Source organism: Bacillus sp. T-10(2022) (assembly GCF_056502895.1).
The window spans coordinates 1,796,259-2,719,004 of sequence record NZ_CP113518.1; the positions used below are offsets into that span (position 1 = coordinate 1,796,259).

The window sequence follows — 922,746 nt, forward strand, 5'->3', positions numbered from 1 at the left end:
GAAGGAAGATTCTCAAAAGAACAGGGGATCAATGGAATTCCGTCCGTATGTGAAGCTGTACATATTGCCCGGGATATCCTTCTTGCCGAAGCGGCGGACTGCCATTATCACGTGTGCCATATATCCACGAAGGAATCGGTAAGGACGGTAAGGGATGCAAAACGTGCAGGTATCCAAGTTACAGCCGAAGTTACACCGCATCACTTATTATTGTGTGAAGATGATATACCGGGACTTGATACGAATTATAAAATGAACCCGCCATTAAGGGGCCGTGAAGATCGCGACGCGTTGATTGAAGGATTGCTTGACGGAACCATCGATTTTATAGCAACAGACCATGCCCCGCATGCGGCAGAGGAAAAGGCGCAGGGGATGCAGCTGGCTCCTTTCGGAATAGTAGGATTGGAAACGGCCTTCCCGCTGCTTTACACCGAATTGGTTAAAAAGGGCGTCATAACATTAAAGCAATTGATCGATTTCATGACAATCAAACCATGTGAAAGTTTCTCCCTTCCTTATGGAGAGCTAAAGGAAGGTGCTACTGCGGATATCGTGCTCATCGATTTGGAAACGGAAAAAGAAATCAATGCTGAAGAGTTTGCTTCAAAAGGGAAAAATACACCTTTTAATGAAAAGAAATGTTATGGCTGGCCAGTCATGACGATTGCAGAAGGAAAAATAGCTTGGGAAAAAGGACGTGTTCAAGGATGAAAAGACAGCTAATTTTAGAAGATGGGACAGTATTCCTTGGGGAAGCATTCGGAGGGGACGTAGAAAAAATCGGTGAAGTCGTTTTTAACACAGGAATGACGGGGTACCAGGAGATTCTATCCGATCCATCGTATTGCGGTCAAATCGTTACACTTACGTATCCATTAATCGGGAACTACGGGATAAACCGGGATGACTTTGAATCCATCAATCCAGCCATAGCAGGATTCGTCGTTAAGGAAACAGCAGAACTTCCTTCCAACTGGCGAAACCAATTATCACTAGATGAATATCTGAAAATGAAGAACATACCTGGAATAAGCGGAATAGATACGAGAAAGCTGACAAGAATCATCAGGAAATCAGGTGCACTTAAAGGGGCGCTTTGCAATATCAATAAAGATGCAAATGAAGTGGTTTCCCAATTGAAAGCAACGGTGATTCCTTCTAATCAGGTAAAACAGGTTTCAACAAAAGCACCTTATTCCAGCCCGGGCAGAGGCCCGCGGGTAGTTCTTGTAGACTACGGTATGAAGCACGGGATTTTACGTGAGTTGACGAAGCGCGGCTGTGATGTCGTGGTTGTGCCTTATAACGTCACGGCCGAAGAAGTGATGCAATATCATCCGGATGGCGTGATGCTTTCAAACGGTCCTGGAGATCCGAAAAGTGTTCATGAGACGCTCGAAATGATCCGTACAATCCAAACGCAAGTGCCGTTATTCGGAATCTGTTTAGGACATCAATTATTCGCACTTGCAAACGGGGCGGATACGGCTAAATTAAAATTCGGCCATCGAGGTTCGAATCATCCGGTTAGGGACCTTCGTACCGGAAAGGTATCCATCACATCTCAAAATCATGGATATACAGTTGAAGAGCTTTCCATAGAAAGTACAGATCTTATTGTGACACATACAGCATTGAATGACGATACGATTGAAGGACTGCGCCATAAAAAGTATCCGGCTTTCACCGTACAATATCACCCGGAAGCATCACCAGGTCCGGAAGATGCCAACTACTTATTCAATGAATTCTTACAAATGATTGAAGCTGCAACCAACAAGGGGGAAAAAACATGCCAAAACGCACTGATATAAAAAGCATCCTAGTAATTGGTTCCGGTCCGATCGTCATCGGACAGGCCGCCGAGTTCGATTATGCAGGAACCCAAGCGTGTATAGCCTTAAAAGAAGAAGGTTATCGAGTGATCCTGATTAACTCTAACCCTGCTACAATCATGACAGACACTGAAATGGCTGACGCGGTTTATATCGAACCGATCACATTGGAATTTGTCAGCAAAATCATTCGTAAAGAGCGCCCGGATGCACTGTTACCTACCTTGGGCGGACAGACTGGCTTGAACATGGCCGTTGAGCTTGCCGAATCAGGAATCCTGGAGGAATGCAATGTCCAGATTCTTGGTACCAAACTTTCGGCTATCCAACAAGCGGAAGACCGTGACCTTTTCCGTACGCTAATGAACGATCTTGGGGAACCAGTGCCTGACAGCGACATTATTCATAACTTGGAAGAAGCTTATACATTCGTTGAACGAGTCGGCTATCCGGTCATTGTTCGTCCAGCCTTCACGCTTGGCGGAACAGGCGGTGGGATTTGTGATAACGAAGAGCAGCTTATCGAGATCGTTGAGGGTGGCCTGAAAAGCAGTCCGGTTCACCAATGTCTGCTTGAGAAGAGCATTGCCGGTTTCAAAGAAGTGGAATATGAAGTGATGCGTGATTCCAATGATAATGCAATAGTCGTTTGTAATATGGAAAACTTCGATCCTGTCGGTGTCCATACAGGCGATTCAATAGTTGCGGCACCAAGCCAAACATTAAGTGACAGAGAGTATCAAATGCTTCGAAATACGTCTTTGAAGATTATCCGCGCCTTGAAAATTGAAGGTGGATGTAATGTTCAGCTTGCGCTAGACCCAAACAGCTATCAATATTATGTCATTGAAGTGAACCCAAGGGTCAGCCGTTCTTCGGCACTTGCTTCAAAAGCTACTGGGTATCCAATTGCAAAGCTAGCAGCAAAGATAGCCGTTGGTTTGACGCTAGATGAAATGATGAACCCTGTCACAGGCAAAACCTATGCCAGCTTTGAACCGGCACTGGACTATGTCGTTACGAAAATTCCGCGCTGGCCTTTCGATAAGTTCGAAAGCGCCAACCGTAGACTTGGGACCCAAATGAAAGCGACCGGAGAAGTCATGGCAATTGGCCGTACATTCGAGGAATCCATCTTAAAAGCTGTCCGTTCCCTTGAAGCGGGTATATACCATCTTAACTTGAATGACGAGTTTGAGGATGAAAAAATAGAGAAACGGATCCGAAAAGCCGGAGATGAACGGTTATTCTATATCGGTGAAGCTATAAGAAGGGGCAAAACGATCGAAACCATTCATGAATGGAGCCAGATCGATTTATTCTTCTTGCATAAGTTGAAAAAGATAATCGACTTTGAAAAGCAGCTTAAAGAACATTCATTTGATTGTGAAGTATTGCAAAAGGCTAAAGAACTAGGGTTTTCTGACAAAACGATCGCGGAAATATGGGAAGTTCCCGAAATTGACGTCTATGAGTACCGGAAACAGCAAGGAATCATCCCTGTTTACAAAATGGTTGATACATGTGCTGCCGAATTCGAATCGGAAACACCGTATTTTTATGGGACATATGAAGATGAGAATGAATCCATCGTTACCGACAAGAAAAGTGTCATTGTTCTGGGATCAGGTCCAATTCGGATCGGGCAAGGAGTAGAGTTTGATTATGCGACCGTACATTCGGTATGGGCCATTAAAGAAGCGGGATATGAAGCGATCATCATCAACAACAATCCCGAAACAGTTTCGACGGATTTCAGTATCTCCGACAAACTTTATTTCGAACCATTGACTATTGAAGATGTCATGCATGTCATCGATTTGGAAAAACCGGAAGGGGTCATCGTCCAGTTTGGCGGACAGACAGCAATCAACCTTGCAGATGGACTAGTTGAAAGAGGAGTGAAAATCCTAGGTACTTCACTTGAAGACCTGGATAGGGCGGAAAATCGCAATAAATTTGAAAAAGCACTTAAGGATTTAGGCATTCCGCAGCCAAAGGGTAAAACCGCAACATCGGTTGATGAAGCGATCGTCATCGCTGAAGATATTGGTTACCCTGTTTTAGTAAGGCCATCGTATGTTCTCGGAGGAAGAGCGATGGAAATCGTCTATAAACAAGAAGAATTGCTGCATTACATGAAAAATGCCGTGAAAATAAATCCGGACCATCCTGTCCTGATAGACCGCTACTTAACGGGTAAGGAAATCGAAGTCGATGGTATTTCCGATGGTGAAACGGTCGTTATCCCTGGAATCATGGAGCATATCGAACGTGCCGGCGTCCATTCAGGTGATTCGATTGCAGTTTATCCGCCGCAAAATTTAACGGAAAAACAAAAAGAAGTAATCATCGACTATACGACCCGATTGGCAAAAGGATTGAATATAATTGGTCTTTTGAACATTCAATATGTCATCAGCAACGAAGAAGTGTATGTAATTGAAGTAAATCCACGTTCGAGCCGGACCGTTCCATTCTTAAGTAAAATTACGAATGTGCCGATGGCTAACTTAGCCACGAAGGTCATCTTGGGCCACACACTAGAAAGCCAAGGTTACAAATCTGGGTTAGTGCCAGAACAAACTGGGGTCTTTGTGAAAGTGCCGGTCTTCTCTTTTGCAAAATTAAGAGGCGTGGACATTTCTCTCGGACCTGAAATGAAATCGACTGGTGAAGTAATGGGGAAAGATAGCACCCTTGAAAAGGCTTTATATAAAGGATTGGTTGCTTCCGGCTTCAAAATTAAGGGGCATGGTTCGGTGTTATTGACGATATCGGATAAAGATAAGCAAGAAGCGCTACTTTTAGCAAGACGTTTCCACAATATCGGTTTCAAGCTGATAGCCACCAGCGGAACTGCGGCCCTATTGCAGCAATCGGGCATCCCGACTGCGATTGTCGGTAAAATTGGCGAAGAAGGTACAAACCTGCTGGATGTTATCCGGAACGGGGAAGCGCAATTTGTCATAAATACTTTGACAAAAGGCAAGCAGCCGGCCCGGGATGGTTTCAGAATCCGACGTGAATCGGTTGAAAATGGAGTGACATGCTTAACATCACTTGATACGGCAGAAGCTATTTTAAGAGTGATAGAATCCATGACCTTCTCGGCAGAAGCAATGGGAAAAACGGAAAAAAGTCGTGAGGTGAGCTATATATGATCAAGAAGGAACGAATGAAGGTGTTAAATCATAAGGAGCTGGCCCCATCCATCTTTGAACTTACTCTGCAAGGTGAATTAGTTTCAGAGATGAAGCAACCAGGCCAGTTTGTCCAGGTCAAGACTACAGAAGGCACTGAGCCATTGTTAAGACGCCCGATTTCAATTTCTTCTTACAACAGCAGTGAAAAACAGTTCACGATGATATACCGGGCTGAAGGGAAAGGAACGACGCTGTTATCACAGCGTAAAGAGGCGGAAGCGGTCGATATTCTTGGACCCCTTGGCAACGGATTTCCCGTTCATGAGGCCAAAAAGGGAGAAACGGCATTATTGGTTGGCGGCGGGATTGGTGTCCCGCCCCTGTATCAACTATCACAGATGTTGGTTGCGAAAGGTGTTAAGGTAATCCATGTATTGGGCTTCCAGACCAAGTCAGCCATCTTTTACGAAAAAGAATTCAGTGAATTAGGTGATACCCATATTGCCACGGTGGATGGTTCATATGGGACAAAAGGATTTGTTACGAGTGTAATAGACAACCTGGAGCAAGAGTTTGCAACGATCTTTTCCTGCGGGCCTACACCAATGTTAAGAGCGTTGGAAGCGGGCTATCGTGAGAAAAAGCTTTACCTGTCCCTCGAGGAAAGGATGGGCTGCGGCATCGGTGCATGCTTTGCCTGCGTGTGTCATACAGGGGATGATCCCACTGGTTTCAGTTATAAAAAGGTATGCAGCGATGGACCCGTGTTCCGGGCAGGAGAGGTGGTACTATGAGCAGGCTTTCAGTTGAATTACCAGGATTACATTTGAAAAACCCAGTCATGCCAGCATCTGGATGCTTTGGATTCGGCCGTGAATACAGTCAATTTTTCGACTTGGATATTCTTGGGGCGATCATGATCAAAGCGACCACTCCTGAGCCGAGGTTCGGTAACCCTACTCCGCGTGTTGCGGAAACCTCTTCGGGAATGTTGAACGCCATCGGTCTGCAGAATCCAGGTTTAGAAAAGGTCATCAGTGAAGAACTGGCCTGGCTAGGTGGGTATGATGTTCCCATCATCGCCAACGTTGCAGGTTCTCAAATAGCAGACTATGTAAAGGTTGCCAGGGAAATAAGCAAGGTCGGGAATGTAAAAGCACTTGAATTGAATATCTCTTGTCCGAATGTAAAAGAAGGAGGCATAGCTTTCGGTACGGTACCGGAAGTTGCCAAAGAAGTAACCAAGGCGGTCAAGGAAGTATCTTCCGTTCCTGTATATGTGAAGCTTTCACCGAATGTCAGTGATATTGTGGAAATGGCCAAAGCTGTAGAAGAAGGCGGGGCCGACGGGCTGACAATGATAAATACATTAGTCGGCATGCGGTTGGATTTAAAGACTGGTAAACCGATTCTTTCGAACAGAACGGGAGGTTTATCCGGTCCTGCAATAAAACCTGTTGCGCTCCGGATGATTTATGAGGTAAGCCAGCAAGTGTCGATTCCAATAATCGGAATGGGCGGTATCGCTACAGCGGAAGACGTCATTGAATTTTTCTATGCGGGTGCCAGTGCTGTTGCGGTGGGAACCGCGAACTTCGTGGATCCCTTTGTATGCCCGACCATCATTGAAGAATTACCGAAATTGTTGGATGAGCTGGGATTTGACCATATTTCAGAATGTACCGGAAGGAGCTGGAAGCAGAATGAAACAGTCACTAATTATCGCTCTTGATTTCCCTGACTTCATTCAAACGGAGAAATTCCTAAAACAGTTCCACTCGGAAAAACTGGCTGTAAAAGTGGGGATGGAATTATTTTATCAGAATGGACCATCAATAATCTCTTTCGTAAAAGAGCAAGGCCACGATGTGTTTTTGGACTTGAAGCTTCATGATATTCCGAATACGGTCAAAATGGCCATGACAGGATTGGCAACTTTAGGTGCCGACATGGTCAATGTACATGCGGCGGGTGGCCAAAAGATGATGGAAGCAGCCATCGAAGGCCTGGATAAGGGAACTTCCGCTGGTAAAAAGCGTCCATTATGCATAGGGGTTACCCAACTGACGAGCACGTCACAAGAACAAATGAATGTTGAGCAAAACATTGCCGGATCTCTGGAGGATTCGGTCCTCCATTATGCAAAACTTACTAAACAGGCAAGATTGGATGGCGTCGTCTGTTCCACCCATGAAGTAAAGAACATACATGAACGCATCGGTCATGAATTTTTAACGGTCACACCTGGAATCCGAAATGCAGGAGGACAGACGCATGATCAAAAGAGAATTGCCACGCCTGAACAGGCTAGGGAATTTGGAGCGGATGCCATCGTTGTAGGAAGAGCAATAACGGGGGCGGAAGATCCATTAAGGGCGTATTTGGATATGAAAGCAGCTTGGGAGGGAATATCATGTTAAATAATAAGATAGCTGAACATCTTTTGGAAATAAAAGCAGTGTACCTACAGCCGAATGACCCATTTACTTGGGCATCTGGAATTCAATCACCCATTTATTGTGACAACCGCTTAACCCTTTCATACCCAGAGGTTCGCAATGAAATAGCGGAAGGATTGAAAGGATTGATTGAACAGCACTTCCCTGAGGCTGAACTGATTGCAGGCACAGCAACTGCCGGCATTCCGCATGCAGCTTGGGTGAGTGAAAAATTAAATGCACCGATGTGCTATGTTCGATCCAAAGCCAAGGAGCACGGAAAGGGCAATCAAATCGAAGGCCGCGCCGTTCCAGGACAAAAAGTGGTGGTTGTGGAAGACTTGATTTCAACCGGCGGAAGTGTAATTACTGCTGTTAACGCGCTGAAGGAAGCAGGATGTGATGTTCTAGGAGTCGTTTCGATCTTTACTTATGAATTGGAAAAGGGAAAAGAAAAATTCGATGCTGAGGGCATTATTAACCATTCGTTGAGTGACTACTCGACTTTAATAAAAGTCGCTAATGAAAAAGGGTACATCACGGAAGATGAATTGGAAAAGCTAAAAAAATGGCGGGAGAATCCTGCTGATACAGCTTGGATTTCAGCATGAAAATAGAGGTGGCCCAATCACGGAGGATTGGGCCGCCTCTATTTTTTTACTCCTTTACCGCTTCCTTTAAGCGTATGACGGTATCGGCATCAGGTGTAATATATACGGTCTGCTGCTGCTCATAGATCACGAACCCGGGCTTGGAACCATTCGGTTTCTTAACATGGCGAACTTGTGTGAAGTCAACGGGCACTGAGCTCGATTGCTTAGCTTTACTGAAGAAAGCTGCTAATACGGCTGCCTCTTTTATCGTTTCTTCACTTGGCGCTTCATTTCGAATCACAACATGTGAGCCAGGTATATCTTTGGTATGAAGCCATATTTCATCACGGCGTGCAAACTTATTGGTTAGGTAATCATTTTGTTTATTATTCTTTCCGACAAAAATGAGATCTCCATCTGTAGCATAATATGTTTCAAGCTGCGGTTTTGCATTTGCAGGTTTTTTCATGCCTTTTTTCTTTTTTTGCCGAATGTATCCTTCTTCCTGAAGTTCTTCGCGAATCTCCTCTATATCTCTGGGTGACGCTGATTGAAGCTGCTGATGCAAGGCTTCAAAGTAGGCCAATTCCAATTTTGTTTTTTCGATTTGTTCCTGGACGACTCCAACTGCATTTTTGGACTTTTGGTATCTGGAGAAGTACTTTTGTGCATTATCTGATGGATTTTTTAATGGGTCAAGCGGGATGGTGACCATACTTTGATCTTCATCATAATAATTGACGACTTCTATTTCCTTCATGCCTTTTTTCATTTGATATAGATTAGCTGTAAGCAGCTCACCGAACAACTGATACTGTTCCCCGCGTTCCGTATCTTTTAATGTACGTTCGAGCTTCCCGATTTTTTTTGAGTTCTTTTCAATTTCATTCGTAATGAAACGTTCTACATCCTGGCTCTTTTGCTTAACCCGATCTCTTTCTGCCTTTCCGAAGTAATAGCGGTCGAGCATCTCGCTCAATGAAGAAAACGTACGTTGATTGCCAGTCAGGTGCTCTAGTGAAAGCATATAAAAAACTTCTTTATTTCCATCTTGTTTGATCGTGGCGGAATACTTCTGCTCCGAGATTTCCTGGATAATACTTAAAAATGCTGAAGGAAGGGTCGTGCTGTTGGCAAGTCCAGCCCGGTAGACGGCTTCCTTTGCAACTAATGGTGAAACTCCGGAAAAATGGGCAACAAGCTGTCGATCCAGCTTTCCTGCATTGAAGTCGATATTCTTCCTGATATCGTCCTCGGTAGCATCGAAGGGATTATTCTTTTCTTGTGCGGGTGGAGCCTTATATTCCTGGCCGGGCAATATCGCCCGATAACTGTTTACTGCATGTGAAACATGCTTAATGCTGTCCAAAATCATATTCCGTTCTTTATCGACTAAAACAATGTTGCTGTGACGCCCCATGATTTCGATGATTAACTGCTTTTGGGAGACATCACCAAGCTCATTGCGGCCCTTCACTTCAAAAATGATCATCCTATCAAGTTCATATTGATAAATATTTTCTATCGTGTAGCCTTCGAGGTGCTTCCTAAGAAGCATGCAGAACATGGGTGCTTCTTTGGGATTTTCATAGCTTTCCTCGGTCATTTGCACCCTCGAATAACTTGGGTGGGCTGACAATAAGAGCTTATGGTTCTTACCTCCAGCACGAATAACCAGTATTACTTCATTTTTATAAGGCTGATGTACCTTATTGATTCGTCCACCTTTTAATATAGAAGCGATTTCTTCCGTCATCGCTTTCGTAAATAATCCATCAAATGACATTCTATTTTTACTTCCTTTACATAAGATTTTCTAAGATACTCATTTTGCTAGGCGTTATCAGTGCATCAGGACTCCCCATTTTAGCTAATCACAAATTTAACCGAACTGGGTGAAAAGCTGAAGCTGCCGTTCGGGAATATTGAATGGATGCTATTTTTATAGGTTCCTGAGACTAATCCTAAATTTGACCATCCATCATGATTAGCTCTCGTTCATTCATTATATTATCCGCATCGTTCTTCTTTGCGCAATTCTGTTTAATTATAGCATTATTTTGGACGAGTCTGAATAATCATGGAAGAAGAGCAGGTTGTTTTATGTATCGGTAAGCAGGCAGGTGTTGGATGGGTAAAGCAAAAAGCGCCTGTTGAGATGTATACAGGAGCCTATTTCATTCTATTCAAAGGGATGTGTGATACTTGATGGAGTTCAAGGAAATGAATAATCAAGAAATGGAGAAAGCGCTTCAAACAAACGTTACACACGGTTTGGACGATGATGAAGTAAAGGACAGGCTGCGAAAGCATGGCTTTAACGAATTGAAGGAAGGAGAAAAACAGTCTGCCATTCTTTTATTCTTCGCCCAATTCAAAGATTTCATGGTCATAGTTTTACTTGCCGCGACATTGGTCTCCGGGATATTGGGTGAATATATCGATGCGATTGCCATCATGGCGATTGTTTTTTTGAATGGATTACTTGGTTTTTTTCAAGAACGGAAGGCAGAAAAATCCTTGGATGCCCTAAAGGAAATGGCCGCGCCGCAAGTTAACGTGCTTCGTGGGGGACAGTGGTTGAAAATCCCATCGAAAGAAGTCGTTGTGGGGGATATCCTGAAGTTTTCGAGCGGTGACCGAATTGGTGCCGATTTACGGATCGTCGACCATTCAAGCCTTGAAATAGAAGAGTCGGCACTTACTGGCGAGTCACTCCCGGCCGTTAAATGTTCCGATCCATTGATGAATGAAGTCGAAGGTATCGGTGATCAGGAAAATATGGCTTTTATGGGAACGATGGTGACAAGAGGAAATGGAGTCGGAATCGTAACCGCTACAGGTATGGATACGGCGATGGGCAAGATTGCGGATCTCCTGCAGACTGCAGAAACAAAAGAAACACCGCTACAGCGGAGGTTGGAGCAGCTAGGCAAAATTTTGATCGTCACGGCTTTAATATTAACTGTAATCGTGGTCCTGACTGGTGTCATTCAAGGGCATGACCTTTATACGATGTTTTTGGCCGGGGTATCATTGGCTGTTGCGGCGATTCCCGAAGGCTTGCCAGCCATTGTGACTGTAGCCTTGTCTTTAGGCGTTCAGCGAATGATCAAACAAAAAGCGATTGTCCGCAAACTTCCTGCCGTAGAAACGCTAGGCTGCGCAACGGTGATTTGCTCAGATAAGACAGGAACACTGACCCAAAACAAAATGACGGTGACGAAGGTTTGGAGTGGAGGGAAAACTTGGGATGTCAGCGGTACTGGTTATAAACCTGTCGGAGAGTTTTCTTTAGAGGGAGTTTCCGTTGCCCCGAGAAACCATAATGCATTGCTGCAAATAATTACATTTGGCATGCTCTGTAACAAGGCTGAGTTAAAGGAGAATGGTAAACAATATATTTTAGACGGTGATCCGACAGAAGGGGCGATGTTGGTTGCGGCAATGAAAGCGGGATTGACGAGGGAACACCTGTCTAAGAGGTTTACGATAGTCAAGGAGTTTCCGTTTGACTCGAGCCGCAAAATGATGAGTGTCATAGTGAAGGATGATAAAGATAATCATTTTGTAATCGCAAAAGGGGCCCCTGACGTATTGATCGCCCAGTCCGATACGATTCTTTGGGAAGGAAGGTCGGAAATATTAAATCGGGAGAGTAAGGAAAGGGTACAGCAGGACATGAATGAGCTTGCCTCGCAGGCACTTAGAATGATTGCTGTTGGTTATAAACCCCTTCCGAAAGGAACGATTTTGCTTCAAGAAACCGAAGCTGAGCGCAATTTGACTTTCATGGGACTGCAGGGCATGATCGATCCCCCGCGTCCGGAGGTGAAGCAGGCAGTTAAGGAATGCCGGGATGCCGGGATCAAAACTGTCATGATTACTGGCGACCATGTAATAACCGCAAAGGCAATAGCTAAAGAACTTGGTATTTTAAAAGGAAAAGACCGTGTACTTGAAGGACGGCAATTGGCGGACATGGATGTCGGGGAACTTGAGGAAGTTGTTGAAAGTGTTTCGGTATTTGCCCGCGTTTCCCCGGAACATAAGTTGAAAATCGTAAAAGCCTTGCAAAATAAAGGACATGTCGTTGCAATGACAGGGGATGGAGTCAATGATGCCCCTGCAATAAAATCAGCGGACATTGGTATATCCATGGGCATCACGGGTACTGATGTCGCGAAGGAAGCTTCTTCCTTGATATTGGTTGATGATAATTTTGCCACAATTAAATCGGCCATCAAAGAAGGCAGGAATATTTATGAAAACATCAGGAAGTTCATCCGTTATCTGCTTGCTTCCAATGTGGGGGAGATCTTGGTCATGTTTTTTGCGATGCTATGTGCCTTGCCTTTACCTTTGATACCAATCCAGATCTTATTCGTGAACCTTGTAACTGACGGACTGCCCGCGATGGCGTTGGGCCTGGATGCCGCCGAAGAAGATGTAATGAAAAGAAATCCAAGAAATGCCAATGAAGGTGTTTTTGGAAGAGGGCTTGGCTGGAAGATCATCTCACGCGGTTTTCTGATCGGGGTTTCTACATTGATCGCATTTTATGTTGTATATCGTGCAAATCCGGAAAACCTTGCTTATGCACAAACGATTGCTTTCGCTACCTTGGTACTGGCTCAGCTTATACATGTATTCGATTGCCGAAGTGAACGTTCGATCTTCTCGAGAAATCCATTCGGCAACCTTTATCTAGTGGGGGCGGTATTATCTTCCCTATTATTGATGGTAGCCGTCATGTATGTGCAGCCTTTACAAACAATCTTTCATACGGTACCGATTTCGGGAAGGGATTGGCTATTAGTAATAGGAATGGCATCCATTCCAACTTTTTTACTGGCTGGAACCTTTTTAGCAAGAAAAGCACAATGATATATGATATAATCTTTAAGGTGGTAGAGTCTTGCTCTATTGCCTTTTTATTTTTGTAGTATTTTATTTGTGAGCTAAAGTTTTCGTGCTGTAGCTAATATATAATGAATGTTAAAGGCTAAATTACTACATTATGTTTGATAGGATGTGGAACCATGGTTACCAGTATGACGGGCTATGGAAGAGAAGAAGCGGAAAACGAACAGGTCAAGGTTTTTGCTGAAATTAAGACCGTGAACCATCGTTTTTGTGAATATACGATTCGAATGCCGCGCCAGCTTTTGGTTTTGGAAGAAAAGGTGAAGAAGAAGGCGAATCAATACATAAGAAGGGGACGGGTGGAAATCTTCATTACAGTTGAAGGTGAGAGCCTGGTTTCCAAAAAGGTGAAGATCGATTGGGATCTTGCTGATCAGTATGTGGGATTGATGGAAGATGTCAAGGGAAAATACAATCTGGAAAGTTCCATTACATTACAGGATATGCTGCAACTTGAATCGATTTTCATAACCGAGGAAGTACCTGCGGTTCCTGCCGATTTGGAATCCCTGTTATTGAAGGCTGTCACGGGAGCATTGGAAAATCTGAAAAAAATGCGGAATCTGGAAGGTCAGGAACTGGCCTTGGACATGAAACGCCAGCTTGAAAAGTTTGGTGAGATTGTAGCAGGTGTCAAAATTCATGCACCTTCAGTCGTCGAAAAATATAAAGCCCGCTTGGAAATCAAACTGGCAGAGTTGACTGAAGGATTGATCGAAGACAGCCGCATTGTGACAGAAGCGGCCATTTTTGCTGATAAATGTGATATAAATGAAGAACTGACCAGACTCGATAGCCATGTACAGCAATTTTCAAGGACGCTTACCCATAGTGAACCAATTGGAAGGAAACTCGACTTCCTTGTCCAGGAAATGAATAGGGAAGTCAATACGATTGGATCAAAGGCAAATGATTCAGCCATTACCAAAGAAGTGGTGGAAATGAAAAGTCTGCTTGAAAAATTAAAGGAACAGGTTCAAAATATCGAGTAGTCGGTTTATGATGAACCTAACAAGGTGACAATAGATATGAATGGGGGACAAAAATGTCAATTAAGCTCATTAATATTGGTTTTGGGAATATCGTTTCCGCAAACCGGATCGTATCCATCGTGAGCCCTGAATCGGCTCCGATCAAAAGGATCATCCAAGATGCCCGGGACCGCGGATCCTTAATAGATGCTACATATGGTAGAAGGACTAGGGCCGTTATAATTACAGACAGCGACCATGTTATCTTATCTGCCGTTCAACCGGAAACGGTTGCCGCACGGCTTCAAGATAGAGATGACAGCGTAGAAGAGGGGTAACTGAAACAATATGAGAGAAAAAGGTTTATTAATCGTTTTGTCCGGTCCATCCGGCGTTGGTAAAGGAACTGTAAGAAAGGCGATTTTTTCTCAGCCAGGAACGGCATTCGAATATTCGATTTCGATGACCACACGGCTGCCTCGCCATGGTGAAGTGGACGGAGTGGACTATTTCTTCAAAAAACGCGAGGAATTCGAAGCACTGATCGAAGAAGGCAAATTGCTGGAATATGCTGAGTTCGTCGGTAATTATTATGGAACACCCGTGGATTATGTCCGTGAAACAATCGATTCCGGAAAAGATGTATTTCTGGAAATTGAAGTTCAAGGAGCTAAACAGGTCCGGGAGAAATTCCCTGAAGGACTTTTCATTTTCCTTGCTCCTCCGAGTTTGACCGAACTCGAAAGCCGCATCGTTACTCGCGGAACCGAGACGGAGGAAGCGATAAAAGGACGGATGAAAGTGGCCAAGGAAGAAATAGAACTTATGGATCTGTATGATTATGTTGTTGAAAATGATCATGTGGATGCCGCATGTGCTAGAATTAATGCAATTGTAATAGCCGAGCATTGCCGTCGGGAAAGAGTTGCTGTTCTATATAAAAAAATGTTGGAGGCGGAATAAATTATGTTATATCCATCAATTGATTCTCTATTACTTAAAATCGATTCAAAATACTCACTTGTATCAGTGGCAGCTAAGCGTGCCAGGGAAATGCAAATTAAAGATAATTGCCTCGTAACGAAACCGGTTTCCCATAAATCAGTAGGGCGTGCCCTTGAAGAGATTCATTCCGGTAAATTGACTTACGATAATTCTTACGAGGAAAACTAAAAGAACACATAGCTTGACCTATCGGGCCTGACACCCTAAAGCAAACAGGAGCGTTACATTTGGAAAGTGCTTCCTTCCTGCGGCCAAGGTGTCAGGCCTGTTTGTTTTGGTTTTAAAAAGTCCGGAAGTCATTGATGAAAGCAGGCAGAGATATGGAATGTTTAGGGAAATTCATATGGTATGCGCATTTCAAATGAAATTTTTTCGGTTTTCCGTCATAATTAGAAGAAAATAGAATGTATAGTTAGGGGAAATTTGCATGCTTATCGATAAAAAAGTACTTCTTTGTGTCACCGGCGGGATTGCTGTATATAAGGCTGCTGCCCTGACAAGTAAATTAACTCAGGAAGGTGCACATGTTAAAGTGATCATGAGTGAATCGGCACGTAAATTCGTGACGCCGCTCACCTTTCAAGCACTTTCGAGAAATGATGTGTATACAGATACTTTTGATGAGAAGGATTCATCAGTCATTGCCCACATCGACTTGGCTGATTGGGCTGATATCATCCTGTTGGCTCCAGCTACAGCCAATGTCATCGGAAAGGTAGCCAATGGAATCGCGGATGATATGATTACGACCACACTTCTGGCAACGGAAGCGCCTGTCTGGGTTGCGCCGGCAATGAACGTGCACATGTACGCCCACCCAGCGGTTCAAAAAAATATGGAGACACTTCGGTCGTTTGGATATCAATTCATTGAACCGGGTGAAGGGTATTTGGCCTGCGGTTATGTAGGGAAAGGGCGATTGGAGGAACCGGAAACAATCGTAGAACATCTTAATCGATATTTCGATGAACGCAAATCACACCAACAGCCTCTTAAAGGAAAGAAATATTTGATAACGGCAGGACCGACTCGTGAAGCAATCGATCCCGTGCGTTACATGACGAATCATTCCAGCGGCAAAATGGGCTATGCCCTAGCCGAAAAGGCAATCGAAATGGGCGCTGAGGTGACATTGATCACTGGCCCAGTGAATTTGACACCACCTTCCAATGCCAAAGTAATGCCAGTGGTATCAGCAGCAGATATGTATGATGCGGTATTCGATCAGTTCGATTCCAGTGACGTCGTAATCATGACAGCTGCAGTGGCGGACTATAAACCGAAGATTTATCATGCTCAAAAGATGAAAAAGCAGCCAGGGGAAAATGTGATTGAATTTGAACGGACAAAGGATATCCTCATGGAACTCGGTGAAAATAAAACCCATCAGTTCTTGGTAGGCTTTGCGGCTGAAACGAACAATGTTGAAGAATACGCAAGAGGGAAATTAGCCAAAAAGAATGCAGATATGATCGTTGCCAATAATGTTACCGCCCCAGGGGCAGGATTTGGAACGGATACGAACATCGTGACTATTTACGATAAAGATGGAAGTGCGACCGAACTTCCAAAAATGAGTAAAGCGGATATAGCTAAAAGCATCCTGGCAGAAGTATCTCGCATGCAAAAGGAATGATGTCATATGGATATAGCATCCGTCATCGTGGATGTACCTGCAAAACAAACAGATCGAGAATTCGACTATCGCATACCTGAAAAGTGGAACCAAGTCATCAAACCCGGAATGCGGGTCATCGTCCCATTCGGTCCAAGAATGGTTCAGGGATTCGTTACAGGCTTAAAAGCTAAAAGCGACTTTGCGAAATTACGCTATATAAAAGAACCAATGGATTTGGAGCCCATCCTTAATGATGAATTGCTTCAGCTTGGTGACTGGTTGACCAAAGAGGCGATGTGTTTTAAAATTTCAGCGCTACAGGCCATGCTTCCGGCAGCGATGAAAGCAAAGTATGAAAAAGTGATCAAAGTCGTTGAAGATAAAAAGGATCAGCTGCCTCCCTTCATTCAAAACCTTTTCGGTAAAAATGATTCAATATCTTGGAAAGACGTGATTGAAGGGGAGAACGCCTCCCTTTTCCAAAAGGAAATGCAAAATGGCAATCTTGAGCTCGTATATAATGTGAAAAACCGACTTAATAAGAAGACAGTCCGTGTCATAAAATCTTTGCTTTCCCCTAAGGAACTGAAAGAAATGGCATCAGCCATGTCAAGCAATGCAAAAAAACAACAGGAACTCCTTCAATACTTTATTGAACATCAAGAACCCATCCCGTTAAAAGAATTGCTTGAATTGATGAACACATCAAGCGGTACCGTCAAATCCCTAGTGTCAAAAGGGGCCTTGGCGGAAATGGATCAAGAAATATACCGTGATCCTTATGAAAACCGTGTGTTCGAAAAATCCACTCCCTTTACACTTACAGCTGAACAAGCAGCTGCATTGAAGCCCATCCACAAGAAAATACATCAAGATGAAAATGATGTCTTCCTTTTGTATGGTGTAACCGGCAGCGGGAAGACGGAAGTGTATCTACAGGCAATAGCCTCTGTCATTGAAAAAGGGAAGGAGGCCATCATGCTTGTACCTGAAATCTCCTTAACGCCACAGACGGTGAAGAGGTTTAAGGAACGATTTGGGGAGCAGGTAGCTGTCATGCATAGCGGTTTATCCGTAGGTGAAAAATATGATGAATGGCGGAAAATCCACCGTAAAGAAGTAAAAGTTGTGGTGGGCGCGCGTTCCGCCGTGTTTGCCCCTTTTGAAAACCTGGGGCTGGTCATCATTGATGAAGAGCATGAATCCAGTTATAAGCAAGAAGAAACGCCAAGGTACCACGCCAGGGACGTAGCCATTGAAAGAGCAAAATCATATGGGTGTCCGGTTATTCTTGGCAGCGCGACACCTACACTTGAATCTTTTGCGCGAGCCAAGAAAAATGTCTATAAATTATTGACACTTAGCCAGAGGATGAATAAAAATGCGTTGCCAGCAGTGGATATTGTAGATATGCGCGAAGAACTAAGAACAGGAAATCGTTCCATGTTTTCGGAGCTGCTCTTTACCAAGCTGAAAGACCGGCTTGAGAAGGGGGAGCAAACAGTTCTGATGCTAAATAAAAGGGGGCATTCTTCCTTTGTGATGTGCCGAAGCTGCGGATTGGTCATCAACTGCCCTAATTGTGACATTTCACTCACATATCATCGCTTTAATGATATAATGAAATGCCATTATTGCGGTTTTGAAGAGGGAATGCCTTCCGCTTGCCCTGAATGTGAAAGTGAACATATAAGGTTTTTCGGTACAGGCACTCAAAAGGTTGAAGAAGAGCTTGCGAAAATCCTCCCTGAAGCACGGGTCATACGGATGGATGTTGACACGACGAGTAAGAAGGGTTCACATGAGCGGTTGCTGAATGCCTTTGGTGAAGGGAAGGCCGATATATTGTTAGGCACCCAAATGATTGCCAAGGGCCTTGATTTTCCTAATATCACCCTTGTTGGAGTCCTTTCAGCTGATACGATGCTGCATCTGCCTGATTTCCGTTCTTCGGAAAAGACATTCCAGCTGCTGACACAGGTCAGCGGAAGGGCAGGACGTCATCAGCTTCCGGGAGAAGTGGTCATCCAAACCTATACACCTGAGCACTATAGCATCGAGCTTTCTGCCTTTCAGGATTATGATGCTTTTTATGAACGGGAGATGCTTCTAAGGAGGCAAAGTCATTACCCTCCCTATTATTATGTTGTCCTTATAACTGTTTCACATGAAGATTTAATGAAGACAGTGAGTGTTACTGAGAAAATCACGAATTATTTAGGCTCACGATTGAATCGGGATTCTATCGTACTAGGTCCGGTTGCTTCGCCCATTAGTCGAATCAACAATAGATATCGCTATCAATGTCTGATAAAATACAAACGAGAGCCGGACCTGAATCTGCATTTACGCACACTTTTGGAGCATTACCAAAAAGAAACCGCTCAGAATCAGCTGCAGATTTCAATAGATTTAAATCCACAGATCATGATGTAATTGTTTAAGAGATGGATGATTACCGCGAGCTGTTACAGCTTGCGTTTTTATATAATGAAGTGCTGTTTTTCATATCTAGGAGGTTACCTTTAATTTTGGCTATTTTACCGATTGTCTTGTTTCCTGAAAAAATTTTACAACAAAAATGCGATAAAGTAACAAGTTTTGATAAAAAGTTGGCAAAGCTGTTAAATAACATGTATGAAACGATGGTGGAGGCGGATGGCGTTGGACTTGCAGCACCTCAGGTTGGTGTGAAAAAGCAAGTGGCCGTCGTTGAAATAGAGGAAGGATCAGGTGCAATCGAACTGATTAATCCGGAAGTGCTGGAAATGGAAGGCGAACAGACAGGTGTTGAAGGATGCTTGAGCTTCCCGAGTTTATATGGCGAAGTAACGCGTCCATACCGTGTCAAAGTCCGGGCACAAGACCGAAAAGGATCTTTTTTCGAGATAGAAGCGGAAGATTTCCTTGCAAGGGCCCTTCAGCACGAAATCGATCATCTGCAAGGAGTTTTATTTACAAGTAAGGTTTCCCGGTATATTTCGGAAGAAGAGTTAGAAAGGTATGGAGAAGAATGACGAAAATAATATTTATGGGTACACCGGACTTTTCAGTGCCGGTATTGAGAAGAATCATTGATGAAGGGTATGATGTGATCGCTGTTGTCACACAGCCCGATCGTCCAGTAGGCCGCAAAAAGGTGCTAACGCCGCCTCCAGTTAAGGTCGAAGCCGAAAAGCATGGGATTCCCGTTTATCAGCCCGAAAAAATCCGTGAAAAAGAAGAACTTGAAAAGATCATCGCATTGAATGCTGACTTGGTGGTGACGGCGGCTTTCGGACAAATCCTTCCGAATGAATTGCTGGATGCCCCTAAGTACGGATGTATTAATGTACATGCCTCCCTGCTTCCAGAACTGCGTGGAGGGGCGCCCATTCATTATTCCATTTTACAGGGGAAAGAAAAGACTGGGATAACCATCATGTATATGGCGGAAAAATTGGATGCCGGTGATATATTGACTCAGGCGGAAGTTGCTATAGAGGAACAAGATAATGTCGGAACGCTGCATGATAAATTAAGCAAGATAGGGTCGGATTTACTTGCAGAGACACTTCCGAAACTTATTAATGAGGAGTTACAGCCGATCAAGCAGGATGAGGCTAAAGCGTCTTTTGCACCTAACATCAAGCGGTCAGAGGAAAGAATCGACTGGTCGAAATCAGGGGAAGACATCTATAACCATGTACGCGGCCTGAATCCTTGGCCTGTTGCTTATACAACCTTAGACGGGTCCATTTTGAAGATTTGGCAGGTAAAGAAACTTGAAGATGGCAATCAGGCTGTGCCGGGCACGGTCATTGATGTACAAAATGATGGTTTCATCGTTTCGACAGGCAATGAGACGGCAATACTGGTTACAGAACTGCAGCCTTCAGGAAAGAAAAAAATGCCGGCGAAAGATTACTTGCGCGGAGCCGGATCGTTCATTAAAGCAGGCATGAAGTTAGGAGAACAGAATGAAGCAAACTAAAAAGGGAGTACGTGAAATCGCTCTCGATATTTTGGAATCTGTGGAGAAAAACCAATCCTACAGTAACCTATTATTGAACAACTTGATTAAAAAGCACCAGTTATCCGTCGTGGACAGCGGTTTGCTTACAGAAATAAGCTACGGTACCATACAGCGTAAGATGACTTTGGATTATTATTTGAACCCATATATTAAACAACCTAAAAAAACGCAAAGCTGGGTCATCAATTTACTTAGGCTTTCCGTTTACCAAATGGTCTATTTAGATAAAGTGCCTGATCATGCAATCATTTTCGAGGCTGTCGAAATTTCCAAAAAACGCGGACACAAGGGTACATCTTCGATGGTCAATGGCGTGCTTCGCAACATCCAAAGGAATGGTGTTCCTTCTTTAGATGAAATTAAAGATGATCTGGAACGGCTTTCCATAGAAGTAAGTCATCCAATTTGGCTTGTAAAGCGCTGGGTAGAGCAATTTGGCTATGAAAAAACCAAGGAAATGTGTGAAATCAACTTAACTGCGCCATTACAGACGGGGCGGGTTAATTTAAAGAAGATTTCACGCCGTGAACTGATCAGCATATTAACGGAAGAAGGATATGATGTTGAAGCAAGTGAAGTCGTTCCCGAAGCAATTGTCAGCTATAAAGGGAATCTTGCTCATTCAGAAAGCTATAAGTTGGGTTATTTATCGATTCAGGACGAGAGTTCAATGCTTGTTGCCCATGCATTGGGTGCGAATGAAAATGATGCTGTACTCGATTGCTGTGCCGCACCTGGAGGGAAAACGACACATATCGCAGAAGGCTTGACCACTGGACAAGTATATGCGCTCGACCTTCATGAGCATAAGGTCAAGCTCATTAAAGAGCAGGCGGAGCGCCTAAAGCTCAGAAACAATATTAAGACAATGGCCCTTGATAGCAGAAAAGTGCAAGAACACTTCAATAAGGAAGGTTTTGACAGGGTCCTGATCGATGCACCATGTTCCGGGTTGGGAGTCATGCGCCGGAAGCCTGATGTAAAGTACACTAAAACAAAAGATGATATAATGAAACTCTCAAGTATACAAAAACAATTATTGGAATCGGCTGCCCCGCTTGTTAAGCAAGGCGGACGGTTAGTATATAGTACCTGTACGGTGGATAAAGAAGAAAATGACAAAGTCGCTGCAGCATTTTTGGAAAGCCACCCGGATTTTGAAAGCGATGCAACCTTGTCCGCAAGAATGCCTGAAAGCGTTCAGCCATTCATCGAGGGTCATACGCTGCAAGTTTTTCCGCAATATTTTAGCAGTGACGGATTCTTTATTGCGAGTTTTAGAAAGAAGGTGCTGTAATGGCAGAAATCACTAAATCATCTAGAGTAAGAAAAGATACGACACCAGAAAAACCGTCGATTTACTCATTGGAGCTACACCAAATTAAAGAATGGCTTGTTCAAAATGGAGAAAAGGCATTCCGGGCCGATCAAGTATATGACTGGCTTTATAAAAAACGTGTCTCCAGTTTTGAAGACATGTCCAACCTTTCGAAATCATTGCGGGATAAGCTGGAATCGCAATTCACCTTCACAACTTTGAAAACTTTGATTCAGCAAACGTCCAATGACGGAACGATGAAGTTTTTATTTGAACTCCAAGATGGTTATTCGATAGAAACGGTGCTTATGCGCCATGAATACGGAAACTCCATTTGCGTGACAACGCAGGTAGGATGTAGAATTGGCTGTACATTCTGTGCGTCGACATTAGGCGGTTTAAAGCGGAATCTTGAATCAGGGGAAATAGTTGCCCAGGTCGTAAAGGTTCAGCAAGCACTTGACGAATCGGAAGAACGTGTTAGTTCTGTCGTAATCATGGGTATAGGTGAACCGTTTGATAACTACGATAATATGATGTCATTCTTGAAGAATATAAACCATGAAAAGGGCTTGAACATCGGGGCACGTCATATTACCGTTTCCACAAGTGGAATCATTCCTAAGATTTATAAGTTTGCCGAAGAAAGCATGCAAATAAACTTTGCTGTTTCCCTTCATGCACCGAATACGGAATTGAGAAGTAAATTGATGCCGATCAATAAGGCCTACAAACTTCCAGACTTGATCGAAGCAATCAAGTACTATACAGAAAAAACAGGTCGCCGTGTAAGTTTTGAATATGGTCTATTCGGTGGCGAGAATGATACAGTGGAGCACGCTGAAGAATTAGCAACTTTAATAAAAGGGATAAAATGCCATGTTAACTTAATACCGGTTAACTATGTACCTGAACGCAACTATGTACGAACACCTCGGGACCAAATTTTTGAGTTTGAAAAAACATTGAAGAAGCGCGGCATTAATGTAACGATCCGAAGGGAACAAGGCAGTGATATTGACGCAGCCTGCGGCCAGCTTCGGGCCAAGGAGCGCAAAGAAGAGACGAGGTGACCCTATGAGGGCAATATTTAAGACAGACCGTGGAAAAGTCCGCCAGCATAATGAAGATAATGGCGGAATCTTTAAGAACTCGGAAGGCGTTCGCCTTGCCATCGTTGCAGATGGCATGGGCGGCCACCGTGCCGGGGATGTAGCCAGTGCAATGACGATAGACCTTCTGAAAAAGGGCTGGGAAGTATCAACCGGAATCGAAACGGCAAATGATGCCGAGGATTGGCTGAAGCAGCAAATCTTCTCGGTCAATCAGTTGCTTTTTGAACATGCAGAAGCGAATACGGAATGTAAAGGCATGGGGACCACCATTGTTGCAGCCATTTGCACCGACAAGTTTGCTACGATTGCCAACATCGGGGACAGCCGGTGTTATTTGTATAATGAGAGCGGTTTTAAGCAGGTCACGGAAGATCATTCACTCGTTAACGAATTGGTCCGTTCCGGGCAGATATCGAAGGAAGATGCCGAAAACCATCCACGGAAAAATGTTTTATTACGAGCCTTGGGGACAGAAATGCAAGTGGAAATGGACATTATGACGGTCATCTTCGAAGAAAATGATTTACTATTGCTTTGTTCGGATGGATTGACGAATAAAGTGAGTGAACAGGAACTGGAAGAAACGGTAACCAATGGACAGTCACTTGAAGAAAAGGCGAATTCATTAATAGATAAGGCCAATCACTACGGTGGGGAAGATAATATCACACTTGTACTTGTTCAATTTACTGAAGAAAGTGAAAGCAGGTGAATTGAATGTTGATTGGTAGAAGAATCAACGGCCGTTATAAACTGATCGAGATGGTCGGCGGCGGCGGTATGGCGAATGTTTACCTTGCAAGGGATATGATCTTAGATAGGGATGTCGCATTGAAAATCCTTCGCATGGACTTTAATAATGACGAGGAGTTCATCAAGCGCTTCAATCGGGAAGCCCAATCGGCAACCAGTTTGGCCCATCCCAATATCGTAAGCATTTATGATGTTGGTGAAGAAGATTCCATCTATTATATTGTAATGGAATACGTTGACGGGTTTACACTTAAGCAATACATACAAAAATATTATCCAATTCCAGTTGATGAAGCCTTGGATATCATGAGGCAAATCACGGCAGCGATTTCCCATGCCCATCATAATGGGATCATTCATCGTGATATCAAGCCACAGAACATTTTGATTGATAAAGAAGGAACCGTCAAGATTACGGACTTCGGCATTGCATTGGCACTAAGTGCAACAAACATCACGCAGACCAACGCAGTCTTGGGCTCGGTTCATTATTTATCTCCGGAACAGGCCAGAGGCGGTATGGCCAATAAGAAGTCGGACATTTATTCACTTGGCATCGTCATGTTTGAATTGTTGACGGGAAGATTGCCATTTTCGGGTGAATCAGCCGTGTCGATAGCTCTTAAACATTTACAATCGGAAACTCCGTCGCCAAAACGCTGGAACTCTGAAATACCACAGAGTGTGGAGAATATTATCTTGAAAGCGACAGCCAAAGATTCATATTACCGCTATGAGAGCGTAGACTCGATGGAAGATGACATACGGACGTCGCTTAATCCTGAGCGTTCAAATGAACTGCCTTTTGCCATTCCCGAAGATCATGATGCAACAAAAGCCATCCCCGTCATAACGGATGATCAGCTTTCCAGCGTCGATGAGACAATCATAAGGGGTCCTGAAAAAAATACTTTAGTTTATGCGGATGATGAGGAAAGTGATTCTGTAGCAGAGAGTAAATCGAAAAAGAAACAGAAGAAACAAAAGAAACAGAAAAAACAAAAAAACAAGTCGGAACATAAAGGTAAAAAACGAAAGAACATGCCTGCAATCCTGGTGACCACCTTTTTAGTTCTCGCCCTGCTTGCTGTTTTATCTGTCACTGTTTTACCTCCCCTCCTTGTCTCGAAGGAAGTGACGATCCCGGACCTTAAAGGGGAAGAATTGGATGATGCCATTACTGAATTGCTTGAATTGGATTTGAAAGTTGGAGAAACGATTGAGATTGAAGATGAAGAGGTGGAAGCTGGTCTTGTGATCAAAACCAACCCTAAGGAAGGTAAGACGGTCAAGGAAGGTGCAGTGATCGATATTTATCAAAGCATTGGTAAAGAGACGATTTCATTGTCCAGCTATGAAGGTCGAGACTACTCTGATGTTAAATCCCTGCTTGATAAAATGGGATTCAAAAACATAAGCGTTACCGAAAAATATGATGACAGTGCAGCCGGCACGATCATTGAACAATCGCCCTCGGGTGCCACTGAGGTCGTACCATCCGAAACGGAGCTCGAGTTAACGGTCAGTAAAGGGGCAGATCTCCTGAGCTTGAAGAACTTAACGGGGTTCAATAAAGCTGGCCTTGATGATTATTCCAGTGAAAGTGGAATAAAGATCGATGTCGAAGAAGAAATCTATGATGATTCCGTAGCGGAGGGGCTTGTCATTTCCCAGTCACCGGAACCTTCTACGAAGGTGGAAAAGGGCAGTACTGTGAAAGTGGTCATTTCAAAAGGGAAAGAAGAGATTCCTCCCAAGAGTGTAACGGAGGAAATCAAAATCGAGTATGATCCGGTTGAGCCAGGCAAAACGCAAAAAATACAAATTTTCATCGAGGATATCGACAATAGCATGACTGAGCCTCAAGAAACATTCTATATAAGGGAAGATGCGAAGAGAACGATCGAATTAATGGTTTCCCCGGATAAGAAAGCAGGATATAAAGTCATGCGGGACAATCAGGTCATCATTGACGAATCCGTCTCATATCCAGAATAAATTTAATAATTAGGAGTGTGGTTATGCCCGAAGGAAAAATTATCAAAGCACTAAGTGGATTTTATTATGTCCTTGATGGTGAAGAGGTCTATCAATGCCGTGGAAGGGGCCTGTTCAGGAAGAATAAGGTAACCCCGCTCGTGGGTGATTATGTTGTGTTTGAAGCGGAAAATAAAACGGACGGGACCGTGACCGAAATAAAACCGCGAAAGAATGAATTGATACGTCCGCAAATCTCGAATGTAGACCAGGCAATCCTTGTCTTTTCGGCAGTAGAACCTGATTTCAGTCCGGCATTGCTTGATCGATTCCTCGTACTGATTGAAGATAACGAAATCGAACCGATTATCGTCGTGACGAAACTGGACTTGGTTACAGCTGAAAACCAAAAGAAATTGTCTCAGTATATCAAGGACTATCAGAAACTTGGCTATACTGTACTGGAAACATCTTCTGTTACCGCTGGAGGAATTGAAGAACTAGTGCCGTATTTAGAAGGAAAAACCAGTGTATTTGCCGGGCAGTCAGGTGTTGGGAAATCGTCTTTGCTGAATGCAATCAATCCTGAATTGGCTTTAAAGACGGATGATATTTCTTCACACTTGGGACGTGGGAAGCATACCACCCGCCACGTTGAATTGATTCATATCGGCTCTGGACTTGTCGCGGATACTCCAGGGTTCAGTTCACTTGAATTCATGGAAATGGAAGCTGAACGGTTATCCTATTGCTTCCCGGAAATGCATAAGCATGGGGAAGACTGTAAATTCAGGGCCTGCCTGCACGATAAAGAACCAAAGTGTGCAGTGAAGGAAGCGGTTGATGCCGGGGAAATTCCACGTTATCGATATGAACATTATATGCAATTCTTAGAAGAAATCAGAGATAGAAAGCCGAGGTATTAAAATGGTTAAAATCGCACCATCCATTTTATCAGCTGACTTTGCAAAATTGGGAGAAGAAATTCTTGATGTGGAAAGGGGCGGAGCGGATTTAATCCATGTAGATGTCATGGATGGGCATTTCGTGCCGAATATAACGATAGGCTCGCTGATTGTCGATGCCATCCGTCCCATAACAAAGCTTCCGCTTGATGTTCATTTAATGATCGAACAACCAGATCGTTATATCGAGGCCTTCGCGAAAGCAGGAGCCGATTATATAACTGTACATGTAGAGGCATGCACACATTTGCATCGGACGATCCAATTGATTAAATCTTTTGGTGTAAAGGCAGGCGTGGTGCTTAATCCAGCCACTCCAGCTTCCTTGATCCAACCAATAATCGAAGATATTGACATGGTATTGTTGATGACGGTCAATCCTGGTTTTGGCGGACAAAAGTTCATTAAATCCGTTCTTCCCAAAATTGCCGAAGTGAAGGCGATGGCGGAAATGTATAATCAAAATCTGGAAATAGAGATTGATGGAGGAGTAAATGAAGAAACGGCTAAACTATGTATTGAACAAGGGGCGACAATCCTTGTGGCAGGCTCGGCAATATATAATCAAGAAGATCGAAACGCAGCGATTCAAAAGATTCGGGGAAAGTGATATAAGCCGACACTATCATATTCGTATGATGGTGATCGGCTTTTTTTATCAATCAAACATAGGAATCTTTAATATGAATATGTAAAGAAAAGGATGATTTCGATGATTATTAGTATTATGGCTGGAGGTCCGGAATGTTTTTGGCCGGATCTGACATCGTATAAGGAGAAGACTGACCTTTGGGTCGGGGTTGACAGGGGAGTATGGTCTTTGCTTGAAAAAGGTATCGAACCTAGATACGGTTTTGGGGATTTTGATTCAGTTTCGGAAGATGAATACAGGAAAATTGAGCAAAGGCTGGAACAAATCAATCTATATTCTTCGGAAAAGGATGAAACGGATTTAGAGATCGCTTTTAAATGGGCAATAGGGCAAAAGCCAAGTGAAATTCACATTCTGGGCGCAACAGGGGGAAGAATGGACCATTTTCTTGGGAATATCCAGCTGCTCCAAAAAGAAAGTGTCCTCCCTCATCATGGCGATATGGATATATACATAGTCGATCGGCAAAATATATTCACAGTAAAGACAGCAGGTTCATATGAGGTCACTGCTTTGAAAGATAAGAAATACTTGTCATTGCTCCCCGTAACGGCTGAAGTCACCGGCATTACACTTTCGGGTTTCAAATACCCGCTGGATGATGCAAGCTTGGAAATAGGTTCGACGCTTTGCATCAGCAATGAACTAATTTCCGAATCTGGGAATGTTTCATTTGAGAAAGGCATATTAATGGTGATAAGAAGCAGTGATTAAAATTCATGCTTAGAGCAGATTCGGATATAATTACGATCATCCTATATCCGCTTAAAAGCTTATGTTGTAATAGAAAAATTCCACTTCATCTTTAATTGTGGGATGCAAAGAGGAGGGGCATGATGAAATTTTATACGATTAAATTGCCAAAAGTTCTGGGCAGTTTGGTAAGGGCTATGCTCGGAGCGTTTAAAAAAGGCTGATACTTATCTCCATGACACCTCTCAAATTAAGGGAGGTGTTATTTTTTCGGTAAAAAGGGGCGGCCATCCATTAATGGGTGAAGGCTCCCTCCTTGATGCAGGAAAGACCTGATCAACGAATTGAAACCATCCCCATTAAATACCGGCCATTACAAGTAAAAAGGCATCCTAAGAGGATGCCGTAACATTATACGCGTTCTACTTTGCCCGATTTAAGAGCTCTTGCAGAAACGTATACACGTTTAGGTTTACCGTCAACTAAAATACGTACTTTTTGAAGGTTAGCGCCCCATGTACGCTTGCTAGCGTTCATTGCGTGAGAGCGGCTGTTACCAGAACGAGTTCTTCTTCCAGTGATTACACATTTACGTGCCATGTCAAATTCCCTCCTAACTACAACAAGCTTAAGTTTTTCGCAGTCGTCTTAAGTCTTTGTAAAATACTTTAATAATTTATCATACCTACCGTTAGAATGCAATACTTCAGTTAATTACTTTCAAGAAAAAAACCTTGACATACATACTTCAAAATTGAATTATATATAGTACCGTAAGACATTTACTTTTAAAACCATAGACATTATAGTAAAATGTCTTTAGTTGATTTGATTTTTGGGAGGGAAAAGAAAATGTCTATCGAATTACAAACGAAGTATGGACAAATTGATATCTCTAATGAGGTTATCGCTACTGTAGCAGGCGGCGCAGCCGTGGATTGCTACGGAATTATAGGAATGTCTTCCAAAAAACAATTTAAAGACGGCATTGCCGAAATTTTAAGAAAAGAAAACTTTACTAAGGGTGTAATTGTCCGTCAAGAAGAGGAAGAAGTTCATATCGATATGTATATTATCGTAAGTTATGGAACGAAAATCTCGGAAGTTGCACATAATGTGCAATCAAAGGTAAAGTACACCCTGGACAAAACTGTAGGATTAGCTGTTGATTCCGTCAACATTTTTGTACAGGGAGTTCGTGTGACGAACCCTTAAGTATAGGAGGAAAGTTTTGTGTCAATTACAAGTTTGAACGGAAAGCGCTTTGCAGAAATGATCATTCAAGGTGCCAACCATTTAGCGGCTAATGCCCAAATGGTTGATGCGTTGAATGTTTTCCCTGTTCCAGATGGGGATACAGGAACGAATATGAATTTATCGATGACTTCGGGTGCGAAGGAAGTGCAAAATAACGTCCAGGAACACATCGGGAAAGTGGGTGCGTCACTTTCAAGAGGACTGCTAATGGGCGCACGCGGCAATTCGGGAGTTATCCTTTCGCAACTGTTCCGCGGTTTTGCTAAAGCGATTGAACATAAATCGGAAATCAATAGTGAAGAATTTGCCCAAGCTTTTGAAGCGGGGGTTCAGACAGCTTATAAAGCCGTCATGAAACCTGTTGAAGGAACCATTTTAACGGTTGCAAAAGATGCAGCCAAGCAAGCGGTTTCATCAGCAGCAAATCATATAGACCTTATTCAGGTGATGGAAGAAATCGTTACGGAGGCCAATGCTTCTTTAAAACGCACACCGGATCTTCTTCCAGTCTTAAAAGAAGTGGGAGTCGTTGATAGCGGCGGGCAAGGGTTGGTGTTCGTTTATGAAGGTTTCCTTGCTGAGCTGAAAGGTGAGGCCCTTCCAGTCCGACCTGCAAATGGCCCAAGCATGGATGACATGATCAATGCCGAACATCACATGAATGTACAAGGGCATATGAACACGGAAGATATCGTGTATGGCTACTGCACGGAATTCATGGTCCGATTGGAAAGTGAAAAACTTGCCAATGAATCATTTGATGAAGAAAAATTCAGAAATGATTTAAGTGAATACGGAGATTCTTTATTAGTCATCTCAGATGATGAAGTCGTCAAGGTACATATTCACTCTGAACAGCCTGGCACGTGCCTGAATTATGGACAGCAATATGGTAGCTTAATAAAAATGAAAATCGATAATATGCGTGAACAGCATACTGCGATTGTAGGTCAGACGAATACACCGCTTCAAACTAAACCGTCCACCAAAGAGAAGTACGCTGTAGTGTCAGTGGCGATGGGTGCTGGCATCAGCGAATTATTCAAAAGCATCGGTGCTAAGTCCGTCATCGAAGGCGGACAAACGATGAATCCTAGCACGGAAGATATCGTTAAAGCTGTCGAAGAGGCATATGCAGATCATGTGATCATCTTGCCTAACAATAAAAATATCATCATGGCGGCCAATCAGGCTGCAGATGTACTTGGGGATCATGTGACTGTCATCCCAACGAAAACAGTACCACAGGGAATGGCTGCATTGCTGGCTTTCAACCCTTCAATTGATGCTGAAGAGAATAAAAAAGCGATGATCGAAGCCCTTTCGCATGTGAAAACGGGCCAGATTACTTATGCTGTCCGGGATACCAACATTGACGGTCTTGCAATCGAGACCGGGGACTTCATGGGAATTGCTGAAGGCACCATCAAAGTGAAGGATAAAGACATGACCCAAGCGGCAAAAGATCTTCTTTCCGATATGATTGACGAAGATTCAGAAATCCTTACCATTTTATATGGAGAAGATGCCACTGCTGAAAATGTCGAAAGTCTTGTTGCGTTTTGTAATGAGAATTACGAAGACGTTGAAGTTGAAGTGCATAATGGGAAACAACCTTTATATTCTTTCATTTTTTCAATTGAATAAGTAGAGAACCATGAAGATGAGGGAGACTTATTCGTCACAATGTTTGAGGATCCTGAAAAAAATAAAAGGCAATAAACTGCATATGTCATTAGGCTATGCAGTTTTATTTTTTATGAAAAGAAGGATTACGGACAGAGTAATTGTAATTACAATATATCAGCCTTTATTATTAAACTGACTCCCAGTGTATAGAAGGAGGAGCAAGTCATGAAATTTAGAAGTGTATTCGATATAATTGGTCCTGTTATGATCGGCCCCTCTAGTTCCCATACGGCAGGAGCTGCAAGGATCGGCAGGGTTGCCAGGAATTTATTCGACCGGGAACCAAAATGGGTCCATATTTCTTTTTACGGATCATTTGCCAAAACCTATAAAGGCCATGGAACGGATGTAGCCATTGTAGGAGGCTTACTTGATTTTGATACATTTGATGAGAGAATCAAAGAATCGCTGGAAATAGCCCGTAAAAAAAAGATGAAAATTACTTTTCGGGAAGAAGAAGCCGTACCGGAGCATCCCAATACAGCAAAAATAACGGTTGGTGATGATGATGGTGAACTGGAACTTGTCGGAATATCGATAGGCGGGGGAAAAATCGAAATCGTCGAACTGAACGGGTTTAAATTGAGGCTCTCCGGGCACAACCCTGCCATACTCGTCGTTCATGATGATCGATTTGGTGCCATCGCAAATGTTTCAAACATATTAGCCAAGCATCAAATCAATATTGGCCAGATGGAAGTCTCCCGAAAAGAAAAAGGGAAGATGGCCTTGATGACGATTGAAGTGGACCAAAACCTGGAGGATCACGTCATCGCTGAAATTACAGCACTCCCCAACATCACTCAAGTAGCGAGGATTGTGGATTGATAGGGCAATCGTCTCCACTTAGGAAGGAGAAGAAATCATGTTTCGAAATGTAGCGGAATTAGTAGAATTAGCTGAATCAAAGCAAAAGAAAATTTCAACGCTGATGATAGAACAGGAAATGGAAGTTACGGGAAAAAGCCGTGAAGAAATCATCCGCCAGATGGGGGTCAACCTGGATGTAATGGAACAGGCAGTTGAAAAAGGACTTCAAGGTGTCCGGTCCGTTTCCGGCCTGACGGGAGGGGATGCAGTCCTTCTTCAGACTTACATTAAATCAGGAAATTCCTTATCCGGTGAACTGCTGCTGGATGCGGTAAGCAAAGCGGTGGCAACAAACGAAGTGAACGCAGCCATGGGAACGATTTGTGCGACACCGACTGCCGGATCTGCCGGTGTTGTGCCTGGAACACTTTTTGCTTTGCAAAATAAATTAAAGCCGAATCGGGAACAGAAAATTGAGTTCCTATTTACAGCAGGGGCGTTTGGTTTTGTTGTAGCGAATAATGCTTCGATCTCTGGAGCCGCAGGGGGCTGTCAGGCTGAAGTCGGTTCTGCTTCGGGCATGGCGGCGGCAGCCATCGTTGAAATGGCAGGAGGGACACCTGCACAAAGTGCAGAAGCGATGGCAATCACATTAAAGAACATGCTTGGCCTTGTGTGTGACCCTGTTGCTGGGCTTGTGGAGGTGCCTTGTGTAAAGCGTAATGCCATGGGGGCAGCCAATGCTATGGTTGCCGCTGATATGGCGCTAGCGGGGATCACAAGCCGCATACCGTGTGATGAAGTGATTGATGCGATGTACAAAATCGGGCAAACGATGCCATCGGCTCTTAGGGAAACTGCACAAGGAGGTTTAGCGGCAACACCGACTGGACGGGAGTTGGAAGCCAAAATCTTTGGCTTGCCGCTGAATAAGAAGTGAACCCCGCTTTACAGGAACCCATAACAGCAGTAAAGGGCATTGGGGCCGAAACGGGGGCAGCTTTGGGGGAAATGGAGATCCATACCGTCGCGGATCTCCTTGAGCATCTCCCATATCGCTATGAAGATTACCGATTGAGGGATTTAGAAACGGTCGAGCATGATGAGCGGGTTACCATAGAAGGCAAAGTTCATACGGTGCCTACATTAGGATACTTCGGAAAGAAAAAATCCAGGCTTACGATTAAAGTGTTAACGGGGAGATATTTAATAAATGTGATTTTTTTTAACCAGCCATATCTGAAGCCGAAGCTTGCGATAGGCGAAACCGTAACGGTAACGGGAAAGTGGGATCGTCATCGCCAAACCATTACAGGCTCGGAATGCCACGTTGGCGATCGTAGCCGGGAGAAAGAGTTCGAACCGGTGTACTCAGTGAAGGGCAGCATTACTGTCAAAGGGCTCCGCCGCTTTATCTCCAATGCATTTTCTGAATATGGGGCCATGATAGAAGAAAATCTGCCCCCGCAATTATTGTCGGCATACAAACTGATGCCGCGTAACGACGCTCTTCGTACCATGCATTTCCCTCAATCGGCCAATGAGGTGAAAAAGGCTCGCCGCCGTTTTGTCTATGAAGAATTTTTATTGTTTCAACTTAAAATGCAGGCACTTCGTAAAGTGCAGCGGGAGCAGTCAAAAGGAATTGGCCAGGAGTTTGACATGGAGCAGCTGGAAGCCTTTGTAGGAACTCTCCCTTTTCCTTTGACGAACGCCCAGAATAGGGTCGTCGAGGAAATAATGAATGACATGAAATCTCCCTACAGGATGAATCGCCTGCTTCAAGGTGATGTCGGGTCTGGAAAAACGGTGGTTGCCGCCATATGCCTGAAGGCGACGATTACAGCAGGTTTCCAAGGTGCTCTAATGGTCCCGACGGAAATCTTGGCTGAGCAGCATACTCAATCGCTGAAGGCGATGTTGGAACCGAGTGGAGTGAAGGTCGCATTGTTGACAAGTTCGGTAAAAGGCAAAAAGCGCAAGGAACTATTGCAAATGCTGGAATCCGGCGAGCTAGATCTTTTGATAGGAACACATGCATTGATACAGGATGAAGTGAATTTTCGGAACCTGGGACTTGTCATAACGGACGAACAACATCGTTTCGGAGTGGAGCAGCGCCGGATCCTTCGTGAAAAGGGTACAAATCCAGATGTACTTTTCATGACGGCTACACCGATTCCGCGAACGCTTGCAATTACAGTGTTTGGGGAAATGGACGTCTCGACGATCGATGAAATGCCTGCCGGGCGTAAAGCGATAGAAACCTATTGGGCGAAACACCAAATGCTTGATCGGATCTTAACATTTGTCGAAAAGGAACTAAAGAAAGGGAGACAGGCTTACGTTATCTGTCCATTGATTGAGGAGTCGGAGAAACTCGATTCTTTACAGAATGTTCTCGATGTTCATGCAATGCTGACTCAATACTTTGCGAACAGGTACAAAGTGGGACTTATGCATGGCCGGCTGCCCGCGGATGAAAAAGACGAAGTGATGCAGCAGTTTAGTGCCAATGAAGCACAAATCCTTGTTTCCACGACGGTTGTCGAGGTTGGGGTGAATGTTCCAAATGCAACGGTAATGGTCATTTATGATGCGGAGCGCTTTGGGCTTTCACAGTTGCATCAGCTGCGCGGAAGGGTTGGACGGGGAAGCGATCAGTCCTTTTGCATCCTGCTGGCTGATCCGAAAACGGAAGTCGGCAAAGAACGGATGAAAATCATGACCGAGACAAACGATGGATTCGCCCTTTCCGAAAAAGATTTGGAACTACGCGGCCCCGGGGACTTCTTCGGTAAAAAACAAAGCGGCCTTCCCGAGTTCAAGGTAGCCGACATGGTCCATGATTACAGGACCCTGGAAGTTGCAAGGGAAGATGCTGCAAAATTGATTGCCTCCCAAAGCTTTTGGCATTCCCCTGAGTATGCACCGCTGCGGAACTATTTAGCGGGAACGGGAGTATTCACGGGAGAAAAGCTGGACTGAACTGAATAAAAAACCCAATAGCAGATTGTGAGATTTTACTCAATATCTTGCAATCTGTTTTTAAAATATATATACTACTATTAGTACCTAGTCATAATACTACGGATGGTGACCTTCAAATGCGAAGAAATAAGAAGGAACGCCAGCAATTATTAATCGAAACGATTAAACAGAATCCTTTTGTAACGGATGAGGAGCTGGCTGAAAAATATTCGGTGAGCGTCCAGACCATTAGGCTTGACCGTCTTGAATTATCGATACCGGAACTGCGTGAACGTATTAAAAGCGTGGCCGAGAAAAAATTCAGTGACGAAATCAGGGCATTGCCTTTGGATGAAATCATCGGGGAAGTAATTGATCTTAATTTAGATGACAATGCAATTTCGATTTTGGATATAAATAAGGAGCATGTCTTTAAGAGGAATGGAATTGCAAGGGGACATCACCTTTTTGCCCAAGCAAATTCATTGGCTGTAGCAGTCATAAATGATGAATTGGCATTAACTGCGAAAGCATCCATTTTATTTACTCGTTCTGTTAAGGAAAATGAAAGAGTGGTAGCTAAAGCTAGGGTTAAAAACGTGGACCACACCAACGATCGTTCCGTGGTGGAGGTTAGAAGCTACGTGGGTAATGAACTGGTTTTTAAAGGCGAGTTCGAAATGTATCGCTCTTAACTTGCTAGTAAAGGATGAAAGAAAATGAAGATAACGATAGATGCAATGGGTGGCGATAATGCTCCCAAGGCACAGGTTTTGGGAGCGATGAAAGCTGTCGAGACTTTTTCCGATGTGGAAATCACCTTGATAGGCAATGAATCGGAGATCAACCAATACTTAGCGAAACATGGCCGTATAAAGGTCATACATACTGATGAAAAAATATTAAGCACCGATGAACCTGTTCGTGCTGTTCGCCGCAAGAAAAGCGCCTCGATGGTATTGGCTGCACAGCAAGTGGCTGACGGAGAAGCGGATGCATGCATTTCTTCAGGCAATACGGGGGCGCTAATGGCTGCAGGCTTGTTTGTGGTCGGAAGGATAGAAGGCATTGAACGTCCGGCGTTGGCTCCAACCCTTCCGACAATCGATGGCAAAGGTTTTGTACTACTGGATGTAGGTGCGAACTCCGATGCGAAACCGGAGCATCTCCTTCAATTCGCCATAATGGGATCTGTTTATGCTCAAAAAGTGCGGGGAATCGAAAAGCCCCGTGTCGGATTACTTAATATCGGAACAGAAGAAAAAAAAGGGAATGAACTGACTAAGCATGCCTTTACATTACTGCAGCAATCATCGGAGATATCCTTTATAGGCAATGTAGAGGCAAGGGACCTCCTAAGCGGGCCGGCAGATGTTGTCGTGACGGACGGCTTCACGGGAAATATGGTGTTAAAGACGCTTGAAGGCACTGCTATGAGTGTATTTAAAATGGTGAAAACGGCCTTGATGAGCAACCTAAAGAGTAAGCTGGCTGCAGCAATGGTAAAGCCTGAACTAAAAGGCATAAAAAATAAAATGGATTACTCGGAGTATGGTGGTGCCGGCCTCTTCGGTTTGAAGGCCCCTGTCATTAAGGCTCATGGTTCTTCAGATGCGAATGCAGTCTATAATGCAATCCGCCAGACTCGCGATATGGTTGGAAATGACGTCATATCGACAATTGCGGAGACGATAGAAAAACAATAATAAATCAAAGAGGCAGGGGAGTAACATATGGGTAAAATTGCATTTGTCTTTCCAGGACAAGGATCACAATCAATAGGAATGGGGCATGGCTTATTTCAGGAAAACGAGCGTGCTCAGCAAATTTTTCGATCAGCAGATGAAAAACTTGATTTTCCACTTTCCGAATTGATCTTTAATGGCACACAACAAGAATTAACGGTGACTTATAATGCACAGCCTGCTTTATTGACCACGAGTTATGCTTTTGTCAAGGAACTGGAAGAAGCGGGGATCAAACCCGATTATACAGCCGGGCACAGCTTAGGCGAATATACCGCATTAGTGGCATCTGGCGCAATTTCTTTTGAAGATGCCGTATATACAGTGCGTAAACGTGGTGAATTCATGGAAGCTGCGGTACCGAATGGCCAAGGCTCTATGGCTGCGATATTGGGAATGGACCGTGAAGCTCTATCTGAAGTCACTTCTGAAATTACGGCCACTGGTGAATCCGTTCAATTGGCCAATATTAATTGTCCAGGGCAAATCGTCATTTCAGGCACCTCTGAAGGGGTTAAACTTGCAAGTGTAAAAGCCAAGGAAAATGGGGCTAAACGGGCTCTTCCTCTTGAAGTGAGTGGACCGTTCCATTCGGAATTAATGAAACCGGCAGCAGAAAAGTTACAGGGTGTCCTCGATGAAGTAAGCTTCAAACAGGCAGAAATTCCTGTCATTTCAAACGTAACTGCTAAGCCGATTACAGCACCTGCTGAAATTAAAGAAAAATTAATCGAACAGCTGTATTCACCGGTCCTTTGGGAAGACAGCGTGAAAAATCTGCTTGAATTGGGCGTGGATACGTTCATCGAGGTGGGCCCTGGGAAAGTATTGGGCGGTTTGATAAAGAAAATCGATCGTTCCGTTCAAATTCATTCGGTTTCCGATATAGATACTCTAACTAAAACAATTGAAACATTGAAGGGGGTACAAGCATGATCCTCGAAGGTAAAAAAGCACTTGTAACGGGAGCTTCACGAGGTATTGGCAGGGAAGTTGCATTGGAACTTGCCCGTCAGGGAGCAGACGTTGCCATCAACTATTCCGGCAGTGAAGCTAAAGCGAATGAAGTGGTTGAAGAAATCAAGGCATTGGGCCGTAAGGCATTCGCCGTCCAATGCGATGTTGCAAATAGTGAATCGGTGACAAGCATGATCAAAGAGGTCATCGAACAGTTTGACAGAGTGGATATCCTGGTTAATAATGCAGGTATCACACGTGATAACCTATTGATGCGTATGAAAGAAGATGAATGGGATTCTGTTATCAATACGAATCTTAAAGGCGTGTTCCTATGCACAAAGGCGGTTACAAGGCAAATGATGAAGCAGCGCAGCGGCAGGATCATCAATATGGCATCGATCGTCGGCGTCAGCGGAAATGCAGGGCAGGCTAATTATGTAGCGGCTAAAGCTGGCGTGATCGGTTTGACTAAAACCACGGCAAAGGAACTTGCTTCAAGAGGCATTACGGTCAATGCGATTGCCCCAGGTTTCATCTCTACGGATATGACTGGGGAATTGCCTGAAGACGTCCGAAAAGCCATGCTGGACCAAATTCCGCTTGCACGGTTCGGTGACCCTAAAGATATTGCTGCAGTGGCGTCTTTCCTCGCTTCCGATGCCAGCAAATATATGACTGGGCAAACACTTCATGTGGATGGCGGAATGGTCATGTAAGTTTTCTTTGATTTTTTTCGAAATTAATTTATAATGTCTTGAGGGGAGGTGAACACATTGGCAGATGTATTAGAAAGAGTAACTAAAATCGTTGTAGATCGTTTGAACGTAGAAGAATCAGAAGTAAAACTTGAAGCTTCTTTCAAAGAAGATCTTGGTGCCGATTCCCTGGATGTAGTTGAACTAGTCATGGAATTCGAAGACGAGTTTGATATGGAAATTTCGGACGATGACGCTGAAAAAATCGCCACAGTAGGTGATGCTGTGAATTACATACAAAGCACTATGTAATGAATTGTCATTTGACTAAAAGCTCCGTTTTTTAACGGGGCTTTCTCTTATTACTAAAGAAGTTTGATGCCGCGTCAGATATGGGAATGAGCATGTACGCGGGTAAGCACCGCCTGAATGGCAGCGGTCTTTTGCCATTAGTTTTCTTTAAGCGGATAATAATGTATGATGGTACATAGGAAAGCTTGACAGGAATTCCTGCCAGGTTTCTTTTTATATATTGGAAAAATATGCTTTTTGAACCGTTGTGGAGGGTTTTTTGTGATGCGTAGGAACGGAAATAATCGTAAACCATCAATCAAGGATAATAAATTTAAACAGTTGCAAGAAAATCTGGGTTTTCATTTTAAAGATGAAAATTTATTGAAACAAGCTTTTACACATTCATCTTATGTGAATGAGCATCGCCGTAAGCCTTATGAAGATAATGAAAGGCTTGAATTCTTGGGGGACGCTGTACTTGAACTGACCATCTCTAAATACTTATATCAAAAATATCCGATGATGAGCGAAGGTGAACTTACCAAACTGAGGGCAGCCATTGTATGTGAGCCTTCACTTGTTGCTTTTGCCAATAGTCTTTCTTACGGGGAATATGTATTGCTCGGAAAAGGGGAAGAAATGACAGGCGGAAGAGAACGCCCTGCCATGCTTGCGGATGTATTCGAAGCCTATATTGGTGCTTTGTACCTTGATCAAGGATTAGAGCCAGTGGTGCAGTTTTTGACTAATGTCGTGTTTCCGAAGATAGACGAGGGTGCTTTTTCTCATGTGATGGATTATAAGAGCCAGCTTCAGGAGCTGATCCAGCGTGATGCCATCGGTGTCCTGCAATATAAGATTTTACAGGAAAAAGGACCTGCTCATAATCGGGAGTTTGTTTCGACCGTCTCCTTGAATGGGGAAGAGCTGGGCTCTGGAATAGGAAAATCCAAAAAAGAAGCGGAGCAGCATGCTGCCGAGCATGCATTGATCGTTTTAAAAGAAAAAAAATCAACAAGATAGTTGAACAGTAGAGGGGGAAAGGTCATGTTCCTCAAACGTTTGGACGTTGTAGGATTTAAATCTTTCGCAGAGAAAATTTCGATTGATTTTGTACCTGGTGTCACGGCAGTGGTTGGACCAAACGGAAGCGGTAAAAGTAATGTGACCGATGCAGTCCGATGGGTACTTGGAGAGCAGTCTGCGAAATCACTGCGTGGAGCAAAAATGGAAGATATCATCTTTTCGGGAAGTGACACGAGGAAAGCGTTGAATTTTGCGGAAGTATCATTGACCCTTGATAACGAGACCAATTCCCTGCCAATTGACTTTCATGAAGTCAGTGTGACAAGACGTGTATATCGATCGGGAGAAAGTGAATTTTTCATTAATAATCAAGGTTGCCGTCTGAAAGACATCATAGACCTTTTCATGGATTCTGGTCTTGGGAGAGAAGCGTTTTCCATCATCAGCCAAGGGAAAGTGGAAGAAATCCTTAGCAGTAAGGCTGAAGAAAGACGAGTGATTTTTGAAGAAGCAGCCGGTGTCCTGAAGTATAAAACGAGAAAACGAAAAGCGGAATCGAAGCTGACGGAAACACAGGATAACTTAAACCGTGTCCATGATATCCTCCATGAATTGGAGGGGCAGGTGGAGCCGTTAAAAATTCAGTCTTCCCTCGCCAAGGAATTTTTGGCGAAGAAAGACGAGCTTGAGCAAATAGAAGTGGCTTTAACCGTTTTTGAAATAGAAGAACTTTATGAAAAATGGGAAAAACTTTCACAGGAACTTGAAAAACATAATGAAATGGAACAGCAAATGGCAGGACAGCTTCATGATAGGGAAGCGCATCTCAAAAAGCTAAGGGATAGTCTTGCGACGCTTGAGACATCGATCAATGGTCTTCAGGAAATTCTCCTGAATGCCAGCGAAGAACTTGAAAAGCTTGAAGGCCGTAAAGAAGTTTTGAAAGAACGGAAGAAAAATGCCGCCCAAAACAAGTCACAGCTGGAAAAAGCGATTGTGGAAGGTGAGGCTGCTGTCGAGCGTCTGTCTTTGCAAAAGGAAAGAGAAACGGAAATCCTGAATGCACTGAACTTGGAAGTGAAAGGGATTTCTGAAACCTTACATGAAAAACAAAAAAGCCTGGGCCTATTCAATAGTGATATCGAGGCGATGATCGAAGCGAAAAAGAGTGACTATATCGAGTGGTTGAACAAGCAGGCATCGGCTAAAAACGAAAAACAATACCTGCTCCAGCAGCTAACACAGCAGGAACATAAAAATGCTAAACTTGACATGGAAAATGAAAAGTTCTTAACCGAAAGAATGGATATCACTGCTAAAAAAGTGGAATATTCAAAGCTGATGGACAATATGACCAAGCAGCTTGAAGAGCATGTCACTTATTTCCGAAATCAGCAGAATAAATTGAATGCGGCAAAAGATACGTATCAAAAACAAGAAACCACCCTTTACAAGGCCTATCAATTCCTTCAACAGGCAAAATCACGTAAGGAACTGCTTGAAGAAATGGAAGATGATTATGCAGGCTTCTTTCAGGGTGTAAAAGAGGTTTTAAAAGCGAAAGAAACCCTTCCAGGCATTGAAGGGGCAGTTGCGGAATTGATTAAGGTTCCAAAGGAATATGAAACGGCCATCGAAACGGCTCTGGGCGGAGCGATGCAGCATGTTGTCGTGGAACGCGAAGAGCATGCACGGGAAGCCATTTCCTTCTTGAAGAAAAATAGGTATGGGCGTGCGACGTTCTTGCCTTTATCAGTCATAAAGGCAAGAGAGATATCAGCTAACCAATTATCGATGCTGAAGAGCCATTCAGCTTTTGTAGGGACTGGTTCCTCATTGATCCAATATGATGATAGGCATGCAGCGATTGCAGAAAACCTATTGGGAACCGTGATGATCACTACAGATTTAAAAGGTGCAAATGACCTGGCGAAAATGATGCAGCACCGTTTCCGCTTCGTAACACTTGAGGGGGATATCGTCAATCCAGGCGGTTCAATGACTGGCGGAGCCTTAAAGCAAAAAACGACCTCCCTGCTTTCAAGGAAAACGGAATTGGAAGAGCTCCAACAAAAACTTGCTGCCATGGAAGCTAAAACGAATCAGCTAGAAAAGCAAGTCAAACAGCTCAAAGTGGATGTGGGTGTTCAAGAGCAAACGCTTGAACAAACCAGAAAAACTGGAGAGAGACTTCGATTACAAGAACAAACCCTTAAGGGCGAACTCCGTGAAGTGGAGCTGCAGGAAAGAAATGTGAATGAGCGGCTGCATCTTTATGATTTGGATAAAAATTCATATTTAGAAGAACAACAGCAAAAAACAGCAAGACTTGAAGAGCTGGAAGAACTTTTGGACTCATGTAAATCGGAAATTGAAGGGCTTGACAGGTTGATTTCCGAAATGACCGAACAAAAGCAATCCCAACAATCCTCAAAAGAGAGCCTTGCTGAAGAAACGAATGAACTGAGGGTAATGCTTGCCTCTAAGCGTGGCCAGCTGCAAAACCAAAAAGAGAAGATGGAACGCATTGAATCGGATCTTTCAAAGGAAACAAGCAGGCTTGCCGAAAACAAAGATGATTTAGGGCTCCTGACCAATGAAATGACAGACAGTTCAAGCGGGGAAGAGTCACTGGAAGATATGGCTCAGCAGAAATTGCTCGACAAAAATGGGGCAATTGAAGGGATCACCATAAAAAAACAGGAAAAAAACGAGCTTCTAAAGGAAGTTGAATCGCTTGAACTGTCCTTGAAAGAAGAAAATCGACTTTATAGAGGCATTGTCGAAGTGATGAAGGATGAAGAAGTGAAATTAACTCGTCTGGATGTCGAACTGGAAAATCGTCTCGACCACTTGAGAGAAGAATATACCCTTTCCTTTGAAGGTGCTAAAGAACAGTATCCATTGATGATGCCTTCAGAAGAAGCTCAAAAAAGGGTGAAGCTCATCAAGCTTGCAATCGAGGAACTGGGGACGGTGAATCTAGGTGCAATTGATGAATACGCACGTGTAGCTGAACGCTATGAATTCCTTCTAAGTCAAAAGGAAGACCTTCAACAGGCGAAGGATACATTATTCCAAGTCATCGATGAAATGGATGATGAAATGAAGCGGCGCTTTGCGGATACCTTCTATTCGATCCGTGAAGAATTCGAACAAGTCTTCAAAGCTTTATTTGGCGGAGGCAGAGCCGAGCTGAAACTGACAAATCCGGATGATTTACTAAATACAGGGGTGGATATCATTGCACAGCCTCCCGGGAAAAAACTGCAAAATTTGAGCCTCTTATCGGGTGGGGAACGAGCATTGACAGCCATAGCCCTTTTATTCTCCATTCTAAAAGTGCGTCCGGTGCCTTTCTGTATCCTTGATGAAGTCGAGGCAGCGCTTGATGAGGCGAATGTTGTCCGGTTCAGTCAATTTTTAAGGAAGTTCAGCAGGGAAACGCAGTTCATCGTGATTACTCACCGCAAAGGCACGATGGAAGAAGCAGATGTCCTATATGGCATTACGATGCAGGAGTCAGGCGTCTCCAAACTTGTTTCCGTCCGGATGGAAGAATCAGAAAACTTTATTGAAGTTTAAAATTCATGAATTAGAGGAAGTGGGACAATGAGTTTTTTCAAAAAGCTAAAAGAGAAATTTACGACCCAGGAAGAAAAAGAAAAATCAGTTGAAGCAGAAGTATCCATTGGGGAAAAATTCAAGCAAGGTTTGACAAAGACAAGGAATTCCTTTACTGGAAGGGTTAATGAACTTGTTGCCCGTTATCGGAAAGTGGATGAGGACTTTTTTGAAGAACTTGAAGAAATCCTGATACAGGCTGATGTAGGCTTCGATACTGTGATGGAACTGATTGATCAATTGAAAAGGGAAGTCAAGCTTCGCAATATCTCTGATACGAGGGAAGTGCAGTCCGTCATTTCCGAAAAGCTAGTGGAAATCTACCAAGGTGATGATGAAGCGACTTCAAGCCTGAATATACAAGAAGAAGGTTTGACGGTCATTTTGTTTGTAGGGGTTAATGGGGTAGGGAAAACGACGACCATTGGTAAACTTGCCCATAAATTTAAAATGGAAGGTAAATCTGTCGTATTGGCTGCCGGGGATACCTTCCGTGCCGGTGCGATTGAACAGCTTGAGGTTTGGGGAGAGCGTGTCGGCGTCAGTGTAATCAAACAGGGTGAAGGCTCTGACCCTGCTGCGGTCATGTTCGACGCCATTCAGGCCGCCAAAGCACGAAAAGCGGATATCCTGATCTGTGACACTGCCGGTCGCTTACAGAATAAAGTGAACTTAATGAAGGAATTGGAAAAGGTGAAACGTGTAATTGAACGTGAAGTACCTGGTGCACCACACGAGGTGTTGCTTGCCCTTGACGCAACAACTGGACAAAATGCCCTCATTCAGGCCAAGACATTCAAGGAAGCGACCAATGTGTCCGGTATTGTTTTAACAAAGCTTGATGGCACCGCAAAAGGCGGAATTGTATTGGCAATTCGCAATGAATTGGCCATTCCCGTTAAATTTGTCGGGCTAGGTGAAAAGATGGACGATCTACAGGAATTCGATGCTGAGAAATATGTTTATGGCCTTTTTGCTGATATCATCGATAAAGAAGAGGTTTAAGAAAAATTGTAAGCCGGAAGAGATAATTCTCTTCTGGTTTTTTTACAGAGATAATTGAAGGAACAATTGCAGAAATGTCCAAAAAAGAGGCGGGAAAAGAAATAAATAATGCTTTGCAAACAAGTGGTAAGGAGTTTAACTTGACATCAAATAAACAAGGCTTTACAATATAAACTTGTAAAGGGTTTTCACTTAACAGCAGGGAGGCTTGCTAAGATGCTTGAAAAGACAACGCGGATTAATTATTTGTATGACTTTTACCAATCGTTGTTAACAGAGAAGCAGCAGAGCTATATGTCCCTCTACTATCTGGATGATTACTCTCTTGGCGAGATTGCCGATGAATACGAAGTCAGTAGGCAGGCAGTCTATGATAATATAAAAAGAACAGAAGCGATGCTTGAGGAATATGAAGCAAAGCTATTGTTATTTCAAAAATTTCAAGAGCGTAACCAGTGGATTGCGAATATGAAGGGACTCATAGAAAAGGAATCCTTTTCAAAAGAGAAGCTGCTAGACGCAATCACAACGCTTGAGAAGTTGGATTAGGAGGCGGCAATATGGCATTTGAAGGATTGGCCGACCGACTGCAGAGCACGATGCAAAAGATCCGTGGAAAAGGGAAAGTCAACGAAGCGGACGTTAAAGAAATGATGCGTGAAGTTCGATTGGCCCTGCTTGAAGCGGATGTTAACTTTAAAGTCGTGAAGGATTTTGTAAAACGTGTCAGTGAACGTTCGGTAGGTCAGGAAGTGCTGAAAAGCTTAACCCCCGGTCAACAGGTAATAAAGGTAGTCAAGGAAGAATTGACGGAGCTGATGGGCGGCGAACAAAGCAAGATCGCCGTTGCCTCGAAACCACCGACTGTCATCATGATGGTAGGTCTTCAAGGTGCAGGTAAAACGACGACCACCGGAAAGCTTGCCAATCTTCTAAGGAAAAAATACAACCGCAAGCCATTGCTCGTTGCGGCTGATATTTACCGTCCGGCGGCGATTAAGCAGCTTGAAACACTTGGCAAACAATTAAGCATGCCTGTTTTCTCCCTTGGGGACCAGGTCAGTCCTGTTGAAATTGCCAAACAGGCAATTGAAAAAGCTAAGGAAGAACATCATGATTATGTGTTGATTGATACCGCAGGCCGCCTTCATGTTGATGAAAACTTGATGGGCGAACTGAAGGATATCAAAGAGTTGACAAAACCAGATGAAATCTTCCTGGTTGTCGATGCGATGACCGGTCAGGATGCGGTCAATGTAGCCCAAAGCTTCAATGAACAGCTGGGCCTGACAGGAGCCGTATTAACGAAACTTGATGGGGATACACGTGGTGGTGCGGCACTTTCAATTCGTTCAGTCACCAACACGCCGATTAAATTCGTCGGTATGGGTGAAAAATTGGATGCACTTGAAGCGTTCCATCCAGAACGGATGGCGTCAAGGATCCTCGGCATGGGTGATGTATTGACCCTTATCGAAAAAGCACAGGCCAATGTAGATGAAGAAAAAGCGAAAGAATTAGAGAAAAAGATGCGTACAGCCACTTTTACCTTTGATGATTTCCTTGATCAGCTCGGTCAGGTGCGGAATATGGGACCGCTTGATGATATTCTGAAAATGATTCCCGGTGCGAATAAAATGAAAGGGATGGACAACCTTCAGATCGATGAAAAACAAATCGGTCATGTTGAAGCTATCATCCGATCAATGACAACGCATGAAAAGGAACATCCGGAAACCATGAATGCATCCCGCAAGAAACGGATTGCCAAAGGAAGCGGCAGATCGATTCAAGAAGTGAACCGTCTACTGAAGCAATTCGAAGAAATGAAAAAGATGATGAAACAGGTTACGAACATGCAAAAAGGAAAGAAAAAGGGATTCAAATTCCCGTTCATGTAAGGTTTATTTCAGCTCGGAACTAAGGTGAAATACGGGTCGAAGCCATGTATTTCAACACTTTTTTTACCTGTTAAGAAAAAAACCTTTACAAACATACAAGACATTTGATATTATACTATCTTGTGTGAAACTATTCGGAGGTGCTTATTTAAAATGGCAGTAAAAATTCGCTTAAAACGTATGGGAGCTAAAAAATCTCCTTTCTATCGTATTGTAGTTGCAGATTCTCGTTCACCACGTGACGGACGTTACATTGAAGTGGTAGGAACTTATAACCCGGTGGCTCAACCAGCAAAAGTTGATATCAACGAAGAGCTTGCTCTTAAATGGTTACAAGATGGAGCTAAACCATCTGATACAGTTCGTAACTTATTCTCAACACAAGGCATCATGGAAAAATTCCATGTTGCAAAAAACAGCAAGTAATCGACGGTAGTTGATGAAAGCACTGATTGAAACGATTGTTTCAGCACTTGTGGATTATCCGGAAGAGGTCATCGTGACCTCCAAGGAAGAATCCGACCGGATTGTTTATATCCTCTCCGTTCATAAAGAGGATATGGGCAAGGTGATCGGTAAACAAGGGCGTGTTGCTAAGGCGATTCGGACTGTGGTATATGCAGCAGGATCTTCACAGCAGAAGAAAATCTATTTGGAGATTTCCGAATAAGGAGGGTTAATACCCCTCCTTTTTTTGTACTTCAAGAAAGCTTAGATCCCAATTGATCAAATTCGGGCTTTAAACTTTACGCCTTTTAAGACGCATCTTTTACCGATTTACGTTATACTTAAGAGAATGACCCCCATTTCAAAAAGATTACCCCATCATACATATTTTTAGAAGGAAATACGAAATCATAGATAATAGGAGGTGCTGGAATGAAAATTCTCCAAAATGTAATCGTTAACCAAGTATTAACGGAATCCAGCAAGAATCAGCTCCTCGAGAAATACAAGTCAAAACGCCTTCAGCTTCAAAAAGAGAGTGAACAGCTTCGCTTTGAACTGAAAAAACTTGAAAAAACAAGAACTCTCCAACCTGCTAGTCTCCGTGCTCATTTCGAAAAAGAAATTAACCAGAGGCAAGAAAAAATTAAACTGCTTGAATTTCAAATGGAGCAGCTGGAGATCCTTCCCGCCGGAAGTGAATTGAAGGAAAGGGAAGTTCAAAGTATCATTGATGTGGAAATTGGGGCAGATTGGGACGAAATCATGGCAACGAAGACCATTGTCATTAAAGATGGAATCGTCTCGGAAATTCGTTAGAGGTGAAAGAATGGAAAAATGGTTTAATGTAGGTAAAATTGTCAACACACATGGTCTTTTAGGAGAAGTCCGTGTTATTTCTTCAACAGACTTTCCGGAAAAACGATACAAAGTGGGAAATACTCTGTATTTGTTTAGGGACACTGAGAAAAAACCTTTGCCGCTTGTCATCAGGTCGCATCGCACCCATAAAAACTTTAACCTATTGACGTTCGAGAACTATTATAACGTCGGACAAGTCGAGGCTTTTAAAAACGGGGTCCTTAAAGTCAAGGAAGCACAGCTTGGTAAATTGGACGAAGGTGAGTTCTACTTCCATGAAATCATCGGCTGTTCGGTATTTACGGATGAAGGCATGGAAGTTGGGGAGATCATTGAGGTTCTTACGCCTGGTGCAAATGATGTTTGGGTCATTAAGAAAGCTGGCAGTAAGGACATTCTGATTCCGTATATTGAACAAATTGTAAAAGAAGTGGATATATCCGCTAAAAAGGTCATCATTACACCGATGGAAGGACTTTTAGACTGATGAAAATCGATGTGCTTTCGCTTTTTCCAGAAATGTTCGAAGGGGTACTTGGCTCGTCAATCTTAAAAAAGGCAGCGGAAAAGCAGGCTGTCAGCTATAAGGTGACCAATTTCCGAGATTATGCAGATAATAAGCATTCGACGGTAGACGATTATCCGTATGGCGGCGGTGCCGGAATGGTATTGAAGGCACAGCCGATCTTTGATGCCGTGGAAGCTCTTAAAGGGCAAGCTGAGCTAACCCCAAGGGTAGTCCTGCTTTGTCCCCAGGGAGAGCGTTACACGCAGAAAAAAGCCGAAGAGTTAGCTGGAGAGGAACATCTCATTTTCATTTGCGGGCATTATGAAGGGTATGATGAGCGGATCCGGGAGCATGTCGTCACTGATGAAATATCGATAGGTGACTTTGTGCTTACAGGCGGGGAATTGGGAGCAATGGTCATTATTGACAGCGTTGTGCGCTTGCTGCCTGGCGTTCTTGGAAATGTTGACTCCCCGATTCTTGATTCCTATTCTTCTGGTTTGTTAGAGCATCCACATTATACTAGACCTGCAGATTTCCGGGGGATGAAAGTTCCCGATCCGCTAATATCCGGGAATCATAAAAAAATCGATGAATGGCGGATGAAGGAATCCCTGCGCAGAACTTGGATTCGACGTCCGGACTTGCTCGATAGTTATGAACTATCGGAAGTTGAAGAAAAATTATTGTCCGAGATTAAAAAAGAAGACTGATCTCTATTGCATCGACGTTTATAGTATGATAGGATATACCTTGTGACTTGGGCAAAATGCTCAGTCTTATAACGATGTTCCGCTGCAAACAATAAGTATTTGCAAGAGCGTCCAGGAGGAGTTGAAATCGATGCAAAATCTTATTAACGAAATCACAAAAGAACAACTTCGCTCAGATCTTCCATCATTCAGACCTGGTGACACAGTACGTGTACACGTAAAGGTTATTGAAGGAACTCGCGAACGTATCCAGTTGTTTGAAGGCGTTGTAATCAAACGTCGTGGCGGCGGAGTTAGTGAAACTTTCACAGTACGTAAGATTTCTTACGGCGTTGGAGTAGAACGTGCTTTCCCTGTTCACACACCAAAAATTGCGAAATTAGAAGTTATCCGTCACGGTAAAGTACGTCGTGCGAAACTTTATTACCTACGCGAACTTCGTGGTAAAAAAGCACGTATTAAAGAAATTCGTCGTTAATTCTTCGAATATCTTCATGCGGGTTTACCATGATCCACATAAGGTGAATAACCAAAGAGTATCATGCAAAAAGGGAGCTTGTTTATCAGGCTCCCTTTTTGCACTTTAAGAAACGATGAATACACTTACGGTGAAAACTATATAGAATCCTGCTCGCTATAGCGTCCGCAACATGTTAAAATAATTGTTGATATGCTTCAAAAAGGGTGGGTAAGGATGGCGAAAAAGAAAAATGAATTGTGGGAATGGACAAAGGCGGTCATAATCGCAGTTATAGCGGCGACGCTGATTCGTTATTTCCTGCTGGCTCCTATTGTTGTGGACGGTAATTCCATGATGCCGACATTAAAGGATACGGACCGCATGATCGTTAATAAAATCTCCTATTCGATTGGCGAACCGAAAAGATTCGACATTATCGTTTTCGAAGCTCCAGAAGGCAAGGATTACATAAAGCGTGTCATCGGATTGCCAGGGGAAAAAGTCGAATATAAAAATGATACTCTTTACGTGAATGGAAAAGCTTATGATGAGCCATACTTGGATGAATATAAAGAACAATTGATAGATGGCGGGGACTTGACGGAACCTTTTACATTAAGTGATGTCATAGAACAAGAAACGGTGCCTGAAGGCCACCTATTTGTCCTGGGGGATAATCGCCGTTTTAGTAAGGACAGCCGTCATAGCGGCGTAGGTGTCGTTCCTTACGATAAAGTGTTAGGAAAAACTAAATTAGTTTATTGGCCGATCGAAGACTTTCGATTGGCGGAATAGTAGGAAGGTGCATTCCATTGACAATACAGTGGTTCCCTGGCCATATGGCCAAAGCAAGACGGGAAGTAACAGAGAAATTAAAACTGATCGACATCATCTTTGAACTTGTGGATGCCCGGATACCGGCATCTTCACGAAACCCGATGATCGATGAAATCATTCAGCATAAACCAAGGGTCATCCTTTTGAATAAAGCTGATATGGCCGATCCGGTAAAAACGAATATGTGGCTTGAACATTATAAATCGCAGGGGAAAACGGCGATTGCCATTAACTCACAGGCGGGAAACGGTTTAAACCAGATTACTGCTGCTTCCAAAAAACTTTTAAAAGAGAAGTATGAGCGGATGGAATCAAGAGGAATAAAGCCGAGAGCGATCCGTGCCATGATAGTCGGCATTCCGAACGTGGGGAAATCGACCTTAATCAATCGACTTGCGAAAAAGAACATTGCCAAAACAGGGAATACGCCTGGCGTCACTAAAGCGCAGCAATGGATAAAAGTTGGCAAGGAATTGGAATTGCTCGACACGCCGGGGATTCTCTGGCCGAAATTCGAGGATCAAGAAGTAGGCTTGAAGCTTGCGTTGACAGGTGCGATTAAAGATACGATTTTAAACTTGCATGAAGTCTCATTATACGGCCTTCGCTTTTTGGAAAAAGAATATCCCGATAGGTTGAAATCCCGTTATAACCTGGATGTAATTCCGCAGGAAACGCTCGAATTGTTTGATGCTGTCGGAAAGTTCAGGGGCTGTTTAGCATCTGGGGGCTTCATCGATTATGACAAAACGGCAGAGTTGGTCGTACGTGAAATCCGTTCAGAAAAGATGGGTCCGCTTACGTTTGAGGTCCCTTTGGATGATGAAGAGAATGATATCCCCGAATAACATTAACATTGACCTGATTGTTGAAGACAATCAATGAAAAGGATTGATACGGAGCTGGAGTTGGATGTCGAAAAGGCTTACTCTTTTTGATGTCTCTTTTCCGCTCCGTATTTTCGTCTGAACTGTAGAAAGGGAGCAAGGCTGCCGATAATTAATATGATGGGTGATAAAGATGATAACTGAAATGAGCATTAAGGAAATCTCCTCAAAGTTAAAGACAATAAGAGAGCCCGAAGATTTATTTTTACAGAAATGCCGGGAGGACGGACGAAAGGGAGTAACCGACTTAGTAAGCAAATGGCAAAGAGCTTATGAAAAAGAACAACAGGTAAGGGATGCTTTCACGGAAATGACGGAGTTTGAACGTCAATTGCGAAAACAGGGGTTTTCCATTCTGGCTGGTATCGATGAAGTTGGAAGAGGACCTCTGGCAGGACCAGTTGTGACCAGTGCAGTAATCTTGCCTGAATCTTTTTATTTGCCAGGGCTTAATGATTCCAAAAAGATTCCAGAAGCAAAAAGGGAACTGTTTTATGAAATGATTTTTAAGGAAGCACTATCCATAGGTGTAGGTGTTGTACATAGTGAAGTAATTGATGAAATCAATATATATCAAGCTACGAAAAAGGCAATGGTGGCTGCATTGAACGATCTGTCGGAACTTCCTGATCATTTGTTGATCGATGCAATGGAACTGGATGTGCCGATTCCGCAGCTTTCGCTCATAAAGGGGGACGCAAGAAGCATTAGCATCTCTGCGGCATCCATAATAGCGAAAGTGACCCGTGATAGAATGATGAAGGATTATGGTGAGAAATATCCGGAATATGGTTTTGAAAAGCACATGGGTTACGGGACAAGCCAACATTTAGAAGCGCTCGACACGCACGGGCTTACACCTTGGCATAGAAGAAGTTTTGCACCAGTTAAGGAAATAGCTGCACGAACGAAGGATTAAGGGGGGATGAGTGATGCAATCCATAACAAGCGGTCAACCGTTATTTTCACCCATTGAAATAAAAGGAACTGCGAGTTGGAAAAACGGGCAAATCCTTTTCGGGAAGGTGAATAAGGTTTTTCCTAACCAAACGGCCGAGGTCCAGATTGGCCATCAAAAAATGATTGCCACTCTCGATATCCCGCTTCGAACAGGAGAAAAGCATTGGTTTCAAGTGCAGCACCCAATTAAGGGGGGGCTCGTGTTAAAAGCTTTAAATTCTCCCGATTTGAACGATTCCAGCATAAAGGGAACGGCTGCAAAATTAATCGCTCATCTCGGCATAACGCCCGATCCGTCCGCAACGAAGCTTGCCGAATATCTCCTGACAAATCGCCTCCCGATAACCAAGGAAACTTTTCAGCCCGCCATGCAATGGTTAAAAGCTGTTGATGCTGCAGAAGTCGGTCTGCCTGTAATAAAAACGATGTTCATTCAGCAACTGCCTTTTGTAAAAGATGTATTTGATGCTTTATTTACACAGTCCAAAGGTGAACCTTTCCATAAACTCCTCAGTGGCTTCAAGCAAAAGCTGGAGGATGGTGGGGCAGTAACGAGGACTGCCGTCAAGCTGATGGAAGTATTGAACTCCTTACATGTTGCTAAACAGCACCAGTTTCAACAAATCGGTTTGCAAAAACTAGTGACCACTTGGCTGGATTCCGATTCAAAGCCAGAAATGAAATCCGGTGCATTTTCCCTGCTTCAAAAGACGGGTTTCATACCAAAGGGAATGACGGAATCTGTCTTTCTGGAAAATTTAATTGATGGAGCTGAGATTAGGACAAGTATTGCTAAGAATTCAGCGGTTGATAAACTACACCAAGGATTGCAGCTGCTTTCCGAGGCAAAAAGCGGAGCATTTGCAAAAGTTGAAGAGATCGATACTGCTATTGATCGCATATTGAATGGTCATGAACATGTGGGGGCAAAACTGCCAAATGATATCCACTCGATGCCGAGAAAAAACATTACTGCAGAAAAACTTTCCTCTCTTGCCTTCCATTTACTCCAGAGTTCTTTTACCGAAGCAACAGCTAATAAGGCAGTAGGCGGAAAAATGGAAGTGAATGACCTAATAGGCTACTTGAATAAGGACACAGATCAAGTGGCTGAGTCGAAGGGTAAGGCGGCTGAATTATTGTTCCAGTCGCTTAATAGGCTTCCTGAGGCCCAATACACTAGGAATAATGAGAAGCTGGTCCTTTCACTTGTATTGGAAGCTGAGTTTCAAACAATCGATTTCACCGATGGACCTTCTGTTGCACATCAACTGAAAGAAATGACCAAGATCCTTGGTCTTCAGCTGGAACATGCACTCATTAATCTTTCTGGAGATGATGTGGCGGAGTTCCCGAAGGATTTGGAGACACTTAAACCGCTGCTGCTTAAATTGCTGAATGAACAAATGCCGGCATCTATGAAGGAGATGGCAGAACAAATCCTAAATCGGATTACTGCGCAACAGATCCTTTCACAGGAAAATGGACCGATTCAGAATTTACTCCTTACACTTCCACTCAATCTGGGACCTGCTCAAACGGATCTGACTTTACAATGGAGCGGAAGAAAGACAAAAGATGGAAAAATCGACCCGGATTACTGCCGTGTCCTATTTTATTTAGAATTGGAACGCCTTAAAGAGACGGTCATCGACATGCAGGTTCAAAACCGAATCATCAAAGTGACGGTCATCAATGGGAAAGGTGCGGTCCTTGAAGAGGCAGCCGGTCAATATCTTGACATCCTGAGGGAGAATCTCGAAAAAATGGATTACAGATTGTCAGGGGTTTCCTTTGTAAATCCCGTGAATGAAAAAGAGCGGGACCAAGGGGTGAAACCGATTCCTTTTTCAGAAGCCGGTTCGTATAGTGGAGTGGATATTCGAATATGATGAATGATAAACGAAAAGAAGCGATTGCCTTAAAGTATGATCAAAAGACATCTAAAGCGCCCGTCATATTGGCGAAGGGAAAAGGTAAAACGGCTGAAAATATTCTGGAAAAGGCGATGAAACTGGATATACCGGTCCAAAGGGACGAATCGCTAGCTGCACTTTTAGGTCAATTGGATATAAATCAAACGATTCCGGAAGAATTGTATGGAGCTGTTGCGGAGGTATTCGCATTCATTTACAAAGTTGACAAGGACATGAGTCGGTAGTTTCCTAATTTATCCAGGTTATATCACTAACTGGAATACTGTTGGTTTATGTAGAATACTAGGGAAATCACTGACGAATTTTCATTATATTAAAAAAATACTAAAGTATTTGCAAAAGGACAAGGCCATGGCTTTGTCCTTTTGCTTTTCTTTTGAATCAAGACAAGGATAATTGTAATTTATCAATGAATCGACCTCTGGTTTAATATATTGAAAAGGCTTTCATAGAGGCGTTTTTAGAAGATTTATAACTGTAATGACTTTTTTGAAAATAGATTTTCAGAACCAAAATATATGAATTTAATAAGAAAAAAACACAATGGTGAAGAAGGTTTTCTCCATTTTAAACATGGGTTTAGAAGTATATTATAATAATATTTTAAAAATTATGTGAAAGAAAATTATGCACGAAGGAGAATTTTGTTGTAATATGGTAGAGAAAACACGCATTAAATTTCAAAGTTGTTTTTTAGTAGATAAGGAGGATGGGAAATGAATATCCATGAGTATCAGGGGAAAGAGATATTGCGACAATACGGGGTATCCGTTCCAAATGGCCGGGTTGCCTTTACTGTTGATGAAGCAGTGGAAGCAGCGAAGGAGTTAGGTACGGAAGTTGTTGTCGTCAAAGCTCAAATTCATGCGGGTGGCCGCGGGAAAGCCGGCGGAGTCAAGGTAGCGAAGAATCTTGATGAAGCGCGTACATATGCAGAAGAGATTCTTGGCAAGACATTGGTGACCCATCAAACAGGTCCTGCAGGCAAGGAAGTTAAGCGTTTACTTATTGAAGAAGGCTGCGACATTACAAAAGAATATTATATCGGGCTGGTCCTTGACCGTGCTACGGACAGTGTCGTATTGATGGCTTCTGAAGAAGGCGGAACGGAAATTGAGGAAGTGGCTGAAAAGACACCAGAGAAAATTTTCAAAGAAGTAATCGATCCGGTTGTCGGCCTGACTGGTTTCCAGGCACGGAGGATTGCATTCAATATCAATATTCCGACTTCACTTATAAATAAAGCTTCCAAACTGATGGTTAACTTATATACAGCTTTCGTTGATAAAGATTGCTCAATCGCAGAAATCAACCCATTAGTGGTAACTGGCGACGGCGATGTAATGGCGCTTGATGCTAAATTGAACTTCGATGATAATGCGATTTACCGCCATAAAGACATCGCGGAGTACCGTGATTTGGATGAAGAGGATGCGAAAGAGATTGAAGCATCAAAACATGGCCTTAGTTACATATCGCTTGACGGAAATATCGGATGCATGGTTAATGGTGCCGGTCTTGCTATGGCGACGATGGACATCATTAAACATTATATGGGAGATCCGGCTAACTTCCTTGACGTTGGTGGCGGCGCCACTGAGGAAAAAGTGAAAGAGGCTTTCAAAATCATCCTATCCGATCAAAATGTTAAAGGCATCTTCGTTAATATCTTCGGAGGAATCATGAAATGTGACATCATCGCTACAGGCGTCGTGGCTGCTGCTAAAGAGCTTGGCCTGGATGTCCCTCTTGTTGTTCGTCTTGAAGGAACGAATGTGGACCTTGGCAAAAAGATTCTAAAAGAGTCAGGTTTAAATATTACGTCTGCTGAATCAATGGCAGATGGAGCACAAAAAATAGTATCACTTGTAGGATAATAGGCAGGGGGGAACATAATGAGCGTTTATATTAATAAAGATACGAAAGTGATCGTTCAGGGAATCACTGGTGCAACAGCATTATTTCATACAAAACAAATGTTGGAATACGGCACGAAAATCGTTGGAGGAGTCACTCCGGGTAAAGGTGGAACAGAAGTGGAAGGGGTACCTGTATTCAATACAGTTTCCGAAGCTGTCACTGAAACCGGCGCGAATGCATCTGTTATCTATGTACCGGCTCCATTTGCTGCCGATGCAATTCTAGAAGCCGTCGACGCAGAACTTGATCTTGTCATTTGTATCACGGAACATATTCCTGTCCTGGATATGGTCAAGGTTAAACGCTACATGGAAGGCAAAAAAACTCGCTTGATCGGACCGAACTGCCCAGGTGTCATTACTCCTGAAGAGTGTAAGATTGGTATCATGCCAGGGTATATCCACAAAAAAGGCCATGTAGGTGTAGTTTCACGTTCTGGAACTTTGACGTATGAAGCCGTTCACCAATTATCGCAAGCAGGCATTGGGCAATCTTCGGCTGTCGGCATCGGTGGAGATCCCGTTAACGGAACGGATTTCATTGATGTTTTGAAAGCGTTCAATGAAGATCCGGAAACACATGCGGTGATCATGATTGGGGAAATCGGTGGAACGGCAGAAGAAGAAGCAGCAATCTGGGTGAAGGAAAATATGACTAAGCCAGTTGTTGGTTTCATTGGTGGCCGTACGGCTCCAGCCGGTAAACGCATGGGTCATGCTGGTGCCATTATCTCAGGAGGAAAAGGGACTGCTGACGAGAAAATCCGCGTTATGAACGAATGTGGAATTAAAGTTGCCGAAACTCCATCCGTAATGGGTGAAACATTGATCTCCGTCTTGAAAGAAAAAGATATTTACGAACCTTGTAAAACACATTGATTCAAGCTTGGCCGACCTTTTTTTGGGTCGGCCTTTTTTTCCTCCACTTTCCTCGGGAGACACCAAGTGCATCACTATCAACCTACTTTTAAAAAATATCCGATTAGGGGCGTTTCCAATTGAATAAAAGAGAAAAGTTAATCCATCTCCATCATTGCCGCGGAGCAGGATGGAAAACAATCCAAATAATCATGTCCAAAGACCCGTCATTATCTTCCCTGTTCACGACGAATCACGCTGAATGGGCAAAAATGCTCCCTATCCCTTCAAATAAGCTCAACCTCTTTCTCAAAGATTTACATTCACTCAATACCATCGATAAACTTAAATTATACGAAGATAGCCAAATTCATTGTTTGACGATCTTCGATGATGAATACCCTTTTTTGCTGAAGCAAATATTCGATCCTCCGTGGGTTCTTTATTTTAAAGGCGTTAAGAGGCTTTTAACAAGGAAGAATACGCTAGGTGTTGTTGGAACGCGTAAGCCAACCTCGTATGGTCTGGAGGCCTTAAAAACGATTCTATTACCGCTTGTAAAGAAAAAGTTCGTGATCATAAGTGGAGTGGCGGCTGGAATCGATGCAGAGTCACATAAGATCACATTAAGCGAAGGCGGAGATACGATTGGGATTTTAGGAGGGGGGCTTATGCAAATATATCCAAAATTTAATGTCCCCCTTGCTGAAGAAATCATCAAAAAAGGCTTGCTTATATCTGAGACTCCACCGGAAATGAGGGCGGAACCTTGGATGTTTCCGCTTCGGAATCGAATCATCAGTGGATTATCACAGGGAGTATTCGTGGTCGAGGCAAAAGAAAGAAGCGGATCCCTTATTACGGCACAAGCTGCATTGGAACACGGCAGGGATGTGTTTGCACTTCCTGGTAATGTTACGAGCCCTGAATCGCTGGGGACCAATCAATTGATTTCTGATGGTGCCAAACTTGTTTTGAGTGCCAGGCAGATCGAGGAAGAGTTTTGAACAATATAATATAGAAGATAGACGGAGATTCAAACGGGAAAATAAAGAAAAAAAGGTGGTTTTTTAAAAGGATGGGTTGAATTATTAGACAAAAAGGTTGAAAATATTGTAAAACTGTTATAAGTTTTGCAAATGGCACCTCTTGTCAAAATACCTATAAATAAATGAATCAGCATGCTTTGAAAAGTAAAGAGGTGTTGACAAATGATTTTTGAATGATTAATAATAGTGAAGATTTATATTACCTCTTTGAGGAGGATTTATTGGATGTCAGAATACTTAGTGATTGTGGAATCGCCCGCAAAGGCGAAAACAATAGAACGTTACTTGGGAAAAAAATATAAAGTAAAGGCTTCCATGGGGCATGTACGCGATTTGCCTAAAAGTCAAATGGGTGTCGATGTTGAACATGAATATGAACCTAAATATATAACTATCCGCGGCAAAGGCCCGGTTTTAAAAGAATTGAAAACCGCTGCAAAAAAAGCGAAAAAAATCTATCTCGCGGCTGACCCCGACAGGGAAGGGGAAGCCATTGCTTGGCACTTGGCCCACAGTCTTGATGTTGACGTTAACTCAGATTGCCGCGTGGTATTCAATGAGATCACGAAAGAGGCTATCAAAGAATCATTTAAATCACCGAGGCCAATAAATATGAAATTGGTTGATGCCCAGCAGGCAAGAAGGGTCTTGGATCGTTTGGTCGGATACAATATAAGCCCGCTTTTGTGGAAAAAGGTGAAAAAAGGCTTAAGCGCGGGACGGGTCCAATCGGTTGCTGTACGGATGATCATTGACCGGGAGAAGGAGATCAAAGATTTTACCCCTGAAGAGTATTGGACAATCAAGGCTGATTTTGTAAAAGGAAAAGAACAGTTTGAAGGTTCCTTCTTCAGCATTGGCGGTGAGAAGAAGGAGTTGAATAACGAAGAGGACGTCAAAAAAGTGCTCGCTTCTTTAAATGGCGGCGAATTTACGATAGGAGCTGTGGCTAAAAAAGAAAGAAGGCGCAATCCAGCCGCTCCTTTTACGACTTCTTCCCTGCAACAGGAAGCGGCACGTAAATTGAATTTCCGTGCAAAGAAAACCATGATGCTTGCTCAACAGCTTTATGAGGGAATCGAGCTTGGCAAGGAAGGTACAGTCGGGTTAATCACTTATATGAGAACCGATTCGACCCGGATTTCCGATGTTGCGAAAGAGGAAGTCCATACCTTCATTCAAAATAATTATGGTAAAGATTATGTTCAGGTTGAACAGCGCAAAGAGAAAAAACAGACTAATGCCCAGGACGCCCATGAAGCGGTCAGGCCAACAAGCACATTACGTGAACCGGGTGTAGTCAAGGAATTCTTATCCAGAGATCAATTCCGTCTTTATAAATTGATTTGGGAACGATTCGTTTCTAGTCAAATGTCTTCGGCGGTCATGGATACGATGAGCATCGACCTGCATAACGGGGATGTCATCTTCAGGGCAAATGGTTCAAAAATTAAATTCCCAGGTTTCATGAAGGTATATGTTGAAGGGTCCGATGACTCGGTGGAAGAAAAGGAAAATGCACTTCCTGATGTGAAAAAAGGGGATCAATTCTTTTCAAAAGATATCGAGCCGAAGCAGCATTTCACACAGCCTCCGCCCCGATATACTGAAGCCCGTCTTGTCAAAACCCTAGAGGAACTGGGAATAGGCCGTCCTTCTACATATGCTCCTACCTTGGATACGATTCAAAAACGGGGCTATGTTACCTTGGATAATAAACGGTTCATACCGACAGAGCTTGGTGAGATCGTTCTTGAATTGATACGCGAATTCTTCCCGGATATTCTTGATGCAGAGTTCACTGCCAAGATGGAACAGGAATTCGACAGCGTCGAGGAAGGCAGTATCGAATGGATAAAGGTCATCGATGAATTTTATAAGGAATTTGCAGTTCATTTGGCTAAAGCCGAAGTCGAGATGGAGAAAATTGAAATCAAGGATGAACCTGCAGGTGAAGATTGCGTGGAATGCGGACATGGGATGGTCTTTAAGATGGGGCGTTATGGAAAGTTCATGGCATGCAGTAATTTCCCGGATTGCCGTAACACAAAGCCAATCGTTAAAGAAATCGGTGTTAAATGCCCAAAATGTAAAGAAGGAAACATCATTGAAAGGAAAAGTAAAAAACGCCGCATATTTTACGGGTGTGATACCTATCCTGGCTGTGACTTCATATCTTGGGATAAACCGCTGCCGCGGAGTTGTCCAAAATGTGAAGGTACACTTGTTGAGAAAAAACTCAAAAAAGGCGTCCAGGTACAGTGCATGGATTGTGATTTCAAAGAATTGCCCCAAGCATAGAAAAGGCCGTGAAATCGTTTACTATCATTGTGAACTATCGAAAAAACCTAAATATAAATTGACTCGGCATCTGCCGAGTTTCTTTATGTTCAGGTAAGTATGATATCATGATAGTATGTGGATTTACTTCCAAGAAGAAAATGGATAAAGCTTGAAACTTTTTTATTTAAGCCATGTGATGTAAAATTCAGTGGACAAGTACATTCCTTTAAAGATATAATTCCTATTTGTGTCCGTTATCCTTTTTAGAAGAAATGGATTGCAGGAAGAATGCCGGCTATCTGGCATATTCTTTAATTATCGTTTGCAGGAATGAGTATTTCGGGTATAAATACATAGATATCGTTAAAAATGAAATTTTTATGAAAGCAGTTTTAATGATAAATGATCCTGTCTTATCATATCTATACATGGAGGTTCGAAAAATGAAAGAAACAAAAGTAAGTGTAATCGGTGCTGGGCTTGCTGGAAGTGAAGCGGCGTGGCAGTTAGCTAAAAGAGGAATTAAAGTCGATCTATATGAAATGCGCCCTGTAAAACAAACGCCAGCCCATCATACCGATAAATTCGCTGAACTTGTTTGTTCCAATTCACTTCGGGCAAATACGTTAACAAATGCAGTTGGTGTATTAAAAGAAGAAATGCGTATTCTGGATTCGGTCATCATGTCCGCAGCAGATGCTTGTGCTGTACCGGCTGGCGGTGCTTTAGCTGTTGATCGTCATGAATTTGCCGGTCTTGTTACGGAAAGGGTCAAAAATCATCCGAATGTAACGGTCATCAATGAAGAAGTGACGGAAATCCCGGAAGGTCCTACCGTCATTGCAACCGGTCCGCTTACAAGTCAGTCACTATCTGACAGCTTAAAGCAAATCATGGATGAAGAATACTTGTACTTCTATGATGCTGCCGCACCAATTCTTGAAAAAGACAGCATCAACATGGATAAAGTATATTTGAAATCCCGCTATGATAAAGGCGAAGCAGCTTATCTGAACTGTCCGATGACGGAAGAAGAGTTTGACCGCTTTTATGAAGCATTGATTGCTGCTGAAACAGTTCCACTTAAAGAATTCGAAAAAGAAATCTTTTTTGAAGGCTGCATGCCAATTGAAGTGATGGCATCACGCGGGAAGAAAACGATGTTATTTGGTCCATTGAAGCCTGTTGGCTTAGAAGATCCAAAAACGGGAAAACGTCCTTTTGCTGTAGTTCAATTGCGTCAAGATGATGCGGCAGGAACACTTTACAATATTGTTGGTTTTCAGACACATTTGAAATGGGGGCCGCAAAAAGAAGTATTGCAGCTCATTCCTGGATTGGAAAATGCGGAAATTGTCCGTTATGGAGTTATGCATCGAAACACTTTCATAAACTCACCTAATGTTTTGAAGCCTACGTACCAATTCAAGAATCGGGATGATTTATTCTTTGCCGGTCAGATGACTGGCGTCGAAGGATATGTAGAATCGGCTGCATCGGGCTTGGTTGCAGGTATCAATGCTGCGAGGATCGTTCAAGGATCGGATCCTATCATTTTCCCAGCAGAAACGACGATGGGCAGCATGGCAAGGTACATAACTTCGACGAATGGCAAGAGCTTCCAGCCGATGAATGCAAACTTTGGATTGCTTCCAGACCTTGAAGTGAGAATCAAATCCAAAAAAGAGCGGAATGAAACACATGCTAAACGCGCTTTGGACACAATTCAGAACTTTGTGAAAAATTTGTAAAATATTTGCCTGCTGTTTTAAAGTATGATACTATTTATTAGCCTTTGCGAGGTGTTTCCATGATTAATCAAAAAAAGGCATTATCATCCTTCATCGAATATTTACAAATTGAAAAGAACAGTTCACATTACACCATTGAAAATTACAAACGTGATATTCACGAATTTTTTCTGTTCCTTAATGAACAGGGCATTGAGGACATCACGTCCGTTGAATATCTTGATGTCCGGTTATATTTAACGAATTTATATGAGAAAAAACTTTCTAAGCGCACTGTAGCAAGGAAAACTTCTTGTTTGCGGAGCCTTTATAAATTTTTACTACGTGAAGGTGATGTGAAGGATAATCCTTTTTCCCTTGCTTCTTTACCTAAAAAGGATCAAAGACTGCCACGTTTTCTTTATGAGAAGGAAATGGATCAGTTGTTTTCTTCTTTAAATAAAGATTCACCGATAGGAATAAGGAACAATGCCTTACTGGAATTATTGTATGCTACAGGCATTCGCGTAAGTGAATGTTGTGAGATTAAACTGCAGGATATCGACCTTTCCTTAGGGACGGTACTGATCCATGGAAAAGGAAAAAAAGATCGCTACGTTCCGGTTGGTAGATATGCACAGGAAGCGATAGATTTATACATACGTTCAGCCAGGATGGAATTGACTTCGTCTGACGCCAAGGCGCATGTTTATTTATTTGTTAATTTTCGTGGAGACCCTCTGACACCTAGGGGAGTTCGCTATATATTGAATGAATTGATTAAAAAGTCAGCCGCAGATGGAAGTCTTCATCCCCATATGCTAAGGCATTCGTTTGCTACACACCTATTGAATAATGGGGCGGACATTCGCACGGTTCAGGAATTGCTTGGTCATTCAAAAATTTCATCAACGCAAGTGTATACGCATGTTACAAAAGACCAATTGAAAAAAGTCTACAATGCATCACATCCGCGGCCTTAAATGTTGAAAGGGGACACTTTATGACAACGATATTTGCAGTGCATCATAAAGGTGAATGTGCCATGTCCGGTGATGGGCAGGTTACTTTAGGAAATTCAGTAGTGATGAAGCATACAGCGAGGAAAGTAAGAAAAATCTTTAATGGTAATGTCCTTGCAGGTTTTGCAGGTTCCGTTGCAGATGCTTTCACTTTATTTGAGATGTTCGAAGCTAAACTTGAAGAGTATAATGGCAATCTTCAGCGCGCTGCCGTCGAAATGGCAAAGCAATGGAGAAGTGACAATGTATTGAGGAAGCTGGAAGCCATGTTAGTCGTGATGGATAAGAAACATTTACTGCTCGTTTCTGGCACCGGGGAAGTAATTGAACCGGATGACGGGATTCTCGCCATAGGATCGGGAGGGAATTATGCATTGGCTGCCGGCAGGGCATTAATGCGGTTTTCCAGCGACCACCTATCGGCAAAGGAAATCGCTCAATCATCTTTACAAATTGCAGCGGAAATTTGTGTATTTACAAATACGAATATAATCGTGGAAGAGTTGTAAGGAGGAGCGCAAATGTCAAAAAAAGCTAATTTAACACCGAGGCAAATCGTTGAAAAACTGGATCAGTATATCGTAGGGCAGCGTGAGGCAAAACGGGCAGTGGCAGTGGCTCTTCGGAATCGCTACCGACGTTCCCTTCTCTCGGATCAACTTCGTGACGAAGTCGTTCCGAAGAATATATTAATGATTGGACCGACAGGCGTTGGGAAAACAGAAATAGCTCGGAGAATGGCTAAATTGGTAGGTGCTCCTTTTGTAAAAGTTGAAGCAACGAAATTTACGGAAGTCGGGTATGTCGGCCGGGATGTAGAGTCCATGGTCCGTGACTTGGTGGAGACTTCCGTCCGCCTCGTGAAGGAAGAAAAGATGGCCAGCGTAAAGGAACGGGCAGAGGAAAATGCAAATCGCCGTTTAATAGAGCTATTAGTGCCATCCACTAAAAAACAGAGTAATTTCAAGAATCCGCTTGAAGTCTTTTTTGGAGGCAATAACAATCAAGACGAACAGGACCCGGAAGAAAATTCCGAAGATTTAAGTTTGCAGGAAAAAAGAAAAATCGTCGCTGAAAAGCTGGCTAATGGTGAGTTGGAAAGTGAAATGATAACGGTCGAAGTGGAAGAACAGGCAGCTTCGATGTTTGATATGCTCCAAGGTTCGGGAATGGAACAAATGGGGATGAACATGCAGGACGCTTTAGGAAGCTTGATGCCGAAAAAAAGCAAGAAGCGCAAATTGAAAGTAAGCGAAGCGAGAACCGTTTTAACAAATGAAGAAGCGGCGAAATTGATTGATATGGATGAAGTCACTTCCGATGCAGTATACGGGGCTGAGCAAAATGGGATTATCTTTATTGATGAAATAGACAAAATTGCAAGTAAGCAATCTGGAAGTTCATCAGCGGATGTATCAAGAGAGGGTGTCCAAAGGGATATCCTGCCAATTGTTGAAGGTTCGACAGTAGTGACTAAATATGGGTCAGTTAAAACGGATCATGTCCTATTTATTGCTGCTGGGGCCTTTCATATGGCTAAGCCATCCGACCTTATCCCTGAATTACAAGGTAGATTCCCAATTCGTGTTGAATTGAACAAACTGACTGTAGACGACTTTGTACGGATTCTTCATGAACCGGATAATGCCTTGTTAAAACAATATGTTGCATTATTAGAAACTGAAGGTATAGAAATTGAATTTTCTGACGATGCTGTTCGTAAGATAGCTGAAGTGGCCTTCGAAGTAAATCAAAACACTGACAATATTGGTGCGAGAAGACTTCATACCATTTTGGAACGGTTGCTTGAAGACTTATCGTTTGAAGCTCCGGAAATAACGATGGAGAAGATTACAATTACCCCCCAATATGTCGAAGGTAAGCTTGGTTCTATCGCCCGGAACAAAGATTTAAGCCATTTTATCCTTTAATTAAGAAAGAATTGGGCAATGATTTGCCTAGGCAATGAAAATAAAATTACGGAAATACAACTTCATAGTTATTGTGAACCATGGTATTTTTAGGAGGAACAAATCAAATGAACTTATTAGCAAAAACAAGAAAAATCAATGCAATGCTCCAAAAAGCAGCAGGTAAAGCAGTTAACTTCAAGGAAATGGCAGAAAGTTTAAGTGAAGTTATCGAAGCGAATGTTTTCGTCGTCAGCCGCCGCGGGAAATTACTTGGCATAGCGGTAAGTCAGCAAATTGAAAACGAACGCATGTACAAAATGTTGGAAGATAAACAATTCCCAGAAGAGTACACAAAAAACCTTTTCAATATTCCCGAAACCTCTTCGAACCTTGATATCGAAAGCGAATATACTGCTTTCCCAGTCGAAAATAAAGAGCTTTTCGCAACTGGATTAACAACGATCGTACCGATTATGGGTGGGGGAGAACGTTTAGGAACATTGGTACTTGCCCGATTACAAGAAAAATTTCACGATGATGATTTAATTTTGGCTGAATATGGTGCGACTGTAGTCGGCATGGAAATCCTGCGTGAAAAATCAGAGGAGATAGAAGAAGAAGCTCGTAGTAAAGCTGTCGTTCAAATGGCAATTTCCTCGTTATCTTACAGCGAATTGGAAGCAATTGAGCACATCTTTGAGGAGCTTAAAGGTAATGAAGGTCTACTTGTAGCATCCAAAATTGCAGACCGTGTCGGCATCACCCGTTCCGTTATCGTAAATGCACTAAGGAAACTGGAAAGTGCAGGAGTCATTGAATCACGCTCTCTTGGAATGAAAGGTACTTATATCAAAGTATTGAACGATAAATTCCTACTTGAATTAGAGAAGCTTAAAAATAATTAACATACTAAAAAGGCAGTCCTTGAAAAAGGGCTGCCTTTTTTTGTGTGATATTTGGATCTGTTGCTGTTCTGGGACTAACAGGCAAATGCGGGTGTATGACAGGGGTAGAAAGGAAAAAGAGGTAATTCGGATTAAATGGAAATGTGAATATAGGCATGTTTTCTATTAGAAGCAGTAAAAATAGTTAAATTTTTCTTTAAAAGGGTAATTATATTATTATAACTGTCGATATGATGAAAAATGAATGATGATGTCACTTTTTGATTTTAAAAATCCTATTGATAAGGGGGTTCAGCCAGTTGGGGATTTTGTCGACTGGATCAGAGCTTTAAAAAACATCGTTTTTTTCAAAAAAAAGAAAAAATGCAGTAATCATTGTTACCTTAAGAATCCTTTATTTGAAAGGCTGAAATCAACTAAAATGAATAAAAAAAATTAAAGTAAATTTGAAAATTAGTTCTAAAGTATCAGGTATATGGATTTGTTTTTCGATATGATATATAAGCTAATAGCAGTAAAATTTGGTTAATATGTAGAATATCATAATAAAATGTAATATAACGTCATATTAATCCTGTAATTATACTAATAAAAACGACAAATTTGAGTGATTTGTGACATTTTTCGACGATAATAGGTCTAAAGTCTATGTATTGTTTATGGACATAGTAATAATGTTTCTTTAAAATTAAAACGTAAATGCGCTGGATTAATTTATTGACAAAGTCATTATCTGTTAATTATAGAAAGAGGTGATCGATATGGAATTATTTTCGAATACTTTTCAATCACTTGAAAATGCCCTTGATTATTCTAATGCCAAACAAAAAGTCATTTCACAGAACATAGCCAATTCGGATACGCCTAATTATAAAGCTAAAGAGGTCGACAAAACACAATCCTTTAAGGGAGAACTGGAATCTTCCCTGGAGTCATATCGTACCGATGAACGACATTTTACCTTCAAATCAGAGGGGAGTAATGCTTCTCACATCGTGACGCAGAAAAATGTCCGATATAACAATAATGGAAATAGCGTGGACGTTGATAAGGAAATGACGGACCTTGCTGCCAACCAGATTTATTATAATGCAGTAACCGACAGGCTTTCAGGTAAGTTTCAATCATTGCAGAATGTAATTAGAGGAGGTAAGTGATGGGAATCTTCCAAAGTATAAACATGACCGGATCTAGCCTGACGAGTCAAAGGGTAAGGATGGATGTAATCTCCGCTAATATGGCTAATGCCGATACTACCAGGGCGGAATATGACGCCGAATCAAAAACATGGAAGCCATACACAAGAAAATCGGTTGTGCTGCAAAGTAAGGAAAACGGCTTTTCGAGTTTCTTAAACGCAGCATCAGGAAAAACGAGCGAGGTAGGGAATGGAGTGAAGGTGACTGGAATAGTAAAAGATAAAACACCTTTTGAACTGGATTACAATCCCGAACATCCTGATGCCAATGAAGATGGTTATGTTGAAATGCCAAATGTCGACCCGCTTCGGGAAATGGTTGATTTAATGAGTGTCACACGCTCATACGAAGCGAATGTGACAGTTTTAAATGCATCAAAGGGAATGATGATGAAAGCTTTGGAAATCGGGAAATAAAAGTTTGAAAGGAGATTGTTGATATGGAAGGGATTTCTCTTTCTGCAGTGAACAATGCAAGTAATGTTCTGAATAAAGAGCAAAGCAAGACTAATACACCATACGAAGCACAGCAAGATTTTGCGTCGGTATTAAAAGAATCAATGAATAAAGTCAACGAAACACAAGTGGCATCTGACGATCTTACAACCAAATTGGTTAATGGGGAGGATGTTGAGCTTCATTCGGTGATGATAGCTTCACAAAAAGCCAGCGTTACCATGCAGGCTACATTAGAGGTTCGGAATAAGGTTGTGGAAGCCTACCAGGAAATGATGAGAATGAGTATATAGCATTCATTTTTTAACCTCATTATATAGAGAAAAATGACCAGGGGGAAAAGAAATCCCCCAATCATAAATTCATAGACTGACCGGGGGATTTAAATGAATGAAGTACTAGTGAACTTTAAAAACAAAATAACTGCTTACTGGACAAGCCGCAGTAAAAAACAAAAATTCATGATGATTGGTTCAGCGGCATTAATTATCATCATCATTACGGCAGTTTCAATTTTAACCACGCGTACTACGCTGGTGCCCTTATATTCCAACTTAACTCCTTCGGAAACGGGGAGCATTAAAGAAAATTTAGACAGTCAAGGGATTATGAATGAAGTTTCTGAAAATGGAACGACCATAAAAGTTCCAGAAGAAAAACTGGATTCACTTAAAGTGGAACTGGCAGCTGAAGGAATTCCGGAATCAGGCAGTATTGACTATTCCTTTTTTAGTCAAAGTGCCGGTATCGGAATGACTGAAAATGAATTCAATGTCATTAAACTTGACTCTATGCAAACGGAATTGGCCAGTTTAATAAAAAAGATTGATGGAGTAGAAGATGCCAGTGTTATGATCACTCTTCCTGATAAAGGAGTTTTTGTCAGTGATTCAGCTGGGGAAGCGTCAGCATCCATTGTATTGAATACGAAACCCGGTTATAAATTTGAAGAAAGTCAAATCAATTCCCTTTATCATCTGGTCTCAAAAAGTGTTCCGAATCTCCCTACAGATAATATCGTCATTATGAACCAAGAGTTTGAGTACTTCGATCTTGAAAATGAAAATTCTTCTTTCGCGTCCGCATTTGCAACCCAAAACGAAATAAAAAAAGAAATAGAACGCGATATTCAAAGACAGGTACAAAATATGCTTGGAACGTTAATGGGGAGAGACAAAGTGGTTGTTTCAGTCACGACAGACCTTGATTTCACTCAAGAAAATCGGGAAGAGAATTTAGTGGAACCGGTCGATGAAGAAAATATGGCTGGAATTGAGATTTCTGCGCAAAGGATCAATGAATCGTATAGCGGGGACGCAGCAGGTGCAGGAGGCGTTCCGCAAAGTGAGGATTCCTCAGATTCATTGGGATCGAGTTACGTTGAAGGCACAAACGGATCCGGTGATTATGAAAAAGTAGATGAAACGATAAATAGTGAAGTGAACCGAATCAAGAAAGAAATAGTCGAAAGCCCATATAAAGTCAAAGATTTAGGTATTCAGGTCATGGTCGAACCGCCCACAGCTGACGATCCGAATTCTTTATCTCAACAGAGTATGGATGATATTACACAAATCCTTGGTACGATAATCCGCACAACAATCGAGAAAAAAGCTGAAGGGGAAGAGCTGACGGACGAGGAGCTTAATAATAAAATTGCGATTTCCGTTCAGCCGTTTAATGGAAAAATGAAGTTGCAAAAAGATGAAACGAAACCTTCGTTACCAATATGGGCATACATCGTCGGCGGATTGCTAATACTTGCCATTATCATTCTCTTAATCTTATTCCTCCGTTCACGAAAGCAAACTGAAATGGAAGAGGAGTACGTGGTTGAAGAGGAAGAAGTCGTATTCGATGTTCCGGATCTGAACAAAGAGAAGGAAACGGAAGCATCTTTAAAAAGAAAACAACTGGAGAAGCTGGCAAAAGATAAGCCAGATGAATTTGCAAAATTATTAAGAAGCTGGATAGCAGAAGACTAGGAGGCTTAAGAAAATGACAGATAGAAAAAAAAAGGCCGGATTGACTGGCAAACAAAAAGCTGCCATCCTCCTTATTTCCTTAGGCCCGGATGTTTCTGCATCCGTTTATAAGCATCTTTCCGAAGAGGAAATTGAGAGATTGACCCTTGAAATTTCGGGAGTGAGGAAAGTGGACTCCCAAGATAAAGAGGAAATTCTGGAAGAATTCCATAATATTGCTTTGGCACAGGATTATATCTCCCAGGGCGGGATAGGATATGCCAAGCAGGTGCTTGAAAAGGCATTAGGTACTGATCAGGCAACCGCCATCATTAACCGTTTAACATCGTCCTTGCAGGTTCGTCCATTCGACTTTGCGAGAAAGGCAGATCCTGGACAGATTTTGAATTTCATTCAGAACGAGCATCCGCAGACCATTGCATTGATCTTGTCCTATCTTGATCCTACCCAGGCTGGACAAATATTGTCTGAGCTTCCGCAAGAGGTGCAGGCCGATATTGCAAGAAGGATTGCTTTAATGGATAGCACTTCTCCGGAAATCATCAATGAAGTGGAGCAAATACTCGAAAGGAAACTTTCAGCGACTGTAACCCAAGATTATACACAGACTGGTGGAGTGGAAGCCGTTGTAGATGTGTTGAATGGTGTTGACCGCTCAACGGAAAGAACGATCTTGGATGCACTTGAAATTCAAGATCCGGAGCTTGCTGAGGAAATCAAGAAACGAATGTTTGTTTTTGAAGATATCGTAACCCTTGATGGCAGAGCGATTCAGCGCGTTGTCAGGGAATCCGATAACGAAGATCTTAAACTTTCTCTTAAAGTGGCTAGTGATGAAGTGAAGGAAATCGTTTTCCGAAACATGTCAAAACGTATGGTTGAAACGTTCCAGGAAGAAATGGAATATATGGGGCCGGTACGTTTGCGTGATGTAGAAGAAGCACAATCAAGAATTGTTGCCGTCATTCGACGACTGGAGGAAACTGGAGACATCGTGATTGCCCGCGGCGGAGGGGATGATATCATTGTCTAGGATTATCAAATCCCAGCAGGCTAACCAGGAGAAAAGCAAAAAGATAGCGATAAAAGTTCGCCCTTTTGACTTTCTTCAAAATGGTGATGCAGATGAGCGAAAAAACCTTCATTATATTCAATCTGATGAATTTCTCAAAGATGCCAAACAGGAAGCGGAAACGTTATTGCTCGATGCTAAGCATAAAGCCCAAGCGATTGCTGCTGAAATCCAGCAAGACCGAGAACTATGGGAGAATCAAGAAAAAGCAATGTTTATCGAACAAGCTCAAAAAGAAGGGTATCAGCAGGGAGTCGAAGATGGGATCCAAAAGGGTTATAGCGAAATTGCCACGGAAATAGCTTTCGCAAAAGAAGTGGTGGAGTCCTCTAAAAAAGATTATCGGCACCATATCGAAACATCTGAAACCGTTATTTTGAATCTTGCCCTGAAGGTGGCAGAGAAAATTATCGGGCAACAGCTTGAAAAAGATGAAGAGTCTTTTTTATCCATAGTCAAAAGAGCCATCAAAGAAGTTAGGGATTACCGTGAAGTGCAATTGCATATCCATCCGATCCGATATCACTCGATTCTTTCTCATAAAGATGAGTTGATGGCAATCTTTCCGAAAGATACTGAGCTGTATATCTTTCCGGATGATGAACTTGAAGAAAGCAGCTGTATCATCGAATCCGAAAACGGAAGGATGGATGCGAGTGTCGGCAGTCAGCTGCAGGAAATAAAAGTGAAACTAACTGAATTGCTGGAAGGGGAATAAAGATGAAAACTAGAGACCTATTGCCCTTGGTTGATGAAGTTGATCCATTCAAACATTATGGACGGGTCAAACGTGTCGTGGGGTTAATGATAGAATCTCAAGGCCCTGAAAGCTCTGTAGGTGATGTTTGTTATATCCATACAGGCATACAAAAAAAGAAAAATCGAATCTTAGCCGAAGTGGTCGGTTTCCGTGATGAAATGGTTATTTTAATGCCTTTTACAGCAGTTAGTGATATTGCACCGGGCTGTATCGTGGAAGGAAGCGGACGGAGCCTTGAGATAAAGGTGGGAAGTGGACTTATTGGCAAAGTAGTCGATCCATTGGGACATCCTATTGATGACTCACTTCTTCCAAAAGGTCTGGCGACAATTTCTGTGGATCAAGATCCGCCGAATCCGATGAAACGACCTCCCATTAATGAACCGATAGATGTAGGAGTCCGGGTAATTGATAGTTTATTAACAGTTGGTAAAGGACAACGTGTTGGTATCTTTGCAGGAAGCGGCGTCGGGAAAAGCACGTTGCTTGGTATGGTAGCAAGGAATACGACGGCTGACTTAAACGTAATCGGTCTTATTGGAGAACGTGGCCGTGAAGTTCGTGAATTCATCGAGAAAGATCTTGGACCCGAAGGGCTGGCACGATCAATCGTTGTGGTGGCGACATCTGACCAGCCAGCGTTGATGAGGATAAAGGGTGCTTTGACGGCAACTGCCATCGCGGAATATTTTCGTGATAAGGGATTGAATGTGATGCTGATGATGGATTCGGTCACGAGGGTTGCGATGGCCCAGAGGGAAATTGGGCTTGCCATCGGGGAACCGCCGACGACCAAAGGGTATACCCCCTCCGTTTTCGCCATCCTGCCAAGGTTACTCGAAAGAACGGGAACAAATCAGCTCGGTACCATTACAGCTTTTTATACGGTACTCGTCGACGGTGATGATATGAATGAACCGATTGCTGATGCTGTCAGGGGAATTTTGGATGGTCACTTCATACTGGACCGAAACTTAGCCAATAAAGGACAGTTTCCAGCGCTCAATGTATTAAAGAGCATTAGTCGTGTCATGAACAATATAGTTGGTGACAAGCATAAAAACGCCGCGGAAAAAGTACGGGCAAGTTTATCAACCTATATGGAGTCGGAAGATTTGATTAATATAGGAGCTTATAAGAAGGGTTCTTCCAAACAAATTGATAACTCGATTACACGCTATCCGGAAATCATTTCATTTTTGAAGCAAGGAACCCATGAAAAAGCTACCAAAGATAATAGTATCAATGCCCTTGTCGAATTGATGGAGAAAGGTGATTAATAATGATTTATCAATATAAATTCGAGAAGATCCTGACCATCAAAGAAAAAGAAAAAACCGATGCACTAGCTAAATACAATGCTGCTTTAAAAAAATTTGAAGAAGTGGCAGAAAAGTTATATAAGCTTTTAAAGAAAAAGGAAGAGTTGCTTGAGTTTCAACAGGAAAAGCTGCGAAATGGATTATCCATACAGGAAATTCGTCATCATCAGTTATTTATGGACAACTTGGAAAAACTCTTAAACCACTGTCAACAGGAAGTCATTGAAGCGCGCTACAAGATGAATATTCAACGGGATATATTAATGGAAAGAAATATCGAGGTTAAAAAGTACGAGAAAATGAAAGAAAATGATTTTCTTAAATTCCTCGATGTCATTAAGGAAGCTGAGAACAAACAAATGGATGAAATATCAATCCGGCAATTCTTAAGCAAAGGCGTAAGGTGATGGAATGCGTAAAAAAGGTGAATCTAATGGATTGGAAGAATTGGAAGAAAGCAAGATAAGTAAGTTTCAATGGTTTCTTGTCATCTTCATTCCATTAATCTTTGCGGTAACTGTAGCGTTGATCGTTTTTACAGTAGCAGGGGTGAATGTAGTGGAAAAGGCAAAGGATATGTCTGCGAAAATACCCTTCATTGAATCGGATCAAAAGGATGAAGAGAAAGATAAACCAGCCAAGAGTGATGAGAAAGTTTCCATGAAGCTCGAAAAATTAGAAACCGAGATTGAAAACAAGGAAAAAGAGATAGACAAGCTTGAGAGCATCATCGATACACGTGACAAGGCCATTGAAAAGGCAGAAGCGGAAAAACAGCAGCTTCAAACAGAAATGAATCAACTTAAAGATAGTCAGAATAATAGTAAACAAGCGTTTAAAGATATAATCCGTACTTATGAAACGATGGCTCCCAAGAAGGCTGCACCCATCATTACCGAAATGAATGATGAAGATGCAGTGAAGATTCTCTCAAGTATGAAAGCAGCCACTTTAGCTAAGGTTTTGGAGCAAATGACAACGGCTGATGCTGCAAGGTTAACGAAGAAACTAACGGAACAAAGTTCTTAAGTGGAAAGAGTTAGGAGGTGAATATATGAATTCTGCCATTAATTCTTTACTTCCCTTGGCATCATTAAGTATAAAGGTACCAATTAAGCCAAATCAGCAATCTAATTCAGGGTTTGGGTCAGTCCTTCAATCAGCGATAGGGGCAGAACCTCCCATTCCATCGGATATAGGCGGCAACCCTGAAGGACGAATGTCTGAAATAAACGATTTGCTTGGTTTTTTGAAACTTGAAAGGTTAAGTGATACAGGGGAAGAGAGTGCAGCCGTTGCCCCTTCAGTAAACAAACAAGACAGCAGCCTTATTTTACAGGTCCTAAAAAATATAGTTGGAAATGATGAGGGTGCCCTTGATGATTTCTTTGCGAGCATCGAGGAACTGGATTTAGAACAAGAAGGTGAGGACTTCAGCCTGAATCCACAAAGTTTGTTATCAGCCAATGTCATGGAACTGTATACCACCCTGAAAAAAGTTACTGTATTGAGCGAAGAAGAATGGCATGACCTCCCATTATCTGGTGTGGTGAATCTTTTGAAACTGGTGAAAATTCAAGATCTTCTCTCGGAGAATAAGGATATGACACAAGATGAAGCGGCCATCCAGAAACAAATGAAACACCTGCTTGAAGGGATAACGGGGAAGCTGGAGAAATGGCTGTCCAATCAGTCAAAATCAAAAACAGAACCTGACCAATCCAACACTTTGGAGACAGGGCAAACTAAAGCAATAGAAACATTTAAAAGCGCATTCTCGCATTTATCTGGGAGTGACAAGGTAAATAAAGACGGAGCAGTCGCTAGCAGTGTGACTTTGCAAAGCCCGGATAGCGGTAAACATCAAGGGTCTGGTATGCCTTTTCTCATGACAAAGCTGGAGCAATTCGTCTTGGCGGCTCCCAAAGGTGAGCAAACTGTCAGTCAAGATGAATTTGTTAAGCAATTTGAAAATATTTTAAGTAAGGCGAACTTTAGCGGAACTAACGGTGTAAATAAACTGTTGATCAGATTGAATCCAGAACATTTAGGGTCCCTAAGAATCGAGCTGATTCAAAAAGATGGTATGCTGTCAGCCAAGATTCTGGCTACTACTGCCCAGGCCAAAGATATGCTGGAGAATCAGATTCATGGTTTAAAACAAGCGTTTAGCGGACAAAACATTCAAATTGAAAGAATTGAAATATCACAGGCCTTCAATGCTTTTAACTCTGAGAAATTCAGCCAGAAAGACGCGGATGAACATAATGAACAACAGGAGAGTAAGGAAGAAAGCAACGATGAGACGGAAAGCGAGTTTACGGGATCCCTTGCCGATGCTCTGTTAAATCTAGAAGTGTAGGTGAAAAAATGACGACCATCGATACATCACTATTATTATCAAAATCTCAAACTGAAAACAGAAAAACCGGGGATGCATTGGGAAAAGATGATTTCTTGAAATTGTTGCTTACCCAGCTTCAAAACCAAGATCCGTCAAGCCCGATGGACAATACCGAGTTCATCGCCCAAATGGCCACTTTTTCTTCTCTGGAACAGATGATGAATATGGGAGCCCAAATGGAAGAAATAATCGGGATCAATCAGCAAAATAGTTTAATGAACTATAACTCTTTTGTCGGAAAGGAAGTCACTTGGCACAAATTGGATGAAGGCGATGATGACCTTGCGATAGAAGAAGGAACAGGCATCGTTAAATCGATCCAATATAAGGGTGATGGCGTTTATTTTCTTTTAGAAGATGGCACAAAGCTTGAACCCGCAAATATTTCGGCAATGAAACAAACAAGTTCCACGTCGAATAGCTTGACGTCGGCAAGCGAATTAATAGGCAAGCGCGTTTCCTGGATGGATGAAAAAAATGGAGAGACATCAGCTGTCGTAATCTCGGTATCCATGAGTAATGGCAAACTGCAAATTGAAGTGGATGATGAAAACAACACCAAGTTATCATCAGAGCAATTGATAAAAATCGCTGAAGCCTAAGGGGCGGGAATATGAATAAACTTGGTTTTCAAGCAAATTCAGCTCAGCTGATGCCACAAACAAAATTACCGTTAAGGGCAGATGATCCAGCAAGGCTTTCAACAGCATTTTCAAGCTGCTGTCTCCACGAACGAAAAATCGACCATCAGTAAACATGCTCATTGCGGATGAATCAAAGGAGTATAGAAATAGCGTCACAAACCTGGGACAAAATAGCCCTTAAAACCAATGAGGCCAAAAACATGGGTGTAACCGAATCTCTTATCATTACAGAGAATGCGGCACTGATAGTAAGCACGAAAAACAATAAGGTCATCACAGTCATGGACAGGAAAGAAGCAACATCACAAATTTTCACGAACATCAATGGAACCATAATTTTAGATAAATAGGCTGGACCTGAAATAGGAAGCCTGGACTGTGGAATGACGAAAGCAGTCTTTATATGAAAGGGGAGCTTTTACATGCTACGTTCAATGTATTCGGGAATAAGCGGATTAAAAAACTTACAAACAAAACTGGATGTTATCGGTAATAACGTCGCCAATGTCAATACATATGGTTTCAAAAAAAGCCGTGTGACATTCAGCGATGCGATGAACCAAACGGTATCTGGTGCAAGTGCAGCAACAGCCAATAAAGGAGGAACCAATTCTAAACAAATTGGATTGGGCTCCACGATTGCTACAATCGATACGATCCATACACAGTCAAGCCTGCAAACCACCGGCCGCGATCTTGATTTAGGAATATCTGGTGATGGCTATTTCGTCGTCAAGCAAGGAGATTCACTTTCATATACACGTGCAGGAAACTTTTATCTGGATGATAATGGTACGCTTGTCAACGCGAATGGTTTGAAAGTGCAGGCTTACAAGGTTGATGAAAACGGGAAACGATCAAAAACGATTGGCGACGTTGCAGTTAACGTCAATGCGATTTTACCTGCCATTACCACCACTAAAATATCAGTAAGTGGAAATCTAGCTGCTGACGCAATTGATGGTACCGTATTTAGCCAGCAAATGAAAGTTGTGGATGAAAAGGGTAAAGAACAAACGGCAACTATCTATTTCCAAAAAAACGGTGATGATAAATGGGAGCTTTTTGATGAAGAACCTGCTGCCTTGGGGAATACATCAGCTACTAAACCAAAACCGTTCACTACGGTTAATTTCGACGCAAATGGTCAGATAGTGGCTGCTGATAAAACCCAGGCAGGTCAAACCATAAACATTTCAAGCGGCAAAGAGGATGACTCGGATACACAAGTTGATGAAAGCGTACAAAAAGTTAATTTGGATTTTGATTTCTCGAATCTTACTCAAGTTAAAGGTTCCACCACTGCTCTTGTCAATCCGAATGGTAATAAAGAAGGTAAACTGGAAAGCTTTAATATTGGTTCATCAGGGGAAATAAATGGCGTTTATTCCAACGGTCTGATCACTACTTTAGGCCAACTGGCCGTTGCCAAGTTTTCCAATGCATCTGGCTTGACGAAAACCGGTGGCAATACTTTTCAGGAATCAATAAATTCAGGTACTGCAAATATCAATATCGCAGGTGAGGGGCGCGGTGTGATTGCATCAGGTTCTTTGGAAATGTCCAATGTGGATTTATCCGAAGAGTTTACTGAAATGATCGTTGCTCAACGTGGTTTCCAATCGAATTCGAGGATCATCACGACGTCGGATGAGATTTTACAGGAATTGGTTAACTTAAAACGATAGGTTAAGGGAGGGAGGAGCCAGGTGCTTTTTGCCCTGGCTCCTAAATATCATTATCAAAGTCACAAGACTCAATGGAAAATGCTTTTATATCAATGCATTGTACATAGACACAGTCGAGTCATTGCCAGATACGACCATTACTTTTACAAATGGTAAGAAAATCGTTGTGCTAGAGAAGGAAGAGGAACTGGTTGAAGCTATTATACAATTTTATCGTACCGTTAATATTCTAGGTTTTCGTAAGGATGTGGAGGAAAGTTCATGAAAAAAAATCTATTGACCATAATGTTGATTATACTCGTGGCTATAACGCTTGTTGGTGTCATAGCGGTCGTGGTTGTGACAAAGTTATCTGATCCCACATCTGCCGAAGATAAACCTAGCATTGACGAAATTGTCAAATCATCAGTTGAGATTCCTGAAATTACTACGAATCTTGCCGGCAATGATTATATCAAAATCTCATTTATGGTCCAAACAGAAAATAAAAAAGCAAAAGAAGAGTTGGAAAAAAGAAATTTTCAAGTGAAAAATATCATCATTACCGAACTATCAGAAATGAAAGCGGAAGAGTTAACCGGTAAAAAAGGCAAGGAAAAGCTTCAAGAAGCGTTAAAGACTAGAATGAATGAATTAATGGAAGAAGGAAAAGTTGAAAAGGTTTATATAACCTCCTCGATTCTGCAATAAGAACATCCTTGCTTCATTAAATAAGAAGGAGAAGCTTTGGAGGTGAGTGTTAATGTCCGGGGAAATATTATCGCAAAATGAAATCGATGCTCTGTTATCGGCCATTTCCACAGGTGAAATGGATGCAGATGATTTAAAAAAAGAAGAAGTAGAAAAAAGAGTGAAAGTATACGACTTTAAAAGGGCGCTTAGGTTTTCAAAGGATCAAATCCGGAGTTTGACCAGGATACACGAGAACTTTGCAAGGCTGCTGACAACATACTTTTCTGCTCAGCTAAGAACATATGTCCAAATATCCGTTGCTTCGGCAGATCAAATACCATACGAAGAGTTTATCCGATCGATTCCTAAAATGACCATATTGAATGTTTTTGAGGTGCCGCCCTTGGATGGCCGAATCATTATTGAGGTCAACCCGAATATCGCTTATTCCATGATGGATCGTGTTTTGGGCGGGCGGGGCATAAGCGTGAATAAGGTGGATAGTTTAACGGAAATAGAAACGAAAATCATGTCGAATTTATTCGAGAAGGCTTTTGAAAATTTACAGGAGGCTTGGGGAACGATTGTTGAAATCGAACCGGTGATGACGGAGTTCGAGGTGAATCCACAATTTTTACAACTGGTTTCTCCCAACGATACTGTTGTGGTCATTTCCTTGAATACACAAATCGGCGAAACGAGCGGAATGATTAATGTTTGCATTCCTCACGTCGTATTGGAACCGATCATACCAAAGTTATCTGCTCATTATTGGATGGAAAATTCCCAAAAGGAAAAACTCCCAGAGGAAATCATGATTTTGGAAAAGCGTATCCGAAACGCAGATCTTCCCATTATTTCCGAACTTGGTTCCACAGACATCACCATCGAGGATTTTTTGCTGCTTGATGTTGGCGATGTCATCGATTTAAATAAGGCAATCGATGAACCTTTGACGATTACAATTGGAGGGATTCCAAAATACAGCGGGCAGCCAGGAAAAGTAGGAAAAAAACATGCTATCCAGATTCTTGATATTTTGAAAGGGGGAGACGAAGATGGTAAGTGATGGAATGCTTTCACAAGACGAGATAGATGCCCTTTTAAAAGGTACAAGTGATATAGAAGATGAGGTGGTCCCTCACTCGATTGACGATTATTTATCGATGATGGAGCTCGACGCCCTCGGTGAAATTGGTAATATCTCCTTCGGAAGTTCGGCCACTGCCCTATCCACTTTGTTGAATCAGAAAGTGGATATCACCACCCCGACGGTTACATTGATTGAAAGGGGACAGATCGGGGAAGAATTCCCGCATCCGTATGTAGCGATTCAAGTGCAATATACAGAAGGTTTTTCAGGTATAAATATGCTGGTCATCAAGCAGAGCGATGCTGCTATCATTGCGGATTTGATGCTAGGCGGAGATGGGGAGAATCCTTCTGACCTGCTTGGGGAAATTCAATTGAGTGCTGTCCAGGAAGCCATGAACCAAATGATGGGTTCTGCTGCGACATCCATGTCGACCATTTTCAGTAAAAAAGTGGATATTTCTCCACCTAGCATAGATTTACTTAACTTTTTAAATGGTGAAGGTGAAAATGCGATACCGGACGAGGATTTATTTGCAAAAATCTCATTCCGTCTCCGTGTCGGCAGCTTAATTGATTCCAGTATCATGCAATTGCTGCCGTTAGAGTTTGCTAAAGGGTTAGTTTCTGAATTATTAAATGGGACGAGCGAAAGCGATCCTGCCGAGATGAAAACGCAAAAAGCACTAAGTGATCCAGTAACAAACATTCCAACTCAGGAGCCGGCACCATTCCAGGACATCCGGTCTGATCGATCGGCAAATGAAACTTATGGACAAGGCGGTCACCAAACCCAACCTGCGAACCAAATGCCGAATGTACCACAACATTTTGGAGTTTCATCCGTACCAACAGGACATCCGGTAAATGTTCAGCCTGCCAGTTTCACCAGTTTTCAGCCTTATCAGCTTCAGGAGTCTGAAACGAAAAATCTCAGCATGCTGATGGATATCCCTTTGCAGGTGACTGTGGAGCTTGGAAGAACGAAACGCTCCGTCAAGGATATATTGGAGCTGTCCTCCGGTTCGATCATCGAATTGGATAAATTAGCGGGAGAGCCAGTTGATATCCTGGTAAACAGCCGTTTGATAGCAAAAGGCGAGGTAGTGGTGATTGATGAAAACTTTGGAGTACGTGTTACGGATATCATGAGTCAAAGTGACCGATTAAATAAAATAAGATAATTTGGGGGACGAAAATTATGGCTAATAGAATTTTAATTGTGGACGATGCAGCATTTATGAGAATGATGATTAAGGATATCCTTTCAAAAAATGGTTTTGAAATAGTCGGGGAAGCAGCAGATGGAGCCCAAGCAGTGGAAAAATATAAAGAAACTCATCCGGATCTTGTAACGATGGATATTACCATGCCTGAAATGGATGGAATTACAGCATTAAAGGAAATTAAAAAGGTAAATCCTCAAGCTAAGGTCATCATGTGTTCAGCGATGGGACAGCAAGCCATGGTCATTGATGCGATCCAGGCGGGTGCAAAAGACTTTATCGTGAAGCCATTCCAGGCGGACCGTGTTTTGGAAGCCATAAATAAAGCATTAAGTTAAGAGGGTGTCTTCATATTGTTTTTAATTAAAAAATGGCTTCAGGTCTCACTGATGATAGCAGTATTCTTCTCTGGGGCCATACAGGCCCATGCGGAAGATCTTGAAAAAACAGTAAAGGATGTTTATGAACAGCCAGATGATTTAAAGGTGGATAAAGGTGAATCAAAAGGCTCGAAATCTACCAAACAGACAACGAATCCTGATAAAGTGGGGATAACCGTTTGGGAGTTTCTGAGGATGATATTTGCCACGATTTTTGTAGTGGCCCTTCTATATATCCTATTAAAGTTCATCAATAAAAAAAGTAAATCGTATCAAAAGGCAAATTCAGTGGAGAATTTAGGCGGTACGGGCCTTGGCGCAAATCGTTCTGTCCAGCTTGTTAAAGTCGGCGGGAGAATATTGGTGATCGGGGTCGGTGAAAATATTCAGCTCTTGAAAGAAATAGATGATTCCGAGGAATATGAACAGCTTTTGAAAGATCACAACGATAAGATCGATCAAATGATCCAGCCAGGGGAACTTGCAATGAAGTTGAAAAATAAGTGGTTGAAGAAAAGCGGATCCGAAACCGCCAGTTTCACTGCAGAGTTCAAAAGCCAACTTGATCAATTGTCTGATAGCAGGAAAAAGCTGTTAAAGGAGCTTGATAGGAAAGGAAGAGACAATGAATGAATGAGTTCATGGAGTTTTTTAATAACAGTGATCCCGCTAATGTCTCTACTTCCGTCAAACTTGTTCTACTGATGACTGTCTTATCGCTGGCTCCAAGCATATTGATCTTGATGACCTGTTTTACAAGAATCATCATTGTCCTGAGCTTTGTGAGAACATCGCTAGCTACACAGCAGATGCCGCCGAATCAGGTGTTGATCGGCCTGGCACTTTTCATGACATTTTTCATAATGGCACCGACTTTTCAGGAAGTGAATGAAAAGGCATTAACCCCGTTATTTAATGAAGAGATAGATTTAGAAGAAGCATATGTACAGGCCTCGATACCATTTAAAGAATTCATGAGTGCCCATACAAGGCAGAAGGACCTTGAGCTATTCTTGGAATATGCCAAGGTGGATAAGCCTGAAACGATACAGGACATTCCCTTGACTGCCTTTGTACCAGCTTTTGCAATCAGTGAAATCAAAACAGCTTTTCAAATAGGTTTCATGATTTTCATTCCCTTTTTGGTTATTGATATGGTCATTGCAAGTGTCCTGATGTCGATGGGGATGATGATGTTGCCGCCAGTCATGATTTCCCTGCCATTTAAAATCCTCCTTTTCATTCTTGTTGACGGATGGTATTTAGTGGTGAAGTCTTTATTACAGAGTTTTTAAGCAGGTGAGAAAAAATGAGTGCAGATTTTGTTATTGATATAGCAGAAAAAGGAATTTATATGGTATTGATTATCGCTGGCCCATTGATGGTAATCGCTCTTATTGTAGGACTATTAGTAAGCATCTTTCAGGCGACTACACAGATTCAGGAACAAACCTTGGCATTTGTTCCGAAAATCGTCGCAGTCTTATTGGGACTCATTTTATTGGCTCCATGGATGTTGAGCCACCTATTATCATATGCAAATGAAATATTCGGTAATCTGAATCGATTTGTAGGGTAGGGCATGGAGGAATTATTTCCGCACTTTCCCGCCTTTTTATTAATTGTGGTCCGGGTCACTACATTTTTCGTGGCCATGCCGATTTTTTCGTACCGTTCAATACCGGTACAACATCGGGTCGGGCTTGGAATCTTCCTTGCCTGGATCATGTACTACACCATTGATGCTCCGGTTCTGGAATTGGATGTCACATTTTATTTATTGATCATGAAGGAAGCGCTTGTTGGCCTTTTCATTGGGTTTGCAGCGTATATGATTTTATCGGCCGTTCAAATCGCTGGCGGATTGATTGATTTTCAAATGGGTTTTTCAATAGCGAATGTCATCGATCCCCAAACCGGGGCACAAAGCCCGTTGATGGGACAATACCTTTACACAATCGCCTTATTATTCCTATTGAGTACTAATGGCCATCATTTGCTTTTGGATGGAATTTTTTATAGTTATCAGTTCATCCCGATTGACCAATTATTTGTACCATTCGGAGATCATGCGCTGATAGAATATTTGGCCAAAGCTTTCAGCAAAGCTTTCATGATTGCTTTTCAAATGTCCATACCTGTGGTGGGAAGTATTTTCTTAGTGGATGTCACGCTTGGGATACTTGCCAGGACAGTTCCTCAATTAAATGTGTTCGTTGTTGGGATTCCAGTGAAAATCATTGCCGGTTTAGTCGTTATCATACTGGTAATGGGGATGATGATGACGGTTGTCACCCAACTCTTCAATTTCTTGCTTTTGACCATGCGTCACCTAATGCAGTTGATTGGAGGCGTTTGATATGGAGTGGTATCAGCTGGATTTGCAGTTTTTCGCTGGTGAAAAGACCGAAAAGGCGACTCCCAAAAAACGTCAGGATTCGAAGAAAAAAGGTCAGGTGGCAAAGAGTCAGGATGTAAATACCTCTGTGAATTTAATTGCAGTGTTTTCAGTGTTATTGCTTATGGGACCGTACATGTATAATCATTTGCTCGGTCTTATGAAAGAATATCTGCAACATTTTACCTTGGCTGGATTCAGTGAGGAGAATATGCAAATTATCATGATAGAGGTTTTAAAGGAGATGGGCCTTATCCTAGGACCCGTTTTTGCAGCAGCGATAGTGGCTGGGATATTGGCTAATGTCATGCAAGTCGGGTTTTTGTTTTCGACTGAATCCATACAGTTCAAACTTGATAAATTGGATCCCATTAAAGGATTCAAACGTATTTTTTCAATGAGGGCCATTGTTGAATTATTGAAATCCATTCTTAAAATATCATTTGTTGGTTTTGTTGCCTTTTATGTACTATGGCAGCGCATGGACGAGATTATGATTTTATCACAGGTTTCTGTGGAAGAAGCGATGGCAACACTGGCGGATATTACGATTAAAGTAGGATTTTATGCTGCCGTGGCTTTATTGTTCATTGCTCTATTAGACTATTTGTATCAAAAATATGACTTTGAAAAAAACATCCGGATGTCCAAACAGGATATAAAGGATGAGTATAAAAATTCCGAAGGGGACCCGCTCATCAAATCCAAAATAAAGCAAAAGCAGAGGCAGATGGCCGCTCAGAGAATGATGCAGGAAATTCCCAATGCGGATGTCGTCATCACTAACCCGACGCATTTTGCTATTGCTTTAAAATATGATGAAGAAAAAGCTGAGGCTCCGTATGTAGTGGCAAAGGGCGTAGATTTTGTTGCCCAGAAAATTAAATTCATTGCCAAAGAAAACGATGTGACCATGGTGGAAAATCGGCCTTTGGCCAGGTCTTTATATGATCAAGCTGAATTAGGCCAGGCGATACCTGAAGAGTTCTTTAAGGCGGTCGCTGAAATTCTGGCCTTTGTATATAAAACCAAAGGTAAAGTGTAAAGAGTAATAGGGTAACCCGCTAGTTAGGAGAGAAAAAAACATGCGAGCAAGAGATTTAGTTGTTATATCGAGCGTCATCATGATCGTTGCCATGTTGGTCATTCCATTGCCAACATGGTTGTTAAGTATTTTACTCCTTTTAAATATCTCTCTTGCGTTGCTGGTTCTATTGACTACGATGAATATGAAAGAACCTCTCGAATTTTCGATCTTTCCTTCCTTGCTCCTTTTACTGACATTGTTCAGGCTGGGGTTGAATGTTTCGACGACTCGTGCCATTTTGACCTATGGTGATGCTGGGGGAGTTGTAGAAACCTTTGGATCGTTTGTAGTCGGCGGTAACGTGCTTGTAGGATTAGTTGTATTCATCATTTTGGTCATCATAAATTTCATCGTCATCACGAAAGGTTCCGAACGGGTCTCGGAGGTAGCGGCTAGGTTTACGCTGGATGCGATGCCGGGGAAACAGATGGCCATCGATGCAGATTTAAATGCTGGGATGATCTCGGAAAACGAAGCACGTGCCAGAAGGGAAAAAATTAGTAACGAAGCAGACTTTTATGGATCCATGGATGGGGCGAGTAAGTTTGTTAAAGGGGACGCCATAGCGGGCATCATCATTGTCATCATTAACTTGATTTTCGGTATGATCATTGGCGTCATGCAATTGGACATGAGCTTTGGAGAAGCAGCCGTCCATTTTTCCATGTTATCGGTTGGTGACGGTATCGTGAGTCAGGTACCAGCTTTATTGATTTCTACAGCTACGGGAATTGTCGTAACCCGGGCAGCCTCGAATGGAAACCTCGGAGCGGATATTGTTGAACAGTTATTTCAATTTCCAAAAATGCTTTACCTAACAGCAGCAACCATTTTCCTTTTAGGGTTATTCACTCCCATTTCCGACTTGTTCACCATTCCGATCGCTGCTTTATTAGTCGTTGGAGGGTATACAATTTCAAGGATACCGAAGCAGGACGAAAGTGAAATACAAGAAATGGAAGAAGTGCTGGAAACCGATGAAATGAAAAGTCCAGAAAGCGTCGTTAACCTTTTAAGTGTCGACCCGATCGAATTTGAGTTTGGATATGGATTGATTCCGCTTGCGGATGCCAATCAAGGGGGAGACCTACTGGACCGGGTTGTCATGATCCGCCGGCAGCTTGCAATTGAGTTGGGGCTCGTGATCCCTGTCGTCAGAATACGTGATAATATTCAGTTGAATCCTAATGAGTATCGGCTGAAGATTAAGGGAAGTGTCATGGCAAAGGGGGAATTGCTCCTAAATCATTTCTTGGCCATGAGTCCAGGGATGGAAGACGATTCAATAGAAGGAATCGATACGATAGAACCGTCTTTCGGTTTACCGGCCAAGTGGATTACGGATGATATGAAAGAACATGCCGAGATGCTGGGTTATACAGTTGTGGACCCGCCAAGTGTTGTATCCACCCACTTGACGGAAGTCATAAAGTCCAATGCGCAGGAATTATTGGGCAGGCAGGAAACGAAACAATTGATCGATCATCTCAACGAATCGTCACCTATACTAGTAGAGGAAGTCACTCCGAATCCCTTGTCTATAGGAGATGTCCAAAAGGTATTGGCAAAATTATTGAAGGAAAAAGTTTCGATAAGGAACTTACCGATCATTTTCGAAACGCTTGCTGATTATGGCAAGTTATCGACTGACACAGATTTGCTTACTGAATATGTAAGGCAGAATTTAGCCAGACAAATAACGAATTCTTTTATTTCGGATGAAAATAGAATTAAAGTCATAACATTATCGGGGAAAGTTGAAAAGACCATCGCGGATGGTGTACAGCAAACCGATCATGGCAATTTTTTATCATTGGATCCAACTATATCGCAATCCATATTGGAGGCAGTTGCAGCCAAATTGGAAGAGCTGACCCTAATGGATCACCAACCGATCTTACTCTGCTCTCCAGCAGTAAGGATGTATGCCCGGCAACTAACTGAACGTTATTTTCCTAATGTACCGATTCTTTCATACAATGAACTCGAATCGAATGTAGAAGTACAAAGTGTAGGGGTGGTGGATATCGATTGAAGGTAAAGAAATATTTGGCGCCATCAATGAACGAGGCAATGAAGCGAATAAGGGCGGAACTGGGCAGTGATGCAGTAATCTTAAGTTCCAAGGCTGTATATAATGGTGGTTTCTTAGGATTATTCAAAAAGAGGAATATTGAAGTCATTGCAGCCATAGACCCTGTGTCCCAGCCTATCCAAGCCGTAACCAAGCAAAAATCGAAGAAGTTGCCATCTAAGCTGGATATGGCAAGTCATGCCCCTGAACCTAATGAAGGGAATAGGGAAAGTGCAGACTTATTAAAAGAAATCGAAGGTTTGAAAGATATGATAAAGAGTTTGCATATCTATTCAACTGATAAAAAATATCCGGGGAGGCTGGAGAAAATCCACGAATACCTAACCGAGCAGGAAGTGGATATATCACTTCGGTCCCAAATCATGGATGAATTGCTTGAAAAATGGTTCGTTTTTAAACAGCAATCCACTGATGAAGAGGTTCAAGTTTGGTTGGAAGAAGCCATGCTCGGGATTTTGGAAAAGGTTGAAAACGGAAAACCCGGGCTGCAAAAAAAATATATTAATATTGTTGGCCCAACAGGTGTGGGAAAGACAACGACCTTGGCAAAAGTAGCTGCGGAAACCATGTTGAAGCATGATAAAAAAGTGGCTTTCATTACGACGGATACGTATAGGATTGCTGCAATAGATCAACTTAAGACGTATGCCAAGATTTTAAACGTTCCAATTGAAGTCGCTTATAATTTGGAAGACTTCAAAAGGGCTGCTGAACGCTTCTCCCATTATGATTTTGTTTTTATTGATACGGCCGGAAGGAATTTCCGTAACCCGCAATATGTCAAGGATCTCAATGAAATCATCCATTTTACAGATGAGATGGAAACCTATTTAGTATTGTCATTGACCTCTAAACAAAAGGATATGGAAGATATTTATCGACAGTTTGCTGCCATACCTATTAAACAGGTCATTTTTACAAAAGCGGACGAAACCTCCACTTTCGGGCAGATATTCAATTTTATACACACTCATAAATTAGGAGCCGCCTATATAACAGATGGACAGAATGTGCCAGACGATATTGAAATAGCTACATCATCACAGCTATTGAAAATGGCTATTGGGGCTAATAAATATGAAAGATCAAGCTGAGAATTTACGAAAAAGATTGGAAGCCCGCCAAAATCGATCAATGGCCAAAACGATTGCCGTTTTAAGCGGGAAAGGTGGAGTGGGAAAATCGAACTTTTCTTTGAATTTTTCGATTGCTTTATCCCAAAGAGGCAAAAAAGTACTGTTGTTCGACATGGATATCGGTATGGGGAATATTGATATTTTGATCGGGGAACAATCTCCCTGCAGCATTATTGATTTTTTTGAAAACGATTGTAGTTTGAAGGATATCATCATCACAGGGCCGGGAAACATTTCAATCATTACAGGTGGAACGGGGTTGACGAATCTCTTTTCACTTAATGAAGAAAAGTATACCCGGTTTAATGAGGAATTCAGTTTATTGTTGTCGAATTACGATTATATCTTATTTGATATGGGTGCAGGCATCACTCAGGATTCCATGAAATTCCTGTTATGTGTGGATGAATTAGTCGTTATCACGACGCCTGAACCCACTTCTATCATGGATGCATATTCCGCAATGAAATATATCCATTCGGTAAATAAAGAGACTCCATTGTTCCTGGTTTGCAATCGGGTTTTCACGAGTAAGGACGGCAAAGAAACGATTAAGCGCCTCCAAAATGCACTAGTGAAATTTTTGGGACTGGAAACTGTAGCTCTAGGGTACTTGCCAGATGATAGAACCGTACCCAATTCTGTTACCAAACAGATGCCCTTTCTCCTTTTCGATTCAGAAGCCGATGTATCCAAAGCCATTATGGACATTGCTTCGAGATATGCAAATCATTCATTTGGGGAAGAATTGACTTTGCAAAAAAGCCATTTCCTCCAAAATATGAAGAGATATTTTTTTGGAAAGTAGGTCTCCTTATATGAGTAAAGTAAAAGTGCTGATAGTGGACGATTCTGCGTTTATGAGAAAGTTAATTTCAGAGTTTTTAGCAGAAGATAGCAGGATGGAAGTCATCGGGACTGCCAGGAATGGAAGAGATGCCATAGACAAAATAAAGGCTTTAAAACCCGATGTCGTGACTTTGGATGTGGAAATGCCGATTATGGACGGATTGGAAGCATTAAGCCGGATCATGAATGAATGTCCAACTGCTGTAGTCATGTTATCAAGCACAACGAAAAAAGGAACGGAAAATACATTTGCCGCCATGAACAGTGGAGCCTTTGACTTTGTGGCTAAACCTTCGGGTGCCATTTCATTGGATTTACATAAAATCAAGAAAGAACTCCATGAAAAAGTTATGGCTGCCAGCAGGGCGAATGTTCACAAACTAGAAAAAAATGCGATGAATATTGAAAGAAGCCCATCCGTTTGGGGAAAATATAGTAAAATGGATTCAAAAGAATCGTCAGAAATTGAAAAAAATCAAAAAAAATGGTCCTATGGGCACAAAAAGATAATAGTCATCGGTACATCAACAGGAGGCCCAAGAGCTCTGCAGACCGTCTTGGCAGGTCTCCCGGAAGAAGTGGATGCTCCCATTCTCATTGTCCAGCATATGCCCCCCGGTTTCACAAAATCCTTGGCAACACGCCTGAATTCATTATGCAAGATTAAAGTGAAGGAAGCTGAAGAGGGGGAACTGATTCAAAAAGGTGTCGCCTATATTGCACCTGGAGGTTTTCACTTGAAAGTGAGGAAAGTCGGAATGAGCTGGGCAATCCTTTTGGATCAATCCGAATTGCGTAATGGACATCGCCCGTCGGTTGATGTGCTATTTGAATCGGTAAGTGAAATGAATGATTCTGCGAAAATAGCCGTTATCATGACCGGAATGGGGATGGACGGGGCGATGGGACTCATGAAGCTTAAACAGGAGGGTCCATTAAAAGCGATAGCCGAATCACAGGAGACATCAATCGTTTTTGGTATGCCTAAGGCGGCAATCAATACCAAGTTAATAGATAGCATAGAGGATGTAGAAAAAATAGCTAAAGCGATAATAAGCTATTGTTAACACGTGGAGGTGTGAGATTGTATGGATATGAATCAGTATTTAGAGGTTTTTATAGAAGAAAGTAAAGAACATCTTCAAACGTGCAGCGAACAGTTGCTGGTACTCGAAAAGAACCCGGAAGACCTCTCGATCGTAAACGAAATCTTTCGTTCCGCCCATACCTTAAAAGGGATGTCGGCGACTATGGGGTATGAGGATCTAACCAATTTAACTCATAAAATGGAGAATGTGTTGGATGCGATCCGAAATAGTCAAATCGCCCTCTCTTCAGAGTTATTTGATGTGATATTTTTAGCGGTTGATGATTTAGAAGCGATGGTCATGTCCATTGCTGAAGGTGGAGATGGAAAAAGAAATGTGGAGGAGGTTGTCCATCAGCTGGAAATGATTGAAAAAGGGGAGTCGCCCGTTTCTTCGACCATTGCAGAGATTGCAGCAGCTTCTGCCGTCCTTGAAAAAGAGGAAATGACTGCGGGAGAGTACGATGAATTTGAATGGACAGTGCTTCAGCAGTCCAAAGATCAAGGCTTCAACAGCTTTGAAATCTCGATAGGGTTGCGTGAGGACTGTCTTTTAAAAGCTGCCCGGGTGTTTATGGTTTTCGAGGTGCTTGAAAAGTCAGGTGAAGTAATCAAGTCACACCCGCCCGTCGAACTTTTGGAAGAAGAGCAATTCGATCAGCAATTTACGGTCACGATGGTAACAACAGAATCGAGTGATGAGATAAAGGAAAAAATCATGAAGGTTTCCGAAGTGGATCAAGTTGTGGTAAATGCCCTTGATCTTGAGGGCTTGAGGCATGCAGCCAATTCTATAGAGAATCAAGTTGCTGAAATACCGGAACAAGAGAAAAATAAAGCCGTGCTTCCAACTGATAATGATGATAAGAAAAAACAGGCACCCGTTAAGCCGGCATCAAGCAAGACCATTCGGGTGAACATTGAGCGGCTTGATATATTAATGAACCTATTCGAGGAACTTGTAATCGATAGAGGCAGACTTGACCAAATTTCCAGTGATTTGGATAATCAAGAATTACATGAAACAGTAGAAAGAATGTCCCGTATAACAAGTGATTTACAAACAATCGTTTTGAATATGCGGATGGTGCCCGTTGAAACTGTATTCAATCGTTTTCCTAAAATGGTTCGTCAATTGGCAAGGGATTTAAACAAGAAAGTCAATTTGGAAATCAACGGTGCCGAAACGGAACTTGACCGTACAGTCATTGATGAAATCGGTGATCCTCTCGTCCATTTATTAAGAAACGCCATGGATCATGGAATTGAAACACCTGAAGAACGTTTGGCGAAAGGAAAGAATGAAGAAGGTAAAATCCTGTTAAAAGCCTACCACAGCGGCAATCATGTTTTCATTGAAATCGAGGATGACGGTGCAGGAATCAATAAAGATCGAGTCTTGAACAAGGCGCTATCCAATGGGATATTAACCAAGGAAACTGCCGCCACCCTAACGGATAAGCAAATCTATGAATTGATATTCGCTTCTGGTTTCTCAACAGCCGAAACCATTTCAGATGTATCGGGGCGCGGTGTTGGACTGGATGTGGTAAAAAATACTATTGAGTCTCTCGGTGGATCTGTCACGATCGATTCCAAAGAGAATGAAGGATCCATCTTCCTTATTCAGCTTCCGCTTACATTGTCCATTATCTCTGTCATGCTGGTTGCAATCCAAAACGAAAAATATGCCATACCGCTTTCTTCGATAATAGAAACAGCAATCATAAAAAAAGCAGATATCTTGAATGCCCATAATCAACAGGTTATTGACTTCAGGGGAAAGATTCTGCCGCTTCTGTTCTTGAAAGATATATTTGAAGTGCCTATCAGTCAGGAAGAAGAAGAGTCCCTCTCTGTGGTCATTGTAAGAAAAGGCGATAAATTAGCCGGATTAGTCGTTGATTCATTCATCGGGCAGCTGGAAATCGTTCTGAAATCACTAGGTAATTATTTAAATAGCGCATTTGCAATATCGGGCGCAACGATTCTTGGTGATGGTCAAGTTGCTTTAATCATAGATTGCAACACATTGATTCATTGAATGATAGATAAATGGGGCAGGGGAATGGGTCGTTGGTTCACCCGTTTCGATTCAGGTTTTCGTTAAGACTGCACAACAATCATGAGTTTATTAAAAGGAGGGGAATAGATGTCGGAGGATATGAAAGTAATCGTATTTCAAATTAAGGATAAAGAATATGCACTTCCAGTTGATAAAGTCAGCGGTATCGAAAAGATTCTGCATATTACCAGAGTTCCAAAGGCTGTAAAGTTTGTTAAAGGAGTCATAAATCTAAGGGGTGTAATCACTCCAATTATTGATTTACGGGTGCGTTTTGGTTTCGAAGAGGTGGAATACGATGAATCAACAAGGATTATCATCGTCATTCTGGATGATATGGAAGTTGGGTTAATAGTGGACTCTGCCAATGATGTTTTGGATATTCCAGTGGAGAGTATCGAACCTCAGCCTGAAGTTGTGGGACATTTGGCTTCAGAATACATTAGCGGAGTGGCTAAAATTGAAAAGCGACTGCTCGTCCTAATCAATATGGAGAAGGCTCTAAGTCTGGAAATGACTGAAAATATGTTAAGAGAAGGATAATCATATGTCGTTCATTGAGAAAATCAACCCTTTTCAACTCGATATTTTGAAGGAAATCGGCAATATAGGTGCAGGGAACGCAGCAACTGCGCTTTCTGCCATCCTTAATAGGAAAATTGATATGAATGTTCCTAATGTCCGAATCGTTTCCTTTGATGAAATGATGGAAATGGCTGGCGGGGCCGATCACGTCGTTGCTAGCGTTTTCCTTAGAATAGAAGGTGATGCTTCAGGGAGTATGTTTTTTATCCTTTCGCTTCCTGTAGCCCAATACTTGATTCGTAAGATGACTGGTGATGAGACCTTTATGATGGAATCCGCACCCTATACTGAATTGGCGCTTTCTTGCCTTCAGGAATTAGGGAATATCTTATCGGGATCCTATCTCTCTTCCCTTTCTGATTTCACCCGATTGAATATCTATCCGTCCGTCCCATCATTGAGCATCGATATGGTAGGGGCAACGATCAGTTACGGATTATTGGAATTATCCATAGTAAGTGACGCAGCCATCGTCATTGATACTGTGCTTGAAAAAGACCAACTTTTCGCTGACTCCATTAATGGTCATTTCTTTTTATTACCTGATCCCGAATTTTTTGATATCATTTTTTCCGCTTTAGGAGTGTCACCTAATGACTGAATTGTTAAAGGTCCAGGTTGTTAAGGTTGGAATAGCGGATATGAATATAATAAAACCTCCCTATACAATTCGCACTTCCGGGTTGGGTTCGTGTGTTGGTGTTGTAATTTATGATGAGAAAAAAGAAATTGCAGGTTTGGCACATATTATGCTGCCTGACTCTTCATTAGCTAAATCGGGGCCGATCAACGTTGCCAAATTTGCAGATACGGCAATAAAGGAATTAGTGCAGCTCTTAGTAAAAGAAGGCGCAAGAATGCCATTCCTAAAAGCGAAGTTGGCTGGCGGAGCACAAATGTTTCAATTTGCATCCGGAGGGGATTTAATGAGAATAGGACCCCGGAATGTGGAAGCTGTCCGGAAAGAGTTATCTGACTTGCGCATTAGAGTCGTCGCTGAAGATGTTGGCGGGAATAGCGGAAGAACGATTGAATTCAAATTAAGTGATTGTTTGCTAAATATACGGACCGTTACAAAAGGGACTAAAAATATATAGAATCGGATTTGGCTTTTGAAAAGCCAAAAATATGACAGGTACACTTGCAATCGAATTATTATTGCATTTATGGCTTTAGGGGCCGTATTGATCACAAATCGTATAACAATGTTAGGAGGATGTCCAATGTCTCATCTGACCATCGAAGAAGAGCAGTTATGTTGGAAGAATTGGGTGGATCGCAGAGATCCGCTAGCCGGGGACATTTTGGTGAAGAAATACATACCTCTCGTATCGTATCATGTTCAACGTATTTCAGTAAGTCTTCCTAAAAATGTGAGCCGTGATGATATAAGGAGTTTAGGGATGATGGGGTTATTCGATGCCCTGGAACGTTTTGACACGAAGCGTGACCTGAAGTTTGACACATATGCATCATTTAGAATACGTGGTGCTATTTTAGATGGATTAAGAAAAGAGGATTGGCTTCCGCGGAGCGCAAGAGATAAAGCCAAGAAAATTGAAGCTGCAATAGAAAAGCTGGAGCAGCAATATATGAGGAACCTTTCGCCAAATGAGATTGCCGCTGAATTGAATATTCCGGAAGATGAAGTATATGCTGCATTAAATGAGAACTTCTTTGCCAATGTACTATCCATGGATGAAAATCCCCAAGAAGACGATAAAGAAAGCGCGAATTTTCATATTAAAGATGAAAAGGCGGATTTACCTGAGGAACATGTGTTAAGGGATGAACTGTATGTTGAATTAGCCAAAGTCATAGAAACCCTTAATGAAAAAGAACAGTTGGTTTTACAGCTTTTTTATAAAGAAGAACTAACATTGACCGAAATCGGGCAAGTGATGAGCCTATCTACATCACGGATATCCCAAATTCATTCAAAAGCGATATATAAATTAAGAAACACGATGCAAGATCAAAAAAATTAATCATGATATTTTATTGAAGAGGGCTACGGAGTCTGGGAAGCATAAAATCCCAATTGAACGAAGAAGGCCCCCTGCCAGCTTGAAGAATTGATACGGGTACCCGCATCAATAATGCTTCGAGATTACAGAATGTTCGAACTGTACTTAGCCAATAAGAGCAAAACAACAGATTGACTATTCCGGTTTATTAGGAGGCAACATGACAGCATTTTTTATATTTCTGTTGTTTGTATTAAACATATTCACCATTTTCGCCATCATCGTTTTATATCTTCGGCAAAATCGTTTAAGTAAGTTGGAAAAAGACCAAAAAGCCATCATTGGAGAAATGGAACAACTTTTGTCTGGTTATTTAATGGAGATGAAAGAGGATAACGAGGCGTTGGTAAAGGCATTCACCAATTCGGTGGCAATGGATCACGAGCATGGTCAAAAAGGACAAGTACATGGCTCGATCAAAGAAACAAAGGAAGATAAAGAAGAAAAACAAGAACAAAACACGCTGCTAGAGTATAAAGAGGGAAGCCGCGCAGCTGCTAAAAAGCAGGCGATCAATGCCTATAAAATTATGCCTGAAGAAAATGAGACCAATGCTTTACCAGTAAAAGTCAAGGACAAATTGGAGCTGTCACCGGCAGCCGCTTCCCCAAAAAAAGAGGTGAAGCCGGCTGGCATGGAATTTTCGGACATGCTGCAGGCTTCGTTAAATGAACGATCATTAAATGAAAAAGTGGATATGTTAGCGGATCAAGGACATTCAGTAGAGGAAATCGCCAAAAAGTTAGGTCGCGGTCAAACCGAGATTGAGCTATTACTAAAGTTTCGCATGAATAGATAAAGTTATCTCTTGATTGTGCAGAGCCATTATGATATATTATGAAATGGTGTTAATACACACGCCCCGTGATTCTTGCAGATGGTGCTGTTATGACAGTTTCTGTATGAAAATGATCGGTGCGGAGGAAAAACAAAACCATTTAGGAGGAACTAAAATGTCAGTCATTTCTATGAAACAATTGCTTGAAGCTGGTGTGCATTTCGGACACCAAACACGTCGCTGGAACCCAAAAATGAAGAAATATATCTTCACTGAGCGTAACGGCATCTACATCATCGACCTTCAAAAAACAGTTAAAAAGGTTGAAGAAGCTTATAACTTCGTGAAAGAACTAGCTGCTAACGGTGGTACTGTTCTTTTCGTCGGAACTAAAAAACAAGCTCAAGAATCTGTTAAAGAAGAAGCTATCCGTTCTGGTATGTACTATGTAAACCAACGTTGGTTAGGTGGAACTTTAACAAACTTTGAAACAATCCAAAAACGTATCGCTCGTCTTAAAGATATCGAAAAAATGGAAGAAAACGGAACTTTCGAAGTACTTCCTAAAAAAGAAGTTATCCAACTTAAAAAAGAATGGGATCGCTTAGAGAAATTCTTAGGCGGTATTAAAGATATGAAGACTCTTCCAGATGCGATCTTCGTTATCGACCCTCGCAAAGAGCGTATTGCTGTTGCGGAAGCACACAAATTACACATTCCACTTGTTGGTATCGTTGATACAAACTGTGATCCGGATGAAATCGATGTAGTTATTCCTGCGAATGACGATGCAATCCGTGCTGTTAAATTATTAACAGGTAAAATGGCAGATGCTATCTTAGAAGCTAAACAAGGCGAAGAAACAGCAACTGAAACAACTACTGCTTAATAAGTAAAAAAGGTTGCTTATTCAGTAAGAAAAAAGGTGATAAGAGGATAATGCCTTTTATCCCTTTTTTTTGCACTAAATAAGCATACATAAAATCACTGTACGTAATGTCTTTTTAAAAAGGTATGGGCGATTTTTCAGGGATGAAAATGTTCCGTCATATTGACTGGAAAAGTGGATGTTTTTTCAGTCAATATTGTCAAGTCACGTTATTTTCTTTGATGATAACAAGTATTTTTTGGCAATAATGGGTAAAGATTGAATAAACTGCATTTAATTTGAGGAGGATATATATTATGGCAATCACTGCACAATTAGTTAAAGAATTGCGTGAAAAAACTGGTGCCGGTATGATGGACTGTAAAAAGGCACTTGTACAAACAGAAGGCGATATGGAAAAGGCAATCGATTTCCTACGTGAAAAAGGAATTGCAAAAGCTGCTAATAAAGGCGACCGCATTGCTGCTGAAGGTCTAACTTCAATCGTTGTGGAAGGAAACCAAGCGGTTATCCTTGAAGTGAACTCAGAAACTGATTTCGTTGCTAAAAACGAAGGCTTCCAAACGCTTGTTAAAGAATTGGCTGGATTCCTTCTTGCTAACAAACCTGAAAGCGTTGAAGCAGCTCTTGAGCAAACAATGGAAAATGGAGCAAAAGTAGCAGATCATATCAATGCTGCAGTTGCTAAAATCGGAGAAAAATTAACTCTTCGCCGTTTCCAAGTCGTTTCTAAAACAGATAACGACGCATTTGGTGCATACCTTCACATGGGTGGACGCATCAGCGTACTATCAGTTCTTGAAGGTACAACTGACGAAGAGGCAGCTAAAGGCGTTTCAATGCATATCGCTGCAATCAACCCTAAATATATCTCTCGCGACCAAGTAGATGCTAGCGAATTAGAACGCGAACGCGAAGTTCTTACGCAACAAGCGCTTAATGAAGGCAAACCTGAAAAAATCGTTGCAAAAATGGTTGAAGGACGTATCAATAAATTCTACGAAGAAATCTGTGTTAACGAACAAGCTTTCGTTAAGAACCCAGATCAAAAAGTGGGACAATTCGTTGAATCAAAAGGCGGAAAAATCCTATCATTCGTTCGTTATGAAGTAGGGGAAGGTCTTGAAAAACGTCAAGAAAACTTTGCTGAAGAAGTAATGAACCAAGTTAAAAAAGACTAATTGTCAGATAATTAATAATAGGGAACACTCTGGTGTTCCCTATTTTTTGAAATGTCATGAATTTTTGGTAGAATTGCAAGAAAGCATGATGAACGAATGAAAAGATTACATAGTTGGAGGTTCTCATGAGTAACGCTAAATATAAACGTGTCGTTTTAAAACTAAGTGGCGAAGCATTAGCCGGTGAAGAAGGATTTGGAATTAACCCTGCAGTAATTAAATCTATTGCTGAACAAGTCAAGGAAGTGGCTGAGCTTGATGTGGAAGTGGCTGTTGTTGTCGGCGGCGGAAACATTTGGCGCGGGAAAATAGGCAGTGAAATGGGCATGGATCGTGCTAATGCCGATTATATGGGTATGCTGGCTACAGTCATGAACTCATTGGCATTACAAGACAGCCTTGATCAGCTTGGAATTGAAACGCGCGTGCAAACTTCCATTGAGATGAGGCAAGTCGCTGAGCCATACATTAGACGCCGTGCTATCAGGCATCTAGAGAAAAAGAGAGTGGTGATTTTTGCAGCTGGTACAGGTAATCCATACTTCTCAACGGATACCACTGCCGCCCTGCGTGCTGCTGAAATTGAAGCTGATGTCATCTTGATGGCGAAGAATAATGTGGATGGCGTATACAATGCAGATCCGGTTAAGGACAAAAATGCAGTGAAGTATGATAAACTTTCCTACCTTGATGTGATTAAAGAAGGGTTAGAAGTAATGGATTCAACTGCGTCCTCACTATGCATGGACAATGATATTCCATTGATCGTCTTCTCGATCATGGAAAAAGGTAATATTAAACGGGCCGTATTAGGCGAAACGCTTGGTACTATTGTAAGGGGGAAATAAAAGATGCCGAAACAAGTTATTTCAAATGCGAAAACGAAAATGGAAAAAGCCATTGGAGCGTATACACGTGAATTAGCAAGCATCCGTGCCGGAAGGGCAAATGCCTCATTGCTGGATAGAATCTCGATCGATTATTATGGATCGCCGACACCGGTTAATCAGGTGGCTGGTATTTCTGTCCCGGAAGCTAGACTGTTAGTCATTCAACCATATGATAAAACGGTTTTGGGTGAAATCGAAAAAGCGATCTTGAAATCAGACTTAGGCTTAAATCCTTCTAATGATGGATCGATTATCAGGATAGCCATCCCTGCCTTAACGGAAGAGCGCAGAAAAGAGCTTGTGAAAGTTGTTAAAAAAGAAGCGGAAGAAGCGAAAATTGCTGTCCGTAATGTGCGTCGCGATGCTAATGATGATTTGAAAAAGCTTGAAAAAAGTGGTGAAATCACTGAAGATGATTTACGTGGCTATGCTGATGACATCCAAAAGATGACAGATGGCAATATCACGAAAATCGATGAAATTACAAAAGATAAAGAAAAAGAAATTTTGGAAGTATAATTTCCATTGAAGAATTGATTAAATAAAGAGGGCCGAATCCATACTGGGTCATGTCTTGGTTCTAACATATAGGTGTGCTTAAAGGAGAAAACTGTTATAATAAGGTTTCTCCGATAATGATTACTCCTTGAGTTAGTATGTTGCATGCAAACGTTGGAGGTGGTCCTTTTTTTGCATTTTTCATGGTAATCATAACCGGTTTTAGAAAAAAAGAAGTAATGATTTCTCCCTTTCTAGCTTCTAATGAAGAAATAATTTTCATATTAATAATATGAGAACCAGTTTTTTTTTGATATTATAATATAGATTCTTTTTAAGCGGCAGAAAGCTTGATATACATAGTGCACGAAAACTTTGCCTTTGTAGAGAGATAAGTACAACCTGATGGGGGACTAACATATGTATTCACTTTGGAAGCGTTTCGTTAAAAAAGATGCTTCTTCCGATGTAACAAATAGGATTCAGCATATTAAACAGTTTGATGTTCCTCGGCATATCGCCATCATTATGGATGGGAACGGCCGTTGGGCCAAAAAGCGTGCTTTGCCACGTGTGGCGGGTCATCATGAAGGAATGAAAACCGTTCGTAGAATTACGAAAGTTGCCAATAAATTAGGGGTCAAAACTTTGACAGTCTATGCGTTTTCCACTGAAAATTGGAAACGTCCGAAAAGTGAAGTCGACTTTTTGATGAAGCTTCCCCAGGAATTTCTGGGAACATTTTTACCAGAGCTCATTTCAGAAAATGTAAGAGTGGAAACGATAGGGGACTTGTCACTCATTCCGTCACATACTCAAGGTGCCGTTAAACGGGCAATGGAAGACACGAAAGACAATGATGGGATGATTCTGAATTTTGCCCTGAACTATGGAAGCCGTGGGGAGATTGTATCTGCAGTGAATAGCATCATTCAAGATGCTAAGAATGGTATAATAAAGGAAAATGTAACTGAGGAAATGCTATCCAGTTACCTGATGACCAAACATTTGTCGGATCCGGATTTACTGATCCGTACAAGCGGTGAAATCCGTTTAAGTAATTTCATGCTTTGGCAGTCGGCTTATACTGAGCTGTGGTTTACTGAGGTGCTATGGCCGGATTTTAGTGAAGAGCATTTATTGCAGGCAGTTGAGGAGTATCAAAAACGTTCACGAAGATTCGGTGGCGTTTAATGTAGAAGGCGAGGAAAATGGAATAATGAAACAACGAATTATTACGGCGGTCGTAGTTGCCGCTATCTTCATTCCACTAGTGATTTTAGGGGGCACTCCCTTTTTACTGACGGTATATCTGTTAGGGTCAATTGGTTTGTATGAACTGATGAAAATGAAAAAGTTACGTGTACTGTCTTTTGAAGCAATGCTTTCCCACATATTATTGTGGGTGCTTTTATTGCCTAATGAGCATACCGCTTTTTTAGCAGAAATAAATTACGATAAAGTTCAAGTCTTCTTAATCGGAGTTTTGCTGCTGTTGCTTTATACAGTCGTTTCAAAAAACCGTTTTACTTTTGATGACGCAGGCTTTCTAGTGATTTCAATCTTATACTTGGGGATAGGCTTCTATTACCTATTTGAAACACGTGACTCATTGGAGTTGGGGCTGATCTATATCCTGCTTACCCTATTTACGATCTGGGCAACCGATTCCGGGGCTTACTTCATAGGTAAATCACTTGGTAAAAGAAAGCTATGGCCAGAAATAAGTCCAAATAAGACGGTGGAAGGATTTATCGGCGGGTTATTTTCCGCGATGATAGTGGGGGTACTATTTTACGCCTTCTCCAGCCTTGACTACACGTTATTACAATTATTAATGATTTCATTAATCATTGGGGTATTCGGCCAATTGGGCGATCTCGTCCAATCGGCGTATAAACGACATTATGGCGTTAAGGATTCAGGGACGCTTCTCCCGGGACATGGTGGCATTTTGGACAGGCTTGATAGCGTGATATTCATTTTACCGATTTTGCATTTATTGCACGTTTTATAATATAAATATACGCAAGTGTTATCTGAATTAGGAGATGAACAATTTGAAAAATATCAGCCTTTTGGGCGCGACAGGATCGATTGGTCAACAAACAGCGGATGTAGTAAGGTCCCATCCAGATCAATTCAAGATCGTGGCGCTTTCTGCTGGAAAGAATATAGAATTGGTCAGGACTTATATAAAAGAGTTTGAACCGAAACTGGTTTCAGTCCAGACGGAAGAAGATTATCATGTTTTGAAAAGTGAATTCTCCAGCCGCAAAGATATCGAGTTCATGTATGGGGATGAGGGTTTGACTGCTGTTGCCGTTTATGGTCAAGCGACGATATTGGTCAATGCTGTAATCGGAAGCGTGGGTCTTTATCCTACACTTCAAGCAATAAAGGCTAAAAAGGATATTGCGATCGCCAACAAGGAGACTTTGGTGACGGCAGGTCATTTGGTCATAAGTGAAGCAAAAAAAGCGGAGGTTAGATTGCTGCCGGTTGACAGTGAGCATTCCGCTATTTTTCAGGCATTGCAAGGTGAAAAGGAAAAAAATATAGAACGACTTGTCATTACTGCTTCAGGAGGCAGTTTTCGAGATCGGACCAGGGAAGAATTGAAGGGTGTAACGGTGGAAGAGGCACTGAACCATCCGAACTGGTCAATGGGAGCTAAAATCACGATCGATTCGGCATCAATGATGAATAAAGGATTGGAAGTAATTGAGGCCCACTGGCTATTCGATCTTCCCTACGATAAAATTGATGTATTGCTACATAAGGAGAGCATCATCCATTCCATGGTTGAGTTTCATGACTCCAGTGTGATAGCACAACTGGGGACACCGGATATGCGGGTGCCGATACAATATGCACTTACTTATCCAGACCGTATTCCGCTGGCAGGGCGCAAACGGCTTAACCTTGCTGAAGCAGGCAAGCTGCACTTTAGCGATATGGATTTCACCAGATATCCTTGTTTGCAATTCGCTTATAAAGCGGGTAAAATGGGCGGAACGATGACTACTGTGCTGAATGCCGCCAATGAAGCCGCAGTCTCTGCATTCTTATCTGGAAAGGTAACCTTCCTTGATATTGAAACATTGATTGAAAAAGCGCTGAATCAGCATTCCGTCATAGCCCTTCCAGATTTAGAAACGATTCAGGAAGTCGATCATATGACAAGGCAGTATATAGAATCTTTAGTGAAAGATAGGTGACCGGAACATGCAGACTTTAGAAACGATTATAGCGTTCATCATCATTTTTGGAGCTCTAGTATTTTTCCATGAGCTTGGGCACTTAGTGTTTGCAAAGCGAGCAGGAATTTTATGCCGTGAGTTCGCAATCGGTTTCGGGCCAAAAGTATTCACATATAAAAAGAAGGAAACCGTTTATACCATTCGATTGCTTCCTCTTGGCGGTTACGTGCGTATGGCTGGTGAAGACGCAGAGAATATAGAATTGAAGCCCGGCTATCGAGTGGGATTAATGTTTGATAATGAAGAGAATGTTACAAAAATAATTTTGAACAATAAAGATAAATATCCTGATATTCGTCTTGTGGAAGTTGAAGTGATCGACCTTGACCATAAACTGATCCTTACTGGATATGAAGAGGGAGAGGAAGAAACACTAAAAACGTTTGCCATTCATAAAGAAGCGGTGATCGTTGAAAATGGTGTAGAGAACCAGATTGCCCCTTTTGACCGGCAATTTGCCTCAAAGTCGCTTGGGCACCGTTTTCTAACGATTGTAGCTGGACCGGCAATGAATTTTGTTTTGGCTTTTGTCATTTTTGTGTTGATCGGCTTGTTTCAAGGAGTAGTGGTGGATGAAGCGAAACTTGGTGAGTTGACACCGGATGGTTCGGCTGTAAATGCCGGTTTAAAATCGGGGGATGTCATTCAATCCATAGAAGGAACGGAAGTCTCCACTTGGGGAGATGTTCAGGAAAGCATTCAAAAGAACCCTGGGCAAGAGATCGAGTTCGTCGTTGACAGGGACGGGAAAACATTAGAAGTTCCGGTTGTTCCGCAAGAAGTGGAGAGGGAAGGGAAGAAAATCGGGATTATCGGTGTCTACCCTCCGGTTGAAAAAGCACCGATTAAAGCTATACAATACGGTTTTACAGAAACGTATTTTTGGACAAAACAAATCTTCATCATCCTTGGTGACCTCGTAACGGGTGGGTTTACGATCGACAGTTTATCTGGTCCTGTAGGAATATATAAATCAACTGAGGAAGTGGCGAAACAAGGTTTATTCACGTTAATGAAATGGGCAGGGCTGCTCAGCATTAACCTGGGAATCATGAACCTGCTTCCACTACCGGCATTGGATGGAGGAAGGCTGTTATTCTTTGTGGTCGAATTTTTGAGAGGGAAACCGATCGATCGTCAAAAAGAAGGAATGGTCCACTTCATCGGCTTTGCTTTGCTGATGTTATTGATGATTGTCGTTACATGGAATGACATCCAGCGCTTCTTCCTGTAAGATATGTTTGGATAATGCAAAACAGGCCAGCAGATTTATCTGTTGGCCGTTTTCTTATCTGAAGGATTTCCTAGTTTTTTAACCGTTTTGGGGAAATTGTTTGTTTTCTAGGGAAATCGTAAGTATAATCGAGAATGAGTATATTAAATTAGCTTTTCTGAATAACGCGGAAAGTCTTTTTTGTATGAAATGACCGTATTAATGTTGCGGTATTAAATTTACCGTAGCTGTAAGTAATTTAAAGGAAATATTGAAGAGGTGCAGATATGAAACAAAGTATGACGTTGATCCCTACATTGAGGGAAGTGCCTGCAGATGCTGAAATCAAAAGCCATCAGCTGCTATTACGTGCAGGATTTATGAGACAAAACTCCAGCGGGGTTTATAGTTTTATGCCGCTTGGAAAAAAGGTGCTTCAAAAGGTTGAGGCGATCGTTCGGGAAGAGCTGGAAAATGCTGGTGCAGTAGAATTGTTGATGCCGGCTTTACAACAAGCCGAATTCTGGCAGGAATCTGGACGCTGGTATACCTATGGTCCAGAGTTGATGCGGCTTAAGGATCGCAACAACCGTGAATTTGCGCTTGGTGCCACACATGAAGAAGTGATAACCAGCTTAGTTCGTGATGAGGTGAAGTCCTATAAGCGTCTTCCATTGACGGTTTACCAAATCCAAACCAAATTCCGTGATGAAAAAAGACCGCGTTTCGGATTGCTGCGTGGACGTGAGTTCATCATGAAGGATGCTTATTCTTTCCATGCCAATCAAGAAAGCCTGGATGCTGTTTATAAAAATTTATATGCGGCATATTCGAATATATTTAGCCGTTGTGGGTTGAACTTCCGTGCCGTCATTGCCGATTCTGGGGCGATGGGTGGTAAGGATACACATGAATTCATGGTCCTGTCTGACATAGGGGAGGATACAATCGCATATTCGGATACTTCCGATTATGCAGCTAATATTGAAATGGCACCTGTGAGTGTAAACTATGAAAAAAGCTCCGAAGAACAAATTGCACTTGAAAAAATTCATACACCAGGCCAAAAATCGATTGATGAAGTTGCATCATTCTTGAATACTGATGCAGAGAAACTAATAAAATCGTTATTGTTTAAAGTGGATGAAAAGTATGTGCTTGTTTTGGTACGAGGAGATCATGAAGTCAATGATATCAAGCTAAAGAATTTCTATAACGCTTCAATCGTTGATTTGGTCGATCCAAATGAGACGAAGGAAGTCTTAGGATGTACAATTGGATCTCTTGGACCAATCAATGTCACTTCTGAAGTTGAAGTGATTGCGGATGTTGCCGTCGAAGCCATGGTTAATGGAGTTTGTGGTGCAAATGAGGAAGACCACCATTATGTGAACGTAAATCCCGCTCGTGATTTTAACGTGGCCAACTATATAGATCTACGTTTCATCCAAGAGGGTGACCCATCACCGGACGGAAACGGAAAAATTAAATTTGCCAAAGGGATTGAGGTAGGCCACGTATTCAAACTAGGAACTAAATATTCCGAAGCTATGAATGCAACATTCCTGGATGAGAATGGACGGTCGCAGCCTATGATCATGGGATGTTATGGTATTGGGGTTTCCCGTACACTTGCAGCTGTTGCTGAACAATTCAACGATGAAAAAGGGTTGGTCTGGCCAGAGAATTTAGCGCCATACCAAGTCCATTTGATTCCAATCAATATGAAGGATGAGTCTCAGGCTGCACTGGGAGAAGATTTATATAATGAGTTAAAGGCACAAGGCATGGAAGTTCTAATGGATGATCGTCAAGAACGTGCGGGCGTAAAATTCGCAGACTCTGACTTGATCGGTCTTCCTGTCAGGGTGACTGTTGGTAAAAAGGCATCCGACGGAATCGTCGAAGTGAAAATCCGTAAAACGGGTGAGGTTCTTGAAATTGAAAGAGCTGAACTAACTCAAAAGCTTCACGATATACTGGGGTAATTTAAAAATAGCGGAATTAGGCATCATTCAATTGGATGATGCCTTTCCTTTTCATGGATTTGGATACTAGTGAAACATTCATGATATGTTATAATAGCCTCTGATATCAAAACGAAAATGATAGTGAATAATATCTAAAGAGATAGTAGATAGGGGAGAGAGGGAATGGATCAAAATCCAAATAGCGGTAGAGAGAGATTTCAACTCTTGCTCCAGCAAATGGACTTGACTGAGGATGCCTTTGTGAATTATTTCATAGGTGCCGAAATTGATAAACTCTCAATCGAGAGGGAGTCCAAAACATGGCATTTTGCCTTTAATATACCTGCATTAATTCCTTGCAGTGTTCATACAAGACTTGCTACTCATCTAGCAAGTACGTTTTCCCATATTGCAAAGGTCACATTCAACTTGAATGTGGCCAATCCGCAAGTGACGGAACAATTGGTGAAAGAGTATTGGAAAAACTGCATTGGCGAGCTTGAAGGCATGTCTCCAGCACTGTTATCACTTCTAAATGAACAAGTGCCAACGGTGAATGGATATAAGCTTATCGTAAGCGCCCGAAATGATACGGAGGCTGGTCAGTTAAAACGAAAATACTCCGGCATCATTTCGAATATCTACCAAACATTCGGTTTTCCTCCGTTGACACTTGAAGCGGAAGTGAAGGAAACGGTTTCGAATCCTGATTACCAGAAGTTTTTAGAAGAGAAACAAAAGGAAGATGCAGAAAAGGGACTTGCCGCCCTAGTGGAAATGCAGAAGAAAGAATCGGAAAAAGGCGGCGACGATGGCGTCTACGAAGGACCGGTTAAAATTGGCTATACGATTAAAGAAGATGCGGATTTCCGCAGAATCGAACAAATTATCGATGAAGAGCGCAGGATTGCTATCGAAGGCTTCGTATTTGATGCAGAAGTGCGTGAGTTGCGAAGCGGACGAAGCCTGTTGACATTTAAAGTCACCGATTATACGAGCTCGATATTGGTCAAAATGTTTTCGCGTGATAAAGAAGATGCTGCCATACTTGCCCGAGTGAAAAAAGGGATGTGGGTACGTGCCCAAGGCAGCATCCAAAATGATACATTCGTACGTGACCTTGTAATGATCGCAAATGATATAAATGAAATTTCTAAACAAGGACGGCAGGATAAGGCCCCAGAAGGAGAAAAGCGTGTAGAACTGCATATGCATACCCCAATGAGCTCGATGGATGCAGTGACACCTACTTCAGCGCTTGTTGCCCAAGCTGCAAAGTGGGGGCATAAGGCTGTTGCCATTACAGATCATGCGGGAGCACAATCATTTCCTGAAGCTTATAGTGCCGGTAAAAAGAATGGTATCAAAATCCTTTATGGCGTCGAAGTGAATCTTGTAAATGATGGTGTACCCATCGTTTATAATGAGGCGCATATCGCTTTGGCAGATGCCACCTATGTTGTGTTTGACGTAGAGACGACGGGTCTGTCAGCCGTTTATGATACGATCATTGAATTTGCTGCAGTGAAAATCCGTGACGGTGACATCATAGATCGATTCGAGTCATTTGCTAATCCGCATCACCCACTATCCAATACGACGATAGAATTGACTGGAATTACTGATGATCTTGTAGAAAATGCTCCAGAAGTCTCGGAAGTGCTGGAAAAGTTCAAGGAATGGGCGGGCGATGCGATCCTGGTTGCCCACAACGCAGCCTTCGATATGGGGTTTTTGAATATAGGTTATAAAAACTTGGGTTATCCTAAAGCTTCCAATCCTGTGCTTGATACATTGGAACTTGCCCGTTTCTTATATCCGGAGTTTAAAAATCACCGGTTAAATACACTATGTAAAAAGTTCGATATTGATTTGACCCAGCATCATAGGGCCATTTATGACGCCGAAGCTACAGGTTACCTTATGCTGAAGATGCTGAAGGATGCGATGGAAAAGGAGATTACCCATCATGATCAACTTAATGACAATATGGGTAAAGGAAATGCTTATCAGCGTTCCCGACCGTCCCATTGTACGCTGATCGCGCAAACACAGGCTGGTTTAAAAAACCTTTTCAAATTAATTTCAATATCACACATCGATTATTTCTATCGTGTGCCCCGGTTACCGCGCTCACAACTTAAAAAGTATCGTGAAGGAATCTTGGTAGGATCGGGTTGCGATAAAGGGGAAGTTTTTGAAGGGATGATGCAGAAGGGTTTTGAGGAAGTCGTCGATATCGCCGAATTCTACGATTATCTTGAAATCCATCCGAAGGAAGTGTATCAGCATTTGATTGAGCTTGAATATGTACGGGATGATAAATCATTAGAAACGATCATCTCCAATATCGTCAAGCTTGGTGAAAAATTGGATAAGCCAGTCGTAGCTACGGGAAATGTGCATTATTTGGATCCGAATGATAAAATTTACCGTAAAATTCTCGTGAATTCACAAGGCGGCGCCAATCCGCTGAATCGTCATAAGCTTCCTGACGTACATTTTCGGACAACAGATGAAATGCTGCGGGAATTCTCCTTCCTCGGTTCCGAGAAAGCTAAAGAGGTCGTGGTGACCAACACGAATAAAATCGCTGATATGATTGATGAAATTAAGCCAATCAAGGATGAGTTATATACACCTAAAATTGAAGGTGCAGATGAAGAGATGCGTGAAATGAGTTATGGCATGGCAAGGAAGATTTATGGAGAGAACCTGCCGGAAATCGTGGAAGCCCGTCTTGAGAAAGAATTGAAAAGCATCATTGGCCACGGTTTTGCCGTTATTTATTTAATTTCTCACAAACTTGTTAAAAAATCATTGAATGATGGTTATCTAGTTGGTTCAAGGGGATCGGTTGGATCATCTTTCGTTGCCACCATGACTGAAATTACTGAGGTAAATCCACTTCCGCCGCATTATGTATGCCCGGAGTGCAAAAAATCCGAATTCTTCAATGACGGTTCTGTAGGTTCCGGATTTGACCTGCCCGATAAAGACTGTCCCGATTGCGGTATTGCTTATACAAAAGACGGGCATGATATCCCGTTTGAAACTTTCCTTGGGTTTAAAGGGGATAAGGTTCCCGATATCGACTTGAACTTCTCCGGTGAATATCAGCCGAAGGCCCATAACTATACGAAGGTCTTATTCGGAGAAGAATATGTATATCGTGCAGGGACGATTGGTACGGTCGCCGAAAAAACGGCTTATGGATATGTAAAGGGGTATTCCTCTGATAATAACATCCATATGCGTGGAGCCGAGACTGATCGCCTTGTTGCCGGATGTACTGGTGTGAAAAGGACGACAGGACAGCATCCGGGCGGAATCATCGTTGTTCCGGATTATATGGATATCTATGATTTCACACCTATTCAGTTCCCGGCGGATGACAGGAATTCCGAGTGGAAAACTACTCACTTTGATTTCCATTCCATTCATGATAATATTTTGAAACTTGATATACTTGGACACGATGATCCGACTGTAATCCGGATGCTTCAAGATTTAAGCGGCATCGATCCAAAGACCGTTCCTACCGATGATCCAGAAGTAATGAAAATATTCAGCAGCACTGAATCTTTAGGAGTTACCGAAGAACAGATCATGTGTAAAACGGGTACGCTTGGCATCCCGGAATTTGGTACGCGTTTTGTCCGGCAAATGCTTGAAGATACGAAACCTACGACATTTTCGGAGCTTGTTCAGATTTCGGGGCTTTCCCACGGTACGGATGTATGGCTGAGCAATGCACAGGAACTGATTCATAACCGGATATGTACACTAAGTGAGGTTATAGGCTGCCGGGATGATATTATGGTCTATCTGATTTATCAAGGTCTTGATCCTTCCCTAGCGTTTAAAATCATGGAATCTGTACGTAAAGGGAAAGGGCTCTCTGAGGAATTCGAAGAGGAAATGAGGAAAAATGAGGTACCGGAATGGTATATCGATTCATGTAAGAAGATTAAATACATGTTCCCGAAAGCCCATGCTGCAGCTTACGTCTTAATGGCTGTCCGGATTGCCTATTTTAAAGTCCATTTGCCTTTATTGTATTATGCAGCCTATTTCACAGTGCGTGCCGATGATTTTGAAATCGACGCCATGACACGGGGATCGCAGGCCATCAAATCAAAAATGGAAGAAATCATGGTAAAGGGATTGGATGCATCCACCAAGGAAAAGAATACATTGACGGTTCTCGAACTTGCTTTGGAAATGTGTGAACGCGGATATTCCTTCGCTAAAGTTGACTTGTACAAATCCAGTGCAGATCAATTCTTAATTGAAGGAAATACTTTGATACCGCCTTTCAATTCGATACCGGGTCTTGGGACGAATGCGGCGATCAATATTGTCAATGCGCGGAAAAATGGTGAATTCCTCTCCAAAGAAGACCTTCAACAACGGGGTAAGGTTTCGAAGACCATCCTTGAATACCTTGATAAACAAGGCTGTCTGGAGTCATTGCCTGAACAAAATCAGTTATCTTTATTTTAAATAGGGATCTGATTTCAAAAAGGAAGAAACAGACATGACATTTGCATAAATATCTTGATTATGGTATATTTTTATTGGAAATACTAAGAGGAACCAATGGCAAGAGTGGGGAAACCCACTCTTTCGTGTTGTATTGACCATTTAATTTTGAATCCGAAACCAAGCGCATACAACGCACGTATGGAGGAAACAAATGAGTAAAAAGGTAACGGAAGTCGTAGAGGAATTAGCATTACCAATTCTAGAAGAATTGCAGCTTGAATTAGTCGAAGTGGAGTATGTGAAGGAAGGTAAAAGCTGGTTCCTTCGAGTGTACATTGATAAAGAAACAGGCGTAGATATTGATGATTGCGGAAATGTGAGTGAAAAACTCAGTGAAAAGCTTGATGAGGTTGATCCGATTCCACAAAATTATTTTCTCGAAGTTTCATCACCCGGAGCAGAAAGGCCTCTGAAAAAAGAGAAGGATTTCCTTAATGCTATCGGTAAAAATGTTTACATAAAAACATACGAGCCCATTTTAGATGAAAAAGAATTCGAAGGAATCTTAACCAGTTTCGATGGTGAAGAAGTGACACTCGAAGTCACAATCAAGACAAGAAAGAAAACGATTGTCATACCATTCGAAAAGGTAGCCAAAGCAAGATTGGCGATTACCTTCTCTTAAGTCAGGCAAATCATTAATTTAAATATCCGTAAGGGGGATCACCATGGGCAATGAGTTATTGGATGCTCTCTATATTTTAGAAAACGAAAAAGGGATTTCCAGGGAGGTTTTGATCGACGCGATTGAATCTGCCCTTATATCGGCATACCGCCGTAACTTTAACCAAGCACAAAACGTACGTATCGACTTGAATCTTGGTAAAGGAACAATGCGTGTATTTGCCAGAAAAGACGTTGTTGACGAAGTGTTCGATTCACGTCTGGAAATTTCTGTTGAAGAAGCAAGAGCAATTGATCCCAACTATCAGTTAGAGGATATTGTCGAAATGGAAGTAACACCTAAGGATTTCGGCCGTATTGCTGCACAAACAGCAAAACAAGTCGTCACTCAAAGGGTGCGTGAAGCGGAACGGGGCATCATTTATGCCGAATTCATCGATCGTGAAGAGGATATCATGACTGGCATCGTTCAACGCCAGGATTCCCGTTTCATTTATGTGAGCCTAGGTAAAATCGAAGCTTTGCTCCCGGTGAATGAGCAAATGCCGAATGAACAGTATAAGCCACATGACCGCATTAAAGTTTTCATCACTAAAGTTGAAAAGACTTCCAAGGGCCCGCAAATTTTTGTATCCCGTTCACATCCTGGCCTTTTAAAACGTTTATTCGAAATCGAAGTGCCTGAAATTTTTGATGGAACAGTAGAAATTAAGTCAGTTGCCCGCGAAGCAGGCGACCGTTCAAAAATCTCCGTGCACTCCGATAACGAAGAAGTAGATCCGGTCGGTTCTTGTGTAGGCCAAAAAGGACAGCGTGTCCAGGCCATCGTCAATGAATTGAAAGGTGAAAAAATCGATATCGTTAAATGGTCGGAGAATCCGGTCATTTTCGTTGCGAATGCTTTAAGCCCTTCAAAAGTACTTGAAGTTATTGTTAAAGAAGAGGAAAAGGCTACGACTGTAATCGTTCCGGATTATCAACTTTCCCTGGCAATTGGTAAGCGTGGACAAAATGCCCGTTTAGCTGCCAAGCTTACAGGCTGGAAAATTGATATCAAGAGTGAAACGGAAGCCCGCGAAGCTGGTATTTATCCTGTGGAAGAACAGGAATTCCTTTTGAGCAGAGATAGTTATGTTACTGAAGAGGAAACAGATTTCGAAGAGGATAACGAGTAATTCGAGGTGAAAAAAGATGAATAGCCGAAAAAAAATCCCGATGCGTAAATGTGTGGCTACAGGCGAAATGAAGCCGAAGAAAGAACTCATTCGCATCGTTCGATCTAAAGAAGGGGAAGTCAGCCTGGATCCTACCGGAAAGAAATCTGGAAGGGGAGCTTATTTGACTCTTGATCGGGATGTTATCGAGCTGGCCAAAAAGAAAAATGTGCTGGCTAATCACCTTAGTACCCAAATCGATTCTTCCCTTTATGAACAATTGCTTGAATTAGTGAATAAGGAGAAAAACTAACACCATGACCCAACAACAACAATGGATGTCTCTATTAGGTTTGGCCAATCGAGCACGCAAGCTAATTTCGGGTGAAGAATTAGTGGTTAAAGAGATTAGAAGCGGTAATGCCAAAGTTGTTATTTTATCCGCGGACGCTTCAAAAAACACTGAAAAAAAAATATCTGATAAGTGCGCATTTTATCAGGTTCCTTTAAAAAGAGTCGAAAGCAGGTCATTGCTCGGCCATGCGATAGGCAAGGATGCTAGAGTTGCCGTCGCAGTTCTGGATGAAGGTTTTGCACAAAAACTCCGAACGCTGCTCGATTAAATTTTACGGGGGTGAACGTATGACAAAATTGCGTGTATATGAATATGCAAAACAAAAGAACGTTTCAAGCAAGGATGTAATAAATAAACTTAAAGAAATGAATATAGAGGTAACAAACCATATGACAGCATTAGACGATTCAACTGTAAATAAATTAAACGATTCAATCAAACCTAAAAACGAAGATAAAAGCCAAGAACCAAAAGCTAACGCTACGGTTGCGAAGTACGAAGCTGAAGCGGATGAAAAGAGCACAGTCAATAAAGAAAAACTGAAGAAGAAACCACCAGTTAAACCTGTAGGGACGAAAAAACCAACAGGTCAGTTCAACAAAGGTCGCAATAACAAGAATAAAAATAATAAACAAAGACAACAAGCGCCTCAGGCACCTGTAACAAAACGTAAAGAAAGGGAACTTCCAGAGAAAATTACGTTTTATGAGTCTTTGACGGTTATGGAGCTTGGAAAGAAACTTCACCGTGAACCTTCTGAAATCATTAAAAAGCTCTTTATGCTTGGAGTTATGGCAACAATCAACCAAACTTTGGAAAAAGATGCAATTGAATTGATTTGTGCGGAATACGGTGTAGTGGCCGAAGAAGAGATTCGTGTCGACCTAACAGACCTTGAATCACTTGTCACTGAGGATGCTTCTGAAGATTTGATCGAACGTCCGGCTGTCGTGACGATCATGGGTCACGTTGACCATGGTAAAACGACATTGCTTGATTCTATACGCCATACAAAAGTAACTGAAGGCGAAGCGGGCGGAATCACTCAGCATATCGGTGCTTATCAAGTTAAAGTTAATGATAAGAAAATAACATTCCTGGATACACCAGGCCATGCTGCGTTTACAACAATGCGTGCCCGCGGTGCACAAGTTACCGATATCACCATCCTTGTCGTCGCTGCGGATGATGGCGTTATGCCTCAAACGATTGAAGCGATCAACCATGCTAAAGCGGCTGAAGTTCCAATTATCGTCGCTGTCAATAAGATGGATAAAGAAGCTGCCAATCCGGACCGTGTCATGCAAGAATTGACAGAACACGGTTTAGTTTCTGAAGCATGGGGCGGAGACACGATCTTCGTACCAATTTCAGCTAAAAACGGTGAAGGAATCGACAGCTTGCTTGAAATGATTCTTCTTGTCAGTGAAGTGGAAGAGTATAAAGCTAATCCATCTCGTAAAGCAAATGGAACGGTCATCGAAGCACGTTTGGATAAAGGGCGCGGATCGGTTGCCACTTTGCTAGTTCAAAACGGAACGTTGAAAATCGGCGATCCGATTGTTATCGGTAATACATTCGGACGTGTTCGTGCTATGGTTAACGATCTTGGACGCCGTGTTAAGGATGCAGGTCCTTCAACACCGGTTGAAATCACTGGATTGAACGAAGTGCCACAGGCCGGCGATCGTTTCATCGTCTTTGAAGATGAGAAAACGGCCCGTCAAGTTGGGGAAGTGCGTGCACAAAGGCAACTTGCTTCACAACGTAATGAAAAATCCCGTGTAACCCTTGATACATTGTTCGAGCAAATGAAAGAAGGGGAAATTAAAGAATTGAACATCATTTTAAAGGCTGATGTTCAAGGTTCTGCGGAAGCAGTAGCCGCTTCCCTGAATAAAATAGAAGTGGAAGGCGCTAAAGTGAAAATCATACACACTGGCGTCGGTGCTATCACAGAGTCTGACATCATCCTTGCTACAGCTTCGAATGCAATCGTCATCGGTTTCAACGTCCGTCCTGACGTGAATGCGAAGCGTGCAGCTGAATCAGAAAATGTTGATGTCCGTCTTCACCGCATCATCTACAAAGCGATCGAAGAGATCGAGTCGGCTATGAAAGGGATGCTTGACCCTGAATTCGAAGAAAAAATTATCGGTCAGGCTGAAGTCCGTACGACTTTCAAAGTATCCAAGGTGGGTACGATTGCCGGTTCTTACGTTACAGAAGGAAAAATTACTCGTGACAGCGGAATTCGCTTGATTCGTCAAGGTGTCGTCATTTTCGAAGGTGAAATTGATGCATTGAAACGCTTTAAAGATGATGTAAAAGAAGTGGCAACGAACTATGAGTGCGGTATTACGATTAAAAATTACAACGACCTTAAAGAAGGCGATGTAATTGAAGCGTATGTTATGGAAGAGATTGAACGTAAATGATCGTTGGCTCTGTCCAATGTGAATGCATCATCCATGACACCCATTCTTTGAAAGAAAAACGGGCCGTGCTTCAGCGTGTCATGACACGGCTTAAGCAGAAGTTCAACATTTCTGTAGCAGAAACCGATTTTCAGGATTTATGGCAGCGGACTAAGATTACTATCGTTACCGTAACATCCTCGAGGAAGGCTACTGAACGGGAACTTCAAAATGCCCTTAAATTTCTAGATTCTTTTCCGGAACTAGAGCGAACAATAACAGATATAGACTGGCTTTAGGCTATTGAGGTGATATTATGAGCCTTCGTTCAAATCGTGTTGGCGAACAAATGAAAAAAGAGCTGAGTGAAATTATCGGCCGAAAAATTAAAGATCCAAGAATCGGATTTGTTACTGTGACGGATGTCGCGGTTACAGGCGATTTACAACAGGCAACAGTTTATATTTCCGTTTTGGGTGACCAGGAACAAAGGGAGAAAACCCTGCAAGGTCTAGCTAAGGCGAAAGGATTCATGCGTTCAGAAATTGGGCAGCGGATCCGCCTCCGCAAAACCCCTGAGCTGTTTTTTGAATTTGATGAATCGGTCGATTATGGTAATCGTATCGAGTCGTTGATTTCCCAAATCAATAAACCGGCTGAAAAAGACGAGGAATAAGCAAGCAGTAAAAGGAGGCCGACTCAATAAGTGCTTTGCACTTCTTGAAGTCGGTCTCTTTTTTTTGAAAAATGGATATGTAAAAAAACGATAAACACCTATCGGAATTGGAATTCATTTTGCTTTATGATAGTAATTTAGGGTGTTTTATAAATGATGAGGTGAAAGCGTGAACGGTATTCTTCCATTATGGAAACCCAAGGGATTGACATCCCATGATTGTGTTTTTAAATTAAGAAAGATCCTGAAGACAAAAAAGGTAGGGCACACAGGTACTCTAGATCCTGATGTAACAGGGGTTTTACCTATTTGTATTGGCAGGGCAACCAAGATAGCCGAATATTTGACAGAAGCCGGTAAAGCGTATGAAGGGGAAGTGACCCTTGGTTTTTCCACGACAACTGAAGACGCAAGCGGTGAAAAAGTGGAAGAGAAAAAGGTTGATCAAGTGATTCAGCGTAAACGGATTCTGGAAGTGCTGGAATCACTGACTGGAAAGATTGAACAGACGCCGCCAATGTATTCAGCAGTAAAGGTAAACGGGAAGAAGTTATATGAATATGCCCGTGCAGGGGTGGAAGTGGAGAGGCCGACAAGGGAGGTCACCATTTATGGTATTACCCTTCTCGATGATCGTTCTGAATTTAAAGGGGAAACCATTTCTTTTCGGTTTCGCGTCAAATGCAGCAAAGGAACGTATATTCGGACGCTTGCAGTCATGATGGGGGAAGAATTGGGTTTTCCTGCCCATATGTCAGACTTGACACGTATTGAATCAGCAGGTTTTAAGCAGGAGGATTGTTTCACATTTTCTGAAGTGGAAGACTTCATGGAAAGTGGACAAACGGATAAATTTTTGCTGCCTTTGGAACGGGGATTATTTCATTTGCCCAAATTTCAGATTAGTGATAAAGTAGCAAAGAAAGTACTTAACGGTGCGGTATTGGAACAAACAAAGGATGTTGTTGTTGATAAAGGGATGCCTTTTGTTATGGTCGACCCAGCAGATAAGGCCATTGCCATTTATCAAATACATCCGACAAAAGAGGGATTAATTAAACCTGTAAAAGTATTGGCACAAGAATTATAGACCGTTTTACCGCCGGAAAGAGGAGATTGAAAGGTGAAAGTGATCGCAATAGAGCATCCTCATCAATTTAATTCGGATGATTTTCCCGAGCTTGTAATGGCGCTTGGATTTTTTGATGGTATACATAAAGGTCATCAGATTGTTATTCAGACCGCCAAGCAAAAAGCCGATGAAATGAATCTTAAGTCAGCAGTAATGACATTTGACCCGCATCCTTCTGCAGTACTGGGTAGGAAAACGGAAAATATCCGCTATATCACTCCACTTGAAGATAAAGTGGATATCATAGAGTCGATGGAGATAGATTATTTATTCATTGTCCATTTCAGCAAGGAATTTGCTTCGGTACTGCCGGAACGGTTCGTTGACGAATACATTGCCGGGCTGAATGTCCGTCACGTAGTTGCAGGCTTTGATTATTCCTACGGTCGCTATGGTCAAGGATCGATGGATGATTTGCCTGTTTATGCACAGGGCAGATTTTCACAGACAGTCGTCGCAAAACAGACAATTGAAGATGAAAAGGTTAGCTCGACGAGAATCAGGGAAACTCTCGGTGATGGCAGCTTTACCGACTTCTATCATTTGGCTGGCCGCCGCTATTTAACGAAAGGTCATGTCGTTCACGGTGAAAAGCGGGGCAGTAAATTGGGTTTCCCCACCGCTAATATTGAAGTGGGTGATGATTATATTTTTCCTGCTGCCGGCGTATATGCCGTCAGGATCAAAATAAGCGGTAAATGGTATAAAGGGGTTTGCAATGTCGGCTACAAACCTACATTCCACGAAGAAAAACCTAAATATCCGACTGTAGAGGTTCATGCCTTGGAGTTCTCGGGTGATATTTATGGCAACCAGGTCTCGGTTGAATGGCATACAAGACTTCGGAGTGAGCAGAAATTTTCCGGACTTGAAGCATTGGTCGCTCAGATCGAAACGGATAAGCAAAATGCCATAGCCTATTTTGCAAAGCTTGAAGGATAAAAAGACAAGACTTGCAATTTTAATGAAAAACATGTATTCTATTGTATGTATGAAAATAACCATTGCTTGGCTAGTCGAGACTCCGACGCTGGCTCGGTAATAGGTGATTTTACAGAATTTTAGGAGGAATAATAACATGGCAATTACACAAGTACGCAAAAACGAACTTATCGCTGAGTTCAGAACTCACGATACTGACACTGGTTCTCCAGAAGTTCAAATCGCAGTATTAACAGAAGAAATCAACAACTTGAACGGTCACTTACGCACACACAAAAAAGACCACCATTCACGTCGCGGTCTTCTAAAAATGGTAGGTAAACGTCGTAATCTTTTAACTTACCTACGTAACAAAGACGTTACTCGTTACCGTACACTAATTAACAAATTAGGTCTACGTAGATAATTTTTTCAGGAAGGCGGGAAATTTCCCGCTTTTTTGATGTTAATCAAATGATTTGGACGTATTCTACTTAAGGCTGGGCCTTCGTCCTTGGGACTCGGCAGGAGCCGGGTCCTTTTCCATTTATAAATGATCGGGATATACATAATCAAATGAATGAAATTTTTATTCATTTTACTGTTAATGCTTGTTTTTTTCGTGCATAATAGGAATAGTTTGGTTTTAACTCGAGTTCAGTTACTTTTCACATATAAATGATTTATCCAATACAGGTTTAGGTAAACTAAGCCTCTAAGTGAAGATTCAGAGAGGGGTTTAATAAATGGGACAGGAAAAACATACGTATTCATTTGACTGGGCCGGCCGTAATGTAACGGTAGAGATAGGGCAATTGGCCAAACAAGCGAACGGGGCAGTATTAGTCCGTTATGGAGAAACTGCTGTATTAAGTACAGCAACGGCTTCGAAGGAACCTAGAAATGTCGACTTTTTCCCTTTGACAGTCAACTACGAAGAAAGACTTTATGCAGTCGGTAAAATTCCGGGAGGCTTCATTAAACGTGAAGGACGACCGAGTGAAAGGGCAATTCTTGCAAGCCGCTTGATTGACCGTCCAATCCGTCCGCTTTTCGCCGACGGCTTCAGGAATGATGTTCAGATCATCAGCATGGTCATGAGTGTCGATCAAGATTGTTCTACGGAAATGGCAGCTATGCTAGGTTCTTCACTTGCACTTTCAGTTTCCGATATTCCGTTCGAAGGTCCAATTGCCGGAGTTGTAGTGGGGAGGATCAATAATGAATTCATTATTAACCCTACTGTCGACCAACTAGCTGAAAGTGACATCAATCTGACGGTTGCCGGCACAAAAGATGCTATCAACATGGTTGAAGCCGGAGCAAATGAAGTACCAGAGGAAACGATGCTTGAAGCAATCATGTTTGGACATGATGAAATCAAGAAGATCATTGCATTCCAAGAGAAAATCGTTGCTGAAATCGGCAAGGAAAAAATGCAGGTCACTTTATATCAAGTGGATGCAGAACTGGAAGCAGAAGTGAAAGGCCTATGTGAAGCAGACTTGAACAAAGCTGTACAAGTTCAGGAAAAACATGCTCGTGAAGACGCGATCAAAGAAGTAAAAGATCGTGTATTGGGTCATTATGAGGAAGAAACTGATGAAGAGAAATTAAAGCAGATCAAAGAAATCCTGAATAAATTGGTCAAATCCGAAGTCCGCCGTTTAATCACGGAAGAAAAAGTGCGTCCGGATGGCCGTAATCCTGACGAAATCAGACCATTATCATCAGAAGTTACCATTCTGCCACGTACACATGGTTCCGGATTGTTCACACGCGGACAAACCCAAGCTCTATCCATCTGTACATTAGGTGCACTTGGTGATGTGCAGATTCTGGACGGACTTGGAACCGAAGAGTCAAAACGTTTTATGCACCACTATAACTTCCCGCATTTCAGTGTCGGTGAAACTGGCCCTATCCGTGGGGCAGGACGCCGTGAAATCGGTCATGGTGCACTTGGTGAAAGGGCATTGGAGCCTGTTATTCCAAACGATAAAGACTTCCCTTATACAATCAGGCTTGTTTCTGAAGTGCTTGAATCAAACGGTTCAACATCACAAGCAAGTATCTGTGCAAGCACTTTGGCAATGATGGATGCAGGTGTTCCATTGAAAGCTCCAGTTGCCGGTATTGCCATGGGTCTTGTCAAGTCAGGTGAGCACTATACAATCTTAACGGATATTCAAGGTATGGAAGACCATCTGGGAGACATGGACTTTAAAGTCGCAGGTACTTCAAAAGGTGTTACTGCCCTACAAATGGATATTAAGATTGAGGGTCTTTCAAGAGAGATTCTTGAAGAAGCTTTACTTCAAGCCAAACATGGCCGGATGCATATTTTGGAATCAATGATATCAACAATCAATCAACCGCGTGAGCAGCTATCCAAATATGCTCCAAAAATCGTTACAATGTCCATAAATCCGGATAAGATCCGTGATGTGATTGGACCGAGCGGAAAACATATCAACAAAATCATTGAAGAAACTGGCGTGAAAATCGACATCGAACAAGATGGAACGGTATTCATATCTTCTACTGATGAACCAATGATTCAAAAAGCGAAGAAAATCATTGAGGATATCGTACGTGAAGTCGTAGTGGGCGAACTATACTTAGGTAAAGTTAAACGTATCGAAAAGTTCGGTGCCTTCGTTGAAATCTTCAACGGTAAAGACGGTTTGGTACATATTTCTGAACTGGCTGAAGAAAGAGTCGGAAAAGTGGAAGATGTCGTTTCACTTGGCGATGAATTATTGGTCAAAGTTACTGAGATCGATAAGCAAGGAAGGGTAAACCTTTCCCGTAAAGCGGTCTTGAAAGAGCAAAAAGAGGCAGCCAACCCTACTCAATCGTAATGAATAATGTAAATCCGGCATGCAGTTCCTTGTGAATCTGCATGCTTTTTTTGTTTAAAAGTATGGGAATATCCATAGTGTGAATGGCGTTAAAAGGATGTCATGTTCTACCTTGTCCGTTTTCTTCATACATTTTGGTATGAAGGGGGCGTAAAAAATGAATAATAAATGGAAGCAGATAGTTGCGATAAGTGCCATTGCAGGTATATCATGGTTATTAGTGCAAAATCCATATACACAAATTTATTTGACCCAATTAACCGATGATTCAGTTGCATCAATGAAGCAAGAAGACGAGCTTCTTTTACAAATAAAAGAATCAACAAAAAAATATGAGATTGCACCACAGGATGCACGAATAGATTCTGTCTGGAAAACCGTTCCTGCATATAACGGCCTGAAGGTAAATATTGATGATTCGTATAAAGCCATGAAGAAGGAGGGCGTGTTCGATAAGGATAAGCTGGTGTTTCAGCAGGTTCCTGCAAAGATACATATGGAGGATCTGGATCCGGCTCCCATATACCGGGCCCATCCCGAAAAGCCAGTGGTATCATTTTTAATCAATGTGGCCTGGGGGAATGAATTCTTACAAGATATGTTGGCCGTGTTAAAAAAGAATAATGTCAAGGCCACATTTTTCCTTGAAGGTAATTGGACCAAGAAAAACCCAGATTTGGCCAAGATGATTAAGGGTGGCGGGCACGAAATTGGAAATCATTCTTATTCACATCCCGATATGAAAAACATATCCGCACAAGCTACACGTGAGGAAATTCGAAAAACGAACGAAGTCATTGAAGCTGTGACAGGTTTGAAAATGAAATGGTTCGCACCACCAAGTGGAAGCTATCGGGACGAAACGGTGAAAATAGCGGATTCTTTCGGTATGGAGACCGTCATGTGGAGTGTGGATACAATCGACTGGCAAAAGCCAAGCCCTGAAGTCCTTCAACAAAGAGTGCTTTCTAAGGTACACCCCGGAGCATTTATATTGATGCATCCGACGGAATCTACTGCAAAATCATTGGAAACGTTAATAATTGAAATAAAAAAGAAAGACTTAGATGTTGTTACCGTTTCGGAAGCAGTAGATGAAGAGCGATCGAATCCATAATGTATTGGTTACGATAGCAGCATAGAATGATTGGGAGGAATGTTAGTTGATTAAGAAATACACGTGTCAAAATGGAGTTCGAATTGTATTGGAAAATATTCCAACTGTACGCTCTGCAGCAATTGGAGTTTGGATCAAAACAGGTTCAAGAAATGAAACACCGGAATTGAATGGGGTTTCACATTTCTTGGAGCATATGTTCTTCAAAGGGACAACTACGAGAAATGCGCGTGAAATTGCCGAGTCATTCGATAGTATTGGCGGACAGGTGAATGCATTCACTTCAAAAGAGTATACATGCTATTATGCTAAAGTAATGGATAACCATGCAAGCTATGCGCTTGAAATCCTTGCTGATATGTTCTTCAACTCAACATTTGATGGGGAAGAATTGAAAAAAGAAAAAAATGTCGTCTACGAAGAAATCAAAATGTACGAAGACACACCAGATGACATTGTCCATGACCTCTTAAGCAAGGCGGTATATGAAAATCATCCCCTTGGCTATCCGATACTTGGCACGGAAAATACGCTTGAAACGTTCAATAGTGATACATTAAAAAAATACGTCCATGACATGTATACACCCGATAAAGTAGTTGTATCCATTGCTGGGAATGTAGATGAAAAAATGATTAAGGAAGTCGAAAGCTACTTTGGCTCGTATCAAGGAGGGGAAGATCGTCTTGAATTGGTCAAGCCTTCCTTCCATGAAAATAGGATCACCCGTAAAAAAGATACGGAACAAGCCCACTTATGCCTTGGTTACAAAGGGTTGGAAATTGGCAATGATAAAACATACAGCCTGATTACCTTGAATAATATTCTTGGAGGAAGCATGAGCAGCCGCCTATTCCAGGACGTCAGGGAGCAACGAGGCCTTGCCTATTCCGTTTATTCCTATCATTCCAGCTATCAAGATAGCGGTATGGTGACAGTATATGGGGGGACAGGCACAAATCAGCTTGACAGCCTGTATGAAACCATTCAGGAAACACTGGATACTTTAAAGAGGGATGGCATTACGGAAAAGGAATTACGGAATAGTAAAGAGCAACTTAAAGGCAGCTTGATGCTTAGCCTTGAAAGCACGAATAGCCGCATGAGCCGGAACGGAAAAAATGAGCTGATGTTGGGTGAGCACCGTTCCCTTGATGATATCATCATCAAGATTGACGCGGTGACGGAGGATACCGTCAATGAATTGGCAAACCAGATCTTTACGGAACATTCCTTGTCATTAGTGAGCCCGCTGGAAAACTGGGATAAATAATGACGAACAAGTCTGCACCTTCCTTTAATTAATGGGAGGTCAGGCTTTTTTTCTTTGAATGCAGGAGGGTCCAATGTTATGGACAATATTTGGACAAATGCCTTCTAAGTTTACCTTTTTCGGATATAGATTGAATAGAAGGCGAAAAAGGGGGAACCAAATTTGAGGTTGAGCGAATTGAGCGGTAAGGAAATAGTCGATGTGAATAGGGCGGAGAGATTAGGGATCCTTGGTCAGACCGATTTGGAAATAGATGAAACTGGACAAATTACCTCATTGATCATCCCATCTGTCAAATGGTTCGGTCTTTTAAGGAATGGCAGTGAAATAAGAGTTCCTTGGGAACATATAAAAAAAATCGGTGCGGATATGGTCATCATTGATTTCCAGGAAGGACTTTCACATAAAGACGGAGAGCATATGGACGGATGATCGCGCTCGTGTCAGGCTCCTTGAACTTCTCGGAATGCAAGCTCGAAAACGCCTTAGCTGGCAATAGCTATGGCGTTTTTTCTTTTCTTATCACCGTTTTTTAAGTGAAAACATAAGATGGCAGGGTAACTAGAGAATGTAGCAAAAACCGAATTGCTTCCTGAAGGAATTGTATATCATGAGGCAAGGAATGTTTAGGATCTTTTATATAAAGAAGGTGACGGTTTTAATGCTCACAGGCATGCAAATCGCTGTAATTGGTGGAGATGCGCGTCAGCTTGAAGTTGTCCGTAAACTGACGGAGCTTGATGCAAAGCTATTATTGGTAGGTTTTGAACAGCTCGACCATGCTTTTACCGGAGCGGTTAAGGAAAAAATGGAAGATATAAACTTCAAGGAATTAGATTCAGTTATTTTACCTGTCCGGGGCACGGATTCAGATGGGAAAGTAGAAACGATCTTTTCCAGTGAAGAGGTTGTTTTGACTGAAGAAATGATAAAAAATACCCCGGCACATTGCATTTTTTATGCAGGAATCAGTAACGACTACCTTAATGAGATATTCAAGAAAGTGGATCGCAAACTCGTTCTATTGTTCGAACGTGATGATGTGGCTATTTATAATTCGATTCCCACTGTTGAGGGTGCAATCATGATGGCCATTCAACATACGGATTTTACTATCCATGGATCGAATGTAGCCGTTCTCGGACTGGGAAGGGTCGGAATGAGTGTAGCCCGGTCATTCCATGCACTTGGAGCAAAAGTGAAGGTGGGGGCAAGAAAAAGCGAAGATATTGCGAGAATCAGTGAAATGGCATTAGCCCCTTTTCATTTAAATGAACTCGCTGCAGAAATGAAGGATGTTGATATATGTATCAATACGATTCCTTTTCCGATAATTACCGCAAAAGTTATAGCCAATATGCCCGTTCATACATTAATCATCGACCTTGCTTCAAAACCGGGGGGAACGGATTTTCGTTACGCTGAAAAAAGGGGAATTAAGGCGCTGTTGGCACCGAGCCTACCGGGTATAGTTGCCCCGAAAACAGCTGGTCAGATATTAGCGAATGCACTGGGACTATTGATTCAAGGCGAGTTCTTGAAAAGGAAGGGGAAAATGATATGAGTCTCAAAGGGAAACGTATTGGTTTCGGATTAACAGGATCACATTGCACATATGATGAAGTGTTTCCGGAAATAGAAAAACTTGTAAATGAAGGTGCGGAAGTCATTCCAATCGTAACATCGACTGTCCAAAACACGGAAACCCGTTTTGGAAAGGGAGAGGATTGGGTCGAAAGAATAGAAAAATTGACGGGGAACCATGTCGTTGATACAATCGTCAAAGCAGAGCCTTTAGGACCTAAGTTGCCACTTGATTGCATGGTGATCGCTCCTTTAACGGGTAACTCAATGAGTAAAATGGCAAATGCACTTACCGATTCGCCAGTACTTATGGCTGCAAAAGCGACGATGAGAAATCACCGTCCAGTCGTGGTCGCAATATCAACTAATGATGCACTTGGGTTAAATGGTGTCAATCTAATGAGGCTGATGGCAGCTAAAGATATTTATTTCGTTCCATATGGCCAGGATAATCCCAAAGGCAAACCAAGTTCCATGGTTGCAAGGATGAGCATGATAAGGGATACGATCATAGCGGCACTGGAAAGGGAACAGATTCAACCTGTCATCGTCGAAAGGTTCAAGGATGATTTAGTCTGAACAAGTATTTCTGCCTCAAACCAGCTTTCTAACGACTGACATATATGCATAAATTTGTAGGTTGAAGTTATAAAAAACCACTCCACTACCAGAATATTTTGTTAAAGTGCGACCCTTTGGAATGTTAATGTGTTAAAATAAATGATATTCTGAAAAAGAAGTAGTAAATCCAATAAATAACTAATTTAAGAGATAGAAAAGGAGTATGTATAAATGACTGAGACACAGGGATTGCGTATTGCAGTTGTGGGAGCAACTGGAGCAGTAGGACAACAAATGATTTCAACACTCGAACAGAGGGACTTACCGATTAAGAAAATCATCTTTTTATCATCGGCTCGTTCCGCAGGAATCAAACTTACGTTTAAGGGCGAAGAAATCGAAGTGCAGGAAGCAAAACCTGAAAGCTTTGAAGGCATCGATATAGCTTTATTCAGTGCTGGAGGAAGCGTGTCTAAGGAATTGGCTCCAGAAGCAGTGAAACGCGGTGCGATAGTAGTCGATAATACAAGCGCATTCCGCATGGATGAAAATGTGCCGCTAGTCGTTCCTGAAGTAAATGAGGAAGACTTGAAACAGCATAATGGGATCATTGCAAATCCGAATTGTTCAACTATCCAAATGGTTGTGGCATTGGAACCTATTCGCAAGACATACGGCTTATCAAAAATTGTTGTTTCTACCTATCAGGCTGTTTCGGGTGCAGGTGCAGCTGCGATAAATGAATTAAAGGAACAAGCTCGCGACTTGCTTGATGAAAAAGAAATAGATCCGAAAATTTTACCGGTAAAAGGGGACGAAAAGCATTATCAAATCGCATTTAACGTCATTCCCCAAATCGATAAATTCCAAGATAACGGGTACACGTTCGAAGAGATGAAAATGATTAATGAAACAAAGAAAATCATGCATATGCAAAACCTTCCAGTGGCTGCAACTTGCGTGAGGCTTCCTGTTGTAACAGGTCATTCGGAATCTGTATACATTGAAGTTGAAAAAGAAGGCATAGCGGCTTCTCAAATCAAAGATTTAATGAAAACGGCACCTGGAATAGTGTTAGAAGATGAACCGGAACAACAAGTTTACCCTACGCCTGCTTCATCCGTCGGCAAGAATGATGTATTCGTCGGTCGGATACGCAAAGATTTGGATGAAGATAAAGGCTTCCATTTATGGGTGGTTTCCGATAATCTATTAAAAGGAGCAGCTTGGAATTCCGTTCAAATTGCTGAGAGCCTTTTGAAATTAGGTTTGGTTACCGTTAAGTAAAAATTTTATTCTTAATGAACTCGACAGAAAATTAAATTCCAATAGGATAGAGAGTTTTTGTCAGCTTCCCGGATTGGGAAGCTGGCTTATATTTGGGGTGCATATTATGAAAATTATCGTCCAGAAATACGGTGGGACATCCGTTCGTGATGAGGAAAGCCGTTCATTCGCCAAGGGGCATATTGAAAATGCGATTAAAGAAGGCTATAAAGTGGTGGTTGTGGTTTCAGCAATGGGAAGAAAAGGCGATCCTTATGCAACGGATACCTTACTTTCCCTGGTAAATGGAGCGAAAGCCTGCCTTTCAAAACGAGAACAGGATTTACTTATGTCAGTAGGGGAAACGATATCATCAGTCGTATTTACGAACATGCTCTTGGAACATGGTATTGATGCGGTCGCATATACTGGAGCCCAAGCGGGATTCTTGACGAATACCGACTATTCAAGTGCGAAAATTATTGAAATGAAATGCGACCGTCTCATGAAAGAACTTGAGGTGAAGGATGTTGTCGTTGTAGCAGGTTTCCAGGGAGCGGCTAAAAACGGGGACATCACGACCATCGGCCGTGGTGGAAGTGATACATCAGCCGCAGCATTAGGTGCGGCTTTGCAAGCTGAACGGGTCGATATTTTTACGGATGTGGAAGGAATCATGACGGCAGATCCACGTATTGCCGACCAAGCTCGTCCATTGTCAATCGTTTCATATACGGAAGTTTGCAATATGGCATATCAAGGGGCGAAGGTCATTCATCCGAGAGCTGTTGAAATTGCGATGCAGGCGAAAGTCCCGATTCGGATAAGGTCAACTTACAGCGAAGGCTTGGGAACACTTGTTACAAGCATGAACAAGGGAAGCCAGGGCAGCGACATACGTGAAAGGCTCGTGACCGGGATTGCCCATGTACCAAAGATCACTCAAATCAAGGTCCGTGCGAAAAAAGATCAATATAATCTACAGGCAGAAGTTTTCAAAGCAATGGCCAATGCCTCCATTTCAGTGGACTTTATAAATATATATCCAAGTGGCGTAGTTTATACCGTTTCCGAGGAGATGACAGAACTTGCCCTCTCGATTTTGGCCGAGCTTGGTCATGAACCGGTCATTGAACGCAATTGTGCCAAGGTTTCAGTAGTCGGTGCAGGCATCAATGGAGTGCCAGGCGTTGCAGCGAAGATTGTCACAGCGCTTTCCGAAAAGGAAATTGCCATTCTCCAGTCAGCGGACAGCCATACGACAATTTGGGTACTCGTAAAAGAGGAAGATTTAATAGAAGCTGTTAATTCCCTGCACTATGCGTTTCAATTGCATGAAAGGGAAGTCCAATAATCAGGTTTTTTAATAAATAAAGGTTTTAAAAATTAAAGAGGTGTTAGATAATGATATTTGGTAGAGTATCAACCGCAATGGTCACCCCTTTCGATAGCAAGGGAAATGTTGATTTTCAAAAGACGACTTCATTGGTTAATTACTTAATAGCTAATGGAACAGATTCGCTTGTGCTTTCGGGAACGACAGGGGAGTCTCCAACTTTATCTTCGGAGGAGAAAATTGCATTATTGCGTCATGTTTCTAAGGTTGTTGAAAAACGTGTGCCCATCATCATGGGTACAGGAAGCAACAATACGTATGCGTCCATCGAGTTGACAAAAAAAGCGGAACAAAATGGCGCCGATGCGATAATGCTGGTTGCCCCGTATTATAGTAAAACCAATCAAGAAGGTCTGTACCAGCATTTTAAGGCTATTGCAGCTAGTACGATTCTCCCTGTTATGGTTTACAATATCCCTGGGCGCGCTTCGGTTAACATTGAACCGGAAACGATCATCCGCCTTTCAAAAATTCCTAATATCGTAGCCGTTAAGGAAGCGAGCGGGGATTTAAACGCTATGACCCAAATCATAGCAGGCACGGATGAAGATTTTGCATTATATAGTGGGGACGACGCTTTAACACTCCCAGTATTGGCGATTGGTGGTGTGGGTGTAGTCTCGGTTGCTTCACATATTGCAGGTAATGAGTTGCAGAAAATAGTGGAGGCCTTCATCAGCGGGAACTTGAAAGAGGCAGCCAGGCTGCATCAGGAACTGATACCGCTTATAAAAGGTTTGTTTGCAGCGCCAAGCCCTGCACCTGTCAAAACAGCGCTTCAGTTATATGGAATTGACGTTGGATCGGTGAGACTTCCAATCGTGCCGTTGACTGAGCAGGAGCGACTTGCATTAACCAAGGTATTAAAAAAATAAAAAGACAAAGAACAAGCTGATCGTTGAAGATTGGCTTGTTTTTACATAATGATGTATATGAATGGGATAACTTTCCGATTTCGGATGAAAATATTTAAATTTTTTTATGATCAATCGAGACTGGATAAAAGTACAAAGGATCTCTTACATAATAGGTTGTTTTATTGGATTAAATGAAAAAGTCCCTCTGAAAATGGTAAGTGTTGTCATGTTTTTTGAACATCGGTTATAATGAAATCATTGGGAAATTATGAACGGGATTTTTTAAGGAGGATATTCGATTGGGTAAAGATAAAAATAATGGAATAAAAGTGATTTCTCTTGGAGGACAAGGGGAACTTGGTAAAAATATGTACGTCGTTGAGGTGAACGAGGACATCTATCTTCTTGATGCAGGGTTAATGCTGCCAGAAGATGAAATGCTCGGAATCGATGCGGTTATCCCTGATATTACGTATTTGATGGATAATAAGGAACGTGTGCAGGGGATATTTATTTCCCATGGTCATGAAGACCATATGGGAGCGCTTGCTTATGTCTTGAAATATTTACCGGTCCCTGTTTATGGAACAAAGCTTACTCTTGCTTTAATCAAAACGAAATTAAAGGAAGATGGCTTTAACGGCAGGGCGACATTCACAGAAATCGATTCGGATTCTCTTTTAAGTTTCCCTCAAGCAGCCGTGTCTTTTTTCCGGACAAACCATAGTATTCCCGATTCCGTCGGAGTCGTGATCCACACTCGTGAAGGTGCAATCGTTTATACAGGGGATTTCAAATTCGATCAAGCAGCAACAGATCTATATAAACCGGAAATCGGTAAAATGGCCAGTATCGGTGAAGAAGGTGTCCTATGCTTGCTTTCGGATAGTACTGGAGCCGAGAGGCCAGGTTATACGACATCAGAAGCAGTTGTGGCCAAAGATATTACAGAGGTATTTCATGCTGCCTCCGGAAGGATCATTGTTGCGTGCTTCGCTTCGAATATCAACCGGATTCAACATGTTTTCAATGCAGCGGCAGCAAGTCGCAGAAAAGTGGCAGTTGTCGGGAAAAGCCTGCAACGCGTTTATGAAACAGCATTGAACCTCGGCTACTTAAAGGTCGAAGAAGAGCTGATAATCCCAATTAATGAAATAGGCCAGTATGACGACCGTGAAATCGTCGTGTTATCGACAGGTCATCAGGGCGAACCCATTGCGGCACTTCAAAAAATGGCAAAACAGACGCACAAGCAGGTAACGATCAAAAAGGGAGACACCGTTTTGATCAGTGCATCACCGCTACAGGGCGGTGAACTTATTTTATCCAAAACCGTCGATTTACTATACAGGGTAGGTGCTGAAGTGGTATCTGCTAATAAATATAAAGTGCACGTAACAGGGCATGGCAGCCAGGAAGAACTGAAAATGATGATCAATTTGATGAATCCTAAATTCCTCATCCCTGTACATGGGGAATACCGCCATTTATATGCCCATCAAAAAGTTGGGATTGCAGCGGGGATTAAGCGGGAAAACATCATCATTGCCGAAAAAGGTGATGTCATCGAACTTAAGGGCAATAAAATGGGCCTTTCCGGGAAAGTCTCTGCAGGAAATATCTTGATAGATGGCAGTGGTGTTGGAGATGTGGGTAATATCGTACTTCGTGATCGGCGCTTGTTATCCCAGGATGGCATTTTGATTGTAGTGGTCACGTTGAACCGTCAGGATAAAAGCATTGCAGCAGGCCCTGAAATCATTTCAAGGGGCTTCGTATATGTTCGCGAATCAGAGAAAATGATTGGCGAAGCAACTGAAATTGTAAGTGAAATCGTAAAGAAAAATGGGTCGCGCCAACCATTTGATTGGTCCACGCTGAAGCAGGAAATGCGTGATGCGTTAAACCAATTCTTCTATGAAAAAACGAAACGCCGTCCAATGATTTTACCGATCATCATGGAATATTAAGTAAGGAACCCCTGATTTAACAGTCAGGGGTTCTTTTTCTGTTTCAAACCTCTTATATCTTGAAGAATGAAGTCCGAGACTCGAGACATAATAAAGCTATAGGCTATAAGAGAAAGGGGTTGGCATAGTGGATAATGCACCATTACCAAATGAAAATGAAGGCAAGCAGGAAGGTAAGAATTCAACTTTAATCGAAAAGATCCAGCAGCTGGGGGCTACCAATGTTCCGCAACTATCTCAGGACTCAAAAATCCATTGTTTGACGATCATTGGACAAATTGAAGGACATATGCAGCTGCCGCCTCAAAATAAAACGACCAAATATGAACATGTTATTCCGCAAATTGTGGCAATTGAACAAAATCCCAATATAGAGGGACTGCTTGTCATATTAAATACAGTCGGAGGAGATGTCGAAGCGGGACTGGCAATCGCAGAAATGCTGGCTTCCCTATCAAAGCCATCCGTCTCGATTGTACTTGGGGGAGGGCACTCGATCGGTGTGCCGATTGCGGTTTCGTGTGACCATAGCTATATAGCAGAAACAGCAACGATGACGATTCATCCAATTCGTTTGACAGGGCTAGTCATTGGCGTGCCTCAAACCTTTGAATACTTGGATAAAATGCAGGAAAGAGTCATTAAATTTGTTACTCGCCACTCCAACGTTACGGAAGAAAGTTTTAAGGATTTAATGTTTGCCAAAGGAAACTTGACCCGTGATATCGGTACGAATGTTATCGGGGCCGAGGCAGTTGAAATCGGTATGATCGATGATGTAGGAGGAGTGGGCCAGGCAATGAGAAAACTAAATAGCTTCATGGAAGAAAGAAGGCCAAAAATTGCCGGGGAAGAGGAGGGGCTTCTGCAATGACGCTTTATACGATCGTTCCTGAAGAAATAATTTTCCCTCATCACCATGAGAAGACGGCAAATTTAATAGAAATGATCTACAATGGTGTCCATGTGATGGTTGAACTTGACGGTGGCCGTACGTTTCGCATTGACCGAATCGTCAGCACCGATCCTGAAGATTATATGAATGTACACATTCAGCCGGGAGCTGTCATAAATGTGTTCGAACATATGAACCATTAGTAAAAACGACTAACTGAGGTAAATTATGATATACTGGAATGAAAATCAGCAGCCGCTTGGCTGCTTTATTCATTATATGGGAAAAATGTCCGCCTTAAGAATGAATGGTACATATATCAAGGACAAGGTCATATTTATTTGGTATAATCAGTAGCGAACGTTTGTTTCGTGAAGGGAAATCATGTAGTGATGTTGAATAGGAAAGTTAGAATAGTTTCATGAAGAATCAGGTGATATTATGGCAAAGAAGAAACGCAGAAAAAAGAATAGTACAGAGAAGTTAAAACTAACGCTTAAATATGAATTGATTGGCCTCACTATAATAGGTTTGGCCATAATTGCCATTGCCAAGCTTGGAGCAGTGGGAAACGGGACGGTCTTTTTAATCCGCTTCTTCATGGGGGAATGGTATATCCTCTTTTTGTTGGGAGCAATTGCAGCTGGGTTCTATTTGATGATAAAGAGAGAGGTCCCGTACCTGTTGAAACGGCAATTGGTGGGGATGTACTTCCTTGTTGCGAGCATGCTCCTACTGAGTCATGTGACGCTGTTCAACATGCTTGCAGATGGAGGACCGTTCACGAAGCCCAGCGTCATTTCGAATACATGGGAACTATTCTGGATGGAAGTGACCGGCAAGGCCAGCACAAAGGACCTTGGGGGCGGTATGATTGGAGCGATATTATTTGCAGCCTCATACTTTTTATTCGACGAAGCTGGATCGAAAATCGTTTCATTCCTTTTTATCATTGTAGGTGCCGTCCTATTGACAGGGAAAACGTTAGGTGAAACCCTCGGGAAGTTTTTCATGGGTCTTGGCGGCTTTTTCAAAAAGCAATGGTCTGCATTCAGAGATGATATGAGGACGTGGAATGAAGACAAAAAAGAAAAGAAAAAGAATCCGGTTAAAAAGAAGAAACGGGAAAAAGACCCGGTGGAAGAAACGGATCAGCCCCTTCTTCAAGAAGAGGATACAGAGCAAATGGCGACGGAGCGGATTATTTCCAGCTTTGCTGATAAAGCCTATAGCGACGAAGACGAAATAATTCCGGTCGTCACGGAACCTGCAGCTGATAATAAAGAGGACCAGGATGATGCCGTCCCGCCTATGAATTTTACGGAAGTGGAGAATAAAGAATATCTTTTACCGCCTCTTTCTTTACTATTACAGCCCAAAAAAACGGATCAAAGCGGAGAATACCAATTGATCCATGAAAATGCGGCTAAGCTTGAGCGCACTTTTCATAGCTTTGGAGTGAAAGCGAGGGTCACTCAAGTTCATTTAGGCCCAGCCGTAACCAAATACGAAGTTCATCCGGACGTAGGGGTGAAGGTAAGTAAAATTGTCAGCCTATCCGATGACTTGGCCCTTGCACTTGCCGCAAAGGATATTAGGATCGAAGCCCCGATTCCCGGAAAATCGGCAATCGGGATAGAAGTGCCCAACTCGGAAGTGGCAATGGTGTCATTAAGGGAAGTTTTAGAGGCCAAGGAAGTTGACAAGCCTGACGCAAAACTGCAAATAGGCCTAGGGCGGAATATTTCCGGTGAAGCGGTTAAGGCGGAGCTCAATAAAATGCCGCATTTACTAGTGGCTGGTGCTACTGGCAGCGGGAAATCCGTTTGTATCAACGGGATTATCACGAGTATCCTGATGCGGGCAAAACCGCATGAAGTGAAAATGATGATGATCGATCCAAAAATGGTGGAGCTGAATGTCTATAATGGAATTCCCCACTTACTTGCACCTGTAGTGACAAATCCAAAGAAAGCTGCACAGGCTTTGCAAAAAGTGGTCAGTGAAATGGAAAGGCGCTATGAGCTATTTTCTCATTCCGGTACGCGTAATATTGAAGGCTACAATGATTATATTAACCGGTATAACATCGAAGAAGATGCCAAACAACCGCTCTTGCCTTATATCGTAGTCATTGTCGATGAGCTGGCGGATTTGATGATGGTCGCCTCAAATGATGTAGAGGATGCCATCACACGGCTTGCACAAATGGCACGTGCCGCGGGCATCCACTTGATAATTGCCACTCAGCGGCCATCCGTCGATGTAATTACAGGGGTCATTAAAGCGAACATCCCATCCCGGATTGCTTTTAGTGTCTCATCAATGACCGATTCGAGAACGATCCTCGACATGGGCGGAGCTGAAAAACTGTTAGGCCGGGGTGACATGCTCTTCCTGCCAGCAGGAGCTTCAAAACCGGTTCGCGTCCAAGGTGCCTTTTTATCCGACAATGAAGTCGAGGAAGTTGTCACATATGTCATTTCACAGCAAAAAGCACAATACAGCGAAGAGATGATACCCGATGAAATTTCAGAAACTTCAAATGGTGAAGTCGAAGATGATTTATATGGGGATGCCGTGTCCTTGATAGTAGAAATGCAGACTGCTTCGGTTTCCATGCTGCAGCGCCGTTTCCGGATTGGCTATACGCGGGCAGCGAGATTGATTGATGAAATGGAAGCGAGGGGAATTGTCGGTCCATATGAAGGCAGTAAACCACGAAATGTGTTGGTCACTAAAGATGAACAGGATGAAGCGCATTCATCATAGGTAAAAAAAACCGGGCAGCAGCCCGGTTTTTTAATTATTCATCGCCTCGTCTAAATGTTTAAGGCAGAAGTCGGTAATCATCGCTTCTTCATCTTCTTCTAAATCGAATTCGAGTGCGCCCTCATTACCTTTTTCAAAAATATCATATTTAATCAATTTTCCTACTTGCTCTTCCACTGCAAAAAGCACCCGGATATATAAACCATTTTCTGAAAAGAGCTCATCCTCTTCAGGCACTTCAATATCCAGGAACAACTCGTAACGTTCCCCGGACAAAATACCAAATGGATCATTCAATTTTTCGATCGTGTATTCTGTAATCTTTAACATCTTGTGTACATCCCTTCAAAGAAGATAAATCCTATTATACAGGAAAACAACATCTTGAACAGAGCTGCATTCATTTTGCATTTTCAAAAAAAATTTATCTGATTTAGGAGAATTATCGTGCAAATTCCGCGGCCTCATCTAGATTGAAAGACACAGGGAAGGGTAATTTCTCCTAAATTCTTTTAAAGTAAATAGTAAAACACTATTTATTTATGTCAAAAAAAATGTTATATTATTTTCGATTAGTAGGAATGATTCAACATCAGAGGTCTGATGTCTTAAGAAATTAGCTGGGGGAAACTGTATGTCAATAAAATCAGATAGTCGACATTTATATTTGCAGGTCATTGATTACCTGAAGCAGGATATTGAAGCTGGAGTCTATCAGGAAAATGAAAAATTCCCTTCAGAATTCGATCTTGCAAAAAAATTGGGAGTGAGTAGGGCGACACTTCGAGAAGCGCTGCGAATTTTAGAAGAAGAAAACATCATCATTCGCCGCCATGGAGTTGGGACTTTCGTCAATCCGAAACCTCGGTTCACTTCAGGTATCGAGCAATTAAAAAGTGTCACGAACATGATTGAAGAGGCAGGAATGAAACCGGGTACGATTTTCTTAAGCTCGACGGCCCAAGAACCTACAGAAGAGGATATACGCAGGTTTTCGTGTTCGACAGATGAACGCATCGTCATCATCGAACGAGTAAGGACTGCGAATGGGGAGCCAGTTGTCTACTGTATTGACAAAATTCCTGAATCTATACTATCAGAAAATTTTGACCGTAATGATGAGTCTCTTTTAGATATTTTGGAAAGAGATGCGCATCGAAAAATTACGCATGCCGTAGCAGAGATTGAGCCTATTGGATATCATGAGAAAGTTTCTCCTATCCTTAAATGCTCGCCAGAAGCCGCACTACTCGTTCTAAAGCAGATGCATCTGGATGATTGGGACCAGCCTATCCTGTATTCTGTAAACTACTTTAAAGCCAATATGTTCAGCTTTCATGTTCTTCGTAAACGTGTGTAGGTCTTGACTCTGCAGACGGGTGAATGCAAGCGTTTGTTTCGATTCCGAAAAAGTCGATCAAGCGGATGCAAAAAAAATTAACGAGAAGTGAAAACGCAAACATAAATGACTTTTCAGAACATTCCTGCTCAAAAAAACTAAGTAAAACTAGGGGGATAAAAATTGAAAAAGCGCAAATTAGGACTAGCTCTTTCACTTGTTCTTGCAGCCGGTACGCTACTAGGAGCATGTGGTAATTCAGAGAATGATGATAAAGAATCTTCAAATGGGAAAAACAAAGATAACTTCACTGTTGCAATGGTAACTGATACTGGCGGCGTGGATGACGAGTCGTTCAACCAATCCGCTTGGAAGGGCATTCAGGAATTCGGTAAGGATAATGGTCTGGAAAAAGGTAAGGATGGCTACAACTACCTGCAATCTAAATCTGATGCAGATTACGCTAAAAACCTGAATACGCTTGTACGTGAAGATTACCAACTAATCTATGGTATCGGTTTTCTTTTAGCCGAAGCTGTTGGTGAAGTGGCCGACCAACGTCCGGACTCACACTTTGCTATCGTTGATACAGTTGTAGATAAAAAGAATGTAGCCAGCATTAATTTTAAAGAGCAGCAAGGTTCATTCCTTGTAGGTGTAATTGCCGGTCTGCAAACGAAAACAAACAAGGTCGGTTTTATCGGCGGAGTTGAATCTGAATTAATCAAGAAATTCGAAGTTGGCTTTAAGGCTGGGGTTTTATCTGTAAATCCGGATGCGAAAGTTGAAGTTAAATATGCCGGAGATTTCAATAAAGCTGATATCGGTAAATCCACAGCAGGCTCCATGTATTCTTCAGGTATCGATATCATTTATCATGCTGCTGGCGGAACTGGAAAAGGTGTATTCACTGAAGCAGTCGAGCAAAAGCAAAAAGATCCTAAGAGAGAAATCTATGTTATCGGTGTAGATAGCGACCAAGCTAAATTAGGGGCAGTTCCTGGAACTGACGACAACATCACACTTACTTCCATGCTAAAACGTGTTGACGTGGCAGTTAAAGACCTTTCCGAAAAAGCGAAAGAAGGAAACTTCCCAGGCGGAAAAGTAATTGAGTACGGTATCGAAGAAAATGGTGTAGGCATTTCCGATACAAAAGATAATGTAACAGAAGAATCTTTAAAAGCGGTCGAAGAGTGGACAGAAAAAATTAAATCAGGTGAATTCGTAGTTCCGGGCACGGATGAAGAATTCAAAAAACTTGGTTTATAAGCTGTAATGCCAGAAAGAATAGGGAGGCGAATTGCCCTCTATTCTTTCTTTTCCCAATTGCTCTTTGCATCTGAAAAATATCGAATGAAAAACTATGATAGAATCGTAGTTTTTCATTTGGTTTTTTTAAAAAAATCAATAAGCTAGTAGAAGCAATTATATGATTTAAGAATATTTACACTCATTTTAGGAGTTGATAATACGTGGAATATGTAATTGAGATGCTTAATATCCGTAAGGAATTCCCCGGCATCGTCGCAAATGATAACGTTACCCTTCAGGTTAAAAAAGGGGAGATTCACGCATTATTAGGTGAAAATGGCGCGGGCAAATCCACTTTGATGAATGTCTTATTCGGCTTATACCAGCCTGAACAGGGAGAAATCCGTGTGAATGGCAAGCCAGTCAAGATTACCAGTCCTAACATTGCCAATGATTTAGGAATTGGGATGGTCCATCAGCATTTTATGCTCGTAGACCCCTTTACAGTAACAGAAAATATCATTTTAGGAAAAGAACCATCAAAAGCGGGTAAAATCGATTTAAAAGAAGCGAGCGAGGAAGTTAGGAAACTATCGGAACAATATCAGCTTCGTGTTGACCCCTATGCGAAAATTGCCGATATATCAATAGGGATGCAGCAGCGTGTCGAGATTCTTAAAACGCTATACCGTGGTGCGGAGATATTGATTTTTGATGAGCCGACCGCTGTATTGACTCCTCAAGAAATCAAGGAATTGATTTATATTATGAAAGCCCTTATCAAAGAGGGGAAATCCATCATTTTAATTACACACAAACTTAAGGAAATCATGGAGGTTTGTGACCGGGTAACGGTAATACGCAAAGGCCAAGGAATTGGTACAGTGAATGTCAACGAAACGAATCCTAACGAATTGGCCAGTTTAATGGTTGGTAGGGAAGTTCTGTTCAAGACGGAAAAAACGGCAGCTATTCCTTCGGATGTAGTTCTCGAGGTCCGGGAACTGGAAGTCAAGGATTCCCGGGGCGTTTCAGCTGTTCGGAACTTGGATTTAACTGTCCGTGCAGGAGAAATCGTCGGTATCGCCGGTGTGGATGGGAATGGACAATCCGAACTAATTGAAGCATTGGCTGGCCTAAGGAAGACAACCGCAGGTTCGATAAAGCTAAATGGAAAAGAAATCAGGAATCTGAAGCCGCGTAAAATCACTGAAGCAGGTGTCGGCCATATTCCAGAAGACAGACATAAGCATGGTTTGGTTCTTGATTACAGCATTGGGGAAAATATTGTCTTGCAAACCTATTATCAAAAGCCTTTTTCAAAAGCTGGTATCTTGAACTCAAAGAAAATTTTTGAAAAGGCCCGTTCACTGATCAAAAGTTACGATGTTCGCACTCCGAGTGAATATACCCCGGCAAGGGCGCTTTCTGGAGGGAATCAGCAAAAAGCGATCATTGGACGGGAAGTTGATAGGAACCCGGATTTATTGATAGCCGCACAGCCGACACGCGGGCTTGATGTCGGGGCGATCGAGTTTATCCATAAACGTCTGATTGAACAGCGTGATGCAGGAAAAGCGGTACTCCTCATATCATTTGAATTGGAAGAAATCATGAATGTGAGCGATAGAATTGCCGTTATATACGAAGGGGAAATCGTCGCAATAGTCGATCCGAAAGAAACGACTGAACAGGAGCTTGGCCTTCTTATGGCTGGCAGTAAACGGACGGTAGCAGGGGGAAAACAAAATGTCTAAGTATTTATCTAAATTAACGAGTCCGTTAATAGCAGTTATCCTCGGCTTAGTCGTTGGGGCCATAATCATGTTAGTAAGCGGCTATGATCCTGTTGCCGGCTATGGCTCCATGATAAATGGAATTATTGGGGATTCTTATTATGTAGGGGAATCCGTCAGGACAATCATCCCTTATATCCTTGCCGGTTTGGCAGTGGCTTTTGCTTTCCGTACGGGCCTATTCAATATCGGTGTAGAAGGGCAATTAATTGTAGGCTGGCTGGCGGCAGTTTGGGTCGGAATCGCTTTTGATCTACCAAGGATCATCCATTTGCCGTTTGCCATATTAGCTGGTGCAGCTGCAGGTGCCTTGTGGGCGTTTATCCCTGGTTATTTAAAAGCTAAGTTCCGTGTACATGAAGTAATCGTTTCGATCATGTTGAATTATACAGCTTTATATGTGACAAATTATTTAATTCGGAATGTAATGACTGACAAGCTGGATAAAACAGAAAGAGTTGCTGATACAGCATCACTGCGGTCTCCTTTTTTTGAAAGCATTACGGATTTTTCCCGGATGCATTGGGGAATAGTGGTAGCGATTATTTGCGTGATCATCATGTGGTTCCTTCTTGAAAGGACAAAAACCGGCTTTGAACTGAAAGCGGTAGGTTTCAATCAGCACGCGTCCGAATATGCAGGGATGAGTGTAAATAAGAACATCATACTTTCCATGGTTATTTCAGGTGCGTTTGCAGGGCTTGCGGGTGCGATGGAAGGCCTTGGAACTTTCGGTTATGCTGCAGTCAAAGGCGGGTTCACAGGTATGGGCTTTGATGGGATTGCAGTAGCCTTACTAGGAGCTAATACGGCTATTGGTGTAGTGCTGGCAGCCTTATTATTTGGGGGACTGAAAGCAGGGGCGTTAAATATGCCGCTAGAAACCGGCATACCTAGTGAAATTGTAGATATTGTCATAGCATTGATCATCTTCTTCGTCGCATCCAGTTATTTTATTCGTTGGATTGCCGCTCGATTTAAGAAAGGGGTGAAATAAGTGGATTTTTACCAAGTATTACAAATTATTATTCCATCTATGATTGCTCTAGCTGCACCACTTATTTTTACTTCGCTTGGAGGAGTGTTATCTGAACGGGCTGGTGTCATAAACATCGGTTTAGAAGGATTGATGGTCATCGGTGCCTTTACAGGGATCGTTTTTAACTTAATGTTTGCTGATGTTTTTGGGGAATGGACTCCTTGGCTTGCTGTGCTAGCGGCAATGGTTGCCGGCTTGCTGTTTTCCATTCTGCACGCCGTGGCATGCATTACATTCAGGGCGGACCAAACGGTTAGTGGGGTAGCCATCAACTTGTTGGCAGTGGGTCTGACCATGTTTTTGGTGAAGCTGATTTTTGACAAAGGTCAAACTGATAGAATAACGGAAACATTCCCAAGGATTGATGTTCCTTTACTAAGTGATATCCCATTTATAGGACCCATCTTTTTCGCGAATGGATATTATATCGTATATATAGCGATCCTTATATCCTTTGTCGTCTGGTATGTACTTTATAAAACACCTTTCGGGTTAAGGATCCGTGCAGTGGGTGAGCATCCCATGGCTGCTGATACGATGGGTGTCAATGTTACGAAAATCCGATATGCCGCTGTTTTATTATCAGGTGCTTTTGGAGGTATAGGCGGAGCGATATATGCTACCATCTTTTCGAATGAATTCAATCATGCGACAATTAATGGTCAAGGTTTCATGGCCATTGCCGCCATGATTTTTGGTAAATGGCACCCGGTCGGGGCAATGGGTGCAGCGTTATTCTTTGGTTTGGCTCAAAGTTTAAGTATCGTTGGCTCGAGCCTTCCCTTCTTCAAGGATATTCCTTCGGTTTACCTATTGATCGCTCCTTATGTTCTGACGATCATTGCATTAACTGGTTTCATTGGACGTGCAGATGCTCCTAAAGCATCCGGACAGCCATACATCAAAGGAAAAAGATAAGGTTTTAACCGGTCAGCAAACTATGCTGGCCGGTTTTTTCTTTTGAGATTGAGCCGTAGTGATCGTGAGCTGGTGAAAAACCAAAAAAAGTAGCTGTAACTTGCATGATTTTTCCTTTCACATGTATATTTTAAGTAGATGTTTAAAAGGGTTCCAATCTACAAACAATAAGCTAATAAAGGTGATTTATATAATGAGGAGGATTATTCATGTCTATTGCTTCCGAAACAATTACGGAAAAAAGCGGCTACAAGCTTCATGTGGTCCGGACGGATAAATATAAAACGAATACTCTCGTGCTCAAGATGAAAGCCCCGTTGACAAAAGAGGACGTTACATATCGTGCATTGCTGCCATATGTGTTACAAAGCAATACAAGTAAATATCCTACAACACCCGAGCTTCGATCTTATCTTGATGATTTATATGGAGCAGGGTTTTATGTCGATGTAGCTAAAAAAGGCGAATATCAAATCATAAGTTTTACGATCGATATCGTCAATGAAAAATTCCTTAGTGATTCAACCCCGCTTCTCGAAAAGGCTTTTGGGTTATTATCAGAGGTGATCTTTAATCCGAAGAAGAATGGCGAAGCCTTTGACTCTAAAACGGTTTCCAATGAAATCCGTTCTTTAAAACAGCGGATTCAATCCATTTCCGATGATAAAATGCGATATTCAGCTACACGCCTTGTAGAGGAAATGTGTAAAAACGAACCATATGCTTTAGAAGCGAGCGGTAATCTTCAAGACTTGGAAACGATGACTCCCGAGTCCCTTTTCGCCTATTACAAAAAAGTGCTGGCGGAGGATGAAATCGATTTATATGTAATCGGTGACATCGATCAATCGGAAGTGCAGGCTCTGGCTGACAAGTATGTTTCATTGCAAGAACGAGTGCCTGTGAGACTGCCAGGGAAGACGGGCAAGGTAGTGGAGAAGGAAAAAGAAATCATTGAGAATTCGGATGTGAAGCAAGGGAAATTGAATATCGGTTATCGAACCCAAGTTGCCTACGGTGATCCGGATTATTATGCACTTCAGCTTTTCAATGGGATTTTTGGTGGCTTTTCACATTCAAAACTTTTCATCAATGTCCGGGAGAAGGCCAGCCTTGCTTATTATGCAGCTTCGAGGCTCGAAAGTCATAAAGGTCTATTAATGGTCATGGCCGGCATTGAAAATGCCAACTACAAGCAGGCATTGGATATCATTCATGCGCAAATGAAGGAAATGAAGCAAGGGAACTTTTCCGAAGAAGAGCTGGCGCAGACAAAGGCGGTCGTTAAGAACCAACTCCTTGAAACCATTGACGTTTCGAGAGGACTTGTGGAAATTTTATATCATAATGTGGTTTCCGGGCAGGATATATCACTCGACGAGTGGTTTGCAAACACAGAGCGGACGACAAAGGAAGAAATCATTGCAGTTGGTCAAAAAATTCAGCTTGATACGATTTATTTCCTAACGGAAGAGGAGGTGCAAGGGTAATGGAAAAAATAGCATTCACTCAATTGAAAGAAGAACTTTTCCATGAAAAAATGGATAATGGCCTAGAAGTGTATATTCTTCCGAAAAGTGGCTTCAATAAATCATTTGCCACTTTCACGACGAATTATGGTTCGATCGACAACCATTTCAAACCTTTGAATGAAACGGAATTCACTAAAGTACCTGATGGAATTGCCCATTTTCTTGAACATAAGCTTTTTGAAAAGGAAGATGGAGATGTTTTTCAGCAATTTTCAAAGCAGGGAGCATCTGCAAATGCCTTTACTTCTTTCACCCGTACAGCTTATTTATTTTCCAGCACGTCCGATTTCGATAGGAATCTAACTACCTTAATCGACTTTGTCCAGGATCCTTACTTTTCGGAAAAGACGGTAGAGAAGGAAAAAGGAATCATTGGGCAGGAAATCAATATGTATGATGATAATTCGGACTGGCGATTATATTTCGGAACGATAGCCAATATGTATCATCAGCATCCCGTGAAAATCGATATCGCCGGTACTGTGGAATCCATTGCAGATATTACGAAGGATATGCTTTACGAATGTTATAATACGTTTTATCATCCTAGCAACATGCTCCTATTCGTGGTAGGACCGGTGGATGTCGAAAGCACCATGAAGCTGATTCGGGATAATCAAAATAATAAAGGATACAACGAACAACCTGAGGTGGAACGTAAGTTTGACCAAGAGCCGGAAATCGTTGCCAAGGATAAGGAAGTCTTAAGAATGAATGTCCAGACACCAAAAGTGATGCTGGGAATCAAGGCGACCAATGTCCATCAATCCGGTTTACAGCTTTTGAAAAGGGAATTGGCAACCAATATTTATCTGGAAATGCTGTTCGGCAAAAGTTCACCTTTGCATGAGGAGCTATATGAGGAAGGATTGATCGATCAAAGCTTCTCATATGATTATACACAGGAACAAGGTTTTGGATTTGCGTTAATTGGCGGGGACAGTGCCAAACCTGATGAGTTGACGGAGTCTTTATTTGGTATCCTGCATAAATCAAAAGCCGGAACCGGCCTGAATGAAGAAAGCCTGCAAAGGACAATCAAGAAAAAAATCGGTTCTTTCCTTCGTTCTCTGAATTCGCCGGAATATATAGCGAATCAATTCACCAGATATGCATTCAATGATATGAACTTGTTCGATGTTGTATCAGTATTGGAAAAACTAACGATCGAAGATATCAGGGAGGTCGCCAAGGACTTAATATCCGATGAACGGATGACAGTCTGTCAGGTACTTCCTAAATAATATAAAGGGGGCTCGAATGTGGGGAAACGTTTTGCCCTTATTACTGGAGCCAGTGGAGGGATCGGCCGGGAAATCGCTATAAAGCTCGCCGAGGAGAATTATTCACTTTATCTACATTATAACAGCAATGAAGAAGCGATACTTGAATTGATTGAAGAACTGAAGCCCCATCAAGTCGAACTTATTCCGGTTCAAGCGGATTTGGCTGCACCGGATGGATACAAGAAATTGGCGGAAAATATCTTTGCCCTCCATGCAATCGTCCTCAATAGTGGCAATAGCTATTATGGGCTAATATCAGACATGGATGAGAAAATCGTTAATGAAATGGTGCAGCTGCATGTAACGAGCCCTTTCCAATTAACAAAGGAACTGCTTCCAAAGCTTATGTACCAAGAACAGGCTGCCATCGTTGCGGTCACATCGATTTGGGGGCAGACAGGTGCATCCTGTGAAGTCTTATATTCAATGGTCAAGGGCAGTCAAAATGCTTTTATCAAAGCGCTTAGTAAAGAAGTCTCGCTTAATGGAATCCGGGTGAATGCTGTTGCCCCCGGTGCGATTTCCACTTCCATGCTCGAATCTTTCAGTGCAGAAGATCTGGAGATCATCAAAGGCGATATCCCGATGGGCAGGATGGGACATTCCAAAGAAGTCGCAGAGGCCGTATACTACTTGCTTTCCGACAAGTCATCCTATATAACCGGGCAAATTTTAGGCGTAAATGGCGGATGGTACACATGATTTTTTTTAAGACATGTATAATTTCCTCGGTTCCTTCACAAAATATCTATGTACTATTTTGAAGGAAAGGGTGACCATTCATGTCTGTACTGGACAATTGGGATCAATGGAAAAACTTCTTAGGCGACAGATTACATCAAGGTGAACAACAAGGTTTGTCAGGAAGCGCTGTTAACAACTTGGCTTACGAAATCGGTGATTACCTGGCTAACCAGGTTGAGCCCCAGAATGATCAAGAGAAAGTGCTTGCTGATCTTTGGTCGGTCGCAAGTGATGAAGAAAAACATGCCATGGCAAGTGTCATGGTCAAGTTAGTCGAGAACAATGGAACGAAGTAAAATATCAATCCAAAGGCCCTGTTATTAATTAACAGGGCCTTTTGGGTTTAAGTGGCTGACTATTTATCCTCTTATATAAAAATGAATATTTTTCTAGGGTTTTTCCTTTTAACTTATCACGAAATGCTATATTATAGAAGCTAGACAATTAATATTAAAGTGTTGAGACCTTGAAATTTACGATGGATAAGTTTTTTGCCCTGAGTAGGGTAAAAGCTTTTAGGCTTAAGGAGTGTTATCGTGGATAATAAAGAATGGTATTTTGAATATGAAATCCAAGTCAACCGTCCTGGTTTATTAGGGGATATTTCATCTCTTCTGGGTATGCTTTCCATTAATATCATCACCATTAACGGGGTCGATGAAGGCAGGCGTGGTTTACTTTTGTTGGCGAAAGACAGCCGTAATATAGAAAGATTCGAGTCAATCCTCCGTACGATGGATACGATAAAGGTCATTAAGCTGAGGGAACCTAAATTGCGTGATCGCCTCGCAGTCAGGCATGGACGTTATATTCAGCGCGATGCCGATGAGAAGAACACCTTTAGGTTTGTCCGTGATGAACTGGGCTTGCTTGTCGATTTCCTGGCCGAGCTGTTTAAACAGGAAGGTCATAAATTGATCGGGATACGGGGGATGCCTCGTGTCGGGAAAACTGAATCCATCGTAGCCTCGAGTGTATGTGCTAATAAGAGATGGTTGTTTGTGTCATCGACCCTTTTAAAGCAGACTATCCGCAGTCAGCTTATTGAGGATGAATATAATAATGATAATTTGTTCATTTTAGATGGAATTGTTTCCACTCGCCGTGCAAATGAGCGTCATTGGCAGTTGATTCGCGAAATAATGAGGCTTGATGCTGTCAAAGTAATCGAACATCCGGATGTTTTTGTCCAAAATACAGAGTATACCCTCGAAGACTTTGATTATATTATTGAATTGCGAAACAATCCTGAAGAAGAAATAACATATGAAGTTGTCGACCAAAAAGACCAGTTTTCAGGGTCCGATTTTGGTTCCTTTGACTTTTAAAATGGCAGGTGTTTTATTTGACTGAGTTAGGTAATCGATTAAAGGAAGCTAGGGAAGCCAAAGGCCTTAGCTTAGAAGATTTGCAGGAATTAACGAAGATTCAAAAGCGTTACCTTATAGGCATTGAAGAGGGAAATTACAGTATGATGCCTGGAAAGTTCTATGTACGGGCATTCATAAAGCAATATTGTGAAGCGGTCGGACTGGACCCAGAAGAGATTTTCGAACAATATAAGAGTGAAGTGCCATCAGTCTATAGCGAGGAATTGCCAGAACAGCTTTCAAGGGTCCAATCCCGGAAAACTTTACCGGCAGGAGATTCAAAGGTTGTGGAAATGTTACCGAAGATCCTGGCTGTCGTTTTAGTAATTGGTGCGGCCGTTTTGATATGGGTACTGGTATCGAATTATATGAGTAACCCAGATAATGATGATAAAAAGAACGCTAAAGAGAATGAAGCTGTGGGCTACAATAAAAGTGATGGGTTTAACGAAGAAAAAGAGAATGCAGACAAAAAACAGAATGAAGAAAAATCAGTGTCTGATAAGAAGAATGAAGATGATGAAGTTGTCAAAGATGAAGAGAAAGAGCAAAAACTTGCTGTTACAAGTTCCAGCGGTAAAAATAGTACGTATGAATTAAAAAATACCGATACCTTTAAATTAAAGGTGACATCAAAAGGCTCACCATGGGTCGGCATAAAAAATGGTGAAGGTAAATTACTATTCCAGGGCACAATCGACAAGGACAAAAGCCAGGAAATTGATTTCACCAATGAAAAAGAAGCTGTCATCAATATAGGCAGAGCATATGAAACTGAGATTTATGTGAATGATGAGAAGCTGGAGTATTCCATTTCACCGACTGAAGTGAATACGCAATTGGTTACGATACAATTTACGAAAGCCGAATAGTCATCTTATAGATGACTATTTTTGCTCTATATAATAGTAAGGCGGCTGGAAATGGATTTCCCGGCATATAAGATTGGATTTTGAGTTAAATTATACATAAAAGCGTATTTTAGATCTAAGACGCAGGCCCGAATGGCAGGCGTAAATTTTGGAGGTTAAAAGTTTTGAATCTGCCTAATAAGATTACAGTAGCAAGAATCTGTTTAATACCAGTATTTTTAATCATCATGCTCGTTCCTTTTTCATGGGGGACGCTGACTTGGGGAGAATACAGTTTGCCAGTGGCGCACTTAGCTGGAGCCATCCTCTTTATTATCGCTTCCACTACGGATTGGATCGATGGCCATTTTGCCAGAAAATATAATATGATTACTGATTTAGGGAAATTTTTAGATCCATTGGCTGATAAGCTTCTGGTTTCGGCTGCCTTAATCGTTTTGGTTGATCTAGATTTAATGTACGGTCAATCATGGATCGCCATCGTGATCATAAGTCGCGAGTTTGCAGTCACCGGATTGCGTTTGGTGCTAGCGGGTACAGGGGAAGTGGTTGCAGCGAACCAGCTTGGTAAAATTAAAACATGGGCACAAATTGTTTCCATTTCAGCTTTATTGCTGCATAACCTTCCATTTGCCCTCATTTCACTTCCATTTGCCAATATCGCATTATGGATTGCATTAATCTTTACAATCTGGTCTGGTTTGGATTATTTTATAAAAAACAAAGAAGTATTTGTTAATTCAAAGTAAAAACGAATGGTGGTTTTGAAAAGATGGATGCAGAAATCATTGCAGTGGGCTCAGAGCTTCTTTTAGGACAAATCAATAACACTAATGGAAGGTTCTTATCGCAGCAGTTTGCGGAAATGGGTATCAACGTTTTTTACCATACTGTCGTCGGGGATAACGACCGCCGTTTACAACAAGCTATAGAAATCGCTGAATCGAGGGCGAACTTGATTGTTTTTACCGGTGGACTCGGTCCTACCAAAGATGATTTAACGAAAGAAACGATTGCTCGCCATATAGGGAAAAAGCTCGTTTTTAATGATGAAGCTTTGCAATCCATTGAAGCTTACTTCCAAAAACGGGAACGGCCGATGACGGAAAACAACAAAAAACAGGCCCTTGTCTTAGAAGGCAGTGAAGTGTTGGCAAACGATCATGGCATGGCACCGGGAATGGTCTTGTCCAAATCCGGGATTACATATATGCTTCTCCCTGGTCCGCCAAGTGAAATGGAGCCGATGTTTTTAAGTTATGGTTATGAAAAGATCATGAATAAACTGGAAAAGCATGAACGGATCGATTCCAAGGTTCTTCGGTTCTACGGTATAGGTGAAGCCGAACTGGAAACGGTGATTGAAGATCTTCTTGTCAATCAAACGAATCCGACAATTGCTCCGCTGGCAGCCGAAGGGGAAGTGACGTTAAGGATCACCGCTAAAGACTCTTCTAAAGAAAAATGCGAAGAGCTTATTTTAGAAACGGAAAAAGAAATTCTTAGCAGGGTCGGTAAGTTCCATTATGGAAGTGATAATACTTCGCTAATAAAGGAACTTGTAAAAGAATTAACGGTCCGCAAGCTTTCAATTGCGGCAGCTGAAAGCTTGACCGGAGGGATGTTCCAAGAACAGCTGACAACCATTCCTGGCGCCGGTAAGGTCTTCAAAGGCGGAATTGTCTGCTATACGAATGATGCGAAGTCGAACGTCCTTGGCGTCAGCGATGATACCATATCTGAGCATGGGGTGGTCAGCGGTGAGTGTGCAATGGAAATGGCCTCTAATGTCCGGAGCAAGCTCAATGCGGATGTAGGCATAAGCTTTACGGGTGTTGCAGGTCCGGATGAACAAGAAGGCAAGCCTGTAGGGACAGTATTCATTGGCATTTCCTATCGGGATGGAAACACTCATTTCAAGGAGTTGAATCTTTCCGGAAGCAGGGCGCAAAACCGGATTCGGAGTGTGAAGTACGGCTGTCATTACCTATTAAGGGATTTATAAATGCTATAAGCAGAGCTTTTTCAGCTCTGCTTTTTATTTGGTTTTAGAAGTTTGTTTCTTGAAAAATAGGGAAAAAAAGAAAAAAGTTAATTCAATGAAAATGTTTTTTTCAGGGAGCAAGTGAAAGGAAATGGAGATTTCTTAAAGATAAAACGTTTTTTTACAGAGAATACCCCGAAAGAAAAAAACGAATGAATGTTCGACTTTTTGCTTGGCAAAATTGTAAAAAGAGTATATAGTAAAGATAGGTTTTGAGACAGGATGCAAACCTTGATCTCGAATAATTGCTAACGTAAGTACACCTTTAATCGGACAGCCGATTATTTGAATATAGAGGAGGAAATTGAGTGAGTGATCGTCAAGCGGCTTTAGATATGGCGTTAAAACAAATTGAAAAACAATTTGGTAAAGGTTCTATTATGAAACTTGGGGAACAGTCTGATCGTAGGATTTCAACGATTTCAAGCGGTTCTTTAGCATTGGACGTAGCATTGGGAGTGGGCGGATATCCAAGAGGCCGGGTCATTGAGATATATGGACCTGAAAGCTCCGGTAAAACGACTGTTGCATTACATGCTATTGCAGAAGTACAAAAGACTGGCGGCACGGCTGCATTCATTGATGCAGAGCATGCTTTAGATCCAGCATATTCAGAAAAACTTGGTGTGAATATCGATGACTTACTGCTTTCACAGCCTGATACGGGTGAACAGGCCTTGGAGATCGCTGAAGCATTAGTTCGAAGTGGAGCGGTGGATATCATTGTCATTGATTCGGTGGCAGCACTTGTTCCTAAAGCTGAAATCGAAGGCGAAATGGGAGATTCCCATATGGGTCTTCAAGCGCGGATGATGTCCCAGGCGCTTAGAAAACTGTCTGGTGCCATTAATAAATCAAATACCATTGCCATTTTCATTAACCAAGTCCGTGAAAAAATCGGTGTTATGTTTGGGAACCCTGAAACGACTCCGGGAGGCCGGGCATTGAAGTTCTATTCAACTGTTCGTCTGGAAGTGCGCCGTGCGGAACAATTAAAACAGGGTAATGAAATCGTCGGTAATAAAACGAAAATCAAAGTTGTTAAAAACAAGGTTGCTCCACCATTCCGTCAAGCGGAAGTTGACATCATGTATGGTCAAGGGATTTCCCAGGAAGGTGAAATCATCGATATGGGTGCAGATCTTGATATCGTCCTTAAAAGCGGTTCGTGGTATTCCTACAATGAAGAGCGTGTCGGACAAGGCCGCGAAAATGCGAAGCTGTTCTTGAAAGAAAATCAGGATATCGCTCAGGAAATTTCTCGGAAAATCAGAGATCACTATAATCTCGATGGAGAGCATGAATTACCGCCAGAAGAAAATGAACCAGAAGAGCATTTTGAATTGCTTGATTAATGGTATTTGGAAAAGGCCTAAGCTTGTTCGCTTAGGCCTTTTCTATATATTTTGAGAAAAGTGTGAAATTTTCAGCGGAATAAATGGCATTGAAAACAGATTTACAGACTTCTTCCATAAAGAATGCTGTACAATATGATGGTTGATATTAAGAAAACTTGAATAATCATTGATACATAAGGGACAAACGCTTGACAATAAAAATTCTCAACTATACAATTAATATGTATATTTTACAATTTTTCAAACTAAAATTTTGAAAATTAAGTGCTGTATATTGAATTTATGTGCAATGTACTTGCCGACAGTTCAACATTTTATGTAAAAAGTTCATAGCAAGGGGAGGTGAAACGATGGAACCCATGACAATCATCTTCACTTTGCTTGGCCTAATCGTCGGTGCAGTTGTTGGTTATTTTATTCACAAATCAAAATTTGAGAGTAAAATAGCAGGGGCAAAGGGCTCTGCTGAACACATCCTTGAGGATGCAAAACGTGAAGCGGAAGCACTTAAGAAAGAAGCCTTGTTGGAAGCAAAAGATGAAATTCATAAAGTTCGTGCCGATTCGGATCGGGAAGCCCGTGAAAGAAGGAACGAATTACAAAAACAAGAAAATCGGTTATTGCAAAGAGAAGAGAATCTGGACCGCAAGGATGAAACGTTAGACAAACGTGAAAGCCTTTTGGAGAAAAAAGAAGATTCTCTAAACCAAAGACAACAGCATATTGAAGAGATGGAAAGCAAAGTGGACGAGACGGTTCGTAAGCAGCAAACAGAGCTTGAACGTGTTTCCGGTTTAACTCGTGAAGAAGCTAAAGCAATCATTATAGACCGAATGGAAAACGAGCTAGCTCACGATGTAGCGCTTATGATTAAAGAAAGTGATACCCGTGCCAAAGAAGAAGCTGATAAAAAAGCAAAAGAAGTTCTTTCTCTTGCCATTCAGCGTTGTGCGGCTGATCATGTTGCAGAAACCACCGTTTCTGTAGTAAATCTTCCAAACGATGAAATGAAAGGACGGATAATCGGACGTGAAGGACGAAATATCCGGACGTTAGAAACGCTAACAGGTATTGACCTTATTATTGATGATACTCCTGAAGCTGTCATTTTATCTGGATTCGATCCAATTAGACGCGAAACGGCACGCTTGGCTCTTGAGAAACTTGTTCAGGACGGACGGATCCATCCGGCTCGCATTGAAGAAATGGTTGACAAAGCAAGACGTGAGGTAGATGAACATATTCGTGAAATTGGTGAACAAACGACTTTTGAAGTTGGAGTTCACGGTCTCCATCCAGATCTCATCAAAATTCTAGGACGTTTGAAGTTCCGTACCAGTTATGGGCAAAACGTACTTAAACATTCAATTGAAGTGGCCCAGCTTTCAGGTTTACTGGCCGCTGAACTTGGTGAGGATGAAGTTCTTGCCCGCCGTGCAGGTTTATTGCATGATATTGGGAAAGCGATTGATCATGAAGTGGAAGGCAGTCACGTTGAAATTGGCGTTGAATTAGCAACCAAATATAAAGAGCACCCAACTGTCATTAACAGCATCGCTTCACATCACGGCGATACGGAACCAACTTCCATCATTTCAGTGCTTGTGGCTGCCGCTGATGCATTATCAGCTGCAAGACCGGGAGCTAGAAGTGAAACGCTAGAAAATTACATTAGAAGACTTGAAAAGCTTGAGGAAATTTCCGAATCCTATGATGGAGTGGAAAAATCATTTGCGATTCAAGCCGGACGAGAAGTGCGGATTCTAGTGAAACCAGAACAAATTGATGATCTTTCGGCACATCGACTCGCACGTGATATCCGGAAAAGGATTGAAGAAGAGCTCGATTACCCTGGTCATATTAAAGTCACGGTCATCCGTGAAACAAGAGCAGTCGAATACGCTAAATAATCGTTAATGAAAGACGAAGTGGTGCAAACCACTTCGTTTTTTCTTTTTCGGATATTAATCGTTAAGCGTAATTCCTATAATTACCCCAAATTATGTTACAATACATACTTGAATAATTCATATAATTAGGTGAATCTAGAAAGGGTTTTACAATGAAATTGCTATTTATTGGAGATGTAGTGGGGTCTCCTGGTCGTGACATGATCCAAGAATACCTTCCTAAGTTAAAAGAAAAGTATCGTCCGCACATCACGGTAATCAATGGCGAGAATGCAGCAAGTGGCCGGGGAATTACAGAAAAGATTTACCGCAGTTTTTTAGAGTGGGGAGCGCAGGCGGTGACCATGGGAAATCATACATGGGATAATCGTGATATCTTCAATTTTATTGATGAAGCGAAATATCTCGTCCGTCCAGCGAACTTTCCAGACGGGGCACCTGGAGAAGGAATGAAATTTTTAAAATTGAACCAGTATGAAATAGCGGTCATCAATTTGCAAGCGAGAACATTCATGCCGGATTTGGATTGTCCGTTCAAAAAGGCTGAAGAACTCGTGGCAGAGGCTCAAAAAAAGACACCAATCATCTTTGTCGATTTTCATGGAGAAGCTACAAGTGAAAAGCAGGCTATGGGGTGGTTCCTGGATGGGAAGGTTACAGCCGTTGTTGGTACACACACACACGTCCAGACAGCCGATAACCGTATACTGCCTGGAGGCACCGCTTACATATCAGATGTAGGCATGACAGGACCATATGATGGCATCCTTGGTATGGGAAGAGATGCAGTCATTCAGCGGTTCCTAACTAGCCTTCCTGCTCGTTTCGAAGTGCCAAAAGAGGGGCGGACCCTATTAAGTGGGGTACTCCTTGAAATTGATGATAAAACTGGCAGAGCTAAAAAAATAGAAAGGATACTGATTAACGAGGATCACCCCTTTTATCATTGATTCGAACGGATGGACAGTCAAACTGGCCATCCGTTTTTCCATTCATTAATAAATGGTGGACAATCCCGGTTTTCTTTGTCATACAAGTTTTACTTGATGAATATAGTAGCAGTGGAAAGTGTTATAACTATTGAGCCAAGTTAGAATCGGCAGGGAAAACAAGGAGGACTAGGAATGGAAATATTAAAAGTTTCAGCAAAATCTAATCCTAATTCTGTAGCAGGCGCACTAGCGGGAGTGCTCAGGGAAAGAGGAGCAGCCGAAATTCAAGCAATCGGTGCAGGTGCGTTAAATCAAGCCGTCAAGGCAGTAGCAATCGCAAGAGGGTTTGTCGCACCTAGTGGAGTTGACTTGATTTGTATTCCTGCCTTTACAGATATACTTATTGATGGCGAAGAGCGAACGGCAATAAAACTAATCATTGAACCAAGATAATTCATGTTTGGATGCCCTGTTTGTCGGATGGCGAGCAGGCTCTTTTTTGTCGTGAAATCCAAATGACGAAAAATATATATCCCTTTATAATGGAATATAGAATCATAAAAAGACACAGGAAGGGGGATTACATTGGCTATTTTTGATGCCCATTGTGATGTACTGATGAAGATGTTCATCGATCCGGATATTTCTTTTGCGAATAGTGATAAGTTACATATAACAAAGCGGGGATTATTGGATGAAGGGGGAAAGGTCCAATGTTTTGCCATATATATTCCTGAAAAAGTCCACCCTGATATGAGATTTCAAGCGGCTTTGGCAATGGTGGATATTTTTCATGAAAAGATTTTATCAGAGCCGGAAATGAAATTTATAAAGACCAAGGCAGATATCGAATCTTTAAAAGAAAAGGAAATAGGTGCAATGCTAACTTTGGAGGGGTGCGATTGCATCGGGAATGATTTGTTGAAACTTAAAACCCTTATTCATCTTGGAGTTTCCTCCGTAGGTCTAACTTGGAATTACGCCAACTTGGTAGCGGATGGGGCATTAGAAACAAGAGGGGGCGGCTTGACAGGGTTTGGAACCGAGGTGGTCGCGCAATTGAATGAGAATTCGATTTGGTGCGATTTATCCCATTTATCCGAAGCGGGATTTTGGGACACCTTAAATTTGGCGAAATTCCCAATTGCTTCCCATTCGAATGCTTACCATCTTTGTCCGCATCCGCGAAATTTAAAAGACGGGCAGATAAAAGCCCTATTGCAGAAAAATGGGGTGATCGGCGTAACCTTTGTCCCGCAATTTCTGGCAAATGGTGAATCGGCTACGATAAAGGATATCCTGAAACATATTGAGCATATATGCAGTTTGGGAGGGGAAAGACAAATTGGATTAGGGTCTGACTTCGATGGAATCGATCAAATGGTAGAAAATTTAATGTCATATAATGATTATCATAACTTAATCAATGAACTGAACAGGCTTTATTCCAGTGAGTTTGTAAAAGGTCTCCTTTTTGATAATTTCACTCGTAATTTTCCGCTTGGAAAGGAAATATCTTAAGTGATTTTCAATTCTTACTATATAGATATGAATAAATATTCTGAAAATATAAAAAATAAAAGCAAAAAGGTTGCAATTTGATGATTTAACCGATAGAATTGAAAGCGTTTAGTACACCTTTCCTAAATTAGAACGATAATTTTACATAGTTGAATGTTCTGAAGAGAGGTGCGGTTAAATGCATTTATATACGAACGTCCTAAAGGAGTGTAAGACATGATCAATCAACTTTCATGGAAAGTTGGCGGACAACAAGGTGAAGGTATTGAAAGTACAGGAGAAATATTCTGTATTGCCCTCAATCGCTTAGGTTATTACTTGTATGGCTACCGTCATTTCTCATCCCGAATCAAGGGTGGACACACGAATAACAAAATTCGTGTAAGTACTACGGAAACTCGTGCTATCTCTGATGATTTAGACATCTTAGTTGCTTTTGACCAAGAAACAATTGACGTCAATTATAAAGAATTACATGAGGGTGGCATCATAATTGCAGATGCAAAATTCAAACCTGTCTGCCCAGAAGATACAAAGGCAGAATTATATATTGTTCCCTTTACGGAAATAGCAGCCGAATTAGGAACATCATTAATGAAAAATATGGTCGCCATCGGTGCGACATGTGCTGTTCTAGGAATGGAGATTTCCGTATTCAACGATGTGGTTGATGAAATATTCGGCCGTAAGGGTGAAGAAATCGTTAAGAAGAATATGGATGCCATTACTGCTGGCTATAAGGCAATGGAAGTGTTGCTTGGAGAAAAACTGGGCGCAATGGAGCTGGAAAAGGCAGACGGCCAAAAACGAATGTTCATGATTGGAAACGATGCTATCGCTTTAGGTGCAGTTGCAGGCGGTTGCCGCTTCATGGCAGCTTACCCGATTACTCCTGCCTCGGAAATTATGGAATACTTAATTAAAAAACTTCCTCAATTTGGCGGAACGGTCATCCAGACTGAAGATGAAATCGCGGCGGCTACAATGGCAATCGGTGCAAACTATGGCGGTGTACGTGCCATCACAGCTTCAGCTGGACCTGGACTTTCCTTGAAAATGGAAGCGATTGGTTTAGCGGGCATTACCGAAACGCCAATTGTCATCGTCGATACTCAACGTGGCGGTCCATCTACGGGACTTCCTACAAAACAGGAGCAATCCGATTTAATGGCCATGATTTATGGTACACATGGTGAAATACCTAAAATCGTCATGGCTCCGAGTACTGTTGAGGAAGCATTTTATGATACGGCGGAAGCATTCAACCTTGCAGAGGAATATCAATGTCCAGTTATCGTTCTATCCGACTTACAGCTATCATTAGGTAAACAAACGGTTCAGCCGCTTGATTACGGCAAAGTGGAGATAAGACGAGGGAAATTGGTGGACTTTGAAATTGAAGAGGCTGAAGACAAATCTTATTTCAAGCGTTATGAAGTAACGGAAGACGGAGTCTCACCGCGTGTGGTGCCTGGTATGAAAAATGGAATTCACCATGTTACTGGTGTTGAACATGATGAAACGGGCAGACCTTCCGAGACGGCTTTGAATCGTAAATTGCAAATGGATAAACGGATGCGTAAGCTGAATAATTTAACTAACACATTCCAAACACCAGTGTACAAAAACACACCGCATGAAGAAGCGGATTTATTAATTCTTGGCTTTAACTCAACACGCGGGACGATTGATGAAGCGATCGGCCGGTTAGAAACGGATGGAATGAAAGTGAATCATGCGCAAATCCGTTTGATTCATCCTTTCCCAGCTGATGAAGTCCTATCATTGGTGCAAAGTGCTAAGAAAGTAGTAGTTATTGAAAATAATGCGACTGGACAATTGGCTAATATCATCAAGATGAATGTCGGACATGTTAATAAAATTAAAAGCATCCTAAAATATGATGGCAACCCATTCCTCCCGCATGAAATTCACACACAATGCAAGGAGATGTTCGAATATGGCAACGTTTAAAGAGTTTCGGAATGATGTAAAACCTAACTGGTGTCCTGGCTGCGGAGATTTCTCCGTTCAGGCTGCCATGCAGCGTGCGGCAGCGAATGTGGGATTGGAGCCGGAGAACTTGGCTGTTGTTTCCGGTATCGGCTGTTCAGGCCGTATTTCCGGTTACATCAAGTCATATGGTTTCCACGGCATCCATGGCCGCTCACTGCCAATCGCCCAAGGAGTAAAAATGGCCAATCGTGAATTGACCGTTATAGCTTCAGGCGGTGACGGAGATGGTTTTGCGATCGGGATGGGACACACCATCCATGCGATCCGCCGTAATATCGACATTACGTATATTGTCATGGATAACCAAATATATGGATTGACAAAAGGCCAGACTTCTCCTAGGTCCGCTGCTGGATTTAAAACGAAATCCACTCCAGAAGGATCAATAGAACAGGCTGTTTCACCTATGGAATTAGCATTGTCAGCTGGCGCTACGTTTGTCGCCCAAAGCTTTTCCACAGACTTGAAAGACCTGACGGCGATCATTGAAGCAGGGATAAACCATAAAGGGTTCTCATTTATCAATGTTTTCTCTCCTTGCGTAACATACAATAAAATCAATACGTATGATTGGTTTAAACAAAACTTGACTAAATTGAACAGTATTGAAGGCTATGATACATCAAATAAAGAACAGGCCATGCAGACTTTGATGCAGCATGACAGCCTTGTGACAGGGATTATTTATCAAGACTCTTCGCGCCCTTCGTACCAGGAATTAGTGCCAGGGTATGCTGAAAAAGCGTTAAATAAATCAGATTTGACTCTTGATCAAGCGCACTTTGATAAGCTTGTTGCTGAATTTATGTAAAAGGTAAAAGGTTCACCCCTTAAGATGGGGTGAACCTTTTTTGTGATTAATTGGAAAGCTCAATTAGAGAGAATCACTATATTCTCTGAATTAGCTTACCACCAACCGTTATTGCATCCGCAGCCGAATGAGAAGAAATTGCAGCGATTCCTTCTGCGACAACAATTGTTGTTGTTGTTGTTATGATGGTGGTGATGATGGTGGTCGCAGTCCCGATCGCGGTCACGATCTCTATCGCGGTCGCGGTCCCGGTCCCGGTCCCGATCCCGATCCCGATCGCGGTCTCTATCGCGGTCACGTCTTTGACAGCCCCTCACAGCACGACAAAAATCGTCTGCGATTCTATCGTTATCGTTATTATCATGGTGGTGATTATTGTTACATGACATATAAGTCACTCCTTCAGTTAATTTGTTGTACAAGATATCTTATTCGAGAGCGGACAGGATGCTATAGAAACATGACCCATTTAATAAAAATGTACGAATTCCCCAGCCGGTACAAAAGCGTTTATGGTATTTTTTTATTTAGTTTTTCATATCTTTACATATTAAGGTAGATGAAATTAGCAGCCCTAGTTCAGGGGGAGTGTACATGTTGAGTGGGAAAATGAAAGCCGTCGTCAAACACCACCGAGGTTATGGGGCTCAATTACAAAATGTCGATATTCCGGAAATTCGTGATGACGAAGTATTGATTCGAGTGAAAATGACCTCGATATGTGGAACGGATATTCATATTTTTACCTGGGATGAATGGTCGCAGGGAAGAGTGAATCCACCATACGTATTTGGGCACGAATTTGCTGGGGAAGTAATGGAGATAGGAGCAAGTGTAAGCAATGTTTCGGTTGGTGATTGCGTATCTGCAGAAACACATATCGTTTGCGGCACATGCAGGCAGTGCTTAACCGGACAATTCCATATTTGTAAAAAAACAAACATTATCGGTGTCGATAAACAAGGATGCTTTGCAGAGTATATAGCTCTGCCCGCCAAAAATTTATGGAAAAATCCAAGTGATATGCCACTTGATATGGCTACCATACAAGAACCGATGGGCAATGCAGTCCATTCAGTGCTAGCTGGCGAGGTGCTGGGTAAAACGGTGGCAATAATTGGCTGTGGCCCAATCGGGCTGATGGCGATTGCTGTAGCAAAGGCAGCAGGTGCTGATAAAGTAATCGCTCTTGATATTAATGAATATCGACTTCAGCTGGCCCAAAAGATGGGTGCTACAGACCTCATTCATTCGATTAAACAGGATCCATTGAAAATCACGAAAAGCCTCACAAGTGCCGATGGGGTGGATGTCGTTTGCGAAATGAGCGGTAATCCGGCGGCTATCCAACAAGGGTTTAAGATGGCGACAAATGGTGGAAGAATATCAATTCTAAGTTTGCCTTCTAAGCCCGTCACCCTTAATATAACGGAGGATATAGTATTCAAGGGCCTTACTGTCCAAGGAATAACAGGAAGGAAGATGTTTTCAACCTGGCAACAGGTTTCAAGCCTGCTTGAAAGTGGCAAGGTTGATGTAAAACCAATGATTACCCACCGTTTTCCACTAAGCGATTTTGAAAAGGGATTTGGACTGATGATCAAAGGTCAGTGTGGTAAGGTGCTCCTGATACCTTAAGCATCTGAAAAGGTGGAAATTACAATGTCAGCATTTGAAAAATCTTGAAGAGGCTAATTTCGTCTTAGCCTCTTTTTTCATGTTCTTATTTCCCGTATTTGTGAAAAATTTCTTACAATTCAAGAAGCCATGACAGAATGATTGTTTCTTGCTGTTAAAAGCTTTATACTATAATAATGTGGATATATCACACTTAAAAGCAAATATTTACTGGTAATTCCTAAAAAGGAATCCGTATAAAACCATTAGAAGATAGGTCTTGAAATAGTTGGTGAAAGAAATAAACTAACTATTTTGAAAGGAGATTAACTATGAACGAGAAACAACGATTAGAATCACAACAAGTACAGGCTGAGAATCCAGCGGACAAAAAATCCGAAAAGGACTTCAGTAAGTACTTTCAAGCCGTTTATATTCCGCCTTCCTTAAAAGATGCGAAAAAGCGAGGAAAAGAAGAAGTAGAATATCATGATGACTTTGCCATTCCTGAAGGTTTCCGTGGAATGGGAGAAGGTAAAAAGTTTTACATTCGTACTTTTGGCTGTCAAATGAACGAACATGATACAGAAGTCATGGCGGGCATCTTTATGGCACTTGGTTATCAGCCGACAGACACGGTGGATGATGCTAACGTCATTTTACTTAACACTTGTGCGATTCGGGAAGGCGCAGAGAATAAAGTGTTCGGTGAATTGGGACATTTAAAATCATTGAAATTGGAAAAGCCGGATCTATTGCTTGGGGTTTGCGGTTGTATGTCACAAGAGGAGTCAGTTGTAAAGCGGATTCTAGAGAAGCACCATTTTGTAGATATGATTTTCGGAACGCATAATATCCACCGCCTGCCGCAAATTCTTAATGAAGCTTATCTTTCCAAGGAAATGGTCATTGAGGTTTGGTCTAAAGAAGGTGATGTAATCGAGAACCTTCCGAAAGTGCGTAAAGGAAAAACGAAGGCATGGGTCAATATCATGTATGGCTGCGATAAGTTTTGTACATACTGCATCGTACCGTACACAAGAGGGAAAGAAAGAAGCCGCAGGCCTGCAGATATCATACAGGAAGTCCGTCATTTAGCGGCACAGGGTTACAAGGAAATAACCCTGCTTGGACAGAATGTGAATGCTTATGGTAAAGATTTTACGGATATCGAATACCGTTTCGGTGATTTGATGGATGAAATCCGCAAAATCGATATTCCGCGTATTCGTTTTACGACAAGCCATCCACGTGATTTCGATGATCACTTGATTGAAGTATTGGCTAAGGGCGGTAATCTCGTTGACCATATCCATCTTCCAGTTCAATCGGGAAGTACGGAAACACTTAAAATCATGGCCCGTAAATATACACGTGAACAATATTTAGAGCTAGTAAAAAAAATCAAGGAAGCTATCCCAGGTGCATCGCTAACCACTGACATCATTGTAGGTTATCCGAATGAAACGGAAGAGCACTTTGAAGAAACGATGTCTTTATACCGTGAAGTTGGTTTCGATGCGGCATATACTTACATCTATTCACCACGTGAGGGAACACCGGCTGCGAAAATGCAGGATAATGTACCGATGGAAGTGAAAAAGGAACGTCTGCAGCGCTTGAACTCCCTTGTCAATGAAACGTGTGCATTGAAAATGAAGGAGTATGATGGGCAGATTGTTGAAGTGCTCGTTGAAGGCGAAAGCAAGAAGAATGCGGAAGTATTAGCAGGTTATACAACGAAAAATAAGCTCGTGAACTTCAAAGGACCAAAATCCGCTATTGGCCAAATCGTAAAAGTGAAAATCACCGGAACGAAAACATGGTCACTGAATGGGGATATGGTTGAAGAAGCAACGGCGATTGAGGTGGAGTAATATGACGAAATATACTAAAGATGACATTCTGAACAAAGCTGCCGAGCTTGCTGAAATGATCGCAAGCACGGAAGAAGTCGATTTCTTTAAACGGGCAGAAGCTCACATCAATGAAAACCAAAAAATCCGTGAAATGATCGCCAGCATCAAGAGCTTACAAAAACAGGCTGTAAACTTCCAGCATTACGGCAAAGAGAAAGCATACAGTCAAGTTCAGGCCAAAATCGATGCACTGGAAAAACAATTGGATGAACTTCCGATCGTGCAAGAATTCAAACAATCCCAAGTGGATGTAAATGACCTTTTACAAATGGTTTCATCACAGGTATCGAATAAGGTGACGGACCTGATTATTGAATCGACCGAAGGAGACGTCCTTCGCGGTGAGACAGGTTCAAAGGTACAAGCAGGCGGCGGAAGCTGTTCATGAATAAAAAAAAGCCCTTCTGATTTCAGAAGGGCTTTTTTTAGATTCAGAAATCCTTATACAGTGCCCATTCGTGACACATATCCCAAAACATGCGCATAAAATAACCTAGGTTTAAAACATTACAGCAGTTTTCAAACAATTAAAATTCTACGCACACTAGACTTTTACCACGCATAGGATGAATGGAAACTGTATGAGGAGGGTTCGCTAGCATGTCACAATATAGAGAGATAATTACTAAAGCGGTGGTGGCAAAAGGACGCAAATTCACAAAGTCCTCTCACACCATTTGCCCGGCTCATCATCCTTCTAGCATTCTAGGTTGTTGGATCATCAACCATAAATACGATGCAAAGAAAGTCGGCAAAAAGGTAGAAATTCACGGCAGCTACGAAATCAACGTCTGGTATTCCTATAACCAAAATTCGAAGACGGAAGTTGTAACTGAAAAAGTGCAATATACCGACGTTATTTCGCTGAAATACCGTGATCCCGATTGTCTTGATGACCATGAAATCGTTGCAAAAGCTGTCCAACAGCCGAATTGTTTAGAAGCTTGCATCTCCCCATGTGGACAAAAAATCATTGTCCATGTGGAAAGGGAATTCTTTGTGGAAGTCGTCGGCGAAACGAAAATTTGTGTCGCTGTAAGTCCAGATGGCCGCTGTGAGGATGACTGGGGCTCTGATTTCGATGATGAGGATTTCGAAGATTTAGATCCGGATTTCCTTGATGAATTCGAAGACGAATAGAATATAGAAATTAATACCGGATGACATTCCCTTCATCCGGTTTTATTTAATTTGAAGCGGGACAAGTCCCTTGCAGGCCTGGAAATGAGAAAAAAATAGGAATGAAATGTTACTATATCCCTGAGTATGGCTTGCAGATACAGCCAGCTACACTTTAAAGGATAATTGATTTACCATGCAATTTCGAATACAGGCAATGTTGCTTTCCCATATGTTATAATGAAGGACATAAATGTGTAATAGATTATAGTTTGGAAAGGTTTTGAAGGAATGGCTGGATATACTCCGATGATACAGCAATATTTAAAAATTAAGGCAGAGTATCAGGATGCCTTTTTATTTTTTCGTTTAGGCGATTTTTATGAAATGTTTTTTGACGATGCGCTGAATGCATCTCAAGAGCTCGAAATCACATTAACAAGCCGAGAAGGCGGTAGTGAAGAGCGAATTCCGATGTGCGGCATTCCGTATCACTCGGCTGCTAATTATATTGATATATTGATAGAAAAAGGTTTTAAAGTAGCTATTTGTGAACAAACCGAAGATCCGAAGCAAGCCAAAGGAGTTGTACGCAGGGAAGTTGTCCAGCTGATTACTCCGGGAACGAAAATGGATAGTAAGGGTCTTCGTGAAAAGGAAAATAATTATATTGCCACGATCACTTATTTCTCGGATGGTCAGTTTGGCTTTGGATACAATGATTTATCGACAGGGGAAAATAAGGTCACTCTAATTGAGAGTTTCGAGGAAGTTCTGAATGAATTTGCCATCCTTGGTGCGAGTGAAGTGGTCATTGCCGAGGATTTCAATGAAGAATGGAAAAAAAAGCTGCAAGAACGGGGCGCTGCCGCTCTATCCCTAGAGAATAATTTGGATCAAAGCGAGTCATTCGTTGCACTGCTTCATCTGTTAAAAGACCAGAAACTGGCGACAACGACTTCACGTTTATTGAATTATCTATACCGTACCCAAAAGCGCAGCCTGGATCATTTACAGCCAGTGCTTGCATATGAAACATCTCAATATATGAAAATTGATTATTATAGCAAACGTAATTTGGAATTAACTGAAACCATTCGTTCCAAAGGTAAAAAAGGCTCATTATTATGGCTGCTTGATGAAACGAAAACAGCCATGGGCGGAAGAATGTTGAAACAATGGATTGATAGACCGCTCATTAATAAAAAACAGATCGAGCGGAGACAAAGCCTTGTTGAAACCCTAAAAAATCAATACTTCGAACGGCAGGACTTACGTGAACGCCTGAAGGAAGTGTACGACTTGGAGCGACTTGCCGGAAGGGTGGCCTTCGGGAATGTAAACGCTCGGGACTTGATTCAACTGAAACGTTCATTGCAACAGGTGCCGATCATTCGTGAAATCGTTAAGTCAATGGCTTCAAATCACGATATTTCAATTCTAGCCGATAAATTGGATCCTTGCGAAGAAGTGACGGATTTGCTTGAAACGGCACTTGTAGAAAACCCTCCATTGTCCGTGAAGGAAGGAAATATCATTCAGGACGGTTTCCATAAGGAGCTGGATACATACAGGGATGCCAGCAGAAACGGGAAAACTTGGATTGCACAGCTTGAACGGGAAGAGCGGGAACGCACAGGAATCAAATCATTGAAAATCGGATATAATCGTGTTTTTGGCTATTATATTGAAGTCACACGAGCCAATTTGCATCTGCTTGAAGAAGGCCGTTATGAACGGAAGCAAACTTTAACGAATGCCGAACGTTATATCACACCTGAGTTGAAAGAGAAGGAAGCTTTGATTTTACAAGCAGAAGAAAAAAGCATCAGTTTGGAATATGACCTATTCCTCAATCTTCGTGAAGAGGTCAAAAGCTATATCCCGCGCTTACAGGATTTAGCGAAAGGTGTCAGTGAACTGGATGTCTTGCAGTGCTTTGCGACGATTAGCGAAGAACGCCATTATGTGAAGCCTGTCTTTTCTGATGATCGAAGAATCGTACTGAAGGAAGGCCGGCATCCAGTGGTCGAGAAAGTCCTTCAATCACAGGAGTATGTCCCTAATGACTGCTTCATGGATGGAGACCGGGAGTTACTCTTGATTACAGGGCCTAATATGTCGGGTAAAAGTACCTATATGCGTCAGATAGCGCTAACATCGATTTTAGCGCAAATTGGATGCTTCGTATCCGCAAGTATAGCTGAATTGCCTATTTTTGATAAGGTATTCACTAGGATCGGCGCGGCAGATGATTTGATTTCCGGTCAAAGTACATTCATGGTCGAGATGCTTGAAGCAAGAAATGCCATCATGAATGCGACAGAAAACAGTTTAATATTATTTGATGAGATAGGGCGGGGAACATCAACTTACGATGGGATGGCGCTTGCCCAGGCCATCATTGAATATATTCATGAGGAAATTGGGGCAAAAACTCTCTTTTCGACTCATTATCACGAATTGACAGTGCTGGCAGCGGAACTGCCAAAATTGAAAAATATCCATGTCAGTGCCATTGAGCAAAATGGAAATGTCGTTTTCCTTCATAAAATTAAAGAAGGTCCAGCAGATAAAAGCTATGGAATTCACGTGGCAAAGCTAGCTGATTTACCGGAGCAGTTAATAGATCGGGCGGCCGCAATTTTAGCGCAGCTGGAAAATGAAAATGGACTGGCAAAGGAGATGCCTGAACAGCCTGCTGCTTCTGTAAAAGCACCTATTGCTGAAGTAGCCCCGGTAACATCCGTCAATGAGGCACAGCTTTCCTTCTTTGGGGAAGAGGCTCCTAAAGGAAAAATGAATTCCTCGCCTAAGGAAAAAAAGGTGCTTGATGACATAAAATCACTGGATATTCTTGAAATGACGCCACTTGAGGCGATGAATACCCTTTATAAATTACAAAAGAAACTTAAATGAGATAATAAAGCGAGGCGATAAAAATGGGGAAAATCATACAGCTCGACGAGGCTTTATCTAATAAAATCGCAGCTGGCGAAGTTGTTGAACGCCCAGCCTCAGTCGTTAAGGAACTTGTGGAAAACGCAATAGATGCAAACAGTACCATTATAGAGATTGAATTGGTGGAGGCTGGACTTGGTTCCATTAGGATCGTGGATAATGGCGATGGGATTTTGGCTGATGACATAGAAGCGGCATTTAAACGTCACGCCACAAGTAAAATAAAAGATGAAAATGACCTCTTCCGAATCCGAACACTCGGCTTCCGCGGTGAAGCAATGCCCAGTATTGCTTCAGTTTCCCGTTTTGAAATGAAAAGCAGCACTGGCGAAGGTGTAGGAACGCGCATACTTCTTGAAGGCGGCATGGTTAAGGAACTTGAGGCTTCATCCAGCCGTAAAGGAACGGATATCCTTGTTTCCGACTTGTTTTACAATACTCCTGCAAGGTTGAAATATATGAAAACCATTCATACCGAGCTAGGAAATATTACGGATGTCGCTAACAGGCTCGCACTTTCGCACCCGGATGTTTCTATACGGTTAACACACAATGAGAAGCGTATTCTGCATACGAATGGTAACGGCGATGTCAGGCAGGTGCTAGCCGCAATTTATGGGACGAATATTGCCAAAAAGATGATTCCGGTTCAGGCAAGCTCATTGGACTTCAAATTATCCGGATATATCGTCATGCCCGAAGTCACACGGGCTTCAAGAAATTATATTTCAACCATGATAAACGGCCGCTTCATTAAAAACTATGCGCTCGTGAAAGCAATCCTGGATGGTTACCATACACTTCTACCAATTGGGCGTTTTCCAATTGCTTTGTTGAATATTGAAATGGACCCGATTCTTGTCGATGTCAATGTACATCCGTCCAAAATGGAGGTAAGGCTCAGTAAGGAACAGGAATTGTTCAGTCTTGTATCGGAAACGATCAAATCTTCGTTTAAAAAGATGTCTCTAATTCCAAGTGGATATACACCTGCAGCAAAGCCGGAACAGGTGAAAAGTGAGCAAACTACGCTGGAATTGGACCATGTTGTGGAAAGCGGCAAGCGGGTTCTTGAAGAAGCCAAGAAAGAAGCTTCACTCTTGAAGGATACCTTGATTCGTGAAAAGCAGGAACAAAAGAGTTATGTGGATCATAATGAAGATTTCGACTTTGAACCAGTAAAGGAAATAATCTATAGCAATGAACAGCAGCAAATGGAAGATGTCTATGTACCGGTCTTACAAGATGATGAAAGCAAACCATATTTCGAGTCAGCCGAAAAGTATACAACCTACACTGTCGAACAAGAGGAAGAAATCGAAGCGAATGAACCTGCTAACCGCATCCCTCCCATGTACCCGATTGGGCAAATGCATGGAACATATATTTTCGCCCAAAACGAAAAAGGTTTATATATCATAGACCAACATGCTGCCCAGGAACGGATCAAATACGAGTATTTTAAAGAGAAGGTCGGACGTGTTGAAAACGAGCTACAAGACATGCTGGTTCCCATCACCCTTGAATTTTCAACAGACCAATGTATCCGGATAAATGAATATCGGCATGAGTTGGAAAAAGTCGGCGTCTATTTAGAGGAGTTTGGCTACAACGCCTATATTGTCCGATCGCATCCACAATGGTTCCCTAAAGGAATTGAACAGGAAATACTTGAAGAAATGATTGAACAATTGCTCTCGATGAAAAAGGTCGACATCAAAAAATTGCGCGAAGAAGCAGCTATCATGATGAGCTGTAAAGCCTCCATAAAGGCAAACCGTCATCTGCGCAATGATGAAATCCAAGCACTGTTGGATGAACTAAGGCGGACAACCGATCCCTTCACATGCCCTCATGGAAGACCTATAATCATCTCGTATTCCATTTATGAAATGGAGAAAATGTTCAAGAGGATCATGTAATTAAAAGCAATGGAGGACCCTTATGTAATAGGGTCCTTCATTGCTTTTTTAGTTAAATGACCACATTTATTGGTCCAAGGACTTTTATCCTGGGGCTTTTGAAAAGTTTTCAGCTGAAGAGTCCTGTATATTATGTGTAACATGACTTTATGTATCTAGGTTTATAGAAACTTTTGAATGTCCTAATCTTTCTGATCCCACTTTAGCATTTTCTCCGATCTCCAACATTATAGTTGCATGTGTATGGCGTAAATCGTGAAATCGTCTGAGAACAAGCTGGGTAAACCAGTCATTAAAGAAATTTAAGAGTGAGCTAATGCCTGCTCTTTTTTATTAGAAGGGTATGTTAAGGATGTTGTTGATTTCCTTGATGAACTAACGGGGCAGGTTAGTTCATCAAGGAAATCAGGTGTTAAGTAGAGAATAAGGTAGCAATAAATATAAAATTAAATAACTGAGGCGAAAAGGATGGCTCATAATGGGATAGTTTTAGTAGTTAGTGTATCAATATTCAGAGATGATGAAGTCTTAATAATTAGAGAAAATAAACCAACTGCTATTGATAAGTGGAACTTTCCGAGTGGACGCATTGAATATGGTGAAGACATTCTCTATTCAGCTTGTAGGGAGGTAAAAGAGGAAACTGGCTTTGATGTAAAACTTAATGGTACAACGGGTGTATATAATTTTATCAGTAGTACAAACAATCAAGTTATTCTATTTCATTTTACTGGTGAGGTTAATGGTGGTTCATTAAATCTTGAAGAAGATGAAATTTTAGACAGTAGATGGATTAAGGTGAATGACCTTGTGAAATTTGATAATGAAGAACTACGTGAACCAAGGGTACTAAAGCAAATAATAGATAACTTATTAAAAGAGAGGGTACATTCAATTAGTATTTATAATGAACAACTAGATAAATAATTTTTATTAAGCTAACAGCTTCTTTATCAGAAGCTGATCAGCAGCTCCTTTTCTTATGGCACTAAAGGGGCAGCATTCCTGTATTAACTGAAATACTAAAAAGTTTGTGAAGAAATCTACTTAAACTAACGGGTGCTTTACTTCATTAAGAAATAGTAAAATGGAAGAGGTTTTGTATGAGAATTAATGAGAATGAGAAAAAGAATTTATGGAAATCTTTAATAAATAATGGGTTCTTGAGTGCCCTTTTTGTTATGTTAATAGGAATTATAGTTTTGATTTATGTACTAATCTAATTTACTTGTTCAACGTGTGGCTTTACTTCAATATAGAGTAAAGCCTTTTTCTTATTCAATGAGCAAATCTCTTCTATTAAACAAAACCAGCTAAGTTTGTGATTTAATACACTTAAACTAACGGGTGCGTTTCTTTAAAAAGGAATGCTCTTTTCGTATCCAATTAAAAGGAATTAAATGTTATTATTATATTAAAGATGGTTGCTCTTCTATTATAGGTGGAGAAAGCTTTAATACGATATATACTACAATATTAACTTTGGAGGCACACCACTGCAATAAGACTTATAACGAAATTAAGTTCTTGATATATCCCGTAAAGGACATATTATGAAACAGTGCTTTAATAAAGGAGTTGTATAAAATGAATGAAAATAAAGGTACAGAAATAAAACGCTTTTCAAAAGCAGAAAACATTCTACCTCAGATCAATAGTAAAACTAAGCTAGGCGACTTACGAAAAATCGCGAAGGACATTAAAAAAGATCACGAACTAGCTATGGAACTTTGGTCAACCGAAGAGTTTTTGCCCAGACTATTAGCAATCTTAATTATGGACAAAAAACTTCTTTCACAAGATGTGCTAAATAAGCTTGATAAGGATATGCAGACTCACACTTTTGATGAGCGAAATAACTTAATGGATTGGTTAATGGCTAATCAGCTCACCAAAGACAAGAAGAAAATTGCATTGATGGAGTCATGGGAAAATAGTCCTTCTGCTCTTCAAAGGCGAGCTTTCTGGTATTATCAAGGGCGATTGAGATGGACTGGACAAACACCGCCTGATAACACCGCATACTTGCTATCTGCATTAGAAGCTAATATTACGCAGGAAGTACCGGAAGTTCAATGGGCTATGAATTTCACCGCAGGCTGGATAGGCGTTTATGATGAAAAGAATCGTGCACGTTGTATTAAACTTGGTGAGAAAACAGGTCTTTACAAAGATGAAATAGTAGCAAAAGGATGTACTCCCAGCTATTTGCCGGAGTTCATTACAATTGAAGTTAACAAACGACATAATAATTAGTTATCTCTGAAAAATTTATTAGGGTTTAATGCAAAAAATAAAGGAATTCAAAGCCTCAATATGAAAATTGTAATAGGCTAGGACGATCAGAGCTGTCTTTTAGGCAGCTTTTTCTTTATGGAACTAACGGGGCTGTTCCAAAAATCGATAATTGATCGATTTTTGGAGCAGCCTCTTTTTTGTAACGGTAGTTATTTTATCTTTTCATTCTTACATAGGAAGAGTGCTATTTAAACTAGCGCTGGAGTTAGTACAAATAAAATATGATTTGTTTCATCACTCTTGTTCAAAAATCGATGTTTAATATTGGGTGGAATACGCACTACATCCCCTTCATCTAAAAAATATTCAGTGCCTTCCAATTCAACATACGATTGACCTTTCATGACTACAGCAATTTCTTCTTTGTCGTCGTGTGAATAGTGGCTTTCCGTAGTGATTGCGTGTGCATTTAAATCCATCATTAAGAGTTCGATACGTGCTTTCATGAAATCTGGCGTTAACACATCATAGACAATATGGTCGTTATTTTCACGATACACCTTCTTCCGATCTTTTTTTCTAGAAATGAGTGAATCGGTATCAATATCGTTAATGAAAAGCGTAAACAATGGTACATTTAATGCTTTTGCAATCAATTCTAGTACACTTAGCGAAGGGTTTGCTTGTCCTCTTTCAATTTGGCTAATAAGCGAAGTGCTGATTCCTGCATAATAGGCAAATTCACGAATTGTCATATCGTTTTTCTTACGATAACTTAATACTGTTTGACCAAGGCGATAATTAATCATGGTAAAGACTCCTTTCCACAATAATGTATATTTCATTCCTTTTGTGCTGACATACTGAACATAAGTAATTAGTACTTTCTTAAATTACATAAAAATTTTATACTTACGTTTGTACATTATATTATATAAATTTCAATATTATAAACAAGGAATCGGAGGATATAAAATTGCAATCATCAATTATTTCTTATGTAATTTTATTTTTTGGCGTATTTGCATTATCAACTTCAGCAATCTTTGTAAAGTTAGCAGATGCACCTGCGACAATCACGGCGTTCTATCGGCTGTTTTTTGCAACAATAATGCTTTTGCCATTTTTATTAATAAATAAAAGGAATCGACATGAATTATATTCATTGTCAAAAAAACAATGGGGACTCGGACTATTATCAGGCTTATTTTTAGCAGTTCATTATGTATTATGGTTTGAATCATTAAATTACACTTCTGTAGCAAGTTCGACGGTTATCGTTACATTGCAGCCACTTTTTTCGATGGTCGGTGGATATTTTCTATTTAAAGAGAGATTCAGTAAAGGTGCTGTAATAGGTTGTCTTGTAGCGATTGCCGGAAGTATTGTTATTGGATGGCAAGATTTTCAAATTAGTGGACAAGCTTTATTTGGTGATATACTAGCCTTTATTGCAGCGGGGGTTATTACAGCCTATTTCTTTGTAGGCCAGCATGTTCGTAAAAAGCTATCTCTTATTCCATATTCAGTTATCGGTTATGCCAGCAGTGCACTATTTTTGTGTATTTTTGCGTTCAGCCAGCAAACTTCTTTCGTTGATTATTCCACACAAACATGGTTGTCCTTTATTGGATTAGCGTTTATTGCAACGATATTAGGGCAAACGATTTTTAATTGGCTGTTGAAATGGCTAAGTACTTCAGTTATTTCAATGAGCATATTAGGAGAGACGATTGGAACCTGTATACTCGCTTATTTTATTTTGGATGAGGTTATTTCTTTACAACAAGGTATGGGTATCGCACTCATCTTAATCGGTTTAGCATTATTTTTACTACAGCAAAGAAATAACGAATAAATAATAGAGATTAATTGGCGGTACGAGAAAGAATAGATTTAATTGAAGAACATTTATAAGAAGAATATCTTTTAAAATGACTTCCTTGTTCAATTAAAGGCGCGATTCTTGAAGAAGTTTCGCTTTTCTTAATGAACTAACAGGGTGCGTTAGCTGAAGATCGGAGCTGCCTTTAAGGCAGCTTTTTCTTTATGCAACTATCGGGGCAGGATAGTTCAACAAGGGAAATGGTTATTTGTGGTAAAGTATAAAAGAATAGTTGTTTAATTTATAGGGGGTTGTTTTAAGTGCAAGAAAACAAAGAAACTCCTGAACGAAAAAGAGAGAGATTAAGACAAGAAGAATTAAAAAGAAATCCGACTGGTAGTTTGAATGATGCTTTTAATAAAGCAAACAGTGGCGGTCTTGCTGATTTAGTAGGAAGTTTAGGTTGGAAAGGTACGGGAATTCTCATTCTTGTAATCATTATTGGCTTTATTTTTGTATCACTTTTCTTCAAGTAACGGATGCGTTAGCTGAAGATCGGGGCTGTCTTTAAGGCAGCTCTTTTCTTATGGAACTAAAGGGGCAGGATAGTTCAATAAGAAAAGGGAATTTTTTCTTGAGGTATAAAGGCCGATTTTTGGTAAGATGTCTTTATGGAGAAGTGATATTACAATGAAAATTTTAAAAAATAGAATAAAGCCTTTGTTTATTCCAGCGTTACTTTTATGGATAACAGCAGGAATTATCCACTTTGTTTCCACCTTGCATTACGGTGTTTACAATGATTATCGGTCTATGGCATATATCTTCATAGTCATTGGATTGTCTTTAACATTAATTGAACGGTATTTACTAGAAAAGGCAACAAAAAAGGAACTAATTGGGCTAGGTTTGACATTTCTACTAATCATTTCATCTCAATTGTGGGTTATATATTTTTTGTAATTGAACAAACGGATGCTTTACCTCAATATCAGGAGCCAATTAGCTGCTCTTTTTTTTATGGACTAAAGAGGCAGAATAATTGAGGATGTATTTTAGAGGAATATAATTGGAGTAATTATGAAGATAAAAAGAGGATACAAAAGATGAAAAAGAAAGGCAAAGAAGGTTTTTTCAAAAGCATAATTAATGAAATTCGTGATTCCATCTTATCTGAATTGGTTTTTAACATCTTAACTCTTATTCCAAGAATGATAATTCGTTTAGTAAAGAGTTTATTTTAATTGATTAAGTCGAAAGTACTTCTTAATGAACTAACGGGTGCGTTAGCTGAAAGATCTGAGCTGTCTTTAAGGCAGCTTTTTCTTATGGTACTAACGGGGCAGGTTAGTTCATTAAAGAAATGTACATTGGCATATTTTCCTTACATAAGGAAGGATTTCTGTTAGGATGATTATCGGAACGTAATTATATGTTGAATATAGGAACGAGGATAATGTATGAATGAAACAAAAGAAGTTTTGCCATTAAGGAAATCTTATTGGAGTATTTTATCACTGGTTTGTGTTTTATTAGGAATTCTATTCTGGTTTATATTCTTTTTGGTTCCTAGTCAAAATATAGGTCTTGACAAAGGGTTTCCTATTTGGGCTTGGACTTTTATTATGAATCCAATTGGTATCATCTTGGCTAGGATAGGTTCAAAATACAATAATAAATTTTCTTTGTTTGGGATTGCAGGGAATCTATTTATGACATTTAGCATATTTTTTGCTTGGTATATTGGTTATCTAGTTGAATGGCTGTCCTCCCTTATTCATTAAAAATTTTCTAATTAGAGTTAAACCATAATGGTTTGGAAAAAACGTATAAAAGAAAGGCATTTTAAGCTAGGTGGGATTAGAGTGGTTAAAGACTTTTTTGGTTCTATATTTGCAACTATATTTGGTATTATCGCAACCTGGACTGGTTTGATCTATACGACTCGTTATCGGTTTGATAATAGAAAATTTTTTGAACACATCAAATATATAACGCCCTTACCTCTAACATTTAATTATTGGCTTCTTAAAGTTTTATTTATTTTTGGAGGATTAATGTGTGTTGTTTTGGGTCTATACGAAATTCTTTAAGGTATTCCTTAATGAACTAACGGGGGCGTTATCTGTAGATCGGTGCTGTCTTTAAGGCAGCTTTATGCAACTAACGGGGGACAGGTGATTTTAATACTTACTGTATGAATATAGCAGGAACTCTAAGTTATATTTTAGCAGGTAAATTGAATGAAATCCCTCAAGGTCAGATTGAAATGATACATCTTTCCTTCTTTGATTTATTTAAAAAGTATAGATTTTTTGAAGACAAAATAGGGAACTTTAACGATTTTTCACAAGAATATAAAAACTATGAAGAGACAAGGGAATTATTATTACAGTTGCTATGTAAATAAACATTCCTTATTAAGCTAAAGGGTGCGTTAGCTGAAGATCGAAGCTGTCTTTATGGCTGGAACTAACCGTGCGTTCGTATTATAAGGTTAGCCAGTTTTTACTGGTTGGCCTTTTTTAAATAGAACCGTTATATAAGTAGCCAGGGGAGGACGTACGGGTGCGTGGGGCTTGATCCCGTGAACTAAACTGTCCGCCCCCTACTTGTAGAAACAAGTTTGAGGCTGGTTGGGATGCAGATCTCACGTAGTGTTTTTTAATCTGCTGAATTCACTCGTATGCCGCAATGGCAGCTGTACAATCTGGATCCTTTTAAAAAATCTGAATTAGGAACAGGGGAGCTGCCACTTTGTATGAACTTTGTTTCCTTCGAATGTAAGTAAGCTTTGATAATAATGTTCAACTTCCAACACCTCAATGACACATTAAACGAAATTATTTTATTCTTCCTTATCGAAAATATAATCTAGGTTACCCCTCTATTTTATTAATTAGTTCCTCCTCTTCACTCAACAAATTTATAAATTTTTCTAAGGATGCAGGTACATACTTATCTTTTCGATAAATGAAAACTGTCCTAACTTTTCCATTCGGAATTGAGTGTTGTCGAATGATTCCTTCTTGTACCTGTTTTGAAACAACACTTTGCGGAAGCATACTTATACCTAGACCAGCTGCTACACAACCGATGATCCCATCTATAGTGCCAAATTCCATTATCTTATTGGGTATCATCTTCTCTTGTTGTAGCCATAGTTCAAACTTTTCCCGATAAGCACATCCTGCATGAAATACAAGCAGCGTCCTTGTTTGAATATCTTTGATAGAAGATATAGGAGGATGAACTGTATCTGTAATGAGCATTAGTTCTTCTTCGAATACTTCTTTCTGAATGAGATCTGGATGATTAATGGGTCCAGCCACAAATGCTCCATCAAGTTCATTCTGAAGGACTGCTTGAATATTTTGTTCAGTGGAGCCTGTTTTTAAAGTTAAATCAACCTCTGGAAAATCTTTGTGATACTTTGAAAACAAGACTGGTAAGCGAACTGCTGCGGTTGTTTCCATTGAACCAATAATTAACGGACCTCTGGGTGTTTGATCATCATTCATCATATTTTTGGTCTCTTCTATAAGATCGAATATTTTTTCTGTATATGTTAGCAACATGCTTCCTTTGTCAGTTAATGCAGTGCCACGATTATGTCTATAAAAAAGAGTTGTTTGAAGATCCGATTCCAACTGCTGTATTTTCATCGTGATATTTGACTGTGCATATTGAAGTTCTCTTGCTGCTTGAGAAATGCTTCCCATCTTAGCAACACTGTGGAAAATTTTTAATGAGTGCAAATCCAAAATAATCTCTCCTTAGTTGATATATCTTTTAGCCATCATTATGAGTGATACCAAATATCGATTTTAAGTATTATACCATATAGCAAAAAGAAGATATGCTTATAATATCCTACATTTCAGTTGGACACTCTAAAATCATTATTTATTTTGAGGGGAGATACAAGATGCCATTATTACGTTTTGATTTAGTAGAAGGAAGAAACGAAGAAACTTTAAAGAAATTATTGGATTCGGCTCACCATGCGATGGTGGAAGCTTTCCAAGTGCCTGAAAGTGATCGTTATCAAATAGTTCATCAGCACCCGCCGCATGAGCTAATAATCGAGGATACCGGACTGGGGTTTAAAAGAAGCAGAGACCTAGTAATCATTAGTATTGTAAGTAAAAAAAGAACTGTAAAACAGAAAGAAACCTTATACTCACTTCTTGCTCATAAACTTGAATCGGACTGTGGGATTTCTCCACAGGACTTGATGGTTTCTATAACAGAAAACAGCGATGCTGACTGGAGTTTTGGACGAGGGGAAGCACAGTTTCTAACAGGTTCATTATAGTTAATTGGAGGAGAATCTTTGAAGAATCAAACTTATCATTTTTTAATAGGGGGAATATTTTCTTTAATCATTGCTATGGGGATTGGAAGATTTGCATATACTCCCATTCTTCCTCTTATGCAAAAAGAACTTTCTTTATCAAATACAGCTGCTGGTTATATAGCAACCAGTAATTACGCAGGATATTTGCTTGGAGCAATTTTAGCAAGTGCCATTCCTTTTAAGAAGTATAGAACCATTTTGTTAAGAATAAGTCTAATCATCAGTATCTTAACCACTGCCCTAATGGGTCTCACATACTCTAATTCACTTTGGAATGGACTTCGCTTTCTATCAGGATTTGCCAGTGCTTTTGTATTGGTCTTAGCCTCCGGTATCGTGTTAGATAAACTTGCAACTATAAGAAAAACCAGTTGGTCGGGGATGTTTTATGGGGGAGTAGGTTTGGGAATCTTTTTATCAAGTCTAATGATTCCGAGTTTAAACCATTTATTTCGGTGGGAAGGAACATGGATAGGACTAGCTATTGTGAGTGGAATTCTTGCTATCTTTGTATGGATCTGGCTCGATGAAACCCCCAACGTCGTCGAGAAGAAAAATAAACGAGATATGATTGGAAAAGTGCCCCCCTCTAAATGGCTTATATGGTTGATTATTGCGTATGGTTTAGAAGGATTGGGTTACATTGTTACAGGAACGTTTATCGTATCTATCGCTGAAAAGACCTCATACTTTCATAATGGTGCCACCTTAGTTTGGATGATGGTGGGATTGGCTGCGATTCCGTCCTGTCTCATCTGGTCTTTACTAGCTAAAAAATGGGGATTCATTAAATCTTTAGTGCTTGCAATGGCTCTGCAATCCTTCGGTATTGCGATGCCAGCCTTTTGGATGTCAAAAACTAGTTTTGTCATTAGTGCTTTATTATTTGGAGCCACCTTTATGGGTATCACCAGCCTGGCTACAACATTGGGACGAGAAATGAATCCAGCTGATAGCAGTCGGACTATTGGCATTCTCTCTGCTATTTATGCTATTGGACAGTTGATAGGACCAGCCCTTGCTGGAGTCTTATCATCATTCACACATGATTTTAATGCTGCTTTTATTGGCGCAGCGTGTGTTGTCTTCTTTGGGGCAATTTTGCTTTCAAGTGGGATTCATTTCGAGAACAACCCTAACATAATAAATTCAATTATCCAATACAAAAAAACAGAAGAGAAATAATAGGGATTAAAATACAAAATCGGGGGAGTAATTGATGTTAAATAATGAAATGATGAAGCATTTGAAGATTAAGAATCCTATTATACAAGCTCCTATGGCTGGCGGGATCACCACTTCGAATTTAGTGGCCGAGGTATCCAATGCTGGGGGACTTGGAATGATTGGAGCAGGCTATCAGACACCAATACAATCAAGAGAGCAGATTAGAGAAATCAAGCAGTTAACGTCAAACCCTTTTGGCATCAATCTATTCGTGCCAAACGAGTTTAACGTAACGTCAGACGCAGTCCAATCAGCTAACCAGCTTTTACACACTGTTCGTAAGCAATTAAATTTAGAACAAACAGACAGCTTTGACATTCCTGAGTATAAAACAATTTTTGAAAGCTTTATTGAACAGGTTAAGGTTGTCATTGAAGAGAATGTATCTATTTGTTCCTTTACATTTGGTATTCCTCCCAAGGAAGTGATGGATGAATTAAAACAGCATAAAATCACTCTTATAGGAACAGCTACAACGGTTAGGGAAGCCGTTGAAAATGAAAAAGCAGGAATGGATATGGTTGTTATTCAGGGCAGTGAAGCTGGCGGGCACCGCGGGAACTTTATTGGTGGTCATCAGGAGAGCCTGGTAGGTTTAATGTCACTTATTCCGCAGGTTGTTGACAATGTAAGCATACCTGTTATTGCTGCGGGCGGAATTATGGATGGAAGAGGATTAATGGCTTCACTCTGCTTAGGAGCACAAGGTGTACAAATGGGTACAGCTTTCTTGACATGTATCGAAAGTGGAGCACATAAGGTACATAAAGAAGCCATTTTGAATGCTGATGAAGACCAGACAACCTTTACCCGCGCCTTTTCTGGTAAATGGGCAAGAGGTATTAAAAACAAATTTATTGCAGATATGTCGGATCATGAATTGCTTGTACCCGATTTTCCTGTTCAAAACCTATTAACTCAAGAAATTAGAAAAACGTGCAGTGGACAGAATAATCAAGACTTCATGTCACTCTGGTCTGGACAGAGCCCAAGATTAGCTAAAAATCAATCTGTTGTATCATTAATGAAAAATATTATTACAGAAGCAAAAAAAATAAATCTATTATGAGATGTTACGAGGTTAAAAGAATTCTGCTTTTCAAGCGGATCATGTAATTAAAAGCAATGGAGAACCCTTATTAAATAGGGTTCTCCATTGCTTTTTTAGTTAAATGACAACATTTATTGGTCCATACTCTTTTTTTCTAGAGCTCTTGAAAAGTTTTCAGTGGAGTCCTGTATATCATGAGTAACTGAGTTAGTTCCTCTTTATAAAGTTAAGTATTAACTTGTGTGAATACTTTATATCACTATTTATTTCACTATCTTCTACAGAGCCTAAAATACGCAACGCTTTTCTTATTATGATTTCATCAGTTACAAACTCATCGGTAATTAATTCAACTAAATTTTGAGAAGCGCTTTCTTGAATATATATATATGAGTTAGTTTCAAGGAACATAATCAGTGTAGATGCGAGTTCTGTCAAATCTTTATAACTACTTACCCATATGCTTATACGATCTAAAATGTCCTCAGTATCTATACTTTTACACAACTCTTTTGCACGTTCAACGGATAACTCATATCCACCAATGTATTTGGACAAATTCTTTAAAAGTCTTAAAGATAACGGAAATTTTGTTCTCTTCAGTGTCAATAAATGTTATTTCTGGTTCATCTTTATTTTTTCTATAATCTAATACAAGCCACGTGTGTTCATCTCCGGAGATTGTTACAAAATCTTTTTTTAAAATTCCCCATTCATTAAGAAGGTATTTTGTTTATAAATTCCTTCATTCTCTTTAAGTCCAAACAGAAAGTCTACAGCAATATAATCATCAGCGTAGGAATTTTTAAAACTCACTGGTAATGCCTTGTATTTTAAATATCCCCCATTTTGGATTTTTAATAGTTCAATATATTCTTTTGGGAGATTAATGTTTAAATTTATTTCAGCATCAAGGATATCTCCTGCTGTTAATTCATTTAGTTTATATTCATCAAAATCCATATCTTCGAATTCTTCAAAAATAGATTCCAAGAATCGCACTCTCCTTTATTGTTTTCACTTAAACATAATTTAAATAATACTAGCAGCGACGTTGCGAGATATGTTTAACAGACACTAGTCAAGACTTTTAAAAGGACCTATATGGGCATTTAGCTAGTAAATCTCAATCTATTACAAAAGTCCCGTTTGATAAATATGGTTTTCCGGAATTTAAGGAATATGCACAGGTAAGGTATAAGAGGAATATTCGAGATTTACTAAACCCAAGATAGGCATTGTAATATTAATTTAGCATTGGCAGCGGAAGTAAATCCATCATTAAAGTATGAAAAATAGGAAATAATCCTTAAGGGCTTTGTTTGGCACCATCATCAACAAAGAGGGCTAATGCAATTATTCGATAAGTCAATTTGAGCTATTAATAGCAAAATTTCTTATCCTAAGCTTTTTTAGTGAAATAAGTATCATCGATTAATAGCGAGAATAATTTATAAACTTGCTATTGAGATTTATAAAAACGAGAGTAATAAACTTTAAAAAGGGGTCTATAAAGAATCTGTTAAGTGAATTCCTAATAATAGTGAAGAACATTTTTCCCGCGTTAGTAATAGGCAACGTAAGTACAAAAAGTATCCAATCTAAATAATTCCATTAGATAAAAAAGATGGGAAATAAGTTGTGAAACATGGTAGAATTATAAAATGTGAGTAGAATGTCATAGGAGGAATGTATCAATGAAAAAATACTTAATGGTAGCAAGTGCATTATTTACCATTCTAAGTCTAATCCTGATTAACGGAGGCATGAACGTTTCAGCAAACGTTGGACTTGATTCAATGCAAGCAGCAAAGCCAATCAATGTAAATGCTGTTAACCATGCCATCCTTAATGGAAATGGAGATTATGAAGATTATTGGAAATTCACGTTGACTAAACCGGGACAAGTCACCTTTAACATGAATAACTATCCGGGATATGCATGGGAATTTGAAATCTTAGATGGTAGTGGAAATGAGTTTACAGGTGGAACAACTGATTACAGCAATAAAGCGATGGGTGTGTCGGCAAGGAAAGTAGGATTGCCTGCTGGTACTTATTACATACATATTGAAGATTATACTGATTCTATTAATAAAACATATTATTTTACTGTTAATTTTTCAGAAAATGCAAATGTGGAAAACGAATTCAACAACAGTTCGAGTGTAGCAAACCGAATTAATTTGAATACTCCTTATGTTGGTGAGATACAAAATTATAGCGATGAGGATTATTTTAGATTCACCCTCCCTGAAGATGGGGCAGTCACTCTCAATATGAGTCAAAAAGCTGATGTCGGATGGGAAGCGAGCATATTAAATAAAGAAGGGGAAGTGCTTAGTGAGCTGACGACTGAATATTCTTCAAACGTCACAAAACCGACAGAACGGTCGGTCGGGCTACCTAAAGGAGAGTATTTAATTCATATTGAAGATTATTTCGATTCAATTCACCAGCCCTATGCCTTTACCGTGAAGTTTGCAAAGTCAACTACCTATGAAAAAGAATTCAATAACAACGCCCAGCAGGCAAACAGTATTGGGTTGGGCAAAAACTATTACGGGCACCTCCAAAGTTACGGTGACGCCGATTATTTTACTTTTTTCCTATCAAAACCATCAAGTGTATCTCTAGAGGTGGGAAGGAAGCCATCTGTCAGTTGGAATATGAGCCTTTATAATTCAAACGGTGATGAAGTGGGATCGTTTCATACGAAGTATGACCAGTTTGCAAACGGTATAGAATCGAAGAGGTACTCTCTTCCGGCAGGGCGGTACTATATATCGGTGGACGATTATTCAGACGCTCTTAATTATAGATACCAACTGGCTGTAAAAGTCCCAACGCCGTCTATCAGCAGTAAGTCGGTACAAATAACAAATTATGTAGGCAAATCAGATAGCGTGAAAGTGAGTGCCCTGGCTAAAGGCGATGTAGTGAAGTTGTTCGATTCGAAAGGAAAGCTATTTGCTACATCTAAACCTGTTTCAGGTTCCTCTACAACTTTTAACATCAAACAATTAGGAAAAAATGCCGGCTTTATTTATGTGTCAAACATCCGGAGTGGTATGCTTGAGAGTTCAAGAGTAAAGGTATCGTTTAAAGCTGAACCGAAGACACCTAAGCCAAGCGTTTCCAACATTACGGTTAAGAATAATAAAGGAAAGTCAGATTCAGTAATAGTCAAAGGATTGAAAAAAAGCGATGTTGTAAAACTATATTCATCCTCCGGGAAGTATCTATCAAAAAAAACATCAACTTCTTCCTCTGCAACCATTACGGTTAAGCAGTTAGGTAAGGGCTCAGGATCAGTTTATGTAACCCTGACACGCCCTGGAATGAATGAAAGCGACAAAGTGAAAAAAACATTTAAAGCAGAATAGCATATTAGAAGAGTAGAGTGTATTATCAAAAAGGATTAGCGGCTTACAAAGCAAGGGGAGAAAATTTGGTATTAAAAATTTATATCATGGGGAATAAAGAAAAAGGGAGACACTCAAATAGGGAGTGTCTCTTTTTAGGCGATGAAGAAGATTGTTCAGAGCTGTATTCTTCATGAAATGTTAATGATATAAGGATATCGACTGAAAGCCTCTTAGGATACAAAGGGAATGGAGACAACCGCAAAAATGAAGTGAATAATCTGTTGCTGTATTAGGGAGAGCAATTTAGAATTTCTTATATTATAAGAAGAAACTCGATAGAATATATATAAAATGTATAATGACCAATTGTATCTAAGTGTGTATAGGAGTGATAATGCTCATAAACCATGCACCAAGATGTAAGTTATTGGAGTAAATGAATTCGGCTTTTTAAGCGGATTATGAAAAAAGCAATGGAGAACCCTAATGTAATAGGTTTCTCCATTGCTTTTTTCGATTTATAGACGTCATCCATGACATGAAGGGGGAAAGGCCTTGATCAGGGTAAACGGCTTCCCAACGTTATCTTCAATAATAATATGGGGGATTTGGCTGGTAATGATAATTGTATGCCGGGGCAGTATACATTTGATTACCATAGGAATTATTATATTGCGGATATTGCTGCATGTCTTCTTCGGCCGCTCGATGGCAGTTGGCTGGCGGACCGATGAATGTTGATGGCTGAACCGGTGCAATTGCTTTTTTCCATTGGTTTTCATCCATGCAATAAGTATGTGCCATAATATTTGCAGGCGTCAATTTCAAGATATCGGAACCGAGGATCACCTCAGGTGTTGGTGCATTAAAAATGGCGAGCAAATGAGTATTATCCGTATTAGCCACTTCATAATGCCACCAACCTTGTGGGACGTTGGCTACTTGACCGGGTTTAATGGGATAATTTTGTATTTGCTTTGTAAAAGGATTCAGTAATGAAACGGTTGCCGCTCCAGAAATGCAATACACGAGCTCTGCTGCATTTTGGTGATAATGCGGTTCTACGACATTGTCTGTACTAAGGTAAATATCTAATAATGAAACATTTTCGAGTGTGTTCAATTGTTTGATACCTAATACATTTATATAGTTTTGATTGTCTTTTTTCATTAAATTGCTTTTATTAATATCGAAAAAGTATTGTGTGGATGGTGAAGTATAGTCCATATAGGAGACCATGAATTTATCATTCCTTTTTTTAAGACTTGATTTTTCAGGATATGTTAGATCTCATTTTAATGTGCAATAACCCAGTGGGTTATTTGCCTATGGAGCTAATAAGGAGTATTGAAGATACTGTCATTGAATGAATGATAGGCAGTGACTTCGTGTAACGAATAGCCAAAAACCGATGGTTATTAGAATAATATTATTTTTATATATTTTAAAACCGAATCTACTAAACTGAATTTTTGATATAATCAAAATTTTGCTAAGCGTAATTTTCCCATTGCATGACTTTAAATTACAGTGATATAATGTTCTCTGTGATTTTAAAGTTTAACATAGGAAGTGGCTAAATTGTCGAACAATTCAAAAGAGAGTAAATTCGTCCCGTACGTCTCTGCATCTAAATCTCTACCGGAATTGACTGCAACTGCAATCATTCTAGGGATCATTCTTGCAATCGTATTCGGGGCGGCAAATGCATACTTAGGCCTACTTATTGGTTTAACTGTCTCTGCTTCAATACCCGCGGCGGTAATTTCAATGGCTATTTTAAGAGGGGTTTTTCGCAGGGATTCAATATTAGAAAACAATATTGTGCAAACGATGACCACGGCAGGTGAGGCTATTGGTGCCGGTGCTGTATTTACCATTCCAGCATTATTCATGTGGGACATGGACGTGAGTCAAGCATTCATCATTTTCGTTGTTTTAACTGGGGGATTTTTAGGGGTCTTCATGATGGTTCCCCTTCGCCAGCTTTTAATTGTAAGGGAACATGAAACATTACCTTATCCTGAAGGTACGGCATGTGCCGAGGTCCTGAAGTCAGGAGAAAAGGGTGGTACAAGCGCGAAACTAATCGGAGCCGGTTTGGTTATCGGCGGTGTGGTTAAAGGGCTTGGTGATGGGCTTAAGCTTTTCAAGACAGAGGTTGAAACAGGAATCACGAATTTTAAAAATGCGGTGGTTGGTCTTGATGCCTTTCCTTCCCTTTTGGGTGTAGGTTATATTATTGGACCTCGTGTTGCAGGACAAATGCTAGGTGGGGGTTTATTAGCCTGGGTTGTTCTAATACCGGCCATCAGCTTTTTTGGCGGAAGCAATGGAACAGCCATTTTCCCTTCTGATGTACCGATCGGTGAATTGGATGCATGGGGAATTTGGGATAATTATATACGCTACATTGGTGCTGGTGCCGTTGCAACTGGCGGATTGATCACATTGATCAAAACATTACCAATACTTTTCAGTTCAGTTTTCGATACCCTTAAAGGTGTAAAAGCCAATAAAGGGCAACTAAAATCAGGTTCGATCCGTACAGAACAAGACATACCGGCTAAATACGTTTGGCTGGGAACGATCATCGTTATTTTAATCATTGCTTTCACACCTATCACGGATGTAGGAATCATCGGTGCGATTGCAATTGCGATTTTTGGGTTTTTATTCGTGACAGTAGCTTCAAGGGTTGTTGGGATCGTCGGAAGTTCTTCTTCCCCAGTCTCAGGAATGACGATAGCCACACTATTGATTGTAGCGATTGTCTATAAAGCTACTGGTTTTACTGGTACGACGGGGATGGTAGCCGCTTTAACCGTCGCTGCGATCATTTGTACGGCACTTGCGGTTTCAGGTGATGTTTCTCAAGATCTAAAAACAGGATATATCGTCGGCGGAACACCATGGAAACAACAAGTTGCCATGATGATCGGTGTTGTTGCATCAGCTTCTGTCATTGGTTTTATCCTGGTTCTAATGGATAACGCATATACGATGGGATCTGCAGAACTGCCTGCACCTAAAGCGGCACTAATGAAAATACTTGCTGAAGGTGTTCTTGGAGGAGACTTACCTTGGACACTCATCTTTATCGGTGCGGCTATTTCGATCACATTAGAATTTTTCGGTCTAAATTCACTTGTTGTTGCTGTCGGCATATACTTGCCGGTTCATACTAGTGCCCCAATCATGATCGGTGGATTTATTCGTTTCTTCGTTGAGTTCTTCTCGAAAACAAAAGAAGCGCTTAAAGCACGGGTTGATAGAGGTGTATTATTTGCATCTGGTTTAATAGCGGGTGAATCATTGATTGGTGTACTTATTGCCATATTGATAGCAGCAGGTGTCCAAGTTCCGGCTGCGGCTAAATTAGCCAGCAATTTGCTACCTTTCCTACTATTCCTTGCTCTAGCTGGATTGCTATGGTTCGTATCCAGCAAAGGGAAAAAAGAAGATGCTTCGTAAACGCCAATCAAAAAAGAGGAACCTGTTAACCATGGTTCCCCTTTTGGAAAAACGCGTCACTATGGTACAAGAATCTTCGGAAGCAACTTTTTTAGTCATTCAAAGGACCAATTTTGTGGAACGAATTACAATTCGTTTCTTTAAACAACCATCAGTCCGTAAAATCAAGCTTGATAAGTTTGGGGCATATGCCATTAAACAGATGGAGTTCCAAAGAAATGTAAATCAGATTTCTGAAGCGATGAGTGAACATTTTGGAGAGGAAGCAGAACCAACCTTACCGAGGTTGATGAAATTCCTGGAAATTCTTGAGGTTCATGATTGGATCATATGGGATGATGAAGAAGAAAAATGAAAAAAAGCTGAAGCTCTTTTGGATGCTTCAGCTTTTTTCTGTTTTAAATTTGATAAAAATCAAAAATTTTCATAGTTTACGACATTCTAATAATCTGTATTTTTACGAAAATGAACTATGAGTATAATTATTTGTAATAACTTTATATACGTTGTATTCTTGTACTATTAGTCATGATTAATAAAACAAAAATATTCATATTATGAAGAGCAGGTGGGTTATTATGGGAAGAGTACAAGGTAAAGTAGCATTAGTGACAGGTGGAGCTTCAGGTATAGGCTTATCCATATCCACACTAATGGCTAAAGAAGGTGCAAAAGTCGTGATTGCTGATTTTAACGAAACAGGAGCGAAAGAAGCGGCTGAAAACATTAAAAAACAAGGTGGGGAAGCGGCTGGAGTATTCTTGGATGCTGGACAAGCTGATTCCATCCAGGCAGCAGTCGACTTTACCATTGAACAATATGGAACGGTTACGGTACTTGTTAATAATGTGGGTTTAACTAACCTGCATAAAGATCTGGATGTCGTGAATTTAGATTTGGAAGAATGGGACCGACTTATGGATGTGAATTTAAAAAGTGTGTTATTGGGAAGCAGGTTTGCAATTCCTCACATGATTAAAGCGGGAGGAGGTTCGATAATCAATACGGCCTCCATGGCTGGATTTACAGGTGACTCCGTACGATCTGCATATGGTGCGTCCAAAGCGGGGGTAGTGAATTTGACCCGTTATATCGCTGCACAGTATGGTAAAGATCATATTCGTTGTAATGGAGTGGCACCGGGCCTTATTTTAACTCCTGCAGCGAAAAATAATATGCCTCCTGCCGTACTCGATATTTTTGCCAAATTTAATGCATTGCCATATCATGGTGAAGCGGATGATATCGGTTATACCGTTCTATTCCTTGCATCTGATGAGTCCAAATTCATTACAGGTCAGACGATCCAAGTGGAAGGCGGTCATTATATGGCCAACCCAAGCATCTCTGATTTTAATGATTATGTAACTAAAGCAAAATCCAAATAATTGTCTGGACATTCCTACAACAAAACCTTACCCTGGATAAGATCAACCTTTCCGGGGTTTTTAGTTAGGAAGCCCTTTATTGAAAAACCATGAAGCAGGTGCATTAACAATGGAAGAAACGAATTATGACGAAATGCTGAACATCAAAACGGAAGGTGAACAAAAAAAATTCAATGATTCCTTGCATTATCACCGATACGAACCTACGCCTTACAGCGCATTAGAACATTTATTCAAAAAATATGCACTGAAAAGAAATGATCGCATTGTGGATTTTGGATGCGGTAAAGGCCGCTTGAATTTTTTCATCCATCATTTATATCAATCATCTGTGGTTGGCGTGGAGATGAATGAAAATTTCTATAAAGAAGCGATCGAGAATCTGAATGACTACGTGAAGAAAAGGAAAAACATCGATGGCAATATAGAATTCCACTGCTGTTTGGCGGAAGAATATGATATCGATACGAAAGACAATCGCTTTTATTTCTTTAACCCGTTTTCGGTACAGATCTTCATGAAAATCATCAATAACATATTGCTTTCCTTTGAAAAAGAACCGCGCCAAATCGAACTGATATTATTTTATGCTTCACAGGATTATATTTTTTTCCTCGAAAATCAAACCGCCTTCGAGCTGAAAGACGAGGTGATGTTACCTGGCCTGACAGAATCTAATCCTTCTGAAAAATTCGTCATATACCAATTGTTAATTTGAATGGATACTCGTTTTTTGGTGATAATCAAGCAAATATTAAAAGCACCCAAGCGATATTTCAATGATGCTTGGGTGCAATGAGTGAAGTCAATAAAGGTGCTTAATCTAAAGCATATTGTAAAATCCTTATTACTTTTTTTCTTTTTGCATGCTCCTATTCCATTTTTTATCTTTAGTTTTATGCTCTTCTATTTCTAAGGATGAATCACTTTGTTTGTGGGGAGCGAGGTTCTAGTTTATAGTTTGTAAGCCATAGTAAACATAAAAAAATTAATTCAAATGCATTGGTAACAGCCGAACTTTTTATGGGAATAGGGATGGCACTTCCAGCTATCATGACTATAACTCCTAAAAGCATCCAAATCCAACGTGTTCTTATAAATATGTAGATGCTAATCACCAATAATATAAAGGTTACAATAAGCACCATTAAAGGTGGGCCTGAAGATTCCTCACTAACATATCTTAAAATACCATACTCGTAGATTGGTACAAATGTCTTATGCATATTTTCAATAAATTCATAGATGATAAGCCCAGCTGTAATGAAAAGGAAAAAGTAGGGTGCTATCACTTTTTTTGTAAAAGGAATATGTATCCTTTTCGCCATTCCCCATCCAAACAAGATCAATGTGGGAGTGATAAATCCATGACTCCAGAAACGTAATGCATTTAATGACTCTAACAAAGGGCCATCGCCAATGAACTTTCCAGAGGCAATAATTAAGTTATCCACGATAAGCCCGAAAGTAACTAGAAGAAGAAAGCTTGAATACGAAAAGAGTTTACGGTCCTGTCGAAGTAACATCATTCCCATGATAAAAAGAATAATATAAATGATTGAATAACAAAAATATAAAATAGTATCCAACTAATTCACCCCCTATTTTGTTTTTTCCATACTATAAAAGAACAAAACATATCACAAGAAATAACTTTAAATAAAAGTGCCCTTTAAATATAATTTTAGTTTAATGTGAAATTCATATTCAGGAAAGATTGTAAATACCTATATCGGAGAATATAATGGGTAGGCTTTATATGTGGTTTTTATAAGTATCAAAGGTCTACATAAGAAACTTTATATTTAAACAAGAATGGAAGCATTGCATGAAAAATGCCCATAAATAGTGATATTACTCGGGCACAGATTGTGTAATAACTCCCAATGTGGACTTGACGAACTACGTGTCCGAAAAACTTGTAGCAATGATCGATAGCTGGCATCCAAACAAAGAAAGAGAAGATTCGTACAGCGTGGTTACACCCAATAAGGTGAGATATAGCACAGCAAGTAAATATGTGATAATCCAATCGAGACCAGCCTAAATATCCGTCTACATGAGGAGAATGTCATTAAATATTCAAAAGAGAAGGAAGTTAGATGTAAAGTTCGTTTTATATAGCCCATAAGGACAGGGTGAATGAAAAGCAATACTAGTAGCTGTGTGTGTTCGTAACATCACCTAGAAATAAATTTTAGGAACAGTGAGGTATAAAATGAAAAAAGTTATTAAATATATTCTCGTTAGTATAATTGCATTAATGATTATCGCTTTCGGCGGCTTTTACATATGGTCAGAACAAACATACAAACCATCAGATGAATTGTATGCGTTAGTTGGAAAGAGGAATATAACAAAGGAAAATGGGTTTGTCACATTTGAACCAACAAAAACTAAGAAAGTGGGCATTGTTCTGTATCCAGGTGCCAAGGTTGAGCCGGAAGCATACGGATATTATGCAAAAGAATTATCGAAAGAGGGATATACAGTCGTTATCCCAGATGTGAGGTTCAATTTCGCTTTGTTTGATAAAAATAAAGCGGTGGAAGCTAAAGATGCATATCCAGCTGTTGAGAAATGGTACGTTGCTGGACACTCGTTAGGAGGAGTAGCCGCCTCCGCATATGCTTATGAAAATCCAAAAGAGGTGGAAGGGATTATCCTCCTCGGTTCATATCCCAGTAACTCAAATGACTTTTCAAAAATGAAAGTTCCTATGCTATCGTTATATGCAGAACATGATGGGCTATCTACATTAGAGAAGATTGAGGAGACAAAGCACTTACTATCTAAAGAGGCAAACATGCATAAGATAGCAGGGGGAAACCACGGTCAATTTGGAGTATACGGAAAGCAAAAGGGAGATAATGAAGCGACTATCTCGGCTAAGAAACAACAAGAAGAAATGATAGTAGTCACAAAAAAATGGCTTAATCAGAATGGGGAGTAAGTAAAATTCAGCTTGAGCCATGAGAAAAAGGACCCGCTATTCTAAGATAATGTAGAAATGCCCTCAATGAATTAATTGGGGGCATTTTCATACTGAAGTTTATTTGGACTTGGAAACAATGAGCCAAAGGGATCCGGTATGCAGAAAAAGGGGGGATGTAGACTTAACGACAATTCCTTGAGGAAGGTGAAGTGAAATGCAGTAGCGGATTCCGATTTTCTCTTTTAATCTTGGTTTTGCCTCGATTTCATTCACGAACTTCAACTTATGCGATAGAAAAAGGCTTACTATTACTTAATTTACCGTGCCCTGTCCGCCGACTGTCTGCAAGGCCTCATCAATGCAAGCGGCTGTGGGGTGTCGGCTAGCCAGTTATTCGGCAGGAGTGTCGCAAATTTCTTCAATCCAATGAGGGATTTATCCATAAAAAGGTAAAGCGTAAAGGATAAAAAAGTCTCTTTTAAAATCATGGTTCGGTGTGAGAGCATACTGAATTAGAATCAAAGTGCCGTAGTACACAAAAAAAATGGCTGCCTTAATCAATAAGGCAGCCGTCTTATTTTTATATAATAATATTCAATAGTTCCGCTCGATGACAAAGTGTGCACGATCGCCTCTAAAGAGAGTTTTAGAGAATTCAATGACAGATCCGTCATTCTCATATGTGTAAGTTTCCAATGAAAAACAAGGTGAGCCGTTCGGTACGTCCAATTTGTCAGAAATGGAATCGTCGGCAAGTGAAAACTCCAAGTGTTCGACCGTTTTTTTTACTTTTAAATTGAATTGTGTCTCAAGTACTTTAAAGAGTGATTTTTCGCAGGCTTCGATATTAAGCCCGGGTGTTTTATACCAAGGGAGAAAAGCAATTTCATATTGAAGGGGGATGTCGTTTACGTAACGTATCCGTTCCAGTTTATTTACGGGGTCTCCAATATTTTGTTTGAAAAGCTTGGCAAGGGTAGCATTTGCTTCAATCACCTTTAAGCTAATGACCTTTGTAGAAGGGTTTTTTCCTTGCATCGTGACTTGCTCAGAAAACTTTTCAACCGTGCTTGAAAGAAATTGCTTCACTTTATTTTCCGAAACGAAAGTCCCTTTGCCCTGAACACGGTAGATGTAGCCTTCGACGTTCAATTGCTGTAAGGCCGTGCGAACTGTTGTCCTGCTTACTCCGTATATTTTACAAAATTCGGCCTCAGTCGGTAATTTTGTATTTGTTTGATATTCGCCATTTTTTATGAGATCGATAATCGATTCCTTAACTATGGAATGCAATGCCGCTTCTTTATTCATGGTCTCCACAGTGATTCCTCCTATGTTCATTCCCAATATATACATATAGATTATCTCGGATAAGTTCAATAATCAACTTTAATTCACAAATTTGTAGTAACAAATTAAAAATTGTGTTGATATTTTTTCAATTTGTAACTACAATGTATGTATGGAGGCAATAATACCCATTTCATTCCAAGGGAAGTGATAAAAAAGTAACATTGATTATTATAAAAATGCGATTTAGTCTTACTTAAAAATACTGAATAATCAATTATTAAAAAGGGGGGTAATTTCAATGAATATCTTATTATGTTGTTCTGCAGGGATGTCTACTAGTTTATTAGTTACCAAGATGGAGGAAAGTGCTAAAAAACAAGGGGTAGAGTGTCATATATGGGCGGTTGGTTCTACAGAAGTGAACAATGAAATAGATAAGGCCGATGTGATTTTATTAGGTCCACAGGTTAGATATCTTCTTTCCAAGCTACAGGAAGCGGGGAAAGAAAAGGGTATTCCAGTCGCAACCATCAATCCAATGTTCTATGGACTATGTAATGGTGAAGAAGTGCTAAAACAAGCCACTACTTTAATAAAAGGAGAATAAGGATATGATGACTTTTATTGATAAGTATATTATGCCTGGGGCGGTAAAGGTAGGAAATAACCGGCATTTGCTTGCAATCCGTGACGCATTGATTGGAATGATAGCGATTACAATGATCGGGTCATTCGCCGTCCTGTTTAATAATCTAGGGCAAGTCATCAAGCCTTACGGAAGAATGATGGAGGCCATCTTCGGTCCTGCATGGAATACGCTCGGCGGTGATATTTGGTTTGGAACCTTTGCATTCATGACGGTATTCGCTGTATTCGGCATCTCATATAAATTGGCGCGATCATACGGTGACGATGGTTTTGAAGCGATGCTGGTATCAGCAGCCTGTTTCTTCTTACTATTGCCTCAAATCGGAAATGTCACTTTAACCATCGATGATAAGGATGTTACTGGAGGGGCCTGGGGTTTTGTAAGCGTGAACTATTTTAATGCTACAGCCCTCTTTACAGGAATTGTCGTTGCCTTGATAGCCACTGAAATATTTGTGAGACTTTCCCGAGTGAAGTATTTAGTCATCAAGCTTCCTGATGGGGTACCTCCTGCGGTTGCCCGTTCATTTGCAAAGTTAGTGCCGGGTATGGCAACGATCTTTATCGCTGGTATATTCGGACTGCTATTCCGTAAAGCTACGGATGGGCAGGTATTGAATGACTGGTTGAGTAAAGTGATTGTATCTCCATTACAAAGTGCAGTAGATTCATTGCCATTCGCTATTTTACTAGTATTTCTTGTTCATTTATTATGGATGATCGGTTTGCATGGACCCAATATCCTTGGTGGGATAACGACACCGCTTTTTGAAAGTTCGGGAGTGAAAAATATCGATTTATATGCAAAAGGCGTCAAAGACATGGACCAATACGGGGTATTGGCTGGTTCTTTCCTGGATGCATTCGTTTATTTAGGCGGATCTGGTGCAACATTGGGCCTCATCATTGCAATGATCATTGCCGGCCGGAAACGGTATAAACAGATGATTGCACTCGGAGGGGCACCAGGAGTGTTCCAGATTAACGAACCCATTCTTTTCGGATTGCCTATCGTTCTGAATCCAATGTGGTTCATCCCATTTGTTCTCGGCCCGGTAATTACAACGGTGATCTCTTATATCGCGGTAAGCAGCGGAATGGTTTTCCCGATCGTCGCTAAGATTCCATGGGTTACCCCACCGATTGTGGGTGGATTTCTGGCCACGGGCGGACATGTATCTGGAGCGGTTTTGGCTGCAATCAATCTAGTAATTTCAACAGCTATTTATTTACCATTCGTTTATGCTCAAGTGAAGATAGACACCAAAAATGAAACAAAGCTTACAAAAGATTCAGAAACGCTAAGCGTTTAAGAAAGTAGTGATGAAAATGGAAAAAGAAGAATTATACCAACTATCCTTTCAATTGATTTTATATAGTGGGAATGCGAGAAGCTTTGCAATGGAAGCATTGCAGGAAGCAAAGAAAAAGAATTTTGATTCTGCCCGCGTGAAAATCGCCGAGGCGGAAACGGAATTACTGCAGGCCCATAAATACCAAACCCAATTAATCCATGCTGAAGCGGGCGGGGACCATTTTGATCTTCCCATCATCCTAGTGCATGCACAAGATCATTTAATGACGGCGATGACAGTAAAGGATCTTGCAATGGAAATGATCGATCTACGCGAAGAATTCTTACATGCAAATGTTGTGAAGGAGAGGACTGCCGAATGAGCAAGGGGCTGAAGGTTGTCACGATTGGCGGAGGATCGAGCTATACGCCAGAACTGATCGAAGGTTTCATCAAATATCATGAAGAACTTCCCGTGAGTGAAATTTGGCTCGTGGACATCGAAGCGGGAAAGGAAAAGCTTGAAATTGTCGGGAATTTGGCAAGAAGGATGATTGAAAAGGCCGGTGTGAATATTGATGTACACCTCACGCTAGATAGAAAGAAAGCGCTTAAAGGCGCTGATTATGTAACAACCCAGCTACGGGTTGGCCAGCTCGCTGCAAGGGCACTTGATGAAAAGATTCCATTGAAACATGGAGTGATCGGACAGGAGACGAATGGACCAGGCGGGCTTTTCAAGGCTTTTAGAACGATTCCCGTCATTCTGGATATTGCTCATGAAATGGAGGAATTATGTCCGGAAGCATGGCTGATTAACTTCACGAATCCTGCTGGAATGGTAACGGAAGCAGTTCTGCGTCACAGTAATATTTCCAAAATCATCGGACTTTGCAATGTGCCGATTGGTATGGAACGAGGTGTTGCGGATTTGATGGATGTAGAGCCATCAAGAGTCCGGATCGACTTTGCCGGCTTGAACCATATGGTTTACGGATTGGATGTATTCGTTGATGGCGAGAGTGTCAAAGATCAAATCATCAATTTAATTACGGATCCAGCTAAAGCTGTCACGATGAAGAATATCCATGCAATGGGCTGGGAGCCGGAATTCCTTAGAGCGTTAAACCTGTTTCCGTGTCCATACCACAACTACTATTACAAAACGGGAGATGTGCTGGCCCAAGAATTGAAGGATGCAGAAAAAGGGGAAACACGTGCAGAGGTCGTTCAAAGACTTGAAGCAGGTTTATTCGAGCTATACAAAGACCAGGATCTGGCTATCAAGCCGCCGCAGCTTGAAGAGCGCGGAGGTGCGTACTACAGCGATGCGGCTGTCCGGTTGATTTGCTCGATGCATACGGATAAGCGAGATATTCAAGCGGTAAATACGGTCAACCATGGTGCGATTGAAGGAATTCCTTACGGCTCGGCGATCGAAACCAGTTGCGTGATAACTAAGGATGGTCCTAAGCCGATCAATGTAGGAGAGCTTCCTGTCGCTGTCCGCGGATTAATCCAGCAAATCAAATCCTTTGAAAGGGTAGCCATCGAAGCTGCAATTTCGGGGGACTATGATACTGCGTTGCTTGCCATGACGATCAATCCACTCGTTCCAAGTGACCGGGTTGCAAAACTTATCTTAGACGAAATGCTGGAGGCACATAAAGATTATCTGCCGCAGTTTTTTGAAAAAAAGGAGTTGCAGGATAATTTATCATGATTGAAGTCCTTGTAAATGCAGATGATTTCGGGTTAACTAAAGCGGTGAATTATGGGATTTTGGATAGCCACAAATATGGAATTGTCAATTCGGCAACGATTATGATGAATGCGCAAGCAACGGAGCATGCGATTGAAATCGCAAAGAAGACACCGTCGTTGAAGGTAGGTATACACTTAGTGCTGACATGGGGGAAACCTTTGTTGAGTGATGTTCCGAGTTTGGTTGATGAATCTGGTTTCTTTAAGAAGCAAGGGTTGGTATATGGGGATCCTGCCGGTATTTCCTTGAGCGAATTGGAGAGGGAGTGGTCAGCACAAATCGAAAGATTCTTGGAATTTGGTCTATTCCCGACTCATTTTGACAGCCATCATCATGTACATGGGATCACAGCATTTCTACCGGTTATTAAAAAGCTGTCAGATAAATATGGATTGCCAGTGCGAAATGCCGGAAAGCACCTTACTGGGATTCAAACCGTTACAGATGTATTCCTGGATGATTTTTATGGAGAAATGGTGGTTGAAGATTACTTTCAAAACTTGAAGGGGAGGGTAATGGATGGGGCGAGCGTGGAGATAATGACTCATCCTGCTTATATGGATGAAGAATTGATGGAAGTCTCCTCATATAATCATAAACGCTTAAAAGAAACCCGGATCTTGACAAATGCAAAATTACCTGAGGGATTTTTCCTTAGATTCAGCATCAACCAGGTTAACATTTGATTTCGATAAATATAGCCCTTTAATTGCAAAAGAGGACCATTCATCCAAATGATGAATGGTCCTTTTAAATTCAATGAGTGCTTTATCTTAAAATTAATAAGCCAAGCTGAATAGGGCTTTGATGTGTGATAGATAGCGAACATTACTTGCTTCTTTCATCAATGTAGCCGGAAGGCCTTTAAGTGACGTGTTATTGGCCCCAACCGTTGCCACCGCATCCTTACGGCCAAGGCTCGCAAGTGTACCTGAGTTTACAGGTGAAAATGCTTCAAGTTTCTTGCCTTCAAAGGCTGCAAATAGGTTGTAACCAACAAGCTCACCCATTTGCCAAGCATTTTGAGCAGTAGGAGCGTATGGACGGCCGCCTTCTGGAGGGAAAGCAACGGCACTGTCCCCGACGACGAATACGTCTTTATGGGATTTGGATTGCAAGAACTCATTAACGGTTGCTTTGCCGCGGTCCACTTCAAGGCCTGATTCGCCTACGATAGGAAGGGCCGCAACTCCGCCTGTCCAAACAAGCGTATTGGCCGTTATCGTTTGTCCATCTTTCAATTCGATTTGATTGCCTTTAACACCCGTTACAGGCAGACCTGTCAAGAACTCAACGCCGCGTGCTTCCAAGCTTGTCATCGCACGTTCGATTAAGTGGTCAGGCAGGACCGGAAGGATTTTTGGACCAGCTTCCACAAGCTTGATTTTCAAGTCCTTGAAGTCCACTCCGAACTTTTTGGCGATTTTAGGGAAGTGATCCACGATTTCACCGATTAGCTCGACGCCCGTCAATCCGCCGCCGCCGATCACGATGGTTGCGTCCGCTTCATTATTTGTTTGTGCATATTCGCGAATGCGATCTTCGATATGTTTGTAGATCTTGTTTGCATCATTTACGGATTTCAAGACCATGCTGTTTTCCTCAAGTCCCGGAATGCCGAAGAATCCTGTTTGGCTTCCCAAAGCAACAACCAGGTTATCATAAGATAAAGTGGAACCATTGGCAAGTTTCACTTCTTTGTTATCGACTGAGAAAGACTCCACTTTGGAAATGACAAGGTCGATATCTTTTCCTTTGAAAAGCTTTTCCAACGGAATGGAAACGGCTTGTTCAGAAATGGATCCGCCTGCAAGACGGTGCAATTCGGTGATGATTTGGTGCGTTGGAAATTGGTTCACCACGGTAACCTGCACTTCATCTCTTTTGTAATATTCACGTACGGATAAGGCAGATAGCAATCCAGCGTATCCCGCACCTAAGATGACGATTTGTTTTGACATAGTTAATCCCCCGTTCTTACTGATTGAAAGTTTATCAAATTATTTTTGGTTTTTACGTTCTGAAGAGACTTCAAGAAAAGCTTGGGCGAAACGGAAAAGCTTTTGTGCTTGCGGGTCTTTCATCATTTTTAACAGACCAAAAAGACCGATCACATCAGTATTCTCTTCAGCACGATCCTTAGCTTCGATGGCATTTGCCGCAAGCCCTTTCACTGAATGGACTACAGGTGTAGCGATCTCCGAAATGGCGCTGACCGTATCATTTTTCAAAACATCATCAGTCGCAACCGATTGAGCGAAATCATAAGACTTTGTTAAAATATTCACTAACTCAGTCAGTTTTGGTAACTGCTCAACTAAAGTGTTCAATGATTCCTGAACCTCAGGCTTTAAAAGCTGATCTAGGATATCCAATTGTTCTTGGTTTGCAGAAATATTAAGTGTTTCATGTTCAGGTTTTGTGGCTACATCTACCATATCTAATTCCCCTTTAAACTTATTTATTTTGATTTATGTGTTTTCCGCCGATACTACTAATCATACGACTCTAATCTCTTAATTTCAAATATTTCTTTTGTGATACGAATATAATTTTTATAGTTATAAATAAAAGTTTTTAGGTGTGTTTCGAGATTTATCTTAATATTCCGAGAAAATATTAAGATTATTCTGATGATAATACTTTCTTTCTCATTTCCTATCTATAATGTCCATAATCTTTGAATATGCCATGCTTGAATGAGACCGAAGAATATTTTATCTGATTTAGGGTAAATAATATTATCGGAATTGGAGATGATGCCTTTGGTAGAACGCAGGACTTTAAAGATCCGTGGTGAGAATATTGAAATATCCTCTAAGTACAATGAAAAATATAGTAAATGGAATTGTACAGCTAAAATTCCCAATAGTTCCATCATTGCTTATTGTCGTGATAAGAATAAGCTACGTGCTGAGACAGTTTCTATGAGCAGGTTATTAATTACTTATGATGACTATAAAATTATCTGAGTTGTAAAAGGCGCCCAACCTTGAAGAGGAAGTGGGCGCCTTTTTTATAGAATAATATTTTTATCTGCGATATCGGGAATATATCTTCGAAAATGGAGATATATCATCGAAAACTCCTGATTTATCTACGAATTATTCGATTTATCGATTTTTCGACAAAAACTTCTTTTAAATAAGCTATTTTTTTATGAAAAGAAACGAAATTGTCAAAAAATATATCAGAAAATACTGAAAAGGATAGTAAAATTATGTTAATATATTTAAAAAAAGTATTATTTTCTAAATAATAATGAATAATTTATTTTTAAAGGATCTCCATAAATGGAGTGTAGGACCTGGCCATTTTATATGCAGCGAATAGCAAGTGAAATAGCCTAATAGAATAAGATTATCAATTAAATGGAAATGGAGTCGATACAATGGTTAATATTACTGGATATGGCAAAGCGACACAAGAAGCAGTGAATAATTTTCAGAAATTTGTGGGTTTTGAAATCCCTGCAGATTATCAACAATTTCTCCTTAAGCATAATGGCGGCACAACGGCGGTCCAAAACTGTAAGTTTTATGTAGATGGATTAGACACACTCGTTTGCTTAAATGTACTTTATGGATTAGAGCTTCAAGATAAAGAACTGGATTTACGGAAATGGCATGAAGAAAACAGAGATGACTTACATAAGAATTGCATTATAATAGGTAATGCTACATGTGCAGGTAAAATCTTGCTGATAAATAATGAAGAGGAAAAGGGAGTTTACTTCTGGGATCAGGGTTGGTATTCGGATCCATCAAGCCAGGATGAAAATATTTATAAAGTTGCATCGAGTTTTCAGTCCTTCATTGAGGGATTGAAAATCCCGGAGGAAATCTAATTTTATTGTAATCCCCTTGATTGGCTCATACCATTCAAGGTTTTTTATTGTCATGTTAATGAGGAGAAAAAGATGTATAAAATATTATTGGTTGAAGACGATTCCAAATAGCTGGAATCTTGGTCAATTACTTAAAAAGGTATGGGTATGAGGTTTTTGAAGTGAAGCAACTGGACCAAGTCTTTGCGGAGTTCCAAGAGATAAAGCCAGATTTGGTTTTATTGGATATTAATCTGCACTATTTTGATGGTTTCCATTGGTGCCGGCTAATAAGGACGGTTTCAAAGGTTCACATCATATTCATCTCTGCTAGGACAGATGAAATGAACCAAGTCATGGCCATTGAATATGGGGGAGATGATTATTTAACGAAACCGTTTCATTTGGAAATGGTACTGGCGAAAATAAAGAGTGTCCTACGTAGGGGAAAGAAAGAGCTTCCACCAAAGGATTTTAGATACGTTAAGCGTTTTGGGAGGAGTCTATCATGAACATCCGACTTCTCGCTAAGAGAAATATCCAAGGAAATGCACAACGTTATCTAGCTTATTTTTTCAGTATTGTCCTTTCGGTCTCAATCTTTTTTATTTATGCATCATTTATCTTTCATCCAGATGTGGTCCATGCGAATATCCCTGGGGGACAGTTAATTGGTAAGGGACTCATTGCAGCTGAAATAGTGATCATCATATTTTCAGTTTTCTTTATCGCTTATTCGAATGCTGCATTTATACAGCCGCGAAAAAAGAGTTTGGGGTGCTGACACTGCTTGGAATGTCCAAATCCCAATTAAGAAAACTGATTTACTTGGAGCAAACGATGGTTTCCCTCATACCTATCATTTTGATACTTTTTATCGGCTTGTTTGTCAGTTTATTATTCTTTATCGTCCAAGGAAGCATGATGTATCTGCGAGTTTTTACAAATTTAGAAGATAAAAAAATTCAAATTCACGCTCTTCATCGATTGGGCCTGACAAAAAAAGAAATACGGCAAATTTTAAGTGCGGAAATACGGATTCTCTTTTTCGCTCCTTTTCTGATAGGAATGATTCATGCCATAGTCGCCTACGTGGCATTAAGCAATTTATTGGGATCCAATTTGTTTGTCTATTCGGCCATCGTCATCGCAACTTATTTTCTTTTTCAACTACTCTATTATCAAGTAACTAAAAAGATGTATGAGCGGGCAGTCATCAATTCGATTAAATAAAAGCTATCATATGTAAATGGAATCAGGGGGATCAGGCTCTGATTCCATTTTTTTATTCAGGAGATCTTCTCATGGAAATGGCGTTTTCATTAATGAGAAGTTAGTTAATATGTACTATTGAAAGGGGATTGATCCGCTATTTTGCACAAATTATATGAATTATGGTGTGATTTTACAGATGAATCCTCTAGATTCTTGTAATATTTTCATATAAAGGGTAAAATTATTCATTTGAATCAAAAATATCGACTCCACATCATTAATTTTTTCCATTTTCACATATGTAATTATACTGATATAATTTTTTTATATGGAAATAAAATGATTTATTAGAAATGATTAATAGTTAAAGTGGTTTAGATTAAAATATAAAAAGTTAGATGATTAAAAAATAGTGGGTAAACTGTTAATTACTTGATTAATTATAGTATTATATGCCTGGGATTACAGAGAATATTAGATTTTTCTCTATTTCTTTGACACTTTATATAGTAAACTCAGAATAGGTTCGTTAACTTTTAGCTGCTAGAGATGAGGTAAGTTTAATCCTATGAAAAATAAAAAGTTAAGGGCATTTCTTTATTTGACCATTCTTTTATTGATTGTTTTCATTCTTCTTAATATGTTTTCAACATATTTAAGCATTAAAAATTCTGTACAAAAATCCGTTGCAAATCAAAACTTGGTAGCTGCTAGATCTATCGCCGACTCGATGGATAAGGAGGCCTATCAGCGTTTTCTTAATAACCAAGTAAAGAGCCGGGATTATAGGGATATAAAAGCTTACTTAGAGGATGCCCGTGAAAAAATAGGAGCATTATATGTTTATACCATCATGATTGATAATCCGCGAGTATCTAAAGCTATGATCACTGGATTTTCTAAAGATCATAAAGGGGATTTTCCTATTGGTGGTGTATGTACTGTTCCCCGGGAGCAGGTCAAACAGGCGTATGAAGGGAAAAGCTTCATTACCGGGATTCTAGAAGATCCGGAATATGGAGAGTATTTGACTGTGGGAGTGCCAATGAAAAATCAAGATGGCGACATTATTGGTTTTTTGGGCATTGATATGAGCGCAGAAGATATTAATGCAATTAACGGCAAGGTATTGAAAAGCAGCATTGCCATTCTTGTTTATAATGGTGGATTTGTTATCATGCTTCTGGTTACCTTTTTTGTCATTCAAAAATGGTATCAAAAGGAACTGACACGTGAAGTGGGGGATACGGAAGATACGTATCAATCGGAATTTCAATCGCTCATTGCTTCAGTCCGCTCATTAAGGCATGATTTTTCCAATCATATTCAGGTGATACATGGACTGCTTAAATTAGAGGAGAACGCAAAAGCACTCGAATACTTAACAGGTCTTTCAAAAGAAGTGCATTCGATTGAATCGATGAAATTGGATGTGAGTCATCCAGGCTTATCCGTCCTGTTAGAGACGAAAAGACTCTCGGCCCAGAATTATAACATCGATATTGAAATCGATGTATCACCCGAATCCTTCAATCGGGTCAAAACAACCGATTTGATAAAATTATTATCAAATGTTATCGACAATGCTATTGAGGCAACAATTGAATTGCCAGAGCAAGAACGCCGAATGAATATTGCATGCAATGCTGATGATGAAAAGTATACGTTTATGGTCACCAACACCGGACCAATGATTTCGGAATTAGATCTGGAGAATATATTCGCCAGTGGTTTTTCAACCAAAAAGGCACAAAAGGGCAAAGTTCGCGGACAAGGATTGTTCATCGTCAAAGACTTAGTGAACAGATATGATGGAGAGATTCATGTACAATCCTCGGAAAAAGAAACGATCGTTACGATGATCATACCCGTAAATGGAAAAATGGGCTAAATTGAAAATTGATAAAAAGGCATGATTCCTCAAATACAGGAGGAATCATGCCTTTTTTATGATTCAATTATCGGGATTAGAATCCAATGCTATCAGGAGAAGGGGATTCATTTTTCCCCAGTCCGCAAATGGAGCTATGAGCTTCAAATGCATTTTCGGTATTTTACACTCTGACTATCTAAGAGTTATAAAGATGAAAAGTTGAATAAAAGTACCTGAATTGGACATAATGGGTAGATGTTTAGCTGCTTTCTTCGAGATTATGATAAGATAGGGAAAAAATCAATTAAGGCAGTGAGATTGTGAAACAACAAAAAGGAAAACTTCTCGTGATCATTGGACCGACTGCTGTTGGGAAGACAAAGATGAGCATTGAGATGGCAAAGTTATTTAATGGTGAAATTATTAGCGGAGACTCCATGCAGGTTTATAAAGGGATGGATATTGGGACTGCAAAAATCAAGAAGGAAGAAACAGAAGGAATTCCTCATTATTTACTTGATATTAAAGACCCGGATGAACCATTTAGTGCGGCGGAGTTCCAGGAGCGAGCTAATGCTTGTATTGAGGATATCCAAAGCAGAGGTAAACTCCCCATTATCGTCGGTGGAACAGGATTATACATACAATCGGTCATTTATGATTATCAATTTTCGGAGGCGCCATCCGACCCTGTTTATAGGGAGGGACTCGAAAAACAGGTAAGGGAGTCAGGAATCGATCCAGTTTTTGAACAATTACGCAGCGTTGACCCGGAAAGCGCGAATCGAATTCATCCTAATAATGTAAGAAGGGTGATCAGGGCACTTGAGATTTTTCATTGTACCGGTAAAACGATGAGTGAACAACTGAATGAGCAGCCTACAGAATTGAAATATGATACGTGCATCATTGGGTTGACAATGGAACGTGAAAAGTTATATCAACGCATCGATCAACGTGTTGATGTCATGGTAGAAGAAGGGCTGATTTCTGAAGTGGAGTCATTTCATGAAAAAGGTTTGAGGGATTGCCAATCGATCCAGGCAATAGGCTATAAAGAAATCTATGATTATTTTGATGGAATGGCTTCATTGGATGAAGCGGTTGATACATTAAAGCAAAACTCCCGTCGTTATGCAAAAAGGCAATTGACCTGGTTTCGGAATAAAATGGATGTAAATTGGTTTGATATGACCGATCTCGATGGTTTTCCAAAAAAAATACATGAAATATCTGGATTTATAGCAGGAAAGCTTTTCAGTGAAGGCGAATACATAAATTTAGAGAGAAAAGAGGAGGACTAGTTCATGAAACAATCAGTAAATATTCAAGATCAGTTTCTTAATCAATTACGGAAAGATGGTACGTATGTGACGGTATTTTTATTAAACGGGTTCCAGATTAGAGGACAAGTGAAAGGGTTCGATAATTTTACCGTTTTATTTGAGTCGGAGGGCAAACAGCAATTAGTCTATAAACATGCGATCTCTACATTTGCTCCACAACGTAATGTTCAGATTGATTACGAAGTGAAGGAATAATCATATATATGTATGTAAAAAACAGGTTTAGCTTATAGCGACCTGTTTTTTTTTTGCATGCAATTCGCTGTTCTTTTTCAAAGAATCGATAATTTTACGTACCTGTTTTGAATATATATCAAGGGACGGATTATTTTCCGGGAAACCGCAGGAAATGACATTCCCCCATATAAATTGGTGAAAGGGAACGGAGATTGTCGTAACACATCCTCCAAGGAAAGAATTCTGTCAGAATAAGTCGCTTTTCAGGAAGGGAATACGGCTTAAATAATCGAATTTTCCGATGGTTTAGTTGTAACCATCATAAATCGAATGAAAATTTGTGGAATTAGAGTAAGGGTCCAAGATGGAGAGGTGAATGCATTGGAACAACCGATCCGTATGAAAAATAACGGGCAAATCAATATTGTGTTTAATGCGGAAAACAGAAAAGCTCTACAAAAGGAACTGCCGATAAAAGAAATTTTGGTGCAGGAAATCCCCCACCAGCATGTGGCATTGAAAGAGATTGAAGATGAGCTGAAATCGCTGGTCGGGATGGAAGAAATGAAAAAGATGATAAAAGAGATATATGCCTGGATCTACATCAATAAACAACGTGAGGCAAAAGGGCTGAAGACTGGCAGGCAAGCACTGCATATGATGTTTAAAGGAAATCCCGGAACGGGGAAAACAACGGTTGCACGTTTAATCGGTAAGTTGTTTCAAAAAATGAATGTACTATCGAAAGGGCATTTAATTGAAGCGGAGAGGGCAGATTTGGTCGGGGAATACATTGGTCATACTGCCCAAAAAACAAGGGATTTAATTAAAAAGGCCATTGGCGGGATCTTATTTATTGATGAAGCCTATTCCTTGGGAAGAGGAGGGGAAAAGGATTTTGGCAAAGAAGCCATAGATACCCTTGTCAAGCATATGGAGGATCGGCAGCACGAATTCATTTTGATCCTTGCTGGATATTCGAGGGAAATGGATTATTTCCTCAGCCTTAATCCCGGACTTCATTCCAGATTCCCGCTTGTTATTGATTTTCCGGATTATACTATTGAACAGTTAATGGAAATAGCCGATCGGATGCTGCAGGAAAAGGAATATCTAATGAATCGGGATGCCGAGAGGAAATTAAAAGAACATTTAATCATATTGCGTTCATTTCGGGGACCTATTTCATTTTCTAACGGACGTTATATCCGTAATGTACTTGAAAAGTCAATTAGGGCTCAGGCAATGCGGCTTTTATTGGAGGATTCATTTGAAAAATCCGATTTACTGACGCTTACCAGCCAAGATTTGGTTTTCGAGGATGATGAAAAAGAATGACATGGAAAAGCCCACCAAGATGGCGGGCTTTTCAAATTTATGTTTTAGGCACCCATTTTTTATTAGGAAGATGCCAATTGTTGGTGTAGGAAAGGACTCGCAATATCGTGATGACGGCAAAGAGCGAATAAAGCTGCCATGACTGGGATAATACACCACTGCCTAAAGCCAAGCCAGCAATGATGGCCCATACTACGTAGATTTCTTTTCTGAAGACCAATGGCTTTCTTCCGGCCAGTACGTCACGGAGTATTCCGCCGCCGCACCCGGTTAATGCAGCTGATACAATGATGGCGCTTATTGGATGATTAAGTTCCACGGCATACATCGCCCCTTGGATGGCAAAGGCTGAAAGGCCAATGGCATCACTGAAGTTTCCCCATCTATCCCAGTGCTTTGAAAGGTTAGTAGGAAAAACAAAAACGATGGTGATGGATACTAAAGCGATGACAAAATAGAAACTTTGATCCCATAACGCTGAAACGGGGACACCGATCAGCAGATTGCGGATTGCCCCACCGCCAAAGGCTGTAATTATTCCTAAAATATAAACTCCCAAAATATCATACTCTTCTTCCATGGCGATGATGGTCCCGCTAATAGCGAATGCAATCGTACCTATGAAGCTTAATACTTCCCATGTCATATGAATGTCCCTCTATGTCTTTTTGATTTTGATGGTAAAGCCAAATTTGATTTTAGCATGTTATCGGAATTTTTAAAACGGTTAAAAGCTACGTTTTTAGGAAATTTTTATATATTCAATTTTTTTGTTATGATTAACTGAAATCTATCCGAAGGTGGTGCATGTGATTTGGAAGAAGCAATAAAGGAAACGGCCGTTTTGATTGGGTGTCAAACAACTGAGACTAATGAACGTTTTGAATATTCACTTGATGAACTGGCTTCATTGGCGAAGACGGCGAATGGTGAGGTTTTAATGACCATCACCCAGAAAAGGGAAAGCGTCGATCCAGCTACATATATAGGAAAAGGAAAAGTGGAGGAACTTCGGAATCTGGAAGAGGAGCTTGAGCCGGATTTATTTATCTTTAATGATGAACTTTCCCCGAGCCAGATTCGGAACCTTTCGAAGCAATTGGAGGCAAGGATCATAGACCGGACGCAGCTAATATTGGATATATTCGCTCAGCGGGCGCGATCCAGGGAAGGGAAGCTGCAGGTCGAACTTGCTCAGCTCCAATATTTATTACCGCGTTTGGTCGGACAGGGGATGGCAATGTCCAGGCTGGGCGGCGGAATCGGCACCAGGGGACCAGGTGAGACGAAGCTGGAAAGCGACCGCCGCCACATTCGCGGGAAAATAGATGAAATCAAGCAACAATTAAGTGGCATAGTGAAGCATCGTGAACGTTATCGTGACAGAAGGAAACGTAATAAGACATTTCAAATAGCCCTTGTGGGATACACGAATGCAGGTAAATCAACACTGTTCAACCGTTTGACGGAGGCGGATTCTTACGAAGAGAACCAGTTATTCGCTACACTTGATCCCATGACACGAAAGGCGATTCTTCCTAGCGGATTTACCGTGCTGCTGACGGATACGGTTGGCTTCATTCAAGATTTGCCGACATCTTTAATTGCCGCATTCCGCTCGACCCTTGAAGAAGTGAAAGAAGCGGATCTATTGCTCCATGTGGTGGATTCGTCAAGTACAGATTACTTTAATCATCAGAAAACAGTGCAGGATTTGCTAAATGACTTAGATGTCCCTTCCATTCCACAGCTAACGTTGTATAATAAGAAAGATAAGGTTCACGCTGATTTTGTCAGGTCAGGCAGTCGTGCTTCATTAATGATCAGTGCCTATGAACAATCGGATCTGAATGAAATCATGGAAGAAATTGAAAAGTACGTGATTGAAGAAATGGTCCCGTATCATGTTTTCCTGCCATCGAGTGAGGGTAAACTATTATCACAGCTGAAAAATGAAACCATATTGCGCACTCTCTCCTTTAATGAAGAATCGGAAAGATATGAATGCAAAGGTTTTTGTCTAGCTGATCATCCAATAACCGGGCAGCTAGAGAAATATTCATTATAAAGGGGAATTTTGATGTATCAGCAGTTAACAAATGGAGAAGTGTTGAAAAACATTGCGCAGGAAGTGGAAGCAATGATTTCTCCATTACATAAGCAAGTGGACGAACGAATCGAAGAAAATCAATTTCGTGTATTACAAAGTTATCAAGCACATAAAGTGAGTGATTCCCATTTCATCCCGACTACAGGGTATGGATACGATGATATGGGCCGCGATACGCTGGAATTGATATACGCAGAGGTTTTTGGAGCGGAAGCTGGATTGGTGCGCCCCCAAATTATATCAGGCACACACGCCATCTCCACCGCTCTTTTTGGTATATTGCGCCCAGGGGATGAATTGTTATACATAACTGGAAAGCCTTATGATACTTTGGAAGAAATTGTCGGTATCCGGGGGTCGGGTATCGGATCTTTGCGTGATTTTCAAATCAGCTATAAGGCCGTTCCGTTAGCGGAAGCTGGAACCGTTGATTTTGAAGCCGTCAAACAAGCCATACAACCAAATACGAAAATGATCGGTATACAACGGTCAAAAGGGTATGCTACACGTCCTTCCTTTACGATCGATGAAATAAAGGAAATGATTTCCTTTGTTAAAGGCATTAACCCGGAAATCGTCGTGTTCGTGGACAATTGTTATGGAGAGTTTGTTGAGACACAAGAACCATGTCATGTCGGAGCGGATTTAATGGCTGGTTCACTCATTAAAAATCCTGGTGGCGGGATAGTGAAAACCGGTGGATACATTGTTGGTAAAAAGGACCTGGTTGAAGCTTGCTCATTTCGGTTAACATCACCAGGAATAGGGGCTGAAGCAGGTGCGTCGCTTTATAGTCTGCAGGAAATGTACCAGGGATTCTTCCTTGCACCGCATGTCGTGGGCCAAGCTGTTAAAGGAGCCATGTTCACAGCTGCCTTTTTAGAAAAACTCGGTATGAATACATCTCCTAAATGGGATACGAAGCGAACTGACTTGATTCAATCCGTCCAATTTGATGACCGGGATAAGATGGTTGCCTTCTGTCAGGCCATCCAATATGCATCACCAATAAATTCACATGTGACACCATATCCTGCCTATATGCCGGGGTATGAGGATGATGTAATCATGGCTGCGGGCACCTTTATTCAGGGGGCCAGCATTGAACTGACGGCAGATGGGCCGACAAGGGCTCCGTATGTTGCCTACGTTCAAGGCGGATTGACATACGCCCATGTTAAAATAGCTGTATTGACTGCTGTCAATGCGCTAATGGACAAAAAGCTGATTCAATTGTAAATGAAAATGATTAGGTAAGTCATGGGAATCCAGATACAATTGGATTCCAGTATAAAAAATAGTCAAAATATTTGAGTAGTAACAAATCATTTAATTTTTCTGAAAAAAACACGTCATAAAATGTAACATCATATTGACAAGTTTAATAACATGATATAAAATTACTTTAAGATAAACAAAAGGAGGATGCTAAGAATGAGCGGCAACAACATTCGGCGTTCGATGCCTCTTTTTTCCATCGGAATCGTCATGCAGTTAACTGAGTTGTCTGCACGCCAAATTCGGTATTACGAAGAGCATCAACTTATTACTCCTATGAGAACAGATGGAAATCGTCGGGTTTTTTCATTAAACGATATCGATCGACTGCTTGAGATTAAAGATTTAATCGAACAAGGAGTCAATCTGGCCGGCATTAAAAAGATTTTCACTGTAAAGGAACAGAATTTACCTAAAACTCAAGAATTAGAACAAGCGGAAAAAATAAGGCATGACCTTAGTGACGAGGAGCTTCGCAAGCTTCTGCGTGCCGAGCTTTTACAAGGAAGCAAGCATCGAACATCTCTAAGACAAGGGGATATGTCCCGTTTTTTCCAATAAAAAATATGATTTATGAATTATTAGGGGGAATAGAAATTGGCAAAGTTCACACGTGAAGACATCACTCGTTTAGCGAAAGAAGAAAATGTTAAGTACATTCGTTTACAGTTTACTGACATTTTAGGGACAATTAAAAACGTTGAAATCCCAGTCAGTCAATTAGAAAAAGCACTTGATAATAAAATGATGTTTGACGGATCTTCCATTGAAGGCTTCGTTCGTATCGAAGAGTCTGATATGTACCTATATCCTGATTTAAACACATGGGTTATCTTCCCTTGGACTTCCGAAAAAGGTAAAGTGGCACGTTTGATCTGTGATATTTACAATACGGATGGAACACCTTTTGATGGAGATCCACGTGCTAACCTAAAACGTGTTCTTGCAGAAGCAAGAGAAATGGGCTTCACAGATTTCAATCTTGGACCTGAACCTGAATTCTTCCTATTCAAACTGGATGCAGCAGGCGAGCCGACGCTGGAATTGAACGATAAAGGCGGATACTTTGACCTTGCACCTACTGACCTAGGAGAAAACTGCCGTCGTGATATCGTTCTTGAGCTTGAAGAAATGGGATTTGAAATCGAAGCATCCCACCATGAAGTAGCTCCAGGACAACATGAAATTGACTTTAAATATGCAGATGCCATCTCAGCTTGTGATAATATCCAAACATTTAAATTGGTTGTTAAAACGATTGCCCGCAAACATGGTTTACACGCGACATTCATGCCAAAACCATTGTTCGGTGTTAACGGATCTGGTATGCACTGTAACGTCTCTCTATTCAAAGGCAACGAAAACGCATTTTATGATAAAGAAGGTAAATTGGAATTAAGCAAAACAGCTGAGCAATTTATCGCAGGTATCATTAAGCATGCTCCAAGCTTCACTGCGGTAACAAACCCAACTGTTAACTCATACAAACGTCTAGTTCCTGGTTACGAAGCTCCTTGTTATGTTGCATGGTCCGCTAAAAACCGTAGTCCATTAATCCGTATCCCAGCTTCACGCGGAGTAAGTACTCGCGTTGAGGTACGTAGTGTCGATCCAGCAGCAAACCCATACTTGGCACTTGCAGTTCTACTAAAAGCTGGTCTTGACGGTATCAAGAACGACTTGACTCCTCCAGCTCCAGTTGACCGCAACATCTATGTTATGAATAAAGAAGAACGTGAAGAAGTAGGTATCGTTGATCTACCAGCTACTTTATATGCTGCATTGGAAACATTAAAATCTGATGAAGTAATCAAAGAAGCATTAGGCGAACACTTACTTGAACACTTCATCGAAGCAAAAGAAATCGAGTGGGATATGTTCCGCACACAAGTTCACCCATGGGAACGCGAACAATATATGTCAATGTATTAATATCTAAAACCCTTGGCACCTCTGGTGTCAGGGTTTTTTTATTTGGTGGGCAAATCTAAGTTACATAAATCAAATTGATATTTGCCCACCATTTGCCTGGGGTGGAGATTGGTCAGGTTTTAAGGATTTTCCTCACTTGGAGATGACAGGTGGCTTATCCTATTCACAGTTACATGCAGGCAAAAAACCTACTCTTAGCCTGAAATTCAAGCCGGATTCTGAAGGTTTTGTTACTGAGCCACCTAAAAAAGAGGGTGCTCTCAATGTTAGTAAGCATCCATCCAAGAACAAAGGAGATAGTATTGTCGTTTCTATTCAAAAGACATTGAAAAACAGATATGGATTTAATCTAATTGTGGACGGAATTCCAGGCCCTAAGACTAAATCAGCTCTTATCAAAGCTTTGCAAATAGAACTTAATAAGCAATTTAATAAAAAGTTAGTTGTTGACGGTATGTGGGGACCAAAGTCTAAGGCTGCAGTCGTTACTATTAAAAAAGGCGCAAAAGGGTACATGGATTCTAAAGAGTGCACTTTATATGGAAGGATTTAGCCCTGGTTCACTTGATTCTATCTTTGGAAAAAGTACCGAATCAGCTTTATATAAGCTCCAAAAGGCACGGGGGATATCTGCGGATAAGAAAGCAGGTAAAGATACTTTCAATGAATTGTTTACTGCATAACAAGAGGATGAATAAAAAGAAATTCCGTGGAGATTAATACTATACTATTTAAATTCTCCCAAGTGGTGATTCCTCCATATTTATTAAAAGCCCTTCTCGTAATGAGAGGGGCTTTTCGTTTTTCTAATAAAGTAAAAAACTATTAACGATAATTGTTATATTGGAGCTCCTATTTACTTCCTAGCTTCAAAAGCTTTTTTCCAATTTTACTAAGCATTTTCTTGTGTTCTTTAAAGCTTTTTTCTTTAGGGAAATATTTTGTCATTGTTTCATAATAGTTTTTTCCTGCATCCATTATCTCTTCGATAAATTCAATGCGATTTACTTTTGATTGATAATATACTTTATAAGGAGGCTCTTCATCGTATATTTTCCATTCTATTTGCTCATTATTGATTTTCATTTTTAATATTATTGGATCAATTCCTAATAAACGTTCACTTTCAGCCTCTTCAACAAGATTTCTAAGCGAAAATATAATTTCATCCCACAAATTTAATCCGTTTAATTCAAAACCAAGTAGTATATCATTTCCTTTTTTTATCACAATACAAGTTTGAATATATGAAGATTCTATTTCATCATTTTGTATTAACTCTTTTATTTTTTCTGAATCGTCCAATGGGATATAACATAATTCAGGATAATCTTTATAAATATTGCCGGAATAACCAGACTTTAATTTTTCTATTAAATAATTTTGAACCAACACTTCAGGTTTTGGTATATAAGTCTCAATTTTTAACATTAAATTAGTTCATCCTTTTTTAAGAAATTAGTCATAATCAACTGAATTCCATCCTTTTGGATATAGAGTAGTAACGGACCCTTTCTTTACAACTAACCGATATTTTTTATTTAAATAATAACCGTCTAATACAACATTTTCGTTCTTATTATATTTATCAATGATCTTTTTTTCATTCCCCTTGTAATTAGCTATTGTAATAATAATATTCTCTATATCACTCATTGTAAATTCACTTGGAAGCATAGTATTATAGGATTTACTCGCATACCCTATTCCGGTATAGTATTTCGGGTGATGTTTTGAAAGAATATGTTCCATGCCCCACGATTGAGTACCATGTTCTAAAACAAGCTTTCTCTTGTATCCTTCCAGTTTGAATTTACGAAGTTCTGAATTTTTACTTAGGGATACTCCATACTTTTTTTCAATAGCATTTTCTACTTCTACTTCTTTTTTCTTTGTATAAGATTTAACACCTTTCCATATAACTCTGGTAGCATTTATTAATATCTTCAGTTTTCCCAGCTGTTGATATCCACCATTAGTATTTTCACCATCAGTTTCAATTTTCTCTAACCCTGAAACATCATTATCAGTTAGTTCAGGGTGATCAACTGGAATTTCATCTACACTTTTCTCTATATCTTCTTTATACATTTGATCTTTAGGAATTTGAATATTAGTTTTATCTGAATAAGATGAAGAACTACCTAGTTCATTATATGTGCTAACTTTAAAAGAATAATTTGATTCAGTATTACTTTTATTTGCATTTTTATAAACAGGAGTAGGATCATTTGCTAATTCTGTTCCCAATCCATCATTGTGTAATTGAAATTTTCCTGCTTCTATTTCTTCAACAGTTGGCCAAATTCCTTTTTCTTTAGTCGACCAAGCAGTATCAGCCCCTACATCAAACTCTTGATAGTCCTTACCATTAAATATACTAACTTTATACCCATCTGCAAAAGGTACAGGTTCCCAATCTAATTCAACGAATCCACTTGAAGAGGTTAGCGTATGAGCGGTTGCTAAGGCAGAACCAGGTTGCTGAATAGGAAATGTTGCTCTTGCATGTTTCGATAACGGACTACTTCCTTTTGGAAAATCAGCTATTATACGGACATAGTATGAATAGTTATTACCATAGTCGCTATATTCACTATCTTCTTCATAAGCTCTTTTGTAAACTGGCGTTGGATCCCAGGCAAGTTCTGTTCCACCTGTCTCGTTATGTTTTAGGGTGTAATCTTCATTTTCTATTTGATTATCGTTAGTCCAAATACCTTTTCCTTTTGTAGACCATTTAGTCACATTACCTACATCGAAGGTTTTATATTCGAATCCATTAAATATAGCAACTTTATACCCGTTTGCTCCATATACTGGTTCCCATGATACATCTAAATACCCGATATTCGTTTCAAGTGAATGTGCTGTTACTTTTGGAGCTTCTAAATCAGGGTAGTGATATGTAATTGAGAGATTTGCCTCATTGGCGCTCTCTGCAGCAGTAATCTTTTTCCAATGGGTTTTCCCATTTCCGTTAGCATGTAATTTGAAACCAAAGTTATCCTTGGATCCATTTACCCATGATTGGATAGTGTTTTTTACATCAAACTTTGCCCATTCATCCCTTGCTACGGATGTACTTGTAATAGGACTTGACTTGGGTTTGTTATTCCATGTCAATTCATCAGCATACCATTTATCATCAACTCTATCTACCCATAATCCTGTTTTTTCAGATACATAATAAGCATGAGTTACATACGTAGATAACACTGCCTTATCTATTATTGCTCCTTAGTGATATCATTAGTGTAATCGTTGAGGATTAATAAAAGCCCTTACTCGCTTTGAGTAGGGGCTTATTTTGTTTTGGCCCTGTTAAAGGGTGCTGTTGATTTTAGAAGTAAGAGAATCTATTCATGAATAGAACAGGGATAATCTAAAGATTTTTTTATTATTTCCAATAACATTATTTTAACTGAGAAAGAAGTACTCTCGATAAGACAAGCGAGCATAGAGGATTGTAAGGATACAGTCTATTATCGGATAACAATATATGGTCTCATCATCTCATAATCCTCGTGCTCCAATATATGACAGTGCCAAACATACAATCCTGTATAGGGACCAAACTTCATGATAATTCGAGTTACTTGTTTAGGATTAGCTCTTACTGTATCCTTCCTTCCTCGTTCTTGTGGTTCGGGTGGCAACGCGGGACCCGTATAATGGATAATTCTCTCCTTGTTATACTTTTCTACATCGAAATCTCTCCGGTCTAATATTTGAAAATCAATTAAGTGGAGATGAATAGGGTGTGTATCCGTAGTTAAGTTAATTAGATACCATATTTCGGTTGATCCCAATTTTGGATTTTCTGTAATAGGAGCATCCCAAGTTTTATTATCTAATAACATGAATTCCCGTCCGTACTGATCCATATTATCATTTAAAGTTAAGTATCTTTCCTTTGAAGCCGACTGTTCAATTATCTTTGAAAAAGGCTCCATATACGATGGAATAACACTGGTATCAATACTTGTAAGAGGAAGAGAGACTCTAAATTCCATCACTATACCTACTGCACTTGCGGGATCTCCATCTGGAAAAGGGGCGGGGGCGTCATTTGTCACAATAATGTTCTTTCCTACAAGATTGGTAAAATCAATGATGACATCTGCTCTTTCTGCTGGAGCAAGTATGATTTCTTTGATCCCTATCGGATATTCCATTAATCCGCTATCCGTCCCGATTTGATAAATGAGTTGTCCTGAATCCAGCTTGATCCTATAAAAACGGGAGTTAGAACCATTTAACAGCCGAAATCGGTATTTTCGTGGTTCCACTTCTAAATAAGGCCATACTTTGCCATTAACCAGGATTGTGTCCCCAAAAAATTCAGGAACGATTGATGTTTCTAATCCCTTAATCGGTTTATCTTGCTGGTTTGGATAATAAAGAGCACCGTTTTTATGAAATGATCTGTCTTGGATAATAAGAGGGATTTCATAGTCACCGCTGGGTAAATTTAATAAACGTTCACGATTATCTCTTATGAGATAAAAACCTGCTAGTCCCGCATATACATTGAGTCTCGTAATCCCAAGTGCATGGTCATGATACCATTGAGTAACAGATTTCTGGTTATTATCATATTGATATACTTCCTTTTTAAAATAAGGTCCTACTCGTTCGAATCCTTTTGTAAACCAAGCCTCCGGGTAGCCATCGCTTTCCGGTTCAACACTAGCTCCATGAACATGTACTACCGTTCGTACTTCCGGTACATCCACATGGGCACCATGCACCGTATAGTCTACCGGAAAAAGATGTTTTTCTGGAAGATTGTTGATCCATTTAATAAAAACTTTTTCTCCGCTCTCTACTTCAATTGTAGGTCCTGGGTAGCTGCCTTCATAGCCCCATACAGTTGTATCATTTTGCTCACTATGGAGTGATTGTTTAAATTCTGTCATATTAACTTCATAATAAGTTTGAAGTTGATCTTTCCATCGAGGTTTTAAAATAGGTGGGATAGGAAGTTCATCTACAAATTTAGGGAGAAGCATATTTCCGCTCCATTCTGATCATAATTAACTACTTTCTAAGTTTATAAAAAATACAAGCTTTGTATGACAAATTTAAATTGAACTAACGGGGCAGGTAGTTGAATTAGGAAAATGGTTTTTTGTGGTAAAAAAATAATAAAAGGTAACTTTTACCTTTTTAGATTGTATTAAAAGAGTAGCAGGAAATAAAATTGTCCTTTGGGGGTGAAAAGGTGGATTATGGATTATTGGTTATTGGTTATTGGTTATTGGTTATTGGTATAGCTCTTTTACTTGTATCGTACTTAGTAGCGAAGAAAACAACATCACTGGCAAACACGAGAATAGTAGCCTTTTCAAGACTTTCATTCCTTACATCCCCAATCAATTGTATTTGTGATTATCAAAATTGATAACACAAAACAACAGTAGCACAAAACGACAAATAAATGTTAAAATATACTAAATGTTATAAGTATTTACATTTAGTATATTTATCCATTCGCTTTTCTATAATGCCCCAAGAGAAATAAAACAATAGAGTGATGCCTAAAATTATGAAACCAGCTTGTGTGATATACATAAAGTCCCACTCTTTAACTTCTTTCTCTTCCTGGCCATTAAAATCTTGAATTACATAGTTCGAAGTTTCATAGTCCATGAAAATGTAACAAATGATTCCTCCTATAATTACTCCACCTATTAAAGATAATATGAACTTTTTCAAAGTTGTGTCCTCCTGCCCTTTATCAAATATGAATTAAGGATGAGATTTACAATCCCAAAAGCAAGTGCTTCTCAACCAATTCTTTAAAAACTTCCAATTCGGCTTGCTTAAGTGAATTCCCTATTTGTACAATCTCACCCCCCAAGTTTTACCATATCATATAGAGTTCTCTTAAGAGGGCTTTAATACCTTCAAAGTTAGGACAGTTATTAGATACATTCCTGCAACTTTGAATATTCGATTAGCTGTTTAGGTGCTTTTTTTATACTGTCCGTAAAAGGGGCACAATTCATTAATCGAGAGGGGCTTTTTTATTTATGCTATATTCATCAAATTGAACTGAGTATACTCGGCTAGTTCTTTAAAATCAATCAAAAACTGAATCCTATGAATCCACCAGATGGTTGGTACGGGGAAACAAAGATAATTTACAAAACGATATTGCCGTCCATGCCACAACTAAAAATTACAACACCTATAGGTAAGAAGGTTGGCAAAAAGAATTGTGGCAAAGAATGCTTAGATCACATTTAAAGTGGATAAGGAACACAAACTGCGACATAAGGGTTTGCGTTTTGGAATGATAATTATCTCTTCGTTACACTCGTTTTACATCTTAGACATGTTACTTCTTCGTAATGCATGAATCTAATCTTTCTTAGGTCCCTTCTTGTTAACATAGGGAATACTTGGTATCTGGCTCCGCACTCAAAAGTATTTTTATCTTTAACTATGTGTCTATCTTCTGTACTAGGTAAATAAATAGTAGGAAAAATCATTTAAAACCCTCTTTTAATTATTATAAGCAAAATCAAAAAATATAAATGTGCAACCTTGCACCTTAACAAATGAATCATTGGTTTAGGCGATTTATACTTTGCCTAACCAGAATTTTATCATGCATAAAGAATTAAATAGGATTTTTATAAAAACTTAACAAATCATTTACGAAACGAAGATAAAACAGTAGAGGAATTATGAAAAGAATGTGGGTGAGAATCCTAAAAAACTAATTAATAGGCAGAGAGAAGGGGAGTGATACTGCCTATGTTTAAAAATGGACCTTCTCTCTAGATACATTATTTCATTTTACTAGAACTATATAAAAAACGTCTGGCGAAGCCTAAGAAAAAAGAAGAATTAAACCAGTTGGTAGATCTATGAGGAGGAAATAAAAAAACACCAAAAAGGTGCAGGTGCTCAGTTAAATATCTTTTTAAAGTAATGAATATTCATTATGTTAATAGCAATTCCGATTATCGTAAACATAATTATATCGATTAGATTAGTTTCATCCATAGAATGATAAGGAGCGAAAAGTTCAATATATGTATAGGCAATGATAAATAAAGGTATTGACCATACGAAGGTATGCAAGAATAGAGGAATCGTTAAGCTAAAGAATGGTAAGAAAAAATCTAAATCTTTTCTACTTCTCTTTTTATAAATAACGATTAACAGATAGATTGCAATTACATCAATAATTGATGTCAAAATTAAATCTATAACATCATATCCATTCATAGATGAAGGGTTATAAACTACAGGATATGAAAGTACTGAAAGAGTAACTATTACCCAGAAGAATATACGGTATCTTTTCTTTTGTTTGTTGGTTATTGTTCCTTCCTGTAAAGCTAGGACGAGTTTGTTAATATTCCAGATATACATTGTTGTCTCCTTATGTAGTACAGTATCAGACTAATTATAGGTTAGGATTTGCTGAAAAGCCATCTTTATCAAGATAGTAGGGGAGATCTAGGGTCTATTATGATTATGATAATTCATGGGTAAGCAGGCTCACAATAACAAATACAAGCCTGATAAGTTAAGAAGTTCTATAAGTCAATGGAACGGTTTACGACGTGAATTTAACGAGTTAAGACAGTAGGCATTAGAGAGGGACAACCATGAGTGCCAACAGTGTAAGCGTGAGGGCAAGGTGCAAGTGGACTCTAAGAAGGTCGAAGGAGAACGTAAGACTGTTGAACTGAACGTACATCATAAGTATGAGATTGAACACTATCCGAAGCTTGCATGGGTATTGGAAAATCTCGAAACGGTTTGCTTGACCTATCATAATAAGCTGCACAACCGAGTGTTTGGAGCGACAAAGCAGAAGAAATGGGATGATGAGAGGTGGTAAAAGAAAAAAAGTACGGATTATTTACAGTATTTTTTAATGACTTATTGAATCGCTTGTTCAAGTAATCTTACTTGAGGAATCATTGTCTTTTCGGATACCAGGTTGAAGAGTTTGAAAACAATATTCACTATGCGATGGAATATCATTTACCAATAAATTTTAAATTGCACAACGAGGGGAATCCACATGATCTGCACGGGTATTGTTTGTAGTTACATCCTGTCACGAAAGAGTTACGTATTCAGAGGGAAGATAGTACCTTTGAGAAAATTCGATTTGATGAGATTATTGGTGCAATCGTTGAGGATTAATATAATTAAAGCCCTTCTCTTAATTGAGTTGGGCTTTAAATAACTACTATAAAATGGTTATTTAAGAAACTTTTAAATATATACAAAGATCATCATAGGCGTTTTTTACTTCTTTAAATTTATTGTCTGAATGTTTATATACATCTGGATGATATCTTTTTGCTAAATTCTTATATTGTTTTTTTATAATTTCTATATCTCTAGTGTTTTTTGGTAAATCTAATATACTAAGAAGGTTTTCAATTTTATTTTCTGTATTTATTTTTCCGTAAGAATCTTTGTACTTATTAACTAAGTCTATTGCTATATTATTAAGTCTTTCGATTTCGGCCTGTAATCTATTTATATATTCACTATTTATCTCAAGGTTATAATTTGTGTAATCAACAATTACCTTTCTTTTTATCATCATGTTAAACGTTAACAAATCAAGGAGGAATTCAAGTACAGTATCTTGAAAAGGTTTATCGAAGTTTCGACTTTTTTGTTCATCAATAATATAATTAATTGTCCTGGCTATACTAATTTCTGAATTTTGATTTAATGAAGAAACAAATTCACCATTTCTGTCTATAACTTGCAACCTTTCGCCGTTTATCGAAAAATACTGCGGTAGGATTCTTCTATCAGTAGCTTTATATAAGTTAATTTCAATTATTCCGCTTGAATTTTTAAAGGTAAGCAAACCTTCACCAAAACCATAAAAATAACTGTTTTCACCAAGTTTATAACCAAACACTGGACCTCTAACGAATACATTCATCTCCTCAATATAAAATCCTGATTCAAATTCCCCATCTGGAGAAATGTGTTTATTACTTACAGCCCCATCTTGATTTTCCAGTCTATTGGAATCTGAGTCAGAAAACCATTTAAATAAAATAAAAATAACAATAATAAAAATAATAAATCCCATAAAGTACTACCTTCCTTAACTTAATTAAAATATATTTTCATTTTAATACTTTTTGTGGATATTTTCACCAAGTTTTTATAAAAAATAAGCTAAAAGTAATGGGTAGTATATCATATGTTGATGTGTGGTAAGTGATTTTTAATTTAAATCAGTGTGTAAGTGGAAAGCAATGTGTTTAGTTTCATTAAAATTACCTTTAAAAGAGGACAGCGAAATATCATTAGATTTGTCCTTTAGCTAAAAATAGAAAAACCGTCCTCAAATTTAAGAGAACGGAGTTTCTTTGTTTTGTTGTTTATTTAATTGGAACAGTAAAAGAAATGTCTTTAGTGTCAAAGGACTCCGGAATAACGAAGCGTGTTAGTAACCGAGAAAGGACATTAAATAATGATGATTATGGCATGAAATTACTGTCATTTCTTTTAAAGTACTAAATTAAATCATGATGATACAGTTCTGCCAGGGCCAATTTATTTTGCTTCTGGTATTTTTTATGGAACTGCTTTCAAGGGGATGAACCGGGGCATTTGGTTACTGTATGGCAGTTGAACTCTTCCTCTTCCTAATTTAATTATAGCATATAAAAAATGGTAAAAATAGACTATTTATTCTTATTTGCTACTGCTAAAATACAATAGACCTTTATTGAGATTTGTGGGAGGGGTATAGAATGGGTTCATTGGTTCTCGGTTTTCAGGAAATGGAAAAAACACAGCTATTGCTCGTTGGCGGAAAAGGATTAAATTTAGGGGAATTATCAAAAATTGAAGGAATACAAGTACCAGAAGGATTTTGTGTTACAACAGTGGGATATCAAAAAGCCATCGAACAAAACGAAACGTACCAAGCTTTGTTGGATCGACTGACAATGCTAAAAGTAGAAGATCGTGAACAAATTGGTGAAATCAGCAGGAAGATTCGACATATCATTATGGAAGTAGATATTCCTTCCGATGTTGTGAAAGCAGTTACTCACCATCTCTCCCAGTTTGGTGATGAGCATGCATATGCAGTGCGTTCCAGTGCGACTGCAGAAGATTTACCACATGCCTCTTTTGCTGGTCAACAAGACACCTATTTAAATATCATCGGCGTCGATGCCATCTTGCAGCATATCAGCAAATGCTGGGCTTCCCTATTTACGGATCGCGCTGTAATCTACCGTATGCAAAATGGATTTGACCACAGTCAAGTTTATTTATCCGTTATCGTTCAAAGGATGGTTTTCCCACAGGCTTCAGGGATTTTATTTACAGCTGATCCGATTACTTCTAACCGGAAGCTGCTATCAATAGATGCCAGTTTTGGTCTTGGAGAAGCACTTGTGTCTGGCTTGGTATCTGCCGATTGTTATAAAGTGCAGGAGGAGGATATCGTCGATAAGATGATAGCAACGAAGAAATTGGCTATCTATGGACGAAAAGAAGGCGGAACAGTGAAACAACAAATCGATCCGGATCAGCAAAAGAAACAAACACTTACTGATCAACAGATTTTACAACTGGCACGCATCGGAAGACAGATCGAAGCTTATTTTGGTAGCCCACAGGATATCGAATGGTGTTTGGTTGATGATACATTTTATATCGTCCAGAGTCGTCCAATCACTACTTTATACCCGATCCCTGTTGCGAATGATCAAGAAAATCACGTCTATGTATCTGTCGGTCATCAACAAATGATGACCGACCCCATGAAACCATTGGGATTGTCTTTTTTCCTGTTAACGACTCCTGCACCTATGCGTAAAGCTGGTGGAAGGCTATTTGTTGATGTCACACATATGCTGGCTTCACCTGACAGCAGAAAAATGTTATTAGATGCCATGGGACAACACGATCTGCTCATGAAAGACGCACTCTTTACCATAATAGAGCGAGGAGATTTCATAAAATCTTTACCAAATGTTAAGCAAGAACAGAGTTCCGGTAAAAGCAATAAAGGTGTGATGTCTGCGGATTCTAGGGCACAAATCGAAAACGACCCGACAATCGTTTCTGATTTGATTAAGAACAGTCAAACATCGATAGAAGAGTTAAAACAAAACATCCAAACGAAATCAGGGTCGGATTTATTTGATTTTATTCTGGAAGATATCCAGATATTAAAGAAGATTTTATTTGACCCACAAAGTTCAGCTGTGTTTATGGCTGCTATGGATGCTTCATCATGGATCAATGAAAATATGAACAAGTGGTTAGGTGAAAAAAACGCAGCAGATACGCTTTCTCAATCTGTACCAAACAATATTACTTCGGAAATGGGTCTGGCGCTATTGGATGTCGCAGATGTGATTCGTCCTTATCCGGAAGTCATTGATTATTTACAACATGTAAAAGATGATAACTTTTTGGATGAACTGGTTAAGTTTGATGGTGGACAAAAAACGCAAGAAGCTATCTATGATTATCTCGGCAAATACGGCATGCGATGTGCCGGAGAAATCGATATTACTAGAACTCGTTGGAGTGAAAAACCAATTACACTTGTCCCGTTGATTCTGGGTAACATCAAAAACTTTGAGCCTAATGCCAGCAATCGGAAATTTGAGCAAGGGCGACAGGAAGCTTTGATAAAAGAACAAGAGTTATTAGATCGATTGAAGCAATTACCGGATGGTGATCAAAAAGCCAAAGAAACAAAACGAATGATCGACCTGATACGGAATTTCATCGGTTATCGTGAATATCCAAAATATGGCATGGTTAATCGCTACTTCGTTTATAAGCAGGCTTTACTGAAAGAAGCCGATCAACTCGTACAAATAGGCGTCATTCATGAAAAAGAAGATATATACTATCTCACTTTTGAAGAACTTTACGAAGTTGTGCGCACAAAAAAACTGGATTACCAGATCATCAGCAAACGGAAAGACGAGTACAAATTATATGAAAAACTAACTCCACCGCGTGTGATCACGTCTGATGGTGAAATCATTATAGGTGAGTACAAACGAGAAAATCTCCCAGCCGAAGCTATTGTAGGTCTGCCTGTTTCTTCTGGTGTTATTGAGGGAAGAGCACGTGTCATCTTAAACATGGAAGAAGCTAATCTAGAAGATGGAGATATATTAGTCACTTCCTTTACTGACCCTAGCTGGACACCATTGTTCGTATCCATAAAAGGCTTAGTCACCGAAGTTGGCGGACTGATGACCCATGGAGCGGTTATCGCACGTGAATATGGCTTACCAGCAGTTGTTGGGGTGGAACATGCGACCGAACTGATAAAAGATGGGCAACGAATTCGAGTGCATGGGACAGAAGGGTATATCGAAATATTGTAATTGCTGAATACCTTACAGTATAAAGGATGTTATATTGAAATTCTTATCTTTGTTATAGAATAATCATTTTTATGTTCTCTAAGTCCGTTAAAATGCCAAAAATCCCTGTTTTTTGATCGAAATCAGGGATTTTTTCTATGTTAAATGATAGTAATTGATTTATAAACACTTCAATGGAGTAACACTTCATATGAGATGGATATCGTAAATTGTATGGAATCAGACTAACTGGAGTTGAATAAGAAACGTTTTAAAAAAACATACAAGGTGCTTATAATTTTAACTAGTGTGTTACTTTTTTGTTGAAAAACAGTTTAAATTTCTAAAATGGTTCAAACTACTATTATGTGACTTTAACTTGTTAAGTTTGCATGATACGGTTCCTTTGTCACGCAACCGTGCAGTTGCTTATGATTGACAAGCAACCGTAGAGTTGCTTATAATCGATATATGAATTGGGACAAAGACGCTATATTCAAAGCACTAGGCGATTCGACTCGTCGACTTATATTAGACGAACTATCCGAACGCAATGAGTTGACGCTGTATGAACTTACGGTACGTCTCATTATGAAGCACGACCTTTCCATTTCGAGACAGGCGATAGCTAAACATCTTTCTGCATTGGAAGATGCAGGGCTTGTAAATTCAAAACGAAAGGGAAAATATCGAGTACTTATGTTCAACAACGAACCACTTAAAAACTTGTTGAAAGGATGGATAGAGTAATCTTTTCGGAACAGGACTTCTGACGAATGTGGGTTGTTTTGCTTGCAGCCAGATTGTTAGCAGAACACCATACGTTGCAAATATCTAAGGAGGCAAAACATTATGAAAATCATTGTTACCAGTATATTCGTACAAGACCAAGACAAGGCACTGGAATTTTATTCAGAAAAGCTGGGATTTGAAAAAAAACAGGACGTTCCTATGGGGAAATTTAGGTGGATTACGCTTGTTTCTCCCGATGCTCATGACGGTACCGAGCTGTTACTCGAACCGAATGAGCACCCTGCCGCCAAGGAGTATCAAAAGAAGATATTTTCCGAAGGCATCCCAGCAACAATGTTTGGCGTGGCAGATATTAGTAAAGAGTACGAACGATTATTGGAAAACGGCGTGAAGTTTACTATGGAGCCGACAAAAATGGGCGAAGTCACAATAGCTGTCTTCGACGATTCATGCGGCAACCTTATTCAGATAATGCAGCAGTAACTTTATGATGAAATACAAGTAATTGGTATATGAGTTTAAAGCTTTTCTTGTTCAATTAAATTCAAGGGCCCGATTGTGGAACTAGAAGTAAAAGGGTGGTACAAATATGTACCACCCTTTCTTGGCGGGGTAATCTAAGAATTCAGAGCATACTATACAATATTGTGTATTTGACGTAATCTATCATATTGGTCAAAAGGTAACACAAAAGATAACTCGATGGATGTACGGGAATAGCCCAGCTTGATTTAGTAAAACAAAAAGGGCTCGAAGGAATTGTCCAGATGAAGGTTTAATTAAAAGGACGTTGAAGTAGTAATCAAACATAATGAAAAGTTATAGAGAAGGGGAACAAAAAATAATGAAATACGAATGGAGAAAACAAGAGAAGAATATATATATCCCAAAACAAAAATCTGAACTTGTAACAATTCCAGAACAGAAATTCTTTTCCATAAAGGGAAAAGGAAATCCAAATGAGCACGAATTCGCTGAAAAGATAGGTGTTCTTTATTCAGTGGCTTATGCAATCAGAATGATGCCGAAGCAAGGATACACTCCAGATGGATATTTTGAATATACCGTATATCCATTGGAAGGAATATGGGATTTAACAGAAGAGGGAAGAAAAAAAGATACTTTAAATAAAGATGAATTATTATATACGATCATGATTAGACAACCAGATTTTGTTACAAAAGAAGTAGTGGAGAGAGCATTTGAACATGTAGGAAACAAGAAACCACATCCATTCCTTAATGATGTAAAGTTCGGTACATTTCATGATGGATTATCTGTCCAAATGCTTCATGTAGGTCCATATGATGATGAACCTCAAAGTTTTAAATTAATGAATGAATTCATAAAAAATAATAATCTTGAAAGAACTTCATTACAACACAGAGAAATATATCTTTCAGATTTTAGAAAAGTCGAACCTGCTAAATTAAAAACTGTTTTGAGATATAAGGTTAAGCCAATAGAATAGAATAAACTCTTAGCTGTTAACATGCATTCATTATTTAATGTAGCAAAGATTGAAGGAGTGTACATAAAGTAAAAGGTGCATTATTTCCATAGGATGCAATAAAGTAGTCCTTAAAAATAAAGTGAACCTAAAAAGTTTTCCATAATCGGGTGTGATAGTATGGCTCATTAAATGAGGCTGTAAAAGAGGACCTAACAGCCCGCCTTATTTTACCTATTGAAAAACATTAACATCTATTATTTTCGGGTGCTTTTCTTTGCAGGGAATTGGTCCCTTTTGTCAAATTAATTAAACAAAGGGGATGAAAAAATGAATGATGATGAGAAAATCGGTATTTTATTGTCCAATATGACAAACGAATTAGTGTCGAGTAGAGTAAGGGTTAGAGCTATAGTAGAATTACTGGAAGAAAAAGGTCTAATAACCCGCGGAGAGTACGAAAACAGGTTTAAAAAAGTTTTTGAACGTGATGCAATTTCGTATAGAAATGATCTATTGAAAGAAGTCAAAATTGATGAATAAAAGGAGGAGGCATCCATTAATTTGGGTGTTTTTTTTGAGGTGAGAACGATGAACCATGATAAGAAAAATAACCGAAGCCAGTGAAACTAAGTCGTAGGATCTAAGAAGACCTAATGAATATGAAAGCTTTTACATATAAGAATTTTACAATACGAGATTTAAACCTAATGTGAAAAAAGAAAGAGCGTTAATCCTAATTTGATCAACACTCCCGATAGTTCAGTAACATTCATGTTATTTTTTTAGATTTGATTTCATTAATAATGAAATCTGTTGCTCATCCGTATTTGACATTTGTTCCAGTTGATCAACAATTAACTTTTGTCTTTGCAATGGATGATATTGACTTAACTTAGCTTTCCCTTCTATTTTGTTGATTTTTATTTTGAACCCTTGAATTCCTTTGTTCATACCAGCGAGAAACTCAGCATCTACATTATGCAAACTGTATGAGCTGTCAGGGGCTTCGTACTTCGATACCATATCATGTAGGGCGCTCATTAATTCATGTTCATCCTCTTGAAGTTCGACTTCTCCGTAAACATGGACGGTCACATAATTCCACGTTGGTACTGCATTTTTCTTCTCATACCAAGATGGAGAAATATAACAATGCGGTCCATGGAAAATAGCTAAGACGGTTTGATTTTTGATGTCTTTCCACTGAGAATTAGGACGGGCAAAATGTCCATATAAGCATGAATTATCCTCGTTCAATATTATTGGTAAATGAGTCGCGTAAGGCATTCCATTATGTTGAGAAAAAAGAGTCGCAAAACTATGTTCCTTCAATGTCAAAGGCAAGTGTTTCGTCTTTAATGTTAAATTGTGCAGGAATATACATTTTTTCTCCTCTCAGAATCTTTTCTTAGCATTAAATTAATAATTCACCTATAAAATAAGTCAATATTCATGACAACTTCTTCATCTAATACAATTCTATAAGCTATATTTCATACAGTTAGCTTTTCCCTGATACAGCTACTTTTTTTGTTACGGGAGCATTTTTGCCTATTATGACAGAAAAGACAACAATCACTGCTGTTACAAGAGTGAAAGATGTGATGGATTCATCTAGAAATACTGTTGCAAATAGAATCATCAAAAATGGTTGTAAGTATTGAATCTGACTAACCCTTGATATTCCGCCCACAGCCATTCCGCTATACCAAGCAACATATGCTAGAAATTGACTAACCACTGCGAGATAAATTAAACTAACCCAAGCTTGGATAGGGGCATGGAGCATTTCGGTTGTAAGGTTTAGTCCAACTGGAATAATGAAAAATGGAGCACCGATCATTATTGCCCAAGCAATCACTTGCCAGCTGCCTAATTCTTTTGCTAATTTCCCCCCTTCTGCGTAACTAAGTCCCAGTATGATCACTGCCGTTAATAAAGCTAAATCGGCAAATTGCAATTGACCGAATCCAAGATGAAGTGCATACATTATAACAGCTAAAGAGCCGATTATACTTGAAACCCAGAATTTGATTGAAGGGATTTCACCTGCTCTAAACATAGCAAATCCAGCTGTTGCTAACGGTAACAGTGCTACTTCTACAGCTCCATGAGAAACAGGCAAGGATTCCATTGCCCAAGAAGTGAGGAGAGGAAATCCTAAAACTGCACCAACAGCAACAATAAGTAGACTTTTGAATTGGCTTGGAGAAGGCAGTTTTTCCTTTCGAACGATCAATACCACAGCTACTAAAATAGCAGCAACAACCGTTCTTCCTAAACCGACGACCGTAGTCCCAAAATACTCTACAGCAATACTTGTAGCGGGGAGCGTTAAGCTAAAACAAATGACGCCTACTAATCCCAACAATAATCCTAATTTCTCCCTGGTTACTCCCTGCATCTTACCCAACCCCAATCTTTATATTTTGTATCACATCTGTACCATTGTTTATTTATCATAAAAAACAGTTTTGCTATAATTAACATACTATGAGTACATACAATAAAAATAAACCCATTTTTTACCCATCTGACCTGGTACAGTTTAAGGAGGATTAATTGATGAACTCAAAATATATTAAGATAATGGAAGAAATTAAGCTTCGACTAGCAGGTGGTTCGCTAAATGCAGGCAGTAAACTTCCTTCTGTTCGTCAGTTATCTGAGTATTTTTCATGCAGCAAGAATACGGTCATTAAAGCATACGACGAACTTGAAAAAGAGCATTTAATTTATTCTGTTCCTAAAAGCGGCTACTATGTTGTGAATGATTATCAAAAAGCGGCGGAAGAAAATGGGGTGATTGATTTTTTGTCTGCCGGTCCAGATAAAAATGTTATGCCTTATGTGGAATTTCAACATTGTATGAATCAAGCAATTGACCATTATAAGGAAGAGCTTTTTACATACTCTGATCAACAAGGGCTTTACCAACTGCGAGTGCAGTTGGTGAAATATTTGCAAAATTTACAGGTATTCACTCAACCGGAGAGATTAGTGGTTGTTTCTGGCTCGCAGCAAGCCCTCCATTTATTAGTTTCTATGCCATTTCCAAATGGGAAAAACAATATTCTAATTGAACAGCCTACTTATTTTGGATTCATTGAGTCGATCAATCTGCATCAAGCTACTACTTTTGGGATTGAATTATCAATGGAAGGGATTGATCTGGATCGACTGGAATACATTTTTCGAAATAATGATATAAAATTTTTCTATATTATCCCGAGATTTCACAATCCACTTGGACATAGTTACACGAATGGCGAAAAGAAAAAAATCGTTGAGTTAGCTGAAAAATACGATGTATATATAGTGGAGGATGATATTTTAGGAGACCTTGATCCAAATCCAAAATCAGATCCTTTATTTTCTTTTGATCCTTCTGGGAGAGTGATTTATATTAAAAGCCTTTCGAAAATTTTTCTCCCCGGGTTAAGGATTGGGACTGTCGTTCTTCCTGCATTAATGATTAACAATTTCTTGCGATATAAATTCAGTTCGGATTTTAACAGTTCAGCACTTTCTCAAGGTGCGCTAGAAATCTACTTAAAAAGCGGTATGTTTAATAGTCATCTCAAAAAAGTAAAAGAGGTATACCGAACTAAAATGCAAATCCTTCAAGAAGCATGTGAATTATTGCTGCCGGCTAATACTTCTTTTTCTAAACCGAATTCAGGATTCTATCTTTCCATCAGTTTGCCCGAGAATGTGAAAGCAAAACAGGTGGTTCATATGCTAAACGAGCAGCATATATATGTTGATGATGCCTCAAGGATGTTTTTAGCAGAATATAAAAAGGAAAATCTCGTTCGATTATGCATCTCTCAAGTGAACGAGAGTCAAATTAAACTAGGGGTAGAACGATTGGCTCACTGTATTGCTTTAATTGACAGAAGAAAAAATCATATTACTCCAAATAACTTTTTACTCATATAGTAATGGTAAGTTTTTATAGAGGGCAGTATCAGAGGATTATACGTTTTCTAAGCATATATCAAAACGGTTGATTATGTAACTTAGAATTTGAGCGATCATTCGAGACATATTTACTTACTTTCAAAAACTGTAAACTATCCTTTGATGTTCTTTTTGAAATAAACCTTTATGTACTCCCATATTACAAAAGGCAAGATAAAGGGTTAAAGCTGTTTTCTGTGAGGTCTTTGAGGTACCCTAATAAACCTGCAATAATATACTATATACCAATTGATTTTAAGATGTAATATATGGGTTACTTGAAAGGAGTTTTCCTCATGAATATTACATCTTTTTTAATTTACTGTTTTATTGTAACTTTTACACCAGGACCTACTAATATCGTGATATTATCCACAGTGCATAATATGGGGACAAAGAAGGCAATGGAATATACGTATGGAGCAACTATTGCTTTTGGTTTATTACTTGTTATTTCTGCTATGTTGAATACTATGCTAGTAACGATAATCCCCAAAATTTTAATTGTAATGCAGATAATCGGAAGCTTTTATATGTTCTATCTCGCTTATCAAATTTACAAAATGGATACATCAAAACCAACTGTAAACCAAACTGCCACTTTTATGTCAGGCTTCCTTATGCAGTTTTTAAATCCTAAGGTGGTTCTATTTACAATGACTGTAATTCCCAGCTTTATTATGCCACACTATACTGCAATGCCTGCAGTGACAATAAGTGTTGTTTCTATAACTATTGTAGGATTTTTAGCTTTTATTACATGGGTTCTTTTCGGTAAGCTCTTCAAGGAGTTTTTACAGAAGCATGAAAAGTTTGTTAATGCCGTGATGGCATTATCTTTAGCTTGTTCTGCTATAATGATTTGGTTGTAGATAAGGGGTGAATTAATTGGACAAATTTATCTATAAAAAATCTGCAGGTATTACGGCGTTGTCAGCCAGTATAACTGATTTTACGTATAAAAAGCACTCTCACAAGGAATATGCTATAGGTGTAACATTGCGTGGTATTCAACATTATAACTTGGATGGAAGTTTACAATTGTCATATCAAAATGGTGTTATGCTTTTTAATCCAGAACAGGCACATGACGGAATGGCACATGATGAGGCAGGTCTTGATTATGTTATGCTATATATTGAGCCACAATTGCTTTTAGAGGTTATTGAGAAAAAGGATTTAGTACGATTTTCAACTCCCATTGTGTATGATTATAGAATTGAACAAAGAATATTAAATCTTTCTAATGCTATTTTAAGTGATAAAGATGAGGCTTTGTGCAGTGAATTACTCTTATCCCTCGCAGATAGCCTTATTCAAACTAATCTTTCTACAGACTGTAAGAAAGATAACGCTTCAATTAGAAAAGCAAAGGATATGTTTCATACCAATTTAGACAATGTACTTAAACTTGACGAGATATGTAAAGAGCTTAATTTATCTAAATTCCAGTTTATCAGATTATTCAAGGCCCATACTGGAATTTCACCATACCAATACTTTCTTAACTGCAAGATAGAACGTGCAAAGCAGCTAATAGAAAAAAACGGAGATATTTATTCAGCTGTTGCTGATTGTGGTTTTGTTGATTTAACCCATTTAAATAAACATTTTAAAAGCGTATATGGAATAACGGCATTTGAATATATGTCACATTTAAAATGAGAAGGGATAAATTAAGACTGATTCTTTTACAATAAAATCTAAACATTACAGCATTTTTAATGGGGAGAATTTGCACATTAGACGTTACCACGGCTATCTATCCTGAAAAACTTCAAGTAATATAATGACGACAATCGTTTAAGTCTACACGATTAAATTAGGATAAAAATACAAGGGGGTATAAAGTTGTCTTTAAACGTAGGGGATATTATTAAATTTGAACGGACTTTCACTAAAGAGGATGTTGAATTGTTCACAAAAGTATCCTGGGATGAGGGGAATCACCATATTACTCCCGATGAACAGGGGAGACTTGTTATTCAAGGGTTGTTGACTGCTTGTTTACCAACAAAAGTTGGTGGAGAAAACAATGTACTGGCTCGTACTATGAATTTTGAGTTTGTTAAACCAGTTTTTACAGGAGATACAATAATATGTGAAGTAACGATCGAAAAGTTTGAAAAGAAAGATAATGGTAGAATATCTATATTGGCAACTTTCCTATGCGCAAATCAGAATGAGGAACAAGTATTAAGAGGAAGCTTTGCGGGAGTCATATTATAAACGTATATACTTAGCTGCTTAATTTTATTCTGATTATTGTTTTTGAACTGATTCTATAGCCTAGTAATTTTAAAGCATCCTGTCGAGGATGTTTTTTTATTGGAATAAATATACAATGGCAAAAACTGTGATGTTAATTCCTGTAGGATGACAATAAAGTTGCTCCAATTACTATAAAGTCATTTAATTTTTAATAAAGCTGTTTAAAAATTAGCTTGTTTATAAGTGGAGGTTCTGATATGATTGTTTGATAATTTTTTAAAGGGTTTAGAGAGGGTGAGTCAATTGACTAAAAACCTTAGACAATTGAAAAACGTTTCGGTGTTCCAAACGCTTCTAACTTAGAAAATAATTTAGAAGCGAGGAATAATTATATGAAAAATCAAAGAATCTTTAATAAATCATTTCTTTTTTTATTTATAAGCAACTTTTTAGTTTTTATTGGGTTTGAAATGTTGCTTCCTATTTTGCCTGCCTATTTGTTAAGCATGAATGCATCTTCCATTCAGGTTGGTCTAGTAACATCATTATTTACGATAGGTGCTGTTTTAATCAGGCCTTTTGTAGGTTACTATTTAATTGATAACCAGAGGAAAAGTCTAGCCATTTGTGCAAGTGCAGCCTTAATGATTATAACAATGCTGTATCCATTTCTTAATATTATATGGCTTCTTCTATTGTTACGAATTTTCCATGGTGCAGCGTGGGGAGTATCGACCACAGCTAATAGTACAATAGTAGTTGATTTAATTCCAAAGACAAGATTAGGAGAAGGAATAGGGTATTTTTCTATATCTACAACAGTCGGGGCTATCGTTGCACCAAGTATAGGTATCCTTATCTATGACTCTTTTTCCTTCGATATTTTAATTTGGTCATCAGTTGTACTGAGCCTATTGGCAGTAATTGCGCTTCAATTTGTATATTCACCTACCACTGTAAAGCGTGAGAAGAAGCCATTTCGCTTTTTGGATATGATTTTTGAAAAAGACGTATGGTTCCCAGCATTACTTACAGTTATTACAACACTTGGTTTTGGGGCTATCATTACATTTTTGGTTCTTTTTGGAAAACAAAGGGAAGTAGATCATATTTTTCTATTCTTCCTTATCAATGCAACTGTCTCAACTTTACTACGTCCGTTTACCGGAAAATGGTATGACAAAAAAGGACCTTGGTCTATTATCATTATGTCAGCTGTGTTAGGATTTTTTTCACTTGTTATCCTGTCGTATACGACAAATGATTCTCAACTTATCATTGCGGCGATTTTCTTTGGGGCAGGTTATGGAACTGTTATGCCATGTTTACAAACATGGACTGTTCAAAAGGTAAGTGAAGAAAAAAGAGGAGCAGCCAACGCAACCTTTTTTTCCAGTTTCGACGTAGGTGTTGGAGTTAGCGCATTTGTATTAGGTATTTTAGCTGAATGGATCAGTTTAGAGATGATCTTCAGGTTTGTTAGTCTAAGTTTTATTGTTGTTGCTGTTTTAGTCTATAAGGATTATTTAAATGAAAAGATAAGGCATAATAAATCGATCTAAAACAAATCCACCTCTATTTTAATAGAGGTGGATTTGTTTACTGGAAATACCAATTCTACTCGTACGTATATAAGGGATGTATAAAAAAAGCAGCTGATGACCTAGTCAGCAGGTCAAGTGTCAAAAATCAATAATTCTTTTTTAATTGACCGAATTTTCTTGCCAGTAGAAGTGCTTTGATTTTCGAATTCCACGCTGCAAAGCTATATCAAATTTCCCAGGTGCGAAGTTTGAGTTATAATAGTAAAAAACATCCGTCTATGTAGGATGGATGTCAGTAAGCTTCTTGATTAATACATAAAAAGGATTGGTGAATAAAAATGGCAATTGTTGATGTAACGGTTATTCCTGTCGGTACACAAACTCCAAGTGTTAGCAGCTATGTGGCAGATATTCAAAAAGTATTAAAGCAATATGAAGATAAGGGAGAAATCCGTTTTCAACTGACACCCATGAATACAATCATTGAAGGCGACCTGCCTAAATTGTTTGAAGTGATCCAAGCGATGCACGAAGTACCTTTTGAAAAAGGTCTTGCTAGAGTCTGTACGAATATCCGAATCGATGACCGTCGTGATAAAGAACGCAAGATGGAAGACAAAGTAAAGCGAGTGAAGGGCATGCTTGAGGAATAACAGCTTCTGCAGTAATAGGGTCTCGCAGTGAAATTAGTTCATAACTGTTTGGAACCATGGGAATCCTTAAGGAGACTTCATGCGGAAACTTTTTCCGTGTATTAAGCAATTATACAAACCAGTCCATGCGGCAAATCCTGGTCGCATGGACTTTTCTTATGGCAAAAATTATCCGAATACAGATATACCTCGATTTTCGTCTTTCGTCGATAAATTGCTTTTTTTCGGAGATATATCCTGCTTTTCGAAGATATATTGCTGTTTTCGGAGATATATCCTGCTTTTCGTCGATAAATTGCTTTTTTTCGGAGATATATCCCGATTTTAAATTAATGTCAATGTATTAATAGCTTTAAAGCCTTGGTATTACTGATTTATCAGTTACTAAGGCTTTATTTATTAAATAATGAAAGGGAGCCGATTGGCTGACTGCATTTCATAGATTTCCATATTCTATCTTGCATAATCCATGTATCATTTCACTTTTTTCTTGTAATTAGCATACTACCGTGTCCTCTTTACCGGCTGCAAAACTGCATAAGTTGAGGTAGTGAGTGTATATAATTTATAAACGTTCACCATAAAGTTCTTTTTCTTCAATTGGATGAAAAAGAGTGAATCCTTTTGAACAAAATACAAACCTTCTATCTATCTCGAATCCAGCCTTATTCAAAATTTCAACAGTTCCATGCGAACCTGTGCCAGCATACCCGCAACTACAACCTGATAGGTGCAGCTCATTTCCTTTTTTGTCTATAAGGATGAGATCGCTATCAAGCAAATTATTATCTTTATTAATTTCTTTAACAATTTTTGCGATTTTAAAACGATCAAAATGATCTTTAACTGCTTCGAATAACGCAATACTTTTATTGGTAACACCGCGGTTTTCACCGTAATCTTTTATGACGAATACTTCCCGCTCATATGACTTCTTATATAGTTTGTATTTATGGTAAGTGATGTCATTAATTTTACATATAAGTGGACTATTACTATCCAGTTTTTGATTAAACATTGCACCCCTCCTAAATAGTTAGTTTATTAAGTTTATTAGGAGAAAAAGAGATTAGTACCAAGAAGCTGTTAATAGGCAAATTTTTTTCATTTCTGATTCTCTTTTAATTGATAGGGATGAATCGGGATATCGAATGGAGCTGTTAGAGGGAAGTGGAAAAATGAAAAAAAACACCTAAAGGGTGCTTTCAGGTTGACAACAAAAGGAGGTTCGGAATCCTCCCACCCCGAACCAGGATTATAAAAGAAAAATTGATTATCGTTCATGTTCTTATATTGGATTAAACGAATGAAACCCTCACTAGATTGAAGAAATTTGAGAAACTCCTGCCGAACAACTGGCTAGCCGATACCCCACATACGTTTGGCAGACAGTCGGCGGAAAGGGAGCGGATTGCTGAAATCAGCTGGAACTTATTAAAAAAGAAAATTGTTCCTTCATGTAAAGGCATGACGAGTTTGTTAATATTCCAAATATAAATTTTTGTCTTTTTATGTAGTAGATTATCAGAATAATTATAGGGTAGGGTCCACTGAAAAGCATCTTAATTTAAAATCCCCTCATACTCATTACATCTTTTGAAGCATAAAAAATTTCGGAAAAGGGACACTTGTTCATGTGTGTCTCTTATCCGGGTATAATTCAAGCTAAATACTATAGCCCTTTTTTATTATCTTCAATGGAGTAGTTTTTTTGTTCACTTTGTTTTTTTTTCATATATTTTTTACCCCAATCCCCCATAATGTCCAGTACTGGGATAAAGCTTTTCCCTTGTGGTGTTAGCGAGTATTCTACTTTAGGAGGAACTTCTTTATACACCTCTCTGTGAACCATTCCGTCCTCTTCCAATTCTCTCAGTTGTCTTGTCAATATTCCTTTTGAAATGCCCGGTAACAACCTTTGAAGTTCGTTAAATCTTCTTGTTTGTCGACTTATATACCATAAAATAACAATTTTCCATCTTCCAGAAATTACATTTTGAGTAAGTGTCAAAGAGCATACTTCTCCTTGTTCTTCAGGAGGCGGTTCTCCTTGGAAATTAAATCGAGCCATTGATTGTATTTTCCCCTCTCTCTCATAATGGTCCTATTTTTGTGACTATGTCATAAAAAAATGCCTACTTTTATTATTGTGACCGTGGATATAGTATATACCTGTACTTAATAATTCAACAAGTTCACGTATATCTCTGGAAAATGAAGGGGGCTATATAAATAAACTCATTAAAAATTATTTTACTAAGATGATCAATACACAATTATTAAGGGTTATTGATGGAGAAATTATTTAGATTCTATTGTCGCCCTCTAATACGAAAAAATTAAAATCGGAGGAAAAACGATGAAAATATTAGTTACAGGTGCAACAGGGAAATTAGGGACAAAGGTTGTAGAAACGTTATTAAAAACTGTACCAGCGAGTCAATTAGCTGTTAGTGTACGAAATCCAGAGAAAGCAGAAGGATTACGAGCTCGCGGAGTAGAAGTTCGACACGGAGACTTTGATAAACCAGAAACATTAGATGCTGCTTTTTCAGGAATTGATCGGCTTTTAATAATATCTACGTTTGGGGATCATGAAACAATTATGAGACAGCATACGAATGCCTTAATTGCTGCTCAACATGCTCAAGTTAAATTTATTGCTTATACTAGTGTAACAAATGCAAGTCAAAGCAAATTTTTCCTCGCTCCACTACATCAAGCTAGAGAAGAAGCTATTTTGAAAACAGGTATTCCATACTCGTTTTTAAGGAACAATTGGTATTTGGAAAATGAAATCGGAAGCATACAAGGCGTGATGGCAGGAGCACCTTGGATAACATCAGCAGGAACAGGAAAAGCAGGCTGGGTACTTCGACAAGATTTAGCGGAGGCAGCATCAAATGTATTGACCGGAGAAGGACATGAAAATACAGTTTACGAACTTTCCGGTAAGCCAATGACTCAAGAGGAATTAACATCTGCCCTTGGAGATGTATTAGGGAAAGAAGTACCTCTACAGCATATCGATGATATTGCTTATGCGAACATGATGAAAGGTGCAGGGGTACCAGAAGCCTACCTCCCTATGCTTGTAAATACGCAAAAAGGTATTCGAAATGGTGGATTAGAGATTGAGAGCAACGATTTAGAAAAATTACTTGGTCACTCTTCTACACCAATAAATGAAGCTTTGAGTCAAATTGTCGATCAAATATCCCAAACAGGAGATTAAGTTTAATCAAAAACACCTCCTCATATGTAATGGAGGTTTCCTAACAATGGGAAAAATAAAGTATGCATCCTAATGAGTGTTGTAAGTTTATTAAACATCTCTAATACATTCTCCTGTATTTTTGAGGTTATTATAATTAAGATTTTTATAAGCGTACCATTCATTCCATCCATCATTCCAAGAATATTACGTGACCGTCTATCCATGGGTAGGCGGTTTTTTATGTTATTAGTAAAATAAGTGTGTGCCTAAACATCTTCTGTATGTTTTTATAAATCATTGAAAGGCACTCATTGTCTGGGTGCTTTTTCACTGTGTATTAAATGTGTAATTTAATTATTTTGGGGACAAGCACAAGCACAATTTAATAATTTCCATAATATAAAACAAAGCATGATATGGAGGTGAATTACATGGGACAAGAAAAAGAGGAAAAATATAATAGTAAGAAAGATAAATATTATAGTAATAAAGATAAAAATAATAGTAAGAAAGACCATAAGTCTAAAGAAGAAAAATGCTGTTTTAAATTGGAATATAGTTTTAAACTAGAGAAATGCAGTAATGAAGAGGATAATAAATGTTGTAAGAGTAAAGATAAAAATGGCAGCAAGAAAAAAGAAGATAAAAATGGCAGCAAGAATAAAGAAGATAAAAATGGCAGCAAGAATAAAGAAGATAAAAATGGCAGCAAGAAAAAAGAAGATAAAAATAACAGCAAGAAAAAAGAGGATAAAAAATGATGTTGTGATTGCAGTAAAAACAAGAAACAATTGCTAACACCATTAAGGGTTAGAACCCATTTCCTTGGAGCATCCATTCATTGGGTGCTCTTTCTTTTGGGAAAGTATCATACAAGGGTATGAGAGTTACTCATATGTATTCAGCTAAAAACATAATTTTGGTAAAATTTAAGTGAATCTATATGTTTTAGAAGAAGAGGGTTACCTCTTGAAACACATTCAGTTCCAGTTGACGGAAATCAGTTTTATTATAAAGGAAAGACATGGTGCAGAAGAATATGACAACCCCTCTTTGTCATACCCTTTATAAAAAGATAAGGGTGTGACAATTCTGAGTATGAAGAAAAACGACCAAATCGTTATTTATATAGTAAAAGGCTCAACAATTAAAAGGTTTTTAATCCTAGATCTAATTATTGGATCAGGAATTTTTTATGTGGTCAAATTCATTTCTTCAAGTATATTAATAGCGAGTGCGAGCAGTTTTATTGGAACAGAAGGAATTAAAAAGGCACCGAAAGTTCTAAAAAATGCAATTGGATTAATATCCTAAAGGTTATGAATTCCACGAAATGGAGCTTTGTTTAACAAGAAGAGAATACATATTATAAACGCCTGATATGTATTCTCCTTTTTATAATGATACAACGTTGGCGTTTCTACATATTTTTCCATACATTTGCATACTTCTTTTGATATTTTGCATCCTCTTCTTTTTCAACTAAATTCAGTGCGATTTGCTTTATTTCTTCATCTTTTATTTCATTAAATAAGTTCCTAAGTCCTTGAATAATATCAAAACGAATTAACGTGTAGTTTTTTTCATGAACGCAATTTAAATACCGATCAACAAGACTTTTTATTACCATTTCTTTTTGCTCAGCGCCAGCTAGACCTATTTTCCATATAGATTGTAGGCTATGCCTTGCGGTGACGAATTTTTTATCTTTTGCCACTTCCCAAACCAATGGGAAATCCGTTAGCATTCTTTTTTCAGGATCACTTTTCGCCAAACTGCAAAGAAATTGTGCAGCCCTTGATCTTCGGTGGTTATCAGAATGAGTTAAATCCTCCTTCAATTGGTTCCATACATCAAAGCCCAGGCCACCTCTTCTTTGGAAGAAGCAAGGATATGATTGTAGGCTTCGTATTGTAAGTCCTTATCTTGAGAAAGTAAATTTTCAAAAGAAGTTTGTATAGCACTATCCATTAGAAACACTCCTTCTTAAAATATGATAGGCAGCCTCTCATCACTGTTGTTCTGTCCCGAATAGCCAGCTAGTCCAATTATAATTATTTCAAATGAAAAATATACTTACAATAAGTTTTTTCGAGAGGCGGGCCAGTTTAAGCCGGCATAAAGCTCGCTTGGTGAAATATTTGAAGTTGAAAATATACCAATAACCTAATTTGGCTGTACTGAACGTATACATATATAATGATTCATTTTAATTAGGAGGAAATTATGACAAATCCACATAAAGTGAAACCCTATTTATTGACACGAAGTTTGCAGCCGGAAAATCAGGAGACACCGATTCATTTCATCAATAATGATAGCATGGAAAACCAATTATTTTATAGAAGGAACCACTTTTCTTATCCGACTCTTTCCTATTCAAACTATTGGCTCCCTATAAATGGGTTAGTATCCGCCCCTTTGCTACTGTCCATGCAAGACATTCTTCAATACCCATCAAAAACTTTGGAAGTTGTCCTGGAATGCTCGGGTGACAAGCGTAATCTCTTCGAACCTAAAATATTTGGAGAACAATGGGGAAAGGGAGCTATTAGCCAAGGTAGGTGGAAAGGTGTACCATTACAGACAATACTTGAATTATCTGGAATAGGGGAAGGGGCAAAAGAAGTTGTCGTGGAGGGTTATGATTATGGAAATAGGAAAGATCTAGATGAGATTTATACCTATACCAGGAGTTTGCCTATCGAGAAAGCACTGCATCCAGATACCATTATTGCATATGAATATAATAACCAGCCAATTCCTTTTAAACATGGTTATCCATTGAGGTTAATCGTTCCGCAGTGGTATGCAATGGCATCTGTTAAGTGGATAAAGCAGATAAGTGTTATTAATTCTACATTCAATGGGCCGTTTCAAACAAATGATTATGTGTATTATCCAAATAAATACAATAATGAAGGCGCATACCCAGTTACTACAATAAATATCAATTCGACTATCCAAAAACCGCTGGATATGGAAATTATAAATACTGGTAAGCATGCAATAAAAGGAATTGCATGGACAGGAAAAGGAGTAATTACAAAGATGGAAATTAGTCTTGATGGTGGCTATACATGGAGAAACGCCGATATATTACCTCATCAGAATATTGGTTATGGATGGGTTAGTTGGTCATACGAGTGGAATATATTAGAAAAAGGTGAGTACACGATTAAATCCAGAGCAACAGATTCATTTGGTCAAATTCAACCGAATTTTCCTTTTTGGAATAAAAAAGGTTATGGGTATAATGCCATTGATCAAATTAAGGTTAAGGTAGAATGACTATTAATTTATTTTTAGATAAAGTAACGGGAGAATAAATTATTGAAGAAGAATATAAGTGATCCAATCGATAGGAAAAAAATCAGCCGTGATTATCTTTGAAATTGGTTAAATCAATTTAGTTAATCGTAGAAAGTTACCAGGAACGTCGGACAAAGAGTCGCTCGCTTCCGTAGCAAGAAACTCCTTCAGTGGATATAGTGTTAAGAAAATGAGAAAAGTCGTTCCTGGATTTGGCCAAATAACGGTTTTGTGTTACAGAGAAACACCCTTCCAAAAGAGTTTAGGAGGGTTTTTTGGCATGGCCAATTTAGACTGAATAAGGGAATTGTCAGCCTATTTAGCAGGGTAGTTGAGATGCGCGTGAAAAGCAGTATAGAATTCTCAAGTCTCCAAATATTAAATTAAAGGAGGGCTGCGATATCGACACTTCGTAATTCATTTTTGGGGACTAAAATGCATTGAAAATACAGCAATAGTTATTTTAATAGGAGTGAACCTAATGAAGTTAACAAGAGTATTTTTTATAGCAGTATTTCTTTTTACTTATTTACACCTTCAAACTTACTCTTATGCAACAGAAATTAATGTTTCTGAAAAAAGTAGAGTTTTGTTAAAAGTTAAAGATACTAAAGGGATTAGTTATGATGTTTATTTTTTTGCTCCTAAAGAAACTAAAACAGACTATTACCTTTGCAGCACAGGCGATGAAGTATTTATAGGTAATTATAGTTTTCTAATTCAAAAACAAGGTGAAAAAGAAATAAAAACGACATCCATCATATTAAAGGATTATCCTTATAACCAAACCCAAAGAACTGTGTTTCCGATAATATCAAAATCTTATCCTGATATCGTGGTGGTTTCAAATCAATTAGACTGTAACACAAAGGCGGGCTATCTGTATTATGTTGATAATGAAAAAATAGTATCAGTAAAGAGTGCTTTGTCCTATACTTTACCGCCAAGGTTCAATGAGAAAAATGAGTTAGAAACAATGAGTTATTACAATATGGAAGATTTACCTTGGGTATTAAATACTTATGAATTGGATTTAAAGAGTAATTCATTGAAAATGATAGATAAAAAATCTTTGTCTTTTGAGGAAGGTCAGAAGATAAAAAATAAATGGCAATGAATTAATTCCTTGATGAACTACTGCTAAAACGCCAAAATAGGCGTTTTTTTATTTGAAAACATGCAACACATAAAACTTCCGATTACCATTTGAACAAAAAAAGGAGCATTATGTTCCTAATCTAATTTAAAAGGTGAGATGTGAGAATTCCACTTAGGAATTGAGTGTTCTGGGTTTTTAATCGGTCTATTCCGTTTTAGTCTCCAATTCACCATTAACTCGATATATCTTTCTAGGTCTTCCTTTAGCTGTCGGTGCTTATTCACCAATTATTTCGGCAATCTCTTGCTCGACTAAACCGTATATCGAAAAAAAATAAAAACTTGTAAATTTAAAAATGAGTTAATAATGGCGGGTTTTAAAATTCTCAATGTGAAAAGATATCTGCAGGTCTTTTGAGAAAAGATTGATTGAAACGGAACATACCATCACTAACATCCCCATAGTTAAGGGAAGTACATGGATAAAAGTGAATGAATTAAAAAATTATACTCTTGTCTATATAACCGTATTAATATTAATAATTCTTTTATCTGGAGACACAAGGGGAGGGGTTGTTGTAATCCCTCTTTTTGAAATCAATATATTAATAGGAAGAAATACGTCTAAATTACCCCGAACAGAGGGTAAATGCTTTTAAAAAGTTTGTTAGCAAAGTAAGTAAAATAGAAATTTTTCGCTATTGGAAAAAATAACTTCATTGTTAAATTATTGTTATTACCTTATAATTTTCTAGAAACATATGAAATGTTATGAATAGGAGAAAAGTATGAAAAAACTGTGGACGATTTTAGTTTCATTTTCGTTGTTAATTAGCTTATTCCCGCAATTAGCATCGGCATCACCAAGCAAAAATTTTGAGCAAGAACTTACAAAGTATTTAAAAGAGGTAAGCCTTGTAAGGGGTTTTGAAGTGACGAAGGATGATATTGAAACATCTCTTTCTTTTTACGATGAAAGTATTAAAAACTTTGAATCTATTGGTGATTTAAAAGAAGCCTTAGGCGAAGTCATTAAGGCAGATTTAAGTAATTTAGATGCCATTTATGAAGATTATAATCTGACTAATGAGAGCCTAATTAATCTATTACACGAAAATGGCGAAGAACTAGACGATTATATCTTTATCTGGGACTTAGATGAAGCTGTTTATTTCTATACAGAAGAGGGCGATTTTGAACGCGATCCAAACTTTGACAAAGAATTAGTCAATTATTTAGCCAAAGTTAGCAAGGAAAGAGGCTTCGAAGTAACAAAAGAAGATATCGAAGCGTCATTGGAACTTTATGATTTTAGCCTGGAAGAATTTGAATCTGTCGAAGAACTTAGCGAATTCTTGGGTGATGTCATAAAGGCAGATCTAAGCAACTTAGATTATTTTAATGAGAATTATGGATTAGATAAACAAGCCTTGCTTCAAATGTTGGAAGAAAATGGTGAAGACATTAACGATTATATATACATAGATAATCTTGAAGAAACTGTTTGGAACCTTACTGGTGGTGGGATAGATGGTGAGGTTGCAGAAGATCTGCTTCCCATTTTCGAGGAAGAACTCGGTTTGACGGAAGAGGAACTACAGCGGCTTGAAGAACACTTAATGTCTTTGGAAGAGCATCTTTCCAATCCGGAAACAGTCAAGCAACTAGAAGCATTGGGCAACCGCATGATGGCTTTCGAGGAATTCGATGTAGCAACCGAGCTTACAGCTGAACAGATAGCTGAAATGGCATCAATCTATGAAGAATTACTTTCAATCTTTAAGCTTAATGTATCCTATTCCCTTGTGAAAAGTGGCTCGGAATCACCTGTATCCCTTATGGATTTAATGAAATTGGAAGAATTGAAGGGTGCTAACCTGAAAATAGCGATATATAATACTGACGGAAAGTTCTTGGCTGATCTTTTAATAACAGGTGAAATGGTCGATTCTGACACTCTTACCAATGCAGGCGGGCAAATAAAGGAATCTGCAAAAGAGGTGCAAAAAACCATTGAAAAGGCACCAGTTGCTAAACCAGTAAAGCAAAAGATCAGTACTCATACAAATTCAGAAAATCAAACCGTAAAAGGGGCTAAACTGCCAAATACCGCTTCCGATTATTTGCCTAGCGCCCTTTTAGGACTATTTCTTGTCTTGTTCGGAAGCTTGATGTATCGAAAAATCAGGAAAGCTTAATATGAAACAATTAAAGAAAAAGCGTTTGCTTCTGCTTTCTTGTACAATTGCCATTATTTTATTTGGAATTTGGTTTTCCACATCCAATATGTATAAGTTTGCAAAAGGCTACTTTCTTTACAAGACTCATGCTCCAAGTAGCCAAGTAGATGAAACTGTACAGAAACCACCAAGTAATAAAACAACAAAGAAAGAGCTATATCCTGTCCGCCCTAAAACGGGTGAAGAAATCGGGGAACTGTATATACCCAAACTAAAAACAAAACTCCCTATTTTCCATGGCACAAACGAGGATGAATTGGAAAAAGGCGTTGGTCACTTTGCAGGAAGTGTGCTACCAGGTGAAAATGACAATTCCGTACTTTCCGGTCATAGAGATACGGTATTCCGTAAACTCGGGCAAGTTGGCGAAGGAGATTTGTTGATAGTAACAACATCGGCAGGAGAGTTCACATACAAAATCAAAAAAGTTCGAATTGTGGATGAGGATGATCGAACCGTGATCGTACCAAAACCACGGGCAACGCTAACCGTCAGTACCTGTTACCCCTTTGATTATATCGGGTCAGCACCTGAACGCTATATACTTGTCGCTTATTTGACTTCAAAAACAGTAAGTTAATCATCAAATTTCTAAAAACAAGAGTCCCAATAAGGAAAACCTATTGGGACTCTTTTAATTTCTATTTAGAAAAGAAAACGAAGGTGAAAGTCACTATAACCAAATGAAAAAACACCGATATCGGTGTTTTTTCATTGCTAATTTATTTATATTGTTACGCTATCCTTATTACTCACTGAAGCGGATTTTAATATTTTATGATAATAAATATAAGAGCCGGCTATCAAAATATATCCGATAATGAAAAGAAGCCATCCACTGGCAGGGTCCCCCACTGATATGCTTGAATACATAGCACCCGTCAAATCAAATACAAAACCTGCATAAGCCCATTCCTTGATTCTTGGAAAGCCTGGAATAAGTATAGCCACGACACCTAATAATTTGGCAATTCCAATGAAGGGTAGGAGGTAGGTGGGATAACCTAAATGATTAAATAAAGCGACTGCATCGGGAACAGACAGTATATCCGGAATAGAACCCAAAACCATTAGTGCCACTAAAAGTCCTGTGAAAATCCAATAAATAATTTTTGTTTTTTTCATCTATTCTCATTCCCTCCCTTAAATTACATTTTAATCATATTCCACTTTCCTTTTATTAATGCATTCTATAAAAAATTATTGAGATTCAACAGTAATATCACGAGTGCAGCATGAAATCACGAGTAAACGTACTGAAATCACGAGTAAATAGCCAAAATTCACGAGTAAACGGCGCGAAATCACGAGTAAAACAGCAAAACTCACGGGTAAACGTCGCGAAATCACGAATGCAGCACGAAATCACGAGTAAACGTACTGAAATCACGAGTAAATAGCCAAAATTCACGAGTAAACGTCGCAAACTCACGAGTAAAACAGTAAAATTCACGAGTAAACGGCGCGAAATCACGAATGCAGCACGAAATGACGAGTAAACGTATTGAAATCACGAGTAAACGGCGACTGTCTGCCAAGCCGCATCAAAGCAAGCGTCTCCGGGGACTCGGCTAGCCAGTTTTTTGGCAGGAGTGTTGCAAATTTCTTAAATCTAGTGAGGATTTCCTCCGTTTGATCTTTTACATCCTTAAGAGAGATTTGATCACAAAATCATGAATAAAGATTATCGTTTGCCCAATTATTCTAGTCTAAAAATCCATGCTTGAAGGTGATTTTGGAGTTTTCTTTAATGTAAAAGGCAGTGGCTGCTTTAACTAATGCCTTTTTGATGAAGGATTTAAAAAATATTCCATACCTTTTCTGCTTTTATCCCTGAAGTGTTGGTAAATATGTATTGCGAACAATGTATTTGACCCTTTTGCAGCTTTATCTTGTAAAAAAGTTTATTGATTTAAAAGAATTGAATAAAATGACGCATATCCCGACACAGGAAATCGGGATGAGGGAATACATTAACTTTAAGTCTTTCAATATAATAATTCCCGCAATTACTATGAGAGAATCAATGATAAAAATAATAATTCCAGGATTAGTTGCTGTGGTTTTAGAGATTAATAGTGCTAGTAAATCCACTCCACCGGGGCTAATATGTTGTCTCAGCATAAAACCGACACCAATCCCAATCGTCATTCCGCCGATAATGGCACTTGTTATGATCGGTAGATGAACCAAACCGTTTAGTGGTGTTAGCCAATCAATAATGGTTGAAGTAAAAGCTAACCCAAGGATGGCATTAAAGAAATAAGATTTATCGTATAGAAGAGATAGAAGGTATATGGGAATATTGATCATGATCATGGTATGTCCGACCTGGATTCCCCAAACATATTTGATTAACAAACTTATTCCAAATATCCCGCCATTTATTAGATGAATGGGAACGATAAACAGGTTAATACCAATTCCAATGCAAAAACTTGAAAAAAGCAGAGTAACAAACTTTTTCATTAATACATTCCCCTTGTACAAATCATTATCTTAAAATATATGAGAGGAATGTAAATATATACTCAGCATATGAAAGTACCGGAGCAATTTGTGAATTGCTGGCTTTGTTCTTAGAAGATTTTCTGAAGAGACATGGGATTACGCTGGATCAAAATTAACGCCGTCTCCTGGAGGCCATGAGGTAATTGGGGCCAAAAAAGAGACACTCATAAAAAGTGTCTCTTTTTTGGCATTTATATGTCTTCATGGGGCAAGTCAGTTTAATAATATAAGAATTTTTTCACCTTTGAAAATAGGTTGAATTTAGCCTTGATTATTCAAGGTGCTTTTTTTTGATAGGCGATTTGTAATGGTATCTTCTTGCGGTGATGTTTGCCGTATATAGAAGGCCAGTATGAATGCAACTATGGTCAATCCTGTTGCGATCATGAATGCATCATCCACTCCCATTACGCTGCCTTGTTTAATGGCCATCGTCATTTGTGATGTATTATCTGGTGATATATTCTTTTGAGATAAGATTTCCTGTACATGTTTCGTTCCCTGGTTTGTCATGATGGACACAAAGAACGCCATACCAACAGCGCCTGCTACCATTCTCAATGTATTGACCATTGCTGTACCATATTTATTTAGGCTAAGTGCCAATTCATTTAATCCAGCTGTGAAGATAGGCATCATCAGTATCGACATTCCGAACATTCTAATCGTATATACCCACACCACATAAGAATAGGACGTATCTGTTTCTAGCCGCGCTAAAAGATAGGTTGTAATGATAGTGATGGCAAGTCCGCTCACCGCAAGCCATCTTGCACCAAATCGATCAAAAAGCTTACCTGTAATAGGAGACATGATCCCCATTAAAATCCCGCCAGGCAATAGCATCAGACCAGATTCCATCGGAGTAAACCCACGGATATTCTGCATATAGATTGGCATGATGATCATTCCGGAGAACATACCCATAGTTGCGATGACGTTGATGATTGTCGTTAAAGTGAACATCCGATACCGAAAAATTCTAAATTCCAAAATAGGATGAGATACAGTGAATTGCCTCCAGACAAATAAAGCTAAACTGATTCCTCCAACTAGGAACATCGTCAGTACTTCAGGACTGCCCCAGCCCTTGGTGCCGCCTGTAGCAAATCCATATAGAACTCCGCCGAATCCGATAGTGGATAGAATTACACCCAGTTTATCGAGTTTAGGCCGGCTGGTTTTCCCTACTTTTTTAATGATGAAAATGGCAAAGATGAAGTCAAGCAGGGCGAATGGGAAAATGATGAAAAACAGAACCCGCCATGAATAGTTTTGGATAATCCACCCTGATAATGTCGGTCCTACAGCTGGGGCAAAATTCATCGCGATACCAAATATGCCCATTGCGAAACCGCGTCTGTTAGGCGGAAATAAAGTAAAAATTACATTTGTAATCAACGGGAACAAAATCCCCGCACCTGCAGCTTGAACCACACGTCCGATCAATAAGACGGAGAAGCTGGGGGCAATTCCACATAAAAAAGTTCCTAATGCAAAGAGTCCCATCGAAGCAAGATATAATTGTCTTGTATTGAATCGTTCCATTAAGAAAGCGGTAATCGGGATGACAATCCCATTGACCAATAAGAAGATTGTTGTAAGCCAATTAGCTGTTGCAGCTGATATGTCAAAATGAGTCATTAATTGAGGCAATGCGATATTGATTAAAGTCTGATTTAAGAAAGCGACTAGAGCACCAGCCAGCATCACCGCAAACATGGGGCCTGTACGAATTTTAGTGATGGCTGTTTTGTCGTGATTCATTATTATGGCACGTCCTTCCCGCTAGGAAGTACAAATTGTACTGCCAGCGATTTTTAAAAGTTATAGAAACTAATTCGTCTCACGAAGTATCAGTGTAAACCAACCTATATTTTTCAATAAAATATACCATTTAAGGAGATTCAACTCAATTTACGGCTTTTTTGAGATGTTTATTCTTTATTAACATTAACCACTCACTTGACAATATTTCAGGATACATTCTCTTGGAAATCCCCCAGGTTAACATCCATTCTACAGGTATATCATATTTCAAACAATAATCACCAATATAATACTTACAATGTACCAGAGAAATTTTTGCACTAGGTATAAATACTTTAACATTCTATCATTCGTATTCACTAATAAATAGTTAATTGATAAAAAGGTGTGATGAACAATAAAATCATGCATTTTCCGTATATTGAGAATTAATATTTTTTAAATATTCAAAATAATTATTGCAATCAATGTATTGGTTAATTATAATACAAAACATAACAAATAAAAAGTCGTTTTGAGGGGGTGAAAGAATTTAATATTGCAGGGATGAATATCACTTTTAGGCATTTCCCTTTTCATTATTTTTTGGATTGCATGGACAAACTTGAGATTAAAAGCATTGAATTATGGGGTGGGGAGCCTCATTTGTATGTTTATCGCAACATACTAGGAAATATAAGGAGTTTGAGAAGGGAAATTAAATCTTGTTTCACAAGAGGAATCATGGAAGTATGCAAGTGACTCAATCTTTCAATTAACCAAAGTAGCTGAGAAGGAAGGTTTGATGCTTAAAAGCCATCGTTACAAAGGAAGTTGTACTCTAGAAATTATGGGATCAAATTATTATCAAAATCCAAGTGATGCAATCATGAAATCTATTGAAAAAGTATGGGAATTGGGAATTTAATCATCTAATTTGGAGGAACTCTTTATGAGTAATGGCACACTTACACGAAAACTGGGTTTTTGGTCTGCTCTAGCAATTGCTGTTGGAACTACTATAGGATCGGGTATTTTTGTCTCATCTGGTGATGTTGCAAGGGCTGCGGGTACTCCTTCCATTTCTATTCTAGCCTGGATAATAGGCGGGGTGATTGCCATACCGCAAGTAATGGTTCTGGCCGAGTTATCGACAGCGTACCCCCAAAATGGAAGCGGTTACGTTTATTTGAATAAAGCTGGGTGGAGGCCTTTGGCATTTTTATATGGATGGGCCACTTTCTGGGCGTTGGATCCTCCATCCATATCGATTATGGCTTTAGCGATTGTTTCTTATTTAGCAACCTTTTTCCCATTTTTCTCAGGAGTTGCCGGGAAATTATTGGGTATTGCGATCATCCTGCTCATCACATCGATTCATTATCGAAGTGTGAAAGAAGGAGGTCTTTTCCAAGTCATTATCACGGCTATCAAGATCATTCCTTTCCTGATCGTCATTGTGCTGGGAATAATGTATATGAACCCTGAAAACTTTGCTTATACTCCAGAACCTGGTGCCCAAAAGTCAAGTTTAATAGGCGGTGTATCTGCAACCACATGGGCATATACGGGGATGGCTGCAATTTGTTTCATGGCTGGGGAGTTCAAAAATCCAGGGAAAATACTTCCCCGAGCTCTTATTAGTTCGGTATTCATCGTGTTGGCTCTATATACGCTGCTAGCCATTTGTGTCATCGGCTTGATGCCATTTGAAGAATTAATCAACTCCAATGCGGCTGTTTCCGAAGCTGTAAAATATATTCCGGGATTATCGGATATTGCATCATCATTTGTGGCCATTACGGCGATTATTGTTATCTTGGGTTCGCTAAGCTCTTGCATAATGTTTCAGCCCCGCCTTGAGTATGCAATGGCAAAGGACGGACTATTCTTTCAACGCTTTGCGAAGGTCCATCCTAAATATGAAACTCCAAGCTTCTCCATCATCGTTCAGGTTACGTATGCATGTATTCTTGTGTGCTTCAGTAATTTAACAGTGTTACTTGGCTATTTCACACTGATTCAATTGGTTATTAACATCATGGACTTTGCCGCTGTTTATAAATGTCGTAAAAGGGATGATTATAACCCAATCTATCGTATGCCAATGTGGAGATTAACGACGGTTTTAGCTATTCTTGGAGCATCATGGCTGGCTTGGGGAACTTTTACTTGGGCGCCTATTCAAGGAGTGATTGCAGCATTGATCGTCATCGCAACAGGTCTGCCGGTTTACTATTATTGGGAAAGGAAATATGGATCCAAGAAAAATAACGACAGCGATATCGTGGCTTAGCAGAATGTTAAGGGAAGTTGGGCCTTCTCTTGACAAACGCACTAAAATTTAAAATAAAACAATTGTACAAATTATTATGTTTAGATATAATACAAGACATAACAAATAAACAGAGATACAGGGAGGAAGATGTTGATGCTAAAGTTTGATGAAGAGTTATTTCTTAATCTTGTAGAAAAAGAGGGCCTTGCTTTTAGAGGCCAGATTGAAGAAATCGTAGATGGAATCACAAAAAGGGGCTACAGTAATATATTCCTGATCGGTGCTGGTGGCACGATAGCCATGATGTATCCTTATGAATACATTTTAAAATCAAATTCTACCATCGATGTCCATGCAGAAATTGCTGCTGAGTTCATGGTGATGAATCATAAGCATTTCAGCAAAGATTCAGTCTGTATTTTTACATCTGTATCCGGGACTACTCAAGAAACAGTTGCAGCGGCTGAATATTGTAAAGGAAAAGGCGCCACTACAATCGCTTTAGTTGCAGAGCCAAATACTCCGTTAACACAAATTGCGGATTACTGTATAACGACAGGTTCTGAAACGCACTCTTTTGATACTTTCTTTATGCTTTTGTACATGGTCGTCTTCCGTTTCATGCATAACAACAATGAATTCCCGCAATATGAACAATTCACGAAGGAGGTTTCTCTACTTCCGCGTGCAATTCTAGATGCCGTTAAATCTTTTGACAAAAAAGCAGAGGAATTTGCCATTACACATAAAGATACGGATTACCACATGATGGTCGGTTCTGGTAACCTATGGGGAAACACTTATTCATATGCAATGTGCATTTTAGAGGAAATGCAATGGATCCAGGCGAAATCCATCCACGCTGCAGAGTTTTTCCATGGTACGCTTGAACTTGTTGTTGAAGATACAAGTGTTATTTTACTAAAAGGAGAAGATGAAACTAGACCGCTGATGGACCGTGTAGAGAGATTTGTAGAAAATATCTCGAAAAATTTAACGGTTATTGATACCAAAAGCTTTGAAATGGAAGGTATCAGCGAAGAATTCAGAAAGCACTTTTCTGTTAGTATTAACTGGTCAGTATTAAGTCGAATCAGCGTTTACCTTGAGCGTGAAAGAAATCATCCATTAACACTTAGAAGATACTATCGCCAAATGGAATATTAAGATATGTGGAGCACTACTTAGTAGTGCTCATTTCTTAAGTTTAAAGAAAGCGGGGGAAAAAGATGAGAACGGTTTCAATCGGAGATAACTGTATGGATGTATATCAAAGGAAAGGGGAGGTCTATCCTGGCGGTAATTCTTTAAATGTGGCTGTCTATTTAAGAGGGTTAGGTGCTGAATCTGCTTATATTGGCTGGGTGGGCTCCGATCAATACAGTGAAAAAATGGTTAAAGCGATTCAGGAAAAAGGTGTTGATATTTCTCATCTTTCGCGGAAAGAAGGAAAAACAGCTGTTACTTTTGTTGAAATGGTAGGAAATGACCGCAGGTTTGGAGAATACGACGAAGGTGTCATGGAACATTTCTGTTTAACGACGGAAGAACTCCATTACATTCAAACATATCAGCTTATACATTCAGGGATTTGGGGACATGCGGATAAGTACTATTCCTTTTTTAAAGAAAAAGGTATGCTCACGTCTTTTGATTTCTCAGATCAGCTAGATCATGATCTGGTGAAGACTTTACCTCAGTTTGTTGATTATCCTTTTTTCTCTTATACGAAGGATGATGCTTTAATCCGCCAGTTTTTAAAGGATGTAAAAAGTCAAGGAGCTAAAATTGCGGTCGCCACTTTAGGTGAAAATGGTTCACTTGCCTATGATGGCATTCAATTTTATCAATGCGGTGTCGTTGAAGATAATGTGGTCGATACGATGGGGGCGGGGGATTCCTTCATTTCCGGTTTTATTTATGGAATATTGAAAGGCCAATCCATCGGCAATTGTTTAGAATTGGGCACTGAGTCTGCTGCGAAGACAATTAGATATTTCGGTGCGTGGTGACTGGGACTGGAAATAATGTATAATAGATAATAAATAATAAATAATAAATTTTGACGGATAAGGATGAATTTAATATGAATTTAAATCCTTCAACCCCCCAGCCATTATATATGCAAATAAGGCAAATGTTGAAGAATGATATTCAGAACGGTAAATACAAACCAGATGAACAGATCCCAACCGAAGCAGAGCTTTGTGAAACTTATAACGTTAGCCGCATTACCATACGAAAAGCAATAGAGGAATTGGTGAAGGAAGGAACACTGACACGTATTCCGCGCAGGGGTACCTTTGTTGCATCTAATAAGTTTCATAATGAGTTGTTATCCATAAGTGGATTCTCAGAGTTTAGTCATCAGCTTGGGAAGATACCGAATTCCCGGATTTTAAGAAGTGAGGTCATAACCGCCCCAAAAGATGTTGCAGGTCATCTCCTCATTGAAGAAGGAAGCCCCGTTCTCGAACTTGAGCGACTCATGTATGTAGATGAGCGTCCGCTTTTCTACGATACCGCTCATTATTCGTTACTTCGTTTTCCGGATTTAGAAAAGAAGATTGCAAGGGATGAATCAACTTATAAGATCCTTTTGGAAGATTACCATACAGAAATAGTCAGTAACGATAAAATTATAGACGTCATTGGTGCTACAAAAATCTATGCTAAATATTTAGAATGCGATATTGGCGCGAATTTATTTAGAATAGTGAAGATTGCTTTCGATGCAAACGACCAACCTGTACATCTCTCAACGTTCATGTGTGAAACCAACAAGGTCAATCTGACTGTTCATCGGGCAAAATAGGTCATGCCAATAATTTGGCATGACCTATTTAAATATCTAGTTTTGATTTTCCTCCTCCAAACTTTCTTCATTGATCATGGCATTTAAAATATCCTTACAATTAAAACATAAGATATTCTTGTTATCTAACAAAATACCGTTCAGAAAACCTGCCGTACAATACACATCACGTGCACAGCGAACACAAAAGCCAACTAGTTCATCCATTGATACATCCCCCTACTCAGGAAATGGTATATAGTTTGATGTTCTATTTTGCATAAAGATAAAGGCCAAAATCTTGCATAACGGAAGTGTGCCCCATTTGCCGTAACATGGTAGCTATATTGCCACGATGATATGATCCGTGAGTGACAACGTGTAATACCGATTCGGAAATGGTAGTTTCAAGCAAGCCGGCATAGGGGTTATCCACGACAATTACCTTTTCCATATCCTCTGTACTCAGAAGTGCTTTGTTTCTTTCGTATAGGTCTAAAAATATTTTTTTCATTTCCCCAATACTTTTCTTTTCCACGCCTTCTTTTAATTGATTAGAAGATGCCATTGCTTCATCCATACTTATACCTGAGATAATATCAAACCACGCGTAATCTGTGAGATAAATATGAGACAACACTTTTGATACCGACGAAAAACCAGTCTGAATTTCCTTATGGTAAATGTGTTCTGGAAGTTCATTTAACCGATCGATGATGACTCCATTTGCCCACGCGTGATAGTTATACATTTCTAATACTGGCTCAGGGTGATTCATTTAAAAAACCTCCATATACACTAGTTTTTTCGTATTGAACAATTTATGCAGGAAGAACAAAAAAATTCAGGTGTTTTCAAAAAAGTATTTGTTATAAATATGTAGTTCTCTTATATATAAAACAATTCCTCCTAATGATTCTATCGGTATGTGTGCTCATCGCGAAGGTACCATGTTTAAAAAAAGAGGTATTGAGATCATACAAACTGCTTAACATTCTGAGTATAAAAAATGAATTGTTAGTTGAGCACCACTTAATGGCATTTTTTCTTGCAGGAAAATAGCTCCTTATATCGAACTGATAGTAAAGGAGATGGTAATATGAATCTAAGGATCAAATATAGGCTTTATATCCATGTAGACGGAAAACTTATTCCAGAACAGTATGACCGATACGAGATACTAAACGTCAGAGAAGGTATAGATCCAAATGATACTAAGGATTACGAAGAGCTTATTAAAAAATTGAGTAAGTCGATTAATCGGCCTGTAAATGAATTTGAAATAAAAAACTATGAAACAATGTAATTGCATCCTTTTCGGGGATTGATCGAATGTTACGTATTCTAAAATTTTCTCCTTCAATAGAACGAAATTCATAAAATTTAAAAGTGAAAATAAATAAAGAAAACCTAAAATGAGCCTCCTCCTTATATTACCAGATGTAAATGTAAGGAGAGAGGAAATTTAAGATCTTGCTTCAGTAGGGGTAATGGTGATTGGAAAAAAGAAAATGGGTATAATTAATCAAGCAAAATCTTTGTCTTCAAAAAGCTATTAAAATTTGAAATACCGTGGTTTCAGCCCGATTTATCTATCCTTTCTAGTAGGTTTCTGCGCACGGTCAAAGGAAAAAATAAGGATTTTGATTATTTTGAAATAGACCACGATAGAATATGTGATGAATACAACATCCAGGCTATAGGAATTTCAGTCCAACTAAAATAACTCGATCAATACTTGGGCGTCCTACCTCTGAATACATATCTTTCACCAAATCATAAATGAAAGAGAAGTCAAATGCAGCCTCGATTTTACGAACCAAATGGTTCGGTGGCACCAGTTGATCTAACGTAATCATTTCAAGTTGATCTCGCTGAATAGAATATGTTTAGAAAGCATCCTCATCACCTCAAGTTTTAATAGTTCTATTTTAAAACAAAAAAGACTGTAGGCAAAAGGAGTTCTATCTAAAATTTTAAACATAGTTGATTGGAACGGAAGGTGCGAGACTCCTGCGGGAATAGCGAGTCCAAGGGAGACCCCACAGGCGCAAGTGCGCCGAGGAGGCTCCCGGACCGCCCGCGGAAAGCGAGTGCCTGAAGTGGAAATCAACGTCCAAATTTGTACAAACCAAAAAAGACTGTAGACAAACTCGATTTTCATCGAGTTTGTCTACAGTCTGAAACTCTCTTGTATCAAGAGAGTTTTTTTGCATGAAAAGTTATTTAGCTAACAGGGAGTTTTGTTAACGACGAGCTAAAAAGAGGCGGAAAAGGGTGATATGTTTGAATAAAATTTTTTCACATTCTCTTTTATAGACTGATTTACAAAATCTTAACATTTGGTTTATGTGGAATCAATGTTTTCTGATTATGATTAAACCGTAACAAACAGTAATAAACATTAAAAATTCCACACTAAATGGAGGCACTTTTTATGAATCGCACATTCAAGAAGAAATGTTATAAGTCTATTCAAGCTTTGATTTTAGGGGTGAGTGTACTGGGATTAGCTGCTTGTGGAGCTACTAATGAGGAGGCTGCTCCAGTGGTTAAGGATCCAAATTCGTTAACCTTGAAAGAAATTGAAACAAAGGCAAAAGAAGAGGGGACTATTAATAGTGTCGGTATGCCTGATTCATGGGCTAACTGGGGAGAAACTTGGAATGAAGTGATGAAAAATTATACATTGGAACACAATGATACAGATTTGTCCAGTGCCGAAGAGATTGCCAAAATGGAATCTGAAGGAGAGAGTGCAACAGCTGATATCGGCGATGTAGGGATTTCCTTTGGACCAATCGCGGAACAAAAAGAATTAACGATGCCATATAAAACTTCCTATTGGGACGAGGTACCTGACTGGGCAAAAGATGACAATGGAGATTGGGTTGTTGGCTACCAAGGAACGATTGCATTCTTTACTAATAAAGAATTAGTAGATAACCCGCCAAAATCTTGGGATGACATATTAAAAGGAGATTATAAAGTAACAGTTGGAGATGTTCAGCGTGGTACACAGAATCAAATGGCCGTACTTGCTGCCGCTATCGCTTACGGCGGTGATGAAACAAATCTCCAACCAGGAATTGACTTTTTTGCTAAGCTTGCCAAGCAAGGCCGCCTTAGCTTAACTGATGCCAAGCCGGCCAACATCGAAAAAGGGGAAGTGGAAGTTGCCCTTGTTTGGGATTTCAATGCTCTTGGTTACGCTGACCAAATTAACCGCGATCAATTTGACGTCACCATTCCAAGTGAAGGTTCAGTCGTAAGCGGCTACGCAACCATTATTAACAAATTTGCCAAGCATCCGCATGCTGCGATGGCGACTAGAGAATATATCTTAAGCGATGAAGGACAAATTAATTTAGCTAAAGGCTTTGCCCGACCAATTCGCGATGTAGAACTTCCGAAAGAAGTAGCTGAAAAAATGGTTCCAGAAGAACAGTACAAAAATGCAAAACCAATTGAAGATTACAAAGCTTGGGAAGAAACGGCTAAAAATTTACCGCAGATTTGGCAAGAAGAGGTGTTAGTCCATGTCAAATAAAGTAATAGCAATTGTTGTTGATGGTATGAGATACGATAAAGCATGCGAGACACTTGGATTTATTCAGCATTTAGTTGAAACGAACCAAGCGTCACTTTACAAAATTAAGTCGGAGCTTCCAAGTCTTTCCCGTCCAATATATGAAGTGTTGTTAACAGGAACGCCGGCTTCAATGAATGGGATTACGTCCAATCAAGCCATTCGTTTATCTACCGAGAAAAGTCTCTTTCATCTTACGAAAGAAAACGGGTTAAGAAACGGAGCAGTATCTTATTACTGGGTAAGCGAACTTTATAATCGTGCGCCATTCCATTTTATTGAAGACCGTGAGCAAGAAAATGAATCCAATCCAATTCAATACGGAAAATTTTATTGGGACGATGACTATCCAGACAGTCATGTGTTAATGGATGCAGAAGCTTTACGCAGAAAGTATGATCCTCACTTTTTATATATTCATCCGCTCGGTGTAGATGTAAAAGGGGAAATTTTCGGTTCGGAATCGAAAGAATATCGTGAACAAATCTTAAAAATGGGAAGCTTGTTGGCACAACTTTTACCAATTTGGATCAAAGAAGGTTACCACATTTTAATTACATCGGATCATGGCATGAGTGAATATGGCAACCATGGCGGCATAACTGATGGTGAACGTGATGTACCGCTCTTTATCATTAGTCCAAAAGTTGAGCCTGGCGTTTATGGTGAAGTGGTTCCGCAATTAGCTTTTGCACCGCTCGTTTGTGAACTTTTAAATATTGAGCCGTCCGATAAAATGATTTCATATCAATTTCCAGGTCTGAAAGGAAAAGTTACCCTTTAAAAAAGATACATCATCCAAAATAAAAATGAAGAATGAAGGTTGACTGGAATTGGTTTAACGAATGTACTGTTAGACCAATTCCCAAATTGTTAGAGAATATAGAGGAGCGAGAAGTCATGCGAAAAATAAAAAAACAAAAAGTTTACTTATTAGCTCTTTTACTGCCATTTATTATGTTTGTGATTGGATTTGAGATAGGACCATTAGTGGCAATGATTAAAAATAGTTTTTATGCAGATGATGGAATTCAAGTTACGATTGATCAATACTTAACCATATTCAAAAGTGAATTTTACTTACAAGCCATTAAAAATAGCCTGGTCATTTCCTTATTTTCTGCTGTAACTTCTGTGATTGTAGCAGTCATTGTAGCCTATTCGTTTACAAAGTTCTCACAAAAAATAAAAAATCGTTTACTGATGATTACCAATATGGCATCGAACTTTGAGGGGATTCCCCTTTCATTTTCATTTATTATTTTACTTGGAAACAATGGGTTGTTTACGTTGCTTTTTTCTAAGATTGGTGGGGATGTGTTTGCGGATTTTAATTTATATTCATGGACAGGCCTCATTCTTGTTTATATATATTTTCAAATTCCGCTTGCTATTATGCTCATCTACCCGTCTTATCAAGGAATAAAGAAACAATGGAAAGAAGCCTCTTCATTATTAGGAGGATCAACATTATCATTTTGGCTTCACATTGGGATTCCAGTTCTTTTACCTAGTATTGTAGGTACATTCAGTATTTTGTTTGCTAATTCGATGGGAGCTTACGCTACAGCCTATGCATTAGTAGGCAGCAACTATAACTTATTGTCATTGCAAATTGCCTCACTAGTTGCTAGTGACGTTGCATTAAAGCCGCAGCTAGGAAGTGCATTGGGAGTTCTTCTAGCAGCGACAATGATAGGGGCGATGTGGTTCAATGAACGAATGATGCGCCGCATTAGGAGGGATTTACGATGAAATCTTCATTGACTTTTCATAAAGTGATTGTTGGGTTACTAGTTATATATTTATTAATTCCGCTTGTAGGAACATTTTTATTCTCGATTGCCGGTAAATGGGATCATACCATTTTACCTGAGAGTTATACAATGAAATGGTACATTGAATTATTTCAAGATGAACGGTTTTTTGATGCCTTTCGACGAACGCTGTTTTTAATTGTCATGTCTGTAGGTCTTAGTGTTGTTATTATGCTTCCGACTATCTTTATCATCACGGTATATTTCAGTAAATGGGAAGGATTACTTCAAGCAGCAGCTATGCTTCCTTATGGAATTCCTCCCATTGTTGGAGCTGTTGGATTAATCAAGCTATATTCAGATGGACCGATTCAAATTGCCGGAACACCCTGGATTTTAATAGGTGCTTATTTCATAACGATTCTGCCATTTATGTATCAAGGTATTCGTAACAGTCTTCGTACACTTAATGCTGTGCAGCTTGTTGATGCAGCTGAATTACTCGGTGCTACAAAATTCCAGGCGTTTCGCACAGTGGTGTTTCCAAATATTATATCTGGTATTTTAGTGTCAACCTTATTATCAGTCGCTCTTTTATTTAGTGAGTTTGCTTTTGCCAATTTGCTTGTCGGGGGCCGATTTGAAACGCTTCAAATTTTTCTTGCCGACAAACTAAACAGCAGTGGTCACTTAACAAGTGCAATTGTTATTACTTATTATTCAATGATTTTACTTTTAACGGGGATTGTATTAAAACTTACGTTTAAAAACGAAAAAAATCCTGTCGGGTCAAATAAGAAGCGAATTCTTTCATTTTTTAAAAAACATAACTGTAATAAAAATACTGCTTTAGAAGGTGAAAAATAATGAGCTATGTAACCATCGATCAAGTGACTAAGGGGTATGAAAATCAAGTCGTTTTAAATGACATTTCTTTAACATTAAAAAAAGGAGAATTTGCTACACTTCTTGGGCAAAGCGGATGCGGAAAAAGTACATTATTACGTTCCATTGCAGGGCTTGAAGGTGTTGATGTAGGAAGAATCTTAATTGATGGAAAAGATATTACTAATTTATCACCGCGTCAGCGTGAAGTCGGTATGGTGTTTCAGTCTTATGCGCTTTTCCCGAATATGACCGTTTTTGACAATATCGCGTACGGCCTTAAAATGAAGAAGGTAAAAAATATTAAATCAAGAGTGAAAAAGATGATTGATATGGTTGATTTAATAGGAAAAGAAGAGTCTTATCCTCATCAGTTATCTGGCGGACAACAGCAGAGGGTTGCACTTGCCCGAGCGCTTGTCATGGAGCCAAAAGTACTGCTTCTGGATGAGCCGTTAAGCGCATTGGATGCTAAAATTAGAAAAAGTCTGCAAAAAGAATTAAAGAGAATACAGAAAGAATTAGATATTACAACTATTTTTGTTACTCATGATCAGGAAGAAGCAATGACGATGTCTGATAGAATTTTTGTCATGAATAAAGGAAAAGTTGTACAATCCGGTTCTCCATCAGAAATTTATACTTCTCCAGTCAATACATTTGTTGCAAAATTTATCGGAAATTATAATGTTTGTAATATGGAAGTTTTTCATAAACTTGTTCGCAGCACAGAATTAAAAGGGAATGAGGTCGCCATTCGTCCTGAAGTTTTACAATTAGTTTCTGTTGTTGAGGATAGCTTGGATTTACAAGAGAACTGGGGAATTAAAGGGTTTATTAAAGATATTACTATGACAGGGAATGTTTTAAGATATGAAGTAGAAACAGAGGAGTCCGCTTTCCTTGTAGACTATCTTCACCACCGAGGGAAAATGTTTGAGCAAGGAGCACGCGTTCAAATTCTTGTACCGAAGAAAGAATGCATTATTTTATAAATTATTAATGATCATGGGGGAAGAGATATGTCTGTTTTGCCAGAAGAAAGAAAGAATGAAATTTTAAAAGAACTTAACAAAATGGGAAAAGTAAAAGTTATAGAATTAGTTGATCAATTTAATGTTTCAGAGGAAACGATTCGACGCGATTTGATGATATTAGAGGAAAAGGGACTGTTAAAGAGGGTTTACGGTGGAGCGATTAAAACAGTCTTTGAATTTGAGGAGCCTCCATTTACACAGCGTACAACGGTGAATCAAGAAGCGAAAATCAAGGTTGGGAAAAAAGCAGTGGAACTCATTTCCAACGGAGATGTGATTGCCATTGATGTAGGTACAACCATGCTAGAATTTGCCCAGTGTATTGAAAATAAAAAGGACATTACGATTTTAACCAATTCTCTTCCTGTGTCGTCTGTGTTAACCGAATTGCTCAATCAAAATAAGTTTACAGGACAAATTCTATTACTGGGAGGACAAATTGATCCAAAGCATCAATCTATATGCGGGGGTCTCACTGAACAAATGTTAAATCAATTTAATATTGATAAAGCGTTCATTTCAGCTGGTGGTGTTTCCATTCAAAGTGGTGTTAGTAATTATCATTTACGTGAAACATTAGTTTCACGCAAGATGGTCGAGGTATCAAAGCAAGTTATATTGCTAACGGATTACTCTAAAATTGGTGTCGACACCTTTTGTAAAGTTTGTCCTCTAGAAAAAGTAGATGTGATTGTCTGCGAGCAACCATTTCCAGAGGAATGGAGAAATGATTCAAGATTAGAGGAAGTCAATTGGATTCAAGCATAGCCCATAAAAGGATATATCGAGATGGAAGAGGGAGTACTCTCTTTTGTATTTTGATTTTTATTGATAGCAGGTAAAAAAGCTAGAAAGAAAATTTAATAGATAGAATGAGAAAAGGAGCTATATAGCATGAGTTTCATTGCGATAGATTTAGACGGAACATTATTAAACGACCAGAATGAAATTAGTGAAGAAAATATAAAGGCGATTCAATATGCCCAAGATAGAGGCTTTGAAATAGTTATTTCAACAGGACGGGCTTATTTTGACGTTCAAACAATTTGTGAAAAAGCCGGGATTTCCCCATTTGTAATCGGGACAAATGGCGCAACCATTCATTCAAAAAGCGCAAAGTGCATTTCTTCTATTACGATAACAAAAGATCGTGTCGAATCTATTCTCCAATGGTTAGATGAACGGAATTATTATTACGAAGTGTTCACTGATAAAGCCATCTATACTCTTAAAAAGGGAAGAGAACATTTCCAAAATGAGATTAAAAGTTTGAAAAGCGCAGATTTGAATACAGATATGAAAGAATTAGTTGAAATAGCGGAAAGGCAATTTGACCAGTTTGGATATGTTTTAGTTGAAAACTATCATGATATCTTAATACAGGAGGAAGAATTCCATAACATTTTAGCATGTTCTTTTGATGAAAATAAATTAGAGGAAGCATGGAACCAATTCAAAAAGTTTGATGAGTTGATGGTCGTTTCATCTGCTGATCATAACATTGAAATTACTAGTAAAAGAGCTTCAAAAGGAATGGCCCTTGAAAAATTGGCTTTCTTGATGAATGGCTCATTAGATAAGGCTATGGCAATCGGTGACAGCAACAATGATTTATCCATGTTTCAGAAAGTTGGATACAGCGTAGCGATGGGAAATGCAAAAGATGTCATAAAAAATGCTTGTACAACGACAACCCTTAAAAATGATGAAAATGGGGTAGCTTATGCGATTTATCGATATATGGAGAACTTCGTGGTTCAAAAATAAGTGTCAATGCCAAAGGGGAGAGCGATAAAATGGCATGGATATATATCATAATGGCAGGACTTTTGGAAATTGTCTGGGTGATTGGTCTTAAATATTCACACGGATTCACCAAAATTATACCTAGTATATTTACGGTAGTTATTATAATCTTTAGTTTCTTTTTACTTTCAAAAGCTTTAAATTCAATACCCTTAGGAACTGGTTACGCCATTTTCACTGGATTGGGAACGGTGGGAACTGTAGTAACTGGGATGCTTTTTTTGGGTGAGACCATTAATCCACTGAAAGTATTTTTTATGGCTTTAATGATATTGGGGATGATTGGAATAAAAGTCCATCCAGCACAACCTAAACATTAAAGGAAATGAACTGATATAGGGGATGATTCAATGGCTTGGTTTTTTCTTATTATTGCCGGATTTGCCGAAATCGGTAGTGTTATAAGCCTGAAACGTGCAGACGGCTTTAAAAAATTGCTCCCCTCTGTAGCGTGTCTTTTTTTGGGGAGTTTAAGCTTTTATTTTCTATCCTTGTCATTAACTTCTCTTCCAGTGGGGACTGCCTATGCAATATGGACCAGTATCGGCTCTGTTGGAAGTGTTTTAGCAGGAATGATCTTCTTTAATGAACCTAGAAGCTTAAGATTAAACCTATTCATTATGTGTATCATTGCAGGGGCTATAGGCATCAAAATCACTTCTGGACATTAAACTAAAAAAAATGCCCTTTAATTTTAGACTAATAGTTGACTCCCATAAGGTGCGGGAGTCATTCTATTTAGGCTCCATTGGTAAAGAATTGTTTTCTTCCATATACACTTAAATTGATTAGTATAACTATTCAAAATTAACCAAAATGATATGTTAAGCGGACCGGTAGAAATAAGTTGTGCAACAGTTTCTATAGCCTGCTTAGTTGGATATGCTCCTTCTATGTTTGTATTTATTCTTTATGGAAGCATGTTAGGTCGATCACCAGCAATCAATGGGTTTATTATAAGCAGCTTAGTTAAAATCGCAAACAACAAGAAAAAAGAAACCAACAAAATTTCCAAGAAAACTTAATGCTTAATTAAAGGTGGGGAAAAAATGAAAATTGGATTAGAAACAGAAAGCTATCACTTGCAATTTATTACGGGTCGAATGGATATTTTCGGTTTTATCAGAAAAACAGCTGAATTGGGATTAGACGGAGTCATGATCAATATTGTTCCATGGCCAGGGTTGTCAGGATGGGGTACATTAGAATCATTTGAGCCGGAATATTTAGAGAAAGTAAGAAAAGAAATTCAAAAGTATGGATTTTTCGCTGAAATAGACACAAATGGAAGCGATCCGGAACATCTAAAAAAGGTCATTGAAGCAGCACATAGAATCGGAGCGGATGTGATTCGCACGTATACATGCTTAGGAGAGTATGATCCGGAAAGATTGAAAAAAGCACCAGGAGATATTAAACAAATTGTACCATTATTAGAGAAATACAGGATAAAACTAGCTGTGGAAAATCATGAGGAAGAATTAACAGATGAGGTTATCCAAATTATAAATGAAGTCAACAGCCCTTGGGTTAGCGCTCATTGTGATGTGGGCAACGGAATGATGGCATGGGAGGATCCGGTTGAAGCTGTAAGAAAATTAGCGCCATATGCATTCACAACCCATTTTAAAGATCATATTATCATTCATGACGGCGAGGATTATAGGGTATGTGGTGTACCAGTAGGGACAGGTAATATTGATACAGAAGAGTGTTTTAAAATACTGGTTGAGAAATCTACCCTAACTAGAATCAACGTTGAAATGTGTTTTCCATATGCCATCAATTTTAAGAGAGAGCTTGGTGCTGGCGGAGTCTTTGCGGTTGGAGAAGGAGCTTTCAAAGTTGAACAACCTCCTTATGATTTAAGTGTCATTAAACCATTGGATTACTATTATCCTCCAAAAGAACTTTTAGAACAAATGATTGAAGATCAAGAAAAAGGTACAGTACAATCGGTTAAGTATACCCTTGCCTTACGCGATAAATATTGCCGATAAATAATATGTTGAAGCAGGAGGATGCCTTATATTATCCCATAATCCAATGTTAGTTTTTCGAAATAGCTGATTGTTGTATAATTTTGTTCAAATAAAGATGTTATAAATTATTGCAGCAGTTCCAGCTGATACTTGCTATTGGGTTGATAGAGAGACTCTTTTGATTGCCAACATTACTGTCACTTTGCCACGAATTCCGACACACTGTTCTTTAATAAGTGTCGCATGTCTTGTTAAAGTAACGGATACGCAGTTCATTATGACTTTAACCAGCCCCTCTCGATTAAGAGAGGGGCTTTATCTTATTCTCAATACTTATGATGTTTCATCCTGCCGTGAATTTTTTTGTAAAAGATCACGGATTTCCTTTAAATATTGCTCGGATGCCGGTACCGCTTCCAATACCTCTTCCTCGTTCGCTTGTTTTTTTCTAATAAGAGAATTCGCTACCTTCATAAACATGAAAATCGCAAACGAAATGATCAAGAAATCAATCACAGCTTGGATAAATTCACCGTATTGAACTACTGCGTTTCCAACTGTAATCTTTAACGAAGAAAGATTGATCCCCCCTAATAAAATTCCTATTAGCGGTGTGATAATATTATTGACTAGTGATGAAACGATCTTCCCAAAAGCAGCACCCATTACTACAGCTATTGCAAGTTCGAGAACGTTTCCTTTGGTAATAAACTCCCTGAATTCCTTTATCATCGTAACTACACCTTTCTTTTTTCAATTGATAAAAGCATATCAGAAACATGGTGAAAATTGAATAGTGTAAGAGGCATCCATAATTCAAAAGATAGGACCATCCATCCGTTTAATCATTTGAATCCGTTAATATAATGCAATGGCGGCACTCCGATCAAAGGAGATAGAATGCAATTTTCCATTCGAAACCATTAAAGAGCCGTTATAATAGCAGGTCTTATTGTAGAATTATTTAAGAATGGTCAGGGAACAAAGCAAAAAAGTGATTTAAGGCAGAGCGGGGACGACTAAGGCGACAATTTTCAATGTCTAGAAGGCAGGTAAAGCCGTTCTCATCAACTTGAGGAAGGGGGTGAATATAAATGTATTATTTTGGCGATAATTATATTATTGTACTACCCCCTAAGTGGTACTCCTCCATTGTTAAAAGCCCTTCTCTTAATCGAGAGGGGTTTTTTTTGTGTTAATTTTTATATTCGGGATACTGTGCGGCACTCAAAAGGGAAGTGTGTATCGACCTTTTTGAAGATAAAGGAGGATTTTACGTTTCGTTTGAAGAATGTTTTGACGAATGGGGGTGGAATAATTGCGACATGAAATTGAACAGGATTTAACTAAAGAAGATATTTTTAGAATGATTGTTAAGCACCTTGATGTATTTCCATTGACTAGTGTAGAGGCAATCAGAGAAGTGATCAGAAGTTCATTAAATCAAAGAGGCTTGATAGGGGGGATAACCAAACAAACAGGAGCCGCTTCTTTAACATTTAACCGGAAAATATCAGACCAAGATATCCAATTCATAAATGACTGTATTTGTGATCTATTAAATAGCCGCATTATCCAACCTGGTATTAATGATGATAATCTGGATTTACCATGGATTTCTGTATCTGATAAAGAGAAACTTAAAACATTGGTGAACTCACTGTCTTAACTTTTTACATATAAAAGCCCTTCTCTAAATCGAGAGGGGCATATTTTAGGTTAGAATTTCTTTATCCGGTAATTTCAATTTTCTATATCCTTCATACTCAATTAATTGCATTTTAACCTGTAAGATGGGATTCAAACATATCAATAATTTCAAGGAAACGTTCGGCCTCACGGAAAACGTGATCAGCCAATAGTGGATGAATGATGCTCTTGATTTTGCATTCTTCGATTAAATCTCTGGCGGTTTTCTTAAAGTCTCGAAGTGATACTACGGAAACACGGTTCTGATCTAGAAATTGATCCAGAAGAGGGGCCGTCTGAGATTGCGGTTTCATGGACTCTAAGTCTACGGCTTGAAAGACTAATTGATCAAAATCATTACTAAAGTTTCGCGCCATATCCACCAGCTTTCTTTCCGATGGATCAAGGAGATGTCCAATGAATTTTGCATGATCCGCCATTATTCTTAAAAAGAAAACATTTTCCTTGATGATGGCATCTGCAAGTGGTTTCAATTTACCTTCATTTAATTCTATTAATCGTTTTCTAAAATAATTGGCTTCTCTGCTTGTATGGTCGACTAGAAGTGGGAAGTTGTTTGCACCAGGCAGTTTACAGGTGAGTATTAATCCTAATACCTTCCTTTTAAACAAAAATATGCCTGTGGCAGCTTGTTGCACCTCCGCGTTAAATCTCCTGATCTGTTCTGGATCAGCTTGATTTGTAAATGAATGGGATTGCTGTTCTATCCGTTCAAATATAAGATAAAACTGATTAGCTTCCTCAATTAGCTGTGTATCTTCACATCTAAAACCTAGTCTCAGAAATAACGAGTGTTCCTTCATTATTCTTGACCAAAAACGAATCTCATCTAAAGAGCGTTCAACAAACATTCCAGAGTTTTTCCTCATATTTTCCTGTGTGTTCTCACTCATAACTAAGCCCCCCTCTTAAAACATATCCATCATTCAATCTTATTAACAAGGGGGCATTAGTATTCTGCTCAATTTGTAAATCAAATCATTTACTAATATCTTTTTAGCACCTCAAACCAATTGGTTGATGGCCAAGGTGTGTAAAAAATTCCTGAATGATCGGAGACTGTACTTTATTAAATATTCAATAATACTTCGGCAGGACTCCATGGTAATATCTAAAAAACCCTTAGAGCTAATTCATTCTAAGGGTTATCATCCAGCACATTAAGTTACAGTTGATAATCATTTGTCACCAAGTTCGTTTATTTTTTTCGTAAGCGCATTAAACTTCTTATCGAGTTCTGGGTACGCTTTATCGTTTGGAGTCATAAAGCTAAGCTTTCCCAAAACTTCCTGTCTTTCTGTTTCAAGTGTTAATCGCAGTTCTTCCAAATCATCTCTTTTTGAGGATGATGGTTCATACAATTGTTTTTGTATGCGATTATTCGAAATGACAAGTTTGCTGCTTGTCGTTTTTTCGAGAAAATATCGATCATGCGAAACGACGATTAGCGTTCCAGTATACTGTGCTAAGGTTTCTTCAAGTTGTTCCCGTGAAGCTAAGTCCAGATGATTTGTCGGCTCATCCAAAATAAGCACATCTTTTTCTTCTAAGATATATTCCATTAACTTACATTTGACCCGTTCACCCATACTCATATTCTTCATAGGTTCTGTCCAATGAGACGCCGTGAAGCCTAAATGCTTCATTAAAGTTTGAACATTCCCTCTCGACTCGAATGTAACTTTATGAAAAAGCTGGGCGGGTGTTAATTCAAGTGGTAAATCAAATACTTCTTGCGTCAGATAGCCTATTTTTGCAGATGGTGAAATCCATACATCGCCCGCAAAAGTTTCATGTCCAACAATTATTTTTAATAATGTCGTCTTTCCGCTGCCGTTGGGGCCTATAATGGAAATCTTCTCACCATGCTGAATCGTGAAATTGACGTTTTCAAACAGTGTTCGCCCGCTATAAGTCTTAGTTAAATTCTTAACTTCCAAAAAACGTTTTCCCGTCTTGTTTTTTGTTTTAATTGAAAAGCGTACAGTATATTCTGATTCAACAGGTTCAGCTTTTGCTTTTTCAAGCTCTTTTTCAAGACGCTTTTGTTTAGATTTTACCTGTGCATCCATTCGCTTTGCTTTCACGCGATAGTATTCCTTAACTCCTTCCTTTTTCGTCGACTGAGAATGGGCTTTTTTTGACCAAGAATTGATTTCATTCATTTGTCCCTCGATCCGTTCAACCATTTTTTGCTGTTTTTCATACTCACGTTGTTGTGTAAGTCTTTTCTGTTTACGAACCTCCATATAACTAGAATAATTCCCTCTGTGCTCAATTAGCTTTTTATCTTCAATCGACCAAATTTTCGTTGCAACAGCATCCAAAAAATAACGATCGTGCGAAACAAAAATAATGGTACCTCTATAATATTTAAGTTGTTCATTGAGGAATCCTAAACTGGCCTCATCAAGATGGTTCGTCGGTTCATCTAATAGTAAAAGGTCTGCATCTTTAGAAAGTCCTTTTGCTAGCCGGGCTTTGAGTTTTTCTCCTCCGCTTAATTGTAGGAAGTCATGGCTTGGTACATGCATTTTATCCAGTAATTTAACTTCGGTAGGCGTCTTATCTTCTGAAGAATGCGACTCGACTTCTTGTTCAACCATAAAAACTTTCAAGTCTTGCTGCAGCCATTGGATTCGTCCATGTGCAGGCTCTAAATCATTGTTAATTAATTGCAGCAACGTAGATTTACCGGCACCATTTTTGCCAATGATACCGATGATTTCCCCTTGTTGAACACTAGCATTAACATTTTTAAAAATGTTATGGTCCAATATTTCAAAGCTGATATTGGTTAATTTTAATAGTTCTTTCATATAATTATCCCTCTCCTTAAAGGGAGAATAAAAAAAATCCTCCCAGTTCATATGGAAGGATTAGCCGTACCTGTACATTATCAAATAAGAGCTATTTTCATGATAGCTCTACAATTTATAGAAAATGGGCAGACTAATCCTATTTCGTATGATTTGAAATATGTGATTTCAAATTTTAAAAATAAGATTAGTTAATCATCGGCCACCCATCATCCCTTCTGATATTAATAAAATCAGTATAGCATAAAATAATCTTTGAAAACAAAAGGAAGCAGCATAATACTTTGCTTTCAATTTAAATTTAAGGCTGTTTTAACATACTTTGTTGCTATTTACCAAGTAGTGAGGTGTGGTTGATTTCCCCTCCAGATGCTCGCTTTCCGCGGGGCGGGCGGTGAGCCTCCTCGGCGTAAACGCCTGTGGGGTCTCACCTGTCCCGCTGCTCCTGCAGGAGTCTCGCACTTCCGCTCCAATCAACCTTAAATAGTTTCGTTTTAAAAACAACAATCTTTACTAAAAGAGCCAAATTTAAAGATTTATAATTGTTTTAACTCAATCAAATATCTTAATATAAGGTGGGCAGTGGGCAACGGGACTGCATTTATCACTATATGATGTTTTTATAAGGGATATGTTAAAATCATAAAACATTTACCCCCATAGGGTTGTATCCTTAAGGAGGACTTTAATATGGAATATATCAAGGGAATCGATGTTTCACATTGGCAAGGTGCTATAAATTGGGAGGAAGTTGCAAAGGCAGGCGTGAAGTTCGTGTTCATTAAAGCAACAGAGGGAACGAGTTATTCTAAGCTATCCTATTTCAAAGAAAATGCACCAAAAGCATTGGCAGCGGGATTGAAAGTCGGGGCCTATCACTATGCTAAGTTTGCAACTGTTGCAGAAGCAAAGGCTGAGGCTGTTTATTTTTTAGATTCAATCAGCTCTTTCGCTTTAAATTATCCTGTTGTTCTCGATCTTGAGGAAAATAAAAAAAAGGCAAATAAAAAAACGCTGACCGATGCCGCAATCGCATTTTTAGAAGCCATTGAAAAAGCTGGATACACGTCTATGCTGTATACTGGTAAATACTTTCTCGAAAATACTTTAGATGAATCAAGGTTGAAGAAATACGCATTGTGGATTGCCAGATATAACAGCACGTTGGGACGTAGCACAGATATATGGCAGCATTCTGATTCAGGTAAGGTAAGTGGGATCAGCACAAAGGTGGATTTGAATATAGCCTATAGGGATTTTACAAATACAATAAATACTTTTAGGACGCACAACTCCCGTGCATTTAAAACTGAAACAACCACAACTTATACAGTTACAAAAGGCGACACACTTAGCTTCATTGCAAAAAAACATAAAACAACGGTAAAATCTCTAGTTAGTCTTAACGGAATTAAAGACCCCGACAAAATTTATATCGGTCAAAAATTAAGGTTGAAATAAGTAAAGGCTCTTCTCATTACGAGAGGAGCTCAGTTTTTAATGGATATTCCTTAGATTTCTTTAAGTTCGTCAATGGCTACGTCTGATCTTTCCTCTAATGGGCCTCTTAGATGTACTGTAGCCGTTCTTCCATCTTCATTTAAATTATCAATCCATACTGAAGTGCCATTATACCTTACCTCAATGTCAGATGAAGAAGAAAGAATCTGTTTTACACGCTTAGCATCCATATAAATCCCTCCCTTAATTAGTCTACCTATTATTTGGGAAAACCATTGATTTTATTCATTTGTTTAATATTGCACTAGATCATATAAGGCGCAATGATGTTTAACGTTCCATCTTATCCGCCGTGCTATTTTTTAATTAAGCATATAATGTAAAGATGAGAATTCTTAATCTTAAAAATATTGAGTTTATCTGATAGAATGGATAGGATTGTAAATGAATTTTTGAGGTGATGAATTTGAAAAAACGCAGGCTTCTGGCAGCCTCCATTCGACTCTCTCCAATGTCACGGGCCATTGCTTGATAATACCAAACAACGGTTTTCATGACATTCTTATCAAAAGGAAGATTCTCTCCATTAAAAGGATGATGATCCAGACTGAAGGGGACAGCTATACACTTTACGGAAAAACAGGGCAGGGGACAAACATTGGCTGGTATGTTGGTTTTATTGAAACAAAGGGAAGTGACTATGTTTTTGTAACGAATATCTCCGGTACATCGGCTGAAGCTAGGGATATCACAAGGGACATTTTACAGAAATATCATTTAATGGCAGAATAGGTATGGAGTTGGTGATTGCCGAAGTGTGAAGATATAAATGCCAATGTGAACTAAGGCTAAGCAAAATGGAATATGTTATAGAGCTAATGGGACGTTAGGGTTGAATAAGGAAGTAGATAAGATGGGACAATATTGAGGAGAAAGTGTTGTTGGGTTTGAAGTCATATACGCATTCTTATACATGCTTTTAGGGGGGTATCATGGAACTATCGTTATTATTGGAATATGGCTGGGTGTTAATTATTCTAATTTTTTTAGAAGGTTTATTATCTGCAGATAATGCATTGGTGTTAGCCATCATGTCAAAGCATTTACCAAAAGAACAGCAAAAAAAAGCGATTAATATTGGGTTGCTTTTGGCTTTTATATTTAGAATTGGTGCAATCTTCATCATTTCGTACCTTTTCCACGTTTGGCAAGTTCAAGCAATCGGGGCTGCATATTTGATTTTCATCTCATTAAAGCATTTACTAAAAAGGGACCACGGTGACAAAGAAAAAAAAGGGAAAAGCTACCGTATGACAGTTGCGCAAATTGCATTAGCTGATATTGCATTTGCTATTGATTCCATTTTAGCTGCAGTCGCTCTTGTCATTGCCTTGCCAGATACACCAATGGGTGATATAGGAGGTATGGATGGGGCTAAATTCATTGTTATTTTATTAGGTGCAATTGCAGGTTTAATCGTCATCCGGTTTGCTGCAGGATACTTCGTTAAGATCCTGACGGAGCGGCCTAGCCTCGAAACGGCAGCCATGTTAATCGTTGGTTGGGTAGGGGTTAAGTTATTAATGCATACCCTTGCGCATCCAGCCGTGCACATTATCTCTCACGATTTTGTTGAAGGACCGATTTGGAATATAATCTTTTGGTCAGTCATGCTTCTTATTGCTATCGGCGGATGGTTTTTATCTGGAAAAACAGAGAAAAAAAGTGAAGTTGAATAAAGGATATTCTTTTGTAATAAATGAAAAATTCAAGAAGATCAAAGACCGAAAAAAATTTTTCGGTCTTTTTTTGGCCCTCTATATAGATTCGTTAATGACAAATCGTCATAAGCTGTTGATTGATTCAATTTTATTTCAATAGACCTAACCGAAACCCATAAACTACTGCCTGTGTACGGTTTTTAGCTTTAAACTTTGTCATTAAACTGCTTACATAATCTCTAACGGTATGCTCGCTTAATTGCAATAATTCGGCCATTTTTTTATTGTTATAGCCCTCCGCCAGCAAATTTAAAATCATGGATTCACGTTCCGTCAATTGTATGTCGGTACCAATTGATACCTCATCATCCTTTCTTGATAAATATAATCCGAGCCTTTTTCCGACCTGTTCAAGTAAAGTCAGTTCATCTATTGAATAATTGAATTCCTCCCCTAATTGATCAAAGGTCAGCCAGCCGAACACTTGCTGGTTATGAACAATCGGTACAAAAATGACAGATGAAAGATTAAATAGCTGTATATGTTCCTCTTTAATGTAAATATGGGGATTCTTAATAAATACCGGCTTTTTTGAATTGAATACCATGGATTGCCTGGAGCTGACGTGTCCCCTCATACTCTGAACTTTTGGCAGCTCGGATCCAATGGTGCCATGAAATTGATTGGACCAAGGAATATAAGCATAAAAAACACATCTTTTATAGTTAAAGAACTCCTCACATTTTTTTAGGATAAAAGCAAAATCCTTAAATCCTGCTGAGATAATTAAAAGTTCATCTAATTGGTCCAGTAGCTGCAGTCTTTTAAGTTCTGCATTCTCTTGTTTGGTTTTGGGATGTTGCTCTGGTTCGTCGCCCGTCCACTTGTTATAGCTATGGATGAGATGAGAGAAAATGGATAATAGGAACATAAGAATGGAAAGGGTTTGGGCATGTTTCAGGTTTACCATTAAGGTAACAATCGACTTTTCAAAGATTAATCGGAACATGCTGAAATGATTATCATTTAAAAGGGGTAAATGTAATTGTAGCCAAGAATCCAAGTGCTCTTCGTATGTGTCATTTATGTCGTCGATATTTGGAGCGGATAAAAATAGTAAAAATGATTCCAGTAATGTTTGTATCATCTTTCGTTCAGGTTCTAATATGAAGGGTTCTAGATTCAAATAAATATTGATATTTTCTTGAATCTGTTTGTTATGGCTTTTAATGAATAATATGAATTGCTGCAATGTTATTTCTTCATATGCATGAAAGGGATGAGCCATGTGAATTCCTTCTCCTTAAAACAAAATACCCTATAAAAAGGGGGGACTAACCATATTATTATACAGCAGTTTATAGGATAGTAATTCAAATTGTAAGGAGTAAAATAAAAAATGTATGAACACAGAATGAAGCTATTTGATGGCCAGTCTATTTCAATCAAGGATTTCAACAATGTAGTCAGCTTTTTGCTTGTATAAGAATGGTCGTCTATGGAGAACCCTAGGGATGGAGATTTCTGGTGTTTAAGGAATCTGTTGCGTAGAAAATAAGAAAAGGAGTCTGGTAATATGATGAGACTTGAAAACAAAGTGGCAATCGTAACAGGGGGAGCAAGCGGGATTGGAGCAAGCACGGCTCAATTATTTGCAGAAGAAGGAGCAAAGGTGGTCATTGCCGATTTTGCTGATCATGGACAGGCTGTGTCAGAAGAGTTAAATGGAAAAGGGTATGATACTCTTTTTGTTAAAACTGACGTGACGAATGAAAATGACGTAAAGAATATGATCGAAGAGACGGTTAATAAATATGGAAAACTGGATATCATGTTCGCAAACGCAGGAATTGCAAGAGACGGAAACATTCATGAGTTAAGCTATGAGCAATGGCAAAAAACAATTGATATTAATTTATCCGGTGTCTTCCTATCCGATAAATATGCGATAGAGCAAATGCAAAAACAAGCTACTGGCGGCGCCATTGTCAATACAGGTTCCATCCATAGCCATGCAGGGAAACCGGGGGTAACAGCCTATTCTGCTGCGAAAGGTGGGGTCAAACTATTAACACAAACGTTAGGTTCGACTTATGCGAAAGATGGCATTCGTGTCAATGCAGTTTGCCCTGGATATATAGATACTCCACTTATTGCCGAAGCACAAGGTGAAATAAGACAAGGTTTGATCGATTTACATCCAATCGGCCGTTTAGGCAGAGCGGAAGAAGTGGCGAAAGCCGTTCTCTTCCTTGCTAGTGACGATGCATCATTTGTTACAGGCACAAGTCTTATTGTTGACGGCGGATATACCGCAGTTTAAATTTTAAGGATTATTCGCTCTGTCTCTCAAACAGTCAAATTAGGTTTGAGGTGCCAATTAATAGAGCTTCTTCTGTAAGATGAGTGGTGTTCGTACACCCAAATCATACTGGAGGGCTCTTTTTTACATATAACGAAATATTCCCGGGAATACTAATAAAATTTCAAACGATACAAGCCTTTTATTTCGAGAATTTTAAGTTGAAAATCAATTTTTCGTAAAAATTAAAAATGGAAATGGGACATATGTCCTTTCTCTGCACTCCACTTCCGTATTTTAATTATAGAAGAATCTCATAGAGGAGGAGTCAGGGTGAAAGGGATCATATCTTCCATAATTGCAGGAGTGTTTATTTCATTGCAAGGAGTGTTTAATTCAAGAATGAGTGAGGAGTTAAGTGAGTGGCACACTACCGCGCTTGTACATCTCGTAGGATTTATTTTTTCTATCATTATTTATTTATTCGTCCGTGATGGAAGGGCGGAGGGGTTTCAGGAGGTTCCCATTTTATACCTGCTTGGAGGAATGCTCGGCGTCGTGATTGTGTTAGGAGAAATGACTGCGATCAATCAAATAGGCATGTCTTTCGCAATAGCAACCATTTTAATTGCACAGCTTATATGTGCTTTCATTATCGATACAAGGGGACTATTCGGAATGATCAAGATGAAGGTGTCGATTCAACAAGTTATTGGAATGGCTATGATGTTAATGGGTGTAGTCATATTTAAACTGTAAAAAGGTGATAGAACATTGAAAAAATTAAAAAATAGTTCAGGTCTCAATAAATATCTCGAACAATATGAGCTGAATATGATTTTTTCTGAAGAATTGAAGGAGAAAATATCTCTCTATCAATTCCATAATGGAGAAATTTTATGTTCAAAGGGTGAGGATATTCATTATATGTATTTTCTCGTAAAGGGAAAGGTGAAGATTTTTACAACTTCACCCGAAGGAAAATCGTTAATTGTTCGGTTTAAAACGCCATTGGCCCTTATTGGAGATGTGGAATATATAAAAGGGATGGAAGTACTCCATACAGTTGAGGCAGTCAGTGAAGGTTATGTAATCGGTATTCATTTTGATGATTTACGAACGATGGAAACGAACCGATATGAGTTTTTGCATTTTTTATTGGAGATTGTTACACAAAAGTTTTACACAGAATCCCATGCCGCAAGTTTGAACAGGCTCTACCCTGTCGAAGTACGTCTTGCAAGCTATCTGTTATCTCTTTCATCAGAAGGGAGCGGCTCCATGTTTCATAAAGAAATGAACACTTCGAATCTGACCGAAATAGCAGACCTCATAGGAACAAGCTATCGGCACTTAAATCGTGTCATCCATAAACTCTGTGGAGAAGGTATCATTCAAAGAAAAAAAGGAATTCTTTATATTAAAGATTTATCGCGGCTACGGGAAAGGGCGGAGGGCAATATATATGAATGAGTCAGGAGGCTGTATCTAATGCAAGGAATTATGTTTGCCGTAGTAGCTGGTGTCTTCATCAGTCTGCAAACGGTCCTTAACACTAGAGTTAGTGAAAAGGTAGGAGCTTGGGCAACAACCACGATTGTTCTCGGGCTTGGTTTCATCTCATCACTATTCATTTTTATTATCATGGATGATACGAACCTGTTAGCGATTGGGCACATAAACAAGCTGTATCTATTAAGTGGAGTCTTGGGAGTTGTGCTCGTCTATTGCATCATGCAGGCAATCCGGATCCTAGGACCGGCCTATGCCATATCAATTGTACTTGTCGCGCAACTGACGATGGCAGTTCTGATTGACACCTTAGGGTGGTTCGGATTTGAAAGAGCCCCGTTAACCCTAAATAAATTGATCGGGATCGGGATCATGATATCGGGAATCATCATGTTTAAGATGAAAAAGAACCTTGTCCAACAATTGAAAGAGAGTTTCTTTTTCAAATAAGCTCAGAATCAAAATAATATGGCACATAATTAGGATATATAAAATAATTATAGTACATTCAAAAAACCTCTCTTTTTAGGGACATATATATAAATGTGAAAAGAGGGGAAATGTCGTATTGGGATAAAGGTGGGAATTGTGCTGCCTAGTATATTTTGAGATGAAGTCCTATCAAATATGTGAAAGCTTAAAAGACTAGATTCCAGTTTTTTTTTAGGTTAAATAGCATTTATAGCTGAATAAAGCATCCTATATTTATTGCTATTATTAGAAAATATTGAAAATTATAAATTTAAATGTTTTAATGTAACTATGCCTTTTATACTGGTTCGGACGACGTGATGTTAACACCACTAGTGAAATGGGGTAAATCTATTGTTTCATTAAAGAAAGGATGTGTCATTTTAATCCTTATTGATTTGTAAATATTTGCCCTATCTATTCAGTATTTCCATCTGTCAGTTTGCCAAGTTAGTACTATGATGAAATGAAGTGGATTTAAAACCAAAAAAAGGGAGGGACTTTATTTTATGATAAAAATTGATCTTTTATTTAAAAATGCAAATGTGCTGACTCTAGATAACAGGAATCGTCGGGCTAGGTCAATTGCTGTTGCAGATGGGAAAATTGTCGGGATTTGGGATGAGTGTGAGCCACCTAAAAGTGCAGTGGAGATTACAGCAAGTACGGATGTTGTAGATTTAAAGGGATCCACCCTAATACCAGGCTTTATCGATACTCATAACCATATTTTAATGTATGGATTAACGATGGGACAGGTGAACTGCGGTACTCCGCCCAATCAATCCATAAAAGATATTTTAGAGGTAATTGGTGCAAAAGCAAAAGAAACTCCCGATGGCGAATGGATAAGGGGATATGGCTATGATGATACGCTTTTGTATGAAAAGCGCCATGTTACAAGGAGTGATTTAGATAAGGTTTCGCCAAATAACCCTGTAGTCATCACACACACTTCAGGGCACTTATCCGCAGTAAATTCGCTAACTTTGCAATGCGCAGGTTTGACTGATGATGTTTCAGATCCCCAGGGCGGATATTATGGACGGGATGAGAACGGAAGGCTGAATGGGGTAATCTATGAACCAGCGGCAATGGCACCAATAAATAATCACATACCCCAAATGACAATTAGGCAACAGGTTGACATGATAGGAAAGGCTTCAAAGGATTATGTCGCTCAAGGAATTACCACGAATACAGATGCTGCAGTTGGATTTAATAATTTGGAAGATTTAGAGGTTCATCTTAAAGCGGCTGAACAAAAAATTAATCCGATGCGAACGAGACTGATGATCATGCATCAGCAGCTTCGTGAAGGACAGCCATTCGGAGGTTATTCTCCAGCTCAACTGGACCTGGAACTCAGGGAAAGGTCTGGGGGACGGGTTAAATTAGATAGCGCAAAAATGTTTCAGGACGGCTCCATCCAAGGATTAACAGGGGCTTTACGTCTTCCATATTATCAAAATCAAGATGTATATGGAGATCTCATTCATCATCAGGAAGCATTTAATGAAGAAGTCTTAGACTTGCACAGACGAGGGTTTAGAATCACGACGCATGGAAACGGGGATCGAGCGATCGGCTCGATATTAGCGGCCTATGAATATGCTTTATCCAATAGCCCTCGTACAGAGCATCGTCATAGAATCGAACATGTCCAAACCGCAACCACCGAGGACATCATGAAGATGAGGGAACTTGATGTAGCCGGGTCCTTCTTCATCAATCATGTATATTATTGGGGGGACAGGCATAAACAAATTTTCCTGGGTCCGGAGCGTGGAAGGCGTATAAGTCCGTTAGCTGAAGCTGTTGCACACAATTTATTGTTCACCCTGCATTCCGATTGTCCAATTACCCCAATCTCACCCCTATTTTCCGTATGGGCTGCAGTTAATAGAATAACGAGAGAAGGTCATGTTTTAGGCCCAGAACAGCGCATTGATGTAGAAACAGCTTTAAAGTCGATGACTATTTTTGGCGCAAAACTAAATTTTGATGAGTCACGATCAGGCAGCATAGAAATTGGAAAACAAGCAGACTTTACCATTCTCGAGACTGACCCTACAGCTGTTCATCCAGAAGAAATTAGGGACATAGCAATTCTGGCCACCTTCATAGATGGAAACCCAGTATATGGACAAGAAAAGGTAAAGACTACTTAATTTCTTACCGGAAATTTACTGGTCTAATTATAAAAGAAAATCCTATATGTTTGACATAAAGGCACCGATTATCATTGAACACGCATCCTCGGCATTAGAGACTCCATGATCCTGTTTTCCTAGAGTTTATAAAATTGTGATGAAAATTTAAGCTAAACTAGGGGGCTATGCTAGTGAACAAATTAGCATTCGGTCAAAATCCAAAAATGATTTTGTTATTACTTTTTGCAGGTAATTTGTTCTCGGCACTGGATCGCTTTGTCATTAATTATGGGATTGTCCATATATCCGATGACCTCCAATTGAGCGCATCCTCCACAGGTCTGATATTAAGCGTCTTCTTTTTAGGATATGCAATTATGCAGATCCCCGGCGGTTGGATGGCCGATCGTTTCGGCGCTAGAATCGTGCTTATTGTCTCTGTCTTTAGTTTTACCATTTTTACCAGTCTAACAGGATTGGCATGGTCTTTTGTATCGTTGTTGGTCATTCGTTTTATGTTCGGATTGGGGGAAGGAAGTTTCTTTCCTGCTGGGGCCAAAATGATATCAGTGTCCATCGCGGAAGAAAAGCGATCCCGGGCAATGTCTTTGTTTCTTTCCGCACTCACTGTTGCGGGTGTCATTTCACCCATTCTAGCAGCCACTCTGCTTGTTAGTATCGGATGGAGGATGATGTTTGGCATTATTGGGATTTTCGGGTTTACGATTGGGTTACTATATTTGTTCTTATTAAAACCAAGAGTAGGGAGTCAGGGCCCGCGAGAAGTAGATTCCTTAACGGAAGTTCCTGTCAAGGGTTCTTTTATTAAGCTGTTTAAAACCCCCTTGGTCCTTAGTTTGATGGCTGCCTCGTTTGCATATGGTTTCATCAGCTGGGGAGTGATGTCATGGATGCCGACCTACTTGGTGCAGGAACGTGGCCTGAATTTAATTTCCATGGGTCTTTTACAGATGATCCCTGCAATAGCGTCGGTGGCTTTCTATATTATCGCCGGTTATGTACTGGATAAAGTGAAAGTTGGTCGGGAAAAATGGATAGGGGGCTTTAGTGGATTAGGTCTAGCATTATTCGTTTATCTCATGTTTCATGCAGAAACGGTAACGGGAGTTATCATCTATCAAACCATAATACCTATATTTTCCGCAGCTCTATCCACTATTATATTTAGTCTGCCGCTGAAGTATTTACCGGAAGCAATCGGAGGTTCTGCAGTTGGTGTGGTCAATTTAGGGATGCAAGTAGCTGGCTTCATTGCTCCTTTAACGATCGGTTTTGTCATAGACGCTTTCGATGGATCGTTTAATGGAGCTGTTTGGTTATTGGTTTCATTCGGAGTCGTTTGTTTTATCGCTTTTATGACCTTGAAATCGGGTAAGGAAAATTTCATGACTGAAAATCCACAAACAATTCCTGCTGTAAAATAGATCGATATAAAAGCAGGCAAAAGTGGGCGTTCGGATTTATAAAAGTTTGTTCGAAATGGTATATAGAGAGTAAAAAGTCTGCCAGCTACTATCTTGACAAGCCTGATGTTACTGAATTTCAGTTAACAAGGCTTTTTATTTTTTTATACGATATAATCAATAATATTATTCAAACAGTATGGCCTGGGTATTTTCCATGATTAAAATATACAATTTTTCCAATTTGCTGCAATTACTCTATTTGGTGGAGTGTTAAGTCCTATATCCAGGAAAATGGATGTACTAGTGGAGTCTGAAGGAGACACTGAAATCTAAGTTTTTATTAATGTATAACTTTGGTAAAATTAGTTTATAAAAATAATCAATGTTCTTAGGGAGGACACAAATGAAGGTGAAAAAAATACATCATGTAGCAATAATTTGTTCTGATTATGAAAAGTCAAAGAACTTCTATGTAAATATTTTAGGGTGTGATATCAAGAAGGAAACTTATCGGTCAGAAAGGAAATCGTATAAATTGGATCTAATCGTCGGAGGGGAATATCAGCTGGAATTGTTCTCATTTCCTGATAGCCCCCATCGTCCTAGTTATCCTGAAGCTAGGGGTCTCAGACATCTTGCTTTTGAAGTGGAAGATATTAATCAAGCGATTGAAGATTTAGAAAAAGAAAACATTCCAGTCGAACCTATCCGCGTTGATGAGTTAACAGGAAAAAGGTTTACTTTTTTTTGTGATCCGGATGATTTGCCTCTAGAGATATATGAAAAGTAGGAATTGCAAGCTTAGTAAGGTTGATAGGAGAGGTAAAACTTCAAGAATTGAGGTAAACTCTTTTTTAAAATTTGATTTGTATAGATGAATATGATGATTTAAAGAGGTTACTTATGCGAATTAAACATGAAGATTCCCTTTAATATGTCGATATTATATCTCCACTTGTATTCCATATTTCGATGAGAGCTGAAATAATCACCGGCTATAATATCTGTAGATTGGTCATTTAAATATGTCAGGAGATAAAAAAATGAATGTTTACAAATTTACAGTGTTGATACTTTTAACGACATTTTTGATGGGTTCTTCTTTTGCAGTAGTTAAAATTGGTCTACCTTATTCATCCCCATTATTATTAGCAGCATTACGCTTCACACTTGCCGGACTCATAATGGCGATGATCGTAATCTTTTTAAAAAGACCGCATCCAAACTCTAAAGGGGATTGGATAAAAATGCTTATTATCGGCACTTTTCAAACAGCCGGAGTTATGGGGTGCATTTTCCTGAGTTTACGCACGATTACAGCAAGTGAATCCTCAATTCTTACATTCACGAACCCGTTACTTGTTGTTGTATTCGGTACAATCTTTTCACAAACACGCTATAAACTATATCAATGGATTGGTGTTTTATTAGGATTAGTTGGAGTAATTATAACGATGGGAGCGCAACTTGAATTTAAGGTCGGTATTCTTTTCGGTATTCTTTCTTCTGTTTTCTGGGCCATTTCCACTTTATTGGCGAAAAAATGGGGAGCGATTTCCGATACATGGGTATTATCTGCCTATCAGATGCTTTTTGGCGGTTTACTGCTTTTACTTGGCAGCTTTATTCTTGAAAAACCATTTTTCATAATGAATGGCAATTCGTTGTTCATTTTATTATGGTTAAGTATCATGTCATCGATCGTTCAATTTGCTGTTTGGTATTACCTTTTACAAAAGAGTGATCCAGGAAAAACAAGTGCCTTTTTATTTTTGGCACCTTTCTTCGGTGTTTTATCAGGGTGGGCACTATTAGGCGAACCGATATACACTTCACTCCTAATTGGCGGACTGTTTATCATCATTGGCATCTATCTTGTAAATAGCAATTTCCAAAAGGAAAATAAATTCGTTAAAAGAGCTTTATAGTAATCGGATTGTTTGCTCTAAGCTGCTAAAGACAGAAATTCCCTCATGATGAAAAAGAAAGAGCCCTTTTCTTTTTCATCATGAGGGATTATTAAATTATACCTCTATACAAAAAACTTCTTTAAATCCTTCTTTCCCTTTAGGTGTTACTTTTACTGCGCGAATAGATGGAACACGGACTATCCAGCCTAAATCAAAAAAATGTGTAAGGAGCCCATTCCCTAAAGCTCCACCAAGATGATGGTGACGTTCACTCCAATCTAAACATGAGTGGGAAAATGAACGGCGTTTTCTTCTTAAATCAAGTAAATCGATGCCGAATTCAGAAAAAAAATGATTTCCTTTGGGCGTAACTGTAAACTCTCTCTCTTCTTTTTTCAAATATCCGGCCTTCAACATCGATTCAGTTAATTGGACTCCTAGTTTTCCTGCCAAATGATCATAACAGGTTCTGGCTTCCTGAAGCATTTTAACTTGGCTTGATTGTTTTAACGACCGAACTTGAGGAGGTGGGGAAATGGCAAGAAACGATTCTAAAATCTGCGCAATTTCTCCATTTGCTAGCTGATAGTAACGATGTCGCCCGTGTTTTTCAACTTTAACAAGGTTACCTTCCACTAATTTAGAAAGGTGAAAGCTGGCAGTTTGAGGTGTTATTACAGCCATCAATGCTAATTCACCTGCAGTATGAAAACGCCCATCCAGTAAACTAGCAAGTATTGTTGCACGTGACGTTTCTCCTAGGAGGGAGGCTATCTCCACCATATTTGGATTTATACTCACAATAGTTACCAACCTTTCTACCGATATTTTAGTTTAAATAAGCTGAACGCAAAGTAATTAACATCAAAAATAGGTAAACTTATACTTCTATTATACAGTACCGCTGCCCTCGTGATATTCGGTATGTTCACGATTGCTGCTTTAAAAATTTTTTAAGTCCAGGACATATTTAAAGAAAGCTTTATAAGAAATTAAAAAGTAAGTACAAGCAATAACTAAGAAATAATTAAACCGTTCCGCTTTAACAGGTACATTACCTGATAAAGAAACAGCCGAAATAATTGCTGAAGCTCTGAAAATTCTTTAAGGCTGGATATGCTCATTTTAGTATCTACAGGGCATTACTTCTCCCGTTATTCAATATCTGGAGGAACAAGGGATTCTATATTAAATACGATATTTCTTATCAGGCAAATAATACCTGTTTACGGAAGGTAAAAACATACGCAATCGATGCGAACCAGTTGTGTGTGCTGTATTACAAAGGTGAACCTCATAAAATTAGAGTAATTCAGCTTTTAGACCTTAGTAATTTGTTAAGACAACAGGAAATCATAACGAATATGCTTGTGGAAGCTAAACAGAAGAAAGACTGTCTATCCTTTGGATAAGCGTTTTTTAATGAAGTATATTCTTTATGAACTAGGCATACATTCTTACATGTTCACTAACAGTAAACGTTCCTTAATAGTCTTGGAATAAATACCGGTGAATAGTCCCTTTTGTCGAATTTAGTAGTCAAATAGGAGGGAATGAAGAGAATGAAAATATCAGACGTTGGATTTAAAGGTCAAGTTTTTGGATTTATAAAGTTCACACCTTTTGTGGAAAGGTTTTTATCTGGAGATTTATATATGAATAATTTTAAAAAGTATATTGATATAGAAAATGCTTCAGGAGAAAAAGGTGTAGGAGACAAATTTGAAGCAGCACATGTTTTTACGGAATTAACAATGAATTTCTTTACTCAAGATACCCATGAATTAATAATGTCGGGGCGAACTAAAAAAATGAATTTCAGAAAAAATATAAATGAAAAAAGGCCATTATATTCTATGTTTGCAATTGTTAGCGATATGTTAAAAGTGGTTAAGGAGGATGAAAAATATTACTATACCAAATTTGATTTACCTAATGAACAAATCGATAAAATGATCAGGGAGTTCGGAGATAGCTTAATTTTTGTTACCCCATCGCAATTTATTGACAGAATTACTAGAACACTCAATGAAAAAGGTTATGCTTACAGAGGGGGCTTGGTAAAATATGATGATTATAACATCAATTCCTCAGCTAGGATGAGCTCTTATAAAAATCAAGGGACTGATATTTATTTTTGGAAAGATAAATACTTTGAAAATCAATATGAATATCGCATAGTTCTTACAGATCAAGAAGTTGATGAAGCCTTAATTGTGAACATAGGTGATATTTCAGACATTAGTACTATTTTTAATGCAAATGAATTTTTCAGTGATAAATTTGAAATAAGATTACGAAAGAAAGGAAATCTAAGCATCCATTAAATTGGGTGCTTTTTATTTGCAGGAGGGAAAAAGAAAATATAGAGCTTTTTAAAGAATTAAATAGAAGAGTTAAAATACCCGCGAATACTAGGATTATCACTTATTATATTCAAAAGCCCAGCATGATTTTGCTACGTATCTCCATCTTTATATTTATAAAACCTACCCGTGGTAAAGACCTAATTATCTTCTGAACCAAACAGTTCAAACCAATACTAGTGAATTTAAATGAGTTTATTATAATTCTTGTTTTAGTAATTATTCAATAAAGAGAGCGCCGTTCAATAGAGTACAAAATTCAGTAAAACCACTCTGAATATGACGACTTTCTTCTATTTATTTGTAGGGTAAGTAAGTATTTAATGCCGACTTTATTGCATTTATTTTTAACAGCAAATTACTGGAAATCTGATGTAAATTCGTGTAATCTACAAAAGTATGTTTTTTCCAAATCGTAAAGGGGGACCATAATTGAGTTCAACAAATCGTAAACAGACAACAATTGTTGCTCTTTTGCTTGCGGGTACATTTATTGCGATCTTGAATCAAACATTAATGATTACCGCCATTCCTCCTGTAATGGAGGAGATGAATGTTACGGCAAATAGTGCACAGTGGCTAACAACCGTTTTTATGCTGGTTAATGGGATCATGATCCCTGTTAGCGCGTTTTTACTGGAGCGCTTTACCACCAGACAGCTTTTCCTTTCCGCGATGGGGATTTTTGCTATTGGTACATTGGTAGCGGGGCTAGCTCCAAATTTTGGAATGCTGCTGCTAGGACGGATGATTCAGTCGAGCGGAGCCGGAATTATGCTCCCGTTAATGCAGACAGTCTTCCTAATGATTTTCCCTGTTCATAAACGGGGTGCAGCCATGGGTCTGGTCGGGCTGGTCATTTCCTTTGCGCCGGCTATTGGGCCCGCTTTGTCGGGCTGGGTTACGGAAACCTACTCATGGAGGGTGTTATTCTTTATCATTCTTCCAATTGCTATTATTGATATCATAGTTGCGTTCTTCGCTTTAAAAAATGTAACAGAAGTTACACGGCCAAAAGTGGATGTGCTTTCGATTGTATTATCTTCCGTAGGTTTCGGTGGATTATTGTATGGATTTACAGCTGCTGGTAATTATGGCTGGACAGACGGGAGTACCATCATATCCCTAGGCATTGGAACAATTTCACTTGTATTGTTTATCAAAAGGCAATTGCGATTGAAGCATCCAATGTTGGAGTTCCGGGTGTTCACGTATTCATTATTCCCGATTGCTATCATTATTGGAGCCATTACCTTTATGGGTCTGATAGGTGCCGAAACGCTCATCCCGCTATTTATGCAAAACATGCGAGGATTTACTGCGTTTGAAGCTGGATTAGCGATACTCCCTGGAGCACTTATTACCGGAATAATGTCGCCGTTCATTGGACGTATTTTTGACCGGATTGGGGCCAGGTGGCTGGTTATTGGCGGATTACTCCTCATTACCGCGTCCTCCTTTACTTTTATGGATGTTGGTCCTTCGACAAGTTTTACATTTATTATGGTAATGTACAGTATTCGGATGTTCGGATTAGCCATGGTTATGATGCCTGTTTCAACGGCCGCCTTAAACCAGCTGCCTAAACGTTTAATCGCCCATGGTGCAGCAATGGATAATACGATGAAAATGATTGCCGCATCTGTAGGTACAGCAATACTTGTTACTGTGATGACATCAGCTACCGAAAATGCTCAGCAGCGTCCCGAGATAGTACATCCTGATATGTATGGCGCGCAAATCTCATTTATTGTCGTCGCTGTACTTTCGTTAATTAGCTTCCTCATTTCTTTTAAAATAAAGGATCAAAAATCAGCAGGAAAAGAGAAAGGAGAGAAGAATTAAATATTTTAATTCGATTTTTTTAAGCTAAATATTAGAACTCCATTTTTTAACTTGTTATGAACATTTTCCAACGCCGGCCCTGGTGGCATTCTCTCACATGTCCTATCATTCCTTCGTCATGCATATCGAAGGGATTCTAAAAAAGAGGGGGAACAAGTCATCCAGATGATTTGTTCTCCCTCTTTTATCATTTTCTTTATAAAAAGAAGAAAACAAACATGAATTAAATGTACGTGTTAAAATATCTTTTATTAAATCTGGACTATTTTTCAAATCCTTAATCTTTAAACCATTTTCGAAACTGGATCTTTTAAGAGCGCGCCAAAAATCACAAAAACCCCTCTGAATATGAAGATATTCTTCTGTATATACTCCCCAAACCACAAATGAATCGCATGGCGTTCTTTTTCAAAAACTTTCTCCAAATATATCTCTGAAGTGGAAAGCTGCTCATGGCCCATACTCTTCATAATCTGATAGACATCCTCTCCATTTAAGTGAGAAATGATGGCAAAAGCATCCCTAAAGGTATGAGGTCCTAAATAAATCCCTCCATTTATTTATATGAGATATAATTAGTATGAAATTATATTCTGAAAATTATAACAATATTGTATAATTCAAATGTTAAATCTTAATGATTATATAAGAGAAATTTATAATTACTTATTTAAGACAACATTCTATATTTTGATAGATATAGGAATTAAATAGTTAGATAAAAGGTGAAGAGACAAATGATGAATAAACTAAACCATTAAAAAACACGCAGACTGTATCTTATGAAATGGGGGAAACGGTTTATGTTCTTTTAACATGTACGGAAGAAGAAGACCCAGAGAGTTTTTACTACTTTAAACAATTTGAAAAAAAAGAAGGCGTGATTTTAGAAGTGATCGAACACCCACGTCTCCAATATCGTGAAAAATTTGGCCAGGCAGAAGCAGTCTTGGATCATGAGGAACTGACGAATGGGGACCAACGGGATGTTCCCATAACAGTAACGGATAATCAAGAAGGAAGGGAGGGGGATAAAGTGGAATGGTATACACAAAAAGAAGTAGCTGATTTATTAGCAGTATCCAAGGCAACGGTCTACCATTATGGAAAACAGAAGAAAATCATGAAAATCCTGGACCCACATCGATTACATAAAGAGGCCCGTTATGAAAAAGCGGAAGTGGATCGATTAGTCTATGAAAAGCAATCTTTACCTACTGGCATGAGTCCCAATGAGGTTGCAAAGAGATTGGGATTATCTGTACAAAGTGTTTATAAGTATATACAAGATGGTTCAATAAAAGCTAAGGCTGTCCCTTATGGTGATGAGAGGACGATCTATGTCATATCTGAAACAGCATATGAGGAAGCCGCGGAATTACTGAAGCCATCTGAATCCCAACGCCCAAAACGATTTGAGTATTATCATCCTAGTCAAGATATTGTCTTATTTCAAAAATTCCATTCAAGCAAGGTTCCTGAAGCACGTGTTATACGGAATAAGGACAATGAATGGGGTTTTTACTTACCCAATATTCAAAAATGGTTACCATTTGAAGAAGGGGTAAGGGAGTATCAGTTAATGCCGGTCTATTCCATTCATCAATCCACGTTGGAGAATAAAGGCTATGTAGAGTTAGAAGTTCCGAAGGATGCCATTGTCTTTTATCCATTCGTGGACTATTTATATGAAACATGGGGAATGGAAAACATACGATTGAGGGAACAGGATAACACGATCCTTCTCTTCATGAGGGCAGGGGAAAGACCATTAACGACAACGGGTTTCATTGCAGCTGATATCCTGCCATTTTTAATAAAAGGAGACATCTATAATGAAGAGGGCCACCTGATTTTTCGAAGTTCTTATCGAAAAACTAGTTTGGAATTACCTATTAATCTGTTAGTATAACAGAGTTAGCTGAACAAGAAGGAATCAGTATGAGTAAGTGGGTTGAGCAAAAATTATCATCACTGTTAAAGTGATTTTGATTGAAGAAAGAAGTTATTGGCTTAATTCTAATAACTATATATTATAGGAACTTAGGTATGTGGTAAATAAAACTAATCCTAAGAAGAAGATTTAAGAGATATGCAATAGGATATCTCTTAAAATAGTGTGTTGTTTCTAAAAGCTTCTAAATTAAATCGAATAAACCATAATCCATAAAATAAAAGTTAATTTCGCTGAGGAGCGAATCTCAGCATCAAAAATAAGAAATATAAAGGTAAGTATAAGATATATTACTAAGTTTTTAACATTTTTGTAAATAAAATATTATAACATGATATGATAATAGGGCTAGGTATATGGTTGTAAGATTATTGGGGGAGAAAGATAGTGACTGAAATTGAATTATTTGTAGAGTTAATAAAAGATGAAGAAGACCTAGATAAAATTATTAAAATATTTAAAGAAACGATACCAGGTACTAGAAATAAAAAAGTACCAATAGATCGAAAGAAACAACACATTAAAAATATATTTAAAGGGATGACACCAAGAATTATTAGAGATAGAAAAAAAGGCGGTGCAGACCCATTTTATCATTACATAGGACATTTTAAACTGGAAAATCCAGTCAAATGCACAGCAAGAGATTTCATGATTATGCAACACGAAAATTCTAATAGGGAGCCGGCTCATGTCCGGTTAGCACAATCAATCCTTTACTTTCCAGAGGAAACACGAAAGTTCATACCATTGATGGCAAATAATTTAAAAGAAGGAAAAGACCCTTTTGAATTAGGTTATCAATTTGAAGATGAGCAGGATTTAAAGCGTTTTATTAGAGAAATAAAAGCCTACTGTACTTCTGATAAATACATGAATATTTTTAATTCACTTTCTCATAATATCGAAAACGATTTTAATGATTTGGTGAAAAAATGTAAAAATAAGATAAAAAAACTCTCATTCTTAGAGTTTTATGTACAACAAGAGGAATTGTATCAAGAGCATTCTGTTTCTGTTGCGAATGCAGCATTTGTTCTCTCTCATCCTGAGGAAGATGCAGATATATTAAACGCACTAACCATTGAAGCTTTAATGGATTCCATGAAAAAGCTTGAAATGAAAGCATCAAAGAGAGAACAAGAATTGATTGATCAATTTGATAGTAGGGAAAATAAAGCAATTAGCTTAGATATAGCGGATCTAGAAAACTCTTATAAGGAATCAAAAGAAGCATTAAAAAAATCTAAAAAAGAGATTAAAAGTTTAAACATACTAAATGATGATAAAGATAAAGTCATAAGTACACTTTCAAAGAATATTATAGACTTGCAAAATGAAGTATCCTTAGTTTCTTCCCAAATATCTATTAAGGAAGAAGAATTAAAAAATCAATACGAAAAAAACGTATCATCGGAAGTAAAGAAACGTAAAGAATTAGAAGAACAAATCAAAACACTGCAACATGATTTACACTCACCTAAAAATAATCAAACTAATTTTGCCGTGATTTATACAATTCCTAATAAAATTGTTTCCTTACTTCATTCAGATGTGGTAACTGCTCATATTACTGAGAAGGACAATTTAGAATTGATATTCCAGTCAAAAGATATTCACACGGTTTATATACAAATGAATGGACTACCTACAAGAAAGTTTAACTTATTGAAAAGTAAAGCTAGAAGTCATACTAAAATACTGGAAACATTTGAACTGGGTAGTGCAAAGGAAATGATTGACTATATCGGCTATCTTAAAGTTAAAACAATAAAGGGAGCATAGCACATATGAGAAATTATACAGATGAAGTTTTAGAGGGAATAAAAAGTAATTACATCGTAGGGGTATTAGCAACAAAACAAGATGGCCCCTTTCCCCCACTAGGAGAAGATATGTCATCTCCTGTTACATATTCTGATAAATTAAATGGGGTAATCTTCTATATAAAACCTTTGAGTCCTGAGCCATTGGAGATGGAACGATTAAATGCGGAATCATTAAATATGAGTGAATATTATATAGGTGTTGATAGACACAGCCTGAAAAATCTTCCTCCGGAATATAAAAATCAAAATATTGACCAAAACGTTGATTATATAAAAAATCATTTAAATGGGAAAGTTGTACTTTTTAAACCGCAACTTACAATTGATGGTACAGGAAGAGCACATAAAAATATCGACGAAATTATAGTTGAGGAAGAAGATTTTACACCAGGCACAAGATTCCTTCCTGTTCCTAGCATAAATATGTCTCACCATGATTTTGAACAAGCGATAAAGAATGGTGAACCCATTAAACTTGAACAGTTAAATCACGCTATGCCGGCCCCTCTAGTTTTAATGTGTGATAATTATTTCTATGGAGGTTTACAATCATGGAAAAACTATTCAGGTTCTACAAATGAACGTGTACTTACTTCTCAGAAAGCTATTAAAAGAATTCATGTTGATGAAAGTGATTATCAAGATTTTATCGTTTCTGCTAGAGAGCACATTAAGTTCTTTGATGAAGATTACCTTACCCAAATTATTTCGCAAAAAATGGATGAAGAAGGAACTAGCTTGGCCGAATGGGAAAAAGAATGGTATCAAGATAAAAAGGTTCCTGAAGTTATCACTCAGCAGCATACTACAAACGAAGATATACCTGAATCAAAAGAACAATCGTTAAATATTGATGAAATTGATTTTATTAATGTCCTTGAAAAAAAAGCTGTAATTAAAAATCTTTTATATGCAAGGAACGATTTAATTAACTTTCATACATGTGTAAAATCAAGTGCTTTAACTATACTTTCTGGACAAAGTGGAATTGGTAAAACTAAACTTACAACACTATATGGAGAAGCATTAGGTTTAAGCATGGAAAATCAGACTATGTTAATTATGCCAATTAGTCCTGCCTATACTGAACCAGGGGACGTACTAGGATATTTAAACACAAGTACTGGGCTATATACTCCTTCTGAGACCGGATTAGTTGATTTTCTTAAGCATGCAGATGAAAACGAAAAACAAGTTCATTTGTTAATAATGGATGAGATGAACTTAAGCCAAATCGAGCACTGGTTTGCTCCATTTATCTCATTACTAGAATTAGAACCGCATGAAAGAAAATTAAGACTTTATAGTGATAAGTCTGTTTGCCATAATAAATCAGACTATAAAAGTACTATCAATATTCATGATAACATTATCTTTGTTGGTACAATGAATACGGATGAGACTACAAAAGATGTATCAGACCGTTTACTGGACAGGGCAAACGTAGTGGTATTAGATAAGCGGCCATTTTTAGATATTAGAAGACAATTAATGAGTAAGGTTGATACTGAAACAGATGTAAATGCAGAATTAGCATACGGCGAAGTATACCTAGATTGGAGAAGTAAGAATGATCCGTGGGATGCTTTTACTGAATCCGATTTAATGTTTTTTGATAAGCTGGATAATGCTATAAGTGATGTTGATCCTTTAAAAGGATTCTCTATACGTAGCCTAATAAGAATGGGCCATTACTTAAATAATATTCCCGAAACTTCTGAAGGAACATATGAAATAGAAAGAAACAGAGCTATTGATTTATTTATCAAACAAAGATTGCTAACTAAAATTAGAGGGCCCATTGATATATTCGAAGAGTTAATAGGTACCTGTAGGTCAACTGAAGATGCTGTTAATAACAGTATCCTTTACAAATTATTCAATAGTGAAGAGGCAAAGGTTATTAGTGATTTTAAATACACCATACAAGAATTGCGTAGAAAAGCTAGGGAGCTGTTAACTAATGGATATGCATCCTAAAGTAACATTTACCTTTAATAAAGGAATTAAGCCTTACTCTATTACAGTTCCTTTGACAACTTCTAATAAAATGATAGATACTGCTGTCGTAGTTAATGAATATCGGCAAATTAAGGTGAAATTAGAAACTGAGTATCCTGCTAAATTGCGAATAGAATCATACGAAAGTGATCAAGTCATTGAAGTACCTTCCGGGGAGGAAGTAATTATTATGAGGGAAAATTCTGATGACATGCTCGTGCCAGGACAATACCCCTTAGAAATTGAGACTCCTCAAGGGCTATATCAAGCTTTTTATACAATAAAGTCACCGCTTTTCCCAGAAGAATCTTTATTAAACCTAAGACTATATTTAGAAAATCTTTTAAGGGGCTTATCTTATGATCTTGTTAAAGAACGTAAGGGAATGAGTCAAAATACCATTGAATTAGACCCACATGATATTTTGGTATATAAGTTATTAAATGAACATTATAATGATATTAGGAATAATCTTGACTTAATAGCAAAGAATCCAATTACTGATCTAACAACTGCTTATAAAGAGCGTCAAGGCAGTCGTAGAATTGATTCTAGAAGTTTACGTTGGCTGTCTCGGAAAGGGATTTATAAGAACCATAATTTATATCTTCCTAACTATGTTTATGAAAAACATTCAACGTTGATCCTTAATAATATAGAAAACCAATGGATGAAGCATATTTCACATTTTATGTTGAGTACTCTAAGAAAACTAGATGCTCATATTACTGATAATATTAATGAAATAGTGATTCAAAAAGGTGAGAAAGAGGCAGAGCTTTCTGAAATCCAAAAGGGTATAGATACCGCATCATCAAAGCCATTTGGATTTGATAAACAATTGAGAAATTTCCAAACTAGGGCTGTTTCGGTCAATAATAAGATTATGGATTTAAATAATTTTATAGAGAAGCGATTGGAAATGAAGCTTAAAATTAGATATATGATGTCATCTTTTATTCGCTTTGAAGAACTTGAATGGTTGCGGGAAATACCATATCTAAAAAAGAAAAGATATTCGAAACGTTTACTTAAGGATCATCGATATAGTCAAGTAATAAACTTTTATAGAAAGTTATCAAAGGTGGAACATCGCACACCTTCTATAGTAGAAAAGGGTGTCCCATACAAAAAAACATGGCTTCTCTTTGAATATTATTGCTTGGGAATGGTAATTGATATATTTAGAGACAATGGCTATAGCTGGACCGATGGTTGGTTGGCTGATAAAGAGTTACCACAAGCTCACATAGGTGAATTAACATCGAATACCGTTTTACGCTTTGAAAAGGAGACCTCCGACCATTACATTGAGATTGCATATGATACTGACATTGAACAAACTAAACTAATAGATACATACAGCCGATATTTTAATGATTTTGACAGAAGACCTGACATAAGAATCACTATTTTTAAAAAGTCTGGTGAGATATATAGTAATAGAGCGGGATTGGTAATCGAAGCAAAATGTAGAAATCATAGGTATTTAATCAACAGTAATATAGATACTGATGTAATTTATCAATTAAGAGATTTTCTAAAACTTGACTTTTTTAATTCCTATAAAAAGGAAACTATTACACCAATAAACAATGTAATTGTATTATATCCACAACAAGAAGGAGTAAATCCTGTTTTAGAACATAAGTTACATCCAATAACTTTCTTGCAGATTCTTCCGAGTAACGGTAAAAGTCCAGGAGAAGAAAAACCTTTTGGATATGACAAGCTGAAGTCGTATATAAGTGACTTTTTATCACAGATTCAGGAAAGTGAGGCTTTATATTTATGAGTAAAGATAAAGAGAAAGAAATACAAAAAGTCCTACGCAGTAAATTTATGCAGGGACCAGGTTTTAAAATGAATTCCGAGTCTGATATAGGAATAAACCATTTCTCTGGTTCACGGACCTCAGCATTTTATGAGGTATGGAGTGAATCACAGATTTACCGTACTATAATCATGAAACCCTCCGAAGGATTATTTACTAATCAGTACGTAGGTAAAAATCACATATTGTTTCTACTTGTAGAGGGAGAAGAAAATGTAAAAGGTGGTTTTATATCAATTACAGGTATTATTAATGAAGAACTTAAACAAATTTTTCCTCAAATGAGTCCAGAACATCTTTTAGAATTAAGCCTATTATGGACAGATTATATAAAAAACCACTATCTTGGATTATAAATGAAGAAGGAAAAAGTCATTTGGGATTGGCCAAATGACTTTTATTTAATTTGGAGAATCAAATTATAAACAAAGTTGAGGAAGTGAACATACCAACTCAGTACTTTCTCCGCCTTTATCCTCCCAGAAGGAAGTGGGATTAATTCGCTAACGGGTGTTTTACTCTATTTATATAGGTTGTTGAAGCAACTTTGTTATGCAACTAAACCAGCTAATAATTTCGCACATACTTTTACGAACGTTTTGGTAGACTAAGAAATCTGCCGAAATGACCTTTCAAATATAATGGGCCGTTTCCTATTTCATCTCTATCTACGAAAATACTGAAATATTAGATTTATTCACAGGGCTTATAGAAGCAAAATTTCTTCTTCATTTACAAATTCATTATCTATAAAAAACTCTTTTACTTTTTGCTGATTGGCAGTATATATAATTAACACTAAGGATTTAATTGCTCGACTGCATGCTACATAAAATAATCTGTTTGTTTTATGTAAAGCTGTCTCCTTACCATGAGCTTCATTATCTATATCTGTTGCTGATTTCTCTTTTACACCAAATAATTTTTCATAGCTAAATAAACGACCTTTTGCACTGTAATCATCGATTATTACTTGAACATGATTGTATTCCAATCCTTTTGAACCTTGTTGTGTAATGATATCCGAAATTCCATCAATATATTTATAAAAACTTACTAACTCTGCAAAATCGACTTCGAAAGCAAATTTCCAACCAGTTTCTTCTTGAAAATTGTCTTTTAGCTTTGCTGGAACTTCAAATAATTTAGATTTAAGTACTGCTTCACATACATTCCCTACAGTTATGTCATCATTAAATGTTTCTAAAAGCTTTTGAAAATCAATTCCTATATCTCTCAATATTCTATAAGCATCGATATTTTTTTGATCTAATTCTTCAAATCTATGACTGTGGATTTTTAACAATCGATGTAAATTAAAATCATCGTTTGCTTTCCAAGCTAGATACACTGGAATAACTATTTGTTTAAAAAATGTGTGCTCTTTAGATTTTCCATCTATTGCTCTATCTGTATCTTTACTAGATTTAAATGCATCAAATAACTTTAAAAAGTTATTCCTTTCTGCTGCTAATCTATGTTCTAATACCAATTTATATGGATTATACTCACTGTCGATACTATTATTTAAAACTTGTGTCCTGATATTTACCAGTATATCCTCTTCAACCTTGTTTCTTGGTAATTCATGATTAACAAGGCATATTCGAAGTAACCCTTTATTTACTCTATCTTCATTACAAACTTCTTGTTCCAAATTATCAATATTTTTTCTGAGATTGTTTGTGAAATTTACTATATTTCCATAACTTCTCCAGTTCACTTTTTTTTCTGGCATTTCTAATCCAACTAATGACTGAATCAAATCGACTTTTCCATCAAAATAAACCCTTTGCATTATGTCTCCAAAGAGACCTAAACAAATTTTATTTTCTCTGTTCAATTTCAAAAAAGCGTCCAATACTTCTTTATTTGTATCCTGACACTCATCAATTAAAATAATCGGATACTTATGGCAAACAAGCTTCCTAAACAATTCATTTGCATCTAATAGATAACTGAATATTTTCAACACTTCTGAGTGAGTTAAAGATCCTTTTTCATTTAACGAACTTTCTGGGGAATAACTAAAAATCTGTTTCCCTTCAATTTCACTTCTTTTTAAATAAAGAGAATCCAATTTCGCTTTTTGAGGTCTTGTTAATTTTGCCTTCGCATTATAAGTCTCTATCTCTATATCACAAAAAAGGAGTAAGGCTTCTTTAATATTACGGTTATACCCTTTTATTAAATTCCATACATAACTATGAATTGTTGAAATATCAAACAATGTATTTTCAGGAGTTCGAGAAATTATTTCTTCACTAGCAACTTTTGTGTATGTTATAACGGCAATTTTTTTATTAGTTTTCTTTAAATAATCTCCGCTATTCTTAGTGGCATTCACTAGTAAAGTTACTAACGAACGTGTTTTACCTGCTCCTGCGCCAGCATTTAAAAAAAAGCTTTTTGGGTTAGTTAGTGATGCATATGATTCAAGCAAACCATCAATATGATCATCTGCTTTATTATACGGTTTCATATACTTCTTCCTCCTCCTCAGCTTTGCTAGTTTTTCCTTCTGATGTTAGCTGCTCATCTAACCATACTAATCCGTCTAAAATATACTTAGGGCATTTCAAAAAATTATCTTCGTCGAATTCATCAATAAACAATAAATCCAGAGCAAATTCAGATTTTACATTTTTTGAATTAACAAATTTAAATAATTGTTCGGCATGTTGAATATTAAAGTTACTTATATCTCCTAATCCATTAAATAGCGTATTTAGATTTAAAATAAGCTCACTGAATAGATTACTCTCTACATCTAAATCTCTAAACATTTCAAAGTTTTCAAGTGCTATCGCATCTTCGAACGTTCTTGCATAAACATTTTCACTATATTTTTCATATTGGTATGCTAAGCGGATAGGGTTATTTATTTTATCTTCTTGGCGCTTACTAATAAGTTGATTAATTAACTTATCATCTAAAATAGATTCGGAAACTCTTTTACTACTATATTTTTCATGTAACTTCCGTTCTTTCCGAGACTTCATAAACCAATTATTAATAGTAGCGTTAGACGATTTTAATTCTTCATCAATATTTATATGTGTCTTTGTACCATCCATTTTCACAGAATCTATATCTGTAATGATTAAGGTAGGTCGATTTATTAACTTTAAAAAAGGTAAAAACCTATTAGCATAAGCACCACCAACTTCTAAAATTGTTATATAACGACTAGTAAGACTACTAACATGATTTCTAATTAATTCTGGTAATAATATTCTTTCTGAAACCCCCTCTATTAAAATAATCGCATCAGCAAAAAATAAATCATGTTCATATAATTGTAAATACTTTTGTACAAATCTTTTATTAGACAAACCTTTTAGCTGCTCACCCTCATCATTAAAAGTAGCTATTGGATCTAAATTAACATCTCTCAAACTGATTACTTCAGAAGAAAAAACATCATCTTGCAATCTCCTATTAAAGTAAATCAATTCATCAATATTAGCCTTATAAGTAATATGACTTGAATGTGTGCTAATAAGTAATTGAGTAGCAAACGGAGCATCTATTTCTGTCTCTTCTTGAGACAATTTAATTAATTGATACGCTTTATCAATAAATACTTTTTGGGCTTGAGCATGTAAATGTGCTTCTGGCTCTTCGATTAATACAAGGTGTAATGGCTCTATAATTTTTTCATTTTCACCCCCAAAAGCTAATCGTTCTTGTTTGAAAATATTTAATTTAAAAAACATCGCAATTAAATTCTGATACCCTAGACCGTTATTATGCTCTGGTAAAAAATACTGCTCGTCATTAATCCCATCTTTATGTGTATTTAGCAATAGGCTTGCTTCTCCCTTAATAGAATCTGATAGATTTATTTGTGGACGAACAGTAATTGAAGGACTACCGAAACCAGGGTAACCTAAATCTCCCATCTTTTTTTGGATAGGTTTAATACTTTCTTCTAAATGCTGTTTAAAAACTTTTTTAGATTTTGTTACAGCATTTAGTATTGTAAAATCTTTCTCTGAATATTGATTAATTGGATTTAAATAATCACTATAATAATTAGAAAATAGTTTAGATAATTTTCTTGTATTATCTAAATTAACTTTTGTCCCATCAATAGTATCGCCTTCTTCATTTGAATCTATTAACCCTCTTTGTGCGCCAATTACATTAACTTTAACAATGTTTTTTAAAGGGTTTGTAGTTAAACTAGTAGATTCATCATAAATATCATCCCCCTCTATATCTGGATTAGAAATATAATATTTAATCGTGAAATATTTTTTAAATCTACTATCAGTAGCTAAAAAAGATTTGAAATTACTTGGCCAATGATCTTCTGCTATTTCGTCTAAATCATCTGATTGTACTTCATGACTTTCTAAAGTATGTTCTTTCCATTTATTCACTGAATATTGGAAGTTCTTATAGTCCTGTATTAATTTTTCGAAATCAGTGGGTTCATAAGTATATGTTACAGCTACTTTTTCACATTCTTTATTTAAATAAGGAATTAAAGATTTAACGTGATATAATTCTGTCTCATCTATCTTCAATGTCACTTTTAAAGTAGGGAGTAGTTGCATAATTCTATTATATAAATCTGCTAACTCTAATTCTTGCCCATCTTTATCAATTTTGGAATAATACAAAGTAAATAGATTGTCAAGTTGGCTCCAATTACCTATTGTTACATCATAAATATTAAAAGATTTTTTATCTGTTAAAAATTTTACTAAAATTTCGATAGCTGAAGTTTTTCCGCTATTATTAGGGCCGATAAATAAATTTTGCTTTTTAGATAAACAAACATTTACATCCTTCAATTTTTTATAATTTTTTATATTCAATTTTTCAATAAACATAATATATTCCCCTCCTTAGATATAATTTTATCATGGAAAATGATGGTTATGTGTGTATCTTTATAACTACTAAAAAATATATTAAGACCACGTTTTTAGTCATAGCTGATTCAGTGCTAGGAAAGCATCATCAATAATCTTGCGAAAGGCATCCAGTAGTCCTATTTCCGGTTTATGGATAAAAGAGAGTGAACGATTAAAAAGTACTCGTCAGAGAAGAAATTTGAGATTTACTTTTTGACATGAATAATATGAGTTCTTGCAAAACAGGCTCTTTTTTTTTCGTCCAGATTGGCCAATGAGTGGGACTATGAATTAAACTCTAATGTAAAGCCTAGTGATGTTCCTCCAAAAGGAAGACAACATGTATGGTGGAAATGCAAGAAAGGACACCCAAGTTATAAGGCTAAATTAGCATCTAGAACTAATGGAACAGGATGCCCATCTTGCAGAGGTGTGTTTTGAACGTTCATTATTAGGAAAAAGACCAGATCTAGTAGCCATGTGGGACAAAGAGAGAAATAGTTCTTTAACTCCAGATAAGGTACTTGCCGGAGAGGAAATTGACTGTGATTATGGTGGTGATGTAAATGGAGACTATGATTTAAGTAAAGCAAAAATCAAGGTCAACCCTGAAAAATATAAAGATAGAAATGGTCTTCCAATCAAAGGAAACTGACTTAAACAAAGAAGAACTAAAGTCTTATATTAAACGTATTTACTACGTACTACTCACCCGTGGAATAAATGGTTGTTATGTATATGCAACAAATCCGAACATGCTTACATATTTGAAGGAAATTGTGAAAATCAGTCGATAGTCATAAGAGTTAGCCGCCTTGAAAAAGGGGGTTACTAATATAAAAGAGCTAAATTAGGATTCTGTTCAATGAAAGGAGACTCTATGGGTGAAATAATTATTGAAATGTTTCCTGCTGACAATGGTGATTCATTTCTGGTTAGATGTAAAGGGGAAAGAACAAGCAATATATTGATAGATTTTGGTTACGAGGAAACTTACAGAGAGTTTATTAAGCCGAAGCTACTTGAGTTAAGTGAGAATGGTGAGAGGCTAGACTTGGTAGTGTTGACACATGTGGATGCAGACCATGTAGAGGGTGCCCAATTCTTTTTTGAAGAGAATGGGAATAATTCAAACCCCAATATCATTGAAGTAAAAGAGGTATGGCACAACAGTTATAGACACCTGGCTATCAGTGAAGGGACACAAAAACTATCTGATAAATTTGCGCGTAAAGTTTTGAGAAAAGCTAACTCCCTTCCAACGAAAAAAAATCAACGTGAGGAAACCAAAGTAAGTATTGAGCATGGTACTCGCATTGCTAGCCTTTTGTATAAATATCAGTACTCATGGAATGGGCTATTCGATGAACATGCTGTAACATCCGATAAGAACCCGATAGAATTAAGTGAGGATATCAAATTAACGGTATTAACACCCACTACGTTACAATTAGACAGATTAAGAGAACATTGGAGGACGGGATTAAAGAAGATTTTTCCGGACGTTCCTCTTGTTGAAGACCAAGTTCTTGATGATGCAATAGAATTTGTTTCTTATCTGTATCCAGACTTAGGTGTACCGAATTTATCTGAAAAAGTTTCTTCATCTAATGGCTTAGTACCTTTAGCGGAAGGAACCTTTAGAGAGGAAAGATCAGTAATCAATGCTAGTTCAATAACTTTTTGTCTTGATTATGGGGGGAAAAAAATACTTTTTCTTGCGGATAGCCAACCTTCTATAGTTAAAAAAGAGCTCGAAAGAATATTTAACAATGAAACATTTCCAATTTATTTTGATGCAATAAAAGTATCGCACCATGGAAGTAAGGCTAATACTAGCAAAGAATTATTAGATCTGATTTGTTCGGAGAAATACTTAATCTCAACTAATGGTAAGAAATATAGGCATCCTCATTTGGAGGCTTTGGCACGTTTAGTTGTAAGGGATAATAAGAGCACTAAGAAAAATATATTCTTTAATTATCAAACTGATGCTTCCTTAAAATTTTCTCAGGAAGAATGGGAGCGAGAATTTAATTATTCAGTTATTACAGGTGAAACAAATAAAAGCTCAATAATAGTTATTTAGGAGGATTCTGAATTGAGTGAGCAACTTACTAATGCAGTTGGAAAAATACATTGTGGACATAAGGATGGTTCCTTATTTCTAATTAGCCCCAATTTAGCTATTACAGCTTTTCATGTCGTAAATGAGGCTATGAGGTTCGGAAAAGAAATTGAAATTGATTTTCCTATAATAAACAATGATGAAGCTATTAATGCTAGGATCATTTACCCTGATTCTATTGAAAATACTAATATACCGGATATAGCATTGTTAGAACTCTCTAAGTCCGTAGAAATTAGTCATTTAAAATTGGCTAGTGTAAATTTTGATGCGGACATAGAGTGGACTTCGTTTGGTTATCCGATTACTAAAGAAGAGACGGGCCAGTTTTTCAAAGGAACGGTAGCGGGAACTCCAATAAAAAGTAGTCAGTATGATATCGACCTATTTTGTAATGTTCCCAACCTAACTGATACAAATTTTAGTGCAACAGGTGCATCTGGATCACCTATTATAATTGGTGATTATGTGGTGGGTGTATTAACCGATGTAATGCCAGGAGCAACAATTGGGATGGTGGACCTTAAAAATATTGAAACATTACTTATAGAACACAATATAAAAATACCGTTTCTAGGAGATCTAGGAAAATATCAACATGATATTAAAAGGCTTAGGGAATATACAAAAATGGTGGCTGATAATAACGCCGATTATTCGAGGCTATGGATTAATTATGAGGAAGTAAAAATAGAAAGAGAATGTGTAAACTTAATCCATGATGAGGCTGAAAAGGGATCATTATTAGTAATTGGTGAACCTGGTTCAGGTAAATCAGGAGCCTTACGTGATCTAGTGATAAATCTCATTGAGGAACAGCGCGATGTCCTTTTTCTAGATGTGGGACATATTAGCGCTGAAGGGATAGGTGCTCTTCGTAATGATTTAGGACTTTCACTTGATTTGAACCAAGTGCTTGAAAATTGGTTAGGAGAACAACCTGGGTACATAGTGATCGATGCATTAGATGCAGCGAGGTCAGAGAGATCCGCACAAGTTTTAAGAGCACTTATCTCACGTGTAAATCGAAATTCAGGAAGATGGCGAATAGTTGCTTCTGTTCGGAAGTTTGACCTTCGTCATGATAATGAACTTCGAAGGTTGTTTCATGGAGAAATAGTAACGGATTATCAAGATCCTGAGTTTGTTAATCTAAGACACATTCAAATTTCAGCATTTAGTCATGAAGAGATTTTGGAAATTTGTAAGTCAGCACCTATAATCGCTACTTTATTAAAGGAAACGGATGAAACAATGAAAAAGTTAATCCGTTTTCCTTTTAATTTAAGAATAATAGGTGAATTACTAGATGAGGGTATCGAGGGTGCTGAGTTAGTTCCAATACGAACACAGAGAGAATTACTTGATCGTTATTGGTCTTACAGGGTTATACGTAGGGATGGTCAACGTGATGCAAGAGAAATCCTACTAACCAATACAGTAAAAGAAATGGTAGCTACTAGAACTCTAAAGGTAGCACGCAACTTAGTCGTAGATGCTAATACTAGTAATGCATTACATGATTTATTAAGAACAAATGTATTAGTTGAATGGCAATCGTCAATCACAGGAAGGCCCTCTGGTTTAACTATTGCTTTTTCACACCATATTATATTTGATTTTGCTGTTTATCGACTTATGTTACAAGAGGATTCGGAAACAGTTGTAAATCTGCTATCAGAAAATCCAGAACTAGTTTTAGTGATTCGGCCTAGTCTTGTGCATCATTTTACTAATCTGTGGATAATCGAAGAATCACGTGCTTCTTTTTGGAATTTAGTTTTCCGACTAATAGAAGAAGGTGAGATCCCAGACGTTGCTAAACTTATTGGACCATCTTTAGCAGTAGAATTGGGGCATGACATTAATGACTTCAACGCTTTGTTTCAGAGAATAATCAATCAAGATATGAATTCACATGAAGTAGCAATAAAGACTTTAAGCCATCTAATTGGGGGATTTGCGATGGCAGAAATGGGCAGTGTGAGAAGTGAAGTTCTAGAACTATGGAGTGAAATAGTTGAACTATTGAGCCATTATATTACTCTATCAAAAGAAGTGTTGTATTCTGTTCGCCTTCTCTTAATAACTCTATGTGAAATGAAATGTGATTTTAGTTCTATTCAAATAAACAAAATTGGAATAGCGGCTAGGGGCCTCTTGGATGAAGTTTTTGAAAAAACAGAGCACGATTGGATGATTAATTCAATGATAACTTGTGTATGTAGAACATTTCCTAGTGACATAGATGAATCAGAAAGGTTGCTAAGAAGATTACTTGCCCCTGAAAGGATAAAAGAAAGAGGATATTTAGAACTACCAAGTATCGCAAGAGAACTTCCTATGTTGTATAAGCATTCACCTTCTATTGTAATGGATGTTTATTGCAGTGCATTTTTACACGAAGAAAGTAGTCAAGAAGCTACGTCTTTAGGTAGAAGTCAAATTCTCCCGTTACAATCAAATAGGCGTCAAGATTTTGAACATGCTTTATGGCAACTGTCAGAAGACTATCAAGATTTTCTTGAGGAGGTGCCTCATCATGCGGTACGTACTTTAATAGTTGTTATTGATAATTATGTATTGAGTAAGCATTCAAACCGTGTTTCTGAAAATGAATTATCCTTCGAATGTGGTGGACAAAAAGCAATCTATCGTCCTGACCTTAGCTATATCTGGGATACTGGAAGTTATCGTGATGATGATCATTTGAAAATGCTGGACTCTTTTCAAGAAAAAATGATTAAGCTTGGCAATAATGAAAGTCAAAAAGAGCTTCGGCAAAGTTTAATTAATTTATTAATAACTCATAATAAATCAGCGGTTATTTGGCGGCGCCTAATAATGTCAGGTATAAGTTGTCCCGAAACTTTAGGTATGGAAATTCGTGAATTAGCATGGATGAGCCCTATACTTGTTAATTCTGATACTTCTAAAGAGATAGGAGACTTTATTACAGCAATTTACCCTCTAATCTCCAAGGAGGAGCGGGAGAAAGTAGAGAATACCATATTGTCTTTCCCGAGCCTGAATCTATCGATTAACGAGGAGATGTTACAAAGAATAATAGGTGAATTAATAGGCTGCATTCCTCAAAGATTAATAGAAACGGACTTAGTAAAGCAGTTTATTGAAGAATATCAAAAAAAACAGGGGAAAATACCTCCTAATAATCCGTTACTGTATATGGGTGAATTGGAAGAGAGTGCCTATGATGGAAATGAATCGTTGAGGAGAAAAGGTGTAGATATAGATAAAGAACAAAATAAGCAGATTCAGAGCTTGAGAAAAAGTATTATGGAATTTATAGAGAGGAATTTAAGTTCTGGAATTACTGTTAAAGAAGTGGATGCGGCAATGCCAATTTTATTTTCAATGAAGTCTTCACTTGATATAGCGGAGCGAGAAGGCGTGGATTTACGGTTACAAGAACTTGCGTGGGACAGCTTAGCGGAGGCATGTTCGATTATTTCGAAACAAAAGGTATTGTTAACGAACCGTGAAATAGGAGAGTTTGTAAAAGAAGTAATTATTACATGTTCACACCATAGCAAGCCCGTTTTAAATCCTGGGGAAGAAGCAGAGTTTGAAAAAATAGTGAGTTGGGGGACGCCTGCTCCTAGGATCCAAGCTGCAATTGGTGTAATTGATTTTTCAAAATACGAAACCTATCTGGATAAAGAACTAAAGAGCACTATTAAGGACCTAATTACAGACTCTGTCCCAGCTGTTCGTTTCCACATAGTAAGTAGGTTAGTATCGTTACACGAAAATCATGAGGATTTTATGTGGGAGATAATAGAACTTGTTTCTCAAAATGAACTGAACAATTCAATATTAAAAGAATTTGTAGCATCATCTTTATATCCTTTAATAAATAATAATAAAGGGAAAGTAATGGATTTGTTAACAAACATTTATTATAGGGTAGAAGGTGAAGAAAAGGCAAAAGATTTGCGTAATACGTGTGTGACGACTTTTCTTAACGTTTATCTTTATAATGAAGATAAAATATCACGTGATATAATTTACAGTGTCATTAAAACTCCAATGGTTAATTTGAGCGAAAACCTACATCTAACGAAAATTATAAGAAAATTATTAGTGATAGGTTCTTTTGAAGAATCTAAGGAACACTATAACTCGATACGGAACAAATCTTGGAACTTATTAGAACAAATCGTAGTTAATTCATTAGAGGAATTTAACAAACTGCAGTCTACCTACAAAGAAAAAGGCGAATGGAATGAACTCGAGCAAATGCAAATAAGATCTATAACAAGCATTGCTGATAGTGCATGTAAACAAGTCTATTTTGCGTCTGGAGCACATGATGAGAAAAAAAATCAGGAAATAAGTGATTCTTCTGAAATGTTTCGTAAGCGCTTTATAGAAGAAGCAATCGTTGTTTTGGATTTGCTGAGTGAATTTGGAATTCCTCCGATTACGCATTATTTGTTAAAAACCTTAGAATTCTTTGTGCAGCTAGACCCTTCTGCAACCTTTAAGCGAATAGGCAATATAGTACTGTTAGGTGAAAAGGGTGGATATCAGTTTGAATCATTAGGGATAAGTTTAATTATCCAACTCATTGAACGCTACTTAGCGGAGTTTCGTTCTATTTTCATTGTAGATAGTGATAATAACCAAATTCTTTTGTCGATTTTAGATGTTTTTGTGAAAGCGGGTTGGCCTGAAGCACGAAGACTAACTTATCGACTGGATCAGTTATTTAGGTAATAATTAATATTGGAGACGACCTATAACTATTGTGAGAGAAGTGTACCGTATGTTAATAAGGATTTGATTAACCTTCCTTACAGATCACTATTCACGTGGAATAATAAGGGCTGCTATAAAGAGTAGCAGATAAGGTTTAGGATTCGTTATGAAGAAGATGCTATGTGTAGCATTCTTGCAGTCGGATTACTGTCGGCCTGTCAAGCACAGTCAACGGATACAGGTAAGACGGAACCAGATGCACAAGGTCTCGTACAAGTAAGGATGACGGTTGAAAGTGAGGAAATAAATACCTTTCTTAAACAATTACATGAGGAAGAAAAGGAAATCATCGAAGTTAAACCATTAGACCAAAAAGAACAAACAGGTTATGTAGATAGAGTCTACAATGTTATTTAGGAGGATAAACGATAGGAGGGGAATATTAAATGGTGAAAACAAAAGATAAGTTTTTGGGCATCCTGATTAAAGAATTAGTGGACTTGATGAAAAAACAAAAAGAATCCACCGAACGAAAATATAAAAGTGCGGCAGAAGCATTAATGGATAGTAGCAAATATTATCATAGTGAAATTGACCAAACAAAGAGAATCATAGAGTTATATTTGGGAGACCAATATAATGAAAATAAAATACAAGAACTAATCATTGCTGAATTATTATAGGGATGGAAAAGTTCAAATGTTTTTATTAATGGATTTGGAACGACCCATTGGCGGCGGAGGTCGGTTGCATTACTGGAAAGCATATACATAGGTATACCATTGATCTAAATGAGGCAGGGGTATTTTCATAAGAAATGGTATCGGCCATTTTAAACTCCGATTTTGATAGACGGACCTTCAGCATTCCCCAAACAGTTGTTGAGAAAATAACTGGGGTAGGGGTAGTAGCCACTGAAAAGGCCCAAGAAAAAAATTGGTGTATTCAAACCTTTGATTCTTCTTCCAATGTGTCTCAATAACCCTCACTTTTTCAAGGTGAGGGCTTTTTATATAATAAAAGGATTCTCCTTATTAGTTCTTGTCGATGTTTAAACCCTTGTATGTTATTTCACTAAAGGGTGCTATTGTGGAAAAAGAATGGTTCCTTTTTTACAATCGGTAGATTGTTGAAGCTGTGTAATAAAAGAATTTTATGGAGAGGATTTGTAATTGAAAGAAAAAGTATTATTTTTCTTGAGTCTTTATTTGTTAAGATTTAGTTAAGAAGTGATATCAAAAATGGTTTTTGCAAATTTATTTTTTGATGTAAATGGAAATTTTCAATGGGCTAGCATTGCAGCATTTGTCGCTTTTTTTGGTAGTATCATTAGTGCTTGGATTTCAGTACATAATACCAAAAAGTCGTTGAAAGGAAACGTGGTGTCTACAGCTAGAATAGAATGGATCCAAGAAGTGAGAAAGAAAAGTGTTGACTTTATTTCTGCTTGTTACTCACTATTTGAATTTATCAAATCCGATTCAACAACAATTGACGAAGAAGAATTATTCAAGTTGAAAAATGAAATTGAAAAAAATGGAACTTTATTGATCTTATATTTTGGTCCTGACTCAAAAAATAATGACTTTATTGTATATTTAGTTACCAATCTTCTTGGTAGGATAACATAAAGATAGTTATTATGACGATAATAAAATCCGTGAATTAATTGATCAGGTTAATGTATTAAAAGATTTTCTTAGAATCTACTATAAGGCTGAATAGAAAAGAGCTAATGGAGAAATTAAGGATATTAAAGTTCAATCTTATCTTGAAACGCAAGATTTATATAATACTATAATGGATATTTTTAACTCTGGTTTTGAGATGCATAGGGAATGGACTGAAAACTATTATTTTCAGTTATCCAAAAAGTACAAAGAAGAAAATTTATAATATGTTCATTAAATGTTATTCCAACAATCGGGTGAGATTCTTTTGAGAAAAACCAAAATACTTGCCTGAACTGAAGACTGGGGAAAATTATACAGTCAAGAAGGGAAGATATTAAAAGAAGTATTTAGAGATGAATTAGGATATTTTCCATATTGAAAGTACCTCTATACAACAATTGGTCACGCAAAGCCGATAAAAGATATTTAATTGTTGTAAAGGTATTGAAAACGTTGATTTATACAACAGTGAAATGTAGGCATTAGGGTATGGAAGGTAAGAATGGGGTGCTGGAAGAAGATATTTTCCAAAAGGTAAGGATAACAAAACACATCATCTACATATATTCCAAGTTGGAAGAACACAAAAAACTCATTTAGATTTCTAAAGAATACTTGATAAAGAACCCTAAAAAGTATGGAGTATTGAAAATAAACTTAGGAAAGCAGTTTCCTCTCGAACATCACAAGTATCAGGATGGATAGCAGCAGTTCGTTAATGAATTAGCCGATAAAGCTAAATAATGGGCGTCACGAAGAAGATTTTCTTATTAAAGTAACGGGGAGCATTAGTTGAACAAGCATAGGTTATTTTTGACCACAACGATATTTTTTCTAATTCCCACTAAAAAGAAAAAAAGCACGATATATCTTTATTAAATCATTTTATTCCTAGTTTCTATATATTTAAATTATAAATAATAGAACGTAATAAAAACGTCCATTTACATATCTGAAGGTTCCGTAACGATCGTTTATGACGGGCCCGTAAGATGGCTAGACCCACCGTTTAGCACTGGATACATTTTTAAGTTGATAATGTACAACAACGAGGTGGAGTATTTATTGAAATTCTTGCTTCAACTAAAGGGTGCGTTAGCTGAAGATCGGAGCTGTCTTTAAGACAGCTTTTTCTTTATGCAGCTATCGGGGCAGGTTAGTTGAAGAGTGCTCTCTGACCTTTATTCAACAACTGGGACAGATTGTGGGGGATTATTTTAGAAAATATTTTTGATAGGGTAATATAAATTAATGAACCAGATTTGAATAAAATTTCAACTTCTTTATTTTTAGGATTAATCAGGTTTTCAACTATTATTATGGTATTTATAGATTTAACAAAAAATAAAATTGAAGGTATTTGGAATAATTTGTCGAAATTGATTATGTGAATTTCTGTTTGAAGGAGAAGTTGTGATGAGTATTAATGTCCTTTTATTATTTAAAAAATACAAGCTTAATACTGATGCTATATCAACTAATAGAGGATTCCTATATCAGTATCTAAAAACCTTAAAAACATGGGTATGTGATGCAATAAATAATACAGAAAATGAAATTTTTTGTGAAACAGAAGATGATATAAAAGAAGTAAATTCTGATGTTAAAAGTTTAAAATTCACACAAGTAAAATGTTACTCTAGCAACTTAGGAACCCAAGACGAAGAGATTGTAAAAACCATCTACAATTTCTTTATTCTTTACAATCTCTACCCAGATTACAATGGTCAATTTCATTTTGAAACTAATACAAATATAAAAAGAAATGACGAAATACTTAAAGACTGGTATAAAGATCAAGAAAATATGAGTAAAGACCTTATTATTAAATGTAGATTTAGAGTTCAAGAAATTTTGAAAGGTATGACAGAGAAAAAAAAGAAAACAGAAATTCAGAAAATAGAAAAAAAGATTGCTGAGCTAGATCCTGATTTGCTCGAAGAAATAGACTCACTTAAAAAGGAAAAGGATACTGTAATCAAAGAATTTAAACCATTATTTGATCGAATTAACGAAGACCACTATCTAGAATCTTTTGTGAAAAGTATTAAGTGGAATTTTGAACAAGTAGAAGGAGAAGAAGCTGTCCGAATTATAAAACAGGAGTGTGTAGATAGTTTAAAAGGATATACAGATAAATATACTTATTTATTATTAACTCGATTGTTATCTGAAATATTTCTTCGTTCTTCAAATACTAAAGTTGATGTTAGAAAATTGAATAAAAGTTTACTTGACGAAATAATTAAAGAATCCGAACAAGAAATGTCGGATAAGAGTGATAAATTTATAACAGATTCTTTATACCAAATAACCGAAAAAATTGATGACCTTAAAGGTTTTGTTGGTGAAGGATTTCATTCTATGAAAGAAATGTTGGGTACAGCAATAACTAAACCACCAAGTTATGATTTTGAAAAAATGTTTAAGATGTATTTAATTAGGATTGAGTCTTTTCTCGAAAATAATATGACTCTACCTTTTCAATCTGAAATAGATAATGATTTGATAAATAACTCCTATTTTAATGATTTTTTTAAAAATCCAACTTGGAAAACAAAAATTACATATTAGTGAATTTGCAAGGGCTTACGGTGATAATAGCTTGGTAAGAGAGAAAGGAATTATTGATAAACTTTTGGAATTTAATGGTTTAGATATTTCCTACGACGAATATCGGACTAATATGCGTAAGAAGGTTAATTCAATATTGATGGAATTACCGGATAATAGAATTACAAAAGATTTTAAACCATCATTATTCCAGTTTTCGAAGGCTCGCTGTATTCACCAGTCATAATTTCTTTTTTTAGCTTATTCATTTCTTCTAAAGCTTCGCGCTTCGACTTAAAGCCACTTCGATAAATTTGTTTTCGTTTCCCAGTTCGCTCATCAATACCGGCATCAACGCAAAAGGCCCATACTTTACTTACTTTTTTAACTGACATTAAAAAACCTCCATGTTGAGATGGAGGTAGGGTGTGTTAAATAGTATAGGCATGGAACGTTATTTTCATGCAAGGTGTGGAGAATGCTGTATAATCTTTGTTCAACAATCGGGCCATATTGTTGGAAAACATCTTTTTCGTAAACTAGATATTTAAATTTAATTTAGGTGGGATAGTGAAATAAGGCCGGGCGGTTTAGAACAATCAATGCGGTCGTAGACAGGGTGGTTATATATGGAAGGGGATGCCGAATAAAGGCACAGAATGTCCACCTCTAGAAGGGGACAATATGACCATACTAGAGATTACAGAGATTACTTCAAAGATTACTACAAGAGAGAATATCCCTTTCTCTGAAATCATTTCTTATTTAAATAATACTTGGAGGAAATTATTTGTACATAGAAAATGCTTATTTCCTTTTTGGTATAATAGAACTATGTAGCTAGATTTCTTACATCATAATAAGGAGAACTAACATGATAAGAGGAGAAATTAAACATAAAATAAAAAAATTTGGACGGATATTTGGGCAGGCGGAATTACACAGCCTCTTATAGTGATTGAATTTACATACTTAATGTTTATCCGATCATTAGATGAAAAAGAAATAGAGAATGCGAGTCTTGAAATGATATAAAGGAAAAAAATAAATGAACAATTTAAAATGATACATAACGGATACTTTACTGATTACAATTATAAAACAGGTTTTTCATCACTGCCTCTTGGAACAGCATTCGGTATAGAAATAGAGTTATATTTTTTCGTAATTTCTCTCATAGATTAGACGAGATTATGGTAGCATTGGAGAAATTTCTGCAGTTACGGATATAGGTGAAAACTACATAATTTCAGTGCTAGACACCAATACAATTCAGAATAATTTGCGTGCCAGTCGCCTTAAATTAAATAAAAATGAAAATAGTAAGTTTATGATGTTTATATAATAATAAAGTAGGTGATCGAAATATATGTCATTAGTTTTGTGCTTTATGCACAATGAAAGAACTGCCCCCATAATTGACGGAATATGGGCCTTTCCTAACGAATTAAAGGAAAGGCTGAACGTCAATAAAAGAGCTTAGGAGGATAAATATGGTAAATTACAATTTAGAGCCAAGTGAATCAATTCTTATTCAGAGTACCGGTGTCCTTTGTGAAGGCGGCGGGCTTATAGCCGCATATACCGATGAACTTATTCTTACTAACATGAACATTATCCATGTTAGTAAGGGCATGTTTGGAAATACAAAAAGGGTGCAGAAATACCTACTCAATCAGGTGAAAATCATAAATGGCGAAGCACAGGCTATTATGGGAAAAAGTACAAATGGTATACCTGATCTTCAGATATATTTTGAAAATGGCCAGGTGGCTTTCAAATTTCAAAGCTCAGGGAAAAAAGAAATTGTGAAATATGTTAATGAAATTAGCAAGGTATTAATTGGGAAAGAGTCTTCGAGAAATTCAGTAGCAAATCAATTTGCAATTCCTGGAGCAGAAATTGTAACAGAAACGCTTAAAGATACTATAGATGTTTTTAAAGGAACATTCGGAATTAAATCCAAAATCAAAGCTGCGGATGAACCGGTAAAGGCTACAAAAAAATGTATCGGTTGTATGTCACCTCTTACTGGAACCAAAGGTCAAAGCATTCGCTGCAGATATTGTGATACAGACCAAATTTTATGATGAGAGAGGTTGATGACTATGGGAATTATAAAAGCACTTTCTGATTCGGTAGGAGGAGTATTTGCTGATCAGTGGAAAGAACTAATAACTGCTGGACATTTTGATGAACATACAGCTGTAGCACCAGGAATACTTAAAATGAATAACAACGGGCGTGGAGTCAATAAACATGGCTTAATGGATGTTATATCAAACGGCTCGAAAATATTTATTCCTGAAAATACAGCAGCCTTCATTTTTGACCAAGCCGGAATTGAAAATATAATCACAACTCCTGGCGTCTATGAATATCAAGATGGTGAGGAAAGCGTATTTAATGGAGAGGATATAGTAGCATCAATCTTTAAACAGGTTAAAGACAGAATCGGTTACGGTGGTATCTCTTCTTCGGAAAAGAGAATAGCATTTGTCAATTTACGTGAAATTCGTGATATTAAATTTGGAACACGTGGCCCTCAGGTCTATAATGATTTGTATTATGGTTGCGACCTCGAAATTTATGCATATGGTGGCTTCTCTATTAAAATTGTTGATCCTGAGAAGTTTATAAAAAACTTTGTGCCAGCTAACGTAATTAGCTATTCATTTGATGATTCAAAAGTGAGAGCCCAAGTTCTTTCAGAATTTGTACAATCATTTATCGTTGCATTGAATTCACTTTCAACTACATATAGGATTTCACAGTTGCCTTCACAGGCGGTTGAAATTTCAAAGAGAATATCTGAAGATTTATATAATGCTGGCACATGGAAAGACCGATTCGGTTTTGAACTTGTTAAGGTTGCAGTTGAAAATATAGAATTTTCACCAGAATCTAGAGAACTTGTTAACCAGTTCTCTTCTAACAAGATGAATATGAGAGCTTATGAAGATGTTTCACAGAGAGCATCCAATATTGCTGCACAGCAAAAAATTGCTCAGGGTATTCAAGATAATGGACTTGGGGCTGGCGGAGGTATGCTTTTTGGAATGAATATGGCCCAGAATATTGGACCTCAAGGGCAGCCTTCTTCAAATCCAAGTTCTTCAATGTCTTTCGACAAGCAGATCGAAACATTGAAAAAGCTAAAAGAACTAGTTGATATGGGTGTTTTAACACAGGAAGAGTTTGATGCTAAAAAGAAAGAAATCATGGGGCTGTAATAAAACGTCACAAAATCAGATTAATAAGTGGTATAACATGCAAAAGCCGGTCATATGAAGTGACCCAAAAAAGTTAGACACGGTTATTTCATTAGGCAACTTGTTGGGCATGATTCCGGTATTGTACGGGACTCATGCCTTTATATTTTTCCTTAATACGTTTGTTGTTATAGTACTCAATATATTTTTCAAGTTCTAGTTAAAAATGTTCCACACTCTTAAACTCTTTGAGATATAGAAACGCTGATTTCATAATGCCAAAGAAGTTCTCCATCACAGAGTTGTCATAACAGTTGCCTTTACGAGACATACTTTCCTTAATTCTTCTTTTTTGTAAAGCATCACGGTACGTTTTCATTTGATAATGCTCGCCTTGATCTGAATGCATTAGAAGTTGGTGGTCTTCTGGTAAGCGTTCTAATCGATCTGTTGAAGCCAGTAAAGGGCATCAAACAAATAACTGTTTACGATACCGCCACCCGGATAGGATTTTGTTTTGGAATTACACCTGACAAGGTATATATTCATCGGGGAGCCTATATCGGAGCAAGAAATTTGTTAGGACATAAAGCGGTAAGAGGACGTAGCTTCTTGTACATGCATGAGTTTCCAAAGGAATTGCATAGGCTTACTCCAATGCAAATTGAGGATTTCTTATGTATCTATAAAAACGATATTACAAGCGGAGGAAAGCCAAACCAATCCTGATTTAGTAAACTGCCAATCAGAACAGTGTGTTAAGGCTTGGTATTGGAACAGAATTTAAAAGGTACAAACAATCCAATAGAGGATTTTCTCATAAAATTATTAAAATTGTACTTCTAGAAACGAAATAGGCACATCATGATTGACCACTTACTGACCACTAAACGATTTAAGGAGATATTATCTGTTTTTCATTTATAGAAACGTTCCTAGATTTAGCCTGATTAATGGTATTGTGTAACAGAAAAAATCCATCCAAAAGGATTTTGGAGGGTTATTTGGCAGGGCCAAAATAGTATATCATAAGGAAAATGTAAATTTTAGAGAAAGATATTGACATCCAATTAGGAAATGAACCCAGAGGTTTTTTCTCTGAATGCGAATGGTCTAGACAATCGTATTCAGAGATCAAAATAAGGAGTAATTATACAATGAACAAGTATGAATATCTTGTGGAATGATACGTTTAAGATGTGTACTTTTTTGCACACTTTTATTCCGTCTCACTACATAAAGATTGCTTGTCATTTTGAGACGGATTATTTTGTGTACTATTAACTTCTTAAAATTTATCTCATGTAAACTAAAAACTTAAAATATAAAAAGTGTAATCTAGAGACTACCCTCCCCCATTTACGGATCAATCTTCAGAACTATCAGCTATTACAGCGCAGCCCTTATACTTATCTTAATGATATAGAGGATATGTTGCCATTTACTAAGTTTCAATTAGCTAAAAAATAGTATGAGTACGGTATTGCAATCAAGGATAATTTTTTCAAACACCTACCATTCCCTCGCATATATTGCAGTTCTTGTCAAAATAAAGCTAAAGAAACTTATGGTAATTCCGGTACTTATGTATTAGTATGTAAAAGTATTACATAGTTCTTAATAACGAATTTAGGGGGAGGAAACGTGTGTAATAAAGGTATTTTATCACTGGTTGCTGTAGGTCTATTTGCTTCTTCATTGTCTGTAGGTGTTGTGAAGGCCGAAGGAAACGAGAACGGATTGGCAAGGAAAGCTATTGAACGTCAAGTAAAAAAACCACTTGAAAAAGGTTTCGTTGATTCTAAAACATTTAAACAACTTGAAAAAGAAGTAAATGGTTCTCAACCGCAATCAGTTAAAGGTTCTAACAAAATGAGTAGAATGAGTAGTTCTTCCAGCGATGAATATATTTTTGAAACTGAATACAATGATGACTTTGACTCAGCAGACAGCGCATCATACGAAAAAGGAACAATCGGTCAATTGCTTCCTTTGAATGATGTGGATTTTCATAAAATAGATGTTCCTAGTAGTGGAGTTTTATTAGTGGCTGGATTATCTGACTCATATGTTATTGATCTAGTATTTGCGGCTGTGCAAAAAGAATTTGTTACAAATAGTAACTTAGAATATTTAGGTAGTGAATTTGAGGATGGTGTTGAAGTACAAGCGTACCAAGCTAAAAAAGGAACCTACTATGTGGGGGTTATAGACCAAGATAACGAATACATTGACGATAATACTGAATACGACATTTATGCTACCGCAACAGCATTTGTAGACAATGTTAACCCATCTAAGCCAACTGTTTATAAGGTCGACAATAATGACAAAGTTGTCACTGGTAAAGCAGAAGCTAATTCAACTATAACTGTTAAAAGTGGAAGTAAAGTGTTAGGCTCTACAAAAGCAACATCTAAAGGAACGTTCTCTGTTAAAATTGCAGCTCAAAAAGCAGGTACTAAACTGACAATTACAGCTAAAGATAGTGCAGGGAATGTGAGTTCAAGTGCAACGGTAACTGTTGTGGACGTTATTGCACCAAGTAAGCCAGCAGTAAATAAGGTTGACAATAATGATAAAGTTGTTACTGGTAAAGCAGAAGCTAATTCAACTATAACTGTTAAAAGTGGAAGTAAAGTGTTAGGCTCTGCAAAAGCAACATCTAAAGGAACGTTCTCTGTTAAAATTGCAGTTCAAAAAGCAGGTACTAAATTGACAAGCACAGCTAAAGATAGTGCAGGGAATGTGAGTTCAAGTACAACGGTAACTGTTGTAGATGTTATTGCACCAAGTAAGCCAACAGTTAATAAAGTAGATGACAATGATAAAGTTGTTACTGGTAAAGCAGAAGCTAATTCAACTGTAACTGTTAAAAGTGGAAGTAAAGTGTTAGGTTCTGCAAAAGCAAGTTCTAAGGGGAGCTACTCAGTCAAGATTAAAGCACAGAAAAAAGGAACTACACTTTCAATAACTTCAAAGGATAAAGCAGGGAATACTAGTTCAAAGGCAACTACTAAAGTTGTAAAACATTAAGTTCAATATAACAAAAAGGGAGCCTGGTGGTTCCCTTTTTTCATTTGGAAGGCCTTAGTGAGTCATAATAATACTTGTTAACACATCTTAATTTATCCCAATATGTAGAATGGTAGGTGTTTCTATAAGGGATAAGGGAGTACTATACCTAAAGAGAGTTACATGTTTTATATAATTGTTTGTCAAAATCAGAACCCATTCGTATTGAGGAAGAGGTACGAAAAGTGATTGAGGCCCTTATAAAACTACAGAGGCAAAGCTAGGCATGTCTTGTGAAGAAATTGTAAACATAGAGCCTAGAGTATCCCTCGCAAATGACGGCCAAAAAAAATTATCTATTTATATTTTAGGTTTCTAATTTATTGCCACTAAAAATGCTTTATCCGTTCTAGTCAGGTTAAATAATTCTTCCCGTGTACTAGCCATCAGGAACATCATCTAAATGGTCATCGATGTGAAGTAAAACAGAATCAGGACCGATGTTACCTTTGGGAAATCAAAGGCATTGGTATAGTGCAAGTACCCAGTGATGAAGAAGAAAATTGTATCTCAAGAGTTAAAGGGCACTCATGATTTTAAAAGAGTGTTTTTTTTGTGCTGTAATCTACCGAATTATCTAAATTTTCCAAAATTACAATTGACCCAAATGGGACAGCTGATTTAGAATTGATATGTATATGAAATTATGTTTTGTATATGAGACTTAATTGGAGGGGGAATATAGTTAGTTAGTGAATGAAGTGTTGAAAATATTTGATTTAGGGAGGTAAGTAATATGTTTAAGAATAAATTGGCGTTCGTTCTGCTTTGTTTGGTGTTAATAGTATCTGCATGCGGTTCAAGTGACGAAACTACTACAAAAAATAAGGGGAATTCAGGAGGAAAAGCCGTAAAACTTACTTTTACAGAACCTGCACGGTTGTTGTCGGTTGCCCCATTGTACGTAGCCATTGAGCAAGGATATTTTGAAGAGGAAGGAATTGAAGCTGAGATTGTGTCTGGTGGTGGAGGAGCACAAGTAATGGCTTCTGTATTATCAGGTGAAGCTCAGTTTGCGGTCTCAGGTCCTCGAAGTATGTTTACTCCTCTTGATAAAGGTGAAGAATTATTGGCGATTCAATCTTTAAATTCAGCGCTAACCTATCAAATTACTCTCTCTAAACAATATCAAAAGAAAAAGAATGTTTCTAAAGACTCATCATTTGAAGATAGAGTTGCTTCATTGAATGGCGCAACTATTGGTACAAACCTTGTCGGCGATTCTGGAGACGTATACACCCGGTATTTAATGCAATTGCATGGTGTTGATCCCGATACGCTTAAAACCGTCAAATTGGCAGGAGATGGATCGAAGATTGGCGGTATGCAGGAGGGGGTTGTTGACGGGGGGATAGCATCACCTCCGATGGGTTTACAAGCGGAAAGTAAAGATGTTGGTGAAATTGTAATCAATACAAGTGAAGAACCATTGTATGGGAATATGGTCTGGGAAGCTGTTTTTGCTAAAAAGGAATATTTAGAAGAAAATCACGAAACATCTTTGAAAGTAGTTCGGGCGATAGGGAAAGGTATGGAATTCACACGTAATAATCCAAGAGAGGCAGCCGAATCAATCGTTTCTTATTTTGATGGAATTGATGTTGATATTCTAGAGGAATCACTAATCGGAATGAAAAACACTTTTAAAGGCTATGGGGAAATGAATCAAGAAGCTTGGGATAATGCCCAGGATCCATTAGTTGAATTTGGCAAGTTGTCAGGGGTTTCTACTAAACAGGATACTACTGAAGATGTTATTTGGACAAATAGTTATATAGAAGAAGCTTTTAAAAAATAGTTAGATGGAAAGGAGATGATAGTCAAGATGGAAAATGCAAAAATTGAAAAGTTCAAATTGTCGACTCGTTTTTTGGATGTTACTTACGTAAACAATAAAACTGGTGCAGAAGTGATTGCCCTGCAGAATATAAATTTAAATATCAAAGATGGTGAATTTATATGTATTGTAGGGCCGAGCGGCTGTGGGAAAACCACTTTTTTAAATACAGTAGTTGGATTACTGAAGCCAAGTAAGGGAGAAATTCTATTAGATCAGCAAAAAATTGATGGTCCCGGCAAGGACAGGGCAATGGTTTTTCAAAACCCAAGTCTATTACCTTGGAGAACAGTTTTGGAAAATGTTCTCTTTGGAGTTGAACTGCAAAAGCAAGTAACCACAGAGAAAAAGAAAGAGGCCAAAGAATTTATTGAAATGGTCGGTTTAAAAGGTTATGAAAATCATTATCCCCACGAATTGTCAGGAGGGATGCAGCAAAGGGTAAACTTGGCTCGAGCATTAACGGTAAACCCGTCATTAATATTACTGGATGAACCATTTTCGGCATTAGACGCACAAACTAGGGAATTTATGCAAGGTGAGTTACTTAGAATATGGGATGAGACAAAAAAGACAAGTCTTTTTATTACACACCAAATTGATGAAGCGGTATTTTTAGCTGATAGAGTTTTTGTTTTTGGGGCAAGACCAGGACGTGTAGTGGAGGTTGTCGATGTTGATATACCTAGACCGAGAGATCTCCACGTGAAGCGCAGCCCTGAATTTTTAGAGTTTGTAGATCATATATGGTCCATTATTGAACAGGAGTCTTCAAAACAAGGTTTCGATAATAAAGAAAAATAATAAAGGGAAAGGAGAATAGTATGACGAAGGGTACGATTCAGCTTACACAATCAAAGCATAAGATACAAAAGGCGAAGAAAATGAAAAAAGAAAAGAAGTCATTTTTTATCAGTGTTGCCTCTGTTTTACTATTCCTGTTGCTTTGGGAAGTTGCTTCTCGAAATGAATGGATAAATCCATTGTTCATTAGCTCACCAATAGAAATTGCACAAGCTGCAGCTTTAATGGTCCAAGAAGTATCCTTTTGGGAAAATATGAAAGTAAGTGGTTACGAATTTATTGCAGGCTTTGTTTTAGCAATACTTATTGGAATTCCGCTTGGTGTGTTATCGGGCTGGAATTCTACCTTTAATGCAGTGGTTAACCCTTTCATTTCAGGATTATATGTAACACCTAAAGTCGCACTTTTACCAGTGATCATCATTGCATTCGGAATAGGACCTGCATCAAAAATTGTTATCGTATTTTTGATGGCCTTCTTTCCAATAGTGATGAGCGCTCAAAAAGCAATGTTAACATTAGATCAAAACTTAATAAAAGCAGCAAGAACATTTAGTGCAAGTGAATTTCAAATTTTTAAAACAATTGCTTTGCCTTCGACTGTACCATTCCTTTTAAACGGTATTCGCTTAGGTATTGGTCAAGGATTAATTGCTGTAGTTGTAGGTGAATTATTCGCTTCAACGGCTGGTATCGGATATCAATTGACAAGCAATGGTCAAAATCTCCAAACAGATCGCATGTTTGTTGGAGTGTTAGTCATTACGATTACGGGAATCATTCTTACTTCATTATTAGGGATTATTGAAAGACGCTTTTCATCTTGGAAACCAGAAAATAATTAATTAAATTTACACTTTAAACGTTATTTTTCAGTATTGCAGCACAAAACGGTTACAGTGTAAAAGCCTCAAGACAATATTTCAAGTAAGCTTAAATTTGGAAAAGGTAATTGTAAACAAGTTTGTAGACAAAAGGGTTTCTATCTGAATTTTTAAACAAAGTTGATTGGAACGGAAGGTACGAGACTCCTGCGGGAAAAGCGCGTCCAAGGGAGACCCCACAGGCGCCAAGAGCGCCGAGGAGGCTCCCGGACCGCCCGCGGAAAGCGAGTGCCTGGAGTGGAAATTAACGTTCAATTTTTACACTCACTCAAAAAAATATAGGCAATCTTAATATCGAGTTTGTCTCCAGTCTAAACAAAAGGTGCTTCCTATACGAAGCACCTTTTGTTTAGCATGCTTTTCTAACCTGATCAATCTTTAAATGAAGATTTCCTATCCAATCCCATATGGAATAGGTTTTCTTAACCGATGATTACATCTCGGTATGTACTCTTATTCGTATTTTACTGTTCCACTTCACAGTGAGATAGAAAATTTATTGAAGTTCTCCCGTATCCATGATACCTTCAGTTTATAGTGAATGGGTATGGGAGGAATGGGTTTTGAACACGAAGGCATTTATATTGGCATCAATTACAGTTATTATTTGGGGATCTACATTCGCTGCTATTCGTGCAAGTTTGCATGGCGGGTATTCAGCTGGCCATTTGGTACTTGTTCGTTATCTAATAGCATCAGGGATTTTTTTCCTTTATGCTCTATGGCCTGGGGTGAAATTTCGACTCCCGAAAAAAGCGGATTTGTTGAGGATATCGATCCTTGCATTTATTGGTATTAGTATTTACCATATTGGGGTGACATTCGGGGAACAAACTGTTTCGGCGGGAACGGCTGGAATGCTGATTGGTTCAGCACCTGTCTTCATAGCGATCATTGCTGCTTTCGTTTTAAAAGAACGCCTCGGCCTATTCGGATGGATTGGTTTAGGAATAGGGTTCACAGGAATCACCTTAATAACTTTAGGTACTGCAGGCCCTTCCCTGAATATTTCTGAAGGAGCCTTTTTAGTGCTGATGTCAGCTATTGCTTCTGCAGTGTTTTTTGTTTTCCAAAAGCCACTGTTCAGCCGTTATAATCCGATTGAATTGACAGCGTATTTCACATGGATCGGTACAATACCCTTTTTAATATTTATACCTGGGCTATTTCAAGAAATTCAACATGCAACGATGGAAGGTCATTTATCTGCCATTTTTGTTGGTATTTTCCCTGCGGCCATCGGTTATGTAACATGGGCAGTCGCATTATCATTAGGAAAAGCCAGTTCCGTTTCCAGTTTGTTATACCTTGAACCTGTGATTGCCATTTTCGTCGCTTGGGTTTGGCTGCGGGAAGTACCTAGTACTCTTTCGGTCATTGGCGGCGGAATTGCGATATTAGGGGTTCTTGTTGTTAATGGGTTCGGAAAGTATAAATCAGTGATGAAAAAAGCAGCATGATAGTTGTTTGAAAAATCGTAGCATTTTAAATTCATCGTGAAGAGTGAACTTTTATCCATCAACAAATAGTAGGACACCAAAAAAAGGAATTCACCCAGGTGATGAGGTCAATCAGATACACCTGGGGAATTGGATTTTTCCGCCTCTTTTAATTACCTGAAATTAAATCTTTTTTTAAAGTCCCAATCTAATTTAAATGAATTATTTTCACCTGTTAAAAATTTATAATCGATATAGGATTTTTCTTTTTTGGACATTTCGTCGACAAAAGGGGAATAGGTACGGAATAATAATACATTTTTCTTTTCATCAAATTCTACAAGTCTTAGCCAGCCATTTCCCCCTCGATAATTCGTTTGGTAATTGACCAGCATTTGAATGACATCATTTCCTGCTGAGTTTTGTTTTACCCGATGTGCTATTCCATAAAAATGTCCATTAACCGTCATGAACACTTGATTATGGTTCTTTACAAGTTCATCCCAAATCAGCCGGCCATTAGACGAATCGACGGCAATGGTTTTATCATCTTTAACTTTCGGAAAAATAATATCATGTGAGACGAGGATTGTCGGTTTATCTTTATGCCGTTCTAGAACTTTTTTTGACCATTCCAAGTCCTTATGCAGATTTTTCATATCCACTATTAAAACTAAGTATTCATAACTGCCTGCCTTAGCGATTGCATATGAGCTATACCCAGAGGGAGACGAACCCTTATAGTATTTTTTATTCATAAAACGCTGTGGCCCATAATGTGTTAAAAAAGGATCTCCGTCAGCATAGTCATGATTCCCAGCCGCCATCATATATGGAACTTCCTTTTTATCCAAATGGGAAATGGCTCTGAGTGAATTCTGCCATTGTTTTTCTGAATCACTATCGACAATGTCCCCAACAAATGTATTCATGATAATATTGTTCTTCTTGGTGTTATTGGAAATCCAGTTCATTTGGCTATTGAAAATCTCAGGATTTTGGCTTGAATATTTCTGGGTATCTGGAACGAAAAGGAAATTATAATTCTTCTTATTCGATAGAATGGGGAAGGATTTGTTTGATCCTTCAAAGGGTTCATCGTCACGAGCATCCTGTACAAGCCATTCTTTTTCAGTTAAAGCCTTATTAGCAATTCGTATTTGCTGGATATTCCCTTTGAATAGTGCATTAAACTTATTTCCCCACTCAGATGCTCCGATGTTCCAGCCTTTCCCTATAACTGCTGCAATACCGATTACTTTTTCCGATTTTCCGTAATCACTGACGCCATTCAAAGTCAGAGTCGTCGTGTTACCATCATTAACAACCGCCAAATGGTACCATTCATCAGCATTTAATGATCGAGACCAATTGCTTACATTATAATTTAAATTAGATGGATGGCTTGTCCAGTGGATTTTTTGATCACTGGATACAGTTAAAGCAGAAAGGATTTTCTTCTCGCCTTCCATTTTATTAAGATCTGCTGCCTGTCCTTGTCTAGAAAAAAGCCCCATGACATTCTTGGAATCGCTTGGCATCTTAAATACCGTTTCAATGGTAAAACCCTTATTGAAATTCTCCGAATTGATAGGTGCATCCTTTTTGGTCTTGAAATATCTTCCTGCAGGGGCATTTTCGTAATTAGCGAACTCCAAGCTATCAACTTCATCTTGAGCATAATAATCTTCTTCGGACCATTGAATCATATTTTTTAATTCGGGTGATGCAGGGTCTCCTATCGTCACTAACTCTAAATCATTTCCATGTTTGCTTGTATCTTCTATAATTAAATTACCTTTATCGATTGAACCGCTTTTAACATGTTGTTTTGTGAATTTCCAATTTGCCACGATATTGCTTCGTTTATTTTCAGCAATGGAATCAGCCGATTTGGCAATACCAGGAACAATCATACATAAGAGTGAGAGACCTATTAATGCTTTTTTCATTCTCATAAAACATTCACCCCATTACATTTTGATTAAGCGATATACATTTATCCTTTTTACTACCTGGATTAATTTTTAGCGTACTAAGCCAAGGTAGATTCCGTACAGCTGCAATATGGTATAGTTTGCTTATCTTCTCGTTAACTTATTAAGGATGAGTAAAAAAGTCTTACTCCTAAAAAAGACATTAGGAGATAAGACCTAAAGCGAACGATTTAACTTATTGAGATCAAGATATAGACCACAAAGAGATCAATACGACGAACAACGGAGATGTAGGATAAAAAAGCAGTGTGTTAGTATTAGGACAGTGATTCATCAAGAAAATGAGGTGAAAAAAATGGTGAGAAGGAGATAGTTGCCTCCTGTAATAGATGTGGTATGAATCTTAGGAGGCTATCTTGATAATAGGAGATGTTTGAATATGAAACAAAACAAATATGATGATGCAAATTTCTTTTCTGCGTATGAGCAGATGCCACGATCAGTCAAAGGACTTGAAGCTGCCGGAGAATGGCATGTATTAAAAGAGCTAATGCCAAATCTGCATAATAAGAGGGTACTTGATTTGGGCTGCGGTTTCGGCTGGCATTGCCGATTTGCCCGAGAGCAACATGCCAGTTCCGTCGTTGGTGTGGATATTTCTGACAATATGCTTCAAAGAGCACGTGAGAAAACGGATGACCCTTGTATTTCATATATTAAAATGCCAATTGAAGACATCGATTTTTCCGGCTCTGAATTTGATGTGGTTATCAGTTCATTGGCTTTTCATTACATTGAGTCATATGAGGCGATCTGCAAAAAGGTGCATGATTGTTTAAAGCCCGGAGGCACCTTTGTTTTCTCGGTTGAACATCCAATCTTTACTTCTCGCAACGAACAAGCCTGGTATGACGATGATCACGGAAATCATCTGCATTGGCCAGTTGACAACTATCAATCCGAAGGTGTGAGAGAAACAACCTTCTTAACCGAAGACGTAGTAAAGTATCATCGTACGATTTCAACATATATGAATGACTTAATTTGTGCTGGTTTCAGCATTAAAGCAGTAAAGGAACCGATGCCTTCTGATGAAATGTTAAAAAGTGTTCCTGAAATGAAAGATGAAAATCGAAGGCCCATGTTTTTAATCATTTCAGCAGTAAAGGAAACAAATAATTCTATTAATGAAGGAATCAAATAAACGAAAAAAAGGCGTTTCTACGAAAGTTGGGACGCCTTTTTATTTACTATCATAATTTTCTATACAATTAAGCGTTGAATATCGACTTTAAATAGGTAATGATTAAATAGTTAAATAAGAAAATGGGAGTTTGGAGGAGGGAAATTGGATGGAGAAGGTATTTCCGGTTATTGAAACCAAACGATTGATATTAAGGGAAGTAACACTGGAAGATGCGGGTGACATGTTCAAATATCTATCTGATACAGATGTGGTGAAGCCAATGGGGTTAGATCCATTTGAGACAGTAAATGATGTATGGGATGAAATTAAATGGTACGAATCTATATTCGAAAAAGGTTCGGGAATTAGATGGGGAATTACATTAAAAGATTCCGGTAAGGTTATAGGAAGTTGTGGTTTTCTGAATATGGTAACCAAACACCATCGTGCTGAAATTGGATATGAATTAAGTAAAGATCATTGGGGAATAGGCATTGCGAGTGAAGCATTGGAAGCCGTTGTTATGTATGGTTATCGCCACTTTCAGCTGGAAAGGATTGAAGCTTTAATTGAACCTGATAATCACTTATCCCAAAAACTAGTGGAAAAACATGGATTTAGAAGAGAAGGACTTCTTAGGCATTATGAATTTACCCGTGGCAAATTCGATGATTTATATATGTACTCACTCATAAAAGAGGATTTAGTGACCTTCTAATTCATTGTGAAGACCGCTTAAAAAGCGGTCTCTGTTTGTAGACAAAGTGGGTTTCGGAATGCTCGCATCACGAAGCTCTTTTACGATTTTACTGAGGGAATGATTACTAATTTTTAAGGGAATTTTAGCGGTCTCTTGCTGAAGACAAACTCAATAGAAAGCTAGTTTGACTTCAGTTTAAAAAACGTTCTACCCGCAAGCGTCTTTGGTATCTGCCAGTTACTCACCAGGAGTATGGTAAATTTCTTCAATTTAATAAGTGTTTCATAAAACAGTAAAAATCAATAATGGAAATTAGTCTTGAACATGGTTTGGGATGAACAGCCTAATGTAAAAAAATTCTAGTTGATTGGAATGGAAGGTACGAGACTCCTGCGGGAAAAGCGCGTCCAAGGGAGACCCCACAGGCGCAAAGAGCGCCGAGGAGGCTCCCGGACCGCCCGCGGAAAGCGAGTGCCTGGAATGTAAATCAACGTTCAAATTTACAAACCCTCAAAAAAGTAAAAGCGTCTTTTTTATAGCTGAAAATTCATAAATTTCAGTTTCCTTATTTGCTGGTATAATCTCTTTCAACCTTACAAATTCGTGTAGTGTATGACGAGTACCAATCTTTCATACCTTTTTCTTGTGCCTTTTTGTGAGCGGCATTTTCCTTCCAAAGCTTAATGGCATCCAAGGACTTCCAATAGGATACGGTAATTCCTAACCCGTTTTGATCTCTTACGCTTTCGACTCCTAAATAGCCATCTTGTTGAGCGGCAAGTTCATCCATGAATTCAGCGGTTGAATTATAGCTTGCGGCATCCTTATCGCTTCTTTGGGAAGTGAAAATACAAGCGTAATAGGGCGGTTCGGGAGTATTTGCAAAAAACATGAAATGATGCCTCCTTTTAACTTAATATTCAAAATAATATCATACCGGCAAGAACATGGATAGATGCCCGGTAAAGAGGTATTCAGCAAAGAAAACAAGGAGGTAAGAAGCAGTATATATCACTGACACGGAATTCTACGGAAGGGATTTTATTCTAATTCACGAATATATATTACTTTGACGGTTTTACAAAAAAAGGAGATGGTTTTGTGTGCGGGATTCGTTAGCAAACATATAGAAAGAGATGCAATTTTACCGAAACAACGCGATATTCTTTTGGAAAATGCATTAAAAGATTTATCGGCAGATCCTGATGTTTTGGCTATTTACATAGCCGGTTCATTAGCAAAAGGAAACGATGATAACTACTCGGATATAGATTTGCACACTATTGTTATTCCAAAACGTAAAGCAGATTTTTTAAAGGAAAAAAGGAATAGAGCCAATAACTGGGGAAATGTTTCATTTCACGAAGACTACAATCCTTCTTCACCGTATATCGTCACTCATTATAATACCTTTGTGAAAGTGGATAGCTGGTATCATGCACCTGAGGAAATTGTTCCCTCCATCTGGTTAAAAGAGGTAGAAGTCATCTATGATCCTTTTAATATAATGAGTCCTGTTATTAAGGAATCGGCAAAGAAAGTGTATAAACCTACACCGGATGAAGTTGAGCATTGGAGAGGAAAGCTGCTTGCTTTTGTCCATGAAACCTACAGGGCCGTTATGAGAAGAGAAATGTTATATGCACTATCCAATCTTGATAGGATACGGTGGCTGATTGTGTCTGGTTGGTATATGGAAATGGAACAACATATGGATGTCCCCTATGGAGCATGGACAAAAATCGAGGGCAATAGAAGTAAATTAGCTGGAAAGCAATTATCACTGTTGAAAAGTTGGGATTGTGGCCGCAATTCAAATGAAATCATTAAAACGTTGAGAAGTATGATCCCAGAATTCTTTAGACTAAATAAATACCTATGTACTCAAGTGGGTGTCGAAACAAATGAAGACCATATCAAAAGAATAATCGATATGGCTATCTGATACCATATGAGGCTAATGGAATAACGATCGTGTAAAATGTGTAATCTCTATTGGAGGGATGCTAAGTGGCAGAATTGGTATATCATGTAGCCGTTTCACTTGATAATTTCATTGCCGACCAAGCAATGTTGGAAGGGGATATCAATCATTCTTTTTTCTTATTTGAAGGAGATCATGTCCCGGACTTTTTATCCGATATCCAGCAATATGAAGCGGTGTTGATGGGAAGTAAAACATATGAATTTGGATTTCAATTCGGAGCTAAACCGGGTGAACCAGGTTATAAGGGTTTGAAACATTATATATTCTCGAGCTCCCTTCAGTTTGAATCGAATGAAGAGGTAGAACTTATCGAAGGAGATGCCGTTGCGTTTATAGAAAACCTCAAACATCAAAGTGACGGAAAGCTATGGCTTTGCGGGGGCGGAGAACTGGCTGGAACGTTATTAAAACATAAACTCATTGATCAATTGGTGCTGAAAGTGAATCCAGTCATAATCGGTGAAGGCATCCCTCTTTTTGGCAGCGTTAAGCCAAGTCTAAAATTGGATTTAGTTGAAATGAAACAATATTCAAACGGTGTGATTAAACCGACATATAATATTATTTATACTTAGGGCTGCGCTGGCGCAGCTTTTTTAATGCAAATCAATGAACAATAAAAGGTGAATTTTTCTTTATTGAAAATTCACAATGAAAATTAATTAGAAATTTATTATTAACATATATCCTTTCAATATAACTTGAAAGGAGTTTTCTATATGAGAAAAATGTTGAAAGTATCAAAGAATATATTTTTCACCTTCATTGCTATTATCTTATTTGTAGTATTAGCTGTTTTTATTTACCATAATTATCAAAAGGGCAAGGAATCATCATTAATTAGCGTAGGAACATCCGTTGATTTTAATAACAAAGAAATTAATGTATATACGGAAGGAAGCGGGGAGGATACATACGTTTTTATGTCCGGTTCCGGAATTGCTGCTCCCGTTTATGAATTGAAAGGATTATATAGTAAGTTTGCAAAAGAAAATAAGATTGCAGTCATTGAAAGAGCAGGATATGGATACAGTGATGTTTTTCATGATGATAGGGATATTGATGTAATATTGGAACAAAGCAGGAAATCGTTAATGGAAAGTGGGAATAAACCTCCTTATATTTTGGTTCCACACTCAGTTTCAGGTATTGAAGCTATTTACTGGGCACAAAAATACCCAAGCGAAGTAAAGGGAATTATTGCTTTGGATATTGGTCTACCGCACCAATATGTAACTCATAAAATGGGCATGGTTGATTCATTGACAGTAAGAGGAGTGAATATTTTAACGAAAATGGGTTTGCACCGTCTTGTTCCTTCTGCTGTTTATAATCCCGAAGTGATCCGGCAATCATTCTTGACTGACCATGAAAAAGAAATGTATAAAGCACTATCATATAAACAGTTTTTTAATGATGATATGGAGGAAGAGCTTTTGCAGAGTTACAATAATGGTGAAAAATCAGTTAATTTGCCGATTCCAAAAGAAACACCCATTTTATTTTTAGATGCGATTGCCGATGAAAATAAAAATTCGAAATATACCAAACAAAAAAATGAAGATTATGAGGAGTTTGCAGAGAAACTATTAAAAGCGGATGTAATAAAACTGAAAGGGACGCACAGCATTTATCTATACGTGCCAGATGAAATATATGATCTAGCCATGGAATTTATCAAATGAATATAGAAAGGCCCTGTTATGAAAAGATATAATATTTTAATTGTTGAAGATGATTTAATGATTGGTGATTTATTGAAAAAAATTTTGCAGCGCGAAGAGTATAATGTATGTTGGATGAAAGAAGGAAAAGATATTATCGATATAATCCATGAGATGGATTTAGTCATTATGGATGTTATGCTGCCAGGAGATGATGGCTATCAAATTACAAAGAAAGTAAAAAGTCTAGGATTGAATATTCCGGTTATTTTTCTATCCGCCCGAAATGATATGGATAGCAAACTACAAGGTTTGACAATTGGTGAGGATTATATGACTAAGCCTTTTGATCCCAGGGAGCTATTACTAAGAATGCAGAAATTGCTGGAAAATCAATATGGTACTTTCACGCAAATTAAACATTTATATATTGATGCCGAACATAAAAAGGTATTCAATAATGCCTTGCATAATGAAGTGGTTTTTACTGCGATAGAGCGTAAAATATTTTTCTATTTATATGAAAATAGGAATCGGATTTTAACGAAAGAACATTTCTTTGAATATTTATGGCAGCTCGAAGATAGGAATCAAAATATCATTAATGTGCATATAAAAAAAGTCAGAACAAAAATCAATGATAACACGGGAGAGATCATCCAAAATATATATGGAGAAGGGTATAGATTGAATACCTATATAAAGAAATGAAATTAAAGAAAAAATACCAGCTATTGTTATTTATTGCCGTTATTAGCGTGCCATTTATATTGCTGTTAATCAGTATCCTTATGTCACTAATTTATGATATGGCCTTTAAATCCAATAATAGTGACATTCCTTTTCATGAATCTTTTGCATATCCTACAATGCTGGGAGTATTTATTTTATCACTATTATTGTTAGCCTTCTTATTTTCCAAATCTATTAACTCGCTATTAAATAAAATAAATATATTGAATGAAACCATCAGGAATTTAGCCAGTGATGAGGAGATTCCGAATAAATTAGAGGTAAATAGCAATGATGAACTCGGAAAATTAACTGAATCGGTGAACTTACTAATTGAAAGAACGACCTATCGGGAATTGGAACTAAAGCAACAAGGAGAAATGAAAAAGGAACTCTTAAATAAATTAAGACATGACATCAATACACCTTTAACAGCAGTAAGATTACAATTATTCTATTTAGAAGGTCAATATTCGGATCAAGCTCCACTATTACAATCACTATATCAACAAATAAATTATATTTCCGAATTAACAAATGAGTATAATATTCAATCAATAGATACGCTTGATAATTCTTATATCTTAAATGACGAAGTGAATATGCACGATTTAATAGAAATGATGGTTAAAAAATGGGCCTATTTGTATAACATGCATGGTATTGAATTAATATATCATCCTTTAAATGGAGAGTTGGAATGGATGAGTAATGACTTGTGGCTCCAAAGGTTATTCGATAACGTTTTCCAAAATGTATTGAACCATTCGAAGGCTGATAAACTTGTGATAACCATTGAAAATAATGTGGTCAGTATCAAGGATAATGGAATTGGTTTCGATATCGGTAGTAGTAAGGGGCTTGGCTTAAAAATAATCGAGGATATAGCTAAGACACTTCATATAAAATATAATTTGCAATCAAATGAAAGCGGAACGTTATTTTGTTTTACTGTCGAAAATACGATATAGATCTCACTTGTTTCGTTATTTTGCGGGGATACATCCGGGGATTTTGTCAGGGACTCATCAATATCATTCTATTCAGATAGTTTGCCATATGCAACATAGTTATCTATCACTTACTTATATAAAGCGATACAAAAAGGTTGCTATAGACCCACCCATTTTTAAGTTGATATGATATTCAGGTACTTAATTGTGGGGGGAAGTTGAATGGAAGAACAAAAATATAATGACCTCAAATTAGGCGAACGTGGAGCAATCATTAGTATAATTGCTTATATTTGTCTATCAATCATGAAGCTGGCTATCGGATACATAAGCGACTCAGCGGCCTTGAAAGCGGATGGTTTGAATAACACGACTGATATTATTGCGTCCATTGCCGTACTGATCGGTTTAAGGCTAGCTCAAAGACCCCCCGATAAAGATCATGGTTATGGTCATTGGAAAAGTGAAACGATTGCATCGATGGTAGCATCATTTATCATGTTTGCTGTTGGTGTACAAGTATTGATAGATGCAGTTGGTTCCATGCTTAAAGGTGGAAAGGAATCACCTGACATTATTGCCGGGTATGTGGGTGTTTTATCAGCAATAGCCATGTATTTTGTATACCGATATAATAAAAAGCTTGCTATGAAAATTAACAGTAAAGCCGTTATGGCAGCTTCGAAAGATAATATTTCCGATGCTTGGGTAAGTATCGGAACAGCTATAGGGATTTTCGGCTCCCAATTAAACATGCCTTGGCTGGATCCCCTTACTGCAGTCATTGTTGGATTATTAATATGCAAAACAGCCTGGGATATATTCATTCAAGCCTCGCATGAACTTTCTGACGGATTTGATGAAAATAAAATTCATCTATATAAGGATGTAATTACAAATGTCGATGGAGTCAAGGGGATAAAAGAAATTAAAGGGAGAAATTACGGGAATAATGAAGTGATTGATGTTGTGATCCTTGTCAATTCTACCTTGGATATTAAAGAAGCACATGATATAGCGACACATGTAGAAAAAGTGATGATGAAAGATCATGGAGTGTATGATGTTCATGTCCATGTAGAGCCCAATTAATTTTCTCTTTTTATGAATTAACTAAAAAGGGGTATAAATCTGCTTTACAAACATATGAATAATATGCAATCATTAATTCATTACATTGGAAGGAATAGGTACCTTATACAATGAAGCAGTAATCTTATCAAATAAACAGTAAATCTAAATCAATTTCAATGGGTGTTATCGGTTAGATATTTTCAATGAAAATACGCGTCACTTTGTTTGCTTACTGGTTTAATCGGTAAGTTAAGTGATTTCACTTTTTCATTTGAACAAGAATCTTTTTAGATACCCATGTGAGATTTTTAATGATTATGTTTAGAGATGGGATACGTCTGTTCGTTTATAGGTACTAATTCATATACAACTACTTTTTCTGTTATCAAAGCAGATGAGGTATATTTGGTTTATGTATATTAATTTAGTAGCAGGCGATCTCTCTCTAGAAAAATGGAGGGGGATTTTTTTATGTTATTTTTAAAAGCGAATGATCTAAAGAAAAGCTACGGGACCCGTGAAGTTCTTTCCGTCGATACACTTCATCTTTACAGTCATGACCGTATTGGTTTGGTTGGCAGGAATGGAGAAGGTAAAACGACCCTGCTTTCTATACTTGCGGGAGTGAGGGAACCCGATTCCGGTCATATCGAGAGCTATGGAACAGTCAGCTATATCCCGCAAATAGAAGAAACTGAACAAGAAATAAGCGGTATATTAACGAGCATATGGAAACTGCCAGATGAAAATCAAGAAATCATAAGCGGCGGTGAACGTACTCGAAGAAAAATCGCCGCAGCTCTGTCTTCCAATGCGGATGTATTGATCGCGGATGAACCTACGAGTCATTTGGATATATCCGGAATTGAACAATTGGAAAAGGATTTAAAATCTTTTAATGGCGCTATTTTGCTTACTTCACATGATAAAGCATTCCTGAATCATCTGTGTACAACAATATGGGAAGTTGAGCAAGGCAAGGTAACTGTATATGAAGGGAATTACGAAGCTTATATCAAACAAAAGCAAGCAAAAACAGAAAAGGAAAATAAGCAATATGAAGAGTATACCCGTGAAAAGAACCGGTTGAAACAGGCTGCACAAAACCTCCAAGCTAAATCCGATTCAATTAGGAAAGCCCCTAAACGAATGGGTAATTCAGAAGCAAGGCTGCATAAACGGAGCTCCGGGAAACAGAAGGCGAAATTGAACCGTTCTGCCGAAGCGATCGAAACTCGGATCGAAAAATTAGCAAAAAAAGAAAAACCGAGGGAAGATCCTCCTATCATTTTTGATATTTCAGAATTTCCATCTTTGCATAGCAAAAGGGTCATTCGATTTAATGGCTGTTCCCTGAAAGTTGGCTCAAGGGTGCTGAAGCAACATATTTTTGGAGATGTCAAACTAGCTTGCAGACTCGCCATCAATGGTCAAAATGGTTCAGGAAAAACGACATTATTGAAAAAGATAGTGGAAAGGCACCCAGACTTATATGTCGCGAAGCCGGCAAAGATTGGATTTTTTGCACAACAACAAGAAAATTTGAATGAAATTAAAACGGTTCTTGAAAATATATTGGAGGACAGTCCCTACAATCAGGCTTTTATTCGGACGCTATTATCACGATTAGCTTTTAAAGGAAATGACGTTCACAAACAAGTATCACTTTTAAGCGGTGGGGAAAGAGTCAGGGCTTCCCTAGCTAAAGTTTTTTTGGGAAATTATAATGTACTGGTTTTGGATGAACCTACAAATTACCTGGACATTCATACTAAAGAGGCTTTAACCGAAGTGTTAAAAGCATATCCAGGAACCATCGTTTTTGTGACTCATGATCGTTCATTGATCCAATCGCTTGCAACGCATTCACTTTCATTTGAAGATGAACCTCCGAGAGTAAGTGCCATCAATCAGGAAGCAACAAAATTGTCCAAACGTAAGGATGATCATCAAGATAAACAGGCTGAACTTCTTATGATTGAAGTGCAAATCATCGAGACACTTGGGAAACTGTCCAGTGTTGTGAAGGAAGAGGAAAAGGAGGAATTGGATAGGGAATACCTTCAACTCTTGAACAAGAAAAAGGAACTTGAAGATTAAGTGCAAACCATAAAAGGCCCTTCTCAATCGAGAGGGGCCTTTTGATTGATAAAGAGCGGTCAAAGTAGAGAGAGTTATTTTACACTTAAAATACCAACAAAGTGGATTAGTGAAAATTAATGAAAAAAAAGATGACTAATGTTAAAATTAACCAAGTTTATGTAGAAGGGGTATTTACACCAATCAAAAAAGAATGCCAATTATTATAAGCATTCCTATGCATTCAGATTTTGCTGCTGTTGCTCTCGTTTTCCGGTTTCTTTATGATTGCGTATGCTAGGTATCCTAGGTATCCTATTAAGCCCATAAATAATCCGGTGCCGCCTACAATATAAATCATTGTAAACACTTTTCCTAATGTTGTCTGCGGTTCAAAACTGGGATGCCCAACCGTGCTAAGAGTAACAACACAGAAGTAAAGGGAATCAATCACAGTTAGACCTTCCTGCTTAACATAGAAAATCGTGCCGGAAAATAACATAACGAGGACCAAGACGAAAAGAACCTGGAAGTTCTTCAGTTTAAAAGCGGACCAGAGCGCTTTTAGAAAACGTTTCAAGGTGAGGATAAATGAAATCATTGGTAATCGAATTTCCTTTCGGTTCATTACATTTTAAGTAAAGTGAATGAGTAAATCCTGATATTCGAGCTTGATCAGTTAATCATTCTACTATACAGGAATTCAGTTTAGATTGACAAAGAAACCTGTTTATTTTGATCTGATTTGGACTAGAAGCGTTGGTAAACAATAGAAGGAGAAACTAAGTAAGAAGGGGGACAATCATGAAGCCACGTATTACTGTCATTACATTAGGTGTGGATGATTTGGAAAAATCGCTGGAATTCTATCGGGATGGCCTGGGATTTCAAACAGAAGGGATAGTGGGCAAGGAATTTGAGCATGGAGCCGTTGCCTTTTTCGACCTGCAAGAAGGCCTAAAGCTTGCCATATGGAGTCGCAGGGATATAGCTCATGAGGCCAAGGTTCCTTTGTCTCCGACAAGTCCTACTGAATTTACCCTTGGTCACAATGTAGGCAGTAAAGAGGAAGTGAATATTGTGTTGGAAAAAGCAAAAAAAGCTGGCGCAATCATAACCGATCCGGCACATGACACTTTCTGGGGAGGATACTCTGCACACTTTCAAGACCCTGATGGACACCTTTGGGAGGTCGTTTGGAACCCGCAGTGGGACATCACAGAATCATGAATGTGATCCATTTCAAGTTGATCTTGCTGAATAGAATCATGTTTTAGAAACATCACCTCAAGTTTTAATATTTCTAAAAGGACTCTAGGCAAAAGGATTCTATCTAAAGGTTAAAACAAAGTTGATTGGAACGGAAGGTACGAGACTCCTGCGGGAACAGCGTGTCTATGGGAGACCCCACAGGCGAAAGCCGAGGAGGCTCCCGGACCGCCCGCGGAAAGCGAGTGCCTGGAGTGGAAAGCAACGTCCAAATTGTACAAGCCATAAAAAACACTAGACAAACCCGATTTTCATCGAGTTTGCCTAAAGTATGAACAAGCACTTTACCTAGGGGTTAAGTGCTTGTTTTTTATTAATGAATTCTCTACTTTTTGCAATCATTTCTTTATTCTTTTCTATCGCTTCGTTATTACTGTATTTCACCTGATTAACGGTCTCATTGTCTTCCATGTATTCAAGCAGCAAGTCTACCGCTTTATCCATCAGTCTTTCGATGGGGATACCTCTTTCTTCAGCCAAATTAGCGAGTCTATTAGTCAAGTACGGATTGAGGGTAATGTTTATTGGTTTTCGCGTTTCAGAATTGATAGGCCGTTCCACCTTCAGTCTTTTAATCTATCATATACCTTTAATTGAGGGTAAACAAATTTAGTGTAGGGAAATGTATGTAGGCTTGTACAGAATTGGAAAGAAGCATTATTTAGGAGATAAATTCCTGAACGCATTAGTAAGTCTTGGTTTTAATATTTGGATAAATCTCAACTGGTTCTGTTGGCTTGAAATAAGGAAACAAATAGCGTTTTATGAACGTCGAAATAATGTCAATAGAAATGTTTAGTTGTACTTAAAAGACTTATTATTAGACATATATTTATTGCTTCCTGGGAGTTTCTTGATTTTGTTCCAGGCTTCAATCGCTTCTTCACGACTTTTCCCTTGATTATTAGGATCAGCAAAAAAATCACGAATAAATTTATTGTATTCAAATTGAGGAGCAATATTTTTCTTGTACGATGGGTCTTTCTTTCGCTCTTCTTCTTTATACCAAGCATCTACTACATCACGATATATTTTTCCGATGTTGTTTTTAAAATAGTTTTGGATATAGGTAGAAAAATGAAAATTAAGGAAGTATTGCGTACGGCCCTCCAATTAATATCAAAATAACATACTATCAAAAGGGGTGATAATATGACGAAAACGAAAGAGGATCTCTCTGAATAATCATTTCAATTAATTCTCCATAGCGGGAATGCCCGCAGCTGTGCAATGGAAGCCATCGCCTTGCAAAAACAAGGTAAATCAAGCGATGCCCAGGATAAATTAAAGGAAGCGGAACAAGAAATCGTTGCGGCACATAAAATCCAAACCGCATTGAATCAACAAGAAGTGAATGGTGAGAAATTCGAGATTCCAATGCTCTTGATCCATGCTCAGGATCACTTGATGACTTCCATGACAACAAAAGATTTAGCGATAGAAATCGTGGAATTACATGAGAAAACACAAAGGAACTAATAATATTCAAGAGGTTGCTGCGGCAGCCTTTTTCTTATGTTCATAACGTGTGAACTTGCACGAGAAGGCGGCGATATATTTCTTCATGAACCTAAGCTCAAAAAATATGGCATGAAAGGGTCACTCAAGATTAGGAATCTCCGAAATTTTAAATTATACTAAGGTTCATGGCAGCAGCAATTGATGCTGTAACAGATTAACGAAGGGTAGTCATGATAGAAAAACAAACAACTAATTAGCAAGCCCAATCATGTTATAAAAGGGGAGAAAAACATGCAAAGAGTCAATCTAACTGAAGATCTTAGTCTTTCACGCATTGTACACGGTATGTGGAGATTGGCAGATTGGAGATTTTCTACCGAGGAAATCCTATCTCTTATTGAACACGGAATGGATCGGGGCGTCACTACATATGATCACGCCGATATATATGGCAGTTATACGTGTGAGGAGATTTTTGGGAACGCACTTTCATTAAAGCCATCTTTACGCGATAAAATGGAGATTGTTACGAAATGTGGCATAGTTCTTAAATCAGAAAACCGTCCTTCCCATAAAAGTCACCATTATGACACTAGTAAAGCCCATATCATAAAGTCTGTTGATCAATCTCTTATGAATCTTAAAACGGATTATATTGATCTGTTACTTATTCATCGTCCGGATCCCCTGATGGACCCTGCGGAAACGGCTGAGGCGTTTAATCAATTAAAAGAATCAGGAAAGGTCCGTAACTTTGGAGTATCGAACTTCAAAAAACCGCAATGGGATATGCTTCAATCTTATCTAGAATATCCGCTTGTGACGAATCAGTTGGAGCTTTCTGCATATAATCTTGAAAACTTCGAAGACGGAACCATGAACTCATGTCAGGAAATGGGCGTGGCGCCAATGGCATGGTCACCGCTTGCAGGAGGAAGCATTTTTGAGGAGTCGAATGAAAAGGCTGTCCGCTTAAGAAAAACGTTAGAAATCGTGAAAGAAGAAATCGGTGCCAATGGAATAGATGAAGTGATGTATGCATGGCTGTTGAGACATCCCGCAAAAATCATTCCAATCGTTGGATCCGGTAAGAAAGAAAGACTGGACAGCGCCATTGATTCACTAAACCTAAGCATGGAAAAAGAGCAATGGTTTAACATTTTAACAAGCTCGATGGGACATGATATTCCCTAATAAACAGACCTTTGAACAAAAAGAATGGGACTTCCAAGAGGGGGTCTTTTCTTTTTGCGTGAAAAATCATTGGGAATCAACTCAGTTGTAGACGTTTAACCAAACCTCTCATGACATTTCTCCAAAAATTCCCCAAAGACCAATCTATCTAATCAAGCGAACGACAGGAACATCAATCTTTATCCCTTTTATGAATAAAACTTCAAATAACCCTCTTTTTTTTTAACCGAATTCCCACCAAAAATGTTCTACTGATATATTATTAAACGAACACATCCCCTCAAAAATCATTGTAAGTAATTAAATGAAATATGTCTTGTAAATGGCAAAACTTCAAAATCAAGGGTAAAGTCTACTCTATGAGTCATTCAATTTCTCCATTCGATAAAAATCCATGGGTAAACAAGTTTTATAAAGTAAAATTGTTAGTGAGAATAATTATACCTATTATGATGATGTTTTTTTAATATATGTTCAAAAATATAGTTCTTTATACCTACTAATCTTTTGGCCTATTCCTATTTTTCATGGGTCGAATTATACTTTCCTTAATTCCATTTGAGGAAAATTGTAGAATTATAGGAGGGTGCTAATGAAGGAGACAGAAGCAACCATATCTTAAATTGGAAAGTGCTCCCATGTATGTTGATTATTCATTTGTTAGCAGTCAATCACCAAAGACTGGTACATTGCAGCTGCCAATCAGGGTGTTGTTGTTCAATTTCTTCAAGATGAAACACAAACCACATAATTTTGTATTCGAACGACCATCCGACCAATTCCACTTTAAAACCTCATTCTTTTCCGAATGTACCTCAAAAAAGAATATTAACCAATATGCGTAGTCATGCTCCATGGTATGAATAAAAACCAGCTCAAGTAACTCGATTGATAAAAGATGTTCAAGTAATTCAATTTTACTCAAACAGTTATCGGGAGATGCTTTTTATTCGAAGTTCCAATAAACAGAAAAGGATAAAGGTTCATATTTACAAAGTAGCTATGATACCCATGTATACTTGATTATTCCTCCAAACCAATGATTCCAGTTCATGTCATCGTTTACAATGACACCAATTAAAAACAACAACTGTACCCAAAAAAGATACACATACAAAAGGTTATTTATCAGTCTCTAGTGATTTTGGAGATCATTATACCGACAACCTATACCGGTAAAAGAGGGACTTCAAATCATTGATTGAATTCCCGGTACCAATAGTATTCAAATAAATAAGAAATCATACGACATCACTAACGATACTTATGCAGCACCACCATAAATTAATGGGGGGAAATAAGATGAAGCTTAATAAAAGAAAGCTAAATAAATATAAATTGGTAGTATGGACATTGATTCTCGCACTGATTGTATCCATTATTCCGCCTTTTCAGGGAAGTGTCACTTTTGCAGAGAAGAACGAACCAATCAAAGATGTACATGAATTACAAGAGATGGATGAATTAAGGACGGAAAATTCTAAGACGTACCTTGATACTAAGACACGAGAATATGTGCTAGAGGAATATACAGAACCCATCCACTTTGAATAAGACAATAAATGGGAGGATATTAACAATGATATAGTCGCTGAAAAAGCTGAATCAGACGATGGGGATTTATCTGTTGGAAATAAAGCAAATGATTACAAGGTGAAGTTCTCTAAGAAAAGTAAGCAAAATCGAACGATACGATTAAAAATGCAAGATAAGCAGCTTGAATTCGGTTTAGTCGGTGTAAAGAAGGTAAAAGGTGTAGCTGAAGAAAATCGTATGACATATCCTCGTGTTTTTTCAAACGCTGATTTAGTTTTTCATGTCGATAATAATGCCGTAAAAGAAGAATTGGTTTTTGAGAGCAAGCCTGAAAATAATAAGTTCTCCTATGAGTTTAATTTGAAAAATCTACAAGCAAAAGAAGGCGATAATGGAGATATCATTTTTGAAGATAAAGACAAAAATGAATTTTTCGTTTTAACGAAGCCTTTTATGTATGATGCGGCCGAAAATATTTCACACGATGTTTCCATGAAGCTTCGTCAGGAGAAAGGGAAGACTTATGTCGATGTAGTCGCTGATGAAGGCTGGCTAAATTCAAAAGAACGGAAATACCCCATTGTCATTGATCCAACAGTTGGAATCCAAGATCACACCACTTCAGACACATTCATTTCATCCGCATATCCGAAAGTGAATTACTGGCTGGATCCTTCTCTTATCACAGGAAAACAAATATATTACGGAACAACTCGATCTTTAGTTAAATTTAATTTGAAAAATTTATTAAGCGGTGCAAAGATTACATCTGCAAATTTAAAATTAAGCTCACATTCTAACTTAAATGGATTCGATCATACAGCAAGTGTTGGGGTTTATCCCATTTCAAAGCCATGGGCTTCAGATTCAGCAACCTGGAGTAACCAGCCATCCATTGAATCGCAAGTATCAAACTTGAATGTGACAAAAGATAACGAGTATACATTCTTCATGACAAATCTTGTTAAAGAATGGTATAGCGGAAAAAAAGCGAACCATGGCATCATGCTGAAAAATGCAACTGAAACCGTAAATCGTAAAATGTTTCGTTCTAGTGATTACTCTGCAGATCCATTGAAAAAGCCTAAATTAACTGTCGTTTATACGATTGAACCCATTGGCGTTGAAAGTTTTTGGACCTCAGCGGACTCCAATGTCAATACGTATAACGGTAACTTTTATACACAGGAAACGGACTTTACGATTGATGGACGCGGCCTGCCTTTAACCGTGAATCGTACGTATAATAGCCGGTCCGACGAATCAGGTGTGTTTGGCTTTGGTTGGAGTTCGAATCTTGATCAAAAACTGATTTTTGCAGCGGATGACCTTGTCCTTTATCGCGATGAGGATGGCACGAATCATATCTTTTCAAAGAATGCATCTGGTGAGTATGATTCACCTGGAGGCGTTTATGTACAACTTGAGAAAAACACAAATGGAACATTTAAGCTCGTGGAAAAGGATGAATCTTTTACAACGTTTGATGCTTCAGGGAAAATGGTTAACGCAACGGATACGAATAATAATAAAACGACTTATGCCTATTCAGGGAATAAACTAGTATCTGTAACCGATCCATCCGGAAGAAAAATGACGATCAGTTATGGTTCCAACGGAAAGGTGAGTTCGATTGTAGATCCATCAAACCGAGAATATAAGTATACGTATGATGCAGCCAGTAACCTGACAGGGTATTCTGAAACGGATTCCAAACGAACCGTTACCCAAAATACCGGCTATGGTTATGGCGCAAATCATCAAATGACGTCCTATACGGATGAAAAAGGCAAGAAATTATCCATGACCTACAATGCTGAAAAACAGCTTGTAAAATATGAACAGCCAGTTACAATTGCCGGAGCTCTCCAAAAAGATTATTATACAATGTCCTATAATGGGTCAACTGGAGTCACCACGTTAACCGATTCAAGAGGTGTCAAAACAGCCTACACCCATAATGCTTACGGAAACGTGATAAAGTCTGTTTCAGATGTCGGCGGTCTTAATTATACGCGAACATTTAACTATGATGATCAAAATAACATTATTCAAGAAAAAGATGAAAATGCAAATAAATCGGGTTCCAATGCAACGTATGATTATGGCTATGATGATTCAGGGAATGTAACATCATTCAGCAATACATTAAATGAGCAAGAAAAAATTAAGTACGATGAAAACAATAATCCCATCGAATTTATTGATGCGAAAGGTAATGTATCAACCGAGGAATATGACAGTAACAATAACAATGTGGCGTCTACGGATGCAGCAACGAAATCTTCTGCTGTAAAGTATGATTCGAACGGGAATACCAAAGAGGAAACATCATCTTTAAGTATCGGTGAAAATCTCTTGAAAAATGGCAGTTTTGAAACAGATGCCAACAATGATAAATGGCCAGATAATTGGACAAAAATCGGTACAGCTACATTCACCTACGATTCAACTGGCATATCGATTCAAAAAGCTAATCTTGGCGTAAAGCAACTTAAAATTTCCAATCCAACCACAGCGGCAGCAGTCGAAAGTGGACGTATCCCTTATAATGCTCAAAAAAAGTATGTAATCAGTGGGTACATGAAAACGACCAATGCCAATTCCAATGCTAAATTAGTCATTACCGGCGGAAACGCAAGTGGTAAAATGACTCAAACCATTAGTAGTCCGATGCTTTCTGGGACAAGCAATGTAGAGCGGATGCACCTGGTCATTAACCCTGGTGACCTATCAAGTGATACTGAATCCTTCACCCTCAAGGCCTATGTCAATGCTGGTAAGGGAGACTTTTATTTTGATGGTTTACAAGTTGAAGAGGAGTATTATGGAGCCTTCAACTTAATTGATAACAGTAATTTTGAAATAACGGATAAGAATGGGGGTGCAGATGGCTGGTATTATCCGGGTACCTTAACATCTTCGGATGGAGTGGATGCAACAACAGCGTATACCGGAAAAAAGTCAATCAAATTAACGGGTAAGCGCGGGGTGGACAAGTTTGTTCGCCAGGAGGTTTCCGTAAACGGAAAAGCGGGACAAGAGCTTACGGTTTCAGGGTTTTCAAAGGCCACTTCTCCAACCGCTTCTGCGGGACCTTACCAAATGAATGTAGCGATTAATCATAAAGATGGCACGACACAATGGGTAAACGGATATTTTGACAGTAGTAAAACACATGATTGGCAGCATACTTCATTAAGATTCGTAACAGCGAAAGATTTCAAATCATTGACTGTGTACTACCAATATAAGGATCAGACGGGAACGGCTTGGTTTGATGCAGCTAAAGTGCAAATAGGTTCTATTCGAACCAAACAAGCTTATGATGCAAAAGGGAACTATGTCGTGAATAGTACCGACCCTGAAGGGAACACGGTATGGAAAACATATGATTCCATTGGAAATGTAACAGGGGAAACAACCGGCGGGGATACAAGGAAATATGAATACAATTCGAATGATAATTTAACGAAGGTTATTGATGAGAATGGCAGAACAACTACCTACGAATATGATAAAGCTGGCAATCATACAGCGACTATCAATGCGAATGGCAAAAAAAATCTGTCTGTCTACAATGAGAGAGATCATATTACATCGTTAACGGATGCGCTTGGACGACAAATAAAGTATGACTATGATTTAGTTGGAAACGAGACTAAAACAAGTTCACCAAATGGAAGTATAATCGAGCATTCCTATAATAATGTAAACCGAAAAACGTCAACTTCATTGAACGGTGTAAAGCGTTATGAATTCTCGTTTGATGCCAATGGCAACCAGCTAAGTGAAAAGGACCTCTTAACAGGAGTAACGACTAACTTCGTCTACGATGCAGACGACAAGCTAAAAGAGAAGAGTTATTCCAACGGAAGGAAAAACTCGTATACGTATGATAAAAACGGTAATGCCTTAACAAGCTCTTTTTCCTCTGGGTCTACAAATATAGCCGTTAATCGTAAGGTAGATAAAAACGATCAGATCACTAATATTTCTAGCGGGAATACATCCGCGTCCTTTACGTTTACAGAAAATGATCAACTTGCAGGATTGAAAAATAAAAACGGGACGTTCACTTTATATAATTATAATGGCGCTGATCAACTGACCCGCTTGGTAACAGCTAATGCAAGCGGCACGATCCTTGAATCTTTTGACTATACGTATGATGCAAAAGGAAACCGTTCATCAGAAAAGACGAAAGATGGCACAAGCCAATTCACTTACGATAAGAGTGGACAGCTTACCAAGGAAGTCCGTCCAAATGGAAACGTGATTGATTACACGTATGATGCAGTAGGAAATCGTCTGACGAAAAAAGTAACAAAGGGTTCAACCTTTACGACCCATACGTATACGTATGATGCGGCCAATCAGCTTGCCACGAATAACGGAGCTTCCGTTTCTCACGATAAAAACGGGAATCTTACAAGCGACGGAAAAAGAACATTCGTGTATGATGCTCAAGATCGTTTAATGGAAGTAAAAGAAGGGGCAACTAGTCTAGGAAAATACCAATATAACTCTGAAGGCCTAAGAACCAGCAAAACCATTGGCTCGACAGCCACTTATTACACTTATGATGAAAACAATAATGTGGTATTAGAAACCAATCAAAGTGGTGCAGTTCTCGCATCTTACGTCTATGACAACGCCAACCGCCCATTAACGATGACAAAGGCCGGGAAAACCTACACCTTTCATGCAAACGCCCATGGCGATATCACCTCAGTTACAGATGAAGCAGGAACGATCGTTGCAAGCTTCCAATACGACGCATGGGGCAACCATCTAAAAGAATCTGGCACCTTTGCCTCACAAGTTCCATTCCGTTACGCTGGATACCGTTATGATACTGAAACTAAGCTATACTATTTACAACAACGATACTATAATCCAGACTTAGGCAGGTTTCTAACCCTTGATCCAGAATTAGGGGATAAGGAAAACCCTATTACTCAGAATGGTTATAACTATGCAGATAATAATCCAGTAAATTTAGTAGATCCCAATGGAGAAAAGGCTTTGAAGCCAAAGAAGTTACCAAAGGAAAATTATAAGAAAGTAAAAATTAGTAGGCTTGAAATGCCTTATACTGGTGGAATACGTTCTGGATTTAATTTCTTTGGCAAGAATAGGATTACTAAAAAGCCGAATTTGAAAAAGCAAGGAAGAGAAGTTAGAGAGAAAAAAAGGGAGAAAGGTAATTTTAAATCCAATTCAAATAAAGATCCTGATAGAGCAATGAAAAAACATACTCCTTCTAAATCTCACCAAAAAAAGAAGCGAAAATAATATAATCTTTGAGCCTCATTAATCAAGAGGTTGCAGATATAAAAACTGCAACCTCTAATTTTGATATGCTTATCATTTATATTGAATATAAATTTAAATTTCCTTAAATAAGTTCTTTAATTTTATTAGTCTTTTTATACGAAAATAAAACGTTAAGTTTTAAAATTATAAAGGGCAAAGATAAAAAGTTGTAGTATAGATATTTGTTTCCCTATAATTATACAGTTATTTTAATTGAGAACAGAAGTGTATAAAAATTACTAGTTAATTAGTAGGGTGAATAAAGGATAGAAAAATAAGATAGTTCTTTAATAAATTTTATAAGGGATTGAGTATTAATGACTATAAATTGTTTACAATATCCGCGTTCTGGGATTAGAGTAAGATGTGAAAAAGGTATTAATCCAAGAGTTAGACGTTCATGTTTAAACTTTGCGGTTTGGTTACGTTCCAATATGGAGTTTCCTATAAGGCTAGTTGTTTACCTAAAGAAGGATTATCAAATTATTACTAGAGATACAAAAGAAACTGCGAGCGCTTCATTCTTTGCCCCATTTGATAAAACAGTTGAGCCTTATATTAGAATTGCAACTGGTGATTATGAAGAATTAGTTTCAGAAATTGGAGAAATTGATGCTTTATGGGCAATTTTACGCAGTATGGCACATGAGATAATCCATTATCAGCAATGGCTAGAAGATAAAGAAATGGATGAGAAGGAAGCAAAAAATGGAGGCGAACAATTATTAGCTGATTTTGCTGATTGTTTATAAACAAGTGTGCCCTCGATAAATAAGGAATAAGCTATGCTTGTAAAGTTTTAAGGCAAGGGTTTAATTCTTCTTATCCTAGCGGAGTTACATTAACATTTATTGCGGTTGTGAAGTAGCCTCTCGACAGGATACTATATTTCTTTTATGAAAGTGACAAGCAATTAAGTGGAATTGAATTAGAAGAGAAACCCTTTTGGAGAGTTTCCGGTTGATTTATTAAAAGAATTGCAGTTTTAAAAGAGGAAAGAAGAATCTCTTTTCCAGATATAGATAGTGATGAACTTCTGAATGTAGATTGGTCAGATGAAATAAAAGATAGTTATTTAGATTTTATAGAGAATTATTGGGAAAGGATTAATTTGAATCAACAAATGTTAAGGTATCCTAAAACTATCTAACTAGAAGTTTTTACTGAGGTCCTCTCTTTTATTCAAAAGGATAAAGAGGATTTTAACATTTCTATAGAGGATTTAGCTCTCTTGCATCAGATTGAAACGGACGAAGAAAATACAGATACGCTATGGGGTGATGTGAGCATTATCTACTTTGTTATGACAAAATAAGATCTAAGAAATAAAAACTTAAATCATGTATGGTTAAGTTTACAAAGTCAATAATGGTGCGGCTACAAGGCATAAAGTCGGAAAAGCGTGGATACAGGATCAATTGTAATTGGTGGGATGCTCAATGAATTGCAATAATATATACAAAGCCGCTGCAAATGGAAATATCTTTAAGTTAAAAACACTCCTTTCCTCGGGCTGTGATATTAATAAAGGTGATGAGGACAAATATACGGCACTTCATTGGGCGGTTCAAGAGGGGAAATTAGATGTAGTAAAATTTCTGTTGGAAAACGGAGCAAACATTAATTGTCAAGATGTAGAAAACTACACTCCTATTGAAATTGCATGTACTAAAGGGCATGTGGGAATCTTGAAACTTCTTATTGATAAGGGATGTAACTTGAGTTTAGATCGAGATGGATATACCCCTTTACACGCGTCCGCTGCAACAGGGAAATTAGAGATTACTAAAATATTGCTTGAAAGCGGTCTATCCATTAATAAGCAAGATCAAAATGGGACAGGGTATACACCATTGCACTGGGCTACTCAAGAAGGTTACAACGTCTATAGAATTGTTGGTTCAAAGCGGTGCAAATGTTAATGTGAAAGATGCAAATGGATTTACTGCATTATATATAGCTTCTAGCGAAGGCTACACAGATATTGTTAGTTTTTTAATTAACAATAATGCAAATATTGATATTACAGATGAAGGGTCTGTAACACCACTAATGATAGCTTGTATATACAATACCCCTGAAGTAGTGGAGGTATTAATAGAAAACGATGCAAGTATAGAGGCCAAAGATAACGAAGGAAGAACCCCGCTTTTTAACGCTGTCGTGCATGGAAATAAAGACATTGCAAAGACCTTACTAAAAAGTGGCTCTAATAGGAATGTGGTTGATTATTCAGGTGGAAATTTGCTAAATCTTTTATGAAACTTTAATTAAATGATAGATCAATCATATAAAATCAGGTAGAAAATGTTGTGTCTTAAAGAGGAAATTACCTTATACCATTAATCCTACAAGGAGAAAAGTATGAAGTATCCAAGAAGTGGGTTAAGGATTAGATGTGAAAAAGGAGTTCACCCTGAGGTACGAACTGTGTGTTTGAATTTTGGGAGATGGCTTCGAAAAAACATGGATTTTCCAATTCGAGTTGTTGTATATCTGAAGAGTGATTATCAAATTAAAAATCGTACAACAAAAGAGTATGTAACAGCTACCTTTTTTGCACCCTATGATAAAGATGTAGAACCTTATATACGTATTGCAACTGGAGATTATGATGAACTTATTCAAAATCGAGGAAAAGTCGATGCTCTTTATGATAAGTTAGATAGTATTGCGCATGAACTTATCCATTATCAGCAATGGATAAAAGATGAAAAAATGGATGAAAATGAGGCAGAAGAAAAAGGCATTAAGCTTGTGGATAGGTATTCTGAAAGTATAGAAACCATACTTGATTTTTAAATTATTAGAGGAGAATCGTTATGCTGATTGCATTTAGTATTTTTATTTATCTTTCGATTGCCTAGATTGTCTTGGCAAGCTACCTTAATTTATTGTTCGATCTTAAGAAGAACAAAAATGAATAGGTGATTTAATGTCTAGTATAGTGATTAGTACAGTGTTGGCGGTAATACTGATGATTCAAGTGATTAGGGATAAAGATTATATATGGTTGCTGTGTTTAGTACCTTTTGCGTGTTTAATAGTCCTCTCCCTAACAGATATTTTAGATTTCATCCCCAGTTGGGCTGTAAGTCTTACTTTTTATATAATTGGTATCCTGACCTTCTATTTATGTGCATATTATGGCTTAAAAAAACATAATAAAGAAAATGCGGACGATTCCTCTGATTGAAAGAGGAGAGGGGTACATGGACGTTCGTAAGAGCTCACTTTTGCGAACGTTTTTTCTACAATTGTTAATTTAGTAGCAACGTTGTGGCTTAAAGGGGAAATTACCCTGATCAAATTAATTCTAAAAGGAGAAAGTATGAAATATCCAAGAAGTGGGTTAAGGATTAGATGTGAAAAGGAGTTCACCCTGAGGTACGAACTGTGTGTTGGAATTTTGGGAGATGGCTTCGAAAAAACATGGATTTTCCAATTCGAGTTGTTGTATATCTGAAGAGTGATTATCAAATTAAAAATCGTACAACAAAAGAGTATGTAACAGCTACCTTTTTTGCACCCTATGATAAAGATGTAGAACCTTATATACGTATTGCAACTGGAGATTATGATGAACTTATTCAAAATCGAGGAAAAGTCGATGCTCTTTATGATAAGTTAGATAGTATTGCGCATGAACTTATCCATTAACGCAATGGATAAAAGATGAAAAAAAGGATGAAAATGAGGCTGAAGAAAAAGGCATTAAGCTTGTGGATAGGTATTCTGAAAGTATAGAAACCATACTTGATTTTTAAATTATTAGAGGAGAATCGTTTAAAGAGTACTAGTTCCAGGTGGAACAATGGTTATTTTCTAGGATATTTTTAAAATAAGGGATATATTAATTGCAGAAAAGCTGAAGTTGAAACAACAACGAATCTGCTTGCCAATCATATAAACCAATCAGTGCCCCCGCACTATTTTAGTCGTCGTGATTTTTGCTAAGATAATCATAGGGGGGGGGGATTATCTGACATGAATACTTCACAAAAAATAAACATAATTAAAGAGTTACTACAATATCAGGCACGGGATTCAAGTTTGGAAATTTTGGAATATTTAGAAGATGATGATTTAGCCGTTAAATTAACGGCTATCGAAGCATTGGGGGAGTTGCCCAATAGCGAATGTATTAAGTCGATTCCGAGGGAAATGACTGAAAATTCAGATGGGTAAATTTGTTATTATGCTCTGGAATCAATTAATGGATATAACGGAGAAGATGTTTTTGAAGCAATAGTGAGGAATTTAAATGATAGTGATGAATTGGTCAGTGGTAGAAGCCATAGGTGATCTAAATGAAGTAAAAGGATTAGAACATCTTTACGAAGCATTAACGGATAAAGAAGAAATTGTAAGGGGGTATGCGGCAGAAGGGATTGGTAAGTTCGAAAAAGCAGCATCTATACCGATCTTAGAAAAATATCTTAAATATGAAACAAGCAGCTTGTCAAAACTAGGTTTTTTTGTAGGATTGTATCTATTAGGTGAAAGAAAATATTTAAGATTAATGTTAGATTTACTTAAGGATCCCTCTTATAGAGTAAGATGCGCTGTTGCCAATAGCGTTGTGGACTTATTAAATCAAGAGAATGTATATCTAATCAAACAAAGCTTACTATTTGCTCTAAAGAACGAACAGACAAATGCAGCACGTTCTTCATTGCAAGGAGCACTTGAAGAAATAAACTCATAAATGAGCAGCGTTAGAAATGATCTGTCTAAACTATTTGACGAAGAAGAGGGACAGTAAATGTAACTTACTAGAAAAATAGTAACTTCTATACCTCAATTAAATGTTGCCTCTTAAGAAGAGGAAAAGAATGAACAGGTGATCCAATTGTCTATTATAGTGATTAGTACAGTGTTGGCGGTAATAATGATGATTAAAATGATTAGGGAAAAAGATTATATATGGTTACTGTGCTTAATACCTTTTGCGTGTTTAGTAGTATTCTCCCTTACAGATATTCTAGAATTCATCCCCAATTTGGCTGTAAGTATTTCTTTTTATATAATTTTTATCCTGACTATCAGTTTTTGTGGTTTTTATAGCGCAAAAAAAGATATTAAAGAAAATTCGGATGGTTCCTCTGATTAAATGAGGGTAGTTGTACATGGATGTTCGTAAGACCTCAATTTTACGAACATTTTTTATTTTTTGGTGATGCGATTATTGAATTTTCCCCGAAATTCCTGTCTTATTTAAAAGCAAAATCCCTGAAGCCTCTGGACAACTATTGAATTCTTATATATTTTTAGGGTTTCGCATATGCGGACAAAACCCTGTCAATCTTGTTGAACAGACGGAAATCTGAACTTTTGTCAGGAAAAGGGCGTGGCACCGATGGCATGGTCACCGCTTGCAGGAGGAAGCATTTTTGAGGAATCGAATGAAAAGGCTGCCCGCTTAAGAAAAACGTTAGAAATCGTAAAAGAAGAAATCGGGGCCAATGGAATAGATGAAGTGATGTATGCATGGCTGTTGAGACATCCAGCAAAAATCATGCCGATCGTTGGATCAGGTAAGAAAGAACGATTGGACAGCGCCATTGATTCACTAAACCTAAGCATGGAAAAAGAGCAATGGTTTAACATTTTAACCAGCTCGATGGGACATGATATTCCCTAATAAACAGACCTTTGAACAAAAGGAATGGGACTTCCAAAAAGGAGGGCCCATTCTTTTTTGCTTAAAAAATCATTGGGAATCAACTCAGTTGTAGACAGGGTATCGTGTAACCAAATCTCTCATGACATTTCTCCAAAACTTCAAGCAAAGACCAACCTATCAAATCAAGTGAACGACTGGAACATCACTTTTTACCCCTTTTATAAATCTTCTCCTTACATCACTTTTCGATTTGCCTTGTTCATTTCAATCAGTTTGGGCGGTGAGAATCAGTTTGAATCAGGCATGTCCGGTGAAAGAGCAGTGGGTACAGCGCAGGTGTCTTCTGAAGTCAAGCGATACGAGCCGTTAATCCGGAAATATGCGGAACAAAATAGGGTTGGGGAATATGTCGGACTTATTCTGGCCATGATCCAACAGGAATCAGGTGGATGTGAATTGGATGTGATGCAATCTTCCGAATCAATCGGGCTTCCACCAGGTGCTATCAATGCCAATAGCAGTGGTGGTACTTCTTATTCGTCCGTTGAAGAATGGAAAAACTTATATCCCTTCCTAGGTTTTAGACGGATCTAGAAACGGAGGTGAAGGCATGGAGCCAACCCAAAAGAAAAATTTCTTGTTTTTAATGATAGTATTCGTCTCGGCTTCTTTGGTCATCATGTATATTTTCTCTCTGCGGTCACAGCTGAATGAAGTCAGGAGCAACCAAGGCAACTATGAAGAGAGATTCAATCCCTATCCTCCATCCAAAACACGGATGCTTTAAAGGTGAATCACAAGTTTCTTGAAAGTTTTCACCTATCAAACCACTGCCGAACGATATAAAAAGTTTGAACCATTCATGACCGATCAAGGATTCAAAGAGACCCATCCTTCCGGGATGGAACTTCCGAATTCGAAAGAGTCCGTCCAATCATCCATGATAGGGCTAAGCCGCCAGTACATCGGTTATGCAACTATGTAGTCGGTTAGAGGCTTCGACGGGCGTACACATGAGCCAAGAGGGACTCAAACAACGCTTTAATCCAGCAGCTGTCGCATTTTTTCGAGAATTATTTACATCCCTTCTTACACAAAAGCTTTCCGCACACATGACGTCTACTTTCAATCCTAGCCTCACTACATAGATATCTTAAACTCTTTTATTTTTCTATATAATGTGCTGCGTGCAATTCCAAGTACAATTGATGCTTCGGAGACTGTTTTGGTTTCTCGTAAAGCTTGTTCAATCAGCTTTTTTTCATAGTTTTTCATTGTTTTAGCCTGATGATCTTTTCGTTGATAGTAGCCCATTAAAGATTGTGGCAAATGTATTTTTTCTATTGTAGAATATTTTCCTTTAGCAAGTAAAAAGGCCCGTTCCAAAACATTTTTTAATTCTCGGATATTGCCTGGCCAATGATATTGGATAAAAACTTGGAGTACTTCTTCACTGACATGAATAGGGCCTTCTCCATAGGAAGATACGAACTCTAGTAATAGTTCCTGACAAAGGTGTTCCATATCTTCTGACCGCTCTCTTAATGGTAGGAGTGTAATCGATAATACATTTAATCGATAAAATAAATCAGAGCGAAATGAACCGCTATAAGCAATTTCTTCCGAAAGGTTACGGTGAGTCGCCGCGATTATCCGGACATTTACCGCTCGCTCCCCAGTTTCCCCAAGCCGGACTATTTTTTTCGTTTCAAGTGCTCTTAATAGGACAACTTGCAGCTCGAGCGGCATATCACCAATTTCGTCTAAAAATAGGGTACCGTTATTAGCTGCTTCAAACTTACCAATCGCTCCCCCTTTTTTCGCACCTGTAAAAGCCCCGTCTGTAAAACCAAACAACTCACTAGCGATTAAGTCCTTCGGCAACAAACCCGCGTTTACAGGAATAAAAGGTCCATTTCTTCGGTCACTTTGTTCATGAATCGTCTGGGCAATCACATCTTTTCCCGTTCCTGTTTCTCCAAGAATAAGGACATTAGCAGATGATTGGGCAGCTATTCTCGCTACCTCCAGCTCTGTTTGGAAACCTTGACTTAATGTTTGAATACGACCGAATGAAAGAAATGGTTTCACATACCGAACATTCATTTTCTGTTTAAGCATATACAAATGTTGATGATTTGCTTCGTAATGATTGACGTTAAAAGAAAGGTACATAGATTGAAGCAGTTGTTTCGTAAGGGTTTGTCCTTGATAGAAACGAGTCATATCCGCTGCTTTTTTGCTCATATACAAAACAACATTCTCCTTAGATAACACTAAGATTGCTTCTTCACTGATTTGTCCCCAAGATTTTAGTACAACTTCACTCAAATCATCCGACTGACTATGCTTCACTTTAAATGGTCGCGGGGAAATATTCCGTTCTGAATCCCAGACAATCTCAAATTGCCCATCAGGCATACCTTTGCCAATTTTCACTTGGCGTGCCAGATGGCGATGATCTGTATCAACAACAATTTTCCCGCAGGCTGTGTCGAGTTCTTTTCCACTTAAATGATGAAAAATATCCCGGTGGTCTTCGCTCTTCATTTCGATAATACTTTCAATAATCATTTTTGTGCCTTGATATGTGTTAAACATCACCGAGGAGATAGCTCCTTTTTCTCCGGTGAAATGATGAAATTTGCTTATAAAGTCCATATTCAATTGATTAGAAATAGATTGAAAATAGCTAGCAGAACTATAGTGCCCTATGCCAAATTCGCTTCCCATTGCCGCGATTTCCGTTTCTTTTGTAATCGGGCTGAAAATAGGAATTTTCTTATGATTTAGTCCCATCCGCTCATAATCACGATAAAAAGGAATGATACTTTTCCCAACAAGTGTAGAAAAAATAGCATCTGGTTTTTTAAAAATAATATCTTCTAAAATATCATAAAATTTCTGTTGGCCGAAAGGTACATACCGCTCTCCAATAACTGCCCCATCCAATTCTTTTAAATACGTTTGAACTTGTTTATTTGTTTCCCGAGGATAGATATAGTCTGTACCTATGCAATAAACTCGCTTACCATAATGACTTGTTAAATAATCTAAAAGAGTATGAACTTGTTGATTCGGTACTTCTCCCGTATAAAAGACGTTTGGGTGACACTCTCTCCCTTCATATAAAGTTGGATAAACAAGCAGACAATCATATTTTTCAAGCACTGGCAAAACAGCTTTTCGACACGCAGATGTATAGCAACCGATAAAAATTTTCACTCCATCTTTAGCAAGAGCTTCTGCTTCCTGTGCGCTTTTGATTGGATCTGAACAAATATCACGTACGATTGCTTCAACTTCACATACACGGCTATCGCATTCATCAATCGCAAATTTTGCCGCTTCATACTGCCCCTTCTCTGTAATAGAAGTTGTTCCTGTTAAGGAAAATAACAATCCAACTTTAATCAACATATCTGCCCCATCCCCTTGTTTCATTTTGAGAAAGGCGTCTCAAAATCGGACAAGCCTTCTTTCTATCCATAATATAACAAATTTTACAATGTACCCAAATTACTTGTCCTATTTTAAAACAATCTTATAAATTGAAAAACTTGTCCTTTCAAGGTTTCGGTATTGGCACACAAATTGCATTTAAAAAGTATGAAAAGAAAGGGGGGGTCAATTGATAGGTCGCAGTTTAGATGTAGGTGTTTTCCATACCTAAAGCTTCACTCATAACAATTTAGTATTTCTATACTTAAAGTAAAAGGAGAGGATTAACAATGAAACTATCAATACGTGATATCTTGGAAAGTAAAGGAATATCTGCTACGGAGAATCACCTTCCTATTCTAAAAACACGCTGGCAAGCTATCGAAAACTTGAAAGCAGACTTAGACAACGCTGCATTAAACGATTATGATATTTCGCTTCGCAATATTCCTGGAGGTGATCACATTGAGTAAAGAACTTATTACTAAATCCGTTGAAGAGCTGGCCCCTTTAATTGCAAAAAGAGACGTATCTTCTCTCGAATTAACAAAAGCAGTATTAGATCATGCGGAATCTCTAAATGAAACAGTGAATGCATATATTAGCTTTACCCGTAAACAAGCTGAAGAAACGGCTCAGCAAGCTGATAACGAGATTGCATCAGGTAATTACCGCGGCATGTATCATGGCATTCCAATGGCCATTAAAGATAATCTATATTTTAAAAATGAAGTCACAACAATGGCTTCAAAAATTCATCAAGATTTCGTTCCAGATTTTGATGCCACAATTATTAGTAAGCTAAGAGAAGCCGGTGTTGTATTTACAGGAAAATTAAACATGCATGAATATGCCTGGGGAATTACGACAAATAACCCTTACTTTGGTGCTTGCCGTAACCCATGGGATCTAGAAAAAATCCCAGGAGGTTCAAGTGGTGGTTCGGGGGCTGCCATAGCGGCTGACATGTGTGTGGCAACACTCGGAACAGATACAGCAGGTTCAATCCGCATTCCTTCATCCGCGTGCGGGATTATAGGGTTAAAACCAACCCACGGCAGAGTAAGTAAATATGGTTGCTTCCCACTCTCATGGTCTCTTGACCATATCGGACCGATGACAAAAACGGTAAAAGATGCCGCCGGGCTACTTGAAATCATTGCAGGTTACGATAAAAACGATCCAACGTCTGTAAAAGCCCCGGTCGGTAATTATACAGAAAAATTAAATGGGGATGTGAAAAACCTTGTAATTGGCGTGAATGAAGAATATTTTTTCAAAAATGTGGACTATGAAGTAGAAAAACTAGTAAGAGCTGGTATTCAGTCTCTCGTCGATCAAGGAGCAAAAGTAGAAGAAGTGAGTATTCCTTCATTAAAATACGCGGAATATGCAGAAATGATTACGATTCTAACAGAAGCTGCGACGATTCATCATCCAAACCTTTTAAAACGTCCAGAAGACTTTGGAGCAGATATTCGTTTACTGTTTGAATTAGGGGAAATCCCTTCTGCGGTGGATTACCTTCAGGCCCAACAGTTAAGACGACAAATCAAGCTGGATTTTCAAAAAGCATTTGAAAAAGTAGATGTCTTAATAGCTCCAACACTGCCAATCATTGCACCAAATATCGGTGATGACTATGCCGACTTGAACGGGGCAAAGGTAGACCTAATTGATCATATCATCCGCTTTACTGGACCAGGGAACTTAACTGGCCTACCGGCACTTACTGTCCCATGTGGACTTAAAAATGGCATGCCTGTTGGATTACAAATCATGGGAGCGGCAATGAATGAAGAAACGGTGTTAAATGTCGGTTATGCCTTAGAAAAAACAAATCCTCTTCAAGGAAAAAAACCTGAATTAGTCAGCTCATTACAAAAATAATTCAAAGGGGCTTGCCCCAAAAAGTAAACAGATCCAGATTTACAGAAACCTTAATAAACGAACAAAAAGAAAAAGTGTGTTTTGCTCTTTTTTCAAAACACGCTTTTAATTTATTCCATTGAGTCATTAAGTCTCAAATGAGATGACAGGATTGACTAAATAATAGGGCACACCACGTTCAAAATCCACTTATTTTTATGCAATTTACAAGTTTTAGTAGCTAATAACGAATTACTTTCATTATTTTGTTAAACTTAAGATATTGAATTGGAGGTTAGAGGAAAATGAATGTAACTGAATTTCAACAATGAGTAAAGGATTATTATGAAAGTAAGGGCTGGTCTGAGTTAGACATTTTTATTCGTATTGGCTTTTTAGCAGAAGAAACGGGCGAAGTTGCACGAGCTATAAGAGCCCTTGAGATAGGTAGGAATAGGCCTGATGAAGTAAGAGGATCTTATGCGGAAAAAAACAGGAATTAACTGAAGAGTTAGGTGATGTATTAGGTAATTTAATTGTGATTGCAAACAAGTACAATATCCCTCTAGAAGAAGTGTTTCAGTCACATAAAAATAAACTGTCAGAACGTTATTATAATAATTAGATTATAGGCTTGTTTCAACAATAGGGCTAGATTGTTGAATAGGGAATTGGTATTTATAGAGGTTATTGTTGGCTTAATACCGAATTAAAAGGATAAAGGGAAGTATTTTTGATGGGAGTTAGTTTAATGAACATAAAAACAAAAAGGTTATTGATACGTGAATTTGAATTCAAGGATTGGAAAGCTGTATATGAGTATACATCAGATATTAATGTTATGAAGTATATACCAGAAGAGGTTTTTACTGAAGAAGATGCAAAAGAGTTTGTAAATAAAAACAAAGGTGATAAGGCTGAAAAATTTCCTGTAGTACTAATAGATAAAGATATTCTTATAGGGCACATTGTTTTTTATAAGTATTTTGGTAAGCATACTTATGAGATTGGATGGGTGTTTAATCCAAAATATCAAAATAGAGGGTATGCTTCTGAAGCAGCACAAGCTGTTTTGGAATATGGTTTTAAAGAAATGAACTTACATAGGATTATTGCTACGTGTCAACCTGAGAATATTCCATCATACCGAGTTATGGAAAAGATTGGAATGAGAAGAGAAGGCTTTTTCAAAAAATGTATTCCAAAAGGGAATGAATGGTGGGATGAATATTATTACGCTATTTTAGAGGAAGAGTGGAAATGAACTGTAAAGAATTTTTAAGTATTTACTCCTTCAACAAAAAGGCGCAAGAACAACGATATAGATGCAAAAAAAGTAGATAAAGAAATGAAGGAAACTGTTATATCCAACTCTACATTTCTTTTTGCTTTAATCAAAAATGTAGATTGGATTACATTCAAATTTCCAGACCAAGAATTCTCTGTAACAAAAGAGAAATTACAAGATTGGTACAACAATAAATTGGATGGGTTTGAAAATGAACAAGACTTAAAGAAACTGATACAGGAACACCTGAAGTCTGTGGACTTAGTTATCAGTTTTTTCACCAGTAAAAGCAAGAGTGCTCTGAATAAGAGCACTCTTATTTTTAGGGTATTATCAACAACTATCTTTAACAGAGCCTAGTCTTTAATAAATCAAAGGGCAGGTTTGTTTAACAACTAATTCATATCAAGCTGAATGTATTCTATTTGCTTTTTTAACGTGCCATTGTTGAAGTATTCTGGCTTAGGGTTCTTGATATAAATGCGTGTATTCAGCTTCAACCGCGAGATATAGTAAGCCTTTTTATTATGAATGGCTTGTAAGTCCCTAAATCGAAGTAACCAAGATCACGCAAACACAAATCGCCCACCTCAACGGTTTCAAGGCAGATGGTACCGTATGTTTTATCATTATTCTTACCTGGTCCAAGCTGCACGTTAAGAAATTGACCACTAAGTAAATCATATTCCAATTGGATTTTCACGCCTGCCGTATTACTACTCCTACCTGAACCTTGATAGTCAGTGGCGAAATGATAAGGCAGTGAAACACTGCCGCATCTAAAATACGGATACGATTGAAAGTAGAGATCATGTGTGCAGAAAGCGATTGATTTGAACAGAGTTTTTGTGTGAGAAGAGAAGTAAAGACTTCTCGAAGAAATGCGACAGCTGCTGAATTAAAGCGTTGATTCAGTCCTTCTGAGCTCATCAGTACCCCAGTGGAAGCTTCTAACTGACTGCACAATTGTGTATGATGTGCAAGCGATTGCTTGACTGAGCCATACGCAAAGGGCAATGGATACTTACTAGATCGCTGTACAAAGCCAACTTGTTTAGCGATGTCTTGTAGGACTACTGGAGATAAAAAGTATTGTAGCTCTTGTGCGAAAAGATTCAGTTCATTTGAAATGATAGGGGATTCATCAAAAACGCCATCCTTTCTCGTAAACTTCTTACGATAAGCATAGCGTTTTTTCATTTTGAGGGTATGATTTTAACTCGCATGATGGGCATGGGGTACCGCCAGGGCGAGACCCCATTTTTAGTAGTAATAAATTATATCTATAAATTCAAGCACCGTATCCAGATGATTGATAAAGGTATGCGGAAGGGAGCAGTCAAAGTGGATAGAGTCACCTTCCCGAAGCACATATTCCCCTGTAGTCAGCTGAATCGTCAATTCACCCCGAATCACAAAAATATATTCCTGAGTTTTAGGAGCGTGACCATCAGAGTTATGCTTACAATTAGGCTGTAACTCAACCTTAAATAATTCAAAACTACGGTTTGGATTGGTAGTGTAGTAACAGTAGGAGACAAAGGAATTCTTATTCTCGGACTGCTTCTTGCAGTCGCTCTTGCGGATGACAACGGCATCATCTATTGGAGAATCAATCAGCCGGGTATAAGGCACCTGCAGGCCGATGGCAATCTTCCAAATCGTGTTGATGGTTGGGTTAGATCCACCTTTCTCTATCTGAGAGAGCATTACCTTACTGATACCGGACAACTCTGATAACTGACCGAGACTAAGATTTCGCTCTGTTCTTAACCTCTTTAAATTTGCAGAAATTATATCATTTAAGTTCATAGAAATCCCCCTATTGAAAAATATAACGAACATTCGTATAATATAACTAACGTTAAATGTAATAAACGATCGTAAAATATATTTTATAAGATTTCCGTTTACTATAGCAAGTGAAAAGGCAGTTCGAAAGGAGAATCATTATAAATAAGGTAAGGATTCAATTTATTTTGTCAATGCTGATTCTAGGAAGCATTGGTTTGTTCGTTAGGAGCATTCCGTTCTCATCTGACCAGATTGCATTGGCAAGAGCTATATTGGGCTGTGAAGTCAACAGATCCTGCTCTCGTTCTTATTGGTACTGAATATATTAGGCGCGACATTATGGTAGAAGAAATCACAAATACATTCGGTCCTGAAAAGCTAGATGAGCTATGGAAAGCGCGAGAAGATTTAATTAATGTAATGACAGGAAAAAACAGCTTAGCATAAAGCTGTTTTTTTACCAATTTATAGTAGTTATAATAATAACGACTTAGGGAGAGATGTTAAATGTATGCCAAATTAAAGTTTGCCATCTCCATGGCCATATTCGGTTCAATCGGTCTATTTTCAGAAAAAACAGGTCTACACTCGATTGAACTAGTTTTTGTCCGTTGCCTCTGTGCAAGTATTCTTTTAGGAACAATTTTGGGGGGGAGTACATTAAAAACACAACAACCGAGGGAAATTCCTATTCCTCGTAGAGAGTATTTACTTGCCTTATTATGCGGTGTATTCCTTATCGTAAATTGGGTGTTTTTCTTCCGTTCATTAGAAGTAATGCCTATTACTGTGGCTGTATCCATTTATCATTTAGCACCCGTTATTGTACTTCTCTTAGGGTCTGTTATTTTTAAAGAAAAAATAACAAAAATGGGATTAGTCTTTTTCTTTATTTGCTTTATAGGGACATTGTTAGTTGGGGGTATTCATCAACATACAACTGTGGCTGGATTTTTATCCACCGGTGTTTTATGGGTGTTTGCAGCAGCATTCTTCTACGCTCTAACTTCTATTACTGGAAAGGGAATTCAAATGCTTAGTCCTTTGTTAACAACCGTTATTCAAACAAGTCTGGGTGTTTTATTATTGATGCCATTAGTGGATTGGTCAAACTTTATGCATCTTACCTTTGAAAACTGGTTCTATATCCTTGTTACAGGATTTATACACACAGGATTTGTGTTTTATTTATTTTTCAGTAGTTTACGTGAGTTAAAGGCACAAACAATTGCTATTTTAGTGTTTGTTGATCCGGTTATCGCGATTTTACTTGATGTGACTATTTTGCACTACCGACCTGATGTTTATCAGCTTCTCGGAATATTTCTAGTGTTTGTAGGGGTCAGTTATTCTCCCAAAAAAGAAAGAAGTTTAGAAAAGAGTATATCCATTCGCTCAAACTAATAGTGTAGTTTAAGATAGTAAATAATAATGATGAATCTTGAGGTGGTGAAATTCCTTGTGGTTGTAAGGGATTTCATTTTTTGTGTGTTCCAAGAATCGACATTATGTTAACTAAAAATAAATAGAGTATACATGAGATAAAATGAAAAATGATCTTAAAAAAGGGGGAATCACTGCCTATCAATCCAAGAAAAAAGGTCACCCCCAAAACGATAAAATGATCACCTTTGTTACAAGAAGGTCTAAAATTTCGTTTTGGGGGTGCTGCAAAATTTTAATTTGAGGGCTATGGGGTAACGTCAATATTTCGGATATTTTGTACGCTAATCAAATTTTGACATAGATATAGCCAAATACCTGTAAGTTCTATGGTTTTATGTTTATTTAAGGGTCTTAGTGAGTTAATTGGTATTCTATTTGAATCAAATTTATATTCTCCAAGAAAATTAATATGTTCCTACCCTATTATAAGTCAGGGTTACAGTAAAAAGGAAAGGTGAAAGATTGTTAAATCCGTTCCACCTTACTGAATTTGAATGTTTTTTAATAATTTATATGCCAAAATAGCTAAGTATAACTTTATGCCATTATCATAATTGTTTAGGTCTAATCCAGTTTTTTTCTGTATCTGTTCTAACCTGTATTTTAGTGTATGGCGATGAATATATAGCTCGCTTGCTGTTTCTTTAATACTTTGATTGAAAAAAAGATAAGCTTCAAGTGTAGTAATGAGGTCTATACCTTTTGAATCAAATAGATTTCCAAGGTATTTTTGGTAAAATTCTTCTAAATCTACCCCTGATTCTTTCATTTCAATGAGTAATTGATATAAGCCAAAATCGTTATAATGGACTATGGATTTTGGTTTAAATAGAATTTGGGAAAATCGTGCTGCTTGCTCAGATTCAGCAGCACTTTTGTGTAATTGATAAATGTCGGCAGTTGTTTTACCAATACCTATAGCTATTTGTTCATTTGATAATGTCGAATTCCAACTATTTAAGAGGGTCTCAGCTACCTCTAAAATATTTAATCCAGGTTTTGCTTCCACCAAAATAATGACACTATCGGATTTTATCCTCATGAGGTAGGGGATTTTTGACTTTCCCATGGTGTATTGAATAATTTCGGTTAACTCATTGTATTTTTCCTTGATTTCCTCCTCTTTCAATAATGGGAAATAAATGTATATGATACTTTGTGGATTTGAAAGGTCTACTCCTAGTTTACGTCCTCTCTCGATCATATCTTTATTATTTGGGATTATAGGATTTAATACTTCTTCTAGGAAGTCACTAGTGAGCCTCAATTGTGTCTCCTCTACTGCTTTCCTCCTCAAAAATTCAATGGCATATACAGTAGTGGCATGCTCAATTGCAATTGAATCCAATTCTTCCGATAACCTTTTTTCCTTTATAATGAGTAGACTTCCGTAGGTATTTTTATTAGCTATAATAGGTTGACTATTAATTTTGTAGTTATCCATTTGTTTTTCATATAGATTTTTTAAATTGTTAATATCAATAAAGTCATGTTTTATGTAGGAACTTATTATTTCATCTTTTGCTATAAGGATTACACTTGCATCAATTATTTCATGAAGGGTTTTTGTAATAGGATCAAATCCGTGTTGTTCTAATACAAGCCTTGTAAAATCCTGATGGATTCGTAGTGAATATTCAAATGTTTGGCTTTGTTTGTTAACAATTTGTACCAGTAGTTCTTTTGTAATCATAGAAAAGTTTATGTTTGCAGGAATTTCAATTAAAGGTAAGGCAAATTCGTCTGCGATGGTAATAAATGATTTGGGAATTTCCTTTAAATAAAATCCTGTATATATAGCTATTCCAGATAGTTTTCCGATGGATAAAAGCTTTTCAAATTCCTTACGTTTCTTCGTATTTTCTCCTAATCCGAATCCTGTTGTGATCAAAAACTCTCCATCTTGTAAACGATGGATATCTTCAATTACCTCCACAATAGTTACCCATTTGATCCAATTTTGTAACCCCTTTTTTCCAGCCTTTAATTTTGTTTGTTTCATAATAGGTAGTTGCAAAGCTTCATAAATCCGAATAGCCATAGATAGCCCCCCTAGTGATTAAACTTAGTTATCCTATCATCCATTATACGCGGTGTATAATGGAACATCTATTTTTTCATACGTTTGTCAAATTGTTATTTGTCAGAAATTTTAATAAAGTTTTAATATACTCTTATAATTCCGAGGGAGATGTAATGGATGAAGAAACGAGATTATTTAATTAAACCGGTATTAGGACAGCAATATCCAATAGCTGCATCTGCAAAAGGCATATATATATATGATCAGGGTGGTAAGAAATATATTGATGGGTCGTCTGGAGCTGTAACGGTAAGTATTGGACACGGTGTACAGGAGGTTATTAAAGAAACCCTTGCACAGGCAGAAAAAATTTCATTTTCTTATAGATCACAATTTACGAATGAACCGGCTGAAAAACTAGCAGAAAAATTGAGTCAATTGGCTCCAGGAGATCTTAATTGGTCATTCTTTGTAAATAGTGGATCAGAAGCGACGGAGACAGCGATGAAGATTGCTATACAATATTGGCAAGAAAAAGGACAACCACAAAAAGATCGCATTATATCTAGGTGGACTAGTTATCATGGCATTACAATGGGAGCATTATCCATGTCAGGACATGTATTAAGAAGACAGAGGTTTGCAGCAATGTTAGCTGATTATCCTTCAGTGTCCGCCCCATACACTTATCGTCGACCTGATAATTTAACTGAAGAAGAATGGGGTCTTCTTTGTGCTCAAGAACTTGAAACGGAGATTAGGCGTATTGGGGAAGAACGTGTTGCTGCATTTATTGCCGAGCCAATTATAGGTGCTTCTGGGGGGGCTATCACTCCACCAGCTAATTACTATCAAAAAATCAAGGAGATTTGTGAGCGTTGTAACGTCCTATTTATTGCAGATGAAGTAATGACCGGAATTGGACGTACTGGGAAGATGTTTGCAATAGAACATTGGGATGTTACTCCGGACCTTATCACTCTAGGAAAAGGAATGAGTTCAGGGTATACCCCAATGGCAGCTACTCTAGTCAGTGATAAAGTTATGGAACCTATATTAAATGGATCTAAGTCTATTATAGGAGGCCATACTTATAGTGCTAATCCTCAATCTGCAGCAGTTGCACTAAAGGTTATTACATACGTTGAGAAACATCAATTGGTAGAAAAGGCAGAAGAACAAGGTATATATCTTATGAGTAAATTGAAAACGCTTTTAAATTCTTGCGAAATGATTGGGGACGTAAGAGGAAAGGGCCTTTTAATTGGAATGGAGTTTGTAGCCGACCGTGAAAAGAAAAACCCTTATCCACCTGAATTAAATGTAACAAATAGGGTAATTAAACAAGCCTTTGAAAAAGGGTTACTTGTTTACCCAGCGTCAGGAGCTATTAATGGAATGGGGGATGCTATTATCATTTCGCCACCTTTGGTTATTACAAAAGATGAAATTGATAGTTTAGTAAATATTTTAGAAGAAGCAATTTCTGAAGTGCAATGTGAACTCAACATGGAGGGCAAGATCAATGCTACTGTCCAAGTCTAAACAAGGAAAGGTAAGTACTTTAGAGGCTGCCCTTCAAAGAATTTCTGACGGATGTTCCTTAATGTACGGAGGATTTGGTGGCATTGGTACTCCCCCTACCATTATAGAAGGGATATTAAATAAAGGATGTAAACATTTAAGTTTAATAGGTAATGACGCAGGTTTCCCGGACGTTGGGGTTGGGAGATTGGTTAGTTCAGGAAGGGTGAAGAAACTAATTACTTCTCATATTGGCTCCAACCCAATAGCCGGTCAATTAATGAACAAGGGGGAAATGGAAGTAACATTTTCTCCACAAGGAACGTTGATTGAACGTATTCGAGCCGGTGGTATGGGATTAGGTGGTATTTTATCCGATGTGGGATTAGCCACTGTTGCAGAGGAAGGAAAGACACATATTACTGTAAATGGACAGGAATATTTGATTGAAACAGCATTAACTGCTGAAGTATCTATAATCCATGCTTCAAAGGCTGATTATCTTGGAAATCTCGTATTTGAAAAAAGCGCACGTAATTTTAACCCTTTAGTTGCTATGGCGGGGGATTTTACGATAGTTGAAGCAGATGAGATTGTTCAAGTTGGTGAACTTGATCCAGAATCGATTATAACCCCTGGAATCTTTGTAGATATGGTAATTCCAAGTGAAGGAGTGAATTGGAAATGGGTTTGGGAGTAGAAGATCGCCATTGTATCGCTAAGCGCGCTGCCCAAGAAATAGAAAATGGAATGATTGTTAATCTAGGAATAGGCATTCCTACATTAATTGCTGATTATATCCCACCAGATATTTCTGTCCAATTCCATGCCGAAAATGGAGTGTTGGGCACTGGCCCGACACCCAAAAGGAGTGATATTAATCCTAATTTATGTAATGCCGGTGGTTATCCCTGTTCTGTGGTTCAAGGGGCTTCCTTTTTTGACAGTGCTACTGCATTTGGTATGATCCGGCGAGGCCGTTTAGATGTTACCATTTTAGGAGCCCTTGAAGTAAGCGAAGAAGGCGACCTGGCAAATTGGATTGTTCCTGGAAAACTTGTCCCTGGTATGGGTGGGGCCATGGAGTTGGCTCAAAAGTCTAAAAAGGTAATTGTACTGATGAACCATACAAATAAACAAGGTAAATCTAAAATACTGAAGGAATGTACACTACCACTTACAGCTAAAGGTTGTGTTAGTTTGATCATCACTGAAATGGCTGTGATCGAGGTAACGCCACAAGGATTAGAGTTAAAAGAAGTTATGGAACCTTACACAGTGGAAGATGTAATTAAACATACAGATGCACAATTGAAAGTACTTAAAATCACAGGAAAAGTTTAGGAGTGATTGAAATGGAAGATGCCGTAATCGTATCAGGAGTTCGTACTGGAGTGGGTGCATTTGGAAAGTCACTTAAAAGTGCTTCCGCCACTGAAATGGGAAGACAAATATTGGAGGGTTTAATGGGGAAGACCACTCTTACCAAAGCGGATGTAAATGAAGTAATATTTGGACATGGCTATGTACATGGGGGAGGATTGAATTCAGCTAGAATATCATCGCAATTAGCTGGATTCCCAACGAGTGTTCCAGGACATGTTGTAATCAAGGCATGTGGTTCAAGTTTAAAAGCAATTACTAACGCGGCCTTAACGATTAAGGCCGGTCAAGAAGAGGTGGTAATTGCAGGTGGGGTAGAGAATATGAGTCAGGTCCCATATTTAGTTAAAAATAGATGGGGAACAAAATTTGGGAACGTAGAAATGGAAGATGCCCTATTAACTGATGGTTTAATTTGCTCGTTGGAAAATGAACATATGGGAATGACGGCTGAACGCTTAACGCGAATTTACAGTATCTCCCGCGAGGAACAAGATAAATTTGCCTTTGATAGCCATAAAAAGGCAATTCAGGCTATTGAAAATCATTATTTTCAAGATGAAATTTTGCCTGTTCAGGTCCCCGGTACGAAAGAATCTTACCTTTTCAGGACAGATGAGTCTGTACGCTCGGATATTCTGCTAGATAAATTAAAAAATCTTCCACCTGTTTTTAATAAAGATGGGTCAATCACTGCTGGGAATGCGTGCCCTATGAACGATGGTGCAGCAGCAGTATTAATGATGTCAAAAAAGAAAGCTATACAAAAAGGTATAAAACCTTTGCTAAAAGTGAGAGCGTTTTCTAGTGCTGGTGTAGAACCAGGTATTATGGGGATTGGACCTGTTCCTGCAACAAAAAAGGCACTAGAGTTAGCCGGATTAACTTTAGATGATATTGGTTTGATTGAGCTTAATGAAGCCTTTGCTGCACAGGCATTAGCTGTTATTAAAGAACTAGAGTTAGACTATTCAAAAGTAAATGTTAATGGTGGAGCTATTGCGTTGGGGCATCCAGTTGGAGCAACTGGTGCTAAACTAACTGTTAGTCTAATGAATGAAATGTTACGTACCAAAACAAAGTATGGAATGGTGACGCTATGTATGGCTGGAGGAATGGGGCTTACCGTCATATATGAAAACCTAACACTATAACCACATTAAAGCGAGGTGAACTGTATTGCAATTAATCAAAGCACAAATTCAAACATGGTTAAAAGAGCATTATGAAGAAGGTACAGAATTATTACAACGACTTGTACAATCTCCTAGTATTTCTAAAAATGAGGCAAAAGCGCAATCAATAATCACTGAAGTATTGTCGACTATGGGGTTAAAGGTGGATGCCTGGGAGCCATGTGGAAAAGAATTAACCGAAAGTCCCTACTTTTGTTCGTCAAGGGATGATTTTACAGGAAGTCCTAATGTTGTAGGTGTTCTACCTGGAACAGGTGGTGGCCGTTCCATAATCTTAAACGGACATATTGATGTTGTCCCTGAAGGTGATCATGAACAATGGACAGATGATCCCTATAGTGGAGCTATTAAGGAAGGAAAAATGTATGGTCGTGGTGTTACGGATATGAAAGGTGGGCTAGTTTCATTTCTTTTAGCCTTACAAGCCATTCTACAACTCGATATTAAGCTTAGAGGCGACGTTATTTTTCAGAGTGTTATAGAAGAAGAGAGTGGTGGAACAGGGACTTTATCTACTATTCTAAAAGGCTATAAAGCTGATGCTGCACTAATCACTGAACCTACTAATATGAGAGTTTTCCCTAAACAGCAAGGATCCATGTGGTTTAGGATCTTTGTCAAAGGACGATCAGCCCACGGGGGAACACGATATGAGGGAGTAAGCGCTATTGATAAAGCAATGATACTAGTGGAGCAAATCAGGGCTTTGGAGTTTAACCGGAATCAACGTATTAATGATCCTTTATACGAGCAGACCCCTATCCCTATTCCTATTAATATCGGAGTTATTTCAGGAGGAAACTGGCCATCTTCAGTACCTGATTTGCTAAAAATAGAGGGAAGAATGGGTATAGCACCTAACGAGAAGATAGAAGATGCACAACATGAAATGGAGGAATGTTTACAACAACTATCAGTCCTAGACCCATGGTTTAAAGAAAATCCACCTGTCTTAGAATGGTTTGGTGCTCGATGGCTACCAGGGGAAATCGATCTTGAACATGATTTGATGAATACGTTAGTTCATCAATATAGAGAAACTACTGGTGAAGAACCCGTGATAGAGGCTTCTCCTTGGGGAACTGACGGGGGATTACTTACAGAAGTAGGGGAAATTCCAACGGTAGTTTTTGGACCAGGAACAACGGAAATGGCACACTTCCCAGATGAGTATATTGAATTGGATAAAGTTTTTAAATCTGCAGAAATTATTGCATTAACTATAATTCAGTGGTGTAGTATCAAGAACAATATCTGAATTAAAGGAAATGCCATAATTAGTACATGCATAAAACGGCTGATTTAATTTAGGAGGGTATTATGGCTGAATTAGATAATGAACAAGGTCTCAAAAGGGTAATGAAAAGTCGCCATTTATTTATGATTGCTTTAGGTGGTGTAATCGGTGCAGGATTTTTCAACGCTTCAGGTTTTACGATTAGTCAGGCAGGCCCTATAGGCGCAGTTTTAGCCTATATGATGGGCGGACTTATTATGTATTTAGTTATGCTATGCTTAGGGGAATTGACAGTGGAAATGCCAGTATCTGGATCTTTCCAAGCTTATGCGACTAAATACATTCATCCATCGACAGGTTTTACAGTTGGGTGGATTTATTGGATTGGGTGGTCTTCTACCGTAGCCTATGAAATTATCATTATAGGTTCACTGATGCAAAGATGGTTCCCTGATATTTCTCCATGGATCTGGTCGTTAATTGCAGGAATTGTACTATTTTCTGTTAATGCCCTTTCTGCACGCAGCTTTGCAGAAACAGAATTCTGGTTTGCGAGTATCAAGGTAATCGCTATAATCTCTTTTATCTTTATTGGGTTAGCCGTTATTTTTGGTATTGTACCAATTGAAGGTGAACCAGCAGCTCCTTATTTTACTCACTTAACAGAATTTGGCTTCTTTCCTAATGGAATATTTGCAGTAGTTATTGCTATGATGGCTGTTAATTATTCGTTAGGTGGTACGGAACTTATAGGAATTGCTTCTGGTGAAAGTGAAAATCCTGAGAAGACGATCCCTAAGGCTATAAACCAAACTGCTTACCGAATAATATTATTCTTTGTTTTGTCAATAATTATCGTTGTTTCTATAGTTCCTTGGCAACAAATCCAACCAGCTGCTAGCCCGTTTGTTACTGCACTAGATAACATCGGTATACCATATGCAGCCGATATTATGAATTTTGTAATTATTACCTCATTACTATCTGTTGCTAACTCTGGTCTTTATACTACAACTAGGATGTTATACTCTCTTTCTAGTTCTAAGATGGCACCAAGATCCTTTCAAAAGTTAACCCAAAAAGGTGTGCCTTTACTTGCTTTAACGGCTAGTATGGGAATCTCCTGTGTGTCCATTCTTGTTTCAAAAGTAGCGGCTGAAACTATTTATACCTGGATTCTTTCTGTAGCAGGAATGGCATCCATGTTGGCTTGGATGAGTATTGCGGCATCTCAGTATTTTTTCCGCAGACGATATGTAGCTGAAGGAGGAAAAGTTAGTGATCTAAAATTTCGGACCCCACTTTACCCTTTAGTTCCTATCTTGGCATTTGTCTTTAATCTAGTTGTATTAATAAGTTTAGTATTTGACGAAGGAACTAAATTGACTATTTATATTGGTGTTCCAGTAGCCATTGCTTTTCATTTGATATATATTTTATTTTTGCAAAAACGCGGAAAGAAAGATGTTGGGTCATCGGTTCAAGAGGATTATGAAAAGGTGCGCTTAATTAATAAAAGTTAAACATAAAAAGTGGTTCTGGTGCAAAAACTTCAAAACAATTGCAAACAATCTCTAAATCTTGGACATACTGATATTATTACTCTAAAAAAAAGGAGAATGATCAGTATGACGAATGAACATTTATTTAAGTGGAAGCACTATCAGCCGGAAATGATTATGTTAACGGTGAGATGGTACCTGCGGTACAGTTTGAGTTTTCGTGATTTGGTAGAAATGATGGATGAACGAGGTTTATCTATCGCTCACACAACCATTATGCGTAGGGTTCATCAATATGGACCTGAATTAAATGAAAGAGTACGGCGTCACCTCAAGCCAACAAATGACTCTTGGAGAGTCGATGAAACGTATGTGAAAGTAAAAGGTCAATGGATGTAGTTGTATCGTGCAGTCGATTCAGAAGGGAATACGATTGACTTTTATCTAAGTGAATCAAGAGATAAACAAGCAGCCAAGCGCTTTTTCAAGAAAGCCTTGGCTGCTTCTCATGTTTGTAAACCTCGTGTCATAACAGTGGACAAAAACCCAGCCTATCCCGTAGCGATTCAAGAGTTAAAAGAAGAGAAACGTTTGCATGAAGGCATACAAATAAGGCAAGTTAAATATCTCAATAATATGGAGGAACAGGATCATCGTTTTATAAAGAAGCGAGTTCGTTCGATGTTAGGATTGAAATCATTTCGTACAGCTACTTACATACTGAGTGGCATAGAAGCGATGCATATGATTAAAAAGAAGCAGGTTTACCAAGGGGGGAAGTCTGCCCAAAACCAAAAAGAATTCATCCATAAACTGCTTGGGTTAGCTTCATAAATTAGCAATTTAAAGGAAACGGACATTCTATGTTTCTAGCGAGTAATTTTTGCACCAGAACCAAAGAAAGTAATTAGGTGATTTAATGTTTATTATAGTGATTAGTACAGTGTTGGCGGTAATACTGATGATTCAAGCGATTAGGGTAAAAGATTATATATGGTTGTGTGTTTCATACCTATTGCGTGTTTAATAGTCCTCTCCCTTACAGATATTTTAGATTTATCCTCAGTAGGGCTGTAAGTCTTTCTTTTTATATAATTTTTATCCTGACCATCTTTTTATGTGGTTATTATAGCGCAAAAAAAGATATTAAAGAAAATTCGGATGGTTCCTCTGATTAAATGAGGGTAGGTTTACATTGGATTTTTCATTTTGACGTTTGTGAAAGGTCACTTTTACGAACTTTTTTTCTTTTTACTAGTTGATTTTGCTGATTCCTTTTAATTAGTTCATTATCTACTGACCTAATATGGATCTCACGGTTGTGTGTAGGGTAATTGCGTTATCTCCTTGTTATATGATAGGGGAAAATGCTATGGTTGAGTTGCATTTGCAAGTCCAATATATAGAAAAGAAGTGAATTAAATGGCCGAGCCTTTAAAGGATTTATATAATGAAACGTTCATTCGTGAATTCGGTGATAAAGTAAAGGGTGTCCATCCGTCCTTCTCAACTGAATCGTTTATAGGGGAAGTAATTGATGAGCATTGGGACGAGAGGAAGTTAAAAGAACGAATAAGGCACATTTCCATTACTCTTGGAAAGCATCTTCCAAGTGATTATCAAGAGGCTTTGGATATTTTGTATCGGCTTGATAAGGATTGTGAAGGGTTTAGATATTTATTTTTCCCGGATTTTGTAGAGGTACATGGATTGAATAAGAAAGATTGGCCGTTATCGCTAGATGCCTTGGAGCGTTTTACTGCAAGATCGTCTTCCGAATTTGCCATCCGTGCTTTTATTTTGCTTGATCCCGTTTTAATGATCGAGAAGATGAAGGAATGGACCAAGCATAATGATGAGCATGTCCGGAGGCTGGCAAGTGAGGGATGCAGGCCCAGGTTACCTTGGGGGCAAGCTTTACCAATGTTCAAAACCGATCCGGCACCAGTCTTGGAATTACTTGAAAACCTGAAAAACGACCCGTCCCTATATGTTCGTAAAAGTGTGGCAAATAACTTGAATGATATTGCAAGAGATAATCCGAATGTCGTCATAGAAACTGCCAAGCGTTGGCATGAAAGCGGAGAACCCAACACGATTTGGATTGTCCGACGGGGATGCAGGACCTTAGTTCGTCAAGCAGATCCTGAGGTCCTTTCATTATTTGGATACATGGATGTATTGAATAATCCGGGTATCATTACAAACGCATTTATTAGAAATGAACCAGACTCGATTTTCATTGGGGAAACGAGTGAACTTCATTTCGGGTTTCAAGTGCATGTGAAGAATATAGCGAAGCTTCGTATTGAGTATGCCATCGATTTTGTAAAAGCGAATCAGAAAACGTCTCGCAAAGTATTCCTACTGGCAGATAGGAATTTCACCGATGGAGAACAAGTCGAGAGAGTGAGAATCCACAATTGGAAGGACCTGACCACACGTCGTCATTACACGGGAATCCATCGAATCTCCCTTCTCGTAAACGGAGTGGAAGTTGCAGAAACGCATGTAAAACTAAATGATGGAAGATAAAGGTTAATGAAAAGTGTGGGAAATCATAATTTACAGGATATTCCACTGAAAAAATGAGGAACCTGAGAGTTCCTCGTTTTTAATTATTTCCTGATAGTGAAACGTAGTTACTTTTCATTCTTTCTCTCATAACACATTAAAAAGCAATCAAATCCAAAAAGTTGGATAGCTCCGATTGCTGCGCAAATTATTAATTAACAACGCCAGTAAAACGATTATCACAGCACCAGTTAAAACAGGCGTAAATAAATAACTCCAGCTATACTGGCCAAGCATAACTACAAGCGGGTCTGCCCCAGCTGGCGGGTGCGTCGTTTTTGTCAGCATCATCACCGCAATTGCTAATCCGACTGCCAAGCCGATGGCCCAAGGCTCATCGCCAAAAAAATGATAGGTAGCTAAACCTACGAATGTTGAAACGAAATGGCCGCCAATAATATTCCGTGGCTGTGATAATGGCGCGTTCCACAGACCGAACGCCAGGACACAGCTGGCACCAAAAGGAGCCATTAACCACATTGCTGATGTTATTTTTGTTAAAAGAATTAAAGCGAATATTGTTAAAAATCCCCCAATCAGTCCCGTTATTGCGTCCTTTACATTTATCTGTAAAGGGCTTCTTCCTTTTCCCTTCATCTTCGATAAATAACGAATATGAAAAAAGCGTTTTTCTTTAAGCCTGGCTACTGATATACGATCCAATATTACCCCTCCTTTTTTATATAATTAGACTTTACACGAAATAAACTAACCTGTCAAAACCATTTTTGGTGGTTAGTTTAAAAATCCATAAAAAAACCAACTTATATAATAAGTTGGAAAGACTGTAGCCAAAAGGGGTTTATCTATAAGTAAAAACAAAGCTGATTGGAGCGGGTGTTCGAGAAAAGCTCGTCCAGGGGAGGCACCAAAGGCGCCGAGGGCGGTCCGCCCGCGGAAAGCGAATCCCTGGAGGCAACGTTCAAATTGTCGAACCTAAAAAAACTGTTAGACAAACTTATTTAATAAGTTGGATATTCATTCATCATCAGATTTCCGGTGTTGAAATCGTGCTACTTTTTTTCTATTACCACATATTTTCATTGAACACCACTTGCGTCTCCCGCTTTCATCGATGAATAATAGTACGCAATCATCATTCGAGCATCGCTTTAGTGATGACAGCTTATTTTCTTCAATTAATTTTAAGGAGTCAAAGGCAATATAAGATTGCAGGATATCTTCCGCTTCTCCAACAGGTATGGGAACCAGTTTTTGATCACTTAGTTTATAAGTGAAAGGTGATTTTTCGATTTTTTTTTCTAAAAAGGCGATAAACTCATGAGGAATCGGATTCCCATCTGCTATTAACTCAAATTGTTTTCTTAAAATAGTACGCATTTGTAGAATGCCTACAAATACCTGCCCGATTCTCTCTTTAATTTTTGAGGATAACTGATTATCCAAATATGAGTTTTTCCCTTTTATTACAGTAAGCCAGTCCAGCACATCCCGTTCTGAAAGTAATAAGTCCTGCCGCTGACCACGACTGACCAGTTCTGTATTCACTAAATCCAGAGAAAGATTACCTGATATAAGTGGAAATTTATTGGTTTCAGACATAAGTTCATCTCCCATTTCCCTGCTGAAATCTAACCATAAAAATGTTAATTGAGGGGTTATATCATAATTATACCCTATTTCGGTATTTTTCAGCTACTCGTTATCTTGAGAGAAATTACGGGTTAACATGAATGTTTTCAAACATCCATATTTGCAATAACAGGATTGTATTTGAAAGTACATGATAATCAATCCTTTTAAAGTGAGGAAAAAAGTTATTGACAAAACCTGTACGTACAGGATAATATGAAAGCGTATACAGAACCTATACGTACAGGTTATAAAAACAACAATATTTTGCTTTCTAGGGAAAGGAAGTAGTGAAATGGGTAAATACACAGAACCAGCAACGGATTTGCTCCAACATGTCGGAGGGAAAGAAAATATTGCGACGGTTACGCATTGTGCAACAAGAATGCGTTTTGCGTTGAAAGATCCCGCCAAGGCGGACGTAACGAATATCGAATCGATTAAGCTTGTGAAAGGAACGTTTACACAAGCTGGCCAGTTTCAGGTCATAATCGGGAACGAAGTATCATCGTTTTATAATGAATTCGTTTCCATAGCTGGACTTCAGGAAGCGTCAAAAGAAGATGTGAAAAATGCGGCAAAACAGAACATGAGCTGGTTGCAGCGGATGATTGCACATCTTGCGGATATTTTCACCCCGCTGATTCCTGCCATAGTCGTTGGCGGACTCATTCTTGGATTCCGCAATATCATCGGGGATATTAAAATGTTCGATGACAGCACAAAGACCCTTGTGGATATTTCACAATTTTGGGGAGGGGTACACGCCTTCCTTTGGCTGATAGGTGAAGCAATTTTTCATTTTCTTCCTGTTGGGATTACATGGTCGATCTCGAAGAAAATGGGCACGACCCAAATTCTCGGCATCGTCCTTGGTTTGACCCTGGTTTCCCCACAGCTTCTTAATGCATATGCAGTGGCAAACACAAAGGCAAGTGATATACCTTTTTGGGATTTCGGTTTTGCCCAGGTCGATATGATCGGCTACCAGGCCCAAGTCATCCCAGCGATACTTGCAGGGTTCGTCTTGGCGTATTTAGAACGGTTCTTGAGAGATAGGGTGCACAATTCCATTTCCATGATCGTCGTTCCATTTTTCGCTTTACTTCCAACTGTAATCATTGCCCATACCATTTTGGGGCCTTTAGGCTGGAAAATTGGTTCTGTCATTTCTACGGTTGTATATTCCGGATTGACCTCATCAGTTGGCTGGCTATTTGCTGCCGTTTTCGGCTTTGCCTATGCACCGCTTGTCATCACAGGCCTGCATCACATGACAAACGCAATCGATCTTCAGCTTATGAGTGAACTTGGCGGTACGAACCTATGGCCGATGATCGCATTATCCAATATTGCGCAAGGTACGGCAGTGCTAGCAATGATTTACATCAACAGAAAAGACCAGGAGGAAAGACAGGTTTCCATTCCCGCCACGATTTCATGTTATCTAGGTGTAACCGAGCCAGCCATGTTCGGAATTAACCTGAAATATGGCTTTCCGTTCTTAGCGGGCATGATCGGTTCACTTTTCGCAGGTATCGTTTCAGTCGGATCTGGAGTAATGGCAAATTCCATCGGCGTTGGAGGGATCCCAGGTATCCTATCCATCAAGCCGCAGCATATGGGAATGTTTGCACTCGCGATGCTGGTTGCATTCGTTGTGCCATTCATTTTGACTATAGCATTCTCCAAGCGCCCTAATATGAACTTGAAAACAAGAACGAAAACAACGAAACTAAATGCTTAATAACGCGGAGGGAGAGCATTCTCCCTCTTTTTTTACCATACTGGCAAAAGATACATCAGGGTTAAGCAGGGGAGGAATTACAATGAAGGATTTTAAAAAAAGTACGATCTATCAAATTTATCCGAAGTCATTTAAGGACTCGAACGGTGACGGCATCGGGGACATAAATGGTGTGATAGAAAAACTTGATTATTTGAGTAAACTGGGAGTGGATTATATTTGGCTGACCCCTTTTTATCGTTCACCTCAAAATGATAATGGATATGATGTAGCGGATTATACATCCATTGATCCTGTTTTTGGGACGATGGATGATTTCGAAAGATTGGTGAAGGAAGCTAATTCGCGGGATATTCAAATCATGCTGGATATGGTATTCAACCATACATCAACAGAGCATGAATGGTTCCAAAAAGCACTGGCTGGAGAGAAAGAATATAAGGACTATTATATTTTCAAGAAATCGAAAAATGGGGAGCCCCCTACGAATTGGATTTCGAAATTCGGAGGCCCAGCATGGGAATATGTAGCGGAACATGATGAATACTACCTCCATTTGTTCGATCGGACACAAGCTGACCTTAATTGGGAAAATCCTAGAGTGAGGCAGGAAATCTTCAATGTAGTGAACTTCTGGCTGGATAAAGGTGTGAAAGGGTTCCGTTTGGATGTCATCAATCTTATTTCGAAACCTGACATATATGAAAATGACAAAGATGGAGATGGACGATGCTTTTATACAGACGGTCCCAAGATTCATAAATTTCTAAAAGAGATGAATGAAGAAACTTTCGGGAAGGATGAAGAGGTGATGACTGTAGGGGAAATGTCATCGACGACCATTGACCATTGCATCAAATATTCATCTCCAGTTGAAAAGGAGCTGTCCATGGTATTCAGTTTCCATCATCTAAAGGTGGATTATAAGGATGGGGAAAAGTGGTCACTTGCAGATTTTGACTTCAGGCAGTTAAAGGAGATCCTAAGCAGCTGGCAATATGGGATGCAAGAAGGAAATGGATGGAATGCCCTGTTCTGGTGTAACCATGACCAGCCGAGGATCGTATCCAGATTTGGGAATGATCAAGAGTATCACAAGGAATCGGCCAAGATGCTGGCAACAGCCATTCATATGCTTAGGGGAACCCCTTATATTTATCAAGGCGAGGAAATAGGGATGACCAACCCGAAATTCAATGATATTGGACAATATCGGGACGTGGAATCGATTAATTATTACAATATTTTAAAAGAGGCAGGCAAGGATGAAAAGGAAATAATCGAAATCCTTCAAGCTAAATCCCGCGATAACTCGCGAACTCCAATGCAGTGGGAAAATTCGGAGCATGCAGGCTTTACAAAAGGGACTCCATGGATTGCAGTGCCTGATAATGCCAAGGTTATCAATGCTGAACACGCACTGATGGATCAGGATTCCATTTTACATCATTACCAAAAACTTATATTCTTACGCAAGAAACATGATATCATTGCATATGGGGACTATCAGGAAATTCTTGGCGACCATGACCAATTGTTCGCCTATGTACGCAGTTATGATGACGAGAAACTTTTGGTCATCAATAACTTTTATGCAAAAGAAGCGTCCTTCGAAATTCCAAAGGATATAGACCTATCCGGATACAACTCAGAGCTCCTTCTCTCAAACTATATCGATTCGAAAGAACTTGCAGGTGATGTTATCCTTCGTCCCTATGAATCGGTTGTCTATTTGTTGAAAAAGGACGAGTAGCAGACTAAGAAAAATATATTGTGGTGATGAAATGAACAGCAAATACCTATCGTTATATAGTGATATCGTTTCAAAAATTGAAGAAGGAATCTTTCCGACAAATTCAAAGCTTCCTTCCGAAAGCAGCTTCATGGAAGAGTATGACATATCCAGGGATACTGTGAGAAAATCCTTACAGTTGCTTGAACAAAATGGATATATCCATAAAATCAAAGGCAAGGGTTCCTTTGTCTTGGATTTCAGCAAATTTAATTTTCCTGTAGCAGGGTTGATTTCCTATAAAGAAATGGTGGAAAAGTTGAATTTGCATTCCAAAACGATCATCCATAAGTTGGAGCTTGAGACCCCCGACACTAACATGGCCAAGCTTCTGGACTTAAATGATGATGGTGAAGTATGGAAGGTATTTCGGGTACGCCAAATCAATGGGAAGAAAATCATACTGGACAAAGACTATTTCAAAAGCGAATTCGTAACTAACCTGACCAAGGAAATTTGTGAGGATTCTATTTATGGATATATCGAAAAGGAACTCGGGCTCCAGATTGGTTTTTCCAACAAGGAAATTACCGTGGAGCCATGCAGCGAGGAAGATAAACAATTATTGGACATTGAAGACTTCGATATGGTGGCAGTTGTGAAAAGTACGGTCCATTTAATCGATGGAAGCTTGTTTCAATATAGCGAATCCAGGCATAGACCCGATAAATTCAAGTTCACGGACTTTGCACGAAGGACTTGGTGAAGGTTAAGGAAGAAATGAAATGAAGGACAGACTATTGAAAGTTCAGCTCCATTTAAAATGAGAGGCCGTGGCGGGCTTTGAAGACATTTTTATTTTTGAACGAGCGGGGAGAGGAGGAGAGTCAAACTTAGTTTGACTCTCCTTCTGCTTGTTTAGTGGTATGGGAAGCATTAAGTAAAACCACTCCGCCAATGATTAATACTAAGCCGCCTAATGTAGTAATACTAAATGGCTCATTCCATAATAGTACGCCAATCAATGCTGTTAAAGCTGTGCCTATACCTGCCCAAATGGCATATGCCAAGCTTAACGGGATTGTTTTAAGACATAAAGATAAGCTATAAAAGGCTATTCCAAATCCTATTATAACCCCAAATGAAGCGGATAAATGAGTGAAGCCTTCAGACAACTTAAGCATGGTCGTACCAAATACTTCGCTTATGATTGATATTCCTAAGGCTATGTATCCTTTCATATTATTACCTCCGATTACTAAATTGTTAAGAAGTGCCTCCGCTAGAGAGTTTCAAAACAACCACCCCTCCAATGATCAGGACTAAACCTAAAAATTTTTTCACGTTAAAGCTTTCTTTATAAACGATAACTCCCACTAAAGCAGTTAAAGCAGTGCCTATTCCTGACCAAATGGCATAAGCCGTTCCAAGCGGTATGGTTATTAATGATAACGATAGGCAATAAAAAGCCAAACCCATTCCGATTACCACACCAATGGAAGGGAATAACCTTTTAAACCCGTTTGATACTTTTAACATCGAACTGCCAAATACTTCACTTAGGATGGCTATTGCCAAAAATGCATAAGGATTCAAGATGGACTCCTCCTAAATATTGATTACTATTTTCAATCACTTCCCCCAAGAATCTTATCATCTAAAGGTCTCATATTAAACTAATACCACCTATAGTCAATTTCATATTTTCTGTCTTTGCATTTCACGCTCAATATTAATCTGAAAGTGATACAATAAGCGCTTCTTCGAATCTGATAGCAATATGTAAGAGGGTGAACAGGGATTTTTAGGGATTTTGTCGAATTATTCCTTTAACGATTATATTGGGGTGAACTTATTTCATGGAATTTATAATAAACAAAGAATGCTTCAATAAGGCGATTTCAGATGTCAGCCATGCCGTTTCCATAAAAACGCCTATACCCATTTTATCAGGAATAAAGATAGTGGCTAATGACGATTGCTTAACCCTTCTTGGTAGTAATTCCGATATTGTCATTGAAAAAACCATTCCTTTAACGATTGATGGTGTAAAGGAATTGGAGGTTCATGAAAAGGGCACGGTTGTTTTATCGGCAAAATATTTAAGTGAAATCGTTAAAAAATTATCTGATGTCATCCATGTTAAGGTGAATGAAAATCATTCAGTTACTATTAAATCAAATGAAATAGTAATGAATTTAAAGGGGTTACATTCTGGGGAATACCCAAATCTTCCACAAATAGATGGAGCTTGTTATTTTAATATCCCAAGTGCTGAATTATTGGAAATCATAAAACAGACTGCGTTTGCCGTTTCTAAAAGCGAGGCAAGACCTTCCCTGACAGGAGTCAATTTGTCAATCAAGGAAAACAAGCTTTCTTGTGTTGCAACAAATTCCCATCGTTTAGCGTTAAGAGAACTTCCATTGGAATCGAAGGTGAATGGGTCTTTCATCGTTCCAAGTAAAAGCCTTAATGAATTAACCAAGTTAATTAATGATGAAGCTGGTATCATACATATTTTCATTACAAAAAGTTATATCGTCTTTAAATCAAATAATATCTCACTTTTTTCAAGGCTGATTGAAGGTAATTATCCGAATGTATCAGGATTGCTGCCAAAAGATTCGAAAACGATCATCACCTTGGATACGAAAACACTGTTAAGGGGTATTGATAGGGCCTGCCTTTTTGCAAGTGAATGGAAAAATAACAATGTACATTTAGAAATTCTGGACAATAGTAAGCTAAAGATATCTTCTAACTCAACAGAAATGGGGAAAATTGAAGAAGCGCAAAGCATCAAGGAAATCAGAGGTGATGCGGGGTTAAGTATATCACTGGATGGAAGTTTTTTATTGGATGCCTTAAAAGCGATAAAGGAAAAAGAGGTAAAGCTAAGTTTTGGCGGTCCAATGAGACCTGTCTTAATTGAGCCAAGCGATAATCCCTCCTATCGTCATCTTATTTCACCAGTGAGAACATATTAAAGAACAAAGACTATAAAAAACGAATAACAGGGTGAACGGCAACAGCTGATTAATAAAAAAACAAGGATGGGTGTTATGGATAGTGGGGGAATGCCAAATGCATTCACCATGAAAAAGAGGCCCAGAAAAGTCTGGGCCCATATATTTATATAGATTGAAATAACGGTTTTCATTCTTGGTTTAAAGCAGGCAAATCAATTATATTTAAATAAATAAATAGTAATTCGGCAATATAGTTGCTTGAGCACTTTCGAAAAATCCTCTGTAAATACATAATTTATTTCAAAATATAACTCGATAGAATACATAATATAAATGTGATCCAACAATAGCTAAATACCCACAATTCGTTTTTCAGTGGGATTTATTAATAATACGGAATTACGTCCGGAATAAGCACTATAATGGGCAACTGTCAACCAATTATCACATGCCGTCATAGTCGTCATTGTTAACGATAAGATCTATATCAAATACATTGAAATCCACCATGATTTTCTGCAATTCCAGTGAAGTTGCTGATTTACCCGAGCCACTAATGCCAGTCATAATAAAAAGAGGGTAAGTCATGATCATCACCTTCCAGTATGTTAAGGAAATAGGTTACTAATATCCTAATGATATTTTCCACTCTATTTATTAGTATATTCAAACTGTTAATTCGCCTCTTTTTTTACCCAGAATGAAAAAAGAACTTTGCCTTCCTCTTTAGAAATGGGATTCTTCTTTACGGCTATTGACTGGCCTATATAAATAATTGTACTTTGAATATGGACATTACTGGTATATGGAAATTCACAGGATATAAACAGGGGGATAATTATGTATGTTAGTCAAACCAGGGATCATGAAGTAATTGCAAAATTAAATCGAAATGTTCACAATCTGCATGCAAAACTATATCCTAAGTATTTTAAGGAATATAATTATAGTGCAATGAAAGAATCTTTCAAAAGTTTGGTTGAAAATAACAGTTTTGTTTTTCTCGTTTTAAAAGAACATGAAGAACCGATCGGTTACGTATGGATTGAAATTAAAAACTATCCAGAAAGTGCTTTTAAAAATGCGTATAAATCAGTATACGTGCATCAGCTTAGTATCGTTGAAAATCAAACCAAAAAAGGTTACGGTAAAATACTAATGAATGAGGTCTATGAAATTGCCAAAAAGAATGATATAGAATTAATTGAACTGGATTATTGGTTTGAAAACAAAGCTGCAAAAGAGTTTTATCAAAAACAACACTTTAAAAAGTATAGGGAGTTTGCATTTAGACAGTTGTAAATCCTTTGACACTCATTATTCAAAGGATGGAGGAAGAAATTAATAAAAACCCCGAATTGGGGTTTTTTTAATTAATATCTTAACATTCTCCTTGAAAAACTAGGGGGTTGAGGAACTCCACAAATAAAGCTTTGGGAATAACACTCTTTCACGATACTTCGGGTATGCGGTATATATGTGTTGAAGTGTTTATTCACCGTAGTTGTATGTGTCGGGTGAAAAACCGGAATCACCGTGTTGATGACATTGGTTTTTACATATTGCTTTGCTGGGGAGATTTGAGGTGGATTATACTGAGTAGGCATTCTGTGAGGTGGGCAATATTGTCGTGGACATTGACCGCCTTTCGGATGCCCCCAGGGTTTATTATACATTTAAACACCTCCTGGATTTTTTTTTGAAAGTCATTATTAGTTTATGAAAATAAATGATAAAGGGACTAGTATAAATGCCTTTATCAAAAATATCCTGGGCATATCAGGTTTTTCACTCATTTAAAAAAAGCATTAATTTAAACGAATTCGGTTAATCGCTTGACGAACAAATGACTTGTGTCTTTTTCGCCAGTTATTTTCCATGCTCTTTTCCAAGCCCCATTCAGGAAATGTAGATAACCGTAATGCGGCAAATAATTGCCAGTAAGGTAAGTTTGTAAAATTCAGCTCAGGCATCAGGGTTTTATATTGATTGGTGAAGTCATTCATCGCTTGCATTCCAAAATGATATAAAATTTCAAGTTGACTATTGGCAAGGTCAGCCAAAGGGTCCCCTAAGCCTGAATCTTCCCAATCAATTATGGAAACTAGTTTATCCTCTTTCCATAATAGATTTCCTGGCCAATAATCACCATGAAGGATCACTTCCTTATTCATGGATGGTAAAGGCGTGAAATATTTTAATAAATCTCTAATCAAGCTCAGATTTAATGTTTCGTCCAGGATTACCCTATCGTTATTATTTAACATTTCGATATATGAATTTTCTAATTTTGGCATGAATGTTAAAGATAGATTTGCACAATCAACACGATGGATTTTTGCTAGATTGATTGCCGATTGTAGGATATGATCATTAAGATTTGAGGGTGTGAATTCTGACTTTCCCTCAATAAACTCGATAAGTATGCATGGCTTGGGAAAAATCTCGCACGATTGCTCTAGGTAATATGACATCGGTACAGGCAAACCTGCAGCTTTCAATATCCCTAAGAGCTTGTGTTCATCTGCTGCAACATTTGGATTCCGTTTTAGGTCATGATCACCATGCTGACGAACGATCATTTTCTTGATCCGCCCTGAAGGATGTAATACTTCAAGGCCTGTGACCTGTGCAGAAATTCCGCCTTTTAATTCCCATGCGCGAATTAGCTTGCTTCCTTGATTAAATTTTTGAACCAATTGTTCAAACTTACCATATTCATTCATCATACAGCTCTCCTTTAAAATTAAAGCTCTAGGATTAGTTTCCAGATAACTTCCGTGAAAATTAAAGCATTATGTTAGTACTTCAATAAATGAAACCAATAGCTTGTTACACACGTAGAGTAATCTAAACAAAGTGAGGTGCGCTGACATTGAAAATAGAAAAATATAAAGTGGAAACATCAAAAGGGACTTTACGATATAATATTAGTGGAAAAGGCAAACCAAATATAGTTTTGATTAACGGTGGTTCTGGACCGATAGAAGGTTGGATGAAAATACTACCGGCAATTTCAGAAACAGCATCTGTATTTTCATATAATCGCTTTGGTGTTGCTGGCAGCGATAAACCGAAGGAAAGCCAAGACGGGAAAAGTATTGTTAACACTTTACGTGAGGCATTAACAATCGTGGGGTTTGAACCTCCATACTTAATGGTCGGACATTCGCTAGGCGGCCTATATGCTAATTTATATGCCCGACTTTACCCAAATGATGTGGGGGGAATAGTTTTTTTAGAATCCAGTACAACGAAAGATATAAGCCTTGATGAATATCAAAGCAATGCCGTAAAAACCATTAATAAGATGTTCAAGGTGTTTGATTCCTTATCCTCGCATAAACAATTCAATGAAGTTAATTTTGTAAAAAAAACTGTGGATCAAATCCAACAAACTGATACATTTCCCGAAATACCTGTATTTGTCATTACTGGTGGACAAGAAAATCGAATGATGCCAGAGGAAATTCGAAAAAAACGACTTGAGAATCAATTGGAATTGCTTTCATTGTCAAGAAACAGCAAACACATTGTCGCAAAAAAAAGTGGGCATTTTCCGCAATTATCAGAACCAACTATAGTGATTGACTCAATCAAAGATTGTGCAGAACAATTAAATAAAACAAACCATAACTAAAAATAATCTATTACTTTATTTTTAGATGCCCAATAATTCCTGATAGAAAAGTATAAAAAAGGAAGAAGGCTTTTTGAAAAATTTACCGTCCATTTTTCGAATGTCATCATATAATGCCATGACACCTTTAGGGTGTATTTTTTTTGAACTGTAGCCGAGAGGATGAATTCTTTATTTTGAAATTTCTTTAATCAGATAGTTACGTGTACAAGCATTTATTGATACGTAACATAAGATTAATAGAGGTGATAGAAATGGTAAAAGTATTTATTGATCCCGGCCACGGCGGTACGGATCCAGGCTCGGTGGGGAATGGATTGAGAGAAAAGGATTTAACTTTATCCATTGCAACTCGAATCAAAGACATCTTATTAATAGAATATAATAACGTTTCTGTAAAAATGAGCAGGTCCCAAGATACGTACCCCTCTTTAAACGATAGGACGAATGCAGCGAACGCGTGGGGAGCCGATTTTTATCTCTCCATCCACATTAATGCCGGCGGTGGCACTGGGTATGAGGATTACGTTTATACGTCTACTAATCAGATTACGAAAACGTATCAAGATCATATTCATTCAGAGGTCATGAAGCTTATCAACATCCAAGACAGAGGACAAAAAACAGGAGATTTATATGTGCTCCGTGAAACGGACATGCCTGCACTCCTGACCGAAAATGGATTTATCGATAATGTCAATGACGCAGCCAAATTGAAAACGGCATCCTTTATCGAATCACTGGCTCGCGGACATGTAAACGGTTTAGTTAAATGCTTCAATCTTAAAAAGAAAAATACAGCTGTATACCACACAGTCGTTAGTGGTGACACCGTATACTCCTTAAGCATTGCTTATGGCAGTACGGTTCAGCAAATTAAAGATTGGAACGATCTTGACAGTCAGTACACCATTACAGTAAACCAGAAATTGCGGGTTAAATGAATAATTAATAGATGCCTGGTTAAATTATTTTTAACTTCCAGAAGCACACCACACACGAAGCCCTTCTCAAAAAGAGTTTGTCTACAGTTTTTTAGGGTTTGTACAATTTGAACCCCTGGACACGCTTTTCCCACAGGAGTCTCGCACACCCGCTCCAATCAAAATCAACTTGTTTTAACTTTTAGGTAGAACCTCTTTGTCTACAAACTCAGCCCTTCGCAAAAAGAGGGGCTTTTCCTTGTTCAGGAATATGCATGTAATAAAATAATCGTGTACATACTACTGTCCTATAAGTACTTGGAAAATAGCGGAGGAAGTGAAAGGGAAAAATAAAAAAATTGCACAGAAGGCAAAAGTGGAATTTGATATATACTCTCGGATTTTCCAGGAAACAAGCCTCTGACGGGATTCGAACCCGCACTCCTTTCGTAAGCATAGGCTAGGGGAGAACACGCTTCCCTACGGATTTTCACCGGCAGGAATTCCACCTGCCTCAGCGTATTTGCTTTTCGGTGCTTCTGAAACCCTTACCTTGCGACCCGGTGGCTACAAATGTTTTCCGGCGCTCTTCCCTTCTAGAGCTACAGAGGCAAATGCTTATCATCCCATTATAAGATTCTTATATGAGGTTGTGAACCGAATAATAAAAATATGATAATTTGATTGCCTAATACAGACAATTATATTCATTCTGTATGAAAGGGAAATTTACTGAAATAAGAATACTAGGAAGCTTATAGTTCCAAAAACATTCACTCAATGAAATAAGTAATCTGGGGAAAACGGATATAGGCTGACACAAATTTATATTTACATTTTGCAAAGACATATTTAAAGAACAATACTAAAAAGCACAAACCATGATGGCTTATACCTAATATGCATCAGTCAACAAAGGGAACTAAAGTAATATTCCGTAAAGAAACTCTAAGTTGATATTAATCGTATATTTTAATGGCTTGAACCACTTTTCCTAAAATTCGAACTCTATCATTTTTTAAGTTATAGGTTTTTTCTTCATAAAAAGGATCCGTGCTGCAGGGAGTGAGTGTGATGTTTTCTTCAGCGATATTCACTTTTTTGACCGTAGCATCGTGACCATTTACCAAGACCACTCCAATTTTTCCTTTATCAACGCAGGTTGTTTTTTCAACGAGAATCAAAGATCCGTCACTGAATTCTTTGTTCATGCTATTGCCATTCACTCTAAGGAAAAAATATTCTTTATTCGTTTTTAGCATCGAATTTAATGTCGGCATATAAGCTTCTATATATTCATTGGTAAAATTAGGCTCTCCAGCAGGAATATTGCCATAGACTCCAATTAATCTTACATTCTTTTCATTTAGAAATTCCATTCCAGGAGCATTTCTAACGCTAGGTGCTCCTTCAATGAGGTGGGATAGCGGTATTTCAAAGCATGCGGACATCATGCTCAATTTATCCATTAAAGGTTTATTCCGTCCGGATTCCCATGCTGATACTGCCGTTGGCGCCACCTTTAATATATTTGCCAAATCTTCTTGTGTCATTTTTCTTTCTTTTCTTAACATTTTAATCCGTTCACCAATGTGCATATTTCTTCACCTCTTACTTGAATATACACCATGAGTGAAAGTGAGTAAACTTAAAGTGCGTGAATTTTGCGAAAAATTGTTGGTAACTATACTTCAAGTGTGATATTATTTTTTTAGATAGGTGGTGACAAGATATGACAAACGTTAAGTTCACACTTAAACAAGCGAGGAAGTATAAAGGTTTAACACAAGAAGAAATGGCTAAAGTGCTGAAGATGGCCAAGAGAACTTACATTGACTATGAGCAATATAAGATTCCTTTGCGAATCGATAAGGCTTATTTGTTTGCTGAATGTGTAGGGTTCTCGATCGACGATATCATTTTTTTTGATCCCCACCTACACTTCAAATGTAGTTAAAGGATCAAGACTATCAAGCATTTCTTCACCAAAGTAACCATTCCTGGGGCAAGATTTAAGTAATGATCGAAAGAGGGTGAAAAAAAGGGGAAAGGAAAATCAGATAAACAAATTGTACAATCGGAAGAACGAGCATAGCCCTGATATCATTTATCCAGTTCTCATTGTGAAATACGTGTATGTGGGGTTGAGGGAAGGGCTTTAAGGAGTTAAAAATCCAAATAGACGATTGATACTGAGATCCCTATGAATGACAGCCAATTGCTGTGAAAGAGTTTTTTTCAACAATTTACTTAATGTATAGGATGGACTTCAAATCACCATGAATAGGAGCAATTGGACAGTGGCAAATTCGAAGAATAATATTTGGATGATCATAAAAAAGTCAAGCCCTATATCCTTTGCAGGAGAAGGGCTTATTCTCTTTTCCTTCGTGAACATAAAGCATTCGATACATGGATTTCCTCTATAAGGATAATTTAATAAATGGAAAATGACTGTATACATGAACGAATCGAAGGCAAACCATCATACTATATCTCCATTTTTTATGAATTCCTCTAGTTTTTTTCTCCCATCTTTATGAAGATAGCAGGTAATGGTATGCAAAAGTACAAATATATACTAATGAAAGCTATGAAAGGACTGGAAGGGGGCGTTGATAATAGGATGAGTTCGAAAAAATTCCACATGAAATTGGAGGAGATAACAATTGAAAAGGAATGTAATCAATTATGTCGTTTTTCTTGTCCTCATTCTAACCATATTGATTATGGCTAAGCCAGACATTTCCTCAGCAGGAAAATTAAAGCCTCCTTCCGAAAGTTTCAGTCCAGGGGATTGGTTTCTTGGAAGTATTCCTCCAAATCTTGATACAAAGAAACCACCGATCGTGTTTGTTCAAGGGAAAAACGGCAGTTCAACCAGCTGGTACGGTGAAACGGATTATCATGGTGTCAATGATATGTATACCAAAGCGTATGAAGCAGGCTACCAAACTGTTTTTGTTCAGCTTCATGATTCAGCTGGAAATGGATCAGTGAGCCAATATGCCAATGGAAGGCTTTTAGCTCAAATGCTTGCAGAAATCAGTAACCATTTCGGGGGCGAAAAAGTAAATATTATAGCTCACAGCAAAGGTGGCCCAGATACCCAAGCGGCTCTAGTGCACTATGGAGCACACCAATATGTTGGAAGGGTGATCACTTTAGCTTCCCCTCATCATGGTTCTCACCTAGCTGATTTGGCTTATAGCTGGTATGCGGGCTGGCTTGGTTCCCTATTAGGTCAAAAAGATGAGGGAACTTATTCTTTACAAGTTGGTGAAATGGCGGAATTTCGTTCTGTCACGGATAACCATGTTAATTCTCGTAAAAACATGTATTTCACTGTGGCAGGTATGAATAGAGGCCCGGTTCTTTCAGCCTTATCAATGGGTGGACAATATTTATCTTCATATGGGGAAAATGATGGTCTAGTAAATGTATGGAGTACAAAAATACCCTATGCAACACATTTATTTTCAGATCCCAACTTTGATCACGACAATATACGAGTTGGCTCAGCTGTATTTTCAAGAATTGAACCATATTTAAGAAGCACTTCCACCGCTGGGATCCCTGAATATAATGTCAATTATAAAGAACGGGTTGAAGATGATGTCATTACCACCGCACTCGCTCAAACCGTTCTGGGTGATGTCCTGAAACAAAATGTCTGGATCGAACAAAGCTTCCATGTAAATGAAGCAGCCCCAGGCAATATAAACATATATACAGCCTCAAATGATGTCGAGGTTGAATTGATTTCTCCATCCAATAAAAAGTATTCACCTTCCTTAAAGGTTCATTCAGCCAAAAATGAAACTTCCTTTTTTAATGGTGCAACCATCCACTCATTCAATAGAAACAACCTTGAAATTGGTGATTGGAAAGTGCGAATGAAGACTAAATCGCCAAAAGACGCCTACCTGTTCACAGCACAATTTAACGAAAAGAATCCCATTACATTAAGTATGGCCGGTAAAGTTAAGCAAAAAGATGCAAAATTTTTAATAAAGAACCCAATGAATGATAAAAAAAGGCCAATCAGCACAACATTTTCGGTTCATCTAATAGATGAAACCGGTAATGAAATTAGTGAAAAAAGCTCAATTAAGGCAATGGATACCGAAAATTTTACTGGCACCCTTCCAGAAGTACCTAAGTCAGGTGTTTATAATGTAACAATAGATGTCAAGGAAAAAAATGTGTATGGTACTGAAAGAACCCGGACGCTGATTCGTTCGGTCTATATTGAGAAATAGTGAAATGCCGTCTCTTCTTTGAGAATGTATCAGACTGTAGACAAATTCTAAGTTTGCCTACAGTCTTTTCTTTTAAAAAAGATCCAGTCGATTGCAGAAAATCCGCTTCCTTTCCGCCGACTGTATGCCAAGCCTGCTCGGCTAGTCAGGAGTGTAAAAAACATAAAGGATAACTTACTTTTCCCGACAAATTGATCAATTGAGAAGGGGTTTTTTGGATGTGTGTAATGGGATGTTAACATGGGTGTTAGTGTTTAATAAAAAGATTGCTGAATTGCAGCGAGAGATACCCTGTATAGGTTTAATCCGTCTTTTTATAGGATTCTCTATAAGACAAAATACCAGTTTTGAGTGCAGCATAATTGCCAATGTTTGCTTAGCCATAAAACCAGCCCATGAAAATTCCTGAAACCAAGTGATGACGATGACTGATGAAAATGGAAATGAACAAGTTTTGAAGGTTTTCAGTGTCCAACTTAAAAAGCCGTCAATCCATTTAATTATATGGATTGACGGCTTTTCCTGTTTGGTAGGGAAGTGGATAAATAATACGCGGAGCGATCCACTTCTAGGTAAGAAATCTATAATTAAAACAATTAGCCAGACATCGGAACCTTTTGTGCAGGACAAGCTGTAACCTTTTTCATAGATGAGAATACGATAAGAATGAAGATAAACAGTGAAAAATAAAGTAATGACCATTCGTGGGAGGTTCTAATGAGCAAGGAAACATTTATTAAGGAAATTGCTCCCTATGCCCAGAAAATTCAACAGGAGTTTAAAATATTACCTTCTGTTGTCATTGCACAAGCTTGTTTGGAGAGTGGATATGGGACAAGTTTATTAGCAAGCAAAGGAAAAAATATATTCGGTACAAAAGGTGAATTCAAGGGTGAGTCTGTCATTATTCAGACAATGGAATATGTCAATGGTGTGCCCGTTCAAGTATGGAACAAATTCAGAAAATACCCATCTTTGGAAGTAAGTCTTCGAGATCTTGCCAATTTATATGTAAAGGGGACTTCATGGAATAGAAGTCTTTATACAGCTGTCATTGGAGAAAAAGATTACAGAAAAGCACTCAAAGCAATATTCGATGCGGGGTACGCCTCGGATCCCAAATATATTGAAAAACTGGTGAACCTTATCGAAACAAGCGATTTAACAAAATATGATGCAAGCATTGAAGAGGTTTATCATATTGTCCAAAAAGGGGATACCGTCTCTGCGCTTGCAAAAGCATACGGTTCTACACAAGTGCAGATTCAACAGTGGAATGGCTTGGTCGATCTTAACCTCATTAAAGTGAACCAAAGATTACGAGTGAAGTGAATTTTAACTGGGAGCGGTAGTTAAAGCTCTCTTTTTTATTGTAATCAGATTGTTACTAAAGTAAATATTAGGCGATAGTATAACTTCCATCCGTAATAAAGGATGTTTAAATTCCCATGAAAACCTGATTCTATTAAAAAATATATCAATATCTACTCTTCCATATGCATATTGAGAGAATTCGGGACATAAATTAAACAAACAAAAAAAGCGCTGTTAGCGCTTTTAGTGTATTTGTCTATATAAGCCTATTACTTTTCCAAGTATCGAAACATCTCGTAAAATAATTGGTTCCATATTCGAGTTCTCAGGCTGAAGCCTTATGTAATCCGGTTCCTTAAAGAATCGTTTTACAGTGGCTTCATCATCTTCCGTCATTGCCACGACGATATCTCCATTATTGGCATTGCTTTGTTGTTTCACGATGACATAATCCCCATCATGAATTCCTGCTTCGATCATACTTTCACCCATGATTTCCAGCATGAATACATGGTCATCATGTGGAACCATGCTTTCGGGAAGCGGAAAGTATTCTTCTATGTTCTCAATGGCCGTTATCGGCATTCCCGCTGTTACTTTTCCAAGTAACGGCACGTTCACGACATTGACTTTGGGAATATTGTTCGCTTCCTCCAAATTCATTATTTCAATGGCCCTTGGCTTGGTTGGGTCACGTCTAATCAGGCCTTTGCTTTCCAGGCGTGATAAATGTCCGTGTACTGTTGAACTTGAAGCAAGTCCCACTGCTTCGCCAATCTCCCGTACGGAAGGTGGATACCCTTTTTGGCGGACCTCTTCTTTAATGAAATCAAGAATATCTTGCTGCCGTTTTGATAGTTTAGTCATTTGTGCACCTCTTCCCCAATGTTCTTTGCTACATTATAGCATGGCCCCCAACTCTATACAAACATAAGTTCGAATTTTGTTGTTGACTGAAACAAACGTTCGTATTATAATTTGACCATAACATACGAACGAACATTCGCTTTGGAGGGATATTTATGAAAAATTTATACAAAAATTATATTTATACGATTCTATTAGCGGGATCAGTATTCATCTTTTCAATTTTATTCTCTTGTACATTGAACAATGATCCAAAAAAGGATTTCCTTTCTATAGAAGTAAGTGAGGGTGATACCCTATGGGGAATTGCCGAAGAATATGAAGAAGCAAATTTGACAAAAAAAGAATTCATTGGTTGGATAGAAGAGCATAATGGAGTCAGGGCGGATTCAATTAAACCTGGTCAAGTCATCGTCATACCGGTTAAAGGGGAAGAACTTGTCCAGAATTTGGCCAGTGAGCAGTAAGTAGTGAAGGTAGGGTATTATGAAGGCGGTAATCTATTGTAGGGTAAGCACAGAAAAAGAGTCACAGGAAACATCATTGGCAAGGCAGGAAGATGAATTAGTCAAATTGGCAGAAAAGATGGATGTTGAAGTCATTTCCATAATAAAAGAGCAGGCAAGTGGTTATGAGTTGAATCGGGATGGCATTTTTGACATGCTCGAACTATTTAAAACTAAAGAAGCTGAAGTACTATTAATTCAGGATGAAACAAGGCTGGGAAGAGGGAATGCCAAAATAGCCCTTTTCCATGTCATCCTTAAAGAAGATGTGAAAATTTATACGCTCTCACATGACGGGGAGCTTGAGTTATCGGATTCGGATGCCATGGTCATCCAGATAGTCGGTATTGTAGAAGAATACCAAAGGAAACTACATAATCTTAAAATAAAGCGCGGGATGATAAGAGCCGTTGAAAAAGGGTACCGTCCTCAAAAAAACCTTCAGAATCAAAGGAATTCCACTGGAAGGGACCGTATGGAAATTCCTATTGAAGAAATTATTAAACTTCGGGCCAATGGATTGACATTTGCAGAAATCGCAGCCACTTTAAGGGGCTTTGGATACAATGTTTCCAAGGCTACTGTGAACAGGCGTTTTCTCGAACATCAACTGAATAAAAAGGAAAGTCAATCTTAGAACTTGTAATTTCGCTTTTTTTTTAATACCATGACAATATCCGGAGATTATGAAGGAGCGAAATTATGTTATCAAAAGAAAAAATAACCCGTATTAATGAACTTTCTAAAAAGGCAAAGACTGAAGGTTTGACGGAAGTTGAGGCGAAAGAGCAAACCCAATTGAGAAGTGAGTATTTGGAAACATTCAGAAAGTCCATGACCGATACGTTGGAGCATGTGAAAGTCGTTGATCCAGAAGGTAATGACGTCACTCCTCAAAAGATAAAAAATATAAAAGAAAAAAGAAACTTACATTAATGCTTGAATTCCTCTCATGGAACGAGGATCCTATTAGCATTTATGAGTAAAAAGGGAGTGCATGCATGTATGTATTCTCCTATTTAGTTTAATCTAAATAGGGGGCTTCTCTTATTTCTAGAAAATTTTAATATTGAGGCAGTAAATAGTGATTTTAGTTGTGATATTATGCTTGTCACTATAATATAAAGAGGTACATTACAGGAAGGGATGTTTTTACAATATGTTAGATAAATTAGATGCACTTTCTATCAATACGATTCGTACATTATCAATTGATGCAATTGAAAAGGCTAATTCCGGCCATCCAGGTATGCCAATGGGGGCAGCGCCGATGGCGTATAAACTATGGACCGAATATATGAACCATAACCCGAAAAATCCAGATTGGTTTAATAGAGATCGCTTTGTTCTTTCAGCTGGACATGGTTCTATGCTGTTATACAGCCTTCTTCATTTATCGGGCTACGGCTTATCTATCGATGATTTGAAAAGCTTCCGTCAATGGGGCAGTAAAACTCCAGGACATCCTGAATTCGGACATACGGCTGGTGTAGATGCAACTACCGGGCCGCTTGGACAAGGTATCGCAATGGCAGTCGGAATGGCAATGGCTGAACGTCACTTGGCAGAAAGCTATAACCGCGATTCTTATAATGTGGTCGATCATTATACATATAGCATTTGTGGAGATGGAGATTTAATGGAAGGTGTTTCTGCAGAAGCCGCTTCATTAGCTGGACATCTACAACTCGGAAGACTTGTTGTTTTATATGATTCTAATGATATTTCCCTTGACGGCGATTTAAGTCAATCATTTAGTGAAAGCGTAGCAGACCGGTTCAAATCTTATGGATGGCAATATATCCGCGTTGAGGATGGCAATGATCTTCAGGAAATTGCTAAAGCGATTGAAGAAGCGAAAACCGACGATGCACGCCCAACATTAATCGAAGTGAAAACGGTTATTGGTTACGGTTCACCAAACCGTTCAGGTAAATCCGCTGTTCACGGCGCTCCGCTTGGTGCAGATGAGCTTAAATTGACAAAAGAAGCATATAAATGGACATTCGAAGAGGACTTCCATGTTCCGGAAGAAGTGTATTCACACTTCAATGAAGCTGTTGTTGATGCTGGCGCTCAAAAAGAAGAAGCTTGGAATGAATTGTTCAAAAATTACAAAGAAGCACATCCTGAGTTAGCACAGCAATTGGAGCTGGCCATCAAAGGTGAACTGCCTGCTGAATGGGATCAGGAAATTCCGGTCTATGAAGAAGGTAAAACATTAGCTTCCCGTGCTTCAAGTGGGGAAGTGCTAAATGCGATTGCCAAACGGGTCCCTAGCTTCATTGGGGGTTCTGCGGATTTAGCCGGATCTAATAATACTGCCATCAAAGGTGAGACTGATCTATTACCTGGTAATTACAGCGGCCGTAATATATGGTTCGGTGTACGTGAATTCGCTATGGGTGCGGCTTTAAATGGAATGGCACTTCATGGTGGATTAAAAGTATACGGAGGAACATTCTTCGTATTCTCTGATTATCTACGTCCTGCCATTAGAATGGCAGCACTAATGGGACTGCCTGTAAACTATGTATTCACTCATGACAGCATTGCTGTAGGGGAAGACGGACCGACTCATGAGCCAATCGAACAATTGGCATCATTGCGTGCAATGCCTAACCTAGGGGTAATCCGTCCAGCTGATGGCAATGAAACGGCAGCAGCGTGGAAAGTGGCTATGGAGTCTACAAATAAACCAACTGCCCTTGTACTGACTCGTCAAGGATTGCCAACAATTAAAGACACTTCCGAAACTGCGTATGAAGGTGTTTCAAAAGGTGCTTACATCATCTCTGCTTCTAAGAAAGAAGTAGCCGATGCATTACTTCTTGCGACTGGTTCCGAAGTGAACTTGGCTGTGGAAGCACAGAAAGCTTTAGCGAACGAAGGAATTGATGTTTCTGTTATCAGCATGCCATCATGGGATCGATTTGAAACTCAATCTAAAGAATATAAACAAAGCGTAATCAATCCGGCAGTGAAGAAACGTCTAGCTATCGAAGTGGCTTCACCGTTTGGTTGGGATCGTTATGCAGGTGATGAGGGTGAAATATTGGCCATCAATCATTTCGGAGCTTCTGCACCAGGCGGCAAGATCATGGAGGAATTCGGTTTCACTGTAGAAAATGTAGTTGCTCGCGTTAAGGAAATGCTTAACTAATAGTAATGGAGAACTGACACCAACTAGTTTGGTGTCAGTTTTTTTATCAAAAACAATCCTGATTTATATTGCGTGCTCCTATTCTAAAGGGAAATCTTCCATTCGACAAAAAAAGAAGAAAATTTCTCCAGCAAACAACATATCTTTTTAGTTTGTCAATATATAATGAGAATAAATAAATTTCGTTTAAATGTGTCAGTTAAAGGGGAAAGTTATCAATAGTGGAAAATAGTGGAGAGGTACCTGGTGGTTAGTTGTTTTCGTGACCAAAATAGGAAAGCTAGGAGGCATTGGCTGATGAGAACCTATCAAATTTATTTAATCGAAGATGAATTTGCCCATCATTATTATGGAAGAGAAAAGCTATTTTTCAATTTGTTTTTGGAGTATATTCAAGCAAAGGGCAGACTGAAGAGTATTTTGCAAAAACAAATCGAATATGTCACCAAAACAGTCCCGATTATCCAGTTGCAGTTAGCTATTGAACAACGTTTGCAAAAAAAGATGAATTATTGGTCTCAAAATGGAAAATACTATTTAGAAAAAACAAACGGATCAAGTAAAGCCGTTTTAATCATTCAGCATGATTCCATTACTCTAAAAGCTGAAGGAGACTATGAAGCGGAGACGGCTTTCTTTGAAAGTATTCGAAAATATGAAGCGAGTTTTCTGGCCCTTGATTTTGAACATGAAAAATACGGTTGGTTAAAACCGATAAAAGAAAGAAAATTTGTCTAAATGGGGGACTTTTCAGTAGCGGGTATTGTATAATAACCTTTGGTCTAGTACACTGATGTTAGACAACACGAAGGAGGAAATAGTATGTGGGTTTACATTCTAGTTGGCGTACTGGCATTGATTGCTGGAGTAGTGCTGGGATTTTTCATCGCTCGTAAATACATGATGGATTACTTAAAGAAAAATCCGCCAATTAACGAACAGATGCTGAAAATGATGATGATGCAAATGGGTATGAAACCATCCCAAAAGAAAATTAATCAAATGATGAGCGCCATGAATAAACAACAAACAAAATAAGTTAGCATGAATCCTTGATATATCAATGTTCTTGGAAGATTGGATGCAAAATTTTATATAATATCGAAATGGTTGATCCATTTAGACTGAATCCTTCCACCGATTTTATATAAAATTTTGGTTTATCTTTCATTTTTGTTTCTTAAGCCACTTTTTCTGAATGAATGATTCAGTAAAGGTGGTTTTTGTTTTGGAATTGATAGATATAATTGAAGAGTATGATTATCATTGTTTAGCAAAAGGATTTACGAAGAAAACGATGATTAACAAGCGACAAGAGCTTAAACAAATGAGGATCCTTTAAGCAGCTTTTTGTGAGCTTTTGGCCTTTCAACTCACCTCATTGGATTTCCTGTTATATATTCCTCTTTTACACAACAATTTAAAAAAACTGAACCATCTTATGCATCGATATAATACTTGCAGCTTGTAAACCAGCCTTTTGTTTACTCCTAATATAAGCTTTTAAATCAAAGAGATACCATTATGATTGTCAAAGGGAAAGGAATAAGGAGAGGATAGTATTCATCAGTCCGGCTCTTAAAAAGGTACTGATCAAGTATGAAAGATATAGAAAGGAATATATCATGGATAAGGAAATAAAAGAAGATTGTTATTTCCTTAAAATTAGCACATGCAGATAAGATGGATGAAATGTTGACTTATATCCTAAGCAAGAAGATGGTGAATTATTAATGACCATCAATAGGCTGTTACTAGAAATGAAGATGATCAATGAAAACTTTACATATGGTAATTACAATCAGAATAAGGTCAGTAACTAAATGGATATTAAAGAAGCTTATATAGAAGAATTTTTCAACCTTACAAAACGTACATTCGTTAGACAGACTTGAACGTAAAATTATGATTAATTGGAATAAAGTTAAGACAGTGTGTATTGGAAAAGGTGATGTAACAGAAGAACATAGGCTAACTACCAAGGATGAAATTCAATTAATCATGCAAGTTGAAGATGAGGTAATGATTGAATTAGGTTGTGAGGATAAGCAGGATATAGTTAAGAAGGAAATGTGGAAATACAATAAGAAAGAAGTCAATAAGATTCTAACAGAGAAAGCTAACATTATTAGGAATGTAGGTAAACTTACACGAAATAGCCAATAAAGTTGTTTTCTAGCTCACTTTCCAAGTGCAGGAAAGTTCCTTGGATCAGAACGCTATGAAAAAAGATAATTTGCGTCCAAACTTCAACCTGGATTCCTATAGTATAGAACTATTAGAAAGAGAAGATTTAGTATTGAAGGCATCCGAGTAATCGGGTGTTTTGTATTTGGATGAACTTTATACATAGAAAAAGCACTTAACCTAAATGGTCGAGTGCTTTTTGAGTCTTATTTAATACTTCTTTATTCTTATTAATGAAAACTTTATTTCTTAATATCATTTCTTTATTATTAAGCTCATCAATCAGTTCGGTAGTATTGTCCAGTTTCTCTAGAAGTGAGACTATTGATGGCATTGCTAATAATTCATGGAAAGCTATGTTTGTTTTAGTAGATAAGATTTTTAGCTCAGTAAGTTGACGAGGAGATAAAAAAGACTCAAATGGTTGCCTTTCATTTATTTCCATGATTGTACCCTCCATATGATGATGAATTATTAAATTGTAATTTAATTATAAAATAGATAAGTTCAATAAATGTATTAATCATGTAAAGATTCGATGAATTGCAGAATAAAGGAGGGATTTGAGTAATTGGGTGTTTTTTAATTTTGCGAAAATACATAGTCGAAAGTATCACTTTCCCTAAGATACCTTATGGGAAAGATGATCAAATTGAATTAAATGCTAAATCCATAAACTAAGAGATAAGCTGAGAGAGATACCAAAACCATTCAACCCTAGGTCAAGTTACGATGCTCCTAAGATTTATAGAAACCTCAGTGAGAAAATGTTACTGAACTATTATTCGAATAAAACTTTATTTACCATGAAATATATTTTATATAGTGGTAAATTTAGACAGGGAAGATGTTAATGTATTATGGGTTTTAAAAAAGGTATGATTTCCATTATTTCTTTTGTTTTATTTGTAGGTATTGTATTTTCACCGATTTCTATCCAAACAAATCAATCGTCGGCATATGCTGCTACTACAATTGAAAAGGATAAAATTCTATCAGTATTAGAAGTTATACAAAATGGTATTGTTGAAGAAAATGATGAAATTAAGTTAAACTTAGATTATGCTAAAGAAAATGGTCTATCGACTGCTGAAGTTAACAATCTCCAACAGGCACTTATTGGAATTTCTTCAGATGATTTAAAAGAAATTGAAAGCGCAACAGCATCATTAGAGAACGAAATACTTAAACAAGACGATTTTATTCAAATAAACGAACTTTCAGCGTCAGCTATAGGTAGACATTCTCCACCGCCTTCAGGTTTCGAAAAGGCTTTAAAACTTGTATTTGGGGCTGTTGTTGGGATGACTGTTGCTACTTTAATAGTTCAAGACTTGTATAAATTAGGAGCTTATTCTGCTTGCCACAAATGGGGTAAAAAGAAACCTAAAGTTAAAAAGGCTTGTAAAGCACTAGGATACTGGTAAAATATCCGAAACTAAGGGGGAAACACATTGTTTGACATACCTGACTTTTCGAGAATAAAAATGCTGAAATTATCGTTACATTCTTTGCTTTTATGCATTTTATTAAGCTTAGTTGTTTAATTATCAACGATGTTTTTTCAATTATCGTTGATAAAAGAATTAATTTAAATTTATTTTTTATTCCAATAATCATGGTTTTTTGGGTTTTGATAGCAGTTAAAAAACCAACATACCAAAAATGATTTCTGGATAGGAGTCTGGGCACAATGCTCAGACTTTTTATATTTGTCTAAATAAGGGAGTGTTAACCGTGAATCAATTCATGCATGACATGACCCGTGACAGAAAGAGAGTCTAATTGAGTATTGGTGGTTATGGTTAATATAATTACTATTACAGCAATGTACGGATCGATAGTTAAGTGTAAGTAGGACTAAGAAGTTAAGGACATGATGAGTATGCAACTACTTAAGCTATGCAGTAAGAGTGGAGAACTAATGACTCAAGGTAATGGTGCTATGTGTGATGAGTGTAAGGATAAGGGGAAGGGTCGAATTTAAAAGGGGATATTTAAAATGACAACTCAAACAATTGAAATCAAAAAAATATTCGTATCAGTCGATAATGCTGCACAGTGGATTGTGTTAGAAGAAGAAATGCAAGCAGGGTTCAATTATCGACTTGCTTCAATTGAAGACCTTCATGATTACGTAGCTGGCACAGGTGAGATATTTACATACAACGTTGAAACTGCAGAAGGTGTTGCTAAATGGCATACTGAAGAATTTCACGAAGAGTCTCCAATGGATTACATCTGTAAATATCGGGTGATTAACTAATTAATAACAGATACCTTCCTTTTATTATAAGAGAAGAAAGATAAACCTAAAACTAGTAGTAGGAATAAAAAGTTATAGACAAAATTCAATTTAAAGGTATATTTTTCTCAACAGAACAAGTGAGCCTAAAGGGAACAAAAAATGTATCAGGGTTTTTCATGATGATGATGCAAATGGGTATGAAACCATCCCAAAAGAAAATTAATCAAATGATGAGCGCCATGAATAAACAACAAACAAAATAAGTTAGCAATTATAAGATAAGCAAATCATAACTACCTTGAAGAGTGAATCTTTCATCATAAATTTTCCTTGTTTTTGCTTTATCTTTCGTTACTAATCCGAAACTTCTTTCTCTGGTGGGAACTAAATCAGAGAGAGGGGTTTTTTGTGTTGGTAGGGGATAAGCAAGAGGGCAATCAGGGAGCATGAAAGGTTTCATATAGAGGAAATCTAGTTCATGAGACTTTCAAAACACAGGATTCATCAAATTCAGAAACTTACTATATTTCATGTATGGTTTCTGAATTTGAGTGCCTGGCCATTCAATTTTACATATAATACTTACGGTTTTAAGACGACTTTAATGCATCCGTCTGTCCTTGTATCGAATACTTGGTAACCATGTTTAGCTTGATCCAATGGTAGTACGTGGGTTACGACATCGCCGGGATCCACTTTTCCTTCGGATATGAGTTTATAGAGATATGGCATATAAGGAATAACAGGAGCTTGTCCGGTCTTAATATCCACGTTTCTTTGAAAAATATCTCCTAGCGGAAATCCGTTATAACGCCCACCGTAAACACCGGTAATTTGAATGGTTCCTGCTTTACGTACGGCTTGGGAAGCAATTACAAGACCACCCATGGCACCTCCGTGTAACTTAAGGCCTGTTGCAAGATATTCCATAGGCGTCATTTTACCGCTCATGCCCGAACAATCAATTACGATATCAGCTCCGCCTTTAGTTATTTCTTTGAGATATTCGCCAACGTTTTCATATTGTTCAAAATTAACCGTTTCAACTTTATTTGTCCTTTTTGCATGTTCTAAGCGATAGTTGAGATAATCGACGGCTATGACCCTTTTCGCTCCTTTAAACCAAGCGAATTTTTGAGCGAGTAATCCAACGGGACCACAGCCCAAAATGATGACTGTATCACCAGGTTTAACTCCTGCATGGTCTACACTCCAAAATGCAGTTGAAGCGGCATCGGCGAGTAATACCAATTTCTCATCTTCGACCTCACAGTCTTCTGGAATCTTAAAGGGAGTGAAATTCCCATAAGGAACCCGCATGTATTCCGCTTGTCCACCCGCATACCCACCTGTTGTTTCTGAATATCCAAAAAAGCCTCCCATTTCCCCATGAGGATTTGAATTATCGCACTGACTTGTAAGATCGTTGTCGCAATACCAGCAGCTTCCACAACTAACATTAAATGGGATGATTACACGATCTCCCTTTTTCAATTTATTTACACCCGGACCAACTTCCTCGACAACCCCCATTGGCTCATGGCCAATAACATAATCCGTTGGCATATTTGGAATCATTTGATGAATCAAGTGCAAATCCGAACCGCAAATGGCTGAAGTTGTAATTTTTACGATAATATCATCTGAATTTTTGATATGGGGATCCTTAACCTCTTTAACCTGCACGTTTTTACTGCCCTGGTAAGTTACGGCTTTCATAAAATTTCCTCCTCTATTTATTCGGCGTCGCAAACATACCGAGTCTATCTGTATCGTTAGGAAATAACTTCATCCCAGCGATGCTGACTGCCATATCAGCTGATTTCAGATCCAATTCAACTTGCTTTCCAACATCATTTGGATAGAGCCAGCCTTTACTTATCATTAAATCGGTTATTGCTGCATGTAAATCAATGGATTGCTCCATTTGCCGGTATAATGCTTTTCGCAATTCTGGACTTGCTGTTTCTGACAAAGCGATACCATACGTATGAATACCGCTTTTGACCGTCAGTAGGAAATCCAGGGCAAAAGAGGAATCTGCCATTTCAGGCATATGTTCAGCACCTTGGGGATCTAAAAAGTCCATTTCCATTAAAGCTCACCTCATTGTTTATAGTTTGTTCGGGCACCTTCGTAAAAAGTCTTTAGTTCATTAATGGCTACTATGGATTGTTGTACGTCCTTTTCCATTAATGCTTTCAAATCATTATCAAAACAAATTCCTTGCATCAATTTGGATTTCATTAAACATATTGTTTTAAAATTTATTATTTCATGCGTCTCCATGGTCTCGTGAAATGCGAGCTTTTCATTTTCCATTCACTCACCTCCTAAGTCTAGGTAACAAAAGTAATTTTCCCTATTCAACACTCAGGTATACAGAGGACTATATGTTGTTTTCCAATTGGTTTTAACCTTCTAAAAAAATGAAAAGGAATGAATAAGAGCTTTTGAACAACGAAAGATAAGTAAGTGATTGTTACTGAAAGGAGAGATACTTCTAGTGGAAAAGTTGGGACTGCATGAAACGTTAGAACTGCATGAAATATTGAATTTCAAAAGCCTTTGTCTATCAAAAGCTTCTACAATGAATGGGTTAGTCCAAGATACGGAATTAAAAAACATTCTTTTACAAGACATGAGCAACGGAAGAGAGCATATTCAAAAATTACAGGAAATCCTGGTAAACCAAGGCGAGGGAAGACAATGACTAACTTTTTGCAAAATATGGCGGGGATGGGTGGTATGACCGATCAGGTGATTGCTACTGACTTTCTGAATTCTGCCAAATCAGGAATAAGGAATACGGCTTTCGCCATAACAGAAACAGCTTCACCTGAATTGAGGGCTGCATTACGGGAACAGCTTAGGGTTGCTGTAGAAACACACGGGGTCATTAGTGATTATATGATCTCGAAAGGTTATTATCATCCCGGGGATATCAGTGAACAATCACAAGTGAATATAAGAGCGGCAAATACTGCAATTACCCTTTCGCAACAATAAGTAGTAACCAATTGTTGAAGATGGTCAATGAAGCCTCCTATCCTAAGTGGATAGGGGGAATTTCAATGCAATGAAAAAGTAATCAACAAAGTTTAGGACTCGGTTGAGTTTTTTGAGTTGACTTTATCAACTGTAAACATTAAAATTACAGTAATCTCCTTGAGGAGGATGCGAAAAGTGAATAGTGATTTTACAATAGCTGTGCATAGTTTGGTCTATTTAGCTTATCTACCAGATCATATGGCAAGCAGTGAGTCTATCGCAGAAAACGTTTGTACAAACTCGGCAAGGATTCGGAAAATGATGAGCTGCTTAAGAAAAAAGGGATTTGTTAAAACGAAAGAAGGTGTGGGCGGAGGCTATATTCTAGACTGTAATCCTGAAGAGGTAAGTTTGGCAGATATTTATATAACGGTCTCACATGGAACCTTGAAACCGAAATGGTGTACAGGTGATCCGGAGAAAAAATGTGTCATATCCTCCAATACCCAGGTAGTCATGGATCAAATATTCGATGAAGCAGAATTGTATTTTGAAAAATATTTGGAAGATATAACTCTCAGCACTTTTTTGGAAAAAATTAAACAATGTCCGTGATATTGATTTAGTTTTTTCTTTGCACAAAATGTATATTTTATTAATACAGTTAATAACTATAGTTTTAATATTAAATGAACATAAAAGGGGTGTTAAGGAAATGGTTGAAAACAATCTGTTCAAAAATGGGGATTGGGTACAGGGAAAATCAAGAGATGGAGAACTTATCCATGGTTTCGTTGAAAACGTGAGTGATAATCGTGAAATTGTTAAAGTGAATGTGGTGGAAAGTGACAATGAAAAAGCGGTTGGAAAATCGATTTGGATTCCAAGTAGATGGACTGAAAAGCTGCCGGATCTAGAAATCAGTAACGAAACACATCTTTTGGCTTTAATTGATTTGGCTTTACTTTCTAAAGATGAAACATGGTTCATGGAGTTATCCGGTAAATTGGAATCCATCAAAATCCATCCTAAAATGAATGCCAGGAAATCAGAGGCTTTTATCCCGGGAAATAGAATCGCAAATTTTGATTTAAAATAGATGGTGAGTAAAGACCATAAATATTTCGGATAATACAAGGAGGAAATGATCATGACAATAGAACATGTTACAGATGATAATTTTGCTAGTGAAATCAAGGAAGGTTTAGTATTGGTTGATTTTTGGGCACCGTGGTGCGGTCCGTGCAAAATGATTGCCCCAGTTCTTAATGAAATCGATGAGGAAATGGGTGATAAGGTTAAGATCGTAAAACTTAATGTGGATGAAAATTCAAATACGACAAGCGAATATGGAGTGATGGGAATTCCAGCGCTTATTCTATTCAAAGATGGAGAAAAGGTAGATCAAGCTATTGGCTTCCAGCCAAAAGAAGCCATTTCGGCATTAATCGAAAAGTATGCATGATATTTAAATTAGTTTGCGGATTTGATTTGATTTGATTTGATTTGATTTGATTTGATTTGATTTATTATACAAACCGGTGGGTTACAAAATGGAGGATTACTAAATGAATTCTAAATATACACCATTATTTGAATCGTTCAATTTAGGAAAGGGAATAGAATTGAAAAATCGATTGGTGATGGCGCCTATGACAAATTTCTCTTCTAATTCTGACGGTACCGTTACCGACGCAGAAGTTAATTATTATGAACGCCGGTCAAGCGGTGTCGGCATGGTTATAACGGCATGTACTTACGTGACGGCTAATGGCAAAGGTTTTCATGGGGAATTTGGCGGAGATCAGGATGAATTGATACCTAGTCTAAGTCGTTTGGCATCAGCGATTAAAGCGAAAGGGGCAAAGGCAATTCTCCAGATTTTTCATGGCGGCCGAGAGGTTCCACCGGAATTAGTAGATGGCGATGTTGTCAGTGCAAGCAATATACCGTCGGAAGGCGAAGGGAAAGCAGTTCCTCGTCCACTTTCTGAAAAGGAAATAGAATCGATCATTCTCGACTTTGGTGAAACCACCCGACGTGCCATTGAAGCGGGATTTGACGGAGTGGAAATTCACGGTGCTAATGGTTACTTGCTTCAGCAATTCTTTTCGCCTCATTCAAACCATCGTGAAGACAAGTGGGGCGGTTCTCTTGAAAAGCGCCTGACCTTTCCATTAGCGGTTGTGGATGAAGTGAAAAAGGCTGTTGCTGAACATGCCAAGGATCACTTCATCGTAGGATATCGTTTTTCACCGGAGGAGCCGGAAACACCAGGAATCACCATGGATGATACTCTAGCATTAATTGATGGACTTGTAACAAAGGATTTGGATTATCTTCATGTTTCATTAATGGATTTCTGGTCGAAAGCAAGACGGGGAGCCGACCTTGACCGACCTCGGATAGAAATTATAAAAGAACGTATCGGAGATCAAGTTCCCGTCATTGGAGTTGGTTCCATCTATACAGCGGATGATGCGATCAAAGCACTGCAATCCGGGATTCCGTTAATTGCATTAGGCCGTGAAATCATAATCGATCCTGAATGGGTACAAAAAGTGGAACAAGGCAGGGAAGCAGATATCGTGACAAAAATAAACAAAGATAATCAGCTGCAACTTGATATTCCAGATCCATTATGGCAAGCAATCATCCACTCTCCAGGATGGTTTCCAGGGGTAGAATAAAGTAAAAAATAAAAAATGCATTATACTTTTCAAAAAACCCCGGATAAGGAACACATATAAAAGTGTTCCTTATCCAGGGTTATTTATGTTTATAGAAGAGTCATTGAATAGAGTAAAGAATCTATATAGTTATTTTTAGATTGAATCCTTGAAAAGAAAGAATAATTGAGTGTTTTTTCCAACTGTTTATTTCTAAAGGCAATATAAAAAAGAGCACCCAATTCGAGTTATAGAAGAATATAATAATCATCGTTATCAATAGGGCTAAAGAAAAGGCCCTGGTACAATACCGGGACCACTTATTAGCTGCTTAGGCACTTTTTTTATTGCCCGTAAATAGGGGCACAGTTCATCTATACGACGAGGGCTTTATCTGTAAGTTTATTTTTTTGTCTTTTTCTCTCGTATTTTAGAGGGCAGATTAAATACAAAATGGTAACCAAAGTAGAAGTATATTAAAAAAAATAATGTATACTGCCATCCGGAAAACACTACATAGAATCTAATAAAAAAGTATACTAATCCAAGTAAAACGAAGTTTATTATTTCTAAATGATAAAATTTAATTTTAAACAATTAAAAGTTTATCCTTCCATTTCTAGGTTTATAATCGATTCCGTCAAGGTATATAGCTACCCTAGCTCCAATATCAAAATATACAATAGCATAGTTTATTGCATAAACAGCACTAACAGCAAGAGCAGGTGCTCCCCATGCAATTAATCGACTTTTAACTGTTTTAGTAAAAACTCTTGCTGCTTCTTTCTTCCCTTTCTTAACAATAAATGCTTTCACAGAACCAGCAGCTACGCCAAACACTGCCATGTCCAAAGCCACATTAATACCAACAGCAACTGTTTTATTTGATAAACTCAGGCCTAATCGCTTGCTCATCGCACTTATATTGCTTCCATTTTCAGAGTATAAATCAATTACAGCTTCTTTCACAATATCAGCTTCGCTTGGTGACATGACTGTTATATTCTCATCTAAGGATTCATTAAATACTTGAAGTTCTTCTGCCGACATCTCTTCTATGCTTGGAATATCTTCAAACATCGCTTCTTCTTCGGGAGTGATTTGCTCTATAACACCATTTTCATCGAAATCATATGTTAGTAATGAAGATATTGTAGCATAAGAGATTGGGCTTGCACCATTTTCGAAGATAGCAGTAACACGAACGTAATAGTAAGGACTTTTTGAATAATCGTACATACCATCGACTTCAAAAGCTTTTTTGTATAAAGAAGTTGGATCAATAGATAGTTCCATACCAGATCCATCTCTTAAGTAATCAATCATACCAGACTCTATATGTTTTGGAGTAGGGAACATTTTTTTGCCTTTAGTTGTCCATTCAGTTATATCACCGTTAACAGTAAAGTAGTGGTGTTTAGATCCGTTAAAGAGAAGAATTTGATATTTTTGAGCATTTGCTACAGGCTCCCACGATACATCTAGATAACCTGTACCGGTGCCATCATCGTAAGGGATTGCTTCAACAAAAGGCGATTCCATGCGTTCGTATTTTGTATTAATAGTTCTACGTTCAATAATATTAGGTGCGGGTTTTGGTGCAGACACAGGTTTGCTTAGTGAATCTTCAAAGACAGCTAAATCAATCATAGACTTGTTTACTTCTGCTTTTGGCTGCTTCGTAGGCAACATTGAGACAAAGAGGGTGAGTGCCAAACTGCATAATAAGACTTTTGCAACAATTTTTTTCAATGGTTTCTCCTCCGTTAATTGTTTGAAAGGTTTGGAATAACCTTCCTCTTAACAATAAACAAAAGAGAATTATAATAAATTTCTAAAATAAAATGGGTTATTTTGAAAATGAAACACTATTAATTTGTTAGGTCCTGCGACAGCCTAACAATCTACTTTCGTTTATTGAAGGAATTTGTATAGCCTTCAGGCCTATTTTCATTGAAGAGGGGTTTCCCTATGCGGGAATGTTGTAAAATATCCGGTAGATCTTCATTTTTCCAATCTGGATAAATTTCAATAATGGATAGAAGATAAGAAACTGTATGAGAAGACTCTGATAATAATTGATATGAACTTTTAGACTAGTACCTAGGGACAATAGTAAATGTACTTGATTTTAAGGGGAATCTTAAATGGAAAATCACTTGTTGGAAGTCTGATCCTAATGCATTCGTACCAAAGATTAGAATCTGGAGAAAATATGCTCTGGTTCTTTCTAAGGAAAAAGTAAAAACACGGAGTGGTTATAGCCAACTCCGTGTTTTTCATAATCATAATATAGGGATTATTAAACCAAATCTTCCTTAAAATAGAAAGGAATCAAGAGAGTAAGGTCCAGCTCCGGTTAGCGCAACGCCAATCGCCACTGCAAGAATGGCAAGATTATATTCATAACCGTTTTGAGTTGCCCAGTAGCCATTTGCTCCATGGACTTTAACGATCGCAACGAGCATTGTAAGTGCAATTAATATACCTGCAAAGGGTGTAAGGAGACCTAAAGCAAATAACGCTCCGCCAATAAGTTCAGATAGACCGGCAAATAGGGCCATGGTAATTCCTGGCTTCATCCCAATTGAATCAAACCAGCCTCCTGTACCTTTCAAGCCATGACCGCCAAACCACCCAAATAATTTTTGAGCTCCATGTCCAACAAACGATAACCCTATTACTATACGTATAACTAATAAACCAATACCAATCATTTATGATTCCTCCTGGAAATTTATTTTTATTTTAGATATCTTTAATTCGAGGTTTTCCTTTAAAAAAATATGAGGTATTATCTCGAATTAATTTATCTTTAATTAAAGATAATATTTTTTTAGTGATTTGTCAAACATAATTTTATCTCTTAAGGTTTATTTCAACAGGGCGGGTTTTGGAAAACAGGTGATCTTAGCCTGGAGCAAAACAATAAATCAGTAACATTCCTTTATCGTACTGTAGGTTAGCTTCAGCATGAATTTCATAAACGGATGCCCTCCTGCTACATCTTTCTTACTCGTGAATTTCACACTTTTACTCGTGAGTTTTGCTCATTTACTCGAGAATATTTCTGATTTACTCATGAGTTTGGCGCGTTTACTCGTAAATTCCACTTAACTCATGCGTTTTAGGCGTTTACTCGTGGGTTTTACGCAATTACTCGTGAATTTCACGCAATTACTCGTGAGTTTTACGCAATTACTCGTGAGTTTTAAACTTTTACTCGTGAATTCCGCGCAATTACTCGTATATTACTCAATTTTACTCATGAACAGTATATGAAATTCAATTTCAATTTTATTGTAGGTGCCGACCTGGAATTAAGGAATCGTTTAGGAACAGGCCGCTCATTTAAATAATGAACATTTGCAATATGATTGGTGTCCCTTTTATTGGGATATCAATCGTATTCAATTTAAGTTTTCCTTTTTCAACGGTGTAATTATCGTGGGGCTGCAATACGCCATTTATGAATAAATTCATATAGGATACTTTTGATGGATCCAGTATTACCTGATTTTCTATGTCAGTTATTCCGTCTTTTTCTTCATAAATCCGTTGGCAGCCATTTGCAATAGCATAAAATTCATAAGAAATGATTCTTTTTGGGATTCTCGTGCGAACTTCGTTGGGAGAGCACATAGGGAAAAACAACAAAGGTCTCGGGATTTCTGGATCCTCTTTAATGAATCGGCAATATTTACTGTTCATTTCTAAAACTCTCCCCTTTTCTTATCTCCTATACATTTTATAAAAAGTAAGGATTATCGTGAGGACCATTTTTGAAAATTGTCTATACAATTCCTTTCGCAAAGTCATAGCATGGAGAGAAGAGAGGTGAATATTTTGCCGTTAAAAATAATGAAGTTAGCGATTGCGGCTACCTCGGTGATTAATGTGAATCCACTGATCACGCGATTATTTTATGAGGCGACTGCCACATCGACTGGTCCAACCACGCTTTCAATTGATCCAGCAAGTTTTTTCTCGGATACTGGTGATCCTGCGACTGTACTGCCTGCATTAAGTGCGGAAAACAGTTCATATGAGGTGTTTATTAATGGGGTACTGCAAATGGAGGATTTAACAACATACACACCAGGTGCCACTGGGGTAGGAAGTCTTGTGATCACTGTTCCGGACGGTTCTTCCATCTTAGCTGGATCTCCTATTGTTCTTGTTGTGACAAACTATGCACCGACATCCGATGTTGATATTGCAACATGATTTCTATGCATTATTTTAAATGAAAAAACAGGAAAACAGGCAGTGCCCATAGCGCTTGCCTGTTTTTTAATATAGCAAAGGATATGCCTATGTATTCAAATTGAGAAAGAATGTAAAAAGGGGAGATTGACAGCAAAATAAATCATATAATAACATATGTGGTTATCAATGGGAGAGGTACTGGGTTAAAAATTTGTACCGGTTTTATAAAAAAGTTCATTATATTTATTTAATAATTGATCAAGTTGCTGGCTGTATTCAACGGCAACATGTGAGTTTAAACCATCTTTAGCGACAATCTTTATAAGTTCATTTCTCTTCAATTCAATCTGTTCGAGAAATTCATTCTTTTTAGCCATTATATTTCCTTTCTGGCCCCAACATATTTTCATGGTACCATTAATTTATGTGTTCGTTGTAAAATCTGTATGAATATAACAATTATATCGGCTTGGACTAATGAATTCAAATAAGTTATCTTATGGAAAATTAAACCGTCGCCCCATTCTGTTTTTAGGCAATTGGCTGTCATGAAATATTCACAGTTCCATAAATGTATTTTTTTATCTTATTTGTTACAATGTTTATAGGTTGACATACATAGGAGTGAGCTTATTTGAATGATATTAATATGTTTTTAGCATTTGGGGCGGGATTCCTGAGTTTTATTTCGCCATGCTGCTTACCGCTATATCCGGCCTTTTTATCTTATATCACTGGTATGAGTGTAGGTGAAATCAAATCCGAGAACGCCATGCTCCAAAGAAGAAGCATGCTGCATACCTTATTCTTCCTGCTTGGGTTTTCTCTGGTTTTTATTGCAATAGGTTTTAGCACATCATACCTAGGTTCTTTCTTCTCGGATTACAAAGAATTAATTCGTCAGATTGGCGCCATCCTGATTATCATTTTTGGTTTATTCATTGTAGGAATCTTTCAGCCGAGATCTTTGATGAAAGACAGCCGCTTTGAATTCAAGAACCGACCTAGCGGATATATAGGTTCCATTCTTATCGGACTTGCCTTTGCCGCTGGATGGACCCCTTGTGCAGGTCCGTTGTTAGGCGCTGTCATTTCACTGGGTGCAACTAATCCTAGTGCTGCCATGAGCTATATGACTGCCTATATTTTAGGATTTGCCATACCGTTTTTCATATTATCCTTCTTTGTCGGAAAATTGAAATGGATCAAAAAGTACAGCCAATACATCATGAAGATTGGCGGATATTTAATGATTGTAATGGGTGTGATTTTGTTTTTTGATTGGATGACCAAAATAATTGCAGTCCTGTCTAGACTATTCGGTGGCTTTACGGGTTTTTAGTCCATAATAAGTTATTTTTTCAATAATCTAGTTGGTTGCCTGCTATTAGGACTGAAGGTGTCAATTTCGTTGATTTTGGGGTCACTAAGCTGTCGGTATATCAAAATTAAATTCTGACCTAAGAAATTAAGAAGGAATTTCAGGCCGCAAAGGGTATAATATGCTCTCTGCTATAGGTGGTCAGCAAAAATATGGTTATCGAAGGCTATAGAAGCCGTGGTGCAAGATTTTATCTTCAAGCCTTTTGACGAGGGCGGGGCATTGGAAGCATCAAAAGGGAGCTTATTTAAGAACACCTCCTTGTTTATCTCAAATAGGTAATATATACTTTGTTTATAAATTGAAGTCATATATAATTTTTAATGGTACTTACCTATTTTTAGTTTAAAGGGATGGTTAATAGATGATATATATATCAACAGGTATAGCGATTGTGATGGCTATAGGTGTTTTCATATTACGTATGAAGGAAACGAAAAAACCAGTGAATGAAAAGAAAATCATCTTACCGCCGCTGTTTATGAGTACGGGTGCTTTAATGTTTATTTTCCCGATGTTCCGTGTTACTCGATACGAATTGCTGGAGGCTATTGTTGCAGGGATGTTATTTTCCATCTTATTGATTAAAACATCTAAATTTGAAGTAAGAGATGAAAAAATTTATATTCTGCGCTCTAAAGCGTTCATATTCATATTGATTGGGCTCATGGTGATTCGACTGGTGGCAAAACTGATGCTGGGGAGCACGATAGAAATCGGTGTATTGAGCGGAATGTTTTTCTTACTTGCTTTCGCGATGATCGTTCCGTGGAGAATTGCCATGCTTTACCAATATAAAAAAGTTAAAGCAGCCAGTTTCGGCGGAAGCAGTATGGTGTGATAATCTAAAAAACCTGAGTCGATATTCATGATGACTCGGGTTTTTCATTTGCCTGGAAACTTTTCATGAGTAAAAAAATATGCAAAAACCTAGTAATTTCATCCGGATTATATTATATTAGTATTATTATTTTATTTAAGGAGGAAACGGTACATGTTACAAATGATTGTGTTTGGGATTATTTGTGGTTTACTGCTGGGATTTGTGCTTCAAAGAGGCCGTTTCTGTGTTGTTGGTGCATATCGTGATTTGATTTTAGCTAAAGATGGACGGATGTTTTTGGCTACTTTTGTTGTAATAGCAATACAAAGTATTGGTGTTTATGCATTGAATGATACAGGAGTCATTCAGTTTGGAAATGATGGTTTTCCATGGTTGGGAACAATTGTGGGTGGCTTTATTTTTGGTATTGGTATGGTTCTGGCAGGGGGTTGTGCCACTGGAACATGGTATCGTGCCGGAGAGGGCATGATCGGAAGTTGGGTTGCCCTTTTTGGATATATGCTAGGGGCAGCAATGACGAAATATGGTGTATGGAAAGTGGCAGGGGATAATCTGTTATCTTATCGTACAAATGATACGTATATTCATGAAACGTTAAATGTTTCGCCTTGGGTGCTTGTGATTATTGTGACACTCTTGGTTGGCATATTGGTGATTCGTGAATTGAGAAAGCCGAAACTGCCAATTTTTAAAATGAAACCGAAAAAAACGGGATTGGCCCACATCTTATTCGAGAAACGTTGGCATCCTTTTGTTACAGCATTATTGGTGGGCCTTATTGCAATCATGGCATGGCCGCTAAGTGCAATGACAGGCCGAATGTTCGGACTTGGAATTACAGCGCCTTCCGCGAACATTTTAACTTTCCTTATAACCGGAGATGATGCGTTAATCGATTGGGGTACGTTTTTAGTATTGGGCATTTTCCTCGGTGCTTTCATTGCAGCCAAAGGGAGCGGGGAATTCCGTTGGCGTTTGCCTGATATGAAAACGTTACGTAACAATGCAATTGGCGGTGTAACCATGGGATTCGGCGCAAGTGTTGCCGGGGGATGTACAATCGGAAATGGTCTGGTGAACTCGGCGCTATTTGCTTGGCAAGGTTGGATCGCAATTGTCTTTTTCCTGCTGGGTACATGGGTAGCAACTTATTTCACGATTATCCGTAAGCAAAAGCAGACAGCAGCTGCATCCAAAGCGGCTTAAGAGACGAGCCGAAAATTTTTGATCAAGGAGTGGAATATAAATGGCAAAGGTATTGGAAACGACTGGGATGGTATGTCCATTCCCTTTAGTGGAAGCAAAAGAAGCGATAGTGGACATGGCAAAAGGAGAGGAATTGATCATTAATTTCGATTGCACACAAGCAACGGAGAGCATTCCGCGTTGGGCTGCTACTGAAGGTCATGAAATCACGGAGTTTGAGCAAATCGATGACGCTAAATGGCGAATAATCGTGAAAAAGGGAAAGTAAATTGATTGGAAAAAAACGTGCTCGGGTTTCCTGTGCACGTTTTTCTATTTTACAAGGTTGAATGATTGGCGCTGGAAGCTCCCAGTGATAACATGGCTTTAACCACTTTTTTTAAGGAGATGTTGATAATGGTAGACGAGGTCATTTTAAACGATGTTCCAATTCATGTTACTGATTTTCATGCTGAAAATGTAAAGGATTCTGAAGGTAAGGAAATGAGGAAAATCAGTTTCAATTTCAAGGTTACACATAATGAATATCATGATATTACAACACTGCTTTATCAAATGGTATTTGATATAAAGATACCACAGTCAAACGAGGAGTTTAGAGCAGAGATCTTTAACTATGCAACTTCGGTAACGAATCTATATGAAGAAAATGCGGTGGGGGATTTTTCGCTTGTCTTGCTGGAAGTGAACGGTCCAGAATGATTGCATTGCCAGTCTTGTAAAGATATGGGTTACTGTCTATAATAATAGTGACGATCATTCTATACATATGAGGTGGTACTTTGCTTAGCGGATGGTTTTTATGGTTTATTCTATTTTGGGTAGCCCTGTTAATTATATTGATGAGCATAGGTGGCTTTTTCATGTTTCGAAAGTTCCTGAAAAGATTTCCCAAAGAAGATGGGAAATCCGATATGGATTGGGAAGAATACTATTTGGAGCAAACAAAGCACTTATGGTCAAAGCAGCAAAAGGAATTACTAGAAGATTTAGTGAGCCCTGTGCCAGAACTTTTTCGTGATGTTGCACGTCATAAAATCGCAGGGAAAATCGGAGAGTTGGCGTTAAAGGAAAAAGCGGGCGATATTACGGAAGATTTAGTAATACGCGGCTATATCATTGCCACACCAAAACGTGACCATAAATTTTTACAAAAAAAATTAGCTGAAAGAAAGGTGAATATGGGTCCATATGAACACTTATTCAGCTAATGATGAAAAAAGCAGACTCTTTTGGAGTTTGCTTCAGTTTGTAGACAAAAGGGGTTCAGAATAAAAAAATTTCGAACCCCTTTTAAAATTCCCTTTGAAATTTTGACCAAAGGTTAAGAGATTTGGACTCTTCGAGCCACTAGGTTATGCTATTTTAGGACCTAGCCATGTCCACATGGCCATCTTCTTTAAATTAATGGCAGCGAAAGTAAGCATCGCTTGCATCGACAATTTTTTAAGTCCCCTTAAAGTAGTACAACGCATACCTTGCTTTTCTTTTGCATCCGCGAATACACACTTAATAGTCGCATGGAACGAATAGCGAAGGTATATTGAATGAATATCAGTTTAACTAAAATAACTGGGCATTACTTCGGCGTCTTACCTCTGAATACATATCTTTAACCAAGTCATGAATGAAAGTGAAGTCAATGGAAGCCTCAATTTTACGAACCAAATGGTTCGCCGGCACCAGTTGATCAAAAGTAATCATTTCAAGTTGATCTCGTTGAATAGAATGATGTTTCGAAAACATCCTCATCAGCTCAAGTTTTAATAGATTTATTTTAAAACAAAAAAGACTGTAGGCAAAAGGAGTTCTATTTAAATTTTTAAACATAGTTGATTGGAACGGAAGGTGCGAGACTCCTGCGGGAATAGCGAGTCTAAGGGAGACCCCACAGGCGCGAGTGCGCCGAGGAGGCTCCCGGACCGCCCGCGGAAAGCGAGTGCCCTACGTTCCAATCAACGTCAAAATTTGTACAAGCAAAAAAAATGTATACAAACTCGATTTTCATCGAGTTTGTATATAGTCAGAAGCAGACTCTTTTGGAGTTTGCTTTTTTTATTCTGAATAATTCAAAAGAATGGTGCGGTGTGGTAAAAATTAGAACGTCTGTACCCAAACCATGCTATTCGTAAAATTTTTGATATAATAATAGTAAGTAAAAATTAGGACGGAGTGAAACTATGAAATTTATCCATACGGCTGATTGGCATTTAGGGAAAATCGTTCACGGGGTACATATGACAGATGACCAAAGGCATGCGCTCTTGCAATTCATAGAAATTGTCGAAGAGGAAAAACCGGATGCGGTTGTGATCGCCGGTGATCTTTATGATCGTTCCGTTCCGCCGACTGAAGCGGTGGAGCTTCTTGATGAAATCCTTTATACGATTAATGTGAAAATGAATACACCGATCGTTGCGATATCGGGAAACCATGATTCTGCGGAAAGGCTTGCATTCGGTTCATCATGGTATCGTCATAGTCAGTTATACATTCATGGGAAATTGACAAAAACATGTGAGCCGGTTCGCATCAAAGGCGTGAACTTTTATTGTGTTCCATATGCAGAACCCGGGACGGTTCGCCATCTTTTTGAAGATGATAGTATCCATTCCCATCAAGAAGCGATGAAGCGGATAACCGGAACGATTGCTGAGAATTTCAATAAGGATGAGCCAAATGTCTTCGTAGGACATGCTTTTGTATTAGGCGGAAAAACGAGCGATTCGGAAAGGGTCTTGTCGGTAGGTGGTTCTGGCTGTGTTTCATCCGACTTATTCGATGCGTTTGATTATACGGCACTTGGGCATTTACATAGTCCAGACGCGATACGTCATCCTAAGGTGTTTTACTCTGGATCACTATTAAAATATTCTTTTTCCGAGGCCAAGCAGAATAAGTCGCTTTCCATCGTCGATATGCAAGAAGATGGAAGCTTTGATATACGCTATCGTTCTTTGGCACCCAAGTTCGATATGAGGGAAATATCCGGATCGATGGAAGAGTTGCTTGATCCCGATTTTTATCAATCGCAAAAAAGGGATGACTATTTAAAAATAACACTAAATGATGAAGGGGCACTCATCGATCCCATTAATCGCTTGCGCCAGATTTATCCGAACGTACTACATCTAGAACGTAAATGGGATTTGACCGACCTTAGGAGAAAAAATTCCTTCTCTTCAGTAAAAGATGAACGGAAATCGGAATTGGACCTGTTCGAGACGTTTTATCAAGAAATGACAGATCGGGCCTTTGATTCCAAAAAGCAGGATTTGATGGTTTCGGTAATTGAAGCTGTTAAGAAAGAGGAGGCTTTGAAATGAGACCGGATATTTTAACGATGCAGGCATTCGGACCATATGCAGGAAGGGAAACCATTGATTTTAATTCCCTTGGAGAACGGACCATGTTTGTTATTTCTGGAAAGACAGGCGCAGGGAAAACAACGATATTTGATGGGATTAGTTTTGCGATATATGGTAAAGCCAGCGGTGAAGATCGTAGCGGGCAAGATTTGCGAAGTCAGTTTGCCGAAGATGATATGTTGACGGAAGTCTCATTACAATTTACCCTGCGTGGAAAAACGTATTTGGTGACCCGGTCGCCGCAGCAGGAACGCAAGAAAAAAGCAGGTGAAGGAACAACAACGGTTGGAGCAAAGGCTGAATTATATGAGATATTGGCCGAAGGAAAAAAATTGCTGGGTGCAAATGTGCGAGAAGTTGAAGAAAAAATAAAAGTGCTGATTGGACTTGATGCGAATCAATTCCGGCAAATCCTGATGATTCCTCAGAATGAATTCCGAAAACTGTTAACTTCCGACAGCAAGGATAAGGAACAGATCCTTCAGAAATTATTTCATACTGAACTTTATAAACGAATAGAAGAAAAATTAAAAGAAGAGGCTTCCATCCTAAGAAAGCAAAGTGAAAAAAGTGCTCAACGAAGAATTGAATTAATGAAAAGCATCCAGCCTGGCAATCATGAAGAATTGCAGGCGCAATTACAAGGGGAAGAGCCTAATGAACAGCAGGTCTTGCCCTTGTTACGGGAAGTCATTTTGCAAGCAACAGAAAAAAATGAGTATATAAATAAACAAATACAGGAAAAGCAAAAAGCTCGTGATCAAGTAAATCAAGAACTTTCAAAAGCTGTCGATTTATTGAATCGATTTTCGGAAAAAGAAACACTGCGAAAAGAAAAGGAGGCTCTTGAAGCAAAGCTGCCAGAAATGGAACTAGTGAAAGTCCAAATAAAAATGGCACACAAAGCGGCATCGCTTGAAAAGCAGGAACAATACTATTTGCGTATCGGCAAACAAGTACAAGATGCTAATGCCGAACTTCAAAAGTTAAGTGAGCAGTCCGAGAAGTTACGGGCTGAGCGCATTGAGAAGCAGGATTCCTATGATAAGGAAATGTTGAAGGAAAATGAAAGAGAGCAGGCAGTCCGAACTGTTCATCAGCTTGAGCAGGTAAAAGAGGCTGTCATGACTTTTGCAAGCTTGAAAGCACAGGTTACTTTAGACGAAAAAGAGTGGCAAACGAGTAAAAGACTTCGTGAAAAAACTGTTTCGGAACATTTGTCGATTGAAGCGGAAGCAGAGAAAGTCGCTCAAGAAAAAACAGAAGCGGAAAAAGCCGCTGTCCTTTATCGTGATCAGGAAATTGAAGCAGAAAGAAATAATTCATCGTTATCGAAAATTAAAAAGCTTCAAGAAGTTCTTAATGAAATCACTAATACGAAACGGGTTCTGGATGAAAAGAATAATCGGTTCCATGAGTTACAAAGAATACAAACTCAGGAGAAGGAAAAACTGGAAACCCTGAATCGAAACTGGCGATCAGGACAAGCGGGTATGCTTGCCTCCATGCTGCACTCTGGAGAAAATTGTCCTGTTTGCGGTTCGCAAAGTCATCCAAAACCTGCGCAAATGCATGAGCATATGCCGACAGATTTGGAAATGAAAGAGCAAGAAAACAAACTGAAATCTGCGGAACAACAAAAAAGCCAAGCGGAAAGTGAATATTATCAAGCGAAATCCAAATATGATGCACTGGGAGAGTCTTCACAAGAAAAGCTTAGTGACTTACAAAATGACATGCCGGAGTTTAGGTTTGAGGATATTGAAGAGCATTTGACACAGTTTGTACAAAAAGGAAAAGTGCTGCAAGAGCAGCTAAAGGAATTGATGAGGAAAAAGTCTGTATTCAATGATCTGGAAAAAAGGTTGCTGGATTTAAAAGGCAAGTCAACCCAGCTAAAGGAGAATCTGACCTCTTTAGAAAGAAAAGAGGACGAAGGGAAAACCAGGTATATTGAAAACTCTACAAAACTAACAGGATTAACCGATTCCCTGCCAGACGGAATACGGACAGAGGAAGAATATAATGCTGCTTACCAAATGGCTGTAAAAACACAGAAACGCTTACAATCAGCCTTGGAAGATGCACAAAAAAACCTTCAACTGGTGAAGGAAAGAGAATCGGCCATCATTGCAAAAACAGAATCCTTAAGTGGAAATATAGAGGCTTTCAAGACAGAATTGAAAGAGGAGCGGGAAAAGTTAATTACGGAAATGTCCAATCAGGGCTTTTCCAATTATAAAGAATATACGGCAGCAAAAAAATCGGAAGCTGCTCTTGGAAATTTGGAAGACCAAGTTCAGCAGTATAATCAAAATTGGCAAAGTGTATTAAGTCTATTTCATGATTTGGAAATGAAATTAAAAGATGTGACCAAACCGGATCTTGAAGGATTGAGAAAAACTTTCGATTTCATAGATGGAGAATTGGAGTCTTTACGCCTAAATCAGAATGAATTGCAGGCTGAAAAACGGACTAACGAAGAAATCGATAGGAAATTGGCGCAAATCAAGGAAGAACAGAAAAGTTTGGATGAAAGATACAGTATCGTCGGTCATCTGTCTGAGATTTCCAAAGGTCAAAACTCCTTCAAAATAACTTTTGAACGTTATGTACTGGCAGCCTTTTTAGATGATATCCTAAAAGAAGCCAATTCAAGGCTGCTGAAAATGACCAGCGGCAGATATCAGTTATTGCGAAAGCTTGATCCTACACGCAGGAATATCCAGAGCGGTCTGGAGTTATCTGTGTATGATCAATATACAGGACAAGAGAGGCATGTCAAAACCCTTTCGGGAGGAGAGAGCTTTAAGGCCTCCCTTGCACTTGCCTTGGGTCTTGCGGATGTTGTCCAGCAGAATGCTGGCGGAATTTCACTTGAAACGATGTTCATCGATGAAGGTTTCGGTACGCTCGACCCTGAATCACTTGATCATGCAATTGAAGCATTAATGGATATACAAAGCACCGGGAGATTGGTCGGGATAATATCCCATGTCCCGGAATTGAAAGAAAGAATCGATGCCCAGCTTCAAGTCATTTCGACACAAAAAGGAAGTCGGACGTCCTTTTACTTTGCTGGTTAATCAAGAAAAAAGAATGGCTAAGGGGAGGTTCCCCAGGCCATTCTTTTTATTTTTAATGAACGGACTACTCAATGTTAATATCTTCAGCTGTTTTTCCGGGGGAGAACTTATGGATGCGAATCACCAAAATCGGATTCGAGAATTCAGCGGTAATTCTGCGTGAGCAAATCGAAAAGGGGAAAGGGATTTTTCTCTGTGTGGGCAGCTTATCTTCTTTTTTTTCAAGAAATGGCTTATGAGTATCGTCAACTATGATCGATAGCTCATTATCACTTAGGCATACTTTAATATCTTTCACATCATGATCTTCCAAAACCGCTTCCACCATATACTCATCGTCACTTTCGTATATATCAATTGAAAAAAGTTGATGATCCAACGCACAAGTTTCCGGATCCAGAAAAAAACTTTTTACCCATTCATCAAACTTTTCAACCTCATTCATTTGCGATCCATGTTGATTGTCTTGCATGTTGATACCCCCGGTTTTCCTTTGAGGTATTATATGTTGGAGCATGAAGAATGGTGATTGAAAAAGTGAAATTGATGATGATAAAAGATACCGGATAAAAATGAAAAAGCAACCAATGCAAAGGAACGATGGGTATGTGGGTATAAAAGGGAATCAAAAATTAGAAGGAATTCAATAAAAAAGTGATGACCAATTCTAAATTAGTTGGTCATTTGTTTATAAACAATCAAGTTGTCGATCATGTCATTAAAGTTAATACAATTAAAAATGTCATATTAAATGTATTTTTTAAATAATTCACCAAAAATAATTGCAACCCTGAAAATACCTTGGATCTGTTTCCTCTTAAGCAAACTTTGTTATAAATTCAGCAGAACCAAAACATTTCTGAATGGTCAACTCTTATATTTATGTTGCAATGAAATGGAAGATACTTGTTTCACTCAAGCTCTTATAAGGACCTATATCGGCCGGTTAATATATAAACAACTAGGTATATAAGTATAATGGGCCAAGCATAAATTACAAACTTTATTTGAAAGTCTATAAAGTTTGTCTCCGTAGAATCAACTAACATATATAGAGCTGAAATAACTGGTGGAATTAATACACTCGTAAGCAAAGTTTAAAAAAATATTACACTTGCCCACCCTTAGCTGGATGGGCTTTTCAAATTTTATAATACAGCATGGATAAGGTCTAAATCACGATTTGTGAGTAGTTATAATCTATAATATGGTAAAAACCTATTTTTTAATATCGTTAGAAAACCAATAAGAGCCTATTTAAATTCAAAAATGAATTATTGGCATTTTCGATGAATCCTCTACAGAAAGGCATTATATGCTAATAAAATTCATTAATGAATTGAATGTTATTGATACTAAGCGATTTTACACAAAAGTAGGACTTGGCATGCAAGTTGCATAATCATATAAGTATAAAACAAACATGCACGATATGAAATTCGTTTATGTGTGGAGGGATAATGGTGCGAAAAACGATAAATAAACCATGGGAGCAATGGTATGTTGAAAGAATGAAATCTATGAAGCTACCGGAAATATCCGTCTATTCACTGCTTGATATAACAGCAAGTAAGTTTCCACACCATACAGCCATCATTTATGAAGACCAGTCAATGGATTATAAGAATTTAAAATTGCAGGTAGACAAACTTGCTGGTAAATGGAGAGAAATGGGCTTTGTTAAAGGTGAACGGATTGGTCTGATGATGGCAAACCACCCTTATTTCATTATCAGTTATTACGCTGCCCAGGCACTAGGTCTGTTGGTAGTCCAAATTAATCCCATGTATAAACCGCGGGAACTATTGCAAATTTTAATAGACTCAAATACCAAGAATATTGTATTTGACCATACGGCCGCAGTTACAATCGAAGAAACGAAAGCGATATATGAATTTGATGTTTGCATTGATACGGAGAAAGATCAAAACGGGTCTTATTCCCTTCAAACGATGATTAAGACCGGTGACGCCATTAAGAAGCCCGAAATGATAAGCCCTCATGAAGATACTGCAGTCATCCAATATACTGGTGGCACCACTGGGAAGATGAAGGGTGTCATGCTCACTCACCATAATTTAACCTCCAATGTCGTGCAGAGCTTTGAAATGTATGGTGATTCCTTGAAACCTGGCGAAGAAATCGTTTTGGCAGCTACGCCCCTTTACCATGTTTATGCCATGACAAGTGCAATGAATCTCGGTATCTATATTGGAGCTGCCATCCTCTTATTTCCCAAATTCGAACTTGAAGATGTACTTGCAAAAATAAAAAAGCATCGTCCGACATTCTTTCCAGGAGTTCCAAAAATGTATAATGCATTTGTCAATCATCCTGGAATTGAAAATTATGGACTGAATTGTTTAAAAAGCTGTTCTTGTGGATCGGCGCCCCTGCCGGTTGAAGTAATTAAGCGATTTGAGGAGCTGACCGGTGCCAAAATCGGAGAGGGTTTCGGTTTGTCGGAGGCCTCACCTTCCACTCATCGTAATCCGCCTTTCGGAAAAAGGAAAATAGGAAGCATTGGCATCCCTTTTCCAGGCACGGACTGTATGATCATTGACGATGAAAATAATGAAGTGCCTAACACATGCGTCGGGGAGTTGCTCATAAAAGGCCCGCAAATCATGAAGGGTTATTGGAATAACGAAGCCGAAACCAAAAAGGCCCTACAGAATGACTGGCTATATACTGGCGATCTTGCTGTGATGGATGACGAAGGTTATTTCTATATCGTCGGCAGGAAAAAAGAAATGATCATCGTCGGCGGATTCAATATTTACCCCCAGGAGGTAGAAGGGGTTCTGTATGAACATCCGGCAGTTAAAGAGGCAGCTGTGGTGGGCATCCCCCATAAAGAAAAAGGTGAAATAGTGAAAGCATTCATCGTACCTAAAGAAAGCGCTTCCGTGGATCTTGAAGAAATAGAAGGATATTGTTATACCCAATTGACGCCTTATAAGGTACCAAAAGTATTTGAATTGAGAAAAGAACTTCCGCGAAATACAGTGGGTAAACTTTTAAAAAGATTGTTAGTTAAAGAGGAATTAGAAAAGGATTGAAAGAGGGGGAATATGGTTCCAACATCTAAGTTGAAGCTTACGTTGGAAGGCATGCCAGTTTGTGAACAAAAATAAAGAAGAGGAGGGATTCATATGCGGTGGGTTGTTCTCATTCTATTATTCTTTGGAGCCGTCATCAATTTTGCAGATAAATCGATCGTAGGTCTCGCAGCTGTTCCCATCATGAAGGAATTCAATCTTACCTATGCGGAGTGGGGTCTTGTTGGAAGCAGTTATTATTGGCTATACCCAGTAACAGGGATTTTTGGGGCAGCATGGGCTGATCGGCTGGGGGCTAAAAAAGTGCTTGGGTTCATCATGCTGACATGGACCGTTTTGCAATTCGGGGTCTTAGCCATCACTGCTCTTCCATTATTAATTCTATACAGGATTTTGCTGGGTGCATTCGAAGGGCCTTATAGCCCAATTGCTTACAGTCATGCCGATAAGTGGTTTCCGCCAAAACTGAAAGGCTTTGCCAATTCGGTAGTTGTTGGCGGAGGAACCGTTGGTGCGATGATCGTGGCACCGATCCTCGTTTCCTTAATTACGATATTCGGCTGGAAGGTTGCCTTTGCAGCACTTGGTGCAGCAAGCCTTGTTTGGTTCTTCCTCTTTCAATTTTTAACAAAGGAAAATCCGGTTGAAGTATACGAAAATGTACAAAAGAAAAAGAAACAAAAACTGGAAAAAATAAAAGTGAAAGACTTTTTGCTGCTATTGGCTTCACCTACTGCTTTGTTTACTACGCTCGCTTATTTTTCAACGTATATTTTAGTTGTTTGGTTTTCTGTTTGGCTCCCGATTTATTTAGTGGAAGCCGTAAAAATGTCTCCAGGTCAAATGGGAACCAGCGTTGCGATAATCGGAGTCGTTTCCGTATGTATTTATATGGGTGTTTCGATGGCTTCCGATCATTTATTCAAGAAGAACCAGAATTGGCGATCATCAAGGGTATTCGTCGTCGCGGGCGCCATGATTCTTGGTGCATTGTTCTTTTCCTCAATCATGGTATTTCAAAATCCAATCTGGGTGATAGTCGCCATGTGTTTAGCAAAGGGCCTTACATATGCCATCTTACCGATCGGACCAACGATCATGATCAATGAAATGCAGGAGCGGGGGGGATTGATGACTAGCATCTTAACATCATCAGGAAATCTAGCGGGAATTGTTGCGCCTCTATTAACTGGCTATATCATAAGTTTAGCTGGAGGAAATCAACTATTAGGTTATAACCTTTCGATATTGTTCATGGCAATCCTTGTCCTGGCTTTTGGCATCCTGTTTGCGATATTCGTTAAACCGGCCGGGAAACTTAAAAATAAAAGGTCTGATAACTTTGACCTTAAGTCCTCATAAGCAGGGTCGAACCTGCTAACATTCAATGAAACTAGTGAAGAGAAGGAATGCCTTCAAATAATGGTGTGAATATAAGGAAAAGGAGCGGATGGGAAATGAATAGAGATGCTGTCATAGTTTCTGCAGTTCGAACAGCAATTGGAAAGCAGGGAGGTGCACTTGCATCGGTTCCTGCCCATGTTTTTGGAGCAGAAGTGATGAAAGAAGCCTTGAAACGAGCGAATGTCGAACCTCGAATGATAGATGATGTAATCATGGGGAATGTGTTAAGCGGGGGTGGAAACATTGCCAGGTTAACTGCACTCGAAACTGGCCTCTCGATTCATCTTCCGGGACTGACTGTCGACCGTCAATGCGGCTCGGGAATAAATGCTGTCAACTTGGCTGCACAAGCAATCCGGGCTGGCGAAGGCGATGTCTATATCGCCGGTGGGGTCGAGAGCATGAGCAGGGCGCCATACTTGATGGACCGACCGGAAAAACCATACAGTTCAAAGCCACCGCAGTTCAGAAAGTCCCGGTTGTCCCCGAAAGCGATCGGCGATCCTCCGATGGGAATCACGGCTGAAAACTTAGCGGAAAAATATGAGGTCAGCAGGGAAGAACAAGATGAATTCGCTCTGCAAAGCCAAAAAAATATGGCCAGAGCCGTGGAAGAGGGCCGTTTCAATGAGCAAATTACGCCTATTTACATTCCCGTCAGAAAAGGTGACGATGTCGAATTTAAATTGGATGAACATCCACGACCGCAAATAACGAAAGAGGGGCTAGCCAAATTATCACCTGCTTTTTTAGAAGGCGGGTACGTGACTGCAGGCAATAGTTCGGGATTGAATGATGCCGCATCAGCATTGGTCATCATGTCGAGGGAAAAAGCGGTGGAATTGGGGATTAAGCCTTTAGCGACGATCAGGGCACAGGCCGTTGCAGGGGTAGATCCAAATTATATGGGAATAGGACCTGTTCCAGCTATAAGAAAGGTAATGGATAAATCAGGGCTTTTCTTAAATGAAATGGACATCATTGAAATTAATGAAGCATTCGCCGCTCAAGTCATTGCTTGCAATCGGGAGCTTGATATGAATCCCGCCAGAGTGAATGTGAACGGGGGAGCCATTGCACATGGACACCCACTTGGTGCGACGGGTGCCATCCTCATTACGAAAGCGGTTTATGAATTGAAGCGTTCTGCCGGAAGGTTTGCTCTTATTACGGCTTGCATTGGAGGCGGACAGGGAATTGCTACGATAATTGAACGTGAAGCTTGATTTTGTAAGTGTGTTTAGCCCGTTAAATGGTTAGAAAACACAGCATTCAGCTCTATATGCCCTATTAAGAAAACTTGTACAATGGCTGCTATACATGAACAGACCTAAGGAGGAAATAAACTCATGACAATCACTTTAACCAAGGAAATGCAGCAAATGAAGGAAATGATCCGTAATTTTGTTGAAAGGGAAGTGGAACCCTACGCCATACAAATTGAAGAAGAAGATGCCATCCCTGAGCATTTGGTGGAAAAAGCAAAAGACCTTGGCTTATTCGGGATAAGCATCCCCGAACAATACGGTGGAATTGGCTTAAATTCGGTGGGAAAGGCTACCGTATTAGAGCAGTTAGGAAGGACACATAATGGTTTCGTTTCATTAATAAGCGCTCACACCGGGATTGGAAGTACAGGTTTGGTTAAGCTTGCATCCGAACATTTGAAAAATAAATACTTGCCAGAAATGGCAGCAGGCACGAAAATTGGTGCCTTTGCTTTATCTGAACCCGGAGCGGGATCGGATGCAACCAATTTGGCAACAAGTGCAGAAAAGAAGGGTGATTACTGGGTGATGAACGGGACGAAACATTTCATCACGAATGGGCCGATTGCTGATGTTTATACAGTATTCGCTCTAACGGATAAAGATAAAGGGGCAAAGGGAGGGATTACAGCTTTTTTAGTAGAAAGAGATTTTCCTGGTTTGACTGTCGGCAAAAAGGACAAAAAAATGGGGTTGAGAGGATCATATACCTCACAGGTCATTTTTGAGGATTGTATCATACCCGAAGAAAATGTGATCGGCGAAGTGGGAATGGGATATATCTCTGCCCTTAAAATTTTAGCTGAAGGGCGGGTCGGATTGGCTGCAAGAGCAGTGGGGTCAAGTGGTAAATTAATTGAATTATCAGCCAAATATGCAAAAGAGCGCATTCAATTCGGTAAACCAATCGCAGACAACCAAGCGATTCAATGGATGCTTGCTGATATGGCAACCGAAACGGAAGCCGCAAGGGCATTGACGATGATGGCGGCACAAAAGATTGATGAAGGAAAAAAAGTGATCAAGGAAGCGTCTATGGCAAAACTGTTCGCTTCAGACGTTTTTAATCGGGTGGCGGATAAAGCGGTTCAAATTCATGGCGGAATGGGATATATGGCCGAATATCCAGTTGAACGTTTTTATCGGGATGCCCGCATAACGAAGATCTATGAAGGAACGAATGAAATCCAACGTTTAATCATTGCTAGGAATGTCTTGGAAGAGTGTTAAGTGTTTACTGTTTTATTCGGGCAGGTAATCTTTTGCCCAGGTATCCGGATTTTAAGGGGGAGGAACGAAATGGGTGAAGATATCGTGATCGTGAGTGCTGTACGAACACCAATTGGAAGGTACGGTGGTGCATTTAAAGAGATCAGTTCCGGTCATTTGGCGAGCATTGCCATTAAAGAAGCGATCAAGCGGGCGAATATTGCAGCTGAACAAGTGGATGAAGTCATTTTCGGGGAGGTTAGGCAGACGACCGAATCCTCGAATGTAGCGAGAGTTGCAGCACTGCGCTCAGGAATTCCCGATTCGGCACCGGCTTTTACGGTAAACCGCTTATGTGCATCCGGTATGCAGGCCATTACCTCAGCAGCGCAGCAAATAAGCTCAGGTCAAGCCAATATAGTCGTTGCCGGCGGTACGGAAAGCATGAGCCGCGCACCTCTTTATTTAAGAAGTGCCCGTTTTGGGGGAGACAGGACTAAGCTAGTGGATTCAAATACTGAAGCGGGACAGCAGCCTCAAGAAATTTATGGAAAAGGTTTGGGGATGGGAATCACCGCTGAAAATGTGGCACAGCGATACAACATTTCCAGAGAAGAACAAGATGCCTTTTCAGTGGAAAGTCAACGAAGAGCGGCGAAAGCGATAGAAGAAGGAAAGTTCAAAGATGAGATTGTTCCTGTTCAAGTTTCTGACAGGAAGAGTACGGTTACGATTGAAACGGATGAATATCCGCGCCCGGACACCACAATGGAAAAACTTGCAGGCTTAAAACCGTCATTCAGGGAAAACGGAACAGTCACTGCCGGTAATGCTTGTGGCCGTAATGACGGGGCAGCAGCATTGGTATTAATGAAAGCCAGTGAAGCGGAACGGTTGCAAGTACAGCCAATCGCAAAGATTGTCGATTGGGCGACTGCCGGAGTTTCTCCTGAAGTGATGGGAATTGGTCCAGTACCAGCAGTTGGAAAACTTATGGAGCGTACCGGAAAAAAAGTAGAAGATATTGGGCTTTTCGAATTAAATGAAGCGTTCGCTTCACAGGCGTTGGCAGTAATCAGAGATTTATCGCTAGATGAAAACAAGGTTAATGTAAATGGGGGAGCCATTGCACTTGGGCACCCAGTCGGATCGACGGGCGCCCGGATCGTGACAACGCTAATACATGAACTGATTCGCAGGAAAGAAAGATATGGCGTTGCTACACTTTGTGTTGGCGGCGGACAGGGAATGGCTATCATGATTGAAACGATATAGGTCAACGATAAAGGAGTGGAAACCCCATACGTTTCTGCTCCTTTCCATATATAAGTTGAATTGCGCAAAAGTGAGGGGGAGGAAGATTGCCTGTTGAAGTGGAGGATATTAGGAACCAATTCGAAAGTAGTGCATTCTTTTCACATATAGGGTTTGAAATCATTCGATTTGAAGAAGGGAATGTAACGATAAAGTTAAACGTTGAAGAACATTTACTTAATGTTAATGGAACACTGCACGGAGGCATTCATGCTACCATGCTGGATACCATTCTAGGAATGGTGACACGCTCCGTTACCAAATCTAAAGTCGTGACGACAAGTTTAACTGTACATTATTTAGCCAGCATATCGAGCGGGGAATTGTTTGCGGAAGCAAAAGTCCTTCAAAAAGGATATAAAATTGCCTTTACTGAAGGAGAAATAAAAGATACTGAAGGCAACATCATCGCAAAGGGCACAGGAATTTTTAAAATCATTCGTGATAAATGAGGCAAGGATATCAAGTCGGCTGACAAGTGACTATGCTCCATTTTAATAGAAAAGAATGAGGTGTGAAAAAATTGACTAGAGCTTGGCATGGATTTTATCCGAAAGAAACTCCTGCTGAAATTGACATTCCAACATTGTCATTATATGGACTCCTTGAACGTTCAGCCCAACTTTACCCAACCTGCAAAGCCGTAATAGATGGGGATCGGGAAATGACATATATGGAATTAAAGGATGCCTCAGATCGTTTTGCTGTGAATTTAGACAACCGTGGATTTCAAAAAGACGATCGTATAGCAATCATGCTGCCAAATTGTCTAGAATATATCATTGCCTATTATGCCATTCATCGTTTGGGAGGTATTGTCGTTCAAGTGAACCCGCTGTATCAGTCGGGTGAATTGGATTATATATTACGGGATTCAGAAGCCAATTGGTTCATTGGGCGTGAGGAACAGAGGGGAAAATTAGTGCTAACAAGTTTTTCTGATAGATTAACGTTCATATCTGCCGAGCAATTAATGGAAACTGGAACCGATTTATCAAGGAAAGATAAGGAACTTCCTGCCCTGGCTATCGACCCCAAGGAAGCTGTGGCTGTTCTTCAATATACAGGAGGGACTACAGGGAAATCAAAAGGGGTTATGCTCACGCACTATAATTTGATCTCGAATGTATTTCAAGACTTTGCCTTCACGGCAAATGCGCTACAACTCCAAAGGCCTGGCGAACGGATGCTTGGCTTGACCCCATTATTCCATGTGTTTGGTAATGGACGATTGAATAGTGCCATATATGCCGGATCAACTTATATCACATTAGAGAAATTTGAAATAAATAAGGTGGTAGATTTGATTCGAACACATCGGCCAACCATTTTTCCTGGTGTCCCGACCATGTATATTGCTTTACTGAATCACCCGGATATAACGGCTGACGATTTAAGCTGCTTTAAGTACTGCAGCTGTGGTTCTGCCCCGCTCCCGATAGAAATCATTCAACAGTTCGAAAAAAAATTACGGGTTACAATATTTGAAGGTTTTGGAATGTCGGAAACTTCACCCACTACACACCGCAATCCAGTCATAGGACAGAAAAAACCAGGAAGTATCGGAATTCCATACCCTAATACCGATGCTAAAATCGTCAATCTGAAAACAGGTATTGATGAATTGCCAGCAGGAGAAACAGGCGAACTGATCATTAAAGGTCCGCAAGTAATGAGGGGATATTGGAAAAATCCAGAGGCAACTTCAACAGCTTTGCGAGATGGATGGCTTTACACTGGGGATATCGCGACGATGGATGAAGACGGATATTTTTATATCGTAGGCAGGAAGAAAGATATGATCATTGCAAGCGGTTATAATGTTTATCCAATTGAAGTCGAGGATATTATTTATCAGCATCCAGCCGTAAAAGAGACATGTGTATATGGAGTACCGGATTCATACCGAGGGGAAACGGTAAAAGCGGTTATAGTCTTAAAAAGAGGAAAGTCAGTCTCGGAGCAGGAAATCAGGGAGTATTGCATGCAACGATTGGCCAGATATAAAGTGCCGCGAAGTTTTGAGTTCAGGGAGCAACTGCCAAAATCAGCTGTCGGGAAAATATTGCGTAGAATATTAATGGAGGAAGCAACGCAGAGCCCTACTGCCGGGGAGAGATAAGCATAACAGTTATCGTAAGGGAGCTCAGATGAAACCTTAAATAAGTGAAACCTTTTTTCGAGGTTCCCCTTATTTAGGGTTTATAGACTATAAAACTACTTTCCTTTTAGGGGAATATCAAATGAAGTCCCATCCACCAATAATTCATGAGACTCACCATCCGCTATATCATCGGTAGTGAATGAAAAGGAATCGAGCCGATCTAAGTTTGCCTCGGGATCAACCAATAAACCAATTGTGCCTTTTCTCAATTCTCCTGGTTGGTAATCTGAACGACTTACTTTTTTTGTCCCTATAAAAGTATCCCCCGAATGGATGAAATTTTTAGAAGGCACATCATATGTAAGATCATCATTGAAAGTAACATTTTCCATGCTGAAGAACTGAAGTTCCTTCGAGTCCTTATTTTCAACAGAATAAGTTATCTCTAGAAAAGAAACCTCTTCATCGATATCCGTTTTAGACAACGCCGCCTGTTGATCGATTTCCTCCATGGATAAATTCTCTTTATAATATATCGAATAGGCCTCTTCAAAACTCAATCCCGTATAGGCCTTGAGCTCCTCCTTTGTTTCATCTGTAAGTGATGATAATTGAATCCTGCGGATATCCTTGACTGTGATGACCATGGGTGCCAATTCAAATGACTCATTAATAGACTTCGTTTCTAGTAATGTGAATGTTCCCCAATTTTTTTGGTGAACCTTATCGCCGACTTTTTTTAGATGGATCCCGCCATATTCCTCTACCTCAGGAATTTTGGATTCCTTGGCTTCCGCATTTTTCCCTTTTTCAGTTTTATCGCTCTTGAAATAATTGAAGGCAATTACACTTAAACAAATAAGCAATAATCCAACTATTGCTGAAATGATCCAACTTTTACGAATACTTCATCACTCCTTGTCTTAAACCATTGATGTCAAAGAATAATATACCATTTTTTTTGCATATGGTGGGATTGGGTATCTGAAGAAATTAAAAGGCAGGAGCCCAGTAGATTTCCGGGTACATGTCCTTAAGGCTGCTTATTTAAATAAAATGTCTAACTTTTTGGGTTCACTGGGACGAGGTTACAAATCGTATGCCAGCTACCATTCAGTTAACTATAGTCCCCCCTTGTTCAGGACATTAATTTTGAACTAAAACAAGAAAAGGTACTCGGTCTCGTTGGGGAAAGTGGCAGTGGTAAAACCGTTACAAGTATGTCCATCTTACAGCTACTTGAATGGTTAGTTATTTTCCTATTAATATTTAATCTTAATAGAAAAAATCCTATTCAAAATTCAAGCAAATGGCCAACTGGATAAAGGGAGTTTTAAACTAACGGGGTTTATTTGAAGTGAATATAATGTACGAAGATATAGTATCCTCTAGTGGAAATGGAATGGAGAAAGACCAAATAAATAACTGACTGCTCAAAAAAACGTAATTCGGTCCATTAACAGACATTTACTTTTAATATTTTGATAGTTAAAGTTATAAACAATAATAAAAACTTACTATTCAGTATTATTTGAAAATAGGTGGAGGATGAATGAATACAAAAGTATTAGTTATAGGTCCTTTAGATTTAGTAGAACTAGTGTTTACCATCGGCCAATCGTACTCCGACATTACCATGTTCCCTGCACCGTACAAACATGAACAGGAAACAATAGATGTGATAAAAAAAAGAGTCGATGAGGCGGATGTTTTATTCTTTTTAGGCACCATCCCTTATCAAATAGCAAAGAATCAAAATATTACTAAGCCTATGGTTTTTATTCCTTCAACAGGTACATCTTTGTATCGTACTCTTTTTAAGATCATTACAGAAACCTCATTTAATCCAATTAAGGAACCGTTGAGGATTAGTATAGACACATTGCCAACTAGAGAAGTAAAAGAATGTTTGGAGGATTTAGAAATATATCCAGAAAAGCTGTTTCTGAAATCCGATCAAAAAGCAGATGAATTGGTTCATTTTCATTATGAACTATGGAAAAATAATCAAACTCAAGTGGCAGTTACATGTGTTAAATCCGTATACGAATCGTTAAAAGGGCTAGGGGTGCTAGTATTCAGGGTTGTCCCTACTATGTCTGCTATTCGAACTAGCCTGAATAATGTTCTTTTAGAAGGGAAGGCCCTGCTTCAAAGCGATACACAAATTGCAATTGGAATCCTGCATTTTAATAACTTGCTTTCTTCTTTAAAAAAGCCCATATCAGAATATGGAGAACAGCGAAAAAAGGCTGTACTGCAAAATCTTCTTATAGATTTTTGTGAAGAGGCCCAGGCTATTTTTGATTGGTCAGAACGAGATGAAGTGCGATTTATAACCACTCGGGGCGCCATTGAAAGGACTACCCATAAATATAAAAAAGCTCCGTTGTTAGATGAGATAGCCATGAAAATCGATGTAGAGACCACCATCGGAATAGGATTCGGACATACAGCAAACGAAGCGGAAGTGAGTGCTCGTAAAGCACTTATGAAAGCGAAAGTTAATAAACCGAGTTGCTTTGTGGTTGACATGGATGGAACTGTTTTTGGACCTGTTGGAAAAGATAGGAGATTGAAATATTCCTTGCGGAGTGATGATCCACATCTAATGAACTTAGCAAAAACAGCTGGACTCAGTATTGCAACCATAAACAAATTACTTTCCTTTTGTGAGTACTTTGGCAATAGATGCATCACAGCAAATGATCTTGCTAACGGACTAGGTTTAACCATTAGGAGCGCAAGGAGAATCCTGAATACCCTTGAAAATACGAATCTAGCTGTCATCGTAGGTGAGGAACAGCCCATACACCGGGGAAGACCCCGACAGCTGTATGAATTTCAATTTTCCAAGGAGTCAGTCAGATAGGATTTTTATTAGTCAATACGAGTGAAGAAAGGGGTAATTTTATGAGAATAGCAATCGGTCAGTTGGCCCATGAAACGAATACGTTTTCTCGAGTAAGAACGACAGTCGACTTATTTAAAGTCTGGGAATGGACCCAAGGAGAGGAACTTCTCGAAAGGCATACTGATGTATTAGATTATTTGGGTGGGATGATCAATCGGGGAGAAGAGTTGGGGATTGAAATTGTGCCGACCTTTGCAGCCATGGCCAATCCTTCAGGAACGATAACACAGGAAACGTTCCAAAAAGCAAAAAATCTATTAATATCTAGCATTATGAATTCTGGCAAACTGGATGGGATTTGTCTATTTCTTCATGGAGCAGGAGTAGCAGAAGGAATTGACGATATTGAAGGTGAAATTTTATCGGAATTAAGAAGCATTTTGGGATCAGAAATACCAATTGTAGTTGCTTTGGACCTGCATGGCAATATTACGGAAACCATGGTTAAAGAAGCTAATGTACTACTCGGCAATATAGATTACCCTCATACGGATTCCTATGAAAGGGGGACTGAAGCGATTGATTTAACTGCTCGCATCATTCAAGGGAAAGTAAACCCGGAAATGGCTCTAACGAAATTACCATTACTTATCCCTACTACAACCTCCTACTTTTCTCCGATTAAAGAAATCAATGAATGGTGCGAAGAATGGGAAAAGCATCCTGAGGTGCTTGATTGCACCTTATTTCACGGCTTTCCCTATTCAGATATCCCTCACGCAGGAGTTTCTGTAATTACCATTACGAATAATGAACCCTCTTTAGCACAAAAAATTTCAGATGATATAGCTGTTAGAATTTTTGAGAAGAAAGATGAATTTTTTCCTATATTACCGACACCAAAGAAAGCCATTTCATATGCTTTCTCCCGAACTGAAATGCCAATCATCATTAATGAAGCTTCTGATAACCCTGGTGCAGGTACACCAGGCGATGGGACCTTTTTATTGAAAGAAATGATTGAAGCAAACATTCCAAATAGCTGCTTTGGATTTATTTTTGATCCGGAAGTAGCAAAAATGGCCCATAAAGAAGGTGTGGGTTCCCTAATTCATGTTGAATTAGGTGGTAAAACAGATACATTACATGGTAACCCTCTAAAAATATCAGCTTATGTAAAAAGCCTTTCTGATGGCAAGTTTATTCAATCCTCACCGATGTGGAATGGAAGCAAAGTGAACTTGGGGAGAAGTGCAAGATTAACGGTTGGAAATGTGGATATCATTGTATGCTCTGTAAATTCACAGACGTTTGATGAACAAATTTTCCTCCTACATGGAATAGATGTTGAGAAATCAAGTATTGTTGGTTTGAAATCATCACACCATTTCCGGGCAGCCTTCATGCCTATTGCTAAAGAAATAATAACGGTTGACTCGCCAGGGTTAAGCAGTGCAAAGTTATCAACCTTTGATTACAAGAATATAACCAGACCGATTTACCCTTTTGATTCTATTTTGAATCATCTATTAGTCTAACTAACATAAAAAGGATGTGATCAAATGCTAGACGTGATAATAAAAAATGGAAGGGTTTATGATGGAACAGGGAACCCTTGGACTAAAACTGACATTGGAATAGAGGATGGGAGAATTACTATTATCGGGAATTTAAGCAGCGAACAGGCTGAGCAAATTATCGATGCCAATGGGTTGGCAGTTTCACCAGGATTTATTGATCCACATGTCCATTCCGATTTACTTTGCACCGTTCCGGAAGTTCATAAAATAAAGGCACTTCAGGGTGTGACTACAGAATTATTTGGACAGGATGGCATTTCTGTCGCTCCTGTATCAGAAGAAACAAAGCCGTTATGGCAAAAACAATTAAGTGGACTAAATGGCGATATTGGGGAGTGGCCATGGAATAGCATAGATGAATATTTTTCATTTCTAGAAAAGTCAAAAATAATAGGCAACGCAGCTTACCTGGTACCTCATGGCGCGGTTCGTTCCTTGGTCATGGGATTTGAGGATAGAGTGGCTACTAAACAGGAACTGGAAAAAATGCGTTTGCTGGTCGAGGAAGGAATGCGTATGGGAGCAGTAGGCTTGTCCTCAGGATTGGTATATCCCCCAAATGTTTTCTCCAATAAGGAAGAATTGATTGAAATATGTAAGGGTACCGCGAAATATGACGGCTGTTTCGTTGTCCATATTCGGAATGAAAGCATTCATTCTTTATCAGCTTTGGATGAAGTCATAGATGTTTCCAGACAATCCGGTGTAAGATTGCATATTTCCCATTTTAAGATAATCGGCCAGGGAAATAGGGATAAATTTAAGAAAGCACTGGACAAGATGAATGCCGCTAGACAGGAAGGTATTGAAATTACCTTTGATCAATATCCATATTCAGCCGCTTCAACCGTTTTTCATGCCATACTTCCACCTTGGATGCATTCAGGGGGAACGGAAGAAACGCTGATACGATTGAGTATTCCAGAAATCAGAAAAAGAATCTCAGATGAATTTAAAACAAACACAGAGTATGAAAATTGGGTTTTGAATTGTGGCTGGAAAAATATCATTATTACATCCGTTCAAACGGATTCTAATAAATGCTTAGAAGGTAAGAACATGATTGAAATTTCAGAAATTAGGCAACAATCCCCTGAAGATGCCGCATTTGATATTCTCATTGAGGAAAAAGGGAATGTAGCAATGGTTATTCATTGGGGCTTTGCGGAAGATGTTTTGCTGAGTATGTGTCATCCACTACAAGTGGTGGGATCGGATGGGATTTTTGGAGGTAAGCCGCATCCTCGATTATATGGGACATTTCCGAGAGTATTAGGCAAATATGTTAGGGAAGAAGGAGCTTTGACGCTTGAACAAGCGATTCGTCGAATGACAGGTGCTCCTGCGCAGTTAATGAGATTAAAGGATAGGGGGTTAATAAAAGAGGGATATCAGGCAGATATTGTTATATTTGATCCCGAAATAATTAAAGATCGAGCTACATTTGAAGAGCCGCTATTAGAGCCTGAGGGCATACATGTGGTTTATATAAATGGGAAATTAACCGTTTATCATGGGGAATACACAGGAGCACGAGATGGAAAGGTAATTAGAAGGTTCCAAAGTTCAAAAATAGATAAAGTGGCAACATTTAGGATCGATAGATAATCCCTATCAATTCGCCTATGGAAAGAAAAATGAAGGATTAGTAGAAAAGGGAGGAATAAGATGAAGCGTTACATTGGAGGGTCCCAAAATAAGCACTTTATATTATTTTTGCTGTTCGTTGGTTATCTGGTTGATTATTTGGATCGGATGGTCATGAGTGTGGCTGTTGTATCTATTAAGGAAGAATTTAATTTGGATGCTGCCGCTGTCGGGGCAATCTTGAGTAGCTTCTTCTTATCCTATGCTATCATGCAAATACCAGGAGGGTGGCTAACGGATAAACTGGGTTCCAGAAAAGTCTTAATATGGTCCATCATTGTTTGGTCTGTTTTTACAGTATTTACCGGTTTTGCCTGGTCTCTTATTTCGTTACTTGTTATACGTTTTCTCTTCGGGCTTGGTCAAGGAGGGTATCCTTCCGCTTCCCAAAAGGGGATTGCGGATTATTTTCCCCGAGAAGAAAGGCCAAAGGCTTCTGCTTACTTAATGTCATCCAATTACTTTGGGATGGCACTTGCCCCACTGGTGGCCGCGCCGATGATATTATTTATGGGCTGGAGAAACATGTTTTATGTAATCGGGTTGCTAGGAATATTGTTAACGATAGCTTTCTGGGTATATTTTAAACCAAAAGAAAGCACTGCTTCAAACAAAACATTAAAAGAGAATAGTGTTCCCATGAAGGAATTACTGATGAATTCTGGCTTGTGGAAAATAACTGTGATGTGGTTTGCTGCCGGAATAGTAAATTGGGGACTTTCTTCCTGGATTCCATCCTATTTGATGGAAGCTAGGGGGATGGATCTGTTGTCCATGGGTTTTTATGCAGCGTTACCGGGTATCTCAACTGGAGTTGCTATGTTGTTCAGCGGATGGCTTCTTGACAGGTTTTTTAATAACTTGGAAAAATATTATGCGGCATTTGGCATGCTTATGTCAGGGATATTCCTATATATGATGTTTACCTCGACTTCCATTGTAGCAGCTATGGTATATTTGAATCTTTGCATGGTCTTTAAAAGTTTTGCCTTTACAGTTGCTTTTGCTTTGCCGCATAAAATCATGTCTAAACAGGTTATCGGTTCCGCAATGGGAATAATTAATATGGGGGCACAGGCAGCAGGATTTATATCACCACTTGTCATGGGCTTTATCATTACACTAACAGGTTCTTACAACGGGGCTTTTTGGTTCTTAATCGCATGTTCCGCAATTTCAATCATCGCTGCGCTTTCCATTAAAAAGAATAATCATATGGAGCAATCAAAAGATGTAGACTTATTAGCATAACACTTGAAAAATTCTTCTTCATACTTATCAAAAAACAATATGAAAATTCAAAAGCCCCGGATAAACTACCCCGGGGTTTTTGAATTTATTTAAGAAGACTTCAAAAAATAAGCATTTTTATCTCACTCTATTCCTTCATTGGAATAAGTGTAGTGTTTTTTTCCAGGTCCTCAGCTACAGTACAAGCCGTTTAATAATAAAGTCATACTATATAATGAAGGGGAAATCTTGAAAAACTGAGAACATAATCGGTAATGGATCCATGGATGCTGGAAATGGTTTAGGAACGACAAATAGCATACCCATACCTATGAAAATTCTTGCCGTTCATGAAACTGCTGCAAAAATCTTTTCCTTATTATTGATTCTTCTATGTACTTGTTTTTTCATCCCTGGAAACCCATCTCTCTAGTAACAAATATTAAAAAAAAGGAGACGTTTAGGGAATGTTATGGCCTATTAACAATGGTGAGGCAAGGATACATCAGACGAATAAGAGTACAATGCTGTCCCGGCAAGAGATAAAAGCCATTGAGTCCTGGATATCTCAAATGGGGAAATTCCAATTTTATAAAACAGCTGGACAAAAAATGTCTTCTGCCAAAAAAACGCTAAGGTTCAAGTATAAAATCATTGGGCATGGATTTAACCGAGTTGTCTATGATTTAAATAATGGCTATATATTAAAAGTTGCATTTTCGGAAGTAGGATTACTAAGCAATGCAAATGAAGCTTATATATATAATAACTGTAATGAGAAAGTCAAAAAGTATTTTTGTCCGGTTAAGGAGCATGGGACGGGCTGGATTATCATGAAGAAGCTGGACACGAAAGTGCCGTTTGCAATCAATGAATATACGAAACTGATCAAGTTGGAATTAAAACTCCTGAAGTACGGGATTATCCCAATAGATTTACGATTGGATAATGTCGGATATAACGAGAATGATGAAATGGTCGTCATTGATTACGGTCTGTTCACCATGGATCTCAAAAGCCCTTTGCTGCGATGGTTAGTTTGATGATGGGGATACTTCAAGTAAATATATAATGGAGCTCACAATGAAGTAATTAGGCGAAGCGGTAAATCTTGTGAGCCGTTATTGATTTACCGAATTATCTAAATGAAAGAAGCATGTTACGAAGGGATTTTTTGTGCAACATGCTTTTTTTTCGGTTTAAAGGACCATAACTGATGACACGACACTTGCCACTTTTTTATCATTTTGAAATAAATCTGCAAGTACATAAGCTGTTTTTTTTCCAATTCGGTCTACTTTTGCTTCGACCTGTACGTCTCCTAATCTTACTGGCCGATGAAAGGTAGTATGTAAATCAATCGATGCGAAGGATTGTCCGATGCTTAATTTAGATGAGATCGCATAAGCCATTATAATATCTGCTGCAGAAGTGACAAATCCCCCCATTGCTACACCATTTCCGTTTATGAATTTTTCATCCACTTTCCATAGTCCCCTAGCAATTCCATCCTGTGCATGATTTGCTTCAATCTGCAACGTTAAATCACAATTCGGAGGCTGTTTCCCCTCCGTTATAACCTGCAAAAGTTCGTGTCCTTTAGATGATTCCCCCATTAAATAGCCCCCCTTGAATAAGTTGAAACTACTGAATATTCTAACATATATCTTAATGTCAATGAAGTTGTTAACTTTACAAATAAAGTAATTAGAGACCCGAACCAAGAAATGTAATTTGGTGGTGGATTTGATTTCCACTCCAGGCACTCGCTTTCCGCGGGCGGTCTGGGGAGCCTCCTCGGCTTGCGCCTGCGGGGTCTCTCCTAGACACGTTTTTCCCGTAGGAGTCTCGCACCTTCCGTTCCAATCAACGGGAACGTTTATTAAGAAAAAAATGTAGGCTAGCCTCATCACGAATTATTTTTAGACTGAATTATCCTTCAAGTTTTTTTACTGTAATAAATAATAGCTGTTTTCGCATACTTTGTTGCTATTTACTAAGTAGTGCGGTGTGGTTGATTTCCCCTCCAGATGCTCGCTTTCCGCGGGGCGGTCCCGGGAGCCTCCTCGGCTTGCGCCTGCGGGGTCTCCCTAGACGCGCTTTTCCCGCAGGAGTCTCGTACCTTCCGTTCCAATCACCTGGAATTTTTTTTTTTGAGGGTTTGTAAAATTAGAACGTTGATTTCCCCTCCAGGTACTCGCTTTCCGCGGGCGGTCTCGGGAGCCTCCTCGGCTTCCACCTGCGGGGTCTCCCCTAGACACGTTTTTCCCGCAGGAGTCTCGCACCTTCCGTTCCAATCAACGGGAACGTTTATTAAGAAAAAAATGTAGGCTAGCCTCATCACGAATTATTTTTAGACTGAATTATCCTTCAAGTTTTTTTACTGTAATAAATAATAGCTGTTTTCTTTGTTGCTATTTACTAAGTAGTGCGGTGTGGTTGATTTCCCCTCCAGATGCTCGCTTTCCGCGGGGCGGGCGGTGAGCCTCCTCGGCGTAAACGCCTGTGGGGTCTCACCTGTCCCGCTGCTCCCGCAGGAGTCTCGCACTTCCGCTCCAATCAACCTTAAATAGTTTCGTTTTAAAAACAACAATCTTTACGAAAAGAGCCTAAATAATAGATTGAAGAAATTTGCGACACTCCTGCCGAAAAACTGGCTAGCCTAGACCCCACAGACGCTTGCGTCGAGGAGGCTTGGCAGGCAGTCGGCAGAAAGGGAGCGGATTTCAGAAATCACAGGGAACGTCCATTAAGAAAAAACTCTAGGATAGTCTCTTCCCGAATTATTTTAAGACTGGATGATCCTTCAAGTTTTTTTACTATAAAACTTTATGGATTGAAGAAATTTGCGACACTCCTGCCGAAAAACTGGCTAGCCTAGACCCCACAGACGTTTGCGTCGAGGAGGCTTGGCAGGCAGTCGGCGGAAAGGGAGCGGATTTCAGAAATCACAGGGAACGTCCATTAAGAAAAAACTCTAGGATAGTCTCATCCCGAATTATTTTAAGACTGGATGATCCTTCAAGTTTTTTTACTATAATTCTTAATGGATTGAAGAAATTTGCGACACTCCTGCCGAAAAACTGGCTAGCCTAGACCCCGCAGACGCTTGCGTCGAGGAGGCTTGGCAGACAGTCGGCGGAAAGGGAGCGGATTTCTGAAATCAACGGGAATTTTTAAAAAACGGCAGGCAAAACGGTCTTTTATTTGGATTTGTCTACAGTCTGCTTTCTTAATAGTCATTTTTTTGCTTACTATCTGATAGGCAAATTGTTACTAGAATTTTGAAGTTAATAATTATCAAAAAAATCAAAAAATCATCTTCTTTTTCTAATTAAATTGTGATAGTGTATAAAACAAAGAAGTATTACCTTCATCATTTTGTTAAAAAGAAGTATTTGATTCACCAGAAAGGAGTGACATTGTGGAGAATCTACCATTTAAATTATTAGTGAAAGAAAGATTTGACCATCTATCGACAGGTCAAAAAAAGGTTGCCGCTTACCTGATTGAAAATTTGGATCAAGCTGCCTTTAAAACGGCTTTTCAAATTGGTCGGGAAGCGGAGGTCAGTGAAACGACGGTCATTCGGTTTTCCTATTCTTTAGGATTTGAAGGGTTTAGTAAAATGCAGGATAGAATTCAAAAACAGCTGCTGCACCAAAATCAAACGGATATATCCAATAGTGATTCCATTCTTAGCATTGATGACAAGCAAGATCCATTTACCAAAGTGATAGAAAACGAAGTTCATATTTTAAGGCATCTATTAGATCATACGAACGTTCAGGATATATGGAAAGCGGTCGATGTCCTGATACAGGCTGACCAAATATTAATTGCAGGGCATCGGATTTCCCATGCTGCTGCCTATTGGTTCTCCTATACGCTAAGTTCATTAAGGGAAAATGTAAGTTTATGTTCTCCAACAGGTGACTTCTATGAAAAGTTTTGTAATCTCACTAACAAGTCTGTGATAGTTGTTTTTTCCCTTCCAAGATATGCGAATGAAACATTAAAAGTTGCGGAGTGTGCAAAAGAACAAGGAGTTTGTTTAATTTCAGTTACAGACCGCCTCCTGTCACCTGTTGGCCGCATCTCTGATATTGCACTGACAACTGAAGAAAACGCAGAAACCGGAACGAATTCAATCGCTTCCGTCATTAGCTTATTGGACTTGGTTATTGCAGGCATACATCAAAAAGACGCAAAACGGATATATACCCACCAGCAAAAATTAGAAGGGCTATATTCAAGTTATGAAGTGTTTAATGAATGAGTTTAAATTCATGTAAAGGGGGAGGTGCATCATTATGAACCCGATTCAATATATTGATCAGCATCAAGAATTATTGTTAAAGTCCTATCATGACCTGCATTCCTTGGCTGAGCCAAGCTGGCAGGAGAAAAGGACGTCTAGCTATATTTTAAAATGTCTTAGGGAAGCGGGAATAACCGTAAAAACATTTCAGAGTCATTATGGAATCATTGCCGAGATTCCAGGCTTCTCAAAAAAGGTTGTGGCATTAAGGGCTGATATGGATGCGCTTGTTCAGGAAGTAGATGGAGTTGTAAAGGCAAATCATTCATGTGGACACGACGCACATAGCACAATGGTTTTATATACAGCATTGGCCATTGCCTCCAGCGGAATCCGGCCTAAACACACTCTCCGATTTATATTTCAGCCTGCGGAAGAAAAAGGGGAAGGCGCTCTTCAACTGATCAATGATGGCGCGTTGGAGAATGTTACATATTTATTCGGGATACATGTAAGACCCAGTACGGAAGTTCCTTATATGAAGGCTTCCCCCGTCATTGTCCATGGCTCAGCCGAAACAATAAGGGGAACAATCAAAGGCATTCAGGCCCATGCATCTCGTCCGCAAGATGGAATAAATGTAATCGAGGCAGCAGCTTTGCTTGTCCAAAAATTACAGCAGATTAATCTGGAAACCGAAACTCCTTATTCCATCAAAATGACTCAATTTGAAACAAACAACAAAGCATCAAACGTTATCCCGGAAACAGCTGTCTTTGCTATTGATGCCAGAGCGCAGTCAAATGATGTAATGAATGAACTGAATCGCTTAACGAAGGATGCTATTGACCAGACAATGGAACAAACTGAAACATCCATCTCCTGGTCTGCGGAAGAATATGTCCCCGCTGCGACCTTGCATGAAAAAGCGATAAAGCTGGCTGAGGCCGCAATAGAAGATATCCTCGGGGCGGAAAATGTCGTTCCGGTCTGTGTTTCTCAAGGAGGCGAGGATTTTCATTTTTATACAGCCAAAAATCCTGAATTAACAGCAACCATGATAGGGTTAGGCTGCGATCTAACGCCTGGTCTGCACCATCCGGATATGATGTTTAATTTAAAAGCACTTATCTATGGAACGAAGATTTTAATTAACACAGTAATGATGACGGCAGGAGAATAAAATTTTAAACAAAAAAATTAATGAAGGGGTGTTTTATGGAAAATACCGCACAAACATCACAAACCGGGGACCAAACAGCTGCTGAAGAAAAACAACTGGAGCGAAAACTCAAACCAAGGCATCTTTCCATGATCGCAATCGGCGGAACCATTGGAACAGGGCTATTTTTAGCAAGCGGTTCCATTATTCATACTGCGGGTCCTGGAGGAGCTGTAGCTGCCTATATAATTGCCGGAATCATGGTTTACTTCCTGATGACAAGCTTAGCCGAAATGGCTGCCCTTATTCCTATCACAGGCTCTTTTAGTACCTATACATCAAGGTTTGTCGATCCGGCATTGGGATTTGCGATCGGTTGGAACTATTGGTATAACAATGCAATCGTAGTCGCGTTGGAATTAGCAGCCTCCTCCCTTATTATGAAATATTGGCTGCCTTCTGTTCCGGGCATCATTTGGAGCGCATTATTTCTTGCACTCATATTTGGCCTGAATATTTTATCGGTAAAAGGATATGGAGAATCAGAATTCTGGTTTGCCATTATAAAGGTTTTGACGATTATCATCTTTATAGCAGTAGGGTTATTAATGATTGTAGGAATCATGGGAGGGGATGCCGTAGGTTTTGAAAATATCACCAAAGGGGAGGCACCGTTTAAGGGAGGCTTTTTATCCATTATAAGTGTCTTTATGGTGGTCGGGTTTGCCTTTCAAGGCACCGAGTTAGTAGGAATTGCAGCCGGCGAGAGTGAAAACCCGAGAAAAAATATACCAAAGGCCATTAAGCAAATCTTCTGGAGACTGCTCTTGTTTTATGTATTGGCAATAATCGTGATTGGATTTTTAATAAGCTATAATGATCCGCGTTTGTTAAGCTCGGATATTGAAGATATTGCGGTAAGTCCCTTTACGCTAGTTTTTCAAAACGCAGGGCTTGCCATCGCTGCCTCCGTTATGAATGTGGTCATTCTTACTTCCGTTCTTTCTGCGGGCAATTCGGCCATGTACGGGGCTTCTCGCGTGCTTTGGGTGCTGGCGAAAGAAGGCAAAGCCCCTTCGTTTCTAAAAAAAGTGAATTCAGGCGGCATTCCAGTGAATGCTGTGTACTTTTCTACCATCGTTGGGATGGCAGCTTTCCTGACCTCTTTTTTCGGTGAAGGTTCGATTTACAATTGGTTATTGAATGCTGCAGGATTATCCGGCTTTTTATCCTGGTTAGGAATTTCGATTACACATTATCGATTCCGGAAGGCATATATTGCACAAGGAAGAGATTTAAAAGATTTGCCTTATGTATCAAAATGGTACCCATTCGGTCCAATATTAGCGACATTTTTATGTGTTACGGCTATCCTGGGACAAAATTACTCTGCTTTTTTCGGCCCTGAGATTGACTGGTATGGAATTTTAATTTCTTATATCGGGCTTCCATTATTTTTACTGGCTTTTCTAGGTTATAAAATCGTAAAGAAAACAAAAATGACTCCATTGCAAGAGGCTGATTTCAGTAAAGTGGAATAATTTCTTTTGTTGAAAAATAAGAGAGTATTTCGTAAACATAAAGTATTTAAATGATAGCTCCAGTGCCTTGCACGATAAGCCGTCAGCTGTTGAACTTACTTGTCCATCTTATGTTGGGTCGATCAAGGCGCTTGTGCTTTTCATAGGAGGTTAACCATGACGAATACACATGAAATTGCAATTCGTTCTCTTCATCGAATTGAAGAGCTAGAGGAAGTAAGAAAGCTTGAATCCGCCATTTGGGGAGAAACCGACTCAATCCCTTCACACCAAACCATAACTGCTGTGAAAAACGGCGGTTTGGTTATAGGAGCTTATTGCGAGGAGAAGCTGATTGGATTTCAATATAGCTTTCCGGGATTCAATGGGCAATCAGCCTATCTTTGTTCACATATTCTGGGGATTGATGAGCAATATCGCAACAAAGGTATAGGGGAAAAGTTAAAGTCAGCACAACGTGAGGAGGCGATAAAGCTCGGCTATTCCCTTATTACCTGGACATACGATCCATTAGAAAGTGTTAATGGGTACTTAAATATAGCCAAGCTTGGCGGGGTATGTTCCACTTATATACCAAACTGCTATGGTGAAATGGAAGATCTTTTAAACAGCGGAATTCCTTCTGACCGCTTTCTTGTCGAATGGCATATTGGTAAAAAGGAGAAAACGGATTCTAGCGGACAGGGAATGCCGTTGGACTTTATGATAGAAAACTCGCTTATCCAATGGGATGCCATTGAAGAGGGAGTGCCTGTTCCTTCTTTCACTCTTCCGCTGCCTGAACAAGAATGTGATACAGCTTTTGTGGCCATTCCAAAGGACTTCCGAACAATAAGAGTCACAAACATTCAAGCGGCCAATGAATGGCGGATGAAAACGAGGGACATTTTTACCGATTTATTTCAGCAAGGATGGCAGGTAACAGATTTTATGAAGAATTCCATGAAGGAAATTCCCGTTCAGTTTTATGTGCTATCAAGGAAATAAGCAGGTTTATATGTAAATATGAATTAACAATAAGCTGCTGTCAGCAATTGAAAAAGACGGGGGTAAATAGTTTTATCCTCAAAAGGAGAATCTACTAGTGAAAATTAAACAAGTTATTTTAAGGCATCTGAAGCTTGACTTGCTTCACCCCTTTACTACTAGCTTTGGGACGGAATACAATCGCGATTTTATCCTTGTGGAAGCAAAAAGCGATGATGGCATTTCCGGTTGGGCTGAATCGGTTGCGATGCTCGACCCTCTGTATAATGAAGAGACCTTAAAAACAAACTGGCATATACTCGAAGATTATCTAATTCCAATTATCCTTAAAAATGAAATCAAGCATCCTGATGAAATTTCCGAAAAATATTTCACCCATATTCGCGGCAATTACATGGCAAAAGCCGCTTTAGAGGGTGCTGTTTGGGATCTGTATGCTAAAAAACAGGGTGCTTCTCTTTCAAATGTGTTAGGTGGAACAAAAAAGAAAATTGAAGTGGGGGTAAGCATCGGAATAAAGGATTCGATTGATTCGACCCTAGATATAATTGAAGCTCGACTCGGTGAAGGCTATAAACGCTTTAAACTAAAAATCAAACCGGGCTGGGATGTTGAATTAATAGACAAGGTCCGAAAAGTATATCCTGAAATCCCGCTCATGGCAGATGCAAATTCAGCTTATACCTTACAAGATATAGACCGGTTATCCGCCTTGGATGATTTTAATTTAATGATGATTGAACAGCCGCTTGCCTATAATGATATCATTGACCATGCAGATTTACAGTCAAGGTTAAAAACACCTATTTGCCTGGATGAAAGCATTCACTCATTAGAGGATGCAAGGAAAGCTATTAAATTGGGCAGCTGTAAAATTATTAATATCAAGATTGGCCGTGTCGGAGGTTTGACTGAATCCAGGAAAATCCATGATTTATGTCTTGAACATGAAATTCCGCTATGGTGTGGGGGTATGCTGGAATCAGGCATTGGAAGAGCTCATAATATTGCAATCACATCACTGCCAAACTTCACTCTTCCCGGCGATACCGCAGCTTCCTCCCTCTATTGGGCAGAAGATATTACCGACCCTGAAGTTACAGTGGAAAACGGAATAATCAGTATTCCAGAATTGCCCGGTATTGGCTTTGAACCAAGCATGGAAAAAATCAATAAGTATACTATACACAGTCAAACCTATCATTTAAGTTAGAATGTTGATAGAAACGGCTAGTGTAGTTACTTCCTGCAGCATCTATTTTCCTTACATAAAGGCATGATTCCCGAAAAAGGGAGCATGCCTTTTTTTTCTGCAATCCATTTGCCATTCAAAAAATATATTGTAATTCGACTTTCTGACATGTATTGAACTCCTTTATCCAAGTTTCGTATGAAGTGGTTTGCGTTATGAGATCTACTTTATCTAGGTATCCCACTTATTCGAGCCTTCTGGGACACTTTTTGTTTAGCAAGGACAAAACAGGACATCGGTCGGAAGGGAAATATTAATCTGAAGGGAAATAGTAAAGGTAGTTCGGATGTACAAAAAAAGAGGGAGATGGAGCTATGAAGAAATTACTTACTAGTTTGGCAGTATTGGCAATGGCCCTTGGGATATCTTTTTCTACCGCTTCAGCATCTGCTGGAGGTTTTCACCACCCCGAAAGCTGGGATAAGAATTCTATTTTGCGGAAGGACACTCATGGGGTGGAGGTCAGAAATATGCAGTATATCCTGAATGTCATGGGTTTTTATACGGATTCTGCAGTGGTTAACGTTGATGGTATCTTTGGACCAAAAACCGAAGCGGGAGTGAAGAAATACCAAAAAGAAAACAACTTGAAAGTGGATGGTGTGGTTGGCCCCCGGACGTGGGATAGCTTCTCGCAATATATTAAGAAGAATGGCAATGAAACATATGGAGCAGGCGGAAACATGGGACTCAGAATTAAATGGAAGTACGACAATTCCTCCTATACATCGGGCTCTAAAGCCTATATTTACGGTAATGGAGATACATTAAGCGACCAATACCGCTTGTATGCAAATTAAGATACAGGAAATTCCTTTCATATGAAAAACGTGTCCACAAATAGGCACGTTTTTATTTTTTGCTTTCACAAGTTGATTGTATTTGTAAGCTCCTGTTCCTTCTTGGTTATTGTGTGGTCTGATTTTTGATTCCCTTCTAAATAATATTCCTTCCAGAAGAATCAGTTTAAGTCCAAAAACATAAAAGCTGGTAATGATTACTGCTGACGATAGTGAAAAAATCCATAATCCTTTTGATTCATAGGAGGATTTTTTTATGCTCAATTTAAAATTTAATAATATTATTTAACTTTCTCACTTATTGCTTATTAATGAAGATGTAGATATGATCCATTTTTTCGATAGGCAGGGCCTTTAAAATCCATTCATTTTAAATGGAAAAATGGTAAAGTTAGAGGGGATTGAAGATTCTTTAGAATACTGACCCTCTCCAATCGGTTGTAGCTGCCGAATGGAAGGAGGGAAATTAATAAATTAATATATGATATAAGACTTAGAAAGAAATTTACAAAAAGTATTTGCAGAGGAGTAGCGCATATGGACAATTACTTATCAATCAGTGAAATGGCTTCCATTCACAGTATCTCAAGACAGACTCTCATTTATTACGATAAAATCGATCTATTTAAACCGGTACATATAGATGAACATGGTTATCGATATTATAGTGCAGTTCAGATTCCATTTCTAAGGGAAATTTGCTTTTTGAAGTCGATTGGCATCAAGCTGAATGATATTAAGGATCATATTGGAAACCGAAATTTAACCACTGCCATATCACTTTTGGAGTTTCATCAAGAATTCATAGAAAAAGAAATAAATGCCTTGATGAATACACGTACATTTATTCAACAAAGATTAATGAAATATTCAGAAGCCAAAAATATTAAAAGTGAATTGGATAAACCTATTATAGAAGAATTTCCTGAAAGGCATGTCTTATTTATGCCATTTGAAAATGAATTGTGCCGAGAAGAATTACATTTAACGCTGATGAAAGCTTGGAATGTATTAAGTAAACATGAGATGCTTCCGTCAGAGGGATTTGGCACGGTTATTTTAAAGGATAAGCTTGGAACGGATGATGTTTTCGAGGGTGCGGGAATATATACTGCATTACCTTTTATAGATCCTGATATGGATAACATGATGACGTTGCCTGCTGGGCAATATGCATGTGTGTATAAATATGGAATGCCATATAACATTCAGTTTTTAAATGAATTGGTTCAATGGATCAGTGAAAATCACTATACAATTATAGGGGACGTTGTGGACGCTTGCTTATTGGATACGACCTTTTACGAGAATGATAGTAGTGTTGATTTTTGTCAGCTGCAAATCCCTGTAGAGAAAATTACTTGAATTTTCAAATATCCATTGACTGTATAGTAGAAATACACTTTAGAATATCATTTGTAACCGATAACATTTAGGTTATTTGAATGACTATACATAGGATACTGATCACAAAGTGACAGGGGGATTTATTATGTCTGAAAAAATGAATAAAGTGAGAGATTTACGTTCTGCGCTGGAACTACTGAAGTCGATTCCAGGACAATTGATTGAAACGGATGAACCAGTCAATCCTCATGCTGAATTATCTGGGGTGTATCGTCATGTCGGTGCTGGCGGGACAGTGATGCGTCCAACAAAGATCGGACCTGCCATGGTTTTCAATCATGTTTTGGGACATGAAGATTCAAGCGTGGTGATCGGACTTTTAGCCAGCCGGGAAAGAGTCGGCCATATGCTGGATACAAAACCGGAGCGGCTCGGGTTCCTTTTAAATGAAGCTGTAAAAAATCCAATTGATCCAATCACCATTTCGAATGATAAAGCGAAAGCTCAAGAAGTGGTTCACTTTGCAGAAGATCCCGATTTCGATATCAGAAAATTAATACCTGCGCCTACGAATACAGAAGAAGATGCAGGCCCGTATATCACCATAGGAATGTGCTATGCCTCCGATTCAGAAACGGGTGAATCTGATATAACGATACATCGATTATGTTTACAAAGTAAAGATGAGATGTCCATGTATTTTGTTCCTGGCCGCCATTTAGAAGTTTTTCGTGAAAAGGCTGAAAAAGCAGGAAAACCGTTACCAATTTCCATTAGTATCGGTGTTGACCCTGCTATTGAAGTCGCTGCTTGTTTTGAAGCACCTACGACTCCCCTTGGCTTTAATGAGTTGAGTGTGGCAGGGGCGATCAGGAAAGAAGCGGTAGAATTGGTCCAATGCTTGACCATTGATGAAAAAGCAATCGCGAATGCTGAATATGTAATAGAAGGGGAATTGGTTCCCGGAGTGCGTGTTCGGGAAGATCAAAACACCAATACTGGAAAAGCAATGCCGGAATTCCCTGGTTATACAGGTTCAGCTGTTGCGGATCTGCCTCTAATCAAAGTGAAAGCCGTAACGCACCGAATCAATCCAATCATGCAAACAGTTATTGGTCCAAGTGAGGAGCATGTTAATATGGCTGGCATTCCAACTGAAGCAAGCATTCTGCAAATGGTGGAAAAGTCCATGCCAGGAAAATTATTGAATGTTTATGCCCATACTTCAGGAGGAGGTAAATACATGGCTGTTCTTCAATTCAAGAAAAGTCAGCCAAGTGATGAAGGGCGCCAAAGACAAGCTGCACTATTGGCATTCTCTGCCTTTTCTGAACTTAAGCATGTATTCATCGTGGATGAAGATGTGGATCCCTTCGATAGCAATGATGTTTTATGGGCGTTAAATACTCGTTACCAAGGTGATGTTGATACGGTTTTCATTCCTGGAGTGCGCTGTCACCCGTTAGATCCTACACAAGATCCCGCATACAGCCCTACCATTCAGGAAAAGGGGATTTCCTGTAAAACCATTTTTGACTGTACAGTACCATTTCATTTGAAAGATGAATTTAAAAGGTCCGAATTTAAAGAGGTGGATCCAAGTCGATTCGTTCCTGGATTTTCCAATGCATAAGTTTCTATAAAGTTTCGATTCAATGACTAATGTAAGGTGGGGAATTAATGAAAATCATTGTTGGAATAACAGGAGCGACTGGAGCCATTTTCGGAATTAGGATTCTTCAGATGCTTAAAAGCAGTGAAGTGGAGACCCATTTAATCATGTCCCCGTGGGCACATGCCACCATTCAACATGAAACATCATATTCTGTTAAAGACGTGGAGGGATTAGCTGATCATTCCTATTCTTACAAAGATCAAGCTGCAAGAATATCAAGTGGATCATACCGGGTTGATGGCATGATCGTAGCACCTTGCAGCATGAAAACACTAGCTTCCATTCGCATGGGACTAGCGGATAATTTACTAACGCGATCTGCTGACGTCATGTTGAAAGAAAGAAAAAAATTATTACTAATGACAAGAGAAACCCCTCTGAATACGATTCATTTGGAGAATATGACGGCGCTTTCCAAAATGGGGACCATTATATTCCCTCCGATGCCAGCCTTCTATAATCATCCTGAGAATGTTAACGATATCATTGATCATCTGGCTTATCGGGCGCTAGATCAATTTGAAATCGATGCTCACGGTGCGAAACGGTGGGACGGAATGAAATATCGCACCAAAATATAACAGATTACTAGGGAATTAAAGAAAAAGGTGAAAAAATGAATGGGATGGAAATGCCAGTAGAGGTATTCGACTTGTTAAATGGTAAAGAACTTGTCGACAAGCAGCATGAAGCCATGATGCTGTTGACGATAAGTGAAGAAGGCTGGCCTCATACAGCAATGATTAGCGTAGGTGAGATCGTAGCGGTAAGCAGGACCGAATTAAGGATTGGCTTATGGCCGAATACTTCGACTACAGCCAATGTCATTCGTACCCATAAAGCTACACTGGTTTTGTTTTGGAAAGGTAAAGCACAATATATTCGCCTATCAATAGTGGGATTAAAAGAGCTACCAAATGCCCAACACCAAAGAGAAAGGTTCTACGCCAAAATAGTGGATGCACGGGAGGATATGGCTAAGTATGCTGAAATAACCTCTGGAATTAAAATACAATTGAAAAACCCAAAAGAGGTTGTTGGACGATGGAGTGAGACCATAGAGGACCTCCTTCAATAAAATTCCCAGGTACCGACTTTAAGTTACTGAGAAATCAAAATTATCAAATTATAATTGTAAAAATCAGAACTTCATGTAAAATGGAATCATTACATGTATTTATACCTTGCCTATTCATTAACCATTAAAAAAAGCCCTTTTTTAATGAAAATTAATGAACTGACTGGCTATCTTAATTTCTCGATCAAGTTACCTTGATGGTGAAGTTAAGATAGCTTTTTTTATTAAATATGGAGGAGTGATACTATGGAAATGTATGTAAAGGAATTGGGGAATCATAGAATCCAAATTGCAGATTATCCTGGAACGAAAGGGCCAATTATCGCCATACATGGTTTAACGGGTAATCATAAGCAAATGCATTATTATGCAGAAATGTTAAAAGGCGAGTACAGAGTCATCTCGATTGACTTAAGAGGAAGGGGAAATAGTTCGAGGGCAGATGTGCAGTCTTCTCTTTTTAAACATGCAGAAGATGTAATTGAGTTAATTCAAGAATTAAAGATTAAAAATCCGATTTTGATAGGATATTCAATGGGAGCCTTCATCTCAAGCGTTGTAGCCAGCAAATTAACCTCGGTACAGGCCTTGATATTATTGGATGGTGCGGCCATTTCCTCTCAACAACAAAGGGACATCGTACAACCATCACTAGGCCGATTAAGTAAAGAATATGAATCTCAGGAAAGTTATATTGCAGAAATTAAGGAAATCTATAGCCGGTTGGGTATCAATTGGACGGATCACCTGCAAAGTGTGGCGGAGTATGAGGTTCATGAAGTGGATGGTCACTGGGAGAATAAATCATCAGAAGATAGCATTCTTAGGGATTTTGATAGTTTTTATTCTTTTGTCCCTAAAGAAGTTTGTAGACAAATTTCCTGTAAAACCTTATTGGTGTATGCCAGTGGGAAGATAGGGGAATTTCCTCCATTATTTTATGAAGAAGCCTATGCTGATACGAAGAAATATACGCCTGATATCGAAACGATCGTTTCTACATGTAATCACTATACAATGGTGTTTGAAAATAGAGTGGAAATTAACGAAGGAATAAAATCTTTTTTAAATCGAATTTGATTTTTTGCAGTTATTTTTAAAAAAGATATTGAAATTAACAGAAAATAGTGTAATATTAAGAATATATAATAAACTTAATTATTGCCTATTCATTAGCTATTAAAAAATAACCTTTTTTAATAACAACTAGTGAACAACTGGCTACCTTAAACACCTGCTGTCAATTATTGATAGTAATGTTTAGGGTAGCCATTTTTGTCGTGATAATGTAAACGCTTAATGAATTTGGGGGTTTTATGGTTGAAAATCATTGATTTAACATTGGAACTTTACGATGGTCTAGTTACAAATAATGATTTACCTGCAATTGGCATTAAAGATGAACCTCTTGAACAAAAGGGGAAATCTGATTCACTTCCTAAAGGATACCGTTCCAAGTTGATTTCTTTTTCTGACCATAGTGGGACACATGTCGATGTGCCTTCACATTACTTTGAAAACGGGGAGTCGGTTGAAAACATCAATCTGAAGAATATGTTTGGGGATGCCCTCATATTGGATGTAAGCATGTTAAAAGCGACACACGAACCTGTTACGAAAGCTTTACTTGAAGAGGCGGAACGCAGGCAGGGGGTGTACGTAGAAAAAAGCGATATCGTCCTCATCAGGACATGGGGGAAATCATGGGGGGAAGAAGGATTTTTTGAAGCGCAGGCCTTAGATGATAGTGTGGCCCAATGGTTTATTGAAAAGCAAATACATATTGTCGGGTTGGATTTGCCCAATGCCGATTTGAACCAGGATTCAGAAAGCGGAATTCATCAAAAATTACTGAACCATGATATATATATCGTTGAAAATCTAGTGAATCTTGAAAAACTGCCTAAGCATTCTCGCTTTCTTTTTTTCGGGATCCCTTTAAAACTAAAAAATGCAACAGCCTCACCTATAAGGGCACTATCGATACTTGATTCACAATTAATATAAAGAGGTGCAGACGAATGAGCGAGGGATTATTGTATTTCAAAGAAGTTTATGATGTGGTACCAGGCTGGGTGCAAAAAATGCACGATTATAGCCCAAATGCACTTGATCACTATACCAACTTACGCAGTAACATCATGCAAGAGGGAGCCTTGACGAGGAAGGAAAAAGATATATTACTGGTTGGCATGAATGCTGCGAGGTTGTATGAACGGAGTATGGTTTACCATACCAAAGGGGCAATCGATGGCGGGGCAACAATACCGGAACTGGTGGAATACCTAATTGTTCCTTACTTATATAACGGAACAGAAGCATTAAAAACAGGAATGAAGTCTTTGGAGTATGCTCTAACACTTAAAGGCATTCGATATCCCGAAATAAGTGGCGATCAAGGAACAGCAGAAGAAATCCTGCTTTATATGATTGAACTATTAGGGGATGAGGAGACGGGATTCGTCACGAATGTTTTGAAACTGGTTAAATCGGAAGACCAAAACTCCCTCAAAGATTATATATTAAGTGATTCAGTGGTTTCAAAAAGGCTAAAACATCTCCTGATGGCAGGAATATTCATTACAGAATTAAAAGGGGAACAGGTTGGGGAATGGATGGAGGCGGCAAGGTTAAATGGAGCTTCGGATGAACAATTAGCTGAAGTGGGACTTATTTGCTTATTGACTGCCGGAATACCTGCTTGGTTTGAGGCAAGTGATTCATTGATTGAAAATAAGTAACGTGAGATTGGTGGGGAAAACATGACGAAAGTACATCAAGATATAGAAGCAGCTTTATCTTGTGTGAAGAACGGTCATACATTAATGGTAGGTGGATTTGGCTTGATCGGTGCCCCTCTTACATTAATAGATGGTTTGGCCAAAAAGGATGTAGCAGGCTTGACAGTAATCAGTAACAATTTAGGCGAGAAAGGAAAAGGTCTGGGAGTTCTCCTAAGCCAGAAGAAAATAAAAAAGGCGATTGGTTCTTATTTTACAAGCAATCGTGAAATTGGGGAGTTCTACCAACGTGGTGAAATTGAATTAGAACTATTACCACAGGGGACATTAGCGGAATCCATTCGCGCTGGCGGTGCCGGCATAGGCGGTTACTATACGAAAACGAGTGTAGGGACCGATTTAGCTAAAGGAAAAGAAGAAAGGGAAATAAATGGGGATGCATATATTTTTGAACCTGCCATTAGAGCGAATGTAGCTTTGATCAGGGCATGGAAGGCTGATACACTTGGTAATCTTGTTTATTATAAAACGGCTCGAAACTTTAATCCGGTAATGGCAACAGCCGCAGATGTCGTAATTGCGGAAGTGGATGAGATAGTTGAACCTGGTGAACTCCCCCCAGAGGAGATTGTAACACCGCATCTATTCGTCGATGGAATTATTAAGGCAAAGAAAATCCTGACGAAGGAAGGTGTCAAAGGTTATGAGTGACAAAGAATTAATGCAAAATATGATAGCAAGACGCGCGGCAAAAGAATTGACGGGCCCTTGTATAGTAAACCTTGGAATCGGGATTCCGACCTTGGTTGCAAAATACATTGATGATGAAAATGTTTTTTTCCATACGGAAAATGGATTACTAGGGGTTGCAGAAGTTGATGAAGATGAAATCGATCCCAATTTAGTTAATGCAGGCAAGTTACCGGTAGGGGAATCGATTGGTGCATCATTCTTTAATAGTGCAGAATCGTTTGCAATGATCCGTGGAGGGCACATTGATGTTGCCATCTTGGGTGTTTTGCAGGTAGGTCAAACTGGGGAAATTGCAAATTGGGCGGTGCCTGGCAAGAATATCATGGGTGTTGGAGGAGCGATGGACCTGTTGGTTGGTGCCAAAAAAGTGATCGTGACCATGACACATACAAGTAAGGAAGGTAAAAGTAAAGTTTTAAAGAAATGCACCTACCCGATTACTTCCACAAGAAGCGTTGACTTGATCATCACCGAGTTGGCTGTCTTTGAAGTTATAGACAAACAGTTGAAATTGATTGAATTAATGCCAGGTATAACGATCGAAGAAGTAAGAGCAAAAACAGAAGCGGATTTTATCTATTAAATGTTAAAAAGGTGGATTAAATGAAAATACGTTCAGTAGATGTATACATTATTGATTTACCCACAATTCGTCCTCATCAGCTTGCCATGCATACGATCGTGGAACAAACGATCATTCTTGCCCGTGTCATGGATGAAGAGGGTACGGAAGGTTGGGCGGAAGTGGCGACAATAGGCGGGGCTTCATATGGTGAGGGGACGCCTGAGGCGATCAAAGTGAATATTGATACATATATCGCCCCGCTTATCATTGGTAAAAACCCCGTCCATTATGACAAAATCATGCATGAAGTTTCACTAAATGTTAGAGGAAATAATTTTGCGAAGGCTGTCGTTGAATCAGCCATGGTGGATTTAGTAGCCAGAAGGAGAAACATCCCTGCTTATGAATTATTCGGTGGACAAATTCATAAATCATTGCCGGTGGCATGGACTTTGGCAAGTGGGGATACGAGTAAAGATATCGAAGAAGCGAAAGAATCCTTACACCAAAAACGTCATAATATCTTTAAATTGAAAATTGGCAAAGGTAATCCATATAAGAATGTGGAGCATGTATTGAAAATTATTGAAGCCGTGGGAGATCAAGCACGCATTACGGTTGATGTTAATCAAGCATGGGATGAAACAACGGCTACGTATTGCATTGAAGCTTTAGAGGAAGGCGGGGTTTCCATGGTCGAACAGCCGCTGCCAGCTTGGGATAATGAAGGGATGGCAAGGTTGACCGAACGTTTTAAGGTCCCGATCATGGCTGATGAATCATTGAATTCATTACAAGATTCATTCCAAATAGCTAAACATAGGGCAGGTAATTCCTTCGCCTTGAAAATATGTAAACATGGCGGGATGACCCAAACGAAAAAGGTGGCTGCGATTGCCGAAGGTGTAGGCTTTGGTTTGTATGGCGGAACGATGATTGAATCATCATTGGGAACGGCCATTTGTGCACAACTTTATTCAACCATTCCAAAATTTGAATTCGGTACTGAATTATTTGGACCGTTACTTTTCAAAGAAAATATTACGCTAAACCAAATTAAATATGAGAATTTTGAAATAATCATCCCGGATGGGCCAGGATTTGGCATGGAGATAGATATGGAAAAAGTAAAACATTTTTCAAGAGGTCTTTAATTAATATAAACTGGAAAGTGGAATATGGAACACCCACTGGTTTATGCAAGTAATCTTGAGAGGATGTAGTTTTATATGGGACAGCCAACATTATTAATTACCGCCTATGCGAAGGCACCGCAAAATACGAGCATGTATGAAAATTATAAATACGCTGGGATGGTACTGGAAATTCACAAGGAAAGTCACATTATCATTAATGCAGAATTTACGTTTTTAACAACTTTGGCCCAGGATTTTTTTAAGCGAATGATAGTTGGTTTTGATTTTAGTAAAGATATTGATTCCTTAATAGAGAATATTAAAACGGACTTTTTAGCTCCATCGCAGCAGTCGGTGATTGTTGCCTTGAAAATAGCTCACCAAAGATATAAGGATAGTTTAGAAGAAAGAAATAAAAATAGCAGGAGGTAGAAAATTGAGCAATGTAGTTATTATAGACTCGGTTCGCACGGCTATTGGGAAATTAGGGGGAGCATTGGAAAATGTTCCTGCCGATTTCCTGGCAGCTGCTGTCCTTGATGAAGTTATCAAGAGAGCGGATATTCCTAAAGAGAGTATTGATGAAGTGATTATGGGACAAGCCAAACAAAGTTCAGATGCGTCAAATTTGGCAAGAGTTGCATTGCTCCGGGCAGGATTTCCTGTTGAAGTACCAGGTTATACCGTACACAGACAATGCGGATCCGGCATCCAGGCGATCAATTCTGCCAGTCAACAAATACAATGCGGGTTTGGAGATGTAATCATTGCAGGCGGAGCGGAATCAATGAGCACGGCCCCATACTATATGAGAAATATCCGTTTTGGGTTGAAATCAGGCAATGGACAGTTATTGGACCCGAATACGGAAAGCCAGCCAGGTTCACAGCCCGTTGAAGATTACGGAATGTTGACGATGGGAATGACTGCAGAAAATCTGGCTGAAAAATATTCCATTTCAAGAACTGAACAAGATGAATTTGCTTTAAGGAGCCAAGAAAGTGCAAAACGGGCAATTTCTACTGAAATATTTTCGAATGAGATCGTTCCCTATCAAATTAAAACGAAAAAAGGGTTAATGGAATTTAATGTGGATGAGCACCCAAGAGATACCAGTCTGGAAAAGTTGGCTAATTTAAAACCGGTTTTCAAGAAAAATGGAACGGTAACCGCTGGAAATAGTAGTGGAAGGAATGACGGTGCAGCCGCTCTGATACTAATGTCGGAAGAAGCAGCAAAAAGGCGTGGTAAAAAGCCAAAAGCAAGAGTGATTGCTCAAGCGGCAGCAGGCGTATCACCGAATTACATGGGGCTGGGGCCTGTCAACTCCACCTTGAAAGCGCTTCAAATATCAGGGCTGAAACTGAATGATATTGATTTAATAGAACTGAACGAAGCCTTTTCTGCACAAGCTTTGGCAGTAATCAAAGAATTGAAGCTTGATATGAATAAGGTGAATCCTAATGGCGGTGCCATTGCCATGGGACATCCAATAGGTGCCACTGGTGCAATTTTAGCAACCAAATTGATACATGAGTTAGAAAGAACCGGAAAAAGATATGGGCTAGTCACACTATGTATAGCAGGTGGATTAGGAATCAGTACCATCATTGAAAATCAACAAATATAAAAAACTTAAAAAATGGAGGAAATATTATGAAAAATCAAAAAGTAATCGACGTTTATAATGGATTGGTAGTTAAATTCAAGGAATTAGTTAGTGAATACGAAATTGATCATAATGACTATCAAGCTCTTGTTGATTGGATGGATCAATTAGGCAGGGCAGGGGAAATTCCGTTATTTATGGATGTTTTCTTTGAAACTCATGCCCTTCAAGAAATGTATAAAAGTGTAAAAGGAACTGAACCTACTATTCTAGGACCTTATTATATTGAAAATACGCCAGTCGTTCAAAATCCCGGAGTGTTGCCACAACGTGAAAATGAACAAGGTGACGTCCTTTACTTTTCAGGATCTGTTAAAGATGTTAATGGAAATCCGTTATCCAATACCAAAATCGATATGTGGCAGGCTGATACAAATGGTGAATACTCATACTTCGCTGAAGGAATCCCAGATGATAATTTACGTGGCGCTTTTTATACGGATGCGAATGGTAATTTTGAAATAAAAACAGTTGTACCTGGTAATTATTCAATTCCTACAGATGGACCTTCTGGTCAATTCTTAAAGTGGATTGATCATCATGCTTTTCGTCCAGCACATTTGCACCTATTATTCCAACCGGAAAATGGCGATAGATTAGTAACGCAAATATATTTTGAAGGCGATGAATATTTAGAAAATGATGTTGCACAAGGTGTTCGCGGAAGCTTAATTACAAAATTAGAAAAACATTCCGGTGCAGAAAAAGGATTGAAAAATGATTATTATACGGCTCATTTAGATTTTGAACTTAGATTACAAGATAAACCTGTTTTCAATAATGCTGTCGTGAAAAACTAATCATCGATAGGAATATGCATTGTTTGTTAATGGGCAATTTCAAAAGTTATTATCTGATTTTTTTGAGTATTTTCCGAGTTCTTATTTTGGAACTCGGAAAATACATTCGAACCGATATTTTTATGATGGGAGGCGGAAAATGCGTAGTGTAGTTGCTTCGGATATCATTGCTGTCAGTAAATTTAACCGCTTTCATTTACTTGTTTTTCTTTGGTGTTTTTATGCCATCGCTTTCGACGGGTATGAAATAGCGATGTATGGTGTGGGTTTGCCTTGGATGATGGAAGAGTGGGATTTAACTTCCATTCAGGCAGGGGCAGTCGGCAGTTATTCCTTATTCGGCATGATGATTGGCGCCCTGATTTTAGCACCGATCGCAGATAAATATGGCCGGAAGAATGTTCTCGTCATTTGTATGATTTTGTTCAGCGTATTTACCTTGGGGGCAGGGATTGCACCTAACCTCACATGGTTCACTGTCATGCGTTTCATTGCGGCAATTGGCATGGGAGCATTGATGCCGAATGTAATATCGCTAATGACTGAATATTCCCCAAAACAAAATCGGGCCATCATTGTAGCTGCGATGTATTGTGGCTATTCAATCGGTGGAATCATGGCATCATTAGTGGGAATGTATATCATTCCTTATACGGATTGGCGTGTATTATACTTTATTGGAATTCTGCCATTACTTACACTTCCAATATTCATGAAGCAGTTTCCTGAATCCCTTTCCTACTATTTAGCAAAGAAGGAAATTGGTAAGGTTGTTGAAATCCTCAATAAAGTCAAACCAGAAGGGAATTTTAAAGAAACAGACGATTTCAGACTTAGTGAAGCTGAACATAGGGGGAAAGGATCTCCAGTAAAAAAACTATTCACGAACAAACGGGCATTCAGTACGGTTTCCATATGGGTTGCTGTGTTCTGTACATTGATGATGGCTTACGGATTAAATACATGGCTTCCAAAAATGATGCAGGATTCCGGATTCAGTATCACCTCAAGCCTTTCATTTAACCTGGTTTTATGCCTTGGTCAAATTGGAGGTTCCTTAGTAGGCGGTTATTATGCTGGAAAAATGGGTCATCGTAAAATTCTTGTTACACTATTCTTATTAGGGGCCGTTACATTTGTCGCATTGAGCGCTACGACTAATACCATCGGAGTATACTTACTGATTTTTATGGGGGGTGCCTGTACTGTTGGTGCCATGAACTTAGCCAATCCGTATATCACAGAATATTACCCCCGTGAAATCCGTACGACGGGTATGGGCTATTCGCAAGCTATCGGCAGGATTGGCTCAATTCTCGCTCCTACTTTAATTGCCTTTCTTCTGTCAACAGGCATGGATCCGAAGGTGGCTTTTGCTACATTTGCCCTGCCAAGTATCATCGCAGCGGTCGGTTATATTCTGGTCCAAGAAAAACATGGATCTTTTGACAGGGTAGTCAAGGAGGACCATGAAGAGGTAGAATCAGAGAAGACTGTAACTATTTAAAGAAATGATTCACAATTCGGAATACAATCCCCTTGGTTGTTTAATTTTGCAACAAGGGGATCTGCAATTCAATGTTTCTAGGGGCTTTTGAAAATAATAAACTAAGGTTATAAGTAATGGAAGGAAACATAGTAGCATTCATGAATTTAGTAGAACGATGTACTAATATTGGGCATTAGGTTAAGGGGGAAATATATTGAGCTCAGAATTAAAGGCAATAATAGAAGATCGCACATCGGAACCGGTAACTGACAGATCAAAAAAAAGAAAACAGAAAACTGTTCGATGGTTCATCTTATTTCTAATTGCTTTGGTCACGTGTATTAATTACATCGACCGTGCCATCATTTCGCTTGCGGCTCCGAATATTCAAGCCGATTTACAAATTGATCCGGCTATGATGGGAATCATATTTTCCGTATTTGGCTGGAGCTATACCTTCTCCATGCTATTCAGCGGCTACTTTCTTGATAGATTCGGTCCTAGAAAGGTATACACGGTTTCGCTCATTTTATGGTCTGTATTTACATTCATGGTAGGAACCGCGAAAAATATATCGTCACTTATTACATATCGCATAGGACTGGGTGCCTTTGAATCTCCCTCCATACCTACTAATGCCTGGTGTGTATCCGAGTGGTTTCCTAAAAAAGAACGTGCTACTGCTGTTGGGATTTATACGGGTACCCAATATATTGGGTTAGCCTTCCTGACTCCAGTTTTTACATGGATCATCATAACCTTTGGATGGAATTACCTTTTTTATATCGCCGGAATTATAGGGATTCTTATTGGATTTGTTTGGTATGGATTCTATCGGAACCCTAGGGAACATATGCGGATTTCTCAGGAAGAGCTAAATTATATCAAAGAAGGCGGAGGGATGATCGGAACTGAAGAGAAGCATCCTTTCTCCTGGAGCCGATTAGGCCAACTGCTTAAACACCGTCAAATTTGGGGAATGTTCATCGGGCAATTTTCCATTCAAACTACTTTGTTTTTCTTTATGACTTGGTTTCCATCCTATTTGATTGATGAAAAGGGAATGACGATGTTGAAAACCGGAATTTATGCGAGTATTCCTTACATTGTAGCCATATTAGGAACTCTAATTGGCGGCCGATGTTCCGATTGGATGCTGACACGCGGGGTATCAACAGGATTGGCACGTAAACTTCCCATCATTGTCGGATTGTTACTGTCTTGTTTGATTCTCGGGGGGAATTATACGGATTCACCAAACATAGTCATCACCTTTATGGCGATAGCGTTCTTTGGACAGGGGATGGCATCAACAGTTACCGGAGCCCTTTTAGCTGATATTGCCCCGAAAGGAATGGTAGGCCTAACGGGTTCCTCACTATATTTTGTAGCAAACATTGGCGGGGCATTATCTCCGTTAATCGTAGGTTTAATCATTAGTGCGACACATTCTTATGCAGCAGCGTTAACCTTTATATCCGTAGTGGCCCTAATTGGCGCTTTTGCTTATATCTTCCTTCTCGGAAAAGTACAGCGTATAGAAATCACAATGAAAAAATAAAAGGAGAAAGGCGGAATTACATTGAAACTGAGTTTATGCACTACAGGATTTAAAGAATGGGACATAGAGGAAATAATAAATTGGCTGCTACCGTTGCAAGCGGATGTTAAAGGACTTGAATTATGGAATAAACATATAGAACGATTTCAGGAGAAGCATGGACCATTGGACAAGTTAGCCAAATTACTTGAAAACAATGATTTACAAATACCATCCATTAGTGGATATACGACTTTTTCAAAACTCTGGAACCAAAAAGAACATCAAAACGAAATCAATCAAGCAAGAAAATTGTTAGATATGGCTCATCAATTAAACTGCCCATTAATACGGACTTTCGCAGGACATATAGCATCAAGGAATGCCTCACCAGAGCAATGGTCGGAAACGGCAACCGAATTGAATAAATTAGGACAAATGGCCGATCTATATAGAGTGGATGTAGCAATAGAAATTCACTATGACTCTTTTGCTGATAACCTTGAAGCCATTCAAAAGCTTTTAGAAGATATTGACCATCCACGGATAAAACTGATTTTCGATGGTGCTAACTTATACGTTGATCAATTGAATCCGAAGGAGGTATTGGAATCCATCTTCCCCCATGTCAGCCATGTACATTTAAAAAATTATCACTACAATCATAAAGAGCGATATAAAAACAAACCAGCACCCATTTTTAGTGGGGATGTTGACAATATTCGCTTACTCGAAGAATTGAGAAAGCGGAATTATACAGGCTTTGTTTCTCTGGAATATTTCGGTCAGGAAGGAATGCCTAACTTGCTTGCCTCATTAGAACAATGGAAACAGCAACTGACATATTGATTTCTTTACGGGTATTTTAGCTGAAGATTAAAAATGATTCTTTTCTCTTAATTAGCAGGATATCCCATCAGGGCAGTCGAACATCAATTGGAGCGGTCCAATTAAGAGAAGTTGAATAGGAAGGTGAATATGCAGAATCATGAGCTGGAACAAATCATAAAAAATGCGGACAGGGCAATAAATAATGAGGATTTCGATCATTTAATGGAGTTCTATTCAGAGGATGCAACTTTAGTTGTCAAACCTGGAACTTTTGCAAAAGGGAAAGCGGAAATTCGTCGGGCATTCATTGCTATCGCTGAATACTTTAAACATAGTTTAATCGTCAATCAAGATAAGATGGCAATAATCGAAACGGGAGATACGGCATTGGTTGTGGCAAAAGCCCAGCTAAGTGCCAATCAAAAGGAAGATTCCGAATTCTCTATGGAAAGAACCGCGACATATGTATTTAAAAAGGATTCCACGGGTATATGGCGCTGCATAATCGACAACTCTTATGGTGCTGAAATAATCGAAGAATTGAAGTAATAAGTGAAAGCTGCCGTATATGGTGGCTTTTTATTTTTCCAACTAGATTACATCTGTATGTAACTAAGAGGCATTTTGTAAGAGAAAACAAAAATAGCGTTTTTAGTTATTAAAAAATCGCCTATGTATATAAGTGATGATGAAATGATTGTGCCCATTAATAATAAGAACAAAGACTACAATAAAAACATTAATTTACGACAAAACAAGAAGACGAAATCTTTAAGAAATCGCCGTCTCATTTACTAACCGTTAATATTCTTCAATTGTCGCTTATTTTAAAGCTGATAAACTTCTGCTCCATCATTTCATGCATCGCATATTTGACGCCTTCTCGGCCAACTCCGCTGTCCTTCCAACCACCATAAGGCATATTATCAATCCGGTAAGTTGGGATATCATTGATTACGACTCCACCTGTTTCCAAGCGTTCCGCCGCATAAAAAGCTCGTTCTATACTCGGAGTCATCACTCCTGAGTTCAATCCGTAGCGCGAATCATTTGCATCATTGATGGCATCATCCAGCGAATCGAATGGGAAAATGCAGACAATTGGACCAAATACTTCGAAACGAAATACCTTTGAGTCACGATTTACATTGGTTAAGACGGTGGGCAAAAGTACATTGCCTTCCACTGTACCGCCGCACTCAATTTTTGCTCCTTCCTGTACTGCCTCGTCAATCCAACTTTGAAGCCGTTCCAATGATTTTTTTGAAATAACCGCAGTAATATTTGTATTTTCGTCCAGTGGGGAACCGATGACAAGCTGCTTTGTCGTACTTACGAATCGATCTAAAAATTGTTGGTATAGTGATTTGTGGACATAAATTCGTTGAATCGAGATACACACCTGGCCATTATTCGTAAATGAACCCATCACACTTCTTTGAATGATTTTATCGATGTCGACTCCTTCATCAATGATGAATGGCGAATTGGATCCGAGTTCAAGGGTAAGCTTACGGAAGCCTGCCTGCTGCTGGATAAGGTGTCCGACCTCTACACTGCCTGTAAAAGTCACTTTTTTTACGTGTGGATGGGTCGTCAATGCCTCACTCAAAACATCCCCTTTACCCGGTATGATGTTCAATACTCCATCTGGCAACCCTGCTTGTTTAAAAATATCGGCAAGAACCAGTGAACTCAACGGGGTTTGTTCGGCAGGTTTTAACACAATCGAGTTTCCAGCCGCAATAGCTGGCCCAACTTTATGTGCGACCAGATTAAAGGGAAAGTTAAATGGGGTAATCGCAGTAACGACACCAATCGGGGTGCGAACCGTGAAGCCAAAACGGTTTACCCCGCCAACTGCCGCATCCATCGGGATTTGCTCTCCATAATTGTTCTTGGAAGCTTCTGCTGCAAAACGATAGGTCTGAACCGTACGATTCATTTCTTCACGAGCATTTCGAATCGTTTTCGCCGCCTCTAGAGAAATGATTTTCGCAAGTTCTTCACTGCGTTCTTCCATGATTGCTGCAGCTTTAAATAAAATTTCTGCTCGTGCATGAGCCGGGTAGGATCGGTATTTCTGAAAAGCGGCATTTGCCTCAACAATCGCTTCGATGGCATCCGCTGGTTCAGCCTGGCCGATTTGTGCAATTTCTTCATTTGAATGGGGATTAAATAAAGGCTCATACGATTTAGCCTCCCGCCATTTGCCACCGATCCACAATTGCCACTTTTTCTTCATTTGACATTCCTCCAATAATACATGCTCTTTATAATTTACAAATATAATCACCTAGTGTTTTCGATAGCTTTACATTTTCCGAATAATCGACATCCACATCAATCAAGACAATTTCCCGACTCGAAATTGCTTCTTCTAATGCAGGAAGCAATTCATCGGAATGGGTTACTTTCACTCCTTTAACCCCAAAACTTTTTGCGAATCCTAAAAAGTCTGGGTCTGTAAATTCAATCGCATTCGTACGATCAAATTTATTCAATTGCTTCCACTCAATAAGGCCAAATTTTGAATCATGGAAAATGACAATAACGAAAGCAAGACCCAGACGTTTGGCAGTTGCCAATTCAACCCCATTCATCAGAAATCCACCATCCCCTGTAACCGCAATGACAGGTTTATCAGGTTTTGCCAATTTGGCCGCAATGGCACCGGGAACCGCAATACCCATTGATGCAAAGCCATTAGAAATGATAGTGTGATTAGGCTTTTCCGGCTGATACATCCTGGCAATCCATAATTTATGGGCGCCCACATCCGAAATGACAATGGCATTCCCTTTTTCCGCCTTTTTTATATCGGCAATAATTCGCTGAGGGATGATTGGGCTTCCTGATACTTCATCCGAAGAATGAAGCTTTTCAACAATCTGAGACCTTAACCTTTTAACTTCTGGCCAAAGTTCCTTTTCTTCTACACCAGTAGTCAAGGCTTCAAGTGCCTCTGTGACGTTACCGACCAATTCAGCTTGAACGGGGTAATAGGCATCAATCTCAGCCGGTCGGGCATCAATATGAATAATCGGATTTCTCGCCTCATCGTTCCAATATTTTGGCAAATACTCGACGAAATCATAGCCGACAGTGATAATAAGATCGGCCAAATCAAACCCGCATAGAACATAATCCCTTGCTTGCATCCCTACTGTAAAAAGGGTCAATGGATGGTCAGAAGGTAAAACTCCTTTGGCCATGAACGAATTCACAACGGGAATTTGCTTTTCTTCTGCAAATTTCAGTAAGGACTCAGCAGCTTCATCGCGAACTACGCCATTACCAGCTAGAATAATCGGCTTTTTAGCGCGACTGATTAATTCGACAGCTTTTTTGATTTCTTCCTCGGCAGGGCGGGATCTTGGCATTGGTGTAACCCTTAGTGGTTCACCTTCTGTATCCATCATCGCCACATCTTCAGGGAGTTCTATATGAACAGCTCCCGGCTTTTCTATGACTGCAGTCTTAAATGCTTTACGGATAATTTCCGGAATCGTATGCGGCACCTTAATTTGTTGATTCCATTTCGTTACTTCCTCAAAAACCCCAATAATGTCCACATATTGATGCGACTCCTTATGAATTCGATCAAGGCCCGCCTGTCCTGTAATCGCGACAACAGGGGAATAATCCAGATAAGCATTTCCTATTCCTGTCAATAAATTAGTTGCACCCGGTCCCAATGTGCCCAAGCAGACGCCAGGATTTCCAGTTAGCCGGCCATATATATCTGCCATAAAAGCTGCAGCTTGTTCATGATGAACCAAGATAAATTCAATATCAGAGTTTATTAGAGAATCAATAAGATCCGTATTTTCTTCACCAGGTATCCCAAAAATATACTGAACCCCTTCATTCTCTAAACATCTTACAAACAAATCAGATGCTTTCAAATTATTCCCTCCTCGACCATTTCAATTTCTTTCCCTATATGTTGGCTTTGCCCACTAGAAATTATGTACTTGCGGATTATAAAGAAATTCAGGGTCATAACCTCAATAGTCATAACTAGGAGGGGGGATATGGAAATCGGTTCTAATCTATATAATAATATTGACCGAAATCAGAAGCATCACGCCATACTACGGAATTATCCAGAACTAGGCAGGGTGCGATATTTTTTAGAAAAAGTCGGCCCGGAATTTTGGTGAGAAGGCCTTTTTGTTTGGAAGTTTCGGTTGTAATCAAAATAGATAGGGGGAGAGCAAATGATTAGCTTTGAGATTAATCATGAGCTGTTGAAGACGCTTTACATTCAGTGGGTAGAAGAACACCTAAGGGAGATATGGATTCAAAACAATTGAAGCCATTAATATTAATTCTATTAGGATTATTTTTAATAGGGATTGTGGCAACATTTTATATGTATTTTACTCGGCCAAGTGGTGAGGAAATAGTAAATCAATTTGAAGTTGCGGTAAATCAAGGGGATATAGATACGCTTGAAAAACTAGGAAAAGTTAACAAGGAAATGAAACATACTAAAAAAATCTAGAACAATTAATTACCTATGACAAAGGAAGGAAATCTTAAAACAACGATACAAAGCTTGCCCCCAGGCATTTATACCGTGACAGGATCAAAAAAATATGAGTATGCTGAGATAAATGCTAAAGAGGAAATTAATCTCTTTGAAGATGATACGTTCAGTAAATCTGTTTCTCTTGAATTAACAGGGGAGCAATTAGCAATAGAATCTGATGTTGGAATTCTCTATGGAAAGAACCGCGACATATGTATTTAAAAAGGATTCCACGGGTATATGGCGCTGTATAATCGACAGCTCTTATGGTGCTGAAATAATCGAATAACTGAAGTAATAAGTGAAAGCTGCCGTATATGGTGGCTTTTTATTTTTAATTGTTATAACTTGCTTATAAATATGAAAAAACTAGGATGGTTGTTGATGTTAAATTTAATAAGCAATTGAAGCTAATAAGAGTATTTGTATGCATGTTAGATTCAATAGACAGCTCATAACTCTATTTGTCATAAAAATAACTTTCCATGTAAAAAAAATTTAACACATTTTCTGTTTTAATAGATCCTTACTATGACAATTTTGAGATTTCCCTTTTATTTTCTCCATTTTTCTAATTCTAATGGTTAAATATTAAACTGGCACGCTGCTTGCAATAACTAATAATGAAAGCTATTAAAACATTATTGGAGGTAGGGAAATGATAGAGCGTCAAATTCAATTTTATAGTGAAGGTTACAAATTAGATGGCACAGTGTATCTTCCAGACGATTATAAAAAAGGAGAAAAAAGACCGGCTATTATTCCGAATTCTGGATATCAAGGGTTTAATGAATTTTATCCAAAGTTATTTGCGAAAAATTTAACAGCGGCAGGTTATGTCTGCTTTGGATTTGATTATCGGAGCTTCGCAAAAAGTGAAGGTGAAGAAGGTCGCGTTATTTTGGATGAGCAGGTAGAAGATATTCAAAATGCGATAACATTCCTCTCCCTCCAGGAAGAAGTAGATTCAGATAGAATAGGATTAATAGGTTGGGGTATGGGCGGTTCGAATGTGGTCCGTGTGGCCGCAAGAGACAAACGGGTTAAGGCAGTTGCAGCACTAAATGGTTTTTATAATGGTCAAAGATGGTTACGCTCTATTCATTCCTACGTTGAATGGAATGAAATCTTGAAAACGGTTGAAAAAGATCGAGAACAACGGGTATTAACTGGGAAGTCCCAACTTGCAAGTACGTTTATTCATTATCCGCTTGATCCGGCCACAGCGGATTATGTTGAAAAGGAACTGGCCGTTCTGTCCCCATTTGGTAAGCAGACAGTATTGCAGTTTACAGACTCAATAATTAGCATGAACGCAGAATTAGAAGTGAAAAATGTAACGGTGCCGCTTTTCATTGCCCATGGAAAAGAAAACTTATTACATCCGCTTGATGAGGCAAATGAACTGTACGAAGCAGCAAATGAACCGAAAAAACTTTATATAATAAATGGTAAGCATAATGATTTCATGTATCATGAGCATGAAGTTTTCCAAGATTTAATTGAAACGCTTAAAGCTTTCTTTGGTGAAATTCTAATAAAAAAGGAAGAAAATATTAAAGTCATCCAAATGCAAGGGTAAAATAGATAATCGCGTGACAGGTGGCAAATTATTTTGTCATCTGTCTTTTCATATTTTGAATCAAAAGGAGCAACTTTATGGATAATAAGCATCCTTTCAAAGCAGCCATTATTGAGTTTAATCCACTATTAAATCAATTGGACAACAATATTGATCATTTGCTTGAGGCGGTAACAGAAGCAGCGAAGAATGGAGCTAAATTAATTGTCACACCGGAAATGGCTACAACAGGCTATCATTACGAGAATCGTCAGTCTATACTTCCATTTGCAGATACGATCCCGGGGAAAACCACTAAACGTTTTGAAGAAATCACAAAATTTTACGATACACATATTATCATAGGGATGGCGGAGGTAGATGAAGAAGACGGACTTTGCTATAATTCGGCTGCGCTTGTTGGTCCTATGGGATATATCGGAAAATACAGGAAAGTGCATCAATGGGCAACAGAAGATAGCTGGGCACATTGGGGGGACATGGGCATTCCGGTATACGAGACGTCTATTGGGAGGATTGCAGTCATTATTTGTATGGATTCAAGCTATTTTGAATCGGCCCGGATCGTTGCTGTGAAGGGAGCGGATATTCTTTGCTTTCCGACGAATTCAACAGGTGGATCGCTTTCGATGCTGCAGGCATGGGCTGAAATGAACGGTCTGTACGTCATTGGTGCGAATCGTTCCAATACAGAAACCGATTACCATATGATCGGTGCAAGTGCCATTTGGTCACCTTTAGGTAGGAAACTTGCTGAAACCCCATACGTAGAAAAAAGTCACACGAGAGATGAGACAGTCATTTTATATGCAGATATTGACCCTGCTTTATATGAAAATCCCGCAAAAAAAAGAATGGAAAAACGAAAGCCAGACCTATATTCTGATTTAATGTTGCATGTCGGACCTTGGGAGTATAAAAAATCACCATCAGAGCAAATGGATACCGGGACTTTTGAAAAAAAGACTTCTTCTGCTTTATTGCAGTATGAACCGGTAATAGGAGATAAAAAAGAAAATCTTAAGAAAATAAAAAAGCTCTTGGCGGATGCTAGCTTCAAGGCAAAAAAACAAAAGAGCTTGTTATCACTAGTTATTTGCCCGGAACTTTCCTTAACAGGTCCCGTTAATTCACTTAGCCCTGAGGAAATCCGCAAACTTGCTGAACCCATATATGGAGAAACCATTAGAGAAATGAGAATGATTTCAACTGAATATCAAATTAATATCATTTTTGGTATGATAGAGGAAGAAGAGAATCTCCTTTATAATACAGTGGTTCTTCTGACGCCAGAGGAAGATATGGTTACCAAAGCCCGTAAAATTCATTTGTCAGAATCAGACGAACGCTGGGCCTCTGCCGGTTGGGAAATGGTAGTAGCAAATGTAACGGATATAGGTCGTGTGGGCCTTATAGTCGGTAGTGATGCTGCATATCCTGAGGTAGCTGGCATTATTGCCGTAAAACGTGCCGATTTTATTGCCATCCCCTCATGCTGGCATGGTGAATTTGGTGCAACACTGGCGCTTCCTGTAAAAATAATGGAAAATAAGTTTCCGATAAATTCGATGACGACATGGGACGCCACGGCAAGATTTTCGCAAACAAAAACTCTCATTGCGAATTTTATAGGTTCAGATATCGATTGTAAAGGTGGGAGTGCCCTTTATACACCTGATCCGATTTATGGAAGTGACATGCCCGTAGTTGCCTCTTCTGACAGTGAAGAGGTATTGATAGTGGCTAATTCTAAAATGGAACAAAATTGGTGGTTTGATCAACATAAGCTATTACTATCAAGAAGGCCGATTTTTTATCGGGAACTCGTAAAGAAGTTACAAATGTAAGCGCTTCGAATCGTTGGTAAACTTTAATAATAGGTAACAATTAAAAGTGAGGGTGTTAAGAAGCACACATAAAAAGTACTTTAATAACAATGTATAAAGTGCTTTTTTCATTTCTCACATATCGAGGTTTTGTAAATGAAAGTATTTCAATCACGGCTTATGAAGCGTTATGTAACTATTGTTTTAGTTGTCATTTTGTTTGTACTGGCCTCCCTTTATTTGATTGCCGTACATGTAATGAATGGATCTGTACGGTCACAAATGGAATATCGAGATGAACTTATAGCCAAAACCCTTGGCAACCAAACAGAGAATATCTTCAAAAATTCGATTTCCGATATGCGACAGATATCGCCCATTGTTACAAATATTGATAACAAAGCAGAGAATGCTTTTCATGTAGAAATAGAGACGATCTTGGCACAGGATCCACTTTATCTGTTCATAGAAGTATATAAAGAGGATCAGTTGAACCTACGTATTCCGAATGTTCCATTTTCTGATTCTATAGAAAATGGTTCTATTTTAAAAAGGCTCACCTGGAGTCAGACAAGCTATATTTCAAATATGATGGAACTGCCTGACGGCCGCAAGACCATTGCGATTGCCTATCCCTCCATTAATGAAAAGGGAGAATTTAGAGGGAGTGTAGTCGCTTATTTAAATTTAAACGCTTTATCAGAACACCTTCAAAAATTTGCAATCGGGAAAGAGGGAGTGAATGCAATAATTGACCGCAATGGAACAATTATTGCACATACCGACCAAAGTTATATTGGCAAATCCATTCGGAATCATGAGGTTGGGATTCATCTTCAAAAAGAAGATTTTGATGTTTGGAATGGCGAGATTTTTAACAAAGAAATGGCCATTGCGTATCGGCCCATTCTCTTGGGTGATATTAGTTTGATTGTGGGAGAACCGATTAAACAAGCACTAAAGCCTGCAAAAGTGGTCCAAAGATTACTTTTACAAGGTTTTTCCATCGTTTTCATTATCTCAATAGGCCTTGCTATGTTCAGTGCATCAAGAGTGATTCTTCCTGTCACGACTCTCATCAAGCAGGTACAAGAATATAAAGTAGGTAAGCGGAAAGCATTCGTTAAAGTGAAAACAAATGATGAAATTGAGGAATTATCGATTGTTTTATCAGAGATGGCAACGGAATTGAGGGAAAAAGAAAGAAGTATGTTTTATATCCTGGAGTCCATTCCATATTGTGTTATTACTACGGACAAGGATGGTAGGATTATGACCTTTAATAAAGGAGCAGAAGATTTAATGCTTTTTAGCCGGGAAGAAGTATTAAATCAGCTTATTTTTAATTTGCCGATAAAGCATGATATACAAGAGTTCGTTCTTTTAAAAACGTTTAATGCAGGGAAGTCTTTTGAAGAAGTCGAAAGCTATATTATTGATAAAGAAAAGGGGTTTCATGATGTCCGTATCTATGCATCTCTTCTTAAAGGAGAACAAGATGAGTACATCGGCGCCATACTTGTCATTCGTGATGTGAGTGAAGTGAAGAAGCTTGAAGAATACTTAAAACAAAGTGAACGGCTAGCATCACTTGGTGAGCTCACTGCTGGGATTGCCCATGAAATAAAAAATCCTTTAAGTATTATTCAGGTTGCTGCTGAAACAATTCGCCTACAAATAGAAGATGAATTTAAAGAAAAAGAAGTGATTGATGAATTGACAGGAGATATTTTAACAGCATCTGATCGCATGAACAAACTGTTAACTGATTTTCTGAAGCTAACAAAAGATGATGAATATAATAATCATGATCTGATAGATTTGGTTATGATTACTGATGAATTGCTAAATTTATTACGAAGAAAATTTAATGATGCAAACCTTATGGTCACAACCGAATACAATTTTAGTAAAGCTCCCGTTTTGGGGGACCGGCATAAATTGACACAATTGCTTTTAAATATATTTTTGAATAGTATTCAAGCGATAAAAGATGAGGGTAATATTCATGTTGCGCTTAAAGAGAAAGGGGCATATTGGCAGCTTTCCATTTCGGATACCGGAGAAGGCATTAGGAAAGAAAAATTAAACTGGGTCTTCAATCCGTTTTATTCCACGAAACCAGAGGGAACAGGTTTAGGTTTATCTATTGCTCACGAAATTATAGTTCAACATGGTGGGAAGATATGGGCGGAAAGCGTATTCTCTCAAGGAACCACAATACATATTGAAATACTAAAACATGAGGAGAATGAATATGAAGAGCATTCTGTTTGTGGATGATGAAATTAGACTTTTGCGTGTTCTATCATTGTCATTTCGCAAGAAGGGATATGAAGTAATTCTTGCTGCCAATGGACAAGAAGCACGAAGAAGAATGAAAGAAGACGGCCCCAACCTTGTTTTCCTCGATTTAAATCTTCCAGATGCAAATGGTTTGGAACTTTTAGAGGAATTCATGGCACTCTATCCTCAAAAGGTATTTGTCATCATGACGGCTTATGGCGATATAGAAAGCGCTGTATCCGCTATAAGGGCAGGTGCATTTGATTATTTAGAAAAACCAGCGAAACTAGAGGAAATAGAACTTGTTATTAACAGAGCTTATACACTACTTGAAGTAAAACAAGAGAATATCCAACTGAAAAGTCAGTTAAACAAACTTGAATCTATAGAGGGCTTTATTAGTATAAGCAAGCAAATGAAGCAGATTTACGAATTAATTGAACGTGTCTCCGCCACTGATGCAACGGTTCTTCTTCATGGGGAAAGCGGAACAGGTAAAAGTATGATCGCCAAGATGATTCATTCCTTAAGTGATCGCAATAACGGTCAATTCATTGCTGTAAACTGCGCTGCTATCCCTGAAAATTTGCTGGAAAGCGAGATTTTCGGTTATGAAAAGGGTGCATTTACCGGTGCCACAGCAAGTCGTGCAGGGAAATTTGAAGCAGCACAAAATGGTACTATCTTCTTGGATGAAATTGGCGAAGTGCCACTTACGCTTCAAGCTAAGCTTCTTCAAGTCGTGCAGGAGAAATCCTTCATGCGTCTTGGTAGCAATCAATTAAAACAAGTAGACGTTCGAATTATTTCTGCAACAAATCGTAATTTGAAACAAATGGTACAAGAGGGGAATTTCCGTGAAGATTTGTATTATCGCTTGAATATTATAGATATGCATATTCCGGCACTTAGAGAAAGAAAAGAAGATGTTCCCCTTCTGGTTGGGGAATTTTTGGAGAAGCACCGTAAAAAAATGAAGAAAAATTTTCGAGTGTCACCTCAGCTTATGAATATATTGAAAGCATATGAATGGCCAGGAAATGTTCGGGAGCTTCAAAATGCCGTTGAGCGAGCAGCAGTTTTATGTAAGGAGGAAGACTTGTCGTTACAAGATTTCCCTTCTGAAATTAGGGGATCTAGTGAAATGAATGCAGAGTTTCCTTCAATCGTTTCTTTTAATAAAAAGAGAACGCTTCCAGAACAAATGGAAGACATTGAACGGCAATTTATATTGTCTGCGGTTGAAGAGAACGATGGGCAAATTTCCGCAGCAGCCAGAGAGCTGGGAATTTCAAGACAGCGGCTATTTTACAAGATAAATAAGTATCATGAACAAATGAATAAGTCATCTGAAGAAATTAAGCAAAAAAAGGAAGAATTATTTTAATTCTTCTTTTTTTTCGTTTTTCAGATGTTTTTGGCAATCCTCAAAGTTTGTAAAAGTATTTTTTCAAAGCGAAAAATTTTTTTACAAAATATATCAAAAAGATATGTAGAAATTGAAAAAAAGCCCATATATAGTTGGCATGTTACTTGCATTAATTTATTAAAGAATTAACTTTTAAAAAGGAGTGGCATAGATGGATTTTCATCCGTTATTAGAAGGTGCAATAGAGTTACATTGCCATACGTATCCTAGTATTTTCCCAAGAAAGCAGAATGATTGGGAATTTATAGAAGACTTAAAAAAAGCTAAAATGGCAGGTGCCGTATTAAAAGCACATGAGGCATCAACTGTGGACCGCACGACATTAATCCGTTTAAAAGAGCCAGAACTTCATGTTTACGGTGGACTTGTTTTAAATGAATTTACAGGTGGCTTATCACCCAAAGCGGTTGATGCAGCAATAAGGCAAGGTGCCAAAATAATTTGGATGCCGACTATTTCAGCAAATCAGCATTGTTGTAATTTTGCCAAAAAAAAGACCCGCTTTTTTAATAGTGAACGAAGCCTGCCCATTGAAGAAGGTTTAACTATTTTGGATGAGAACAGACAGATAAAACCAGAAGTCATTGAAATTCTGGAACTAATCAGTGAAGCAAATATCACCCTTGCAACAGGTCATCTATCGGAAGAAGAAGTCTCTGTGTTAATTGATGCAGCCAATGAACATCATATCGACAAGATCTTAATTCAGCATGCAGATCTAGGCATTGCCCCAGTATCAATAGAAAAGCAAAAAGAGTTTGCGAAAAAAGGCGCTATAATCGAGAAATGCTATTTAGCCTGCGGTGAGGATTTTCAAGATTTAACGATAGCACAAATGGCTAAGTCAATACGGGAAATTGGTCCAACGTCATGTGTGCTTGTAACAGATTATGGCCAAGAACATAATATTCCGCCAATAGAAGCATTAAGTCGCTTTGTCAGTGCAATGATCGAAGAAGGTATAACAGAAACCGAGATTGAAAGGATGATCGTTCATAATCCAAAGCAGCTTTTAGATATTGAAAAGTGAGGATGACAAGTGATGAAAGAGCAGCTATTAAGGCTAATATATACCATCGTTCCAAAAGAAAGGGTACTGACAGATTTAGCAGAACTTTATTCTTATAGCTTTGATGCATCATTCGGCGAATACTTGCCGGAAATCGTTATTCAACCAAAAAATAAAGTAGAAGTTGCTGACTTGGTCAAGCTTGCAAACGAATTTAAAATTCCTGTTTATCCTAGAGGAGCGGCTACCTCCTTAAGCGGGGGTTCCCTTGCTGTTGAAGGGGGCATGATTCTAGATATGTCACAATTTGAAAAAAAACTTGTGATTGACCGTGAAAATTTACTGGCAATCTCCTCACCAAGTGTAATTACAAGTGACATACAACAAAAGGCAGAAGAGGTAGGCTTATTTTATCCACCGGACCCAAGCAGTTCCCATGTTTCAACAATTGGAGGGAATTTGTTGGAAAATTCAAGTGGTCCAAAAGGCTTGAAATATGGTACTACGAAGGAATATGTAATTGGTTTAGAAGTTGTTACACCAACTGGAGAAATTATTCGCACAGGAGGTCGAACGGTTAAAAATGTGACTGGCTACGATTTAACAAGGCTCATAGTTGGATCGGAAGGCACACTGGGAATTGTAACAGAAGCCATTTTGCGTCTGATACCAAAGCCGCTTGCAAGAAAAACACTTTTAGCTTCATTTGTACGAATTGCTGATTCGGGGCATGCGATAACAAAAATATTATCAAATGGAATATTACCAAGTGCGATGGAATTAATGGATAATGCATGTATTCGTGCGGTTGAAAATTACTCACCAGCAGGTTTGCCCATTGAGGCGGAAGCCATCGTCATTATTGAAGTGGATGGGCATCCAGCGGCAATCGATGAAGAAATAAAAAAATGTGAAGATATCTGTCTTTTACAAGGGGCGACTAGTGTCAAAGTGGCGAAAACAGATGCTGAGCGTGATGAGATTTGGAAAGCGCGTAAAATGGTTTCTCCAGCTATTACACAAATGGGACCAACCAAAATTTCTGAAGATGCGACAGTACCAAGAAGCCAAATCCCCGAGATGATTGAAAAGCTTTATCAAATTCGTGAGAAATATCAGTTGAACCTAGTTGTTTTTGGTCACGCGGGGGACGGTAACCTCCATCCCAATATTATTACAGATAAGAGAAATATCGAAGAAATGAAACGTGTCGAAGATGCAGTCAGTGAAATTTTTGAAGCTGCCATCGAACTTGGCGGTACGCTTTCAGGGGAACATGGGATTGGGATATTAAAATCTCCTTATATGGAATTGGAGCTTGGATCAGATGGATTGCTAATGATGAAAAAAATCAAAGATGCATGGGATCCAAATTCTATATTAAACCCAGGAAAAATATTTCCACAGCCTGGAAAACTAAAGGTGGAATTAACATGAATAAAGCACCTCACGAAAAGGAATTAGCAATTACAGATAAGTTCACTCAAAAATTGCGTGATCTTTCGTATGAAGCAACTAATCAATGTGTGCAATGCGGATATTGTCTTCCTGCTTGTCCAACCTATGAATCTATGGGGAAAGAATCACAATCGCCTCGCGGACGAATTAACCTGGTTAAAATGGCTGCAGAGGGAAAAATCGATCTTCAAAAAGATCTAGCTGAGACAATTGACCTTTGTCTTGGTTGCAGAGCCTGTGAAGTAGCGTGCCCCGTAAATGTACCATACGGACAAATTTATGAGGCAGCTAAAGAAGTCATTACAGAACATCAAAAGCATGAACATCATAAAAAGCAAAAAAATAAACCTAAGATTCAAACAAAAGTGGTCGATTTTACGCTGACCAGTTTATTTCCGCATCGCAATCGTCTTCGTACATTAGGCAATCTAACGTGGCTATATCAAAAAACAAAAATAAATAAAGTGGTGCAAAAAACAAAAATGATTAACAATGTGTCAGAGCCCATGGGACAGTTTGAAAAGATCCTGCCGGAGCTCGAAGCACCAATCAAACGATATAAATACGGACAAAAATTTCCAGCATTAGGCGAGACAAGAGCAGTAATTGCCTTTTTCCCGGGATGCATCATGGACGCTATCATGTCAAAGATTAATAGGCTAACAATTGAACTGCTTCAAGTAATTGGCTGTGAAGTGATTATTCCGAAAAATCAAAAATGTTGCGGTGCACTTCATTCCCATCAAGGAATGAAGGATGGTGCTGTAAAACTCGCAAAAGCAAATATAGAAGCATTTGAAGCATCCGGTGCCGATTATTATGTCAATAACGCTGGAGGCTGCGGAGCGATGCTTAGTGAGTATAATCACCTTTTTGGCGAAGAACCTGAATGGAAAAAGCGCAGTGAAGCATTTGTAGGGAAATCAAAAGATATTACCGAAATTCTGGTGAAGTTTGGTCCACTCCCGTTTAAAAAAGAATGGAATGGTATTATAACTTATCAAGATTCTTGTCATTTGAGAAATGTCCAGGGAGTATTTCAAGAACCTAGGGAGCTTCTTAGATCCATACCAGGGGCAAGTTTTATGGAGATGGAGGGAAGTGACCGCTGCTGTGCATCCGGCGGTATTTATAATTTAATGAATTTTGATGAATCGATGAAAATATTAGACGAAAAGATGTATAAGGCGGGAAAAACAAACGCAAAAACAATTGTAACAACAAATCCGGGGTGCCTGCTCCAAATGAAACTAGGTGTAGAGAGAAGCGGTACAGGAGATGATGTGGATGCTAAACACATTGTAGAAATATTGGCAGAAGCTTGTTTAATTAAGTAGGAAAACGTTTTTATAAGTGACATTAGACCATATTAAGAAGCAATTTATTTTTACAACTAAATAAAAAAGTGACCTGAATTATGCAAGACTATCAAGTCATAATCGAATCATTTAAATTAAAGGAGGGTAAAAAAGTGGATTTATTGGACTTTATCGGGTCGAACTGGGGAGAGCTTTTAGCAATGACATGGGAGCACATCCAATTAGTTGGATTAGCAGTTGGTGTAGCCATATTACTCGGTGTTCCATTTGGAGTTTATATTACACAGCATGAAAAGTTATCAAATCTTGTACTGGCAGTAGCAGGCATTATTATGACGATACCAAGTATTGCACTGTTCGGTATCATGATTCCGATTTTATCTATCATTAATCAAGGGATTGGGTTTTTACCAGCGTTTATCGCATTGGTCTTGTACTCGCAGCTTCCAATCATCCGTAATACATTCATCGCTGTTAAAAATGTAGATCCCAATATGCGCGACGCTGCAATAGGAATGGGAATGACGGCATGGCAACGTCTTTTAAAAGTTGAAATCCCAATTGCCCTTCCAGTAATTATGGCAGGAATTAGAATGGCCGTTGTATTAACGATTGGAATTGGGGCAATTGCTGCCTATATCGGTGCGGGTGGACTTGGGGTATATATCGCAAGAGGAATATCCACAAGTTACACAGAGATGGTTCAAGCTGGAGCCATTGCCGTTTCAATATTAGCGATCGCTGCTGATTATTTACTAGGTCAGGTACAAAAACGGGTTTCGCCCAAAAAAGCTCATATAGGATAAGAAAGGGGATGACTTATGATTACATTTAAAAATGTGTCGAAGGTATACAAAAGCTCTGGAAAATCGGTGAAGGCAGTAGATAATGTAAATATGACAATTGAAAAAGGAGAAATTTGTGTATTTCTTGGTCCCTCAGGTTGTGGGAAAACAACTCTTTTACGAATGGTTAATCGTTTGGTTTCTATCACAGAGGGGACTATTGAAGTCGGAGGAAAAGATATTTACTCATTGGATCCAATCGAATTGAGACGTTCAATCGGTTATGTAATTCAACAAAATGGTTTGTTTCCCAATATGACAATTGAACAAAACATTAATGTTGTACCAAAGATGCTGGATTGGAACGAAGGGGAAATGAAAAAAAGATACAAAGAATTAATGGAGATGATGGGGTTAAACCATGAGGAATACCGAAAGCGTTATCCTTGGGAATTATCAGGCGGACAGCAACAGCGTATTGGAGTGGCAAGGGCGCTGGCGGCAGACCCGCCAGTTATGTTGATGGATGAACCATTTGGGGCACTAGATCCGATTATTCGCGATCGGTTGCAAAATGAATTTTTACGAATTCAAAAAGATGTAAAGAAAACGATCTTATTTATCAGTCACGATATCGATGAGGCTTTGTGTCTTGGGGATAAAATTGCTATATTTAACGATGGCCAAATCATGCAGTATGGAACACCGGATGAGATTTTGTCTAATCCAAAAAATGATTTTGTTAACAACTTTATTGGAAGTGATCGTGAAATTAAACGTTTACAACTATTAACGGTCAGGGATCTATTAAATAAAGCGAAAAAGGTAAATCGAAAAATGAATATGAAAATTGAATCTAGCGAATATGTGGTTAATATTGATGCAGATCTTCGAACAGCACTGTCTCTATTATTATCATCACCAAAAGGGGAAGCTGTGATTTTGGATCATAAAGGACAGCCAAGCGGAGTATTAGGCATTGGTGACTTTGAAGTTTTGACAGGTGTTCACCCTTCGAAATTAAAGTCAATAATTCAATAAGGTGGGTGTCTTAATGAAGGAAATAAACAAGATAGAAATATTGATTCGTGCTTTGTTAGTGTTGATTATTGTTGCACTGCTAGCTTATGCTCTCCAATCAGGTGCATTTCAATATATAAAAGATAACTCTGGTGAACTTCTTCATTTGGCCGGACAGCATTTGAAATTGGTGGCGCTTTCATCCATGGCAGCCATTTTTGTGGCCGTGCCGCTTGGAATTTTTATTACGAGACCACAGTTTAAAAAATTTGAATTTATTGTAGTTAATTTTGCGAATATCGGACAAACAGTGCCAAGTATAGCCATTTTAGCGCTTGTCATGAGTTATTTAGGTTTAGGCTGGCAAACCGCGGTATTTGCGCTGTGGTTCAGCTCACTTCTTCCAATTTTACGGAATACGATTGCTGGAATTCAATCGGTTCCTCCATCGATAATTGATGCTGGAACAGGAATGGGTATGACGCAAAAACTCATTCTTTTCAAGCTTGAACTCCCGAATGCTTCATATGCAATTCTTGCAGGCATTCGTACCGCAACCGTTATTAATGTGGGATCAGCCGCACTTGCCTTCTTAATTGGAGGAGGTGGGTTAGGTGACCTTATATTCACCGGAATCTCACTTTACGATCCAGGCATTATGCTCGCAGGTGCCATGCCCGTTATCTTTTTGGCCATTGCTATTGATTTCTTATTAGGGAAAATTGAAGTAGCCACTACTCCGAGAGGATTGCAAAGAAAAGCTGATTTTATTTAAGACAATAAAGGGGGAAGTAAAAATGAAAAAGTTTAGCATGTTATTTTGTGTCGCACTTCTTGCCTGTATGCTTACAGCATGCAGTTCTTCGGAGTCTAATGCCGGTTCAAATGAAAATAAAGGGAAAATTACAGTGGGAGGAAAGGATTTTACTGAACAGCACATTTTGACACAAATCACTTCTATTTATTTGAAAGAAAAAGGATACAAAGTCGATGAAGCAAGTAGTATGGGCAGTACAGTGGCACGTTCCGCGCTTGAAAATGGTCAGCTCGATGTGTACTGGGAGTATACGGGTACAGCACTTATGGTTTATTTAAAGGAACCAGTTGAAACTGATCCCGAAAAGGCATATGAAAAAGTAAAAGAAATCGACAAAAAGAATAAACTTGAATGGTTAAATAAATCCGAATTTAATAACACATATGCTATTTTAATGCGCGAAGATTATGCAAAAGAATTAGGAATCAAATCCATATCGGATCTAGCTGATATTGTAAATCAAGATTCTAGTAAATTAAAATTTGGATCGAACTCTGAGTTCTATGCGCGAAAAGATGGAATGAAAGGCTTAGAGAAAAAATATAATTTTTCTTTACCAGCTAAAAATGTTGTCAAAATGGATACAGGACTTTTATATAACTCCTTAAAAGAAGGCCAGGTTGATGTAGCTGTAGGTTTTGCTACAGATGGACGCATTGAAGGTTTTAAACTTGTTGTGTTAGAAGATGATAGTCAGTTTTTTCCGGCATATAATGGAGCACCGGTCATTCGTCAAGAAGTATTAAAGAAAAATCCGGAATTAAGAGATCTCCTTAATGCACTTTCAGATAAGTTAGATTCAGATACAATGAAGAATTTAAATTATCGTGTTGATATTAAGCATGAAGATATTAATGAAGTGGCTAAAACATGGCTGGATGAACAGGGAATGCTAGATTGAGATGAAAGCTAATAATTCGCTCATCACCTATATTGAATCTGAGTCGATTCAGAGTTTAGATAGTGGCACACTAACTTCACTCAAAGAAGCTTTAGCAGACATTATCGCTTGTACCATTGCAGGCCGCAATACGAAAGCAGCAGAGATTGCAAAAGTATTTGCTGTTTCGCAGTGGGGGATGGGAAACAGTTCGCTTTTCCTGTTCCCAGAAAGATTAACGCCTGCCGGAGCAGCTTTTGTTAATGCGACAATGGCAAATGCCCTCGATTTAGATGATGGACATCGCCTCACAAAAGGACATCCCGGCGCTGTCATTTTCCCCGCTGTGCTCGCCGTTGCAGAAGATAATAATATAAGCGGAGAAGAGTTTTTGACGGCACTTCTTATAGGCTATGAAGTGGGGATCCGTGCAGGTATTGCTGCACACCTGACCCGGCTAGACTATCACTGCACCGGTTCATGGGGAGCAGTTGGAGCTGCCGCAGGTGTTTCGTACATTTTAGGACTTAAGGGAGGAACAATTGAGCACGCACTGGGCAATGCAGAATATTTTGGTGCTTATTCTCCAATGATGCGCTGCATCGAACATCCTTCCATGTTAAAAGACGGGATTAATTGGGGGTGTATGGCCGGGGTCAGTGCTGCCCATTTGGCAAAAGCAGGCTATACAGGGATTCCATCACTATTTACATTAGAAGAAGCAGAAGGACTTACAAACGATTTAGGAAAAAGTTATCGCGTAAATGAACTATATTATAAGCCGTATGCATGCTGTCGGTGGGCACAGCCAGCTATTGAAGCCATTAGGGAAATCCAAAGTGAAAATATACTAATATCCGAAAATATTAAAAAAATAGTAATTCATACATTTACAGAATCTGCAGCATTATCGAAAGAATATCCAAAAACTACAGAGGAAGCACAGTATAATTTACTTTTTCCTGTTGCAGCATTTCTTTCTTACGGTGAAGTGGGTCCAAAACAAGTACTAGAACATCTGAATGATCCAATTATTCTTAGCATGATGGACAAGATTACAGTAGTAGTGGATCAAAAACTTAACGAAGCATTTCCTGAAAGGGCATTAAGTATGGTTAAAATAGTAATGCAGGATGGTAACACTTATCAATCCGATATTATACAAGCAAGAGGAGACTATGATTATCCGTTAAACGCTGAAGAAAAAAAAGAGAAGTTTTTCTGGCTGACAACGCCAATTCTAGGAAAAGAATCTGCGAAGAGTTTATTAGAATCCATTCAAAGCCTTGAACATTTGAAAAGTATTCGAGAGCTTATACCTACAATAGAGGCAAAGAGTAAATAAAAAATAGTAGTGCAAACCAAGGGATAGGTTTGCACTACTATTTTTTTACTATAATTGGTGGAGTCAGTAGGAACCTTCTAATTAATAGTCATTATGAAATCTAGTTAATAATAGTAGACGATGCCATCTTATATCCAATAGCAGGATAGACATTATGCGGTTCAAGAGATTAATTTTCTAGAGGGAGATTAGATTGGCAATTTCATAAGCTTTCAAAAACATCTATATCAAGACAAGTTTTTCATCACCCCGGTTAAAACGAGTTTGAAGAATTCTCCTCTAAGCTTGATACTAAACTTTATAAGTTAGTTTAACTAGCTTGACAATATACCCCCATAGGTATAATATGAACTCACAAGTTAAAAAAACACAAATTCACGAGTAAAACGTGCAAACTCACGAGTAAATCGCCCAAATTCACGAGTAAAACGCCCAAACTCACGAGTAAAACGCCCAAATTCAAGAATAAAATGCAAACTCACGAGTAAATCGCCCAAATTCACGAGTAAAACGCCCAAATTCATGAGAAAAGCACTCAAATTCAAGAATAAAATGCAAACTCACGAGTAAAACGCCCGAATTCACGAGTAAAACGCGCAAACTCACGAGTAGAGTGCCTAAACTCACGAGTAAAGTGCCTAAACTCACGAGTAAAACGCCCAAATTCAAGAATAAAATGCAAACTCACGAGTAAAACGCCCAAATTCAAGAATAAAATGCAAACTCACGAGTAAAACGCCCAAATTCACAAGTAAAACGTGCAAACTCACGAGTAAATCGCCCAAATTCACGAGTAAAATGCCTAAACTCACGAGTAAAACGCCCAAATTCACGAGTAAAATGCGCAAACTCACGAGTAAAACGCCCAAATTCATGAAAAAAGCATTCAAATTCAAGAATAAAATGCAAACTCACGAGTAAAATGCGATTTAATTTGGCTAGGGGCTTATAATCATAAGCTCGATTAGGTTGATTATGCCTATTGAAACGTTTTTATTAAGAAATCTGTTGTAAACATCCATGTCATTGCTTCTAATAAACTGGAAGTGAACTTGGGGCACTTCTTATCGGAAAAAGGAGATTAGCTATTGTTGTAAATAGAAGGGAGGCGAAGTATGGAGTATGATAAAAGCAGCATTCATCGCTTGAAGCGGATTGAAGGACAAATCAAGGGTGTTCTTGGCATGATGGAGCAGGGAAAAGATTGCAGGGAAGTCGTCACTCAGTTGTCTGCTGCACGTAATGCCATCGATAGGGCCATGGGTGTTATCGTAAGTGCCAATCTTGAGAAATGCGTTCGGGAAAATGTCGTGAAAGGCGAAGGCACTGATCATCTAGTCAAGGAAGCGGTTAATTTACTAATTAAAAGCAGGTAAAAGAATTAGATCCTTTCCTGTAAAAAAAGGAGTGTTATTCATGTCTTATATTTTACAAGTGGATTTTAAAATGGAGGGACCATTTGGTCACGAAATGGTAAAAGAATTTACTGATTTAGCAAAAGGCATTAATGATGAAGAGGGCTTGATCTGGAAGATTTGGACCGAAGACAGTGAGGCAAAGGAAGCAGGTGGCATTTATCTGTTTGAAACGAAGGAATCCGCAAGTATGTACTTGACTATGCACACAGCTCGGTTAACAGGATTTGGTATAGAGAAGGTTAATGGAAAAATATTCGAAGTGAATGAAGGTTTGACTTTAATCAATCATGGACCAATTAAATAAAGAAAAACCTATGCCATTCATTTTTAGTGAAGTGGGTTGACGAACTAAATTTTTTAGCATAATATATACCCCGCAGGGTATTAAAGTTAAATGAAATATAAATCAGGGGGAAAACATAAATGACTGAAAAGAAAAGAACGACGATCATATTATTTAGTGGTGATTATGATAAGGCAATGGCTGCTTATATCATTGCAAATGGGGCGGCGGCTTACGATCATGAAGTGACCATCTTCCATACATTCTGGGGATTGAATGCTTTAAGGAAGGATGAGCCGATTTCATTAAAAAAAGGATTTCTTGAAAAAATGTTTGCAAAAATGATGCCGCGTGGTTCTGATAAAATGGGTCTATCAAACATGAACTTTGCTGGGATGGGGCCTAAAATGATCAAACATGTGATGAAAAAGCATAACGCCATGTCACTGCCGAATTTAATTGAGCTGGCCCAAGAACAGGAAATCAAACTAATAGCCTGTACGATGACTATGGATTTATTGGGCTTGCAGCAAGAGGAATTAATGGATGGAATTGAGTATGCAGGTGTTGCGGCTTATTTAGCTGAAGCAGAGGATGGAAATGTAAACTTATTTATATAAATTTGGGTACTGGAGTGAGTCCAATTGGGAACTATATTTAATCTCATCATATTAAGTTTCATCGTTTGGTTTTTATATCAGCACTTTGTCCCGGCAAAGGGGATAAAAAATATAAATGCGGCTGATTTAAAAGCTCTGTTGAATAATAAAGGAAATAAGCAGTTCATTGATGTCCGTACTTCTAATGAATATAGGGGCAATCACATTAAGGACTTTAAAAATATACCTCTAAGCGAACTTGGCAAAAGGACACAAGAACTTTCAAAGGATAAAGAAGTGGTTGTAATCTGCCAAAGCGGGATGAGGAGCAGTAATGCGAGTAAAGTATTGAAGAAACTCGGGTTTAATGAAGTCACCAACGTAAAAGGCGGCATGAGTTCTTGGCACGAATAAAAGGAGGATCTTAAAAAGATGAAAGAAATTTTACCGAATGAAGTGAATGCATTATTGAAGGGAAACTCGCCAGTACATATTATTGATGTGCGGGAGGTGGATGAAGTAAAGGCAGGGAAAATACCAAATGCTTTGAATATCCCGTTGGGTCTGGTGGAATTTAGAATGCAGGATCTGGATAAATCAAAAGAATATATCATCGTCTGCCGTTCAGGGGGCAGAAGTTCAAGGGCAGCAAAGTTACTTGAGGATCATGGATATAAGGTGTTGAACATGATGGGTGGTATGAATGAATGGGAAGGTCCCATAGCATAATTTTATATCCGAATATACCCCCACCCCTAAAAAACACAAGGAGGAAATAAAATGATTAAAACAAATTCCGTTTTGGATGCTAAAGGTTTAGCTTGTCCAATGCCAATCGTAAAAACGAAAAAAGCCATGAATGGGCTGGAAGCGGGGGAAGTATTGGAAGTTCAAGCAACTGATAAAGGGTCAACCGCCGACATGAAAGCTTGGGCGGAAAGTTCAGGTCACCAATACTTGGGTACGGTTGAAGAAGGACCAACACTAAAACATTATCTTCGGAAAGCAAACGGAGAAGAAACAGCAGTGAAGAAGCATGAAAAAATCGTTTCAAATGAAGAACTCCTTCAACTAATGCAAGAAAACAGAAATACGATCATCCTGGATGTACGAGAATCCGCAGAATATGCTTTTAATCACATTCCAGAAGCAAGATCCCTTCCAATGGGTGAATTGGAACAACGTATGGGTGAACTTGATAAAGAGTCAGAGATTTTCGTGATTTGCCGTACAGGCAGCCGAAGTGATCTTGCTGCACAAAAACTGACGGCGGCCGGTTTTGAACGGGTATTCAATGTTGTACCCGGCATGAGCCAATGGAACGGTCCTTCACAAAAATCCGTGAATGAATAAAAGTGACTACAAAATGTAGGAATATATCATGACGAATAAAGTATCTATAATCGCAAGTAATGGTGGATTATTTGACGCATATAAAGTGTTTAACATCGCAACGGCAGCAGCAACAACAGATCAAAAAGAGCCATTTTCTTTACTTTCGAAGTCTTGAACTTAATTCATAAAGAAGCGAATGGACAGCTTCCACTCCCTGAAGGTAAAGAGCACTTTGCCGAAGACTTTAAAAAGGCCAATGTTCCTTCCATTCCAGAATTAGTTACCATGGCACAGGAAATGGACGTCAAGTTTTTTGGGTGTCAAATGACCATGGACGTTTTGGGCATGGAAAAAGAAGCTTTCGTTGCCGGTATCGAAGTAGGTGGAGCGGTCACATTTTTGGAGTTCGCTAAGAATGCTGATGTTACATTAACCTTTTAATGAAGGAAAAATTTTGAAATCATTAATACTATAGGGGGTATAAAATATGGCGTTTAAGCAAATGACAGCCGCTGAGGTTTCAAAGAAAGTAATCAATAAAACCGACTTATTTATTTTGGATGTTCGAAATGAAAGTGACTACAATGATTGGAAAATTGAAGGGGAGAATTTTGAATTCCTTAATACCCCTTACTTTGATCTACTGGATGGCGTGGAAGAAATTCTCGATCAAATCCCGTCCAATAAAGAAATCCTTGTAGTATGTGCAAAGGAAGGCTCATCCGTCATGGTAGCTGAAATGTTATCTGAAGCTGGATTGGATGTTTTTTATTTAAAGGGCGGCATGAAAGCATGGAGTGAATACTTGGAACCAGTGAGGATCGGCGAATTGACAAATGGCGGCGAAATTTTCCAATTTGTTCGACTTGGTAAAGGCTGTTTATCTTACATGGTCGTTTCCAATGGTGAAGCAGCCGTAATTGATTCCACAAGAATGATAGATACCTATCTTGATTTCGCCGATGATATCGGCGTGAAAATTACACATGTTCTGGATACGCACTTACATGCCGATCATATTTCAGGTGGAAGACGAATAGCGGAAGTAACAAATGCAGCTTACTGGCTGCCGCCAAATGATGCGGCTGAAGTAACTTTTGAATATCAGCCATTAGAAGGCGGGAAAGTGATAACGATTGGTCATACTGCGATTGATATCCAAGCATTATACTCCCCGGGCCATACCATTGGATCTACATCATTTGTGGTCGATCAAAAATACTTGCTAAGCGGGGATATACTATTCATTGATTCGATTGGCAGACCGGACCTAGCTGGGCTGGCTGAGGATTGGGTAGGCGACTTGAGAGAAACACTGTATTCACGTTATAGAGAATTATCAGACGAGTTAATCGTATTGCCATCACATTTCATGATCATTGATGAATTGAATGAAGATGGAAGTGTCGCTAAAAAGTTGGGTGCGTTGTTTGCTGAAAATCACGGATTGAACATTGCAGATGAAACGGAATTCAGAGAGCTTGTAACAGGTAATTTACCGCCTCAGCCAAACGCTTATCAAGAAATTCGCGAAACCAATATGGGGAAAATCGAGCCTGACGATGAAAAACAGCGCGAAATGGAAATCGGGCCAAATCGCTGTGCGGTTCGTTAATACCGATAAAAATAGAAGCCAAAAAAATAGGAGGAATGAAATATGAATTCAGATAAAGTGTTAAATGCTAAGGGACTAGCTTGTCCAATGCCGATCGTTAAAACGAGAAAAGCAATGAATGATTTGCAAACCGGGGAAGTGCTGGAAATACATGTAACCGATAAAGGAGCTAAAGCCGACTTAGCCGCTTGGTCAAAATCCGGTGGCCATGAACTGGTGGAAACGGCAGAAGAAAATGATATACTGAAATTTTGGATTAGAAAAGGCTGATAAAGAGAAGGGAACCAATAGGGTTCCCTTCTTTTGAGGGAGGCACTGACAATGGATATCACCTTTATCATTACCATCTTTTTGATTGGTTTTATAGGTTCATACGTTTCAGGAATGCTCGGCATCGGCGGTTCGATAATAAATTATCCAATGCTGCTGTTTATTCCCCCAATCTTCGGTTTAGCGGCATTTAGTGCCCATGATGTGACAGGTATAAGTGCTGTACAAGTCTTATTCGCTTCCATCGGAGGTATATGGAGCTATCGTAAGAGCGGACATTTAAATAAAACACTCATTCTCTATATGGGGATCAGTGTGTTAATCGGAAGCGTGGTTGGAAGTTTTGGATCACAATCGATGTCGGAAAACGGAGTGAATATCGTCTATGGCATTTTGGCGTTGATAGCTGCTGTCATGATGTTCATTCCGAAGAAAGGGATAGATGACATTCCTTTGGATCAAGTTACCTTCAACAAATGGCTTGCGGCCATCCTTGCCTTAATCGTAGGTTTAGGTGCCGGGATAGTCGGTGCCGGAGGGGGCTTTCTATTAGTTCCGATCATGCTTATCGTTTTAAGAATACCAACCAGGGTAACGATTGCGTCTTCATTAGCTATCACATTCATTTCATCCATTGGTGCAACAGTAGGGAAAATCTCAACGGGACAAGTTGACTTCTATCCGGCATTGATCATGGTAGTTGCTAGTTTAATAGCATCTCCGCTTGGGGCGATGGCCGGTAAAAAAATGAATGTAAAAGTGCTGCAAGTCATACTGGCTTTATTGATTTTAGCGACCGCTGTGAAAACCTGGGTGGGGATCATGTCTTGAGGTACGAGTTGGCCCGACCTTGACAGGAAGGGGGGCGTGGGTCGAATCCAGTAGGAATCATCAATGTTCAAATACGTAAATCCTTAATACATAAGGGTTTGCGTTTTTTTGTTCTCTTATATCTGTTCTGTTTTAACTAGAAATCGAGTAATGCTACCTTGGCTGTGTCTGTCGTTTCAAGTCTTCATTCTATTATTTAAATAACATTGGATAATCTATTAATAAAAACTAATTATGGTAAAATGTAGATGGATTAATAACTAAGTAGAATTGGAGAATGGAATAATGAAATCAATCTTCTTAAAAGCAGGATTATTAACGTGTTTATTGCTCGGTTTGGTTTATGATGAAACCTCCGCCGCGTCAGAATGGTCCTCCAAATGCTCATCATTTGGTGTAATTAAGCAAAATGAAAATCCCTCTTTTCAGCATATTAACTGTTTACTGACGAATGCAGCTTTGGATGCAGAAATCCCTCCTGAAGTTGTAAAGGCTGTAGCTAGAAAAGAAAGTGATTTTTTGCAATTCAAAGAGAAGGACAAACCTAATATCTCTTCTGATGGCGGAATCGGTATCATGCAGGTTACAGATATACCAAAGGAGTATAAAGATGAAGATGAAGAGGAATTAGCATACAAAGAAAAATTAACATACGATATTACCTTCAATATCGAGGAGGGCGTCAAAATCCTTAGTAATAAGTTCGATTACGGACGACTTCCGAAAGTACAAGGTGCCGGAAGACAGGAAATAGAAAATTGGTATTTCCCTATAATGGCGTACAATGGAACAAAATCTATTAACGGTCCTGTATATCAGAGTAATGGATTGAAAAATACAAAAGCTTATCAAGAAATAGTTTTTTCCTATATTGAAAATGACAGTTTCTTAGGAGGTACTGAATTAGCGCAATTCCCTTTTAAGACAGAACACTTCTCATACGACGCTAACAATAATATAAATTTTTTAAAGGATACCTTTATACTAGCAGACCCTTTGCATACTTCTGTTTACCTTTTGAAAAAGGGTGACGATGTAGTTGTAACAGGAGGGAATGGGAGTTTAAGGGAACAACCAGCTACTTCCAAAGTCGTAAATAATCTAGCTCCCAAAAATGCCATATTGGAAATCACAGGAGAATTTACATATGACAAAGGATTAGGAAGTGTAAATCAATTTGTCTGGTTCCCTGTTAAAACGACAGATGGAAAGTCAACTGGTTTCATTTCCTCTGCTTATATTAAAAAGCTAGATTCCTCTTGGACACCACCTGTAGATACCGCGGCTCCTCCAGTACCAAGTGTGAATGAAGTAACGGATAAATCGACGAATGTCACAGGAAAAGCCGAAGCAGGGTCAACCCTTACGGTTAAAGCAGGGACGAAAGGAATAGGAACAGCGAAAGCAAGTACCATAGGCACATATACGGTTTCCATTCCAAAACAAAAAGCCGGAACAAAAATAACCGTAACAGCAACAGACGATGCTGGAAATGCAAGTGCGGCAAAAGAGATAACGGTTAAAGATGTTACAGCGCCGTCCACTCCAACTGTGAATGCCGTCTATGATAGTGCCACGGTTATTGCTGGTAAAGCTGAAACCAATGCAAAAGTATATGCGATGGTGGGAACCAAGAAAATCGGGGAAGCAACAGCGAAAAACAGTGCTTATTCCATGAAGATTGCTAAACAAAAAGCTGGTACATCGATTCTTATTTATGCGGTTGATGCAGCAGGAAATAAGAGCGCAAGTAAATCGGTTAAAGTAATCGATAAAACAGCTCCACCTGTCCCAACCGTTAATAAAATAACGAGCAAGACCGTAACCGTTACTGGTAAGAGTGAAAAGGGTGCATCCATTTATATCTACAATGGAAGCAAGAAAATCGGACAAGGTGTAGTAGATAGCCGAGGAAATTATAAAGTGAAAATCAAGGCACAAAAGAAGGGTTCTACTATAAAGGTATACGCTCAAGATAAATCAGGTAACAAGAGTAAAAGTAAAACAACGAAGGTAAGCTAATACTACTTAAACACAATATCAAAAGCGGTAGTGCTTTTCCAAGTATTACCGTTTCTTTTTTTGTATATTCCATTAAAAAATAATGTTGGTCCACTAGATTATTGGAACAGATTCAACGCTTAACACAAAAAGGAGCTGCTGCTTATAATTCTAATCATTCATCTGTAAGGATATATAAATTAGAACGACGTCTGTTCCTACATTTGGTAAACGATTACTTTTTTGAAATCTGTACTTCCCACTTTTTTTACCTTTCCATTTGTAAAAACAACTATTGATTAAAATGTTGTTACAAGAGATAATAAACCGTGCTAAAAGCGATACCAACAGGGGGAAAATGATTAATGAAGTTTTTAAAAGTTTTAATAATAGGTTTATTGTCTGTCATTCTTTTATCGGCATGTTCTGATAGTTCAAACGGAGATGTCAAAAAGGTAGAAGAACCCAAGAAGGAACAAAAAGAATTCTCAACTTTAGAAGATTTTTCTAAAATAGATTTTGAGAATCCTGATAAAGATGCATGGGCTAAAATTTATATGCCTAAAAAAGATTTCAAGACCATTTTAAAACAGATGGCTGGTCCTGATGATGAAGGAACTATCACTTATAAAAGCATTGAATTAAAAGACTCTAAAACGATAGAAATGAAAGTGAACAATTCAGACGGCGGAAGCTTTGAGAACAGCATGCAAGCAGCTATTATGGATGCCTACATACGAGAACTATATAAACACTCTGAACTCTACGATGATAAAAAAGAACCAACTATCCGTACCGTTGATTTGAGTAACACAGTGATTGCGGAAAACAAGAAGCCTATTGAATTCGATGAAGATTCCGAACAAAAACCTGAAGAGCTTGGAACCTTTAAACTGGGCGAAAAGGTAAATGTAGAAGGTCATATCATAACATTAACAAATGCACATTATACAAAGGAAAGAAACGAATTCGAAGAAACACAGCCCAAAGAAGTATTGGGATTTGATATTGAATACCAAAATGGTACAAAAGAAGAACAAGTAGTTAGCGCGGGAGATTTTGAAGTGTATGACAGCAAAGGTGAAAAGATGGAGGTATATGCTCTCGATACATTAACCGAGAGTGTTCAAGCTGGAAAGCATGTTAACGGACCTGCTGCTTTCGGAGTAACCGGTAATGCACCTTATGAAATCTTCTACACAGATTATACTACGGGTAGCAAAGCAAAATGGATAATGGAAGTGAAATAATCGATTTCATGTTCATTTTTTGAAGCAGAAATTGTAGGCAAAAAGGTACTCACAACGATGGTGGGTACCTTTTTTTGTTATGCCTTTTATGTTTCAACCTTCTATATAAAAATATCAATGCATTGTTCTACAGTTGTTGCAGAGGCTAACTGTTTAGATTTTGTAGCCAATACATCTGCCGGTTCTGTATCGAGAATAACACCAAATAAGTTTTCTATTTCATCCAAGCTTTTTTCTAAACGGGTAGAGATGATTGAAATCGCTATTTCTTTGACAAGTCTGTGTTCTGCCATGTTAATACTCACTTGAATCACCCCTTCTAATAAACTTAAATACCTATATTCGCCTATCCAAGTGTTAATTCCTTTTAAGAAAAGAATATGTCGAAAAATAAGCGACATCATTGACTTAATAATTGGCTATGTTAAAGTTATTGATTGTTTTTGAATAGTCCAGTAGTCAATTTTGGTAATCGGGTTAACTAGTTTGTCATAGTGTATCTCTTATATTTACAATCTATTAATAAGCTTTAATATTCTGCATCGGTCTTCTTATGACAAAATCCTTAGTTTTTTCTCCATTTTTGACTCACTCCATAAATTTCCACCCTTTACATGTTATAAATGTCGTTATAACCTCCTTTGATCTCGTATAAACCGTGACTTTTGGTTTATCTTTCATGTGAAGGAATAAAATCACATGGGTTTAACAGAGCATTTAAAATGGTCTGTTAATTTTAAGTGTAGAGTTTGCTATAAGGAATATAGCATCCCTCAAAAAGATTTTTGGAGGTAATGTTGATGAAATCTAGCAATAGCGGTTTAAACAGACGTAATTTCTTAAAAGTTGGCGGAATGAGTACTTTAGCATTAACACTTGGTTCAACTGGGGTATTTTCTCTTGCGGGAGCTACAAAAGGATTTGCAGCGGAATCCAGCAAACCAACAAGCGGATTTGGTGGCTATGGCCCACTAGTAAAGGATCCGAATGGAGTGCTAGATCTGCCAAGGGGATTTCATTACAAAATGCTTTCACGAACTGGTGATATCATGCCTAATGGTGACCTTGTCCCTTCTGCTCACGATGGAATGGCTGCCTATAAAGGAGAGAAGGGTACAACCATTCTTGTAAGAAACCATGAAAATGGGACAAATTCAGATTACCCTGTAAACGGAAAAAAACCTTGGAGTGCTGGTGCTGCCGGCGGCACAACCACATTAATCGTTGGACAAAATAACAATGTCATTGATCAGTATGTATCAAGTTCAGGTACAATCCGTAATTGTGCGGGTGGAGCTACGACTTGGGGCACTTGGTTAACAATGGAAGAAACTCGTGATATGGGACATGGCTTTGTATTTGAAGTAAATCCGCTTGATCCTGAAAACGAAATGTCAAGAACACCGATCCGTGATATGGGTTATTTCTCCCATGAAGCTGGGCATGTTGACCCTTCAACAGGAATTTGGTATTTAACCGAAGACGCAAGTCCAAGCTTCTTGTACCGTTTTACACCACATGACCGAAGTCAAAAGCTAGGTTCTCTGCAAAAGGGCGGTATCCTTGAAGCGGCAGCGATTGATGAATTGCCGGCTGCAGCTGCAAGTCAATTTAATACTAGACAAAAATTCGGGATCGTTTGGAAAAAATTAAATCCTGAAATCGCACAGCAGGATGCTAAGGATAAAGGCTGTATTCAGTTTAGCCGCTTAGAAGGGGCTTATTTTTCTGAAGGTACTTTATGGTTTGATGATACAAGTGCAGGTTCAGCACGACTTGGCCGTGTTTATCGCTACACGCCAGCGACAAACACCTTAGAACTATTCTATGAGTCTACTGATAAAAATGATTTAGAAGCACCGGATAATATTACAATCACTCCTTGGGGAGATCTTTGGATTGCCGAAGATGGAGGCGGTAATGATCGAATTGTCGGATTAACTCCTGAAGGAAATATTTATACTTTCGCTGAAAATATGATGAACGGTTCTGAATTTGCTGGCCCTACATTTTCTCCAGATGGAAATACTTTCTTTGTAAATATGCAAACACCAGGTATCACCTTTGCGATTTGGGGACCATTTGCACGCAGAAATTCTACCCGTAGACGAGCTATGAACCAGGCTATGCCGCCAGCAAGTCTTGCTCCTGTTGTTTCGGATAGACTTACTGCATTCGCAGAAGAACAAGGCATGTCTTTATTAGAAGCAGCAGCTTTAGAGCGTCATGGTATGCCAATTTTATAAGTAATGATCGCATTTTTTTGAGTACTAACAAACCATCATGGTATAGGAGGTGAGACCTTTGTTATCTAGTATCGGCATCCCTGGTCTAATTCTCATTCTAGTCATAGCGTTAATCATTTTTGGTCCTTCTAAATTACCGGAAATTGGAAGGGCTTTTGGAAACACTTTAAAAGAATTTAAAAAAGCGACTAATGATTTGATCAGCAATGAAAAAGAAGAAAAAACTAACTCTGAAGAAAAAAATAAACTAGTAGCTCTTGAGAAATCCGAAAAGACTGGAAACTAAATAACTTCTTTTATCATTTAATAGAGTAATTGCTTGGAGGAAATAGTATGAAAAAAACGGGAAAAATATTTTTGACTGGCTGCTTTTCGCTGGCGATGGCTGCCGCTTTTGTCGCAAAGCCCGTTACGGCAGATGCGGAGGAAAAGCTCAAGGAGGGAGAGAAGTTTAAACTCACCATTCTCCAGACGAATGACTTTCATGGTCATTTGGATGACATCGTCACGCTGGATGATGGAACCGTTCATCACAATTCTATTGCGAAGTACGCCACCATCATTGAAAATGTACGCAATGAAGAGGAGAATGTGCTTCTCGTCGATGGCGGGGATGTCTTCCTGCGCGGAGAGTTTCAAGCGGGTCAAGGAGAGTTGGAGACGTCTCTTTTGAAAGCTTTGGACTATGAAGCGATGGCTCTCGGAAACAACGACTTCCGCGTTTACCCTGCCGGGGAGGGCACACCGGACAGCCGTTATGAACAGTTAAAGGATTACCACCGCAACGTGAATTTCCCCATCCTTACTGGTAATGTCATTGACAGGGAAACAGGAAAGTACATACAGAATGTCAAACCTTGGAAGAATTTTACTTTCTCTGGCGTTAAAGTCGGCATGATCGGCCTTACTTCGATGAAGCCGGAAATTCGCGGTTGGGATGATGTTGCAGACCTCGATTTCATCGAACCGGTTGAAGCGTTGAATGCGTTGCTTCCTGAAGTGAGTGAAAAGTCAGACGTTAACATTGTCCTTTCGCATGCCGGAAACCCTGAAGACCATAAGCTGGCTCAGGTTCCCGGAGTCTCAGCGGTAATCGGCGCAGATACACACAAGGTCATCGAAACTCCCGAATACGAATTCAACGGAGAGGTGATGGTGCCAATTACTCAAGCCGGCGGAGAACAAGAACATTATTTGGGCCGCCTGAATTTGACTTTCGAAGTCGTTAACGCCAAAATGACTTTGGTCGAATCCGATGGATTTCTCTACGACGTCACAAATGTTCCGGCAGACCCGGAGATACAAGCGATTATAGACGATTATCGTGCAGATTTGAAAGCGCAATAATCAAGTCTTCATAATGCTATGAGGTATGGAAAAGCGAGATTAATCGCTTTGTCGTTTCTTTCTTAATTATGAAGTAAGTATGCAAGGGGTTGTCAGAAAGTCGGTGAAAACTAACTGACTGGCGGCCTTTTATTTTTGCTCATTTCCCGCCCTACGGACAATCATCCAGCTTAGTGTAGATTTTGTCTGTGTCGTTTAGCTTAATTCCACTACTTGTTATAAAAGGATCGTTAGGAAACAATGCATTTCATATGCCATTGAGATTGCGAAGAATTTCACTTGAATTACCATGAAAATAAACTTCTGTAACTGATAAAATGACAATAATAAGACGCATCCTATTCCATAAATCAACCAATAAAAATATAATCAATAGGCTTTTATTCATCTATATAAGTTCCTAAATAAAAGCGGTGAAAAATAATTTATTCCTATTCGATTTGTGTAGACGGTGTAGCCTTTTTTATTTGCTGAAAATGGTTTGAAAGAGTACTAATGAGTTCATTCACCAAATTTCATTAAATAGCTATAAATTGATTTTAAACAATTCTCGATATCCATAAACAACCAGGTATTTTTTAACCGCTGATGGTCATTATAAATAAAGAAGAAGGGGCTACTGATTACGTATGATTCACATCATATAGTAAATGAGGTGTCGGTTAAAGACGTTTAACTTAACTACTGGTAGCTTCATTAAAAAATCGATTCGAGCAAGGAGATGGTTCTCTTGCACGTAAAAGCAGAAAACTCATTCAATAATTGTCATTTATGCTTTGAAAGTTGAGGAAACTTTTAAGATATAGGGGATGGTTGCTTTGGATGGTAAACTCTAGTCAGATACCAGTATTTACTCTAAAGTAGATGAGGTGTTTATCGCAGAGAATGTATGCTGATTCGAAATGAAGCAAACCCCTTTTTCAGGCAGGGTGCAACTTTCCGTTGCATCCTGTTTTTATGTATTTTCTTGTTATCACTTGCGTGAGCTATTTTATTTTATCCCCCCTTTACTTGTATATTTTTTCATTTTACCGTAACCTGTGCTGTTATCACTAAAAGCACCCAATAAGGAAAAGCATATGGGTAACAAGATGATAAAAAAATAATACACTATTATCGGAGAAGACATAAATCAAACAAGAAGGATGGGATCCTGATGGTTGATGAAAATATACAAAAAAACAAACGGGAACAATGGAAAAAGCAAGTCATGAATAATCTGAAGAGGGAAGCTGTCAAAAATATCATAGCAGGAATGGGAGACCTAGCAAGATTAGATGCTAAAGTCAATAATACTTACACTGTATACATCAAGGATGGAAGAATGATAAAGCAAGCTACAAATGGGAAGTGTGTTGTCATTAATGGAAAAATCCAAGATTAACTGAAAAGGGTTAGTAAAAACCATTAAGGGTTCTTTTGGTAATTTAACTTCAGCTGCTCTTTCGGAAACACACTTATAAACCTATTCAGGGATATAACAAACCAATTTCATTTAAAACAATCAGTCATTCATCTTTAATATCATTTAAATGACCGGAACGTACCACTTTAGTTTTTAAATATTTTTCATTAAACTCGGAAATATCTCCCCATAACGGAACTCTGCCTGCAACGTTGGCACCAGAGTTTTGAAGGGCTTCTAATTTTCTCGGATTGTTGGTGATAAGGGTGACTGGATTAGAGCGCAGTTTTTTTAACACCCGAATGGCGTCATCATAGTTACGTGCATCATCCACAAATCCAAGCTCCAAATTCGCTTCCACCGTATCCAATCCTTTTTCTTGTAGAACATAAGCCATGGCTTTACTAAATAATCCGATGCCTCTTCCTTCGTGATTCGCTAAATAAAATAAAGCTCCGGATCCTTGAGTTGCAATCATTTTCATAGCCTGCTTTAATTGAAAGCCACAATCACAGCGTTTGCTGCCAAATATATCCCCAGTATGACAAATACTATGCATCCGGATAAGGGCATCGGAGGAGTTTTGAAAATCCCCATACAGTAACACACTTGATTGCTGCATTTCCGCTAAGTTGGAAGAGGCTAAAGTTTCAATGATCTTTTCTATATTATAAGTGCCGTCACCACAAAAATGACCCGCCATATACTCACATCGTAACCAGCAATACCACTGGAATATAATTGTTTCGCCCTCTAAGTTTATGGGTAATTTGATTGGGCCGACTAAATAAATGGATGTTTCATCACTTTTAATAACGTTAATTTTTTCTTCTAATATCAATGCCACTTTTTCATTAATCATATAAACTTCCTCCCGAATCTTCTAATACTACGATAACGTTTACTAGTTCATCTCATATTGTACCCAATCCACTCTTTTGTGAATCTTTTAAATAGAAACAAAAGCTCCAAATGTACTAAAACTAAAGACAACAACAAAAGGTTAACTCCATCTTTGGTGTGAAAACCCATGTCCATTTCTTATTTGAACAGTAACTCATATAACCTCAATAAAGCCACAGCACCGATTTTTCAAATGGAATTCGATAAAAAAAAACACTGTATCTCTTAATTTCAGTAAAAAGGATTGAGAGACATTATTGCATCGATGGTATTTGGGTTAGAAAGAAGTTTGTCTGCAGCTGCCTGTTTACCCGGGAAAATGATGTCTTTCCGTAGGAAATGTCCTGCGAAGTCTTTGGGAAGTTTTGCATCTGTCTTTTTCTAAGATGGAAGGGACATGGTGTTTACATTCATGGTCATTTGTTGTACTTACGTTTATTTTACAAACTTCATCTAAGGAAAATGGTGATTTTTTAGATGATATTACCTTGCAGAATGATTTGGATTGTTGAAAATGCGGATACATCCATTGTCTTTCACGCTCACCGATTTTCCTTGTTTTCATAAAATTGGTAACAATTAAAAAAACTTCTTCAAATGAAAACAAAAGTGTTATACAATAAAACAAACATAAATAAAGATAAACGGGGGTAAAACAAAATGATTAATAATTTATGGAATGATAAAGAAGCGTCAAAAGTAACATCCGGAGTAGAAGAACTGGTTTATCGGTCTAATTTAATCGGTACAGATCGAGCCGTCTGCAACTGGGGAGGCGGCAATACATCCATGAAAACAATGGAAAAAGATTTTCGTGGCCGGGAAATTGAAGTCATGTGGGTTAAAGGAAGCGGTTCCGACCTTGCGACAATGAAAGCGGGCAATTTCACAGGTTTGAATCTAGCGGATATTCACCCTTTAATCGAGCGTGATGAAATGCCTGATGCAGATATGGTTGAATATTTGTCACACTGCATGATCGACAGTAAGCATCCACGTATGTCGATTGAAACTTTACTTCATGCCTTCCTTCCCTTTAAACATGTTGACCATACACATCCAGATGCAATTATTAGTCTTTGCTGTGCAGACAATGGAAAAGAAGTCGCCAATGAAATTTTCGGTGATCGTTTTGTCTGGGTACCATATGAGCGCCCTGGCTTCACTTTGTCTAAAATGATTGCAAAAGGTGTGAAAAATAACCCGCAGGCCGAGCTTGTTTTAATGGAAAAGCACGGATTGGTAACTTGGGGTGAAACATCGAAAGAAGCCTATGAAAAAACCATTTCGATTATTACGGAAGCAGAAGAGTTTATTAAAAGCCGCCAGCATGAAGAAGATGCATTTGGTGGACAGGCATTTGACTCTTTACCTGAAGAAGAGCGCAAAAAGGTACTTGCTTCGATTATGCCGGTTATCCGCGGTGCTGTGGGCGAGGAGAAAAAAATGCTTTTAACCTTTGACGATGCAGATGATGTCCTGCAATTTTTGAATAGCAAAAATGCGGCAGTCTTATCACAAGTCGGTGCCGCTTGCCCGGATCACCTTGTACATACAAAAATGAAGCCGCTATACATTAACTGGGATCCTCAAAATGAACGAACAGAATCCTTGGTGGAAAAAGTTAAAACGGGTATTCAACAATATAAGGAAGAATATAAGCAATACTTCGAGCGCAATAAAAACGAAGGAGATGTGATGTTTGAGGCGGCACCACGAGTTATTTTGATACCAGGTGTCGGAATGGTCAACACAGGCAGAAACGTAGCCATGGCAAACGTGAGCGGAGCACTTTACCATCGAGCGATTGCGGTTATGAAAGGGGCAACAGCACTTGGCGAGTTCGTATCTCTCAGTGAAAATGAGTCATATAACGTTGAATACTGGCCACTTGAGCTGTATAAATTGTCTCTTTCGCCGGCAGAAGCGGAGTTCTCACGCAAAGTAGCCTTCATTACAGGCGGTGCGGGCGGTATTGGCAGCGCAACAGCACGGCGTTTAGTTTCTGAAGGTGCCCATGTAGTTCTAGCTGATTTAAATATTGAAGGTGCTGAAAAAGTTGCGGATGAAATCAATAAAGAATACGGGGAAATACGTGCTGCAGCTTTTAAAATGGATGTTACCAGTGAAGAGCAGGTACAGATTGCCTTTGAGAAATCAGCTCTTACATTTGGGGGAATTGATATTATCGTCAACAATGCCGGCCTTGCCACATCCAGTCCGTTTGATGAAACAACCTTAAAAGAATGGAACCTAAACATGAATGTACTGGGGACGGGCTATTTCCTTGTAGCACGTGAAGCTTTTAAGCAAATGAAACAACAGGGAACAGGAGGAAATATGGTATTTGTCGGATCGAAAAACTCTGTTTACGCTGGAAAAAATGCTTCTGCTTACAGTTCAGTCAAAGCCCTTGAAACACATTTAGCACGTTGCATTGCAGTGGAAGGCGGGGATTTCGGAATCCGTGTTAATTCTGTTTTGCCAGACGCCGTATTACAGGGATCTTCCATTTGGGGATCGGGTTGGCGTCAAGAACGTGCCGCTGCATACGGAATAGAGCCAGACCAGCTTGAAGATCATTACAAAAAACGTACGACATTGCTAGTAAATATATTCCCGGAAGACATTGCTGAGTCCATAGCGTTTTTCGCTTCATCAAAAGCAGACAAAACAACGGGTTGCATGGTCACTGTAGACGGCGGTGTACCTGGAGCTTTTAATCGCTGAATAGGTTTTGCCTGTTTTCTAGGATTTTGTTGCTTTAAGTGGAGGGTTTGTCAAAGGCGAAATCAATCTATCCAAAAATAATAGATTTAGTATGTACTGCCCATTGTGATAAGTGAAGAATATATGATTTGGAAAAGGTAGTAGGAATCATGGAGTGAACTATTCAATCCGTTAAAAAGGATGGGACGATATGACAATTAAAGAACAGTACGAAGCGGCGAAACAAGCGTATGCGAATTGGGGAATTGATGTGGATGCGGCACTCGAAACTCTGAAAAAAGTGCCTATTTCGATACATTGCTGGCAGGGTGATGATATTGGTGGATTTGAAGTGAACAAAAGTGAATTATCGGGCGGAATTGATGTGACGGGGAATTATCCAGGAAAAGCCACTACGCCGGAAGAGCTACGCATGGATCTTGAAAAAGCGTTATCGCTTATTCCGGGGAAACATCGTGTCAATTTGCATGCCATTTATGCGGAAACAAATGGAGAAGCAGTCGAACGCGATCAGCTTGAGCCAAAGCACTTCGAAAACTGGTTGAATTGGGCTAAAGAAAACGGTCTTGGTTTGGATTTTAACCCGACACTATTTTCCCATGAAAAAGCAGCAGACGGCTTGACACTTTCTCATCCAGATGAAGAAATACGTGAATTCTGGATAGATCATTGCATCGCCAGCCGAAAAATCGGAGAGTACTTTGGTCGTGAACTCGGCATGCCCTGCTTAACAAATATATGGATTCCAGACGGCTACAAAGATATTCCAAGCGACCGTTTGACCCCGAGAAAGAGATTAAAAGAATCCCTTGATCGAATTTTTACGGCAGAAGTGGATGAAACATGTAATTGGGATGCAGTGGAAAGTAAAGTATTCGGTATCGGGTCCGAGTCTTATGTCGTAGGATCGCATGAATTCTACCTTGGCTACGCACTGAAAAATAACAAAATTTGCTTAGTGGATACAGGTCATTATCATCCGACTGAAACAGTATCGAACAAAATTTCTTCGATGCTATTATACAGTGATAAACTGGCACTTCATGTTTCGCGCCCGGTTCGATGGGACAGTGACCACGTCGTAATTTTAGACGATGAGCTTCGTGAAATTGCGCTTGAAATTGTTCGCAATGATGCATTAAACCAGGTGATCATTGGTCTTGATTTCTTTGATGCCAGCATTAACCGTGTTGCTGCCTGGACGATTGGTACGCGTAATATGATTAAAGCCCTCTTATATGCCTTACTTGTACCGAACGATCATTTGAAAGAACTGCAAGAAAAAGGGGATTTTACTGAGCGACTGGCATTAATGGAGGAATTTAAAACCTATCCATTTGGTGCAATTTGGGATTATTATTGTGAGAAAATGAATGTACCGGTAAAGGAAAGTTGGCTGACGCAAGTGAAAGAATATGAACGTGATGTTTTAGCAAAACGTTAAATTAAGGTTATCCTGAATCGGCAAACCGATGTGTGACTAATTCCGCTGAATTAATATGGGTCTATCGATTCGTCCCGAATGATTGGTCTGGAAATTCCGAAGTATAACGAAGAGATGGAGAAAAAGTAAAAAAGTTTTTGTTTTAAATTAGAAAATTAATATAGTTAAAAGGAAAACTTATTAGAAAGGTAATTCCTTTATAAAATATACCTATAACGATCTATGACACAGGTCTTTCTATGGGTATATTTTATTTTTTGATTGCACGTTAATGAATAGACATGAAAGCTAGTCAATTTGTACTCGAAATGTTAAATCAGGAATGAGAGTATCGTACACCATATTGAATTAATCTGTTGAAAATTAGACTGATGACTGAAGAAGAATCGTTAATGTAATGACGTAGACTGCTTTGTAATTTTCCAATACAACTAAAAATGAAACACTATGAGCAAGTGAAACTATATAAAAATATTATTTGAATTTTAAAAATGTTTGTAAAATTTGAATTGACAAACCTTTCAAAAACAGTAAAAATCAATAATAAAAAGAAAAAAATGATGGGGTTCAATTGTACAATAGAGGTATTTTTAATACATATAAAAGAGAATGAGAAAGGCCTTCACTCTTGATGCTAAAATACGATTTTTCCAGTTTCCATTGCGCTTTTCGTGTAATTTAGTAGATGAACAAAACAGAGAAGGTCATGGCTGGACAATAAATTGTAGGGAAACCTGAAAGTATATAAAGGTTTCCTATTTTAGTAAAGAAAGTAAGGTTTTACTCCCGGAAAGATCTATCATTTATGAAACCGTTTTCTTAGAAAGAAGCAGCGGTGAATGTAACCGGATGATAAAAGCATTTCTTAAGTCATTCCTTCTTACAATTTCCATGATACGTGCTAATGTTTAGAATTTAAGAAAGAAGGTAGCTAATCATGTTAAGGATGCCCATCTCTTTTATTTTGTTTTTATTTATACTAAGCGGCTGTGATCATTCTTCAGAATACGAGATTATTTACAATGATGAAGAAAGTATCGACGTCACTACAAAACCTGTCGAGGATAAAAAAGATACATATACGATAGCTGTTATACCTAAAATTGACGGAATTCCTTATTTTAAAGCGGTAGAGGAGGGGGCGTTGGAGGCGGGAAAAGACTTAGGTGTGAAGGTCATATATACAGGCCCACCTACCCCCAGCTCTGAAAAGCAGGAAGAGATTATAACAAAATTAATTGAAAAAAAAGTGGACGTAATTGCGGTATCTGCAAATGATCCATATAAATTAGGTAGGGTGCTGCAAAAAGCAAAGCGTAAAGGAATCAAGGTGATCACCTGGGATTCTGATACTAATGCATCATACAGAAGCTTTTTTGTGAACATGATAGATCCTGAGATAATCGGCAGGCATGTAATGGATACTCTCGCTATTGAAATGGAAGAAAAAGGGGAGTTTGCGATTATGACGGGATCTCCTACCGCTGCCAATCTTAATACATGGATTGATTGGATTCAAATCCAACAAAAAGAATATTATCCAACTATGAAACTAGTTGAAGTGGAATATACAAACGAAGATATTCATAAAGCGTATAAGGTAACACAAAATTTATTTAAAAAATACCCGGACCTAAAAGGAATTATTGGTATTTCAACGGTTAACCCTCCTGCTGCGGCTCAGGCTGTGAAAGATGCAGGTAAAATCGGCAAGATTGCCGTAGTCGGTACATCGACTCCTAATTTAATGAATGAGTATTTACAGGAGGGTGCTGCCCAGACCATTACGTTATGGAGTCCACAAAAGTTGGGTTACTTGACTGTTAGCCTAGCAAAAAACTTATTGATTGATGAATTTCCTTATGATGGACAGAACATTAAGAACATAGGTAGGATTAAATTCAACGGTGATATCGTCATTATGGGAGAGCCCATCGATTTTACAAAGGGAAATGTGAACCAGTATGATTTTTAAAGGGAAAAAGCCGATCCAGATAAAAAACTTGCGTTTAACTACAAAACTAGTTACAACCTATACATTATTAACGGTTCTACCTATGGCCTTACTTGGGTTCATTGCATACTGGCAATACACAAAATCAATAGAAGAAGAAGTGGGCGAATATATTCCCCGTCTTGTCAAACAGGTTAATGGCAACATTGAAAATGACATTCAAAAACTAGAGACCTTACCTGATTTAATTTATAATTCCGGTGATGTCATGGCTATTTTAAGAGACAGTCAATCAAAAAAAAAATCGGTTTTGCTACACGATGAATATATCATGAAGAGTTATTTGACAAGGACCTATTTAAATAACAATTCATCTCATATTTTGGGGGCGTTTCTTATTTCCAAGAATCGTACATTTGCAAGTACAAGTCTCCATTATGACAGTTTTGGTTTTGAAGATGGTTCCTTGCCATATGCAGATGACCTAGGATTGCTAGGCGAGATGCAGTTGCTCCTTCCTAATCAGACTAATTTAACGTTTGAAGGGGATCCCTCCTATTTTATGCTAGTCAAACCAATTACTGATTTCGATAATAGAAAAAATTTAGGAACGCTCTATATAGCCATCGATGTAGCGTTTTTTGAACAATCACTTCAGGATTTGCAAAAGGAAGAGAATGTTACGATGTGGATCATGAATAAGCGGGGGAAGATAATTTATCATAAGGATCATTCAAAAATTGGTTCTGTGGAAAAAGGAATACATGATTACCCATTACTGAATGGTAGTTTTCGTACAGAAATCGATGGAAAACGGAATTTAATCAGTATAAGTGAATCAAATGAGCTGCCATGGGTGCTCGTTCACAGCATGCCAATCAAAAATATGACGGAAAAAACGGATGTTATCCGAAATGTGACAATTTTCGTTTTTATCCTGTTCACACTCATTACTACATTGATCTCTATCTTTTTTGCCTGGACCGTTACACGTCCACTAAACGAATTAGGAGATATCATGAAGCGAGTGGAAAAAGGTGATTTATTAGTAGAAATACCCATACATTCCAAGGATGAAGTCGGGATGCTCGCGAACAGTTTTCGATCTATGCTTGCAGAGATAAGAGAGCTGATTCAAAAAAACTACCACATTGAACTACGAAAAAAAACAGCTGAATTATACGCCCTTCAATCTCAAATAAATCCTCACTTTATGTATAATACGCTGGAAACCATAGGCATGGCTGTGGAAGAAGGAGATAGCGATGAAGTCGTGAAGATGGTGACATTGCTTGGTAGAATGATGCGCTTTTCAATCAGTAATAAAGAAAGCTTGGTTCCTATAAACAGTGAGGTTCAGCACATTGAAGATTATTTAAGCATCCAACAATTCCGTTTTGAAGATCGTTTGCATTTTATGATAGAAAAAGGAGCAGATGTGGTTAATTATTATATACCCAAGTTTGTTTTACAGCCAATCGTTGAAAATTCCATTAAATATGGATTGGAAAAAAGAAAGGAAATAGACATTCAAATACATATTTCTGATGAGGAAACTCAGACAGGTGAGGAAGATCTTTTGCTGATAGTCAGTGATGACGGACCAGGGATAACAGAAAGCGAATTAATTGAATTAAATGAAAAGTTACGTTTAGATCCAATGATGAAACGGGACTCTGGCTTTGGGATTATCAATGTAAATGCAAGAATTGGCATGATGTTCGGGGAACAATATAATCTTCAAATTAATAGCGAATACGGAAAGGGAACGAGTGTGGTTATACGACTTCCCAAAATAAATGCCCAACAAGTAAGCATGTATGTTCAAGGAGAGGAGAAGAACAGAGATGATACAAAGGGTCAGGACGGTCATTGTAGATGATGAACCAAGGATAAGAAGAGGCATAGAAAGACTAGTACAATCTTGTGGGGAAGAGTGGCAGGTTGTAGGTGTTTACTCCGATGGCCAAGAGGCCTACGATGCAATTATCAATCAAGTAGAAGAAGTTGATGTATTAATAACAGATGTACAAATGCCTGTCATGGACGGGTTAACGTTAATTCAACAGTTGAAAAAAACTAAACCAACGCTATTTCCATTCATTATAAGCGGGTATGATGATTTTCTTTATGTACAGACTGCCCTAAGGGAAGGCGCTGTCGATTATATATTGAAACCGATTGATCGAGAAAAGTTTAAATTGCAGTTGAAGACTGTGCAGGAAAAAGTAATTGAGGCGCGAAAGGAAAGGGAAAAGATAGGAGAAATAGAAGAAAGAGCCTTGATATTAACCCATGAAAAGCAGCTTCAATTGCTGATGGAAATAACGTTGAAAGATGCAATGGACTTATCATTACTTGAATGGACGCGGCAATTTCCAGAAGGAACCTATTCCCTGATCCATATTGGAATCGATCATACATTTGCCAAAACCCAAAGTTTTTCACCAGAAGATTGGGGGAGATGGAATGATGTAATAAAAAAACTTATAAAAGACTTACTAGATGATCATTCAACGCATTGGATGTGGAAAGATAGTCTACATGCCAGTTGGGTATTGATTAAGGATACTACCCCTTCAGCTTTGGAGCAATTGTGTATAACATTAAAAACAACTGTCCAACGGCAAACCCCTTTTACGGTTTCCATTGCCCTTGGGAATGAGTTTAATGACCTTACCCTTTTAGTAAATATTAAAGATGAATTACGATCTACCTTGCAATATCGAATGATACAAGGAGGCAATAAAATTTTCAGATCTGAAATGCTTAAACATGTGTCATATAATAAAGTGATTGAAGTGCCGCCATCCATCTATAAATGGGCAGAAGAGACAGTGGAGGCGATGGAGCATGGGGAAGAAGCTGCCATTCGTTCTCTCATGCAATTTTTTAACGAATTGAAAGATGTCACGTCCCCTTTTGTAATACAAGAATCGGTTCGCTATTTGTCTATTAGAATTATTAATAAATGGATTAAAAGTGATGGTTTTAAAGAGCTTCCGCTTTTACTTGAGGAAGCATTTAGCATTGCCGAGGATTCTTCTCATTTTAATCATTTAAAAAAGAAGACGGAGCGCTGGGTCATGAATATGTTAAAAAAGCAAGCAGCATTTCAAAATGACCAAACAGATCCCATACGCCAGGCAAAAGAATGGATTCTAAATCATATAGGCGATAACATCACAATAAAAAAAATCGCCAATCATGTCCATTTAAATTCAACCTATTTTTGTGAGTATTTTAAAAATCAGACAGGTGAAACCGTGCTTGACTATGTAACCAATGAACGGTTAAAAGTCGCGAAGGAATTATTAAGTCATACAGATTTAAAGATTTACGATATTGCTTCAAAAGTAGGCTATCAAGATACCAAATATTTTAGTCGGCTGTTTAAGCAATGGACAGGACAACTGCCGTCTCAATATCGAGATACTCATGAGTTTTTTGTGAAAAAGTAGAAGCTTCCATTCCGGAGCTTTTTTTTATGTCTACATTGAAAATGTCCCGAAGAAAATCCCCCCTACCCGAATTTTATCACCTACCAGCTTATGCCAATTCCCTTTATAGTGAAAGTATCAACAAAGAAAGCGCTTCCTTTATAAAAAAACGCTTTCTTAATAAAAGATGAAATGGAACGGGAGTGTTTATATGACCTTAATTGGACCCTCACTTATGTGTGCAGATATGGGGAATTTACAAGAATCAGTAATGAGATTAGACCGTGCAGGTGTTGATTTCTTTCATCTAGATATAATGGATGGATCGTTTGTTCCTAATTTTACGATGGGCCCGGATCTAATTAAAAGCATTAGGCAATTCTCGGATAAACCATTTGATGTTCACTTAATGGTTGAAAGACCGGAAGACCATTTAGATCTTTTCATTCAGTCGGGGGCAGATATGATTTCCATTCATGCAGAGGCAACTGCCCATTTACAGAGATCACTTCAAAAGCTGAAGAATGATGGGATTAAGGCAGGGGTAGCCTTAAATCCATCAACCCCCATCACAGAGCTTGAACATGTATTGGATGTAGTCGATTATGTAACGGTGATGACGGTGAATCCTGGTTTTGCCGGGCAGTCCTTTGTACCGCTTATGTATAAGAAAATAAAAAAGATAAAAGAATTAATTCAATCGGAAGGCTACCAAATTGATATTCAGGTAGATGGAAACATTGGGTTCGAAACCATTCCGGGTGTATTGAAAAATGGAGCCGACATGTTGGTTTGCGGTACGTCCTGTTTATTTAAAAACGATGTATTACTGGAAGATGCCGTTGGCCAACTCCGGGCATTCTTAGAGCAAATGAAAATGAAAAACGAGGGTTGTGCATGAAAGGGATTGTAGTGGTAGGGAGTATTAATATGGATATTGTCGCAGTCACTAATCAGTATCCAGCCCATGGTGAAACAATCTTCGGAGAAAATATGAAGCTATTAAGTGGTGGAAAAGGCGCAAATCAAGCAACGACGTGCGCAAAACTCGGAAAACCAGTAAAGCTAATCGGTGCGGTTGGCGAGGACGCATTCGGGCATGAAATAGAACGTTCTCTTCTTCAAAATAACGTGAATATATCCTCCTTGAAACATGTTGCAGAACATCCAACTGGATGCGCAGTCATTACAGTAGATGCTACAGCAGAAAACACCATGCTTGTCATTAAAGGGGCCAATGAACATTTGACAAGAAGTGATATTGACATTGGTTTTTCTACCATCAGTGATGACTATGCTGTTTTACTTGTACAGATGGAAATTCCTGATGAGGCTGTTCTACAAGCCATGAAAAGGGCTAAAGAAAAAAATATGTTTATTATCTTGGACCCTGCTCCGGCAGAAGGGGTAACGACTGAAGCACTGACCTATGCTAATTTGATTACGCCGAATTGGCAGGAAACAAAAGTGTTGACTGGAATCGAAGTCAACTCGAAGGAAAGTGCATGCAAAGCGGGTGTTTTCTTTAAGAATCATTTTGGCGTGGAGAATAGCATTATTAAGTTGGGCCATAAAGGAGCATTGGTTTATCAAAACGGTGAAACAAACTTTATCGAGCCCATTGCTGTAAAAGCTGTTGATACAGTGGGGGCAGGAGACTCGTTCGCAGGCGCCCTTGCCTGTGCCATTGCAGATGGGGAGACGATCGAATCAGCAGCCGAGTTTGCTTCAATTGTAGCGGCGATGAAGGTAACGAAAATGGGGGCCCAAGATGGTGTGCCGAGGCTAGCAGAAGTGGAACATTTTTGTGAAACCAATAACATTAATTACTATGGAAAAAAACAAAAGTTGAATCAAATTTATGACTGATTAAGGTTGGAAAGGAGAGAAACATGTCTGATTTCTTATTGCAAATGACGAATGTCAGTAAAACCTTCCCAGGTGTAAAAGCACTGGATAGCGTTCAGCTTGAAGTGAAAAAAGGAGAAGTTCATGCGTTAATAGGTGAGAATGGTGCCGGGAAATCAACGCTCATTAAAATATTAGCTGGCATTTATCGACCGGACCCAGGCGCCAAGTTTTACTTTGAAGGAAAAGAAGCCGAAATTCAAAAACCGATTGATGCTACGCTAAAAGGTATTTCAATCATTTATCAGGATTTAAGTTTATTTTCAAACCTATCTGTAGCTGAAAATATCAATATTGGCCGGGATAGTGATAAAAAACCATGGAAAAAGATTAGATGGAAGGAGATGGAGGATACGGCAAAACGGGCACTTAAAGAACTGGAATTTGAGATTGATGTTCATACACCCGTTGAAAAATTAAGCATTGCTCAACAGCAGCTGATTGAAATCGCCAGAGCCCTCGCTTTTGATTCCAAGTTGATTGTAATGGACGAACCGACTTCATCCCTATCCGCAGGGGAAGTTGAAAAGCTTTATAAAGTTATACAAAAGTTAAAGGATCGCGGAATTTCCATAATCTTTGTCAGCCACAAGTTAAAAGAGTTATTTACTGTTTCCGATCGATTTACAATATTGCGCGATGGGAAATATGTAGGCACTTACGAAACTGAAGAACTTGATGAAGATAAATTAATCACACTAATGGTGGGACGTCAGATTTTATATAAAAAGAATATGGTAAAAGGAAAAACGGGAAAAACTCTTTTGGAACTGAATGGTTTATCAAAAGAAGGTAACTTTAAAGATATTTCCTTTGAATTGAAAGCTGGAGAAGTCCTTGGGATTACAGGACTTGTCGGATCAGGAAGAACAGAGCTTGCACAGGCGATATTCGGGGTCAACAGGCCTTACGATGGAAGTATGAAAATAAATGGGGTTTCTACTAAAATCAAGTCTTCTGAACATGCTGTAAAGCAAGGGATTGCATATATTCCAGAAAGCAGAAAAACGCAAGGACTCATCCTTCGCCAGTCCATAATCAACAATATTTCATTACCTGTTTTGAAACAATTGAGAAATAAATTCAAATTGATCAAACGAAAGGAAGAAGTTAAGCTGGCTGATCATTATATGAAAACGCTAGATGTTAGACCGGCTTTGCCTAAAAGGGCAGCTGGTGACCTGTCAGGCGGAAATCAACAGAAAGTCGTGATCGGCAAGTGGCTTTCTACTAAACCACAAATCCTAATTATTGACGAACCGACGAATGGGATTGATATTGGGGCTAAGTCAGAGATTCATAAGTTAATGAGGGAACTGGCTGCTGAAGGAATGGGCATTATTGTGATTTCTTCAGAGCTTCCAGAAGTACTTGCTGTCAGTGATCGAATTTTGGTCATGAGACACGGAAGAATAGCCGGAGAACTTGGTATAGAAGAAGCCACACAGGAAAATATCATGAATTATGCTCTGCTTGGTTCTCAATCTCCTTCCAAAAAAGGGCTTCCGCTAAAAGAGGAGGTACGTGCATGAACGCCATTTTGAAGTCGAAGGAAATCAGCATCGGAATGATTGTTTTGCTTCTATGTATTACATTGACATTCTTAAGCCCGTATTTTTTAACTGTAGACAATTTGCTGGATGTACTAAAAGGGAATGCTGTACTTGGAATTCTGGCGGTGGGTATGACACTTGTAATCATCACTGGCGGGATTGACGTATCGGTCGCCGCTGTTACAAGCGCTGTCTGTGTTATCGTTGGAAAAGTAATGATGCTCATGCCTGACCATCCCATCTCTATACTATTACTCTTTTTGATTGGGCCATTTCTTGGGGTTTGTTTAGGTGCACTGAATGGACTGCTTGTTGCAAAGGTTCAAATTCCAGCTATTGTCGTGACACTTGGAATGATGAGTATCATTAATGGGCTCGTGTTGTACATTACGAATGGTCAGTATTTGAACAGCAGCAGTTTTCCAACCGTATTCATCAAGTTTGCTAGTTTTGAGGTGTTCGGTATATCTATCATCATTCTAATTTTTATCGCCGTAGCTCTGTTTACTTGGTATATTTTGAAATACACATTAATCGGTCGCGAAGTATTGGCGATTGGCGGTAATAAAGATTCAGCCATTCGGGTTGGGATAAATTTTGACAAAGTTCAAATATTTGTTTTCTCCTATATGGGGTTTCTTGCAGGAATAGCAGCCATTGCTCAAACAGCATATACAAAGGCTGTTGATCCTAATGGAATGCTTGGTCTGGAGCTGATGGTCATAGCAGCCGTTGTTTTGGGCGGTGCGAACATCATGGGGGGGCGCGGTACCATTTTGGGAACGGTTTTGGGCGTTCTTCTGCTAGGCATTGTACAAAATGGTCTTATCTTGGCAAAAATTGATACCTTCTGGCAAAAAGTATTCACTGGATTGATTATATTACTGGCTGTATCATACGACCACATTCAATATAAGCGCTCAAAAGATAAGTTAGCAAAAATTGAAGTGGAAGCGTAAGAAAGAGGTGAAAAAATGAAACGGCTTTCAATATCAAAAGAAAATACTTTAGGGGTAATTACAGCAGGCTTGTTTGTGTTAATGAGTTTTTCAATACCTGGATTCTTTTCTTCAAATAATTTAACCAATATGATGTTCCAGCTCCCGGAGTTTGGTTTAATCGCTTTAGCAATGATGGTGGTGATTGTAACTGGAGGAATTGACCTATCGATTACGTATACAGCTGCCTTGTCTGGCGTGACAATCGCACTTATGGCAAGCAGCGGATACCCAATGCTAGGCGCAATCTTAATCGGTGTTTTAGTCGGGCTGAGCTGCGGATTGATTAACGGCGTACTCATCTCAAAAATCGGTGTTTCGCCAATACTGGTGACACTCGGAACGATGGTGCTTTTTGAAGGTTTGATCTTAAGCATTACGAAAGGAAATTCAATTTCAGGATTCAGTGAGGGTTATAGCTTAATTGGAAACGGTTACTATATGGGGATCGTTCCTCTTTCCATCATTATTTTTGTACTATTTGCAATATTAACAGCTATATTGCTGTCAAAAACCAAATGGGGCAGAAGTGTTTATATGGTGGGTAGCAATCCGATCGCCACATTATTTTCAGGGGTAAATAATAGCAAGGTATTAATGAGGGTTTACTTATATGCGGCACTTCTTGCCACAATTGCTTCTATTATTATGACATCCCGTTATAATACTGCAAAAGTGGATCTGGGATCTTCTTATTTATTACAAAGTGTAGCGGCTGCCGTGCTTGGCGGAACGGAAATTCAAGGTGGTTATGGCAAGGTTATCGGCACTGTTTACGCAGTGGTCATTTTCCAAATGTTATCAAGTGGATTGAACTTAATGGGTGTACCACGATCGATCGTAACTGTAATGATGGGGGTTATTTTAATCACGGTATTGGTCATAAACTTCGTGAAAACGAAATTAGACGAAAAAAGTCAAAAGAATTTACCTTCAAACTCTGTAGCGTAATTTACATGACCATGTAATCTCTGAAAATACTTTAGTAAAAAATTAGAAAAATTTCAAGGGGGATCATTATGAAGAAAATGACGGGGATATTGGCAACAGCTATTTTAGCTGGGGGACTATTAGCAGGCTGTGTATCACAAGAAGGAGCATCGGGGAACAGTGAAAAAGAAACAAGTGGCGGAGGTGGTAATGAGAAGTTGAAAATTGCCGTAGTTCCAAAATTAATGGGGATACCATATTTCAATGCTTCTGAAAAAGGAGCGATTCAAGCAGGTAAAGATCTTGGTGTGGAAACCATTTACACAGGACCTACGGAACCGGATGCTGCACAGCAAGTAAAAGTAATTGAAGACTTAATTAGTCAAGATGTGGATGTAATCGCAGTAGCACCAAATGACGCTGCATCACTCTCACCAGTCCTTCAAAAGGCGAAGGATGAAGGAATAATTGTAATGGATTGGGATACACCAGCTGATCAATCCCTTGTAGAATTATCCGTCCACCAAATAGACGATGAAGCATACGGTCGACATATCGCTAAATCCCTCGTAAAACAAATGGGTGTTGAAAAAGGGCAAATCGCTATATTAACTGGAGGGCTTTCAGCTGCAAACTTAAACACCTGGATAGATGCAGCAAAAAAAGAACTGGAAGAGAATTATCCAGGTATTGAATTAGTATCGGATAAAATCGCGACAGATGAAAAACAACAGGTGGCATACCAAAAAACACTGGATTTAATAAAATCAAATCCTGAATTAAAAGGAATCATGGCTTTTTCTACTCCGGCACCTCTTGGGGCAGCCCAAGCTGTTCAGGAAAAAGGACTGCAAGATGATATTACAGTTGTTGGAACTGCTCTACCGAAAGACTCTTCACCGTATTTAAATGATGGATCTCTAGATGTAGCCATTCTTTGGGAGCCAGACAAACTAGGTTATTTAACCGTTGCCCTCGCCAAACGTCTAGCTGAAGGGGAGAAACCAGAAGATGGTTTGAAAGTTGAAAATGTAGGTGAAATTGACGTGTGGGAGGATGGAAAAACAATCATCATGGGACCACCGACAGATTTTACGAAAGACAATGCAGCTGATTTTAATTTTTAAGGTTAGATAGACCTAAAAGTCCCCTCTCAACTATCTAGAGGGGACTTTTTATTAAAAATCATTGAGTGACTTATGTTAGGAGTTGTTAAAGGGATGAATGGGAGATATACAATCGGAATTGATTTTGGCACTGAATCAGGAAGAGTGCTGTTAGTAGATATAGCGAACGGAAATGAAGTGGCTACACATGTTACACCTTATCGTCATGGAGTAATGACTAATAGGCTTCCAGACGGACGTAAACTTGAAAAAGATTGGGCTCTCCAGCATCCAGGTGATTATTTGGACGTTTTATACACTTCTGTTCCTGAAGTGATTCGGTTAAGTGGAGTAGATGCGAATGATGTGATAGGCATTGGAATCGATTTTACCTCATGCACCATTTTGCCTATTGATAAGAAGGGAAATCCCCTTTGTTTTGATGAGAAATGGAAAAGGGACCCTCACAGTTGGGTCAAATTATGGAAGCATCATGCCGCACAAAAAGAAGCGGATGATATTACACGCATTGCACAGGCAACGAATCAACCATTCCTGAAAAGATATGGCGGGAAAATTTCTTCTGAATGGATGTTCCCTAAGATATTACAAGTGATGCGTGAATCACCTGATATCTATGAAGAAACGGATCTATTTATGGAAGCCGGAGATTGGATTACCTTCCGTCTGACGAATGAGCTGGTACGCAGCAGTAATATGAGCGGTTATAAAGCATTTTGGGATAAAAAAGATGGATATCCGGACCCTGCTTTTTTAGCGGCTATTGATGAACGTCTTCTGGATATACTGGATACAAAAATGCGTGGTGAAGTGTTACCCATCGCTGGGCGGTCGGGTGGTTTAACAGAAGGGATGGCTAAGAAGATGGGGTTGAAAACTGGTACGGCTGTTTCTGTATCCATAATCGATGCCCACGCAGGTGTTCCAGCTGTAGGAGCTGTCCATCCAGGCCAATTTGTGATGACGATGGGTACCTCTACTTGCCACATGTTAATTTCTGAGAAAAAACAAACAGTAGAAGGTATTTGTGGAGTAGTGGAGGATGGAATAATCCCCGGATCATTCAGTTATGAAACGGGACAGGTGGCTGTTGGCGATTCGTTTGCATGGTATATTGAGCAAACTGTTCCGGAGTATGTAAAGAAAGAAGCTGAGCAAGAAGGTGTCAATCTACATGGCTTACTGGAAAAAAAGGCTTCCTGCTTAATGCCTGGTCAATCTGGGTTAGTGGCGTTAGATTGGTGGAATGGTAACCGAACAGTCCTTGTAGATGCGAACTTGTCAGGTGTGATTGCAGGGATTACTCTTTCTACGAAGCCCGAAGAAATATACCGTGCGCTTTTAGAATCAACTGCTTTTGGAACAAGGAAAATCCTTGAAACCTTTGAGAATGAAGGTATAGAGATAAACGATTTGTTTGCCTGTGGCGGATTGCCTCAAAAAAATAAACTATTAATGCAGATATATGCCGATATTTTAAATCGTGAAATTAAAATCGCGGATGGGGAACAAGTGGTTGCATTAGGAGCAGCCATATACGCTGCCACGGCTGCCGGCCGTATAAATGCTGGGTATGATTCCATAGAGGAGGCATCCTCTAAAATGGCAAAAGTAAAAGAAGATACTTTTATACCGGTTAAAGAAAATGTAAGTATTTATCAACAACTCTATGCTTATTATTTAGAAATGCATGACTTCTTTGGCCGTGATCATATTTCCATAATGCATGGTTTAAAGAAATTGAGGAGTGTGGACCAATGATACATATTGCGGTGGATATTGGTGCTTCAAGTGGCCGGCTGGTCTTAGGGAAAATGGAGAACGGGAAATTAGTAATTGAAGAAATTCATCGATTTGCGAATGGTTTCACCACCCAAAATGAAACATGTTTTTGGGATATTGATCATTTATTGAATGAAATCTTAAAGGGGTTAGAATCAGCAAAAAAACTTGGATACGACCACTGTACACTTGGAATTGATACGTGGGGAACGGATTACGTATTGTTGGATGATGATGGACACAGAGTGCAAGAAGTTTTCTCTTATCGTGATAAGCGCACCGAAAATACAATCGAAAAGGTCACAAGAACACTACCTAAAGAAATTATTTATCAAAAAACGGGGATTCAATTCTTATCATTTAACACGTTATACCAATTGTACGAAGAAGATATAAAGAACCTGAAAGTCACTAGGAATGTCATGACTGTGCCAGATTATTTAGGTTACTGCCTAACGGGGGAAAAGGTCACAGAAGTTACAAGTGCTTCTTCGATGCAATTATTGAATTTAAACACGAAGAAGTTTGATGAAGAGTTACTTAACCTGATTGCATTGTCAAAAGATCAATTCCCGCCTTTTGCTAATCCGGGAGAACGATTAGGGAAACTGATGAAAGAACGTTATTCTACTTTTGATCTTCCCGATACAGAAGTGATTATCGTTGCTTCACATGATACTGCTTCCGCCATAGTCGGTTCACCTGGTAATGGAGAGAAATGGGCCTATATTAGTAGCGGGACGTGGTCGTTGCTTGGGATTGAAAGCGATAAACCGATAGTGAATGAGTTAGCCCTTAAAAACAATTATACAAATGAATGGGGTGCATACGGAACCTTCCGCTTTCTGAAAAATATCATTGGCATGTGGGTTATTCAAGAAGTCAGAAGACATTTAAAGGAAGACTATAACTTCGAGAAGTTTGTACATGAGGCAGAGAAAATAAATGAGTGCAGGCAGTTCATCAACTTTAATGATAAACGATTTTTAAATCCAGAAAATATGATTCAAGAAATTCAGCAGTATTGTCGGGAGACGAATCAGGAGATTCCACATACAGTGGGCGAATTAGCGAACTGTATATTTACAAATATGTCTATAATTTATGCGATGTCCATTCGGCAAATAGAAGAGATAACCGGGAAAAAAATCGAGCAACTTCATATTGTCGGAGGAGGGGCGAAAAATGAATTCGTTAATCAACTTACGGCAGACCTTAGCGGGAAAACCATATACGCTGGACCAACAGAGGCTACGGCGATTGGGAATATACTAGTTCAAATGATTTCAGGTAATGAAATAAGCGATTTACAAACGGCACGTCAGTTAATACAACACTCGTTCCCTATAAAAAAATATGAGCCAAAAGAAAAAATTGAATCATCCCTGATTGAAAAATTCAAACAAGCAATTTCCATGAAAGAAGAATGTAAATAATAGGAGTGATAAAGTATGAATGAAAATCTGCATCCAGCCGAACAAATTGTTATGATCATGGAACGTGTCTATAAATATGGCATGACAACAATTTCAGGAGGAAACCTTTCTATTCTGGATGAAAATGGTGACCTTTGGATTACTCCATCGGGCATTGATAAAGGAGCATTAACCAAGGATGATATCATGTGCGTCAAAAAGGACGGTACAATCATAGGGAAACATAAACCATCGGTAGAGCTTCCTTTTCATCAAGGAATTTATGAAGCAAGGCCCGATATAAAAGCTGTCGTACATGCACATCCCCCGGCATTGGTTTCCTTTAGTATGGCTCGTAAAGGACCAAACCCAAAGTTGCTTTTACATGCATATAAGAGTGTAGCAGATTCCCTTCAGGTTGCACCCTATGCGATTCCTGGAAGCGACAAATTAAAGGAAAATATTTCGGCTGAATTTGCAAAAGGAGGGGATGCGGTCATATTGGAGAATCATGGTATCGTGGTAGGGAAACCTACTATATTTGATGCCTTTATGTTGTTTGAAACCCTTGAAGATACTGCTTGTATGGAAATAAATGCAAGAAATATAGGGAAACCATTTGAACTGACCGATCAAAATTTACAAGAAATAGATTTATATAAAGCGGATAAATTAACACAGATAGAAATGAAGCACCATTCTGTCGAAGAGGTTTCTTGCCGTCAAGAAATGATCAGGTTATTGGAACGGTTATATGATCGTCAGCTTTTTACAAGTATCTCAGGCAGCTTTTCAACACGCCTTAAAAATGGATCTATTTTAATCACGCCTTCTCAACAGGACCGTAAATATATTAAGGAAGATGAATTGGTTCTGATTCATCAGGAGTTTAGTGAAGCTGGCAAGGAACCATGTGAGTTTTTTGGGCTTCATCAAAAAATATATGAGTTAAACCCGGAGCTTACATCCGTAATCATTGCCAACCCAAGATTTTTAATGGCATATGCAGTGACAGATGTTAAATATAATACACATATAATTCCAGAGGCCTACATTGTTCTTCGGGATATAGATAAAGTGCCTTTTGGAATGGGAGAAGATCATAATAGAATGATTGCAGATAAACTAGCAGAGGATAATCCTGTCCTATTAATTGAAAATGGATATGCAGTTGTCTCAGGAAAAAGTTTACTGAGTGTATTTGATAGGCTAGAAGTAGCTGAATATAGTGCAAAAGCATTGGTGTACGCTAAAAGTATTGGCGAAGTTATCGATATTAGTGATGAAGATATTGAAGAAATTATTGAAGGTTTTAAGCTAATTGCCAAATAACGATATCAATGAAAAAAGGCAGTTCCTAAGCTCTCTATTTATATAGAGGGCTTTATATATGTTACAATACAAAAACAAACAAAAGCAAACAAAGATTATATAGATAGGAGAAAGTTGGTATGCTTGTAGCTCAAAGACACCAAAAAATTGTCGAACTCGTAAATGAACGTTCGAGTATTCGTGTTACAGAATTAAGTGAAATCTTTTCAGTAACAGAGGAAACGATCCGACGTGATCTCGAAAAGCTTGAGAAAGAAACAAAACTAAAACGCAGCCACGGCGGTGCCGTTAGCCTGCAAGAAGATGATTCGGAAATCCATTTTTCCGAAAGAGTGATAACAAATGTCAACGAAAAAAAAGTGATAGCATATGAAGCGGCAAAGCGGATAGTGGAAGGTGACAGGATTATTTTAGATGCAAGTACAACTGCCTGGTATATGTCAAAAGCCTTACCAAACATACCGCTAACGGTTATTACCAATTCCACCAAAGTGGTTATGGAATTGAGTAAAAAAGAAAAAATAAAGGTTATTTCAACCGGGGGAAGATTGCTGTCAAAGTCTTTATCATTTGTTGGTCCGATAGCAGAGAATTCATTAACGATGTATCATGTCAACAAAACGTTTTTGTCTTGCAAGGGGATTCACTTAGAGGAAGGACTCAGTGATTCTAATGAAGGGCAGGCTTTATTAAAAAAGAAAATGATCGAAAGGTCGGATGCAGTGATCCTGATGGTGGATTCCTCAAAGTTTGGAAAAAAGGCGTTTTCATTAATCGTTCCGCCTAGTGAAGTGGATGAGGTCATTACGGATAGAGAAATAGATGAAGTATCAAGAAAATTGCTTGAAAAAAGAAATGTAAAAGTAACGATTGTAAAATAAGTTAGATTCATTAGCGACAATTGTGAAATGTGTCCTTTAAAGCGAGCAATCTATAACTTATAGAGGTTGGGTATCTTTACGGTACCCAATCTAATTTTTTATTGCCTCGTTTTCAAATAAGGGCTTTCAGTTTAGTAACATGCTCGTGTTAGAGAAAGGCAGGAGACGTACGGGGTTGTGAAAATGTTGACCATGTTATTACCAATAGGAAGGGAAAGGGGGGGTGTCTTAAGTTTCGCAGTAGGGTAAAGGGCAAACGTGAAACGTTAATTTTTTCTGGAAATTTGCATATAATCGAAGAAGAAAAAGAGTTAGTTGTTTCTTGATGATAGTTGAAATTGGAAAACCTTTCCGTTAACATATAATAAGAATCATATAATAGGAGGTTGTGCATTGTCTTTACAAATCAAAGAAGTTACGAAAAAATTCGGGGATTTCACAGCTGTAAACCAGCTTGATTTAACTATCCCCGAAAAAGAAATGTTCGGCTTTTTAGGCGGGAATGGAGCGGGGAAAACGACCACGTTCCGAATGATACTTGGCCTGCTTGACCCCACTGAAGGGGAAGTGATCTGGGATGGTAAGAAAATCGATTATACGACCAGTTCAATGATTGGCTATCTTCCTGAGGAACGCGGACTATATCCAAAACTGAAGGTACGCGATCAAATTGTGTATTTGGCTAGATTAAGAGGGATGAACAAACGGGATGCTTTGAATGAATTGGAGTATTGGCTAGACCGCTTTATGGTACCCGAGTATATCGATAAGCGAGTTGAAGAGCTTTCAAAGGGAAATCAACAAAAAATCCAGCTGATCGCATCCATGATCCATAAACCTGAATTACTTATCCTTGACGAACCCTTCAGCGGACTGGATCCAGTGAATGTGGAAATCCTGAAGAAAGCTGTCATTGACTTAAGGGACAGCGGCACGACGATCGTTTTCTCGAGCCATCGCATGGAGCATGTCGAGGAGATGTGCGAGCATCTTTGCATCATGCATAAAGGTTCCCCTGTTGTGGCTGGAAAGTTAAAAGAAATCAAGCGTTCTTTTGGTAAAAAGAATGTCTCAATTAAAGCTGATTTTGATCTATCTTTTTTGGATAATTATTCAGGTGTGACAAAAGTCAAGAACACGATGGAAGGGAAAATTCTTCAAGTCACTGGTGAAGACGTGGCTGAGAGCATGCTACGTGATCTTGTTCCAAGAGGTTTCGTCCGGAAATTCGAATTGGAAGAACCATCGCTGACCGATATTTTCATTGAAAAAGTAGGTGCCGTCTATGAATAAATTTTGGATTGTCCTTTCCCATACATATCTATCAAAATTAAAGACGAAATCCTTTATCATTTCTACAATCATTATGATGGCCCTGATTCTCGTCCTTTCGAATCTTTCGAATCTTATTGATAAATTCGACAGTGATGAACAGGAAAAGGTTGCCGTCATCGATCAGACTGAAGGCAGCTTATTTGATCCTTATAAAAAAGGGGTAGCAGGTGTGAACGATGACCTATCGATAATATCCGCCCAGGATGAAAAGGAAGCGGAGGAAATGGTCAGTGCGGAAAAAATCGTTGGGTATTTGATAATCGAAAATGATGAAACTCTCGGCTTCAAGGGAACGTATAAAGCGAATCAAATTTCAGATTCTGCGGTAAGTAATGATTTGCTTTTAGCGCTAACCCAATTGAAGGGTCAAATAACCGCGAAGGAATTGAATTTGACAGAGCAGCAAATCGCTCAATTGAATACGCCGCCAGCATTTGATACGATTGCGCTTCAGAAAAATGCTAAAACGGAAGAGGATCTCAATCAAGCACGAGGTCTCGTGTATGTTCTCTTATTCGTGATTTACTTCGGTGTCTTGATGTATGCAACGATGATTGCAATGGAAGTGGCTACTGAGAAAACATCACGAGTCATGGAAATCCTGATTTCAAGTGTCCCGCCAGTCACACAGATGTTTGCCAAAATAATGGGTGTTGCATTGCTTAGTCTTACTCAAATGATTTTATTTTTTGGGGTGGGCTATTTCTCGATTAAACAAAACTTGACGGGTATGGATGAAGGATTCTTTTCATTTTTCGGTTTCGGCAGCACCGATATCTCAACGATCATTTATGCAATCATCTTCGCTTTGCTTGGGTATTTTCTGTACGCGACTCTTGCGGCATGCCTTGGGTCCGTTGTCAGCAAAATTGAAGATGTCCAGCAAATGATATCACCGATGACCATGTTAGTTGTCATCGCCTTCATGATTGCGATGTTTGGACTGGGAAATCCGTCAGCCAGTTATATTACGATCACATCATTCATTCCATTTTTCACGCCGATGATCATGTTCTTGCGTGTAGGGATGCTTGAAGTTCCATTCTGGGAAATCGCCATCAGCATTGCAGTCTTGATCTTAACGATTGTTTTACTTGGAATAATCGGAGCAAAAATCTATCGGGGTGGTGTCTTGATGTATGGAAGCTCAAAATCACTGAAAAGCATCAAGAATGCCTTGCAATTATCCAAGAAAAATTAACATGAAACCTGGATCCTTCATTCCTGTTGGAGGTATTCAGGTTTTTTTAATATAATAATATAGGAACGAAAAGTAGCATAGAAGGGAACATAAATATATTCCATTTATGCAACCACGATTAGGAGTGAATTATTATGAGTAATCTGGTAACGTTGACGATAGCTTCAGAAGCGTTTCTCTTGCTATCCTTCATCATTATTATTTTATCAACCAAGAATCCGAAAAGAAATGTTCTCTGGGTGATCCTGTTCATCATCGGAGCTGCACCGCTTTTATATTTAGCGATAGATCATGTGAAAAACGATTATATGGATGCAAATATCGGATTGGGCCTTGCCTTTATGTTTACCTGGTTATATAGCGCAGTTGCTTTTATCATTGCCATCATTCTTTTAGTGAAAAAGAAAAGGAATAATAATATTTCAAAAGAGCTGTGATAATCACATTTGGAATCTTAATTAAGTGAAAATTAAAAAACTGAGGATACATGACCTATACCCCGAATAACGGACACACATAAAAAAGTCCCTTATCCGGGTTTTTTTATGTTTCAATAGGTGTTATGAGAAATGAGTCTCGTTTTCGATGGGGACTAAAGAAAATGGCCCCGGTACAAAACTCGGACCACCTATTAGCCGCATAGGCGCCTTGTTATACTGTCCGAAAAAGTGGCATAGTTCATTTTAATGAGGCAGTGTCTTTTTTTAGAAGTAGATGGAGAGATCATCTAAGTAGCCCTTCTGTAATCCTGAAGTTCCTTTTTAATATTATTAATACTTACATACAAATTAAAATATTTAATTTTATTTAATTATAATTTATGAGTATACTTAAAATGTAATAATAGTTTAAATATTCAAAATAGTTGGCGATTCAAAGCCTTCTATGTGAGAAAAGGGGTGGAATTCATTTAATGAGTTATAACTTAAACGAAAATCTAAAACGAAGCGCAAGTAATTTCCCAGAAAGTATCGCTTATATCTATGGAGATAAAAGTGTTACTTATCAAGAACTAAATCAGAAGGTGGATCAATTGGCTGCTGGTCTCTATGTACAAGGAATCAGGAAGGGAGATGGAGTGGCTCTTATATTAGGAAATAGCCCTGAATTTCTCATTGCGTACTACGGTATTTTACGGCTTGGTGCATTTGTTGTTCCGATCAATCCTTTTTATACCCAAGGGGAAATCAAATACTTATTAGACAATTGTCAAGCCAAAGCGGTCATTACTCATGTATCTGTAGAACCGAAGTTATCTGAAGTAAAAAAGCAATTGGAAAATTTGAAGCTTGTGGTTTATACCGAAGCCGAGGATCAGGAATCGACATGGGAGCGTCTCATGGAAACAAGCACAAGCTTTAATGCTTGTGGAAGCCCTTACATTGATGATGAAGATCTTGCAGTCATTCTATACACATCAGGAACAACCGGGAAACCAAAGGGTGCAATGTTAACGCATCGGAACTTGGTTTCAAATGCGGACTCCATTTCAAAATTATTAGAATTCGATGAAAAAGATCGTGTAGTAGCTGTTCTGCCAATGTTCCATGTATTCTGTATGACAGTTTGTCTGAATGCGCCAGTTGCTTGTGGGGCAACAGTCCTTATCCAGCCTAAATTCAGCCCTCATGACGTGGTCAGCATCATTCGAGAAAAAAAGGCAACCGTGTTTGCTGGAGTACCTACGATGTACAGTTTTATCTATCAATTGCCTGAAGCGAATGCGGAGGATTGCCAATCTATCCGCATGTGTATCTCTGGAGGTGCCTCGATTTCGGCAGAACTGCTGCATAAATTTGAAAACAAGTTTAATGTTTCTATCTTGGAAGGATATGGGCTTTCGGAAACTTCTCCTCTCGTCGCTATTAATCCTTTAAAAGGAACTCGCAAGCCAGGTTCTATCGGTTTGAATATTCCAGCTGTCCAAAGCAAAGTTGTAGGTGAGTTCGGAAAAGAATTGCCGAGAGGAGAGGTCGGAGAATTAGTTGTTCAAGGGCCAAATGTAATGAAGGGATATTTGGGGATGCCGGAAACTACTTCAGCTGCTTTTAATGACGGGTGGTTTTACACTGGTGATCTCGCAACAATGGATGAAGAAGGATACATCTACATTGTTGACCGCAAGAAAGACATTATTATTGTTGGAGGCTACAATGTATATCCTCGTGAAGTGGAGGAAGTCCTGTATCAACATCCAGCTGTAGTAGAGGCTGCCGTAATCGGAGTTCCAGATGGGGAATACGGTGAAAGTGTTAAAGCTTTTGTCGTAGTTAAGGATGAGCATATCACCATGAATGACATTATTCAATTCTGTCAGGATAGGCTGGTGAAGTACAAACTTCCTAAACGAGTAGAATTTTTTAAAGAACTGCCTAAGAATTCAACAGGGAAGATTTTGCGCAGAGAGTTAAGAGAATTGACTGAAGTAAGAAAAGAACCAATTTATTAAAGGGGGATAATAATGTCAACCATTTTAAAGGAAAAAGTAAAAGGGCAAGTAGCGTGGAAAGGCACTGATCTGGCAAAAGATGATTCATGGGTTTATTATTTGTCTGAAAAAACGATTGCCTCTCTTGAGAACGCTTTGGTTCATGTTAAACAAAAGGGATTAAAAGCACCTGATTTTAGCAAAGAGGATTTTCCGATTCCTGATTTATATGAAGAAATCGTTTACTTTGTTGAAGAGCTGGAGAATGGGAGAGGGTTCCTATTAATTCGTGGATTACCTATTGAAAGGTATACAGATGAAGATGTAAGCATCATTTACTGGGGTCTCGGACTTCACTTGGGCATTCCGGTATCGCAAAACGCAAATGGTGACCTCTTAGGGCACGTCAAAGATCAAGGTTTTAGCTTAGAAAATTCTAATGTACGTGGTTACCAAACGAAACTGCATCTTCCATTTCATGCAGATGGATCTGATGTTGTTGGATTATTAAGCCTGCGAAAAGGGAAATCTGGAGGGCACAGCAGTATCATAAGTTCGATGACTGTTTACAATGAAATTTTGGAGAAGAACCCGGAATATCTAGGAGTTCTCTGTCGTCCATTTTTCTTTGATCGCCGTGGAGAGGAGGCTCCGGGAGAACCTCCAGTATTTAAATCATCAATCTTTAATTATTTTGATGGTAAACTGAGCTGTAGATATGTCCGTTTATTTATCGAATCAGCACAAGCAAAAACTGGCATCCAATTGTCGAAAGTGGAAATTGAAGCATTAGACTTACTGGATTCCCTCCTTCATGATGAGAATTTGCATTATAACATGATGTTGGAGCCGGGGGATATGCAGTTCGTCAATAATTATACGATTCTGCACTCACGTACTCAATACGAAGACTATGAGGAGCCGGAACGCAAACGTCATCTTTTAAGATTGTGGCTCACAATGCCAAATGGTCGGGAAATTTCCCCTGAATTCGCGATGTTTATTGATGAGAATACTGGTAAACCAGGTCGCGGCGGCGTACCGCAACGTAAAACAACATCTGGCGGTATTGTAGAAACCCTGAAGTGATTTTTATAAAACGTTAAGAACGAGTGGGAACACCTTTTAAGAACTCAGAAAAAGGTGTTCCTTATATAGTAAAACGTGGGGGATTCACATGACAAGCACTCCAAAGTATTCTTGGATTATCTTATTATTTCTTGTTCTTAGCGGGATGATCAACCAAGTAGATAAAATAATTATTGGCTTGGTTTCAGTTCCTTTAATGAAAGAGTTACATTTAAGTCCAACGCAATGGGGAGTCGTAGGGAGTTCTTTCTTTTGGTTCTTTACCTTCTCATCTATTATTCTTGGCGGCATGGCAGATTCAAAAAACACAAAAAAAATGTTAACTTGGATGTCCTTGATTTGGTTGATAGTTCAATTTGTTACCCCTTTCGTTAGCAGTTTGTCCATGCTTTTGTTAACCAGAATGATTTTGGGAGCTGGTGAAGGTCCTGCCCCCGCTCTATCCACGGCAATCATGGGAAAATGGTTCCCGAAACATAGGCACGGCATCGGCTTTGGTGCGGTTCTATTAGGAACGACCGGAGGATCTGCGATCGCTTCACCATTATTAATCTCCTTGATTGATCATTATGGATGGAGATCTGCATTTATAGCGATGGGTATTCTGGGACTGATTGTGCTGGTTTTATGGATGATTTTCGGTAAAGAAAGTCCTGAAGAAATCGGCTGTCCGTCGATACAGCATAAGGAGCAGCAATCATCCAGACTCTCTAAAGTTTCTTGGAGTCAGTTTCTTCCGCATCTGATATCTAAAAATTTTATTCTGATCGTTCTGTGCGGGGGGGGTGCCTATTGGTTATTGTCCGTACAAGCGGTATGGCTTCCAGCCTATTTCACCAAAATTCAACATTTTAATGGTCAAACATTAAAATTAGCCGTGTCTTTACCTTTTCTTTTTGCAGCCTTTTTCCAATTAGGATTTGCCATTCTATCAGATCGGCTCTATCGTAAGACCGGAGATATTCGTAAAGCACGAATAAATCTTGCCGGTATAACGATGATGTTATCCGCTTTATGCTTATACCTAGCAAATGCCGCGAATTCCACGGCGATGTCCATATTGTTCTTCACCCTTGCTCCTGGTTTTGCGTATGTCATTCTTTCACTCGCACCCGCAATATTGATGGAGTTTTTTTCTCCTCAAAATATTGGAAAGGCACAAGGGACGTTCATTGCACTTGCGAGTATTACAAGTATTATTGCTCCACTCGTATTTGGCTATTTTATTCAAAATGCGGAGACTGAAGCTATCGGATATGGATACGCATTTCAAGCCTCTTCTTTAGGGATGCTCATAATCGGATTATTGTTTTGGATCTGTGTACGTCCCGCAAAAGAAAGCCACACAATAAATGAAACAGATGAGCATGTGAGCATTTAAGTGATATAAAACGTAGATTGAAAAGATTCTTAGTAAGATTATATTAGTCTAACTTAATTATTAGTTACAAATGATAGTCATTTTATGAATAATTAATAAGTGTACCATAAACTTTAAATTCAAAATATTCTGTCGATTACAGCGTTATAACAAATATAAAGGAGGAGTATGTATGTCAGTTATTTTAAAGGAAAAAATTCAAGGGCGTTCAGCGTGGAAAGGTATCGAACTTGCAAAAGATGATTCATGGATTTATTATTTGTCAGAGAAAACCCTTGCAGCTCTAGACAAGGCTGTATTACATGTTCAACAAAAAGGGTTAAAGGCTCCCAATTTTAACAAGGATGATTTCCCTATTCCTGATCTCACTGATGAAATTGCTTATTTTGTTGATGAGCTGGAGAATGGGAGAGGATTTCTATTGATTCGTGGATTACCAATGGATCAATATACCGACGATGAAGCTAGTATCATTTACTGGGGTCTTGGACTCCACTTGGGCCTACCGATCATTCAAGAAAAAAAGGGTGACCTCTTGGGGCATATCAAAAATATGGGTAAAGACTTTAATGATAATACAACAGTAAGAGGTTACCAAACGAATGTACGTCTTGACTATCACACAGATCTCGCTGATGTTGTCGGATTACTATGTCTTCGTAAAGCGAAATCTGGCGGTTTAAGCAGTATCGCTAGTGCGATGTCTATCTATAATGAAATTTTGGATAATCACCCAGAGTATCTTGAAATTCTCTATCGTCCATTCGCCCATGATCTTCGTGGGGAAGAGGCACCAGGTCAATCACCCGTAGTTCCATCACCGGTCTTTAGCTATTACGATGGTAAATTAAGCTGTAGATATATACGTCAGTATGTCGAATCAGCACAAACGAAAACAGGTATCTCTTTAACGAAAGAGGAAATCGAAGCATTTAATTATATAGATTCCCTTACTGCTGATAAAAACTTTCATATTGATATGATGATGGAACCGGGTGATATGCAATTCGTTAATAATTATACCGTTTTTCATTCACGTACACTATTTGTAGATTATGAAGAAGAAGACCGCAAACGTCATTTATTAAGATTGTGGCTCATGATGCCAAATGGCCGAAAAATTGCTCCTGGTTTCGAGTTTTATATAGGAGGAGCACCTGTAATTAGATAAAAACCGGTGGTAATAATAATCACCAATATTTCTTGTATGGTGATTTTATTCAAAGAAAATAATGAATAAAATCACCATTTTATGTTTCTATAACTGGTTAATTTTTCTAAAAAACTGAAGTGAGGATGATGTTTTTTGGCAAATTTAGATCCGCAAGCAGAAAAATATTTACAAGCATTTAATCAGCTGCCATCTATTCATACGATGGATCATAAGTCAGTGAGAGAGATGCTTTCTAAAGCACCGCGTTCTGCCGTAAAACTGGAACCGCTTTCGAAAGTTGAGGAATTCAAGATTCCGGTAAGCCAGGATGAAACAATCAAATGCAGGGTATATATACCGGAAGGGCAAGGTCCTTTCCCTCTATTTATTTACTACCATGGTGGAGGATGGGTTCTAGGAGACATTGAATCATCGGATGCTAGCTGCCGAATGATAGCGAATCGAACGGAAAGTATCGTTGTATCCGTAAACTATCGTCTTTCTCCAGAGTATAAGTTTCCGACTCCAGTAGAAGACGCCTATTCCGCATTGCAATGGGTTTTTGAAAATGGGCCTTCATTTAACGGAGAAGTTTCTCGATTGGTAGTTGGAGGGGATAGCGTAGGTGGAAATCTAGCTACTGTAATTACGATGATGGCTAGAAACAAAAAAGGTCCAAACATCACTGCACAGGTCTTAATCTATCCTGCGACAAATCTTGAGTTCAATACGGAATCCCATCGAACCTTTGCAAAAGGATTTGGTCTTGATCGCGAACAGTTGATTTGGTTCCGTGATCATTATTTAAGGAATAGTGAGGACAGATGTAATGAGTATGCTTCCCCCTTGGTAGCTCAAGATTTGAGTGGTCTCCCGCCAGCAATGGTTATTACAGCGGAAAATGATGTGCTTCGGGATGAAGGAATGGCCTATGCTGAACGTCTGAAAGATTTTGGTGTTCAAGTTGAATATGGATGTGAACCCGGGATGGTCCACGGATTTTTTGTACAAATGGATATTTTCTCAAAGAACATAGAATTGACTGTTTCTAGGATCGAGAAGTTCTTGAGTTCCTTAAAATATACAATTGGGATAGATTGAAAGAAAATGTTTTAAATGAAGCGAGCCTCAGAATTTAGTGAGGCTCGCTTAAAATAACCTATTTAATTTTACAAACGAAACAATAACAATAGTAACCCTAGGCATTTAGTAATAAACGGTATTTCCAATTCCACCGGTTACCGAAATGACATCGCCAGTTATCGATGCCGCCAAAGGTGAAGCTAGGAAGGTAACGACATAAGCAATTTCCTCTGGTGTAATCATGCGGCCGAGGGCATTCATTGATGCTGCCTGGCGTATAGCTTCCTCATTAGTGACACGGCCTCTAAACGTTTCAGTATCGACAATCCCTGGATAAACAGCATTGACAGTAATTTCGTGCTTTCCTAATTCTAATGATGCGGATTTTGTCATATGGACAACAGACGCATTACGAGGTCCGGAACTAAAATAATTGCCGCCTATTCTAGCTGCTAGACCACTTATATTGATAATACGTCCCCAATTGTTTTGAATCATATAAGGAGCAACAGCCCGGATACAACGAAAATAGCCCAAATACTTTTCTTCAAAATCTTTCAGGATAAGTTCATCTTTAATGCTATTAAATTCCTCTGGTTCATGGCCTCCAACACGGGCCCCACTGTTGATTAAAATATCAATGCTCCCCATTACTGCTGCTGTTTTTTCAACTAAATTAAGGATAGAGTCAGGATCATTAGTATCTGCCACGATTGGATAAATACTTCTGTTGGTTTCTTTTGCCAATTCGTCTGCTGCATTCTTTAGTGAAGATTCGTTTCTTGAACAAATCGTACAATCAACACCTTCCAAAGCCAACTGACGGGCAATAGCTTTGCCAATCCCCCGGCTTCCTCCAACGATAAGTGCTTTTTTTCCAGATAATTTTAAGTCCATAGTTCAACCTCCTGTTTCGAATTAACTTGTATTACCTCTGCTTGAAAGTTATTTGTGAGAATATTTAATCATTTCTATCTTTGATTCTACCTATAAATGATAATTATATAAAATTAAAAATTTTTAATTACACTTAAGTTATATTAATGTGTTGAACGATTGTCATTTACAAAGGTGTATTATTTTCCATTTATTAGTAAAGATGATTTGCAGATTAAAAATTTTAATTTTATTTAACTGAAAATTATGAATATAATTAACAGAATAACATTTATAACAGTCAGAAGTTATTTAAAGCGCTTCAACGGAAATGAAGGGGGGGACAAGGAACATCATTAATTAAACAATAATTGTTTGTATAAGGGTGTGAAAGATAGAGGCAGTCGCTTTTAAAGTAGGAAAACAGCCCAAACTTTTTCATTAAGTACTTTAGTTAAAATTGATTGCCATAGAAAACGAAGGAGGGTTCTCGTTGCCGTCTATTTTAAAGAAAAAAATTCAAGGACCAGTAGCTTGGAAAGGTATTGAGATAGCAAAAGATGATTCATGGATTTATTATTTGTCAGAGAAAACGATTGCAAATCTTGAAAGCGCTTTATTTTATGTAAAACAAAAAGGGTTAAAGGCACCTGATTTTAACAAGGAGGACTTTCCAATTCCGGATCTTTCTGACGAAATAGCTTATTTTATAAACGAGCTGGAAAATGGGAGAGGTTTTCTATTAATTCGTGGCTTACCAATTGAAAAGTATACAGATGAAGAAGCAAGCATCATATACTGGGGTATCGGAGTCCACCTGGGCATCCCGGTAACGCAAAACGCAAAAGGTGATCTATTAGGGCATGTTGTTGACCAAGGTCTCGACATTAATGATTCAAATGTACGTGGTTACCAAACGAATGCTCATCTTCCCTTTCACCCAGATGGTTCTGACGTAGTCGGATTATTAAGCCTTCGAAAAGCTAAATCTGGAGGTTACAGTAGTATCGTAAGTTCCATCGCGGTTTACAATGAAATTCTGGATAGGTACCCAGAGTATCTTGGAATTCTTTATCTTCCATATTTTTTGGATCGTCGTGGTGAGGAAACACCAGGTGAATCTCCTGTTTATTCATCACCAGTCTTTAGTTATTACGAAGGTAAATTAAGCTGCAGATATAACCGCGGGTATGTCGAATCGGCACAAGCGAAAACAGGGAGATATTTGTCAAAAGTTGAAACTGAAGCATATGACTTAATAGATTCCCTCTTATATGATGAAAACATGCATATTGATATGATGATGGAACCGGGTGATATGCAATTTGTTAATAATTATTCTGTACTTCATTCACGTACTGTATACGAAGACTATGAAGAACCTGAACGCAAACGTCATTTATTAAGATTATGGCTCACGATGCCAAATGGGCGAGAAATTGCGCCAGACTTCGCGATGTTCATTGATGAGAAAACAGGTAAAGCGGGTCGCGGCGGTATTCCGGTACATGAAAAAACAGTTGGAGGTATTGTAGATAAGATGAGGTAATGGAATTAATAAATATAAAGAGTTTAGACAAGGTTTAACACGGAAGATTTACCTTTAAAAACTTTTAAAACACCAATTGATTCATGTTAACGGGATAGAAGGGGAGATTATTAATTTGAAAACACCTAAATATTCTTGGATCATATTATTAATTCTTGTAGCTTCAGGTATGATCAACCAGGTTGATAAGATCATCATTGGTTTGGTTTCTGTTCCTCTAATGAAAGAGTTACATTTAAGTCCTTCACAATGGGGAATTGTCGGGAGTTCGTTTTTTTGGTTCTTTACCTTTTCATCTTTCATTCTAGGGGGAATGGCCGATTCAAGAAATACGAAAAAAATGTTTACTTGGATCTCGTTTATCTGGTTGATTGTTCAATTTACCACTCCTTTTGTTTCCAGTCTGTCTCTGCTAGTTTTGACAAGAATGGTCTTGGGAGCAGGAGAAGGTCCTGCAGTTGCTATATCAACTTCAATAATAGGTAAATGGTTCCCTAAACATAGACATGGTATAGGCTTTGGTGCTGTTCTCTTTGGAGCAACAATCGGGCCCGCGATTGCTTCGCCATTATTAATCTCCTTGATCAATGGATATGGATGGAGATCTGCTTTTATAGCCATGGGAATTGTTGGACTAATGGTGCTAGTTTTATGGTTGATTCTTGGAAAAGAAAGCCCAAAAGAAATCGGTTCGTATACTTTTGATCAAGAAGATAAGCACTCAATAATTTCTTCTAATGTTTCTTGGCGTCAGTTTCTTCCGTATCTATTATCTAAAAATTTTATTTTTATCGTTTTGTGTGCAGGCTGTGCCTATTGGTTATTGTCCGTTCAAGCTGTATGGTTTCCTGCATATTTTACCGAAATTAAACGTTTTGATGGAAAAATGTTAAAACTTGCAGTGTCTTTACCTTTTCTTTTTGCTGCCCTTTGCCAAATTGTATTTGCCTTGTTATCGGATTGGCTTTATCGCAAAACAGGAGATATTCGTAAAGCACGAATAAATGTTGCAGGGATTACGATGGTGCTATCCGCTATTTGTTTATTTCTTGCAAATGCCTTTAATTCTAGTTCTATTTCCATTCTATTCTTCATCCTTGCTCCGGGTTTTGCGATTGTTATTCTTTCACTCGCACCCGCCATATTAATGGAATTATTTTCTCCCAAAAACATTGGAAAGGCTCAAGGGACCTATGTGGCTCTATCAAGTTCAACAAGCATTATTGCTCCTCTCATATTCGGGTATTTTATCCAGTATGCAGGAACAGAGGCAATTGGATATGGTTATGGCTTCCAAGTAACTTCTTTGGTCATGTTCGTAATCGGATTATTGTTTTGGGCCATTGTCCGTCCTGTGAACCAAAATCAGATAAAACCTGAGGAACAAGTTATTGTATAAAAATCATTAATAGGTGAATCAAGGAGGGAAATAAACTATGTGTAAAAATGAAAAGGCCGTTTCTGAGATGGACTGTTGTGTATTGTGTCGTGAAGAATTAGCTATTATGGAGCGAAATCGCAGCAAGTGCTGGAGTTGTCAGGATAAGATAACCGAGACTTACGCTGATGATCATATTGAAGTGGAGGATTAAATAATTCAGTAGTTTCGTAACAGGATTTGAACTATACCCCGGATAACGGACACACATAAAAAAGTGTCCCTTATCCGGGTTTTCTTTGTTCAATAGGTTTAAAGAGTATGGAAGGAGGATTTCCATGAGAAAGAATATATATACTCTGAATTTCGGATTAAAGAACTTAAAAAGAATCCTACTATCATAAGTGCTTCAGAGCGCACTATCTCCTAAAATCATGAATTTAAAACAAAAGCTGTTAAGGAATAGAATAAGGGGAAATCCCCCTCTCAAATTTTCTTGGAACATGGATTTAATTTCGAAATAATTGGTAAGGAACAACCTAAGCGTTGTCTACATCGCTGGTATGATACCTTTGAAAGGGTTTGGTGAGGAAGGCTTTTCTTACGGAACACAGTGGAAAAGGAAGTATAAGACGCCCTTCTTCCAAGCCACTGTTTGTAGAGGGTCAACTTAAGAATGCCGAAGCGTGAATCAAATTCCTTGAAGCAGAAAATGAGTTTCTAAAAAACTGGAAGAGTTAGAAAGGCGGGCAGTAACAATTGTGGGGTGGATGATTGGGAATGGGGTCACTGCTTACCAATAAAAAGATTAAGAAAATAGTAGGTGAGAACAAGTTCTTTGAAAAGCAATTTTTAAGTGGAGAATTGGAAGTAGAGCTTGTTGATTTTACTGAGGGAATGTTTCTTGCTGAAACTCAAGAAGGTGTTTCACTTGATGAAGTGATGGAAAAGACATGTGGTGAAGGGGATCGCCAAAAGGCTTCTATTAAAAGGTAAAGAGATAACACTGCTAATTTCTGTTAGGGTAGAGATAGATTTTAAAAAAGAGAAGCTTTTCGCCACCTTGAGACGAAGAGCCTTCTCTTTTTTTCTTTTAATTCTTAATGATTTCTGATTTTAAATAATGAATATATTTGTTGGCAAAACTGGACAAATGTTTATTCTCTGAACGAACTAATCCTAAAGAAATATTTACAGTCGGGTGATACACCAAATCAATTGGAACGATATCGCCATTAATGATAAGGGGATAGTTTTTCATTACGAAATCAGGAGCAAATGTAATTGCCAAATTTTCATTGACTGCTTGGAGAACTCCATCCATATTATTTGAAGTAAATAAGATTTTCAAGGGCTTATATTTATGAAAGAATTCTTGTACAAAATACTGCATAAATTCACCCTTATATGTCACGAGAGTTTGATCAAGTATATCATGCGGAGTTATAGTACCAAGGATGGCTAAGGGAGAATGCTTAGAAACATATACTTTCTGCTTCCCTTCGATTAATGCTTCAAAAGCTATTCCTTCCATGTTTATGTTCAAATCACTTGAATACGTAATCAGTCCAATGTCAGTCTTGTGCTGTCGAACATCTCCAATTACAGCAGATCCACTTTTATCGGAAACCTCCAAATTTACGTGCGGATAATCATGTCTAAACGATGCTATCGCTTTTACCAGGAACGTCATCAATCCAGGTAATGACGAAATTTTTAGTTCCCCCACTTCCGTGGAATTCAATAAGTTAGCAGTCTCTTTTATTTCCTCAAGTTTTTTTTGTACTTCATAGGCGAGTTTCAAAATGATTCTTCCTTCATCGGTTGGGACAGCGCCGTGTCCCCGTGACCGCTTAAGAACTTTAATCCCCAACTCCTTTTCCAAGTTGGTTATGGACTGGCTGATGTTGGATTGGGTCACATGTAGATTCTGTGCTGCGATAGACAGAGAACTGTATTTTGCGACTTCTACGATATATAATAATTGTTCAATATTCATGACTGTTCTCCTTTTTAATATTAGTAATACTTACTTACCACATTAAAATCTTTAATTTTATTTAATTATAATTTATTAGTATAATCAATATCAATAATATTTTAAAATCTTTGAATATTCAAAAAACAGGAGGGGAACTAGAATGTCATTAAACCAATTGTTTGATTTAAATGGTAAGACAGCAATCGTTACCGGAGGCGGCAGCGGGTTAGGTCGTGTAATGGCACTGGCATTGGCAGAAGCCGGAGCAAACGTTGTTGTATGTTCACGGCGTTTAGAAGTTTGCGAAGCAGTTGTAAAAGAAATCGAGGCGTTAGGAAGACAGGCACTTGTTCTATCATTGGATGTCACAGATCGGGAATCAGTCGTTCAAGGTGTAGAAAAAGCGGTAACTCATTTTGGAAAAATCGAAATTTTAGTCAACAGCAGCGGAACAGTTTTTGAGTCACCTGCTACGGATATGCCTTTAGAACAATGGCAAGCTATGCTGGATACAAATTTGACAGGAACATTCTTGATGTGTCAGGCAGTTGGAAAACATATGATTAACAACGAATACGGTAAAATCATTAATATTTCTTCTAGTATCGGCTTTAAAGGTGTTGACCCGGAAGCTGTGGATTCTGTCGGATATACAACCAGTAAGGGTGCAGTCATGACTTTAACGAAGGATCTAGCAGTTAAGTGGGGCCGGCATGGAGTGTATGTAAATTCAATTGCTCCTGGAGTTTTCACTACAGGAATGAATAACCCAGAAATACCGGGAACACTTGTACACAAAGCAGGCCCTTTCATCGCTTCACAAGTTCCAGTTAGAAGATTAGGCAGTGACAATGATTTGGTAGGTGCACTCCTTTACTTTGCTTCAGCAGCATCTGATTATTGTACTGGACATATATTGACTCTTGATGGTGGACTTGGGGCTAAGTGAATTTTATCCAAATAAGGTGGTTGCGTAAATTAATTATACTTAATTGCAATTAAAAAATATCGATTTTACTTAATTGATAATTAAGAATATACTGAAATTAACAAATTTGAAACTATTTAATTTGCTTGTTGATGAAAGAAAAACAATAAGCGAATTTAATAAATATTTATTGAAAGAGGGGATTTTAAGTGAGTAATTTAAAAGATGTAAAAGAAGTAGAAGTATTTCATGCAGGTAATGTTAGTGTAGATGAATTGCCTTGGATTCCATATTTTGGAGATGCGAAATTTAAATTGCTTAAAGCCAACCCTGTGACAGGACAGACGGTTACGTTGTTATGTGTTCCTGCGAAAATGCAGCTTCCGGCCCATTTCCATCCTGGAACAGTCATTGTTTATACCGTCCAAGGGACTTGGAGATATCTCGAGGAGCCTTGGATCTCCAAGCCTGGTGACATGGTTTATGAGCCTGCAGGCTCCAAACATACGCCGATAGCTGTAGGGGATGAAGATGTTATCACCTTCAATATTGTAGAAGGAACATTGGACTATTTGGGTGAAGAAGGAGAAATTGTTGCCAGAGACAATTGGGAAACATTCCTGAGAAAATATTATGAACATTGTGCGGCTGAAGGAATTGAACCAATTGATGTGACTAAATTTTAGTTAGATTTATAAAAAAAGAGAAGCCCGGCGTCCAATGACGAAGAGGCTTCTCTTTTTCTGGGCTATCTCTTTTGATATTAATAATAATAATTTATATATTAAAATTTTTAATTTTATTTAATTAAAACTTATAAGTATAATCGTTAATATGATAATATTTTTAAAATTTTTAATATTCTTATTTAATAGAAAATAACGTTAGGAGGAATAATGATAAATGACAGCAGAGACGGTTTTGATTACTGGTGCTACAAAAGGGATTGGATATGAATTCACAAAAGTTTTTGCAGAGCAATGTTACAACTTGGTATTAGTTGCCAGAGATTCGGTGTTGTTGGGCCAACAAGCCGAGAGTTTAAAAAAGGAATATGGCGTGCAAGTGAATACTTTTGCCGGCGATTTGAGCAGTTATACAACGGTAGAGGGCTTGCATCGATACTTGAAAAGCGAAGGAATCGACATTGATATTTTGATTAATAATGCTGGAGCTGGCGGATTAGGGTTGATGACGGAATTGGATATTCAAAAAGAAATGGAATACCTGCAGCTCAACATGATCTCTCTCACGTATCTGACAAGACTTATTGCGGATGACATGGTGAAACGAAAGCAAGGTAAAATTTTAAACGTGGCTTCAACAGCAGCCTTTCAGCCAACCCCACGGATGTCGATGTATGGGGCCAGCAAATCTTACGTCTTATTCTTTACGGAAGCAATTGCGGAAGAACTTAAAGGAACCGGAGTTCAAGCTTCTGTATTATGTCCCCCTTCAACCAAAACGCCGCTTACGCAAGGGTTAGCTTCAACAAGAACAAAAATTTTCATTAAGAACCTAATAGAACCTCAAGTTGTTGCCAAGTGCGGATATGAAGGGTTAATGAAGGATAAAACTGTGATCATTCCAGGCTTTAAAAATAAACTCATGGCTAAATCTGTGGGATTGCTGCCAAGGAAATGGGTAACCATCTATTCCCGAAAGCTTATCGAACAAAAAGTGTAAAGAGTGATTAAAGTCCTATACTTGACAAGGTTTGGAGCTTTTAAAAGTAGTATCTTTATAGATTTACGATGACAAATGGCTTACATAGTTTTTCAGAAGAAATCATGTTTGGAATAATGAAATCAAAAAAGGGGACTAATAATGAATTTTTTATTATCTAAGGAACATCAGATGATGCAAAAAATGGTGCGAGAGTTTGCTCTAAACGAATGTGAACCTACTGCTGCTCAACGTGATGAAGAGGAATATTTTGATATCAAGATTTGGCACAAGCTGGCGGAACTTGGTTTATGCGGCATACCTTGGCCAGAAGAGTACGGAGGTGCAGGTGCCGATTACTTGAGTTATGTGATCACGGTAGAGGAATTGTCTCGGGTGGACGCTTCAATTGGGACCGCACTTTCCGCACATACATCGTTAGCCGGATGGCCGGTTTACAAGTTTGGAACGGAACATCAAAAGCAAAAATATTTACGGGCAATGGCGGAAGGAAAAAACATGGGTGCGTATTGCTTGACGGAATCTGGATCCGGATCTGATGCCAGTGGAATGAGAACAACAGCCGTTCTAGACGGAGATGAATGGCTCTTAAACGGATCGAAGATTTTTATCACCAACGGAGGCTATGCCGACACTTATATCGTTTTCGCACAGACCAACTCGACACTAAAGCATAAAGGCATATCTGCGTTTATTGTGGAAAAGGGCTTCCCGGGTTTCTCGGTAGGAAAGAAGGAAAAAAAGCTAGGCATTCGCTCTTCCGCCACGACAGAGGTCATTTTTGAGGACTGCCGCGTTCCAAAGGACAATCTTTTAGGCCAAGTGGGTGAAGGGTTCCAGATTGCCATGATGACTCTCGACGGCGGTAGGAACGGAATCGCATCCCAAGCTGTTGGAATCGCTCAAGGGGCATTTGATAAAGCTGTCGCATTTGCAAAGGATCGCGTCCAATTTGGCAAAACGATTAGCTCACTTCAAGCTATTCAATTCAAATTAGCCGATATGGCCACAAAAATTGAAGCTGCCCGTTTATTGACATATCAGGCAGCTTGGCGTGAGGATCAAGGAGTTCCTTACGGACTTCACTCTGCCATGTCCAAACTATTTGCTGGAGACACTGCCATGGAAGTAGCGGTGGAGGCTGTTCAAGTATTCGGCGGATATGGATACACAAGGGAATACCCGGTAGAACGATATATGAGAGATGCTAAAATCACCCAAATCTATGAAGGGACGCAAGAGATTCAGCGTCTTGTTATTGCCGGAAATCTGCTTAAAGCATAGAAAATACTCAAAATTAACGAAAACAGGAATGGTAATCAATTAAAAACCGGCGAATGGGCTTGCAAACGTGAAATATATACTTGTGCACGAGTTAGAGCCATACAGCGTGACAGTGGGAAAAGGAAAAATAAAAGAATTGATGATTGCAATAGGAGATGATAACCCATTTTTCTACAGCCTGGGGTCAGCTAAGGATGCCGGTTATGATGGTACTCCTGTTCCGCTCACTTTCTTGCAAATCATTGATTACCATGGCAGTTATGGCTTTCAAGAGAAAATGGAGGTTTGTTGACAAAGTGGTAGAGAAAAAGGGCTGATAACGTAGTTGTGGGTGAAGTACAGGTATAAAACAGTGAAAGTGACATAAAAGTCTCTGGAATTTTTGAAGCGGTTTTGCCATGAAGCGATTTGTAAATCCAACCTTATAGCTCGTTGCCGACCCGAATTGATGGAACACAACCGCTTGAGGAATTGGCGGATGTGCAGGTGCTGAATATTGAGATTATTCACTTCAAATCGGTCAGACTGGAAAAGTCGTAAACCTGAATTGTCCATTGCTTGCGGAATTTCAGGTGCCACTCAGCATTTAGCCGGGGTATCTGACTCTAAAGTTCTCGCTGAGATTAACAAAGATCCCGAAGCCTATATTTTTCAAGTAGCGGACTGCGGTAATGTGGGGGATTTGTTTGAGTTGATTCCGCTTATAACGAGGGAAATTAGAAAAGTATTAGTAAATTCTTAAACAGATCTGGAATAGAACATGTATTACTCCTGATTAATAAGTGCATCTCTTCTCAATAAAAAATCTGCTATCAATGGAATAATTGATAGACAACACTTTTGGAAAGGAAACTGGATATGTTTAAAAAGGTTCTTATTGCTAATCGAGGAGAAATTGCTGTCCGTGTCATTAGGGCGTGTAAGGAAATGGGGATATCAACGGTCGCTGTATATTCTGAAGCAGACCGTGAAGCTCTGCATGTACGTCTAGCAGATGAAGCTTATTGCATTGGACCACATCTATCATCCAAGAGCTACTTGAATATGACAAATTTGTTAATGGTTGCTCAAGTATCACATGCAGATGCTATCCATCCTGGCTATGGATTTTTAGCAGAAAGTGCGGAGTTTGCTAATATATGTATTGAAAACGATATCATTTTTATTGGTCCATCACCTGAGGCAATCAGTAAGATGGGGGCGAAAGCGGTAGCGAGGGAAACGATGGAAGCCGCTGGCGTACCAATTGTTCCAGGTACGGATGGGATTATTGAAGACATTGAGGAAGCTGAGTTTATAGCAAGAAGTATCGGGTATCCCGTTATTGTTAAAGCCACTGCTGGTGGTGGTGGAAAAGGGATGCGGGTTGCTGAATGCGAGGAAGAGTTAAAAAAAGCAATTTCAATGGCGCAGCAAGAAGCAGCTACAGCTTTTGGTAATGCAGGTGTTTATTTAGAAAAGTACATTGAAGAGCCTCGACATATTGAAATCCAAATTATGGGTGATTCCTTTGGTAATGTCGTGCACTTAGGGGAACGTGATTGCTCAATCCAGAGACGCCATCAAAAGCTAATTGAAGAAGCGCCATCCCCTGCACTTGATGAAGAACTAAGGACGAAAATGGGTGAGGCGGCATTAAAAGCCGCGAAGGCCGTACAATATTCAGGTGCAGGGACGATTGAATTTTTACTAGATAAACATAAAAACTTTTACTTTATGGAAATGAATACCCGTATTCAAGTTGAACACCCAGTTACAGAACTTATAACAGGAGTAGACCTAATCAAAGAACAATTACTAGTTGCCTCAGGTCATAGGCTATCTGTCAAACAAGAAGATATTCATATCAATGGTTGGGCCATCGAATGCCGGATTAATGCAGAAAATCCTGATAAAAACTTTATGCCATCCCCTGGGAAAATTCGATTATACCTACCTCCAGGTGGATTTGGAATCCGAGTCGATAGCGCAGTTTATCCAGAATATACGATCTCACCATTTTATGATTCGATGATTGCCAAATTAATCGTACATGGAAAGAATCGGGAAGAAGCAATTGCAAGGATGAAGCGAGCCTTAAGCGAGTTCGTCATTGAAGGAATTGATACAACAATCGCTTTCCACCTTCGCTTATTAGAACATCGGGATTTTAAAGCTGGTAATTTTAACACGAAATTTTTAGAGATGAATGATTTAACGGCTTCCACTAAGTAACTAGTAGTGATTTGAAGTATTCAGTAGCACTAGCTTATTTAGTAAAGAGAAGAGGTAATGGTGAAAAAACAATTTTTGGGAATTGTTGATGAGATTGACCGGATAATCGGGACTGAGAAATCTGAAATGAGTAAGAAAAAATAACAGAAAATAAATTATAGAAGGAGTTTTTATTATGTTTAAAATGAATGACATTAAAGAATTAATTCGGGCAGTGGACCGTTCTTCAATTGGAGAATTAACGATTAAAGGTGAAAATGAGCAGCAAATATCGATTAGTAAACAAATGAATGTCGGACAAGTAGCGCTTATCGATGAAACACAAGTCCCAGCGACTATTCCTGTCGCACCTGTGAAAGTGGAAGCCGCCCCCATTCAAAAACAGGAAGGAATACAAACATCATCGACAACTACTGAGGAAACATCGGTTCATAAAATTACTTCCCCAATGGTGGGAACATTTTATGCGGCTCCATCACCTGATTCTGATGTCTATGTAAGAGTGGGAGATCAAATAAAGGAAGACACAGTGCTATGTATTGTGGAAGCCATGAAGCTTATGAATGAGCTGGAAGCGGAAGTTAGTGGTGAAATTGTTGAAATCTTTGTGGAAAGCGGTCAGGTTGTTGAATATGGTCAGCCCTTGTTCCTCGTAAAAACAGCATAAGCAATAAACTTTAAACATGATAGGAGAGGACTCACGGCATGGATATGTTCGATAAAATCGAGATCATGGAAGAGCGTCGGGAAAAAGTGAAGCTGGGGGGCGGTTATACACGGATTGATGCCCAGCATGAACGCGGGAAGCTTACTGCTAGAGAGCGTATCGAAATATTAGTGGATGAAGGAACATTTGTTGAAATAAACCCATTCATAGAAAATCGCGGCCTTGAATATGGATCAAGTGAGGCTCCTGGAGAAGGGGTTGTTACAGGATACGGTAAGGTTGGTGGGTGCCTCATTTTCCTTTTTGCTCAAGATTTTACTGTTTTCGGCGGAGCCCTTGGCGAAATGCATGCGACGAAGATTACCAAAATCATGGACTTAGCAGCTGAGAATGGAGCACCTATAGTCGGGTTAAATGACTCAGGTGGAGCACGAATTCAAGAAGGTGTTTTATCACTAGACGGATATGGACACATTTTCTATCGAAACTCCATTTATTCAGGCGTAATCCCACAAATATCCGTGATTATGGGACCCTGTGCCGGGGGGGCTGTTTATTCTCCTGCGATTACAGATTTCGTTTTCATGGTAGAAAAAACAAGTCAAATGTTTATTACAGGTCCAAAGGTAATTGAGTCGGTAACGGGAGCAAAAATTAATAGTGAAGATCTAGGTGGCGCGTCCGTTCATTCCACAATTAGTGGAAATGCCCATTTTACTGGACCAACAGAAGAAGATGTATTAAACCAAGTCAGGAGATTAATTGGTTACTTGCCATCAAACTATGAAGAAAACCCACCTTACAAAGAGCCAGTAAATAATATTCCTTTAGATGAAAGAATCGATGAACTACTTGATGTTGTCCCGATTGATGGAACGAAGGTTTATGACGTTCGTAAGGTGATTCATTTAATTGTCGATGATCAAAATTTCATGGAAGTTCAGCCGAAATTCGCTAAAAACATTGTCGTTGGCTTTGGCCGTATAAACGGCGATACAGTCGGTATTATCGCAAATAATCCGAAGATGATGGCTGGTGGCCTTGATATTGATTCATCTGACAAATGTGCTCGCTTTATCCGATTCTGTGATTGCTTTAAGATTCCGTTAATTACATTTGAAGACGTGAGTGGGTTTATCCCAGGAATTCAACAAGAGCATGGCGGGATAATCCGGCATGGAGCGAAAATTTTATATGCCTATTCGGAAGCTATGGTTCCCAAAATTACCGTGATTCTTCGAAAAGCATATGGTGGGGCTTACGTTGCCTTAAACAGTAAAGCAATCGGGGCAGACTTAGTATTTGCTTGGCCTAATGCAGAAATTGCGGTTATGGGACCAGCTGGAGCGGCCAATATCATTTTTGCAAAAGAGATTAGTGAAAGTATAGATCCGGAGGCCTTTAGGCAAGAAAAAATCAATGAATATCGCGAACGGTTTGCCAATCCTTACGTCGCATCAGCTAATGGCATTGTTGATGATGTAATTGACCCGAGGGATACGAGAAAAAGTATCGCTAGTGCATTGGAAATGCTAAAAAACAAGAAGAAAGCACTACCTAAGAAAAGGCATGGAAATATCCCTTTATAAATCTTTTCTATAGGTTATGAACTACCTATATTAATAGAAGAAAAACGTGTAAAGACGACAAATGAAAAAACCGCCTACCGTTAAATGGTTTAGAAGGGAGAGAGCGATAGCATGGTGATTGATGCTTACCGCAACTTAAAATGGATAAAAAAATAGTGGACCAATTTTCAGAATTTGAGATCCCAAGTTATGAACAGTGGCGTGACCTAGCAGAAAAATCTTTAAAAGGAGCTTCTTTTGAAAAAAGACTCATTACAGAAACATATGAAGGAATTTTACTTCAGCCGATGTATCGAAAGGAGGATGCCGCCAATCTTCCTTTCCTGCAGTCTTTGCCAGATATGGCTCCTTTTACTCGCGGCACTAAAACGCTTATAAATGGATGGGAAATCAATCAGGAAATCAATGTTGGAATACCTACTTCTTTTAATAAAGTAGCACGGCATGACCTTAGCAAGGGGCAAACCTCATTAAATATAGTCCTTGATACACCAACGAAACGTGGGATAAATCCGAGTGAAGCTACTTCAGAAGTAGGGAAAGCAGGACTATCGATTTCAGGGGTAACCGATATAGCCGATGCACTAAAAGATATTGACTTTGGAAATGTTCCTATTCACGTAGGTGCTGGGGCAAATTCATTGCCAATCCTTGCTTTGATTATCGCTCATCTAGAACAGTCCGGACGACAAGTGGAGGAATTACATGGGTGTATAGGAATGGATCCAGTCGCGGAACTGGTAGCAAATGGAACATTGGCTTACGAGTTGAAAGATTGTTATACATTGATGGCCGACATAACAAAATGGGCAAATGAGAATACCCCCCATTTACAAACAGTTATAATTCATGGAAATGTCTATCATGACGGTGGAAGCAGTGCGGTTGAAGAATTAGCTTTTTCATTATCAACAGGTGTCGAATATTTACAAGCACTAACTTCCCAAGGAATTGATATAAATAAAGCCGCCAGCAGTATCCGTTTTTCGTTCTCAATCGGTTCCGCTTATTTTATGGAAATTGCCAAACTTCGGGCCGCAAGAACTCTTTGGGCCAGAATTGTAGAAACGTTTGGTGGGAATGAAGAAGCCCAGAAGATGACGATGCATGCAAGAACATCTGCATGGACAAAAACTGTTTTTGATCCCTATGTGAATATGCTGCGTGCTACAACAGAAGCATTTTCTGCAGCAGTCGGTGGAGCTGACAGCATTCATGTTAGTTGCTTTGATGAAGCGATTCAAAAGTCCACCGCTTTTTCACGACGAATTGCACGGAATGCCTCCATTATTTTAAAAGAAGAAGCTCATATTGCGAGGACAATCGATCCAGCCGGTGGCTCTTGGTACGTAGAAGTACTGACAAATGAGGTTGCCAAAAAGGCATGGGCACTTTTCCAGGAAACAGAGAGAAAAGGTGGGATTATACAGACATTAATAAAAGAATTCCCACAAAATGTGGTTCAACAAACAGCTTCAAAGCGAGTGAGGAACATCGCTCACCGAAAAGATATTTTCGTTGGCACCAATATGTATGTGAATTTGGCAGAAAAAGAGGTAGATTGGATAGCGTTAAATGAAACGCTTCTAATTAATGATCATATTAAAAAAGTAGTAGGCCGAGCACATATATCGGTAGGAAGTTTATCTGTAAGCTCAAATAAAACAGAGACCGCAATCCAAGCAGCAAAACAAGGTGCATCATTAGGTGAAATAGCCAAAGCAACAGGTAGGAAGTCAGAAGCTGCGGTTTGTGTTAAAGCAATCAAGCCAACCAGAGGTGCACTTCAGTTTGAAGAACTTCGTCAATCCATTGATGAAATGGCAGAGAAAACTGGAAATCGACCAATTGTATTTCTAGCAAACTTAGGACCTATTTCAGATCATAAAGTGCGAGCAGATTTTGCTACAGGATTTTTTGAAGTAGGGGGTTTCGAAGTTATTCAAAACAATGGATTTGGTTCTATAAAAGAGGCAGCCGAGGCAATCGTTGCATCCATGGCAGATTATGTCATCATTTGTGGAAAAGATGAAGACTATCAACAAGCTGCCATTCCACTTGCAATGTCTATTAAAAAAACGGATGCACAAATAACCGTATTATTAGCAGGAAAGCCTAGCGAAGTAGATGAAGTCAGATTTAAAGAGGCTGGAATAACTGAATTTGTTCATGTTGGCTCCAATTGCTATGACATATTAAGTCAACTTCTACAGGAGAAAGGAGTTCCTGTTTCATGACAAAACCAGATTTTACCCAAGTAGCATATACAGATGAAATAGAAGGAGAATTTAGCGAGTGGAGTAAACATGCCGAGAACCTTTCTGGAATGCATTTTGATAATTTAGCTTTTCCGACTTATGAAAAAATTGATGTAAAACCTCTTTACACAAATATGGACACAATAGGAATGAATCATTTGGATTATGTGGCGGGGATCGCACCATTCTTTCGAGGTCCCTACCTAGCTATGTATAAATCACAACCTTGGACGGTTCGTCAATATGCTGGCTTTTCTACGGCGGAAGAAAGTAATGCGTTTTACCGCAGAAACTTAGCTGCAGGACAAAAAGGGCTTTCGATCGCCTTTGATTTAGCTACACATCGTGGGTATGATTCGGATCATCCTAGAGTCGTTGGCGATGTGGGAAAAGCCGGCGTTGCCGTTGATTCCATACTAGACATGAAGATTTTGTTTGATGGAATCCCATTAGACCAAATGTCTGTTTCAATGACGATGAACGGAGCTGTCCTGCCAATCATGGCTTTTTACATCGTGGCAGCTGAAGAACAAGGAGTTCCCCAAGAGAAGCTTTCTGGAACAATACAAAATGATATATTAAAAGAATATATGGTTCGAAATACGTACATTTATCCTCCAGAACCGTCAATGAAAATTATAGCAGATATCTTTGAATACACATCCAAGCATATGCCGAAATTTAATTCAATTAGCATCTCCGGTTATCATATGCAAGAAGCAGGGGCTACGGCCGATATAGAGTTGGGCTATACCCTTGCAGATGGATTAGAGTATGTCAAAACGGGTTTAAAAGCAGGGATTGATATTGATCGATTTGCTCCACGTCTTTCCTTCTTCTGGGCAATCGGAATGAATTACTATATGGAAGTGGCTAAAATGCGCGCAGCTCGTTTAATTTGGGCGAAGCTAATGAAAAGGTTTTACCCGAAAAATGAGAAGTCGTTAGCACTTCGAACCCATTCGCAAACATCTGGATGGAGCTTAACAGAGCAAGACCCATTCAATAATGTTTCACGTACATGTATTGAAGCCATGGCTGCAGCTCTTGGTCATACACAATCACTACATACGAACGCACTTGATGAGGCGATTGCCTTACCGACCGATTTTTCTGCCCGAATAGCTCGAAATACCCAACTATACCTTCAGGATGAAACGGGGATAACTAACGTATTGGACCCATGGGGCGGCTCCTATTACGTGGAGTCACTTACAGCTGACTTACTTGAAAAAGCCTGGGAACATATTGAAGAAATCGAAGCACTTGGCGGAATGGCAAAAGCCATTGAAACAGGCCTGCCAAAGATGAGAATCGAAGAAGCGGCTGCTAGAAGACAAGCGCATATTGATTCTGGTAAAGAATCGATCATTGGAGTGAATAAATACCGTTTAGAAAAAGAGGACCCTCTTGAGATTTTAGATATTGATAATACAGCTGTCCGTGAAGCACAAGTTCGCCGCTTAGAGCAGCTCCGGGCAGAAAGAGATAAAGCAAAGGTGGAAGCAGCACTTCAAGCGTTTACAAAAGCGGCTGAAACTGGAGAAGGAAACCTCTTAGAACTAGCGGTAAATGCAGCTCGCGCTAGAGCGAGCCTAGGAGAAATTTCGAATGCATACGAACAAGTAGTAGGGAGACATTCAGCAGTTATTCGTTCGATTAGCGGAGTGTACAGTGCAGAGTTTGGGGAAGAGGAACAAGTGAAAATTGTCCGTGAAATGTCCGATCAATTTGAAGAGAACGAAGGCCGGCGCCCTCGAATTATGATTGCCAAGATGGGCCAGGACGGACATGACCGTGGAGCTAAAGTGATTTCGACTGCATTTGCAGACCTTGGATTTGATGTTGATATTGGCCCCTTATTCCAAACCCCAAAGGAAGCAGCCTTACAGGCCGTGGAAAATGATGTACATGTTCTAGGGATGAGCTCTCTTGCTGCTGGTCATAAAACATTACTTCCCCAAATCGTGGAAGAGCTGAAGCGTTTAGGCCGTGAAGATATTACCGTCGTGATTGGCGGTGTTATTCCTGCTCAAGATTACAGTTACTTAATAGAAAAAGGAGCAGCTGCAATATTTGGACCAGGAACGGTTATCCCGATTGCCGCACAACAGGTTATTGAAGAATTAAATCGTCGTCTCGGATTGGTTACTTAAATGACAGAAGAAGAAAGCATTCAATCCAAGCAACTCTTATCGCAAAGACGAAGACACCTTACGGTTGATTATTATGTGCAGGGTGTGATGAATGGAAATCGTTCAATTATTGCTCAAGCGATCACCTTAATTGAAAGCAATTTACCCAAACACTTGGAAATGGCACAAAAAGTGCTGAAAGAACTGATGCCATATACAGGAAAATCAATTCGAATCGGCTTTACAGGCGTTCCTGGGGCTGGTAAGAGCACGTTAGTTGAATCCTTTGGTATGATGCTCTGTGAGCAAAATCACCGTGTAGCGGTATTAGCCATTGACCCAACTAGCAGTGTAACAAGAGGAAGTATTCTAGGTGACAAAACACGAATGGAACATCTTTCTCGCCACCCACATGCATATGTTCGACCATCACCGTCAAGTGGGACGTTAGGAGGGGTCACTAGAAAAAGCCGTGAAACCCTTCTTATTTGTGAGGCAGCAGGGTATGACGTAATAATCGTCGAAACCGTCGGAGTCGGCCAAAGTGAAATAACCGTCCGGTCCATGGTGGATTTTTTCCTAGTTATTATGCTGACTGGTGCAGGGGATGAGCTACAAGGAATGAAAAAAGGGGTGATGGAATTAGCTGATGCTATTTTCATTAATAAAGCGGATGGCGAAAACAAACAAGCTGCCATGAATGCAAAGGTGGAATACAATCGCCTCCTTCATTTCTTACAGCCAATTACCAAGGGTTGGGAAACCAAAGCATTTACTGTGTCTGCCTTAACAGGGGAAGGCGTATCTCACATTTGGAAGGTCATTCAGAAATATAAACAAGTTACCAGTAGGAATGGATTCTTTGGAAAAAGAAGAAAAGAACAAATGATTGACTGGGTTCATTCTATGATAGAGGACCAATTAAAGGCGAGATTTTATGGTAATCCATCGATGAAAAAAAACATGACTAAAATGGAAGGATTGCTTTTTAACGGCCATACTTCTCCCACACTCGCAGTCCAACAATTATTCAACATTTATGATGAAAATGGATAGGAAAAAGAAGGAATGCGTACGCAATCAATTGTACTCTTGCAACATTTATTTTGACGTTTAAAGTTAATTAACGGAACATTTAAAATATACAATATACCGTTGATTAATATCATGTCCCAATAACGGTATAAAGTCAGAAGGTAAAATAAAATGGAAAAGATGTTTTTCGTCCATCAAATCGAATCAAACAACCTTCAATAAAGGAGAATGAATTATGAGTCATGTTTATATTTTAGGTGGAGCCAGGACGCCATTCGGGAGTTTTGGAGGGGTATTAAAGGATGTTTCTGCCATCGATCTTGGAGTTATCGCAAGTAAAGGAGCCATTGAAAAAAGTAATATTTCAGTTGATGAGGTTGAGCATGTTTTTGCAGGGAATGTGATACATACATCGAAAAATGCCTCCTACCTATCCAGGCATATTGCTTTGAAAGCTGGGGTTCCAATCGAGAGCCCCGCTTTAACTCTCAATCGTTTATGCGGTTCTGGATTGCAAGCGGTCGTTTCGGCAGCTCAGTCGATTATTTTAAAGGATGCTGATGTCGCCCTAGCCCTGGGCACCGAAAATATGAGCCAATCTCCTCACGTATTACGAGATGTCCGCTTTGGTACGGGTTTACAGGCTCCACAAATGGACGACATGCTTTGGGCGACTTTGAGCGATGAATATATAGGGTGTGGGATGGGAGTAACAGCGGAAACTCTTGCTGAAAAATATGAACTAACCCGAGACGATCAAGATAGTTTGGCTGTCCAATCACACCAAAAATCAGCAAAGGCCCAACTGATGGGACGATTTCAACAAGAGATTTCCCCTGTCACGATATTCACCAAAAAAGGAAAGGAAATAACCATTTTAGAAGATGAACATATTCGCCATAATGCTTCAATTGAAGCATTAGCGAAACTGAAACCAGCCTTTAAAAAGGATGGGACCGTAACGGCAGGTAATGCCAGTGGTATTAATGATGGGGCAGCTGCCTTAATACTTGGAAGTGAATCCTTCCTACAAAACAATCACAATGTGAAACCACTGGCAAGAATCATATCCTGGGGGATTGCGGGGGTAGACCCAAATATTATGGGCATTGGACCAGTTCCTGCTAGTCAATTAGCTTTACGGAAAGTAGGCCTCAATATTGAAGATATCGATTTGTTCGAAATCAATGAAGCATTCTCTGCCCAGTATCTTGCAGTAGAGAGAGAGCTTGGATTGAAACGGGAAATAGTAAACGTCAATGGTGGAGCAATCGCATTAGGTCATCCAGTTGGGGCCAGTGGAGCTAGAATTATATATTCATTGGCCCAAGAGTTAAGGAATCGAGGAAAGAGGTTTGGACTAGCCTCCCTCTGTATTGGAGGAGGACAAGGAATCTCAGTAATCATTGAGGCTCTATGAACATGTGAATAAAATAAAACGAGGTGATGGTTATGAATAGTTTACAGCTACAATTCCAGAAATAAATTATTTGGAGCAGCCTCATAATTCATAGATGAAAGGATAATGAGATTCTATGTTTCTAACAGGTCATATTTGCACCAGGATCTAATGGTAGGCATACAAGCTTAAAGGACCATCTCAGATGGTCCTTTAAGCTTTAATAATCAAAGTTGATGATTTAGACTCACATTATCCTTACAAATAGATCTAGGCTATTAGTTGGATTCCGCATTTATTACTTTTGATTGAACTGCACAGAGGTTAACAATAATAAAAAATGTATGCCAGCAAGATTGTGAGTTTTTATAGGTCTTTTGTCAAACAAGTATGGATAAGCTTCTTTAAGATCATATAATTGATTTTTTTTGGAAGAGTTAGAAATAAGATAACGACTCGTCCTGAGTAGCCTTACTTATATCTATATACTTAGATATGTCATCTATAGTAAGTTGATAAAACTTGCCTTACTAATAATGGGTTTTAATTTAGTGATTTTTTTTTGAATTAAAACAGATACCCATTTAAACCTGTGCCGAAAAGATCGAATTCAGGATCTTTTGACTGAGTTATTGGAGGGGCGTCGGATCGCTCATTAGGAGAGTTGATAGCAGCTCCTCCTTCAACTGACTCTACAGAGGTTTCGTCATTCTCTTTATTCAATGGGTTTTCAACCATACTCATAATCATCTCCTTTTTTATCAGATTAACGAAATTATTAATTCCCTAAATATTTTAATTTTATGCTAAAAAATATGACGACTTGAATGCGGTGAAATGACCTGTTAAGACCTTGTATGCAACAAACAAGGAGTTACTCCCACTATCGAGGGTATACTTCAAGAAATCATGGTAAATTTAAATTCGAAAAATAGTGAAATAGCATTTGAATTTGAGTTATTTGGGCGAAACCCTACAGATATTATTCAAAATTTCAACAAGGAAAATTACGATATTGCTATGATCCATGCATCTATAATGAGTTAAATAAAGAAATAAATATTCGGTTTGAACATATTCTGACGGACATATATGTATTGCAGTGTGTAAAAATTCACACTTTTATTCTTTGTTAAAGACTAATATACGATAACGATGATAAAAGAACTGATGTAATAATAATGGCAATAAGTGGACGTATTGCTTTTGTACGTAATTCTTTCAAGCAAATATTTAATCCTAATCCAGTCATTGACATGGTTAACATAAATGATGTGAAGTCTGAAATATAAGACATCACTTTTTGTGATACCAATACCTTATTACCAATGATATAGCTTCCCACGAAACTCATAACGATAAAGCCAATTAAAAACCATGGAAACTCGAATCTTGCCTCCCCTTCTATTTTTCCTTTCTTTTTCATCCAAAGCATGAGGATAAAGCAAACCGGAATTAATAGGAATACTCGTGTAAGTTTGGCAAGTAATGCGTGAGCAAGAGCATCCTGTCCTGCCGGGGCAGCAGCTAATGCAACATGGCCTATCTCGTGCAGGCTGATTCCAACCCAATTTCCGTAGTTCATAGGACCAATTGATAAAAAAGGATATATTAACGTATAGATTATTGAAAACACTGTGCCGACTAATGCGATGATGCCTACTCCCATAGCCGTATCTTCATCTTTTGCTTTTATAATTGGCGATACGGCCGCGATGGCAGCCGCACCACAAATGCCTGTGCCGACACTTAATAATAAAGAAAGATTAAAATCTGCCTTCAGCCATTTTGCAATGATCATTAGAACAGCAATTGAAAAAATGATCGTTATTGTCCCTCTTAGCAATAGGGGGAAACCCTGATGAAATATCACAATCATGTTAAGCTTTAAACCATAAAGTATGATGGCAAATCTCAATAGTATTTTTGATGAAAATTGAATACCAGTACGTAATTTTTGTGGATATCCAAAAACCTGTCTGTAAATCACAGCTAGTAAAATGGCACACGCAAGAGGACCGATATGATTTAAACCTGGCAACGCTGCCAAAATAAAACCTAACACCGCTATGATCAATGTAAAACCAATTCCAGAAATCAAAGAAACATTTAGCTTTTTTGCCGCTTTTTTTTGCTTATTTGGACTGGGAGTTATTAACGCTTTTTGTTCCAATCTTTTTCAACCCCTTAGTTGGATTATTTATAATTTATCGTAACTAATGTTTTGCGATAAGGAAAATAAATGATTATTATAGTTATAATAAGTAAATACGATAGTGAGAAGGGGAACATATGGATCAACTATTATCTGTATTTATATCTGTAGCTGATAAAAGAAACTTTTCCAGAGCAGCGGAAGAGCTTCATTTGACTCAGCCTGCAGTCAGCCAGCAAATTCAACAGTTGGAAAAACATGTAGGGGCAAAATTACTTCTGCGAACAAACAAATCTGTCCAGCTAACTAAAGCAGGAGAAATAGTCTATTTACATGCTAAAGAAATAACAGGTTTATATAACCGAATGTCAATGTTAGTGAATGAATTAAATAACGAGCCAACAGGACCATTAAAAATTGGTGCCAGCTATACCTTTGGAGAGTATGTATTACCACATATACTTGCAAGAATGAAAAACCTATTTCCTAATATCCTCCCTTCGGTACAGATTGGCAACACAAGGGATATAGCCAAGGCAATCACAAGTCATGAGATTGATGTAGGAATTGTAGAGGGGGAAATTTCGCTTCGAAATATATATATAAAATCGGTTTCCACCGACAAAATGTATATCGTGGCAGGGGGGAAATATCCAATTTATTTCAATAAGGAATTTACACGGAGACAGGTGGAACAAGAGAATTGGATTGTCCGAGAAGAAGGTTCTGGTACAAGAGAGGCAACAGAAACATTATTTCAATCTTTACAAATACGTCCTTCCAAGCTAATGGAGTTCGGCAGCACACAACTTATAAAAGAAGCAGTTGAAGCCGGGCTTGGCATTAGTTACTTATCTGAACTTACTGTAAAAAAAGAAAGAATGCTTGGTACCATTCAAGTATTAAATGTAAAAGGGACACCGATAAAAAGAAATTTTTCAGTTATAACAGAATCTGAGGAATTGCATACGAAATCTATGAACTTATTTATTGAATTAATAGAAAAATATCTAAAGAACCAATTATTGCAATAGATCTATTTGATATATTAACAAAAATATAAAAACCCCGGATAAGGGACACACATAAAAAAGTGTCCCTTATCCGGGGTTTTTTATGTTTCAATAAGTGTAATGAGAATGGACGGAGGGTTTCTATGAATAAGAATATATATACTGAATTTTTTCTTTAAGTTTGTCTTCAGTCTGGCTGAGGGTACATTAGTATCGCAGTGTTTTGTGTTACTTGGGTACATACTGACTAATCGTATTCTTAGCAAAAAGGATCTTGGCGGTATAGGTTCAGGATAGTCCAACTACAAACTGTGCTTTTCTTAGCTTAAGAATAGAAAACGATAAAAAACGGATAGTAATAAATAATGCACATAAACCTTTCTCTTTGCATAGGATAGGAGGGTATGGTATATTAACTTTCGAGGAGGGATGGGCAATGGATGAAATGATGAAAGGGCAAGATGCGATGAATGAAGAAGATTGCTGTACGACCTCTTCCCACGGCCGAAAGAGTCATCACTCAGAAGCAGTAAAAAAGAATTTAACGACCCGGTTAAATCGAATTGAGGGTCAAATTCGCGGTATAAAGGGTCTTATTGAAAAAGATACGTACTGTGATGATGTGATCACCCAAATAGCAGCTACACAAAGCGCGATGAATAGTGTGGCCAAGATATTACTGGAAGGGCATCTAAGGAATTGTGTGGTTGAACGCCTGAATGAAGGGGATACAGAGGTTATAGATGAAGTGCTTGTAACGATACAAAAATTAATGAAAAAATAAAGGAGTAGTGGTTGAAATGGAAAATGTAACATTGAATGTAAGTGGAATGTCTTGTGGTCATTGTGTGAATGCAGTTGAAGGGAATGTAGGGAAACTTGCAGGAGTTGAAAGCGTAAAAGTGCATTTGGATGCAGGAAAAGTGGATGTAGCGTTTGATAAGGAAAAAGTATCACTTGAGAAAATAAAAGAAACGATCGATGATCAAGGCTATGATGTCGAGTAAGTTATGAGAGTGCTGTTAAGCACTTCTTTTTTACAAAGAATTATACCCCATAGTGGTATAGGAAGGCGGGGATGATGTGAGTGGCCAAATAAAAGAAACAAGTATGCAGATCACAGGTATGACTTGCGCTGCCTGTGCTAACCGAATTGAAAAAGGGTTAAACAAAATGGAAGGCGTTGAGGAAGCCACCGTTAATTTGGCTCTTGAGAAATCGGTCATTAAATATGATTCGGAAAAAGTAAGCAACAAGGACTTTGAAAAGAAAATTCAAGATCTTGGTTATGATGTAGTAAAAGAGAAAAAGGAATTTACGATTACTGGCATGACCTGTGCGGCTTGTGCTAACAGAATTGAAAAAGGGTTAAATAAGCTGGATGGAGTAAGCATGGCCAATGTGAATTTTGCGCTCGAAAATGCAACCGTCGAATATGATCCATCCGAAGCCTCACCAGCTAACATCATTCAACGGGTGGAGAAGCTGGGGTATGGGGCGGTAATCAAGGAAGATAATATGGATTCCGTGGATTTCCGTCAAAAAGAAATTCAAAAACAAAAGAATACATTCATCTTTTCGGTCATATTATCGTTTCCATTGTTATGGGCGATGGTAAGCCATTTTAGTTTTACTTCGTTTATCTATATGCCTGATTTCCTCATGAATCCTTGGGTGCAAATGGCATTCGCGACCCCCGTGCAATTTCTGATTGGAAGGCAGTTTTATGTTGGGGCTTATAAAGCCCTGAGAAATAAAAGTGCCAATATGGATGTATTAGTTGCAATGGGAACATCTGCTGCCTATTTTTACAGTGTTTATCAGGCGATCATTTCGATGGGATCCCATCACAATACAGCACAGCTTTATTTCGAAACTAGTTCGATTCTTATCACCCTCATTCTTTTAGGAAAGCTGTTTGAAGCAAAAGCAAAAGGACGTTCTTCCGAGGCCATCAAAAAATTGATGGGGCTTCAGGCCAAAACGGCATTGGTTTTAAGGAATGGGGAAGAACGGGAAATTCCACTTGAGGAAGTCATCGTAGGGGATACGATTTTGGTGAAGCCCGGTGAAAAAATACCTGTCGATGGAGAAGTAGTCGAAGGGAACTCTGCCGTCGATGAATCCATGTTAACAGGTGAGAGCATTCCGGTGGATAAAACAAACGGGGATACTGTAATCGGTTCAACATTGAATAAGAATGGGTTTCTCAAAATGAAAGCGACAAAGATCGGAAGGGATACAGCTCTTTCCCAAATCATCAAAGTGGTTGAAGATGCACAAGGTTCCAAAGCTCCGATTCAACGTCTTGCTGACCAAATTTCCGGTGTCTTCGTTCCAATTGTTGTCGGGATCGCCCTTTTAACTTTTCTGGTTTGGATGATATGGGTTAACCCTGGAGAATTCACCCCGGCTTTTGAAGCGATGATTGCAGTGCTAGTCATAGCCTGCCCATGTGCTTTAGGTCTGGCCACTCCTACATCGATCATGGCAGGATCAGGTCGGGCCGCCGAATTCGGTATTTTATTTAAAGGCGGGGAACACTTGGAAACCACTCACCATATAGATACGGTCATTTTGGATAAAACGGGAACTGTAACGAATGGTACCCCAGTGTTGACCGATGTCCTCATCGAAAACGGTATGGAGGAAGAACGGTTTTTATCTCTAATCGGTGCAGCTGAAAAACAATCTGAACACCCTCTTGCTCAATCCATCGTTCAAGGAATTCAAGCAAGACAGATATCACTTGCTATGGTTGAGGAATTTGAAGCGATTCCTGGTTATGGGGTAAGAGCTGTAGTGGATCAAAAAGTGTTATTCGTCGGAACGCGTAAATTGATGAAGCAAAATAACGTCGATATTACTAAGGCACTAACAGCGATGGAAGAACTTGAAGAGCAAGGGAAGACCGCGATGCTCGCTAGCATTGAAGGGGAATATGCAGGACTCATTGCCGTTGCGGATACGATAAAAAATACCTCGCTTACGGCGATTAAAAGGTTAAAAGCAATGGATATCCAGGTCATCATGATAACCGGGGATAATCAAAGAACAGCAAATGCCATCGGCAAACAAGTCGCCATAGACCATGTGATTGCAGAAGTCCTTCCTGAAGGAAAAGCGGAAGAAGTGAAAAAACTGCAGGCCGTCGGAAAAAGAGTGGCAATGGTCGGAGATGGGATAAATGATGCTCCCGCACTGGCACTAGCCGATATAGGAATGGCTATAGGAACCGGGACGGACGTAGCCATGGAAGCTGCCGATATCACTTTGATCCGGGGGGATTTGAACAGTATTGCAGATTCCATCCTCATGAGCAGGAAAACGATGAGAAATATCAAACAAAATCTATTTTGGGCTTTTGCCTATAATGTAATCGGAATACCAATTGCGGCAATCGGACTGCTTGCACCGTGGTTAGCGGGTGCTGCAATGGCCTTCAGTTCTGTATCAGTCGTATTGAATGCACTTCGCCTTCAACGGGTAAAGCTCTAAATATCATGTAACAAATAATGAAGACTTTGCTACTGACTGAAGGTAACCATATAACGAACGTTTGGATTTTCATATAATAAAAGCCGATGATTCCTTGGTAAGAGGATCATCGGCTTTCATCTGGAATGAGCGGTGCTTTAGAATCTATACAGAGATCATGTTCGGTCGAGCTTGCCATGCCGAGTTTATTTTAAACAGTAAAATACATAATCTGTAGGTGCGCCACGCTCGCCTTGTTGATGGAGCATCGCTGACACATTACCGCGATGATAGGTCCCATGATTCACTACATGATGGATAAGGTCGGCAAGTACAAACTCACAAACCCCCATTTTGGGATGTTCAGTTATAATCGTCCGTTCAAGATCAGGCTGTGAAGCAAGAAAATTGTCATAATCCTTTGCAAGTTCATCATAGCAGGATTCAAGTTCGTTTAATGAGATTCCGTCCACTTCTTTCCGCCGCTGTTCAACTTTCTTAAAAGTTTCTGGAATTGTGCTTCCTTTCATTATCTCCAACCAGGTAATATCTGTTGTGTAAAGGTGAACAAGGACTTCCTTGATGGATGGAAAGACACTTTTTATCGTGTCACCATAGACTCGGTCCGGTAATTTTTTTATATTTTGGAACACTTGCTGATTAGCCCAAACGTGGTAATCATACATTTTCTTGGCACGGTTACTTTCCATTTTTTCACTCCTTCAATTGTTACATATCCTTTTCGACATAAATTAAAGAATACCTTTATCAAAAGCTGCTTCCTTAGTCCCCAATACTTATCTTTGTTTATGATTTTATTTCAGTTACTAATCCAGTAACCTTCTATTAATAAACACGTACACAATTGTTAAAAGTACTAATATGGCCAGTATAAGAATAGTGCCTTCATGAGGATAGTCGATCATGCTATTTATAACGATTAATAAGCCTACCGGAAGAAAAAAGCCACCGCCTGTCACCTTCCCCAATAATTTCTTATTGTTAATTTTGTTTTCATTAAATCCAGCTAACAACCACGTTTGTTTTTTGATTCCCACTAAAAAGGAAACCCATAACATAGCTATACCGATAATCAATAAACCATAGTCCATTACAACAACTCCCAAAGTAAAATTTATTCTTTTTAATTTTATTACGATTGATAATTATAAAAGTTTCCTTTTGTTCAAAAAAAAGAAACCTCCATCAGCACTATGTGATTTTGATAATGAGGTGGTAAAATTAGAAAAAAAATGAAATAAATGCACTGAAAAATGTTAACATTAGATTGTGGTTTGTTATGGATTGGAGGGGAAATAAAGGGAAGCGTACGTATACAAACCGTAACTGGAGTAAAAGATTGTAATGAAAAAGAAAAGTAGAATGATATGTTAGTAAAACAAAAAAATGAAAAGATTCGGTGATTTTGTGAATAAACGTAAAAGTCATTTTGATTCCAATTTAGCTATGTTAATCATCTTTCTGATGGTTTTCAGTAGCGTTAGTTTATACAGTGCTCAAAAATATGCACAGCTTAATATAGATTATTTTCAGCAGCAAATTGTCTGGTTCGTGATAAGTGGTGTGATTGTACTGGCCATTTTTTATTTTGATTTCGAGACGATCATGAAACTGACTCCCTATATTTATTCATTCGGCATTTTACTGCTATTATTTGTATGGTTGGGTCCCGAGAGCATTGCCCCAGTCCGAAAGGGGGCAAAATCATGGATTGAAATTCCAGGATTAGGCTCCATACAACCATCCGAGTTCATGAAAATATTTTTAATCTTGATGTTGTCCTATATCCTGACTAAACACATTGACAAGTTTCCGGTAGGGGAGATAAAGGACGATTTTAAATTACTGTTTAAAATGGGAATGATAGCTGCTTTGCCAATTGGACTTACACTTCTGCAGAATGACTTTGGCACTTCCCTCGTGATGGCCGTCATCACTATGGGGATCATCCTCGTATCGGGAATCAATTGGAAAATGATTGCTTCTGTAGTTGCTTTAGTAGTCAGTATTGTATTTTCTTTGGTAGTCACTTATCTATATGATCCTGATTTATTATTGAACTTACTGGATGGATATCAATTGGATAGGATTAATTCCTGGCTGGATCCGTTTGGCCATGGCCAGGGAATCGGTTATCAATTGAAGCAATCCATATTAGCGATCGGTTCCGGTATGACAGAAGGAAAGGGCTTCAACCAAAGCAATGTATATATTCCTGAAGCACATACCGATTTTATATTTACGATAGTAGCTGAAGAATTCGGTTTTATAGGGGCAAGCTTGCTAATATCGCTTTATTTCTTTATCATTTATAAGATCGTTGCGACTGCACTGAGTTCTTCTTTTTTCGAATCCTTTATTTGTGTGGGTGTCATCTCATTCTTGACCTTTCACATATTTCAAAATATCGGAATGGTCATCGGACTGATTCCCATCACCGGAATTCCGCTGCCACTAATGAGTTATGGCGGAAGCTCGGTGATGGCAACGATGATGGGACTTGGTTTGGTTTTGAATGTTTCCTTGAAGAAAAAGGATTATATGTTTTCGGATGGGTGACAAAAGCATTTGGGGAAATTTCGTGAATTAATAGAAAAAATAGCATCAAGTGGAAGGTTAATAATTATGTGATTCTACGGGGGAAGAAATGTTAGCAATCAGATCAAGCAATGCTTGGTCTTTTTTTTATGAATGAAAGGTTTGAAGAAACGGGGGATATTGCTTTACAGATATTATGATAGCGTTTATATGTAGGTCTTTAAAATTAATAAATTGGTAGGCGGTTCAGAGTTTCCACAAAGGCTAGCGTCAAAAATGCGACTGATAAATAGGTATCGATAATTTTTAAATTCATGGTTCTTTAAACCTGTAATTTATATAATCTTTGAAAAATATAAATTAAATATAGATATATTGTCTTATGAATGTTAAGGTTAAACAGTAAACAATACCCATTTTAGACAACGCCGTATTTTAAATATCTTATTAAATTTTATTATACTCTGATATTTTATTGAATCTGGAACTGTTTCGGCTTTACCTTCTACATAGATTCTTTACATAAACCTGCATGTTTCATAAGGGAATTACTTCTTTAAATGAGGGAACAATGGTTAAAACTATAAAACTACAAAAATACCACCGTAAATGAAGCTAAAAATCTAATTTTCGCATATATGATGAAAATGATTCCTAAAAAATTAACAGATAGCGTATTTGCAAATTGGCTTTTTGTAAAGTTAAACAGCTGGTTTAAAATTAGTCCAACTTATGTGGGTTCGTGGGTATCAAGTTCTTATAGCACTTCAGAAAAGAAAAGAAATTATCATGCGACAGTAGTTCATTATGGCAAAAGTAATTATACATCACCTAAATCAGTTCAATATTTCCAATGTAATTACTGGTTTGGTAAATAATAATCTAGGAAATGGGGAATTAGATGAAATTGAAAAGATTATTGAGAATAGGTATCTTTTTATTATTTTCGATTTTAATAATTTTCGATTATTTCCCTAATATCGTTTTCACTACCATACCTAAGACGACACTGACAATTGGAATTATCTCATTAGCGCTTATCTATATTGTCATTAATCGTAGTAATGCAAAAGAAAGTGAAAATTCATTAATTTTAGAAGCAGTTTTTATTTTTTATACTTTATTGCTAATAGGAGTGTTAACATTAATGGGGGGGAAATCCAATGTAGGAATCTCCTTAAAAAATCCTATCTTATGGTTTGTTTTATTATTGACAATCGTTGATATGACCGTAAGATATAGGAAAATGAATGCTTAGAAAACGCTAGACTTATGAAATTGGGGAATTTCCGGAAGAAAAAACAGCCACTTTCATTTCACTGGTTTCCAACAGTTTTTCTAGTTCCTGGTTTATACGTAAAGTTTTTGGTGAAGTGATCCAATGTTTCAATGCCGTATTTATTAATTCTTTCCTCATTGTCTCTATTTTTTTATGTAGCAGACCCATACTTTTCAATGAAAATCCCCTCAAAACCTTTCCTTTTTGTAGTATATCCATTTTTACATTAATTGGGATGTTTTTAAATGATTAAGTAAGTAGTCACTTATAAAAAAGCAAGATCGGGAGGGAGCATATTTAATGAAGTCTGTTTAACTAATATAACTGGATCAATACTTGGGCGTCCTATCTCTGAAAGAGAAATCAATGGTAGTATCCATTTTACGAACACAATGGTTCGCTGGCACCAGTGGGTCTAAAGTAATCATTTCCAGTTGATCTTGCTGAATAGAATCATGTTTCGAAAGCAACCTCATTATCTCAAGTTTTAATAGATCTATTTTAAACCAAAAAAGACTGTAGGCAAAAGGAGTTCTATCTAAATTTTTAAACATAGTTGATTGGAGCGGGTGTGCGAGACTCCTGCGGGAATAGCGAGTCCAAGGGAGACCCCACAGGCGCAAGTGCGCCGAGGAGGCTCCCGGACCGCCCGCGGAAAGCGAGTGCCTGAAGTGGAAATCAACGTCCAAATTTGTACAAGCAAAAAAAACTGTGGACAAACTCGATTTTCATGGAGTTTGTCTACAGTCTGAGGCATCCATTCATTTTGGATGCTTTTTAATTAGGAAGAGTGATGATGTTAACAATTAACTAATGATTTAGCGGATATTACATAAAAATTAGTCACGAGTCCAAGAAAAGTATAAGAGGTAAGAGAAATATGCTGCAGAACTGCACAGTGACGATTAAAAATAATCCAAAATAATTCCGAGTGATAGTTCATGAAGTAGTAATGATCCCATTAAGTATTAGTTCATTCCTGTTTTTAAACATATTCAAAATCATTTGGTTCTTTTTGAGCCCCGAGTAAATTCAACAGTTCATCTAGTTCCTGGCTTTTATGTAATGTTTTTGGGGCGGTAAATCCATATATCAATCCAGTGGTTATTAGTTCTTTCCTCAATAATTCAATTTTTTCATATAATGCTTCCATACTCTCCAATCCAGAATCCCTCAAGTACTTTCATTTTTTGTTATGAAACTATTATTACATAAATTAGGATGTATTTAAACCAAAAGTGAGTATTTACTTATAAAATATTATTCAACCATTCGAACAAGTTGGGAATTTTGAGTTCCCGGAGAATGTAACAGGAATCATAAATGATGATTGGATGTCCATAAGTTTATTAAATTTTTTTTATTGTAAAAATAGCCCATGGAAGTTATTTGTAACGATTAAATAAATGATTCATTAAGAGAACTAGGCTGAAAGACTGTCGTTATATGTAAAAGTTTGTAGGTCTATGTAAATGTATGAGTCAATCAAAACTCTTTTTGCGTTCAATGGGTACCATAAGTCCTGCCTGAAAATTCCTAATTGGAAATTTATTGATTTACACATCTTCATACACCTTTAAAAATGGCCTTCTATACTTGAACCAGATTCAAATAATAGGAGGGAAAGATCAATGAATAATGATAGAGCAATGGATGATTTAATTAAGAATTGGAGCGAATTAGGTAAGAATATGGACCGCCGAAACTTTATCCAGGGAGCAAGTAAGCTTGCCGGACTTTCATTAGGTCTTGCCCTTGCCCAATCAATGGGCGGGATTGAAGTGAATGCTGCCCCGAAATTCAGTGATTATCCATTTACTCTCGGTGTAGCTTCAGGTGATCCGCTCTCGGACAGTGTAGTTTTATGGACAAGGTTGGCACCTGACCCGTTGAATGGCGGAGGAATGCCAAAAGAAGCCATTTCCGTTAAATGGGAAGTGGCAAAGGATGAGAATTTCCGAAAGATTGTCCAGCAAGGCAAGGAAATAGCCAGGCCGGAACTTGGCCACTCCGTTCATGTGGAAGTAAGCGGGTTAAAACCTGATAAGGTCTATTTTTACCGTTTTAAAAGCGGAGGGGAAGTAAGTCAGACGGGGAAAACGAAGACTCTTCCGCCAGTAGGTTCAAGTGTTTCGAGCTTGTCATTCGCGTTTGTTTCATGCCAGCAATTTGAGCATGGTTATTATACGGCCTATAAACATTTGGCAAAAGAAGATCTGGATATTGTCTTCCATCTTGGCGATTATATATATGAATATGGACCAAATGAATATGTTTCTTCGTCAGGTAATGTCCGTGTACATAGTGGTCCGGAGATCATCACGCTTGAGGATTATCGAAATAGATACGCACAATACCGCTCTGATACCCATTTAAAAGCGGCACATGCAGCTTTCCCATGGGTCGTGACTTGGGATGACCATGAAGTTGAAAACAATTATGCAAATGTCATCCCGGAAAAAGGACAATCGGTAGAAGCATTCATCAAGAGAAGGGCCGCCGCCTATCAGGCTTATTATGAGCATATGCCCCTTCGTAAATCATCTTTGCCTAAGGGAGCGGATATGCGGTTATACCGAAATTTCACATATGGAGACCTGGCCTCTTTCTTTGTATTGGATTCCCGTCAATATCGGGATGATCAGGCAAACGGAGATGGAAGTTCACCGCAAACGCCTGAGTCACTTGATCCGAAACGGACATTGTTGGGTCCAGAGCAAGAACAGTGGCTAACTGACAATCTATCAAAATCAAAAACGAAGTGGAACGTTCTGCCTCAGCAGATTTTCTTTTCACAACGGAATTATGGAACACCAACCGCTCCCAAATTCAGCATGGATTCCTGGGATGGTTACCCGGCTGCACGCGATCGTTTAATTGATGTAATCAAAAGAAACAACCTGGAAAATCTGGTCGTGTTGACTGGTGATGTACATGCAAGCTGGGCAGCCAATTTAAAGGCGGATTTCGATGATCCAAATTCAAAGATTTTCGGTGTGGAGTTTGTCGGCACTTCCATCACATCTGGTGGAAATGGAGCGGATAAGCGTGCGGATACGGATAAAATACTAAGTCAGAATCCACATATAAAGTTCTTTAATGATTACCGGGGATATGTCCGATGCAAAGTAACACCAGAACAATGGAAGGCTGACTATCGTGTAGTCCCATTCGTGACAGAACCAGGTGCGGATATATCGACAAGAGCATCCTTTGTTTTTGATAAGGATCAAACAGGGCTGCGAAAGGTTGCATCAGCAGCGGTTATGGAAGGTGTGCAAAAAACGAACGAAGTCGAGGAAGATCGGACACGTGCCCATAATCGCGCACATGAAAAACAAAGAATGAAAAGTCAGGGGAAAGTGACTAATTGATAGGGTACCATTATGATGCTTGACAAGGATATAGCGAAAAAAAATGAGAAGATCAGAGGAGTGAATAAGAATGCTTTCAAATATAGGAATACCCGGTTTGGTGATCGTACTCGTGATTGCACTGATTATTTTTGGACCGTCCAAACTGCCGGAAATAGGCCGTGCATTTGGCCGGACATTGTCCGAATTCAAAAGTGCAACCAAAGGATTGGTGAATGATTCAGAAAAAGAGGATGAGAACGAGAATAAAGCTGCGTTAAGAGCTGTTAAAAAAGAGGGATGAAGTAAATGAGATATAGCGGGCGGAAAGACTCGCCTGCTTCTTTTCATGAGAAGAGTTCGAGGGAAAGTGCCATTAGCAATAGTGCTAGAAAATGTCTAAAAAGGAGGAGTGAAAGTGGAGAGTAAGGATTTACACGTTATTGAGCATATGGAGGAACTCCGAAGCAGAATCATTAAAACACTGATAGGTTTTGTGGCTTTTTTCATAGTGAGTTTCATATTCGTACAGGATATTTATGAACTGCTCATTAAGGATTTGGAAGGAAAGCTCGCCGTGCTCGGTCCGAGTGAGATCCTGTGGGTATATATGATAATCGCTGGGGTTTGCGCAATAGCTGCAACGATTCCGCTAGCAGCCTATCAGTTATGGCGCTTTGTGGCTCCAGCTTTGAAACCGGAAGAGAGAAGAGTTACATTTCGGTTCATACCTGGGCTGTTCATTTTATTCATCACAGGTATCTCATTTGGATATTTTGTGTTGTTTCCAATAGTGCTGGGTTTCCTCACTTCCCTATCGGCCGGGCAGTTCGAGATGATGTTCACTGCGGAAAAGTATTTTCGGTTCATGATTAATTTGATCTTACCTTTCGGGATTTTATTCGAGATGCCGCTTGTGGTCATGTTCCTGACCAGATTAGGCATCATCAATCCAGCAGTGTTGAAAAAGTCTCGTAAGATTTCTTATTTCGTCCTGGTCATAATCTCGATCCTGATTACGCCTCCAGATATAATTTCGGACATTTTGGTTATTGTCCCTTTGCTTGTGCTTTATGAAGTGAGCGTACAGCTGTCCAATATGGTTTATCGAAAAAGGCTTATGAAAGATGAGTCAGCCTTACCTGTAACATGAAAATGATAATCACAACCTATTGAATGAAACATTTCTTAGGAAATAGTTAATGGAACACTTAAAAGTTGAGGGGCATATCCCTCAACTTTTTTATTGCGGAAAAATATTTGATAGAAATAATCGGGGAATTTTCTTTTGCATTTGCCTTCTTACATTAATGCTTTTCTTATCTATTTAATCAGGTTTTTGGGGTGTCATTTCGAAATATGTCCATTGAAGCTAGTATTATAAGATGCCTTCTCGATGTACTAATTTAGTTCATTCAGAAAAAAAATTTGTACAGAAAATCTGCAATGTCTAAATGATTTTGTGGTAAACAAGAAAATCTTCAACTTTTAAGGGGGAGGTTTTATTTTATTAGAAGGAGTGAGGATTCTGGTTAGCGAATTATTCTAATCACTTGAACAAAAATATGCATCCTTCGTAAAATAATTCAAAAATATCGAAAGGGAAAAGGGTCGAATAAATTCGGTGTAAGAGGTGAATGTGTATCATATGGTTCAAGTGTAAATATATATTTAGGGGGGAAAGCATTATCAAAAAATCATTAGGGATGGTGAGAAGTTTATGAAGGATTTGATGAAAATTATTGCAGGAAACATTTCCATGACCTTTGCCTATGCTTATTTAATCGTTCCCAATGAAATTATCAATGGCGGGGTAACTAGCTCGGCATTATTATTGAATGCATTATCAGGATATAACATTGCCATGCTAGCCAATTTTGTTACAGGATTACTGTTAATCATTTGTTTAGTTTTTCTAGGAAAAGAGTACTTTTTTAAGTCGATCGTAAGTTCCCTTAGCTATATGATTTTTTTTAATTTTTTTTATTCATTGAACATTGATATTGATGTAAATATCGTTTTAGTGATTATCATTTCGTCGATTTTAATAGCGATAGGATATTATTTATGTATAACAGCAAATGCTTCCACTGTTGGCTTTGACGTGATTGCCTTAATTTTGCATCATAAAAATGAAAAAATTGATATTGCAGCGACAATCAGGATTATTAATCTTATAGTACTCATATTGGGCCTTCTTGTTTACGGATTTACTTCGATTGTTAAGGGAATAGCGTTTACATTGTTTTTTTCATATCTTCTAAAGAAAATGCTGGATAGAAAGCAGAAGGCCGTAAAGTCAGCAGTGGAAAGTGTGTTGGATGAAACCACCAAGGTTAAAGAAGTAAAATGAAAAAATTGCCGACTAACTGGAGACAGTTTGTTGTATTTAAAAATTTTCATTTTGTTATCTAAATATTCTGATTTTTAAATTGACTTTAAAAAAATCAGAGTGTATTATACACATAGAAAGTGGTACTAACATCATGACGTAGTGATGTTATATCCGCTTCGAATTTCAAAATAGCACTAAGGAAGGAGGAATAGTGATATAGAATCTTAATTTCATAGTCATCTCCTGTGTTGTTTTTAAAATGCCATGTTTCCAAGTTCCCACTATCTTTGTGAAAGTGTAAAGGACAGGCAGCTGAAAAGCCTTGTTTTTACATTCAAGTAGCGATTATGTTAGTTGATTCCCCAAAATATTGAAAGTTGGTGGAGGGTATGAAACATCAACAGGAAGAACTGAAACCAGGTCTGAAACAAAGACATTTAACGATGATATCTTTGAGTGGTGTCATAGGCGCTGGTTTATTTGTAGGAAGCGGTATCATAATTGGTCAAACGGGCCCCGGAGCGATATTATCATATGTTTTGGCAGGCTTGATCGTTGTTTTAGTCATGAGGATGCTTGGGGAAATGGCCACAGTTAATCCCAATACTGGATCTTTTGCCGTTTATGCGAGAGAGGGGATAGGTGAATGGGCCGGTTTTACAACAGGTTGGTTATATTGGTTCTTTTGGGTTATCGTAATTGCTTTGGAAGCAACAGCTGGTGCAGCAATCATACACAGCTGGCTTCCTTCCGTTCCCGTCTGGGTCATAAGTCTATCATTGATCATCCTATTGAAATTGACGAATATTTTTTCCGTAAAATCGTTTGGTGAGTTCGAATACTGGTTTTCAATCATTAAAATAATCAGTATCATACTATTTTTGTGCCTGGGTGTGGCAGTGATTTTAGGGTTTATTCCAACGATAAAACCACCCGGCGCTTCCAATCTTTTGAATTTTGGCGGTTTTATTCCGAATGGGCTAAGTTCTGTGCTCGTTGGCGTCGCCATTGTTTTTCATGCATTTGTTGGAGTGGAGATTCCAGCGATTGCCGCGGGTGAGACCAGTGATCCGGTAAAATCAGTTAGAAGTGCATTGAATAGTGTCGTTTGGCGAATCCTGATTTTCTATATTGGGTCCATTGCCATACTAGTGACGCTATTACCCTGGAATTCGGCTTCTTTGCTGAAAAGTCCATTTGTTGCCGTCCTTGAATTGCTGGGGATCCCTTCTGCTGCCCTGATCATGAATATAGTGATTCTCATTGCATTGCTATCCTGTTTGAATTCGGGATTATATACGAGTTCACGCATGTTATTTTCACTTGCACAAAAGGGCGACGCTCCAAAGGTATTTTCAAAAGTGAGCAAGAACGGCGTTCCTATATTTGCTGTATTCGGCTCTACTATATTTGCCTTTATCAGCACCATTTTCAGTTATGTTTCACCTGATAAAATCTTTTTCTTTTTAGTGAATTCCTCAGGTGGAGTCGGAATTCTTGTTTATCTGGCCATTGCGGTTTCCCATCTCCGATTAAGGAAGAGAATGGAGAAAGAAAATCCTGGAATTTTCAAGATCAAGATGTGGCTATTCCCGTATTTGACTTATGCAACCATAATTTCCATGATTTCCGTGTTAATATTAATGGCCTTTATCGATTCGCAGCGTCCACAGTTTATCTTTACCATGCTATTTAGCTTGATCGTTATCTGTTCATTCTTTTTCATTCGAAGAAAAAAAGCGAAGTATATGGAGAATGAATTAAATATTGTTTCTGGTTCCCCTAATTCTGAAAAGTTATAGCTTTGGCGGAAATGCTTCGTTTACTTCTAAGGAACTCCTCAGACAGAATTCATCAATCACTAATCAGCTATAATATGATTCCCATAGAAAAAGAAAGTTGTGCCATTAAGTGCTTGGTGCCATCTGTCTTTTAAATCATGAAGGAGGAATTATGTTGAATGGTTTCCGTGTAATAACTTATGGGGCTGTCCTTGGAGCCATATTGCTGTCAGGCTGCAACAATTCAGCTGAACCGGACGTGGCTCAACAAGAAAATAGTCCAGTCATGAATGAAAATCCGGATTCAAATACGGGTGAAACCCAGGTTATTAAAAAAGGTGTCGGCGATGTGATACGATCCATAAAAGGATTGGATTCAGAAATAAGTATGGATGCGAATTCAGAGAAAATTCAAGAATTGGGAAAAGAGATCAGTTCTAATTGGGATTCGATAGAAAAGCAAGTGGAAGATGAATACCCAAATTGGTATGAACGGATTGAGAAAAACCTTTACCCATTAATTGGAGAGTCAGGGAATCCGGATAAGGACCTTGAAAAGATTAAACGACTCTCAGAAGCTACTAAAAAAGATCTTCAGTTATTTTTGGAAGAAGTTAATTGAATTCTCTCTATACCCGGGTTTATCATGTTTGGTGATTTTTGAGGAGGTAAGGATAAGGAGGGGAGCATAGGTTGGAAAATGCAAAAGAATGCAAAGAGGTTCAGGCAGTCATATTCGATTGGGCAGGAACGACGGTGGATTATGGTTGTTTTGCGCCGGTCCAAGCATTTGTCGAGATATTCAGGATAAGGGGGATAGATATTACCATTAGGGAAGCAAGGGGACCTATGGGTATATTGAAAATGGATCATATAATGGAACTCCTGAAAATGAAACGAATCTCCAATTTATGGATTGCTAAATTCGGGAAAGAACCGGACAAAAGAGATCTAAAATCATTATATAAGGACTTTGAGGCTTTGCTTTTTAAGGTTCTCAAGGAGAACGCCAAGCCAATACCAGGCGTAATTGACTTAGTCAGCCGATTAAGGGAGCAAGGAATAAAAATCGGATCGACAACAGGGTATACACGTGAAATGATTGATGTTGTTAAAGAAGAGGCGGAAAAATGGGGCTATCAACCAGATACCATCGTTGCGTCTACCGAAGTGCCGACAGGAAGGCCTGCCCCTTGGATGTGCTTTAAGACGGCGATGAATCTCCAAGTGTATCCACTAAGCAAAATCGTTAAAGTCGGCGATACGATCAATGACATCAAAGAAGGCATTTCTGCGGGAATGTGGACTGTTGCCGTATTGAAGGGCGGCAGTGAAATCGGCCTTTCAGAAGCAGAAATCAACGAAATGGACCCATATGATCTGCAAAAACGGATGAAGCATGCAGAAAATCGGTTTTGGAATGCAGGTGCCGATTTCGTAATTGATGAAATAGGTGATTTATTGGAGATCATCGATAGGATCAACTACAGATTGACAGAAAAAAAGGATATATTTATTGGTTAAATAAGATTCAAATATAGTAGTTAGTGACTATGATGGTCAGATACTTTAAATAAAATCAAAATATTCAATTTATTTATTGACTGTCACACACAATGGTAGTATTATACATCTTATAACTGGTACGGACGTCGCAACGTCATTATCAGAAATAATATAATTAAGGAGAATGTGCTATGGTCGAAACAAAAATGTTAAGAGGTACGAAAGTTAAAATGACACCAAGTGAAGCCATCGTTGAGACATTAGTGGCCGAGGGAGTTAAACATATCTCGGGAATTCTGGGATCTGCTTTCATGGATATGCTTGATTTATTGCCAACTGCAGGCATTCGTTTCATTGGTGTCCGCCATGAACAAAGTGCAGCACATATGGAAGATGCCTATTGTCGTGTCTCCGGGGTTGCAGGAGTTGTCATCGGGCAAAACGGACCTGGAATGACGAATATGGTCACCTCTGTTGCAGCGGCCAATCAAGCTCATACTCCTATGGTGGTCATATCACCTTCAGCTGGTACACCAACGGTTGGATGGGATGGTTTTCAAGAATGTGATCAGGTTTCCATCTTCAAGGCAATCACGAAAGAAACGGTTAGAGTGACACACCCTGGCCGGGTCGCTGATTGCCTCAGGACAGCATTTCGGATTGCCTATGCCGAGAGGGGGCCGGTTTTATTCGATATCCCGCGTGATTACTTCTATGGTGAAGTGGAAGATCAAATACTTCAACCACATCAATATCGCGTAGATGAACGGGGCTGCGGATCATCTGCATCATTGGATAGAGCAGCTGAAATTTTAGCTGAAGCTGAGTATCCTGTCATCATTTCCGGCAGGGGAACGGTTGATTCGGATGGCATTGAGGAAATTAAGAATATTGCAGAATATTTAACAGCTCCGGTAGCTGTCTCCTATATGCATAATGATGCCTTTCCTGCTGATCATCCACTATCAGTCGGCCCAATCGGTTACATGGGTTCAAAGGCTGCCATGAATACACTTAAGAAAGCGGACGTCATATTGGCGGTCGGTACTAGATTATCGGTATTTGGAACGCTACCATGCTATGACATTGATTATTTCCCTAAAGATGCGCAAATCATCCAAATAGATATTAACCCTAGGCAAATAGCGAGGACGCACCCTGTGGAAGTTGGGATCATCGGAGATGCCCGTGAAGCTAGCCATGAAATCTTGAAACGGTTGAAGGCTAGTAAACCTAACCTGAAACAAGAAAAAAAGCGGATGGTCGAAGTAACGAATGAAAAACAAAAATGGGAAGAAGAATTGGTGAGACTTGCGATGATCGACGGAACGCCAATCAATCCGCGTCGGGCCCTTTTGGAATTGACTAAAGTGTTGCCTGAAAATGCCATCGTTACTACAGATATCGGTAATGTATCGTCAACTGCAAACGCTTACTTGAAGTTCAACCAGAGCCGCAGGCATATCGCTGCGCTTACATTCGGGAACACGGGATTTGCTTACCCATCCGCACTTGGTGCCAAGTTAGCTGAGCCGAATACGCCTGTTTTAGCCATTGTTGGAGATGGCGCGTGGGGCATGAGCTTACATGAAGTGAGTACGGCCGTTGAAGAAAATATACCGGTCATAGCATGTGTCTTCAATAATAATGCATGGTGTGCAGAGAAAAAGAATCAGGTCGATTTTTATAATAACCGTTTTGTAGGGGCAGATATCCAAAATCCTGATTTCGCAGAAGTTGCCCGATCAATGGGTGCTGTTGGTATCAGAGTCGAAAAAGCTGACGAGTTAGGGGCTTCCATTGAAGAAGCAATAAAATCAAATAAACCGACTGTCATTGATATACAAGTCGATGGAACACAATTGGCTCCGCCATTCAGAAAAGATGCATTAAAAATGCCTACTAGATTATTAGAAAAATATTCTCATTTAGATCATAAAAACTGGGATAAATAATGGTGTGAAAATAGAGTGATATGACAGGTGCAATGACTTGAATTTTGGGTCATTGCGCCATCACCCATTCGCTCTTTAAAGGTCTGTAACAACATGGGAACTTAACTTAATTGCATTCGATGAATAATAAGGGGGTTTCAAAAGTGAAGATGGAAACTGAAACGAAAGACCTTGTTCAAATGGATAAAGACCATTTATGGCATGCGATGCATCGCTATAATGAAAAGGATGCTCCCATGATGGCTACAGAAGGATCCGGCTCATGGTTCACAGATGCTAAAGGGGATAAATATTTAGATGGGGTTTCCGGTTTATGGTGCTTGAACCTGGGTCACGGAAGAAAAGAGATTGCCCAGGCAGCCTATGAACAAATGGTTAATTTATCTTACTTCCCTTTAACGTTAAGCCATAAGCCGGCAATCGAATTATCTGCAAAAATAAGTGAGCATTTAAAGGGCTCCTATACAACGTTTTTTACGAACAGCGGCTCTGAGGCGAATGAGACAGCTTTTAAAATAGCCAGGCAATATCATTCCCAAAATGGCAATCCGGGTAAATACAAATTCATATCTAGGTACAGAGCTTATCATGGCAATACTTTTGGCGCGCTAAGTGCGACCGCACAGGCAAACCGGAGAGTGAAATATGATCCGGCGGTTCCAGGTTTCCTGCATGTGCCGCCGCCGTACAGTTATCGAAGCCCGTTTGGGGAAAACGTTGAAAACTCCGATTTGCTTGCAGCTGAATATATCGATCAGGTCATTAACTTTGAAGGAGCTGAAACGGTAGCTGGTGTTATTCTTGAACCATTCATCTCTGGTGGCGGGGTCCTAATTCCTTCGAAAGAATACTTAACGAGGGTTTCGGAAATCTGTAAGAAGCATGATGTTCTTTTAATTGTGGATGAAGTGGTTTCAGGTTTTGGAAGAACCGGAAAAATGTTTGGGTTCATGCACTCCGATGGCGTTCAACCGGATATTGTAACAATGGCAAAGGGTTTGACCAGCGGTTATCTTCCACTTGGAGCAACGGCAGTGAATTCGAGGATTTATGAGAAATTCAAAGAGAACGGAAATTTAAATCATTTCAGGCATGTGTCAACATATGGAGGCCACCCTGCATCTTGCGCAGTTGCCCTTAAGAACATTGAAATCTTGGAAAATGAAAAAATCGTTCAGCGAGTATCTGAACTTAGTGAATCGACACTAAGTGAGCTATTTGAATTGACAGCTCTTGATAAAGTAGGGGAAGTTCGGGGAGTAGGGTTTTTATACGGCATTGAATTAGTGGAAGATAAAAAGGCAAAAACACCAGTTTCCGATGAGTTCATGGGGAAAATAATCGGGGCTTGCAAGGAAAAGGGTCTTATCATCGGCCGTAATGGTGATACAGTTCCTGGATATGGTAATGTACTGATCATTGCGCCGCCTTTATCTTCGACCGTTGAAGATTTACGCTTTGTCATAGAAACCGTTAAATCCGTTTTATATGAATTATGCTAACCAAAAAGATGATTAGCTTTAGGGTGCTATATTTATAGACGAAAAATGAAGATGGGCATGATATGTCTAGCCGCTTTGACATCCATGTCCATTTTTTCATATTGGGTCTAACAGTGTGGGAAAACTGGAGAATCCGGAGTAGGAGGAAATATGCAATCACAACAAAGATTATTGGTGGTTCTGGCACATCCCGATGATGAGTCATTCCTGTGTGGCGGAACCATTGCTAAAATGTCTGAGCAAGGTGTTCATATAACCTTACTATGCGCGACAAAAGGCGAAATGGGCAGGCGCATGGGAAATCCCATTCTTACAACAAGGGAGGCATTGCCTGGACTAAGGGTAAAGGAGTTAAAAAACGCTTGTGAAGAATTGGGGATCAGCGACCTGCGATTTTTAAACGTAAGGGATAAAACGATAGAATTTGAGAGCTTCGATTTATTGGCGGAGAGAATCGTAAAGGTGATTCGTGAACTTCAGCCGGAGGCCCTAATAACATTCCATGAGAAATATGGGGGGCATCCAGACCATTGTGCGATTGGCCGAGCTGCCGAATTTGCTTTTCTAAAATCCGGTGATCCCGATTTTTATCCAGATCCAGTATTTCCAGCTTTTAAGGTTCATAATCTGTACTTTGTCCTTTGGCATGCTTTTTATGATGCATGGTTAAAGGAAAACGGGCAGAGCAGTATCACGGAAGTGGATATAGCAGGAACTTTACAGAAAAAGATCCGTGCCTTAAGGTCCCATCGCTCCCAGACACTAGCAGTTCCTGAATTGTGGGGGAATCAAAATCCAAGCTTGCCTTTTTTAAAGGAATCCGAGTATTTTATCAAAGGGAATTCACCTACTAATATAGAAGAAACTGTTTTTTTAAACGATTGAAAGGATGGGATGATACGTAATTTGGGCGTTAGATTATCTGGAAAGGGGGAAGGAATGTATGGAATTAGAAAAATATGAGCCAATGGAAGAAACACCTCAGGCGCAGCAAAAACCGCTTCAAAATAAGGTGATTTTGTGGCTGAGCGGTATCGCTTTCACCTTTTTTATTGCCCTCTTAGGCTTGGGGCTGTCCAAGATTTCAGGATTCAATCGAATCGGACCTCTTGCATGCTCGATCATCATTGCCGTGATTTATCGTCAAATTGCGGGATATCCAGAAAAGTTCCGGATGGGAATTGAATTTTCCGCAAAAAAACTTTTGCGTTTTGCCATTATTTTATACGGGTTGAAATTAAATATTGATGTGATTTTCAATCAAGGACTGCCATTGTTGGTACGTGACATAGGGACAGTAACATTTGCCATAGTCGTGATGGTCCTGATTGCTAAGTGGTTTAAGGCAGATGCTTCCATTTCCCTTCTTCTTGCTGTAGGAACCGGGATATGCGGAGCGGCAGCCATTGCGGCCATATCTCCAATCGTGAAAGCGAGGGAAGAGGATACAGCCATAGGCGTTGGGATAATCGCTTTAATGGGAACACTTTTCTCGATTATATATACACTTTTACGTCCGATCCTTCCGCTGTCTGCTTTGGATTATGGAATCTGGTCTGGGATCAGCCTTCATGAAATCGCCCATGTTGCATTGGCAGGAGCACCGGCTGGTGAAGATGCGCTAGCGATTGCACTTCTCGCAAAATTAGGCCGTGTCTTTTTACTTATCCCATTATGTTTCATTTTTATGTATTGGATGAAAAAACGCACATCCGGGAAAATGGGCCATGATGCCAAAATTGATTTTCCATGGTTCCTCGTTGGTTTTATAATCATGAGTCTAATAGGAAGTTATGTGTTTGGAACTTATATTACGGTGTCACCCCTTGTAATGGATGGCATTTCGAAAACGACTACATTTATATTGACAATGGCCATGATCGGTCTTGGACTGAATGTAAGCCTGCAGGCACTGCGGACAAAAGCCATGCGTCCTCTTTTAGCCATGACCATTACCTCTTTGCTGCTTTCCATCATCTCGTACTTTATCGTTTAATATATAAGCTTCCATTGTTGTCCCAGTTAGATAGGCCTGAAATGTGATGAATAATGCATATGGATAAGCCCTGAATATATTAATCCATTCAGGTTTTTTTTTATCCGAAGAAAACGTTTTTGGAAATGAAGCGTGGAAATTTGATAAAATCCTAATTTAAGGAAAAAAATAAGTGTTGACATGTTTGAATATTATAACTATTTGGTTTACAATATAAGAACTGATACGAACATTACGATGTCTTTTTCTGTTTGGAGGAAATTTTATGGAGTTAGACTTTAAAAATCCAATCCCTTTACATGCTCAATTGAAAAGCATATTGGAAAATCAGATTTTGGAAGGTTATTATAAAGACAAAATCCCTAGTGAAAGGGAACTTATGGATATGTATTCTGTCAGCAGGAGTACTGTACGGGAAGCCGTATCCATCCTGGTTCGTGAGGGAATATTGGAAAAGAGGCATGGAAAGGGAACGTTCGTTTCCCTTAAACCTGTACAAGAATGGCTAAAGATGATAAGTTTCACTGAAACCACTAAAAGCATGGGAATTAAATTACTAGATCATGGCCGAGTAATGACACCTGAAAATATTGCTGATGCAAATGGGTTCGAAGATGAATCTTACCATATTAAAAGGCTGCGGTTACAGGGAGATGTCCCCATAGCCATTGAATTGCATTATTATTCTTTGGACCTAGGAAAAAAATTGACGAAATTCGATTTAAGTACAACCGTATTGTATGATGCACTCGAAGGTGATCTGAACATTAACTTTTGTGAGGCGGAACAAATCATAACCTGCGGCTTTCCAACAAAAGAAGATGCAGAACATTTAGGTATAGACGAAACGATGTGCTTGCTGATTACAGAACGAATGATTTTTGATTCTGATGGTAATTTAGTAGAGTATTACAAAGGATTATTCCGATCTGATATGTACTCATTCGCTATGAAAATGTCCCGGAAGAATTGATTTTGCACATAAAAATGACCTATGCCTTTCTAAGAGAGTTGAGAGGCCTAGGTCATTTTCAATCCTACCAGTATATACAATGATACGACTTTTAATGGAGAGTTTGTCTATATTTATAACATAGACATGTTTTAATATAATCTATTGTTATATACGTCACTTCAAGATCTGGAATATTCAGGCTTGTTCAACGTTTTCAGCCGTTTGGTTTTGGAAGGCTTGCCATCCTCCAATTTAGCCGAGATAAGCCCAAGTACCACTCCAAGCAACGCACCTGCCCCCACTTCCACAGGCTGATGTCCGAGCAGTTCATTCAGTTCCTTCTCACGCTCCACAAACTCAAAGCTCGGAAACTCTCCCGAAAATTTCGCCATATTATCTTCAAGGTCATTCACAAGCTTAGCGATTTCGCCTGTATGGCGCCGAATCCCCTGAGCATCATACATCACAATCACGCCAAACACTGTCGCAAGCGCTGTTTCAGTATGCATCCAGCCTTTATTCGCTGCCACATAGGATGCCAGTGCGGCCACCCCCGCAGAGTGCGAACTAGGCATGCCACCCGTTGTGAAAGCCTGCTTTAAGTCCCACTTTCCCGTCAGCTTATAATGCGTTAAAATTTTCAGCCCTTGCGCAATGCCGATTCCCGACAGCGCCGTTAAAATTCCCCGATTCATCTTTTCCATGAGCAACTCCTCCACTCCGCTCCAGACCAGTCCAACCCAATCCAGGATTTTATCTTCACTCTTTTGATACCCCAATAATAATTTTTATATGCAGCAGTTCCATGATTATCGGCATTTAATAACAGCCTGCTTAATGCAACATAATGATACTTTTTGCTGTGTCGTGTTCAGTGCAAGCTTAATTTCCGATCTAGGTGTTCTGGCATGCTTTTTTCGGTGAAGGTCACCATTTTATAATAATATTTATAGGATGGGTCACTTAAGGAAAATATATAACGGAAGATTATTAACAGGTGTTAAGGTGGCAATGGGATGAACAAGATCAAGGATATGAATCCGGAAGAGTTAAAAAAGATCATGAAGGTAACCGAGCGAATGTCTTTTACAAAAAACTTCAGGTCTGCTACTGCTGAAGAATGGTTTGTTTTCATTCCCGGCTTTAATGATCCAGTTACTGGAGGAGCTGCTGGGAAGGCTATCGTTCACTACAATCTATATGGAAACAAAGATATGTTCATTAACACGACGGTCATTCTGGATGACCCTGTTTTATTTGAGATGGAAAATTTTCAGCTGGTTTACTCTATTTGTGATGAACTTATAAATCGTCTAGTGGGATACGCTGATACTTTACTGTCCGTACACGCAGGTTCAAATTCTTACAATGCTGAGTATAAACGATAATGTTCGTAAGAGAACAAGGAGGAAAAACAGTGCATCATAATCTGGTTCAGTCAATAATCGAACAATCAGTCATGCTTACAAGTGAAGCAGATTGGGATAAGCTCGTTCAACAAGTCAATAATTCCAAATTTGTTTTGCTGGGTGAGGCATCACATGGGACATCCGAGTTTTACACGGCCCGAGTTGAAATAACAAAAAAGCTGATTCAAGAAAAAGGGTTCACCTTTGTAGCCGTTGAAGGCGATTGGCCCGCATGCCAGGCAATCAATAGGTATGTAAAAGGCTATGACCTAGTGACTAAATCCGCAAAGGATGTGCTAAAAAGTTTTGACCGCTGGCCGACATGGATGTGGGCAAACGAGGAAATGATCGACCTGATTGAATGGATGAAAGAATACAATGAGTCCGGACAAAATCAAACGAAAGTTGGATTTTATGGGATAGATATCTATAGTCTTTGGGAATCCATGGATGAAGTCATCCATTACTTAAAACAAATTGATTCACCTGACCTCGAGGCTGCCAGACAGGCATTCACATGTTTTGAGCCATTCAATCGGAATAATGAGGAGTACGCAGTTTCCGCAGGCATTTTTTCAGAAGACTGTATAGAGGAGGTTGCCAAATTACTGACGACTATTCAACGAAAAAAAGAAAAATATCCTCATCATGAAGAATTGAATTTGAACCTTCAAGTGAATGCACTGGTAGCGTATAATGCAGAAAATTATTACAGGACGATGGTGGTTCATGATGATAAATCATGGAATATTCGTGATATGCATATGGTGGATGCACTAAATGAAATTATGGATTTTTACGGTTCTGAAGGCAAGGCGATTGTATGGGAACATAATACTCATGTTGGCGATGCCAGCGCTACAGATATGAGAGATTCCGGGATGATTAACGTCGGCCAGGTCATTCGTGAACAAAACCCAACTGAAGATGTATTTATCACTGGTTTCGGAACCTATAGCGGAACTGTTATTGCAGCAGATGAATGGGGCATGGATTTTGAAATAAAAACAGTACCCCCGGCTATGAAGGGAAGTTGGGAGGAGGCTATGCACCTTTCAGGCGCGTATGATAAGTTGCTCATTTTCACAGATGAAAATCGTCAGCTATTCCAAGATAGAATTGGACATCGGGCTATCGGGGTTGTATACCGACCGGAATATGAACAATACGGAAACTATGTACCTTCTGTAATGTCAGATAGATATGATGCTTTTGTTTACATTGATGAAACGCAGGCCCTTCACCCGCTTGTTCATGAAAAAGCACCCGTTCTGTAATATAAAGACGAAGCCGTTTATGTTATAAACGGCTTCGTCTCTTTGTTCGTGTATATCTCTCATGAAATGGAAAATATACTGACCAAAGACTGTGATGGTCGCGTAGATTTTGAGGTTAAATGTAAATCCGAAACTTGTAAACCAAACTTTCCTTTTACTTAGAAGAGTCAGAAAAGTGTGGGATAAGGGACACTTTTTATGTGTTTCCCTTATCCGGAATATAATTCACAATACAAAGTTAGTAGACTAATCATTCTGTTCTTTGCCTTTTAAAAGAGAATTGTCTGCTTGGATGGTTAAAGAACAACCTGGTGTTAATAGTATGATCCCCATCAAAGGTTAGTTTTTGTTTAACTCACATTTAATACACTTATTCGTTAACTAATTCCTTTATCATTAAAAGATGTGGTCCGCCATCTTCCATAAAGACATCGGATGAAGTCTGATAGCCGAGTTTTTTATAAAAACCCTCTGCCTGTGTTTGCCCATGTAATTTCACCTGGGATATTTCCTTTTTCTTTGCGATTTCTTCCAACGTTTTAATTATTATTTTTCCAAGACCAAACTTACGGTAAGGCTCTAAGATGCAAATTCTCTCCAATTTTCCTAAACCATCAACAACTCTTAACCTACCAGTTCCGACTGGTTTTTCATTATAATAGACTAATATGTGTTCAGATAAAGCATTAAGTGTATCGTATTCATCAAATTCACTTTCTAAAGGGAAGCCTTGTTCCTCGACAAATACTTCTTTTCTGATTTGAAAGGCTACTTTTAAATCACTTTCTGTAGTTATTCTCTTTGAATCCAATGTTCTTCATCCCTTTTCTAGATTTATTCAGTAAGACAAGTCATAATATATGTATAACTTTTTTATAGTATATACGAAATTAATTTTGTTGTAAATACAACAAAAAAGTCAGGGGCTTTTTGAATGAAGGAAATACTCCGTGAAATTGGAATGATAGCAAGGGCATTGGACTCTATAAGTAATATCGAATTTAAAGAATTTGACCTAACAAAAGGGCAGTATTTGTATCTTGTTCGAATATGTGAAAATCCAGGAATCATTCAGGAAAAGTTAGCAGAAATGATAAAGGTTGACCGGACGACAGCAGCTCGGGCCATTAAAAAACTTGAAATTCAAGGTTTTATTGAAAAGAAAAATGATGAGGAAAACAAAAAAATAAAAAAGCTATATGCAACCGATAAAGGTGAAAAGGTCTATCCTTTTTTGAAAAAAGAAGGAGAGTATACTGACAAGGTTGCGTTATCTGGATTTTCTATGGAAGAAACGGAAACGATGTTTCATCTTCTTCAAAGGGTCAGAAAAAATATTGAGGTAGATTGGGAATTTGTGAAAAAGGGAAATAAAAGGGAGTATTGATACATATATTTTATAAGTTATTACAGATTCATGAATGTAATGGTATTGGATAAGAATTTTATAAAGAGAGGCTCGATTCCGATTGGAAATTGAGCCTCTTTCTTATTATCCAGCTACATTTTCAGTGAACTGACTATTGTACAGCTCTGCATAGAAACCATTCTCCCTTAAAAGGTCTGAATGCGTTCCCTTCTCTATCACTTTTCCTTGATCCATAACAAGAATCAAATCTGCATCCTTAATTGTTGAGAGACGATGGGCAATGACAAAGCTGGTTCGTCCTTCCATCAGTCGGTTCATGGCCTTTTGGATAAAGACTTCTGTCCGAGTGTCCACACTAGACGTCGCTTCATCCAATATCATGATTGGTGGATCTGCTAGAACTGCTCGGGCGATTGTCAAAAGCTGCTTTTGGCCTTGTGAGATGTTCGAAGCTTCTTCGTTTAAGATGGTCTCATAACCATCTGGCAGTGTCCGAATGAAATGGTCGGCATGTGCCGTTCGAGCAGCTGCAAAAATTTCTTCATCAGTTGCTCCATTTTTGCCATAAGCGATATTTTCTTTAATAGTACCATTAAAGAGCCAGGTATCTTGAAGTACCATACCAAAATTCTTTCGAAGATCATTCCGTGACATATTCCGTGTATCAAGACCATCAATATTAATCTTTCCGCCATTGAGTTCATAAAATCTCATCAAGAGATTTATCATAGTTGTTTTTCCAGCACCAGTCGGTCCAACAATTGCGACCGTCTGTCCAGGCAAGACATCGATGTTCATATCTTCAATTAGCATTTCTTCCCCATATCCAAAGTCCACATGTTCAAAAGAGACAGCACCATTTGCCCTTTTTATATTAGCTGTTGTTTGTTCTTTCATTTCCTCTTCTTCATCAAGTAGTTCAAAAACACGCTCAGCGGCTGCAACCGTTGACTGAATAATGTTAGCGATGTTAGCCGTTTGTGTGATTGGCTGGGTGAACTGCTTTGAATATGTGATGAATGCTTGAATATCACCAATTGAAATCGAACGTTGCGTTACCAATATTCCGCCGACAACGCTGATGAGGACATAGCTTAAATTTCCGATAAAGAACATTATGGGCATGATGATACCCGATATAAACTGGGCTTTGCTTCCCGCTTTATACAATTCTTCATTAACCGCAGTAAACTGGGCACTCGCCTTTTTTTCATGTCCGAATGCTTTAACGACCTGATGGCCGGTATACATCTCTTCAATGTGTCCATTTAATTGTCCGAGCTTACGCTGTTGATCTGCAAAATATTTTTGGGATCTTTTTAAAATAGGCCGGATTGCAAATATTGACAAAGGTAAGCTGACTATCGAGATTAATGTCAATAACGGGCTTATCGAAAGCATCATGATGATAATCCCCAAAATCGTTACGATTGATGTGATGAACTGCGTTAAGCTTTGCTGAAGGGTGCTCCCGATTGTATCAATATCATTTGTCATTCGGCTAAGTGTTTCTCCGTTTGGACGTCCTTCAAAATATTTGAGTGGAAGTTTCTCGAGCTTTTCGTTCACATCTTGTCGAAGATCATATACCGTATCTTGAGCAACACTTGACATAATGTATTGTTGTACATAGTTGAAAAGGCTGCTTAAAGCATAAAGTCCGGCAAGGAGTAGAAGGATCTGGCCAATTTTATCAAAGTTAATAGCTGCTCCTGGTATACCCTGGAGTTTCCCGTATGCTCCTTCGAATAATTCTGTAATTGCATTTCCCATGATTTTCGGTCCAACAATCATAAAAATCGTACTCATGATTGCAGCGAAGAACACGGAAATCAATTTGTTGCGCCGAGGTTTTAAATAGGTCAAGAGACGTTTTAGTGTTCCTTTAAAATCTTTTGCTTTTTGACCCATCATCATCATGTTACCGCCACCAGGGCCATGCCCAACCTGACCGCCGCCTTGAGGTTTTTTTTGATTACTCATGCAATTTCCTCCTCTGTGAGCTGTGATAAGGCGATTTCACGGTAAATGTCGTTTGTACTAAGCAACTCTTGGTGTGATCCCATACCTACAATTTTGCCTTCGTCTAATACAATGATTCGGTCTGCGTCCACGACTGTACTGACACGCTGTGCAACGAGTAGTACCGTCGAATTTTTCGTTTCATCCTTCAGGGCTGCACGAAGGTTGGCATCCGTCTTGAAGTCAAGTGCAGAAAAACTATCGTCGAATATATAAATATCGGGTTTCCGAATGAGTGCCCGTGCAATCGAAAGCCGTTGTTTTTGCCCTCCCGATAGGTTTGAACCGCCTTGTTCGATTTCTGCCTCATAGCCGTCTTTCATGTTGCTGATAAAATCTTCCGCTTGCGCGATCCGAGCCGCATGCTCAACTTCATCTTGTGTGGCTGTTTGTTTTCCAAAGCGAATGTTTTCAGCGATAGTACCTGTAAAGAGGACGGCCTTTTGTGGTACAAAGCCAATCTTTGAACGAACTTCATCTTGTGATGAATTACGAATATCAACACCATTGACGCGAATCGTTCCACTTGAAATATCATAGAAGCGAGGGATCAAATTGACGAGCGTCGTTTTCCCTGAACCTGTTCCACCGATTATTGCGGTGATTTCACCAGGACTTGCAGAAAAACTAATATCCGATAATGCATGTTCTTCTGCTCCTGGGTAACTGAACGTCACATGTTCAAATTCAAGTGTACCATGCTCACGATCTGCCTTTTCTGTCCCCTTATCCAGGAATGAAGGTTTCATGTCAAGGACTTCGTTTATCCTTGTTGCCGACACGGCTGCTCGTGGAACCATAACGAACATCATGGATGCCATAACGAGAGCGAACATAATTTGCATAACATATTGGATAAATGCCATTAAGTCCCCAATTTGCATACCGCCATTATCAATACGAACTCCACCAAACCAAATGATACCAACAACCGTCAAGTTCATGACAAGCATCATTACAGGCATCATGAAGGCCATGATTTTATTGACTCTGATTGACACATCCGTCAATTCTTTATTCGCTTTCTTAAGACGTTCTTTCTCTTGTGTTTCACGATTGAAGGCACGAATAACGCGAATACCAGTTAAATTTTCTCGCAATACAAGGTTCAACCGGTCTAATCGTTTTTGCACCGTTTGAAAGAGAGGCACACCTTTATATAGAATAAGCAAGATCGACCCAATCAATAAAGGCATTGTGACAACAATGACAAGGGATAATTTTGCATCCATGGATACAGCCATGATCACTCCGCCGATTAACATGATGGGTGCACTGATAACCATACGAAGCATCATGATAACCACTTGCTGGACTTGTGTTATATCATTGGTCGTCCTTGTAATCAATGATGCCGTACCGACTTCATCAAATTCTTGTAACGAAAATTTTTCAACATGATTAAAGACTCTCAGGCGGAGATCGCGTCCCATCCCCATTGCCGCTTTGGACGAATAGTAGCTTGCGATTATGGATGCACAAGCGCCAAGTGCGGAAACCAACAGCATCAAACCACCGATTTTCCAAATATAAGGAGTGTCTCCTCGAACGACGCCTTTGTCAATAATATCGGCCATTAGTGTAGGCAGAAAGAGATCGGACATGGACTGAATAAAAACCAGACCGATAACTGCTGAAATAATCCACTTATAAACGGATAAATTTTTCAGTATTTTTATCATTTTGTACACTCTCCCTGTTCGGTTGCTTGTGCTTCTAAAAAGTTTGTAATTTGAAGATGTGTTTCTAGCAACTCTTCAAACTGTTCTTCTGAAAGCATTTCAATGGCTGTTTGAAAGACTTGGTGAATGCTTCCTTCGTGAAAATGAATCGTTTTTAATAAATCCTTCCCCTGATCTGTGATTGACAACTGAATCTCACGCCGATTGCCCTCCACATGCTCACGATGGAGCATGCCTGCGCGAACGAGACCATCGACCGCTTGGCTCAAGGTGCTTTTTGGAAGAAATGTTTTCTCCCCGACATTTTTTTGAGTGGTCTCTTTGTAAAGGGTAATGGTCATCAAAATGGAATATTGAGGAACTGTTAATCCATTTTCTGCGGCAGTCTTTTGAACGAACCGCATAATATTTTTCTGCACGTTCCAAAATGAACGCAATAGTTGTACGGAACGCATTAATTGTTTTTCATTCTCCACTCCAACTTCACCATTCTTTCTGTTTTGAACTGTTCCATTACGAACATTTAATTTTATGAATCATTTTAATTTACAGCTATATATCCGCTTAGTCAACAAAAAAATAACTTCAACACCCCAGTGTTTAGTCTTTGGTGCATGTATGGAAATGAGTTTTCAAGTCAGGCAAGGCTTTCGCATGAAAACAACCCATACAAAGTGAAATTAACTTGAAAATGGGAGATGAAAAGTGGTAGGATAATATTGCATTGAGTTAGTACCAGGTAATAATACTAGATGATAACGCATGGGTTTTAAATGGCAAGCATGCATACATAAAAGAGCTTTTTCTTCCTTATATACAAAAGAGGATTTAAGTTTGCTAGAAAAACAAACATCTAATAAGAAAGGTTAGTAATTTGTGATACAGATACCCATTTTTAAATTTGGGTGCCAGCATGAGCAAAATATTCTGGTTTTAACGGGAAAAGGTTTAATTATTAGGAGGGATGATGACATATGGTTGAAAACCGCCATCTACAGGCAGGTCTTAGTGATGAGCAGGTGCTTGAGATGTATAGAATTATGTTGTTGGCAAGACGAATTGATGAACGGATGTGGCTGTTGAACAGATCTGGAAAAATTCCATTTGTCGTTTCTTGTCAAGGGCAAGAAGCAGCACAAGTGGGTGCAGCATTTGCATTGAACCGTGAAAAGGATTATGTACTTCCTTATTATCGGGATCTCGGAGTGGTGCTCGCGTTTGGGATGACCGCCAGGGATTTAATGTTATCCAGTTTTGCCAAAGCAGAAGATCCTAATTCAGGCGGGCGTCAAATGCCTGGGCATTTTGGGCAAAAAAAGAATCGCATCGTGACGGGATCTTCGCCAGTTACCACTCAAGTGCCACATGCAGTGGGGATTGCACTCGCTGCGAAAATGGAAGGAAAGGATATTGTTTCATTCGTTACATTCGGAGAGGGTTCATCAAACCAAGGTGATTTCCATGAAGGAGCGAATTTTGCAGGTGTACATAAACTTCCGGTCATCTTGATGTGCGAAAATAATCAGTATGCCATTTCCGTCCCGATTGAAAAGCAATTGGCTTGCAAGAAAGTGTCCGACAGGGCCATTGGTTATGGCATGCCAGGGGTGACGGTTGATGGAAATGATCCGATCGAAGTATACCGGGTGGTAAAAGAAGCTGCTGAGAGAGGAAGGCGCGGTGAAGGCCCAAGCTTAATCGAAACGGTTTCTTACAGGCTTACACCACACTCAAGCGATGATGATGATAGTCAATACAGGTCGCCTGATGAAGTATCGGAGGCAAAAAAAATAGATTCGATCATTACTTTTGGCGCCTATTTAAAAGCGGCAGGAATAATGGATGATCTCATGGAAAAACAAATGAACGAGGAAATAATGGAAGTTGTGAACGAAGCGACGGATTATGCGGAAAGTGCTCCATTTGCAAATGAAGACACGCTCACAAAATACGTTTACGCAGAAAGGTAAGGAGGAAAAAAGATGGCAGTGATATCTTATATAGATGCCGTGATAATGGCGATGCGGGAAGAAATGGAACGTGATTCCCGAGTATTTGTCTTAGGTGAGGACGTAGGGGTAAAAGGCGGCGTTTTTAAAGCGACTTCAGGGTTATACGAACAATTCGGGGAGCAGCGTGTTATTGATACACCGCTTGCTGAATCCGCAATCGCAGGAGTTGGCATCGGCGCGGCCATGTATGGAATGAGGCCGATTGCGGAAATGCAATTCGCTGATTTTATCATGCCTGCAATCAACCAAATCATTTCGGAAGCTGCAAAAATCCGTTATCGCTCCAATAATGACTGGCAATGCCCTATCGTCATCAGAGCTCCATACGGTGGGGGCGTACATGGGGCGTTATACCATTCACAATCCGTTGAAGCCATTTTTGCCAATCAACCGGGACTTAAAATTGTCATGCCCTCTACGCCCTATGACGTGAAAGGGTTATTGAAAGCAGCCATTCGCGATGATGACCCGGTCCTCTTCTTTGAACATAAACGAGCCTATCGCCTAATTAAAGAAGAAGTGCCGAATGATGATTATGTTTTACCCATTGGTAAAGCGGATGTAAAACGTGAAGGCGAGGACGTTACAGTGATTACTTACGGACTTTGTGTTCATTTTGCGCTTCAGGCAGCTGAAAAGCTGGCCGGTGATGGCATATCTGTTCATATACTTGATTTACGAACCGTTTATCCATTAGATCAAGAAGCCATTATGGAAGCTGCATCTAAATCCGGAAAAGTCCTATTGATTACTGAAGATAATAAGGAAGGGAGCATCATAAGTGAAGTATCGGCGATCATTGCAGAAAACTGCCTCTTCGATCTCGATGCCCCAATCATGAGACTCGCGGGTCCAGATGTTCCAGCAATGCCATATTCACCATCATTAGAGAAATCATTCATGGTGAATCCAGAAAAAGTGGAAAAGGCACTGCGTGACCTGGCTGCCTATTAGATGATCGGCATGGAGGAACAAACCTTGGGCATCCGTTTAAATTGTTGTTTATATTGGGAATGATCTTAAAAATGAACGTAAGTCTAGCAACTATAAAAAAGGTTGCCAGGCTTTTTTTTTGCGCTGAATAAATCATTTATAGTGAAAAAATAATCCGTTGGATTACGTTAGGGAGAGCATTTAAAACTCAGTGATTTTTGGGGAATTTTCACTTCGTAAATATATATTGAATAAAATGCGTGGTATTATATGGTAAAGCATTCTAGGTAAAGGAGAACTAATGATGAATACTGGACAATTATTCAATAATAAACTATTAGATATGGTGTTTGAAAGTACATATTATGGAATTGTAATTGTCGATAGTCACGCAAAAATTCAATATATTAGCAATAAATATTGTGAATTTTTAAATGTTGAACGCAGTACAGTGATTGGTGAACATGTGACGAATATAATTGAAAATACAAGGCTACACCTAGTAGTGCAAATAGGTAAATCGGAAATCGCTGATATACATTTTCTTCGTGGTGATTTTGTTATCGCTAATCGCATTCCTATAATCGAGAATAAGGAAATAATTGGTGCGATTGGGACAATAATGTTTCGTGATCTTGATGACTGGAACAAAATGAATAGCCACATTAAGGAGATACTGACAAAACATAATTTTTACAAAAATGAAAGAGATGTTACAAATGGAGTAAAGTATTCCTTACACAATTTAATTGGAAATTCACAAGAAATACAACAGTTAAAAGAACGGGTGAAAAGGGTTGCTAGAGGTGATATCTCTGTACTAATTAGAGGAGAAAGCGGTACAGGCAAGGAAATAATAGCACATAGCATTCATCAGTTAAGTGGGAGAAGTGACAAACCACTTGTGAAAATAAATTGTACTTCAATTCCGGAACACTTGTTAGAATCTGAACTTTTCGGTTATGAAGAAGGTGCCTTTACAGGGGCAAACAAGGGAGGGAAAATAGGAAAGTTTCAATTTGCTGATGGTGGGACTGTTTTCCTTGACGAAATTGGTGATATGCCTCAGCATATGCAAGTCAAGTTATTAAGGGTTCTTCAGGAAAAGGAATTTGAGCCTGTAGGTTCGCTTTATCCAAAAAAACTAAATGTTCGAGTGATTGCTGCAACAAATCGCCCTTTAGAAAAATTGGTGGAAGAAAAGCTATTTCGTGAAGACCTATTTTATAGAATTAATGCTGTCCAATTATTTGTTCCTCCTTTAAGAGATAGAATTGAAGATATCCCTGTACTTGTTGATTATTTTTTAAAAAAAGTCACAGCTCGAATAGGAAAACGAGTAACTTCTGTACATCCTGAGGTGCTTTCAGTAATAGAGCAATATAACTGGCCAGGGAATATTAGAGAACTAGAGAATGTGATTGATGCAGGTGTTCACCTATCAAATGACGAAGTAATCGGAAAAGATGCTTTACCTGATTATCTAAAACGTCATAACGTTAAAATGAAAGAAGAAAGTTTAAAGGATATTGTGGAGGAAACAGAAAAGAAGGCAATCGAAAGAACGTTAGGAAGGTTTAAGTTCGATAAAAAACGGGTTGCGGAAACTCTTGGAATAGGGAATTCTACCCTTTACGATAAAATAAAAAAATATCGGATTTCTGACCAATAAAAATTAATCCGGGATTTCAGAATTCATTCCGAAATCCCGGATTAATATTTTAATTTCCATATTAGTGTAGATAAAGTTCACATTAAAGGAGAAAAAGACTATAGAACAGCTCTAATTTGTATTTAAATTATGAAAATTAATGAATAAAAAATCAACTGATCTAAATTCAGTTGATTTTTTTTAATTCTTTTCTGAAAAATCAGAAAATAATTAATTGAATATTCCACGATAATTAGAAAAAGTAAGTCAGTATAGGGGGTTTACGTGTTGGAATGAATCTTGCATTCAAATTTGAAGAAAGGAGGAAAGGAATCGATAAAGACGAGTGGTCATTTTAATGGCATTTAAGAGGCCCTTGTTTAGTAAGAATTACTTTGAACAAATTTGCGCTTCGAGATCTGTAATTTGAATCTGCTTACACATTGAAAAGGAGGAATTTCATTGGATGTCGGTTTTATAACAAGAAAAATGGCAAATGATTTAAATAATATAAATCCTAGAAAAATAGCAATAAAAGAAGAAGTAGGAAAGTCAATGACTTACATGGATCTCCACCATATATCAAATGCGTATGCAAACAAGCTTTACGAATTAGGAGTTCGAAAAGGGGATCGTGTCGGTATTTTACTTTACAACTGTCTCGAATATTTTAGTCTATATTTTGCCATTGCGAAAATCGGCGCAATTGCCGTTCGACTTAATTTTAGGCTATCAAGTGCTGAGCTTGAGTATGCATTAAATGATTCACAGACAAAGATATTGTGCTTCCATTCGAACTTAGCCAATCAGCTGGAATCAGTTTGTAATCATGTTCCTGTTGAGCGTTATTTTTGTCTTCCTCATAGAAATGGCTCAATCCCAGGTTGGTCTGAGTCATGGAGTGTTTTAGAAAGTGGTTCGGTAGATGAGGTCAAAGTCGATAACATCAAATTAAACGATCCGGTCATGCTGATGTACACATCAGGCACAACGGGAAGACCTAAAGGTGCGATTTGGACTCATGATACAACTTTCTGGTTTTCTACGATACAAGCGCTGAAATGGAAATTTACAGGGAGAGAAGTTGCGATGACGACAGGACCACTATACCATGTTGGAGCGATGGAAGATATCGCACTTCCTATTCTCATGATGGGTGGAAGCGTAATAATTACAAAAAGCCAAGAATTCGAGATTGGAAGAATTCTTTCCGTTATTGAACAGGAAAATGTGACCGATGCTTTTTTATTCCCTTTTATGATTTATGAAATGCTAAATTTGCCTGAAATTAAAGAGTATCAGCTAACTTCTTTAAAAACCATTTATACAGGTGGTGATCCGCTAATGCCATGGGCATTAGAACAATTAAAAAAGAGGTTTCCTCAAATTGGAGTTGTTCAAGTTTACGGGTTAACTGAAGGACAACCAATTGCGGCTTCGCTTGAACCACAGGATGCTTTTACAAAAGGCCATACCGTTGGAAAGCCGATGCCACTTACAGAAATTAATATTATTGATGAGGATGGAACGCCCTTGCCTGTTGGTGAAATTGGTGAAATCGCAATTAAAAGTCCAGCGGTTTCTGAGGGGTATTGGAGGAAACCTAATGCCACAATGGAAACATTTGTGAATGGTTGGTGTAACACAGGAGACATGGGAAAATTCGATCATGATGGGTATCTATCAATTGCAGGCAGAAAAAAAGATATGATTCGAAGCGGTGGTGAAAACATATACTCAGCGGAAATTGAAGATGTCTTATATCGCCATGAGGAAGTGAAGGAAGTTTCTATAATTGGTATTCCTGATCCGAAATACATTGAGGCTGTATGTGCTGTTATTGTCAAAAAAGAAGGGGCCAAACTTACGGAAGAAGATGTTGTTAATTACTGTAAGGAACATCTTGCTAGCTACAAAAAACCTAGAAAGGTCACATTTGTTGATGAAATTCCACGTACCCCATCCGGTAAGGTTCAAAAGTTTATTCTTCGAAAACAGTTTAGTGGTATGGAATAAATAAGGAATTTCCAAAAAGTTAAAAAGTTACAAGTTTATAAATACATTATTTCAATTTTTTAAAATGCACATAACCACTATGGATTCTATCAAGATATCTGGGTTTACCCACTGATGCACGTTTTCAACAATGCAAGAATATTTGGAACCCACAAGTACACTTAAGGTTGAGGAGGAAAGCCGATGAAGAATAAAAATCAAGTTGTTTCATGGTCAAAACAGGGGAATATTGCAATGATTATTATTGATAATCCACCTGTTAATGTATTAAGCGCAGATGTTATAGAACAATTGAATCTTGTGGTGGATGAAATTGAAAGCGATTACAAGGTTAAGGTCATTATCCTTACAGGTGAGGGCGAAAGAGCTTTTGTTGCTGGAGGAGATATTAAAGAATTTCCAGGATGGATAGGAAAAGGAGTCGAAGAAGGAAAGGGGAAATCACTTTGGCTTCAGGAACCACTTAATAAAATTGAACGTCTATCACGTCCAACCATTGCTGCAATCAACGGATTAGCATTAGGTGGAGGATGTGAACTTGCCTTAAGTTGTGACATTCGAATTGCGGAAGAACAAATTAGGATTGGACTTCCTGAAATTAAATTGGGATTGTTTCCAGGGGCAGGGGGAACTCAAAGACTTCCTAGACTGATAGGTAAGGCAAAAGCAAAAGAATTGATCTTTACTGGTGAGCCACTGAATGCAGAAGAGGCCAAACAAATAGGCCTTGTTAATCATGTCGTGCCAAAGGGCGAATCCATAAATAAAGCAATGGAAATCGCAAAATGTATTTGCAATTATTCTTTACAATCATTAACTTTTGCAAAGCATTCTATTGATTATGGTTATGAACAAACACTTGAAGATGGACTCATGGTTGAAGCTGAAAATTTTGGTCATGTTTTTCAGACGAAGGATGTTAAGGAAGGCGTTGAAGCCTTTATTAATAAAAGAGAGCCGAACTTCGTTGATCAGTAATCCTGCATGACAAAACCAGAGTCAAGTCCAATTTTTGAAAAAAGAAGATTTTGCAGTTACTAATTTTTGTTAATAAACTAAATAGATAAAGTTATTTTAAAAACAATAAATCTATTCGGGAAATTAATTAATGTTCTTTACTTTATGTTCACTAGAAAAGTGGACTATGATGCGCAAGAAGTCTTGGGGCAATGCATTCAAACCAGCAACAAATGATAACATATTATATTTTGAGAAAAAGGGGGAATTCAATATGGATGTAATGATAATTATTATTTCACTAGGATTACTTATGTTTCTTGCATATAGAGGATTTTCTGTTATTCTTTTTGCACCATTGTGCGCTTTGTTTGCTGTATTTTTAACGGATCCTGGACATGTTTTACCTTTCTTCTCTAATATATTTATGGTTAAGTTGGTTGAGTTTGTTAAATTATATTTCCCGGTTTTTCTACTAGGTGCTATTTTTGGGAAATTGGTTGAAATAAGTGGAGTTGCAAAGAGCATAGCTAAAATTATTGTCCGTTTTATCGGGGCTAAACAAGCCATTCTAGCCATTGTGATAATGGGCGCAATCCTGACATATAGCGGAGTTAGTTTGTTTGTTGCAGTGTTTGCCATCTATCCATTTGCTGCTCAGCTGTTTCGCGAAGCTAATATTCCAAAGCGTTTAATTCCTGCGACAATTGCAGTTAGTGCTTTTACCTTTTCAATGGATTCACTTCCAGGGTCTCCCCAAATTCAGAATGTCATTCCAACGGGATTCTTTAAAACTGACATCTATGCTGCACCGACATTGGGGATTATTGGGGCAATATTTATCATTTCCTTGAGCCTTTTATATTTAAATCATTGTCGACATAAGGCAGCTAGAAATGGTGAAGGGTATTTTGGAATTGGGGATAAAGCTATTGATAAGGAAGCTGCTGAAGCAGAAATGGCAGCTAGTTCTGCTTTATCGGTGGAAACGACTAATAAGTTGGGAATGGATTCTGAAAAAGCTATAAGTAGAAAAGACTGGCTTGCTTTTATTCCGTTGGTGTTAGTTGGAGTAATGAATAAGTTTTTTACTGAGTCGTTTCCTCTTTGGTATGCCAAAGGATTTGATTTTGCTGCAATTGGGTTAAAAGATTATGGAAATGTTGATATGTCTAAAGTTATTGGTGTTTGGTCTGTAGAGATGGCTCTTATTCTCGGAATAATGGCAACCGTCTTATTAAACTTAAAAGCTGTCAAATTAAAATTCAATTCGAGTATTAATATAGGGATTAGTGGGGCATTGCTTGCAACCATGAATACGGCAACCGAATATGGTTTTGGGGGTGTGATTGCTGCTTTACCCGGCTTTACTGTGATACAAGACTATCTTACTGGTATGTTTTCGAATCCTTTAATTAATGGGGCGATCATGACAAATGTTTTGTGCGGCATTACTGGTTCTGGATCTGGTGGGATGAGCATTACGTTAAGCCTAATGGCGGATACGTATATACAAACAGCTGCTCATTTTGACATTCCGTTGGAAGTTTTACATCGTGTCATTGCTATGTCAGCAGGTGGATTTGATACTTTGCCACATAATGGAGCAATAATAACTCTTCTGGCTGTTACGGGACTCACTCATCGCCAGGCATATAAAGACATTTTTGTTATTACCATAATAAAGACACTTGCTGTATTCTTTGTAATTGGTATATTCAGCTTGTTTGCCATCGTTTAAATATTTGCCGGTGAGCATTGGAAAATAAGTTTCGATTTCTAGCTTTAAACGCTTTTTACATCAGATAGTACGTCTTCAAAACATTTTTTATAGTTGTTGATTTTAAAAACTATCACTAAATTATATATTCTATAGTATTTAGTATCTGAATTTTCCGCCTGCTAATTTAACCCCAAGTAGAAGGAGATTGGAATAATGTTTAATAAATATTTCCATCAATATGAAATCGGAGAAACATGGGTGTCGAAAGGACGTACTATAACCGAAGCAGATCTAGTAATGTTTTCTGCATTTAGCGGTGACTGGTTTCCTCTCCATACTGATAAGGAGTATGCAGCAAATACACAATTTAAGCAAAGGATAGCCCACGGAATGCTTATACTATCGGCTGCAACCGGCTTATTTCAATTTGAACCAGGAATCGTCGTTGCATTTTATGGTTTGGAGAAAGTACGATTTACAAGCCCTACTTTTATTGGGGACACGATACATGTAGAATTAAAGGTGATTGATCTTTTTGAAAAGGGCTATCAAGGTGTTGTAACAGTCATCCAAGAAATAAAAAAACAAAATGGAGAAACTGTAGCCATCGCCAATATGAAAATAATGGTCAATTCTGATGCCGATGTAAAAATATAATATTCACTTGATTTATTAGGCGACAAACGTAAATATTTGAGCAGATAAAACGTACTTATTACTAATATCAATATCAAATTAGCTTATGGGTATAAGAGAAAATTCTAAGTAAAAGGTATTATCCCAAACTTTAGCACAGAAATTTAAACGGGCGGTAGGCTGAAGAAACGAAATAACAAGCTGCGTTTTTCACTTCATTTTTAGATGAAGGCAAGCCTGCACACTGGCTTGCCTTCTTTAATGAACTCAAGCCACTTTAGTTTTTTTAGACATCTTTATCTTGCCTTTATAGGGTGTTGTTTCGATTTTGGTTGAAAAAAATTTCAAGTTCATCTTATATAGCAAGATTTTATATGAAATCCCTAACAATGTTTGTCATAATAGGAAAGTAGGAAGGGGGAACATCATGCTTCGATTATACGGGGCTTTAATAGGCCTTAGTTTGATATGGGGTTTATCGTTTGTTTTTATGAAGTGGCTGCTACCGCCTGCGGGCATTTGGGGGATTGTATTTCTCCGCTGTTTGGCGGGTGCTGTTGTTCTGCTTCCCATTTTATGGTGGAAGCGCAGGGAAATCAATTGGAAATTGCCGTGGAAAGCACTGGTCGTTGTCGGAATCTTCAATTGCGGATTAGCATGGGGATTAATACCTTTAAGTGAAACAGAGATTAACAGCAGCACGGCATCGATTCTAAATGCAACCACTCCGATCTGGACGGGGATCATCGGATTTATCATTTTTTCATACGTTCTAACTGCCCGACAATGGATGGGCATTCTAATTGGTTTCTTCGGAATTCTAGTATTAATGGATTTTCAAATCGGTCAGCTTTTCGGAAAGGAATTCATCGGGATTGGGACAATGCTGCTAGCATCCATCTGTTATGGTTTTGCCGGTCATTTTACGAAAAGATTTCTTTCCAGTACCAGCATATTGGTCATTACGACGTTTACCCTGCTCACGGGTGCCGTTATCGGCTTGATCGGGATGCTAATAACAGAGCCGATTAAGCCAGTGATGTTGATGCAACCGCTGACGATTTTCGCCATAATCGGTCTTGGGTGCTTTGGCTCTGGGGTCGGCCAGCTGATCTATTTCTACATCAATAAAAATGGCAGCCCTGAGTTAGCCGCATCTGTTACATATCTTATTCCTGCAACCGCTATGGTTTGGGGCTATGTCTTGCTTGGAGAAGAAATTAGTCCTAATGTAATTATTGGCCTGCTGATTATTTTCGCAGGAGTTTATCTATCTTCTAAGAAGTCAAAAGAAAATGATGGCACAAACTCTTCATCCGGAAAACAAAAGGAATTGCATCACGTAAAATAAGAATCCAAACGAAATAGCCCTCACGTAAAGATTTTGTTTTATCCTGGGGGCTTTCGTATTGAAACACCTTAATAGTTTTACTTAATTCTGATTTATTTTTGCCAAAGAAGTGATTGATTGTCTTTGCCGCTATTTATAGCTATAGACATTAACCCATATACAGAATGGTATTTACTTTAGGAAAATTGACATTGTGTTTTTTTGCCTAAAATTATTTTGATTTTGAGATATATTAATTTGAGATAATGTTGTTGACAGTGGATGGCATTCGTGATAAATTATCTTTAAGTTAAGATATATTAATTCGAGATAAAAAGAAAAGCATGTAAAACCTTATCAAACCCCTTTAATGAATAGCCACTCTTATTGAAGGAAAAATATAGGGGATTAATGAAAAAGCTGAACATCCAAAAAATGAATCGTTATAATGGGAGGAATAATTTATGAATGGATTAAAAGGTATACACCACGTAACGGCCATAACAAGTAGTGCAGAAAAGAATTATGAATTTTTCACAAATATATTAGGCATGCGTTTAGTCAAGAAAACAGTTAACCAAGATGATATCCAAACCTATCACCTGTTTTTTGCCGACGATGTTGGCGGTGCGGGTACTGACATGACATTCTTCGATTTTCCTGGTATTCCTAAAGGAGAGCATGGGACTAATGAGATTTCCAAAACATCCTTCCGTGTACCGACTGATGCGGCATTGGAGTATTGGGTTAAACGCTTTGACCGTTTAGAGGTAAAAAATACAGGAATCCAAGAACAGTTTGGCAAAAAGATCATTTCTTTTGTGGATTTTGATGATCAGCAATATCAATTGATTTCAGATGAAAATAATGAAGGGGTTGCAGCTGGAATCCCTTGGCAAAAAGGGCCTATTCCTCTGGAATACGCTATTACAGGATTAGGACCAATTTTCATTCGGATCGCCAACTTCGATTACTTTAAAGAAATGATGGAGAAAGTCCTATTATTCAAAGAAATAGACAAGGAAGGATCATTTCACCTATTTGAAGTAGGAGAAGGAGGGAATGGTGCTCAAGTGATTGTCGAGCATAATTCGATTCTCCCTCAGGCACGGCAGGGTTTTGGGACTGTTCACCATACAGCCTTCCGTGTTGAAGACCGTTCCGTTCTGGAAGAATGGATCAAACGAATGGAAAGCTTCCAATTTCATACGTCCGGTTATGTTGATCGTCACTTCTTTGAGTCGCTTTACGTAAGAGTGGCGCCGCAAATTTTATTCGAGTTTGCCACGGATGGTCCTGGATTTATGGGGGATGAGCCGTATGAAACGCTTGGGGAAAAATTATCTTTACCACCGTTCTTAGAATCAAAGAGGGAGCAAATCGAAAAGTTGGTCCGTCCCATTGATACAGTAAGAAGCACCAAAGAATTCATTAAAGAATAATTGACAATCTTTAGCGAATGATATGTTGGTTTATGCCCATACTAAAATAGGTAGAAAATAAAAAATGGAATAATCATTTGAAATAGAAAAAATGCTCTGGAGGAATGACTTATGACAAAAGATTTTTACACGGCCATTAAAGAGAGACGTTCATATTATGGGATCAATAAAGAGGTCGGAGTATCGGATGAGAAAATTAAAGAAATAGTTGAATTTGCGGTAAAACACACGCCATCGGCTTTTAATTCCCAATCTTCCCGCCTTGTTGTTTTAACAGGATCGGCCCATGATAAATTATGGGATATTACGACGCAGGCTTTAAGGAAAGCGGTTGGTGAGGGAGATTTCTCTGGCACTCAACAAAAAATGGATTCCTTCAAAGCTGGATATGGGTCAATATTATTCTTTGAAGATGAATCTGTTGTGAAATCACTTCAAGAACAATTTGCAACGTATGCCGATAATTTCCCTATCTGGTCACAACAAACATCAGGCATGCATCAATTAGTTGTTTGGACAGCACTCGAAGCAGAAGGATTGGGAGCAACTTTACAGCATTATAATCCTCTAATTGATGATGAAGTGAAAAAAGAATGGGATGTTCCAAGTAATTGGAAATTAATTGCACAAATGCCATTTGGAAATCCAACAGCTCAACCGGGTGATAAAGAATTCAAACCACTTGAGGATCGTATAAAATTTTATAAATAAAGTGGACTGATAAGAGCAACCTTGTAAAGAGCCAATTCTAATTGGCTCTTTTTAGTTTATTGCCCTGTGTGGAAAGTGACTATACCTTATGTAAAAGCTTTATAAGTAATAGTTCTGCTTGTTATTCAATTCTTTAAAAATGAGAGCTATTCCTTGGTCAAGTTTTTGTATATTTGTATTGGACACGTTTAATTTTAATATTTTGTCCTGGTGAAAGCCATCTATATAATTTTGACCCATCGTCTCTACCAGTACTTGTTGATTCTGTAAGTTATTGATGAGGTGAGTACTATTTAAACGACGAGGCAGTACGATATGTGCGTTCATACATATGGATGCTGGGCGAAAAAAGCCTAGGGTAGAGTGCTTTTCTAGAGCATCATATAGCAAGTTTGCACGCTCTAAATAGGAGAGACGCACCTTGTTTCTATGGCGTTCAAACATACCGCTTTTTATGTAGATTTCCAAGGCTGCTTGTGAAATCATGGAACTATCAATATCAGCTGTTCTTTTATATAGTTGGAAGCTGTCCGCTAATGGTTTAGGCAATACGGCAACACCTATGCGTAATCCTGGAAACATTATTTTAGAGAAGCTTTTTAAATAAATGACCATGTTATGGGTATCCCCGGAAAAAATAGGGTCTACCTTCATATTTTCTTCGAAATCTGCTAAATAATCATCTTCTACAATATAGACACCATACTTTACTGCAAGTTTTAGTATATCCTCTCTTTCCATTTTAGAGTAAGAAGTCCCTAACGGATTATGAAAACGAGGCATCGTATAAAAGAATTTAATTTTCTGATCACTAAATATCCGTTCTAATTCCCCTAAATCAATACCTTCTGCTGTTCGTTGGATTCCTAGCACGGAAATCTTGTACGCTTTCAATTGCTCCACAAATAGATGATAACTAGGCTGCTCAACAAGTATATCGGTACGTTCATTTGGAAAGGGGATGAACGTTAATAAGGAAAGTGCTTGCTGCACGCCAGAAGTGATGAAAATCTGTTCTTCTTTTGCGAAAACCTGATACTGCTCTAATTGTTTTTGTATCACTTTAATTAAAGAGGGAAGTCCTTTTGGAGTGCCATAGATAAACAATTCTTGCTGATAGGTATCGATGGCTTTGTTGATGCAATGTTGAAAGTCATGATACGGAAATTGATGCCAAGCGGGAGCGGAGGTAACAAAGTCGATGTCCGCTGTTGGTTCGCTTTTACCATCAAATTCTTTTTGAACGACATAATATCCACTTTTAGGAACCGCGTAGATTAAGTGCCTCTTTTCCAATTCTTGCAGTGCTTTCAAGACTGTACTTTTACTACATTGATGTTGATCGCTTAATTGACGAATAGATGGGAGTTTAAAGCCCGCTTTGAGCCGTCCATTCTGGATGAGAGATTCAAATTCATTAAACAAGGCTATGTATTTTAGCATGAATACCTCCTAAAACTGTACCGTTACAGATGCTTCTTATTTGTATTGTATCGTAGTGGAACTTTTAATACGATACTAACAACCGGCCGGGTGTTGAAAAGGAGGAGTTACTAAATATGCCAGAAAATAAAAAAGCCTATTTTGCGGCGATACTATATGCCATTATTATTGGATTTTCATTTATCTTTACAAAAATATCATTAATGGAAGCTAGTCCGTTAGATACATTGGCACATCGATTTACGATGGCTTTTTTGATCGCCATAATTTTTAAGCTATATAGGAGGACATCAGTGAAAATAAGTGCAAAGGATACTTTGAAAATTCTTCCGTTGGTGTTCCTTTATCCAATTTTATTCTTTACATTTCAAGTGTTTGGCCTCTTGTATACCTCATCTTCAGAAGCGGGTATTATCCAAGCGACCATACCAATTTTTACGTTATTATCAGCTTCATTATTTTTGAAAGAATACGCTGGTAGAGGTCAGAAATTTTTTCTTTATTTATCTGTGATGGGGGTTATCTTTATCTTTGTCATGAATGACTTGCAAATTGCGGCTCACAGTTTGAAAGGAACGATCCTGATCTTATTATCCTCGATTGCTGCCGCTCTCTATAATGTGGTGGCGAGGAAGGTAACAAAGCAATATTCACTATTTACGTTAACTTATGTGATGACGTTCTTTGGTTTTGTGGCTTTTAATAGTATGGCCATCATCAACCATGTAATTAACCAATCTTTTAGTAGCTTTTTATTACCCTTCACAAGTAGTGCATTTCTCCTTTTAATCTTATATCTTGGTGCATTATCGTCACTGCTTACTGCTTTTTTATCAAACTATGCATTATCCATATTACCAGCATCTAAAATGAGCGTTTTTAGTAATTTAGCGACATTGATTACGATCATGGCAGGGGTGATTTTCTTACATGAATTTATTCATTATTATCACGTTATAGGTGCAATGATTATTCTTGCTGGGGTAATCGGCACGAACTATTTTGGTGGAAATCGGTCAAAACATATCCGTAAGAATGTTGCCGATCCATTGCTGAAAAGGGAGGTAAAGTGAATGAATAAATATTTGTTGCTACTCTTGATTAGTGGTATATGGGGATCTCAATTCTTCTTTATTGCATTAGTCATAGAAAATGTTGGGGTTATTACATTGTCAGCCATCAAAGCATGTATCGGCGGTATCTGTTTACTCTTCTTTGGTTTTTTTTTATCAAAAGAAGAGCGAAGAGTACCCAGGAGTTATTATAAATGGTATATAATCATTGCTTTTTTCGAGGTTGTACTGCCATTCGTGTTTATTGCACAAGGCCAGAAATCGGTGCCTAGCAGTATCGCAGCGGTGCTGATTGGAATGGTTCCCGTCTTTACCATCCTCTTTTTACTAGCATTTTTCAAAAGAAAAAGCACAAGGCCGGAGATTACAAGTATCCTATTCGGATTTGCAGGCATTGTCTTCCTTTCCTGGCCAACACAAGGAATACAAGGCCTTTTCAACAGTATTCAGGGGAACATCCTATTGATATTGGCTGCCATGAGTTTTGGATTATCATTGATTTTAATGGAGAAATTAAACGAGGGATCTTCCGTTATTCATATGAGAAATGTATTACTGATTGCCAGTGCATTGCTCATACCCATGTCCCTTTTGTTTGAGCAATCTTTCGAATTGGATTTAGCACGATCTCAATCAATCTACTTAGCGATTTTAGGCATTTTCCATGCAGGTGTTGTTTATGCCTTATTTAATAGGCTGATTCGGCAAGAAGGCGCATTATTTACTTCATATAGTAATTATATAGTGCCTGTCATCGGAATGATTTTAGGCTTTTTATTTTTACATGAAGCGTTGTCTATTCATCAGTTGATTGGAATGGGAATAGTTATGATGTCATTAGTTTTTTTAGACGGAAAAATAATAACCAAGTTGATAAGAAAGTAGTATTTTATTATATGTGCTCTGGTCCGTTATCTTTAATTGTACTAATAAACGCAGTAATTTCAGAACTCGTATATTTAACGAAACCAAATTGAGAAAAGGGGAGCAGGTTTATTATATCTTTGTAAGATCATTTTTTGTTTTTTGATCCGTAAATGATTTATATAGTAGAAGAAGCATCTGCTGAGGTTAATGCAGATGCTTCTTCTACTAAAAGGGGTAACGATTTATTGGCGCTAACCAGTAATAAATGCTTATATTTTTATTTTTTCTGCATTAGATAGTGAAGTATTTTTCTCAATCTTCATTATAATAAATCCACTCCAGGCAAACATTAAGGAGGCAATGTAAAAGATGCTGCCGATCGTTAAAAAGTCGACTAAATATCCGGTTGCAATCACCGCAGCCGCAGCACCGATGGATGTCCAAACATGGTAGTTTCCAATTTCCTCTCCCGCTGTTTTCTTCGTAACATATCTTGCCAGTACCGTTTTTTCAGTGTTTTTTTGCACTGCCCCAAGTACCCCCATAATGATTTGCAGGAGATAGACATGCCAAATTTCATATGCGAGGGGAAAGGCAAGAAGGATAAGTGCCATCCCCCATGAATAGATAAGGAGAAATGCTTTGTCACCGGCTTTGTCAGTGAATTTTCCGATTAAAGGATAACTAAGTGCTGCAGTCAATGAAAATATTCCATATGCCCACCCGAATTGCGAATAACTTGTACCTACATTTTTGATTAGCAAAATATAAAAAGGGAAAATCATGCTGGCAGCCATTCCAACAGTGCCTTGGTAAAAAACAAAACGTTTATAATTCATGGATGATACTCCTCATAGAAAAGATTCATGAAGCGATTATCAGAATCATATTTCTTTTTTAATCGAAAGAATTCCTCAGTACGCGGATACGCTTCAAATAATTGTGTCTTGGTTGGATACCCATAATAGGGCAGATAGTAGCTGCCGTTATGGTCAAGCGTCACATCAATCATATTACGGATGACCCTTCCCGTATTTTCCTTACTATCGTTATCTGTCCCTTGATTGATGAGCATTACAAGAGCGAACATATCATCCTTGGCATAGGACATGAGTGATTCATCATTATGTTCCACATAACGAATTGTAATATTTAATAAATTGAAATCTTTCTCATCAGATAAGGTATTTCTTAAATCATCGATATAATCAGCAAATTGATCAATCGGAACGAAGTATTCTTGCAGTACTTCAGTTTTGGTGGGGTTGCTGTAATCCATAAAGGCTGAGTCCGACCGCATCACATTATTCCTCGAAACCAAGTTGCCATCAATATTGGCCGTGTAGGTTTTTTGAGTTTCCCAAAATCTTTTTTTACCCCAGTCATTAAAACGTGATAGGCCAAGAAAGAATTTAGGCACAGCAATGATCGTTTCCCGTTTGAGAGTATTGTAGTCAGGTAGCTGTGTTTGGTCATTTGCCTTATAATAATCCGTTACATACATTTCATCCAAATAGGAGCCAGGAGCAACCGATATTCTTGCAAGGTGCATTTTAACATCATCGTTTTGGAGAACTTCTCTTTTAAAGTACGACGTATATTCATCATAATGGAGTGATTTAGTTTTAATGTTATAAAGTTCGTCATCGGTAAGGTGGAGTGTTACATCGAGTATTACGCCAAACAAACCATACCCGCCAATAACCGAATGGAAGAGCTCCGAATTTTCTTCGCGGCTCACTGTTAGGATTTGTCCTTTTGCGTTAAGCAATCTAAAAGATTCCACGGTTTCTATCAAGGCATGATGACGGATATCGCGTCCATGGACATTAACGCTCAAAGAACCGCCGATGGTGAAAATGTTTTGAGATTGACTGACCTTCAGTGCAAGTCCATATGGGTTGATATATTCCTGGAGAGCAGCCCAGGTTGCTCCGCTTTGGACCGTGATGCGTTTTTCTTTTACATCCAATTCAAGTATCTTATCATAGTGCTTCATATCGAGCAGGATCCCATTTGGATATAATGTCTGCCCTCCTTGGCTATGCTGCATTCCGGCAATTGAAATGGGATCATCGTTTTTTTCGGCATCCAAAACGACCTTTTTGATTTCTTCTTCACTATCTTCCGCCTTAATCGTTTTCATTTTAACCGGCATCAGCCGGCTGATATCTTTGGCAATAGGGTGGTCAAGCTTGAAATTAAAAGCCTGCAGCGATAATCCAAATAATAGTGCATATAGGATGATAAATAAAAATCGTTTCATGATATCTGGCTTTCGACTCCTCATTTAATATGTCTGACACTCAATTGAAAATAATGAAAAAGTATGAACTTTATAGATTAATGGAGTTACCCTGACCATTCAGTGAGATTGGGGTTAATATTGAATTAATGTCAGAATTTTTGAAAATGAATCTTTTGATTTAAGTATTAGTTCTTGGTTTTCAGCCCGTTAATGATTGTTTTGGTTAGCGGTATGGATAGTGATTCCAAGCTTTGTTCAGAGTTGTTTAATCCCCAATGATAGATGATTCCCATTAGGCTTTGGGTGATAAGTTGTGAAATTTCGTTAACTGATTGGTCAGTGCCAATGTCGTTTTGTTCTTTCGCCTCTTCAATTAATGAACGAATAATTAGGAATAGTGAGCGATTTGAATTTGAAAAGTAAGTATGTTCTTTCGAATCTAAAGCAGAACTGTAAATCACTTTCATTAAATCTTTGCCCATTTCTTCTTCCAGAAAAAGCATCAATTTGCGTATGAAAATAAATAATTTCTCGGTAGCGTCCATATCGACTGGGAACGATCGGAAGACTTCACGATAGTAATCATCGACTTCTATGAATCTCACTAAAAAAATATCCGATTTCGCTGAAAAGTGTTGGTAAAATGACCCTTTTGATGTGCCGCTTTTTTTCACGATTTCGTCAACGGTGACTTTATCATAACCTTTTTCGCTAAATAGCTTTAAAGCTATTTTTAATATTTTTTCACGAGTCTTTTCTCCCCTAAGCTGTTTCTTTCTAGGCTCGATCATAAAAAACCTCCAAATGATAATTGACAGAATATTCCTATATAGTTTAATATCAGACTACAGTCTAGTTAAATGATTGGTGGTCTATTTAATCTAACGTAGATCATCAATAATCACAACGCTTTCTTAATCGCATTTAGCATTTTTAGAAAGCGTTTACAAAGTTTTGAGATCAAGTATGGGGGAGGTTAGTTCAGTTTAAATTAGGAGGTTTTTCAAGTAGATGAATTAGGAGGGGGTATCAGGATAAACTTAAAGACCTAGGAATGAACCATAGTATCGGGAAGCAGGAAAAGTGATGTGCGTTAAACGGATTATTTTTTGGGAAATAGTAGCAAGAAAAGGGAGGGAATATTCTTGAAACATTCCAGTGGTGAAATAGAGAAAAGAACGATCAGTAAAACGATGAAACGGATTCTTCCATTTATCTTGCTCCTTTATATCATTGCATACTTGGACAGGGTCAATTTAGGCTATGCTGCTTTACAAATGAATGCAGAATTAGCCTTATCCGCTGAAGTTTTTGGATTGCTTTCCGGCATTTTTTTTATAGGCTATTTTTTCTTTGAAGTTCCTAGCAACATGATCATGCATAAAGTGGGAGCTCGGATATGGATTGCCCGCATAATGATTTCGTGGGGACTCGTGGTAATATTAACAGGTTTTGCGCAAACAACGATGCATTTATATATTCTCCGTTTTTTATTAGGTGTTGCCGAAGCTGGGTTTTTTCCTGGTATAATTTTGTATTTAACTTATTGGTTCAGGGCCCGCGAGAGAGGACGGGCAACAGCGGCCCTGCTTTTAGCCTTACCGATTGGCGGATTGATTGGTGCGCCTGTGTCGACGTGGATACTTGACAATATTTCCTGGTTTGGTATGGCCGGCTGGAGATGGATGTTCATCCTTGAAGGCATTCCGGCCATTATTATCGGTGTTATTGTTGTTTTCTATTTAACTAATAGACCGACTAACGCTAAATGGTTATCTAAGGAAGAAAGTGATTGGTTAGAAGGGGAATTGAGTGCGGAAAGAAAAGTTAGCTCGAAAATAAATAAAGTCACAAAGCTTGCTATGCTGAAAGATGCGAAAATTTGGAAGCTGGCCCTATTTTATTTCGCGGGGTACACATCTATCTATGGATTGTCATTCTGGATGCCAACCATCATTAAATCTTTATCGGAAAATGCAACAACCAATTTAGAAATAGGCTGGTTAGCGATGATTCCATCGTTAGTCGGCATACCTGCCGTTATATTTGTGGGCTGGAATTCAGATCGGACCAATGCACATAAATCACATTTGCTCGTTTGCCTCATGATAGCAGTTGTCGGATTTATCGGGTGCGGCTTTTCAGATAGTGTTTTTATGATGGTGCTTATGTTAACGATTACATCTTTCGGTTTATACGGCTTCAGTGGATGTTTCTTTGCCTATATGACATTTTTCTTCACTGAGTCCACTGCACCAGTTGGAATAGCCATCGTCAATTCAATTGCGGCTTTAGGAGGTTTTGTAGGACCGATGATTCTCGGAACTGTTGCATTTACTCAAGGTATGTTTATTTTATCTGGATTACTTGTAATAGGAGTCATCACCCTATTATCATTAAAATTGACAGATGCTTCAGCGGAAAACGTCGTAAAAGAAGTTGAAGTAAATATTAATCGATTATAAAGGTTCTAAATGTATTGAAGATTAAAAGAAAAGAAACATCATTGGAAATCACAAAGTTCCTATGATGTTTCTTTTTGTAATTTCATATGGCTACTTCCCGAGCAGATAAAAATAACGGCTGAGCATGTCAAAAATTTAACCTTAATCGCAGGTTCTGCCCAATAAGACTTGTTTGTAGTTTTCGGCGGGATTAGAATGGAGATGAGATACAAGTCTTTTCAATTGCTGACTTCATATTTATTTTCATTACAGGAATATCAGCAGAAATGAGGTGATGATGTGGAAATTCATTTGGTGGCAAAAGATGAGATTGAGGCTCAAGGAATTCGTTGGATAGTCGAGTCCCACCTAACGGGAGTTAGACTGATCTTATGGAAAACGATTGAAGAATTTGAAAAGGGCATCCGCAATCAGCAACCGGCATTCGTTATTTTGGATATGGATATTTGGACGGATGAAAGTGAGGCGATGGGTGTTTCGTTAAAGCGAAGGGGAATTCGATGGTTAGGGATTTCATCTGAGCGAATTTTTCAGACGGCTTATCGAGCTTTACGTTTCCGTGCTGAAGATGTATTATTCCGTCCTTTTTCTTCGGCGGATTTGGTAAAACATATCCAACAATTGCGTTTTCAATTGAGAAATGGTCCAAATCTTCTCTCATCAAACACCATGGATGATGGGAATGCTCTGGATATTGGGTATCCTGATTTCTTCTTGACGGACCGGAGGCATGAAAGTCGAATAACCATGGTCGCTTTTTTGACACCTGATAACAAGACCCTTCCATTAGTTTATGATGAACTGCAACGATATTCTTTTACTGGGAAGAATCAAATCTTCGCTTTATCGGATTTTATTTTATGTGTCCAGGAAACAAAGGAAGTTGAAGTTTATAAGGAAGAGTACCAAGCGTTTCTTGCCCACTGGAAAGAAAGAATGGATGAGCCCCTTGCCATCATTATAAAAGCGGCATCTTCAGATGAGTCTTTAAAAAGGATGTATCAGCAAACACGTGAATTTACGAGACAAATCTTTTTCGATGGATATGATATCATTTTAGCCGAAAGTCAACAAACTTCGCATCAAGAGATGGATCCGTTCCTCACGCCTCTTGAACAAAGACTTTGGATAGAAATGCTCGAACGACGGGATGCGAAAGCCATCAGGAACTGGATTGAGCGTGAATTCCTTACCTTTGAACGACCATACCCCGACCCGGAAATCGTTCGTATCCGCCTTACAAGCGTACTTGCTCAGATTCGTAGGCATATGAAATCATACAACTTGCAAACTGCCTCTTTAGAAGCAATATACTATGATGTATTTCAACAAATTGTACATAAACCCGTCATTCATCAAATAGTAAAAGAGCTGCATGCGTTCACGACCCATATGCTTCTGCAGGATCATGGACAATTACAGGAAGGTGCGCGCACAATTAGTGAAAAGGCAAGAGAGCTGATCGAGTCCAACTATTGGGACGCCCAGTGGAATCTAGCAAGTTGTGCAGAGACTCTGCGTATCAATAAAAGCACACTCAGCCGACGTTTTGCGGCTGAATCCGGCGAGACTTTTCGAAATACGCTGCATCAAGTTCGAATTAGGGAAGCTAAACGTTTATTAAAGGAAACGGATTTATCATTGGAGGAAATCTCACAATTGGCCGGCTATTCACATCAAACTTATTTTAATGCAAAATTCAAATTGCTTGAAGCTTGTACACCATCAGCATATCGGTCTGGATTATAAAAAAGGACGATTCAATAAATGAATCGTCTTTTTTTATTTATTTCATAACAATGTAATTCATGAAATTATTCATAAAAAAATAAAGATAACTACAAAAAGTGTAAACAAATTATAAAATTATCATTAAATTATAATGAATTATTCTGAATTTTTCTTATAGAATGAAAATATAACAAACCAAGGGGGAAAGTGAAAATGAATACGATTACAAACAAGGTTATACGTTATAGAGGTACTGATTTGCATACGAAAGGCTGGCAACAAGAGTCAGTGCTTAGAATGCTGATGAATAATTTGGATCCTGAAGTCGCTGAACGTCCTGAAGATTTGGTTGTATACGGAGGGATTGGGAAAGCAGCACGTAACTGGGAATGCTTTGATGCAATCGTCAAATCACTAAAAGAGCTTGAAAATGATGAAACTTTACTGGTCCAATCAGGGAAACCGGTGGCAATTTTTAAAACGCATACCGATGCACCCCGGGTCCTGATTGCCAATTCAAATATCGTCCCGGCGTATGCAAACTGGGAAACATTCCATGAACTTGATAAAAAGGGCTTGATGATGTATGGGCAAATGACGGCTGGAAGCTGGATATATATTGGCTCTCAAGGAATCGTACAGGGTACATACGAGACATTTGCCGAGCTTGCAAAACAACATTTCAATAACTCGTTAAAAGGCACCATCACTCTTACGGCAGGTCTAGGCGGCATGGGTGGGGCACAGCCACTGGCAGTTACGATGAACGGTGGGGTCTGTATCGGAATCGATGTTGATGAGACAAGAATTGACCGGAGGATCGAGACTCGTTATACCGATGTGAAAACGGATTCTTTGGATGAAGCCATTCGTTTAGCCAAAGAAGCTAAACTTGCAGGAAAAGCATTATCGATTGGTTTGATTGGGAATGCTTCAGATATTCTTCCGGAAATGATCGCAAGGAACTTCATTCCGGATGTCTTGACTGATCAGACTTCCGCCCATGATCCGCTAAATGGATATACACCTTCAGGTATGTCAATGGCGGAGGCGGCAGAATTACGAAATGCGAATCCAGAAGAGTATATTAAACTCTCTAAAGCTTCAATGGCCAAACATGTTAGCGCGATGCTTGAAATGATGGAAAAAGGAGCCGTGACGTTCGATTATGGCAATAACATCCGTCAAGTTGCGAAAGATGAAGGCGTAGAGAATGCTTTTGACTTCCCTGGCTTCGTTCCAGCGTATATCCGTCCACAATTTTGTGAAGGAAAAGGTCCATTCCGCTGGGTCGCTTTATCTGGTGATCCTGAAGACATTTATAAAACAGACCAAGCCATTTTACGCGAATTCGCGGATAATGAACATTTATGTAACTGGATTAGAATGGCTCAAGAAAAAATTCAGTTCCAAGGTCTGCCTTCCCGCATTTGCTGGCTTGGTTATGGGGAGCGCGCCCGTTTTGGTAAAATCCTTAATGATATGGTTGCCAGCGGTGAATTGAAGGCTCCGATAGTAATTGGACGTGACCATTTGGATTCAGGCTCTGTCGCTTCTCCAAATCGTGAAACGGAAGCCATGAAGGATGGATCGGATGTAGTGGCTGACTGGCCGATCTTAAATGCAATGGTGAATGCAGTGGGCGGCGCAACTTGGGTATCCGTACATCATGGCGGTGGCGTAGGAATGGGATACTCAATGCATGCTGGCGTGGTAATTTTGGCTGACGGCACCGAAGAAGCAGCAGCCAGGATTGAGCGAGTGTTGACAACGGACCCTGGGATGGGTGTAGTGCGTCATGTTGACGCAGGATATGAACTGGCAGAGGAAACAGCCCGTGAAAGAGGTATTAATATCCCGATGCTTGATAAAGGAATTGATAAATAATGACAAAACCAATTTGGATAAAACATGCCGCTCAACTTGCTACCCTTACATCTGAAAGGAAAGGTCCGCGTTCCAAAGAGGCAATGTCGGAGCTTGGTTTGATAGAGGACGGAAGTATATGGATCGAATCTGGGTTGATTCAAGCTGTCGGTACAACCAAGGAATTGGAAAAACTCTATGCTGATAGAATGCATGAAGCTGAAGTTTTCGATGCTACTGGCCATTTGGTGACACCAGGCCTTGTTGATCCCCATACGCATGTTGTATATGGCGGAAGCCGTGAGCGTGAATTCGAAATGCGTCTAGAAGGTGCAACATATATGGACATCATGAACGCAGGTGGGGGCATTCATGCAACCACCCGCATGACAAGGGAAGCAAGTGAAGAAGAGTTGATGGAACAAACCATGCGCCGCCTTGATTCGTTTCTCGCTCATGGCGTGACTACTGTAGAAGGTAAAAGCGGTTATGGAATGAATTTGGAAACCGAATTGAAGCAGTTGCGGGTGATGAAGAAGTTACAGGAAGAGCATCCGATTGATTTAGTTCCTACTTTTATGGGAGCCCATGCGGTTCCAAAGGATTATAAAGGTCGTGAGGATGAATTTGTCGATCATCTGATTAATGATATGCTTCCAATCGTCTCTGAAGAAAAGCTTGCTGAATTCAATGATGTGTTTTGTGAAAAAGGGGTTTTTACCCCTGAACAATCAGAGCGGATTTTAAAGGCGGGGAAAAAGTACGGCTTGATCCCTAAAATTCATGCTGATGAAATTGAGCCATACGGGGGAGCGGAACTAGCTGCCAAAATAGGGGCTATATCAGCTGAGCATTTATTAAAGGCTTCCGAAGAGGGAATTCAAGCCATGGCTAAGTCAGGAACAATTGCCTGCTTGCTTCCAGCCACAGCTTTGTATTTAAGAGAAGATGCGGCCCCAGGACGCCGAATGATTGATGAAGGTGTAGCTGTTGCCATTTCGACCGATTGCAATCCCGGATCCTCGCCGACGACTTCCATGCCGCTTGTCATGAACCTGGCATGCATCTCGATGCGGCTGACCCCTGCTGAAGCGCTTACGGCGGCAACATACAATGCTGCTTGTGCAATCAACAGACAAGAAAAGGTAGGTTCGCTTGAAGTAGGAAAACAAGCGGATGTCGTTTTATGGAATGTTGAAAACTATCAGGAATTGCAATATTTATTTGGGGTTAACCATGTTAAGACTGTATGGAAAAACGGTGTTCAAGTTGTGAATGATAAAGTGAAGTCTGATTCCAAAAGCCTTACGGGCCTTTAAAAATCAATATTCTCAATCAATGTCTACCCATTCCATCCGCTGAAAAATTCAGGGGATGGAATGGGCTTTTGGAAGTATACAACAAATGTAATGGTGCTGAATAGTAGGATGATGATCTATCATCCTACCCATTTTCAGCGTTATACACTTTACTGCTTTACAGTGAAATTAAATGAAAGTGTTTTAAGGAATTCGTGGAAATGACTCTTCCATGTGGAGGGAATTTTATGTGGATAATCACTATCCATTCGAAAAATGGCATAAAAATGTTTGAGTTTACCACAGAAAAGTAAGCTAGGGAAAAATTCGAGGTAATGGAAGGCTGTAAAATACTTAGTGAAGTCATTTATTTCAATGATATACAACTGATCGAATCTTAAACTATATTTTCATATATTAAATAGAATTTAAAAGGTAGTATGATTTGATATAGTTTATAAAAAGAGTATTATTTCATAATATTCTTTGCTGAATTTTTTTATAGTATTAAGCTTAATCGATTCATTCAATTTCAGGGTCACTACTGGAGATTTACAGGAAGAGTGTTTTTTTGAATCGATATATCTTATAAAGCAAAAAGTGGAGGGGATTCTTTGAACGAACAAAAATTCACTATTGACGATGCCCCATTTAATAGGTTTCATTTTCGAATTGCAGGACTTACATTCGGTTCCAGCTTTTGTGATGGCTATTCTCTAGGGATCATTGCGATGGCCCTGACAGTTTTCGGTCCTCAAATGAATATGAATTCAATGTGGACAGGGCTGATCGGCAGCTCTGCTTTAATCGGTCTGTTTGCGGGATCTTTAATACTTGGAAGACTTTCTGACCGTGTAGGCAGACAGAAAATCTTTCTCGTAAACTTTTTACTTATCACGGTAGCTACTATTTTACAATTTTTTGTTAGCAGTCCAGAAGAGCTTTTTATTTTACGGTTGCTGATTGGATTTGGACTTGGAGGAGATTACGCTGTCGGTACGACTTTGCTTGCCGAGTTTTCACCTAAAAAGTATCGCTCCTCTCTCCTCGCGTCTATAAACGTAGTATGGACGCTTGGATATGTAGCATCAAACTTTGTTGGTCATTACCTGGGACAGGCTGGTTCAGACTCATGGCGTTGGATGCTTGTCAGCGCTGCCATTCCGGCTATTGTGGTTTTAATCTTAAGAATAGGAACGCCTGAATCACCAAGATGGCTTGTCAGCATGGGGCGAGTCGAAGAAGCTCGCCAGATTGTAAAAAAACACCTTGGATCGAACGTTGAAATGGGGGAAACGACGACTGGCACAGAAAAACAAAAGACTCTGGGATTTCGTGGACTTTTCAGTAAAAGGCTTCGTAAGCGTTTGGCTTTTGGCGGAATATTCAAATTAACTCTTGTTATTCCGTACTTTGCAATTTACACTTTCCTGCCCTCCATACTTAGTACAATGGGTTTTGAACAGAACTTTTTTGCCGATACAATGTTAAATCTATTCTTGCTTGTTGGGGCAATTGTTGGTCTTTGGCTGCTTGCAAAATTTTCTCGTAGAGGATTTACCATCGGGGCTTTCACGATCCTTACCGTTTCATTGTTTTCACTCAGCTTCTTGCACAATGGTTCTCAATTCTTAATGTTGGTAGCCTTCTTGATCTTTACTTTTTTCATGTCAGCAGCATCGAACCTTACATTAGTATACCCGGCAGAGCTTTTTCCAACTGAGATCCGTGGCTCGGGAATAGGCATGGTTACGGCAATTAGTCGGATTGGTTCTGCAATTGGAACATTTTTGCTGCCTGTTTCTTTAAGTTCATTTGGATTAAGTGCCTCAATGGCAGGAATGGCAGCCATTCTGCTGGTCGGCTTGATCGTATCGATCGCCTGGGCACCTGAAACGAAGAATCTTTCATTACATGAAGCAAGTGACCCTTTGCTAGAAGCGGAGAATTCTCCGAAGGGAACCGCTCTTCCCTTTACAGAAAATGAAAAAATAACATAAGATTGACTTCCAGCGAATAAATGAGAAGGACCAAAACTTTTTTCTCCTTCTTGATCAGTCATATGAGAGGAGATGTATAAGGATGACAACTACCGATTGTTTACATCCTATGGATATTAAAGAGGTTGTAATAGGAGATGATGCCATCTCAATCGAAGAGGTAATTGCGGTTGCAAGATATGGTGCAAAAGTTACTTTCACTGAGGCATATTGTGAAAGGGTGGATAAATCACGAAGCTTAATAGACAAGTTTTTAGATGATAATAGATTGATTTACGGTGTAACGACAGGTTTTGGCAGTAATATGACGGAGGTGATTTCTCCACAGGACGCCGAAACCCTTCAACGGAATATTGTTCGTTCACATGCCGTTTCTGTTGGGGAAACTCTTGAAAAAGAAGTCGTAAGAGCCATTCAATTGATGATCCTCGTGAATTTAGGCCAAGGATATTCAGGGGTCCGTTTACAAGTTTTAAAGCTTATCGCTTTACTGTTAAATCACGATATACTTCCCTATGTTCCAGGTGATGGGTCAGTGGGGTATCTTTCACCTGAAGCTCACATGGCCTTAGTGGTGATTGGTGAGGGAAAGGCATGGTATCAGGATGAGCTCATACCTGGCAGGGAAGCTTTAGAGAAAGCTGGTTTAGCACCTGTTACGTTAGGTGCTAAAGAAGGATTGGCACTTATAAGCGGGACTACTTCCGTTACTGCGATGGCTGTCCTGGCTTTATACAATAGCATGCAAGCCGCGAAAACCGCCGACATTACGGGAGCTATGTCCTTAGAAGTGCTAAAAGGTACAATAAAAGCATTTGATCCCCGTCCCCACGCATTGAAAAAACATGAGGAACAGGCTAAGACAGCCAGAAATGTTACAAGGATTCTTGAAGGCAGCCAAATCATTGAAACTTACAAGGAACATAGATTACAAGATGCACTTAGCTTACGATGCATTCCACAAGTCCATGGAGCCATAAAAAGAGTATTGAAGGACGCTGCTGTTTCGATCGAGAATGAAATGAACTCTGTAAGTGACAATCCTCTGATTTTTCCGGAAGAGGAAGATGGAATTGCCATGATGGCGGGAAATTTTGATGGTTCATTTGTTGGGATTTATTCGGATGCGATTTCCATCGCGTTAGCAAACTTAGCAAAAATAACAGAACGAAGAATAGATCGGCTTGTAAACCATCACCTTAGTGAATTACCTAATTTCTTAGTGGTTAATCCGGGTTTAAATAGTGGCTACATGATTCCGCAATATACAGCCGCCGGGCTATTGAATGAAATCAGGGTGCTCTCCCATCCAGCCACAATAGATAATATCCCTACCTGCGCAAATCAAGAAGACGTGATAAGTTTTGCCTATTTCGCTGCGAAGAAAGCCTATCGGATTTCGAAGAAACTTGAATATATTTTAGCCATTGAACTGATGACGGCAACCCAAGCAATGGATTTTCATCTGCCCTTGAAACCGTCACCGGTTACGGAGGGGGTATATCATTTAGTTCGGAGCGAAGTCCCGATGGTTGAAGAAGACCGCTTTTTCCATCCTGACATTGAAGCGATATATAGGCAAATTCATGAAGGGGAAATAGTGAAGTTCGTTGAAACGTCAATCGGGGAAATAGAGTTCTAAAACTATGTGGAAGCTGTTTTACTTTATTAAATAAGGTAAAATGGCTTCCTTTTTTTAAAATGATGGATCATATTTAAAGGAGGAGGGATGAAAGATGCATTATGATGTAATTGTAATTGGAGCTGGATCTATGGGAATGTCTTCAGGTTATTATCTATCAAAAAAAGGACAAAAAGTATTATTATTGGATTCCTTTGCTCCTCCTCATAATAAGGGCAGCCATCACGGGGAAACAAGAATTATTAGACATGCTTATGGTGAAGGCAGGGAGTATATTTCTTTGGCACTTAAATCCCAAGAGCTATGGGGTGAGTTGGAAAGAAATTCGGGGAAACAATTATTTCTTCCAACGGGGGTCCTGAATGCTGGTAGCGAAAATTCCACTTTCATTAAGCAAGTGATAGCGGGTTCAAACGAATATGGGTTACCTATGAAAATCTTGGATTACCATGAAATTCATGATAGATGGCCTGGAATAAAACTGCCGGAAGACTACATTGGATGCTTTGAATCGACTTCGGGCGTATTGAAAAGTGAAGAGTGCTTAAGAGCGTATCAGCAACTTGCGAAATCTCATGGTGCCGACATCAGGGTAAACAGTGAAGTGAAGAAGATAGTTGTTCATGGGGATGGGGTCACGATTAAAACGGATGAACAGACATTCCACTCAGAATCTTTAGTCGTTGCAGTTGGGGCGTGGGCACCGAAAATATTGGCGATGTTAGATTTAAATCTGCCGCTGGAACCCATCAGAAAAACATTTGCCTGGTTTCATGCAAATGAAAGATTATATAATCATAATGATTTTCCGGCTTTTTCTTTTGATACTTCAGTTGGTACATACTATGGCTTTCCTAGTATAAATGGTTCTGGAATGAAAGTAGGGAGACATGATGGGGGAACCCGTATAAATCCTGATGGCTGTATTGAAGGTTTTGGTGAATTGGATGAAGATGAGGGAGATTTGGTGAAGTTTTTGCGGAAATATATGCCTGCTGATCAAAAATTGAAATATGGGAAAACTTGCATCTACACCATGACCCCTGATGAGCATTTTATAGTGGATAAACATCCTTATTATCCACACATTGCCATAGCGGCAGGTTTCTCTGGACATGGTTTTAAATTCAGCAGTGTCATGGGAGAAATATTGAGTGACTTGATTATCTCCGGAACTAGCAAGGAAGATATTTCATTGTTTTCTATTAATCGATTTAAAAATTCATTGTCATAATATACTCCTGATTTTAGTGCTGTAATCATTGCCGTTGCTTCCTTTCAAAGGAAACAACGGCTTTTTAGCATTAAACAGTAAATGTTAGGTTACCTAACAAAATATTGTCGAAATAATTAATATATGCTAGAATGAGAATATTCCGAAATATGAAACTCTAATTCCGAATTTCGGACCTAACACATTTGAGTGATTGAAAGAGTAACTACATATTTTTATTTACTGAAATTTCCGTTAATAAAGGAGAGGGTAGTATGAACACGGTTGATTTGAATTGTGATTTAGGAGAAAGTTTTGGCGCTTATAGGATTGGTAATGATCAAGAGATTTTGGATTATGTAACATCTGTCAATGTAGCTTGTGGATTCCACGCTGGTGATCCGACAGTCATGAGAAAAACGGTTCAGCTTGCTTTAGGGAAAGATGTCAAAATCGGAGCCCACCCAGGTTTACAGGATTTAATAGGATTTGGCAGACGCAATATGAATATTTCACCACAGGAAGCTTATGATATTGTCGTCTATCAAATTGGTGCATTGAATGGCTTTCTGCAATCCGAAGGCGGAAGTATGCAGCATGTGAAACCGCATGGGGCTTTATACAATATGGCCGCAAAGAACAAAGAGTTATCCATGGCCATTGCCGAAGCGGTATATAAAGTGAATCCTGAGCTTATCTTATTTGGTTTGTCAGGCAGTGAATTGATACGTGCCGGACAGGCTATCGGATTGCAAACCGGGAGTGAAGTATTTGCCGATCGAACCTACCAACATGATGGTTCATTGACTTCCCGATTGGAAAAGGACGCATTGATCGAAAACGATGATGATGCCGTTGCCCAAGTCATTCGCATGGTGAAGGAAGGGAAAGTACTGTCTCAGCAAGGCTCAGATGTGGCTTTAAAAGCAGATACCATTTGTATTCACGGGGACGGGGTACATGCTTTATCCTTTGCACGGCATGTTAAGGAATCATTACAATTATCTGAAATAACAGTCAAGTCCTTTACTTGAAAAAAATAAACAATCAGGAGGCAGATTCCATTGGAGCCAATCAAAAATACAACAGCACAGAAAAAGAATCCGACTAAGCCAAAAACGAACCGCACTTTATTGTTAGGTGCGGCATTCCTAATGGCAACTTCGGCAATAGGACCTGGCTTTTTAATGCAAACAACCGTCTATACCCAAAGTCTTGCGGCAAGTTTCGGTTTCGTTATTCTTATTTCGGTCATTCTTGATATATTTGCCCAAACAAATGTATGGCGCATTATTGCTGTATCCGAAAAACGCGGTCAGGAAATTGCAAACATGGTCCTTCCTGGGCTGGGTTATGTACTGGCAGCTCTGATCGTCATGGGCGGGCTGGCATTTAATATTGGAAATATAGCAGGAGCTGGATTAGGTCTTAATGCAATGACGGGAATATCTCCAACAGCCGGGGCGGCAATAAGTGCAGTCATCGCCGTACTGATTTTTGTAGTGAAAGAAGCAGGAAAAGCGATGGACCGTTTTACGCAAATCGCCGGATTTTTCATGATTTGTTTGATGATTTACGTTGCTTGGACAACCTCTCCTCCTGTAGGGGAAGCGGTAGTGAAGACCTTTGTGCCTGATAAAATCGACATTATCGCGATCGTTACATTAGTGGGTGGATCTGTAGGCGGCTATATTACTTTTGCGGGAGGCCATCGTCTATTGGATGCAGGCGTGAAGGGCGTTGACTCATTACCACAGGTCACGAAGAGCTCGGTAATGGGGATCCTGATAACGACGGTCATGCGTGTTGCGTTATTTCTAGCAGTACTGGGTGTTGTATCGAAAGGTTTACAAATTAATCCGGATAACCCTGCAGCATCCGTTTTTCAACTCGCTGCGGGTGATATAGGATATAAAATCTTCGGTATTGTCATGTGGGCAGCAGCTATCACATCGGTTGTAGGAGCTGCATATACTTCGGTTTCATTTATCAGAACTTTCAGCGAAAAGATAAATAATAAGGCTAACTGGATAATCATTGGCTTTATAGCCGTATCGACCATATGCTTTCTATTGATTGGTCAACCGGTTAAAGTACTGCTTGTAGTTGGGGCCATTAATGGACTCATCTTACCAATTGCTCTTGGAACATTGCTAATTGCCGCATATAGGAAAAACATCGTGGGTGATTATAAGCATCCTTTATGGTTAACGATTTCCGGTGTATTCGTGGTAGTCATCATGGCGTTAATGGGCGTATATACATTAATGAAACAACTGCCCGCACTTTTTTAATGATTAATCAATGTAAACCCAATTAATAAAGGTGGAAGTGGCGTGCCAGTTTGTGACTGGCTGCAGTTCTTAATAGGAGATGAATACTAATGATCGACCTTTCTCAAGCTACCCCGGCTAAGTTGCGTTCAATGATTCGAAACAACGAATTGATAAAACCGACCGCTGGCATGGCTAACGGTTATGCACAAGCGAACTTAGCCATCTTAAAAAAAGAGCATGCTTTTGATTTCTTATTGTTCTGTCAGCGTAACCCTAAATCCTGTCCATTGCTGGACGTTACGGAAATCGGTTCACCCATTCCCGCATTTGCAGCAAATACGGGGGATATACGCACCGATATTCCTAAATATAGGGTATATAAATATGGAGAATTAGTGGAAGAAGTAACCGATATCTCAAACTACTGGGAAGACGATATGGTTGGATTTTTAATCGGGTGCAGTTTTACATTCGAACACGCCTTAATGAATAATGATATATCGATTCGTCATATTGAAGAGGGATGCAATGTACCAATGTATAAAACCGATATCCCTTGTATTGAAGCAGGGATTTTTCATGGGAAAATGGTGGCTAGCATGAGGCCGATTCCACAAAAGGATGTGGTGAGGGCGGCTCAAGTGACATCGCGGTTTCCTGCCGTTCATGGCGCTCCGATCCATATTGGTGACCCTGAAGCGATCGGTGTTTCCAGCATTCAGCAACCGGATTTTGGTGATCCAGTAACGATTCGTGAAGGGGAAGTCCCTGTCTTTTGGGCATGTGGTGTGACACCTCAATCCATTGCTATGGAGACTAAACCGGAGATCATGATCACGCATGCACCTGGATATATGTTCATAACGGACATTCGTGATGAAAAATTAGGAGTTTTATAACGTACAGAAAGAGATGATTCCTATGCCGGAAAAGCTTTTGAAAAAAACTGCATGTACACTTTCTCCATTGGGCGATTCCGCAATCGTGATAACATTCGGGAATGGAATGGAATACAGCGTTCACAAGAAAATAAAATTGTTAAAGGATTTGCTGGAGAATGAACCTTTTGCAGGGTTTATAGAATGTGTACCGGCTTATATCAATTTGACGGTTTTTTATGATCCACTCGTTATTTATAAGAATCAAAATAAAAGCAATGGTAGTGAAACCATTTCTCCCTTTGATGTGGTCCGTTCCATCTTGGAAATGAAATTACAGGATTTACAAGAAGATAAGAAACTCATACATCGAACGGTTACCATTCCCGTGTGCTATGGGAAGGAATATGGACCCGATTTGGAATATGTTGCCCGCTATAATGATTTGACCACTGATGAAGTCATTCATATTCATTCAACCGGGGAATATTTGGCTTATATGATCGGGTTCGCACCGGGTTTCCCGTTTCTTGGCGGACTGTCAGGGAACATCGCGACACCTAGGCGTTCCTCTCCCCGAATGACAATTCCGGCAGGGGCAGTAGGGATCGCCGGTAAGCAAACGGGTGTATATCCTATATCAACGCCTGGTGGATGGCAATTGATCGGACAAACGCCAACCAAACTATTTTTACCAAATGTAAATCCTCCAAGTCTATTACAAGCAGGGGACATTGTGAAGTTCCATCCGATTACGGATCAAGAATATAAAGAAATGATTACTAAGGAGGAGATACAGTGAGCCTGCGCGTAATCAAACCGGGAATATTGACTAGTATACAGGATCTTGGAAGAAAAGGATTCCAGCAACATGGGGTGATTGTAAGCGGGGCGATGGATGCACATTCGTTACGAATTGCCAATATGCTGGTTGGCAATGAAGAAGGAGAAGCGGCCTTGGAAATTACATTAATGGGGCCGACCATTAAAGTCGAGAAAAATTGCCTGATTTCGATAACGGGTGGAAACTTATCACCTACAATCGATAATCATGCTGTACCGATGTGGAGGCCCATTCTTGTGAAAAATGGATCGATGCTTCGATTTGCAGGGTGTAAATCAGGTTGCAGGGCTTACTTAACTGTAGCGGGAGGCTTTGCTATTCCTGAAGTAATGGCCAGTAAAAGCACATATCTAAGGGCTGGGATTGGCGGCTATATGGGGAGGGCATTAAAGGCTGACGATGTCTTGGAGTTTAATGAACCTTCGAAAAATCTTGGTGATCGGACGTTCAAAGGTTCATTTTCCTTCCCAAAGTGGTTTGTCAATGAGAAGGAGTTCATGCCAGGAGGAAAAGCTCTCATCCGGTTCATCGATGGAAGCCAATATGAATATTTCACAGATTACAGTAAAGATAGTTTTGTAGCGGGTGCCTTTAAAGTTTCCAATCAATCCGACCGCATGGGATATAGATTATCGGGCCCTACACTGAAATTAAAGGATAATGGGGAGTTATTATCTGAAGCGGTCACAAATGGGTCCGTTCAGGTTCCTCCTGATGGAAATCCAATCATTCTCCTTGCGGATAGCCAAACAACGGGGGGGTATCCTAAGATAGCTCAGGTGATTACGGCAGATTTACCAAGTATCGCTCAGGTTAAACCAGGGGAATCCATACAGTTCTCAAGGGTGGACTTAAAGGAAGCTGAGCGGCTTTTCCTTCAAAAAGAACGGCAATTGAAGGAATTGCAAGTTTCGATTTCCTTGGCCCTGAACAAATGGCTGGATATATAATTGCTTCGATAAAAAACGCAAACGATGAGAAAGTACTCTTAATGAGTGCTTTCAGGCTGTAGACAAACTCGATGGAAATCGAGTTTGTCTACAGTTTTTTTTGCTTGTACAAATTTGACGTTGATTGGAACGTAGGGCACTCGCCTTCCGCGGGCGGTCAGGGAGCCTCCTCGGCGCACTTGCGCCTGTGGGGTCTCCCTTGGACTCGATATTCCCGCAGGAGTCTCGCACACCCGCTCCAATCAACTATGTTTAAAAAATTGGATAGAACTCCTTTTGCCTACAGTCTTTTTTGTTTTAAAAGGGAAGTTTAAAAGTGGTTCGGAATTTTTTAATTCCGCCCCCCTTTTGTCTGCAAACTGAAAGTACTCCTAAAGAGTGCTTTCTTTTTTGTTTCATTAAACAAAGTACATGATAAAGACGTTTCCTTTCTACCCTTTATCCAATGCTGTCTTTAAAAGATGACTTTTTTTGCTGGACCCGTTTTGCAATTCGAAAGGGAGGAGAAGTTGGGATGCATTTTTTTCTCCAAAAAAATCTTGAAATATTGAAACCTAACATCCTCATGCGTACTTATTTACATTATTACCTCATTCCCAATAAAGAAGTGAGGAAATCGGTATGATGAAATTCGAAGTAATCAACATTCTGGCATCTTAATTTTTGTTTATTTTCAAAAGTTAAGGGGATTTTTCCAATAGGATGGGGAAGTTCCCCGATATCGAACAATCAGGCAAGATCTTACAATAAGAGTATGGTAATTGTTTGTAATGAGGAGGAATAATAATGCAGGCAAAAGTCGCCGTAAATCAAAAAACAGGAAAATCGATTGATGATGCTTTTGCATCACATTTTGCCAAGTCTATGTTTCTAGCAGTTTGCGGACTTGTATTCTTATCATTTATAGGTGCGAGAATGTTTACACATGTGGATTTAAACCTTTATGGCTATATGGTGGGGACGTTTATTTTTATTGGGGGTTTCTTTTACAGATTTATCGCATGGGGAGAAAGGCCGCCAACAAAGGTTTTTATAAAAAAAGGAATCAAAATTCTCTTAAGAAGATCAACGCCCAAAACAACAGTCGAACATTTAGCAACATACAATTTCATCTGGAACAGGGGGATTTACCGATGGACTCAGCACGTTCTAATGGGCTGGGGCTGCATACTTTCCTGCTTCGTGACCTTTCCTCTAGTATTTGGATGGATGTACTTCACAATGGACGACAACGGTTACTACAACATCATCGCTATGGGGATCCAGGTAATGACAGTGCCAGCTGATGGGCTTATTGCGACGTTATCATATAACGCACTGAACATTACAGCAGTGATGGTCATTTCCGGTGTATGCATGGCCCTTTATCGCCGTTTGAAAAATATGCAGGCAAGGGCAGAGCAACAATTCATGTATGACTTCCTTCCATTATTCATGCTGTTATTGGTCAGCGGTACAGGACTGGGACTAACCTTCATGAACATTTTTATGCATGGTGCAGGACAGCCAGCCATGTCCCTGATACACCAATGGTCAGTCATCATTACATTGATTTATCTTCCGTTCGGAAAACTTGCGCACATACCTTTCCGCCCATTGAGTGTATTTGCAAGAAACTACAGAGAGCATTATGCGGAACAATCCATGAAAGGATGCAAAGTATGCGGTAATGAGTTTGTTTCAACAGAACAATCAAAAGATGTCATAGAGGTTCTCGGCAGGAATGATATAGAATTTCAAGCGAAAGAAGGCCACCATCTCGCTGAAATGTGCCTACCTTGTCGAAGAAAATACAGGATTGCCCAATTTTCCGGGTTCCCCATCCATGATGTAAAAGTTAAGGAGGCAAACCAGGATGCAAAAGGATAAGTTTTTTAAAGCAGAAAGTAATGTGATACACCCGAATGAAACATTGGTCAAAACCCATTGTGCTTATTGCGGAATGCAGTGCGGAATGAATTTAAGGGTAAATGTTGCGACGAATAAAATCATTGGGGTTGAACCCCGTTATGACTGGCCTGTAACCGTTGGGAAAATGTGTCCAAAAGGGGTTACAGCTTACCAGCAGACGAATCATGATGATCGTATTTTAAAACCGCTTATTCGTGATGATGCATCATTAAAGGGAACAAAGGAAGGTTTCCGTGAAGCAAGCTGGAATGAGGCGTATGATTTAATCGCAAATAAGTTCAGGGAACTTCAAGGTAAATATGGAAAAGATTCATTATCCGTTTTCAGCGGGGTATCAATGACAAATGAAAAATGCTATTTAACAGGGAAATTTGCACGTGTTGCTCTTGGAACTCGCTACATTGATTATAATGGCCGATTTTGCATGTCGAGTGCAGCCGGGGGATTCCTTCGTTCTTTTGGAGTTGATAGAGGTTCAACATTACCCTGGACTGATATTCATGAAACGGATTGCTTATTTATTGCAGGTAGCAACACAGCAGAATGTCATCCGACTTCTATGTTCCGAGTCTGGAACGTTCAAGAAAGAGGAGGATACATTATCGTGGCAGATCCCCGTGAAACTCCTATTGCGAGAAGAGCAGATGTGCACCTTGACCTGAAACCGGGAACCGATCTTGCCCTTGCTAATGGAATCTTAAATTTATTAATTCAAAATGGTTATGCGGATGAAGGGTTTATTAATAATCATACAAACGGGTTTGAAGAAACAAAAGAGCTTGTACGAGAATTTACACCGGAATATACGAGTGAGCTTACAGGTGTGGCACCGGAAAAAATTATTCGCGCAGCAGAGATTTATGGGAAATCACCGAATGCAGTTGTGATGTTTGCACGTGGAATCGAACAGCAGCAAAAGGGTGTTGACAATGTATCTGGATATACAAACTTGGCGCTTGTGACAGGTAAAATCGGACGGCCCAAGTCTGGTGTAGCGACATTCACTGGTCAAGGAAACGGACAAGGGGGACGGGAGCATGGCCAGAAAGCCGATTTATTGCCAGGATACCGTAAAATTACAAACCCTGAACATGTAGCAGAAGTTTGTAAAGTATGGAAAATCACTCCGGAAGAAATGCCCCAGCCGGGTGTTTCTGCATATGAAATGTTTGAATTGATGGAACAAAAAACGATTCGCGGATTGTATCTGCTATGTTCTAATCCTGCAGTATCTGCGCCGAATCTGAATTTCGTCAGAAGTGCGATGAAAAATCTTGATTTTATGTTGTGTTCGGATTTCTATCTTTCTGAATCAGCAGAGTTCGCGGATGTGATCCTGCCATCTGTAACGTGGTCAGAAGATGAAGGAACAGTTACAAACCTTGAAGGAAGAATTATTAAGATAAATAAGGCACAAGAACCAATCGGTGAATCTAAGCCCGATTGGCAAATACAAGTAGAACTTGCAGAACGTCTTGGAAGAGGAAAATACTTTTCCCATTTGAAAACAGCAAAAGATATAGCTGATGAATTCAGACTGGCTAGTAAAGGAGGATATGCCGATTATTATGGTGCTTCATGGGATAAAATCGACAAACAGGACGGAGTATTTTGGCCTTGTAAGGATGAAAATGATATGGGAACGCCGCATATGTTCCTGGATAAGAAATTCTATCACGCAGACGGCAAAGCGAAAATTTGTGCGCTTCCTTACCGTCCCCCTGCTGAGGAGCCAGATGAAAAATATCCACTTCGTTTAACAACCGGGCGTGTCGTTTACCACTACTTATCTGGAAACCAGACGAGAAGAATCCAGTTCCTGCGTGATATGTGCCCGGAGCCATACGTCGAAGTACATCCGGAAACGGCAAAAAAATACAATATGGACCATGAGGATAACGTCCGCCTGTACACCCGAAGAGGCGAGGCAATCTATAAAGTGAAAATTACAGAAGCAATTCGTGAGGACACTGTATTTGTTCCATACCACTTTGGGCACGAGCAATCTATCAACCTATTAACCATCGCAGCACTTGACCCAATGTCCCGTATGCCGGAGTTTAAGGTCTGTGCGGCTCAATTGGAAAAAGTCGAAATAAAGAAGGTGCAATAAATGAAAAAGAGGCTCTACTTAGAACTTGAAAACTGCATAGGATGCCGGTCATGCCTTGCTGCTTGTACACAATGCGGAGGGCATGAAGAGCGGAACAGGAACTACGTTTATGATGTAAACCCTCTGGTCAATCGGCAGACGATGCCTCTTATGTGCCTCCATTGTGTGAATCCGGCCTGTGCAAGAAGCTGTCCTGCCCAGGCAATCCAAATACATGAGACAGGGGCCGTCTTATCAGCTCTCGTTGAAAAATGTATTGGCTGCCAAAACTGTACGATTGCTTGTCCATATGGCATACCAAAATTTGACACTGAACAAAACTTAATGTACAAATGCGATTTATGTATCGACCGGACAAAAAACGGTATCCCGCCAATGTGTGCAAGTGTTTGTCCATCCAATACACTTCAGTGGCTCACCGATGAGGAAATTGGAAATAGAAAAAAACAATTTAATCTAGATAATGGAAAATGGGTGACTAGCCTGCCTTATCTTGAAAGTGAAACGAACGTTAAGGTAAATCTGCCTGGTATTTTACAGGGAATTGAAAAGCTATTTTAGGAGGGATTTATATGCCGTCGGATAAAAATAATAAAATCCCCTTTAATGAAGATAATTACACCCATAATATTGAACGGGATAATGAAAGAAAGCTCGACAGACGAGGGTTCATGAAAACATTAGTGGGAGCTGCAGGAGTATTCGCGATTTCCTCCCTTCCTTGGGGAGCGATTGCGGCTAAAGAATTGATGGGACTTGGGGAAAAGGAGTATCCTCACAAAAAAATTACCGATGTAAGCGGACTTGCAATTGGTGACGCAGTGGAGTTTAAATTTCCAGGGGATCATGATGATGCCATTTTGATCAGATTGTCTGAAACGAAATATGTAGCATATCAAAATGCATGCACACATCTTCGTTGCCCGGTATTTTGGGTGAAAGAAGAAGGTGAAATGATCTGTCCTTGCCATCATGGGAAATTTGATGTTGAAACAGGTGCTCCAACTGCCGGACCGCCAAGGAGGCCCCTGCCTGAAATTCAAGTGAAAGTTGAAAATGGCGCAGTATACGCTGTAAGGGTGAAGCGTTATGAAGTTTAAGTACATCGGTGTCGCGTTGCTTTGTGCCTTCTTGATGATGAATATAGTATTTACCCAATTTATGGTTCACCAATTTTATTATGAAAATTATATAAATGTACTAATATTTGGTGGATTGAACATTGTTGTGTTTCCCTTAGCGTTTTTTACATATAAAAAAACCAAATACGAAAAGGCGTGAATCAAATGAACAGTGAAACATACTTTGATTTTTGTTTTGTAAAAGAAGCATCTGGAAATTTTGCTGCTGAAATCGATAAGCTCCTTTCAGACCTTTTTAAAGATGTCCGTCTTAACTGGTATTTAGATGAAAAGTCAATAGATGGGGCCGATATTGTAGTTGCCGAAGTAAAGGGAATGAGCAATTGGGGGTCTGTAGTGGAAACAATTGAATTTATCGAGAATCATGCAGAAGATACATTCTGGGAATATTTGCAGGGTTTTCAAATGAATGTTTACACGGCAAAGAGAGGATGCAATACCTGTGGAACACATTAAAATAGAAGATATACAACCATTAATATTGGAAAAAGCAAGTGTAGCCATCTTAGATGATGATGGCCAGGGTAAAGCTCCTTTCGTTTCTAAAACGATTGTTAAGGTGAAGCTTTGTCCTGACATGACACATCTGCGTATTTACTTTGATGACATAAATTTTTTCGCTGTCCCGTTGATATCCAATGTGACTAAAAATGAAAATGAGTGGTCAGCTTTTGACGAAAATGCGAGATTACAATATGTAATTAGAAGAGAGAGTGGTCAGGATGTTTAGAAAAATTCAGCTTCCATTACAAACCTTAAACCTCGTTGTAGGATTTATGGTGTGGGTATTAATTTCGTCCCTGCTGCCTTTTATTAAAGAAGATATCGCAATACAGGATGGTCAGCTTGCACTGGTAACAGCTGTTCCTGTTATTTTAGGATCTATTCTTCGCATTCCCCTTGGCTTTTACGCCAATCAGTTCGGGGCCAGGAAAATTTTCCTGATTAGCTTTATATCGCTGTTATTCCCTGTTTATTATATCAGTATTGCGGATTCTCTTGCTGATTTGTTGATTGGAGGGCTATTTCTTGGTATTGGGGGAGCTGTATTCTCTGTTGGAGTAACCTCTTTACCGAAGTACTACCCTAAGGAACGCCATGGCTTTATAAACGGAATTTACGGTGCAGGAAACCTCGGAACGGCTATATCAGCATTTGCAGCACCTGTTGTAGCTACGAAGTTTGGCTGGTCAACAACCGTACAGCTTTATCTTGTGATTTTGGCGGTATTTATCGCAGGTAACTTCCTATTAGGGGATAAAAAGGAACTGAGAGTAAAGACACCGCTTTTAGAACAAATTAAGGGTGTCTACAAAAATGAAAAACTATGGCTGCTAAGCTTATTTTACTTTATAACATTCGGTTCTTTTGTTGCATTTACTATTTATCTGCCAAACTTTCTTGTAGCGAACTTTGGATTGGATAAAGTTGATGCAGGTGTAAGGACAGCAGGCTTTATTGTTCTTGCCACTCTTATGAGACCTATTGGCGGGTGGCTTGCCGACCGCTTCCATTCTCTTATTCTGCTCATGTTTGTTTTTGGAATTTATACGATTTCAGCAATGATCCTATCCTTTGCTCCATCAATTGGCTGGTACACATTTGGCTGTTTAAGTATTGCTCTCTGTGCTGGAATGGGAAATGGTGTTATTTTTAAACTGGTGCCGATGTATTTCCAAAAGCAGGCCGGTATTGTGAATGGAATTGTGTCCGCAATGGGAGGTTTGGGAGGATTTTTCCCGCCGTTAATTCTATCCTTGTTATTCAATATCACAGGACATTATGCAATCGGGTTCATGGCATTGTCAGAAGTTGCCCTTGCAAGTTTGATTTTAGTAGTCTGGATGTATTTCCAAGGTAAAATGGACCTTGCCAAAGAAGTGATTGACAATACAATAGAAGGCATTTTGATCACCGATACCAATGGTAAAATCATTTCAGTAAACCCTTCGTTTACAAGGATTACTGGCTATCAGGAAAATGAAGTAATTGGAAAGAATCCTAGTATACTTAAGTCAGGTAAACAGCCTCAAACTTTTTATGAGGATATGTGGAAATCTATTGAAAAAAATGGTTTCTGGCAAGGTGAAATCTTGAATAGCCGAAAGGATGGACAGCAATATCTACAATGGCTGACAATTAGTGCAATAAAGAATGATGCTGGGGATGTTGTTCAATATGCCGGAATGTTTAGTGACATTTCAAGTCATAGAGTGAAGAAAGCATAAAATGAACTGCGCGCATGAAATTATTAGATTTGAAGGCTGAATGTAGTTTTCAAGAACAAGAAGTTCTAATGCTAGGTCTCTGGTGGGAAAGAAGGTATACGTCAGTGTTCTCACCACTCTGCCGAAAGTGTAATCGGGAGAGCATGTCGCATTTTGAATGGCCAATAATCAGCGACTATTGAAGAAGGAGGGTGGGAATGAATACTCAGCCACTTAAAAACAACATCAGTTCTTATATCATACAAACACATGAAGAAGAGATTAAAAGAATTGCCATGGAGCTTCATGAAGGTGTGGGGCAGTCCCTTTCCAGTCTCTTTTCCGGAATGCAGCTCATTGAAACGGCAATCGAACAGCCTGCCATGAAAATCTATGCGGGTGATATGAAACAGCTATTGGAGAAGGCAATACAAGAAATCAGGCTTTTGGCTGTAGAATTGCATCCTCCTACCCTTACGACTTTTGGGCTTATTTCAGCTATAAAAAGCTACATAAAAATATATACTTCAACCTATGGAATTGAGGTTGAGATGGAGAATCTGGGAATTGAATCGCAAATCTCTGATAGAGACAGCATTACACTTTTCAGAGTCTGCCAAGAAGCATTGGTGAATATAGCAAGGTATGCTGATACAACAAAAGCAAGTATAATATTCAAATGGAAAAAAAGCTTGTTATTAATTATGATAAAAGATTCAGGGAAAGGGTTTGAGGTTGAAGCCGCCATGAATAAGTTGAGCGGGCTTGCTGCCATGTGTGAAAGAATGCATTTGATTGGCGGGAATTGTACCATTTTTTCAAAAATAGATGATGGGACTTCTATAGAGATTTCTCTGCCATTATATTAAAATGCTAAACAGGGGTTTGCGAATTGTGCAATCCCCCTTGTTGTTTCATATAACGATACAAACACGAACAAAGTTAGGGGGAGCTGCTTTGATAAAAATTTTGCTTTGCGATGATCACGCAGTTGTAAGAATGGGCTTAAAGATGCTATTAAACAATCATGCTGATATGGAAGTCATAGGGGAAGCTTCAGAAGGGAACGAAGGAATAGAACGAGCACTAGAGCTTCAGCCTAATGTGGTAGTCATGGATTTAAGCATGCCTCATGGGAAAGATGGCTTATCGGCTACTTCCGAACTGAAAAAACTAATGCCTGAGGTAGCCATATTAATACTTACCATGCATGATGATGATGAATATTTGTTCAGAACTATTCAAGCCGGGGCTTCAGGATGTATTTTAAAAAGTGCACCCCATGAAGAATTATTGGTAGCCATCCGATCATTATCGAACGGAAATGCTTACCTTCATCCATCTGCTACAAAAAGGGTAATGGAAGAATATTTAGGCAGTGTGAAGCAGGGAACCGCTGATTCTATCAATCTGTTGTCTGACCGTGAAAAAGAGGTACTTACGTTGATTGCGAAAGGGTTTTCCAATAAAGAAATTGCCGGACAGCTTGTCATAAGCGTGAAAACGGTTGAAAGCCATAAAGGAAACCTAATGGAAAAGCTCAAGATGAAAACAAGGCATGAACTTGTTGCATTCGCTTTAAAAAAGGGGTTATTAGGGTATGGAATTTAACGGGGACAGTAAATCGAAAGAGGATCAACCATTTAAAAAAGCGTGTGAACATGTATTAGAAGAAATGAATGGTGATTTTGTAGGCCTTGCTTTACAAAACAGAAATGGTCCTGACATAAGCTGGCATAATGCCGCCGGAAACAGAAATGATAAGTACAAAAGGATAACTGTTCGATATGGAAAAGGAATAGCAGGTAGGGTCATATCAACGGGGATGCCGATGAAAATTGAGGGTTTCCCCAATAATATCCACGGCAAAGCTTTAGATTATCCCATTATGCTTGCGGAAAATCTCAGCTGCGCCTTCGCAGTTCCGATTCAATTTAAAGGTGTTCCCAAGGGGGTATTATTAGTAGGTAAACGAACAGCTCAGCCTATTTCTGAAAGCGACCAGCATAAGATCCTTGATGCAGCGAATAAACTGGAAAAGGAATTGAACAGCTCAATTTAACAGGGCAACAAGGAGGATTATGTATGGACTTGAATAAACATTTGGAAATGGAAAAAGGGGTTACGCCTGGATCTAGCGATGCGACAATCCTTGTCAATGAATCTGGAGTCATCTCTTTTGCGAATCAACAGGTATATGAAAACTTTGGTTATGATCATCATGAATTGAACGGGGAAAAGCTTCTGAATCTTATACCAGGGGCAAACCTGCAGCACAGCGGGGAAGGGGAGATTATCCACCAGTTGGGGATCCACCGGGATGGTCATGCTTTTTCGCTTTTTTTCAGGGTGAACTCCTTTCAGCTTGCGAAAGAGCTTTATTACTTAATTGTAGTCCATAAAGTGAAAGACCAATCACGGATTAACCAGCAGCAATCCTATCCGATAAATGAACTGGTTGATTTAATTTACGCACTTGATGAATCAACGATTGTTGCATTTACGGATGAAAAGGGCAAGATAATAAACTTTAATAAGAAATTTTGTGAGGTATCCAAATATTCAGCAACAGAGCTTATCGGGAAGGATCACCGAATTATTAATTCAGGTTATCATTCAAAGGAATTTATGCAAGAACTTTGGCGAACAATTTCATCAGGAAGTGTTTGGCGGGGTGAAATCAAGAACAAAGCGAAGGATGGAACTTATTATTGGGTGGATACCACAATTGTCCCTTTCTTAAATGAAAAAGGGAACCCTTATAAATACCTGGCAATTCGGAAGGAAATTACCGAATATAAACGAGTTTTAGAGGAATTAGGGAAATTTGTAAATAAAATGGCCGATTTCCAATTTGCTTTGGATGCTTCCTCAATTGTAGCAATAACCGATCAACGAGGGACGATCAAATATGTCAATGATCAATTTTGCCGGATTTCAAAGTTTTCAAAAGAAGCGCTAATCGGACAGGATCATCGAATTATTAACTCGGGATTTCATTCGAAAGAGTTTTTCGACAATCTTTGGAAAACAATATCATCAGGGGAAGTATGGAAAGGCGAGATTAAAAATAAGGCCAAGGATCATACTTATTATTGGGTGGATACGACAATCGTTCCATTTCTTGATGAGTTCCAGAAACCTTACCAATATTTAGCGATTCGATATGAAGTAACCCAGCGTAAGCTTGCGGAAGAAGAGATTCAGAAAATGACCGGGAAAATCATTGATGTGCAGGAAGAAGAAAGAAAACGCATTTCCAGAGAGCTTCATGATGATATCGGACAAAACTTATACAGCCACCTCATAACGATTAACAGACTGCAGACAGAAATGGATCATCCCCTGTTAGATCAGATGCAAGATGAAGCGACCGAAATTATCGAAGCACTCCGGCATCTATCCTGGGAATTAAGGCCATCTGTACTTGATGATCTTGGACTGTTCCCTGCCATTCGCTCTTTATTGGGGCAATTTTCAGAGCATCATCATATCAAGGTCCATTTTGAATGCTATTTGAATTGCCGTCTGAATACAAACAAAGAAATTACCATTTACCGTATTATTCAAGAGGCATTAACAAATATTAGGAAATATGCTCAAACCGAAGAAGCTACAGTGACGATCCAGGAAATAGAGGAAGAAGTTCGTGTAGAAATAGAAGATAATGGAAAGGGCTTTGATTTAGAAAAAGTTACCCGTGGAGTAGGCTTATTCAGTATGGAGGAAAGAGCCAGAGTTTGCGGCGGAAACCTTATCCTTCATTCTCGTGAAGGGAAAGGGACAAAAGTAATATTGAAAATGCCTTTGTAGTGGATGGATTTTCGTAATGATCAAGTTACTTAATCCGCTAAACGCTTCAGCATATCCCATCAATATTCGTTCTATGGGCTTGCGGGATGATAAAATGATACGATCAAATTGAAAATAATGCCGGAAAATCGAATGAGAGTCAGAGCATTCCCGAAATAACAATGAATACGGTTATTTTCATTACATCCTTTCTTCCATGTTTTATAATAGAATGATAGTTAAGGAAAACATGTATCATGAAAGGAGACATTGTATGCAGGCACATAACAAAACGGTCGTGAAATCCATGCAAATCCTAACCCTTTTCATAAATCATCCAAAACTGACCTTTAATGAAATGATGGAACTTTCCAATTTGCCGAAAACGTCGTTACACCGTATGGTGGGATCATTGGAAGAAATGGGGTTTTTAACAAAGGACGATGATGGCCACTATTCACTTGGACTTATATTCCTGCAGTTTGGTCAACTGGTTGGGGAGCGTTTGGATATCAGGTCAATCGCCTATCCCATCATGAAAGACCTGCGGGATGATGTTGAAGAAGCAGTGAATTTAATTGTGAGGGATAAGGATGAAGCGATGTATATTGAAAAGGTGGACACCCTGCACCCTGTTCGACTTTATACATCCATTGGAAGGCGTTCGCCATTGTATGCTGGAGATTCTCGAATCATCCTAGCGTATTTGCCGGAAGAAGAGCGTGAAAATTATTTGGGAAGCATTCAATTAAAACCAATCGCCATTGGAACGATAACGGATAAAACTGAACTCCGTCACGCTTTGGATGAAGCGAAAATGAATGGTTACACGATAACTTCATCAGAACTTGAGGATTATACAAAAGCGGTGAGTGCACCGATACTCAATGGTAAAGGTGAAATAGTAGCTGGTATTAGTGTGGCTGGGATTGAAGCAAGATTTCAGGAAGATCGCTTGCCTGAATTGATTGACAAAGTAATGAAAGCTGCCAAAGCCATTTCCGTGAAACTTGGTTCTCAAACACATTGTTAAGTAACAAAAAAGTCGGCAAATGACAAAAATGTTGGAAATCGGACAAAAAACCCGGAATTTTACAAAAAAGTCGGAAACTAACTCAATAATCTTTATCGACAGTAGTTATTTCGATTAAGAGATAATTGACGAATTCAAAGAACCCTGACAAAAAGATTGTAGGGGGTATTTGGGTATAAGGGAGTGTATTGAATGTATTCACAAAATTTAATTGAAAGTATAAAAAATATGGATAAGAACGATTATGAGTTTTTTGAATCAACAGCATTCGAATACCATTTTAATCACCTCAAAAATCATAGGCTAAGAAAGGCTGATTTTAAAATACAATTGCAAAATTTTATTTCAGGTGAAACTACAAAGATTTCGTTTCAGAATTTTGATTCTTATCTATATGCATTAGATCAACTGACTGAAAATGGCTCACAAAAAGCTCTTCAACACGGAATAAAAATAACAAAACCATTAACTTGGAGACAGTTGTTTTTAAGAATCACAACAGATATTCCTTTACCAAAAAATATGAAGAGTGACCACCTTGATGATGTGAATATAAAGGTTTTGAAAAGTATTTTCCAACAACTTCTCTCAATTATTGCTTCAAGTGATAAAAATGAAACTGGAAGAAAGTTAAGGGGATTTGATGAATTTTTGAAGGTTTTCAGAAGTAATAACAATTAGATGTAAATTAAGGGTGCAATAAATGTAAAAGCCTAAAGAAAAGGGTATGCTATTTCACTTAACAGGTGTTTTATACCATATCTCTAATTAACTATAGGGTAGCGTACTAGTCTGAATCAAAGAAAAAGAAAAGTATTACTTTGCATTAATACTTAAAAGGCTAGGCTGTTCACTAGTAGATATTGAATATTATGGAGAAGTTACCTATATCCTTCTTGATGCTGTAGAAGAATAATCAGAGTTTTATGATTTTTCAAAAAAGGTGGTTAGGAAGATGGCAAAGCAATAATAATGAAAATATCGTGTGTTGTTCTTTAGTAACTTTAAATCCATAAACGATAAATTCAACTCAAATCTAACGAATAATAAATAAGAAATTCAGCAATTACTATGCCTCAATAGGTGAAACCGGGGTTTTATTTTGCTATCTTTAAAATTTATCCTCTATTGGGTTATGAAATTGGTGTTTGGTGTATTTAGTCTAGCCAATTAGTTGTGAAAGCCTTTTTCTATTATAGACAAACGGGTGCTTTACTTCAATAAGGAGGTTGCTGAACAACTTTTTCTTATGCAACGCTCTTAAAATGTGGAAGCAGTAGCTTTTAATAGTTGATAATGATGAATGATATTACATATACTGTAATTAGACTGTAGAAAGTCAATTGGTATTTTGCCAATGAACGAAGCCACCCCAATTTGCTCACCAGGCAGGGGTGGTTTTTTATCAATTCTTTTAGCAGAGTGTTTTAAGACGAGTTTTTCTTAGTTCAAACCTTCTTAGCCAACGTATTTAAATCCACATATACGGAGAAATCTCGTTTAATTTTTTCTAGGTAGGAAGCTTTGTTGAATGCAAAATCATACATTTTATCGACAAAATAAGATTCATCATCGTAAATGATACTATCAGCAATGTAATATTCATTTATATTTTCATCCAACACGACTGGATTCCCCACTAAAGCAACTTCAATAATTTCTTCTTCATTATCCTCCAACATTGCTTTTGCAAGCCTAGATATCGTTTCCGTATAGAAAATTTCATCATAAAAGATTGTGTCTTCTGGTAAGTCCCAGCCAAATAAAGAACCAAACTCTTCTTCTACTCCTTTATTGGTAACTATAGTTTCAAAAAAACTTTCCATTTTTACCGCGTACACGTTGTTTGAAACTTTATTTAAACGCTCTATGACCCAATTTAAATGTTTTATGATTTCAGCCTCTTTATCAAAGCCAATGTATTTTAAATAATCATTATACTCATCACCATTAGGTAGAAAGGATTCAATATGCCAACCAGGATCCATTTCAAACAATGGGATATAATATTCCCCAGCATTGTAAATCGCACCAATGTATTCATCTCTTTCTAATGCTACTTTGATAAGATTCTTAAGGTTCTCCTCGCGCTCTATTATTTGCTTACTGTCATATACTTTCTTTAAATCAAATTTTATATCGTATTTTTCTCGGTACTGTGTAAAATCTTGAGATTTTAATATTAAATTAAATACTTTTTCTGACAAAGACGCATTGTAATAGAACTCTGGGTCAGGTGATTTTACCGTATTATTAGAAAACACAGCTTTCTCCGAATCATACTTGTAAATCACACTATTAAAGATATATTTATTACCTTGCCTTGCTATTGTAACCCAATTTTTAGTGCTGTAATTATCTCGGTCTAATTCAAATTTAACTGTATAAAATTTGCCTTTCTTATTTTGTTTAACAACTAAATTTTTAATCTCCACTTTTTTCTACACCTCTAATCTATGAAAGAAAAAGAGCATATTTTTAATGACAAAGAGAGAAGGTTTATCTTCCAAAACCGCTAACAATGCCCCTAAGATACGCTCCTGAAAACGGGAATATAAAGTTCGTGTTGCATTTTTGCAAGCGTAAGACACGCAATAGTCAAAACTATCGGTGATGTAATTTATGATTAGGATTCATTAATTACTACTCTAACTATACTCATAATTATGGCTAATTGAATAAATTTCTCATTTTTTTACTCTCTTGGCCCAGAGGGTCATAAGTTAAAGGATTTCCTTGTTGAACTAACGGGTGCTTTACTTTAATAAGGTAGGTTGTTGAGGCATCCTTTTTCTTACGGAGCTATCGGGGCAGTTTAGTTGAAGAAGGATCATCACTTTTTAGAGGTATCCTCGCTTTAAAATCGAAATGAATAAATAGTAACTGAAAATTCGTCTTCGGAGGTGAAGGTAATGGAAGATTTTAAGAGGTTAAACCCAATTGAAGCAGCACAACAGTTTATCTTTAAGCATTTTCCAAATTGCCAAGGAGCTCTATTAGCTGGGAGTGTCGTTCGAGGTGAAGCAACAGAAACATCGGACCTTGATATTGTTGTTTTTGATAAAACCCTAGTTCACCTTACAGAGAGTCATTAATTGACTTTGGTTGGGCTATAGAGGTTTTTGTACATAATTTAACCTCGTATAAGCATTTTTTTGAAAGTGATTACGAAAGAGCAAGACCTTCTATGCCCAGAATGGTTTTAGAAGGAATTATTTTAAAAGATGACAGAATAATAGAATCCATAAAAAAAGAGGCGAAGGAAATATTAGAGCAGGGTCCAAAGAAATGGTCAGATGAAACCATTAAAACAAAGCGATATTTTATAACTGATGCACTAGACGATTTAATAGGCTGTACAAATAGAGCCGAAGAAATATTTATTGCTAACACATTAGCTGAACTGGTTAGCGAATTTTATTTAAGAACAAACCTTCAATGGATTGGTGCTTCAAAATGGATAGTACGTTCATTAAAACAATATGACTCGAAATTCGCTGATCATTTTGTTGATGCCTTTGATGTTTTATATAAGACAGGTGATAAAAATAAAGTTGTACTATTAGTTAATAAGGTCTTGGAACCATATGGTGGACAGTTGTTTGATGGCTTTTCGTTGGGCAAAAATCAAGCTGAATTATAAACGAACTTGTTCAACAAAAAGGTGGCGTTAGTTGAGAACCGGGGCTGCCATTTGGTGGCCTTTTTGATGAACTAAAGGGGCAGTTTAGTTCAGTACAGTTTATAATACAAGTAGACTTTGATTTAGATAGAGGAGATAAAATAATGCGTTATTTTTTATGAAAAGAATTTTGGGATGACAGAAATAAACCTATTCTGTTTATACAATGGGGATTGACAATCTTTGCAATAATATTATATTTCCAAACTTATGACAGTATAGATTATTTTGGAATTATAAGACTAATTGCAGGGATTATCACCCTTCTAATAGGAATTGAAAACTACATTGTTAAAAAAAGAGAATATATATTTTGGTTCATCCTAACGATAATGTTTTGTGGAATGGGGATAGACATTTTACTGAACTAACGGGTGCTTACTTCAATATGGGAGTGCTTAGGCAGTTCCCTTTCTTATGGCACTAACGGGGCAGATTAATTTAACAAGAAAAGTGATAAACGGACAGGTAAATAAATTTTATAGAGAGGAAGAGAGAACTATGAAAAGCAAAAATTCTTTGGAAAAGTTCATTTTGGGTGAAAAGGATGAAGGTATAATGACGAAACTTGGATTATCGCCTGAACGGATTGAGAAAATACTAAATGATGATAATGATGATTTCGATAGGGAATTTGATAGAATCCGAAAAGAAAATCAACAATATACATTGAATGAGAAATTAGAAAGAGCTATAAGTAAAATGTCTGAGTTTATTCGGGATAAAAAGGAGAACCCCACAAAGTATCCTGATTTCGAAGATAATGACTTGGTTGTTATTTTTAAACAGGCTTTAAGGGACTCTGAATTGGAAGTTATGAAAGAGTTAATGGGAAAGGAAGGATTAAAGTAAAGGTAATTGTATAGGTAGTCCAATATACCACCTATGATTATTTGTTTTGGTGAATATATGGATTTCGTATTAAAATTTATATGGTGGTTAATGAACTAACGGGTGTTTTACTTCAATAAGGGAGTTGCTTTGGCAGCTCTTTTTCTTATGGAGCTAAAGGGGCAGGTTAGTTGAACAAGCAGGGAAATTCCGGGTGCATCTTGAATATTGGATTGATGAAGTTATTGCGGGGGAATGTATATGAATAAACTTAATGAATTGTATAGGGATATGTTATTTTTGCTGTTTGGAATAAAACCTAAAAATGCAGGATGGACATCATTTTCCCAATTGAAGATTGTCCCGGACTATATAGTTGACTTGGAAAAAGGTCAAGTAACAGGAGTAGTAAAACATAACGAAAAGGTATATTTGACTGTTATTGTAGATGTTCCTAATAAAAAAACTGTTGTAAAAGGAAGTCTTAGAAGAATTCTTAAACATACTAAACCTTTTAAAAAGCACAATTACATAGAAATTATTAATGATAAGGCTGAATATTTTATTGAAAACAAAATAACAAATCCTAAGGAACATTAATAAGTTCTTCAACTAACGGGGAAGGTTATTTCTATAAGAAATTGGATTATTATGGTATGGTGTTTAGGTTATTGTTTTCAACACTATGTAAGGGTGGATAATTTAATGATTCGAAATTTACATCCATCTTTTAGGAGGGCAGGCCTTTGTTTTCTTTGAAAAAGATCACAGTGGGACTCCTGCTTTTAGGTAGTCTTGCTGCTTGTGAGACAGAACAAGTCAAACATACTGAAAAGGTAGATACCCAAGAAGGAATAACTAAGGAAGAACCCACAAGAACTAACAGCGTACCATCTTATGAAGTAACCAAGTATCATATTTACGGCGGTTGGATGACAGATAAGACATACATAGTGATTTCATCTAATGGCGATGAGCTAAAGTACGAAAATATCAAAAAGAAAAACGAAAAAAAGGATATCAGATACTTTAAATTAGCAGAATCCACGGGACACAAAATGATTGCGGTATCATACAGCAAAGAAAAGACCAATCGGACTTCATTTATAACTTTAGAGTTAAACAAAGATAGAAAAGAATTAACTATCACTATGCCGAACGGAAAACCGGTCACCTACACAAAAGCAATGATGGATCCAGAAGAGTTTAATCCTGAATTTGAGTGGTGAAAAATTATCCGGAAAATGGTACTGAACTAAAGGTGCAGGTTAGTATAAGTTCTTTAAAGATCTGTGACGACGATCAGCTCTTTTTCTTATGGAACTAAAGGGGCAGGATAGTTGAATAGAGGGTAAAGCTAAAATTTAACTGCGAACCTATATTATTATTTATTTGAAGTAAAGGAGGATAAGATGAATACGTATTGTAAGAGTGCATTGAATCAAATTAAAGTGGCTGTAACGACAATTGTTGAGATGATAGAAAAGTTAGAAGAAAATGACTTACAAAAAAGACCTACACCCAATAAGCATTCAATTGGAGAGCTGTTAGAACACATTGCTATTATTTGTGAAGCTGATTCGCTTATATCGGACGGGGCATCCCAAGACAAGATGGATAAATTTTATTCAAGTGTTTCATATAAAAGCCTATATGAGATGAAAGAAGCTATGATAAAAAATCATCAATTTTTAGAAGATAAATTTATGAATTTTACAGAGGTCGAACTTCAAGAGGAAATTACTTCTTATTGGGGTGTTACATACTCACGGTATGAATGGTTGATAGAGATTGTAGCTCACGTTTATCATCACAGAGGGCAATTACACTCTATGCTTGTTCATTGTTATGGGATAGATCCAAAAGTTCCATTATTTGAATAGATTTTACTATTCAACAAACGGGTGCTTTAGCTGAAGATGAGGGCTTTCTTTAAGGCAGCTTTTTCTTAATGCAACTTTTTCTTAATGCAACTGTTTAGTATGAAATAATTGTACCAAAAGAGTGATGAATGAATTAGAATTTATATAACGGAAAAAAGAGTTTTAAAAAACAAAGGGGAATTTACTATGAAATTTACAATTGGAGATTTGCTACTTTTTCTTCTATGAGCACTTTGCACAATTATTTTTAATATAATTAACCCTTCTAATTATATTGGCGAATTAATACTCATTGTTTTACTTGCGGGTCTTGGAGCGACAATAGGAGGATATTTTAGAAATAGAAAAAAGAAGAGGTCTTTTCTTAATGAACTAACAGGTGATTTCCTTCAATAAGTCAGGTTGCTGAGGCAGCCTTTTTCTAATGGCACTAAGGGGCAGGTTCGCTCCACAAGAGTTATAATAAAACTACAGTGATTATATGTCATACAGGAGTTCAACAATCTAAAGTATGTCGGTAGCCAGTTCCTAATTTGGCTAACATAGTAGGGTATATTAGGCGGTGTTTTTTTATGGGATTATTTTTTGAAAAAAGAGAAAGTACTACACCATTTATACTGATTAGACATTTGATGATGATAGCAATGGGCTTAATATTACTATTAGGTTTAATTACCGATTTAACTTTAATTTCCTAAAATATATAATTTTTTTATCAGGAATTGGTTCAATAATAGATGGCTTTGAATGGTTTTTTAAAAAAGAAAATAAGAAGCAGATGCTATTAGATTTTGGTATGGCGGTTATATGGTTCGCAGGATTTTTGGTATTGCATTTTTTATAGATCTAACGGGTGCTTTACTCCAAATAAGTTAGTTTATTTTCAAATATAATTACTTTAGGGGATATGCAGAGTGGGAGAATTTATTAGACAGTAGTTTTAGTTACTGGCATTACGTTAATATGGGCAGGAATATTTTATTTAACAAAGAAAAATTACCAAAACCAAGATGAAGGTCTAGAATTTTTAATAAAAATCACCCCTTTACCCCGTATTTTTAATTATTGGTTAGTTAAAACTTTATTTATTGTTTCCGGATTATTAGCTTTTCTTGCTAGTATTTACGGATTTTTAACCTACGTAATGATCAACTAGAATGAATATCAAACAGCAGCTTGGATATTCTCTCTAAATTGAAAGGGTTTCATAAAAACTTTAATCCTTGTTGAAAATAACGAGTGCGTTAGCTGAAGATCGGAGCAGTCTTTAAGCAGCTCTTTTTCGTATGGCACTAACGGGGCAGGTTAGTGGAAGATGTAACTATAAATATAAAACATTAACCATAAGAGATTCTTATGTATTTTTATAAAAAATATAAAATTTTATTTACGTTGGAAGTTTAGTATCCTTGTATTAAAGGAGAATTTCGGGAAAATTTTGAATTCATTGGGGGTGCTAAAATGATTAAAGGATTACATCACGTTCAGATAACTATTCCAAAGGAGACTGAAGAAAAGGCTAAAAATTTCTATTGTGGTATTTTAGGTTTACAAGAAATCGAAAAACCCGAATCCCTTAAAGGACGAGGAGGATTTTGGTTAAAAGTCGGTGATAAAGATGTACACATTGGAACAGAAGATGATTTTGATAGATTGAAAACTAAAGCACATATTGCTTACGAAGTAGAAGACATCTCATATTGGAAAAATAGATTAACAAAAGAAAATATACAAATACTTGATGGTGTTCCAATTCCAAATTTTGAACGATTTGAATTTAGAGACCCATTTGGTAATAGGGTAGAAATGATTCAAAATTTGAACTTATAGGTTCTTTTTTGAATCATAGAGTTCATAGAAGGCCTTAATGAACTAACGGGTGCTTTACTTCATTATCTGGAGCTGATCAGCAGCTCCTTTTCTTATGGAACTAAAGGGGCAGGATAGTTGCATAAGAATTAATAGTAAGTGAGTGTTATAATATTACAATAAATAAATTAAGTGGGGGAAGCATTTTTGCACAAACTCAATGCCTTGATACCAGAGCTCTCGGTTTCAGATATGAAGCAAAGTTTATATTTCTATTCGGAAATTCTCCTGTTTACAATTGAATATCAACGACCAGAGGATAAGTTTGCTTTTCTGTCATTAAATGACTGCCAGATTATGATTGAAGAAGTAAATGGTTATTGGAATACTGGGGAGTTATCTTATCCGTACGGAAGAGGAATTAATTTCCAAATAGTTATAAATGATATTGATCTACTATATGATAGTTTGAAAAAGAACGAGTATCCAATTAAATTTGATATTCAGGAGAATTGGTATAGAGCTGAAACTAAATTAAAGGGACAAAAAGAATTTTTAGTTATGGACCCTGATGGTTATCTATTAAGATTTGTCCAAATTTTAGGTGAAAAAGATGTTGAGACTGATTAAGCTATGCAACAGGGGAAATTTAGTAAATGTATCAAGCTACTTTATGTTAATAGGTGCTTTACTTAAATAATGGAGTTGCTTTGGCAGCTCTTTTTCTTATGGAGCTAAAGGGCAGGTTAGTTCAACAAGTATTTTACCAATATTTGTAGAATGTTCTTTGTATAATCAATTTTAGGAGGGGGTAACTTGAACAAAAACAAAGTAGGATGGTTATTTTTAGGGCTAGCAGGGTGCTTAGGCTTATTATTTATTATGATGGCAGGGGAAGGTTACGGTTTATCTACTAGTAGCATAGACGGGAATATGCAGTTGAATTTTTTAGGGATAAAAATTGCTGACGGTATTACAACAACCGCAAGATGGAACCAGTATGGAACATATTTTTATCTATGGAGTTTAGTACCGTTAACATTAACTATTTTCTGTTATCGTAAATTTTTAAAGCTTGTACCAACTATTTCAAACTAAAATATTTGAATAGCTGTCTTTTAGGACGGCTTTTTTTTATATTGTAAGATTGTGAAAGAGTGTACACTTAAACTAACGGGTGCGTTAGCTGAAGATAGGGGCTGTCTTTAAGGCAGCTTTTACTTTATGCAACTAAAGGGCTGGTTAGAAGAGAGGTATTGTGAAACATTTCCATATAGGAGAATAGAAAAATAAGCTAATATAGGTTAAGGTAAGCCTTTAAGAATAGAACAGGAGGTTTTGATGTTGAAACCACATACTCAAGGTTTTATCGCCTGCCTTATAACAGTCATTTTAGCTGCGTTAACTATTTGGTTTAAGACTGGAACAGTTAATTTAGAACTTATAATATTTTCTATATCTTGCCTCTATGGTACTTATCTTCTCATTTCTTTTTATTACAGTCGAAAAAGTAAAAACTAGGTTTGTTCTTCAACGGGTCGCATTAGTTAAAGAACATAGATTGTTTGTGGCAGTTTACATCTTTTTTTATGGAGCTAAAGTGGCAGGTTTATTCAATAAGATAAGGAAATTTTTTCTTGAGGTATAAAGGATGATTTTTGGTAAGATGTCTTTATGGAGAAGTGTATTACAATGAAAATATTAAAAAACAGAATAAAGCCCTTGTTTATTCCAGCGTTACTCTTATGGATAACAGCAGGAATTACCATCTTTGTTTCCACCTTGTATTACGGTGTTTACAGTGATTATCGGTCTATGGCTTATATCCTCATAGTCATTGGATTGTCTTTAACATTAATTGAACGGTATTTACTAGAAAGGGCAACAAAAAAGGAACTAATTGGCCTAGGTTTGACATTTTTACTAATCATATTATCTCAATTGTGGGTAATATATTTTTTGTGATTGAACAAAAAGATGATTTACTTCAATATCAGAAGACGAATCAGCAGCTCTTTTTCTTATGGACTACAGAGGCTGAATAATTGAGGATGTATTTTAGAGGAATATAATTGGAGTAATTATTAAAGATAAAAAGAGGATACAAAAGATGAAAAAGAAAGGCAAGAAGGTTTTTTCAAAAACATAATGAATGAAATTCGTGATTCCATCTTATCTGAATTGGTTTTTAACATCTTAACTCTTATTCCAAGAATGATAATTCGTTTAGTAAAGAGTTTATTTTAATTGATTGAGTCGGAAGTGCTTCTTAATGAACTAACGGGTGCTTTACTTCAATAACAGGGGTTGCTGCGGCAACCTTTTTCTTATGGAACTAACGGTGCAGGATAGTTCCATAAGAAATTAAAGTGAACGGGTTAAATTATCAAAAATATAAACAATCAATTATTATAGTAATGTTAATAAAATTTGAAAGGAAATACCCATTAAATGAAAATTGCTCTATTCCTTTTTATAGGTTTTTTAGTATACCTGTTTCTAACAGAGTTGTATAATTCTCATTTCGCTGCTTCTGGTTTAAGCTCTGCGGTAATATTTTTCATATCAATAGTTGTAATCTACTTTCTAAAATCATTACAAAACTTCGCATTAAAGGGAGAATGTGAACATCCCTCATTGAAAGTTGAAGCTGATTTTAGTGCGGACCCTATATGGTGCAATGTTTGTGGTTTTAACTTAGACATTGATGACTTCCCTATATCTGAAGAACTAAAAGAGGAACTATTTAACTGGGTTCAAAATTATAAAGAAATACCTATTGATGAGCATAATAAAATAGGTATCGACTTAACTGCAAAAGTTAAGGGTGAAATAGGGAGAGATTACCCCATCATATTTATTGAACAGTAGTAAATAACCAATATTATTTTTCTTCTTAAGCTAATGGGTGCTTTACTCATTACCAGGAGCTGATCAGCAGCTCCTTTTCTTATGGCACTAAAGGGGCAGGTTAGTTCCATAAGGAAATGGATTATTTTACACTTATGAATAATTACTCTTTATTGTTATTATTTTCTTAAAGGTTCAAATTATTTTAATTTTGATATCGTTAATTCACCATTAAGGAATGTGATTTACTGTGAGAGCAATAAATACAATTAACTTAGTTACAAAGTTATTAATTTTTTTAATTTTTGTCTCTTTTAATACATATATTTGTTTTTATGCAAAAGACAAAATAGAAGGCATAGTTACTGCCTGTATAGGTATCTTTCTAGTGATTTTAGTGGCAACTATTGCATTTATTTTAGATAAAAAGCCAAGGTAATCTGATTTTCTAATTTCGGAATATTTATTGCAGCATCAATAAGGCAATTAACAGATAAAATTTCAAATAAATTGTAGGGTCCATAAAATACATAATTAAATAACTTAATCTTAAAGGGTGCGTTAGCTGAAGATCGGAGCTGTCTTTAAGGCAACTTTTTCTTATGGAACTAAAGAGGGGCAGGTTTGTTGAAGAAGGATTGAAACTTTATTAATTTAGGAATGTAAAAGAAAGTAATATGGGTAGGAAACAATAACGATAAGGGAGGATAAATAATGGAAACTTGTAGCAAATGCGGCAACGAACTTACGAGAGCCTATATTTCTGGAATTCAAGGAGAATTTCTGATAAACAAAAAACCAAAAGGCTTTTTCACGGATAGTCCGATTTACAGCAAAGTATCTCCTTATGTTTGTTCTAAATGTGGGTATTTAGAGTTCTATGTAGAACAACCTGACAAATTCAAATAATGAAAAGAGATTTCTACTTCTTGTAAAAGACTCAAGGTTGCTGAGGCAGCCTTTTTCTTATGGCACTAACGGGGCAGTTTAGTTTAAAAGTAACATAGTTTTAGTTGTGGTAAAATATGTTATTGTAATAGTTAGAAATTATTGGGAGGAGGTTTTTTATATGAAAGGGAAATTAGTTTTAACCCTTGGTTTTGCAGGAGTTTTAGCAGTATCAATCGGTTTTGCGAAAGACTTGCAAAAGACAGAAGCATCTGCAGAAGTTTCCTCAAAACAAACAGATACATATAAACTTGTTACTAGTGAGGAACAAGATCGTAGAGAAGGTATGTTAGCTGAAGGAAAAGATGTTACCACAGTTATAACAGCAGAAGAGCAAAATATGGTAGAAAATAGTTCAGCTCAACAAGGGTTTGTTCCACAAGAAAATGGTACAGGTTTCTATTTCGAAAAAGAGAAAAAAATTAAGTTTAGTTATTAAACTAACGGGTGCGTTATCTGAAGATCGGAGCTGTCTTTATGGCAGCTTTTTCTTATGGAACTATCGGGGCAGGTTAGTTGAAGAATATATGGTAAAATAAATATATTCAACATACTTATTTGGTGGGTGTTAAACATAGATAAAAACCATATTTATCAAGAGCTCGAGGCAATAAAAAAAAGTTTATATAATCCCTTTCCTTATCGTGATACTGATAAGATACAAAATGATTTTATAAGTGAATTTTCCAAAGCCGATAGCTTAACTGCTGATTTGAATACCTATTGGATGAACATCGCAGGAAGTCTCAGTTATGTTCTAAAAGGAAGGGCCAACAGAATGCCACAAGAACAAAAAGATTGGCTTCATTTATCATTCTTTGAGGTCTTTCAACAATATAGCTTTTTTGAAGAAAGCATAAGTAATTATCCCGAGTTTTATAGAGAGTATATCAATTATGAAAAAACACGAAAGCTGTTATTAACTTATCAGTTGTGATAATAAGCTTCAAGAAGTGTACAACACAAGTGCTGCCATTTGAGGCGGCATTTTTGTTATGGAACTAACCGGGCAGATTAGTTCAACAAAGACTGATATAATATGAAAAACATTAAAATATGAAAAGGGCGGACAATGAATGGATAATGATGTTGGACTTGATTTCTTTATTGGAAATACAATAAAAGAAACACAATACTTAGAAGAATCCGTTAAATTTAATGAAGAGTTGCAGGGTTATCTTCAGATTAAGGAAGAATACGGTAAAAGATATAGAAAAAGGGGACCTTTCGATTTGCTTATAGGGTTAGACCAATATGGTGATAAAATATTTTCAACGCAAGAAATAAATCAGTTAGTAAACATTTGCGAGGGTATAGTTATTAAATACAAAACAGATAATTTATACGGGCAAAAAATAAAACAATTTGCTGAAAAATTAATCGAACTTTGCAAAGAAGCATTACTGAAAAATAAGTTAATAGTAGCAATTGGCGATTAAAATACAGGTTAGCAAAATTGTGAAGGTTTGTACTTAAACTAACGGGTGCTTTACTAATAAGGGAGTTGCTTTGGCAGCTCTTTTTCTTATGGAACTATCGGGGCAGGATAGTTCAATAATACATCCTTTTAATTAGTTGTAATATACTGTATAATAGTACAATATTATGCATAAGTATTCATTAAATGGGGGTGGAGTTTATAAATTTAGTTTGTGAGTCTGATAAATTAGATGATTATTTACTCGAATTAAATGAAGTTAATTATTATAAGCCAATTATAATCAAGAAAGCAGATGAACTTTTCAATCAATCTCAAACGGAAATTGAAAAAGCTAAAGTAGCTTTTGAATTTGTTCGTGATGAAATTTCTCATTCTTGGGATATTCAATCGACACGAGTTACTTGTAATGCTTCGGACGTATTACACTTTAAAGAGGGAATTTGCTATGCAAAATCAAATCTATTAGCATCCTTATTGCGGTCGCAAGACATACCAACAGGGTTCTGCTATCAAAGATTGATGTTGTTTGATACACCAGAAAAGGGGTATTGTATTCACGCGTTAAATGCTGTTTTTTTAAAATCAATTAATAAATGGGTAAGATTAGATGCTCGTGGAAATAAAAAGGGTATTGATGCTCAATTTTCAATTGTTGAAGAAAAATTAGCATTTTCCACTCATAAGGAACTTGATGAAAAGGACTATCCAGTTATCTATACAAAGCCACATCCCAAAACGATAGCTGTATTAGAGGAGCATATTGATGGAATAGAAATGTATAAACATCATTTACCTGAGAGTTTATAGTTATTTCACTAACGGGGGCGTTAGCTGAAGATCGGATCTGTCTTTAAGATTAGCTTAAATCGTCTATTTGGATATAAATGATTCTAGATGTTTTTTTATGTCTCAATTCCGGGTGAGTAACAGAATCTTCACAATGGACATAGTGTGTAGGGCCTCTGATGATAAGTCATTATGTTCTAAAATCTCCCCCAAGGGTACTGAAGGCCCCTCAGTATCGGGGGATTTTCGTGGTGTAAACAGTTGGAATAATAATCAGTTCGGTGACATAGTGGTAATAACCTGACAGAGGTCAAAAACACAGCCCTGTATCAAGCCGTAAAGAAGCTGATATGGGGGTCTATTCTATTTTGAGTACATATTTTTCACTATGTAGGATGAGGGCAGCAGACAGTTATGAACGCCTTTTTTTCTTATAGAACTACGGGTGCTTTACTTCAAAAAGCTGTCTTTAAGACAGCTTTTTCTTATGGCACTAACGGGGCAGGATAGTTCATTAAGAAACGCAATAAAATCTTGGTTTTATTAGTGATAATGAACGAGCAGAATTAAATTCTAACAAAGGTATATTTTATGGTAAAATAAGGTTTGTTTGAGCTGGAAGGAAGGGTCGATGGAGTGTATTTAATTAATGGTAGTTTGCTTATTGGAATTGGAGTTATATGTTATTTGGCTGGAAGAGGTATTTTAATAGGGTTTAAATTAAAAAAACAAAAACAAGTATATTGGTTAAGGGAAGTTATTAATTTTCTTTTTGTTTTATACATACTTATGGTTGTTTCCGTTACACTGTTTCCATTAGCTTTATGGATTGATTTTAATATGCAAAATATTAAGTTTGGCTTAAATCTTATTCCATTTGTTGGGATTATAGACGATATTAAACAAATAGGTATTGCATATGACGGTGATACCGTGTTTATGATTAGGCTAATTATTAGAAATGTGGGTGGAAATATATTATTATTGATGCCTTTGGGTGTATTATCACCGATAATATGGAATAAATTTAAGGATTTTAAAAATATTGCACTACTCGGATTTGTTATATCAATTAGTATAGAAACTATACAATTTATTGAACTAATAGCAGGTGGTCGGGGAAGAACAGTTGATATTGATGACGTAATTTGTAATGTATTAGGTGTTATTCTTGGATACTTCATTTATAAATTTACGTTTAAAATAGCCAATAAATTTCAGATCGAAATATTACAAAATTTAAACTCTGGGAATTCAAGATTATTTGATAACGATAAAGGAACTCAATTATAAAGTTTTTTGAACAAACAGGTGCTTTAGCTGACGATCAGAGCTGTAAGAGGCAGGTTAGTGGAATAAGGAATATGGTTAAATGATATTTACGGAGGAAGATATGGCTTCAAATAAAAACATTCCAAATTGCCCTATAAATGGTGATACACTTTAAAAAAAAGGAGGGCAATTCAGATTGGAATTCAAATTTGGGAACGGTGCTATTGTGCTACCCCCTTTACACATTACGATTATCGCAATAATTATTATTTTCTTTTTAGTAAGGTGGAGCAAGCAATTAGAAACACGACGATTTACGATTTTCTTTTACTTTCTGATAAGCACTTACATTGCTCCAATTTTTTCTCGCAGTACAAAAGAAGGTGTCTTTCAGCTATGGATTCCGTTGGGCTTTATATTAGTTTTCTTTTACTTGTTTCTCAGTAAAAGAAACCATCCATCTAAAATGAAAGCGTGTATTTTAGGACTTTGCGTAGCATTATATCAGTTGATTTTTCAATATGTTAGGTAGTTTTTGGTATTCCACTAACGGGTGCGTTAGTTTAACAAAGGGTTGCTGCGGCAACCTTTTTATTGTGGAACTAAAGGGGCAGGATAGTTGCATAAGGAATGGAGAATATAACCTATAAAAATTATGAATGCGGGTGGATGTTTATTGAAACTTCCTAAAGGAGTAACTGGTTTTTATAATGCAAAATATAATAAGCCACCAACAATTGATGGGAAACAATTTAAACAGCAATGTTTTAGTATCATTAAAAGGAATAACGGAAAAGTGTTGGAATTCATAGAACCACAGTTTGTAACTAATTTTTTAAATCTCGAAGTTAAAGTTTTTAATAATCATTTGCATATATTGCTTAATGAACATTATCCTTTTTTAGCTTTTGCTTCCTTTGTTGATTTTGAAAATATTAATTTTATTGATGAACCCGAATTATTGAAACAGTTTAGTCCTTTTTATAAGGTTTTGGGTATGGAGGAACTTAACGAACCATTATACATTAAAGAGGGTACTGGAAAGATTATTTTAAAAAATGATAATGAATTGAACAGTGCTGAATTGGAACAAATAGCGTATTGGAAGCCAAAAAGTGTTGGAGAGGTAATCTATAATTTTTGGGATTAGAACTAATAACGCTATTGAACAAACGGGTGCGTTAGTTCTTTTTAAGAGCAGTGAAGAACAGCTCTTTTCTTATGGAGATACGGGCAGATCAGCTTAATAAGAAAATGATGATAAAATGATGTAAACAGGGAAAAGTGAGGCGACCAATTTGAGAATAGAATTAGCAACATATGAAGAGATTGAAAAACTATTTACAAAGTATAAAAAATTCAACACACATCTTCTCGAGGAGCCAAGAAAGGTGTTTCCCTATATTGGTATTATGGATGTATATAATCGAGTTCTTACCGAGCAAGAGGCACAAGATTTACTAGGTTATGAGCAACATCATTCAAAGTATGGTACCAGATTTTTATGTGCCTTAACTCAGATTTATCATACAGATAATGAAGTATTTGTTCATTTCAATAAAAAAGGTTTAAGTAAAGAACAATTCAAATTCATTCTAGGCTCCTTAAATCGGATGGAGGCTAGTATTTTTAGAAAGTTGTTTGCTAGCAACAAGGGCATATACAAAATTGGTGATGAAGAGGCACTTAAGTTTCTAGTTAACCTTTCAGTTGAAGAATTGTATTTTTCGAATTTTTTCTTTCCTTCTCTTGATACAGTTTTTATAGGAAATTATGACCTATGTTTCCCCGTGTATAGCAAGACAAAAGAAGGATTTGAGAAATGCCGAGAGATTATTGAAAGAAATGGATTATTTATACGACAATAATCCCGGAGCTGTCCTTAAGATAGCTTTTTCTTATGAACTAACGGGGCAGGATAGTTGAACAAAAGGTACAATAATCTGGTATTTCATTTAGGAGGCTTAGATATGAATGATTACGGATATTTTAACAATGAAAATTATACGGGAAACCACCTACATATAGACAATTACAAAAACGAGTTTACTCCTTATGTCGAGGCCATTGCTTGGGAAAGACAAGATAAAACAATGGATATATTTTTCGGTGATTTTGAAAATAAAAAGGAGTTTAACACATTATTTGGAGCTAAGGAACGTTATTATGATAACTTTATAGGGGTATTTTTAGGTAATGTAAAAACAGACGAACAAGCCTATGAACTGTTTCGTAGTTGGGTCGATACTGTGCTATATCCGTATAGAAATGGAACTAATAAAATGTAATTTAGTTAAACTAACAGGTGCTTTACTTCTATATGGGGCTGGAAACAGCTCCATTTTCTTATGCAATTATCAGGGCAGGTTACCTGAAGAAGGTTTTAAATAAAAAGGTGCATTCTAATTGCGAAATGAGAATCGTAATAACATATATGGTCATCCTAAAAGAAGGAGGGATGATCTTGTTATTACGGATATTATTACTGCTGATATTATTCAGTTTTGATTTATCTACTATTGCCAGTGCAGAAGCTCCACTTACTGCTGCATTTATCCGTGACCACCAACTATGGATCAAAAAGGGAAATCAAGAAATACAACTTACAAAGAAGCGATATGTGTATAATCAGAAATGGTCATATGACGGTCGGTTTATTGGTTATATTGATGGTGATGAGAAGGGAGAAAAATCGGATTTATTCATTTATGATACAAAGGAAAAAGAAAGCTACCAACCTTATGTAATGGTCGTAACATCTGACTTTAAATGGTCGCCGATAAATAATCAACTGGCTTACAATGAACAAGGTTTATTGAACGTTACGAAAACAAAGAACGGTCGTCCACAGGGTTTTGAAAATGTCTCACTTGGGGTTAGTGGTTTTGAATGGTTTCCGAACGGGAAAGAATTTATCGTTGCCTCACAATCCAGCTTACGTCCTACTGGATGGGGCCCAATCCCACTTTATAGAATTCCAGTAGATGCAAATCTTGCTAAAAATAAAATAAAGCCTTTTTATACTATTCAAACTAAAGAACCTGATTTGTTCGGGATTGATGCCGATTATTTTAAGTGGAGTTCCGATGGGATGTGGGTTAGCCTTTTAATTATTCCTACAGCTTCTTGGTCAATGGATAGCAATACGTTATGTGTCCTATCATCACAAGGAAAACACTTTCAATCAGTGGGAAAAATGTTAGGGTTTAAAGACTGGTTTAAGTGGGCTCCTCTAGCCAATCAATTGGCCTACATTTCAGGAGAAGGAAGATTTTTCGTTGAAAACAAGAAGATGACGATTGCCGAAATACCAACATCTAAACAACAAAAGGAATACACACCTAAAGGATTTGTAGACCTTGATCTGGAATGGTTCTCTAAAGATTTGGTAATTGTGGCTCGTGCGAAAGAGAACAAGGAGTGGAAAGAAGGACCTGTACCAAATATGTTCACATCACTTTACGCTATAAACATAAGATCAGGAGAGCAAAAACAAATCTCGTTTCCAAGGAAGAATGAACTTGACGAAGATCCTCAAGTAGTTAGATCTTATCTTACTTTGTTTCGAAGGAAGGCAGAGGATTTTCAAGGTGATGTATGGGTGAAAGATGGTATTAGTGGGCAGGAATATTTATGGATTAAGAACGTTGATTCAGCTCCAGTCTTTTATGATCCAAAATAAGGTCAAGAATTTGTTAATCGAAATTTTATTAAGCTACAATCATTCTTCAAGTTGAAGGTCGCTTTTTTCATTATTTTATCAACAAGATTGTGACGGACTATACATAAACTACGGGTGCGTTAGTTCAACAAAAAGACCGATTATTTCGGCCTTTTTGTTTTTTTGTTATTTAGAAGTGAATGTAAATGTTTCTTTTAAAGGTCTGCCTTCGCTACCCTTTTGAGTCCAAACGATTTCAACTTCCAATTCCGTCGCTTTTTCAGCTAAAAGGAAATTGCTAAATTTATAAGGATATCCATCATTCAATTGTTTTGCTAAAGAAATCGCCTGTTCATTAGTATCTATTTCTCTACAAGGATTATCAGGAGGACAACCAAAAAGTGCAAACTTCGTCTTAGAATTAGGTTCATTTCTAAACATATGAATTTCCGCAGACAATACATCCTTACCAATGTTATCAACCTTTAAAGAGTAAGTATGAAATTTTCCCTTTTCGGGCTTTATTAACCCCTTATCTTGTTCAGCTTCGCCTACTTGAACTGACCATTGTTTCGATGTTTGTTTGGTTGGTAATTCACCAAAGGTTAAAGCTTTTGCCTCTAGAGTTGGTGCGACTATGTTCAAAAGAAATAATGTACATATAGCAAGTATCGTTTTCTTAACCATAACTACCTCCTTGTTTTAGTTACAGTTACTTTGCCCAAAATGGAATGGAATATGTTTTGAACTAACAAGTGCTTTATTTCAATAAGGAAGGTTGCTGCGGCAACCTTTTTTCTTACGGAACTAAAGGGCAAGTTAGTTCAACAAGCAGACGAACTTTAAAGAGGAGAATGTTGATCTTTTGTTGAAGTGTATATAATTAGAAGTGGAGGTGCCACAATGCAAGAATATATATATCATATGGTTCCTAAAGAAATGATTGGCGATAAACTTATACCATTGAATGCTTTAGTTAAGATCTACCCTCATTTGTATGAGAAATATACGAAAAAGTATTTTGACCACCCTGAGAGACCGAAACTGCTGAAAAAACAAATCCCTAAACTTAATTGTTTATGGAATGATGTCCTCCATTTTCTACCGTTACATCCTTATTACGTTTACGAAGCTATCACAAGCTTAGGAATAAAAACTAAAGAAGAACAACAATTTTTAAAAATCCCAATTGAAAGACTAACAAGTAATACAAATGCTATATTTCTTTACACAAAAGAGAAATACAAAGGTCCAGCTGAAGATATTGAAAAAGATGAAATTAAGCTATTGAATATTGAGACCTATAAAGAACTTAAAGAAATACCCTCAGCATCAGTAGAATATTACAAAATTGAAAATGAAAAGGGTAACAGATTTGGTCTCTTTGCCTACATACCACATTTATTAAGTCTTGGAAAAGTTGAAATTAATGATGTGGAGATTGTAACTTGGAATAAACTCGAATAAAGAGGATTCCTGCTTTAGCTGAAAATCGGGGCTGTCTTAAGGCAGCTTTTTCTTTATGCCACTATCGGGGCAGGGGAGTTCAACAAGGTATTCCGAATTAACTGGAGAATTTGTTATAAAAGCTTAAATTTAAATGAGAGGCATAGATAATGGGTAATTATCCAAGAAAAGGACTAAGGTTAAGAAGTGAAGCAGGTGTACATCCAGAAGTAAGAAGTGTCTGTATCAATTTTTGTAAATGGCTAAGAACACAAATGGAATTCCCTGTTCGGGTCGTTATCTATCTCAAAAAAGACTATCAAATCAAGAATCGTACGACAAAACAAATGGTTAAAGCAACATTTTTCGCACCCTATGATAAAAATGTTGAACCTTTTATTCGTATTGCAACGGGAGATTATAGCGAATTGATTGAGGAAAGAGGGAAAAAGGATGCTTTATATGCGATGTTAGATAGCATTGCACACGAAATTATCCATTACCAACTATGGCTAGAAAACAGGGAATTGAATGAGGAAGAAGCAGAAGAAGAAGGGTATAAACTTGTTGATTCGTATGCGGAAACCATTAGCTCTATTTTAGATTTTTAAATCAACATACTGTGCGGAAAGGAGGACTTTACAATGGGCTGTCTAATGTGTGGAAGTTTAGAAAATGAAGGGAAATGGATTTGTAATAAATGTGACCATAAAACTATTAAGGAGTTGAAGAAAGATGAAGAAAATTAAAATGAAGGGCAGGTCTGGGCACGTGATTTAACTTAGTGGAGAAGGTATTTTCGGTATTTTCTCTTACTTATACTACAAAGGATATAAAAGAGTATAACCGTTTAGTACGAAAAAACTAAGTTAATCATTTTCATTAGCTTGTAGAACTAAAGGGGCAGGATAGTTCAATAAGACGATTGGGAAATGAAGTATAATTTAAATAGTCAAATTAAGAAATGAGTGATAATGAAGTGGATTTTAATGAATTGATGCAAGAGAAAGGATATATTTATTTGGAAAAAATAATAGAACACAAAGAAAATTCATTACGATTGCTTATTAATAGAAGCACGATTAACATTGATTTACCTATGGTGCAATTAGAATTTGAATCATATATTTCATATTCTGTTATCGATGAATGTTTTTCATATTCTATAGATAACTCTGAGATATCAAAAGGAGAGCTATTTCGGATATATACGAAGTCAAGGTATTTGGATTTTATAAAAATAGCCACGAATGAACGAGAAGATTTATGTCCCTCTGAAAATTATATCCATTATCAGTTTCCCTGCTTAAATCACACGATTGATGTTATTTCTTGTGAAGAACCAAAAGTAACCGTGGTAACAGGTTAAACTAACCTATTTGAATCCTTTTCTTGTTGAACTAACGGATGCGTTAGTTGATGATCAGAGCTGCCGTTAAGAAGACAGCTTTTTCTTTGGAACTAACGGGACAGTTTAGTTGAAGAAGCAATAATTAAGAAATTAAATAAATAATGGAAAAAAACTTTTTATTGTGATACATTAAATGGAAATACGAGGTGGGTAAAATGCTGTCATTTTTGAATAATTTTTTCCTGTCACAATTACATCATTATAACAAGTAGTCTTGCTATTCGATTTTTAAAAATCGTATATAGGAAGGCTATTTATAATTGAACCGCATTGATTAAGTTTAAGAACTTAAATCTTTTGCGGTTTTTTATTTTAAACAAACAAGTGGAGGTAAAAAAAGATGAAAAAGATGGATTATCAAAATGTAAAGGGAACACAAGATTATTTACCACAAGCAGAAGTAGTAAGAAGCAATATTAGGAGAACATTAGAAGATGTTTTTATCCAATATGGGTGCAAACCTCTAGAAACCCCAATTTTAAATTACACAGAATTGCTGGCATCTAAGTATGGAGGGGGTGCTGAAATTTTAGAGGAAATGTATACATTAACAGACAGAGGGGAAAGAGATTTGGCATTGAGATACGACCTAACGATCCCATTTGCCAAGGTAGTTGCAATGAATCCAACAATGAGGATGCCTTTTAAAAGGTACGAAATAGGTAAAGTATTCAGGGACGGTCCTATAAAAACTGGAAGGTTCCGTGAGTTTACTCAATGTGACGTTGATATTGTGGGAGTTAAATCTCAAATAGCTGAAGCAGAATTAATGATTATGGCATTGGATTCATTCCGCAAACTCGATTTAAAGGTAATAATTCAATATAACAATCGAAAATTATTAACTGGAATGCTTCAAGTGTTTGAAACTTCAGATGAAAAAATTAATAAAGTAGTATTAATACTTGATAAACTTGAAAAAGTTGGATTAGAAGCTGTATCTTCGGAGCTTACTGAACAGGGGCTGCTGCCTTCAACAGTACAATTAATTAAACAGTTTTTGATCGATAAAAATAATACAAGTTATAGCTACTTTGAACCATTTTCTGTACAAAGCGAACAGGTTAAACAAGGTTTAGAAGAATTAAAAGAACTAGAAACATATTTGGAATTCCTTGGTGTTAATAACCAATGTATATTTAATCCATTTTTAGCAAGAGGCTTGGAGATCTATACGGGTACTATTTATGAAATTTTCACATCTGATAAAACAATTAAGTCAAGCATTGGGAGTGGGGGAAGATATGACAATGCTATCGGTGGACTTATCGGAACAAATGAGAACTTTTCTACAGTTGGAATATCATTTGGTTTAGATGTTATTTATACTGCTTTGAATACATCGAAGGAAAAAATCTTAGAAAATCCTACTGTGGATTTTTATGTAATCCCAATAAATACTCAAAAAGAATCATTTTTAGTGGCAAGATATCTACGAAATAAAGGCTACAACGTTGAGTTTGAAATGGGGAACAAAAAGATTGGGAAAGCCTTAGATAAGGCAAACAAGGAGAATTTTCGTAACGTTATCATTATTGGGGAAGATGAAGTGAAAAATAATCAATTTAAAATCAAAGATATGTTCTCTGGCGAAGAAAGAATTGAATCTTTTGTTTTTAATAAATGATGAATAGAAAATTTCTTCTTTAACTAAACCAGCTAAAAAGCTTCAGTGTGTTCTTCAGCAATCGGGCTCGATTCTTTAATAAGAATCGCTTTGCTTAATGAACTAACGGGGCGTTAGCTGAAGATCGGAGCTGTCTTTAAGGCAGCTTTTTCTTTTTGCAACTAACTGGGCAGGTTAGTTCATTAAGGGGTATGGAATGGTTTGTTACTAATATATTTATTTCCCCGAATTCATTCAACGCGATGTACACTTATAATAACTAATTCCTAAATAACTCAAAATTAATATTCTTTTTGTTTTTTAAAATTGAAACTTTTTGGATTCTTATTCGATTAATAAATGAACATAAAAAAAGGAGGGGTATTATTGCTTGATAAAGATAAGTTAGACGAAAGTATCGAGAAAATATATAACAGGTATTATCGTGATGTCTATAAGTTCTTAATTTGTTTTACCGGAAATCAAAACGATGCTGAAGACTTAACCCAAGATGTATTTATACGGTTACTCATATCTCAATCTAAATTTAACAAGCAATGTACATTAAAAACGTGGATTCTTTCTATAGCAAAACACGCAGCAATTGATCACCACAGAAAAAAAAGGTTTTATTCTGTATTTAAAGACAGCTTTTTTAAACAACTTGTTTCAAATCGGAAAATTCCTGATGAGATTCTTCAAGATAATGAACGTACAAAAATTTTACAAGAGGCTATACAATCATTAAAACCTATGCATAGAAGCATCGTTATTCTAAGGGGAATAAATGAATTTTCCATTAAGGAAACCGCAGCAATATTGGAATGTAATGAAACAAAAATCAAGGTTGATTACCATAGAGCCTTAAAGGTATTAAGAAAGAAACTTAATGTTTCCATAGAGGAGGTTTTCGAGAATGCAAAATGATAATGAAATCTTTGAAGGAATTAAACACTCCCCCGATTTAAATCCAAGATCAGAATTTATAGATGATACAAGACAACTACTAATTAAAAAAGCTAACCGAATAAGCAAAGTAAGTAAAATAAAGAAACTTTCTTATTATTGGTCTGTAGCTATTGCTACAGTGGCTGTGATTGCTTGGACTTCCTTTTTTGGAGGTAATCAGTACATTGTAAAGTCTTATCATAATGTAATGTCTGCATTTCCTGAAAATAATGTGGAAAGCACAACTGCTTCAAATAAAAATCCTTCAGTATTTATTTACCACACCCATACCACGGAATCCTTTACGCCGGAACTTGAAAATAAAAACCTAGATCAAGCATACGATGAGAATAAAAATATTACGATGGTAGGTGCAGAACTAACTAATGAATTAAAGAAAAAAAATATTAATGTATTACACAGCACCACGGATTTTGACAAAATAGTTCGTAACCGTGATTTAGATTATTCAAATATATACGATATTTCAGGGGAAGAAGTACAAACTGTTCTCGATAAAAATAAGAATTTAAAATTAATTATAGATATTCACAGAGATACTCAACTAAAAAAGGCTACAACCATTAGAATAGATGGAAAAGATGTAGCCAGTGTGTCTTTTGTTGTCTCGGAAAACAGCCCTAACTTTAAAGAAAACCGAAAAATCGCCAATCTCTTTCATCAAAAATTAGAAAAGAAGTATCCGGGACTTTCTAGGGGAGTCTTACTGAAAACATCACAAACAAGAAATCCTTATAAACAAAAATTTTATAATCAAGACTTATTTGCGAACTCACTCCTCCTTCAAATTGGAGGGGTAGAAAATACAATTGAGGAAGAAAATAGGAGCGTTGAATTAATAGCAGAAGTTATAGATGAGCTACTAGTTGAACTTGATTAATAAAAATTTCACATAAGAATAACACCCGGCCATACCTTGTATATTTAATCATTTTTTCATTTCAACTCTAAAATAAGTCCTATGGAACTAACGGGTACGTTAACTGAAGATCGGAGCTGTCTTTAAGGCAGCTTTTTCTTTATGGAACTAACAGGGCAGGTTAGTTCCATAAGAGGTATTTTCAAATAGGTAAAAATATTACTTTATAGATAATTAATTTGTTCCGTTTTGTTTTAGAAGTACAGATCCCTCTTGTGGTGGGAGGTTACCAATTCATAAATAATTAAAATTTATTTCATCTAAGTGTATACATCTAATATCACTCATTCGTTGTATAAGTATAAGGAGGACACAAGATGAAAAAAGAAAATGCATTAACCTCCAACCTTATCAATTTAGGAGAGGAAGTGTTCAAGCTATTACTAGCGAGAGGAGCCAAAAAAGAAGATGCAGAGGATATAATTCAAAACACCTACTACAAAATTTACACGCTATTGGATAAATTAACAGAAAGCAATATACGTCCTTGGTTTTTTAGAGTATCACTTAATCAATATATTGATTTGAAAAGGAAAAAGGAGCAGCAGAACATTTACTTAACTGAGGAAATTTATTCAAAGCTATCACATATCGATTGCGATTTTGATACGGTTTTAAATAAAGAAGAGATTTATTATTTATTAAAAGACATAAAAAAGGAATACAAAGAAATTTTCTTTCTAAAGTATTACTATGATTTTTCATATGAAGAAATTGCAACCATTTTGGATATTCAAGTAGACAGTGTAAAGCAAAAATTATATCGTGCACGTAAATTTATTCACTCAAAAATAGGAGGACAACATTGATGGAATCTTCGTTAAATGATGCTTTAAAAAAGGCTAAACGAAAACATCTTCTAAAAATTATCATCACTTCAATTATTGTAGTACTAATTCTCTTACCTATCTTTTATAAAACAGGTAACTACTTTGCAGCGAAAAGCTCTACAAAACTTCACGAAAGGCTTTTTTCACATAATGCCATTGCTGAACCTAATATTCATATCGACTCTCAAGTAACAAGTAGTTCATCGATGTTTGGGGGTAACATTATTACAAACCGTTCTAAGAATATTAATGGTTATGTAGTTCAATGGAGCACTCTTACAAGTTCATATGATTGGTTTCGGGCCAATATTGACACGAACGAATTAGTACCAGGATCTCATTGGTCTGATACAGAATCCTATGAGTATGATAAACAGACAAAGAGTAAATCAGCAACATTTTATCATCCATCCATAAAAAAATACTATGATGGTGTACAAAATGAATTAGGGGAAGTTTCGGAAATGGAGAACCACGTTGCAGAAGTTGCCATTTCCTTTGATAAACCATACACGTTACAGGAAATACAAACAAAAATTCCTGATAATTTAAACATCGTATGGTTGTATATGGCTTCTCCAATTGGGGATGAAAGCAAGGGGCCAGCTGGTATGCCAGTTTATGGGTTTGAACTTTCCGACAACCCTAAAGCATCATATTCAAGCTTTGTCGATAGCCTTAAAGAGTATGATTCAAATGGGAATGATGAAACAATTCAAGAATTTTTAAAAGTAAATAAAAATAAGCAGTTCGGTGAAGTGAAAATTTTGGGGGTAATGCTCACTGGAAAAACAAACAATTTCAAAGCCTTAGAGAATCAAGATTTTATCCGCGGTGCTTCAGTAGGTGCAACTGCACAAATCGTTCCTTATATTAAACCTGAAAAATAAATATGCAAGAGACCCAATAAAAATTATGTTCTTAATTAACTAAATGGAGAAAGTTTAAGCTTAAGACTGCTAATTAGCAGTCTTTTTACAGGTGTGTTAGCTGAAGATCGGAGCTGCCTTTAAGGCAGCTTTTACTTATGGAACTAACGGGGCAGGTTAGTTCAACAAGAAAATTGACTCATAAATTTCAAATTAGACGAAAATTGCGACAAAAAGAAGTACAATTAATCAGCAGTAAATTTAGTTAATTCATCAAATTCTTTACCAGAGACATACCGATGGTTATAGGAAATTACACTATATTTACTATATTTCTCACCCGGTATACGAATAGTCATACGAATTAACTTATAGGGTGGGTTAAGTGGTCCTTCAAATCCAATTACTCGTAATGACACATCATATGAATCATTTTGAATATGTCTTGTGATTTTTTCAATTCTACTAAAAGTGAATAGCTGGGAATCACCGTGTTTTTCCATAATTTCAAGTATGGTGGTTACGCCCAGATATCTTAGAAAAGCTAATTCCATTATTGAAGGTGGTTGGTTTTGAGGGATTGTTTCTGTTGTGGTTTTTGCTTCACTAACACTATTGTACGAAATGAAAAGGATAAGAAATAATATAGCTGTTTTTCTCATTATTAAGTCTCCTTGTTAATTATTATCTTATTTTTTTACAAGAAGATAGGTTTTATTCATAAAACTTTTATCGCACAGTTCGAAGAAAATACCAATAAAAGAGAAGGTGCTTGTTCAACTAACGGGGCAGGTTAGTTCATTAAGAATTTAATATATAATAGATTTTAAAGACACAAATGATTTTCCTAAGGGAAGTACAACAATTATGAGGAATAACAAAAAAAAGGAGAACAGTGTATGAATAATGAATTTGAAAAGGCCATAAATTTACTAGAAAATAAGGATAAAGAAACATATCCAACATTTGCATACTCTGTATTAAATAATTATATTCCTGGCCAGGTATATATGGATGAATTGAAGAAAACAGTTTTAATTGGAACTGATTCAGGTATTTTTGTTGTTGGTGGAGACGAAATGGACAATGGTCTTGATAGCATATTTTTAGAAATTTTTAATAGTAGAAAAAATGACAATAAGCGATTCACTTTGTTTTCTCCATCAAAAGAATGGGATCAAGTTATAAATAGGTTGTTTGAAAATGAGTTAAGACAAATGCATAGATATTCTTTTCATTTTAATAAGGATACATATTCAACAATAAAAAAGGGGAAATCACCCAATGATTTTATTGTAAAGAGAATAGATGAAAAAATAATTACTGAAAGTCTTGAATTTAATGAATCTTATTATAATGAATATTGGGGTTCGGTATCAAATTTTCTTGAGAATGGTTTTGGTTATTGTTTGCTACATAATGATACCGTTGTAAGTGAATGTACATCTATATTTAGTTCATCACAATTTGCTGAAATTGATATTGTAACTAAAAATAAGTATAGAGGAATGGGCTTAGCTCAAAATGTTGCAGAGATATTCATTGAACATTGTATTGAAAGAAATTTGAAACCCAATTGGGATTGTAATGTTAATAATTTTGCGTCGATAAAGCTGGCTGAAAGATTAGGATTCGAAAATCCAATGGAATATTCAGTATTTGTTAGAAAGTAAAAAATCCTTATTTCGCTAACGGGTGTGTTAGTTCATTAATAGGGGTTGCTGCGGCAGCCTTTTTCTTATGGCACTAACGGTGCAGTATAGTTCCATAAGGTTTCATTCCTTTTTGGGTTAATTTAGCAACAAGTGAATTGAAACATCATTGATTCGGGAAACGTATAAGAAGAAACTATAAAAAAGGAATTGAAGGAAATTGGCACAGTATTTCTCTTTACTAATCTTGTCATTTGTAATGCTTGTGGGGATGTCGGCTTATTTTTGGCATTTTTATAAATTGAAAAAGAAAAACAGAGATTCGTATAAGATACCGATCAAGGACATTCTTGGAGTCGCCTTTTTATTTCTCCTATCAGGGACCCTATTTGTTTATTCTTTGTTAGACCTGCCTAACGTTTTAGCTGATAAGACGAAACAATATAAAGGGGATTGTGAGATCGCCATATTCGATATTACAAGAGGGGGACATACAGAGGCGAACTTTGGAAAACATAGCATTATGTTTCCTAAGAATTATCAGGGTGTAGAAGAAGGAAACTACTATTGTGAAGCGGAGTATTATCCACAAACTGAACAAGGAAAGTCATTGAGAGTTTATAAGTCAAAAGGCGGAAAACTATTAAATGAAAAATAGTGTCCCTTCATCAACTAACAGGTGCTTTAGTTAAAGAAGGAATAACAAGGAGTGAGTGGAAATGAGTTTGGCTTCCTATATTGGGTGTAATATAGAAATACCGATTAATGATGATGAATATTCAGATGAATTTCTTTATATTGGCGGTTGTTTTGCCGGTGAGTTTGAATTGCTAAATGTAAAGGAATATCAGTTTACTACTCCTTACGTTTATGAAGTATCAAGTCATTGGGGAATTGAGATTTCAAAATATATGAACCCAAGAACGTGTGCCGAATCGAAGAAGAAGCTAATAGAACTATGTGAAATTATGGACAGTTACCTTGAAAAAGGTGATTTTTTTGAACTGTATAGTTGTTGGGTAGGGGAAGAAGATGAAAAGCGAGATGGTGAGATAACCCTCCAAATCAATAACTTTGATATTGACCAGATTGAAATTCCCGAAAAAACGTTAGTTAGATTTGAAAAATGAATTTTCTTAATCAACTAACGGGTGCGTTAGTTCCATAGGCATAAAGGAAGACCACAATAAGTGGTCTTTTATTATTTGTTCAAAAATCAACATTTCTCTAGCCCGAACTTATTTGGGGAAGGAATTTTTTTTGTCTTTTATAAGAACGCTAGTTCGTATATAATGGATGTAAAAGAGGGATCTTTCTGATGAGTACAATTCGAGATAGAGGGTTCGTTAAATGGCAAGCAGCGTTGATTATGCCAGAACATAAAGTTTTAGATAAAAAAATTGGTGAGGTTGATTACTTCCTTAATAAAAAACCTGTCCTTGATGAATACCAGGTTGAAGAGTTTGAAAACAACATTCATTATGCGATGGAATATCATTTACGGCTAAGTTTTACATTGCATAACGAGGGAAGTCCATATGATTTGCACGGGTATTGTGTGTACATACATCCTGTCAAGAAAGAGTTACGTATTCAGAAGAAAGATAGTTCTTTTGAGTATATTCAATTTAATGAGATTATTGATGTGATTGTAGAGGATTAAAAAAAGCCAACCTTAAAATTCAGGAGGGCTTTGTAGTGTTTGAAGAATAAACAAAAAAGGCAGATAGATTTAGGAGTATACAAATGGAGATTCAGATTGAGGTTCAAATGTTTGCGAAAAGTGCTAAGTTCTTACAGTCTGGTAGTTGTTCAGTAATAAAAACTGACTTTAGAAAAGAACCGGATTGGACTGCTGCTATATCAGCTTATGAGTGGATACAAAAGATAAAAAACTCTGTTCGTTATCCAGACGACTTTCAAATTGTTAGTGTTGTTTACAACGGAGAAAATGACATTACAGATTTAGTAAGAAAGGTAAGCCCTATAATAAAAGATGATTTACCTTTTTAAAAATAATCAACTAAAAAAATGAATTTAGGAACCTCTTTAGAGGTTCTCAGAGTGTAGACAAACCCCTTTTCCCAAAGAATTGTTGGAGAAAAAGGGGTTTTTTTATCTTTTAATTAGCATATTTAGTTGTAAATTTGAAAGAAGGACACAATATATTGTTGCTAAACTATTTATAAAAAACAGCTTTTGACTTTGTCGACAGCCTGGGAACCTCTTAAGAGGTTCTTTTTTTGTATCTTATACAATGTTCAAATTGTTTTCGGGTATTTTATGGTAAAATATAGGTAATTATTTGGGGGTGTAAATGAAAATTTTACTTAGGATATCGCTAGTCTTTATGTGTGCGTTGTTTTTGATTCCTGCAAGTGAAGATTGGACAACTGGGAAACCCTCTTGTGAATTATGATGAAAATGGAAATGTAGTAGATAAATTAGTAGATAAATCTAATTGAATCTCTTAAGAGGTTCTCTTTTTACTTACGTTAGTGGCTGCGTGTTTCTTCTTTTTCATCAACGAATTTCTTATATTTTGTGGCTGTATCCGGGCATAACAAAGCTGAACTATCTAAATATTTGCCCAAATCCTCATTCATTCGATAGCTGTACACGCCCCTTTCCAACCGTTTGCGAAAGAATCGACCAGCTCTTGCTTTAAAGCTTCGAGAAATTTAATAAAGTAGCTCTTACAACACCATTTTTTTAATTAGTAGAAAGAAATATGCTTCTATGAATCATTACTCTTTATCTTACCTAAAACTACACTAAAATACTGTTTATATACTCCAAATGTACTGGGGGATAAGTGTTCTTTAGCATAATGTGCGAATAAAAAATTCAGAAATTCTATTTTTTCTAAATCGAAATTACCAATTTTAATTACTCTTCTAAAACTTTTAGTTGAATTTTACTACAAAAAAGATTAGCAGGTAGTTATTTGTTTGGTATAATTGGTAATTAATACATAAAACTAAAAAATGAAATTTCTTAGGACAAGGTGATGCAGAGAATTTATGGTATTATATAGAACATAAATAAGACTTAAGAACTAATTTCTGTAAATGAATAAAGAACCAGAATATTGTTTTACCTAGTATCACTAGAGTTTTTTTAAAAACATATGGATAAATTATCTTTTATTGTATAGGAAAATAGTTTTTTTGAGGATGTGTTTAATATCAATTTATTATCCCATTTTGCTGTCGAGAAGGATCAGTTTATACTACTAAAACTTGATCATAGTGAACTCGATAGTTTTTTGTCTAAACTTCCAACTAATTTTCGAAAATGCTATGTACGTGATACACATTTAATAAAGAATGTTGAAACGTTTAAAAAAGATTATAGCTCTATATTAAAGGATTATTATTTACCCGATCCAGGTAATGTTATGTCAGGTGAATTTGGTGAAATACTCTCATATTTCTTACTTCAAGAATATTATCTTCCAAAGAAATTAAAAGGCCCAAAAAAATGGTTATGGAAAGATGATCGTAATATGGCTGTCCAGAAGACTGATGTAATGCTCTTTCACAAAGAAAAGGAGCCATCCAATGAAGACGTTCTAGTCTCTGCGGAAATCAAAGCAAAGGCAACTAAAAATAAGACATATGATCCAATTCATAATGCAGTTAGTGGTGCATATGATGATTATGTTAGAAGGTTAGCTGTTTCATTAAACTGGTTAGAGGCTAAATACGTTAAAGAAAACAAAGTTAATACCTTAAAGTATTTGGAAAGATTCCAAGACCCTGTAACATTTGGTGAGTATAAGAAACACTTCAAAGCAATCATTGTAATAGATGATAACCTAATAGAAGATGAAATAGCTCGTGAAAGAGAACTTATAGAATTTGATGCAGACTTTGAAATTATTCTTGTATCAATAAAGGATTTAAAGAACGCTTATGAAACAACATATAAAAATATTCTTGTATCAGGTAGTGATATTTTATGATTAACGAAACATTAAGATTATGGATTGCCCAATCAGAATCCTGGCATTCGTTTACGGACTTTAAATTACCAATTGAAAATCAAGCTGATTATACTTTCTTAAAAAGGCCAGAAGATTTTTACATTTCCCTATTCAGTAAAATGCTGAAAAAACTAAATAACGAGGATTTTTCAGTAGAGGATAAACTCGAGCTTTTTGCTCTCGCAAAAGGTTTAGAGATATACTCATTAAAAGGTACTTCAAGCAATTTTGTTGGAGTTAACTTAGCTAAAAATATGTTATATGTTAGTTCATTGTATTATTTATCTGATTATACTGCTTCAGCCTTTATTTTAGCAAAATTGTTTTCTATCGAAGCATATCAAAATAATATAGACGTTTTTATTTCTTCATTTCTACGAAGAGAACTTTCGGAAAATAACGTATATTCTGCATACGTTAGAAGATATTTAGATAATGGTAACGAAAAACTCTTAATAGAACTAAGGTTCTTACTTTCCGAAAAAGAAGAATATTATTTAGTTAATGACCCCGATTTATTTATTTCCTATAGAATAGCTTCTATTTTATTATCTAATTTTATGAATAATAATATTTGGAAAGATTTAAAAGATAATACAGATACATTAAGTATAAATTTAGCGGAATTTATTGAAAGTGGACTTGAAAAAATTCCACCTGTATGGAATCTTTTTCCTTCACAAAGAAAAGCTTTATCGAGCGGAATTTTAAAATCAAAAAAGGGTTTTTCCCTACAAATGCCAACAAGTGCAGGAAAAACAGCAATCTGTGAATTAATGATTTATGACCATTTACAAAAGAATAGAGGGGCAAAGGTATTATTTCTTGCTCCTTTTCGTGCATTAGCCTCTGAATTAAAAAACGGATTTAGTAAACGATTGGCTGAGTTAAATATATCGTCTAAGGCAATATATGGGGGAAATACTCCAACTGAAGACGAGAAAGAAAATATTAAAAATGTAGATGTACTAATCTCTACACCTGAGAAATTCATAGCAATCGAAAGTATATTACCCGATGTTTATAATATGTTCTCTTTAATAATATGTGACGAAGGTCATCTAATTGACGATTCAAATCGAGGATTAAGTTATGAACTTTTACTATCAAAATTCAAATCCTCAGATGATTTTAACCGTAGGCGTTTTATCTTTTTATCAGCAATAATTCCAAATATAGAAGAAATTAATGAGTGGTTAGATGGGGATTCGGATACATTAATTACTTCTGAATATAGACCAACACAATTAGAATATGCATTTTTAGAAGAAATGAGTAATAAAAACGGCTATTTACTGAACGTAAATCCGCTTGATCATTACCCATATAAATATCAATTATATAATTTTTTAACAAAAAGTGATTTTCAATATATTAATACTAAAACTAATAAAAAAAATACCTATCGCTTTACTTCTAAAAAGAGCAAGTCGGTTTCAACTTCTTTAAAGTCTATAATCACAGGAACCGTGGCATTATTTTCTCCTCAAAAAAAAGGAAATAGTGGTGTACAAGGTTTAGCTGAAGAAGCAATTAAGCAAATTACAACATTGGCTTTGCCAAATCCACTAGATTACTCAAATATAGAAAAAGTTATAAAGCTAGAAGAGTATTTTAATAAAATTTTTGGAACTGAATATTTACTTAGTAAATTAGTTAAATATGGGGTGGTATTTCATCACGGTGATTTACCCCAAGATGTACGGGAGGTAATAGAAGAATCGTTACGTAACTCGGATATCAGATTTGTGATATGTACGAATACTCTAGCAGAGGGTGTAAATCTTCCAATAAAAGTTATTGTCATACACTCAACTAAACGTTTTAATATCGAAAGGAAAGAGTGGGTAGGTTTAAAATATAGAGATTTAAAAAATTTAGTTGGCAGAGCTGGCAGAGCTGGAAAAGAAACAAAGGGGTTAGTAATTGTAGTAGATAATGCCGATCAAAATTTAATGAGAAATGTTATTAGTAATCAAAAAAACGAAAAAGCTAATGGCTACCTTTATCATATTATTGAAGAAATAGCTAGGAATATTCAAAACAGCCGATTAGTAATAGATAACGATTTTTTAGAGAAAAAAAGTGAACCATTTCTCAATTTAATTGATTCAATAGATACTTCTCTAATAAACCTTCTTTCAGAAGAAATTGAAGTAGAGGAACTAGACACTCAAATTAGTATCTTAATTAATAATACCTTTGCGTATTATCAATCGACTGATACGGAAAAAAAAACTCTGGAAAATTTATTTCTTCATAGGGGACAAAAAATAAAAAAATATATAGCAACAAATGAGTTTGTCACCATTAAAAGAAGTAATTCAAATATTAGGGTATATGAAAATACTGTAGATTTGCTTGATTTAGACAATGACATATGGATAAACACTGACAGTCCATTATCAGAGCCGTGGATTAACCACATATTAAATATTGTTTTAAATTTACCACAGGTAGACTATGTAATTAATGAGTTTAACGAAAGAAATACTGTTGTCCTAGATAAAGACTATATACAAAAGATAATAATGTTGTGGATAGAAGGTAAATGGTACGGGGAAATAGCAAATGCATTGAAGTTGGATATTGAGTTACTTTTATTAATCTTTTCAAGTATTATTAGTTCAAATTTGCAAATGTATATATCTAAAGTAATTAGAATTGCCAGTTACCTATTAGAAGAGAATAATAAAGACATATCCAAAGTGATTCGAGATTGGTCAAATTATGTAAGTTATGGATTAAGTAATAAAACCGAACTAGACTTGATGGAAATAGGTATTACAGATAGAGAAGTAATAATTAATCTTAATGATTTGATACAGAAGAATAATATGAATTATTTGTCATTGAAGCATTTAAGAAAGACGATTCAAAATGATAAAGATAATATAACTAAACAGCTTAAAACTGTGTTAACAGCTATATCTTATGAACGATTTTTAGAAAATCTTAAGACTTTAAATAACCGTAATATTTTATAATTAAATTAAAGGTTCGAATAAATAGATATTTCGAAGAAAAAACAAGTGAAACTTACTCTTATTTTAAATAAGTCCATATTTATAAACATCGGTTTTCCTTTGTATAAATTGGGTGTTTAATGCAAAGTAGATAATAATTCAAAATGGTGAAGAATACCAAAGTGCAAGAATTGATATTCTTCTTTCCAGTTTCCCAAAACATTGTTAACTGTTTATTTTATTTCGGTAAAGTGGATATAAAGATAATAAGACTTTCGGTATAGAACTCATCTAGGTATACATAACACCGTTTTTTACACTTATACACATCAAAAGCTCCTTTGTCGTAAAACATTCACTGTAAATAAATTCTAAGGTTTTAATAAAAAAATAAAATATAAAGGACGAGTAATTTGTTAAATAAATGGATAAAACTCATTCTGTTTCTTAGCTCCTATTCCCCACTTTTTTTCATCTTTGCACTTCAAAATCCATTTGAACATTCTTCAATTAAATGGATACTTTTAGGAATAGGAATCTTGTCAATTGTTGCCCTTTACCTTGTGATTAAACACGCACAAGCTAATCACGGAAATTTTGCATTAATAAGTCAAGTTACTCAAAAAGATGGGGAATCAATGAGTTATATTGTTACGTACCTTGTTCCTTTTTTGGCGATTGATTTTAAAAACATACAAACTACCTTATCTCTATTCATAGTTTTCGGAATATTGGCTATTATTTATATAAATTCAAATCTTATCTTTACTAACCCAATCCTAAACATTTTTCGCTACCATATCTATGAAATTCAAATAGATAACAGCAGAACCATAATGCTCATTACAAAGAAAAGCCAATTAATGCATAACGAAACAATTGAAGTCAAACAGTTAGACAATGATATTTATTTAGGGGGATAAAAGATGCAAGATGTAGCAAATAACTTAGCTAATATTTTGGAAACAGATCATAAAATTAGCATCTATTTGGTGGGTATTAGAGGTGAATCAATTGAGTATCGAAAACTAAACATAAAAAAGCAATTAGCTGCCGACTTTAAAAGTATGGCATCTATTTACCTTAACGGTTTTATTGAAGGAATTAGAAACGAAGAGGCAAAAGTAATTGACTATGACCCGGGCTATAAAAAAGAATCATTTGAATGGGAGAAAATAAAATTAGAGGAAAAAGAGTACGAAAAAATTAAGACACGAATTGACACAATGCCAGCGATTACAAACACGGCTGTCCTCGAACTCTCAGACGACCGTTTTATAAAGTCCATTTCTTACTATGTACTTCAAATCGAAACAGATAAAGGTAAGAGCATTAAACTGTTCCGTAAATTCCTACACGGCAAAGAGTTAACCAAACCAAAAGGGCTTAAAGCAGTTTTTAATAACGGTGCTTATGATACACTGGAAGAAAAAGTCCTTGTGTTTGATGACAAATTCGATTGCCTGGAATATGATAATCATTTATATATCAATGCCACAACTTACTTCCATTATATGTTTCAGTTTTATGAAGAATTATCCAAAAAGGCACAAGGTATCATAGATCATATAGTCACGAAAATCCCCATCGAAAACGTCCAAGAATTGAAGAAGATGTGTTCAACACAGCCTGCAATGCTGTCAAAGATATACAGCATTTCAAGGAAGGATTATTTTGACTCAATCACTCTTGATAGAATACAAGAAACTATAGATGCATTTCATATTGAAGTTTCCATTGAAAATGAAAAAATCGTTTTCACAAAAGAAAAAAAGTGGGAAGTTTTAAGGCTTTTAAATGAGGACTACCTTGATAGTATGATGACAGGCAATCGTTTTGTTGTAAACTCAAAACAAGGACTAGCAGGTGTAACTGGAGCATAATTAATATATTCAATTTCTAGTTGAATATACTAATGATATAAAACTAAGGATTCCTTTTTTAGAAAAACAACGAGAAGTGGTAAACTTCAGCGTAAAATATGAAGAAAATGATCTTAAAATTAAGATTTATGCAAATTACGATGTGCAAGCAGTTTATTTAGAAGTTGATGGTGAAGAATCTGTTGTTACTAAAATAGAAGAAGCTGATGAATTATTAAAGCAAAAGGTACCGGAGAAATTAACTAATTGGATTCAAGTGAATCAATAGTTTCTACACTGCTCCTACTGTGAAGTAAGGAGCCTCCAATTTTAATTGATCAATGACCAATAGATAGAATATATGATTGAAGGGATAAAGGAGCATAAATCGTTTAACTATTAATTGTTTTTTTATTAATGGATTCTTTAGTTGAAGATGAAATTATTCGAATTAGACAAATGGGGGTATACGTGTGCGGTTTTTGAAACAATTTCTTATTTTTTCTTGTGTACTATTAGGATTATTACTGATGGTAATATTAGTTACCAAGAATGTCCAAACATTGTACAATGACTCCGATTTTGCTACAGCTTTGTCTGCTTTGTCTACTGCTACAGCTGCAATTGGTGGAATTCTGTTATTGTTTATATCTTATTTTACTTTTCTTGAAACACGACGACAAAGAATTTCTAAGGAAGAGCCAACTGTTACCCTACGACTTGTCCCAGATGAAAAAGATAGCAATTTTTTAAATATTGTCTTAAAAAATTCTGGTGGAGGGCCTGCGTATGATATGCAAGTAATTTTTTCTCCTGATTTGCCATACGGTGATAGTACGCTTAACAACCTAAATATGTTTAGGCGGATGCCACTTTTAGACGCTGGTGAAGAAGTCGTGTTTTTTTATGACTCATTTTTTGATTACATTAACTCCGATAATCCTAAAAAGGTTCTAGCTGAGGTAAGTCATTATACCTTTCCTAAAGAGGAGAGATCAGCGAAGAAAAAGAGGAGAAGTTTTGAACTGAATTTTGAAGAACGATACGGACAAATGCAGCTAGTAAAAAAGGATATGAACAATTTAGTTAATGAAATAGAGGAATTAAAAAATGCAATTATAATTTCATACTTAGAACGTGGTCAAAAATGATTAATAATTTATTTTATAGACAAAATAAAAAAATTGAACCCATAGTTCTTACAGACTGTACACTGATAATTGATTACAAGGCGTATGATTTACATAAAACATTCGTTTTTTTAAAACAAGTTTATAGAGAAGTTACCCAAGTGGGAGACGAATGGATAAAACACCGGAAAAAGTCAGATCTGTATTATCGAGGTTATTTCACAGCTCATAATGCTTATGCCTTTTCAAATATTAGTTCTGACACAAAAGATATCCAGATAATTGGTTATACAGAAAAAAAACAATATCATTTGCTTGAGGTTTCATTTGGTTCTAATTCTAGCTTTGATTTCTTTAGTGGAGATTTTGCTACTAAATTTATTTTCAATGATTATAGAGAAAAGAAATTCACGCGAAGACGATATAAAGGTTTTTAGCATCAGTAAAAGAAACAATCGGCTGCTTACTCTTCTGATCGTTGCATTTTCCTATATATAGTAATGTGTTATAAAATTGGTTATTATCAATTGATCATTTGTTTATATTAAACTAATGGATGCGTTAGTCAAACAAGGAACCTGAACACCAAAATAAAGAAAACTCGCCAATTAAGGAGGCGAGTTTTCTTTATTTTGATGCCAATAGCTATGTCAAATAGATTGTCATTTCTGCAGCCGTTTAGTTATAAGTTAAAGATACTTTTGGAAAACAACAAAGATTGGGGGAAATGGAATTCGAAAGATCCAAAGCCAAGCAAGCGGAAAAGTTTGTTTAAGAAATAAGATTGTTAATCAAAAGCTTCGCACCTATAACTACTGATAGCGTCCTCAAAAATGAGTGTAATTCTACAAAATGAAATACCGTACAATAAAGCTCCTCTCTAAAAAGAGAATCCTATTATTTTATAAGACTGTATAAATTTTAAAAAATATGGAAAATAATAAAGATGTAAATATGTTTAAAGAAAGAGGATGCCAATGATTAATACGTTTCCTTCTCCGTATCCTGATGAAACTTTGTATAGTTTATTAGGTAGATACAGTATGCTTAGCGGTCTTCTTAACTATATTCATATTATGGAAGATTTGTTTGGTGATTCTAATAAACGTTTTGCTCCTGATTTTCCATCTGGTATTGGAATTTTAGTTGATAGGCTAGGAAATGGATATTTCGAAAGAGATATTATTTTTCAACATACACTTTATCCTTACTTTTCTGCATTTATTCCAGAGGAAAGAGCAATAAAAATAATGGAAAAAATGAAAGGTACTGATGGAAGCAATATTCATAACCAAATAGGAATAAATCCAAGTAGTATAGGAATCAAAAGAACTTTAAAACATTGTAGAGAATGTATGGAGGAAGATATAAAGCAATTTGGGGAGACTTATTGGCATAGAGTACATCAGTTACCTGGCGTTATTATTTGCCCTCAACATAATAGCTTACTAATTGAAACGAAGAAAAAACTATATGAGTATGATCGAAAAAAGATTCTTTTAGTTACAGAAGACTTGTTCATAGAACCCTCAACTAACGACATTGATGGTTTTACATTTGAGATTTTAAGTTCATATGCAAAGGAAGCTAAATGGATCCTAAATAAAGATATTAAAATGTCAGACTTAAACTACTATAGAAATAAATACGTATCGATACTCAAAAATATGAAACTTGCCTCTGTAAAAGGTAGGGTATATCAAGAGGAATTATCAAATCGGTTTAAACAAAATTATAAAAATAATTCCTTGTTGCTATTAGAGTCTGAAGTAAAAAAGGAGCAATCTAATTGGCTGGTACAAATAGTTCAAAAACATCAAAAAGTCTTTCATCCCATAAGACATATTTTAGTTATTATGTTTTTGTGTGGTAACTTAAAAACTTTTTATGAAAATGAACATAAATATTTACCTTTTGGTCAGGGACCTTGGCCCTGTTTAAATCCGGCACATAAATTATATCGACAAAAAGTAATATCGCATATCAATATAACTTCGTGTAAAGCTACAGGTAAACCTGTTGCAAATTTTTTATGTGAATGTGGATTTTCTTACTCCAGAAGAGGTCCCGATCTAACTGTAGAGGATCAATTTAAGATTGGTCGAATCGTTAAATATGGAGAATTTTGGAATAGCGAGTTGAGGAGGTTAATATCCTCAGGTTCATCCCTTGGAGATATTGCAAGAAAACTAAAAGTCGATCCTTTTACTGTTAAAAGGAAAGCGGTCTTGTTAAATATTGAATTTTCTTGGAAGGGACAAAATCTTGAAGAGGCTAAAAACTCCATTCGTTTTAAAGATAAAAATAATGGTGCTAGTAAGTCACAAGATATTGTAATAGAAAAGAGAGGCCTTTGGTCCCGACTATTGTCTGCCAACCAAGATTTGGGAGTAACAGGTTTAATCATTTTAAATGGCTCTCTTTATTCTTGGTTATATAAACACGACCGGGAATGGTTAATAGAAAATAGCCCAATTAAGATAAACAAACAAATAAATGGAAAAATTTCCGATTGGGAAAATAGGGATAAAATATTGTATGAAGAAGTTAAAAAGATAATAAATAACTGGGAAAATGATGAGGAAAGACCAACTAGAATAACAAAAACTTTAATGGCTAGAAAAACTGAAAAGCCATATTTGATCATCAAATATGGGCATAAATTACCTAAAACCCTGATGTTAATTAATTCCCATATTGAATCCGATGATAAATATTATATAAGAAAGTTAAAGTGGAGCTTCAAGGTTATGGTATCTGAAGATAAGCAAATTACAGAATTTGGTTTATATAAGAAAGCAGCTATAAAAAAACATTTAGTAAGCCATAAGGTTAAAATGTTTACGAAACGATTATTAATATAAGGCTTATTTCAATGATAATGTTCTTGCACATACCCCAAACAAAGACTTATCTTAATGTTGAAATGAGAAAACCTCGCCTTTGGCGAGGTTATTATTTGAAGAATATTTTCCTTTCTTTATAGAAAATTAAATAATAATTATTTTTATTTTGTGTATATAAACAAATAAATCTGCCTATTAATTATTTTATAAACAAAAAAGAAATATAAAAATAGGATATTCTTTTAAAAAATAAAACTCTCTTTATTTATATTTTCTTTAATAAAAAAAATATTTTTAGCAAAGCTTGTCTAAAGGCCTGATAAATATTGGTCATTGAATTGGACTATTTGGGAGGATACCATATATTTGATAATAAGGATGAAGGTGTATATATGGGATATAAAAAATGGTCAGAAAAAACGATTGAAAAAATGATTAAAAATGGATGCGGCTCCGGTACAGGACAAGAGTATACCCCTTGGATCCATATTAAGGATGTGCCATCAGAAGGTAAGAGTAACAGACCATTAGGTTGGAAAACAAACCGAACACACCAGCTTTTATCGAATTTGGAATTTTTTGTTTTCTTGGGTTATGAATGGTCAGATAATATAGTAGACATACGTGAACAGTTTCCTTTAGACCGCAATATAACTGTGGAATTGGCAGAGAAATTATCCATAAAACATTCTGTTTATTTAGGGACAGATGTGAATGTTGTGATGACTACTGATTTTCTCTTAACAGTTAAAACGGAATCTGGTAGTAAACTGATTGCTAGGTCGGTAAAACCTTCAGATAAAATGTCAGACAGACGAACTATTGAAAAGCTTCAGTTAGAGAAGGCATATTGGGAGAAACAAGGGATAGATTGGAGAATCATAACGAATAAAGAGATAGATGAGAAATTTAGGAAAAATATGAATTGGCTGCACTATTATAAAAGCTCTAGGGGTCTACCTTTTAAACCGGAAATGATTTCATTACTTATAAATGAGTTGAAAACTTTTCTCTACAATTCAAATGAAACTCTTTTGGATTCTTTTGCAAGATTTGAAAGTCATTATAATCTACCAGAAGGAACGGCTATTTTATTATTCCGATATACCCTGGCAAATAAAAAAATGAAAGTCAAAGATATGTTTGTACCAATTGATCTAACAAAAGAAATAATAAAAATCTTGGACGTAACTAGAGTTGACGAACAAGAAGGTGATAGGAATTGATATTTACAAAAAATCAGGTAATAAAAATTAATGATGGTAATAATGGTATTCTCCAAAGGATTCTGTGGGTCGATATTGATTATAGTATAGCTATTACAATCGATCTTGTAGATGAAAAAGCTTGGCCTGAGAAGTTTACTATTAAAACATTGGAAAAATTACTAGCAGATGAACTGTTGGAATTCGTTCAAGATAATATATTCACTGAGATTTACTTTTCTGACGTAGAGTTAAGTAAAAAAGAGATAGAAAATCGAAATAATAGATGGGAGCTGATTAAAGATTTCGCAAGTGTAGAACCAGCAGTTTATTATAAAGATAGCAGGTCCCAGTTAATTAAAAAGAGTTATCCCGATTCGAAGAAAAAAGCACCTCTTAAATATATAAATAAATACCTCCGCTTATATTGGCAAAGAGGAAATATCCTTAACGCTTTATTGCCCAACTATAAAAGCTGCGGGGGAAGAGGCAAGAAAAAAACTCTTAGTGACAAAAAAATCGGAAGACCCAAAACGTATCCTGATGGAAATGATGGTATTAATATTACTCCCGACATTTCTCAAATGTTTGCAAGGGGAATCTTGAAATATAAACCTTCCGAAAAATTATTAATATCAGATTCTTACCACTCGATAATTGAAGAAAATTTCACTAAAAGGGTTTGGTTTGAAAATGGCGAAAAAAAACTTGAATTGGAGGATGTAAGGCCAACTATACGTCAATTTAGATACTGGTATCTGACTACGCCACTCCTGAATAGTGAAAAAAGAAATATCTTCAAGAAGGGACCAAGAAAGCATTTACTTCAGGACCGGCCCTTGTTAGGGGTATCCGATCAATATATTTCCGGTCCAGGTGAACAATACCAAATAGACTCCACAGTTGCTGATGTTTATCTGGTGTCCGAAAAAAATCCTGACCTTGTGATAGGTAGACCAACAGTTTACTTTGTGATAGATGTGTTTAGTCGTATGGTTGCAGGTTTGTATGTTGGGCTGGAGAATGCCTCCTGGCTTGGGGCTACTATGGCAATGGTAAATACAATAACCGATAAAGTGAAATTTTGTGCAGAATATGGAATAACAATTACAGAGGACCAATGGCCTGTTCACCATTTCCCAGAAAGTATATTTGCTGATAGAGGTGAATTTAAGGGATACAAGGCAGAACAACTAAATAGATCCTTTGGAATAAGGTTAGAGAATGCCCCTCCATATAGAGCAGATTTAAAAGGTATTGTAGAGCAATTCTTCAGAGTTACAAATAGGAGGATTAAGCCCTTTATTCCAGGTTCTGTCACAAAAGATGGGTTAGAGCGCGGAGAGAGAGATTATCGTCTAGACGCAACCCTTACACTAAAAGAATTTACAAAAATTATTATCCGCTCTGTTTTACTCCATAATAATTCACAATGGATAGATAAATATAAGCCTGATGCTGAAATAGTCGCTAATGATGTTCAACTTATTCCCAAACACCTTTGGAGATGGGGGATTGGAAACAGATCTGGTCTATTAAAGGATTTTTCGGAGGATTACGTAAAATTGCAATTGATGGAAAGAAAAAAAGGTTCTATTACTAAAATGGGCATCCATTTTGAAAGAGACGTGTATAACAAATGTGAGAGAGCGGAAAAAGAAGGATGGTATCAGGATGCAGCTTTCGGCAGAAAAGAAGTTTGGCTTGCCTATGACCGCAGAAGTATGAATCAAATATATCTTATGACAAAAGATGGTTTTGAAGTTTGTTATCTTCCGGAACATTACAAACTCTATAGTGATATTTCATACGAAGAATTTCAGGTAATGAAAAAAATACAAGAAATAAATAAAAGGAAAGGTGAAAAGGAGAGAACAGAAGACTTCTATAACTATAAGAACGCTATAAATGATGAAATCGATAAATCTGTAAAAAAAAGGAAGGAACAAACCGAGAACCCTAGTAAAAGAGAAAAGACAAAAAATATTAGAGAAAACAGGAAGGTTGAAAAGGAAGAAAATCGTAAAAACGAGGCCTTTAACTTAGAAAAGGAACAAGAGAAGTCTAACAGCAAGAGTCAAAATATTCCGGAAAATGAGATCCGAGAAAAAACTGTTGAAGATATTGAAGAGGTTTCTCCAGAACTGGAGTTGTTGCTTCAATTACAAAAGGAGTTGGATTCTGAAGATGCATCCTAATATGCACTTTCCAGAAGCAATCTATAACAAACAGCCTCTAATCGAATATCAAGATAATCCTTTAATTGAAGCTCTGCCTCCAATACTATCTATAGGTGAAGTAGCAAGGATTATGACCGTCAAACCACCTTTTAATGATGAAGAAAAGCAATTAAGCAACGAATTGCGTTTTCATTGCTTACAACGTATTTTTGATTACTTTCAGCCTTTTGAGGCACATTTAGCATTGGAAAGAAAAATTTCAGCGATTATCAGGCAGGGATATATAAATCGTAACCCTTTAGATAGGGATCACACCATTTATATGAACAAAAGTTATCAGGCATTAATGCAAGGTAAAATGCCGGAGTTAGATCAAGCAAATAAGAAGAGAAGAGTTCAAGGATTTTCGATTATAGGAGTGTCTGGTACCGGAAAGTCTACGGGGGTGGAAAGAGTTTTAAATATCTATCCCCAAGTATTAAGGCATTCTAAATATAATGAAAATAGCCTAATTATAACACAAGTTCCTTGGTTGAAATTGGAATGCCCTTCAGATGGGTCTACAAAAGGTTTGTGTAATGCCTTTTTTATGGAGATGGATAAATTGTTAGGAACGGATTATTTTTCTAGACATCAAGGTAAAACAGCTACAAACACTTTATTACCCTTAATGGGCCATATTGCCAGGGCTCATCATTTGGGTGTATTAATTGTAGACGAAATTCAGCACCTCAGTTTGCAACAAAGCGGCGGAAAAGAAAATATGCTTAATTTCTTTGTTACATTAGTAAATACAATTGGCATTCCTGTGATTCTAATTGGCACAAATAAGGCTTTTGATATTTTGAATGGGGAATTTCGACAAGCATTACGTGGAACAGGGCAAGGTAATAGTCCTTGGATGAGGATGGAAAGAAATAAGACTTGGGATTTGTTAATGACTGGTTTATGGAAATATCAGTGGACAAAAATTCCTGTAGAGCTCAACGATGAACTTAAAGACATTTTATATGATGAGAGTCAAGGTATTTTGGATTTAGCAAAGAAGATTTTTTTCTTATCTCAAATGGATGCAATCTTTAAGGGTACTGAGAAAATAACAGGAGAATTTATGAGAAGCTCCTCTAGAAACTATTTAAAGCTTTTAAAACCAATGTTGGATGCGTTGAGATCAGGGGATTCAGAAAAGCTAAAAAAGTATGAAGATTTAAAACCAGTGGATTTCGAGGAATACGTTGAGGGATTAAAAGAACGTATTTATTTAGAAAACTTTATGGAGTATGAAGCGGAAAAAACAAAAGAATCTGAACAGGATTTGAGAAGAATGTTGGTTGCAAAACTAGCAGAGAAAATCAGAGACAGTAAAATTGTACAGGATTCGGTAAAAACATTGTTCAATACACTAAACGTCACAAATTATGATATTCAACATCTTTATGATAAAGCATTACAAATTGCTGAAGAAAAAGTAAACAAAAAAATGAATCAAAAGAAGAAGAGTCAAACTAAGGGTAACTATGAAGGAAACGACTTAAGGAAGCTATTAGAAGAATCAATAAAAAATCAACGTTCTGTATATGATGTTTTATATGAGAATGACTTAATTGCAAGTCCATATGAGGATTTTAAGTATTAAAGGAAAAGACACAACAAGATGAAGGTGTTGCTATAAAGGTGGTGTAGTTAGATATTTAACTCTTTTTCCAACAACTTTACTTAAATAACAGGATTATATGAATGAAAACGGGGTGGTAGAAATGATAACTTTTTTCCCAACACCTTATCCAGATGAAACCCTTTATAGCATCATTGCAAGGTACCATATATATTCTGGTAATATGACTTATAAACATACGATTACAAATTTACTAGGGATAAGAGTATGGAGAGCTAAATGGGATATGCCTTCTCATATTGGTGTGTTACAAAGTAGAATACCAGATATAGGATTAACCACAGATGATTTAATCTATAACCATACCTTGTACCCTTATTATTCAGCTTTTTTGCCTGAAGAAAAGCGGTTTATCATTAAAAATCAGATGATTGATAGTAATGGTTCAGGAATTACAAGAAGTTTGAGCACGGGAAGTAGTGATATAAAAATTGAGAAATTATTATGTCACTGTAAGCACTGTATGGAAGAGGATATTGAAAATTTTGGAGAATCTTATTGGCGGAGAACACACCAGATACCTGGTGTGTTTGTATGCCCTGACCACCAAGTTCCTCTTATGACTTCTAGTAAACAATTAATTGAATTTAATAAACATCATTTTAGCACACCTAATGAGGATTTTTTTTTAAATGCCAATACTCTACACTTTGAAAAAGAAGTTTTAAATCAATTATTAACATATGCGATTGAAGTGAAATGGCTATTAAATGAGAGAGAAGTCGACTTGGAGTTTAAAACTCTTGAAAATTACAAAGCCTTGCTTAAAACGAATGGATATATACGCAGTAGGTACGTAAATCTAAGGAAGTGGAGAAAGGACTTTGAGAACTTTTACAGTAAAGAACTATTGGAATTGCTCTCCTCTGCTTCAAGGGGGTCGGAGAACGGTTGGTTTGATAGTATCTTTCGGCAAGGGAACAGTAGTATTCATCCACTTAGACATATATTAGTAATAATTCTCTTAAGTGGGAGTTTGCGGGAATTCTTTTCAGGTAACATTCAAGCAAAAAAAGACTTGAAAACACCACCACCTTTCCTTGAAGCAAAAAAGGATTTGAAAACACCACCACCTTTCGGCAATGGTCCTTGGATGTGCTTGAATCCAGCTCATAGTGATTATGGAAAGGATGTTATAAAAGAGATTGAAATAGTTGAGTGTGGGAGTACAAATCAACCGATAGGGAGATTTAAATGTAAATGTGGATTTTCTTATTCAAGAAAGGGACCTGATCTGGTAGAAAGTGATAAATTTAAAATCGGAAAAATCACTGATTTTGGTCCTGTATGGAAAGAAAAGCTTAAGCAATTAATTAAACAGGGGAACACAATGAAGGATATTGCGAAAAAGTTAAATGTATCTCCCAATACTATAAAGCGTTATGCTACATTAATGAACTTATCATATTCTTGGAAAGGCGAGCAACTGGAACAAACGTTAATAAGTCAAAAATTTAGCGATAAAATATCGAAAAAAGGAGGAACCAATGAAAATATTAAACACCGAAGAGCGGAATGGTTAAATCTCCTTGAATCGGTCGAAAATGAAAGATACAGAGATACAGTATCACAGTGGCTTAGAAAATACGATAATGAGTGGCTTAAAAAGAATAAGGTGAAGAAAGGGAAAAGGAGTATAAAGAAAATTAACTGGCAGAAAAGGGATGAACAACTGTTAGTTGAAGTGAAGACAATAGTGGAAAACTGGGACCTTTATGAACATCATCGACCCAAGAGAATAACAAGAAATAGTATCTCTAATAAATTAAAGTCACCTTCTGTAGTTAAGGCAATGAGGGGGAGCATCCCCTTAACTCAAAAATATATTGATTCGATATGTGAAACTCTAGAGCAATACCGTTTGCGAAAGTTGAAATGGGCGGTTAAAGAAATGCGTGCATATAACGACCCATTAACCAAAACCAAATTATTAAAAAAAGCAGGTATAAGTGGAACAAGTATTCTCCCAAGTCATAAACGATTCATAAATGAGGTAATTATTGGTATATGGTAATACAATAATAAATATATCTAGAGTAATAGGAATAGATATTAAGGACCAAAGGGTGCGTAGTCTCCTATCACTCCTGTAAACGAAAAGTTGTATCATACAGATTATGTTTACTGGCTTTCTCATTAAGGGTAACCAATTTTAGTTCGAGCGAAATAAATAAGTGCTTTCAATCTTTAAAAGTGAATCTTAGTTTTTTTACAAAAATATTTGATTCGTCTACCCATATAGTTAATAGCCGAATTAGATAGAAATTGATACAAGAGAGTTTAATAAAGAGACCTATGACTAATGCGGAAAGAAGCGGTTTATTCTGCTTTATGATCAACATCAATTTGCTATAAAGAATAGGTTATGATTTTTGGATAAGCAGGGAAGATTAACTGATATTAAGTTGAAAGAAGAGTTTGGGAATTGTACCTACCCTGCTTACCTACCCTGCTTATATTTACAATAAAGTGTTAGCTGCTTCCAAAAGTTGTGATTTATTATTCTGTGAAGATAAAGAAGTAATGGAAAAAATAATGAAGGAAATCGGAATAGATGAAAAGGAAGTTGTTAGAAGTAAATAATCTTTGAACTACAATGCCCGATCTACAAATGAATCGTAAAATTTTCCGACTTTTTTGTAACGGGTTCTTTATACTTTTTTCCAACTTTATTTTTTTAATTATAGTTTTAAGGCCGTTAATTAAAGGGTTTTAAGGAGTTATATTTTCCGTATTTTTTGTAACCTAACACACATTAATGAAAATAGTAAAATCATGTCATTTTCGGAATATATTTTTCTGAAATAAGATAACTTACATAAAATGGTCGATTCCTACATACTACATATAGGAAGTAAAGCCACCGCTTATGGTGGTTTTTTGTCATGCTGGCATGCTCAGCTGAACCAAAACGAAAAGGTGAACCATTCGGGGTTCACCTTTTCCAATATCGTAAGACTTTATCGCAAGATTGTTGGTTAGCCGTTACAAACGCACCAAGTCTGTTTGATTTATATTTCTAGGCACCCCGATGTCAGCCATTGTAAGTAAACCTGGTTTACGGAGCGCATCAATTTGCTTAGCGGTATTGATAATCATTGCTGCGGTGGCGGTATCTCCAAAAATGCCGTTTGGAACAATCAACCTTTGGGTTTCGTTACCCTCAATAACGATTTCATCTTCCTGTTTAATACCTGCAGACATCGTTAAATCCAAGGAAATTTCCTTTCCGTCCACCGTCTTGCCAGTGGAAATTTGATGAAGCCCATTAACATCCCCTGGTTTTAAGACAGTTAGCGGGACTGTCATTTCTTCGCTTGCAATCGTTGGCTCTATGGTATTGGTTACATTTGAAAGTTTCCAATTCAGCCCATAAGCGATCAACCTGACAGACTCCTCAAGTCCTACATGCCCAATTTTATTCCGCTCAGCTAAAAATTCAAACTCTTCCCTGGTCATCCCGATTCCGACCTTTTTTTGTAAGGGGAGGCGCCTTTTCGAAACATCCACTTTACGATTGACCTTAATTTGGTTAACCGTGGTCAATACTGTCGTAAATGAAATGGCCATAGTATCCATGATGTACCCTGGATTGATTCCGGTCCCAATGACACTAAGCCCTTTAGCTTTAGCATAATCATCTATTTCCTTTGCAAGTAGAGGGTAGCGATGCCAAGGGAAGGAAAGCTGTTCACAGGTGGAAACCACTGAAAATCCGTGATCTAGAAGCTCTTTGATTTGGGGCCATACTTGTTGTGCGTCGGAGCCGGTTGCATGTAGGGCGATAGGGTGGCCAGCTTCGGTATTTACATCCCGTATATGAGAGACTACACACTTGTTGGTTTCCTTTTCATGGATTAGTAACCCAATATCCTTTCCTACCTTATCGGGAGCAATATCGACAACACCGATAATCGATTGCGGATTCGTTTGATAAGCACTGCGGAGAATTTCAATTCCGATGGGGCCCAGCCCGAATACTGCGAATTCAGAATAGTTCATAGACATTCATCTCTCATCCTTTCAAATAACTTATAACAAAATGCTAACATTGGCTGATAAATAATAAAAATAGTTAATTTTTATATCTTTATAATGAATCGTTATAAAAGGAAAGACGGCAATGAATGAGGTGAGATATTGGAGAATCATACTACTATTTTGGGGTTACATATGCGGGAATTGCGAAATGGCGGTTCAAGACTCAAGCGGCAGCATTTGGACATTATTTAACTAAGGCTCGAGAATTAGCAGAAACGTTATCTGGTTTTATGTGATAAAGGGTTAAGGTATTGTTTCAGGTTGTTTTGTTCGAAGCAATGCCTTTAATAGTTTTGTATATAAAACTACTTTTTCTGTTGGGAAAAATATTAATCTGAATAATATTGACTATTATGAAAATTCAATATAACATTAAATATCGGTAACATTGTTTTTTATATAAAACAATAGTTGCTGCTATCTTTTGAAAGGGGGAATTGGTAAAGTTGCTAGTTTGACAGGCATTTTTTTTTTTTAGAAATCATGAAAGCGTATTCAAAAGAGCTGCTATAAGGGGGAAATAACATGTTACAAGGTCAAAAAAGATGGTTGTACATTGCGATTCCTATTTTTTTCTTCTGGTTTTTCGGCCAGATTGATAAAGTAGGTATCTCTGTTATCCAAACCGATCCGGGATTTTTAAGTGATCTTGGTTTAACTGGCCCGGATAAAAATGCGAAAATTGGCTTGATCTCCTTTATATTCATGATTTCATACTCCTGTTCCAACATTTTTTGGGGAGTTATCATCGACAAGTTAGGGGCACGGAAAACAGCAGTTTTAGGTTTACTGGTATGGACAGCGACAATGGTAATGGGCGGGCTGTCCACTTCATACGAAATGTTTTTAATCAGTAGGGTAATCCTCGGAATTGGGGAAGGTATGATGATCCCGATATCGGGAAAATTCATTTCGAATTGGTTTAATAAACGAGAGCTTGGCAGGGCACAGTCATTCTGGATCACTGGAAACTACCTTGGCCCGGCAGTGGGTACCGTTATGCTCATACTAATTATTTCAACGTTTCATTGGCAGGCCGCGTTCTTTGCTCTCGCCGCTTTTAACTTGTTTATAAATATTCCAATGTTCCTGTTTTTGGCTCGTAATACGCCAGAAGAGCATCCACGCATGAGTAAAGAAGAAGTCTCCTATATTCGCCAAAAAGACGAAGCGGATGATGTGCAGTCGAAGCAATTCTTTGCAAAGGATTATCGTTATTGGATTGTCTGGTTTGGCAATTTGATGTCGTCCTTTCTTTTCTTTGGAATCAGTATTTGGCTGCCTACATATCTCGTTGAGGCCAAAGGGTTTGAAAGGGAAGCAATGACTGGTATTACTTCATTATCGTGGCTATTCGCGCTTGGATTTGTCCTGGCTGGCGGATTTCTGGCGGACAAAACGAAGCGTCCGAGCTTACTTGCGACAATTCTTTTCATACTAACAGCTGTATTTTTGACAATCGCTGTCATTGCACCAAATCCTATTTTCGCTGGCGTTTCCATGGGGCTCGCCATGGGAACTCAAGGAGGTATGTTTCACCTGACCAATTTCTTCATCATCAAATTTTCAACACCTGAAACAGCTGGCCGCGCAGCCGGTTTAATGGGATTCACAAATATTATGGGTGGATTTTCAAGCTACATTATGGGGTGGAGCCGCGATTTGTCTGGCGGTGATTTTGGTCCCTCCATTGCCATGCTGATTGTAGCAGCCATTCTTGGGTTTGTGGCGTACTTATTTATGATTAAACAAGAAGTTGCCGAATATCACCTAAGTAATGCGACAGGAAACAAAGTAACACTATAAGCGCTAAAAAGTTAATATGTTTTTTAGAAGGGTTTCTCGGTAAGATTGGCGCTAGAATCTTACTGAGAAACCACAAAAAAATCATACTTATTGACGAGTGCCGCAGTAGTAAGGATAACCGCAGAATGATATAGACAGTGTATTCCCGAACGATCGTTTCAGTTTTTTTACATTGACAATAAAGCGATTACATTTTAGAATTATTTATATAAAAAACATTGTTTTGTGTATAAAACACTATGTGGTCGTTATGAAAAAATATGTGCTCGCGATCTTTGTATAACCGTTCATCACGTTTGAAAGATAATAGAAGGGGTGGAGACAATGGGCATGGCCTTAAAAGATAAAGTCGTATGGATTACAGGGGGAGCTTCTGGAATTGGAGAGGCTGTCACTCGCCGTTTTATACAAGAAGGAGCAAAAGTGAGCATTATCGGCCGCTCTAAAGACACGTTAGCGAAAATGAAGGAAGAATTTGGTGAAAATATCCTTACATATCAGGGAGATGTAAGCAAATACGAAGACAATGAGCAAGCGGTCCAAGCTACTGTTGAGCAATTCGGAAAGTTGGATGTTTTCGTGGCGAATGCCGGCGTGTTCGATGGATTTGCCAAATTTGCCGATGTGACTCCTGAGGCGCTTTCCGAAGCGTATGATTTCCTTCTCAATATTAACGTAAAAGGCTCTTTTTTCGGGGCGAAAGCCGCTCTTGAAGAACTGAAAAAAACAAATGGCAATATTATTTTTACCGTCTCCGGTGCAAGTTTTTATCCAGATGGCGGCGGTGTTTGGTATACAGCGAGCAAACACGCCCAAATTGGATTGATGCGCCAGCTTGCGTTCGAACTATCTCCTTCCATCCGGGTAAATGCGGTAGCCCCAGGGGGGACATTGACAGCACTTACTGTGATCCCGCCGCTGCGTCCATTTGTGAAAATCGTCGATAATGATACGAAAGCAAGCAGCATTAAAAAACGGAATATCCTTCAACTTGCCCAGATGCCGGAAGATCACGTTGCGGCGTATGTACTGTTAGCTTCCGACGAATCACGCGCCATCACCGGTGAGGTCATTTCCAGCGATGGCGGATTGTCAGTGCGAGGACTTGGCTAAGCTGGCACAGTTCTTTAATACTGTTTTAGCTAAATTAGAAGGGAACGGAAGTGGGATTTCCTGCTTAACTTCAGGATAGGAAGCACTTTCATAATAGAAAAGAAAGCTAGTTCCAAGCGAAATATAAAAATAGTTTATCATTCGCTTTTTTAGAAAGATATTTCAAGTACAGGTGTTTTAAGAGTCAGAGATTCACCTTAAAAGGGGATTGATATTATGCCATACGTAAAAGTAGAAGATTTAAGCATTCATTATGAAATAGAAGGTCATGGAGAACCTTTAGTATTATTACACGGCATGAGTAATAATTCACAGTCATGGAAGGAGCAAATCCAGGAATTAAAGGAGCATTATACAGTAATTGCATGGGATGCACCGGGTTATGGGAAAAGTTCAGATCCAGCAGAAGAATTTAAGTATTTCAAAGAGTTTGCACGTATTCTGAACGGCATGCTAGATCAGCTAAAGTTGGAAAAAATCCATCTGCTTGGCCATTCAATGGGAGCGGCAATCGCGATAGAGTTCTGTAGCCTGTACCCTGATAAGATTAATAAACTTATATTGGCCGATTCGACAAGAGGGGCTGCTGCTCTAACCCCAGAGGAGAACGAGACGAAATTGAAAAATCGATTATTTTCAATTGAAAACCTTTCTACTGAGGAGATCGCGGAAAAGAGGATACAAGCATTGCTATCTCCCCATGCTTCAGAAAAAGTCTATAAGCGAGTAAAAGAGATTATGACACAGGTAAGACCGGCAGGATATCGTTCGGTAGCAAATTCACTTTATCATCTGAATCAAATGAGTTTGTTATCTCATATAAATGTCCCTGTTCTTGTAATTTGTGGAGAGTTGGATACTGTAACTCCTATAAAGGAGTCGGAAGCAATTCATGAAGAGTTAATGAACTCCCGGCTCGTGATAATTCCAGAAGGCGGGCATCTGTGTTATCAGGAAAATCCTGAAAAGTTTAATTCGAGCATTTTGGAATTTTTGAACGATATTGAGTAGGAAAAGGCTTCTGCAAATACCTTAGTAAAAAACCAGGGCCTAGATTAGAGAGAGGAATGGATAGAGATAATGGCTAATTATACAATCGTGGATAAAGAAACTTGTATTGCTTGCGGAGCTTGTGGTGCTTCAGCTCCGGATATTTATGATTACGATGAAGAAGGTATTGCGTTCGTTATATTGGATAATAATGTTGGGGCAGCGATTATACCTGATGAACTTGAGGACGATATGATAGATGCTTCAGAAGGATGTCCAACCGATTCTATAAAAGTGGCTCAATTATCCTTTGATGGTAACCCTAATAAATTTGAATAATAATTCTAGGTGCGTTTGTGACAGATAATAGCTTTATAGATTTTTAAACTGGTGACATATCCAGATTGTCTTTGAAAGGGTGGATATTCAATTGCTCTTATCCATCATTTCTGGAATTCGAAAAAGAAAGAATTACTTGTAGGCTAGTACATCCCTTACCACCAATAAATCATATTCAGTATGAGCAACCATCCTGGAAGAAAAGGAGTGATTACATTGACAGAAGAAAAAACGGTCTATGACATAACAATTATTGGCGGCGGCCCAGTTGGTTTGTTTACGGCGTTTTATGGAGGAATGAGGCAAGCAAAGGTGAAAATCCTTGAAAGCCTTCCTCAATTGGGAGGACAGCTATCAGCCCTTTATCCCGAAAAATTCATTTATGATATAGCTGGTTTTCCAAAAGTAAGGGCCCAGGAATTGATAGATAATTTAAAAGAACAAATGAAAGTATTTGAACCAACAATTTGTCTTGAAGAAGCAGTTGAACAGATGGAAAAGCAAGCAGACGGAACATTTAAAATCACTACAAACCTCGATACTCATTTTTCTAAATCAGTAATCATTACTGCTGGAAATGGAGCCTTTCATCCCCGTAAACTGGAATTGGAAGATTCAACACAGTTCGAAAATAAGAATTTGCATTATTTCGTGAATGATATGAACCGCTTTAAAGGAAGAAAAGTGGCGATTCTTGGCGGTGGGGATTCTGCTGTTGATTGGGCCCTTATGTTAGAGCCGATTGCTGAAAAGGTAACATTGATACACAGAAGAGATAAATTCCGTGCCCATGAACATAGTGTGGAAAAATTAGTGAATTCCTCTGTTGAGGTCAAAACACCTTATATTCCCTCCGAATTGGTAGGAGCAGAAAGAATTACGCAAATTGTTTTAGAACACACTAAGACGCAACAAAAAGAAGTGATTGATATAGATGATTTAATTATTAATTACGGATTTGTCTCTTCTCTTGGTGCGATTAAAGAATGGGGACTAAACATCAACAAAAATGCAATTGTCGTTAATTCCAAACAAGAAACGAATATTCCAGGCATTTATGCAGCCGGGGATATTTGTACGTATGATGGAAAGGTTAAATTAATTGCATCCGGATTTGGTGAAGGTCCTACGGCAGTCAATAATGCCAAAGCCTATATTGATCCGATGGCGAAAGTTCAGCCGTTGCATAGTACTTCCTTATTTGGCTAACCTCTATCTAGCTACATGGCTCTTCTGAAGAAATGAATTAGTACATAGGCGAGACCCTTAAAGATGGATGGGGGTGGGCGATTGTCCTGAATTTAATGGAAATGAAAAGTAAATAGAGGCTTTCCAGGTTTTGTTGCCTAACAAAGGGAACAGGCTAATATGACAGTAAAATAAAAAGTCGAATTCCTTCTCAGCAAGGAATTCGACTTTTTAGATTGTTTTAACCAATACCCGTATTGTGATACTCCGCTTAATTCTTCGAAGACAAATTCCAGGAACTCCAAAAACATTTGTCGTTTTGCTGCCTTTTCCAGTCTAGAATCTCATTTATCATGAGAATGATCATTCTCTAACGTTTTCAAAATATGCTTGGTCAGAATGGATGTATCCGTGCTTTTCCAAACTGCCGATATGGAACTGAATAATTCCGAGTTATCGATGTTCAAGGCTTTAACTTGGCTTTTTCCCAACAAACTCACCATATCTTCCGGCATGAGGGCTACGCCGAGGTTATTGGATATTAGATTGGCGATCGTCAGTAATTCAGAGCCTTTACATAATTCTTTTGGTGAAAATCCAGCAGTCATGCAAGCTTTTTCCAAAAGGAATTGAAGGGAGTGTGCTTGAACGGCATCATAATGGATAAAAGGTTCGTCTTTTGCTTCGTATAAATGTATCGCATCCTTTTGGGCCAGTGGATGATCAATGGAGACGACTAATTGTAAAGGGAACCTCATGAATTCAATCATGCTTAATCCTTCATTGGCGATGATGTTACTGTGAATGGGCGTTCTGATGAAACCGATATGATAATTTTGTTGGTTTACGAGTTTTACAGCTCTTGAGGATGTTGTTTCATGCACGTAAAATTCTGTATCCGGGTATTCCCCCACTATCTTTTTCAATAACTTCGGGATATATATACTAGCTGCAGAGGGGACGGTAGCAATCTTCAATTTAGGCTTGGGGATGGCTTTATTTTCAACTATGTAATTTACTGTTTTCTCAATATCTTCAAAGGAAGGAGCAAGTTTTTTATAGATGTACTCTCCTTCTTCCGTCAATGTAATTTTTCTTGTGGTTCGATTCAAAAGTTTAAAGCCTAATTGTTTTTCGAGGGATAAAATCTGTTGGCTAAGTCCGGGCTGGGATATATGCAGGGTTTTGGAAGCCTCACTGAAACTAAGATGGTTAGAAACCTCTATGAAATAGCGGAGGGATAGGAAATTCAAACAATCACCCACTTCAGTTGGATTTGAAAATACAGAGCTAAAATGGCTGGAAAAGAAAGGGTTGGACAGTTGATTCCCTCTCAAACAAAGCTGGATATAACGATTAAAGGCTAGGAAGATCGTTTTATAACATCTACTTATAAGTTTATAACAATAATATATTTCTAAAATGGAAGAGTCAATATTATCCTTAAAGAAAGGAAGAATAGGTAATAAAAGGTAAAATATTACTATTGGATAGCGAATTTTCCTTGTTTTTAATAGGTGTTTTTACACATTTAAGCTTGGTGATTGGATTTCTATAAAACTATTTAATGTAATACTAGTGCTTTTGGATGGTGTGTCTAATTTTGTAAAAAAAGGGAAAGTAAGGTGGTCGGTAGAATAATAACATTATCATCTTTTGCAGATGATGAAAACACATGAGGGGGAGTTTTATGAAAAAATTTCATAAGTGCTTTTTATTGGTCATGATTTTGACGGTATCCGGTATTATTACTGCCTGCGGAGACAGTAAAACAGGTGTCTCGGGCAGCGGAAACCAAAATTTGAGTTTGTTGACTGGTGGTACGGGAGGTACATACTATCCGCTCGGAGGGCAAATTGGAAAAATCATTTCCGATAAAACAAAAGCGAACATAACACCTCAGACATCTGGCGCCTCCGCCGAAAACATGGAAACGTTAAGGGCTGGAGAGGCTGAAATCGCTTTTTCGCAAACGGATATCGCCGCATATGCACTTGAAGGAACGGAAATGTTCGACGGGAAACCCATTGACAATATAATGGCGATCAGCTCTTTATATCCTGAAACTGTTCAAATTGTAACGACTGCAAAAAGCGGAATTAAATCAATCGAGGATTTAAAGGGTAAAAAGGTATCAGTAGGTGCACCGGGTTCTGGTGCATATATCAATGCCATGCAAATCCTGGAGATTCATGGTTTGTCTGAGAAAGATATTAAAGGACAAAATCTGTCCTTCGATGAGTCGGCCGAAGGAATTCAAGCAGGAAATATTGACGCAGCTTTCATTACTGCCGGAACACCAACAGGTGCAGTTGAGGCGCTATCCGTACAAAATGATATCATGGTCCTGCCTATTGCAGAGGACAAAATTCAAGCATTGGTTAAAAAGTATCCATACTATGCTGAAGATACAATTCCAAGTGGAACGTACAAAATCAAATCCGAGGTAAAAACAGTTGCAGTTAAAGCGATGTTAGTGGTTACAAAGGATCTTGATGAAGATTTAGTTTATGAAATGACTAAAGCTGTTTATGACAACACAGATCAAATCACACATGCAAAAGGCAAGTTCCTTACAGCAGAAACTGCCCTAGAAGGATTAGGGGAAATGGAAGTGCATCCTGGAGCAGCAAAATACTTTAATGAAAAAGGTGTTTCCAAGTAATGCAATTGGGTCGGTAGCTCGCTTTATGTGGCCTATCGACTTCGTTTTTTTCTAAATGGGATATCTGGTTTTGAAAGGGGTACCTATGAAATTCAAGAGATTCATGGCATTTGGTATACCTCTGCTCATCGCTTTTTTATTCTTTTTTCCTTATAAGCATGTAATTGCCTTTTCCTTTGAGGATCAAGGGGAATTAATCGCATACTTTCCTTTGAAAAAAGAAAAAGAATTCAAGATTGAGTATACACACTCCATCCACCTCACGGATGTTTTGGAATCATATCGTTTATCGGATAAGCAAATCGAACAAACTGAACTTTCTTATCATGATTTTGCAGTCGGTATGCCTTCTAATGCGGAGGGGGAGGAAGTATTTGAAGAAAAAGACGGTACCTATTTCATAAAAAGTATGAAACGCAATTTCACCCATATCGATTTACGGGTAGGACAAGTTAAAGCTAACCATCGTTTAATATATGATGAAAAAACATACACATTGGCAGACTTCATTAAACCAGGGACATGGGTCAGGATTTCATCGGAAAGAATTTCATTGTGGGAACAGTTGAAGGGAGTGAAGATTAGTGTCTGATAATGAAAAAATCAAATATTTAACCGAAGCGGAACAGCAGGAGTTATTGGAAAAATATGATCCAGAAGCCGGGACTAGGAAATTAACTGGTGTCTTGGGCCACATTGCGTTTTTTGGACTCCTGGCTTTTTCGCTATTCCAATTATATACTGCCATTTTTGGTGTTTTTACAGCACAAATCCAAAGGACGATACATTTAGGGTTTGCACTCTCCTTAGTATTTTTACTATTTCCCGCAAACCGGAAGAAGCGTGAAAAAGGAAAGTTTCAAATTGCCTGGTACGATATCATATTAGCGATCCTTAGTATCGGGGTAGGTGCATATTGGCCCTTATTTTTCGAAGATATCGTCATGAATGTAGGACGTTTGGGCGCATTGGATTTTGCCGTTGGTTTATTGGCCATTCTCCTGGTTTTGGAGGCAACCAGGCGTGCAGTGGGACTTCCCATTATGGTCATTGCTTTGATATTCATTTTCTATGGAATTTTTGGACAGTATATGCCAGGATTCCTCGCTCATCGGGGTTTGACTCTAGAACGGATGGTACAAACGATGTTCTTCTCGACAGAGGGCATTTTAGGCACTCCGTTAGCGGTGTCGTCGACATTCATCTTCCTATTTTTACTGTTTGGATCCTTTCTAGTCCGAACAGGTGTCGGTCAATACTTCAATGATCTTTCAACAGCCATTGCCGGCAGAAGGATAGGGGGACCTGCAAAGGTTGCGATTTTTTCCAGTGCTCTTCAAGGAACGATTAGCGGAAGTTCTGTAGCTAATGTTGTCACTTCGGGAGCATTCACGATACCGATGATGAAAAATCTGGGTTATAAGAAGGAATTCGCTGGGGCAGTGGAGGCAGCCGCTTCGACAGGCGGTCAATTGATGCCTCCGGTAATGGGGGCAGCGGCATTCTTAATGGTTGAGTTCATTGGGAATGGGATAACGTATTGGGATATAGCAAAGGCGGCTGCGATTCCAGCTATCCTTTACTTTTCAGGAATTTGGATCATGACCCATTTTGAAGCGAAACGACTTGGGCTGCGTGGGTTAACGAAAGAAGAGATGCCAAGTAAAAAGGAAGTGTTCGGCAAATTTTATTTACTAATACCGATCCTTGCCATTATTTTATTGCTCATGCTGAATATCACGGTTACACATGCAGCACTGTATTCCATTGCTATCTCGGTTCTTGTAGGTTTCATAAACAAGGATGTCCGCATGAAATTCATCGATATCATTTATGCATTGGTCGATGGAGCCCGAACGGCACTTGCGGTTGCAGCTGCAACCGCAGCAGCAGGCATTATTGTAGGAATCGTTACGAAAACCGGATTAGGGCTGAAGCTGGCTAATGGTTTGATCGATTTGTCTGGTGGATATTTGATTCCAACACTGATGCTAACTATGGTAGCGGCCCTTATATTAGGAATGGGTTCACCTACGACCGCCAATTATGTCATCACATCGACGATTGCAGCACCTGCGATCATTTTGCTTGGTGTTCCTGATTTATCTGCACATTTATTCGTTTTCTATTTTGGCATTATAGCAGATATTACTCCTCCAGTTGCTTTAGCGGCATTTGCAGCGGCAGGGGTGGCAGGCGGTGAACCGATAAAAACGGGAATTGAGTCATCAAAACTTGCTATCGCTGCATTTATCATTCCATATATTTTTGTTCTTTCCCCACAAATGCTGATGATCGATACAACTTGGATGGAGGTTACCTGGGTCGTACTTACAGCAATGTCAGGCATGATTGCAATTGGTGCGGGTGTTATAGGTTACTGGATGAGGGGGATGCACTGGTTAGAAAGAGTCCTCGCGATAATCGTTGGTTTACTATTAATCTATCCTGAAACGATATCGGACATCATTGGGGTATCCGCTTTTATCGTATTACTGGCTTTACAATACCTTTGGAAGAGTGACAATCACGACAGCTCCAAAATCTTGGAAAATAACCAAAGCATAGAGAAAAATTGAGTCTAAGAATATCGATCCTAAAAGTAATTGATAGAGCTGAACCATTCAGGGGGGTGATTTTTTGTAGTGAAACATCATTGAGAACACAACGCCCAATCGGAATGTGCAGACTGCTTTTCTATCGAGAACATCTAGAATACTCCTACTAGGGCCATCAGCTCGTATTTTCAGTTGCATTATGGTAAAACCCTAATTGGTTTTAATTTGAAAGGAGACTAATTCATGAAATTTTTAAAAAGTTTTATTTTAGTTACTTTCAGTTTCTTTTGCATCATCACACCAGCTTTTGCAAGTGTCCCTGGAGTGGATACTTCAATGAAAAAAGGAGCAACAAAAGGAATCGTATCAGTTTCCCACCCTTTAGCGGCGGAAGCGGGCATAAAGATATTAAAACAAGGTGGAAACGCAGTCGATGCAGCAGCAGCCATTCAATTATCGTTAAATGTAGTTGAACCGATGATGTCTGGAATCGGCGGCGGTGGTTTTATCATGATTTATAATAAGAAAGAAAATAAAATAACGATGATCGATAGCCGCGAAATGGCACCGCAAAATGTTACGCCTGAACTATTTTTAGATGAAAAGGGAAAACCCGTACCTTTTAGTAAACGGCACACAACCGGAAAAGCCGTTGGTGTTCCTGGAACCCTTAAGGGGATGGAAGCTGCCCTAGATAAATATGGAACATTGAAATTATCACAAGTTATGGACCCGGCAATTAAACAAGCTGAAAAAGGAGTTAAGGTCAATTGGATAACAGCGCAATATATCGATGAAAATGTAAAAAAATTAGAAAATAACGAAGAAGCTGCAAGAGTATTTATGCCTAACGGAAAACCATTGGAAGAGGGAGACACCCTCATTCAGCCTAATCTGGCAAAGACTCTTAAGTTAATAAAAAAACAAGGTTCAAATGTTTTTTATAAAGGTGAAATCGGGGAAGCCCTCACCAAAGAAGTTCAAAAACGTGATGGGACGATGACAACTGAAGATTTGGAAAACTATGTGGTGAAAGAGAGGGAACCAATTAAATCGGAATATAGGGGATTTGAAGTGGTCGGGGCGGCTTCACCAAGTTCAGGCAGCTTGACTGTCCAACAGATTCTTGAGCTTTTGGAAGGATACGATGTGCAAAAGATGGGGGCGAACTCTCCTGAGTATCTTCATCATCTAACCGAAGCCATGCATCTGGCTTTTGCCGATCGAGCTGCCTATATGGCAGATGAAGATTTTTATGATGTACCCACTAAAGGACTATTAGATGAAGAATATATAAAAGAAAGAAGAAAACTCATCAATCCAAATATATCAACAGCCGATGTCAAAGAAGGCGATCCATGGAAGTACGAAGGCCAAGAACCGGTTTCAATGGAGAAGGTAAAAGAAGAGAAAACACCGATCGGACAAACGACTCACTTTTCTGTAATGGATAAGTGGGGAAATATGGTTTCTTATACGACTACGATCGAGCAAGTATTCGGTTCAGGTATCATGGTACCTGATTATGGATTCATGCTTAATAATGAAATGACGGATTTTGATGCCACACCGGGTGGCGTTAACCAGGTGGAACCAGGAAAAAGACCAAGAAGCAGTATGTCACCGACCTTCATATTAAAAGATGGCAACCCTTTCATGGCGATTGGGTCACCAGGTGGAGCCACGATTATAGCATCGGTATCTGAAACGATAATGAATGTGATCGATCATCAAATGACAATTCAAGATGCGATACTTGCGCCGCGTGTATACTCTGCTGGCTATCCGACAGTCAGATGGGAACCGGGAATCGATCAAAATACAAGGTTGGAGTTAATGGCAAAAGGGCATGTTTATGAAGAAAAACCGCAGCATATCGGGAATGTGCAAGCTGTTATTTATGATTATGAAAGGGGAAGAATGTATGGGGGTGCCGACAATACAAGAGAAGGAACAGTTCTCGGGGTGGATGGGGTTTCCTATAAATCGAAACAGCCAAGAGAAATGAAAGAAGAAAAAAAGGGGCCGTTTACCTTAAAAGTGAATGGAGCCGTTTATCCTTACACTGCAAAACAAATGAAACTGATTGATGGAAAACCATATATCCAATCAGACAAATTGCTTCTAGGTTTGGGTGCAATTGAATCGGTGGATTTAGAAATATTTAAACCAGATAAAAAATCCTACTTACCGGTGCTAAAAGTCGCAAAATCATTAGGATATAAAGCAAAATGGAACGAAAAAGACAAAGTTGCACTTTTGGAAAAAGATCCGGCTGATATTGAAGACCCAGACGATGATGGCAGTGTCACGAATTAATTTCTTTTCTTGAGGGAGCCAAGCCTGCTCCAAGAATAAAATCGAATTCTGTATGACTCAAAAAATGGAAAACCCCTGGATTCTCTATGAAAAGAGAATTCAGGGGTTATTTATAGTTCATAGCGTTTCTTTTATCAAATCTGATCATTTCAAATGTGGATGGCCGCTTAAATTGGATTTTGTCTGTTCAATTGCCAATTTTGCTAAATTCTTTATCGTTACATCGTCCATCGGAGGATTGTGTAAACCAGCTCTTACATCCCTATAGTGCCTTTGTAGTGGATTATTGCGTTGAAGACTTTTTGCACCGACTATTCGCATGGCTTTATCGACAATTGTAATGGCTGCGTTTGTAACAATATGTTTTGCAGCCCCCAGCTCATTTGTGAAATGAATTCTTCGTGATTCATCATCATAAGCCTCGGCAACGCTATATAAGAAATGCCGGGCTTTCATTAATTCCAAATCAATTTCTCCTAACAGTTGTTGGACATTAGCCAGCTGGCTGATAGGTGCATTTATACTGTTTGGAGTATAGTTATTGGCAAAGTGTATGGCGTAATCCCTTGCAGCTTGCGCAATGCCAAGGTAACAGGCTGGAATATGAAGGATCCATGCATTGAATCTGTTTCCACTTGGCATTTCAGGTAACTCAACAAGTTTTGAATCATCCACTTCAACATCTTTAAGGACTAAATCATGACTTCCTGTCCCCCTCATTGAAATTACGTCCCATGTTTCATCTATGTAGAGCCCATCCAAATCTTTATGCAGGAGAAAAAATCCAACCTTTTGCCTTTCCTCGATCCATGCTGAAACTAGGAAATAAGTTAAAACAGGGGACATGGTTGTATAGGTTTTACGTCCGGAAATAACCCAATAATCTCCCTTTTTGACTGCCTTCGTTCCGGGGCGTCCCCCGCGAGTCGGACTGCCAGTTTGCGCTTCACTAACGGAACGGTTCACTAAAGCGCCATTTAGAACTTCCCCAGCAATAAAATCTAAGTTCGTTTTTGTCCAACTTTCCTGTTCAAAAAGGTCTCCTATCACTCCAAGGTTCCAACCAATGGATAGCGCAGTCGCTGAATCAAAACTAGCCAATGTTTCTTGAAGGAGAATCATATCATAAACTTTTAACCCTTCGCCACCATAGGATTTGGGAAGAGTTGAGCTTGTATATCCCATACGAATTAAATCTTGAATATGTTCTTTCGGAAAAAAGGCCAATTCATCAATTTGAGCAGAATTATTTTTGAATTTTGATTCTACTTCATATAATTTTTTCAGCCACGCTTTTTGACTCTCCGTCTTAATGAATAGGTTAATCACACGGTTCCCTCCTTCTATTACCTTCTGTTTTTGTTTCAATTCCTATTAATCTTATTGGTTTAAATGATAATTAAGGTGTGTTTAGTTGTCAAGGAAATTAAGGGTTTGCAGATAAACGATGCCTCTGGAAAGACTCTTGTATTTTCATATAACTACAATTCTTTTAATAAAACAGGTGTGTGCAGTTGCTTGAAAATTTTAAATATACACATTGACTTTACAAAAGTATCCATTTATTATGTTTATAACCAAATAACTTACTTAACCTACCTAAATAGTTGGTAATGAGTGGTGAAGGTGATGTATGTATTTCCTTTGAATTTCAGGAAGTACAAATGCAAGTAAAAAAACATCGTAAAACGAAAGGGGATTCACTATGAAAAATAAAAAATTTCGCCATGTTTTAACTATCGGTTTAGCGTTTGTAACCATATTAGCGGGGTGCGGATCAGGTACATCAACGAGTAATGAAGCCGATGCAAATTCAGGTAGCACTTCAGGTGTCCGAAAGGTAAAAGTAGCATATGACCAAGCGTCAAAACCTATGTCTTGGCTGGATGAGAAGGGAAATCCAACTGGATATGATGTGGAAGTTATGAAATTGGTTGATGAATTACTACCGGCATACGAATTCGAATATATTGGCACATCAAGCGATGACCTGTTAGTAGGCATTGAACAAGGTAAATATCAAGTGGGGGTTAAAAATGCTTTCTGGACAGAGGAAAGGACTGAGAAGTTCATCTTTCCTAAAGAATTCCTTGGATTAAGCAGTGCGGGCCTTGTTTTAAAGAAAGAAAATTCAAAGATCAAAAATCTCAAGGACTTTGCTTCAGAGGGCTTCTCCTTAGCACCAATCGCAGCAAATAACGCTCAATACACGATCGTTGATGAGTATAATCAGGCCAATCCGGACAATAAGGTGAAATTGAAAGCCGGAGATGCATTCACTGTAGATGTAATTCAATGGGTAAATGAAGGCCGTGTCGACGGTGGAATAGCGATCGAGGGAGCTTTTAAGAAGCAAGTGGCCGACGATGGCCCCTATCATAATTTAGTGGATGATCTAGTTTACAATGAATTTGCAGTCATTAAAACCTGGCCATTATTCAACAAAAAAGAACAAAAATTCGCAGATGCTTATGATGAAGCGATTAAAAAAATTAAAGACGAAAAGAAGACGAATGAGTTAAGCAAAAAGTTTTATGGCCGGGATTTATTCGAAGTTTTGGGAACTGTAGAGAGATAACGAAGCCCTTAGCAAAACAAGCATTAAAATGTCAATCAATAGGTTATGACTTGTCATTTTCTTAATATGGGTTTTCTTGGATAACTCTGGTATTTTAAGAGATGGCAAGTTTCTAGGTACTGGCCTTCAATAGAATGATTGGATTTGAAAATTCGAATCTTCAATGAAAGCAGATGGAGGTGAAACATGGAAAAATACTTTGATTTAGCTTACATAGTAGAGTCGGTACCAATGTTAGTTCCCTTTCTAAAAGTAACATTAATCGTTACGGGTCTATCGGTCTTGTTCGGGACAATCATAGGTTTCATCTTAGCGGTCATGAAACTTGGAAATAGTAAAATCGCCAGGAAAATTGCCTATGGATATACAACGGTATTGAGATGTACGCCCTCTATAGTTCTGCTTTTTTTGACTTACTATGGTATACCTGCAATTGCAGGGAAATTTGGCATAAATCTTAATGATATTGATAAAGCAGTATTTGTAGTCATAACCTTTTCGCTTCAATTTGCGGCTGCAATGTCAGAAGTGATTAGAACATCGCTTGAATCTATTGATAGAGGGCAATTTGAAGCGGCAGTAAGCGTTGGATTAAGCAATACGCAAGCTTACCGGAGAATTATTTTACCCCAGGCTTTCGTAGTCGCATTACCAAACTTCGGTAACAGCTTACTTGAATTAATGAAAGAAGGGTCTTTAGCATATACAATCGGCTTGATAGATATCATGGGGAAGGCAGAGCTTATAATCGCCGGGAACTATAACACACATGCATTAGAAATTTATCTTGCATTGGCGGTTATTTACTGGACATTGTCGATTGCCATTGAACAACTGTTCTTAAAATTGGAAAAGGCATTCAGTAAAGGAAAACAAGTGATAACAACTGCATAGAGGGGTGACAGAATGTCAGAAGGTCTGGATTATAGGTTTTTAGTGGAAACCTTTTTTGTAGCGTTATCGGGGGTGCCGACCGCATTATTCATTACAATTGTTGCTTTGATTATTGCCTTGCCATTAGGGTTTTTACTTGCTTTATCAAGAATAAATCAAATCCCGGTATTGAATCGCTTAGCACAGATATACGTTTCATTTGTCAGAGGAACGCCCGTCATTATCCAAATTTTCATTATATATAGCAGTGTGCCATTAATGCTGACTTCTATATTTGAAAAGTATGCTGTCGAAATGAATGTATACGATGTAAATCCGATATGGTACGCATTCATTGTTTTCTCGTTGAATACGACAGCTATTCTCACAGAGGTGTTTCGTTCGGCAATTAGCACAGTGAGCAAGGGGCAACTTGAAGCTTCTTATGCTGTCGGATTAACAACTGTGCAAGCATTTAGAAGAATTATCATTCCACAGACATTGGTAGTGGCATTACCGAATATATGTACAGCAACAGTCAATCTGATTAAAGCGACATCATTAGGTTATGCTTTGTCATTGCAGGAAATCACTTTAAAAGCAAAGGTAGCTGCCAATGTTGGCTACAATTATGTTGAAGCATATATTGATATCTTTCTTGTTTACCTAATTTTATGTAGTTTGGTGGAATACTTGTTTAAAAGGTATGAAAAACGAGTAAGCAGGTTTAAAGCCGTGAGTATCTGAAATGAGGAGGTGTGGCCGAAATGCTAGAGATTAAAAATATTCATAAATCATTCGGTGAGAATGAGATTTTAAAAGGTGTGGATTTAAATATAGACAAGGGGGATGTGGTGGTAATTCTGGGTCCAAGTGGTTCAGGTAAGACAACTTTACTCCGATGCATTAACTTTCTTGAAAAAGCAGATCAAGGACATGCCGTTTTTGGTGATATTGATGTAAGTCTTAAAACGGCATCGAAAAAAGTGATTCATGGAATAAGGCAGAAGATAGCCTTTGTTTTTCAAAATTATAATCTTTTCGCTAATAAAACGGCATTGGAAAATGTGACGGAAGGACTGGTTATTGGAAGGAAGATTGCGAAAGCAGAAGCATATGAAATTGGTAAAAAAGCATTGGATAAAGTAGGCTTGTCAGAAAAATATGGTGCTTACCCTAGTGAACTCTCAGGCGGGCAGCAGCAAAGGGTGGGCATTGCGAGAGCGGTTGCTTTAAACCCTGACATTATTTTATTTGACGAACCAACTTCGGCATTGGACCCGGAATTGGTCGGTGAAGTACTGACGGTGATGAAGCAAATTGCCAAAGAAGGAACTACGATGTTAGTTGTCACGCATGAAATGTCTTTTGCAAAGGATGTTGCAAACAGAGTGATTTTTATGGATGCAGGTGTCATAGTGGAAGAGGGATCGCCTAAAGAAATTTTTGTGAATCCAAAAGAAGAAAGAACGAAGAGGTTCTTAAAAAGAGTCTTGCCGGAGGATTATATTTTTTATATTTAGGTTATGTTCACTTTCTCTTTTGATATGTGATTAAAACAAACGAATAAAAATAACGTTTGTTAGAGGGATTCAGAATGACGTTAAGTGAATTGATAGTAAAAATTCAAAAATTGAATTAAGCAAAAATACATCGGTTTAAAGAATTCTTTATCCATTTACTTGCAACATCATTTTCTGCAAGTGAACAAGCATTTCAAGAAGTGACCGAACGCAAAAATAAAGATGGCTAAACTTGTGTAGATTTTGACTCTTTAAACATATACCTCTACAGTTCATTAACAAGCAGAATAGAATAATGAAAGAAATATACTTTGGTGGAAATTGAAAACTGTAAAGGAGAATAAAAACTTGCGTAATCAACAATGGAGTAAAGTAAAGAAAAAGTTAGAGAGTTTTATCTGTGACTCTCTAAAAAATAGAGTTCAGTTTACTGTTACGAATTATCGAAAGGCTCACGACCGATTAGGACGGCTTTTATTACTGTTGATAAAAAGGAAATCCTAAATATGTGTACGATAACGTCTGATAGAGAAATGTTCAGAAAAGAAAATGAAATAAGAAATGCCAAAAGTATTGAATACGATGTCTATAATGGAAATCAGAACTATGAGATAGGGATACAAGCACATGAAATGATTAAAGCAGAGGGGATTTTTGCACAGTATGACTTTTTTAATGCGGTTGAAGAATATTTTAATTTACCAATAGAAATTTCCTTAAAATCAGATGATATGATTATAAAGATTCTTTCTCTGATAGATAGAAGAGTTGGGATGCGTACGTTACAGGGGCTTAAAAAATCCATCCTAAATGAAAAGGAAATTATCCAGTATTTTTATAACTTGCGATGTGAAGCAGAGGGAATAAGAACTTCCTAAAAAGCGCTATAATGAATTTTTATTGAACAAGTATTTTACTTGGCGTGGAAGTGTGAGCGTTAGGACGTTATTAATTAGTGAGGAAAAACAATATGGATGGATAGTGAAAACACATGAACCTCCTGCAAATATGAGTGGGAAACCTAGCTCATTGGCAGGAAGTCTAAAGTGTTTTCTTTATACAAAGTGAATCACAATGAGCCATGGTGTCTTTTCCATTAAATTAGAGAATCAGCATTTAGGCATCGTTCCTAACATCCCACTTAAAAAAGCTATGTATTTCCTCTACTAACTTACATACTGCAGGAGACAGATATCGATCTTTCAAATAGGCCAGGTAAACAGTCCTTTCCAAAGAATTCGAATCTATTGCACGAATTGCAGTATTGCGTGTTGCAGCGGATTTTATATAGCTTTCCGGTAAAATTGTAACCCCAAGACCTTCTTCCACCAAACTGCAAGCCGTTTCAAGCCTTTCTATTTCGTATAGGATATTTGGAATTGCATGTTCTTCCTTAAATGCTCTTAAGATATCATCTCTTGTTTGAAATCCAGTTGTACTGATGATCAATTCTTTCTTTGCAATGTCTTGGAAAGTGATGGACTCTTTTTCATTTAACTCGTCATCTTTATGAATCAAAAGCATGAATTTTTCATTATAAAGGGGAGTGGACAGAATTTCATCATTGTTGATGGGCTGGTTCGTGATGGTGAAATGAACATTATACCGATTTAACGAATCGAAAACTTTCTCTTCCCCTAATATTTCCCTTACTTTTATATGAATATTAGGATAATTGGTTTTAAAATTCCTGATTATCTTCGGGAACCAAAATTTGAATGATTCTATGGAACCTATAGATACTGTTCCGCTTCCAACATCCTTCATTTCCTTAAGCTCCACTTGCATATTATCGAATTTTCTTAACAGATCAACAGATCTCGTATAAAAAAGCCCACCTGCTTCCGTAAGCTCAAGACCCCTTGTATTACGTTCCAAAAGCTGAAAACTAACTTCATTTTCTAATTTCATTATGGCATTACTTAGGGAAGGTTGTGATATATGCAGCATTTTTGCCGCTTTTGAGAAATTCTTTTCCTGGACGATGGTAGTGAAATACCGAAGTTGACGAAGATCCATTTATTCTCCTTACTATAGCTTTAAACTATAGATATATTGAATTTTTGTATTGGTAATTATATATTATCTCATTTATAATTTTTAAAAAAGATATTTCGGAATTTTTTAAATAAAGGAGAAATTATGTATACTAATCCGACTTCAAAATATTGGAATGGAAGAATTGATTCCCAATCTGACATGGACAGCTTCAGATACCACCAAAGAGTACGGTTGGCTCCGATATCGGAATTAGCCATCTCTTCCAATGCATCAAAGACCTTTGGGTTGATTGGCTTCAAATGTGATGAAGGCGTCAAAAGGAATAAAGGCAGGATTGGTGCTGCAGAGGGTCCTGATCATATTAGGCAGTACTTGGCGAAATTACCCTGTCATTTACCGTCCCAAACCGAGCTGGTGGATGCTGGCGATGTAAAATGTGAAAGTACGGAAATGGAGGCCGCCCAGTTCGAATTGGGATCGGCTGTTGACCGGATATTGGAGACTAAAGCGATTCCTATCATACTTGGGGGAGGGCACGAAACCCTGTATGGCCATTATCTTGGGATTAGGAAATCCATTGGACCAAAAGCTAGATTGGGGATCATTAATATTGACGCGCACTTTGATATGAGGCCTTATGAAAAAGAAAGTTCATCAGGAACGATGTTTAAGCAGATTTTGGACGAAGATCAAAGTTGTGGATATTTATGTGTCGGAATTCAGAAGCAGGGGAATACGAAGGCACTGTTTGAAACCGCTGAGAGAAGTAATGTCGACTACATTTTGGAAGAAGATTTGTCATTGAACGAAATGGATGAAACAAAGCGGCGGATAAATGAATTCGTTAATAAAAATGACTACATTATGCTTACATTATGTACGGACGTTATTGATTCAGCCTACGCACCTGGGGTAAGTGCACCATCGCCGTTTGGACTGAATCCGAAATTGGTACGTGCGATTATTAGGCATATCGTATCGAATGAAAAAATCCTCTCCTTTGACATTTCGGAAGTGAATCCTTCGTTGGACGAAAATAATAAAACCGTAACATTGGCAGCACATTTAATAAATGAAGTTTTGCTGCATTTTAAATAATGAATGGATATGGAAGAGGGCAATTCCAATTTGGTCCTTCCAGCTTTCCTCAATGTTATCTCCATGCTCAATTATAAGTATTGAAACTAAGTCCTTTGGCAGCACCCAGGCTGTCCGTGAATCATTCATGGACAGTCTTTTTAGTGGTTAATTGCCCCGGCTATTGCTTGACTCCCCGTTTTAGGATTAACAAAGACTCTTCCAAAGTTCACTACTGATACTTGTGGGTTTTTGGTTTATAATAACAACCATCTAGGGGGGGGTTTTTATGAATGAATATAAAGTGACGGTCAGGAATGGCAGTACCTTGATCTTGTCGGAAATCATTAAAGCTGAAGATGAAAGAGAAGTCCTTGGAACTCTTTTGATTTCCAGCGAATTATTTAATCAACCATTTACCGAAATCAAAATTTTAGAACGCTGATTTGTGCCTGTCCGTTCGATTTGTTACACTGTAATAAATTCTAATACGGTAGGCGATAGTATGTGTGGACGTTTTACCCTTTTCACTGACATTGAAGAAATAAAAGATCGGTTTGATATTCAAGGATCGTTTGATGAGGAATACCAATTCAGCTACAATATTGCTCCCTCCCAATCCGTGCTCTCCGTCATTAATGACGGGGCAAGGAATCGACTTGGATATCTTCGGTGGGGGCTCATTCCTTTCTGGGCAAAAGACGAAAAAGTGGGCTACAAAATGATCAATGCCAGAGCGGAAACCATTGCTGAGAAAGCAAGCTTCAGGAATGCGTATAAGAAGAAGAGATGCTTGATAATCGCTGACTCTTTTTATGAATGGAAGAAGACAACGGAAAGAAAAATACCGATGCGAATAAAACTGAAGAATCATGCTCCATTTGGAATGGCGGGTATCTGGGAATCCTGGAAATCTCCTGAAGGCATCAGCATCTATTCGTGCTCCGTTATAACAACCGTTCCTAATGAGCTAATGACCAGCATTCATGATCGTATGCCTGTCATCCTTAAACCGGAAGATGAAAAAGATTGGTTGAATCCAACCAATAATGATCCTGCATATCTGCAGCAGTATTTAAAGTCATTTGATTCGGAACAGATGGAAGCCTTTGAGGTATCGACTGAAGTGAACTCGACCAAAAATAATTCATCTAACCTAATACAACAAATTTGCTGAGAGGTCATTAGACCTCTTTTTTATATGAATTCCGTCCCGATAAATGAAAATAACTGATTAACTGCAAATGTCAAGATCTCTTTATAATCAGTAAGGAGTCCATGTAAAATAATTTAAAATTAACCTTGCGAAAATAGACAAAATGCTGTACTGTTATATTTGCTTTTCAAAACGACTTTCGATGTCACGAACTCAGGCAAGTTTCCAGCCTGGTACTTTTCTGGCAGGCATCGTAATTTTTGATAAATTATATAATGTAATCTTCTTATCAAGAGAGACGGAGGGACTGGCCCGAAGATGTCTCGGCAGCGGACTTAAATGGAGTGCTGTGCCAAATCCAGCAGGCTGATTTTCGCCTGAAAGATAAGGAGGGTGTTTTTTATAAATTAAAAGACCTCTTCTTGTTGTTAAATAGAAGGGGTCTTTTTTATGCCAGTTTTTTTGCTATAGCTCCATGACTGGATAATCAGGTAGGTTCAAATTGGAGTTATTTGCGAAAACTGTTAATAGAATAAGAGCTGTGACAAATGTCGCGGGAAAAATAAAAAGAGGTGTACATCATGAGTGCAAACAATAAAGGAAATCCATGGGCATTGATCCCGTTTGTCGTATTTTTAATTTTATTTATAGGGTCCGGAATCATCACTAAAGATTTTTATTCATTTCCGGTGATTGTAGCGATTTCAATTGCATCGGCAGCTGCATTGGCGATGAATCGGAAAGAGACATTCAATGAAAAGGTTGATATCTTCTGTAAAGGTGCCGGGGACGCCAATATTATGTTAATGGTTATCATTTTCCTTTTAGCTGGCGCTTTTGCCGAAGTTGCCAATGGCATGGGGGCAGTTGAATCAACAGTGAATCTTGCCTTAGCTGTTTTTCCGCAAAATCTATTAATGGTAGGGATTTTCATCATCGCTTGTTTTATTTCTTTATCAATGGGGACAAGCATGGGAACGATTGTTGCACTGGCACCTATCGGGGTTGGGATTAGTGAGCAAACTGATATTTCGCTTGCCCTATCAATGGCGGCCGTTATTGGTGGTGCGATGTTTGGGGATAACCTTTCCTTCATTTCAGATACGACAATCGCTGCAGTTCGAACTCAAGGAACGAAAATGAAGGATAAGTTTAAAGTGAATTTTTTCATCGTTTTACCTGCTGCCATCATCACATGTGTCATCCTAGGAATTTTAACGATGGGCGAACAAGCCGACATCTCCCAACAGTCTTATGATTGGGTGAAGATTCTTCCATATCTTTGCGTATTGATCACTGCATTGGCAGGAGTCAATGTGTTCTTGGTCCTTTCCATCGGAATCGTATTTGCCGGAATTATCGGCTTGGCTGATGGAAGTTATCAACCGTTGGGTGTCATTCAAAAAGTTGGAGAAGGAATGGCGGGAATGTATGAAATCTCCTTCCTTGCCATTTTAATTGCAGGTATGGTAGCTGTAATCAAACATAATGGCGGCATCGATTATCTACTCCACCTAGTGACCCGAAATAGCAAATCAAAAAAAGGGGCGGAATTCAGCATTGCCGGGCTTGTTGGTTTGACAAACCTTTCAACGGCAAATAACACGATTTCGATTATCATTGCCGGGCCACTTGCCAAAAATATCGCTGAAAAGTATGGGATTGATCCGCGTAAATCAGCGAGCTTGCTTGACATATTTGCATGTTGTATCCAAGGGTTGATACCATATGGAGCACAACTGCTGGTTGCAGCAGGGGTAGCAAAGATTTCACCAATAAGCATCTTGCAGTATTCATATTACCCAATACTAATTGGACTTTGTGGCGTCATTGCCATCCTGATTGGTTTTCCACGGTTTCAGCCGGGAAATGATGGATCGAAGAACTAAAAGTTAAAACAAAGTTGATTGGAGCGGGTGTGCGAGACTCCTGCGGGAAAAGCGAGTCCAGGGGGAGATCCCGCAGGCGCCGAGGAGGCTCCCGGACCGCCCGCGGAAAGCGAGTGCCTGGAGGGGAAATCAACGTTCAAATTGTACAAACCCCTAAAAAAAACTGTAGACAAACTAGATTTTCATCGAGTTTGTCTACAGTCTGAACACCCTGAATCATTGGATACAGGGTGTTTTCTGTATGGTAAATACATAAACATAATCAAGTTTTCTCGCACTTTTATAGTATCAATCATTCTTCAATTTATCTGCTTAATTCCGGTCCATATTAATAATCGTTGTGTAGGCGACATTTGTCATGAATAGAGGACGACTCCAACTAAACCAGAAAGAATAATTACATAGGCTGGGTGCCAACGTAATTTCATTAAGGCAAATAACGATAATCCAAAAACGAGTAATAAGCTTATCGTATGCCATGAAAAGTTCAGCGCTATCATATGATTGGAAAGTGCAAAGCTGATCGCTGCAAAGAGGATTAAACTAGTGACAATGGGTCTTAGTCCATAGAACATGGATTGAATAACTGGATAATGATTCAATTTGCTGAAGAAGGTGGCTATAACGGTTACGAATATAATAGCAGGAAGCAAGATTCCGAAAGCAGATGATATGGCTCCTGCGTATCCAGCAGTCGAATAGCCAACGAGAATGGCACTATTGGCAGTGACAGGTCCTGGGGACATCCCGGAAATGGCGATGATATCAGTAAATTGCTGCGTCGTCATCCATCCATGCTGTGAGACTTCCGATTCTATTACGGGAATCATGGCGTATCCGCCTCCAAACGATACAAAGCCGATAATAAAGAAGGTGCTAAACAACTCCCACAATTCCATCATTCTATCACACACTTTCTTGAAAATTAGTTAGACCCTTTTTTGATATACTTATATGCCAGCACCCATGAAAGGTTCGAAAACATCTTCTTCATTTCCTTTATTTCTGTCCATCTTAACATCGTAACCTAATTTTCTCTTAATGGAGATGGTCACAATACCAGCTACAGCTCCTGCTAATATAACCATCACAGGGTGCAGAAAGAAAAGGACTGGAATTCCTACTATTAAAATACAGAAAGTTGTTTTATCTACAATAGCCGTTTTTCCAATCTTGATAGCCGCATAGGCGATGATGGCTACTATGGAAGCTCTGATCGATACGAATGCGGATTCTATCTTCGGGTTATCATGAATGAAAAAATACAAAATGCCCAGGAGCAGAACAATTAAAAAGGTAGGTAATGAAACACCGATCATGGCTGCCATTGCCCCCTTCATTCCGGCAATCCGATGGCCGATAAAGGTGGCGGAGTTGATGGCGACAGCTCCCGGTACGGACTGAGATAATGCAAAAACATCCGTAACTTCTTCGCTTTTCATCCATTTTCTCTTTTCGACCACTTCTTTTTCGATTAAAGGGATCATCGCAAACCCGCCTCCGAATGTGACAGGTGCTATTTTAAAAAAGGTCCAAAATAATTGGAATATAATTTTCCATTGTCCTTTCATTGACATCAGTCACTTCCTTTGCATGCTTTGTTTAATTCTTATCATTAACATATCAAAGAAAAAGGGCTGGGTAAATTGCAACAAAATCATCGGGTATAACAAAACGTTATACCCAGAAGATTTATCCGTTTTATAAAGAATGCCGCCAATAATTAATAGCCTTGGAATGTATCACACTATTTTCATTTCACCATTTACCTAATGATGCTATCATTTTAATAAACTATCTAAAAACATGGAGGTCGTTTTCTTGAAATTGGAAAATCTGAAAATGTTTTGTTTAGTGGTGGATGAAGGAAGTATAAGCCAGGCAGCGAGGTTAAGTTTCCTATCACAGCCCGCTGTAACACGGCAGATCCATCAACTGGAAAATTATTATAACACTTTGTTATTCGACCGTGAGGAAGGAAGGCTGAGAGTTACAGAAGCAGGAAAGCTGTTATACCCCTTTGCAAAAGCCATAGTAAATGACTTCAACCATTCAAAAGAAGTGATTCAGCAATCGACGGGGAAGTACAATGCAAATCTCATAGTAGGGGCTTCCTTGACTATCGGTGAGTATTTGTTGCCGAGCTTGCTTGGGAGATTCAAAAAACAACAGCCAGAAATAAAAGTGATATTGACGATAAAAAATACCCCCCGGGTTCTGGAGGATCTTTCAAACGATGTCATTGATTTGGCCTTGGTGGAAGGACTTGTGGAAAACACCGATTTCATTGTAGACAAGTTCGCCGAAGACGAATTGATATTGGTATGTCCATCCGACCACCCATGGAAAGACAGAAAAGAAATTCAGCTAGAGGAATTGGGAAATGAAAGGATGATTTGGCGTGAATCCATTTCCGGAACACGGCTTATCGTAGAAAACATGTTAAGGGAGCATGGGGTTTTAGAAAAAATAGAAAGCTACATGGAGATTGGCAGTACACAAGCGATAAAAAGTGCGGTTGAAGCTGGACTTGGAATCAGCATTTTGCCAAGGTTGACAGTGGCTAGAGAATTGGAGCAAGGCTTTTTGCAGGAAGTGGATATATACAGAATAGATATGGCAAGAAATTTATGGCTAGTCAGGAAAAACAAGCGTTTTAATAAAATAGGGGTGTCTAAATTTGTTGATTTTCTTCGATAAGGAATGAAAGCTACCTTCGTTTACCATTACAATTTGGCAGCGTTTTCAGTTTTGTGGTTAATGGCGTGGCCCCGGCAGCAAGCAAAAGTCATGGTAAATTGAATATACCGCATTGATTATAAAAGCTCTTCCCAACCGGGAGGGGCATTTTGTATTTGGTTGTTCAGCCTTCGGTTAGACAAACAAAGGGATTAATGGGCATAATAAAAGATATAATGATGGTTCGGAGATGATATAGCGTGGAGTTAAAGGAAATAAAGAAGCTCGCCAATGCATTAAATGAAAGCGGTAAACAGCAAATTGTATATTTCTTGCAGTCTCGAACGAAACCGATGTCGGCTCCTATTCGTGCAATTGATGAAATCCAGGTACAAAAGCATTAAGCTAGTCTTGTCTGCCCACTGTGCGATTTGGTAAATACGTTATCAAAACATGTGCTGGAGATGTGAAACAGCAGCGTTACAGCTGTAAAGCCTGCCATCAAACCTTCAATGACCTCACAAACACGCCTCTTCAACGCACCAGAAGACCACATAAATCTAAACGGGCAGTTTTGTTGAACAAGTTGTAAATTTAACATTTTAAAGTAAGAGCATTTCTTTGTAATGAGAAGTGCTTTTTATTTTTGTCAAAATTAAAGAGATATTTCAATAACAATAATAATATAAATAAAAACAATATAAATTTACTGTAATACAATAAATAATATGCTAAAATCATGTTGTCATTAAATAAGTGAGGTGTTTTAAATGAATGTTAAACGAGGTTCAACGACTTTCTTAAAGGTAATTATTTTTCTGGCTGGAATTGCAGTGCTTGCTTTGTGTATCTGGTTGCCTGAGATAGCCGTTAGAGATGCAAGGGTACATCCAGATACGGCTTACTTCCTAATCCCCTTTTTAGTATGTGCATACGGATTATGTATTGCGTTTTCTGTTGCGTTGTATCAAGCATATAAACTATTAACCTACATCGAAAAGAACAATGCTTTCTCTGAATTATCCCTTAAATCTTTGAAGATTATAAAGAAATGTACTTTTACAGTCATTTTCCTCATTTTGTTAGGAATAGTAAGCTTAAGGGTGCTTGCTAAAGTTACAGGTAGTGATGATGCAGCGGGTCCTACATCATTATGTCTAATGGGTATTTTAGCAACAAGTATCATCGCAGCCATTGTGGACGCACTTCAAAAGCCATTAAAAAATGCCCAGATATAATGTCAAAAAATGAATGATTAACGGATATGTAAGACTTTGGATTGTCAGCCAGGTGATTTTTGGAGTACAAAAGCGACGAAGACACTCAATAAAAACAAACACAACTAATTTATTTAACTACGGGGACGATAGTTCAATGAACCGCCTTTTCACCAAGGCGGTTTTCTTATGTTCTAATATCAACATTAGAATTTAACATAGCCTTTATATAAATAAAATTGAAGTTACCATTAGAAATAGGAAATATACTTAAAGGCAAATTAATTATAAAATAAATTCATATTATTCAAAAAAATCTAAAAAATATGCTTCAACATTCGTAAAATAGAAATGATATCTACTTAGAAAGGGGTATGAAATGTCCAAAGCATCTATTATTAAAGGAATTGTATCCGTTCCCATTGTTTTTGTTTTACTGGCAGGGTCTTCTGTTACAAAGGCTGCGTCAGATGAGCCGATGCCGGCGACAGATGCAACAATTTCAGCAAATAAGGCTTTTTATGAACAGTTGAATTTTAAAGATAAGGAAGATTTCAAGAATGCACATAAAGGATTCATTGCGCCTTTGAATATGAGTCCAATTAAAAATTCAAAAGGTGACGTGATATGGGATAGTAATCGATATTCATTCATCAAAGAAGATCAGCCGGCAAGCTTTAATGTTAACCCAAGCTTGTGGAGACAGGCTCAATTGCAAAATATAGCAGGCTTATTTAAAGTGGTGGATGGCGTTTATCAAGTTCGGGGCCAGGATTTATCAGTGCTTACCATTGTGGAAGGAAAAACAGGATTAATAGTTTTGGATACACTTTCTACTATTGAAACGGCCAAAGCAGCCATGGAGCTTTATTTTGAACATCGGCCCAAAAACCCAGTAAGTGCAATTGTTATTAGTCACAGTCATGCGGATCACTTCGGTGGTATGAAAGGCATTGCTCAATATGCTGAAAATCCAGCTAAAGTGCCGATTATTGTCCCTGCAGGTTTTAACGATGAAGCGCTAAGTGAAAACATTCTTTTAGGCAATATAATGTCTCGCCGTGCAGGTTATATGTTTGGAAATCTCTTACCCGCAAATGAAAGGGGATTTGTTACTTCTGGTATCGGACCTGGATTAAGTAACGGAACTTTTAGCTATTTACCTCCAACAATGGAAGTGAAGGATGATATTGAAACGGTGGAAATAGACGGAATAACATTTAAATTTTTATTGACGCCGGATTCGGAAGCTCCATCTGAAATGCATTATTATATCAATGATTACAAAACTTTAGTGGTAGCCGAAAACACCGGACACACGTTACATAATATTTATACATTAAGGGGAGCTAAAACCAGGGATACTTTAAAATGGGTGAAAGCACTTGATGAAACAGTTGATCTGTTTGGAAACGAAGATATAGATGCTATGGTTACGGCCCATACATGGCCCATATGGGGAAGGGACAATGTTCTGGAGCAGTTGGAAAGTCAGCGTGATCTGTACAAATATATTCATGACCAAACCATACGATTAGCTAATTTAGGTCTTACACCGGATGAAATCGCGGAAGAGTTAAAGCTTCCTGAAAAGTTGGATAAAGTCTGGGCCAATCGGGGGTATTACGGAACATTGAAACACAACGTAAAAGCGGTGTACAACTTTTATTTAGGATATTTCAACGGTAATCCATCCGACTTGGATCCATTACCACAAGAGGAATCGGGCGCTAAATATGTACAATATATGGGTGGGGAAAAGAAGGTCATTAAACAGGCAAAACTTGATTATAAAAAAGGGGAATATCGCTGGGTGGCTCAAGTCTTAAAGCATGTCGTCATGGCCAACCCGAAAAATACAGAAGCAAAAAATTTATTGGCTAAAGCTTATGAGCAATTAGGATACACAGCTGAATCTTCTGTGTGGCGTAATTTCTATCTTACCGGCGCAGATGAGTTAAGGAATGGTGTGGCAGACTCGAAGGGAAGTGGCGGAATGATGAATCTCGATACGCTGCTCAATATGCCAATGGATGATTTCCTGAAATACTTGTCCATTAAATTAAACGGAATAAAAGCGGAAAATAAAAATATGTCATTCCATTTGACATTTACAGATTCGAAAACCAATTACACGATATATCTGAATAATTCTGTATTGAACTTCAAAAAAGGGAAAATGGCGTCCAACCCTGATACAACATTAACATTAGATAGAATAACTTTCTATCAGATTGCTCTGGGACGTGAAGGTTTATCCAAAATGGAAGCAGCCGGTAAAGTTTCCATTTCTGGTGATAAAAAACAGTTTGAAAATTTCCTGACTTTGCTGGATCAATTCCAACCAAAGGTTAATATCGTTACTCCGTGATAATCAACCACTTCATATTCTGAAACCAGGATGAATCGGTTACCCACGAGTCTACTTAGTAGTCTCGTGGGTTTGAATGTATTAATTAATCCTGTAGGCATCCTGTTTCGTTTTTAATTTTCTTTAAAACGCTCCTAATAGTTACAGAACAAAAGTCAATAACCGTAAAAAGAAAATTTCAAGTTTTGTAATTCGAAAGGAATTGTAAGCGCTTCCTATGTGGCTGAGCTTTTGTGAGAATATAAAAAAATGGAGTGATGGGGAATGCAGTTATATGCAAGTAAGAAACGAAAAATAATGATTAGCGGCCTTTTATTTGTTGGAATGATTTTAAGTTTTTTTGATCGCGTTGCCATAAATGTCGGGATTATTCCTATTGCAGATGAGTTTCATCTCACTACGTCCCAGACAGGTATTTTAATTAGTATATTTTTTGTTAGCTACTCACTCATGCAACCGCTTGGTGGATGGATGACCGATAAGTATGGCGCCAGAGTCATGGTTACTGTTTCTTTGTTTAGCTGGTCCTTGTTCACTGTAATGACTGGGTTTGCTTGGTCATTTATGTCTTTATTATTCATCCGTTTTCTGTTCGGGTTGGGTGAAGGGCCTTTCTATCCTGCCAGTATGTCCACTATAAGAGATAACTTCCCGGAAGAAGAACGGGGCCGGGCAAATTCGTTTTTCCTGTCTGCCCAAAATATTGGCGGGATATTAGGTACTGCACTTGCCGCTTCCATGGTGGTGGCATTCGGTTGGCGGGGCATGTTTACCATTGCCGGAATTCTAGGGATATTAGCTTCTTTCGGAATTTGGTTCATTCTTAAGCCTCAAGGAAATCAAGAGGTTAAAAAAGACAAACCGAAACAAAAAAAGGTTGCTCTGAAACTGTTATTTAAAATCGAAAATATTTGGAAACTCATAACATTCAAGTTTATATCAAATATTATCAACTATGGTCTGATCACTTGGATGCCTATATATTTGGTTAAAGAAAAAGGGGTGGATTTAATAGCCGCAGGAGGTTTATTGGCAATCCCTTATATTTTTGGTTTCTTGATGTTTAATGTAAGCGGGTGGCTTCTGGATAAGCATATGGCTAACCGGGAGAAGTATCTTGCCGCTGCAGGCGCTTTATTATCGGCAATTTTTCTCTTTTTAATGTCTAACGCCACGTCTATAGCTCTTATCATCACTTATCTCACTCTCAACTCCGTAGCACTGTCTTTCTTTGGAACGGTTCTTTATACGATCATCATCAAATACTCACCAAAGGAGCTAACGGGCTCTGCCTCCGGACTAGTAACTTTTGCCGGTCAAATTGCAGGTGCGGTTTCTCCTTTAGCCCTCGGTTTGATTATCAGTTTGTTTAATGACTCCTATAATGCCGCTTTCCTGTTTTTGGTGATAATAGCGTTATTGGGAACGATTGTTGCCGTATCTATTAAAAATAATCAGGCACAACCCGCTAAAGAATACGAAAAAACAACTACAATTATATAAAACTGGCATTCTGCTTTTGAGGAGACAGTTTGAAGTGTCCTGAATCCACTTCTCTAAAATTGAAAGGGCTTTCTGTTCGAGGTATGATATTAGTAATAGGCTAGAAGGAGAATGAGTCATGAATATTGAACAATTGGAATATATCATCAAGGTAGCCGAGGTTAACTCGATTTCCATGGCTTCAGAAAGCCTCCATATCTCCCAATCTGGAATCAGTATGGCCATTACGAGTTTGGAGAAGGAATTAGGTATAAAAATCTTCAAGCGGTCAAGGTTAGGAACCATACCTACAGAAGACGGAAAGGAAATCATCCAGAAAGCTCTTGAAGTATTAAGCAAATTGGAAGAAATAAGAGACAGTGCCCAAATACATTCAGATACGATGGAAAAAGAGTTACGCCTATCATCAACACAAGGTTTATTTCTAACGGTTTTGCCTAAATCCTTGGCCTTATTTAAGAAGAAGTATCCCGAGGTGAAAATTGTCATTGAAGAAAAAGGGGGACAAGAGATAACCGAAGAAGTACTGAATGGTAAGATAGACATCGGGCTATTGAATATCCCAAAGGTTAAACCAAAAGAAATTGAGTTGGAATTCCAACCTTTGATGGAAGCTAAAGTGATTGTGATGGTCAGTAAAAACTCCCCTTTAGTGAACCGTAAAAGCATAACCCCAAAAGAGCTAATGGACCAAAATTTGGTCATTTACAATGGACCAAGAATGAAGTCGTTCATTAAAGGTTTTTTTGATCATTACGGTGAGATGAATATTTTGTTTTTCACAAATAATACAGAGATCATCAAAAAAACCGTCGCTGAGGGATTAGCGATTGCCTTTTCTTATGATGTTGGAGTTAACAGCGACCCCTATTTCCTAGGCGGGGAACTTGTGGCCATTCCATTGGTGGAGCTGAAAAATAATACAATGGAATTCGGTTACGTTCGCTCTAAGAAGCAGTATTTTTCAAAAGCTGCAAGGGAGTTTATTAAATGTCTCGATTTCTATACTACTCTTAAATATTAGTTTCCTATAATGATAGGGAACTAATATTTTTTTATTTACATCAATATTTTTTATATTTATATCATATATCCTTATTTTACTTAAATATTATTTACATTTAAAATTAATATTATAACATTTTAAATATTTAAAAAGTTCAAAGGAAATAAAAATCGAAAGGGGAAACTTATGGTAACGACCCAGGAAGAGAAATTAGAGGTACTTCAAACAAAGTTGCAGGATTTCATCCAAAATGAATTGCTTCCATATGAACAGGAGCATGGATTGAACGCTGAAGAGGATATCCCGATGGAATCCATAAAATGGGCAAGGAAACGATCCAGGGAATTAGGATTTTACGGAATTAATCTCCCTGAAACATATGGTGGACAGGATGTTAGTTTAAAAGGCTTATGCATGTTCAAGGAAGAATTGGCCCGTTCCGGAGCGGTTTTATGGGGGCAGGTTATCGGCGAGATTGGCGGGCCGCTAAGAATTGGTCAGATGTTGGAAAGTTTTACACCGGAGCAAATAGAAAAATATGTGATGCCCGTTGTGACGGGAGAAGCGAGCTGCTGCTTTGCCCTTACAGAACCCAATGCCGGTTCGGATGCCTTTGCTATCGAAACAACAGCCGTTAAAGACGGAAATGATTATATATTAAACGGAAAAAAACATTTTATCAGTGCTGCCCCCTACGCTGATTTTGCCATTGTCATAGCGAAAGAATCCCGGAATGGAGAAAAAGAAAGAATCACTGCTTTCCTAGTTGATAAAAAAACACCCCAACATCCGGGGTTTGAACTAGGAGACATTCAAGTTCCGCTATCAGGTGAACGCATACATGCTGAATTGAATTTCAATCAATGTCGAGTGCCTGCCGCCAATATAATCGGAGAACCAGGAAAAGGGTTGCTGCTCGGATTGAAAAGAATAAACACAAATCGCGCTTCTCATGCCGCCGGCTTTGTCGGTATGGCTCAACACCTTCTCGATCTATCTATTGAACATGCCAAAACGCGAGTCCAACATGGCCGGCCCATCGGTGACTTCCAGGCAATTCAGCATATGCTCGCAGATATGGCGACGGAAATCTATGCCGCAAAGTGCATGGTCTATGATGTGGTTGAAAAAATTGATCAAGGAAAAGAGGATCGAGCCGGCACGTCCATGGCTAAGCTGTTTGCTTCAGAAGTAAATTGCCGTGTGGCTGACAAGGCTGTCCAAATCTTTGGCTCCAAAGGCTTGGTAAAAGGGCATCCAGTAGAAAAAATGTACAGGAGTGCTCGGATGTATCGGATTCTGAGCGGAACCTCAGAAATTCAAAAAAATACAATTGCTAAAGCATTATTAAAGGGGTAAATCCTTTTTCGAGGGAGGAAATATACATGCTGCATAAGTTGACATTTCAGTCACTGTTGAATAAAGGAATAAAACGATTCGGCGAACTGCCGGCTATTACCTTGTTGCCAGCCGGAGAAACGATAACCTACGACGAGTTATGGAAGAAAACAGAACTTATCACTTCTTATCTACTTCGTTTAGGTGCAGGAAGGGGTGTCCGCATAGCGACCATCATTCCAAACAGTTTGGAAAGTGTGATGTTTGGTTTGGCCATCCAGCAATGCGGAGCCACCTTGGTCCCATTAAGTGAAAAACTGGGGAAACGAGAAATACAATTCATTTTAAAGGAAGCAAAACCAGAAGTGGTCATAATAGCTACACAGACACACTTTGACACCTTCTTTGAGTATTTGGAAGAAATGAAGAAGGAAGATGTCCATGTCATTGGGCTCCCAGGCTTTCATATTAATTATCCGGAGGAGTTTGAATCGTTTCAATGGCCTGGCGAAATTAATAATCTAGACTTGCCATTAGCTGAAGAAGATGACATTGCACTTCTGTCATATACAGGCGGGACAACGGGTACACCCAAAGGCGTCATGCATTCCCAGAAAGGACTCGGCGCCGCCATACTTTCTGCAGCTATCGAAGACCCGCTGGACGACCGTGACCGGGTATTGCTAAGTACGCCCATTGTGCATTCAGCGGGTTCATTACTTTGGAGATCCCTTGTTTCGGGCGTCCATGTCTATGTGATGGGCTCATTCGACGCTGCAGCATTCATACAGGCGATAAGGGAACATAAAATCACGACGACATTCATGGTACCGACCATGTTATACAGGCTCCTTGATCAGACAAAGAAGATGGAATATGATATGAGCTCCATGCGCAATATCTTCTACGGCGCGTCACCAATTTCTCAAAAGCGCCTTAAAGAAGCTTTTGAAGTATTCGGGCCTATCATGCGCCAGCAATACGGCATGACAGAATGCAATATTGTCATTACCAGACTATCGAAGAGCGCTCATGTATGGGCTTATCATAACAATTCGGAAATTTTGAAAAGCTGTGGGAAACCGTGCATTCTTACAGAAGTTCGACTGATTGATGAAGATGGAAATGATGTAAAACCAACCGAGCTTGGAGAAATTATCGTAAAATCACCAGCAATGATGGTAGGCTATTATCAAAGACCGGATCTTACCCAAGAATACATCCGTGATGGCTGGTTCTACACTGGGGATATTGGTAAATGGGATGAAAGCGGTTACCTTTATATTGTGGATAGGAAGAAAGATATGATCATTACGGGCGGGATGAACGTATATTCTTCAGAAGTGGAGCGAGTGGTGAACCAGCACCCTTCCGTTGCATTAAGCGCTTGCATAGGCGTTCCTCATCCAGATTGGGGAGAAGTAGTGTGTGTCGTGGTATCACCGCGAGATGGTTCGAACTGTACTAGTGAGGAATTAATTGATTTCTGCAAACAAAGAACCTCTAAGTATATGGTTCCTAAAGTAGCCTATTTTCTTGATAAGTTCCCATTAACGCCGATTGGAAAAATAGATAAGAAAGAATTAAGAAAGATGTTTGCACAAGGTATTCTAACCATCTAGCAACATTAAGGCCTATAGCAAATATAAGATAGAGCAGAGGAATGCAAAAAAGGCCTCGCACGTTAACCTGGGATCAGGACGTGTGAGGCCTTTTTGTACTATATCCAAGGTGTATTTGGAATATGAATGTAATTAACGTTGCAGTGAATGTTACATGAATAAAGATAAACACTATAAAGGAAATGATACTGAAATATCAATTCATGAATGAAAAAAATAGAGGGTTAGGATATAATATATTATTGTATTGGAGGTTCATTCTGGACTTTCCTTTTTTTATGGGCTTCACTTGTTTATGTCCTCAATGTATGGGGAAATAAATTATAGTTGTATATGTTTTTATAATAATAATTAGAGTTAAGTAGAGGGGTTTGTTTTAATGGAATTCATAGGAAAATTTATTAGTGAGACAAATGATGTGTTATGGTCTTCCATATTGATCATCATGTTGGTTGGATTGGGTCTCTATTTTAGCATCCGCACGAAGTTTGTCCAATTCAGAATGGTAGGGGAAATGTTCAGGCTTTTGGGAGAAGGTGCCACTGCGGATAAAAAAGGTGTAACATCCTTTCAGGCATTTTGCATAAGCACGGCATCGCGGGTAGGAACGGGTAACCTTGCAGGTGTTGCCATCGCGATCACGACAGGCGGACCTGGAGCAGTTTTCTGGATGTGGTTAATAGCACTGATCGGATCTGCTTCCGCATTCATTGAAAGTACACTTGCTCAAATCTATAAGGTCAAGGATGGGGATGCATTCCGCGGCGGTCCTGCGTATTATATGGAAAAAGCATTGAATGCCCGTTGGATGGGGATCACTTTCGCTGTGTTGATTTCGCTTACATTTGGACTAGCTTTCAACTCGGTACAAGCCAATACGATTACGAGCGCATTCAATGAATCGTTTGGGATTGAAAAGTGGGTTACGGCAATCATCTTGGCTATGGTCACGGCTGTCATCATTTTTGGCGGGATCAAAATGGTTGCAAAGGTCTCTGAAGTCATCGTCCCGATCATGGCAGGAGCCTATGTGATAGTGGCATTGATTATCATCATAATGAACATTACCGAGTTACCTGGTGTCTTTGCTTTGATCTTTCAAAGTGCATTTGATGGAATAAAAGAAGTGGCTGGCGGAGTACTGGGAGCTGCCATGATGCAGGGAATCAAGCGCGGCCTATTTTCAAATGAAGCCGGGATGGGTAGTGCTCCAAATGCCGGTGCGACGGCTGATGTCAGTCATCCCGTCAAGCAAGGTCTCATTCAGTCTCTAGGTGTTTTTGTCGACACGCTCATCATTTGCAGTTCGACAGCCTTCATCATTTTGTTTTCAGGTCTTTATACATCGAAGGAAACGGATGGTATCGTCCTTACCCAAAATGCCCTCGGTACGGCATTGGGATCTTGGGCGGGTATTTTCCTTGCCATTATCGTACTGTTATTCGCCTTTAGTTCGATTGTTGGCAACTATTATTATGGAGAGTCGAACATCGGCTTCATCAATGAAAATAAGGTTTGGCTGAATGTCTATCGTATCGCAGTCGTAGGAATGGTGATATTCGGTTCGCTTGCATCACTGGATTTTGTTTGGGGACTGGCTGACTTGCTGATGGCCCTTATGGCCATTATCAACCTGATCGCCATAGCTTTACTTGGAAAGATCGCTTTTGCTGCACTGGCGGATTATCAAAAGCAAAAGAAAAGTGGGAAAAATCCAGTCTTCCATGTGAACAATATTAAAGGTTTGAAGAATGTGGAATGCTGGGGTGACCCATCCGATAATGTGGATGTGAAGAAGGAGGCCTAAGTTCTCATTAAGCTTACAAGTAAGTCCTTGAAAGGGGATTGTACTTGTAAGCTTTTTTTTGTCTTTTCCTGCCTTTTTTCATCATTATTGAATATTGCTACGTTTTTTACACAAAATACCTTTGTCTTTAATACCGCAATGATAATTTAAAAACTAGGAGTGAAAATAATGGATAGCAAGCAATCAAAAAATGAATCTTCAGAAGTTGCCGGAAGAATATATGATGTCAGCGATTATAAACGGGAAGATCCATTATCCTCTGGACTGGCCAGAACTCACGAACAAGTCTCCGATACTTATGCGGAAGGCGAAATAAAGGCAGTCATTGATGATGTAAACGGAAGAGATATTGAGATTGCAAAAGAAAGATCTAAAGAAGAAAGGTAATAAAATTTGTTTTTTTATGAACAAGAATTATCGCCTGCTATTTTGTTGATAAATCGGTTAGTTCCCCTAGCTTCTGATGAAACAAGAGCTAGGGGAAACATAATTAATAAATTCTTTCTGTCTCCAACTTTTGAAGCAATTCTTTCTTCGTTCTTGGGAAAAAGTCCCTTTCAGAAGGGTTCCTTGATTGAAGAAGGGCCTGAAACATTTCAAAAACCCACGGTTTCTCCAGATGTGCCTGCAGCAAAACGTCTTCATCATGGAAAACGGAAATAGGGTCCCCTTGGTATATGACCTTACCATCGTTCATGACAACGACTTCATCAGCCCATTGATAAGCTAAATTAACATCATGAGTTGATAGGATAATCGTTTTGTCAGGGTGATGGATACTGTCCAGCAGAGCCATGATCTGTCTTGAGAAATAAGGATCCAATCCAGCGGTAGGCTCGTCCAAGAGCCAGACATCGGGTTCCATGGCGAGTATCCCCGCAATGGCGACACGTTTTTTTTGCCCAAGGCTCAAAAAATGGGTAGGTCTGTCTTTCAGTTCCGTTACTTCCGTTTGGGCCATTGCCCAATTTACTTTCTCCTGGACCTTAATTCTATTCAATCCTAAATTCATCGGTCCAAACGATATATCCTGTTGTACATTAGCGGAAAAGAGCTGCGAGTCGGGATCTTGAAAAACGATCCCGACTTGCTTTCGTAATGATAATAATGATTTACGGTCATATTTCATTTTCTTGCCCTTAAATCTGATTGTTCCTGCTGTAGGTTGTAAAAGACCATTTAAATGGAGGAATAAAGTCGATTTGCCGGCACCATTATTGCCTAATAATGCAATCTTTTTACCATGTTGAATCGTTAGCGACAGATCGTTTAAAGCGAACGTTCCATCTGCGAATTGATGGGTGAGGCCTTCTATATGAAAAATATGCTCGTCCATTGTTGGTTGCCTCCAATTTACAAATATCCATTAATAAAGATTAAGCTTCCTAATATTGCAATCGCGATCAGCCAATTGCGTGAGGAATAGGCGTAAGTATCCTCGATATAGGAAAGATTCTCCTGATAGCCTCTTGCGTTCATGGCCATCGTCAATTGCCCAGAGCGCTGCAATACTCCTAAAAATAAAGACGAGATTAGTAATCCGAGTGAACGTATGCCTTTCCTTAATGAAACATACCCCAACCGTGAAGCTTGTGCTAGGTGAATGGCCAAAGCTGTATCTAAAAAAATAAAGATGAAGCGATAGGTCAATTCTATTAAATCGATCAATAAGGAAGGCACTTTAAATTTTCGCAGCACGGATAGGATGACGGTAATGGGTGTAGTTAAGGTAAGGAAATATAAACAGCTGATGCTGCCCAATACGACAGTGATCAAATTGGCCACTGTACCGACGCTGTCATCGCTTATGAATATTTGCCAGTTCCCGACCTTCCAGGACCACCATATATTCGATATCGATGTAAATTTACTTGTGAAAGAAAAAAGGATGGTAATTGTTCCAGATAGTATAAAAAATCCTGGCAATAGAAGTAATTTAAGATAATAGGAAAGCGGGATTTTTGCCGCAAAAATGATTAAAGCGCTCATCACCGTAAAAGTGATGAGCGAAACGGCCATATCCCTTACCGTTAACGAAAACAGCAAAAGGGAAAGTGCAAAAACCATCTTTTCCAACGGATGTACATCCTTTAGCCCATTGAAATAGGCATATTTATCAATGAGTAACATGCTTCGATTTTTCTGCCAATTCTTGTTTGGTTTGCTTATTCCTTTGTCTCATCACGCCAATGAAGTATCCAATGAAACCGGCTCCGATTGCAGCTTGAAGCGCAAATAATAAGCTTTCGGTTTCTGCACCTGGCGGCTCCCAAATACTGTTGAACCATGGCTTGTATTCCGGATGGATCTTAGTGATGGCTTCCTCAGCTTCGCCGTCGGCACCGCCAAATTCCGTTCCTTGTTGGGTGATTAACGGTATGGTTGCAAGAATGACAACCAGGAAAAGCAGCAGTAGACTTTTTTTCATATTAACGGGCCTCCTTGGATAAAACTCGCAGCAATTTCAATTCACCTAGATTGTATTTTTTCAAGAAATTCATCACGACGACTGTCAATAACCCCTCACTGATTGCCAAGGGAATTTGGGTCAGGGCAAAAATCCCTGCAAATTTACTGAAAGAGGCCATGAATCCTCCTACCTCGGATGGAAACGCAAGAGCAAGTTGAACGGAAGTAACCACATAGGTTCCTAAATCTCCAAAAGCAGCTGCCAAGAAAACGGCAAGTGAAAAAGACCACCCCAATTTAGTTGCACCCTTGAAGACAAAGTAAGCAATGAACGGTCCGCAAACGGCCATGGAAAATGCATTGGCTCCTAATGTCGTCAATCCTCCGTGAGCCAGTAATACAGCTTGAAATAACAGAACGATGGAGCCAACGACACTCATGGCCAATGGTCCGAATAATATGGAACCCAAACCAACTCCGGTAGGGTGCGAAGAACTTCCGGTAACGGAAGGGATTTTTAAGGCCGATAAAATAAATACAAATGCGCCCGATAGGCCAAGTATCATTTTTGTTTCTGGGTTTTCCCTTACTTTGGACCTAATGGACCGGTAACCCAAGATTAAAAATGGAAGCGTCAAGGCCCACCAGAATATAGCCCATTCTATGGGTAAAAAGCCCTCCATGATATGCATGGCCAATGCCCGTTTTGGAACAAAAAGCAGTAAAATGACAAAATAAATAATTTTCCAATTGGTTCTTTTCATTCTTTCTCCTTTCAACACTTTTAATTTTTCTGATCAATCTTGAGAAGAAAAGCGGCGCCCAAAATAAAAAGCACTTCTCTCAAAGGAAAGAAGTGCGTAATGAACAGGAATTGTGCAGCATGAACCAACCATGGGCCATTCTGCCTGATCCGCACGCCCATCCTCGTAGGCTGAAACAGTTTCACGCTTCATGGCAGGTCTCCTGGCTTTGGTTCATCATCCCATTACATCCTTCCCATCTCATTTGACAGTGGATTAAAGTAATGGAACTTCCCTTTACAGTGGCGGGACCGCTCCGGATTTTCACCGGCTTCCCTTTTAAGCTGAATTCCGAGAAATTCAACACCATGAAACTTATGTAATTATTTTGAAAATTCTCGTATAGTTTACCATAAAGAAATTATTCCAGCTACACTATCTTTTTTTTTTCGGGACGAAGTTTGTTGCGAGGAAAGGATTGTAACTGGTTTTACACTATTAAACTTTTCTAAACAGTCGGAATAAACTATTGAATTTTGATAAAGTTGTTATATGATAGATTAAGTTAGTTAGAAATGTATAATAAAACCAAATATTTCATTTTAAAAGTGCCCTTGTGTGAATAAGCAAGGGATAATAGGGAAATCGGTGAAAATCCGATGCAGCCCCCGCTACTGTAAACGCTGATGAAATTGTCGATAGCCACTGGCCTGATGCCGGGAAGGGACAAAGTAAAATGAAGCGTAAGCCAGGAAACCTGCTTTTAAAATTGCATGATACTTTTCGGAGGGAAAGGTAGAAGGACTATGACGATTTTGGGAGGATTTGGCATGCTTGCCTTAGGCTCCTCATTCATATAGTTTTTTTAAAACCTTGACTCTAATGTTAAGGTTTTTTATTTTGCCTTTTCCCTGAACTCAGGAGGAAGAAGATGACTACTTGGAATTTGACGGGTACAAATACGCATCTGTTGATTTGTAATGGGAGCAGCTGCATGAAAAAGGGCGGGGAAGAAGTAACCCAAGCGATTCGCGATGAAATTGCTTTAAAAGGACTGGATCTGAAAATCCATACAACCAGGACACGCTGTAACGGAAGATGTAAGGATGCCTGCGTTGTGATTGCCTATCCCCAAGGAAACTGGTATCGAGTGGAAACGCCTGATTTCGGTCGGCAGATCGTCAGTAATATCGATGAGGGTGAGTTTGTTCCACAGATGATCTATAAATTCAATGATGGCGAAATGACCCCTAATCCAGATTTTCCTGCTCATACGGGTATTTCAAAGAACAAAGCGTAAAAGGAGATGTCTTAATGAGTACAAACGGTAAATTATTCGTCGTGGGCTTTGGGCCCGGGAATTTTGAACACATTACCAAACGTGCCGTCGAAGCCCTTCAAGAAAGTGACTACATCATTGGTTATAAAACTTATGTTGAACTCATTCAGGGACTGCTTACAAATCAAACGATCATTAGTACGGGGATGACTGAAGAGGTATCACGTGCACAGGAAGCAGTGAAACAAGCGGAGCTGGGAAAGAAAGTGGCGGTGATTTCCAGTGGGGATGCCGGAGTTTACGGGATGGCAGGGTTGGTTTATGAAGTATTGATTGAAAAAGGCTGGAAAGAAGAAACTGGAGTGGGCATTGAAGTCATTCCTGGCATTTCTGCAATCAACTCATGTGCGTCTTTACTTGGGGCACCAGTCATGCACGATTCGTGTACGATCAGCCTCAGTGATCATTTAACTCCTTGGGAACTGATCGCTAAAAGGGTTGAAGCAGCTGCAATGGCAGACTTTGTCATTGCACTTTATAATCCGCGAAGCGGCAGGCGGACCCGGCAAATTGTTGAAACTCAGAAAATTCTCCTTCGCTACCGCTCGCCGGATACACCTGTCGGGTTGGTGAAAAGTGCTTATCGCGATAGGCAGGATGTTGTTATAACCAATTTGCAGGATATGTTGAATCACGATATTGGAATGTTGACCACCGTCATTATCGGTAATTCATCCACCTTTTTATATGATGACAAAATCATCACACCAAGAGGCTATCAGAGAAAATATACTTTGAATTCGGAAAAGCAAACATTGAAGCCGCATCAGCGACTGCAAAAAGAAGCGGAACCGTGGGCATTAGATCAAGAAGCCTTAACCGAGTCCGCTGGAGGAGTTGGATTACTTACAAAAGCACCAGAAAAGAAGCCAGCTTCCTTTGAAATGGCAATGGAGGCCCTGTCAAGAGTCAAGGGTCAAACCGTTAAGCAATCCATTCAGCCGATTGTTCAGCAAAAAATGGAGTCGGTATTCGAACTTGCGGTTAGTCCAGGTGTGGCGAATAAACAATTCACTCCCAAACAAATGATGACACTTGCGGAAGTTGTCGGGGAAAAGGGAACGATGGAATACACGCCAAATCATAAAATCGTCTTAAAGATTCCGACAACGGAGCCGGAAGTCATTACGGGGAAATTGCAATCAGCAAACTTTCTTTTGTCGCCGATTGGAGATGTACTGACATTAAAAGCCTGTGATTTCTGTGATGGTGAAAAAGCGGAATCCATTCCTTATGCGGATGAAATACACCGGGTGCTTGGCGGAATGAAAATGCCCAAGGAACTGAACATCGGTTTTAATGGGTGTGGGATGGCTTGTTATAGTGCTGTGATGGATGATATCGGGATTGTCTTCCGAAAAGGGAAGTTCGACTTATTTCTTGGAGCTAAACCAGTTGGAAGAACAGCCCATCCGGGTCAGCCGGTTGCGGAAGGCATTGAACCGGAACAGCTTGTTGAACTGATCACCGACATTGTCGGGGAGTATAAGCAAAATGCCCATCCAAATGAGCGGCTTTTTAAATACTTCAAACGTTCGAAAAAGATACAGAATTTTTCTTATCAAGACATCGCTCCCAAAATAAACATAGAGCCTGCGCCTTGTGAAGACTAATCAAGAGGGGGAAAGAAAATGAAAGCAGTTTTGTTCGTAGGACACGGAAGCCGGTTGGCTTCGGGAAATGAAGAAGTCCGTCATTTTATTGAAAATATGATTCCGGCAATGAACGAGCGTTTCCTAGTGGAAACGTGCTTCTTGGAATTTGCGGCACCGAATATATCCAAAGGAATTGATAATTGTGTAAAACGAGGGGCTACTGAAGTTATCGTCATACCGATCATTTTGTTGCATGCAGGACATTCGAAATTACATATCCCAGCTGAAATAGAGGATGGGAAAACTAAGTATCCAGAAGTGAAATTCACATATGGCCAAACGATCGGGGTCCACCATGATGTATTGACGATCCTGACAGACCGTCTTGAGGAAGCGGGATTCGATACGGCCTCTGAACATTCTGAGACAGCGATATTGCTAATAGGCCGAGGTGGCAGTGATGCTGATGCAAATAGTGATATCTATAAAATTTCACGATTATTATGGGAAAAATTAAACGTTAAATGGGTCGAAACAGCCTTCATGGGTGTAACGGACCCGCACGTTGATGAAGGTATTGAACGATGCATCCGATTAGGGGCAAAAAAAATAGTGATGCTGCCATATTTCCTCTTCACTGGGGTGTTGATGGAAAGAATGGAGGATATGCTGAAAGGCTATCAAGAGCAATATCATGATCGAGAATTCATTTTGGCAAAGTATTTTGGATATCATCCAACATTACAGAACATTCTGCAAGAACGAGTAATTGAAGCCAGTGAAGGCAGGTCAAGCGGGGCGCGTGATTTGGAAAACTATCGTAAACATGTCGAGGAACATGGACATGCTCACCATCATCACCATCACGACCACGATCACGATCACGACCACGATCACGACCATCATCACGATCACGATCACGACCATCATCACGACCACGATCACGACCATGATCATCACCACGATCATGATGGGCAAGTGGTGGGGACATCAAAATGATTTTGTTCTTGGCGGGTACAAGTGATGCAAGGGAATTAGCGATTGAGATGCAGCAGGTGGGGTTCAAGGTTTTGGCAACTGTTGTAACCGAATCGGCGGCTAAGAGTTTGCAAGATTCTGGGATATCCACCCGGATTGGCCGATTATCTGCAGAAGATATGACATCTTTAATCTCTGCAAAAGGTTTTCAGGCTGTAGTCGATGCAAGTCACCCATTTGCCGAAGAAGCATCGAAAAACGCCCTTAACGGAGCAAAGGCAGCAAATGTTCCTTATATTCGTTATGAGCGTGAAAGTCAACGGTTTCAGAATGATAAATTGATAGTTGTCCGTGATTATGAGGAAGCTGCCAAGCTTGCCGCTGCAAAAAGGGGAGTCATCATGCTCACGACCGGAAGTAAAACACTATCCGTGTTCGCAAAAGAATTGGTAGGGCTCGAGAATACCAGAGTCATAGCGAGAATGCTGCCACGCATGGACAATATGGAAAAATGTGCACAGCTGGGCATCGAACAAAAAAATATCGTTGCGATTCAAGGGCCGTTTTCCAAAGAATTAAATAAAGCTCTATATGAACAATATGGGGTCACATTGATGATAACGAAAGAAAGCGGCAAGGTCGGTGCGGTTGATGAGAAATTGGAAGCCGCGTTGGAATGTGGAATTGAGACGATCATGATATCTCGACCGGATGTTGACTATCAGAATGTTCATTCCAGTTTTGAACATGTCATTGCCGAGTTGAATAATCAGTTAAATGAAAAATAGGAGGAATGCAAGATGGATTTTAAAACGGATTTTAAACCACTAACGGTAGACCCTGACAAAATATATGATTATAGTTTTTCAATCATTGCTGAAGAAATGGGCAATCATGATTTTTCTGAAGATGAATGGAAGATCGTCCGCCGGGTCATTCATGCTTCAGCGGATTTTGAATTGGGAAGAAGTGTAATAATCCATCCAAATGCCATTCAAGCTGGCGTGGAAGCCATTCGCAAAGGCAGACATGTCATTGCGGATGTTCAAATGATCGAGAGCGGTACAGGCAAAAAACGATTTCAAAAACATGGCGGGGACGTTCATTGCTATATTTCGGATCCGGATGTGATGGTCGAGGCAAAACGTTTGAATACGACAAGGGCGATCATTTCGATGCAAAAAGCAGTAAAGGAAAATGAAGGGGGCATTTATGCGATTGGCAATGCACCTACCGCTTTACTAGAGCTCATTCGTCTTATTAAAGAAGGGATTGCAAAACCGGACTTAATCATTGGAATGCCTGTTGGATTTGTTTCTGCAGCAGAATCGAAAGAGGAACTGGCTAAGATCACAGAAGTGCCATTCATTACGAATATTGGCCGAAAAGGTGGAAGTACTGTCACTGTTGCAGCATTGAACGCGATTTCCCTTTTAGCTGATAGTTAAAAAACATGGAAAAGAAAGTGAAAAAAGACCCCTCACAAATGCGTCATGGATATACGACGGGAGCATGTTCAACAGCTGTGACCAAAGCGGCATTGACCGCTTTGATCACGGGGGATGCACTAGAGGAGGCAACCATTTCCTTGCCAATCGGCCGAGATGCTACTTTCACTATTGAGAAATATGAAATATCGGAAAATGCGGTTAGTGCAGAAACGATTAAAGATGCCGGAGATGATCCCGATGCCACACATTTGGCCCATATTATCTCTACTGTCAGCTGGTCGGATGCACCTGGGATTATCTTGGATGGAGGGACCGGAGTTGGTCGTGTAACCAAACCCGGTCTTCCCGTTCCAGTTGGAGAGGCCGCGATTAATCCTGTACCGCGCAAAATGATTTTAACCACTGTGCAACAAACATTGGAAGAATTTAAGATCAATAGAGGAGTGAAGGTCGTCATCTCCGTGCCCGCAGGAGAAGAAATAGCGAAAAAAACATTAAATGGCCGCTTGGGGATTGTAGGAGGCATTTCCATTTTGGGAACAAGGGGCACTGTCGTCCCTTTTTCCAGTTCCGCCTATATGGCAAGTATCGTTCAGGCCATCAGTGTCGCCAAAGCGAGTGGGTGTGAACATCTTGTTTTAACGACTGGCGGGCGCAGTGAAAAGTATGCCATGGGTCTTCTCCAGGATTTACCTGAGGAAGCCTTTATAGAAATGGGTGACTTTGTAGGCTTCTCACTTAAGCAATGTAAGAGGCAGGGGATTAAAAAGGTATCACTGGTCGGCATGATGGGGAAATTCTCCAAAGTGGCCCAAGGTGTGATGATGGTGCATTCAAAAAGTGCCCCCGTCGACTTCGGCTTTCTATCGGAAATAGCCCAAAGCGTCGGAGCTGATGATGATCTTGTTCTTGAAATCAAGAATGCAAACACAGCGTCACAAGTCGGGGATATGATGTCAGCCATTAATAATTTTGACTTTTTTAATAAACTATGTGAATCCTGCTGTCACTCTGCCATTAACCAAGTGAAGGGCGGCATTGAAATGGAAACGGCGATTTATTCGTTGAAAGGACAATTACTGGGAAGGGCTGTTGGAATTGAGTCAATCGATTAAATTAATCGGGATAGGGGATAACGGTCAGGAAAGCTTGCTGCCCCAATATGCCCAATGGATAGAAGAAAGTGAAGTGCTGGTCGGAGGTGAGCGGGTCTTATCGTTTTTCCCGAACTATTCTGGCAAAAAGATTGTCATAAAGGGCGGTTTGAAAAAGGTGGTGGAACAACTGCAGGATGAAACTCGTCCAACAGTGGTTTTAGCTTCCGGTGACCCAATGTTTTATGGAATGGGAGGCTATCTTTCCAGCAAAATCAACATGGAGGTTTACCCATATTTCAGTTCAATTCAGCTTGCTTTTGCAAAAATGGGGGAAAGCTGGCAAGATGCCTTCCTCGTTAGCATTCATGGCCGCAGTATGAAAGGGCTGGCACAAAGGATTGATGGGAAAGCGAAAGTTGCCTTGCTTACTGATAGTGAAAATAGCCCCAATCAACTGGCAAAATATCTCCTTTCATTCGGAATGACGGAATACCGGGCATTTGTGGCTGAAAATCTTCAAGGGGAAACCGAAGAATCTGGCTGGTATGAACTTGATGAAATGATGGAGCGGGAATTCTCCCCGTTGAATGTCGTCATTTTGAAAAGAAAATCAGAAGGTCCAAGCTGGTCCTTGGGGATAGAAGATGAAGAATTTTCGCAGCGAAAGCCGGACAAAGGCCTCATAACCAAAAAGGAAATTCGGGTATTAAGCCTGCATGCGTTGAAACTCAGAAAAAACAGCATAGTTTGGGATGTTGGGACGTGTACGGGCTCAATGGCAATTGAAGCTGCCAAGCTTGCATCCGAAGGTCAAATTTTCGCGATTGAAAAAAATGAGCCTGATTTAGAAAACTGTTATCAAAACCAACGTAAATTCCGTACCGATATAACGGCGATTCATGGTAAAGCCCCGGAGGGATTGGAAAATTTCCCTGATCCTGATGCGATCTTCATTGGCGGGACTGGCGGCGAAATGGGAGAGCTGATCAACACTTGCTGCAAACGGCTTAAAGAAGGCGGCAGGATCGTTCTTAATGCTGCGACGATTGAGAATCTTTACCGGGCTAATGAGGCATTTGCGGAAGCTGGTTTTCACACTTCCATCATGCATGCGCAAATCTCCAGAAGTAAGCCAATATTGGGAATGAACAGATTTGTACCTCTTAATCCGGTTTATATCATTACTGCACAACGAAAGGAAGACATGAATGAGTAATCTTGGTACATTATATGGCCTTGGCGTGGGCCCTGGCGATCCAGAGCTAATTACAGTAAAGGCATTTCGCGTGATTCAGGAATCTCCGGTCATTGCGTATCCCAAAAAAAGAAAAGGGAGTAAAAGCTACGCCCATCGCATTGTTGAAGTTTACATTCGTCCTGAAGAAAAGGATATGCTGGGCCTTGTTTTTCCGATGACGAAAGATCAAGCCATTTTGGATCGGGAATGGAACGGAACGGTGGAAAAGGTTTGGCAAAAATTAAATGAAGGTAAAGATGTTGCTTTCGTTACGGAAGGCGATCCGCTTTTATATAGTACGTTCATACATATGATGAAATTGATGCAGGAGTTGCATCCCGAAGTCGAAATCAAGACAGTCCCGGGCATTTCTTCCTTTAATGGATCAGCGTCAAGGCTGGGCATCGCCTTGGCTGATGGTGATGATCATGTTGCAATAGTTCCTGCAAGGGATGATTATGAAGCGATGAAGAAGGCCATCGAAGATCATGATGCCGTGGTGTTCATCAAAGTGGCAAAGGTCATCGATTTAATGATTACCGTTTTAAAAGATTTGGACTTGCTTGAAAAGGCCTCGGTCGTAACCAAAGTCACTTCCGATGAGGAAGTGATTTGGAAAGTGAGTGAATTGGAAGGACTTGAACTAGAATACTTAACATTGATGGTGGTGAGAAAATGAAGATATATATTGTAGGTGCCGGCCCGGGTGACCCGGATTTGATTACTGTAAAAGGATTGAACATTCTCCAAACGGCTGATGTGATTTTATATACGGATTCATTAGTGAATGAAGAATTGATTGCTAAGGCAAAACCAGATGCCGAGGTGCTGAAAACGGCTGGAATGCATTTGGAAGAAATTGTTGGCATCATGGTTGATCGTGTTAAGGAAGGAAAGATGGTTGCCAGAATCCATACAGGGGATCCTGCCATGTACGGTGCAATCATGGAACAAATTGTCCTATTGAAGAAAGAGGGTATCGGTTATGAGGTGATTCCTGGCGTAAGTTCGGTGTTCGCCTCAGCAGCGGCAATAGGAGCAGAGCTGACCATCCCTGATTTAACCCAGACACTTATATTAACGAGGGCTGAAGGACGTACGCCTGTTCCGGAATTTGAGAAGTTACGTGATTTGGCAAGTCATCACTGTACGATTGCCCTTTTCTTGAGTGCGACCTTGACCAAAAAAATCGTTAAAGAACTTCAGGAAGCCGGTTGGAAGGATGATACACCGGTTGCAGTCATTCAACGGGCAACATGGCCGGACCAAAAAATCGTCCGCACCACGTTAGTGAACTTAGATGATGATATGCGTCAAAATGGCATCCGCAAGCATGCGATGATTTTGGCTGGATGGGCTTTGGACCCTGACATCCATGATAAAGATGAATACCGTTCCAAACTATATGATGCGAGTTTTACCCACGGTTTCAGAAAAGGTGTTAAACCATGATCATTGAATTGAAAGAAGCGGAACTTGCTCCCATTAAACGGTCCCACACTTATGCGATCGTAGCGATTACAAAGCATGGTGTCGAGCTGGCACGAAAATTACATACCGTTTTTTCGAATTCCGATCTTTATTACATGAGCAAGTTTGAAAAAGGGGACGAAGAGCATAAACAGATCCAGCTTTTTTCGGGCAGTGTCCGTATGCTATTGCCAGCTTTATTCAAGGAATATAAGGGAATCATATTAATTATTTCACTCGGGGCAGTCGTGAGGATGATTGCACCAATTTTGAAGGATAAGAAAACGGATCCAGGTGTCGTTGTCATTGATGACAAAGGAGAAAATGTTATCAGTGTACTTTCAGGGCATCTGGGAGGGGCAAATGAACTGACTAAGGAAGTTGCTGCAGCCCTTGATGCAAGAGCTATAATCACCACGGCTTCGGATGTACAAAAAACGATTCCTGTCGACTTATTCGGCCAGCGCTTCGGCTGGATTTGGGATTCCGCAGAAAAATTGACTCCAGTAAGTGCGTCCGTTGTAAATGAAGAGCATGTTGCCGTTGTACAAGAATCAGGTGAACGGAACTGGTGGTCTTATGATACGGCATTACCTGAACGAATTATCATATACCCATCCATTGAAGAAGCGCTTCAAGCAAAGCCGCAAGCAGCTCTGGTCGTGACTCACCGCATGCTTAAGCAGTCGGAAAAGAGAATCCTGGAAAATGGAATCGTATATCGTCCAAAGGTCATTGCTCTTGGTATCGGGTGCAATAGGGGAACGGCGGCTGCTGAAATTGAGCAGGTGATTGCAGAAACACTAGCCGATTTATCATTTTCATTAAAAAGCGTTAAGGCGATCTGTACAATTTCCTTAAAGAAAGACGAACTTGGCTTGATTGAAGTAGTTGAAAAATATGGCTGGGAATTCGTGTATTATGAACCGGAAGAGCTTAATCAAGCCAAAATCGAAGCGCCTTCGGATACAGTATTTAAATACACGGGTGCATATGGTGTGAGTGAACCGGCTGTGAGGATTTATACTAAAGCCGAACAATTGGAGCTGGTTAAGAAAAAATCGGGGAACGTAACCATATCAGTTGGGATCATTCCTTTTTAAGGAGGGAGAAAAAAATATGAACGATAGAAGATTGGTAATTGCAGGTACCGGAAGCGGTGTCGGTAAAACGACATTGACCATCGGAATCATGGCAGCCCTCCAGAAGAAAGGCTATACCGTTCAAGGGTTCAAATGTGGTCCTGACTATATTGATCCTACTTATCATACCGCAGTTACAGGACGGGTTTCACGCAATCTTGACAGTTGGATGTTTGAACATGACACTGTCAGAGAAATTCTTAATAAAGCAGGTGCCGGGGCTGATATATCGATCATCGAAGGAGTCATGGGCTTCTTCGATGGCAAAAGTCCTTTAGCCAATACAGGATCGACGGCTGAAATAAGCATCATTACGCAAAGCCCTGTCCTGTTGGTAGTCAACTGTGCCAGCATGGCACGGAGTGCAGCTGCCATTGTAAAAGGATTTCAGGACTTTTCGACCGGCCCGAACATCATTGGGGTCATTGCCAATCAAGTGGGAAGTGCAGGTCATTACAAAATTGTCAAATCAGCCATTGAGCAAGAATGCAATGTACCGGTGCTCGGTTATATGAAGCGGGAAATGGATATTGATATTCCAAGCCGTCATTTAGGTTTAATTCCTGCTATTGAACGCGGTGAACTTAACCCTTTTTTCGACAAGCTTGCACAATTGGTCATGGAAACGATCGATATCGATCAGTTGTACCGTTTGTCCAAGACAAGCTCCGTTACCAGCGGAAACTCAAATATTTTTCAACCCAAAAATGAAAAGGACGTGTGCATTGCCGTCGCAAAAGATGCAGCCTTCAATTTTTATTATCAGGAAAACCTTGAGCTGCTTGAAGCATTTGGGGCGAACATCAAATATTTTTCTCCTTTAAAAGGGGAAGAAGTTCCATTGGATGCCGATGGTTTATACCTTGGTGGCGGTTTTCCTGAGGAATTTGCAGCTGAACTTTCCGGTAACATGGGTGCCATAAAATCCATCAGAAGCTCCATTGAAAAGGGGATGCCGACTCTAGCGGAATGTGGCGGTTTCATGTTTTTGAGCAAATCGATTGAAACAACTTCCGGAGAAACGCATCAAATGGCAGGAATGATACCGGGCAGGATTAAAATGCAGAAAAAGCTTGCAGCACTTGGGTATCGTGAAATTAAAGGAACTCCAGGCAATTTTTTAATCAATGATATGGAGCAGGCAAAAGGTCATGAATTCCACTACTCGACATTTGAAGCGGATGATGATCTTACACATGCTTATGAAGCCAAAGGCAGATTCGGTTCGAAACAAGAGGGGTGTGTATTGGGCAATCTTGTTGCAGGTTATACTCACTTTCATTTTGCTTCAAATCCAACACTAGCAAAGAACTGGATCAATGCTTGCTTAAAACAAAAAAACAGATCTGCCCATGAAACTATCAACTAGGAAAAAGGTATTTTTTGAAGCTTAAGAGGAGGCGCGAGCATGAAACCGGGAAAAGTTCACCTGGTCGGTGCGGGTCCCGGAGATCCGAAACTGATTACGGTATATGGACTGGAATGTATCCAAAAGGCGGATGTCATTGCATATGACAGGCTTGTCAATCCAGAACTATTAAACTATGCAAAAGAAGATGCAGAACTGGTGTATTGCGGGAAATCACCAGGGAAGCATCATCTCATTCAAAATGAAATACATGAACTTTTAGTGGAAAAAGCCTTACAGGGGAAAAACGTCACCCGTCTAAAGGGTGGAGATCCATTTGTCTTTGGGCGGGGCGGTGAGGAAGCGGAAATACTGGCTGCTAACGGGATTGAATATGATATCGTCCCAGGAATCACAGCGGGTATCGCAGCACCGGCTTATGCGGGCATCCCGGTAACCCACCGTGAACATGCCTCAAGTTATGCAATTGTGACAGGCCATGGCCGTGATTACAAGGGGCAGGATAACCTGAATTGGCAGGCATTGGCTCAAGGCATCGATACCATTGCCTTTTATATGGGAATAGGTAATATGCCGTTCATCTGTGAAAAATTGATGGAGCATGGCAGGGACGGTAAAACGCCAGTGGCCATCATTGAATGGGGTACGACAGATAAACAAAGGACGATTACCGGCACCTTAAGTTCGATTTCCTTGAAGGCTATAACAGAAGAAATTCAAAATCCGTCAATCTTTCTAGTTGGGGATGTCGTCCAATTAAGAGAAAAAATCCAATGGTTTGAAAGAGTGATTGAATCAGAGTCCATTAAGGAAGGGAATGAGTTGGAATGTCCATCATTCAAGAATTGAAGGAGCGCCGGGCAATAAGGAATTACGAAGAAAAAGAAGTGGAAGACGAAAAAATCAGGCAGTTATTGGAAGCGGCTACCTATGCTCCTAACGACCGATTGCGTGAACCTTGGAGTTTTTATGTTATCAAGGGGGAAGCGAAGCACCGTTATGAGAGATTGGCAGAAAGGTATTTACATGAACGCTTTCCGACCAAACCAAAATTGATTGACAGTTCACTGGAAGTTGTAAAGACGACACCGCTTATCATTGTCGTGACTTCTGACATTTTACCTGACGATCCAGATTCATCCGAAGACAATGTATTCGCTTCTTGTTGTGCCGTCCATTCGATGTGGCTAGCCGCAAAAGAACTTGGTCTTGGATTCGTTTGGCGCACTAGAGGAGTGGGTCTTGTCAGGGATGAACGCCTGCACGAATTTATCGGTTCACCGGAAAACAAAAAAGTGATCGGCACCATTTTTGTCGGATACCCTAAAGGCGATCAACCGGTTCCTGCTACTAAAAGGACTTCATACATAGAAAAAACAGTTTGGCTATGAAGGTAGGTGAGTGAGTGGCACGCAGAGGATTAATGCTTATTTATACGGGAAACGGGAAGGGGAAGACGACTGCCTCATTAGGGGTGACTTTAAGGGCAATCGGCAGAGGAATGACTGTTAAATACCTTCAGTTCATTAAATCTCCAGAGCGTACTTATGGGGAAGCATTGGCTTTGAGAAAATTAGGAGTTGAAATGGAACAGTTAGGTATTGGTTTTACATGGACCAAAACACCAGAAGAACATCGTGATGCCTTATCGTTAGCTTGGGAAAAGGCGAAACGGGCCCTTGCTGATCCGGATATTGATTTACTTGTTTTGGATGAGTTGAACAATGCGTTAGCGATCTCCAAATTCCCGATTGAAGATGTCTTGCCATTGGAGGAAGTCATCGATGCCATTCGAAATCGTCCCGCTCATATGCATATAGTCATTACCGGCAGGGATGCCAGGCCGGAGCTTATGGAAATGGCGGATTTGGTTTCATCGATCGACGCGACCAAGCATTATTATGACGAGGGTATCGGCGCTGTCAAAGGATTAGAGTTTTAGGGGGTGAACGTAATGAAGGCACGATCCATCATGATACAAGGGACGTCATCTGATGTTGGGAAAAGTTTGATTTGTACGGCATTTTGCCGGGTATTTTCCAATAAAGGATTACGTGTCGTCCCATTCAAATCACAAAACATGGCTTTGAATTCTTATGTAACCTTGGATGGCGGTGAAATCGGACGGGCACAGGGAGTACAGGCGGAAGCAGCACGGATCACGGCAACGACCGATATGAATCCGATATTACTGAAACCGAAACAGGATATGGTTTCGGAAGTCATCGTGCACGGAAAGCATTTCCTTGATATGAATGCAAAAAGCTATCGGTCCCAATTTGTCCAGGAAGCCATGCCCATCATCCGTAAATCGGTGGAAAAACTTCAAGATGAATATGACATCATTGTACTCGAAGGGGCAGGAAGTCCGGCTGAAATTAACCTTAAGGACCGGGATATAGCGAATATGCGAATGGCTAAACTCGCAGATGCAGCTGTCATTTTAGTGGCCGATATTGATCGTGGTGGAGTATTTGCGTCCATTATCGGGACACTTGCCTTATTGGATCAAGATGAACGAGATAGTGTAAAGGGCATCATCATCAATAAGTTTCGTGGCATGCGTGAATTATTGGACGATGGCATTGAATGGTTGGAAAAGGAAACCGGGATTCCGGTTCTCGGGGTGCTGCCCTTTCTAGACGTGAATATAGAAGCGGAAGATTCACTTGCCCTCTCTTCCTTACGTTTTAAAAAACCTAAAAAGGCTGAGTTTCCGATTGATGTTGCCGTCTTGAGATTTCCGCGGATCTCCAATTTTACAGATGTGGATCCTTTTTTTGATGAACCCGGAGTAGGTGTCCGACTGGTAAGCAGTGTCCATGAATTAGGTAATCCCGATCTGTTAATTTTGCCGGGTACAAAAAACACGATGGAAGATTTAGAGTGGTTGAAACGTATGGGATTGGATCGGGCCATCAATGAACTGCGGAAACAAGGAAAGATGATATTCGGCATATGCGGCGGTTTTCAAATGCTAGGGACAAAACTTTTTGATCCCGACGCGGTCGAGGGTGACGGTGAGAACGCGGAAGGGCTTTCGCTTCTTCCGGTGGAAACCATTTTTCAAGCAGAAAAGAAAACGGTACAAATGGAAGGTGTCCTTTCTGCCGGGATAATGAAAGGTCAAATGAATCTTAACGGTTTCGAAATACATTTAGGCAGAACGACATTGAAGTCACAAGTAAGGCCCTTTCTTTTATTGAAGGATGGAAGAGAGGATGGAGCCATTTCCAATGACAACAAGGTAATGGGAACATATCTTCATGGGATATTCCATAATCGCTTGTTCACTAGATTACTAGTTAACCAAATTCGACGGGACAAGGGGTTGGAAGAAGTGAAGGAAAACGTTCAAAGCGACTCGGAGCGCAGGGAGGAAGCTTACAATCTCTTGGCTTCCCATTTGGAGGAGAACATTGATATGGATACGATCTATCAATGGCTGCAGCTGGAAACTGCAGAAAGTTGAAAAGGTCATTAGGTTAATGTGATCAAAGCCCTTTTACCTTTAAAAAAGATCAATTTAGAGCGATAATTCCTTTTATTTAGCCATTTTAAGTGACAGAGGCATACAAGATATGTTATGTTGTCTACTCTACATACTTTATACAAAATAAAAGGATGAGGTGTTCATATGAATAAAACAGAATTAGTGAGCAGTGTTGCAGCACAAGCTGAACTGACAAAAGACGACGCAAAAAAAGTAGTGGACGCATTGTTTGAAACAATCACAGCTACACTTGCTAAAGAAGAAAAAATCCAATTAGTTGGTTTTGGTACATTTGAAGTGCGTGACCGCGCAGCCCGTACAGGAAGAAACCCGCAAACTGGCGAAGAAATACAAATTGCAGCTAGTAAAGTACCTGCTTTCAAAGCAGGTAAGGAATTAAAAGAAGCTGTAAAATAAAAGAGTAACGAAAAAAAACCTGGCGATGCGATATTCGCCAGGTTTTTTGTATACTTTCTGGTTTAAATTGCGCTTGGAAGGCAGTGAATGACAGTCATTTTTATATATTCGGTGCCATTTTCAAACGGAGGCGTATAGGGCGTTCTCATGACCAACAATGGAAGAAGCCCACTCCATGAAGCGGTAATGGAATGTAACACAAATGAAAAAAAATTATAGTACTTATTAGTAAGGTTTATACTGTGACTATGTTAGGCTAAGTAATAACAAGTTTTAAAACCAAAATAAAAGAGGTGAAAGATATGCTGAAGAAAATAATGAAAAAAATCAAACAGCTTTCCCAAGGCAGCAGTGAGCGAAGACATGGTCATTATCGCCGAGGCAGCAGCAGTAGCAGCCGAGGCTACAAAAGGTATCCCATGAGTGGAAGTGACCGCTACAAGAGAAAAGGGCGCGGCAGCAGCAGCTAATGCAATTTCTCTAATGCAGCTTGCAGATCCAATGAGATTTCACTGATATCTGAATAAGGTTCTTGGATGCCTAATAACCTTTTCAGGATATGCACGGTTTCTTTTTCTAACGAAAGCTCTTCTGTCCAAGGAAGAGCCTTTTTATTTTTGGCTGAGTACGTCGTATAAAGTACATATAGAAGTATTTCTCCCAAGTCGTAAAAATCCTGCCGTTTCAGCTCCAAAATGGATTCCTTTGCAAAATCGGCCGTAACGTTCATTTTAGACAAACCAAAGTCTATCAAAATAGGCTCATGGCCTTTAATTAAAATATTTGGAATACGCAAATCTTGATGGTATATGTCATGGTTGTGTAGATAAGATACTAATTCGACCAGATCTTCAAGAAAAAATAGAGACTCTTTCTCATTGAATGTTATATGATTTAAGAAAATATGGTCTTCTAAATTATCCCCTTCAATGAAATTCATCACAAAATAAACATTCCCGTCATGTGAAAATTTCTCGTGAAATATGGGCATGTTTTTGTGATTTAACATACGTAATATGGAAATTTCATTTTCAAACTGTTTCAGCTCTTTTTTGCTGCGGCGTTTACTTCTCCGAAGTTGTTTGATCACTTTATTCTCATTCGTTTTCAAATCCGTGCAATGATAAACAATCCCGTAGCTTCCTGTTCCAATTACAGTAGTGATTTCGTAGCGGTTTTGTAAAACCACTCCTTTTTTTAAAGGTATATCTACAAAAAATTGATAGATCTTTCTAAAGGTACGCAAAATGGAAACTTCCCTCACCACTTTCATCTATTCAAGTCAAGACCAAAAAAGTCCATTATTAATTAAGCTGGAAATATGAATGAACATGGATAGTTTAACACTGATTTTTGATAATGCGGTAATGAAAGTCTTTTCTTCGGGGAGTTCTTTTGATAGTTCACAATTAAAAATAAATTTTTCCTATAATTTCACATTATGAAATTATATGGGTTTTTAAAAATATTAAGTTTACTATAATGAATTCATAATAAAAGAGTAGGAGGTGATAAGATGGATGGGCGCGAGTTGAGAAATTGCTTTGGTAAATTCCCAACCGGAGTCACGATAGTGAGCTGGTTTGATGGGAAAGTTCAAAAGGGGATTACTGTGAATTCATTTACCTCGGTTTCCTTGGATCCCCCGCTTGCTTTAGTATCAATTCATAAAGAAGCAAAAGCCTGCACGAGCATGAAAGACAAATCTTTTACCATTAATATCTTGTCGGATGAACAGGAATCCATAGCATGGCAATTTGCAGGCAGTAAACAGGATACGATTGAAATTGACTGGGATAACAAGGGGTTTTCGCCAAAAATAAATGGAAGTGTTGCCTGGATGGAATGCAAACCATGGAGAGAGTATGATGCTGGTGATCATGTATTGTTCATCGGTGAGATCCAGGAGTTACAATTCGAAGATTTGGAAGCGCTTACTTTTTATCAAGGGAAAATGGGGTCTGCTAAACAACTTGTAAAATAAGGGGGATTCTTATGGGCATTAAAACCGGCGAAGAATATATTAATAGAATTAAATCAAGGAAGCCAGAAGTCTGGCTTGGCGGAAGAGTGGTTGAGGATATTTATAATGAGCCAATTTTTAAACAGCCGATACAAGAAATTGCAAAGTTGTATGACATTCAACATGACCCGGAATATCAAGATGAAATCACCCACATTTGCAAAGAAACCGGAGAACGTGTTAACAATGCTTTCATATTCCCGAAGACATCGGAGGATTTGCAAAAAAGAAGTAAATTATTTGAAGTGTATGCAAGGATGACATATGGACTTATGGGGAGAACGCCGGACTTTTTAAATGTCGTGGTCACTTCCATGGCACATAACTCTTGGTTTCTTGATAAATACAACAAAGACTGGTCAAAGAACATCAAGGATTATTATACCTATATTCGTGACAATGATTTATTCTTAACGCATGCGATCATTAATCCTCAAAATGATCGAAGCAAGCAATCTCATGAGCAAAAAGAAACATATACCCACTTAGGGACCGTTGAGGAAAAAGAAGAAGGAATACTTGTACGCGGTGCAAAAATGTTAGCAACCCTGGCACCGATCACCGATGAGGTGATTATCTATTCTTTCCCAGGATTCACACCAGGGGATGAACGTCATGCGGTAGCATTTGCATTGCCGATCGATACGCCTGGACTGCGTATAATCTGCCGGGAACCAATGCAGGACGGAACACGCTCGATGTTTGACCATCCACTTGCCTCACGCTATGAGGAAATGGACGCCCTGCTTGTATTCAATGATGTCCTGGTTCCTTGGAACCGCGTCTTCTTATACAACAATGTGGAGGCGGCAAACCGCTTGTATCCAATGACGGGGATCGCTGAACAGCCTGCTCACCAATCGGGAGTGCGTGGATATATTAAACTGGCATTTGCCGTTGAGGTTGCTTGTAAAGTGGCAGACTCTATCGGGGTTGATGGATTCCTTCATGTACAGCGTGATTTGGGTGAACTTGTTCAATCCGTCGAAGTCATCCGTTCACTGCTTCGGGTAGCGGAATATGAGTACACGATCAATGACTACGGTGAGGCCCGGCCAAATCCGGATGCATTGGAAACGATTCGCGGCTTCCTTCCGGAGATGTATCCCCGTGCCATAGAAGTGATACAGACCATAGGAGCTGGAGGGCTTTTGATGTCTCCGACAGGGGCCGACTTTGATAATCCGGAATTGCGAGTAGATATCGATAAATATTATGGAGGACGAAGCGGGGTTTCAGCGGAAGAGCGCGTTCGGGTGTTTAAATTGGCTTGGGATTTATGCGGGGAAGCATTTGGGCAGCGCCTACTTCAATACGAACGCTATTACACGGGTGATCCAGTTAGGAAAAGAGCGATTTATTATAATAAATATAAGAAAAACAAGACCTTTACCATGGTGGATGAGGTGCTTAACAAACCGATGCAAATAGCCATCGATGCGGTTAAACAGTAATTTTTATAGTTGAATAAGGAGGGGGGGGACCGTCATGATCTCGTCCGTTGAGAAGCTAATAAAGATACTTGATTTATTCACAAATGAAGAACCCTCACTTGGAAATAAGGAAATAGCTGAAAAATTGAATATGAGTCCGAGCTCATCCCATCATCTAGTGAAAACGATGTGCAAGGATGGGATGCTGATCCAAGGCAAAGATCGAAAGTACCGGCTTGGTTGGAAGTTACTTGAGTGGAGCAGTAAAGTCATGTATCAGCAGGATATTCATTATGAGGCAGGTCCAATTATCAGTAATCTTGTCCTGCAATTTAGAGGTAATTCTCACATCGGTATGTTTCACGAAGGCGAAGTCAGGTTTGTGATGAAAATGTCGTCCCCTCATGCCGAGCATATGACCACATATATAGGAGCAAGAAAACCAGCTTATTGTACGAGCACCGGGAAAGTATTACTTGCCTTTAACCCATCCTTCATTCAGCCTACGCTTGCAAAAGGGCTATTGAAGCACTCAACTAACACGATCACTTGCATTAATAAATTGAATGAAGAGTTAAAGGACATCCGCAAACAAGGATTTGCGATTAGTGATGATGAAAATGATTATGGGTTATATGGTGTGGCAGCACCCATTAAATCCTATAATGGCCAAGTCATTGCGGCACTTAACCTCGTCGGGGACCGAAATTATATGATTGGGAAAGAAAAAACGAGAATTATTCAGTCGGTAATTCGTTCGGCACAAATGATTTCAAAACAAGTTGGTTATATGTCGCTAGTGTGAATTTTTTGACTATTATGAAAACTGGAGGTAGTTTATTTATGAAAGGATATGCTCAATCTTCAAAATTACAGGCTAGATCATTAAATCTAATGAAAGTTATTGAAGACAATAAAAATTTATTGAAACCGCCGGTTAATAACAAAGTGCTTTGGGAAGATTCCGAATTCATTGTCATGCTACTGGGTGGTCCGAATTATCGGCGTGATTTTCATGTAGACCCTTCTGATGAGCTATTTTATCAGATAAAAGGCTCCTGCTATGTAGAATGCATCAACCAAAACGGCGAACGCGAAGTAGTGGAGGTGAAAGAAGGGGAAATGTTCATGCTGCCGGCTGATGTACCCCATTCTCCTCATCGTGTATCTGATACTTACGGAATTGTCATAGAACGCAAGCGTGCTAAAGATGAGCTTGAAGAGTTTGTTTGGTTCTGCGGGAATTGTAACCATGAGATGCACAAAGTTACGATCCAATTGACGAATATTGAGATCCAGGTGAAAGAAGCCATCGAGGCTTTCAACGGTAGTAAAGAACTTCGCACCTGTAGTGAATGCGGTCATGTCATGTCAGAAAACGTTGAGGCTTGGAAATGCGAATAGATTTTCATACACATATTCTTCCGTTGGACCTCCCGGACTTAACCGGTAAATTTGGTCAGGGACGCTGGCCAGTACTAGAGCGGAAATGTTCTTGCGGGGCGGATATCATGGTAAGCGGAAAGCTGTTCAGGAAAGTGACTGACCAGGTATGGGACCCAGAAAAACGCATTCAGGATATGAATGCCGAAGGTGTCGATATGCAGGTGCTCTCACCGGTGCCAGTGACATTTTCATACTGGGCGCCAATTGACCAGGCGCTATATATGTCACAGTTCCAGAATGATTTCATTGCTGAGACTGTGAACAGGCATCCTGACAGGTTCATCGGTCTCGGTACTGTACCGCTTCAGGATTTGAAAGTGGCAATTGGTGAAATGGAACGCTGTAAATTTGAGCTTGGCCTGGCGGGAATCGAAATCGGTACTAACGTAAACGGAGAGAATCTGGATTCACCTGTTTTATTGGAATTCTTCCAAATGGCTGAAAAATGGAATGTCCCGCTGTTTATACATCCATGGGAGACAATGGCAAAAGACCGAACGGAACGGCATAACCTCATGTATACAGTGGCGATGCCGAGTGAAACGGCATTGGCGGCAGCAAGCATTGCATGGAGCGGCGTCATGGAAAAGTTCCCGGATCTGAAAATCTGTTTTGCACATGGCGGGGGCTCATTCCCATATATTTTACCGCGGATCGATCAGGGGTGGGAAGTATGGCCTGAATTAAGAAAAACATCAATGCCACCAAGCCATTATGCACAAAAGTTTTATTTCGACTCCCTGAACTATGATACCCGGAATATTCAGTATCTGATTGACCGTTTTGGATATAAGAAAGTGCTGATGGGTTCCGACTATCCATTTTTATTGAGAGAAAAGCCTCCAGGTCAAGTGATTGATGACGCTCTAATTCTTTCAGATGAAGTGAAAGCGAATCTTCTTGGTCGAAATGCATTGAGGTTTTTAAATTTGGAATCGCGAGGGGAGAAGCATGGAAAAACAGATTAAAGCGCCAGAACAAGTGCTTGAGGAACTTGGGATCATGCTAGAGCCGCCAAGGGAAGCGGTCGGCAACTATGTCAGCCACGTCCGGGTGGGAAATCTGATTTTCACATCCGGACAAGGTGTTGATGATTTCCACGGCAAGCTTGGCAAAGAGCTGACGGAAGAAGAAGGGTATCAGGCAGCGAGGCAGTCCATGATTAATCTTCTGAGGGTGCTTAAGGATGAGCTTGGAGATCTATCCAGAGTGAAGAAGGTAATCAAAATTCTCGGAATGGTAAATTCAACAGAAAATTTCACAGGACAGCCTAAAGTATTGAATGGTGCATCAGATCTGCTTGTTGCCGTGTTTGGAGAGAGGGGCAGACATGCCCGGTCAGCAGTGGGGATGGCCCAGCTTCCAAATAACACTGCAATTGAAATTGAAATGATTGTGGAAATACAAGATTGAGGCACTTGATTTCTAAGCCAGTGTCTTAATTAAAGGGGAGGGATGTTTCATGCAAGCAGCAAAAGCTAGTATAAATACAGCTAAATCGATAGATTGCCGGCACTTTATTAATGGGGAATTCCTGAATCCAAATCAATCCAAGATTTTTGACAATATCAATCCCGCAACGGAAGAAAAACTTGGATGGGTTGCAGAAGGAGGTATAGAGGAGGTGAATCAGGCTGTTTCTGCAGCAAGACGTGCGCTTAAAGGTCCTTGGAGATCTTTTACCGATAATGAACGCTCTGCGCTTCTAAGGCGTATCGGCGATCTCATTTTGGAAAAGAAAGAAGAACTGACAATGTTGGAAACCCTTGATACAGGGAAACCATATAGCCTTGCACTTGAAATGGACATCAAGCGTTCAGCTCACAATTTTCACTTTTTCGCGGACTATATCACTGCACTTGGTAATGAATCCTACAATCAGAACAACATTGCGCTTCATTATTCTATTAGGCGGCCCGTAGGCGTGGTAGGAATGATAAATCCGTGGAATTTACCTTTGCTATTGTTGACGTGGAAATTGGCACCGTGCCTGGCAGCTGGCAATACAGCGGTTATGAAACCAGCTGAACTGACACCGATGACAGCGACAAAGTTAATGGAAATATGCAAGGAAGCGGGGGTTCCCGATGGAGTTGTCAACCTTGTGCATGGATATGGTGTAAATTCAGCAGGAGCCGCTCTAAGTGAACATCCGGACGTCGATGCGATTACATTCACAGGGGAAACAAAAACGGGAACAGCGATCATGAAAGCTGCCGCTCCCACATTGAAAAAAATCTCTTTTGAACTGGGCGGGAAAAATCCGAATATTGTATTTGCTGACTCGAATCTTGATGAAGTAATCGAAACGACATTGAAATCAAGCTTCATGAATCAAGGTGAAGTTTGTTTGTGCGGATCACGAATCTATGTTCAGCAGGGTTTGTATGACGAATTCCTTGAAAAGATGGTCGCGCGAACAAAAAAATTAAAAGTCGGTGATCCGTTTGATTCCGATACGGAAGTAGGAGCTGTAATAGGAAAAGAACATTATGACAAAGTGATGAGTTACATTGATTTGGCGAAAGAAGAAGGGGCGAGAATATTAACTGGAGGAAGAAGAGCAGGACAGTTTGAAAAAGGGTTTTTCATTGAACCGACAATCATTGCCGGAGTTACGCGTGAATCCCGTTGTGTACGGGAAGAAATTTTTGGTCCTGTGGTAACGGTCATGCCTTTCGAAACGGAAGAAGAGGCACTGGAGCATGCCAATGACACACATTACGGACTGGGGGCAACGATCTGGACCAATGATTTAAGGAGGGCGCATCGTGTCGCTTCTAAAATAGAAGCGGGCATTATCTGGGTGAATACCTGGTATTTACGTGATTTGCGTACACCTTTTGGGGGCATGAAACACAGCGGCATCGGCCGCGAAGGCGGATCGCATAGTTTCGAATTTTACAGTGAATTGTCTAACGTCACGATTAAATTATAAAGAAGGAGGGAGGTTCATGATCGTTAGTTTAACAGAATGGTCTGCCAGGTTTTTGAAAGCGGAAAAAACAGGAATGGGAATATCGGCCCCCACCAGTGAAATTCCGGATTTGGATGTGGAGGATGCCTATCAAATTCAGCTTGAAACGATTCGAATGAAAACCCAGTCCGGTCTGGAAGTATCAGGTAAGAAAATAGGCTTGACTTCCAAGGCTATGCAGGAGGTTCTGGGAGTGAATGAACCAGATTACGGACATTTACTTGATGCGATGGAAATAGAAAATAACGGCTGTATTTCGAGTTTGCGGTTAATCCAACCAAAAGTGGAGGCAGAAGTAGCTTTTATATTAAAGAAAGATTTACATGGCCCCAATATTACCGTTGATGATGTAATGGAAGCAACTGATTATGTGGTTGCTTCGATCGAAGTGGTTGATAGCCGGGTGAAGGATTGGGAGATTAAACTTGCTGACACTGTGGCGGATAATGCATCATCGGGCTTATATATACTGGGGAATCGCAAAATTCATTTGAGTGAAATCGACCTCCCTTCCATTCAAATGAGACTATATAAAAATGGCGAATTCATGAATAAAGGTACAGGTGAAGCAGTACTTGGAAATCCAGCAACGTGCGTAGCCTGGCTAGCAAATGAACTGCATCGTTTTAAAGGTTCATTGAAAGCGGGCGAAGTCATTTTATCCGGTGCATTATCCGCAGCAATCGAAGCGAAACCGGGTGACCGTTTTTCTGCTGACTTTGGAGAAAAACTTGGAAAGGTATCGGTTAATTTTGAGTGAAAGGAGCACAGCGGCCTTGAAAAAACTAAAAGTAGGCATTATAGGTTCAGGGAATATCGGCACGGACTTAATGATGAAAATTCATCGGTCGGATGTTCTGGAAATGTCGGTGATGATCGGTATCGACACGGAATCGGAGGGTTTGAAGAAAGCTAGGATTCATGGACATCATGTCATTGCAAATGGCATGGATGGATTTTTGGAAAGGCCGGAGCTTGCAGATATTTTATTCGATGCCACATCTGCGAAGGCGCATGTTTTTCACTGCGAAGCCTTGAAAAGGATGAACAAGAAGCTGATAGACTTGACTCCTGCAGCAATCGGACCGTTCATTGTTCCTTCCGTGAATTTAAAAGAAAATTTGAATGAGGCGGTTGTTAACATGATCACATGCGGCGGTCAGGCGACAATCCCCATCGTTCATGCGATCAGTCAAGTGGCCCAGGTCGAATATGCCGAAATAATAGCGACAATTTCCAGCAAGAGTGCCGGCCCCGGAACCCGTGCAAATATTGATGAGTTCACACAAACGACGGCAAGGGCCCTGGAACAGGTGGGTGGAGCGAAAAAGGGGAAGGCTATTATTCTGTTGAATCCGGCCGAACCGCCACTCATCATGAGGGATACGATTCATTGTCTGCTTCAATCGGATTCCTTTGATGTGAAAGCAATAACAGCGTCCATAAATAAGATGGCGGAAAAAGTTTCTGAATATGTTCCAGGATACCGCCTGAAGACAGAGCCGATATTTGATGGGAAACAAATAACAGTCCTTCTGGAAGTGAAAGGGTTAGGAGATTTTCTCCCCGTATATGCAGGTAATTTGGATATAATGACGGCTTCAGCTGTAAAAGTAGGGGAAGAAATCGCTAAAAGCCAATTCGAACACTATGTTTGAAAAAGATAATCGGAACTGTAAAGGTGGGGTTCATTTGCGTAAAGATGTATTGGTGACTGAAGTTGCATTGCGGGATGGGAGCCATGTAGTGGCACATCAATTCACCATCGATCAAGTAAAGAACATGACTGGGAAACTTAGTGCTGCAGGTGTCCCTTATATTGAAGTGTCGCATGGAGATGGACTGGGCGGATCATCTTTACAATATGGTTTTTCAAAAGTGAATGATATTGAATTGGTGAAAGCCGCTGTTGAAGCTGCTGGCCAATCGGTTATTTCAGTACTTTTAATCCCTGGTATAGGGACAATCGACCAATTAAGAGAAGCCGCTCACGTTGGGGCGAAAATGGCGCGGATTGCAACCCATGTAACGGAAGCGGACGTCTCAAAGCAACATCTGGAAGCAGCGAAACATCTCGGTATGGAAGCAATCGGGTTTTTAATGATGTCTCACATGGCATCACCGGAAAAACTACTTGAGCAAGCCGTTTTAATGGAATCCTATGGAGCGGATGCTGTGTATGTTGTTGATTCGGCCGGTTCTTTTTTGCCCCAAGATGTGAAGGCGCGGATCCGTTTACTACGATCAAAGCTTAAAATTGATATTGGTTTTCATGCTCACAATAACTTATCGCTCGCTATGGCAAATTCACTTATGGCAATTGAAGAAGGGGCGAATAGAATCGATGGCAGCATCCGCTGTCTTGGTGCAGGTGCTGGTAATACCCAGACGGAAGTGCTTGTTGCCGTTCTGGATAGGATGGGTATCCGTACCGAAATTGACTTATATAAAATGCTTGATCTTTCGGAGGAAGTTGGAAATACAATCATGCCCAAGCCCCAGGAAATAACGGACTCTAGTTTAATCATGGGTTATAGTGGCGTGTACTCCAGCTTTTTATTGCATGCAAATAAAGCGGCGAAAAAGTATGGAGTTGACGCCCGGGATATTTTGATGGAGCTTGGTCGACAAAAAGTGGTTGGTGGTCAGGAAGATACCATAATTGAAGTAGCTGAGCAAATGGCATTTCAGAAAGAAGGGACTTTAAGATGAAACTAGATCAACTGGCAAAACGGGTAGCCGAATCGCAAAAAAATGGTCGTGAAATGGATAAGCTTACATTATACAATCCTGAACTAACAGTAAATCAAGCGTATGAAATTCAGAAGTTGAGCATTAATGAGACACTTACTGGTGATAACAGATTGATCGGATGGAAGATGGGCTTGACGAGCAAAGCCAAACAACAGCAAGTAGGGGTAGAGGAAGCAATCTATGGCAGGTTGACATCTGACATGGAACTAACTAAACCAGTATTAAAAGTTGGGGAACTCATTCATCCGAGAGTGGAACCTGAATTTGCTTTTTTGTTCAAGGACGAACTGAAAGGTGCAAATATAGCGGCGAAAGATGTCTGGCCGGCTGTAGAATGTGTATTTCTTGCTCTTGAAGTTATTGACAGCCGTTATAAAAACTTTTCTTTTACACTTACCGATGTAGTAGCGGATAACGCATCCTCAGCCAAAATCCTGCTTAGCAATCAAGCTTATTCACCGTATCACACGGACTGGGCTCAAGCAGAAGTTACGCTTTATCAAAATGGTGATATGCAAAAGAGGGGTCGCGGTGAAGCTGTGCTCGATCACCCGATTCATTCGATTGTGGAGCTTGTAAAAATGATTAACCGGGAAGGACTTTCCATCCAGGCTGGAATGATTGTTTTAGTAGGCGGAATTACAGATGCCGTATCGATACAGGCAAGCGATGAAATAATAGCAGATTACGGTGAACTAGGGCAACTGACATTACATGTTATAGCGTGAAATATGGCAAAGAGGAGGGAATATATTGCGTGAGGTCAATGCTTCGGAAGTGGTAGGTAATAGTAGATTTGGCCGTTTTCATATAATGGTCTTCATGTGGTGTTTGTTCGCAATTACCTTTGATGGATTTGATATAGCCATGTACGGAGTAGGTTTGCCTTTGATGATGGAGGAATGGAACTTGACGCCAGTCGAAGCTGGCGGAATTGCAAGTTACTCATTGTTCGGTATGATGGTGGGAGCACTCATTTTTGCACCTCTTGCGGATAAAATAGGGAGAAAAAAAGTGCTTGCCATCTGTATATGTCTATTCAGTGTTTTTACATTACTTTCAAGTTTTGCCCCGGATCCTGCCTTTTTCTCGGTTATGCGATTTATAGCGGCCTTGGGAATGGGAGGATTAATGCCAAACGTCATCTCCCTAATGGCGGAATACTCACCCAAAAAGAATAAGGTTCTCATTGTAACCGCTATGTACTGCGGTTATTCTATCGGAAGCATACTCGCTTCTTTAATTGGAATGTATGTGATGGAACAAATGAGTTGGAGGGTTTTGTATTGGATAGGGGCGCTTCCCTTGCTGGCACTGCCATTCTTCATGAAGCAATTTCCTGAATCGCTTTCCTATTATGTTATTCGAAAACAAGGAGAAAAGCTTGCTGGAATTCTGAATCGCATTGATCCAGACGGCGACTATAAAGAGTCGGACGATTATGAGTTTGCCAAAGTCCAAGAAAGGGCAAAGGGCTTTCCAGTCAAGAAACTCTTTGAAAATAAGCGCTCTCTTAGCACATTTGCGTTTTGGGTAGCTGCCTTTAATTGTTTACTTATGGTATACGGACTCAATACATGGTTACCCAAAATCATGCAGCAGTCCGGATACGGCCTTTCATCCAGTTTATCTTTCAATCTTATATCGGGAATAGGACAAATTGGCGGATCGATAATTGGAGGGTATTTAGTTGGGAAAATAGGCCATAGAAGAGTACTTTTATCCCTCTGTGCCATGGGTACGGTCTGTTTTGTCATATTGGGTTTGACCTCAAATGCAGCAGCATTATATATTCTGATCGCTTTTGGAGGGGCCTGTACAGTCGGCACGATGAATTTGGCCAATACGTATATATCCGAGTATTATCCGCGGGAGATAAGGTCCACCGGGATAGGTTGGGCGTTGGCTTTTGGTAGAATTGGAGCGATTGTTGCCCCAACATTAATAGGATTACTGCTCGCTGCTAACTATTCACCACAAAATGCATTCATGGCCTTCACGGTTCCTAGCATAATGGCTGCCTTGGCGTTACTCGTTGTGAAAGAGAGGTATGGCAGCTATGATAAACTACAGCTTGAGGAAAATATAAAACTAAAAGCTACATCGGATGTATAATATTGTTCTTTAGTAGATGGCCTATATGTCAGCGGACAGTCATGCAACTGTTCCCTGCCATATAGGCTATTTTTAGAGAATAAAAGATTTCACGAGTAAAGTTTGAGAATTCACGAGTAAACCAGCTAAATTCACGAGTAAACAGGCCAAACTCACGAGTAAAACAGCCAAATTCACGAGTAAAACGGCCAAACTCACGATTAAAGCAGCTAAGCTCATTAGTAAAGCAGCAGAAATCCCATGTAAACATCAATTTCACGAGTAAAACGTCCAAACTCACGAGTAAAACAGTTAAATTCACGAGTTAAACGGCCAAACTCACGAGTAAACGGGCCAAACTCACGAGTAAATTACGTAATGAAACCCATTGATTAAAGTGCCGTTAAACTGCTGGGTAAATGGGGGTTATGCAAGATTGAAAGGTTAGTAACCCTAAATCATTAAGTTGAAAACTTTCCGTAATACGTTTGACAATTGGATTTATCGTGTTAATATAAAGGCAAATGAAATTTAATATACAATTTGTACCACTAGGGGTGCTTTATAGGTGAAAGTTGATTTTTACCGCAGAAGCTGAGATTAAAGTATGACTTTAAGACCCTTAGAACCTGATCTGGTTTATACCAGCGTAGGGAAGTGGGGTCTGGAACAATACGTTTCTGTATTATTTCAAGTACAACCACTTTCTTTACGTTTAAGAAAGTGGTTTTTTGTTTGCAAAAAAAGGGGTGATAAAAGGTTTTTTTCCGTAACATTTCTTGAAAAATATAATTTGGAGGTAATGGACATGAAGTTTTCAGAGGAAATTCGTCAGGAAGCTGATCATATTTGGGAAGCTAGTTTTAATCACCCGTTTGTTGCAGGAATAGGAGATGGCACATTGCCATTGGAGTGTTTCCGTTTTTATGTCATGCAAGATTCCTATTATTTATCTCATTTTGCTAGAGTTCAAGCTTTAGGGGCAGTCAAAGCTACGGATTTACATACAACAAGCAGGCTTGCGGGCCATGCACAAGGAACATATGAAGCGGAGTTGAAGCTTCATGAGAATTTTTCTGAGAGATTAGGCATCACAAAAGAAGAACGGGATAATTTCAAACCTGCCCCGACTGCTTATGCTTATACCTCCCATATGTATCGTGCGGCATATTCGGGACATTTAGGGGATGTTATTGCAGCTATCTTGCCATGTTACTGGCTGTATTATGAAATAGGTGAAAGACTGCAAGGGTGCATGCCGGAAGAGCCGATTTATCAAGAATGGATAGCGGCTTACGGAGGGGAGTGGTTCCGCACTTTGGTGGAAGAGCAAATTGCGAGGCTTGATGAGATTGCTGAAAAAGTGACAGACGAAGATAAGGAAAGAATGAAAGAGCATTTTATCCTCAGCAGCCAATATGAATACTCATTTTGGGAAATGGCTTATCGTTTAGAGACATGGCCTGTGCATAAGGAAACACTAGAAGTATAAAGGGGAATGAAACAATGAAAAAAGGATTGAAATTAACGGACATATTGGTCACGATCGTAATTGCGGTAGCATTTGGAATCGTTTATATCCTTTGGGGTTCGATCTATTATTCCGTTAAACCATTCGGGTTACATTTGGATCAACTTATTTATGGAATGTGGTTTATAGCTGGCCCCGTCGCCTTTTTAATTTTACGGAAACCGGGTGTGGCACTTTTGGCGGAGATAGCAGCAGCTTCCGGGGAATTCTTTCTTGGTTCACCATGGGGGCTGACCGTGCTGTTATATGGGGTGGTACAAGGTTTGTTCGCGGAACTGGTGTTCATGGCGTTCAAATATAAAAAATTCAATATGCCGGTGGCCGTTTTAGCTGCGATAGCTTCCTGCCTGGCATCAGTTATCATGGATTTTGCATACGGGGAAATAGGTGCGCTTTCTACTTGGAATCTATCGTTATTCATGATAGCGAGGTTTTTGGGTTCCATATTCTTTGCAGGTGTGACTGCTTATTATCTAGTTAAAGTCCTGGAAGCAACAGGTGTAACTAATCTTGTGCGTCCGGTTTCAAATAAAGATTATGCAGAACTGGATCAAAAGTAGAGGTTGAGGGCCATGGAACCAATCGTTTTTGTTGAAAAGTTAAGAATGAAATTTCCCGGTGATGAATCTTTAATATTCAAGGACCTATCACTATCGTTTGATCAAGGAGAAAAAGTGCTATTGTTGGGACCATCAGGATGTGGTAAGTCGACTCTTTTACAAGTGTTAAGCGGATTGATTCCAAATTCTATCGAAGTACCGATGAAAACGGAGAAATTGAAATGCCCTTCTTCATGGGGATATGTTTTTCAAGACCCTGATAGTCAGTTTTGCATGCCATTTGCCGATGAGGAAATTGCCTTCGTCCTTGAGAATCTTTCCGTCCCTAAAGAAGAAATGAAAGAGAAGATTCAAAATCATTTCCGTAAAGTAGGATTGAACCTGGGCCATACAAGTATTGGAACATTATCAGGCGGGATGAAACAGCGTCTGGCAATCGCTTCAGTATTGGCCCTTGAACCAGACGTGATATTTTTAGATGAACCAACCGCCATGCTTGATCCGGAAGGAACGAAAGAAATCTGGGAATTGTTGAAGGAAGTCGGACGAGACAAAACGGTTATTATCGTCGAGCATAAAATTGACCATGTTTTAGAATTCATTGAACGAATCGTGCTTTTTAACGATGACGGTCAAATCATAGCTGATGGTCCAAGAGACACCATTCTTTCACTATATAAAAATGAAATGAAAGAGCATGGAATTTGGTTCCCAGGTGTTTGGGATGAATATATACAGAAGTATGCACCGGTTCGGGAACACCCATTTACAGATGATTCACCTCTTATGGATGTGCAGGGCTTTAGCGGTTTTCGGAATAAAGAGGAAAAAATCAAGGTTGAAGAGCTGAAGGTACATTCAGGGGAATGGATTGTAATCAGGGGGGAAAATGGCGCGGGGAAGAGTACTCTTTTGCATGCACTGATGCAGTTCATAAAAACGAATGGTAAGTATGAATTATTGGGAACACCCATTAAAAAGGTGAAAAATCCAACGGATCATATGACGTTTGTCTTTCAAAATCCTGAGTTTCAGTTCGTTGCAAATACTGTATATGAAGAGATTGCTTATTCATTGAGAATTGATAAAAGGCCGCAACAAGAAATAGATGAGAGAGTCCGCTCATTGCTTAAAGTGTTCCGCCTGGAGGCACATCGGGATAAACATCCGTTTCAATTATCAATAGGTCAAAAGCGTCGCTTAAGCGTAGCCGCCTCAATCGTTATAGACAAAAAAATCATTCTCCTGGATGAGCCAACCTTTGGCCAAGATTCGAAAAATACCTTTGCATTACTGGAATGGTTTGAAGAATATCGAAGACGCGGAATAACAGTGATCATGGTAACTCATGACGATCATATTTCAAAAAACTTTGCAACCAGGATCTGGACGGTTAAGGACGGAAACGTAATTAGTGATGAAAACATTGCGCAATCAGGATTTGTGGATACCAAAGTTAAAAGGAGTGTCATGTAGATGGATGTTTCAAATGCAGAAACATGGCTCCATAGAATTAATCCAAGCCTTAAACTTGGTGTGCTGATTGTGTTATGCATCGTGGCGTTATTCATTCATGACCTTAATTATATGATGAATATCACCATTGGCGTATTACTTTTATTTTTGTTTTTTACCGGGCATTCGATAAAGCACATCTTACTTTTGTCGATTCCCTTTTGTTTCATTTTTATATCCACCTCTTCTGCAATGATATTATTCGGGCAAGGTGAGACGCTTTGGTTTGAGTGGGGCCTTATATCGATTACGGAAGAAAGTTTCATGAGGGGATTACTGGTAGGCTTTCGAGCTTTGTTCTTTGCGATCCTTGGTTTAACTTTTTCCTTAACGACGAGACCAGTGAACTTGTTTTATTCGTTAATGCAGCAAGTTAAGCTTAAACCGAAATATGCCTATAGTTTCATGGCGGCATTAAGGCTGATTCCCATCATGATGGAGGAGTTCCAAACGATCCGAAACGCGATGAAGGTACGCGGCTTCGAAAGGGGAAAAGGGATAAAAGCGTTATATTTTAAAATGAAAGCCTATTCCATCCCGTTGTTATCCGGAAGCATCAGACGTGCTCACCGAATCGCGGTTGCTATGGAAGCAAAGCGATTTACAGACACACGGGATCGAACATTCTATTATGAATTTGGGTTTTCAAAAAAGGACCATGGTTTCATTCTGTACTTTATCATCCTGTTGTTGGCCGGCTATTATCTGTCGATTCAATTCCCGTTAGTTTCTATTTGATTTTATGAGATTGTAACTTTACTTGTTAGGAGTCCTTAGTATGAGTGCACATGAATTGCATATTATTTCTACTGGGAAACAGCCAATTGAAAAGTTTGTGGAAATCGCTTCAAACATTCAGGAACATGTTGATTTCTTTTATCTAAGGGAAAAGCATATGAGTGCATCGGAACTTTATCGAGCAGTGACCCTGCTACATGATAATAAGATTCCGCTTTCTAAGATAATCATTAATGACCGGGTGGATGTAGCTTGGGTACACAAAGTATTTGGTGTGCAATTGGCTTTTCATAGTTTAGATGCAGAAGTCGTAAAAGGAGCTTTTCCAGGGATGAATGTTGGCTGTTCGATCCATTCCATAGATGAAGCGAATGCCGCATTCAGCAAAGGGGCCGATTACGCGATTTATGGACATGTTTTTGAAACGGCTTCAAAAATCGGCCTTCCTCCTAGGGGAGTTGAGGAGCTTCATGCAATCTCAAGAAATGTCAATCTTCCGATAATTGCGATAGGCGGAATAACACCTTTCAATTGCCAAGTCGTGCTGGATGCGGGGGCACGTGGAATTGCGGTAATGTCAGGTGTCCTTGAAGCTGAAAATCCGATTGAAGCCGTTAAAGAATATTCGAAGTCTTTGGGAAAGGAGACATAAGATGAATTCCATATATGATGCAATCATTGTTGGGGGAGGAGTAATAGGTGGATCCATTGCTTTTCAATTAGCCAAACGAGGTAAAAAGGTCCTTTTATTGGAAAAAGATAGACTTGCCAGTAAAGCATCCAGTGCTGCAGCCGGGATGTTAGGGGCACAAGCCGAGTTAGAAGCTGATAACCCGCTTTTTACATTGGCAAGCCGAAGCAGGGGGATGTTTCCTGCACTGTCGGAAGAATTAAAGGACATAAGTGGAATAGACATCGAATTAGTGAACAAGGGCATGTTTAAGGTGGCGCTAACGAATGATCAGGTAGCCGAGTTGAAGAACATGATCAGAGCCCAGCAAGATGCGGGACTTGAGGCTGAGTGGCTATCGACTGCCGAAATAAGGAAAACGGAACCGCTTCTATCGGATGAGATTAAGGGAGCCATGTTCATTCCGAAGGATGGACAAGTTTCTGCCACTAGGCTGTCGCTAGCTTTTACTGAATCTGCCGCTGCCCTTGGTGTAGATATAAAGGAATTTGTTCATGTCTCCGACTTAGTTACTGAAAACGGATGTGTAACGGGAGTGGTGACGAACATAGGTGCATTTTCAAGTGAAAATGTCATCGTGGCAGGTGGGGCTTGGAGTGCTTTCCTCCTTGAAAAATTTGGGATGAAACTCGACAGTTATCCTGTAAAGGGAGAGTGCTTTTCAGTCCTGACCGATCGTCCATTGCTTGAAAAAACGATCTTCTCGCATGGCTGCTATCTTGTGCCCAAAGTTGGCGGAAGAATCATTGTCGGGGCAACGGTTAAGGCGGGCACTTTCGATCAAAAGGTAAGTCTTGACGGGATTTCTACTTTAATAGAAAGAGCAACGCAATTACTTCCGGCGATTAAAGGAACCGAATTGGAAAAGACATGGGCAGGTATACGCCCACAAACTGGGGACGGCTTGCCGTACTTTGGTGAACATCCGGCATGCAAAGGACTTTTCATTGCAACGGGGCACTACAGGAATGGCATCCTGCTTTCCCCGATTACAGGTGTACTTATAGCGGATATTTTAGAAAGGAAGATAAATCCCGAATGGTCCGCTTTTCGATTGGACCGTTTGATACAGACCCTTTTTTCTTAATGGAGGTGGATGAATTGGAATTGATCATTAACGGCGAAAAAATACGGATTCCTGCCGATGAATCAACAGTTACAGGGCTTTTGCAACACTTTAATTTACATCAAAAAGTAGTGATTGTTGAATTGAATGATGAAATATTAGCAAAAGAAAGTTTAAGTGAAACACTTTTGTCAAATGGAGACAAGGTAGAGATTGTACATTTTGTAGGAGGCGGATGATTATGTTAAAGATTGGTTCTTATGAATTTTCTTCAAGATTGTTATTAGGTACTGGAAAATATCCAAACTTCGATGTTCAAAAGCAATCAGTGGAGGTTTCGGAGACGGAAATATTAACATTTGCGGTCCGGAGAATGAACATTTTTGAAGCCAGTCAGCCAAATTTTTTGGAAAAGCTTGATTTGAAAAAATACACACTCCTTCCCAATACAGCAGGAGCTAAAACAGCCAAGGAAGCAGTGCGCATAGCCCATCTTGCAAAGGCATCTGGCTTATGTGACATGATTAAGGTAGAAGTCATTGGCTGCCAAAAAACACTGCTGCCTGATCCGATTGAAACTTTGAAAGCTGCTGAAGAATTAGTGAAACTCGGATTCACCGTATTACCCTATACTTCGGATGATGTGTTGCTCGCTAAACGCCTAGAGGAAGTGGGATGCCATGCAATCATGCCTGGAGCTTCACCAATTGGCTCTGGACAGGGCATTATAAACCCACTGAACTTACGATTCATCATGGAACAATCAGAGGTTCCAGTAATTGTTGATGCAGGGATTGGAACGCCCTCCGATGCGGCAATCGCCATGGAATTAGGGGCGGATGGCGTATTGCTTAACACTGCTGTTTCGGGAGCAAAAGACCCAGTCAAAATGGCGAAAGCAATGAAACTTGCCATTGAGGCAGGTCGATTAGGGTATGAAGCAGGAAGAATCGAAAAAAATGATTATGCGATAGCAAGCAGCCCAGTTGAAGGATTGAGCATTGGATGAATGAACGTTATTCACGTCAGGAACTTTTTAGCCCTATTGGAGCAGAAGGGCAATTGAAAATTCGCAAAAAACACGTTTTAATGATTGGAGCGGGTGCTCTTGGTACGGGAACTGCGGAAGGTCTTGTACGAGCCGGAATTGGGAAACTCACCATTGTGGACAGAGATTATGTAGAGTGGAGCAACCTTCAAAGACAACAGCTTTATTGTGAAGATGATGCACAAAAAAGAATACCGAAAGCAGTGGCAGCGAAGAATCGTTTGAATGCGCTAAATTCGGACGTTATCGTAAATTCATATGTGGCGGATGTTTCGGTTGATGAATTGGCGAAGCTGGTTGAAGGCGTGGATTTAATAATGGATGCGACTGATAATTTCGACACCAGGATGCTTATTAACGATACTGCGCAAAAATATAAAATACCGTGGATTTACGGGGCCTGTGTAGGAAGTTATGGGATAAGTTACACAGTGATTCCAGAGGCGACCCCATGTTTGAATTGTTTGCTGGAAACGGTTCCAATGGGAGGACTGACATGTGATACGGCGGGAATCATCAGCCCTGCTGTTCAAACGGTCGTTGCTCATCAAATGGCGGAAGCTTTAAAAATCCTTGTCGAAGATCATGAATCTCTGAGAAACAAAATTGTTTCATTTGATCTTTGGAAAAATGAACATTCATCCATAAATGTAGCGCAATTAAAAAAAGACACTTGTTTGTCATGTGGGTCAAACCGAACGTATCCCCACCTCTCTTATTCAAATCGAACAAAGACTGCCGTTTTATGCGGAAGGGATTCTGTCCAGATTCGGCCGGCAATGAAGCTTGAACGAGACTTAGCGGAACTCGAAAATAATCTTCTCGCACAAGGTGGTAAGATCGTCAGGAATCCTTATTTACTTTCTTTTACTATCGGAACCCATCGGTTGGTCGTTTTTAAAGACGGACGGGCATTGATTCATGGAACAAAAGATATTGCAGAGGCAAAAACGTTATATCATCGTTATTTTGGCTGAAATGGACTCACACGGACTTGAAATTCACGTTTAAACCGTGAAAGAGTGCCAAAAAAAGAAGCCCATATAATAGGAAGGTATCGAACATTTTCCATGAGACTAATTTGCTGCACAAATATAAAACGAAAGCGGTGTCTGCCTTATTTGGCGGCACCGCTTTGTTATGGAACGATTATTTAAGCAGCTTACATATCATGACTGCTATTATGCTTCTGACGGGAGTGCTGTCTGTTTTTCACCTTATGAGAACCGCTTAACGGTGCAGGTTGACCTGGATTATTTCCTTTAGGAGCATTTTTTCGAATATCTTTACCATCGTTTTTGTTCATGTTCGATCCCTCCTATCTCTTAAGATAATCAGTCCGTGAAATTTTATTCACATACATATATTTGCAAACCTCGTACATGCTATGGATGGACACTATATTTAAGGAGCTGAACCCAAATGCAGGATAAACAAGATAAGCGAAGGACTTTCCAGGAAGCCCAGCAAAGTTATCAGCAAGTATTCGATGTATACTCATCCATTGAGAAAAACGCACCGAATTACGGAACGGAATTGAAACATGTGAAGCAGGAAGTGAACGAGGCCTATCAGCAAATACAATCTGCTTTAGTCACCGCTTCCGAACATCAGAAAGAACAATTGAAAAAATTCGAACAGGATATTCAGGCAATCGTCAATGAGGTGAATTCTGGGGACTATTGAGTGACGGGTTCTATCGTCATGAGTTTTGCGCGTATTACTTTTGCGTTTCCTGATTTTAGAATGGAATAGGCTTTTTGAAAAATGCAGTACAACTGCCATTTCAAAAAGCCTATCCTGTTTAAAGCCTAGAAATGAGGGAAATCATTGGTTTTTCTTTCTTTTTTTATTGTTTTGCCTTTGCATTTCCGATAATGGCGGTTCATTTCCCAATTCATCATTGTATCCAGCTCCATTACCTTGCGCTTTTGCAGCATTCATACCCGGTATAACATGATTTGCCTTTTGTTTTGTCATTTCGACACCTCCACCCATAGAATGCGATAATGTCGAATGATTATGTATGAAGTACTAATATGTTTTGCTGGAATAATTTATCAGGCCATAATTAGGGGTATTTTCATTAAAACTCATATCAGCAAGGCTTCATAAATGCACATTAATATGTGGGGGATTTTTTTCTATAAGGGAAACTTATCAAAAACAATAACTTTCTTGTTATTTACTTATACTCATTTCTATATTAGTATTAAGTTGAAGGAAAAGTTAGGGTGGGAGAAGAGAGAGAAAATTCGACAAACTAACTTTTTTACTTATATTTATAGTAAACATGGTTTCAGTGAACCAGGTTTTACTTTTATGTGCAGAATACGTTCTGACAGTTTAATAGGGGGTAATATTCATGACGAAAAATGACGTATACCAAGCGCGTAAGTCCTTTGAAATTGAAGGGAAACGCTACAACTACTACAGCCTAGACGCTATTGAAAAAGCAGGGGATGGCAAAGTATCACGCCTTCCATATTCCATTAAAGTATTACTTGAAGCGGTACTTCGCCAAGTAGACGGAAGAGTAATCACTAAAGAACACGTTGCGAACCTTGCTAAATGGGGAACAAGCGAGCAACAAGATATAGATGTTCCGTTCAAGCCATCACGTGTAATCCTACAAGATTTCACTGGTGTTCCAGTTGTTGTTGATTTAGCTTCTTTACGTAATGCTTTCGCCGCTCTTGGTGGAGATCCTGACAAAATCAACCCGGAAATCCCGGTTGACCTTGTAATTGACCACTCTGTACAAGTTGATAAAGCAGGTACGATGGATTCCCTTGATGCCAATATGGATCTTGAATTCGAACGTAATGCAGAGCGTTACCAGTTCCTAAGCTGGGCTCAAAAATCATTCAACAACTATCGTGCAGTTCCACCGGCAACTGGTATCGTTCACCAAGTTAACCTAGAGTACCTTGCGAACGTGGTTCACGCTGTTGAAACTCCAAACGGCGACTTCGAAGTATTCCCTGATTCTGTTTTCGGTACAGATTCACATACTACAATGATCAACGGTATTGGTGTTCTTGGTTGGGGTGTCGGCGGTATCGAAGCAGAAGCAGGCATGCTTGGACAGCCTTCTTACTTCCCAGTTCCAAAAGTGGTTGGTGTTAAACTGACTGGTCAACTTCCTAAAGGTACAACAGCTACTGACCTTGCATTGAAAGTAACACAAGTTCTTCGTGCACACGGCGTAGTTGGTAAATTCGTTGAGTTCTACGGCCCAGGAGTAGGATACCTTCCACTTGCTGACCGTGCAACAATCGCTAACATGGCTCCTGAATACGGTGCTACAGTTGGTTTCTTCCCTGTTGATGCAGAAGCGATCGATTACATGCGCTTAACAGGCCGTGATGAAAAACAAATTAAAGTGGTTGAATCATACTGCAAAGAAAATGGTTTGTTCTACTCTCCTGAAAACGAAGATCCAGCATACAATGATGTTGTGGAAATCGACCTTTCAGCAATTGAACCAAACCTTTCAGGCCCTAAACGCCCGCAAGATTTGATTCCACTTTCTCAAATGAAAAAATCTTTCCATGACGCCATCAACGCACCTATGGGCAACCAAGGTTTTGGCATGGACAATTCTGAATTGGATAAAGAAGTAACTGTTAAATTTGCCGATGGTAAAGAAACGGTAATGAAAACAGGTGCGATTGCAATTGCTGCAATCACAAGCTGTACGAACACTTCTAACCCGTACGTAATGCTTGGAGCAGGTCTTATTGCTAAAAAAGCAGTTGAAAAAGGCTTGACTGTTCCGGATTATGTAAAAACATCATTGGCACCAGGTTCTAAAGTTGTTACTGGTTACCTTCGTGATGCAGGTCTTCAACCATACCTTGATCAATTAGGATTCAACGTAGTTGGTTACGGCTGTACAACATGTATCGGTAACTCAGGTCCGTTGGCTGACGAAATCGAAGCAGCTGTTGCTGAAGCAGATCTTCTAGTAACTTCAGTACTTTCTGGTAACCGTAACTTTGAAGGTCGTATTCATCCACTAGTGAAAGCAAACTATCTTGCTTCTCCAACTTTGGTTGTTGCATATGCACTTGCTGGTACTGTGGACTTCGATCTTAACAATGATTCACTTGGTAAAGACAAAGATGGTAACGATGTATATCTTGCTGATATCTGGCCATCACAAGAAGAAGTTAACGCTGCTGTTAAAGCAACAGTTACACCGGAATTATTCCGTAAAGAATACGAAACAGTATTCAACGATAACAAACGTTGGAATGAAATCCAAACAAGCAACGAAGCGATTTATGCTTTCGATTCTAAATCAACATACATTCAAAATCCTCCATTCTTTGAAGGATTATCACCAGAACCGGGTTCAGTTAACCCACTTTCCGGCTTGCGTGTAGTTGGTAAATTCGGTGATTCAGTTACAACTGACCACATTTCTCCTGCAGGTGCAATCGGTAAAGATACACCAGCTGGTATCTATCTTCGTGAAAACGGTGTGAAACCGCGTGACTTTAACTCTTACGGTTCTCGTCGTGGTAACCATGAAGCGATGATGCGCGGAACGTTCGCAAACATCCGTATCCGTAACCAAGTTGCTCCAGGTACAGAAGGTGGATACACAACTTACTGGCCAACAGGCGATGTAATGGCTATCTATGATGCTTGTATGAAATACAAAGCTGATGGAACAGGTCTTGCAGTAATCGCTGGTAAAGACTATGGTATGGGAAGCTCTCGTGACTGGGCTGCGAAAGGTACTAACCTTCTTGGCATCAAAACAGTCATCGCTGAAAGCTTTGAACGTATTCACCGTTCTAACCTTGCATTAATGGGTGTTCTTCCACTTCAATTCAAAGAAGGCGAAAACGCTGAAACGCTTGGATTGACTGGTAAAGAAGCGATCGCAGTTAAAATCGACGAAACAGTTAAACCGCGTGATATCGTAACAGTTACAGCTACTGATGAAGCTGGAAACGTAAAAGAATTTGATGTACTTGTTCGTTTCGATTCCGAAATCGAAATAGACTACTACCGTCACGGTGGTATCCTTCAAATGGTATTACGTAATAAATTAAAAGGCTAATTTCAGCTTTTAGGAAGCGGTAAACCTACTTATCAGGTTTACCGCTTTTTTTGTGTCAAGTTTATGAAACAATGTGATATCATGTTATGATTTAAAGGAATTGCACTTTTCCGGAGATCCTTTTATTGTTAAGATGGAATAGGGAAGTTGTTCTATTTCTGGAAATGGACTAATATTTTTATTGTAATGGGACTAGGGGGACGAGTATGCTTAAAAAAATTATTGCTTCGGTGGCCTTACTATCACTTATTACTGTAGCGATCGTGCAGGCGATGGATAATGACTCAAAGGAAAATGACGAAAAAGATGCTTTAGGCGGATTGAAAATAGGAGCTAAAGCACCCAATTTCTCCCTGAAAACTTTGGATGGGAAACAAGTTGAATTATCGGATTATAAGGGCAAAAAGGTTATGCTGAATTTTTGGGCAACGTGGTGTCCGCCTTGCAAGAAGGAAATGCCGGATATGGAGAAATATACACAGCAAGCGGGTGATGATGTCGTCGTACTTGCCGTCAATATTGACCCCGAAAATGATGTACAAGCATTTGTAGAGGATAATGGAATTACATTTACCATACCGCTGGACAGTCAAAGTGCCAAAAATCCAGTGAATGAGCGCTACAAGATTCTTAGCATACCGACAACTTACTTCATCGACAAAGAAGGCATCATCAGGAATAAGGTAATTTCAGCCATGCAATTAAAAGATATGGAACGAAATATAAATAGTATGCAGTAGGGGAACTTTATGAAGTTCCACCAGTATTGAAGGAATTAGCGAAATTCGGTGCCCAAACCCGGCTTGGGGCGAGGAGGCTCCCGGACCGCCCGCGGAAAGCGAGTGCCTGGAGAGGAAATCAATGTCCATTGTACAAACCAAAAAAACTGAAGACAAACTCGATTTTCATCGAGGTTAGTCTTCAGTCTGACGGAGCCTTTATGAGGTTCCGTTTTTTGTATGTTAACAAAGTTGTCAAACTTTAATGGAAAAATCAAAAAAATCAAAAAATTATGGTTAATGTTCATGGAAAAAGGGTTAAAGTATAGAGAGCGGATAATGGAATTTTAAACAGGTTAAAAATCTGATAATTATGATAATTAAAGGGATATAAACCATATAGTCATAATTTTACGTTAATTTGGCAATACTGAAAATTATATTAAAAATAAGTAGGTGAAAAGCATGAAAAAAAGAAAAAGGACATTTGAAGAATTAATTAAAGAAAACAAAAGGGAATTATTGATGGACGTTAAGCAAATGGAAAGACTTGAGGAACGTCTTGAAAAAAAACATATGCAAAAGGCCGAATAGGTTTTGCTTAAAAAGAGCCAGTACCATGAAGGTCCCTTCAAGGTGCTGGCTCTTTTTTCATGGCTTTTTCAAAAACTGGCATTCATGAATTTCCTCTTTTTTATCCATGATAAGAGAAGGATAAGAGAAGGAGGCGATAAAATGGGTAATCCAAAAAAAGATTCCAAACACTTTAGACCGAGCCATCTAGGGACACAACCAATAGCTGCAGGTGGGAATAACGGTAAGAAAATGCAGGACAAATCCGGGAAACATCCTCAGGTCATTCAAACTAAAGGCGAGTAATCAAGGCTTAATAAAGTAATCGTAATAATATTATGTAAATAAAAAAACATGAGGTGAAATTAATGGGCACAAATAAGCACAATCCGGATAATCGTTTGGATAATGTTGAAAAAATTCAAGATGCTATAGAAAATACGGAAGAAAACATAATCGCTGCAAATGAAACGTTATCATTCTCTTCAGGGGAGGAAAAACAGGCAATTCAGGCTAAAAATGAACGAAGAAGAAAGAGCATTGATGGAATGAAGGAAGAAATGCAAGATGAGCAGGAAGCACGGGAAAGCGGTTATAGTAACGATAATATGTAAGCAACTAGGTAAGGGGAGAAAGAGGCGGGAAATCTTTCTCCTCTTTTATTTAGGTTCATTGAAGGGAAGCAGCCCAGATTAAGACAGCTTAAATGAAATTTGCACAATTGTTATGGTAAAATGTTTATTGCAATAGAAATGAAAGTGGGGAAACAAAATGTTCATAGCTGAAAACGAAATTGAAGTGCGATATGCAGAGACAGATCAAATGGGTGTTGTTTACCATGCGAATTATCTTATATGGATGGAACTGGGCAGGACAAAATTGATAAATGATTTAGGATTTTATTATGCTGATATGGAAGCGGATGGCATCCTCTCACCTGTTATGGATATTCATGCTTCGTATAAAACCCCTGTTAGATATGGTGATAAGGTAAAAGTTAAAACCTGGATTGAAAAATATGACGGCTTGCGGGTCGTTTATGGGTATGAGATCGTCAATGGGAAAAATGAAGTGGCGGCTACTGGTCATTCTTCCCACGTTTGCGTTAAAAAGGAGAGCTTCCGCCCGATATCCATTAAACGCATGTATCCTGAATGGCATGAGGCCTATGAGAAAAATAAAAAGCAGGATGAATTGGTTTAATTACAATTATTGAGGTGAACAAAAATGGCTTTTGGAATTAAACGGGTAGATGTAGTAGCCTGGAAGCAGAAAATCGATCAAGGCCAAATAGCTTTTTTAACTCATTATTGGCTGGATGACCGATTTCCCGGTTGCAAGACGGTTACAAAAGTCGGATGCAAAGATTTACGGCGTTTATCGGAGTGGGGTAAGCAATACGGGCTTAAAAAAGAGTGGATTCATCACAGGAAGGATGGCTATTCACATTTCGATCTTTTAGGGGAAAAGCAAGCGGAAATTCTTAGGGCGGAAGATATTAAAGAGCGTCTGCTCGATTGAACAAGAAAAAACAGCGGTTACACCGCTGCTTTATTGTCAAGCGCTCTTTTCATAGTGAAATTCTGGTTCAGTCAGTTTTTCATTAAAAGTAATAAGTAAATCGTGACCATCAAAGTACCATAAATCTTTTTCTTCTACATAAAAATTAATCTCATTCATAGTTGTTGCGGCTGCTGCAGTTTCAGGTTCTTCCTGCATGATACCTAATGAAAAGCCGCTTTGGACGGTACTATGCCCGCCATATCTTACATAAAAGCGCAAATGAGAGCCTTCTTGAAGCCCCAGCTCATCAATATACCACTTAGCTGCTTGATCGGAAATGGTCAGTTTCATACTCATTCTCCTTCCTAGATGTTCGTTATTTAAGTATAAAGTAATTATGAAGTAGATGCGAATAATGTGCGTTCAAGAAAGGATATAACCCATGGATATTATCTATAATATTTGTTTCATAACCCGAAAAAAATTCAACGAAGTCGAAGTGTTGATGCTATTTCGCCAAAAGAATCCCAATAAGCATAAATGGAATGGTATAGGCGGGAAGATAGAACAAGGTGAAACCATCGATGAATCGATGGAACGCGAAATTTTTGAAGAAACTGGATTGAAAGTAAGGGGGATGGCCTTTCGAGGGATCGTGACATGGAATCAAACGGGTGGAATGTATGTTTACAGAGCTGAAGATGCAGGGGGCGGGCTATCTGCCTGTGATGAAGGGGAACTTGCCTGGAAGCCATATCAATGGGTTATGGAGGCAATTGATGTTGTGTCCAACATAAAGTATTACCTAAAAGATATATTACAGGATGAACCACCACAAGAATTTGTCTGTACCTATGAAAATGAACAATTAATATCAGTCAAAAAAAAGCCTTTGCCTGATTGGGCAAAAGAATTGACTTTCAATTGAAAACCGCCCATGTGCGGTTTTTTTGCTTTTTTTGATTCCTAAGCTAAATATCACAAAGTAGCAGAAGAATATTAAGGATTTTGGTATTTTTATGCAAGATACTGAAATTATTTATTGTGACGATTTACGGAAAACGAAATGTTAAAAGGGAGTACGGAAATATCCCGATTTATAAGGCTAGAGTATTTAATTAGTAACTGGCAGGATTCCATAGAGGACCTAAAAGGAAATACTATTATGCGACGAAATTGATTAATCGGTTTCTAATCCGTAAGGTAGTTTCGCACACATATGAGTATCCACAAAAATAGCTGCAGATTCCTGCAGCTATTTTGTATTTCCCTTTTCTTTTTCTTTTGCTTCAGCCTCGGCAAGCTTTCTCAGCAAAACGGGTGTAGGCATATGCATGATTTGCTCTAAAGGCAAGTTTAGTGACTTGGATAACTTTAATGCGGTTTCCGGTGATATTTGCAATGGCTTCATGGCACTTTCTCCTATCGATATTTAATAGCTAGTTCCAGTGTAGCCTCTGTTCTTCAATTATTCAATCCTTACTTGACCATTTATCCACCATACTATTCATTTGATGGGCAGTTAAGGTAAAAGAATTTTAGGTCCTTTTACCTTGACAAAAGACTTGGATTGAGGCCAAAATAAAAATATGTGTAGTCTAAATGAATTATTTATTTGATCTGAATCTAATTATTCTTATTTGAATTGGATACAAAGGCCTATATAGTGTTGGTGGAATATCTTGGATCCGCTTTATCGTGAAATACAAAATCAGGGGGAGTGGGATATGGGGATCTTCATGAAAGCGAAGCCGGAAAAAGCAATCTGGTTTCAAAAAGCAAAAGAAACAGATGGCATATTGGATGTAAGCAGTGAACAGGTGAAACTGCAGGTGACTATCATCGATTTAACTGAATTCGATTTAAAGCTGATCCATGCCTTTAGAGAGGCAATTGAGCCCCAGGTAGAGGGAGTTGTTGATGCCTTTTATCAAACGATTCTGCAGGTTCCTGAATTGAAAGGGATTATTACGTCGCACAGCACAGTGGGAAAATTGAGGAAAACGTTAATTACTCATATGTTATCTTTATTCAATGGTGTGATTGACGATGAGTTTGTTGAATTACGGAATAAGGTGGCTAAGACTCATTATCGTATTGGCCTACAGCCCCTGTGGTATTCATCCGGTTTTCAAAATGTTCAAAATCACTTGCAAAGAATTGTCTTTGATCAAACCAAGAATGAAGAAGAACAGCGGGCATTAATATCAGCGATAGGAAAAATACTCAATCTGGAACAGCAGTTAGTCCTTGAGGCATATGAAGTGGAAAATTTAAATGCTAGGGAAAATCAATATAAAGAAATAAAAGAGGAAGTGAGAAGGAAAATCTCGTTAGTTAGTGAAGAAGTCTTGAATTTAAGTGAAGAAACAGATGCTTCCGTTAAGCAATTGATAGAAAACGGGCAATATATCAAATCGCAGATTGCAACGCGCGCTGAACAATCACTTCGTTCAAAAACAATGGCTGAAGAGGGACAGAATCGCATGCAAATCTTAACGGAAAAGATACAAAACCTTGTTATTTTCATGAAAAATGTTGATGAAAAGATCGTTTTATTAAACCAATCCTTCGTAAGCATTACCGAGTTTGTTAAGCTTGTACAGGGAATGGCCGACCAGACAAATTTACTTTCATTGAACTCAGCCATCGAGGCAGCACGGGCAGGTGAACATGGTAGTGGATTTGCGGTCGTTTCGAATGAGGTCAGGAAACTTGCTGAACAGACTAAAAAATCGATAACTGAAATAGATGCAATCGTACAAACATCAAATGAATATATGAAAGATGTTGTTGATTCAGTCCTAAGGGTCAAGGAAGTCGTTCAAGCAGGCGAGAAGGAATCGGAGTTAACAGAAAATTCCTTCAATGAAATAATCGGAGTCATCAAAGGGAATATAACGGATTCTGCAGAAATGGAAATGACAATTCAGGGATTAGTGTCAATCATCCAGGAAATCGGAAACGCCACTGAAATGGTTTCGAGGCATGCCGGTATCCTGAATAACACGGCAAATGAATTGTAGAATGGAAAATAGGCCCATGCATACGGGCCTATTTTTCACTTGGATATGGTGTGTTTTACAACCACTTTACCTTCGGTTCAGTTTTATCGATAATCCGCTTGATATTTGCGCGATGCCGGTAAAAAATGAAGATCGTTATTAAACTGATTACAATAATGAGCGCCAAATCTTCAATATGAAAAACTAAACTGTAGATGAGAGCAAGTAGACAAGCAATCATGGATGAAAGCGAGACATATTTGGATATGTATAAGGATATAAAGAAGATGATGACGGCAAAGACAAAAAACCATGGTTCATAAGCAAGAATGACACCAGCAGAAGTTGCCACCGCTTTTCCGCCCCGAAAGTTTGCAAAAATGGGAAACATATGACCGATTACCGCAATAACTCCAGCTAACAATAAATGCATGTCCACGCCTAGTATATACGGCAGAAAAGTTGCTAGGGTACCCTTAAGTATATCCATGATAGTAACGGTTAGCCCTGCCTTGACACCAAGTGTCCTGAAGGTATTTGTCCCGCCTAGATTCTTACTGCCATGCTCACGGATGTCGATTTTGTAGAAAGTTTTACCGATTATTAAACCGGAAGGAATCGAGCCGATCAGGTAGGCAGCCAGTATAGTGATAAATGTAAGCATTCTATTACCCTTTCTTTTAAGAAAAATCTTCTTTTTTTATCACGTTCAAGGGACGATTGTTCCCTTTTTCAAAAATAAACGTGTAGAAATAGCCAAAAACAGCCTTAAAATGCCTGTTAAGCTTCTCTTATTGTAACATTTTCGTGACAAAATGGTACGGCTGTCCAAAAAAAAATCCACTAAAAAAATGAATTTTCCTTGATGAACTTACATCTTTTGATATACGTTAAGTTCATGAAGGGTAAAAGGTTTAGCCTTCCTTATTTTCGTAAATATAAAATGAAGGATGCCTCCTTGTATAAATTGTTACAATACGTGGTAGTCTGTATGAACATAAAGGCAGTTAAGTGAGTCATGCCTTTTCGAAACCTATTATTTCTTGTATAATGGTTTTTCTTAATAATGGTAATCCGTAAAATACACTTGTTAAGGAATACTCTTTATTCAAATATTACATTTTATTATAAAGGGGATTGAAAAGAATGATAGAAAATCCAAGCAGAGAAGAAATGGGAAAGATGTTGAAAAATTCGAAGCGCATCGCTGTCGTTGGTTTATCTGATAACCCTGAGCGCACTTCATATATGGTATCGAAGGCTATGCAGGATAGCGGTTATGAAATCATCCCGGTAAACCCTGCTGTATCTGAAGTGCTGGGTGTGAAGGCAGTTAAAGCCCTGAAAGATATTGAAGGGCACGTCGATATCGTCAATGTTTTCCGCCGTTCAGAGTTCCTTCCTGAGATAGCCAAGGAATTTGCTGAAATCGATGCAGATATCTTTTGGGCGCAGCTAGGGGTGGAAAATGAAGAAGCGTATAATTTTTTGAAAGAAAAAGGATATACTGTCATCATGAATCGATGCATAAAAGTCGAACACGCCCTTACTAAGTAAAAATGAAGAGCGGAACTTCCGCTCTTTTTTTAAGGTATCGCTGTATCTCAACCCGGAGATAAACTAAAATGCAGGGAAAATTTAAGCCATTAAAGCTTAATTTGATTAAAATAATAAAAGTATATTTGCCAAATGAAAATTTACCGCTACAATTAGAATGGTAGCTATGATACGTTTTCATGTTCCAATCAAGGTGCTAACGCTAATAAAAGGGACGAAAAAAATAGAACACTTGTTCTTTATTCGTAAAAGTATTATACTTTTTATATGATATTAACGTATGAATGGATTTATTAAGCTAGTGAGTCATTTCATTGCAGTATGATTTGGCCCGGAAATTGTGTTTAGTAAGGAAAGGGGAATTTCTGTGGCAAAGAAAGTAAAAACAATCGAGTACAATGATGATGCAATTCAGGTACTGGAAGGACTCGAAGCGGTCAGAAAACGTCCCGGTATGTATATCGGCAGTACTGATGCACGCGGACTTCATCATTTAGTGTACGAGATTGTAGATAACTCCGTAGATGAGGCTTTAGCTGGATATGGAGACCAAATTAGTGTGAAAATACATAAAGATAACAGTGTAAGTGTGTCTGATAAAGGGCGCGGAATGCCTATTGGCATGCATAAATTAGGTAAACCGACGCCTGAAGTCATTTTGACGATTCTTCATGCTGGAGGTAAATTTGGACAAGGCGGATATAAAACGAGTGGAGGCCTTCATGGAGTCGGTGCTTCGGTCGTTAACGCGTTGTCTGAATGGCTTGTCGTGACGATCAAAAGGGACGGGTTCATTTACGAACAACGGTTTTTCAATGGCGGAAAGCCAGAAACCACACTGGAGAAAATCGGTAAAACCAATCAAGCCGGTACCAAGATCCACTTCAAGCCCGATCCAAAAATATTTTCGGTGACTACTTTTAATTATGAGATCTTATGTGAGCGTCTTCGCGAATCAGCCTTTCTTTTAAAAGGCATGAAGATAGAATTGACGGATGAGCGTAACGACCATAATGAAGTTTTTCACTATGAAAATGGAATTGAAGCGTTTGTCGATTATTTAAATGAAGAAAAAGAGACCCTTCATAGTGTAGTCAGCTTAGAAGGGGAACAAAATGGGATAGAAGTCGAACTCGCCTTTCAATTCAACGATGGCTATTCAGAGAATATTTTAAGCTTTGTCAATAATGTTCGTACAAAAGATGGAGGCACCCATGAGATTGGCGCAAAAACGGCCATGACACGGGCATTTAATGATTATGCCAGAAAGATGGGGCTATTGAAGGAAAAAGATAAAAACCTCGAAGGTACCGATATACGTGAAGGCTTGTCTTCAATCATTTCAGTACGTATCCCTGAAGAACTTCTTCAATTCGAAGGACAAACCAAGAGCAAGCTTGGAACAAGTGAAGCCCGTTCTGCAGTCGATTCCATCGTATCAGAGCACTTAGCCTACTTTTTTGAAGAAGATCCGACCACGAGTACCCTATTGGTTAAAAAAGCGATTAAAGCGTTCCAAGCAAGGGAAGCGGCACGCAAGGCTCGTGAAGACGCAAGAAGCGGGAAGAAACGGAAAAAATCCGATGCCATCCTTTCTGGGAAATTAACACCAGCTCAATCGAAAAATCCCGAACGGAATGAACTGTATCTTGTAGAAGGGGACTCTGCTGGGGGATCCGCTAAACAAGGACGAGATCGCCGTTTCCAAGCAGTTCTTCCATTGCGGGGTAAAGTTATCAATACGGAAAAGGCAAAACTGGCGGATATCTTTAAAAACGAGGAAATAAATACGATCATCCATGCCATCGGCGGAGGTGTCGGGGCGGAATTCAATACGCCGGACACTAACTATGATAAAGTGATCATCATGACTGATGCCGATACGGATGGAGCCCATATCCAAGTGCTGCTGCTGACATTCTTTTATCGCTATATGAAGCCGTTAATAGAGGCAGGAAAGGTTTACATTGCCTTGCCCCCTTTATATAAAGTGAGTAAAGGGACCGGGAAGAAAGAAGTCATTGAATATGCTTGGAGCGACGAGGAGCTTCAGGGAGCGATAGACAAGGTGGGGAAAGGCTATATGATTCAGCGCTATAAAGGGCTGGGTGAGATGAATGCCGATCAATTATGGGATACCACCATGAATCCGGAAACAAGGACATTGATACGTGTGAAGATCGATGATGGGGCACGTGCGGAAAGACGTGTGACAACTTTGATGGGAGATAAGGTTGAACCGCGTCGTAAGTGGATTGAAGCCAATGTCGCTTTTGGTCTCGAAGAGGAATCGAATATTTTAGATAATGAAAATATGTCGATTGAAGAGGAGGTCAATAACGATGGTATTTGAAGAAACGTTTCGGGATTTGCCGCTTGAAGAGGTAATTGGTGACCGCTTCGGGCGTTACAGTAAATATATTATCCAAGATCGGGCACTTCCAGATGCAAGGGACGGTTTAAAACCGGTGCAGCGCAGGATATTGTATGCGATGCATGTAGAAGGAAATACTCAGGAAAAAGGATTCAGAAAATCCGCAAAAACGGTCGGTAATGTAATCGGTAACTATCACCCTCACGGAGATTCATCCGTTTATGAGGCAATGGTTCGGATGAGCCAAGACTGGAAGCTGCGGAAGGTCATGGTCCAAATGCACGGAAACAACGGTAGTATTGATGGTGATCCGCCTGCTGCGATGCGGTATACGGAAGCAAGGCTTTCATCGATAGCCTCCGAGATGCTGCGGGATATTGAAAAAAGGACGGTCGATTTTGTACCGAACTTTGATGATACTTCGGAAGAGCCCATTGTATTGCCTGCGATGTTCCCTAACCTGCTTGTAAATGGCTCTACAGGAATTTCAGCAGGCTATGCCACTGAAATCCCGCCACATCAACTAGGTGAAGTCATTGATGCGGCCATTATGCGAATCGATAAGCCGGAAGCGACTGTCGCTGACTTAATGACGGTCATTAAAGGGCCGGATTTTCCTACTGGCGGTATCATTCAAGGCATTGAAGGCATTCGTAAGGCCTATGAAACAGGTAAAGGGAAAATAATCATTCGCGGGTTGGCGGAAGTGGAAACGATTCGGGGGGGCAAACAGCAAATCGTCATCACTGAAATCCCATATGAAGTCAATAAAGCCAACCTTGTTAAGAAAATGGATGAGTTCCGCCTAGACCGGAAAGTGGAAGGTATCGCCGAAGTAAGAGATGAAACCGACCGTACAGGACTGCGCATTGTCATCGAACTGAAAAAAGAAGCAGATGCAAATGGAGTCCTGCATTATTTATACAAAAATTCCGATCTCCAAATTGCATACAATTTCAATATGGTCGCGATTTATAAAAAACGGCCAACATTGATGAGCCTGCCAAAAATGCTCGATGCATATATCGAACACCGTAAAGAAGTAATCGTGAACCGTTCACGTTATGAATTGCAAAAGGCACATGACCGGGCACATATCGTCGATGGTTTAGTGAAGGCTTTGTCTATATTAGATGAGGTCATCGCTGTCATCCGTGCATCTAAAGACAAACGGAATGCCAAAGATAACCTCATTGCTAAATTCGATTTTACAGAAGCGCAAGCTGAAGCCATTGTCTCCTTGCAGCTATACAGGCTGACAAATACGGATATTACAGCACTTGAAGCAGAGGCAGCGGAATTGAAAAACAAAATTGAGGAATTGACAAAGATTCTTGGCAGTGAAAAAGTTCTTCTTCAAGTAATTAAAAAAGAACTTCGATTCATTAAAAAGGGCTTTGATGACGGACGGCGTTCCAAAATCGAAAAAGAAATTGAAGAAATCAAAATCAATCTTGAAGTCTTGATTGCGAGTGAGGACGTGATGGTGACCGTGACGAAAGAAGGCTATGTAAAACGGACTTCGTTACGATCTTATGCAGCATCAGGCGGTCTTGATTTTGGCATGAAGGATTCCGATCGCCTGCTCCAGAGGTTGGAGATGAATACGACGGATGTCCTGTTGCTATTCACATCCAAAGGGAACTACCTCTATTGTCCAGTTCATCAACTTCCTGATATTCGCTGGAAGGAAACCGGTCAGCATATCGCGAACATCATTCCAATCGACAGGGAAGAACAAATCATAAAAGCGATTCCAATCAAAGAGTTTGCCGTGCCGGAATTCTTAGTGTTCATCACGAAAAATGGTATGGTGAAAAAGACAGAATTAGCTTCCTATAAAGCCCAGCGTCATTCAAAACCGCTGGTTGGTGTCAATTTAAAAGGTGACGATGAACTTGTCGATGTCCATCATACCGATGGACAGGCTGACCTTTTCCTGGTCACCCATAACGGCTATGGTTTATGGTTTGATGAAGAAGAAGTAAGTGTTGTCGGTGTTCGGGCAGCAGGAGTCAAAGGGATTAATTTGAAAGAAGATGATTATGTCATTGGCGGAAAGGTTTTGGCCAAGGATAGTAAAGAATCGATCTTTATCGTTACACAGCGCGGGGCCATAAAGAAAATGAAATTAACCGAGTTTGAAAAAACGAGCCGGGCAAAACGCGGTGTCGTGGTCTTGAGGGAATTGAAATCGAATCCTCATAGGGTCATTGGATTTGATATCATTAACAAAACTGACAGTCTATTCATTCTTTCTGAAAAGGGAACCATTGAAACGATTCATGCCGCTTCATTAAAAAATCATGATCGATATACGAATGGATCATTTGTTTTTGATGAAACGGTCAGTGGAAAAGCGAAAGAATTATGGAAAATATCATTGGAAGATGACTCCGCCATAGAGCAGTGAATCATTTTTTAAAACGGGATGCTGATCTTGATCAGCATCCCGTTTTATTTTTAAAAAAATACCCTTCAAGAAAAAAATCCCCACATGCCCCGCACTACAAGTTGAGTCCTTTTACAAAAGCATCTCTAAATTCAAAAATGACTTATTGAGTCAATTTTAAATCCTAGCATTATGAACCTAATATTATTAAGGGCGCAGCAAATAATTCAATTTTGAATTTTACCATTGATTGAATCAACGTAACATAACGATTTATTTTTGGCACACTCCTTGCATATTGTTTAGTATGACTTCTTTATTTTTTTGAATGAAGAAAGGGGAGGGCCAATGGATAGACCTTGGAAAAAACATATCCCGCAAGGAAATCCAAGCGAGATTGATATTCCTGACATGTCTTTGACAGAACTATTTTATCAATCAGTCGAACAATATTCGGATAAAACAGCGGTTACGTTCATGGAGCAGAGGTATACATATTCAGAGTTGGGGACGTTAGTGAAAAGATGTGCCCGCTTGCTTGCTGCTGAAGGGATTGGAAAGGGAGATCGTGTGGCTCTTATGCTTCCTAATTGTCCACAATATCCAATTGGTTTTTTTGGAACTCTTTTGAATGGAGCCATTGTTGTCCAAGTCAATCCAATGTATAAGGCGAACGAATTAATACATGTCCTGAAAGACTCAGGTGCAAGGCACATCATTGTGCTAGATGATTTAGTGCCGATAGTTGAAGCCGTTATAGCTGAAACCGATGTTGAAAAGGTGTTGAGCGTGTCGCTGAAAAAGGGCAAATGTGAAATGACAAAAAAACTGCTATCAGTAACAGAAGCTGATTTCAGTGTGGAGATTGATCCTGCTAGAGATGTCGCCGTCCTCCAATATACAGGAGGAACGACAGGGCGTTCTAAAGGGGCGATGCTAACCCATCGTAATATCGTTGCCAATACGCTGCAGAGTGCAGCCACTTCAAGAATCAATACTCAAAAGGGTAAGGAAAGGGTACTAGGCGTTTCCCCATTATTTCATGTTTACGGCATGACTTCAGGGATGAACCTGACATTTTATAATGGCGGGGAATTAATTCTTGTATCCAGGTTTGAGGTGAAGGAGATCGTCGATATTATCAATGATCTTAAACCGACTATTTTTCCAGGGGTACCGACGATGTACATTGCTTTATTACAATATTACCAGTCCCATCCATTTGATTTGCATACATTGAAATCTTGCGTTTCGGGTTCTTCACCATTGCCATTGAATGTATTGTCAAGGTTTAACGATCTGAGCGGGACAAAGATTGCAGAAGGCTATGGCCTGTCCGAGGCGTCACCAGTCACGCACCGGAATCCAGTTAGCGGCCTGCAAAAACCCGGAAGTATCGGAATTCCGATACAAAATACGGATGCCGCCATAATTGACAGTATTACAGGAGAGCCTGCCCTCTTGGTTGATACACCAGGTGAATTGGTCATAAAGGGTCCACAGGTAATGAAAGGTTATTGGGGCATGCCTGAAGAGACGCGGCAGACGATTCAAAACGGATGGCTGCATACCGGTGATATTGCCAAGATGGATGAAGATGGCTTCTTTTACATTGTTGGACGGAAGAAAGAAATGATCATAGCAGGCGGATTCAATATATATCCAATTGAAATTGAAGATATATTATACAGCCATCCTAAGGTTCTGGAAGCTGCCGTCTTTGGCGTTCCCGATCAATATCGCGGTGAAACGGTACACGCAGCGGTAGTTCTAAAACCAACTGAAAGAATAACTGAAAACGAATTGAAGGAGTATTGCCGAAAGCAGCTCGCTGCCTTTAAAGTCCCAAAAGCAATCACATTTGAAAGTGAACTTCCGAAGACGGCAGTGGGTAAAATCTTAAAACGCAAACTTCAGGAAAAACATATTGCTTATTCGGATAATATATGAAAGCGTTAACAACCAATTCGCAGATAAAGGGGAATGCAAATGGACTTTCGCTTAGATGAAGACATCCTGCTATTAAAAGAAAATATACGCCAGTTTATTGAAGAGCAAATCGATCCATTTTCCATGCAGATAGAGGATGAAGATCATATCCCGGAATCCATTATAAATTTATCGAAGGAAATCGGGCTATTCGGGCTTAGTATCCCGGAAATGTATGGCGGGCTCGGAATCGGGATGGTGGGAAAATGCGCTTTATATGAGGAAATCGGCAAAACACATAATGGATATACCACTCTGATTGGGGCCCATACCGGCATAGGTACGGTAGGGATAGTCGAAATGGGCAATGAAATGCAAAAGGAAAAGTATCTACCAGATATGGCAAGCGGTAATAGAATTGGCGCTTTTGCTTTAACTGAGCCTGCAGCGGGTTCACATGCTACGAATCTCAAAATGACGGCAGTCAAAAATGGCGATAAATATATACTAAACGGGACTAAGCATTATATAACGAATGCTGATGTAGCAGATATTTTTACAGTTATGGCCGTAACGGACAAAGATAAAGGGGCAAAAGGAATCACCTCATTCATAGTAGAAAAGGATTTTCCGGGTTTTAGAGTTGGTAGCCTGGAAAGGAAGATGGGTCTTCGAGGCTCACATTCGGCCGAATTGGTTTTTGAAGATTGCGAGGTTCCTGCCGAAAACGTACTGGGGGACGTTGGACAAGGGTATGTAAATGCATTGAAGATCCTTGCAAATGGCCGGGCAGGCCTTGCTGCCCGTAATTTAGGGTCCTGTCAGTACTTGCTCGATCTATCTACTAAATATGCCACAGAACGTGAACAATTCAATGTCCCGATCATTGATCATCAAGCAGTATCCCATATGATTGCCGAGATGGCAATGGAAATAGAAGCACTTCGCTCATTCACATACCGGGTTGCATGGATGGTCGATCAGAAAGAAAAAATCATTAAAGAAGCGGCAATGCTAAAGTTGTATGGTTCGGAAGTATATAACCGTGTCGCTGATAAGGCCGTCCAAATTCATGGCGGTATGGGATACATGAAGGATTATCCAGTTGAACGTTTCTATCGGGATGCCCGAATCACTAGAATATATGAAGGCACGTCAGAAATCCAAAAAAATATCATTACCGGACAATTGAAGAGAAAATATCAAAACTAGTCTAATTGGAAAGCGGAGGGGTTAAAATGGATTTACGTCTATCAGATGAACAAAAAATGGTACAAAAAACAATACGCAAGTTCGTGGAAAATGAATTGATACCCTTGGAAAATGAAGTACTTCGCAATGAAATGGCAGGTAAACCTAGTTTGCCAGAGGGGACATTGAAAGATTTACAGGAAAAAGCAAAAAAAGCTGGGTTTTGGGGCATCAATACCCCGGAGGAATATGGCGGGGCAGACCTAGGGCAGCTTATGATGGCAATTGTCTTGATGGAAGTGTCAAAAACGTTTGTACCATTCAGCTTTGGAGGTTCGGCTGATAACATACTTTATTATGCAAATGAAGAACAGAAGCAGAAATATCTGATCCCTACGATTAATGGTGAGAAAAAGTCCTGTTTTGCCATGACGGAGCCGGGAGCTGGGTCCGATACGCGAAATATTAAAATGACGGCAGTAAAAGAAGGGAACGAATGGGTGCTTAACGGTGAAAAAACTTTCATTACCGGAGGAAATGATGCCGATTTTGTCATGGTCATTGCTGTAACAGACAAAGAACGTCATCAAGCAACCGGGACGGAAGGGGTAACCTGTTTCATTGTAGACCGTGATATGGGCTGGAGATCAGAGTATATCAATACGATGGGAGAATGGGGACCGGCCGGATTAGTTTTTGATAATGTTCGGGTACCCGAAGAAAACATCTTAGGGGAAGTGCATGGCGGTTATAAACTAGGCTTGGAATGGATTGGGTTTGCAAGATGGATCGTGGGCGCACGTGCTGTCGGTTCTGCCGAAAGATTGCTGCAAATGGCTATAGAATACGCTAAAGAACGAGTCACATTCGGTAAACCGATCGCGGAGCGCCAGGCCATCCAATGGCAGATAGCTGATTCGGCTGTAGAGATCGAAGCTGCAAGATGGCTTGTATTGAATGCGGCTTTTACACTTGATAATGGAGAAGACAACCGCCATTTAGCTTCAATGGCTAAACTCTATGGAGCCAATATGGGGAATCGGGTCGTTGATCGCGTATTGCAGATTCACGGTGGCATGGGCTATACGAAGGAGCTTCCCATCGAACGTTGGTACCGAGAGGCCAGGCTTTGGAGGATTTATGATGGTACGGATGAAATACAGCGTATGATTATTTCCCGAAATTTGATTAAGGGGCATGTTAAATTAGGACAATTCTTATAATAGATTAGGAGGAAACGATTATGGCAGGGAGATTTTCAGGGAAAACGGCTTTAGTTACAGGTGGAAGCAGGGGGATTGGCCGGGCGATCGTCGAACTATTTGCCAGTGAAGGTGCAAACGTGGCGATTATCGATATCAATGAAGAGGTTTTGACATCAACAGGAAATGAATTAAGGGATAAGGGGTATACCATTTTTACCAAAGTGGCCAATGTGGTCAATTCCGAAGAGGTGGAAGCATCCATAAAGGAAATAGCCGACACATTCGGATCGCTTGATATTCTTGTGAATAATGCTGGGGTCATCCGGGATAATCTACTTTTTAAAATGACCGATTCAGATTGGCAGACGGTAATGGATGTGCATTTAAAAGGTACTTTCAATGCAGTACGTGCCGCCCAGAAGCATATGGTTGCAAATAAATACGGAAGAATCATCAATATATCATCCACTTCGGCGCTCGGGAACCGCGGTCAGGCTAATTATTCAGCTGCTAAAGCCGGGCTTCAGGGTTTAACAAAAACATTGGCGATCGAACTTGGCAAATACGGGATAACGGCTAATTCGGTAGCACCAGGTTTTATCGAAACCGAAATGACGAAAGAAACAGCTAGGCGGGTGGGAGTGAGTTTTGAGCAATTCATCCAGGATAGGGCAAACAGTATTCCTGTTGCCAGAAGCGGTTTGCCAAGTGATATTGCTCATGCTGTTGCATTCTTTGCCGATGAAGCATCCTCATTCATTAGCGGGCAGGTTTTATATGTTGCGGGCGGTCCAAAAAATTAAGGGAAAAGGCGGGATGTTATGTTCAACGAAAGTATTGGAAAACGATCCAACCCCGTTAAAAATATAGTTGAACGGGGAGCCGTTAAAAAATTCGCATTATCGATTGGTGATCCCCACCCGATTTTCATTGATGAAGAAATAGGCAGGCAATCAAGGTACGGTACGAATATCGCTCCACCAACTTTCCCAAGGGTCTTTGATTTCGGGACGATTGAAAGCTTAAATCTCCCGAATAAAGGGTTGATTCACGGTGAGCAGATATATCGCTATAACAGGCCGCTGAAGGTAGGGGAAGAAATCACCTGTTATACGGAAGTGAAAGACTATTACGAGAAAAAAGGAAAACAAGGGGAAATGGGATTTCTAGCCTTTAAAAATTATGGGACGGATGCAAATGGGGAAATTGTCTTCACTGCTGAACAGCTTGTCATTATAAATGAAACGATCAGAAGGATGGTGATGAGTAAGTGACGACATTAACCGAACTTCATATTGGTGACTCGTTACATTCAATCGAGCTTGCACCTGTAACGCGACTGGACCTCATTAAATATGCCGGCGCATCAGGTGATTTCAATCCCATTCATACGATTGATGAGGAAGCAAAAAATGCTGGTCTTCCCGGTATCATCGCGCATGGAATGTGGACGATGGGAAACCTCGCAAAGCTTTTCAGTAATCTTTATGAAATTGGTTTTATCGAAGAATACAAGATTCGTTTCAAAGGTATGGTTTTCTTGGATGATGTCATAACTCTTCAAGCGGATCTAAAAGAAAAAAATGGGGATAGATATTTTTTCAACGTTGCGGCCACTAACCAGTCAGGTAAGGAAGCGATCAGTGGAGAGGTTATTTTTAAGACTTACTGAGGGAAAGTAGTGATGAAAATTATTTCATCACTACTTTTTTTGGAGCGAAATTCGACAATTTTAAAGGAGTTTCGAAAATTATCCAGAATTGTACTTAAAAAGAATTCTTTTTGCGGCGGTGAATAGTAATGAATCAAGTGAAACAGGATTCTCAGATTAATTTGCTCAAAGAGTCGACCTTTCCTGCACTAGTCGTGGATTCTGCAAATCGGATAAAGGATTGGGGCAACTACTTTAATCAATCGTTAAGTCAGGATGGTAATAATACACTAACCGAACAATTCGATGAGTGGCAATTTCTCGATAATAAAAGGCTTGCAGCTGCAAGGCTGCATGATAAGCGGTATATATTTTTATTAATGAAACAAATGGATGCTGACAATATTCTTTATATAGGCAGTGAAACAGAATTTTTGGACGATTTATTGATTGATGCGCATGAAACGGATAAATTGAATCGCGCACTGGATGCCATTATCGAAAATTCCTATGATGGAATATACATCACCGATCAAGATGGAATCACGCTTTATACGAATTCGGCAATCGAACGGATCACTGGCATACCAAAAGAGTATTATATCGGCAAATCGGTGGACCAATTAATTAAACGCGGCATACTGAATGCTTCAGTGACGCATAAGGTAGTGAAGCTGAGACGAACGGTATCAGTCGTACAGGATAATTTTGCTGGAAAGGAAACATTGATTACAGGAAGTCCCGTTTTTAATGCAGAAGGGGAAATAGAGCAAGTCGTTACGAATATAAGGGATTTATCCGATTTAAATGAACTGATGCATGAATTGACGAAAGTTAATGAACTGAATAATCAATATAAGCAGGAAATTGAAAAACTGCGGAAGATAACAAGCAAGGATGGAGTAGTTTTTGTCAGTGATAAAATGAAAATGATTTATGAAATTGCTGAAAGAATATCGGATATTGATGCGACAGTACTCATTCTGGGAGAAACGGGTGTTGGAAAGGATGTCCTTGCCCGCAATATTTATAATCGGAGCATCCGATCTAAAAAAGGAGATTTCATCAAAATAAATTGTGGGGCAATTCCCGCTGATTTATTGGAATCCGAGCTCTTTGGATATGAAGGAGGGGCATTTACCGGAGCCAACCAAAAAGGCAAACCAGGGATGTTTGAGCTGGCAGAGAGTGGGATCTTATTTCTGGATGAAGTCGGTGAGCTTCCCCTGCAACTTCAAGTGAAGCTGCTTCGGGCCCTTCAGGAAAGGGAGATTCAAAGAATCGGTGGTACAAAGCCAAAGAAGATCGATGTTCGCATAATAGCAGCCACGAACCGAAATCTATCGGAAATGGTCAAATCGGGTGAGTTTCGTGAAGACCTCTTTTATAGACTGAATGTCATTCCGATTACGATTCCTCCTCTACGGGAAAGAAGAGAGGATATCTTGGCATTGACTGACTTATTTTTAACAAAAGCAAACGAACAATATAAATTCTCAAAAGAAATAGATTCGCGGTTGAAGGAATATTTTTATCAACATGATTGGCCAGGAAATGTCCGTGAATTGATTAATATAGTGGAAAGGCTCGTCGTGCTGACGGATAATCAAATATTATCGATTAACGACCTTCCGGAAGAATATCAGCCGGAAAATCGAAATCAGCCGAACCTCAATGCTGCCCTAACTTTAAAAGAAGCGGTGGAAAGAGCCGAAAAGGAAATCTTGACGAAAGCGGCTCAAACCTACCAAACTACATATGAAATCGCAGAGGCCCTTGATTCCAGTCAGGCAACAATTGTGAGGAAACTTAAAAAATATCGATTAAAGGTCAGCGGAAAAGAATAGGTGAGTTTGAACAGCACCTCCATTGTTGGACACCATCCAACAGTGGAGGTGCTGTTTTTTTGACTAAAGTTCCTAATTATATTTAAGAGTTTTTGAGGAATAGCTTTATTACCTAATTTTTATGTGTTTTTAGTAAATTATTGGTTTAAAAGTTGTTTTTTTGTGCATTATTACCTGCTATTGCATGAAATGATTGTTGTTGTGAAGGTTATTTTTGGATCCCTTTCATTTTATTTCTTTATTTAATTCTTAGGTTGATTCAGAAATGATTTTTTCAGTCAATAGTGAATGACGGACATCCCGTATGGAATCGTTACTTTTGATTTTTACGATTCAATAATGAATTCACTGACTGGTGAATAGCCTTATTGTCGGTGAGTTAATCTTGGCACGGCACTTGCATTTATATACAGGAAATAATCTACATACAGGAAATTAATCTACGTAATGGTCCTTTAGTGGTGTGGAAGGGGTGAACGAACCAGACGATTACCATGGGTAAACCGTTATTAAAGAGAAGATGGAAACATTGGCTATCCCTACAAACAGCATATGCTTGTCTGCACAATTGTACCGCCTAGATTCATTAGGCAGAAAGAATGAGGACAAAAATCGCAAGGTGCATGTACTGTAATAAGTGGTCATTATAAATGAAAGCGCTAACAACCAACCGAGTGTTATATTCGCTACACCTAAGCTGTATCTGTAGGCGGAGAATATAGGGATATTAAACTTACTGTTCCACCCCGGGAGGTTGAGCCTGTGAGGAAAAAATTGAAAGTGTTATTCATCGTTTAGGTGTGCTTTCAAAATATGGACAGGATGGTGGGCCAGGGAATGATCAGCAAAGTGAAATTCAATAATTTTCAAGGAGGAAGTAAATGGAAATTTTGATCCAGCAGCTTTTTAATGGTTTGACGATTGGCAGCGTATATAGTCTTGTTGCCCTGGGATTGACGCTAGTATATGGAATTTTGCATATCCCGAACTTTGCCCACGGTGCCCTATATATGTTGGGTGGATATATCACGTTATCAATGATGACCTTATATGGGGTCAATTACTGGATTGCCATGTTCGTATCCATTATCGTTGTTGGTTTGTTGGGAGTCCTTTTGGAACGTTTCGTGTTTCGCCTGTTAAGGGAGGCACCTCCATTGCACGATAAGATAGCCGCAATCGGAATTCTCCTTTTTCTTGAAGCCTTTGCCCAATTTGTCTGGGGTGCCGACTTCCATACAATGACTTCTCCATATGGTCAAGTGGTCAATATCATGGGCCTAACGTTCACACTTCAGCGATTATTGATCATCGTATCAGCTATCGCAGTTATGGTTTTACTTTACCTTTTCCTAAAGAAGACTTATACCGGCTCGACGATAATAGCGATGTCCCAAAGCCGTGAAGGTGCTTCATTAGTGGGAATCAACATTAATAAAGTTGCGATGCTTACCTTCATGATATCGGGTGGATTAGCAGCCATAGCTTCATCTCTTGCATCACCGATTAACCTTGTTTTTCCCGGCATGGGGCATTTAGTCATCCTAAAAGCATTCGTCATTATCATATTGGGCGGGATGGGGAGCATCCCGGGGGCGATCGTAGGCGGATATATCCTGGGTTTCAGTGAGAGCCTGGGCGCAACTTATATTTCAAATGATTATAAAGACATCATTGCATTCATTCTTTTAGTCGTAATATTAACCGTGAAACCAACAGGTCTTTTTGCCAAGGGGGAGAGGTAGCGTGAAGATATTAACGAAAAGAAATGGGATTATCGCTCTTATCATCTTTGCTTTTTCATTCCCCTTTATCGCTCAAAACGATTATTATCTCCATATGCTGACACTTTCGTTCATCTGGGCGATAGCTGTTTATGGAATCAATTTATTATCAGGATATACTGGATATCTCTCGCTTGCACATGCTGGATTTTTTGCGATTGGAGCATATTCGCTTGGCCTCCTGACGGTAAAAGCGGAAATGAACTTTTGGCTGGCGCTTGTATGTGCATGTTTAATCACATGTGCAATTGGGTTTTTAATCGGTTTGATCGCGCTGAGGACAAAGGAACATTTTTTCGCGATTTATACCCTATGTGTAGGTTACATCATATATCTGGTCATCGATAAATGGGAGGGACTTACAGAAGGGGTTAGGGGATTGATCGGTATCCCTGCTCCTGGGAATATAGGGCCGATCACATTCGATACTGCAGCATCCCAATATTATCTAGTCCTCATTTTCCTGCTTGCAGTGATTTTAATCGTGTATCGAATTATACGCTCGTTGACCGGCAGGACGTATATGGCAATCAGGAACAGCGAGGACCTTGCACAAACGATTGGTATATCCACAATGAAGAATAAGTTAACCGCATTTGTCCTATCCACATTCTTTGCAGGTTTGGCAGGTGCTTTGTATGCTTCATTCATTCGTTTCATTGGACCTGATATCGGATCAACTGCCATAATGTTCGATCTATTGATGTATTTATTGGTTGGTGGAATAGGGACACTTTCAGGTCCGTTGGTAGGAACATTATTGTTAGTAATCCTTTCGCAGAATCTGCAATTCCTTCAAGAATATCGAATGTTGATATTCGGGCCATTGCTTACGGTGATCATTATCTTTTATCCGCGCGGAATCGCAGGGGCCTTCTTTGATTGGCAAAGAAAGCGAAAAGATAATGAACTGTCCAGGGTGAGAAGCGAAATGCACATAAAAGCTGAGGAGGGATGAAATTGCTAATCGAAACAAAGAATTTGACAAAGCGGTTTGGAGGATTGGCGGCCGTCAATAATGTGGATTTTACGATTGAAAAAGGTAGAATCAATGCAATAATCGGACCAAATGGAGCAGGAAAATCAACTTTTTTCAACTTGATCAGTGGCTTTCATCGACCAACTTCCGGGACGGTCCTTTTTAAGGGGATTGATATCACCAAACTTCCTGCCTATGAAATAGCGGGGCTCGGAATTTCAAGAACCTTTCAAACGACAAGCCTTTTTGATCAAACGACTGTGTTGGATAATGTCATTGTCGGTCATAGGCTGCGAACCAAATCCAATCTGGTGGATGCCATTCTAAGAACAAAACGTTTAAAAAGGGAGGAAGCGGCTTGCAGGGATAAGGCAATGGAGGTTCTTGATATTGTCGGATTGACGGAATCGGCTGACAGAATGGTCTCCAGCATCTCGCAGGAGGAAAAGAAACGGACAGCCATTGCCCTTGCCCTTGCGACTGACCCGGAAATTATCTTTCTTGATGAACCTGCTGCGGGAATCAATCCGGATGAAACGGAAGGATTGACAGAACTGATTAAAAAATTGAATCGATCGGGACTGACCGTTTGTTTAATCGAGCACAAAATGCATATGATCATGAACTTGGCAGACCACATCATGGTCCTTAATTACGGAGAAAAAATTGCCGAGGGCACACCTAAGGAAATCCGCGGAAATGAAGCGGTGATTAAAGCCTATTTGGGAGGGAGTGCCAGTGCTTAAGTTAACCGATGTCGCCGTGAATTATGGAAGTTTCACTGCGATAAAACATGTGAATATCGAAGTTTCCAAGGGAGAGATCGTTGTTTTGTTGGGAGCTAATGGGGCAGGAAAAAGCACGACTTTTCGTTCCATAAGCGGAATCAGTAAGCTGTCCAAGGGGGAAATTCATTTTCTGGGCATGCCGATAGGGGGCCGTGCCCCGGATAAGAATGTTCGGGAGGGGATCGTCCAGTGTGCCGAAGGACGTAAACTGTTTCCACAGATGACCGTCCAGGAAAATCTGAGGATGGGTGCTTATGTGCATCGAAAGAAGAAAGCGGAGATCAAGGATTCCTTGGAATACGTCTATCACTTATTCCCGATTTTAAAAGAAAAGCATCATGATGAAGCGGGAAGCCTGAGCGGCGGCCAACAGCAAATGCTCGCAATTGGAAGAGCCTTGATGTCGAAACCGAAATTGTTGATGCTTGATGAGCCTTCGGTGGGACTCGCTCCACTTATTGTCGAACAAATGTTTCGGGTCATTGAAGAAATAAACCGCGAAGGAATCACGGTCCTGCTTGCTGAACAAAACGCGAATGCTGCTCTCGGCATTGCAGATAAAGGATATGTTTTTGAAAATGGGGAAATTGTCGTTCAAGGGACAGCAAGTGAGTTATTAGCCAATGATGAAGTAAGGAAAGCGTATATTGGGGCCTGAAAAAATTGAATGGGGGATTTTTATGAAAAAACTGAAAGTATTATTTATTTTTCTCCTGCTAATGATCACTGTGTTGACTGGGTGCAATAAAGGGGATAGCCCTGTGTCAAGCAGTGGCAGTAAAGGCAAAAGTGAAAATGTCGTTAACATCGGTTTTAGCGGTCCTTTAAGCGGGGCAGCAGCGTTATATGGGAAACGGACATTGAATGGTGTGGAAATGGCTGTCAATGAAATTAACGATGCTGGTGGGTTTGAAGTAAATGATAAGAAATACACATTGAATTTAGTTTCGTTGGATGATAAATACCTTCCCAATGAAACAGGGTCGAATGCTAAACGGTTAATTCAGGAATATGATACGCCGATCATTTTTACGCCTCATAGTGGGGGTGTGCTGGCACTTCAGGTTTTTAATGAACAAGAGGAATTCATCATTGGGGCATATACGAGTGAACCGGCAGTGACCGATAGCGGAAATTCATTAACCGTTCGAATTCCACCGAATTACGAGGGGTATATTGAACCTTTTACAACATATGCAATGGAACATTTCGGCAAGAAAATTGCCGCTTTGCCAACATCTTCGCAATACGGTAAAGACTGGACGGAAGCCGTGCTCCCACATTGGGAAAAGCAAGGCGGAAAAGTCGTTTATAATTCATCGATTGATTTCGCCAAAGAAACCGATTTCTTTACGATTGTCACCAATGCCTTGAAAAAAGATCCTGATGTGCTATTTATCGGTGGTGCTTCGGAACCAACGGCAAAAGTAGCGAAGCAAGCTCGGGAGCTAGGGTTTAAGGGCGGTTTCATCATCATGGATCAAGCAAAGCTGGATCAAATGAAGCCGATTGCAGGTTCATATGAAACATTGGAAGGCTCGATTGGCGTTCTGCCACTGATGGACTCAGATGAAGAAGCAATACCTGCTTTCGTTGAGAAATATCAAAAGAATTATAAGGAAGATCCAAGCTCCGAAGTTGGTTTGAACTATATCGCCATGTATGCGTTTGTGGAAGCGATGAAATCTGCAGGCAGCGTTGATGATGCCAAGGCCATCCGTAAGCATATGCAAGATGGACTTTCAAATATAGGGCCAGATCAAAAAATATACGATATTCCCTCAATTGATGAAAATGGAGGATTTGCATCAACTATTGTCGTCGGTGCAGTAGAAAACGGGAAAGTAGTCCCTATCCGTTAACTGGGTAAAGGAATGAGGTATCCAGGGGCCAGGGTAGTATGTTAGTTTGGCATTTTATTATATTACTTGTGCGTGTATCGTTCCCAAGTTTGGGGACGGTACACGTTTTTTTATTGTTGAAAGAATTTACACCAAAAATAGGTGGCTCCCATAGGTAAATTACGGCACTCAGAAAGGGCTATCGATGCAAATTTTATTTAATAAGGAGTCCGCCGGCATGGGGGTTTTGAGGAAAGAAAAATGCTAATTAACAAATTTTATAAAAATATCTTGTATCCGAGTAATGAAAACGCTATCATTGAATATAATATGAAATATAATTTCATTATTTTCTATAAAAAAATGAAATTATATTTAAGTAATTGTTAATGGGAGGATTTAATTGTCTATGGAAGAACACTTGCGTACATTAACGACCGAATTACGGAACGAAAAGACAATGAATATCGACAGTGTAAATACTATGGAAATCATTTCTGCAATCAATAAAGAAGATTATAAAGTGGCAGCAGCGGTTGAAGAGGTATTGCCAGAAATTGAAACGGTGGTTGAATGGGCTTGCGAATCGTTAAAAAAAGGAGGGAGACTCATATACATCGGAGCAGGAACGAGCGGAAGACTCGGTGTGCTGGATGCGGTGGAATGTCCCCCGACTTTCAGAACACCGCCTGATAGGGTACTGGGAATAATCGCAGGAGGGGAAAAGGCGTTCGTTCGGGCTGTTGAAGGAGCAGAGGATAAAGAAGAGTTTGGGGAATGTGATCTGATTGACGTGGGCCTTACAGCAAATGATACGGTTATTGGCATTGCGGCAAGCGGCCGTACCCCTTATGTGAAGGGCGCTTTACGTTATGCAAGAAAAGTCGGGGCTAAAGCGGTCGCTTTATCATGCAATAAAAACGCGAGCATCACAGAAGCAGCTGATATAGGGATTGAAGTGGTTGTCGGACCGGAAGTGTTAACAGGATCCACGAGAATGAAAGCGGCAACCGCACATAAAATGGTACTTAATATGATTTCAACGGCAACCATGATCCGGCTGGGAAAAGTCTATGAAAATCTGATGGTTGATGTAAATGTCAGTAATCAAAAACTGAAGGAACGTGCAATAAGCATCATAGAAACTGTAACGAATGCTGACTATGATCAAGCATTGAATACGCTTGAAAAGGCAAATAATCAAGTTAAGCCAGCGATTGTCATGATAAAAACGGCAACAGATTATGAAAAAGCAATGGAGTTACTGGAAAATGCGGATGGAGATGTCAGAAAAGCAATCTCAATCCATGAAGATTAAGGAGGGAAGAAATGGCTACAGGAGGATTATCAATCATACAGACGATGTTGAGCAAGCTGCCGCAATCTGAACAAAAACTAGCAGAATATATTCTCAAGAATCCTCATGAAGTTGTGAACAGCACTGTACAGGAATTAAGTACGTCTGCCCAAACAAGCGGGGCTGCTGTTATTAGGTTGTGTAAGTCGCTTGGCATAAAAGGATTTCAAGATCTGAAAATAAGGATTGCTGGAGATTTGATGAAGACCGTTGAACAGGGCTACCGGGATATCGAGCCTTCCGAATCACTGTATCGGATTGTGGAGAAAACAACGAGTAATTCGATTCAGACCATCCGGGACACATCTGAAATAATCGATCACGATAACCTCAAACATGCGATAACGCTGATGCTGAAAGCTAAAACCGTCCACTTTTGCGGTGTCGGTGCTTCGAATATAGTTGCGGCTGACGCTCAGCAAAAATTACTACGCATCAATAAAGGGGCAACGGCTTTTACAGATATGCATTTAGTTGCAACCTTGATTGCAAATGCTGATGAAAATGATATCGTTTTTGCCATTTCATTCTCGGGGGAAACACCTGAAGTTGTCAATATATTGAAGCTGGCAAAAGAACGTGGGGTCAAGACGATCGGGCTGACTCATTATGGCCAAACAACGGTATCTTCTTTGTGTGACGCTACACTGTATACATCCTTTTCGAATGAAGCACCGTTTCGAAGTGCAGCCACATCCTCACGATTGGCACAATTATATATGATTGACATTTTGTTTTTGGGGATGGCTTCAGAGCAATATGAAGAGACTGTCCAATATATTGATAACACCAGGTCTGCCATTAAATCGATGACAGATCGATATAAATGATTGATACGAGATTTGAAAAAGGGGGCTTTTGAATGGGTAAGGGGGATAAGTACGCCAGTTTAGCCGAAGAATTATTGGGGAAATTAGGCGGGGCATCAAATGTTGCCGATGCTGCACATTGTATGACCAGACTAAGGGTACTGCCAATCGATCGTTCGAAAGTAAAAATGGACGATATAAAAAATACGGAAGGCGTTTTTGGCGTCATTGAAGAGGAGACGATACAAATCGTCCTCGGGCCAGGCGTGGTGAACAAGGTTCATACAGAATTTGAAAAGCTTTTGGAAGATTCTTCAGGCAATTTGAACTTAAAGGAAGTGGCCTCAAAGAATAAATCAGAGATTGATAGGAAAAATGCAAAACCTTTTAAACTTTTTTTACGCAGGATTGCAAGTATTTTCATCCCTTTAATCCCCGCCTTAGTGGCATCAGGTTTGATTACCGGTATTACAAAAGCAATCGTTCAAGCAGGCTGGCTAGCAGCAGAGTCGCAACTAGCCATCATTTTAACCGTTATCGGGTCAGGGCTCTTTGCCTATTTGGGGATTTTGGTTGGGACCAATGCGGCAAAGGAATACGGCGGTTCACCTGCACTTGGTGCAGTAGCGGGTATCTTGGTCATCAATCCGGCCGTCGGCGACATTTCATTGTTTGGTGAAAATTTGCTCCCTGGCCGCGGTGGGTTGATAGGAGTCCTCTTTGCAGCTATTTTCATAGCCTTGGTGGAAAAACAGGTCAGGAAATTCATTCCTCAATCACTGGATATCATTTTGACGCCAACCATCGCTTTACTCATTACCGGGATTGTCACTTACATTGTATTTATGCCGGTAGGAGGGTTTTTATCGGATGCCATTACGACTGGGTTATTGAATGTATTGGATTTCGGCGGTGTTGTAGCTGGATTCGTCCTTGGTGCGGCCTTCCTCCCTCTCGTCATTACTGGTTTACATCAAGGTTTAACGCCTGTCCATCTAGAATTGATAAATTCGATTGGAGATGATCCACTGCTTCCCATTTTGGCGATGGGTGGCGCGGGTCAAGTGGGAGCGGCATTTGCCATCTATATGAAAACGAAGAAAGCAAGTTTGAAGCGAGCAATCGGAGGAGGCCTTCCTTCCGGGATGCTTGGTATCGGCGAACCGCTTATATTTGGAGTGACCCTGCCATTGGGCAGGCCTTTCTTAACGGCATGTTTAGGTGCAGGAGTAGGCGGAGCATTCCAGGCTCAATTCGGAATCGCAACGTCGTCCATCGGTGTGTCCGGACTGCCGCTTACCTTTTTAGTTCATCCAAACCAAATCGCTCTGTTCCTAGCTGGATTGTTCATTTCCTATATAGCAGGATTTATTTTTACGTATCTGTTTGGATTTAAAGATGAAATGGCGGTTGAATTCAAGTGATCGGAATCTCTTTTTATCTACAAGACCCGCATGCAGAAACACAAATCATACATGCTGCAACCCTGGGAGTGAAGAGAGCATTTACCTCGCTTCATATTCCTGAAGAAAAGGGCGACCTCGTGAAGAGAATGATCAGACTTTTAAAGCTTTCAGAGTCCTACGGAATGGAAATCCATGCAGATGTCTCAATAAAAACGCTTGATCATTTGGGGATTAGCAAATATACGGATTTATGGCCATTAGGTATTAAAGGTATTCGCCTTGATGATGGATTTGATAAAGAAACGGTCATATCTTTATCCAAGGTGTTTTCACTTTCATTGAATGCAAGTACGTTGAATGAAGATGAACTTTTAGCCGTGCTTGGAGGCGGTGTGGAACCGGAAAGTCTGATAGCTTGGCACAACTTTTATCCAAGGCCTGAAACGGGCCTTGAGGAAGAATTCTTTCATGAACAAAATCGAATGTTCAAGAAATACGGCATACCGATCTTTGCTTTCATCCCAGGTGCAGGAAGTAAACGCGGTCCAATTCATGAAGGTCTTCCAACGCTTGAAAAACACAGGTTGATGAATCCTTACGCTGCCGGTATCGAGCTGTTTCAGCATGTGGAAGGAGTTTACGTTGGAGATCAAGGAACGGAGAATAATCTGCTTGAGAATCTGACCGCTTATAAAAATCAAAATATTCTAACTGTTAGAGCGGAATCCCGACTCTTGCAAAGCGGTCCGTACGAATTGAGGCCAGATGTTTCTCAAGATGTTTTCCGGCTGCAGAATACCCGGGTCACAGCAAATGTTGAGCCGAGTAATACAGTTGCACGCAGCCTTGGATCCATAACGATGGACAATGATGGTTACGGAAGATATCGGGGAGAGGTCCAAATTTGCAAGAGAGACCTAGGGGCAAATCACCGAGTTAATGTGATTGGGCGAATCATAGAAGAAGATATTCCCTTGCTGTCCCTTCTAATGCCTGGTCAAACGATAAAACTTATAATTGAGTGACCAATTGGGCTCTATGAATCAATTATACAGGGATAAATGATATATTTCATGATGGCTTGTTTAAAAGAGGCGGCTGACGGGATTCCCAATGCTGCCTTGATTTTTTTATAGGATCTATATAGTTCTTTTCCATTCATTTATACCCCTTCATCGATGTGGTTATGGAATTGCTGCTAAAAGAACTAAAAAGTATACAAGGGAGGAAGCCTAAATGATAAAAAGGATATGTGCCCCTGCTGGAATCGCATTATTCTTAGGTTTTATATCCATTCTGGGAGGGAATGCGACAGCAAAAGGATCAGAGACTGAAAAAACGGTATCGGATATTCAGGAAATCGTAGCAAACATGACAGTCGATGAAAAAGTCGGACAAATGCTCATGCCGGATTTTCGCAATTGGCAAAAACAAGGAGAATCGAAGGCGACGGGGTTTATTGAAATGAACTCAGAAGTTGCAAGCATCATCAAAAAATATCATCTGGGCGGTGTTATTCTGTTTGCTGAGAATGTAGTCGATACCGAACAAACGGTTCGGCTCACCGATGGTTTGCAGATGGCAAGCCCGGACCTTCCGCTGTTCATAACGATTGATCAGGAAGGGGGAATCGTAACTCGCCTTCAAACTGGAACGAACCTTCCTGGTAATATGGCACTTGGTGCAGCCAGAAAGGAGAGTTATGCTTATCAATCTGGAGAAATCATTGGCAAGGAACTGTCGTCACTTGGCATAAATGTCAATTTTGGGCCGTCTGTCGATGTCAATAATAATCCTGGAAATCCCGTTATTGGCGTTCGTTCCTTCAGTTCTGATCCGGAACTTGTAGCAAAGATGGGCATTCAGACGATAAAAGGATTGCAAAATCAGAACACGATAGCAACGACCAAGCATTTCCCCGGCCACGGAGATACAGCAGTCGATAGTCATTATGGTCTCCCTCTTGTTTCTCATGATAAAGAACGTTTGCGTTCCATCGAGTTGATGCCTTTCCAAAGGGCAATCGATGCTGGAGTTGATATGATGATGACTGCACATGTTCAATTTCCTGCATTCGATGACACTACGTATATCAGTAAAAAAGACGGTCAAGAGATTATGGTTCCTGCGACGTTGTCACATAAGGTCATCACGGGTTTATTACGTGAAGAAATGGGTTTTGACGGTGTTGTGGTTACAGATGCATTGAATATGAAAGCCATCGCGGACAACTTCGGACAGGAAGAAGCTGTTGTCCTTGCATTGAAGTCAGGAGTTGATATTGCATTGATGCCTGCACAGGTTAATTCGCTTCAAATGGAAAAGAATTTAACCTCTGTATTCAATGCAGTGAAGGCAGCAGTGGCAAGCGGGGAAATTCCTCTAAATCAAGTCAATCAATCTGTAACGAGGATACTTGAACTGAAAGTGAAAAGAGGGATATTAAACCCTGATGAAACTCCGATCGATAAAAAAATCGAAACCGCGCTTCAAGTGGTAGGGAATGAAGATCATTTGAAAAAAGAAAGGAAAATCGCGGAAGATGCCATCACCTTATTGAAAAATGAAGACAAAACATTGCCTTTCAAACCCAAGAAAAATGATAAAGTTTTAATTCTTGCTCCTTTTGATGACCAAGTTGAATCCATGTCCAGGAGCATTAGCGAATTAGCTGTTAAAAAGAAAATAAAGAAAGTCCAAATAACGGGTATGAGTTTTTCAGGAAAGTCATTTACAGATCAAGTGGCCAGACTCATTGATGAATCGGACTTTGTCATAACTGGTTCCTATGTTGTCAAAAACGATCCGGCTGTCAATGATGGAGTGATCGATGATAGCATTCAAGATTCTTCGAAGTGGGCAACAGCCTTCCCTAGAGCGGTCATGAATCATGCTAATAAGAAAGATAAAGAATTTGTTTTAATGAGTTTAAGAAACCCTTATGATGTTGCAAACTTTGAAGAAGCGAAAGCGGTTCTTGCTGTTTACGGGTTCAAAGGGTATTCGAATGGGCGTTATAGACAGCCGAATATCCCGGCAGGCATCTCGACCATTTTTGGAGAATCAAAACCAAAAGGCACGTTGCCGGTCGATATACCATCAGTAACTAAGCCCTCTGAGAGTCTTTATAAATTTGGATATGGATTAGATATTAAATCTGGAAGACCCATTAAAAAATAGGGAGAGAAGCTCTTTGAAAAGAATGATAATCCTTTTTACCATTTGTCTGTTGACTTTCGGCATTGTTTCCTCAAAAAGTGTAACCGCTGTTAAAGAGAAGAAAAAACAAAAGGTCAGTCCCGGTATTGAAGTCCTTTTAAAAGAAGAAAAGAACGTGTTAAGCGGAAAGAAAGTCGGCTTGATTACGAACCCAACTGGCATCGATTCAAAATTAACCAGCATCGTCGATCTACTTCATGATGATCCGGACATTAATTTGACAGCGTTATTTGGTCCTGAACATGGAGTGCGTGGAGATGCGCAAGCTGGTGCAAGCGTTGAATATTATATTGATGAAAAAACAGGGTTGCCCGTTTATAGCTTATATGGCAAAACGAAAAAACTGACGCCTGAAATGTTAAAGGATGTTGAGGTCCTTGTTTTTGATATCCAGGATGTCGGAACACGCTATTACACTTATATCTACACGATGGCATATGCAATGGAAGCAGCCAAAGAAAATGATATCCCCTTTATCGTGCTGGACCGGCCGAACCCGCAAGGCGGGGAGTCGGTAGATGGGCCGGTACTTGAACCTGAATTCTCATCGTTTGTCGGTTTGTACCCAATACCGCTTAAGCATGGGATGACAGTTGGGGAACTCGCGACTTTGTTCAATAAGGAATTTAAAATTGGTGCAGATCTTAAGGTCATCAAGATGAAAGGCTGGAAGCGAGATATGGACTATGATGATACTGGTCTCCCTTTTGTCTTGCCGTCACCGAATATGCCGGCAGTTTCCACTACTTTCGTGTATCCGGCTACAGGCTTGATCGAGGGAACGAATGTCTCGGAAGGCAGAGGAACGACTAAACCATTCGAGTTGATTGGTGCTCCTTATATAAACAGTGATGAGCTTGCTGGGAAATTAAATGAATTAAGGTTACCTGGCGTAAAATTCAGGGCAGCCTCCTTTACACCTACATTTTCAAAACATGCAGGTAAACTCAGCCACGGAGTGGAAATTTATATTACGGATAGAGAGGAATTCAAGGCTGTCCCTACTGGACTTCACATCATCAAGACCATTCAGGATCTATATCCTGGTGATTTCGAATTCCTTGCAGCCAAAAATTTCAATTTATTGATTGGCAATGGCTGGGTAATGTCAAGAATTGAAGAAGGTTCATCAGTAAATGAAATCATGAAAGAATATCAAGTAAAGCAGGATGCTTTTAAAAAGGTTCGTAAAAACTACTTGCTCTATAAATAAATGAAAAAAGAAAAGTCCGGTTGGACTTTTCTTTTTTTTATGAACTTTCAATGGATGTGTAAATCGCTAAGACTTTATTCCTGAATATAGCCAACTTTATATATGAAATGAAGTTCTAAAATGGAAGGAACCGTTGTCTAATAGAATATGGGGTTTGCCCTAAATCAGTAATTGACAGGAGGAAAGCGGGATGAAAAAATATCTTCAAAAAATTGGACGTTCCTTGATGCTGCCAGTGGCCGTATTGCCGGCAGCCGCCATTTTAATGGGGATCGGTTATTGGATAGATCCGGCAGGATGGGGAGCGGGAAGTCCGTTAGCGGCTTTCTTAATAAAAGCAGGTTCTTCGATCATTGACAATATGGCTATCTTGTTTGCTGTTGGAGTGGCGTTGGGGATGTCGAAAGGAAAAGATGGAGCCGCCGCTTTAAGCGGGCTGGTAGCCTATCTAGTTGTAACGACATTACTTTCCACGGACTCTGTAGCGATGCTGCAGGGAATTGATGCAAAGGATGTAAATCCAGCATTTGTGAAAATAGAAAATGCATTTGTCGGAATTCTCTCGGGCCTTATAGCGGCAGCTATGTATAATCGGTTCAGTAAGGTCGAGCTGCCGGATGCACTCGCTTTCTTTAGCGGTAAACGCCTTGTCCCGATCCTTACTGCGGTTGTCATGTTACTGGTTTCCCTTATATTATTCTTCGTATGGCCACTCATCTACTCCTGGTTAGTTATATTTGGGGAAGGAATAAGTGAATTAGGTGCTGCTGGAGCAGGACTCTATGGATTCTTTAATCGGCTTTTGATACCAACAGGTTTACATCATGCGTTAAACTCTGTATTCTGGTTCGATGTAATAGGACTTAACGATATCGGTAAATTCTGGGCTGGAACAGGAATAAAAGGAACCACAGGCATGTATCAAGCCGGATTCTTTCCCGTCATGATGTTCGGTTTGCCGGCAGCAGCCCTTGCCATGTACCATACGGCAAAATCACGGAAGAAAAAACAAGTTGCCTCATTAATGCTCGCAGCCGGTTTCGCTTCATTTTTCACAGGCGTCACTGAACCGTTGGAATTTGCTTTCATGTTTGTTGCACCAGCCCTATTCGTTGTGCATGCCTTATTAACAGGAATATCATTAGCTATTGCTGCGACTTTTCAATGGACAGCAGGGTTCGGTTTTAGTGCTGGATTCATTGACTTTGTATTAAGTTCAAGATTACCACTGGCAAATGAACCGTATATGCTACTTCTTCAAGGACTGGCTTTTGCTGTCATCTACTATTTCTTATTCCGATTCTTGATAACAAGGTTCAATTTATTGACTCCCGGCAGAGAAGATGATACAGAAGATGAGCTTGATGGCGGAGGAGGGATTGCGGAAGCAGACAGCGGTCAAGGCGGGAATAATGAGAGTAAATTCTTTGGAATGGCTTCCGCTATTTATGAGGGATTAGGCGGAGACGCAAACGTTACATCTGTAGATAACTGCGTTACCCGTTTAAGAGTTGAAGTGGAAAATATGGGGGCTGTCGATCAGAATAAAATCAAATCAACAGGGGTTGCTGGAATCAATATCGTGGGTCCCCAAAGCATTCAAGTCATCGTAGGGACACAGGTACAATTCATAGCTGATGAAATTGAAAAAATCCGGCGGCAATAAGTCTGGATAAACTGCATTTTGCCTTATAATGCAAAAATCTACGATCAGAATTATATTTTCTGATCGTAGAGATTTTTATGATAAAGTACTTATTTTTTAACGCACAAAAGATTTATCTTTATAAACTCTGCTCTTAAAATAGAATAAAACGAATCAATGTTCTATAATATATAAGGGTATCGAATGAAGGATTTGCCATGGAGCTTGGAGAACTAGTAATGAAGAACGTCCGCCAATCATTGATACTTCGGTGATGAAGGCTATATACATACATATCAACCTAAAAACATGATTGTATAGGGTACTAAGATACTGAGCAAGCGATATCTTATGAATTTTTTCTACCTTTTAATATAAGGGAGGTTCCGGTCATGTATAAACAAAAAACCAAAGAAACTGACAGTAGTGTCATTGAGTTCATTGAGAACGTCGATAATCCGAAAAAACGTGAAGATGCATACGAATTGTTGGATGTTTTTACCGAAACGACAGGTTGTGAGGCAAAGATGTGGGGACCGAGCATAATTGGGTTCGGTACCTATCATTATAAATATGAATCAGGTCACGAAGGCGATGCCCCGCTGGTGGGCTTCTCGCCTCGAAAAGCAAAAATCAGTTTATATTTTGCTCCGGGAGACAAAAAAAGAGAAGAATTGTTACAGGCATTTGGTAAACACACTACCGGAAAAGCGTGTGTGTACATCAATAAAGTGGCAGATATCGATATTAACGTATTGAAAGAATTGATTATTCAATCTGTCAAGTTTTTGAGAGATACATACCCGGACAATGAAATATAATAAAATGTATGTTTAAGAGGAACAAGAAAGCGAGTGGGAACGAAAATGAGAAAAATTAAAGTGGGCATAGTTGGATACGGATTGTCAGGAGCTACTTTTCACGCGCCATTACTAAGCGTTTTAGAGCAATTTCAAATAGCGAAAGTAGTCAGCTCCAATAAGGAAAAAGTCCAAAAAGATTTGAAAGATGTGGAAGTGGTAAGCAGCTTAGAGGAAATTCTTGAAGACCCGTCCATTGATTTGGCTGTTATTACGACACCGAGTGGTTTACATTATGAAATGGCCAAGCAAAGCTTGTTAGCCGGCAAGCATGTCGTCCTTGAAAAGCCAATGGTAGTGGAAGCTTGGGAGGCGGAGGAGCTCATTAAGATTGCCGAGGAAAAGAATTTGCTATTAAGTGTCTATCATAACCGGAGATGGGATAATGACTTTTTGACCGTGAAAAAACTTATGGATGATGGAGTGCTTGGGGAAATCAATACATACCAAGTCCATTATGATCGATACCGGCCTGTGGTCAGGGATAGATGGAGGGAAAAACCAGGCCCGGGATCAGGCATGCTTTATGATTTAGGATCACATCTCATCGATCAAGCACTTCATTTGTTTGGATTGCCGCAATTCGTTTTGGCAGATGTATTTTCCCAAAAAGAAAATGCTGAAACGGATGATTATTTCCATGTAATATTAGGATATGAAAAGCTGAGAGTTATCTTGCATTCTGGCTCAATCGTTCCGTTTAATGGACCGCGCTATCAGGTGCATGGAAGTAAAGGATCATTTATCAAGTACGGTCTTGACTGCCAAGAGGCAGCCCTAAGTGAGGGTAAAAAACCGTTGGATGACTCTTGGGGTGCAGATGAACCTGAATTCTATGGTAAGCTGGTTACGGTTGAAGGTGAAAATGAGACACATGAAACCATTGAAACACTGCATGGATCTTATTTAACATATTACCAATCAATTGCCGATAGTATATTGAGCGGGAAAAAAGCTCCAGTAACCGCCCAAGAGGGATTATCGGTCATTAAAATCATTGATGCGGCTTTTGAAAGCAGTAAAGGGAAAAAAGCCGTATATATTAAATGAAATTCATTTTCCCCTTATAACAATATAAATGATAAAAACTGAATGATAAGCGGCCTTATTCTCAGAAATAAGGTCGCTTTTTATTTTGGCTAAATAAAATCATTAACTTAAGGAGCAAATACCCGTGAATTCGAATATTACGCAAGATTTTGAGCTGTTTTCACATGAAATTGGAGCGAATATCCGAGAGTTGGAAGCGTTACTCGTGAATTCGTGCCATTTACTCGTGAATTCGGAGCAAATACTCGTGAAATTCATCCATTTACTCGTGAATATGGAGCAAATACTCGTGAAATTGACGCATTTACTCGTGAGTTTGAAGCAAATACTCGTGAATTCGGATGTTACGCATGAGTTTGAGAAGTTTCCGCATGAAATTGGAGCGAATATCCGAGAGTTGGAATCGTTACTCGTGAATTCGTGCCATTTACTCGTGAATTCGGAACAAATACTCGTGAAATTCATCCATTTACTCGTGAATTCGGAGCAAATACTCGTGAAATTGACGCATTTACTCGTGAAAATGAAGCAATTACTCGTCGATGTTACGCAAGATTTTGAGCTGCTTCCGCATGAAAATGGAGCGAATATTCGAGAGTTGGAAGCGTTACTCGTGAATTCGGAGCAAATACTCGTAAATTCGGATATTACGCAAGATTTTGAGCTGCTTCCGCATGAAATCGGAGCGAATACTCGTGAGATTCATCCATTTACTCGTGAAAATGAAGCAATTACTCGTAAATTCGAATATTACGCAAGATTTTGAGCTGTTTTCACATGAAATTGGAGCGAATATCCGAGAGTTGGAATCGTTACTCGTGAATTACTGCCATTTACTCGTGAATTACTGCCATTTACTCGTGAATTCCGATCAAATACTCGTGAGATTCATCCATTTACTCGTGAATTTGAAGCAAATACTCGTGAATTCGGATGTTACGCAAGATTTTGAGCTGCTTCCGCATGAAATCCGATCAAATACTCGTGAAATTCATCCATTTACTCGTGAATATGGAGCAAATACTTGTGAAATTGACGCATTTACTCGTGAATTTGAAGCAAATACTCGTGAATTCGGATATTACGCATGAGTTTGAGAAGTTTCTGCATGAAATTGGAGCGAATATCCGAGAGTTGGGGACGTTACTCGTGAATATACAGTTTTGGAGGATTTCAATCGTTATAAAATTCATAATGAAAACCCCCGTATAGCACCTGCTACTCGGGGGTTCGTTATGCTGTATAAAACATGAAATGCTTTTTAGGATAATGCCTTTGCATGATGAGATCGCTTTTGCCAAGCCATGGTAATCATCAAAGTAATGAATAAAAGGATAAGGCCCAACATGAACGGATAGGTGATGTGGACATCATACATCATTCCGGCAAGTGTAGGTCCGAGCACATTTCCGATGCTCATATACGCATTATTCATACCCATTGCGAAGCCCTGTTCATTCCCTGCCATCTTGGAAATCAGTGTGTTAAGAACTGGACGCAAGATGGAAGTGGAAAGGAAGATGATAAGCGAAATCAAAAAGAAAATCAAGTAACTTGTAGCAAAAAGTGATAGAAGGAAACCGATTGCTGCAACACTGATAAAGATATTCAGCACATTCACTTCCCCAAATCGCTGTACAATCCGGTCGACGACAAACAGCTGCACTATTACACTGACGATACCGGTTGCTGTAACCATGACAGCGATGTCCTTAGGACTTGAATTGAATTGATTATCAAGATAAAGACCAATTACAGATTCATATGCCATTAAGCCAAAGCTCATTACAAGAGTAATGATGAGTGGGATGAAATAAGGCATTTTCACGGATAAGGCAATCTTACGAATCATCGTTTCAGTTTTTGCATCCATGGATTGTGTAACCTGGGCCGTTTCGCTTTCTTTTAAAACAAAAATCGAAAATACCACAGCTGATAGGGATACCAGCGCAGAAATCAAAAAGGGAAACTTCAAGCCAAAGTCAGCTAAAAAACCTCCAATTCCCGGACCGACTACAATTCCTAGGGACATGGCGGCAGATACTAAACTATTGCCTTTGGCGCGTTGATCAAATGTGGTGATATCGGCTACATAAGCAAAAATTGCGGGTATAAGCAAAGCTGCTCCGATCCCGCCAATGATACGTGAAGCATATAATAACCAAATGGAATTGACTGCATAAAAAATAAACATGGATAATGTCAAACCGACCAATCCATAAATAATCATTTTTCTGCGCCCGAATTGGTCAGTCCATTTTCCGGCAATTGGTGAAAAGATAAGTTGTGCACCCGCGAAAATGGCGATCATTAGGCCAGCGGCGGTTCCGCCTTGATTAATGGAGGCCAGGTATGCTGGTAAAATGGGAATGATGATACCGAAACTTCCTATTGCTATAAACATATTGATCATGAGGATAATGATCTTTTTGCGTTGTTCTGCTGACATGGACAGCCTCTCTCTCTCTTTAAAAATCAATAACCAATTTAATTCGCATGGTTAATTTTTTGATACGTTAATTATGTTATAGTTTTAGATAGATAGTGTCAATAAGAAAGGATTGTCAAACATGAATTCAAGTGAATTGTATAATTTACATCTAGAGATCAGGGAACTAAGCAGCCTATCACAGGAATTGGTTGAACCGTTATTGGTTAAATATGATTTAACTTCTGTACAGTATCGCGCATTGCAATTAATAGTCTTGAATGAATCCATAGCTGTTAAAGATGTTTCGAATCATTTGAAGATTAAACCTGCAGCAGGAACTGCACTAATTGATCGGCTTGAACGGAAGAAGTTGATTGAGAGGGTACACAGTGAGGATGATCGGCGGGTAGTTTTTATCCAATCCACCGAAAGTGGAAGGAATACCTATCATTCCATCAATCAGTGTTTTACCAAAATTTTTCGTGACTTTTATAGCGTCCTAAATGAAGAGGAAACGGAACGTCTCAAACAAATCGTTGGGAAACTTACCGAACATCTGTCGTCATGCATAGAGAATAAAATATAGTCTTCCTGACGTGTACAGTTTCCATTATAATAGAAAGAAGAAGCACTATATATTTATTAAAGCAGTGAATTTCACTGTTTTTAGGTAGTTAATTATCAGAATAATTAAAAAATATACTAAGTATAAACGTCATTCAATAATTTTTTTATGGTGTAAGTAATCCATTAAAGAAGATATGACGGCTGGAAAATGAAAATGTATCAAAAGGAAAAGAAGTTTTTTTCTCAGGATTCATCATGACGAACCAGGCAGGGTGCTGATTACAAAGAATCTGAAAAGAAGGAGATGGTAAAATGATTTCCCCATTAACCCCAATGGATTGGAAGCGCAGGGCCGTAAAATATTATCCTCAAAAAGTGGCAATCATCGATGAAGAGAAAGAGTTTACATATAAGGAATTCGGGCAGCGAATAGATCAACTTTCCAAAGCATTGCATTCTTCGGGAATTGAAAAAGGCGACCATATTGCAGTAATGTTGCCAAATACGCATTATATGTTGGAATGTTTTTATGGCATTTGTCAAATGGGAGCGGTAATGGTTCCTTTGAATTATAGGCTTGCTGCAGAGGATTTGGAATATATCATCAAGCATAGCGATTCAAAAATGTTGATAGTCGATGAAGAATTCACCGCTCCGATCGAAAAGATCATTACTAGACTATCATTGGAAAAAATCATTATCGTGCCTGTTGAAGGACATGAAACCACTTTACCTGGGATAGACTATGAGAATTTCATTTTGCATGCAAATGATGATGGACTGCCAGAGGTTACAATGGATGAAAATCAACTTTTGACTATAAATTACACGAGTGGAACGACTTCAAAACCAAAAGGGGTAATGTTGACCCATCGCGGGAATTACATGAATGCAGCTAATTTCATTTATCACCTTGGAGTGAAGCATGACGATGTATACTTACATACCCTGCCAATGTTTCATGCAAATGGGTGGGGGGGTGTATGGTCGGTAACGGCTACTGGCGGGACCCATGTATGTTTAAGGAAAGTTGATCCTCCTCTTATTCTCAAATTATTCGCCCAGCATAATATTACATTGTTATGTGGAGCACCTACTGTCGTCAATATGCTAGTGAATGATCCTAAAGCAAAAGAAACAAATATCAAAGTGCGTCCAAGGATGGCAACAGCAGGTGCTCCTCCAGCAGCAGCGCTTATACAAAAGGCACAAGAAATACTTGGTTTGAATATGATTCACGTTTATGGATTAACAGAAACTTCCCCTTTCATCCTATATAACGAGTGGAAGGATGAGTTTGAAGCTAAATCGGCGGACGAACAAGCAATAATAAAAGCAAGACAAGGTATTGAATTGGTTTTCAATGGGGAAACGATGGTAGTCAATCAAGATGGAAAAGCAGTCGCTTGGGATGGAAAGGAACTGGGGGAAATCATTACTCGCGGCAATGTTGTAATGGAAGGATATTATAAGGATCCGCAAAAGACGGCCGAAGCAATTCGGGATGGATGGTTTCATACAGGGGATCTGGCAGTGACCTATCCTGATGGCTATATTGAAATACAGGACAGGGCTAAGGATTTAATCATTTCCGGGGGAGAAAATATTTCTTCAACAGAGGTGGAAGGGGTATTGTATAAACATCCAGATGTTTTGGAGGCAGCGGTCATTGCCATCCCACACGATAAATGGGGAGAAACGCCTAAGGCAATCATTGTGTTGCACCCCAATGCGGAAGTGACAGAAAATGAGATCATTACCTTTTGCCGTTCAAACATGGCTCACTTTAAAGCACCGACAAAAGTTGAATTCGTAGAGTCTTTACCGAAAACGGCAACAGGTAAGCTACAAAAATACCGTTTGAGGGAAATCCATTGGAAAGGATCGAAAAAGGTAAATTAAAGGCTTTCATAGGAACGGGATATATATTAAGTGAATGTCATAAAAAGAAAATCAAATGAAGTATTGCAATTACCAAGACCAAGAATGCATTTAAATAAGCATTCTTGGTTTTTTATAATCATGGAAAGCGCCATTTCCTCTGTAATACTAGGAGCGGGATAGATTAATTAACGAGGGCTTCTAAATGAAAGATTTGACTTAGTGTAATATATATACGTTATTTTAGATAAACTTGGTTTTTTACCACTAGCATAGACTGATACATGATAAGCATGTTTTCCGGAATAATATGCTGCTATTAAACTATTAGGACTGCCAGCAAGTGCTGATGCCAGTGCAGTAGCTACTCCTGCTGGTGCGGTTGGGCCACCTGCAAACACAAGAGTACTTACGATGCTTAACCATGTTGTTCCCTTTTGATGAGCCTTTACCATCTTTCCTAATTGGGTATTTGTTAGTTTAGCTTGATGAGCAATAGGTTTGCTCATTTCAATGATGCTTGCTGTTGGTTGTATTTGTATAACATCATCACTAATTAATTTGACTTCCACAATGGGGGTGACTGTTGATGAAGGTATTGTTTCATTTTTCTCTTCGGCCAATGTATTGGGGACATGTGAGAATACTAATAAACTTATTATTAGTATTAAAAATAAGGTCTTTTTCTTCATTTTCATAACACTCCCTTATACTTTTTTGAAAATTTGGTATAATATCATACTATATAACTATATGTAGGAGGTCAGGATAAATATGGAAAATAAGGAAAAAAGTTTTAAAACAGTGAAAATTGTACTTATTTCTATATGTCTAGGTTTTATAATCAGGATGTCCTCAGTAATAATAGCTGGTCGAAATTTATTTTCTATGTACAACATAGACCTATTAATTTTATTTATAGCAATAATTGGATTAATTATATGGTTGAATAAAAAGAAAAAAAGAATCTAATTATTCGGTTTGGAGACAAAAGGGGTCCTTTAGCGGTGTCTGGAGGAACCGTTCAAACCCTTTAATCCCATTAGTCTTTATTCTGACTTAGTGTTAGTTTTTATAAAAAAATCATTATTTCCGGATAATTAGAGTGGGAACTTTCATAAATGGATTTTGTGAATTCGTTAAAAATAAAAGGCGGGAGGAAAAACAGATTGTTTTTCGTCCCGCCTTTTTTTATGAAAAGCACGAAAAATTTAAATAAACCTAATGAGATCATATTATATGAAGAAACTAGAAGCACATCGAAAAACAAACGATGATCTATTAAAAATTCTGTAAATTTAAATGAAACATTATAACGTTATATTGATTAGTTCGGCAAAATATGATAATCTGTTTTTGTAAAGAGAAATGTAATGAATTCTTACACAATTCAGTGTAACCGTATACAAAGTACTTGCAATCGATAGGAAGTATCGAAAAGGATGAGGGAAATGACAGATACGTTAGTTCTGAAGAATGTAAAGATGTTAGAGGGAAATGCAGCGGATATCATACTGGAAAATGGGATGATTAAAGAAATCGCACTACCCGGAACTGCAACAGGAGATAAGATATTAGATTATGATCAAAAAGTTTATGTTTCTAGCGGATGGATTGATATGCATGTACATGCTTTCCCGGAATTCGATCCTTATGGTGATGAAGTTGATGAAATTGGATATAAAACTGGTGTAACAACGGTCATTGATGCAGGAAGCACGGGGGCAGATAGGATATCTGATCTGGTTAGCAGTTGTGAAAATTCCAAAACGAATGTTTTCGCCTTTCTGAATATTTCGCGGATTGGATTGAAAAGGATTGATGAGTTATCGGATATTTCATGGCTGGACGAAGGAGAATTAAGGAAGGCAATTTCCAAGTACGAGGATTTTGTCGTTGGACTTAAAGCGAGAATAAGTAAAAGTGTGGTTGGTCCAAATGGTGTCGAGCCATTAAAAATCGCAAGGAGGTTCTCGGCTGAAACTGGTTTACCATTAATGGTCCATATCGGTTCAGGGCCACCTGATATTAAGGAAGTCCTTGAATTACTTGAGGAAAAGGACATTATTACCCATTTTTTAAATGGTAAAGCGAATAATTTATTTGATGTAAGAGAAGAGCCGCTGCCTGAGTTCAGTAAGGCGATTGAACGTGGTGTCCATTTGGATGTAGGTCATGGAACGGCAAGCTTTTCTTTTAAAACTGCCGAAATGGCGAAAAAGCGGGGAATCCGCTTCAATACGATCAGTACGGATATATATCGGAAAAACAGAGAGAATGGGCCAGTTTTTAATATGGCAAATGTGCTAACAAAATTTTTGTACCTCGGTTATCCATTAAAAGAGGTAATAGATGCCGTTACGGTCAATGCAGCAGCTTGGTTGCATAAACCAGAGCTTGGCAGGATTTCAACTGGGGATATTGCGAACTTGACCTTATTCTCGATCGAGAAAGAGCCGACTCTTTTATTGGATTCCGAAGGTGAAAAAAGGATGGCAGAAAAAAGAGTTGTTGTAAAAGGAGTGGTTATAAATGGAGAATTCATTGAACGCTAAATACGGTTTGAAAAGAGTCATCAATGCAAGCGGAAGAATGAGCATATTGGGGGTTTCTGCCCCGACTGACACAGTGATGGACGCGATGAAAAAAGGTGGGCAAAATTATGTTGAAATTTCTGATTTAGTCGATAAGTCAGGCCAGCATATAGCGAATTTGCTTCATTCTGAAGCAGCGGTCGTCGTAAACTCAGCATCAAGTGGAATTGCGCTTTCTGTAGCGGCGATCGTGACTGAAGGAAACAGAAGGAAAAGTGAAAGGCTTTATCAAGATCTTATTCAAAAGAATGAAATCATCATGCTGAAAGGCCATAACGTTCAGTATGGTGCACCGGTTGAAACCATGATTTACCTTGGTGGCGGAAAATTGGTTGAAGTTGGGTATGCAAACGAAGGGAAGGCAGAACATATTGCGGATGCCATTAATGAAAATACTGCCGCCATTTTATATGTGAAATCGCATCATGCTGTTCAGAAAAATATGATATCGGTCGAAGAAGCGTGGGAAGTGGCCAAAAAGAATAGTATCCCTCTGATTGTCGATGCAGCAGCTGAGGAGGATTTGAAAAAATATGTACAATTCTCCGACTTGGCGATCTATAGTGGATCAAAAGCCATTGAAGGACCCACGTCAGGTATCGTTGCTGGCAGAAAAAAATATATCGAATGGGTAAAGGTTCAACTGCACTGTATCGGAAGGAGCATGAAGGTTGGAAAGGAAACTACCTTTGGGCTGCTTCAGGCATTGGATGAGTATTTTGTCAAGATAGATAATAGCGAAAAAGAAAAAGCTAGTTTACAAGTTCTCACATCACTTGACTCCATTGATGGCGTAAAAGTAACGATAGTGCAGGATGAAGCCGGCCGCGCCATATATAGAGCCCGTATTTCCATTGATCCTTTGATAACGAAAACGACGGCGAAAGAAGTGAACGAGCAGCTCAGAAATGGGAATATTGCCATTTATACACGTGATTATGGGATACGGCAAGGCTTTTTCGATATAGATCCGCGTCCATTGCAGGGTGATGATATAAATGTCATTGAAGCACAATTAAGAACCATATTAGGAGGAAAACAAGGATGACAAACATAAATAAACGGTTATTGAATGATCGTGTAGCCTTAAATGTACTTGCAAATAGTGTGGAAAATGCAGTGGAAGTCTTTGAAGCTGCGGAAGGCCATGTATTGGTTGGTGTACTCTCAAAGGATTATCCAACTGTCGAAGCTGGTGTTACAGCAATGAAAGAATACGGGGAAGCCATTGATGAGGCCGTTTCAATAGGATTGGGCGCGGGCGATAATAGACAGGCAGCAGTTGTCGCAGAAATAGCAAAATACTATCCAGGCAGTCATATTAATCAGGTTTTTCCGGCTGTTGGTGCTACGAGGGCCAATTTAGGCGATAAGGATAGCTGGATAAATTCTCTTGTTTCTCCAACTGGGAAAGTCGGTTATGTGAATATCTCCACTGGTCCAGTAAGTGCAGGTGCAAGTGAAACTGCCATTGTGCCTATCAAAGCTGCCATTGCGCTTGTTCGCGATATGGGTGGAAATGCTTTGAAATACTTCCCGATGAAAGGCCTGAAGCATGAAGATGAATATCGTGCTGTTGCAAAAGCTTGTGGTGAAGAGGGGTTTGCATTGGAACCGACAGGTGGAATCGATTTAAGTAATTTCGAGACCATATTAGAAATTGCATTAGAAGCAAAAGTGCCTAAAGTCATTCCCCATGTATATTCTTCCATCATCGATGAAGAGACTGGTAAAACGAATGGGGAGGATGTACGGAAATTATTGGCCATGACAAAAAAATTGGTTGAAAAATATGCCTAAAAGGATTGTGGCATTCGGGGAAGTTATGATGCGTTTGCAGGTACCAGGGTATGAATTGCTATCACAGGCTAACACTCTGCAATACTCCTTTTCGGGCACGGGAGTAAACGTAGCTTCTGCGATGACAAAACTAGGACATGATGGGTATGTTGTGACCAAGTTACCGGATAACCCACTTGGGGATTCAGCGATTTCAGCTTTGCAGCGCTTAGGAATTGGAAGGAACTTCATCTCTAGAGGCGGCAAATACATGGGGATGTACTTTTTGGAAAATGGATTTGGACAGCGGGCGAGCCGTGTCACATATTCCAATCGACTGGAAAGCAGTTTTAATACAGCCACCTTATCCGATTATGATATGGATATGATTTCGGAAAGTACGGATATCATCCATTTTTGCGGAATCACGCTCGCAATGGCGGAAAATGTACGGGAAAGTATGAAGGCGCTGGCTGGAAAAGTCAAAGAAAGAGGCGGTACAGTCTGTTTCGATTGCAATTACCGTCCCTCTTTATGGGAGGGAGGTTACGCTGACGCAAAGCCTCATTATGAAGAAATGCTTTCTTTGGCTGATATCGTCATGATGAATGAGAAAGACGCCCTATATATTTTAGGAATGAAGTCAGAAAGCTCCACAAGGGAAGAGCAGCTTATTGAGTTGATCCCTGAAGTGGCCAAGAAATTCAATATTCAATCGATAGCAGGGACACATCGTTCGATCAACAGTGATAATAGCCATACATTGAGGGGGTATATATACAAGGAAGTGACATTTTACTTTTCCGATATCCTATCATTTTCCGTATATGATAGAATAGGTTCAGGCGATGCCTACACCAGCGGAATCCTGCATGGCGAATTGCTAGGATTTTCCCCTGAAAAGGCAGTTCGGTTTGCGGCTGTATCAGGAATGCTGGCATGTACTGTCGTTGGAGATACTCCTTTGGCAACCGAAAAGGAGATACTCTCGGCAATGGAAGGTAAAATGGAAGATATTAAGAGATAAAGGCAGGAGATTAGGAATGAATGTGAACAGAAAAAATGGACCGATGTATTTACAGATAAAAGAAATTTTAAAGGATCGTATTTTACATGGGGTTTATGCCATCGACACAAACATTCCCTCTGAGCCTCTTTTGGAAGAAGAATTTAACGTAAGTAAGGTAACTGTCCGAAATGCAATCAAAGAACTAGTTCAAGAAGGGTATGTTGAAAAGAAAAGCGGCAAAGGCACTAGAGTCATAGCTAATGGTTCGATTGTCAAACTTTCAAAAGGAAAGCGTTTCACAGAGCTGTTGGTGGAGGAAGGGCACTCCATTTTAAAAAAGGTGTTAAACATAAGTCATGTTGACCTTTCTTCAGACTCTAAGCTGCATTCTTTATTTGGTGACCATTGCTTAAGTATCGAACGGATATATTTATTGGACAATGAACCTTATATTTACTTTACACATTATGTTTCACTTGATTTAAACCAAGAAGAGATAGAAGAGGTCCAAATCAATTCTTTGTACCGCTTTTTGGAAGATCAAAACGTCAAACTTGAAATATTCAGAGATGAGTTTGCCGTTGCTATCGCTCCGGATCACATTTGCGAAACACTGAAAATCGAAAACAATAGTCCAGTACTAAAGAGGATTCGGATTTCCAGTGATGGGGACGGAAATGTTATGGAATACAGTGAAGGATATTACAACACGGCTAAACAGAACTACATTGTGACATATAACGAGCCGGTACAATAATCCCATTTATTGTATTGGTTTGATTGTAAGCGATTTCTTGGGAATGGGGAGAACATATGGATCTATATTTATTAGGAATCACGCTGATAGCAATCGTAATAGTTATTTTGGGGGTATCATGGTGGAAATGGCATGCATTCATTAGCTTGACTGTAGCCAGTTTATTTTTAGCGGTTTTTTCTGGACTGCCAATGGACAAGATTGTCGGAGCTTATGAAACGGGTGTCGGAGCTGTCCTAGGTCACCTTATTGGAATATTGGCCTTAGGGACCATCTTAGGAAAGATGATGTCCGACTCTGGAGCCGGGATGCAGGTTGCTGACTTTTTCATTAATAAATTCGGCGTGAAAAAACTGCCATGGGCCATGCTTTTATCTGGTTTCATCATCGGCATTCCCGTATTTTTCGAGGTTGGTTTAGTAATATTGCTGCCTTTGGTCATTTCCATTCGGAAATCTACCAAAGTGAACATCTTGTTAATTGGTATTCCAGTACTTGCTGGTTTATCGATCGTACATGGGCTGGTACCTCCGCATCCTGGAGCCATGACAGCCATTGGAATTTATAATGCTAACATGGGACAAGTACTTCTGTACTCATTGATCATCGCATTCCCGACTGCTGTAATTGCGGGACCTTTATTCGCAAGATGGATTCATAAACGGGTCATTCCTGTTGGAGAACCGGAATTGATCCGGGTGGAAACAAAGTCAAGTGGATTACCAGGCACTGGAGTTTCGTTCTTCATCATCCTTTTGCCGGTATTGTTGATGGTTTTAACGGTAGTGGCGCCTTATGTGCCGATACCGGGTGCCATTGAAAAATTCTTATTGTTTATCGGAAGTCCAGTGATCGCCCTATTAATCTCCTGTTTTGCAGCTTACTATTTCTTGGGCTACAGACAGGGTATGGACAAATCACTAATTAAAAAGTTGACGGAAGAATGCTTATTGCCATTAGCTTCCATAATTCTTATTATCGGTGCTGGCGGAGGATTCAAGCAAATTTTAATTGATAGTGGAGTAGGGACTGCAATCGCTTCCATGTCTGAAGAAATTTCTTTATCACCGATCGTTCTTGCATTTCTTGTGGCCGGACTGATTCGGATTGCCACAGGTTCTGCAACCGTCGCTTTGACTACGGCAGCAGGGATCGTTTCGCCGGTCGTTGCCAATATGACGGGTGTTAATCTTGAATTGCTCGTTATTGCCACGGGAGCAGGCTCACTTATGTTCTCCCATGTTAATGACGCCGGTTTCTGGTTAGTAAAAGAATACATGGGATTAACCGTTAAAGAAACTTTCAAAACTTGGACAGTCATGGAAACCTTACTATCCTTCGTGGCATTCGGTTTGGTTTTAATTTTCGATATATTCATTTAATTAAAGAAAATTTCTGCAATCCCTGATTAAGTAGCATTTACCTCCGTGAACTGTCTTGGGGTGACAGATCACGGAGGCTTTTATTTAGTTATAAAATGACCGGCTTTACTCTTAAAGATAGGTCGTTGCGGAAAAAACAGAAACTAAATTCATTCACAATTGGAAGTAGTATGGCTAGTGACAAGGGTGTAGTTTCATCCAGGAGACGTTTGTTTGGCTCCTCGAAGATATAAGTCCTGACAGAGACTTCTATATTGCAAGATTGACAGCTTCCCGTTTACATATTCATTCTGAATATAATCCAATAATTCATTGGCATGGTTAGGCTTTTGACGTTTTTCCTGAATATAATGGAGAATTAAAACTTCTATATTCACACACTCACCTTACTTGACAAGTATTTTTTTCCATTAACAATATAACATGGGCATTCAAAAAAATATCATTTTTTGAATATTTTAACTATCGACATATTTATACAAATAAAGGAGTGATTCGGAGTAAGCGGTGGAAAATTTTATCGGGAAATGCAAAAATAACGGTATTGTACCGACTTGCTGTTAAGTCGGCACAAAAAAACCCTTGATAATTCAAGGGTTTTTTTTGTTGATTTAGGTGATAAAACTGATTTTGCAACGACTTCATGCTTGTATCTTTTGTACAGTTAATGGTGATAAGCGCAGTTCTGCGGATTCTCTCTTAATGGAGAATAAATAAGCTGCCAAACCTAAGATGGCTGTAAAAATCAGCATGGCGATCGATGAACTGAAGTCCCCGCCAGACAAGTCACGAAGCCATCCCATGATATAGCTCGAAAAGCCGCCCATGATATTCGTGAATCCAATTAGACCAGCGGCTCGTCCTGCAGTTTCAGGTGTTGAGTATTTTACCATGAGCATATTACTTAGATGGAACACACCGCCTTGACATCCCATTGCCAGTCCCATACATAGTCCTGCCAAAATAGGATTGGGGATGAAGACAGCTACAGTCAAAAAGACAGCCGTCAATGAAAATAGAATCGTGGCCATCAAACTTGGACGTCTGGTTTTGTCAGCCAGAAAACCGCATGCCAAGACAAATCCTAAAGCGAATAGCCAGGAAAGTGAAGTAATGCTCGACATTCCTTCCTTTTCGAACCCTTTTGCCTCAATGAGGTAGGTAGGAAGCCAAATGCTGATTCCGAAAAATAAAAAGGAGCATACGAGCATGCCGAACCAAACAATCCAGAAACGATAATCTTGGGCGAAACTCTTCTTGTTCTCGGAGGAGGTGGTTTCTTTCATTTCATCATCCGTTTGGCGAATGAAAGCCAATTCTTCCTTACTTATCCGGGGGTGCTCTTCTGGTGTATTCCTCGTCATGAAGATGAACATCGGGATATTTATAAATAAGTTGAAAGCTGCAAGCATAAAGAAAGCTGCTTGCCAGTGGAGTAAAGATATCACGAGCACCAAGAAAATGGCTCCCATTGCCGGTCCTAAATAGTTTCCGGTAAGCCAAGATGCCTGGGCCCTTCCCAATTCGCGTTTATTAAACCAGTTAGAAATGAATTTTCCGGAAACCGGAATCATCATCCCCTCACCAAAACCAAGAATGATCCTGCTTATTAAAAACATTTCATATGAATTTGCCAGGCCTGACGTGATCATCGTGAGTGTCCAAATGAATAAACCGCCGATGGCTGTTTTACGGGCACCTAATTTATCAATAATGAAGCCCCAAAAAAGATTTGAAACTCCATAAGCAATGGTGAATACAAATGATAGAAGACCGATCTTTGCATTTTTGTCATCACCAGTCATACCGAGTGCATGCAAGAATTCCGGATCTGTTTGAATGATGGAAATGCCAACTTTATCAATTTGTCCGAAAAACCAAAAGAAAAAAATTGGAACGGCAATATACAACCATCTTTTTTGCCCATTTAACATAATACCATCTCCTTATCGCTTTTTAGCATTCCTTAAAACACTTACATGTGAGAATAAGTGTTTTACGGTTATCCCTTTAGAAAGGTACTAGTTTTGATTTTCCCGCCTTTCTTTATAATTTTGATAGATAAAAAGGAACAGAAGTGTTTTGTAAGGAAAACAAAGTTTTACTTTCTTAACGATAAATTAAAATAATTTGATTGTCAATTTAATATTTAGATAATTTTCTATTTTTAGAATAAATAATCTTATAAGCGCTTTCAGTTAAAAAATGAACTCTGTTTCATCCTATTGAGAGGTGGATCTCTATTAAGCCAGGACTTATAATGGATGTAAATCTAATTCTTTGTGTCAAAAAAACAAATTATTATCAAATTATTAATAATTCTGACTTGTTGATATTGAATTTGAAATCAGGAAAATCTATAATTCATTTATATTGTTTTGTATATGAAATACTTAATATTGGAAAATTCCGTGATTTGGCAGAGAATATCGACGTATTAAAATGCTTCATTTGTTTTTACTTGTGTAATTGGTTATATTTGGTTATAAAACAACAAGCTTTTCTATTGATAAGTCAATTAAGCTAGGCCTTCCAAATAGTTTTATATATGTAAATATGCTTTAATTGACACATATACACTATTCTATTTATACATGAAGAGTAAAGGATTGTGAGGTAGAAATGGTTGCCAATTTGCAGTACTGCCCGATTCATTATCAGGAATAGGGATAAGGAATAGCGCTTGAAGACACCAGCTTGGTTATCGCTCTAGGCTTTTACTAGCCGTTTTCCGGAAGCTGTGAAAGCGTTGATTATATCTGATGTGACTCGTGGGCCAGCTGTTGTTAGCATGAAAGAAAGTAAACGGAAACTTCTGAATTGATTACAATCCATCGAAATTTGGTCGGATGAACTTGTAAAGCAGAGGGCAGTGCGCAGCTACTGGCGCAAAAAGTTCCTGTCTAGTTAAGGAAGCAAAAGAAAGCAGGCAACCATTGAAGTATGCATCAAAAACATTCACCAAATGAACAATCAGAAAAAAATGTACATATTCAGCAAGTTCTTCTTTCTAGGTATGAAGAAAGCTTTTCTGAATGGTTATAGTCAGGAGAAAATGAGATTTATTCACAACGGGGGGAATACTCGAATGGCAAGCGAAGAAAAAGAGAAAGAGAAATATAGTGCTAATTCATTGGTTAGAGGGTTGGAAATCATTAAGCTCTTTAATGAAGTACAGCCGAGCTTGTCTCTTTCAGAAATAGCAAAACAACTGGGAGTAAGCAGAACAGTACCATATCGTTTATTATTCACATTACAAAATATTGGTTACTTGTCTCAGGATGAACATACCAAACGTTATAGTTTAACGCCAAAGGTTCTTGAATTGGGATTCAGCTATTTGAATAGCTTGAAATTCCAGGAAATTGTCCAGCCTTATATGGAGACCTTACGTGATGAAATCGGAGCCTCCTGTCATCTGTCCATTTTAGATGGACAGGAAGTTGTTTATGTTGGAAGTGCCCCGATCAGAGGTGTATCAGCTGTCAATGTGAACATAGGTTTGCGGCTGCCGGCACATGCTTTGGCCAATGGAAAATTACTTTTGGCATATCAACCGAAAGAAATGCTAATGCAAATGTTCAAAATCTCAAACCTGACTCCTTATACAGACAGAACACTCACCGCGCCTGGTGAATTTCAAAAACAGCTGGAATCGATTCGGCAAAATGGTTATTCGATGACAAGCGGGGAATTTCACCCTGGCATCCGTTCCGTTGCAGCCCCGATTTTTGACAGGACTGGGAAAGTGTTGGCTGCCTTGAATGTCGTGGCAACAGAGTCTGCTTACCAGGAGGATTTCATCGATAAAATTGCCTTGCCGAAACTGTTGGAAGTTTCTCGGCAGTTATCCGTTTATATGGGATATAGCGGGGTTAAGCCTTATCAACACGAAGATGTCTGAACAATTTAAATCTATTGATAAATGAATAACCTCTTTCGAAAGTGTGGATCTCCCAATAGGGAATCCACACTTTTTGTGTTAAGAAAAGCAAATCGTTACAAGTTTATCCCATAATGGAGAGCGTTCGGATTATAAAAATAGTTTTAAATATTCTAAAAATTCGTTGACAATGAAGCGTTTTCATTTTAGACTTAATTCATAGACAAAACAATGTTTTGCTTATGAAACATAACTCGGTTAAGAAACAACAAATAAGGGAGGAATTTTAAAATGACAAAAGAAACTTTCTCAGTGAAGGATTTTGAAAAAAAATATGTTGCCCGATTGAAAGACCGTACTCTTGATTGGAATGTCTTGAAGTTCCAAGAAGAAATTGATCCTGCTTATAGACGCGCACAGATGAGATATATCGGACGTGGTGCGACTGCCAATAACGATACGAATGTAATTGCAGGTGTACATTTCACTTTAAGTACTATGGTGCTTCCTCCGGGATGTATCGGTCCTTTGCACCTTCACGACGATGTTGAAGAAGTGTTTTTCATTCTTGAGGGTGAAGTCACGGCATTAATTCAAGAGGATAGCTACAGTGAAGTGCATGAAATTAAATTAAGTGCGAGAGATTGCATCAGCAGCCCACCAGGGGTTTATCGGGGAATTAGGAATGACGGTGATGTGGAAGCGCGCATGCTCGTGATGCTAGGGGCAGTAAAACCTAACTTGCCGACTTATCCTGAAGGCAGTGACCTCGAAGAACTGCGTAAACAACGCGCTAAAGAAAGAGAAGCCATCATTAAAGAGTGATCATTTAGCCGAAAGGGCACCTGCATTATGAAAATTAATGAGGCGCCCTTTTCGATTAGATTGTTAAATATGGCCAATTCAATTTATTTAAAGTCATTAAATTATGGGAGGTATAAAAAATGCTTGGGATTACTCATTTACGACATATAAGCATGATAACTCCGAATTTCGACGATCAAGCAGAGTTTTATGAAAAGGTTTGGGGACTTGATAGAGTGGATGTTCCGGAAGAGGAGAATACGGTTTATTTCCGCGGGGCTGGACCGGAACATCATATTTTAAGCCTTCACAAGGGAGAAAAACGTGGTTTGCATCATATAGCTTTTGGCATGGTCGATAAAAATGCGGTGGACCGTGCAGCAGGAATATTACAATCGAAGGGCGTTCGAATTATTGAACCACCTAGATATTTGGATGAAGCAGGTGCCGGTTATGGCCTCCGGTTAATTGATCCGGAAAACCGCGTGATCGAGCTTTCGGCTTGGGTGGAAGTGCAAACGTCTATTTGGAGCAAGAAAAATGTTGACCCAGTGAAATTGAATCATGTTGTAATGAACACGAAGAACTTAGATATGATCGTTGAGTTTTATACGGATGTACTTGGTTTTAAAGTCACTGATTGGAGTGAGCACCAAATGTCATTCCTGCGATGCAACAGGAAACATCACTCCATTGCCTTCAATCAAGATGAGCATGCGTCAGTCAATCATATCGCATACGAGGTCGATTCCGTGGATGAACTGATGCGAGGAATAAGCAATGTGCGAAAAGCGGGCTTTTCAGAACTTTGGGGACCTGGACGTCATGGGCCTGGAGACAATATTTTCTGTTATTTTCAAGACCCAGGCGGTTTTGTTATGGAGTATACATGTTATCTGGAAACGATCGAAGATGAATCTGAGTGGAGAGCACGAGTATGGAAACGGGTCCCGCATTTAATGGACCAGTGGGGAATTGCAGGGCCGCCGAAACCTGAAGCCCGCAAAGCAATGGGAGGCGATCCCGATGCAGGCTGGGTTGATTCTCATATAGATGGTTCTGTCATGGCGGAAAAATGAGGAGGATTTTGATGTCCTCCCATTATTCTTGCGCGTAGTTACAGCGTTTGAGGAAAATGGCTTTGAAAAGGAGTGAAGAGAGTGGATTTAGGATTGCAAGGAAAAGTGGCTGTCATTATGGGCGGCACGTCGGGCGTGGGATTAAAAACAGCAGAAATGTTTTTAGCTGAAGGAGCGAAAGTGGCTATATGCGGCAGAAGTGCAGAGCGTATGGAAAGTGCACAAAGTCAATTGCTCTCATTTGGTGAAAAGGCAGATATTTTTGCATCAACATGTGATGTCACCTCAAAATCGGATGTGGATTCTTTCATTAATGGTACCGCTGAGAGGTTTGGCGGAATCGATATATTGGTGAATGCAGCCGGACAAAGCGTGATGGGTCACTTTTTTGACATAACGGATGAGCAGTGGGAAGAACAGATTCAGTTAAAATTCTTTGCCATCATATATGCCGTTCGTGCTTCGCATCCTCATTTAGTGAAAAGGGGAGGAGGGCGGATTATTAATATTAATGCAACCCTCGCTAAAGAACCTGAACGTCATATGGTAGCGACTGCAGCAGCAAGGGCTGGCCTCCTTAATTTAAGCAAAACCTTATCCCAGGAATTGGCTTTTGACAATATATTGGTAAACTCAGTCAGTCTTGGATTGATCCGGACCGATCAATGGGAGCGAAGAAGATTGAAGAATGCTCCTGATATGGACCCTGAAGAATATTACGGAGACCTTGCGAAAAAACGGAATATCCCTCTCGGCCGCGTAGGGGAAGCGGAAGAAGTTGCCAGTGTCATTGTTTTCCTTGCTTCAGACAAAGCAAGTTATGTAGCAGGTTCGACGATTGAGACGGCAGGAGCGATCGGAAAGGCACTTTAAATATATTACTGAAAAAGGTAGGATAACGCGATGAAAATACAAGAAGAAATAGAGTTTACGACCGCCGATTCCATCGTAAAGGAGCTTGTTCAAGCAGGAGTTGAAACTGCTTTCGGGATTGTCAGTATACACAATATGCCCATCTATGATGCAATTCTTAGAGAAGGGAGCATCAAACTCATTTGTTCACGCGGTGAGAGCGGTGCCGTCAACATGGCTGATGGCTATGCCCGTGCCACTGGGAAATTGGGTGTAGTGATTACCAGTACTGGAACAGGGGCAGGAAATGCTGCTGGTTCCCTGGTGGAAGCATGGGCAGCTGGCGTCCCCCTTCTTCATCTTACCGGTGAGGTGGCTTCTTCTTATCTTGGTACAGGCAAAGGATACATACATGAGTGTAAAGACCAGCTATCAATGATGAGCGGAGCATGTAAAAATGCAGTGAGGCTTAGAAATCCTGAGCAATGTGCCGCGGTTGTAAGGAAGGCGATCGAAGAAGCGTTAACTGCACCAACGGGTCCGGTTACATTGGAAATTCCCATTGACTATCAATCGGCGATCATAGAAGATCTTTCACTGGAAGAGCTACGAGCTTCAACATCTGAAACAAATCCATTGCCATTCATTCCTGAACAAGCTGTGCAAAAAATGGTGGGGGCACGCCGTCCTGTCATATGGGCCGGTGGCGGAGTCATCGGTGCCAATGCTTCGCAAGAGCTGCAAAAATTAGCGGAAATCCTTGGTGCAGCGGTTATAACCAGTCAGTCAGGAAAAGGTTCAATTCCAGAAAACCATGAACAATGCATCGGACATTTTGCGGCATATGAAACAACAAAAGGGTTTTTAAGAAATGCAGATTTATTGATTAGCGTAGGTGTAAGGTTTAGGGGCAATGAAACATCCAACTGGAAAGTGCCGGTGCCACAAGAACATATAGCGATCGATGCTGATTGGCAGGCCATTAACCGGAACTATAAAGCAACTATAGGTTTGGTTGGCGATGCAAAAGATATGTTAGCTGCCATCATTCAAAAGCTCGAAGAACATTCAGTTCATGCGGAGCCTTCTTATTTAGAAGAAGTTCTGTCGCTTAGAAACGAAGTGCGCGCCCAACTCAGGGAAACGCTTGGACCTTATGAGCAATTTGTAGATGGCATGAGGGAGATATTACCAGATGATACCATTTTAGTTCGTGATGTAACCGTACAGGCAAACGTTTGGGGCAGCCGTTTATTTGAAATCTATGAACCGAGGACATCGATTCATGCATCAGGCGGCGGAATCGGTCAAGGTCTTCCAACAGCAATCGGTGCCCAAATGGGGTGTCAAGATAAAACCGTCGTTCTGATGGCTGGAGACGGAGGGTTTATGGTGAATGTCGGGGAAATGGTCACGGCAGCCGAAGAAAACTTACCAGTTATCATCGTATTGTTCGATGACTCAGGCTATGGGGTTCTTCGCAACATTCAAACAGCCGCATATGGTCGGCAGGTAGCCGTGGATTTATTGAGTCCTGATTTTGTGAAATTGGCTGAGTCCATGCATTTTGATGCAGTGCGTATTGGTTCTGGAGATGAATTCATATCCGAACTGAAAAAGGCAAAGGAAAGACGTAAACCTTCAATGATCGTTGTTGATATGGAAGCTGTGGGGCCAATGGCCAAGCCATTTGGCGGACCGCCAGGAGCTGCGGAAGCATTTAAGCCCAAAAAATTATAAGGAGGATTGAGAATGATTTCGACATACCCATTTGTTTCAGGAAAATATCTAGTTAATGGAGAATGGATAGAATTACCGGAAAAAGTCGATGTAATAAATCCGGCAAATACATCCGAAGTAGTTGGCCAGGTGGCAAAATGCTCTGAAGAAATCGTGAATGACGCGATTGAAGCGGCAGAAAATGCTTTTGAAACGTGGTCACGCTCTGATATCGGGGAACGGGCTAACCGGATGAACACTGCGGCAGAAGAACTATCAAAGGTTATCGAGGAAAATGTTACAGTGTTTGTACGTGAAAATGGCAAAACACTTGTTGAAGCAAAAAAGGATTTACTGCGCTGTGTTGAAGTCATGAAGGGCTGTGCAGCAGAGTTACTTGATTGGTGGAAGCCTGAAGTGCTCCCAGGTAATCAAAAAGTCCAAATCCGAAGAAGGGCAAGAGGTGTCACGGCCATCATCACACCTTGGAATTCTCCGATGATATTAACATTTAAAAGGGTCATTCCTGCTGTTTTGGCAGGCAATGCCGTTGTCGTAAAACCTGCAACTAATTGTCCTTTAACGATTATGACCTGTTTAAAAGTAGTTGCCGAACAATTTCCTCCAGGAGTCATCAATATAGTCTCAGGATCAGGAAAAGCAATCGGCGATACACTATGTTCTGATTCACGCGTACGGACATTGGCGTTTGTCGGAAGTACGGAAACCGGAAAAGATATCATGCAGAAATCAGCTGGAAATCTGCAAAAAGTATATATGGAACTTGGCGGCAATGATCCTGCCATCATCTTGGAAGATGCCAAAATGGATGAAGCGGCTATCAAACGTTTGAGGATGGGGATTTTACGAGCAGCGGGTCAGGTTTGTTCTGCTGTAAAAAGAGTGTATGTCCAAGAATCACGTTATGATGAGGTTGTGGAAAAGCTGACCAAAGAGTTTAGCCGGATGGTAATTGGTGATGGCATTCAGCCTGATGTAACTATGGGTCCATTGAATAATAAAGCACAATATGATTTTGTGAATGGCTTGATCGAACGTACCGCTAAGTCAGGAGGAAATATAATCACAACCGGCATTCAGCTGAATCCGGAAACTTGGGATAAAGGTTATTATATGCTTCCTTCCATTATTACTGGCGTCGATCAACAGAGCGAATTGGTTCGAGTGGAACAATTCGGACCGATCATTCCAATTTTACCTTTCAATGATATTGATGAAGCTGTAAAATTAGCGAATGATAGTGAGTTTGCGCTGCGTGCATCTGTTTGGACCGAAAATGAAGATATCGCTGTCGAAATGGCAGATCGCCTTGAAGCTGGTGCGGTTTTCCATAATAATCATACCGTTTTCAGCGACTTGGCTCTGGATTTCCCTGGCTTAAAAGAAAGTGGGGTTTCGCGGGAAACAAGACATTGCGGGTTGGAATTCTTTGCGGACTCATACGGGTTTGCTGATTGAGGAAGGATGAAACTACATGAAATTAGGTTTAATCGGGTGCGGTAATATCGGGAAATTTCTGCTACAGGCAATTAATAACGACGGACTTCTTCCAGGTGGGAAAATCGTTGCGATATATGCCCGCCGTGAAGAAGTCGCGGCACAGCTAGCAGAGGAATTCAGGACACAGTCATTTAGTGATGTCGACGAACTACTTAAATCCGATGTAGATATGGTTATAGAGGCAGCAACGATTGAAGCAGCTGAAGAGTATGCATTGAAAGTGCTTAAAAGCGGGAAGGATCTCTTGCTTAGCAGCATTGGCGTGATGGCGAATACTGCCTTTGAAGAACAATCAAATCAGATTTGCAAAATGAATAACGTGAATATTCTCCTTCCGTCTGGTGCGATTGGAGGTCTCGATGTACTTAAATCGGCAAAAGCGGTGAATGGCCTTGAATCTGTTTGCATCACCACAAGAAAACCGCCAAGCGCATTGCCCGGAGGGGCTTCAGTGACAGAAGAAACGGTATTATTTGAAGGATCTGCTGCAGAAGCAATCAAACAGTTTCCGAGAAACATTAATGTTGCGATTGTGCTGTCAATGGCTGGTCTTGGATCAGAAAAGACGAAAGTGAAAATCATTGCCGATCCAAATGTGTTAAAAAACAATCACCTGATAGAAGCTTCAGGTTCGTTCGGGAAACTGAAACTGGAAGTGGAAAATGATCCGATGCCTAATAATCCGAAAACGAGTTATCTAGCGGCATTAAGTGTTTTGGCGACTCTGCAAAATAAGGAAAAGAGCGTTCAAATCGGGTAATGCATTATGATGTAAAGCTTGGAAGGGAGAGAAAAAGTATGCTTAAAACTGAAAAATCCTTAGAAGAAATGTCGAAACAGCAAGTTGTTGACTATTTGAACGAAACGGTTAAACCAGAGGAAGGCGTTATACCTGCATACCTCCTTGGAGACCCAAAGGTTTATGATATAGAACATGAAAAAGTGTTTTTGAAAACATGGGTTTTTATCGGTCATGATTCTGAAGTACCCAACAAAGGAGACTTCATGACCCGTGAACTAGCTGGCTACTCGCTCATCATCACACGTGATGCTGAAGGGGAAATCAGGGCGTTTTATAATATGTGCACCCATCGCGGAATGAAACTATGCCGTGCAGATAAAGGGAACAAGTCATTATTTACGTGTCCCTACCATGGATTTAATTTTAAAAACACTGGAGAGCTCGTAGGGGTGCCATTACAAAAGGACATATATGGGGGCAACCTTGACCGGTCGGAATTGGGCCTTCACAAAGTGAAGCTTGAATCCTATAAAGGTCTTTTATTTGGAACTTGGAATGAAGATGCAGAGCCACTTGAAGAGTTTCTTGGAGACATTAAATGGTATTTGGATATCCTTGTAGGACGTGCAGAAATGGAAGTTATCGGTGTCCCGCAAAGATTCATTGTTAAATCCAACTGGAAAGTTGGTTCCGATAACTTTGTTGGTGATTCCTATCACACGATGGTCACACACGGTTCCATTGCAAAACTGGGCATGGTGCCCAATGCTACCTATTCAAAGCGTGGTTTTCAAATCCATATGGATAACGGGCATGGACTGAACTTAGGGACACCTAACCCTGACTTCGCTTTCCCGGAAGAATTGAAAGATGAATTTAAAACTAATTTGTCTGAAGAACAATATGAAGTGTTATCAAACTTAAAGAATATGATTGGAAACGTTTTCCCCAACTTATCATTTTTAATATCCCATACAAAAATCAAAGACCAGTTCATCTCCAACACTTCTATTAGAATGTGGCGGCCAATCGGTCACAATCAAATGGAAGTGATCGCTTGGATGCTCGTGGAAAAGAACGCCACTCAAGATTGGAAAGATAGATCAAGAGATTCATTTATCTTGACCTTTAGCCCATCCGGTATTTTCGAACAGGATGATACGGAAGTGTTTACGGATATTACTGAAGCAGCCCAAGGTCCAATGCCTTTCCTAAAGAATCTAACCTACAATTATACAATGGGCCTTCATCGAGAACCAGTTGATTTTATAGGACCTGGTGTTGCTTACGATGATAAATTCACGGAAGCGAGCCAAAGGAATTTTTACAAATACTGGCTTGAATTGATGACGAAATGATAAGCGGGAGGGGGAACGGAAATGAATGTGGAGAAAATGTTGCTCAAATGTGAATTTGAACAGTGGCTGTATGATGAAGCTCAATTACTCGATGATATTGAATTTGATGATTGGTTCGATTTAATGCACTCGAGCTTACGCTATCAAATGCCAGTACGTGTTAATAAAGAAGGGGTGGAACGCCCGGATTATTCAACGGAAATGTTTACATTTAATGATGATATTGAGCTGCTGAAACTGCGCGTGGATCGTTTGAAAACGGATTATGCTTGGGCGGAAATACCACCATCAAGAACACGGCGTTTTGTCTCTAATGTACGCGTTAAAGACTATGTTGAAGGTGAAAAGGCAGTCGTAAAGAGCTACCTGCTTATCTATCGAAGCCGCAGCACTGATATTCAGCATGATTTGATTTCGGGGGAACGAAATGATGAATTCATTTTCGAAGAAGGTAAATGGAAACTATCCAAACGGATATTCATTGTTGATCAATCAACGATAAATACCAGAAATCTTGCTATCTTCGTATAATATTGACCTGAATAAAAAGAGATAACAAGGAGGCTGGTTACAATGGCAATGGCGTTAAAGGATAAAGTAGTGTTGATTACTGGAGGCAATTCAGGTATCGGAGAGGCTGTCACAAGACGTTTTATACAAGAAGGGGCAAAAGTCAGCATCATCGGCCGCTCGATAGAAACGCTAAATAAAATGAAAGAGGAATTTGGTGAAGAAATCCTCATTAACCAAGGCGATGTAAGCAAATATGAAGACAATGAGAGGGCTGTTCAGGCCACTGTCAAGCAATTTGGAAAGCTGGATGTTTTCGTTGCCAATGCAGGAGTCTTTGATGGATTTGCAAAATTTGCCGACGTAACTCCCGATGCACTTTCAGAAGCATTTGATTTTCTGATCGATATTAACGTTAAAGGATCTTTTTTCGGTGCTAAAGCCGCTCTTAAAGAACTGCAAAAATCGAATGGCAATATTATTTTCACCGTATCAGGTGCTAGTTTCTATCCGGATGGCGGCGGGGTTTGGTACACAGCAAGCAAGCATGCCCAAATAGGGCTGATGCGCCAACTTGCCTTTGAACTTGCTCCTGACATAAGGGTGAATGCTGTAGCGCCTGGTGGCACTCTGACAGCATTATCGGTCATTCCTCCCCTACGTCCATTCGTTAAAATCGTGGATAATGAAACGAAGGCCAATAGCATTAAAAAAAGAAACCCTCTTCAGCTTGCACAGATGCCCGACGATCATGTAGCTGCTTATGTCCTGTTAGCATCGGACGCAGCGCGTGCAATTACCGGCGAAGTCATCTCCAGTGATGGAGGATTGTCAGTTCGCGGACTGGGTTGAGTTCATAACAAAATAAACTACGGGAAGAAGGTTTATAAGTATGGCTGAATCACTATTGGGCAATAGGAATATTAATCAACTCGCATTTGTTGTAAAAGATATTGAAGCTGCTAATCTAGCTTTTACAAGACTGCTGGGCATTAAGAAGGCAGAACCGTTTCTAACTGGTGACAGTTCTATTTCGAAAGTCACTTTTAGAGGTGTACCAACGGAATCACAATCCAAACTGGCTTTTCTGAATACACCAACCGTCCAATTTGAATTAATAGAACCCGATAAAAATCCAGGAACGATGCGTGAGTTCCTGGATGAAGTAGGTGAAGGGATTCACCATATTGCTTTTGATGTAGACTCTATCCAAAAGAGGCTGCCAATCATGGAGAAAAGTGGATACCCAGCTTTGCAAACGGGAGAATTCACTTCAAGTGACGGCCGATATGTATATGTGGATACACTAGATGATCACAAAACGTTAATTGAAATGCTTGAAAGTGCAGAGCCGAGAGAAACGGCATGGGAAAGACCAGAAGATGCTAGCGTTCAGCCGCTATTAGGGACTAACAAAGTGGAACAGATTGCGTTAGTTGTAAAAGACCTTGATGCGGCTGCAGAAGCATATTGTAAGTTGTTGGGGATTGAAAAACCTCCCATCATCCATTCTGGTTCAACCGATATTACAAACGTGATTTACAAAGGGAAGCCCACTGAAGGAAAGTCAAAATATATGTTCATCGATACGCCGTTAATTCAAATTGAATTAATCGAGCCGGGTGAATCACCCAGTACGTGGAAAGATCATCTTGAAACATATGGTGAGGGTGTTCACCATATCTCTTTTGTCGTTAAAGACATGGAGGCTAAAATGAAGATGCTGGAAGAAATGGGCTATCCGGTCATACAAACAGGTGACTTTTTTAACGGAAAAGGCCGATATGCCTATATGGATACAACATCGACCTATAAAGTTATTATTGAATTGCTAGAACGTTTTGATGAGTAAACATGTACCAATTTCATCAAAAGATGTTCTGGATGCAATTGTCTGAGCACTTGGAAATTACATAATTTGGAATAATGAACTCCAGCGGTCATTCAATCTAAAACCTAGCCATTTTCCCACCTAATCTGCTGATTAACTTACTAAAAGTGAAACCGTAAAAAGCATACAAGGCAATGGGCGGAAAGGGGACTTCAACCATGGCCTTGTAAGTGCTCGTTGTTTCGTTCCTCATACCAAGATATATCAACCATAGTAACATCCTCATTACGGGCCGATAAAAAGGAAATTCAAAAAGAAAACCATAATGAATCCGTAGTTTTTTGGAGAAAGGTATTTCTCGAGTAGGAATATAATAAGCGGTGAAATTCAATGTTTGCACGGCTTGCCGCTATTCGGTCATTACTATTAATTGCCAGTTGCAGTTTATCCGTTGCCCATTCCAGTTTTTTTAATTCCTCCTCCGTAATTCCTTCACAAGCTTATTGGATCGAATAGTTTTCGAGCATTTTCGTGATTTCCAATTCCTGCTGTAAAAGTTCAATATCCATATTGGATATGACCATCCCTATGCCAGGTTTCACCTGAAGCAAATTTTCCTGTTCTAATTTCCCCGTTAAACGGTCTCAGGGGCAAAAATATACCTTCAATGATCGCATTTTTTATAACAAAAAATAAAGCTTCCCTTAAGGACTTAGTAGAATAATGTTCTATTTTTTCTGTAATATATTGATAGTGTATTCAGGGAAGCCCCCATCCATACTGAAACTGGGGAAACTGCCTGATACTTTTGGAAATACAAGGGTGTCATAGAGTAAGTGGAAGCTCACAGTAGGTTATATTATCATAGGTTTTGATATGGGGATTTTTTTTACAGATAATTAAGAAGTGAGATTCATGTTGCTCGATTACATAAAGATGCTATGATTGAAATCGAAGATTATACTAAAGAAAAGAATACATCAGATTGATATTTTCTTTTCTTTAATATACATAGAGGATACAGGAGGAGTTTTAAAATGAATTTAGCACAATTTCCTAGAAAGCGATATACACCGACATATACACCAATTGAGAGGTTAGATCATTTTTCTGATGTTCTTGGTGGACCATCCATTTACGTTAAACGTGATGATATGCTTGGTTTGACGGCTGGGGGAAATAAAACAAGAAAACTGGAATTCCTTGTTGCCGATGCATTGGAAAAAGGCGCGGATACGTTGATTACATGTGGAGGCATTCAGTCAAATCATTGCCGCTTGACACTGGCTGCTGCGGTTAAAGAGAAAATGAATTGCATCCTAGTTTTGGAAGAGGGACTTTCGAAAAATTCAGAGCCGGATTTTAACGGTAACTATTTTCTCTATCATTTATTGGGGGCTGACCAAATTATAGTTGTACCTAATGGATCGGACTTAATGCAAGAAATGCAGAAAGTGGCTAAAGAGGTAACAGAGAAAGGACACCGACCTTACATCATTCCGGTTGGGGGATCCAATGTCATTGGTGCAACCGGATATGTTGCATGCGCTCAGGAGATCTTGGCACAGTCCTTTGAGCAAGGGATTGATTTGAAAGCAGTTATTTGTGTAAGCGGCAGTGGGGGAATGCATGCTGGCTTGGTGGCAGGATTTCATGGAAATCAAAGTGGAGTATCAGTAATTGGAATAAACGTAAGCAGAGGAAAAGCGGAACAAGAAGCGAAAGTTTTTCAGCTTGTTAAAGAAACCTTAACCCATATCGGCATTCCAGCTTCTATTCCTCGTGAAGCTGTTACGTGTTTTGATGAATATGTCGGGCCGGGTTATGCTTTGCCTACACCTGAAATGGTGGAAGCAGTCAAGCTCATGGCAAGAACAGAAGGGATATTGCTGGATCCGGTATATACGGGTAAAGCGGCAGCGGGACTGATTGATTTGATCCAAAAAGGCATATTTAAGCCGGATGATAACATCTTATTTGTTCACTCTGGTGGTGCTTCATCTTTATATGCCAATACTTCTCTATTTAATTGAAGTACTTATCATGCAGGTGGCCTAATCCCACATTTTTCAATAAAGTAGGCATGGTTATTAAGCGAAAAACATATGTCTAACGCAATGGTAGCGGAATAGACAATTGTCCATGGACAAAAGAGGATTCTACAGTTGTAGAATCCTCTTTTAATGATAATATTACTTTTCGATTAAAGTCGTCGTATGATCAAAAACAACTTTTCCATCAACGATCGTTAGCTGTACCTTTGTATTAGGAATTTCTTCTGTTGGTACTTCAAAGAGATTTCGTTCTAATACTATGATATCAGCAAGTTTTCCTACTTCTAATGTACCCAATTCCTCATCTCTAAAAGCACCATAAGCGGATCCGGCTGTATAAGCTTTCAATGCTTCGGACAGTGTGATGCACTCATGTGGATGCCATACCATTTCACCGCTGCTGTCGAATCTCGTTACTGCACGACCTATACTAAGCTTATTTTGCATGGCTTTATCTCCTAACCAACACTGAATTTATAATATATTAATAACATAATTACCCACTTTTTCTTAAGTAGTGATTCTTGTTGTGTATAGCTAGTAGTAGGAAAATTTGTACCACGTCCATAAAATTGCAGTCACAAACTTACCGTCCAGTATTCGATTTAAACCTGGTTATCCATTTAAATATAAAGCCAATGGACGTTCAAAAAGACTGAAAGTTTAATCTCAAAATAAAATGATTAATAAGGAATTTGTAATGAGGGAACGTATGTTTTATAATGTGCTTTGAGAAAGTAATTATCTAACGGAATAGGGGAGGTATTATATGTATAGTACAATTTCGGATTTTATTAAAGAATGGAATAAAGAAGCCATACTGACTCAGAATGTTTTGGATAGTTTGACAGATGATTCATTAGAACAACAAGTGTATCCCGAGGGTCGCACTTTAGGAAGAATTGCGTGGCATTTCACTACGAATATTCCAGATTATCTAGATCATTTCGGGTTAAAGATAGACCGGATAGAAAGTTCGGAAAACGTCCCTTCTTCAGCCCAGGAAATTGCTATCACTTTTAAAAATGTAAGTTCTCACGCAGCCAAAATAATTGAACAACAATGGACGGACGCATCCCTAGAGCAAATACAAGAAGCGTTTGGTAGACAGGAAACAAATGCTTCCATCCTTATGGGGCTAATCAAGCATATTGTTCATCATCGCGGACAAGTTACGGTTCTGATGCGTCAAGCAGGAATAAAACCTTATGGGGTATATGGACCGCCAAAAGAAGATTGGATTCATCTAGGTGTGGAGAGTCCACCACTTTAATAACTTATGCATGCTTAAGTAATGACCTTAACTAACGGGGCCATTAGCGAATAATTAAATCCCAGTTTCAATTTTATAACCGAGTTAAATAATATGTTAAAGCATCCTTTGAAGGGTGCTTTCTTATTTTATCAAGAAGGGTTTAAATGAAACCTGCTAATTAGAGAGGATGTTTTAAATGGCATTTTCCTTTTTTAAAATTAAAGCTATTGAAGTAAATGTAAAAGTAAAAGGTGGAATGAATTCCAGTCTTTCCCTTTGAATAGGCTATGTTAAACCATTATTGCAGAATAGTTCTTTAGTAGTATTATTTATAATTATGCTATTATTAAGCTTCCATATCCTGAACCCCACCGTAATTGCCGCAACCATCGGCACAACTATATCCGTCAATGATAAGGAGTTAAACAAAACGACTATAATGACGAGATCTTTACCAAATCAATTAAGCTGACTGAAAGTGTATAGATATAGTGCAGGACTTATAAATATCAGAATTTTGTTGAAAAATGTCGTTATTTGCGAATATCATTATCGTCATTTCTGAGATATTATAATATTGAATGTACTTTAATACATTGAAGTGATAATGCAACTTTTATGTCGGGACTCAACTTAGTGAGTGGGGGAAAATAAATGAGTGTAATCATCGAGAAGAAACGAATGGAAAACTATGCTCATATCGAAGATGTAATTTTGGTTGGGAAAATCCATAATGGTGATGAAGATGCACTGGACTTTTTAATTAAAAAGTACAGATGTGTCGTTCAATCAAATGCTTTGAAGTATTTTTTAACGGGTGGAGATAAGGAAGACGTCTATCAGGAAGGGATGATTGGTCTATATAAGGCCATTCGGGACTACAAGAATTGCAAAAAGTCATCTTTCAGATCATTTGCGGAACTGTGTATTACAAGACAAATCATAACGGCTGTTAAAGCGGCTATTTGCCAAAAGCATTCTCCCTTAAATAATTATGTTTCATTGTATAAGCCTATCTATCAAGGGGAGTCGGAACAGTGCCTAATTGATCTAATCCCTGAACAGAGACAAAATGACCCAGTCACGATCTTAATTAAATCAGAAGAAATTTGCGATATTGAGCTAATTTTAACGGAAGTCCTTAGTGAGTTGGAAACTAGTGTTGTGGACTTGTACCTGGAAGGAAAAACTTATTTTGAAATATCAAAGGAATTGAATGTTCCAAAAAAGACGATCGATAATGCACTTCAGCGGGTAAAAAGGAAGTTGGAGCGGTACTTCGAGTCCAGGAGGTTGGAAGCATAATCACTATAATTCTTTGAATTTTCATTCATTATTATTTGCAACAACTTCGAAACGATTCAGTAATAAAAAATAGATTGGATAAAAACAATAGTTAAATGCATTCATTCCTGGTAATGGGGCTATTAGTGCAGTGCTATCCTATGAGAAAATAAAAATCCCTCTAGGTAAATGCCGATGATAAATTCCCTGAGTATAAACACAAAAAGCCCAACTGAAACACCTGGGCTTTTTATTATGTTCATTTTTTTAATTCACTCTATTCAACTGGAGATTGTATCTCAATGTTTCATCTTCTGAATATAATTTGTATCCAAGTCCGTCACTGTAATCAAGGAAGACTTTATCCGGAAGATGCTTTTTAGACTCACTTGATATTAAGATGGGGACCCCATCAATTATGAATCTCTCATCATCTTCGTTCTTATTATCAATTTTCAATTCATGTTCAACATAAATCGAACAGCTCCCAACATAAATGGCTTCGATACGAACACCTTCATTCTCTTTATAATTCATTTTTAATAGTTGTTCAATCGCTGCTTCTTTAATCTCAATATTCATAAAACCCGCTCCCATATTATTTTTTATCTATACAATCCTCTATTTATTCGTATACCCAATTGTTTATAAGTTAATGTGTATAAGAAAGACAAGTTGGGATAGTATATTTCCTTAATGGAAAACCTTGGCTTTATTGTCGAAATTTACTTAATGCAACTTTTCCTAGTTTTGTGTACATAAGCAACCTGATAAACAGCCTGCTCCCTGATTTCCCAGTCTGTAACTTCATTTATAAAACAGCATTCTTCGCAATGATCATCCTATCGGCTTTGCTTTCATGGGCCATTTTTTGTTTAATTCAGTTATAAAAGTCTTGACATTCTTTTTATCTTCCATAATTGGGGAATATACGTACGAAAGTGTCCTGTTAAAGGATTCATTTTTTACCTGAATAATAGAAAGGATTTTATTTTGTACATCCCTTTCAATTACACTTCGGGAAAGCAGAGCCAGCCCTAAGCCGTTTTTTATAAGTGTTTCTTTAATTCCTTGATTACTGCTTATCGTGAGTATCGATTTGATTTTCAATCCATTGGAACGAATGACATGGTTAAGGTATTCACGTGTACCAGATCCAACTTCCCTCGTTACCCATGCTTGGTCATGTAAATCAGTAATCTCCACTTCGTCTTTATTAGCGAGTTCATGATTGTTAGATGACACAATGAATAGTTCATCTTGCATGAATGGGTGAACAGAAAGCTCTTTTTCGTTAGTTTGACCTTCGATTAAACCAATATCCACTTTGTATAGCCGAACGGCTTGAACGATTTCTTCCGTGTTTCCAATTACGACTTGAAGTTCAAGTTCAGGATAATCCTCTTGAAGGTCGATGAGTAAAGAAGGAAGGATATACTCTCCTATTGTAAAACTTGCACCTATCTTTAATTCGCCTTTGATGGACCTATCGTGTTCCTGTATGTCTTGTCTGGTCTGTTCATAGATTGTGATCATTTGCTTGGCCCGGTCGTAAAGAATTTCTCCCGTTAAGGTGACTTTCAAAAATTTAGGAGAACGGAGAAATAATTTGGTTTGGAACTCTTCTTCTAATTTTTTGATATGTAAACTAACACTTGGTTGCGACATAAGAAGAATTTCTGCTGTTTTTGTAAAATTTTTGACTTCCACAAGGGTCACAAATGTTTTTAGAGCATCATAGTACATAGAAATTTCTCCTTATTATTAATATTCTTAATAGTTATAATAAATTATATATATTTTACTAATGATGTGCCTTCCAGTAAAGTTTTAATGAGAAACTTATTTTAGGAAGAGTATAGGCTGGGGAAAGCTATTGTTCTTTTTATTTGTTGCGTGCTATGAACCTATAAAACTGTATTTATCATTTTTTTTGCAGTTAAAACCGACTTGGTCTATAGGAGTAAACGAGTTAATTAATTTATGGATCGAAATAAAATATTTAAACCCACTCGTTATACATAATAATCAACTAAGATAAGTTAATATCCTTTGTGAGGTGGAAATCGTGCAACTTCAGGTAAGTAACAGTCCCTTTAATCAAGAGCAGGCAGAGCTCCTTAACAGCCTGCTGCCAAGCTTGACTGAAACACAAAAAATTTGGTTGAGCGGTTATCTGACTGCAACTTTGTCAGTTTCGAACACAAGTTCAGCCGACGCCCCGGTAATGGAAGCTCAAAGCGGCGGGAAGACAATATCAAAAGAGGTGACCATCCTGTATGGTTCACAGACGGGCAATGCTCAAGGGCTGGCAGAAAATGCGGCGAGTAAGCTTGAGGGTAATGGCTTTCAGGTTACCATTTCATCCATGAGTGACTTTAAAGTCAACAATTTGAAAAAAATCGAAAATCTTCTGATTGCCGTTAGCACGCATGGAGAAGGTGATCCGCCGGATAATACATTGTCCTTCCATGAGTACCTTCATGGCAGGAGGGCACCAAGCCTTGAAGGTCTCCGCTTTTCGGTATTGGCGCTTGGGGACAGCTCATATGAGTTTTTCTGTGAAACGGGAAAACAATTCGATAAACGCTTGGAGGAACTTGGAGGAACACGGTTATTTCCGAGAATGGACTGTGACCTTGATTATGATGAGCCTGCTAGCGAATGGCTGGAAGGAGTACTTTCCAGTTTAAGTGAAGGGGAAGTCAGTTCAATTGCTGCAGTTCCCGCAGCGAAAGCCTCAGTTAGTGAACAAACGTATTCGAGAACAAATCCGTTTAAAGCGGAAGTGTTGGAAAATATAAATTTGAACGGCCGTGGCTCCAATAAAGAGACACATCATCTTGAGTTATCTCTTGAGGGCTCAGGTCTTACATTCGAACCTGGTGACAGCCTTGGTGTTTATCCGAAAAATGATTCGGATTTAGTGGATATGCTTCTTACGGAACTCAATTGGGACCCTGAAGAAACCGTGAAGGTCAATAAGCAGGGAGAACTTCGTCAGCTTAGGGAATCGCTCATCTCTGACTTTGAAATAACGGTATTGACAAAATCGCTCATTGAACAAGCGGCACAGCTTTCAGGTAACGAGGATTTAAAGGAGCTTTTAAAGCCTGGTAATGAAGAAAGATTAAAAGAATATCGTGAAGGCCGTGATTTGCTTGATTTTGTCCGTGATTTTGGCTCATGGGGTGAATCGGCGCAAGAGTTCGTATCAATACTCCGGAAAATGCCAGCCCGTCTATATTCGATTGCGAATAGCTTATCCGCATATCCGGATGAAGTGCATTTGACAATCGGAGCTGTCCGGTATGAAAGTCACGGACGGGAAAGAAACGGTGTCTGCTCCATTTTATGTGCGGACAGATTACAGCCAGGGGACACGCTGCCCGTTTACATTCAGCATAACCAGAACTTCAAGCAGCCGAATAACCCGGACACTCCAATTATCATGGTTGGACCGGGAACGGGCATTGCTCCGTTCAGATCCTTTATCCAGGATCGCGAAGAAGCTGAAGCGAAAGGGAAAACGTGGCTCTTTTACGGCGATCAGCATTTCGTGACGGATTTCCTTTATCAGACTGAATGGCAAAAGTGGTTGAAAACAGGTGTACTTACGAAAATGGATGTTGCCTTTTCACGAGATACTGATGAAAAAGTGTATGTTCAAAACCGGATGCGCGAGCACAGCGGGGAATTATACGAATGGCTTCAAGAAGGGGCAGCTTTATACATTTGCGGTGACGAGAAAAACATGGCACATGATGTCCATAATACGCTTATTGAGATCATTGAAAAGGAAGGCAATATGAGCCATGCTGATGCGCAGGCTTATCTTGAAGAAATGCAACAGAATAAACGCTATCAACGTGATGTGTACTGAAATTTGGATGAAAAGGAGATAACAACATGGTGAAAACACTATTAAATGCACCAGTAGGCCCGCCAAGTGATGTTGAGCAAATTAAAGAAAAAAGCGATTATTTGCGAGGTACACTTGGAAAAGTGATGCAGGATCGGATCAGCGCCGGTATTCCGGATGATGACAACCGATTAATGAAACATCACGGCAGCTATTTGCAGGATGACCGGGATCTACGTAATGAGCGTCAAAAACAAAAACTGGAGCCTGCCTATCAGTTTATGTTGCGTGTCCGCATGGCCGGCGGGGTAGCACAGCCTTCTCAATGGCTTGTTATGGATGACCTCGCTCATAAATACGGTAACGGAACTTTGAAATTGACAACAAGACAGACGTTTCAAATGCATGGTATTTTAAAATGGAATATGAAAAAAACCATTCAGGAAATCCATGCTTCCATGCTGGATACAATCGCTGCATGCGGAGATGTAAACCGGAACGTAATGTGCAATTCGATTCCATTTCAATCCGAAATCCATTCCGAAGTATATGAATGGTCGAAAAAATTGAGTGATTATCTATTGCCGCGTACAAGGGCGTATCATGAAATCTGGCTGGATGAAGAAAAAGTGGTTGGTACTCCTGAAGTGGAGGAAGTCGAACCAATGTACGGAAAGCTTTATTTGCCAAGGAAGTTTAAAATAGGCATAGCCGTACCTCCATCCAATGACATTGATGTTTACTCCCAGGATCTTGGCTTCATAGCAATTGTTGAAAATGGTAAACTCGTTGGTTTTAATGTGGCGATCGGCGGCGGAATGGGAATGACCCACGGTGACAAGGCGACATATCCCCAACTAGCAAAGGTAATCGGCTTTTGCCAGCCAGACAAAATACTGGATGTGGCTGAAAAAATCATTACGATTCAGCGAGATTACGGGAACCGATCCGTAAGGAAAAATGCTCGGTTCAAGTATACGGTAGACCGGCTTGGGCTCCACGCGGTAAAGGCTGAACTGGAAAATCGTTTAGGCTGGAAGCTGGAGGAAGCGAGAACATATCATTTTGATAATAATGGTGACCGCTATGGATGGGTAAAAGGCATGCAAGGAAAATGGCATTTTACACTGTTTGTCGAGGGTGGCCGAATTGCCGATATCAATGATTACAAGCTGATGACCGGTTTGCGCGAAATCGCAAAGATCCATACGGGTGATTTCCGGTTGACGGCCAATCAAAACCTTATCATTGCAGATGTGTCAAGTCAGAAAAAGAAAAAGATCATAGAATTGCTTGAAACATACGGTTTGACGGATGGTGCGCATCATTCTGCGCTCCGACGCAGCTCGATTGCATGTGTGGCGCTTCCAACATGCGGGTTGGCAATGGCCGAAGCAGAGCGTTATTTGCCGGTTCTGCTTGATAAAATCGAGACCATCGTTGATGAAAACGGCCTGAGGAACGAAGAAATCACGATTCGCATGACCGGTTGTCCGAATGGATGTGCCCGGCATGCACTCGGGGAAATTGGTTTTATCGGTAAGGCACCTGGCAAATATAATATGTATCTCGGTGCTGCATTCGATGGAAGCCGATTAAGTAAAATGTACCGTGAAAACATCGGTGAAGAAGAGATATTAAAAGAGCTGGGTGTACTTCTTTCCCGTTATGCAAAAGAACGTCAGCAAGGAGAGCATTTCGGCGACTTTGTCATCAATGCTGGCATTGTCAAAGAAGTGACGGATGGAACGAATTTTCATGATTGATTAAAACAAACGAGAGACAGGAATAATTTCCTGTCTCTTTTGGTATTCACAGGTTTTCCGGTGTGCCTGGAACACCGGTATTTTGAATCATGACCATACACATCTATAGTCTATTTATTTGAGTTGCTGTTATTTTTATAGGCTACTTCTGCTTCAATCTCAATGAGAAAGTCCTGCGAAACCAAGCTTTCAACGCCTACAGTTGAACGAGCTGTTTTCACTGGATTTTCTTTTGTATTAAAGAACAGAGCATAGGCATCGAACCAACCTTGATAGTCTGGTGCATCTCCTTTGTTCGGATCTGGCGCGACATACACACGCAGAAATGTTACATCAGAGAGGGAGAGTCCTTTTGTTTTCAGATCTGCTCCTAATTTCTCTAAAATCCCGATTGCCTGCTTTTCTGTATTGCCATATCTCTCATAAGTGGTTTTTCCATCCTTGTTTAAAAGAGGAGCTACTGTTCCGCTATACAATATCCGGTTATAACTTTGAGGTACAGCAACTGAACTGGAAATCTCAGAAGTTGGAGACCCAAAGAAGGTCACTTTATCTGATTTCAATTCATTTTGCTCGTTATCTGCGGAAGCAAAAGAGAATCCTGCGATTACGCTTATACCTAATACTGAGGCTGCGATGATCGATTTCATAGGTGTTTTCATAAAGTCACCTCCTGTTATTTATGTAACAACGATAGGTAAATGAATCTGATTCATTTGTACTGCTTTAGAAGGACTTTACTTTCTTTTAATAATTCTGCATGAATCCGGCTAACCATGTTTTGAAAGCACCTGCCAGTCAACCAGTTAAATTACTTCGCTGTTCACAATTTGATTTGAAAGTAGTTTTCCAATCATATGAAGAATTCTAAATGGCCTATCGACAATTCATTCTGAGACCCCGGTTTGAATGATATTAACTTTAGTTTCTACATTAATGTTCATCAACGGATAAATCTTTTTCCAATGTTCATAGGTCAATTTTTTGTTTTTGGCGTGATATTTTTCCTTCAGGCCAATCGGGTCAAGGGATCTATTCTGGAAATCTTTCATAAGACGGTTTGCCTGCTTGGATAAATCAGCTTCCATTTCCTTTTCAATTTTCTTTATCATCTTTCTATTGGTTAGGTTTTCACTGCGCATGGATTCCTTGATTTGTCCTTTAATGTTGATCTTAATCGTGATCGAGGGATTTTTCTCTGAGCCGGATACCTCATAATTTGAACCGCTTCGGATACTTTCCACTACGATATCGCTTTCTTTCTTGTCTTTTAATTTGAATTTGTATATTCCTCGCCTATGATGTTGAACTAATGTCTTGAAAATGAACATATCATCGGTTCGAACTTTCGTGACCATCTTATTTTCATGAAATAGGGCCACTCCAGAAACAGCAACTTCATTATTAATTAATTTAATTAAAGGAAGATACGAATCGCCGCCAGTTTCTAGAGCGTTTCCTAAAAAAAGATGGAGGTTAGTATCGGGTCCGTTCCCCGTTTTATTTTGTTGATTAATCAAATCCGATAAAAAGATTCCAATATTCACATTCGTATTTGGTGGTTTCGTATTTATGACATTCTTGACCTTTCCTTCAACGATGGCCAAAATGACCCTGTTTCCAAGTTGCGGCTCACGGTAGAGATAATCGGTCAGTTCTGTCATTCCGATTTCACGAACCATTTTCTCGCTGAATAAAATGATGCGTGTCTGTCCAAGCAATACCGGCTTATCCGCTTTTTTGGAAACGACAGCCTGAACATCACTCGTTGTCGTCGATGTTCCAGTTAAGATTTGATATTTACCCATCTTGTCCTGTTGGAAGATAGGGATGACGAACATTCCTTCGACATTATCATTTTTCAGTATATCGTAGCCAATGGCCTGGGACATATTGACTTCGTCAACCACTCTTGGCTCGGCACAGCTGCAAAGGAGGGGAAAAGCCAATATAACAAGAAATAATTTTCTCATAAACGTTTCCTCATTTTCTTTATATAGATGACGACCAAAAGAAGAGGCAAGTATAAAGCAACAAAGAGTGCGCCGTATGGATTGATGATTTTACGCAATATATATAGTGAATCGACATCAAAAACAAAAATATTCGTAAGCAGGATAATAATCGACATCCCCCATAATGGATACTTTTGCTGAACATTGAATAAGCGCTTGAAACCTCGGCTTGCTGCCCACAAGGGGATGGTCATGTTGGGTATGATGACGAGTGCCCACCAAGATACATCTATATATTCAAATCGCTGGATAAAGGGCAACTCGACAATGCTGGTCAATGACAGTGTCGGCCATATAGTCAGTTCCAACTGTTTTTGTGAATAAAAAACAAGTGAAACTAAATAAACGAATACTGTTATTAAGGTTGTTGTTAAGGCCCCTCCATGAGCATATTTTTGTGAGGTTTTAGCATCTTTGATGAACGGATAAAACATAACGATCATTTCAAAACCAAGCATTGTTAATGAAGTACTTCTGGTTCCTTTCAATACATCCAATAGAGTGTGGTGGAAAACAGGAAGCAAATTGGTGAATTCAGAGTATTTCATGGCATAGAATAGGACAAATAAAAGCCAGTATGTCAAAATGACGCTTAAAAAGGCAATACCCGTAATCGTTCGGAACCCTCCCGTATTTATATAATAAATCAGGATCAGAAAAACTAAAGCAAACGCCCAAGATGGTACCTCTTCAAACATCCATACATGTATGACATTTATATAGCTAATCATGACTGTCATCCCTAGGATCAAAAAGTAAAGAATGAATAATAGACTGAAGAAATTCCCGATCCATTTTCCGAATGCATGATTATTGGCCGAAATGATATCACCAGGGACGATACTGAAGATTTTATATATGACCCAAATCATTATATGAACGATCAGGCCGGCTAGTAGTATCGAAATCCAGCCATCTGTTCCCGTTGTCTTCGCTAAAACTCTTTGAAAACTTAAAACGCCTATTCCCGTTTGCATGGAATGCACTAAAAAAAATACATAAAATGGTGACACCTTATACTTTTCATTAACTCCAGCTTGGTTCATATAGGACCCTCATTTAAATCATTCATTAAAATCATTTTTTTTGATTCTTGCTTTTTTGGGCTGTTGCTGTCTGGTTATATCATCAGGACGTAAATTTACAGGCCGTGACTTGAAAAGATTTAAAGGAAGCCGAACAAAGCTATCTTTCCAATCTTGCATGCGAAATGGGTATATCGGTTCAAGGTACGGGTGTCCCATTGACGTTAATTTGATAAGGTGGGTCATCAAAAACACGGCTGCTATGGTAATGCCGAGCAGCCCCCAAATTTGGGCCCCGATTAAGAAGGGGAACCGCAGCAGCCGAATGGCATTACCCATTTTATAAATGGGAGTAACAAATGATGCCAAGGCTGAGAGGGCAACGATAATCAATAAGATATTACTGGTCAAACCAGCTACAACGGCTGCTTGACCGATAACGATACCGCCGACGATACCTAATGTCTGACCTACCTTTGTTGGCAGTCTGGCAGCAGCTTCCCGTAATAACTCAATGGAAATCTCCAGGAATAATGCTTCAATCAAAGGCTGAAAAGGTATTAAGTTCCTTGAAGTGACGATCGTTTCCAAAAGATCTTTAGGAATCAGTTCATAATGATAGGTCAGCACGGCTACATAAATGGGAGTGGCAAATATCGAAAAAGCGACCGCGAATATCCTTAATAAACGGAATGCAGATGCGGGAATCCATGGCATATTATAATCTTCCATCGTGATAAAGTATTCCAACAAAATGGTTGGAGTAATAAGTGCAGAAGACGACCTATCGATTAACAGGGCTACTTTACCTTCAGCCAATGCACTTGCGATGCGATCAGGCCTTTCCGTATTTAGGAAAAGGGGAAATAAGGTATTTGAATTATCATATAGCATTTGCGCGAGATATGACCCGTCCAATATTTCATCAAACTCTACGTCATTGATCCTTTGGATAACATTATCAACATTTTCCTGATCAACGATCCCCTCTATCGATAAAACTGCCACTTTCGTTTTAGACAAGTATCCCACAGTCATTTCACTTACTTGCAAACCAGGGACAGGAAGTCTTTTTCTGACTAAATTCAGATTGATATCAAGATCCTCGACAAATGCTTCTTGAGCACTTATGATTCCAAATTCAAGTTCAGGTTTCTCAACTTGTCTGCCTTGTTGGGACGCAACATTGATTAATAGGCATTCATCAAGATTTCCATCTAAACGAAGTGCAATTTCGCCTCTCATGATTCTTTCTTCAATTACAACCTTGGTACTGGTGATCAGTGTATTTTCAATAGGAACGTTTTCTTTTATTTGCTCCAAATTTATCGTTTCCAGAGTAGGTATGACAGAAAGAACACTTTCATGAAGTACCTGTGCATCGATCAAAGAGCGATAAAAAGAAACCCAATAGCCTATGCCATTATATGTTCCTTGATGGTTTATGAAATCATTGGATGAAGATAGGGTATTGAATAGATCCCTTACTTCCGAAACCTTAATTAATTCATCATTTTTTTCGTTTGGTTGATTTGGCTTTTTTTTGAACGTTCTGCGGTTAAACAATGTTGTCACCTCTGCACTAAAGCTTATTATCCTAGCATTTGCAATTTAATTACAAATTAACCATTTTGGATGTTAATGTCGCTCGCTTCAGAAAGGAAAATCATTAAATAAATTGGTGTAAAAGCTGCCTCCATATCCTGTTCGCATAAAAAAATTGAAAATAGAGGAAACTGAAAAAATAAAAACCCCATTTAACCAAAGGAGTTCACCATGAAAAGTAAACCCTTGCATATTAAATTGGATCAAAAACAGGAAAAATTGAAATCTGAATTGCATATGCAGGCTGATGTATTTTTTAAACAGATATTCATTCCCGGTTACGAAGTTTCGGGATTATTCGTATTTGTCAATGGAACGATGGATTACCCTGCATTCAATGAGATAGTCCTGGATTTATCGGCTGCCCAGGTTGAAACCAGGCATCCAGTTTCAATCGAACAGCTGGTCATTTCCAAAATCTGTTCAGTCAGGGAACAGGATGTAGAAACATATGAAAAAGCCTTAGAGCATATTTTTGACGGGAAAACGCTTTTATTTATAGATGGAATGGTAGACGGTTATGTCTTGAATCTGGAAAAGGAAAAAACCCGTGCACTGGGTGAACCTTCGACAGAGAGGGTTGTCCGGGGACCGAAGCTTGGTTTTATCGAAAGTCTTCAGGAAAACATTGGCTTGATAAGGCAATATTCAAACCATCCAAACCTAATCGTCAAACAACAGAAGTTCGGGACGATGGAAAAACGGGAAGTTGCGTTGATCTATTATGAAGGAAAAGCTAGCGATTCATTGTTAAAAGAAGTGAATAAACGGATAACTGAAGTGAAAGCTACTGATCTCCAAGACTCGGGGATGCTTGAGGAATTAATTGAAGATACAGCGTTAACCCCTTTCCCGCAAATCCAGAATACGGAGCGACCCGATAAAGTATTGGCTGCATTGCAGGAGGGCAGGGTGGTCATCATGGTTGACGGCTCGCCATTTGCGCTGATGGCACCTACGACGATAACGATGCTGCTACAGTCACCGGATGATTATTATGAAAGATGGGTCGCAGGATCATTTTTACGTGTACTTCGCTATTTATCTTTATTTGTTACCGTATTTCTTTCAGGGATTTATATCTCCTTGGTTTCGTTCAACCCTGGATTGCTTCCGTCAGAACTGGCGATGACGATCGCGGGTACAAGGGAGAACGTGCCATTTCCGCCGTTTGTTGAAGCTATCATCATGGAAGTAACGATTGAACTGCTTCGCGAAGCAGGTATTCGGCTCCCGTCGCCCATTGGGCAAACGGTTGGATTGGTTGGCGGAGTCATTATTGGACAAGCGGCAGTTCAAGCCAATATTGTAAGTTCCCTCATGGTCATAATCGTTTCGATCACGACGATTACCTCTTTTACGGTACCACAATATAGCTTTGGACTGGCATTCAGGGCATTAAGGTTCGGGGCGATGATTTTTGCCGCCGTTTTAGGTTTATACGGAACCACATTATTCTTTATCATCGTTATCAGCCATTTGTCGAAATTGACCAGCTTCCAAGAACCTTATTTTCAACCAATGGATTTTATCGGTAAAAAGAGCTGGAAGGATGCGTTCCTGCGGTTACCGAAGCGGAAAAAGGGGAGGGATTCTTTTGAGCCAGTCCGACGGCAAAATTCTTAGTGGCGAATTGGCTGCGATCATTTCTTGCAGCATGTTAGGAATTGGAATGCTGACCCTTCCGAGGACGATAACGGAAAAAATCCAATCGAGCGATGGATGGATCGTCTTGATCTTAAATGGGATCGCTATTGCCCTTTTGATATGCTTATTTGTTGTACTGTTAAAAAAACATAAGGTAGCTAACTATTACACATACATGGAGGAGGCCTATGGAAAGTTGCTCTCCAAACTTATTGGATTGGTCGTGGTGGTGTACTTTATAGGCGTGGCCAGCTTTGAAGTTCTTGCGATGAGTGAAATGGTCCGGTTTTATTTGTTGGAGGAAACCCCGGTTGAAATCGTGATACTTTCCATGATTTTAGCGAGTGTGCATCTTTTGACAGGCAAAATAAAAGCCATAGCAAAGGCTTGTGTCTTCTTTCTTCCTTTGACAATAGTCATCGTCTTGCTCATTTATTTGTTCAGTCTCAGGGTAGTCGAGTTAAAAAACCTCCAGCCTGTTCTTGCGAAAGGACTTCTACCTGTCATGAAAGGAATGGGCTCTGGAACTTTGTCGTTTTTTGGAATTGAACTTTTCATCTTTTTGTTTGGCGTCGTGAAAAATCAAAACAAGATAAAAAGTGGCGTTTTAATCGGTTTTTTCATACCGCTGATTTTATATGTGATTACATATGTATTGGTAGTGGCTACACTGACTGTCCCGGAAGTCAAAGCAGTTACTTGGCCAACAATTTCTTTTATTCAGTCCTTTGAAGTAACAGGCATATTTTTAGAGCGTATGGAGCTATTTCTCTTAATCACTTGGATTCTTCAGTTTTTTTTAACACATGCGATTTACTATTACTTCGCAGCAGAAGGACTGACGAAAATTTTTAACAATTCATATACGACTAATCTCATTGTACTGGTTCCCGTCGTATTTTTTCTGGCCAAGGTTCCTAAAAATACAATCGAGATCTTTAAAATGAGTGATTTGCTTGGATATCTATTTCCGGTTATATTGATTGGCTTGCCATTTATTACATTCGTAATCGTTCAATTGAAAAGGAGTAGAAGAAGCGGATGAAAAGATTATGGTTGATCATGCTTATTCCTTTGCTTACAGGCTGTTGGGACAGTGAAAATATTGAAGAGTTATCCCTTGTAGTTGGAGTGGGGATCGATAAAAGCAAAAAGAAAGACGAAATCATGTTAACACAGCAAATTCTGGTGCCTCCAGGAAATAGTGTTCAGGAGAATCAAGCTAAATTAAAATATAAAAATGTTTCTGTCAGTGCCAAAACGCTGCATGAAGCAATAAGGGACTCATTGCTCATTACCAATACGGTATTAACCAATCATCAGCGTATCATCCTTATTAATGAAGATGTATTAAGGAAATTCCCGATGGAAGCGATCATTAATCAGTCAATACGCGATAATAATACAAGGAGGAGCTGTCATGTTTATTTAACAAAGAGACCGACGAAAGAAATTTTGGGACGATCCGAAGATGGGGAGATCCCTTCGAATGTAATCTATGAATTGAAAGATAATGAGAACAGAACGAATAAGATACTTCCGCCTTTAACACTGGGCAAAGCATCCTCAAATTTGCAATCAGATGGAAGCTTTGCCATTCAGGCCGTTGATATTAGGGGTGGGAAATTAATTTTGGAGGGTGCAGGGGTGATCAACAATTCAAAGTTGGTAGGGGTCATGAATGATGAGGATATAGCTGCATTAAATTGGTTGAACGGAGAGGTAAAGGGCGGAATAATCGAAGCGGTCCAACACGGTGAGCCTTTAAGTGTTGAAATAATTAATAGGACAAGGAGGAAGATCACGACGGAATTGAAAGGTGATCATTTGACGATCAATATTGAGGTCGGGTACACAGCAAGACTTTCGGAAGATTGGTATGGTAAGGAAAACTCATTTAAGGAAGGCTATTTAAAAGATGTTGAGCGTGTCGCCGAGGATGAAGTGAAAAAGGATGTCGAGAAAATCATATACAAATTACAGCATGAATATAAAACAGGAGTAGCAGGATTGTATCGTTATGTGGAAAATCAGCATCCAAAGTTTTGGGAGAAAAATAAGCAGAAATGGGACGAAATTTTCAGTAAAGCTGACATTAATTATGAAGTGGATTTAAGGATCGTAGACTTCGGTTCAAAAGGAGGGATAAAGTGACTGTTCATATGAAAGAAAACCTTCCAAAAAGGAAGGTTTTTTTGTCAATGCTCTTAAGTTAATTAAGCAAAGAAAAGGTCCATTCAAGGAACAGCGAATGTTCTAGGCAGATCCGTCACTTCATGTGCAACCCTGATGCCGGATTGAATGGCTCCTTCAATCCAAGCTGGTACGGTTGATGTATGCTCACCAGCGAAGTGGACCCTTCCTTCAGGGGTGGGGATGTATGGAAACAAGTCCGTTTCCTGACCAGGTTTAAACATGGAGAAAGCGCCGTAGGCATACTGATTCAGTGTCCAGCTATAAGAAGCTCCTGATAAAAAATGATCATATACTTGTTTTCCATGGATCACTGCCAAATTTTTCAATGCGTGTTGTATTCGGTCTTTTTCCGGAAGTATATCCCATAATGTAGCGTCATCTTCCCATGTATAACTTGCTAAGATGAGACCGGATTCACGCTGGTTGCTCGTTTGACTGGGGTAATAAGAGAACCTAATAGGTAAATCGGTCGTTAATTTACCGCCGAAGATTCCTTCCTTTTCCCAAAACCTATGCGTGAACTGAAGTCCAATTTTTGTGGATGCGGCATAATGAAGTTCCCTTATTGCCTTCCACTTATTATGGGAAAAGGAATTCCGGGGTTCAATATCTATAAATTGCAGTAATTGAAGAGGAATCGTCACGATCGCAAGGTCACCGGTAACCGTTAAGGGGTTTTGGCTTTGGGTATGTTTGGAATGGATGGTGACTTGATTATCATGTTGGATGATTTTTGTCACTTCATATCTGAAGTTTAAATTATCCCTCAATTCCGGTAGAAAAGCATATGGAAGCCGGTCGTTTCCTCCGTCGATTGAAAAAAACTTTACATCTGGATTAAAGAGCGGCATAAGCTCCCGAAGTATGGCCGGAAAAGAAAGTTCAGGGAATCCTTCTAAACCCATCAGGACTTTTATGCTTTCAATCGCCCCTGTTGATAGACTGATTCCGACTGGATTGTACTGCAAAAAGAAGCTCATGGAGTATTTATCAAACTCTTTAATGACTATTTCCCAATTTCTACGTGGGTTTTGAATGATGAAGTCAGTCACAGGCTTAATTGCCATGTTGAGTAATTCTTCAGCTGTTTTACCTCTTTCATGGGGAGCTACAGGGTACCTCAGTATATCCGGGTTCCGTTGATATATGGCAGCGGTCGTCTTGATTCCATTGGCATAAATGGGATCATTAGGAGTCGCATTCACAAAAGTGTTGACACGTAAACCATACTTCTTGATGTATTCAGCAACTAGGTAATGATAATTCGGAATGCGCATGGCACCGGCTTCAAGGTAGGAACCTTCTGAAAATGGCTCCCGTATGGTCAAAACACGCCCTCCAACCCTCCCGGTTGCTTCCAATATCGTTACATCGTGCCCCGCTTGTTTTAAAAGGGATGCTGCAACCAACCCAGACATTCCGGCACCAAGGATAATGATTTTTTTGGGGATTGGGGAAGGCCCCAGGCCATTTCTGATAACAGCCAGCATTTGATCGGGTGATAGCGGATCTTTGGAAAAGGACAAAGTGTTTTTCTCCTCTCTTGTAACACTTTCTATATGGGATTTAAGCTATCTTATTCCGATTGGGTCACCATTTATGAAGAATCTTCAATAATTTGTCATCCAAGTGCTTAGTGAAATTTTTTTAAGCGTATTGATGAAATCCACGTGATATATATTAGAAATAACCTCGATAGAATATCTAATAAACAATCAACCAAAAACATCATTAAGTAAAATGCTGACCTTCTGTAAAACCTATGAAAACTTAGTTTGTGGAATATTATTAAATATTTTCCTTTCCAGAGGAGATACTACCAAGAGACAAAGGTTAGAAAGGAAGACAGTATGGATCATATACAAATGGCCCGTGCGATGTTCGGGACGAATATGGCTGTACATATCATATTTGCAACGATCGGCGTCGGGTTGCCGATGATGATGTTGGCAGCGGAATTGATGTATCAAAGGACAAAGGATTTACAGTATGTCGTCATGGCTAAACGCTGGACGAAAACATTAGGAGTTTTACTTGGGGTCGGCATTCCGACTGGTACGATTGCTGGTGTGCAGCTGTCACTATTATGGCCTGGGTTCATGGAAGTGATTGGACGTGTCATGGCGCTTCCATTCCAGATCGAGATTTATGCATTCATGGTTGAAGCGCTGTTCATGTCAATCTACGTGTATGCAGCTGAAAAAATCAAGCCATGGGCCCGAATCGTCAGTTTATTCTTTGTTGCATTCGGAGCATTGGCTTCGGCTGTTTTGATTTCTAATGTCCATGCTTTTGAAGGTACACCTGCTGGGTTCCGGTTTGAAAATGGGGAAATCGTCGATGTCGATCCTTGGGCGGCATTTTTCAACCCAAGTTTCTTGGTGACGGCGGGACATACAGCCTTGACTGCTTATACTACAGGCGCTTTTGTCGTAGCGTCCGTTGCAGCCTATAAGATGCTGAAAAATAAATATGGCACTGCTGAATTTAATTTTCACCAAAAAGCACTGAGGCTTAGTCTTGTCTTGGGTTTGGTTTTTTCTTTTTTGACGGCATTGAACGGTCATGCGACTACACAGCATTTATATAGGGAACAGCCGGAAAAACTGGCGGCGGCAGAAGGGTTGTTTGAAACACAGGACCATGCCGGACTTACCTTGTTCGGTTATACCGATAGGGAAGCCCAGGAGGTGAAGTATGGGATTGAATTCCCATGGTTATTAAGCTTTCTATCTGGTAATAGCTTCGATACGGTCGTGACCGGTTTAAACGATTTTCCGGAAGAGTATTGGCCTCCGCTTTATGTCCATATCTTATTCAACGCAATGGTCATCATTGGTTCAGGCTTAATCGCGTTGGCACTGTTTGCATTGGTATGGAATAAATGGCTGAAAAAGGAGACATATCCGAAATGGATTCTTTGGCTGTTTGTTGCGTCAGGGCCGCTTTCGGTGATTTCAATTGAATGCGGTTGGATTTTTGCCTGTACAGGCAGACAGCCATGGACGATATACAGGATGCTGACGACGGAGGATTCAGTCACTTCGTACGAAAACCTTGGGTTTTTATTCACGATGTTCATTATTGTATATATCATTTTATGCGTTTCTGTCGTGTTTACACTTTTGTATTATTTCAAACGTCATTCCGTAATGGATGATATATATAAGGCCGAACAGAAAGATGTAAGGCTTTTCGATTCGAATTCATAAAAGGGGGGAAGGCGAATGAGTGATGCTCTTCTTGCAATAACACTGGTCTGGGGCTTTATTTTTCTTTATGCCATCATGGCCTCTATGGATTTCGGCGCTGGCTTCTGGGCAATGACTTACATTAAAAAGGAAGAAACGAATGCCACCAAGATCGCAAATAGCTATTTATCACCAACTTGGGAAGTGACCAATACTTTTGTCGTTGGTCTTGTCATTGCGATTTACAGTTTATTTCCAGGTGCGGTTTTCCCGATAGGGGTAGCCTTGATCGTTCCCGCGAGCCTGATACTTGTCCTGCTATGTATTAGGAGTGCTTTCTTGGTTTTCTCTCATAGCGTAGACAAATATGAAAAAGCGTTAACGTATATTTCAGGGTTGACGGGATTGATCATACCTGGGCTATTAATCAGCGTATTGCCAATCACCCATCTTGGATTTGTAGAAGGCGCGAGAGGAAATGAAGAATTGAATCTATTTAAACTTTTCACGAGTCCGAATGAGTATGCATTTGTGGGGTTCGGAATTATGAGCACGCTTTTTTTATCATCTTTGCTCCTGTCCGATTACTCAAAGCAGGCTGATGAAATGAAAGCATACAAAATATATCGCAGGGATGCGATGATAACGGGACCGCTTATGTTGGTCATGGCTTTGTTGGTTATGCTCACGTTAAGAAACGAAGCGAATTGGATCTACCAAGGAATGATGAAAAATTCTGGATTGTTATTCGTCTCGCTCATTTTTTTCATCATTAGCGGGATAGCACTGTACTTACCCTATTTTTCCAAGCGGGAGGTTAAAGGGATGCCCCGCCTCGCTGTAATAGCGATCATCATACAGTATTTAATTGGCAGTTATGTTTATGGTATCGCACATTTACCTTATATCATATATCCAAATGTCACAATTCTTTCAGGATTTACCGATCCAACCTCATTCCGGGCCGTGTTTGCCACATATATCGTGGGCTTTGCGATATTAGTGCCAGGGTTCTATTATTTCTGGTCCATCTTCATGAAAGATCAGCGTCGAAAGTTCAAGCGGCGACAAATGTCAAATTAGTTCATCTTTGAAAAGAGAGGTTATCACTATGAAAAAGTTAGATCTGCTAAAATATGCGGTTTTAGTCATCTCACTATTTTTGAGCTATCAAGCGGTGGAAGCGCATGATAAAAATTTTCAGGTAGATGGCACATATATATCAACAAAAAGAGATGTAACAGGTGACCAGAAAATAGACATCATCCAGGTTCAGGGACTGCCATTTGAGGAAGGAAGCAAATTTCTGAAGAAAATTGAGTTAAGTGTGGAAAGCAATCGCCGTACAATCAACGTCCCGCTTGAAGCTGGGTATAATCCAGATCTAAAGGTTGCCGACTTGAATAATGATGGAGTCCAGGATGTATTGGTCACGGTTTTGATGGAAGGCAGGGAACGGTTGATATCCAGTTACGCCTATACGTTCAAGGATGGAAAAGTGAAGGAACTGGAAGTGCCGCCATCCGTCCCCGTAATCGCACAATTTCTTGACGGATACAAAGCGGAAATCATCATCGAAGGTCAAAAGCCTGTGGTGATAGATGTCAGTTCCAGAAAACAAGCGTATGATGAATTGGGCATTTATCGAAATGGAAAACTAAATGAACCGACAGAGCTTTTGGTTGATCCATACTCCTCATTGGACCCCAAGACCGTTTTTGGAAAAGGAAAATCACTTATGGGAGTCCAAAACGTAAAAGGGTCCGATGAACCTGTTCCGATTTTGAAGATCAAATCAATATGGAAGTATGACAATGGATGGCAGCTTGTAAAAGCCCAGGTTAAACCGGTCAATGGTAGTGAATGACATGGTATCGACTGCTTCTTAAATAAACTAGGTTGACAGCTCTTGGTTTTGAGGGCTGTTTTTTTGTTGATAATTAAAAATTGACAATTTTTAAATATTTGGTAAAATCTAAATAAATCCAGTTAACTACATAACCACATCTCTTTATGTTGTTAAATGTAAGCGGATACAAGAAGGGGGTGCAGTCTTACGGAGTTAAAAGAAAAAATAATTGAAACATCGTTGACGCTCTTTGATCAGCATGGTTTTCATGGTGTCTCCGTTAACGAAATCGTTAAGGCTTGCGGAACTAGCAAGGGTGGTTTTTATCACCATTTCTCTTCCAAAGATGAACTTTTATTTGTCATCCATGATTACTTTATTTCATATGTTTTAACAAAAGCACAGGAAGCCATCTCAGAAAGTACCCATCCAACAGAAAAAATGCAAAAGATCATTCAATCATTTGTTAAAGTTTTTGACCTCTATAAACCACACATCTCAGTTTTCTATCAAGAAAGCATTTACTTAAAACCGCCCTATGTTGAAGCAATCAAAAAAAAGCGTCAAATATATAAAGAAATCATTTTTTCCGTTATCAAAGAAGGTATTGACAAGGGAGTTTTCCGCAGCGAATTACCAGTGGAAATTACCGGAATGTCAATTCTGGGCATGGTGAACTGGTCCTACAAATGGTACAAAAGGGACGGTGGAAAAACGATTGATGAAATCGGTGATATTTACGTAGATTTAATTCTGAATGCCCTATTGATAGATATACAAAAAGAAGCGGAAATCACCCAGCCATTTTTACTGAAGAACCAAGTTGTTGTGGATTAAACAATAAACTTGATTTGCACAGACCAACTAGTCGGTCTCAATAGAAAGGGGAATGAATAAATGGATTTTTCACTTACAAAAGAACAGCAGATGATTAAGGAAATGGTTAGGGAATTTGCCGAAAAGGAAATTAAACCCATTGCGATAGAGTTGGATGCAAAGTCCATGTTTGCGGAGGATGTATTCAAAAAAATGGGGAAACTCGGGTTGCTTGGAATTCCGTTTCCTGAAGAATATGGCGGTTCGGGCGGAGATACGATTTCGTATGCCATTGCAGTTGAAGAGGTTGGGAAGGCATGCGGGGGAACCGGCTTAAGTTATGCAGCAGCCGTTTCGCTCGGGGCAAGTCCAATTTACTATTTTGGAACCGAAGAACAGAAGCAAAAATACCTGGTTCCAATCACGACCGGTGAAACCCTGGCAGCTTTCGGGTTAACAGAGCCTAATGCGGGTTCCGATGCTGGCGGTACAAGAACGACTGCCGTGTTGGAGGGTGATGAATATGTGATTAATGGCGAGAAAACATGGATAACAAATGCCAGCTATTCAAGAACGGTTACCGTCACGGCTGTATCGGGCAAAGATTCCAAGGGCAAAAATATCATCTCGGCATTCATCGTGCCAACCGATACCCAAGGGCTAACGATCAATAGCAATTATGAAAAAATGGGAGTTCGAGCTTCCAATACTTGTGAAATCATTCTGGATAATGTCCGGGTGCCAAAGGAAAACTTATTGGGAGATCCAGACAAAGGGTTCAAACAATTCTTATTCACGCTTGATGGAGGAAGGATTTCCATTGCAGCTTTGGCCGTCGGTATCGCTCAGGCTGCCTTTGATAGAGCTTTAGCTTTTTCAAAAGAGCGCATTCAATTCGGTAAAACCATATCAAATTTCCAGGCCATTCAATTCAAGCTTGCAGATATGGCGATGGAAATTGAATTGGCGAGGAATATGGTATATAAGGCTGCATGGTTAAAAGACAATAAAAAGCCTTTTGCAAAGGAAGCGGCATACGCCAAGCTTTTTGCAAGTGAGACCGCGTTCCGGTCCAGCAATCAAGCGATTCAAATACACGGCGGCTCTGGTTACATGCGCGAATATGAGGTGGAACGCTATTTAAGAGATGCTAAGTTATTGGAGATTGGTGAAGGTACATCCGAAATTCAAAGACTCGTTATCGCCAGGCAATTAGGCTGTTAATCTTTACGGAACGTAAAATGAACAATGATGCTTGCGTTCATTTTGGTGAAAAGCAGATGTTATCTATACAGCAAAAAGCGTTCAATCTTACTTTTATTTGATTAGGAGGAGTTTGATGTCTGATTTGCTAGATGTTACTATCGGAAAACTGCTTGAAAGGACAGCTGAACAATATGGTGATAATGAAGCGGTTGTGTACCATGAACTAGGCCTGCGCCATTCTTATCGCGAATTTGAAAAGATTTGCCGAAAGGCGGCCAGGGGGTTCATGTCACTAGATATTAAAAAAGGGGAACATATCGCCATTTGGGCATCCAATAAACCGGAATGGCTTATATCCCAATTTTCGACCGCGAAAATGGGCGGTGTGCTGGTAACGGTCAATACTAATTACCGCACAAGTGAACTGGAATACCTGCTCAAGCAATCCGATTCGACGACGATCATCCTGATGGAACAATATAAGGATCATTCATATATAGATACGCTGTACGAAATCGTTCCTGAATTGAAAAATGCAGAACCAGGAAAATTACAATCTGAGAAACTGCCAAAATTGAAAAATATCATCGTTTTAGGTGAAAAGCGTTATCCCGGAACGTTTTCGTGGGATGAAGTCATTAGCGGGAGCGAATCCGTTTCGGAGGAATCGCTGGACATGAGAATGGAGGAATTGGCTCCCGGTGATGTGATTAATATGCAATATACATCAGGGACGACAGGATTTCCAAAAGGAGTGATGCTGACTCATTCCAACTTGGTCAATAACGGATTGAATGTCGCGGAGTGTATGAAGCTTACCGAAGCTGACCGGCTTTGCATCCCGGTTCCGTTTTTTCATTGTTTCGGCTGTTCCCTTGGCACGATGGCCTCTGTTTCTGTAGGGGCAACAATGGTGCCGATCGTGGAATTTAATCCACGAGTTGTCCTTCAGACAGTTGAAGCCGAAAAATGTACGGGGCTTCATGGTGTACCGACGATGTTCATTGCTGAACTTAATCTCGATGACTTTGACCAGTATGATTTAAGTTCGTTACGGACTGGTATCATGGCAGGATCCACTTGTCCGATCGAAGTCATGAAAAGCGTGGTGAATAAGATGGGCATCTCGGAAATTACGATTACTTATGGTCAAACGGAATCTTCTCCAGGAATTACGATGACAAGAACGGACGATCCGATCGAACTTCGTGTTTCCTCAGTGGGAAGGGCTTTGCCGAAAGTGGAAGTGAAAATTGTCGATCCAGCTAATGGGGAAGAAGTCCAGCGGGGCAAACAGGGTGAACTCTGTTCGAGGGGATACCATGTAATGAAGGGATATTATAATAACCCGGAAGCCACTGAGCAGGCGATTGACCGGGAAGGCTGGCTTCATACGGGAGATTTGGCGGTGATGGATGAAAGGGGTTATTGCAAGATTACAGGCCGGCTGAAAGATATGATCATTCGCGGAGGGGAAAATATTTACCCCCGTGAGATTGAAGAATTCCTCTATCAACATCCTGCAATTGTCGATGTCCAGGTACTCGGCGTTCCAGATCAGAAGTACGGCGAAGAGGTAGCGGCATGGATCATTTTGAAAGCAGGAGAAACCCTTACGGAGAAAGAATTGATAGAGTATTGCAAAGGGAAAATATCTTTTCATAAAATTCCCCGGTACATTCAATTTACCGATGCTTATCCAATGACAGCATCCGGAAAAATCCAAAAGTATAAGCTTCGGCAACAAACTCTTGACCTACTATCGGAAGGCACTAAATAAGGAGGATATCGAATGATTCGAAAAATTCTTATCGCAAACAGGGGAGAAATAGCATCACGCATTATTCGTACATGCAGGAAGCTGGGGATACATACTGTCGCTGTCCATTCGGAAGCTGATTCGGATTCGCCATTTGTGGGATTGGCGGATGAGGCATATTTACTGGGTGGCCCGAGAGTACAGGAAAGCTATTTAAACGTCAATAAGATTTTGGAAATAGCTAAGGAAACCGGAGTGGAGGCCATTCATCCTGGATATGGATTTCTTAGTGAAAATGCAGATTTCGCACGTTCATGCGAAGAAGCCGGCTTGATATTCATTGGTCCCAAACCAGAGATCATCCAGCAGATGGGCAATAAAGTCGAGGCGAGGAAAAAGATGGAGCAAGCGGGACTTCCATTGGTGCCTGGATTTTCACGTCCGTTAATTGATAGTGCGGAAGCGGCAGCCGTTGCCGAAAAAATTGGCTACCCAGTCATGTTAAAAGCAGCAGCAGGCGGCGGGGGAATCGGCATGCAGGCGGTTGCTAATGAAGATGAACTGACCAAAGCCTTCGAGGGGAATCAAAAACGTGCCCAATTGTTTTTTGGCAATGGAGATATGTTCATAGAAAAATTGATTGAGAAGCCTCGTCATATCGAAATTCAGGTATTGGCGGATTCCTTTGGGAATGCTGTTTACTTATGGGAAAGGGAATGCTCCGTTCAAAGGCGCCACCAGAAGGTCGTGGAAGAGGCTCCCTCTTCTTTCCTTGACGAAGAAACAAGAAACAGGATGGGAATGGCTGCAGTGAAGGCAGTAAAATCCATCGGTTATAGCAATGCGGGCACCCTCGAATTTTTAGTTGATGCAAATAAAAATTTTTATTTCCTGGAAATGAATACACGCCTTCAGGTGGAGCATCCTGTCACCGAAGAAATTACGGGGCTGGATTTGGTTGAACAGCAAATTAATATTGCATCTGGAAAAAAATTGGAATTTACGCAAAGTGAGATTAAACAGGATGGACACTCCATTGAAGTGCGCATATATGCTGAAGATCCGAAAACCTTTTATCCAGCACCAGGAAAAATCACAAGCATGGAACTTCCGGAAGGTGAAGGGATCCGTCATGAATTGGCTGTTCATGGAACTTCGGTCGTATCCCACTTTTATGATCCGATGATCGCCAAATTGGTGGTGAGCGGCGATTCAAGGGATAAAGCGATCGAGAGATTAAGAGAAGCGCTCGCAAACTATAAAATAGAAGGAATTAAAACAAACCTTCCTTTGCTGATGGAAATCATTTCTCATGAAGCTTTTTCCCAAGGAGATACGACTACGGATTTCATTGCAAAATATATAAAAAAATTGACTGTATAACGCATATCTTAAAACATAATGATCAGGAGGAATGTAAGATGGCAGAATTAAAGGCAAGCATGGCAGGAAGCGTTTGGAAAATCGTGGCGAACGAGGGGCAAAGTGTAACCGATGGACAGGATATCATTATCTTGGAATCTATGAAAATGGAAATCCCCATTGCAGCCGAGGAAGCTGGCACCATTAAAGAACTTAAAGTGAATGAGGGGGATTTCGTAAATGAGGGCGACGTTTTGGCCGTCATTGAATAAAGGGACGGAGGGGTAAGATGAATTGGCCTGAAAAAGTGACAATTAAGGAAGTGGGTCCGCGCGACGGGCTGCAAAATGAAAAGGTCATGATACCTGCACAAAGCAAAATGGATTGGATCGATCAGCTCTCTGATACAGGATTATCTTATATAGAGGTGACTTCTTTCGTCCATCCAAAGTGGATTCCCCAATTGAGTGATGCCGCCCTGGTGGCTAAGGGAATAAAGCGCAATCCCGGTATCACTTATGCGGCCCTTGTACCCAATCAAAGAGGACTGGAGTCGGCCCTTGAAGCCAATATCGATGAAATTTCCGTGTTCATGTCATCCAGTGAAACGCATAATCTTAAAAATATCAATAAGTCGATTTCCGATACCTTTCCAATAATGAAGGATGTCATCGGGACAGCAGCTAACAGCGGGAAAACGGTTAGGGGCTATATTTCAACCGTTTTCGGCTGTCCTTATGAAGGGGAGGTTTCGATCGAACAGGTTTTCCGTGTTTGTGATCAACTTTTTGACTATGGAATCAATGAAGTCTCACTGGGTGATACCATTGGGGTCGCTTCTCCAAGACAGGTTGCACTGTTCCTTGAACAGGCTGTAAAAAGATATGATATAAGCCGGATTGCCCTCCATTTTCATGATACAAGGGGAATGGCACTCGCAAATGTTCTTGAATCACTTAATTATGGTGTGGACACTTTCGACTCTTCGCTCGGAGGTTTAGGAGGATGCCCGTATGCACCAGGTGCGAGCGGAAACGTGGCAACGGATGACCTGATTCATATGCTACATAAAATGGGAATTCACACGGGAATCAATCCAGAAAAACTAATGAAGGCTGCGGCCATGATGCAAAGCTTTTTGGAAAAACCATTGCCAAGCCATCAGATGGCTGTTTATAACGCACAATAAGAGAAATTGAGGTGAATTTATGACTTCATTAGTTGAAATAAGTACTGAGGAAAAGGGAATTGCCCTCGTGACTTTGAATCGGCCGGATGCTGCTAATGCCTTATCCACGGAATTGCTTCATTGCTTGGTTGAAGTGCTCGAGGAATTGAAAAGTGATTCCAATTTACGAACAGTCATTATAACTGGGTCAGGTGAAAAGGCGTTTTGTGCAGGTGCGGACCTTAAGGAACGAGCAGGTATGAATGAGGATAAAGTCAGGGAGACAGTCAAGTTGATTGGAGATACGATTACGGCTGTGGAAAACCTTCCAGTTCCGGTCATCGCCGCGATTAACGGTTCGGCTTTTGGCGGAGGGCTGGAGTTGGCACTCGCTTGTGACATACGAATCGCATCTGAAACGGCGAAGGTGGGACTGACAGAAACATCGTTAGGCATCATCCCAGGCGCCGGCGGTACACAGCGACTGCCGCGTATAGTCGGAATGCCGACAGCGAAAGAACTGATTTATACGGCTAGGAGATTGGATGCAAAAACGGCACATGCCTTGAAAATCATCAGTCATGTATATTCACCCCAACATTTACTTGAGGAAGCGAAAAAATTGGCTAAGGAAATTGCGGTCAATGCCCCATTGGCACTCCGGGCTGCAAAAGCGGCGATCAATCAAGGGGCTGAGACTGATTTGAAATCAGGATTGCAAATTGAAAAAGACTGCTATCAGACAACTTTAAAAACCCGTGACCGACTGGAGGGTCTGTCAGCATTCAAGGAAAAGCGCAAACCCGTATTTAAGGGTCAATGATTTCAATTGAAGGAGGAACAGGGATGGTAACGACGGATAAACTAACCGAAACGGTTGAGACGATTAAAAAAGGCGGTTTAGAAAAATATCATCAAAAAAACGCTGAAAAAGGAAAGCTTTTCGTACGTGAACGGCTCGAGCTGCTTTTCGATGAAGGGGTTGAAATAGAGGACGCTTTCTTTGCAAATTGTGCCAGTGATGGTCTGCCTGCCGATGGTGTGGTTACAGGCATAGGGAAAATCAATGGTCAGAGGGTCTGTGTCATGGCCAATGATTCGACTGTAAAAGCTGGTTCTTGGGGAGCAAGAACCGTCGAGAAAATCATTCGCATTCAGGAAACAGCTGAAAAGTTACAGCTGCCCCTTCTTTATTTAGTCGATTCTGCCGGGGCACGAATTACAGATCAAGTAGAAATGTTTCCGGGACGCCGCGGAGCAGGACGCATCTTTTACAACCAAGTGAAGTTATCAGGAAAAGTCCCGCAAATTTGTCTATTGTTCGGTCCGTCTGCCGCCGGCGGGGCATATATTCCTGCTTTTTGTGATATCGTCGTAATGGTTGATGGCAATGCATCCATGTATTTAGGTTCACCGAGAATGGCAGAAATGGTCATTGGCGAAAAGGTGAGTGAAGAGGAAATGGGCGGGGCGAAAATGCATTGTTCCGTTTCAGGATGCGGGGATGTGCTTGTCAAGTCAGAAGAAGAATCGATCGCGTTTGCGCGCAGGTACTTAAGCTATTTTCCAGGAAATTATCAAGAAAGGCCGAAAAGCGTAAAACCTGAGCTGCCTGCGGATTTTGAAAAAACGTTGGAAGAACTGATTCCTAAAAATCAGAATGCAGCCTTCAATATGTATGACCTGATCGATAGGATTATAGACAGGCAATCGTTTTGTGAAATCAAGAAGCTATTTGCCCCTGAATTAATCACTGGGCTTGCAAGGCTAAATGGACAAACGATAGGGATCATAGCCAATCAGCCGCGTGTCAAGGGCGGCGTCCTGTTCCATGATTCAGCTGATAAGGCAGCCAAGTTCATCAATTTATGTGATGCTTTCCATATACCGTTGTTGTTCCTGGTGGATATTCCAGGATTCATGATTGGGACGAAGGTCGAACGGGCAGGGATCATTCGCCATGGTGCGAAAATGATTTCGGCCATGAGTGAAGCCACGGTTCCCAAGATTTCTGTCATTGTCCGTAAGGCTTATGGTGCTGGACTATACGCGATGGCCGGTCCAGCTTTTGAACCGGACTGCGTTTTAGCTTTACCGACGGCATTGATAGCGGTCATGGGGGCAGAAGCTGCGGTCAATGCAGTCTATGCCAATAAAATCAATGCAATGGAACCAGAAGAGCGTCCTAAATTCATCGAACAGAAGCGCAATGAGTATAATGAAGACATCGATATTTACCGCTTAGCCTCCGAGATGATTGTTGATGGCATCATTCAGCCAAATGACCTGCGTGATGAATTGAGCGCCCGCTTTGAAGCGTATAGCAGTAAGCAATTGACATTTACCGATCGTAAACATGGGGTCTATCCCGTTTAAAGAATTCAATAAACAAGCCCGGTCATCATGACCGGGCTTGTTTTCATGTAATAAAATAAATGATTATTTAAATAATTAGAAAATTTTTCTGATTTAGAGTTGCTAAATCACACAAGGAAGAGTACTATAATTAGTAATTAATGATTTACTAATTACTTGAATTCCAAACTTAGTGAAAGAAAGTGAGAGTTGCCATGGCTCAGCACGAAAAAAAGAAATATATTACACCAGATGGATACACCGCAGATATTGCGATCTTTACTATTACAACAAAGAAAACGGCAGAGAAAGCCCCGCCTGAAATGTTTTTGAAGCTATTATTAATCAAACGCGCCACAAAAGATAAGGAAGGAAGCCCCAATGTTGAAGGAGATAAATGGGCTTTACCTGGAGGCTTTGTCAATGCTGGCGAGACTGCCTATGAAGCAGCCAAACGAGAATTGAAAGAAGAAACGGGCGTAGCTGGATTCCATGTCAAGCATTTCGGGGTTTATGACCGGCCAGGACGAGATTCCAGGGGCTGGATCATTTCCAATGCTTTTTATGCCATTGTCCAGGAAGAGTTTCTTCATCAAAGGAAAGCGAATGACGACGCAGCCGAGGTTGAATTGTTCACAATTCAGGAAGCTTTACAATTAGATCTTGCATTCGATCATTATACAATTATTAACGATGCGATGAATTTAATGAAAAAAGAAATGGTGCAAACGACGATAGCCCAAAAATTCCTGCCGGATGAATTTACACTTTCTGAGCTGCAACGGGTTTTGCTGACAGCCAGAGATGATGCAAAAATCAGTGCAGACTCACTTTTTTATGCAAAAGCCCCGAAGCTCCCGTTTTTGGAGAAAGTCTTGGATGAAAAAGGAATGCAGAAGAAAACGAAACGGAATTCGTATCGGCCTTCACAGCTTTACCGATTTAATGCAGAGGTTGTCATGGACTCTATTTACTATTGAGGGGGAATTGGTGATATGGGGAAAAAGGCATTGATCAATATAGATTATACGTATGACTTCGTGGCGGATAGGGGTTCATTGACCTGCGGGAAGCCAGGTCAGGATATCGAGAAGGAATTAGTCAATATAACCAGGGATTTTATCAAACACGGCGAATATACAGTATTCGCGATTGATTTACATGAAGAAGGAGACCGCTTACATCCCGAATCGAATTTGTTTCCACCGCATAATATTAGCGGTACAATGGGTAGAGACCTATACGGGGCGTTAAAAGAGGAATATGAAACTAATAAAAATCAAAAGAATGTTCATTATATAGATAAAACACGTTATTCGGCCTTTGCAGGAACGGACCTTGATATCCGCCTGCGGGAACGTCACATCACCGATGTATATTTAGTCGGGGTTTGTACAGATATCTGTATTTTGCATACGGCAATCGACGCTTATAATCTAGGCTATAATATCTTTGTATATGAAAAAGCAGTGGCCTCGTTCAATGATGCCGGTCACCATTGGGCGCTTGGACATTTTAAAGGATCTCTTGGAGCAACCATTCTATAATATCCATTCAAGCAACAGAATAGAAGGGAAGCGAATGCTTCTCTTTTGGGAGGAACTATCCATGGAAAAAAAGTACAACGACGACAGTTACGCATTACACACTGACCTTTACCAAATCAATATGGCCCAAACTTATTGGCAGGACAAAACACATAACCGAAAGGCAGTTTTCGAGATATTTTTCAGAAAGCTTCCATTTAATAGCGGATATGCGATTTTTGCGGGACTTGAAAAAATTGTCCATTACCTTCAAAACTTTTCCTTCTCGGAAAGTGATATCGACTATTTAAAAAATGATCTGCACTATGATGAAGAATTTTTGAATTATTTGAAGAACATTCGTTTCACGGGAGCGATTCGCTGCATGAAAGAGGGAGAGCTCGTTTTCGGCAATGAACCGATATTACGGGTGGAGGCACCGCTTGGTGAGGCTCAACTCATTGAAACTGCGTTGCTTAACATTGTGAACTATCACACACTCGTGGCAACAAAAGCCTCACGCATCAAACAGGTCATCGGTGAAGAATCTGCCCTTGAATTCGGTTCAAGGCGGGCGCAAGAAATGGATGCTGCAATTTGGGGAGCGAGAGCGGCCTATATTGCTGGCTTTGATTCCACTAGTAATGTACGTGCTGGAAAGCTGTTCGGCATTCCGGTTTCAGGGACGCATGCACATTCCATGATCCAAGCTTATAAAGATGAATATACAGCTTTTCATAAATACGCTGTTTCCCATAAAGACTGTGTATTCTTGGTTGATACTTATGATACATTGCGTTCTGGCATCCCGAATGCAATCCGTGTTGCCAAGGAATTGGGCGATAAAATCAATTTCATTGGCGTCCGTCTTGACAGCGGTGACTTAGCTTACTTATCAAAAGAAGCACGGCGTATGCTTGATGCTGCAGGGTTCCATGATGCGAAGATTGTCGCTTCAAATGACCTGGATGAATATACGATCATCAATTTGAAACAACAAGGAGCAAGAATTGACATTTGGGGCATCGGAACCAAATTGATTACGGCTTATGACCAGCCAGCGCTCGGTGCCGTTTATAAAATGGTTTCAATAGAGGGCGAAGATGGGAATATGAGAGATACCATCAAAATTTCTTCTAACCCTGAAAAGGTTACGACACCTGGTTTAAAACGAGTATACCGAATCATCAATAAAGTGAATCATCATGCTGAAGGTGATTACTTGGCGATGGAATATGAGAAGCCGCAGGAACAGGAAAAATTAAAAATGTTTCATCCTGTCCATACCTTCCTAAGTAAATTCGTCACGGATTTCGATGCGGTTGATCTGCATGTGGATATTTTCAAGGATGGAAGTTTGATTTATGAATTGCCGACCATAGATGAAATCAAGGCCTTCACGCACAAAAATCTCCAAGTATTATGGCCGGAGTACCTTCGTGCACTGAATCCTGAAGAATACCCGGTAGATCTAAGCCAGGATTGTTGGGATAATAAAATGAGGAATATAGATGAAGTTAAAGCAAATGTAGAAAGAATGCTAACGAAATGACCAATCTATTTTATTAGAAAGCGGGGCTATGCCAATGCGTCCATTACAAAAAGAAATCGTAAAAAAATTACTTGTCCAACCAACGATCGATCCCGAAGCCGAATTCAGGAAAAGTGTTGATCTTTTAAAAGAGTATATGAAGAAAAATACGTTTCTGAAAAGTTTTGTACTTGGGATATCCGGAGGTCAAGATTCAACACTGGCGGGCTATATTGCCCAAACCGCTGCTAATGAATTGAATGAAGAAAAAAATGGCAGCGACTATAAGTTTGTTGCTGTAAGCTTGCCATATGGAGTACAGGCTGATGAAGATGACAGGCAGCTGGCTTTAAAATTCATCAAGCCAAGCCAAACGGTTACAGTCAACATCAAGGAAGCGGTGGATGCATCTGTCAAAGCTGTGGAAGAAGCAGTTTCTGAAAAGCTATCGAATTTCTTAAGGGGAAATGTTAAAGCACGTGAGCGAATGAAGGTGCAATATGATTTAGCCGGGCTATATAAAGGCGTTGTGCTTGGTACGGACCATGCAGCTGAAGCGATCACAGGTTTCTTTACGAAACATGGTGACGGTGCAGCGGATATCCTTCCTTTATATCGCTTAAATAAAAGGCAAGGAAAAGAAATCCTGAAATTCGTCGGTGCTCCTGAGCGTCTTTATACGAAAATACCAACGGCCGATTTAGAAGACGACAAACCGTTACTTCCTGATGAAGTGGCTTTAGGCGTTAGCTACGATGAAATCGATGATTATCTTGAAGGCAAGGAAATCAGAACGGAAGCTGCCGAAATCATCGAAGGATGGTATACTAAAACCGAACATAAACGCAATGAAGCCATTAATGTTTATGATACTTGGTGGAAATAAAAGAACGAGTTAAATCTGAAATAAGTTATCCCGCATCTAAGATGCGGGTTTTTTTGCAAGACCTAAGTAGCACCTTGGCCAACACATCAGTTATGAAAATTTTACCGGCAAGGGGGAAAACGAAATGTCGACTCTACATATGGATATATCCAGGATTATTGAAGAAACATGCAAGGAAATTAAATTCTCGGGTGTTATCGGTGTGAAAGCGGGAGATGACCTGATCCATAGCTCAGCACATGGCTATTCCAATCGAGCGGATGAAATCATGAATACGACCGAAACAAGGTTCGGAATTGCTTCCGGTTGTAAACTGTTTACGGCGATAGCCATTTGCCAGTTAATACAAAAAGGGAAACTTAGGTTCGATTCTAAGCTCAAAGACTGTGTTCGGATCGTGTTTCCTAATTTCAATCAAAATGTGACCATACATCACCTCTTAACACACACTTCGGGCATCCCTGATTACTTTGATGAAGAAGTGATGGATAATTTTGAAGAGCTATGGCAGAAAAATCCGATGTACCATATAAAAAGATTAAAAGATTTCCTGCCAATGTTTCAAGATGAGGTGATGATGTTTGAACCCGGGGAAAGATTTCATTACAATAATGCAGGCTATATATTATTAGGCTTGATTGTTGAGGAACTAACTGGACTCCAATTTTCTGAATATATCGACAAGAACATCTTTCTGCCTTGTGAAATGATAAATTCCGGTTATTTTTCCATGGACCAGCTTCCTAAAAATACTGCATTAGGGTACATAGACGAAGAAAGTGGAGCATGGAGAACGAATATTTATTCCCTTCCGATCAAAGGCGGTGCGGATGGAGGGGCGTATATTACCACATCAGATATGTTCAGGTTTTGGGATGGGTTATTTTCCAATCAGTTACTGAATCAAGAATATACCAATCTCTTATTGGACGCCCATATTGCTGCGGGAGATGAAGGGGAATACTATGGGTATGGTATATGGATCCGTAAAAAAAATGACGGGATTTTCAAATATCATCTTATGGGGTATGACCCGGGTGTAAGTTTCAATTCTGCGGTATATCCGGCAAATCGATTGAGAACCGTCATTACTTCAAATGAAAGCATGGGTCCATACCATATTACTTGCGCGATCGAGAAAGAATTATAAAAACAAATGGAACCTTTCCGCTAATGAAGGGTTCCATTTGTTTATAGTCAATCTGAATTCATTCAAGTATTTATTAAGAAAGGGAAGAATTCGCATTCAATTGCTCCATTGGTTCCAGAACTTCTGGAGTTTCAAGGGAAGAACCCCTTCTGTACCCTTATTCAAGAACGAATCTTTAATGATGATGCGGCACACCAATTTTTCATTTATTGTCGGAAATCTTTAAGGAGGTAGCTTTCTTTAGGTTTCAAGGCTTTTCCAAACAAAGAATTTGTATATTTAAATATCTTGAAGTAGAGTATATTTAATATACTTTATTTTATCCGGTATTTTCCGATGGAGGTTCTTTTTACATTATGAAGGCAAGATATGAACTAGCGAACATGAACTTAACAGTAAGCAATGTAACTTTACGTAATGCTGCGGATAGCTATGTCCTCTTGAAAGCTGCAGATGATCAAAATAATGAAATCACGATCAAGCTTTCCCACGAACAAGCGGAATTTCTGGAAGCGGAATTAAGGGAAGTAAATCGCCGCCGCAGGGAAAATAGTCCTGATATAACAGGAAATGACCAGGAACATATTAATGACGACGATTCTTTTAATCTGTTCAGCATTGATTTATTCAATGAAAATGAATCGAAGTAATTCCCCGAATCAAATTTGCTTCTCTGTAACCTTCCTTTCCATTTAAGCTGCTGCTACAGAGAATTTATCATTCCCGCCAATACAAAATCTGAATTTCCAGTTATTCAAAGGCATTAGGAATGTTTTAAGCAAGGTGACCTATCGTTACCTTTATTTTGATTGCTTGAATAAATTCTTCACCAATAGGAATATGGATGATAGTACAGCAAAAACCATGAAAAATACGATGAACCCCCATAGGCCTATCGCCGCATCTTGAAACTCCATATTCCCCCTGCTGGTAAGGGCTTGCTGTATTTCAATGGCAAAGACTAAAACAACCATGACTGTAAAGGTATAAAGGAAAGAGAGGATCGTTATCCCAAAACGCATCCGGGCAATTAAATTAGATAAAAATAACACGAACAAAAATATGATGATACCGATGATTCCCATTATCCAAAAATGCAGATCTTTGTCCGTTGCATTTGAATTTAATGTGTCGCTTACAAAGAATAGGATGAAATCGTGAAGATTATTGACGATTTCAGCTAATATCTGGATGATTTCTTTCATTTTTTCACACCTCCAATCCTTAGATTATAGCAGGTTATAAATCTATATAGAAGAGGGGAGGTCCTCGGGGTTGCCAGACTGACCTTGGATGGTAGTTATGTGAAATCATAAAGATGCTAAGAGAAGTATATTCTGGGAAACGTAAAAAAAGCATAAGTGAATGAAGAAGTCAGGACATGCAAGTTCAGTTAAATATGGGTAGATTGAACAAAATACATAGAAAAATAAAGTAATTCATGGAATGCAGGAGTGCCTATTTTCCAATAGTTTTAATGCCTTTAGCAATCTTAGCCATGATTGTTGATCGGTTCTTTATTTATAAAGTTAGTAAAACTTAATGCTAAGAGTTGGAGGAAAAAAGGATGAAAGATGTACATAATCATGTGTTAACAGTAATTGATTTTATGAAAACCGGACACAAAACCTGTTTTGTGAAAGTAATCGGTTTTGATGCTGAATCCGGACTAGATTTTGAAGGTGAAGTTAAATTTGTCGGTGATTTGCCTTTTGGTGATTTGATTCATCCCGAACGGTCACATTTATCTTCCACTTGCAGGGAATTTGTTCGGGATGATTTGTTGCGCAGATACAGTCATGGGCAGTTTGAATGAACTGGTTGGAATTTTTATAGAGAATCCAATGAGATGATATTCTGCTCACTTGTTTAAAATTGGTAAAATGGCGGGTATAAAGAATATGGTATGTAGGAACTTTTTTATGCCAATCTTCACTTTCAACTGACAAAATAGCATATTTCTCCCTATTTAACTCTCGGACTATAATCCTTATAATATTAAATAGGAAAATATGACATTTAGTGTAGGATTATACTGTTTCTGAGGTGAGTTTCATGGTTTATGCAGATATTTTGAGTAATATACACTCTGCTATCTCCAGCAAAAAAGCTGATTTAAATGTGAAAATTGAACGTTTAGAAAATGCGAAGAACGATATTATAAAAGAGCAAAGCATGTGCTTAAGCGAGATTAGGAAAATAAAAGACCCTGAGCTAGGTGGCAGCTGGACAGGAAATCGCTCGGATCAATTTCAGGAAGCTCGTCATGATGCCTATAATGTGATGTTTAGTATCATTCATGACGATTATGACGATTACCAATGGAAAATCGAGGCGATGATTACAAAGCTGAATGCCGAGAATACGCTTCTGAGCATAGCGGGGAATATAGCCCATGAAGCCGATTCCCTTTTGAGCAAAGGCGAAGAGGCATTTGAACAGCTGGAAAGTAAAATATCCGATTTAAAAAGGCGGTTGTTTTAATGACGACAATCAAACTGAATCATCCTGCCGTAATGAAGCAAGTCGATCAGGTGAAGACGGCACTTGGTACAGTCACGCTTGGAAATTTGCCGGCAGGCGAGCTTGGCAACAATAAATTGGAATTCACTTCGAAATGGATCGACCGCGAAACGAACCTGGAGAAGGTCTTCGAGCAATATATCAAAATCGTCCAGAAAAACGTGGAAGATACCCGTGCCAACATTGACTTATTAAAAGAACAGGATGAAGCCATCGCCCATACGTCTTCACATGGGTATCCTGTGAGATGAAAATATATGAAGCCGAGACATTGACGGCCGCAACAAAGTCGCGTGCCAAGCAATATGAAGACCTAAAGAAGGAAGTCGCAGCCCTGAAAAAGGAATTTCAGGGCATTGTTGGCCTTGATAACGAGTTTCAGGGAGCCGGTGCTACCGCCATCAAAAGCTTCTATGAAGCGCAAATCGAGGTGGCGGACGCCTGGATGGAGCTATTCACGACCCAAATAAGTTTTTTAGAAGGCATTCCAGCCAGTCTGGAAGAGGCGGACCTATCCGGAAATACCGTGGTCGAGGTTCCCTTTTTAGATGGCGAAGTGTCGAACGGTATTAACCAAGCGAAGTCGCTTGTCGATCAACAAGCGAACGATCTCCAAAGAATCCTGAACAGCATTGACGATATCCTGTCTCTTGATATGTTCGACCAAAAGGACTTTAATGAAAAAATCACGCTGGCCGGGCATAGACTGGATGACACCGTGACAAAGGTCGAGAATGTCGACCGGCAATTGGTAGAAGAATATGATGTGTCCATCGGGCAGGAAAACGTGGCCGTTGGCCTCTTCCGTGCTTTGCTTGATGCCACCAAACAGGACGGCCATGTTTCGCCGATGACATTCAACCAATCGGCATTCAAAAATAGTGACGTCTATCAAGTGAAGGATGATGTCGCCGGTCAGATGAAAGACTATCAGACCTTCAAAAAGCAGCAAGCAGAAGCCCGGAAAATCGAACAGGAAATGGAAGAACTCGAAAACCGCCCATGGTACGAAAAAGCCTGGGATACGACAAAAACCTTTACAGGGGAATTCACGGGATATTATGATTCTATCAGGGCCTCAACCGGAGTCGATCCAGTAACGGGTCGCAAGCTGTCCGATGCCGAACGAATCGCCGCCGGCGCCATGGCCGCCGCTGGATTCATCCCCGTCGTCGGCTGGGCCGGCAGGGCCATCAAAGGCGGCAGCGCCCTATACAAAACGGCCAAAGGACTCAACGCAGCGGACCACGCGCTCGATGCCTATAAAACGACAAAAGGCTTTAGCCTCCTCCAGAAAACCGAATACGGGATATACGGGCTCCTCGCAGCCAACGGCCTCGGTGAAGCAGTCACCGGCAAAGACATGTTCGGCAACCAGCTAACCGAGGAACAGCGCCAGAACGGACTGTTGATGGCACTCGGAATCGGCGGTGTGGCAGGTGCTGCGAAGGTCGCTGATAAAGTAGCGAGTGGTACAAAGTTCATTCCTTACAGCAAAGAATTTGCGCAAAAGCAGGTACAGAAGGTTCAAGCCTTCGGCAGGGAAATCGGCAAGGTGGAAGTTCCTCTCCGGATTAGGGTCGAAGAATTAGCGACGGCGTATGGAAACAACTATAAACATGTCACATTTGATAAAACGACGATTAAGGATATCGTGCAGAAGTTTGCGGTGAAAAGACTGTCTACTGTAAATCAGGCAAAGGCTGACGGTGCGATGGTTGAAGCAGTTAGAAATCTACCAGCATATACAAGAAGACCTAACCAACCAAGAAATTATAAATATAAAGAACGTAATGAAGACGGAACTACAATGTACACTTTTATTTCAATCAAAAATGGAAAAGAATATCAAGTAATTTATGACAAAGATGGATTCCCAATTTTTCAATCAAAATTTGAAATTTACTTACCAGAAAAATATTTTTTAGAATCTGATGCTGCACAATTTGAATATTTATCTAAAACCTTATCTGAAGAAATTATTAGCAATCCAGAACTAGCTGAAAAGTTCACAGCGAAAGAATATGAAGTGTTTAAAGAAGGTAGAGTTCCAAAAACACTTACTTGGCATCATCATCAGGAAACAGGTAGAATGCAAATTGTGGATTATTTTGAACACCAAGCAGCCGGACATACTGGTGGAAGGGCTATATGGGGCGGTGGTGAATCGGGCAGAAAAGGTATTATAAAAAAAGAAATTCTGGAGATGGTAACATGGGATTAAAAAAGTGGCTATTTGTAGAGGAAGAAAAACCCGATGAGGGTGTAATTGCTTCGATTGAAAGAGTGTTTGAGATTGAATATCCTGATGACTACAAAATGTGTGTTATGAGATATAACGGAGGTTTTCCAGAGCCTAATATCTTTAATTTTGGTGAAGGGCAACAGGGAGTATTTAATGATTTAATTAGCTTTACTGATAATGATATAAATATAGGGATGTTTTATGAGCTATTTTCTAGTCCAACGTTAAAAGGGATTGTGCCTTTTGCCAGAGATCCATTTGGAAACTACTTATGTTTTGATTATCGAAATAATTATCCTTCTCCCAAAATAATTTTCTTCAATCATGAAGAAGAAGCGTTATCATTAGTTTGTGATACATTTAGTGATTTGCTAGAGCAAATGTATTCTATAGAAGATACAAAGTAGATGGGGGAGCAAAAATAAAATGGAATATAAATTTGAATATACATTTAAAAATATTACAGTAAGTGAACTTGAAAATTTCGAGAAAAAATTTAATTTAGTACTACCGGAAGATTTCAGTAAATTTTTATTATCTAATAATGGTGGAAAAGCGGTAAATAGAAGATTTCAAACAGAAGATCGAACAATAACTTCCTCGATTATACTATTTTTCCCTTTATCTAGTGAAATAGAAGAAAATTTAGAAAGTAATTTCATTAAGTATAATGAAAGCAGGATTGTACCGAAAGATTTTCTCCCTATAGGATTAGATCCGGCTAATAGTTTAATCTGTTTATCTTTAGATAGAGAACAAAAAGGTAAAGTTTATTTTTGTGACATGGACTACTTTGAAGAGGATAATGAATTAAGGAAAGAATTTATTAAACCGATATCTGGAAATTTTAAAGAGTTCATGGATAATTTATTTGTCGCCAAGTAAATAAAGTTTGAATATTGGGTGCGAAAATACAACAAAATAGAACCCGGTGGATTCCAAGCACTATCATCAACGCTTTCTGATGCTATTCTTCAATTTGTTCGTTTTTCTGAATGATATTAAAAGCTATTAGCCATGGTTATAATTCTTTTGACCTTTTATACAAAATAAACCAAAACTTTACTCTTATCAGGTAGCGTCTGGTTTAGAGCAACAGTAAAAGAATTGAATGAATCAAACTACCAAAAAATAACTCAAACTGTAAATGAGATTATTCCAGAAGAGTGGAGTAAAGTAATTTTGTATGGAGAAATTACTGTGGGGACAGGGACAGCGTTCATTTTCTATCACTTAATTTTAATGATAACCTCATATATATCCATGATATACCTTAATTACATATTAGTTGAATGGAGCATAGAGAAACATGGCGGAGGTTAATAAAGATCTTAATAGACTTATTAGAAGAATTTAAACAGAACAATGAACCAATTTAACTTTTACCTTAGAAAGTACAGGGAATTTTAAGGTTGATTATGATTAAGTAGATCTATCAGATTCAGATGACCACGAAAGAAGGGTTATTTGGGAATATACTTATTTGGGTATTTTACCTGAATCTGAATATAATAAAAGTATTTTAGAAGAATACCTAAAGAAAGAATAATGAAGGACAAGAAAAGCTTGTTCTTTTGTATGACCTTAACGCAAAAGTTAAGGTCTTTTCATTGTTGATATGAATATGTATCATCTTAAGCCATATAGGTTCCTCAGATAATAGGCCGTGAGGACTTAAAATCATATAGAATTACTTCAGGCAAGGTGGCATAGGAAAAAATCAGCAAGTGGTACAAAGTTCATCCCTTACAGCAAAGAATTTGCGCAAAAGCAGGTTCAGAAGGCTCAAGCTACAATAACAGACATAGCGAGATCAGGGAAAACCACGTTAAAAAATATAGGTGAAGAACTAGGTAAAAAAGAAATTCTTAAACGTATAAGTGTGGAACAAGTTTCCCTCGCAGGAGGACCAAGCCTTCCCCAAGTTGTAATGGAAAAGCAGACAATTAAGGAAGCCTATCAGAAATTCACGGTGAAGGATAGCAAAGTAGGGGGTGTTTCAGGGGAGAGTATTTCTAAGGGTACGGGTAAAGGTAGTAAGAGCGTTGATGATATAATTAAAGACGGTAGTCATTTTTTAGATGAGTTTAAATTAAAGCCAAATGTTAAATATGAAACAAATGGATATCGATATCAAACAGACGATTTTAGGAAGAATTGAGAAGGCTTCGGGAGAGTTAACGTTGGAAATGGGTGTTCGTGATACCAAACATCAGTTAGCTGCTGGAGGGGATGAGAGAATAATAGCTCCTAGTACTAAAGGGGATCATGGAGGACATTTAATCGGTACTCAATTTAATGGTTCTCCTCTTATCGATAATATAGTTGCAATGAATGGTAATGTTAATGTAAGTGCTTATAAAAAACTTGAATATGCTTGGGCAAAAGCTTTAAGAGAAGGTCAACATGTTTCGGTAGATATAAAACCAATATATGAAGGGCAGTCTTTACGACCAAGTAGATTTGAAATAAAGTATAAAATTGATGGTAAAAAGGAGGTAAATAAATGAATAAAGAAAAAATGGAGCAACTATATCAAAATATAGGACGACAATTAAATTTTATTATTCCTGAATCTTGGGACAAAGTATTATTATATTCTGAAGTAACAGAGTGGAGTAATCGAACCTATTTCTACTATTATCCTCATTATAAAGAAACACCTATTTATAGTTTAGATATTGAAGATATGGATAATGTTAATGAGGACGAAGTTAATAGACAATTACACCAATTATATGAATATCTAAGAGAATTATGGGATGAATTTAAAAATCAAAAACAAGAGCAGTGGACTAACTTAACATTAGAATTGACATCAAATGGAAAATTTAATATTGATTATAATTATAGAAATTTAGAAAATGATGATAGCTATGAGCAACAAGTAATTTGGGAATATGAAAAATTAGGCATAATGCCAAAAGCGAATAGAAAACGGGATTTCAAGATAATTGAAGAATATAATAAAATTAAGAATACTACTAAATAAACTTACTTGTTAATAAAATTTTAATTTATGGTTGACTATGGTTATGAGAATCTTTCAGATGCAGATAATCACGAAAGAAGGGGTATTTGGGAATACACTTGCTTGGGTCTTTTACCTGAAACTGAATATGATAAGAGTATTTTAGAAGAATACCTTAAGAATGAATATTGGAGGACAATAAGAGCTTGTTCTTTTTGTATGACCTTAACGCAAAAGTTAAGGTCTTTTGTCTTTTCATTGTTGAGATATGAAAATGTATCAACTTACTCCATATCATGCTCCTCAGATAATAGGCCGTGAGGACTTAAAATCATATAGATTTACTTTAAGGCAAGGTGGATTAGAAAAAAGTAGCGAGTGGTACAAAGTTCATCCCTTACAGCAAGGAATTTGCGCAAAGGCAGATACAAAGGTTCAAGCTACAATAACAGACATAGCGAGATCAGGAAAAACCACGTTAAAAAATATAGGTGAAGCAATCGGTAAAAAAGAAATCCCTAAACGGATAAGTATGGAACAAGTATCCCTCGCAGTAGGACCAAGCCTTCCCCATGCTATGATTGAAAAACAGACAATTAAGGAAGCCTATCAGAAATTTACTGTTAAGGATAGCGAAGTAGAGGCTGCTTCAGGGGAGAGTATTCCTAAGGGTACGGGTAACACTAGTAAGGCTGTTGATGATGAAGTTAAAGATAGTATTCACTTTTTAGATGAATTTAAATTGAAACCTAATGTAAAATATGAAACGAATGGATATCAATATCAAACAGATGAACTAGGACGAATTGAGAGAGCTTCTGGAGAATTAACGTTAGAGATGGGAGAACGAAATAGTAAGCATCAGTTAGCTGCTGGAGGGGAAGACCGAGTTAAAGCTCCTAGTACTCAAGGAGATCATGGCGGACATTTAATCGGTACGCAATTTAATGGATCTCCGCTTATTGATAATATAGTTGCAATGAATGGTAATGTTAATGTAAGTGCTTATAAAAAATTGGAATCTGCTTGGGCAAAAGCTTTAAGAGATAAGCGGGAAGTTAGAGTTGATATTAGACCTGTATATGAAGGGAATTCTGTAAGGCCTGTTAGCTTTAACATAAAATATAGAATTGATGGAGAAAAATTTAAAGCTAGTTTGAAAAATGTATATGGAGGAAAGTAAATGAATACAGAGAACTTGGAAAGTATTTATCAAAAAGTAGCTATGCAGTTAAACAATATTATTCCAGAACCATGGGAAAAAGTAATGGTATATTCAGAAGTTGATGAATATAGTGATTCGACGGTATTTTTCTACTATCCAAAAAATAAGCAGGAACCGATATACAGTTTAGATATTGAAGATATGGAAGGGATTGATGAAGACGAGACTGATCGTCAATTAAATCTTCTTGACAGTATCTTTAGAGAGTTATGGGAAGAATTTAAAAGAAATAAGCAGGAACCTTGGACTAATTTAACATTTGAGTTATATTCTACTGGTAAGTTTGATGTTGAATTTGATTATACTTTATTAGAGGAAGAAAATAATTATAATCATTATGAGAGATTAATTATATGGAAGTATAAAAAGTTAGGAATTTCCCCTGATGAAAAGAGAGAAAGTGATGTGAAACTAATTAGAGAATATATTAATACACAAAAATGACCTCTATTAGAGTTATAGATATAAGGTGTTTGAAAATAGATACTCCATGATGGTTGTACCATCATGGAGTACTGTGTGTAATGATAGAATAGAAAACGAAGTACGAGCTTAGGCGAAATGACATTTTACATGGCGGTGAATATAAACACATGGAATGGGCATGAAACTAACGAACTCGTACAAACTCGTAAGTTTTAACGTAGTAGTTGTCATAATATACAAAAGGTGTCATACTGTTACTACAAAACTTACAAATTTATGCTACTTAAAAACAAATGAACTTAAAGCACTTGATTGTCTACTAAAGGCAACGAGTGCTTTTTAGCGTAAAAATTTAATAGAGCACTATAATTTTATAAGTACTCTAAGTGTTAAATTTTTATTGTCGTGTTTATAGACTGTAATGACTGTGAACAGTGTATTACGAGAGTAGAGGAAAAAAGAAACTATCTTTAAAAATGTTTTTAGGGTAAAGTGGGATGGAATATTAATCCAATAATTGATCTGCCATGAGACCAAGTGCGATCTGTACGGCTTAAACGCAACGGTCTAGGCGAAGCATTTACAGGCAAGGACATAGCTAATTGAGGAACAGCGCCAGAACGGCCTTTTGATGGCACTCGGAATCGGCGGTGTGGCAGGTGCGGCGAAGGTCGCCGATAAAGTAGTGAGTGGTACAAAGTTCATCCCTTACAGTAAGGAATTTGCGCAAAAGCAGGTTCAGAAAGCAAAAGCATTCGGCAGACAAATCGGCAATGTGGAAGTACCTCTCCGGATTAGGGTCGAAGAATTAGCCACGGCGTATGGAAACAACTATAAACATGTCACATTTGATAAAACGACGGTTAAGGAAATTGTTCAGAAGTTTGCGGTGAAGAGCAATGGTGATAAGGGTATGGGTGTTTTGTACCATGTCCAAAGAATCTCAGAAATAGAAGTCAAGTTCAAGCAAAATCCTAAACACAATGCAGAAGATTCGCAAGACAGTTAAAAGACCAAGAAAAAGGGTTGAATGGTTTAACTATTGATGAGTATTTAAAGAATAGAGAAAGATATATAGAAGAAGGAAGAGCTTTAGAAGGGAATGTAGCTCAAAAGGCTGCAAGAGTAAAAGCTTATTTAGATAAAGTTGATGAGTTAAGGGAGACAGGCTTATCTAGAAAAGAATCAGAAAAGCAGGCTACGGTATGGATGAATGAACAGGCTGCTTTACATAATCCAGATCAAATTGCGGGTGGCAATCCACTTGATATTGGTGGAATGGGAAAAAAGGGTTAATTCATCCCTTGGTTCGCAATGGAGATATAGAATTGATGTTATAGATGAACAAATAAAATCTATTGCAGCTAGTATGACGGAAGTGGATAAAAATCAATATACTTAAATGTGAAATTAATACAATGAAATAGAGGTGATTATAAAAATGTCAACTAACATTTTTGATAACTTTAAATTATTTGAAAAAGCAAAAGCAGAAACTATTAATAATTTCAATGGTTACATACCTGAACAAGTATTAGAAGTGTGGAATAAATATGGTTTTGGTAGTATTTTAAACGGTTATTTAAATATTGTTAACCCAGAAAAATATCAGGAACTATTAAAGGATGTATATGTAAGAAACGAGGATGCTCTAGTATTGTTTACTACATCAATGGGAGATCTTGTTGTTTGGGAACATAATAAATATTTAATTTTACTTAATTTTAGAAAGGGTGAAATTAAAGGGATATCGTCCGGTTTTAAATATTTCTTTCCTGATTTAGAAGATGAATCATTTTACCAAGAAATTTTAGATTGGAATCCTTATCCTGAAGCAGTTGATAAATATGGAGAACCAGATTTTGATGAATGCTTTGGTTATACCCCTCTCCTTGGATTAGGTGGACCTGAGAATGTGGAAAACTTGAAAAAGGTGAAACTTATTGAGCATATTTATCTAATTACTCAATTCATGGGACCAATCGAATAAGGGAGAGTCAATGAAGTTGAAAAGATGGTTGATGATTACAAGTGACTATCAAAAGTAAATGAATCCAGGGACTTTTTTTGGGGTTAAGTCAAAAAGCCTAAAATTCAGGGGCTTATCGTTTTTTTCGATAAGCTCTTTTAATTTGGTGAAAAAAGAATCATAAATACTAGAAACTGGTTATATGAGAAAGTAGAAAAGAAATATTAATCCCCAAGTAACACCCCAAGGATAAGACAGACATAGTAACAAAGAAACTAAAATCCTCCCCTACCAGTAAGGAATATTGGAGATATGGACATTTGAAAATTGAGCAGGAGGTAGGTAAGTATGAATGAAATTAAACTTAATAGTATTTATCAAAAAATAGCCCAAACTATTAATGAAACTATACCAGAGGAATGGTCAAAGGTATTAATGTACGGTGAAATTGCTGACGGTACCGGTACGGCTTTCTTTTTTTATTATACTCCTAATAGTGAAGTGCCTATTTATAGTCATGATATACCTGAAATATATAGTTTAAATGAAGAAGAATATGATAAATTATGGTATCAATTATTAGATGAATTAAAAATATTATCAGATGAATTTAAAAATAATAATCAAGAACAATGGACCAATTTAACTTTTACTTTGGAAAGTACAGGGAAATTTAAAGTTGACTATGATTATGAAGATCTATCAAATGCAGATGATCACGAAAGAAGGGTTATTTGGGAATATACTCGTTTGGATCTTTTACCTGAAACTGAATATGATAAGAGTATTTTAGAAGAATACCTAAAGAATAATCAAGGATAAGAAAAGCTATTTCTTTTGTATGACCTTAACGGTAAAGTTAAGGTCTTTTCAATGTTGATATGGTATGTATCATCTTAAGCCATATCGGGTTCCTCAGATAAAAGGCCGTTAGGTCTAAAAATATTAATAGATAAGAATATGGATTTACTGACCTCAGGCAGGGTCGTGATAAAATAGCAAGTGGTACAAAGTTCGTCCCTTACAGCAAGGAATTTGCGCAAAGGCAGGTACAGAAGGTTCAAGCTACAATAACAGACATAGCGATATCAGGATAAAACACGTTAAAAAATATAGGTGAAGAACTGGGTAAAAAAGAAATTCCTAAACGGATAAGTGTGGAACAAGTATCCCTCGCAGGAGGACCAAGCATTCCCCATGTTATGATGGAAAAGCAGACAATTAAGGAAGCCTATCAGAAATTTACGGTGAAGGATAGCAAAGTAGAGGCTGTTTCAGGGGAGAGAGTTTCTAAGGGTACGGGTAAAGGTATTTCTGGAGTAAGTGAAGTCAAAACATTTATCGACAACGGACAACAGTTTACAAATGGTAGAAAAAATAGGTTAAAGCCTGATATTAGGTATAAAACTGGAGAGTATGATTATCTATATGAAACAGATAATTTAGGTAGGATTTCAAAATTTGAAACAAAAAATTTACAATTAACAAAGAGAAAAGACAGATTGTCACACAGCAAGAATACACCAGGTAAAGTAAAAGGTCAGGACCATGCAGGACATTTGGCAGCTGATAGGTTTGGAGGATCACCTTAAATTGACAATTTGGTATCGCAATTATCTGATGTTAATTTGAAGAAATATAAGAAAGTCGAAGATAAATGGGCTGCAGCTCTAAAAGAAACACCACCAAAAAAAGTAACAGTTGATGTTGCTATAAATTACTCTGGGAATGATATGCGCCCAGACAAATTTATAGTTAATTACACTATTGATGGTAAGCCGGGCAGTGCAAAATTTAAAAATTTATAAAAGGAGTGCAATGTAGTATGAAAGAATTTGAAGATAGATTTAGTGAATTGCAAGCTGATATGATATCCATTTGTATGGAATATGTTGAAGATAGAGCCGATAAAGTATATGTTTATGCTTCATGTGAAGAAGATATGATATCGAGCAGTTTCTTTTATTTAATTAACAATAAGTATGTAGAATGTAATAAGGTGAACGATACATTGGAGAATGGGGACGAAAGATATGATGTATCTACAGAACGACAGTTTATGGTATTAAATATTATCAATGATGATGCCGAAAAAATTGAAGAATTATGCAAAGAATACGAAAGAGACATGCCAACGGAGTTGAAATTAATATATGATGCTAAGAGTGGCAGTCTTCAAGCTGAATACAAGTATGATTTAGTACATACAAATGATGATATAAAAACGGCAGATGATTTTGCTGATGAGTGGTTTGAGGAGATAAAAAATAATAATCTTTAAATTGTTTACAGTTAAAGATAAGTGCTCTAATTTGAATTAATGACTCATGAAGGTTGTGCAATCAAGGAGTGTCAATGTTATATTAGGCAATAAGAACGAGAATATGGTGAGATGACATTTTACTAGATAGAACCCCTCATAGATGTCTTGTGCAACCAAACTAACGAGATTGCACAAGCACTGGTTTTATACGTGACACTTGTCAAGAAACAAAAAAGACGTCATACTGTCAATATAAAAACATGAAACTTACAAACTTATGAAGACTCAAAGATATTACTAAACTTATAACATGTATGAACTTAAAGCACTTTATTGTCTATTATAGGCGACGAGTGTTTTTTTGCATGTTTACATACATGGATTAAGAACGATCATGATTATTTAATTAGCATACTAAGTGTTAAATTTTTATACGAGTGCGAACATAAATAGGAGGAGAACAGGCGATGATTGGGTAATGGAAACACAAGTATCGATAGATAAGGATCAATTATTAGACGAATTAAAAGAATTAGTAGAAGAAAATTTTTCATTAGAGAAAATTAACTTAATCCATATCGGGTTCCTCAGTTAATATGCCGTAAGGTATTAAAATCATTCTATTAGAAAATTATGAATATAATCAGGTGAGGTGGCTTAGAAAAAAGTAGCGAGTGGTACAAAGTTCGTCCCTTACAGCAAGAATTTGCCCAAAAGCAGGTTCAAAAAGGTTCAAGCTACAATAACAGACATAGCGAGATCAGGAAAAACCACGTTAAAAAATATAGGTGAAGAACTAGGTAAAAAAGAAATTCCTAAAAGTATAAGTGTGGAACAAGTATCCCTCGCAGGAGGACCAAGCCTTCCCCATGTTATGACGGAAAAGCAGACAATTAAGGAAGCCTATCAGAAATTTACGGTGAAGGATAGCAAAGTAGAGGCTGTTCCAGGGGAGAGTATTCCTAAGGGTAGGGGGTAAAAGTGCTGAAGTAAGTGAAGTTAAAACATTAGTGGACAACAGACAACAGTTTACAAACGGAAGAAAAAATAGGTTAAAGCCTGATATTAGGTATAAAACAGGAGAGTATGATTACTTTTATGAAACAGATAATGTAGGTAGGATTGTAAAATTTGAAACAGAAAATTTAAAATTAACAACGAGAACAGATAGATTGTCACACAGCAAAAACACACCTGGTAAAGTAAAAGGTCAAGACCATGCAGGGCATTTGGCAGGTGATAGATTTGGAGGATCACCTAAAATTGACAATTTGGTATCGCAATTATCTGATGTTAATTTGAAGCAATATAAGAAGATTGAAGAGGAATGGGCAACAGCTTTAAAAGAAACACCTCCAAAAAAAGTGACAGTTGATGTTGAAATAATTTATTCTGAAATGATATGCGCCCAAAGGAATTTATAGTTAATTACTCAATTGATGGTAAGTCAGGTTTTAGAATTATTGAAAATTAATCTAAGGAGTGAAAAAGTAGTATGAAAGAATTTGAAGATAGATTTAGTGAATTGCAAGCAGATATGGTCTCTATATGTGTGGAATATGTTGAGGATAGAGCGGATAAAGCGTATGTTTATGCTTCATGTGAAGAAGGAATTATTTCGAGCGGTTTCTTTTATTTGATTAATAATAAGTATGTAGAATGTCATAAGGTGAACGATGCATTGGAGAATGGGGACGAAAGATATGATGTGTCTGCAAAACGACAGTCTATGGTATTGCGCATAATATGTGAAGATATCCAAAAAGTAAAATTATTGTGCAAAGAATATGATAGAGACATGCCCACTGAGATGAAATTAATATATGATGTTAAGAGTGGTAACTTCAAAGCGGAATACAAGTATGATTTAGTATATACGAATGATGATATTAAAACGGCGGATCATATTGCTGATGAGTGGTTTGAGGAGGTAAAAAATAATAATCTTTAAATTGTTTACAGTTAAAGATATGCTGGAATTTGAATTAATGGCGCATGAAGGTTATTCCTTCAAGGAGTGTCAATGTTATTTTAATATTTAGGCAATAAGAAAGAGAATAGGGCGAGATGACATTTTCTAGATAGGACCACTCCATAGATGTCATCGGCAACCAAACAAGCTAGAGTGCACAAGCTCATAGGTTTATGCGTGACACTTGTCAAGATACAAAAAAGATGTCATACTGTCAACATAAAAATATGAAACTTACAAACTTATGAAAACTCAAAGAAATTACTAAACTTAAAACATGTATGAACTTAAAGCACTTGATTGTCTCCTAAAGGCAACGAGTGCTTTTTAGCGTAAAAATTTAATAGAGCACTATAATTTTATAAGTACTCTAAGTGTTAAATTCTTATTGTCGTGTTTATAGACTGTAATGACTGTGAACGGTGTAATACGAGAATAGAGGAAAAAAGAAACTATCTTTAAAAATGGTTTTAGGGTATAGTAAAATGGCAGATTAATCCAATAATTTATCTGCCATGAGACCAAGTGCGATCTGTATGGCTTAACTGTAGCCAACGGTCTAGGCGAAGCAGTTACAGGCAAGGACATAGCTAATTGAGGAACAGCGCCAGAAAGGGCTGATGATGGCACTGGGAATCGGTGGAGTGGCAGGTACGGGAAAGTCGCAGATAAAGTAGCAAGTGGTACAAAGTTCATTCCTTACAGCAAGGAATTTGCGCAAAAGCATTCGGCCGGCAAATCGGTAATGTGGAAGTACCTCTTCGTATCAGAGTCGAAGAGGTAGCCACGGCGTATGGAAACAACTACAAGCATGTCACTTTTGATAAAACGACGATTAAGGAAATAGTACAGAAGTTTGCGGTGAAGAGTGATGGTGGTAAGGGTACATGCATTTATACCATATCCAAAGAATCTCAGAAATAGAGGTTATGTTCAAGCAAAATCCAAAACACAATGCAGAAGAATTCGCTAGACAGTTAAAAGACCAAGAAAAAGGGTTGAATGATTTAACTATTGATGAGTATTTAAAGAATAGAGAAAGATATATAGAAGAAGGAAGAGCTGGAATTAAGGAAACAAGGATTGTCTAGACAAGACGCAAGCAAAAAAGCAAATGAATGGTTAGAAACTCAAGCTGCTCTCCATAACCCGGATCAAATTGCGGGAGGAAGTCCTATTAATATAGGTGGAATGGGGGATAAAAAAGTTAATTCTTCTATTGGTTCTCAATGGAAATACAGAATAGATGTATTAGATGAAAAAATAAGAGAGCTATCAAAAACCATGGTTGAATCAGAAAGAAAATCAACATATTTAAATGTTAAATTAATGAATTAATTATTGGAGGGAGAATGATTTGTCAAATAATGTATTTGGAGGATTTGTATTTGAAGAAAAAATTGATAAAGAAGTCATCGAAAAATATAAAGAGAAGATACCAGAACAAATAACAGAAATATGGAGGCAATACGGGTTTGGAAGTATATTAAAAGGTTATTTAAAATTGATAAACCCTGAAGTATTTGAAGAACTTTTAAAAGATGTATATATAAGAAGCGAGGATGCTATTCCGTTATTTGCTACATCTATGGGCGATATAATTGTTTGGGAAAAAGGAAGATATTTAAACCTGCTAAATTTTAGAAAAGGGAATGTAAATGTTATTTCAGCTGGTTTTGACTTTTTTCTAGATGATTTAAATGATAATAGCTTTATTGTTGAAGAATTAGAATGGAATCCTTATCCTGAAGCAGTTGATAAATATGGAGAACCAGATTTTGATGAATGTTTTGGTTATACCCCTCTCCTTGGATTAGGTGGACCAGATAAAGTGGAAAACCTGAAAAAGGTGAAACTTATTGAACATATTTATCTGATTACTCAATTCATGGGACCAATCGAATAAGGGATAACCAATCAAGAATAGATTATGAATATAATTATTAAGATCTATCAGGTTCAGATAATCATGAAAGAAGGGGTATTTGGGAATATACTTTCTTGGGTCTTTTACCTCCAACTGAATATGATAAGAGTATTTTAGAAGAATACCTTAAGAATGAATATTGGAGGACAATAAGGGCTTGTTCTTTTTGTATGACCTTAACGCAAAAGTTAAGGTCTTTTGTCTTTTCATTGTTGAGATATGAAAATGTATCAACTTACTCCATATCATTCCTCAGATAATAGGCCAAGAGGACTTAAAATCATATAGATTTACTTTAAGGCAAGGTGGCTTAGAAAAAAGTAGCGAGTGGTACAAAGTTCGTCCCTTACAGCAAGTAATTTGTCCAAAAGCAGGTTCAGAGGTTCAAGCTACAATAACAGACATAGCGAGATCCGGAAAAACCACGTTAAAAAATATAGGTGAAGAACTAGGTAAAAAGGAAATTCCTAAACGTATAAGTGTGGAACAAGTTTCCCTCGCAGGAGGACCAAGCCTTCCCCAAGTTGTAATGGAAAAGCAGACAATTAAGGAAGCCTATCAGAAATTTACGGTTAAGGATAGCAAAGTTTTCTCACAGTAGATGAAATTGAGAGAATGGAAAATATTCTTCATGATTATCAGTGTACAGATAAAGAAATCTTAATAAAAAGAGAAGAATTTATAAAATTATTTTAAACATGCAATAAACCTATGTATTTGTCTGTGTTACGTACTTCAAGACTTGCAATAGAACTTTTAGCATACTATAATTTCGTTTGTTTATGAAGGTGATAACTGGTAAAACCAGTTATCACCTTCTTTATTCCTAAGTATACAGATTATAACTTTTGGTATAGGATGTTGTTAAAAACTACTAAGAACATTTGAAAATAGAGCAGGGGGATAAAAAATTGAATGAATCAATACTAAATGATTATTATCAGAATATAGCTCAAACTGTAAATGAGATGATTCCAGAAGAATGGAGTAAAGTAATTTTGTATGGAGAAATTACTGAGGGGACAGGGACTGCGTTCTTTTTCTATCAGTCTAATATTAATGATAAACTCATATATAGCCATGATATCCCTGAATTACATAGTATTAGTAGAAGGGAGTATAGAGATACATGGCGGAAGTTAATAAAGGTCTTAAAAGAATTATCGGATGAATTTAAAAATAATAATCAAGAACAATGGACCAATTTAACTTTTACTTTAGAAAGTTCAGGGAAATTTAAGGTTGACTATGATTATGAAGATCTATCAGATGCGGATGATCACGAAAGAAGGGTTATTTGGGAATATACTCATTTGGGTATTTTACCTGAATCTGAATATGATAAGAGTATTTTAGAAGAATACCTTAAGAAAGAATAATGTAGACAAGAAAAGCTTGTTCTTTTGTATGACCTTAACGCAAAAGTTAAGGTCTTTTTATTGTTGATATGAATATGTATCATCTTAAGCCATATCGGTTCCTCAAATAATAGGCAGTGAGGACTTAACATCATATAGATTCACTTCATGGCTAGGTTGCTTAGAAAAAAGTAGCGAGTGGTACAAAGTTCATTCCTTACAGCAAGGAATTTGCCCAAAAGCAGGTTCAAAAAGGTTCAAGCTACAATAACAGACATAGCGAGATCAGGAAAAACCACGTTAAAAAATATAGGTGAAGAACTAAGTAAAAAAGAAATTCCTAAAAGTATAAGTGTGGAACAAGTATCCCTCGCAGGAGGACCAAGCCTTCCCCATGTTATGATGGAAAAGCAGACAATTAAGGAAGCCTATCAGAAATTTACGGTGAAGGATAGCAAAGTAGAGGCTTCTCCAGGGGAGAGTATTCCTAAGGGTACGGGTAAAAGTGCTGAAGTAAGTGAAGTTAAAACATTAGCGGACAACAGACAACAGTTTACAAACGGAAGAAAAAATAGGTTAAAGCCTGATATTAGGTATAAAACAGGAGAGTATGATTACTTTTATGAAACAGATAATGTAGGTAGGATTGTAAAATTTGAAACAGAAAATTTACAATTAACAACGAGAACAGATAGATTGTCACACAGCAAAAACACACCTGGTAAAGTAAAAGGTCAAGACCATGCAGGGCATTTGGCAGGTGATAGATTTGGAGGATCACATAAAATTGACAATTTGGTTTCGCAATTATCTGATGTTAATTTGAAGCAATATAAGAAAATTGAAGAAGAACGGGCTGCAGCTTTAAAAGAAACACCTTCCAAAAAAGTAACAGTTGTTGATATAATCTACTCTGGGAACGATATGCGTCCTGAAAAATTTAAAGTAATTTATACTATTGATGGTAAAAGGAGCTCTAGAGTTCTTGAAAATTAATCTAAGGAGTGAAAAAATAGTATGAAAGAATTTGAAGATAAGTTTAGTGAATTGCAAGCAGATATGATATCCATATGTATGGAATATGTTGAAGATAGAGCTGATAAAGTATATGTTCATGCTTCATGTGAAGAAGGAATTATTTCGAGCAGTTTCTTTTATTTGATTAACAATAAGTATTTAAAGTCTCATAAATTGAATGATGCATTGGAAAATGGGGAAGAAAGATATGATGTATCTGCAGAACGAAATTTTATGGTATTAGATATCTTAAATGAAGATATCGGAAAAATTAAAGCATTATGCAAAGAATATGAAAAAGATATGCCCACTGAGATGAAATTAATATATGATGTCAAGAGTGGAAACTTCAAAGCTGAATACAAGTATGATTTAGTTTATACGCATGATGAGATTAAAACGGCCACTCATATTTTTAATGAGTGGTTTGATGAGATAAAAAATAATAACCTTTAAATTGTTTACACTCGAAGATACGCTCTAATTTGAATACATGACTCATCAAGGTTGTACCTTCAAGGAGTGTCAATGTAATTTTAATATTAGGCAATAAGAACGAGAATAGGGCGGGATAACATTTTAATAGATAGGACCCCTCATAGATGTCATACTGTCAACATTAAAACATGAAACTTAATGATTTATTTAGAAAATGAACTTAATGCGCTTGATTGTCTACTAAAGGCAACGAGTGCTTTTTAGCGTTAAAAAAAAAGAGAACTAGAATTTTTATAATACACTAAGTGTTAAATTCTTATTGTCCTGTAAATAGAATGTAATGACTGTGAACAGTGTATTACGAGAGTAGAGGAAAGAAGAAAACTATCTTTAACAATGGTTTTAGGGTAAGGTGAAATAGAAAATTAATCCAATAATATATCTATCAGAAGACAAAATGCTAATTATACGGGAATTTGCGCAAAAGCAGGTTCAGAAGGTTCAAGCTACAATAACAGACAGAGAGATCAGGAAAAACCACGTTAAAAAATATAGGTAATGAAATAGGTAAGAAAGAAATCCCAAACGTATAAGTGTGGAACAAGATTCCCTCGCAGGAGGACCAAGCCTACCCCAAGTTGTGATGGAAAAGCAGACAAATAAGGAAGCCTATCAGAAATTCACGGTGAAGGATAGCACAATAGAGGGTGTTTCAAAGGAGAGTGTTCCTAAGGGGACGGGTGAATTTACATCTAAAAAGAAAACTGTACCAGATTGGCTTAAAGAGCGATGGGAAGCAGGTAATAATTTTAATAAGGAAATCGTCCTCGTTATCCTTATAATGAGGTAGAGTACTTCTAATATTAATTCATCTTTAAGTCGCCCTCCTTGAGAGCGTTTGGATTAAAAGGACCAATTGATATTTTAGAGCCTGAAGGATATTTTTTTGTAATTTCATATAAGTAACTCTTAGCTATCGTTTTTTGCACTTCACTAAGTTGAGTGAATTTTCTCGATACTATTTCCTTATTGGGTCCATATGAGTCGACTACGTACTTTTTGCCGCCTACTTCTTTTGCTTCCATTACCAGTTCAAAATAAACCAATTCCTCAAACAATTCTTGATGAAGCAACAAAAAACAGAATTATTATTAAGGATATTAATGGGAAGGTGTATAAATGATAATGATTATGAAAGTTTATTATTGTGACGAGTGGTCAGATATCAAAAAAAAGCCTTGGAACATTCTTGATGAACGTACTGCATACACATACCATCAAAAACATGAACCATATACGGCGGTATTAACTGAAAATGAAAAACCTAAATATATTGTAAATATAACAAATGAATGGGTTTCGGTAAGTTTTTATGATGATTTCACTCGTAAGTATCTAAATTATGACTTTGAAGTTATGAGTGATGGTAAGATTTTTTTAAGAACAGCAATGTATTGGGAATATGATGATGAAACTGATAAGGAAGTAAGTAGCTTGATTTTGGGCTTCCGAGAAGATGGCTATATAGCAATGGAAAAGAGAGACTTTAAAACCGGTTCAGTCGAGGAACGCGAGGTTAGCGATACCCTTGAAAGAAACTGGGACGTATTTCCTGATTTTAGTCAGTACATTCATTTGTGCAAAGAGGAAAGATAACGGATTTAGAGCACTCTTCAGTGCCGATGCTAGCTATATGAATGGTTATCATATTTCAGTAACACATAAGGCAAGTGAACTAAAGATAAATATGCCATTTTGTATAGTATTAATGACGCTCAAGGTGGTTGTATGTATTATGAGGGTGGCTTACCTACTAATAAGATAAAAAATCCTATTTTAGATCTTAACTGGCTTTTGCCTTTCAATCCTTTTTTGCTTTAATAGTTTTAAGGTTAAAGTAATCCATATATAGATTTAAAAATCGGGATGGGAGTGTAGCAAGTGGTTGTTTAACCTGACATGAAAAGTAAAGTAAAGCAAACAAATACCGGAGTCGATCTAGTAACGGGTCGCAAGCTGTCCGAAGCCGAAAGTCCATGGAAGAAGTCTTTGGTAAAGAAGTAATTATTAAAGTAAAACCCATAAAGAGGCGCAACCAGCTAGACTAGGTGAGTTTAAAATCAACTATGCAATAGATGGTAAAAAATATTCATATAGATTAACTAATTATTTTAAGAGGTAAATGAGATGGAAACCAAAATAATGGAGCAGACATATCAACAAATTGCGAATACATTAGTTAATATGATTCCAGAGGATTGGAAACAAATCTTTTTATACGCTGAGTTTAGAGAAGGTTATAAAAAGGTTTTTTTCTACTATTACCATGAAATTGGAGGGGAACCAGTATATAGTCTGGATATAACTGATTTATTTAATGTTGATGAGGAAGAGTTTGAGGGGCTTGATAATGATTTGTATAATTGTTTTTCGAAAATGCGTGAAGAACTTAAGGAGCAAGAACAGGAACTATGGACTAACCTAACTTTCATTTTAGATAACACAGGAAAAATGCAAATGAATTATGGATATGATGATATTTCAGAACTTAGCCCTGTAGAAAAACAAGATAAATGGGAATCTGAATACCTAAATTAAAACACTATATAAAATGAAACCTTGAAATGCTTTTTTAATCCCTTGAATGGCTAAATATCTTTCAGGTTTTTTTGGGTGGCTACCTAGTGCCGAATAAATAGTTTCGTTCTAAGATAGATAACACTAAGTAGTTATTAATAATGTTTGACAAAAAAATATTGTACATAAAAAAAACTTTAAATACATGTTCACAATTAAGCCAAATGTATAGGGACTCATCACGGACAACGGCTTTGGCGAAGTGATCATTGGGAAAGATGTTCGGCAACCAGCTAACTGAGGAACAGCGCCAGAACAGGCTGATGGATGCAAGAGGAATATTTAAGCAAATGACTGATATGTATCCTAATTTAAAAATTAAGGTATCGACTGAAATAAATCCTAGTTTACCATATCCAAGAGATACATTGTCCTTTGAATGGGTTCCCAGAAAATGTGGTTAAAATAAGAAAATAAGTAGGGAATGATAGTTATGAATTTTATCAATAACCTCAACGCAGTGGCTAAGGTTGCAGTAGGATTGGTAATAGCTGAAAATATGTTTAATATAATTAGTATGGATGAACCCGGATATAAAATTGGTAAAGAAGCTCTAGATTCCTGTTGGAAATGGCTTGAAGGTGAAAAAATCGATGCGGATGATTTGTGTAACTACATAGATAGCGAAGATTATGTAGATGTAGCTGAGTTTGCAAATAAAGAAAAGGATGTACAAAAACAATATGCATGGTATTCAGTTTTAGATGCTGTTTCTTATACAACTTATCAAGCATATAAAAAGGAAAAAAGAGACTTTGTTCCTCAAGTGGTTGAAGTGATTGATGACGAAACGTTAAGAATATTAGGTGAAAATGCGATTGAATCGGGTTATTTTGAGATTGAAAGTCTAAATAATTTTAAAAAATACTTATTGGAAAACTACTCATTAATCGATAATATTGAAAACTATAATTATATAAAAAGGGATAGTCTAACACTGTCCTAAGAGTATAAAAGAAACCTTCTCCCTTTAGGAAGAAGGTTTTTTAACCAAATCGAATTAGGTGAACCTGAGAAAGTGGAAATAACTAAGTAAAAGAAGTAAAAGGTACCCTGAGTTAACGATAAAGTTATCTTCTGAGACGTTGAAGGGGTTAAATCTGCAGGGGAATTATCCTTTATTTTAAATAAATGGAGTTTTGATTGAATAAGGAGGAAAAGTTTGTGATAGAAAAAATCATTGAAATGAACTCTGATTTACAGGTAGCATTTCTTTTAACTTTGTCTGAGAAAGTTATAGGCATGCTTGCGAAATCTTCTGGGTATAAAGCTGCAGTCGAAGCAATTGACTTATGCTGGGATTGGGTTGAAAACAAAAACATTTCTGGAGATACTATCTATCAATTTTTTGACAATGCAGATGAAACAGGTCTATTCATACTGATGCAATTTGAGGAGAAGGAATTAAAGATGAAGGCTTGGAACTGCATTATTGATGCGATTGCATTTACTGATTGGAAAGCTTATATTGAGCAAGGGGAAAAATATTTACCTGGTCCAATAGAATCAGTGGATGAGGATCTATTTCATCATTTCATAAATAATTTCTTAGAAATTAACCATGGAAAGGATGGAATGATCTATCGATTAATTGATATTTTACAAGATAATTATTCAAATAATAAAATTGATGCAAATATAAGAAAACAAATTTTATCTAGCATTGAATAAGTAGTTATACAAATGGCTGTTCAGCTTTTTTCCTTTAAGTTCTTGTTTTACACGCACAAATAAAGAAACAAAAGTAGGTTATGTAAATTGTTAGCGGATGGGTTAATTATGATTATGAGGATTTATCCAATGAGAAGATCACGAAAGAAGGATTATTTGGGAATATACTCGTTTAGGTCTTTTACCTGAATCTGAAAATGAAAAGAGTATTTTAGAAGAATACCTTAAGAAAGAATAATGGAGGCACGGTGGCTTAGAAAAAAATAGCAAGTGGGACAAAGTCCTCCCTTACATAAGGAATTTGCGCAAAAGCGCGGTTTAGAAGGCCCAAGCTACAATAACAAGGAAAAACTACGTTAAAAAATATAGGTGAAGAACTAGGCAAAAAAGAAATTCCTAAACGTATAAGTGTGGAACAAGTATCCCTCGCAGGAGGACCAACTTTAGCCAAGTTATGATCGAAAAGCAGACAATTTTCCCAATGAGACAAATGCTAAATTTAGAAGAGCATCGCCGTCTTCTAAAATACAAAGAGAAGTTTACAATAATATTGATGATATTATTGGATTGAGGATTTTGCTCTACCTGGAAAAATAATGATAAAAAACGGCATGCAGACCATATTGTTTCTCTAGAAAATAGCTCGTATAGAAGGTTTTGAGACATTAACTTACAATCAACAGAAGGAAATTGCCAATTTTGCAGAGAATTTTATAGGTCTTAGTGAAGCAGCTAATACATCTAAAGGTTCAAAATCATTTGCAGGTTGGTACATCTACAAAAAAGAAAATATTCCGGTAAATCCTGAATTTAGGGAAAAAATGATATTAAAAGAAAAAGAACTAGAAATTGAGATACAAAAGATGATAGATGAATTTAATAGGAAAAATAAAAAGGAGTGATTTCGGCTGGATAAATTATCTTTTTTAAAACAATACAGGAAAAGTATCGAGTTTGTATCTAACAAAGACTTACTCAATATTGAAAAGGAAAATATGCCTGAAAAATGGATAGAGATATTTAAAGAAACAGATAAAACTAGAAAGAAAGATAAACTAATAGCTTTATGGAATAATGTGTGTGAAAAAGAATTGAGTAATACTATATCATACTTGAAAGAGAATTTATTAGAAATTGAACTAATTGTAGATAATGGACAATATGCAGTACTATATAGCGTAATGAGTGAAAATGACGAAATTCTCTATTATGAAGGTGGTATACCGACCAATTCTATTAATATTTCAGAAATGCAACAAAATTGGTCAAATGTACCAGTATCTATTAAGGGATTTTATGAAAAGTTACATAATGGGTTTTATTATCTGCCAAGTAGAGCTATGGGGCTTGTACCAGTAGACCACATTACTCATTTTGAGGATTACGAATGGGGAATACTTGAAGAATTAGATGAACCATTAGGAATTAATATGGCAACAACATATGGTTTTTTTGAAAATGGCATGGGAGGATATGTTGCTATAGATTTAAAAAACTGTATAGATGTCTTAGCGACATTATGGTTTACTAATGATAAGCCTGAGTATAATGTGGATTTCTGGGATATTGTAGATGAATGGATTGTAATAGGGCTACAAGACAATTGAAAAATATGTAAAATCCCTCGCAGGAGGACCAAGCCCTCGCATATGGAGAAAATACAAAATGGATTTCTGGCCCAAATACCTACATTACCAATAAAAATTAAGGATGTTGAAGAAATAATTAGTAGAAGTGTATCAAGGAACTCCGACTTTGTAGAGAATGTTACAAACGCAAAAATTGTACTTAAAAAAGATACAACGATAATTTTATTCTAACAGGATATCCATAAAAAATAAGGAAGCGAGGAATCTAATGAAAGAAAGGTATGATTACTTAGAAGAGTTAGAAGATTTTTTATGTGGAACATTTCACCAGGATATTAGTTCGCCTGAACAAGCATTAGTTGAGTTTATAAACGAAGCTAATAATGAATGTTTGCTTTTTACAATAAAGTATTGTGACGAATTTTTAAATAGTGATATAACAAAAAAAGAAAAGGAAAACTATATAAAAGCTAATGCAGAAATTTATTTTCCCGCAATTGGATTAACTCCTATACAGTGGCTAAATAAAGTCATAGAACGAATAAAAGAAGCTGTAAAATTAAAATAGAACTTATTATCATAGAAACCTTGGGAGGTAAACAAGTCTTTCAAGGTTTTTATTATGGGAATTTCAATGGCCTACGGCTAAAAAAAGGGGAATTTGTTCCTCAATGTTAAAGTTAATTATGATGGGATTAATAAGAGACCGAGCAGTTTTGATATTATGTACGAGATAGATGGGGAACCAAACTTTATTAAAATAAAGAATTAGAGGTGTTCATTTTGGGAAAAGAATTTGAAGATTATTTTTCAGAGCTTCAAACAGATTTGGTTGCGATTTGTTTGGAATTTGTTGATAAGAAAGCAGATGAAATTTATATTTATGGTTCTTATGAACCTGATGCATATTATTTTAATGTGTTTTATAACGTGCAAGGGACTATTGTTTTGAAGCAAAAATTGAACGAAATAGATGTGAAGAATCATGACTATATTTATGATGTATCAAAAGAACGACAATTTGCATTACAACGTATAGGTACTGAAATTTTAGAAGAGATTCATAAAAGATGTAACGAATTTAATCATGAGATGCCAACTGAAATAAAGTTACGTTACAGTATAAAAAATAACAAATTGCAAGCAAAGTATAACTATGATTTAGTTTACACTAATGATGATACCCTTCTTCCAAGTAATATTTTCAAAACTTGGTTTAATGAAGTAAGTGAAGAGTTAAGTAAAAGAGATTAATATTGTTAACAAATTTGACTGGAAAATATATGTGAAGTGGATAGAAGGTAATGATGAGGTGTTTGAAAATACTTACTTCATGATGGTTGAACCATCATGAAGTATTTTGTGCAATGATAGAATTGAAAAAGAAGTACGAGGTTAGGCGAGATTTTGATTGCACAACAGATTAACGATATGATTCCAAATGAATGGGATAATTGTTGTATTAATGGTGAAGTTAAGGGGGGAAGGAGGAGCTTTCTTCTTTTTTAGGCCCCAAAGGTAAGGAGTAACACGTTTTTACATTATATTTCAAAATTATATTATGTAGATAAGATAGCTTACAATTAAGAACTACATAAAATTATATCAAACAAATTTTGAACTCCAAAAGTTTTTATTGATAACGACCAAGAACCTTAGTATTCGGTGACATTATTAGTAAATGATTCAGGAAAGTTAAATGTACATTTTGATTATACAAAGTGGCTTGAAAGGAATTTGGTCCAACAGCTGCCTTTTAGGCATCAGGTGCTGTTTGTTTTTCTGAGATGAAATTCAAGTATAAAACACATTAAAGAAGGAATTCTCATTTAAAGAATTCCTTCTTTGCATATTATTTGTTAAGAAATGATTTTTCGAAAAATTCCAGAAGATGCTCTAAAGTGATTGGATCACTGTAGGTGGATGCTTTACTATTTATTTCAAATATACGATCGTTTTTAACTGCAGGTATATTTTTCCATGTCTCGGTCTCTACAAATGAATTAACAACATCTGGGTTTTTGCTAAAGATAATATAATCTCCAGTATACTCAGGAAGCACTTCCGATGAGAGGACATAAATGCCGGATTTAAGTGCCTTTTCTTTTACTTTTTCAGGCATTTTCAAATCCATTGCTTGATACAATATTTCTGTTCCGCGTGCATAGTTATTTCCAAATACATAAAACTCCTTTGCATCATTTTCAATCACAGAAACGGTTGCATCTTCACCAATTTTTGCACGTATCGCTTTTCCTGCGGATTCTGCACGTGTTTCGAAATCATTAACCCATTCTTTTGCTTCCTTTTCTTTGTTTAAGAGTTTACCGATTTCTATTTGCTGTGATAAATAATCTAATTTCCCCCAAGTGAATACTACAGTTGGAGCAATTTCATTTAGCTTTCCGATATTTTTCATCTCGGATCCCGCTATGATTAGGTCCGGTTCCAGTTCTATGATTTTCTCGAGGTTATCTTCTGATACGACTTCCACTCCCTTTAGTCTTTCTTTAAAAAGTGGATTCATATTAGTCCATTGGTCTATCCCAACGACATTTCCTTCTAAAGCCAATACATTAGGTCCATTAGAGAGAGCAATTATTCTTTTTGGGTTTTTAGGAATCTCAATAGGGCCAGTTTCTGATTGATATGTAACTGTTTCTTTTTTAGCCTTGGATGCATTATTTTCGTTCGCAGTCTCTTTGTTACCGCAAGCACTAAGAATGAGTACGAACAAGAGTAGGAAGGGGATGAATAGCTTTTTCATTCTGATTTTTCTCCTTATGAATTATAGAGTAGGTTAAAAACATATCAAAAAATGTCTAATTAATAATGATATTCATTTTCAATGACTACATCAATATATTAATAGTAATGATAATCATTGTCAATAAATTTCGCCAGGTTGCTAAACTCTGTGTACTAAAAAATTGCGGTGTTCGCAGTCATCATTTTCTGCCTGCGTCGTTAAATACTTGATGTTGACGTATTCCGTTAAATTTTGATCGGTATTTGTTTACATAACTATATTATGGTCTAATCGTTGAGAAGTCATATATATTTGAACTAAAATTTGGAGGTGTATATAATTCTATAAATATAGTATAGAAAGAATTAAATGAAAACGTTAAAAAAGGGTTTTTAATCGTGTTAGCAAGTTTTGTTTTTCATTACTAAACATTTCGATACCGGTTTCAGCTCATGAAACTAAATCAAAACGAACGGTAATAACCAGTGAGGATGGATCAGTAGTTATAACTCAAATAAAAAAGGATGTTTGGGTACATACAACATATACGGAAATCCAAGGTAATAAGATTTGTGCGAATGGTCTGGTACTTAATACTTCAAAAGGAATCGTCTTAGTTGATGCAGCTTGGGACGATATACTGGCAAAGCAAATATTGGATATGATAAAAAAGGAATTCAAAAAACCTGTCAAGTGGGCAATAGTAACTCACCACAAATACGATAGAATTGGCGGGATACAGGCATTATTGGATCAAAACTAAAAACGGTAAGCACTCCTGAAACTGCAAGATTGGCAGAAGAGTTCAACTATCCTATGCCCGATCCTTCACTGGATTCAATGGCATCAACTTTAAAAGTTGGGAATATGAAAATCGAAATATACTTCCCCGGGGAAGCCCATACTTCTGATAACATGACGATATGGCTTCCAAAGTATAACTTAATTATTTGGTGATATGATCTTTGCACTGGAACAAAAGAATTCGGGGATCATTGATGAAGCTAACATGGAAGCTTGGCCAAATACGATGAAGAATTTAATGTATGTGTATAAAGATGCGAAAATCGTTATTCCTGGTCATAAAAATTGGGGAAATTTCAGTTTGCTTCCACATACATTGGAAATTGTCCAGAATCATGGAAAATGAATTAATTAATTCTCATTCACTTCTAATCTTTAAGCAACTTGTCCACACCTTCCATCAGTCCATGCATATACAATAGTAAGGAGGGTGTTAGTATGCAGATAAATTGTTGTTATGAAGAAAAATGTTTTGAGAACAATGACCCGAGTACAGTATGGTTTCCTGGAAAACGTTGTGAATGTAAAAAATGCAAAAAAAACAAGCATCGTTTTTATTAATCACTAAAAGAATGAAACAACTGTAAAACAATTGTTCAACAGGGGCAGTCCTAGTGGCTGCCTTTTTTATTTGGATATGAAGTTGATGGTGGTAATGCTCTGAAATATAAAAGCTTAAAAACACTCAACCGTGATGGCTGAGTGTTTTTAAGCTAGTCTTTCTTAAGAATCTGCCTGCTTTGCTGAATGATTTCATTATTTTTATTAATCGCTTCAACATTGTTTAATTTAACATGGTCATTGATCAATTCATTGTCTTCCATATATTCAAGTAACAATTCGACGGATTTATCCAATAATCTTTCCAGTGGGATTACCCTTTCTTCTGCCAAACGAGTGAGCCGCATGTTTAAATGTGAAGCGAGTGAGGAAACGAATGGATCTCTACCTTCGTTCATTTGCCATGCCCCCTTCCTCTTTAATAGCTTCATTATATGATGGAAATTATTGGAAGGCAAATGGAGCAAAATTAATGAAAAGATGGTTAAATCGATTGAAAGTGTGCTGGTAGCTGGATTATTTTTGGATCGGACGCTGTCAATTATTTATATTACGCAATCTTTAATAATTATTTTGCATAAAAAATAGAAGCTACCCAAAATAGATAGCTCCTCATTTGTTTTATTTTATGCCAATTACTAAACTGGCCATTAAGACTCTCGGTTTTCGAACCAACTAAATTAGTATCTACTACAGGAATTCCCAAGAAATTGAACAACAATCTGTATTAGTTGATGTAACGGATAGCGCAACCCCAAAGTCTTATTTTAGTTTAACCAAAATAAGACTTTGGTCATCTTTACGTTGGTCAGTGTCCTCTTCATTTCTAAGCGATTGTATAATTTCCTCTTTAAGTGTAAATAAAGGGGCAGCCGAATAGGTCTTTAACAATGAGCATAAACGGTCTGAACCTAGAGGTTCTTCAACTCCATCTGTATAAAGGCAGAGCTTACTGTCCTTATTGTATGTAAGGGTATTTGTTTTAAAAATAATTTCTTCAAACATCCCGAGTGGAGGCCGATTAGAACGCAACTGATATTGTTTTCCGTTTATATCCTGTAAAAGAACGGAAGGATGGCCTGCATTAATATAATTAATTTCTCTCTTATCAGTATCGATTAAAAGGTAGACGGCTGTGCAGTAATGCCAAGTTTCACTTGTGTTTTTGAATAAAGAATGAAGGTGATCATCTAATTCCTTCATCACAGTTTTCACTTCAGAACCTTTTAAAATTAATCTCTGAAATATGGAATGAAGTGACATGGTTATGAGAGCTGAAGAAAGCCCGTGCCCCATCACATCAAGTAGGATAAGCCCATACCGTTGGGCGTCAATTTGGTAAAATCCATATAGATCACCTGATAATTGATTGGAACCTTTATAATACGCTTGAATTTCAAGATGTTCATTACTAATAGGAACAGTTAATAGTGTCTCTTGGATTTTTTTAGCAAGATCCATTTCTCTTTCTGTATCTACTTTGTATTTTTCGTTTTTTTCGTTTAATTCAATAAGTTTATCCTTTTGAATTTTCATCGTTTCATGAGCAGTCTCTAAATCAGAATAAGCCTTATTCCTAGCATTTAGAGCTGTCACTGCCTCTTTTTTCGCTATAAGAAGCTCATTTTCTAATTCGTTTCTTTTTCGCATTGGAATCACCACACACTCAATAATGGTTCTTCCATCTCGCTCTCTTTGAACAGCGTTTAGTAACACAGGTATTTCTTCTTCGTCTTCAGACTTTAAGGATATATATATTTCCTCAATGTGATTTTCTAACTTAATCAGAGGAACAAGATAAAGCTGATGAAAGAGTATAGCAGAAGCCGAAAGGATAAAATTAATATGCTGTCCCTTCAATTCATCGAGATTATACCCCAATAATTTAAGTAAGGTTTGATTAACGGATAAAATATCATCTTCTTCTGATAAAGTTAAATATCCGCAGGGTGCCTCATTCAGTTGTTCATTCACAAAAATTCACACCCATCTCTATCTATAAATCGTTTGTCGGAAATTCATCCAAAAACTGTCTAATTAAGAATATCGTCTCTTCAGGATGACTCATATGTGGACAGTGTCCTGTTGCTTTCATCACTTTCAATGTACTATCAGGAAGATGCTTATGAATATATTCTCCTACTGCTGACGGAGCAATAACATCTTCTGAACATTGCAAAATGAGTGATGGTACTTTTACTTTTGGTAAGTCTTTACGGTTGTCTGCAAAAAAGGTAACCTCCGCAAATTGTCGAGCGATAATGGGATCAGTAGAACAAAAACGATTCTCTAGCTCCCGTTTAAGCTCTGGTCGATCTGGATTATTCATTACCGTTCCAGCAAAGGCGGTTGCCCAGCCTATATAATTTTTGTCCATCATATCAATCAATCCTAAAAGTTGTTCTTTTTCGAATCCTCCGTAATAATCATTAGGGAGATTCAAGTAGCAAGGAGAAGGACCAACCAGAACAAGTTTAGAAAAATATTCTGGATGTTTAATTGATGCCAGCATGCCGATCACACATCCGACAGAGTGTCCAACAAATATAGCATCTTTTAGGTCTAATGCGGAACAAACATCAAGTACATCTTGTGCATACCCTTCAAGAGTACTGTATCTTTCCACGTTATATGCCTGTATATCTGAATTACCTGACCCAACATAGTCAAATAGGATAATTTGGTATTCATCTTCGAAGTCTTTTGCAACTGATTGCCAGACATTTTGATCACAACCAAAACCTGGGGCAAATATCATTGGTCGTGTACCACTTCCTTTAAGCTTTACATTATTACGCAATAAAATATTCGGATTCATGATTAGCTCCTTCATTAGAAGATATACTTACTATATGTTAACACTAACCTTATTCGAATTAAAGAATTACACTTTAGTACCAAATCGGTGGAACTTATGTTTAACTTCACCATGATTTACTTGAACTGAAAATTGTCACAGTATCTATTTACCTTAAAAGTTCTGTCAACCTTTTACCATGGTAAGTAATGATCGGTTTTCATAGTCTTAGATTTGCTGGTCAGTGAGTACGAGGAATCACATTTTCTCCTCAAACCATCATTTAAGATCTATTAATAAAAATGAATAATCATCAAACTATGATTTACAAAGGCACTCGCTTTAAAATGAACTTGAAGGGGGGAGATTGATACACTTCGTGGAGTTTCAAGACTTTTGGAAACTCTTAGACTAACGTATGCACGAACTTCTTATATACGGAAAAGGCCGACAACGTTCCTTGATAATTAGCCTTTGGAAAGGCTAATTTTTTTAAAAGGGATTATGTATAGGGGATCCATGAGGGGTTTTTTAATTAGATCGAAATATATGGCCCGTGATGTGATTCAATCCACTGTTCTAGAGTGTAAATTCTTTTTAGAAAACATTTTGTAGAGAGCGGAGATAAGTGGGGTTTTGAGAAGTATTGACTGATTATGTGAAGTTCTTTAATTCAATTTATCTATTTTATAATCATGATAGAAACGCGACAAAAAATACATTACCCTAATTTATGTCTATATTTGAATAGATAAGATGGGGGTTTTTATAATGGGTAATTTAAACTTCTCCCTTTTTCTGATTCAAATCTTTCAATATGGATTCACCCTATCTTTAAGAAATTTTCTGATTACTAATTGGAGATCATTAAAATGCGGCTAGCTTCAGTTTTTTGCGCAAAATAATTATTTAAATAATAAATCAATATCGAACGCCTTCTTTGTTTTTCCTGTATAATAATACTATATTTTACATTTGGGAGGGATTATTTATGGACCAAGCCAGCAGTTTAATAGGGCTTTTTGCAATCATACCGATTTTATTTTATTTGGGACTTATTGTATTAAGTGTTTATTTCATAATTAAGATAATTAAATTCATCAATGCAAAGACAAGATTAGATCAAGAAAGAAATGAAAAGCTGGATGAGTTGATAAGGGTAATTGGTAAAGAAAAAGAAGATCAAAATATGCCTTTATAATAGTTGAAAAGCACAGCCCCATTTAGGGTTGTGCTTTTTTTATTTAAGAACGATGAACCTATACTAGGTCCTCATAAAAGGGCGTTTTTTTTGTAACGTCAAGGTAGGTGTACAAGCATTTCCTAATTAGCACCATAACATATTAGGAGGTGATTGAATTGACGGTTAAATTAGAAACTTTATTGGATCGTTCAGAAAAGAATATGGGCAGCGGAATTCATCCAGTCGTAAAAGAATCAGCATTGGAAATGGTTAAACGGGCATATCAAGAAGGCATTTTCGTGCAAATCAGCGCAGGTTATCGGTCTATGGAAGAGCAAGCAAAGCTATATGGTCAAGGTCGCCTAGGATATATCTACGATGGTAAAAACTATAGTAATCTATCAAAACCGAGAGTGACCAACGCGATGCCAGGTCAATCTTACCATAACTATGGACTAGCCATTGATTATTTCATAGTCAGTGATGATGGAAAGAATGCAATATGGACGGTTGATGCAAAATGGAAACGGGTAGCGGCTATTGGTAAATCCTTGGGCTTTGCATGGGGAGGAGATTGGTCAAGCTTTAAAGACTATCCGCACTTGGATATGACGGCCGGACTGACTTATTCTCAGTTAAAAGCGGGAGCAAAGCCTGTACTGATATCAAAAGTTAAAGGAACAACCCCACCAGCTACACAAGTCGAATCCGAAGTCATTGTAAAAGATACACCAGCAAAGGACAGCGGCAACCAAACTATCAAGTCCATTCAAAGGACATTAAATAGCAGATATAATGCGAAAATAGATGTTGATGGATATTATGGTCCCAATACTAAAAAAGCGCTGATCAAGGGTTTTCAAACCGAATTGAATAAACAATATGGTGCAAAGATTAATGTTGATGGAATATGGGGACCCCAAACAAAAGCGGCTTCACCTAATGTTAGGGAAGGGGCGGAAGGGAATATCACCTATATCCTTCAAGCTGCACTTTATTTGGAAGGACATAATCCACATGGCATGGATGGTATCTTTGGAAGCGGAACGGAAATAGCTGTGAAGGCATTTCAAAGGGCCAATGGATTATCTGCAGACGGCATCGCCGGTGAAAATACCTTTGCAAAACTATTTGGATGATATTTGAATTTGAATAGAACTATAATGCTTAAAAGCAATCAGGTTAGCAAAAAAGCCCTTAAAAATGAGGGCTTTTTTTGGATGAATGAAAAAATATTTTATAATAGCAGTTATTTTAAAAGTAAATATCTCAATCGTTTAAGAATCGAAGTATAAGAAACGTAAGAATACATATGGGGACAAGAAATGTAACCGCATTTACGAAATGAAAGTACTTTAATGCGGAATGATTTTTGACTTTAATTACTAAATAGAAGAATGATAAAGTTGCGATCAATGGGCATAACAAGCCAAGATCAGTTAAAATGCTCGAAATTGGGTGGTTTATAACACTAAGTCCATTGAGGAATGAAGCAAGGCAGATAGCATTGATAACCGACAAAATGGTTGGTATTAACAACAAGTTCTTTTTTACTGTCTCCATAAATTTCACCTCCTAGGTGATAATCCCACACGATATATCTTATAATATTCACTGATTAGGCAGTAAAGCAAGATTAAGGCTTTGTTAAAGCAAAGGTTGATTAACTGTGTACAAATAGAAAATTTCAAAAATTGTCCATTCACTAAATGAATTGTAATATTTATCGAGTATTTATCCACATTTTTGTTCACTTAAAATTGACTGAAAAATAATAGTTTTTTTAATTTCCCATCACATTTAGACAATATAGTTAAAGGAGGACATAACTTTATTGGAGGAAAAAAATGAAAAAAATACGGAAAAAGCCAATTTTGCCTATAGTCTTTATTAGTCTGGCATCTGTGATGTTTCTAAATGCAATTCCTGAAACTCCAGTTCAAGCAGAATTGAATGTTTCACAGTTACAAATGAAAAATCATTTGCTTCCGCTTGGAACGCCAAATTTGCAGGAGAAAAGAACTTCCATGAATCTAGCACCAGGAGTGAAGTATACCAAAATCAATCGTGGTGAAACATCTTCTAAAGACTTTTACACAGTGGATGTGGCATTTGTAGCAACACAAAAGCAGGCAAAGAAATTGTTGGAAAATTTAAAGAGAGACGGTTTCAAAAATGCTCGTATCATAAAAGAACCGGATCGGGCCGTGGATGACCGGAAAAAGGGACCGCTTGGGTACATTGTTCGCATCGGTCAATATCAGCTGGAAGCGGATGCAGCCGAAATGAGAAACAAGTTATCGGATAAGGGATATTCGGGACTGCGGACTGTGTATACGGGTGAAGACGGAGAGAAAACAACAGGACCATGGGTAGTGAACGTCCTTGAAGTGGATCAGGATCGATTTCATGGGCATGTGATGCCTGAGTTAGCAAATGATGTAGTGGCAGGAAAAGAAACATTGACCCAAATCGCTGGTAGAAATGATGCCATTGCAGGAGTTAATGCCGGATACTTTGTTGTAGGAGAGAAGGATGGAACACCAGGAGATCTTGCCGGTATATTCGCCAGCAAAGGTCAACTTGTCAGTGAAGCTATAAATGGACGTTCAGCTCTGATTTTATCTTCTGTTGAAGAGAAGGCAAACATTGCATCTGTGTCCACGTCAATTCAGGCTACTTCATCTGATGGTGCGGTCAGGGAAGTGGATGGATTAAATCGAAAGCCAGGATTAATCCGCAATTGTGGCGGTGTTGGAGGAGATACGACCACAGAACGGGCAAAACATGATTTTACTTGTAAGGATGAAAGTGAACTTATCCAATATACGTCCGTATTTGGAGATAAGACAGAATCGGGCGAAGGTATGGAAGTGGTAGTAAATCATGCCGGGGTAGTGGCGGAAATTCGTAACAAGCGTGGGGGAGACATTCCAAGCGGTGGTTCTGTTCTTGCGGGAACGGGGGAGGCGGCAGAGTGGCTTCGTGACAATGCCCGACAAGGAATGAAGATTCAAGTGAAAAGTAAAATCATCGGTGATGGAAAGCAATTGATATTAGACCAAACCACAAGTATGATTAATGGAGGTCCTCGATTATTGGAAAACGGAGAAATTTCCATTAATGCCGTAGAGGAAGGCTTTCACTGGGAAGAAGATCCAGGGTTTTATTATCGTTTTGGGGAACGTCGCAATCCTAGAACGCTTGCAGGAATCAAAGAGAATGGCAATCTATTATTCGTCACCATTGATGGACGCGCACCCGGATGGAGCGTGGGAGCTAATTTTGAAGAAAGTGCGAAAGTGATGAAGTCATTAGGGGCCGTCGATGCCATCAATCTTGACGGCGGCGGATCGACGACCATGACAGTTGGGGATGACCGAGTCACAAGACCCTCTGATGCAGCAGGTGAACGCCCGATTGCCGACGGTATAATGTTAGTAGAATAGATGGGCAGAGATTAACGACTTCATTTATCAAATAAACTTAAAATCTCTTCAGATAGGTTTCTGAAGAGATTTTTTTGTTGTGATATTTTGAAATAATTTAATAAAAGGATTTTGAAATACTTTCAGCAGTTTTTAACAATAAAGGGATATGTTGTTCCATCGATTCCTTATTCCAGCGAAAGACAGGCCCGGAAATGGAGATAGCTCCAATGACTTTTCCTTTAGCACCGAATACTGGTGCTGATAATGCAGCTACATTTTTCGTGATTTCCTCCTCATTAATGGAGTAACGGGTATTTACTATAATTTCTAATTGTTGTTGTAACATTTTTCTTTCTTCCTCTGGAAGGAGGTTTAATACTTGTGCCTGTAACCCTTCGCTAAGAAATGCCAATATTACCCGTCCGCTTGAGCCAAGTTGTAGCGGAATCCTATTGCCAACACCTGCTCTTCTGCTTATTTCCTGATTACTTACATGTTCAATTACACACATCCTAACCATGTTTGTTAACATATAAAACCCTACAGTTTCCTGTGTTTCGTCTCTTAATTTAATTAGTTGTGGATCGATTATCGAGACAAAAGGTACATCGGTTATAATTTTATTTGCATAATCGATAAACACCGTACCAAGTGAATATTTTTTAGAATCTACATCCTGGAATACCAAACCGTCCATTTTCAAAGTAGTAAGCAGACGATGAGTGATAGGGGGAGAAATATTAAGGTTTTCGCTAATATTTTTAATTCCTTGTGGACCGGTTGTTTCATTCAAATAATTGATGATTTTGATTGCACGCTGCACCGTAGACGAAATCTTTGTGTTCATGAATATATCCTCCAAATAAAATTCCAAATTAATTTAATTATTTAAAATATTATATCATAGTAAGATAAGGGGCCAATCAGTAGCTAGAATAGTTTTCTTTATCATTACTAAAATTTGAACGGGGTGATTCAAAAAGTTCACGAAAAGTGAACTTTTTGGGTCATCCCTTCTTTTTTAGAAATTATATTTATATAAAATTTGGTGAAGAAAAACTCAATTTTTCTGCATGATGAGGTCCTGTTTAATAAATTGACTTTTCTGAAAATTAACTTTATATTCATGATATAGGAATTATGATTCCTGTATTATGAATAATAATTTCGTGAAATGTTGAAAGGAAGTGAAATAATAACCTGAAAAACGAATCACTTGTACAGATCCTGACTCGGAGAAAAGTATAAAAAATAAAAGTGGGGATAAGAGAATTAAAATGGAACATCAAACAAGGAGGAATAATATGTCCGTGAAATTAATGAATTCTCATCCTAGAAAAGCCTATCCTGGTGCGATGCCAGACACGAAAGGATTAAACTTTTTTGATGAGGATCAAAATTTGACTTTTATACTTAAACATTATCTTTCCACTGAAATTTATGAACGTGCCCTTCCTATCCTAAAGGAGTTGGGGGAAATAGCCGGAACAAGGCTTGATGAATTATCCCGCATGGCGGATAAGCATACTCCCGAGTTAATAAATTACGATGCAAAAGGGGAACGAGTAGACAAAGTTGAATATCATCCGTCCTATAAGAAGATGGAATCATTAGGATATGGAAAGTTCGCTCTGGTCGCTATGTCACATAAACCCGTACTGGGGTTTCCTACTAAACTACCGCACGTGTTAAAGTACGGATTTTGGTATTTGTTCGTCCAATCTGAGTTTGGTTTAGCTTGCCCGATGAGCATGACTGACTCTGCTGCAAGGGTCTTAAGAAAATTTGGTGATCAAGGTTTAAAAGAAACCTATTTGTCTCGTATGACGAGTACTGATATAAATACTTTTTGGACAGGTGCCCAATTTATGACCGAAAAACAAGGCGGGTCTGACGTAGGTGCTAATACGGTAACAGCAAAGAAAGTGGATGATCATTGGGAGATTTGGGGTGATAAATGGTTTTGTTCCAACGTTTCAGCAGATGTAGCATTAGTTTTGGCTCGACCTGAAGGGGCCCCCGAGGGTACTAAAGGTCTTGGAATGTTTTTAATGCCAAGAAGACTGCCAGATGGAACTCTTAATAAATACAAAGTTAATCGCCTAAAAGATAAATTAGGGACCCGCGATATGGCTTCTGGTGAGGTGACATTTGAAGGAGCCGTTGCTTATGTCGTAGGAGATTTAACTAAAGGGTTTAAACAAATGATGTCGATGGTAAATTCTTCACGGTTATCGAACGCCGTACGTTCCAGCGCGATGATGCGAAGAAGCTTTTTAGAAGCACTCGTTTCAGCTCGCGGACGTGTCGCATTTGGCAGCTCCTTGTCTGAAAAGCCCCTTATGAAAGAAACACTTTTTGAACTATTACTAGATTGCGAAGCAGCTGCGTCAATCACATTTTACACAGCTTCCGTTTATGATAAATCCGATCAAGGGAACGTGGAAGCTGAAAGGCTATTACGAATTTTGACGCCATTGTTAAAAGGGTACATTTGTAAACGTGCTAGGAATTCTACCTCTGAAGGAATGGAATCCAGGGGAGGAAATGGATATATCGAGGATTGGATAGATTCAAAACTTGTACGGGATGCTCACGTGGGTTCCATTTGGGAAGGTACCACGAATATCGTTGCCTTAGACGTTGTAAGAGCGTTAGTGAAAGACGAAGCAGGAAAAATCTTTTTTAACGACTTATACAATCGGTTGGATGCTATTACGAATTCTTTAACTAAACGGATTGGGAAAATCCTTCTGCAAATATCCAAAAAAGTCGAATCACAATCAAACAGGATAATGAGTCTGAATGGACCAGAAAGGGAATTGCCTGCAAAACAATTAATGAACCGGATGTATCATATATTCACTGCAAGTCTTTTGCTAAATGAAGCAGAAGTACAAATTACAGCACAAGAAAACTATCGAAAATTATACATGACTTTGCAGTATATCCATCGTTATTTGCTTTCAAGTGGCTTGGATGAACTTACTTATTTTGATTCATCATTATTACAATGGTTTGATGCTATTGTTGACTTTAACAAAGTATCAAAAGGGGCGGTAGAAGGTTTGCTGGAAAACGTGCAACAGGCCGTGAAAATCTAAACGTAAAGGATGGAGGTGAGAACAATGACTAGGGCATTAAGCCGGATAAAAGTTCTTGATCTAAGCCGAGTGGTTGCTGGTCCTGTCTGCACAAGTATTTTAGGAGATTTGGGTGCAGATATTATTAAAGTGGAAGGGCCGGATTTCTTGGATGAAACACGAACATGGTTTCCTCCGGACATTGAAGATATTAGTTTGTATTATATGGCAGTTAATCGAAATAAACGTGCCATAACGGTAAATTTAAAGACAAAAGAAGGAATCCAAATCATAAAAAAACTCATCCAGGAATCTGATGTTATCGTAGAAAATTTTAAGACAGGAACGATGGAGCGGTTAGGACTGGGATATGGAGACTTGAAAGCGTTAAAACCTAAAATAATTCACTGCTCCATTACAGGGTTTGGTCATACGGGACCGTATAAACAATTACCTGGATATGACTTTCTTGCTCAGGCAATGAGCGGTTTTATGAGTGTGAATGGCACATCCAATGGTGAACCTGTAAAAGCCGGGATTGCCATGGCCGATTTATATGCAGGTCTATATGCAACCATTAGCATATTAGCTGCTTTGGAGGCAAGGAACCATACCGGTCGTGGTCAGCATTGTGACATCTCTCTTATGGACTCAATGGTTGCTTCTTTGCTAAATATAGGAACAGGTTTCTTAAACACAGGAAATCTGCCTAAGCGGTATGGAAATCAGCATCCAACCCTAGTACCCTATCAGAATTTCAAAACAAAAGATAAGGAGATAATCATAGCAGTAGGCAACGACAGGCAATTCCAGCGTTTTTGTACATTAATAAATGCAGATGAATTACCCAAGGATGAACGTTTTGCGACAGCTAATGCAAGAATCATATATAGGGAAGAATTAATTCCTATATTACAAGAAGTGATATTTACAAAAACAGCAGATGAATGGCTAACAATCTTTCAAGAAAACAATATTCCTTGTGGTCCCATCAATACTTTAGATAAAGTTTTTACAGATGAACAAGTACTTGAAAGGCAAATGATTCAGGAAGTTGAACATCCCACAGTTGGAATTGTTAAACTTTTGGGATCACCTATAAAGCTCTCGGATACACCAGTCACAATCGAGAGGCATCCTCCTTTACATGGGGAACATACCGTAGAAGTATTGTTGGAATTAGGGTACGATAAACAAGAAATTGAATCGTTCATGGAAGATAAGGTTATTTAGAAAGAAGTTTCGGGGTCAAGTTCTAGAGGAAATCAATGTATTATTGAATAGTAATGCCACTATTATTTCCTTTAGCAGTAGTTTATCTTAACAAAACTCTTAACATTAATGAGTTACTTACAATAATTAAATTTCTCCATGATAGGCTATACGTGGTCAAGTGTACCTACACATATTCCTGATAAAGCTATGTAGGGGGAAAATATCTTGTTGCAGATTTAGACTGAGACATCCTAATCAGGATTGTAAGCGTTATCATTATATAATGACAGTCAATCAGATTAGGCCAAGCAAATATAAGTATAACTATGTCTTAGAAGTAGGTATTTCTACATGGTTTATCTAAAAAAATATAGTTTCTATTTGTGATTAAGAAAATGATACTACTCAACAAGAAACAATAGAAAACGATTTCGAAGCCGGGTCAAGTCAAGAATTCGATGACATTATCAAATAGGGTAAAAGATGAGCAAGCAAACTTAATAAACTTTTCCATTAAAAAAGGAGTGATTATATGTATTTACGCTTAACAGATGAACAAAAAATGATCCAACAAACCATTCGGAAATTCGTGGAGAATGAATTAATCCCTCTTGAAAATGATGTATTAAAAAATGAGAGGGAAAGCAAACCGGGCATTTCTCCAGAAAAATTGATGGAGCTGCAGTTAAAGGCAAAGGAATTTGGATTTTGGGGAATCAATACACCGGAAGAGTATGGCGGAGCCGATATTGGGCAAGTGATGATGGCTATCGTAACAATTGAAGTAGCCAAAACATTTGTGCCGTTTAAGTTTGGTGGCTATGCCGATAACATTCTGTATTACGGGAATGAAGAACAAAAGAAAAAATATTTAATTCCAACCATTAATGGTGATAAGAAATCATGTTTTGCTATAACGGAACCAAATGCCGGTTCGGATACTAGAAACATAAAAATGATAGCTGTCAAAGAGGGAGATGAATGGGTATTAAACGGTGAAAAAACATTTATTACCGGAGGCAATGACGCCGACTTCGTTATGGTCATTGCGATTACCGATCAGGAAAAACACGAATCTACCGGCAGAGATGGTGTCACTTGCTTTATCGTTGATAGGGAAATGGGATGGAAATCAGAGTATATTCATACGATGGGAGAATGGGGTCCGGCCGCTTTAGTATTTGACAATGTACGTGTACCAGAAGAAAACATTTTAGGCGAGATTAACGGCGGCTATAATCTTGGCCTGGAATGGATTGGTTTTCAGAGATGGCTTGTGGGCGCACGCGCTGTCGGAATGGGTGAGCGATTGTTGCAAATGGCGATTGAGTATGCAAAGGAGCGGGAAACATTTGGTCGACCACTCGCGGATAGACAAGCCATTCAGTGGCAAATCGCCGATTCAGCGGTTGAAATAGAAGCGGCGAAATGGCTAGTGTTGAATGCTGCTTTTACCCTTGACCAAGGGGAAGATAACCGCTATTTAGCTTCCATGGCTAAATTGTATGGAGCAAACATCGGGAACAGGGTAGTGGATCGTGTTATGCAAATTCATGGAGGAATGGGTTATACGAGGGAACTGCCGATTGAACGTTGGTACCGCGAAGCCAGACTTTGGAGAATCTATGATGGAACAGATGAAATTCAGCGAATGATCATTTCCAGAAGCCTGCTGAAAGGTCATGCCAAATTGGGGCAATTTGTTTAAGAAAACGTATAGAAGAAAAAGTTCTGGAGAAATAGCTGTGAGTTTGAAAATACAAGAGCCAATCATGACCTTTAAGTATTAAAATCAGCCCTTTAGAAAACTGAAGGAGGAAGAGAGGAACTTCCCCTGTTTATAATTAAGTGAAAATTCAAAAAAATAAATGGTATTTTAAGATACATTTAAGAGAGAAATTAATATGAAAAATATAAATAGAAAAGGGGAATATATATGCGCTGGATTGTTCTTCTTCTGTTATTTCTCGGAATGATAATAAATTTTGCCGATAAATCAATCGTTGGACTTGCCGCTGTACCGATCATGAAGGAATTTAATCTCTCCTATGCCGATTGGGGGCTAGTAGGAAGCAGTTATTATTGGCTCTATCCAGTGACTGGAGTTGTTGGAGCAGCATGGGCTGATCGAGCCGGAGCAAAAAAAGTGCTTGGATTTTTAATGATAATGTGGACTGTTTTGCAATTTGGTGTTTTGGCCATTACGGCTTTGCCTCTTTTGATTCTCTATAGAATTTTATTAGGGGCATTTGAGGGGCCATTTAGTCCAGTTGCTTATAGTCATGTAAATAAGTGGTTTCCGCCGAAACAGAAGGCATTCGCCACTTCCGTCGTGGTGTCCGGAGGCACTGTGGGTGCCATGATTGTGGCGCCGCTCCTTGTCTTCTTAATTACGACTATGGGATGGAAGATAGCTTTCGCCTGCCTTGGTGCAGCAAGTCTTGTATGGTTCTTCCTATTCCAATTCACTAAGGAAAATCCAAATGAAGTATATGTAGAAGAAAATAAGAAAAAGAAAGAAAAACTAGAGAAATTAAACTTGAAAGATTTTCTCGTTCTCCTCGCCTCGCGTTCTGCATTATTTACAACCCTAGCATATTGTTCAACCTATCTTCTTGTCGTTTGGTTTTCGGTTTGGCTACCAATTTATTTGGTAGAGGCGGTGAACATGACATCAGCTCAAATGGGATATAGTGTGGCTATCATTGGTGTAGCATCTATCGCTATTTATATGGGTGTGTCGGTGCTATCCGATCATTTATTCAAAAATAATCAAAATTGGCGTGTTTCACGAGTCTTTGTCGTCGCTGGAGCGATGATGATAGGTGCATTATTTATGGCATCCAACACGTTTTTTCAAAATCCAATTTGGGTAGTCCTGGCAATGTGTTTTGCAAAAGGTCTCACGTATGCAATTATTCCGATTGGACCCACGATAATGATAAATGGGCTCCCTGAACGCGGCGGTTTGATGACGAGCATATTAACATCATCGGGGAATATAGCTGGCATTATAGCGCCACTTATAACGGGATACATCATCAGTTTAGCAGGAGGCGACAAAATTGTAGGCTATAATTTATCTATTTGGTTCATGGCTGTTCTAGTCTTTGCATTTGCAATACTATTTGCCATTTTTGTTAAACCTACCTCTTTGAAAGGGAATATTGATGCCCAGCAAAATGAACTACCTGAAAATGTTAATTAATTTGTGGCGAAGTCAGCTGAAATAAATATTAAAGTCCACTATGAAATGCCATTCAATTTAGCATAAAAAATTATCAAATAGGTGATAAGCCAGGTTTTATTCATAGTTGAAGAAAACGTATTGTGAAAATTCGGAAGAGAAGGAAGAGGGATTTATATGAATCATTTAATAAATAGGCCGTGGTATAAATTTTATAGAGATCCAAAAGAACTGAAAGTGCCTGAAATTTCTCTGTATTCCATTCTGAAAGAAACGGTCAAACTATATGGAGAGCGGGTTGCAATCATTTATGAACATACAAATACAACTTACAGTGAGTTAAAAGATAAAGTTGACCGCTTAGCTGCTGCGTGGAAAGAATTAGGCTTCCAAAAAGATGAGCGAATTGGATTAATGGTTGCCAATCATCCTGACTATATTATTTCATATTATGCTGCCCAAGCGCTTGGATTGATAGTCGTACAAATTAATCCAATGTATACACCCCGTGAGCTTTTATACATTTTAAGTGACTGTCAAGTTTCTTATCTTGTGGCAGATCCGGACGCATTAAAAACTGTACGTCAAGTATGTGATTCATACAAATTCAAAAATATTTTCGTTTCGCAAATGAGAAGTGATGATTCAAGTAGCGAGTTTTTAGACTTGGATAAGCTAAAAAAACATTCGTATCATTTGGAAAAGCAAGCATCTATCTCAACTACTAATGATGTTGCAGTTATTCAGTATACAGGTGGAACTACAGGGAAAATGAAAGGTGCGATGTTGACTCACTACAATTTAATCGCCAATTTGATGCAAGGTTATAGCTTACTTAAGGAAAAAATGCTACCTGGACAGGAAGTGATCTTAACTGCTGTACCTCTATACCACGTTTATGGGATGAATTCTATAATGAATTTAGGGGTGTATATCGGGGCAACGTTGCTATTAATCAAGAAGTTCCAGGTAGAAGATATATTGGAGCAAATTAAAGAATATCGTCCCACTTTCCTCCCGGGTGTTCCAAAAATGTACAATGCTTTTGTTAACCATCCACATGTCGAGAGGTACGGGTTGGATTGCTTTAAATTATGTTCGTGCGGATCATCACCACTACCTGTCGAGGTTATTAAACGTTTTGAGCATTTAACCGGAGCTGAAATTTTAGAAGCGTTCGGACTATCTGAAGCCTCACCGTTAACACACCGAAATCCACTTATTGGAATGAGGAAGGTCGGAAGTATTGGGATACCGGTACCTGGTACAGATAGTATTATCGTCGATGATAACAACCAAGAACTGCCATCGAAGTGCATTGGGGAATTATTAATAAAAGGGCCACAAGTAATGAAAGGTTATTGGAACAATGAGCAAGAAACAAATCGCTCTTTACAAAATGGATGGCTATATACCGGAGATTTAGCCATGATGGACGAGGACGGTTATTTTTACATTGTCGGACGAAAAAAAGAAATGATCATTGTGGGGGGCTTTAATATTTATCCTCAGGAAGTCGAGGGTGTCTTATATGAGCATCCAGATGTGAAGGAGGCAGCAGTTGTTGGTATTCCAAACCTAGTGAACGGAGAAACTGTAAAAGCGTATGTTGTTCCAAAAGATGGATGTCAAATCGATTTAGAGGAATTAAGAGGTCAATGCTATCTTAAGCTAACCCGTTACAAAGTGCCAAAGGAGTTTGAAATACGAGAATCATTACCTCGGAACACAGTCGGGAAGTTACTTAAAAGATTACTAGTTCAAGAGGAACAAGAGAAGGGAGCAAGGGAGAATGCGAATTGATGATATCTCTAAAATAGCGGTTATCGGCTCAGGAACGATGGGATCACAAATCGCCATGATTTGCGCATTGAGGGGATATTCGGTTGTTTTGTATGATATCAGCGATGAGAACCTAATAAAGGCTAAGAAGTCACTCCAAGGCCATATGGATAGAAGAGTACAAAAAGGAAGATTAATAGAGGAGAAAGTAAGTGATGCATTTAGCAAAATGACTTTTTCATCTAAGTTTGAAGAGATGAAGGATGTAGATTTCGTAATCGAAGCAATTGTGGAAAAACTTGATGCCAAACGTGAATTATTTACAAAGTTAGATAAGGTGACTCCGGAACATGCGGTTCTGGCAACAAATAGTTCGACAATTGTAAGTTCGAAAATTGCAGATGCAACGAATCGCCCGGATAAGGTTTGCAATGTTCACTTTTTTAATCCGCCACTTGTCATGGAGCTCGTAGAAGTTGTGTGCGGTCCGCATACTTCGGAGGAGACAACTCAAATAGCGCTAGAGCTTATAAAGAGCATTCAAAAGGTACCTGTCTTGCTGAAAAAAGAAATTTCCGGTTTTATTGCAAACCGAATTTTAGGGAAGTTAACGGACGAAGCGGTGTATTTACTAGAAAATGGGTATGCCGACCATGAAGAAATTGACCTTGTTTGTACGAAAGCGTTAAACCATCCGATCGGGCCTTTTGCACTTATGGATTTGACAGGCATTGATGTCAACAATTTCGTTCGCATGCAACGTTACCAGGAAAGCGGTAATGAATCAGATATGCCGGCTAAAATTGTACAAGAAAAAGTGCGAAAAGGAGAACTTGGCCGAAAAACAGGAAAAGGGTTTTACACATACGATTAATCCAAAAGACGGATTAAAAAAACGTTCATCAGTGGGGGGCATTCATTCTTCACTGATGAGATGAGAACTACTTATGCATGTTCAGCAGCCGGATTAATGGTTGCCATACAGAATATCCATTCCCGCGCTTTTCAAGGAAGTAAAATGGATAGGCATTATTAAAAGGCAGACGAATAAAGAATTTATATATAACTGATTTAAAGGATTCACAAAACCACCTTCTAAACTTAATTATATAAAGATATTTCCAATTTTCTGAGGTACAGAGATTTATTTAAAAGTCTGAAGTCCATATTGTTTCGAATAGTTGAAAAAAGAATACAGCTAAATATAGAGAGGAGTAGATGAGATGGGAGAAGATATTGTTATTGTTAGTGCAGTTCGAACTCCAATTGGGCGTTACGGCGGTAATTTTAAGGAAATCAGTTCTGGTCATTTGGCGAGTATTGTAATCCAAGAAGCTATTAAAAAGGCCGGAATTACGCCTCAACAAGTTGATGAGGTTATTTTGGGCGAAGTCAGACAATCGACTGAATCATCCAATGTGGCGAGAGTTGCAGCATTAAGGGCCGGGATTCCGGATATTGCACCTGCTTTCACAGTCAACCGGTTATGTGCATCAGGGATGCAAGCCATTGCTTCGGCCGTACAGCAGCTAACCTCTAATCAAGCTAATATCATGGTTGCAGGCGGTACGGAAAATATGAGCCGAGGTCCAATCTATTTAAGAAATACACGTTTCGGTGGTGACCGAGTTATCTTAATGGACTCTAATATGGAAGCCGGGCAGCAGCCACAAGAAATATACGGAAAACAGTTAGGTATGGGAATCACAGCAGAGAATGTAGCGGAGCGCTACAATATTTCTAGGGAAGATCAGGACACTTTTTCGATAGAAAGTCAACGAAGAGCTGCAAAGGCTATAGAAGCTGGAAGGTTTAAGGATGAAATCGTATCTGTAGGGGTCACGGTTGAAAAGAAAGCGTTTACTATTGGGACGGATGAGCATCCTCGTCCTGAAACAACCATGGATAAGCTTACGAACTTAAAACCAGCGTTCAAAGAAAATGGGACTGTCACCGCAGGTAATGCCTGCGGCCGGAATGATGGAGCGTCTGCATTAGTGTTAATGAAAGCAGGCGAGGCTTCACGTTTAGGCTTGAAGCCGCTCGCCAAGATTGTAGACTGGACCGCGGCAGGAGTTTCTCCTGAAATAATGGGAATCGGACCGGTACCAGCAGTAAAAAAATTGTTAAAGCGTACGGAAAAAAAACTGGAAGATATCGGGCTTATTGAACTAAATGAAGCTTTTGCTTCTCAAGCATTAGCGGTTATTAGAGAACTTCGTCTTGATATAAACAAAGTCAATGTGAATGGAGGAGCCATTGCTCTCGGTCATCCAGTAGGAGCGACCGGTGCCCGCATCGTAACAACATTAGTACATGAAATGATCCGAAGGCAAGAATTGTATGGAATAGCGACACTCTGCGTAGGAGGTGGTCAAGGCATGGCCATTATGTTTGAAACAATATAACAAACAATTCGGTAGCATACGAGGATTGTATTTTATGGTAATGGTAATAAAACATTGGAGAACATCCCTAGTTTTTAATGGTTATATACCTTTTAAACGAGAAATCCTGAATGCTTTATTAAAAATTAAAAAGGGTGTGTTATATAAATGGGGACATTTACTAATATAGAGGTTTATAAAAAAGGACAGATTGCTTTTGTAATGATTAATCGTCCGAAGCAGAGGAATGCCTTAAATAAAGTAACTTTAGACGAGATAACAGGAGCTTTAGAAGCATTAAAACATGATGAAACTGTAGAGTGTATAGTGTTTACTGGAAAGGGAGTTGAATCGTTCGCAGCAGGAGCAGATATTACTGAATTACGGGAAAAGACGGCGGGTGATGCACTAAAATCTGACGGTATGCAGGATGTTTATAATTTAATAGATGATTACGAGAAGCCTACAATTGCGATGATAAACGGTTTTGCTCTTGGAGGTGGATGTGAATTAGCAATGTCATGTGACATTCGAATTGCTTCTACAAACGCAAAAATTGGTCTCCCGGAACTAAACTTATCAATTATTCCAAGTGCTGGAGGAACACAGCGATTAGCTAGAATCGTAGGTAAGGGAAAAGCGCTGGAAATGATTATATTGGGGAAAATTATTGACGCAAATGAAGCGTTTCGTATTGGACTAATATCGGAAGTGACAAGTCCTGAGGACCTTCCCGCAAAGGTAGAAGAAGTAGCTTCTCAAATCCTTGCAAAAGGCCCATTGGCTGTTAAATTGGCTAAAATTGCTGTGAATTTTGGTGCTGATGTTGACCTGAAAACAGGATTGATATTCGAAAAATTGGCTCAAGCTGTTCTCTTTTCAACAGAAGATAAAATAGAAGGAACAACTGCATTTTTGGAAAAAAGAAAGCCACAATTTCAAGGGAAATAGAAATATAATACTAAATAAACTGAGGATAAAATTATAAACTTATCATTGATACATAAAATTTGGGGTTGAAATGATAAAAGTAAAGTTTATAAATTTAAACCACTTAAAGAGAAAAATCGTGAAACAAGAAAGGATGGACTAGACCTTGCCAATAACATTGGAAGATATTCAGAAAGATTTTGAAAGCAATCCATTTCTTTCGCATATCGGATTTCAAATCATTTACTTTGAAGAAGGGAATGTCAAGGTGAAGTTAACAATTGAAGAATATTTGCTTAATACAAATGGAACATTACACGGTGGTGTTTATGCTACGATGCTTGATTTTATCCTTGGAATGGTTCTTCGATCCGTCACAAAGACAAGATGTGTGACAACAAACTTAACCATCCATTATCTAGCTAGTATGTCAGAAGGAGAATTATATGCTGAAGCAAAAGTGCTTCAGCAAGGATATAAACTTGCTTTTGCTGAGGGAGAAATAAAGGACATGAAAGGAAATGTTATTACAAAGGGCATTGGAACATTTAAGCTTATTCGAGAAGAATAAAAAACGGTGATTAATTTGGGGAAACCTAAAAACCATTAAGGGATAGTAATCTTTATACATCGAGTAATTCCATATATTATTACAGGTGCAGATAAAAGCTTAAAAGTCTAACAATTAGCATTTAAAAGTGTATGGTTATAGATAAACATCAATTCGACGTACTACATTATAGATATAACGATATAAATAAGGCACTTGGCTACGAAAAAAATACACTCTTGATATTGATAATAAAGAATTTTTTTTATGGGACAAATATTGTCCTGTTTTTTTATAATTTATCGCTAAAACTAGTGAGTTTTTTGTGGTTCTTGCTACCCGTAATACGCACCATAGCTTGACCGTGATGGAGAAGTGAAATTAAAAGGCAAGAGTCCAGTAGGTTACCGGATTCATGCCCTCAAGATATATCCTATTAAACGGTAGACTAGTTGCAAAACTCACTTATAACTTGCTTCTTTATTTCTTCAATCGGAAAACTTTGTTGATAGGTGGATATCATCAACATAATACCTTGTAGCACCGATGAAAAATATAACGATCGTTTCCTTGGTTCCTTTTCACCCATACTTTCAAATATTGTACATTGAAACTCAAATTGTTTAGCATTTTCTTCAATAATGCGATGACTGTATTTTATCAACTCTTCATCAGACTCCGGCTGAGTTTGCAGGTGCAGATAAAACCGATGGACTTCCGGTTTTTTGTGGATATTATCAATGGCACCATTTACTATATGTTCAAGCTGTTCACGAGGTGTATTTGAGGTGAACGCTTCTTCCATGACTTCAACCACTTCCCTGATTCTGGCCTCGACCATTTCAGAAAGCAGTTCTTCTTTTCCTTTGTAATAATTATAGAGTAACCCTTTAGAAATACCCGCTTTCTTGGCTATATCGCTTATAGAAGTAGCGTAATATCCTTGTTTTATAAATAACTCCATGGCAGCAGCGCGAATTTTTTCTTTGGAAGCTTGGCGAATGCGGTCATTTTCTTCAGGTGTACGTGGCATTTTTACTTCAATCCTCCATAAAAGCAGTGAATTCTTGATATAAAATTTCAGAATGAGTGAGGGGCATCATATGATCGGCATCCTCTATTTCGATGAACCCGATGTTTGGAACCTTACGGAAACAATCGGCAACTCGAAAATTGTCTGCCAAGTCCTTTTTGCCGATAAAAAATAAAGTTTCGGTGTTCAATTCTTCTAATCGTTCCATTGCTGGCGGCTGAGGCCATTTCATGCAGAAATCAGCGGGCCACTTAAGCATGCGCCCGAAATGATGTCTGAGCATTTGAACAATGAGATCTTTGTGCGGACTATCGATAATCACCTGATACGTTGGTGAATGAAGGGCAAGCTCTAACATCTTATCTATATTGGGTGCACTTTCCAATATTCTTTCATGATACTGTTCAAACTCCTTTGAATAGGGAAAACCTGTTAAAGAAGGAGCAATTAACACAAGTTTTGATACTCTTTCAGGGTAATTAAGAGCGAAATCAGTTGCAATTTGCCCGCCCATGGAATGGCCAATAATTGTTGCCTGATTAAGTTCAAGGTAATTCATTAGTGCCAGTACTTCGTCTACATAGTTTACATGTTTTATAGGGGATGGTGATTTACCGGCACCACGGCCATCAAAAGCAATAACTTTGTAATCCTTAGATAAAAGAGATGCTAAAAATGTCCATTGCCTCAAATCAGTCCCACCACCATGAATAAGAACAACAGGACGACCATTGCCAGTAATCTCGAAATGTAAATCCAATGCAACCCCTCCGTTTTTCACTGAATTTTCAGTTTTATTCTATTATTGAATGAACGTTTAGTCAATAGAAAATGTAAATTAATTCCTAATGATCCATTCCGAATCATTGCGCTAACCAATAGAAAAAGCACAAATAATTATTGCCCTATTATTGAACAAGCAGGGAAGGAGAGCTTCGGAATCTCACCATTACCTTTGCAAAAGCCAATTCTAAACGGTTCCTAATTTGTTTCTTACCATTTCCATTACTTATTATTGAATGCAATACCCAATAATGCAGAAAGCCTTTTATTCTTTTTTAAATTTAATTTTGCACCAGACCTGAATTTGTCCATACGTATAATTCCCTTTTTGCATAAACTGGTAAATATATAATCGAAGGAGGAATATACTTGAGAAAGAAACTCTTAACGACGAGCTCGGACGGTTTGATGGAGGATTCATATCCCTACCAGTTGTATCAAAAGGCAAAAAAGTTTGGAATTTGGAATCCCCAAGATATCAATTTCTCACAGGATCAAGAGGACTGGAAAACACTATCTGTTAAAGATAAAGAATGGGTGCTGAAACTTCTCGCGCAATTTCAAGGAGGGGAAGAGGCGGTTACTCTCGACTTACTCCCATTGCTTAGGGTGATTGCGAGAGAAGGTAGATTGGAAGAGGAGATGTTCCTTACAACCTTTTTATGTGATGAAGCTAAACATACTGAATTCTTTCGGCTGGTGTTAAATGCTATTGGTGAAAAAGGCGATCTTGCTCACTTGCATTCTGAATCCTATCGTAAGTTTTTTTATGAAATTCTCCCCGAAACAATGGAACGGCTTTGGCATGGACAAACCCCTGAGGTAATAGCTGACGCAGCTACAGTGTACAATATGTTTGCTGAAGGAGTTTTGGCGGAAACTGGATATAAATCATTTTACGATGGACTGAAAATTATGGATAAAATGCCCGGACTTTTAGAGGGCATTGACCACTTAAAGAAAGATGAATCAAGACATATTGCATATGGAACATTTCTTCTTCAGCGCTTGATTTGTGAACATCCTCATCTTTTTGACAGGGTGGTTAAGAAGCTTGAGGAATTGGCACCACTTGCTATCTCCTTAAATGCAGAGGGCGTTATTGGAAATGGGGAAAAAGCAAAGGAATATCATTCTGATATTAAGAAATACTCAGAAAAACAGTTAATGGTAAGAATTGAAATCCTTGCACGGGCGAAGGGACAGACAATCGAAGAAATTTATCGATCTACTGGAGGAAACTCAAAACTATAAAAAGGATTAGAATAACAGAGTTAGAAGTCACCAGTCACTATGATTGGTGATTTTTTTAATAAAATTATCATTTTTTTACTTTTAATGAAAAAAATACAAAAACATTATTTTTTGTGCTATAATTTGTGTTTTTTCCCAATTAAAATTTGAAAGGGAGATGGACAAATCTGTTAATCGTTTTTTAGTTTAACTATTTTGGTAGGAGTGATTCGTTTAGTAGTATTAATTAATATTTCTTATGCAGAAGAAACAGATTGGGATTGGGCAGAGTTTGAGAGATTGAAATTATTAGATACCATTGAATTTTATGGATTAGATATACTTCAAGAAGAAGCTACATTCGAAAAGGATACAACAAGTGAGGTTATATATAATCCCATGCATGAAGATGGAACAACTTTGGCTGTAAAGTAGTGGACTACTAAAGACAAAGACTCTAATCAAGTTCAGGTTCATTATGCTAAGAGTTATGATTCAAATATTAGCACTAAGGATACATCAACAAAAATCCATAGGGTTGTAATTAACAAAACTAAATCATCTAAGAGTATTCAATATCCCTTATCCTTTAAAAACTAGGAGTGAAGAAAATGAATGTAAAAAAAAACCAAAAGTTCGTACAGTTAGACGTAAGGAATTGGGATAATACTGAATTAGTAGAAAGTTTATATGAGATTTGCGAGACTAGTAAAGAGTATGAAAATGATGAAGTAGAGGTTCATCAGGTTGTGGACTTAGGAAAACTTAAAAACGAGTGGAGATATTTAATCATTCTAAATATTTCACAAGACTTGGATAACCTAGGTGCACCAGTAGACCATTATTAAAATTTAAATAGAATTTTAGCTTAAGGCCACCAGTCATTTAAGATTGGTGGTTTTACTCTGTTTGAACTAATTCAATTACATCTTCAATATTCAAGGTATTCACAAATGTTGATCAATATTGGAATAAGGAGCGTGAAGGAGTATAACAATCAAGCGGTTAGTGGTGCAGATCAAGTCTATTACAAACATAGTGCTGATCCGGTTGGAGGCCCAAGATGCATAAGATAACTTTATCTAGTAGAAGAAAAAAAAGCAGTCTCAAAGACCGCCATTTTCGGATATAACACAGGTATAGAGTGACTCGGGCTATCATCAACTTTTATTAATGATTTTTTCAATTAGTACTTGTAAATCATCTGGCCTGTGAAATTCAATCGGCGAGACACCTTTATCGAATTCTATTGTATCGGATTCTATCATCAATACATACTTCCCATTAATCTTCCCTAAATGGATGCTATCACCGAAATCGGCTAACAGTCCTTTGATGGAAGTACTGCCAAGCTTCATTCGAAGTTCGGCTTCAGGTGTATGCTCGACAATCTGGGCTGTGGCTTCGACGACCTGGTGGGTTTCAAGGCGTTCCTGGATTTCCCGTTTATCGCTTGTTTCCCAGATTTCCAGGTCCTGTTCGAATTTTTGCAGGTCGTCACTGTTTTCTTCGAATTGAGCGGATACATGTTCATGAACCATGTGGATGACTTGGTTTTTCATGATTTCAGGCATCGATTCGCCATATTCGACGAATTTCAAGAAGTCCTCGAAGTAGCGGGCATGTGAAGCCTGGTGGATTTTCAGTTCGCCTTCTTCGACCATTAAAGTGTCTAACTTTTTGGGTTCACTTCAAAAGGGAGTCCTCTTTTTGTGTCAGAAGACTCATCAATATTTAAAATCCACTAATTTAATACAAATATTAAATGCTTATTTCCTATATAACAATATAATGGTATTATAAACTTTGAAATTTTGACACCTACATAATAATGCTGGAGAGGGAAGATTTAAATGTTACACTTGAAAAAAATTTTATTATTACCTATAGTCACAATGGGACTTGTAGGATGTACTTCAGAAGAGGCATCAATTGGGTCTGAAGAAACTGAAGTAGTAGTAAGCGATGAACAAGGTAGGGCAGCCAAAGAGGAAGCATTAGAAAGACTTGAAACTGTATCAAAGGAACGTAAAGACGCTACAGAAGAAGAGGGCTATATGAAATCTGAAGACTTTCCCTCTGTTAAAAATGGTGTAAATATTTTAGCCAATGCCATTGGTAGCGAGGCTTGGATCACGATGAATGATGATGAAGATATGGATGAACAATTCAATAAACTCAAAGGGGATATTGAATCCTTATCATCAGAAGAAATATATTTAGGAATGGAAAAAATAAATTCCTTTAAAAATGTTTATGAGAGTGCAATTATGGACACCATTCATTCCTCAATGAAATCACTTGATATAGATGGTTATGATAGTAAAATGCATGGATTTAATTTAGTCAATGACAGTACTACACCTGTTGAAGAAATAAATGAATCAGCAGATAGTTATATCGATGATTTAAATTGGATAAAAGATGATTTAGAGGCTTTAAAATTGGAGTCTGAAATGTATGGTAAAGAATTTACAGGTGAAGAAGTAGAAATGTTAAACAAGGTTATATCAGGTCTAAAAGCTTCTGCCGTAAATCAAATAGGAGTTCTTTCGAATTTTACTAAAGCAAGAATAGATACAGGCATTACATTAGAGGAATATCTTGATGAGGCTAAAGATGAGTATGATGAAGCTGAACAAGCAGTAACAGAGTTAGAAGGGGAGCTAGGAGTAGAATACGTAGAGGATTCTGAATAAGAGCAAGCGAAGGTAAATTTCATTAGCTTTTTATTTCTTCAAATATAGAGTGGAAAGTTAAGGGAGCTGACAATTAGGAACATTATAGGAGCGTGAGCAATGTAATGGATTTCTTAATGGAAGAGGCATTAGTGATTCTTAATGAAAAGAAAGCTCGAATTGATTTATACGAGCTACGTTTTATACTGACTGACATTAGAGATAATGCTTCTGATGGAGAGGTATACAGTCTTTTAGATTCTGTACTAAAGGAAAAGTATTAATTGCAATTTAATAGGAGCATACTGTGGGGTAAGCCTATTTTGAGAATTTCATCTAAAGAAAATAAATTTTAAGATAAATTAATTAAAATTTCCCAATGAGGTACATTAAGATGCAACCATTACCAAACAGCCTTGACGTATTAAGTACAGTGTTTAAAGAATTATATCAAATGGGATTTACAAAACTAAGTAAAGCACAGTTAGGAACGCAATTGGTTCCTAGCATTAAAAAGATTTCTATTTTATTAAGATCACTCGGATACAAGGTTGAAATTGACGACAGTGAGGAAGACGTGATTTGGATCAGAACAACTAGATGAGTAGTAGACAGTAATTCTTTTACTGTATTTCTTGAGAAAAAATAATGTACTACAAAGAAAACGAGATCAACATAAAAAATATTTAGTTCAATAAAATCCAAGTCGTCCCAAAAGGGCGGCTTTTTATTATGCGATGAAAGGGATGTATTGGATTGGAAACAGAAATATTTAGTTTGTTTTTAAAACAGGGTGGATTCGCAGTCTTATTCGTATGGTTACTATGGACAACTATGAAAACCAATAAAGAACGGGAAGCGAATTATCAAGCTGTAATTGAAAAGAATCAAGATGTAATTGAAACACAAGCTCAAGCATTCTCAACATTGGCTCAAGATGTAAATGAAATAAAACAAATTATTGTACAGGATAAATAACTAAGGAGGAATTTAAAATGAATGAATTCGTTATTACAAGTGGACACGCTAAGGTAGTACGTGGTGCAAGTGGGTATCTTGACGAAGTAAATGAAGCTAGGAAGGTAGTACCGAAAGTTGCTGAATATCTAAAGATTTAGATTGTAAAGTACATACATTTAATGATGATACGTCAAAGACGCAACTGGATAATATCAATACAATAGTTAAATATCACAATGGCAAAAGTCGGGATTTAGATGTATCTGTACATTTTAATGCGGGTACAAAGGAAACAGGAGGTACTGAGGTACTTTATTATGGAGACGGAAATAAAGCATTGGCTGCAAAGGTATCTAAAGCTATTTCTGAAGCACTTGGAATTAAGGATCGTGGTGCGAAGAAAAGAATGGATCTCGGATTTCTTAAGGGGACAGCAAAACCAGCTATTCTGATTGAGGTATGCTTTGTCGACACTAAAACAAATGCTGATGCTTACAAGAAGAACTTTGATGATTGTTGTAAAGCAATAGCTGAAACGTTATCAGGTAAAAAGTTAAAAGAACAAGCTAAACCAGTTGAAAAGAAAAGTGTTTTACATAAGGTTCAAGTAGGTGCTTTCTCTGATGAGAAGAATGCAACTAAGTTAGCTGCTGAATTAAAGAAAAAAGGGTATTCAGTGAATATCGTAAAAGGATAAAATTGTAGCCCTTCTCATTAATCGAGAGGGGCTAGAATCACTTGCTAATACTTTCGATGCTATAGTCTAGTAAATATTTTATTCTAGTACAATATCACCTGTACTTTTAAATTTTTCCATAATATTAAACATCCTTGCATAACTGTCTTGAATTGTTTCTTCGTTTTTTATGTTGTTATAAAGACTTAATCCGAAATAGGTATCTTTATAAAAACCTATTAAATAGTCTCCTGATTTTGATTTATGTGCATTTTCATAAGAAATGTCTTTATCAATATATGCCAAATAAACTTTATCAGAATCTATAAAGACAAATGGTATAGGTGATTCTAAATAAACATTGGCATATTCTGCTTTTGCTGCTTCACTTAAATATTTTTTGTTAATAAATACACTATCTAGGTTATCAAAATTCGAACTTGAGATATCTTCCATAGTCAATGGAATAAAGGAAACATTTTTTTCTTTGATTTTTGGTTTTTCACCCACGATTCCTATTTTCAAATCATCACCTGAATAAATTATTGGATTAAAATTATTCTCTTTACTACAAGAAGTAAGTAATACAAGCAAAAGTAGAATTATAAAAGTAAATCTAAATCTTTTCATGATTTCACTCCATTTTTTTTTTGATTTTTTTAAATATTATTATACAATAACTACCAATAAAAAAAAGTCTGTTTTTTATTATTAATTACATTTATTATTTAAATGTACCAGAAAAAACCAATTTAAGGGGATGCGTTATTGATGAAAAAAGTATCATTCGTATTTTTGTTGGCTATATTAATAGTTTCGGTTTTAACGCCTATTAAGCAGGCTAACGCTCAAGGAAATGATGGAAGAACTTTTGTTCCATTAAAAATCTCAAGTAAAAAATTCGTTCCATTAGCAGATGAAGAACTAGAAGAAATTAGAAAAAATGATGAATATACTGTAGAATTAACATATGATCAAGCTGTCGAAAGAACTTCAGAAATAACTGGTGATTCAATTAAGGAGATAAAAAAAGAAAATCCAAATACTTTTACAAAGGATGTAAAAAAAGTTGGTATAGGTGCGAGAACATTGGGGCAAGCAACAGCAACAGCAACAGCAACATGTACATGGACTGAAACTTCAACTACACATACAGTTAAGAGTCATAATGCTAAATTAATAGTTATTGTGCGAGCTTGTAGAGATGGTTCTTTTGGTTGGATAGAAAAATCTAAAAAACCTATGCTACAAGAATTTAAAGCTAGTTCAAAATCTTTTAAAGGAACTGTAAAAGTTGATTTAGAATCTAGTGGATATTTTTATGTTGCAAATGGTAATTTCTACAATAATACTTCAGTAAGTCATTCAGGAACTACAGGTTCAAATACTGTATTTACTGCTACTTATACAGTGACTTCCACATCTGATCACTATGGAGCACTATATACTGGTGTTAAATGGAAACAGGTTACTAACTAAAAATATGTTATATATTTTATAGAAAAGTTCAACCAGCCCGTACAAGGGAAACTGGTGGGACAGAGGTTCTTTGCTATAGTGACGGAAATAAAGCATTAGCTGCAGAGTTAAAGAAAAAAGGATACTCAGTGAATATTGTACAAGGATAAAAAACGAAAGCCCTTCTCTTATTGAGAGGGGCTTATTTGAATTCGTTCACTTTCTTAAATAATTTTAATTTCCATTTTATTTTTTTCGATGTACGTCAGGGTTTGTCTTTCTAGGTTTGGACATGCGAAGAAGTAAAGGAGTTAAAGTGGATCATTACATCCCCCCATACTTTGTGGAATTAGATAAATGTCAAAGTCCAATTGAGAAGAGGGTATTAAAAGCTTTATGGATGAGGGATTATAAACCAACTACACAGTATCCAATAAGAAGATATAGAATTGATGTGGCATTTCCAGAATATCGATTAGCCATTGAATGTGATGGTAAAGAATTTCACTCAAGCAAAAAAGCTAAAGCACACGACAGGAAGCGAGATGCATACTTAAGATCAATTGGATGGAAAACGCTGCGATTTAGTGGAAGTGCCATCAATGGTAATATGAGCAAGGTGATAACTCGAATTGAATCTGAAATCCAAAAGAAATGCTCAAGTGGATGCCATTCGGAGGAGTAATATGACAAAAAGTAAAGTAGAAACAATTGAATACGTCAACAAAAACGGTGAGTTAGTTAAAGCAAAGATAAGTGATTATGATGAAATTGCATATTATAAAGACTTTAATGAAAAGGGTAAAATAGTTACTCGAAAGATTATTGATACTGAAGAATTCACATATATAGAAGGAATTGGAATAGCAACGGAAGAAGGTAGCTTGGATATGGAGAAGTTAATTAAAACACTGTTACAGGAAAAATACCTACGTTATCTTTAAAAGGGAAATTTTTCACTTCATTTTTTTGACTAAAATAAGAACAAGTGTTCTATAATGTATTTATAGAATGAATGGAGATGTTCTTATGTCTATAAAAGATCGTGGAAAGCTTAAATGGCAACCTGCTTTGATGCTGCCTGAATACGTTAAATTATTAAATGACGTAAATAAGGATTATTACCGTCAAGTAAAGCCAATATTAGATGAGTACCAGTTAGAGGAGTTTGAGAACAAGATACATACCGCAATGGAGTTTGCTTCACCTGTAAAGTTTACTGTTTGGGAAGATGGTTTTGATTGGGAGTATGTTGGGATGATACATAGGTTAGATCCATTCACAAAGGCGATATATTTGGAGCTGGAAAATGAGAAGGGACATATTATTAAGGTGAAGTTTGAAGACCTTGTAGCGGTAGAAGTAATGGAGTGAAAAAATGGCTAAAGCAAAACCAAAAAGAAAACTGTGGATTAAGAGTAGAACATTCCTAAATGAATTTACAGTAGATGAATACTTGAAAAAAGAAGAGAAGTTAATCTTAGCTAAATATACAAAATGAATAAAACTCACCAGTCTATAACGATTGGTGAGTTTTTATTTTCTATAATTTTACTCGTTACTATTTTCATAGAGAATTTAGTGAAATGTGAATAGAAGATAGTTTGTTTGGAGATTATTATATAGGACGGGAGAGTGATAATTGGTTGGATAAAAAGTCAAAGAAAATAAATCTTAATGATGTTGATATGACCGATGTAGAAGTTGTCTCAACGGAGAATATCGATATCAATGAATATTTCAGAAAGAAGCTTCTCGAGTGTATAGCCAAAGAAGAAAGTAGGCTGTTTTTGTATAAGGAAAAGAATAAATAAAATAGTTTAATTGAAAGGACTATTCTAATGTGAAAAAGAGTAAACCAAGAAAAGAACTGCGAGGAAATGGCTATTTTGTAAATGAACCTAACTACGTATTAATGGCTAAGGCGTTTACGGAACTATACTTTAGTTTTACTAAAGGTGGATCTGGAGATGTAGAATTCGACAAATTAGGCACGATAGCTTTATTTTCTGCATTGGCAAATGATGAAGAAGGGAAACAAAAGGAATTAGATAAAATGAGAGCTCACGTTAAAAGACTTAAGAATGAAAAAAAGAAATAGATAAAGTCTTGTCGTGGTCATCTAGTTTACCCTCTGCATGCAGAGTACCGATAAAAAGGGAAGCAAACAAAACGTAGTCCCGAAATACACCATCCATGTAGTATTTGGGGACTACTTGACGTTTACCTTTATAGCGAATTTACTTAAAATAAGGAACCTTTTTCAAAGCCACACAAACTGGAACGGCAACGATAATTCCTAATATATTTTGAACGAGATCTCCAGGTATCGAAGCCAAAGGTGCAATCCAATTACCGTATAGAATCCCTTCACCAATATAATAAACAGCTATCATAAATGGAATGGAAACGATTGTTGCTATTACATTGAAAGCAATGCTAGTACCGTTGCGACCCTTTGACCAAGCGATTTTACCAACTATATATCCTTGCAAACCACGCGCCACAATGGTGATAGGTGCCCACAATGTCCACCCTCCAACTATATCAAATAACCCCATTCCTATCGCACCAGCAAGAGCCGCTTTTTTAGGACCAAATAAAATAGATGCAATAAAAAGCATAGCTGTTCCTAGATGAACTAACCCTCCATTTGCGGCAATTGGCAGTTTAATATTCAAAAAGAAAGTAGATAGGAACACAAGTGCAATCAACATTGCGGTAATAATTAAATCCATAGTTTTTTGGCTTGACCTTGAATAACTTTGTGTATTTTGCATATCTGTAAACCTTCCTAACTAGAATTTTCCTTTGATTTTAGCAAAAGACTGGTGTCTATAAAAGTGTCAATTTATTAAAAAACTATGAGGTCAGTTGATAAAAAATACAGATATTATACGTATTGAAAAGAGAGAGGAGATGACTGTTTTCAGCTGATTTATGATAAGATAAATAAAGTTTAAAGTGGATAGGCCATATGGAGGTTATTATGAAAAAAGTTGCTGTACTACAGGATTTATCATCTTTTGGAAAATGTTCATTAACAGCTGCAATTCCGGTTCTTTCGATCATGGGCGTGCAGGCATGCCCTTTACCAACGGCCATATTGACTGCGCAAACCGGATATCCAAGTTTTTTTTGTGAAGATTTTACATCCAAAATGAAATACTTC

Annotated in this window: 869 protein-coding genes, 27 pseudogenes and 4 riboswitches (2 of these 900 running past the window's edge); of the genes and pseudogenes, 755 read left to right on the forward strand and 141 right to left on the reverse strand. The window is 38.7% G+C overall.

Features of this window, described 5'->3' with window-relative positions; translation table 11 throughout:
- The 7 genes in view from OSJ91_RS08850 to pyrE are tightly spaced (each overlapping or abutting the next) and all read left to right on the forward strand, a layout consistent with a single transcriptional unit that may run on beyond the window.
- Positions 1-714, forward strand: partial view of a dihydroorotase gene (locus tag OSJ91_RS08850; protein WP_485891387.1) — the 3' portion only. The gene continues 573 nt to the left of window position 1, outside the view; only the last 714 of its 1,287 coding nucleotides appear in the window; the start codon falls outside the window, past its left edge; it ends in the stop codon at positions 712-714.
- On the forward strand, positions 711-1,817 hold the full coding sequence (locus OSJ91_RS08855; RefSeq protein ID WP_289352246.1) for a carbamoyl phosphate synthase small subunit: 1,107 nt from the start codon (positions 711-713) through the stop codon (positions 1,815-1,817). Before OSJ91_RS08850 ends, OSJ91_RS08855 begins: the two co-directional genes overlap by 4 nt.
- On the forward strand, positions 1,796-5,002 hold the full coding sequence (gene carB, locus OSJ91_RS08860) for a carbamoyl-phosphate synthase large subunit (protein WP_350301965.1): 3,207 nt from the start codon (positions 1,796-1,798) through the stop codon (positions 5,000-5,002). The genes OSJ91_RS08855 and carB overlap by 22 nt, the downstream gene beginning before the upstream one ends.
- A complete protein-coding gene (locus OSJ91_RS08865) occupies positions 4,999-5,778 on the forward strand; it encodes a dihydroorotate dehydrogenase electron transfer subunit (RefSeq protein ID WP_485891388.1) in 780 nt (259 codons plus the stop codon). Before carB ends, OSJ91_RS08865 begins: the two co-directional genes overlap by 4 nt.
- Positions 5,775-6,716, forward strand: coding sequence for a dihydroorotate dehydrogenase (locus OSJ91_RS08870; protein ID WP_101224602.1), 942 nt, complete (start codon positions 5,775-5,777; stop codon positions 6,714-6,716). Before OSJ91_RS08865 ends, OSJ91_RS08870 begins: the two co-directional genes overlap by 4 nt.
- Positions 6,688-7,404, forward strand: a complete 717-nt coding sequence (gene pyrF, locus OSJ91_RS08875) for an orotidine-5'-phosphate decarboxylase (protein ID WP_485891389.1) — start codon at positions 6,688-6,690, stop codon at positions 7,402-7,404. Before OSJ91_RS08870 ends, pyrF begins: the two co-directional genes overlap by 29 nt.
- On the forward strand, positions 7,398-8,033 hold the full coding sequence (gene pyrE / locus OSJ91_RS08880) for an orotate phosphoribosyltransferase (RefSeq protein WP_350301968.1): 636 nt from the start codon (positions 7,398-7,400) through the stop codon (positions 8,031-8,033). The genes pyrF and pyrE overlap by 7 nt, the downstream gene beginning before the upstream one ends.
- A 46-nt stretch (positions 8,034-8,079) precedes the next feature.
- On the opposite strand, the gene OSJ91_RS08885 is transcribed toward pyrE, so the two are convergent.
- Positions 8,080-9,801: an Rqc2 family fibronectin-binding protein gene (locus tag OSJ91_RS08885; RefSeq protein ID WP_485891390.1), complete on the reverse strand. Its 1,722-nt coding sequence runs from the start codon at positions 9,799-9,801 to the stop codon at positions 8,080-8,082.
- Positions 9,802-10,095: 294 nt separating this feature from the next.
- Here OSJ91_RS08885 and OSJ91_RS08890 point away from each other — a divergent pair, with 294 nt between their 5' ends.
- The 18 genes from OSJ91_RS08890 (at position 10,096) to spoVM (ending at position 28,247) form a co-directional block, all read left to right on the forward strand.
- Complete coding sequence (locus tag OSJ91_RS08890; RefSeq protein WP_260357047.1) at positions 10,096-10,224, forward strand: hypothetical protein; 129 nt, start codon at positions 10,096-10,098, stop codon at positions 10,222-10,224.
- Entirely contained in the window at positions 10,224-12,902 is a 2,679-nt protein-coding gene (locus OSJ91_RS08895; RefSeq protein ID WP_485891872.1) for a calcium-translocating P-type ATPase, SERCA-type, read from the forward strand. The genes OSJ91_RS08890 and OSJ91_RS08895 overlap by 1 nt, the downstream gene beginning before the upstream one ends.
- Positions 12,903-13,057: 155 nt before the next feature.
- The gene (locus OSJ91_RS08900; protein WP_350301970.1) at positions 13,058-13,933 is read left to right on the forward strand and encodes a YicC/YloC family endoribonuclease; all 876 of its coding nucleotides are present in this window, start codon (positions 13,058-13,060) and stop codon (positions 13,931-13,933) included.
- Positions 13,934-13,986: 53 nt separating this feature from the next.
- Positions 13,987-14,250 (forward strand): extracellular matrix/biofilm regulator RemA, encoded by a 264-nt coding sequence (gene remA, locus OSJ91_RS08905; RefSeq protein ID WP_034313813.1) that lies wholly within the window; start codon positions 13,987-13,989, stop codon positions 14,248-14,250.
- A gap of 10 nt (positions 14,251-14,260) precedes the next feature.
- Positions 14,261-14,875 carry a guanylate kinase gene (gene gmk, locus OSJ91_RS08910; RefSeq protein WP_034313809.1) on the forward strand — a complete coding sequence of 205 codons (615 nt, stop codon included), beginning with the start codon at positions 14,261-14,263 and terminating at the stop codon, positions 14,873-14,875.
- A 3-nt stretch (positions 14,876-14,878) separates the two neighbouring features.
- Positions 14,879-15,085, forward strand: a complete 207-nt coding sequence (rpoZ, locus tag OSJ91_RS08915; protein WP_098371057.1) for a DNA-directed RNA polymerase subunit omega — start codon at positions 14,879-14,881, stop codon at positions 15,083-15,085.
- 259 nt (positions 15,086-15,344) lie between these two features.
- Positions 15,345-16,553 carry a bifunctional phosphopantothenoylcysteine decarboxylase/phosphopantothenate--cysteine ligase CoaBC gene (gene coaBC / locus OSJ91_RS08920; protein WP_413016567.1) on the forward strand — a complete coding sequence of 403 codons (1,209 nt, stop codon included), beginning with the start codon at positions 15,345-15,347 and terminating at the stop codon, positions 16,551-16,553.
- 6 nt (positions 16,554-16,559) lie between these two features.
- Positions 16,560-18,971 (forward strand): primosomal protein N', encoded by a 2,412-nt coding sequence (gene priA / locus OSJ91_RS08925; protein ID WP_485891391.1) that lies wholly within the window; start codon positions 16,560-16,562, stop codon positions 18,969-18,971.
- Between the two features lie 95 nt (positions 18,972-19,066).
- Complete coding sequence (def, locus tag OSJ91_RS08930) at positions 19,067-19,552, forward strand: peptide deformylase (protein WP_101224610.1); 486 nt, start codon at positions 19,067-19,069, stop codon at positions 19,550-19,552.
- On the forward strand, positions 19,549-20,508 hold the full coding sequence (gene fmt, locus OSJ91_RS08935; RefSeq protein WP_413016573.1) for a methionyl-tRNA formyltransferase: 960 nt from the start codon (positions 19,549-19,551) through the stop codon (positions 20,506-20,508). Before def ends, fmt begins: the two co-directional genes overlap by 4 nt.
- A complete protein-coding gene (rsmB, locus tag OSJ91_RS08940) occupies positions 20,495-21,847 on the forward strand; it encodes a 16S rRNA (cytosine(967)-C(5))-methyltransferase RsmB (protein ID WP_350301974.1) in 1,353 nt (450 codons plus the stop codon). The genes fmt and rsmB overlap by 14 nt, the downstream gene beginning before the upstream one ends.
- Positions 21,847-22,941: a dual-specificity RNA methyltransferase RlmN gene (gene rlmN / locus OSJ91_RS08945; protein WP_350301975.1), complete on the forward strand. Its 1,095-nt coding sequence runs from the start codon at positions 21,847-21,849 to the stop codon at positions 22,939-22,941. Before rsmB ends, rlmN begins: the two co-directional genes overlap by 1 nt.
- A gap of 4 nt (positions 22,942-22,945) precedes the next feature.
- A complete protein-coding gene (locus OSJ91_RS08950) occupies positions 22,946-23,695 on the forward strand; it encodes a Stp1/IreP family PP2C-type Ser/Thr phosphatase (RefSeq protein WP_137018768.1) in 750 nt (249 codons plus the stop codon).
- Between the two features lie 5 nt (positions 23,696-23,700).
- The gene (gene pknB, locus OSJ91_RS08955; RefSeq protein WP_485891392.1) at positions 23,701-25,734 is read left to right on the forward strand and encodes a Stk1 family PASTA domain-containing Ser/Thr kinase; all 2,034 of its coding nucleotides are present in this window, start codon (positions 23,701-23,703) and stop codon (positions 25,732-25,734) included.
- Positions 25,735-25,757: 23 nt separating this feature from the next.
- Positions 25,758-26,639, forward strand: coding sequence for a ribosome small subunit-dependent GTPase A (gene rsgA / locus OSJ91_RS08960; protein ID WP_230177534.1), 882 nt, complete (start codon positions 25,758-25,760; stop codon positions 26,637-26,639).
- A 1-nt stretch (position 26,640) separates the two neighbouring features.
- A complete protein-coding gene (gene rpe / locus OSJ91_RS08965) occupies positions 26,641-27,288 on the forward strand; it encodes a ribulose-phosphate 3-epimerase (protein WP_101224617.1) in 648 nt (215 codons plus the stop codon).
- Between the two features lie 102 nt (positions 27,289-27,390).
- A complete protein-coding gene (locus tag OSJ91_RS08970) occupies positions 27,391-28,044 on the forward strand; it encodes a thiamine diphosphokinase (protein ID WP_485891393.1) in 654 nt (217 codons plus the stop codon).
- A 122-nt stretch (positions 28,045-28,166) separates the two neighbouring features.
- Positions 28,167-28,247: a stage V sporulation protein SpoVM gene (gene spoVM / locus OSJ91_RS08975; RefSeq protein WP_034313769.1), complete on the forward strand. Its 81-nt coding sequence runs from the start codon at positions 28,167-28,169 to the stop codon at positions 28,245-28,247.
- A 187-nt stretch (positions 28,248-28,434) separates the two neighbouring features.
- On the opposite strand, the gene rpmB is transcribed toward spoVM, so the two are convergent.
- A complete protein-coding gene (gene rpmB, locus OSJ91_RS08980; protein WP_034313767.1) occupies positions 28,435-28,623 on the reverse strand; it encodes a 50S ribosomal protein L28 in 189 nt (62 codons plus the stop codon).
- A gap of 252 nt (positions 28,624-28,875) precedes the next feature.
- Between rpmB and OSJ91_RS08985 the strand changes: the two genes are divergently transcribed.
- The 102 genes from OSJ91_RS08985 to OSJ91_RS09490 all read left to right on the forward strand — a co-directional run bounded on the left by OSJ91_RS08985 (position 28,876) and on the right by OSJ91_RS09490 (position 132,580).
- On the forward strand, positions 28,876-29,238 hold the full coding sequence (locus tag OSJ91_RS08985) for an Asp23/Gls24 family envelope stress response protein (RefSeq protein ID WP_034313762.1): 363 nt from the start codon (positions 28,876-28,878) through the stop codon (positions 29,236-29,238).
- 18 nt (positions 29,239-29,256) lie between these two features.
- Positions 29,257-30,927 (forward strand): DAK2 domain-containing protein, encoded by a 1,671-nt coding sequence (locus OSJ91_RS08990; protein ID WP_485891394.1) that lies wholly within the window; start codon positions 29,257-29,259, stop codon positions 30,925-30,927.
- Between the two features lie 207 nt (positions 30,928-31,134).
- A complete protein-coding gene (gene sdaAB / locus OSJ91_RS08995; protein ID WP_350301980.1) occupies positions 31,135-31,797 on the forward strand; it encodes an L-serine ammonia-lyase, iron-sulfur-dependent subunit beta in 663 nt (220 codons plus the stop codon).
- A 37-nt stretch (positions 31,798-31,834) separates the two neighbouring features.
- Positions 31,835-32,719, forward strand: coding sequence for an L-serine ammonia-lyase, iron-sulfur-dependent, subunit alpha (sdaAA, locus tag OSJ91_RS09000; RefSeq protein WP_101224621.1), 885 nt, complete (start codon positions 31,835-31,837; stop codon positions 32,717-32,719).
- Positions 32,716-34,767, forward strand: coding sequence for an ATP-dependent DNA helicase RecG (gene recG, locus OSJ91_RS09005; protein ID WP_485891395.1), 2,052 nt, complete (start codon positions 32,716-32,718; stop codon positions 34,765-34,767). Before sdaAA ends, recG begins: the two co-directional genes overlap by 4 nt.
- Before the next feature lie 119 nt (positions 34,768-34,886).
- Positions 34,887-35,444, forward strand: coding sequence for a transcription factor FapR (gene fapR, locus OSJ91_RS09010; RefSeq protein ID WP_034313744.1), 558 nt, complete (start codon positions 34,887-34,889; stop codon positions 35,442-35,444).
- Between the two features lie 24 nt (positions 35,445-35,468).
- On the forward strand, positions 35,469-36,455 hold the full coding sequence (gene plsX, locus OSJ91_RS09015; protein ID WP_350301982.1) for a phosphate acyltransferase PlsX: 987 nt from the start codon (positions 35,469-35,471) through the stop codon (positions 36,453-36,455).
- Positions 36,456-36,482: 27 nt separating this feature from the next.
- Positions 36,483-37,430: an ACP S-malonyltransferase gene (fabD, locus tag OSJ91_RS09020; protein WP_350301983.1), complete on the forward strand. Its 948-nt coding sequence runs from the start codon at positions 36,483-36,485 to the stop codon at positions 37,428-37,430.
- Entirely contained in the window at positions 37,430-38,170 is a 741-nt protein-coding gene (gene fabG, locus OSJ91_RS09025; RefSeq protein WP_485891873.1) for a 3-oxoacyl-[acyl-carrier-protein] reductase, read from the forward strand. The genes fabD and fabG overlap by 1 nt, the downstream gene beginning before the upstream one ends.
- A 57-nt stretch (positions 38,171-38,227) precedes the next feature.
- The gene (locus OSJ91_RS09030; RefSeq protein ID WP_034313729.1) at positions 38,228-38,461 is read left to right on the forward strand and encodes an acyl carrier protein; all 234 of its coding nucleotides are present in this window, start codon (positions 38,228-38,230) and stop codon (positions 38,459-38,461) included.
- Positions 38,462-38,725: 264 nt separating this feature from the next.
- Positions 38,726-39,466 carry a ribonuclease III gene (gene rnc, locus OSJ91_RS09035; RefSeq protein ID WP_101224626.1) on the forward strand — a complete coding sequence of 247 codons (741 nt, stop codon included), beginning with the start codon at positions 38,726-38,728 and terminating at the stop codon, positions 39,464-39,466.
- A 24-nt stretch (positions 39,467-39,490) separates the two neighbouring features.
- Positions 39,491-43,054: a chromosome segregation protein SMC gene (gene smc, locus OSJ91_RS09040; RefSeq protein ID WP_350301985.1), complete on the forward strand. Its 3,564-nt coding sequence runs from the start codon at positions 39,491-39,493 to the stop codon at positions 43,052-43,054.
- Between the two features lie 27 nt (positions 43,055-43,081).
- Positions 43,082-44,098 carry a signal recognition particle-docking protein FtsY gene (ftsY, locus tag OSJ91_RS09045; protein ID WP_350301986.1) on the forward strand — a complete coding sequence of 339 codons (1,017 nt, stop codon included), beginning with the start codon at positions 43,082-43,084 and terminating at the stop codon, positions 44,096-44,098.
- 216 nt (positions 44,099-44,314) lie between these two features.
- Positions 44,315-44,647: a putative DNA-binding protein gene (locus OSJ91_RS09050; protein ID WP_034313718.1), complete on the forward strand. Its 333-nt coding sequence runs from the start codon at positions 44,315-44,317 to the stop codon at positions 44,645-44,647.
- Between the two features lie 11 nt (positions 44,648-44,658).
- A complete protein-coding gene (gene ffh, locus OSJ91_RS09055) occupies positions 44,659-45,999 on the forward strand; it encodes a signal recognition particle protein (RefSeq protein ID WP_101224630.1) in 1,341 nt (446 codons plus the stop codon).
- A 153-nt stretch (positions 46,000-46,152) separates the two neighbouring features.
- Entirely contained in the window at positions 46,153-46,425 is a 273-nt protein-coding gene (gene rpsP, locus OSJ91_RS09060; protein ID WP_057913437.1) for a 30S ribosomal protein S16, read from the forward strand.
- A 13-nt stretch (positions 46,426-46,438) separates the two neighbouring features.
- Positions 46,439-46,669 carry a KH domain-containing protein gene (locus OSJ91_RS09065; protein WP_048684915.1) on the forward strand — a complete coding sequence of 77 codons (231 nt, stop codon included), beginning with the start codon at positions 46,439-46,441 and terminating at the stop codon, positions 46,667-46,669.
- Between the two features lie 209 nt (positions 46,670-46,878).
- Positions 46,879-47,265, forward strand: coding sequence for a YlqD family protein (locus OSJ91_RS09070; protein ID WP_034313711.1), 387 nt, complete (start codon positions 46,879-46,881; stop codon positions 47,263-47,265).
- Between the two features lie 10 nt (positions 47,266-47,275).
- The gene (gene rimM, locus OSJ91_RS09075; protein ID WP_214750782.1) at positions 47,276-47,794 is read left to right on the forward strand and encodes a ribosome maturation factor RimM; all 519 of its coding nucleotides are present in this window, start codon (positions 47,276-47,278) and stop codon (positions 47,792-47,794) included.
- Positions 47,794-48,528: a tRNA (guanosine(37)-N1)-methyltransferase TrmD gene (gene trmD / locus OSJ91_RS09080; RefSeq protein WP_350301987.1), complete on the forward strand. Its 735-nt coding sequence runs from the start codon at positions 47,794-47,796 to the stop codon at positions 48,526-48,528. The genes rimM and trmD overlap by 1 nt, the downstream gene beginning before the upstream one ends.
- A 130-nt stretch (positions 48,529-48,658) precedes the next feature.
- On the forward strand, positions 48,659-49,006 hold the full coding sequence (gene rplS / locus OSJ91_RS09085) for a 50S ribosomal protein L19 (protein ID WP_034313702.1): 348 nt from the start codon (positions 48,659-48,661) through the stop codon (positions 49,004-49,006).
- Between the two features lie 216 nt (positions 49,007-49,222).
- On the forward strand, positions 49,223-49,783 hold the full coding sequence (lepB, locus tag OSJ91_RS09090) for a signal peptidase I (RefSeq protein ID WP_350301988.1): 561 nt from the start codon (positions 49,223-49,225) through the stop codon (positions 49,781-49,783).
- A gap of 17 nt (positions 49,784-49,800) precedes the next feature.
- Positions 49,801-50,673, forward strand: a complete 873-nt coding sequence (ylqF, locus tag OSJ91_RS09095) for a ribosome biogenesis GTPase YlqF (protein WP_350301989.1) — start codon at positions 49,801-49,803, stop codon at positions 50,671-50,673.
- A gap of 175 nt (positions 50,674-50,848) precedes the next feature.
- Complete coding sequence (locus OSJ91_RS09100) at positions 50,849-51,631, forward strand: ribonuclease HII (protein WP_413020286.1); 783 nt, start codon at positions 50,849-50,851, stop codon at positions 51,629-51,631.
- A 13-nt stretch (positions 51,632-51,644) separates the two neighbouring features.
- Positions 51,645-53,564, forward strand: a complete 1,920-nt coding sequence (locus OSJ91_RS09105; protein ID WP_485891396.1) for a hypothetical protein — start codon at positions 51,645-51,647, stop codon at positions 53,562-53,564.
- Positions 53,561-53,833 carry an EscU/YscU/HrcU family type III secretion system export apparatus switch protein gene (locus OSJ91_RS09110; protein ID WP_413016598.1) on the forward strand — a complete coding sequence of 91 codons (273 nt, stop codon included), beginning with the start codon at positions 53,561-53,563 and terminating at the stop codon, positions 53,831-53,833. Before OSJ91_RS09105 ends, OSJ91_RS09110 begins: the two co-directional genes overlap by 4 nt.
- Before the next feature lie 492 nt (positions 53,834-54,325).
- Complete coding sequence (gene sucC / locus OSJ91_RS09115; RefSeq protein ID WP_350301991.1) at positions 54,326-55,486, forward strand: ADP-forming succinate--CoA ligase subunit beta; 1,161 nt, start codon at positions 54,326-54,328, stop codon at positions 55,484-55,486.
- 18 nt (positions 55,487-55,504) lie between these two features.
- Positions 55,505-56,407 carry a succinate--CoA ligase subunit alpha gene (sucD, locus tag OSJ91_RS09120; protein WP_241591141.1) on the forward strand — a complete coding sequence of 301 codons (903 nt, stop codon included), beginning with the start codon at positions 55,505-55,507 and terminating at the stop codon, positions 56,405-56,407.
- A gap of 119 nt (positions 56,408-56,526) precedes the next feature.
- Positions 56,527-57,393 carry a DNA-processing protein DprA gene (dprA, locus tag OSJ91_RS09125; protein ID WP_485891397.1) on the forward strand — a complete coding sequence of 289 codons (867 nt, stop codon included), beginning with the start codon at positions 56,527-56,529 and terminating at the stop codon, positions 57,391-57,393.
- 267 nt (positions 57,394-57,660) lie between these two features.
- Positions 57,661-59,736 carry a type I DNA topoisomerase gene (gene topA / locus OSJ91_RS09130; RefSeq protein WP_350301993.1) on the forward strand — a complete coding sequence of 692 codons (2,076 nt, stop codon included), beginning with the start codon at positions 57,661-57,663 and terminating at the stop codon, positions 59,734-59,736.
- Between the two features lie 425 nt (positions 59,737-60,161).
- Positions 60,162-61,469 carry an FADH(2)-oxidizing methylenetetrahydrofolate--tRNA-(uracil(54)-C(5))-methyltransferase TrmFO gene (gene trmFO, locus OSJ91_RS09135; protein ID WP_413016603.1) on the forward strand — a complete coding sequence of 436 codons (1,308 nt, stop codon included), beginning with the start codon at positions 60,162-60,164 and terminating at the stop codon, positions 61,467-61,469.
- A gap of 59 nt (positions 61,470-61,528) precedes the next feature.
- On the forward strand, positions 61,529-62,431 hold the full coding sequence (gene xerC / locus OSJ91_RS09140) for a tyrosine recombinase XerC (RefSeq protein ID WP_350301995.1): 903 nt from the start codon (positions 61,529-61,531) through the stop codon (positions 62,429-62,431).
- A 20-nt stretch (positions 62,432-62,451) separates the two neighbouring features.
- Positions 62,452-62,979, forward strand: coding sequence for an HslVU peptidase proteolytic subunit (gene hslV, locus OSJ91_RS09145; protein WP_350301996.1), 528 nt, complete (start codon positions 62,452-62,454; stop codon positions 62,977-62,979).
- A 12-nt stretch (positions 62,980-62,991) separates the two neighbouring features.
- Complete coding sequence (gene hslU, locus OSJ91_RS09150) at positions 62,992-64,401, forward strand: ATP-dependent protease ATPase subunit HslU (RefSeq protein WP_137018743.1); 1,410 nt, start codon at positions 62,992-62,994, stop codon at positions 64,399-64,401.
- 107 nt (positions 64,402-64,508) lie between these two features.
- Complete coding sequence (gene codY / locus OSJ91_RS09155; RefSeq protein ID WP_057278408.1) at positions 64,509-65,288, forward strand: GTP-sensing pleiotropic transcriptional regulator CodY; 780 nt, start codon at positions 64,509-64,511, stop codon at positions 65,286-65,288.
- 761 nt (positions 65,289-66,049) lie between these two features.
- Entirely contained in the window at positions 66,050-66,445 is a 396-nt protein-coding gene (flgB, locus tag OSJ91_RS09160; protein ID WP_350301997.1) for a flagellar basal body rod protein FlgB, read from the forward strand.
- The gene (flgC, locus tag OSJ91_RS09165) at positions 66,445-66,903 is read left to right on the forward strand and encodes a flagellar basal body rod protein FlgC (RefSeq protein ID WP_076366538.1); all 459 of its coding nucleotides are present in this window, start codon (positions 66,445-66,447) and stop codon (positions 66,901-66,903) included. Before flgB ends, flgC begins: the two co-directional genes overlap by 1 nt.
- A 23-nt stretch (positions 66,904-66,926) precedes the next feature.
- Positions 66,927-67,235 carry a flagellar hook-basal body complex protein FliE gene (gene fliE, locus OSJ91_RS09170; RefSeq protein ID WP_485891398.1) on the forward strand — a complete coding sequence of 103 codons (309 nt, stop codon included), beginning with the start codon at positions 66,927-66,929 and terminating at the stop codon, positions 67,233-67,235.
- A gap of 93 nt (positions 67,236-67,328) precedes the next feature.
- Positions 67,329-68,927 carry a flagellar basal-body MS-ring/collar protein FliF gene (fliF, locus tag OSJ91_RS09175; protein WP_350301998.1) on the forward strand — a complete coding sequence of 533 codons (1,599 nt, stop codon included), beginning with the start codon at positions 67,329-67,331 and terminating at the stop codon, positions 68,925-68,927.
- Positions 68,928-68,940: 13 nt separating this feature from the next.
- Complete coding sequence (fliG, locus tag OSJ91_RS09180; RefSeq protein WP_101224644.1) at positions 68,941-69,960, forward strand: flagellar motor switch protein FliG; 1,020 nt, start codon at positions 68,941-68,943, stop codon at positions 69,958-69,960.
- Entirely contained in the window at positions 69,953-70,717 is a 765-nt protein-coding gene (fliH, locus tag OSJ91_RS09185; protein ID WP_485891399.1) for a flagellar assembly protein FliH, read from the forward strand. Before fliG ends, fliH begins: the two co-directional genes overlap by 8 nt.
- Before the next feature lie 2 nt (positions 70,718-70,719).
- Entirely contained in the window at positions 70,720-72,039 is a 1,320-nt protein-coding gene (fliI, locus tag OSJ91_RS09190; RefSeq protein ID WP_350302000.1) for a flagellar protein export ATPase FliI, read from the forward strand.
- Between the two features lie 2 nt (positions 72,040-72,041).
- Positions 72,042-72,488 (forward strand): flagellar export protein FliJ, encoded by a 447-nt coding sequence (gene fliJ / locus OSJ91_RS09195; RefSeq protein WP_413016613.1) that lies wholly within the window; start codon positions 72,042-72,044, stop codon positions 72,486-72,488.
- Positions 72,489-72,492: 4 nt separating this feature from the next.
- Positions 72,493-73,110: a MotE family protein gene (locus tag OSJ91_RS09200; RefSeq protein WP_485891400.1), complete on the forward strand. Its 618-nt coding sequence runs from the start codon at positions 72,493-72,495 to the stop codon at positions 73,108-73,110.
- Between the two features lie 25 nt (positions 73,111-73,135).
- Positions 73,136-74,443, forward strand: coding sequence for a flagellar hook-length control protein FliK (locus OSJ91_RS09205; protein WP_350302003.1), 1,308 nt, complete (start codon positions 73,136-73,138; stop codon positions 74,441-74,443).
- A gap of 8 nt (positions 74,444-74,451) precedes the next feature.
- Positions 74,452-75,087 (forward strand): flagellar hook assembly protein FlgD, encoded by a 636-nt coding sequence (flgD, locus tag OSJ91_RS09210; RefSeq protein WP_350302004.1) that lies wholly within the window; start codon positions 74,452-74,454, stop codon positions 75,085-75,087.
- 11 nt (positions 75,088-75,098) lie between these two features.
- Positions 75,099-75,239, forward strand: a complete 141-nt coding sequence (locus OSJ91_RS09215; protein WP_485891401.1) for a hypothetical protein — start codon at positions 75,099-75,101, stop codon at positions 75,237-75,239.
- Between the two features lie 15 nt (positions 75,240-75,254).
- Positions 75,255-75,479, forward strand: coding sequence for a hypothetical protein (locus OSJ91_RS09220; RefSeq protein WP_485891402.1), 225 nt, complete (start codon positions 75,255-75,257; stop codon positions 75,477-75,479).
- 72 nt (positions 75,480-75,551) lie between these two features.
- Positions 75,552-76,817 carry a flagellar hook protein FlgE gene (locus OSJ91_RS09225; RefSeq protein ID WP_350302007.1) on the forward strand — a complete coding sequence of 422 codons (1,266 nt, stop codon included), beginning with the start codon at positions 75,552-75,554 and terminating at the stop codon, positions 76,815-76,817.
- A 49-nt stretch (positions 76,818-76,866) separates the two neighbouring features.
- On the forward strand, positions 76,867-77,082 hold the full coding sequence (locus OSJ91_RS09230; RefSeq protein ID WP_241591309.1) for a flagellar FlbD family protein: 216 nt from the start codon (positions 76,867-76,869) through the stop codon (positions 77,080-77,082).
- The gene (gene fliL, locus OSJ91_RS09235; protein ID WP_241591174.1) at positions 77,079-77,507 is read left to right on the forward strand and encodes a flagellar basal body-associated protein FliL; all 429 of its coding nucleotides are present in this window, start codon (positions 77,079-77,081) and stop codon (positions 77,505-77,507) included. Before OSJ91_RS09230 ends, fliL begins: the two co-directional genes overlap by 4 nt.
- A 52-nt stretch (positions 77,508-77,559) precedes the next feature.
- The gene (gene fliM, locus OSJ91_RS09240; protein WP_485891403.1) at positions 77,560-78,558 is read left to right on the forward strand and encodes a flagellar motor switch protein FliM; all 999 of its coding nucleotides are present in this window, start codon (positions 77,560-77,562) and stop codon (positions 78,556-78,558) included.
- A complete protein-coding gene (gene fliY, locus OSJ91_RS09245) occupies positions 78,548-79,765 on the forward strand; it encodes a flagellar motor switch phosphatase FliY (protein WP_350302009.1) in 1,218 nt (405 codons plus the stop codon). The genes fliM and fliY overlap by 11 nt, the downstream gene beginning before the upstream one ends.
- A 17-nt stretch (positions 79,766-79,782) precedes the next feature.
- Entirely contained in the window at positions 79,783-80,145 is a 363-nt protein-coding gene (gene cheY / locus OSJ91_RS09250; protein WP_063231856.1) for a chemotaxis protein CheY, read from the forward strand.
- Positions 80,146-80,160: 15 nt separating this feature from the next.
- Complete coding sequence (locus OSJ91_RS09255; RefSeq protein ID WP_485891404.1) at positions 80,161-80,820, forward strand: flagellar biosynthetic protein FliO; 660 nt, start codon at positions 80,161-80,163, stop codon at positions 80,818-80,820.
- Positions 80,817-81,482, forward strand: coding sequence for a flagellar type III secretion system pore protein FliP (fliP, locus tag OSJ91_RS09260; RefSeq protein ID WP_350302011.1), 666 nt, complete (start codon positions 80,817-80,819; stop codon positions 81,480-81,482). Before OSJ91_RS09255 ends, fliP begins: the two co-directional genes overlap by 4 nt.
- A 14-nt stretch (positions 81,483-81,496) precedes the next feature.
- Positions 81,497-81,766, forward strand: a complete 270-nt coding sequence (gene fliQ, locus OSJ91_RS09265) for a flagellar biosynthesis protein FliQ (RefSeq protein ID WP_101224658.1) — start codon at positions 81,497-81,499, stop codon at positions 81,764-81,766.
- A gap of 3 nt (positions 81,767-81,769) precedes the next feature.
- Entirely contained in the window at positions 81,770-82,546 is a 777-nt protein-coding gene (fliR, locus tag OSJ91_RS09270) for a flagellar biosynthetic protein FliR (RefSeq protein WP_485891405.1), read from the forward strand.
- A gap of 1 nt (position 82,547) precedes the next feature.
- The gene (flhB, locus tag OSJ91_RS09275) at positions 82,548-83,630 is read left to right on the forward strand and encodes a flagellar biosynthesis protein FlhB (protein ID WP_485891406.1); all 1,083 of its coding nucleotides are present in this window, start codon (positions 82,548-82,550) and stop codon (positions 83,628-83,630) included.
- A 40-nt stretch (positions 83,631-83,670) separates the two neighbouring features.
- Positions 83,671-85,707 carry a flagellar biosynthesis protein FlhA gene (gene flhA / locus OSJ91_RS09280; protein ID WP_350302013.1) on the forward strand — a complete coding sequence of 679 codons (2,037 nt, stop codon included), beginning with the start codon at positions 83,671-83,673 and terminating at the stop codon, positions 85,705-85,707.
- On the forward strand, positions 85,704-86,861 hold the full coding sequence (flhF, locus tag OSJ91_RS09285; protein WP_485891407.1) for a flagellar biosynthesis GTPase FlhF: 1,158 nt from the start codon (positions 85,704-85,706) through the stop codon (positions 86,859-86,861). The genes flhA and flhF overlap by 4 nt, the downstream gene beginning before the upstream one ends.
- Positions 86,845-87,711, forward strand: coding sequence for a MinD/ParA family protein (locus tag OSJ91_RS09290; RefSeq protein WP_350302015.1), 867 nt, complete (start codon positions 86,845-86,847; stop codon positions 87,709-87,711). The genes flhF and OSJ91_RS09290 overlap by 17 nt, the downstream gene beginning before the upstream one ends.
- Positions 87,712-87,721: 10 nt before the next feature.
- The gene (locus tag OSJ91_RS09295) at positions 87,722-88,819 is read left to right on the forward strand and encodes a protein-glutamate methylesterase/protein-glutamine glutaminase (protein WP_485891408.1); all 1,098 of its coding nucleotides are present in this window, start codon (positions 87,722-87,724) and stop codon (positions 88,817-88,819) included.
- A gap of 21 nt (positions 88,820-88,840) precedes the next feature.
- A complete protein-coding gene (locus OSJ91_RS09300; RefSeq protein WP_350302017.1) occupies positions 88,841-90,883 on the forward strand; it encodes a chemotaxis protein CheW in 2,043 nt (680 codons plus the stop codon).
- Positions 90,884-90,991: 108 nt separating this feature from the next.
- Positions 90,992-91,447 carry a chemotaxis protein CheW gene (locus OSJ91_RS09305; RefSeq protein WP_485891409.1) on the forward strand — a complete coding sequence of 152 codons (456 nt, stop codon included), beginning with the start codon at positions 90,992-90,994 and terminating at the stop codon, positions 91,445-91,447.
- A gap of 4 nt (positions 91,448-91,451) precedes the next feature.
- The gene (locus OSJ91_RS09310) at positions 91,452-92,090 is read left to right on the forward strand and encodes a chemotaxis protein CheC (RefSeq protein ID WP_350302019.1); all 639 of its coding nucleotides are present in this window, start codon (positions 91,452-91,454) and stop codon (positions 92,088-92,090) included.
- Positions 92,083-92,586 (forward strand): chemotaxis protein CheD, encoded by a 504-nt coding sequence (locus OSJ91_RS09315; RefSeq protein ID WP_350302020.1) that lies wholly within the window; start codon positions 92,083-92,085, stop codon positions 92,584-92,586. The genes OSJ91_RS09310 and OSJ91_RS09315 overlap by 8 nt, the downstream gene beginning before the upstream one ends.
- A gap of 126 nt (positions 92,587-92,712) precedes the next feature.
- The gene (locus tag OSJ91_RS09320) at positions 92,713-93,477 is read left to right on the forward strand and encodes a FliA/WhiG family RNA polymerase sigma factor (RefSeq protein WP_101224668.1); all 765 of its coding nucleotides are present in this window, start codon (positions 92,713-92,715) and stop codon (positions 93,475-93,477) included.
- Positions 93,478-93,676: 199 nt separating this feature from the next.
- A complete protein-coding gene (locus OSJ91_RS09325; RefSeq protein WP_485891410.1) occupies positions 93,677-94,315 on the forward strand; it encodes a hypothetical protein in 639 nt (212 codons plus the stop codon).
- A gap of 154 nt (positions 94,316-94,469) precedes the next feature.
- Positions 94,470-95,183 carry a 30S ribosomal protein S2 gene (gene rpsB, locus OSJ91_RS09330; RefSeq protein ID WP_034313644.1) on the forward strand — a complete coding sequence of 238 codons (714 nt, stop codon included), beginning with the start codon at positions 94,470-94,472 and terminating at the stop codon, positions 95,181-95,183.
- 296 nt (positions 95,184-95,479) lie between these two features.
- A complete protein-coding gene (gene tsf / locus OSJ91_RS09335) occupies positions 95,480-96,364 on the forward strand; it encodes a translation elongation factor Ts (RefSeq protein WP_137019722.1) in 885 nt (294 codons plus the stop codon).
- Between the two features lie 125 nt (positions 96,365-96,489).
- Positions 96,490-97,212, forward strand: a complete 723-nt coding sequence (gene pyrH, locus OSJ91_RS09340) for a UMP kinase (RefSeq protein WP_034313639.1) — start codon at positions 96,490-96,492, stop codon at positions 97,210-97,212.
- 3 nt (positions 97,213-97,215) lie between these two features.
- Positions 97,216-97,773: a ribosome recycling factor gene (frr, locus tag OSJ91_RS09345; RefSeq protein ID WP_034313637.1), complete on the forward strand. Its 558-nt coding sequence runs from the start codon at positions 97,216-97,218 to the stop codon at positions 97,771-97,773.
- A 399-nt stretch (positions 97,774-98,172) separates the two neighbouring features.
- Positions 98,173-98,946 (forward strand): undecaprenyl pyrophosphate synthase, encoded by a 774-nt coding sequence (gene uppS / locus OSJ91_RS09350; protein WP_485891411.1) that lies wholly within the window; start codon positions 98,173-98,175, stop codon positions 98,944-98,946.
- A 25-nt stretch (positions 98,947-98,971) separates the two neighbouring features.
- Positions 98,972-99,769: a phosphatidate cytidylyltransferase gene (locus OSJ91_RS09355; RefSeq protein ID WP_485891412.1), complete on the forward strand. Its 798-nt coding sequence runs from the start codon at positions 98,972-98,974 to the stop codon at positions 99,767-99,769.
- 43 nt (positions 99,770-99,812) lie between these two features.
- Positions 99,813-100,973 (forward strand): 1-deoxy-D-xylulose-5-phosphate reductoisomerase, encoded by a 1,161-nt coding sequence (gene dxr, locus OSJ91_RS09360; protein WP_485891413.1) that lies wholly within the window; start codon positions 99,813-99,815, stop codon positions 100,971-100,973.
- Between the two features lie 7 nt (positions 100,974-100,980).
- Positions 100,981-102,249, forward strand: a complete 1,269-nt coding sequence (gene rseP, locus OSJ91_RS09365) for an RIP metalloprotease RseP (protein ID WP_101224674.1) — start codon at positions 100,981-100,983, stop codon at positions 102,247-102,249.
- 266 nt (positions 102,250-102,515) lie between these two features.
- Complete coding sequence (locus OSJ91_RS09370; RefSeq protein ID WP_485891414.1) at positions 102,516-104,216, forward strand: proline--tRNA ligase; 1,701 nt, start codon at positions 102,516-102,518, stop codon at positions 104,214-104,216.
- 165 nt (positions 104,217-104,381) lie between these two features.
- Positions 104,382-108,704 carry a PolC-type DNA polymerase III gene (locus OSJ91_RS09375; protein WP_485891415.1) on the forward strand — a complete coding sequence of 1,441 codons (4,323 nt, stop codon included), beginning with the start codon at positions 104,382-104,384 and terminating at the stop codon, positions 108,702-108,704.
- Between the two features lie 193 nt (positions 108,705-108,897).
- Positions 108,898-109,371, forward strand: a complete 474-nt coding sequence (rimP, locus tag OSJ91_RS09380) for a ribosome maturation factor RimP (RefSeq protein ID WP_133348208.1) — start codon at positions 108,898-108,900, stop codon at positions 109,369-109,371.
- A gap of 43 nt (positions 109,372-109,414) precedes the next feature.
- Entirely contained in the window at positions 109,415-110,545 is a 1,131-nt protein-coding gene (nusA, locus tag OSJ91_RS09385) for a transcription termination factor NusA (protein WP_076366463.1), read from the forward strand.
- A gap of 16 nt (positions 110,546-110,561) precedes the next feature.
- Positions 110,562-110,837: an RNase P modulator RnpM gene (rnpM, locus tag OSJ91_RS09390; RefSeq protein WP_061462443.1), complete on the forward strand. Its 276-nt coding sequence runs from the start codon at positions 110,562-110,564 to the stop codon at positions 110,835-110,837.
- Positions 110,838-110,841: 4 nt separating this feature from the next.
- Positions 110,842-111,147: a YlxQ family RNA-binding protein gene (locus OSJ91_RS09395; protein WP_034313614.1), complete on the forward strand. Its 306-nt coding sequence runs from the start codon at positions 110,842-110,844 to the stop codon at positions 111,145-111,147.
- 19 nt (positions 111,148-111,166) lie between these two features.
- On the forward strand, positions 111,167-113,317 hold the full coding sequence (gene infB, locus OSJ91_RS09400) for a translation initiation factor IF-2 (RefSeq protein WP_350302027.1): 2,151 nt from the start codon (positions 111,167-111,169) through the stop codon (positions 113,315-113,317).
- Positions 113,314-113,595 carry a DUF503 domain-containing protein gene (locus OSJ91_RS09405; RefSeq protein WP_057913375.1) on the forward strand — a complete coding sequence of 94 codons (282 nt, stop codon included), beginning with the start codon at positions 113,314-113,316 and terminating at the stop codon, positions 113,593-113,595. The genes infB and OSJ91_RS09405 overlap by 4 nt, the downstream gene beginning before the upstream one ends.
- Positions 113,596-113,612: 17 nt before the next feature.
- Entirely contained in the window at positions 113,613-113,972 is a 360-nt protein-coding gene (rbfA, locus tag OSJ91_RS09410; RefSeq protein WP_101224680.1) for a 30S ribosome-binding factor RbfA, read from the forward strand.
- Between the two features lie 169 nt (positions 113,973-114,141).
- On the forward strand, positions 114,142-115,062 hold the full coding sequence (gene truB / locus OSJ91_RS09415) for a tRNA pseudouridine(55) synthase TruB (protein ID WP_485891416.1): 921 nt from the start codon (positions 114,142-114,144) through the stop codon (positions 115,060-115,062).
- Positions 115,063-115,095: 33 nt separating this feature from the next.
- On the forward strand, positions 115,096-116,046 hold the full coding sequence (gene ribF, locus OSJ91_RS09420; RefSeq protein WP_485891417.1) for a bifunctional riboflavin kinase/FAD synthetase: 951 nt from the start codon (positions 115,096-115,098) through the stop codon (positions 116,044-116,046).
- 136 nt (positions 116,047-116,182) lie between these two features.
- Positions 116,183-116,452 (forward strand): 30S ribosomal protein S15, encoded by a 270-nt coding sequence (gene rpsO / locus OSJ91_RS09425; RefSeq protein ID WP_053345367.1) that lies wholly within the window; start codon positions 116,183-116,185, stop codon positions 116,450-116,452.
- 319 nt (positions 116,453-116,771) lie between these two features.
- Complete coding sequence (pnp, locus tag OSJ91_RS09430) at positions 116,772-118,889, forward strand: polyribonucleotide nucleotidyltransferase (RefSeq protein WP_350302030.1); 2,118 nt, start codon at positions 116,772-116,774, stop codon at positions 118,887-118,889.
- Positions 118,890-119,046: 157 nt separating this feature from the next.
- A complete protein-coding gene (locus OSJ91_RS09435; protein ID WP_350302031.1) occupies positions 119,047-120,006 on the forward strand; it encodes a polysaccharide deacetylase family protein in 960 nt (319 codons plus the stop codon).
- A gap of 46 nt (positions 120,007-120,052) precedes the next feature.
- Positions 120,053-121,279, forward strand: coding sequence for a M16 family metallopeptidase (locus tag OSJ91_RS09440; protein ID WP_350302032.1), 1,227 nt, complete (start codon positions 120,053-120,055; stop codon positions 121,277-121,279).
- 162 nt (positions 121,280-121,441) lie between these two features.
- The gene (locus OSJ91_RS09445; protein ID WP_350302033.1) at positions 121,442-121,711 is read left to right on the forward strand and encodes a YlmC/YmxH family sporulation protein; all 270 of its coding nucleotides are present in this window, start codon (positions 121,442-121,444) and stop codon (positions 121,709-121,711) included.
- 229 nt (positions 121,712-121,940) lie between these two features.
- The gene (gene dpaA / locus OSJ91_RS09450; protein ID WP_230177688.1) at positions 121,941-122,843 is read left to right on the forward strand and encodes a dipicolinic acid synthetase subunit A; all 903 of its coding nucleotides are present in this window, start codon (positions 121,941-121,943) and stop codon (positions 122,841-122,843) included.
- Positions 122,840-123,442 carry a dipicolinate synthase subunit B gene (locus OSJ91_RS09455; RefSeq protein ID WP_101224686.1) on the forward strand — a complete coding sequence of 201 codons (603 nt, stop codon included), beginning with the start codon at positions 122,840-122,842 and terminating at the stop codon, positions 123,440-123,442. Before dpaA ends, OSJ91_RS09455 begins: the two co-directional genes overlap by 4 nt.
- 213 nt (positions 123,443-123,655) lie before the next feature.
- A complete protein-coding gene (asd, locus tag OSJ91_RS09460) occupies positions 123,656-124,711 on the forward strand; it encodes an aspartate-semialdehyde dehydrogenase (protein WP_350302034.1) in 1,056 nt (351 codons plus the stop codon).
- Between the two features lie 106 nt (positions 124,712-124,817).
- Positions 124,818-126,044, forward strand: coding sequence for an aspartate kinase (gene dapG, locus OSJ91_RS09465; RefSeq protein ID WP_137019708.1), 1,227 nt, complete (start codon positions 124,818-124,820; stop codon positions 126,042-126,044).
- Between the two features lie 50 nt (positions 126,045-126,094).
- Positions 126,095-126,961 carry a 4-hydroxy-tetrahydrodipicolinate synthase gene (gene dapA / locus OSJ91_RS09470; RefSeq protein WP_485891418.1) on the forward strand — a complete coding sequence of 289 codons (867 nt, stop codon included), beginning with the start codon at positions 126,095-126,097 and terminating at the stop codon, positions 126,959-126,961.
- Positions 126,962-127,242: 281 nt separating this feature from the next.
- Positions 127,243-128,913, forward strand: coding sequence for a ribonuclease J (locus OSJ91_RS09475; protein WP_350302035.1), 1,671 nt, complete (start codon positions 127,243-127,245; stop codon positions 128,911-128,913).
- Between the two features lie 190 nt (positions 128,914-129,103).
- Positions 129,104-129,787, forward strand: coding sequence for a ClpP family protease (locus OSJ91_RS09480; protein ID WP_396020081.1), 684 nt, complete (start codon positions 129,104-129,106; stop codon positions 129,785-129,787).
- Entirely contained in the window at positions 129,784-130,011 is a 228-nt protein-coding gene (locus tag OSJ91_RS09485; protein ID WP_350302036.1) for a YlzJ-like family protein, read from the forward strand. The genes OSJ91_RS09480 and OSJ91_RS09485 overlap by 4 nt, the downstream gene beginning before the upstream one ends.
- 238 nt (positions 130,012-130,249) lie before the next feature.
- Positions 130,250-132,580: a DNA translocase FtsK gene (locus OSJ91_RS09490; RefSeq protein WP_485891419.1), complete on the forward strand. Its 2,331-nt coding sequence runs from the start codon at positions 130,250-130,252 to the stop codon at positions 132,578-132,580.
- A 30-nt stretch (positions 132,581-132,610) separates the two neighbouring features.
- Here OSJ91_RS09490 and OSJ91_RS09495 read toward each other — a convergent pair whose 3' ends face one another.
- A complete protein-coding gene (locus OSJ91_RS09495; protein ID WP_350302038.1) occupies positions 132,611-132,910 on the reverse strand; it encodes a DUF6509 family protein in 300 nt (99 codons plus the stop codon).
- Between the two features lie 304 nt (positions 132,911-133,214).
- Here OSJ91_RS09495 and OSJ91_RS09500 point away from each other — a divergent pair, with 304 nt between their 5' ends.
- From OSJ91_RS09500 to OSJ91_RS09595, 20 genes are all read left to right on the forward strand, one after another.
- Positions 133,215-133,940: a GntR family transcriptional regulator gene (locus OSJ91_RS09500; protein WP_101224693.1), complete on the forward strand. Its 726-nt coding sequence runs from the start codon at positions 133,215-133,217 to the stop codon at positions 133,938-133,940.
- Between the two features lie 162 nt (positions 133,941-134,102).
- The gene (locus OSJ91_RS09505) at positions 134,103-135,191 is read left to right on the forward strand and encodes a BMP family lipoprotein (RefSeq protein ID WP_350302039.1); all 1,089 of its coding nucleotides are present in this window, start codon (positions 134,103-134,105) and stop codon (positions 135,189-135,191) included.
- A gap of 203 nt (positions 135,192-135,394) precedes the next feature.
- Positions 135,395-136,930, forward strand: coding sequence for an ABC transporter ATP-binding protein (locus tag OSJ91_RS09510; protein ID WP_350302040.1), 1,536 nt, complete (start codon positions 135,395-135,397; stop codon positions 136,928-136,930).
- Positions 136,923-137,966 carry an ABC transporter permease gene (locus OSJ91_RS09515; RefSeq protein WP_101224696.1) on the forward strand — a complete coding sequence of 348 codons (1,044 nt, stop codon included), beginning with the start codon at positions 136,923-136,925 and terminating at the stop codon, positions 137,964-137,966. Before OSJ91_RS09510 ends, OSJ91_RS09515 begins: the two co-directional genes overlap by 8 nt.
- Positions 137,967-138,926 carry an ABC transporter permease gene (locus OSJ91_RS09520; RefSeq protein ID WP_350302041.1) on the forward strand — a complete coding sequence of 320 codons (960 nt, stop codon included), beginning with the start codon at positions 137,967-137,969 and terminating at the stop codon, positions 138,924-138,926.
- Positions 138,927-139,135: 209 nt separating this feature from the next.
- Positions 139,136-140,416, forward strand: coding sequence for an EF-P 5-aminopentanol modification-associated protein YfmF (gene yfmF, locus OSJ91_RS09525; protein ID WP_350302042.1), 1,281 nt, complete (start codon positions 139,136-139,138; stop codon positions 140,414-140,416).
- Positions 140,416-141,702, forward strand: a complete 1,287-nt coding sequence (yfmH, locus tag OSJ91_RS09530) for an EF-P 5-aminopentanol modification-associated protein YfmH (protein WP_350302043.1) — start codon at positions 140,416-140,418, stop codon at positions 141,700-141,702. The genes yfmF and yfmH overlap by 1 nt, the downstream gene beginning before the upstream one ends.
- Before the next feature lie 18 nt (positions 141,703-141,720).
- Complete coding sequence (gene ymfI / locus OSJ91_RS09535; RefSeq protein WP_241591249.1) at positions 141,721-142,446, forward strand: elongation factor P 5-aminopentanone reductase; 726 nt, start codon at positions 141,721-141,723, stop codon at positions 142,444-142,446.
- Between the two features lie 80 nt (positions 142,447-142,526).
- Positions 142,527-142,784 carry a DUF3243 domain-containing protein gene (locus tag OSJ91_RS09540; RefSeq protein ID WP_350302044.1) on the forward strand — a complete coding sequence of 86 codons (258 nt, stop codon included), beginning with the start codon at positions 142,527-142,529 and terminating at the stop codon, positions 142,782-142,784.
- 240 nt (positions 142,785-143,024) lie between these two features.
- Complete coding sequence (locus OSJ91_RS09545; protein ID WP_034313530.1) at positions 143,025-143,816, forward strand: DUF3388 domain-containing protein; 792 nt, start codon at positions 143,025-143,027, stop codon at positions 143,814-143,816.
- 8 nt (positions 143,817-143,824) lie between these two features.
- Entirely contained in the window at positions 143,825-144,730 is a 906-nt protein-coding gene (locus OSJ91_RS09550; protein ID WP_350302045.1) for a helix-turn-helix domain-containing protein, read from the forward strand.
- A gap of 164 nt (positions 144,731-144,894) precedes the next feature.
- Positions 144,895-145,479 carry a CDP-diacylglycerol--glycerol-3-phosphate 3-phosphatidyltransferase gene (gene pgsA, locus OSJ91_RS09555; RefSeq protein WP_034313524.1) on the forward strand — a complete coding sequence of 195 codons (585 nt, stop codon included), beginning with the start codon at positions 144,895-144,897 and terminating at the stop codon, positions 145,477-145,479.
- A 23-nt stretch (positions 145,480-145,502) separates the two neighbouring features.
- Positions 145,503-146,735, forward strand: coding sequence for a competence/damage-inducible protein A (locus OSJ91_RS09560; protein WP_350302046.1), 1,233 nt, complete (start codon positions 145,503-145,505; stop codon positions 146,733-146,735).
- A 347-nt stretch (positions 146,736-147,082) separates the two neighbouring features.
- Positions 147,083-148,129 (forward strand): recombinase RecA, encoded by a 1,047-nt coding sequence (recA, locus tag OSJ91_RS09565; protein WP_485891420.1) that lies wholly within the window; start codon positions 147,083-147,085, stop codon positions 148,127-148,129.
- A gap of 353 nt (positions 148,130-148,482) precedes the next feature.
- Entirely contained in the window at positions 148,483-150,042 is a 1,560-nt protein-coding gene (rny, locus tag OSJ91_RS09570) for a ribonuclease Y (RefSeq protein WP_063231807.1), read from the forward strand.
- Positions 150,043-150,194: 152 nt separating this feature from the next.
- A complete protein-coding gene (locus OSJ91_RS09575; protein ID WP_485891421.1) occupies positions 150,195-150,992 on the forward strand; it encodes a TIGR00282 family metallophosphoesterase in 798 nt (265 codons plus the stop codon).
- A 174-nt stretch (positions 150,993-151,166) separates the two neighbouring features.
- Complete coding sequence (spoVS, locus tag OSJ91_RS09580) at positions 151,167-151,427, forward strand: stage V sporulation protein SpoVS (protein ID WP_029281188.1); 261 nt, start codon at positions 151,167-151,169, stop codon at positions 151,425-151,427.
- Between the two features lie 132 nt (positions 151,428-151,559).
- Positions 151,560-152,495, forward strand: coding sequence for a dipeptidase (locus OSJ91_RS09585; RefSeq protein ID WP_485891422.1), 936 nt, complete (start codon positions 151,560-151,562; stop codon positions 152,493-152,495).
- A gap of 216 nt (positions 152,496-152,711) precedes the next feature.
- A complete protein-coding gene (locus OSJ91_RS09590) occupies positions 152,712-154,469 on the forward strand; it encodes a 2-oxoacid:acceptor oxidoreductase subunit alpha (RefSeq protein WP_101224707.1) in 1,758 nt (585 codons plus the stop codon).
- Entirely contained in the window at positions 154,456-155,322 is an 867-nt protein-coding gene (locus OSJ91_RS09595; RefSeq protein ID WP_350302048.1) for a 2-oxoacid:ferredoxin oxidoreductase subunit beta, read from the forward strand. The genes OSJ91_RS09590 and OSJ91_RS09595 overlap by 14 nt, the downstream gene beginning before the upstream one ends.
- 76 nt (positions 155,323-155,398) lie before the next feature.
- On the opposite strand, the gene OSJ91_RS09600 is transcribed toward OSJ91_RS09595, so the two are convergent.
- The gene (locus OSJ91_RS09600) at positions 155,399-155,620 is read right to left on the reverse strand and encodes a hypothetical protein (RefSeq protein ID WP_485891423.1); all 222 of its coding nucleotides are present in this window, start codon (positions 155,618-155,620) and stop codon (positions 155,399-155,401) included.
- Positions 155,621-155,919: 299 nt separating this feature from the next.
- Here OSJ91_RS09600 and tdh point away from each other — a divergent pair, with 299 nt between their 5' ends.
- The 6 genes from tdh to mutL all read left to right on the forward strand — a co-directional run bounded on the left by tdh (position 155,920) and on the right by mutL (position 164,860).
- Positions 155,920-156,960, forward strand: a complete 1,041-nt coding sequence (tdh, locus tag OSJ91_RS09605) for an L-threonine 3-dehydrogenase (RefSeq protein ID WP_485891874.1) — start codon at positions 155,920-155,922, stop codon at positions 156,958-156,960.
- A gap of 311 nt (positions 156,961-157,271) precedes the next feature.
- Positions 157,272-158,816: a tRNA (N6-isopentenyl adenosine(37)-C2)-methylthiotransferase MiaB gene (gene miaB, locus OSJ91_RS09610; protein WP_350302050.1), complete on the forward strand. Its 1,545-nt coding sequence runs from the start codon at positions 157,272-157,274 to the stop codon at positions 158,814-158,816.
- A gap of 1 nt (position 158,817) precedes the next feature.
- On the forward strand, positions 158,818-159,246 hold the full coding sequence (locus tag OSJ91_RS09615; protein ID WP_101224709.1) for a YlbF/YmcA family competence regulator: 429 nt from the start codon (positions 158,818-158,820) through the stop codon (positions 159,244-159,246).
- A gap of 212 nt (positions 159,247-159,458) precedes the next feature.
- Positions 159,459-159,998, forward strand: a complete 540-nt coding sequence (locus OSJ91_RS09620; RefSeq protein ID WP_034313495.1) for an outer spore coat protein CotE — start codon at positions 159,459-159,461, stop codon at positions 159,996-159,998.
- A gap of 270 nt (positions 159,999-160,268) precedes the next feature.
- A complete protein-coding gene (gene mutS, locus OSJ91_RS09625) occupies positions 160,269-162,896 on the forward strand; it encodes a DNA mismatch repair protein MutS (RefSeq protein ID WP_350302051.1) in 2,628 nt (875 codons plus the stop codon).
- Between the two features lie 23 nt (positions 162,897-162,919).
- A complete protein-coding gene (mutL, locus tag OSJ91_RS09630) occupies positions 162,920-164,860 on the forward strand; it encodes a DNA mismatch repair endonuclease MutL (RefSeq protein ID WP_350302052.1) in 1,941 nt (646 codons plus the stop codon).
- Between the two features lie 147 nt (positions 164,861-165,007).
- On the opposite strand, the pseudogene OSJ91_RS09635 reads toward mutL, so the two are convergent.
- A pseudogene (locus tag OSJ91_RS09635) lies at positions 165,008-165,124 on the reverse strand (site-specific integrase); the annotation flags it as partial.
- A gap of 204 nt (positions 165,125-165,328) precedes the next feature.
- Here OSJ91_RS09635 and OSJ91_RS09640 point away from each other — a divergent pair.
- Together OSJ91_RS09640 and OSJ91_RS09645 are read left to right on the forward strand one after the other, a co-directional pair.
- Positions 165,329-165,787 (forward strand): NUDIX hydrolase, encoded by a 459-nt coding sequence (locus OSJ91_RS09640; RefSeq protein WP_485891424.1) that lies wholly within the window; start codon positions 165,329-165,331, stop codon positions 165,785-165,787.
- Positions 165,788-166,447: 660 nt separating this feature from the next.
- Positions 166,448-167,116, forward strand: a complete 669-nt coding sequence (locus OSJ91_RS09645; protein ID WP_485891425.1) for a DNA alkylation repair protein — start codon at positions 166,448-166,450, stop codon at positions 167,114-167,116.
- Between the two features lie 230 nt (positions 167,117-167,346).
- On the opposite strand, the gene OSJ91_RS09650 is transcribed toward OSJ91_RS09645, so the two are convergent.
- The gene (locus OSJ91_RS09650) at positions 167,347-167,907 is read right to left on the reverse strand and encodes a helix-turn-helix domain-containing protein (protein WP_485891426.1); all 561 of its coding nucleotides are present in this window, start codon (positions 167,905-167,907) and stop codon (positions 167,347-167,349) included.
- Between the two features lie 167 nt (positions 167,908-168,074).
- Between OSJ91_RS09650 and OSJ91_RS09655 the strand changes: the two genes are divergently transcribed.
- The 5 genes from OSJ91_RS09655 (at position 168,075) to OSJ91_RS09675 (ending at position 171,333) form a co-directional block, all read left to right on the forward strand.
- The gene (locus OSJ91_RS09655; RefSeq protein WP_063575036.1) at positions 168,075-168,956 is read left to right on the forward strand and encodes a DMT family transporter; all 882 of its coding nucleotides are present in this window, start codon (positions 168,075-168,077) and stop codon (positions 168,954-168,956) included.
- A 287-nt stretch (positions 168,957-169,243) separates the two neighbouring features.
- Positions 169,244-169,459: a DUF6366 family protein gene (locus tag OSJ91_RS09660; protein WP_127777896.1), complete on the forward strand. Its 216-nt coding sequence runs from the start codon at positions 169,244-169,246 to the stop codon at positions 169,457-169,459.
- A gap of 924 nt (positions 169,460-170,383) precedes the next feature.
- Positions 170,384-170,707, forward strand: a complete 324-nt coding sequence (locus OSJ91_RS09665) for a hypothetical protein (protein WP_413016692.1) — start codon at positions 170,384-170,386, stop codon at positions 170,705-170,707.
- A gap of 27 nt (positions 170,708-170,734) precedes the next feature.
- Positions 170,735-171,016: a hypothetical protein gene (locus tag OSJ91_RS09670; RefSeq protein WP_485891427.1), complete on the forward strand. Its 282-nt coding sequence runs from the start codon at positions 170,735-170,737 to the stop codon at positions 171,014-171,016.
- 104 nt (positions 171,017-171,120) lie between these two features.
- Entirely contained in the window at positions 171,121-171,333 is a 213-nt protein-coding gene (locus OSJ91_RS09675; RefSeq protein ID WP_485891428.1) for a YxiJ family protein, read from the forward strand.
- A 469-nt stretch (positions 171,334-171,802) separates the two neighbouring features.
- On the opposite strand, the gene OSJ91_RS09680 is transcribed toward OSJ91_RS09675, so the two are convergent.
- Positions 171,803-172,687, reverse strand: coding sequence for a LysR family transcriptional regulator (locus OSJ91_RS09680; protein ID WP_350302057.1), 885 nt, complete (start codon positions 172,685-172,687; stop codon positions 171,803-171,805).
- A 164-nt stretch (positions 172,688-172,851) separates the two neighbouring features.
- Between OSJ91_RS09680 and OSJ91_RS09685 the strand changes: the two genes are divergently transcribed.
- Genes OSJ91_RS09685 through OSJ91_RS09695 form a run of 3 tightly spaced genes read left to right on the forward strand, consistent with a single transcriptional unit; the run spans position 172,852 to position 175,579 of the window.
- Positions 172,852-173,241, forward strand: a complete 390-nt coding sequence (locus OSJ91_RS09685) for a tautomerase family protein (RefSeq protein ID WP_289349472.1) — start codon at positions 172,852-172,854, stop codon at positions 173,239-173,241.
- An 18-nt stretch (positions 173,242-173,259) separates the two neighbouring features.
- Entirely contained in the window at positions 173,260-174,468 is a 1,209-nt protein-coding gene (locus OSJ91_RS09690; protein ID WP_485891429.1) for a YbfB/YjiJ family MFS transporter, read from the forward strand.
- A gap of 34 nt (positions 174,469-174,502) precedes the next feature.
- Positions 174,503-175,579, forward strand: coding sequence for an NAD(P)H-dependent flavin oxidoreductase (locus OSJ91_RS09695; RefSeq protein ID WP_485891430.1), 1,077 nt, complete (start codon positions 174,503-174,505; stop codon positions 175,577-175,579).
- 189 nt (positions 175,580-175,768) lie between these two features.
- On the opposite strand, the gene OSJ91_RS09700 is transcribed toward OSJ91_RS09695, so the two are convergent.
- The 3 genes from OSJ91_RS09700 to OSJ91_RS09710 are packed head-to-tail and all read right to left on the reverse strand — an operon-like array spanning position 175,769 to position 176,554.
- Positions 175,769-176,170, reverse strand: coding sequence for a hypothetical protein (locus tag OSJ91_RS09700; protein ID WP_485891431.1), 402 nt, complete (start codon positions 176,168-176,170; stop codon positions 175,769-175,771).
- Positions 176,094-176,267, reverse strand: coding sequence for an SMI1/KNR4 family protein (locus tag OSJ91_RS09705; protein ID WP_485891875.1), 174 nt, complete (start codon positions 176,265-176,267; stop codon positions 176,094-176,096). The genes OSJ91_RS09700 and OSJ91_RS09705 overlap by 77 nt, the downstream gene beginning before the upstream one ends.
- Complete coding sequence (locus tag OSJ91_RS09710) at positions 176,261-176,554, reverse strand: SMI1/KNR4 family protein (protein ID WP_485891432.1); 294 nt, start codon at positions 176,552-176,554, stop codon at positions 176,261-176,263. Before OSJ91_RS09710 ends, OSJ91_RS09705 begins: the two co-directional genes overlap by 7 nt.
- A 312-nt stretch (positions 176,555-176,866) precedes the next feature.
- Between OSJ91_RS09710 and OSJ91_RS09715 the strand changes: the two genes are divergently transcribed.
- Together OSJ91_RS09715 and OSJ91_RS09720 are read left to right on the forward strand one after the other, a co-directional pair.
- Positions 176,867-176,938 carry an HNH endonuclease gene (locus OSJ91_RS09715; protein ID WP_350302832.1) on the forward strand — a complete coding sequence of 24 codons (72 nt, stop codon included), beginning with the start codon at positions 176,867-176,869 and terminating at the stop codon, positions 176,936-176,938.
- Positions 176,939-177,258: 320 nt separating this feature from the next.
- On the forward strand, positions 177,259-178,947 hold the full coding sequence (locus OSJ91_RS09720) for a hypothetical protein (RefSeq protein ID WP_350302061.1): 1,689 nt from the start codon (positions 177,259-177,261) through the stop codon (positions 178,945-178,947).
- A gap of 570 nt (positions 178,948-179,517) precedes the next feature.
- Here the strand turns inward: OSJ91_RS09720 and OSJ91_RS09725 are convergent.
- Positions 179,518-180,168, reverse strand: coding sequence for a cupin domain-containing protein (locus tag OSJ91_RS09725; protein ID WP_350302062.1), 651 nt, complete (start codon positions 180,166-180,168; stop codon positions 179,518-179,520).
- 342 nt (positions 180,169-180,510) lie between these two features.
- Between OSJ91_RS09725 and OSJ91_RS09730 the strand changes: the two genes are divergently transcribed.
- The 4 genes from OSJ91_RS09730 to OSJ91_RS09745 all read left to right on the forward strand — a co-directional run bounded on the left by OSJ91_RS09730 (position 180,511) and on the right by OSJ91_RS09745 (position 184,509).
- Positions 180,511-182,403 (forward strand): OPT family oligopeptide transporter, encoded by a 1,893-nt coding sequence (locus OSJ91_RS09730; protein ID WP_485891433.1) that lies wholly within the window; start codon positions 180,511-180,513, stop codon positions 182,401-182,403.
- The gene (locus OSJ91_RS09735) at positions 182,393-182,758 is read left to right on the forward strand and encodes a hypothetical protein (protein ID WP_350302063.1); all 366 of its coding nucleotides are present in this window, start codon (positions 182,393-182,395) and stop codon (positions 182,756-182,758) included. Before OSJ91_RS09730 ends, OSJ91_RS09735 begins: the two co-directional genes overlap by 11 nt.
- 223 nt (positions 182,759-182,981) lie before the next feature.
- Positions 182,982-183,791, forward strand: coding sequence for an SDR family NAD(P)-dependent oxidoreductase (locus OSJ91_RS09740; RefSeq protein WP_350302064.1), 810 nt, complete (start codon positions 182,982-182,984; stop codon positions 183,789-183,791).
- Positions 183,792-183,900: 109 nt separating this feature from the next.
- Complete coding sequence (locus OSJ91_RS09745) at positions 183,901-184,509, forward strand: methyltransferase (RefSeq protein ID WP_350302833.1); 609 nt, start codon at positions 183,901-183,903, stop codon at positions 184,507-184,509.
- A 205-nt stretch (positions 184,510-184,714) separates the two neighbouring features.
- Here the strand turns inward: OSJ91_RS09745 and OSJ91_RS09750 are convergent, their stop codons facing one another.
- Positions 184,715-185,380 (reverse strand): hypothetical protein, encoded by a 666-nt coding sequence (locus OSJ91_RS09750; protein ID WP_485891434.1) that lies wholly within the window; start codon positions 185,378-185,380, stop codon positions 184,715-184,717.
- A gap of 629 nt (positions 185,381-186,009) precedes the next feature.
- Between OSJ91_RS09750 and OSJ91_RS09755 the strand changes: the two genes are divergently transcribed.
- Positions 186,010-186,744 carry an alpha/beta fold hydrolase gene (locus tag OSJ91_RS09755; RefSeq protein WP_350302066.1) on the forward strand — a complete coding sequence of 245 codons (735 nt, stop codon included), beginning with the start codon at positions 186,010-186,012 and terminating at the stop codon, positions 186,742-186,744.
- A gap of 576 nt (positions 186,745-187,320) precedes the next feature.
- Here OSJ91_RS09755 and OSJ91_RS09760 read toward each other — a convergent pair.
- On the reverse strand, positions 187,321-188,037 hold the full coding sequence (locus tag OSJ91_RS09760; protein ID WP_063596531.1) for a GntR family transcriptional regulator: 717 nt from the start codon (positions 188,035-188,037) through the stop codon (positions 187,321-187,323).
- Positions 188,038-188,317: 280 nt separating this feature from the next.
- On the opposite strand from OSJ91_RS09760, the gene OSJ91_RS09765 reads away from it, so the two are divergent.
- The 5 genes from OSJ91_RS09765 to chbG are packed head-to-tail and all read left to right on the forward strand — an operon-like array spanning position 188,318 to position 192,412.
- Complete coding sequence (locus OSJ91_RS09765) at positions 188,318-188,626, forward strand: PTS sugar transporter subunit IIB (protein WP_048684685.1); 309 nt, start codon at positions 188,318-188,320, stop codon at positions 188,624-188,626.
- A 4-nt stretch (positions 188,627-188,630) separates the two neighbouring features.
- Positions 188,631-189,980, forward strand: a complete 1,350-nt coding sequence (locus OSJ91_RS09770) for a PTS sugar transporter subunit IIC (RefSeq protein ID WP_350302067.1) — start codon at positions 188,631-188,633, stop codon at positions 189,978-189,980.
- Positions 189,981-189,996: 16 nt separating this feature from the next.
- Entirely contained in the window at positions 189,997-190,344 is a 348-nt protein-coding gene (locus OSJ91_RS09775) for a PTS sugar transporter subunit IIA (RefSeq protein ID WP_485891435.1), read from the forward strand.
- Complete coding sequence (locus OSJ91_RS09780; RefSeq protein WP_350302068.1) at positions 190,341-191,684, forward strand: 6-phospho-beta-glucosidase; 1,344 nt, start codon at positions 190,341-190,343, stop codon at positions 191,682-191,684. The genes OSJ91_RS09775 and OSJ91_RS09780 overlap by 4 nt, the downstream gene beginning before the upstream one ends.
- A complete protein-coding gene (gene chbG, locus OSJ91_RS09785) occupies positions 191,681-192,412 on the forward strand; it encodes a chitin disaccharide deacetylase (RefSeq protein ID WP_485891436.1) in 732 nt (243 codons plus the stop codon). The genes OSJ91_RS09780 and chbG overlap by 4 nt, the downstream gene beginning before the upstream one ends.
- Before the next feature lie 93 nt (positions 192,413-192,505).
- Here chbG and OSJ91_RS09790 read toward each other — a convergent pair whose 3' ends face one another.
- Entirely contained in the window at positions 192,506-193,687 is a 1,182-nt protein-coding gene (locus OSJ91_RS09790; protein WP_485891437.1) for an NAD(P)/FAD-dependent oxidoreductase, read from the reverse strand.
- A gap of 39 nt (positions 193,688-193,726) precedes the next feature.
- Positions 193,727-194,164, reverse strand: coding sequence for a helical membrane plugin domain-containing protein (locus OSJ91_RS09795; RefSeq protein ID WP_485891438.1), 438 nt, complete (start codon positions 194,162-194,164; stop codon positions 193,727-193,729).
- Positions 194,165-195,117: 953 nt separating this feature from the next.
- Between OSJ91_RS09795 and OSJ91_RS09800 the strand changes: the two genes are divergently transcribed.
- The 8 genes and pseudogenes from OSJ91_RS09800 (at position 195,118) to spoVK (ending at position 201,501) form a co-directional block, all read left to right on the forward strand.
- Positions 195,118-195,573 carry an SMI1/KNR4 family protein gene (locus OSJ91_RS09800; protein ID WP_350302070.1) on the forward strand — a complete coding sequence of 152 codons (456 nt, stop codon included), beginning with the start codon at positions 195,118-195,120 and terminating at the stop codon, positions 195,571-195,573.
- 72 nt (positions 195,574-195,645) lie between these two features.
- Positions 195,646-196,019 (forward strand): annotated as a pseudogene (locus tag OSJ91_RS09805) (response regulator); the annotation flags it as partial.
- A gap of 41 nt (positions 196,020-196,060) precedes the next feature.
- Complete coding sequence (locus OSJ91_RS09810) at positions 196,061-196,336, forward strand: hypothetical protein (RefSeq protein WP_350302071.1); 276 nt, start codon at positions 196,061-196,063, stop codon at positions 196,334-196,336.
- Positions 196,330-196,785: a hypothetical protein gene (locus OSJ91_RS09815; RefSeq protein WP_485891439.1), complete on the forward strand. Its 456-nt coding sequence runs from the start codon at positions 196,330-196,332 to the stop codon at positions 196,783-196,785. Before OSJ91_RS09810 ends, OSJ91_RS09815 begins: the two co-directional genes overlap by 7 nt.
- 550 nt (positions 196,786-197,335) lie before the next feature.
- Positions 197,336-198,658 carry a sensor histidine kinase gene (locus tag OSJ91_RS09820; protein WP_485891440.1) on the forward strand — a complete coding sequence of 441 codons (1,323 nt, stop codon included), beginning with the start codon at positions 197,336-197,338 and terminating at the stop codon, positions 198,656-198,658.
- Positions 198,659-199,023: 365 nt separating this feature from the next.
- On the forward strand, positions 199,024-199,944 hold the full coding sequence (miaA, locus tag OSJ91_RS09825; protein ID WP_413020289.1) for a tRNA (adenosine(37)-N6)-dimethylallyltransferase MiaA: 921 nt from the start codon (positions 199,024-199,026) through the stop codon (positions 199,942-199,944).
- 3 nt (positions 199,945-199,947) lie between these two features.
- Positions 199,948-200,181, forward strand: a complete 234-nt coding sequence (gene hfq, locus OSJ91_RS09830) for an RNA chaperone Hfq (RefSeq protein WP_034313436.1) — start codon at positions 199,948-199,950, stop codon at positions 200,179-200,181.
- Positions 200,182-200,544: 363 nt separating this feature from the next.
- On the forward strand, positions 200,545-201,501 hold the full coding sequence (gene spoVK, locus OSJ91_RS09835) for a stage V sporulation protein K (protein WP_241592858.1): 957 nt from the start codon (positions 200,545-200,547) through the stop codon (positions 201,499-201,501).
- Positions 201,502-201,538: 37 nt separating this feature from the next.
- Here the strand turns inward: spoVK and OSJ91_RS09840 are convergent, their stop codons facing one another.
- The gene (locus OSJ91_RS09840; RefSeq protein ID WP_350302074.1) at positions 201,539-202,147 is read right to left on the reverse strand and encodes a trimeric intracellular cation channel family protein; all 609 of its coding nucleotides are present in this window, start codon (positions 202,145-202,147) and stop codon (positions 201,539-201,541) included.
- A 168-nt stretch (positions 202,148-202,315) separates the two neighbouring features.
- Here OSJ91_RS09840 and hflX point away from each other — a divergent pair, with 168 nt between their 5' ends.
- From hflX to OSJ91_RS09870, 6 genes are all read left to right on the forward strand, one after another.
- Positions 202,316-203,569, forward strand: coding sequence for a GTPase HflX (hflX, locus tag OSJ91_RS09845; RefSeq protein WP_485891441.1), 1,254 nt, complete (start codon positions 202,316-202,318; stop codon positions 203,567-203,569).
- 12 nt (positions 203,570-203,581) lie between these two features.
- Positions 203,582-204,850: a methionine gamma-lyase family protein gene (locus OSJ91_RS09850; protein ID WP_485891442.1), complete on the forward strand. Its 1,269-nt coding sequence runs from the start codon at positions 203,582-203,584 to the stop codon at positions 204,848-204,850.
- Positions 204,851-205,045: 195 nt separating this feature from the next.
- Positions 205,046-205,450 (forward strand): MerR family transcriptional regulator, encoded by a 405-nt coding sequence (locus OSJ91_RS09855; RefSeq protein WP_048680941.1) that lies wholly within the window; start codon positions 205,046-205,048, stop codon positions 205,448-205,450.
- A gap of 36 nt (positions 205,451-205,486) precedes the next feature.
- Complete coding sequence (glnA, locus tag OSJ91_RS09860) at positions 205,487-206,821, forward strand: type I glutamate--ammonia ligase (RefSeq protein ID WP_053534438.1); 1,335 nt, start codon at positions 205,487-205,489, stop codon at positions 206,819-206,821.
- A gap of 136 nt (positions 206,822-206,957) precedes the next feature.
- Positions 206,958-207,374: a peptidoglycan-binding domain-containing protein gene (locus OSJ91_RS09865; protein WP_485891443.1), complete on the forward strand. Its 417-nt coding sequence runs from the start codon at positions 206,958-206,960 to the stop codon at positions 207,372-207,374.
- Positions 207,361-207,504, forward strand: a complete 144-nt coding sequence (locus tag OSJ91_RS09870; protein WP_485891444.1) for a peptidoglycan-binding domain-containing protein — start codon at positions 207,361-207,363, stop codon at positions 207,502-207,504. Before OSJ91_RS09865 ends, OSJ91_RS09870 begins: the two co-directional genes overlap by 14 nt.
- Positions 207,505-207,673: 169 nt before the next feature.
- On the opposite strand, the gene OSJ91_RS09875 is transcribed toward OSJ91_RS09870, so the two are convergent.
- The 3 genes from OSJ91_RS09875 to OSJ91_RS09885 form a co-directional block, all read right to left on the reverse strand.
- The gene (locus OSJ91_RS09875) at positions 207,674-208,252 is read right to left on the reverse strand and encodes a hypothetical protein (RefSeq protein ID WP_328131739.1); all 579 of its coding nucleotides are present in this window, start codon (positions 208,250-208,252) and stop codon (positions 207,674-207,676) included.
- 27 nt (positions 208,253-208,279) lie between these two features.
- Positions 208,280-210,055, reverse strand: coding sequence for a DNRLRE domain-containing protein (locus OSJ91_RS09880; protein WP_485891876.1), 1,776 nt, complete (start codon positions 210,053-210,055; stop codon positions 208,280-208,282).
- 251 nt (positions 210,056-210,306) lie between these two features.
- Entirely contained in the window at positions 210,307-211,836 is a 1,530-nt protein-coding gene (locus OSJ91_RS09885) for a multicopper oxidase family protein (RefSeq protein ID WP_350302078.1), read from the reverse strand.
- A 212-nt stretch (positions 211,837-212,048) separates the two neighbouring features.
- On the opposite strand from OSJ91_RS09885, the gene OSJ91_RS09890 reads away from it, so the two are divergent.
- On the forward strand, positions 212,049-212,228 hold the full coding sequence (locus OSJ91_RS09890; RefSeq protein ID WP_485891445.1) for a hypothetical protein: 180 nt from the start codon (positions 212,049-212,051) through the stop codon (positions 212,226-212,228).
- A gap of 56 nt (positions 212,229-212,284) precedes the next feature.
- Here OSJ91_RS09890 and OSJ91_RS09895 read toward each other — a convergent pair whose 3' ends face one another.
- Together OSJ91_RS09895 and OSJ91_RS09900 are read right to left on the reverse strand one after the other, a co-directional pair.
- The gene (locus OSJ91_RS09895) at positions 212,285-212,542 is read right to left on the reverse strand and encodes a hypothetical protein (protein ID WP_485891446.1); all 258 of its coding nucleotides are present in this window, start codon (positions 212,540-212,542) and stop codon (positions 212,285-212,287) included.
- Between the two features lie 1,200 nt (positions 212,543-213,742).
- On the reverse strand, positions 213,743-214,213 hold the full coding sequence (locus OSJ91_RS09900) for a hypothetical protein (protein ID WP_485891447.1): 471 nt from the start codon (positions 214,211-214,213) through the stop codon (positions 213,743-213,745).
- Positions 214,214-214,469: 256 nt separating this feature from the next.
- On the opposite strand from OSJ91_RS09900, the pseudogene OSJ91_RS09905 reads away from it, so the two are divergent.
- Positions 214,470-214,688: pseudogene (locus tag OSJ91_RS09905) on the forward strand (HNH endonuclease); the annotation flags it as partial.
- 41 nt (positions 214,689-214,729) lie between these two features.
- On the opposite strand, the gene OSJ91_RS09910 reads toward OSJ91_RS09905, so the two are convergent.
- Together OSJ91_RS09910 and OSJ91_RS09915 are read right to left on the reverse strand one after the other, a co-directional pair.
- Positions 214,730-214,834 (reverse strand): ribbon-helix-helix domain-containing protein, encoded by a 105-nt coding sequence (locus OSJ91_RS09910; RefSeq protein WP_485891448.1) that lies wholly within the window; start codon positions 214,832-214,834, stop codon positions 214,730-214,732.
- 226 nt (positions 214,835-215,060) lie between these two features.
- Entirely contained in the window at positions 215,061-215,915 is an 855-nt protein-coding gene (locus OSJ91_RS09915) for a DnaJ domain-containing protein (protein ID WP_485891449.1), read from the reverse strand.
- A 670-nt stretch (positions 215,916-216,585) separates the two neighbouring features.
- Here OSJ91_RS09915 and ppsA point away from each other — a divergent pair.
- From ppsA to OSJ91_RS09940, 5 genes are all read left to right on the forward strand, one after another.
- Complete coding sequence (ppsA, locus tag OSJ91_RS09920) at positions 216,586-219,201, forward strand: phosphoenolpyruvate synthase (protein WP_485891450.1); 2,616 nt, start codon at positions 216,586-216,588, stop codon at positions 219,199-219,201.
- 450 nt (positions 219,202-219,651) lie between these two features.
- Complete coding sequence (locus tag OSJ91_RS09925) at positions 219,652-219,930, forward strand: ArsR/SmtB family transcription factor (protein WP_350302837.1); 279 nt, start codon at positions 219,652-219,654, stop codon at positions 219,928-219,930.
- Between the two features lie 102 nt (positions 219,931-220,032).
- Positions 220,033-220,416 carry a VOC family protein gene (locus OSJ91_RS09930; protein WP_485891451.1) on the forward strand — a complete coding sequence of 128 codons (384 nt, stop codon included), beginning with the start codon at positions 220,033-220,035 and terminating at the stop codon, positions 220,414-220,416.
- Positions 220,417-220,777: 361 nt separating this feature from the next.
- Positions 220,778-221,404, forward strand: a complete 627-nt coding sequence (locus OSJ91_RS09935; RefSeq protein WP_485891452.1) for a GyrI-like domain-containing protein — start codon at positions 220,778-220,780, stop codon at positions 221,402-221,404.
- Positions 221,405-221,713: 309 nt separating this feature from the next.
- Entirely contained in the window at positions 221,714-221,926 is a 213-nt protein-coding gene (locus OSJ91_RS09940; RefSeq protein ID WP_350302084.1) for a hypothetical protein, read from the forward strand.
- A gap of 234 nt (positions 221,927-222,160) precedes the next feature.
- On the opposite strand, the pseudogene OSJ91_RS09945 reads toward OSJ91_RS09940, so the two are convergent.
- Both OSJ91_RS09945 and OSJ91_RS09950 read right to left on the reverse strand, forming a co-directional pair.
- Positions 222,161-222,770, reverse strand: a pseudogene (locus OSJ91_RS09945) (FMN-binding negative transcriptional regulator).
- Between the two features lie 117 nt (positions 222,771-222,887).
- Positions 222,888-223,790 carry a DMT family transporter gene (locus OSJ91_RS09950; protein ID WP_485891453.1) on the reverse strand — a complete coding sequence of 301 codons (903 nt, stop codon included), beginning with the start codon at positions 223,788-223,790 and terminating at the stop codon, positions 222,888-222,890.
- 161 nt (positions 223,791-223,951) lie between these two features.
- Between OSJ91_RS09950 and OSJ91_RS09955 the strand changes: the two genes are divergently transcribed.
- From OSJ91_RS09955 to OSJ91_RS09980, 6 genes are all read left to right on the forward strand, one after another.
- Positions 223,952-225,328 carry an aminotransferase-like domain-containing protein gene (locus OSJ91_RS09955; protein ID WP_485891454.1) on the forward strand — a complete coding sequence of 459 codons (1,377 nt, stop codon included), beginning with the start codon at positions 223,952-223,954 and terminating at the stop codon, positions 225,326-225,328.
- A gap of 317 nt (positions 225,329-225,645) precedes the next feature.
- On the forward strand, positions 225,646-226,221 hold the full coding sequence (locus OSJ91_RS09960; protein WP_485891455.1) for a LysE family translocator: 576 nt from the start codon (positions 225,646-225,648) through the stop codon (positions 226,219-226,221).
- 16 nt (positions 226,222-226,237) lie between these two features.
- Positions 226,238-227,014, forward strand: coding sequence for an AraC family transcriptional regulator (locus tag OSJ91_RS09965; RefSeq protein ID WP_350302089.1), 777 nt, complete (start codon positions 226,238-226,240; stop codon positions 227,012-227,014).
- Positions 227,015-227,200: 186 nt separating this feature from the next.
- Complete coding sequence (locus tag OSJ91_RS09970; RefSeq protein ID WP_485891456.1) at positions 227,201-227,578, forward strand: FAS1-like dehydratase domain-containing protein; 378 nt, start codon at positions 227,201-227,203, stop codon at positions 227,576-227,578.
- 374 nt (positions 227,579-227,952) lie between these two features.
- Positions 227,953-229,122, forward strand: coding sequence for an MFS transporter (locus OSJ91_RS09975; protein WP_485891457.1), 1,170 nt, complete (start codon positions 227,953-227,955; stop codon positions 229,120-229,122).
- Positions 229,123-229,442: 320 nt separating this feature from the next.
- Entirely contained in the window at positions 229,443-229,757 is a 315-nt protein-coding gene (locus tag OSJ91_RS09980) for an MTH1187 family thiamine-binding protein (protein WP_485891458.1), read from the forward strand.
- Between the two features lie 565 nt (positions 229,758-230,322).
- Here OSJ91_RS09980 and OSJ91_RS09985 read toward each other — a convergent pair.
- Both OSJ91_RS09985 and OSJ91_RS09990 read right to left on the reverse strand, forming a co-directional pair.
- Complete coding sequence (locus tag OSJ91_RS09985; protein ID WP_413016767.1) at positions 230,323-230,775, reverse strand: hypothetical protein; 453 nt, start codon at positions 230,773-230,775, stop codon at positions 230,323-230,325.
- 654 nt (positions 230,776-231,429) lie between these two features.
- Positions 231,430-231,828, reverse strand: a complete 399-nt coding sequence (locus tag OSJ91_RS09990) for a winged helix-turn-helix transcriptional regulator (protein WP_485891459.1) — start codon at positions 231,826-231,828, stop codon at positions 231,430-231,432.
- Between the two features lie 288 nt (positions 231,829-232,116).
- Between OSJ91_RS09990 and OSJ91_RS09995 the strand changes: the two genes are divergently transcribed.
- Both OSJ91_RS09995 and OSJ91_RS10000 read left to right on the forward strand, forming a co-directional pair.
- A complete protein-coding gene (locus OSJ91_RS09995; protein WP_485891460.1) occupies positions 232,117-232,992 on the forward strand; it encodes an SDR family oxidoreductase in 876 nt (291 codons plus the stop codon).
- Positions 232,993-233,405: 413 nt separating this feature from the next.
- The gene (locus tag OSJ91_RS10000) at positions 233,406-233,735 is read left to right on the forward strand and encodes a hypothetical protein (RefSeq protein WP_485891461.1); all 330 of its coding nucleotides are present in this window, start codon (positions 233,406-233,408) and stop codon (positions 233,733-233,735) included.
- Positions 233,736-234,394: 659 nt separating this feature from the next.
- On the opposite strand, the pseudogene OSJ91_RS10005 reads toward OSJ91_RS10000, so the two are convergent.
- A pseudogene (locus OSJ91_RS10005) lies at positions 234,395-234,945 on the reverse strand (hypothetical protein).
- Positions 234,946-235,200: 255 nt separating this feature from the next.
- On the opposite strand from OSJ91_RS10005, the gene OSJ91_RS10010 reads away from it, so the two are divergent.
- From OSJ91_RS10010 to OSJ91_RS10025, 4 genes are all read left to right on the forward strand, one after another.
- Positions 235,201-236,265 (forward strand): sulfite oxidase, encoded by a 1,065-nt coding sequence (locus OSJ91_RS10010; RefSeq protein ID WP_350302097.1) that lies wholly within the window; start codon positions 235,201-235,203, stop codon positions 236,263-236,265.
- A gap of 502 nt (positions 236,266-236,767) precedes the next feature.
- Positions 236,768-237,403, forward strand: a complete 636-nt coding sequence (locus OSJ91_RS10015) for a hypothetical protein (protein ID WP_350302098.1) — start codon at positions 236,768-236,770, stop codon at positions 237,401-237,403.
- A 769-nt stretch (positions 237,404-238,172) separates the two neighbouring features.
- Entirely contained in the window at positions 238,173-239,582 is a 1,410-nt protein-coding gene (locus OSJ91_RS10020; RefSeq protein WP_485891462.1) for a processed acidic surface protein, read from the forward strand.
- 1 nt (position 239,583) lies between these two features.
- On the forward strand, positions 239,584-240,204 hold the full coding sequence (locus OSJ91_RS10025) for a class D sortase (RefSeq protein WP_413016781.1): 621 nt from the start codon (positions 239,584-239,586) through the stop codon (positions 240,202-240,204).
- Positions 240,205-240,350: 146 nt separating this feature from the next.
- On the opposite strand, the gene OSJ91_RS10030 is transcribed toward OSJ91_RS10025, so the two are convergent.
- The 3 genes from OSJ91_RS10030 to OSJ91_RS10040 form a co-directional block, all read right to left on the reverse strand.
- The gene (locus OSJ91_RS10030; protein ID WP_485891463.1) at positions 240,351-240,749 is read right to left on the reverse strand and encodes a DoxX family protein; all 399 of its coding nucleotides are present in this window, start codon (positions 240,747-240,749) and stop codon (positions 240,351-240,353) included.
- Positions 240,750-241,511: 762 nt separating this feature from the next.
- Positions 241,512-242,093, reverse strand: coding sequence for a YitT family protein (locus OSJ91_RS10035; protein WP_485891464.1), 582 nt, complete (start codon positions 242,091-242,093; stop codon positions 241,512-241,514).
- Positions 242,094-242,396: 303 nt separating this feature from the next.
- Entirely contained in the window at positions 242,397-243,902 is a 1,506-nt protein-coding gene (locus OSJ91_RS10040; protein ID WP_485891465.1) for a DHA2 family efflux MFS transporter permease subunit, read from the reverse strand.
- Between the two features lie 934 nt (positions 243,903-244,836).
- Between OSJ91_RS10040 and OSJ91_RS10045 the strand changes: the two genes are divergently transcribed.
- The 4 genes from OSJ91_RS10045 to OSJ91_RS10060 all read left to right on the forward strand — a co-directional run bounded on the left by OSJ91_RS10045 (position 244,837) and on the right by OSJ91_RS10060 (position 248,977).
- Positions 244,837-246,180: an amino acid permease gene (locus OSJ91_RS10045; protein WP_485891466.1), complete on the forward strand. Its 1,344-nt coding sequence runs from the start codon at positions 244,837-244,839 to the stop codon at positions 246,178-246,180.
- 135 nt (positions 246,181-246,315) lie between these two features.
- A complete protein-coding gene (locus OSJ91_RS10050; RefSeq protein WP_350302103.1) occupies positions 246,316-247,329 on the forward strand; it encodes an SIS domain-containing protein in 1,014 nt (337 codons plus the stop codon).
- 62 nt (positions 247,330-247,391) lie between these two features.
- Positions 247,392-248,174: a fructoselysine 6-kinase gene (gene frlD, locus OSJ91_RS10055; RefSeq protein WP_485891467.1), complete on the forward strand. Its 783-nt coding sequence runs from the start codon at positions 247,392-247,394 to the stop codon at positions 248,172-248,174.
- Between the two features lie 74 nt (positions 248,175-248,248).
- The gene (locus OSJ91_RS10060) at positions 248,249-248,977 is read left to right on the forward strand and encodes a GntR family transcriptional regulator (protein WP_350302105.1); all 729 of its coding nucleotides are present in this window, start codon (positions 248,249-248,251) and stop codon (positions 248,975-248,977) included.
- A gap of 36 nt (positions 248,978-249,013) precedes the next feature.
- Here the strand turns inward: OSJ91_RS10060 and OSJ91_RS10065 are convergent, their stop codons facing one another.
- Both OSJ91_RS10065 and OSJ91_RS10070 read right to left on the reverse strand, forming a co-directional pair.
- A complete protein-coding gene (locus OSJ91_RS10065; RefSeq protein ID WP_350302106.1) occupies positions 249,014-249,184 on the reverse strand; it encodes a hypothetical protein in 171 nt (56 codons plus the stop codon).
- Positions 249,185-249,227: 43 nt separating this feature from the next.
- Positions 249,228-249,734: a DinB family protein gene (locus tag OSJ91_RS10070; protein WP_350302107.1), complete on the reverse strand. Its 507-nt coding sequence runs from the start codon at positions 249,732-249,734 to the stop codon at positions 249,228-249,230.
- 321 nt (positions 249,735-250,055) lie between these two features.
- Here OSJ91_RS10070 and OSJ91_RS10075 point away from each other — a divergent pair, with 321 nt between their 5' ends.
- The gene (locus OSJ91_RS10075; RefSeq protein ID WP_350302108.1) at positions 250,056-250,262 is read left to right on the forward strand and encodes a hypothetical protein; all 207 of its coding nucleotides are present in this window, start codon (positions 250,056-250,058) and stop codon (positions 250,260-250,262) included.
- A gap of 394 nt (positions 250,263-250,656) precedes the next feature.
- On the opposite strand, the pseudogene OSJ91_RS10080 reads toward OSJ91_RS10075, so the two are convergent.
- Positions 250,657-250,815: pseudogene (locus OSJ91_RS10080) on the reverse strand (transposase); the annotation flags it as partial.
- 578 nt (positions 250,816-251,393) lie between these two features.
- Here OSJ91_RS10080 and OSJ91_RS10085 point away from each other — a divergent pair.
- From OSJ91_RS10085 to OSJ91_RS10130, 10 genes are all read left to right on the forward strand, one after another.
- Entirely contained in the window at positions 251,394-252,506 is a 1,113-nt protein-coding gene (locus OSJ91_RS10085) for an ABC transporter substrate-binding protein (RefSeq protein WP_350302109.1), read from the forward strand.
- Positions 252,496-253,329 carry an alkaline phosphatase family protein gene (locus OSJ91_RS10090; RefSeq protein ID WP_350302110.1) on the forward strand — a complete coding sequence of 278 codons (834 nt, stop codon included), beginning with the start codon at positions 252,496-252,498 and terminating at the stop codon, positions 253,327-253,329. The genes OSJ91_RS10085 and OSJ91_RS10090 overlap by 11 nt, the downstream gene beginning before the upstream one ends.
- Before the next feature lie 116 nt (positions 253,330-253,445).
- Complete coding sequence (locus OSJ91_RS10095; RefSeq protein WP_350302111.1) at positions 253,446-254,300, forward strand: ABC transporter permease; 855 nt, start codon at positions 253,446-253,448, stop codon at positions 254,298-254,300.
- Positions 254,297-255,169, forward strand: a complete 873-nt coding sequence (locus tag OSJ91_RS10100; RefSeq protein ID WP_485891468.1) for an ABC transporter permease — start codon at positions 254,297-254,299, stop codon at positions 255,167-255,169. The genes OSJ91_RS10095 and OSJ91_RS10100 overlap by 4 nt, the downstream gene beginning before the upstream one ends.
- Positions 255,169-256,182, forward strand: a complete 1,014-nt coding sequence (locus OSJ91_RS10105; RefSeq protein WP_350302113.1) for an ABC transporter ATP-binding protein — start codon at positions 255,169-255,171, stop codon at positions 256,180-256,182. Before OSJ91_RS10100 ends, OSJ91_RS10105 begins: the two co-directional genes overlap by 1 nt.
- A gap of 27 nt (positions 256,183-256,209) precedes the next feature.
- Positions 256,210-256,992: a DeoR/GlpR family DNA-binding transcription regulator gene (locus OSJ91_RS10110; protein WP_350302114.1), complete on the forward strand. Its 783-nt coding sequence runs from the start codon at positions 256,210-256,212 to the stop codon at positions 256,990-256,992.
- Between the two features lie 126 nt (positions 256,993-257,118).
- Positions 257,119-257,991 carry a Cof-type HAD-IIB family hydrolase gene (locus tag OSJ91_RS10115; protein ID WP_485891469.1) on the forward strand — a complete coding sequence of 291 codons (873 nt, stop codon included), beginning with the start codon at positions 257,119-257,121 and terminating at the stop codon, positions 257,989-257,991.
- Between the two features lie 29 nt (positions 257,992-258,020).
- A complete protein-coding gene (locus tag OSJ91_RS10120) occupies positions 258,021-258,350 on the forward strand; it encodes a DMT family transporter (protein ID WP_485891470.1) in 330 nt (109 codons plus the stop codon).
- A gap of 30 nt (positions 258,351-258,380) precedes the next feature.
- Complete coding sequence (locus tag OSJ91_RS10125) at positions 258,381-258,701, forward strand: DMT family transporter (protein ID WP_063592920.1); 321 nt, start codon at positions 258,381-258,383, stop codon at positions 258,699-258,701.
- 378 nt (positions 258,702-259,079) lie between these two features.
- Complete coding sequence (locus tag OSJ91_RS10130; protein WP_350302117.1) at positions 259,080-260,030, forward strand: sugar phosphate isomerase/epimerase family protein; 951 nt, start codon at positions 259,080-259,082, stop codon at positions 260,028-260,030.
- A gap of 315 nt (positions 260,031-260,345) precedes the next feature.
- On the opposite strand, the gene mscL is transcribed toward OSJ91_RS10130, so the two are convergent.
- Positions 260,346-260,744: a large conductance mechanosensitive channel protein MscL gene (gene mscL, locus OSJ91_RS10135; RefSeq protein ID WP_350302118.1), complete on the reverse strand. Its 399-nt coding sequence runs from the start codon at positions 260,742-260,744 to the stop codon at positions 260,346-260,348.
- Positions 260,745-261,330: 586 nt separating this feature from the next.
- Here mscL and OSJ91_RS10140 point away from each other — a divergent pair.
- Complete coding sequence (locus OSJ91_RS10140; protein WP_350302119.1) at positions 261,331-261,681, forward strand: hypothetical protein; 351 nt, start codon at positions 261,331-261,333, stop codon at positions 261,679-261,681.
- 112 nt (positions 261,682-261,793) lie between these two features.
- Here OSJ91_RS10140 and OSJ91_RS10145 read toward each other — a convergent pair whose 3' ends face one another.
- Positions 261,794-262,615, reverse strand: a complete 822-nt coding sequence (locus OSJ91_RS10145; protein WP_485891471.1) for a DUF2935 domain-containing protein — start codon at positions 262,613-262,615, stop codon at positions 261,794-261,796.
- A 285-nt stretch (positions 262,616-262,900) separates the two neighbouring features.
- Complete coding sequence (abc-f, locus tag OSJ91_RS10150) at positions 262,901-264,541, reverse strand: ribosomal protection-like ABC-F family protein (RefSeq protein WP_485891472.1); 1,641 nt, start codon at positions 264,539-264,541, stop codon at positions 262,901-262,903.
- Positions 264,542-265,231: 690 nt separating this feature from the next.
- Between abc-f (OSJ91_RS10150) and OSJ91_RS10155 the strand changes: the two genes are divergently transcribed.
- Positions 265,232-266,002 (forward strand): GH25 family lysozyme, encoded by a 771-nt coding sequence (locus OSJ91_RS10155; protein ID WP_485891473.1) that lies wholly within the window; start codon positions 265,232-265,234, stop codon positions 266,000-266,002.
- A 50-nt stretch (positions 266,003-266,052) separates the two neighbouring features.
- Here OSJ91_RS10155 and OSJ91_RS10160 read toward each other — a convergent pair whose 3' ends face one another.
- Positions 266,053-266,232, reverse strand: a complete 180-nt coding sequence (locus OSJ91_RS10160) for an H-type small acid-soluble spore protein (RefSeq protein WP_034313120.1) — start codon at positions 266,230-266,232, stop codon at positions 266,053-266,055.
- A 298-nt stretch (positions 266,233-266,530) separates the two neighbouring features.
- Between OSJ91_RS10160 and OSJ91_RS10165 the strand changes: the two genes are divergently transcribed.
- Complete coding sequence (locus OSJ91_RS10165) at positions 266,531-266,794, forward strand: penicillin-binding transpeptidase domain-containing protein (RefSeq protein WP_485891474.1); 264 nt, start codon at positions 266,531-266,533, stop codon at positions 266,792-266,794.
- A 200-nt stretch (positions 266,795-266,994) separates the two neighbouring features.
- Positions 266,995-267,741: a TerC family protein gene (locus tag OSJ91_RS10170; RefSeq protein WP_350302123.1), complete on the forward strand. Its 747-nt coding sequence runs from the start codon at positions 266,995-266,997 to the stop codon at positions 267,739-267,741.
- 130 nt (positions 267,742-267,871) lie between these two features.
- Here OSJ91_RS10170 and OSJ91_RS10175 read toward each other — a convergent pair whose 3' ends face one another.
- A complete protein-coding gene (locus OSJ91_RS10175) occupies positions 267,872-269,011 on the reverse strand; it encodes a LuxR C-terminal-related transcriptional regulator (RefSeq protein ID WP_485891475.1) in 1,140 nt (379 codons plus the stop codon).
- A 291-nt stretch (positions 269,012-269,302) separates the two neighbouring features.
- Here OSJ91_RS10175 and OSJ91_RS10180 point away from each other — a divergent pair, with 291 nt between their 5' ends.
- The 8 genes from OSJ91_RS10180 to OSJ91_RS10215 all read left to right on the forward strand — a co-directional run bounded on the left by OSJ91_RS10180 (position 269,303) and on the right by OSJ91_RS10215 (position 277,516).
- Entirely contained in the window at positions 269,303-270,046 is a 744-nt protein-coding gene (locus OSJ91_RS10180) for an SDR family NAD(P)-dependent oxidoreductase (protein ID WP_413020292.1), read from the forward strand.
- A 312-nt stretch (positions 270,047-270,358) separates the two neighbouring features.
- On the forward strand, positions 270,359-270,784 hold the full coding sequence (locus OSJ91_RS10185) for a DMT family transporter (RefSeq protein ID WP_350302125.1): 426 nt from the start codon (positions 270,359-270,361) through the stop codon (positions 270,782-270,784).
- 15 nt (positions 270,785-270,799) lie between these two features.
- On the forward strand, positions 270,800-271,498 hold the full coding sequence (locus OSJ91_RS10190; RefSeq protein WP_350302126.1) for a Crp/Fnr family transcriptional regulator: 699 nt from the start codon (positions 270,800-270,802) through the stop codon (positions 271,496-271,498).
- Positions 271,499-271,516: 18 nt separating this feature from the next.
- Entirely contained in the window at positions 271,517-271,987 is a 471-nt protein-coding gene (locus OSJ91_RS10195) for a DMT family transporter (RefSeq protein ID WP_485891476.1), read from the forward strand.
- 530 nt (positions 271,988-272,517) lie between these two features.
- On the forward strand, positions 272,518-274,179 hold the full coding sequence (locus OSJ91_RS10200; protein ID WP_485891477.1) for an amidohydrolase: 1,662 nt from the start codon (positions 272,518-272,520) through the stop codon (positions 274,177-274,179).
- 173 nt (positions 274,180-274,352) lie between these two features.
- Positions 274,353-275,606 carry an MFS transporter gene (locus tag OSJ91_RS10205; RefSeq protein WP_350302129.1) on the forward strand — a complete coding sequence of 418 codons (1,254 nt, stop codon included), beginning with the start codon at positions 274,353-274,355 and terminating at the stop codon, positions 275,604-275,606.
- A 385-nt stretch (positions 275,607-275,991) separates the two neighbouring features.
- Positions 275,992-276,378, forward strand: a complete 387-nt coding sequence (gene gloA2 / locus OSJ91_RS10210; RefSeq protein WP_485891478.1) for an SMU1112c/YaeR family gloxylase I-like metalloprotein — start codon at positions 275,992-275,994, stop codon at positions 276,376-276,378.
- 253 nt (positions 276,379-276,631) lie between these two features.
- Positions 276,632-277,516: a DMT family transporter gene (locus OSJ91_RS10215; RefSeq protein ID WP_350302131.1), complete on the forward strand. Its 885-nt coding sequence runs from the start codon at positions 276,632-276,634 to the stop codon at positions 277,514-277,516.
- Positions 277,517-277,612: 96 nt separating this feature from the next.
- On the opposite strand, the gene OSJ91_RS10220 is transcribed toward OSJ91_RS10215, so the two are convergent.
- Positions 277,613-278,299, reverse strand: coding sequence for an ArsR/SmtB family transcription factor (locus OSJ91_RS10220; RefSeq protein WP_485891479.1), 687 nt, complete (start codon positions 278,297-278,299; stop codon positions 277,613-277,615).
- Between the two features lie 761 nt (positions 278,300-279,060).
- Between OSJ91_RS10220 and OSJ91_RS10225 the strand changes: the two genes are divergently transcribed.
- Positions 279,061-279,825, forward strand: coding sequence for a hypothetical protein (locus OSJ91_RS10225; protein WP_350302132.1), 765 nt, complete (start codon positions 279,061-279,063; stop codon positions 279,823-279,825).
- 471 nt (positions 279,826-280,296) lie between these two features.
- Positions 280,297-281,709, forward strand: coding sequence for a DHA2 family efflux MFS transporter permease subunit (locus OSJ91_RS10230; RefSeq protein WP_485891480.1), 1,413 nt, complete (start codon positions 280,297-280,299; stop codon positions 281,707-281,709).
- Positions 281,710-281,993: 284 nt separating this feature from the next.
- On the opposite strand, the gene OSJ91_RS10235 is transcribed toward OSJ91_RS10230, so the two are convergent.
- Positions 281,994-282,179, reverse strand: coding sequence for a hypothetical protein (locus OSJ91_RS10235; protein ID WP_485891481.1), 186 nt, complete (start codon positions 282,177-282,179; stop codon positions 281,994-281,996).
- 317 nt (positions 282,180-282,496) lie between these two features.
- On the opposite strand from OSJ91_RS10235, the gene OSJ91_RS10240 reads away from it, so the two are divergent.
- The 5 genes from OSJ91_RS10240 to OSJ91_RS10260 all read left to right on the forward strand — a co-directional run bounded on the left by OSJ91_RS10240 (position 282,497) and on the right by OSJ91_RS10260 (position 289,683).
- Entirely contained in the window at positions 282,497-283,621 is a 1,125-nt protein-coding gene (locus tag OSJ91_RS10240) for a helix-turn-helix domain-containing protein (protein ID WP_485891482.1), read from the forward strand.
- Between the two features lie 429 nt (positions 283,622-284,050).
- Positions 284,051-285,448 (forward strand): hypothetical protein, encoded by a 1,398-nt coding sequence (locus OSJ91_RS10245; protein ID WP_485891483.1) that lies wholly within the window; start codon positions 284,051-284,053, stop codon positions 285,446-285,448.
- Positions 285,449-285,453: 5 nt separating this feature from the next.
- The gene (locus tag OSJ91_RS10250) at positions 285,454-287,472 is read left to right on the forward strand and encodes an AAA family ATPase (RefSeq protein ID WP_485891484.1); all 2,019 of its coding nucleotides are present in this window, start codon (positions 285,454-285,456) and stop codon (positions 287,470-287,472) included.
- The gene (locus OSJ91_RS10255) at positions 287,456-289,288 is read left to right on the forward strand and encodes a DUF2357 domain-containing protein (RefSeq protein ID WP_485891485.1); all 1,833 of its coding nucleotides are present in this window, start codon (positions 287,456-287,458) and stop codon (positions 289,286-289,288) included. Before OSJ91_RS10250 ends, OSJ91_RS10255 begins: the two co-directional genes overlap by 17 nt.
- On the forward strand, positions 289,285-289,683 hold the full coding sequence (locus OSJ91_RS10260) for a hypothetical protein (RefSeq protein WP_485891486.1): 399 nt from the start codon (positions 289,285-289,287) through the stop codon (positions 289,681-289,683). Before OSJ91_RS10255 ends, OSJ91_RS10260 begins: the two co-directional genes overlap by 4 nt.
- Positions 289,684-290,033: 350 nt before the next feature.
- Here OSJ91_RS10260 and OSJ91_RS10265 read toward each other — a convergent pair whose 3' ends face one another.
- Together OSJ91_RS10265 and OSJ91_RS10270 are read right to left on the reverse strand one after the other, a co-directional pair.
- Positions 290,034-291,809: a UvrD-helicase domain-containing protein gene (locus tag OSJ91_RS10265; protein WP_485891487.1), complete on the reverse strand. Its 1,776-nt coding sequence runs from the start codon at positions 291,807-291,809 to the stop codon at positions 290,034-290,036.
- Positions 291,796-294,171 (reverse strand): AAA family ATPase, encoded by a 2,376-nt coding sequence (locus OSJ91_RS10270; protein WP_485891488.1) that lies wholly within the window; start codon positions 294,169-294,171, stop codon positions 291,796-291,798. Before OSJ91_RS10270 ends, OSJ91_RS10265 begins: the two co-directional genes overlap by 14 nt.
- 291 nt (positions 294,172-294,462) lie before the next feature.
- On the opposite strand from OSJ91_RS10270, the gene OSJ91_RS10275 reads away from it, so the two are divergent.
- The 8 genes and pseudogenes from OSJ91_RS10275 (at position 294,463) to OSJ91_RS10310 (ending at position 305,292) form a co-directional block, all read left to right on the forward strand.
- Positions 294,463-294,636, forward strand: a complete 174-nt coding sequence (locus tag OSJ91_RS10275; protein WP_485891489.1) for a zinc-ribbon domain-containing protein — start codon at positions 294,463-294,465, stop codon at positions 294,634-294,636.
- A 79-nt stretch (positions 294,637-294,715) separates the two neighbouring features.
- Positions 294,716-294,992: pseudogene (locus tag OSJ91_RS10280) on the forward strand (DNA/RNA helicase domain-containing protein); the annotation flags it as partial.
- Between the two features lie 83 nt (positions 294,993-295,075).
- Complete coding sequence (locus OSJ91_RS10285; RefSeq protein WP_485891490.1) at positions 295,076-296,284, forward strand: MBL fold metallo-hydrolase; 1,209 nt, start codon at positions 295,076-295,078, stop codon at positions 296,282-296,284.
- Between the two features lie 12 nt (positions 296,285-296,296).
- A complete protein-coding gene (locus OSJ91_RS10290) occupies positions 296,297-301,063 on the forward strand; it encodes a trypsin-like peptidase domain-containing protein (RefSeq protein WP_485891491.1) in 4,767 nt (1,588 codons plus the stop codon).
- A gap of 162 nt (positions 301,064-301,225) precedes the next feature.
- Entirely contained in the window at positions 301,226-301,462 is a 237-nt protein-coding gene (locus OSJ91_RS10295; protein WP_485891492.1) for a hypothetical protein, read from the forward strand.
- Between the two features lie 29 nt (positions 301,463-301,491).
- A complete protein-coding gene (locus OSJ91_RS10300; RefSeq protein ID WP_485891493.1) occupies positions 301,492-301,728 on the forward strand; it encodes a hypothetical protein in 237 nt (78 codons plus the stop codon).
- 558 nt (positions 301,729-302,286) lie between these two features.
- On the forward strand, positions 302,287-302,676 hold the full coding sequence (locus OSJ91_RS10305) for a hypothetical protein (RefSeq protein ID WP_485891494.1): 390 nt from the start codon (positions 302,287-302,289) through the stop codon (positions 302,674-302,676).
- 1,458 nt (positions 302,677-304,134) lie between these two features.
- Positions 304,135-305,292 carry a dsDNA nuclease domain-containing protein gene (locus tag OSJ91_RS10310; RefSeq protein WP_485891495.1) on the forward strand — a complete coding sequence of 386 codons (1,158 nt, stop codon included), beginning with the start codon at positions 304,135-304,137 and terminating at the stop codon, positions 305,290-305,292.
- 173 nt (positions 305,293-305,465) lie between these two features.
- Here OSJ91_RS10310 and OSJ91_RS10315 read toward each other — a convergent pair whose 3' ends face one another.
- Positions 305,466-305,666: an Arm DNA-binding domain-containing protein gene (locus OSJ91_RS10315; RefSeq protein ID WP_485891496.1), complete on the reverse strand. Its 201-nt coding sequence runs from the start codon at positions 305,664-305,666 to the stop codon at positions 305,466-305,468.
- Between the two features lie 1,098 nt (positions 305,667-306,764).
- Here OSJ91_RS10315 and OSJ91_RS10320 point away from each other — a divergent pair.
- Together OSJ91_RS10320 and OSJ91_RS10325 are read left to right on the forward strand one after the other, a co-directional pair.
- The gene (locus OSJ91_RS10320; protein WP_485891497.1) at positions 306,765-307,361 is read left to right on the forward strand and encodes a hypothetical protein; all 597 of its coding nucleotides are present in this window, start codon (positions 306,765-306,767) and stop codon (positions 307,359-307,361) included.
- A gap of 12 nt (positions 307,362-307,373) precedes the next feature.
- Positions 307,374-308,504 (forward strand): SPFH domain-containing protein, encoded by a 1,131-nt coding sequence (locus tag OSJ91_RS10325; protein WP_485891498.1) that lies wholly within the window; start codon positions 307,374-307,376, stop codon positions 308,502-308,504.
- Between the two features lie 91 nt (positions 308,505-308,595).
- Here OSJ91_RS10325 and OSJ91_RS10330 read toward each other — a convergent pair.
- Positions 308,596-308,922, reverse strand: a pseudogene (locus tag OSJ91_RS10330) (transposase); the annotation flags it as partial.
- A 1,205-nt stretch (positions 308,923-310,127) separates the two neighbouring features.
- Here OSJ91_RS10330 and OSJ91_RS10335 point away from each other — a divergent pair.
- The 5 genes from OSJ91_RS10335 (at position 310,128) to OSJ91_RS10355 (ending at position 316,543) form a co-directional block, all read left to right on the forward strand.
- Complete coding sequence (locus tag OSJ91_RS10335) at positions 310,128-311,519, forward strand: Ig-like domain-containing protein (protein ID WP_485891499.1); 1,392 nt, start codon at positions 310,128-310,130, stop codon at positions 311,517-311,519.
- Between the two features lie 775 nt (positions 311,520-312,294).
- Positions 312,295-313,356: an ABC transporter substrate-binding protein gene (locus tag OSJ91_RS10340; protein ID WP_485891500.1), complete on the forward strand. Its 1,062-nt coding sequence runs from the start codon at positions 312,295-312,297 to the stop codon at positions 313,354-313,356.
- A 27-nt stretch (positions 313,357-313,383) separates the two neighbouring features.
- Positions 313,384-314,199 carry an ABC transporter ATP-binding protein gene (locus OSJ91_RS10345; RefSeq protein ID WP_485891501.1) on the forward strand — a complete coding sequence of 272 codons (816 nt, stop codon included), beginning with the start codon at positions 313,384-313,386 and terminating at the stop codon, positions 314,197-314,199.
- Positions 314,200-314,279: 80 nt separating this feature from the next.
- Positions 314,280-315,044 carry an ABC transporter permease gene (locus tag OSJ91_RS10350; RefSeq protein ID WP_485891502.1) on the forward strand — a complete coding sequence of 255 codons (765 nt, stop codon included), beginning with the start codon at positions 314,280-314,282 and terminating at the stop codon, positions 315,042-315,044.
- 602 nt (positions 315,045-315,646) lie between these two features.
- Positions 315,647-316,543, forward strand: a complete 897-nt coding sequence (locus OSJ91_RS10355) for a DMT family transporter (protein WP_413016838.1) — start codon at positions 315,647-315,649, stop codon at positions 316,541-316,543.
- Positions 316,544-316,695: 152 nt separating this feature from the next.
- On the opposite strand, the gene OSJ91_RS10360 is transcribed toward OSJ91_RS10355, so the two are convergent.
- Complete coding sequence (locus tag OSJ91_RS10360) at positions 316,696-318,480, reverse strand: laminin G domain-containing metallophosphoesterase family protein (RefSeq protein WP_485891504.1); 1,785 nt, start codon at positions 318,478-318,480, stop codon at positions 316,696-316,698.
- 418 nt (positions 318,481-318,898) lie between these two features.
- Here OSJ91_RS10360 and OSJ91_RS10365 point away from each other — a divergent pair, with 418 nt between their 5' ends.
- Positions 318,899-319,663 (forward strand): class I SAM-dependent methyltransferase, encoded by a 765-nt coding sequence (locus tag OSJ91_RS10365; protein ID WP_350302140.1) that lies wholly within the window; start codon positions 318,899-318,901, stop codon positions 319,661-319,663.
- A 148-nt stretch (positions 319,664-319,811) separates the two neighbouring features.
- A complete protein-coding gene (locus tag OSJ91_RS10370; protein ID WP_485891506.1) occupies positions 319,812-320,363 on the forward strand; it encodes a GNAT family N-acetyltransferase in 552 nt (183 codons plus the stop codon).
- A 547-nt stretch (positions 320,364-320,910) separates the two neighbouring features.
- On the opposite strand, the gene OSJ91_RS10375 is transcribed toward OSJ91_RS10370, so the two are convergent.
- Positions 320,911-321,237, reverse strand: coding sequence for an antibiotic biosynthesis monooxygenase family protein (locus tag OSJ91_RS10375; protein WP_053534576.1), 327 nt, complete (start codon positions 321,235-321,237; stop codon positions 320,911-320,913).
- A gap of 207 nt (positions 321,238-321,444) precedes the next feature.
- Between OSJ91_RS10375 and OSJ91_RS10380 the strand changes: the two genes are divergently transcribed.
- From OSJ91_RS10380 to abc-f (OSJ91_RS10410), 7 genes are all read left to right on the forward strand, one after another.
- Positions 321,445-322,290 (forward strand): aminoglycoside 6-adenylyltransferase, encoded by an 846-nt coding sequence (locus OSJ91_RS10380; protein ID WP_485891507.1) that lies wholly within the window; start codon positions 321,445-321,447, stop codon positions 322,288-322,290.
- Between the two features lie 65 nt (positions 322,291-322,355).
- Positions 322,356-322,907 (forward strand): dihydrofolate reductase family protein, encoded by a 552-nt coding sequence (locus tag OSJ91_RS10385; protein ID WP_485891509.1) that lies wholly within the window; start codon positions 322,356-322,358, stop codon positions 322,905-322,907.
- A 144-nt stretch (positions 322,908-323,051) separates the two neighbouring features.
- Complete coding sequence (locus OSJ91_RS10390) at positions 323,052-324,017, forward strand: alpha/beta fold hydrolase (protein ID WP_350302145.1); 966 nt, start codon at positions 323,052-323,054, stop codon at positions 324,015-324,017.
- Positions 324,018-324,035: 18 nt separating this feature from the next.
- Entirely contained in the window at positions 324,036-324,707 is a 672-nt protein-coding gene (locus OSJ91_RS10395) for a response regulator transcription factor (RefSeq protein ID WP_350302146.1), read from the forward strand.
- The gene (locus OSJ91_RS10400) at positions 324,704-325,699 is read left to right on the forward strand and encodes a sensor histidine kinase (protein WP_485891510.1); all 996 of its coding nucleotides are present in this window, start codon (positions 324,704-324,706) and stop codon (positions 325,697-325,699) included. The genes OSJ91_RS10395 and OSJ91_RS10400 overlap by 4 nt, the downstream gene beginning before the upstream one ends.
- Positions 325,700-325,903: 204 nt before the next feature.
- Positions 325,904-326,773: a cation diffusion facilitator family transporter gene (locus OSJ91_RS10405; protein ID WP_413016856.1), complete on the forward strand. Its 870-nt coding sequence runs from the start codon at positions 325,904-325,906 to the stop codon at positions 326,771-326,773.
- 453 nt (positions 326,774-327,226) lie between these two features.
- Positions 327,227-328,855 (forward strand): ribosomal protection-like ABC-F family protein, encoded by a 1,629-nt coding sequence (abc-f, locus tag OSJ91_RS10410; RefSeq protein WP_485891511.1) that lies wholly within the window; start codon positions 327,227-327,229, stop codon positions 328,853-328,855.
- Positions 328,856-329,078: 223 nt separating this feature from the next.
- On the opposite strand, the gene OSJ91_RS10415 is transcribed toward abc-f (OSJ91_RS10410), so the two are convergent.
- Complete coding sequence (locus tag OSJ91_RS10415; protein ID WP_485891512.1) at positions 329,079-329,435, reverse strand: potassium channel family protein; 357 nt, start codon at positions 329,433-329,435, stop codon at positions 329,079-329,081.
- Positions 329,436-329,638: 203 nt separating this feature from the next.
- Here OSJ91_RS10415 and OSJ91_RS10420 point away from each other — a divergent pair, with 203 nt between their 5' ends.
- Positions 329,639-330,064, forward strand: coding sequence for a VOC family protein (locus OSJ91_RS10420; RefSeq protein WP_350302150.1), 426 nt, complete (start codon positions 329,639-329,641; stop codon positions 330,062-330,064).
- Positions 330,065-330,391: 327 nt separating this feature from the next.
- Here OSJ91_RS10420 and OSJ91_RS10425 read toward each other — a convergent pair whose 3' ends face one another.
- Complete coding sequence (locus tag OSJ91_RS10425) at positions 330,392-330,664, reverse strand: ribbon-helix-helix domain-containing protein (RefSeq protein ID WP_350302151.1); 273 nt, start codon at positions 330,662-330,664, stop codon at positions 330,392-330,394.
- Positions 330,665-330,898: 234 nt separating this feature from the next.
- Positions 330,899-331,186: pseudogene (locus tag OSJ91_RS10430) on the reverse strand (DUF6434 domain-containing protein); the annotation flags it as partial.
- Positions 331,187-331,300: 114 nt separating this feature from the next.
- On the opposite strand from OSJ91_RS10430, the gene OSJ91_RS10435 reads away from it, so the two are divergent.
- From OSJ91_RS10435 to OSJ91_RS10515, 17 genes and pseudogenes are all read left to right on the forward strand, one after another.
- On the forward strand, positions 331,301-331,582 hold the full coding sequence (locus OSJ91_RS10435; RefSeq protein WP_350302840.1) for a PTS sugar transporter subunit IIA: 282 nt from the start codon (positions 331,301-331,303) through the stop codon (positions 331,580-331,582).
- Positions 331,583-331,855: 273 nt separating this feature from the next.
- Complete coding sequence (locus OSJ91_RS10440) at positions 331,856-332,758, forward strand: aldo/keto reductase (protein WP_413016863.1); 903 nt, start codon at positions 331,856-331,858, stop codon at positions 332,756-332,758.
- A gap of 1,302 nt (positions 332,759-334,060) precedes the next feature.
- The gene (locus OSJ91_RS10445; protein WP_485891513.1) at positions 334,061-334,312 is read left to right on the forward strand and encodes a hypothetical protein; all 252 of its coding nucleotides are present in this window, start codon (positions 334,061-334,063) and stop codon (positions 334,310-334,312) included.
- A 147-nt stretch (positions 334,313-334,459) separates the two neighbouring features.
- Positions 334,460-339,592, forward strand: coding sequence for a DNRLRE domain-containing protein (locus OSJ91_RS10450; protein WP_485891514.1), 5,133 nt, complete (start codon positions 334,460-334,462; stop codon positions 339,590-339,592).
- Between the two features lie 338 nt (positions 339,593-339,930).
- Positions 339,931-340,365 carry a hypothetical protein gene (locus tag OSJ91_RS10455; protein WP_350302154.1) on the forward strand — a complete coding sequence of 145 codons (435 nt, stop codon included), beginning with the start codon at positions 339,931-339,933 and terminating at the stop codon, positions 340,363-340,365.
- A 428-nt stretch (positions 340,366-340,793) separates the two neighbouring features.
- The gene (locus OSJ91_RS10460) at positions 340,794-340,928 is read left to right on the forward strand and encodes a hypothetical protein (protein ID WP_485891877.1); all 135 of its coding nucleotides are present in this window, start codon (positions 340,794-340,796) and stop codon (positions 340,926-340,928) included.
- A 124-nt stretch (positions 340,929-341,052) separates the two neighbouring features.
- A complete protein-coding gene (locus OSJ91_RS10465) occupies positions 341,053-341,535 on the forward strand; it encodes an ankyrin repeat domain-containing protein (protein WP_485891515.1) in 483 nt (160 codons plus the stop codon).
- A 1-nt stretch (position 341,536) separates the two neighbouring features.
- A complete protein-coding gene (locus tag OSJ91_RS10470) occupies positions 341,537-341,875 on the forward strand; it encodes an ankyrin repeat domain-containing protein (protein ID WP_485891516.1) in 339 nt (112 codons plus the stop codon).
- Between the two features lie 102 nt (positions 341,876-341,977).
- Positions 341,978-342,415: a hypothetical protein gene (locus tag OSJ91_RS10475; protein WP_350302156.1), complete on the forward strand. Its 438-nt coding sequence runs from the start codon at positions 341,978-341,980 to the stop codon at positions 342,413-342,415.
- A 630-nt stretch (positions 342,416-343,045) separates the two neighbouring features.
- Positions 343,046-343,273 (forward strand): hypothetical protein, encoded by a 228-nt coding sequence (locus OSJ91_RS10480; protein WP_485891517.1) that lies wholly within the window; start codon positions 343,046-343,048, stop codon positions 343,271-343,273.
- Positions 343,274-343,600: 327 nt separating this feature from the next.
- The gene (locus tag OSJ91_RS10485; RefSeq protein WP_485891518.1) at positions 343,601-343,801 is read left to right on the forward strand and encodes a HEAT repeat domain-containing protein; all 201 of its coding nucleotides are present in this window, start codon (positions 343,601-343,603) and stop codon (positions 343,799-343,801) included.
- Positions 343,802-343,877: 76 nt separating this feature from the next.
- Positions 343,878-344,321, forward strand: coding sequence for a HEAT repeat domain-containing protein (locus OSJ91_RS10490; protein WP_485891519.1), 444 nt, complete (start codon positions 343,878-343,880; stop codon positions 344,319-344,321).
- Positions 344,322-344,939: 618 nt separating this feature from the next.
- Positions 344,940-345,257 (forward strand): aldo/keto reductase, encoded by a 318-nt coding sequence (locus OSJ91_RS10495; protein WP_485891878.1) that lies wholly within the window; start codon positions 344,940-344,942, stop codon positions 345,255-345,257.
- A 57-nt stretch (positions 345,258-345,314) separates the two neighbouring features.
- Positions 345,315-345,833 carry a lysozyme family protein gene (locus OSJ91_RS10500; RefSeq protein ID WP_485891520.1) on the forward strand — a complete coding sequence of 173 codons (519 nt, stop codon included), beginning with the start codon at positions 345,315-345,317 and terminating at the stop codon, positions 345,831-345,833.
- Positions 345,834-345,849: 16 nt separating this feature from the next.
- Entirely contained in the window at positions 345,850-346,026 is a 177-nt protein-coding gene (locus OSJ91_RS10505; RefSeq protein ID WP_485891521.1) for a hypothetical protein, read from the forward strand.
- Between the two features lie 18 nt (positions 346,027-346,044).
- Positions 346,045-346,224, forward strand: a complete 180-nt coding sequence (locus tag OSJ91_RS10510; RefSeq protein ID WP_485891522.1) for a hypothetical protein — start codon at positions 346,045-346,047, stop codon at positions 346,222-346,224.
- Positions 346,196-346,369, forward strand: a pseudogene (locus tag OSJ91_RS10515) (IS4 family transposase); the annotation flags it as partial. The gene OSJ91_RS10510 and the pseudogene OSJ91_RS10515, both read left to right, overlap by 29 nt.
- Positions 346,370-346,379: 10 nt before the next feature.
- Here the strand turns inward: OSJ91_RS10515 and OSJ91_RS10520 are convergent.
- A complete protein-coding gene (locus OSJ91_RS10520; RefSeq protein WP_485891523.1) occupies positions 346,380-348,659 on the reverse strand; it encodes a transporter substrate-binding protein in 2,280 nt (759 codons plus the stop codon).
- A 311-nt stretch (positions 348,660-348,970) separates the two neighbouring features.
- Between OSJ91_RS10520 and OSJ91_RS10525 the strand changes: the two genes are divergently transcribed.
- From OSJ91_RS10525 to OSJ91_RS10545, 5 genes and pseudogenes are all read left to right on the forward strand, one after another.
- Positions 348,971-349,153, forward strand: coding sequence for a hypothetical protein (locus OSJ91_RS10525; protein WP_485891524.1), 183 nt, complete (start codon positions 348,971-348,973; stop codon positions 349,151-349,153).
- Entirely contained in the window at positions 349,146-350,570 is a 1,425-nt protein-coding gene (locus OSJ91_RS10530; RefSeq protein WP_485891525.1) for an amidase, read from the forward strand. Before OSJ91_RS10525 ends, OSJ91_RS10530 begins: the two co-directional genes overlap by 8 nt.
- A 284-nt stretch (positions 350,571-350,854) precedes the next feature.
- Positions 350,855-351,174, forward strand: a pseudogene (locus OSJ91_RS10535) (MazG nucleotide pyrophosphohydrolase domain-containing protein).
- 126 nt (positions 351,175-351,300) lie between these two features.
- Complete coding sequence (locus OSJ91_RS10540; RefSeq protein WP_350302166.1) at positions 351,301-351,813, forward strand: GNAT family N-acetyltransferase; 513 nt, start codon at positions 351,301-351,303, stop codon at positions 351,811-351,813.
- Between the two features lie 84 nt (positions 351,814-351,897).
- Positions 351,898-352,197 (forward strand): hypothetical protein, encoded by a 300-nt coding sequence (locus OSJ91_RS10545; RefSeq protein WP_485891526.1) that lies wholly within the window; start codon positions 351,898-351,900, stop codon positions 352,195-352,197.
- A gap of 41 nt (positions 352,198-352,238) precedes the next feature.
- Here OSJ91_RS10545 and OSJ91_RS10550 read toward each other — a convergent pair.
- Positions 352,239-353,037: pseudogene (locus tag OSJ91_RS10550) on the reverse strand (IS4 family transposase); the annotation flags it as partial.
- A gap of 63 nt (positions 353,038-353,100) precedes the next feature.
- Positions 353,101-353,649: a helix-turn-helix domain-containing protein gene (locus tag OSJ91_RS10555; protein WP_350302167.1), complete on the reverse strand. Its 549-nt coding sequence runs from the start codon at positions 353,647-353,649 to the stop codon at positions 353,101-353,103.
- Positions 353,650-353,904: 255 nt separating this feature from the next.
- Between OSJ91_RS10555 and OSJ91_RS10560 the strand changes: the two are divergent.
- Together OSJ91_RS10560 and OSJ91_RS10565 are read left to right on the forward strand one after the other, a co-directional pair.
- Positions 353,905-354,078 (forward strand): annotated as a pseudogene (locus OSJ91_RS10560) (TrmB family transcriptional regulator); the annotation flags it as partial.
- 60 nt (positions 354,079-354,138) lie between these two features.
- Positions 354,139-355,035 (forward strand): DMT family transporter, encoded by an 897-nt coding sequence (locus OSJ91_RS10565; RefSeq protein ID WP_485891527.1) that lies wholly within the window; start codon positions 354,139-354,141, stop codon positions 355,033-355,035.
- 523 nt (positions 355,036-355,558) lie between these two features.
- On the opposite strand, the gene OSJ91_RS10570 is transcribed toward OSJ91_RS10565, so the two are convergent.
- Positions 355,559-357,118, reverse strand: coding sequence for a PucR family transcriptional regulator (locus OSJ91_RS10570; RefSeq protein ID WP_485891528.1), 1,560 nt, complete (start codon positions 357,116-357,118; stop codon positions 355,559-355,561).
- A 159-nt stretch (positions 357,119-357,277) separates the two neighbouring features.
- On the opposite strand from OSJ91_RS10570, the gene OSJ91_RS10575 reads away from it, so the two are divergent.
- The 8 genes and pseudogenes from OSJ91_RS10575 to OSJ91_RS10610 all read left to right on the forward strand — a co-directional run bounded on the left by OSJ91_RS10575 (position 357,278) and on the right by OSJ91_RS10610 (position 366,477).
- A complete protein-coding gene (locus OSJ91_RS10575; RefSeq protein ID WP_350302170.1) occupies positions 357,278-358,645 on the forward strand; it encodes an aspartate aminotransferase family protein in 1,368 nt (455 codons plus the stop codon).
- Positions 358,626-359,324, forward strand: coding sequence for a CoA transferase subunit A (locus OSJ91_RS10580; RefSeq protein ID WP_350302171.1), 699 nt, complete (start codon positions 358,626-358,628; stop codon positions 359,322-359,324). The genes OSJ91_RS10575 and OSJ91_RS10580 overlap by 20 nt, the downstream gene beginning before the upstream one ends.
- Entirely contained in the window at positions 359,309-359,968 is a 660-nt protein-coding gene (locus OSJ91_RS10585; protein ID WP_350302172.1) for a 3-oxoacid CoA-transferase subunit B, read from the forward strand. Before OSJ91_RS10580 ends, OSJ91_RS10585 begins: the two co-directional genes overlap by 16 nt.
- An 11-nt stretch (positions 359,969-359,979) precedes the next feature.
- Positions 359,980-361,161, forward strand: a complete 1,182-nt coding sequence (locus OSJ91_RS10590) for a thiolase family protein (RefSeq protein ID WP_350302173.1) — start codon at positions 359,980-359,982, stop codon at positions 361,159-361,161.
- 25 nt (positions 361,162-361,186) lie between these two features.
- Entirely contained in the window at positions 361,187-362,461 is a 1,275-nt protein-coding gene (locus tag OSJ91_RS10595; RefSeq protein ID WP_350302174.1) for a peptidase, read from the forward strand.
- Between the two features lie 62 nt (positions 362,462-362,523).
- Positions 362,524-363,963, forward strand: a complete 1,440-nt coding sequence (locus OSJ91_RS10600; protein WP_350302175.1) for an amino acid permease — start codon at positions 362,524-362,526, stop codon at positions 363,961-363,963.
- A gap of 105 nt (positions 363,964-364,068) precedes the next feature.
- Positions 364,069-364,776, forward strand: a pseudogene (locus OSJ91_RS10605) (IS6 family transposase).
- A gap of 588 nt (positions 364,777-365,364) precedes the next feature.
- The gene (locus tag OSJ91_RS10610) at positions 365,365-366,477 is read left to right on the forward strand and encodes a DNA alkylation repair protein (protein ID WP_350302176.1); all 1,113 of its coding nucleotides are present in this window, start codon (positions 365,365-365,367) and stop codon (positions 366,475-366,477) included.
- 147 nt (positions 366,478-366,624) lie between these two features.
- Here OSJ91_RS10610 and OSJ91_RS10615 read toward each other — a convergent pair whose 3' ends face one another.
- Both OSJ91_RS10615 and OSJ91_RS10620 read right to left on the reverse strand, forming a co-directional pair.
- The gene (locus OSJ91_RS10615; RefSeq protein WP_350302177.1) at positions 366,625-367,179 is read right to left on the reverse strand and encodes an HPP family protein; all 555 of its coding nucleotides are present in this window, start codon (positions 367,177-367,179) and stop codon (positions 366,625-366,627) included.
- A gap of 315 nt (positions 367,180-367,494) precedes the next feature.
- Complete coding sequence (locus tag OSJ91_RS10620) at positions 367,495-368,079, reverse strand: CGNR zinc finger domain-containing protein (RefSeq protein WP_350302178.1); 585 nt, start codon at positions 368,077-368,079, stop codon at positions 367,495-367,497.
- 325 nt (positions 368,080-368,404) lie between these two features.
- On the opposite strand from OSJ91_RS10620, the gene treP reads away from it, so the two are divergent.
- The 3 genes from treP (at position 368,405) to treR (ending at position 372,354) form a co-directional block, all read left to right on the forward strand.
- Complete coding sequence (treP, locus tag OSJ91_RS10625) at positions 368,405-369,856, forward strand: PTS system trehalose-specific EIIBC component (protein WP_350302179.1); 1,452 nt, start codon at positions 368,405-368,407, stop codon at positions 369,854-369,856.
- An 82-nt stretch (positions 369,857-369,938) separates the two neighbouring features.
- A complete protein-coding gene (treC, locus tag OSJ91_RS10630; protein ID WP_350302180.1) occupies positions 369,939-371,609 on the forward strand; it encodes an alpha,alpha-phosphotrehalase in 1,671 nt (556 codons plus the stop codon).
- A 31-nt stretch (positions 371,610-371,640) separates the two neighbouring features.
- The gene (gene treR / locus OSJ91_RS10635; RefSeq protein WP_350302181.1) at positions 371,641-372,354 is read left to right on the forward strand and encodes a trehalose operon repressor; all 714 of its coding nucleotides are present in this window, start codon (positions 371,641-371,643) and stop codon (positions 372,352-372,354) included.
- A 127-nt stretch (positions 372,355-372,481) separates the two neighbouring features.
- Here treR and OSJ91_RS10640 read toward each other — a convergent pair whose 3' ends face one another.
- Together OSJ91_RS10640 and OSJ91_RS10645 are read right to left on the reverse strand one after the other, a co-directional pair.
- A complete protein-coding gene (locus tag OSJ91_RS10640) occupies positions 372,482-372,829 on the reverse strand; it encodes a DMT family transporter (RefSeq protein ID WP_350302182.1) in 348 nt (115 codons plus the stop codon).
- 25 nt (positions 372,830-372,854) lie between these two features.
- On the reverse strand, positions 372,855-373,184 hold the full coding sequence (locus tag OSJ91_RS10645) for a DMT family transporter (protein WP_101221634.1): 330 nt from the start codon (positions 373,182-373,184) through the stop codon (positions 372,855-372,857).
- Between the two features lie 263 nt (positions 373,185-373,447).
- Between OSJ91_RS10645 and dnaN the strand changes: the two genes are divergently transcribed.
- Together dnaN and OSJ91_RS10655 are read left to right on the forward strand one after the other, a co-directional pair.
- Complete coding sequence (dnaN, locus tag OSJ91_RS10650; RefSeq protein WP_350302183.1) at positions 373,448-374,578, forward strand: DNA polymerase III subunit beta; 1,131 nt, start codon at positions 373,448-373,450, stop codon at positions 374,576-374,578.
- 822 nt (positions 374,579-375,400) lie between these two features.
- The gene (locus tag OSJ91_RS10655; RefSeq protein WP_485891529.1) at positions 375,401-375,862 is read left to right on the forward strand and encodes a GNAT family N-acetyltransferase; all 462 of its coding nucleotides are present in this window, start codon (positions 375,401-375,403) and stop codon (positions 375,860-375,862) included.
- Positions 375,863-375,933: 71 nt separating this feature from the next.
- Here OSJ91_RS10655 and OSJ91_RS10660 read toward each other — a convergent pair whose 3' ends face one another.
- Complete coding sequence (locus tag OSJ91_RS10660) at positions 375,934-376,236, reverse strand: CotD family spore coat protein (RefSeq protein WP_485891530.1); 303 nt, start codon at positions 376,234-376,236, stop codon at positions 375,934-375,936.
- Positions 376,237-376,368: 132 nt separating this feature from the next.
- Positions 376,369-377,289 carry an aminoglycoside phosphotransferase family protein gene (locus OSJ91_RS10665; protein WP_485891531.1) on the reverse strand — a complete coding sequence of 307 codons (921 nt, stop codon included), beginning with the start codon at positions 377,287-377,289 and terminating at the stop codon, positions 376,369-376,371.
- 146 nt (positions 377,290-377,435) lie between these two features.
- Between OSJ91_RS10665 and OSJ91_RS10670 the strand changes: the two genes are divergently transcribed.
- Together OSJ91_RS10670 and OSJ91_RS10675 are read left to right on the forward strand one after the other, a co-directional pair.
- Entirely contained in the window at positions 377,436-378,200 is a 765-nt protein-coding gene (locus OSJ91_RS10670; RefSeq protein ID WP_485891532.1) for an alpha/beta fold hydrolase, read from the forward strand.
- A 254-nt stretch (positions 378,201-378,454) separates the two neighbouring features.
- Positions 378,455-379,144 (forward strand): N-acetylmuramoyl-L-alanine amidase, encoded by a 690-nt coding sequence (locus tag OSJ91_RS10675; RefSeq protein WP_413016918.1) that lies wholly within the window; start codon positions 378,455-378,457, stop codon positions 379,142-379,144.
- A 938-nt stretch (positions 379,145-380,082) separates the two neighbouring features.
- Here OSJ91_RS10675 and OSJ91_RS10680 read toward each other — a convergent pair.
- Positions 380,083-380,721, reverse strand: coding sequence for a LexA family protein (locus tag OSJ91_RS10680; protein ID WP_350302190.1), 639 nt, complete (start codon positions 380,719-380,721; stop codon positions 380,083-380,085).
- Between the two features lie 134 nt (positions 380,722-380,855).
- On the opposite strand from OSJ91_RS10680, the gene OSJ91_RS10685 reads away from it, so the two are divergent.
- The 3 genes from OSJ91_RS10685 to OSJ91_RS10695 all read left to right on the forward strand — a co-directional run bounded on the left by OSJ91_RS10685 (position 380,856) and on the right by OSJ91_RS10695 (position 384,717).
- Positions 380,856-381,080, forward strand: a complete 225-nt coding sequence (locus OSJ91_RS10685) for a helix-turn-helix transcriptional regulator (RefSeq protein ID WP_101221641.1) — start codon at positions 380,856-380,858, stop codon at positions 381,078-381,080.
- 772 nt (positions 381,081-381,852) lie between these two features.
- A complete protein-coding gene (locus tag OSJ91_RS10690) occupies positions 381,853-383,385 on the forward strand; it encodes an esterase/lipase family protein (protein ID WP_485891879.1) in 1,533 nt (510 codons plus the stop codon).
- A 717-nt stretch (positions 383,386-384,102) separates the two neighbouring features.
- Entirely contained in the window at positions 384,103-384,717 is a 615-nt protein-coding gene (locus OSJ91_RS10695; RefSeq protein WP_485891533.1) for a glucosaminidase domain-containing protein, read from the forward strand.
- Positions 384,718-384,942: 225 nt separating this feature from the next.
- Here OSJ91_RS10695 and lexA read toward each other — a convergent pair whose 3' ends face one another.
- The gene (gene lexA / locus OSJ91_RS10700) at positions 384,943-385,566 is read right to left on the reverse strand and encodes a transcriptional repressor LexA (protein ID WP_101221643.1); all 624 of its coding nucleotides are present in this window, start codon (positions 385,564-385,566) and stop codon (positions 384,943-384,945) included.
- Between the two features lie 155 nt (positions 385,567-385,721).
- Between lexA and yneA the strand changes: the two genes are divergently transcribed.
- From yneA to OSJ91_RS10735, 7 genes are all read left to right on the forward strand, one after another.
- Positions 385,722-386,033, forward strand: a complete 312-nt coding sequence (yneA, locus tag OSJ91_RS10705; RefSeq protein ID WP_137020070.1) for a cell division suppressor protein YneA — start codon at positions 385,722-385,724, stop codon at positions 386,031-386,033.
- A 19-nt stretch (positions 386,034-386,052) separates the two neighbouring features.
- Positions 386,053-386,709, forward strand: coding sequence for a YneB family resolvase-like protein (locus OSJ91_RS10710; protein ID WP_350302192.1), 657 nt, complete (start codon positions 386,053-386,055; stop codon positions 386,707-386,709).
- A gap of 65 nt (positions 386,710-386,774) precedes the next feature.
- A complete protein-coding gene (locus OSJ91_RS10715; RefSeq protein ID WP_241594277.1) occupies positions 386,775-387,008 on the forward strand; it encodes a DUF896 domain-containing protein in 234 nt (77 codons plus the stop codon).
- A gap of 223 nt (positions 387,009-387,231) precedes the next feature.
- Entirely contained in the window at positions 387,232-389,235 is a 2,004-nt protein-coding gene (gene tkt, locus OSJ91_RS10720; protein ID WP_350302193.1) for a transketolase, read from the forward strand.
- 297 nt (positions 389,236-389,532) lie between these two features.
- On the forward strand, positions 389,533-389,973 hold the full coding sequence (gene sirA / locus OSJ91_RS10725; protein ID WP_485891534.1) for a sporulation inhibitor of replication protein SirA: 441 nt from the start codon (positions 389,533-389,535) through the stop codon (positions 389,971-389,973).
- A gap of 84 nt (positions 389,974-390,057) precedes the next feature.
- The gene (locus tag OSJ91_RS10730) at positions 390,058-390,273 is read left to right on the forward strand and encodes a YneF family protein (protein WP_034312934.1); all 216 of its coding nucleotides are present in this window, start codon (positions 390,058-390,060) and stop codon (positions 390,271-390,273) included.
- Between the two features lie 867 nt (positions 390,274-391,140).
- Positions 391,141-391,401 carry a hypothetical protein gene (locus OSJ91_RS10735; RefSeq protein WP_485891535.1) on the forward strand — a complete coding sequence of 87 codons (261 nt, stop codon included), beginning with the start codon at positions 391,141-391,143 and terminating at the stop codon, positions 391,399-391,401.
- A 196-nt stretch (positions 391,402-391,597) separates the two neighbouring features.
- Here the strand turns inward: OSJ91_RS10735 and OSJ91_RS10740 are convergent, their stop codons facing one another.
- Positions 391,598-391,867 carry a hypothetical protein gene (locus tag OSJ91_RS10740; RefSeq protein WP_350302207.1) on the reverse strand — a complete coding sequence of 90 codons (270 nt, stop codon included), beginning with the start codon at positions 391,865-391,867 and terminating at the stop codon, positions 391,598-391,600.
- 415 nt (positions 391,868-392,282) lie between these two features.
- On the opposite strand from OSJ91_RS10740, the gene OSJ91_RS10745 reads away from it, so the two are divergent.
- The 3 genes and pseudogenes from OSJ91_RS10745 to OSJ91_RS10755 form a co-directional block, all read left to right on the forward strand.
- A complete protein-coding gene (locus tag OSJ91_RS10745) occupies positions 392,283-392,849 on the forward strand; it encodes a hypothetical protein (protein WP_485891536.1) in 567 nt (188 codons plus the stop codon).
- A 575-nt stretch (positions 392,850-393,424) separates the two neighbouring features.
- Positions 393,425-393,688, forward strand: coding sequence for a hypothetical protein (locus tag OSJ91_RS10750; protein WP_350302209.1), 264 nt, complete (start codon positions 393,425-393,427; stop codon positions 393,686-393,688).
- Between the two features lie 158 nt (positions 393,689-393,846).
- Positions 393,847-393,933, forward strand: a pseudogene (locus OSJ91_RS10755) (YneF family protein); the annotation flags it as partial.
- 319 nt (positions 393,934-394,252) lie between these two features.
- Here the strand turns inward: OSJ91_RS10755 and OSJ91_RS10760 are convergent.
- Genes OSJ91_RS10760 through OSJ91_RS10770 form a run of 3 tightly spaced genes read right to left on the reverse strand, consistent with a single transcriptional unit; the run spans position 394,253 to position 395,992 of the window.
- Positions 394,253-395,389, reverse strand: coding sequence for a zinc-dependent alcohol dehydrogenase (locus OSJ91_RS10760; RefSeq protein WP_350302210.1), 1,137 nt, complete (start codon positions 395,387-395,389; stop codon positions 394,253-394,255).
- A gap of 13 nt (positions 395,390-395,402) precedes the next feature.
- Positions 395,403-395,765 carry a spore coat protein gene (locus tag OSJ91_RS10765; protein ID WP_350302211.1) on the reverse strand — a complete coding sequence of 121 codons (363 nt, stop codon included), beginning with the start codon at positions 395,763-395,765 and terminating at the stop codon, positions 395,403-395,405.
- Positions 395,766-395,776: 11 nt separating this feature from the next.
- Positions 395,777-395,992: a spore coat protein gene (locus OSJ91_RS10770; RefSeq protein ID WP_413016934.1), complete on the reverse strand. Its 216-nt coding sequence runs from the start codon at positions 395,990-395,992 to the stop codon at positions 395,777-395,779.
- Between the two features lie 184 nt (positions 395,993-396,176).
- Here OSJ91_RS10770 and OSJ91_RS10775 point away from each other — a divergent pair, with 184 nt between their 5' ends.
- The 6 genes from OSJ91_RS10775 to OSJ91_RS10800 all read left to right on the forward strand — a co-directional run bounded on the left by OSJ91_RS10775 (position 396,177) and on the right by OSJ91_RS10800 (position 399,351).
- Positions 396,177-396,383: a hypothetical protein gene (locus OSJ91_RS10775; RefSeq protein WP_137024438.1), complete on the forward strand. Its 207-nt coding sequence runs from the start codon at positions 396,177-396,179 to the stop codon at positions 396,381-396,383.
- Positions 396,380-396,679, forward strand: a complete 300-nt coding sequence (locus OSJ91_RS10780) for a spore coat protein (RefSeq protein WP_350302213.1) — start codon at positions 396,380-396,382, stop codon at positions 396,677-396,679. The genes OSJ91_RS10775 and OSJ91_RS10780 overlap by 4 nt, the downstream gene beginning before the upstream one ends.
- Before the next feature lie 177 nt (positions 396,680-396,856).
- Positions 396,857-397,276, forward strand: a complete 420-nt coding sequence (locus tag OSJ91_RS10785; protein ID WP_101221650.1) for an RrF2 family transcriptional regulator — start codon at positions 396,857-396,859, stop codon at positions 397,274-397,276.
- Between the two features lie 100 nt (positions 397,277-397,376).
- Positions 397,377-397,760, forward strand: coding sequence for an IDEAL domain-containing protein (locus OSJ91_RS10790; RefSeq protein ID WP_350302214.1), 384 nt, complete (start codon positions 397,377-397,379; stop codon positions 397,758-397,760).
- A gap of 51 nt (positions 397,761-397,811) precedes the next feature.
- Positions 397,812-398,126, forward strand: a complete 315-nt coding sequence (gene trxA / locus OSJ91_RS10795) for a thioredoxin (RefSeq protein WP_485891537.1) — start codon at positions 397,812-397,814, stop codon at positions 398,124-398,126.
- 103 nt (positions 398,127-398,229) lie between these two features.
- Positions 398,230-399,351: an NADH-dependent flavin oxidoreductase gene (locus tag OSJ91_RS10800; RefSeq protein WP_350302216.1), complete on the forward strand. Its 1,122-nt coding sequence runs from the start codon at positions 398,230-398,232 to the stop codon at positions 399,349-399,351.
- A 576-nt stretch (positions 399,352-399,927) separates the two neighbouring features.
- Here the strand turns inward: OSJ91_RS10800 and OSJ91_RS10805 are convergent.
- The 3 genes from OSJ91_RS10805 to OSJ91_RS10815 all read right to left on the reverse strand — a co-directional run bounded on the left by OSJ91_RS10805 (position 399,928) and on the right by OSJ91_RS10815 (position 403,041).
- Positions 399,928-401,082 (reverse strand): hypothetical protein, encoded by a 1,155-nt coding sequence (locus tag OSJ91_RS10805; RefSeq protein WP_485891538.1) that lies wholly within the window; start codon positions 401,080-401,082, stop codon positions 399,928-399,930.
- A gap of 566 nt (positions 401,083-401,648) precedes the next feature.
- Positions 401,649-402,047: a DoxX family protein gene (locus OSJ91_RS10810; protein WP_034312918.1), complete on the reverse strand. Its 399-nt coding sequence runs from the start codon at positions 402,045-402,047 to the stop codon at positions 401,649-401,651.
- Positions 402,048-402,681: 634 nt separating this feature from the next.
- A complete protein-coding gene (locus tag OSJ91_RS10815; RefSeq protein WP_350302218.1) occupies positions 402,682-403,041 on the reverse strand; it encodes a DUF4183 domain-containing protein in 360 nt (119 codons plus the stop codon).
- Between the two features lie 135 nt (positions 403,042-403,176).
- Here OSJ91_RS10815 and OSJ91_RS10820 point away from each other — a divergent pair, with 135 nt between their 5' ends.
- Positions 403,177-403,557, forward strand: coding sequence for a DUF4183 domain-containing protein (locus OSJ91_RS10820; RefSeq protein ID WP_350302219.1), 381 nt, complete (start codon positions 403,177-403,179; stop codon positions 403,555-403,557).
- 185 nt (positions 403,558-403,742) lie between these two features.
- Here OSJ91_RS10820 and OSJ91_RS10825 read toward each other — a convergent pair whose 3' ends face one another.
- The gene (locus OSJ91_RS10825; RefSeq protein ID WP_084737866.1) at positions 403,743-403,916 is read right to left on the reverse strand and encodes an aspartyl-phosphate phosphatase Spo0E family protein; all 174 of its coding nucleotides are present in this window, start codon (positions 403,914-403,916) and stop codon (positions 403,743-403,745) included.
- A gap of 257 nt (positions 403,917-404,173) precedes the next feature.
- Here OSJ91_RS10825 and OSJ91_RS10830 point away from each other — a divergent pair, with 257 nt between their 5' ends.
- The 6 genes from OSJ91_RS10830 (at position 404,174) to OSJ91_RS10855 (ending at position 408,181) form a co-directional block, all read left to right on the forward strand.
- Entirely contained in the window at positions 404,174-404,881 is a 708-nt protein-coding gene (locus OSJ91_RS10830; protein ID WP_485891539.1) for a cytochrome c biogenesis protein CcdA, read from the forward strand.
- A gap of 403 nt (positions 404,882-405,284) precedes the next feature.
- Positions 405,285-405,761 (forward strand): CcdC family protein, encoded by a 477-nt coding sequence (locus OSJ91_RS10835; protein WP_137018031.1) that lies wholly within the window; start codon positions 405,285-405,287, stop codon positions 405,759-405,761.
- Between the two features lie 153 nt (positions 405,762-405,914).
- Positions 405,915-406,970, forward strand: a complete 1,056-nt coding sequence (locus tag OSJ91_RS10840; protein WP_413016945.1) for a YeeE/YedE thiosulfate transporter family protein — start codon at positions 405,915-405,917, stop codon at positions 406,968-406,970.
- A 40-nt stretch (positions 406,971-407,010) separates the two neighbouring features.
- On the forward strand, positions 407,011-407,238 hold the full coding sequence (locus OSJ91_RS10845) for a sulfurtransferase TusA family protein (protein WP_048685981.1): 228 nt from the start codon (positions 407,011-407,013) through the stop codon (positions 407,236-407,238).
- Positions 407,239-407,366: 128 nt separating this feature from the next.
- Complete coding sequence (locus tag OSJ91_RS10850) at positions 407,367-407,672, forward strand: DUF3219 family protein (RefSeq protein WP_350302222.1); 306 nt, start codon at positions 407,367-407,369, stop codon at positions 407,670-407,672.
- A gap of 80 nt (positions 407,673-407,752) precedes the next feature.
- Complete coding sequence (locus OSJ91_RS10855) at positions 407,753-408,181, forward strand: DUF2621 domain-containing protein (protein ID WP_137018029.1); 429 nt, start codon at positions 407,753-407,755, stop codon at positions 408,179-408,181.
- 144 nt (positions 408,182-408,325) lie between these two features.
- Here the strand turns inward: OSJ91_RS10855 and OSJ91_RS10860 are convergent.
- A pseudogene (locus tag OSJ91_RS10860) lies at positions 408,326-408,487 on the reverse strand (transposase); the annotation flags it as partial.
- Positions 408,487-408,716, reverse strand: a pseudogene (locus OSJ91_RS10865) (transposase); the annotation flags it as partial. The pseudogenes OSJ91_RS10860 and OSJ91_RS10865, both read right to left, overlap by 1 nt.
- 434 nt (positions 408,717-409,150) lie before the next feature.
- On the opposite strand from OSJ91_RS10865, the gene OSJ91_RS10870 reads away from it, so the two are divergent.
- Positions 409,151-410,296, forward strand: coding sequence for an exonuclease SbcCD subunit D (locus OSJ91_RS10870; RefSeq protein WP_350302223.1), 1,146 nt, complete (start codon positions 409,151-409,153; stop codon positions 410,294-410,296).
- Positions 410,293-413,424, forward strand: a complete 3,132-nt coding sequence (locus tag OSJ91_RS10875) for an AAA family ATPase (protein ID WP_485891540.1) — start codon at positions 410,293-410,295, stop codon at positions 413,422-413,424. Before OSJ91_RS10870 ends, OSJ91_RS10875 begins: the two co-directional genes overlap by 4 nt.
- 64 nt (positions 413,425-413,488) lie before the next feature.
- On the opposite strand, the gene OSJ91_RS10880 is transcribed toward OSJ91_RS10875, so the two are convergent.
- Positions 413,489-413,896: an Hsp20/alpha crystallin family protein gene (locus OSJ91_RS10880; protein WP_170971631.1), complete on the reverse strand. Its 408-nt coding sequence runs from the start codon at positions 413,894-413,896 to the stop codon at positions 413,489-413,491.
- A 988-nt stretch (positions 413,897-414,884) separates the two neighbouring features.
- Here OSJ91_RS10880 and OSJ91_RS10885 point away from each other — a divergent pair.
- From OSJ91_RS10885 to OSJ91_RS10915, 7 genes are all read left to right on the forward strand, one after another.
- A complete protein-coding gene (locus tag OSJ91_RS10885) occupies positions 414,885-416,486 on the forward strand; it encodes a long-chain-fatty-acid--CoA ligase (protein ID WP_413016951.1) in 1,602 nt (533 codons plus the stop codon).
- Between the two features lie 93 nt (positions 416,487-416,579).
- On the forward strand, positions 416,580-417,848 hold the full coding sequence (locus OSJ91_RS10890) for an MFS transporter (protein WP_350302226.1): 1,269 nt from the start codon (positions 416,580-416,582) through the stop codon (positions 417,846-417,848).
- A gap of 95 nt (positions 417,849-417,943) precedes the next feature.
- The gene (locus OSJ91_RS10895) at positions 417,944-419,116 is read left to right on the forward strand and encodes a thiolase family protein (RefSeq protein ID WP_485891541.1); all 1,173 of its coding nucleotides are present in this window, start codon (positions 417,944-417,946) and stop codon (positions 419,114-419,116) included.
- A gap of 123 nt (positions 419,117-419,239) precedes the next feature.
- Positions 419,240-420,388 (forward strand): acyl-CoA dehydrogenase family protein, encoded by a 1,149-nt coding sequence (locus OSJ91_RS10900; RefSeq protein WP_137018020.1) that lies wholly within the window; start codon positions 419,240-419,242, stop codon positions 420,386-420,388.
- A 69-nt stretch (positions 420,389-420,457) separates the two neighbouring features.
- Positions 420,458-421,642, forward strand: a complete 1,185-nt coding sequence (locus OSJ91_RS10905) for a thiolase family protein (RefSeq protein ID WP_350302228.1) — start codon at positions 420,458-420,460, stop codon at positions 421,640-421,642.
- 86 nt (positions 421,643-421,728) lie between these two features.
- Positions 421,729-422,133 (forward strand): PaaI family thioesterase, encoded by a 405-nt coding sequence (locus OSJ91_RS10910; protein ID WP_413016959.1) that lies wholly within the window; start codon positions 421,729-421,731, stop codon positions 422,131-422,133.
- Positions 422,134-422,195: 62 nt separating this feature from the next.
- Positions 422,196-423,803 carry a long-chain-fatty-acid--CoA ligase gene (locus OSJ91_RS10915; protein WP_485891542.1) on the forward strand — a complete coding sequence of 536 codons (1,608 nt, stop codon included), beginning with the start codon at positions 422,196-422,198 and terminating at the stop codon, positions 423,801-423,803.
- Positions 423,804-423,898: 95 nt separating this feature from the next.
- Here the strand turns inward: OSJ91_RS10915 and OSJ91_RS10920 are convergent, their stop codons facing one another.
- Positions 423,899-424,651, reverse strand: a complete 753-nt coding sequence (locus OSJ91_RS10920) for a hypothetical protein (RefSeq protein ID WP_413016963.1) — start codon at positions 424,649-424,651, stop codon at positions 423,899-423,901.
- 261 nt (positions 424,652-424,912) lie between these two features.
- Here OSJ91_RS10920 and OSJ91_RS10925 point away from each other — a divergent pair.
- The 6 genes and pseudogenes from OSJ91_RS10925 to OSJ91_RS10950 all read left to right on the forward strand — a co-directional run.
- Positions 424,913-425,029 (forward strand): annotated as a pseudogene (locus tag OSJ91_RS10925) (ATP-binding cassette domain-containing protein); the annotation flags it as partial.
- Positions 425,030-425,337: 308 nt separating this feature from the next.
- Positions 425,338-426,657, forward strand: coding sequence for a helix-turn-helix domain-containing protein (locus tag OSJ91_RS10930; RefSeq protein ID WP_413016965.1), 1,320 nt, complete (start codon positions 425,338-425,340; stop codon positions 426,655-426,657).
- Positions 426,658-426,698: 41 nt separating this feature from the next.
- The gene (locus OSJ91_RS10935; RefSeq protein ID WP_350302233.1) at positions 426,699-428,177 is read left to right on the forward strand and encodes a M81 family metallopeptidase; all 1,479 of its coding nucleotides are present in this window, start codon (positions 426,699-426,701) and stop codon (positions 428,175-428,177) included.
- Positions 428,178-428,201: 24 nt separating this feature from the next.
- Positions 428,202-429,827: an N-acyl-D-amino-acid deacylase family protein gene (locus tag OSJ91_RS10940; protein WP_485891543.1), complete on the forward strand. Its 1,626-nt coding sequence runs from the start codon at positions 428,202-428,204 to the stop codon at positions 429,825-429,827.
- Between the two features lie 60 nt (positions 429,828-429,887).
- Positions 429,888-431,117 carry an MFS transporter gene (locus OSJ91_RS10945; RefSeq protein ID WP_485891544.1) on the forward strand — a complete coding sequence of 410 codons (1,230 nt, stop codon included), beginning with the start codon at positions 429,888-429,890 and terminating at the stop codon, positions 431,115-431,117.
- A 446-nt stretch (positions 431,118-431,563) separates the two neighbouring features.
- Complete coding sequence (locus OSJ91_RS10950) at positions 431,564-432,139, forward strand: hypothetical protein (protein ID WP_350302236.1); 576 nt, start codon at positions 431,564-431,566, stop codon at positions 432,137-432,139.
- A gap of 156 nt (positions 432,140-432,295) precedes the next feature.
- On the opposite strand, the gene OSJ91_RS10955 is transcribed toward OSJ91_RS10950, so the two are convergent.
- On the reverse strand, positions 432,296-432,712 hold the full coding sequence (locus tag OSJ91_RS10955; protein ID WP_413016975.1) for a PaaI family thioesterase: 417 nt from the start codon (positions 432,710-432,712) through the stop codon (positions 432,296-432,298).
- Positions 432,713-434,520: 1,808 nt separating this feature from the next.
- Between OSJ91_RS10955 and OSJ91_RS10960 the strand changes: the two genes are divergently transcribed.
- The 5 genes from OSJ91_RS10960 to menC all read left to right on the forward strand — a co-directional run bounded on the left by OSJ91_RS10960 (position 434,521) and on the right by menC (position 440,260).
- Positions 434,521-435,375 (forward strand): MurR/RpiR family transcriptional regulator, encoded by an 855-nt coding sequence (locus tag OSJ91_RS10960; protein ID WP_350302238.1) that lies wholly within the window; start codon positions 434,521-434,523, stop codon positions 435,373-435,375.
- 34 nt (positions 435,376-435,409) lie between these two features.
- The gene (locus OSJ91_RS10965; RefSeq protein ID WP_485891545.1) at positions 435,410-436,540 is read left to right on the forward strand and encodes an amidohydrolase; all 1,131 of its coding nucleotides are present in this window, start codon (positions 435,410-435,412) and stop codon (positions 436,538-436,540) included.
- 35 nt (positions 436,541-436,575) lie between these two features.
- Positions 436,576-438,060, forward strand: coding sequence for an amino acid permease (locus OSJ91_RS10970; protein ID WP_485891546.1), 1,485 nt, complete (start codon positions 436,576-436,578; stop codon positions 438,058-438,060).
- A gap of 156 nt (positions 438,061-438,216) precedes the next feature.
- Positions 438,217-439,047, forward strand: a complete 831-nt coding sequence (locus OSJ91_RS10975; protein WP_485891547.1) for a GNAT family N-acetyltransferase — start codon at positions 438,217-438,219, stop codon at positions 439,045-439,047.
- A 97-nt stretch (positions 439,048-439,144) separates the two neighbouring features.
- Positions 439,145-440,260 carry an o-succinylbenzoate synthase gene (menC, locus tag OSJ91_RS10980; RefSeq protein ID WP_485891548.1) on the forward strand — a complete coding sequence of 372 codons (1,116 nt, stop codon included), beginning with the start codon at positions 439,145-439,147 and terminating at the stop codon, positions 440,258-440,260.
- A gap of 26 nt (positions 440,261-440,286) precedes the next feature.
- Here the strand turns inward: menC and OSJ91_RS10985 are convergent, their stop codons facing one another.
- Positions 440,287-440,409, reverse strand: coding sequence for a hypothetical protein (locus OSJ91_RS10985; protein ID WP_350302243.1), 123 nt, complete (start codon positions 440,407-440,409; stop codon positions 440,287-440,289).
- Between the two features lie 204 nt (positions 440,410-440,613).
- Here OSJ91_RS10985 and OSJ91_RS10990 point away from each other — a divergent pair, with 204 nt between their 5' ends.
- From OSJ91_RS10990 to OSJ91_RS11075, 18 genes are all read left to right on the forward strand, one after another.
- Positions 440,614-441,099: a peptidoglycan-binding domain-containing protein gene (locus tag OSJ91_RS10990; RefSeq protein WP_485891549.1), complete on the forward strand. Its 486-nt coding sequence runs from the start codon at positions 440,614-440,616 to the stop codon at positions 441,097-441,099.
- 537 nt (positions 441,100-441,636) lie between these two features.
- Positions 441,637-442,464, forward strand: a complete 828-nt coding sequence (locus tag OSJ91_RS10995; protein ID WP_485891550.1) for a MerR family transcriptional regulator — start codon at positions 441,637-441,639, stop codon at positions 442,462-442,464.
- A 127-nt stretch (positions 442,465-442,591) separates the two neighbouring features.
- Entirely contained in the window at positions 442,592-444,079 is a 1,488-nt protein-coding gene (locus tag OSJ91_RS11000; RefSeq protein WP_485891551.1) for a UbiD family decarboxylase domain-containing protein, read from the forward strand.
- A 47-nt stretch (positions 444,080-444,126) separates the two neighbouring features.
- Positions 444,127-444,702, forward strand: coding sequence for a non-oxidative hydroxyarylic acid decarboxylases subunit B (locus tag OSJ91_RS11005; RefSeq protein WP_485891552.1), 576 nt, complete (start codon positions 444,127-444,129; stop codon positions 444,700-444,702).
- Between the two features lie 35 nt (positions 444,703-444,737).
- Positions 444,738-445,199: a pyridoxamine 5'-phosphate oxidase family protein gene (locus OSJ91_RS11010; protein ID WP_485891553.1), complete on the forward strand. Its 462-nt coding sequence runs from the start codon at positions 444,738-444,740 to the stop codon at positions 445,197-445,199.
- Between the two features lie 246 nt (positions 445,200-445,445).
- Positions 445,446-446,279, forward strand: a complete 834-nt coding sequence (locus OSJ91_RS11015) for an alpha/beta fold hydrolase (protein WP_485891554.1) — start codon at positions 445,446-445,448, stop codon at positions 446,277-446,279.
- A 240-nt stretch (positions 446,280-446,519) separates the two neighbouring features.
- On the forward strand, positions 446,520-447,206 hold the full coding sequence (locus OSJ91_RS11020; RefSeq protein ID WP_413016995.1) for a cyclase family protein: 687 nt from the start codon (positions 446,520-446,522) through the stop codon (positions 447,204-447,206).
- Positions 447,207-447,220: 14 nt separating this feature from the next.
- Positions 447,221-447,940 (forward strand): carboxymuconolactone decarboxylase family protein, encoded by a 720-nt coding sequence (locus OSJ91_RS11025; protein ID WP_485891555.1) that lies wholly within the window; start codon positions 447,221-447,223, stop codon positions 447,938-447,940.
- Between the two features lie 21 nt (positions 447,941-447,961).
- Positions 447,962-448,651, forward strand: a complete 690-nt coding sequence (locus tag OSJ91_RS11030; RefSeq protein WP_485891556.1) for a CoA transferase subunit A — start codon at positions 447,962-447,964, stop codon at positions 448,649-448,651.
- On the forward strand, positions 448,644-449,276 hold the full coding sequence (locus OSJ91_RS11035; protein WP_413017001.1) for a 3-oxoacid CoA-transferase subunit B: 633 nt from the start codon (positions 448,644-448,646) through the stop codon (positions 449,274-449,276). Before OSJ91_RS11030 ends, OSJ91_RS11035 begins: the two co-directional genes overlap by 8 nt.
- A gap of 20 nt (positions 449,277-449,296) precedes the next feature.
- A complete protein-coding gene (locus OSJ91_RS11040; RefSeq protein ID WP_485891557.1) occupies positions 449,297-450,412 on the forward strand; it encodes a muconate cycloisomerase family protein in 1,116 nt (371 codons plus the stop codon).
- A gap of 75 nt (positions 450,413-450,487) precedes the next feature.
- Positions 450,488-450,826, forward strand: coding sequence for a DUF3870 domain-containing protein (locus OSJ91_RS11045; RefSeq protein WP_048687694.1), 339 nt, complete (start codon positions 450,488-450,490; stop codon positions 450,824-450,826).
- A gap of 4 nt (positions 450,827-450,830) precedes the next feature.
- Positions 450,831-452,024 carry a thiolase family protein gene (locus tag OSJ91_RS11050; RefSeq protein WP_413017005.1) on the forward strand — a complete coding sequence of 398 codons (1,194 nt, stop codon included), beginning with the start codon at positions 450,831-450,833 and terminating at the stop codon, positions 452,022-452,024.
- Between the two features lie 26 nt (positions 452,025-452,050).
- On the forward strand, positions 452,051-452,863 hold the full coding sequence (locus OSJ91_RS11055) for a dioxygenase family protein (RefSeq protein WP_485891558.1): 813 nt from the start codon (positions 452,051-452,053) through the stop codon (positions 452,861-452,863).
- 139 nt (positions 452,864-453,002) lie between these two features.
- Entirely contained in the window at positions 453,003-454,370 is a 1,368-nt protein-coding gene (locus OSJ91_RS11060; protein WP_413017009.1) for an MFS transporter, read from the forward strand.
- A gap of 196 nt (positions 454,371-454,566) precedes the next feature.
- Positions 454,567-455,913 carry an MFS transporter gene (locus tag OSJ91_RS11065; protein WP_350302257.1) on the forward strand — a complete coding sequence of 449 codons (1,347 nt, stop codon included), beginning with the start codon at positions 454,567-454,569 and terminating at the stop codon, positions 455,911-455,913.
- A gap of 21 nt (positions 455,914-455,934) precedes the next feature.
- Positions 455,935-456,741 (forward strand): sugar phosphate isomerase/epimerase family protein, encoded by an 807-nt coding sequence (locus OSJ91_RS11070; protein WP_485891559.1) that lies wholly within the window; start codon positions 455,935-455,937, stop codon positions 456,739-456,741.
- Positions 456,742-456,870: 129 nt separating this feature from the next.
- A complete protein-coding gene (locus OSJ91_RS11075) occupies positions 456,871-457,272 on the forward strand; it encodes a YybH family protein (protein WP_350302259.1) in 402 nt (133 codons plus the stop codon).
- A 262-nt stretch (positions 457,273-457,534) separates the two neighbouring features.
- Here OSJ91_RS11075 and OSJ91_RS11080 read toward each other — a convergent pair whose 3' ends face one another.
- Entirely contained in the window at positions 457,535-458,968 is a 1,434-nt protein-coding gene (locus OSJ91_RS11080; RefSeq protein WP_485891560.1) for an aldehyde dehydrogenase family protein, read from the reverse strand.
- 28 nt (positions 458,969-458,996) lie between these two features.
- Positions 458,997-460,631 (reverse strand): acetolactate synthase large subunit, encoded by a 1,635-nt coding sequence (locus tag OSJ91_RS11085; protein ID WP_413017015.1) that lies wholly within the window; start codon positions 460,629-460,631, stop codon positions 458,997-458,999.
- A gap of 129 nt (positions 460,632-460,760) precedes the next feature.
- Here OSJ91_RS11085 and OSJ91_RS11090 point away from each other — a divergent pair, with 129 nt between their 5' ends.
- The 27 genes and pseudogenes from OSJ91_RS11090 (at position 460,761) to OSJ91_RS11220 (ending at position 486,618) form a co-directional block, all read left to right on the forward strand.
- On the forward strand, positions 460,761-460,889 hold the full coding sequence (locus OSJ91_RS11090; RefSeq protein ID WP_485891954.1) for a hypothetical protein: 129 nt from the start codon (positions 460,761-460,763) through the stop codon (positions 460,887-460,889).
- Between the two features lie 134 nt (positions 460,890-461,023).
- On the forward strand, positions 461,024-461,233 hold the full coding sequence (locus OSJ91_RS11095) for a hypothetical protein (RefSeq protein WP_485891561.1): 210 nt from the start codon (positions 461,024-461,026) through the stop codon (positions 461,231-461,233).
- A 15-nt stretch (positions 461,234-461,248) separates the two neighbouring features.
- Positions 461,249-461,482 (forward strand): hypothetical protein, encoded by a 234-nt coding sequence (locus OSJ91_RS11100; RefSeq protein WP_413017017.1) that lies wholly within the window; start codon positions 461,249-461,251, stop codon positions 461,480-461,482.
- A 436-nt stretch (positions 461,483-461,918) separates the two neighbouring features.
- Positions 461,919-462,842, forward strand: a complete 924-nt coding sequence (locus OSJ91_RS11105) for an alpha/beta hydrolase (protein ID WP_485891562.1) — start codon at positions 461,919-461,921, stop codon at positions 462,840-462,842.
- A 77-nt stretch (positions 462,843-462,919) separates the two neighbouring features.
- The gene (locus OSJ91_RS11110) at positions 462,920-464,689 is read left to right on the forward strand and encodes a nitrilase-related carbon-nitrogen hydrolase (RefSeq protein WP_485891563.1); all 1,770 of its coding nucleotides are present in this window, start codon (positions 462,920-462,922) and stop codon (positions 464,687-464,689) included.
- A 135-nt stretch (positions 464,690-464,824) separates the two neighbouring features.
- The gene (locus OSJ91_RS11115) at positions 464,825-466,951 is read left to right on the forward strand and encodes an ATP-binding protein (RefSeq protein ID WP_485891564.1); all 2,127 of its coding nucleotides are present in this window, start codon (positions 464,825-464,827) and stop codon (positions 466,949-466,951) included.
- On the forward strand, positions 466,926-468,341 hold the full coding sequence (locus OSJ91_RS11120) for a sigma-54-dependent transcriptional regulator (RefSeq protein WP_350302267.1): 1,416 nt from the start codon (positions 466,926-466,928) through the stop codon (positions 468,339-468,341). Before OSJ91_RS11115 ends, OSJ91_RS11120 begins: the two co-directional genes overlap by 26 nt.
- Before the next feature lie 193 nt (positions 468,342-468,534).
- The gene (locus OSJ91_RS11125) at positions 468,535-469,413 is read left to right on the forward strand and encodes a DUF6282 family protein (RefSeq protein WP_485891565.1); all 879 of its coding nucleotides are present in this window, start codon (positions 468,535-468,537) and stop codon (positions 469,411-469,413) included.
- A gap of 12 nt (positions 469,414-469,425) precedes the next feature.
- The gene (locus OSJ91_RS11130; RefSeq protein ID WP_413017024.1) at positions 469,426-470,829 is read left to right on the forward strand and encodes an FAD-binding oxidoreductase; all 1,404 of its coding nucleotides are present in this window, start codon (positions 469,426-469,428) and stop codon (positions 470,827-470,829) included.
- Complete coding sequence (locus OSJ91_RS11135; protein WP_485891566.1) at positions 470,826-472,187, forward strand: (Fe-S)-binding protein; 1,362 nt, start codon at positions 470,826-470,828, stop codon at positions 472,185-472,187. Before OSJ91_RS11130 ends, OSJ91_RS11135 begins: the two co-directional genes overlap by 4 nt.
- A gap of 134 nt (positions 472,188-472,321) precedes the next feature.
- The gene (locus tag OSJ91_RS11140) at positions 472,322-472,975 is read left to right on the forward strand and encodes an ABC transporter permease (protein ID WP_133349104.1); all 654 of its coding nucleotides are present in this window, start codon (positions 472,322-472,324) and stop codon (positions 472,973-472,975) included.
- A 15-nt stretch (positions 472,976-472,990) separates the two neighbouring features.
- Complete coding sequence (locus OSJ91_RS11145; protein WP_350302271.1) at positions 472,991-473,995, forward strand: ABC transporter ATP-binding protein; 1,005 nt, start codon at positions 472,991-472,993, stop codon at positions 473,993-473,995.
- 13 nt (positions 473,996-474,008) lie between these two features.
- Positions 474,009-474,749 carry an ABC transporter permease gene (locus OSJ91_RS11150; RefSeq protein WP_485891567.1) on the forward strand — a complete coding sequence of 247 codons (741 nt, stop codon included), beginning with the start codon at positions 474,009-474,011 and terminating at the stop codon, positions 474,747-474,749.
- Positions 474,750-474,771: 22 nt separating this feature from the next.
- A complete protein-coding gene (locus OSJ91_RS11155; protein ID WP_485891568.1) occupies positions 474,772-475,692 on the forward strand; it encodes an ABC transporter substrate-binding protein in 921 nt (306 codons plus the stop codon).
- Between the two features lies 1 nt (position 475,693).
- A complete protein-coding gene (locus tag OSJ91_RS11160) occupies positions 475,694-477,016 on the forward strand; it encodes an MmgE/PrpD family protein (protein WP_485891569.1) in 1,323 nt (440 codons plus the stop codon).
- 1,115 nt (positions 477,017-478,131) lie between these two features.
- On the forward strand, positions 478,132-478,392 hold the full coding sequence (locus OSJ91_RS11165; protein ID WP_413017032.1) for a metal-sensitive transcriptional regulator: 261 nt from the start codon (positions 478,132-478,134) through the stop codon (positions 478,390-478,392).
- A 40-nt stretch (positions 478,393-478,432) separates the two neighbouring features.
- Entirely contained in the window at positions 478,433-478,738 is a 306-nt protein-coding gene (locus OSJ91_RS11170) for a monooxygenase (protein WP_485891570.1), read from the forward strand.
- A gap of 119 nt (positions 478,739-478,857) precedes the next feature.
- Positions 478,858-479,337, forward strand: a complete 480-nt coding sequence (locus OSJ91_RS11175) for a DsrE/DsrF/DrsH-like family protein (protein ID WP_485891571.1) — start codon at positions 478,858-478,860, stop codon at positions 479,335-479,337.
- A gap of 33 nt (positions 479,338-479,370) precedes the next feature.
- Complete coding sequence (locus tag OSJ91_RS11180) at positions 479,371-479,730, forward strand: rhodanese-like domain-containing protein (protein ID WP_485891880.1); 360 nt, start codon at positions 479,371-479,373, stop codon at positions 479,728-479,730.
- A gap of 18 nt (positions 479,731-479,748) precedes the next feature.
- Positions 479,749-480,045, forward strand: coding sequence for a rhodanese-like domain-containing protein (locus OSJ91_RS11185; protein ID WP_485891572.1), 297 nt, complete (start codon positions 479,749-479,751; stop codon positions 480,043-480,045).
- A gap of 51 nt (positions 480,046-480,096) precedes the next feature.
- Positions 480,097-480,669, forward strand: coding sequence for a sulfurtransferase TusA family protein (locus OSJ91_RS11190; RefSeq protein ID WP_485891573.1), 573 nt, complete (start codon positions 480,097-480,099; stop codon positions 480,667-480,669).
- A 28-nt stretch (positions 480,670-480,697) separates the two neighbouring features.
- Positions 480,698-481,092: pseudogene (locus OSJ91_RS11195) on the forward strand (DsrE/DsrF/DrsH-like family protein).
- Between the two features lie 46 nt (positions 481,093-481,138).
- Positions 481,139-482,266 carry an MBL fold metallo-hydrolase gene (locus OSJ91_RS11200; RefSeq protein WP_485891574.1) on the forward strand — a complete coding sequence of 376 codons (1,128 nt, stop codon included), beginning with the start codon at positions 481,139-481,141 and terminating at the stop codon, positions 482,264-482,266.
- Positions 482,267-482,308: 42 nt separating this feature from the next.
- Positions 482,309-482,536, forward strand: coding sequence for a sulfurtransferase TusA family protein (locus tag OSJ91_RS11205; protein ID WP_350302283.1), 228 nt, complete (start codon positions 482,309-482,311; stop codon positions 482,534-482,536).
- A gap of 51 nt (positions 482,537-482,587) precedes the next feature.
- Positions 482,588-483,367 carry a sulfite exporter TauE/SafE family protein gene (locus tag OSJ91_RS11210; protein ID WP_485891575.1) on the forward strand — a complete coding sequence of 260 codons (780 nt, stop codon included), beginning with the start codon at positions 482,588-482,590 and terminating at the stop codon, positions 483,365-483,367.
- Between the two features lie 285 nt (positions 483,368-483,652).
- The gene (locus OSJ91_RS11215) at positions 483,653-485,389 is read left to right on the forward strand and encodes an Ig-like domain-containing protein (RefSeq protein ID WP_485891576.1); all 1,737 of its coding nucleotides are present in this window, start codon (positions 483,653-483,655) and stop codon (positions 485,387-485,389) included.
- A 344-nt stretch (positions 485,390-485,733) separates the two neighbouring features.
- Positions 485,734-486,618 carry a hypothetical protein gene (locus tag OSJ91_RS11220; protein WP_485891577.1) on the forward strand — a complete coding sequence of 295 codons (885 nt, stop codon included), beginning with the start codon at positions 485,734-485,736 and terminating at the stop codon, positions 486,616-486,618.
- A 101-nt stretch (positions 486,619-486,719) separates the two neighbouring features.
- Here the strand turns inward: OSJ91_RS11220 and OSJ91_RS11225 are convergent, their stop codons facing one another.
- Entirely contained in the window at positions 486,720-486,923 is a 204-nt protein-coding gene (locus tag OSJ91_RS11225) for a hypothetical protein (protein ID WP_350302287.1), read from the reverse strand.
- Positions 486,924-487,418: 495 nt separating this feature from the next.
- Here OSJ91_RS11225 and OSJ91_RS11230 point away from each other — a divergent pair, with 495 nt between their 5' ends.
- From OSJ91_RS11230 to OSJ91_RS11245, 4 genes are all read left to right on the forward strand, one after another.
- Positions 487,419-488,864, forward strand: coding sequence for an alkaline phosphatase PhoX (locus OSJ91_RS11230; protein WP_485891578.1), 1,446 nt, complete (start codon positions 487,419-487,421; stop codon positions 488,862-488,864).
- 58 nt (positions 488,865-488,922) lie between these two features.
- Complete coding sequence (gene tatA, locus OSJ91_RS11235) at positions 488,923-489,150, forward strand: twin-arginine translocase TatA/TatE family subunit (protein ID WP_350302289.1); 228 nt, start codon at positions 488,923-488,925, stop codon at positions 489,148-489,150.
- Positions 489,151-489,197: 47 nt separating this feature from the next.
- Positions 489,198-490,211 (forward strand): bifunctional metallophosphatase/5'-nucleotidase, encoded by a 1,014-nt coding sequence (locus tag OSJ91_RS11240; RefSeq protein ID WP_485891579.1) that lies wholly within the window; start codon positions 489,198-489,200, stop codon positions 490,209-490,211.
- Positions 490,212-491,367: 1,156 nt separating this feature from the next.
- Positions 491,368-491,595 carry a hypothetical protein gene (locus OSJ91_RS11245; RefSeq protein ID WP_485891580.1) on the forward strand — a complete coding sequence of 76 codons (228 nt, stop codon included), beginning with the start codon at positions 491,368-491,370 and terminating at the stop codon, positions 491,593-491,595.
- A gap of 124 nt (positions 491,596-491,719) precedes the next feature.
- Here the strand turns inward: OSJ91_RS11245 and OSJ91_RS11250 are convergent, their stop codons facing one another.
- Positions 491,720-492,478, reverse strand: coding sequence for a GTP cyclohydrolase II (locus OSJ91_RS11250; protein WP_350302292.1), 759 nt, complete (start codon positions 492,476-492,478; stop codon positions 491,720-491,722).
- 701 nt (positions 492,479-493,179) lie between these two features.
- Here OSJ91_RS11250 and OSJ91_RS11255 point away from each other — a divergent pair.
- From OSJ91_RS11255 to OSJ91_RS11365, 23 genes are all read left to right on the forward strand, one after another.
- Entirely contained in the window at positions 493,180-495,249 is a 2,070-nt protein-coding gene (locus OSJ91_RS11255) for a bifunctional aldolase/short-chain dehydrogenase (protein ID WP_485891581.1), read from the forward strand.
- 190 nt (positions 495,250-495,439) lie between these two features.
- A complete protein-coding gene (gene rhaA, locus OSJ91_RS11260; RefSeq protein ID WP_350302294.1) occupies positions 495,440-496,693 on the forward strand; it encodes an L-rhamnose isomerase in 1,254 nt (417 codons plus the stop codon).
- Between the two features lie 937 nt (positions 496,694-497,630).
- Positions 497,631-498,668: an autoinducer 2 ABC transporter substrate-binding protein gene (locus OSJ91_RS11265; RefSeq protein WP_350302295.1), complete on the forward strand. Its 1,038-nt coding sequence runs from the start codon at positions 497,631-497,633 to the stop codon at positions 498,666-498,668.
- On the forward strand, positions 498,658-500,529 hold the full coding sequence (locus OSJ91_RS11270; RefSeq protein ID WP_413017073.1) for a cache domain-containing sensor histidine kinase: 1,872 nt from the start codon (positions 498,658-498,660) through the stop codon (positions 500,527-500,529). The genes OSJ91_RS11265 and OSJ91_RS11270 overlap by 11 nt, the downstream gene beginning before the upstream one ends.
- Positions 500,495-502,108 (forward strand): response regulator, encoded by a 1,614-nt coding sequence (locus tag OSJ91_RS11275; protein WP_485891582.1) that lies wholly within the window; start codon positions 500,495-500,497, stop codon positions 502,106-502,108. The genes OSJ91_RS11270 and OSJ91_RS11275 overlap by 35 nt, the downstream gene beginning before the upstream one ends.
- A gap of 190 nt (positions 502,109-502,298) precedes the next feature.
- The gene (gene rpe, locus OSJ91_RS11280) at positions 502,299-502,988 is read left to right on the forward strand and encodes a ribulose-phosphate 3-epimerase (RefSeq protein ID WP_137017953.1); all 690 of its coding nucleotides are present in this window, start codon (positions 502,299-502,301) and stop codon (positions 502,986-502,988) included.
- Positions 502,985-503,956, forward strand: coding sequence for a ribokinase (gene rbsK / locus OSJ91_RS11285; RefSeq protein WP_485891583.1), 972 nt, complete (start codon positions 502,985-502,987; stop codon positions 503,954-503,956). The genes rpe (OSJ91_RS11280) and rbsK overlap by 4 nt, the downstream gene beginning before the upstream one ends.
- A 23-nt stretch (positions 503,957-503,979) precedes the next feature.
- The gene (locus OSJ91_RS11290; RefSeq protein ID WP_350302299.1) at positions 503,980-505,527 is read left to right on the forward strand and encodes a sugar ABC transporter ATP-binding protein; all 1,548 of its coding nucleotides are present in this window, start codon (positions 503,980-503,982) and stop codon (positions 505,525-505,527) included.
- Entirely contained in the window at positions 505,524-506,507 is a 984-nt protein-coding gene (locus OSJ91_RS11295) for an ABC transporter permease (protein WP_063593123.1), read from the forward strand. The genes OSJ91_RS11290 and OSJ91_RS11295 overlap by 4 nt, the downstream gene beginning before the upstream one ends.
- A gap of 15 nt (positions 506,508-506,522) precedes the next feature.
- Positions 506,523-507,497 (forward strand): ABC transporter permease, encoded by a 975-nt coding sequence (locus OSJ91_RS11300; protein ID WP_137017949.1) that lies wholly within the window; start codon positions 506,523-506,525, stop codon positions 507,495-507,497.
- Between the two features lie 68 nt (positions 507,498-507,565).
- Positions 507,566-508,603, forward strand: coding sequence for an autoinducer 2 ABC transporter substrate-binding protein (locus OSJ91_RS11305; RefSeq protein WP_048677830.1), 1,038 nt, complete (start codon positions 507,566-507,568; stop codon positions 508,601-508,603).
- A gap of 93 nt (positions 508,604-508,696) precedes the next feature.
- The gene (locus tag OSJ91_RS11310) at positions 508,697-510,364 is read left to right on the forward strand and encodes a ribulokinase (RefSeq protein WP_485891584.1); all 1,668 of its coding nucleotides are present in this window, start codon (positions 508,697-508,699) and stop codon (positions 510,362-510,364) included.
- Complete coding sequence (gene rhaB / locus OSJ91_RS11315; RefSeq protein WP_485891585.1) at positions 510,361-511,821, forward strand: rhamnulokinase; 1,461 nt, start codon at positions 510,361-510,363, stop codon at positions 511,819-511,821. The genes OSJ91_RS11310 and rhaB overlap by 4 nt, the downstream gene beginning before the upstream one ends.
- 15 nt (positions 511,822-511,836) lie before the next feature.
- Positions 511,837-513,132 (forward strand): class II aldolase/adducin family protein, encoded by a 1,296-nt coding sequence (locus OSJ91_RS11320; RefSeq protein WP_485891586.1) that lies wholly within the window; start codon positions 511,837-511,839, stop codon positions 513,130-513,132.
- Positions 513,133-513,251: 119 nt separating this feature from the next.
- Complete coding sequence (locus tag OSJ91_RS11325; protein ID WP_485891587.1) at positions 513,252-514,013, forward strand: DeoR/GlpR family DNA-binding transcription regulator; 762 nt, start codon at positions 513,252-513,254, stop codon at positions 514,011-514,013.
- Between the two features lie 393 nt (positions 514,014-514,406).
- Entirely contained in the window at positions 514,407-515,306 is a 900-nt protein-coding gene (locus OSJ91_RS11330; protein ID WP_485891588.1) for an ABC transporter ATP-binding protein, read from the forward strand.
- Positions 515,299-516,549 (forward strand): ABC transporter permease, encoded by a 1,251-nt coding sequence (locus OSJ91_RS11335; RefSeq protein WP_350302306.1) that lies wholly within the window; start codon positions 515,299-515,301, stop codon positions 516,547-516,549. Before OSJ91_RS11330 ends, OSJ91_RS11335 begins: the two co-directional genes overlap by 8 nt.
- A 134-nt stretch (positions 516,550-516,683) precedes the next feature.
- The gene (locus OSJ91_RS11340) at positions 516,684-516,986 is read left to right on the forward strand and encodes a hypothetical protein (protein ID WP_485891589.1); all 303 of its coding nucleotides are present in this window, start codon (positions 516,684-516,686) and stop codon (positions 516,984-516,986) included.
- Between the two features lie 476 nt (positions 516,987-517,462).
- Complete coding sequence (locus OSJ91_RS11345) at positions 517,463-518,998, forward strand: long-chain-fatty-acid--CoA ligase (protein WP_485891590.1); 1,536 nt, start codon at positions 517,463-517,465, stop codon at positions 518,996-518,998.
- 12 nt (positions 518,999-519,010) lie between these two features.
- Positions 519,011-520,066, forward strand: a complete 1,056-nt coding sequence (locus tag OSJ91_RS11350; RefSeq protein WP_318290920.1) for a TauD/TfdA family dioxygenase — start codon at positions 519,011-519,013, stop codon at positions 520,064-520,066.
- An 88-nt stretch (positions 520,067-520,154) separates the two neighbouring features.
- Positions 520,155-521,447 carry an MFS transporter gene (locus OSJ91_RS11355; protein ID WP_485891591.1) on the forward strand — a complete coding sequence of 431 codons (1,293 nt, stop codon included), beginning with the start codon at positions 520,155-520,157 and terminating at the stop codon, positions 521,445-521,447.
- A gap of 172 nt (positions 521,448-521,619) precedes the next feature.
- Complete coding sequence (locus OSJ91_RS11360; protein ID WP_485891592.1) at positions 521,620-522,618, forward strand: TauD/TfdA family dioxygenase; 999 nt, start codon at positions 521,620-521,622, stop codon at positions 522,616-522,618.
- Positions 522,619-522,753: 135 nt separating this feature from the next.
- The gene (locus tag OSJ91_RS11365) at positions 522,754-523,701 is read left to right on the forward strand and encodes an alpha/beta hydrolase (RefSeq protein WP_485891593.1); all 948 of its coding nucleotides are present in this window, start codon (positions 522,754-522,756) and stop codon (positions 523,699-523,701) included.
- Positions 523,702-523,806: 105 nt separating this feature from the next.
- On the opposite strand, the gene OSJ91_RS11370 is transcribed toward OSJ91_RS11365, so the two are convergent.
- Positions 523,807-524,580 carry an SDR family NAD(P)-dependent oxidoreductase gene (locus OSJ91_RS11370; RefSeq protein WP_350302313.1) on the reverse strand — a complete coding sequence of 258 codons (774 nt, stop codon included), beginning with the start codon at positions 524,578-524,580 and terminating at the stop codon, positions 523,807-523,809.
- A gap of 472 nt (positions 524,581-525,052) precedes the next feature.
- Here OSJ91_RS11370 and OSJ91_RS11375 point away from each other — a divergent pair, with 472 nt between their 5' ends.
- From OSJ91_RS11375 to OSJ91_RS11390, 4 genes and pseudogenes are all read left to right on the forward strand, one after another.
- Positions 525,053-526,108 (forward strand): TauD/TfdA family dioxygenase, encoded by a 1,056-nt coding sequence (locus OSJ91_RS11375; protein WP_485891594.1) that lies wholly within the window; start codon positions 525,053-525,055, stop codon positions 526,106-526,108.
- Positions 526,109-526,223: 115 nt separating this feature from the next.
- Entirely contained in the window at positions 526,224-527,507 is a 1,284-nt protein-coding gene (locus OSJ91_RS11380) for an MFS transporter (protein ID WP_350302315.1), read from the forward strand.
- A gap of 37 nt (positions 527,508-527,544) precedes the next feature.
- A complete protein-coding gene (locus OSJ91_RS11385; RefSeq protein ID WP_158226103.1) occupies positions 527,545-527,700 on the forward strand; it encodes a hypothetical protein in 156 nt (51 codons plus the stop codon).
- Between the two features lie 537 nt (positions 527,701-528,237).
- Positions 528,238-528,368: pseudogene (locus OSJ91_RS11390) on the forward strand (succinyl-CoA--3-ketoacid-CoA transferase); the annotation flags it as partial.
- 211 nt (positions 528,369-528,579) lie between these two features.
- Here the strand turns inward: OSJ91_RS11390 and OSJ91_RS11395 are convergent.
- Positions 528,580-529,485 carry a LysR family transcriptional regulator gene (locus OSJ91_RS11395; protein ID WP_318290926.1) on the reverse strand — a complete coding sequence of 302 codons (906 nt, stop codon included), beginning with the start codon at positions 529,483-529,485 and terminating at the stop codon, positions 528,580-528,582.
- Between the two features lie 142 nt (positions 529,486-529,627).
- Here OSJ91_RS11395 and OSJ91_RS11400 point away from each other — a divergent pair, with 142 nt between their 5' ends.
- From OSJ91_RS11400 to OSJ91_RS11460, 13 genes and pseudogenes are all read left to right on the forward strand, one after another.
- Entirely contained in the window at positions 529,628-530,416 is a 789-nt protein-coding gene (locus OSJ91_RS11400; protein WP_350302316.1) for an SDR family NAD(P)-dependent oxidoreductase, read from the forward strand.
- Positions 530,417-530,604: 188 nt separating this feature from the next.
- Positions 530,605-531,081, forward strand: coding sequence for a 2,4'-dihydroxyacetophenone dioxygenase family protein (locus OSJ91_RS11405; RefSeq protein WP_350302317.1), 477 nt, complete (start codon positions 530,605-530,607; stop codon positions 531,079-531,081).
- 217 nt (positions 531,082-531,298) lie between these two features.
- The gene (locus OSJ91_RS11410; RefSeq protein ID WP_350302318.1) at positions 531,299-532,081 is read left to right on the forward strand and encodes an SDR family NAD(P)-dependent oxidoreductase; all 783 of its coding nucleotides are present in this window, start codon (positions 531,299-531,301) and stop codon (positions 532,079-532,081) included.
- 141 nt (positions 532,082-532,222) lie between these two features.
- Positions 532,223-533,365, forward strand: a complete 1,143-nt coding sequence (locus OSJ91_RS11415; protein WP_350302319.1) for an acyl-CoA dehydrogenase — start codon at positions 532,223-532,225, stop codon at positions 533,363-533,365.
- 67 nt (positions 533,366-533,432) lie between these two features.
- Positions 533,433-533,657 (forward strand): FAS1-like dehydratase domain-containing protein, encoded by a 225-nt coding sequence (locus OSJ91_RS11420; protein WP_485891595.1) that lies wholly within the window; start codon positions 533,433-533,435, stop codon positions 533,655-533,657.
- Positions 533,658-533,865: 208 nt separating this feature from the next.
- Positions 533,866-534,107 (forward strand): annotated as a pseudogene (locus OSJ91_RS11425) (FAD-binding protein); the annotation flags it as partial.
- A gap of 116 nt (positions 534,108-534,223) precedes the next feature.
- Positions 534,224-535,579, forward strand: coding sequence for an acetyl-CoA carboxylase biotin carboxylase subunit (accC, locus tag OSJ91_RS11430; protein ID WP_350302321.1), 1,356 nt, complete (start codon positions 534,224-534,226; stop codon positions 535,577-535,579).
- A gap of 175 nt (positions 535,580-535,754) precedes the next feature.
- Positions 535,755-536,246, forward strand: coding sequence for an acetyl-CoA carboxylase biotin carboxyl carrier protein (gene accB / locus OSJ91_RS11435; RefSeq protein WP_485891596.1), 492 nt, complete (start codon positions 535,755-535,757; stop codon positions 536,244-536,246).
- 38 nt (positions 536,247-536,284) lie between these two features.
- Complete coding sequence (locus tag OSJ91_RS11440) at positions 536,285-537,835, forward strand: acyl-CoA carboxylase subunit beta (protein WP_485891597.1); 1,551 nt, start codon at positions 536,285-536,287, stop codon at positions 537,833-537,835.
- Between the two features lie 155 nt (positions 537,836-537,990).
- Positions 537,991-540,072, forward strand: coding sequence for a methylmalonyl-CoA mutase family protein (locus OSJ91_RS11445; protein ID WP_485891599.1), 2,082 nt, complete (start codon positions 537,991-537,993; stop codon positions 540,070-540,072).
- Entirely contained in the window at positions 540,069-542,249 is a 2,181-nt protein-coding gene (gene scpA / locus OSJ91_RS11450) for a methylmalonyl-CoA mutase (RefSeq protein ID WP_485891600.1), read from the forward strand. The genes OSJ91_RS11445 and scpA overlap by 4 nt, the downstream gene beginning before the upstream one ends.
- Positions 542,250-543,284, forward strand: a complete 1,035-nt coding sequence (gene meaB / locus OSJ91_RS11455) for a methylmalonyl Co-A mutase-associated GTPase MeaB (RefSeq protein WP_485891601.1) — start codon at positions 542,250-542,252, stop codon at positions 543,282-543,284.
- Between the two features lie 214 nt (positions 543,285-543,498).
- Entirely contained in the window at positions 543,499-544,683 is a 1,185-nt protein-coding gene (locus OSJ91_RS11460) for an acetyl-CoA C-acetyltransferase (RefSeq protein ID WP_485891602.1), read from the forward strand.
- Positions 544,684-545,229: 546 nt separating this feature from the next.
- On the opposite strand, the gene OSJ91_RS11465 is transcribed toward OSJ91_RS11460, so the two are convergent.
- A complete protein-coding gene (locus tag OSJ91_RS11465) occupies positions 545,230-545,406 on the reverse strand; it encodes a hypothetical protein (protein ID WP_485891603.1) in 177 nt (58 codons plus the stop codon).
- Between the two features lie 388 nt (positions 545,407-545,794).
- Positions 545,795-546,835, reverse strand: a complete 1,041-nt coding sequence (locus OSJ91_RS11470; RefSeq protein WP_434547776.1) for a YeiH family protein — start codon at positions 546,833-546,835, stop codon at positions 545,795-545,797.
- 119 nt (positions 546,836-546,954) lie between these two features.
- Here OSJ91_RS11470 and OSJ91_RS11475 point away from each other — a divergent pair, with 119 nt between their 5' ends.
- The 4 genes from OSJ91_RS11475 to OSJ91_RS11490 all read left to right on the forward strand — a co-directional run bounded on the left by OSJ91_RS11475 (position 546,955) and on the right by OSJ91_RS11490 (position 551,328).
- Positions 546,955-547,851, forward strand: coding sequence for a LysR family transcriptional regulator (locus OSJ91_RS11475; RefSeq protein ID WP_485891605.1), 897 nt, complete (start codon positions 546,955-546,957; stop codon positions 547,849-547,851).
- Between the two features lie 424 nt (positions 547,852-548,275).
- Entirely contained in the window at positions 548,276-548,614 is a 339-nt protein-coding gene (locus tag OSJ91_RS11480) for a metal-sensitive transcriptional regulator (protein WP_485891881.1), read from the forward strand.
- Between the two features lie 16 nt (positions 548,615-548,630).
- The gene (copZ, locus tag OSJ91_RS11485) at positions 548,631-548,837 is read left to right on the forward strand and encodes a copper chaperone CopZ (RefSeq protein WP_053534714.1); all 207 of its coding nucleotides are present in this window, start codon (positions 548,631-548,633) and stop codon (positions 548,835-548,837) included.
- A 103-nt stretch (positions 548,838-548,940) separates the two neighbouring features.
- Positions 548,941-551,328 (forward strand): heavy metal translocating P-type ATPase, encoded by a 2,388-nt coding sequence (locus tag OSJ91_RS11490; RefSeq protein ID WP_485891882.1) that lies wholly within the window; start codon positions 548,941-548,943, stop codon positions 551,326-551,328.
- Positions 551,329-551,513: 185 nt separating this feature from the next.
- Here the strand turns inward: OSJ91_RS11490 and OSJ91_RS11495 are convergent, their stop codons facing one another.
- Together OSJ91_RS11495 and OSJ91_RS11500 are read right to left on the reverse strand one after the other, a co-directional pair.
- On the reverse strand, positions 551,514-552,017 hold the full coding sequence (locus OSJ91_RS11495; protein ID WP_485891607.1) for a DinB family protein: 504 nt from the start codon (positions 552,015-552,017) through the stop codon (positions 551,514-551,516).
- A gap of 117 nt (positions 552,018-552,134) precedes the next feature.
- Positions 552,135-552,419 (reverse strand): DUF3784 domain-containing protein, encoded by a 285-nt coding sequence (locus OSJ91_RS11500; RefSeq protein WP_485891609.1) that lies wholly within the window; start codon positions 552,417-552,419, stop codon positions 552,135-552,137.
- Between the two features lie 316 nt (positions 552,420-552,735).
- On the opposite strand from OSJ91_RS11500, the gene OSJ91_RS11505 reads away from it, so the two are divergent.
- Positions 552,736-553,887, forward strand: coding sequence for an FtsW/RodA/SpoVE family cell cycle protein (locus tag OSJ91_RS11505; protein WP_413017101.1), 1,152 nt, complete (start codon positions 552,736-552,738; stop codon positions 553,885-553,887).
- A gap of 880 nt (positions 553,888-554,767) precedes the next feature.
- The gene (locus OSJ91_RS11510; RefSeq protein ID WP_485891610.1) at positions 554,768-555,124 is read left to right on the forward strand and encodes a hypothetical protein; all 357 of its coding nucleotides are present in this window, start codon (positions 554,768-554,770) and stop codon (positions 555,122-555,124) included.
- Positions 555,125-555,136: 12 nt separating this feature from the next.
- On the opposite strand, the gene OSJ91_RS11515 is transcribed toward OSJ91_RS11510, so the two are convergent.
- Together OSJ91_RS11515 and OSJ91_RS11520 are read right to left on the reverse strand one after the other, a co-directional pair.
- The gene (locus tag OSJ91_RS11515) at positions 555,137-555,364 is read right to left on the reverse strand and encodes an aspartyl-phosphate phosphatase Spo0E family protein (protein ID WP_413017105.1); all 228 of its coding nucleotides are present in this window, start codon (positions 555,362-555,364) and stop codon (positions 555,137-555,139) included.
- A gap of 766 nt (positions 555,365-556,130) precedes the next feature.
- Complete coding sequence (locus OSJ91_RS11520) at positions 556,131-556,298, reverse strand: Spo0E family sporulation regulatory protein-aspartic acid phosphatase (RefSeq protein WP_485891611.1); 168 nt, start codon at positions 556,296-556,298, stop codon at positions 556,131-556,133.
- A gap of 478 nt (positions 556,299-556,776) precedes the next feature.
- Between OSJ91_RS11520 and OSJ91_RS11525 the strand changes: the two genes are divergently transcribed.
- The 12 genes from OSJ91_RS11525 (at position 556,777) to OSJ91_RS11580 (ending at position 570,546) form a co-directional block, all read left to right on the forward strand.
- Positions 556,777-558,519: an alkaline phosphatase D family protein gene (locus tag OSJ91_RS11525; protein ID WP_485891612.1), complete on the forward strand. Its 1,743-nt coding sequence runs from the start codon at positions 556,777-556,779 to the stop codon at positions 558,517-558,519.
- 70 nt (positions 558,520-558,589) lie between these two features.
- Positions 558,590-558,802, forward strand: a complete 213-nt coding sequence (locus OSJ91_RS11530) for a twin-arginine translocase TatA/TatE family subunit (protein ID WP_063233420.1) — start codon at positions 558,590-558,592, stop codon at positions 558,800-558,802.
- Positions 558,803-558,949: 147 nt separating this feature from the next.
- Positions 558,950-559,651: a twin-arginine translocase subunit TatC gene (gene tatC, locus OSJ91_RS11535; RefSeq protein WP_402903739.1), complete on the forward strand. Its 702-nt coding sequence runs from the start codon at positions 558,950-558,952 to the stop codon at positions 559,649-559,651.
- A 567-nt stretch (positions 559,652-560,218) separates the two neighbouring features.
- The gene (locus tag OSJ91_RS11540; RefSeq protein ID WP_485891613.1) at positions 560,219-560,851 is read left to right on the forward strand and encodes a YitT family protein; all 633 of its coding nucleotides are present in this window, start codon (positions 560,219-560,221) and stop codon (positions 560,849-560,851) included.
- Positions 560,852-561,222: 371 nt separating this feature from the next.
- On the forward strand, positions 561,223-562,635 hold the full coding sequence (locus OSJ91_RS11545; RefSeq protein ID WP_485891614.1) for an amino acid permease: 1,413 nt from the start codon (positions 561,223-561,225) through the stop codon (positions 562,633-562,635).
- 151 nt (positions 562,636-562,786) lie between these two features.
- Complete coding sequence (locus tag OSJ91_RS11550) at positions 562,787-563,236, forward strand: hypothetical protein (RefSeq protein ID WP_485891615.1); 450 nt, start codon at positions 562,787-562,789, stop codon at positions 563,234-563,236.
- Between the two features lie 71 nt (positions 563,237-563,307).
- Positions 563,308-564,138 carry a phosphonoacetaldehyde hydrolase gene (phnX, locus tag OSJ91_RS11555; RefSeq protein ID WP_413017115.1) on the forward strand — a complete coding sequence of 277 codons (831 nt, stop codon included), beginning with the start codon at positions 563,308-563,310 and terminating at the stop codon, positions 564,136-564,138.
- 173 nt (positions 564,139-564,311) lie between these two features.
- Complete coding sequence (gene xsc / locus OSJ91_RS11560) at positions 564,312-566,075, forward strand: sulfoacetaldehyde acetyltransferase (protein WP_485891616.1); 1,764 nt, start codon at positions 564,312-564,314, stop codon at positions 566,073-566,075.
- Between the two features lie 149 nt (positions 566,076-566,224).
- Complete coding sequence (locus tag OSJ91_RS11565) at positions 566,225-567,577, forward strand: aminotransferase (RefSeq protein ID WP_485891883.1); 1,353 nt, start codon at positions 566,225-566,227, stop codon at positions 567,575-567,577.
- Positions 567,578-567,727: 150 nt separating this feature from the next.
- Positions 567,728-568,462: a PIG-L family deacetylase gene (locus OSJ91_RS11570; RefSeq protein WP_485891617.1), complete on the forward strand. Its 735-nt coding sequence runs from the start codon at positions 567,728-567,730 to the stop codon at positions 568,460-568,462.
- Between the two features lie 82 nt (positions 568,463-568,544).
- Positions 568,545-569,573, forward strand: a complete 1,029-nt coding sequence (locus OSJ91_RS11575; protein ID WP_485891884.1) for a YeiH family protein — start codon at positions 568,545-568,547, stop codon at positions 569,571-569,573.
- A gap of 265 nt (positions 569,574-569,838) precedes the next feature.
- Positions 569,839-570,546 carry a GntR family transcriptional regulator gene (locus OSJ91_RS11580; RefSeq protein WP_413017121.1) on the forward strand — a complete coding sequence of 236 codons (708 nt, stop codon included), beginning with the start codon at positions 569,839-569,841 and terminating at the stop codon, positions 570,544-570,546.
- Positions 570,547-570,707: 161 nt separating this feature from the next.
- Here OSJ91_RS11580 and OSJ91_RS11585 read toward each other — a convergent pair whose 3' ends face one another.
- The gene (locus OSJ91_RS11585) at positions 570,708-571,232 is read right to left on the reverse strand and encodes a divergent PAP2 family protein (protein WP_350302849.1); all 525 of its coding nucleotides are present in this window, start codon (positions 571,230-571,232) and stop codon (positions 570,708-570,710) included.
- A 312-nt stretch (positions 571,233-571,544) separates the two neighbouring features.
- On the opposite strand from OSJ91_RS11585, the gene OSJ91_RS11590 reads away from it, so the two are divergent.
- A complete protein-coding gene (locus tag OSJ91_RS11590) occupies positions 571,545-571,916 on the forward strand; it encodes a hypothetical protein (protein WP_413017123.1) in 372 nt (123 codons plus the stop codon).
- 29 nt (positions 571,917-571,945) lie between these two features.
- Positions 571,946-573,214 carry an erythromycin esterase family protein gene (locus tag OSJ91_RS11595; RefSeq protein WP_485891618.1) on the forward strand — a complete coding sequence of 423 codons (1,269 nt, stop codon included), beginning with the start codon at positions 571,946-571,948 and terminating at the stop codon, positions 573,212-573,214.
- Positions 573,215-573,584: 370 nt separating this feature from the next.
- Here OSJ91_RS11595 and OSJ91_RS11600 read toward each other — a convergent pair whose 3' ends face one another.
- A complete protein-coding gene (locus tag OSJ91_RS11600; RefSeq protein ID WP_485891619.1) occupies positions 573,585-574,025 on the reverse strand; it encodes a GNAT family N-acetyltransferase in 441 nt (146 codons plus the stop codon).
- A gap of 123 nt (positions 574,026-574,148) precedes the next feature.
- Between OSJ91_RS11600 and OSJ91_RS11605 the strand changes: the two genes are divergently transcribed.
- Positions 574,149-574,601 (forward strand): MarR family winged helix-turn-helix transcriptional regulator, encoded by a 453-nt coding sequence (locus OSJ91_RS11605; RefSeq protein WP_350302345.1) that lies wholly within the window; start codon positions 574,149-574,151, stop codon positions 574,599-574,601.
- Between the two features lie 105 nt (positions 574,602-574,706).
- Here OSJ91_RS11605 and OSJ91_RS11610 read toward each other — a convergent pair whose 3' ends face one another.
- The 3 genes from OSJ91_RS11610 to OSJ91_RS11620 are packed head-to-tail and all read right to left on the reverse strand — an operon-like array spanning position 574,707 to position 578,763.
- Entirely contained in the window at positions 574,707-576,566 is a 1,860-nt protein-coding gene (locus tag OSJ91_RS11610; RefSeq protein WP_350302346.1) for an ABC transporter ATP-binding protein, read from the reverse strand.
- Positions 576,563-578,287, reverse strand: a complete 1,725-nt coding sequence (locus OSJ91_RS11615; protein ID WP_485891620.1) for an ABC transporter ATP-binding protein — start codon at positions 578,285-578,287, stop codon at positions 576,563-576,565. Before OSJ91_RS11615 ends, OSJ91_RS11610 begins: the two co-directional genes overlap by 4 nt.
- Positions 578,284-578,763 carry a MarR family winged helix-turn-helix transcriptional regulator gene (locus OSJ91_RS11620; RefSeq protein ID WP_413017135.1) on the reverse strand — a complete coding sequence of 160 codons (480 nt, stop codon included), beginning with the start codon at positions 578,761-578,763 and terminating at the stop codon, positions 578,284-578,286. Before OSJ91_RS11620 ends, OSJ91_RS11615 begins: the two co-directional genes overlap by 4 nt.
- A 498-nt stretch (positions 578,764-579,261) precedes the next feature.
- Between OSJ91_RS11620 and OSJ91_RS11625 the strand changes: the two genes are divergently transcribed.
- The 10 genes from OSJ91_RS11625 to OSJ91_RS11670 all read left to right on the forward strand — a co-directional run bounded on the left by OSJ91_RS11625 (position 579,262) and on the right by OSJ91_RS11670 (position 591,698).
- The gene (locus OSJ91_RS11625) at positions 579,262-580,257 is read left to right on the forward strand and encodes a thiamine pyrophosphate-dependent dehydrogenase E1 component subunit alpha (protein WP_485891621.1); all 996 of its coding nucleotides are present in this window, start codon (positions 579,262-579,264) and stop codon (positions 580,255-580,257) included.
- A 12-nt stretch (positions 580,258-580,269) separates the two neighbouring features.
- Complete coding sequence (locus OSJ91_RS11630; RefSeq protein ID WP_485891622.1) at positions 580,270-581,253, forward strand: alpha-ketoacid dehydrogenase subunit beta; 984 nt, start codon at positions 580,270-580,272, stop codon at positions 581,251-581,253.
- Positions 581,254-581,533: 280 nt separating this feature from the next.
- A complete protein-coding gene (locus OSJ91_RS11635) occupies positions 581,534-582,904 on the forward strand; it encodes a sigma-54 interaction domain-containing protein (RefSeq protein ID WP_485891623.1) in 1,371 nt (456 codons plus the stop codon).
- Positions 582,905-583,345: 441 nt separating this feature from the next.
- Entirely contained in the window at positions 583,346-584,899 is a 1,554-nt protein-coding gene (locus tag OSJ91_RS11640) for an acyl-CoA synthetase (RefSeq protein WP_485891624.1), read from the forward strand.
- 183 nt (positions 584,900-585,082) lie between these two features.
- Positions 585,083-585,877 (forward strand): enoyl-CoA hydratase/isomerase family protein, encoded by a 795-nt coding sequence (locus OSJ91_RS11645; RefSeq protein WP_137018382.1) that lies wholly within the window; start codon positions 585,083-585,085, stop codon positions 585,875-585,877.
- A 253-nt stretch (positions 585,878-586,130) separates the two neighbouring features.
- A complete protein-coding gene (locus tag OSJ91_RS11650; protein ID WP_485891625.1) occupies positions 586,131-587,597 on the forward strand; it encodes a GntP family permease in 1,467 nt (488 codons plus the stop codon).
- A gap of 195 nt (positions 587,598-587,792) precedes the next feature.
- A complete protein-coding gene (locus tag OSJ91_RS11655) occupies positions 587,793-588,236 on the forward strand; it encodes a MaoC/PaaZ C-terminal domain-containing protein (RefSeq protein ID WP_413017147.1) in 444 nt (147 codons plus the stop codon).
- A gap of 406 nt (positions 588,237-588,642) precedes the next feature.
- Positions 588,643-589,566, forward strand: coding sequence for a DMT family transporter (locus OSJ91_RS11660; RefSeq protein ID WP_350302355.1), 924 nt, complete (start codon positions 588,643-588,645; stop codon positions 589,564-589,566).
- A gap of 443 nt (positions 589,567-590,009) precedes the next feature.
- Positions 590,010-590,987, forward strand: a complete 978-nt coding sequence (locus tag OSJ91_RS11665) for a ring-cleaving dioxygenase (RefSeq protein ID WP_252269646.1) — start codon at positions 590,010-590,012, stop codon at positions 590,985-590,987.
- 111 nt (positions 590,988-591,098) lie between these two features.
- Positions 591,099-591,698, forward strand: coding sequence for a nitroreductase family protein (locus OSJ91_RS11670; RefSeq protein WP_350302356.1), 600 nt, complete (start codon positions 591,099-591,101; stop codon positions 591,696-591,698).
- Between the two features lie 99 nt (positions 591,699-591,797).
- On the opposite strand, the gene OSJ91_RS11675 is transcribed toward OSJ91_RS11670, so the two are convergent.
- Positions 591,798-593,141 carry an aminotransferase-like domain-containing protein gene (locus tag OSJ91_RS11675; protein ID WP_485891626.1) on the reverse strand — a complete coding sequence of 448 codons (1,344 nt, stop codon included), beginning with the start codon at positions 593,139-593,141 and terminating at the stop codon, positions 591,798-591,800.
- A 116-nt stretch (positions 593,142-593,257) separates the two neighbouring features.
- On the opposite strand from OSJ91_RS11675, the gene OSJ91_RS11680 reads away from it, so the two are divergent.
- Together OSJ91_RS11680 and OSJ91_RS11685 are read left to right on the forward strand one after the other, a co-directional pair.
- On the forward strand, positions 593,258-594,214 hold the full coding sequence (locus OSJ91_RS11680; protein ID WP_485891627.1) for a DMT family transporter: 957 nt from the start codon (positions 593,258-593,260) through the stop codon (positions 594,212-594,214).
- On the forward strand, positions 594,215-595,099 hold the full coding sequence (locus tag OSJ91_RS11685) for a DMT family transporter (protein WP_485891628.1): 885 nt from the start codon (positions 594,215-594,217) through the stop codon (positions 595,097-595,099).
- A gap of 251 nt (positions 595,100-595,350) precedes the next feature.
- Here the strand turns inward: OSJ91_RS11685 and OSJ91_RS11690 are convergent, their stop codons facing one another.
- From OSJ91_RS11690 to OSJ91_RS11700, 3 genes are all read right to left on the reverse strand, one after another.
- A complete protein-coding gene (locus OSJ91_RS11690) occupies positions 595,351-595,920 on the reverse strand; it encodes an MFS transporter (protein WP_350302360.1) in 570 nt (189 codons plus the stop codon).
- Complete coding sequence (locus tag OSJ91_RS11695) at positions 595,917-597,347, reverse strand: FAD-binding oxidoreductase (RefSeq protein WP_485891629.1); 1,431 nt, start codon at positions 597,345-597,347, stop codon at positions 595,917-595,919. Before OSJ91_RS11695 ends, OSJ91_RS11690 begins: the two co-directional genes overlap by 4 nt.
- A gap of 167 nt (positions 597,348-597,514) precedes the next feature.
- Positions 597,515-598,120: a TetR/AcrR family transcriptional regulator gene (locus OSJ91_RS11700; protein WP_485891631.1), complete on the reverse strand. Its 606-nt coding sequence runs from the start codon at positions 598,118-598,120 to the stop codon at positions 597,515-597,517.
- A 354-nt stretch (positions 598,121-598,474) separates the two neighbouring features.
- Here OSJ91_RS11700 and OSJ91_RS11705 point away from each other — a divergent pair, with 354 nt between their 5' ends.
- The 25 genes from OSJ91_RS11705 (at position 598,475) to OSJ91_RS11825 (ending at position 627,371) form a co-directional block, all read left to right on the forward strand.
- The gene (locus tag OSJ91_RS11705) at positions 598,475-599,794 is read left to right on the forward strand and encodes an MFS transporter (protein ID WP_485891632.1); all 1,320 of its coding nucleotides are present in this window, start codon (positions 598,475-598,477) and stop codon (positions 599,792-599,794) included.
- Positions 599,795-600,073: 279 nt separating this feature from the next.
- The gene (locus OSJ91_RS11710; protein WP_485891633.1) at positions 600,074-601,543 is read left to right on the forward strand and encodes a helix-turn-helix domain-containing protein; all 1,470 of its coding nucleotides are present in this window, start codon (positions 600,074-600,076) and stop codon (positions 601,541-601,543) included.
- A gap of 195 nt (positions 601,544-601,738) precedes the next feature.
- On the forward strand, positions 601,739-603,412 hold the full coding sequence (hutU, locus tag OSJ91_RS11715) for a urocanate hydratase (RefSeq protein ID WP_485891634.1): 1,674 nt from the start codon (positions 601,739-601,741) through the stop codon (positions 603,410-603,412).
- Complete coding sequence (gene hutI, locus OSJ91_RS11720) at positions 603,412-604,710, forward strand: imidazolonepropionase (protein WP_485891635.1); 1,299 nt, start codon at positions 603,412-603,414, stop codon at positions 604,708-604,710. The genes hutU and hutI overlap by 1 nt, the downstream gene beginning before the upstream one ends.
- A 593-nt stretch (positions 604,711-605,303) precedes the next feature.
- Entirely contained in the window at positions 605,304-606,689 is a 1,386-nt protein-coding gene (locus OSJ91_RS11725; protein WP_485891636.1) for an MFS transporter, read from the forward strand.
- An 82-nt stretch (positions 606,690-606,771) separates the two neighbouring features.
- Positions 606,772-608,331, forward strand: coding sequence for a histidine ammonia-lyase (gene hutH / locus OSJ91_RS11730; protein ID WP_485891637.1), 1,560 nt, complete (start codon positions 606,772-606,774; stop codon positions 608,329-608,331).
- A 94-nt stretch (positions 608,332-608,425) separates the two neighbouring features.
- Positions 608,426-609,565 carry an N-methyl-L-tryptophan oxidase gene (gene solA / locus OSJ91_RS11735; protein WP_485891638.1) on the forward strand — a complete coding sequence of 380 codons (1,140 nt, stop codon included), beginning with the start codon at positions 608,426-608,428 and terminating at the stop codon, positions 609,563-609,565.
- A gap of 254 nt (positions 609,566-609,819) precedes the next feature.
- On the forward strand, positions 609,820-610,578 hold the full coding sequence (gene pxpA / locus OSJ91_RS11740) for a 5-oxoprolinase subunit PxpA (protein WP_350302370.1): 759 nt from the start codon (positions 609,820-609,822) through the stop codon (positions 610,576-610,578).
- Between the two features lie 120 nt (positions 610,579-610,698).
- On the forward strand, positions 610,699-611,838 hold the full coding sequence (locus OSJ91_RS11745; protein WP_350302852.1) for an NRAMP family divalent metal transporter: 1,140 nt from the start codon (positions 610,699-610,701) through the stop codon (positions 611,836-611,838).
- 89 nt (positions 611,839-611,927) lie between these two features.
- The gene (locus tag OSJ91_RS11750; protein WP_485891639.1) at positions 611,928-612,719 is read left to right on the forward strand and encodes a putative hydro-lyase; all 792 of its coding nucleotides are present in this window, start codon (positions 611,928-611,930) and stop codon (positions 612,717-612,719) included.
- Positions 612,720-612,741: 22 nt separating this feature from the next.
- Positions 612,742-613,500, forward strand: a complete 759-nt coding sequence (gene pxpB, locus OSJ91_RS11755; protein WP_485891640.1) for a 5-oxoprolinase subunit PxpB — start codon at positions 612,742-612,744, stop codon at positions 613,498-613,500.
- Positions 613,497-614,492, forward strand: a complete 996-nt coding sequence (locus OSJ91_RS11760; RefSeq protein WP_485891641.1) for a 5-oxoprolinase subunit C family protein — start codon at positions 613,497-613,499, stop codon at positions 614,490-614,492. Before pxpB ends, OSJ91_RS11760 begins: the two co-directional genes overlap by 4 nt.
- Before the next feature lie 786 nt (positions 614,493-615,278).
- Positions 615,279-616,361, forward strand: coding sequence for a hypothetical protein (locus tag OSJ91_RS11765; protein ID WP_485891642.1), 1,083 nt, complete (start codon positions 615,279-615,281; stop codon positions 616,359-616,361).
- Positions 616,348-618,516, forward strand: a complete 2,169-nt coding sequence (locus OSJ91_RS11770) for a molybdopterin oxidoreductase family protein (RefSeq protein WP_350302375.1) — start codon at positions 616,348-616,350, stop codon at positions 618,514-618,516. The genes OSJ91_RS11765 and OSJ91_RS11770 overlap by 14 nt, the downstream gene beginning before the upstream one ends.
- Positions 618,517-619,077 carry a 4Fe-4S dicluster domain-containing protein gene (locus OSJ91_RS11775; protein ID WP_096338634.1) on the forward strand — a complete coding sequence of 187 codons (561 nt, stop codon included), beginning with the start codon at positions 618,517-618,519 and terminating at the stop codon, positions 619,075-619,077.
- A gap of 11 nt (positions 619,078-619,088) precedes the next feature.
- Positions 619,089-619,616 (forward strand): Rieske (2Fe-2S) protein, encoded by a 528-nt coding sequence (locus OSJ91_RS11780; RefSeq protein WP_251539171.1) that lies wholly within the window; start codon positions 619,089-619,091, stop codon positions 619,614-619,616.
- A 186-nt stretch (positions 619,617-619,802) separates the two neighbouring features.
- A complete protein-coding gene (locus OSJ91_RS11785; protein WP_485891643.1) occupies positions 619,803-620,114 on the forward strand; it encodes a hypothetical protein in 312 nt (103 codons plus the stop codon).
- Positions 620,101-620,388, forward strand: coding sequence for a hypothetical protein (locus tag OSJ91_RS11790; protein ID WP_350302377.1), 288 nt, complete (start codon positions 620,101-620,103; stop codon positions 620,386-620,388). The genes OSJ91_RS11785 and OSJ91_RS11790 overlap by 14 nt, the downstream gene beginning before the upstream one ends.
- Complete coding sequence (locus OSJ91_RS11795; RefSeq protein WP_485891644.1) at positions 620,381-621,886, forward strand: nitrate/nitrite transporter; 1,506 nt, start codon at positions 620,381-620,383, stop codon at positions 621,884-621,886. Before OSJ91_RS11790 ends, OSJ91_RS11795 begins: the two co-directional genes overlap by 8 nt.
- A gap of 197 nt (positions 621,887-622,083) precedes the next feature.
- Positions 622,084-622,734 carry a sensor histidine kinase gene (locus tag OSJ91_RS11800; protein ID WP_485891645.1) on the forward strand — a complete coding sequence of 217 codons (651 nt, stop codon included), beginning with the start codon at positions 622,084-622,086 and terminating at the stop codon, positions 622,732-622,734.
- 88 nt (positions 622,735-622,822) lie between these two features.
- Positions 622,823-623,476 (forward strand): response regulator transcription factor, encoded by a 654-nt coding sequence (locus OSJ91_RS11805; protein WP_101221836.1) that lies wholly within the window; start codon positions 622,823-622,825, stop codon positions 623,474-623,476.
- The gene (locus OSJ91_RS11810) at positions 623,466-623,927 is read left to right on the forward strand and encodes a GAF domain-containing protein (protein WP_485891646.1); all 462 of its coding nucleotides are present in this window, start codon (positions 623,466-623,468) and stop codon (positions 623,925-623,927) included. The genes OSJ91_RS11805 and OSJ91_RS11810 overlap by 11 nt, the downstream gene beginning before the upstream one ends.
- Before the next feature lie 23 nt (positions 623,928-623,950).
- Positions 623,951-625,678 carry a sensor histidine kinase gene (locus OSJ91_RS11815; protein ID WP_485891647.1) on the forward strand — a complete coding sequence of 576 codons (1,728 nt, stop codon included), beginning with the start codon at positions 623,951-623,953 and terminating at the stop codon, positions 625,676-625,678.
- Positions 625,679-625,931: 253 nt separating this feature from the next.
- On the forward strand, positions 625,932-626,690 hold the full coding sequence (locus OSJ91_RS11820; RefSeq protein ID WP_485891648.1) for an IclR family transcriptional regulator: 759 nt from the start codon (positions 625,932-625,934) through the stop codon (positions 626,688-626,690).
- Positions 626,691-626,882: 192 nt separating this feature from the next.
- Entirely contained in the window at positions 626,883-627,371 is a 489-nt protein-coding gene (locus tag OSJ91_RS11825) for a hypothetical protein (RefSeq protein WP_063576504.1), read from the forward strand.
- A gap of 767 nt (positions 627,372-628,138) precedes the next feature.
- On the opposite strand, the gene OSJ91_RS11830 is transcribed toward OSJ91_RS11825, so the two are convergent.
- Positions 628,139-629,125 (reverse strand): hypothetical protein, encoded by a 987-nt coding sequence (locus OSJ91_RS11830; protein WP_485891649.1) that lies wholly within the window; start codon positions 629,123-629,125, stop codon positions 628,139-628,141.
- Positions 629,126-629,602: 477 nt separating this feature from the next.
- Between OSJ91_RS11830 and OSJ91_RS11835 the strand changes: the two are divergent.
- From OSJ91_RS11835 to OSJ91_RS11920, 18 genes and pseudogenes are all read left to right on the forward strand, one after another.
- A pseudogene (locus tag OSJ91_RS11835) lies at positions 629,603-630,333 on the forward strand (nucleotidyltransferase domain-containing protein).
- A 540-nt stretch (positions 630,334-630,873) separates the two neighbouring features.
- Entirely contained in the window at positions 630,874-631,224 is a 351-nt protein-coding gene (locus OSJ91_RS11840) for an NKAP family protein (protein WP_063576501.1), read from the forward strand.
- A 240-nt stretch (positions 631,225-631,464) separates the two neighbouring features.
- A complete protein-coding gene (locus OSJ91_RS11845; protein WP_063576500.1) occupies positions 631,465-631,803 on the forward strand; it encodes a hypothetical protein in 339 nt (112 codons plus the stop codon).
- 146 nt (positions 631,804-631,949) lie between these two features.
- Positions 631,950-632,432 (forward strand): hypothetical protein, encoded by a 483-nt coding sequence (locus tag OSJ91_RS11850; protein WP_063576499.1) that lies wholly within the window; start codon positions 631,950-631,952, stop codon positions 632,430-632,432.
- A gap of 183 nt (positions 632,433-632,615) precedes the next feature.
- Positions 632,616-633,086 (forward strand): DinB family protein, encoded by a 471-nt coding sequence (locus OSJ91_RS11855; RefSeq protein WP_485891650.1) that lies wholly within the window; start codon positions 632,616-632,618, stop codon positions 633,084-633,086.
- A gap of 1,461 nt (positions 633,087-634,547) precedes the next feature.
- Positions 634,548-634,916, forward strand: coding sequence for a VOC family protein (locus tag OSJ91_RS11860; protein WP_048687544.1), 369 nt, complete (start codon positions 634,548-634,550; stop codon positions 634,914-634,916).
- 186 nt (positions 634,917-635,102) lie between these two features.
- Positions 635,103-635,525 carry a bleomycin resistance protein gene (locus OSJ91_RS11865; protein ID WP_485891651.1) on the forward strand — a complete coding sequence of 141 codons (423 nt, stop codon included), beginning with the start codon at positions 635,103-635,105 and terminating at the stop codon, positions 635,523-635,525.
- A gap of 186 nt (positions 635,526-635,711) precedes the next feature.
- Positions 635,712-635,993, forward strand: coding sequence for a hypothetical protein (locus OSJ91_RS11870; RefSeq protein WP_063576493.1), 282 nt, complete (start codon positions 635,712-635,714; stop codon positions 635,991-635,993).
- Between the two features lie 1,353 nt (positions 635,994-637,346).
- Positions 637,347-637,766, forward strand: coding sequence for a hypothetical protein (locus tag OSJ91_RS11875; protein WP_485891652.1), 420 nt, complete (start codon positions 637,347-637,349; stop codon positions 637,764-637,766).
- 1,048 nt (positions 637,767-638,814) lie between these two features.
- The gene (locus OSJ91_RS11880) at positions 638,815-639,132 is read left to right on the forward strand and encodes a hypothetical protein (protein ID WP_485891653.1); all 318 of its coding nucleotides are present in this window, start codon (positions 638,815-638,817) and stop codon (positions 639,130-639,132) included.
- A gap of 126 nt (positions 639,133-639,258) precedes the next feature.
- Positions 639,259-639,630 carry a YxiJ family protein gene (locus tag OSJ91_RS11885; RefSeq protein WP_485891654.1) on the forward strand — a complete coding sequence of 124 codons (372 nt, stop codon included), beginning with the start codon at positions 639,259-639,261 and terminating at the stop codon, positions 639,628-639,630.
- Positions 639,631-639,769: 139 nt separating this feature from the next.
- Entirely contained in the window at positions 639,770-640,132 is a 363-nt protein-coding gene (locus tag OSJ91_RS11890; protein WP_485891655.1) for a hypothetical protein, read from the forward strand.
- 185 nt (positions 640,133-640,317) lie between these two features.
- Complete coding sequence (locus tag OSJ91_RS11895) at positions 640,318-640,941, forward strand: transglutaminase-like domain-containing protein (protein WP_485891656.1); 624 nt, start codon at positions 640,318-640,320, stop codon at positions 640,939-640,941.
- A gap of 615 nt (positions 640,942-641,556) precedes the next feature.
- The gene (locus OSJ91_RS11900) at positions 641,557-642,213 is read left to right on the forward strand and encodes a VanZ family protein (RefSeq protein WP_485891657.1); all 657 of its coding nucleotides are present in this window, start codon (positions 641,557-641,559) and stop codon (positions 642,211-642,213) included.
- 655 nt (positions 642,214-642,868) lie between these two features.
- Positions 642,869-643,342 (forward strand): hypothetical protein, encoded by a 474-nt coding sequence (locus OSJ91_RS11905; protein WP_485891658.1) that lies wholly within the window; start codon positions 642,869-642,871, stop codon positions 643,340-643,342.
- Between the two features lie 148 nt (positions 643,343-643,490).
- A complete protein-coding gene (locus OSJ91_RS11910; protein WP_485891659.1) occupies positions 643,491-644,060 on the forward strand; it encodes a hypothetical protein in 570 nt (189 codons plus the stop codon).
- 102 nt (positions 644,061-644,162) lie between these two features.
- The gene (locus OSJ91_RS11915) at positions 644,163-644,480 is read left to right on the forward strand and encodes a hypothetical protein (RefSeq protein WP_485891660.1); all 318 of its coding nucleotides are present in this window, start codon (positions 644,163-644,165) and stop codon (positions 644,478-644,480) included.
- A 176-nt stretch (positions 644,481-644,656) separates the two neighbouring features.
- On the forward strand, positions 644,657-645,874 hold the full coding sequence (locus OSJ91_RS11920) for an eIF2A family protein (RefSeq protein ID WP_485891661.1): 1,218 nt from the start codon (positions 644,657-644,659) through the stop codon (positions 645,872-645,874).
- Positions 645,875-646,039: 165 nt separating this feature from the next.
- On the opposite strand, the gene OSJ91_RS11925 is transcribed toward OSJ91_RS11920, so the two are convergent.
- Positions 646,040-646,540, reverse strand: a complete 501-nt coding sequence (locus tag OSJ91_RS11925; protein ID WP_485891662.1) for a hypothetical protein — start codon at positions 646,538-646,540, stop codon at positions 646,040-646,042.
- Between the two features lie 216 nt (positions 646,541-646,756).
- Here OSJ91_RS11925 and OSJ91_RS11930 point away from each other — a divergent pair, with 216 nt between their 5' ends.
- The 8 genes from OSJ91_RS11930 (at position 646,757) to OSJ91_RS11965 (ending at position 653,924) form a co-directional block, all read left to right on the forward strand.
- Positions 646,757-647,320 (forward strand): group-specific protein, encoded by a 564-nt coding sequence (locus tag OSJ91_RS11930; RefSeq protein WP_485891663.1) that lies wholly within the window; start codon positions 646,757-646,759, stop codon positions 647,318-647,320.
- A gap of 149 nt (positions 647,321-647,469) precedes the next feature.
- The gene (locus OSJ91_RS11935; protein ID WP_485891664.1) at positions 647,470-647,910 is read left to right on the forward strand and encodes a hypothetical protein; all 441 of its coding nucleotides are present in this window, start codon (positions 647,470-647,472) and stop codon (positions 647,908-647,910) included.
- Positions 647,911-648,278: 368 nt separating this feature from the next.
- The gene (locus OSJ91_RS11940) at positions 648,279-648,668 is read left to right on the forward strand and encodes a hypothetical protein (RefSeq protein WP_331261896.1); all 390 of its coding nucleotides are present in this window, start codon (positions 648,279-648,281) and stop codon (positions 648,666-648,668) included.
- A gap of 382 nt (positions 648,669-649,050) precedes the next feature.
- Positions 649,051-650,337, forward strand: coding sequence for a histidine--tRNA ligase (locus tag OSJ91_RS11945; RefSeq protein WP_485891665.1), 1,287 nt, complete (start codon positions 649,051-649,053; stop codon positions 650,335-650,337).
- Positions 650,338-650,703: 366 nt separating this feature from the next.
- Positions 650,704-651,243, forward strand: a complete 540-nt coding sequence (locus OSJ91_RS11950; RefSeq protein WP_485891666.1) for an RNA polymerase sigma factor — start codon at positions 650,704-650,706, stop codon at positions 651,241-651,243.
- Positions 651,233-652,165: a stage II sporulation protein P gene (gene spoIIP, locus OSJ91_RS11955; RefSeq protein WP_485891667.1), complete on the forward strand. Its 933-nt coding sequence runs from the start codon at positions 651,233-651,235 to the stop codon at positions 652,163-652,165. The genes OSJ91_RS11950 and spoIIP overlap by 11 nt, the downstream gene beginning before the upstream one ends.
- A 356-nt stretch (positions 652,166-652,521) precedes the next feature.
- Positions 652,522-653,013, forward strand: coding sequence for an RNA polymerase sigma factor (locus OSJ91_RS11960; RefSeq protein WP_485891668.1), 492 nt, complete (start codon positions 652,522-652,524; stop codon positions 653,011-653,013).
- Positions 653,013-653,924 (forward strand): sigma factor regulator N-terminal domain-containing protein, encoded by a 912-nt coding sequence (locus OSJ91_RS11965; RefSeq protein ID WP_485891669.1) that lies wholly within the window; start codon positions 653,013-653,015, stop codon positions 653,922-653,924. The genes OSJ91_RS11960 and OSJ91_RS11965 overlap by 1 nt, the downstream gene beginning before the upstream one ends.
- A 224-nt stretch (positions 653,925-654,148) precedes the next feature.
- Here the strand turns inward: OSJ91_RS11965 and OSJ91_RS11970 are convergent, their stop codons facing one another.
- The gene (locus OSJ91_RS11970) at positions 654,149-654,565 is read right to left on the reverse strand and encodes a hypothetical protein (RefSeq protein WP_485891670.1); all 417 of its coding nucleotides are present in this window, start codon (positions 654,563-654,565) and stop codon (positions 654,149-654,151) included.
- A gap of 237 nt (positions 654,566-654,802) precedes the next feature.
- On the opposite strand from OSJ91_RS11970, the gene OSJ91_RS11975 reads away from it, so the two are divergent.
- The 17 genes from OSJ91_RS11975 to OSJ91_RS12055 all read left to right on the forward strand — a co-directional run bounded on the left by OSJ91_RS11975 (position 654,803) and on the right by OSJ91_RS12055 (position 675,421).
- Positions 654,803-655,576 carry a GNAT family N-acetyltransferase gene (locus OSJ91_RS11975; RefSeq protein ID WP_485891671.1) on the forward strand — a complete coding sequence of 258 codons (774 nt, stop codon included), beginning with the start codon at positions 654,803-654,805 and terminating at the stop codon, positions 655,574-655,576.
- A 199-nt stretch (positions 655,577-655,775) separates the two neighbouring features.
- The gene (locus OSJ91_RS11980; RefSeq protein ID WP_485891672.1) at positions 655,776-656,213 is read left to right on the forward strand and encodes a hypothetical protein; all 438 of its coding nucleotides are present in this window, start codon (positions 655,776-655,778) and stop codon (positions 656,211-656,213) included.
- A 61-nt stretch (positions 656,214-656,274) separates the two neighbouring features.
- Positions 656,275-656,685 carry a hypothetical protein gene (locus tag OSJ91_RS11985; RefSeq protein WP_063591536.1) on the forward strand — a complete coding sequence of 137 codons (411 nt, stop codon included), beginning with the start codon at positions 656,275-656,277 and terminating at the stop codon, positions 656,683-656,685.
- Positions 656,686-656,873: 188 nt separating this feature from the next.
- Positions 656,874-657,218: a YolD-like family protein gene (locus tag OSJ91_RS11990; RefSeq protein WP_485891673.1), complete on the forward strand. Its 345-nt coding sequence runs from the start codon at positions 656,874-656,876 to the stop codon at positions 657,216-657,218.
- Positions 657,219-657,301: 83 nt separating this feature from the next.
- The gene (locus OSJ91_RS11995; protein ID WP_485891674.1) at positions 657,302-657,568 is read left to right on the forward strand and encodes a hypothetical protein; all 267 of its coding nucleotides are present in this window, start codon (positions 657,302-657,304) and stop codon (positions 657,566-657,568) included.
- Positions 657,569-658,733: 1,165 nt separating this feature from the next.
- Positions 658,734-659,522, forward strand: coding sequence for a Hachiman antiphage defense system protein HamA (locus tag OSJ91_RS12000; RefSeq protein WP_485891675.1), 789 nt, complete (start codon positions 658,734-658,736; stop codon positions 659,520-659,522).
- Positions 659,519-662,530: a DEAD/DEAH box helicase gene (locus OSJ91_RS12005; RefSeq protein WP_485891676.1), complete on the forward strand. Its 3,012-nt coding sequence runs from the start codon at positions 659,519-659,521 to the stop codon at positions 662,528-662,530. The genes OSJ91_RS12000 and OSJ91_RS12005 overlap by 4 nt, the downstream gene beginning before the upstream one ends.
- Positions 662,531-662,922: 392 nt before the next feature.
- Complete coding sequence (locus tag OSJ91_RS12010; protein WP_485891677.1) at positions 662,923-663,432, forward strand: hypothetical protein; 510 nt, start codon at positions 662,923-662,925, stop codon at positions 663,430-663,432.
- A 3-nt stretch (positions 663,433-663,435) separates the two neighbouring features.
- Positions 663,436-664,392: a Kiwa anti-phage protein KwaB-like domain-containing protein gene (locus OSJ91_RS12015; RefSeq protein WP_485891678.1), complete on the forward strand. Its 957-nt coding sequence runs from the start codon at positions 663,436-663,438 to the stop codon at positions 664,390-664,392.
- A 76-nt stretch (positions 664,393-664,468) separates the two neighbouring features.
- Positions 664,469-664,660 (forward strand): hypothetical protein, encoded by a 192-nt coding sequence (locus tag OSJ91_RS12020; protein WP_485891679.1) that lies wholly within the window; start codon positions 664,469-664,471, stop codon positions 664,658-664,660.
- Positions 664,661-664,901: 241 nt separating this feature from the next.
- Complete coding sequence (locus OSJ91_RS12025) at positions 664,902-665,522, forward strand: hypothetical protein (protein ID WP_485891681.1); 621 nt, start codon at positions 664,902-664,904, stop codon at positions 665,520-665,522.
- Positions 665,519-665,938 carry a hypothetical protein gene (locus OSJ91_RS12030; RefSeq protein ID WP_485891682.1) on the forward strand — a complete coding sequence of 140 codons (420 nt, stop codon included), beginning with the start codon at positions 665,519-665,521 and terminating at the stop codon, positions 665,936-665,938. Before OSJ91_RS12025 ends, OSJ91_RS12030 begins: the two co-directional genes overlap by 4 nt.
- Before the next feature lie 540 nt (positions 665,939-666,478).
- Positions 666,479-668,365: a TnsD family Tn7-like transposition protein gene (locus tag OSJ91_RS12035; RefSeq protein WP_485891683.1), complete on the forward strand. Its 1,887-nt coding sequence runs from the start codon at positions 666,479-666,481 to the stop codon at positions 668,363-668,365.
- A gap of 374 nt (positions 668,366-668,739) precedes the next feature.
- Complete coding sequence (locus tag OSJ91_RS12040) at positions 668,740-669,573, forward strand: heteromeric transposase endonuclease subunit TnsA (RefSeq protein ID WP_063576436.1); 834 nt, start codon at positions 668,740-668,742, stop codon at positions 669,571-669,573.
- A complete protein-coding gene (locus OSJ91_RS12045; RefSeq protein ID WP_485891684.1) occupies positions 669,570-671,750 on the forward strand; it encodes a Mu transposase C-terminal domain-containing protein in 2,181 nt (726 codons plus the stop codon). Before OSJ91_RS12040 ends, OSJ91_RS12045 begins: the two co-directional genes overlap by 4 nt.
- The gene (locus OSJ91_RS12050) at positions 671,740-673,368 is read left to right on the forward strand and encodes an ATP-binding protein (protein ID WP_063576435.1); all 1,629 of its coding nucleotides are present in this window, start codon (positions 671,740-671,742) and stop codon (positions 673,366-673,368) included. The genes OSJ91_RS12045 and OSJ91_RS12050 overlap by 11 nt, the downstream gene beginning before the upstream one ends.
- A 97-nt stretch (positions 673,369-673,465) precedes the next feature.
- A complete protein-coding gene (locus OSJ91_RS12055; protein WP_485891685.1) occupies positions 673,466-675,421 on the forward strand; it encodes a TnsD family Tn7-like transposition protein in 1,956 nt (651 codons plus the stop codon).
- Positions 675,422-676,392: 971 nt separating this feature from the next.
- Here OSJ91_RS12055 and OSJ91_RS12060 read toward each other — a convergent pair.
- Positions 676,393-677,415 carry an NAD(P)H-dependent amine dehydrogenase family protein gene (locus OSJ91_RS12060; RefSeq protein ID WP_485891686.1) on the reverse strand — a complete coding sequence of 341 codons (1,023 nt, stop codon included), beginning with the start codon at positions 677,413-677,415 and terminating at the stop codon, positions 676,393-676,395.
- Positions 677,416-677,973: 558 nt separating this feature from the next.
- Here OSJ91_RS12060 and OSJ91_RS12065 point away from each other — a divergent pair.
- From OSJ91_RS12065 to OSJ91_RS12085, 5 genes are all read left to right on the forward strand, one after another.
- Positions 677,974-679,254, forward strand: coding sequence for an MFS transporter (locus OSJ91_RS12065; protein ID WP_137018415.1), 1,281 nt, complete (start codon positions 677,974-677,976; stop codon positions 679,252-679,254).
- Positions 679,255-679,578: 324 nt separating this feature from the next.
- Positions 679,579-680,367, forward strand: a complete 789-nt coding sequence (locus OSJ91_RS12070) for an SDR family NAD(P)-dependent oxidoreductase (RefSeq protein WP_241588830.1) — start codon at positions 679,579-679,581, stop codon at positions 680,365-680,367.
- A 216-nt stretch (positions 680,368-680,583) separates the two neighbouring features.
- Positions 680,584-681,378, forward strand: a complete 795-nt coding sequence (locus OSJ91_RS12075; protein WP_350302384.1) for an alpha/beta fold hydrolase — start codon at positions 680,584-680,586, stop codon at positions 681,376-681,378.
- A 69-nt stretch (positions 681,379-681,447) separates the two neighbouring features.
- Positions 681,448-681,696: a ferredoxin gene (locus OSJ91_RS12080; RefSeq protein ID WP_350302385.1), complete on the forward strand. Its 249-nt coding sequence runs from the start codon at positions 681,448-681,450 to the stop codon at positions 681,694-681,696.
- Between the two features lie 216 nt (positions 681,697-681,912).
- A complete protein-coding gene (locus OSJ91_RS12085) occupies positions 681,913-682,905 on the forward strand; it encodes an NAD(P)/FAD-dependent oxidoreductase (protein ID WP_485891687.1) in 993 nt (330 codons plus the stop codon).
- 323 nt (positions 682,906-683,228) lie between these two features.
- Here OSJ91_RS12085 and OSJ91_RS12090 read toward each other — a convergent pair whose 3' ends face one another.
- A complete protein-coding gene (locus OSJ91_RS12090) occupies positions 683,229-684,137 on the reverse strand; it encodes a LysR family transcriptional regulator (RefSeq protein ID WP_350302387.1) in 909 nt (302 codons plus the stop codon).
- Between the two features lie 437 nt (positions 684,138-684,574).
- Between OSJ91_RS12090 and OSJ91_RS12095 the strand changes: the two genes are divergently transcribed.
- From OSJ91_RS12095 to ggt, 4 genes are all read left to right on the forward strand, one after another.
- Positions 684,575-685,549, forward strand: coding sequence for a TAXI family TRAP transporter solute-binding subunit (locus tag OSJ91_RS12095; RefSeq protein ID WP_350302388.1), 975 nt, complete (start codon positions 684,575-684,577; stop codon positions 685,547-685,549).
- Positions 685,550-685,634: 85 nt separating this feature from the next.
- Entirely contained in the window at positions 685,635-686,141 is a 507-nt protein-coding gene (locus OSJ91_RS12100; protein WP_485891688.1) for a DUF1850 domain-containing protein, read from the forward strand.
- A complete protein-coding gene (locus tag OSJ91_RS12105; protein WP_485891689.1) occupies positions 686,134-688,128 on the forward strand; it encodes a TRAP transporter permease in 1,995 nt (664 codons plus the stop codon). The genes OSJ91_RS12100 and OSJ91_RS12105 overlap by 8 nt, the downstream gene beginning before the upstream one ends.
- Before the next feature lie 222 nt (positions 688,129-688,350).
- Positions 688,351-690,426 (forward strand): gamma-glutamyltransferase, encoded by a 2,076-nt coding sequence (gene ggt / locus OSJ91_RS12110; RefSeq protein WP_350302391.1) that lies wholly within the window; start codon positions 688,351-688,353, stop codon positions 690,424-690,426.
- 144 nt (positions 690,427-690,570) lie between these two features.
- On the opposite strand, the gene OSJ91_RS12115 is transcribed toward ggt, so the two are convergent.
- Entirely contained in the window at positions 690,571-691,755 is a 1,185-nt protein-coding gene (locus OSJ91_RS12115; RefSeq protein ID WP_485891690.1) for an acyl-CoA dehydrogenase family protein, read from the reverse strand.
- Between the two features lie 376 nt (positions 691,756-692,131).
- Between OSJ91_RS12115 and OSJ91_RS12120 the strand changes: the two genes are divergently transcribed.
- The 5 genes and pseudogenes from OSJ91_RS12120 (at position 692,132) to OSJ91_RS12140 (ending at position 696,278) form a co-directional block, all read left to right on the forward strand.
- Positions 692,132-693,004 carry a transporter substrate-binding domain-containing protein gene (locus OSJ91_RS12120; RefSeq protein WP_230176422.1) on the forward strand — a complete coding sequence of 291 codons (873 nt, stop codon included), beginning with the start codon at positions 692,132-692,134 and terminating at the stop codon, positions 693,002-693,004.
- A gap of 186 nt (positions 693,005-693,190) precedes the next feature.
- Entirely contained in the window at positions 693,191-693,898 is a 708-nt protein-coding gene (locus tag OSJ91_RS12125) for an amino acid ABC transporter permease (protein WP_137018429.1), read from the forward strand.
- A 12-nt stretch (positions 693,899-693,910) separates the two neighbouring features.
- Positions 693,911-694,624 carry an amino acid ABC transporter permease gene (locus tag OSJ91_RS12130; RefSeq protein WP_241588817.1) on the forward strand — a complete coding sequence of 238 codons (714 nt, stop codon included), beginning with the start codon at positions 693,911-693,913 and terminating at the stop codon, positions 694,622-694,624.
- A 20-nt stretch (positions 694,625-694,644) separates the two neighbouring features.
- Positions 694,645-695,400 carry an amino acid ABC transporter ATP-binding protein gene (locus OSJ91_RS12135; protein ID WP_350302393.1) on the forward strand — a complete coding sequence of 252 codons (756 nt, stop codon included), beginning with the start codon at positions 694,645-694,647 and terminating at the stop codon, positions 695,398-695,400.
- 348 nt (positions 695,401-695,748) lie between these two features.
- Positions 695,749-696,278 (forward strand): annotated as a pseudogene (locus OSJ91_RS12140) (SF0329 family protein).
- 238 nt (positions 696,279-696,516) lie between these two features.
- Here the strand turns inward: OSJ91_RS12140 and OSJ91_RS12145 are convergent.
- On the reverse strand, positions 696,517-697,419 hold the full coding sequence (locus OSJ91_RS12145; protein ID WP_350302395.1) for a LysR family transcriptional regulator: 903 nt from the start codon (positions 697,417-697,419) through the stop codon (positions 696,517-696,519).
- A 123-nt stretch (positions 697,420-697,542) separates the two neighbouring features.
- Here OSJ91_RS12145 and hutG point away from each other — a divergent pair, with 123 nt between their 5' ends.
- From hutG to OSJ91_RS12165, 4 genes are all read left to right on the forward strand, one after another.
- Positions 697,543-698,499: a formimidoylglutamase gene (hutG, locus tag OSJ91_RS12150; protein ID WP_350302396.1), complete on the forward strand. Its 957-nt coding sequence runs from the start codon at positions 697,543-697,545 to the stop codon at positions 698,497-698,499.
- Positions 698,500-698,767: 268 nt separating this feature from the next.
- A complete protein-coding gene (locus OSJ91_RS12155; RefSeq protein ID WP_485891691.1) occupies positions 698,768-698,923 on the forward strand; it encodes a hypothetical protein in 156 nt (51 codons plus the stop codon).
- 60 nt (positions 698,924-698,983) lie between these two features.
- Positions 698,984-699,655 carry an SOS response-associated peptidase gene (locus OSJ91_RS12160; RefSeq protein ID WP_350302398.1) on the forward strand — a complete coding sequence of 224 codons (672 nt, stop codon included), beginning with the start codon at positions 698,984-698,986 and terminating at the stop codon, positions 699,653-699,655.
- Positions 699,656-699,917: 262 nt separating this feature from the next.
- A riboswitch (SAM riboswitch) is annotated at positions 699,918-700,025 on the forward strand.
- Between the two features lie 190 nt (positions 700,026-700,215).
- Entirely contained in the window at positions 700,216-701,523 is a 1,308-nt protein-coding gene (locus OSJ91_RS12165; RefSeq protein ID WP_485891692.1) for a Na+/H+ antiporter NhaC family protein, read from the forward strand.
- A gap of 356 nt (positions 701,524-701,879) precedes the next feature.
- Here the strand turns inward: OSJ91_RS12165 and OSJ91_RS12170 are convergent, their stop codons facing one another.
- Both OSJ91_RS12170 and OSJ91_RS12175 read right to left on the reverse strand, forming a co-directional pair.
- On the reverse strand, positions 701,880-702,425 hold the full coding sequence (locus OSJ91_RS12170) for a chromate transporter (protein ID WP_485891693.1): 546 nt from the start codon (positions 702,423-702,425) through the stop codon (positions 701,880-701,882).
- Between the two features lie 48 nt (positions 702,426-702,473).
- Positions 702,474-703,100 carry a chromate transporter gene (locus tag OSJ91_RS12175; RefSeq protein ID WP_350302401.1) on the reverse strand — a complete coding sequence of 209 codons (627 nt, stop codon included), beginning with the start codon at positions 703,098-703,100 and terminating at the stop codon, positions 702,474-702,476.
- A gap of 244 nt (positions 703,101-703,344) precedes the next feature.
- On the opposite strand from OSJ91_RS12175, the gene OSJ91_RS12180 reads away from it, so the two are divergent.
- The 10 genes and pseudogenes from OSJ91_RS12180 (at position 703,345) to OSJ91_RS12225 (ending at position 715,453) form a co-directional block, all read left to right on the forward strand.
- A complete protein-coding gene (locus tag OSJ91_RS12180; RefSeq protein ID WP_485891694.1) occupies positions 703,345-704,223 on the forward strand; it encodes a LysR family transcriptional regulator in 879 nt (292 codons plus the stop codon).
- A gap of 239 nt (positions 704,224-704,462) precedes the next feature.
- A pseudogene (locus OSJ91_RS12185) lies at positions 704,463-704,758 on the forward strand (IS1595 family transposase); the annotation flags it as partial.
- 214 nt (positions 704,759-704,972) lie between these two features.
- Entirely contained in the window at positions 704,973-705,440 is a 468-nt protein-coding gene (locus tag OSJ91_RS12190) for a DUF2975 domain-containing protein (RefSeq protein ID WP_350302404.1), read from the forward strand.
- A gap of 358 nt (positions 705,441-705,798) precedes the next feature.
- A complete protein-coding gene (locus tag OSJ91_RS12195) occupies positions 705,799-707,790 on the forward strand; it encodes an alkyl/aryl-sulfatase (RefSeq protein WP_485891695.1) in 1,992 nt (663 codons plus the stop codon).
- Positions 707,791-708,054: 264 nt separating this feature from the next.
- Positions 708,055-709,293 (forward strand): MFS transporter, encoded by a 1,239-nt coding sequence (locus tag OSJ91_RS12200; protein WP_413017239.1) that lies wholly within the window; start codon positions 708,055-708,057, stop codon positions 709,291-709,293.
- Positions 709,294-709,411: 118 nt separating this feature from the next.
- On the forward strand, positions 709,412-710,317 hold the full coding sequence (locus OSJ91_RS12205; protein ID WP_485891696.1) for a LysR family transcriptional regulator: 906 nt from the start codon (positions 709,412-709,414) through the stop codon (positions 710,315-710,317).
- Between the two features lie 168 nt (positions 710,318-710,485).
- Positions 710,486-711,658, forward strand: coding sequence for an acyl-CoA dehydrogenase family protein (locus OSJ91_RS12210; RefSeq protein ID WP_350302407.1), 1,173 nt, complete (start codon positions 710,486-710,488; stop codon positions 711,656-711,658).
- Positions 711,659-711,684: 26 nt separating this feature from the next.
- On the forward strand, positions 711,685-713,259 hold the full coding sequence (locus tag OSJ91_RS12215) for a class I adenylate-forming enzyme family protein (RefSeq protein ID WP_350302408.1): 1,575 nt from the start codon (positions 711,685-711,687) through the stop codon (positions 713,257-713,259).
- A 379-nt stretch (positions 713,260-713,638) separates the two neighbouring features.
- Positions 713,639-715,066: an alanine/glycine:cation symporter family protein gene (locus OSJ91_RS12220; RefSeq protein WP_413017245.1), complete on the forward strand. Its 1,428-nt coding sequence runs from the start codon at positions 713,639-713,641 to the stop codon at positions 715,064-715,066.
- 168 nt (positions 715,067-715,234) lie between these two features.
- Positions 715,235-715,453, forward strand: coding sequence for a YozQ family protein (locus OSJ91_RS12225; RefSeq protein ID WP_137018441.1), 219 nt, complete (start codon positions 715,235-715,237; stop codon positions 715,451-715,453).
- A gap of 103 nt (positions 715,454-715,556) precedes the next feature.
- Here OSJ91_RS12225 and OSJ91_RS12230 read toward each other — a convergent pair whose 3' ends face one another.
- The 5 genes from OSJ91_RS12230 to OSJ91_RS12250 all read right to left on the reverse strand — a co-directional run bounded on the left by OSJ91_RS12230 (position 715,557) and on the right by OSJ91_RS12250 (position 718,431).
- On the reverse strand, positions 715,557-716,402 hold the full coding sequence (locus OSJ91_RS12230; RefSeq protein ID WP_350302410.1) for an energy-coupling factor ABC transporter ATP-binding protein: 846 nt from the start codon (positions 716,400-716,402) through the stop codon (positions 715,557-715,559).
- A gap of 17 nt (positions 716,403-716,419) precedes the next feature.
- The gene (gene cbiQ / locus OSJ91_RS12235; RefSeq protein WP_485891697.1) at positions 716,420-717,196 is read right to left on the reverse strand and encodes a cobalt ECF transporter T component CbiQ; all 777 of its coding nucleotides are present in this window, start codon (positions 717,194-717,196) and stop codon (positions 716,420-716,422) included.
- Positions 717,183-717,494 carry an energy-coupling factor ABC transporter substrate-binding protein gene (locus OSJ91_RS12240; protein ID WP_137018444.1) on the reverse strand — a complete coding sequence of 104 codons (312 nt, stop codon included), beginning with the start codon at positions 717,492-717,494 and terminating at the stop codon, positions 717,183-717,185. Before OSJ91_RS12240 ends, cbiQ begins: the two co-directional genes overlap by 14 nt.
- A gap of 1 nt (position 717,495) precedes the next feature.
- Entirely contained in the window at positions 717,496-718,239 is a 744-nt protein-coding gene (locus OSJ91_RS12245; protein WP_350302412.1) for an energy-coupling factor ABC transporter permease, read from the reverse strand.
- Between the two features lie 33 nt (positions 718,240-718,272).
- Positions 718,273-718,431 (reverse strand): hypothetical protein, encoded by a 159-nt coding sequence (locus OSJ91_RS12250; RefSeq protein WP_350302413.1) that lies wholly within the window; start codon positions 718,429-718,431, stop codon positions 718,273-718,275.
- Positions 718,415-718,604: riboswitch (cobalamin riboswitch) on the reverse strand. Its footprint overlaps the gene before it by 17 nt.
- 203 nt (positions 718,605-718,807) lie before the next feature.
- Positions 718,808-718,997: riboswitch (cobalamin riboswitch) on the forward strand.
- A 152-nt stretch (positions 718,998-719,149) separates the two neighbouring features.
- Between OSJ91_RS12250 and OSJ91_RS12255 the strand changes: the two genes are divergently transcribed.
- The 17 genes from OSJ91_RS12255 (at position 719,150) to OSJ91_RS12335 (ending at position 734,276) form a co-directional block, all read left to right on the forward strand.
- Positions 719,150-719,518 (forward strand): (2Fe-2S) ferredoxin domain-containing protein, encoded by a 369-nt coding sequence (locus tag OSJ91_RS12255; protein WP_350302414.1) that lies wholly within the window; start codon positions 719,150-719,152, stop codon positions 719,516-719,518.
- 14 nt (positions 719,519-719,532) lie between these two features.
- Positions 719,533-721,170 (forward strand): precorrin-3B C(17)-methyltransferase, encoded by a 1,638-nt coding sequence (gene cobJ, locus OSJ91_RS12260; protein ID WP_350302415.1) that lies wholly within the window; start codon positions 719,533-719,535, stop codon positions 721,168-721,170.
- Between the two features lie 18 nt (positions 721,171-721,188).
- Positions 721,189-722,151 (forward strand): sirohydrochlorin chelatase, encoded by a 963-nt coding sequence (locus OSJ91_RS12265; protein WP_350302416.1) that lies wholly within the window; start codon positions 721,189-721,191, stop codon positions 722,149-722,151.
- Positions 722,148-722,918, forward strand: a complete 771-nt coding sequence (gene cobK, locus OSJ91_RS12270) for a precorrin-6A reductase (protein WP_350302417.1) — start codon at positions 722,148-722,150, stop codon at positions 722,916-722,918. Before OSJ91_RS12265 ends, cobK begins: the two co-directional genes overlap by 4 nt.
- 12 nt (positions 722,919-722,930) lie before the next feature.
- Positions 722,931-723,578, forward strand: coding sequence for a precorrin-8X methylmutase (locus tag OSJ91_RS12275; protein WP_034312499.1), 648 nt, complete (start codon positions 722,931-722,933; stop codon positions 723,576-723,578).
- 5 nt (positions 723,579-723,583) lie between these two features.
- A complete protein-coding gene (locus OSJ91_RS12280) occupies positions 723,584-724,696 on the forward strand; it encodes a cobalt-precorrin-5B (C(1))-methyltransferase (protein WP_350302418.1) in 1,113 nt (370 codons plus the stop codon).
- Positions 724,680-725,894, forward strand: coding sequence for a precorrin-6y C5,15-methyltransferase (decarboxylating) subunit CbiE (gene cbiE, locus OSJ91_RS12285; RefSeq protein WP_350302853.1), 1,215 nt, complete (start codon positions 724,680-724,682; stop codon positions 725,892-725,894). The genes OSJ91_RS12280 and cbiE overlap by 17 nt, the downstream gene beginning before the upstream one ends.
- Positions 725,887-726,594, forward strand: coding sequence for a precorrin-2 C(20)-methyltransferase (gene cobI, locus OSJ91_RS12290; RefSeq protein ID WP_098371853.1), 708 nt, complete (start codon positions 725,887-725,889; stop codon positions 726,592-726,594). Before cbiE ends, cobI begins: the two co-directional genes overlap by 8 nt.
- Entirely contained in the window at positions 726,591-727,367 is a 777-nt protein-coding gene (gene cobM, locus OSJ91_RS12295) for a precorrin-4 C(11)-methyltransferase (protein WP_318291661.1), read from the forward strand. The genes cobI and cobM overlap by 4 nt, the downstream gene beginning before the upstream one ends.
- Positions 727,364-728,488, forward strand: coding sequence for a cobalt-precorrin 5A hydrolase (locus OSJ91_RS12300; RefSeq protein ID WP_350302419.1), 1,125 nt, complete (start codon positions 727,364-727,366; stop codon positions 728,486-728,488). The genes cobM and OSJ91_RS12300 overlap by 4 nt, the downstream gene beginning before the upstream one ends.
- A 16-nt stretch (positions 728,489-728,504) precedes the next feature.
- Positions 728,505-729,896 carry a cobyrinic acid a,c-diamide synthase CobB gene (locus OSJ91_RS12305; RefSeq protein WP_485891698.1) on the forward strand — a complete coding sequence of 464 codons (1,392 nt, stop codon included), beginning with the start codon at positions 728,505-728,507 and terminating at the stop codon, positions 729,894-729,896.
- A gap of 39 nt (positions 729,897-729,935) precedes the next feature.
- Positions 729,936-730,745, forward strand: coding sequence for a uroporphyrinogen-III C-methyltransferase (gene cobA / locus OSJ91_RS12310; protein ID WP_350302421.1), 810 nt, complete (start codon positions 729,936-729,938; stop codon positions 730,743-730,745).
- Entirely contained in the window at positions 730,724-731,287 is a 564-nt protein-coding gene (locus OSJ91_RS12315; protein ID WP_350302422.1) for a nitroreductase family protein, read from the forward strand. The genes cobA and OSJ91_RS12315 overlap by 22 nt, the downstream gene beginning before the upstream one ends.
- A 14-nt stretch (positions 731,288-731,301) precedes the next feature.
- Positions 731,302-731,838: a cob(I)yrinic acid a,c-diamide adenosyltransferase gene (locus OSJ91_RS12320; protein WP_485891699.1), complete on the forward strand. Its 537-nt coding sequence runs from the start codon at positions 731,302-731,304 to the stop codon at positions 731,836-731,838.
- A gap of 12 nt (positions 731,839-731,850) precedes the next feature.
- Positions 731,851-733,368 (forward strand): cobyric acid synthase, encoded by a 1,518-nt coding sequence (locus OSJ91_RS12325; RefSeq protein ID WP_485891700.1) that lies wholly within the window; start codon positions 731,851-731,853, stop codon positions 733,366-733,368.
- A gap of 165 nt (positions 733,369-733,533) precedes the next feature.
- Positions 733,534-733,806: an HU family DNA-binding protein gene (locus OSJ91_RS12330; RefSeq protein WP_063233522.1), complete on the forward strand. Its 273-nt coding sequence runs from the start codon at positions 733,534-733,536 to the stop codon at positions 733,804-733,806.
- A 302-nt stretch (positions 733,807-734,108) separates the two neighbouring features.
- Positions 734,109-734,276 carry a hypothetical protein gene (locus OSJ91_RS12335; protein ID WP_153246085.1) on the forward strand — a complete coding sequence of 56 codons (168 nt, stop codon included), beginning with the start codon at positions 734,109-734,111 and terminating at the stop codon, positions 734,274-734,276.
- On the opposite strand, the gene OSJ91_RS12340 is transcribed toward OSJ91_RS12335, so the two are convergent.
- Positions 734,273-735,052: a protein kinase domain-containing protein gene (locus OSJ91_RS12340; protein ID WP_485891701.1), complete on the reverse strand. Its 780-nt coding sequence runs from the start codon at positions 735,050-735,052 to the stop codon at positions 734,273-734,275. The two genes, OSJ91_RS12335 and OSJ91_RS12340, sit on opposite strands and share 4 nt — an antisense overlap.
- A 270-nt stretch (positions 735,053-735,322) precedes the next feature.
- Between OSJ91_RS12340 and OSJ91_RS12345 the strand changes: the two genes are divergently transcribed.
- The 21 genes from OSJ91_RS12345 to OSJ91_RS12445 all read left to right on the forward strand — a co-directional run bounded on the left by OSJ91_RS12345 (position 735,323) and on the right by OSJ91_RS12445 (position 754,659).
- Complete coding sequence (locus OSJ91_RS12345) at positions 735,323-735,790, forward strand: flavin reductase family protein (protein ID WP_485891702.1); 468 nt, start codon at positions 735,323-735,325, stop codon at positions 735,788-735,790.
- 11 nt (positions 735,791-735,801) lie between these two features.
- The gene (locus OSJ91_RS12350) at positions 735,802-737,283 is read left to right on the forward strand and encodes a 4-hydroxyphenylacetate 3-hydroxylase family protein (RefSeq protein ID WP_485891703.1); all 1,482 of its coding nucleotides are present in this window, start codon (positions 735,802-735,804) and stop codon (positions 737,281-737,283) included.
- A gap of 34 nt (positions 737,284-737,317) precedes the next feature.
- Positions 737,318-738,067, forward strand: a complete 750-nt coding sequence (locus OSJ91_RS12355; protein ID WP_350302427.1) for an IclR family transcriptional regulator — start codon at positions 737,318-737,320, stop codon at positions 738,065-738,067.
- A 38-nt stretch (positions 738,068-738,105) separates the two neighbouring features.
- Positions 738,106-738,666 (forward strand): 3-hydroxyanthranilate 3,4-dioxygenase, encoded by a 561-nt coding sequence (locus tag OSJ91_RS12360; RefSeq protein ID WP_485891704.1) that lies wholly within the window; start codon positions 738,106-738,108, stop codon positions 738,664-738,666.
- On the forward strand, positions 738,651-739,676 hold the full coding sequence (locus tag OSJ91_RS12365) for an amidohydrolase family protein (protein WP_485891705.1): 1,026 nt from the start codon (positions 738,651-738,653) through the stop codon (positions 739,674-739,676). Before OSJ91_RS12360 ends, OSJ91_RS12365 begins: the two co-directional genes overlap by 16 nt.
- Complete coding sequence (locus tag OSJ91_RS12370) at positions 739,660-740,121, forward strand: RidA family protein (protein ID WP_427600923.1); 462 nt, start codon at positions 739,660-739,662, stop codon at positions 740,119-740,121. Before OSJ91_RS12365 ends, OSJ91_RS12370 begins: the two co-directional genes overlap by 17 nt.
- A 49-nt stretch (positions 740,122-740,170) precedes the next feature.
- On the forward strand, positions 740,171-741,646 hold the full coding sequence (locus OSJ91_RS12375; RefSeq protein ID WP_485891706.1) for an aldehyde dehydrogenase: 1,476 nt from the start codon (positions 740,171-740,173) through the stop codon (positions 741,644-741,646).
- A gap of 16 nt (positions 741,647-741,662) precedes the next feature.
- Entirely contained in the window at positions 741,663-742,445 is a 783-nt protein-coding gene (locus OSJ91_RS12380) for a 2-keto-4-pentenoate hydratase (RefSeq protein WP_485891707.1), read from the forward strand.
- Positions 742,438-743,343 carry an acetaldehyde dehydrogenase (acetylating) gene (locus tag OSJ91_RS12385; RefSeq protein WP_485891708.1) on the forward strand — a complete coding sequence of 302 codons (906 nt, stop codon included), beginning with the start codon at positions 742,438-742,440 and terminating at the stop codon, positions 743,341-743,343. Before OSJ91_RS12380 ends, OSJ91_RS12385 begins: the two co-directional genes overlap by 8 nt.
- A 34-nt stretch (positions 743,344-743,377) precedes the next feature.
- The gene (dmpG, locus tag OSJ91_RS12390; protein WP_350302434.1) at positions 743,378-744,397 is read left to right on the forward strand and encodes a 4-hydroxy-2-oxovalerate aldolase; all 1,020 of its coding nucleotides are present in this window, start codon (positions 743,378-743,380) and stop codon (positions 744,395-744,397) included.
- Positions 744,394-745,167 (forward strand): 2-keto-4-pentenoate hydratase, encoded by a 774-nt coding sequence (locus OSJ91_RS12395; protein WP_485891709.1) that lies wholly within the window; start codon positions 744,394-744,396, stop codon positions 745,165-745,167. Before dmpG ends, OSJ91_RS12395 begins: the two co-directional genes overlap by 4 nt.
- A 25-nt stretch (positions 745,168-745,192) precedes the next feature.
- On the forward strand, positions 745,193-746,554 hold the full coding sequence (locus tag OSJ91_RS12400) for an MFS transporter (RefSeq protein ID WP_485891710.1): 1,362 nt from the start codon (positions 745,193-745,195) through the stop codon (positions 746,552-746,554).
- A gap of 522 nt (positions 746,555-747,076) precedes the next feature.
- Positions 747,077-747,206, forward strand: a riboswitch (TPP riboswitch).
- 135 nt (positions 747,207-747,341) lie between these two features.
- Entirely contained in the window at positions 747,342-748,025 is a 684-nt protein-coding gene (gene tenA, locus OSJ91_RS12405) for a thiaminase II (RefSeq protein WP_350302438.1), read from the forward strand.
- A 14-nt stretch (positions 748,026-748,039) separates the two neighbouring features.
- Positions 748,040-748,624, forward strand: coding sequence for an ECF transporter S component (locus OSJ91_RS12410; RefSeq protein WP_485891711.1), 585 nt, complete (start codon positions 748,040-748,042; stop codon positions 748,622-748,624).
- Between the two features lie 12 nt (positions 748,625-748,636).
- The gene (locus OSJ91_RS12415) at positions 748,637-750,100 is read left to right on the forward strand and encodes an ABC transporter ATP-binding protein (protein WP_485891712.1); all 1,464 of its coding nucleotides are present in this window, start codon (positions 748,637-748,639) and stop codon (positions 750,098-750,100) included.
- The gene (locus OSJ91_RS12420; protein WP_485891713.1) at positions 750,101-750,877 is read left to right on the forward strand and encodes an energy-coupling factor transporter transmembrane component T family protein; all 777 of its coding nucleotides are present in this window, start codon (positions 750,101-750,103) and stop codon (positions 750,875-750,877) included.
- 40 nt (positions 750,878-750,917) lie between these two features.
- Positions 750,918-751,529: a thiazole tautomerase TenI gene (tenI, locus tag OSJ91_RS12425; RefSeq protein WP_485891714.1), complete on the forward strand. Its 612-nt coding sequence runs from the start codon at positions 750,918-750,920 to the stop codon at positions 751,527-751,529.
- 1 nt (position 751,530) lies between these two features.
- The gene (gene thiO, locus OSJ91_RS12430; RefSeq protein ID WP_485891715.1) at positions 751,531-752,655 is read left to right on the forward strand and encodes a glycine oxidase ThiO; all 1,125 of its coding nucleotides are present in this window, start codon (positions 751,531-751,533) and stop codon (positions 752,653-752,655) included.
- 14 nt (positions 752,656-752,669) lie between these two features.
- Positions 752,670-752,873 carry a sulfur carrier protein ThiS gene (gene thiS / locus OSJ91_RS12435; protein ID WP_063233541.1) on the forward strand — a complete coding sequence of 68 codons (204 nt, stop codon included), beginning with the start codon at positions 752,670-752,672 and terminating at the stop codon, positions 752,871-752,873.
- Positions 752,870-753,643 carry a thiazole synthase gene (locus tag OSJ91_RS12440; RefSeq protein ID WP_485891716.1) on the forward strand — a complete coding sequence of 258 codons (774 nt, stop codon included), beginning with the start codon at positions 752,870-752,872 and terminating at the stop codon, positions 753,641-753,643. Before thiS ends, OSJ91_RS12440 begins: the two co-directional genes overlap by 4 nt.
- Positions 753,640-754,659: a thiazole biosynthesis adenylyltransferase ThiF gene (locus OSJ91_RS12445; protein ID WP_485891717.1), complete on the forward strand. Its 1,020-nt coding sequence runs from the start codon at positions 753,640-753,642 to the stop codon at positions 754,657-754,659. The genes OSJ91_RS12440 and OSJ91_RS12445 overlap by 4 nt, the downstream gene beginning before the upstream one ends.
- 185 nt (positions 754,660-754,844) lie before the next feature.
- Here the strand turns inward: OSJ91_RS12445 and OSJ91_RS12450 are convergent, their stop codons facing one another.
- Complete coding sequence (locus tag OSJ91_RS12450; protein WP_083450736.1) at positions 754,845-754,988, reverse strand: small acid-soluble spore protein P; 144 nt, start codon at positions 754,986-754,988, stop codon at positions 754,845-754,847.
- 116 nt (positions 754,989-755,104) lie between these two features.
- Here OSJ91_RS12450 and OSJ91_RS12455 point away from each other — a divergent pair, with 116 nt between their 5' ends.
- Positions 755,105-755,368: a hypothetical protein gene (locus OSJ91_RS12455; protein WP_230302650.1), complete on the forward strand. Its 264-nt coding sequence runs from the start codon at positions 755,105-755,107 to the stop codon at positions 755,366-755,368.
- 141 nt (positions 755,369-755,509) lie between these two features.
- Here OSJ91_RS12455 and sspO read toward each other — a convergent pair whose 3' ends face one another.
- Positions 755,510-755,662, reverse strand: a complete 153-nt coding sequence (sspO, locus tag OSJ91_RS12460; protein WP_034312428.1) for a small acid-soluble spore protein O — start codon at positions 755,660-755,662, stop codon at positions 755,510-755,512.
- 385 nt (positions 755,663-756,047) lie between these two features.
- Here sspO and acnA point away from each other — a divergent pair, with 385 nt between their 5' ends.
- From acnA to OSJ91_RS12495, 7 genes are all read left to right on the forward strand, one after another.
- Complete coding sequence (gene acnA, locus OSJ91_RS12465; RefSeq protein WP_137023029.1) at positions 756,048-758,759, forward strand: aconitate hydratase AcnA; 2,712 nt, start codon at positions 756,048-756,050, stop codon at positions 758,757-758,759.
- A 206-nt stretch (positions 758,760-758,965) separates the two neighbouring features.
- Positions 758,966-759,499, forward strand: coding sequence for a TlpA disulfide reductase family protein (locus OSJ91_RS12470; RefSeq protein ID WP_350302459.1), 534 nt, complete (start codon positions 758,966-758,968; stop codon positions 759,497-759,499).
- 444 nt (positions 759,500-759,943) lie between these two features.
- Positions 759,944-760,072 carry an FbpB family small basic protein gene (locus tag OSJ91_RS12475; protein ID WP_072272906.1) on the forward strand — a complete coding sequence of 43 codons (129 nt, stop codon included), beginning with the start codon at positions 759,944-759,946 and terminating at the stop codon, positions 760,070-760,072.
- Between the two features lie 141 nt (positions 760,073-760,213).
- Positions 760,214-760,357: an acid-soluble spore protein N gene (locus OSJ91_RS12480; RefSeq protein WP_057275900.1), complete on the forward strand. Its 144-nt coding sequence runs from the start codon at positions 760,214-760,216 to the stop codon at positions 760,355-760,357.
- A 62-nt stretch (positions 760,358-760,419) separates the two neighbouring features.
- The gene (gene tlp, locus OSJ91_RS12485) at positions 760,420-760,665 is read left to right on the forward strand and encodes a small acid-soluble spore protein Tlp (protein WP_230176396.1); all 246 of its coding nucleotides are present in this window, start codon (positions 760,420-760,422) and stop codon (positions 760,663-760,665) included.
- Positions 760,666-760,822: 157 nt separating this feature from the next.
- Complete coding sequence (locus tag OSJ91_RS12490; protein WP_350302460.1) at positions 760,823-761,254, forward strand: acyl-CoA thioesterase; 432 nt, start codon at positions 760,823-760,825, stop codon at positions 761,252-761,254.
- Positions 761,255-761,278: 24 nt separating this feature from the next.
- Positions 761,279-761,572, forward strand: a complete 294-nt coding sequence (locus OSJ91_RS12495) for a hypothetical protein (RefSeq protein ID WP_101221898.1) — start codon at positions 761,279-761,281, stop codon at positions 761,570-761,572.
- Positions 761,573-761,608: 36 nt separating this feature from the next.
- On the opposite strand, the gene OSJ91_RS12500 is transcribed toward OSJ91_RS12495, so the two are convergent.
- Positions 761,609-761,905 (reverse strand): HesB/YadR/YfhF family protein, encoded by a 297-nt coding sequence (locus OSJ91_RS12500; protein ID WP_101221899.1) that lies wholly within the window; start codon positions 761,903-761,905, stop codon positions 761,609-761,611.
- 91 nt (positions 761,906-761,996) lie between these two features.
- Between OSJ91_RS12500 and OSJ91_RS12505 the strand changes: the two genes are divergently transcribed.
- A complete protein-coding gene (locus OSJ91_RS12505; protein ID WP_350302461.1) occupies positions 761,997-762,482 on the forward strand; it encodes an NUDIX hydrolase in 486 nt (161 codons plus the stop codon).
- A gap of 327 nt (positions 762,483-762,809) precedes the next feature.
- Here OSJ91_RS12505 and OSJ91_RS12510 read toward each other — a convergent pair whose 3' ends face one another.
- On the reverse strand, positions 762,810-762,965 hold the full coding sequence (locus OSJ91_RS12510) for a YycC family protein (protein WP_350302462.1): 156 nt from the start codon (positions 762,963-762,965) through the stop codon (positions 762,810-762,812).
- Between the two features lie 328 nt (positions 762,966-763,293).
- Here OSJ91_RS12510 and OSJ91_RS12515 point away from each other — a divergent pair.
- Together OSJ91_RS12515 and OSJ91_RS12520 are read left to right on the forward strand one after the other, a co-directional pair.
- Positions 763,294-763,815 (forward strand): annotated as a pseudogene (locus tag OSJ91_RS12515) (protoglobin domain-containing protein); the annotation flags it as partial.
- 267 nt (positions 763,816-764,082) lie between these two features.
- Positions 764,083-764,580 (forward strand): methyl-accepting chemotaxis protein, encoded by a 498-nt coding sequence (locus OSJ91_RS12520; RefSeq protein WP_485891885.1) that lies wholly within the window; start codon positions 764,083-764,085, stop codon positions 764,578-764,580.
- Positions 764,581-764,635: 55 nt separating this feature from the next.
- Here the strand turns inward: OSJ91_RS12520 and plsY are convergent, their stop codons facing one another.
- A complete protein-coding gene (gene plsY, locus OSJ91_RS12525) occupies positions 764,636-765,223 on the reverse strand; it encodes a glycerol-3-phosphate 1-O-acyltransferase PlsY (protein ID WP_350302464.1) in 588 nt (195 codons plus the stop codon).
- Positions 765,224-765,705: 482 nt separating this feature from the next.
- Between plsY and OSJ91_RS12530 the strand changes: the two genes are divergently transcribed.
- The 26 genes from OSJ91_RS12530 (at position 765,706) to OSJ91_RS12655 (ending at position 796,747) form a co-directional block, all read left to right on the forward strand.
- Complete coding sequence (locus OSJ91_RS12530) at positions 765,706-766,116, forward strand: CoA-binding protein (RefSeq protein WP_241588751.1); 411 nt, start codon at positions 765,706-765,708, stop codon at positions 766,114-766,116.
- A gap of 388 nt (positions 766,117-766,504) precedes the next feature.
- Positions 766,505-768,469 (forward strand): DNA topoisomerase IV subunit B, encoded by a 1,965-nt coding sequence (parE, locus tag OSJ91_RS12535; RefSeq protein ID WP_485891886.1) that lies wholly within the window; start codon positions 766,505-766,507, stop codon positions 768,467-768,469.
- Positions 768,459-770,903: a DNA topoisomerase IV subunit A gene (gene parC / locus OSJ91_RS12540; protein ID WP_485891718.1), complete on the forward strand. Its 2,445-nt coding sequence runs from the start codon at positions 768,459-768,461 to the stop codon at positions 770,901-770,903. The genes parE and parC overlap by 11 nt, the downstream gene beginning before the upstream one ends.
- Before the next feature lie 327 nt (positions 770,904-771,230).
- The gene (locus OSJ91_RS12545) at positions 771,231-772,832 is read left to right on the forward strand and encodes a long-chain-fatty-acid--CoA ligase (RefSeq protein ID WP_485891719.1); all 1,602 of its coding nucleotides are present in this window, start codon (positions 771,231-771,233) and stop codon (positions 772,830-772,832) included.
- Between the two features lie 39 nt (positions 772,833-772,871).
- Positions 772,872-774,023, forward strand: coding sequence for an acyl-CoA dehydrogenase family protein (locus OSJ91_RS12550; RefSeq protein ID WP_413017321.1), 1,152 nt, complete (start codon positions 772,872-772,874; stop codon positions 774,021-774,023).
- A 26-nt stretch (positions 774,024-774,049) separates the two neighbouring features.
- Positions 774,050-775,225 (forward strand): acyl-CoA dehydrogenase family protein, encoded by a 1,176-nt coding sequence (locus OSJ91_RS12555; protein WP_034312384.1) that lies wholly within the window; start codon positions 774,050-774,052, stop codon positions 775,223-775,225.
- 20 nt (positions 775,226-775,245) lie between these two features.
- The gene (locus tag OSJ91_RS12560; protein ID WP_413017325.1) at positions 775,246-776,010 is read left to right on the forward strand and encodes an SDR family oxidoreductase; all 765 of its coding nucleotides are present in this window, start codon (positions 775,246-775,248) and stop codon (positions 776,008-776,010) included.
- A gap of 18 nt (positions 776,011-776,028) precedes the next feature.
- Positions 776,029-776,481, forward strand: coding sequence for a MaoC family dehydratase N-terminal domain-containing protein (locus OSJ91_RS12565; protein ID WP_101221909.1), 453 nt, complete (start codon positions 776,029-776,031; stop codon positions 776,479-776,481).
- Complete coding sequence (locus OSJ91_RS12570) at positions 776,478-776,879, forward strand: MaoC/PaaZ C-terminal domain-containing protein (RefSeq protein ID WP_350302469.1); 402 nt, start codon at positions 776,478-776,480, stop codon at positions 776,877-776,879. The genes OSJ91_RS12565 and OSJ91_RS12570 overlap by 4 nt, the downstream gene beginning before the upstream one ends.
- Positions 776,880-777,007: 128 nt before the next feature.
- On the forward strand, positions 777,008-778,705 hold the full coding sequence (locus OSJ91_RS12575) for a sigma-54 interaction domain-containing protein (protein WP_350302470.1): 1,698 nt from the start codon (positions 777,008-777,010) through the stop codon (positions 778,703-778,705).
- Positions 778,706-779,586: 881 nt separating this feature from the next.
- A complete protein-coding gene (locus OSJ91_RS12580; protein ID WP_063233567.1) occupies positions 779,587-780,450 on the forward strand; it encodes a branched-chain amino acid ABC transporter permease in 864 nt (287 codons plus the stop codon).
- 1 nt (position 780,451) lies between these two features.
- A complete protein-coding gene (locus tag OSJ91_RS12585; protein WP_413017334.1) occupies positions 780,452-781,447 on the forward strand; it encodes a branched-chain amino acid ABC transporter permease in 996 nt (331 codons plus the stop codon).
- Positions 781,444-782,214 carry an ABC transporter ATP-binding protein gene (locus tag OSJ91_RS12590; RefSeq protein ID WP_485891720.1) on the forward strand — a complete coding sequence of 257 codons (771 nt, stop codon included), beginning with the start codon at positions 781,444-781,446 and terminating at the stop codon, positions 782,212-782,214. Before OSJ91_RS12585 ends, OSJ91_RS12590 begins: the two co-directional genes overlap by 4 nt.
- Complete coding sequence (locus OSJ91_RS12595) at positions 782,207-782,914, forward strand: ABC transporter ATP-binding protein (protein WP_485891721.1); 708 nt, start codon at positions 782,207-782,209, stop codon at positions 782,912-782,914. Before OSJ91_RS12590 ends, OSJ91_RS12595 begins: the two co-directional genes overlap by 8 nt.
- 22 nt (positions 782,915-782,936) lie before the next feature.
- On the forward strand, positions 782,937-784,118 hold the full coding sequence (locus OSJ91_RS12600) for an ABC transporter substrate-binding protein (RefSeq protein ID WP_350302472.1): 1,182 nt from the start codon (positions 782,937-782,939) through the stop codon (positions 784,116-784,118).
- A gap of 388 nt (positions 784,119-784,506) precedes the next feature.
- The gene (gene murQ / locus OSJ91_RS12605) at positions 784,507-785,415 is read left to right on the forward strand and encodes an N-acetylmuramic acid 6-phosphate etherase (RefSeq protein WP_485891887.1); all 909 of its coding nucleotides are present in this window, start codon (positions 784,507-784,509) and stop codon (positions 785,413-785,415) included.
- A gap of 11 nt (positions 785,416-785,426) precedes the next feature.
- A complete protein-coding gene (locus OSJ91_RS12610) occupies positions 785,427-786,284 on the forward strand; it encodes a MurR/RpiR family transcriptional regulator (RefSeq protein WP_485891722.1) in 858 nt (285 codons plus the stop codon).
- Positions 786,285-786,316: 32 nt separating this feature from the next.
- On the forward strand, positions 786,317-787,687 hold the full coding sequence (locus tag OSJ91_RS12615) for a PTS transporter subunit EIIC (protein ID WP_485891723.1): 1,371 nt from the start codon (positions 786,317-786,319) through the stop codon (positions 787,685-787,687).
- Positions 787,684-788,694: a MupG family TIM beta-alpha barrel fold protein gene (locus OSJ91_RS12620; RefSeq protein WP_485891724.1), complete on the forward strand. Its 1,011-nt coding sequence runs from the start codon at positions 787,684-787,686 to the stop codon at positions 788,692-788,694. Before OSJ91_RS12615 ends, OSJ91_RS12620 begins: the two co-directional genes overlap by 4 nt.
- Before the next feature lie 211 nt (positions 788,695-788,905).
- The gene (locus OSJ91_RS12625; RefSeq protein ID WP_485891725.1) at positions 788,906-790,849 is read left to right on the forward strand and encodes a glycoside hydrolase family 3 protein; all 1,944 of its coding nucleotides are present in this window, start codon (positions 788,906-788,908) and stop codon (positions 790,847-790,849) included.
- A 13-nt stretch (positions 790,850-790,862) separates the two neighbouring features.
- The gene (locus OSJ91_RS12630; RefSeq protein ID WP_485891726.1) at positions 790,863-792,101 is read left to right on the forward strand and encodes an exo-beta-N-acetylmuramidase NamZ family protein; all 1,239 of its coding nucleotides are present in this window, start codon (positions 790,863-790,865) and stop codon (positions 792,099-792,101) included.
- 190 nt (positions 792,102-792,291) lie between these two features.
- Entirely contained in the window at positions 792,292-793,767 is a 1,476-nt protein-coding gene (gene nagE, locus OSJ91_RS12635; RefSeq protein WP_485891727.1) for an N-acetylglucosamine-specific PTS transporter subunit IIBC, read from the forward strand.
- Positions 793,768-794,138: 371 nt separating this feature from the next.
- Positions 794,139-794,567: a DUF1801 domain-containing protein gene (locus tag OSJ91_RS12640; RefSeq protein WP_485891728.1), complete on the forward strand. Its 429-nt coding sequence runs from the start codon at positions 794,139-794,141 to the stop codon at positions 794,565-794,567.
- Between the two features lie 45 nt (positions 794,568-794,612).
- On the forward strand, positions 794,613-795,656 hold the full coding sequence (locus OSJ91_RS12645; protein ID WP_485891729.1) for an oxidoreductase: 1,044 nt from the start codon (positions 794,613-794,615) through the stop codon (positions 795,654-795,656).
- A gap of 124 nt (positions 795,657-795,780) precedes the next feature.
- Positions 795,781-796,422 carry a hypothetical protein gene (locus OSJ91_RS12650; RefSeq protein ID WP_485891730.1) on the forward strand — a complete coding sequence of 214 codons (642 nt, stop codon included), beginning with the start codon at positions 795,781-795,783 and terminating at the stop codon, positions 796,420-796,422.
- A gap of 37 nt (positions 796,423-796,459) precedes the next feature.
- Positions 796,460-796,747, forward strand: a complete 288-nt coding sequence (locus OSJ91_RS12655; RefSeq protein ID WP_485891731.1) for a hypothetical protein — start codon at positions 796,460-796,462, stop codon at positions 796,745-796,747.
- A gap of 170 nt (positions 796,748-796,917) precedes the next feature.
- On the opposite strand, the gene OSJ91_RS12660 is transcribed toward OSJ91_RS12655, so the two are convergent.
- Positions 796,918-798,105: an MFS transporter gene (locus OSJ91_RS12660; RefSeq protein ID WP_485891732.1), complete on the reverse strand. Its 1,188-nt coding sequence runs from the start codon at positions 798,103-798,105 to the stop codon at positions 796,918-796,920.
- Positions 798,106-798,226: 121 nt separating this feature from the next.
- Here OSJ91_RS12660 and OSJ91_RS12665 point away from each other — a divergent pair, with 121 nt between their 5' ends.
- Together OSJ91_RS12665 and OSJ91_RS12670 are read left to right on the forward strand one after the other, a co-directional pair.
- Positions 798,227-798,673, forward strand: a complete 447-nt coding sequence (locus OSJ91_RS12665; protein ID WP_350302483.1) for a MarR family winged helix-turn-helix transcriptional regulator — start codon at positions 798,227-798,229, stop codon at positions 798,671-798,673.
- Positions 798,674-798,966: 293 nt separating this feature from the next.
- Positions 798,967-800,556, forward strand: a complete 1,590-nt coding sequence (locus OSJ91_RS12670) for a long-chain-fatty-acid--CoA ligase (protein ID WP_350302484.1) — start codon at positions 798,967-798,969, stop codon at positions 800,554-800,556.
- Between the two features lie 167 nt (positions 800,557-800,723).
- On the opposite strand, the gene OSJ91_RS12675 is transcribed toward OSJ91_RS12670, so the two are convergent.
- The gene (locus OSJ91_RS12675) at positions 800,724-801,227 is read right to left on the reverse strand and encodes a hypothetical protein (RefSeq protein WP_350302485.1); all 504 of its coding nucleotides are present in this window, start codon (positions 801,225-801,227) and stop codon (positions 800,724-800,726) included.
- Positions 801,228-801,986: 759 nt separating this feature from the next.
- Between OSJ91_RS12675 and OSJ91_RS12680 the strand changes: the two genes are divergently transcribed.
- The 6 genes from OSJ91_RS12680 to OSJ91_RS12705 are packed head-to-tail and all read left to right on the forward strand — an operon-like array spanning position 801,987 to position 808,056.
- A complete protein-coding gene (locus tag OSJ91_RS12680; RefSeq protein ID WP_350302486.1) occupies positions 801,987-803,090 on the forward strand; it encodes an amidohydrolase/deacetylase family metallohydrolase in 1,104 nt (367 codons plus the stop codon).
- Positions 803,068-804,177, forward strand: a complete 1,110-nt coding sequence (locus OSJ91_RS12685; RefSeq protein WP_350302487.1) for a DgaE family pyridoxal phosphate-dependent ammonia lyase — start codon at positions 803,068-803,070, stop codon at positions 804,175-804,177. The genes OSJ91_RS12680 and OSJ91_RS12685 overlap by 23 nt, the downstream gene beginning before the upstream one ends.
- Positions 804,174-804,929 (forward strand): 2-dehydro-3-deoxy-phosphogluconate aldolase, encoded by a 756-nt coding sequence (gene dagF / locus OSJ91_RS12690; RefSeq protein WP_350302488.1) that lies wholly within the window; start codon positions 804,174-804,176, stop codon positions 804,927-804,929. Before OSJ91_RS12685 ends, dagF begins: the two co-directional genes overlap by 4 nt.
- Positions 804,922-805,935 carry a sugar kinase gene (locus tag OSJ91_RS12695; protein WP_350302489.1) on the forward strand — a complete coding sequence of 338 codons (1,014 nt, stop codon included), beginning with the start codon at positions 804,922-804,924 and terminating at the stop codon, positions 805,933-805,935. The genes dagF and OSJ91_RS12695 overlap by 8 nt, the downstream gene beginning before the upstream one ends.
- A 16-nt stretch (positions 805,936-805,951) precedes the next feature.
- Positions 805,952-806,674, forward strand: a complete 723-nt coding sequence (locus tag OSJ91_RS12700) for a GntR family transcriptional regulator (RefSeq protein WP_101221927.1) — start codon at positions 805,952-805,954, stop codon at positions 806,672-806,674.
- Between the two features lie 56 nt (positions 806,675-806,730).
- Positions 806,731-808,056: a GntT/GntP/DsdX family permease gene (locus OSJ91_RS12705; protein ID WP_350302491.1), complete on the forward strand. Its 1,326-nt coding sequence runs from the start codon at positions 806,731-806,733 to the stop codon at positions 808,054-808,056.
- Between the two features lie 194 nt (positions 808,057-808,250).
- Here OSJ91_RS12705 and yppF read toward each other — a convergent pair whose 3' ends face one another.
- Together yppF and OSJ91_RS12715 are read right to left on the reverse strand one after the other, a co-directional pair.
- Positions 808,251-808,433 carry a YppF family protein gene (gene yppF / locus OSJ91_RS12710; RefSeq protein ID WP_214746539.1) on the reverse strand — a complete coding sequence of 61 codons (183 nt, stop codon included), beginning with the start codon at positions 808,431-808,433 and terminating at the stop codon, positions 808,251-808,253.
- A gap of 264 nt (positions 808,434-808,697) precedes the next feature.
- Positions 808,698-809,990, reverse strand: a complete 1,293-nt coding sequence (locus OSJ91_RS12715; protein ID WP_350302492.1) for an MFS transporter — start codon at positions 809,988-809,990, stop codon at positions 808,698-808,700.
- 1,154 nt (positions 809,991-811,144) lie between these two features.
- Here OSJ91_RS12715 and OSJ91_RS12720 point away from each other — a divergent pair.
- From OSJ91_RS12720 to OSJ91_RS12770, 11 genes are all read left to right on the forward strand, one after another.
- Positions 811,145-811,960, forward strand: coding sequence for an IclR family transcriptional regulator (locus tag OSJ91_RS12720; protein WP_350302493.1), 816 nt, complete (start codon positions 811,145-811,147; stop codon positions 811,958-811,960).
- Between the two features lie 270 nt (positions 811,961-812,230).
- A complete protein-coding gene (locus OSJ91_RS12725; protein ID WP_350302494.1) occupies positions 812,231-812,764 on the forward strand; it encodes a cupin domain-containing protein in 534 nt (177 codons plus the stop codon).
- Positions 812,765-812,883: 119 nt separating this feature from the next.
- Positions 812,884-813,822: a VOC family protein gene (locus OSJ91_RS12730; protein WP_485891733.1), complete on the forward strand. Its 939-nt coding sequence runs from the start codon at positions 812,884-812,886 to the stop codon at positions 813,820-813,822.
- Positions 813,823-813,903: 81 nt separating this feature from the next.
- Complete coding sequence (locus tag OSJ91_RS12735) at positions 813,904-814,695, forward strand: SDR family oxidoreductase (protein WP_101221933.1); 792 nt, start codon at positions 813,904-813,906, stop codon at positions 814,693-814,695.
- 30 nt (positions 814,696-814,725) lie between these two features.
- Positions 814,726-816,414 (forward strand): thiamine pyrophosphate-binding protein, encoded by a 1,689-nt coding sequence (locus OSJ91_RS12740; protein ID WP_485891734.1) that lies wholly within the window; start codon positions 814,726-814,728, stop codon positions 816,412-816,414.
- Between the two features lie 12 nt (positions 816,415-816,426).
- Positions 816,427-817,872: an aldehyde dehydrogenase family protein gene (locus OSJ91_RS12745; protein WP_485891735.1), complete on the forward strand. Its 1,446-nt coding sequence runs from the start codon at positions 816,427-816,429 to the stop codon at positions 817,870-817,872.
- Between the two features lie 16 nt (positions 817,873-817,888).
- On the forward strand, positions 817,889-818,674 hold the full coding sequence (gene nadX, locus OSJ91_RS12750; RefSeq protein WP_413017380.1) for an aspartate dehydrogenase: 786 nt from the start codon (positions 817,889-817,891) through the stop codon (positions 818,672-818,674).
- A gap of 38 nt (positions 818,675-818,712) precedes the next feature.
- Positions 818,713-820,014 carry an aromatic ring-hydroxylating oxygenase subunit alpha gene (locus OSJ91_RS12755; protein ID WP_350302499.1) on the forward strand — a complete coding sequence of 434 codons (1,302 nt, stop codon included), beginning with the start codon at positions 818,713-818,715 and terminating at the stop codon, positions 820,012-820,014.
- A gap of 21 nt (positions 820,015-820,035) precedes the next feature.
- On the forward strand, positions 820,036-820,545 hold the full coding sequence (locus OSJ91_RS12760) for an aromatic-ring-hydroxylating dioxygenase subunit beta (protein ID WP_076371322.1): 510 nt from the start codon (positions 820,036-820,038) through the stop codon (positions 820,543-820,545).
- Between the two features lie 42 nt (positions 820,546-820,587).
- Entirely contained in the window at positions 820,588-821,376 is a 789-nt protein-coding gene (locus OSJ91_RS12765; RefSeq protein WP_350302500.1) for an SDR family NAD(P)-dependent oxidoreductase, read from the forward strand.
- A 40-nt stretch (positions 821,377-821,416) separates the two neighbouring features.
- Positions 821,417-822,376 (forward strand): VOC family protein, encoded by a 960-nt coding sequence (locus OSJ91_RS12770; RefSeq protein ID WP_350302501.1) that lies wholly within the window; start codon positions 821,417-821,419, stop codon positions 822,374-822,376.
- Positions 822,377-822,663: 287 nt separating this feature from the next.
- Here OSJ91_RS12770 and OSJ91_RS12775 read toward each other — a convergent pair whose 3' ends face one another.
- The gene (locus OSJ91_RS12775) at positions 822,664-822,843 is read right to left on the reverse strand and encodes an FCD domain-containing protein (RefSeq protein ID WP_485891888.1); all 180 of its coding nucleotides are present in this window, start codon (positions 822,841-822,843) and stop codon (positions 822,664-822,666) included.
- 549 nt (positions 822,844-823,392) lie between these two features.
- Between OSJ91_RS12775 and cuyA the strand changes: the two genes are divergently transcribed.
- Positions 823,393-824,388: a D-cysteate sulfo-lyase gene (cuyA, locus tag OSJ91_RS12780; RefSeq protein WP_350302503.1), complete on the forward strand. Its 996-nt coding sequence runs from the start codon at positions 823,393-823,395 to the stop codon at positions 824,386-824,388.
- Between the two features lie 159 nt (positions 824,389-824,547).
- Here cuyA and OSJ91_RS12785 read toward each other — a convergent pair whose 3' ends face one another.
- Entirely contained in the window at positions 824,548-824,856 is a 309-nt protein-coding gene (locus OSJ91_RS12785; RefSeq protein ID WP_350302504.1) for an amidohydrolase family protein, read from the reverse strand.
- 322 nt (positions 824,857-825,178) lie between these two features.
- On the opposite strand from OSJ91_RS12785, the gene OSJ91_RS12790 reads away from it, so the two are divergent.
- Together OSJ91_RS12790 and sigH are read left to right on the forward strand one after the other, a co-directional pair.
- Positions 825,179-825,682, forward strand: coding sequence for a DinB family protein (locus OSJ91_RS12790; RefSeq protein WP_413017389.1), 504 nt, complete (start codon positions 825,179-825,181; stop codon positions 825,680-825,682).
- Between the two features lie 636 nt (positions 825,683-826,318).
- Positions 826,319-826,969 (forward strand): RNA polymerase sporulation sigma factor SigH, encoded by a 651-nt coding sequence (gene sigH / locus OSJ91_RS12795; protein WP_350302506.1) that lies wholly within the window; start codon positions 826,319-826,321, stop codon positions 826,967-826,969.
- 246 nt (positions 826,970-827,215) lie between these two features.
- Here sigH and OSJ91_RS12800 read toward each other — a convergent pair whose 3' ends face one another.
- Both OSJ91_RS12800 and OSJ91_RS12805 read right to left on the reverse strand, forming a co-directional pair.
- Positions 827,216-827,530, reverse strand: a complete 315-nt coding sequence (locus tag OSJ91_RS12800; RefSeq protein ID WP_350302507.1) for an iron-sulfur cluster biosynthesis family protein — start codon at positions 827,528-827,530, stop codon at positions 827,216-827,218.
- A gap of 255 nt (positions 827,531-827,785) precedes the next feature.
- Positions 827,786-828,694: a LysR family transcriptional regulator gene (locus OSJ91_RS12805; protein ID WP_350302508.1), complete on the reverse strand. Its 909-nt coding sequence runs from the start codon at positions 828,692-828,694 to the stop codon at positions 827,786-827,788.
- Positions 828,695-829,016: 322 nt separating this feature from the next.
- Here OSJ91_RS12805 and OSJ91_RS12810 point away from each other — a divergent pair, with 322 nt between their 5' ends.
- On the forward strand, positions 829,017-830,831 hold the full coding sequence (locus OSJ91_RS12810; protein WP_485891736.1) for an assimilatory sulfite reductase (NADPH) flavoprotein subunit: 1,815 nt from the start codon (positions 829,017-829,019) through the stop codon (positions 830,829-830,831).
- A 26-nt stretch (positions 830,832-830,857) separates the two neighbouring features.
- Positions 830,858-832,576, forward strand: a complete 1,719-nt coding sequence (cysI, locus tag OSJ91_RS12815; RefSeq protein ID WP_485891737.1) for an assimilatory sulfite reductase (NADPH) hemoprotein subunit — start codon at positions 830,858-830,860, stop codon at positions 832,574-832,576.
- Between the two features lie 110 nt (positions 832,577-832,686).
- Here the strand turns inward: cysI and OSJ91_RS12820 are convergent, their stop codons facing one another.
- The 4 genes from OSJ91_RS12820 to OSJ91_RS12835 form a co-directional block, all read right to left on the reverse strand.
- The gene (locus OSJ91_RS12820; protein ID WP_485891738.1) at positions 832,687-833,238 is read right to left on the reverse strand and encodes a Rid family hydrolase; all 552 of its coding nucleotides are present in this window, start codon (positions 833,236-833,238) and stop codon (positions 832,687-832,689) included.
- A gap of 225 nt (positions 833,239-833,463) precedes the next feature.
- Positions 833,464-834,549 carry a Ger(x)C family spore germination protein gene (locus tag OSJ91_RS12825; RefSeq protein WP_485891739.1) on the reverse strand — a complete coding sequence of 362 codons (1,086 nt, stop codon included), beginning with the start codon at positions 834,547-834,549 and terminating at the stop codon, positions 833,464-833,466.
- Positions 834,546-835,637: a GerAB/ArcD/ProY family transporter gene (locus OSJ91_RS12830; protein WP_485891740.1), complete on the reverse strand. Its 1,092-nt coding sequence runs from the start codon at positions 835,635-835,637 to the stop codon at positions 834,546-834,548. Before OSJ91_RS12830 ends, OSJ91_RS12825 begins: the two co-directional genes overlap by 4 nt.
- Before the next feature lie 18 nt (positions 835,638-835,655).
- Positions 835,656-837,119, reverse strand: a complete 1,464-nt coding sequence (locus tag OSJ91_RS12835) for a spore germination protein (protein ID WP_485891889.1) — start codon at positions 837,117-837,119, stop codon at positions 835,656-835,658.
- Positions 837,120-837,392: 273 nt separating this feature from the next.
- Here OSJ91_RS12835 and OSJ91_RS12840 point away from each other — a divergent pair, with 273 nt between their 5' ends.
- From OSJ91_RS12840 to OSJ91_RS12850, 3 genes are read left to right on the forward strand one after another with little or no spacing between them, the layout of a single operon-like run.
- Positions 837,393-838,847, forward strand: a complete 1,455-nt coding sequence (locus tag OSJ91_RS12840) for a spore germination protein (RefSeq protein ID WP_485891741.1) — start codon at positions 837,393-837,395, stop codon at positions 838,845-838,847.
- Complete coding sequence (locus tag OSJ91_RS12845) at positions 838,819-839,913, forward strand: GerAB/ArcD/ProY family transporter (protein WP_485891742.1); 1,095 nt, start codon at positions 838,819-838,821, stop codon at positions 839,911-839,913. Before OSJ91_RS12840 ends, OSJ91_RS12845 begins: the two co-directional genes overlap by 29 nt.
- Positions 839,910-841,022, forward strand: coding sequence for a Ger(x)C family spore germination protein (locus tag OSJ91_RS12850; protein WP_485891743.1), 1,113 nt, complete (start codon positions 839,910-839,912; stop codon positions 841,020-841,022). Before OSJ91_RS12845 ends, OSJ91_RS12850 begins: the two co-directional genes overlap by 4 nt.
- Positions 841,023-841,105: 83 nt before the next feature.
- Here the strand turns inward: OSJ91_RS12850 and OSJ91_RS12855 are convergent, their stop codons facing one another.
- A complete protein-coding gene (locus OSJ91_RS12855) occupies positions 841,106-842,554 on the reverse strand; it encodes a flavin monoamine oxidase family protein (RefSeq protein WP_413020311.1) in 1,449 nt (482 codons plus the stop codon).
- 360 nt (positions 842,555-842,914) lie between these two features.
- Between OSJ91_RS12855 and OSJ91_RS12860 the strand changes: the two genes are divergently transcribed.
- The 17 genes from OSJ91_RS12860 to OSJ91_RS12940 all read left to right on the forward strand — a co-directional run bounded on the left by OSJ91_RS12860 (position 842,915) and on the right by OSJ91_RS12940 (position 860,513).
- Positions 842,915-844,276, forward strand: a complete 1,362-nt coding sequence (locus OSJ91_RS12860) for a cytochrome ubiquinol oxidase subunit I (protein ID WP_350302518.1) — start codon at positions 842,915-842,917, stop codon at positions 844,274-844,276.
- 15 nt (positions 844,277-844,291) lie between these two features.
- Entirely contained in the window at positions 844,292-845,338 is a 1,047-nt protein-coding gene (locus tag OSJ91_RS12865) for a cytochrome d ubiquinol oxidase subunit II (RefSeq protein WP_350302519.1), read from the forward strand.
- A gap of 28 nt (positions 845,339-845,366) precedes the next feature.
- A complete protein-coding gene (locus tag OSJ91_RS12870; RefSeq protein WP_485891744.1) occupies positions 845,367-846,122 on the forward strand; it encodes a hypothetical protein in 756 nt (251 codons plus the stop codon).
- 207 nt (positions 846,123-846,329) lie between these two features.
- Complete coding sequence (locus OSJ91_RS12875) at positions 846,330-846,941, forward strand: TetR/AcrR family transcriptional regulator (protein ID WP_485891890.1); 612 nt, start codon at positions 846,330-846,332, stop codon at positions 846,939-846,941.
- A 60-nt stretch (positions 846,942-847,001) separates the two neighbouring features.
- Positions 847,002-848,144, forward strand: coding sequence for an acyl-CoA dehydrogenase (locus tag OSJ91_RS12880; protein WP_350302521.1), 1,143 nt, complete (start codon positions 847,002-847,004; stop codon positions 848,142-848,144).
- Positions 848,145-848,268: 124 nt separating this feature from the next.
- Complete coding sequence (locus tag OSJ91_RS12885) at positions 848,269-849,906, forward strand: AMP-binding protein (protein ID WP_485891891.1); 1,638 nt, start codon at positions 848,269-848,271, stop codon at positions 849,904-849,906.
- 12 nt (positions 849,907-849,918) lie between these two features.
- Positions 849,919-851,268, forward strand: a complete 1,350-nt coding sequence (locus OSJ91_RS12890; RefSeq protein ID WP_485891745.1) for an acetyl-CoA carboxylase biotin carboxylase subunit — start codon at positions 849,919-849,921, stop codon at positions 851,266-851,268.
- 38 nt (positions 851,269-851,306) lie between these two features.
- A complete protein-coding gene (locus tag OSJ91_RS12895) occupies positions 851,307-851,519 on the forward strand; it encodes an acetyl-CoA carboxylase biotin carboxyl carrier protein subunit (RefSeq protein WP_034312225.1) in 213 nt (70 codons plus the stop codon).
- A gap of 17 nt (positions 851,520-851,536) precedes the next feature.
- The gene (locus tag OSJ91_RS12900) at positions 851,537-852,436 is read left to right on the forward strand and encodes a hydroxymethylglutaryl-CoA lyase (protein WP_350302523.1); all 900 of its coding nucleotides are present in this window, start codon (positions 851,537-851,539) and stop codon (positions 852,434-852,436) included.
- Between the two features lie 19 nt (positions 852,437-852,455).
- Positions 852,456-853,238 (forward strand): enoyl-CoA hydratase, encoded by a 783-nt coding sequence (locus tag OSJ91_RS12905; protein ID WP_485891746.1) that lies wholly within the window; start codon positions 852,456-852,458, stop codon positions 853,236-853,238.
- 23 nt (positions 853,239-853,261) lie between these two features.
- Complete coding sequence (locus OSJ91_RS12910) at positions 853,262-854,791, forward strand: acyl-CoA carboxylase subunit beta (protein WP_350302525.1); 1,530 nt, start codon at positions 853,262-853,264, stop codon at positions 854,789-854,791.
- Positions 854,792-854,985: 194 nt separating this feature from the next.
- Positions 854,986-855,750 (forward strand): NUDIX domain-containing protein, encoded by a 765-nt coding sequence (locus OSJ91_RS12915; RefSeq protein ID WP_350302526.1) that lies wholly within the window; start codon positions 854,986-854,988, stop codon positions 855,748-855,750.
- Between the two features lie 15 nt (positions 855,751-855,765).
- A complete protein-coding gene (locus tag OSJ91_RS12920; RefSeq protein WP_485891747.1) occupies positions 855,766-856,317 on the forward strand; it encodes a cysteine hydrolase family protein in 552 nt (183 codons plus the stop codon).
- A 61-nt stretch (positions 856,318-856,378) separates the two neighbouring features.
- Positions 856,379-857,848: a nicotinate phosphoribosyltransferase gene (locus OSJ91_RS12925; RefSeq protein ID WP_350302528.1), complete on the forward strand. Its 1,470-nt coding sequence runs from the start codon at positions 856,379-856,381 to the stop codon at positions 857,846-857,848.
- A 34-nt stretch (positions 857,849-857,882) separates the two neighbouring features.
- Positions 857,883-858,713 carry an ammonia-dependent NAD(+) synthetase gene (nadE, locus tag OSJ91_RS12930; protein ID WP_350302529.1) on the forward strand — a complete coding sequence of 277 codons (831 nt, stop codon included), beginning with the start codon at positions 857,883-857,885 and terminating at the stop codon, positions 858,711-858,713.
- A 124-nt stretch (positions 858,714-858,837) separates the two neighbouring features.
- Positions 858,838-859,863, forward strand: a complete 1,026-nt coding sequence (locus OSJ91_RS12935; RefSeq protein WP_485891748.1) for a serine hydrolase domain-containing protein — start codon at positions 858,838-858,840, stop codon at positions 859,861-859,863.
- Positions 859,864-860,219: 356 nt separating this feature from the next.
- A complete protein-coding gene (locus OSJ91_RS12940; RefSeq protein ID WP_350302531.1) occupies positions 860,220-860,513 on the forward strand; it encodes a hypothetical protein in 294 nt (97 codons plus the stop codon).
- A 150-nt stretch (positions 860,514-860,663) separates the two neighbouring features.
- Here OSJ91_RS12940 and OSJ91_RS12945 read toward each other — a convergent pair whose 3' ends face one another.
- Complete coding sequence (locus OSJ91_RS12945; RefSeq protein ID WP_101221979.1) at positions 860,664-861,068, reverse strand: hypothetical protein; 405 nt, start codon at positions 861,066-861,068, stop codon at positions 860,664-860,666.
- Between the two features lie 362 nt (positions 861,069-861,430).
- Here OSJ91_RS12945 and OSJ91_RS12950 point away from each other — a divergent pair, with 362 nt between their 5' ends.
- From OSJ91_RS12950 to OSJ91_RS13125, 36 genes and pseudogenes are all read left to right on the forward strand, one after another.
- Positions 861,431-861,679, forward strand: coding sequence for a hypothetical protein (locus tag OSJ91_RS12950; RefSeq protein WP_350302532.1), 249 nt, complete (start codon positions 861,431-861,433; stop codon positions 861,677-861,679).
- A 239-nt stretch (positions 861,680-861,918) separates the two neighbouring features.
- Complete coding sequence (locus tag OSJ91_RS12955; protein ID WP_350302533.1) at positions 861,919-862,347, forward strand: YwqH-like family protein; 429 nt, start codon at positions 861,919-861,921, stop codon at positions 862,345-862,347.
- Entirely contained in the window at positions 862,347-862,637 is a 291-nt protein-coding gene (locus OSJ91_RS12960) for a YwqI/YxiC family protein (RefSeq protein ID WP_054395992.1), read from the forward strand. The genes OSJ91_RS12955 and OSJ91_RS12960 overlap by 1 nt, the downstream gene beginning before the upstream one ends.
- A complete protein-coding gene (locus tag OSJ91_RS12965) occupies positions 862,634-864,610 on the forward strand; it encodes a T7SS effector LXG polymorphic toxin (RefSeq protein WP_485891749.1) in 1,977 nt (658 codons plus the stop codon). Before OSJ91_RS12960 ends, OSJ91_RS12965 begins: the two co-directional genes overlap by 4 nt.
- Positions 864,601-865,038, forward strand: coding sequence for an SMI1/KNR4 family protein (locus tag OSJ91_RS12970; protein ID WP_350302535.1), 438 nt, complete (start codon positions 864,601-864,603; stop codon positions 865,036-865,038). The genes OSJ91_RS12965 and OSJ91_RS12970 overlap by 10 nt, the downstream gene beginning before the upstream one ends.
- Positions 865,039-865,057: 19 nt before the next feature.
- Positions 865,058-865,516: an SMI1/KNR4 family protein gene (locus OSJ91_RS12975; protein ID WP_289321968.1), complete on the forward strand. Its 459-nt coding sequence runs from the start codon at positions 865,058-865,060 to the stop codon at positions 865,514-865,516.
- A gap of 222 nt (positions 865,517-865,738) precedes the next feature.
- Positions 865,739-865,954, forward strand: coding sequence for an immunity protein YezG family protein (locus OSJ91_RS12980; RefSeq protein ID WP_413017444.1), 216 nt, complete (start codon positions 865,739-865,741; stop codon positions 865,952-865,954).
- Positions 865,955-866,096: 142 nt separating this feature from the next.
- Positions 866,097-866,180 carry a hypothetical protein gene (locus OSJ91_RS12985; RefSeq protein WP_485891892.1) on the forward strand — a complete coding sequence of 28 codons (84 nt, stop codon included), beginning with the start codon at positions 866,097-866,099 and terminating at the stop codon, positions 866,178-866,180.
- Positions 866,181-866,513: 333 nt separating this feature from the next.
- The gene (locus tag OSJ91_RS12990; protein ID WP_485891750.1) at positions 866,514-866,792 is read left to right on the forward strand and encodes a hypothetical protein; all 279 of its coding nucleotides are present in this window, start codon (positions 866,514-866,516) and stop codon (positions 866,790-866,792) included.
- Positions 866,793-866,820: 28 nt separating this feature from the next.
- Positions 866,821-867,141 carry a DNA/RNA non-specific endonuclease gene (locus OSJ91_RS12995; RefSeq protein WP_485891893.1) on the forward strand — a complete coding sequence of 107 codons (321 nt, stop codon included), beginning with the start codon at positions 866,821-866,823 and terminating at the stop codon, positions 867,139-867,141.
- A complete protein-coding gene (locus OSJ91_RS13000) occupies positions 867,138-867,623 on the forward strand; it encodes an immunity protein YezG family protein (protein WP_350302537.1) in 486 nt (161 codons plus the stop codon). Before OSJ91_RS12995 ends, OSJ91_RS13000 begins: the two co-directional genes overlap by 4 nt.
- Positions 867,624-867,650: 27 nt before the next feature.
- Positions 867,651-867,923 (forward strand): immunity protein YezG family protein, encoded by a 273-nt coding sequence (locus tag OSJ91_RS13005; protein ID WP_350302538.1) that lies wholly within the window; start codon positions 867,651-867,653, stop codon positions 867,921-867,923.
- Positions 867,877-868,785, forward strand: coding sequence for a DNA/RNA non-specific endonuclease (locus OSJ91_RS13010; protein WP_485891751.1), 909 nt, complete (start codon positions 867,877-867,879; stop codon positions 868,783-868,785). Before OSJ91_RS13005 ends, OSJ91_RS13010 begins: the two co-directional genes overlap by 47 nt.
- Entirely contained in the window at positions 868,786-869,271 is a 486-nt protein-coding gene (locus tag OSJ91_RS13015; RefSeq protein WP_485891752.1) for an immunity protein YezG family protein, read from the forward strand.
- Positions 869,272-869,884: 613 nt separating this feature from the next.
- Positions 869,885-870,262, forward strand: a complete 378-nt coding sequence (locus tag OSJ91_RS13020; protein WP_485891753.1) for a hypothetical protein — start codon at positions 869,885-869,887, stop codon at positions 870,260-870,262.
- Between the two features lie 17 nt (positions 870,263-870,279).
- Positions 870,280-870,549, forward strand: a complete 270-nt coding sequence (locus OSJ91_RS13025) for a polymorphic toxin type 15 domain-containing protein (protein ID WP_485891754.1) — start codon at positions 870,280-870,282, stop codon at positions 870,547-870,549.
- Entirely contained in the window at positions 870,467-870,655 is a 189-nt protein-coding gene (locus tag OSJ91_RS13030) for a polymorphic toxin type 15 domain-containing protein (protein WP_350302551.1), read from the forward strand. The genes OSJ91_RS13025 and OSJ91_RS13030 overlap by 83 nt, the downstream gene beginning before the upstream one ends.
- Positions 870,656-870,694: 39 nt before the next feature.
- Positions 870,695-871,243, forward strand: a complete 549-nt coding sequence (locus tag OSJ91_RS13035; RefSeq protein WP_485891755.1) for a T6SS immunity protein Tdi1 domain-containing protein — start codon at positions 870,695-870,697, stop codon at positions 871,241-871,243.
- Positions 871,244-871,570: 327 nt separating this feature from the next.
- On the forward strand, positions 871,571-872,044 hold the full coding sequence (locus OSJ91_RS13040) for an antitoxin YezG family protein (protein WP_350302553.1): 474 nt from the start codon (positions 871,571-871,573) through the stop codon (positions 872,042-872,044).
- A gap of 383 nt (positions 872,045-872,427) precedes the next feature.
- Positions 872,428-873,030: pseudogene (locus tag OSJ91_RS13045) on the forward strand (DNA/RNA non-specific endonuclease).
- Positions 873,031-873,047: 17 nt separating this feature from the next.
- Entirely contained in the window at positions 873,048-873,503 is a 456-nt protein-coding gene (locus OSJ91_RS13050) for an immunity protein YezG family protein (protein ID WP_350302554.1), read from the forward strand.
- 992 nt (positions 873,504-874,495) lie between these two features.
- The gene (locus OSJ91_RS13055; RefSeq protein ID WP_485891756.1) at positions 874,496-874,909 is read left to right on the forward strand and encodes a DNA/RNA non-specific endonuclease; all 414 of its coding nucleotides are present in this window, start codon (positions 874,496-874,498) and stop codon (positions 874,907-874,909) included.
- A 71-nt stretch (positions 874,910-874,980) separates the two neighbouring features.
- On the forward strand, positions 874,981-875,436 hold the full coding sequence (locus tag OSJ91_RS13060) for an immunity protein YezG family protein (protein ID WP_350302556.1): 456 nt from the start codon (positions 874,981-874,983) through the stop codon (positions 875,434-875,436).
- Positions 875,437-876,344: 908 nt separating this feature from the next.
- A complete protein-coding gene (locus OSJ91_RS13065; RefSeq protein ID WP_485891757.1) occupies positions 876,345-876,548 on the forward strand; it encodes a polymorphic toxin type 15 domain-containing protein in 204 nt (67 codons plus the stop codon).
- On the forward strand, positions 876,541-876,795 hold the full coding sequence (locus OSJ91_RS13070; RefSeq protein ID WP_485891758.1) for a polymorphic toxin type 15 domain-containing protein: 255 nt from the start codon (positions 876,541-876,543) through the stop codon (positions 876,793-876,795). Before OSJ91_RS13065 ends, OSJ91_RS13070 begins: the two co-directional genes overlap by 8 nt.
- A 19-nt stretch (positions 876,796-876,814) precedes the next feature.
- Positions 876,815-877,363: a T6SS immunity protein Tdi1 domain-containing protein gene (locus tag OSJ91_RS13075; RefSeq protein WP_350302559.1), complete on the forward strand. Its 549-nt coding sequence runs from the start codon at positions 876,815-876,817 to the stop codon at positions 877,361-877,363.
- Positions 877,364-878,295: 932 nt separating this feature from the next.
- Positions 878,296-878,763 carry an antitoxin YezG family protein gene (locus tag OSJ91_RS13080; protein ID WP_350302560.1) on the forward strand — a complete coding sequence of 156 codons (468 nt, stop codon included), beginning with the start codon at positions 878,296-878,298 and terminating at the stop codon, positions 878,761-878,763.
- Between the two features lie 177 nt (positions 878,764-878,940).
- Complete coding sequence (locus tag OSJ91_RS13085) at positions 878,941-879,738, forward strand: DNA/RNA non-specific endonuclease (protein WP_485891759.1); 798 nt, start codon at positions 878,941-878,943, stop codon at positions 879,736-879,738.
- A 21-nt stretch (positions 879,739-879,759) separates the two neighbouring features.
- Positions 879,760-880,215 (forward strand): immunity protein YezG family protein, encoded by a 456-nt coding sequence (locus OSJ91_RS13090; RefSeq protein ID WP_350302562.1) that lies wholly within the window; start codon positions 879,760-879,762, stop codon positions 880,213-880,215.
- A 1,173-nt stretch (positions 880,216-881,388) separates the two neighbouring features.
- A complete protein-coding gene (locus OSJ91_RS13095) occupies positions 881,389-881,853 on the forward strand; it encodes a hypothetical protein (RefSeq protein ID WP_350302864.1) in 465 nt (154 codons plus the stop codon).
- Positions 881,854-882,384: 531 nt separating this feature from the next.
- Positions 882,385-882,795 (forward strand): immunity protein YezG family protein, encoded by a 411-nt coding sequence (locus tag OSJ91_RS13100; protein ID WP_485891760.1) that lies wholly within the window; start codon positions 882,385-882,387, stop codon positions 882,793-882,795.
- A 472-nt stretch (positions 882,796-883,267) separates the two neighbouring features.
- The gene (locus OSJ91_RS13105) at positions 883,268-883,780 is read left to right on the forward strand and encodes an Imm6 family immunity protein (RefSeq protein WP_485891761.1); all 513 of its coding nucleotides are present in this window, start codon (positions 883,268-883,270) and stop codon (positions 883,778-883,780) included.
- Positions 883,781-883,998: 218 nt separating this feature from the next.
- The gene (locus OSJ91_RS13110) at positions 883,999-884,505 is read left to right on the forward strand and encodes an Imm6 family immunity protein (protein ID WP_485891762.1); all 507 of its coding nucleotides are present in this window, start codon (positions 883,999-884,001) and stop codon (positions 884,503-884,505) included.
- Between the two features lie 995 nt (positions 884,506-885,500).
- The gene (locus tag OSJ91_RS13115) at positions 885,501-886,112 is read left to right on the forward strand and encodes an SMI1/KNR4 family protein (RefSeq protein WP_485891763.1); all 612 of its coding nucleotides are present in this window, start codon (positions 885,501-885,503) and stop codon (positions 886,110-886,112) included.
- Between the two features lie 250 nt (positions 886,113-886,362).
- Complete coding sequence (locus OSJ91_RS13120) at positions 886,363-886,662, forward strand: contact-dependent growth inhibition system immunity protein (protein ID WP_350302567.1); 300 nt, start codon at positions 886,363-886,365, stop codon at positions 886,660-886,662.
- 206 nt (positions 886,663-886,868) lie between these two features.
- Entirely contained in the window at positions 886,869-887,348 is a 480-nt protein-coding gene (locus OSJ91_RS13125) for a DUF600 domain-containing protein (protein WP_350302568.1), read from the forward strand.
- Positions 887,349-887,946: 598 nt separating this feature from the next.
- On the opposite strand, the gene OSJ91_RS13130 is transcribed toward OSJ91_RS13125, so the two are convergent.
- Positions 887,947-888,861 carry an iron-hydroxamate ABC transporter substrate-binding protein gene (locus OSJ91_RS13130; RefSeq protein WP_350302569.1) on the reverse strand — a complete coding sequence of 305 codons (915 nt, stop codon included), beginning with the start codon at positions 888,859-888,861 and terminating at the stop codon, positions 887,947-887,949.
- 565 nt (positions 888,862-889,426) lie between these two features.
- Between OSJ91_RS13130 and OSJ91_RS13135 the strand changes: the two genes are divergently transcribed.
- A complete protein-coding gene (locus OSJ91_RS13135; RefSeq protein WP_350302865.1) occupies positions 889,427-889,606 on the forward strand; it encodes an MBL fold metallo-hydrolase in 180 nt (59 codons plus the stop codon).
- A gap of 195 nt (positions 889,607-889,801) precedes the next feature.
- On the forward strand, positions 889,802-889,993 hold the full coding sequence (locus OSJ91_RS13140; protein WP_485891764.1) for a hypothetical protein: 192 nt from the start codon (positions 889,802-889,804) through the stop codon (positions 889,991-889,993).
- Positions 889,994-890,360: 367 nt separating this feature from the next.
- Here OSJ91_RS13140 and OSJ91_RS13145 read toward each other — a convergent pair whose 3' ends face one another.
- The 3 genes from OSJ91_RS13145 to OSJ91_RS13155 form a co-directional block, all read right to left on the reverse strand.
- Positions 890,361-890,606 carry a hypothetical protein gene (locus OSJ91_RS13145; RefSeq protein WP_350302571.1) on the reverse strand — a complete coding sequence of 82 codons (246 nt, stop codon included), beginning with the start codon at positions 890,604-890,606 and terminating at the stop codon, positions 890,361-890,363.
- A 364-nt stretch (positions 890,607-890,970) separates the two neighbouring features.
- Positions 890,971-892,182, reverse strand: a complete 1,212-nt coding sequence (locus tag OSJ91_RS13150; RefSeq protein WP_485891765.1) for a SpoIIE family protein phosphatase — start codon at positions 892,180-892,182, stop codon at positions 890,971-890,973.
- 22 nt (positions 892,183-892,204) lie between these two features.
- Positions 892,205-893,026: an alpha/beta fold hydrolase gene (locus tag OSJ91_RS13155; protein ID WP_350302573.1), complete on the reverse strand. Its 822-nt coding sequence runs from the start codon at positions 893,024-893,026 to the stop codon at positions 892,205-892,207.
- Positions 893,027-893,996: 970 nt separating this feature from the next.
- Between OSJ91_RS13155 and OSJ91_RS13160 the strand changes: the two genes are divergently transcribed.
- The 3 genes from OSJ91_RS13160 (at position 893,997) to OSJ91_RS13170 (ending at position 897,637) form a co-directional block, all read left to right on the forward strand.
- Positions 893,997-894,206 (forward strand): hypothetical protein, encoded by a 210-nt coding sequence (locus OSJ91_RS13160; RefSeq protein WP_350302574.1) that lies wholly within the window; start codon positions 893,997-893,999, stop codon positions 894,204-894,206.
- A gap of 158 nt (positions 894,207-894,364) precedes the next feature.
- Positions 894,365-895,327, forward strand: a complete 963-nt coding sequence (locus OSJ91_RS13165; RefSeq protein ID WP_350302575.1) for a peptidoglycan-binding protein — start codon at positions 894,365-894,367, stop codon at positions 895,325-895,327.
- Positions 895,328-896,035: 708 nt separating this feature from the next.
- Positions 896,036-897,637: a phosphodiester glycosidase family protein gene (locus OSJ91_RS13170; protein WP_485891766.1), complete on the forward strand. Its 1,602-nt coding sequence runs from the start codon at positions 896,036-896,038 to the stop codon at positions 897,635-897,637.
- A gap of 97 nt (positions 897,638-897,734) precedes the next feature.
- Here the strand turns inward: OSJ91_RS13170 and OSJ91_RS13175 are convergent, their stop codons facing one another.
- Positions 897,735-898,466: an IclR family transcriptional regulator gene (locus OSJ91_RS13175; protein WP_350302577.1), complete on the reverse strand. Its 732-nt coding sequence runs from the start codon at positions 898,464-898,466 to the stop codon at positions 897,735-897,737.
- A 457-nt stretch (positions 898,467-898,923) separates the two neighbouring features.
- Between OSJ91_RS13175 and OSJ91_RS13180 the strand changes: the two genes are divergently transcribed.
- The 9 genes from OSJ91_RS13180 (at position 898,924) to OSJ91_RS13220 (ending at position 910,774) form a co-directional block, all read left to right on the forward strand.
- Positions 898,924-900,723, forward strand: coding sequence for an acyl-CoA dehydrogenase family protein (locus OSJ91_RS13180; protein WP_485891767.1), 1,800 nt, complete (start codon positions 898,924-898,926; stop codon positions 900,721-900,723).
- Between the two features lie 24 nt (positions 900,724-900,747).
- The gene (locus OSJ91_RS13185) at positions 900,748-901,935 is read left to right on the forward strand and encodes a CaiB/BaiF CoA transferase family protein (RefSeq protein ID WP_350302579.1); all 1,188 of its coding nucleotides are present in this window, start codon (positions 900,748-900,750) and stop codon (positions 901,933-901,935) included.
- A 514-nt stretch (positions 901,936-902,449) separates the two neighbouring features.
- Entirely contained in the window at positions 902,450-903,625 is a 1,176-nt protein-coding gene (locus OSJ91_RS13190) for an acyl-CoA dehydrogenase family protein (RefSeq protein ID WP_350302580.1), read from the forward strand.
- A gap of 228 nt (positions 903,626-903,853) precedes the next feature.
- Positions 903,854-905,125: an MFS transporter gene (locus tag OSJ91_RS13195; RefSeq protein WP_485891768.1), complete on the forward strand. Its 1,272-nt coding sequence runs from the start codon at positions 903,854-903,856 to the stop codon at positions 905,123-905,125.
- A gap of 156 nt (positions 905,126-905,281) precedes the next feature.
- Positions 905,282-906,907, forward strand: a complete 1,626-nt coding sequence (locus tag OSJ91_RS13200) for a long-chain-fatty-acid--CoA ligase (RefSeq protein ID WP_485891769.1) — start codon at positions 905,282-905,284, stop codon at positions 906,905-906,907.
- Positions 906,897-907,760 carry a 3-hydroxyacyl-CoA dehydrogenase family protein gene (locus tag OSJ91_RS13205; RefSeq protein WP_485891770.1) on the forward strand — a complete coding sequence of 288 codons (864 nt, stop codon included), beginning with the start codon at positions 906,897-906,899 and terminating at the stop codon, positions 907,758-907,760. The genes OSJ91_RS13200 and OSJ91_RS13205 overlap by 11 nt, the downstream gene beginning before the upstream one ends.
- Positions 907,761-908,109: 349 nt before the next feature.
- Positions 908,110-909,294, forward strand: coding sequence for a thiolase family protein (locus tag OSJ91_RS13210; RefSeq protein WP_485891771.1), 1,185 nt, complete (start codon positions 908,110-908,112; stop codon positions 909,292-909,294).
- A 147-nt stretch (positions 909,295-909,441) separates the two neighbouring features.
- Complete coding sequence (locus OSJ91_RS13215; RefSeq protein WP_413017510.1) at positions 909,442-910,224, forward strand: enoyl-CoA hydratase/isomerase family protein; 783 nt, start codon at positions 909,442-909,444, stop codon at positions 910,222-910,224.
- A gap of 145 nt (positions 910,225-910,369) precedes the next feature.
- Positions 910,370-910,774 carry a PaaI family thioesterase gene (locus OSJ91_RS13220; protein ID WP_063593440.1) on the forward strand — a complete coding sequence of 135 codons (405 nt, stop codon included), beginning with the start codon at positions 910,370-910,372 and terminating at the stop codon, positions 910,772-910,774.
- A gap of 427 nt (positions 910,775-911,201) precedes the next feature.
- Here the strand turns inward: OSJ91_RS13220 and OSJ91_RS13225 are convergent, their stop codons facing one another.
- Both OSJ91_RS13225 and OSJ91_RS13230 read right to left on the reverse strand, forming a co-directional pair.
- Positions 911,202-911,786, reverse strand: coding sequence for a TetR/AcrR family transcriptional regulator (locus OSJ91_RS13225; RefSeq protein ID WP_350302586.1), 585 nt, complete (start codon positions 911,784-911,786; stop codon positions 911,202-911,204).
- A 7-nt stretch (positions 911,787-911,793) separates the two neighbouring features.
- Entirely contained in the window at positions 911,794-912,546 is a 753-nt protein-coding gene (locus OSJ91_RS13230; RefSeq protein WP_413017515.1) for an alpha/beta fold hydrolase, read from the reverse strand.
- 392 nt (positions 912,547-912,938) lie between these two features.
- Between OSJ91_RS13230 and OSJ91_RS13235 the strand changes: the two genes are divergently transcribed.
- The 3 genes from OSJ91_RS13235 to OSJ91_RS13245 all read left to right on the forward strand — a co-directional run bounded on the left by OSJ91_RS13235 (position 912,939) and on the right by OSJ91_RS13245 (position 914,650).
- Entirely contained in the window at positions 912,939-913,823 is an 885-nt protein-coding gene (locus OSJ91_RS13235) for a R2-like ligand-binding oxidase (RefSeq protein WP_413017517.1), read from the forward strand.
- Between the two features lie 204 nt (positions 913,824-914,027).
- On the forward strand, positions 914,028-914,237 hold the full coding sequence (locus tag OSJ91_RS13240; RefSeq protein ID WP_485891772.1) for a hypothetical protein: 210 nt from the start codon (positions 914,028-914,030) through the stop codon (positions 914,235-914,237).
- 176 nt (positions 914,238-914,413) lie between these two features.
- Complete coding sequence (locus tag OSJ91_RS13245) at positions 914,414-914,650, forward strand: hypothetical protein (RefSeq protein ID WP_485891773.1); 237 nt, start codon at positions 914,414-914,416, stop codon at positions 914,648-914,650.
- Positions 914,651-914,962: 312 nt separating this feature from the next.
- Here OSJ91_RS13245 and OSJ91_RS13250 read toward each other — a convergent pair.
- A pseudogene (locus OSJ91_RS13250) lies at positions 914,963-915,466 on the reverse strand (DUF3898 domain-containing protein); the annotation flags it as partial.
- A 189-nt stretch (positions 915,467-915,655) separates the two neighbouring features.
- Here OSJ91_RS13250 and OSJ91_RS13255 point away from each other — a divergent pair.
- The 5 genes from OSJ91_RS13255 to OSJ91_RS13275 all read left to right on the forward strand — a co-directional run bounded on the left by OSJ91_RS13255 (position 915,656) and on the right by OSJ91_RS13275 (position 918,137).
- Positions 915,656-916,501: a hypothetical protein gene (locus OSJ91_RS13255; protein ID WP_413017529.1), complete on the forward strand. Its 846-nt coding sequence runs from the start codon at positions 915,656-915,658 to the stop codon at positions 916,499-916,501.
- A 373-nt stretch (positions 916,502-916,874) separates the two neighbouring features.
- On the forward strand, positions 916,875-917,084 hold the full coding sequence (locus tag OSJ91_RS13260; protein ID WP_485891774.1) for a hypothetical protein: 210 nt from the start codon (positions 916,875-916,877) through the stop codon (positions 917,082-917,084).
- Between the two features lie 152 nt (positions 917,085-917,236).
- A complete protein-coding gene (locus OSJ91_RS13265) occupies positions 917,237-917,458 on the forward strand; it encodes a BhlA/UviB family holin-like peptide (protein ID WP_485891775.1) in 222 nt (73 codons plus the stop codon).
- 17 nt (positions 917,459-917,475) lie between these two features.
- Positions 917,476-917,598: a hypothetical protein gene (locus OSJ91_RS13270; RefSeq protein ID WP_485891776.1), complete on the forward strand. Its 123-nt coding sequence runs from the start codon at positions 917,476-917,478 to the stop codon at positions 917,596-917,598.
- Entirely contained in the window at positions 917,583-918,137 is a 555-nt protein-coding gene (locus OSJ91_RS13275) for an N-acetylmuramoyl-L-alanine amidase (RefSeq protein WP_485891894.1), read from the forward strand. Before OSJ91_RS13270 ends, OSJ91_RS13275 begins: the two co-directional genes overlap by 16 nt.
- Positions 918,138-918,215: 78 nt before the next feature.
- Here the strand turns inward: OSJ91_RS13275 and OSJ91_RS13280 are convergent, their stop codons facing one another.
- On the reverse strand, positions 918,216-918,746 hold the full coding sequence (locus OSJ91_RS13280; protein WP_485891777.1) for a hypothetical protein: 531 nt from the start codon (positions 918,744-918,746) through the stop codon (positions 918,216-918,218).
- A 138-nt stretch (positions 918,747-918,884) separates the two neighbouring features.
- Between OSJ91_RS13280 and OSJ91_RS13285 the strand changes: the two genes are divergently transcribed.
- From OSJ91_RS13285 to OSJ91_RS13315, 7 genes are all read left to right on the forward strand, one after another.
- Complete coding sequence (locus OSJ91_RS13285) at positions 918,885-919,595, forward strand: hypothetical protein (protein ID WP_485891778.1); 711 nt, start codon at positions 918,885-918,887, stop codon at positions 919,593-919,595.
- A 295-nt stretch (positions 919,596-919,890) separates the two neighbouring features.
- The gene (locus OSJ91_RS13290) at positions 919,891-920,259 is read left to right on the forward strand and encodes an endonuclease domain-containing protein (protein WP_485891779.1); all 369 of its coding nucleotides are present in this window, start codon (positions 919,891-919,893) and stop codon (positions 920,257-920,259) included.
- A gap of 1 nt (position 920,260) precedes the next feature.
- Positions 920,261-920,518: a hypothetical protein gene (locus OSJ91_RS13295; protein WP_095396085.1), complete on the forward strand. Its 258-nt coding sequence runs from the start codon at positions 920,261-920,263 to the stop codon at positions 920,516-920,518.
- Positions 920,519-920,603: 85 nt separating this feature from the next.
- Positions 920,604-920,948: a YolD-like family protein gene (locus tag OSJ91_RS13300; protein ID WP_289316492.1), complete on the forward strand. Its 345-nt coding sequence runs from the start codon at positions 920,604-920,606 to the stop codon at positions 920,946-920,948.
- Positions 920,949-920,952: 4 nt separating this feature from the next.
- Positions 920,953-921,075: a hypothetical protein gene (locus OSJ91_RS13305; RefSeq protein WP_485891780.1), complete on the forward strand. Its 123-nt coding sequence runs from the start codon at positions 920,953-920,955 to the stop codon at positions 921,073-921,075.
- 145 nt (positions 921,076-921,220) lie between these two features.
- The gene (locus OSJ91_RS13310; RefSeq protein ID WP_176474949.1) at positions 921,221-921,388 is read left to right on the forward strand and encodes a hypothetical protein; all 168 of its coding nucleotides are present in this window, start codon (positions 921,221-921,223) and stop codon (positions 921,386-921,388) included.
- Between the two features lie 29 nt (positions 921,389-921,417).
- The gene (locus OSJ91_RS13315; RefSeq protein WP_485891781.1) at positions 921,418-921,675 is read left to right on the forward strand and encodes a hypothetical protein; all 258 of its coding nucleotides are present in this window, start codon (positions 921,418-921,420) and stop codon (positions 921,673-921,675) included.
- A gap of 139 nt (positions 921,676-921,814) precedes the next feature.
- On the opposite strand, the gene OSJ91_RS13320 is transcribed toward OSJ91_RS13315, so the two are convergent.
- Positions 921,815-922,354 (reverse strand): ECF transporter S component, encoded by a 540-nt coding sequence (locus tag OSJ91_RS13320; protein WP_096340597.1) that lies wholly within the window; start codon positions 922,352-922,354, stop codon positions 921,815-921,817.
- 209 nt (positions 922,355-922,563) lie between these two features.
- Here OSJ91_RS13320 and OSJ91_RS13325 point away from each other — a divergent pair, with 209 nt between their 5' ends.
- Positions 922,564-922,746 carry the 5' portion of a pyridoxamine kinase gene (locus OSJ91_RS13325; protein WP_485891782.1) on the forward strand. 666 nt of this gene lie beyond the right edge of the window, so the window shows 183 of its 849 coding nt (coding positions 1-183); it begins with the start codon at positions 922,564-922,566; the stop codon falls past the right edge of the window.

Bases quoted from the DNA above. Each gene is read 5' to 3' on its own strand.
- OSJ91_RS12575 (WP_350302470.1), top strand. From the start codon at position 777,008: ATGAATCAAGTGAAACAGGATTCTCAGATTAATTTGCTCAAAGAGTCG.
- OSJ91_RS11675 (WP_485891626.1), bottom strand. From the start codon at position 593,141: ATGCTAAAATACATAGCCTTGTTTAATGAATTTGAATCTCTCATCCAG.
- OSJ91_RS11045 (WP_048687694.1), top strand. From the start codon at position 450,488: ATGGGACAGCCAACATTATTAATTACCGCCTATGCGAAGGCACCGCAA.
- OSJ91_RS13010 (WP_485891751.1), top strand. From the start codon at position 867,877: ATGTATCAACTTACTCCATATCATGCTCCTCAGATAATAGGCCGTGAG.
- OSJ91_RS10505 (WP_485891521.1), top strand. From the start codon at position 345,850: ATGGAGCCAACCCAAAAGAAAAATTTCTTGTTTTTAATGATAGTATTC.
- OSJ91_RS12305 (WP_485891698.1), top strand. From the start codon at position 728,505: ATGAACGATAGAAGATTGGTAATTGCAGGTACCGGAAGCGGTGTCGGT.
- OSJ91_RS10155 (WP_485891473.1), top strand. From the start codon at position 265,232: ATGGAATATATCAAGGGAATCGATGTTTCACATTGGCAAGGTGCTATA.
- OSJ91_RS11175 (WP_485891571.1), top strand. From the start codon at position 478,858: ATGACTGAAAAGAAAAGAACGACGATCATATTATTTAGTGGTGATTAT.
- OSJ91_RS11570 (WP_485891617.1), top strand. From the start codon at position 567,728: ATGCAATCACAACAAAGATTATTGGTGGTTCTGGCACATCCCGATGAT.
- OSJ91_RS09840 (WP_350302074.1), bottom strand. From the start codon at position 202,147: ATGACATGGGAAGTATTAAGCTTCATAGGTACGATTGCATTCGCTATT.
- tlp (WP_230176396.1), top strand. From the start codon at position 760,420: ATGGGCACAAATAAGCACAATCCGGATAATCGTTTGGATAATGTTGAA.
- OSJ91_RS09220 (WP_485891402.1), top strand. From the start codon at position 75,255: ATGAATCAAAGGAGTATAGAAATAGCGTCACAAACCTGGGACAAAATA.
- OSJ91_RS11630 (WP_485891622.1), top strand. From the start codon at position 580,270: ATGGCAGTGATATCTTATATAGATGCCGTGATAATGGCGATGCGGGAA.
- OSJ91_RS10890 (WP_350302226.1), top strand. From the start codon at position 416,580: ATGCGGTGGGTTGTTCTCATTCTATTATTCTTTGGAGCCGTCATCAAT.
- OSJ91_RS11120 (WP_350302267.1), top strand. From the start codon at position 466,926: ATGAAGAGCATTCTGTTTGTGGATGATGAAATTAGACTTTTGCGTGTT.
- OSJ91_RS12720 (WP_350302493.1), top strand. From the start codon at position 811,145: ATGGCAAGCGAAGAAAAAGAGAAAGAGAAATATAGTGCTAATTCATTG.
- OSJ91_RS10400 (WP_485891510.1), top strand. From the start codon at position 324,704: ATGAAATTAAAGAAAAAATACCAGCTATTGTTATTTATTGCCGTTATT.
- fliM (WP_485891403.1), top strand. From the start codon at position 77,560: ATGTCCGGGGAAATATTATCGCAAAATGAAATCGATGCTCTGTTATCG.
- OSJ91_RS12395 (WP_485891709.1), top strand. From the start codon at position 744,394: ATGAAACTAGATCAACTGGCAAAACGGGTAGCCGAATCGCAAAAAAAT.
- trmD (WP_350301987.1), top strand. From the start codon at position 47,794: ATGAAAATCGATGTGCTTTCGCTTTTTCCAGAAATGTTCGAAGGGGTA.
- OSJ91_RS12600 (WP_350302472.1), top strand. From the start codon at position 782,937: ATGAAAAAACTGAAAGTATTATTTATTTTTCTCCTGCTAATGATCACT.
- OSJ91_RS13155 (WP_350302573.1), bottom strand. From the start codon at position 893,026: ATGAATCCGAATATTTTATTGCGTAATAATGTAAAGCTTAAAGGAAGT.
- rpe (WP_137017953.1), top strand. From the start codon at position 502,299: ATGACCTTAATTGGACCCTCACTTATGTGTGCAGATATGGGGAATTTA.
- OSJ91_RS12145 (WP_350302395.1), bottom strand. From the start codon at position 697,419: ATGGATCTTCGTCAACTTCGGTATTTCACTACCATCGTCCAGGAAAAG.
- OSJ91_RS13140 (WP_485891764.1), top strand. From the start codon at position 889,802: ATGATCTTTGCACTGGAACAAAAGAATTCGGGGATCATTGATGAAGCT.
- OSJ91_RS10240 (WP_485891482.1), top strand. From the start codon at position 282,497: ATGGGGGAAACGGTTTATGTTCTTTTAACATGTACGGAAGAAGAAGAC.
- OSJ91_RS11370 (WP_350302313.1), bottom strand. From the start codon at position 524,580: ATGGACTTAAAATTATCTGGAAAAAAAGCACTTATCGTTGGAGGAAGC.
- OSJ91_RS12830 (WP_485891740.1), bottom strand. From the start codon at position 835,637: ATGAACCAAGCTGGAGTTAATGAAAAGTATAAGGTGTCACCATTTTAT.
- OSJ91_RS12675 (WP_350302485.1), bottom strand. From the start codon at position 801,227: ATGAAGAAAAAGACCTTATTTTTAATACTAATAATAAGTTTATTAGTA.
- OSJ91_RS09960 (WP_485891455.1), top strand. From the start codon at position 225,646: ATGAATATTACATCTTTTTTAATTTACTGTTTTATTGTAACTTTTACA.
- dnaN (WP_350302183.1), top strand. From the start codon at position 373,448: ATGGAATTTATAATAAACAAAGAATGCTTCAATAAGGCGATTTCAGAT.
- OSJ91_RS12445 (WP_485891717.1), top strand. From the start codon at position 753,640: ATGAATGAACGTTATTCACGTCAGGAACTTTTTAGCCCTATTGGAGCA.
- OSJ91_RS09800 (WP_350302070.1), top strand. From the start codon at position 195,118: ATGGTTAATATTACTGGATATGGCAAAGCGACACAAGAAGCAGTGAAT.
- OSJ91_RS12500 (WP_101221899.1), bottom strand. From the start codon at position 761,905: ATGAAACTGACCATTTCCGATCAAGCAGCTAAGTGGTATATTGATGAG.
- OSJ91_RS10975 (WP_485891547.1), top strand. From the start codon at position 438,217: ATGACGAATACACATGAAATTGCAATTCGTTCTCTTCATCGAATTGAA.
- OSJ91_RS09745 (WP_350302833.1), top strand. From the start codon at position 183,901: ATGGAAGAAACGAATTATGACGAAATGCTGAACATCAAAACGGAAGGT.
- OSJ91_RS09765 (WP_048684685.1), top strand. From the start codon at position 188,318: ATGAATATCTTATTATGTTGTTCTGCAGGGATGTCTACTAGTTTATTA.
- OSJ91_RS10745 (WP_485891536.1), top strand. From the start codon at position 392,283: ATGGGTTTTAAAAAAGGTATGATTTCCATTATTTCTTTTGTTTTATTT.
- OSJ91_RS13030 (WP_350302551.1), top strand. From the start codon at position 870,467: ATGAACAGGCTGCTTTACATAATCCAGATCAAATTGCGGGTGGCAATC.
- cobK (WP_350302417.1), top strand. From the start codon at position 722,148: ATGATTTTGTTCTTGGCGGGTACAAGTGATGCAAGGGAATTAGCGATT.
- OSJ91_RS11550 (WP_485891615.1), top strand. From the start codon at position 562,787: ATGTTGAATGGTTTCCGTGTAATAACTTATGGGGCTGTCCTTGGAGCC.
- OSJ91_RS09225 (WP_350302007.1), top strand. From the start codon at position 75,552: ATGCTACGTTCAATGTATTCGGGAATAAGCGGATTAAAAAACTTACAA.
- OSJ91_RS12970 (WP_350302535.1), top strand. From the start codon at position 864,601: ATGGGATTAAAAAAGTGGCTATTTGTAGAGGAAGAAAAACCCGATGAG.
- OSJ91_RS12490 (WP_350302460.1), top strand. From the start codon at position 760,823: ATGTTCATAGCTGAAAACGAAATTGAAGTGCGATATGCAGAGACAGAT.
- rplS (WP_034313702.1), top strand. From the start codon at position 48,659: ATGCAAAATCTTATTAACGAAATCACAAAAGAACAACTTCGCTCAGAT.
- solA (WP_485891638.1), top strand. From the start codon at position 608,426: ATGCATTATGATGTAATTGTAATTGGAGCTGGATCTATGGGAATGTCT.
- OSJ91_RS09850 (WP_485891442.1), top strand. From the start codon at position 203,582: ATGTATCAGCAGTTAACAAATGGAGAAGTGTTGAAAAACATTGCGCAG.
- flhB (WP_485891406.1), top strand. From the start codon at position 82,548: ATGGAGTGGTATCAGCTGGATTTGCAGTTTTTCGCTGGTGAAAAGACC.
- sucC (WP_350301991.1), top strand. From the start codon at position 54,326: ATGAATATCCATGAGTATCAGGGGAAAGAGATATTGCGACAATACGGG.
- OSJ91_RS11495 (WP_485891607.1), bottom strand. From the start codon at position 552,017: ATGGAAAGTAACCGTGCCAAGAAAATGTATGATTACCACGTTTGGGCT.
- OSJ91_RS12935 (WP_485891748.1), top strand. From the start codon at position 858,838: ATGTCGACTCTACATATGGATATATCCAGGATTATTGAAGAAACATGC.
- OSJ91_RS12590 (WP_485891720.1), top strand. From the start codon at position 781,444: ATGAAATTGCTAATCGAAACAAAGAATTTGACAAAGCGGTTTGGAGGA.
- yfmH (WP_350302043.1), top strand. From the start codon at position 140,416: ATGGAAAAAATAGCATTCACTCAATTGAAAGAAGAACTTTTCCATGAA.
- OSJ91_RS11230 (WP_485891578.1), top strand. From the start codon at position 487,419: ATGAAATCTAGCAATAGCGGTTTAAACAGACGTAATTTCTTAAAAGTT.
- OSJ91_RS10780 (WP_350302213.1), top strand. From the start codon at position 396,380: ATGACTAACTTTTTGCAAAATATGGCGGGGATGGGTGGTATGACCGAT.
- OSJ91_RS09595 (WP_350302048.1), top strand. From the start codon at position 154,456: ATGGCAACGTTTAAAGAGTTTCGGAATGATGTAAAACCTAACTGGTGT.
- gloA2 (WP_485891478.1), top strand. From the start codon at position 275,992: ATGAAGGTGAAAAAAATACATCATGTAGCAATAATTTGTTCTGATTAT.
- trxA (WP_485891537.1), top strand. From the start codon at position 397,812: ATGACAATAGAACATGTTACAGATGATAATTTTGCTAGTGAAATCAAG.
- OSJ91_RS09760 (WP_063596531.1), bottom strand. From the start codon at position 188,037: ATGAATAAAGAAGCGGCATTGCATTCCATAGTTAAGGAATCGATTATC.
- OSJ91_RS10370 (WP_485891506.1), top strand. From the start codon at position 319,812: ATGGAGAAGGTATTTCCGGTTATTGAAACCAAACGATTGATATTAAGG.
- dagF (WP_350302488.1), top strand. From the start codon at position 804,174: ATGACAAACATAAATAAACGGTTATTGAATGATCGTGTAGCCTTAAAT.
- OSJ91_RS09955 (WP_485891454.1), top strand. From the start codon at position 223,952: ATGAACTCAAAATATATTAAGATAATGGAAGAAATTAAGCTTCGACTA.
- pyrE (WP_350301968.1), top strand. From the start codon at position 7,398: ATGTTAAATAATAAGATAGCTGAACATCTTTTGGAAATAAAAGCAGTG.
- OSJ91_RS11800 (WP_485891645.1), top strand. From the start codon at position 622,084: ATGAATACTCAGCCACTTAAAAACAACATCAGTTCTTATATCATACAA.
- OSJ91_RS10815 (WP_350302218.1), bottom strand. From the start codon at position 403,041: ATGAACAGTAAATATTGCCGATTCATTAAAGAGGATCCAGAAATCCCG.
- OSJ91_RS13130 (WP_350302569.1), bottom strand. From the start codon at position 888,861: ATGAAAAAGCTATTCATCCCCTTCCTACTCTTGTTCGTACTCATTCTT.
- flgC (WP_076366538.1), top strand. From the start codon at position 66,445: ATGGGAATCTTCCAAAGTATAAACATGACCGGATCTAGCCTGACGAGT.
- OSJ91_RS12840 (WP_485891741.1), top strand. From the start codon at position 837,393: ATGAAAAGTAAACCCTTGCATATTAAATTGGATCAAAAACAGGAAAAA.
- OSJ91_RS12715 (WP_350302492.1), bottom strand. From the start codon at position 809,990: ATGTTAAATGGGCAAAAAAGATGGTTGTATATTGCCGTTCCAATTTTT.
- OSJ91_RS12475 (WP_072272906.1), top strand. From the start codon at position 759,944: ATGAAAAAAAGAAAAAGGACATTTGAAGAATTAATTAAAGAAAACAAA.
- OSJ91_RS09065 (WP_048684915.1), top strand. From the start codon at position 46,439: ATGAAAGCACTGATTGAAACGATTGTTTCAGCACTTGTGGATTATCCG.
- OSJ91_RS09645 (WP_485891425.1), top strand. From the start codon at position 166,448: ATGAATGAAAATAAAGGTACAGAAATAAAACGCTTTTCAAAAGCAGAA.
- OSJ91_RS13120 (WP_350302567.1), top strand. From the start codon at position 886,363: ATGAAAGAAAGGTATGATTACTTAGAAGAGTTAGAAGATTTTTTATGT.
- OSJ91_RS10010 (WP_350302097.1), top strand. From the start codon at position 235,201: ATGACAAATCCACATAAAGTGAAACCCTATTTATTGACACGAAGTTTG.
- yfmF (WP_350302042.1), top strand. From the start codon at position 139,136: ATGTCTATTGCTTCCGAAACAATTACGGAAAAAAGCGGCTACAAGCTT.
- OSJ91_RS12450 (WP_083450736.1), bottom strand. From the start codon at position 754,988: ATGAACAAAAACGATGGTAAAGATATTCGAAAAAATGCTCCTAAAGGA.
- OSJ91_RS11215 (WP_485891576.1), top strand. From the start codon at position 483,653: ATGAAATCAATCTTCTTAAAAGCAGGATTATTAACGTGTTTATTGCTC.
- OSJ91_RS12940 (WP_350302531.1), top strand. From the start codon at position 860,220: ATGAAGGCAAGATATGAACTAGCGAACATGAACTTAACAGTAAGCAAT.
- OSJ91_RS10260 (WP_485891486.1), top strand. From the start codon at position 289,285: ATGAGTAAAGATAAAGAGAAAGAAATACAAAAAGTCCTACGCAGTAAA.
- scpA (WP_485891600.1), top strand. From the start codon at position 540,069: ATGACAAAACCAGATTTTACCCAAGTAGCATATACAGATGAAATAGAA.
- OSJ91_RS12015 (WP_485891678.1), top strand. From the start codon at position 663,436: ATGCAAGATGTAGCAAATAACTTAGCTAATATTTTGGAAACAGATCAT.
- OSJ91_RS08895 (WP_485891872.1), top strand. From the start codon at position 10,224: ATGGAGTTCAAGGAAATGAATAATCAAGAAATGGAGAAAGCGCTTCAA.
- fliJ (WP_413016613.1), top strand. From the start codon at position 72,042: ATGATTTATCAATATAAATTCGAGAAGATCCTGACCATCAAAGAAAAA.
- OSJ91_RS10485 (WP_485891518.1), top strand. From the start codon at position 343,601: ATGAATACTTCACAAAAAATAAACATAATTAAAGAGTTACTACAATAT.
- OSJ91_RS10810 (WP_034312918.1), bottom strand. From the start codon at position 402,047: ATGATTGGTATTGGTTTATTAGTTATACGTATAGTAATAGGGTTATCG.
- OSJ91_RS09875 (WP_328131739.1), bottom strand. From the start codon at position 208,252: ATGTTAAAAATTGAGACTTATATACCAAAACCTGAAGTGTTGGTTCAA.
- OSJ91_RS10875 (WP_485891540.1), top strand. From the start codon at position 410,293: ATGAGACCGGATATTTTAACGATGCAGGCATTCGGACCATATGCAGGA.
- OSJ91_RS09620 (WP_034313495.1), top strand. From the start codon at position 159,459: ATGTCACAATATAGAGAGATAATTACTAAAGCGGTGGTGGCAAAAGGA.
- OSJ91_RS10610 (WP_350302176.1), top strand. From the start codon at position 365,365: ATGGCCGAGCCTTTAAAGGATTTATATAATGAAACGTTCATTCGTGAA.
- tenI (WP_485891714.1), top strand. From the start codon at position 750,918: ATGAGTGCACATGAATTGCATATTATTTCTACTGGGAAACAGCCAATT.
- OSJ91_RS10640 (WP_350302182.1), bottom strand. From the start codon at position 372,829: ATGAAAGGATACATAGCCTTAGGAATATCAATCATAAGCGAAGTATTT.
- hutI (WP_485891635.1), top strand. From the start codon at position 603,412: ATGACAAAACCAATTTGGATAAAACATGCCGCTCAACTTGCTACCCTT.
- OSJ91_RS12660 (WP_485891732.1), bottom strand. From the start codon at position 798,105: ATGTCAGCAGAACAACGCAAAAAGATCATTATCCTCATGATCAATATG.
- cobJ (WP_350302415.1), top strand. From the start codon at position 719,533: ATGAGTACAAACGGTAAATTATTCGTCGTGGGCTTTGGGCCCGGGAAT.
- OSJ91_RS09540 (WP_350302044.1), top strand. From the start codon at position 142,527: ATGTCTGTACTGGACAATTGGGATCAATGGAAAAACTTCTTAGGCGAC.
- OSJ91_RS13145 (WP_350302571.1), bottom strand. From the start codon at position 890,606: ATGAACGAAGGTAGAGATCCATTCGTTTCCTCACTCGCTTCACATTTA.
- OSJ91_RS11965 (WP_485891669.1), top strand. From the start codon at position 653,013: ATGGAATCTTCGTTAAATGATGCTTTAAAAAAGGCTAAACGAAAACAT.
- OSJ91_RS09930 (WP_485891451.1), top strand. From the start codon at position 220,033: ATGAAAATCATTGTTACCAGTATATTCGTACAAGACCAAGACAAGGCA.
- dapA (WP_485891418.1), top strand. From the start codon at position 126,095: ATGATATTTGGTAGAGTATCAACCGCAATGGTCACCCCTTTCGATAGC.
- OSJ91_RS10315 (WP_485891496.1), bottom strand. From the start codon at position 305,666: ATGTCAGTTAAAAAAGTAAGTAAAGTATGGGCCTTTTGCGTTGATGCC.
- sdaAB (WP_350301980.1), top strand. From the start codon at position 31,135: ATGAAATTTAGAAGTGTATTCGATATAATTGGTCCTGTTATGATCGGC.
- OSJ91_RS13295 (WP_095396085.1), top strand. From the start codon at position 920,261: ATGACAAAAAGTAAAGTAGAAACAATTGAATACGTCAACAAAAACGGT.
- OSJ91_RS12415 (WP_485891712.1), top strand. From the start codon at position 748,637: ATGGAACCAATCGTTTTTGTTGAAAAGTTAAGAATGAAATTTCCCGGT.
- OSJ91_RS09950 (WP_485891453.1), bottom strand. From the start codon at position 223,790: ATGCAGGGAGTAACCAGGGAGAAATTAGGATTATTGTTGGGATTAGTA.
- OSJ91_RS13105 (WP_485891761.1), top strand. From the start codon at position 883,268: ATGAATTTTATCAATAACCTCAACGCAGTGGCTAAGGTTGCAGTAGGA.
- OSJ91_RS09110 (WP_413016598.1), top strand. From the start codon at position 53,561: ATGATGAATGATAAACGAAAAGAAGCGATTGCCTTAAAGTATGATCAA.
- OSJ91_RS10600 (WP_350302175.1), top strand. From the start codon at position 362,524: ATGGCTGAATTAGATAATGAACAAGGTCTCAAAAGGGTAATGAAAAGT.
- OSJ91_RS12740 (WP_485891734.1), top strand. From the start codon at position 814,726: ATGAAAATACAAGAAGAAATAGAGTTTACGACCGCCGATTCCATCGTA.
- OSJ91_RS11275 (WP_485891582.1), top strand. From the start codon at position 500,495: ATGATACAAAGGGTCAGGACGGTCATTGTAGATGATGAACCAAGGATA.
- OSJ91_RS12705 (WP_350302491.1), top strand. From the start codon at position 806,731: ATGGATCTATATTTATTAGGAATCACGCTGATAGCAATCGTAATAGTT.
- OSJ91_RS11355 (WP_485891591.1), top strand. From the start codon at position 520,155: ATGACAAGCACTCCAAAGTATTCTTGGATTATCTTATTATTTCTTGTT.
- OSJ91_RS08885 (WP_485891390.1), bottom strand. From the start codon at position 9,801: ATGTCATTTGATGGATTATTTACGAAAGCGATGACGGAAGAAATCGCT.
- fliE (WP_485891398.1), top strand. From the start codon at position 66,927: ATGGAAGGGATTTCTCTTTCTGCAGTGAACAATGCAAGTAATGTTCTG.
- OSJ91_RS13060 (WP_350302556.1), top strand. From the start codon at position 874,981: ATGAAAGAATTTGAAGATAGATTTAGTGAATTGCAAGCAGATATGGTC.
- OSJ91_RS09685 (WP_289349472.1), top strand. From the start codon at position 172,852: ATGCCATTATTACGTTTTGATTTAGTAGAAGGAAGAAACGAAGAAACT.
- OSJ91_RS13115 (WP_485891763.1), top strand. From the start codon at position 885,501: ATGCCTGAAAAATGGATAGAGATATTTAAAGAAACAGATAAAACTAGA.
- OSJ91_RS12825 (WP_485891739.1), bottom strand. From the start codon at position 834,549: ATGAGAAAATTATTTCTTGTTATATTGGCTTTTCCCCTCCTTTGCAGC.
- treP (WP_350302179.1), top strand. From the start codon at position 368,405: ATGGGTAAATACACAGAACCAGCAACGGATTTGCTCCAACATGTCGGA.
- OSJ91_RS10195 (WP_485891476.1), top strand. From the start codon at position 271,517: ATGCAAGGAATTATGTTTGCCGTAGTAGCTGGTGTCTTCATCAGTCTG.
- dapG (WP_137019708.1), top strand. From the start codon at position 124,818: ATGAAAATTATCGTCCAGAAATACGGTGGGACATCCGTTCGTGATGAG.
- OSJ91_RS11655 (WP_413017147.1), top strand. From the start codon at position 587,793: ATGTTTAATAAATATTTCCATCAATATGAAATCGGAGAAACATGGGTG.
- OSJ91_RS10225 (WP_350302132.1), top strand. From the start codon at position 279,061: ATGAAAATATCAGACGTTGGATTTAAAGGTCAAGTTTTTGGATTTATA.
- OSJ91_RS10285 (WP_485891490.1), top strand. From the start codon at position 295,076: ATGGGTGAAATAATTATTGAAATGTTTCCTGCTGACAATGGTGATTCA.
- OSJ91_RS11545 (WP_485891614.1), top strand. From the start codon at position 561,223: ATGAAACATCAACAGGAAGAACTGAAACCAGGTCTGAAACAAAGACAT.
- OSJ91_RS11295 (WP_063593123.1), top strand. From the start codon at position 505,524: ATGAACGCCATTTTGAAGTCGAAGGAAATCAGCATCGGAATGATTGTT.
- mscL (WP_350302118.1), bottom strand. From the start codon at position 260,744: ATGATAAAGGAATTCAGGGAGTTTATTACCAAAGGAAACGTTCTCGAA.
- OSJ91_RS12440 (WP_485891716.1), top strand. From the start codon at position 752,870: ATGATTATGTTAAAGATTGGTTCTTATGAATTTTCTTCAAGATTGTTA.
- flgB (WP_350301997.1), top strand. From the start codon at position 66,050: ATGGAATTATTTTCGAATACTTTTCAATCACTTGAAAATGCCCTTGAT.
- OSJ91_RS12325 (WP_485891700.1), top strand. From the start codon at position 731,851: ATGAAGGCACGATCCATCATGATACAAGGGACGTCATCTGATGTTGGG.
- OSJ91_RS12470 (WP_350302459.1), top strand. From the start codon at position 758,966: ATGCTTAAAAAAATTATTGCTTCGGTGGCCTTACTATCACTTATTACT.
- OSJ91_RS09935 (WP_485891452.1), top strand. From the start codon at position 220,778: ATGAAATACGAATGGAGAAAACAAGAGAAGAATATATATATCCCAAAA.
- OSJ91_RS13190 (WP_350302580.1), top strand. From the start codon at position 902,450: ATGTATTTACGCTTAACAGATGAACAAAAAATGATCCAACAAACCATT.
- OSJ91_RS10295 (WP_485891492.1), top strand. From the start codon at position 301,226: ATGTGTAGCATTCTTGCAGTCGGATTACTGTCGGCCTGTCAAGCACAG.
- fliF (WP_350301998.1), top strand. From the start codon at position 67,329: ATGAATGAAGTACTAGTGAACTTTAAAAACAAAATAACTGCTTACTGG.
- thiO (WP_485891715.1), top strand. From the start codon at position 751,531: ATGAATTCCATATATGATGCAATCATTGTTGGGGGAGGAGTAATAGGT.
- OSJ91_RS11825 (WP_063576504.1), top strand. From the start codon at position 626,883: ATGTATTCACAAAATTTAATTGAAAGTATAAAAAATATGGATAAGAAC.
- OSJ91_RS11585 (WP_350302849.1), bottom strand. From the start codon at position 571,232: ATGGAAAAGATGAATCGGGGAATTTTAACGGCGCTGTCGGGAATCGGC.
- OSJ91_RS11160 (WP_485891569.1), top strand. From the start codon at position 475,694: ATGAAAGCTAATAATTCGCTCATCACCTATATTGAATCTGAGTCGATT.
- OSJ91_RS10365 (WP_350302140.1), top strand. From the start codon at position 318,899: ATGAAACAAAACAAATATGATGATGCAAATTTCTTTTCTGCGTATGAG.
- OSJ91_RS12555 (WP_034312384.1), top strand. From the start codon at position 774,050: ATGGATTTACGTCTATCAGATGAACAAAAAATGGTACAAAAAACAATA.
- OSJ91_RS10255 (WP_485891485.1), top strand. From the start codon at position 287,456: ATGGATATGCATCCTAAAGTAACATTTACCTTTAATAAAGGAATTAAG.
- OSJ91_RS10545 (WP_485891526.1), top strand. From the start codon at position 351,898: ATGAAGGAAACTGTTATATCCAACTCTACATTTCTTTTTGCTTTAATC.
- OSJ91_RS10825 (WP_084737866.1), bottom strand. From the start codon at position 403,916: ATGGCTAAAAAGAATGAATTTCTCGAACAGATTGAATTGAAGAGAAAT.
- OSJ91_RS11765 (WP_485891642.1), top strand. From the start codon at position 615,279: ATGCAGGCAAAAGTCGCCGTAAATCAAAAAACAGGAAAATCGATTGAT.
- OSJ91_RS12960 (WP_054395992.1), top strand. From the start codon at position 862,347: ATGACGACAATCAAACTGAATCATCCTGCCGTAATGAAGCAAGTCGAT.
- hutG (WP_350302396.1), top strand. From the start codon at position 697,543: ATGTATACTAATCCGACTTCAAAATATTGGAATGGAAGAATTGATTCC.
- spoVM (WP_034313769.1), top strand. From the start codon at position 28,167: ATGAAATTTTATACGATTAAATTGCCAAAAGTTCTGGGCAGTTTGGTA.
- OSJ91_RS09810 (WP_350302071.1), top strand. From the start codon at position 196,061: ATGAACATCCGACTTCTCGCTAAGAGAAATATCCAAGGAAATGCACAA.
- OSJ91_RS10480 (WP_485891517.1), top strand. From the start codon at position 343,046: ATGGATTTTCCAATTCGAGTTGTTGTATATCTGAAGAGTGATTATCAA.
- OSJ91_RS10090 (WP_350302110.1), top strand. From the start codon at position 252,496: ATGTCAAATAAAGTAATAGCAATTGTTGTTGATGGTATGAGATACGAT.
- sspO (WP_034312428.1), bottom strand. From the start codon at position 755,662: ATGACAAAACAAAAGGCAAATCATGTTATACCGGGTATGAATGCTGCA.
- OSJ91_RS09490 (WP_485891419.1), top strand. From the start codon at position 130,250: ATGGCAAAGAAGAAACGCAGAAAAAAGAATAGTACAGAGAAGTTAAAA.
- OSJ91_RS09355 (WP_485891412.1), top strand. From the start codon at position 98,972: ATGAAACAACGAATTATTACGGCGGTCGTAGTTGCCGCTATCTTCATT.
- OSJ91_RS11770 (WP_350302375.1), top strand. From the start codon at position 616,348: ATGCAAAAGGATAAGTTTTTTAAAGCAGAAAGTAATGTGATACACCCG.
- OSJ91_RS10015 (WP_350302098.1), top strand. From the start codon at position 236,768: ATGAAGTTAACAAGAGTATTTTTTATAGCAGTATTTCTTTTTACTTAT.
- OSJ91_RS12900 (WP_350302523.1), top strand. From the start codon at position 851,537: ATGAATTGGCCTGAAAAAGTGACAATTAAGGAAGTGGGTCCGCGCGAC.
- nadX (WP_413017380.1), top strand. From the start codon at position 817,889: ATGAAATTAGGTTTAATCGGGTGCGGTAATATCGGGAAATTTCTGCTA.
- OSJ91_RS11605 (WP_350302345.1), top strand. From the start codon at position 574,149: ATGAAGGAAATACTCCGTGAAATTGGAATGATAGCAAGGGCATTGGAC.
- OSJ91_RS12550 (WP_413017321.1), top strand. From the start codon at position 772,872: ATGGACTTTCGCTTAGATGAAGACATCCTGCTATTAAAAGAAAATATA.
- OSJ91_RS11515 (WP_413017105.1), bottom strand. From the start codon at position 555,364: ATGGATATACTACAAAAAGGAAAGGTTTTGAGGGGATTTTCATTGAAA.
- fapR (WP_034313744.1), top strand. From the start codon at position 34,887: ATGCGAAGAAATAAGAAGGAACGCCAGCAATTATTAATCGAAACGATT.
- OSJ91_RS12800 (WP_350302507.1), bottom strand. From the start codon at position 827,530: ATGAATATTGAGATTAAAGAAGCAGCGATTGAACAACTATTAAAAATG.
- OSJ91_RS09820 (WP_485891440.1), top strand. From the start codon at position 197,336: ATGAAAAATAAAAAGTTAAGGGCATTTCTTTATTTGACCATTCTTTTA.
- OSJ91_RS12880 (WP_350302521.1), top strand. From the start codon at position 847,002: ATGGATTTTTCACTTACAAAAGAACAGCAGATGATTAAGGAAATGGTT.
- OSJ91_RS10590 (WP_350302173.1), top strand. From the start codon at position 359,980: ATGGAAGATGCCGTAATCGTATCAGGAGTTCGTACTGGAGTGGGTGCA.
- OSJ91_RS10120 (WP_485891470.1), top strand. From the start codon at position 258,021: ATGGCATGGATATATATCATAATGGCAGGACTTTTGGAAATTGTCTGG.
- OSJ91_RS10270 (WP_485891488.1), bottom strand. From the start codon at position 294,171: ATGTTTATTGAAAAATTGAATATAAAAAATTATAAAAAATTGAAGGAT.
- OSJ91_RS11440 (WP_485891597.1), top strand. From the start codon at position 536,285: ATGGATATGTTCGATAAAATCGAGATCATGGAAGAGCGTCGGGAAAAA.
- OSJ91_RS12280 (WP_350302418.1), top strand. From the start codon at position 723,584: ATGGAAAAGAAAGTGAAAAAAGACCCCTCACAAATGCGTCATGGATAT.
- cobI (WP_098371853.1), top strand. From the start codon at position 725,887: ATGAGTAATCTTGGTACATTATATGGCCTTGGCGTGGGCCCTGGCGAT.
- OSJ91_RS12850 (WP_485891743.1), top strand. From the start codon at position 839,910: ATGAAAAGATTATGGTTGATCATGCTTATTCCTTTGCTTACAGGCTGT.
- OSJ91_RS12565 (WP_101221909.1), top strand. From the start codon at position 776,029: ATGTTCAACGAAAGTATTGGAAAACGATCCAACCCCGTTAAAAATATA.
- OSJ91_RS13160 (WP_350302574.1), top strand. From the start codon at position 893,997: ATGGACCAAGCCAGCAGTTTAATAGGGCTTTTTGCAATCATACCGATT.
- fliP (WP_350302011.1), top strand. From the start codon at position 80,817: ATGAATGAGTTCATGGAGTTTTTTAATAACAGTGATCCCGCTAATGTC.
- OSJ91_RS13210 (WP_485891771.1), top strand. From the start codon at position 908,110: ATGGGAGAAGATATTGTTATTGTTAGTGCAGTTCGAACTCCAATTGGG.
- OSJ91_RS11210 (WP_485891575.1), top strand. From the start codon at position 482,588: ATGGATATCACCTTTATCATTACCATCTTTTTGATTGGTTTTATAGGT.
- OSJ91_RS11025 (WP_485891555.1), top strand. From the start codon at position 447,221: ATGAGCGAGGGATTATTGTATTTCAAAGAAGTTTATGATGTGGTACCA.
- OSJ91_RS12220 (WP_413017245.1), top strand. From the start codon at position 713,639: ATGGAATTCATAGGAAAATTTATTAGTGAGACAAATGATGTGTTATGG.
- OSJ91_RS11530 (WP_063233420.1), top strand. From the start codon at position 558,590: ATGCTTTCAAATATAGGAATACCCGGTTTGGTGATCGTACTCGTGATT.
- OSJ91_RS10880 (WP_170971631.1), bottom strand. From the start codon at position 413,896: ATGCAAGACAATCAACATGGATCGCAAATGAATGAGGTTGAAAAGTTT.
- OSJ91_RS08890 (WP_260357047.1), top strand. From the start codon at position 10,096: ATGGAAGAAGAGCAGGTTGTTTTATGTATCGGTAAGCAGGCAGGTGTT.
- accB (WP_485891596.1), top strand. From the start codon at position 535,755: ATGTTTAAAATGAATGACATTAAAGAATTAATTCGGGCAGTGGACCGT.
- lepB (WP_350301988.1), top strand. From the start codon at position 49,223: ATGGCGAAAAAGAAAAATGAATTGTGGGAATGGACAAAGGCGGTCATA.
- meaB (WP_485891601.1), top strand. From the start codon at position 542,250: ATGACAGAAGAAGAAAGCATTCAATCCAAGCAACTCTTATCGCAAAGA.
- coaBC (WP_413016567.1), top strand. From the start codon at position 15,345: ATGCTTATCGATAAAAAAGTACTTCTTTGTGTCACCGGCGGGATTGCT.
- OSJ91_RS11335 (WP_350302306.1), top strand. From the start codon at position 515,299: ATGAATAAATTTTGGATTGTCCTTTCCCATACATATCTATCAAAATTA.
- OSJ91_RS12350 (WP_485891703.1), top strand. From the start codon at position 735,802: ATGGGCATTAAAACCGGCGAAGAATATATTAATAGAATTAAATCAAGG.
- flgD (WP_350302004.1), top strand. From the start codon at position 74,452: ATGACGACCATCGATACATCACTATTATTATCAAAATCTCAAACTGAA.
- OSJ91_RS11095 (WP_485891561.1), top strand. From the start codon at position 461,024: ATGGATTCAAAACAATTGAAGCCATTAATATTAATTCTATTAGGATTA.
- OSJ91_RS10845 (WP_048685981.1), top strand. From the start codon at position 407,011: ATGGCAAAGGTATTGGAAACGACTGGGATGGTATGTCCATTCCCTTTA.
- OSJ91_RS10375 (WP_053534576.1), bottom strand. From the start codon at position 321,237: ATGTTTTTTGCAAATACTCCCGAACCGCCCTATTACGCTTGTATTTTC.
- hutH (WP_485891637.1), top strand. From the start codon at position 606,772: ATGACAACTACCGATTGTTTACATCCTATGGATATTAAAGAGGTTGTA.
- ftsY (WP_350301986.1), top strand. From the start codon at position 43,082: ATGAGTTTTTTCAAAAAGCTAAAAGAGAAATTTACGACCCAGGAAGAA.
- OSJ91_RS12950 (WP_350302532.1), top strand. From the start codon at position 861,431: ATGAAAGATGTACATAATCATGTGTTAACAGTAATTGATTTTATGAAA.
- OSJ91_RS11480 (WP_485891881.1), top strand. From the start codon at position 548,276: ATGATGAAAGGGCAAGATGCGATGAATGAAGAAGATTGCTGTACGACC.
- OSJ91_RS11090 (WP_485891954.1), top strand. From the start codon at position 460,761: ATGGAAATCGGTTCTAATCTATATAATAATATTGACCGAAATCAGAAG.
- xsc (WP_485891616.1), top strand. From the start codon at position 564,312: ATGGTCGAAACAAAAATGTTAAGAGGTACGAAAGTTAAAATGACACCA.
- hfq (WP_034313436.1), top strand. From the start codon at position 199,948: ATGAAACAATCAGTAAATATTCAAGATCAGTTTCTTAATCAATTACGG.
- OSJ91_RS10710 (WP_350302192.1), top strand. From the start codon at position 386,053: ATGAAGGCGGTAATCTATTGTAGGGTAAGCACAGAAAAAGAGTCACAG.
- topA (WP_350301993.1), top strand. From the start codon at position 57,661: ATGTCAGAATACTTAGTGATTGTGGAATCGCCCGCAAAGGCGAAAACA.
- OSJ91_RS09575 (WP_485891421.1), top strand. From the start codon at position 150,195: ATGAAATTGCTATTTATTGGAGATGTAGTGGGGTCTCCTGGTCGTGAC.
- OSJ91_RS10585 (WP_350302172.1), top strand. From the start codon at position 359,309: ATGGGTTTGGGAGTAGAAGATCGCCATTGTATCGCTAAGCGCGCTGCC.
- OSJ91_RS09870 (WP_485891444.1), top strand. From the start codon at position 207,361: ATGGAAGGATTTAGCCCTGGTTCACTTGATTCTATCTTTGGAAAAAGT.
- OSJ91_RS11190 (WP_485891573.1), top strand. From the start codon at position 480,097: ATGATTAAAACAAATTCCGTTTTGGATGCTAAAGGTTTAGCTTGTCCA.
- OSJ91_RS10360 (WP_485891504.1), bottom strand. From the start codon at position 318,480: ATGAGAATGAAAAAAGCATTAATAGGTCTCTCACTCTTATGTATGATT.
- OSJ91_RS12505 (WP_350302461.1), top strand. From the start codon at position 761,997: ATGGATATTATCTATAATATTTGTTTCATAACCCGAAAAAAATTCAAC.
- OSJ91_RS10665 (WP_485891531.1), bottom strand. From the start codon at position 377,289: ATGATGAATGAATATGGTAAGTTTGAACAATTGGTTCAAAAATTTAAT.
- OSJ91_RS11055 (WP_485891558.1), top strand. From the start codon at position 452,051: ATGAAAAATCAAAAAGTAATCGACGTTTATAATGGATTGGTAGTTAAA.
- OSJ91_RS08900 (WP_350301970.1), top strand. From the start codon at position 13,058: ATGGTTACCAGTATGACGGGCTATGGAAGAGAAGAAGCGGAAAACGAA.
- OSJ91_RS12200 (WP_413017239.1), top strand. From the start codon at position 708,055: ATGCAGTTATATGCAAGTAAGAAACGAAAAATAATGATTAGCGGCCTT.
- OSJ91_RS12730 (WP_485891733.1), top strand. From the start codon at position 812,884: ATGCTTGGGATTACTCATTTACGACATATAAGCATGATAACTCCGAAT.
- OSJ91_RS10995 (WP_485891550.1), top strand. From the start codon at position 441,637: ATGGACAATTACTTATCAATCAGTGAAATGGCTTCCATTCACAGTATC.
- OSJ91_RS10970 (WP_485891546.1), top strand. From the start codon at position 436,576: ATGGAAAATACCGCACAAACATCACAAACCGGGGACCAAACAGCTGCT.
- OSJ91_RS11930 (WP_485891663.1), top strand. From the start codon at position 646,757: ATGCAAGAATATATATATCATATGGTTCCTAAAGAAATGATTGGCGAT.
- OSJ91_RS08950 (WP_137018768.1), top strand. From the start codon at position 22,946: ATGAGGGCAATATTTAAGACAGACCGTGGAAAAGTCCGCCAGCATAAT.
- OSJ91_RS13005 (WP_350302538.1), top strand. From the start codon at position 867,651: ATGGTTGACTATGGTTATGAGAATCTTTCAGATGCAGATAATCACGAA.
- OSJ91_RS10300 (WP_485891493.1), top strand. From the start codon at position 301,492: ATGGTGAAAACAAAAGATAAGTTTTTGGGCATCCTGATTAAAGAATTA.
- OSJ91_RS10790 (WP_350302214.1), top strand. From the start codon at position 397,377: ATGGTTGAAAACAATCTGTTCAAAAATGGGGATTGGGTACAGGGAAAA.
- OSJ91_RS10035 (WP_485891464.1), bottom strand. From the start codon at position 242,093: ATGAAAAAGTTTGTTACTCTGCTTTTTTCAAGTTTTTGCATTGGAATT.
- OSJ91_RS10835 (WP_137018031.1), top strand. From the start codon at position 405,285: ATGATATATATATCAACAGGTATAGCGATTGTGATGGCTATAGGTGTT.
- OSJ91_RS09775 (WP_485891435.1), top strand. From the start codon at position 189,997: ATGGAAAAAGAAGAATTATACCAACTATCCTTTCAATTGATTTTATAT.
- OSJ91_RS10525 (WP_485891524.1), top strand. From the start codon at position 348,971: ATGAAACTATCAATACGTGATATCTTGGAAAGTAAAGGAATATCTGCT.
- OSJ91_RS11415 (WP_350302319.1), top strand. From the start codon at position 532,223: ATGAATTTTTTATTATCTAAGGAACATCAGATGATGCAAAAAATGGTG.
- OSJ91_RS11855 (WP_485891650.1), top strand. From the start codon at position 632,616: ATGAATACGTATTGTAAGAGTGCATTGAATCAAATTAAAGTGGCTGTA.
- pxpA (WP_350302370.1), top strand. From the start codon at position 609,820: ATGAACACGGTTGATTTGAATTGTGATTTAGGAGAAAGTTTTGGCGCT.
- OSJ91_RS11650 (WP_485891625.1), top strand. From the start codon at position 586,131: ATGGATGTAATGATAATTATTATTTCACTAGGATTACTTATGTTTCTT.
- OSJ91_RS11125 (WP_485891565.1), top strand. From the start codon at position 468,535: ATGGATTTTCATCCGTTATTAGAAGGTGCAATAGAGTTACATTGCCAT.
- OSJ91_RS12160 (WP_350302398.1), top strand. From the start codon at position 698,984: ATGTGTGGACGTTTTACCCTTTTCACTGACATTGAAGAAATAAAAGAT.
- OSJ91_RS09995 (WP_485891460.1), top strand. From the start codon at position 232,117: ATGAAAATATTAGTTACAGGTGCAACAGGGAAATTAGGGACAAAGGTT.
- OSJ91_RS11645 (WP_137018382.1), top strand. From the start codon at position 585,083: ATGAAGAATAAAAATCAAGTTGTTTCATGGTCAAAACAGGGGAATATT.
- OSJ91_RS10320 (WP_485891497.1), top strand. From the start codon at position 306,765: ATGGTAAATTACAATTTAGAGCCAAGTGAATCAATTCTTATTCAGAGT.
- OSJ91_RS12755 (WP_350302499.1), top strand. From the start codon at position 818,713: ATGCTTAAAACTGAAAAATCCTTAGAAGAAATGTCGAAACAGCAAGTT.
- OSJ91_RS10955 (WP_413016975.1), bottom strand. From the start codon at position 432,712: ATGGGGGAATCATCTAAAGGACACGAACTTTTGCAGGTTATAACGGAG.
- OSJ91_RS11575 (WP_485891884.1), top strand. From the start codon at position 568,545: ATGGAAGAAACACCTCAGGCGCAGCAAAAACCGCTTCAAAATAAGGTG.
- OSJ91_RS11205 (WP_350302283.1), top strand. From the start codon at position 482,309: ATGAATTCAGATAAAGTGTTAAATGCTAAGGGACTAGCTTGTCCAATG.
- OSJ91_RS12125 (WP_137018429.1), top strand. From the start codon at position 693,191: ATGGAAAAATACTTTGATTTAGCTTACATAGTAGAGTCGGTACCAATG.
- OSJ91_RS11780 (WP_251539171.1), top strand. From the start codon at position 619,089: ATGCCGTCGGATAAAAATAATAAAATCCCCTTTAATGAAGATAATTAC.
- OSJ91_RS11465 (WP_485891603.1), bottom strand. From the start codon at position 545,406: ATGAGTATGGTTGAAAACCCATTGAATAAAGAGAATGACGAAACCTCT.
- OSJ91_RS13320 (WP_096340597.1), bottom strand. From the start codon at position 922,354: ATGCAAAATACACAAAGTTATTCAAGGTCAAGCCAAAAAACTATGGAT.
- OSJ91_RS09200 (WP_485891400.1), top strand. From the start codon at position 72,493: ATGCGTAAAAAAGGTGAATCTAATGGATTGGAAGAATTGGAAGAAAGC.
- OSJ91_RS12545 (WP_485891719.1), top strand. From the start codon at position 771,231: ATGGATAGACCTTGGAAAAAACATATCCCGCAAGGAAATCCAAGCGAG.
- OSJ91_RS12055 (WP_485891685.1), top strand. From the start codon at position 673,466: ATGAATGAAAACGGGGTGGTAGAAATGATAACTTTTTTCCCAACACCT.
- OSJ91_RS13050 (WP_350302554.1), top strand. From the start codon at position 873,048: ATGAAAGAATTTGAAGATAGATTTAGTGAATTGCAAGCTGATATGATA.
- sirA (WP_485891534.1), top strand. From the start codon at position 389,533: ATGAGAACCTATCAAATTTATTTAATCGAAGATGAATTTGCCCATCAT.
- OSJ91_RS12420 (WP_485891713.1), top strand. From the start codon at position 750,101: ATGGATGTTTCAAATGCAGAAACATGGCTCCATAGAATTAATCCAAGC.
- OSJ91_RS10750 (WP_350302209.1), top strand. From the start codon at position 393,425: ATGACAACTCAAACAATTGAAATCAAAAAAATATTCGTATCAGTCGAT.
- OSJ91_RS11080 (WP_485891560.1), bottom strand. From the start codon at position 458,968: ATGAAGAAAAAGTGGCAATTGTGGATCGGTGGCAAATGGCGGGAGGCT.
- OSJ91_RS12920 (WP_485891747.1), top strand. From the start codon at position 855,766: ATGGGGAAAAAGGCATTGATCAATATAGATTATACGTATGACTTCGTG.
- fliY (WP_350302009.1), top strand. From the start codon at position 78,548: ATGGTAAGTGATGGAATGCTTTCACAAGACGAGATAGATGCCCTTTTA.
- OSJ91_RS08870 (WP_101224602.1), top strand. From the start codon at position 5,775: ATGAGCAGGCTTTCAGTTGAATTACCAGGATTACATTTGAAAAACCCA.
- OSJ91_RS11820 (WP_485891648.1), top strand. From the start codon at position 625,932: ATGCAGGCACATAACAAAACGGTCGTGAAATCCATGCAAATCCTAACC.
- OSJ91_RS10265 (WP_485891487.1), bottom strand. From the start codon at position 291,809: ATGAAACCGTATAATAAAGCAGATGATCATATTGATGGTTTGCTTGAA.
- mutS (WP_350302051.1), top strand. From the start codon at position 160,269: ATGGCTGGATATACTCCGATGATACAGCAATATTTAAAAATTAAGGCA.
- priA (WP_485891391.1), top strand. From the start codon at position 16,560: ATGGATATAGCATCCGTCATCGTGGATGTACCTGCAAAACAAACAGAT.
- rlmN (WP_350301975.1), top strand. From the start codon at position 21,847: ATGGCAGAAATCACTAAATCATCTAGAGTAAGAAAAGATACGACACCA.
- OSJ91_RS10465 (WP_485891515.1), top strand. From the start codon at position 341,053: ATGAATTGCAATAATATATACAAAGCCGCTGCAAATGGAAATATCTTT.
- sdaAA (WP_101224621.1), top strand. From the start codon at position 31,835: ATGTTTCGAAATGTAGCGGAATTAGTAGAATTAGCTGAATCAAAGCAA.
- flhA (WP_350302013.1), top strand. From the start codon at position 83,671: ATGCGAGCAAGAGATTTAGTTGTTATATCGAGCGTCATCATGATCGTT.
- OSJ91_RS12695 (WP_350302489.1), top strand. From the start codon at position 804,922: ATGCCTAAAAGGATTGTGGCATTCGGGGAAGTTATGATGCGTTTGCAG.
- OSJ91_RS12130 (WP_241588817.1), top strand. From the start codon at position 693,911: ATGTCAGAAGGTCTGGATTATAGGTTTTTAGTGGAAACCTTTTTTGTA.
- OSJ91_RS10115 (WP_485891469.1), top strand. From the start codon at position 257,119: ATGAGTTTCATTGCGATAGATTTAGACGGAACATTATTAAACGACCAG.
- OSJ91_RS13100 (WP_485891760.1), top strand. From the start codon at position 882,385: ATGGAAACCAAAATAATGGAGCAGACATATCAACAAATTGCGAATACA.
- OSJ91_RS12855 (WP_413020311.1), bottom strand. From the start codon at position 842,554: ATGCTGGCTGTTATCAGAAATGGCCTGGGGCCTTCCCCAATCCCCAAA.
- OSJ91_RS11385 (WP_158226103.1), top strand. From the start codon at position 527,545: ATGTGTAAAAATGAAAAGGCCGTTTCTGAGATGGACTGTTGTGTATTG.
- OSJ91_RS12765 (WP_350302500.1), top strand. From the start codon at position 820,588: ATGGCAATGGCGTTAAAGGATAAAGTAGTGTTGATTACTGGAGGCAAT.
- OSJ91_RS12915 (WP_350302526.1), top strand. From the start codon at position 854,986: ATGGCTCAGCACGAAAAAAAGAAATATATTACACCAGATGGATACACC.
- OSJ91_RS09305 (WP_485891409.1), top strand. From the start codon at position 90,992: ATGTCGGAGGATATGAAAGTAATCGTATTTCAAATTAAGGATAAAGAA.
- OSJ91_RS10040 (WP_485891465.1), bottom strand. From the start codon at position 243,902: ATGAATCACGACAAAACAGCCATCACTAAAATTCGTACAGGCCCCATG.
- OSJ91_RS09205 (WP_350302003.1), top strand. From the start codon at position 73,136: ATGAATTCTGCCATTAATTCTTTACTTCCCTTGGCATCATTAAGTATA.
- OSJ91_RS10445 (WP_485891513.1), top strand. From the start codon at position 334,061: ATGAAGCTTAATAAAAGAAAGCTAAATAAATATAAATTGGTAGTATGG.
- OSJ91_RS10455 (WP_350302154.1), top strand. From the start codon at position 339,931: ATGACTATAAATTGTTTACAATATCCGCGTTCTGGGATTAGAGTAAGA.
- OSJ91_RS11475 (WP_485891605.1), top strand. From the start codon at position 546,955: ATGGATCAACTATTATCTGTATTTATATCTGTAGCTGATAAAAGAAAC.
- OSJ91_RS12070 (WP_241588830.1), top strand. From the start codon at position 679,579: ATGGGCATGGCCTTAAAAGATAAAGTCGTATGGATTACAGGGGGAGCT.
- OSJ91_RS12315 (WP_350302422.1), top strand. From the start codon at position 730,724: ATGTCCATCATTCAAGAATTGAAGGAGCGCCGGGCAATAAGGAATTAC.
- OSJ91_RS12615 (WP_485891723.1), top strand. From the start codon at position 786,317: ATGGGTAAGGGGGATAAGTACGCCAGTTTAGCCGAAGAATTATTGGGG.
- OSJ91_RS09650 (WP_485891426.1), bottom strand. From the start codon at position 167,907: ATGATTAATTATCGCCTTGGTCAAACAGTATTAAGTTATCGTAAGAAA.
- hutU (WP_485891634.1), top strand. From the start codon at position 601,739: ATGAATACGATTACAAACAAGGTTATACGTTATAGAGGTACTGATTTG.
- OSJ91_RS13225 (WP_350302586.1), bottom strand. From the start codon at position 911,786: ATGCCACGTACACCTGAAGAAAATGACCGCATTCGCCAAGCTTCCAAA.
- OSJ91_RS11170 (WP_485891570.1), top strand. From the start codon at position 478,433: ATGTCTTATATTTTACAAGTGGATTTTAAAATGGAGGGACCATTTGGT.
- OSJ91_RS11945 (WP_485891665.1), top strand. From the start codon at position 649,051: ATGAAAAAGATGGATTATCAAAATGTAAAGGGAACACAAGATTATTTA.
- OSJ91_RS12610 (WP_485891722.1), top strand. From the start codon at position 785,427: ATGGCTACAGGAGGATTATCAATCATACAGACGATGTTGAGCAAGCTG.
- OSJ91_RS11960 (WP_485891668.1), top strand. From the start codon at position 652,522: ATGAAAAAAGAAAATGCATTAACCTCCAACCTTATCAATTTAGGAGAG.
- OSJ91_RS11395 (WP_318290926.1), bottom strand. From the start codon at position 529,485: ATGAATATTGAACAATTATTATATATCGTAGAAGTCGCAAAATACAGT.
- OSJ91_RS12355 (WP_350302427.1), top strand. From the start codon at position 737,318: ATGATCTCGTCCGTTGAGAAGCTAATAAAGATACTTGATTTATTCACA.
- OSJ91_RS12080 (WP_350302385.1), top strand. From the start codon at position 681,448: ATGGCTAATTATACAATCGTGGATAAAGAAACTTGTATTGCTTGCGGA.
- OSJ91_RS11975 (WP_485891671.1), top strand. From the start codon at position 654,803: ATGAATAATGAATTTGAAAAGGCCATAAATTTACTAGAAAATAAGGAT.
- OSJ91_RS09320 (WP_101224668.1), top strand. From the start codon at position 92,713: ATGTCTCATCTGACCATCGAAGAAGAGCAGTTATGTTGGAAGAATTGG.
- OSJ91_RS13205 (WP_485891770.1), top strand. From the start codon at position 906,897: ATGCGAATTGATGATATCTCTAAAATAGCGGTTATCGGCTCAGGAACG.
- OSJ91_RS11860 (WP_048687544.1), top strand. From the start codon at position 634,548: ATGATTAAAGGATTACATCACGTTCAGATAACTATTCCAAAGGAGACT.
- OSJ91_RS09215 (WP_485891401.1), top strand. From the start codon at position 75,099: ATGAATAAACTTGGTTTTCAAGCAAATTCAGCTCAGCTGATGCCACAA.
- OSJ91_RS11795 (WP_485891644.1), top strand. From the start codon at position 620,381: ATGTTTAGAAAAATTCAGCTTCCATTACAAACCTTAAACCTCGTTGTA.
- OSJ91_RS12685 (WP_350302487.1), top strand. From the start codon at position 803,068: ATGGAGAATTCATTGAACGCTAAATACGGTTTGAAAAGAGTCATCAAT.
- OSJ91_RS11150 (WP_485891567.1), top strand. From the start codon at position 474,009: ATGAAGGAAATAAACAAGATAGAAATATTGATTCGTGCTTTGTTAGTG.
- OSJ91_RS09375 (WP_485891415.1), top strand. From the start codon at position 104,382: ATGGATCAAAATCCAAATAGCGGTAGAGAGAGATTTCAACTCTTGCTC.
- OSJ91_RS10305 (WP_485891494.1), top strand. From the start codon at position 302,287: ATGGTTTTTGCAAATTTATTTTTTGATGTAAATGGAAATTTTCAATGG.
- OSJ91_RS12380 (WP_485891707.1), top strand. From the start codon at position 741,663: ATGATCGTTAGTTTAACAGAATGGTCTGCCAGGTTTTTGAAAGCGGAA.
- OSJ91_RS13280 (WP_485891777.1), bottom strand. From the start codon at position 918,746: ATGAAAAGATTTAGATTTACTTTTATAATTCTACTTTTGCTTGTATTA.
- OSJ91_RS09515 (WP_101224696.1), top strand. From the start codon at position 136,923: ATGTCTAAGTATTTATCTAAATTAACGAGTCCGTTAATAGCAGTTATC.
- OSJ91_RS10580 (WP_350302171.1), top strand. From the start codon at position 358,626: ATGCTACTGTCCAAGTCTAAACAAGGAAAGGTAAGTACTTTAGAGGCT.
- OSJ91_RS09675 (WP_485891428.1), top strand. From the start codon at position 171,121: ATGAATATAGCAGGAACTCTAAGTTATATTTTAGCAGGTAAATTGAAT.
- OSJ91_RS10160 (WP_034313120.1), bottom strand. From the start codon at position 266,232: ATGGATGCTAAGCGTGTAAAACAGATTCTTTCTTCTTCATCTGACATT.
- OSJ91_RS12955 (WP_350302533.1), top strand. From the start codon at position 861,919: ATGGTTTATGCAGATATTTTGAGTAATATACACTCTGCTATCTCCAGC.
- OSJ91_RS10765 (WP_350302211.1), bottom strand. From the start codon at position 395,765: ATGGAAATGGACTTTTTAGATCCCCAAGGTGCTGAACATATGCCTGAA.
- OSJ91_RS11320 (WP_485891586.1), top strand. From the start codon at position 511,837: ATGAATGAAAATCTGCATCCAGCCGAACAAATTGTTATGATCATGGAA.
- nagE (WP_485891727.1), top strand. From the start codon at position 792,292: ATGAAAAAATATCTTCAAAAAATTGGACGTTCCTTGATGCTGCCAGTG.
- OSJ91_RS12860 (WP_350302518.1), top strand. From the start codon at position 842,915: ATGGATCATATACAAATGGCCCGTGCGATGTTCGGGACGAATATGGCT.
- OSJ91_RS10030 (WP_485891463.1), bottom strand. From the start codon at position 240,749: ATGAAAAAAACAAAAATTATTTATTGGATTTTCACAGGACTTTTAGTG.
- OSJ91_RS11540 (WP_485891613.1), top strand. From the start codon at position 560,219: ATGAAGGATTTGATGAAAATTATTGCAGGAAACATTTCCATGACCTTT.
- rimM (WP_214750782.1), top strand. From the start codon at position 47,276: ATGGAAAAATGGTTTAATGTAGGTAAAATTGTCAACACACATGGTCTT.
- OSJ91_RS10085 (WP_350302109.1), top strand. From the start codon at position 251,394: ATGAATCGCACATTCAAGAAGAAATGTTATAAGTCTATTCAAGCTTTG.
- sucD (WP_241591141.1), top strand. From the start codon at position 55,505: ATGAGCGTTTATATTAATAAAGATACGAAAGTGATCGTTCAGGGAATC.
- OSJ91_RS10900 (WP_137018020.1), top strand. From the start codon at position 419,240: ATGACAATCACTTTAACCAAGGAAATGCAGCAAATGAAGGAAATGATC.
- nadE (WP_350302529.1), top strand. From the start codon at position 857,883: ATGCGTCCATTACAAAAAGAAATCGTAAAAAAATTACTTGTCCAACCA.
- OSJ91_RS12005 (WP_485891676.1), top strand. From the start codon at position 659,519: ATGATTAACGAAACATTAAGATTATGGATTGCCCAATCAGAATCCTGG.
- OSJ91_RS11000 (WP_485891551.1), top strand. From the start codon at position 442,592: ATGTCTGAAAAAATGAATAAAGTGAGAGATTTACGTTCTGCGCTGGAA.
- murQ (WP_485891887.1), top strand. From the start codon at position 784,507: ATGGAAGAACACTTGCGTACATTAACGACCGAATTACGGAACGAAAAG.
- OSJ91_RS11610 (WP_350302346.1), bottom strand. From the start codon at position 576,566: ATGAGTAATCAAAAAAAACCTCAAGGCGGCGGTCAGGTTGGGCATGGC.
- OSJ91_RS10685 (WP_101221641.1), top strand. From the start codon at position 380,856: ATGACAAACGTTAAGTTCACACTTAAACAAGCGAGGAAGTATAAAGGT.
- carB (WP_350301965.1), top strand. From the start codon at position 1,796: ATGCCAAAACGCACTGATATAAAAAGCATCCTAGTAATTGGTTCCGGT.
- OSJ91_RS10940 (WP_485891543.1), top strand. From the start codon at position 428,202: ATGCTAGACGTGATAATAAAAAATGGAAGGGTTTATGATGGAACAGGG.
- cobA (WP_350302421.1), top strand. From the start codon at position 729,936: ATGAAACCGGGAAAAGTTCACCTGGTCGGTGCGGGTCCCGGAGATCCG.
- OSJ91_RS10325 (WP_485891498.1), top strand. From the start codon at position 307,374: ATGACTATGGGAATTATAAAAGCACTTTCTGATTCGGTAGGAGGAGTA.
- OSJ91_RS10715 (WP_241594277.1), top strand. From the start codon at position 386,775: ATGTTATCAAAAGAAAAAATAACCCGTATTAATGAACTTTCTAAAAAG.
- OSJ91_RS11935 (WP_485891664.1), top strand. From the start codon at position 647,470: ATGGGTAATTATCCAAGAAAAGGACTAAGGTTAAGAAGTGAAGCAGGT.
- OSJ91_RS10075 (WP_350302108.1), top strand. From the start codon at position 250,056: ATGAATCTAAGGATCAAATATAGGCTTTATATCCATGTAGACGGAAAA.
- OSJ91_RS09770 (WP_350302067.1), top strand. From the start codon at position 188,631: ATGATGACTTTTATTGATAAGTATATTATGCCTGGGGCGGTAAAGGTA.
- rpsB (WP_034313644.1), top strand. From the start codon at position 94,470: ATGTCAGTCATTTCTATGAAACAATTGCTTGAAGCTGGTGTGCATTTC.
- OSJ91_RS10390 (WP_350302145.1), top strand. From the start codon at position 323,052: ATGAGAAAAATGTTGAAAGTATCAAAGAATATATTTTTCACCTTCATT.
- OSJ91_RS11145 (WP_350302271.1), top strand. From the start codon at position 472,991: ATGATTACATTTAAAAATGTGTCGAAGGTATACAAAAGCTCTGGAAAA.
- OSJ91_RS09615 (WP_101224709.1), top strand. From the start codon at position 158,818: ATGACGAAATATACTAAAGATGACATTCTGAACAAAGCTGCCGAGCTT.
- OSJ91_RS11890 (WP_485891655.1), top strand. From the start codon at position 639,770: ATGGATAATGATGTTGGACTTGATTTCTTTATTGGAAATACAATAAAA.
- OSJ91_RS10985 (WP_350302243.1), bottom strand. From the start codon at position 440,409: ATGTCAGAAAGTCGAATTACAATATATTTTTTGAATGGCAAATGGATT.
- rimP (WP_133348208.1), top strand. From the start codon at position 108,898: ATGAGTAAAAAGGTAACGGAAGTCGTAGAGGAATTAGCATTACCAATT.
- OSJ91_RS12640 (WP_485891728.1), top strand. From the start codon at position 794,139: ATGTATAAACAAAAAACCAAAGAAACTGACAGTAGTGTCATTGAGTTC.
- OSJ91_RS11250 (WP_350302292.1), bottom strand. From the start codon at position 492,478: ATGATTAATGAAAAAGTGGCATTGATATTAGAAGAAAAAATTAACGTT.
- OSJ91_RS12165 (WP_485891692.1), top strand. From the start codon at position 700,216: ATGAGTGCAAACAATAAAGGAAATCCATGGGCATTGATCCCGTTTGTC.
- OSJ91_RS13095 (WP_350302864.1), top strand. From the start codon at position 881,389: ATGAAAGTTTATTATTGTGACGAGTGGTCAGATATCAAAAAAAAGCCT.
- OSJ91_RS12170 (WP_485891693.1), bottom strand. From the start codon at position 702,425: ATGATGGAATTGTGGGAGTTGTTTAGCACCTTCTTTATTATCGGCTTT.
- OSJ91_RS11460 (WP_485891602.1), top strand. From the start codon at position 543,499: ATGAGTCATGTTTATATTTTAGGTGGAGCCAGGACGCCATTCGGGAGT.
- OSJ91_RS12155 (WP_485891691.1), top strand. From the start codon at position 698,768: ATGAATGAATATAAAGTGACGGTCAGGAATGGCAGTACCTTGATCTTG.
- OSJ91_RS10935 (WP_350302233.1), top strand. From the start codon at position 426,699: ATGAGAATAGCAATCGGTCAGTTGGCCCATGAAACGAATACGTTTTCT.
- OSJ91_RS13000 (WP_350302537.1), top strand. From the start codon at position 867,138: ATGAATAAAGAAAAAATGGAGCAACTATATCAAAATATAGGACGACAA.
- OSJ91_RS08970 (WP_485891393.1), top strand. From the start codon at position 27,391: ATGATTATTAGTATTATGGCTGGAGGTCCGGAATGTTTTTGGCCGGAT.
- tenA (WP_350302438.1), top strand. From the start codon at position 747,342: ATGAAGTTTTCAGAGGAAATTCGTCAGGAAGCTGATCATATTTGGGAA.
- plsX (WP_350301982.1), top strand. From the start codon at position 35,469: ATGAAGATAACGATAGATGCAATGGGTGGCGATAATGCTCCCAAGGCA.
- acnA (WP_137023029.1), top strand. From the start codon at position 756,048: ATGACGAAAAATGACGTATACCAAGCGCGTAAGTCCTTTGAAATTGAA.
- OSJ91_RS10045 (WP_485891466.1), top strand. From the start codon at position 244,837: ATGAGTAATGGCACACTTACACGAAAACTGGGTTTTTGGTCTGCTCTA.
- OSJ91_RS11010 (WP_485891553.1), top strand. From the start codon at position 444,738: ATGAATGGGATGGAAATGCCAGTAGAGGTATTCGACTTGTTAAATGGT.
- OSJ91_RS11690 (WP_350302360.1), bottom strand. From the start codon at position 595,920: ATGAATTATAAACGTTTTGTTTTTTACCAAGGCACTGTTGGAATGGCT.
- OSJ91_RS12205 (WP_485891696.1), top strand. From the start codon at position 709,412: ATGAATATTGAACAATTGGAATATATCATCAAGGTAGCCGAGGTTAAC.
- OSJ91_RS10200 (WP_485891477.1), top strand. From the start codon at position 272,518: ATGATAAAAATTGATCTTTTATTTAAAAATGCAAATGTGCTGACTCTA.
- OSJ91_RS13015 (WP_485891752.1), top strand. From the start codon at position 868,786: ATGAATACAGAGAACTTGGAAAGTATTTATCAAAAAGTAGCTATGCAG.
- OSJ91_RS12520 (WP_485891885.1), top strand. From the start codon at position 764,083: ATGAAAAATGTTGATGAAAAGATCGTTTTATTAAACCAATCCTTCGTA.
- OSJ91_RS09315 (WP_350302020.1), top strand. From the start codon at position 92,083: ATGACTGAATTGTTAAAGGTCCAGGTTGTTAAGGTTGGAATAGCGGAT.
- OSJ91_RS09755 (WP_350302066.1), top strand. From the start codon at position 186,010: ATGAAAAAAGTTATTAAATATATTCTCGTTAGTATAATTGCATTAATG.
- rsmB (WP_350301974.1), top strand. From the start codon at position 20,495: ATGAAGCAAACTAAAAAGGGAGTACGTGAAATCGCTCTCGATATTTTG.
- OSJ91_RS11815 (WP_485891647.1), top strand. From the start codon at position 623,951: ATGGACTTGAATAAACATTTGGAAATGGAAAAAGGGGTTACGCCTGGA.
- OSJ91_RS09910 (WP_485891448.1), bottom strand. From the start codon at position 214,834: ATGATATTCCATCGCATAGTGAATATTGTTTTCAAACTCTTCAACCTG.
- spoIIP (WP_485891667.1), top strand. From the start codon at position 651,233: ATGCAAAATGATAATGAAATCTTTGAAGGAATTAAACACTCCCCCGAT.
- OSJ91_RS13260 (WP_485891774.1), top strand. From the start codon at position 916,875: ATGCAACCATTACCAAACAGCCTTGACGTATTAAGTACAGTGTTTAAA.
- OSJ91_RS11340 (WP_485891589.1), top strand. From the start codon at position 516,684: ATGAGTAATCTGGTAACGTTGACGATAGCTTCAGAAGCGTTTCTCTTG.
- OSJ91_RS11130 (WP_413017024.1), top strand. From the start codon at position 469,426: ATGAAAGAGCAGCTATTAAGGCTAATATATACCATCGTTCCAAAAGAA.
- OSJ91_RS12995 (WP_485891893.1), top strand. From the start codon at position 866,821: ATGGGTGTTCGTGATACCAAACATCAGTTAGCTGCTGGAGGGGATGAG.
- rpmB (WP_034313767.1), bottom strand. From the start codon at position 28,623: ATGGCACGTAAATGTGTAATCACTGGAAGAAGAACTCGTTCTGGTAAC.
- OSJ91_RS11060 (WP_413017009.1), top strand. From the start codon at position 453,003: ATGCGTAGTGTAGTTGCTTCGGATATCATTGCTGTCAGTAAATTTAAC.
- OSJ91_RS11985 (WP_063591536.1), top strand. From the start codon at position 656,275: ATGAGTTTGGCTTCCTATATTGGGTGTAATATAGAAATACCGATTAAT.
- dpaA (WP_230177688.1), top strand. From the start codon at position 121,941: ATGCTCACAGGCATGCAAATCGCTGTAATTGGTGGAGATGCGCGTCAG.
- OSJ91_RS11625 (WP_485891621.1), top strand. From the start codon at position 579,262: ATGGTTGAAAACCGCCATCTACAGGCAGGTCTTAGTGATGAGCAGGTG.
- OSJ91_RS09300 (WP_350302017.1), top strand. From the start codon at position 88,841: ATGGATATGAATCAGTATTTAGAGGTTTTTATAGAAGAAAGTAAAGAA.
- pxpB (WP_485891640.1), top strand. From the start codon at position 612,742: ATGCCGGAAAAGCTTTTGAAAAAAACTGCATGTACACTTTCTCCATTG.
- OSJ91_RS09855 (WP_048680941.1), top strand. From the start codon at position 205,046: ATGAGCGGCAACAACATTCGGCGTTCGATGCCTCTTTTTTCCATCGGA.
- OSJ91_RS12455 (WP_230302650.1), top strand. From the start codon at position 755,105: ATGCAGGATAAACAAGATAAGCGAAGGACTTTCCAGGAAGCCCAGCAA.
- OSJ91_RS12665 (WP_350302483.1), top strand. From the start codon at position 798,227: ATGAATTCAAGTGAATTGTATAATTTACATCTAGAGATCAGGGAACTA.
- OSJ91_RS12965 (WP_485891749.1), top strand. From the start codon at position 862,634: ATGAAAATATATGAAGCCGAGACATTGACGGCCGCAACAAAGTCGCGT.
- rpoZ (WP_098371057.1), top strand. From the start codon at position 14,879: ATGTTATATCCATCAATTGATTCTCTATTACTTAAAATCGATTCAAAA.
- OSJ91_RS09915 (WP_485891449.1), bottom strand. From the start codon at position 215,915: ATGGGATTTATTATTTTTATTATTGTTATTTTTATTTTATTTAAATGG.
- OSJ91_RS09975 (WP_485891457.1), top strand. From the start codon at position 227,953: ATGAAAAATCAAAGAATCTTTAATAAATCATTTCTTTTTTTATTTATA.
- OSJ91_RS10000 (WP_485891461.1), top strand. From the start codon at position 233,406: ATGGGACAAGAAAAAGAGGAAAAATATAATAGTAAGAAAGATAAATAT.
- OSJ91_RS10740 (WP_350302207.1), bottom strand. From the start codon at position 391,867: ATGGAAATAAATGAAAGGCAACCATTTGAGTCTTTTTTATCTCCTCGT.
- nusA (WP_076366463.1), top strand. From the start codon at position 109,415: ATGGGCAATGAGTTATTGGATGCTCTCTATATTTTAGAAAACGAAAAA.
- OSJ91_RS11695 (WP_485891629.1), bottom strand. From the start codon at position 597,347: ATGAAACGATTTTTATTTATCATCCTATATGCACTATTATTTGGATTA.
- OSJ91_RS11750 (WP_485891639.1), top strand. From the start codon at position 611,928: ATGATCGACCTTTCTCAAGCTACCCCGGCTAAGTTGCGTTCAATGATT.
- OSJ91_RS12100 (WP_485891688.1), top strand. From the start codon at position 685,635: ATGAAATTCAAGAGATTCATGGCATTTGGTATACCTCTGCTCATCGCT.
- OSJ91_RS08855 (WP_289352246.1), top strand. From the start codon at position 711: ATGAAAAGACAGCTAATTTTAGAAGATGGGACAGTATTCCTTGGGGAA.
- OSJ91_RS09405 (WP_057913375.1), top strand. From the start codon at position 113,314: ATGATCGTTGGCTCTGTCCAATGTGAATGCATCATCCATGACACCCAT.
- OSJ91_RS12645 (WP_485891729.1), top strand. From the start codon at position 794,613: ATGAGAAAAATTAAAGTGGGCATAGTTGGATACGGATTGTCAGGAGCT.
- remA (WP_034313813.1), top strand. From the start codon at position 13,987: ATGTCAATTAAGCTCATTAATATTGGTTTTGGGAATATCGTTTCCGCA.
- OSJ91_RS12890 (WP_485891745.1), top strand. From the start codon at position 849,919: ATGATTCGAAAAATTCTTATCGCAAACAGGGGAGAAATAGCATCACGC.
- OSJ91_RS12210 (WP_350302407.1), top strand. From the start codon at position 710,486: ATGGTAACGACCCAGGAAGAGAAATTAGAGGTACTTCAAACAAAGTTG.
- rseP (WP_101224674.1), top strand. From the start codon at position 100,981: ATGCAGACTTTAGAAACGATTATAGCGTTCATCATCATTTTTGGAGCT.
- cbiQ (WP_485891697.1), bottom strand. From the start codon at position 717,196: ATGTTACTCATTGATAAATATGCCTATTTCAATGGGCTAAAGGATGTA.
- OSJ91_RS12560 (WP_413017325.1), top strand. From the start codon at position 775,246: ATGGCAGGGAGATTTTCAGGGAAAACGGCTTTAGTTACAGGTGGAAGC.
- codY (WP_057278408.1), top strand. From the start codon at position 64,509: ATGAACTTATTAGCAAAAACAAGAAAAATCAATGCAATGCTCCAAAAA.
- OSJ91_RS10130 (WP_350302117.1), top strand. From the start codon at position 259,080: ATGAAAATTGGATTAGAAACAGAAAGCTATCACTTGCAATTTATTACG.
- smc (WP_350301985.1), top strand. From the start codon at position 39,491: ATGTTCCTCAAACGTTTGGACGTTGTAGGATTTAAATCTTTCGCAGAG.
- OSJ91_RS12530 (WP_241588751.1), top strand. From the start codon at position 765,706: ATGATAGAAAATCCAAGCAGAGAAGAAATGGGAAAGATGTTGAAAAAT.
- fliI (WP_350302000.1), top strand. From the start codon at position 70,720: ATGAAAACTAGAGACCTATTGCCCTTGGTTGATGAAGTTGATCCATTC.
- OSJ91_RS10760 (WP_350302210.1), bottom strand. From the start codon at position 395,389: ATGAAAGCCGTAACTTACCAGGGCAGTAAAAACGTGCAGGTTAAAGAG.
- OSJ91_RS09780 (WP_350302068.1), top strand. From the start codon at position 190,341: ATGAGCAAGGGGCTGAAGGTTGTCACGATTGGCGGAGGATCGAGCTAT.
- OSJ91_RS09105 (WP_485891396.1), top strand. From the start codon at position 51,645: ATGCAATCCATAACAAGCGGTCAACCGTTATTTTCACCCATTGAAATA.
- miaB (WP_350302050.1), top strand. From the start codon at position 157,272: ATGAACGAGAAACAACGATTAGAATCACAACAAGTACAGGCTGAGAAT.
- OSJ91_RS09290 (WP_350302015.1), top strand. From the start codon at position 86,845: ATGAAAGATCAAGCTGAGAATTTACGAAAAAGATTGGAAGCCCGCCAA.
- OSJ91_RS11100 (WP_413017017.1), top strand. From the start codon at position 461,249: ATGACAAAGGAAGGAAATCTTAAAACAACGATACAAAGCTTGCCCCCA.
- OSJ91_RS10235 (WP_485891481.1), bottom strand. From the start codon at position 282,179: ATGAAGAGTATGGGCCATGAGCAGCTTTCCACTTCAGAGATATATTTG.
- OSJ91_RS11880 (WP_485891653.1), top strand. From the start codon at position 638,815: ATGAAAGGGAAATTAGTTTTAACCCTTGGTTTTGCAGGAGTTTTAGCA.
- OSJ91_RS11290 (WP_350302299.1), top strand. From the start codon at position 503,980: ATGTCTGATTTCTTATTGCAAATGACGAATGTCAGTAAAACCTTCCCA.
- OSJ91_RS09985 (WP_413016767.1), bottom strand. From the start codon at position 230,775: ATGTTTAATCAAAAACTGGATAGTAATAGTCCACTTATATGTAAAATT.
- OSJ91_RS13185 (WP_350302579.1), top strand. From the start codon at position 900,748: ATGACTAGGGCATTAAGCCGGATAAAAGTTCTTGATCTAAGCCGAGTG.
- OSJ91_RS12190 (WP_350302404.1), top strand. From the start codon at position 704,973: ATGAATGTTAAACGAGGTTCAACGACTTTCTTAAAGGTAATTATTTTT.
- OSJ91_RS11970 (WP_485891670.1), bottom strand. From the start codon at position 654,565: ATGAGAAAAACAGCTATATTATTTCTTATCCTTTTCATTTCGTACAAT.
- rbfA (WP_101224680.1), top strand. From the start codon at position 113,613: ATGAGCCTTCGTTCAAATCGTGTTGGCGAACAAATGAAAAAAGAGCTG.
- OSJ91_RS09495 (WP_350302038.1), bottom strand. From the start codon at position 132,910: ATGTTAAAGATTACAGAATACACGATCGAAAAATTGAATGATCCATTT.
- OSJ91_RS10310 (WP_485891495.1), top strand. From the start codon at position 304,135: ATGAGTATTAATGTCCTTTTATTATTTAAAAAATACAAGCTTAATACT.
- OSJ91_RS10885 (WP_413016951.1), top strand. From the start codon at position 414,885: ATGGTGCGAAAAACGATAAATAAACCATGGGAGCAATGGTATGTTGAA.
- OSJ91_RS12050 (WP_063576435.1), top strand. From the start codon at position 671,740: ATGCATCCTAATATGCACTTTCCAGAAGCAATCTATAACAAACAGCCT.
- OSJ91_RS10490 (WP_485891519.1), top strand. From the start codon at position 343,878: ATGATAGTGATGAATTGGTCAGTGGTAGAAGCCATAGGTGATCTAAAT.
- OSJ91_RS10070 (WP_350302107.1), bottom strand. From the start codon at position 249,734: ATGAATCACCCTGAGCCAGTATTAGAAATGTATAACTATCACGCGTGG.
- OSJ91_RS12275 (WP_034312499.1), top strand. From the start codon at position 722,931: ATGGATTTTAAAACGGATTTTAAACCACTAACGGTAGACCCTGACAAA.
- rnpM (WP_061462443.1), top strand. From the start codon at position 110,562: ATGAATAGCCGAAAAAAAATCCCGATGCGTAAATGTGTGGCTACAGGC.
- OSJ91_RS10965 (WP_485891545.1), top strand. From the start codon at position 435,410: ATGAACCCGATTCAATATATTGATCAGCATCAAGAATTATTGTTAAAG.
- OSJ91_RS10125 (WP_063592920.1), top strand. From the start codon at position 258,381: ATGGCTTGGTTTTTTCTTATTATTGCCGGATTTGCCGAAATCGGTAGT.
- OSJ91_RS12510 (WP_350302462.1), bottom strand. From the start codon at position 762,965: ATGAAGCCATTGCAAATATCACCGGAAACCGCATTAAAGTTATCCAAG.
- OSJ91_RS11165 (WP_413017032.1), top strand. From the start codon at position 478,132: ATGGAGTATGATAAAAGCAGCATTCATCGCTTGAAGCGGATTGAAGGA.
- OSJ91_RS13305 (WP_485891780.1), top strand. From the start codon at position 920,953: ATGGCTAAAGCAAAACCAAAAAGAAAACTGTGGATTAAGAGTAGAACA.
- tkt (WP_350302193.1), top strand. From the start codon at position 387,232: ATGTTAGATAAATTAGATGCACTTTCTATCAATACGATTCGTACATTA.
- OSJ91_RS12975 (WP_289321968.1), top strand. From the start codon at position 865,058: ATGGAATATAAATTTGAATATACATTTAAAAATATTACAGTAAGTGAA.
- OSJ91_RS10340 (WP_485891500.1), top strand. From the start codon at position 312,295: ATGTTTAAGAATAAATTGGCGTTCGTTCTGCTTTGTTTGGTGTTAATA.
- OSJ91_RS11220 (WP_485891577.1), top strand. From the start codon at position 485,734: ATGAAGTTTTTAAAAGTTTTAATAATAGGTTTATTGTCTGTCATTCTT.
- OSJ91_RS11400 (WP_350302316.1), top strand. From the start codon at position 529,628: ATGTCATTAAACCAATTGTTTGATTTAAATGGTAAGACAGCAATCGTT.
- OSJ91_RS11410 (WP_350302318.1), top strand. From the start codon at position 531,299: ATGACAGCAGAGACGGTTTTGATTACTGGTGCTACAAAAGGGATTGGA.
- OSJ91_RS11185 (WP_485891572.1), top strand. From the start codon at position 479,749: ATGAAAGAAATTTTACCGAATGAAGTGAATGCATTATTGAAGGGAAAC.
- OSJ91_RS11995 (WP_485891674.1), top strand. From the start codon at position 657,302: ATGGAGATTCAGATTGAGGTTCAAATGTTTGCGAAAAGTGCTAAGTTC.
- OSJ91_RS09900 (WP_485891447.1), bottom strand. From the start codon at position 214,213: ATGTATATCTGGAATATTAACAAACTCGTCCTAGCTTTACAGGAAGGA.
- OSJ91_RS10555 (WP_350302167.1), bottom strand. From the start codon at position 353,649: ATGAACTTAAATGATATAATTTCTGCAAATTTAAAGAGGTTAAGAACA.
- fabD (WP_350301983.1), top strand. From the start codon at position 36,483: ATGGGTAAAATTGCATTTGTCTTTCCAGGACAAGGATCACAATCAATA.
- spoVS (WP_029281188.1), top strand. From the start codon at position 151,167: ATGGAAATATTAAAAGTTTCAGCAAAATCTAATCCTAATTCTGTAGCA.
- OSJ91_RS09740 (WP_350302064.1), top strand. From the start codon at position 182,982: ATGGGAAGAGTACAAGGTAAAGTAGCATTAGTGACAGGTGGAGCTTCA.
- plsY (WP_350302464.1), bottom strand. From the start codon at position 765,223: ATGCTTACATTTATCACTATACTGGCTGCCTACCTGATCGGCTCGATT.
- OSJ91_RS09665 (WP_413016692.1), top strand. From the start codon at position 170,384: ATGAATGAAACAAAAGAAGTTTTGCCATTAAGGAAATCTTATTGGAGT.
- OSJ91_RS10675 (WP_413016918.1), top strand. From the start codon at position 378,455: ATGGTAAAAGTATTTATTGATCCCGGCCACGGCGGTACGGATCCAGGC.
- OSJ91_RS12300 (WP_350302419.1), top strand. From the start codon at position 727,364: ATGATCATTGAATTGAAAGAAGCGGAACTTGCTCCCATTAAACGGTCC.
- OSJ91_RS12680 (WP_350302486.1), top strand. From the start codon at position 801,987: ATGACAGATACGTTAGTTCTGAAGAATGTAAAGATGTTAGAGGGAAAT.
- OSJ91_RS11350 (WP_318290920.1), top strand. From the start codon at position 519,011: ATGTCAACCATTTTAAAGGAAAAAGTAAAAGGGCAAGTAGCGTGGAAA.
- gmk (WP_034313809.1), top strand. From the start codon at position 14,261: ATGAGAGAAAAAGGTTTATTAATCGTTTTGTCCGGTCCATCCGGCGTT.
- OSJ91_RS11155 (WP_485891568.1), top strand. From the start codon at position 474,772: ATGAAAAAGTTTAGCATGTTATTTTGTGTCGCACTTCTTGCCTGTATG.
- rsgA (WP_230177534.1), top strand. From the start codon at position 25,758: ATGCCCGAAGGAAAAATTATCAAAGCACTAAGTGGATTTTATTATGTC.
- OSJ91_RS10575 (WP_350302170.1), top strand. From the start codon at position 357,278: ATGAAGAAACGAGATTATTTAATTAAACCGGTATTAGGACAGCAATAT.
- OSJ91_RS09885 (WP_350302078.1), bottom strand. From the start codon at position 211,836: ATGCTTCTCCCTAAATTTGTAGATGAACTTCCTATCCCACCTATTTTA.
- OSJ91_RS09695 (WP_485891430.1), top strand. From the start codon at position 174,503: ATGTTAAATAATGAAATGATGAAGCATTTGAAGATTAAGAATCCTATT.
- OSJ91_RS10100 (WP_485891468.1), top strand. From the start codon at position 254,297: ATGAAATCTTCATTGACTTTTCATAAAGTGATTGTTGGGTTACTAGTT.
- OSJ91_RS10570 (WP_485891528.1), bottom strand. From the start codon at position 357,118: ATGGCTATTCGGATTTATGAAGCTTTGCAACTACCTATTATGAAACAA.
- ffh (WP_101224630.1), top strand. From the start codon at position 44,659: ATGGCATTTGAAGGATTGGCCGACCGACTGCAGAGCACGATGCAAAAG.
- OSJ91_RS10145 (WP_485891471.1), bottom strand. From the start codon at position 262,615: ATGAGTGAGAACACACAGGAAAATATGAGGAAAAACTCTGGAATGTTT.
- lexA (WP_101221643.1), bottom strand. From the start codon at position 385,566: ATGACTAAACTATCAAAACGGCAGCAAGATATTCTTGATTTCATTAAA.
- OSJ91_RS09790 (WP_485891437.1), bottom strand. From the start codon at position 193,687: ATGTCAAAACAAATCGTCATCTTAGGTGCGGGATACGCTGGATTGCTA.
- OSJ91_RS09370 (WP_485891414.1), top strand. From the start codon at position 102,516: ATGAAACAAAGTATGACGTTGATCCCTACATTGAGGGAAGTGCCTGCA.
- OSJ91_RS09735 (WP_350302063.1), top strand. From the start codon at position 182,393: ATGCTTCGTAAACGCCAATCAAAAAAGAGGAACCTGTTAACCATGGTT.
- OSJ91_RS12760 (WP_076371322.1), top strand. From the start codon at position 820,036: ATGAATGTGGAGAAAATGTTGCTCAAATGTGAATTTGAACAGTGGCTG.
- OSJ91_RS13215 (WP_413017510.1), top strand. From the start codon at position 909,442: ATGGGGACATTTACTAATATAGAGGTTTATAAAAAAGGACAGATTGCT.
- OSJ91_RS11110 (WP_485891563.1), top strand. From the start codon at position 462,920: ATGGATAATAAGCATCCTTTCAAAGCAGCCATTATTGAGTTTAATCCA.
- OSJ91_RS10730 (WP_034312934.1), top strand. From the start codon at position 390,058: ATGTGGGTTTACATTCTAGTTGGCGTACTGGCATTGATTGCTGGAGTA.
- parC (WP_485891718.1), top strand. From the start codon at position 768,459: ATGGTATTTGAAGAAACGTTTCGGGATTTGCCGCTTGAAGAGGTAATT.
- OSJ91_RS13020 (WP_485891753.1), top strand. From the start codon at position 869,885: ATGGCACTCGGAATCGGCGGTGTGGCAGGTGCGGCGAAGGTCGCCGAT.
- OSJ91_RS10450 (WP_485891514.1), top strand. From the start codon at position 334,460: ATGCAAGATAAGCAGCTTGAATTCGGTTTAGTCGGTGTAAAGAAGGTA.
- OSJ91_RS11115 (WP_485891564.1), top strand. From the start codon at position 464,825: ATGAAAGTATTTCAATCACGGCTTATGAAGCGTTATGTAACTATTGTT.
- OSJ91_RS09325 (WP_485891410.1), top strand. From the start codon at position 93,677: ATGACAGCATTTTTTATATTTCTGTTGTTTGTATTAAACATATTCACC.
- OSJ91_RS11105 (WP_485891562.1), top strand. From the start codon at position 461,919: ATGATAGAGCGTCAAATTCAATTTTATAGTGAAGGTTACAAATTAGAT.
- OSJ91_RS13245 (WP_485891773.1), top strand. From the start codon at position 914,414: ATGAATGTAAAAAAAAACCAAAAGTTCGTACAGTTAGACGTAAGGAAT.
- OSJ91_RS11925 (WP_485891662.1), bottom strand. From the start codon at position 646,540: ATGGTTAAGAAAACGATACTTGCTATATGTACATTATTTCTTTTGAAC.
- OSJ91_RS09980 (WP_485891458.1), top strand. From the start codon at position 229,443: ATGGCAATTGTTGATGTAACGGTTATTCCTGTCGGTACACAAACTCCA.
- rhaB (WP_485891585.1), top strand. From the start codon at position 510,361: ATGATACATATTGCGGTGGATATTGGTGCTTCAAGTGGCCGGCTGGTC.
- OSJ91_RS10095 (WP_350302111.1), top strand. From the start codon at position 253,446: ATGCGAAAAATAAAAAAACAAAAAGTTTACTTATTAGCTCTTTTACTG.
- OSJ91_RS09435 (WP_350302031.1), top strand. From the start codon at position 119,047: ATGAATAATAAATGGAAGCAGATAGTTGCGATAAGTGCCATTGCAGGT.
- OSJ91_RS10680 (WP_350302190.1), bottom strand. From the start codon at position 380,721: ATGCACATTGGTGAACGGATTAAAATGTTAAGAAAAGAAAGAAAAATG.
- OSJ91_RS13180 (WP_485891767.1), top strand. From the start codon at position 898,924: ATGTCCGTGAAATTAATGAATTCTCATCCTAGAAAAGCCTATCCTGGT.
- OSJ91_RS12910 (WP_350302525.1), top strand. From the start codon at position 853,262: ATGGTAACGACGGATAAACTAACCGAAACGGTTGAGACGATTAAAAAA.
- OSJ91_RS12820 (WP_485891738.1), bottom strand. From the start codon at position 833,238: ATGAAAACACCTATGAAATCGATCATCGCAGCCTCAGTATTAGGTATA.
- OSJ91_RS11135 (WP_485891566.1), top strand. From the start codon at position 470,826: ATGAATAAAGCACCTCACGAAAAGGAATTAGCAATTACAGATAAGTTC.
- OSJ91_RS12370 (WP_427600923.1), top strand. From the start codon at position 739,660: ATGGAAAAACAGATTAAAGCGCCAGAACAAGTGCTTGAGGAACTTGGG.
- OSJ91_RS10800 (WP_350302216.1), top strand. From the start codon at position 398,230: ATGAATTCTAAATATACACCATTATTTGAATCGTTCAATTTAGGAAAG.
- OSJ91_RS10870 (WP_350302223.1), top strand. From the start codon at position 409,151: ATGAAATTTATCCATACGGCTGATTGGCATTTAGGGAAAATCGTTCAC.
- OSJ91_RS12335 (WP_153246085.1), top strand. From the start codon at position 734,109: ATGCTGAAGAAAATAATGAAAAAAATCAAACAGCTTTCCCAAGGCAGC.
- OSJ91_RS12925 (WP_350302528.1), top strand. From the start codon at position 856,379: ATGGAAAAAAAGTACAACGACGACAGTTACGCATTACACACTGACCTT.
- OSJ91_RS08985 (WP_034313762.1), top strand. From the start codon at position 28,876: ATGTCTATCGAATTACAAACGAAGTATGGACAAATTGATATCTCTAAT.
- OSJ91_RS10050 (WP_350302103.1), top strand. From the start codon at position 246,316: ATGCTAAAGTTTGATGAAGAGTTATTTCTTAATCTTGTAGAAAAAGAG.
- hslV (WP_350301996.1), top strand. From the start codon at position 62,452: ATGACAACGATATTTGCAGTGCATCATAAAGGTGAATGTGCCATGTCC.
- OSJ91_RS10415 (WP_485891512.1), bottom strand. From the start codon at position 329,435: ATGATTTCATTTATCCTCACCTTGAAACGTTTTCTAAAAGCGCTCTGG.
- OSJ91_RS12700 (WP_101221927.1), top strand. From the start codon at position 805,952: ATGAATGTGAACAGAAAAAATGGACCGATGTATTTACAGATAAAAGAA.
- OSJ91_RS08865 (WP_485891388.1), top strand. From the start codon at position 4,999: ATGATCAAGAAGGAACGAATGAAGGTGTTAAATCATAAGGAGCTGGCC.
- OSJ91_RS12195 (WP_485891695.1), top strand. From the start codon at position 705,799: ATGTCCAAAGCATCTATTATTAAAGGAATTGTATCCGTTCCCATTGTT.
- OSJ91_RS10895 (WP_485891541.1), top strand. From the start codon at position 417,944: ATGAATAGAGATGCTGTCATAGTTTCTGCAGTTCGAACAGCAATTGGA.
- OSJ91_RS10475 (WP_350302156.1), top strand. From the start codon at position 341,978: ATGAAGTATCCAAGAAGTGGGTTAAGGATTAGATGTGAAAAAGGAGTT.
- OSJ91_RS11785 (WP_485891643.1), top strand. From the start codon at position 619,803: ATGAACAGTGAAACATACTTTGATTTTTGTTTTGTAAAAGAAGCATCT.
- OSJ91_RS13200 (WP_485891769.1), top strand. From the start codon at position 905,282: ATGAATCATTTAATAAATAGGCCGTGGTATAAATTTTATAGAGATCCA.
- OSJ91_RS11015 (WP_485891554.1), top strand. From the start codon at position 445,446: ATGGAAATGTATGTAAAGGAATTGGGGAATCATAGAATCCAAATTGCA.
- OSJ91_RS11325 (WP_485891587.1), top strand. From the start codon at position 513,252: ATGCTTGTAGCTCAAAGACACCAAAAAATTGTCGAACTCGTAAATGAA.
- OSJ91_RS09070 (WP_034313711.1), top strand. From the start codon at position 46,879: ATGAAAATTCTCCAAAATGTAATCGTTAACCAAGTATTAACGGAATCC.
- trmFO (WP_413016603.1), top strand. From the start codon at position 60,162: ATGAAAGAAACAAAAGTAAGTGTAATCGGTGCTGGGCTTGCTGGAAGT.
- OSJ91_RS11030 (WP_485891556.1), top strand. From the start codon at position 447,962: ATGACGAAAGTACATCAAGATATAGAAGCAGCTTTATCTTGTGTGAAG.
- OSJ91_RS09720 (WP_350302061.1), top strand. From the start codon at position 177,259: ATGAAAAAATACTTAATGGTAGCAAGTGCATTATTTACCATTCTAAGT.
- rpsP (WP_057913437.1), top strand. From the start codon at position 46,153: ATGGCAGTAAAAATTCGCTTAAAACGTATGGGAGCTAAAAAATCTCCT.
- OSJ91_RS09560 (WP_350302046.1), top strand. From the start codon at position 145,503: ATGGATGCAGAAATCATTGCAGTGGGCTCAGAGCTTCTTTTAGGACAA.
- OSJ91_RS09990 (WP_485891459.1), bottom strand. From the start codon at position 231,828: ATGGCTCGATTTAATTTCCAAGGAGAACCGCCTCCTGAAGAACAAGGA.
- OSJ91_RS13035 (WP_485891755.1), top strand. From the start codon at position 870,695: ATGTCAACTAACATTTTTGATAACTTTAAATTATTTGAAAAAGCAAAA.
- OSJ91_RS13270 (WP_485891776.1), top strand. From the start codon at position 917,476: ATGAATGAATTCGTTATTACAAGTGGACACGCTAAGGTAGTACGTGGT.
- OSJ91_RS13300 (WP_289316492.1), top strand. From the start codon at position 920,604: ATGTCTATAAAAGATCGTGGAAAGCTTAAATGGCAACCTGCTTTGATG.
- pyrF (WP_485891389.1), top strand. From the start codon at position 6,688: ATGAAACAGTCACTAATTATCGCTCTTGATTTCCCTGACTTCATTCAA.
- OSJ91_RS12375 (WP_485891706.1), top strand. From the start codon at position 740,171: ATGCAAGCAGCAAAAGCTAGTATAAATACAGCTAAATCGATAGATTGC.
- OSJ91_RS12025 (WP_485891681.1), top strand. From the start codon at position 664,902: ATGGTAATATTAGTTACCAAGAATGTCCAAACATTGTACAATGACTCC.
- OSJ91_RS13065 (WP_485891757.1), top strand. From the start codon at position 876,345: ATGCATTTATACCATATCCAAAGAATCTCAGAAATAGAGGTTATGTTC.
- OSJ91_RS10695 (WP_485891533.1), top strand. From the start codon at position 384,103: ATGAGCAAGGAAACATTTATTAAGGAAATTGCTCCCTATGCCCAGAAA.
- pnp (WP_350302030.1), top strand. From the start codon at position 116,772: ATGGGACAGGAAAAACATACGTATTCATTTGACTGGGCCGGCCGTAAT.
- OSJ91_RS11615 (WP_485891620.1), bottom strand. From the start codon at position 578,287: ATGATAAAAATACTGAAAAATTTATCCGTTTATAAGTGGATTATTTCA.
- OSJ91_RS11990 (WP_485891673.1), top strand. From the start codon at position 656,874: ATGAGTACAATTCGAGATAGAGGGTTCGTTAAATGGCAAGCAGCGTTG.
- OSJ91_RS12075 (WP_350302384.1), top strand. From the start codon at position 680,584: ATGCCATACGTAAAAGTAGAAGATTTAAGCATTCATTATGAAATAGAA.
- OSJ91_RS12245 (WP_350302412.1), bottom strand. From the start codon at position 718,239: ATGAAAAGAACCAATTGGAAAATTATTTATTTTGTCATTTTACTGCTT.
- OSJ91_RS11005 (WP_485891552.1), top strand. From the start codon at position 444,127: ATGAAAATCATTGTTGGAATAACAGGAGCGACTGGAGCCATTTTCGGA.
- OSJ91_RS11360 (WP_485891592.1), top strand. From the start codon at position 521,620: ATGTCAGTTATTTTAAAGGAAAAAATTCAAGGGCGTTCAGCGTGGAAA.
- OSJ91_RS12330 (WP_063233522.1), top strand. From the start codon at position 733,534: ATGAATAAAACAGAATTAGTGAGCAGTGTTGCAGCACAAGCTGAACTG.
- OSJ91_RS11500 (WP_485891609.1), bottom strand. From the start codon at position 552,419: ATGGACTATGGTTTATTGATTATCGGTATAGCTATGTTATGGGTTTCC.
- OSJ91_RS12120 (WP_230176422.1), top strand. From the start codon at position 692,132: ATGAAAAATAAAAAATTTCGCCATGTTTTAACTATCGGTTTAGCGTTT.
- sigH (WP_350302506.1), top strand. From the start codon at position 826,319: ATGAGTGTAATCATCGAGAAGAAACGAATGGAAAACTATGCTCATATC.
- OSJ91_RS09485 (WP_350302036.1), top strand. From the start codon at position 129,784: ATGACGCTTTATACGATCGTTCCTGAAGAAATAATTTTCCCTCATCAC.
- OSJ91_RS10950 (WP_350302236.1), top strand. From the start codon at position 431,564: ATGTTATGGCCTATTAACAATGGTGAGGCAAGGATACATCAGACGAAT.
- OSJ91_RS10440 (WP_413016863.1), top strand. From the start codon at position 331,856: ATGCAAAGAGTCAATCTAACTGAAGATCTTAGTCTTTCACGCATTGTA.
- OSJ91_RS12255 (WP_350302414.1), top strand. From the start codon at position 719,150: ATGACTACTTGGAATTTGACGGGTACAAATACGCATCTGTTGATTTGT.
- OSJ91_RS12230 (WP_350302410.1), bottom strand. From the start codon at position 716,402: ATGGACGAGCATATTTTTCATATAGAAGGCCTCACCCATCAATTCGCA.
- OSJ91_RS11660 (WP_350302355.1), top strand. From the start codon at position 588,643: ATGCTTCGATTATACGGGGCTTTAATAGGCCTTAGTTTGATATGGGGT.
- OSJ91_RS11520 (WP_485891611.1), bottom strand. From the start codon at position 556,298: ATGGAAGCATTATATGAAAAAATTGAATTATTGAGGAAAGAACTAATA.
- rnc (WP_101224626.1), top strand. From the start codon at position 38,726: ATGCGTAGGAACGGAAATAATCGTAAACCATCAATCAAGGATAATAAA.
- OSJ91_RS12410 (WP_485891711.1), top strand. From the start codon at position 748,040: ATGAAAAAAGGATTGAAATTAACGGACATATTGGTCACGATCGTAATT.
- OSJ91_RS11580 (WP_413017121.1), top strand. From the start codon at position 569,839: ATGGAGTTAGACTTTAAAAATCCAATCCCTTTACATGCTCAATTGAAA.
- OSJ91_RS10395 (WP_350302146.1), top strand. From the start codon at position 324,036: ATGAAAAGATATAATATTTTAATTGTTGAAGATGATTTAATGATTGGT.
- OSJ91_RS12040 (WP_063576436.1), top strand. From the start codon at position 668,740: ATGGGATATAAAAAATGGTCAGAAAAAACGATTGAAAAAATGATTAAA.
- OSJ91_RS11840 (WP_063576501.1), top strand. From the start codon at position 630,874: ATGAAAAGCAAAAATTCTTTGGAAAAGTTCATTTTGGGTGAAAAGGAT.
- fliG (WP_101224644.1), top strand. From the start codon at position 68,941: ATGACAGATAGAAAAAAAAAGGCCGGATTGACTGGCAAACAAAAAGCT.
- mutL (WP_350302052.1), top strand. From the start codon at position 162,920: ATGGGGAAAATCATACAGCTCGACGAGGCTTTATCTAATAAAATCGCA.
- OSJ91_RS11300 (WP_137017949.1), top strand. From the start codon at position 506,523: ATGAAACGGCTTTCAATATCAAAAGAAAATACTTTAGGGGTAATTACA.
- OSJ91_RS11665 (WP_252269646.1), top strand. From the start codon at position 590,010: ATGAATGGATTAAAAGGTATACACCACGTAACGGCCATAACAAGTAGT.
- OSJ91_RS12345 (WP_485891702.1), top strand. From the start codon at position 735,323: ATGGATGGGCGCGAGTTGAGAAATTGCTTTGGTAAATTCCCAACCGGA.
- OSJ91_RS10215 (WP_350302131.1), top strand. From the start codon at position 276,632: ATGAATGTTTACAAATTTACAGTGTTGATACTTTTAACGACATTTTTG.
- OSJ91_RS12480 (WP_057275900.1), top strand. From the start codon at position 760,214: ATGGGTAATCCAAAAAAAGATTCCAAACACTTTAGACCGAGCCATCTA.
- OSJ91_RS10520 (WP_485891523.1), bottom strand. From the start codon at position 348,659: ATGTTGATTAAAGTTGGATTGTTATTTTCCTTAACAGGAACAACTTCT.
- OSJ91_RS12265 (WP_350302416.1), top strand. From the start codon at position 721,189: ATGAAAGCAGTTTTGTTCGTAGGACACGGAAGCCGGTTGGCTTCGGGA.
- OSJ91_RS12580 (WP_063233567.1), top strand. From the start codon at position 779,587: ATGGAAATTTTGATCCAGCAGCTTTTTAATGGTTTGACGATTGGCAGC.
- abc-f (WP_485891511.1), top strand. From the start codon at position 327,227: ATGTTATTTTTAAAAGCGAATGATCTAAAGAAAAGCTACGGGACCCGT.
- yneA (WP_137020070.1), top strand. From the start codon at position 385,722: ATGAAAAATTTATACAAAAATTATATTTATACGATTCTATTAGCGGGA.
- OSJ91_RS10105 (WP_350302113.1), top strand. From the start codon at position 255,169: ATGAGCTATGTAACCATCGATCAAGTGACTAAGGGGTATGAAAATCAA.
- rbsK (WP_485891583.1), top strand. From the start codon at position 502,985: ATGAAAGGGATTGTAGTGGTAGGGAGTATTAATATGGATATTGTCGCA.
- OSJ91_RS10110 (WP_350302114.1), top strand. From the start codon at position 256,210: ATGTCTGTTTTGCCAGAAGAAAGAAAGAATGAAATTTTAAAAGAACTT.
- OSJ91_RS11490 (WP_485891882.1), top strand. From the start codon at position 548,941: ATGCAGATCACAGGTATGACTTGCGCTGCCTGTGCTAACCGAATTGAA.
- accC (WP_350302321.1), top strand. From the start codon at position 534,224: ATGTTTAAAAAGGTTCTTATTGCTAATCGAGGAGAAATTGCTGTCCGT.
- copZ (WP_053534714.1), top strand. From the start codon at position 548,631: ATGGAAAATGTAACATTGAATGTAAGTGGAATGTCTTGTGGTCATTGT.
- OSJ91_RS11635 (WP_485891623.1), top strand. From the start codon at position 581,534: ATGATGAATACTGGACAATTATTCAATAATAAACTATTAGATATGGTG.
- OSJ91_RS11305 (WP_048677830.1), top strand. From the start codon at position 507,566: ATGAAGAAAATGACGGGGATATTGGCAACAGCTATTTTAGCTGGGGGA.
- uppS (WP_485891411.1), top strand. From the start codon at position 98,173: ATGTATTCACTTTGGAAGCGTTTCGTTAAAAAAGATGCTTCTTCCGAT.
- OSJ91_RS10735 (WP_485891535.1), top strand. From the start codon at position 391,141: ATGATTAATTGGAATAAAGTTAAGACAGTGTGTATTGGAAAAGGTGAT.
- OSJ91_RS11845 (WP_063576500.1), top strand. From the start codon at position 631,465: ATGAATAAACTTAATGAATTGTATAGGGATATGTTATTTTTGCTGTTT.
- OSJ91_RS10065 (WP_350302106.1), bottom strand. From the start codon at position 249,184: ATGGATGAACTAGTTGGCTTTTGTGTTCGCTGTGCACGTGATGTGTAT.
- OSJ91_RS11035 (WP_413017001.1), top strand. From the start codon at position 448,644: ATGAGTGACAAAGAATTAATGCAAAATATGATAGCAAGACGCGCGGCA.
- OSJ91_RS13255 (WP_413017529.1), top strand. From the start codon at position 915,656: ATGTTACACTTGAAAAAAATTTTATTATTACCTATAGTCACAATGGGA.
- miaA (WP_413020289.1), top strand. From the start codon at position 199,024: ATGAGCATTGAGATGGCAAAGTTATTTAATGGTGAAATTATTAGCGGA.
- OSJ91_RS09590 (WP_101224707.1), top strand. From the start codon at position 152,712: ATGATCAATCAACTTTCATGGAAAGTTGGCGGACAACAAGGTGAAGGT.
- OSJ91_RS11245 (WP_485891580.1), top strand. From the start codon at position 491,368: ATGGTTGATGAAAATATACAAAAAAACAAACGGGAACAATGGAAAAAG.
- OSJ91_RS09295 (WP_485891408.1), top strand. From the start codon at position 87,722: ATGAGTAAAGTAAAAGTGCTGATAGTGGACGATTCTGCGTTTATGAGA.
- OSJ91_RS12770 (WP_350302501.1), top strand. From the start codon at position 821,417: ATGGCTGAATCACTATTGGGCAATAGGAATATTAATCAACTCGCATTT.
- OSJ91_RS10930 (WP_413016965.1), top strand. From the start codon at position 425,338: ATGAATACAAAAGTATTAGTTATAGGTCCTTTAGATTTAGTAGAACTA.
- OSJ91_RS12250 (WP_350302413.1), bottom strand. From the start codon at position 718,431: ATGAAGCGTGAAACTGTTTCAGCCTACGAGGATGGGCGTGCGGATCAG.
- OSJ91_RS11775 (WP_096338634.1), top strand. From the start codon at position 618,517: ATGAAAAAGAGGCTCTACTTAGAACTTGAAAACTGCATAGGATGCCGG.
- ggt (WP_350302391.1), top strand. From the start codon at position 688,351: ATGAAATTTTTAAAAAGTTTTATTTTAGTTACTTTCAGTTTCTTTTGC.
- OSJ91_RS13090 (WP_350302562.1), top strand. From the start codon at position 879,760: ATGAAAGAATTTGAAGATAAGTTTAGTGAATTGCAAGCAGATATGATA.
- OSJ91_RS12905 (WP_485891746.1), top strand. From the start codon at position 852,456: ATGACTTCATTAGTTGAAATAAGTACTGAGGAAAAGGGAATTGCCCTC.
- OSJ91_RS09050 (WP_034313718.1), top strand. From the start codon at position 44,315: ATGCTTGAAAAGACAACGCGGATTAATTATTTGTATGACTTTTACCAA.
- OSJ91_RS10060 (WP_350302105.1), top strand. From the start codon at position 248,249: ATGAATTTAAATCCTTCAACCCCCCAGCCATTATATATGCAAATAAGG.
- OSJ91_RS10770 (WP_413016934.1), bottom strand. From the start codon at position 395,992: ATGGAAAATGAAAAGCTCGCATTTCACGAGACCATGGAGACGCATGAA.
- OSJ91_RS11590 (WP_413017123.1), top strand. From the start codon at position 571,545: ATGAACAAGATCAAGGATATGAATCCGGAAGAGTTAAAAAAGATCATG.
- fliL (WP_241591174.1), top strand. From the start codon at position 77,079: ATGAAAAAAAATCTATTGACCATAATGTTGATTATACTCGTGGCTATA.
- OSJ91_RS11345 (WP_485891590.1), top strand. From the start codon at position 517,463: ATGAGTTATAACTTAAACGAAAATCTAAAACGAAGCGCAAGTAATTTC.
- OSJ91_RS12945 (WP_101221979.1), bottom strand. From the start codon at position 861,068: ATGAAAGAAATCATCCAGATATTAGCTGAAATCGTCAATAATCTTCAC.
- chbG (WP_485891436.1), top strand. From the start codon at position 191,681: ATGATTGAAGTCCTTGTAAATGCAGATGATTTCGGGTTAACTAAAGCG.
- fliQ (WP_101224658.1), top strand. From the start codon at position 81,497: ATGAGTGCAGATTTTGTTATTGATATAGCAGAAAAAGGAATTTATATG.
- OSJ91_RS12065 (WP_137018415.1), top strand. From the start codon at position 677,974: ATGTTACAAGGTCAAAAAAGATGGTTGTACATTGCGATTCCTATTTTT.
- OSJ91_RS09725 (WP_350302062.1), bottom strand. From the start codon at position 180,168: ATGGTCTCCTATATGGACTATACTTCACCATCCACACAATACTTTTTC.
- OSJ91_RS11680 (WP_485891627.1), top strand. From the start codon at position 593,258: ATGCCAGAAAATAAAAAAGCCTATTTTGCGGCGATACTATATGCCATT.
- OSJ91_RS12495 (WP_101221898.1), top strand. From the start codon at position 761,279: ATGGCTTTTGGAATTAAACGGGTAGATGTAGTAGCCTGGAAGCAGAAA.
- OSJ91_RS11565 (WP_485891883.1), top strand. From the start codon at position 566,225: ATGGAAACTGAAACGAAAGACCTTGTTCAAATGGATAAAGACCATTTA.
- OSJ91_RS12135 (WP_350302393.1), top strand. From the start codon at position 694,645: ATGCTAGAGATTAAAAATATTCATAAATCATTCGGTGAGAATGAGATT.
- OSJ91_RS11875 (WP_485891652.1), top strand. From the start codon at position 637,347: ATGAAAATTGCTCTATTCCTTTTTATAGGTTTTTTAGTATACCTGTTT.
- OSJ91_RS09455 (WP_101224686.1), top strand. From the start codon at position 122,840: ATGAGTCTCAAAGGGAAACGTATTGGTTTCGGATTAACAGGATCACAT.
- OSJ91_RS11895 (WP_485891656.1), top strand. From the start codon at position 640,318: ATGGGGGTGGAGTTTATAAATTTAGTTTGTGAGTCTGATAAATTAGAT.
- OSJ91_RS11040 (WP_485891557.1), top strand. From the start codon at position 449,297: ATGAAAATACGTTCAGTAGATGTATACATTATTGATTTACCCACAATT.
- OSJ91_RS12785 (WP_350302504.1), bottom strand. From the start codon at position 824,856: ATGCAAAATAAGCTTAGTATAGGTCGTGCAGTAACGAGATTCGACAGC.
- OSJ91_RS12175 (WP_350302401.1), bottom strand. From the start codon at position 703,100: ATGTCAATGAAAGGACAATGGAAAATTATATTCCAATTATTTTGGACC.
- OSJ91_RS10540 (WP_350302166.1), top strand. From the start codon at position 351,301: ATGAACATAAAAACAAAAAGGTTATTGATACGTGAATTTGAATTCAAG.
- OSJ91_RS09795 (WP_485891438.1), bottom strand. From the start codon at position 194,164: ATGGTAGATGTAGCCACAAAACCTGAACATGAAACACTTAATATTTCT.
- frr (WP_034313637.1), top strand. From the start codon at position 97,216: ATGCCGAAACAAGTTATTTCAAATGCGAAAACGAAAATGGAAAAAGCC.
- OSJ91_RS10620 (WP_350302178.1), bottom strand. From the start codon at position 368,079: ATGTCTGAAACCAATAAATTTCCACTTATATCAGGTAATCTTTCTCTG.
- OSJ91_RS12670 (WP_350302484.1), top strand. From the start codon at position 798,967: ATGATTTCCCCATTAACCCCAATGGATTGGAAGCGCAGGGCCGTAAAA.
- cysI (WP_485891737.1), top strand. From the start codon at position 830,858: ATGGTGAAAACACTATTAAATGCACCAGTAGGCCCGCCAAGTGATGTT.
- OSJ91_RS11915 (WP_485891660.1), top strand. From the start codon at position 644,163: ATGAATGATTACGGATATTTTAACAATGAAAATTATACGGGAAACCAC.
- OSJ91_RS11670 (WP_350302356.1), top strand. From the start codon at position 591,099: ATGACAAAAGATTTTTACACGGCCATTAAAGAGAGACGTTCATATTAT.
- OSJ91_RS10020 (WP_485891462.1), top strand. From the start codon at position 238,173: ATGAAAAAACTGTGGACGATTTTAGTTTCATTTTCGTTGTTAATTAGC.
- OSJ91_RS10405 (WP_413016856.1), top strand. From the start codon at position 325,904: ATGGAAGAACAAAAATATAATGACCTCAAATTAGGCGAACGTGGAGCA.
- OSJ91_RS11265 (WP_350302295.1), top strand. From the start codon at position 497,631: ATGTTAAGGATGCCCATCTCTTTTATTTTGTTTTTATTTATACTAAGC.
- OSJ91_RS10565 (WP_485891527.1), top strand. From the start codon at position 354,139: ATGTATGCCAAATTAAAGTTTGCCATCTCCATGGCCATATTCGGTTCA.
- OSJ91_RS13175 (WP_350302577.1), bottom strand. From the start codon at position 898,466: ATGAACACAAAGATTTCGTCTACGGTGCAGCGTGCAATCAAAATCATC.
- OSJ91_RS11075 (WP_350302259.1), top strand. From the start codon at position 456,871: ATGCAGAATCATGAGCTGGAACAAATCATAAAAAATGCGGACAGGGCA.
- OSJ91_RS12805 (WP_350302508.1), bottom strand. From the start codon at position 828,694: ATGTACTATGATGCTCTAAAAACATTTGTGACCCTTGTGGAAGTCAAA.
- OSJ91_RS11525 (WP_485891612.1), top strand. From the start codon at position 556,777: ATGAATAATGATAGAGCAATGGATGATTTAATTAAGAATTGGAGCGAA.
- cheY (WP_063231856.1), top strand. From the start codon at position 79,783: ATGGCTAATAGAATTTTAATTGTGGACGATGCAGCATTTATGAGAATG.
- OSJ91_RS11510 (WP_485891610.1), top strand. From the start codon at position 554,768: ATGAAATTGAAAAGATTATTGAGAATAGGTATCTTTTTATTATTTTCG.
- frlD (WP_485891467.1), top strand. From the start codon at position 247,392: ATGAGAACGGTTTCAATCGGAGATAACTGTATGGATGTATATCAAAGG.
- OSJ91_RS11310 (WP_485891584.1), top strand. From the start codon at position 508,697: ATGAATGGGAGATATACAATCGGAATTGATTTTGGCACTGAATCAGGA.
- OSJ91_RS09310 (WP_350302019.1), top strand. From the start codon at position 91,452: ATGTCGTTCATTGAGAAAATCAACCCTTTTCAACTCGATATTTTGAAG.
- OSJ91_RS10175 (WP_485891475.1), bottom strand. From the start codon at position 269,011: ATGGCTCATCCCTTTCATGCATATGAAGAAATAACATTGCAGCAATTC.
- OSJ91_RS12870 (WP_485891744.1), top strand. From the start codon at position 845,367: ATGAAAAAGTTAGATCTGCTAAAATATGCGGTTTTAGTCATCTCACTA.
- rpe (WP_101224617.1), top strand. From the start codon at position 26,641: ATGGTTAAAATCGCACCATCCATTTTATCAGCTGACTTTGCAAAATTG.
- OSJ91_RS11200 (WP_485891574.1), top strand. From the start codon at position 481,139: ATGGCGTTTAAGCAAATGACAGCCGCTGAGGTTTCAAAGAAAGTAATC.
- OSJ91_RS12215 (WP_350302408.1), top strand. From the start codon at position 711,685: ATGCTGCATAAGTTGACATTTCAGTCACTGTTGAATAAAGGAATAAAA.
- OSJ91_RS09925 (WP_350302837.1), top strand. From the start codon at position 219,652: ATGAATTGGGACAAAGACGCTATATTCAAAGCACTAGGCGATTCGACT.
- OSJ91_RS12790 (WP_413017389.1), top strand. From the start codon at position 825,179: ATGTATAGTACAATTTCGGATTTTATTAAAGAATGGAATAAAGAAGCC.
- OSJ91_RS12625 (WP_485891725.1), top strand. From the start codon at position 788,906: ATGATAAAAAGGATATGTGCCCCTGCTGGAATCGCATTATTCTTAGGT.
- tatC (WP_402903739.1), top strand. From the start codon at position 558,950: ATGGAGGAACTCCGAAGCAGAATCATTAAAACACTGATAGGTTTTGTG.
- OSJ91_RS11685 (WP_485891628.1), top strand. From the start codon at position 594,215: ATGAATAAATATTTGTTGCTACTCTTGATTAGTGGTATATGGGGATCT.
- OSJ91_RS10905 (WP_350302228.1), top strand. From the start codon at position 420,458: ATGGGTGAAGATATCGTGATCGTGAGTGCTGTACGAACACCAATTGGA.
- treC (WP_350302180.1), top strand. From the start codon at position 369,939: ATGAAGGATTTTAAAAAAAGTACGATCTATCAAATTTATCCGAAGTCA.
- OSJ91_RS10690 (WP_485891879.1), top strand. From the start codon at position 381,853: ATGGCTAAGCCAGACATTTCCTCAGCAGGAAAATTAAAGCCTCCTTCC.
- OSJ91_RS12225 (WP_137018441.1), top strand. From the start codon at position 715,235: ATGGATAGCAAGCAATCAAAAAATGAATCTTCAGAAGTTGCCGGAAGA.
- cobM (WP_318291661.1), top strand. From the start codon at position 726,591: ATGAAGATATATATTGTAGGTGCCGGCCCGGGTGACCCGGATTTGATT.
- pyrH (WP_034313639.1), top strand. From the start codon at position 96,490: ATGAGTAACGCTAAATATAAACGTGTCGTTTTAAAACTAAGTGGCGAA.
- cuyA (WP_350302503.1), top strand. From the start codon at position 823,393: ATGAATTTAGCACAATTTCCTAGAAAGCGATATACACCGACATATACA.
- infB (WP_350302027.1), top strand. From the start codon at position 111,167: ATGACAAAATTGCGTGTATATGAATATGCAAAACAAAAGAACGTTTCA.
- OSJ91_RS10420 (WP_350302150.1), top strand. From the start codon at position 329,639: ATGAAGCCACGTATTACTGTCATTACATTAGGTGTGGATGATTTGGAA.
- OSJ91_RS11700 (WP_485891631.1), bottom strand. From the start codon at position 598,120: ATGATCGAGCCTAGAAAGAAACAGCTTAGGGGAGAAAAGACTCGTGAA.
- OSJ91_RS12060 (WP_485891686.1), bottom strand. From the start codon at position 677,415: ATGTCTATGAACTATTCTGAATTCGCAGTATTCGGGCTGGGCCCCATC.
- OSJ91_RS10660 (WP_485891530.1), bottom strand. From the start codon at position 376,236: ATGTATAATAAACCCTGGGGGCATCCGAAAGGCGGTCAATGTCCACGA.
- OSJ91_RS09670 (WP_485891427.1), top strand. From the start codon at position 170,735: ATGGTTTGGAAAAAACGTATAAAAGAAAGGCATTTTAAGCTAGGTGGG.
- fmt (WP_413016573.1), top strand. From the start codon at position 19,549: ATGACGAAAATAATATTTATGGGTACACCGGACTTTTCAGTGCCGGTA.
- OSJ91_RS12095 (WP_350302388.1), top strand. From the start codon at position 684,575: ATGAAAAAATTTCATAAGTGCTTTTTATTGGTCATGATTTTGACGGTA.
- rpsO (WP_053345367.1), top strand. From the start codon at position 116,183: ATGGCAATTACACAAGTACGCAAAAACGAACTTATCGCTGAGTTCAGA.
- OSJ91_RS13195 (WP_485891768.1), top strand. From the start codon at position 903,854: ATGCGCTGGATTGTTCTTCTTCTGTTATTTCTCGGAATGATAATAAAT.
- OSJ91_RS10990 (WP_485891549.1), top strand. From the start codon at position 440,614: ATGAAGAAATTACTTACTAGTTTGGCAGTATTGGCAATGGCCCTTGGG.
- OSJ91_RS11745 (WP_350302852.1), top strand. From the start codon at position 610,699: ATGGCAACTTCGGCAATAGGACCTGGCTTTTTAATGCAAACAACCGTC.
- xerC (WP_350301995.1), top strand. From the start codon at position 61,529: ATGATTAATCAAAAAAAGGCATTATCATCCTTCATCGAATATTTACAA.
- OSJ91_RS10850 (WP_350302222.1), top strand. From the start codon at position 407,367: ATGGTAGACGAGGTCATTTTAAACGATGTTCCAATTCATGTTACTGAT.
- OSJ91_RS12895 (WP_034312225.1), top strand. From the start codon at position 851,307: ATGGCAGAATTAAAGGCAAGCATGGCAGGAAGCGTTTGGAAAATCGTG.
- OSJ91_RS11255 (WP_485891581.1), top strand. From the start codon at position 493,180: ATGATTAATAATTTATGGAATGATAAAGAAGCGTCAAAAGTAACATCC.
- OSJ91_RS10345 (WP_485891501.1), top strand. From the start codon at position 313,384: ATGGAAAATGCAAAAATTGAAAAGTTCAAATTGTCGACTCGTTTTTTG.
- OSJ91_RS10180 (WP_413020292.1), top strand. From the start codon at position 269,303: ATGAGACTTGAAAACAAAGTGGCAATCGTAACAGGGGGAGCAAGCGGG.
- OSJ91_RS10350 (WP_485891502.1), top strand. From the start codon at position 314,280: ATGAAAAAAGAAAAGAAGTCATTTTTTATCAGTGTTGCCTCTGTTTTA.
- OSJ91_RS10025 (WP_413016781.1), top strand. From the start codon at position 239,584: ATGAAACAATTAAAGAAAAAGCGTTTGCTTCTGCTTTCTTGTACAATT.
- OSJ91_RS12725 (WP_350302494.1), top strand. From the start codon at position 812,231: ATGACAAAAGAAACTTTCTCAGTGAAGGATTTTGAAAAAAAATATGTT.
- OSJ91_RS10945 (WP_485891544.1), top strand. From the start codon at position 429,888: ATGAAGCGTTACATTGGAGGGTCCCAAAATAAGCACTTTATATTATTT.
- OSJ91_RS09500 (WP_101224693.1), top strand. From the start codon at position 133,215: ATGTCAATAAAATCAGATAGTCGACATTTATATTTGCAGGTCATTGAT.
- hslU (WP_137018743.1), top strand. From the start codon at position 62,992: ATGTCAAAAAAAGCTAATTTAACACCGAGGCAAATCGTTGAAAAACTG.
- tsf (WP_137019722.1), top strand. From the start codon at position 95,480: ATGGCAATCACTGCACAATTAGTTAAAGAATTGCGTGAAAAAACTGGT.
- treR (WP_350302181.1), top strand. From the start codon at position 371,641: ATGAACAGCAAATACCTATCGTTATATAGTGATATCGTTTCAAAAATT.
- OSJ91_RS12240 (WP_137018444.1), bottom strand. From the start codon at position 717,494: ATGAAAAAAAGTCTACTGCTGCTTTTCCTGGTTGTCATTCTTGCAACC.
- rny (WP_063231807.1), top strand. From the start codon at position 148,483: ATGGAACCCATGACAATCATCTTCACTTTGCTTGGCCTAATCGTCGGT.
- OSJ91_RS12745 (WP_485891735.1), top strand. From the start codon at position 816,427: ATGATTTCGACATACCCATTTGTTTCAGGAAAATATCTAGTTAATGGA.
- OSJ91_RS10840 (WP_413016945.1), top strand. From the start codon at position 405,915: ATGTTACAAATGATTGTGTTTGGGATTATTTGTGGTTTACTGCTGGGA.
- OSJ91_RS12035 (WP_485891683.1), top strand. From the start codon at position 666,479: ATGATTAATACGTTTCCTTCTCCGTATCCTGATGAAACTTTGTATAGT.
- OSJ91_RS09640 (WP_485891424.1), top strand. From the start codon at position 165,329: ATGGCTCATAATGGGATAGTTTTAGTAGTTAGTGTATCAATATTCAGA.
- OSJ91_RS11240 (WP_485891579.1), top strand. From the start codon at position 489,198: ATGAAAAAAACGGGAAAAATATTTTTGACTGGCTGCTTTTCGCTGGCG.
- OSJ91_RS12030 (WP_485891682.1), top strand. From the start codon at position 665,519: ATGATTAATAATTTATTTTATAGACAAAATAAAAAAATTGAACCCATA.
- abc-f (WP_485891472.1), bottom strand. From the start codon at position 264,541: ATGAAAGAACTATTAAAATTAACCAATATCAGCTTTGAAATATTGGAC.
- OSJ91_RS13170 (WP_485891766.1), top strand. From the start codon at position 896,036: ATGAAAAAAATACGGAAAAAGCCAATTTTGCCTATAGTCTTTATTAGT.
- ppsA (WP_485891450.1), top strand. From the start codon at position 216,586: ATGGGTTCATTGGTTCTCGGTTTTCAGGAAATGGAAAAAACACAGCTA.
- OSJ91_RS12360 (WP_485891704.1), top strand. From the start codon at position 738,106: ATGAAAGGATATGCTCAATCTTCAAAATTACAGGCTAGATCATTAAAT.
- asd (WP_350302034.1), top strand. From the start codon at position 123,656: ATGACTGAGACACAGGGATTGCGTATTGCAGTTGTGGGAGCAACTGGA.
- OSJ91_RS12865 (WP_350302519.1), top strand. From the start codon at position 844,292: ATGAGTGATGCTCTTCTTGCAATAACACTGGTCTGGGGCTTTATTTTT.
- rhaA (WP_350302294.1), top strand. From the start codon at position 495,440: ATGACAATTAAAGAACAGTACGAAGCGGCGAAACAAGCGTATGCGAAT.
- pknB (WP_485891392.1), top strand. From the start codon at position 23,701: ATGTTGATTGGTAGAAGAATCAACGGCCGTTATAAACTGATCGAGATG.
- OSJ91_RS09940 (WP_350302084.1), top strand. From the start codon at position 221,714: ATGAATGATGATGAGAAAATCGGTATTTTATTGTCCAATATGACAAAC.
- OSJ91_RS10250 (WP_485891484.1), top strand. From the start codon at position 285,454: ATGAGAAATTATACAGATGAAGTTTTAGAGGGAATAAAAAGTAATTAC.
- OSJ91_RS10170 (WP_350302123.1), top strand. From the start codon at position 266,995: ATGGAACTATCGTTATTATTGGAATATGGCTGGGTGTTAATTATTCTA.
- OSJ91_RS11270 (WP_413017073.1), top strand. From the start codon at position 498,658: ATGATTTTTAAAGGGAAAAAGCCGATCCAGATAAAAAACTTGCGTTTA.
- OSJ91_RS13040 (WP_350302553.1), top strand. From the start codon at position 871,571: ATGAATGAAATTAAACTTAATAGTATTTATCAAAAAATAGCCCAAACT.
- OSJ91_RS09395 (WP_034313614.1), top strand. From the start codon at position 110,842: ATGACCCAACAACAACAATGGATGTCTCTATTAGGTTTGGCCAATCGA.
- OSJ91_RS11810 (WP_485891646.1), top strand. From the start codon at position 623,466: ATGGAATTTAACGGGGACAGTAAATCGAAAGAGGATCAACCATTTAAA.
- fliR (WP_485891405.1), top strand. From the start codon at position 81,770: ATGGAGGAATTATTTCCGCACTTTCCCGCCTTTTTATTAATTGTGGTC.
- OSJ91_RS10655 (WP_485891529.1), top strand. From the start codon at position 375,401: ATGTATGTTAGTCAAACCAGGGATCATGAAGTAATTGCAAAATTAAAT.